Origin of the sequence: Idiomarina loihiensis (assembly GCF_024584785.1) — a bacterium.
GTDB lineage: Bacteria > Pseudomonadota > Gammaproteobacteria > Enterobacterales > Alteromonadaceae > Pseudidiomarina > Pseudidiomarina fusca.
Window position 1 is genome coordinate 1,207,728 of the sequence record NZ_CP074112.1, and the last position, 922,746, is coordinate 2,130,473.

Consider the following 922,746-nt stretch of genomic DNA (forward strand, 5'->3'; position numbering starts at 1 on the left):
GGCCAGGGCAAGGTAGGCGACTGCGATCCATTTGTGGGTTTTGACGAACCAGTGGTAGGGGAAGCGCTTGACCAAAGCCAGAACGATCAGCACGACGGCGGCGTAGAACGCCCATTCGCCGACGGATTCGGCAAACCCCCGCTGGCTGCGCAGCCAGCCTTCGATGTTGCCGAGGGTTTCTCCGGCCACCGGTTTGCGCGCGGGCTTTTCCAGCCAGCCCCAACCCACCATCCATTTGGTGCCTTTTCCCCACCACCAGTGAACGATGGCGACCACCAAGGCGGCGATGCCCAACCACTTGTGCAGGCGATACATCTTGTCCAGCCCGTCCAGATGCGGCTCCAGCCATTTCGGGCGCAGCGCCAGCAGCATGGCCACGCTCATCAAGCCGATGCCGATCACCCCGCTGTACTGCATGAACACGGTGCGAAACGAGAAGTACGTGAACGGCTCGGGCAACAGCGTATCGGCGGCGAGCCATAGCGCAGTCAGCAGTAGCAGGACAACCAGAAGTGAAACCTTAATGCGCTTCATGGATCATCTCCGATGCAATTTCGTATGTAGCCCAACGCCCGCAGCACAGGCCGAAACTCGCGCAGCGGTTGAGGTCCAGGCCACGCAGTGGCCGATTGTGACTGCGTTTGTTATGCATTTTTATGCTCGCTGAGCTTTTTGTCGGAAAACGCAAACAGCAGTATTGGAAACCATACTAGTACTGCAATTATCAACGCTCGAATACTAAAAACGGCTGAAATTGGTGCATATAGTAACCACAACGGCCAATTCAGCCATGCTGCAACAACATTGCTGCCCAGAAAACCTTGGCATTCGAACCCAATTAGCATTGCGTCATACGCGTAGCATCCGACAAAGTTAGAACCTTTACTGCCATATTCCACAGTTAGAAATATCAAAATGTCTGCTACTACTGCCAGAGCTAAAGCGGCTATAAGAACCAATGATATTTTTTTACACAGTTGCCAGTTCATAGTGATGCATAACGCTCTGTTAAGGGGTGAGCAACGCAATACCGAAGTCGCCGTAAACCACCTTAATCACTAAATTTAACGCATAGCAAAAATGCCACGCGTTGCGAATCCCTCTTAAACAGCTTGTTATGTTCGAAGCTTCACTGCTGTACCAAACACTAGTATTTCTGACGCACCATCAGTAACAGAGCTAGTTGTAAAACGTATGCCCACTATCGCATCTGCATTTAACTTTTCAGCATCTTCTATTAGTCGTTGTACCGCTATATTTCTAGCTTCCATCAACATCTCGGTATATCCTTTGAGCTCTCCTCCGACAATACCTTTCAATCCCGCCATGATGTCTCGGCCAACATGTTTAGATTGCACCACATTTCCATTCACAATGCCCAACACAGCTTCGATTTCCTTGCCAGGAACCGTTTCAGTCGTCGTATAAATCATAATTTACTCCTAGAACATAACGCCCCAATATGCCGACGAAACGAGCGCAGCGAGTTGAGGTCGGAATAATTGGCTTGTTAGCTTTCACTTCTACCAACTTGTTTTGCTATTTGCCCACTCAAAGAAAAATGAACCTCGATGTCTGTTGGGTTAATATTGCTAATTTTATATTCACCACCTAACAACCAAGGTTGTATTAAACTATATATTTGGCCGTTAGATAATACTTTGCCAGATTGAATTAAATCACCGACCATTTGTATAGCAAAACATTCAACAACAAATTCTTTGTCTGATAGAAGTTCGTTAAACTGTTCAGGTGACTCAGCTACCTTAGAAAATTCTGCTCCGCCAGTATCTAACCACCAAACTTCTCTATTTTCGACATGCTGTACAAATGCGTCACCAGACGCTGACATCAGAATTGGTAAGAATTTACCCTCTAAAAGCCACTCCCAATCACTGAGTAAAGAGTCTCGATTTAGATGAGAAAAATTTACGGTTAAATCATTCAGAGTCATCGACACTTCCTGTGAAAGCTAACGCCTTGCTAATTGGCTGCCGCAGCGCAGCGTAGGCAGTCCAGTGGAGGCCACGCTTTTTGTGGCCGGAACGAAATTAAGCAACTTGTTAAGTGGCTTTGATTTTAGCTTTAATATCATCATAGCTCTGTGCGCGTACATTGATTTTACTGCCAGTATGGATCAAAACTTCCCTTGCTCCCATACCACTTGCAAGTTCACGTAAGACTCGCTCCTCTATATCGCTTAGCCCACCATCAGTTTTTTCTAGTTGATGCATGATTACTCTCGGCGCGGCTCTTAACTTTGAGCTATTCAAAGTAAAAATACCATGCTGCAATATCTTTTCAGCCAGCGTGAAATTTCCGATAAAACTTCTAGTGTGTGAAAAAGGGTTCGTTGTCTGAATAGTTGGCCCCGATAACGATTTAGCTTCTCGACCAATAGCCTTAATCTTTTCTTTTCCCTTCCCGCCTTCTAGCGATATCCAAGGTTCAATTTCAATAAATTGCCCGGTTGAAAATTTTTGCATTGTGATTTTATTTTCACTCAACTCAACCAGCAGGTCGAAGGAAAACAGGCTTCTAATGAATTCGAATATCAAATGCGGCCTCCAAGCCACTTAACGCCCGAGCACAGCGGCACGAACAACGTGAGTGTCCAGCACCGCAGGTGCGTGCTGATGCGTCTTGTTATGCAGCTGTAAGCTCAACCTTCTGCACTTTATCTAAACTCAAATTTTTGCCAGCATGCCATAAATCGTAAGCATCCTGCATTGCCAACCAACTCTCAGGGCTTCTGCCTAACGCTTTCGATAAACGAAGTGCCATTTCGGGGCTGATGCCACTTTGACATTTCAAAACTCTGTTCAAAGTAGACGGCGAAACGTCTAGTTTTGCCGCCAGATAACGGCAACTCAAGCCGAAAGGCTCCATATAAGTTGCTGTTATAAATTCGCCCGGATGGGCTGGGTTAAACATTACAGACATCAGTGATAATCCTCATAATCAAGCAAATACACATGCCCATCACGAAACTCAAAGGTCAAACGCCAGTTGCCACTGACCGTGATCGACCAAATGCCTTTTCGGTCACCTTTTAACGGATGGAGTTTGTATCCTGGAATGTCGAGATCTGAAACTTCCATCGCAGTATTCAGCGCCGTTAATTGCAAACGCAATCTGCTAGCATGTTTCACCTGAATACCGCGGGTACTTCCTGTTTCGAAGTAAAGCCTCAGTCCTTTGTGCTTGAAAGTTCTAATCATGGATTATAGTGTAGCGCGTTGCGCAATAGTGTCAAGCTGCATAACGCCGCCAGCACGCGCGGCCTTGTAGTGAAGGCGCAGCCGCAACGAAAAAGACGTCGCCGTGCCTGGCCTTGTTAAGCAAAGCATTTCGGAACCCGAATCTTCTGGTAATCAATGGTAAGCGGCTCTATAACCCATGCAAGTTTCTCAAGTGCATGCATCTTTTCAATTACCGATGAAACCACCAAGTGATGCCGGAGTGAATCATTAACTTTCTCTCGAATGCTTGCAAGACTCTGAATTACAGCTTTATCTCGAACATGAAAAACATCAGCGTTAAAAGTCAAGTCAATTAACTCTTCAGTAGAAACATCGCTATATTTAGTTGATTTGTCTGAGCGTTGCCAATGCTTCTTAATGGACTCCAAACAGTTTACAGCTGGCGATTCATGAGCGTATGACTGCACAAGATTTCGAACTTTATAGAAACAAACTAAGTCCTTTTCTAGAATAAAATGACGAAAGTCTACATAGAGGCCTTTCAGCCTATGAATATCGACGCCTAGGCCTGTACTCGACTTTTTCCCCTCTTGGTCGAGCCCCACCCATCCAGAGAGATTAGCTCCGCTCATTTCAAGGGATAGCCAATTTTCCCTAAGCTGGCCATATTTACTCTTGAATAGATCTAATTGATCAATCTGTTCTTCTCCAATTGGACGGCTTAATTCAACCTCAAGAGTATCCATCTATTCTCCTACTTAACGCCCACATTAACAGGCAAAAAATAGTTGGGTAAAATTGGCGACGCAGGAGCAAAACCAACTGTTTTTTGTCCTGTTGAATTGTTTGTTATATGTACTTTTTACCATTGTCTTTTCTGAATTTTAAGTAACACGCTAAAAATAAAAAAGGGAAGCCTACCCACGGGTAAAACAACATCTTGAGCATTGGTATTAATTCACCTTTTTCTGCAGCATATACCCAAAAAGATGAAGATAAGGAAACCTGAAAATAGATTTCAGCCCATAACGCGCATATTGATGAAATAACAAAGAACCCAATAAGGTTTAACTTTAGAGATTTTAGTAATTCCATTTAATTTAAAACACCATACTCTAGGTACATATAACATTTGTATATTGTGCGTGCGCGTTTAGCAACTCGTCCAATTCATGGTTTTCAGCTCTTAACTTACTGAGCAAGCAGGCATTCCTAACTTGAAAGAATCCGAGTTAGCAAAGGCAATTTGAGCATGCTCAGTTACGCTCTACCGAGCGCACAATATCCAACCTTTATTTTTGTTATGTCATTGACAGTAAACGACTTAAACACACAACACAATAACAAAACACGCAATATCGCCGAAGTGAATGTGCCGTACATCGCTGGCGACACCATCACTTACTAATAACGTGACGGCTAGTCACTAGTTGCAGTAACCTGAAAGTCCAATGTCCGCAATTCGCTCAAACCAGACATTACCGCCTTACTTGCTGCGACTCGATTTCCACAACTTTATTGCCGGAAAATAGTACCGTTAAGTAGTATTCACCTCCGATATCACCTTTCACAACATAAGACCATGCTTCGGCTGATCTGCCACCGCGACCAAATCCAGTGTTGACGCCGATAGTCTGGCGATCGCGCATATCGGGATTGCCTATTTTGTTCATCACTTCGATTTTGGTCATGCCGCAGCGGATAAGTTCTCCACCGCTAATCCGAAACGAACAGGCTTTTGCTGTTGGTGAGTATGAAATCACCATGCTGGCAAAGATCATTAACAGCCACTTCATAACAGAAGCTCCTGTGAGACATGAAACTTTAACTTAACTTCTTAGTAACGTGAGCGCAATTACACAAAAGCTATAATAAAGTCGCCATGCATGAATTTCGCCCTTGATTGCCTGATTGCCCCATACACATGCAACCAAATCAAAATAGTTGTTGTAGAAAATAGACGAGCCTATTCAAACTCTCGCAATAGTATTGGCAGGATATGCTTTCTGCTTAATTGATGGTGGGTAGCATTTCGGTATTTATTATTGTGGGCGTTAAGTAGCAAAATAATCATGAGGTCATGATGAGGGACAAACTGAATTAATGCGGTATAGCCATAATCGGTACTCCCTCCCATTTGAATTACCGTATTACCGTCTATTTCTGTCCGCGCGAGGCTACCCAGTAACCAGCGATCGTTCGCTTTCGTGAACGCATCATTCAGCGAATTTTCAGGTAAAAAGCGTCCACTCCTTAGTGCTGAGAACCAAGTTGCTAAATCATCTATTGAAGTGACCATGCCACCGGCACCCATTAATGCCCACGTTAATTCTTTTTCAAACGTCGTTTGGCCGGGATCATCACCACCGTATCCTCGAGCAATCTTGCTATCAATCAAGCGGCCATCTTGATAAAACCCAGTTTTATACAGATGCAACGGAGAAAGGATTTGAGTTTGAATGTATTCCTGAAATGGTTGATGGCTCACCTTTTCTACGATGGCTGCCAATAATGTATAAGCCGCATTCGAATAAGCCGTTTTATCACCTGGTTTGGCAATCAATGGCATGGATAAAATTCGCCGTTCAGCCTCTGCTTTATCCATGAATTCAAAATCGGAATCATTATGAAAGTTATCCAATCCACTGGTATGGCCCAATAGCTGAGTGATTGTTATCAGCTTTAATTCATCGGGTGCATTTGGATAAAATTCGACGAGGGTTTGAGTCAGTTCTATTTTATTATTGGCTGCTAATTGAAGCACCGCAGCCGCGGTAAAGGTTTTTGCAATAGAGCCCATATCATATACAACGTCAGCATCGTTTTTACGCATTTGCTGTCTATCAGCGAGACCAAATGCCGCTTCGAGTAGTGTTTCACGTTCATGAACTACTAACACCATGCCATCGAACGTACCGGCGATATGCTCACGCTCAAGCTCGTGCATTAAATCAGTAACAACTATTGAATTACTCTGAGTTATTACCGTAACACTGCTAACATTCGGCGAGCTGCTACAACCAATGAATACGAACGTTATTAGAATAAGCCCTATTTGGCGCATCATGCCCTCACCTGCCTCACCATTGCTATTGAACTTTTGCCATGATGTACTGTTTTTTTGTTTTTCGCCAAATATAGATACCTCCGAGCAGAAACAAAGCAACGATAATTGGCATGAGCTTATTGTCGGATCGCCAAGCTTTTTCTGATTCTGCATAGGAACGAACTAACAAACCATCCACCGATAACTGAAAGAAATCATGATAGACCTTTGAGGAATAGATAGGTGAATGAGTGTCTGTAGCGTCGTACAGAATCGTCACAATCTTACCTTCTGAATTCATCAGTGAATCTTTAACAACGTCTTGCCCATCAGCCTTTGATGGATAATTAAAATTCATTGACTCATTAACGAAACCAAAACGTATTCCGTATTTGTGTTTCTGGACCCAACTGACTAGCCCACTTTTTTCTCGTAGTTCTTCTTTGAAAGGAAAGCCGCTATTAACCTGAGTTAACTGGAAGAATCCAATGCAAAGTCCTAGCACCATCGATACTGCTGCTAGCAACAAATTCCGATAGTAGGTGATTTTTGACATACCGGCTCTCTATTTAAAACTTCTAAAGTTAGTGTTGATTAAACAGCAATACCAGTGGCAGCCAAGTGAATAATTCCGGATGCACTGTTCGGAATCTCCGAAATACACAGCCACTTTTTCGCTGAAATCTGGATGTAACTCAGGAGGTCACGAACTGCTCTCGAAGCCGTTTCGATTCAAAATACTCCTCAGCCGCAATTGTTGTTCTGAAATCTACATCCACACCACCAATTTGGTGCACAGCATGACGAATTCTAGCCAACTCAACATTGAAGAATTCTTTACGTAAATTGACGGCATTAACTCGATGCTGGCTAAATTCGCGATGTAAAGCGGTTTCTAATGCTGGGGCATCATCGGCGAATATAATCGCATGCACATCAAAGGAAAACGGAACACTCGCATCGCCAAGCTCTCGAACCCTATCCATTGGATCTAAGCGTCTGGTCATTCCGATTTTATAAACATTCTCCCCAAATGAGCCAACATTACTGATCACGTAAACGTGTCCACGACGGGTTTGCTCTGCGAGGCTTTTTACACGTTGCTCCTTGGCCTCTGCTTCGGCTAATTGTTGTTCCAAGGCTGCAATTTTTGCTTCCGCAAGTGCCCGCTCTTCTTGTGACAATCCGGTCAATTCCTGTCGAGCCTTTTCAAGCAACTCACGATACAGTTTTTCTTCCCTTTCTGCGGCAGCCAAAGCTTCACGATACTCTCGTTCTGCCTTTGCTTCTTCACGCATTTGCTCGCGGATTAGACGCTGTTCTTCGAGTTCATCTTTCTTCTTAAGCGAATATTCGTATTGAATACGGCATTCCTGAAACTTTAATTCAACATAATCGTTATTAAAGCCACATCGTTTAGATGCTACTGATTTTTCAAGGTCATTGGCGAGTTTCTCTATTTGTGACAGGGTTCGCTCGAAGGTAGCAGGGCTTACTTTACCTATCAACATATCGCATTCTGTATTGAACGCTTTCAGTAATAACTTTATTTGACCATCAATGATGCTCTTATCAATCGACACTACGCCAGAGTCTGTCAATTTCCCTTCGATTCTGATGGCTTGTTTATCCTTAATCAATTGCTTCTGTTGCTCGCGCACTAGTTTAATCTCAGCGGCATAACGTTCACCAGTCTGAAAAAGGTACTCAGGCATCTCAAAGTGTCCAAAGTCAACAAACTCCTCAATCCGACTGTAGAGATCAACCTTAGACATTACCTCGTGCAACTCTGACTCTTTCTCTAGTCGTTTCTCTTGCAGGCTTGTTATTTCGGTTTTTATATTTGTTTGATCGAGGATAAGCTTTTCGATAGCTTGTTCTAAGTCTTGTTCGCGATGTCTAAGCTCTTGGAGCGCTTTGGTCTCACGATCAACTGCTGTAAGTTCATATTGTGCGTTGCTTAATTTATCTTTTACTACGTTGACTTCACTCAGCAACTTGTCGAGCTCAAGTTCCTTTTGCCGGATACTTGTAGTGTGCTCTTTTAATACCTCTTCGAGCCGTTGTCTACGTTCTTCATATTCAGCGACTGCGTTTTTCAGGTTGCCAAATGATTCAATCTTGTTATCTACGCGACGAGAGAGCGATCGATAGATAAAGATTACCGCTATCGCATTAAGCAAAATCAACAAAACTTCCATGTCTTACCTCATATAATTTTCAATAAATTTAAGCTTGAGTTTAGAGCGCTCGGCTTGACGCCGCTCCATTAAAATTTTTGCGTTGACCTGTTCCTTTTTAATTTTTTCAATTCTCGCCTTCGCTTTCATCTGCTCCTGCATTTCAGCTCTTTTACTTGCGGCCTCCCGTTGAGCGGCGTGCTCCTTTTGCCGTCTTGCCAATTCAGCTCGAGCCTGTTTTTCGTGTTTTTGCTGCTCTCGCAAATATTGAGCTTGCTGACGTTTTTCTTCACGCTCCCAAGCCTTAATTTGTTGTTGATGCTCGCGATTCGCTTTTTTCGACGCCTTATCGATAGCTTTAATAACTTTTATTACACCACCTAACCCACTGCTTCTTCTGGCCATAACCGTTCCATTTAGCTGAGTATAAAACGTGCCACTTTCTTCAACTTTTGACGCATACAGCAAAGCAGCTTTATGCGTTTTTATAGAGTTTTACAATCGTTTGTCACACTGGCGGGAGATTCAGCTCTCTTAGATATTGGTTATGTTTGTCTGACGCCTCGGCGATGCGCTTTTCTATCTCAGCTAATTGTTTATGTACAGCGGCCAGATCGATCTCCGGCTCCGGCTTGGCGGTGCTGACATAGCGGGAGATATTGAGGTTATATTCATTCTTCTCAATTTCCGCCATGCTCACCCGGCGAGCGTAACGTTCTTCTTCCTTGCGGTATTGATAAGTCTCTACGATCTTGTCGATGTGATCAGGTAAAAGCAGGTTCTGGCGTTTACCTTTCTCGAAGTTGTCTTCTGCGCTTGCGTTTATAAAGAGCACATCATCCGACTTCTTGCACTTTTTTAATACCAGAATACACACCGGGATACCGGTGGAGAAAAACAGATTGGCCGGCAGGCCGATCACGGTGTCAATATGGCCGTCCTTGAGCAACTTGGTACGAATCCGGCTTTCAACACCACCACGGAACAACACGCCGTGGGGCAGAATAATGGCCATAGTGCCCTCATCACCGAGGAAGTGAAAACCGTGCAGCAGGAAGGCAAAATCCGCTGCAGACTTGGGCGCGAGGCCGTAGTTTTTGAAGCGAAAGTCCTCGCCAAGCGCCTCGCTCGGCTGCCAGCGGTAGCTGAATGGAGGGTTGGCTACTATCGCATCACACTGTAACTTTCTGGCCGGATTCATCTCGTTGAGTAAATCCCAGTCATTGGTCAGCGAATCGCCGTGATGGATCTCAAACTCACTGTCCTTAACACCATGCAGCAGCATATTCATCCGCGCTAGGTTATAAGTAGTAATATTATTTTCCTGCCCGTAGATTTTACCAATACCATGCGGGCCCATTTGGTTTCGGACGTTCAGGAGTAATGAACCTGAGCCGCAGGCAAAGTCCAGTACACTGGTGAGCTTTTTCTTTTTCCCTGAGGCGGGATCCTGGCTGTCCAACGTGACGATGCGTGAGAGAATAGTCGAAACGCTTTGTGGGGTGTAGAACTCCCCAGCCTTCTTGCCGGAACCGGCGGCAAACTGACCGATCAGGTATTCATAAGCGTCACCCAGAATGTCGCTATCGGTGGAGAATTGTGCAATGCCCTCGGCGATCTTGGTGATGATGGTGCAAAGCTTATCATTACGTGCCTTGGGAGTTTTACCCAACTTTTCCGAGTTCAGATTGATCTCGGAAAAGAGCCCCTGAAAGGTGCTGGCAAAGGATTCATTCTCAATGTAACTGAAGCCGCTCTCCAGTGTTTGCAACAGCTCTGCGTCTTGGGTGCGGGCTCGTTCGTAGATACTACTCCACAGGTAGTCAGGGTGAACCACATAGTGCACCTTACGGCGCATCTGCTTTTCAAAAGCAGGCACATCTCCAGCATTATCTGTATACCAGATTGCCAGCGGAGCCCGACGGTCGCCCTGAACAAGCTTGGGATAATCCGCCCCCAATTCCTTCGCCGCAGCAGCCTCGTAGTTGTCGGAGAGGTAGCGCAGAAACAGGAACGACAACATATAGTCGCGGAAGTCGTCGGCATTCATCGCACCGCGAAGCTCGTCGGCAATCGCCCAGAGGGTCTTGCCCAGTTGGCCCAGTTGTTCTTTAGTCATGCTCTTTCCTTAAAATTATCTACCGAGGATTCCTCGGCAGTTGATTCATTCTTTTTGTGTTTTTAACAAGGTTTGGCCTTTCTTTGTCAATCGGTATTTCTGAAGACGGCTCCGCGGTTTGTCGGGGATGGTCATTTCTACTAGCCCCTGGCCAATCGCTGTTTGCTGATAATGTTCCCGGAAATGCTTTTCATCTTTCAGACCCAAGGCTTCCATTAGCTCTGCACGTCCCATCTCGCCCTGTAGCACCTCAAGCAGTCGACCAACTTCGGGGGTGACTTCGGGGGTGACTTCGGGGTGACTTCGGGGGACTTCGGGATCATCTTCCTCAAAGAACCCCTCATGCACCAGTAAACGAATCAAAAACGAACTACGCTCTTCGTTCGTTTCAAAACTCGGCAGCGGCGAGCCGTTGGCTTGCATCACCCGCAGAATCTTGGGAATACCGGTGGAACGACCTTCGGTGAGATCCAGCTCTTTCAGAAACTCGCCAATGCGGCGGTTGCGATAGCGACGGCTTACCGCGCGACCTGCCTGAAGGTCTTCCATTTTAATCGAGCGATCCGGGCCGGGGAAGCTTAATACTATCAACTCCTGCGGAGTAATACGCACTTCAATTGGCTCGCGAATCTCGTAAGAGCGATGGTACACCGCATTCACTACTGCTTCTTCTATGGCCGCCAGCGGGTAGTTCCAGAAACGCTCTGCTTGGGGGCGATCCGGGTGCTTGATAACGGTTTCTTTCAGGTAGTTACGGGCAATGTAGTCCACCGCATCGCGGGTAATGCGCCCCAGCGGGCCACGAAACTCTTTTTCCTCGAAGCGGTTACCGCCCGGGCCATCGGGGAAATACACCACGTCAATCTGGGTCGCCGGAAAAAACCGCTCCGGATGCTCGTTGAAGAATAGCAGCCCGACATTCTTGGGAAATGCCATCTCTGCCGGACCCCCCACCACATTCATGCGGCGGCCTAGCGCCTCGACATCCAGATCGGCCGCTTCGCCCGCCAGCTCACTGCCAATTTCCTGCAGAAATTCGCGAATTAGATGGGGCGATAAATCGGTAAGACTGGCGCTCTGCTGATAGCGATCATCGAAGGGCACGGTTGCGGCCAGCGACAACAGCTCGTGCTCATCTGCCCCCTTGGCACGCACCGTGCTGGTGTGCTTACGCAGATAAAACGCCCAATCAGCCTTTTTATCACCCAGACTAGTGCGCGCTTTATATGGCCGTGTCTCTCCTCCAGGTACCCAGAGTACCAGAATCAGCTTACCCTGAACTTCATAGGTCGCGGTAAGCGGGTGGTAAGCTGGTTGAATTGCCGCATTACCAAGATTCAGCAGTTCTTTTTGTATGCGGTCAATCTGCTCTGGTTGCAAACCTGCAGGCGGTAAGACTGGTTGCCCATTTTGTTCTGCGACACCCACCACCACATAGCCTCCACCCAGATTGTGAAAATCATTAGCAAAAGCGCAGATGCTATGCAGCACCGCCTCTGGGTTCCAGCCCGCCTTATATTCCACCCGCTCGCTTTCGATGGTTCGCTGGTGAAGCAGGGAATCGATGTTGATGGGAAGTTTCGGCGTCACGACTGCATCTCCTCCATGACAGGAAACAGTTCTGGGTTAAAACGGTAGTTATTCATAAAGTCACGCAGGATCTTGCGAAAATATTCCTTGTTCTCCGGCAGCATTTCCCGTGGCTCATATAAAGAATAGTTGCCATGGCTGAGCACATTGACCAAGCGGGCGTGCAGAATGCCTTCAGGGTCGTCACTATCTTGCTTGATGCAGGCGGAGAAATTGCGAAAACCATGGAAGCTAGCCGTTTTTTCCAGAATGTTGCGCAGAATATTGAAATGGTAAGTATAAATCTCGCCTGACTCGGCCACCTGATGCAGCTGTTTCAGCAGGGCGACATGGTGGTACCGCGGTGTCTCACCGGTATCCGCCAGTCGTAAGTGGTCGGCCTCTTTGCTCAGGAAAGCTTTGACTGCATTGCCCAGTTCATTACACATCACGTTGAAGAATAGATGGTGGTGTGTGGAGATCACGGTTTTAATTTGCCCGTTAGCATTCTTCAGCAGTTGCGCCAAGTGGCTGGCCACAGCGATGGCGTTATTGTCGTCCAGCGATGAGATCGGGTCATCGATATACAGGTACTTCACCCAGGCATAGGGTGAACCCTCCTCCTGATCCACCGCCAACTGGGCTACGGCGAGAAAAAAGCACCAGACGAAGATATTTTCCTCGCCGCGTGAGACCTTGATGGGGATGGGTGCCCCCTCGTCGTCTTGTTGCCGGAAAAAGGTGATTTCCCAGGTCTCGTAGTCGATTAGGAAGTCAAAGTCCGCATAACGGGCCAGCAGCGGGCCGATGCGGTTTTCCATCTCCAGCTCTTGCAAGCCGTCGAAGAAGTGGGAATCACGGTTCAGGCGCAGCACCCGCTTGGCATCATGCTCCAGGTCGTTATCCCAGTAGAACAGGTCTTCGGTGAAGGCATTGAAGTAGAGAGTGTCGCGTGTTTCTTCCTCACCCTCGCTTTGCTTGCCCAGTTCTTTGAAAGCCATGGACAAGCGAGTCTTTCCTGTGCCGTTGAAGGCGAATAGAAGGACATATTTCTTCGTATCCAACCGTTCGCGCAGGTGCATCGCAAGCTCGGGGAGATTCCCGAATGTACGGTTGGGGGTCATTCCTCCACCCCATCCATGATTTGCCACGCCTTGCGATAGACGCTCCCATCAGGACCGAGCGCATTAGACCAGTCTTGTTGTGATAATGCCGCGAGTCTCTGCCGTATCTTTGGTAAGGACTCTCCACCTTCAAGCTCCAAAGCTCGCGCTAGCGGCGTTGCCGCTCGACGGGGCACACCAAGCAAGCGTAAGGTAATAGCCTCGTCAGTGGAAACGCCATAGAAAACCTGCGAAGGCAAGTTGGCCAACCGATTGCGTTCTTCCTCCGGCAGGTCGGAAGCTGTGATCGCCATCAAGGCATTCAACCCCCAAGAAGAGGTTTGTGCGAGCTTACCAAAAAGGTTCTGCCCGCACTTGGTCAAGGCAGTAACCTCATCTTCTCCGTCTTTACGGAAATGGCGGTCAGCGATGGTGGTGATCTCTTCGCCATTCACCCAGTCTTTCAGGATAAGTGCGAGTTTGTTGCCGTCAGACACTTTTCCTCCGAGAACAGTCTCCAGATTGCCTCGCAACTCAGGAACGCGCAGAAGCACGCCCATCATGTCTTGAAGTGTTCTGTCGCCTTGACTGAATAGACGCTCACGATCCCAGGAGCTCGGCCCAATATCGCCGCGATGGGTCATCACTGTGCGGATGCTTTGCAGCGAAAACCCTGTGCTATCGACCAGCTTTAGTGGCTGCCCCGGGCCGGCAATATAAGAGACATAATTCCGAATACCTCCCAGCAACTGACTGGCAATTCGACTGTTCGATGTTCGGAGCTTTTCAAAGCCCAGCGTTCCTCGCAAGACTTGTTCAATCTGGTCGGCAAAGTTTGCTGGCGCGCCCAACTGTCGATAGGTGTGCACGAGGTATTGAAGAAAACTTGACCACTCTGGGTGACGATAAACGATCATACCTAGGTCGGAAAGCTCATCAGCAGCTGCTTGTGCAAGCTTTATCAACGCAGAGTTCAAATCTCCGGTGACGCGACCAATAAACTCTCGACGTTGCGCAACTTCAACTTCGCTTTTTGCTACTAGTGCCACTACACCTAGCTGCCCTTGCGAGACTCGGCCCGCCCGACCCGCTATATTCCAGAAATCCTCGGGCGGCATTGGGACTGAGCTGCGTCCCTGAGGGTAGTGAGTCGATGCCATTACCACACCACTAACAGGAAAGTTAACGCCCTGAGCAATGGTTGTCGTCGCCGCGAGGACATCAAGCCGTCCTTTCTCAAACAGCCATTCCATCAGCATGCGTATTTCTTCAGGCAACCCGCCGTGATGTACTCCCACACCATAGGAAAGCAGGTCCACCAAAGGAAACTGTGCACCTAGTTCAGCAGCAACATACTTCTGAACAAACCGAACATCCTCAGACAGGTTAGGTAGCCGATCTGATTTGATCTTCTCGGCTAGTGACCACACAAAGTCTGGTCGGCTGTGCATGGCAATTACGGGACCACGCACCTGAAGTTTGCGTGCCGTGATCGCAGCCAAGGTGCCGACCTCTCGCGACTTCGAGAGCGTCGCAGCAAGCGCATCCTCTTTACCGAGCGAGAAGGTATCATCCAAGTCGATGGTATTACGAGAGGTATGGACTATCTGGAAGTCCAGTCGATAGTTGCGACTACGGCCATTAAGGGCACCATCATCCACCGGACTAACGACACCAATGGCCCGATCATTGGGCTGCCAGTCTACCCCGAGGCTGATATCTTCCGCATTCTGCCCACCCAGCCAGCGGGCAACCTCTCGGGCATTCTGGATGAAGGGCGTTAATAGCAGGAACTGCGCCTCTCGGCATTCACGGTTGATTGTTGCCAATAGCAGTTCCAGCCGCAGGCCCCGTTCACCCTCCTGAATAGTGTGTGCTTCATCGACCACCACCAGCGACAAGGGGCGGCCAATTCTCTCTTCCCAACCCTGGCGTAGCATCAGATCAAATTTCTCTGGGGTGGCCACCAGAATGCGGAACTGTGTCTCGTCGTGGGGCTCCTTCAGCATGTCTGCTTCAACGCCGTCGATTTCCATGGCCGGGCTGACTCGTTCAATCTGTAGCCCCAAAGGCTCGAAATCTCGGCGCAACTGTCGCGTCACCTGATTGACCAAGGCGCGAGTAGGTGCCAGATAAACCACCCAGCCTTTACGGTCCTCGAATTGGTTAAGTGCCTGCAACATACGGAACTGGGCTATCAATGTCTTGCCGCTGGAAGTGGGTAAGCTGACCACCACCGCCCTGCGGCTGGACCCCAAAAGGCCCTGCTCGGCGAGAGTCCGGCGCTGCGGTGGCAGCACATCGAACAAAGCGCGATCCCCCCGACCACGATTGACTAATTCGCGCACGAACTCGGTAACACGGGAATTTACCGCGCGCGTGACCGTCCACAGGGCATTGTCCGCCATTTGCTGAGCGGCGCGCGCCAGCAGCCGCGTCAGAGGCCCCAATTCGATCAATTGCGCGGTATCGCAGGCTTCGATAGCTCGGTCGAAATGAGAATCAAGCACTGGCTGGATCTGGTGGCTGCCGTCCACCACGCCATCGGTGATGTAATGGGCCAAGACATCCGCCGCTTTTGCCAGATGGTAAATTGCGATCAGTTCCAGTGCTGATCGTTTTGCGTGCAAAGGCTCAATAGCGTGGAGATATTCCCGTTCAAAGGTTTGTTGGGCGCTGCGCAGTGAGGCAACGCGCTCCAGAACGGCATCGCGGTCAGACCAGCCCCTTTTGCGTATCAGCCGCAGCCAGACATCCGTAAGGGTGGCCCGACAGCGCTCTCCCCAATCGGCGGCATCCAGCGGCAAATCGGGCCAATGTTGCGACTCATCCAAACTGCGTAACCATCTTGCGGCATCCGCACCGCGATCACCCAGAACCGCCAGTACCGAGGCCCGCAACAAACTAGTGCCCGCATCCATGGGATTGGTGGGCAGAGGCAGCATCCGCAGGAGTCGGAAGGCATCTTCGGCAGACTGACGCAAAAGTGTGCGTTGCTCTGGGTCGTCGGCGAGCCGATCCACCTCCAAGTCCAGCACGGCAATTTCAAGAGCGGCAGCCACTTCGCGCAAGGCCTCCTCATCGACATCTGTCACCTCCCGCCCCATCTCGCGGTAGAACTGCAAGCGGTCGGCTTCTCGCAACGCCAAGCGCCGTTTATCTGCCATCGTATCCAGCAACCAATGACTCATGCTGCGCCTCCTTGGCCGATGGCTTGTGGAAGTTGGGCAATAGGCCAGGGCAGATATAGTGCAATAAGACAGCAACGGGTTGGAGCAGTCAGGCTGCTCGCCAACTTACCACCACGCACCTTCAAGTCGGCTTCACGAGGTTCTTGGTCGCGAACCAGAATGCCGAACAGCGCTAGGTCGCGTCGCCCGGAATTGAGGTAGCGGGTGCATGCTGCTCTAAAGGATGATTCAAATTCGGTGCCCTGGACCCGAGGCAGCAGCCACCTGAGTAACTGATGGATCGTTCCGAGATTAGTCGCCAAATTGTCGATCTGATGGCCCAAGCCGCCACTTCGACCGCTCATCACTTGCGGTGGCCACTTGGCTTCCGACGAACATTTAACTTCACCGAGAGCCAGACGATGGGAGCCTCCATCGCGCTGAAAGCCGACGATATCCGCGCCCGGCAAAGAGGCAAAGGGGTTGCGCTTGTCGCGCTCATTGTTCCACGGAAGTTCCACATCGTGATGCACCTCCAGAACCGCTTCGGCCAGTGCCTCGCCCACTGCCCAGTCACGAGTTTCCGGAACTTCGGCGGCAAGCACCTCTTCCAGTGTATCCTGCCCCATGCCGGTGAGGCTAAGCCCTCGGAGGTGCTCATGCAGCGCTTCACCGCCCTCTGTATCATGCAGACGAGCGGCCACCGGACCCTGCATAAACGCCGTCAGCTCGGCGCCATCATTGGCGCATTCGCCCTGCCAAACCACGCAACCCTGGGTTGAGTTGTAGGCGGTTTTAGACGGAAATGACAAGGGCGTCTCTTGGCTCATACGCCAACCGCCTCCCGGCTGGGGAAAAGCTTTTGCATCAAGCCTTTCTTGTGGGTCTTGAGGGCGTCGAGTTTCTCCGTGTGCGTGGCGATCAGTGCGCCGAGGGACGAGAGGCAGTCAGCGATTTTTTGTTGTTCTTCCTTCTTTGCGGGCAACAGGATTGGCAGCTTCTTTAGGTCATCCAAACCAATTCGCTTTCTTGTTGATCCGGTAGCAGCTTTCTCAACTTTCGAACGAAAGTTAGGCGAATTAATCACCAGATAAACGAAGTACTTATGATTTGAATTCTCATCAACAACCAAGCGAATTCCATCAGAGCACATGACATATCGGTCATGAATATCTGGAATTAGACAAGCGCGGCCTACAGGATCGCCCATCTTAGACAAGATAATTTCACCGGAATATATATTGTTGCTTAGCAGCTCATCAGCCTTTTCTTTCGACGTGAATATCTTGTAGTCGTTAAAAAACTCACCATCTCCAATATTCTGGAGCTGAATTACTCGAATACCTTCTGGAACAAAATCTGAGGATTTGAGATTAGACCCAAATGGTCCGCCAATAAAACTCCACTTGATTTTCTTATCAGTGGTATCAATTAGCTGCTTCTTCTCCCACTCCCCCGCATCACGAAATTCGGGGAAGCGCAGGCGGGGGACGGTTTCGCCTTCGCGGGGGAAGAGTTGCTGCATCAGCCCTTTTTTATGGTCCTTGAGAGCGTCGATCTTGTCCGCCTGGGCGGCGATAAGTGCATCGAGGGACGAGAGGCAGTCGGCGATTTTTTGTTGCTCTGTCTGTGCGGGAAACGCGATTGGGAGGCTTTTAATAATTTCAGCATTGAGATTCAGGACCCCGCTACCAGCAGCGTTATCCAAAAAGTATGATTGGCTAGCTGGGGAAAAAATGAGGTAATAGAGATACTCTCTTTCTACTGACTCTTCAATTTCGGTTATCGCAATCCATCCATCATGAATACATGATTTTATCTTCATCAAATAGGGACGACCAAAACTCATGGAGTTAGATAAGATAAGATCGTCTGGGTGAACCTCCCTTGTTTTACTGAGCGCCTCTACTCTAACCTTTTCCTGGGTTTTAGTTACGTACTTATCGTCTTTGTTTACGTCACCAATTTTTAGCCAATTTAGGCCACTATTATCTTTTGTTATAAATCCATCAATGGGACGAGGCGAACCACCACGCACAACTGTAGAGATGTCGCCTAGATTACAATTATCCCACCCCCCTGTATCCCGAAACTCAGGAAACCGCAACCGGGGCACCAATGCTTGTTTCTCATCCATCACTCTTCCAGCCCATCAGGATTTTTAAGTGCTTTTTTTTCATCTGACGCCAGGCGTCGTTCAACCTTTTTCACATCTTCCGCGGGTGGCAGGCTTTCCGGACGAATGCCCTGGCTTAGCAAAGTCTGGTGCACTGCTTCGTTATTAGTAACATGCTCCTGCGAGATTTGATGCTCTTGGCTCATGGCCTGCTCACGGGCATTGTAGATGGTGATTTCGGTGGCAAAGTCTTTGGCCTTCACTAAAACACGAGCCAGATCATTTTTCATTGCTCACTTCTCCTTGTGTTATTCATACGCTGCCAACCCCGATATCTCACGCCCGCTGGCATGTTTTTTCAAAAACGGCACCAGCTCTTCCATCAGCGCCAACTCCGCTTGGCTACGCGTCTTCCAGCCCAGATTCAACGGTTCGAATAGGTCACTTAATTGCTCGCCGTCGAAGATCATGCGGTCCAGAATGCCTTCCACGAAGCCTTGCAGGGCATCGCGGTCCAGCCCGTGGCGTTTGGCCAGAGCGGTGATTTCGCTGTGGGCTTTCTGTGCCTTGAATGCCTGGTAGCCGCGTTTGATGTCCTGCTCTTTCAGCCCTTCGCCCGCTTGAAGGGTGTTGATGTAGTCAATGATATCCTCACGCTCTTCCATCAGGTTGCTGCTGGCGCTGAGCATATTCACCAACTGTTCGCGGCTTACAGTTTGTTTGCCGGGCTTTTCCTGACTGAAGCGGGCGGCTAGGCCCATGATGTAGTCATAATCGATCAGTGCCGAGGAGAAGAGCACAAATTCAAAATCCAGTTGTTCTATGGCTTCCTGATCTGGTGAAGCTTGCTCGCCAGTTTTGCCCTGCTGTTCCTTGAGGCGCTGTGCGGTCTCCAGATAGGCGCCGCGCAGGGAGCGCAGATCGTCTTCGGGCAGTACGCTGTTGATGCGTGCTTTTTGCTCTTCGTCCAGGTCGGTGTACTGATCGAGCTGGGTCTTGAGGCGCTGGACTTCCTTGAAGCGGTTGACGAACTCGATGCGAGCAGTATCGCCCTTGAGGTTGTAAACGCCCTTGGGTTCGGCCACCACATCTTTTTCGGTAAGAAAGTGTTCGATAGCGGCCACGGCCTGCTCGTATTTTTCGATGACCGTAGGGGCCGGGTCCACCAGCCAGATTTCGCGGGAGCGGTTAATGTCCTCGCCAGAGAAGAGCGCGATGGCGTCGTCCACCGCCTGCTCTTGATCGCGAAAGTCAAGGATGTTGCCGTAGGGCTTAGTGTCATTAAGCACGCGGTTGGTACGAGAGAAGGCCTGAATCAGACCGTGGTGCTTGAGGTTCTTGTCCACGTAGAGGGTGTTGAGGTACTTGGCGTCGAAGCCAGTGAGCAGCATATCTACCACGATGGTGATGTCGATCTTGTTTTTGTGCGGCAGGTCGCTGTTAGGGTATTGCTGATCCTTGATGCGCTGCTGAACATCTTGGTAGTAGCGGTCGAACTCGCTCACCGTATGACTGGTGCCGTACTGCGTGTTGTAGTCGGCAATGATTTCTTGCAGCGCGGCTTTCTTCTGCTCCGGCTCCTGCTGGTTGTCGGCCATTTCCTGCGGCAGGTCTTCCTGCAGCTGTCTCACATCCTTGTCGCCATTGGCTGGTGGTGAAAAGACACAGGCAAGGTTGAGCGGCACGAAGTCCGGATCTTGCGCTTGCATTTCAGACTGGATCTCTTTGAACAGCCGGTAATAGGCAATCGCATCATTGATGGAAGCAGTGGCCAGCAGGGCGTTGAAACGGCGCTGGTTAGTGGCGGCTTCATGCTTGCTGAGAATGGCATCCACCACTGCGCGCTGAGCCAGAGCCTGATCAGGTCTGGCTTTTGCATGCGTTGTCTCGGGCTTGTAATAGTCGATATGAAAGCGCAGCACATTGCGATCATCAATGGCGTGGGTGATGGTGTAGGCGTGCAGCTGCTTCTCAAAAATATCCCGGGTGGTGCGGTAGCTGCCCACAGTGCCATCGATCTGCTTGTAGCTGGCGTTGTCATCAAAAATGGGCGTGCCGGTAAAACCGAACAATTGCGCTTTTGGGAAAAAGCCCTTGATGGCCTGGTGGTTGTCGCCAAACTGAGAGCGGTGGCATTCATCAAAGATGATAGCGATGCGCTTGTCGCGCAGCGGAGCTAGGCGTTCCTTATAGGTCTGCCTACCCTTGTCTTTGTGCCGTTGGGCTTTTTTGCTTGTTTCATCCAGCGCCAGACCCAGCTTTTGAATGGTAGTGACAATCACCTTGTCGGCATAGTCCTCGGAGAGCAGGCGGCGCACCAGGGTTTCGGTGTTGGTATTTTCCTCCACGCAGCCTTCCTGGAAGCGGTTGAATTCCTCGCGGGTCTGGCGGTCGAGGTCCTTGCGGTCTACCACAAACAGGCATTTTTCAATATCCGGGTTATCCTTGAGCAGGGTGGAGGCCTTGAATGAGGTGAGTGTTTTGCCACTACCGGTCGTGTGCCAGATGTAGCCGTTACCTCGATTCTGGTGGATACAATCAACAATCGCCTTGACCGCATAGATTTGGTACGGGCGCATGATCATCAGCTTCTGCTCACTGGCCACCAGCACCATGTAGCGGCTGATCATCCGGCCCAGGGTACATTTGGCCAGGAAGGCGTCGGCGAAGTCATCCAGGTGGGTTATCTTGCGGTTGTCTTCATCGGCCCACTGGTAAATGGGCAAAAAACGCTCGTCGGCGTTGAAGGCGAAGTGCTGGCTCTGGTTGTTAGCGAAGTACCAGGTGTGGTCACGGTTGCTGACGATAAACAGCTGCATGAAGCACAGCAGCGTGTTGGCGTAGCCGTTACCGGGCTCGTTGCGGTACTCGACGATTTGTTCCATCGCCCGGCGCGGGTTGATGCCCAGCGTCTTCAGCTCGATTTGCACCATCGGCAAGCCGTTGATGAGCAGAATCACATCGTACCGGTGGTGGCTATTGTCGGTGTTGATACGCAGCTGGCTGATGACTTCGAAGTCGTTTTTGCACCAGTCCTTGAGGTTGACCAGCATGTAGTGAAGCGGGGTGCCGTCCTCCCGCTGGAAATAACCGTATTCGCGCAGGGTCTTGGCGGCCTGGAAGGCATCGGCGTTGATAATCTCGTCGCGCAGGCGGGCAAATTCGGCATCGGTCAGGCGGACGCGGTTCAGTGTCTCGAATTTGTCGCGGAAGTTACGCTCCAGTGTGACCTTGTCGCGAATATCTGAGCGGTAGGTGTATTTGAGCTCTTCGAGTTTATTGATCAGCTTTTGCTCGATCTGACTTTCTTTCAAGGACATCCCGTGTTCTCTTTTTTTATTTTATGACACCGTGCGTTAATACCCTGTTCAACACTGCAATGTACCATACCGACCAATCAGCCTCCAACTTTTAAGCGACACTTCGCTCAAAAACGACCAAGGCTGTAAATCTTGTCTTTCTAGCCCGTATAGGTGCGTGAAAAGCTTTAAGTTAGAGTTTTTCTGATAGTTGCTCAGTGCCGCCAAAAGTGAGCACTCTGTTGTACGCCACCAACAGCCAACTATAATCGGTCAAGTAGCCCTACTGGTTCAAAGTAGTTGATATTTTCGGCTCGCACAGCAGCGAATAAAAAATTATTGCCTTAGGACGCAACAAAAGCTCATAGGTGTTAGCCTTGCAGTGCGTCATATAAATCTAATGCCCATGATCTAAATTTAATTGCCATGAAGGCTCCAAACCCAAGAATACCGAGTAGAAATAACAAGTTAACCTCAATGAATTGACTCAGATATTCTAAAGATGGTAATTCACTATCAACCTCGAACATTGTTTTCACGACACCTGCAACTGGTAGTGCAACGAACGAAACATAAATTGCCGCCCAAATCTTGTTGGATAAGTCCATAAACGAATCGGCAGTTTTTTCAATACTCTTATTCGATCTATTTCTTAAAAAAGGAAACTTCTTCATCAATTTGTCTCGAACCATGACGACTCCTCAGTGAATGCTAACGCTGCTGTAACCGGACCGAATTACGGAGCGGTTGTTTGTGCGACAGTGAGCAAAGCGGATGCACAAACTGCCGCGTAGTAATTTGGGTCCGGTTTACAGCCTTGTTATAAGCTGACATTTTTACGCACATAGTTCCATGCAGTAACGGCACACGCTGCACCGAATAGACCATAAAGACCCAGAAAAGTGGCTGATTGAAAACTGAACTCGGTGCCAGCCACGCCAAACATTAAAACCGGTGTGAGCGCACCAAATATAAAACCAACCGCTAAGTAAATTACAAAATACGCATATTCCGGAAGTTGATATTTCTGACGAATCTTAATCAATGGGTACGCCAACACAATGCACCAGAACACCGCTATAGGAAATGCAATAAAGCCAAATATTGTTGCTGCACCGCCATACGCAGGCAGGCTAACCAATACAAGTAGAACAGCCCCCACAAAGGCGGCTTGAATACTTGATGTTATTACATGCTTCCACATTGCATTGCCTTATAACGCTTAGCTAATTGGCTGCCGCAGCATAGCGTAGGCAGTCCAGTGGAGGCCACGCTGTTTGTGGCCGGAACGAAATTAAGCAACTTGTTATATGCCAAACACACCCCGCCTAGTAGTACCAAACAAAAAAAGCAGCGCATAAAAACATGATTATGTATGGTGCAAGACAAATACACTTCAACGACTTCTTTATTGCTGGTTTAGGCCACAAATAGTAGTAAATAAATACCGGGAGAAAAAGGCTGCTGGCATAGGTCGAAATTGCAATGATATAGCCACCCTCGTATGCAAAGTAACCACCAAAGTAAAGCCAATAAATACCAAATAGGGACACCGCACTCAACACGGCTAATAGCGTAGAATACCCAATTAAAACCCAGCTTTTTGGTGCTAGCGCGTCCATTCTATGTTTTAACCTCTGTCCTTTCTGAGCATATAACATTTGTATATTGTGCGTGCGCGTTTAACAACTCGTCCAATTGATGGTTTTCAGCTCTTAACTTACTGAGCAAGTAGGCATTCCTAACTTGAAAGAATCCGAGTTAGCAAAGGCAATTTGAGCATGCTCAGTTACGCTCTACCGAGCGCACAATATCCAACTTTTATTTTTGTTATATCATTGACAGTAAACGACTTAAACACACAACACAATAACAAAACACGCAATATCGCCGAAGTGAATGTGCCGTACATTGCTGGCGACACCATCACTTACTAATAACGCGACGGCTAGTCAATAGTTGCAGTAACCTGAAAGTCAAAAGGTCCGGTGTTCGCTCAAAGCGGACGTTACATTCCCAACAACCTAAAGCAAAAGCACGCATCCATAAAAATCCCATGCCCCATCTCAAATAATAACTTTTGAATGAATTATGACCTAAATTTGCAATCATGACAAAAAACAATTAACTTTGAATATACAATACTAGCACGGAGTTAACAAAATGGAATTACAGAATATTTTGGCGGCGCTCGACCAAAACAAAGCTGCCGAAAATGCAAATGTGGCCCGCCTAATCCCGCACGTTAATCTCAAACAAAATGAAGAACGTTTAACGTCCATAGTATTAGCATCTGTTAAAATCGTCCCTGAATTCGCGGACGTGCTACTCGCGTCGCTCGGTCAGCGTATTGGAACACGTTCAAAAATTGATTGCTTTGTTGAATTGCAGTTAGAACGTAATGCTAAGACGAATAAAGCATCGGAGCGACCTGATGGCCTGATAGTTCATCGGACTGGACGCAGTCAATGGATTTGTTTGATTGAAGCTAAATCAGGAAATGATAAGTTAGATCTTGCTCAAGTTGAAAAATATATAAAGCTCGCAGAACGGCATAACGGTCAGCACTCTACCCAAAAGAATCCAGTCCCCAATATTGATGCCTTTCTAACTATCACTAATGATTTTGTTGCCGTTCCCGAGCATCATCCACTGGCAAAAGAACTTCCTAAGAAACTAAAAGCAAGTCCTGACGTTTACCACTGGTCTTGGACATACATTTTAACTCAAGCAGAGCTACTTCTTTCACAGGATGATTTCACCGACTTAACGAAACGAGCCGTTATCAAAGAACTCGTTGAATACATGGAGTCTGCAAACTCTGGTGTACAACAATTTACACAAATGAATGACGGATGGAGGCAATTCATTCAGCTTAGCCAAAAGAGAGAAATTACTAATAAGACAAAGGATGGTCAGGAATTACTAGAAAATTGTGTTTCTGCCTGGCATCAGGAATGCCGCGATATTGTTCTTTTACTATCGCGTGAAGTTCGCGCCCCGGTTGCGTTAAAGCTCTCGAGAGCGCATACCAAGGATGCACGCAAACGATTAGACGACGATATTAAGAAGGTACTTAACGAGTTCGTATTAGAATGTGAAATAGAAGTTCCTAAAGCGGCTTCGTTGATATCGATTAAAGCGGATACTTACGGTCGACGTTTAGCACTCAGTATTACGTTAGATTGCAATGGGGTGAGAAAATCGCCAGAAGCCACATTAAATTGGTTTTTGAAGCAACTCGATATTAAATCTGAATGGCCATTATCGCTGATTTGTATTGGTCCTCGAAATAAACGATATCCAACTAGTTTCAAATGCTCAGAAATACTCAAGGATTACAGTCACGTTGTTGGTGATAAATTGGATTTCACACCTGAACGTTTAGAATTTACGTGGGAAGTGAACATGTCGTCTGATATGGATAAAAGTCGTAAATTTATTGAACGTCTTGAAGATAGCGTTCGTGATTTTTATCGGAATGTTGTGCAAAACATGAAGTCAGCCCCTCCCATCCCACCCAAGATGCAAGAGACTGAATGATTGAGGGCCTTTCCTTTCACTGTAATCACTGGCGAAATACCGATATACGATAGTTAATCATTGATTAAGAGTAGCCCTCCAGCGCCCCGCTGCATACTCCCCTATCCCACAGCCGGGTTCATCCGCCATCAGTTTGAGCAGGCCCTCATACATGAGCTTAGCTAAATCTTCTCGACCGAGTAGCTTTAAACTCGTTAGCACGCGCGTAATGCGTGCATTGTTGTGCGAGTCAAAGGTAAACCAATCCGTTTTGCGCTCTGCAAAATTATCGCCTATGGCTAATTGCGGGCCCTGCTCGGTGTTGATCACCTTAAGGCCTAACAGCGCACAAAAACGGACAAAGCTGCGTACGAGATTGTCTTGGGCACGGGCGTTGTTGCGCAAAAAATTGATGGTCGGTTCATCTAGAACCGGCGCGTACATATTGCCTGCGCTGGCGGTGGTTAACGGAAACATCCATTGAATAAACATATGGCTGCGCTCCAGCCAGCTGTCGGGCTTACTCCATAAATCGAACAGCGTATAACCACGATCATTCGCTGCGCCTGCAGTATAAAAGGCCTTCAACTGTTCGAGGCGTTGCTGGTTGGTGCTAGCTGTATCAGGCATGTGTATCTCCGGCTAGTTCAACCGCAGCCACCGGCATGCCAACCAATAAGGCGATGACGTTTTCGATGTGTTCGCCACGCACCATGTCTTCGTCAAAACTGCTGCTCAATGCCTGATAGAGCGCGGCCTCCATGGCAAAGCCTTGCTGCGCAAGTTTGAACGCATGTGCGGCAATGAGCATGTACTCATCCTTGCAGTCGTTCTCAACGCAGCAGGTATGCATGGGGTCGGTGTTGAACAACGCCAGGTTGATATCCTCCACCCGTAAGCGTTTTAGTTGTCGGCTTGGCCTTGGGCCGCTGTAACCACGCCGATCCAGCTCGGCATGCAATTCATCAAACTGTTTTTGCCGACCCCACATCGACATCCAGTTGATGTAGGGCGTACTCTGTATGCGTGTTAACAAGTGCACCAGTTGGCACGTCGATAAGCATGTTGTCATCTGTCATCCCCTGTTACTTATTCTAAGTAATATCCACTAATCTTTTCTCCACGAATGCCATTGTGAAGCTTAGGGATGACGGTTTGTGTCGCACTTGCATGATTATTATTTCATCAGCGCTACTTCTCCCCAAGGCATGCGCTTACGGCCCTGCGGAGCAATCACCCAAAGTACCGGTTGTGATGGCGGCTGTGGTGGTAAATCCACGTGGCCGTCGGTAAAGAATACGAGGGCTTGGGTTGGATTGCTGCGAACATAGTCAAACACTTCATGAAAAGCCGTGCCGCCGAAACCCCTCACCTGATAATCACTGATGGTTAGTGGCCGATCGGGGCTTACTTGGCGAATATCCTGAATTTTGCTGTCACATTGCAATATAGTCACTTGATATGAGGCGAAACTCCCTAGCAAGTGCCGCAATTGCTCCAAGAATTGGCCAAGATAAGGAATGCAGCTACCCGATGTGTCCAACGCTAAGGTCAGATCAATGTGTTCGCTGCGCTGCCGTGGTAAATACAGCCCGCGGTGAATGTGCCGGCGTGAAGGCGGAAACCATTGCCGTTCGCCGCGTAATTGACGCTGAATATAACGCCGCAACAGCTGTTGCCAGGGCATGGGTGGTGTGACAATACCTTTGATGCGCTGGGTTAAATGCCCGGGTAAATTGCCAATGCCCCTGCCACTGGCCATTAGCTGCTGGCCCGACTGTTAGCCTGATAAATGATCACCAGACTTCGCTCGCACAACTGTTGCAGTTGTGCGGCGACGTTGGGGTTATCTAACACCGTAAACGGCACTACCAACAGCTGCTTATAATCAGTTTTTAGGCTTCGTTGATGCAAATAGTCCCCGCCCTGCCAGCTTAAGTCAACGTGGTTTATTGGCCCTTCGATATGGATGCTAGCAGCGGCTGTTTGTTTTTTTGCATGGAGATCAAGGTGCAGCACCAGTGGCACCTGCGCAGGGTTAGTAATACGCTGTAACAACGGCATATCACGCAGGCTAATATGATGCTTCTGTGACGCAGACTGACGTAAATTAATGGTGTGCGTTTGTTCGCATTTAATCAAATCAGTCCACACCGCTTGCGGGTCTGTTAAATCAATAACGGGCGTGACTTGCTGATGAAGAAAATTTCCAGAGGTACGATCTTGCATACAGGGCTCCTTAGCTTGAGCTCAAGTATGCCTGCCGCGGGTGACAACTTGTGTCGCCTGCTTTAATGTGGGTTATTTCGTATTTTTCACACGCGCTGCAAAGCATCGATTATAGTTAAATCATGAGTAAAACAAGGTCTTTAAATCTTTTGCATTGCGGATATCCCTTCATAATTTTGCAATTATTTTTTAATTGCAAAAATTATTAAATTGACTAGAATCAAGGACGATTTCATGACCAAGGCAGAGAAATTACGCGCACGCATACTTGAATACCCAACGCGCAGTGACATTCGCCATGACGAGTTAAGGCAATTTTTACTGAATCTTGGCTTGATCGAAATGCTTTACGCGACGTCATTGCCAAAATTAAAAAACTAGGGCTATTAAAGTGAGTTTCGAGACCATGCAAAAATTACTTAAACACAAAGGTTACCAAGGCACTGTTGAGGTCGACTTTGACAAAGGTGTGCTCTACGGCAAAGTTCTGTTTATCAATAGCTTGATTACGTATGCCGGCGCTACGCCCGCTGAGCTACAGCTTAGTTTTGCTCAAGAAGTCGACGACTACATTAGTGACTGCGCAGAACTTGGTGTTGAACCAGAAAAACCGTTTAGCGGCACCTTCCAAATACGTTGCTCGCCTTCATTGCATAAAGAGCTGACCGCTCAGGCGCTTAGCGCCGGTATTTCGTTTAACAAGTACGTGGTTTCGGTGCTTGCGGGTGAACACTCTTAACTAAAACGTTCGCTCTTGCGGTAATTCCACGTGCTCGGCGGTGTCGTGCTGCAGGGCACGCGCCACTTCTTTGTAGAATTTCTGCCGAAAATCAGCCGGTGCCTTTACTTTTAAGTAGGGCGCGCGGGCCAGTAGCCACTGAATCAGGTTCAGTGTGTATGGCACGGTAACCGTCATGTTGAACACCGTGTTGTAGCCTTTTATTGGTGTGATTTTCTGGTTGTCGCCCAAATGCGAATCTTCTACTTCGCGGCGCACTGAATTAAAGATCTCCAGGTGCAGCTCAAACGGCTCGCCGTAACGAAAGGCCAACTCACCATTCTTTTCATATTCGGCCAGATTGAAGTTTTGCACGCGAGGTTCATCAAACAGTGTTTGTTTTACCGCACTGATGCGTGAAAAAGGAAGCTGGCGAATTTTATCTTGGTGTGCTGGGTCGCTGCTGTGCATGCGGCAAATGAGGTATGGCACGCTGCCGCGATAGAAAATACTCAAGGCGGTGACGGTTAATTGCTTGGCGGCGTCACCTTGATGGCTGTGATAATCCACTTTGAGCACTTCTTGGCTGAGAGCTGCGTTAATCAGCCGCTGGTAAATGGTCTTGTTGATTTTAGGCGGCTTTAGGTGGTGTGACGCTGGTGCCACACGCACCCGCTTGCTCCAGTTCGCCGCGGCGGTGTCGCTGTTATTGAGTTTGGCTTGGGCGCGTTTAAACAAGCCGTTAAGTGGCTCTAGGATATGGCTGGGGGTGATATGTGCCAGTTGCTTTTCAGCCACCAGTAGCGCCAGTGCCACCGAGTCTTCAATATCAAACAGTTTGTCGAAGTCGCTACGGTCGATGTGCCACACGTTGTCGTCGTCGCGATACACCCCGAAGTAGCCTTCTAGCGCTGCCATATCGCGCTGCACGCTGCGGCGCACCTTGCTGCTTACGGCGCCTTGACCGTCGAGGGATTCCATCAGTTGGCTGATGGTTTTGGGCCCTTGATACAATGCCTGCAAATGCAGTAGCAGCCGGATGGCGCCTTCTTTGCTTGAACCCTTTTGATTATTAGTTGGCATGCCTTCGCCCCATTCCTTGTTGTTTCTGCTACAAGATAATGCGACGATCGCTTACGCTTTGCAAGCTTGGAAAGCGGTGCGGCCCCACCTACGGAGCTAAGGCCGGAGCCGGGTCCGGAGGTGGGTCTGCAAGTCCTTCAGCGCAGTACGAGCGTGGGGGTGCGGCTTTCTTTTAGCATCGCCATGGTGGTGCTACCCACCAGAAATTGGCGAATGCGCGAGTGGCCGAAAGCGCCCATCACCATCAAGTCGATGTTGTGTTCGGTTTGATACTGGTGCAAGGTGGCTTCCACGTCGCCGGCGCGCAGTGCCACTATCACTTCATGGCCAGCGGCCTGCAGAGCTTGTTCAGCCCACTTAAGTTTATCCCAGTTGTTGGCGGTATCGGCATCCACCATCACCACGTGAATCGGCATGCCTTTAAACAACGGGCTTTGCGCCAACATCTCGACGCCCTTTTGCGTGGTTTTGCTGCCATCAAAAGCCAGCATCGCTGAACCTGGCTCGCTGTAGGTATCGGGGGTTAGCAATAGCGGTCGGTGCACCGTGCGAATCACGGTTTCTAGCTGGCTGCCAACTTGTTGCAAGGTATTCGCTGAGGCCTCGCCGTGCAAACCTAACACGGCTAATCTTACGTCACCTTCAAGTGCTCGTAGGTTCTCGGCTAACTCGCCATGGCGCTGACGTTGCACCACCTCGGTTACCCCCAGTTTGTGCAGCTTGTCTTCTGCCAGTTGCAACATTACATGACCGTGCTCAAGTGCTACTTTTGCGCGCTGGGCATCTAGGTCTGCTAGTTGTTCGAGCAAATGCTCGCGCGTGCCTAGGCCAATGTTGCCCGATAATTCCGTTGTAGCTTGCGATTTCAGCTCATCTAGCACATGCAACAACATCACCGGAGCCGCTAATTGTTTGGCGGCCCAAGCCGAATAGTCACTTACCGCGGTGTTGCGCGAGGCACCATCAATACAGCTAATCACGTATGACATCAGTTTTCCCTTATTATTGTTTTAATGGCCGCCCATAATGCTATCAGCGGCGTCGGGTTTATCGTGCACGCCAAAGCGGTCGACGATGGTGGCGCTGGCTTCGCTTAGACCTCGTACTTCAACTTCGGCGCCTTCGCGACGGAATTTAATCACCACTTTGTCGAGCGCACCTACGGCAGTGATGTCCCAAAAATGAGCTTTGGTGAGATCAATCACAACCTTATCAATGGCTTCTTTAAAATCAAACGAGTCTATGAACTTGTCGGCCGAGGAGAAAAATACTTGACCCACCACGGTATAAATACGCTCGGTGCCCGCTGCATCTATGCTCGAAGATACATTCATAAAGTGACCGATCTTATTGGCAAAGAACATGGCGGCTAGTAACACACCAACGCCCACACCAATAGCAAGGTTATGAGTCGCCACCACCACGATCACCGTGGTGACCATCACAATGTTGGTAGATAACGGGTGTTTTTTGAGGTTGCGAATAGAATCCCAACTGAAAGTACCAATAGATACCATGATCATCACTGCAACTAGGGCCGCCATGGGGATTTGCGTGAGCCACTCGTCCAGCACCAAGATCAGTACCATTAAGAACACCCCTGCGGTGAGGGTAGATAAGCGCGTCCGCCCACCTGATTTAACGTTTATCACCGACTGCCCAATCATCGCACAACCAGCCATACCGCCCATCAAGCCAGCCCCGATGTTGGCAATGCCTTGGCCTTTGCATTCACGGTTTTTGTCGCTGGGAGTATCGGTTAGGTCATCAACGATAGTCGCTGTCATTAAAGATTCTAATAAACCTACCACGGCTAATCCGGCTGAATAAGGGAAGATAATCGCCAGCGTTTCTAGGTTAAGAGGTACATCCGGCCACAAGAAAATAGGTAAGGTATCGGGTAAGTCGCCCATATCGCCTACGGTGCGAATATCGATGTTCCAGAAAATGGCGACCAGCGTTAACGAGATGATACAAACCAGCGGCGATGGCAGCATTTTGCCGATCACAGGTACGTACGGGAATAGATAAATGATACCTAAGCCTGCCGCGGTCATGGCGTACACATGCCAAGTTACGTTGGTTAACTCCGGTAGTTGCGCCATAAAAATCAAAATTGCTAGCGCGTTAACAAAGCCGGTTACCACCGAACGCGACACAAACCGCATCAACGAACCGAGTTTTAAGTAGCCTGCCCCAATCTGCAACACCCCGGTTAATAAGGTTGCGGCTAATAAATATTCCAGTCCGTGGTCGCGTACTAGGGTCACCATCAATAACGCCATCGCGCCCGTTGCGGCTGAGATCATGCCTGGACGCCCTCCCGTAAAGGCGATGATTACCGCGATACAAAACGAGGCATAAAGACCAATTTTAGGGTCCACACCGGCGATGATAGAAAAGGCAATAGCCTCGGGAATAAGAGCTAGGGCAACCACAATACCCGCTAACAAATCGCCACGGATATTTGAAAACCACTGGTTCTGAATGGTTTTGAGCATAAATAAGGTTTCGCTTTTCAGTTAATTTGCTTATTAATTAAAAAATCAAGGCTAGTTCAAGCGTACAGAAATGAGCTGCATTTAAGTTTAAATGCAACCTAGGATACTTGCGATTGGTTGGGTGCTATGGCGGCGTAAGGTTAGACAAACCCTTGAGTCTCCGTAAGTCGTTATTGGTTGTGTGCTTGGGCGCGGATTATAACCCTATCAACTTATGAACGCAAAACCGCGAGGTCAGGCGAGACATTCAGGCTTGCCCAGAAAATAACCTTTGACTTATGTGAGAATAAGCGTAGAGTAAGCGGCGTTGGTTAAGAAACAGCAAGTTAAATCTCCTCTACGTAGCATTATTAGCAGTAAATCTTCGTCCTGTAGTTTTAAATTTCCATTTTTTACCCGCATTACTCTGTTCATAGCAGCTTGCTATGGCAGCAAACTTTTTAAATTTCAGGATTAATATTATGTCTAATACAGTAACTGGTACCGTAAAGTGGTTTAACGAAGCAAAAGGTTTTGGTTTTATTGAGCAACAAGGTGGCGCAGACGTATTTGCTCACTTTAGCGCCATTGCTAGCACCGGTTTCAAAACTTTAGCCGAAGGCCAACGTGTATCGTTCACGATCACTCAAGGTCCTAAAGGCCCACAAGCTGAAAACATCGTTGCCGTATAATTATACGTTAGCGTTGGTTTAAATGAAAAAGAGCGACTTAGTCGCTCTTTTTTTATGCCTGTCGCTCACCTCTAAGCTTTTTCAACAAGCAACTTGATTTATCCACTCCTTCACTCCATATTGTTTATCATGTTACTTTAGTAAATTCTAAATAATAAGGAGGTGTGACCTATGAGCACCATCATTGCTGCCTGCCCTAGTTGCCATAAAAAGAATCGCGTCGCTAACGATAAGCCGCGAGCCGAGGCGAAATGCGGCGCCTGTAAAGCCCCCCTGTTTAACGGCGAGGCCTTTGCCGTAAACGCCGATCAGTTTCGGGCCCACCGCGACAGTGACTTACCCTTGGTGGTGGATTTTTGGGCCAGTTGGTGCGGCCCCTGCCAGCAATTTGCGCCGGTATTTGCGCAAGTAGCTAAGCAATATGCCAATCAAGCCAGGTTTGTGAAAATCAGTACCGAAACCGAGCCTCATCTAGCTCAGCATTTTATGATTCGTAGTATTCCTACCTTGATGTTGATTAAGAATGGGCAAGAAGTTGCACGCCAAGCAGGTGCCATGGGGCCAGCCCAATTAACTCAATGGTTAAATCAGCATCTTTAAAAGCCAGCGACAGCGAATAAGACACTGCCCCATACTACGGCCATCAGTACTAACGCAAAAAACACAGCAGCCGAGGCGATATCTTTCGCACGGCCGCTGAGTTCATGAAACTCCGCCCCCACTCTGTCAACGACGGCTTCTACCGCTGAATTTAAGAGCTCAGTAATCAGTAAAATAAAGACCGTGAGAATCAGCAATAAGCGTTCGCTCAAGGTTATTTCTAAGCTAACTGCAATGACCACTAATACCGTAGCTAATAGCAAGTCTTGCCGAAACGCAGCTTCATAGCGCCACGCCATTTTAATGCCACGAAGTGAATTAAAAGTGGCGTGAATAATTCTTGCGATGCCTGTTTTATTTGATTTCATAAGCCACGGGTACCCGCACGTGAATGAATGGTTGCTCAATTGTGTAAGCAAGCTTATCTGGTTTTTCTTAAGCTTGCCTTAAGCCAACAAAAATAATCTAGAAAGCATGTTTTTAGCTAGATAGTAAGGCTTACCATGCAGACGTTAAAACACCCCCACGCATTGATGGTGTTGCGTCCACTCGCCTATTTTTATGGGATAAATTTAGTTTTACTGGGTGCTTTTAGACTGGCGTACTGGTATCTGTATCACGAGCGGGCATCGGCAGCTACCCAACTGAGTCATTATTTACTGAGTGGCGTACGTGCTGATTTCATTATGCTTGGCTATGGCGCTTTACTGGTGCTGTTGGTGTTACCTATCTTCCTACTAGCCCATGCACAGCAAGCGTGGCAGCGCTTTAGTGTATGGCTGCTCACGCTTTTTAGCTTTTTTATGCTGTTTATGGAACTAGCAACACCTGCCTTCATCGCCCAATACGATACCCGCCCTAACCGCCTTTTCTTTGAATATTTGGCTTATCCAGCAGAAGTATTTGCTACCCTTTGGCATGGGTTTCGGGGCTGGTTAATCCTCTCCATCGTGGCATCAATGGCCTTAGGCTGGGGTTTATTTCGTGTCAGCCAATATCAACTACGTCAACCCAGTCATACGGTATCCCGTTGGCAAATCGCTCTGATACTTCCGTTAGCACTCGCAGTGGCGCTGATAGGAGTGCGCTCCACTTGGTCTCATCGTCCCGCTAATCCGGCTTTTTTCGCCACCACGGCAGATCCGCTTATCAATAGCTTACATTTAAGTTCAGGCTATACGTTACTGTATGCTCTCTATAATTTGAAACATGAGAGCCAAGCGAACCGAGGTTATAGTCAACTTTCAGATGCAGATATTTTTGCAGTAATAAAAACCGAACCCTATCTTAAAAATTATCAGTTTAGCCATCCTGAATTACCCACCTTACATTATCAGCCTGCTAGCATTCAGCGTGATAAACCTCTGAATATAGTCATTATTTTAGAAGAAAGCTTAGGAGCCACTTTTGTCCCGTCACTCGGCGGTAAAACCGTGAACGGCCAGTCTTTAACGCCAAATCTTGAACAATTGAAGCAACATGGATGGTGGTTTGAGCAACTTTATGCGACTGGTATTCGTTCGGTTCGTGGTATTGAAGCTGTTGTTGCTGGCTTCTTACCTACCCGTGCTCGCTCGACGGTAAAATTAACTCACTCACAACGAGATTTTTTCACCTTAGCCAGTTTGTTGCGGCAGCAGCACTATCACACGGAGTTCTTGTATGGCGGTGAAGCTCACTTCGACAACATGGCTAGCTTTTTTAGTGGTAATGGCTTCGCTTCTATTGTCGACAAACGAGCTTTTACTGAGCCTAAATTTGAAGGGAGCTGGGGGGTATCTGACGAAGACTTATTGGATCGTTTACACCAACAACTCATGCAGCGTGATGATACTAAGCAGCCCTATTTTGTGCTGGCCTTTAGTAGTTCTAATCACGAGCCATTTGAGTATCCCGCTGATGCTATTACTCCCGTAGAGCAACCTGTTCATAGCCTCAATAATGCTGTTCGTTACGCTGATCACGCCTTAGGTAAATTTTTTGCACAAGCTATGGCCAGCGATTATTGGCACAATACACTGTTCTTAGTGGTGGCAGATCACGATACCCGAGTCTACGGAGATGACCTTATTCCTGTGAGTAAATTTCATATTCCTGGGCTCATTCTTGGAGCTGATTTAAGCCCCAAGACTATCCCTCATGTCGCTAGCCAAATCGATCTTTTACCGACCCTGATTTCGCTTGCTGGTTTGTCGGGATTTATCCCTGCGGTTGGCCAAGATTTAAGTGCGGCACAACCTCCAGCAAATCGGGCGATGATGCAGTTTGGTGATTATTTCGGTTGGCTAGAGCACCAACAGTTGACCGTTTTGGGAGCGGATCAACAGGAGTTTAGATATCAGTACGACCCAATTAGCAAGCAGCTTACACCACTTGCAATGCCACTTATTGAAACGCAAGAGCAGCGTATTAGGGCTTTCGCTGCCTTACCTTCGGTGCTTTATCAGCAACGATTATACCGGCTGCCAGAGCCTAACATCAGCCAGGAACTAACCCACTAACGCAGGTAGAGCTGCACGCAAAAGCGTTGATCGTGGTAGCTAAATTCGGGATCTACCTGCAACTGCGTGGCTAAATGAGCCACGATACTTAAGCCTAAGCCGGCCCCTTGTACATGCAGTTGTTTGCCACGATAAAAACGTTCGGTTAATCGCGTTATATCAAGCTGGTGCTGGCTATCTACTGGGTTACAAAGAAGCATCTGGTGCTGCTCTAGGGTTAACTGGATGCTACTTTGGGCAGGTGCATACTTGATCGCGTTATCTAGCAGGTTGTTGCACAACAGGTACCAATAACTTGCCGCTCCGGCGCGCTTGCAAGATGCCTCTAAATGGATCTCCGTGTGCAGCTGTTTTGCCTCAATACGGGCATAATTATCAGCCAAGACTTGGCGCCAAACTTTGGCAAGATCACAGGTGTCGGTGAGCTCCAACTGCCCTTCAACTTTGGCTAAGGTCAGCAAGCTTTCTACTAAATTAATGATGCGATTGGTGCTTTCTAACAGCTCGGTGATCTCTTGCTGGAGATCGCCTGAAGGGCTTTCCTGTAAGCGTTGTAGGCGTACTTTGAGGGCCGCTAACGGGGTTCTTAGTTCATGGGCTGCATCAGCAGAAAACCGCTTTTCGCGAGCAAAGCTTTGCTCAATGCGCGCTAAGTAATGGTTTAAAGAGCGCTTGACCAAATCCACTTCTTCGCCTTCATTGGCTAACGGAAATGGCGCATAATTATTATTGCTACGAAGCCTGAGTTGCTGCGCTAAGCGGGCAAAGCTTTTAAAGCCCCGATGAATAGCAAGCCAACCCAGCCACAGCATGAGTGGTAACAGCAACAGCACCGGGAAAATCGTGTCGATGGCTAAATCACTGCGTAATTCGGCTCTGAACTCATCTTCTTGCAGCAGCAGAATTCGACTTTGCCCATCCGCAGTTAGCATCCCAAACACGTGCCACAACTGCTCGCCTTGATAGGTGGTAAAGCCGGTCTGAAATGGCACTGCGGCAGCATCGGGTACTCCTTCGGTTAGCACTTGCCAACTGCCATCAAGCGCCTCAATACGATAAGCGATTCGGTCTTCATAACTGTGCTGCTGTAACGAAGGAACTACCAGGCTCTGCGCTTTGCTCGTGGTTAGTTGCAAGCGGGCTGGTTCAGCCACAATCACCGCAAGGGTTTTAGCTTGTTGAATCATTTCGGCGTCAAACAATTCGTCTACTTCGTGCCGTACTTCAAGATAAATCCAGCTGACGGTGATGCCCGAGCAGAGCAAGTATACGGCGGATACGGCAATGAGGATACGCCGCCGAATGGAAGTTGATTTACCTAACAGGCTGGTCAAAGCATCGGTAAATGAACGCATTTATTGAGCCCCCTGGCCCGGCTGTTTTAGCCGGTATCCAATGCCGCGAATTGTCTCTATCCACTCTTTATTACCGAGCTTTTTGCGTAGATTTGACACATGAACCTCAAGCGCATTACTTTCGATGTCTGTGTCTTGATCAAACACCGAGGCTTCTAGTTGGTCACGGCTGTGAACCCGACCGGGCTGTAAGATCAGCGCTTTTAACAGCTCAAACTCGCGCCGCGATAAACTAATCGGTTGTTGCTGTAGCTGCACCACTCGGGTTTCGGTGTTGAGTTGCAACTCGCCTAGGCTGAGTGTGGCCGACGTATGCCCTTGTTGGCGTCGGATCAAAGCACGTAAACGCGCTCCTAATTCGTTGAGATCAAAGGGCTTGGTGAGATAATCATCAGCGCCGTTGTCCAGTTGCTGGACAATTTCATGACTGTTATCGCGTGCGGTTAAGATCAGAATCGGTAACCGTAGTCCACGTTTGCGACAATTGATCAGCACGCGCGAGCCTTCCAGATCAGGTAAACCTAAATCGAGAATCATCGCCTGATAGGCATGGTGTTGTAGCGCACTAATGGCGGCTGCTCCCGTTTGCACCCAAGCCACATTAAAGCCACGATCGTTAAGGCCAAGCGCTACCGCTTGGCCTAACATCGCATCATCTTCTACCAGTAGAATGTGCATCTTATCTCACTTTTTCTTGAATCCGCTGGCGTAATGCCTGCACCTCTTTACGGCGTTCGGCATCGGCTAAAGGACGTTCTGGGCGCGGTGCTGCCGCTAAAGCCAGCTCGGTGTACCTAAGCGCCTGTTGATAGTCCCCTTGGTCAAATAAATAATCAGCGTAAAAATAGTTAGGGTCAATCCCATCTGGGTTTAATTCTAACGCTTTTTCAAGTAATTGCTTGGCCTTATCGTCATCGCCAAAGCCTAGTGGCCAGCCCGGTACTTTAAAGTAGAGCGTGCCTAAACTAGCATAAGCCGAACCTTGCAGGGCATCGGGTTGTAGCGCTAACGCTTGCTCTAGGCTGTTGCGAGCGGCTTTGGCCAGGCTCAGAGCACCTAACCCACCTTTGGCTCCAGCATAAGTGCTTTGCACAATACCTTGCCAAATATGGGCTTCAGCGCTTTGTGGCTGAGCCGCTACCCAAGCTTGTACATCGGCTAGCAGTTGTTCAAAGCCCTGCTGCTGGGCTTCGTCTGTAAGGCGGTAATTAACTTCGGCCCAGCGTTGTTGAATGTCACTTAAACGACTTTGCTGACCAGGCGCCACCATGGTCGACGCCGGTGTCTCCGTATTCGTGGCGATGGCTGCTGCTGGTAGTGCTAACAGGGTCAGGGCAACAACTGAGTAAGTAGATAGTTTCATTTCGATAACTCCTTCGTTAACCGATAAAGATGTTGTCTTGGTGAGCGCATGGAGTTCGCCACCAAACTTGGGATAAAGCCATTAAGCCAGGCAAAAAATCGCTCGGGCCAGCCCAGCACCTGCTTCGATTTACCGCGGGCAATTTGTTGCAGGACTTTGCGAGCCACCCATTCCGGCGCATCCGCGGTGCTACCGCAGGCTTGGTTCATCGCCACCGTAAGCGGGCTGTTGAAGTTGGTATCGATAGCCCGCGGAGCGCAGTACATCACCGTTATTTGCTGCGCGGGTAGTTCCCGTTGCAGTGCTTCGGTAAAGCCACGCAAGCCATACTTGCTCGCACAATAGAGGGTTTGCCCAGGAAAGCCGATGCTGCCAAACACCGAACCTAGGTTCATTAACCAGCCCCGCTGATGGGGCAGATACGGCAATATCAGCGCACTTAATTGCATGGGTGCCAGTAGGTTGGTTTGTATCACCTCAGCGATAGCCGTTGTCGATTGCTGGCTAAACAAGCCCGCATGATTGATCCCGGCATTGTTGATCAGGCCAGTAACAGGCGTCTGCGTGGTGCGCCAATGCAACACGTAATCAAGTAATGCTTGTTGTCCTGCCGTGGTGGTGATGTCGGCTTGCAAATAAGATTGCTGTAGCTGCTGCGCCAAGGCTTCGAGGCTGCTGCTATTGCGCCCCACCAACAACACCTTGGCTCCGGCCGCGCTTAGTTGTTGCGCGATACAACGCCCTAACCCACCGGCGGCACCAGTCAACAGCACATGCTGGTTAGTCCACGAGAACGTCGCCATCTAAACACTCCTCTGCGCCAGCTCAGGCAGAGCACGGAACATATCGCCGTACAATCGATACACTTGCTTGGCGGTGGTGATAATGGCCGCTTGCGCCACTGGATCAGTCACTTTATCCATCAATTGGGCAAAGAACTGCACATGTTCGAGATCTAACGAACCATGTGAATTTAAGTAACTAAAAGCACGGTCAGGTAAGGCCAATTGCTGTTGAATGGTACCTGCTGCTTGGCTAGCTAATTTTACACTGGTGCCTTCAAGCACATGGGCCATGCCGAAAAAGGCAGTCGGATGGAGCAAATCAATATTGCCATGCACCACCGCCACCATAGCCGCAGTACTGGCATGAGGTTGGCTGTTCTGCACCGACTCTGGGTCGATACCGGTCGCTGCTAAGTCGTTGAGGATCCATTGCTCGTGACCGTACTCTTCGTTGATGTAGTCGATCAGCGCTTGTCGCAGCCATTCTTGTTGATGGCTGATAGCGCTCCCCGCCCGCATCAGCAACGGCGTGGTGTATTTCACGTGATGGTAGGCTTGCTGCAAAAAGGCTTGATACAGCGGTAAGCTGATCTCACCCTGCAGTGCTTGTGTGATCACCGGGGCGCTGAGTAAGTAGCTTTGCTCGTCTGCTGTAGCCGTTACTAAGGTATTGAAAAAACTCATACAAATAACCTCTCTGAGGACAAATAGTGGGCGTAGACCTTGGCAATTTCAGCCCGGCGTAGACGTCCGGTACCGGTTAACTGCGCGTTGTTGATTGAAAATACTGAGTCTGCTCGGTGCCATGCATGCAGCCGAGCATAGTCAGGTAAACTTTGATTCACTTTGGCGATGGCGGCATTGATGGCGCTATCACTGACCTCGGCTGCCGCCACGATAATGCCGGTTAAGGGTAAGGTTTCACTGCCAAACACGGCGGCCTGATAAATTTCCGGCTGCTCGGTTAGCTCTGCTTCTACCCATTCGGGGTCGAGATTTCGACCAAATTCGGTGACGATGATGTGCTTTTTGCGACCTTTTATCAGCAGTCGGCCGTGCTCATCAAACTCGCCCCAATCGCCGGTACGAATACAGGTTGGATACCAACTACTGGGATCATGAAGATACCCCAGCATGGCGTTGCCAGAAACCACCACTTCGCCTTGCTCTAACCAGACTTTGGCATGATCTAAGGGCTTGCCCACGGTGCCGACTTGGTCCGTAGCCGTGCTTGTTGTGGGTTGGTTAAAACACACCACCGAACCAAATTCTGATAGCCCATAGCCTTGCAGCAAGGGGATTTTCAGAGCTAACGCTTGCCGTTCTAACTCGGGTAGCAAGCGCGCTCCGCCCACCGCAACCAGTTGCAAGTCAGGCAATTTGAGGTACTGCTGCTGCACCCCATAAACCAGCGCTTTGACTAACCCCGGGGTGACTATCAGGCTATGGGGCTGTAACTGATTCAACGCTTGAAAGAATGAGCTAAGCTGAAGTTCGTGCGCACCATGCATACCAAGCTTTGCGCCGGGTTGTAACTGCACCTGATAGCCGCGCCATAAACTTAGATACACACCCGCAAGGTTTTCCAGCAGCACCGCCAGTGGCATTAAGCTCAGATGCTTACGCACGGCTAGCTCTCCTAAGCGCTGATCTAACGCCACCAACGTGGTCTGAATATTTTGGGCGCTCAAACAGACCCCTTTGGGGGTGCCTGTGCTACCTGAGGTATAGGTGATTTTAACCGTGCCTAGCGGTAACGGCGGTGCGGGCTGCGCTACCAGTAACGGCTGCATACCAGCAGCATCAATCAACAGATTAGCGCCACTATCAAGCAAAACTTGTTGCTGCTGTTGGGCGCTGAAAAAGCTTGGGATGGGAATAGCCACGGTCGGCTGCACCGCATTGGCGGCCAAGATGGCCAGATCCGTCACCACCCATTGCACCGAGTTATCAAGCTGTATAGCAATTCGCGGTGATGTCATTTGACAGAATTGCAGACTAAGCTGGCTTACCTCATGATACAACTCAGCGTAGGTAAGACTGCGCTGGTGGTCTTGCAGGGCAAGCTGATGTGGCTGTTGTTGCGCATGCTGTTGCAAGCGTGCCATCAAAGGTATCAGGTTCAGCAATTGCGGTTGCATTAGCATGATAATGCCTCGCTACTGTGCGGCGCGGTGGCCGGCACTTGAGTTGTTAACGGCCAGCCTTGGTTTACAGCCACCAAAATCACCTGCGGTTGCTGTTGGTAATAGTTACCCCAGAGGCCCTGTAATGTGCTCGGCAGTTGCTGCTCATGAGCTAAACCTAACGGCTGGGTTTGGATACCCAAGCGCTGTAACTTAAGCTGCAAAAACCGCGTTACGGTAAACAATAGGTAGTTCTTATTAAGCGCTGTAGCTGCTTGATAAACCGCAGAAAAAAGTGGCGTCAGATAACGGCCATCAGCCACTGCTAATGAGCCTATCTCTGCGAGTTGTTGCCGCGAGACTGTGGCTGCAACCCTTGTTGCTATGCAATTTTGTGCGACTGTTGGTAAATAATATTCAGAAAACATCGGGCCCTGTTCTGCTAACTGAATAGCACAGGCCGCAACCACCTCTTCGTCTTCAAACAAAGCTAGCAACAGGGGTGGTAGCCGTTCTAAACAGGCCTGAAAATGAAGCCAATAGCGGTCGCAAATAAACCGCTCTACCTGGTTGCGTTTAGGGTGATTAGGTAAAATAAATTGAGACAACATCATCGAGCTCCATTGCTTGTAGCAGCTGATGGCTAGATTAGTTGGTGAAGCTTAAGAAAGGCTTAAGATGCTCAGCGGCAATGTGTCATAAAGGTGCGCAATAAAGTTCAGTGCAGGGCCCCAAAAAACGATCTTTTAACGCTTGTTTACGTAACTTATGTAACTTATGTAACTTATGTAAGCTACGTAACCTATAGCGCAATGATAAAGCGGAGTAGTCAGTATGGCTTTGATCTTATTTTATGATGGCGGTTGCCCACTGTGTGTGAACGAAATGCGCCACCTTAAACGCAAAGACAAACAACAACGATTGCAGTTTGAAAATATTTGGGCCACAGATTTCGCCGAGCGCTTTCCTCATATCGACGTAGCTGAAGCTAACCGCATTTTGCACGGTCAGCAATCTGATGGCACCATGCTGTACGGCCTCGATGTGACTCATGCCGCGTGGTCGGCGGTGGGTCGTGGTTGGCTGACAGCCGCATTACGCTGGCCGTTGATCCGCTGGCTGGCAGATCGTGGCTACTTATTTTTTGCTCGTAATCGCAATGGTATTTCGCGTTTAATTACGGGACGTGAGCGCTGCTTGCAATGTTCTTTAGATGAATAAACCAAGAGCTGCTAGTTAACCCACTCTTTTTAGCTCATTCATGAGGCTTTCTGTCAGCCGCTAGTAACCCATCGTTGTTATCTTGTAGTGATACACCTGTCACTAAAATCACTACAAGGACCTCTTATGTTGCCATCTCAATTTCTGTTGTCGCGTGTGGCTTGGGCTAGCGGCTTAGTGCTTGCTGGGAGTGCGCTACTTGGCTGCAGTGCTGGGCCTACTTCGGTTGCTGCCGAAGCATCGCCAGCGCAAGCAGTGACTGCAGCGAACACGCTGGTGTTAAGCGACGAGCCGCGTTACCAAGTGAGCCCTTATCCTGAGCGTATTACCTTATTGCCGGGCGCTGCTGCTAGCAGTTCAGCTCAAGTAACTTGGCGTACCAACAGTTCAGTTACCGAATCTTTGTTGCAACTCGCTGTGGCAACGCCGTCACCAGGATTGCATACGCAGGCCAAGCAACTGATAGGCCGCTCAATAAAGCTCAATAGCCCCAATGGCGAGGCCCATCATCATCGTGTGCAACTCAGCCAGTTGCAGCCTGATACCCTCTATGCCTATCGGGTTAAGGGACTGAACACTTGGAGTAGCTGGCATCAATTTAAAACCCCAGCGGCAGACTTTAAGCCTTATACCGCACTCTATTTTGGTGATGCTCAAAATGCGGTACTGTCGCATTACGCAAGAACCGTACGCGAAGCACTGTTAACCGCACCACGGGCTAAAGTGATGTTGTACGCAGGTGACTTGGTCAATTCGCGCGATGGGGTTCATGATGACGAATGGGCCGAGTGGTTTGCTGCCACCAGTTGGATGGCGGGTTCAATTTATCAATTACCAGCGGCCGGTAATCATGAGTTCAGTAGTGACGATGATCAACCTATCCGTTATTTGCTGCCGCATTGGGTGGCGCATTATGAGGTTGCCGGAAATGGTCCAGAAGCTTTGTCCGACACCGTTTACTACAGTGATGTGCAGGGCGTTCGCTATATCGCGCTAGACTCTACCGAGGCGTTGCAATCAGAGCAATTGGCACAAGTGCAAGCACAATGGCTAGAGCAGGTGTTAGCCAATAACCCAAACCGCTGGACGGTGGTTTTTCATCATCATCCGATGCATTCAGTCTCGATGGGCCGTGACAATCCCCCCCTGCGTAAGTATTGGCAGCCTCTTTATGATAAATACCAAGTTGATCTGGTCTTGCAAGGCCATGATCATACCTACGGCCGTGACCATCAAGCTGCCTCAGCCACCGCTACGGATAACCAAGGGCCGGTTTATGCTGTGTCTGTAGCTGGGCCGAAAATGTATTTGGTGAGTGAGCAGGCGCAGGCCACAATGGACCGTCTAGGCGAAGATACCCAGCTATTTCAAACCTTAGAATTTCATCAAGACCGGGTAAAATATCAAGCCTTTACTGCTACTGGTGAGCTCTATGATGCGTTTGTCTTACATAAAACCGCCGCGGGTAAACAGGTTGAAGACCTTCAGCCTACCACGGCTGAGCGTCGTTGTAGCAACCCAAACAAACCTAAACCTCATCGCTGTTGGAATGGCACAGATTTAATTCATGCCCCAGCGGCAGCTCAGTAACGGTAAAATAAAAACCCCCAGCCCTGCATGAAGCGCAGAGCTGGGGGTTTCGACAATGGTAAATTAAGGATGGTTAATCAAGGACAGCAACTTAAGGTTGCGTCACTAATTGCAGGATCTCTTGAAGCGGCACTAATTTGAGGTTTTGTCCCGCTTCTGGCTGCCAATTACGCCCGTCTTGAACTAAAAAGGCGCCCTCTGCAAAGCCCTCGCCAAGGGATAACGAGGTCACTTCAATACCATCCGTTTCAGAGGCACCATCGATACCAAGTTCTACGTTGGCGCGGATCCGAAATTGGCTTAACATGCGCCATGGAGCCTGCCCTTCAAACACCAGATAGCTATCATTGCCTTGGCTAGACACAAACAACAGGGGCAGCCCATCATGATAGGTGAAGGCGAGGCCCTCAATATCATCAACCAGCTCGGGATGCTGATCTACTTGGATAATCCTTTGCCCCGTTGTGCCTGCTGTTGCAGCAGCGTCAAACAGCCATACGGCGTGGTCTTCTTCGCCGACAAAAAGACGCTGGGTTTGGTCATCCACCACACAGCCTTCGGGTTGGGTAGGCACCTGCATGGTTCGCACCAAGCTGGCACGCCAACCTTGCTGATGTGGCTGCACTTGGTAGTGCTGAATACGGCCAGACTTGCTATTAACGTACACCGAAGTAGTGTTATCAGCCGAGTTATAGCCCATGCATAAACCATAAATCTCATTCAGATCGGTGGCGATGTTAGCTGCGACACTAAACTCACCGTCATCTGAGATATCAAACAGTTGAATGCTGTTGTCGTTGCGTAACGAGGCGGCCGCGAGCTGCCCACGAAGGTCGACATTGTTCAAACGCCCCACCAGTAACTCTTGCACCAGTTGCCCCTGCATATCGTACACCATCAAGCCGATCCGCTTATCTGTGGCCACAATTCGACTCAGTTGTGGCTGCTGCGGATGCACCCACACGGCTGGGTCATCAATTGCATCACCGCGACGACTCGCTGGTGTGGTTTGTAACCCTGCCGCGACCTGGGCAGTCTGCGCTTTAGTTGCTCGCGGTGGTTGCACTTGGGCAGGTTTGGTCAAGCTCAGTTGGGTACTAGCACCGGTGTCTTCATTGCTTACCAACAGTTTACCGTTAGCTAGAACCCGAATATCCTGTAACTCCTCAAACTTATCTATGGGATAAGTTTGCGTGAGCTGATACCCGGTTTCTGTAACCCGGTATTCAAGCAATCGCGGCGGAGCTTCTTCTAGCGCCAGCAAGCGACCGTCGGCCAGTACTTCGAGGGCTTTTAGCTCTCCCTTAATAGCGCCAAAGGGATGTTTGACGGCCATTAAATCGCGGCCTTGATCCGCCTCTGGCTCTGCATGATAGGCCCAGATAGCTTGATCGCCTTCTGCTATTAAGAGCTGATTCTCATGCAAAGCGCACGCAGTGGCATCATAGGGCACACTAAATTCACGCAGCACCATGGGCGTTGATAACCACTGTTGATCTTGCCGCAACAGCCATTGTTCAGCGCCACCACGACCCCCTATCAAGAAAACTGACAGTTGCCCATTTTGTTCGCTTTGATAGAAGCAGATATCTTCAACCACACGGGTGGTCACCTCGCCTTGCCACACCAGTTGCGCGTCTGCTGGTGAGCGTGCCGCTGGGGTTTGTCGCCACAAGTGCAATTGTTGGGTATCGCCATCCATGGCGCCCCACAACTGTTGCTCCGGGCCAAGTGCATGGCTACGTTTTAAGGGTAATTGTGACACCTGCTCTGGCAAGGCTTGTGCCTGTAGTCCGCTGCTACCGGCCAGCCATAGGGTCAAAGCTAAGGTTAATTTGTTCATCGCATAAGACATCGTTATCACCAGTTTGTAATCTGCAGACCAAGGGTAAAGCTACGTCCGTAGGTTTCGTATTGGGCGTTGTAACGGCGTTGCCCGGTGTACACGTAATAGCTTTCGTTGGTGATATTATTTGCTGCGAACGACAAACTCACATGCTCATTAACGAGATACTTAGCGGAGAAGTCGACGGTAACGTTGTCGTCTTCATAAATATCGTAGCGGCTGTCTTCGATGTCACCTAGCTCTAATAAGTACTTAGATTTGTAGTTGGCTGCTAAGCGTAAACTGAGATCCATGGTTTCATAACCCAGCGCAATGTTGGCGGTGGTATCCGATTGGCTAGGTAGCGGGATATCGCGCGTCATCAAGCTACCATCGTCTAACCAATCGACGGTTGCTTCTGAGTCGGTGAAGGTTAAGTTGGTATTGATTAAAAAGTTATCGAGCCAGTTTTGATAGCCCGAGAACTGATGCACTAAGTTGAGTTCCAACCCGTAAACCCAGGCGTCATCACCATTGATGTAAGTAATCGCTTCGTCAAAGCTTTCGTATCCTGGGCGCCCCGCAACATCAGCCTCGTAGACGAAGTTTTTGATATCTTTGTAGAACAAGATGGCTGACATCACACCGAGATTTTCATCGTAATGCTCAATGCCTAGATCAAGGTTAGCCGAGGTTAAAGGCTCTAGATCTGGGTTACCAAATTCAGCTTTTAAGTCGCCGTCATCATTTTCTAGGTAGTAGCTTGGGCGTATTTGCTCAAAGCTTGGGCGCACCATACCACTGCTGTAGGCAAACCGAGCAACGGTGGCATCACTTAGATCATAGCGAGTGACTAAGCTAGGTAGCCAGCGGGCATTGCTGTAGCTTGCGGTTAAAGCGTTAAATTCACCTGACTCATCGTTGTAACTGTTGCCGCGAGCAACCCGTTCATCGTATTCATAGCGCGAACCGACAATCACTTGCCATGCATCGCCCTGAATATCTGCCATCAGGTAGCCGGCGGAAATATCTTCATCAATGGCGTAGCTAGAAATCGCAGATTCTACGTCATCTCTAAAATCTTGCATGGCGAGTGGCTCTAGCATCTGCCACAGTGCAGCTGCGCTAATGCCTGGGCCAAAGCTATCCAGCCCGTAATCAACGTCAGCACCAGCATAGTCAGCTAGGCTTAGGCCGCTTACCCCTAAATCAGCAAAGTCTTCAAAGATAAAAATATCTTCACGCGCAGTTTTTTCGCGCTGACTCAGCTTAACCCCGCCCTTGAAGGTCACTTGATAGCTGGGTTGCAACCAGTTGTAAGCCACATCAAGTTTGACATTGTTTTCGGTTTCTTCGGTGTCGGCATCGCTTACTTCAACTTCATCTAATTCATAGCCGGCCGTTGCATTAATAGCTGCCGGGCCTTGCAGAGCAAGCCGTTCAGTGCCTTGGTAGCTGAGGCCATCGGCAAATTCCTGCGTGAACTTAGCGCCACCGATGGCAAATGGCTGTACTTCGCTGGCTTTGCTGGTGCCGCCTTCAAGTTGCAGGGTCCAATCGCCAAAACGTTGTTCCGTACCCACCACCACAGCAGTGATCTCTTGGGTTTCTTTACGATCTTTCAGCTCTCGTGCTATTTCACCTGCGCCAGCAACACCCGCTTGCATCGGGTCTGCAAATTCAACGATACGTCCTTGACGAATCTCGGTGTCGGCAAACTCGCTGTATAAACTGCGCAAGTAATAGTCACCATCTGCTGTAGGCCGAAAATCTAAATTCAACGCTAAGCCGGTGCGCTCTCTATTGACCGCATAGGCACGTTGCTCAAACTCTTCTAAACCAGCTTCATCGAGGTCCCAGTTTCCGCCGGTTTCAACGTTATCGGTGGTAAATGAACGGTCATGGTAACTGGCCGCTAACGCAACCCCAAACACCTTGTCTTGCTGGCCTAAACCAAAGGTATTACTCCAAACACCGGAAACCTTCGGATTAGTCTCACTGGCTTGCTGGTTGTAGCCAAGATCTGTGGTGACAGAGTAGAAAGCACCGTCACGATCAAAAGCTGTCATGCTTTTTAGCTCGATGTTACCGCCCAAACTGCCAGCAGCCATGTCGGGGGTGAGGGTTTTATTCACCTCAATCGATTCTAATAAATCACTCGGAATAACATCGAGGGCAACAGCACGACGTCCTGCTTCAGGCGCTGCTAGCTGGGTGCCGTTGTAAGAAACTGAGTTTAAATCTGGAGCTAAACCACGGATCCGAATAAAACGTCCCTCACCTTGGTCGCGCTCTACCGACAAACCAGGAATACGTTGCAAGGCATCACTAACGCTATCATCTTGCAGCTTACCCATATCGTCTTTTTTCACGACGTTGATGATACCGCCTGCATCGCGCTGCTGCTGTACAGCTTTTTGCAACGCCTCGCGACTACCTATCGTTAACACCTCTTCGATGTCGTCGGTAGCTTCAGATGCGGTTTGTTCGGTGCTGGTGGTCGTGACCGGAGTTTGCTGTGCCAACACAGGTGCTGCGACTGGGAGACCGCAGGCTGCAGCGATCAGCCAAGCTAGATAAGATGGTTTCATAGCAGTAACTTTCCTTATGGTTAATTCCTAGGGTGAGTGACTGGTGAACAGTCGTAACTGCCGGTTACTATAAGGGACTGCTATGACAAACTGATGCGCTCAGCAAGGGTGGCATGAGCTGTTTGGATGGGGTCTTTTTGGGTCAGTAGCCGCAGCGCTTGTCACATCTATGTAAACAAGGCTGGTTAAGCTTGGCCACATTAGCTCACCGGCAAGCGAACCTTTAGGTTATCAACCATGCTGCAATTTATGTCGCAATCCTTGGCACCAACATCCATTCAATCCGGCCTACAACGCTATCGACTGTTTGCTTGGTTAACCCTGACCAATCTCCTCTGTTTGTTGTTGGCGAGCTCTTTAGGTGACTTGAAAGGGCTCGCTAAAGTAGACCTGATTGATTTACTCGGTGAGGGCTCAAGCCTGCTGATTATCCTGATGGTGCTTACCTTAGTGCTTAGCGCACGACCGTCCGGGCGAGTAACTCAGTTGATTTTCATCGGCGGGTTATTACTCACGGCTTCCATGAGTTTAGATGTGCTAGACGAGTTCTTTGCTTATCCCGAAGAGCTACGATTAATGAGCTGGCTCGAGTCTTTACCCATGCCGCTCGGCTTTGTAGTGATTGGCCTAGCCGCTATTAATTGGTTTCGCGAAAGCCAGATCATCCAACGCCAACTGCAATTGCGTGAACATCATTTACGCGAACATAACTGGCTCGACCCGCTCACCCTGCTCTATACCCGGCCTTATTTTCAGGTAGCTTTACAGCGTGAACTGGCATTAGCTGAGCTACAGCGCCATCCTTTGTGTTTAGTTGAGTTAAATATTGTCGGATTTGCGCGCTTAAATCACCAATACGGAGCGGCACGCGGCGATCTCATTTTACGTGAGCTTGCTGACCTCTTATTATTGTTTAGTCGTCCGCAAGACACCGTGTGCCGGGACAATAATGACAGGTTTATGTTGATCTTACCTCACTTCAACACAACTGCGGCACAACGTTGGTTGGACACCACCCTGCCCCATTTACACCGTGAATTAAACAAAAGCCTGCCCCTACTTAAAGTACAGTTAGCGGCCAAAGTTATACCGCAAGCCGCAGCCGCCAAGCTGAGCGTCACCAACGAGTATTGTCATGGTATGGCACGCAGTTAATCAACCTAGATTATTAGTTAATCCGCTGCTGCACAGCTTGCTGCCATTAGCGCAACGACGTGGCGTTTTACCACCCCAGTTGGTACGCAAAACGTCGCTCGCTAAACAAACCTTGCCCGCTAGTAATTTACGCGTAAGCCCTCAGGATTGGTGGCAATTGTTACAGAACGCCCAACAGGCACTCCCTAATTCAGAACTATGGCAGTTGTTAAGCGAAGATCTCATTCAACAAAGTTATAGTCCGCTGTTAACAGCGGTGACCAGTGCTCCTACATGGGGACAGGCGTTACACTGGCTAAAACGTTATCAGAGTTTGCTGCTACCGCTTGAGTTTGCCTTAACCGAGCGTCATGGCGACTTCCTCAAGCTAACACTGTTGCCGCGACTAGGAGAGCGACTAGGAGCGCTGGCGGCGCCGCAACTATTAGCTGTTGGGGTGTTGATTAATTTGGCTAGGGCCCATCAAGTTGCGGTGTCCGAATGGCATTTGAGTTGGCCCTTGGCAGCCGAGGTGGCACTCCCCAGCGCTTGGCATAAATGGTTGGGATCGATTCATACTGGGCCGCTGCTAACCCTGCACCTCCCCTGGCAGCAGCTATCCCAAGCTAAGCCCGGTGGTGCTGATGAGCAACCTGCGTTAGCGCAAGCACTGTCGTTCTGCCAACTGCAACATCAGCACGCTCGTTACCAGTCGCTGTTAGAACAGGTGCTGCGCTGGCTCTTAGTTCGGATTAGCCAGCAACAGACGGTTTCTATTGAGCTGTTAGCGCAGCACTGCAATCTCAGTGTATCCTCGTTAAAACGAGCTTTAGCGCACCATGGTAGTCATTACCAAAGCTGTGTTGATAGCGTTCGCCAATTACGCTTGTTGCAGTTGCTGCAGCAATACCCCTATAACAATACCGAGCTAGCCCAGTTGCTTGGCTACGCTAACCCAAATAATTTTAGGCGTGCTTGCAAGCGCTGGCTGGGCGTCTGTCCCGATCATATCCGGGCCAATTTACAGCCGCTTTTTAGCTGACGACTAAGGCACCATCATCCAGCGCAGCATGTTAGCGCTTTGGTCGCTTGGTAACCGGGTTAAGATCGATTCGTATAATTGGATGGTGGCGTAACAGTGATTGGCATAACCATTTCTATCACTTCCTAAGTTTTGTAGGTACGGCAGCCAGTCGTCTAAGCCTTCGAGCACTACCGGCAAATCGTTTTCGGCACCATCGTGGTTGATGGCCACGGGCTCTTGGTTTAAGCCGTGGCTAAGCAATGAGCTGACGGCTTGATATTGATTATTCAGAAATTGCTGATCAAAATGATTGGTAAAGACGATGCTGCCAAAGCTATCGGGATAAAGCACCCTCATACACAAAATCGGCTCTTGCTCAACCAAGGCGCGGTAAATATCCAATTCGGCTTGCATATATTCAATCACTACCTTATCAGGGACCGCCAGCAGAGCATTAAACTTCAGTTCATTCACGTAGTTGGCAACCTGCAGCTGAATCTCAGAAAAATCCGCGCCAACTTGGTACAAGCTCACAAACTCGTTTAAGATCTCTTGATACACCTCAGGAGCTTGCTCGGCGATGGTGATAAAGGGCGGCAATTGACTAAAAGCTTCATCGGCGAGCTGGTAGGCATCCTCGACTTTACCGCCGTGTTGGTTGCTAAGTTCTAGCACCAGTTGGCGCAGTGGCGCGACCGCGGTGACGACGCCATGCTCAATCAGTTCATCGATGGTGGGGTACCAAAGATCGTCAGCAGCTACCAGAAACATCGACTGGACAAAGTTTTCACTGGCGCCGGCTAGCCGAAATAACTGCATGTCATCGTATTGTTGGAGCTTTAAATCAGCTTCTTGCGCCGCCGTAGAGTTTTCCATCGAGTATTGATGGAAAGCTAAGTTAGCGCCGGGGGCAAGGTACCGAGTGTAGCCGCCAATAAAAGCCAAGGTACAAGCCGAAGCACAATGCTCGCTAACATAGGTATTTAGGCCGTAATTGCTGATAACTTCGCCTAACTTGCGCCCTTCTGCAACTAAACCACCCTCGCTATTTAAGGCTACCACTTGCACTAACGGAGCTTGTGCTAATTGCTGATCCACGTAGTTGGCAAGCCCGCGGTCCAAATATCCGTTAACAAAGAGCACATGCCCAGCGTCATCTAAACGTACTTGTTCAGTATCAAACGACTCAAACCAATCGCCGTCTTCGGCCGTAAACGCCATCAGCACCGCGAGCAATACAAACAACAGCGAACACCAACCCAGAAAAACTAAAATTTTGGTGACTATGGCCCAGCCATAACGACCCGTTTGTTGGATATGCCGGCGAGCTGAGCGCCAAGTACCCACAAGTTGCCACACGCTAAGTAGTATGTAGGCCAGCATCAACACCAACATCCCAACCATGATGGCGCTATCGCTTGGGGTATAACCCGCAACTTCTGCCAGTGCAACCAGCACCACCAAGCCCACCGAGGACAGAATATTCAGCACAATATTAACCACCACCAGGTTAATCCAGAACGCGACTGCCAAGGATAATTCACCGCGCCAATGCTTTGCTATGTAGGTCATCAAGCTGCTCCGTGAGCCGTTATTAGAGGGTCGAATGCACCGATATTCTGTTAGCAGTTTGCAAACTATGCAATCTTTTTTAAACAAAAGTGTTAAAAAACTTGGGCTTGCGATTGTGTTTTTGAGCCTATAAAAAATCCCCATCGATTATTTGTAAATGATAATAATTCGCATCAAGATCCAGCCAGTCTAATAATCACGTAACTCGAGCGTTCATCGCGAACCCTCACCGGCCGCGCCTTTTGGTTTGGAGTAGACTATGCCTGGCACTAATTATCAATCTGAGCTAAAACAGCCGCCTCAACCGACCGCTCGGTTAGCCCTGTGGAGTCTTGTTTTATTACTCTGTTTACCTATTCTGATGCCGCTGCTACTGGCACTAGTGAGTGTCCTCATGAGTTTGGTATGGAGCACCGATGCGTACCATGCTGTAAGCCATGCTCTAAGCCATGCGCTAAGCCATGCGCTAAGCTAAAAACCCGCTAAGCTGAAATAGCACTTGCGATATTTCAGCTTCTGCTCAATGATTAAGCATATCAATTGATATGTAACTCCATGGAGCAGTTATCGTGAGCATCTCTTCAACTTCATCTTCCCATACTTGGCGCTTTTTTCGTTCCGGCGGATTTGATCAAGTAGTGATTAGCCGTGGCGCTGATTTAGAACACCTCAGCGAGTTAGACCAAAAATTATGGACAGTGTTGAACTGTCCTACCTTAGGTTTAGAATTTGATGCTGCCACAACTTCGTTATTAGATACCGATAACGATGGTCAGATTCGGGTACCTGAGTTAATTGCGGCGGTACGCTGGTGCTGTGCTCGGCTGGTGGATAGCAACTTGATGTTTGCTGAACCAGGTGTGCCGTTAACTGCATTAAAGACCGACGATGCCGAGGGTGCTGCCTTGTACGCGGCAGCTCAGCGCGTGCTGACCTACTTAGATAAACCCAACGATGCTGCTCTGACGGTGCAAGATTTTCTTGATACCACCAAACTTTATGCTGCCGACCATTTTAATGGTGATGGTGTGGTGGCGCCTCAATTGGCGCAAGATCCGCAACTACAGCAATTGATCCAAGACATCATCGATTGTTTAGGTGGCGTTGCCGATCGCAGTGGCAGCCAGGGCGTGAACCAAAGTTTGCTCGAGCAGTTTTTTCAGCAAGCAGCAGCTATTGTGGATTGGCAACGAGCAGGTGACGCCGATGATTCGCAACTATGGCCGTTAGGAGCTGAAACCCCAGCGGCGGTAGCAGCACTGGAACGGGTGCAAGCCAAAGTGGATGACTATTTTGTGCGCTGTCAGTTGGCCGCTTTTGATCAGCGCGCTGCTGCTTCGTTAAATCCTGATACCGGCGTGTACGGTAGTTTAAGTAACCGCGCTATTGCTACTTTAGATACAGAATTGGCGGCCCTGCCCTTGGCCACCATTGATGCTGCCGCAGCATTGCCATTGCAAACAGGAGTAAACCCAGCTTGGGCTGATGCCATGCAACAACTACTGACCCAAGTGGTCGAGCCGCTATTAGGTACCGAGCCCACTCGCACCCATCTTAGCCGGGCTGACTGGACTGCAGTGCAAGGTTTATTGGCACCATGGCAGGCGTGGCAAGCACAGCGCCCAGCAAGTGCGTTACATCAACTGCCCGCTGAACGCCTGGCTGAGCTGGCTCAAGGTCATGGCCAAGCCGACTTAGCAGCTCTTATTGCTGAAGATGCAGCCATTACCAGTTTTGCTGAAAACGTGCAGGCACTCGAAAAATTATGCCGTTATCAGCGCGATTTGGTACAACTCCTGCGTAACTTTGTTAGTTTAAGCGACTTTTATCAGCGCCGCCAAAAAGCTATCTTTCAGGCCGGTACCTTGTTTATTGATCAGCGCAGCTGCGAACTTGTATTGCGAGTAGCCGATGCAGCTAAACATGCCTGCATGGCCTCGTTCAGTGGTTGCTATCTGCTTTACTGCACCTGCACCCGTAAAGACCAAGCCCCGCTGCAGATCGTTGCCGCACTCACCGCAGGAGATGTCGATTATTCGATGGCCGCCGGCCGCAATGGGGTCTTTTATGATCGCCAAGGGCGCGATTGGAAAGCAACGGTTACTAAAGTGGTGTCACAACCAATCAGCGTGCGCCAGGCGTTCTGGTCACCCTACAAACGATTAGCTGCTTTTATTGAAACACAAATCAATAAATTTGCGGCTGCGCGCGATAAAGACATTGATAGCAAAACCAGCGCCGGCATCACTCAAGCGAGTGCTCAGGCAAGTACTCAAGCTACTGCCAAAGCCCCAGCGCCAGCTGCTAAAAGCAGTTTTGATATTGCCAAGTTTGCCGGTATTTTTGCCGCCATTGGTTTGGCGTTAGGTGCCATTGGTACCGCTTTAGCCGCCCTCGCTGCTGGCTTTTTGGCGCTGCCGGCATGGCAAATGCCACTGGTATTGCTAGGGGTGATGTTATTGATCTCCGGCCCATCGATGTTGATGGCTGCCATGACCTTGCGCCGCCGTAATTTGGGCCCGCTGTTGGATGCTAATGGTTGGGCAGTGAATACTCGCGCTATCATTAATATCCCGTTCGGGGCGGCACTCACCGGGGTAGCTAAGTTACCAGAGCACTCTGAGCGGGCGTTAGCCGACCCCTACGCGCAACCACGCACGCGTTGGGGTTTTTGGCTATTACTGGTAGTGACTATCGTTTTTTGCGCCTACGTGTGGCACTTTGGTTGGCCGCTAGGATTGCTGTAATGCTTGTTGGGCTTGCTGGTCTAGTTCGGCCTGTAAGCCCGGCTCTAACCGTAACTGGCGCGCTAGTTCTTGTAAGTAGCTACGCTCCATAAAGTTTTGGGTATCTACCGCAAACACGCTAGCTAAATACATTTCTGCCGCAATTTCTGGTGAACTCGCTTGCCTCGCAACATCGCTAGGATCAAGCGGCTTAGCCAGTTCAGCCTGCAACCATTGTTGGGTATCAGCATCGGTTTGTAATTGGCCTATTTCTTGGTCAATCAGCTGCCGTTCGCGCTCGTCAATATGGCCATCGGCTTTAGCGGCACCAATAATCGCAGTTAAAATTGCCACACTGTGAGTTTCTACTTGTGCCGCTGGCACACGATCGATGGTCTGTGCAGAGAAACCTTGCGGGTTGCTGCTGGTATTACTGTTGGTATTGCTCTGTTTTTGCTGGTAATTGTTATAAGCTTTGTAGGCAAACACCCCAAGCGCCGCGAGGCCACCATAAGTGAGCACTTTACCGCCAAGTTTACGGCCTTTTTTGCTACCTAAGAGTAAACCCAGTGCTCCGCCAGTAACGGCACCGCCACCAAAACTATCAAAAAAGCCACGGCCCTGACCTTTAGTGGCCGAGTTATTCGAACTACCAGACCCTAATAACTGCTCGAGCAAACCTTTTGTATTCATACGCTATCTCCTGATGATCTATACCTTTCGACCTTAGTTAGTCGACCTTAGTTAGCGTAAAAAATTCAGCCGGCTAGGATCAAACCCAAACAAACTTGTCGTTACTTAATTGCTGCTCGCCGTCAAAGCGATAAGCCGCTAATACCCCGTCACCACTAGGATCGGCAACGGACCAATCCACGCAGGCAATCTGTGGAGATTGTAATTGTGGCCGACCACGCATCCAATAATGCCCAATAAATAGTGGTTTGTGCTGGTCATAACCGGGTAACTTACCCGCTTCTATGGGGCCATCGGGCAAAGTATCGAGTGGTTCAACCCCAAGTGCTAAATCACGGTAATGCTGAGTGTCCGTCCGCCACCATTGAGTACGAATAGCAAAACGCCGATGATCACCTTTATCAACAAACGAATAGCCGGGTGGTAAGCTTACTTCCCAGCCTTTGTTCATCACTTCGATGGCATCATACAAGGCGTGTCCCTTGCTGTTAGCTGCAATCCAAGCCGCTTCCGTCAATACCGCTTGGGCATCGCTATGGGCATCAATGATAGCTTTCGATGGCGCATGCCAACAGGCATGCACCACTCTTAATGCCGGTAGGTCGAGGTAAACAGGTAGGCTTCTAAACCAAGCTAAGGTACTGGCATACCAAGCTTTATCTTGCTCTGCTTCAGCTAAAAAAGCCGCATGTTGGCGGGTATGATTAGCATTGTGCGCACGTAAAAAGCCGCCGTTGCCGTCACTGAGAGTCCAGGCTACTGCATTTAATTCATGGTTGCCTAAAATCACCTGCGCCTGCCCAGCATCTTGCATGGCACGAATAATATCAACGGTTTTGCGCTGTTGTGGGCCACGATCAATCAGATCACCAACCGAGATCAGGGTTCGCTCGGGATGCCGCCAGGCACCCTGACGCAGCTGGTAGCCTAACTTTTTTAGCAAGGCTTCAAGCCGGTCACCATGACCATGAATGTCACCGATAACATCAAACATCAATACTATATCCCTAGGTTTATTAGGTTAAGCGAGCCAATGAATTATCTTCTAGCACGCTGCTTAAACTGCCGCCAGCCCCAAAAATAGATACCAGTTAGCGGTAAAAGTACTAACGCTAAGCCGCCCATGAGCACGACTATAAACCAGCCTAAGCCACCCACTGCGGCAATATGCACAGGAAAGATCATCTGGCTTACCTGATAGCCTCGGCTATCATAGCGCAGATCGTAAACACTCGTCACTGCCCCTGTCTTCGCATCAAATTGCACGTGACTACGGCCGTTTGGATGCCATTCACCAGGAAATGTAAGCCTCATACTAAGATTCGATAAAGACACCAATTGCGGTTGATGCTCTGGCAGTAATTGTTGTGCACGCTCAAAGCGCTGTTGCCAGCTGTGCGCAGCTGCAACTGTGCGCCATTGGTCTGCTGTTATCGGTTGTTGCTGCTGGTTAGGCCACAAGGCTGTTAAACCAGAACTGACGGCAGCAGCATACATGATGGCCGTACCGGTCAGTATGCCTACCAACAAAGGCAAAAAAAGTAGGCTACCAACCACCTTATGAAGCTGAAACAAGGTTGCGGCAAAGCCTCGTTGCCACGGCCATACCCAGCGCACACTTAATAATCGTCGGGACCAATGACGTGGCCACCAACGAATAAGTCCGGTTATGAGTAATATGAGCCCTGCTATTCCCAGGTAGCCGAGCAAATCTTTGCCCAGATCATGCAAGAGCAAATGGTGATGGAACTCTACCATCACGCTAATCCAATCACCTAAATAGGGGCGTGCTAAGATGTGCTCACCTTGGTCATTGTAATAATGCCGAACCCCGTTTGGCATGACAATTTCAAGCCACGGATTGGCATCACGCGGCAGGTAAGCATACCCCTCTTGATAACGATCAAAGACCTCGGCTGCAGTCGCTTGTGTTGGTATTTGCTGTAGCTTGAGTTGTGGGTAAGTCCACTGCAGCAGCTCTACTTTGTACAACAGTAAGGTACCCGTCAGCGCGACGAGTACCAACCATAAACCAAAGAATAACCCAAGCCAGCGATGCAGCTTAATTAGAATTGATAGAACCAATTGACACTCACTGTACGGCCACGACCAGCAAAGTTGGTTGCATCTGCACCTGCTGTTTGTGCGTAATAAGTTAGATAGAATTCATCCAGTAAATTCTCAATACCCAACGTAAAGAGGCCATATTCTGGAGTATCATAATTCATTTGTAGATCAATCGTTTGGTAGCCATCAAAGTTATTGATTGCCTGAGCTCCTGAATAAATATCACGATCAAACAACGTATTTAACTGCAAACGGGTATTGATTAGATCGCTCCACTGGTGCTTCCAGCTTAGATTTAAACGCCGAGGTGCGATATTACGTCCGCCTAACTTGGTATCAACGACATTGTCTGCATCACTGTCGTATTTGCCATCGGTATCAGCGTAGTTCAAATCAAAGCTAGCGGCGTTTGATAAGGCATAGCTTGCTGAGAACTCGATACCATCAATTTCAGTACGCTCGCGGGCCACAGAAAAAATACCATCCGCATTCGGTTGCAAACGTGCTCCTAAATCTGACTCAGAGGTAAAATAACTCAAACTTGCACGAAGATCTTGACCGCGAAACTCAATCCCTACTTCACGGTTATCTGCAATAACCGGCTGCAAATCCAAAAAGCTATCAACACTTAAGTTGGGCGTATCAATACCGCGCAACACGCGACCCACGTCTGGCATGCTAAAGCCTTCAGAATAGCTCGCAAACACTCGTAGAGAGTCATTGAACTCATACACCACACCGAGGTTAGGAAGTAACTCGTTAAAAGATGGCTGCCCCCCTTTAACAAAACTGCTGTTGTAGGCATATAAGGTGGTGAAATCATCTACTTTTAGCTTGCCATACTCGTATCTCAAGCCACCACTTATCGTTAGCCCGTTTTGTTGATAGCGCAGCTGTGCAAAAGGTGCCCAGTTCACAAATGCAGTTTCTGGTACCCATTTACGCCCCGTCTGCGCGAGTTCCTGAAAGGTTTTATCGTTTAAATAATCAAGACCTGCACTTACATCTATGGGTACAATGGCACCGGCACTCCAGTTCATAGTTAAACGTGAACCAAACTTATTCGAATCATTACGTGACTGATCGAAAATATCATCACCATAGGCAGGATCTTGAAAGGTACCGTAGCGACCACCACCGTATAACGCAGAGAAGTCTTGTAGGAATACTTGCCAGTTTAAATCGGCACCTAACACAGATTTATTTTTGTAGGTTAACGTGGCTGTAGTGACCTTGTTCTCAGCTGGATCACCTTCACTTGGTTGCTTCACTGAGACAGCAGCTAGCCCTTCGGTACGATCACCGTTCACCGGCGAAAAGTCACCATTGCCTTGTAAATTAAAATGATTAACCATCAATTCTAAATGCTGCTGGTCATCGATGCGGTAACCTACTTTAGTGAACACATCAAAGCTTTCTGAGTCTTGCGTATCGCCTTGGGTTACATCAGTACCAATGAATTGTCCATTGCCGTCCACGTACATGCCGGTGCTACGCAGCTGTACGCCAGCAACCACCTGCCAATCATCTGCGACATGGCGGGTTAGGTACCCGGCGCGATAACTTAGACCATCGCTAAATTCGTCGGGTGATGTGGTTAAACCAGCAACAAACTCTTGCTCCGAACCCTCTGTTGCTGATTTAGTCACAATATTGATGATACCACCGCTAGCCCCCATCCCTTGGATAGCACTAGCACCGTGGATAATCTCAACCCGTTCAATCATCAGCGGATCGATGGTGTAGCTTGCTCTTGAGCCATTTCGCAATGGATTTGATTGCGGCACACCGTCAATGAGGTAGAGTGGCTCACGCCCACGCAGTGTTTCTCCAGCACTTGTTAACTTTTGCCGTGATGGCGAAAAAGCTGGAACTAAGTTACCTAGCACATCAGATAATGAATCAGCAACTGCTAGTTGCTCGCGAATATCCTCGCCATCAATCACAGTAACCGTTGCAGCAATACTGCTGGCGGGTTGTGCGGTACGAGTTGCAGAAACCTGTATCACTTCTTGAGCTGCAAGATCTTGTGCTTGTGTGGACGTGGTTGTCCCAGCTAAAACAGATGTGATTGCTAGAGTTACAAGTGCTAGTCGCATGAATTATCCTACCTCAAGTAAAAAACCTGAGGTAATGATAATGATTCGCATTTAAAACGTCAATTAGGATATTTGACTAACTTTCTTTGCCGGCCAGCGGTTCAACGTAATGTAAATGCATATCCCAAGGAAAATGAATCCAGGTTTCTTGTTCAAGTTTTGCCACAAAGTCATCGACTAAATCCATACCCGCTGGTTTGGCATAAACGGTGATAAATTTCGCTTTGGGAAAGCGCGTTCGTAAGAACTTCAAGGTATTGCCGGTATCCACTAAGTCATCAATGACAAGAAAACCCTCGCCATCCGTGGTGGCGTTCACATCTTTGAGCAAACTAATGTCGCTGCGTTGACTGGTATGATCGTACGAGCTGACACAAACTGAATCTACCACACGGATATTCAGCTCGCGCGCCAGAATAGCTGCCGGCACTAAGCCGCCTCTAGATACTGCAATGATGCCTTGCCACTGCTCTGCCGGCAATTGGCGTCTGGCTAGTTCTTTGGTGGCGCGGTGGAGTTCTTCCCACGATACAAAAAATTCTCTATTGGTGTGGCCGACCATCGTTTTCATCCCTTTATTTGCAAATAATAACGCCCATTTTAGCGGATTTCTGTCCGCAAGCTACCTAAAACTATGGTAACCTTGCGCTCATTAGCAGCTAATTTTTAAGTTTATGGAGTCACTTGTTTTATGCCTCGTGTTATTTTTATTGATGCACAAGAGAACCAATTTGATGCCGATATTGCGGTGGGCGAAAACCTCATGCAAGGTGCTGTGGATAATATGATTGATGGAATTCTTGGTGAGTGTGGCGGCGTGATGAGCTGCGCAACTTGCCATTGTTACATAGATCCACAGTGGCAAGCACTTATTCCACCGCCATCAGAGCGAGAAGAAGATATGCTAGATATGGCCATCGAGCCTAACGAACATAGCCGCTTAAGCTGTCAAATTAAAATCACCGAAGAACTCGATGGCTTGGTTGTAAGATTACCTAAATCTCAGTATTAATTGCGATTAAACTCCGGCGATACGCACCAATACTTGGTCATGATAGCCGCAGGTGACGGTTTGCAAACCGGTCAACTCTTGATCTAACTCCGGGTCGCCCGTATCTACTAACAGCGGGCGGCCGTTTAGTTGCTGTAGTTTGCGCTTAGTTGCCACCACAATCATATTTTCAACCCCCACGTGACGAATCACAGCTGGGCTAAGTTGTTGATTACCGCGACCAAAAATATGCCCCTGCCCACCAATCACGGTAATGACTAGCTTCACGGGGCCAGCATGCTCGGAAACTAAAGCTTCTAGCTGTTTGGCGGTCACATCTTGTGCTAACAATTGACCAGCAGCAATCACATCCACGCCGAGCAAGGTATTTGCTAATCCTAATTCTTCCATCACTGCGGCTACAGTGGAGCCTGAGCCCATAATGTAGAGGGTGTCATCTTCCATGCTCTCAATGACATCAGCAGCAATATCAGCAAGAACCAATTCGTCGCTTTCTTTACCGCCCATTTTTACCGCTTGGATGTATTGTAACTCAGCTGGCACCATCATTTCGCCGTAACGCTTGGCTCGCACCGTACCAGCGCGAAAGGCTTCTTCATCAATATCCATGACATCGGCGCGGGTTACCGACGTTAACTCACCACTCACCAGTTTCTGTAGAACTTTACCTGCGGCAGCTGGGCTAATAGCATACACACCGGAGTGAATTTTTACTCCTGCAGGAATTCCTAACACCGGGCGATCATCTGGATACACTGCACAAATATCGCGAGCCGTGCCATCGCCTCCGGCAAACAACAACAAATCTACCGGCTGTTCAGTCGCAAACATACGTGCCATGGCTTGCGTATCAGCGGCAGTAGAAGGCTGCGTACTCGGGTGGTAAACCACTTGATGAGGCAAGCCCAGTTGCTGCAAAACCTGTTCGCCGAGTTCGTCACTACCACAATAGAATTGCACTTGCTCAGACCAAGATCCTAATTGCTTCAATGCCTGCATGGTACGGTGCTGGGCTTGTGGCTGAGCCCCTAAGGCCAATGCTTGCGCGGCGGTTGCAGCACCATCACTGCCTTTGAGGGCGACACTGCCGCCTAAACCTGCCAGTGGATTGATAATCAAGCCAATACGAATCAGATTACTTGAGGTCATGAGTTACAACAGGTCTCCTTAGTTATGCTTAGCAACCACTGCAGGCTGAGCTTGAACCGGCCAAGGTTGGCCATAATGGTTAGCAAGCGCGGCCGCAAACTGTGCAGCTCGCTGCGGCCAGCCGTTTGCCACGTAGGAATTAAACTGAGCCCGAACGTTGTCGGTAAAAGCATTTCTATCTATCTCGGCGCCGCTTTCGAGTGCGTTTAAATTATCCACACTCACCTGAAATTTACGCCCCGAGCAGACACAGAACAGCCATTCAATGGCTTGCGGTTTTACTTCGACTTGCTCAAACAAGCGCTGCTGCTCTGGGGTGCGACCATCGGGTTCGTACCAATAGCCGTAATCAAATTGCTGGCGACGGGCCTTACCGGCAATACACCAATGCGCTATCTCGTGCAGTGCAGAACTAAAAAAGCCATGAGCGAACACGATTTGATGCGGCTCACCGTCCGCGCCTGGCTGATAATATGGTTCGTCGGTACCTGCTACCAAGCGGGTTCGATAGCTGTCAAAAAAACACGCTTCAAAGACGTCAATAAGTGCCAGATAATCGGGCTCGTTGGCCCTTTGTGCTCGTGTCATCATCTACCACTCATGCTCAACCGATCGTTGGTAAACTGTGTTTTACATCAGCATTTTGAGCACGATGGCGTAACCAATGGTCCATGATCACCAAGGCGGCCATTGCTTCAACCACTGGCACCCCGCGAATACCAACGCAAGGGTCGTGGCGACCACGAGTGACTATCTCACAAGCGTTGCCGTTTTTATCTATGGTGCTACCCGGTTGGGTAATACTCGAGGTTGGCTTAAAAGCTACGTCGGCAATCAAGGGTTGACCGGTTGCAATGCCACCTAGCACACCGCCCGCATGATTGCTGCTAAAGCTCGCGGGGGTTAACGCATCGCGGTGTTCGCTACCGCGTTGTGCTGCCACAGCAAAGCCATCACCAATACTGACCGCTTTTACAGCATTAATACTCATCAATGCCTTGGCTAAATCAGCATCTAAGCGATCAAACACGGGCTCACCTAAGCCTACCGGAACGCCTAGTACTTCTAATCTAACCCGCGCTCCAACCGAATCGCCCTCTTTCAGTAATTGTTTGAGGTACTCAGCGGCGGCGGCTTCACAATCGCTATCACCACAGAACAAGGGGCTGTTGGGCACCCGCTGCCAATCGAAACTGGCCGCCGTTGGGTCGGCATGGTGAGGGCCTATTTGGGTTATCGCTGCTCGGAAAGTGATCCCTAACCGCTGGGCCAAATAAAGTTGTGCCACGGCGCCAGCAGCAACGCGCATGGCCGTTTCACGCGCGGACGAACGACCGCCACCGCGATAATCACGCTCACCGTATTTGTGCGCATAGGTATAATCTGCGTGGCCGGGGCGAAATTGGTCTTTGATAGAGCCATAATCTTGACTGCGCTGATCGGTATTATGAATCAGTAGTCCGATGGGCGTGCCTGTGGTTCGTCCCTCAAACACCCCTGATAAAATCTGCACCTGATCAGCTTCTCGACGCGCGGTGGTATAACGACTTTGGCCAGGCCGGCGTTTATCCAAAAAAGGCTGGATATCGGCTTCGCTAAGGGCTAATCCTGGCGGACAGCCATCAATGATCGCACCAATTGCGGGCCCATGGCTTTCACCAAAGGTGGTGACTCGAAATAATTCGCCCCAAGTATTAGCAGCCATAAATCCTCTATTACCGAATGCTTCTGTTATTTTTGCTAGGTAGTACTAAAAAAGGTCGCGACAAGCCACTAAATCAGCGTAGCGCAGCATAAAGACCCCATCGCCACCACGTTCAAATTCAATCCACTCAAATGGCACTTGTGGAAATTCATGGGCCAATGCCACCCATGAATTGCCAACCTCACATATCAACACGCCCTGCTCAGTAAGATGATCTGGCGCTTCACGTAAAATCGTGCGAACTAAATCGAGGCCATCTTCACCTGCCGCTAAACCAAGCTCTGGCTCATGATGAAACTCCTCGGGGAGATCATCCATATCGTCCGCATCCACATAAGGCGGATTGGTCACGATAAGATCATAGCGCTGCTTAGGAATGGCGTCATACAAGTTTGATTGGATCGGAAACACCCGTTGCTCTAGCTCATGCATGGCAATATTTTCTTCCGCTACCGCCAATGCCTCTAATGAAATATCTAACGCGTCTACTTCAGCGTCTGCAAAGGCATAGGCACAAGCGATGGCAATACAGCCACTGCCGGTACACAAATCTAAAATACGTTGAGGTGGTTGCGTCAACCAAGTTGCAAATTGCTGTTCAATCAGCTCAGCAATAGGTGAACGTGGCACCAGCACCCGCTCGTCAACTACGAAGGGAAGCCCGGCAAACCATGCCTGCCCTACCAAGTAGGCCGCTGGCTTACGGGTGCTGATTCGCTCGTTGACCAGGTCACTGAACTGCTGCCATTCTGCAGCTGTTAGATGAGCTGATAAGTAGTCATTGAGCTGTTGAAATTGTAAATGCGTGACATGAGCCAACATGAGTTGAGCTTCACTGTGGGCGTTATCGGTGCCATGACCAAAATAAACATCGGCCTGCTGCATCGCAGACACAGCCCAACGCAAAGCGTCTAACAAGCTCGTTGTGGTAAAAGCGCTCAATCCATTCTCCAGATAATTGTTGGTTGTTCCCCAATAGGCTATAAGATACCCTAAACTGGCCCATTTCGCACTAACCTATGCGGAACCTATGACCGAACCTATGCCAAACAGAAGCCGAACATAAGCTGAACCTAAACCGCATGACTAAAGACCCAAACAAGCCAGCACCTGACCTTGCCGAGACTTCATCTTTTGCTGATTTAGTGAAGGTGGATAAACGTATTGTGGATGATTCGCATCAGCCTGCTAGCGCTACGCCTAAACGGTTACGTAGGCGGCGCCCAGAACTTTCTGCGGCACAACAAATGAAGCAACAACAGGCGGAATTCTTTTTCTCTGATACCTATCGCGCGCACTTTGCTGAAGGAGCCATACGCTATCTGGCACCGGGCACAGCTAGCCATGTGTTAAAGCAATTACGGCGGGGAGATTTTGCGCCGGAACTGTTTCTTGATTTGCATGGCTTAACCCAAGCTGTAGCCAAACAGGAAATTGCTGCCTTGTTGTACGCATGCCAAAAACAGCAGGTTGACTGCTGTGCCATTATGAGTGGCCATGGCCAAGGTATTTTAAAAGAAAATCTGCCCCATTGGTTGGTTCAGCACCCTGCCGTCAAGGCCTTTCACCAAGCACCAAAGCAATGGGGTGGCGATGCTGCACTGCTTATTCTGCTGGAGTTGCCGCAATCATCCGCACAAAGCTGATCTTGCGTTTGGCGATATCCACTTGCAGCTCTGCTATGCCAGCAGTTGGGAAAATAAGTGGCGGTGTGGCTTGATCTAAGGCCGCCACCAAATAACTGATAAAGGGCATGTGAGACACCACCATCACCTGAGCCGAAGTGCTTGCCATGGCCGCTAACTTAACCCACAGCCACTCCGTGAACATATCGGCATCACCAGCTGGAGTAATGTCATGACTGATGTCACGTACTTTGGCGGTGGTTGTCTGCGCTACTATGGTGGCGGTTTGTTGGGCCCGAATATAAGGACTCACCAGCAGCCAATCTAGGCCTGACTGGCCTTGTTCAGCAAGGTACTGCTGCAGCCAAGTAGCTGCCGCTAGCACTTCTTCTTCGCCCAACGGGCTGAGCGGACGAATGGCATCCGCTTGCAAGGCTTGAGCTGGTACCGCATCACCATGACGCATCAAATATAAGGTTATTGTCACGCTTTATTCGCTCTCAGTTGCCGCACGTTCGCGCTTACGCCCGCCAGTAACAGGATCGGCACGCCCTTCATCTTTGGCTTGATCAGCGCGGCGACGGCGCACGGCTTTAGGATCTGCGATGAGGGGTCGATAAATTTCGATGCGGTCGCCATCGCGCACCTGGTGGTCTAATTTAACCGCCTTACTCCAAATACCCACTTTTTGCTGACTAAGATCTATCTCAGGAAAGTATTGCAGGATGCCCGACTGTTCAATGGCTTGCTGAACTGGGGTTTCCGCCGCCACTCTGAGCTTGATAATTTGTTGCTGAGCTGGCGTCGCGTAAGCCACTTCTATTTGTATAAGTTCGGGCTGCACAGGTTCAGCCGCTGCTGCTGCCGATTGCATTGCTTCAGCCACGATTCACTCCATACACTTGTTGCGCACGCTGTACAAAGGCGTCCACCATGCGGCTTTGTAGCTCATTGAAAATTTTGCCAAAGGCCATACCTAACAAGCGATTAGCAAATTCAAATTCTAACCGTAATACTATTTTACAGGCGTGTTCATCTAACCGATGAAAGCTCCAACCACCGCGCAAATACTCAAACGGACCATCAACCAGTTCCATCCCGATTTGGCTAAACGGATGCAGGCTGTTGCGCGTGGTAAAAGACTTACTGATACCCGCTTTGCTGATTTCTAAGCGCGCCACTTTCATCTCGGCAGATTGCTCTAAAATAGCCGCAGCTCGACAACCCGGCACAAATTGCGGATAACTATCAATATCGTCGACTAACGCATACATTTGTTCGTCACTGTACGGTACTAATGCGCTGCGTTCGATTGTTGGCATAGGTTTTCTTATCCTCTGATTTACGCCTAAGCGTTACAGCTGTAAAATGCTGCGCATGATAGCGCAATTTAAGCCATGAATCATCTCCCCAATGACAATTGTTGATTCCTTCGACAAGACAATAAAAACGTATGATTTTACCAAGGCATGGGTATAATAACTGACATGAGCAAAGCTAAAAAACAAGTCAATTCAGGCACTATAGCCCTGAACAAAAAGGCCCGTCACGAATACTTCCTCGAAGATAAGTTTGAGGCAGGTATCGCCTTACAAGGCTGGGAAATCAAAAGCATCCGCGAAGGTAAGGTGAACATTGCCGATACTTACGTGATCATCAAAAATGGTGAGGCCTATTTATTAGGCGCCCAGATCCAACCGCTGATTTCAGCTTCAACCCACGTGGTATGCGACCCAGAGCGCACCCGCAAACTGCTGTTGAAAAAACGTGAGTTGGATAAATTGATTGGCGCTAGCGAGCGTGATGGCTACTCCATTGTGGCAACCGCCATGTATTGGAAGCGGCATCTCGTGAAGTTAGAAATTTACCTAGCTAAGGGTAAAAAGTCACACGACAAACGTGACACCATTAAAGAACGTGATTGGCAGCGCCAAAAAGCACGTATTATGAAACATAATGTGCGTTGACATGTGATCTAAATCAGGGTAAGTTCCTGTATACAAAAGTTCCTGTATACAAAAGTTCCTGTATACAAAAGTTCCTGTATACAAGTTAACACTGTCAAATAGTTACACAATAAAAAAAAAGCGTAAGGCAAACACATGACAAACCCAATCGCAGTTCAAGCATTCAACTGGTGGTGGCATCTCCCGATATAGCGGGTGGTGTGTCTGTGCGTGTCTCTCACGTAGTTAGATTCAAAAAACCCGCTCCTGGAGCGGGTTTTTTTGTGGCTGAAAATCAAACTAAAAACCATACAAAAAGTTATACAACTTAGCTAACAAGTAGGTCTTTGTGAACATTATCGAATCTTTTGGAACCCTCAGTAGTTTGCGCATCAAGCTACCCTATCAAGCGGATACGCTTGCTGTGTATCAGCGCGTGTGCGCCGATCAGCCGCATTCGTTGTTGCTTGATTCTGCTGAAATTCAATCGCGCCAGCACCTCAAAAGTTTGCTGATGGTAAGCGCTTCGGTGCAATTTACCTGCGCTGGCAATCAAGTCACCATCACCGCACTCACGGCTAACGGCGAGTCGCTCTTACCTTGGTTAGAAGAACAACTGACACCTTTGTGCAGCTTAACCGCCGAGCGCAATGCGCAAGGCCAACTCACCCAGTTGGTATGCTTATTCGCTGAGCTGGATAGCACCAGCGATGAAGACTCGCGCTTACGTGCTGTTTCCAATATTGAACCACTGCGAATCGTCCAGCAACAATTGCAGCAAGCCGGTGATGCCCATCCACTCGCCATTTTCATCGGTGGCGTGTTTGGTTACGACTACGTGGCGAGTTTTGAGCAATTACCCGAGGTGCCGATGGCGGCCAACAGCTGCCCGGACTACCAGTTCTATCTCGCAGAAACCCTGTTGGTGATTGATCATCAGAGTCAAACCACGGAACTCATTGCAGGTTTGCTAAGCGGCCCGAACAGTGCTGAATATTATCAGCAGTTGGCTCATCAAGCCGGTCGGGTAGCGGCCCTGTGTCAGCTTCCTAGCCCAGTCAAACCAACCGCCCCAGCCCCTGCTGCCAGCACTGCTGAGGTGCAAGCAGAGCCTAGCCGTGACGTTTTTATGCAGATAGTGCAACAGATGCAAGAACGGATCTTAGCGGGGGATATTTTTCAGGTGGTGCCTTCAAGACAGTTTCGCATTGAGTGTCGCGATAGTTTAGCTGCCTATCAGCAGCTAAAAGCGGCTAACCCCTCGCCTTACATGTTCTTTTTACGCACCCCAGAATTTGAATTATTCGGCGCTTCGCCAGAATCAGCACTTAAATATACCGCAGCTACCAATCAAGTTGAGCTGTATCCAATCGCTGGTACCCGCCCCCGTGGCAAGCATGCTGATGGCAGCATCGCGGCAGATTTAGATAGTCGCCTCGAGCTAGAGTTGCGGCTGGATCAAAAAGAACTCGCCGAGCACATGATGCTGGTTGATTTAGCCCGCAACGACTTAGCTCGTATTGCTAAGCCTGGCACCCGTTACGTGGCTAACCTATTGCAGGTGGATCGTTATTCCCACGTGATGCACTTGGTCTCACGGGTGGTGGCGCAGTTGGCTGATGATCTTGATGCGCTGCATGCCTACCGTGCCTGTATGAATATGGGAACCTTAGTGGGTGCGCCAAAAATCAATGCCGCCACCATTATCCGCCAAGTAGAACAACAGCGCCGCGGCAGCTATGGCGGTGCCGTGGGCTACCTATCCGGCAATGGCGACATGGATACTTGTATTGTTATTCGCTCTGCCTTTGTTAGCCAGGGTTATGCCGTGGTACAAGCTGGGGCCGGTGTGGTTCATGATTCACAGCCCCTCGCCGAAGTGAATGAAACCGAAGGTAAAGCCCGAGCTGTGTTAGAAGCGATTCAACAGGCCAACCAACAAGGTTTTGGCAGCGGAGGTTCTTTATGAGTGTGAACATGAGTGCGAACATGAACATCAACACTGATGCCGCTAACTCGGCCCCAGATAGAATCGTGTTATTAGATAACTTTGATTCTTTTACCTACAACTTGGTGGATGAACTGCGGCAATTAGGTTATCCCCTGATGATTTATCGTAATAATGTGCCCCTAGAGCAATTCATTGCAGCCCTAGCTGATTACCCCGGGCGACAATTGCTGTGTTTGTCGCCGGGCCCGGGCCATCCAGCCCAAGCAGGCCATCTGCTAGAGGTGATTGAAGCCTGTCGTGGGCAGTATCCGATGCTGGGTATTTGCCTTGGCTTTCAAGCCCTAATTCACGCAGCTGGTGGTGAGATTGACCGCTGCGGTGAAACGGTGCATGGCAAAAAGGCACTGATTGATTGCCAATCCCATCCTATTTTTGATGGCTTAGAAAGTCCTTTAGGAGTGGCTAGATATCACTCCTTGTGTGGCTTTAAGTTACCGCAAAGCATTGCGGTGCTTGCCACCACAGGTGCTATTCCGATGGCAGCCTACTTTAAGGATTACTATGCCTTGGGTTTTCAATTTCATCCAGAATCTATTTTAACTAGTCACGGAACTCGTTTACTGGCGCAGAGTGTGGCGTATTTATTTGCTCAATACGGGAGTCTACCATGCAAGCAATAACCGATTTAATGGCCGGTAAAGCCTTATCCGTTGATGCTGCCGAGCGGCTGTTCGACCACTTAGTGAAAGGTGAGCTGAACGATATTCAAATCACCGCAGCCTTAGTGGCGATGAAAATGCGCGGTGAGCAACCCAGCGAAATGGCAGGTGCCGCACAAGCGCTGCGGCGTGCTGCCAAACCTTTTCAACGCCCCCAGCGAGTGGTAATAGATAGCTGTGGTACCGGCGGCGACGGTAGTAACACCATGAACATTTCTACCACTGCCGCACTGGTAGCCGCAAGCATGGGCCTGACCGTAGCCAAACATGGAAACCGCAGCGTGTCGTCACGCTCTGGTTCTGCTGATGTGCTAGAAAGTTTAGGCTTATCCGTTACCCAAGACCCTGAAGTGGCAGCGGCGCAGCTGGATCGCTTTAATTTTTGCTTCTTGTTTGCGCCCCACTATCATCCTGGTATTCGCTACGCCATGCCGAGTCGACAAACTTTAAAAACTCGTACCTTGTTTAACCTTCTTGGGCCGCTGGTGAATCCAGCCCAACCCGATGCCCAGTTGCTCGGCGTTTATGATCCTAGTTGGTGTAAACCGATGGCAGAAACCTTGCGTATGTTAGGCTGTAAACGAGCTATGGTGGTGCATGGTTCAGGCTTAGATGAGATAGCAATCCATGCCAACACCCATGTGGTGGAGTTACGTGATGGCGAACTCACTGAGTATCAACTTACCCCCCAACAATTAGGCGTACAAACGGCACCAATCAGTGCCTTACGCGGTGGCGATGCCGACTTCAACGCCCAATTGTTGCAACGTGTGTTGCAAGGCCAAGCTAGCCAAGCTCAGCTTGACGCAGTGGCCGTAGCCGTAGCCGGGATGCTGTACCTCAGCGGCGTAACTGACACCATCGCCGCCGGCTGTACCGCGGCACTCGAGCATTTAGCTAGCGGCAAAGCCCTTGCCCATTTACACAAGCTACAGGAGTTTAATCGTGAGTATTCCTAGTGTGCTGCAAGAAATCGTGGCTAGCCGCCGAGCTGAACTCGAGCAATTAAGCCAGCACTATCAAGCCGAGCAACTGCAAGCGCAATTGCAGACCAGTAGCCGCAGTTTGGCTGCCGCTTTAGCGCAACCGCGAGCCAGTTTTATTTTAGAATGTAAGCGCGCATCGCCCAGCAAGGGGTTGATTCGACCTGATTTTAATCCGGTCAGCTTGGCCCAAACTTACGCTCGTTATGCGGACGCTATTTCGGTGTTAACTGAGCCGAACTATTTTCAAGGTAGCTATGCCTATTTGGCCGCGGTCAGCCAAGCTGTTGATAAACCCGTCCTATGCAAAGATTTCATTATTGAGCCCTTGCAAGTGTTGCTAGCCCGATATTTTGGTGCTGATGCGATTTTGTTGATGCTGTCGATTTTAGACGATCAGCAGTACCAAGCTTTGGCTGAGCTGGCCGCCAAATATCAGCTGGATGTGCTGACCGAGGTAGCTAACGAAGCAGAATTAACGCGGGCAATTAACTTAAAAGCGAAGATTGTTGGGATCAATAACCGTGATTTGCACACCTTAAATATTGATACTGATACCAGTTTAAAACTGAGCCAGCAGATTCCTCCAGGCGTATTGGTGGTCGCCGAGTCTGGTTATCATACGAATCAACAAGTGCGAGCAGCAGCTGGTGTGGTGGATGGCTTCTTAGTGGGCAGTGCATTGGCGGCACAAGCGAATGTCGACCAAGCCTGCCGTGAATTAGTCTATGGCGAACATAAAATATGTGGTTTGCAGCGCCCCGAAGATAGCCTTTGTGTCCATGCCGCAGGAGCCGCATTTGGTGGCTTGATCTTTGTGAAACATTCGCCGCGTTGTGTTGATTTAGCTCAAGCACAAGCCGTGATTGCAGCAGCTCCATTGCTTGCCTACGTGGGCGTATTTGCCGACCAACCGCTGCACGAGGTGGCTGAGCTTACCCAGCAGCTGAACTTGCATGCAGTTCAGCTGCATGGCCAAGAAGACTTTGATTACATTAGCCAATTACGCAAGGCGATTCCGCGCAACGTGCAGATCTGGAAGGCGGTTGCGGTAGACGAACCCTTGTTACTGCCTGATTTAGAAGTAGATACGTTTTTACTGGATAACAGATACGGTGGTAGCGGCGAACCTTTTGACTGGTCGTTATTAGCTCACTTAACACCGGCTCAGCGCCAGCAGTGCATGATAGCTGGGGGGCTGAACGCAAGCAATGTAAGCGCTGCCTTAGCCACTGGGCTAGCGCGCTGTGATATTAACTCTGGGGTTGAACTCTATAAAGCACACAAAGACCCTGCCCTTATTAATCAAGTCATGACCCAATTACGGGGTTATGGTCGTATTCAGCAAGGAGTCACTCATGACTAGTCGTACCTCAGCGGAAACTTTGTCGCCTTATTTTGGTGATTTTGGGGGGCAATTTGTCCCCGAGATTTTATTGCCGGCGTTAGAACAGCTAGAGCAAGCCTTTTTAGAAGCACAACAAGATCCGGCTTTTCAAGCGGAATTTAGTGACCTCCTCAAGAACTACTTGGGTCGTCCTACGCCTTTATCTTTGTGCCGCAATCTGCCGCTAACATCGCCTAATGGCTGCAAAATCTATTTAAAACGAGAAGACCTATTGCATGGCGGCGCCCATAAAACCAACCAAGTACTTGGCCAGGCTCTGCTCGCCAAGCGCATGGGCAAAACTCGTATTATTGCCGAAACCGGCGCCGGCCAACATGGTACCGCCACCGCCCTCGCCTGCGCTCTGTTAGGGCTAGAATGTATTATTTACATGGGTGCTAAAGACGTAGCTCGGCAGCAGCCTAATGTGTTCAGAATGGAACTGATGGGCGCCAAAGTAGTGGCTGTAGATAGCGGTAGTGGCACCCTCAAAGACGCCGTAAACGAAGCTATGCGCGACTGGACGGCCAGTTACCAAACTACCCACTACCTTTTAGGCACCGCCGCTGGCCCACACCCGTTCCCAACCATTGTGCGTGAATTTCATCGCATGATTGGCGCCGAAGCCAAGGCACAAATGATTGCCCAAGCCGGTCGCCTACCTGATGAAGTCATTGCCTGTGTGGGCGGTGGCTCTAACGCTATCGGTATGTTCGCTGAGTTTATTGATGAACCGGGCGTGGCCCTAGTGGGAGTCGAACCAGCCGGCAAAGGAATTGATACTCATCATCATGGTGCCACTTTAGCTGCCGGAGCGCCCGGCATCTTACACGGTTGTCGCAGCTTTATTATGCAAACCGACGAAGGCCAAATCGAAGAAAGTTATTCGGTCTCGGCTGGGCTTGATTATCCTGGCGTAGGCCCACAACATGCTTACCTGAAAAGTATTGGCCGGGCGCGTTATGAGTCTGTAACCGACGATGAAGCGCTGGAAGCCTTTAAGTTGTTGGCAGAAAAAGAAGGAATTATTCCTGCACTAGAGTCAGCCCATGCGCTCGCCTATGCATTGAAACGTGCAGCTGAGCCCGATGCTCCAGAACTATTACTGATTAACCTTTCAGGCCGCGGTGATAAAGACATCGATCACGTTCGTCGCATTTTTGCAGCTACCGCTCAAGGAGAATAATCATGAGTCGCTATCAAGCCATGTTTGCTGATTTAGCTGAGCGCCAGCAAGGTGCTTTTGTGCCCTTTGTGACCCTCGGCGATCCTAACCTTGAGCAATCTTTTGCGCTGATCCAGGCCCTCGTAGAAGGGGGTGCCGATGCCCTTGAATTAGGGCTCCCTTTCTCCGACCCAGTCGCTGATGGCCCCACTATTCAGCGTGCTAATATCCGCGCCCTGCAAAGCAACGTTAGCGTGCAACAGTGTTTTGCGCTATTGGCAAAAATACGGGCGCTGTACCCTAACTTACCAATAGGCTTGTTGGTGTACGCCAACCTCGTAGAAAGCAACGGTGCTGCCAGCTTTTATCAGCGCTGTGCTGACGCCGGCGTAGATTCGGTACTGATTGCTGATGTGCCAAGCCGTGAAGGCGAGCGGTTTGCTGCGGTAGCTAAACACTATGGCATCGCGCCTATTTTTATTGCTCCGCCAGATGGCACCGCCGCCCAACTACAACGCATTGCTGCGCTAAGCGAAGGCTACGTGTATTTACTCAGCAGAGCCGGCGTCACTGGGGCTGAAACCTCCATGCAAACCCCTACCACGGCAGTCATCGAGGCCCTGCAGCAAGCCCACAGTGCACCACCGTTACTGGGCTTTGGGATTGCTAAACCCGAGCATGTGCAAGCGGCGTTAGCTGCAGGTGCTGCCGGTGCCATTAGCGGCTCCGCCGTGGTGCAAATCATCGAACAAAACCTGGCCGAGCCTGAGCTGATGCTCACCCAGTTACGCGACTTTAGTCGTCAGATGAAGGCGGCAACAAACAAGCCTTAAGGGCTGGCTCGACCGTCGTATACCGAAACTGATAACCGGCCTGTTGCAGGCGCTCAGGCAGCACGAACTGGCCGGTTAATAACATCTCCGACAGCTCACCTAAGGCGAGTTTCAGTACCCAGCCCGGCACCCGCATAAAATGTGATTTACGCAAGGTTTTGGCTATCGCAGCACTAAACTCTTGTTGGCTTACTGGAGTTGGCGCAGTGGCGTTATAGATGCCACGACACTCGGCAGTTTCCAGTAGATGTAAGATAATGCCCACCATGTCATCGAGATGAATCCAAGAAAAGCCTTGTTGGCCGTGGCCAAGAGGACCGCCCAAGCCTAACAAATAAGGCGGCAACATTTTCCGTAAGGCACCACCGGCGGGGGCCAGCACGACGCCCGTACGCAGCACACAGACGCGCGTTTTATCTGAGTCCGCCGCTAACGCCAGTTGCTCCCACTCGGCACATAGATGATGAGCAAAATCATCTGCTTGCACCTTAGTTGCTTCGGTGACGGGGGTACGCCCCTGCGCACCATAATAGCCAATGGCCGAGCCGCTGATAAATACTTGCGGCGGATTAGCTGCGGCTAACATCCGCTCCGATAATTGCCGCGTAACGGCCCAACGGCTTTGCTCTAGGCGTAGTTTCTGTTTGGCGGTCCAACGCTTATCGGCAATGCCTTCGCCTTGTAAGTTAATGACTGCATAGAAATCGCTGATGTCGCTCACTTCAGCCAAGCTTTTTAAGGCCTGTACTTGCTTACCAAACCGCTCGATGGCACGCTGCGGCTGCCGCGTTAACAGGGTGACATGATACTTTTCCGTAAGCTGCGGAATCAGCGCAGAGCCAATCAAACCGGTACCGCCAGTGATTAGTATTTTCATCATTGTGTTACTCACCCTAGGTTATCTTACTGTTATTGCTCTGGTATCCCAGCGCGTAACCAAACTGCAACTGGTCTCAAGTGTAGCGACAGAATCTGGTGCTTGCCAAACTTTTCTGGCACACTTCAGCTAATTGTCTCGTTGGAAATCAACCATGTTGTTAGTACTTGAATACTTGCCTATTGTTATCTTTTTCATCGCTTACTTGTTGGGCGACATTTTTCTTGCAACTGCCGCGCTCATGGTAGCCACCCTACTCCAAGTGGTGATCATGAAATTGCTACGCGAACCAGTAACCACCCGTCACTGGATTGTGATGTGGGCGGTGTTATTGTTTGGTGGTGTTACTTTATTCTTAAACGATGACTGGTTTGTAAAGATCAAAGTCACCGTGATTTATATTGCTATTGCCCTGTTTTTACTGATTGGTACTTGGTGGAACAAACGCAGTCCGTTACAGGCCATGCTCGGTAGCGAAATTCAATTGCCGCATTTTGCTTGGATACGATTAACCTATGCTTGGGTTGTCTTTAGTTTAAGCTTAGCTGTGATTAATCTTTATATTATTGAAACCATGAGCTTAGACGCATGGGTTAACTTTAAAGTATTTGGCATTTTGGGCGCTACCCTGGTGTTTAGTATTGGCTCTGGCGCTTATATGTTTAAACATCATACCGACCGAGAAAAAGACACTAAGGAAATTGACTAATGTGGTTTGTTATTTGGGCTGAAGATAAGCCAAACTCGCTGGCAGCGCGCAAAGCCACACGCCCAGCGCATTTAGAACGGTTGCATCAATTACAACAAGAGGGCCGTCTGTTAGTGGCTGGGCCCTGCCCTGCGATTGCTAGTGCTGACCCAGGTGAGGCTGGTTTTACCGGCTCTATGGTGGTCGCTGAATTTGATGATTTAGCTGCTGCCGAAGCTTGGGCGCAGGCTGATCCTTATCTTGCCGCCGGCGTGTACCAGCAGGTAACCGTCAAACCTTATCTGAAAGTACTGCCCTAATGGCAACCATAACTGCGCAGCCGCTGCAACTGCAAGCTGCGCCCAATCGCTTTATTCAAGCGCACTGGTATCCAAGTAGCACGGCGGCACAGGCGGTTATTGTGATGGCCCCGGCGATGGCGGTACCACAAAGGTTCTACCAGCCGTTTTGTACTTGGTTAGCTGCGCAAGGCTACCATGTGCTGAGTTTTGATTACTTCGGCATTGGTGCTTCTACCCCGCAGCCACTGCAGCAGTTGCACAGTAGCATTTCAGAATGGGCGGAACTTGATGCCGCGGCCGTAGTGCGCTATCTCGACAGTGAATTCTCGACTTACCCTAAGCTTTGGTTGGGGCATAGCATCAGTGGCCAGTTATTTGGCATGATCCCTAACCATCAAGTGATTCATCATATGATCAGCGTCAATACCGGTAGCGGCTACTGGCGCGCCATGAGCGGCAGTTTTAAATGGAAATCCATGCTGCTGTGGGGCCTAGTGACGCCACTAGCAGTGCCACTGGTGGGGTATTTCCCGGGCCGAAAATTAGGCATCATTGGTGATGTTCCAGCCGCTGCTATGCAGCAATGGCGGCGCTGGTGTTTGCATCCTGATTACTTGGTGGGGGCTGAAGATCTGTATCAGAGTTACGCTAACGTCAGCACTCCTATCACATCGCTGGCCGTTAGCGATGATGAAATGATCGCCCCCAGCCGAGTGAACCATTTGCACGATTTTTATCGGCAAGCACCGCAACAACGCATTCTCTACCACCCTCACCAATTTGAGGTGGAGCGCTTGGGCCACTTCGCTATTTTTCAGCAGCCACAACAAGCGTTGTGGCCACGTCTATTTGGCGAGCCCATCCAAGCTGCGTTAACCGCTCATAGCTTAGGCTAAGCGGCGGATTAACTGGGCCGTATTGCGTTTAATCAGCCGGCCACAGGCTAAACGCCCCATTAATCCAACGACCACGGCACCGGCAACTGGACCAATCAACCAGAAGCGCCAATGAATACTGGCTTGCATATCGAATACCTGCGTTTGCAGTATCCACAGTGCGAGCTCCATCGCCAGCGTAGCTATTAACCCACTAATCGCCCCAAGGATAACAAACTCGTAGGTGACGCTTTGCCGCAATAACTTCGCAGACGCCCCCAAGGTGCGTAGAATCACCAGCTCTTTCTCGCGCTCTTCTAAGCTTGCCTGTACCTGCGCTAACAGCACTAAAATCCCAGCGATAATCACCACCACTAAGACAAAGGCGATAGCTAGGCTGACTTGGTCAATCACTTCGCGCAATTGGCCAATGATGGCATCTAGGTCAATGAGTGAGACTTGCGGGAAAGGTCTGAACAACTCATACAATTCTGACTTACGCTCAGGCTCCAGATAAAAACTAGAGATAAAGGTTGCAGGAAAGTCCGTTAACGTAGCGGTGTTAAAGATCATAAAGAAATTGGGTTGCAAGCTGCCCCAGTTAACCTCACGAATGCTGGTGACCGGCACGGTAAAGACGCTACCGCCAATGTTAAATTCCAGCTCATCGCCAACTTGCAAGTTCATTCTATCGGCGACGCCTGTTTCGATCGAAACCTGCGGCTGCGCATCGTCACCCCACCATTGCCCCGCTACCAAGGTATTATTAGGTGGCAGCGTGTCACGCCATGTGAGCTGTAACTCGCGGCCAAAGCCCTCGCGTTGTTCTGCGTTATTGGTCGCAGTATCAGCCGCATCGCCATCTTCTTCTTTGGTAACTTCATCGCGTACCGGTACCCCATTTACTGCCGTCATCCGGCCCGGCACAATCGGATACATGTCGTTGGCAACGATCTCTCGTTCAGCAAATCGCTGTTGCAGCTTTTGCACGTCGTCTCGGGCCACGTTGATCACAAAGTAATTAGGTGCATCGTCTGGCAGCTGCGCTTGCCAATCGGCTAGCAGCTCGTTTCGCAAGGCTAACACCAATAACAACAACATGATGGCGGTCGAAAAACTCAGCATTTGTACGCTGTTTGCTTGTGCACGCCGCTGTAACCCTGCCATTGCTAGGCGCCAAGAACTACCCGCTTGCATCCCCGCTTGCCGGCTTACCCGAATAAACAAGCGGCTTACTGTGAGTAGAATGATCGCGGCTACGGCACCACCAACAAAGAGCGCACTCGAGAGCAGCCATTGTTGGCTGTAAATCAACAAGAGCACATAAATGGTGCCCCCTGAAGCTAACCAATGCAGCCAGCGCCCGGCATTGTTGCCAGTAAGGTCACGATTTAGCACTCGTAACGGCGGGATGCTAATCAAGCGCAATAGCGGATACAGGGTAAACATCACGGCACTAACGAGGCCGGTGGCCGCAGCTAGGGCAAACGGCTGCCAACCCGATTGCGGTAATGCTGTGCCCAGTTGCTGACTCACCCAATAAATCACTTGGCTTTGGATCAGCCAGCCTAACAACAAGCCAAGGGTGATACTGATGAAGGTAAGCAGCAGCAAGTGCAGCACAAAAATACGCTGAATGATGCGCTTATTCGCCCCTAGGGTTTTAAAGATAGCCACCACGTCGTAGTTACGTTGACAATAACGCTGTGCAGCAACGGCAACCGCTGTTGCTGCTAAGACCACGCCCAGCAAACTAGCCAGCAGCATAAACCGCTCGGCCCGCTGCAGACTGCGCGCCAAAGGCGAATCACCATCTTCAATGCTACGCCAGTTATGGGTGTCTTCGTTCAGCTGTGGGGTTAGCCAAGCTTCGTATTGCTCTAGCTGCTCTAAGGTACCAGCAAACAGCTGGTTGTAGCGCACCCGTGAGCCCGGTTGAATGAGTTCAGTTGCGGCCAGATCTTGATAACGAATTAGCACATTGGGGCTATCGGTAAACACCGAAAAACCGACATCTGGCTCGTAGGTTAATACTTTGCTCACTACAAACTGGCTGCGGCCCACCTCGATGGTATCGCCAATCGCCAGCTCAAGTTCTTGAAACAGCGCTGCGGCTACCCAAGCTTCGCCACTCTGTGGCAACCCTTGAGCCACTTGTTCTGCACCGTACGGTTGCTCAGCAACGCGCAATTCGCCCCGCAAGGGATAGCCATCACCAACCGCTTTGATATCCACCAAGGCCAGTTGCTCACCGGCAAAAGCCATCGAGTTAAAGACCACTCGTTCAGCGGTCTGTAAGCCCTCTTGCTCGGCTTTGGTGATCCATTCTTGTGGGATATCGCGGCGTGAGCTTAACACCCGATCGGCCGCTAAAAACTCTGCGCTACGGGCCATTAATCCGGCTTGCAAGCGCTCAGTAAACACCGACAGTGCCAGTACCGCCGTCACCGAAAGCACAATCGCAGCTGCCATGATGGTCAGCTCACCGCGCTTAAGCTCTTGCTTTAACAGTCGCCAGCTGATTTTATGCCACATCAGTCGCACCCTCTTGCTGCGTTGCTGCTGGTTTGGTTTGCACTAGGCTACCGGCGGTCATGGTCAACACTCGCTGGCAGCGTTGGGCCAAGTCATTATCATGAGTGACCATCACCAACGTGGTGCCTGATTCTTGATTCATTTCAAACAACAGATCTTCTACTTTTTGCCCAGTCACACTATCTAGGTTACCCGTCGGCTCGTCGGCAAAAAGTATTTTCGGTGTTCCCACAAACGCGCGCGCAATGGCGACCCGTTGCTGTTCACCACCAGATAATTGGTTAGGATAATGATTGAGGCGATCGGCTAAGCCTACTTTACGTAGCAGCTCTTGCGCTTGCTGCTGGGCATTCTTAGCTCCTGCTAGTTCTGCTGGTAACATCACGTTTTCCAAGGCAGTTAAGCTTGGAATCAATAGAAACGATTGAAAGATAAAGCCAACCTTGTCGGCCCGCAGTTTTGCCCGCTGCTCTTCATCCAAATCGCTCAATTTTACGTTATCTATAAGAACATCGCCCTTACTTGCGAGGTCTAAACCCGCGAGCAAAGATAGCAAGGTAGATTTACCGGAGCCGGACGCCCCCACAATAGCAACGGTCTCACCTGCGGCAATTTCTAAGTTAATTGGCTGCAAAATGTGTAAAATACCGTCACTGGTGGTGACTTCTTTTTCTAATTGAGTGGTTTGAATAAGCATCTATGAAAAACTTCCTTATAAAATTTGTACTAATACTCGCATTATTTATTGTTATACGTCCAGTTTCGGCAAATGTCTCACTTGTGGTTTTAGGGGACAGTTTAAGTGCCGGCTATGGGATGGCGCAAAGTGAATCTTGGGTGGGCATTTTACAGCAGCGCTGGCAGCAATCGCAGCCTCAAATCACCCTAGTCAACGCCAGTATTAGCGGGGATACCACCCAAGGTGCGCTGAATCGTTTAGATGGCGTTATTGAGCGGCATCAGCCTACGGTGGTGTTTGTTGAATTAGGCGGTAACGATGGCTTACGTGGCTTTACCCCAAACACAATTAGTGACAATTTAACCCAGATTATTGAACGCCTGCAGCAGCAGGGTATCGTGGTGGCCTTAAGCCAAGTGCGGATACCACCTAATTATGGCCCGCGTTACAGCGAGATGTTTGCTGAGGTTTTTCCACAGCTAGCCGAGCAGCACCAAATAACCTTAGTGCCGTTTTTTATGGAGCAAATTATTGGTGACGATAGTCTGATGCAAGGCGATGGCATTCACCCTAATCGTGCGGCACAGCCGATGATTGCAGATATTATGGAACCGCATTTGCTAGCTTTATTAGAGCAAGTGACGATAGCTAAGATTGAGGGTAAGGAATAAAACATTAGGAAAGGTAAAACAAATGGCGTCCCCTAGGGGATTCGAACCCCTGTTACCGCCGTGAAAGGGCGGTGTCCTAGGCCTCTAGACGAAGGGGACCCCGGACTTGCTTGCTACGTTAGAATTGGCGTCCCCTAGGGGATTCGAACCCCTGTTACCGCCGTGAAAGGGCGGTGTCCTAGGCCTCTAGACGAAGGGGACGCTGTTCTAATGCAGCTGATTTATTCTGTTATTGGCGTCCCCTAGGGGATTCGAACCCCTGTTACCGCCGTGAAAGGGCGGTGTCCTAGGCCTCTAGACGAAGGGGACGCACCAGAACAAATCTCTATCAGGTTTTCACTTGTACTAAGCTTAACACAAAAGTTGGTGGAGCTAAGCGGGATCGAACCGCTGACCTCTTGCATGCCATGCAAGCGCTCTCCCAGCTGAGCTATAGCCCCACATTTTGTGGCTTGCTGTAGTACCCTGACAGCGGGGCGAATTCTAGGGTAATTTGCGCACCAGCGTCAACCTTTTTTTTAGAAAAGCGAATTGTTTGCTGAAAAATAAGCCAGTTCGCGCAATTCACCAGCAATATTAACTAAAACACACCTGATCACGCCCTGCTCGCTTGGCTGCGTACAAACGTTTATCTGCGGTATCTAAAGCCGCACTCAGTTGCATGTTGGTGGTCGGCGCTAACCATACCCCACCGCTACTGATGGTCACCTTAATCAGTTGCTCATCAGCGTGGATATCGAGCGCAGCTACCTGGCTACGAATGCGCTCGGCAATGTGCTGGGCTTGCGCCTCGGTAATATCCGTAAGCACAGCAACAAACTCTTCGCCGCCATAACGGCCGATACGATCGTTAGGACGAATACATTGGGCAATGGTGTTAGCCACGGTACGCAGCACTAAGTCACCCGCTAAATGGCCGTAGGTATCATTAACTTTCTTAAAGAAATCGATATCCAGCATCAAAATAGCCAACGAGCCTCGCGAACTTTGGCCAAGTTGTTGCTGCATGAATTCCATGATGGCACCACGATTATAGATTCCGGTTAAGGCATCTCGTGCGGACTTATCTTGTAACTGCTGATTAGCAGCCACTAGGCGTTTATTAAGATCCATGATTTGCTGGTACAAGCGACTTTTTTCTATTAAATGCGCCACTTGGTTAGCTAAGTACAAGAAAACATCTTGATGCAAACCATCGTAGGTGTAGGCTTCGGTGCTCGAGAAAAACAGGAAACCCACCGGCCGGCCATCTGCGATGAGCGGACAAGTTAAACTGGAGCGAATGCCCTCGGCGACGATTTTGCGGGTAGATTCTGATTCTGGGTGCTCGGCCAAGTACGCTTCTAAGTCATTGATAATACGTGGCTTGCCCGTATCGATAATGGTTTGCAAACTAGAACCAGCTAAAGGTGCCGAATAGCCTGGGGTAATCTGCGGCGTATTATCGTAGGTGAATTTAGCCCAATAGGCCGTAACGTGCTCACCATCATCCTCAATCAGCGCACAACCAATGCGATCGTAGGGAATAACATCTTTGAAAAAGGTATAAATACGCGCCAAAATATCTTCAAGTATCAGTGCTTTATTTAATTCAGCAGAGATCTCAAGCAAACGCACCAGCTCAGTAAAACGCGTTGTCAGCCAATACCCTAGCTGTTCAAGTTCATCACCTAACTGCTGCATGACGGGTTCTTGCTCTGCGGTGCTTGGCGAGGTTGCCGTTAACTTGGCGAGATCCTGTTGCTTCGCGGCTTGCACGGCTTGCAAATGACGACGCAGCTCTTCGGCAAAGCTATGCCCTCTGTTTATTGCTGCTGATGCTGCTAGTACTGCTTTAGACTCAGCCATACACAACTCCCTGAACTTCTAGGTTCTTCGTTAATAGTTACTCATTAAAATGATAAATACGCTCTAACGATGCTCGGTCGCGGACCGTAACTTCCATATCTCGCACTAAACCATCTTCAATACTATACACCCAGCCATGAATAGCTAGCTCTTGGCCTCTATCCCAAGCTTGTTGAATGATGGTGGTTTTAGCAAGATTGCGAACCTGCTCGATCACGTTCAGCTCACATAGACGGTCTAACCGCGCCCGGCTATCACCGATGGCTTCAAGCTCCTGATGATATTCGCGGTAAATATCCTTGATACCAAACAACCAATGGTCAACCAAACCATGGCTACAACTTTCGGTGGCAGCTTTAACCCCGCCACAGCCGTAGTGACCCACCACTAAGATATGCTTTACTTGTAAGGTTTCAACGGCATATTGCACCACCGACAAGCAGTTAAAATCCGTTTGAATCACCTGATTAGCCACGTTGCGGTGCACAAATAATTCACCCGGCGCCATCCCTACCACCTGATTAGCCGGCACTCGGCTGTCCGAACAGCCTATCCACAGGTATTCTGGCGATTGCTGGGCCACGAGTTGGTTAAAAAAGTCCGGGTTAGCTTTTAACATGCGTTCAGCCCAAGCGGCATTGTTAGCCAGCAGCTGACGAATCTTAAGCATAAAAGTATCCTTATATTTGGTGAAAAAAAGGCGCCGCCTGGCGCCCTTTCTTCTTTATTGCGCTTGTTCGCGCTCCATAATATACGAAATTGCTCGAGCGATACGTCCTACCACTTGGGTTTGGCTTAACATGGCCAGAGTCACATCCAGCGACGGCGAGTTACCTGAGCCAGTCACGGCCACCCGCAGTGGCATGCCTACTTTACCCATACCAACTTGCAAATCATCGGCGGTTTGTTGAATCGCTTGCTGAATGCTTGCTGGGTTCCACTCAGTTAAACTTGCTAGTCTATCTTGCACCGCTTCTAGTGCTTCACGTGCCACCGGGCGTAAATGTTTTTTCGCTGCAGCCTCATCAAAAGCCTCGTACTCTTCATAGAAATACCGGCTTTGGGCCGCGAGCTCTTTCAAGGTTTTAACTCGGTCCGCCATAACTGGCAACAACTGCTCTAAGGCTGGGCCTTTGCTCACATCAATGGCTTGATCAGTAAAGTGCCATTGCAAATAGGGAACAACTCGCTCTTCCGGCAGCGATTTCATGTAGTGCTGATTTAACCAGTTTAGTTTTTCAGTATTGAAAGCTGAGGCGGCCTTGTTCACGTCATCTAAACGAAATAGTTCGGTCATCTCCGCCACGCTGAAGATTTCTTGATCGCCGTGCGACCAGCCCAGACGAACCAAGTAATTCAACACAGCTTCAGGTAAATAACCGTCATCGCGATATTGCATGACGCTTACGGCACCGTGACGCTTAGACAGCTTTTTACCATCATCACCTAAAATCATGGATACATGGGCATACTCAGGAATCGGCGCCCCGAGTGCTTGCAGGATATTAATTTGGCGTGGGGTGTTGTTGATATGGTCTTCACCACGTACTACGTGCGTAATTTGCATTTCCCAGTCATCAATCACCACACAGAAGTTGTAGGTGGGGGTACCGTCACTGCGCGCAATGATTAAATCATCAAGTTCACTGTTGGCAAACTCAATCGGACCGCGAATGTGATCATGAAACTTAACGCTACCCGTTTGCGGGTTGCGGAAGCGGATCACGTAAGAATCACCACCAGCGGCTGGGTTATCGCGACAATGGCCATCGTAGCGCGGCTTTTCGCCGTTCGCCATTTGCTCTTCACGCATCTGCTCTAAACGTTCAGTTGAGCAATAGCACTTATAAGCTTTATCTTCTGCTAATAACTGCGCAATGTAATGCTCATAACGATCAAACCGCTTGGTTTGATAGTAAGGACCTTCATCCCAAGTTAAGCCAAGCCACTCCATCCCCTCTAAAATGGCATCAATCGCAGGTTGGGTAGAACGTTCGCGATCCGTATCTTCAATACGCAGCACAAACTTACCGCCAGCAGCTTTAGCTACGAGCCATGAATACAGTGCGGTACGGGCACCACCTACGTGTAAGAATCCAGTTGGGCTGGGGGCAAATCGAGTGACAACTGTCATAAGCAATTAAATCTCCGCTAACTATGGCGTTTTGAACGAGCAATAAGGGCTGTAGTTTAGCAAGAACAACCTAGCTACGCACCATACACAAGCTGATTCGCTGTAAACTTGTGCAAACTGACGAAAAAGCCAGCAGTCGAACAAAACATTTAATATTTCTTGTTGACAGTATCGCACAGCCCCCTATAATACGCCCCGCAACGCAGAGAAAAGGATGGTTAGCTCAGCTGGGAGAGCACCGCCCTTACAAGGCGGGGGTCACTGGTTCGAACCCAGTACCATCCACCACTTCTTCATTTTCTCTGTCTCCCTGTGGATGGTTAGCTCAGCTGGGAGAGCACCGCCCTTACAAGGCGGGGGTCACTGGTTCGAACCCAGTACCATCCACCATTTTTTTGCAGCTCTGCAAAACTCTAATCTAGAATACTTCAATCATTAGTAATAAATTAGCACCTAAATAAGCATGTTAGCCACCTGTACTGATGGGCTCATTGATTTTAGGCGCCGTGATTATTCTTCTTGCGCCGTGCGTACCAACTGGAAATAACGCTTCAAGTGCCGCGAAAATAGCAGCAGCCAACAGCCCATCAGCCAGCCAAACAATAGCATAGCCTTCACCCAAGAAAACGCCGGCCAGCGCGCCCCAATTAAACTCAGTAATAAGATGCCATCCAGTACCCAGCTCAGCCAGAGTAACAGCGGCGCCCAGCGAAAGGCTTTACTGACCCAAGCTGCTATCTCGGTTTTAACTTGAGTGGTTAACACAAAGAGCACCAACGCAGGCAGCCCTACCGCTAGAGCCAACGCAAACTGGTGGGTGTTGGTGTAGAAAAACTGCAGAATGAGCGAGCGGTCTTCAAAAAAAGAAAGGGATAAAATCCAAGCCACGTAACCACGCAAAAAAAACAGCAACAACACCGTTAAACTTAACGGTGTCTTCAGCTGTCCGTCTGCCGTAATGTAGCGCTCATCACCCAGTTGCAGTTGCACCTACTTGCCGCCTTGACCAAAATTTTTCATGAAAATAATAAGCAATGGTGTTCACTAAAGGTTCGATCATTGCCACTGCCCCACCCAACATCACATCGCCGGTCATGAGCCATACCAGCGTAAAGGCCACACTTACGTGCATTACGCCAAAGGATACTGTTTTTGCCATGCCTATCTCCTCATCTGTTTGAGCGCTTAGGTTAGCGCTTGATGAATAGATAATAGCAATCAGGTTGGTATTATCTAATTAATAATACCGATTAAAGATATCGACCGTCTCATTACAGGCGTTTGAGCTGTTCACGTAATTGAGTTAATTCATCCCTAATGCTTGCCGCTCGTTCAAATTCAAGATCTTTAGCCGCTTGATACATGGCTTTTTCTGCCGCTTCAATTTTCTGTACCAACAGTTTCGGATCGAACAAGCTCGCATCATAACTAGCTTGTGGCTCAGCTGCAGCCCGCTGTTGTTCTTTACGCGGCGCCCGAATACCCGTACCACCGAGGTCCATCACATCGGTGATGCGTTTGTTTAAGCCCTTTGGCGTGATGCCATGTTCTTCGTTATAGGCTTGCTGTTTTTGCCGGCGTCGATCGGTTTCGTCAATCGCCCGCTGCATCGAACCTGTGATTCTGTCCGCATACAAGATAGCGCGGCCATTGAGGTTTCGTGCGGCTCGGCCGATGGTCTGAATTAATGACCGGTCACTGCGCAAAAAGCCTTCTTTATCCGCATCGAGAATCGCCACTAAACTTACTTCAGGCATATCTAAGCCTTCACGTAACAAGTTGATTCCCACCAGCACATCAAATTCACCTAAGCGTAGGTCGCGAATAATCTCCATACGCTCCACCGTATCAATATCTGAATGCAGATAGCGAACACGAATACCATGTTCATCTAGGTAATCCGATAAGTCTTCTGCCATCTTCTTGGTTAAGGTGGTGGCTAGCACGCGCTCATTGCGTTCCACGCGGATTCTAACTTCTGACATCAAATCATCCACTTGAGTCGCAACTGGGCGAATCTCTATGAGCGGATCCACGAGGCCCGTTGGACGTACCACCTGCTCTACCACTTCACCGGCTGATTTTTCTAGTTCATATTTACCTGGCGTGGCCGAGACATAAATAAGTTGTGGCGCAATGGCCTCAAACTCATCGAACTTTAACGGCCGGTTATCCAGTGCCGATGGCAATCTAAACCCATAATTCACGAGGTTTTCTTTGCGCGAACGGTCGCCTTTGTACATGGCACCGATTTGCGACACAGTCACGTGTGATTCATCAATAATCATCAGTGCATCATCAGGCAAATAATCCAGCAAGGTTGGTGGCGGCTCGCCGGGCGCACGCCCAGATAGATAGCGCGAGTAGTTTTCGATACCAGAGCAATAACCCAGCTCTAGCATCATTTCTATGTCGTATTGAGTACGTTGACTCAGCCGCTGTTCTTCGACCAATTTATTGGCATCTAACAGTTGCTGTTTGCGCTCTTTTAATTCTTCTTTGATGCGTTCCACCGCCGCTAAAATGGTTTCGCGCGGGGTAACATAGTGGGTCTTCGGATACACGGTAGCTCGCGCCACGTCGGCTTCCGTTACTTGCCCCGTTAAGGGTTCAAAAAAGCTAATGCGGTCGATCTCATCATCGAATAGCTCCACCCGAATGGCCAACTGTTCAGATTCAGCCGGAAAAATATCTATCACTTCGCCGCGCACCCGATAAGTGCCACGCTCAAACGCCGCATCATTGCGTTTGTATTGCAGTTGCGCCAAGCGCCGCAAAATATCACGCTGATCGATCATATCGCCACGGCGTAAGTGCAGCATCATTTTCATGTAGGATTCAGGATCGCCCAAACCATAAATACAGGATACCGAAGCCACTAGCACCACGTCGCGGCGCTCCATCAGGGCTTTGGTGGCAGACAGCCGCATTTGTTCGATATGCTCGTTTATCGAGGCATCTTTCTCAATAAAAGTATCCGTGGTCGGCACATAAGCTTCGGGCTGATAGTAATCGTAATAAGACACGAAATACTCAACGGCATTGTTAGGAAAGAACTCTTTCATCTCGCCATACAATTGCGCCGCCAAAGTTTTGTTATGGGCCAAAATCAACGTTGGTCGCTGCACCTTGGCGATAACGTTAGCCATGGTAAAGGTTTTACCTGAACCAGTAACCCCAAGTAACGTTTGATGAGCCAGGCCAGCTTCCAGATTATCCACCAGAGCTTCGATAGCTTTGGGTTGGTCACCTGCGGGTTGATAGTCTGAGGTTAATTCGAAACGTTTCACCATGTTTTATCCTGTTACCGCGTGCTGCTGTTTGTCGCGTTCTTGTGCTAAGGCCCGTTGAAACCAAAACCAAGCCATGAAGCCAGTGACGATATTAGCAATAACGCCACCTACAAATAAGCCGGGTAGGTCGTACCAGAGTCCGCCCAGCCAGCTCAGGGGTACAAACATCACGAACAAACGGATCACACTTAAGCTCAACGCTGACATTGGCAAATGCAGAGCATTTAAACTTGAGTTGGTTAAAATAATCACCCCTTGCGCACCGTAGCCAAGCGGCATCACGTAGATGAATAAACGAATCAGTTCAGCCACTTCAGGGTCATTGGTAAAGACCGCTGCAATCATAGGAGCTAGGGCAATCAACAAGCCGTACATCAACAATTGAATGATCAATACGGCTCGCACTGCCACTTTGTAAGCGGCACCGACCCGATCAAAAGCATGAGCGCCAAAGTTTTGGCTAATGAGCGGTGGTAACGACATGGATAGTGCCAGAATGACCACACTGGCTAAGGATTCTAGCCGCGAGCCAACCCCAAACGCTGCGACCGCTTCAGCACCATAAACGGCCACCAAGGCAGTGAGTACCGCCATAGCCAGAGGGGTGAGCATGTTCGCACCCGCTGCGGGTAAGCCAATGCTCAAAATTTGGCGGGCTGAATGCAGCCAAGTGGCGCCACTAGGTGCGCGCAAACTCAACAGTTGCTTGTAGCGCAAATACCAGAGTACCAGCACACTACCAATAACCCAGGACAGCACACTCGCAAGCGCCGCACCTTGCACTCCTAGTGCCGGCACCGGGCCCCAACCGAAAATCAGAATAGGATCAAACACGGCGTTCAGTAAACCGCCTGAAGCCATGATCAAACTGGGCGTACGAGTATCGCCAGCCGCGCGTAACACCGCATTACCCACCATCGGGATAACTAACCAGACGGCGCCTATAAACCACTGTGTCATGTAGGCATAAATATCGGGTAACAAGCGTTCTTGGGCACCAAGCAGGGCAAAAATGGCTGGCATCAACAACCAGCCGATCAGAGCTAAGACAGCGACCAATAAAGCAGCGACGGTCAGTGCCGTAGTGCCATCAAAACGCGCATGCTCCTCGCGCCCCGAACCACGTTTACGAGCAATCACCGCCGAGGTACCAATGCCTAAGCCAATACTCAAGCTCACCACGGTAAAAGTTACCGGAAAGGTGAAACTAACCGCAGCGAGCGGATCCGTGCCTAGCATACCGACAAAAAAAGTATCAACCACGTTAAAGCTAATCAGCGTTAGTACGCCAATAATAACGGGCCAAGTCATCTGCCATAGGGTGCTAGGAATAGGCCGATGAAGCAACGATTTTGCCGACACTGCTGGGCTCATGAAGATACTCTTAGTTGTTACTGCTAGTTATTACTGCGGGACTGTAGTTTTGGACCTGTCGCTACGACTGCGACTTAGCCATTGCTTGGGTATCGTAAAGGCTCCTAGTGTACCCAAATTTGCTGGTTACTACCATCCTCAATCTACCCCGACCAGAGCTTGCTTGCGTGGACAAAAATAGCCAATATCTATATAGTAAAGCATCTTTTTTCCCCTCAATATTTTATTAACGGCTCTGAAGCAAGGGATACCAGCGTGAAATATCAACTTTCTGATCGTGTAAATGCTATTCAACCTTCTCCTACCCTAGCAGTTTCGCAAAAAGCCGCTGAGCTTAAAGCTGCTGGCCATGATGTGATTGGCTTAGGCGTTGGTGAGCCTGATTTTGATACGCCCCAATTCGTGAAGGATGCTGCCAAGGCCGCGATTGATGCTGGCCATACCAAATACACAGCCGTCGACGGTATTCCGCAACTGAAACAAGCGGTCATTAACAAATTTCAGCGCGACAATGGACTCAGCTACGAACCTGCAGAGATTTTGATTTCGGCGGGCGGTAAACACAGTATTTTTAATCTACTTAGTGCTTGGCTTAACCCAGGTGACGAAGTGCTGATCCCGGCACCTTACTGGGTGTCCTATCCTGATATGAGCTTATTGGTGGGTGCGGTACCACGCTTTATTGAAGCTGGTATTGAGCAACGCTATAAAATCACTGCGGCACAATTAGCGGCGGCCATTACCCCAGCCACTCGGTTACTGTTCTTAAATAGTCCTTCTAACCCAACTGGTACCGCCTATAGCAAAGCTGAATTGACAGCCCTAGCTGAGGTGTTGCGCCAGCATCCGCAAGTTCTTATTGCTACGGATGATATGTACGAACATATCTTGTGGACAGAAGAGGCTTTTCACAATATCGCCATGGTGGCGCCAGACTTACGTGACCGTATTGTGATTCTTTCTGGGGTGTCTAAAGCTTATGCCATGACCGGCTGGCGGATTGGTTACGCCGCGGGCCCTAAACCTTTGATTGCGGCAATGAAAAAGATTCAGTCACAGAGCACATCTAATCCAGCCAGCATTAGCCAATATGCGGCACTTGCAGCGTTAGAAGGTGACCAAACGTGCATTACCACCATGGTCACTGAATTTAAGAAACGCCATGATTATTTAGTTGCAGCACTCAATACGATTCCTGGTATGCAATGCATTGCTGGTGACGGCACTTTCTATACCTTTGCCAATATCACTGAACTCATGGCACAAAAAGGGGTGAGTACGGATATTGAATTATGCGAACAACTCTTGAATCAAGCTAAAGTGGCGCTGGTACCTGGTTCAGCCTTTGGTGCACCTGGCCATTGTCGCTTCTCTTTCGCCACCAGTATGGCAACTTTAGAAGAAGCGGTGCGACGTATTGATGCCTACGCTCGCGGTTAAACTGCTGACAAGTTCAAGGTTCTTTAAAATCCCGGCCCCGAGCCGGGATTTTTTATGAATCTTTGGTGACAACGACAATCAAACAGCTGTTTAAATTTTAACCACGGCAAGCTTTCTTGAAAACTCAAGCGATTAAAGCAAAAAGTCAAGCTATGATTGGCGATATTTGAAGCAAAGCTGACAAGAAATACACAGTGGCAGATCAAGAAAGAAGCGCTTCTTCAAGTTTTTCTTAAAGCCTGTAAAGTAACTCTGGGTATATATGTAAGCATTTGTTTTTATTGCGAAAATACAAATAGAGTCAATTTTTAAGCAATCTCTAAATCGGCCTGTATAGCGCACCATTCATGACTACTCACAGATTTTCCCACAAGGTTATCCACAGATTTAGTGGATAAGATCCGCTAGCCTTTTGAAATCAAGAGCTGCGCCGATCTGTGGATAACATAGGACGGATCACAACTATATCTTTTGATATAAACGCTGCCCTTGTTCACTCTTGACAAGGACTATTTTATCAAGTTTGCGCACAAAACGTGCAAACGAACTTTTTTAGTATTGACAGGCGCTGCAAGCCCCTTTAACATTCGCATCCGTTGCTTGAGGTGTTCCCCAGTAGCTCAGTTGGTTAGAGCGGTGGACTGTTAATCCATGTGTCGTTGGTTCGAATCCAACCTGGGGAGCCAACACCACCTTCCTTGCAACCTATTTGTAATTCCCCAGTAGCTCAGTTGGTTAGAGCGGTGGACTGTTAATCCATGTGTCGTTGGTTCGAATCCAACCTGGGGAGCCACAAATAACCTAGCCCCCACGCAACTCCCGCTTACTCCAGTTAACTCAATAGCGCTTTACCAATTGAAAATAATCATGCAATTCGCTTTGTTGCCACAGTCTTTTGCTCAGTTTAGCCACTGGTTCTTGAGCGCCTGCAGCTAACCAAGCAACCACCGCTTCTGCCACATTCGGCCATTTACAATAAACCGCACTGTCTTGCTCAATAAAGCGTTGTACTTGCTCTGTACTCAGTTCTTCCATCACCTGTGCAAGACCAGCAATGTCTAGACAACGCGCATTTGCTACTTGTTCAAACTGCCCTTGGAGCGGTCGTACTAACAATTTCTTGCCCATCGCTAAGGCTTCGCAGCTGGTTTCAAAGCCGGCGTTACTGATCACCCCTGCCACACTCGCAAAGCAATCCGCAAACCCCTGCCGGGATGGCGGGAAGTAATGCACATGCCCCACTTGCTGATGTTCTGCTTGGGGATGAAAAACACTGAACCGGTAATCGCTGAGGGGCGCCAGCAACTGATGGATTGCAGCGAGGTTCTCAAACGGTAGATAGACTAAATAATGTCGTTGCTGCAGATTCGTCACTTGCGCGCGTTGGTGAATAATAGGTGGCATCGTGTGCTGTCCATCCTCAAACCAATGCATGCCCAGCGCCTCACTTACCGGTGCAAACCAACGCAGCAACTGCCGTTGAGCGACATGAATAGGGAGTGTTTGCGTGGCTTTATAAAAGGCAAACTGGCGGCCAATACCAATCACTCGGCGCTGTTGTTTACGACCAGCCCAGGCGGTAATGGGTTCGTAGTCGCTAACGATGAGATCGTAAGGAGCTAGATCCAACTGCTGTACATCCTGCCAGAACTTACCCCAGTTATTGCGCCGCATGGTTTCTCGTAGCGATACTCGACCTTGCTGCACGGCAAAGGTGAGGCCTTCGCACCATTGCCAATCACCAAACGCTTCCATATCGAACAAAGCCGCTTGCGGCCGTCCTGATACTAAAAAATCAAGCTCGATATCGCTGCGTTGACTAGCAGCCTCAGCTAATGCCGCGCACCGGCTTAAATGACCGTTACCGGTGCCCTGTACTCCTACTAAGATACGCATGCTATCACTCCTATAGCGATCATACTTCCTAGCCCTATCCCAGCCAAAATGTCGCCCGGATAATGCACTCCTAATAACACCCGCGACGATCCCACCGCCACGGCCCAGGCATAAAACAACCACGACCAACTTGGCCAGGTCCAAGTTAACAGCGCTGCCATTAAAAATGCTGCGGTGGTATGCCCGGATGGAAAACTAAAAGGATCGTGCGCAATAATCACCGCTTTTAACGCTTGTTTGGCTTGATATGGACGGGGTCTCTTGTAGTAACGCTTGAGCAGGCAAAATAATGGTACTTCTAGCGCAAATCCCAACCATAATGCGTATTGCAACTGAGATTTGGTTTGTAATAATGCTAGCAGCAGGGCTAATCCAGCGTACAAATAGCCATCACCTGAATGCGATATCCAGCGCACCAACTTGCGTTGAGCTAAGGCGCGGTAACGATGATTACACCAACTAAAACTGCGCTGATCGTAGTCGTTTAGCTGCTTAATCCACCCCGTCATATGCTCTTCCTCTGCAGGTTAACTGGCGCAAATTTAACCAGTAGCCATGGCAGCTCTGTGACAACTCGATGAACAATCGATGACAAATGCTAATAACACTACATTTGATCGGTTGTTTATAGCGGCTAAAAATTCGATAATATGCAGTATCGATAAAGAGCGAACAGGTATCTTCATGAGTGACTACTTGCTGCTGTTGGTTGCAACAGTACTAGTCAACAATTTCGTGTTGGTTAAATTTCTTGGATTATGTCCCTTTATGGGCGTGTCTAATAAGCTAGAAACAGCCATTGGTATGTCGGCTGCGACCACCTTTGTGCTGACGTTAGCCTCGGTATGTAGCTACCTTGTTAACCAATACATCTTGGCACCGCTAGACTTAATGGCGCTGCAAACATTGAGTTTCATTTTAGTGATTGCCGTAGTGGTACAATTCACTGAAATGGTCGTACATAAAACTAGCCCCACGTTATACCGTTTACTGGGCATCTTTTTACCGTTAATTACTACCAACTGTGCGGTGCTTGGTGTGGCTTTGTTAAATATCAATGAACAACATAATTTTGTCGAGTCGATCATCTATGGCTTGGGTGCAGCGCTCGGCTTCTCGCTGGTCCTTATTTTGTTTTCAGCGTTGCGCGAACGCCTAGCTGCGGCCGATGTGCCGTTGCCGTTTAAAGGTGCGGCGGTGGCGATGATTACAGCCGGTCTGATGTCATTAGCCTTTATGGGATTTAGCGGCTTGGTGACCAACGCATGAGTATGTTGACTGCCATCATTGTGTTAGGTGTACTGGCGCTGGTGTTTGGGCTTATTCTTGGCTTCGCGGCGGTACGCTTTAAAGTGGAAAGCGATCCTATTGTGGATCAAATTGATGCTATTTTGCCGCAAACCCAATGTGGTCAGTGCGGCTATCCCGGCTGTCGCCCCTATGCCGAAGCCATTGCCAACGGCGATGCCATCAATAAATGCCCTCCGGGCGGCGAAGCAACCATTAAGCAACTAGCTGAGTTGATGGGCGTGGAACCACAACCTCTTGATGCCGCTCATGGTACCGAGGATGTTAAAAAGGTTGCGGTGATCCGTGAAGATGAATGTATCGGCTGTACCAAGTGTATTCAGGCTTGTCCGGTAGATGCCATTTTAGGTGCCGCCAAGCAAATGCATACGGTTATAGCCCATGAATGTACGGGCTGTGATCTTTGCGTGGAGCCCTGTCCAGTGGATTGTATTGATATGGTGCCGGTACCCGTGCGCCCAGAAAATTGGCAATGGAACCTAGAACAGATTCCAGTGACTGTTGTGGAGTCAGCTAAATAATGTCCGCGATCAACATCAGTGCTATTGAGGCAGGTCAGTTGTGGAGCTTTCACGGCGGCATTCATCCGCCCGAGCGCAAACAGCTATCGAACCAAACGCCCATCCAAACCTTGCCGTTAAGCAAGACGTTTGTGGTGCCGGTAAAGCAACACAGTGGTAACAGTGGTGAAATACTGGTCGCTGTCGGCGACGACGTCCGTGCTGGCCAACCACTCACCCAACCGGGCTTACAACGTGGCTTACCCGTGCACGCTCCTACCTCGGGTACAGTGCTGGCGATCGACGAACAGCCGATCGCTCATCCGTCGGGCCTAACTGACCTCACCATTACCCTTGCTGCCGATGGCCAAGATGCATGGTATCCAACCACTCCCTGCCCTGATTATCAGCAATTAAGTCGGGCTGAGCTGTTAGAGCGTATTCAAGCAGCCGGGATTGCAGGTTTAGGCGGTGCGGGCTTTCCTAGTGCACAAAAATTAGCGTTACAACGTCCGCTTGAGTATCTCATTATCAATGGCGTGGAATGCGAACCCTATATTACTGCTGATGATCGCTTAATGCGTGAACATGCCGCCGAAATCATCAGTGGCACCGAGATCTTAATGCAGGTTAGCGGTTGCAACAAAGCCTTGATTGCAATTGAAGAGAACAAGCCTGAGGCGATTGCGATATTTACCCAGTTACTCAGTGAACGCGCTGCAACAGCAAGCAGGATTGCGTTACGCCAAGTGCCGGTAAAATACCCCTCGGGCGGCGAGAAGCAACTGATTGAAATTTTAACCGGACGGCAAGTTCCCAGTCGCGGCCTGCCGATTGATGTCGGCTTATTGATGCACAACGTAGGAACTGCGTTTGCCATTCATCAAGCTATCGTACTGGGCATACCGTTAATACAACGGGTGGTTACCGTCACCGGTGAACAAGTGGATAAACCGGGTAACTATTGGGTTCGTCTCGGTACCCCTGTCGCTGATCTGCTAGCTTATGCGGGCTTTCATGAAACTACCGGTAAGGCTGCACAACGGGTGATCATGGGCGGGCCAATGATGGGCTTTGCCTTGGCAAATTTACAAGTGCCGGTGGTGAAAATCACCAACTGCTTATTATTGCCCTCCACTACCGAGTTAGCCCCAGCCCAACAAGAAATGAATTGCATTCGGTGTGGCGCCTGTGCTGACGTGTGCCCGGCGCAACTGTTGCCGCAGCAACTGCAATGGCTGGCCAAAGCCAAAGATTATGATGGCCTCGAGCAACAGAACCTGTTTGACTGTATTGAATGTGGAGCCTGCGCTTACGTCTGCCCAAGTGAAATTCCGTTGGTGCATTACTATCGTAAAGCCAAAGCTGAGATCCGCAATATTGCGCGCGAAAAAGCCAAGGCAGAAATTGCACGTGAACGCTTTGAAGCGCGCCAAGAGCGCCTTGAACGCGAAAAACAAGAACGATTAGAACGTCATCGGCAAGCTGCTGAAGCACGTAAAGCGGCCCAAGCTGAAGCGGTCGCCGCTGGCGCTGATAACCCGCAAGATGCGGTCCAAGCAGCTATTGCTCGGGCCAAAGCTCGCAAAGCCGCACAAGCTGCTGCTGCCGCCAAGGCCAACGACTCTGCCGAAGGTGAATCATCATGACATTTAAAATAGCCGCATCGCCCCACGCTCACCAACGGCGTACCACCACGCAAGTGATGCGTTGGGTTTACCTAGCGGTAATTCCTGGCATCTTGGTACACAGCTACTTTTTTGGCTTAGGGATTTTCTTACAACTGCTGTTAGCATTACTCACAGCATGGATTTGTGAAGCCGCCGTGATGCGTGTTCGTGGACGCTCCGTAGCGAGTGCCTGGCAGGATCATACCGCCATAGTGACTGCGGTGTTGTTAGCCATTAGCATACCCAGCTTGGCACCTTGGTGGATCATTGTGATTGGCACCGCCTTTGCCATCTTGGTGGTGAAGCATGTCTATGGTGGCGTTGGCCAAAATCTATTTAATCCTGCCATGGCTGGCTACGTGCTGTTACTGGTGTCCTTTCCGGTACAGATGACCAGTTGGCCGATCCCACAACAACTGGCACAGTTACAGTTATCGCTAGCCGATACGTGGCAGTTAATCAGCAGTGGTTATAGCCAAGCAGGCTATAGTTTAGAGCAATTGCGTAGTGGCATTGATGGGGTCACAATGGCGACTCCCCTAGATAGCTTACGCACCGATCTTAGTCATCAACTCACCACCGCAGAAGCGCTGCAAAAGCCTATTTTCGGAAGTTTTGCTGGGGTTGGCTGGGGCTACCTCAATCTGGCCTTTTTGCTTGGCGGCTTGGTGCTTATTTATCAACGTATTATCAGTTGGCATATCCCGGCCGGGGTGCTGCTAGGCTTAACGGTGCCTGCCACTTTGTTGTGGTTGTTCAATCCGGATCAAAGCATCTCTCCTTGGCTACATCTGATGAGTGGTGCAACCATGTTGGGGGCCTTTTTTATTGCCACCGATCCGGTAACAGCGGCAACGTCTAACAAAGGCCGCTTCATTTTCGGCCTCATCATTGGCGCTTTAGTGATGGTGATTCGCACTTGGGGGGGCTACCCTGATGCTGTTGCCTTTGCGGTGTTGCTAGCTAATATGGCCGTTCCCGTGATTGATAAGTACAGCCAACCGCTAGCCTATGGCCATGGAGGTAGAACATGATCGGCAAAAGTATGCGCCATAATGGTATGGTTCTAGCCTTGTTCGCTATTGTTGCAACCCTGCTCATTGTGGCCACAGCTCAGTTTACCGAGGAGCCCATTAAGCGCCAACAAGAGCAAGAATTGTTGCAAGTGCTGAACCAATTAATTCCACCTGAGCTGCATGATAACGACTTGTACCAGAGCTGTAGTTTAGTTGACCATGCTGAACTAGGGCCTGGCTCTCATCGCATTTATCGGGCTAGCCTGAACCAGCAAGCCACCGCCTTAGCGGTAGAAGTGACCGCACCGAATGGTTACAGTGGTGCGATTGAACTACTAGTAGCCTTCACCGTCGCCGGTGAGGTTAGTGGCGTGCGTACCCTACGCCATCAAGAAACCCCGGGCTTGGGTGATAAAATTGAGATCCGCAAAGATGATTGGATCACCAGTTTCAACGGTTTAACCGTGCAAGGAGCTGATGACAACCGCTGGGCCGTGACTCGCGATGGCGGTATGTTTGATCAATTTACTGGCGCTACTATCACCCCAAGAGCCGTAGTGCAGGCAGTAAAACGTGCCAACCTGTTATTTCAGCAGCAACAGCAACAGTGGTTCGCGGCCCCTAACAACTGTGCCGGAGTAAGCTCATGAACGCCTACAAAGAGTTAACCCTACAGGGCTTGTGGACCAACAACCCTGCCTTAGTGCAACTGCTAGGCCTGTGCCCTCTGCTCGCAGTTACCTCAACGGTAACCAATGCGTTGGGGCTTGGTTTGGCAACCTTACTGGTGTTGGTGGGTTCTAACGTCACCGTATCACTAGTGCGCGACTGGGTTCCTAAAGAAATTCGTATTCCGGTGTTTGTGATGGTGATTGCAACCTTTGTTACCGTCATGCAATTATTGATGAACGCTTATGTGTATGGCTTGTATCAATCGCTGGGTATTTTCATTCCGCTGATCGTCACCAATTGTGCCATCATTGGTCGTGCCGAAGCTTATGCCTCCAAGAACCCCTGGCAAAAATCGGCGTTTGATGGCCTGATGATGGGCTTAGGCTTCACCTTAGTACTGGTGTTGTTAGGCGCCATTCGTGAGATTATCGGTAACGGCACCCTGTTTGATGGTGCCGATTTACTGCTAGGAGCATGGGCCAGTGAGCTACGTATCGAACTGGTTCAATTTGACTACCCGCTGCTGTTGGCGATTTTGCCGCCGGGGGCCTTTATTGTGATGGGCTTTATCATTGCGGGTAAAAACTGGTTCGATCAGCGCCAAGCCGAGCGCGCCAAAACACCAGAAAAACAAGTAACGCGGGCTCGGGTTACGGCCCAATAACTATCATGAATAAAGACAAACGTATTGCCATTTTAACGCGCTTGCGCGAGCACAATCCGCACCCTACTACGGAACTTGAGTACAACTCGAGTTTTGAGTTACTGATTGCTGTGTTGTTATCGGCCCAAGCCACCGATGTTGGGGTAAATAAAGCGACTCGTAAACTCTTTGCCGCAGCCAATACTCCGGCAGCCATGTTAGCCTTGGGCGTGGACGGCGTTAAAGAGTACATTAAAACCATCGGCCTCTTTAATGCCAAGGCTGAGAACATCATCAAAACTTGTACTATCTTGGTGAATCAACATCAAGGCGCTGTGCCAGAAGACCGCGAGGCTCTAGAAGCCTTGCCAGGGGTTGGACGCAAAACCGCTAACGTGGTGCTCAATACAGCGTTTGGCTGGCCCACTATTGCCGTCGATACCCATATTTTTCGGGTTGCGAATCGGACTAAATTTGCGCCAGGCAAAACCGTCCGAGCGGTAGAAGATAGACTAGAAAAAGTGATTCCGGCCGAATTTAAAGTAGATGCTCATCACTGGTTTATTTTACACGGGCGATACACCTGTATTGCGCGTAAACCAAGATGTGGCAGTTGCTTAATCGAAGATTTGTGCGAATTTAAACAGAAGACATCAGACGAGGTTTAACATGAGACTACTGCACACCATGCTACGTGTTGGCGACCTGCAAGGCTCCATTCAATTTTACACCGAACTATTGGGCATGAAGCTATTACGTACCGCTGATAACGAAGAATACAAGTATTCTCTGGCGTTTGTTGGTTACGGCGATGAAGCTGACCATAGCGTGCTTGAGTTAACTTACAATTGGGGTGTTACTGAATACGAACACGGCGGTGCCTTTGGCCATATTGCTATTGGTGTTAGCGATATTTATCAAGTTTGTGAGCAATTAGAGCAAGCTGGTGCTGATGTTTATCGTAAGCCGGGGCCGGTTAAAGGTGGTAAAACCATCATTGCTTTTGTGCGTGATCCGGACGGTTATGCCATTGAGTTAATTGAGCGTAGCGCAGCCAATCCTGGAGATTTATGAGCCAGACGCCAACGCCAGCCAGCACTGCACCCGCTGCTGCGGTGACTATGCAAGAGCGCTTTCGCGGCTACATGCCGGTCGTTATTGACGTTGAAACCGCAGGTTTTAATGCCAAAACTGATGCCTTACTTGAAGTCGCCGCGGTTATTCTGGAATTCAATCAGGCCGGACAACTGCAACCGGCCAAATCTTTGCACTATCATGTTGAGCCTTTCGAAGGTGCTAACATTGAGCAAGCAGCCATCGATTTTAATGGCATTGATCCGCACTCGCCCCTACGCGGCGCAGTAGCAGAGAGCGAAGCTCTCAAAGACATGTTCAAGCCGATTCGTAAAGCGCAAAAAGACGCGGGTTGCCAACGTTGTATTTTAGTCGGCCACAATGCGACCTTTGATCATAGCTTTGTTATGGCAGCAGCAGAGCGAGCACAACTCAAACGTAATCCGTTCCATCCGTTTGTTACTTTTGACACGGCCGCTTTAGCTGCGGTGTTTTTAGGTCAAACCGTGCTGATCAAAGCATGCCAAGCAGCTGGTATTGCCTTTGATAGTAAACAAGCGCATTCTGCCCTGTATGATACTGAACGTACAGCTGAGCTGTTTTGCTATATGGTTAATCGCTATCAAGATCTCGGTGGCTGGCCCTTGCAACCAGCAAGCAACAGCTAAGCCTCGCTGGCACTTAACTGGCGCATAACACAAACAATAACAAGGAAACGCATATGCCCACCCATCACCGTGTTCCATTATTCTTAGCCAGCCTGTTTGTGGTGGTCGTCTGCTGGTCAGCCATAGCGCCTGCTGATAATCGGGTTTGGTGGGCTGAAATGGTACCTATTTTTGCGATCTTTATCGGCTTGGCCGTCACCTACAAGCACTTTCAGTTTAGCAATACCAGCTACCTTTTGATGAGCGTGCTACTCATCATGCACACCATAGGTGCGCATTACACCTTTGCCAAAGTGCCATTTGATTGGGTCACCGAAACCTTTGCCTTTGAGCGTAATCATTACGACCGGGTGGCTCATTTTAGTGTGGGCTTTTATGCCTATGCAGCGGCTGAGTTATTGCTGCGTAAGCAATGGGCTCGCCCCGTGACGGCGATGTTATTCGGGCTGTTTTTAATCATGGCCGTAGCCGCCGCCTACGAGATCATTGAATGGCAATTCGCGGTGATTGAAGGCGGCAATGCCGGCATCGAATTTCTGGGCTCACAAGGTGACCCCTGGGATGCGCAAAAAGACATGCTGGCTGATACCCTAGGAGCTATTGCCGCGCTAGTCTTGTTCTATTTCTCGCATTGGGTTAAGCCTGCTAAAGACTAAACCCCAATGTCTTCATGCCATAACTGCGGATGCTGCTGAATAAAGTTTTGCATTAATTCGATACAGCTAGCATCCTGCCTTACCTCCACCTCAATTCCGGCCTCAAGCAAGCGCTGTTCAGCACCCATAAAGGTCTGATTTTCACCAATAACTACCTTCTTGATGCCATAGAGCTCAATTGCTCCTGCGCACATGCAACAAGGGGATAAGGTGGTGTAAATGGTGCATTCCCGATAAACTTTCGCCGGTTGCCTCCCGGCATTTTCAAGGGCATCCATTTCGCCATGCAAAATAGGGCTGCCACTTTGAACCCTTCGATTATGGCCACGACCGATGATCTTGCCTTGGTGCACCAGTACCGAACCTATGGGCACCCCGCCCTCAGCTAAGCCTTGTTTTGCTTCAGCGATAGCCGCTTGCATAAATTCATCCATTGTTTGCGCTCCTGATGTTTTGCAGATTCACCATAAATACTTTCTCTGATATCCAGCATAGCCCAAATTCTGCTATTATGAACCGTCTATTCATCACGTATAAGTTAGCACATCTATCATGAGCACTGTCGCAATGCCAACCACCCAACCTCCTCTCAGCCAGTTCAGTCAGCTTCCGTTAGCAGCCAATTTGTTGCAACGCGTGGCCGAGCTTGGCTACAGCACCATGACCCCCGTTCAAGCAGGCAGTTTGCCGGTGATTTTGGCGGGCCAAGATGTGGTGGTACAGGCCCCAACCGGCTCCGGAAAAACCGCAGCCTTTGCGCTAGGCTTGTTAACCAAGCTGGTGCCCGCTCAGCAAGCACCTCAAGCACTGGTAATGTGTCCAACACGTGAGCTGGCCGAACAAGTAGCCGAAGTCATTCGTAGTCTTGCCAAAGCCATCGGCGATGTGAAAGTACTGACACTTTGTGGTGGGGTGCCAGCGCGAGGCCAGCGTGAGTCATTGCAGCACGGTGCAAACATTCTGGTGGGTACGCCAGGGCGTATTCTAGATTTGCTGCAGCAGCAAGCTTTCAGCACAGCAGCCATCCACACGTTGGTCTTGGATGAAGCGGATCGCATGCTAGAAATGGGCTTTATCGATGATCTTAAGGCTATTGTGAAGACGCTACCGGGCCAGCGCCAAACGTTATTGTTTAGTGCCACCTACCCAACCACTATCGCCCAACTAGCGCAACAGGTAAGCCAGCAGGCAAAGCATATTCAAGCGGAAGATGCTGCAGTACCAGCGGCTATTACCCAACGTTTTTATGAGTTAACCGACACTGCCGCGAACGCAGTGGCAAATCTTCTGCTCCAATTACAGCCACCCAGCTGTATGGTGTTCTGTAATACCAAAGCTGAGACGCAAAACATTGTGACCCACTTGCTCGGCCAAGGCATTAGCGCCACCGCCTTAAATGGTGATCTTGACCAAAAACAGCGCGATCAAGCAATGATTCAATTTCTCCATGGTAGTGTCCGCGTGTTAGTTGCAACGGATGTCGCCGCGCGGGGCGTGGATGTGGATCAATTACCCTTGGTGATTAACGTGCATATGGCCCATGACCTTGATACCCACACCCATCGCATTGGCCGTACTGGGCGGGCTGGCAGTGCTGGCCTAGCTATTACGCTACTAGGGGCACAGGATAACTATCAAAGGCATCTGCTAGAAGACCAACTCGATAAACCTATTCAGCTGTTAGCACTACCAGCACCGGCTGCGGCTGCGGCTAATCTTAGCTTGCCCGCACTGTGGAGTACGCTGCAAATCACTGGGGGCAAGAAAGATAAACTGCGCCCAGGTGACATTGTTGGCGCCCTCACCAAAGATAATCAACTGAAAGTAGACGCGATAGGTAAAATCAAAGTACTTAGCCAGTGGTCTTTTGTGACGGTCCGCAAAGCTCAGGTGAAAGCCGCACTGGCCATTCTCAATAACGACAAAATCAAAGGTAAGCGCTTTCGCGCACGAGCGCTCTAACGGGCAGCCAATCTCTTGTCGCCATGCCGTAAAAGGCCACAAAAAAAGCCCCAGCACTGAAACCAGTAGCTGGGGCTTATTCTTTGAATTAGTCTAAAAGTTTAGGCTATTACAGTTTGCCAGCGTTTTTCGACAAGTAGTCTGCTACCCCTTTAGGGTCTGCTTTCATGCCTTCGTCGCCTTCTTTCCAACCAGCTGGGCACACGTCACCGTGTTTCTGGTGGAAGTTTAACGCGTCAACCAAACGAATCATTTCGTCGATGTTGCGGCCTAATGGCAAGTCGTTCACGATTTGATGACGTACCACGCCTTCTTCATCGATCAAGAATGACGCACGGAAAGCCACGCCGTCAGTTGGATGCTCAACATCGTAAGCACGGCAAATTGAATGCTTAACGTCGGCTACTAATGGATATTTAACCGCACCAATGCCGCCGTCTGCTTCAGCGGTGTTACGCCATGCGTTGTGCGTGAATTGTGAATCGATAGACACACCGATAACTTCTACACCACGTTTTTTGAATTCTTCTAAACGGTGGTCAAATGCGATCAACTCAGAAGGACATACGAAGGTGAAATCTAATGGGTAAAAGAAAACAACCGCTTTCTTACCTTTAATTTGCTCGTATAAGTTAAAGCTATCAACAATTTCACCGTTTCCTAATACCGCTGCAGCAGTGAAGTTAGGAGCCTTACGACCTACTAATACACCCATGTTATATCTCCGTTTTCTAGGTTTACTTATTCTGCTGGGGCCGGATGGCGCTCAGCAACTTCTGCAATTAAAGCCTGCAATTCACCTTTTTGGAACATTTCCAAAATGATGTCACAACCACCCACTAATTCGCCTTCAATCCACAATTGTGGAAAGGTAGGCCAATCAGCGTAAGCGGGTAATTCTGCACGAATATCTGGGTTTTGCAAAATATCAACATAAGCAAATGGCTGACCACAGCTCATTAGTGCTTGCGATGCTTGCGCAGAAAATCCACAGCTTGGTAATTTAGGTGACCCTTTCATGTATAACAGAATAGGGTTTTCAGCAATTTGCTGTTTGATCTTTTCAACAGTTTCCATGCATACCTCAGATGTAGAGCGTTTTAAAATGGCCATTAGTTTAGCATATCGAGCCTGCCTTATCAGCACTCCCAAAGTAAGTAGTTAGGTTAAATAAACCCAGCCAGCCCCCTTGAAATAAACTTTTATGCCACAATCTAACTATATAGTGACTGCAGGATCTTATTTCAATGCTAGAATGCATTGGCATGAGAAACTAGAATGTTTCAAAATCCATACGCAAATAATAACGGAGAGTCGACATGGCATTTGAATTACCAGCATTGCCTTATGCAAAAGATGCACTAGAGCCACACATTTCAGCTGAAACCATTGAATACCACTACGGTAAGCACCATCAGACTTATGTTACCAAATTAAATGATGCGGTAGCTGGTACTGACTTAGAAAGCCAATCGCTAGAAGACATCATCAAGTCTAGCAAAGGTGGCGTGTTCAATAACGCAGCACAAGTGTGGAACCACACTTTCTACTGGCACTGCTTAAGCCCAAATGGCGGCGGCGAGCCAACTGGTGCGGTAGCGGACGCAATTAATGCGGCGTTTGGTTCATTCGCTAAGTTCAAAGAAGAATTTAGTGCCCAAGCAGCTGGCAACTTCGGTTCTGGTTGGACTTGGCTAGTTAAAAAGGCGGATGGTTCGGTTGCTATCGTAAACACCAGCAACGCTGAAACCCCGTTAACTGATGCTTCAGTAACCCCTATTTTAACTGTTGATGTGTGGGAACACGCCTACTACATCGATTACCGTAATGCCCGTCCAAACTACTTAAATGCATTTTGGAACTTAGTGAACTGGGATTTCGTAGCGAAAAACTTCGCTTAATCCGTTTCGCTCATGGCCCGAGTGCATGCACTCGGTGCCCATAAAAAAAACTCCAGTACTGTGCTTACAGTAACTGGAGTTTTTTTATATCCAACCCGTACTTACTTAACCAGTGCTTACTCAACCAGTACTTACTCAACCAATACTTACTCAACCAATACTTACTCAACCAATACTTACTCAACCAATACTTACTCAACTAAGTTATCAGGGATCTCACTGCGCATGCTATGCCAGATACGGCCCGATTGATAACCGTATTCGCGTACTAATAATACCGCATCGTCACGGCGCGAATCTGCCGCCATGGTTTTTAAATCCGCGTAGTATTTGCGAGCTAATTGCCGAGCTTGTGGATTTGAGAAGTAAAAATTACCAATCCGTGAATACAAGCCTTTAAAGCCGTTCAGTACCAACACATAAATAGGATTGCCAGAGGCCATGGCTAAGTCATGATTCAATTGATAATCATATTGACTGAAGGCTTCGGCACTATCTTCTAAGGTAGCCGCAGCGGTGAGTAATTCGGCTACTCGTTCTGGTGCATTTCGAACCGCTTGGCGAATGTAAATGGCACTGATATTAGTACGTGCCGACAACAATTGATCCACCAATTCAGGCATACCATCTTCATCTAACCTAGCTAAGGTTTCGAGAATGTTAAGGCCTGAAGTTTCCCAGAAGTTATTCACCCGTGTAGGCTTACCATGTTGAATGGTTAACCAACCGTCACGGGCCAGCCGCTGCAAAACTTCACGTAAGGTGGTGCGGGTTACCCCAATCAACTCGGACAGCTCTCGTTCTGCGGGAAGAATGGTACCTGGCGCAAAATGCCCGTTCCATATAGATTTTACGATATATTCCTCGGCAAAACCTGCTGGACTCTTTGCTTTGATGATCATGAAATGCCCTGTAGTTTGAATAACGGGTGCCTGCTTACTGCTGATATTTGTCATAGTGAGGGCTGATTCTACCAGCCTTTTCAATGGTCGGACAAGTTTTGCGAAAATATTTACCGAGATCTTGATTGAGCCCGTCAGCGCATCATTATTATCGACAATTTTAAGCTGCTAAGGTAAGGTGCCGGCAGTACATCATTGTGAAGAGACTCAGTATGTTAAAACATCTAGCCAAGCTACCAACGCAACGTTTGCCCTGGTTGTTGTTATTGTTGAGCGTTTTAGCTTTACTTAGCTTTGCGCTTTATGTCCAACATGGTTTGGGCATTGAACCTTGCGTTAAATGTATTTACCAACGAACCGCCATCATCGCCATTGGCTTGGCTGCCTTTGTTGGCCTCCTAAGACCACAACAGCTGCTGTTGCGCAGTTTAGCTTGGTTGGCTTGGCTGGTGGCAGCAGTTTGGGGCTATGTTATCGCGGCCGAACACGTGCAGCTACAGCAAGCAGAAAACTCCTTTTTTATTGTCTGCGAGGCCTTTCCTAACTTTCCTAGCTGGTTACCCTTGCACGAGTTGCTGCCTAATCTCTTTGGTGCACCCGGCCTATGTGGCGATATTGACTGGCAATTTGCCGGCTTAAGTATGCCGATGTGGATGCAAATCATTTTTGCTAGTTATGCCATCGTAGCCGTGGCGGTCATGCTGATTCGTTTACTAGTGCAGCGTGCTCTTTAAAAGGGGTAAGGGTTAAAAAGCTATCAAGGGGTATCTTGCAGCGGCCAAGTCACGATGCGGTCTTCTAATTCGGCCGCAAAGTCGCGTTCATTGATAACTCGGCCCACCACGCTCATCCCCGCTGCCACCATGGCATCTTTACTACCTTGGTGACGTAACGGATGCCAACTTGGCAACGAACGCCCTTCAGCAAGACGACGGTAAGCACAGCTGTTAGGTAAATAATACAACTGCTGCAAGTTGTCTTGGCTTATCACTACACAATCAGGAACGATGTCGAAGCGCGTCGCATACTGCTTGCAGCTGCCGCTCTCAGCGCAAAGTAGTTGGCAACTGACATCGGTAAAATAGAGCTCATCGGTGTCATCATCCACCAGCTTATGTAAGCAGCACTTGCCACAACCATCACAGAGTGACTCCCACTGCTCGGTCGTCATCTCAGCTAATGGCGTAGTTTGCCAAAATGGTTTAGCCACGTCCGGCCTCCACCTGGCCCTGCCATTGCCAGGCGCTAGAGCCACTATCAGCCGGCTGCAACCACAGCTTTAACTCATCACCAACCGCTAACCCGGCCACACCGGCAGGAGTTCCGGTTAACACCACATCGCCAGGGACTAAGCTAAAAGACTGACTCACTTCAGCTAAGAGTTCTGCAATCGGAAAGATCATCAGCCGCGAATCCCCCTGTTGCCGCGGTTGGCCATTTACCTCTAGGCCAAACTGCAAGGGTTGATCCAGCGCCAGTTCTGCGCTTGTGAGCCAACTAGATAGCACACAGGCGCCATCGAAGGCTTTGGCACGCTCCCATGGCTGCCCTTGCGCTTTGAGCTGGCATTGCACCTCACGCAGGGTTAAATCTAACGCCACCCCTACGGCAGCAATGGCCGTTTGTGCGCTGGCAGGGGTCGCTGCGGTCAAGGGCTGCCCAATCAGCACCGCGAGTTCAACTTCATGTTGGCATTCACCTTGCTGGGTTGGAATCGTCACCTTGGGTAAATAGGTGATGCTCGAGGGGGGCTTCATAAACAGTAACGGTGCCGCCGGCACCTCATTACCTAACTCAGCTGCATGGGCCGCATAATTGCGGCCCACACACACAATTTTCGACGGTTGCGGTAAAGCAAGCTGGTCCGCTTGATACATACCAATTACCGCGGAAACCGAATACGATCCGACAAATAACCCACCGCTGCCACAAAGTAGTGCGAACGGTTCCAGCGCATCAGGGCATCGTAATTGGTATAAGCGAGATAGACGCGGCCCTGCTGGTCATCAGGAATCACCACAGAGGCTTCAATATCGTCCCGTTGCGGTAAATCACTCCCGTCCATTCGACGCACGCCCAATTGTTGCCATTCAGCTAGAGTTTTCTTGGTTTTCAACGAAGCTAAACTGGCATCAAAAGAGTCTGGTAGTTGCACTTGGCGACCCCAAGTAACATCATCCCGCCAGCCCACAGATTTAAGGTAGTTGGCCGCCGAGGCAAAGACATCGCCCATCGAGCCCCAGATATCTTTACGACCATCGCCATCATAGTCCACTGCGTACTGCATGAATGAACTTGGCATAAACTGGGTTTGTCCCATAGCACCGGCCCACGAGCCGCGCATTTGTTCAATCGGAATATGCTGTTCTTCTACGATGGTGAGTGCGTGCCATAATTCTTTCTTAAAAAAGGCCTCACGACGCCCTTCGTAAGCCATGGTGGTGAGCGCTGAAATCACGTCTTGGCCGCCAGTAAAGCTACCAAAATTGGTTTCAATGCCCCACAGCGCCACGATAAACCGCGGTTGTACGCCATATTCAGCGCCAATTTGCTCTAATAAATCGCGGTGCTCTTGGTATTTCTCTACTGCCTTTTTGGCTTTCCACTCAGGGACAGCACGCGGTAAGTAAGTATCCAGCGTGAGTTTGAATTCCGGTTGATTACGATCGGCTTTAACCGATCGTTGGTACAGTTTCACCTCAGCAAAAGCTGTGTCTAAGGTACTTTGGGCGTAACCATCGGCCAAGGCTTCTTGTTTAAGTTTGGCCACATAAGCAGCGAAACCATCAGCACTAATTTCGTTCTCATTGGCCTGAGCCACAGTAGCGCTTAGCCCCATTAACAGTGCTACGGCAACCGAACAACATGCTTTAATCATTGAAAGACTCCTTTGGTTTCAATGTTTTTAATAGGTTTTCCTGTGGCTCGGGTAGTTGTAAATAGAACCCAGGCTCAGTTAAGTGTTGCTTTAACTCTGCCACACTCAACCGCGCTAACGAGCGCGATTCAGTTAAGGCGAGCGTCATCACATGAATAGGTTGACCGAAACTTTGCTGCAAAGGTTCAGGAAGTTTTGTAAAGTCGGCAGGATGCGGCATATATAAATAGGTATCCGCGCGGCGCGGACTGCGATAAATCGCACACAACATAGTCAGGCGCTCTCTTTCATTTATGAGTGATGCTGAGATAATAACTTTTCAGCGAATGCTTTCAGCTTAGCCCCGCGCCAACCCGTTAACAAGTCTGGCGTCATTAATTCTGCTTGAGCAGCGGCTGGCACTTGCCAAAACCAATGAATCACATCGTTGATTTGACGCCGTGAGGCGACCAAACTGGGCTGTAACTGCAGTTCAGCAGCAACCTCGTTAACGCGCTTCTTCAACTCATTGAACACCACTTTATAGCCGCGCATATCCGTTAAGCGTTCTAAACTCGCTGGTTGCTCACTGGCATGAGCCCCTTTGCTGATGGCTTGCAGCAGGGCTTCACCAGCGTAGCGTACTGTCACCGGAGATAAGTCGGTCACCCCACGTAGATGATGAATACTGCTTGGCATGCGTCGTGCCAGCTCAAGTAAGGTATGATCTTTAGCGACAAAGCTCAGTGGAATATCAGATTTCTGTGCCCGCGCTAAACGCCATTGCAATAACTCACGCAATACCGCCAGTTGTTGGCGATTGCACTGCCAAGCATTACCAAAACTCAAATAAAGCCAATGTGGTGGGTCTTGATGGGCACGCTTTTGTACTTGCAGCGCCGTTTCTTCTAACACAATCGCTAGCTGCTCAGGGCTTAACTCTGCCAACAGCTGCGGGTAAATTTGATGCAAATAAAACACATCAGCCGCGGCATAATCAAGCTGCTCAGTTGCCAAAGGCCGTTGCAGCCAATCGGTTCTTGATTGGGATTTGTCCAGCTCTACTTGGTTATAATGAGCCACTAGGGCAGCGTAGCCTAACGCATCGCCATGGCCAGCTACCGCTGCCGCAATTTGGGTATCAAACACGCCAGTCACCACCTGCCCCATGTGCTGGGACAAGATCTCATAGTCTTCGCCACCGGCATGAATCACGAGGGGTTGTTGTTGATTGGCGAACAACTGCCACAGTGGCGTTAAATCCGTCACTGCAAGTGGGTCAATCAACACCAGCAAGTCATCGGCGCGAACCTGGATTAAACCTAATTTGGCATAATAGGTGCGGGTACGGACAAATTCCGTGTCTACCGCTAAAAAACTTGCAGAATCAGCTTGTTGGCAAAACCCAGCAAGCTGCTCTGCAGTGGTGATCAGATTAAAAGGAAGCATTAATTATTTCGCTTTGGCCTCTTCTTCGTCACGTAACTCACGCCGTAAAATTTTCCCGACATTAGTTTTTGGTAGCTCCTCACGGAACTCCACTAATTTTGGCACTTTATAACCGGTCATATTTTCACGTGAATACGCAATCAATTCTTTTTCAGTGAGCGACTTATCCTTGCGTACCACAAAGATTTTGACTTGCTCACCCGAACTTTCGTGAGGTACCCCTACTGCGGCAACTTCAAGAACTTTCGGATGTTCAGCAATCACGTCTTCTATTTCGTTAGGATACACATTAAAGCCTGACACTAAGATCATGTCTTTTTTGCGGTCCACAATTTTGAAGAAGCCTTGCTCATCCATCAAACCGATATCACCTGTGGCAAACCAGCCATCAATCATCACTTTGGCGGTTTCATCAGGACGGTTCAGATAACCTACCATCACTTGCGGGCCGCGCACTTGTAATTCGCCGGCTTCGCCTTGTGGTAACACCTCGCCAGTATCGACATCAACGATACGCACTTCAGTAGATGGTAATGGCAACCCTATGGTACCGTTGTAATGCTCTATATCCGTAGGATTAACGGTCACTATCGGTGAACATTCAGTTAAGCCGTAGCCTTCTAGTAAGCGCGATTTAGTCACTCGCTCCCAGTGCTCGGCAACGGCGCGTTGCACTGCCATACCGCCACCTAAAGCGATCTTAAGATGGGAAAAATCTAAATCTTTAAAGCCATCGGCATGTAATAACCCATTAAACAAGGTGTTCACACCAGAAATGATAGAGAACGGGTATTTGCTTAATTCTTTTACGAAGCCTGGCATATCGCGCGGATTGGTAATCAGAATATTGCGTCCACCGTGCTTCATAAAGGTCAAGCAGTTGGCCGTAAGCGCAAAGATATGGTACAGCGGCAACGCCGTGATCACGGTTTCTTCGCCATCCACCACCAAAGGTGCGACCAACGCCGATACCATTTCTAGGTTCGCGACCATATTGCGATGCGACAACATGGCGCCTTTAGCTAACCCAGTAGTACCGCCGGTATATTGCAAGAAAGCCAGATCATCACCACTTATTTGCGGTCGTTGATACTTAGCTTTGGCGCCTTGCGCTAGTACCTGTTTGAACTGCGTCGTATGCTGCAACGAATAGGCTGGCACCATCTTTTTCACGTATTTAACTACGAAGTTAACAATCCAACGCTTCGGTGCTGGTAACATGTCACCAATACTGGTCAGGAGCACTTTCTTGACCGGTACCTCAGTAATCACTTTCGCTAGGGTGTGCGCAAAGTTATCCAAAATAACAATGGCCTGCGCATTGGCATCACTTAACTGATGCTTTAATTCGCGGGCAGTGTATAGCGGGTTCACGTTAACCACGGTCATCCCAGCTCGCAATACACCAAACAACGCAATGGGATATTGCAGTAAGTTTGGCATCATCAAAGCGACGGCATCGCCCTTTTGCAAACCTTGCTGTTGCAGGTAAGCGGCAAAATCTTTACTGAGCGTATCTAACTCATTAAACGTCAGCTCAGTGTCCATGTTTACAAACGCAACTTTATCGCCGTACGTTTTTACACTTTGCTCAAAAATATCAATTAACGAGTTAAAGTGATCCGGGTCAATGGTCTCCGGAACCCCTGCTGGATAGCGTTTTAGCCAAATTTTATCCACGCGCTTCATGCTCCTGAATACTTTTAATTAAAATTTACTAACACGCAATCATCGCATATCCGACCAGTGTTGCCTAGCCGTTATGATGCCGAATTATCTGTGATAAATAACCAATAATCGCATCTGGGCGCTCCATATGAACATGATGACCGCCTTCAACTTCGTGTACTCGTAGGTGCGGAACTTGCTCACGCCAGTCTTGTAAGGCCGTTTTTAGACGCTGATGTCCGTGGCTACCCAACAGCACGGTAAAAGGACATTCAATGTGGGCTAGCACATCACCAATCTGAGCCGCAGTTAAGCGCACCGCAGAACTTACCCGCAGTTGCCCATCAGCACGAAACTGATAATGTTCGGGGCCGAATTGCTCAATGCCGCGTTCAACTAAAAGCGCCGCTAATTCTCGACTAAAATCACCAGCTTGAGCGCGGGCGCTGATGGCTAAATCAAGATTGGGATAGCGTGGCGGTTGTTTTTGCTGTTGCTGCCAACGACTACGAAAGCCTTGGCGGAGCTCGGCTGTGGTTTTATCCGCAGCGGTGGCAATCAAACCGAAGGCCTCTATTGCCAACAATTCGCTCACTAACTCTGGCGCAATGCCTGCCAACATATTGGCCGCATAGGCACCCATGGAATGGGCCACAATAGCCACCTGAGGCCATTGCTGTTGCTGGCACAAGCTCCAGATATCGTAGACATAATCGATAAAGGGATAATAATTGCCCGCCGGTCGATGGTCAGAATGCCCATGCCCAGCCCAATCCAGTGCTATCAAACGATAGTCACCGGCTAGATCCGACTGCAAAAATTCTTCGGCAAGAGGCAAAAAGCTGTGACAATTATCCAGCCAGCCATGCAGAGCCAAGAGTGGGTAACCATCTGTAGGCCCCCATTGCAAACCACGCATGGTGCCCCAGGGTAAATCAAAAGAAACAGGCTCAGCATGATGCCGAGCCTGTTGATAACGCAGTTGCGTAGACGGTGCTATTGCCGTTGTCGTCACAATCAATTATTTCCTTTATCTGACTGGCCCGAACCGCCCTCGCTAGCACCCTGGGTATTGCGAATAATCACCGGGCCAGGGTAGTGCGGACGGCTGAAGTAGTAGTGACGATACCATAACGAACTATAATCTACTTCAACTTGAGTTTTTTCTTTTTGAATCGGCCACAAATATTTGCCACTGGCATTCAGTACCGGGAACAAATAGTTGTATTCGTCAATCATTCCTGTTTCAGCTGCGGCTATGGTCCCGGTAAAGGTAATATAGCGCCCTTCTTTGTAAACCATGGGGTCAACAAAGCCGGCTACTTTGGCACGAAACCGCCCATCGCTTTGATCGCTTGGAACGGGACGCCCCCAACCTTGCAGTTCTAAGTGAACCACTTCGATTTCGGTACCCGCATCAGTGTTACGCACCGCTGCAATCATACCGCCCCAACGCGCTGGCTGGCCGATATATTGCTCCGGCTGCTCGAGCGCATTCTTATAACTCACCAAACTTGCTTCATCGACTACTTCGAGTTCATCAGGAACGGACGAACATGCGCCTAGAAAAAGTGCCGCAAGACCTATCAACCATAACTGTTTCATTTGTCTACTCCTCTGCGTGCATGCATCTGTATAGCATAGTTTAGAAAAGCCTTGTTACCAGTTAGTTCCCGCAAATATCTTGTAAAATTATGTATCAAGCAGGCTTTTTAACGGCCGGCGTTATGCACGTCCCGGTAGCTTTTTCCAAGTCACTTCATTACGCACATAAAGCGGTTCAAGATCGGCCGCATCAACTGCAGGTAAACCGGCATCAGCAAGGCGAATCATATCTTCTGCCAGCGGCAAGGTGACATCATCCAGAATCTGTACGCTAGCGCCCGCCGCTAAGACCTCGCCATAAGCCTGCCAACCCGTGCCCACTGCCGTAACTGGCCCTGCTGGCCACCAAGGTTGTTGCGCTAAGGCCGTTAGACTGGCCATTTGTGGCGCGAGGGTCGGCTTCGCCAACCCGGCTTGATTGTGATAAACCGCAACGTAAACTTCATTCATTCGGGCATCAATGGCGCTCACTATAGTCTTCGCATCATGTAAGCGTATGGCTTGCTGTGCCAAGGCGGCCAAGGTACTCACGGCCACTACCGGTAGGTTCTGACTGAAGGCCAACCCTTGCGCCACTGAAACGCCAATGCGCACCCCAGTAAAACTACCCGGCCCGTGGCCTACCACCAGCTGTTCCACGTCTGCTAGACCAAGCTCAAACTCAGCTAGTACCTCATCAATTAAGGTTAGAATTTTCTGTGAATGTTCACGCGGCGCCAACATGCTGCGCTGGGCCCATTGGTTGCCCACACGCAAAGCTACCGAGCACATCTCGGTAGAAGTATCTAAGGCTAAAACAGTGTGCTTCACTAACTGGTCTCCAAAGCTTTTAAAAATTCTAAGGCATCATTTAATTCGCGCGTTCTGCGCATGGCTGGCAAGCTTTTCAAAAACAAGCCACCGTAAGGTTTAGTCACCAACCGTTGATCGCAGACAATCAACACACCTTGGTCATGGGCATCACGAATGAGTCGCCCCGCACCCTGCTTGAGTGCGATAATCGCAGGTGGCAATTGTACTCGCATAAAGGGCTCAACTCCACGTAAACGACAATCCTCGACTCGCGCTTGCAGCAAGGGGTCGTCGGGCGATGCAAAGGGTAACTTATCGATGATTACGCAGCGTAACGCATCGCCGCGCACATCCACACCTTCCCAAAACGAGGCTGTGCCTAGCAACACCGCCCGCCCGTTGGCGATAAATTGCTCCAACAACTCCCGTTTACTGGTGCTACCTTGCACCAGTAATTCACGGTCAGTTAATGGGGCCAATAAAGTCGCCACCCGTTGCAACATGCGATGACTGGTAAACAGCACAAACGTACCGCCGCTGGTATTGACTTCAAGCACCTGCAGGACTATCTCAACCAGCTTGTCCGCCATGCTAAACTCATGGGGTTGCGGCAAGTATCGAGGCATACACAAGACCGCCTGCTCAGCAAAATTAAAAGGGCTTGGTAAGCATAAGGTTGCCGCTTTGTATAAACCCAACTGGTGGGTAAAGTGGGTAAAATCTTCGCCCACGGCTAGGGTTGCTGAGGTAAAAATCCACGCCATGTCGGAGCGGTTTAAATAGCCCCCAAACTTATCAGCGACACTTAAGGGAGTCTGATGCAAGGTCACTTGCCGCACGGTGGTTTCATACCAAAAACTGTAGCCAGTACGTTGGGTATCCATCAACAACTGCCATTTCGCCAAGCCATCGATACAGCGGTCGTAGGCATTATCTAAATCTTTGCTGCGCCCCAACGCTTGCTTTATTACCTGCACTAAAAACGTCAGGCTATCTTCTACCGCTTGCGCCGCTTGTTGTACTTCTGCTTGCGCCGCATGCTGTCGCCAGTTGCCGCGTTGTGGCTCGGTCGGAAACACCAAGCGCCAATCGCGTAAGCTTAACAAGAGTTTATCAGCGGCTTTTTCTAACTGGCGCAAATCTTTAAGCTCGGTTAAGTACAGTACCTTAATTTCGTGGGCCAATTCTTGCAGCTGACGACTAGACACAGCTTCGCCAAAATACTGACTAGCAATATCTGGCAACTGATGCGCCTCATCAAAAATCACGGCATCAGCAGCTGGTACCAATTCACCAAAACCAACATCCTTCAGTGCCATATCAGCAAAGAATAAGTGATGATTTACCACCACTAAATCAGCATCTAAGGCCTTTTTGCGGGCCAGCACCAGGTGACAATCATCGTACAGAGGGCAATCACGGCCCAAGCAATTGTCCACCGTACTTGTTACCACCGGCAAAATCTCAGCATCTTCTGGGAGTCCGCTGATCGCGCCAACATCGCCATCGCGGGTACGCTGCGCCCAAATCTGCACCTCACGTAACTGCTGTTGCTGTACTTTAGTGAGTTCACTGGCATGAGCTTGGGCTGCTTGCAACCTATGTATGCACAAGTAATTAGCGCGTCCTTTGAGGAGCGCCACCACTTTGCTCGGCGCCAACAGTTTACGCAAGGTGGGAAGATCGCGGTGAAACAACTGCTCTTGCAAGGCTTTAGTACCCGTAGAAATAATGGCCTTACCATCACTTAACAGCGCCGGTACCAGATAAGCATAAGTCTTACCGGTGCCGGTTTCAGCCTCGACCACTAATTGCTGCCGCTTTTTTAAGGTGCTGGCAACAGCGGTGGCCATGGTGGTTTGCGCGGCGCGCGGTGCAAATCCCGGCAGCGCTTGTGCCAGCACACTGTCGGCTTCAAAATAGGAACTGATCTTGGCCATAAAGTCTTTCGTATCGGAGAAAACTAAAGCCTATCATAAACTCGGCTGATGGTTGGCAAAAAGTCACTTGGGTAATAACACCATGATGCCTTTATCGGGGCGTCTGCCAAGCTGAATCATTTAGATTGGCGGTGGTGCCCAACAAGCCTATTTATAGTAACAAGACCGGCTCATTTAACCGCCACGCCAAAGTTATACAACTTGCAGACAGGAAATTTAATCATCCAATAAATCTAGGCTTGATGGCGTCACATTTTTCTATACAATAAAGCCACAAATTGATGAGAAAGACGGTTTCATAGTAGGACGATAACATGCCTGCTTTTTAATCTTCAAACCTCTTTCATCAGCATCATTGAGCACACACTGGTAATTTAATGGAGTACATTATGACCAAGCAAAACTGGCACCACCATCATCATAGATATCGTTAGCCCAGTTTTGTGTGCTGAAGGCTAACTCATTTCATTTGGGATTGCCTTCTCCGAACTAGAACCCCGCAAGGCAATCCTTCGCGGGGTTTTTATTTGGAGAATATTATGGTTGTAGATAAAAGTTCACAGCGATTAACCATCGCCATTCAAAAATCAGGTCGTTTAAGCACGGAATCCATTGCCCTACTGCAAGCCTGTGGCTTTCGCTTCAGTCTGCACGAGGCCCGTTTACTTGCGCACAGCAGTAACCAACCGGTTGATTTGTTACGAGTTCGTGACGACGATATCCCAGGCTTGGTGATGGATGGGGTGGTTGATCTTGGCTTGGTTGGCGAAAACGTACTGGAAGAAGTGCGTTTAGAACGTAAAGCTACCAATATCAGTTATGACTTTACTCGTCTGCGGGCGCTAGAGTTTGGCCAATGTCGATTATCTATTGCGGTTCCCAAAGAAGACAATTATCAAGGGTTAGCGGATTTACAGGGCAAACGCATTGCCACCACCTACCCCTATCTGTTGCAAAATTACTTACAGCAACAAGGTATCAGCGCCAGCAACGCTATTCTTACCGGGAGTGTTGAGGTCGCTCCACGTGCCGGATTAGCCGATGCAATTTGTGATTTAGTCTCTACCGGCGCCACCTTAGAAGCCAACGGCTTGATCGAAAAAGAAGTCATCTTCCGCTCGCAAGCACAGTTAATTCAACGCCCTGGTAGCCTGCCTGCGGCCAAGCAAGCTATCGTTGATCAATTGCTACCGCGCATCGATGGCGTGCAAATGGCGAAAGAAAGCAAGTACATCATGCTGCACGCTCCGGTTGCGCAACTCGAGCAAGTTGTTCAGTTACTGCCTGGTGCTGAGCGCCCTACCGTACTGCCGTTAAGCCACACCGAAGAACTCGTGGCAGTGCACGTGGTGAGCACCGAAACCTTATTCTGGGAAACCATGGAACAACTTAAAGCCATCGGCTGTAGTTCCATTTTAGTCTTACCAATTGAAAAAATGATGGGTTAAGTTATGGCACAACTTCAACAAGTTATTTGGCAACAGCTCACGGCCGACCAGCAACGTCAGTTGCTGGCGCGTCCTGCTCAAGCACAATCAGCCGAGCTACTTAGCCAGGTGCAAGCGATCATTGATGCGGTTGCCAATGACGGCGATGCGGCGGTGCTCAAGTACACCCAACAATTTGATTGCCCGAGCTTAACTGAGCTGCGTTACGACGAGGCGGCAATTGCTGCCCAAGCCGCCTTAGTAGAGCCACAAGTTAAAGCAGCCATTGATACGGCCTATCAGACCATTTATGCGTTTCACCAAGCGCAACAGCCGCAGGCGGTTACCGTAACAACTGCCCCGGGGGTGAGCTGCACCCAACAATATCACGCGTTAGAAGCAGTTGGCCTTTATATTCCTGGTGGCACGGCTGTACTGCCATCTACCGCATTAATGTTAGGCGTACCGGCGCAACTTGCAAATAATCCACGCCGGGTATTAGTCAGCCCACCGGATCGCAACGGTCAGCTGTCTCCAGCTCTGATGTACGTGGCGCAAAAATGTGGTATCACCGAGGTGTATCGCTGTGGCGGAGCACAAGCTATCGCAGCGCTAGCGCTGGGTACCGAAAGCATGGCGCCGGTGGCGAAAATTTTTGGCCCGGGCAACAGCTATGTTACCGCTGCCAAACAATTAGTTGCCCAGATTCCGGGGGGCCCAGCAATTGATATGCCAGCAGGGCCTTCTGAGCTGTTGGTGATTGCCGATGACAGCGCTAATCCGGCCTTTGTGGCGGCTGATTTATTATCTCAAGCCGAGCACGGTGCTGATTCGCAGGTGATTTTGCTAACTCCATCGGCACAGTTATTGGAGCAAGTCACGCTGGCTTTATCCGAACAATTAGAGCAGTTACCGCGCTCGGACATTGCCCGTCGAGCTCTTGCTGGTAGCGCCCTCATTCAAGTCAGCGACCTTGCCGAAGCCATCGCCATTAGCCAGCAATATGCCCCTGAGCACTTATCAGTGCAGTTAGATAGTGCTGAAGATTATTTAGCGCAGTTAACCCATGCCGGTTCGATTTTTGTCGGCCATTACACGCCAGAGTCTGGCGGCGATTATGCCACCGGTACTAATCACGTGTTACCTACTTACGGCTTTGCGCGCAATTACAGTAGCCTTGGTTTGTTAGATTTTTATCGGCGCTACACCTTACAACGGGTTAGCCAAGCCGGCTTAGCTGGTCTTGCTAACGCTATTATCGATCTTGCTGAAACCGAAGGGTTATCAGCCCATGCCCGTGCGGTTAGTATTCGGTTGGAGCAATCAGTATGAGTTTGGCCAGCAAATTACAGCGAGCTCACCTCGCCCAGTTAACGCCTTATGCCTCGGCACGCCGCAGCATGAGTGGTGGCAATGTGTGGCTGAATGCTAACGAAGCTCCCAGCACCCCATTAGCCGCCGTAGCTGATAACGCCATGAGCGGTAGCGATCTCAATCGTTACCCGTCGTTTCAAAGCGCAGCTCTCAATCAGGCCTACGCCAGTTACGCTGGGGTTAGCGCCGAGCAAGTACTCAGTTGTCGTGGCAGCGATGAAGCCATTGAATTGCTGATTCGTACCTTTTGCGAACCTGGTCGCAATAGCATCGTCATTTGCCCCCCCACCTACGGTATGTATGCCATCAGTGCGCAAACGCACGGTGCTGGGGTAATTAGCGTGCCGCTGCAACAACAACAATTGGATGTTCCGGCCATCCTTGAGCAAATACAAACGGCAGCGCAAACCGTCAAACTTATTTTTGTCTGCAATCCCTCTAACCCGCTCGGCAATAACTTAACCCTAGACTCGTTGCAGCAGTTGCTACAGCAAGTAGGCGAACGTGCTATTGTAGTGGTTGACGAAGCCTACATTGAGTTTGCCGCAGCAAGCTCTGTACAGGCTCTAAATGAAGTAAGCTCATGGTTGCAGCAGTACCCGCAATTGGTGGTGCTGCGAACGCTATCAAAAGCCTTTGGTTTAGCCGGTATTCGCTGCGGTTTTGCCTTAGCGCCAGCCGATATCATTGAAGCGATACGCAAGGTGATTGCTCCTTATCCGTTGCCACAAACGACGGTAACTATCGCCACGCAAGCATTATCTGATGCTGCCATCAACGCCATGCAGCAACAGGTAGCAGCAACCAACACCCAGCGCGAGCGATTGCTAGCAGCGCTAGCAGATGCCAGCTGGGTGATTAAGATTTGGCCCAGCTGTACCAATTTTGTGTTGCTCACAGTAACAGATGCGGCGGCGATCGTAGCGCACTTTGCCGCTGCGGGTATTTTAATTCGTAATCAGTCGCAGCAATTAGGACTAGCCAACAGCGTGCGCATCAGTATTGGCAGCGCCGCCGAAATGGACCAATTATTGAAGGTATTTCCATGAGTTCAGCAGCCCAGAAAATTTTATTTATCGACCGCGATGGCACTTTAGTAGAAGAGCCGCCGATTGATAAACAACTTGATAGTTTAGCCAAGCTTAAATTTGAACCTGGCGTGATCCCGGCCTTACTGCAATTACAGCAAGCTGGCTATCGTTTGGTGATGGTGTCTAATCAGGATGGCTTAGGCACCGACAGCTTTCCACAAGCGGATTTTGATGCGCCCCACAACTTAATGATGGACGTGTTAAGCTCACAAGGCATACGTTTTGACGACGTCTTGATTTGTCCACACTTTGCGGAGCAGGCCTGTAGTTGTCGTAAGCCGGCCTTGGGCTTGGTCAAAAACTATTTGCAACAAGGCCGTGTCGATTTTACTCAGTCATATGTTATTGGGGACCGTGATACCGACTTGCAATTGGCTGAAAATATGGGGATTCAAGGCATCAAATATGACCCAGCCACAACTTCATGGGCGACCATCGCCCACCAGTTATTGGCCAAGCCACGCCAAGCCAAGGTACAACGCACCACCCGCGAAACGGATATTTTAGTTGAGCTCGATTTAGATGCCAGCCAGCCTATTAGCATCAGCACTGGGATTGGCTTTTTTGACCACATGTTGGAGCAAATAGCCACCCACGCTGGTTTTGCCCTCAACCTGCAGGTACAGGGTGATTTGCACATTGATGAGCACCACACTGTGGAAGATACGGCTCTGGCTTTCGGCCAGGCGTTACGCCAAGCTCTAGGCGACAAGCGTGGTATCGGCCGATTTGGTTTTGCCTTGCCGATGGATGAGTGTCGCGCAGAATGTTTGATCGATCTTTCTGGTCGTCCTTACCTGCAATTTGAGGCCGATTTTAGCCGTGACAAAGTGGGTGAATTATCGACCGAAATGGTCGGTCACTTCTTCCGCTCATTAAGCGATGCCATGGCGATATCACTGCACTTAAGCACCACCGAGGGTAACAGCCATCACCAAGTTGAAAGTCTATTCAAAGTGTTTGGCCGGGCACTAAGAGCTGCTATCGCACGCACGGGCGAACAAAGCCTACCTTCGAGTAAGGGGATGCTGGCATGAGTAAGCCAAGCCTAGTCATCGTAGATACCGCCTGTGCTAACATCAGCTCAGTGCGCTTTGCATTTGAACGCCTAGGCGTAAGCCCGCTGGTAACCGCCGATGCGGCTCAGATTAATAGTGCTGACCGGGTGATTTTACCCGGGGTCGGCACCGCCGCCGCCGCCATGCGCAACTTACAACGACTGGAACTCGTTGATACCCTGCGGCAGTTACAACAGCCGGTGTTGGGTATCTGCTTGGGGATGCAGCTGTTAACCACGGCATCAGCCGAAGGTGATGTTGATTGCCTCGGTATTATTCCGACTCGAACCGAGCGCTTACAAGCAGCAGATTTGCCGTTACCGCACATGGGTTGGAACACCGTGGATGGCCGTGCCGACAACCCGCTCTTAGCTGGTTTGCCTGATGCCAGTTATTTTTATTTTGTGCACAGTTTTGCGGTGGCCGTGAGTGCACACACCATCGCAAGTTGTCACTACGGCCAAACCTTTGCTGCCATGGTCAGAAGCGGTAACTTTTTTGGTGCTCAATTTCACCCGGAACGATCGGGAGCTGCGGGCGCCACCATCCTTAAGAACTTTTTGGAGCTAACTGATGCTGATACCCGCACTTGATTTAATTAACGGCGAGGTCGTGCGTTTACAACAAGGTGATTTTGCTCGACAAACAACCTTTGCTAGTGATCCCCTACCGATCGTAGCTGATTACCAAGCAGCCGGTGCTCAATGGTTGCATTTAGTCGATTTAGATGGTGCTCGTGATCCAGCCCAACGGCAGTTGCAACTGCTGCAAAATATCACCGCTGCAACCAGCATGTCGGTGCAAGTAGGTGGGGGTATTCGTACCCAAGCCGACCTTGAACAACTGTTTGCTTGTGGTGTGCAGCGAGTGGTGTTAGGTTCGGTGGCGGTGAAACAACCTGCCTTGGTACAACACTGGTTCAGCCACTATGGCAGTGATGCCATTGTGCTGGCATTGGATGTGAACATTGACGCTGACGGCCAAGCTTGGGTCGCTACCCACGGTTGGCAGCAATCATCCGAGCTAACCTTGGAGCAAATGATTGAGCAGTATTTACCGGTAGGGTTGCGTCATGTGTTGTGCACCGACATCAGCCGTGATGGCATGTTAACGGGCACCAATGTCGAGCTGTATCAGCGGCTCAAACAAGCCTACCCTAGCCTAGTGATTCAAGCCTCAGGTGGGATTGCTGATTTAACCGATTTAGAGCAGTTGCAAGCCAACCAATGCGATGCCGCGATTCTTGGTAAAGCGCTGCTCACCGGACGATTTACGTTGAAGGAGGCGCTCGCATGCTGGCCAAACGCATCATCCCCTGTTTAGACGTGCGCAATGGCGAAGTCGTCAAAGGCGTGCAATTTCGTAATCACGAAATTATTGGCGCTATCGAACCACTTGCCGAGCGCTATGCTGCGGCCGGAGCTGACGAGTTAGTCTTTTACGATATCACCGCGTCGGCCGATGCCCGCGTGATTGATAAATCCTGGGTAGAACGGGTGGCGCGTCTGATCGATATCCCCTTTACCGTAGCCGGTGGCATTAGCTCGATTGAGCAAGCGCAACAGCTGTTAGCTATGGGCGCTGATAAACTATCGATTAACTCGCCAGCACTGCAAAATCCCGACTTAATCAATCAACTGGTCGATGAGTTTGGACAACAATGTATTGTGATTGGCATTGATAGTTTTTTTGACAGCGAAAGCCAAACCTATCAGGTTTATCAGTTTACTGGTGACGAGCAACGTACTCAGAAGACCCGTTGGCAAACGGCTGATTGGTTGGCGGAAGTGGTCGCACGAGGCGCTGGCGAAGTGGTGCTAAACTGCATGAACCAAGATGGCGTGCGCAAAGGTTACGATATTGCCCAGTTGCAAACGCTACGCCGTAGTTGCCCTATTCCACTGATTGCATCGGGTGGCGCGGGTGCCAAAGAACACTTTGCTGAGGTGTTTCAGCAAGCTGCTGTCGATGGCGCTTTGGCGGCCTCGGTCTTTCACAAGAACATTATTGAAATTAGCGAGTTAAAAGATTATTTAGCTACGCAAGAGATTGTGGTACGACGCTAACGCAAGCGCCGCTTGTACCCATGCACAAGGATACTGAGTTATGCTTATTACTCCAGCCAATCAAGCTGTCGTAAATTTTAGTAAAGCTGCGGATGGGTTGTTACCAGCTCTGGTACAACATCCCCTAAGTGGCGAAGTGTTAATGCAAGGCTACATGAACAGTGAGGCTTTAGCGCACACGCTAAGCCACCAGCGAGTGACTTTTTTTAGCCGCAGCAAACAGCGGCTATGGACCAAAGGCGAAAGCTCTGAACACTTTTTGCAAGTCGTTAGTGTGCATACCGATTGTGATCAGGATAGTTTGCTTATTCGGGCGCTACCGCTCGGCCCTACCTGTCATCTAGGTAGCCGCAGCTGTTTTAGCGATGAGCAGTCAACGCCGATGTTGCAAACCCTGATGGATACCATCAATTCGCGCCGCAATGCAGATCCGAGCAGCAGTTATACTGCCAGCTTGTTTGCCGCTGGCATCAAACGCGCGGCACAGAAAGTAGGAGAAGAAGGGGTTGAAGTAGCACTTGCTGCCACGGCCGGTGACAATCACGAATTGCTCAATGAAAGTGCCGATCTGCTCTATCACCTGCTGGTGGTATTAGCCGCCCGCGATCTAAGCTTGAATGATGTGTTAGCGGTGTTGCAACAACGGCATCAGCCGGCTTCTACCTCATCATAGCGACTGGCACTAGCAGCGCAGGCTGATACTAACCTTGCGCTGCTATGCCGATACTGAATTAAGCGTGCGGATGCTGAGTTAAAATCAGCCCGTGCTGCTCATTGTAGCGGCGGCTCACAACCCGCAAGCGCCAAGTTAGCAGCACCGCTGCCACCGATAAGCCCACAATAAAGCCAACCCACATACCAGCAGCACCAATCGAAGGCACTATGGTATCCGTTAATGACAATAAGATACCCACGGTTAAGCCTAGTGGCCAGTACGACACAAAGGTAATAAACATCACCACTTTGGTATCTTTGTAGCCACGCAAGGTGCCTATTGCAATCGCTTGAAAGGTGTCCGACAGGGTAAAAATAGCAGCCAGCCCCATCAAGGTTGCAGCCAACTGGATCACCGCTTGATCATCGGTGTAGAGCCCAGCTAACCAAGCCCCGGTAATGTACATAATCAAGCCATTGACGGCGGCAAAGGTCATCCCATACAAGGTGGCTAACTTATGGCTGAGCATCGCGTTTGCTGGATTACCAGCGCCCAACGCAAAGCCTACCCGCAAGGTAACAGCCATGGATAAACTCAGCGGCACCATATACACCAACGAGGATATATTTAATGCTATCTGATGACTGGCCACCACGGTTGCACCTAAGGGTGCTATCACTAAGGCTGCGGCGGCAAACAGACTCACCTCAAAAAACATCGAGGTCGCAATCGGAAAGCCAATACGCACTATGTACCAAACATCATCCCAGTTTGGCGCATGCCAGCGCTTAAACACCCCGATTTTTTTGAAGCGCTTAGCTAAGCTTACATACAGCACCATGCTTAGCGCCATCACCCAAATCACAATACTGGTAGCGACGCCACAACCGGCACCGCCAAGCTCAGGAAAACCGCCTACACCGTAAATAAAGACGTAGTTAACTGGAATATTCACGATTAAACCAATAATCCCCACCACTAAGCTGGGCATGGTATGCGACAAGCCTTCACAGAAATTTCGCAACACCATGTAGATCACCAAGGCAGGTATCGCTGTGGCTACATACATCAGATAATCTAAGGTGATATCGCGGAAATTATCTTCAACACTCATCGCATTGAGGATCAAAGGTGCACACATGATCACGACAAAGCACAAAGCGCCACCCAACATGGCAGCGTAAATACCCTGCTGCACCATATTGGCAACTTTACGCTGCTTACCACCACCATCTAAATGCGAAATGATAGGGGCTAGCGCCAACGCCATGCCCATAATAATGAGGGTAGAAGGAACCCAAATGCTACCACCAACCGATACCGCGGCTAAATCGGTAGCACTCACCCGCCCCGCCATCAAGGTATCCACCACACTCATTAACATCTGTGTTAATTGAGCGATCAGGATGGGGCCCGTTAACCGGGCTAATTTTTTCGATTCTGTCCACCAGTGTGACGCAACCGGGCTGGCTTGCTGGTTCAAGGTACTACTCTCCTAACAAAGAAAAAGGCAAAACATGCAGGCACTGGCAGGTTCGTCAGCGGCGGCTTAGTCGGTAAATAATTGCCAACCAGCATCGAGTGCCGCTACTAACCGCTCAATTTGCGCGGGCGTATTGTACGCTGCTAAAGACACCCTGACTACCGCTGGTAACTGCCAATCTTGCAATAAGATTTGCGCGCAATGGTGCCCTGCACGTACCGCAATCTGGTGCTGATCTAACCAAGTGGCGATGTCGTGGGCCTGAAACTCATCGCTGTAAAAAGCAATCACTGGGGTATGCTGCTTACCCGCGGGTAATAAGGTTAACCAAGCACGCTGCTGCAACTGTTGCCATAACTGCTGCCGTAGCGCTTGTAAATAATCATGCAAGCCCAATTGCTGCTGTTGCTGTAGCCAAGCTAACCCGCTAGCAGCAGCAACCGCTGCGCCCACGTTAGGGGTGCCAGCTTCAAATTTATGAATACCTGTGACCAAATTGGCTTGGCTTTTAGTTACGCCAGTGACAATACCGCCACCCACCGTAAAAGGTTCACTGGCAGCAAGTAAAGCTTGGCTTAACCACAACACCGCACAGCCGGCTACGCCGTAGGCCTTATGCGCACTGAACACCACCGCATCGGCGCCCAACTGCGTTACCGCAAGCTGCTCATGAGCAACGGCTTGGGCCGCATCCACAATGGTCCAAGCCCCTTGCTGCTGGGCTGCCGCCAAAATCGGCTCAAGCGCAAATCGAGTTCCGGTAATATTGCTAGCTAAGGTAAGACTGACCACCTTGGTGCGCGGCCCCAATAAGTGTTGCCATTCACCCAACTCACCACTTGCTCTATCAAGGCTAATAAATCGCAGTCGTAAATCATGTTGAGCAGCCAAACGCTGCCACGGCAGGATGTTGGCATGATGCTCAGCACTACTTAGCAAAATTTCATCCCCCGCCTGCCAAGCTACCGGTAGCTGCTGCGCCAAACCGTTCAAGGCACTGGTGGTGGAGGCCTGGAAGCTCACCTGCGCAGCAGTTGCCCCAATCGCTTGGGCGCAATCTCGTCGCGCTTGCTCATAGCACTGGGTAGCAGCCCGCCCGCGTGCATAACTAGCACGATGCACATTAGCATGCTGGTGTTGATAATAATCCAGTAGCTTGGTTAATACCGATTGCGGTACTTGGCAACTGGCAGCACTATCAAAATAGGCCAGCTCTGGTTGTTGCTGACAGAACTCAAATTGCTCTAAGGGCGGTTGATAGCTCACCTGACTCTAACTCGTCTGTTGTAAAAACTCGATGATTTGCTGGTTCACTAATGCAGCATGGGTTAGTGGCCCCATATGCCCGCAGGGTAAAGTAACCGTAGTGGCATGGGGTAACACATGCAACAGTTGCTGCGCCACTTGCTTCGCACTAGCTTGAGTACTTGCACCTTGCAACAGGAGTAACGGCTGCTGCACGTGGCGGTAATCTTGTAATTTATGGGGCTCGCCCATCAACGCTGAAAAGTCCATGGCGACTTTACTTGCTTGAGCAATCATTAGGCGCTTAATTTTATCAGGTAACGCGTCAAAGTAGCCTGGTTCATTCCAATAATCGACAAAATTACGGGTAGCTGCCTGCGCATCATACTGGTCCATTTGTGCAGCAATGGCATCAATTTCAGCTCGCGCTGGGTCTTGATGGTCTAAGACATGAAATGCCACCGGCTCAAACAGCACCACACGGTCAACAACAAAGGGTTGTTCTAACGCTAACTTTAACGCCAAAGCACCCCCATAAGAGTGACCAATTAAGGTTACCGGTTGGGTTATCTGATAGTGCTGTAAGGCTTCTATCACTCGCGGCATTTCGTCGCTAAAGCGAAAGGCTTCAGGCTCTACCCCCGTTGCAACCGCAGGCGCTTGCCCATAACCCAGCAAGTCGATGGCGATGATATCGTACTCTGCTTGTAATTGGGTTTGTAACGCCCGCCATTGGCCACTGTTGCTCTGTGAACTATGCAGTAGCACCAATACTGGCTGGCCCGCGGTACCACTACGATAAACTCCAGCTAACTCGCTCATAGCACCTGCCCAACAAAATAACCAATCATGTAGCCGGCTTGCAGCATTAAGGTAATAAAGGTACCAAGCACACCCACAGTGCGCGCCCACGAGGTTCCAATACTCAATTTAAGCCCTAAGGCATGGCCAATTCGCGCCACGAATAACAAGGCTCCAAGCCCGTGTAATAAGCTCGCAGACGCACCGGTTAAGTCCATCAGTACTAACAACAGCAAGCTCAGTGGTACGTACTCAGAAAAATTACCATGAATACGCACCGCAACTTCTAAATCTTGTGCATTGCCGGTACCAATACCCACCCGATGACGCCAACGCAGGCGAATAATGTCGATGGCTAGCACAATATAAAGCAAGGTTAGTAAACCCGCATAAAGCAGACTTACAGATAAGTTCATGTCCATGGTGGCTCCTGATTTTTATTATAAAAAAAGCCCACACAAGGCGGGCTTTTTGATTATTATTGACCGGTTAAAGCTAACTTAACAGCTCACCTAACTCGGCACTGATAACCTCAACATCACGGGTTCCATCAATTTTGTGGAAGGCCGTTTTACCTTGTTCGGCTAGTTTACGATAATATGCTACCAAAGGCTCGGTTTGTTCATGATAAATTGCTAGGCGTTTGCGTACCGTTGCTTCTTTATCATCATCACGAATCACCAGATCTTCACCGGTTTCGTCATCTTTTCCGGCTACTTGCGGTGGATTGTACTGCACATGATAGACCCGACCAGAACCTGGATGCACTCGACGGCCGCCCATGCGTTCCACAATTACCTCATCTGGGACTGCAAACTCAAGTACCACATCCACATCAATACCAGCAGCATGCATGCCATCAGCTTGCGGGATGGTGCGCGGAAAACCGTCGAGTAAGAAGCCGTTGGCGCAATCAGCTTGGGCAACTCGCTCTTTCACTAAGCCAATCATAATATCATCAGATACCAGCTTGCCAGCATCCATAATAGCCTTGGCTTGTTGACCTAGTGGGGTACCTTCTTTAATTGCAGCTCGCAACATGTCTCCGGTTGAGATCTGTGGAATCCCAAACGTTTTCATCAGAAACTGCGCTTGAGTACCTTTCCCTGCGCCTGGAGCGCCCAACAAGATAATGCGCATGAACAACCTCTTTTAACTTGTGTGTGTTTTGCCAACGAATAAATGCGAACTTTACCTGCTGGCTCGCACCTTTACAAGTCCGAGCATTGCCGACTTTGGTCGGACAATGCTCGGTTGCACAGCTATTATTCAGTTAGTTCTAACATCAACCGATTTAAGCGGGTCACAAACTGCGCAGGATCTTTCAGGCTGCCACGCTCAGCTAGCGTTGCTTGATCAAGCAATAAATGAGCCCATTCAGCGAAGCGTTGCTCATCGGTGAGCGCAGTGATCCTTTGTACCAACGTATGTTCTGGATTGATTTCGAAAATATACTTGGTTTCTGGTACTGGTTGCCCTGCGGCTTCCATCAGCTTCGCCATTTGCGTACTCATGTCGTTGTCATCAGTGACAATACAGGCCGGTGACTGGGTTAACCTGTGGGTCACCCGAACGGTTTTAATCTGTTCGCCAAGCGCCTTTTCAAAACGCTCTAATTGCGGTTTGAACGACTTTTCTGCAGCTTCATGTTTTTGCTTGGTCTCGGCGTCATCTAACTCACCTAAGTCTAAGTCACCGCGCGTTACTGATTGGAACGGTTTTTCTTTGTACTCGCTCATGTGGCTCATTAACCACTCATCAATACGCTCTGATAACAACAACACCTCAATCCCTTTTTGACGGAAAATCTCAAGGGCTGGGTTATCTCGCGCAGCTTCGTAGCTATCGGCCACAATGTAGTAAATCTTGTCTTGCTTCTCTGGCATACGCTCAAGATAGGCATCTAAGCTAACCCGAGCCTCGCGCTGATCTTCATGGGTCGAGGCAAAGCGTAGTAAACTTGCGATTTTTTCTTGGTTCGCGCTGTCTTCTGCCGGGCCTTCTTTGAGCACAGTACCAAAGGTATTCCAGAACTCTTGATAAGTGTCTGGCTCGTCTTTAGCTAACTTGCTCAGCATGCTCAAGATTTTCTTGGTGCTACCGTTACGCATTGAGCGTGTAATCTTATTGTCTTGTAAGATTTCACGCGACACGTTGAGAGGCAAATCAGCTGAATCCATCAAACCACGCACAAACCGCAAGTAAGTTGGCATCAACTGCTTGGCGTCGTCCATGATGAACACCCGCTTCACATACAGCTTAATACCATGTTGCTGATCGCGGTTCCATAAATCCCATGGCGCACGCTTAGGAATATAAAGTAAGCTGGTGTACTCGCTGGTACCCTCAACTTTGTTATGACTCCAGAGTAACGGCTCATCAAAGTCGTGGGCTACGGTTTTATAAAACTCTTTGTATTCGTCGTCAGTGATCTCACTTTTATCGCGAGTCCATAAGGCTTGGCCCGAGTTGACGCTATCCCAACCCGTGTGCTTATCGTCATCATCGCGCTTCGGCATTTGCACCGGAATACTCAAGTGATCTGAGTATTTAGTGATGATACTCTTTAACCGCCATTCGTCTAAGAACTCGTTAGCATCTTCGCGTACATGCAAAATGATATCGGTGCCGCGTTTCGCTTTCTGGATAACCGCAATATCAAACTCGCCTTCACCGCGCGAGGTCCATTCCACCCCTTCATCGGCGCTGGTGCCTGCTGCTCGAGTACGTACTGTCACGCTATCAGCAACAATAAAAGCAGAGTAGAAACCTACCCCAAACTGCCCAATCAAGCGGCTATCTTTGGCCTGATCGCCAGATAATTGGCTGAAGAAGTCTGCAGTACCAGATTTCGCAATGGTACCCAGATTGGTCATCACTTCTTCACGAGTCATGCCAATGCCGTTATCGCTGATGGTAATAGTTCCTGCGTCTTTATCGGCACTTACGCGCACCCATAACTCACCGTCATCGGCCAGTAGACTGCCATCGCTAAGCGCCTTAAAGCGCAACTTATCCGCAGCATCCGATGCATTGGAAACGAGTTCCCGCAGAAAAATTTCTTTGTTGGAATATAATGAATGAATCATTAAGTGGAGCAACTGCTTCACTTCGGTTTGAAAACCGTGGGTTTCTGCTTGACGGGTCTCCGCCATAGTGGTCTCTCCTGCACTATTTAGTTAAACACTACAGCAGAGATGGGGATGGTGCTTGAGATTTCAAGCACCTTTAGCTAGTTTGCTTCGATAATTTTTCGCCCAGAAAAGGCATGACCTAAGGTAGCTTGGTCAACATACTCAAGTTCACCACCCACCGGCACCCCATGAGCAATGCGCGACGTCTTAATGTGGGCTTGCCGCGCCAATTCAGCAATGTAGTGCGCTGTAGCTTCACCTTCGACGGTCGGATTTGTCGCCAGAATGATTTCCTGGATGGCTTCGCTACTTAGCCGTTGTGCCAACACATCCAAACCTATATCTTCCGGACCAATCCCATCGAGTGGCGACAAGTGCCCCATCAATACAAAATAGCGTCCTTGATACTGCCCCGTTTGCTCAATCGCCAGCACATCGGCAGGGGTTTCAACAATGCATAACATGCCACTTTGTTGCCGTGCAGGATGGGCGCAAATCACGCACTGCGGCGACTCTGTTAACGTCCGACAATCATTACAATGACCTACTTTTTCGACTGCCTGCGTTAGTGCTTGCGCCAACCGCTGGGCACCCTCGCGTTGACGTTCCAACAGCTGAAACGCCATCCGCTGGGCACTTTTCGGACCGACCCCAGGGAGCACCTTTAAGGCTTGAATGAGCTCTTGTATTGCCGGACTTAATTGCATCTGAATACCTGTGTCTTAAAACGGCATCTTAAAGCCAGGTGGCAAGTTCATACCGCCAGCTACTTCAGCCATCTTTTCTTTACTGGTTTGCTCTACCCGACGCACCGCGTCGTTTACTGCCGCAGCAATCAGATCTTCCAACATTTCTTGGTCGTCATCGCTCATCAAACTAGGATCGATGGCAACGCGGCGCACGTTATGATTGCCCAGCATGGTTACTTTAACCAGACCAGCGCCCGCTTCACCTACTACTTCCATACTCGCGATTTCAGCTTGCACTTGTTGCATGCGCTCTTGCATTTTCTGCGCCTGCTTCATCATGTTTCCTAAACCACCACCTTTAAACATAACTACCTCTTCGTTTGGTTATTCGGGTTGCACCGAGTCTTCTTGTAACTCTGCGCCAAAGACTTGCGCTAATTGTTGAGCTACAGGATCTTGCTGCAAGGTTTGTTTTGCACGCGCTAATCGCTGCGCATCTATGTACTGTTGAATTTCTGCTGGCGTAGCCTGCTGGGTATCGCCAATCACCACATCTAACAATTGAATATCAAATTGCGCCAACATCCCCTGTTTAATGGTATCGATGGCTGCGTCATTCAAGAGATAGGCCCAGTTTTTCTGGCAAACTAACACGTGCCCTTGGGCGGTCTTTTGTAGATTACCATTACGAGCCAACTGCCTGGTCAAGCCATGTAATTCTAAATGATCTATCATCGCCGCCCAACCATCAATTTCAGCTGCCAAGCGTACCTGTGGCGCCAATTCCAGCTGATCTAATTGCAAGGTACTCACAGCCGGCGTCGCTAAACCAGCGTTCGCTGGTTGTGCTGGTGCCGCTGGTTGAGCTGGTGCCGCTGGTGTAGCTGGTTCGGTTGTCGCCGCTGGTTCTGGTGCTGGTGCCGCTGGTGTAGCTGGTTCGGTTGTCGCCGCTGGTTCTGATTCTGGTGCTGGTGCTCCTGCTGCTGAACTAGTTGATTCGGTTGTCACCGCTGGTTCTGGCGCTGTTGCACTGGCTGACGCTGGTTGTTTAGAACTTTGCTGCTTTTCAACCAGCGCCGCTCGAGTGGCCATCAACGCTGCTAAATCAGGTTTGCTGCTTGCCGCCGGCGTCGTTGCCGCTGGGCCCGCAGCTGGCTGCGCTGTAGCGGCGTCAGCTGCTACTGACGGCGCTGCTACCGGGGCTGTGCTTGTAGCACTGCTTGCAGCTGTGTTTGCAGCATGATTTACAGCTGTGCTCGCAGCATGAGTTGCAGCTGGCGTTACCGCAAAATCAGCAAAACGGTCGTCGTCATCATCGTCATCGTCCCCTAAATAAGCTGGGATCTCGTCATCGTCAGCCGCTTGAACTGATGTGACCGGCGCCGCGTGAGTTTGCTCAGACTGGTGCGCTGCTGCGGCTGGTTTGCTATTTGGCGACGCGGCGCTTTCAGTTACTTGATGCTCAGTATCGGTGACACCATGAGGCGTTTGCTGATACACCGCATCAGCCTGCACTGACTCAGTTGCGCTGGCCGCTTGGGGCTTTTTTACAGTCGCGCTAGCCCCCGTCACAGCTGGGGTTTCATTCACTTCTAACGATTGCGGCCGAAAAGCTAGCAGCCGCAATAGGGTCATTTCAACACCACTGCGCACATCGGCAGCGAGTGCTAAATCGCGGCGCCCTTGTACGAGGATGTCATAAAAAACTTGCAGCAGTTCAGCTGCTAGCTGCCCAGCAAGTTGCTGGGCTTGGTCATCAAGTTGAGTAACCCAAGCACTGTTTGGAACCACTTGGAACAGGGCCATTTGCTGCACGGTTTGCTGTAATTCGGGCAGTAAACCGGCTAAGTCTGGAACTTGGCTGGCCACATTATCTAGCGTTTGCATCATCCCAGCAGCATCGCCCGCCACTATCTGTTGCAACAGCTGTGCCACCTCATAGCCAGGCACACTGCCCAGCATTTGTTGTACCCCAGCCACAGTAACAGCTTGTTCACCCTGGGCTATAGCTTGGTCAGTTAAACTAAGAGCATCACGCAAACTACCTTGAGCAGCCCGCGCTAATGCTTGAATGGCGTCGGCATCAAACGGGATCTGTTCGGCGCTAAGCACCTGCTGTAGATGGTTGGCAATCTCATCGCGGCTCAAAGCCTTCAAGTTAAACTGCAGGCAACGTGACAGTACCGTAATGGGGAGTTTTTGCGGATCTGTGGTAGCAAGCAGAAACTTCACGTGCTCAGGCGGTTCTTCTAAGGTTTTAAGCAAGGCATTAAAGCTATGCCGAGAGAGCATGTGCACTTCATCTATCAGGTACACTTTAAAGCGCCCTTGAGTAGGCGCATATTGCACGTTATCGAGTAGTTCGCGGGTATCTTCAACTTTGGTACGTGAGGCCGCGTCTATCTCTAGAAGATCGACAAAACGCCCTTGTTCTATCGCCACACAAGCACTACAAGTGCCGCAGGGTTCAGCGGTAATACCTTGCTCGCAGTTAAGACTCTTGGCAAGAATACGAGCTATGGTTGTTTTACCTACCCCACGGGTACCGGTTAACAACCAAGCATGGTGCAACCGCCCTGTTTTAAGGGCGTTAAACAAGGGTTTGAGTACATGCTGCTGCCCTACTACCTGAGCAAAATTACGCGGTCGCCATTTCCGTGCTAAAACCTGATAACTCATGTCTATTCGCTTGTCCGCTGGTTAAAAGAAGCCGATAACTAAAGCCCCTAAGTTACCCTAAAACTCGCACAGGGTATAGTATGGAATCTGCGCTTGGTTTAGCCGTTCAGCACCGGGTAAATCGTGCAGGGTGATCACGAAACTACATTCCACAATTTCGGCTCCCAAGGCCTGCACTAAGGCTACCGCGGCTAACACGGTACCACCCGTGGCGAGCAAATCATCAATGATCAGCACCTTGTCGGTAGCGGTAATGTCATCAGCGTGCAGTTGCAGCTCATCTTCACCGTATTCGAGTGCATAACGCTGACTCACTACTTGGCGTGGTAATTTGCCCGGCTTACGCAGCGGCACAAAGCCAACACCCAGCGCATAGGCAAGCGCTGTTGCAAAAATAAAGCCGCGGGCCTCAATCCCAACAATCTTAGTGATACCTTGGTCGCGATAACGTGCTACCAAAGTATCTACGGTATGCTTGAATGCAGCCCCATCGGCCAATAACGGCGTGATGTCACGAAACACAATACCCGGCTTAGGGTAATCAGGGATGGCGCGAATGTGATCGGTTAATTGCATGGTGAATTACCCTCAATGCGCCTGCCCTCAGCTGATGCTGCCTTAGCAGGCGATAATTTATACGGTAAGCTGCTTCGGGTTGTGAATGGTACTAGCTAAATCTTGCAGCAACCCCAATAAACGGTCGGCTGCAATCGGTTTAGCCAAGCACAAATTAGCCCCAGCTTTTTCAGCTAACCCGGCTACCTGATTCACATCTTGCGTGGTCATCAAGATTACCGGGGTTTGCTTATAGGCAGGAAGTTGACGAATATTTTTAATCAACGCCATGCCATCCATGAGGGGCATTTTATGGTCAACTAAAATCACGTCAAAGTGCTTATTCTTTACTCGGTTAAGCCCATCAAGGCCATCATTGGCGCAACTCACCGAGAATTGGCTCTGTACAAGAATCTGTAGCAACTGAGCCTGGGTTGCTGGTTTATCCTCAACCAACAAAAGTTTAAGAGACATAACGTGCCTTTCAATCGTCACAGCTTATGCTGCAAAAAATTTATACCACGCCAATACCGCAGGTAAAGCCGGTACGGCAACAAACGTAATTACCGCAAGCCAGCCCATTTTTACGCCCGATTCGTCTCGGAAATCTTCATTATGTGCCATAAAATACATCCTCACTGACTAAAATTTTGCGGGGCGGATCATACTTCATTCGGGCGCGAGGAACAACACACAACGCTGCATTAACCCCTCAACCACTGTCACTAAGGCTTGCGCTAGTTGCTCTGGTTGATAGCCGACGGCGTAGGGCTGGAGGCTAGCCAAAGCAGCACGCAAAGTGCTGCCGTTAGCCTGCTGGAGAGTCTCCAACAACACCATTGTAAGCGGCGTTAGTTGCATAAATTTGACAGCTTCGTGTTGCTGCCAATGAGGCTGCGAGGTCAACTCACGATAAACCACCAAGCACACAGGTTCAGCTGCGGCAGGCGGTTGTGGATTAGCCGCACTCACTTGCTGCACAGGGTACTGGAACACGCCCAATTGGACACTTGGATTCACCCGGAATTGCACTCTATCGAGTAACTCATTTGCGCTCGGTGCAGGTTCGGCCGCGGCGTTAGTAGCGTGCAGCAACTGATAATCCACCTCGGCATACAAAGCGTCAACTTCCATCCGCTCGTATTGCGCCAACTGAGCCCACACCGCGGGTAACGTTTGCTGCGCAAACGCCACAAACTCACGTCCGATATCGGCAAACAGCGGCGACTGCGCGGCGTGTTGCTGCATAAACTGATAGATCAGCTGTTGCCATTGCTGCTCATTGTGCAACTGTCGCAATACCGGGAAGCCACGGCTGATAAAGCTATCTATGTTATTAAAAACCAAGCGCTGATACACAGCTAAACGCCGAGGTTCAACGCCTGGAAGGCTACCTTGGTTAGGAGCACGAATAGCGGCCGCCCACTGTTGCTGCAGCTCACGCCAATCAGGACTCGGTTTGTTAGTTGCCATGCAGCGCCTCACCGAGGGGTTGCAGCTGTTGATCAAGCTCATACAGCTCGTTAAGAAGCTCTCCCAAGGGAGGAATATTGAAATCTCGTTCGAGTACCACCGCAAACGGCCCATGAACCTGCTGAGCTAACTGCAATAACTCCACCACTGCTGGTTTTACCCCAGCACCGTGGGTATCTATGAGTAAATCGGGAGCTTCTTCATGATGCCCGGCAATATGGCCATAGGTAAGGCGCGAACTTGGTAGTTCGCAAATAAACTGATGCGGATCGTAGCCCTGATTGATGCTATTAACGTAAACGTTATTCACATCAAGCAATAGCTCACAATCTGCGCCTTGCAAAATGCGCTTAATAAAACTCAATTCATCCAGTTCTGTAGCAGCACTCGCGTAATACGAAATATTCTCGAGTACCAACGGTCGCTCAATAATTTCCTGTACCCTTCGCACCCGCGCAATCACGTGTTCGGCAGCGGCTTCGGTAAAGGGGATCGGCAACAGATCATACAAATGGCCACCGACCGAGCAGTAACTCAGGTGTTCACTGTACCGGTTGATACTAAACCTATCTAAGAACGCCTTGAGGCGCAGCAAAAAAGCCTCATCTAGAGGATCTTGGCTGCCAATGGATAGCGATAACCCATGGCTGCTGATGGGATAATGGTCGCGCAGATAATCTAACTGGTATTCAGCCAAATTACCGCGCCCCATCCAGTTCTCTGGTGCAATTTCCCACTGAGCGACGGCGGGTAGCTCCGTCAAAACCTGGTCTAAAAATTCCCGCCGTAAGCCTAATCCTAAGGAGGGTATGGGGTTAGGCGTTAGCGCTGCTCGCCGCATTTACCTTCGCCGCACTTGCCTTCACCGCATTTCATTTCTTGCTCAGCTTTGCCTTTCTTTTTGGCATCCATTTTTTCGCGCATTTTTTCGCGCATTTTTTCACTCATTTTTTCACTCATGGCTTCGCCACATTTGCCCTCACCACATTTACCTTCAGCTTGATGTTTAGCACGCTTTTCTTGATCGGCTTCACCACATTTACCTTCGCCGCATTTCATTTCTTTGTCGGCTTTTTTATTAGCCTTGTCTTTACCACCGCCACGCATTTCTTGCTGTTGCTGAGCTGCTTGCTGGTAGCCACTAGGCAATTCACTAAAACCAAACGGATTAGCTTGCGCCGCGGGTGCAGCAGCACTTGCTAACAAGGCTCCTACAGCTAAAGTAACTGACGTTTGTAGTGCTTTCATAAGGATAACTCCAAGTGATTAATGACGATTGAAAAAAAAATCTTGTTACTGAGTATAGACTAGCATAGCGAGTTAAAGTTCGAAATAGATTGCCATAGCAAAAAAAACCCCGCACCAGGCGGGGTTTTCATTATCTAACGAACCTGAAAGCTTAAGCCTTACAGCTTAACGCCACGGTTACTGGCTTTAGAACGAATGTATTGTTCCCAGCTACGTGCTGAGCGACGTTCGTTTTCAAACTTCTGTGCTTCTTTAACTGATGCCAAAGCTTGGCTGAACTTATTCTGATAGAAGTAAGCTTCAGTTAATGACATATACACAGCACCGCGTTCTTCAATGCCTAAGTCTAATGCTTTACTGTAAGCAGCAGCTGCCTGAGTGTACATTTCTGCACGCAAATACGATGTACCTTGGCGACGATATTGGGTTGCTTTGTCAGCGTTAGTTTCTTCTAACTCTGCCGCTTTACCGTATAGCGCCGCAGCACGCTTATATTCACGCGCTTGGTCATAGTTTTGCGCAGCATTTTGCCACAAACGTGCAGTCTGCTCGAGATCACCATTGTTTAGGTGTTTTTCCATTAAGCTTGCTGCTTTATATGGAATCTCGTTGTTACCGTACAGTTGAATCAAGGCTTTGTACTGGCTTTCTTTGTCGAAATAACCGGCTAAGTATGCAACCTCAAGAGTTTGCAGAGCTTTGTCGATTTTCTCTTCCAGCAAGTACATCATACCTAACTGATTCCACCAGTTTTTCTCGTCAGGAATAACTTTCAAACCGGCTTCTAGTACTTTAACTGCATCGCTGTACATTTTGCGTTCGTAATAAGAAGCTACTTTAAGAACATAAGGGTTCTTATTAGGCTCTTCGTAGTTACGAATAGCTAAATCAGCTGGTTGAACGATTTTGTCGAATTGCTTCATCTCGTAGTAAGCGTTAGCAATACGTAAAAATACATCCGGGTCTGCTTCGCCAGAGAATTGCAACCATTTGCCATAATACTGAATAGCTTGGTTGTATTGCTCTAATTGCAGGCTCAAATCAGCTGTTAGCTTTAATGCAGTGGCTTGGTCGTTCCAGCCTAAGATATCAGCATCGGCCGCGGCTTTCACCAAAGGCAGAGCTTCGTCTAACTGGTCGTTACCCGCATACAAGCTACCTAACAAGCGATTTACAAAGGCTTGATCAAGGTCAGAACGAATCGATAAATCTTTAAGTTCTGTAATCGCACCATTGGCATCGCCTGCTTCGTACAACTCAACCGCCGCCATAACGCGACGACCGATACGCTCTGAAATCGCTTCATTTCGACGCGAGTCTTTGCGTTTCTGAATTTCTTCAGCGGTAGGCAAGTTGTAGTTAACGTCTTGCGCTGAAGCAGTAACTGGGGTTACCGCTAAAGCCGCAAACAATACACCAGCGCTAGCTAAGGCTACGAGCTTCTTGTGCATCATCGTTATCCCTCCTCACCCATATTGAAGTCTAGTTGTACAGTTTGGCCAGGCTGACGCACAGCTTTACCATCAACTACCTTCGGCTTGTACTTCCAGCGTAATAGTGCTCGGCGAGCTTCTTGGTCAAATACCCGACGTGGGTTCGAATCAATAATCTCGACATCAGTTACACCACCGGTTTCATCGATAGTGAATCTAAGCACTACGTAACCTTCAATGCCATCACGTTGCGCCGCTGGCGGATAACGTGGGTTGATTCGCACAATCGGCGTTGCTTCACCATCGCGAATCATCGCACCACTGGCATCAAAACCTGAATCCGTACCACCAACATCAACATCAAAACCTAAGTCTAAATTTAAGCCGTCTGAATCTGAAGTATCAGGTTCGTTAGGCGGCGTCTCAGGCGGCTGTTGTGGCGGCGGAGGCGGTGGTGGAGGCGTACGACGACGCTGATCCACATCCGAATCCGGTGGATTCGTCACAATTTCAATCGGTGCAGTCGGTGGTGGACCTTCGTTACGTCCCTCACCGCCGCTAATCAAAAAAGCCATGAAAGCGAACAGAAGGAACGTAGCTGCAGCACCTAATAGTATTGATACTATGAAGCGCACCATAATTAATCGTCCTCTGCGGCTATGGATATCTTGTCAATACCCGCTTCCTTGATTTGATCCATGACCTTAACGACAACGCCATGTTTGGCTTCTTTGTCCGCCTGAATCACTACGATATCAGTTGGCTGTTCGGCCAAAAGACGCTCGATGTTTGCGCCTACACGCTCAACATCAACCATACGCTTGTCCATCCATACTTCGCCGTTCGCACGAATAGCGATAAAGATGTTAGCAGAAGGTTTTTTCTCTGCTTGACTTGCTTCTGGCTTGTTCACGTCAATACCAGCTTCTTTAACGAAAGAGGTGGTTACGATGAAGAAGATCAACATGATGAATACGATGTCTAGCATCGGCGTCATATCGATCGCTGCATCTTCCTCTTCACGAAAACGTTTACGTGCCATAATTCTTCTCTCTTAATGATGTGGCAAACTGTCGATTAGCTTGTCTTTGGCCCGACGTACCCGCGCTTCTAAGCGTGATGCGAAGAACATACCAGACAATGCAGCAACCATTCCCGCCATAGTTGGGATGGTAGCCATCGAAATACCCGACGCCATCAGACGTGGGTTACCAGTACCTTGTACCGCCATGATTTCAAATACTGCAATCATCCCGGTTACGGTGCCTAGTAGTCCGATCAACGGACAAATCGCTACGCAGGTTTTAATCAACAAAATGCGCGCGTTTAGCTTTTCGTCGGCTTCAGAAATCCATGCTTCACGGATTTTATGAGCGTACCACGAGGTGGTATCTTCACGGGCGTTCCATTTATCAACAATTTCTTGTTTGATTTTAGGAAACGAGCCGGTCAGGAACCAGTAGCGCTCTATCATGAGTACCCACATGAGAAAGAGCGCTCCCATGACGACGTACAAGACGTCGCCACCGGTACCCAGAAAATCCCTGATAGATTCCCAGAGTTCCATCAGGTATACCATAGGATTACTCCTTCTTCTCCGCGTGAGCGGCGACGATACCTGCAGCTTGCTCGTCTAATACGTGAACAATAGACTTAGCACGCGCTGCCACAATGGCATGTACAAGAATCAGTGGCAATGCTGCAATCAGACCCAATGCGGTGGTCACCAACGCCATTGAGATGTCACCAGCCATGATTTTCGGATCACCGGTACCAAACAAGGTGATTGATTGGAACGTACCGATCATACCTACAACTGTACCTAATAGACCTAGCAATGGTGCAATCGCAGCCAGAATCTTGATGATGTTAACGCCGCTCTCAATGCTTGGAGTCTCGCGCAGAATAGCTTCATCAAGTTTCAATTCTAGGTTTTCGGTGTCAGCGTGTTTGTTCTCTTGATAAACCTTCAAGATACGGCCCAAGGCGTTTTTGCTTGATGGATTCTCAGTGTTTTTCAACTGTGAACGCATCTTCGCGCTTTCTAAGCCTAAGGTTACAAACTTATAGATAGCAATCAAGAAGCCCACGATTAACGCTACAGTAATAACGTAACCTACGGTGCCACCTTGGTGATAACGCTCTTCAAGAGTTGCTTTCTGAGTAGCTAGGTTCAAGATTTGACCACGAGCTGGGTCAATGTATAAACCTTCGTAGCCAGTAGTTGCACTTTCAAATGCGCTAACAGCAGATAACACGAAGCCTTCAGGCTGACGACCTAGGGGTTGAATTTCTTCAGCTGAGTCGTTGTAGTTGAAGTATTCACCGTTAGAGATCAGGTTGAATACACCAATCCGAGTAACGTCACGGTTTTCTGAAGAACCATCAAGCAAAGTAACGTCTGCGTTGAAGGTCACTACTTGACCTGACTGTTGCATCTCGGTTAACCATGCCAACCAAAGCTCTTCTAATTCAGCAATGGTAGGTACTTCTTTCGCTTCAGCTACAGACTCTAGGACGTCTTCACGACCAGGATACTGTGCACTTACGATTGAAGTGGCGATACGACCGATAGTTTCACTCGCTGCACCACGGGCAACACCCACGATTTCACCCAAAGTACCAAGGGCGTTTTGTAGCTCTTGCTCTTTGTTAGCTAATGAAATTTCGTTTTCAGCAAATTGTGTTTGTAAACTTTCGCCACGAGCTTTCTCGTCAGCTAATTGTTTCTTCGCACGGTTTAATAAAGCTTGCTTATCAGCACGAGCGTCAGTGAATTCAGCTTCACGCTCTTTATTGATCTGCTGTGAAGCAGCTCGGTTTTGTTTTACCAGCTCAAGCAACTGCTCAAGAGATTGTGCTTGCTCTTGCGCATAAGCAGAAGTTGCGCCAGCCGTTAATGAGAATGCTGCTGCGACCAGCAAAGATTTCACTAGTTTGTTCATTCTGCACGCTCCGCTGCATAAATTGGCAGTTTGATCAGATCTGGGGCGGTTTGCTTACGCGCCATACGAATAGCTTTGGTTAATGAGCTTAAGTAAGCATCATCAAGCTTTTCCCATGCGCCAGATTCGACGTTATAAATCCAACCGTTTTTCAAATCTAACGATTGTGCCATTAATGCTGCACGGCCTAAGTGGAAGAAGTCTACAGAGATTTCTTCACCTTCGAACTGCAACTTGCCTTCGTATGCAATCAGACCTGAACCGTAGTCCATTTCTGCTTGATAGGCTTCAGTGATTTGACGGAATTGCTCAGAGGTAGCAACGTTAGATGCACCCATGATTTCACGTAAACGTTCAACTCGAGCCAAACGGCGCTCTTTGTGAATTGGAATGTCCAGCTCCACAAACTGCTCCAAAGCGTCGATCATTTTGTACATCAAAGGAACAACGCCTTGCTTCGTTGCTTCGATGCCATCGATCTGGCGCTGTAGAGAAGCCAGTGATGCGTTTTGGTCATCAACCAAACGTTGCACGTGGTCGTTGTAGACTTTTAAGTTTTCATATTCGTCTACAATTCCGCGATATTCGTACAGCATATCTTGGCTTTGCTCAAACAAAGAATTGATCTTTTGCTGAGAGCGTTGATCTGCGGCGTGGATTTTAGCTTCTTCGTTTTGCAACGTAGAAACGTCTTGGGCAGCTACTGTCGCGCTACCTGCAATTGCAAACATGCCGATAACGGCAGCAGCAACTTTGCTTTTATTGATTACTTTGGTCATAGTTCCCAACCAATTTGACTTAACTTTAAGCGTAACAGCCTTATGCTGTTAGCCTCCCAGTTATTTGAGTGACGAAAAGAGTTTAATCAACACTTGCAGCTATTACCATTAGGAGTACTAAGGTAATAATGACTCAATACTCCCACGATACAAGTAATCCTGTCAACTACCGATATCAGTTATAGCTTACAGCAAAACCTTATATAATGACGTTTACAGCATCTTAACAGATGCCTATGAAGCACTTTAGTAAATGCCTTCCACTGGCTCGCCAAACTACCCTATTTTAGAGTTTGGTTTGGCTTGCAGATGGAGTACAGTACCTAAATCTAGGTAGTAACCACCAGCGCAAGGAATGAGCATGGCCTCATCAGCATCCTCAGTACATACACTAAAGCATCAGTTAGCTCATTTGCAATCCCAAGTAGAGCAACAATTAGCAGCTTTAGCATTACGCATTGATCGTTTGCAGATTGATGAAGAACAATTCGTCGATTGGTTTGACGCCCAGCTGTTTCGGGCTGATGCCACCTGCCCCGCCGACTACTTGGCAGAAGTACGGCTGCATTTGCATGCCTTAGTGCAGCAGCGCCAACCACAGCGCACCGAGTGGCTCAGTGCGCGCATAGCCGACCAACTGCAAGCGTTGCATCAAGCGGTTGCATGGTTTGAGCGGAAGTAAAAGCCAAGCGCTTGTTGTACGTGCGTTGGCAACTCTGGCAAGGCGGCTTTAGGAAGTAAATAAGTCGCCATCGCAAAGAAATCTTTGAACACCCGATTTTGTTCCGTGGTGCGGCGCAGATAATCATGCCCAGAAGAACCACCAGTACCAATTTTAGTCCCCAACATACGCTGCACCATCATCGCGTGCTTATAGCGCCAAATCGTCAGCTTCTCGTCCATTTCTGCTAATCCGGTAATCACCTGATGTGCTAAGTGAAAAGCTGGCTCTTCGCGGTACTGAGTAATAAACAAAGCACTTAACATGGCCTGCTGCGATAGACGTACCTGGCCATTTTTTTGCAACTCAATATAACGATTGTTATCAAAAAGAGCGGCAAAATTATCCCGATTTGACTGTAATGACGCCAGTTCCGTCGCCAACTGCTCGGGTGTCGCCGCGGTTTCACGAATAATTTTTTCATCATGATCTAATGCGGCCGTTACAGCTTGTTGGTAAGTTTGCCAAAAACTAAAGTCGTTAAACTCTAAAAAAGGCATACGTGCCAACCAAGCATCCACTCGGTCAAATAAACTAGGTTGCTGTTCTAACGCTTCTAAATAAGCACGGTCAGTGTCATTCAGGCGGTTATAAAAGGATTGCTGATCAAAAGCGATACGATGGCCACGCGTTAACCCGAGCAGAATTTCCAGTTCTTTGAACTGAATACTTTGGAACCCAGAAGCTGGCACCAAGTAATCCCGAAACGCCAAAAACTCTTGCGGGGTCATGGTCTCGATAATCCCGACCTGGTCATTCATTAAATCTTGAATGGCCAGCACACGACGCAGTCGGTGGGCTAACGTATAGAGCGTGCGGTCATCTAATTGGTCGGCTTGCAAAGCTTGATGAATAGAGCGCAACTCGTGCAGAACTTGTTTAAACCAAAGCTCATAAACTTGGTGCACAATAATAAAGAGGGTTTCGTCGTGCGCTTCTGCACCGTATTTGCGGCTATGCGGAGCTTGCGCATCTAGGAGTTTATCGAGCTGTAAATACTCGCCGTAATAAACCGGTTCGATATTTTTAGGCATGGTCATCTCAATTCATTAACTGTAAGTGAATTAAGATAGTGAATTCTTCGTGCGGGAAACTCAAGTAGGATTTTGTTGTTATTGGGTGGCGGCCTCACCAGCCAGCACCCCGGCACACACATCCCTAACTACGGCTGCTCCCTTCCGGGCCTGACCGGGTTCGCCAGTTCGTGTTGCGGGGGGACCAATGAGGCCACCATAACGTCGCGCATTATTACGCAAAGGCAGTTGAGTAGCAAGGCTTGCCGTCTCAACTGCCTATTATTGCAGCAATCTTACTATTTTTTGCGCTGCAAGCGCTCAGCAATGGCTTTACGAGCGGTTTCAGAACTCAGTGCTTTGATAAAGATATGGGCTTCGCGCTCAATTCTATCAGCTACCGGTTCATCCTGCTCTTTGATCAATCGTTTTGCAGCGCGTAAGCCAGCCCGAGGCTTACTTGCCAAGGCTGCAGCTACTTGCTCCAGTTCGACCGCTAGTTGCTCTGGCGCTACGACTTTATTGACCAGCCCATAAGCTAGTGCCGCACTAGCATCAAAGCTATCGCCTAATAACAGTAATTCAGACGCACGCAAGTGCCCAACTAACTTAGGCAGTAACAAACTCGATGCGGCCTCTGGTACCAAGCCCAAATTAATAAAAGGTAGGGCAAAGGTAGCGCTAGAGCTGGCATACACCAAATCACAATGCAGCAAAATGGTGGTTCCGATACCAATGGATAAACCATTGACGCCGGCTACCAAAGGCACGCTAAGCCGACTCAAGGTGTATAAAAACTCAAACGGTGGTGCGCTATCATCCAAATCTTCAATCGCCAAGAAGTCATGCAAGTCGTTGCCGGCAGTAAAACTGTCGCCCGAACCGGTTAAGATCACAGCTGAAATGCTGCTATCACGATCAGCATCTTGTAACGCTTTGCTGAGTTCAAGATACATGGTTTGCGTTAACGCATTCTTCTTATCTGTTCGGGTTAGTGTTAACCACAACACCCCTTGCTTTACTTCTTGTTTGACAAACCCTGAGCTGTGTTTACTCATGTTCACGTTTTTCCCATGCTTTACGCGTGCCTTCGTACACTGGCAAAATTAAATCTAAAGCGGTTTGCCCATTACTTGGTAGCGTTTCGTTATTGTCGCGAATTGGGGTGACTCGTTGGCCCCATTTAATGATGCCGGCGCCACAGGTTAGGCCACCACCGAAAACTGCTGACACTATAGTATCACCCGGTTTAACGATACCCTGTTCAACCGCTTCACAAAAAGCAATAGGTAAGGTGGCAGAAGAGGTATTGCCGTATTTTTGAATATTAATCACGGTTTTCTCTTCCGGCACATTACACATCTTGGCCAAGTAATCGATCAGGCGCTTATTCGCTTGATGCGGTATGAGTGAATCTATGTCATCGGTCGTCAAACCGGTTTCTGCAAACACCTTTTCGACGGCCATGTTCATGCCTTTCACTGCCCGCTTGAAAATCTCTTGGCCAACAAAATTAAACGGCATGATGCCGTCAAAGCCAAAGCGGTCAAAACTCATGCCAAACTCTAACGCCAGAACATCGCGGGCATCAGCATCGCAAGTGACGTGAGAGGCTAATAAGCCACATTCTTCGGTAGTTGCTTCCAGCACCATAGCGCCAGCGCCGTCACCAAAGAGCACTGCGCTTTCACGCTTGGTCCAATCCAAAATGCGGGTTAAGCGCTCAGCTCCAATAATCAGTACTTTTTTATGGGCGCCGGTGCGAATCGCTTGCGTTGCATAATGCATCCCATATAAAAAACTGCTGCAGGCAGCATTAAGATCAAATGCCGCAGCATATTTGGCACCCAAATCACGCTGCACAGCTGAGGCCACATTGGGGATAATTTCGTCTGGGGTACAGGTACCAACAATGATTAAATCAAGGTCATTGGCATCAAGGCCAGCTGCGGCCAAGGCATTGCGCGCCGCTACTGTGGCTAATTTGGAGGTGCCGACGTAGCTTACCCGACGTTCTTCAATACCAGTACGGGTGCGAATCCACTCATCCGAGGTATCTAAAAAAGTAGCTAAATCGTCGTTGGTCATAATAGCTGGCGGCAAGCATTTGCCCCAGCCGGTAATTTCTGCGTATATTTTCACGTTATATAAACCTATAGTCACCTGTCGTTTTTCGCTATCATAGCACGATTGTTAACAAGAGAAATGTCCGACCATTTAATCAGCTTATGAACTCACGTCAATCAATACGTACGGGCACGCCTAGCGCTGCTACCACTTTCACTACCGAACTTGGTAGTTGGCACCTACAACGCTTTCCGGCGCGCAAGCAAGATCCTTTGCAGGCTTGGGATGCGGCTGATGAACTTATACATAGTTGGCTAGCGACGCAGCGTCCGCAATGGCAGGCACCGCTATTAATTAATGATAGTTTTGGTGCACTGCTGATGGCTTGCCACTCTGAGCTACTCACTCCGCCACCGGTCGTTCATAGCTTAACCGACTCTTACGTGAGCCAGCGTGGCTTTCAACACAATAGCAAACTAAATCAGCTGAACCTGCAACTACCGGCTTTAAACCTCTTACAACCGCTGCAAAACTTGCCACCTAATATTGATGCTGTGCTTTTGAAAATACCGAAAAGTATCAGCTTATTAGAGTTTCAATTAGCAACGCTAGCTACCACACTGAAACCAGGCACCCCCATAGTGGCAGCGGCGAAAAGTAAGTTATTTACTCCTAGCGTGCGGCAACTGTTTGAACGTTACTGCGATAATGTCTCGGTATCCCTTGCCAGTAAAAAGTCTCGCACCTTAGAGGCGCAGCTGAAAGCGGTTGCAGACGCTGAACCTGCCGACTTTATTGATGCATGGCAACTGCCTGAATACGGCCTAGAAATGCGCCATCATGCAGGGGTGTTTGCCCGTAATGCACTTGATATTGGCGCTCGGTTTATGCTGCAACACATGCCCGCTGCGGGCGCCAATCGGGTTATCGATTTAGGTTGCGGTAATGGCATCCTGGGGATTGTTTATGCACAGCAATCGCCTCACAGCCAAGTGACTTGGGTCGATGAATCTTATTTGGCTATGGCCTCTTGCCGCACTAATATCGACTTGAATTTGCCTCACTCTGAAGCTTATCAAACTCGGGTGGACGATTGTTTGAGTCAACAACCAAGTGCGAGTGCTGATTTGATTCTATGTAATCCTCCGTTTCATCAAGAACATGCGGTTACCGAACATATCGCGCGGCAGATGTTCCGTGATGCTAAGCGCGTGCTGCAACCAAACGGTGAATTATGGCTGGTCGCCAATCGTCACTTACCTTATTATGCTAGCCTTAAGCGTTTGTTTAAACAGGTAGATCAACACGCACAAAATGCCAAATTTGTGATTTGGAGAGCTCGAGGTTAACCATGCTGAAACAGCTTTATTCTCATTTTATTTTAGGTACGTTCCTGCTGACCGCCTTGCTAGCGCCCGCAGCTGCAGAAATTCAACCAAACAACCAGTTTCCGCGAGTGAAGATGGTCACCAGTGCCGGTGATATCGTGGTTGAATTAAACCGTGCTAAAGCCCCACTCACCGTCAAAAACTTTCTTGAGTACGTTGAAATTGGGAGTTACAACAACACAATTTTTCACCGCATTGTGCCCGGTTTTGTGGTGCAAGGTGGTGGCTACGATGCTGACTTTAAAGCCAAAGTAGAGCGCCCTGCTATTGTCAATGAATCTGGTAATGGGCTGAGCAACAGTTATGGCACCATCGCCATGGCCCGAGTGAGCGATCCGCACTCAGCAACCCGCCAGTTTTATTTTAACGTCGCCGACAATACCAAACTAGACCCGAGCAGTAGCCGTTGGGGCTACGCTGTGTTTGGCTGGGTTGTTGAGGGTGAAGACGTGCTAGAGCAGCTCGCGGCAACTGAAACCCATGTGTTTCATGAGCCTACCGGTTGGGGTGATGTGCCGCTTGAGCCGCCCATGCTGATTCGTGTTGATGTGCTGCCGGCGCTCTAATGTCAGCTACCCCTTGGTATAAAGATTTCGCTGTTTACCGAGAGCCAAGGATCTGGGTGATTTTTGGTTTTGGCATGATCAGTGGGTTTCCGTGGGTGCTGATCGGCTCCATGCTCTCCGCTTGGCTGCAAGAAGCCGGAGTAAATCGAGCCAATATCGGTTTATTTGGTATTGTTTTTATTGCTTATTCCATCAATGCACTTTGGTCACCTGTCATTGATCGGGTGCGCCTACCCTGGCTCGCTCGCCACTTGGGACAACGCCGCAGTTGGCTACTGGTCTGTTTACTCGGTATTTTGGCGGCGACCGCCGGTTTGGGCTGGCTGGATGTTACTGCGCAAACCTGGTGGATTGCACTGTTAGCTGTGGTTATCGCGTTTTTATCAGCAACCCAAGATATCGCTATTGATGCCTACCGCATTGAAAGCTTCGGTGCCCACGAAGCGCGCCTACAATCCGCTGGCGCCGCCATGGCAACAGCAGGCTGGTGGACTGGTTACAGCGGCCTTGGCGCCATTCCGTTTTTTCTGGTGGATGGCACCCATTGGAACTGGCAACAAGCCTACAGCCTGCTCACCCTCGTGATGGTGGCGCAAATCTTTTGGGTTATTCTGGCGCCAAACTCCACTCGCTACTCAGCGGTCACCACCCAATTAAAGGCTGGCCAAAGTTGGTTTCACCATACTCTGGTTGCACCCATAGCAGAATTTTTTAAACGCAGCGGCTGGCGATTAGCCCTGAGCATGTTGGCTTTTATCTTTTTGTTTAAGATTGGCGAGGCCTTTTTAGGCCGAATGTCGATTGTGTTCTATAAAGAAATCGGTTTCACCAACGATGACATTGCCATTTACTCAAAATTAGTCACTTGGTGGGTCACCATCGTTTTCGCAATTTTGGGGAGCTTAGTTAATTTACGCCTTGGCATAGTGCGCGGCCTCCTTATTGGTGGTTTAGCCATGGCCGCTTCTAATCTGCTCTTTGCTTGGATAGCCGGGGTGGGGCCTAATACCAACCTACTGTTGGCTGCGGTGATTATCGATGGCTTTACCGGTGCTTGGTCTACGGTCGCCTTTGTTGCCTTTATTAGCTTGTTGTGTAACCGCGCCTTCACCGCTACCCAATACGCCCTGCTTGCCTCGCTGGGTAACCTTGGCCGTACCTTACTCTCATCTTACAGTGGCTTCGTGGTAAATGCTCTTGACGGAGATTGGCAGCTATTTTTTGTGCTCACCGCCTTGATGGTGGTCCCTAGCCTATTGATTCTATTAGCACTCCGTAAGCCATTACTGCGTTTAGAAGCAGCTTACCAGCAGGATTCCAATTAACATGCGTTGGGCCGTCGTTGGTAACGGAGCCCTGGGTAGTTTGGTGGCCATCAAACTCCAGCAACAAGGGCTACAAGTGAGCCTGTGCCCACGCCAGCAACCCGCCGTTGGGCATCTGCAACTGAGTTTTTCAAACCAGCACTATCAGTTAATGACCACTTCATTCGAGCAACTTGAGCCTGGAACCTGCATTTTTGCAGCAGTAAAAGCCTATCAAGTGCAGCCTCTACTCGTACAGTTAGCCCAAGCGCAATTGCTAGAGCGCTGCCCGTTGATTTTAAGTTATAACGGTATGCTCACTCATGAACAGCAGTTGTTACCGGCGCATACTCTCTTTTGGAGCACCACTCACGGCGCCTATCGGCAAGGGCCATTATTAGTTCACGCTGGTGTGGGGCAAAGCTGGCTGGGCTACAGCGTTCCGCAGGCGGCTACGGCTAATAATCCCCCCAGCCCTTGGCTAGTGCCGCAAATACAACAACAATTAGCGGCTGCTTTGCCGCCATTAGCCTGGAGTGACGAGATTAAATTAGTGCGTTGGCACAAGCTCGCCACCAACTGTTTAATTAATGCGTTGACAGTGATTTACGACTGTCCGAACGGCGATCTTTTACAGCTACCCGTACAGCAATTGCAAATGCAACTGGCGACTGAGATCGTTGCCTTAGCTAAGCATGAACAAGTGTCTCTCGATGCTCCGCAACTACTCGCACAGGCGCGCCAAGTGATGCAAAAAACAGCGGCAAATCGCTCGTCGATGCTCAGTGATGTGCGCCAACAGCGACCAACTGAAATTGATTATTTGAATGGATTTGTAGCTCAGCAAAGTGCTCAGTTAGGTCTTGCTGCCCCAGCCAATACCCAGCTGTGGCAGCAACTTACAGAGATTACGCAGGGTTATTTGGGTCTTCAATAAAATCAACCACTTCTAGGCCAAACCCTGACAGCGCTGAATAACGCTTGGGAGAGCTCATCAACCGCATTTGATGGACGCCTAAATCAGCCAAGATTTGTGATCCGATACCGACGTTACGAGAGGCATTAGAGGCGGCCGCCGTTGGCTTTCTTTCGCCACGATCTTCTGCCGCAAAATGAGCAATTTGCTCAAGCATGCCGGCACTATCTTGATGCCGCCCAATAACCACTAGAACACCGCTGTTGGCACCAATAAATTCCATCGCATGAGCGAGCGGCCAGCTGCGCTTAGCAGCGCGCTCAGTGGCAAAGAGGTCATTAAAAGTATCTTGCAAATGAACTCGTACATTCACCGGCTCAGAGCTATTAATGTCACCCTTAACTAAGGCATAGTGGGCTTGTTTATCAATGGTGTCTTGATACGCAATTAACTCAAATTCACCGTACGCGGTGGGCAGTTTACAGTGCGCTTGGCGCTGCACAGTTTTCTCGGTTAACGAGCGGTACTCAATGAGATCAGCAATAGTACCGATCTTGATATCATGCTCAGCGGCAAATTTTTCTAAGTCTGCCCGCCGCGCCATGCTGCCATCTTCATTTAAGATTTCCACAATCACTGCCGCTGGTTCAAACCCAGCCAATCTCGCTAAGTCACAGCCGGCTTCGGTATGGCCAGCCCGATTCAGCACCCCACCTGGCTTGGCTTTCAACGGGAAAATATGGCCTGGCATCACCAAATCGCTTGGCTTAGCATCGGCTGCTACCGCCGCTTGCACCGTACGAGCTCGGTCTGCCGCTGAAATCCCGGTGGTAACCCCTTCTGCGGCTTCAATAGAGACCGTAAAATTAGTGGCGTAAGGGGCGTTGTTTTGATTCACCATGAGCGGCAAACGCAATTGCTCGCAGCGTTCTTCGGTCAGCGTTAAGCAGATCAGTCCCCTGCCGTAACGTGCCATGAAATTGATTGCCGCTGGCGTAACACACTCTGCCGCCAGAATTAAATCCCCTTCGTTTTCACGGTCTTCATCATCCATGAGAATAACCATCTTACCCTGCTTAATATCAGCAATAATATCGGCAGCACTATGTAACGAGCTAGTTGTTGATGGCAAACTGGTCACGATGAAAGGTCTCCTTGGTTCGCGTTGATGGTGGCGGTAATACGAAGATCGGCCCCCACCTGGCGAACATCTCGATAGGTTAAGGTGGGCGCTTGCGCGAGCTGCTGCCATACCGGCAAAGCAAATAAACCTTGCGCACTTGCACCTAATAATTTCGGGGCTAAATATAAAATAAGTTCATCAACCCAACCGGCTGCAATCAATGCGCCGGCCAAGTTCGCCCCACATTCGGTCCAAACCGAATTAATCTGATACGTTTGGGCTAGCTGGTGTAACAGCTCAGCTAAATCTATCTGGCCACTGCTAGTTACTGGCAACTGCAAAATTGTTACCTGCTCCGGCCAAGTTCTGGTCGTCGTCAGTTCGGCACTATGCACCAATAAAATAGGCGCAGCGGTTGCTGTGCTTTCGGTAAAGAGCGGCTCATCACCCTTTAATTTTCCCTGACTATCGATGATCACGCGCAGTGGCTGTTGTTGTACCCATTCGCCGCGCGCCGTCAATCGGGCTTGGTCAGCTAGCACCGTGGTCGCAGTACTCAAAATGGCACTACTTTGGGCGCGAAAACGATGCACATCGGCTCTTGCTGCGCTGCTGGTGAGCCATTGGCTGGCGCCATTTGCTAAGGCTGTTTGGCCATCTAATGATGCTGCCATTTTCAGTCTGAGCCAGGGCCGTTGCCGTTGCATCCGAGCGATAAAACCGCAGTTTAAGGCACGCGCTTGGGTTTCTAACACGCCAACCAGCACCTCAATACCCGCTGCTCGTAAACGTGCGATACCTTGCCCACTCACCAGCGGATTCGGATCTTGCATCGCCACCACAACTTGCGCCACTTGGGCTTTGATGAGTGCATCTGCGCATGGAGGAGTACGACCGAAATGGCTACATGGTTCAAGCGTCACATAGGCAGTGCCATGCTTGGCTGATGCGCCGGCGGCAGCTAAGGCATGTACTTCAGCATGAGGCTCACCGGCTCGTTGATGCCAGCCTTCGCCAACGATCTGGCCGTGCTGCACAATCACACATCCCACCATAGGATTTGGCGCAGCGCTAAACCGCCCTTGCGCAGCTAAATCAAGGGCACGTTGCATATAGAATTGGTGGCACCTAACTGGGGTATTAGTCATTGAGACGAGCTATTTCTTCACCAAATTCACGAATATCATCAAAGGCGCGATACACCGAGGCAAACCGGATGTATGCGACTTTATCCAAGGCTTTGAGGTTTTCCATCACTAAGCCACCAATCATTTTGCTGGTGACTTCACGTTCGCCCGTTGCCCTTAATGACGATTTGACATTCTGCATGGCTTGCTCAATGGCTTCGAGACTAACCGGACGTTTTTCTAAAGCGCGTAATAAGCCACTACGCAATTTATCTTCGTTAAAAGGTTCGCGAGTGCCATCGGACTTTATAACTCGAGGCATGATCAACTCTGCCGTCTCAAACGTCGTAAAGCGCTCTTTACACTCGGTGCATTCGCGCCGACGCCGCACTGAGGCGCCATCGGCAACTAACCGAGAATCGATGACTTTGGTATCTTGCGTGCCACAAAAAGGACAATGCATAATAACTTTCCTTGCCTAACCTAATGAACTCATCGCCCTAATTCTCGACCAAAGAGCTGCTTATCCGTAGACCGGGAAGCGCTTACAAAGGGCTTTTACTTGGTCACGCACGGCACTGATGGCTGCTTCGTCGTTAATATTATCTAACACGTCACAAATCCAGTGTGCCACTTGCTCAGCTTCTGCTTGCTTAAAGCCACGACGCGTAATAGCTGGGGTACCTAGCCGTAATCCTGACGTCACAAAAGGTGAACGCGGGTCGTTGGGTACGGAGTTTTTGTTCACCGTAATGTAGGCCCGACCTAAAGCTGCATCAGCATCTTTACCCGTGATATCTTTATCAATTAAATCAACTAAGAACAAATGGTTTTGGGTGCCACCAGAGACAATCTTGTAACCGCGTTCTTGCATCACTTTCACCATTGCATTGGCGTTGGTTAACACCTGCTGCTGGTACGCTTTAAACTCTGGCTCCATCGCCTCTTTGAACGCTACTGCCTTAGCAGCAATCACATGCATTAGAGGGCCACCTTGGCTACCTGGGAACACACCACCGTTAAGTTTTTTGTGCAATTCAGGGTCATCTTTACCTGATAAAATCAAACCACTACGCGGGCCAGCTAAGGTTTTGTGGGTGGTGGTGGTGACTACATCAGCAAAAGGTACCGGGTTCGGATAGAGACCTGCTGCCACTAACCCAGCCACATGCGCCATATCCACTAGCAAATAAGCGCCTACTTCGTCCGCAATTTCGCGGAACTTAGCCCAATCGACAATACCTGAATAAGCAGAAAAACCAGCCACGATCATTTTAGGCTGGTGCTGCAAGGCTAGCTCACGCACTTCGGCATAGTTAATTTCGCCAGTACTTTCATCTAAACCATACTGCACCGCATGGTAGAGTTTGCCAGAGAAGTTCACATGGGAACCATGGGTTAGGTGGCCGCCATGGGCCAAGCTCATACCCAATACCGTATCACCAGCGTTTAAGAGCGCTAAAAACACTGCTGAGTTAGCCTGTGAACCAGCATGCGGTTGCACGTTCGCATAGCAAGCGCCAAACAACTGCTTGGCTCGCTCAATGGCTAAATCTTCAACCACATCAACAAATTCACAACCACCGTAGTAACGTTTGTGCGGATAGCCTTCTGCGTACTTATTGGTTAACTGCGAACCTTGCGCTTGTAACACGCGTGGGCTGGTGTAATTTTCTGACGCAATAAGTTCGATATGCTCTTCTTGACGTTGTACTTCATCGGTCATCGCTTGCCACAACTCAGCATCATAGCTAGCAATGTTCATCTCATGTTTTAACATCAGGGCTCCTAACTGCAGCAGCTGCCGGAGTGACAGCGGGTTATTGGAAATATCTGTGCGCTAGTTTACCAATATACTTGGGTTAGCGCCAACTTAAGGGTTAAAATAGTCCATTAAGATTTCACCCTCACAAGGAACATGGGCAGTTATGGCACAATATATCTATTCGATGTCGCGGGTCAGTAAAGTCGTCCCGCCGAAAAAGACGATTTTAAAAGACATTTCGTTATCTTTCTTTCCTGGCGCAAAGATTGGGGTATTAGGTTTAAACGGCGCTGGTAAATCCACCCTGTTACGCATCATGGCAGGTATCGATAAAGAAATTGAAGGCGAAGCCCGACCGCTCGCTGGTATTGAAATTGGCTATTTGCCACAAGAACCACAATTAGACGAAGACAAAACTGTCCGTGAAACCGTAGAAGAAGCCGTGGCTGACGTGAAAAATGCGCTAGCTGAGCTCGATCAGGTTTATGCAGCCTACGCGGAAGAAGATGCTGACTTTGATGCTTTAGCGAAAAAACAAGGCCAGCTAGAGGCTATCCTGCAAGCTAAAGACGGTCACAACTTAGACAATATGCTAGAGCGTGCAGCTGACTCGCTTCGCTTACCGCCGTGGGATACCAAAATCAAAGTATTATCGGGTGGTGAACGTCGCCGCGTAGCCATTTGCCGTTTGCTACTGAGCAAACCTGATATGTTGCTATTAGATGAGCCAACTAACCACTTGGATGCTGAATCGGTCGCTTGGTTAGAACGTTTCTTACACGACTACGAAGGTACCGTGGTTGCCATTACCCACGACCGTTATTTCTTAGATAACGTGGCGGGCTGGATTTTAGAGCTTGACCGTGGCTATGGCATCCCTTGGGAAGGCAACTACTCGTCTTGGCTAGAACAAAAAGAACAACGTCTTGAGCAAGAAGAGAAACAAGAAAAAGCTCGGCAACGCAGTATTAAACAAGAACTTGAGTGGGTGCGGCAAAACCCTAAAGGGCGTCAAGCAAAAAGCAAGGCGCGGATGGCTCGGTTTGAAGAACTGCAAAGCGGTGATTACCAAAAACGCAACGAAACCAACGAGCTATTTATTCCACCAGGCCCACGCTTGGGCGATAAGGTACTTGAAGTTCAGCACTTGCATAAGGCCTACGATGGTCGGGTACTGATCAATGACTTAAGCTTTAGCGTTCCTAAAGGGGCTATTGTTGGCATCATAGGTCCGAACGGTGCTGGTAAATCAACGCTATTCCGCATGATCACCGGTAAAGAGCAACCCGATTCTGGTACCCTTGAATTAGGTGACACCGTGCAGTTGGCCAGTGTCGATCAGTTCCGTGATGACATGAATGACAAAAATACCGTGTGGAAAGAAATCTCCGATGGCCAAGATATTCTCCGCATCGGTAATTTTGAAATTAATAGCCGCGCCTATGTGGGTCGCTTTAACTTCCGTGGTAACGACCAACAAAAACACATTGGTGAGTTATCAGGGGGTGAACGTAATCGGGTGCATTTAGCCAAGCTATTAAAAGCTGGTGGTAACCTGTTACTCTTGGACGAACCGACCAATGACCTTGATGTTGAAACCCTACGTGCGCTAGAAGAAGCCTTATTAGAGTTTCCTGGCTCAGCTATGGTGATCTCGCACGACCGTTGGTTCTTAGACCGGGTAGCTACCCACATTCTTGATTATCGTGATGAGGGCGTGGTGAACTTCTACGAAGGGAACTATTCTGATTACGAAGAGTATATGAAAAAGACCCATGGTGAGCATGCTATGGAGCCGCATCGTACTCGTTATAAGCCGATTGGGGTGTAAGTTATATCAGGTTAGCTTCAACCAACACAACGCCTGCCAGAATGACACTGGCGGGCGTTTTTTTCAGAAGCTTCTAGCCATCACTAAAACGGGTAAGCGGATTATCTGGTTGATGCTTCACCTACTACTGGTGCATGTTTCCTTCGCTAATTCCAGCAAGAACCCCACACGCCTCAACTTCCCGGTCATCGTTGCAACTCGCTCTCAGTGAAACGAGTTGTTTCTCAAGCGCTTGCAGAGCGGTTATCTGCGACCGCACATGAGAGATGTGATCATCGAGCAAGGCGTTGACGGCGGTACAAGGCTGATGAGGGTCGTCCTGATAGCTCTGTAGTTCGTGAATCTCAGCCAGTGACAGGCCCAGGATTCTGCAGCGACGGATGAAGGCCAGCCCCTCACCATGCTTCTCGGTATAGACACGGTAACCGTTGTCCTGCCGATCAGGCGGCGGCAACAAGCCCTGCTGTTCATAGAAGCGGATCGTCTGTGTTTCGACCCCTACCAACTGCGCCAACTGACCAATGCGCATCAGCCTCCTCCCCAACGGATTCTTTACTCTATTGACCTTATAGTAGCTTTATAGTTTAAAATGGTACCACAACATTGTTCAAGTGGAGTCGTATCATGAGCAAATCCTGTGGTGGCGCCTGTGGCGGTGATGCAACGTCCGCAGCGGATACCGATATACAGGCCTCCTCCGAGGCGCCAGGGAGATGGGTCAGTGTTTATGCCGTGCCGAAGATGGACTGTCCATCAGAAGAACGAATGATTCGCCTAGCCCTGAACGGCTTTGAGGAGATTCGGGCGCTGTCCTTCGACTTGTCGAACCGCCGGCTGAAGGTCGTGCATGACGGCGAGGTCGAGCCCGTCACCTCGAAACTGAAGACCTTGGGGCTAGGCGCCTCGCTTCAGGAAACCGTCGCTGCAAATCCGGAGACCATCAAGGCCGCCGAGTTTTCGGCAGCTTCTGCTAAGCAAGAATCCGGGACCCTGCGCTGGTTGCTCGGCATCAATGCACTTCTGTTCGTGGTGGAAATGACTGCCGGTCTGATCGCCCGGTCCACCGGCCTGATTGGAGAATCCCTGGACAATTTTGCCGATGCGGCGGTGTACGGGCTTGCCCTTTATGCGGTTGGACATAGCGTGAAAATGCAGGTACGTGCCGCGCATCTTGCTGGTGTACTGCAACTGATCTTGGCTGTGGGCGTGCTCGTAGAGGTGGTGAGACGCTTTGTATTCGGTAGTGAGCCTGAATCGCTGGTGATGATGGCTATCGCATTCGTCGCATTGATTGCCAATACCAGTTGTCTGCTGCTCATATCCAAACATCGGGAAGGCGGGGCGCACATGAAGGCAAGCTGGATATTCTCGGCCAACGACGTGGTGATCAACCTGGGGGTCATCACCGCCGGCGCCCTGGTCGCGTGGACCGGTTCCAATTATCCGGATCTGATTATCGGCACCATCGCGGGGGGCATTGTACTTAACGGTGCCAGACGCATTTTGGCGTTGAAGGGTTAAATAATGCTCATTATTGGCAAAAAGCTCTCGCCGTATGCCCTATTGTCCATATCGGGCCTGCTGGCAGCGTCTGATCAGGCTGTAAAGTGGCTGGTGCAGCAATCAATGGCCTATGGCGAGTATGTTTCGGTGACCCCGTTCTTTAACTGGGTGCACCTATGGAACACCGGTGCCGCATTCAGTCTTTTTGCGAATGGTGGAGGCTGGCAGCGCTACTTTTTTATCGGAATCGCGGTAGTGGTCTCGATTTTTCTGATCAAGCTGATCCTTGAAAATCGTCATAAAGGAGAAGCCATCGCTTACAGTCTTATCCTCGGTGGCGCCATGGGCAACCTGATTGACCGGGTCTTTCGCGGCTATGTTGTGGATTCCTTTGATTTCTATTGGCGAGACTGGCATTGGCCGGCCTTCAACCTGGCTGATATTGCAATTGTCCTCGGTGCCTTACTTTTCGTTTCCAGCAGCTTGTTGGGTAAAAAAGCAAACACCAATGCCGAGTCGGATGGATCTGACTGACACTGCGGCTGCATGAGTACGTGGAGAAGGAATCCTTCAACCACCCCTACACCTTTGTGGCGGCACAGACCGGCCTGGACGAGAAGACGGTGCGCGACATCTTCAACGCCCGCGCCGAGTTCCTGGGGCGCTGGCACCGCTTCGAGACGCCCCGCATCCTGGGCATTGACGAGCTATACCTGAACAAGCGCTACCGCTGCATTCTGACCAACATTGAGGAGCGAACCCTGCTCGACCTGCTGGCCACCCGCCGCCAGGACGTGGTGACCAACTACCTGATGAAGCTGAAAGACCGGCAGAAGGTCGAGATCGTCAGCATGGACATGTGGAACCCCTACCGGGCAGCGGTCAAGGCTGTGCTGCCCCAGGCCCGTATCGTGGTCGATAAGTTCCATGTGGTGCGCCACCACACGGCTCCAGGCAGAAGCCGCCCTGGACGAGTGGATAGCCACCATCCCGAAGGGCCAAGGACAAGAACCGTGAAGGGCGCGGTTACTCCTTCGAGGTGATGCGGGCACGAATGCTCTACACCACGAAGCACAAGAAGAAGGCACCGACTGCGAAGGTCTCTCCTTTCTACAAGAAAACCATCGGTTACGGACTGCCGGACTTCGCAGAGGAACTCAACTACGGAGTCGATCTATCAACCATCTGAGGGTGGTATCAGATTGATGGGGTGAAGGTGCCCCATCAACCATTAAATCCGTATACCCACTAAAACAAAGCTACCTCGGCAGCAGTTAGGTGCCGATACTCACCCGGGCCTAAATCACCCAGTTTAAGCTCACCTATTTGTTCACGATGCAGGCCTTCTACTTTGTTACCAATAGCAGCAAACATCCGTCGCACCTGATGATAGCGTCCTTCTGATACGGTCACTAACGCTTGCTGCGGATGAATAATATCGAGTTGTGCCGGTTCGGTTAACTTTTTCTCACCATGCAATTGCAGCCCTTGTTTGAATAGCTCTACATGGTGCGGCTCAAGCGGCTCGGCCAGCTCTGCTCGATACACTTTCGGACAGCTACGCTTAGGCGAGATAATCCGATGGGTCCATTGTCCATCATTAGTGATCAGCAAGAGTCCAGAGGTATCTATATCCAGTCGTCCTACCGTGTGAAATTTTTCCGGGTTAGGTAAATCTAAGTAAGCAAATACCGTCATATGACGGGGATCGTCATTGGCACAAACGCAATCTAACGGCTTATGCAACATGATATAAGTTGGGCCCAACAGCTTAAGCGTCACCCCATTAAAAATCACTTCCGCAGTCGCTGGCACCTGCATCGCGCCTTTCTTAGCGACCACACCATCAACACTGACCGCCCCGGCATGCAAAGTTCGCATCGCTTCTTTGCGGCTCATTCCGGTGGTTTCGGCTAAAAATTTATCTAATCGCATCTGCATCACCTACGTTTGCCATGGTTGCTCACCAACACCATGGGCTCGTTACCCAAAAAATAACCTCGCCTAAGCGAGGTTATTGTGCCCCAGAATCTGGGGCTATTATAGCTAGTATCACAGCGGCTTAATAAAAGTTTTTATCCTCAATCACGCCTGCTGCGAATTGGTCGACACCAATGGCATACAGACGGAGTCGCTCAGTACGGCTTAAAGCGCTGGCCTCTTCAGCGCTAATCACTTCGGCTGCCCGCGCTTGCTCTACCAAGGCATCACCGTTGAGATTACCATCAATATCGCCACGTTTAACCGCCTTACGAATACGTTTGTAGACATCTGAATGCTCGCGCATCGCTAAGAATGCCAGTTCCATATGACCGGTCGGATCTTTTTCATCATCCTTCCAATAGGTTAAGAAGGTATGGCGATCACGAGTAACACCCGGCTGCATCATGCTGGTAGAAATTCCCTGCAAAATACTATCGTCCGGCTGATGATAATGGTTGCCTAATGGGAAGATTGCTAAGCGCAAGGTCCACGCAATAAATCGGTTCGGGAAGTTTGCGAAGAATCCTTTAAAGGCTTCACCAATAGCGTACAAATGATGCTGCAGCGCATAATCAACAAACACCAAATCACCACTTTGACGACCATCATCTTCATAACGCTTCAGCACTGCTGAGGCCATGTACAAATGACTCAACACATCGCCTAACCGCGCTGATAACATTTCTTTGCGTTTTAAATCGCCGCCCATCACCAGCATCGCCATATCCGCTGTCATAGCCAGCGCTCTGCTCATACGGGTTAATTGCTGATAATAACGTGCGGTTGGACCACTCACTGGGCTCTTATTAAAACGTGCTCCAGATAACCCCATCCACAAACTACCGAAGAAGTTACTCGCGGCAAACCCAATATGTTTGAGTAACAGCTCATCAAAATCATGTAAGCCTTGCTCTTCATCTGGGTTGCTCGCTGCTTCCATTTCTTTCAGTACGTAAGGGTGACAGCGGGTTGCACCTTGTCCAAAGATCATCAAGTTACGGGTAAGAATATTCGCGCCTTCTACGGTAATAGACACAGGTGTGGCCATATAGCCATGGCCCAAATAGTTTCGACTACCTAATTGAATGCCTTTACCCGCATGAATATCCATCGCCGCATCCATCACCTCGCGGCCCATTTCTGTCATGTGATACTTAGTCATGGCCGTGATAACCGACGGACTCTTACCTTCACACAAGGCGGTCACCGTTAACCGACGCATGGATTCGAGGATGTAGTTGGTGCCACCAATTTTACCCATGGCAGCTTGCACCCCTTCGAACATCCCAATGGGCATGCCAAACTGTTGCCGTACGTAAGCATAGGCACCGGTCATGCGCTGCGTAAGGTGGCCCGTTGCTGCCGCCAATGCTGGGAGTGAAATACCACGGCCAGCTGATAAGCATTCCATCAGCATACGCCACCCTTTACCAGCAAACTCTTGCCCACCGATAATCCAATCTAGTGGGATAAAGACATCTTTGCCGTAGGTGGTACCATTCATGAAGACTTGATTGAGTGGCAAATGACGCTCACCCGTCTCAACACCTTTGTGACTGGTTGGAATTAACGCACAGGTAATGCCGATATCTTCTTGCTCACCCAATAATTTTTCAGGATCGTAAAGCTTAAAGGCTAAACCTAAAACTGTCGCGACCGGAGCCAAGGTAATGTAACGTTTGCTCCAATTTAAGCGAATGCCTAAAACTTCTTTGCCTTCAAACTCGCCCTTGCACACGATGCCCGTATCTGGAATGGCACCAGCGTCAGAACCTGCTTCAGGGCCAGTTAAGGCGAAACATGGAATATCGGTGCCGTCAGCCAAGCGCGGCAGCCAATAATTCTTTTGTTCATCGGTACCATAGTGAGTAAGTAACTCACCCGGGCCTAATGAGTTAGGTACCATCACCGTAACGGCGGCACTGATTGAGCGGGTCGCAATGCGCGATACAATGTATGAGTTTGCTGCTGGCGAGAATTCTAAACCACCAAACTCCTTACCAATAATCATGGCAAAGAATTTTTCTTTGCGAATGTAATCCCAAACATCTTTAGGTAAATCGCGATCTTGTTGCATGATTTTAAAATCATCCAACATCGCCAATAGCGTCTCTAACTGGTTGTCGATAAAGGCTTGTTCAGCATCAGTAAAGGTCGGCGCCTGAGTCTGGTGAAATTTTTCCCAATCCGGGCGTCCACTAAACAAGTCAGCATCCCACCAGGTATCGCCAGCTTGCATGGCCTCGCGCTCGGTTGGCGAAAGCGGCGGCAACACCCGTTTAAAAAAACCAAACGCTGGTCTGCTAATCAGGCTACGGCGAATGTCTTTAATGGCGAATAACAACACCACGGCGACAATCAGGATAATTAAAATTTCCATGCTACTACACCTTATTAAAAGAATGATTCAACTAGCTATAAGCATAGCTGATTATGCTGCCGAGGCGTCAACACCACCGGCAAGAAATGGAATAAGACGATCAATCATCTGGTCTGCTGCAATCGTTTCACCAAAATCCGCTGCGGCAATCTCTCGAAGTGCCGGTCCAGATACCTGTGCAAATACCGTTGCTCCAAGCACAAAGTGTAACCGCCAAAACATATCTACGGGGCTCAATTGCGGGTTAGCTTGATGCAACGCAGCTAATAGATGCTCGATAACATGGCCAAAATGGTCCATGGTATACCGCCGTAGATGCCCTTGAATCTCTGCATAAGCAAATCCTAATAGGCTTAAAAACAACGTGGGACCATGCTTTCTAACCTCACGCAACTGGGCCAATGGCTTACGAAAACAGTCGAATACATCGCGAGTTGATATCTTATTTCGTGCTTGCAGCGCCACCAGTTCTTGCTCTAAGGCGGGCATTAACACTTCTAAATAACGTGCCATAACCGCTTGAATGAGCGCCTTTTTTGAACCAAAATGATAATTCACTGAAGCAAGGTTCACGTCAGCATCGGCGGTAATCTGCCGCAAGGACGTCTGCTCAAAGCCATGTTCCGCAAATAATGCTTCCGCTGCATTGAGTATTTTTTCTTTGGTTGTAACTCGTTTTGCCATCGTTAACTGGCCTCACCTCTATGCTGTTCTTTTGTAAGCGTTTAGAACAGCCATTTTAAACATGCGTTTCAATTTAATCGAAATAGCATGAATGCGCAAGCGTCAGCCACTTTCCTATCCCTTGATCTGCCTGTTGCTAGCTGATAGTTTATCAATCATGTAAATATATCAACAATCTAATAACAGAGCAGCTTAGACAATGCATAAACTTACTCATGTCATTTATTTAGCTATTATTGGGGCACTGGTTATTGCGCTAGTTGTCGGTCGATCTGCACCTATGCCCCCTGTTGCCAGCATCGATACAGACATGAATACTGCAGCTGAGAACACGTCTGCCGCAGCTTCTGTACCTAGCACGTCCTTAACTGTTGGGAATGATGCTGTAAGAAATACGGATAGCGCAGCTGCTTTTGCCAGTGATAGCAGCACTCAACCCCAAGTCGCTGCTTCTACCCAAGAGCAACAAGACGTAGCTCAAGAATTAGACCTTAGTGATGCGCAGCTGGCCCGATTGGCCGAGTTATTAAAGACCCGTAACCAACAAGAAATAGAGATGTTGCTAGATGTGCAATCAGAAATACTTAATTCTGAGAACATTAGTGAACGTCTTCATACAGAAGCTATTGACCAAGACTGGGCTTATGTCATGACTAGTGAAATAGAAAACCTGTACGCTCAACAGGAAGATTTACAGGGCGCAGAAATTAGCGACATTCAATGTCGCACAACCGTGTGTGAAGTGAGTATTAGTGGTTCAAACTTGCCGTTTGACTACATGATGAAATTTCATAAAGCGCTGGTGCAGTCACCGCAATTAGGCCCAGACTATAAGACCATGATGATCTCTAATTCCTTAGAGGGCTCCCATAAAATTCAAATCATCAGACCTCAGCCTTAACCATAACGACTGCGGTAACTGCTAACAGTTACCGCAGTTTGCTGGTTAAACGGTGCTGGTATCAAGTGGAGCAAAACTCTTAACCAACTGATCCACCGCTTGCATTTGCTGTAAATAAGCCTCGAGCTTATTCAATGGCAAAGCACAAGGACCATCACATTTGGCTTGATCAGGATCTGGATGGGCTTCAATAAACAAGCCCGCTAAACCAAGAGCCATCCCCGACCGAGCTAACACAGCAGCTTGTGCACGACGTCCGTCAGCAGAATCTGAACGACCACCAGGGCGCTGTAATGCATGAGTGGCGTCAAACATCACTGGGGCTAGTTGTTTCATTTCGTCCATGCCGAGCATGTCTACCACCAGATTATTATAGCCAAAGCAACTACCGCGTTCGCACAAAATCACTTGATGATTACCAGCTTCACCAAATTTTTTCAAAATATGACGCATTTCGTGGGGAGCTAAAAATTGTGGCTTTTTGACATTGATCACAGCACCCGTTGCTGCCATCGCCACCACGAGATCCGTTTGCCGTGCTAAAAATGCTGGAAGCTGAATAATATCAGCAACCTCTGCTACCGGCTGGGCTTGGTGAGGTTCATGCACGTCGGTGATAATAGGAACGTTAAAAGTCGCTTTTATCTCAGCAAAAATATCTAATCCTTTGTCTAACCCAGGCCCACGATATGAGTGAATCGACGACCTATTAGCCTTATCAAAGCTTGCTTTAAAAACAAAAGGAATGCCCAATTTGCTGGTCACTTCAGCGTAGTGTTCAGCAATGCGCATGGCTAAATCACGCGATTCAAGCACATTCATGCCACCAAACAGCACAAAAGGTAAGTGATTACCTACTTGTACCTGCCCTACTTTTATTACTTGAGTATTAATCACATTCGATCCTTACTGGGTCCATGATGAGTTAGTTTAAGCAGCTAACTAACCCTAACCAGCACTAATAACACGAAGAATTTGGCCACATATGTACGCCATATAAGTACCTAGCGCATAACCAAACACGGCTAGCAATACCCCCACCGGAGCCAACGATGGGTGAAAGGCTGAAGCCACCACGGGCGCCGAAGCCGCACCACCTACGTTCGCTTGACTACCTACGGCCATGTAAAATACCGGCGCTTTCAGAAGCCGTGCAGTCACTAACATCAGGCTAGCATGAATGACCATCCAGATAGCACCTATTAAGAAATACTTAGGTGAGTCTAGGATAGCAGTAACATCCATGTGTAGGCCGATAGTCGCGACCAAGATATAGACAAACAAAGAACCAAATTTGGATGCTCCTACCCCTTCTAATTTCCGTGCCGGAGTAAAAGAGAGGATAACCCCAATCGTGGTTGCGATGACGATTAACCAGAAGAACTTTTTATCTAAACTAAAATCTTTGAGGAGCGGTAGATGTTCGCCGATAAAAGGTGCCAGCACATCAGCGCCCCAGTGAGCAACACCTGTTACCCCAAATGCAACAGCAAGAATAAACATTAAATCAGGTAGTTTAGCCTCACGGTTATGTTGTGCTTGATAATGTTCCATACGCTCTTTAATGGTTTCAATGGCACTGGTGTCGGCGCCAATCCGCGCATCTATGGCTTTGCTATTAGCAGCCATATACAACAACACTGCCATCCATAAATTGGCGACAATGATATCCACGGTAACCATGGCTGAAAAAATCTCGCCGCCAACTTCGTAAACTTCTTTCATGGCCGCCTGATTAGCACCGCCGCCAATCCAGCTGCCGGCAATGGTGGTCATACCGCGCCACACCGCATCCGGTCCTGCACCATTCAGCAATTCAGGAAAAACCAGACTTACCAGTAACAGTGCAATAGGCCCACCAATCACAATACCCAAAGTGCCTACCAAAAATAAAATCACTAACTTAGGCCCCAACCGCACAATGGCTTTTAAATCGAGACTTAAGGTAAGCAGTACCAAACAGGCTGGCAGTAAATAATCCATCACCAACGGATACACGCCAGTACTAGCGCCATCGACAATCCCAAAGGTGTTCAGCAAAGACGGAATAAAGTAACAGAGTAAAAGCGCTGGTACCCATTTATAGAACTTTTGGAAAAATGGATGTGAGCTGGATTGGGTGTAAAAAATCGCACCCAAAATAACGGCCAGCAAGCCAAAAATAATACCATCGTTAGTTATGAGAGCGGTTGTTTCCACGTGGGCTCCTTAGTTGTTCTTATTTTATTATTGGCATCCATGGCGCTACTCTCACTTGCCTTAATGCAAGATATGCTGCGGTGCCGCCCAAGTTTCTAATTGCAGACGCAATAATTGCGCACTTGGGTCATCAGGACATTGTTCGACAAAATACAAATAATCGTCAACCGCGGCTTGCTGACAATCTAGCTCTTCTAACACATAGCCACGATCTCGAATTTCGTAGGGGTCATCGGGATGGATGGTTAATAACATATGCACGGTTGTTAGCGCATTCGCAAAAGCCCGATCATGAATAAACGCATGTTTTAATTCAGTCAAATAACGGACTAAAACGGTTTTTTGATCGGCTGCTTCAAACATATCCCAACCAAAATCAACGACATTTTCAGTGAGATCTTCAAAGCGCTCTTGCACCTGATAACCCTCTAACAAATCACCGTTGATGGGATCCACAAAATAACTTTGTTGTTGGTAATCAAATCGCAATAACGGGTAGCCAGGAAAATCCACCAGTTCTAATTGCAAGCCCGCATAAGCAGCGGCCTCTTGCAGCAACAAAGCTAAACTCATGGGTAACCCAGTGCGATAGCTAATCACTCGATCCAGTAAAATCCTTTGGCTACCAACGATAGGTTCAGGCGCATCACTAAAACTTAGGTTAAAGAAGAATTGCTCAGTTAATCCTTGTAATTTTTCAACACCTTCAAGCTCATCAAGGTCTTCCGCCAAGTGCCGAATGCTTTGATAATAATCAGCGACGTACTGATCACTATCCGAATGAAAGGCACGACTTACTTCCCAAATGATCTCTATGGTAGGAAGAATTTCTTGAGCAATATGTTCTAAGTATGAAAAACGCATAAACTATTCTATTACTTTCCTTAGCCAATCAATGCTTGTTTGCTAATAGCCACATGCAGTAAAAAGGCGATCCAGCCTAGCGCCACCGCAAAACCAAGCGTACGCACCAAGGTGGTGGTTGCTTTCATGGCGACTAAACCAGCTAAAATATAACCCACTAAGCCAATCAGCTTATTGGTCGCAAAAGCATCCCACGGGCGGTATATCATCAAGCCAACGATACTGAGTAACAACAAGGTATCGATAACATGCGGAACAATCTTCACCCACTTCTGCTGAGCCACCTTCGCATCGATGCTGACCCAGAAAAAACGTAACACGAATAATAACACACTCAAGGCTACAAAAGTGACGTGCATGTGTTTTAGCGCCATATAAGACATCTTAAATCTCCCGCTTTATATTTTAAAAGTTATTATTAATCAGCTAGTTGCCTATATGCCGTAGCTATCTTTACCGCTGTTTCTGGTTGATGCTCGGCTAACCAGTTACGATAAAACTCAAGTTCAAATTGCAGTTGCTGCTGTTTCGCCACCACCTGCATGATGTCACGATAAGAACGCAGCGAGGACATCACACAGGTAAAGAGTTTTTGTGCGGTAAGTTCTGTTTTAGCTTTGTAATCATTAATATCGTAGTTCATCACCACCGCGCGCTCAGGTGCTTGACCTGGTTGGCCGGTGCGTAAAATAATTCGTGATGACTGGTTTTTGGCTTGCTCACGAATGAACCGCGCCACCATCAAACCCGCATCATCAGTATCCATCACCACATCTAACAAGACAATGGCAAGGTCAGGATGCTGCAGCACTAACTGCTCAGCTTCATGACGCGAATAGGCACTTAAAAATTGCAGCCCACGCCCTTCAAATTGCAGGTCCATCAAAGCGAGCCGTGTTACTGCATGGACTTCTCGTTCATCATCAACGATTAAGATTTTCCATGGCTCTTGATTCGCTTGGTTATGGTGTTCGTTATTATCAGGTTCGTTGGCAAAGATAAATTCGCTACTCATTACTAGCCTCTTCGGTTGTCTGCCCCACACATTGACCATAAGTATAGCGTTCGTTACCGCCATAATCACAACCACTGGCCACTGCTGTAAACCCTTGTTGTACCATCAGTTGTCGTACCGCTGCAGCTTGTTGCCAGCCATGCTCTACCACCAACCAGCCCTGTGGCTTTAGGTAACTCGGTGCTTGCGCCACGATGGCGGCTAAATCAGCCAAGCCCGCGTCTGTGGCAACCAAGGCTGACCGCGGCTCAAATCGCACATCACCTTGCTGCAAATGAACATCACTAGCATCAATATAAGGTGGGTTACTGACAATCAGATCAAAACCTTGGTTTGTGATGGCACTGAACCAATCACTACAACTAAAGCTCACCGGTAGCTGCAGCCGTGCCGCATTGGCAGAGGCAAGCGCTATGGCTGCCGCCTCTTTATCGATCCCTTGTATGTGCCAGTGCTCACGTTCACTTGCTAGGGCCAGCGCAATAGCCCCGGTCCCTGTACCTAAATCGAGCACGTGCGCGGTAGCCGGCAAGGTTAAGCTAAGCGCAAACTCAACTAAACATTCGGTATCAGCCCGAGGGATTAAAGTACTAGGGTTGGTCGCTAAGGGTAATGACCAAAACTCGCGCTCGCCCAGTAGATAGGCCATGGGCTGCCCGGCTTGGCGTTGCATGACCCACGCGCTGAACTGCTGTTGCTGCGCCGCCGTTAACTCAGCTTCAGGCCAAGTAAACAAGTAACTACGCTGTTTAGCTAATACCTTAGCCAACAACACCTCAGCGTCCAGCTTCGGGCTGGAGGATTCACTCAACTGCGTTACGGCCCACTGCAATGCCTGTGCGACCGTGCCTACTGCGCTGTGTTGCTTATCCGCCATGAGGTGCCTTCATTGCCGCAGCCACCTTAATGTTGTTCTGACAAAGCCGCAAGTTGGTCTGCTTGATGCTCTTGCACAATGGCATCCAAGAGCAAATCCAACGCACCTTCAAGCACTTCATCTAAACGGTACAAGGTTAAATTGATGCGGTGATCACTCACTCGTCCTTGTGGATAATTGTAGGTACGAATACGCTCTGAACGGTCACCACTTCCAACCAAGCTACGCCGCGTTGATTGTTCTTCGCGTTGGCGCTTTTCGTCTTCTGCTGCTTGTAGTCTCGACTGCAACACCGACATGGCTTTCGCGCGGTTCTTATGCTGCGAGCGCTCATCCTGACACTCCACCACAAATCCCGTCGGGATGTGGGTGATCCGAATGGCTGAATCGGTACGGTTGACGTGCTGTCCACCAGCACCGGAGGCACGAAAGGTATCCACACGTAAATCCGCTGGGTTGATCTCAACCGCTTCGGCTTCTGGAATTTCTGGTAACACTGCCACCGTACAAGCAGAGGTATGCACCCGACCTTGCGATTCAGTATCTGGCACCCGTTGCACGCGATGGCCGCCGGACTCAAACTTCATCCGCCCGTAGGCACCATCACCTGATACGTGCGCAATCACTTCTTTAAAACCGCCATGTTCGCCTTCGTTACAACTCACCATGCTAACCCGCCAGCCATGATTCTCAGCATAGCGGCTGTACATTCTAAATAAGTCGCCGGCAAAGATAGCGGCTTCATCGCCACCGGCACCGGCACGAATCTCTAAGTAGCAAGGACGGTCGTCGTTAGGGTCTTTAGGCAGCAACAAGATTTGTAGTTGTTGCTCTAACTGCTCTTGTTGCTGTTGCGCAGCTTCTAATTCGAGCTTGGCCATCTCGCGCATTTCTGCGTCATCTTCTTGCATCATCTCGCGCGCCCCCTGTTCATCCGATTGGGCGCGTTGATAGGCGGTAAAGCACTGAACCAGCTCTTCTAACTGAGAATATTCTCGTGATAGGGCTCTAAATTTGTCTTGATCCGAAATAATTTGCGGATCACTTAATAAATGCTGTACTTCTTCATAGCGCTCTAACAGCGCTTCTAGCTTTCGAATAATCGAAGGATTCATCATCGGGCGAAGACCTTACTCGTCATCTGCAATTAATTGTTGGAATAGTGCCAACGTGTGTTGATCACCCGTGGCTCCAGCGGCTCGCATTAACCGCGTGGGTTGGTGTAAAAACTGCCGGGTTAAGCGTTGACTAAACTCACTCAACACGGCATCCGCATCTTTACCTGCGGCCAGCTGTTTTTGTGCTCGTTGTAATTGTTCAGCGGCCATGGCTTCGATGCGTTGGCGATAATCACGAATCACATCAACATGGCTTAATTGACGCAACCAAGCTAAAAAAGCATCACAGTGCTCTTGAATAATGCCCTGTGCCTCTGCGGCGGCTTCTTCACGGTTACGTAAATTCTCGGTGATGATACCTTGCAGATCATCAACCGTGTATAAATAAGCGTCAGCAAGCTCATTCACTTGCGCTTCAATATCTCGCGGTACCGCTAAATCGATCAGCAACATAGGTTGGCGACGCCGCTGTTTTAAGGCATGTTCAATCAAGCCTTTGCCAATAATCGGCAACGGACTTGCGGTAGAACTGATGACAATATCGGCCTTAGGCAATAAATCTTGCAGCTCACCTAAGGTATGCGCATGACCGCCAAACTGCTCAGCTACGGTCGCTGCTCGAGTTAGCGTCCGGTTAGCTACCATCAAATGCTTCACGCCGTGCTCTGTTAAGTGTTGGGCAACCAGCTCGGCAGTATCACCAGCACCCACCAGCAAGACATTAGACTCTGGTAACTCGGCGAAGATTTGGCGCGCCAAATTGACCGCAGCAAAAGCCACTGACACAGCGTTCTCGCCCACTTTAGTTTCCGTACGAACGGTTTTAGCAACGCGGAACGTTTGCTGAAATAAACGCTCTAACACGCTACCAACGCTGGTTTGATTGCGAGCAAATTGATAGGCTTGCTTTACTTGGCCTAAAATCTGCGGTTCGCCCAGCACCAGCGAATCTAACCCACTGGCTACGGCCATTAAATGAGCGATGGCGGCACCATCTTGATAGCCATAGCTATGTTCTCTGAGCTGTTGCAAGGGGATGCCGTGATAACCGGCCAGCCAACCTGTGAGCAAATCTAACGAGGCTTCGCCATGACAGTACAATTCAGTTCTATTGCAAGTAGAGACAATCACCGCTTCTTGCACGCCGGTTTGCTCACGCAAAGCCGGCAGCGCGCTATGCAGCTGCTCAGGCGAGAAAGCAACCCGCTCTCGTAATTCTACCGAAGCGGTTTTATGGTTAACACCCAGTGCGAAAATGGTCATAATAAGAAAAAATTGCAAGCCTCTGGCTACTGCGAAACGCTGGCAATTGTACGTGAAACCCCTCATTATTAAAAGCATGCGAACAGGGATAAACCTGCACATGAAACGTCTTCTATTAGTAGTACTCCTAAGTGGGTGGTTAAGCGCCTGCTCTACGGTACCAACCAGCACCACGACCACCCTGGTGTCGGCCGGTGCCATTGCGGCCCAACAACAGCAGTTAGCTGAGCTAACCCAATGGCGTTTGCGCGGCCAAATGGCGATTTTTGACTTACGCGAAAATGACCGCCACGGCATTTACGTGGATTGGAACCAATCCCCCAATCTCGTCAGTATGCGTTTTTCACATCCACTCAAAGGTACTCTTGCCACACTCGAACAAACCTCTAACGGTGCTCTGTTAATTGATAATGACGGCAACGAATATCGTGACAACAGCGCCAGCGCGCTGCTTGAGCGCTATTTTGCGGTGCAATTGCCGTTCGATGTATTGCAACAGCTGGTGCTGGGTGTGCAACCTGAGCAAATGTTTGAAGCGCACTACCAATTGCTTGATGATGACCCACAACAACGCGCGTTACTGGCTGATTATCAATTGTTGGCGGCCCGCCAAATGTGGACCGCGGAGCTGCGCCAATACCAGCCGGTAGCCACTTACTTATTACCTCACAGCATTGATTTAACCTCAGCGCACTGGCGCCTCAAACTGAAGGTATCGCAATGGCTACTCTGAGCCTTTCGGCTGTTGCCAAACTGAATTTATTCTTGCATATCACCGGCCAACGTCATGATGGCTATCATTTGCTAGAAACGCTATTTCAATTTATCGATTACGGTGATCGCTTAGATTTTACCCTTACCGATACCGACACGCTTGATTTTAGCTGTTCGGTAGCTGAACTCGCGGGCCCTGATAATTTAGTGCTTAGGGCAGTTCAACTGCTGCAACAGGAATTTCCAAAACATGCCCGTGGTGTGCGTATTCACCTCCATAAAGTACTGCCCTGCGGCGGAGGCCTTGGCGGTGGTTCGTCGGATGCAGCCACCACCTTACTCGCCTTACGCCAGTTATGGCAGTTACCACTCAGCACCGCTGAGTTAGCCCAGCTAGGCTTGCAACTAGGAGCCGACGTGCCGATTTTTGTTAGCGGCCATGCAGCTTTTGCCCAAGGCATCGGCGAGCAATTAACACCGATGACGCCGGCTTGCCCTTGGTATTTAGTGGTGCACCCCGGTGTCCATGTCAGCACCCCAACTATTTTTCAGCATCCGCAACTGCCGCGCCAACATGCACACATGGATCCGCAGCAGTGGAACTGGCACAACACCCAAAACGATTGCCAACAACTGGTCTGCCAACTCTATCCAGAAGTTGCCAAGGCCCTCGCCTGGTTGGTAGAATACGCGCCGTCTCGGCTGACCGGCACCGGTGCCTGTATTTTTGCCCGGTTCGACCAGCAGCAACAGGCTCTTGCTGCGCTGCAACAGCTACCTGCGGCTTGGACAGGGTTTGTCGCCCGTGGCATCAACGAATCCCCGGTCTGCCAGCAATTGCGGCAGGCTTCAACTGTAACCTAACCATTGAAAACAGAGGTTTAGTGTGCCTGACATGAAGCTCTTCGCTGGCAATGCAACGCCAGAACTCGCCAAGAAAATTGCCGACCGTTTGTATATCAAATTAGGCGATGCTGAAGTGGGCCGTTTTAGTGACGGTGAAATCAGTATTCGTATCAACGAGAATGTGCGCGGTTCTGACGTTTTTATTATTCAATCAACCTGTGCCCCTACCAACGATAACCTGATGGAATTAATCGTGATGGTAGATGCTTTGCGCCGCGCTTCAGCCGGCCGCATTACCGCAGTTATTCCGTATTTTGGCTATGCACGTCAGGATCGTCGCGTACGCTCGGCACGGGTTCCTATCACCTCCAAAGTAGTGGCTGACTTCCTCTCCAGTGTTGGGGTGGATCGGGTGCTGACCGTTGATTTGCACGCAGAGCAAATTCAAGGCTTCTTTGATGTGCCGGTAGACAACGTGTTTGGTACCCCGGTTCTGCTTGAGCACCTGCGCCAACAAGCTTTCCATAATCCAGTGGTGGTCTCTCCCGATATCGGTGGTGTGGTTCGCGCACGGGCGCTAGCCAAATTACTAAACGATATTGACTTGGCCATCATTGATAAGCGTCGTCCACGTGCCAACGAATCACAAGTGATGCACATCATTGGTGATATTCAAGACCGTGACTGCATTATCGTTGATGACATGATTGATACTGGTGGTACGCTTTGTAAGGCCGCTGAAGCACTCAAGAAAAACGGTGCCAAACGAGTGTTTGCATACGCCACTCACCCGGTCTTCTCAGGCAATGCGGTGAGCAACATCCGCGATTCTCATATTGACCAAGTAGTAGTAACCGATAGCATCCCTTTGAGTGCTGAAATGAAAGCCTTAGATAAAGTGCATCAGCTGACTCTGAGCGGTATGCTCAGTGAAGCGCTACGCCGCGTGAGCAACGAAGAATCAATCTCAGCAATGTTTGAGTATTGATTGAGTTTTAAGGGCGCCAGTGGTAATATTTCGCGCCTTTAAAATTGGCGAGCCATTTTTAAGGAACTTGTCGGGTATTTGGTCGCGAATATCCGACGTCATTTTATTTAACGGAGACACTCCATATGTCAACTATCGATTTTACTATTCAAGCAGAACTGCGTACTGATACAGGGAAAGGTGCGAGCCGCCGCCTGCGTCGTGCGGAAAAAGTACCTGCTATTTTGTACGGTGCAGATAAAGAAGCCATCTCAATCACTCTAGATCACAACAAAGTGAACAACATGGCTGATCATGAGGCTTTCTATTCGCACATTTTGACGTTAGTGATTGACGGCAAGAAGCACGAAGCTATCTTGAAAGACGTTCAACGTCACCCGTTCAAGCCTAAATTGACTCACTTGGATTTCCAACGTGTTGTTAAAGGTCAGAAGTTACACACTCACGTTCCTGTACACTTCATCAACGAAGCTACTGCAGTTGGCGTGAAGCAAGAAGGTGGCGTTGTTGTTCACCATGTTGCAGATTTAGAAATCACTTGTTTGCCAAAAGATCTTCCAGAATTTGTTGAAGTTGACATCGCCAACTTGAAACTGGGTGAAACCTTGCACTTGAGCGACCTTAACCTACCTAACGGTGTGGAATTGGTTGAGCTTGCTAAAGGTGAAGATCATGACCAAGCGGTAGTATCTATCACTGCACCGCGAGTTGAGAAAGAAGCAGATGCTGAAGAAGTTTCTGCAGAAGTTCCAACTGCAAAAGAAGCAAAAGCAGATAAAGACGCTGAATAAGCTCTGATGTCTCGCATTCGCTTACTCGTGGGCCTGGGTAATCCAGGCCCCGAATACTCTCAAACACGTCACAATGCAGGCTTTTGGTTAGTAGAGCAATTTGCTCGCAGCCATGGCCAACAACTGCAGCCCGATTCCAAGTTTTTTGGTAACACCACCCGCATTCAACAAGGTGCTCTCGATTTACGAGTGCTACAACCGATGCAATTTATGAATCGCAGTGGTAACGCCGTCGCCCTACTAGCTCATTTCTACAAAATTTTACCTGAAGAAATCTTAGTGGCTTACGATGAATTGGATCTTCCAGCTGGAGTCGCCAAGTTCAAAACCGGGGGTGGTACCGGTGGCCATAACGGCATTAAAGACATAGTGGCACGGTTGGGCAGTCAGAACTTTCATCGCTTACGTATTGGTATCGGTCATCCTGGTGATAAAAGCAAAGTAACCGGCTGGGTACTTGGCAAAGCACCGGCTCATGAGCAACAATTGATGGACGATACCATTACGGAAGCTTGCCGCAGCATTGATCTGTTATTACAGCAAGATATGCGCGCAGCACAACAGCACTTACACAGTTTCAAAGCACAGAGAGAGAAATAAGCATGGGATTCAAATGCGGTATCGTCGGTTTACCTAACGTGGGCAAATCAACCCTATTTAATGCCCTTACCAAAGCTGGCATTGAAGCGGCTAATTTTCCTTTTTGTACGATTGAACCAAACACAGGTGTGGTAGCGGTACCAGATCCACGCTTAGACCAGCTCAGTGAGATTGTGAATCCACAACGAGTGGTTCCCACTACCATGGAGTTTGTGGATATCGCCGGTTTAGTTAAAGGCGCATCTAAAGGCGAAGGTCTCGGCAACCAGTTTTTAGCGAACATCCGTGAAACAGATGCGATTGGCCATGTTGTACGCTGTTTTGAAAACGACAACATTGTGCATGTTGCCGGTAAAGTAGACCCTGCCGAAGACATCGAAGTGATTAACACTGAACTTGCTCTGGCTGATTTGGATAGCGTCGAAAAAGCTATCTTGCGTCAGGGTAAAAAAGCTAAAGGCGGTGATAAACAAGCGGCTGCTGAAATCCAAGTTTTGCAAAAGCTACTACCAGCTTTAGAAAATGGCGATATGGCCCGTTCTGTTGCTTTGAGTGATGATGAGAAAGCCACCATTCGCAGCTATAACCTGTTAACCATGAAGCCTACCATGTACATTGCCAACGTGAATGACGATGGTTTTGAGAATAACCCTTACCTAGATAAAGTTCGCGAAATCGCTAGCAAAGAAAATGCCATTGTAGTGCCAGTTTGTGCTGAAATTGAGTCAGAAATCGCTGAACTAGACGATGCCGAGAAAGCTGAGTTTATGGCTGACTTAGGCCTCACCGAGCCAGGTCTTAACCGGGTGATTCGTGGGGGTTACCAATTACTAAACCTACAAACGTACTTTACCGCAGGGGTTAAAGAAGTTCGCGCTTGGACCATTCCAGTCGGTGCAACGGCCCCGCAAGCGGCTGGTAAAATCCATACCGACTTTGAAAAAGGCTTTATCCGCGCTGTTGTTGTTGGTTTTGATGACTACATTCAATATCGTGGCGAGCAAGGCGCAAAAGAAGCAGGTAAACGCCGCGAAGAAGGCAAAGAATACATAGTGAAAGATGGCGACGTTATTTTATTCCGCTTTAACGTCTAACCTCGCCTACAGCTGGTTTGAAACCAAAAAACACGCCTGCCGGCGTGTTTTTTTATAGCGATTTTTATTCTGAGCTAGGAAGCTGGCTCCACTCCGCCCAAGAACCATCATACAATTGTAGCGAACGATTTAATCCTGCCTGAGCTGAATACTGCCAGGCGGCCAACAACAAAATACACGCCGTTATACCCGAACCACAAGTAAACATCAGATGTTTATCTGCAAACTCACCAAAATACTCATCCAGCTGTGCCACCGTTTTATAGTGATAGCCGTTCAATAAGCTGGCAAAAGGTAAGTTTATCGCGCCAGGGATATGGCCCCCATGGCTGCCGGCGCGTGGCTCTGCTGCCGTACCGGCAAATCGTGCCGCTGACCGAGCATCTAACAACACCCATTCCGCCGAACCTTGCCGTTGTTTGATTTGGTCAGCTGTCACCAGCCATTCGGGTTGCAGTTGCGCCATCACCTTACCCCGCCGCTTCGGCAGGGGGGCATAGCCCGTTAAGTATTGATAACCAGCGGCCAACCACTGAGGCAAACCGCCATTGAGAATAGCTACTCTATGCATCCCCATCGCTTTGAGAATAAACCAAGCGCGGGGCGACGAATAAACACCTTGGTTATCATAAAGAATAATGGTGTCGCCGGCCTCGATACCCAAAGCTTGCAAACGCGCAGACACTTGCTCTGGCGTTGGCATCGCATTGGGTAAGGCACTCACGGTATCGGTCAGTTCAGTTTCTAACGCAAGATCACGGGCGCCAGGAATCACTTGCAACTGTGGGTAGACAATGGGTTCTTTTCCCACGACCTTGGTCATACTTGCATCTAACACATGCAATTGCGGATCACCTAAGCGACCTGCCAACCAATCACAATCAACCCAAGCGGTGGTGCTTGCAATCATCGTTTTACTAACTCCTACATTTCACTCAAGAGCTGCTCGTTCTTGGTAACCAGTGATTGGTAACCAATGATTGATAACCAATTATTGATAACCAATGCTAACGGCCACTAACATAGCTACTGCGCAAGCTAAAATAAGCTTAATCATCAAGGGTGCAATAAATTTGAACCAGCGCTCGTAAGGAACACCAGCTAATCCAAGAATGCCCATAAGTACCGGATTCGTCGGTACTATCATATTCATTAAGCCATCGCCCATCTGAAACGCCAACACCGCAATTTGACGGCTGATACCGGCGGTATCCGCAATGGGCACCATGATCGGCATGGTCACAAACGCCTGACCACTGCCAGAGGGAATGAATAAGTTAAGCATACTCTGAATAAATAACATACTCACGGCCCCAAAATGGGCACCAAAGGCTTCTACCGGCATGGCTAAATAATAGATCACAGTATCGAGCACTTGGCCTTGTTCCATAATCATGGCGATTGAGCGCGCAAAACCAATCAACAAGGCGGTCGCTGTTAACTCTGCCGCCCCTTCAATGAATTGATTAGCAGCTTGATTTGCGCCCATCTTAGCGACGATAACCGCAAATAAGCCAAAACCTAAAAACAGCGCACTCAGTTCAACCAAGTACCATCCGTGAACTTTGATGCCCCAAATCAGTAGGCCTAAAACCGCCACAAATCCTAACAAAATGATTTTATGGCGCCCCGTTAAGCGCGGATACTCGGTGGTTGCGTTACCTTGTTCCGGGGTCAGATCAGCGAGTAACGATTGGCTGGGATCAGCAGCAACCCGTTTGGCATATTTGTAAACATGGTGAAAACCAATCCCAAATAGTACCGGCCACAATACTAAGCGATACCACAATCCCGATGCCGGAGGAACCTCGGCCACCGCCTGCGCGATGAGCAGCGTAAAGGGGTTAAATAGCGATAAACCGTAGCCGATACCGTAACCGACAATCAAAATCCCCATGGCGGTAATACCATCGAGTTTTAGCGCACGACATAAAGCAACCAACATGGCCACAAAAATCAAATACTCTTCGGCGACGCCAATCAAGGCTGAAAAGATCCCAAAGGTCAGCATACCGCCCAGAATTAACCAACCGGTTTTGTTGGCGAATTTAGCTAACAACAAGCCAATTAATGCATCCAGCATGCCAGTGGCACGCAAGATCCCCATCACCCCACCAATCAACAGCACAAAGAAAATGACGCCTTGGGCATCGGCGAGCGCTTGCGGAATCACGGTGAATAGGGTTAACGGTGACAGCCAAGGCTGTTCCGCCAGCGTGCTGTAAGTGCCTGGTTGCACCACCGTTTGACCGATATCATTAACGCTACGCTGAAATTCACCAGCAGGGATCAGCCAAGTTAAAACTAACGCGGCTAGCATCATGTACATCATCAGCACCAGCGTGTGCGGGATTTTTATTTTAATCATGAAAGGAATAACCTATTTTTGTTCTTGTGGGTAGACAATCTCGTGTTGCATGGCGGCGAGTATAGCAAGTAAACGGTTTTGAGTGCTAACCGAAAGCTGTTGTTGCTGCATGGCGGTGATCAGATTCTCAACGACGGCATTAAATTCAGCACTACTAATACGCATGCCCCGATGCACCTCAACCATATCGGCTCCTGTGTATTCACAGGGTCCCCCCGTTAACTCACAGAGGTGCAACGTTAACATCTGATGAAAACGTTCAATATCAACTCGTTCAAAATGATGGATAACCCGCTCATCAACCGCAATTGCAAGTACAAAAGCTTCCATCAATTGACTCAGCCCTTGATACTCACCAAGCGCTAGATACAACGAATTATCGCGCTGCTGCAACTCAGTTGGCGCTATCGTGGCGCTCAAAGGAGCGGCACTGTGTGCTACTGCGCCACTATGAATACTGCCAGCTAGCACCGCAGCTAGTACCCACAACGGGCGCTTCGCAATGTTGTAACTCCGCATGCCTGCCCCCTTAAAAACTAATCTGTAACGAGCCATACACGCCCGTTTGGCCGGCCGCCCCGGCAATGGCATCTAAATCAGTGTAAGCAAGAGCCACAGCAACGCGCTTACTCGGAAACCAGCCCACAAAAACATCGTACCAATCTTGTTCTTTGGCGAAACTCAAATTATCTGGTTTTTGCCGATACTCCATGCCCACTACCCAATGACGGTTAACAAACATCGCCACTGACGCTTCTGCTACCCATTGGTAGTTGTTCTGCAAGTCGCCACCAAAGCCAAGCAACCCTAGCTCGTTCGCACGAGTGCCGCGTACGGTTAAGTTAGCCAGCCAAGTACGATGCCAAGGGCCATCTAACCAAGCCTTGGTCGCACTCACGTAAAGATCGGTGCCATTGGCGGACGCTGCACCTAGTGCTTGCGGTAAGCTAAAATCACCCGAGCGTTTGTGCTGCAGGCCAATACTCACTTGTGGCATAGCGCCATAAATAACATCACCCGCAAGGCGATATTTAAGCCCATAAATCGATTGCTTCAGTTCGCCACCTAATTGCTTCAACTCAAAGTTCTGCCGCGCATAACTGAACTCCCAACGATTATCATAGGTGACAGTCGCGGCACCCACCTGCAACTGATAGTCATCAACGTCAGCTACATTGAAGGCTAGGGTTGCGCCCCATTGCTGTTGATCGGCGTAACTTGCTAAGGTTGCCCAAGGGACAATTCCCCCTCCCCCAGCACCTTCAATATTGGTCAAGCCTCCGGTTGCTAATAAGCGACCAAACTCGGCTTGGGCAGGGGCGCTCAGCAGACCTAGGGCCGCCGCCACTAACCAACCTAACTTAGCAGATCTTGCTGTGTTCATGCTTACTCTGCTCATGCTTGTTGTCCTTGTTGATGTTGTTTGAGCCATAGCTCAAGCTCCGCCGCAGCTAACGGCCGACTGAAGTAAAATCCTTGCACTGTGGTACAGCCTAAACGCTGCAAGACCTGCCAAGTAGCTTGATCTTCAACCCCCTCAGCAACAGTCTGCAACTGCAATTGATGCGCCAGCGCTAAGGTGGATTGCACAATAGTTTGGTCGACCTCACTGTGCGCCAGTTCTTGGATAAAAGAGCGGTCTAACTTCAATTCATCTGCAGGGAGTTGCTTCAGTTGGGCCAAGGACGCATAACCGGTGCCGTAATCATCGATCGCTATTTTAAAGCCGAGCTCGCGTAAGGCTTGGAGTTTAGCTTTGGCACTGGTGGGGTCTTCCATCACTGCACTTTCAGTCACCTCAAGGGTGATCCAAGCCGGCGCTATGCCCTGTTGTTTTGCCTGTTGCTGTAATTCAGTCACTAAGCTCGGTGAGGATAGATCTAAAGCCGACAAATTCATCGCTAAACTTAGCTTATGCCCTTGCTCATGCCATAACGCCAGTTGGGCTAAGCCGGCACTAATCACCCATTGGGTGAGCCGATAAATTTCTCCAGTTTGCTCCGCCAGCGGAATAAATTCATCGGGCCGCACCACGCCAAGGTGTTCGTCGCGCCAGCGCAATAAAGCTTCAACCCCAACCACAGTGCCCGTAGCGGTCGCAAGCTTAGGTTGATAGTGCAACTGCAAGCGTTGTTCGCGCACCGCTTTGGGCAGCGCTTGCACTATCTGCAAGCGCCGTAAATACTGCTCGTCCATGCCAGCTTGATAAGCCACCGCAAAACGGTTCTGTAGTCGAGCTTGGCGGGCGCACAATTGAGCCTTACGCAGCAAATCATCGACGGCATCCGCGCCGCCAGTAAAAGCTAAGTAGCCACTATGAAAATGCAATAAATAGCTACTATCAGCTAACCACCAAGGTTGTTCTAGCTGCAGTTTTAATTGCTCTAGCAACCGCTCAACTTGCGGCAAGGTTTGTCCAACCCCAACCAACACAAATTCATCACCAGCTAACCGTGCTAGCCACCAAGGTTTGCTGAGTAAGGCGCTAAGCCGTTGTGCTATGGCCTGCAACAGACGGTCCGCCACTTGCTGGCCAAACTTGTCATTGACCTCGCCAAACCTAGCCACATTGAGCAAAATAATGTAGCCCTGCTGATGGCTTTCGATAGCTTCACGCAGATAACTTTGCAAACTCACCCGATTGGGCAGTTCGGTCAGTAAATCATGCTCCAACTGAAAGACAATTTGCTGCTCACGCATGGCAATATCATGGCGCATGGCCTCAAACGCCGTCCCTAACTTGCCAAATTCATCACCCCGATTGATGCCAATAGGTTTAGCATAGTCGCCTTGCCCAAGGCGTTGCGTGGCCTGGGTTAATTGCGCCAGTGGTTCGGTAATTTTGCGTGCTGTTAAGATCGCCAACAAGCTGGCTAAAATAAGTAGCAGCAAGGCCATCGCCGCATATTGTTGTTGCAGGGTGACGAATTCTTGTTGCGCCTGCTGCCGTTGGCTAGAAAAAATCACCTGTAACCCCTGCGGGCCGGCTAATTGCGCCGTTTGACTCAGGTTATTGATATGGGCGGCTAAGTCCAGCTGCTGTAACCGCTGGTCTAAGGGCTGTTGATTATTACCCAAAATAGTGCGCTCAGCTGCACTCAAACTTGAGGCATAAATTTGCTCGGTGCCAACCTCCATGAAGCTAATATCAGCCAGAGTTAACTGTTGCAATAACTTGGCTAGCTCATCATCAACGCGAAAGCCAAGGGTTGCCCAGGCGATAAGATCCGGCGCCTGTACTGGCACAGTGACTATTTGAAAAATCTCATCTTGCACCAAAATCAAAGGTGCAGCCGCAACTGCAGTACGTGCCGCAATACTCGGTAAGGCACTAACCGCATGGGTTGCTGCAACCTCATCCCCGGCCGCATTTTGTAACACCATCAAGTTAGTGCCAATGCGCTCACCATGGTTAACCAGCGCCGAAATGATGGTTTCTTGGTCTTGGCTAGCTATCGCCTCCCGAAAACCAAAATCTGCCGTGAGTACCGCCGCTGCTTGTTGTAATTGCTCCGTTCGCACTTGCATTAATTCTGAAAAAACGCGCTCGCTCACCAGCAACTCGCGCTCTAGACTCCGTTCAGACTGAAGTGCCACCACCCAACGTAAAGTCACCAACGAGGTTGCCAAAATGCCTGCGGTAAGCAGCAAAAACAGCAGTAATAATCGAGTTCTGAAGCTGTTGATGCGCATTTAATGCTGCTCACTCATAAGGGTTTGTTGTTTACGCTGATTAAATTTTTGCTGTAACGGCGATAGTGGGGGTGGTTGCTGCTGTTGTTTGCTCACTGGCAGTTGCACCACCAGTTCCGTTTGCCCGCTGCGCACAGTCACCAGAGTGTCGGTAACAGTATTTTCCTGGCCCGGATACCAGACCGCTAACTGGGTGCTCCCAGCCGGCACTGTCACTTGGCCTTGCGCATCCGTTTGGGCGCTGTACTGATGCGGGCTGATATAGATGTAGGCTTTCATATGGTCGTGGATATTGCAGCCCAGCACCACCACCCCAGCTTGCTCAAAGCGCACCAGCGGCTGCTCACGATTGCTGTAAAGAGGTAACTCGAAAGGCTTGGCGGGCGAGAACGAAAAGACTTGATGGCGAATGTTATCCCGATTGGGGAACACCACTTGGCTGCCCTTGGCGACTACTAAGATGAAGGGAACAAATAATTTATCCACCTGATCCATCACGTAGGTTTCTGCCGTTAACAAATTATCTGCGCTGTTCGTTGTCGTTGGAAGGTCTACTCCTGCCGGAATACTAATCACCGCCCCAGCTAAGGGTTGTTGCTGTGCGTCTAACACTTTAACTTGCAGGTTAGTTGCGGTTGCTGCGGCCGAGAAGATTAACGCAAGTACTGCTATGCTGCTTACAGCACCGAGTAAGAAAACCGTAAAAACGGTTTGAAATAACCGCATAGTAACCTCATGTATTCACTAGTAACATGGTTTCAGATGAGTGACTATAAAAGGTAACCCTTACCTTTTGCACGACTTTTTTCAAATAAGGAGCAAAACATGGCAACCCGCACCGAAACCGATAGCATGGGCTCCGTCGAGGTACCAGTTGATGCCCTTTGGCGCGCCCAAACTGAGCGTGCGCGACAGAATTTTCAACTCAGCTCGTTGCGCTTTCCAGCCCGTTTTATTCATGCCTTGGCGCAGGTTAAAGCCGCTGCTGCGCAAGCTAATGCCAAAGCCGGCGTGCTAACCCAGCCCCAAGCGCAAGCCATTATCGCTGCGGCTGATACCATTTTAGCGCAAGCTGAACCAGATAGTTTTCCGCTAGATATTTTTCAAACCGGCTCGGGCACCAGCACCAATATGAACATGAACGAGGTGCTCAGCAGCCTAGTCAAACAACAAAGCGGGCTCGAGCTGCATCCTAACGACCACATTAATGCCAGCCAAAGCAGTAACGATGTGATTCCTACCACGATTCTGGTGAGCTCAACCTTGGCTATCAGTCAACAGCTGCTGCCGGCCTTGCAACATTTACAGCAAGTGATCAAACAAAAAGCGACCAGCTTAAAAGATGTGGTTAAAACCGGCCGTACCCACCTGATGGATGCCATGCCGCTTACCTTCGCCCAAGAACTATCGGCCTGGGCAGCCCAAGTTAACCATACCCAGGTTACTTTAGAACAACATTTGCAATTACTACAACAATTGCCTCAAGGTGGTACCGCCATCGGCTCAGGCGTTAATGCTCCGGATGGGTTTGCGGCAGACTTTTGCCAAGCGTTGAATGAGCGCAGCGCCGCTCAGTTTTGCCCGGCTGCAAATCTGTTTGCTGGTATTGCTGGGCAAGAAATCAACGCCATGGTGAGCGGCACCCTGAATGCGATCGGCACGGTACTGCTCAAAATCAGCAACGATTTACGTTGGATGAACAGCGGTCCACTGGCTGGCCTAGGTGAAATCAGCCTGACCGCGTTACAGCCGGGCAGCAGCATCATGCCAGGTAAAGTGAATCCAGTAATTCCTGAAGCTGTAGCTATGGTTGCGGTGCAGGTGGCGGGTAACTACCACACGGTCAGTGCTGCAGCGCAGCAAGGCAATTTCCAATTAAATGTGATGTTGCCGGTAATTGCCTACAATCAACTGCAAAGTATTGAACTGCTCAGCCACGCGGCCCGTGCCCTAGCTGACCAAGCGATTGCTGATTTCAGCGTCAATCACCAACGCATCAACGCCGTGCTAGCTCGTAATCCGATTCTAGTAACCGCCTTAAATCGCGAGATTGGCTACAACCAAGCCGCCGCCATTGCCAAACAGGCCTATCAGCAACAGCGCGATATTCTTGACGTTGCTGCTGAGCAAACGGATTTAGATCGCGACACCTTAGCGCGCTTACTGGATCCCAAACGACTTACCGAATAAATCGCAACTCAACACAGGAGTGATCATGTCAAAACATGTTGTTATTACCGGTGCCAACCGTGGTATTGGCCTAGCTTTAACTGCGCAGTATTTGGCCCAAGGCGACACAGTGACCGCTGTTTGTCGTAGCAGTAGCGAAGCCTTAGAACAGTTGCAGCCAAGCCGAATCATTACCGGCATCGATGTGACTGATGCCAATGCCGTACGCGAGTTAGCCCAACAGCTTGCCGATCAAACCATCGATATTTTGATCAATAACGCCGGCTTGTTAGAACGCGATAGCTTAGGTGCTATCCATGCCGACAGTTTACTGCGGCAATTTCAGGTTAACGCAATGGGGCCATTGATCCTCACCGATGCGCTGCGCTCTCGCCTACATAACGGCAGTAAAGTAGTGCTTATCACCAGCCGCATGGGCTCCATGACAGATAACGGCTCGGGTGGCTATTATGGCTACCGCATGAGTAAGGCCGCCTTGAATGCCGCGGGGGTTTCCTTAGCACGGGATCTCGAAGCCGCTGGGGTCGCGGTAGCCTTGCTGCATCCAGGCTTTGTACAGACCGAGATGGTGAATAACGCCGGCGATATCAGTGCTGATCAAGCTGCAACTCGACTTATCGCTCGCATTAATGAACTAACCTTAAGTTCCAGTGGTCAATTTATCCATAGCAACGGCGAGTCACTCCCGTGGTAGCGACTCATTCTCCTCATAAGGATAAATCATGATTTCCAACAATAGTTTACGCCCGTTAACCGCGGGCATTTTAGCCGCTGGGTTGGTGCTTGCGGCGGGGGTGTTAAGCTATGCCCTGACTGCTAGCGTGCAAGAGTTTCGTAGTTTTGAACGGGTGGTCGAGGTCAAAGGCCTAGCCGAACGCGAAGTTGCCGCTGATACGGCGATTTGGCCACTTAAAGTGGTTCGAGCTGGCAACAGTCAACAGACCATTTACGAAGAGCTTGATGCTGATATCAAGGCCATCCAAACCTTTTTGCTGAATAATGGCTTTCGTCAGGATGATATTTCTATCGCCGCACCAAATGTCCTCGATAAACTAGCTGAACGTTGGGCCACAGAAGACGTTGGCTTGCGCTATACCGGTGAACAAACCCTAACGGTTTACACCAACCAGGTCGACAATGTTCGAGCCCTACGGCAACGCTTATCTGAATTAGGCAAACAAGGCGTGAGCTTGAGTGGAAATGCCTACGAAACCCAAGTTGAATATCATTTTAATGGCTTAAATGCGATTAAACCTAGTATGATTGAGGAGTCGGCGCGCAACGCCCGTGAAGTCGCTTTACGTTTTGCCGAGCATTCTAATAGTGAATTAGGTAAAATTCGTAGTGCTAATCAAGGGCAGTTCAGTATTTACGATAGGGACTCCAATACCCCTCATTTGAAAATTGTGCGGGTGGTGTCGACGGTTGAATACCAACTTGTTGATTAACGACCACGGATTCGTTGATTAATTAAACAAACTATCGCTTTTTTAAGCAATCGCGCAGAAATACGCGTTTTTTTGAGAAAAAGTGGTTGACGGTATCGTCCCTGATTTGCATAATACGCGCCGCACTCACCGAGCGCAGTTTGATAAAAAATTTGGTATGGCTACGTAGCTCAGCTGGTTAGAGCACAGCACTCATAATGCTGGGGTCGCAAGTTCGAATCTCGCCGTAGCCACCATCCAAATAGCCTTTTTGGGCGGACGTGGTGGAATTGGTAGACACGCTGGATTTAGGTTCCAGTGCCTCACGGCGTGAGAGTTCGAGTCTCTCCGTCCGCACCAACTCAAACTGTGAGGCGATAATAGCTGTTGGGGTATAGCCAAGCGGTAAGGCAGCGGGTTTTGATCCCGCCATTCCCAGGTTCAAATCCTGGTACCCCAGCCAATCGTCTTTTATCTCTTTGATGCACCCTGTGTTGGGGTATAGCCAAGCGGTAAGGCAGCGGGTTTTGATCCCGCCATTCCCAGGTTCAAATCCTGGTACCCCAGCCATTTTTTTGATGCCCCTGATTATTGCGGGGGTGGCGGAATTGGTAGACGCGCTAGCTTCAGGTGCTAGTGAGCTAACGCTCGTGGGGGTTCAAGTCCCCCCCTCCGCACCATCGTTATGGTGAAACCGCAATAAGCAGTTTAAATAAGCATTAAATAACAAAACGCTCGTGGATATTTGCTGAAGTTTAGCTAACATCCACGAGCGTTTTTTGTTGTCTCTCTCACCAGCTTCAAAAACCGATGGCCCGACGTACCAAGGCTCGTTTCAAAGATTGTACTTGCGCTACCGCGAACAAGCCGGCAGCTACTAGTCCCTGCGGTGCCCAATGCGGCGAACTAAAACCAACATGGATGGCATCCATAGCACGCATCATCAGCTGGTTTTCACGCATTCTAATACGTTCATACGCGGCCAAGGCCGGGGCTAAAGGTTGACTGGCTAATTGCGCTACTAGGGTTTGCACGTCAGCAAAGCCTAAATTAACCCCCTGCCCGGCTAACGGATGAATGCTGTGCGCGGCATCACCGATAAGCACCACCGATTGCTTCACTTGATAGCGCAACGCGCGCTGACGACGCAGCGGAAAACTGGCAAAGTTGAGCAATTGATAAGCGCCAAGGTGCGGCGCAAAGGTTTGTTCAAGCTGTTGCGCTACTGCTTCAGGTTGTTGACTAAAATGCTGCCATTGTTGTTCGCTACGATAATCAATTAAACAGGCCTGGCGTTCACCAAGAGGTAACAGCGCATAAGGCCCTTCCGAACGAAACACTTCCCATGTTGCCGGCGCAATAGGTTCGGCTAGTTCTGCTAGCGCCAGCATACAGCGCATGTCATAATCCCAGCCGCGCTGGCCAATCTGAGCCGCTTTGGCGACCTGCGATTGGGCCCCGTCAGCGCCAATCAATAAATCGTAACTTAACAGCTCACCGCTACTTAACTGCACTTGTTGCTTGGTTAAATCAAACGCTTGTACTTGAGTTTGAGCTCTTGCGTTGATTGGCAACTCGGCAAACTGCTGCCAGAGCGCTTGCTGCAATGCGTGATTCTCAACCATCGCCCCTAGCATCTCGGTGTCGCTATCGTGCTGGTTAAATTCCAGCCGCTGCCCGTGCTGTGTTTGTACTGCAAGCTGGGTGTAGGGAAATTGCCGCTCGGGTCTAATTAGCGCCCAGGTTTGTAACTGTTGTAGCCATTGCACATTACGCAGATGAATCGATGAGATCCGTAAATCCCACGGGCCGCTGCTAACCACTACCGGGCCCGCTTCAATCAGCTCTATCTGATGACCTTGCTGCGCCAGGGCAACTGCCGCTGCTGCGCCCACCATACCGCCACCCACAATAACTATCTGCATGATTTATCTCTTTACCCGGTAAACTTACTACGCATGATAAAAAATACTGCGCCAAGAATACATAAGCCAGCCCATAAATAATCCCAAGTTAGCTTTTCTTTCATGTAAAACAATGCAAAAGGCACAAATACTGACAGGGTAATCACCTCTTGCAAGATTTTCAGCTGCCCCAAGTTCATGACCTCATAACCGATACGGTTGGCGGGTACTTGTAACAGATATTCCAGCAAGGCAATGCCCCAACTGGCAAAAGCCGCCACCAGCCATGGTTTTTCAGCGAGGTTTTTCAAATGGGCATACCAAGCAAAGGTCATAAAAACATTACTCAGCGTTAATAAAGTGATCGTGATAATATAGCGATTCATACAGGTCTCGTTGACTAGGCGGCTGGCGCCGCACAAGGACATTATGGACACGCCGCAGCGCACCGTGGTTATAGCTTCTCTATTGATTATTACGGCCGAGCTATGCTTTGCCGGGGTAAGTGCCTTAGTTAAATATTTGAGCACCTATTTACCCTCAGAACAATTGGTGTTTTTCAGAAATTTAATGGCTTTTTTAGTGTTGCTGCCGTGGCTGTGGCGCAAAGGCCCCAGCGCCTTTAAAACTAAAGCTTGGAAGTTTCACCTGAGCCGCGGCTTGGCAGGCTTGGCGGCGATGTATTTGTTCTTTTATGCGATCGCACATTTGCCCTTAGCGCAAGCCACCCTAGTGCTGTTGTTATCGCCTTTTATTATTCCCATCATTGGGCGGCTTTGGTTACACGAAAAAGTGCTCCCCCAAACCTGGTTGGCGATTGGGATTGGCTTTATCGGCGTCTTTATTTTTCTTAATCCCACCACAGCGACCTTGTCGCCGGTGGTCGCAGTAGCTTTCATTGCTGCTTGCTTAGCAGCTTTTACTAAAACTTTGATCCGGCAGATGTCAGCTACTGAATCATCCAGTAAAATAGTGTTCTATTTTGCCAGCCTAGCGACGCTGTTATCGGCGCTGCCCCTAGTATGGATGGGTCAAGCTGTTGCCCCTGAACATTGGTTGGCTATTGTCGTCATGGGTGCCCTAGCAGTGGCCGGGCAATTAACCATGACCAAAGCCTTTGCCATGGCACCAGCCGCTAGAGTCGGTGTTTTTACTTACAGTTCGGTTATTTTTGCCGCTCTTATGGGCTACTGGTTTTGGCAAGAGCCCATCACTTTAAGTATGTTGATAGGAGCCGGCGTTATTATGGTGGCCGGTTATTTAGCGATTCGCACCCGACGCCAAGCTTAAGCAGGCGGTAAATCCGCCTGAAAGTTGGCAGTTGGGTGCAGAACAAGCTAAAATAGCCGCCCATTTAGTCTATTGATAGCTTGGTTAAGACCAGTGTCACTGCTGCAGCTTAGCCAACCAACGCGATACAGCAAGCGAGCCAGAGATTTATGAGTAAGAAGTTATATATTAAAACTTGGGGTTGTCAGATGAACGAGTACGACTCAGCGAAAATGGCTGATCTACTTAAGGCAACTCATGGCTACGAGGTGGCAGGCGAGCCTGAAGAAGCAGATTTGATTTTGCTGAACACCTGCTCTATTCGCGAAAAGGCCCAAGAAAAAGTCTTTCATCAGTTAGGCCGTTGGAAAACCCTAAAAGATAAAAACCCAGATTTAGTGATCGGGGTTGGCGGCTGTGTGGCCTCGCAAGAAGGCGATCATATTCGTGAACGTGCTCCGTACGTAGATATCGTGTTTGGCCCACAAACCTTGCATCGGTTGCCAGAGATGGTGAAGCAAGTACAAACCCATCACACGCCGATGGTCGATATCTCGTTTCCTGAAATCGAGAAATTCGACCGTCTACCAGAACCCAAAGCAGACGGCCCTAGCGCATTCGTTTCTATTATGGAAGGTTGCAGCAAGTACTGTACGTTCTGTGTGGTGCCGTACACCCGCGGTGAAGAAGTCAGTCGTCCCGTCGACGACGTGTTATTCGAGATTGCCCAGCTCGCTGAGCAAGGCGTGCGCGAAGTAAATTTACTGGGCCAGAACGTGAATGCCTATCGGGGCGAACATCATACCGGTGAGGTGTGTCGATTTGCCGAGTTATTGCACTTAGTTGCTGCTATTGATGGTATCGATCGCATCCGTTACACCACCTCGCATCCGGTGGAGTTTACTGACGATATCATTGAAGCTTACGCCACCATTCCAGAATTAGTGAGTCATTTACACCTGCCGGTGCAAAGTGGTTCAGACCGTATTCTGACGTTAATGAAACGTGGACACACGGCATTAGAATATAAGTCACAGATCCGTAAGCTTAAAAAAGTACGCCCAGATATCGCCATGAGCTCAGATTTTATTATTGGCTTCCCAGGTGAGACTGATGCCGACTTTGAAGCCACCATGGATTTGATTCAAGCCATTGATTACGATATGAGCTTTAGCTTCATCTACAGTGCGCGTCCTGGTACACCAGCCGCTGATTTACCTGATGATGTTACTGAAGCCACCAAGAAACAACGCCTGCAGCTGTTACAGCAACGCATTAATCAGCAAGCCCATGCGCATGCTCGGCGGATGTTAGGCACTGAGCAACGTATCTTGGTTATTGGCCCATCGAAGAAAGATCCGATGGAGCTTAGTGGGCGTACCGAGAACAACCGCGTGGTTAACTTTATCGGCGAGCCGTCCATGATAGGTAAATTTGTTGATGTCAAAATCACCGATGTGTTTGTTAACTCATTACGCGGCGACGTGTTACGGGTAGAATCAGACATGGGCTTGCGGGTTGATACCGCACCACAAACGATCTTGGCACGACAGGCAAAACACCAACCTAACGAGCTTGGCGTGGCCACTTTCGTTCCTCCAGCAGCCTCTTAACCGGCTGCTGGATTTTATCTTCGCAACACCGAGGTTAGCTTGACTCAAACTGTAAGTACGTTAGACATAACTCTAGAGCCCGCAGATAACAACCGTATTGCCGATTTATGCGGGCCCGTTGACGACAACTTAAAACACATTGAGCGCCGCTTAGGCATAGAAATCAGTCATCGTCACAATGGATTTCGCCTGCTCGGCCCAGCTCATACAGTGCAGGCTGGTGCCAAAATCCTGCGCGATTTATACCTAGAAACCGCCACCATCAAAGGTGATGCCGGTAGTGTCACCCCACAAATGGTGCACCTAGCGGTGCAGCAAGCGCAAGTGCTTGAACAGCAACACCATGACGATGACCCCGCGTTTGCGAAAATGACTCACATTAAAACCAAACGTGGGCTGATCAAACCCCGTAACCCGAATCAAGCCGAATACGTTCGCGCCATCTTAACTCACGATGTTAACTTTGGCGTAGGTCCTGCCGGTACCGGTAAAACCTACCTGGCCGTGGCCTGTGCCGTAGATGCACTCGAGCGCCAAGAGATTCGTCGCATTCTATTAACTCGCCCAGCAGTTGAAGCTGGCGAGAAACTAGGCTTTTTACCCGGTGATTTAGCGCAGAAAGTCGATCCTTATTTACGCCCGCTCTACGATGCCCTGTTTGAAATGCTCGGGTTTGAAAAAGTAGAAAAGCTCATTGAGCGCAATGTGATTGAGGTAGCCCCGCTTGCCTACATGCGCGGCCGTACCCTCAACGATGCTTTTATTATTTTGGATGAAAGCCAAAATACCACCTGCGAACAAATGAAAATGTTCCTGACTCGGATTGGCTTTAATTCTCGTGCTGTTATCACCGGAGATATTACTCAGGTTGACTTACCGCGCGGCCAAAAATCTGGGCTACGTCATGTCATTGAAGTACTCAAAGACATTGATGACATCAGTTTTACCTTCTTTCAGGCTTCTGATGTGGTCCGCCATCCCGTGGTGCAACGTATTGTGCAAGCTTACGAAAGCTTTGAACAAGCTCCTTCGAGTAACTCATGACCGCTACTTTAGATATCCAAATTGCCAGTACTGCCAGCGACATTCCCAGCCACCAGCAATTTAGCCAATGGGTGACCAGCGTGCTCCAGCACCTAGCCCAACCTGACAGCGAAATGACCATCAGGGTGGTTGACAGCGACGAAGGTTTGCAGCTTAATCACGATTATCGCGGTAAAGACTACGCCACTAATGTGCTGTCGTTTCCGTTTGAATCGCCGGTGCCTTTGCCTTTGCAACTGCTCGGTGATCTGGTCATTTGTGCACCTGTGGTTAGCCGCGAAGCAACTGAGCAAAACAAACCCTTGGTAGCTCATTGGGCTCATTTAGTGGTGCATGGTACCTTGCATTTGCTGGGGTATGACCATATAGAAGACCAACAAGCTGAGCAGATGGAACAACTTGAAAGAGACATCCTAGCCGGCTTGGGCTATGCTGATCCCTATGCGGAAGCGGATGCTATTACCTAGACATATCTCTAGGAAAACAGCATAGATACAACTGACTTTTTTCGATAACCAACGCTGCTTAGCAGCGATATTTTGAAGCACACATGGAGCACAACCGACATCATGAGCGATGATAATCCCCACTCTACGAGCGGTTCTGCGCGTAAAACTTGGGCTAGCAAATTGCTGCAACTGTTTACCGGAGAACCGAATAGTCGAGAAGAGTTAGTCGACCTCATCCAGGACGCCGAAGAACGAGACTTGATTGACAATGACACCAAAGAAATGATCGAAGGGGTGTTAGATGTCGCCGAGCTTAAAGTGCGCGATATTATGGTGCCACGTTCGCAAATGGTCACCATTGATATTCATCAAAGCGTCGAGTCGTTTCTACCTATCGTGATTGATTCGCAGCACAGCCGCTATCCGGTAGTGAGCGAAAACAAAGACCACATCGAAGGCATTCTGCTTGCCAAAGATTTACTCGCCTATGGTTTTGGCATGACCGACGAAGAATTTTCGTTGGCTAAAGTGATTCGCCCAGCGGTGATTGTGCCCGAAAGCAAACGCGTTGATGTGTTACTGAAAGAGTTTCGCGAGCAGCGCTATCATATGGCTATCGTCGTCGATGAATACGGCGGCGTATCAGGGTTGGTAACCATCGAAGACATTCTTGAAGAAATTGTTGGTGAAATTGAAGATGAAACCGACTTCAATGAAGATAGCAAAGCTGATATTCGGCGCATCAACAAGTCGCGTTATTCAGTAAAAGCTCTCACCACCATTGAAGACTTTAACGAGTATTTTAATCTCGAGTTAGACGATGAAGAATACGACACCATTGGTGGTATGGTAGCTCATGGTTTTGGCCACTTACCGCAAGTTGGTGAAGAAGTGACCTTGCATGGCATGATCTTCAAAGTGACTGGTGCCGATAAACGTCGGATTCAGCAGTTACAAGTGACCCTAGCTGAAGCACCTCGTGTAACAGATGCAGACTAAATGAATAAAACCAAACTGATGGCATTGCTGCTAGGTGGCAGTTTAGTCTTTAGCTACTCTCCTTTTGAACAGGCTTGGTTGCCCCTTGCAGTGCTGACGCTACTGTTGCTGCTATTACGCAACAGTAGCCCCAAGCAAGCTTTTGCGCATGGGTTTTGGTTTGGGCTGGGTTGGTTTGGTGCCGGCTTAAGCTGGATCTACGTCAGTATCGATCAGTTTGGTGGGCTGCATCCGCTCGCCTCCATGGCCATCTTACTGGTGCTCTATGCCTACTTGAGTTTGTTTCCCGCAGTGGCTTTGTGGCTGTGGAAATGGAGCGAACACAAATTTGGCCCGAGCGCCATCTGGTTACTGCCAGGCATTTGGTTACTCACTGAAAGCTTGCGCGGTTGGCTGTTAACCGGATTCCCTTGGTTAGAGTTAGGTTATAGCCAGACCGATGCCAGCCTTGGACAATACGCTGCTTGGGTGGGTGTGAGTGGCGTCAGTGTGATTGTCTGGTTGATTGCGATTAGTCTTTATCGTGGCTGGCAGCAGCGGTGTTTGTTGCCTACTGCGGTGGCCACAGCACTGCTACTAGTTAGCTTTGCTTTGCCACAATGGAGTCAATTAGAACGCACTGGCGAAACCAAACGAGTGCTGTTAGTGCAAGGCAATATTTCTCAATCGATTAAGTGGAATCCGGATCAACATTGGCGCTCGCTTACAACCTATTTAGAACTCAGTAAGCCTTTCTATAGCAGTCATGACATCATTGTTTGGCCCGAATCTGCGGTGACTATGCCAGAGCCCTATACCGATGATATTTTGGCGAACATCCATCAGGATTTAGTGGCTGCTGATACTAGTTTAATCACCGGCATTATTGATTACAGCAATCGCGAATATTTTAATAGTTTGATTACCCTCGGTATGGATGCGCCCTATCAACCGATGGAGGCCTATTATCATGGCCATAGTAACCGCTATGCGAAGCATCAATTATTGCCCATTGGTGAGTTTGTTCCCTTTGAAAATTTACTGCGCCCGCTAGCCCCTTTGTTTGATCTACCTATGAGCTCATTTAGCCGGGGGGATTACGTACAGCCCGACCTACGCGCCAAAGGACAGCACTTAACTGCAGCGATTTGTTATGAAATCGCGTTTCCTAATCAAGTACGCGCCAATCTTAAGCCTCACTCAGATTTTTTAATCACGGTCAGCAATGATACTTGGTTTGGTGCCTCCCATGGCCCAGCTCAACACATGCAAATCGCTCGCATGCGCTCGATAGAACTTGGCCGTCCGTTATTGCGAGCTACCAACAATGGCATCACCGCAGTAGTTAACGAATACGGCCAAGAACTCGCGCGTGCGCCGCAGTTTGTTGCCGCCACACTCAGTGCCCAAGTCCCGCTAGTTCAAGGCACCACCCCGTTTTATCGTAATGGCCTACTAAATGCATGGATAATTGCACTGATGATTGCGATATGTGGTATTTTCGGCATGGTCAAGCGCCGCCAAAATCAGTAATATAAGCGCAAGTTTAACTAACCTTCGGGTTATTCGTCTTTTACCCTACTTTTGAGAAGCGAGTTAATCATGGAAAACATCGTAGCGGCAATTATCTTTGCTATTCTTGTTGGCGCAGGCACCTTAGGTGTTACTAGCTTGGGTTTCTTTGCCTTTCATCGCAACCCAGAAAGCGTTGATGCACAACAGCGCGAGCGGCTTGAGTATGCCTTCTTTGGCCTATTCGGCATCGTTATCATGCTGATGATGTGGTACGCGCTATAAGCGTGTTCCTGCCTTTCTAGGCAGCCTCAGCTATTACTTTTAATTGCCACCAGTTAATCAATAAACGGAAGTCCAGATGTTAAAGCAGATGCCGGAGCAGTACGATCCAGCCCTTGTTGAACCCCAGGTACAACAGCGTTGGGAACGCGATAACGTGTTTCAAGTTAGCGAAGACCCTAGCAAAGAAAAATTCTATTGCTTGTCGATGTTTCCTTACCCAAGTGGCAAGCTCCATATGGGGCACGTACGTAACTACACGCTCGGTGATGTGGTCGCTCGGTTTCAGCGGATGCAAGGCAAAAACGTCCTGCAACCTATGGGTTGGGATGCTTTTGGCTTGCCGGCCGAAAACGCCGCTATTCAGAACCAAACGGCACCAGCTAAATGGACCTACCAAAACATTGATTACATGCGTAACCAGCTCAAGTCTTTAGGCTTTGGTTACGATTGGTCGCGTGAATTAGCCACCTGTCAGCCGGACTATTATCGGTGGGAGCAATGGTTCTTCACCAAGCTTTATGAAAAGGGCTTAGTGTACAAAAAGAATGCCACGGTAAACTGGGATCCGGTCGACCAAACCGTACTTGCTAACGAGCAAGTTATCGACGGTCGTGGCTGGCGTTCCGGCGCGAAAGTTGAGCAAAAAGAAATTCCGCAGTGGTTTATAAAAATCACCGATTACGCCCAAGAACTGCTCGACGATTTAGACCAACTCGAAGATTGGCCAGAGCAAGTAAAAACCATGCAGCGCAACTGGATTGGTCGCTCTGAAGGGGTGGAAATTGATTTTGCCATTGCTGACAGTGACGCGCATTTAACCGTTTACACCACTCGCCCAGATACCCTGTACGGGGTGACTTATATGGCAGTGGCGGCACAACACCCGTTGGCGCAACAAGCAGCTGAACAGAATCCAGAGCTAGCGGCCTTTATCGAAACCATTAAAAACGTCAAAATGGCTGAAGCTGATTTGGCTACCATTGACAAAAAAGGTATGGATACGGGTTTCCGTGGCGTTCATCCGCTAACGGGCGAGCTTATTCCAATCTGGGTCGCTAACTTTGTGTTGATGGATTACGGCTCAGGTGCAGTGATGGCCGTTCCGGCCCACGACCAACGTGACTGGGAATTCGCCACCACTTATCAATTGCCTATCACTGTGGTGATCGATCCGGCCAGCGGTGAGGCCGATATTAGCCAAGCTGCTATTACTGAAAAAGGCACCACCCTTGCCTCTGGTCCCTACACAGGTTTAAGCAGTGATGAAGCGTTCCAAGCCATTGCTGATACCCTCGAGCAACGTGGCATTGGCCGCCGTCAGGTGAACTTCCGCCTGCGTGATTGGGGCGTATCGCGGCAACGCTACTGGGGCGCTCCTATTCCTATGCTGAACTTAGCGAATGGTGAATCGGTGCCGGTACCGGCAGATCAACTGCCAGTAAAACTCCCTGAAGATGTGGTGATGTCAGGTAACTCATCCCCTATCAAAGAAGATCCACAATGGCGCCAAACCACTTACCAAGGGCAGCCAGCGGAACACGAAACCGATACTTTTGATACCTTTATGGAATCATCTTGGTATTACGCGCGCTATTGTAGCGCCAACTACCAAGACGGTATGCTGAACCCTGAGCAGGCTAACTATTGGTTGCCCGTAGACCAATACATCGGCGGTATTGAACACGCTATCCTGCATTTGCTCTATGCGCGTTTCTTCCACAAATTGTTACGCGACACTGGGTTAGTGGAATCTGATGAGCCATTTAAGCGCCTGTTAACCCAAGGTATGGTGCTTGCGGATAGTTATTTCCGTGAGGATGCCTCAGGTAAAATCACCTGGTATTCGCCCCTAGAGGTGGATATTCGTCGTGATGACAAAGGCCGCATCATTGAAGCCATCTTGCGCAGTGATGGTCAGCCGGTAACTCATGGCGGCATGACCAAAATGTCGAAATCCAAAAATAACGGCATCGATCCGCAGGTCATGATTGATAAATACGGTGCCGATACCGTGCGCCTGTTTATGATGTTTGCCGCACCGCCAGAAGCCACGCTCGAGTGGTCTGACTCTGGTGTCGATGGCGCGCAACGTTTCTTACGTCGAGTCTGGCGCCTGGCCGCGGACTTTACCGCGGTAGCAGACCAGCCGCGTAGCCAAGATTGGCAGCAACTGTCTGAGTCACAACAGCAATTACGCCGTGAGTTGCATCGTGCTATTCAAAAAGTTACCGATGACATGGGCCGTCGCCAGAACTTCAATACAGCCATTGCGGCCATCATGGAATTATTGAACCGGCTGCAAAAAGCTCCTCTAGATACAGCTCTTGATCGTGGCTTAATGGCCGAAGCCTTGGATGCCGTAGTGCTGATGTTAGCGCCGGTAACCCCGCATTTAGCAGAAGCCCTGTGGCAGGCCTTAGGCCATAGCAGTGATATCAACTTTGCCGCTTGGCCAAGCTTTGATGAGGCAGCTTTAGTCGAAACCTCGGTGCTGATTGTGGTGCAAGTTAACGGTAAGGTACGGAGTAAATTGACTGTAGCCGCCGATGCCGATGAAGCAACCGTCACTGCCCTAGCGATGGCAGACGACAATGTGGCGCGCTTTGTGGATGGAAAAACCATTCGGAAGCAGATTTATGTGCCCGGTAAGTTATTCAATATAGTGGCTAACTAATCATGCGCAACGGCTTGCTCCAATGGATAACCGTGCTGTTAGCCACAACCCTAATCATGGGTTGTGGCTTTCAGTTACGTGATCAGTATCAATTGCCGCCGAGTTTGCAACAAGTGTACTTACAAGCACCTAAGTTCAGTGAATTTGCTAATGTGTTTGAACAGCGCTTAAACTTAGCCGGGGTTGAACTCGTAGATGCCGATCCTGGCTTGGTGATTGCCATCAACCGCGATGAATTAAGTCGCCGTACCCTATCCCTATCGGGCTCTGGCCAAGTAGCGGAATACGAGTTGATCTATAGCGTGGACTACAGCATCAACGAAGCCAATAAAGATCCGGTCGACCTACGAATTGAGGTCTATCGTGATTATCAAGACGACCCTAACTTTGCACTAGCCAAGACCCGTGAACGCGAACTGCTGGTGGCAGAAATGCGTGAAGAAGCAGCCCGCCGCATGCTCCGGCAGATTCTTGCCCAGTTAGCGGAGTAATCATGCAGCTTTATAGCAGCCAACTCACCCAGCATTTACAACAACATGGGCTAGCGCCTATCGTTTGTGTGTTTGGTGATGCGCCGCTATTAGTGGATGAAAGCGTCCAGCAATTACGCCGTTTTGCGCGCCAGCAAGGCATTGATGAGCGCCAACGGTTGCTCCAAGATGCTCAGCTTGATTGGAGCATCTTGCATACCGCCAGTGCTAATTTAAGCCTGTTTTCGAGTCAGCGTTTACTTGAACTAGAATTACCCGAGGGTAAACCAGGGCGCGAGGGTGGCGAAGCCTTGCGCAGCTATGCCGAGCAGCCCAGCCAAGACCAAATTTTGGTCATTATTGGCCCTAAACTCAAACAAGAACAACAAAAAGCCAAGTGGTTTCAGCAACTCAGCAAAGTCGCCACTATGGTCAGCGCTAACAATCCTGAGCGCCAGCAGCTGCCACGCTTTATTCAGCAACGGGCGCAACGCTATCAGTTACAACTAGACCCCTCGGCCGTGCAATTACTGGCAGATTGGTACGAAGGTAACCTGTTAGCACTGGATCAAGAATTACAAAAACTAGCCTTAAGCGAGTTACCTCCCCCAGTAACCGCAGCCCTGATTACCTCGCATAGTGAAGATCAAAGCCGTTTCAATGTGTTTGCGTTACAAGAAGCTATTTTGGCGGCGGATCTCGACCAAGCGTTGCACAAGTTGCAACGCCTGTTTGAAGGGGATGTTGAGCCGGCTATTTTAAATTGGGCCCTGCAACGCGAATGGACCCTAGTATTCAGTCTGCAGCAGGCTCTGGCAGCGGGACAAAGTTTTAGTGCGGCGGCCAAGCAACAACGTCTGTGGCGCTCACAAGAACCAGCTTATCGCCAGTTTGTGCAGCGTATGGATGCCTCCGCCATGCAAGTCGCGGGACAATTGTTAAGCCGCTTAGAATACGCTTTTAAAGGTGATTCAGGTGACCACTATCCCACCTTGGTCACGCAGCTGGTAGCCCTGTATTGTCGCCCGCAACAGTTGCAGCAGCTCCCGTTATGATTCGTGCTATTCTTGGCGGTACTTTTGACCCTATTCATTGGGGCCACTTGCGGCCGGCGCAACAAGTGCAACAGCTACTGCAGGCGCAACTGCATTTAATGCCCAGTGCGCAACCACCCCATCGCGATTATCCCGGCGCTACCGCCACCCAGCGCTTAACCATGGCGCAACTCGCAGCCACGGCCCTAGACCATTGCGTTGCCGAAGACTGGGAGCTCAACCAAGCTCGGCCAAGTTATACCGCGCAAACTCTTGCCGAACTGAAGCAACGCTGGCCACAGGACGCGTTGGTGTTCTTATGCGGCGCTGATGCCTTTGCATCACTGCATCGTTGGCATCAATGGCAGCATCTCTTTGATCATGCAAATTGGGTCGTCATGCAACGCCCCCATAGCCAGGTCACGTTCAACGCCACCGTTACCAAGGTGCTCGCTGAACGCCAAATCACTCAGCTGGACCAGTTCATACAACAACCCCAGGGGGCGATTTATCTGGCCCCAACCACGGCTGTTGATATCTCTGCAACCGCCATTCGAACAGCTATCCAGCAACAACAAGCATGGCAACATTGGGTGCCGGCAAGTGTTGCTCACTACATCGAACAACAGCAGCTTTATCGTTAGCTGCTTTTTTGTGTTGCTTCATGCTAAACTAGCGCATCTTTTTTTGACATGTTAAACCTTGGCCGCCGTCATTCTTGAACGCGCCAAAAACTGGAGTAAGACCCTTTTGCAAGCTGAACAATTACGCGACTTTGTCGTAGCTAAAATTGATGATATGAAAGGCCGCGACGTTAAAGTATTAGACGTACACGAGCAAACCGATGTTGCTGAATATATGGTGATATGTTCAGGTAGCTCAAAAACCCACGTGCGCAGTATTGCGAACTATGTGGCCGCCGAAGCGAAACACCACGGCGTGGCGCCGTTAGGCGTTGAGGGTCATGAGCATTCTGAATGGGTGCTAGTAGACCTAGGTGACGTAGTCGTACACGTGATGCAAGAAGCCATCCGTGATTTCTACGAACTTGAAAAACTTTGGAGCCGCAAGTAATGCGGATTCAGCTGATAGCTGTTGGGCAAAAAATGCCTGATTGGATCAGCACTGGCTATCACACCTATGCCAAACGTTTTCCAGCCGACTGCCAATTACAATTGGTTGAGATTGCGGCTGGTAAACGTGGTAAGAATGCCGATATTGCCCGTATTCTTAAGCAAGAAGGCGAAGCTATGCTGGCGGCCGTTGGTAAAGGTGATCGGATTGTTACCTTAGAGGTGACCGGTAAACCTTGGACAACCCCCCAGTTAGCTGGACGCTTAGAGCACTGGCTGATGGACGGGCGTGACATTAGCTTACTCGTGGGCGGCCCCGAAGGGTTAGCCCCTGAGTGTGTTGCCGCAGCCGATGAACGCTGGTCGTTATCGGCCCTCACCTTACCGCATCCACTGGTACGGGTGATTGTCGCCGAAGCCTTGTATCGCGCTTGGAGTGTCACCAACAACCACCCCTACCACCGTGAGTAAGCATGAAGCACAAACGCATTACCATCCGAGACAATTACGCTGAAGCTGCGCTATTTGCCCGGCGCGTTTTTGTTAGTTTGCTGGTGGTCGTGGTCACCTTTGGGGTGCTATTGCTCAACATGTATCATTTACAAGTGGTTGAGCATCAACAGTTTCAAACCCGCTCAAACGATAACCGCATTAAAGTAGTCCCACTAGCCCCTAATCGTGGCATTATTTACGACCGTGATGGCCGCATACTAGCCGAAAACCGCCCGGTTCTGAGTCTAGAAATCACTCCTGAACAAGTCGAAGACTTGGATGCAACCCTAGCCAGATTACAACAGTTGCTTGAGTTTGATGCTAGCGTGATTGAGGATTTTCATGAGACCAGGCGGCGCGAACGACGTTTTAATCAGGTGATTTTATTAGACCGTTTAACCGAGCAACAAGCAGCTCGAGTAGCGGTACGTCAACATGACTTCCCGGGGGTAAGTATTGAGGCACGATTAGTGCGGCATTATCCCTACGGCGAGGCCATCACCCATGCACTGGGCTATGTCGCTAAAATTAACCGTACGGATCTTAATAAACTGACCGAACAAGGTTTAGCTGCCAATTATGCAGCCACTCGAGTGATTGGCAAACTCGGTGTTGAACGTTTTTATGAAGAGCAACTGCATGGCAGTATTGGCTATCAACAAGTTGAAGTTGACATTCGTGGACGTAACATTCGCACGCTATCCGTTCAACCGCCGGTACCGGGCCAAGATTTACACTTAGAACTGGATGCTGAACTGCAACAATTTGCCTACGATCTTCTCGGCCAAGATCGTGGCTCTATCATTCTCATGGACCCGCGCGATGGGGCCATATTAGCTATGGTGAGTAAGCCGAGCTATGATCCCAACTGGTTTGCTCAGGGCATCAGCTACGCTCAATATCAAAGCTTACTTAACTCGACCCACTCGCCGCTCCTTAATCGTAGTACCCAAGGTGGCTATCCGCCAGCATCCACCATTAAAGCACATTTAGCCATCACCGCGTTAGAGCAGGATATCATCACGCCAAACAGCCGTATTTGGGACCCAGGTTGGTTCATGATTGAGGGGGTTGATCACCGCTATCGAGATTGGCTAGCGTGGGGACATGGCTGGGTTAACGTCACCGATGCCATAGTCGAAAGTTGTGATACCTTTTATTACGACATTGCCTTGAAAATGGGCATCAATGTCATTCATGATGATATGGTTCGCTATGGTTTTGGCGAGCGTACTGGCATCGATATCGCCGAAGAATCAGCCGCTGTAATGCCGTCGCCAGGCTGGAAACGCGCGCGTTTTAACCAGCCTTGGTATGCTGGCGAAACGGTATCGATTGGCATCGGTCAAAGTTTCTGGACCACCACCCCGATGCAACTCGCCGTAGCCACATCAGTGCTGGCGAACCGCGGGGAGCGCCCGGTCCCACGTCTTTTAGAAAGTATCGCTGAAGGCCCGGTGCGGATTCCCGCAGTGGTGGAACAACGTGAGCCGGTGGTATTGAAACATGCCAACAACTGGGAAGTCGCCCACCAAGCGCTCACCAAAGTGATCACCTCGCCCAAAGGTACCGCACGGCGGGCGTTTCAAGGGGCCAGTTACACCTCAGCCGGTAAAACCGGAACCGCGCAAGTACGCAGTATCGGCCAAGACGAAGAATATAACGCTGAAGAAATTGCTGAAAAATACCGTGATAATGCGATGTACGTGGGTTACGCACCCGCTGAAAACCCGGAAGTTGTGGTGGTTATTGCCGTCGAAAACGCCGGCGGCGGTAGTAGTATTGCGGCGCCCATGGCGCGCCAATTACTCGATGCCTACTTTGCTGATCCGGCCCCGACGGGTGGCTTAGAGTCTGTGTTAGCGATTTTAGAGGAGCCAGCCGATGCAAACTAGCCAAGAACGCCAACGTCATAAATGGCTCAGTAGATTTCATATTGATGGCCCGCTCTTTTTAGCGCTGCTGGTACTAGCCCTGCTTAGTCTCGTCACGGTTTATTCAGCCAGTGGCCAAGACCTCGCCATGACCGAACGCCAAGTGGTGCGTATTGGCTTGGCCTTTGTGGCCATGTTGGTGGTAGCACAAGTTCCCTTAAGTCTAGTTGAGCGCTGGTCACTTCCGATATTTGCCGTCGGCATCGTGTTGCTGTTAGGGGTGTTGCTCTTTGGTGAATCCAGTAAAGGGGCGCAACGTTGGCTAAATCTTGGTGCGGCAACTATTCAGCCGTCGGAGATCATGAAATTAGCGGTGCCGATGGCCGTGGCTTGGTTCATAGCGCAACAAGGCCTACCGCCCACCAAAACGCGATTAGCCGGGGCCTTTTTGCTGTTGCTCATCCCTACTCTGATGATTGCCAAACAGCCTGATTTAGGTACCTCATTACTGATTGCTAGCGCCGGCATCTTTGTGCTGTTTTTAGCCGGTATGAGTTGGCGTCTCATTACCCTCTTTGGAGTTGCCATAGGCGCTTTTATCCCGGTGCTTTGGTTCTTTCTGATGCACGGCTATCAGCGGCAGCGCGTGTTAACCTTCCTTGACCCTGAGCGCGACCCCTTAGGATCAGGTTATCAAATCATTCAATCGAAAATCGCGATCGGTTCTGGCGGTATTGAAGGCAAAGGCTGGTTACAGGGCACCCAGTCGCAGCTGGAGTTTCTCCCTGAGCGCCACACGGATTTCATCTTCTCGGTATTTAGCGAAGAGTTTGGCTTAATTGGCGTGATTGGCTTATTTTTGCTTTATGGTTTCATTATTTTTCGTGGCATGATTCTGGCCATGCGGGCGCAAAAGGTGTATCACAAATTGTTAGCTGGCAGCTTAACTCTTACCTTTTTTGTTTATGTTTTGGTAAATATTGGCATGGTCTCAGGACTCTTACCCGTGGTTGGTGTACCCTTGCCGCTGGTAAGTTATGGTGGCACATCTATGGTGACATTAATGACAGGATTTGGTTTACTGATGGCTATCGCTACGCATAAACGTTTGGTTATGCACGATTAGCGCCATCAGCACAATAATAACAAGCGGTAAGGAATAACCATGCGCAACTACGTTCGTCTGCTCAACCAGCTTAGTACCAAGCTCCTAATCACCGCGAGCTTAGCTATGGTCCTCAGCCAGCCTGCTAGTGCCAAAGTCGAGCCAGCAGATGCTGCTACCGTAGCGCAATTGCAGCAAGAATTTATTGAAACCATGGTCAACGAGCATGGTTTTAGTACCAGCCAAGTGCAACAACTGTTGCAGCAAGCCAGTTTCAATCAAGACGTATTTGACGCCATTCAGCGCCCGTGGGAAGCCAAGCCTTGGCATCAATACTATCCCATTTTTTTGACCGAAAGACGCCTGCAAGCCGGCCTTAAGTTTTGGCAAACTCATCAACAAACGCTCGCCAAAGCCGAACAAGAGTATGGCGTACCGGCTGAAATTATTGTCGCAATCATTGGCGTAGAAACCTTTTACGGCGAATACCTAGGTAACTATTCGGTATTAGATTCACTCTTTACCTTAGGCTTTCACTATCCGCCTCGAGCTAAATTCTTCCGCTCTGAGCTCGCCCAATTTATGCTGTTGGCCAACGAAGAAGGTTTACCTGCTACTGAGCTGAAGGGCTCCTACGCCGGAGCCATGGGCTATAGCCAATTCATCTCCTCTTCTTATCGCCATTACGCCGTAGATTTCGATGCCGATGGCGTACGTGACTTACTAGGTAATCCGGTCGATGCAATTGGCAGTGTCGCTCATTATTTTGCCCGCCACGGTTGGCAGGCCGATGCTCCCGTTGCGCAGCTGCTAGCGCCGAGCGATTCCGTAGCTAACCTCGTAGAAAAAGGCTTGAAGCCAAGTGCAACGGTGGCCGAACTCACTGAACGAGGCCTTAGCCTTACCAGCACCGTCAACGCTGATCAGAAAGCCAAAGTGTTTGCGTTTGAGTTAGCTGAGGGCCATGAGTATTGGCTAGGGTTCAATAACTTTTATGTGATTACCCGCTACAATCACAGCCCGCTGTACGCCATGGCTGTGTATCAATTTAGCCAACAGTTGCGGCAAGCGAGGTAGCACCATGCTAAGGCCACTGAATCTAGGCTGCTTAGCCCTACTCAGTTTACTGCTAGCAGCATGCTCTAGTGCGCCCGAAGCTCCCTCTCGCTATAGCCAAAAGCATGACTCTATCCCCGCACGACTACCTAGTGCCGATGAACTGATAGAGCCCGAGCCCTCATTTGAGCCTTACAGCCGGCAAGGCAATCGAACTTATCAACTGTTCGGGCGTACTTGGCATATTTTAGATAATGTCGAGGGTTACACCCAAGAAGGAACCGCCTCGTGGTATGGCGAGAAATTTCATGGTCATTTAACCTCAAATGGCGAAACCTACGACATGTATGCCATGAGTGCCGCCCACAAAACCCTGCCATTACCCTCCTATGTGAAAGTAACTAATTTAAATAATCAGCAATCGGTGGTGGTGCGAGTTAACGACCGAGGGCCTTTTCACGGCAATAGAATCATCGATTTATCCTACGTTGCCGCCTATAAAATAGGTATGCTTAAAACCGGAACGGCGCCGGTTCGGATTGAAGTACTGCAACCGCCGGAGCCGAATACGGCAATCGCTGTGACCACCCCCATCGCACCTACCTCAGTGCCACAGTTTTATATTCAAGTGCATGCTGGGGCAGATCCTCAGCGGTTAGCCCTTGAAGCTGAAAGACTTCAACAAATCTACGCTGTCCCTGCAACTACTCAACCGAATAATGGTCTATACAAAGTCATGTTAGGTCCGTTTGCCGAACCACAGACCAATGAATTGTTAGAACAACTTCGGCAAGCTGGTTATCCCGACGCGTTTCGGGTAGCCGTGCCCTAAAGCCTGCGTTTTCTGGTAGAACGTGGTACTATTCGAACCCTTTTTAGAACTAGTAACATAGAGAATCATCCTTATGCCCAATGTGTTTCGTCACTTTGTTCGCAGCTTAACCATTGTTGCTGCCGCCTCCGTAACCATAGCTCATGCTGCTATCGTTCCGCCAGCGCCCTCCATTAATGCCAAAGGGTACATTTTGATGGATTACACCACGGGCCATGTCATTGTCGGTGGTAATGAAGATGAGCAATTAGCGCCGGCTAGTTTAACCAAAATGATGACCAGCTATATTATTGGCCGTGAACTGCAAGCCGGCCGCATCAATAATGACGACATGGTCACCATCAGTGAGAACGCTTGGGCCAAGAACTTTCCTGAATCATCCAAGATGTTCATTGAAGTCGGTAAACAAGTATCGGTTGCTGAACTCAACAAAGGCATCGTGATTTCTTCAGGTAATGATGCTTGTGTCGCTATGGCTGAGCACATTGCCGGCAGTGAAGACGCCTTTGCTGATCTGATGAATACCTATGCCGCAGAGCTGCAATTAAGTAACTCTAACTTCGCCAACAGCCACGGTTTACCAGACCCAGACCAATACACCTCGCCGCGTGACATGGCTGTTTTAGGCCGTGCATTAATTCGCGATGTGCCGGAAGAATATTCGTTGTATGCCGAAAAATCTTTTACCTACAACAACATCAAACAGTACAACCGTAACTCGCTGTTGTGGGATCGCAGCATGAATGTCGATGGGATTAAAACCGGCCACACCGAAGAAGCCGGTTATAGCCTAGTCTCGTCAGCCACCGAAGGTGACACCCGCCTCATTGCTGTGGTGATGGGTACGGACAGCGAGCAAGCACGTAAAGTAGAAAGTAAAAAATTATTGAACTACGGCTTTCGTTATTACGAAACCGTCACTGCCTACAGCGCTGGCGAGAGCTTTGTCGATCACCGTATTTGGGGTGGTGAACAAGATACCGTGCAGCTTGGAGTCACTGAAGATGTGGTGATTACTTTACCTAAGGGCCAACGCGGCAACCTGAAAGCAAACTTTGAGTTAACGCAAAACTTGCAAGCGCCTATCGCTAAGGGCACTCAAGTAGGCACTGTGTATTTGCAACTGGACGGCGAAGATATTGCCAGCTACCCACTTGTTACCCTTCATAGTGTTGAACAAGGCGGTTGGTTTAAACGTTTAAGTGACTGGGCTAAGCAATCTTTTAGCGAAGAATAACCCAGCCTTGATGTTAGTTCCAGCAAGGCCGTTGAGTCAGCGGCCTTGCTCTCTCCCCCACAACCACAACCACAACCACGATCACAACCTCTGCCTAGTGCAAACGCGCAAAGCACATTCAAATTCCAACCTTGCCCTAAAATAATGATATAATCGGCCGCAACAGTTACGACACCTTGTTATCGTTATTTTTGCCCTCATCATGCAGTGGTATAAAGCAATGGTGTTAGTTAAGCCATTCATTTGGGAGTAAAGCATGCAAAAAACACGCTTTGATGAGTTGGTTGAGTTTCCTTGTCACTTCACCTTTAAAGTGATGGGCTTGGCGGTTCCACAGTTAGCAGATTTAGTTGTCGCCGTTGCTCAGCAACATGCGCCGGGCGATTATAACCCGACCCTAAAGCCTAGCAGTAAAGGAACCTACCACTCAGTATCTATTCAAATTAAAGTAGAAAGCCAACAACACATAGAAACCCTCTATCGTGAGCTGGCGGCAATCGAAGAAGTGAAATATGTGCTCTAAGTTGGCCACTAAAGAGATCACTCAACAACTGCTGATTAGACAGCTTGGCAGGCAGCCCTACCAGCCGGTATGGCAGGCCATGCAAGACTTTACCGATAAGCGCGATGAGCAAACCCGTGACGAACTTTGGGTACTTGAACATGAGCCGGTGTTCACCCAAGGCCAAGCCGGTAAAGCAGAACATATTTTGGCTCCGGGCGATATTCCAGTGGTCCAAGTAGACCGCGGTGGTCAAGTCACCTACCATGGTCCCGGTCAACTGGTGGTGTATTTTTTACTGGATATTAGGCGCCGCAAAGTAGGCGTGCGCCAACTAGTCAATACCATTGAAGACACCATAGTGGCGCTGATGGCCAATTATGGCGTGGTTGCTGCCGCCAAAGCCGATGCCCCTGGCGTTTATGTGCAAGGCGATAAACTTTGCTCGCTAGGGTTGCGTATTAGAAAAGGCTGTTCGTTTCATGGTCTGGCACTGAACGTGGATATGGATTTAAGCCCGTTCGCAAGAATCAATCCTTGCGGGTATGCCGGCATGCAAATGGTACAAACAAAATCACTGAATGGGCCGCAGGATGTCACTGATGCGGCCACGCAGGTAACCCAAATCTTCGCTGAATTGATGGGTTATCAAGAAATCACCGAAACAACAGGATTCGCATAGGCTATGTCAAAACCGGTAAGAATTGAACCTGGCGTGAAACTTCGTGATGCCGATAAAATGGCATTGATCCCCGTTAAAATCATGCCTACTGAGCGTGAGCAGATGCTGCGCAAGCCCGCGTGGCTAAAAGTGAAGCTACCTAGCTCTACTCAGCGTATTGACGAAATTAAGCAAGCCATGCGTAAGCATGGGCTGCACTCTGTCTGTGAAGAAGCCTCCTGCCCTAACTTGGCAGAATGCTTCAACCACGGTACCGCAACCTTCATGATTCTGGGTGCCATTTGTACCCGCCGTTGTCCGTTTTGTGACGTTGCGCACGGTCGTCCGCTGCCCGTTGACCCTGAAGAAGCCGTCAAATTAGGTGCTACTATTCGTGACATGAAAGTTAAGTATGTGGTGGTTACTTCCGTTGACCGCGATGATTTACGTGACGGTGGTGCACAACATTTTGCGGACTGTATTCGTGAAATCCGAGCGCAAAGCCCCGGCATTCAGGTAGAAGTGTTAGTGCCTGATTTTCGTGGGCGGATGCAAGTCGCGTTAGATATCCTAACCGATGAGGCTCCGGATGTGTTCAACCACAATCTTGAAACCGTGCCACGCATGTACAAAGCCGCGCGGCCTGGAGCGAATTACCAGTGGTCGTTAGACCTGCTCAAAAATTACAAAGTAGCTCGACCTGATGTCCGTACTAAGTCTGGTCTTATGGTTGGCTTAGGCGAAACCAATGAAGAGATTCTAGAGGTGATGCGTGATTTGCGTGCGCACGATGTTGATATGCTCACCATTGGTCAATATCTACAGCCGAGTCGTCATCATTTGCCCGTCACTCGTTATGTGACGCCAGATGAGTTTGATATGTTCCGCGCTGAGGGCGAGAAGATGGGCTTTACCCATATAGCCTCGGGCCCCTTAGTTCGCTCGTCGTATCATGCCGATATGCAAGCTGCCGGTAAGGAAGTGAAATGAGTATTCTGATCTGGTGTTTATTGATTGCTGGGTTGCTACCGATTGCGGCCAAAGCACCTGTGGTGTATTTCCAGAATCGCGATGCTGGTTACGATAACCGTCATCCGCGAGCTCAGCAACAACGCTTAACAGGTGCTGGTGCTCGTGCTGTGGCGGGTCATTACAATGCGTACGAGGCGTTTCCACTGTATGCCACCGCTATCCTTGCCGTATTAGCCACCAATAGCGTTTCTGATACCAACATTACGTTAGCAGTAAGTTATCTTGGTTTACGCATTGCGTATCATGTTTTGTATTTAGCTAATTACGACAAACTACGCAGCTTGGTCTGGTTTTTCGCAATCGCCTGCCCAGTGATTATGCTGGCACAAACGGCGTTGGCAGTGGCTGCCGCTTAGCACTGTAAGGCTATCATTGGGAGGAGTTTACCTAATCGTGACTCCTCTTAATGAGCATACTGTTGCTGAATAAGTTCTAGATACAGCGATGGCCAACGCGCACTATCGAAATATTGCATCGCCGTGATCTCAGCTAGTGGTCGCCAAGCAAAATAGTCGCTGTTTTGACACGTATCTACCGCATGTAAACCAATCTGCTCGGGCGCACTCCCTAATTCCCACAACGGCTCTCCTTGGCTATTGGTTAGTGAGGTAGGCTGCGCTAGCAAGCGCCAATCCTCTACCGCAGTTCGCCATGGCAAGGTTTGCCACAGCTGTTGCAGTTGCTCAGCACTGAGTTGGCGACTGTCAGTCACCACAATATTTAAACTAGGATGCTGGTAATCACCGCGACAAAAAGCAGCAGCTAAAGGCGCGCTCATCGCGTATTCATCAGCTAGCCCCAACCAATGCCCAAGTTCGTGAGCTAAGAGCTCCACCGGCGCAGCTAAACTAAGTACCATGCTAAAATCTTGTCGCTGCTGCGATGCCGAAGCTATGCCAAACTGCTCTACCAGTAACACTCGATACCGCGCCTGAGTAGGATCAGCGTGGTGGTTGCCGCCACCTAACGGACCTTGGAGATGACATTGTAGGCGACCGCGCGCAGTTACCTGCTGGCATTCGTTGACAGCTTTCGGATAAGGTTGCAACTGCCAACAAAAGCCTAATTGGCGCATCGGCTCCGCCAGTGGCTGTTGCTGCCACTGATGTAATAACTGGTACGCTTTGAGTTCACCACTGCCCTCAGGCACTTGCAACTGAATGGGATAACGGCAAGCAGTAGCCGATGGTGACTGCATGACATGCATGGGTGATTGAGGAGAAAATTCAACACGTGTAGGTCGTACAGGGACGGCTATTAGCCACCCATTAGGCGGCATGGCTAATAGATCAAGCAAGGTCGCTAACTGCGCGGTACTCACTGCCTTCGGATACTTGCCCTCGCTGCCCTCGCTGCGATGGGAGAGCGGATTGGCGAGTACTTGCTGACAACTCACCAGCGCTATCAACAGGATCCCTAACTGCACCATCCGTTGCAAGCGATTGCTCCAGTATGGCGGTTTGCGCGGTCGATCACTCTTGCGCATCAAGCTTAGTTGAATCCGCTTGCTGCTCCAGTGCTTGCTGACTGCGTTGCAGCTCAATCCCAGCATAACGGTGTTCTAAAAAACGGTACACATTGGTTGTGAGCGCTAGTCGAAAATACACCGCTGCAGCTTGGTTGTTGCCTTCCAATTGCTTCAGCTTACCCAAATAAAAGTAACTCTCACACATGCGCTCTGCTAGGGTTTCATCTTCGCCTAAGTGTTTAGGAGCATAGTCATTTAAAAAGCTTTGCTCATCCACCACACCCAACAACAGATCATTCAGCACCCAGCCCCAAGCGCCATTGGCGTACTTGATTCGGCGTTCGGCTAGATTGCGACGGGCCGCCTCGGCATCTGTTTCTACTTCAGCTAAATACAGCCACAGCACCCGATACGGGTCGTCGGGTTGGCTTTCAAAATAGCGTTGATAATCTTTGCTGGCGAGGTCAATCCGGCCATCATAATAGGCTGTCATACCGCGATTAAGCAAGGCATAGGGGTGCTCAGGCTCAAGCTCTAAGGCCGAGTCGAACATCTCATAAGCATAATTGTACTGTTCAATTTCAGTGTACTGGATACCCAGAAAATTATAGGCATCGGCTAAACGTGGATCGCGCTCTAAAGCACGATTTAAATCAATACGAGCTAACCCACTCAAACCGAGCGCATCATAGAGACTGCCGCGTCGATACAGCAATTGCGCCATACTGGCATCATCCAATTGATTCTGGTGATTAGCGAGGTCTGTGAGTTTGGCGATTTCAATTTGATAACGCATGTCTGGCGCTTGCGGCGTTACTACAAATAAATTCATGACGGCCGATTCAGAGGGATCGGGCAATTGGGCACAAGCACCCAGCAACAGCACCGAAGCCAGCACCGCGATACGACTTTTCATAAAGGACAACCTTTCGTTATGTTTCAACTCATCATACCTTAGTTGCAACAAAAATAAAGTTCTGAACAGGTGCTTGAGCAAGCTGATGAGGATTAACAAGGTAACACGGGGGGAGCTGAAAACAGCTGATGAATTCACACCAAGGCTTTGGGTTTAACCAAAACCTTGGCATGAATGCTTTGCTCACCGCAGGTCAGATAACCAACCGGGTTTGCGGGTAGGACTTATTTTTGCTTATTCGCTATCGCTGCTGTCAGTGCTAGCTGGAGCTGCTGCTTCAGCTTTATCAGCGGCGTCTTTCATGCTCAAACGAACACGACCTTGACGGTCAATTTCAAGCACTTTAACTGGCACTAGATCACCAACTTTCAGGTATTCGTTTACATCGTTCACACGCTCTTCAGCGATTTGTGAGATGTGCACTAAACCATCTTTACCTGGCAAAATAGTAACGAATGCACCGAAGTCTACAATACGCGCCACTTTACCTTGGTAAATGCGACCAACTTCTACTTCTGCAGTTAGCTCTTCAATGCGAGCGATAGCTGCATCGGCTGATTCTTGGTCAGTTGCAGCGATACGCACAGTACCATCATCATTGATTTCGATATTGGTGTTGGTGCTTTCAGTTAACTCACGAATAACTGCGCCACCTTTACCAATCACATCACGGATCTTATCAGGATTGATCTTGATGGTGGTGTAACGCGGAGCGTAGTTTGATAACTCAGTACGAGCACCGGCTAACGCCTGATCCATCACTTGCAAGATGTGCAAACGAGCTGCTTTAGCTTGAGCTAAGGCAATTTCCATGATTTCACGGGTGATACCGTCAATCTTGATGTCCATTTGTAAGGCGGTTACGCCGTCAACGCTACCGGCAACTTTAAAGTCCATGTCGCCCAAGTGGTCTTCATCACCTAAGATATCAGACAAGACCACAAATTTGTCACCTTCTTTCACCAAGCCCATGGCGATACCAGCGACTGATGACTTGATTGGTACGCCTGCATCCATCAATGCTAATGATGCACCACATACTGATGCCATTGAGCTTGAACCGTTTGATTCAGTGATCTCAGATACCACGCGGATGGTGTACGGGAATTCGTCTTGTGACGGCATCACCGCTTGTACACCGCGCTTAGCTAAACGGCCGTGGCCGATTTCGCGACGCTTAGGTGAACCTACCATGCCGGTCTCACCCACACAGTATGGAGGGAAGTTATAATGCAACATAAAGCGATTGTCGCTGCGACCAGTAAGGTCGTCGATCATTTGTGCATCGCGCTCTGTACCTAAGGTTGCAGTAACCAAGGCTTGCGTTTCACCACGGGTGAATACCGCTGAACCGTGCGTGCGTGGTAACACGCCAGTAGCCATATGCAGGGCGCGCACCATATCTGGTTCACGACCATCAATACGCTTCTCGCCGGCAATAATACGGCTACGTACCACGTCACTTTCTAGTGAATGGAACAAATCGCCGATTTCTTTGGCATCTAAAGTTTCATCTTCTGCCAGTAACTGCTCAGTAACTTGGGCTTTCAATGCCGCTACTTGCTCATAACGTGCCGCTTTTTCAGTGATACGGTACGCATCGCCAATACCTTGCTCTGCTAATGCTTTGATTTTGTTCAGTAACTCAACATTTTTCGCAGGAGCTTGCCAATCCCAAGCTTCTTTACCTGCTTCAGCAGCAAATTCATTGATGGCGTTAATGACAGTTTGCATCTGCTCATGGCCATAGACCACCGCGCCTAACATGGCATCTTCTGACAATAGTTGCGCTTCTGACTCAACCATCAATACCGCACCAGCAGTACCAGCAACCACTAAATCTAGCTTAGAAGTTGTCAACTCTTCCATGGTTGGGTTTAACACGTACTCATCATTGATAACGCCCACACGTGCTGCACCAATTGGGCCAGCAAAAGGCACGCCAGAAATAGCTAAAGCCGCTGAAGTACCGATCAAAGCAACGATATCTGGAGAAATTTGTGGGTTAACTGATACCACAGTCGCGATCACTTGCACTTCGTTATTAAACCCTTCAGGGAATAATGGACGAATCGGACGGTCGATTAAGCGCGAGGTTAAGGTTTCGTTTTCTGATGGACGCCCTTCACGTTTGAAGAAACCACCAGGGATTTTACCGGCAGCGTAAGTACGTTCTTGATAATTTACAGTTAATGGAAAGAAATCTTGGCCTTCTTTGGCATCTTTCTTAGCCACCACGGTCACCAACACGGTGGTGTCATCCATGCTTGCCAATACGGCTGCAGTTGCTTGGCGCGCCATTGCACCAGTTTCTAATGTGACAGTATGCTGACCATACTGGAATTTCTTAGTAATAGGATTCACGTTATTTTTCCTTTGTCTTTCTCTTTTAAATTCTTAAGCGCTATTAGTTACTAGATATTAGACACTAACTCAACCCAGTGTTCTTGCTCTAATGAATATCTAATATCTAATATCCAATAACGCCTTTGTCCTTCGATAAATAAAAAAGGGGCCACAACAGGGCCCCTTCCAATGAACAATGCTTAGCGACGTAAACCTAAGCGCTCAATCAGGGTTGCATAACGCTGATTGTCTTTACGCTTTAAGTAGTCCAACAATTTACGACGTTGGCTAACCATCCGTAATAGACCACGACGTGAGTGGTGATCTTTTGCGTGTTCTTTGAAGTGGCTTTGCAGTTCGTTAATGTTTGCAGTCAATAGTGCTACTTGAACTTCGGTAGAACCGGTGTCATTTTCGCCTTGACCATATTCTTTAACGATTTCAGCTTTTTGTGCCGCAGTTAGTGACATATATTACTCCTGATAAGTGAAAAATGTCAGTGCCGATCACTAATTCAGCACCAACGAAATCGCTGCAAATTATACGCACTTTATGCTTGCAGCGCAATCAATCTCGCAAATTCAATACCCGCTTGGGTTTCACCCAAAGGCCAGCTTCCGCTGGCCCAGTTGCAAGCGCCGGTGCTTGCAGTAAACCCATCCCAATAAACACCCCATCAGAGCTACGCAGTACTCGATAATGATCTGCGACAACTTCAGGTGGCTGCGTTAACTGAGCTGGATTGCCCAATAAAAACTTGGCGGCCTCAGCGGCCTCAACCGTTACCGTAGGCACTTGCTGGATAACCGTATCGTTAGCTAGCAATAAGGCGTCAATCGCAGCGTAATCCCCTTGTTCTGGATCCGTCTGTTCGGCGACGGCTGCCAACTCTTCGGCAGTATAAACGGGGCCGACCACACCTTCTATCCAGCTGCGGTGCAACTCAGCAACATGAGCTCCGCATCCTAAAGCCGCGCCCATGTCGTCGATAAGCGTACGAATGTAAGTGCCTTTTGAACAGGTCACGTCTAACACCAAGCGCGCTCCGTGCCACTCCACTAAGTTAATCTCGCGAATGGTAATAGCACGTGTTTTGCGCGGCACTTCTATGCCTAAACGGGCATAGTAATACAACGGCCTACCTTCGTGTTTTAACGCCGAATACATCGATGGGGATTGCTGTTGCGGGCCCGTGAATTGCTTAATAACTCGATCGATATCCGCTTGGGTTAAACGCTCAAGCAAAGCAGCATCGGCCTGCGCTACTATCTCACCTTCGCTGTCACTGGTGGTGGTGCGAATCCCTAAACAAGCTTCTACCCGATAGGCTTTATCCGCTTCTAAGGAGTAATGAGATACTTTCGTGGCTTCGCCAAAACACAACGGCAGTAGCCCGGTTGCAGCCGGGTCTAAAGCGCCAGTATGGCCTGCTTTGTTGGCATTTAAAAAACGCCGCACTTGTTGGAGTGCGGCGTTTGAACTGATATCACGGGGCTTATCAAGCAAAATCACGCCGCTGACATCGCGACCTGACTTTCTTCGTCCCATTAATCGTCTCCGTGGTCGTCTGTGGCTGCGGTATCGGCCGGCTTTGCAGTGGGGGCAGCATTGCCGCGACTTTCGTCACGTTTAATGGCCTCATCAACTAAGCGCGACATCCGAATACCTTCGTTCAAGGACGGGTCATGTACAAATCGTAGTTCGGGAATAATACGCGCCCGAATACGCTTGCCAAGTAATGAACGAATAAAGCCTGCGGCATCATTCAGTACTTTCAGCGCGGTTTTGATTTGCTCTGGCTCATCGTTGAAGAAAGTCACAAATACTTTGGTGTAAGCCAAATCCCGTGACACTTCTACTTCAGATACCGTCACCATACTCACCCGCGGATCTTTTATTTCGCGCTGCAGTATCATCGCTATCTCACGCTGATACTGCTGCCCTACTCTGTCGGTCCGACTATAATCTTTCGCCATAGGCGCTTATAAGCTCCGTTCTACTTGAACTGTTTCAAAGACTTCAATTTGGTCACCAACACGAACGTCGTTGTAGTTCTTCACGCCGATACCACATTCCATACCGTTGCGAACTTCTTGTACGTCGTCTTTAAAGCGGCGTAATGACTCTAACTCGCCTTCGTAGATAACTACGTTATCACGTAGTACCCGAATTGGAGCTGAACGTTTCACCACACCTTCGGTAACCATACAACCTGCAATAGCGCCAATCTTCGGTGATTTAAATACATCACGAACTTCAGCCAAGCCAATGATCTGCTGCTTGAACTCAGGCGCTAACATACCGCCCATAGCTGCTTTAACTTCGTCAATCAAATCATAGATAACACTGTAATAGCGTAAATCTACCGCGTCTTGCTCAATCAAACGCTTGGCTGAAGCATCAGCACGCACGTTAAAACCAATCACAATCGCGTTTGATGCACTGGCCAAAGATGCGTCGGTTTCAGTAATACCGCCTACACCGCTACCAATGATGTTCACTTTCACTTCGTTTGTAGAAAGCTTCTGCAATGAATCAGAAATAGCTTCTAGTGAACCCTGTACATCCGATTTAAGCACGATGTTCAGTTCTTGCACTTCGCCTTCTTGCATGTTCGCGAACATGTTTTCTAGCTTAGCTTTCTGCTGCTTAGCTAATTTAACTTCACGGTATTTGCCTTGACGATAGTTAGCTACTTCACGGGCCTTACGCTCGTCTTTAACTACGGTAGCTTCATCACCAGACTGTGGCACACCTGACAAGCCAAGAATCTCGACCGGAATTGATGGACCAGCTTCTTTCACTTCTTTACCTGTTTCATCGCGCATCGCACGAACTCGGCCATATTCTAGGCCACAAAGTACGATATCACCTTGGCGTAAGGTACCTTCTTGAACCAACACCGAGGCTACCGGACCGCGTCCTTTATCCAACCGTGATTCAATAACTATGCCTTTGGCCATGCCGGTCGCAACAGCTTTCAGGTCCAGCACTTCAGCTTGTAACAAGACCGACTCTAGCAACTGTTCAATACCGTCACCGGTATGCGCCGATACTGGTACAAACATCACATCGCCACCCCAATCTTCAGGGATAACATCGCGTTGGGCTAGTTCGTTCTTAACTCGATCTGGGTCCGCCGTTGGTTTATCCATCTTGTTGATGGCAACCACGATTGGTACTTGGGCGGCGCGAGCATGCTGAATCGCTTCAAGCGTTTGTGGCATCACACCATCATCAGCAGCTACCACCAAGATGACGATATCAGTCGCACTTGCACCACGCGCACGCATCGACGTAAACGCAGCGTGGCCTGGGGTATCGAGGAAAGTGATCATGCCATGATCCGTTTCTACGTGATACGCACCAATATGCTGGGTAATACCGCCAGCTTCACCTTTCGCCACTTTCGCTTTACGAATGTAGTCAAGTAACGAGGTTTTACCATGGTCAACGTGCCCCATTACAGTCACTACCGGAGCACGTGTAGTGGCATCATCGGCTGTATCTGCACCACGATCCGCCAACACTTCTTGCTCTAGTGCGTTTTCACTAACCAACACCACTTTATGACCCATTTCTTCAACGACCAACGAGGCCGTTTCTTGGTCTAGTACTTGGTTAATGGTCACCATTTCGCCCATTTTCATCATGGTCTTGATAACTTCGCTAGCTTTGACCGCCATCCGGTTAGCTAACTCACCAACAGTAATGGTTTCGCCTAGCTTAACGTCACGCTCTACCGGCGCGGCAGGTTTATTAAAACCATGCTGCAAGGTTGAACGCTTAGCACCTTTACGGCGTTTTTCACGACGCGGGCTATCATCACGTTCGTCATCTTTATGACGGCGTTGCTTACTTACTTTACGACGGCTGCGACGCTCTTCATCCACGTCTTGCTCGTCTTCAGCAGCTTGCGCTGTAGATGAGGTGGTAAAGTGAACATCTTCTTGTTCAGCTTTTTTACGCTTGGCTTCTTCTTCTTGCCAACGAGCTTCATTTTCTTCAGCTAAACGACGCGCTTCTTCAGCTTGACGCGCAGCTTCTGCTTCGGCCTTTTTACGGGCTTCTTCTTCTTGCGCCTTACGTAACCGCTCTGCTTCCGCTTTCGCTTCGTCAGCTTTCTGACGTTCTTCTGGCGTCATTGCTGCGCGCTTATCAGCTTCTGCTTTCGCTTTCGCTTTTTCTTTCTCTTTGCGAGCTGCTTCTTGCTTAGCTTTTTCTTCAGCTGCTTTTGCTTCCGCTTGAGCTTTGGCTGCGGCCGCTGCTTGCGCTTCTTCTTCTAAACGCTTCGCTTCAGCTGCTGCACGTTCTTGTTCAAGGCGCTCTTGCTCAGCTTTTTGCTGATCTTCTAAGGCCGAACGCTTCACGTACGTACGTTTCTTCCGCACTTCAACTTGCACCGACTTACTACGACCTGGGCCGCCGCCGATACTTAAGGTGCTTTTTTCTTTCCGCTTCAACGTCATTTTAGCCGGCTCAGTAGGGCCGTTGCCGCCATGGGCCTTGTTCAAATGCGTTAGTAATGCTTGTTTCTCGTCTTCGGTAACAGCGTCGCCAGGCTGTTTTTTCATACCAGCCTCGGCAAACTGTTGCACCAAACGATCAACTGTCGTACCGACATCTTTGGCTAGCTTATCCAGCGTTACTTCTTCCATAGTCAGTTGTACCCCCGTTGATCTTATTCTTCGTCACCGAACCAGCAGATATTACGCGCTTGCATAATCAATTCTCCGGCTCGTTGTTCGCTTAACTCTTCAATTCCAGCCAAATCATCAATGCCCTGCTCGGCTAATAGCTCGAGACTAGTCACACCTTTGCTTGCTAACACAAAGGCTAAATGACGATCTAAGCCCTCTAAGTTAAGCAATGATTCATCTGGCTCTGCACTCTCTAACGACTCTTCTGTGGCTAATGCACGAGTTGTTAGTACCGCTTTCGCGCGGCTGCGTAGCTCTTCAACAATATCTTCGTCCATCCCCTCAATTTCCAGTAATTCATCTACTGGAACATAAGCGATTTCTTCTAACGAGGAGAAGCCTTCGTCAACTAATACGCTGGCAAAATCTTCGTCAATGCCAAGGTTCTTAGTGAACAAATCAAGTACTTTCTGTGCTTCAGCTTCGTTCTTCTCAGTAAAGTCAGCAACGGACATCACGTTCAACTGCCAACCCGTTAGCTGACTGGCTAAACGCACGTTTTGCCCAGCTTTACCAATGGCTTGGGCAAGATTGCCTTCTTCTACCGCGATATCCATGGTGTGTGCTTCTTCGTCAACCACAATCGCTGCGACTTCGGCCGGTGCCATTGCGTTAATAACGAATTGGGCTGGATTATCATCCCACAACACGATATCAACGCGTTCGCCACCTAACTCACCGGAAACTGCTTGAACCCGCGCGCCACGCATACCAACACAAGCGCCAACAGGGTCAATCCGACGGTCATTGCTCTTCACGGCGATTTTCGCGCGTGAACCAGGGTCACGAGCGGCACCACGAATCTCAATCATTTCTTCGCCAATTTCTGGCACTTCAATGCGGAAAAGTTCGATTAAGAAGTCCGGATGGGTACGGCTAACAAATAATTGCGCACCGCGTGCTTCAGGACGCACGTCAAACAGCACGCCACGAACTCGGTCGCCGGCGCGAACTGATTCGCGTGGCAACATGTCTTCACGATAAATAATCGCTTCAGCGTTGTTACCAAGATCCAAAATCACATGCTCACGATTGGCGCGTTTGACCGTACCTGTCACCAGCTCACCCACTTGATCTTGATATTCTTCAACTACTTTAGCGCGCTCAGCTTCGCGTACTTTCTGTACGATCACCTGCTTGGCGGTTTGAGTGGTAATGCGATCAAACTCAATCGAGTCGATTTGCTCTTCAACATAATCGCCGGCTTGTACTGAGTCGTCCTCGTACTGGGCCGCAGCTAAGCTGATTTCGCGATAAGGGTGCTCTAGCGGTTGTTCGCTATCATCCACCACTAACCAGCGGCGAAACGTATCAAATTCGCCAGTTTGGCGATTAATGCTGACGCGTACTTCGATATCGCCTTCGTATTTTTTCTTTGTTGCGTGCGCAAGTGCTGATTCTAATGCTTCGAAAATCTTTTCTTTCGATACATCTTTTTCGTTAGAAACTGCTTCTGCAACCAATAAAATTTCTTTTGCCATTGTTCTGCCTCGCCTACGCAATCCTTAGTTAAACTGAGGAACTAAATGAGCTTTCTTAATGGATGACTGCGCTACTTTCAGGGCTTCACCATCAACGTTAAATTCTACGTAATCGCCATCAACAGCAGCAATTACACCTTTAAATTTGCGTTTACCTTGCTGTGCTACAGTTAATTCTACCGCAGCGGTCTCGCCAAGGTAGTCTGCATACTGACTCGCGTTGAAAAACGGACGTTCCATACCTGGCGAGGATACTTCTAAAAAGTATTCCGTGCTGATAGGGTCTTCTACGTCTAAAATTGCGCTTACCTGATGGCTTACCGCCGCACAGTTATCAACGCTCACGCCATCGGCATGATCAATATAAACACGTAAGGTTGAATGTTTACCTGCCCGCACAAATTCCACGCCCCAAAGGGTGAAATCTAAAGCAGCTACTGCAGGTTCTAACATCTCAAATAAACGATCTTCAACTCGAGCCAAGTTTGCCAACTCCTAAAAACAAAAAAAGGGCGTCATCGCCCAGTGTTATTGACTGCCAATTCATTGTATTAAGGGCGTTTATACCAACGTCTTACGCTTAACACAGATGCTGCAGCAGAGGTCACATAGTAAAAAGCCCCGAACTGCTGCGGGGCTTTTAGAACACTGGACCCTTTGTAATTGGTTGCGGGGGCAGGATTTGAACCTACGACCTTCGGGTTATGAGCCCGACGAGCTACCAGACTGCTCCACCCCGCGTCCGAAAACGAATCCATATTATAAAGATTTTGGCTACAAACGCAACCGTAGCCGTTGTAAATTTGGTGCGGATGGCGGGACTTGAACCCGCACGCCCTAAAGCACTACCCCCTCAAGATAGCGTGTCTACCAATTCCACCACATCCGCAAATCTGTTACTAACTCAGCACCACTAACGAACCCTACTCAGAGGTCTTAGTTTGACCCTGGCACGTCGCTATCGTTGCTTGGTACTGTCGGCACTTCTTCTTGCATCATGTCTAAGTCATCAAACTGGCTGCCTGCATCGCCATTACCGGCGGCTAGGTTACCAAGAACCAGACTCAACACAAAAAAGATAACCGCTAAAATAGCTGTGGTACGAGTTAAAAAGTTACCCGAACCGCTTGAGCCAAACACAGTATTTGATGCGCCTGCACCAAAAGAAGCGCCCATATCGGCACCTTTACCATGTTGAATCATCACAAAGCCGATCAACATCAAGGCTACGATGAGATAAACGATTAGAAAAATCTCGTACATAATTTAATTACTCCGGGCCTGAGCTGCAGTACAAATCGCCACGAATTGTTCGGGCTGTAAACTTGCACCGCCAATCAAACCACCATCAATATCAGCTTCAGCAAACAGTTCTGAAGCATTATCAGCCTTCACGCTGCCACCGTACAAAACCTGTACTGCGGCGCCTGCCGACCCAAATTTTTCTTGCAGCCAGTGCCGTATAAAACCATGCACTTCTTGCGCTTGCGCTGGCGACGCTGTTAATCCCGTGCCAATCGCCCAAACTGGCTCATAAGCCACCACGAGGCGTTCGCATGCAGACACTTGCGCTAAGGCTTCACTAAGCTGCGCCTCGACCACGGCAAAGGTTGCCCCTTGTTCACGTTGTTCGGCACTTTCACCCACACACAGCACAGCGGTAAAACGTGAATCAGCTAGCACTTGACCTAGTTTCTGAGCGATCCGAGCTTCCGAATCACCGTAACACTGGCGGCGTTCAGAATGACCAATCAGTACCCATTGCGCGCCAGCTTCATGCACTAGCGCTAAACTATGCTCACCAGTGTGCGCACCATCAGCATGTTCATTCACATCCTGCGCACCTAACGCAACCACACCCGGTTGCGCTTGCCACACCGGCAATAATACTGCAGGTGGACAGACGACCACAGTCACGTCCGCGTAGTGCGCCTGCTGTTGTTGCAGGGCCTCACTTAATTCAGCAACTAATGCGCGGTTGCCGTTCATTTTCCAGTTAGCTATCACTAACGGTTGGCGTTGCATCGGAACCTCTGACTTCATTGAGAGCGGCGAGATATTACATAACCTCGCCGAAACTTACAAGCGGTGAATGACGATTTGTTAACGAACTGATTAATTACTAGCCGCTTCTACTTCGCTAGCAATTTCTTCAGCATACGCGCGCACTTTATTGCCATCCTGACCTTCGACCATGACTCGAATGAGCGGCTCGGTACCAGACTTACGCAATAACACCCGGCCGTTATTACCCAGCGCTTGCTCTACTTCACTTACTACCGCTTGCACATTAGCCGCAGCTAACGGATCGGTACCGGCGGTAAAGCGTACGTTGATCAAGGCTTGCGGCGCTTTTACCAAGGGTGCCAGCAACTCGTCCAAGCTGCGTTGCTCACGCTGCATCGCCGTCAAGACCTGCAATCCAGCAATAATACCATCACCGGTACTATGAAATTGGCGATTAATAATATGGCCAGAATTTTCACCGCCAATGCGCCAATCACGTTTGACCAACTCTTCCATCACGTAGCGGTCGCCTACTTTGGCACGCACAAACGGAATCCGACGGTCAGTAAAGAATTTTTCTAGGGCGAAATTACTCATCAAGGTTCCGACAATACCGCCTTGCAACAAACCATCTTGCTGCGCCGCTCGGGCCAGAATAAATAACACATCATCGCCGTCAACAATGCGCCCAGTAGCCGTCACCATCATGATCCGATCGCCGTCGCCATCAAGCGCAAAGCCCAAGTCAGCTTTACGCGCTAACACTTCGTCGCGTAGTGCATCTAAATGAGTGGCGCCACATTTTTCATTAATATTGATGCCGTTCGGTTCAGTGCCAATTTCCCAAATATCTGCACCTAGCTCACGCAACACATCGGGCGCTATGTGGTAGGTTGCGCCATGGGCACAGTCCACCACAATCCGCATCCCTTTGAGCGATAAATCAGAAGGAAACACGCTCTTGCAAAACTCAATATAACGCCCAGGCGCATCATCAATGCGGCTAGCTCGTCCCATGTGCTCAGACGGCACACAAACAAGCGGCTCATCTAACAGACGCTCAATTTCTGCTTCGACATGGTCTGGCAGTTTACTACCTGAGTCGGAGAAAAATTTAATCCCGTTATCGTAATAAGGATTATGTGAGGCACTGATAACAATGCCCGCAGCAGCACGGAAATTACGCGTGAGATAGGCTACCGCTGGCGTTGGCATCGGTCCCAAAAATTCAACACTGACGCCGGCTGATAACAACCCCGCCTCGAGGGCAGATTCCAACATATACCCAGATAAACGGGTATCTTTACCTACCAATACACGCTGATTGCCACTGGCCGACAGCACGGTACCAGCTGCCCAACCCAGTTTCACCGCGAAATCCGGAGTGATAGGGAAATCACCTACTCGACCACGCACCCCGTCGGTGCCAAAATATTTACGCTGACTCAACAGTTTTCTCCTGCCAAGGTTGCTGCAACCACCTGCATTGCATCAACCGTTTCCTTGACATCATGAACACGGATAATCCGTGCGCCCTTCATTGCCGCTATCGTTGCCCCAGCAATACTGGCTGCTAGGCGCTCTGCTACCGCTCGTCCGGTCACCTGACCTAACATGGATTTACGCGATAGACCGATTAGTAATGGCAATTGCAATTTATGCAGCGCTTCAAGTCGCTGCAACAGTTGGTAATTATGCCCTAGGCTCTTGCCAAAACCAAAGCCTGGATCCAAATAAATGTTTTGTTTTTGTATTCCAGCTTGTGTGCAAAGGTTAACACGCTGCTGTAAAAACTCACTCACCTCAGCTACCACGTCATCGTATTGGGGTTGCTGCTGCATCGTTCGCGGCTGGCCTTGCATGTGCATCAAGCAGACTAATACCGCGGGATGTTGTGCTAACAGCTCCACTGCACCCTCTTCGCGCAAGGCATTGACGTCGTTGACCATGGTCACGCCAGCCGCGATGGCTTCGCGCATCACCGCCGGTTTAGTAGTGTCTACGGATAACTTCACGTCAAACCGTTGGCGCAGCGCTGTCACTACCGGAGTGACTCGTTCCAGTTCGGCCTCTACCGCCACCGCAGCGCTGCCAGGACGGGTAGATTCGCCGCCAATATCTAACCAACTGGCACCAGCCGCAAGCATCTGCTCAGCCTGGCGTAAAGCCGCATCTAAATTGTTAAAACGACCACCATCAGAAAACGAGTCAGGCGTGACATTTAAAATGCCCATCACCTCGATTGGCGCACTCATCAATTGGGTTCCTTATCGCTATTCATTCAGATCAAACTGGGTAAAAAAAAGCCCCGACTTGCGGGGCTTTATCTGCTTAGCTCGCCGATGAATTATCTGCTGGTTCTGCACCAGGCGAAACATCATCTGCTTTGGCTGAACTGTCACCATCTTTGTTGCTGTTAGAGCGTTGCTGCCAATCACGTGGCTCACGCACATCACGGCGATTCATCAAATCATCGATTTGATCCGCATCAATGGTTTCATATTTCATTAATGCGTCTTTCATGGTGTGTAGAATATCTACGTTTTCTTCCAAAATACGTTTAGCTCGATCGTAGTTACGATCAATAAGCAGCTTCACTTCTTGGTCGATGGCACGTGCGGTATCGTCAGACATATGTTTGTGCTGAGTGACCGAGCGGCCCAAAAAGACTTCGTTTTCATCATCAGCATAGAGCAACGGCCCCATTTTTTCTGACAAGCCCCATTGCGTCACCATCTTACGTGCAATTTGTGTAGCCCGCTCAATGTCGTTCGAAGCACCGGTCGTGACTTTCTCAAATCCATAGATGATTTCTTCTGCCAAGCGGCCCCCAAACAAACTAGAAATCATACTTTCTAGGTACTGCTTAGAGTGACTTACGCGATCTTGTTCCGGCAGGTACATGGTCACCCCAAGCGCTCGTCCACGCGGGATAATCGACACCTTATAAACAGGATCATGCTCTGGCACCAAACGTCCGACAATCGCGTGACCCGCTTCATGATAGGCCGTCATAGCCTTCTCATCTTCGGTCATCACCATCGAGCGGCGCTCTGCCCCCATCATGATCTTGTCTTTAGCCTTTTCAAACTCTTCCATAGCAACAACTTTCTTGTTGGTACGGGCAGCAAATAACGCTGCTTCGTTCACTAAGTTAGCTAAATCTGCACCAGAAAATCCTGGCGTACCGCGCGCAATTAACGAGGCATCGACATCTTTGCCCAGTGGTACTTTACGCATGTGTACTTTCAATATCTGCTCGCGTCCGCGCACATCCGGTAAACCAACCACTACTTGGCGGTCGAACCGACCTGGACGTAACAGCGCCGGGTCCAAGACATCAGGGCGGTTGGTTGCGGCAATCACGATAATACCTTCGTTGCCTTCAAAACCGTCCATCTCTACCAGCATTTGGTTAAGAGTCTGTTCACGCTCGTCATGACCACCACCTAAGCCGGCGCCACGCTGGCGACCTACCGCATCAATCTCATCGATAAAGATGATGCAAGGTGCTGACTTCTTCGCTTGTTCGAACATGTCACGTACCCGCGAGGCACCCACACCAACGAACATTTCTACGAAATCAGAACCTGAGATAGAGAAGAAAGGCACCCGTGCTTCACCGGCAATAGCTTTGGCTAGCAAGGTTTTACCTGTACCTGGTGGCCCCACCATCAACACGCCTTTAGGAATTTTGCCACCTAGGTGTTGGAACCGAGTCGGATCTTTCAAATAATCCACCAGCTCGCTGACTTCTTCTTTGGCTTCGTCACAGCCGGCCACGTCTGCAAAGGTCGTTTTAATCTGGTCTTCACTCATCAAGCGAGCTTTGCTTTTGCCAAACGACATAGCGCCCTTACCACCGCCACCTTGCATTTGTCGCATGAAGAAAATCCACACGCCAATCAGCAATAACATCGGGAACCATGAAATGAAGATCGAAGCCAAAATGCTTGGCTCTTCAGGTAGCTTGCCGTTAACTTCTACGTTGTTATCCAACAAGTCATTCAATAAGTCAGGATCCGATGCGGTTGGGATGACCGTGGTAAAATTTTCACCCGTACGCGACTGCGCTTTGATAACGCGGCCGTCGATGTCAACTTTGCGCACCCCACCGTTATGCACTTGCGTGATAAATTGGCTGTAAGCAACATTCGAGTTACTTGCGCCACCGGGACTAAAACTGTTAAATACCGTCATAAGTACGACGGCGATTACCAGCCATAAAATCAGATTTTTTGCCATATCGCTCAAAGCCGACTACCTCTTGTTTGCATTTGTAGCACGCCCTACAGGGTACTACAGTTTATAACCTGTCGCTACCAGATACACTTCTCTAGAACGTGCCCGAGAAGAATCTGGTTTACGCGTGCGCACAACTTTAAATGCTGCTCTAACTGCCTTTAGATATTCTTCAAAGCCTTGCCCATGAAAAACTTTGACCACAAAGCTACCATTTGGTTTGAGTACTTGATGGCACATTTCTAAGGCCAACTCTACCAAATAGATGGCGCGCGGCTGGTCCACGTTGTCGTTGCCGCTCATGTTAGGCGCCATATCCGACAATACTACATCTACGTTCTTACCGCCGATTCGGTCCAATAACGCATTTAAAACTGCTTCTTCACGAAAGTCACCCTCTAAAAAGTCGACTCCGGCGATTGCGTCCATCGGTAGAATATCACAAGCAATAACTTGACAGTTACCCTGCAGGGTATCCACGACATATTGTGACCAGCCCCCAGGGGCCGCTCCTAAGTCTACTACCGTCATACCTTGGCGCAATAAGTTATCGCGCTTTTGTATTTCGTCTATTTTAAACACAGCACGCGAGCGCAAACCCTGCTTTTGCGCTTTTTGTACATAATGATCACTAAAGTGCTCTTGCAGCCAACGCGTACTGCTGGCCGAACGTTTTTTACCCATTTCTTTTCCACCAAACTGGCTTATTCTACCCAGATGGCGGTAGAATAGCGTAAATTCAAGTCATACGTAGGATATATATTACATGGCAACGGCTTTAACCTTAAGCAATAAGCAAAAACAACACCTGAAAAGTTTAGCTCATTCACTCAAACCTGTCGTTTTATTAGGTGGTAATGGCCTTACCGAAGGCGTGATGGCAGAGATCGAACTGGCCCTTGAACACCACGAGTTGATTAAAATTAAAGTGCCAGAAGAAGAACGCGAAGTACGTGAACAAATTTATACCACCATCGTTGCTCACACCCAGGCTTATCGGGTGCAGGTGGTTGGTAAAATCTTAACCCTGTACAAACCAAGCCAAGCCAAAAAGATCAGCTTACCTAAAGCTTAATCCGCTTGACTTGCCTCGTTCGGCTGCGCCGTTGCCAGTGCTTTCGCTACCTGGTTCAGTGCAGCCGACAAAATTAATGCCTCGCCTCGCTTCTTAAAATAAGTTTCTGACATCAATTGCCGATTGGTTTCGGTCTTAGGTAAATTGTAGCGCTCAAGCACCGGGTCAATTCGATTAATAGCTTCTATCGCTAAATTCATGGCCTGATTCTGTTGATACAGCGGGGTTGACTCATTCAGTTCCCCCAACTGTCCCACGGTTGGGTAAAATAAATCTTCATAAGGCGCGAATAACCAATCTAGCGACACCCTGTGTCGTAACAAACCTGCAATGATAGGATCGAAGTTAACCGACCCGCGCCGCTTCCAGTTAGCTATGGAGCTTGGCTTAATCCCCAGCCAGCGCATGATACCACTTGCTGAACGCTCACCAGAGATCAGCGCCAGACGCTCCATTACGGTATCCACATCAGGTATTTCCAAGTTGCTTTTAATAGGGTTCTGTGGTCTATTTTCGTTTAAGTCATTTGGCATTTAATTGCTTTTATCTATGTCATTTGACACAGAAAGACCTTCTTATGAATTATTTTTGAACTCGCGGCGCACGCCAAGTGCACCGCCCAGGAAAAGACTCAATATACTGATGGATAGCGCAAAAATCAAAAAGGAATTAAGACGTCGCGGCTTCGATTATTCGATGCTGGCCGAAGCTCTTAATAAAAGTCCTTCTCTTATTTCAAAAGTGGTTGCCCGCAAGGCCAAGTCACAGCCTGTGGCACTGGCCATCGCCAAAGCGTTAGAACTTGAGATTGAGGAAGTATTTCCCGATGTTGAGGCTTATCACCATAAGCCACTAACGCCCGCTGAGCGCGAACAGAAACAACAAGAATTAAAAGCCTTGCTAAATAAATAGTCAGGCAGAGAGACTGCAAACCTTTGCCCAAACAAAAAAACCTAGCTCGCGCTAGGTTTTTTTGTAAATTTTACTCAGCTATTAAAGGTATTTCACATCAACAACTTCGTATTCAACATCACCACTTGGCGTAGTGACCATCACGGCATCATCAACTTGCTTGCCAATCAAGGCGCGAGCAATCGGTGAGTTCACTGAAATCAAATTTTGCTTAATGTCAGCTTCATCATCACCAACGATGCGATAGGTCACTTCTTTATCGGTGCTGGTGTTATAGATGGTCACAGTAGCCCCGAAAATCACCTTACCTTGGTTAGGAACCTTGGTTACATCAATCACTTGAGCATTGGAAAGTTTTGCTTCAATTTCTTGAATGCGTCCCTCACAGAAGCCCTGCTGCTCTCGCGCCGCGTGATATTCAGCGTTTTCTTTCAAATCACCGTGTTCACGAGCATCGGCAATCGCCTGAATGATCCGTGGCCGGTCTTCTGATTTTAAACGCTGTAGTTCCTCCCGCAGCATCTCTGCGCCGCGGGTGGTCATTGGTATTTGACTCATTGTGCTAAAACCCTTTTGTGCAATGCTTGTAACGAATTAACGCGGGCGCGGTCGTCCGCGGTATTAGCCTTAACTGTGGCAAACGCTGCATTTAATGTGGTGGTATAAATAACTTTATTCAAGAGGGCTTCGCGACGAATATAAACCGAATCTTGAATCGCTTGGCGACCTTCGACGGTATTAATAATGTAGCTGTATTCACCGTTCTTGATAGCATCGACAATATTCGGCCGGCCCTCTTGTAGCTTGTTCACAACGGAGCAAGCTAAGCCCTCGTCGTTGAGTAGTTTGGCGGTGCCGCGGGTGGCTTCTAGAGAAAACCCAAGCCCAATAAGGCCGCGCGCCAACTCGAACAAACGACTTTTATCACTATCTCGCACTGAAAGTAAAGCTTTACCCGCTTTAGCTAAGGCTTCGCCAGCACCTAAGTTAGCTTTGGCATAGGCTTCTTCAAAGCTTTCGCCAACCCCCATAACCTCGCCGGTAGAGCGCATTTCTGGCCCACGAATGGGGTCTACCCCTTGGAACTTAGCAAAAGGTATCACCACTTCTTTAACCGAGTAGTAGGGTGGAATCACTTCTTTGGTAAAACCTTGGCTAGCCAGAGATTGTCCAACCATCACCCGCGCTGCGATTTTTGCTAACTGCAAGCCAGTCGCTTTAGATACAAACGGTACCGTGCGGGCTGCTCGCGGGTTAACTTCAATCAAATAAACTTCGTCGTCTTTAATCGCAAACTGGGCATTCATAAGGCCATTTACGCCTAATTCAAACGCCAACTTGCGCATTTGCTCACGCAGCTCGTCTTGAATCTTGTCACTTAACGAATAAGGCGGTAACGAACAGGCTGAGTCACCCGAGTGAACACCCGCTTGTTCGATGTGCTGCATGATGCCGCCGATTAACACATCTTGACCGTCACAAATGGCATCAACATCTACTTCAATGGCATTATCAAGGAAGCGATCCAGCAGCACCGGCGCAGAGTTAGAGACTTTCACCGCGTCAGTTAAATAGCGCAGTAAATCAGTTTCATCATAAACGATTTCCATCGCTCGTCCGCCTAACACATAAGACGGCCGCACTACCAACGGATAACCAATCCGATCGGCTTCGCGAAGGGCTTCGTCTACCTTGGTGACGGTTGAGTTTTCTGGCTGCTGCAGACCTAATCGACGCACCGCGTTTTGGAACCGTTCCCGGTCTTCTGCACGGTCAATGGCATCTGGCGATGTACCAATAATAGGCACGCCGTTAGCCTCAAGCTCACGCGCTAATTTTAACGGAGTTTGACCGCCATACTGCACAATCACGCCTTCTGGTTGTTCTACCCGAACAATCTCAAGGACGTCTTCTAGGGTGATAGATTCAAAATACAAGCGATCTGAGGTGTCATAGTCCGTGGATACGGTTTCTGGATTACAGTTGACCATAATGGTTTCGTAACCATCTTCACGCATGGCTAGCGCTGCGTGCACACAACAGTAATCAAACTCGATGCCTTGGCCGATACGGTTAGGGCCGCCACCAATCACCATGATTTTCTTGTTATTGGTAGGCGCTGCCTCGCATTCCTCGTCGTAGCTAGAATACATGTAGGCAGTATCAGACTTAAACTCCGCCGCACAAGTATCCACCCGCTTATACACCGGATGCACTGCTAAATCCCAACGTCGGCGACGGATTTCAGCTTCAGCAACATCCAATAAATCTGCAATACGCTTATCGGCAAAGCCTTTGCGCTTAAGCAAACGTAACGTGCGTTCATCTAAGCCAGCCATACCTAGCGTTTGAATCTCAGCTTCCAGCAGCACTAACTCTTCAATCTGAATCAGATACCATTCGTCAATGCGGGTCAGCTCAAACACTTCGCGCACTGTCATACCTAAACGGAACGCATCGGCAATATAGAAAATCCGCTCGGCGCCTGGCTCTTTAAGTTCACGAATCACTTTACCGCGGGCCGCAGGGTCGTTGACATCCACCATAGGATCAAAGCCAGACACACCAATTTCGAGTCCGCGCAACGCCTTCTGTAGAGATTCTTGCTGGTTACGACCAATCGCCATCACTTCGCCCACCGATTTCATCTGGGTGGTGAGACGGTCGTTACAACCGGCAAATTTCTCAAAGTTAAAGCGTGGGATCTTAGTCACGACGTAATCCAACGCTGGCTCAAACGAGGCTGGCGTTACGCCGCCGGTGATTTCATTTTCTAATTCATCCAGGGTATAACCTACCGCCAATTTAGCGGCTACTTTAGCAATCGGGAACCCTGTTGCTTTCGAGGCTAATGCAGATGAGCGCGATACCCGTGGGTTCATTTCGATAATAACCATACGTCCGGTATCTGGATCGATCCCAAACTGCACGTTTGAGCCCCCGGTTTCCACGCCAATTTCACGCAATACCGCCATCGCCGCATCACGCATCAGCTGATATTCTTTGTCGGTCAGGGTTTGCGCTGGGGCAACGGTAATAGAGTCACCAGTGTGGATGCCCATCGGGTCGAAGTTTTCGATGGCGCAGACAATAATGCAATTGTCTTTTTTGTCGCGCACCACTTCCATTTCATATTCTTTCCAACCAATCAATGACTCATCAATGAGCAATTCTTTAGTCGGTGATAAATCTAAGCCGCGCCGACAAATTTCTTCAAACTCATCGCGGTTATAAGCGATACCACCACCGCTGCCGCCCATGGTAAAGCTTGGGCGAATAATCACCGGAAAACCTAACCGTTCTTGAATTTCAAAGGCTTCTTGGAGGTTATGCGCAATTTCAGCATTTGGCGTTGCTAGGCCGATTTTTTTCATCGCTTTATCAAAACGATCACGGTCTTCCGCTTTGTCGATGGCATCTGCGTTAGCGCCAATCATTTCTACGTTATAACGCTCTAACACGCCGTGCTTGTCTAAATCTAGCGCACAATTGAGCGCAGTTTGTCCGCCCATGGTTGGCAAGATGGCATCTGGCCGTTCTACTTCGATGATTTTGGCAACCACTTCCCAATGAATCGGCTCGATGTAAGTGACATCAGCCATTTCTGGATCGGTCATGATAGTCGCTGGATTAGAGTTGACCAGGATAACTCGGTAACCCTCTTCACGCAGCGCCTTACAGGCTTGCGCGCCAGAATAATCAAACTCGCAGGCCTGGCCAATAACAATCGGCCCAGCGCCTAAAATCAGAATACTTTTGAGGTCGGTACGTTTTGGCATAATTATTGGCTCATCAATTCGATAAAGTGATCAAACAAGGGTGCGGCGTCATTCGGGCCCGGACTTGCCTCGGGATGCCCCTGAAAACTGAAGGCTTTCACATCGGTGCGCGCAATACCTTGTAAGGTGCCATCAAACAACGATTTGTGAGTCGCTTTAAGATGCGCAGGCAAGGTTGCCTCATCTACCGCAAACCCATGGTTCTGGCTGGTTATCATCACTCGACCAGTCGCTAAATCTTGTACGGGATGATTGGCACCATGATGGCCTAACTTCATTTTAATGGTGGTAGCACCACTGGCTAACGCCAACAATTGATGGCCCAAACAGATACCAAAAATCGGCACTTGTGCCGCAATAATTTCCTGAATAGCCTTGATGGCGTAATCGCACGGCTCAGGGTCGCCGGGGCCATTTGATAAAAATACTCCGTCCGGTTGCAGCGCTAACACGTCTGCCGCCGGAGTTTGCGCAGGTACCAAAGTCACTTTACAGCCACGATCCACTAACAAGCGCAAAATATTGCGTTTGCAGCCATAGTCGTAGGCGACCACATGAAACCGTTGCTCAGTTAATTCTTTAAAACCTTCACCTAAGCGCCAGCTGCCGCTGGTCCACTCCACTGGCGTACGAATGGTCACTTCTTTGGCTAAATCTAAGCCTTTTAATCCAGCAAAACCTTGTGCTAGTTCTAACGCCTTGGCTACGTTGATATCGCCGGCCATGATGCAGCCGTTTTGCGCACCTTTCTCACGGAGGATACGAGTTAGTTTGCGCGTATCGATATCAGCAATACCCACCACATTGCGTTGCCGTAGATAATCAGCTAACGATTGCTCGCGACGGAAATTACTGGCTTTAAGCGATAAATCTCGGATAACTAGGCCTTTAGCCCAAACTCGATTGGATTCTTCGTCTTCGTGATTAGTGCCGTAATTGCCGATGTGGGGATAAGTGAGGGTAACAATTTGTTCAGAATAAGAGGGGTCAGTAAGGATTTCTTGATAACCGGTCATGGCGGTATTAAAAACAACTTCACCAACCGCGGTTCCGCCGGCTCCTATTGCCGTGCCGTGAAAAACAGTTCCATCGGCAAGTACCAAAATGGCTTTACTTGCTGAGTGGCTCGCTAGAATACTCAAGGTTAACCTCCGTACATAAAAAAACGGGTGAATCAATAATTTGACTTCCCCGTTGATTACCTTGCACCAGCGTCTGGTATTTGGATTTTTAACCAGCCAAACACCTCTGGAGTGCGCGTTTCAGCTTGCCCGAAAACTTACTGGCAAATTGGCGGTATTCTACAGAAATATTAGCTTAACGTAAACCAGAAATTACTCTTTCAGTAAGCTTACAGAAGGTCTTGTAATAAGGCTTTTAATTGCAACATATCCGCCATGCTATAACGGCCGGCCGACTGCTGCTGCAGCCACTGTGCTGCTTGCACTGCACCTTGGGCAAAAATATGCCGGTCGCCAACCCGGTGAGTTAGCTCTAAGCGCTCGCCCGGCTGCGCAAATAAGACCGTGTGCTCACCAATAATATCGGCCGCTCGTACCACCGCAAAACCAATCGACCCAGGTTGACGTAAGCCATCACCACGTACACCAGCACTAACATCAGTTAGCTCCACCCCGCGCCCTGCAGCTGCACTAGCACCTAAGGCCAGTGCGGTACCCGACGGACCATCGCGCTTGGCACTATGATGCGCTTCAATGATTTCAATATCCGTGTGCGGCAGAGCTGCCGCAGCGAGCTGCACCAGCTGTCGCAGTAACGTGATACCAACACTGGTGTTAGCTGCATACAATACCGGAATCTTTGTCGCTGCTTGATCGAGCGCCTGCTGATGGGATTCGCCCAAACCCGTCGTACACACCACAATGGGAACTTGTAATCGCTGCGCTAACGCTAAATTAGCCGACAGCGCTTGCGGTAAAGAGAAGTCAATAAGCACCTCAACTTGGCCGGCTTGCAGTTCATCGGCGTGCTGAAAGCAGACACCGCCATCAGCATCATTAGCGCGAATAGGTTGTCCATAACGGGACGACTGCTGACTTACCACAGCGGCGGTTACGGCGACCTCGAGACGTTTTGCCGCCACGATCACCGCCTGCCCCATGCGCCCACTGGCACCTAAAATACCTACTTTCAAACCCATCCGATAATCCTTCATGCGCTGTCGCCACAGCCTTAACTTGCTGAGCTTAACTTGCTGAGCTTAACTTGCCGAGCTTAGACTAAATGCCATCAATACTAGCCTAGTTGGGCCTTAGCGTCATCATCTGCGCTCTGTTGCTTGCGCCCCAACACCACTGCCACCGCCATATCACCGGTCACATTGGTTGCGGTACGCGCCATATCTATAATTCTGTCGATGGCCGCGATAAATGCAATACCCTCTAACGGCAACCCAATCGCATTGAGAGTGACGGTTAACATCACCATCGCCGTACCTGGTACACCAGCCGTTCCTACCGACGCAAGCGTGGCAGTTAAGGTGATCAGCATATAGTCTGCCCAATCCAACGGAATGCCATAAATCTGTGCGATAAAGACCGCAGCAATGGCCGGATAAATCCCGCCACAACCGTCCATGTTAATGGTGGCACCAAGAGGTAACACAAAACTTGCATACTCTTTTTGGACACCTAGTTTTTCAGTGATAGCTTGGTGTGCGGCCGGAATCGTGCCAAAACTACTACAGGTTGTGAAGGCCACCAATTGCGCTGAAAACACCGACTTAAAAAAGAACCAAGGCGACATCCCAGCTAACCGTACCATGGTGCCGTACACCAACAGAATATGCAGTAAACAGGCGAGATAAATGGCTCCAATAAAAGCGGCCAAAGGGGTTAAGCTGGCTAATCCGTAGTGGCCCACCACCCACGCCATTAACCCTAAGACCCCAAACGGGGTCAGTTCTAACACCATTTTGGTGATCCGATACATCACCTGTGCACCGGCGCTCATCACCGCGGCTACCGGCTTAGCGACCTCACCCAACTGATTGATGGCTACCCCCACCAACGCGGCAAACACCACGATTTGAATCACGTTACCCTCAGCCAAAGCAGCAAACGGATTGGTCGGAATAAAACTCAACAGTACCTCAATGGGCCCAGGCACTACTTTCGGTTCATAGTTACTATCGGCGACTAAATCAGGTGACGGAGTAATATCCAATAACTGTGCTACCGATAGCCCAATGACACTGGCAATAACGGCTGTAAGTAAGAACAAACCTATGGTTTGCATCCCAATTTTACCAGCCTTTTCGCCGCTACCTAACTGTAAAATAGCACTCACAATGGCAAAGAAAATCAGTGGCGCTACCAACATCTTTAACGCATTGATAAAGAGCGTTCCCAGCGGCCGTAACGCTTGCGCAATGTCAGGGTGAATCACACCAATCAGCACGCCCAGTGCAAAAGCACCCAGCACGCGTTGCCAGAAGGGAATTGCAAACCAAGCCTTAATCATAACACCTCATTAGTTCATCGCAGCTACCAGCAACCAGCCAGCCGCCGCCAATAAGTACTTTACATGCTGATATTCTACTAACGCTGTGAGCAAAGCTTTAGTTCAATCTCGACTTACATATAACCGAAATGAGATGTACCGAGATAAAGTTCAGAGAATGCCGTTAGACGATGAGCCTTCCGTGGCTACTAGAATTAGAGTTTACAGTTGGCTTTAGGGGCACTTTGATAGACGCCCATCACCTCAGGAGCATAGGCTTCAATGGCATCAATACGAGATTGGGGTGAAGGGTGTGTCGATAAAAATTCAGGCCCGCCGGCGCCGCTTACACGCGCCATGTTTCGCCAGAGATCCGCCGCCGCTGCGGGATTGTAGCCAGCTGCAGCCATGTAATCCAGGCCCAACTGGTCGGCTTCGCTTTCATGTACCCGTGAGTAAGGCAACAGCACCCCTAGCTGGGTGCCAATACCTAAGGCCGCCATCACTAAGGCAGCATCTTTGTCTTCTAGCTTAGTTGACGCTACCACGGCACCTATTTGCAAGCCTAGCCCCACGGCAAACTGATTCGACATGCGCTCGTTACCATGGTCAGCGATCACGTGCGCAATTTCGTGCCCGATCACCGCCGCCAATTGATCTGGAGTTTCGGCAACTTTCAGTAAGCCCGTGTACACGCCAATGTTTTCGCCCGGTAGGGCAAACGCATTCACATCATCACTGGCAAATAGGTTCACTTCCCAGGTTTTACTGCGCCAAGGTTCAGGTAGCACGGCCAACAAGTCATTAGCCACACAGCGTACGTAATTAACCTCACGGGTGTTCGTGCTAAGTGGCTGCTGTTGTTTCAGCTCGGCATAACTTTGGTCGCCTAACGAGGCAATTTCGCCGCTCGAGAACATAATCAATTGCTTACGTCCGGTCGGCGATTGCGTGCAGGCAACCAACAAACCAATCACTACGGTTAAGCTTAGTGCTATTTTCATCCAGCGCATAAGAGGTGCTCCCTGACTATTCTGAATGGCTCAGAAATCTGCTGCTAGCATCAGCTTAACCGCAGTTGTACTAGCCGCGCAAGTCATCAAAGAATTTACGCACGCCGTCAAAAAAGCCTTTTTCTTTGGGACGATACTTAGCAGCTTCGTCGCCACTGCCCATCGACTCTTCTAACTCGGCTAGTAACTCACGTTGACGCTCTGACAAATTCACTGGGGTTTCGATAACCACCTTACAAATCAAATCGCCAACAGCACCGGTGCGCACGGATTTAACGCCCTTACCACGCAGGCGTAATAACTTACCTGTTTGGGTTTCGGCCGGTACTTTCAGTTTTACTTTACCTTCTAGCGTCGGCACCTCGATGTCGCCACCTAAGGCAGCTCGAGTAAAGCTAATCGGCACTTCGCAGTACAGATTATTGCCGTCACGCGCAAAAATCTTGTGTTCACGCACATGCACTTGCACGTACAAATCACCCGCCGGAGCGCCCATTTCGCCGGCTTCACCCTCACCACTTAAGCGGATCCGGTCACCGGTATCAACGCCAGCTGGAATTTTCACCGACAAGGTCTTGGTGCGTTCCACTCGGCCTTCACCATGACAGGTGCGGCATGGATCTTTAATCACCTTACCGCGGCCACGACAATGGGGACAAGGTTGTTGCACAGCAAAAAAGCCTTGGCGCATTTGAATATGGCCACTGCCATGACAATGACCACAGGTTTCAGCGCTAGAGCCAGCTCGGGCGCCGCTACCATGACAGTCGTCACAGGTGCTTAATTTAGGAATTTTTAGCTCTACTTCTTTACCGCGTACCGCCTCTTCTAAGCTCAGCTCTAGGTTGTAGCGTAAGTCGGCTCCCCGTTGCGATTGCGCATGGCCACGTCGACTACCACCGCCAAAAATGTCACCGAACACATCACCAAAAATATCCCCAAAATCAGCACCGCCACCGCCGCCGCCAAAGCCACCTTGACCTTGTTCAAAAGCTGCATGACCATACTGATCGTAAGCCGCGCGCTTTTGCGGGTCACTGAGAATTTCGTAGGCCGCTTTAACTTCTTTAAACTTGGTTTCGAGGTCTTTATCACCTTTGGTACGATCCGGGTGATACTTCATCGCTAACCGCTTATAGGCCTTTTTGATGTCGCGTTCGCTGGCATCTTTACTTACTTCCAGCACTTCATATAAATCTATTTTCGACATAATGGTGTGATTTCCACGTTCCTTTTATATCCTGCCTGATACAAGTACACGGAGGCCACCTAGCGGCAACCCCCGTGTGCTTTCTATCACCAACACCCGGTGGGCGGGTTATTATTTCTTGTCGTCTTTCACTTCTTCAAATTCAGCGTCGACAACATCATCAGCATCTTTCTGGCTGTTACCAGCGTCGGCATCGCCACCTTGCTGCTGAGCTTTCGCTTGTGCTGCTTCCATCAACTTACCAGAAGCTTCAATCAAAGCTTGCTGCTTGGCTTCAATCTCAGCTTTGTCGGTACCTTTGATGGCTGTTTCCAGCTCGCTCAAGGCAGTTTCAACCGCTTCTTTATCCGCCGCAGCCAACTCCGCACCAACTTCTTCTAACTGCTTGCGGGTAGCATGTACCAGCGCGTCAGCTTGGTTACGAACCTGCACCATTTCTTCAAATTTACGATCTTCTTCAGCGTTAGCTTCAGCGTCACGTACCATTTTTTCTACTTCTTCATCGCTTAAGCCAGAAGAAGCTTTGATGGTGATTTTCTGCTCTTTACCTGTGTCTTTATCTTTCGCTGACACATGCAGGATACCGTCCGCATCAATATCAAAGGTGACTTCAATCTGTGGCTGGCCGCGCATCGCTGCACGAATACCTTCCAGATTAAATTGCCCTAACGATTTGTTGTCAGCCGAACGCTTACGCTCACCCTGCAACACATGAATCGTTACTGCCTGCTGATTATCTTCAGCCGTTGAGAAGGTCTGTGATTGCTTGGTCGGAATCGTGGTGTTCTTCTCAATCAGCTTAGTCATCACACCACCCATGGTTTCAATACCCAGTGATAATGGCGTTACGTCTAACAACAACACATCTTTCACATCGCCTTGCAATACGCCCGCTTGTACCGCAGCACCTACGGCTACCGCTTCGTCAGGGTTCACATCACGACGCGGCTCTTTACCAAAGAAGTCGGTCACTGCTTGCTGTACTTTTGGCATCCGGGTTTGACCGCCCACCAAAATAATGTCGTTGATGTCGCTTACTGACAAATCAGCATCTTTTAGCGCTTGTTTCACTGGCTCTAGCGACTTGGCAATCATGTCTTCAACCAAAGATTCCAATTTAGCGCGAGTTACTTTAATGGCTAAGTGCTTAGGCCCAGTGGCATCAGCAGTAATGTACGGCAAGTTAACTTCCGTTTGCTGTGCTGATGACAACTCAATTTTAGCTTTTTCAGCAGCTTCTTTAAGACGCTGCATCGCCAGCGGATCTTTACGTAAATCAATGCCTTGATCTTTGTTGAACTGCTCAACCAAGTAGTTGATCAAACGGTTATCAAAGTCTTCACCACCAAGGTGGGTATCACCATTGGTCGCTAATACTTCAAAGGTCATTTCGCCTTCTACTTGGTCAATCTCAATGATTGAGATATCGAAAGTACCGCCGCCTAAGTCGTACACTGCGATAACGTTATCGCCTTGCTTCTTGTCCATACCGTAGGCTAATGCTGCTGCGGTTGGCTCGTTGATAATACGCTTCACTTCTAAGCCCGCGATACGACCAGCATCTTTGGTTGCTTGACGCTGTGCATCGTTAAAGTAAGCCGGCACGGTAATAACTGCTTCGGTTACTTTCTCACCCAAGAAATCTTCGGCAGTTTTCTTCATCTTCTTCAGAATTTCTGCTGAGATTTGTGGTGGCGCTTTTTTGTCGTCGTTAATTTGTACCCACGCATCGCCGTTTTCTGCTTCAACGATTTTGAATGGCATGATGCCGATATCACGTTGTACTTCTTCGTCTTTAAAACGACGACCAATCAGGCGCTTAATTGCGAATAAGGTTTTGTTCGCGTTAGTGACCGCTTGGCGTTTTGCCGGCGCACCTACTAACACTTCACCATCATCAGTAAAAGCTACTACCGATGGCGTGGTACGATCGCCTTCCGCGTTTTCAATTACGCGTGCTTTGTCACCATCAAGTACTGCAACACAAGAGTTGGTAGTACCTAAATCGATGCCGATAATTTTACCCATAATTTTCTTCTCCAACTAAATCTTAAAAAACAGGTTTGATAACTTTAATATGGGGCGGCTTTAAGCCTTTTCAATACCCCTAAAAAGCTTATTGTTAATTTTTTACCACCATCACCATGGCTGGACGCAGTAAGCGGCCACTTAGGGTGTAGCCTTTTTGCATCACCGCCAAAATGGTGTTGTTGTCTTGGTCTGCCGATGGCTGCATCGCCATGGCCTGGTGCAGTTCAGGGTTAAAAGCTTCGCCAATCACCCCCACCGCTTCTACCCCAAATTTATTTAAGGTATTGAGTAGCCCCTTGTGGGTTAACTCAATCCCTTCTAAAAAGTTTTGATTAATGCTGTCGGCCTGGGCCGCAATCTCGAGGGCCCGCTCTAAGTTGTCTACCGTGGTAATGATTTCGTTGGCAAACTTTTCCAGAGCAAACTTATGCGCCTTCTCAACATCTTGGGCTGCCCGGCGCCGAATATTCTCCATCTCAGCTACCGCACGCACGGCACGATCATTGGCATCAGTCACGCGTTGCTCAGCTTGGCTCAAGGCCAGCTCCAACTCACCGAGCCGATCGCTAGCGTTGCTCTTGGCATCTGCGGCTTGCTCTTGCTCTTGCTCCACGTCCTGCTCCTGTTCAGCCGCTTGCTCTAGCTCTTGCTCTTGCTCTAGCTCTGGCTGCTGTGGGTTCTGTGCTGCATCATTTTTAGTCATGTTTGGCTACTCTCACTGTCATGGCACTTGCGTGACACTTACGTGGCACTATCATCAATTCACAACCAAAATGTTAGTTGGTGTGATATAACTTAACTTGCAGCTGTTAATGGGGGCATCTAACCTCGATTCAAGAGTTGCGCTACAAAAAACCGCAGAATTACAGGGAAATTTATGTCGCAGCGTGACCATCAACCGTTTCAAACCATCGCCTTGCTGGGCAAAGTTAATCACGAAGCTACTCGTACCACCTTATTCACTCTAGAACAAAGCCTACTCAAGCTGGGTTATCAAGTGATTATTGAGAGTCGCACTGCCGAGCAGCTAAGTGGTACTCAAGCGCGCGTGATGTCGCTGTTAGAGCTGGGCCAACACGCTGATCTAGCAATTGTTGTGGGTGGTGATGGCAACATGCTTGGTGCGGCACGAATTCTTTGTGATTTCGATATCGGGGTGATTGGCGTGAATCGCGGCAACTTAGGTTTTCTAACGGACCTTGACCCTGACCATGTGCTTGAGCAACTCAAAGCAGTATTAGCCGGCGACTACCAAACTGAACAGCGCTTTTTGCTACAAACCGAAGTCATCCACCATGGCCAAACTAAGGCCGTAGGACGCGCTATTAACGAAGTAGTACTGCACTCAGACAAAGTGGCTCACATGATCGAATTTGAAGTGTACGTGGATAATCAGTTTGTCTATTCACAACGCTCGGATGGACTGATTATTAGCACTCCTACCGGCTCCACTGCCTACTCTTTGTCTGGCGGCGGTCCCATTGTCGTTCCTAACTTGCATGCCATTAGTTTAGTGCCAATGTTTCCGCACACCTTAAGCAGTCGCCCGATTGTGGTCGATGCTACCAGTACCATCAAGCTGCGGGCAGCGACAGATAATGATGATCTACAATTATCCTGCGATGGCCATGTGCGCATGAAAGTTGCTGCCGGCGACGAAGTCATTATTCAGCAGCACCCCCATAAATTATGCTTAGTGCACCCGCACGACCACAGTTATTTTAGAGTGTTGCGCAACAAGCTAGGCTGGGGTAGCCGACTGTTCTAGTGGCTTGGCTTAGGCGCTGCTGCAGAATTTTTAGGCAGCACTTGCATTACTGTATAAATACTGTATAACTACTGTATATTATCACAGTATCTGAGGTGACCTATGTTGCTCCATTTGCATATTCGTAATTTAGCTGTTGTACGTCATTTAGACATAGACTTTGCTGCTGGCATGTCTGCCATTACTGGCGAAACTGGCGCCGGAAAATCCATTGCCCTCGATGCCTTAGGTTTATGTTTGGGCGACCGTGCTGACGTTGAACTCATTCGCACAAGCGCTGATAAAGCTGAAGTAAGTGCAAGCTTTCAACTCGGTGCCAGCGCTAGCCCTGCCATCCAGTGGCTAGCAGAACAAGAGCTAAACGAAGAAGCTGATGCCGATGCCAGCCACATAAGTTGTGTCATTCGCCGCGTGATTACCCGCGAGGGCCGCTCCAAAGCTTGGATCAACGGCCGCCCTGCTACCGTGGGCCAACTCAAGCAACTGGCGCCACTGTTAGTCAACATTCATGGTCAGCACGAACACCAATTATTGACCCGACCGGAGCATCAGTTGCAATTGCTTGATGCTTACGCCCGTCACCAACAACATCTAGATGCGGTGCAGCAGGCCTATCAGCAGTGGTACCAACTGCGCAAACAACAAAAGCAGCTACAACAGCAGCAACAAGATATTGCCGCACGCAGTCAGCTGTTGCGCTACCAAGTCAGTGAGCTGAACGAGTTTGCTCTAGGCGAAGACGAATACGCAGAACTAGAGGCGCAACATAAGCGTTTGGCCAATAGTGCCAGCCTCATTGAAGATTCTGGCTTCGCCCTCAATGCCATCTTTGATGGTGAACATAATAACGCCTACAGTTTGTTGCAAAACGCCCTAACCCGGTTAGAGCAACAACTAGAGACCGATGCTAATTTGCAACAAGCGGTACGTTTGCTCCGCGATGCCAGTGTGCAAGTGGAAGAAGCAGCACGTGAACTGCGTGATTATCAAGACCACATTGAACTTGACGATGAGCAATTAGCTAACGCTGAACAACGGGTTACCCAAACGCTACAGTTGGCTCGCAAGCATCAGCTCGACCCAACTCAACTTTATCAGCACCATCAACAATTAGCGCAAGAGTTAGCAGATCTCGAGTCCATGCAGAGCGCATCTGAACACATCGATGAGCAAGTGGAGCAAGCAGCTAAAAGCTACCGACAAGCGGCTGCCACTTTGTCGGCAAGCCGTGAGCAAGCCGCCACTGAACTTAGTCAGCGTATCGCCACCAGCATGCAGCAACTTAATATGCCCCATGGTCGATTCGTCATTCAAGTGACTCATCAGGCGCAAGCGCCAGCAACAAAACTAGGTACCGATGAGGTTTGCTTTATGGTGACCACGAACCCAGGCCAACCGTTACAAGCCCTAGCAAAAATTGCTTCAGGCGGTGAATTATCGCGAATTAGCTTAGCTATTCAGGTAATTACTGCCAGCCAACTAACCACCCCGACCTTGATGTTCGACGAAGTGGATGTAGGTGTTAGCGGCGCTACCGCAGCCACGGTAGGTAAATTATTACGCCAGTTAGGGGAATCAAATCAGGTTATCTGTGTCACACATTTACCTCAGGTGGCCGCAAAAGCTCACCAACAATTACGGGTAGATAAGGTAACAGATGGTGCCAGTACCGAGACACACATGGTACGATTAGACTCTGAAGCGCGTGTCATTGAACTAGCACGCTTACTTGGTGGTGATGAAATAACCGCAGCAACGAAAGCTAATGCAGCTGAATTACTTGCGGTTGGCAGCTAGCTTTGTTTATTATCGCCCTAGACTAAAATTTTAATAGCAGGTGTTATGAAAGCATTAATTATTGCAGGGACTATAATCTTTTTAAGTGGCTGTTCAGTATTAGATAAATTGGTTTATCGAATTGACATTCCACAGGGTAATTACTTAGAACAACGAGACATTGACCAGCTTCGCGTGGGGATGTCGAAAGAACAAGTGGTTTACGTGGTTGGCAAACCAGTAGCAGATAACCCCTACAATAACGATGTGTGGTTTTACGTTTTTGACATGAATGCAGGTAACGGAACCAGTTATCAACAAAAAATGATTTTACGCTTCGAAGATAACCTGTTGGTATCTTATGAAGGCGATTATGACCGCCCGAAAGACTTCGATACGCCGCTGGAACAATAGACCCTCTGTGGGCCCAGGGTTATCAAGCAACACTGGGCCGACAATTTAAGGTGAGGGATGACAACACCATTGCAGCCTACAACCACTGAGACACGCCTTATTTTAGATGATAGTGCTATCATCAAAAGTCCGGCAGATACTCGTAGCTATCAGATCATTGAACTACCCAACCAATTACGTTGTGTGTTGGTGCACGATCAGACAGCCAACCAAAGCAGTGCGGCACTAGCCGTAGGGGTAGGTCATTTTCACGATCCTCAGGCCACGCAAGGCCTAGCCCACTTACTTGAGCACATGTTATTTTTAGGGACTGAGGGCTATCCTGATGCCCAAGGTTTTCAGTCCTATATCAGCGCTCACGGCGGTAGCCATAATGCTTGGACTGGCACCGAATACAGCAATTATTACTTCAGCATCAATCAGCAGTATTTTGCCCCCGCGTTAGATCGTTTCATCCGCTTTTTCTATGAACCCTTGTTACAGCAAGATTGGGTCGAAAAAGAACTGCAATCGATTGAAGCTGAATTTCACCTAAAACGAAACGATGAATTGCGCCGTTTGTATCAAGTGCACAAAGCCACGGCCAACCCTAAGCATCCTTTTACCAAATTTTCAGTAGGCAACCTAAGTACCCTTACCAACACCAAAGAGCGGCCGCTCAGCGCTGCTTTGCAGCAATTTTTTAAACGCTGGTATTGTGCCAAACGTATGACCCTAGTGCTGTGTGGGCCACAATCCTTAGCTGAATTACAACAGCTTGCTGAGCTTCACGGTAGCCGCATTCCAAGTGGGTGCGCCGATGCCTTATTACTAGACGAGCCGCTCTATGAAGCAGAACAGCTGGGGCTGATGGTTCAAGTGAAACCACTTAAAGAAGCCCAACGGCTGATTTTAACCTTTGCCCTGCCGGGTATCGATGACGATTATGCTAATAAAACCACCAGCTTTTTGGCTCATCTACTGGGCTATGAAGGGCAACAAAGTCTGCTGAGTTATTTGCGCGAACACAATTGGGTGAACTCGTTAGCCGCCGGCGGTGGGATTAGTGGCGGTAATTTCAAAGATTTTAATATCAACATGCAGCTAACCAACCAAGGGTTAACCCACATTGATGATATTATTGCAGCTGTGTTCAGTTATCTGCAGCTCATTGCCAACGAAGGGTTACAAGCTTGGCGCTACAACGAACGCCGAGTGAGCGTCATGAACGCCTTCAATTACCAAGAGCCAGCGAAATTAAGCGATATTGCACCTCAGCTAGCCATTAATCTACATCACTACTGCGCTGAAGATATTATTTTTGGTGACTACCGCATGGATGGTTTGTTTTTACCGAAAATCCGCAACTTTCTGGCCTTGATGAACTCCCACAACATGCGGGTAACCTTGATTCATCAGCAGCTTGAGACCGATCAGGTTGAACCTATTTACGGAACTCATTACCGCGTCTCTGCGTTGACACCTGCACAACATCAACGCTTCGCTCAGCCGGCGCCGATAGCAGCGCAATTACCGCAAGCGAATCCCTATTTGAGCACGCCTTGGCAGTTACAACATCCTCCAACTGAGACCGACTCTAAGCGGCCGCTGCAGCCTGATTGTATGCAAGTTACGTCGGCATTGCAGCATTGGCATTTAACCGATACCAGTTTTAAGCAACCCAAAGCTCATGTTTATTGTGGCTTTTATCTGCCCCAAGTGATCCAGTCTGCGCAGCATTTTGCGAACGCCCGCTTATGGTGTGAGCTGATGCTCGATGTGCTCAATGAAGAATGCTACGATGCGGAAATTGCTGGGCTTAATTTTAATTTATACCCGCAACAGCAAGGGTTAACCTTGCATGTATCTGGGCCCGCACAATACGTGCCGCAATTACTGCAGGATATTCTGGGTTATTTGCTCCAAGCAACGAGCGGCTCGAATGCACAATTACTCGTGTCGCAACGCTGGGCTAATTTGCGCCAACGCCTGATCACCAACTGGCGCCAAGCCTTGCTGCATAAGCCACTGAATTTACTCTTCACGCATCTGAACGTGCAGTTACAGCCCCATACTTTTTCGGTGCAAGATCTAGCCAAACAATTAGAAGCTAGCGATTTTGCGACCTTCATCGATGCCGGCCAGCAAATGTTTAGCCAAGCCAGCGTCGAACTCTTTAGTCATGGAGATCTGCGTCCTGACCAATTGCAAGCGGTGCTGCAACAATTGCAACAGCTCCCCCTAGCGGCACAGATGCAGCGCGCAAATTTAACGCCCTACCGGTTTGCCCAGCTAGACCCCGCGCCAGCGCTAGTCACTCAGCATCAAGACCATGCGCTGCTGGCGGTGCTGCAAAGTAGCTCAAACACCACTCAAGCTCAAGCCAGCTTTATGCTGTTGCAGTATTTTCTGAACCCGCGCTTGTTTAGTGCCTTGCGTACCGAGCAACAGCTAGGTTATCTGGTGGGCAGCAGTTACATGCCGCTGCAACAGGTACCGCATTTGATGCTCTACGTACAATCCACCAAGTATCCGCATCAGCACTTACAACAAGCCATGAATGATTACTTAAAGGTGTTTGCTGAGCAATTAGCACACATTGATAGCACTGAATTCAGCAAGGCGCAGCGGGCTATAACCCAACAACTTACTGAGAATGACGCATCTCTGCGTGCGCGGAGTCAAAGGTTGTGGAGCTCTATTACTCAACAAGATGAAAATTTCTCGAGATTACAAGTCATAGCAACGAGTTTAGCAAACTTGACCTTGAATGACATCCAAGCGGAATACCAACAGTTAATCAACAATCCAACACAACAGATGTTTCTAGTTAGCCATCCACAGAGCTTTGACAGCTCGGCATAAATTGTTTAATTTGTTTATCTCTTAAGAACAAGAAGAGCTGCTTTATAAGACAGCCAACCCATTGGGGAATAACGTGCATTTTCGGGGTCAAGGTGGTGCTACTGGTGGCAATGCTCTGTTAGCGTTTGTTATAACGTTAACCTGTACGGCTGCGCTGCTGATGCTACCGTCATTATTTGCCAAAACTCATGCAGCAACTTATATAGCAACTTATGCAGCCCAGTCACCGACCAGCAGTGATTGGCAAGTTGAGCTCATCAGCCTGCGCATTGCCAATCAACCCATTCAAGCTGAACAATTAGATAGTCGTAACCGCGCTCAACTTTACAATACCCAAACGCTATTCCTACCTGTGCTCGAGAGCCCCATCAGCATTGAGTTTGGGGCGCCCTATGCACCTAATGCTCGGCAATTGTATTACCGCTATAAAATGCAAGGAGCCGATCTTGACTGGATTTACACCGACCATCAATATCGTCGTGCCACCTACACCAATCTAGCCTTTGGTCATTATCTGTTTATGATTGAGGCCTCCTACGATGGCAGCACCTGGCTGGGGCAGCGCCAGTTAGCGGTTGAAGTTGCCGCCCCGGCTTGGCTTTCACCCTGGGCGCTAAGCATGTATGCGCTGTTAGGTGGTGCCGGTATTATCACCCTATTCTTCATCGTGCGGGCGCGCCATCGTGCTATGCGCCAACTGCAACAAAGTGAAGAACGGCTGAAGTTAAGTTTGTGGGGTAGCGGTGATCAATTATGGGACTGGGATATTGCAGCTGGAGTGATTCATCGACATAACACCTGGCGCCAAGTCAGTGCGTTCCCGATTGATTATATTCGTACCGGTGAACCGGGCAGCCCCAGCAATATTCATCCACAAGACCTCGCAAATTTACAGCAGGCGTTGAATCAGCACTTAGATGGACACACCCAATTTTTTGAAGTCACTTACCGAGTTCAGGCTGAAGATGGCTGGGTGTCCGTACTAGATCGAGGTAAAGTGGTGGAACGCGATGAGCAGCAGCAGGCTCTGCGGATGACCGGTACCATGAAAGATATCACCCCGTTAGTACTAGCTGAAGAACGCTTAAAAATGCTAGCCACCTCCATCACCAATATTTCCGATGGCGTGTGTATTTATGATCATACCTTTGCCGTCGTTGAGGCCAACCAATCGGTGACCAAGATCACCGGCTTTAGTCGCCAACAAATGCTCGGCCGACCACTACAACTGCAGCTCTATAGCGACGATTACGTCAACCAAATAAAACGCACCTTGCAACAGTATGGTAGTTGGCACGGTGAAGTTGAAGATCTGCGCAGTGACGGCAGTTTGTATCAGATTGAATTAACCATTGATGCCATCTACGACGATAGCAGTCAGATTTCCCATTACGTGGCGACCTTTGCAGACATCAGCGAACGTAAACAAACCGAGCGCGAGTTGCGCCGGCTGTCTAACACCGATACCCTCACCGGGCTGCCTAATCGCTCCTATTTTCAAGTCAGCCATGCCAATTTAGTGCGTAAACGTATTGGTCACGCTTTAGTGCTTTTCGATCTCGATGATTTTAAGAAGATTAACGATTCGCTAGGTCACGATCTAGGTGACGAACTGCTACTACAGGTAGCTGAGCGCATAGCGCAAGTGGGACGCCCGCAAGATACTTTCTATCGCCTCGGTGGTGACGAATTTGTGCTATTGCTAGAAGACACCTGGAACATGAGCACCACCACCGATATCGCCAATCAGATCCTACATGCCATGAGCCAGCCCTTTCATATTCAACAGCAAGATATCGTGGTGGGCACGTCCATTGGTATTGTGGTTTATCCAAGCGATGGTAACTCCTCGCAAGAGTTACTACAGAATGCCGATACCGCCATGTACCATGCCAAGAGTCGCGGCGGCCATAACTATCAGTTCTTTAACGAATCCATGAACAAAACTGCGGTTCGGCGTCTGCAAGTAGAAAACCAACTGCGGTTTGCGCTGCGCCATAAGCATTTGCAAGTGCTGTATCAGCCTAAAGTGTCGTTAGTGGATTATCAATTTGTAGGATTAGAAGCCTTAGTCCGCATGAACATCCCTGGCCATGGTCCCCTTAGCCCTAGCGAGTTCATTCCGTTAGCCGAAGAAACCGGCCTTATCATTGAGATGGGTGAGCAAGTGCTGCGACAAACCTGTCGTGATATGCGACTGTGGGTAGAGCAAGGCTTGGTGCAAGGCCGAGTAGCGGTGAATTTATCTGCCAAGCAATTTGTGCAACCTAATCTTACCGAGACCATCATGACCATTCTCAAAGAAGAAGGTTTAGCACCACAGCATCTGGAGTTAGAAATTACCGAAGGGGTGGTGATGGAGGATCCAGAGCGCGCTATTGCCATCATGACCGAGTTACATCAACAGGGGATTCACCTCGCCCTCGATGATTTTGGTACCGGCTATTCGTCGTTGGCCTATTTGAAGCGTTTCCCGATTCAAACATTAAAGATTGATAAAGCCTTTGTGGATGACATCAATGGTGCCGAGCGCGATCGCAATATGGTCGCCTCCATTGTCGCCATGGCTCACAACTTAGGTTTAGATGTGGTTGCCGAAGGCGTTGTAGACGCAGCTCAAGCAGCCACGTTAAGCCACTTAAACTGCGAATATGCACAGGGGTTTTTATTTGCCGAGCCGCTTAGCCGTGATGCCTTTGCCGCCCATATCAGCGTACCTGCATCAATACATTAGCATCGCCACGTGCTTGGCGCAGACGCAGCCGCTTGTGAGTGATAAACATTGGCACTATCAAGGGCCCGAACAGCAACCCTAGCAGGCCCCAACGTTTCGCTCCCATCGCGTGCGTTAATGCTTGCACATACAAAGTTAACGCCGACCCTAAACAACACAGCGCCACTAACATAACAACCCCCTACTACAGACTACGAGCGCTTAATAAAAGCGCTCGTTATTTGTTGCCATTTTAACCAATAATGGCGCTGGTTGATAGCGTTCACCATGCTGCTGTTGGTAAGCTTGCAAACGACTCACCACCTCAGCAATGCCTAGCGCGTCCATATAACGGAACGGTCCGCCACGGAAAGGCGGGAAACCGATACCAAAAATGGCACCAATATCACCATCACGAGCACAGCTTATGATGCCTTCGTCTAAACAGTACGCGGCCTCATTGAGCATCAGCAACACGGTGCGCTGGGCAATCTCGTCAGCACTCAGTTGGCTTGCTGCGGTCACGCCTAACAAGCTATACACCGAGCTATCCACCTGTTTGCCCGCTTGCTTACCTTGGTAGTCGTAAAAGCCCTTTTTGTTTTTCTTACCCTTGCGTTCATCGTCCAGCAATTTGCTAAAAGCCTCTGGCGCTTGGAATCGATCGCCAAGCTCATTTGCCAAAATAGGTGCGACTTTGGCAGCCACATCAATCCCTACTTCGTCCATCAGTTTCATCGGCCCGACCGGGAAGCCAAACTTAACCAGCGCTTTATCTACCACGTCGATCGGCTCACCCGCTAACACTAGGCGCGCAGCTTCGTTCATGTACGGGGCTAAAATACGATTGACGTAAAAACCAGCACCGTCTTTGACCACAATCGGGGTTTTTCCTTGCTTTTTAGCCAAGGCCACGGTGGTCGCAATGGTTTCTGCTGAGGTACGCTCATGGGTAATAATTTCTGCCAACGGCATCTTATCTACCGGCGAGAAATAATGCAGACCAATCACATTTTCTGGGCGCTCTGCTTTGGCAGCGATTTGCGTAATAGGTAAGCTTGACGTATTGGTTGCAAAAATAGTGTGCGGATTGCCTGCTGCTTCTACATCGGCCACCATCTGTTGCTTTAAGCCAAGATCTTCAAAGACCGCCTCAATCACCACATCAACCTTGTCAAAGCCGCTGTAATCAAGGGTACCGCTCAGGCTCAGCATGGTCGCTTCTAATTCTGTCCGGGTCATGTGCTTGCGCTTTACTTTACTATTAAGCAGGTCGTAGCTGTACTTCAACGCATGCACAATGCCTTGTTCGTTGATGTCTTTAATGCGTGCCGGTAGTTTCGCTTTAGCAGCCGTGACATAAGCAATACCGCCGCCCATCAACCCACCGCCAAGCACGCCAACACGCTGAATAGCGCGCGGCTTGGTATCGCCCGCACCGGTTTCTTTCTTCATCGCCGTGGTGGCGAAAAAAATCTGCCGTAGCTCTTTGGATTCCGGCGTCATTGCCAGTTCACCAAATTGCTTGGCCTCATAGGCTAAGCCTGCTTGAAAGCCCTTGCTGGCACCACAGGCTAAGGTATCAATGATTTTATCGAGCGCCGGGTAGTTACCTTTTGCTTTTGCTTGAGCTTGTTCGCGCGCCTTTTTAAACATAAAGTTACGTCCAAACGAGGTGCCTTCCAGCACTTTGCTGACACCTTTTAGCTTAACTTTGCGCACTTTAGCCTTGCTCGCCAGTGCCTTCTCGACCGCTGCATCCAATAAGATACTCGCAGGCACGACATCATCAACAATCCCGAGTTTACGGGCTTGTTTGGCACGTAATTGCTTGCCAGCCAAAATTAATGGTAGGGCTTTTTGAATCCCAATCAGACGTGGTAACCGTTGGGTCCCACCTGAGCCTGGCAACAGCCCTAACTGCACTTCAGGTAAGCCAATCACAGTGCGGTTATTGTCCGTCGCAATCCGATAATGACAGGCTAACGCAAGTTCTAACCCACCACCTAAACAAGCACCATCAATGGCTGCCACCACCGGCACCGCTAACTGCTCAATTCGGTCAAACATAGCCTGCCCTTGGCGCGCTAGACTTTCCGCATCGGCAGCATTAGTACAGGCATCAATCATGCTTATATCAGCACCGGCCACAAAGGAGCCAGGCTTATCACTGATCAGCACCACCCCACGTAAATCTTGGTGCTGCTCCAACTGATTCAGTACATGAGCTACCTCATCAGCAAAAGAAGCTTTTAAGGTGTTCATCGATTCGCCAGGAACATCGATATGGATAACCGCCACATGGTCGTCGCGTAGCTCTAAAGTAAAAGCTCGGTTGTTATCTGTTGTCATTATTCGGTCTCCACAATCATCGCAGCACCTAAGCCACCAGCAGCACATGCGGTGGTTAAACCAACCCCGCCACCACGACGTTTTAATTCATTTAAAGTTTGCGTAATCAAGCGCGTGCCCGTTGCCGCAAACGGATGGCCATAAGCCAGGGAGCCACCCAACACATTAAACTTGTCCATATCAATCTCGCCGATAGCTTCACTGCGGCCCAGCTTTTCTTGGGCAAACTTGGTGCTGGCAAACATCTTCATGTTTGCTAACGTCTGCGCCGCAAAAGCTTCATGCATTTCAATCAGGGTCAGATCCGATAACTTCATGCCAGCTCTATCAAGGGCGATAGGAGTAGCGTAAGACGGCCCCATCAGCATGTCTTGCCAAACATCTATGGCGCTGAAGGCATAACTACGAATGTAACCAAGGATGTCATAGCCTAACGCCTTGGCTTTGCTTTCTGTCATCATCAAAATAGCGCTAGCACCATCGGTTAAAGCGGTACTGTTGGCCGCTGTGACTGACCCGTGCTTTTTATCAAACACCGGCCGAAGTTTGGCATAGCCTTCTAGTTTAGAGTCTGAGCGAATGGTGTTATCGCGCTTTAAGAAGTCTTTGTATGGCTCAGCATAAGCGGTCATCACTTCGTTATCTAACACACCTGACTGCCACGCTTGATGCGCCAAAGTATGCGAACGATGAGCTAACGCATCTTGATCGGCACGGCTGATGCCATGGGTCTTAGCCATCTGCTCGGCCGTCTCACCCATGCTTAGGTTAGTGCTGTACTCAGCAATCGCAGGTGGTACTGGGAGTAAATCCTTCAATCGTAGCTTGCGCAAAATAGCAAGGCGCTGACCAAGGCTGCGCGCTTTGTTTAAATCAACCAGCGCATGGGCTAACGCCCGTGAGGCGCCAATCGGCAGTACGGATGACGAATCCGCGCCGCCGGCGATCCCCACGGTGGTATTGCCGGCCATCATACTTTCTAAAACATTAACGGTGGTTTGGAAACTGGTCGCACAAGCCCGTGACACGCTGTAAGCATCGGTGGTTACCGGCAAACTGGTGCCTAACACTATTTCTCGCGCGATGTTCGGCGCCTTAGGCATTTGCACCACTTGGCCGTACACTAAAAGTTCAACTTCACGCGGATCTAAGCTGTATTTATTGAGTAATTCTTGCACCACCATTTTGCCCATATCCAGCGCCGGAACGCCATGGAAATAGGTGGCTTGCTTAGCAAATGGCGTCCGTAGACCTGCTACGATAGCAATCCGTTCGCCCTGTGCCGTGGTCAGATTCTGACGTGCGACCATGTGTTATTCCTCTGTTGCTGTATCATGGTCATAACCCAAGCTGGTCTGACCTCATAGATGGTTACAAATTTTAGCGGGTCTTGCTCGAGATTTAAACCGTTGTTTTAGGTAAAGTCTCAACTTACACTAGTAACTGATAGTATCATGCACAGTAGCTATCAATCGTCACCGCGGTATCACAGCGACCATACAGCCCAGTTCTTGCTACAACAGCTCGAGTAACAGAAGAGGATCAGAATGGCAGCCGAACAGTTCCAAGCCTTGCACGCCTATCTTAATAGTCAAGTTATCGGCCAGCCCGAATTTACTGAGGGCCTACTCATTGCCATTTTAGCCGATGGCCACCTATTGGTTGAAGGCCCACCTGGGCTGGCCAAGACCCGTGCGGTTAATGCCTTAGCCACAGGGATTGAAGGCAGCTTTCACCGGGTGCAGTTCACGCCTGATTTGTTGCCTGCGGATTTAACTGGAACCGACATCTATCGCGCCGAAACCGGTAGCTTTGAGTTTCAGCAGGGGCCGCTGTTTCATAACATCATTCTAGCAGATGAAATTAACCGCGCCCCAGCGAAAGTACAATCAGCTTTATTAGAGGCTATGGCCGAGCGGCAAATCACCGTGGGTCAAACCACCTACAAGCTGCCGCCGTTGTTTATGGTGCTGGCTACCCAGAACCCGCTTGAACAAGAAGGCACTTACCCGCTGCCAGAGGCGCAGTTGGATCGCTTTTTGATGCAACTCAACTTGGATTATCCCAATGCTGCAGTCGAGCGTGATATTTTGCGCCTGACGCGCGGCGAAGAACTCGAGGGGCAAGCAAGCATGCCAAGCCCCGTCACGCAAGCGGATATTTTTGCGGCCCGTCGTGAAGTCCTAGAAATTTATATGGACGACAGCGTTGAAGAATATTTAGTACAACTGATTATTGCCACCCGCACCCCAGATTTTTATTCAGCGGATTTAGCCCGCTGGTTGAGTTACGGCGCTAGTCCGCGGGCCACCATTGCCCTCGACCGCTGTGCAAGAGCTAGAGCTTGGTTAAACCAACGTGACTTTGTGACCCCTGATGATATTCATTATGTGTTTGCTCACGTGTTAAGGCACCGCATCATTTTGAGTTATCAAGCGGAAGCTGATGGTATCGATGCTGATACTGTATTGAGCAAAATTATTGAGCTAGTCCCAGCACCTTAATGGCTAATAGCATGCATGAAACGGCCGCTACTTGGTTAGCACAATGGCACAGCGACGGGGTTAAGGTAGCAGCCCACGAGCTGATGTACTACCGCAGTAAAGCTGCAGCCCTAGCGCGCTTGCGGCCACGCCTGAAGCCAGGTCGTAGTGGCGCCTTACTGAGCAAAGTCAAAGGGCGCGGGATGGAGTTTGACGAGTTTCGTCATTACCAAGCTGGCGATGATATTCGAGCGATTGATTGGCGCGTCACCGCTCGCACTGGTACGCCACACACCAAGTTGTTTCGTGAGGAACGAGAACGCCCGGTGTTGCTGGTGGTCGATTTTAGTGACAGCATGCAATTTGGCTCGCAACTGTTACTCAAATCGGTACAAGCTTGCCATCTAGCCAGTGCCTTAGCATGGCTAGCCGTTGCCCGTGGCGATCGCGTCGGCGCCCTATTGGCAAGCACTCCGTCGGCACAGAGCCAACCCCAGCATATTGAATTGCGACCGCAAGCTCGCGAGCACGCAGTGACCCGCATCATCCAGCAGCTCGTAACCGCACAAAATCAGGCGCTACAGAACTGGCAGCAACCCCATCAAGAGCGCGCCAGTGTATTACCCTATTTGCTGCAACGTACCCTGCAGGTCGCCAAACCCGGCACCTTGGTGTATGTGATCAGCGACTGGCGAGGCTTACTAACGAATAGTCAGCAGCCGGCAGATACTGCGGCTGTGCAAGCTTTGTTGGCACTGCAACGCCACTGTCAGTTAGTTCCGATGCAGTTAGTCGACCCCCTTGAGCTTAGTCTAGAAGCCGTGGCACAAGCGCAAATTTCCGAACAGCTAGCGCTCACTGATGGTCAGGTGGAATGGCAGTTTGACCCACACCAAGCCCATCAGCAGCAACAGTACGCTACCGCGGCCGCTGCATGGCAGCAACAGTTGGTCCAACAGTTTCAACAACAAGCGCTAGAGCTGTGGCAGTTTTCTGCCGCCACACCGCTGGAGTCACAATGGCCAGGAGTACGCCTATGACCTGGCTTGATAATGGCAACCCACTAGAAACCATGCACGACATCGTGGTCGCACCTGCTGCGCACTGGTGGCCCTTAGCTCCGGGTTGGTGGGTACTAACTTTATTGGTCTTAGTTGTGCTGATTAGCGTGAGCTGGCTGAGCTGGCGAGCGTGGCAGCGCCGCCGGCCGCAACGAGCCGCTTTAAAACAAATAAAACAATCCCCAGCAGACAGTTTAGGGCAACTTAATTTGCAGCTAAAACAAGCCGCCTTGGGTTATTTCCCGCGCTCACAAATAAGTGCTCTACAGGGCCCTTTGTGGTGGCAATTTCTAGCCCAGCAATTACCGCCACGGCACCAGCAACAACTGGCTGAGTTGCTGCAACAGGGGCCGCTGTTAAGCTACCAAAAAGCCCCGTTAACGCCTCAGCAATTGGCTGACTATCAGCGTTTTGCCCTGCTCTGGGTGCAGCATGCCCTGCCACCGAAGCCGAAGCGCTCAGCGGCACCAGTGCAAGGAGGCCAGCATGATTGAGTTTGCTTGGTGGTGGGCTGCACTACTGTGGCCGCTGCCGTGGTTGGTGTGGCGGTTGCTACCAGCTGCCCATCCACCGTTGGTGGCATTGCGGCTGCCGGTGCTACCCGTTACAGCAACCACAAGGATTGAACGCCACTCGCAGCTGGGCTGGCGTAAATGGTTGGCCGGGTTAATTTGGACCCTGCTGGTACTGGCGTTAATGCAACCCCAGTGGTTAGGTGAACCGGTGAGCGCGCGCAACGAAGGGCGAGAAATGATTTTGGCTATCGACTTATCCGGCAGTATGGAAATTGCCGACATGGAAATAGCGGGTGAACAAGTCGACCGACTGACCATGGTTAAGCATGTGATGGGGGATTTTATTGCCCGCCGCGTGGGCGACCGTCTCGGCTTGATCCTATTTGCTGATACTGCTTACGTGCAAGCTCCCATGAGCTACGATAGAGACAGCATCAAACAGCTGTTAGATGAAGCCGAACTTCGCCTAATTGGTGAACGTACCGCCATTGGTGATGCTATTGCGCTGAGCGTGAAACGCTTTATTGCCCGCGAGCAGTCGAACAAAATCATCATTTTGCTCACCGACGGCCAAAATACCGCGGGTAATGTCTCACCAGAGCAAGCGCTACAACTGGCGCAGTATCATGGGGTGAAAATTTATGCCATTGGGGTGGGTGCTGAAGAAGTGATTGTGGAGGGTTATTTTGGTCAACGCCGCGTGAATCCTAGCCGCGACCTAGATGAAGATATGTTACGCAACTTAGCTAATAGCACCGGTGGGGAATATTTCCGCGCCCGCTCTACCAGCGAGCTGGAGCAAATCTACCAACGCTTAGATGAGTTCGAGCCCATTCAAGCAGAGAGTCAGCAACGGCGCCCACAGACAGCACTTTTCTTTTGGCCGCTAGGGCTTGCCTGGGCAATGATGCTGCTCGCTGGCCTACTCCCTTGGCTGCTACGCCGTTTCAGACCAGCAGCAGGAGGTCGCTCATGAGTGAATTTCAGCTTCTGCGCCCTTGGTGGTTACTAGGACTGCTTCCGCTGGCACTACTGGCTTGGACTTGGCTGCGCCAGCGTAGCGCGAGTGGTGGCTGGCACCAGTTACTGCCAGCACATTTACAACCGGTCCTGTTACCCAAAGCTGCTGCACAGCGCCAGGTGTGGCCGCTGTATTGCGCGTTACTCGCCCTCCTCTGCATCAACTTGGCACTCGCTGGCCCTACCTGGCAACGGCTGCCACAACCGGTTTACCAGTTGAATGCTGGCAGTGTGGTGGTGGTAGATATGTCGCTATCTATGTACAGCACGGATTTGCCGCCCAATCGGCTCACTCAGTTGCGCTTTAAAGTCACTGATTTAGTGCGCGAACGGCTGGATGGCGAAGTGGGTTTAGTGGCGTATGCTGGTGACGCCTTTACGATTAGTCCGTTAACCAATGACGGCGCTAACCTAGTGAACTTAATTCGCGCCTTAAGCCCAGATATCATGCCAGAACTTGGCAGTAATCCGCTGGCCGGCTTGCGTCAAGCCGATGAGTTGTTGCGTGCAGCGGGCTACCCGCAAGGTGACATTTATTGGGTCACCGACGGTATTCAAACGGCCGACCAACAGGATATCTATAACTTCATCAGTAGCAGTGGCCATCGCGTAAGCATTCTAGCGGTTGCCACCGCAACCGGCGCCCCTATTCAATTACCTTCCGGCCAGCTTTACCGCGATAGTAGCGGCTCGGTGGTTGTGCCCACGGTGCAATTCAGCCGTTTGGAGAGTCTGGCCAAACGTGCAGGGGGACGCTTCAGTATCATCCGCAGTGACCAACAGGATCTTGATTACCTAGGTAGTCAGCCGCCCTTGAGCCGTGACGGTGAGCTCACCGAAGGTCAAGCCGGCGACCAGTGGCAAGAAGCCGGCCCCTGGCTCTTAGTTGTGGCAGCGTTGCTGCTACTGCCGCTCGCACGAGCTGGAGCTTTAACTCAGGTTCTACAAGCCTTACCTGGCAAAAATTTATCCAGCAGCTGGTTAGCGTTAGTGAGCCAAACACTGATGCTAGCTGGCAGTCTGGTGCTGCTCAGCGGCTTAACCAGTAGCCCAGCGCTGGCCCAAACCCCGTCAGGCCAGAACTCGTCAAACCAAAGTTCATCGAACCAGAGCTCGTCCAACCAAAACTCGGCTACGCCAGCAGCTTCGACACAGCAATGGCTGCAACAGTGGCAACAGCTGTGGCAAACGCCCTATCAACAGGCGGACCAAGCCCTACAACAACAAGATTATGAACAAGCGGCAGCGACTGCGACCGACCCTTGGCAACGGGGTACAGCTAATTACCGCGCCGGCAATTATGACCAAGCCTTGGTTGATTTCTCCCAAGTTGATAGCGCTGACGGCTTTTACAATCAAGGCAACAGTCTGATGCAGTTAGGCCGCTATCAAGAAGCAGCCAACAGCTATGCTGCGGCTTTGACACGCCGCCCAGACTGGCCAGAGGCACAGGAAAATCAAGCGCTAGCCGAGGCCCTGCAGCAGCAACAAGAACAACAGCAAGACAACCAGTCCAGCGATAATAACACCGGCCAGCAACAGCAAAAGGATGGTGAGGGCAGCAGCAGCGATACTGATGCTGAGGGTCAACAAGCTGAGCAAAATGATAGCACGGACGCTGAGGACCAAGCTCCAGCCGACGCCGACGAGCAAGCCCAAGAAGAAGACGCGGCGACGCCCGAACAGACCGAACCGCAGGCTGAGCAACAAGGCGAGGAGCAATCCCAAGCCTTATCTGCAGCGGAACAACAGCAAAACGTCAGCGACGAACAGCGGCAGCAAATGGAGCAATGGCTGAATCGCATTGAGGATGATCCAGCCGTGCTACTGCGCAATAAAATGCTACGCGAAGCGCAACAGCGCCGCGGCAATAGAAAACCCAAAGGAGTACAGCAAGAGTGGTAACATCTCGTCAACTTTTAATGCTAGCTAGCATCTTGGTCGTAGGCTTACTGAGCTTACCCCAGGCCCTTGCCGAACCTACTGAGGTGATTGCCAGTGTGGATAGAAATCCGGTGCTGGCGGGCCAGCTATTTAACTTAACAGTTACGGTAAATGATGATATCGACCAAGATGAAATAAATGCCGAGCAGCAGTTAAATCAGTTTCGGATTGTTAATTCGCGTTCCTCTCGCAGTACCCGAGTGATTAATGGTGACATGAGTCGCACTACTACCTTCGTGTTTAGTTTACAGGCACCACAACAGGTCGGCACCGTGACTATTCCAGCCCTAAGTGTTGGCGATGTTAGCAGCCAACCCATAGAACTGACGCTATTAGCTAGTGATCAAGCGGATGCTCTAAGCGAATCCCAGCCAGCCTTTATTCGCACCAGCGTTGAATCCACTCAGGTTTATGTGCAGCAACAATTTAAACTGATATCGCGACTCTACTTAGCGGCTAATTTGCATAGCGGCAATCTCATCGCCCCCGAGCTGGCCGATGCTGAGATCACTCAATTTGGGCAAGACCAAGAAAACTATGAAATTATTGATGGCAAACGCTATCAGGTGTACCAGCGAACCTATTTGATCACGCCACAGCGCTCCGGCCAATTTACCCTTAATGGGCCGATGTTTGAGGGTTTGATCAGCAAGGATAGTGGTCGTTCTATTTTTTCTTCTATGAGCACCACCGAGCCGGTAACTGCCAGTGCGGAACCGATTGAACTACTGGTACAGCCGATCCCGAGTAGTTGGCAAGGCGACTGGCTACCGGCTGATTTGGTCACCTTAACCCTAGAAACAGATATAGACCCAGCACAGCAGTTACAGCAAGGCCAGCCGCTTACCTTAACGCTACGTACTACAGCGATGGGAGTAAGCCCCGACCAATTGCCGGCGTTGCAGTTACCAGACATCGCTGGGGTGAGCATCTATCCAGAGACGCCCCAACTCAACCAAGCGGTGCGTAACGGCAATCTAATCGCTCAGCGTAGCCAAACCATTGCCATTATTCCTCGCCAAGGCGGTACCCTAGAGCTCCCCTCTTTTAGGCTGCCTTGGTTTAACACGCGCACTCAGCAACAGCAGGTCGCTAGTACCGACCAACTCACTTTTAGCGTGGCCATGAATGGCTCAGCCACAGCAAATGAGTATCCAAGCAATCCTACTGATGTCAGTTCGGCCCCCAGCCAAGCCCCAAGCGCTCCCGAGATGAATCAGCAAGGGCCAGCAGCGTCTGCCCAGAGTAGTTCGCCAAACAACCGCCTGTGGTATTGGTTAGCAGCTTTATTTGCCGCTCTTTGGGTGATAACCCTTAGCCTTTTTGCTAGCTATTGGCGACGCCAGCAACGTCAATCACGCCAGCCGCAAACTAACGCCACCAGCACTGCCAGCGATTCTGATCGCCACGCTCTAAGTGGTGCCTTATGGCACCAACTGCAGCAAGCCTGCCAAGCAAATCAAGCCGCGGCGACCAACCAAGCTCTGCGTGCATGGGCAAACTCGATACTAGGCCAGCCTATCCATGATTTGACCGAGCTTAGCCGGCATTTTGCTCACCCGCCGCTAACCAGCCAAATTAACCACTTATTAAGCTGTCGATTTGGCCACCACAGCGTCGCCTCGGCTCCTGACCAACCATCCTGGCAAGAAGGCAAGGCCCTGTTGAGAAGTTTACAAGCGGCTTATAAAAACTACGTGAAATCCAGCAAAACCAAGCAACAGCAGAACGTCTTACCAGCGCTTTATCCGCAGTAAGCACTAACCTTAGTAATGCTATAATTCCCTCATAAAAAAAGCCTTGAAGTGATCAACTTCAAGGCTTTTTATTGGCGCATGGACCGCTTAGTTGTTGCTACTACTAGTTAAGGTAATTTCGACATCACCTTGGTCGCGTAACGCACTTAAGAAAGCCTCATAACTTTGCTGCGCAAAGCTATTTTCCAGCTGTTCTTGCATCTGTTGCTGAGTCGCCTCATCTACATCGCCAGCACTTACACTGGTCAACTGAACTAGAGCTAAACCACCGTTATTCATTTCTACCACGTCAGCTTGCACAGCACCTGCTGCTGGAGCAGCCTGCTCGAATAAGCTCTGCACAACAGCACGTGGCAAATCTGCATTGCGACGATCGATAGCAGCTAGCTCAGTAAGATCGCTAACGGTTTCACCAGCACGGAGGGCGGCAATCACAGCTTCAGCATCGGCGCGCGCCAGTTGCTGAGCTTTCTCTTGCTGCAAGTTACTCACCACTTGCTCACGAACCTCATCAAGACTCTTAATTGAAGCAGCACGGTAATCAGTTACGCGAACCACTACCGATTGCGTATCATTCACTTCAATCAAGTCGCTGTTCAGGCGCTCTTGCAACAAAGTATCACCAAACACTTGCTGTAATACCGCCGGATGGTTCAAGGCTGATGGCGCCGTTTGGCGGTTAAACCAATCGCTGTTACGTACCTGCAAACCCACTTCATCAGCTACGGGCTGCAACGTATCAGGCATTTCAAAGGCCAGCTCTGCTACTTTTTGCTGCTGCTCATAATAAGCTTGTTTGACTCGCTCATCTTGCATGTCAGCGATGATCTCGTCGCGTACTTCAGCAAATGGCGTGACGCTACCTTCTTGCTTGTCGGTTAACTTGATCACATGGAAACCAAAACTGGTTTCGACCACGCCACTCACGTCACCCACTTCAGCAAGAGCAAATGCTGCTTCTTCAAAGTCAGGATCCATAGTACCAGGCTGGATGAAATCTAAATCACCGCCGTTTTCAGCCGAGAAAGTGTCATCCGAATACTCGCCTGCGAGTGCGGCAAAATCGGCACCCTCAGACAGCTTATCGACCACTTCTTGTGCTTTATTGCGCGCCGCGGCATCATCACCTTCAATCAGAATGTGCGAGAAGCGATACTGAGCCGCTGACTCGTAAGCACTGCGATTGCCTTCATACCATTCACGCACCATCTGCTCATCGATAGTGACAGATTCGGCAATGGCGCCGGCATCTAACGCAACAAATTCAACTTGCACGCTTTCTGGCACCGCAAATAAATTAGAGTTATTGTCATACCACTGCTGAATTTCATCGTCTGAAACATCAACTTGAGCTAAATAGCTATCAAGAGCAAAGGTACGATAAGCACCACTACGCTGCTGATTCACTAACTTTTGAATCGCCACAGCTTCTGCTGCTAGTGCAAATTCGGTATTCACAACCGCCTCTAGCACTTGCGAGCGTGCTAAATCTTTACGTAACGCTTCGGCAAAGCCTTCTGGCGTATAACCTAAGCTGTTCAGGGTGATTCGATAAGTGTCGTTATCAAACTGACCGGCGACGTTAAACGCAGGAATAGCACGAATAGCTTCACGCACCTGCTCGTCTGACGCCCGTAACCCATTGTCTCGCGCATATTGCTCAACCAGTTTTTGATTGACCAAATCGTTGACCACTTGGTTACGTAAGCGCTGAGTAAAGCTCGGATCAGTGGCTAACGTATCGTAGAAATCGCCCAACTGTTGCTGTTGGCGCGCACGTTCATTTTCTAAAGCACGGTCAAACTCAACCCGAGTAATATCCTCACCATTAACCGTCGCTACGCTTGGCTCTGGCGCATTACTGATATAACCGCCAATACCTGCAAGTGCAAACGTTAAGGCTATCAGCACTAAGACGGCTTTCACTACAAAACTTTGCGAGCCTTCTCTAATCCTATCCAACATAATCCACTTAACCTCAAATTTTCCCAGTGTCTAGGCGGGTATTATATCTGCTCTTGCACAAAAAAAATAACCCGAAGACAGGCTTCGGGTTACTTTCAGCTAAAGCTGGCGGAGCGGACGGGACTCGAACCCGCGACCCCCGGCGTGACAGGCCGGTATTCTAACCAGCTGAACTACCGCTCCACTTTCATTAGTTTACTGAATCTTTCAGTGCTTTACCGGCTTTGAAAGAAGGTACTTTAGCAGCAGCGATCTGAATGGTGTCGCCAGTTTGTGGGTTACGACCAGTGCGAGCTGAACGCTCACGAACACTGAAAGTACCAAAACCAACTAGAGCTACTTGCTCGCCACCTTTCAAAGCTTCAGTAACTGCTTCGATGAAAGAATCGAGAGCACGTCCAGCTGCCGCTTTTGAAATATCTGCTCCGTCTGCAATTTTATCAACTAACTGAGACTTGTTCACAGTATCATCCCCTTAGATTGTTATTATCAAATTTGTTAGCGTCCCATGCGTTGTATGTGCATTTTTGTTGGGGGCTACACAAGGTTATAACAAGCTAGAACAAAATGTTCAAGCTATTGCGATAGGTTAGCAGACTGCTTCCATATTAACCCATCGCCAAGTGGCATGTCAGAGTCTATGGTTGTGAGCGTCTGACCAATCACTTTGACTCTAGGCTACCACAAGATTTTAGATTGAGAACCCTTTTTCACGTTTTTTTTAACGAAAGAATGCGGGCTGCTGGCATATTTTCTGCGTCTAGCCCGCATCTTTACGTAAATTGGCTATAAATTAGTCAATTATGACGATTGTGGTACTCGCTCCAAAGCTACTGACAAGACTTCATCAATCCACTGTACCGGTTGAATCAACAAGTCGCCTTTCACCGCATCGCTAATTTCTTTTAAATCACGCTCATTGTCTTTAGGAATTAGCACATGCTTGATACCACCACGGTGTGCAGCCAACAGCTTCTCTTTTAAGCCGCCAATAGCTAACACTTCACCGCGCAACGTGATTTCACCCGTCATGGCCACATCAGCACGTACCGGAATCTCAGTTAACGAGCTCACCAACGCGGTTACCATGGCGATACCAGCACTGGGGCCGTCCTTCGGCGTAGCGCCTTCAGGAACGTGCACGTGGATGTCCCGTTTCTCATGAAAATCTTCCGGAATCCCTAATTTGTTAGCACGGCTACGCACCACAGTTAAAGCGGTCTGGATAGATTCTTGCATCACATCACCCAAAGAGCCGGTTGAGGTAATTTTGCCTTTACCTGCAACATTGGTAGCTTCAATGGTCAATAGGTCTCCACCTACTTCGGTCCAAGCCAAACCAGTCACCTGCCCCACTTGGTTGTTCTCTTCGGCGCGACCAAAGTCAAAGCGCTGTACGCCCAAGTAATCAGCAAGATTATCACCGGTTATCGCCACATGTTTAATGCTGCTATCTAGCACCAGTTGCTTCACTGCTTTGCGACACAACCGCGAAATTTCACGCTCTAAGTTACGAACCCCAGCTTCACGGGTGTAGTACCGAATAATGCCGGTAATAGCAGCATCGGTGATCTCAATTTCTTTAGCTTTTAGGCCCGCCCGTTCAATTTGCTTGGGCAACAAATGCCGTTTAGCAATGTTGAGCTTTTCATCTTCGGTATAACCCGACAGGCGAATCACTTCCATCCGGTCTAACAGCGGGCCGGGGATATTCATGCTATTTGAGGTAGCCACGAACATCACATCCGATAGATCATAATCCACTTCTAAATAGTGGTCGTTAAAATTAACGTTTTGCTCAGGGTCTAACACTTCGAGCAATGCAGATGCTGGATCACCGCGCATATCCGAGGCCATCTTGTCGATTTCATCCAACAAGAACAGCGGGTTACGCACACCTACTTTCGCCATTTTCTGAATCAGCTTACCTGGCATAGAGCCAATATAAGTGCGGCGATGGCCACGAATCTCAGCCTCATCACGCACGCCACCTAAGGCCATCCGAATGTATTTACGCCCGGTTGCTTTGGCGATGGACTGCCCTAACGAGGTTTTACCCACACCTGGCGGCCCTACTAAGCATAAAATCGCGCCGCGAACCTTGTTGGTACGCTGTTGCACCGCGAGGTATTCAAGAATGCGTTCTTTCACCTTTTCTAGGCCGTAATGGTCGGCATCTAGGATCTTCTCTGCATTAGCGAGATCTTTTTTGATCCGCGAACGTTTTTTCCATGGCACCGATACCATCCAGTCAATATAGCCGCGCACCACGGTGGCTTCGGCAGACATGGGTGACATCATTTTTAATTTTTGCAGTTCAGCGCGAGTTTTCTTCTCGGCTTCTTCTGGCATTTGCGCCTCTTCAATTTTGCGCTGCAAGGCTTCAAATTCATCAGGGCCATCTTCCATTTCGCCCAATTCTTTTTGAATGGCTTTCATTTGCTCATTCAAATAATACTCGCGTTGGCTCTTCTCCATTTGTTTTTTCACCCGCGTACGGATGCGTTTTTCAACTTGGAGTAAATCAATCTCGCCTTCCATCAACGCCATCAGAAATTCCAGGCGTTCGCGCACATCGGTAATCTCGAGTACTTTTTGTTTGTCGTTGAGCTTCAACGGCATATGCGCGGCCATGGTATCGGCTAGCCGGTCGGCTTCTTCAATACCAGACAACGAGGTCAATACTTCCGGTGGGATCTTCTTGTTGAGCTTAACGTAGCCCTCAAACTGATTCACCGCCGAGCGGATCATCACTTCTTCTTCTTTGTCATCCATCGCCTCAGAGTCAAGGTAATGAACCTGCGCACGGAAGAAGTCCTGCTCGCCCTCAAAATTCTCAATCTCTGCCCGCTGGCTACCTTCAACCAACACTTTAACGGTACCATCAGGCAGCTTTAACAACTGCAAAATAGTCGCTACCGTACCAATGCGGTGGATATCGCCTTGCTCTGGCTCATCTACTGCTGCATCTTTTTGGGCCGCAAGAAAGATCTGCTTGTTTTGCTCCATGGCCGCTTCTAAACAACGAATTGATTTTTCGCGCCCCACGAACAAAGGAATCACCATGTGCGGATACACGACCACATCGCGCAGCGGCAGCACAGGAATACTTAAACGTTCCACCCGTTCTTCACTCATAAACTTCTCCAGGTAACCGGTTCGTGATAGTTCACTCTATCTTACCCCTTTATATGTGGTGCTCCAGCGAAAGTTCAATGGTTTGCAGAAAAAAAGGGCCTAAATGGCCCTTTTTGCATATTTTTCAGACTAAATGTTAACTTTATTCACCAGCAGCCTGTTTTTCATCGGCTTTGTTCGCATAGATAAAAATAGGATCGGACTCGCCTTTAATCACCGACTCATCAATCACTACTTTTTCGACGTTATCTACTGATGGTAGATCGTACATAGTATCTAACAGCACCGCCTCGACGATCGAGCGCAAACCACGTGCACCGGTTTTTCGCTGCATGGCTTTACGTGCAATGGAGCGTAACGCATCTTCACGAAACTCTAGGTCAACGCCTTCCATATTGAATAACGCTGAATATTGCTTGGTTAGCGCATTCTTCGGCTCGCTCAGAATTTTCACCAAGGCGTCTTCATCCAGTTCAGTCAGCGTTGCTAGTACCGGTAAGCGGCCAATAAATTCAGGGATCAAACCAAATTTCACCAAATCTTCTGGTTCAACTTTAGCCATCACCGCGCCTTCCGCTTTGGGCTTCTTACTTTTTACTTCCGCCCCAAAACCAATCCCAGAATGCTCGTTAATACGCTGTTCAATCACTTTATCTAAGCCAGCAAAAGCACCACCACAGATAAACAGAATCTTCGACGTATCAACCTGCACAAACTCTTGCTGCGGATGCTTACGCCCACCTTGTGGCGGCACCGCTGCAACCGTGCCTTCAATCAGTTTCAGTAACGCCTGCTGAACCCCTTCACCGGACACGTCACGGGTAATTGACGGGTTATCTGACTTACGCGAAATCTTATCGATTTCATCTATGTAGACGATGCCACGTTGAGCCTTTTCGACATCGTAATCACACTTCTGCAGTAATTTTTGGATGATGTTTTCAACATCTTCACCAACATAGCCAGCTTCGGTAAGAGTGGTTGCATCAGCCATCGTAAAGGGCACATCTAAAAACCGCGCCAAGGTTTCAGCTAAATAGGTTTTGCCTGAGCCCGTTGGGCCAATCAGCAAAATATTACTTTTACCTAGCTCAACCGCATCCTTGTCTTTACCCACAACAGCACTTTGTAAGCGCTTGTAGTGGTTGTAAACAGCTACTGCTAAGACCTTTTTCGCTAATTCTTGGCCAATCACATATTCATCTAAGTGGGCGCGAATTTCATGGGGCTTAGGCAACTGCTTAGGTGCATCCTTAGGCGCAATGTTCTGAATTTCTTCATCCAGAATATCGTTACACAGCTCCACACACTCATCACAGATGAATACCGATGGTCCCGCAATAAGCTTACGAACTTCGTGCTGACTTTTACCGCAGAAGGTACAAAACAAAGGCTTTTCGCCTTTACCTTCAGTTTTATCCGTCATCTTATTCTCCGCCTCGTTGGGTCAGTACTTTATCAACTAAGCCGTAGTTAACAGCTTCTTCAGCCGACATAAAGTAGTCACGGTCGGTATCTTTAGCGACCTGCTCTAAGTCTTTGCCAGTGTTTTCTGCCAACATCCGGTTCAGCTTATCTTTGATATCCAAGATTTGCCGCGCGTGAATTTCAAAATCCGACGCCTGCCCTTGGAACCCACCTAACGGCTGGTGAATCATCACCCGTGAATTAGGCAAGCAGAACCGTTTACCTTTGGCACCACCAGCAAGTAGGAATGCGCCCATGCTGGCCGCTTGGCCCATACATACAGTACTTACATCTGGCTTAATAAAGCGCATGGTGTCATAGATCGCCATACCTGCGGTAACCGCACCACCGGGTGAGTTGATGTACAGATAAATATCTTTGTCTGGGTTATCTGACTCCAAGAACAGCAACTGAGCCACAATTAAGTTGGCCATATGGTCTTCAACTTGACCGCAGCAAAAAATCACGCGCTCTTTAAGTAAGCGCGAATAGATATCGTACGAGCGCTCTCCCTTTGCTGTTTGTTCTACTACCATGGGCACCAATTGGGCCATTGGATCTAGCGCCATATCCGACATAATTTTACGACTCCTGAAATAAAAATGGCTCGTATAAGCATATACGAGCCATTAAACCAAGTTGTTAGGGATGCCGTCAATGATGTTCTAACGGTATTCCTATCACTTACTTATTTTTTTGGGTTCATCAACTCGTCAAAGCTGGCCTTTTTCGCCGTTACTTTAGCTTGACCAAGGATGAACTCAATTGCTTGCTCTTCAAGGGCAACATTGCGCACTTGTTGCATCAATTCTTCGTTACCTTTGTAGTAAGCTACAACTTCAGTTGGATCTTCGTAGGCTGAGGCATTGTTGTCGATGATTTCTTCAACTTTTTGCTCGTCAACTTTCAATTCGTTGCCACGAATAACTTCACCCAACAACAAACCTACTTTCACCCGCTCTTTTGCTTGTTCTTCAAACAATTCTGCTGGCAATTGTGGTAATTGAGCTTGGTTACCACCAAAGCGCTGCATGGCCTGACGACGTAATACGTCAACTTCTTGGCTCAACATAGCTTTTGGAACGTCCACTTCGTTGCTTTCAACTAAGCCTTTCAATACCTGTTCTTTCACTTTCGCTTGAACGGTATTTTTCAGTTCACGCTGCATGTTTTTACGCACTTCAGCTTTCAATGCGTCAACACCACCTTCTTTGACACCGAACAGAGCCACGAACTCGTCGTTTAGCTCAGGCAGTTCACGCGTCTCAACTTTCTTGGCAACGATCACAAAAGATGCTTTTTTGCCTTTCAAGTTTTCTGCGTGATAATCCTCAGGGAAAGTCACTTCGATGGTTTTTTCTTCACCGGCTTTCATGCCAATGATGTCATCTTCAAACCCAGGAATCATTCGGCCTTGGCCTAATTCCAAAGCAAAATCAGATGCTTTGCCACCTTCAAACTCTTCACCGTCAATCGAGCCAGTGAAATCGATGGTGATTTGATCATCTTTCTTCGATTTACGCTTCACTTCTTTCCAAGTAGCGTGCTGCTTACGCAACGTTTCCATCATGGTGTCAACGTCAGCGTCAGTCACTTCTACTTCTGGTTTTTCGATGGCTAATTTATCTAAATCAGCAACCTTAACTTCTGGATACACTTCAAACGTAGCCACGAATTCGAAGTCTTTACCTTCTTCGTTAACTTTTGGCTCGATTGCAGGCGCACCCACTGGGTTTAATTTTTCTTGCCTCATTGCTTCGAAGTATTTGCTTTGCATCAAGTTGGATGCAGCACGTGCACGGGCTTCTTTGCCGAACAGTTTTTGCAATACATTCGGTGGTACCTTCCCTTTACGGAAACCGTTGATACGGCGGTTACGGTACTCGTCTTTAAGCAGACGCTTTACTTCTTTATCGATGGTTTCAGCCGGCACGGTGATAGTGGCACGGCGTTCTAATCCTTGGGTTGTCTCTACAGAAACCTGCATTGCTTTTTTACCTCGGCTTCACTATTGGCCTGAGCCCACTACGATTCGGGACCCTTCAAAATGACGCCGCATTATAGCGAAGCGATCTACTCAAGTCGAGAATAAATGGTTACTAATTGGCAACAAACACCACTTGGTTACGCCCTGTTAGCTTCGCTTGATACACTGCGGCATCTACTTCTTGTAATAAATTATCAGCTCCCACAGGTGCTTGCGGAATACATTGATAGACCCCAATGCTCACGGTTATTTGCGCCCCTTCGGGGTAGCTTAAGGCGCGTACACGATACAGCACCGCAGCGGCGAGGGTCTGGGCAGTGGCGGCGTCGACTAACGGACTAATGACAACAAATTCATCGCCACCGAAACGGGCTACGAGCTCGCCACTACGCCTAAACTGGGTCGCTAAAATCTCTGCCACATCAGCCAGCACAGAATCGCCTAAACGATGCCCATAGGTATCATTAAGCTGCTTAAAATGATCAATATCAACCATAAATAAAGTGAGTTCACGGCCCATGCGGCTGGCACGTTGTAGCTCGTCTTTCAGGCTTTTATCTAAAGCGCGCCGGTTAGCAACTTGGGTTAGACTATCTTGATGCGCTAACGCTAATAATTGCTCATTAGCCAGTCGCAGCTCGGCTTCAACTTGCCGTAACCTCGTCTCAGTGCGATGCCGCGCGATGGTGTTACTGATCATGTCTGCCACCAACTGCATCTGCTGGATATCTTCCGCGCTCCAGTGATGCTGACGCTGCACTAAGTCACAGCCGACAAAGCCCATCAGCCGATGCTCTAAATACATGCCTACGGCCATCATCGCTTGAATTCCCTCACGAGTGAGTTCTTGCTGAAAGCCGATAGCCGCAGGCGGTAGTTGCTTGACATCATCGACCACCACTTGACCCTGGTTGCGCATCTGCTCAAAAAACCACGGCATGGCGGCAATATCAATATTTTGGAGCTCAGCTTTAAAAGACGTGATACCTGGAGCAGTCCACTCATGGGTGTTGCTCATGGTGGTGAGCTGTTCATCAAACAAAAACACATAACAGCGATCTTTACGGCCGCCACTAGCAAGTGCAGCCAAAGCTTGTTCTATGTGTTGCTGGGTTTCTGCTGAGGTACTATTGATCAGTTGCGTACTGATTTGCGAGATCAGCAAACCGAACTGCTGTTGCGCAATATCACTCGTTGCTTGACTGAGATTTTGTGTCGCTATTCCTGAAGCTGCCATGCGCCTTCCTGTGCATCAACCCGTTGTTAGCATTAACTTGATGCTAAACGCGAACGGTTAAGTCAACTCAATGTAAGAGTATTAGCAGAATTCAGCGAAGAAGTATAGACATAGTAGAATGGTCGGCGAGACTGGATTCGAACCAGCGACCCCTTGTACCCAAAACAAGTGCGCTACCAAGCTGCGCTACTCGCCGACACCAAACAGGGAATATATTACTGAGGGAGAGATGGGGTGGCTGATGGGACTTGAACCCACGACAACCGGAATCACAATCCGGGGCTCTACCGACTGAGCTACAGCCACCATTTCTCAAAACTGTTGATGCCAGGGCAGTATTGGCGCACCCGGCAGGATTCGAACCTGCGACCGACGGCTTAGAAGGCCGTTGCTCTATCCAGCTGAGCTACGGGCGCATTTCTATCCTGACAAAGAATGGTCGGCGAGACTGGATTCGAACCAGCGACCCCTTGTACCCAAAACAAGTGCGCTACCAAGCTGCGCTACTCGCCGACATCTTTGAAAAACCCGTGCAGGACGCGGCCTGACAACGGGGGCGAATATTACCTGTTGCTCTTAGAGTCGTCAAACATTTTTTTGCGTTCTGCATTCAACTGCCGAAAATACCGACAATCTGTATTCAAAAGCAGCAATTCTGTTTGTTTCGGCCAGCTTAGCTACTGTTTCAAGTACTAACCGCTGGCTTCAGTAACTTAAGCACATAAACTGCCCACATAAGTTACTACAACCTAACGTCAAAACGTGCGAAAATATCCGCCCAACACGATGACCAAAACATCTTACCATTCCACGCTTGAATAAAGAAGGGTTTGCAGCAGCTATGACAGCGCAAAATATTGACGGTAAAAAAGTTGCCCAACAGGTTCGTGACCAAGTAAAAGCTGGCGTGCAAGCACGTCTAGCCGCTGGCTATCGAGCTCCGGGGCTGGCGGTAGTGTTGGTAGGTAACGACCCAGCATCTGAAGTTTATGTGGGCAGCAAACGCCGCGCCTGTGAAGAAGTAGGCATCATTTCTAAAGCCTATGACCTACCAGCTAGCGCCACTCAAGCCGAGTTAGAAGCTCTCATCGATCAACTTAATGAAGATGCTTCGGTGGATGGCATTTTGGTACAGCTGCCGTTACCGGAAGGATTAGACGCACAAGCTTTGTTAGAGCGCATTAATCCGTTTAAAGATGTCGATGGTTTTCACCCCTTCAACATGGGACGCTTGGCGCAACGAAACCCGGCCTTACGCCCCTGCACCCCGCGCGGCGTGATAACACTGCTCGAATCCATCCAACTGGATACCTATGGTAAGAATGCGGTTGTGGTTGGTGCGTCAAACATTGTCGGACGACCGATGAGCCTAGAACTGCTCTTAGCCGGCTCCACCACCACTGTCTGTCACAGATTCACCACTGATTTGCAAAGCCATGTTGAACGCGCTGATATTCTCGTGGTTGCTGTGGGCCGTCCTAACTTTATTCCGGGTGCTTGGATCAAACCAGGGGCGGTGGTCATTGATGTCGGCATTAACCGGCTACCTTCCGGTCAATTAGTGGGCGATGTGGAGTTTGCTGCGGCCGCGGCTCGCGCTGCTTACATTACCCCAGTACCAGGTGGCGTGGGCCCAATGACAGTCGCAACCTTGATGCAAAATACCCTGCAAGCTTGTGACACTTGGCATGCGCCGGTAACCACCTCAGCATAACAGTCTAAAGCCCGCTGTTAGCGGCGGGTCTATCAGCTTTGCTAACGGGTGCGAAAACCCGTTAGCATAGGCCCTTCTGCCATCACCTTTAACGCCCACATCGGCTTATCAAGGGCCATTCCCCGTAAGCGACAGAAGGCTTGGCTGTCACTACGAAACCACTGGGCCGTCGCCGCAATCATGCTACCGACTATGGGAACTTCCAGCGGCATGCACCACCAAATTTCTATCTGTAACTGCCGCGCCGCCAGCCACGCTTCGGCATCGCGCGCTTCCGCCAGCCGCACTTGCGGATGATCAATAGCTATCTCTTGCACCCAGCGCGAGTTGCGCGTGTCCCAACGGCGTTCACTCAATTGCCGTTGCATCGCCGCAGTAGGATTATGAATTTGAATGCGCGCCGCCAACTCCAGGTAGCCACGCATTTTTAGGGTTTCGGTAAGGGTTGCGTAACGTAAGTCATTGTCGTCAAATTCAGGCGCTGCACCCTCGCTATCGCTAGCCGGCGCGTCAAAATACTGCATTTGAGTGGTCGCCATCACCGTCGCTAGGGTATCCTTCATCTTATCCAGGCTGCCATGTTGCAAGACTCCGCTACGCAACACGTAATGAGAGCCGGTTTGCAGTGTGTGCATGGTCCAGAATACCCAAATCAGTTGTACTAGCCCCAGTAACACCACGAGAATAATCGGCAATGCCAACAGCGCCTCCAGCATGGCTTGCCCCGTTTGCTTGGTTCGCATTGTTACCTCCTTGCTGGTTGGTTACGGCGCTGGCTAACCCTGACAGCCACCGCGGGCCACACACAACTCCCATAGTTGCTGATACTCAGTAATGCGTTGCCAGACCTGCTCCATACTAATCCCACCAATCACCGCTTGCGCTGCTGTCACCATGGTGAAATGGCCATGCTCACTTTGCACTTGCACCAGTTGTGCCTCTGGTGCGCTTAGGCTTTGCCCATACCAAGCGCTGGCGCGCAGTTGATCAATCCCCTGCAGGTTATGCTGGCGAAGATCGAGATCCGTATGCATTTGGTTCAGTTGCGGAGCATCAGCAATCGCCACTCGATAAAGGTAAGGACTATCCGGATGGTAGCTCTGCGCTGGCTGCCACACAGTTACCAGCACCTGCTCGGCATTGGCGCTGGCACCCACGATTTGGCCAGCTAACCAGCTCGCGGCGGCCGCACTAGGTGCGGTTAAGCGTAATTGCACATAACGTTGCTGCGGCTGTAGCAACCAAGGCTGCTGCCACGGCGTGGTTAGCTGCTGCAAGTGCCCATGCTGTTGTAACTGCGCAAAGGATGGCGGCGGTTGCCCCGTATCACTCCAGTAACTGCGTACCGCTTGCTGTAAGCGTTCAGTATCAGCTAACCATTGATGGCGCTGCTGTTGCTGTTGTTGCACCTGCTGCCACTGAGCAAACACCAGCAAACTAGCTGCCAGCAACACGGTCGCAATGATCACCTCTAACAGCACAAAGCCAAGGCTAGAACTGCCCCGCAGCGGTAGCCTTACTATTACCTCAGCGCCGCCGAGGATTGGCGCTGCTAAGGGGCCGCTGTTCAAGTTCGTTGATTTCATTCGTGGCACTCCTTGGGGATTAGGTTGGATCAACCAACGCCGCCCGCACCAGTAGAAACTGGCGATGGGCGCGCAACTGTTGCTGTAACTGCAACAGCTGCGCATCCGACCACGGCGGGTCTTGCTTAAACGCTGCTTGACGCCAGTGCTGCAGCCCCAGCACTGCCGCACTAGCAAGCACCGCCAGCAAGGCTAGCGCCAGCACCAATTCAATCATGCTAAAACCATGGCTGCGCAGGTGACTGGTTAGCATGGGGTTAGCCTTGGAATGTTAAAAACAATGTACCCGCAGAATATGTAGATACCAAAGCGTACTCATTAAAGTCATAAGCCAACCGCGCCCCCTCAGCATCGGCATCAATTCCTGTCAGGGTCACTACATAACGCGAGGTATCAGTACCATCCACCGAGACCTGAACATCGCCACCCCAAGGATTAATCGCAGTACCACTGCCCCACTGCTGCGGCACCGCTGCAATACCGGACATGGCGGCCAAACTAATGCCGGTTAAATCGCCGCTACGAGGTCGCCACAGCTGGGCACCTGCCTGAATGGTTATAATCTGAGTCTTAGCCTCACTAATGCGTGAGTTCCCCACCGCCCAATCTCGCAAGGCGAGCGTGCCCACCGTAGCTAACGCAATAATGGATAAAACGGTTAACACTTCAATAAAAGTAAATCCTTGTTGTTGCTTACGCATCACTTGCTCCTTGTTTTTCAACGAAACCGCAAAGGTCCTTAAGGACGTTCTTGGCGCTTATCTGATAGTTTCATGGTTGTTGCTATCCGTTCCTGTTGCTTGTCCTCCTCACGCTGTAACCCTGCTTGATGAACTTAGATATGCTGCTGGGATACTGTCATCAGCATGGCTCCCATACCGCCTAGTACCACCACCAACACCATAAAAATCATGCCGTAGCAAAATCCTAGTAGCAGTACTCGTAACCGCCCCAACGCCCGCACCGCATCTTGGGTGGCATACTCAGCCACCCGCAGCAACGTGCCTTGTTCGCTGGCCTGGCGACTGCCATTACTTAGCCGAAACAACATGCGCGCCGACAACAGTCCGGTATCAAACAGCACTGCTAACTGTCGCTCACCTTGGGCTAAGCGCTGCCGAATCACGCCTAAATGCCAATCCATTGAGCTATTGCTATAGGCTTGCATCGCCAAGATAGCGCGATCCAGATTCATCCCTGCTTTCAACAGCACAGTGACGGTTTGCAACAGCAATACCGCATCAAAATAGCGGCGAATAACAAAACAGCCTCTCTGCGCCAACGCCCGCCAATACCATCGGCTTAAATCAATCAGCAGCGCTGGGCCCCAACAGGCCAATAACACCAACAGCACCGCTAGCAGGAGTAACGGCACCGCCGGACCATGACTAAGTTGCAACAGCAATCCACTCAGTTGCGGCCACTGCTCAGGGGGTAACGCGGCGGCTAGTTTCGGCATCACTTGCTGCCCAATAAAAACACAAGCCAGTAGCGCTAAGGCCAACATTGCTAGTGGATAAAGGAGCGGCTTCCAGAACGCTTGTAGGGCAGCATAACGTTGTTGTTCAAACTGCTGTTGCCGTTGCAGTAACTGATCTAACACGCCGCTATGTTCGCCGACGGCCATCAGCATCACCAGATCTTGGGCAAAGCTACCCTGCAACGCTGGCCCTAGTGGCTGACCGGCATTCAGTTGCGCGATGATTTGCTGTACCAGTTGGTATTCCGCCCGTAGGCCTTGCTGCTTAGCGTTTTCCGCTAATCCAATACAGGTTTGCAATGGGCTTAAACCATCGGCTAGCCCTAACGCAAAATCTTCGAGAAAAGCCAGCTGTCGCGGTCTGCTTAAGCGTTGCATAACGGCTCCTCTAGGGTCTCGCCCAGCTGTTGTTCTAAACTCAACCAGCCTAGCTGCAGCAAGTGTTTGCGACACTGTTCCAATTCACCTTGACGCAGCGCCAACCGTACCTTTTCGTCAATCACCAAAAACTCGGTTAACAGCTGCCGACCACTCACCCTAGCACCATGACACACTGCACAGGGTGCTTGCGGATGCGCAACGCATGCCTGACACACGGTACTTTGTAAGCGCTGCGCCAGAATCCCACGCAATACCCCTACTTGCGCCAGCGATTCAGCACTTAGGCCCAAATCCAGTAACCGTTGCAACACTCCAAAGGTATCGTGGGCGTGCACCGTTGCCGTGACTAAATGCCCCGTCAGCGCTGCGGTATAAGCCGCTTTAGCGGTTGCTGCATCGCGAATTTCACTAATCGATATCACGTCTGGATCTTCCCGCAAGGCCACCTTCACCATATTGGCAAAGTTAAGTTCGGCGTGGTCAGCGATAACCGGCTTTTGCTCAATGTGAGGCTGAATGATCTCAATTGGATCTTCGAGGGAGATCACCTTAGCCGTGCGCGGGATCACCCAATTGATAGCGGCCAAGGTGGTGGTTTTACCCTGCCCCGTAGGCCCCGCAATCAGAATCATGCCAGCCGGTTGCAACAATAACTCCAGCAGTTGTCGATGCACTTTGGCGGTAAGCCCCAACTGCCCAAGCTCGACTACCCGTTGCTGTTCGTTCTGCAAACGCATGGTCACGGCAAACCCATCACGGGTGGGCGACTTTTGTACCCGCAACCGGATCCGTTGGGGCTGATTTTGATGCGCGACTGTAATAGAAATACTTGCTGCCGATAGGCGTTGCTCATCAAACAGTTCGCGAAAATCGTCAGAGCGAGTGTTTAACGATGCAGCAATAGCAGCCGCCATAGTCTCTCTGTTGCGTTCGGCCTGGCCAATCAAGCGCCCATGCACGCGAAATGCCAGCAAGGCTTGGCGCGGGGTAAATACCAGATGAATATCAGATGCCGAAATCACCAACGCCTGTTGCACTAAATCTTCGAGGGCCTGCTGCGCCCGCGTTTGATCCAAGGGCTGGTTCGCATGTGCACTGGTTTGCTGGGTTTGCGCCAAGGCATCATGCAAAGCCGCCCGAATGGCTCGCGCCGGTGCTAACATCCGCAGCCTTACTTGCAAGCCTTGATGATAGGTAAATTGGAGTAAGTTAATGATCTCCAACGCCGATTCTTGCCAAGCCACGAGACTGCATAGCAATAGCCCTTCGTTGGTAACTAACACCGCGTTATCCGGTTGCTGCGGACGCTCACTGATGCGCAGGCACTCGGTTAAGCTGGGCAAGAAAATCTGACATTGCAGCACTTGATCTTCCGGTAGCATTAACATGGCTCACCACCCCTGCGGTAGTGGGATATCACGATAGTGGCCGTAACGTTTTAAGCGCACCTGCTGCTCATGCACCTCAACTTGTAGATCATGGGCACCTCGCTCACCTGGGGTTAACAGCAACCACTGACCACGCTCTTGCAATACCACCTTGACGCCATCCACAGCTTCGATAAAGCCCACCAAAATGATGCTACTCAGTTGTTCAGTAACCCGATTACCCGGGTTAGCTGCGGGCTTTTGTAAGGCGGCAATGGCGTGTTTGGCTTTTTCGATTTGCAACTGGGTTTGCAATCGTTTGGCTTCGGTTTCAGCTACCCGTTGCTCTAACTCGCTGTAACGCAACTGTTCAATCAGGCCTGGAGCCGGATCAAAGGCTTCAGTGGGTTCAGCGGGTTCAACGACGTGAACGGCATCAACGGAGCTGGTGGCCGCTGTCGATGATGGTGCTGTTAGCAATTGTTGCGCCAGCAATAAACTAATCGTAATCCCTACCATGTGCTTGCCCTCCATGAGCGTATGCGCGCAACTCCAATTGCAGTTGCCATAATAATCCGTCGGCCTTGGCCGAGGCTGCTACCAACCTCAGCTCACTGGGCAGTTGCCGCCACGCCTTAGCACCGGCACTGCTCCACAATAAGGGGTCAAACCCTAACACTTGCACCTGTACCTGCTGCCACTGATACCAGCCATCGGTTTGTACCGCTGCCACTTTAAATTGCGCCTGCGGAAACCATTGCTGTAGTTCACTTAAACTGCTTTCCAGATAAGCCAACGATGGCGCCAACTTGGCCAAGCTTGGCTCTTGCTGCCAGGCACTGGGGACGTTGGCGGTCAGTAACAGCCCCGGTTGGGCACTGCCAGCAACAGCACCTAATTGATAAAACCAAATCGGCTGTAACTGTTGTCGCAAGTCTGCCATCGAGGCATACCCCTGCTGTACATGCAGTTGCTGCTGTTGCTCGCTAAACTGCCACTGCTGTACTTTCCAGCCAGCCACATAACTCCAACGCAATAATTGCTGGGGCAAGGCTGCCATACTAGCCAGTTGCACCCCCGCCATCGGCGGCCGCTGTTGCGCTTGCGGATGGCTATCCAAGCCATCTTCGGACGGCGTTGTCGGCCATAACAGCCAACCCAACAACAGCGCTAAGCACAAGCTTATGGTGGCGCTAAGCACCACCACTTTGCGCCGTAGCCAAGGTGGCGGTTTGCGGATATTTAACAGCTGCTGGCCTTTACTTGGCGCTTGATTAAACAGCTCATCGCACACCTGCGGGCTTACCGGCCAGGGTGCTGTTAACCAGCGTTGTTGCGCCATCTCACCGGCTAACATCAATTGACACTGCATGCCATCAGTAGCTAACCAGGTAGCGGTAAGTTCAAACAGAAAGCTATTCGGGTTGGCTTCTAAATCAATTGCCAAAGCGCACAGTAAGGTTTGTTCGCGCCAAGCTATCACCCAAACCTGCTCACCCACCACCTGCAGCACCACCCAACTGGGGTCTTGCGTGCTAGTTAACTGCTGATGCACATGAGCTACGGCATCGCCTACGTTGGCCTCGCCGGTACAACTTAACCAATAGCACTGCCCCACTTGATACAACCCATAATGACTAAAGCCCTGCTGTCTGGCCTCACCCAGCCATTGTAAAATGCGCGCTTGCTCAGTTGATTGTCGACGCCATAGCTCAAGCCGCCAGCCACTCACCAACATTAGTAACCTCGCTGCACAATATTCGGTGTTAACAGCACAATGGTTTCGCTACGGCGATGCTGGCTACTATTGGCGCCACCTAACATTAGGCTCAACCAACTCTGTTGCTGCTGAATGCTATTACGCTCATTTCGTAAACCACTCATCAACAGGGTTTTGCCATCTTCAATCATGGCTTTCATAAAGAACTTTTTGCGATTGGTATGAGGTGTTTGGATAATTTGCTCGCCCGAGCGAACTTCATCAATCCGTTCTAAATCTGATAATTCGGTAGACAGCTGCAATATCACCTCGCCGGCACGAATGCTGGGCAACACGTATAACTCAAAGCCAGTAGTCACTAAACCTGGCTGCAACACTTGTGAGCTTCCAACGTTCGGTGTGCTGGTACTCCCAGACGCGGCCAAGTAACTGGCGTTATCTTCCAGCACAATTTTGGCGATTTGATTATTTAAGCTGATCAAGCGCGGATGATTACTGATGCGCACCACGCCCTGCTGCTCTAATGCTTCGATAAGTACCGACGACCCTGCCGCTTTGCCCTGTTGCTGCTGCCACATTAATTGAGTTCCGTTGCCACCGCCAAAGCTAGCGCTAGAAAGCCCTAAAATACCCTCGCCACCAGCGGTCTGAACCAAAGCTTGCCAATCTACAGAAAACTGCTCGGTATCATTAAAAGTCACTTCCAGAATTTGCACATCAATCGATACTTGCCGGGTTAGCCGCTCATTTTGCTGTGCCAAGTAGTGCCGCACTTGCGCAACATGATGAGGATAATCTCGCACCAACACCGAACTTGAACTTTGATTGATGGATAAGCTGCCCTGTTCAGAGAGCAATAAGCTAAGTGCTTGCTCGAGATCGTTCCAAACGGATAATTGGCGGCTGCTAAAGTTCAAGTATTGCTGACTACCGCCACTGGCATTAAAGGCATTGTTGCTGTTGGTTCCAGCGGTTTGGTTACTGGTGCCGGTTTGCTCAGCATCTTTGTTACCAAGAAAGTAATTGGTATCGCCCGCCAAAAAGGCAACATCAAACTCTTCAACTTGAAACTCACTCCATAAAATTTGCCGTGGTTGCTGCTGTAAATGCCAGCCCGTATGCGCTGCCATCTGCTCCAGTAAGCCACCTAACGTGCCCTGATAATTAAGCTTGACCACCTGCTGACCTAGCTCCGGCCCCAAAAAGTGTGCACTAATCTGATGGGGAGCTAACACCTGCTGCATCACTGCTGCGGCAGTTAAGCCATTGGATCGCAAGGTGACGGGGGCACTATGCCACGCCGGTACCAGCTGTTGTGGCGCACCTATTAAAGAGCCAGCCGAGGACGCGGCATAAGGCCCGGCATAGGGTCCAGCATAAGGCCCAGCAAGTCCGGGCGGTGGCTGAGGCGGTTGATTGCCAGCCGGCATCGGATAGCCATTGCCCGGATAAGCCACAGGTCCTTGCTGGTAAGGTGTTGGCAACTCACGAATCGGGTAGTAGGGATTACCGTATTGAACTGCGGTGCGCCCACCGTACTGCTGTCCATCCATTGCCGCCAAAGCTTGCAACGCCTGCTGCTTATGCTGTTGGTAGTTATCTTCTGGTAGTTGACACCCACTTAGTAGCACTGCGGTTAAACCTAACATCAGCCATTTCATCGTAGCACTCCTGTGCGGCCATAATATTGACGGGGTTGTGGTGCTGCCGGTTGCGGCCAGCGCGGGGGCGCTGCATTAGCGGCAGCAGCCGGCGTTTGATAGCTGACCAAGGCTCCTTGATTGGCAAAAATGGTAACCGCCAGTGCTGCTGAGCTCAGCAGTTGTTCAAGCAGTTGCGGATGATCAGGAGCATGAAGTTGAAAAGGGGCCGCCCAGCGATAATCGGCGGCAATTTGCCAGTCAATCCAGCGCACCGCAAAGTAATCCATCAAGTATTGCTCGAGTTGCGGCCGTACTAGGCCCGCGGCAAACACCATGGATACCCCAGTAGGAGCTGGATAATAGGGATGATTAACTGCATTGGGTGGTGCCACCGTAAACGCGTAGCTAGGGCAGCTACTGGCGTTTACTGACGCCGGCCACAAACAGCTCAGAATGATGCTGAATGCAGCGGCGACCAGTTGGACTTTCGCCCGATATGGTACATAGACCATGGAACCTCCTTGTCGGCAACGTATCACCTCCGTTTGTGATACCCCCTCAATGTAGCTGAGGGGCTTGCTGCCAACAAGTGGTAAATATATGATTTACCTAGGGTTTATTTCTTACGCTTTTTCGCTTCTTGTACGCTCCACGTGCCGTCACGATAAAAGGCTTGCCAGCCAGTCGGCTTGCCATCCGCTTCGGTAATCACATACTGCTCTTTGTTCTTACGGCTGTAGCGGACAATCGCCTCGTTACCCTCATCGTCTTTTGCTGGGGCTTCGGTAAGATAATGAAACTTACTCGGAATACGATCTTTAAAACGTTGTAATTCCGCTACTTTCACCGCCCGCGTCTCACGTGAACGAGGGAAGGTATTGGCCGACAGAAATACCCCAGAAGCACCGTCACGCAACACATAGTAAGCGCTTGAGTCTTCACATGGCAACTCAGGGAATGGCACCGGATCTTCTTTCGGCGGCGCTGGTTGACCATTTTTCAGTAATTTACGAGTATTTTTACACTCACTGTTAGTACAATCAAAATACTTGCCAAACCGGCCGGTTTTGAGCTGCATTTCACTGCCACAGCGGTCGCACTCTAACACCGGACCATCGTAGCCTTTGATTTTAAATTCACCCTGCTCAACTACCACCCCATCACAGGCTGGGTTGTTACCGCATACGTGCAGCTTGCGTGATTTATCAATCAAGTAGCTATCCATGGCAGTACCACACTTAGGACAACGCTTTTTCGCTCGTAAGGCGAGCGATTCGGCTTCGTCATCGTCGCCTTTGACACTGACGGCTTCTTCACCTGGTAACAAGTTTAAGGTTTGCGTACAGCGTTCCGCTGGAGGTAAGTCATAACCTGAGCAGCCCAGGAACACTCCGGTACTCGCCGTACGAATACCCATCTTGCGGCCACAGCTTGGACAGTCGATATCCGTTAGCACCATCTGATTGGTGCGCATGCCGCCCTCGTCTGGATCTAATTCGGCTTGCTCTAACTTGGCTTTAAATTCTTTGTAGAAATTATCGAGTGTCTCGGTCCAATTGCGCTTGCCTTCAGCGATATCATCTAACGCCTGTTCCATTTCAGCGGTGAAATTGTAGTTGAGTAGCCGCGAGAAGTTTTCCACCAACCGGTCATTCACGATTTCGCCCATTTTCTCAGCGTAAAACCGTCGGTTCTCAACCCGTACGTAGCCGCGATCTTGAATGGTCGAAATAATTGAAGCGTAGGTCGAAGGACGACCTATACCGCGTTTTTCTAGTTCTTTCACCAAGGATGCTTCGCTGAAACGCGCCGGTGGTTTGGTAAAATGTTGTTGTGGATCTAGCTGTTGCAATGCTAACACTTCGCCCTTTTTAACATCAGGTAACGACGCATCATCATTCGCTTTACTCGCTGCCGGTGGCTGCACTTTGGTCCAGCCCGCAAATCTCATCACGCGGCCTCGAGCTTTCAATTCATAATCACCAGCGGCCACCGTAATGGTAGTCGCATCGTATTGTGCCGGAGTCATTTGACAGGCAACAAATTGCCGCCAAATAAGTTCATACAAGCGCTGAGCGTCGCGCTCCATATCACGTAACTGCTCTGATTTAACCGTGACGCTTGATGGACGAATAGCTTCATGCGCCTCTTGCGCATTCTGTTTGGAGCCGTACATATTAGGTTTGGCTGGTAAGTAGTCGCCACCAAACTGTTTCTCGATATAGCTACGACAGCTCGCTACCGCTTCACTACTTAGATTGGTTGAGTCGGTACGCATGTAGGTGATGTGACCGGCTTCATACAAGCGTTGCGCCAACATCATGGTTTTCTTCACGCCAAAGCCCAACCGAGTACTGGCTGCTTGCTGCAGCGTAGAGGTGATAAAAGGTGCCGATGGACGACTGCTGGTCGGCTTATCTTCACGCTCCACCACTTTATATTGCGCACCTTGCAGCGCATCAACTGCCGCCATGGCTGCGGCTTTATCACCGACTTTAAAGGCCTTGCCTAGGTGTTTCTGCACCTGCATCCGCAGCTCAGCTTGTGCAGCTGTGTTTAAATCAGCGTAAATATCCCAATACTCTTCAGGAATAAAAGCTTTGATTTCGCGCTCACGTTCCACAACCAAGCGCACTGCTACCGATTGCACCCGTCCGGCCGATAAGCCGCGGGCAATCTTTTTCCACAGTAAGGGTGACACCATAAAACCTACTACGCGGTCTAAAAAGCGACGGGTTTGTTGGGCGTGCACGCGATCTTCGTTGACCTCGGCGGGCTTCGAAAACGCTTCTTGAATGGCTTTTTTGGTGATTTCGTTAAACACCACCCGCTGAAACCGCTGTTTATCGCCACCGATTAACTCACGTAGGTGCCAAGCAATGGCTTCTCCCTCGCGGTCCAAATCCGTTGCGAGATAGATTGCATCGGCTTTGCTGGCAAGCTTCTGTAACTCAGCAACTACTTTTTCTTTGCCGGGTAAGATTTCATAGTGTGCTTGCCAGCCGTGTTCAGGGTCAATACCCATACGCGCCACCAACTTGGCGAACTCACGCTGCTGGCGATAAGCTTCTTTTGCTTCGGGCGACATTTTGCGAACTTCTGCAGCCGGCTTAGTTTTAACCGTGGCTACCGAGCGAGTGGGCAAGTCACGCACGTGGCCCACACTCGATTTCACAATGAAATCATTCCCTAAATATTTATTAATTGTCTTGGCCTTCGCGGGGGACTCGACAATAACTAGCGCTTTTGCCATGCGACTCTCTATGTATTGGTGATTTACCGGGTTCTTTTTTTAGATATATCCGTTTCGCATTCACTTCACAACCACCGAATGCAAATTAAATAAACAATCATTTTTTAAGTATAAACATGCAAACAGCCCGAAACGCCAGATAATTCAAGGGCTACAGCACTTACACCTAAGCTATTTAGTGGGTATAATACTCCGCAAATGAACACTTGCAACCGCAATGGAGGTTTCGTTAAGCATGAAACACGTTGAAGTAAACTTCGATGGCCTCGTCGGCCCCACTCATAATTACGCTGGGTTATCTTTTGGTAACGTGGCGTCGTTGAGCAATGCTAAAGCAACCTCTAGCCCCAAATCAGCGGCTAAACAAGGCTTAGCCAAAATGAAAGCGCTGCACGATATGGGTATGGTGCAAGGTGTCCTGGCGCCACAAGAACGCCCTGATATTGCTACCTTACGACGTTTAGGCTTTAGTGGTTCAGATGGCGAGGTGTTAATCCGTGCCGCCAGCCAAGCCCCGCAGATTTTCCAAGCGGTGTGCTCGGCTTCAAGCATGTGGACCGCCAACGCCGCTACCGTGTCGCCGGGTGCTGATACGGCCGATGGCAAGGTACACTTTACGCCGGCTAATTTAACCAATAAATTTCACCGTAGCTTAGAGCCTCAAACCAGCGGTCGTATTTTACAGGCGATGTTTAACAATGGTCGCTACTTTGAGCACCACACTCACTTGCCTGATAACGAGCATTTTGGAGACGAAGGCGCCGCTAACCACACGCGTTTGTGCAGTAACTACGGTCATGCTGGAGTGGAGATCTTCACCTTTGGTCGGTACGCCTTTGATAGCAGCAAGCCCGCGCCACAAAATTATCCGGCGCGGCAAACCTTTGAGGCTTCGCAGGCCATCGCACGCTTGCATGGATTAAGCGACGAGAATACGGTCTTTATTCAGCAAAACCCAGCCGTTATCGATCAAGGCGTGTTCCATAATGACGTGATTGCAGTGGGTAACCAAAACGTGCTCTTTTATCACCAGCAAGCGTTTTTGGATACAGAGCAGAAGTTCGCCGAAATTCAGCGCAAATTTGGCGACGAACCTGTCCATTTCATTGAAGTTAGCACCAATGAAGTATCCGTTGAAGATGCCGTACAAACCTATTTATTCAACACCCAGCTGTTAACCATGCAAGACGGTCATATGGCTATTATTGCTCCAACTGAGTGTCAAGAGAACCCGCGGGTTGCTGCTTATTTGGCAGAATTAGTCACCCGCAATACCCCGATTCGCCAAGTGCATTATTTTGATGTAAAACAAAGCATGCGCAACGGCGGTGGCCCTGCTTGTCTGCGTTTACGAGTTGCTTTGAATGATACTGAACTAGCGGCGGTAAACCCAGCGGTACTGATGAACGATGAGCTATTTGCCCGTCTGAACCAATGGGTCGATAAACATTATCGCGATGAGCTGAGTGTGGCTGATTTAAGTGATCCACAGTTACTCACCGAGTCTCGGACAGCGTTAGATGAGCTCACCCAAATCTTAAAACTTGGCTCGGTGTATCCGTTCCAGTTGTAAGGGCTATCTGGTTAAGTAGCACCTGTTTAAACCCAAGCTGTTTAAGCAGCAGCCATAAAAAAAGCCATGATGAAACATCATGGCTTTTTTCTCGAACTTGTTATCAGCACTTACTCGTCATCAAGCTCATTATGTAGCTCTAAATTAGCATCTTCAGCACTATTATCGCCACCACGAGCAATATCGTTACGGGCTGCATCAAGACGATCTAAGTAACTTTGGTTGATATCGCCAGTGATATACTTGCCGTTAAAGACCGAGGTCTCAAATTGCTCAATGGCAGGGTTCTCTTCTTGAACTGCCGCAATTAAATCGTCCAGTTCTTGATAGATCAAACCATCGGCTTTGATTAAATCGTTGATCTCCGCGGCTTCACGACCATGGCCAATCAATTCATTGGCGCTTGGCATATCAATCCCATACACGTTCGGGAAGCGGATCTCTGGGGCGGCCGAGGCAAAATAAACTTTCTTCGCGCCAGCTTCACGGGCCATCTCAATGATCTGCTCAGATGTGGTACCACGGACAATTGAATCATCTACCAACAGCACGTTTTTCCCACGAAATTCAGCGCTAATCGCATTCAACTTGCGGCGCACTGATTTACGTCGTTGGGTTTGCCCTGGCATGATAAAAGTACGGCCAATGTAGCGGTTTTTAACAAAGCCTTGGCGATACGGCAGGTCCAAAATATTAGCCATCTCAAGCGCAATATCACAACTGGTTTCAGGGATCGGGATCACCACATCGATGTCTAAGTGAGCATAGTCTCGTTTCACTTTTTCACCTAGCTTGCGACCCATGTTAACGCGTGAGGCATACACCGACACTTTATCAATAAAAGAATCAGGACGCGCAAAGTACACGTATTCAAAGATACAAGGGCAATGCTGTGGGTTATCCGCACATTGGCGCGAGGTCAACTGGCCATCTTCGCTGATATAAACAGCTTCACCCGGCTCGATATCACGCACATAAGTAAAGCCAGTGCCGTCTACGGCAACACTCTCAGAAGCAACGATATATTCAGGGCCCTTAGCGGTATCACGCTTACCTAATACCAGCGGTCGAATGCCCCATGGGTCACGAAACGCGACCATGCCGTGGCCAATAATCATGGCTACCACAGCATAAGCGCCACGAATCTGTCGATGCACTCGGCTTACCGCGGCAAACACATCTTCTGCGGTCAGTTGTAGGCTTTCTTGTTGGTACAGTTCGTGGGCAAAAATATTGAGAAGAATTTCAGAATCAGAGGTGGTGTTAATATGGCGGCGAGCTTTCTCAAACAACTGCTGTTGTAATTCTTGCGCGTTGGTGAGGTTGCCATTATGCGCCATGGCAATACCAAACGGCGAGTTCACATAAAAAGGTTGAGCCTCGGCCGAGCTGGAGCTACCTGCGGTTGGATAACGCACATGACCAATCCCGATCCGCCCCGTTAACCGGTGCATATGGCGTGTGTGAAACACATCTCGCACTAAACCATTCGCCTTGCGCAAGCGCAAGGTGTTGTTGTCTACCGTCATGATGCCGGCGGCATCTTGACCGCGATGCTGTAGCATCGTTAAACCATCGTACAAGGCCTGATTAACTGGGTCTTTACCAACAATACCAACTATGCCACACATGCTATAACAACCTCATTGATTGCGCCTATTTACTGCGCTCATTTATTGAGTTAGGGGAGAAAACTTGAAGTTTTCTCTAGGTATTCAAAAAACCATTCAATCACAATGCCAAAGTGAGGAATCAACGAAGACTCAACCCACCATTGGGCTTGGGCGAAACCAGTAAAGGAATCTAAAAAGAACAATAACGCCGCTACCACTAACACCCCACGCAGCGCCCCAAAAACGGCGCCGAGCAAACGGTCAGTGCCACTTAAACCTGTGCCTACTACTAAGCGCCCCAGCAGATTGTTTAGAATCGCTCCAACAATCAGCGTAGCCACAAATAAAGCAGCCACAGCGGCACCATTGCGCAGCATCTCATCTTCAATACCAGAGAAATAAACTGCTAAATCTAAATAGAAAAATTTGGCGATGAAAAATGCGGCAATCCAGATTGCCAACGACATCGCTTCTTTAATAAAACCACGACTAAGACTAATTAGCGTAGACAGCCCAATGATGGCTAAAATGGTGATATCAAACCAATTCATAACTGCATTCCTTAGCTATTTTTGGCGCGCGAATTATACCAGATTTGATTCGGTTTTGCGCCATTATTGTTGTTATTAAACGGTAGCCTTAGGGTTGGTAACGCACGACTTTACCGTTGAGTGAGGTGATTTGTTTGAGTTTTGGTAGATCTTGTTCGAGTTCACTTTTCACTAATTTAGGGCCTACCATAAGCTTATGTAGAGGCCCTTGGCTGCCGGCCACTTGCTCGCGATAAGCAGCGTAACCAGCGGCTTGCAGTTCAGCCACCAATTGGTCAACGGACTGCTGATTGCGAAACGCTCCTAGTTGAATAACCCAACCGGACTCTTTTAATGCGGCGGCACTGGGTGGTTGGGCCGCTGCTGGAGTGCTGCTCGCCGGTGCTGATTGGTTGAGCGTCGGTGCCGTGTCGGCGGTTAACTCAACGGTCGCTACATCATCCAACGAGGGTGGTAATTGCTCCGTTGGGATCTCCGCTACCGGGGTACTGGTGACTGCTACTTCGGGTTGCAACGGAATCGTCTCAAATTGCTCTTGTTGCTGCGGTGGCTTGCCATCCAGCAATTCAGGTAAAATAATTACCGCAAGCGCAATCAGAATAACGCTCCCCACTAACCGGTTTTGCAATTGCGACGCCATCAGTTACTCCGTATCTGCTATTTTGCCCACAGTGTAAAACGACCCGCAAACCAATACCAGCGGTTGTTGTTGGTTACTCCCCTCGGGCGCGGGTGCAGCGGCAGCTAGAGCGGCGGCATAGGCACTTGCCACATCGGCAAAACAGCCAGCCACGTTAGCTGTGCTCGGCAGCTGTTGTTGCAGTTGCTCAGCTCGCGCACCACGTGGTTCGCTCAAATCGGCAAAGAACCACTGGGCAACCAGCGGCTGTAAGGTCGCTAGGGTGCCGGCAATATCTTTGTCTTGCAGCATCCCAACCACGGCTAACACGGGGCGCTCAGAATAACGCTGCCGCAGCACTTCCACTAAATAGGCCGCCGCATGAGGATTATGAGCCACATCGAGTAAGGTATCCGCAGGACGCTGTGCCGTGGCTGCTAAAAACTGTAACCGACCCGGCTCACGCGCCTGCTCCAAGCCTTGCTTAATGGCGGTTAAAGTAACGGGTAGCGGCAACGCTGCTAAAGCAGCTACTGCCGTGGCTGCATTTGGTAAAGGCAATTGTGGTAACGGCAAATCAAGCAGTTGTATTTCACTGTTGCGGAACTGCCAGTGCTGCGCATCTTGTGGTTTGTAGAAGAACTCATAACCGACTCGCTGCAGTTGTACTTGCTGAGCTTGAGCCTGTTCTACTACGGCCGCTGGCAAATCAGGTTCACCGCAAATAGCCGGACGATGGGGTCTAAAAATACCCGCTTTTTCTCGTGCGATACCAGTCCGGTCGGCCCCCAAAAAGCCAACGTGATCGATCCCCACACTGGTCAGCAAAGCAACATCCGCGTCGATAATATTCACCGCATCTAAGCGGCCTCCTAAGCCTATTTCTAACACCCAAACATCGAGGTTACGTTGCAGCATTAGCCACAATGCCGCTAAGGTGCCAAATTCAAAATAGGTTAACGAAATATCTCCCCGAGCAGCTTCTACTGCCGCAAAAGCCGCCACATGCTCAGCATCGCTGAGTTGTTCGCCATTAATACGCACGCGCTCGTTATAGCGATGCAAATGCGGAGAAATATAGACGCCAGTTTGATAGCCATCCGCGCGTAAGATAGTTTCGAGGTAACGCACCGTCGAACCTTTACCGTTAGTACCAGCAACGGTCATCACTTTGGCGCTTGGCTGCAATAAATTGAGTTGCTCAGCAACCTGCTTCACTCGGTCTAAGCCCATGTCGATGGCTTGATGATGCAAGTGCTCTAAATAAGTCAGCCAGGCATGAAGCCCGGCTGATGTGGATGGAACAGAAAGCTGTGTCATAGGATTAATATTCGTCGGCTACAGCCGGTAAGTTTTGGAACTTGGCCAACAAGGACGCAATGGTATTTCGCATTTGGCGCCGATCAACAATCATATCAACAGCCCCATGGTCGAGTAAGAACTCAGCGCGTTGGAAGCCTTCTGGCAGCGTTTCGCGTACCGTCTGCTCAATCACTCGTGGCCCAGCAAAACCAATCAGAGCCTTGGGCTCTGCAATGTTCACATCACCCAACATGGCCAAACTAGCTGATACGCCACCCATGGTTGGATCTGTCAGTACCGAAATGTAAGGCAAACCAGCTTCGCTCATGCGCGCTAACGCCGCTGATGTTTTTGCCATCTGCATCAAACTCAGTAAGGCTTCTTGCATACGGGCGCCACCTGATGCTGAAAAACACACCAATGGAATCCGTTCTTGCAAACACACCTTGGCTGCTTCAGCAAAACGCGCACCAACCACGGATGCCATAGAACCACCCATGAATTCAAATTCAAACGCGACAGCCACCACCGGCATACCTTTTAAGGTACCTTTTTGCGCAACTAAGGCATCTTTCTCACCCGTAGCTTTTTGCGCAGCGGCAATACGATCTTTGTATTTTTTTGAGTCTCGAAACTTCAACACATCTTTCGGTTCAAGCTCAGCACCAATCTCGGTAACTTTACCTTCATCCAAAAAGTGCTTAAGCCGCATCCGCGCCGATACCCGCATGTGGTGATCACACTTAGGGCAGACATTCAGGCTACGCTCTAAATCAGCGCTGTACAAAATGGCATCACAACTGCTGCATTTGGCCCAAACTCCCTCGGGAATTTCACGCTTTTTGCTGCTCTTTGGTTTTGCAAGAATTCGCTCAATCCAGCTCATAGTAATTCGCTTGTCTCAATAATTTAATGGCGCTATTAAAGCACATTCGTGCTTACTAGTTTAGCAAAAAGTGGTCTTAACTGTTAGCCCCATACCACCGCACTGGGTAACCATAAGGGCCCAGGCTCTACCTGCGGTAAGTTAAAGTGGGCGGGGTAATCTACCTGCACCAAATACAATCCTTCGGCCTTCGCTGTAGCCGCAGCTTGGGTTCTATCTTTTCGCGCTAACACCTGGGCTGGCCACCCGACCGCTTGGCTACCTTTGCCTACTTCCAGCAAAGTGCCAACGATGTTACGTACCATATGATGCAAGAACGCATTGGCGGCAATATCGACCACGACAAAGTCGCCTAAGCGTTGCACTTGAATGTGGGTCACACACCGATTCGGTGAATGAGATTGGCATTGCGCGGCACGAAACGAACTAAAATCATGCTCGCCTAGCAGCCCTTGCGCGGCGTCATGCATACGAGCTACATCTAACGGCTGGTGATAATGACTTAAGCCCTGGCCTAAGATACCCGGCCGATAACGGCCATTGGCAATAATATAGCGGTAACGCCGTCCGGTCGCACTGAAGCGTGCGTTAAAATCATCCGCAACCGGTTGCGCCCAACGCACGGCCACGGTCGCTGGTAGATTGCTATTCACGCCCATGGTCCAGGCCGGCATAGCGCGCTCGAACTGGCAATCAAAGTGCACCACTTGTCCGGTCGCATGCACCCCTGCATCGGTACGTCCGGCACAGGTGACTTCAACCGGATGATTAGCCACTTTGCTTAACGCTTGTTCAAGTACTTGCTGTACTGAGATAACTTCGCGTTGTCGTTGCCAGCCATAAAAAGCGCTGCCATCGTATTCAATCCCTAAGGCTATGCGGGTGGTTCCGCTACTACTACCTTGCTCGGTCATGCACCGTCCTGTTCATCTATCTGTTGCTGCAGCATAGCGATTTCACGCTGCAAATCTTCATCGTTACTGGCATCAATAGCTAATAACTCAGCCCGCGCAGCAGCAAAATCACCCATGTCTAAATAGGTTTGGGCTAAATCCAGGTGATTTAGTGCGGTGTCTTCACCGGTGGGCAAACTGCCGGCTTCGCTCTCATAGAGGGTGTGTGAAAAATCATTGGCACCCTCGGCTTCCGCTTCTTCCAAGAGCTGCTCGATCGCTAAGTAGTCATCGTCTGAATCTTGTTGCGATAAATCGTATTCAGTTTGGCCTGCTGGCTCATCTTGCCAACTAGCTTCGCTGCTATCCTCGGCTTGTTCCAGCAAGGCAGCAAGATCCTCATCATCGCTTTCAACGAGCGAGGCCGGTTGGTATTCTTGTTGATACTGGTTTTCGTTATAGGCTTCATCGCCATAAGCTTTTCCGGCATAGGCGCTATCACCAAATTCTTGATCCACGTAGCTACCGTCATCGGGCTCCTGCTCCGCAGCATTCGCTGCCGACAGATCTGAATCCTCCAACTCAAATTCAATCAGGTTTTCCGCAGCAGATTCAGCAGTATCGGTTGGCTCAGCGTCACCACGAGTCTCTGCCGCAGCCGTAAACACCGCATCTTGCTCAGCAAACAAAGCCTCTAGCTCCGCATCCAAATCGTCAGGCTCGGCATCAAGTTCGGTGTCTAGCTCGGCATCGAGTTCGGTTTCTGGCTCGGCATCGAGCTCGGTTTCCAGCTCGGCATCGAGTTCGGTTTCCAACTCGGCATCGAGCTCGGTTTCCAACTCGGCATCGAGCTCGGTTTCCAACTCGGCATCAGGCTCGGCAGCTGTTGATGAATCTTGCGCTGCGGTTGCTTGGGGAGTGAATTCTAGTTCCGCATCCAAGTCTTGTAATGACTGTTCTAAGCTAGTTTCTGCGGCGTCAGTTTCGACCTGCTCTTTGGCCAGCTCGGCCGCATCATCAGCCGCACTCTCAGCTTCACTCTCGGCCGCCGGCTCGGCCGCACTCTCGGCTGCATCATCAGCTTGAGCTGCATCTGCTGCTAAGGCGGTGACTCCGGCTGCTAACGCTGCTTGCTCGGCTTCTTCAAAGGCGCTGGGGACAGTTTCCAAGGTTGGCGCCACTTGCGAACTTGCGGCATCTGCAACAGTGCCCCCCGCCACAGCACTGGCCGCAGCAGCACTGTCGGCGGCCACTGCCGATTGCTGCTCTCTGGCAGCAGCATCTAATGCACCTTTATACTGACTCGATTGCTGTTGTTGACGTTGTCGATAAAAACGATAGCCAAATAGCAACACCAACAGTAATGGTACCCCTACCACCAGTAACAGATGCAGTGGCTGCATTAACCAAGCCAATAAACTTGGTTTAGCTGGGGCTGGTGGCTGTTGTCGGATAGACGCAGCTTGGTTGGCCTGTTCTGACTGCTCAGCAGCTACTGATGCCGCCGCTTGCAACGCTGCTGCAGTAGCATCCGCAGGAGTTTCAGTGGTAACACTTTCTTGTCGTTGAGCCGTCACTTCCGCACTGATTTGCTGTTGTAACTCAGCTTCTGCTTGTTGCTCTGCATTAACTTTTAAGCGCAGCTCACCGAGCTCTTCAGTGACCGCTAACAACCGCTCATGCAACTCAAGATTTTGTCGCTGCAGTTGTTCAATTAACTCTATCGACTGGGCCAGCTGATTGCGTAATCCAGCCAGTTCACTAGGGGCTAAACCACCTGCAGCAGCGGCTTGGCTGGTTTGGCTTGCTGCCGGCTGAGCTGAGTTATCCCCCGCAGTCGGCTTTGGCTTAGCGACTGTAACCTCGGTCGTGGCAACCATGCCATCCGTGGGAATGGTTAGATAAAACCCATCCAACATATGGTCAGCAAGACCATTCGGGAACACCCGCGGGTTAGCTTCAATGATGAGGTCCATCATCTCGTACACATTGAGATCGCGCTTGTCGCTGTAATACATAGCTATGGTCCACAGCGTATCACTCGATACAATAGGGCCAAAGCGCTCAGCTTGCCAACGAGAGGCGGTCTGCGCCTGTCCAGCAAGCGCAATAGAGCTTGGCACAATGCTCGCCTGCGCCGCGACGCCAGCGATTGACAACGCTGCTACTACACTACTCAACAAGCTACGCTTGATGTTCCGTTTCATTGACTAGATCCCTCATTTACTCTTGTTATTATTATCGATAGCCATGCTACGAGGTTTGACTACAAATAATCGCGAATCAAATGTTCCGCAATTTGAATACTGTTGGTCGCCGCACCTTTACGTACGTTATCAGCTACTACCCACAAATTCAGCCCTTGCGGATGGGTAATATCATTACGCACGCGGCCGACAAAGACGCTGTCATGACCTGCCGCATCACCTACTTGGGTTGGGAAATCTTCATTATTTTCCAATAAGATAACCCCGGGCGCAGCGCGCAACAACTGTTTTGCTTGCTCAGCATCTATCGGCTGCATGGTTTCTATATGTACAGCCTCGGCATGGCCAAAGAAAACGGGTACCCGCACTGCCGTGGCATTCACGCGCACGCTTTCATCACCAAAAATCTTTTGCGTCTCCCACACCATTTTCATTTCTTCTTTGGTGTAGTCGTTGTCTAAAAATACATCGATTTGTGGAATGCAGTTAAAAGCAATTTGGCGACTAAAGGTTTCAACTTCTACCGGCCGTCCGTTTAGTAAGGCAGCCGTTTGCTGGGCTAACTCGTCCATAGCCTCTTTACCAGCACCGGATACCGACTGATAGGTCGCCACGTTGATACGCTCAATGCCTACCGCATCGTAAATAGGTTTCAAGGCCACTAACATCTGAATGGTTGAGCAATTGGGGTTCGCAATAATATTGCGATTACGAAAATCGGCCAACGCATGAGCATTTACTTCTGGCACCACCAGCGGAATATCTGCTTCGTAGCGAAATTCAGAGGTGTTATCAATCACCACGCAGCCAGCATCCGCAGCGCGTGGTGCGTACATGCGAGAAATCGCTCCACCGGCAGAGAAGAAGCCAATGTCAACTTGGCTCCAATCAAAGGTGTCGGCATCTTGCACGGTAATCTCTTCGCCACGAAACTGCACCTGGGTACCTGCCGAACGGCTACTGGCTAATGGAAACAGTTCAGCCACAGGAAAGCCACGTGCTTCTAGAATTTCAATCATCTGTTGGCCAACCAGTCCGGTTGCTCCTAATACCGCAACATTAAATGCACGTGACATAACCACTCCTAGCTTTGGTGGGCCGCCTTAGCAGCCTTATTTGAATTGAAAAGTTAATTGTTTTAGGCGCTTACGCCATTCTTCTGTGGCCAGCCAAGAACCACCTTGCACCTGTCCAACACTTAATTCAGGACGATGCGCATAACCACGCCGCAGTTGGTCAAAAGCGGCCGGTGTAGCAGGCTGTTGTCGTAACGCTAAATCATCTTGGCGTATATCATAAATCGCCAAGACCCAGGATGCTAGTGTTCGCCAATCAGGGGCCTCATTTGCCTGCCATAGCTGCGGCTGTACACTTGTCGGCCAAGCTTGCAATAAATCAATTAAGTCTGGCAATTCATGTACGGGCATGGCGGTGCCACTGGCTTGGGCTAACTCGGAACTTGGCAACCAAGACAGCAGTTGCTGCAGTAATTGCAAGGTGCCGGCCACTTTGCCAGCCATGCTATGCCCAGCAATATGCATGGTAGCTAAGCTCAGCCAGGGCAATAAATCCGTAGCTATCTGTGGCTCATGCTCCCACACATCGAGTACCACTCGCAATGGTTGTTGTCGGTTAGCTGCGGCGCGCAAAGCGGACTCTGCAACTACTGGCCCGCGACTTGCGTTAATCAGCACACAATTTGCAGGTAACTGAGCGATACTGGCGTCATCCAGCAAATGGTAGGTAGCGAAAGGTCCGCTGCGCGTGAGTGGCACATGGCAGCTGATCGCTGCACTGGCTAACACCTGCTGCCAGTTGGCGTGAATCGGCATGCCATCTCGTTGGCTTATCCCCTGTGCCACTAAAGGCGGATCATAACAATGCACCTGATAGCCCAAACCTTGCAGTCGCGCCCCAGCAGCTTGGCCCGTATGCCCACCACCAATGATCGCCACTGGCCCGGTTAAGGCTGCATCCTGCGCCAAGGTTAACGCGGCTACGGCACTGGCAACGTAGTCACCCACCGCTTGTGCGTTCACACCGGGGGTACTGACAAACTTAATCCCCCGCGCCTGGCAAGCTGACGCATCAACATGCTCAGTACCTATGGTTGCGGTGCCGATCCAACACACATGCGGAGCTTGATCTAACAGTTCCTTGGTAACTTGGGTAATCGAGCGGATCAGTAGTACTTGGGCTCGCGCTAGTTGGAAAGCGTCGGGCTGGCGTCCACTAAAAGTTTCTAGCTGCAACGCCATACCAGCTTGCTGACAGGCGCGTACTAGTTGGGCCAGGGCCGGCATACTGGCATCGGCGAGAAGATTGATCATAGATGGGCCACTTATAGCTCACTAAAACAGACGAGCTAGCTTACAACAAAAAGGTGCGCCTTGGCGCACCTTTTTTGTAAACCATCAGCTACCGTTAAGATAGCTGCTTGCAGCAAGCTAGGTTACTGATACTTACGCAAAACCAGTGTGGCATTGGTGCCACCAAAACCAAAGCTATTCGACATCGCCGTCGTAATGTTAGCTGGGGTTGGGCTGGTGACAATATTCATCCCAGCAGCACCTGGGTCTAAGTTTTCCACGTTGATGGATGGCGCCACAAAACCATGTTGCATCATCAGTAACGAGTAAATAGCTTCGTGGACACCTGCCGCACCTAGGGCATGGCCAGTCATCGCTTTAGTGGCACTGATCATTGGCGTGGCGTCACCAAACACTTCACGAATAGCTTCCAGCTCTTTAGTGTCGCCAACCGGGGTTGAGGTACCGTGTGTGTTCAGGTAATCAATCGGCGTATCAACAGTCTCTAAGGCCATTTGCATACAACGCACGGCACCCTCGCCTGATGGCGCAACCATGTCGTAGCCGTCCGAAGTGGCACCATAGCCAACAATTTCAGCATAAATATGAGCACCACGTGCCAACGCTGTTTCTAGTTCTTCAATCACCAGAATACCGCCGCCACCGGCCGGCACAAAGCCATCACGATCCACATCATAAGTACGCGAGGCTTTGGTAGGCTGGTCATTGTACTTGGTGCTAAGTGCACCCATGGCATCAAATTCCATGCCTAAGGTCCAGTGCAATTCTTCACCACCACCAGCAAACACACGGTCTTGCTTACCAAATTGAATCAGTTCTAAGGCATGACCAATACAGTGCGCCGAAGTAGCACAGGCTGAACTGATGGAGTAGTTCACCCCTTTGATCTGAAATGGCGTTGCTAAACATGCCGACGTGGTAGAAGCCATGCAACGAGGCACCATGTAAGGCCCCACTCGCTTCACGCCTTTTTCACGCATGATATCAGCAGCGGCAACCTGGTGCTCGCCAGAAGCGCCACCGGAGCCAACCACCAGACCTGTGCGTGGGTTTGACACTTGTTCGTCGGTTAAGCCGGCATCGGCTATCGCTTGCGCCATGGCCATGTAGGCATAGGCGGCAGAATCTCCCATAAAGCGTAATGCTTTGCGGTCAATATGATCAGCTGGGTTAGCCCGTACTGGCCCCCAAACCTGACAACGTAACCCCATATCGGCAAATTCTTGAGAAAATTCAATGCCCGAGCGTCCTTGTTGTAACGACTCCAACACTTCTTGTTTGTTCACGCCGATACTCGACACAATGCCAAGTCCGGTAATCACTGCTCTTCTCATTCTCATGTCCTGTCTTGCTGAGCGCTGCTGTATGGTAGCCCACTTCTGAAAAAAAGTGGTCTGCTTTCCGTATTTTTACCTAAAAATTGTTACACTAATGCGCTAGATTAGCCACCTGATTGGATGACTTTTTTGTGAGTAAACTTCCCCCTCAGCCGGTGCAGCCTGCGCAAATCAGCTACAACGACCATGGTTTACCGGTCGCTACCGCTTTTGATGATATTTATTTTACCAACAGCGATGGTCTGGCCGAAAGTCGTTACGTATTCTTGCAGCATAACGATCTACCCCAACGCTGGCAAACTCATCCGCATCCGCTGTTTGTAGTAGCCGAGTCTGGTTTTGGTACCGGCTTGAATTTTCTTGCCTGCTGGCATGCTTTTATGCAACAGGCGCCTAGCTCGCTGCGACTGCATTTTGTCTCATTTGAAAAGTACCCCTTAGCCCGCGCTGATTTGCAGCGGGCGCTAGCCCACTTTCCAGAGCTCGCAGAGTTAGCAGCGCAACTGCAGGCGCATTACCCTGCGGCCGAGGCTGGGTGTCATCGACTGCAATTTGCCCAAGGCCGGGTCACCTTAGATCTGTGGTTTGGTGACATTCTCGACCTGCTGCCGGCGTGGCCTTCGCAACAAAGCGTGGATGCTTGGTTTTTGGATGGCTTTGCCCCGGATAAGAACCCAGCCATGTGGCAACCTGAATTATTTAACGCCATGGTCAGTCATGCTCGTGCTGGCTGTACTTTTGCTACCTTTACCGCTGCCGGTGCCGTTCGCCGTGGTTTACAAGCAGCTGGCTTTAGTGTGCTCAAGGTTAAAGGCTTTGGCCATAAACGCGAGATGCTACGCGGCGTTCTTTGCGAGAAAACAGGTTCTGAACCCACACAGTCCGAGCAAAATGGCGCTGCGAGAGCGACTGCTGAGGCGCCTCAGTTAGCCATTATTGGCGGAGGTATCGCGGCAGCTTGCTTGGCTTGGTCACTGACCCGCCGCGGTCACGCGGTGACCTTGTATACCACAGGTATCGCTAGTGGCGCCTCAGGCAACGCGCAAGGAGCAGTGTACCCTCTGTTACATGCGCAATTCAGTCCGCTCGCACAGTTTTTTGTCGGTGCCTTTCATCAGGCTCGCCAGTTCTATGCACAGTATGCACCCGCCTGTTGGCATCCAAGCGGAGTCTTGCAGCTCGGCTTTAATCAGGAGCGCCAGCAACGCCAACACAAACTTTTAGCCGCCCAACTGTACCATGCAGAAACCGTGCATGGCTTGAGCGCTGCTACCACTCAACAACATTGGGCGGAATTACCAGCGCAGCCAAGCTTATTTTATCCGCGCGCCGGGTGGGTCAGTCCGGCCAAACTTGTGGCTGATTTATTGCAGCAATGCGGTGAGTTATTAACCATCATTGAACTAGGAAAAGAACTGGGTAAAGAGCCAGGGAAAGAGCACCAAGAAATTACCGCCATCAAGCCACATGCTTCTGGTTGGCACCTCTATAGTGGGGCTAGCTTAGTTGGTAGCGCTGATTTGCTGTGGGTCGCCGCCGGCGCTGCCATGCAGCAGCTGCTCGCGCCGTGGCAGTTGCAGTTTAGTAATGTGCGTGGCCAAGTCACTCAGGTGGCAGCAACAGCAACCAGCAGTAGCTGCCCAACGGTGGTCTGCTACAAGGGCTATTTTACGCCTGCCGAAGACGGTCGTCATTGTGTTGGCGCCACCTACGCGCGCAACTACCCAGCCAGCTTAGCGCAGCAACCACAAACGGCCGATCAGCAGGAAAATTTAGCCACCTTGATTGATAATCTGGGGCCGACTGCCAGTGCTTGGGCCGAGCAGTTAGAAGCTGTCGCTGACCGTGCCGCCGAGCGCAACACCACCCGCGATCATTTGCCCGCCTGCGGTTGGCTCACACCCACCTTGGCGGTCTTGGGTGGGCTTGGCTCACGCGGGTTTACCAGTGCGCCCTTGGCCGCAGAAATATTAGTCAGCCAATGGCTGCAAGAACCCCTGCCCTTGGCTACTGAGCTGCTGCAGCGGTTGGCTCCGCAACGGCTTCAAGCTGCGCCAGCATAGCCTGTATATGAACCATGTCGGCGGGCGCTAATTCGTGCTTGGCGTGCTCTACTGAAGCACGCACCGCCGGCAAAATGGCTGTGGTTTGGGCCAGTTCTTGCAATTCCAATTGCGCCACCACCAAATCAAAATGGCCGCGCAAGTAGCCGCTGGCAAACAGTTCGTCGTCTGTACCTGTCACCACCGCACGCTCAAAAACTTCTTCTAATTGTTCCACGTATTGCTGAAACTCTGCTGATGCCATTACCTACTTTCCTTCACCCAAACGTTACTTAAGCCACCTGTTGGCGTGGCTGTTGCAGTGCGCAAGAATACCATAAGCCAAGGCATTTCTGATACACTAGTGCCACCTTGATTGAGATAACGCAATGCTGTGAGGAAGAATGACCACACCGATAGGATTATTCTACGGATCCACCACCTGTTTTACCGAAATTGCAGCGGAAAAAATTCAAGCTCAGTTTGCCCCGGGCGAAGTCGAGCTGTTTAATATCAAAGATGTATCTCTGGCTCATGCAGAGCAGTTCGAGGTGCTTATTTTTGGCCTATCAACTTGGGATTTTGGTGAAATTCAAGAAGATTGGGAAAGCCATTGGCAAGATATCGGCCAGTTGCAGCTCACTGATAAAAAAGTGGCGCTGTTTGGTATGGGTGACCAAGTGGGTTACACCGATTGGTTTCAAGATGCACTAGGCATGCTGCACGATGAGCTCGCCAGCCACGCCAATACCCGTGGCTGTATTCGATTAGGTTTCTGGCCGAACCAAGGCTATGACTTTGCCGCTTCTAAGGCCCTCATCAACAACGACGAATTTTTTGTCGGCTTAGCGCTAGATGAAGACAGCCAATACCAGTATAGCGATGAGCGTATTGCGCAGTGGTGTGCGCAACTTAAAGAAGAGCTTGCCAGCGTGTAAGCTCTTGTTGCTGCTGGGCTGCGGCAAATCGTAACGCGGCTGAGTGGCCCCATACTGGCCCTGGCCACGCAGGATCATTGGGCTGACGCAGCAGCACATGAATATGCAACTGGCTCACCACATTACCTAGCGCGCCGACATTGAGCTTAACCTTTTGCTGGCGTTGCCGCGCATCCTGTAACAGCATCTCACTTGCTTGTTTGATCTCACGCGCCAACTGCACTTGGTCGGCCTCGCTCAAGTCAACAAACTCGGTCATATCAGCCCGCCGCGGCACCAACATCAGCCACGCGTAGCGTTGATCGTCAAACCGTCGCAGCTCACACAACGGCCAGCTTGCTAACCAAAAGCTATCGGCCGCTAAACGTTCATCAAGCTTGAAATTGGCATCATCTTTTGGCCCGTTAGTCGTGCTTGGGTTAGTTTCTGCTGGCGCTTTGGTATACCCTGTGTCTGACATTTTGTATTCCGTTTTTCAGTGGATGATTATCATGCAATGTATAACTTTATCTCGGCGTTCAATAGGCGTACTTAGCTTAGCTGGCTTTATTGCTGTGAGCTTAATCAGCAGTACTGCCATCGCAACTCCCGCTCAGCCCTCGGCTCCTTCTGCGGCAACAGCTCCGTCAGCTACCAATGAGCAAAGCTCGGCTATTGCTACTTTTACGGCAAAGATGCAGCAGCACCAAGGCTTTTTTAGCTTTTATCACGATCAGCACCAAGGCAATATCTACCTCAAGGTGCCACGTGCGCAAACCCAATTTATTTTTCAAACCAGTTTGCCGTGGGGCTTAGGCTCTAACGACATAGGTTTAGACCGCGGTCAATTAGGAGCTACTCGGCTAGCAAGTTTTTTAATTGAAGGCGATAAAGTGTTGTTGCAACAACATAATACCAAGTTTCGCGCTAATAGCGACAATGCGGCTGAGCGCGCCAGTATCGAGCAAGCCTTTGCTAGTTCAGTTATTGCGGGTTTTAAAGTAGTCGCTGCCGATGCCGATGCAGTGCTGATTGATTATACGCCGTTTTTACTCAGCGATACCCATGGTGTGGTGCAACGCTTGGCTCAGAGCAAACAGGGCAACTATAAGGTCAATAGCGCTCAATCAGTGATTTATCCTGCGCGCAGTAAAGCTTTTGCCGACAATACCGAGCTCGAAGCTAAACTCACCTTTAGTGGCCAAGCCAGTGGCAGTTACGTCAACCAAGTGGCCGCCGATGCCAATCAGCTGACTCTGCATTTACATCACTCTTTTATTCGATTACCTGATGCCAATTACCAACCGCGGCAATTTCATCCGCAAAGTGGGTTTTGGAGCGAGGCTCACCAAGATTATGCCGCCCCATTAGGACAACCACTTACGGTGCAATACATTCCACGCCATCGGTTAAGCGCGACCAACCCGATCATCTATTACCTAGACCCCGGCGTACCCGAACCGGTGCGTACGGCGCTACTTGACGGAGCAAAATGGTGGGCGGAAGCTTTTGCCGAAATTGGCTACCCTGACGGCTTTCAAGTACGCGAGTTGCCAGCCGATGCCGATCCGATGGATGTGCGCTACAACGTCATTCAATGGGTGCATCGAGCCACTCGCGGCTGGTCTTACGGCGCGTCAATTATCGACCCCCGCACCGGCGAAATCATCAAAGGTCATGTCACGCTCGGCTCGCTCCGCGTCCGTCAAGATATGCTGATTGCCCAAGGCTTACTGGCACCTTATCAAGACCACACCGAGACGGCCACACAGCAGCAATTACTTGCTGATATCGAGGCCATGGCGCTGGCACGGATTCGTCAGCTATCAGCCCACGAAATCGGTCATACATTGGGGATTGCCCATAACTTTGCCGCCAGCAGCCATGACCGTGCTTCGGTGATGGATTACCCCCATCCTTTAGTAAGTTTAAGTACCAATGAGCAAGGTTTAAGCTTGGCCGGAGCCTACACCGAAGGCCTAGGTATTTGGGATAAGCAAGTGGTGGCTTACGGCTATGGTGACGGCGATTTAGCCAAGGTGCTCGAGCAGAATCGTCGGTTGGGCTTAAGCTTTATCTCAGACCGTGATGCGCGTGCTCCTGGTGGCGCTCATCCTGATGCCCATTTATGGGATAACGGCAGTGATGCGGTCACCGAACTAGAGCGTATTCTCGCCGTACGCGCCACCGCTTTGCAGCAATTTGGCCTGGCCAACTTAGCCGCGGGCCAACCCTTAAGCCAGTTGCAAAATGTGTTAGTCCCGGTGTATTTACTGCATCGCTATCAAGTAGAAGCCGCCGTAAAAATGCTTGCTGGAGTGCATTACGATTACAGCGTGAAAGGTGAACCCTTCCGACCCGTGCGGGCGGTCAATGCTAGCCAACAACAGCGCGCACTGCAGGTGTTAATGAAGACGCTACAAGCCGATACCTTGCGTTTACCCACCGCAATACAGGAACTACTCACTGCACCGGCCTACGGCGAGGGCTACGACCGTGAGCGCTTTACTGGGCTTACTGGATTATTGCCAGATACCGATAGCATGGCGGCCAGCAGTGCCCGTTTTACCCTTGATTTGCTGTTACAGCCACAACGCCTAGAGCGCCTCGCACAACAGCACAGTAAAGCGCCAAGTATCCCTAGCATTAGCACTCTATTAGCGACCCTGGCAGATACCACCCTAACCCCGGCACAAGCTGCCTCGGCGGATACCCTGACGCAACGGTTAGCCTTTGAAACACTGACTGCGGTGGCTCAGGTCTATCAGCAACAACAGCTCAGTGCGGTCGTCAAAGCTCCGCTGTGGCAGTTTTTACAACAGCAGCAACAGCAATGGCAACAGGCGCCCGCCTCAGCCCATCAAGCCTATGTGGTGTATGCACTCGAGCAGTTGTTAGAGCATCAACGTTGGCCGGTGCCGGCTGCTGCAGCCCTACCACCGGGTTCGCCAATCTAAAGAATCTCACCTACCCAGCAGGCATAAAAAAGAGGCCAAGTCGTTATCCGACTTGGCCTCTTTTACAAGTGCTTATAACAAGCTCAATGCCATTAGAACGAGTAGTTCAAGTTGATGAACACTTGACGACCGAACTGATCGTACTGTGAGTACATCATCGCATTACCGGTAGTGTATGAGTAAGCTGGGCTACCTAATGGTGGCTTCTTATCAAACACGTTAGTAATACCTACAGTTAAATCAATATCGTTTTCAAATTGCTTAGATACTGACGCAGTATGGTAGAAAGTCGTTGGAGCTTCAGCATTAAAGTACACTGGAGTACCACGATAGGTAGTTTTTGAACCATTGATGTATTCACCATAGTCGTTCACTTTACCAGCATAACGCGTGGCCCAAGTATAGGTCCAAGTATCACGCTCTAATGACGCTGTGATAGTACCTGAATGACGTGGGTTACCCAACAAGCCTACGTACTGCTCTGGTTGGCTATCAGCAAACTGCTGGTAAGTACGCTCGATTTGGATAGTGTGGTCTAAACGCAGACGTAAATAACCCATCGGGGTATCGTCTTGATAGCTTAACACGGTATCCACACCACGTACGTACTGGCTAGCAACGTTTACGTAACCACCGTAAACCTCGTCGATTCCCCAGTTACCAGTTTCGGTACCATCGTTACGAGTAAAGCGATCACAGAACGGCTCGTTTTCGAAGTCATCTGAGCGATAGCATAAGTTAAGAATGCTTACACCGGTAATATCGTCAACTTGGTTGTCGATACGTACTTGGTAATAATCTACTGACGCTGCCACAGTACCTTCTGGGCTGCTCCAGACAATACCAACCCCTTCAGAGACTGAGGTTTCAGCTTTCAGAGTACCAGCGCCACCACCGGTGTAGGCAGTACCAGAACCGAAGTCTTGTGCGTAATCGCCAGGGATACCGTCAGCTTGACAGTTGGCTAGCACACGCTCATTGATAGTACCAGCATCTTCACGAGCTGCCCAATCCCAGCATGGGTCGCTACGCTGATCAAAGAACGCTGATTGGTCGCCTAAGTACAATTCAAACAACGCCGGTGAACGGAACGAAGTACCACGTGATGCACGTACGCGCAAATCTTCAGTAATAGCCCAGTTTGCACTGATCTTGAAGGTGGTGTCGCTACCGTAAGTGTTAACATCAGTCCAACGGGCAGAACCGGTTAAATCTAACGAGTGAACACCTGGTAAATCACGTAGTACTGGAACCTGAATCTCACCATAGGCAGCTACGGTGGTTTGACGACCGGCAGTGATGCCAGCGCTACTCATACCCCATGAGTTACCTTGTAAGGTTTGCTCTCCGGGAGTGTCCACAATCGAGTCAGTTTGATAAGCCACACCAACTGCAGTTGCTACGGTACCCGCTGGTAAATCAAATAAGTCACCGGTGATGTAAGCATCAACAGTATCTTGTTTGTAGATGGTTTTACCATGGTCCATACCGAATAAGAAATCACGGGTACCTTGGTCAAAGTTACCGCGAACGTATTCTGGATCAAAGAAATCAATCGCATAACAAGCGCGTTGTGAAATAGGTGATACTTCACCTTCACATGGGTCACCCCAGATCGCATTAGCGGCCATTTCTAGCGCATCTTGCATGATAATCTTGGTGTCATAGGTACCGCTGCTTAAGCTGCGCTGCCAAGAAATATCCCAGTTCCAGAAGCCTAGCGAACCTTCCAAACCTACCACACCACGGGTGTAGTCGATGGTGGTAACGCTACCAGAGTGATCTGTTACAGCCGTTGGATCTAACGCTACATCACCTTCCCAGCCAGGTACCAAACCTTCCCATGCAGGGATGAAGGGTTCCCAGAATTGGCGGTAGCTGTTGATCTTAGTTTCACGCACACTGTGCAAGATTTCTGAATAGAAACGCACGTTGTCAGACAAATCATAATCGGCCTGCGCATACAATGACCATGCTTCAGTACGTGGTACCATGGTTTGCAAGTCTTGGAACGGGTGATCGGCATCTAACCAACCATCAGTAAGCTTGTCGTAACCCACTGGGTACCAACCTTCTGGTACGCCAATGTCACCTGGGTTGACCGGGTTGTAAGTTGGCAAACCAGCTGCTGTTTTAGAACCATCGTAATCGTAGTTCTGAATGGTTGATAGGTAGTTACCTGCGCCGTAGTCCCATAACCACATGCCGTAAGGTAAGTCGTTACAGTGATAGTTACCGGTACGTGGATCGATCGGATCAGCACGCTCGCCAGTGGCTTGGTCGATCAAATAACGCTGTTCACAAGCAAAGTGGTCTCGATCTCCGCGGGCCAATTCTTGTTGTAAACGGTAATCAGCAACCACACGGAATGAACCTTTATCAAAGGCTTGACCGTAAGTACCATTCAAACGGTAGTTTTCACCACCTGATTCAGTTGGCTGATTAGCACTGAAGTTAATCGCTGATTCATCACCTTTTTTAGTGATAATGTTGATAACACCAGCTACCGCGTCAGAACCGTATAAAGACGACGCACCGTCTTTTAAGATTTCAACTCGTTCAACTGCAGATACAGGAATCGAGTTCATATCAAACGCAGCTACTTGACCACGAGTACCGGCAGGCCCTGCACGGCGACCGTTCAACAATACGAGGGTACGGTTCGCACCTAAACCACGCATTGAGATAGACTCGTTACCAGCACCACCTTCGGTTACGCTACCTACCGACATAGCTGCAGTTAACTGGTTTGAACCAGAAGCCACAGTAGAGGTACGTAGCAATTCACCCAAGGTATTTAAACCTTGTTCAACGGCTAGTTCGGTGGAAATAACTTCAAGCGGGGTAGGATTATCCATACCGTCGGTACGAATACGCGAACCTACAACGGTAATACGTTCCGCTTTTTCTTCCGCATCGGCGTTCTCATCTTGATCAGTGACATCTTGTGCATATGCACCAGCTGATAACAGCGTAGAGGCTGCACCAAAGGCTAAAGCAAGACGTACTGATTTGGCGATGTGACTATTTTTCATCATCTCTCCAGATCATTTTTTATTTTTGTAATCAACAAAAAGTCAGGAAACTATTTGCCAGAAGCACTGTCGCAAAACAATGACTGACCTTCAATGTATCCAATTTCTTTATAAAATTACAAGTAAATAACGGAATATTCTTGCTATAGAGCGGGAAAATAGCGACTAACGACAGCCTTAGTTTTCAGTTCTCACCACCGCCAGCTCGAATATCAAACAATTTGTACAAAAAAAAGCGCAGGCTTGATAACCCGCGCTTTTTAAGCTAGTTAAACTTAAATCATCAATCGAGCTTGGCAAAAAATGACTCAGGCAACCAACGCGGACGCTGCTGCTGATTAGCAATTTCTTCGCCAATGGCATAGTTGATGTTGGTAAAGACCACGCCGGCATCGTAATTAATGGGTAAGTCGGTCGAGTCGCTAGGGCGATGATAGTGCTCAGCAAAGAACTTACCCCACACTTCACCACCGTTTTCATCTTCATTTTTAGCGGTAAAGCCGGTCATTAAAAATACCGCTGGTACGCCTTTCTTCACGAATGGGTAGTGATCTGAGCGAGTAAAAATCGCCTGTTCTGGCATCGGATCTTCGCTCAGCTCGATACCATACTTGCCGGCTGCGCTGGCCACTGTCTCACCCAAGGTTGAATGGGTTGAGCCAAATGCAATCACGTCAGCAAAGTCATACAACAACACCGGCATATCAAGGTTCACGTTAGCTACGATATTTGCCAAAGGCACTGTCGGTTGATGCGCAAAATAGTCCGCACCTAACAGACCACGCTCTTCGGCTGTCACCGATAAAAACAACACCGAACGCTTCGGAGTAACGCCTGATTCCACAAACATTCGTGCCGTCTCTAACATCACAGCTACGCCTGAGGCGTTATCCATGGCACCATTGTTAATATGGTCGTCTTGGCTTAGATCTTTGGTGATACCAATATGATCTGAATGTGCGGTGTAGAGCACGTACTCATGTTTTAACTGTGGATCGCTACCCGGTAATACCGCCGCAACATTCGGGCTGCTAATTTCTTCGTGGCGAGAAGCGCGTGTAAGCTGTGCTTCAAAACCTAATTCAAAACTAGGCACCGGCTCGCCTGCTTCAGCTGCCGCAAAAATATCCGTTAAGCTCTGCGGCGCCTTGGCAAATAATGGCGCTGCTGCTTCGTGATGCAAATAGGCACCCGCAGCAATATTTTTGTAGGCCACATTGGGTTCACCATTTGGCTGCAACCAGCGCACTGTAGGCGCCCGTTGATACATAGCCCCTACTTCAAAAGGCCTTACTTTTTCGCGCTCTGGGCTATGCAGCGTGATAATGCCTACCGCTCCGCGCTCAGCTGCAAATTTTGTTTTGCTGCTATTCAGGTGGGCACCTTCTTCGCTTGGTAAATCGGCCGGGCGACCGGTGAGCATCACCACAATTTTGCCGTTAACATCCACCCCAGCATAATCGTTTAAACCAAACGCTTCGGATACCAAACCATAACCAACAAACACCAGCGGCGCAGTCACATCGTCCTGCTCGGTGTAGGCACTAGGCCCGGTAATAAACTGCTTAGGATAATCAAACTCAATTTCGGTATCGCCGTTGCGCACGGTGAAAGTGGCTGAGTTTTCTTCTAAGTAGCTCCGTCTGAATTTAATGCGCTGAAAATAAGTGCCATCATCACCAGCCGGCTCTAGGCCCAACTGCTTAAACTCGGTGGCAATGTATTTAGCTGCAATTTCATGCCCCTGACTGCCGGTGTCACGGCCCTCAAGTTCATCACTAGCTAGAAATTCTAAGTGGGCTTGCAAGGTACTGGCATTGGCAGTCACTGCGGCAACAGTGCTGTTATTGCTAGCCTCGGTGTCGGTCACATCATTGCAACCGACCAAGCTTGCCGCGATCAGCGTCAAGCCAAACATCGAAATTAAGCGCATAAAGGGTTCCATTCATGGTGTATTTGTTATTTTTCGCTTCACAGTTTAGCGATAAAGACTACTGGCAACAATAGCCTAAGCAACCACACTGGGTAGGAATGACCCTATTGCCTGGTGCAAAAACCCGTGTTATTGTTACATTATAACATTACACAACCCTGCTTATTTTGACGGTGGAGAAAGTATCAATGCCTGTTGTTCAAGCGACCCTTGCTAGGTCACAGAAACCTATCAAAACATCCATAAAACCACTCAACTTGATGGTATCAAGCTTGCTTGCAGGCGTTGTGGTTACTGGCTTTAGTAGCAACGCTCTGGCCCAAGACCAAGGCGCAACCACAGCCACCGAAAGCACCACAGAAGCAGCTCAGCATCAGCACCAAGACACCGAAGTGATCGTTATCACCAGTAGTCCGTTAGCTCGTACTGTCTTAGAATCGGCGCAACCCATCAGCGTTATGGCTGGCGATGAACTGCGTGAAAATCAAGCTCACACGCTGGGCGACACCCTCATGCATGAGCCTGGCATCAACGCCACTCATTTTGCTGGAGTTGCCAGTAGCCCGATCATTCGTGGCCTTGATGGTCCGCGGGTTAAAATCGCCCAAAACGGCTTAGATAGTGCCGATGTCTCACGCGGCTCACCGGACCATGCGGTCACCACTGAAACCTCGGTGGCTGAGCAAGTCGAAATTTTTCGTGGCCCTGCCACCTTGTTGTACGGCAGTGGTGCCATCGGAGGCGTGGTTAACGTTGTTGACCAGCGCATTGCGCAAGATTTTGTCGGGGGCAGTCGCGGCTTTTATGGTGTGAACCTCAATACCGCCAGCAATTTGCGCGATGCTACCGTCGGTTTTAATGCCGATCATAAAAATACCGTCTGGCATGCTGATGCCTTTATTCGTCGTAGCGATGACTACGATGTTCCAAGCTTTACTAATGACGAGGGTGAAAACCTCACTCGAATTAACAACAGCTTTGTGGATGCTGAAGGGGTAAACCTTGGCGTCAGTTATCTGTTTGACCAAGGCTACTTTGGCGTTTCTTACGGACGTTTAGAGCAGCAATATGGTATTCCTGGGCATGACCATGCCCACGAAGATGACCATGCTGATGAGCACGCCGATGAGCATGAACACGAGCACGAGGCTGAGGTGCATGCCGAGGTCGGCCCCTTCGCTGATCTTTGGCAGAACCGTATCCAAGTACACGGTGGCTGGCTCACGCCTAGCTTACAAGGCATTGAAAAAGTAGAACTTCGCTACGGCTTTACTGATTATCAACATCAAGAAATTGAAGATCAACTGCCCTCAACCACCTTTACTAACGAACAGCATGAGCTGCGTTTAACCGCAAATCATGAGCCGCTGGCAGGCTGGCAAGGTGCCTTTGGCTATCATTATTTTGACCAGCAACAAAGCGCTTTTGGTGCCGAAGCCTATACTCCAGCTTCAACCACCGAGCGACATGGCTTGTTTTGGTTGCTTGAGCGCGAAATCGACCAGATCACCTGGCAAACTGGGGTGCGTTACGAGGATGTGAGTGTCAATGAGTACTCATTCCAACCGGTATCCGCATCATTAGGCTTAACTTACCAGCTCCAGCCAGGAGTTCAGCTCTCAGCAAACCTCAGTCATGCCCAGCGGGCTCCGTCTGCCAACGAGCTGTTTGCCAATGGTCAGCACTTGGCGACCCGTACCTACGAGCTTGGCTTAACCTATCAACTCGATGCGCTAAGCGAGCACCATCTGCATATTGAACCTGCAGCAACGGCACCGCGCAAAGAACAATCCAATAACATCGATCTTGGCTTGCACCTAAACTTAGCCAGTTTCCATTTAGACTGGACCATGTTCTATAACCGCATTGATGATTATGTATTTAATGCCTACAGCGGCTTTGTTAGCAGCGACATTGCTCACCACCATGAACACGACGAACATGCCGAACAACCAGGCGAAGCTCATGACCATGATCATGGCGGTGCTTTGCCCATCGTCGCCTATCAGCAACGCGATGTTGAACTTTACGGCTACGAATTAAGTAGCCGCTGGGAAGTGACCGAACAGGTTGAGTTCACTGCGTTTAGCGATTACATTCGTGGCCGTGCCCGCGATGGCGGCGACAACCTGCCGCGCATTCCCGCCCAACGCTTAGGTGCTGAGGGTCGTTATCAAGCCGACCAATGGGAAGCCAAGCTAGGCTACACCTGGTACAACAGCCAAACCCGAATCACTGCGTACGAAACCACCACGCCTAGCTATGGCTTACTCAATGCCCAGCTTAATTTATTTCCGGTGGCGTTACAGCAGCATGGCATCACCCTATACCTAAAAGCTGAGAACCTAACCGACGAACTCGGTTTTGTGCATAGCTCGTACCTCAAAGATGACGCTCCCGTCCGTGGACGTAATTTTAGTATTGGTATACGTGGTGAATTCTAGCGCACACAAGGCGCACTTTACCGCACCTTAACTCAGTTGGCGGCCTGCTTTGATACACTGCTTAAATGTTACTTAATGCTACAAGTAAAATTTAACACAGGAACCTAGCAGGCATGCCCACTGCGATTAGCATTGCGATTTTAACGTTAAGCCTCTTCTTCACCGCTTTAGCGCCGGCTGCGGCTCGGGCGGACACTGCTGATTTTGATATCGAGCGCATTTTTTCTGCCCCTAGCCTAACCACCACAGCCCCACAGCGTATTCAAATCTCTCCCTCTGGTGAGTGGGTCAGTTATTTGGCCGGCTCTGCTGATGCTCCGAACGTTTACGATTTGTGGCTGTACCAAGTACGCGAAAATAAGCATCAACGCCTAGTTCAAGCGGCTGATCTCACTGCCAGTGATATTGCCCTCTCTGCTGAAGAGCAGGCGCGCCGTGAACGCTTGCGCATCAGCGCCAGCGGTATTGTTGATTATCAATGGTCGCCAGATAGCCAGTCACTGCTCTTTCCTTTGCAGGGACAGTTGTATTTATACGACATCGCCAGCGCTAACACCCAGCAGCTCACCAATGCGGATTACTTCGCCACAGATGTGCGCTTTTCTCCGCTCGGCAATTACATCAGCTTCGTTCATGATTACAACCTTTGGTTAATTGATCTCGCCCAACAACGCACGCTACAGTTAACTGAACGCAGCAGCGCCACCGAGCAATTTGCAACGGCTGAGTTTGTTGCCCAAGAAGAAATGAAACGCATGACGGGCTATTGGTGGAGCCCCGATGAGCGCCATATTGCCTTAACTCGGGTCGATTTGAGCCAAGTGCCGATTCAAACTCGAGTGGATATTCATGCCAACCAAAGCACCTTGGTACAACAACCCTACCCTGCCGCCGGACAAACCAATGCGCTGGTTGATTTAGGGGTATTGAGCTTACCGGCCGAGCTGGTGCCAGAGTCTGCCGAGCAACTCTCGCAGAAACTCTCGCAGCAACTCAAACCACAATGGTTTGACTTGCCTAAACGCCATGGCAGCGGCTACTTAGCCCGAGTTAACTGGGTGCCCGACAGCAAACGGCTGAGCTATCAGTGGCAGAACCGCCTGCAGCAACAACTGAATCTTTATGTGCAGGACATTAACACAACAGGTGCGCCCCAACTGGTGCTGCAAGAAACCAGCGCACAATGGGTGAATCTGCATGATGATTTGCACTTTATGGAAGATGCTCGCCATTTGGTCTGGGCCTCTGAGCGCAGTGGCTTCAAGCATCTTTACTTGTACCGTTTGGATGGCAGTTTGATTCGCCAACTCACCAGTGGCGATTGGAATGTCGATGAATTAAGTCATGTGGATGAAATCACTGGGGTGGTTTATTTTACTGGGCGCAAACAAACCCCTCTAGAACGTCATCTCTACCGCGCCAGCTTGAATACCAATAATCCTGGCCAACCGAGTCAACTCAGTCAGCGCCGCGGCATGCATCAAGTGGTGTTTGCCGGCAACGGACGCAGCTATATCAGCTATTTTTCCAGTGCCAAGCAACCACCGCAAGTAAGTTTACATGGCCCCACGGGTGAGCGCATCGTCTGGCTGCACGAAAATAACATCAATGCCGAACATCCCTTGGCACCCTATATCGAGCAATGGAGCTACCCAGAATTTGGCGAACTCACTGCCGCCGATGGCCAGACCCTCTATTACCGCGTACACAAACCACCCATGATGGCTGATAACCGTCGTTATCCGGCCGTCGTTATGGTTTACGGTGGCCCGCGTGCTCAGCGGGTAACCAACAGCTGGGGTGACTATTTTACCCAATACTTAGCGCGCCAAGGCTTTGTGGTCTTTGCCTTAGACAATCGCGGTAGTGGCAACCGTGGCCGCCAGTTCGAAACCGGTATTTATCGACAGTTAGCACAACTTGAAGTTGCCGATCAACAGTTGGGAGCGCAATGGCTTGCACAACAAAGCTATGTGGACGGTGAGCGCATTGGCGTATTTGGCCACAGTTACGGTGGCTATATGGCGTTGCACCTTATTTTACGGGCCCAGCAACAATTTGCGGCCGCTGTAGCCGGTGCTCCGGTCACCGACTGGGCGCTTTATGACACTCATTATACCGAGCGCTACATGGGCACCCCGCAAGATAATCCAGATGGTTACCGGGCGGCAAATGTGATGACCTATGCGAAGCAGTTACAACGCCCCCTGCTGATTTATCACGGCATGGCGGACGACAACGTACTGTACAGCCACACTGCATTGCTCACCTGGCAGTTACAACAACAGATGCTGCCCTTTGAGATGATGGCATACCCCGGTAAGGCACACGGTTTAAGCGGCCGCGAGACTAGTATTCATCGCTACCAAATGATCGCAGACTTTTTTGCCAGACACTTACAATAAGTTATACTAAGTAACCGTACAGGTTGTACTCTAAGTATCACTGACAGTTCCACAAAGGAGTGGGTGTTCATGCGTTTTTTATCTCGTCGTTTGGTTATGCCTAATGATTTGAATTTTGCCGGCTCGTTATTCGGTGGTCGTATTCTCGAATGGATTGACGAAGAAGCTTATATCTATGCGGCCTGCCAGCTAGATGCCAAAAGCTTAGTAACGAAACACATTGGCGCCATCAGCTTTGAAACCTCTGCGTATCAGGGCGATGTGGTTGAATTTGGGTTAGGTGTCAAAAAGGTGGGTAAAACCTCTGTAACCGTCACCTGTGTGGTGCGGAATAAGCAAACCAAACAGAATATTTGCGTGGCCGATGACATTGTATTTGTTCACATCGACCCAACCAGCCGCATGCCACAGCCCCACGGCAAAACAAAAGCACAGTTGGATGCGATCGAGATCGAAACTCCAATCATGTAAGGTTGGCGCTTCCATTCACTAACGCCATAACTGACAAAAAAGCCGCTGACAGTACCACTGTAGCGGCTTTTTATTGTTGTAGCGCAATCCAAACTTATTGATATAGGGTACGAATCCAGCGCTCTTCGTTAATAAAGCTCCATGACCAAGCCTGCCATTGCTCGCTTAGGCCATGCTCGATCACTTGCTCAACACTCATGCCTTGCTGCTTCAACGTAAGTACTTCTTCGCGCGTCGCCTCAATCATGTGCACTAGGCGTAACCAATCTGCTCGATTAGATAAAGGCCCATGGCCCGGGATGATCTGAGTTTGTGTATCTAGCTCGGCAATCACCGCCCGCACATTATCAATAAAGCCTTGCACGTTGCCGCCCGCGTTTAAATCGATAAACGGAAAGCGATCAACAAAGAACAAATCACCGGCGTGAATGACATTTGCTTGCGGAAACCATACCACCACATCGCCATCAGTATGACCGTTTGGATAATGCTGCAGCCGCACGCTCTGGCTACCAGCCTTCACTTCTAAGCCATCGCTAAAAGTCACTTTAGGCAGGCCATCACGGTCAAATTTATCGTTTGCCGCTAATCGTGTTTTGACATTCTCATGAGCCACAACCATCACCCCGTTGCGAGCGAACGGAGCATTACCACCAGTATGGTCACCATGAAAATGGGTATTTACTAGAGTTTTAATCGGTTGCTCGGTCACGGCCGCAATCGCCGCAGTGATCTTGTCTGCCAACCCTTGGTACTGGGCATCGATCATGACCACGCCATCATCACCCACATAAACGCCGATGTTGCCGCCCATACCCGTGAGCATATATACATTGCCTGCAACTTGCGTGGCTTTAACCTCAACCTCAGCAAGGTTAGCCTGTGCCCACGCTGGTGCTGCAACAAGCAAGACCAATGCGGCCCACGCCGTCTGTTTTAACTGAACCAGTTTAAATCCACGCATGTTACTGTTCTCAAAGTTAGCTATTAACGGTGCAAGTAACAACCAGCAAAGCTAGCCACTGGCGTCGCCGTAGGCTTACCATGTTGCCAATCGCCGCCTTCTACCCCACTCCCAGCAATATCGACATGCACATAAGGGAGCGGTTTGTTGCTGTCACTACCGTGTTTATCTAAACCCGCGGCAATGGTTAAAAATGCCATCGGGAATTGGTGCCCACGTGCGGTGGTTGCTGACGGGCCATTGTTACTTGATAAAATGTCATCGGCCTTAGTCCGCGGTGCGACAAATTTAAAATCTTCGCGCCGAGACCAAGAAATTTCACTCGGGTCACCGTATACTTCGCCGGCTTCCCATAAATTATCCGTGATAGCATCTACGCGCGCTGGACCATTCGGGATCAATGCCGTGTAAGGCCCCTTCGCTAAGGCTGCATGACCAGTTAAGGTCGCCACACTAAAGAGTTGTGGATTGGTGTATTGATGCGCTTCACTGCGCAGATGAGACAACAAATCAGCGAGTAACAAGCGGCCCTCAGCATCAGTATTACCAATGCGCACTCGTACGCCACTGTGACCGGTGATGATTTCATCAGCAACAAAAGCTTCCGCGCCAATGCTGTTGCGCACCACACCTAACTCAGCTACCACACTCACGGTGTCTGGACGCATCAAGGCGACGGTTTTCATAAACCCAGCCACACCTGCAGCGCCACCTTTATCACGGCTCATGCCCGCCATATGACCACCGGTTTTGACATCAGCACCACCGGTGTCATAAACGATACCCTTACCAGCCATCAGCAAGGTTTGCTCTGGTTGTGGTGCTTTGTATTCAAGCCGAACCACGCACGGCAAATGGCGCTCCACCCCAAGTGAAGCTCGGGCTACGGCCATTAACAATGGGTATTCATGTTGCAATTGTTGCACGTCATCAATCACAGTTACCCGCACCGGACTGTGGGCAAAAGCCTGCTGACAGTACTCGGCAAACTTCGGCGGTGCCATCCGCTCAGGCTCGGTTCCACACAGGTCACGGGCAACTCGCTTGCCCGCCTCTACGGCTTCTAACCAACTGGCATCTAGAGCACCGACAATACCAATGCTGCTGACCGTTTCTAACTCAGCCTCACCGAGTGCTTCACGCGCCTCTAACGGCTCATACAAAGCCTGGCAAGCGCCCCAGTAAGCTACCGCTTCAGCTTGCCCATAACGCGCTTGCTGAGGCACCCCAAACACCACTAATAAAGGTTTGCTGCTACCCGCTTGCTGGGCAATACGCGCCCCAGTACCTGCAGCTTCGGCAATCACGCGTACGTCATCGTAATCCCGCTCCAACGACCCGGTCGGTGCCAAAATTAAGCGTCCACCCGGCACCTCAGCAGCGACTAACAAGGCTTGCTTGCCAACCCGTTTGTCCAATTGCGCCGCTTGTTCAATAAAGTCGGCAAAGTCTTCTGGTAAGTCTTGCGCAAAATCGCCCACCACAATCACTGCGTCAAAATCGCCGGTCATCGCCGCATGATAATTATCTAACACTTGCGCTGTAGGAAATCCCATAAGGTACCTCGTTGTCTGTGAGTGAGTTAACCGCGACGCCAGCGGGTGCCGGTGGCGGTATCTTCTAATTCAATCTGCATGGCTGCCAACTTGTCGCGGGCGGCATCGGCTCTGGCCCAATCTTTAGCCGCCCGGGCCGCGTTACGCTCGGCAATCAAAGCTTCAATTTCCGCCACGTCGGCATCAGCACCTTGCAAAAAGGCAGCTGGGGTTTGTGTCAATAAGCCCAACAACTGGCCCAGTTGTCGTAGTTGTGCGGCATAGGCTCCAGCCGCTGCGCTGTCGCCAGCAGTGAGCGCACGGTTTACTTCGCGCGCTAATTCAAATAATACGGCTAAGGCTTCTGGGGCATTAAAGTCATCGTCCATCGCTGCATAAAAGCGATCATGCAAGTCTGCCGCAGCAGGCTCTGAAGCAGCTACTTCTGGCGCATCACGTAAAGCTGTATACAGACGTTCTAAACTGGCCCGCGCCTGCTCCAAGTTGTCTTTAGAATAGTTCAATTGCGAGCGATAATGGCTCGATAACAAGAAATATCGTACCGTCTCGGCGTCAAACTGCGCCAACACATCGCGAATGGTAAAAAAGTTACCCAACGATTTCGACATTTTCACTTCATCTACTTGCACCATACCACTATGCATCCAGTAATTCACATAAGGGCTATGATTGGCACAGCAGCTTTGCGCTACTTCGTTTTCATGATGTGGGAAAATCAAATCAGAACCGCCGCCATGAATATCAAAGTGCTCGCCTAAATGGCGTTTATTCATCGCTGAACATTCAATATGCCAGCCCGGACGCCCAGCCCCCCAAGGCGACTGCCAGCTTGGCTCATTCGCTTTCGCTTGTTTCCACAACACAAAATCTAAAGGATCTTGTTTATTATCGGCGACATCTACCCGCGCGCCAGCTTGCAGCTGTTCTAAGTTTTGCCGACTCAGTTGGCCGTATTCTTTGAAGGTACTGACATCAAACAGCACATCACCATCGTTAGCTACGTAGGCATGACCGTCAGCGATTAAACGCTCAATCATCACAATGATATCTTGCATGTGGCCGGTCACCGTCGGCTCAATATCTGGGCGCAACAAGTTCAGTGCATCAAAGTCATCATGCATGGCTTGCGTGTAACGCTCGGTAACATCCGCAATTGCTTCGCTATTTTCTTGCGCGCGGCGGATGATTTTATCATCCACATCGGTGATATTGCGCACGTAGGTCACCTCAAAGCCGCGGGCTCGTAGGTATCTGACAATCACATCAAAGGCAACATAGGTGCGCGCATGGCCAATGTGACAGTAGTCATAAATAGTTACACCGCACACGTACAGCTTTACCTTACCTGGAGTAATGGGCTTAAACTCCTCTTTTTGGCGGGTTAAGGTATTAAAAACTTTCAACATGTACGGCTGCTCCTGTATAAGGCCAATTAAATTTAAAAATGCTAGCTTGATATCATAACGCAAGGTGCAGCCTTGCCACAAACAATGCTAAACTGCGCGGGTTAATTTTTCCGAAAAGCAGCGACTATTTTTGCTGTTTCGTTTATTTATTTAGTTTGGAGTAGCTCATGTCTGCCAATCCTCAGGTAACCCTGCACACCAACCACGGTGATATCACCCTCACCTTGTTTGCTGATAAAGCCCCTAAAACCGTTGCAAACTTCCTCACTTACGTGCGCGAAGACTTCTACAACAACACCTTGTTTCATCGTGTTATCAAAGGTTTTATGATTCAAGGCGGTGGTTTTAACCTAGAAATGGTGCAAAAGCCTACCCATGACGCCGTTGCCAACGAAGCTAACAATGGCGTTAAAAATAACAAAGGCACCGTCGCCATGGCGCGTACTCAAGATCCACATTCAGCCACCGCTCAGTTTTTTATAAACGTTGCTGATAATGACTTCTTGAACTTCCGCAACGAAAGCATGGGTGGTTGGGGTTACTGTGTGTTCGGTGAAGTTGTCGCCGGCATGGATGTGGTTCACGCGATTGAACAAGTACGTACCTCGCACGCTGGTTTTCACCAAGATGTGCCGGTTGACGACGTGGTCATTCAAAGCGTGTCTATCGCTGAGTAAGTTCGATTACTGATGGCAGCCACCACCTGGTTTATTGCTGATCTTCATTTGAGTCCAGCGCGGCCCGATATCACCGCGCTGTTTCTGCAGTTCTTGCGCCAGCAAGCACCCAACGCAGATGCCCTCTATATTTTGGGTGACTTATTTGATGCTTGGATAGGCGATGACGATAACAGTGATTTCGCTCAGAGCATTCAAGCGGCATTGGCTGAACTAACCCAGCAGGGGGTTGCCGTTTATTTTATTGCCGGCAATCGAGATTTTCTCATCGGCCCAAGCTTTGCCAAGCGCACTGGCGTTACTTTGTTGCCAGAGGCAAGCGTGATTGATTTGTATGGCTGTCGAACCTTAATCATGCATGGCGATAGCCTCTGTACCGACGATGTTAGCTATCAACGGTTCCGGCGGATCATTCGTCACCCTTGGCTCACCAAGCTGTTACTGCGATTGCCGTTGGCTTGGCGCATGCGGATTGCCAACAAATTGCGCGCTAATAGCGCCACCCAAAAACCTCTCACCGATGCCCAACTTAAGATCATGGACGTCAACCAGCACGCCGTGGTCGAGGCGATGCAGCAGCACCAAGTGCAATGGTTGATTCATGGGCATACCCATCGCCCCAATATCCATCAGGTGGCACTAGCCAACCAAGCCCTCGCACAACGCATTGTGCTTGGTGATTGGTATCAACAAGGCAGCTGGTTAGCAGTGACCGCACAAGGGTTGCAATTGCACACTGCACCTCTGCGCTAACTGGCGGCCGGTACCCCGCTATGAAATTTAAAATCTTCGTCGGCGGTTAAAATCAATTCAGCCTCGCGTTCGCCAAAGAATTGCACCCGTGCACTGATGTCTTGCCCAGCAATGGCAGCAGCCAAGCTCAGATAATCTTGATAATGCCGAGCTTCTGAACGCAATAGCGAGATATAGAAATCACCAATATCAGCTGGCAAATAGGGCGCTATGCAAGCAAAGCGTTCACACGAGCGCGCCTCGATGTAAGCCCCACAAATCAGCTTGTCTATTAACGCCTCTGGCTCGTAAGTACGCACATGCCGTAGCAGCCCGCGAGCATAACGGCTCGAGCCAATGGTATCGTAGGCTACCTGATGCCGCTCCATCACTTCTAACACTTGATAAAAATGATGCAGTTCTTCTTTAATCAGCAACACCATCTTATCAATCAATTCTTGTCCATAAGCTGAGCGGGCCGCCGGTATCATCGATTTTTTCAAGGGCCGATTAGCTAAACTGCGCCAATCGCCTTGCTTACGATAAGTAAAATCCTCATAGGGCTTCAACCATTGCAGCAACGCCTCACCGCTGGCTTCATCAACGGCATAACGGCGAATTAAAAACATCGCTGATTGCGCTGCCTTCAGCTCACACACCAGATGGTCGAGCAACAACACCGGCAACTGCTCAGGGCGCTTGGCCTGAGCTAACCAAGCAGCCGGCGTGGCACAGTGTAAAAAACCGCGAATGGGTTGCAATAATTCGTCCAAACAAAGACCTCGTTTAATTTCACTACTTTTTTTAGGGTTAAATCATGCAATTTCCTTGACTATGCCGAAAAACCGACCAATATTTAAGTCAAGGCGCATAAAAAAGCGTCAAGGGCAATTATAAAACCACAGAATAACAACAGAAGTTGAGGTATATCATGATTTTAAATCATATTTGGGGACTATACGCACATCCGGTTGATGAATGGAAAACCATCGACCAACGGCATGAAAGCATCACTTTTTCACTCACGCACATTCTTTTAATTGCACTTATCCCTTGTGCCGCTGCCTATTATGCATCTGCGCATCTGGGCTGGAGCATCGGCGCCCGAGAGCTGACCTATCTCACCCAAAGTAGCGCTGTCACCATGGCCGTAGCCATGTATGCAGGCATTATTGCTGCGGTGTTTGCGTTAGCTTATTTGGTGCACTGGATGGCAAAAACCTTTGGTGCTGAGCCCACCTTCACGCAATCTCTTGAGCTTGCTGCCTACACGGCAACTCCGGCTATTATGTCTGGGGTGGCTGCATTGTATCCAGAATTGTGGTTCGTCACCATGGCCTTTTTAGCGGGTATCGCCTATTCAGTGTATCTGCTGTATTCAGGGGTACCTATTTTAATGCACATCCCTGAAGAGCGTGGCTTTATCTATGCCAGCTCAGTAGTCACTGCCGGATTGATTCTCTTGGTTATTTTGATGGTAACTTCGGCCATCGTATGGACCAATGGTTTTGGCCCGCAGTACATGTAATCCCCTGTAGTAAATGTTGAAAGTAAGCTTGATATTGAAGTAACTGGCGCGGATTTATTTACTGGTTATTGACTAGAACCAGATAAGTACCGCGCCTTTTTTCCCGGTTTTAATCGCGTAATATCCACCCACACCAAGCCATCCACAGCATCCGCAAAGTCAGCATCCACATTAAATCCAATAAACCTTACCCCACCCGGTTCGCAAAGGTCCGCATATTGTTTGTACAAGGTTGGGATAGCGACGCCCTGGTGCGCCAAATGATGCTTTAAATGGGTGAAATCTTGCAAATAATCCCCGCTGGGCGGCGGCAGCGGACGTTCAAGGGCTTGATAAGGAGTGCGCGGCACCGCTAAGCCATCAGGGTCCGGAAATTGTTCGGTAAAAAACTGCACCATGGCATCTTGGGCTAGCTTGGGCAAACTGGCGCTCATGGTCACTGGCCCAAACAAATAGCGATATTCAGGATGACGTCGCAACAAAGCGCCAATCCCTTGCCATAAATAATCCAAACTACGTTTGCCCCAATAACGCGGCTGTACGAAGCTACGGCCTAGCTCTAAGCCTTGCTCCAACAACGGCAATAATTGCGGCTGATACTCAAATAAGGTCTGGCTATAGAGCCCTGCCACCCCATACTGAGCAAGAATCGCCTTGGTATCACCTAACCGATAAGCTCCTGCAATTTCAAGATCCTGTGGGTCCCATAGAATCAAATGCAAATACCAAGTATCAAAATTATCCAAATCACGACGCTTACCTGTGCCCTCATCTACCGCTCTAAAGGCGACCTCGCGCAGGCGTCCTAGCTCGCGCATGATCGGCGAGTTGCCCTGATAGCGATACAAGTAAATGGATTTACCATCGGCAGTTTCACCAAGGCATTCGCAATCTTGTAGGGCTTGTTGTAAGCGTTCGCGCGCTTCGCTACGAGCGATCGGACGCTGACTTTTCAGCAAGCCGGGACGGTCTTGACCCAATCGATACACATGCTTTCGAAACAGCTTTGCCCGCATGGGTAAACTAAGTTGATCCCCAGCAAAGGAGCTTAACGGGATCAACTCACCGATACGAAAATTAATATGACCAGAGCGCTGCCGTACCATCTCTTGCACCAGTAACAAGGTAGCAAGTGGCTTATACAACATGGAGGCGCCATAAAACCAAGGCGAATTATGCGCACCAATAAAAACCGGCAGTACTGGTGCCTGACAGCGCAGCGCTAGTTTCAAAAAGCCAGTTTGCCAATGGCCGTCACGCACTCCTTGCGGGCGTAAACGCGACACTTCACCGGCCGGAAATACAATCAAAGCACCTTCATCTTGTAGGTGCTGATAGACTTTTTTTAGCCGCTCACGCTCGCCAGCGCTGCCATTGCTGCCTGACCTAAACACCCGCACCGGAAACATCAGCTCTTGCAGTGGTCCGATCGCCCCGAGCATATCGTTGGCCAGAATTTTCACATCGCCACGCTGGGCGCTCACTAACTTTAATAACGCCAAACCATCCAGCGAGCCAATCGGATGATTAGCAACAATAACGACCCGGCCATCGCTAGGAATATGATCGAGCTCGTTATCTCTAGCGGTATAAGTAAAGTTAAAAAAATCTAGTACCTGCTCAACAAATTCAAGCCCCTGTACCGCCGGATAGCGGCGCTCAAACTCTTGTATGTGTTGTTCGCAGAGTAATCCGCGTAAGCACCAAAGCAGCGGTCGTTGCAGCAACTGGTGCTGATACACCGCGGGCAATGTCGTTGCAGCTACTTGTTCTACCTGAATCATAAGCGTCTCACTTTTGGCAGGGCCGAAACCTAGGTGATAGGTGCAGCTTTAGAGGCTTAAGGTAGCTGGTTAACGTGACGGTACTATGTCAGCAACATGTCAGCAACATGTCAGCGACATGGCAAACACATGTCAGCCTCATGACAACAATATGTCACCAACATGTCCTTACCAGCTCAGCAGCAACAAGGTTAGCGGGGCCATTTGCACCAAAACGGTACAGCTGTGCGATAAATTCTGCTAGGCTAACGGCACTTAATTGCGCACAATAGCGCAACTTTTATCTCGATTGACATGCAGGATTCCTCCTATGAGTGAGAACAACAAGAAGCTGAGTCTTACCAGCCGCATCGTGATTGGCATGTTTGCCGGTATTATTGTCGGCATTTTGCTAAAGGCACTGTTCCCAGACAGCACCCTGGTCGAAGGTTATTTATCAAAAGGATTGTTCTTTGTGGTGGGGCAAATCTTTATCAGCTCGCTACAGATGCTGGTCGTGCCTTTGGTGTTTGTCTCGTTAGTGGTAGGCACTTGCTCACTCAGTGATCCTAGCAAATTGGGACGTTTAGGCGGCAAAGCTGTCGGTCTTTATTTAATCACCACCGCCATAGCCATCACCTTAGCCATTTCGTTGGCTGTGTTAGTGCAGCCGGGCACCGGCATTGAGCTAGACACCAATGCGACCTACGAGCCGAAAGCGGCTCCGTCGCTGGCTCAAGTGATTATTGATCTCTTCCCAACCAACCCCTTTAATGCGTTCGCTAACGGCAACATGTTGCAAATCATTGTCTTTGCCCTGCTGTTTGGTATTGCCATGGCGTTGGTAGGCAAGCCGGGTGAACGAGTTAAAACCTTATTCGAAGACTTTAACGAAATCATCATGAAGTTGGTCATTATTCTGATGAACATAGCTCCGTACGGGGTGTTTGCGCTGATGGCCAAACTGTTCGCAGAAACCTCGTTTGAGACCATCTTCAGCTTAGCTAAATATTTCTTATTGGTGCTAGCAGTACTCTTTATCCACATGCTGATCACCTATCCGATTATTCTGAAAGGATTAGCTGGCATGAGCCCGCTAACTTTCTTGAAGAAAATGCGTGAGGTGCAGATTTTTGGCTTCAGTACCGCCAGCTCTAACGCGACCATGCCAGTAACCCTTGAAACTGTCACCAAACGCCTGGGCGTACACAACAGTGTCGGCTCGTTCACGGTACCTCTTGGTGCGACCATTAACATGGATGGCACCGCCATCATGCAAGGGGTAGCCACTGTCTTTATTGCGCAGGTTTATTTAGTTGACCTAAGCATGGCTGATTACCTGATGGTAGTACTCACCGCAACCTTAGCCTCGGTCGGAACCGCTGGCGTGCCGGGCGTAGGGATGATCATGCTGGCCATGGTGTTGGGCCAAGTAGGCTTACCGGTAGAAGGAATTGGCTTGATTATTGGTGTCGACCGGCTCCTCGATATGACTCGTACCGCGGTCAACGTCACTGGTGATGCCATGGTATCGGTGATAGTGGCCAAAAGCGAAGGAGCCTTGGATGAAGATGTGTTTAACGATGCCAAGGCCGACATCGACGAGCGTAATCTGTCCTGATAGCAAACGCCGGTTGCAGCTGAGCTGGTTCAGCTGCATCACTCAAACTTGCCAGCGCACAAGCTGCTAGTCAGACGTGCTGCGCTGGTTCTTTAAACCGCTGCGTTCATCTAATTTCACGCCAAATAAAACCCGTCAGTTTAGCGACATCAACCACTGCATCAGATTCACCACGTAAACTCTGCTCCATCACCTGTTCCACAATCGGCCATAGTAATTTTGCGATGTAAGTATCCGCGGTATCATCGGCACTTAGCTCAGGCAAACGCAAACTTGCAATCCGCACGCTTAATAGGGGCTGCCCTTGATCAAATAGGTTCACCACCACATTTTCAAGCTGGGCCTGCTGCACGCTCCATACCAGCGCCGTTGATGCTCTTTGTAAGCGCTGTTGCTGCTTGGCGGCGGTCAAGAGCGCATGCAGATTAGACTGGCCTTTACCATAATAAGCGATGGTTAGCTGGGCATCAGCAACAATCACTTCGTCTACCTGTAGATGGTTGCGTTGTTGCGTCAGCCAATCGCCACGGACCAACAAACGACCGGCACGCAGAACTTGGTTAAGACCCGCATCCAACTCGTTAACACGGCTGGATAAACTAATCTCCCGAGCGCTGATTTCACCCAACAGAGTGTTGAGATCTAACTCGGCATAGCTAAAATCTGCATCAAAGTGAGTATCAGCGCGCTGTTGTAGCTCTTGCGCCAAGCGTTCTGACCAAGTTTGCTCAGCCGCTAAGGCGCCGCCACCAGTTAGCCCAACACCTAATCCAGTACTTACTAGCGCCACTGTAAGCCAGCGCGCCATTGTTGCTCGTACTATTGTTACTCCTACCATTCCCTACTCCTTTTGCATCTTAGCGCCCTAGTGAGCTTATAAGACGCCCTAATGCACGCTTGTGCGGCACGTTAGTGGCTCTTTTGCAGCACTTCTGCAGCACTTCTGAGACACTAGCGGCGCTGATGTCGCTCTCGGTTAAGTTGCTTTTGCTCAGCATTCTTGCGCAGCATAATATAAACAGCGCCGGTACCGCCATGATGACGTTGCGCACTATGAAACGCTATCACTGGCTCAAGTTCACGTAGCCATTTATTCACATAGCTTTTGATTAATGCCGGATGCGGCTTACTGTGCTTGCCTTGTCCATGAATAATCAGCCCAGAGCGCACGCCACTGCGATGACAGTCTTGCACAAACTCGAACAATGCTTGGCGCGCCTGCTTTAGAGTATGCTCGTGTAAATTTAAACTCGCCTCAATCGGGTACTGCCCTAAGCGCAATCTTTTATACACGCCGTGCTGCACACCGTTGCGCTGAAAGCTAATGAGATCAAGGGGCTCCACCAGCTCAACATATTCCGTTGAGAGAAAATTAATATCCTCTTCCAACTGCGCTTCGGCTGCTTTACGCCGCTCTAATTGCGCCAACGTAGGCGTAAACGCAGTTTTCACGTCCGCTACATCAGCACCCGCTAACGGGGTGACACCTGTCATTTCACGGCGAAACAGCTCAAATTCATCGCGGTCTTTCATGGTCACCTCTTTTGCTTTTAACTTACCTTTATTACTTAACCTTTGTTACTTAACCTTTTGACTTAACCTTGCCGCCCCACCAAGTTTTTAAGTTGCAACAACAAGGCACTGACGTTGCGCCCCATGCGCTCGCCTAGGTTTTTCTTAGTAACATAGCGCACCAAGAACATATCGTGACTATCACGATGCGCTAGCAACCAACCATCGCTAGTAGTTAACTCGTCAACTAAGCCATAATTTATAGCTTCTTGGGCAGTCCAATACTCGCCGGTAGCTACTTTTTCAATATCAATTTGCGGCCGATACTGACTAATATGGGCTTTGAATTGACGATGAATATTTTCTAATTCATCTTTAAATTTGTCGCGCCCAGCATCGGTATTCTCACCAAAAATAGTCAGGGTACGTTTGTATTCGCCAGCAGTGACTTGTTCAAAATCCACGTCATGCTTTTTTAGCCAACGATGAAAGTTCGGCATTTGCGCCAACACCCCAATCGAGCCAATGATAGCAAAGGGGGCTGCTTGAATCTTATGCGCAACGGCCGCCATCATATAACCACCGCTGGCCGCTACTTTGTCGACACTTACAATCACTTCAAGTTCCGCCTCACGCAGGCGCTGTAACTGGGCTGCGCCTAACCCGTAACCGTGCACCACTCCACCGCCACTTTCTAGGCGAACCAATACTTGTTCGCCCGGTTGCGCAACCGACACGATAGCGTTCACTTCACGCTTTAAAGAATCTACTTCTCGCGCATCCATAGAGCCATTAAAGTCAATCACAAATAAGCGCTTACGCGGCTCGCCGGCCTGCTGCTTGTGCTGCTTCTTTAAATCTTTCTTAACCTTTTTACGTTGCTTCTTATCTAACAGATCTAACTGCAATTGCTGCACGCCATCGCGTAAATCCTCCGACAACTTATCCACCAACAGTTGCCCTTTACGTGGCTTTTGCTTTTGTACGGCTTGGGCAATGGCGCCAATGATCAGCAATGCGACAAAGGCAATCACCGCCGCTTTGGCGACAAAACTAGCCACATCTAGTAAAAAATCCCACATGATTGTCATACTCCTTCAGATAACAAAAAGGCCGCTGAGTTGCAGCGGCCTTCGGCATAAACAGATGACGCTTATTGCTTAATCACAGACGGGTCTGTAATTGGCAATACGCTAGTACCGTTAGCAAACCAGAAAGCTGCTTGGGTTTGCATCTCTAAGGTTGCCTCAGCCGAAGCTGCTGGGCTAACGATAGAGCCGTGGTCACCGGCGGTAAAGCGCACCGCACCAGATACTGATGAACCATCGGCACCTACCGTGGTTTCAGTAATGGTAGCTAACTGGAGCGCACTGATCAGTGCTTCAGTACCAGCTAATGGCTTACCAGCAACTGTGTTAGGCACAACTTGGTCTGGTAATACATCACTACCGTTACCTACCACTTCAATCAAGTGAATTGGGCTTTCAGTAGCACGTACTGCCGCTGCGTAGTTAATTGGGTCGGCTGAATCAACCACTGTTTGTGCGGCAAAGGCAAACTGCTCAAACACACCGTTAATTTCAGCTTGCTCAGCTGCACTCAACTGTCCCCAGAAACCGTTATACACTTGAATTAACAAGCCTTGGAACTGTGGATCTGTTGGCGCAATACCAGCACCTTCTGCCGCTGCATTCACTGCCGCCGCAAAATCAGGACTTTGTGAATACAATAACTGGCTCTTAATCACTGGGCCAAAGCTCGGTGAACCTAACAAGAAGTTCGCGATACTCGCACCCGGTGCCATCAAGCTGCTGCCTTGTACTTCAAACCATGAAGAATAAGGGGCAAGGTCGCCGCTTAGCGGTGAATTAGCTAATGCCGTAAATGGTGTCCCAGTGATAGCACCTAGCGAGTGGCCAACAAAGTAAGCGTTTGTACCATCAATGCCTAGGTTGTTAGCATTTAAGCTTAAGCGTAAACCTAACATATCAGAGATCGATTGACGTAAGTTATCACGCGTAGTTAGCAAGCTACCCAAGTTCATGTACGCAGTTGCTGGGCCTTTGCCGCTGGTTGCGTTGATCGGACCGAAGCCACGATCACCATGCAGCGGATGGTCGATAGCTACGGTAGCAAAACCTGCTACGGCTAAGGTACCAGCAATCCCTAAAGCACTGCCTTTATCTGCGGTAATACCGTGTTGGAAAATCACTACTGGCCAACCGCCTTCTGGCATGGTCAACTCACCTAAACCTAAGGCTGCACGAACTGGAGCCGCCGCCGCTGGGTTAGGTACAGTCACTATCGCACCAATAGTTTGATTGCCTTGCACCGCAGGTACTGGGTTGTATTTGGTGACATGGCGCTCAGTATCTACGCCAGGGAAGTCCATGCTGGCAATGACTGCTGGGTCTGTTGCCAACAAACACTGTTGTACCCAAGCTGGGATGAAGGTACTAGCACCACCAGCTAACCATGCTGGATTGATACTAGGGGTGTTCATTGGGTCGATTGCACCGGCTTGAATAGCGCCTAAGACAGAAACACCGCTATCACATTTTGCCTGCCAGCGACCTTGCAGTGGCGCTTGTGGATTTTCAGCCGTGGGTAACGGTGAAAAATAAGGCAAGCTCACTTGCGCTTGATACATGTTAGCAGCAGTTGCGGCTAAGTAAGCTAGGCTCGTTGGATCAGGCTCCAACATACCATTGCTAACGAGGAAATCGGCAACGCTCACACCCAAAGGTGCGCCTAAAATGTTCGGGCTCGGCAAGCCTACTTGGGCAGACTGTGCAAACTGTGCCGCCATCATGGTTTTCACCATATGGAAGGCATCATCAGTAGACTGGGTGGTAAAACTTGACGCATAAATGATGCTGTCTTTATCCACACCAGCGGCCGCCAATGCGTTTTCATGGCTGTTAATCAAACCTTGCAAGCTCAGCGCAGAAGCATCCCCTGAGACAGGATCGGTTTCAACGTTGCGTTTCATCAAACCGTAAGTTTGTGACGGCTTCACTGAGCGGCCCAAGGAGTCGGTGATGTTATCGGTTAAAATAGCTAAATAACCGGTTTTTGGTTTCCATGGTTTTAGTGGAATCACGGCAACACCAGCCGGGCCGGTGGCACGTACGATATAATCCACGCCATAGGTTAATTCAGCAGCAACGGCACAGGTAGCAGCAGGGTTAGCAGCAGCACAGGTTTCGTTCACCGCAGTCCCGCCCATCACGGCTTCAAACATCCGCACCGCACCTGGCGCTTCTAGTGAGCTGCTATCCACGGTCACGTCATTGCCATTGGCATCTTTCGGTAACGAGAAGCTAAAGGTTAACGTGGAGTGAGTCCCCCAACCGTCCAAACCGTTGATAGCTACTTGCGGGTTACCACCATCGGTAGGATCTGCGACTGGGATATTTAACGTACCATCAACAGTACCACTTAATAAAATATTCGACGGCACCGGTACCTGCCCATTAGATGGGTCAAATACAGCGCGTGTTGCTGCTACTTGGTATTCTGTAACGACCGACTCTGGTGCGTCATCGCCACCACCGCAGCCAACTAAGCTGAGTGCGCTACCGATCGCTGTTACAAGCAAGAGTTTTTTCATGAGGCTTCCCCAATCCTTGTTCGTGTTGTTATGTATTGAGCACCTGCAGATGCTTTTTATTGGTCTTGCCTATCATCGCCTTTTTAAACTGGTACGACAAGACATATCAATTAACAAAATTTTATACACTGCTACGGCCAAACTTAAAAGTATTTTTAATATTATTCTATCCAGCTGCTGAGAATCATAGCAAAAAACAGTACACTTGCAGCTTTCTACATCAACATAAGTGTAAGCATAAAATGACTGCAATGCATAATTACTCGTTCAACAAAGATACTTTAGCAGGTAAAACCATTCTTGTGACCGGGGCTGGCGACGGCATTGGCCGTACTGCGGCAAAAACCTTTGCAAGCTGTGGTGCTACCGTTATTTTATTGGGCCGCACGGTCAAAAAACTTGAAGCTGTGTATGATGAGATTGTTGCCGCGGGTGGTCCAGAGCCCGCCATTGTGCCGTTGGATTTAAAAGGCGCCACAAAAACTCACTATCAGGGCTTAAATGCTACTATCGTTGAGCAATTTGGCAAATTAGATGGTTTGCTCCACAACGCTGGCGTCTTGGGTGTATTGTCGCCGTTTGAGCACATCGATCATGATTCTTGGAACGAGATCATGCAAATCAATGTCACCGCCCAATTCATGCTTACTCAAGCCTTGATGCCAGCGTTAAAACGCGCTGCACAGCCGAGCATTGTCTTTACTTCGTCGGGTGTTGGTCGCCAAGGCCGCGCGTTTTGGGGCCCTTATGCAGTGAGCAAATTTGCTACCGAAGGTTTAGCCCAAGTAATGGCCGATGAGTATGAAGGCACCCACGTTCGCGTTAATGTGATTAATCCGGGCGCAACGCGCACCACCATGCGCTCAAAAGCCTATCCGGCTGAAGATGCCAGCAAACTCAAAACTGCTGAGCAGTTAATGCCAACTTATGTTTACTTCATGGCCGACGATAGTATAGGTATCACCAACCAGTCGGTGAATGCTCAGTAACAACAGCACTAGCATGAGATAACTTTAAGCAATTTGCAGGAGATTCCTATGGCAACCCAGACCTTCCAGTTACAACTAAGTGGTATGAGTTGCGCCGGCTGCGCTCGTAGTATCGAACGTGCACTACAAGAGGTACCTGGGGTTACCTCGGTGAATGTTAACTTTGCTAATGAAGTAGCCGCAGTTACTAGCACCAACAACAACGCAGACGGGCTAGTAGCTGCGGTACAGCAAGCTGGGTATGATGCAGCCCTGATTGACCACCAAAGCGCAACTCCCGCAGCCGACCCACGACAGCGAGCACAGCGTCAGCAATGGTACAAGTTTGTTGCTGCCGCTCTGTTATCGGCGCCGCTGCTGTACACCATGGTGGGCCACTTTAGTTTTACTGCCGGCATCTATGTGCCGGCTTGGTTGATGAACCCGTGGGTACAGATGGCGCTGGCTACGCCCGTGCAGTTTATTATTGGCTGGCAGTTTTACAAGGGGAGTTACACCGCCCTGCGCGCCGGTGCTGCTAATATGGATGTGTTGGTCGCACTAGGTACCTCAGCTGCCTATTTTTACAGCGTCTACTTAGCGCTCACCGAAGGCGCTATGGCAGCTCATCAAGGGCTCTATTTTGAAACCAGTGCGGTACTTATCACGCTTATTTTACTCGGTAAATGGTTTGAAGCCCGTGCCAAAGGCCAATCTTCGGCAGCCATTAAGCAGTTGCTGCAACTACAACCTAAGCATGCCCTACGCCAGCAAGCCGATGGTTCAGCCAAGCTGACGCCCATTGCCGAACTGGTGGTCGGGGATATTATTCACATTAAACCCGGCCAACAGATTCCGGCTGACAGCGAAGTGATTGAAGGCACCACCAGCGTTGACGAAGCCATGCTTACCGGTGAAAGTGTGCCCGCCGACAAGCAACCCGGCGATACCTTGGTGGCCGGCTCTATTAACAAACAAGGCTTTGTTAAAGCTAAAGTCAGCAAGTTAGGAAAAGACTCGGCGCTGGCGCAAATCATCGCTATTGTCGAGCAAGCACAAAACTCCAAAGCGCCCATTCAACGGCTTGCCGATAAAGTGTCGGCCATCTTTGTACCTGTGGTCTTAGTTATTGCTTTAATGACGTTCTTGGTCTGGCTGTTATGGCTGGCACCGGGCGACTATCGCAGTGCCTTAGAGGCGACTGTCGCCGTGTTAGTGATTGCTTGCCCGTGCGCTCTGGGTTTGGCCACGCCAACATCGATTATGGCTGGCTCTGGCCGCGCCGCGCAAATGGGCATCTTGTTCAAGCAAAGTGATGTGTTAGAAATCACCCATAGTGTTACCACTGTGGTGCTGGACAAAACGGGCACTATCACCGCTGGCACCCCCACTCTTACGGATTTAGAAATCGATCTCAAAGGCATCCAAGAACTCACGCCAGAGCAGTTACGCGCCGCAGTGCAAGCGCTTGAAGTACAATCTGAGCACCCACTAGCGCAAGCGATTGCGACTGGTATTGAGGTTGATTCTAGCACCGCCAAGATGGTGCAATTAACAGATTTTACCGCCCATACCGGGCGCGGTGTATCAGCGCAAGTGCAACTTGTGCACACTGATACTGACGCTGAGCAACCATCAACCAGCCATCACTTACAGATTGGTAACTTGCGTTTAATGCGCGAGCACAATATTGAAAGTGACGCTTGGAGTGCGCGCCAACAAGAATTAGAAGAGCAAGGCAAAACTGCCATGTTAATTAGCTGGGATAAACAGCTGGTAGGTATTGTCGCCGTAGCAGATACCGTGCGCGAGCATGCAGCCGAGGCTATTGCAGCACTACAACAGCGCGGCTTAAAAGTGGTGATGTTAACCGGTGACAACCAACGCACCGCCGCTGCGATTGCGGCCCAAGTAGGAATCACCGAGGTCCGCGCTAATGTCTTACCTGAACACAAAGCTGCTGCCGTCGCTGAGTTGCAGCAACAGGGCGACATCGTGGCCATGGTGGGTGATGGTATTAATGATGCGCCGGCTTTGGCGACTGCTAACGTTGGCATTGCCATGGGCACAGGTACCGACGTTGCTCTAGAAACCGCGGATATTGCCCTGATGCGGGCCGATTTACGCTCGTTGCTACACGCCTTAGAGATTAGCGAAAAAACCGTGGGTAACATCCGACAAAACTTATTCTGGGCCTTTGCGTATAACACGTTAGGAATACCGATTGCGGCCTCTGGCCTACTCGCACCTTGGTTAGCAGGTGGCGCTATGGCGTTAAGTTCAGTCTCTGTCGTATTAAATGCGTTAAGGTTGCAAAAGTTACGATTGAACTCCTAACCCAGTTCCGTGCTATGGTAACCACTAACGTCTGATACCCGAGCACGAGTTGCTGCTAAGGTCAGCGACAATTGATGCTACAGAACAATAGGTTAAGTTATTCATGATGTTAAGCGCACTTACTTTGGCAGCAAGCCTGACCCTGATTCCCACGAAAGCTGACGTGAATTGGATTGGTGTTAGTGTTCCTAACCCTGATGTGATTTGGCTAAGCGGTTCGAACTCGCATATTGCTCGCAGTAGTGATGCTGGCGAGACCTGGGAGTATTTTCAGCCGGCCACCCAGAATCTCCAATTTCGTGATATTGAGGCCCTCGATGCCAACCATGCGTATGCGTTAAGCATTGGCAATAATGGCGATTCGCGTATCTATTACACCAGCAACGGTGGCCGTAATTGGCAATTGCGCTATCGCGCGGGCGGTAATCAATTTCTCAATTGTATGGCGCTATCCGCCACCAACGAAGCTTGGGTTTATGGTGACACGGTAGAAAACCGTTGGAACATGGTGCGCAGTGTAGACGGTCGCAACTGGCTTACCGCCAGCAACATGGTTGATACCCAACCGCTTTCCGATGAAGGTGGCCTAGCTGCAAGTGGTGGCTGTTTACGTCACAACAATGGCATTTGGGCGATTGGTACTGCCAACGGCAACACTGCCCGCTTGCTGGTTAAACGTAATTTTGGCATTCGCTTTAAAGCTATCGATACGCCGTTACCGGCAGGCCCTAGTGCTGGCATTGCCAGTGTTTGGCCGTTTAGCGAAAAGCATATCCTGTTGGCTGGCGGCAGCTTGAACCATGCCGATGCGAAACCACGCTTGGTAGAGTATAAAGACGACCAGTTTACCACCCTAATCGAGCCACCATTGAGCGGCGCCTTGTATAGCCTAACGGTGCGCAATGATGGCAGCATCCTGGTCACCAACCCCACCGGTGCGGCGTTACTCAATAGCAGCAGAGATGCTTGGCAGACCCTCGCCGAAGCCAATATTTGGAATAGCGCCTGCAGCACTAACAGCTGTTATCTGGTAGGAAAAGACGGCTACCTCGCAAAAGTTACTTTTGGCCAATAGCTTTTATCAAATAACTTTCACGCCAAAATTTTCACCCCAAAATGCCGGCTTTAGCACCGGCCAACTTAACTTTAGCTGGCCAGTAACAAGGCGGTGCCGCCATTTAGATGGCTGACTTGGCTAAACCCAAGCCGAGCCAGCACCCGAGCTGCCACAGCACTGCGATGCCCAGAGCGACAGACACAGACAATCGGCCGCTGCTGATAGCTTTCACGGTGCTCATAAATGAACTGCGCCAAACGCGTTAACGGCACGTTGATTACCTCGGCCGCTAAACCCAAGTCACTCACTGCAAATTCTTGCTGCTCACGTACATCAATCACCAAGGTATCGGGCTTGCTGAGCCACTCTTGCTGAGCTTCTAGATCAACATCCACTAACTCACAGTTAACGCAATGACCAGCTAATTCGCACCAGCGCTGAGTGATACGAAAATCATCATCGGCCCGGCTTAACAACAAGGTGTTGTCATGTACCATCGAGCGAATCAGTTCTGGCTGCTGAATGTCACCGATAAAGGCAAAGTCTACTTCTGCAGGAGCGTCCGTAGTAAGCGGCGAGCTTAACAAATACACCGGTTGGCGCGTGCCCACGCGAAACAGGCGGCGCTGTCCTACAGCTAAGCAGCCCTCTACCGTGGCGGCGCAGCCCAATGGCACATCACAGCCACCGTTGTATGCCTGCGGCCAACCCACGGCATCAAGGTCCGCTTGCGCTACCTCACAACTCAGTAATTGGGCTAACATCGCCGCGGGGCTATTAGCCGGCTGTGGCTCAGTGGTGAGCACCGCCTTCACACAATAATGCTGGCAAGCCACCAACCGTTCGATCCGCTCGGCTAATTCAGGCAAGGGGTCGATAACCACCATTTCTTTGGCGGCTTTATCAATCAATAAATAGCAGCACTGATTGCCAAACCTTAGTTGCACCACACCATCCAGATTAGAATCAATATCTTCACTGGTATCTGCAATCAATAAGCATGACTGGCGTAAGGCATGAGCCGCCGTTTGAATCCGCTCACACGCGGCCTTGATGGTGGCAGCTTCGGTGGCTGGCCCAAAGGATAATCGAATCGCTGAACATGAGCGCCAATCTTCAAGCCCCATGGCATCTAACACAAAGCTACGAGTGACACCTGAGCTGCAGGCCGAACCTGAACTGACTCGAATGTTAGCCGCATCAAATACATCCATGATGTCGCGTGATGCCATGCCACGTACCGAAAAATTAAGCGTGGTAGGCAGGCTCAAATCAAAATCGTGATTCAGCTCTAGGGTAGGAAAGGCCTGCTTTAACGCAGCTAATAATTGGTCCCGATACTCACAAAGGGTTGCGGTCGATTTAAAAACTTGCTGTTGATCGTTAAGCAATAACTCAAACAGCGCATGTAAAGCGGCAATGCCCGGTAGGTTCTCCGTTCCAGACCGCTGTCCTTGCTCTTGTCCACCACCAATAATCAGGGGCGTAAATGGCGCTGCTTGGCGCACGTATAAAAAGCCGATGCCTTTGGGGCCGTACAACTTGTGGCCACTAAAAGGAGCATAATCGATGCTGGTTTGTGCTAATTCTAGCTTTAACTTACCCAAGGCCTGCACGCAATCCACCATCCAAGGAATGGTTGGGTTATTGCTACGGATCACTTGTTCTAACTGGGCTAAATCTTGTTGTACACCAGTTTCGTTGTTGGCAGCCATGGTACAAATCATGTGGGCTGCGCCTACATGCTCGGCAATAAAGTCTAGATCTAACAGACCTTGACGGTTAACCGGAATAGCTTTGAGCTCGGCATTCAAACGTAAAATATTGTTCCAGTGCTCGAGCGCTTGCGGCACCGCTTTGTGCTCAGTAGCTCCGTACAAAAGCCAACAACGCTGACCATGATCGGTATTTCTAGCATGCGTAAGGGCCGATAACACCGCTGTTTGAATGCCTTCGGTAGCACCGCTGGTGAAAATAAAACGGCCAAGCCCTGCGCCAACTAGCTGGCGTCCTAGCCGGCGGGTACTATCGAGAATATAACGTGCTTGCAGCCCAGTGATATGACTACTGCTGGGGTTTCCAAAGACATGCTCCATCACGTGCCGAACGGCCTGAGCAATTTGCGGTAACACCGGCGTCGTTGCGTTGCAATCGAGGTAAATTTCTGCCGTTTTCGGCTTAATCTGAACCGGTGTTACCATGGTACTACTCCCTTAATTAGATTTTAAAACTTGCACCTTTACGAATCTATACGGTTATCTTGCCAAAGTTTTTCTTTGGCTGCACGTTTTGCGGCGGCCTTTTCTTCAGCAGCTATCTTGGCCTTGCGCTCGTCACAAGGGTCTTTGCAGTCACAAGCTTTATCCATACCTAAGGCAGAAATGCCACCACAACTTCCCGAAATGGTTTTACGCTGGGCAATAAACCCAACCGACATGGCTAACACCACTACTAGCATGATGCCGAATACTGCTAAAAACACTCCCATACTACCCCCTTCGGTTACTGCTGATACTGCTTAAATGCAGTACTGCTTTCTTCTTTAAAGCCTTCGGCCTCGCGGCTAATTAGTAACACCGCCAAGCCCTTTTGCTCGGCAAAGGCTAACGCTCGTTCTGGCCCCATCACCGTCAATGCAGTCGCATAGGCGTCGGCATCCATACTGGTGGGCGCTACCACGGTAACCGACACCAAATTATGTTGAATAGGATAGCCGGTACGCGGATCGATAATATGCGAATAACGCACACCATCTTCTTCGTAGTAATTACGATAATCACCAGAAGTTGCGATACCTGCATCGCCCGGCTCAATCACCCGTTGCACGCTGCGCTCAGAAGTGACCGGCTTTTCTATTGCAATGCGCCAAGGTTGATTACCTGGCTTAGTGCCACGCGTGCGCATCTCACCACCAATCTCAACGAGATAATTGGTGATTTCCATCTGCTCCAACAATACTGCGACGCGATCCACGCCATAGCCCTTGGCAATGGTCGATAAATCAATATAAATCTCGGGCTTAGCTTTACGTAACTGGTGGTTTTCAACATGAACATGCTGATACCCCACCTCCTCTAACATCGCTTGCAGCTCGGCCTCTGTGGGCTTACGCTCTGGCTTAGCCAGTGGCCCAAAGCCCCATAGATTAACTAATGGCCCGACCGTAACATCAAGTACGCCATCGGTTTCATTGGCAATTTCTAGCGCGCGTCGAATCACAGTTTCTAACGACCGCGAAATAACCACCGGCTCTGTCGTTTGACGGCTATTAAACAACGATAGTTCCGATTGCGGGTCGTAAGTCGACATCTGGCTGTTTACTTGCTCCAGCACCGCATCCACTCGTTGCTTCACTTGTTCAGGGCTATGCTGCGGATTCGCCGTAACATAAGAGATGTGATAGGTCGTCCCCATCGTCTTACCAGACACCGCCAATTGTTGCGGCGCATGGGTACAAGAAACGAAAAAGGCTAGCCCCACTAGGGCTAGCCAAACTCGTAGCATTGATGAACGGGTTGTTTTCATCAGGCTCTTTTCCACCTTTAAATCAGGCTATTAAAGGGGCTAAGCCAAGCTTAGCCACCAAAGTCATCCAATAGGATGTTTTCATCTTCTACGCCCAAATCTTTGAGCATTTTAATAACTGCTGCGTTCATCATCGGTGGTCCACACATGTAGAACTCACAATCTTCAGGCGCATCATGATCCTTCAGATAGTTTTCGTACAACACGTTATGGATAAAGCCGGTGTAACCTTCCCAGTTATCTTCTGGTTGTGGGTCAGACAAGGCCACATGCCATTCAAAGTTGTCGTTTTCACGCGCCAACATGTCGAAATCTTCCACGTAGAACATTTCTTTCTTAGAACGTGCACCGTACCAGAAAGTCATCTTACGGTCGGTTTTCAGACGACGTAATTGGTCAAAGATGTGTGAACGCATCGGCGCCATACCAGCACCACCACCAACAAACACCATTTCTGCTTTGGTGTCCTTAGCAAAGAATTCACCAAATGGACCAGAAATCGTTACTTTGTCGCCAGCTTTCAAGCTGAAAATGTACGATGACATTTTGCCTGGCGGTAAGCTCATATCACGTGGCGGAGGCGTAGCGATACGCACGTTCAACATGATAATGCCTTTCTCATCTGGGTAGTTCGCCATCGAGTAAGCACGAATGGTCTCTTCGTCAACTTTAGATTCTAAGTTAAAGAAGCCAAAGTGTTCCCAGTCACCACGGAATTTATCTTCAATCTCGAAGTCTTTAAATTTCACGTGATGCGGTGGACATTCGATCTGAATATAACCACCGGCGCGGAAAGGTACTTCTTCGCCTTCTGGCAACTGCACCACAAACTCTTTGATGAAGGTGGCTACGTTGTTGTTAGACTTAACCGTACAATCCCACTTGCGAATACCAAACACTTCTTCTGGAAGCTCGATTTTCATATCTTGCTTCACGTTTACCTGACACGATAAACGGCAGCCTTCACGAGCTTCTTTGCGGTTAATGTGATCACGTTCGGTAGGCAGAATATCACCGCCACCCTCTTTGATAATCACGCGGCATTGGCCACATGAACCACCACCACCACAAGCTGACGATACGAAGATACCAGCATTAGCTAAGGCGCCTAATAATTTAGTACCTGGCTGCGTGGTAATCTTCTTGTCTTCGTCATCATTAATTAAAATCTCGACATCACCCTGAGGCACTAATTTTGATTTGGCGACCATGATCACCGCCACTAAAATTAATACAATCAAGGTAAACATGCCTACGCCGAGCGCTATAAGTGTTAAATCTTGCCCTTGCATCGACTCGTACCTCTTGTTAATCCGTTGTTATCGTTACCGGTGCTTGTTACAGGGATACGCCAGAGAATGACATAAAGCCCAATCCAATCAGACCAACTGAAATAAAGGTAATACCTAAACCGCGTAAACCATCTGGTACATCGGCGTATTTCAGTTTCTCACGCACTGCTGCCAAGGCAACAATGGCAAGGGCCCAGCCGATACCGCTACCGATACCGTAAACCACACTTTCAGTGAAGTTATAATCACGCTCAACCATGAAGGACACACCACCAAAGATAGCGCAGTTCACGGTAATCAAAGGTAAGAAGATACCTAACGCGTTGTACAAAGCTGGTACGTATTTGTCTAATGCCATTTCCAAAATCTGTACCAACGCTGCAATAACGCCGATAAAGGTTAAGAAACGCAAGAAACTCAAGTCTGCATCAGGGAAACCAGCCCAATCTAACGCACCCGGCGCCAAAATGTTGTGGTAAACCAAGTTATTCACCGGTACTGAAATGCCCAGTACAACGATTACTGCAACGCCCAAACCAAAAGCTGTGGTTACTTTCTTTGATACTGCCAAGAAAGTACACATACCTAGGAAGAACGATAACGCTAAGTTTTCAACGAAAATCGATTTAATAAATAAACTGATATAAGCTTCCATGGTCTGCTCCTTATTCCTTCGGCTCTACTTGTTCGGTACGGAAGGTACGCAGTACCCAAATAAAACCACCGATAATAAAGAACGCACTTGGTGGCAATACCAACAAACCGATCGGCTGATACCAGCCGCCTTCAGAAGCTAGCTGCATGATCTGATAACCGAACAGGCTACCTGATCCGAACAGCTCACGAATAAAGCCCACGGTTAACAACACCACCGAGTAACCTAAGCCGTTACCAATACCGTCCAAGAACGATAAGCCTGGAGTACTCTTCATCGCATAGGCTTCAGCACGGCCCATAACGATACAGTTGGTAATAATCAAACCAACGAATACCGACAGTTCTTTGGCGATGCTGTAGGCGTAAGCACGCAGGATTTGGTCAACCACGATAACCAAGCTGGCAATGATCGTCATTTGCACAATAATCCGTACACTCGAAGGAATGTGGTTACGGATAATTGAGATAAACAAGTTAGAAAATGCCGTTACTAAGGTTAGTGCAATACACATAACCAAAGTATTTTCCATTTTTGACGTTACTGCCAACGCCGAGCAAATACCTAAGATTTGTAAGGCAATTGGGTTATTGGCAAAAATCGGTCCAAACAGAACCTCTTTGACTTCTTTTGCACTCGCCATTAGTTCAGCTCCCCTTTGCGAATTTTGTCAAATAGCGGGCCGTAAGCCTTGTCGCTAAACCAGAACTGCATGGTGTTTTCAACACCGTTGCTGGTTAAGGTTGCACCAGACAGTGCATCTACGTCATGAGCTTGGTCAGTCACGTTTTTCGTCACGTTAAGAGCAACCTCGCCGTCGGCGTAGATTTCTTTACCCTGCCAGCTGGCAGCCCAGTTTGGATTCTGGATTTCGCCACCTAACCCTGGAGTTTCAGTGTGCTCGTAGTAGTTGATACCTTTGATGGTGTTCATGTCAGGTGCCACTGCCATGAAGCCGTACATGGTACCCCACAAGCCGTAGCCGCGAACAAACACAACGACTGTCTCTAACTCGCCTTGGGCATCATTGATAAAATAGACTTTAGCTACATCTTCACGAGAACCGATACCAGCTTCGTCATCAGCTTTATCTAATTTAGTGCCCAAACCTGCTTTTTTAGCAGACGCGATAGGATCGTAGTCCGTGGCATTTTTGCCGTCTACAGATTCAACTTCTTCGAGCGTATTAAGGTTGAATAAACGCGTCTCTACGCGCTGCTCAAACAGCTCGATAACGTTAGTTTCTGGGGTTAATAAACCTGCAGCATCTAACACGTTACGTTGCATGTCTAGCGCAGCGTTCTTCTGTTGTAAAGGCTTCAAGCCAACCGCAGAACCTGCCACGATTATCGCGCACACTAAACAGAGGGCGATAACCACAAACAGCGTTTTGCCTAGTGATTCATTTTTATTAGCCATTGCGTGCCAGTCTCCGTTTAATGTTTGATTGAACAACAAAGTGGTCAAACAGCGGGGCAAATACGTTAGAGAATAAAATCGCTAACATAATACCTTCTGGATACGCAGGGTTTACCACTCGGATAAGTACCGTCATGGCACCAATTAAGAAGCCATAATAAAACTTACCTTTGTTGGTGAATGAGGCTGACACTGGGTCCGTTGCCATAAACATCATACCGAAGGCAAAACCACCTACCACCAGGTGCCAGTACCAAGGCATAGCAAACATCGGGTTGCTGTCACTGCCAATCACGTTGAACAATAATGACAACGCGACCATACCTACAAACACACCTGATACGATGCGCCATGAGGCAATACGGAAGTAAATCAGTGCTAAACCGCCAATCAGAATCATCAGGGTAGATACTTCGCCCATTGAACCTTGGATATTACCTAAGAAGGCATCCATCCATAAATCCATATTAGCAATGTAATCAGTGCCCTGAGTTGCTTGGCTTAGCAAAGTAGCGCCAGAGTAGCCGTCAACTGCAGTCCATACTTGCTCACCAGAGATAGACGCTGGGAAGGCAAAGTACAAGAATGCACGACCGGTTAAGGCTGGGTTCAAGAAGTTACGGCCAGTACCGCCAAACACTTCTTTACCAATCACCACACCAAAGGTAATACCTAAGGCTACTTGCCATAACGGCATGGTTGCGGGCAAGGTTAAGGCAAACAGAACTGACGTGACGAAGAAGCCTTCGTTGATTTCGTGCTTACGTACAGAAGCAAATAAAACTTCCCAGAAACCACCCACAATAAAGGTTGTCGCGTACACAGGTACAAAGAAGCAGGCGCCATAGAACAGTTTACCGGCCCAGCCAGCGGTAGCTAGATCACCACCTAAGGCAGTAAAAATACCTACTTGCCAGATATCAGCTAACTGATAACCGTCAGTTAAGGCTAATGCCGCTTGGTTACCGATGTTGTACATACCCCAGAACATCGCTGGGAAAGTCATCATCCACACCAAAATCATGATGCGTTTTAGGTCAACGCTATCTTTAACGTGGGTAATGCCTTTGGTCACTTTACCTGGCGTATAGAAAATAGTTGCCGCTGCTTCGTATAAGGCATAGAACTTCTCGTACTTGCCGCCTTTCTCGAAGTTTGGCTCAATTTTCTCAAGAAAATGTTTCAAGCCCATGATTAGCCCTCTTTCTCAATTTCGGTCAACATGTTACGTAACACCGGACCGTACTCATATTTGCCTGGGCAAACATAAGAACAGAGCGCTAAATCCTCTTCGTCGAGTTCTAAACAGCCTAACTTTTGCGCCTGTTCAGTATCGCCAGAGAGCAAGTCACGTAGCAAAATCGTTGGTAAAATATCAAGCGGCATCACGCGCTCATAGTTGCCGATTGGCACCATTGAACGATCTGAACCGTTGGTGGTAGTCGTCATCGCAAACAACTTTTTAGGTGACAAATGACCCAAGTATGCACGCGTAACTGAGTGTTGGTTTGAACCAGGCTTGATCCAACCAAAGAATTCTTTCTGATCACCCTCAGGCAACACACTCACTTGGGTATGGAAACGACCTAACCACTGATGAGCATCGTCAACTTTGTGACCGTTTAGTACTGAGCCAGAAATAATCCGGTTTTTACCCTGCGCCAACTCACCTTTGGTTAGTTCACGCAAGTTTGCGCCCATCCGAGTACGCAATAACCGAGGTTTTTTCGTACCAGGGCCGGCTAAAGCAACCACACGGTCGGTGTAAACCTGGCCGGTGGTGAATAATTTACCGTAGGCAATCACGTCTTGATAACCGATGTGCCAAACCTGCTTGGCCATAGATACCGGCTGTAAGAAATGAATATGAGTACCTACCAGACCAGCAGGATGCGGACCAGCAAAGGTCTCTAATTGAACCTTAGCATGACCCACATCAACTTTTGCATCAGCAGCTTTCGCCACAAACACCTTACCTTTGGTTAACGTGGTTAACAGGTTCAGACCGTCGATAAAGGCTTGTTGCTCTTGGCTGATGATTACAGCTGGGTCGGCCGCTAACGGATTGGTGTCCATCGCATTCACGAAGATCGCAGTAGGCTCTGCGTCTAGCTTCGGCGAACGACTAAAAGGTCGCGTACGTAAGGCTACCCATTGACCCGCATTGTTCAATTGCTCAACCACTTGGTCGCGCGGCAAACTAGCTAAGTCTTTACTGTCGTAGCTGGCAAACGTTTCTTGCTCATCACCGTCAATTTCAATAATAACGGCTTGTAACACACGTTTGGCGCCACGCATCACGTCTTTTACAACGCCAGCAGCTGGTGCAGTGAATTTAATTCCTGGGTTTTTCTTATCTTCGAAAAGTACCTGGCCTTTTTTGACGCGGTCCTCAACCTTAACCTGCATGGTTGGGCGCATCCCCACATACTCTTCACCCAGTACGGCAACGGTGGTGATGGCTTGACCATCATCAATAGCTTGTTGGGGCATTCCCGAGATTGGGATATTTAGCCCTTTTTTGATCGTAATCATACGCGTTTGCACTACTCGTTAGGGAAGATTAATCTCATTCCAGCCACGCCGTACGCATTTCTCCGCACGCCGCGACTGACCAAATTCTGTCCATTTTCACCTAGGGCCGGCATTTTAGCACTTTTGGATTACAAAACAAATGTAAAAACCAATCGATAGTCGTTATTCGTTAGTCGTATTTCGGTCACCGAAAAAGCCAACCAATAGCTCCTCTCTAAAAGCTAACCGAGCTTTGCTGTTGCCCTTCAATCAAACCCAACCATAGGATCGACATCCGCATCATAATCAACGCCATCAATCCCAAAACCAAACAACTTCAAGAAATCACTGTGATAACCTGCGTAGTCAGCCAATTGATGGAAATTTTCTTGATTCACTTGATGCCAAAGAGCTTCAACCTTAGCTTGCGTTGCATCATTGGTTTCCCAGCCATTCATAAATAAGCGGCCAGCTTCATCCAATAACCGGTCGTCGCTGTAAAGGGCTTCGTTGAACAATCGATATATTTGTTCAATACATCCCTCGTGGGTACCCTCTTGCTTCATCACCCCATAAATCAACGAGATATATAGCGGCATGACAGGAATTGCTGAGCTAGCTTGAGTCACTAGGGCCTTTAATGAAGATACGTAGGCTTCTAGATTAAGATCGGTATAGCGCGTACGCATCGCAGCTGCCGCACGGTCTAAGTCCTCTTTAGCTTTACCAATGGTGGCTTGACCGTAAATTGGCCAGGTCAGCTTTTTACCAATATAGGTGTAGGCCGTGGTTTTTGCATTAGGTGCTAATACGCCAGCATCATGCAGGGCTGCCAACCAAAGTTCCCAATCTTCGCCACCCATCACTTTGATGGTTTGCGCAATTTCGTCATCAGTAGCAGGCTCTAAAGTGATTTCAGTCACTTGGTCTTTGTCGGTGTGGTAGGTTTTGGTGGTATAGCTGTCACCAATAGGCTTCAACGTTGAGCTATAAACTTCACCTGTAACCGGATCTTTACGCTTCGGCGAAGCCAAGCTGTAGATCACCAAATCAACCTGACCGAAGTCTTGCTTAATTTGTTCAATAACTTGTGCTTTGATTTCATTCGAGAAAGCATCACCGTTGATGGTATGGGCATAAAGACCATCAGCCTTAGCTGCTTGATGAAATGCTGCCGTGTTATACCAACCTGCAGTCGCGGTGCGTTTTTCGCTCGGCTCTTTTTCAAAACACACGCCTAAGGTTTTGGCGCCAGCACCGTAGGCAGCAGCAATACGCGAGGCCAAACCATAACCGGTAGAACAGCCGATCACTAACACCCGCTGTGGCACTTGCGCTAATTTAGGTTGTTGTTTTATAAAATCAATTTGTTGTTGTACATGAGCTGCACAGCCGACTGGATGGGCGTTAGTACAAATAAAACCACGAATTTTAGGTTGAATAATCATTGCTACTATCCTTTAAGCTAGGGTCTAGGCTTGAGTTAGCCATAATCAACAAGCTGGTGCTTTGATCCGGGTAGTTTAACCGAGCTGCACCCATCAAGTGATCTGATTAGTTGTCGAGCTTACTACCGCCGCGACAGGCTGGTGAATCTGGAACCTGCTGCAGCGGCCATTCGTCTGGGCTGTATAGATGTAGAGCTAACGCGTGAATTGCCCCAGCAAGTTCTTCTTGCAGCAGTTTGTTGACCGCCCGATGGCGTTGTAACAGACGTTGGCCCGCGAAGCTAGCGCTCACCAGCACCAACTTATAATGCGAATCATCACTAGCTGTGCCGTGCTGATCGCTTTCATTCAGCAATTGCAGGTAAATAGGGGCAAAGGCGGCTTCGAGTTTGGCTTGTAAATGTTGATGAAGAGCGGTCATAAGGCGTTACTACTCACTTTGGCTGGCGTCTAACGAGCTGAAACAAATTTTTTCATCGCGGCCTAAGCTGGCTAGCGCATTAAACACATTAGGTTCGCTGTATCGGCTAGGATAAACAATGCGATAGAGCTGTGAACTTACCGTCCCCCACTGCTGCCATAACAGCACGCCATGGTCATGGTAGAGCTCTGCTAACTGCTCCAACCCTTCTTGACGTTGGCGCGGAAACGCTGAGCGCTCACCCACCAGGCGCCAGCGGTTTAGCTCTTCACCTTCGGCCAGTAAGGCATCGTTGACTCGATTGCGACAAAAACTAAGCTGAATGACCGCACTCGACAGCGCCCAATCTTGGTTAGGTAGCTGCTGTTGGTCGATGGTCTGTACTAAGGCTAGCTCTTGGTTGGTTAAACGTTCGGCATCGCCAGCTGGCTGACAACCGCTGAGCAACAGCCAACTCGCAGCCACAACTAGGCTACCAAGATGCGTCAATGTGGAAGATTTGTTCAACTGCATCATATTCATCTCATGACAGTACGGCAGCGGCCGCAGCTTGGGCTGGTAAGGTTCACTTACAGGTAATTTAAGTACAAGAGTATAAAGGGAATGGCACTGAATAAAAAGAAAGGAAGAACATCCTTGTTCGAACAGGGTCACGTCAATCCGTGAAGTAACCCCGCAATCCATGAGTCAGACTATAACTAACTTTATTTTCCAAATCAATTACAATTTCGCAACAAAATGGTAAGTTTCTGTTTTCTTGGTTATTTTAGTGTTAAGCGGAAGCTTGATCTGGCTTCTTTTCTTGCTCTGGACTTATCAACGCGACAATCTGCCAACCGGCTGCCGGCGTAAAGGTTTGGTCCGCACTAAACAAATGGCATACCCCACGTTCGTCTAAGGCAAATAACGGCAAAGCTCGGTTACCATAGCGCTCTTGATAGTCATCGTAATGAAACGATTCGGTCAGTGCAGTGGTTTTCACCTGCGCCCCCTGAAACGACAAGCTTGATAACTTAGAAAAGCTTACCCCTTTGCCGAACAATTTTAAGCGCTTACGAAACACTTCCGGTAATTGGTTACGAGCCGGCGCATCATGCTCGGAGTTTTGCAGAGCAAAGATCTTGTCTTCGTCAAACCAATCCATAAAGTGCATCGCGACAACCGGGTTTAACTGCCGATATGGCGACAGAATCAACACCTGGCCAATGCCATTCAGATCCATATTATTTTCAGCATGCTCTGAAGTAGGGTTACCAAAGTACACCGGCAAGTTTTCCATGCGTGCTAACTTCACGTGTTCCCAGTTAGTGTCGGCTAATAACACCGGAAAATTATGTTCCTTCAGGGCTTTGGCAATTTGCCGCGCCGGCGGATTGGCGCCAAATATGAGAAAGCCCCGTGGTGGCGGTTCCCGCAGCGTTAGAAAGTGCGCCAACGGCTTGGCGGTTAAGCTTTGCAACACCACAGTGCTTAAAATCACCAAGAACACCAAGGGAACTAACACGTCCGCTTGCTCCCAGCCAGCCTCTTGCATTTTTAAGGCAAACAACGCTGATACCGCCGCTGCAACAATCCCGCGTGGCGCAATCCAACTGAGCAAGATCTTTTCTTTAAAGGTGGTTTGGGTACCGATGGAAGACACCCACACACTCACTGGGCGTACCACAAATATGATAATCACCAACAGTAACACCGCCGGCATGCCTAGGCTGCTAAAGGCATCCGCATTTAAGCGCGCCGCTAACAGAATAAACAACCCAGATATAAGCAGCACACTTAAGGTTTCTTTGAACTCAAGGATGTCATCTAAATCTAGCCCGCGCATATTCGCCATCACCATCCCCATGACGGTGACGGTCAGCAGTCCAGACTCGTGTTGCAAGGCATTGGATAAGGCGAACACCCCTAACACCACAGCTACCGTAGCGACGTTTTTCAAATAATGCGGAAAGATACTAAATTTAAGCGCTTGTCCGAGTAATTTGCCGCTGGCAAAACCCAGCGCGAAGCCTACCCCTAACGTAGTGGCAAAGGCCTGCATGGCGTGGCTGATACCGGCGCCTTGATTGGCAATAATAAACTCATACACCAACACCGCTAACAAGGCACCGATCGGGTCGATGATGATCCCTTCCCAACGTAAAATGTTGCCCAGCCGAGCTAACGGCCGTACCGATCGTAACATCGGCATGATCACTGTCGGGCCAGTCACCACCACCAACGCCCCAAACAGCGCCGCCATCTCCCAGCCAAAGCCAATCAGATAATAAGCCGCCGCCGCAATCATCAGCCAAGTAATGACCATGCCGATACTAACCAAGTTAGTTACCATGCGGCCGTGCCCACGGATTTCATCAAAACGCAGCGTTAATGCGCCTTCAAATAAAATAATAGCAACCGAAAGTGACACAATGGGGAATAATAAATCACCGAATACCGCATCAGGATCTAACCAGCCCAAACCTGGGCCAATCGCTAATCCCACTAACAACAGAGGTAAAATCGCTGGTATTTTTAACCGCCATGCACCCCATTGGCACAAGATAGATAACACCCCAATGAGCGCTAGTGCTGACATATTTGACATAGGCTGAAGGTCTCTTTCCTAGATTTTACAAATTATTTGTTGATAATGATTCGCATTTGCACGAGAATAACTCTTAAGGGTTACTTAATGCGAATCAATATCGTTCCTTTTATTTTTTCTATATAATCCACGTAACATTACGAGGTAAATCACCATGAGTTCAATCATGTTCCGCAAATTACTTACCATGACTGCAATTGCAGCAAGCTTAACCGCAACAGTAGCACAAGCTACCACGGTTAACGTATATTCTGCGCGTAAAGAAGCGCTAATTAAACCTGCACTAGAGCAATTTACTGCCAAAACTGGCATTGAAGTACGCTTATTAACCGGTGGCGGCGATGCCCTCCTGGCCCGGTTACAGAACGAAGGCGAAAATACTCCGGCCGATTTATTCCTCACCGTTGATGCTGGTAACTTGCACCGTGCTGCGCAAGCAGGCGTGTTTCAGCCGCTGACCGACCCAGCTGTGTTAGCTGCAGTGCCTGAGCATTTGCATGGTAGCGATGATTTATGGGTAGGCTTAAGCTTACGGGCGCGCCCTATTTTCTATGTTGAAGGTAAAGTTGACCCGAGCCAATTAACCGGGTACGAAGACTTAGCTAAACCAGAATGGCGTAAGAAAGTCTGTATCCGTTCTTCAGACAACATTTACAATCAATCGTTAACTGCAGCGCTAATCGAACACTGGGGCCCAGAGGCCACCGAGCAATGGGCTGAAGGCCTCGTTGCTAACCTAGCAAAACCTCCGGTGGGCGGTGACCGTGACCAATTAAAAGCAGCCGCTGCAGGCATGTGTGACCTAGCCGTTGCCAATACTTACTACTTTGGCCTGATGCAGACCGGTGATGACGCCGAGCAGCGCGAAGCCGCGAGTAAGCTGAAAATCTTTTGGCCCAATCAAGATAGCTTTGGTACCCACGTTAACGTCAGTGGCATTGGCATCACCAAACATGCGAAAAATAAAGCCGCTGCAGAACAACTCATTGCATTCTTGCTATCGCCAGAGTCGCAAGCTTGGTACGCCGCCACCAATAATGAATACCCTGCGGTAACTGGGGTAGAGTGGAGCGAAACTTTACAAGCATGGGGCGAGTTTAAAGCGGACGACCTGTCCATGCGTTTCTTAGGTGAAAACAACGCCGATGCGGTTAAATTAATGAACCGTGCAGGCTGGCGGTAAGCGTGTTCACGGCGTGGCGTAAATTATCGCTGATTGCAACGGCAGCTCTGTTAGGGCTGCCGTTGTTAGTGATTTTATGGGTTGGCGTAGAACTGCTCATCGGCGGTGATTACGCTACCCTTAGCCACCTGTGGCAAACGGTGGTGCCCGAGTACATCCGGCATTCTTTATGGTTACTGCTTGGGGTTGCCGTTGGCGTTATCACGCTCGGCGTAAGCACCGCCTGGCTAACTACAGCCTGTCGATTCCCTGGCCAACGCCTACTCACATGGGCCTTGCTACTACCACTCGCCATGCCGGCCTACATCACCGCCTACACCTATACCGGCATGCTCGATTTTGCCGGCCCGGTGCAAACCATGCTGCGCGACACCTTTGGGTGGGGCTACGGCGATTACTGGTTTCCCCAAATTCGGAGCTTAGGCGGCGCTATCCTCGTCTTGAGTTTAGTACTGTTTCCGTACGTTTATCTGATTTCCCGAGCCACTTTTATTCAGCAATCCGCCACCACGCTAGAAGCAGGACGTAGTCTTGGCCTAAACCCATGGCAGTGTTTTGTTCGCTTGGCGTTGCCTCTGGCTCGCCCAGCTATAGTGACCGGCACCACCCTAGCGCTAATGGAAACCCTCGCCGATTACGGTACCGTCGCCTATTTTGGCGTCACCACCTTCACTACCGGTATCTTCCGTACTTGGTACGGTTTAGGTGATTTAAACGGTGCTCTGCAGTTGGCTGGGATGCTGCTGATCGCAGTGATTGCCTTGATGTTTTTAGAACGTTGGTCGCGCCGCCAAGCACGTTACGATCAACGCTCTAGCCGCCCCGCCCAACCCTTTCAATTGCACGGCGCCAAAGCCTGGCTGGCCAGCTTGGTGTGTTGGTTACCGCTCGTGTTTGGCTTTATTTTACCAGCACTACAATTGGCCAGTTGGTCATTAGAGCGCTGGCAAGTGTGGGTCGACCCTGACTTTTGGCAGCTCACCTTTAACAGCTTTATGCTAGCTCTTATCGCCGCGGTGATTGTGGTGACCATGGCTCTTTGGCTTGGTTACGGCCGCCGCCAGTTACCTACGCCAGCGGTGCGCGTGAGTGTGACCTTTGCCGGTTTAGGCTATGCCATTCCTGGGTTGGTGATTGCCGTTGGCCTGTTGTTGGTGTTGAGCAAACTAGACCACGCTATCATTGCACTGAGCAAAAGCTGGTTTGACTACAATCCGGGCTTATTACTCTCGGGCACCTTGTTTGCCTTGCTGTTTGCCTATGTGGTGCGTTTCTTAAGTGTCTCGCTACAAACCATCAATGCCGGCTTGGCCGAGATCCGTCCGAGCATGGACGAAGCTGCCCGCATTCAGGGCTACCGCCCGCTGCAGGTGTTGCGTAAAATACATTTACCCTTACTGCGCCCCAGTGTGCTTACCGCACTGATTTTAGTCGGTGTCGATGTACTAAAAGAATTGCCAGCCACGCTGGTACTGCGGCCGTTTGATTTTAATACCTTAGCCGTGCGCGCCTACGAAATGGCAGGCGATGAACGCCTTGCCGATGCTGGCCCGCCGGCCCTGATGATGGTACTGGTAGGTTTAATTCCGGTGATTTTGTTATCGCGAGCTATGCTAAAAAGTCGCCATTCGCAGCTAACAACGCCCACCAACACGACCAAGGAGTCTGATTTTGCCCCTGTTACAGCTTGATAAGATCCACATCAGCTTTGGCACCCAGCACATTGTCCGCGGTGTCAGTTTACAGCTTGAAGCAGGCGAAATCGGCTGCTTACTGGGGCCCAGCGGGTGCGGTAAAACTACCTTGTTGCGTGCTATCGCAGGTTTTCAAGGGTTACAGTTAGGCACCATTACCATGGCCAACGAATGTGTTTCTTCGGCCAACCAGCTGACCCCACCAGAGCAGCGTGGCATTGGCATGGTGTTTCAAGACTTTGCCCTGTTTCCGCATTTAACCGTGGCCGAGAATATTAGTTTTGGCATGCGCAAAGCCAGTGCCGCCGAGCGCCGCGCTCGCGTGGATGAATTACTGACGCGGATTGGCTTACCCGGCTATCAAAAACGTTATCCTCATGAGCTTTCCGGTGGCCAGCAACAACGTATTGCATTGGCTCGGGCGCTCGCACCAAAACCACGTTTGCTGCTGCTTGATGAGCCTTTTTCGAGTCTTGATGCAGAATTACGAGAGCGCTTAGCCGTTGAAGTTCGTGAGCTGCTCAAGCAAGAACAGATCACCGCTTTGCTCGTCACCCACGATCAGCAAGAAGCCTTTGCCATGGCTGATAAAGCTGGGGTGATGTATCAGGGCGAACTCTTGCAATGGGAAACCCCGTATCAACTGTATCACCAGCCACGCCATCAGCTGGTGGCTGACTTTATCGGCCATGGCGTGCTGCTGCAAGGTACCGTCAATGCCTCGGGCTCGTTAGCCTCACCGCTAGGCATGCTAGAGCATCCGAGCTTATTGACCGTACCTGATGGCACCCCAGTGAGTTTTTTAGTGCGCCCGGACGATATCGTTCCTGATGCTAATTCGCGTCTGCGCGGGCGCATTAAAGCGCGCGGTTTTCGCGGTGCTCACAACCTTTACAGCGTGCAGCTTAACAGCGGCATCGAAGTACTCACCTTAAGCCCGTCCCACGAACAAATGAACGTGGGCGATGAGGTAGGTTTACGGCCAGAATTTGACCACTTAGTGGTGTTTGCCGCAGATCATTGTGAATTGCCGGGCTTTCATGATCAAGCGCCACTGGTACGCCCGTTTACGCCACCAGTATCTACTGCACCACCAGCCCAGCCGTTACCCACCTCACCAAAAGCGAAGTCGGCGTAATAGCAAAAACTCAATCACGGCGATAATCAGTAACGCCCCACTGAATATCCAAAAAGCAGCGGCATCGTCAACTCCAGGCATGCCGCCAATGTTAATACCAAACAGTCCGGTCAAGAAACTGATCGGTAAGAACACCCCCGCAACCATCGAAAGCCAATAGGTATTGCGGTTCATTTTTTCTGCCACTTCTTGCTGCAAATGCTCTCGCAACATCCACACCTGCTCTAGCAGCATGTCCATATTCTCAAGTTCGCGTTGGGTATTGTCGCGCTCATTCAGCAACCATTGCACCCACTCAGCCTCAAATAACTTAGGCCCATCCACCGCTAACTTATCTAACGCGGCAATCTGTGGGCGCACAAAGCGAGTTAATCGCAATAAGCGTCGATGCAACACCGTAAGTTGCCGTTGCCGTTGCGCCGTGGTGCCTTTGCTATCATCTTCCAGCTCTTCCATCTCTAACTCGATGGTATCTAGCAATTGCTCCAATTGATTATTGGCTTCATCCACTAAATGCACCAAAAAATCAGCAATAGATTCAGGGCCCTGGCCCAACTCGAGCTTTTTCTGCAGCGCTCGCACCGCATTCACGGGGCGTTTTCTGAAGCTATACAAGTTGCCGTTGTAAAATAGAATTCGCAAGCTCACCATATCTTCAGGTTGCTCACCCAACCCCAAATTCACCCCACGCAAAATCAATAAGAAACCGGCGCTAACCCGTTCAAACCTAGGCCGAGTATCTTCCTCTAACACCGCATCAATCAGCGGTTCCGGAATACCCGCCGCCAACAACCAGTCACTTAAGCCGGGCAAGTCACGCTGAAAATGAAACCAGCTCTGCTGCCGCTGATGATAGTTCTGATGCACCGGCTGCGCCGGTACCACCGAAAAATCCCAACTATCGATGATAAAATCCGGCCGCTGAGTCGGTATCTGTGAGTGAGTATCTGCCATATTGTTATCCTTTCATGTTTTATTCAGTCTAGACCGACCACAAGCACATTCACAAGCCTTATCATTTCACGTTAAACTATGACAACTTATCGTTCACTTGTTTAGGAAACCTATGTTACTTGCCATTGCTGCTGTAATTATTGGACTTGCGCTCTTGGTATGGAGTGCCGATCGCTTTGTCGATGGTGCTGCCGCCACCGCCAACCATTTAGGCATGCCCCCTCTGCTCATCGGTATGGTGATTGTCGGTTTTGGTACCTCAGCACCAGAGATGGTGGTATCAGCCATCGCCTCACTGCAAGGTAATCCGGCCCTGGCTCTGGGTAACGCCTTTGGTTCTAACATCACCAATATTGCATTAATTCTTGGTTTAACAGCCGTGTTAGCCCCAATTGCAGTAGCTAGCCAAGTACTCAAACGTGAAGCGCCCATTCTTATCGCCATTACCTTTCTAGTTGCGTGGCCTTTAGTCGATGGTGTGATTACTCAGCTTGAAGCTTGGGTCCTGCTGGCGGTATTTGCACTTTACATGGGCTGGAGCATCTATCAAGGCATGCGCGGTGGCGATGATGCCATGGCAGGTGAATTTGAAGCGGAAGTGAAGGCTCATGCCATGCCGTTGGGCAAAGCTATCACCTGGCTCGTGATTGGCTTGATCTTACTTATCATCAGCTCACGTATCTTAGTCTGGGGTGCCGTTGATATCGCTACCGCTTTTGGCGTGAGTGATTTAGTCATCGGCCTAACCGTAGTCGCAATTGGCACCTCATTGCCAGAGCTAGCTTCGTCTATTGCTGCGGTGCGTAAGAACGAACATGACTTAGCCCTGGGCAACGTGATTGGCTCAAACATGTTCAATACGCTGGCAGTGGTTGGTATCGCCGGTGCTATTCATCCGATCGACCTAGACCCCCTAGTGCTTAGTCGCGATTGGCTGGTTATGGCCGTATTAACCGTGTTGTTGTTAGTTTTCGCGTTCCGTCCGAATGCACGCCAAAACCGCATCAATCGAGTGCATGGTGTGATTTTCTTGAGCGGTTACGTGGCTTACACCATTTATTTACTTAAAACAGGCTTATAAAGCATGCAGCTAACCACTCAGTACACTGCTCAACGATTAGGCTTTGCCGGGCTTATTCCCTTTATTGGGCTAACCTTGCTGGCCCTGCTGGATATCTATGGCGCCCAAGCAATACAACTTTTTATTATCTACAGCGCCATTATTTTCAGCTTCTTGGGTGGTGTACACTGGGGGCTTAGCCTGCAACAGCCACAGCAAGACCAATCACGCAACCTGCAATGGAGTATGTTTCCGTCAGTCACCGGTTTTTTACTGTTAGTGTGGCAAGCCTTGCCTTGGTGCAGCGATACTCAGCTAGCTAGTCTAGCTATTTTAGCCCTGCTGCACCTATTTTGGCTGAATTACGAGCGACGCAAACTCAGCGAGCATGGCTGGTATCTTGAGCTTCGTAGTAGGCTCACCTTTACTGTAGTCGCGTTACATGTCATTTTATTGATCATTAGCATATAGCGCTATTGCAAATCATTCTCATTAAGTTTATCATCTCTCTAGTTGTTGCTAGGAGATGATTATGTACGTGTGTTTATGCAAAGGGGTCAGTGATAAAACCATCCGTCGCGCGGTGGACGATGGCCTTTCTAGCATGCGCGAATTACGCCAGCAGTATGGTGTAGGCAGCCAGTGTGGCTGCTGTACTCAGTGCGCAAAAACGGTGTTAAAAGAAGCCGTTGCCGAACGCAAACAACAAAAACAATTCGAAACTTTATTGCCAATTCAGGTGTGCTACGCTTAAGCTGTTACCCAAAGGAAACAGTTAGGAGTATCACCATGCATGGCAAACCACAGGTTTTATCTGAACTAAACCGCATACTTACGCGTAAACTTACCGCGATTAATCAATACTTTTTGCATGCCCGCATGTATCGCAACTGGGGCTTCGAAGCTCTCAACCAAGCCGCCTATAAAGCCTCTATTCATGAAATGAAACACGCCGATAAAATCATCGAGCGTATTTTGTTTTTAGATGGCCTACCTAACCTGCAAGACCTAGGCAAATTATACATAGGTGAAGATCCTGAAGAGTCCTTGCAGCTTGATCAGCAAGTGCAAGCCGCCGATGTGACTGAGCTACGCAGCGCTATTAAACACTGTGAACAAGCCCAAGACTACGTTAGCCGAGATCTGCTCACCGAGATATTAGAACAACAAGAAGATTATCTAGATTGGTTAGATACCCAACTCGATCTGCTAGGCAAACTTGGCGTGCCTATGTATCTGCAAACCAAACTATCAGATTAACAGAACCTAGGAGTAGTGATCATGAGCTTTGATGCAAGCGCTGTAGCCGCGCAGTTAAATCGTCTGTTGGCCTTTGAGTTAACCTCCATTGACCAATACACAGCCCATTCACGCATTTACGAAGATATGGGCTTGAATGCATTGTATGAAAGAATTAACCATGAAGTGGATGATGAGCGTGGTCATGCAGACCTGCTGATTCGCCGAATTTTATTTTTGGGTGAACAACCTAACTTAGAGCAACGCGAACCACACACCATCGCCACCGACGTACCCACCATGCTGGCTAACGATTTAGAACTGGAGCACAACAACGCCAAAACGCTGCGTGAGGTCATTCAATTTTGTGAGCAACAGGGTGACTTTGTAAGTCGTGACATGCTGGTCGGCATTCTCAAAGATACCGAAGAAGACCATGCCTATTGGTTACGACAACAACTACGTCTGATTGAGCGATTAGGTTTAGCGCTATTTTTGCAAGCCCGCATGAGTTAAGCCTATGGAGCAACTACTAAACCAAATAAGTAGTTTTTTTCATTGGTTTGAGCACGAAATCTTTACCGTAGGTGAAACCGCTATCACCTACGGTTCTGTAGCTCGACTGCTATTCATTTTAATCATCACCTACGTGGTGTCGCGAGTACTCCAAAATGCCTTGCGGCGCTTTGCTAGCTATCGTAAATCGATGGCGCAGTCGTCCGTATACGCCCTCACCCGCATTACGCACTATGTGGTAATGCTGGTTGGTTTTTTAGTGGCCATATCTTCCGTCGGGATCGATCTCACTAAGTTTGCCATTTTTGCCAGTGCACTGGGTATTGGTGTCGGTTTTGGTTTACAGAACCTGATCAGCAACTTTACCGCCGGTATCATGTTGCTGTTCGAAAAAACGCTAAAGGTTGGCGACTTTGTTGAACTCGAATCTGGCGTGACCGGTGAAGTGAAAGAAATCAATATTCGCAGTACCATCATCACCACCAACGACAACATTGATATTATCGTGCCAAACTCTGAGTTTGTCAGTGGCCGCGTGACCAATTGGACCATGCGCGACACATATCGGCGTATTCATGTGCCCTTTGGCGTCGCCTATGGAACCGATAAAGAACTGGTACGAAAGGCTGTCTTAGAAGCCGCAGAACGAGTGCCTCATACCCTACAGGATGGCACCCATAAACCACCCCAAGTGTGGTTCGTAGAGTTTGGTGATAGTTCACTTAATTTTGAGTTGGTGGCCTGGCTGAAACCCGAAGCCGTTAATCGCCCTGGCGCCGTTAAAGCCGCCTTCTTGTGGGAAATCCATACGTCACTTGAAGAGTACAAGATTGAAGTGCCTTTCCCGCAACGGGATCTGCATATTCGTAGTTGGTCTGAACATGCGGTGATGCCACACAGCCGCGCCAGCACCAGCGGCTTACAGAAACAGCAAGAATTAGAGCAGCAACAAGAAGCTGGTGCCACCGCTGAGCCCAGTGCCGACCCCGAGCAGCGTCCAGAAAATGACGCTGCTAAGGATCTTTAATAAATAATCCCGCAGAACAGCTAGCCCGCTAGCTGTTCGCGTAATTCATCAATACAACTAGGATCATCTATCGTTGATGGCACTTGTACCGGCTCGCCATCGGCTAATTGGCGCAATACCCGGCGTAAAATTTTGCCAGAACGAGTTTTCGGTAACCGCGGCACCACTAAAATCCGCTTCAGACAAGCTACCGCACCAATCTCATCCCGCACCAGCTGCACTAACCGAGCCGTGAGTTCTTCAGCACTCATCTGTACCCCATCTTTAGTGATGACCAGCCCCACCGGCACTTGTCCTTTCAGTTCATCATGCACACCAATCACAGCGCACTCAGCCACGGCATTGTCCTGCGCCAGAATCTCTTCCATCTCACCGGTAGACAAACGATGCCCGGCAACGTTTATCACATCATCGGTACGCCCCATGATAAACACATAGCCATCATCGTCTTTATAGCCACCGTCACCGGTACTGTAGTAGCCCTCAAATTCACTCAGATAACCACTGACAAAACGCTCTTCGTTATTCCAAATAGTGGTTAAGCACCCTGGCGGCAACGGCAATTTAATCGCTACCGCACCTTGCTCGTTAGGCCCTACCGGTTGCCCTTTATAATCCAATATTTGCACATCATAACCAGGTAGTGGCAAGGTGGCTGAACCAGGTTTAATCGGATGCTCAGCCGCGCCCACCGGGTTAGCACAAATTGGCCAGCCTGATTCCGTTTGCCACCAATGGTCGTACACCGGCTTACCGGTAATGGCTGTGGTCCATTCATAGGTAGCCGGATCTAACCGCTCACCCGCCATGTAAATACGTTGCAACTTAGATAAATCGTAGCCTGCTAACAACAGTCCTTCTGGGTCTTCTTTTTTCACCGCCCGAAACGCTGTAGGAGCAGAGAACAAGACATTGACACCATACTCTGCACACACCCGCCAAAACGCGCCAGCGTCCGGCGTACGCACGGGTTTACCCTCGTACAGCACCGTCGTTACACCAGCCAGCAGGGGCCCATAGACAATATAAGAATGCCCCACAACCCAACCCACATCCGAGGCCGTAAACATCACCTGCCCGGGCTTTAAGCCGTACACTAAATTCATCGAATAATGCAACGCCACCGCGTAGCCACCCGTGTCTCGCACCACCCCCTTCGGCTTACCCGTAGTGCCCGAGGTGTACAACACGTACAACGGATCTGTCGCGGCAACCACCGTACATTCGGCCGGCGACACCCCTTGCAGCCCTTGCTGCCAATCAATATCACGCTCTGGCAATAACTCAGCCTGACACTCCGGGCGCTGCCACACAATCACTTGCGCCGGCTTGTGGTTCGCTTCCTCAATGGCTTTATCTACCATCGGCTTATAAGGAATCACTCGATTCACCTCAATGCCGCACGACGCCGTCACTATCACTTTGGGTGTCGCATCATCAATCCGCACCGCCAATTCATGCGGTGCAAATCCACCGAACACTACCGAATGCACTGCTCCAAGCCGCGCACAGGCCAACATCGCAATCGCCGCCTGCGGAATCATCGGCATATAAATCACCACCCGGTCGCCTTTCTTCACATGCTGCTTTTTCAACAAACCAGCAAACAGCGCCACCTGATCACGCAACTCACGAAAGGTGTAGCTTGCTTTAGCACCACTCACCGGTGAATCATAAATCAACGCCAGTTGATCACCACGACCATTATCCACGTGATAATCCAGCGCCATGAAAGACACATTTAGCTCACCATCAGCAAACCAATCCGCACAGCCATTAGGTTTGAGCGATACAGCTTGCTGCGGCTCTTTAAACCAATGCAGCTTCTTCGCTTGCTGTAACCAAAAAGCGTCGCGGCGTTGCAACGATGACTCATATTCTCGGGGGTAACTCATGGTAGGCCTCTCAAAGTTTGTACTGCAATGCCCCTAGAGTAGCCCAGCCAGTAAATATTCCCATTCGACTTAGGTATGAAAAAGTGCAAAGACTGAGTTAATCGCTCCGGATCACCACAAGTCTGTTGATTTACCCCCAGCTTTTCCCTATCATACCGCCACTTCTGGAGAGGTGTCCGAGTGGCTGAAGGAGCACGCCTGGAAAGTGTGTATACGCTAACCGCGTATCGAGGGTTCGAATCCCTCTCTCTCCGCCAGATACAAAACAACCGCCCTTGTGGCGGTTTTTTTGTATGTGAAGGTGTAACGAGTCACTGGTTTGAGACAACGCTCCATCAAGAATGAAACAGGGAATAAGTGGGATTTTACGGAATTGAGCGGGACGAAACCCGCTTATTCTTTAGGGTTGGCCGATTTAGGGGTCTGGTCATATCGGCGCGCGGTGGACTTAATGAAATCGCTAGTAAAGTCCACTTAATTTATGGCCTTAAATAATCGTTAAAGTGGGCTTAAAGCTTTATTTGTAAGGCTTTAAATAATATTTCACTATTTAGATTGCCTGGAGAGTAAAAGACAATTGCCTCCTCCTTTTGTTACGGTGGACTTTTCTCTGGAAGCCTAGTGCAACCTAAATTATTCACCCAGAAAATGACTATCATTAAGTCCATAAATAAATTTTATTTAGCGATAGGACTCAATTCGAATAACCTTGCCTATTTTCTTTATCTTTTTAGCTTCCTCGTCGCTTAAGAGCTCATTCGGGTACTGCTCGTTGTCTGTCGATATTGAGACCCCGCTGACGCCAAAATCTAATCGTCTAACAATAACCCGGCCGCGCGATTCAATTGCAAAAAGACCTGTTAGGTCGTTGACTCCACGTTCGTCAATAATCAACACATCACCTTGAACCAGTGTTGGCCTCATTGAGTCGTCACTGGGGAAAATAGCCTTAAGTTTTTCCGGATTAAGGTTGTTATTTTTTACCCAGCTTCTCCTAAGTGGGTGGTACCTATAGAGGTTAGAGTCCGAGATTTGAAATAGCGATTCATCCTGTGGATTCAGCACCTGAATTAAGACGAAGGATTCGAGCGGATCGCTAATCTCTGATATGAACTCGAAAAATGCCTTGGTGTTTTGAACGCCTATAGTGTCGTACAAGTCGTGAATTCGATCGATCTTGGCCTCGGGAAGCCCAGGCACTAAAAGTCTATCGAAAATAAGACTAAAAGACTTAACTACATTAGCGGTACTTTCTTCAGTTAGCTCAGAGTTTTTGTATATCTCCTTGGACTTCCTGTCTAGTTCCATTTTACCGGAGCCATTCAGAAGCCATAAAGGACTTACACCAAGATCTGAAAATTTGCGTAAAACAGCTATGGAGGGATTACTTATATCTCTCTCATTAGCTTGATAGCCCCGCATTGACAAATCAACCATTTGCGCGAGTTCAGTTTGGCTAAAACCAAGCTTCGTACGAGCGTATTTCAATCGTTTACCTATAGTATCAAGCTCATTATCCATATTTCCGCCTATTATTTACGCTTAAATATCAGCAACTTAAAGTATTGAACAATATTATTAGACATTGCAGCATTGACATGAACATTATGATTGTTCATTATCGTGTCTATGATGAACAACAAAAGCTGCAAAAAAGCCAGGGTAGCACCTGGCCCCGCTTCTGACATGCACCCTGCTGATGTAAAGTGCGCGTTAGAAAAGGCGGGCTGGTCTCTTCGCCAGTTATCAAAAAAACACAACCTCTCTCCGTCGGCATTCGCAAAAGCTCTTGTCACGCGAGTTCCGCGACTTCAAAAAATAATTGCCGATGAACTAGGCATTAACCCATGGGATATATGGCCGTCGCGTTATGACGCCCAAAACAACCCAATAAAATTTAAGCGTGGGAGGAAGCCTAAAAATTATAGTACAGAATCGCGGCATCAGGGACAAGGAGCGGCGTCATGAGCCAAGCCCTGCCTAAAGCCGTTTCAATCAAAGAGCTAACTGAGATAACAGGCATCTCGAAAACTTCAGTTCTTCGCAGAAAGTCTGAGGGGAAGTGGGTTGAAGCAGGACAGATAAAGAATCACTCAAAACCATGCCGCCCGGCGACCAAGTATTTAGTTAAGTCGCTACCAGGCGATATTCAGCAGCTGGTGGAAGCTCACTACAAAAAGCAACGCATCGCTGAAGAGTGGGATAAAAAGCCAGCTCGCCGCGATCTCACCAACAAAGACCGCCTGCGTGGTCAGGCGCGCCATGAAATTCTCGTTGCGGCCGCCAGTTATCAAGAAGAGCACGGCAGCGGGCGTAAGACGTTAGAGGCCTTTTGTAACCTCTACAACAATGACCAGGTGAAACTATCAACCAAGGCTGTTCAGGCAGCGGTGAAAAAGGTTTCCATTAACCGAATTTACCGTTGGCGCAACACCCTCGAAACGAAGGGGCCGGAAGCGCTGTGCGGAGCCTACTATAAAGCGACTTACGAAAACATCATTGACCGTCAGCAATCAATGGCTGATTGGCTTGGATCATACGTTTATCGTTGGCCGCATATAGCCACACAGTATAAAGCCAGGGCTATTCTTGATGATTTAAAAACCGAGAATGCATCAGGCAAGCACGGCTGGCAGTTGCCATCGGCAACCACCTTGCGCCGCTGGCTGCGTAACTACATTGCTGAGCAGGAAATGAAGCTGTTGTATTCAACGGACATCGACCGTTACAACAGTGCAGAGCGCCCTAATTTCGCAACGCATTGGCCGGGCAACCAGCCGAATGACGTCTGGGAGCTGGATGGAACGCCAGCGGACATCATGTGTACCGATGGCCGTTTCAAGATCACCGCTGGCATTGATGTGTACACTCGCCGTGCACGCTGCTTGTTGGTGCCGCGCCAAACCTCACACGAGAACCTTGTGTTGGTTCGCAAGATGATCACTGATTTTGGCATGCCAAATGAGCGCTCGGTTATCAAAACTGATAACGGTAGCGATTACGTGTCCATTCGTATCACCACGACTTTCCACCGGTTAGGCTTGTTGCAGGTTCGTTCAGCCCCGTACTCGGGTTGGGAGAAGCCCTATATTGAACGGTTCTTCAAAACTATGTCGCGCGACTTATTTGAGCGGATGCCTGGCTATATCGGCCACAACGTTGCCGACCGCAAGAAAATTGAAAATCAAGTTGCCTTTGATAAGCGCTTGGCCGCCAAAAACAATGAAGATTTAGAGCATCAGATTTTTCGCGTGAAACTGACACGCGAGGAAGCTCAGGCACACATTGATGCATGGTTAGCCAATGTATATGAACACACCGCCCACGATGGTCTTAACGGCAAAACGCCTGCCCAAGCTTATGCTGAGTCGCGTTATCAACCGAGTAAGCCAAACGCGTTAGCGCTTGCGCTTCTCATGAATGATACCGGCATGGCGGTGGTGAAAGCAGGTCGAGTGCGTCGCAATAACATCATTTATACCGCGCCAGAGTTCATGCAAATGCGCGGTGCCAACGTTGAGTTGTTTATTGACCCTGAAAACCCAAACCACGCTTACGCGATAGATACGCGATATGGCTACGAAAATGCCGAGGTTATTCGCATCACTAATATTGAGGAAGTGCATCGCGAGGGCTTAGTTCCTGCGCTATCTCGGGCGCGAAAAGAGCTGCATAAACAGCTACGTGAGAACGACCGCAAAATGAAACAGAAAGCAAAAGAGTTCGGTTTCGATACGCTGTATCAGCGCCGCATTGAAGTAGCAGCGGCTATGCGCGAAGGCGTTGTGGAGTTTGAGCGTAAGGCCGTGAAACACGAAAACGATTTGTTCAACGCCGCCGAAAAAGCGTTGCAGTTTGGTTCGTCAAATGCCATTGCACCAACCCCGCAGGCGCGCGACATGCGTGATGTGATTGACGAATTGGACCGCGAAAAAGCCGCAATTGAAGCTGCTGAAAAACCAATTAAAGAAGCTCGCCGCCGCATCATTCGTAGCGAGCAGGACATTATTCAGGCGTTAGTTGCGAAAGAGCTAGATGAGCAACTGACTGATGAAGAAAAGCGCCGTATTGCGAAGTACGAACTCGATGACTGGGGGCGTTTGCAAGTGAAGGTATGGCGTGAAGAAGCAATCTACGAGCGTACTAAGCGAGCGAAGAACGACTAGTACGCCCGTAAATCACCACCCTCTTAAGGAGAGTAAATTATGAAACACAAAGTAGTTCAAGTCAAAAATGTAACGCGCTCATTGAGCTTGTTACGCAATTTAAACAGCCGCAGCGAGATCATTCCAGGGCTAGGCCTCATTCATGGCCCTAGCGGTTTCGGCAAAACCACAACCGTTGTTTGGATGTTTAACCAAGCGCGCAGCGTGTACGTACGTTGCTACGCAACCGACACTCCCAGCTCATTTTTAGGTCGTGTCTTAGAGGAAATGGGTGAGGTACCACGTCCACCGCTTTCAAATATGGTGCGCCAGGTGATTGACCGCATGGTGATTGACCACTGCTCGCTGTTCATTGATGAAGCAGACCATATTGTGATGAACACCCGCATTATGGAGACCATCCGCGATATCTATGACAGCGCCGAACAGCCGATTGTGTTGATTGGCATGGAGCAGATTGCCCGCCGTATTAGCCACCGTAAACAGATGTTTAACCGCATTTCAGAATGGGTTGAATTTGAGCCGTGCGACTTAGATGACATGCAAAAGTTGGTGGCCGAGTTATTTGAAGAGCGGGTCACAGTAGAAGAAGACTTATTAAGTTATATCCGCAAGGAATCGGGCGGCGAAATGCGCCAGATTTTGGTTGCGCTGGAGAAGATTGAGCGTATGGCGCTTGCCAGTCAACTTGATTCAGTTTCACGCGCTGATTGGGGTCGAGAGCCGCTGTTCTTATTGCAGCGACGTTAATACCGACCTGTGCGCTAAAACTATAAGGATAAATCCATGAACCAGAACAAACTTTCAATTAAAACCGAAGCCCAGCTCGTCACGATGCGCAAGCTGGGGCGGTTCACGCGTGAAGATGTGATGCGTAAATTGGACGTTACTCTACAACACGCCCAAACCATGGTGAATCGCTTGCGTCGCCGTGGCCTTGTCACCGAAGTGGGAACCACGCTTACACGTAAAAAGAACGCCTGCAAGGTGTTCATGGTTTGCGATAAGCCATACCTGGTTAAGCTGCCATCTCGCCAAAAGATTTGGAACACCATGCGCATTACCCGTTCATTCAGTAAGCCCGAGGTTTGTGCGGCCGCTGAGGTGTCAATGGGTGTTGCCAGCCGCTATATCAACGAGCTCATTCGTTGGGGTTATGTGCGCAAAGTGAGTCATGGCCGCCCTGGTGAAGTTGGCGGCTATGCACGCTACCGCCTGATCCGCGACACGGGCCCCGAATACCCCCGCTGTTCACCCATGTCGTGCTCTGACCCCAACAACAACGACGTTCGCCGCATTAAGGAGGACGAGTTATGCCGTGGATAGAAGCTTTAAAACGCGAAGTTGAGCGGCACGGTCTAGGGCCTGTCGCCGATGTCATGGGCGTATCGCGTGGCGCTGTCAGCCAGCTGGTTAACAATAAGTACCCAGGCAATTTGGACAGCATGAAAAAGCGCGTTGAAGGGGCGTTTTTCAACCGCACTGTGCTTTGCCCCGTTGCTGGGGAAATACCGGCGCAGCAATGCTTTACCAATCAGCGCAAGAAACCCGGCTCCAACCCAATGAATCTGCGTTTTTTTAAAGCCTGCCGCAGTGGGTGTGAGCACTCTCAGCAAAAGCCACAGTTTAGTGGTGAGTTGATTGAATCACAGTACCTGGAGGAGCCTCGCGCGACTCAAATAAAGCGTGAAGATATTGGCCGCGCATTAGAGCTTTTACGCCGTGAGGCGGAGCTAAAGGCCGGTAACGACACTGAACAGCAGCAGCTTGCATACATTGATTTGTTAGAGAAGAAGGTGCGCGAGCTTTCCGACAAACTTAACCACTACCAGGGTAACTAACATGAACTTACAACAGAAAAAATGGCAAGCCGCTTGCACTGCTGTTGAGCAGCTTCAAGCATTAGATATCACCGTGTGCAATGTGTATATGGCAACCAAGTCGCCTGTTATCACCATTGAGCCACATCCCAACTTGCCGCTAACCGCTCCGTTTACTGAAATTGCTGTTCGCCAAGCCGCCGGCGATTTGGTGCGCATTCGCACTGGCATGTTTGCTGGTTGCACTGTGCGCTGGATAACTGGCAAACACATTCACGACACCCCAAAAACCCACTAAAGGTACCGCTATGAATACAAAAGAGAACTACATGGAAGATGCAAAGGGTCGGCTTATCCCTGTCGAAAGCATCTCTCAGATTGACATGATGAAGCATGAGTTTGTCATTGAAATGGTCAAGCGCGCCGCAGAAAAAAGCGAAGAGTTGAAGACCTTTAAAATGGCCTTGTTCGGCGATTTTAGTAGCTTCATCGAATTGATTTACGAGCGCTACGGGCAAACCCTTGGCGGCAAAAAAGGCAATGTCACCGTGTACAGCTTCGACGGTGCTTACAAGCTGTCGGTTGCAGTACAAGACCGCATTACCCTTGGGCCCGAATTGCAGGTGGCTGAGAAGCTCATCAAAGAGTGCGTGCGTGACTGGTCGCAAGGTGCGCGCTCAGAGTTAAAGACGTTGGTTGAGCGGGTATTTGAAACCGACAAAGAGGGCAACATCAACATTCGTGAGGTGCTGTCGTTGCGCCGTTACGAAATTGATGATCCACGTTGGCAAGAGGCTATGCAGGCAATTAGCGATGCCATCAATGTGGTTGGTAGCCGCGCCTACATGCGTTTCCACCGTCGCACGGAACGTGGTGGCTACGAACCTATCTCGTTAGATTTCACCAAGGTATAAAGCGAAACGCCCAACTGGGCGTCTGCTTGGCGTGGCGGCCTTGCACTGATGAGCAGCCGATTTTACTAGGGAGAAACCAATGGATTATTCAGCAGAAATTTACAAAGCAGTGCTCAAGGCCGTGCATGAGTTGGGGCCTTGCAGTTATAAGGCGATTCGCGAAACGCTCGACTTGGAAAAAGACGAATGCCGCGACGTGACTGACTATCTTATTGAGCACGATTACCTTATTAAGTTGGGTAACTTGCAAATCAAAGTTGCGGCACGCGGTGAATCCACCTTGGAGCGTATGAGTCAGGGATTGGATGTTTTTGTTAGCGAAGATGAGCCTGAGTTTCACCAGGACGAAAAAGACGACAAGCATATCGACGAGCCTACGGCCGACACCGAAAAGCAAGAGGTCAAACCCCAAAAGCCGGTACTCGGTACCGAATCATTTCTGGTGATGGGAAGCCCTTCTCGTAGTTGGGCTGAACATGAGTTAGCCCGCGCCCGCTCGGTAGTTGCTGGCGAAGATGATTCATCTAGCGGTACCAACCCAGCAGGCTTGAGCGAATCAGCCGCAGCCAAAATGAAGAGCCATTCTGGGCATGTTTATGTCGGCTTGCACACCTGCTCACGGAAGCACCTGGAATCACTAGATACCGATGAGCTTCTGTGGCGAATCGGCGCATTTAACGCACATTTAAAAGACATTAAAGATGTCGTGAACAGCCGTGTAAACCGTGCGTTTTTCCCATTGGCCAACTGAGGAGTTCAAGATGGAAAAGTTTACAGAAAGCCATTTAAACAGAAGTGAAGAAGCGACATCTGCGGAACTTAATGCTGACGAAGCTAGCAAGGACATGCAAGAGCTTGAGCCGTTCCTTGCTGTTTTAGACGCTATGAGCACTCGGCACCAACGCTTGGTTGCCGTAGTTGAGCGCCACGAGAAAAATATGATTTACCTTAACCACCGGGTTTTGAGCCTTGAGCTGGCCCACGAACTCAGAAAGCCGTGGCACCAGAAGCTTTGGCGGTGGCTGGCGAAACCCGCCCCTAAGTTGTAAGCGAAACGCCCGTTTGGGCGTCTGCCTAGCGTGGTTGTTAGGCACTGATGAGCAGCCAAGAGGTGCACAATGAACAATAAAGCCAAGCTGATTCAGCTTATCCATGTGGCGAAACGCGACATGGGCTTGGACGATGACACGTATCGCGCAACGCTGAAAGGCGTTAGCGGCAAAGTGTCGTGCAAAGATATGAGTTTAAGCGAGCTTCATCAAGTGCTGGAGAACTTCAAAAAAACAGGCTTCAAAGTACGTACAAAGAAAGCTAAAAAGCGCATGTCACCACCCTCAAGCACGCGTGTTCGAGTTGGTGAAATTAAGGTGATTCGCGCTGTATGGATTGATGCTGCCAAGGCTGGGTTGATAGCGGACAACTCGGAAGAAGCTTTGGATAAATGGGTTTACCGGATGAGCAAGGTTCGCCACGTCGGTTGGCTAGATGGCGATCAGGCTTATCGCGTCTTAGAGGCGCTGAAGAAATGGATTGTCCGCCTAATGGCTAAATGGCTTGATGAGCATTTAGGCACAAAATACGAAGAGAATTTGAAGCAAGTTGCTGTATCTTATGACCTTATGACGGAGCGCTTTGTGTTTGGGCGCGAAGTATACAGGGAGCGTCAAAATGCAAAATGAGTTATTTGAAGAAGATAAAAACCTTGATGAATTATTAAGCAAGGCCGAAGATATAGAGCTTGGTACCACTGCATGGCCACAGACGCTGGCTGAGCTTGTGAGTATTTTTAAAGATGAAATGATGTCGGGTGCTGTTGCTCTTGATGAGGATAAAGCACTGAGTTTGGCCAAGCGCCTTGTTGCGCGCCAAGCGCACCATATGGGCGGACGCCAGTTTTATTTGCCACGGGATGAGCGGTTACGCAAAGCAATACGCGATGTTGAGATTTGGCAGCGCTATAACGGCCGAAATGTCGCTGAGCTGCAACGAGAGTTCGATTTGACCGCGCAGCAAGTTTACGCCATTCTGCGCGAGCAACGTCAACTTGAGCGTGACCGCCGCCAAGCTAAATTGTTTGGATAAGGAGAAAAGGAATGTCTTTAACGCGTAAGGAGTCAAACTGGGCTGTTATTGAATACCAGTTAGCAGCATTGCTGGCGATCATAATCATCCCATTAGTTATGTTTGTAAATACGATGTCGGAAACCAAGGAAGAAAGGCTGCTGGAGTCGTTTTACAATGCCGAGAAAAATGAATGCACCGACCTAATCAATAAGAGCGAAGTGAAAGCTGACTTTGATAACTTAGGATTTCGAGAGAGAACGTTAGAGGTTAGGGAGATACAGCCAAATCGATTCGCAATTGGCGGTGAATTTTTGCTTAGAAAATGGCACGAAGACAAGACGAGAAGCTGGTTTTTTATCTGTGATATTAAATTTGATGAAGACGTTACGCGCGACCATATCGGCGAGTGGTCGTTAGTTTATGGCGCAATCTACGGACCTCGGAGAATAAACCCTGTCAGCGAATACGCTCGTAGCCCGTATTCAATAAAGTAGCAAAACTCTTTAATCCCCTCCTTTAAAGCATAGCCGCCAACATGGCGGCTATGAACATTTTAAACTCCATCAATTATCCACAGCGCACAAACCCGCCTCGCTTGTTAGCCAGGCAGGCGGGCTTTTTTTGCATGGGGGCGTTATGAGCAATTTCCGCCTCAGCAAAACCAGTTTGTTGCGTCTTAAACAATGCCACCCACAGCTTTGTATTGTGGTTACACGCGCTATTCAGATATGCGGCATTGATTTTATGGTTGGCTGCGGTATACGCACCATTGAAGAGCAGCGCGCCAATGTTGAGAAAGGCGTCAGTAAAACCCTTGCGAGCAAACATTTACCCCAAGCCGACGGTATGAGCCATGCGGTGGATTTGTGGCCGTGGGTAAATGGGCGCATACCGTGGGAGGACTGGCCGGCCTTTGAAGAAATTGCTAAGGCCATGCTCACTGCCGCTGACGAGCTAGGTGTCAACCTGCGCTGGGGTGGCGACTGGAATCGAAACGGGCGAAGTGACGACGAGCGCTTTCTGGATGGTCCTCACTTTGAGTTGGTGGGTGCGCTATGAGTTTAGATGCAATCAAACTACTACCACCAAATGTACCATCGCGCGGCTTTCACGGCTCGCGCAAGCGCTTCACAACCGGTTGGAACGACCGGCTTGCTGCTGAGTTTAACCGTCATTTAAAAGGCGCTCCCGTCGTTTTTAACAATCCGTATGGCCCTGTTCATTTGGCAAATAGCTATCGCGCCGGGTGGAGTGCTGTAACCGATATGGACATTCGCCGCCTGATTTTATTGAACACCGCAGACGCAAGCGAGCCACTGACTGGCAAGCGCCTGTTTGATGAAACCCGCCAACGCTTGTTTGGCAATGCTCGTGAGGCCCGTCATGTGGGATAAAGTAAAAGACTTCATTGGGGGTAACGCCCCGGTTATTGGTTCGCTCTTGGGTGGTCCAGCAGGTGGTGCAGCAGGTGCACTTGTTGCTAGCTGGCTAGGGGTGGAGAACGACCCCAACAAAATCTTGGAGAAGCTTCAAACTGACCCGAACGCCATGGTTGCGATTAAGCAAATGGAAAGCGATGAGCGCAAGCAATTGCGCGAGCTTCAGTTTCAAGCCGAAATGGCGAAGCTGAAAGATCAGCAGCATCAACATGAGCAGCAGCAAGAAACCATTCGCACCGGTGATACGGCTGAGGATGAATACGTGCGCCGCACTCGCCCTAAGATTGCGCGCCGTTCGTTTTATTTTGGTGCGCTCTATATCGGTGTCATGGAAGTCTTAAATGCCTTTGATGTAGGCACTGGCGCAAGCTGGGAAATGGCAGGCATTATCCTGTCACCGGTTTGGGCTTACATGGGATTTCGCACTATTGATGGCTTTGGCAACAAGTTCAAGTTTTTAGGCAAGAAGTAATGGATGAATTTGACCGCGCACAAGAATTAGAACAGCGGCAACGTGATCAGGCAATCAGCCGGGCGCGCCATCGGAAACGCGAAGCACCTCGCATGCACGATGGCGTGCGCGTGTGCATTGATTGCGATGAGCCGGTGGAGCCTGCGCGTATTGCGTTACTCCCCGACGCGGCACGCTGTATTAGTTGCCAGACAGACCACGAACGGAGGCGTTAATGGATTGGGTAAAGGATTATGCGCCGTACATCATTGTCATCATGCAAGGCGTGATGCTGTTGGTGTCGCTGTGGCTGTCAAAGAACTTTGCTTCACGCCAGCGCGTGGAGAGTAACGAAGATAATACGAGCAACCAATTTGCATCGATGAATTTACGACTGCAACGCGTTGAGGATGCGGTGGCCAATCAACCCACACATCACGATGTGAGGCAGTTAGAGCGCAAACTGAGCGATGTTAGCTCAGATATAAAGCGCGTTGAACCTTGGATTAAACAGCTAAGCAATCACGTTGATATGCTGATTGAGAAGGAGCTAAGAAACAAATGAGTTTACGTGAAATTCGCGCTGAAAGCTTTCGCTTATCCATCTTGATAGCGCTACTCAACGAGCCTAGCTACCGGATGAATGACAGCGAAATTCGTACTGTGTGCGCCCACTTTGGCAACACCATGAGTGCCGACGAGTGTCGCAGCCAACTGGCGTGGCTTGAGCGTCAAGGCTTAGTCACAACAGAGAGTCACACTGGCTACACCATAGCCAAATTAACCAGCAGTGGCCAAGACGTTGCCGAAGGCATTATTACATGGCCTGGCGTAAAGCGTCGGAGAGCATAACGTGACCAAAAAAACACGCGGGAAGCCTTCAAAAGTTGACTTGCTGCCGGGTCAGATTAAAAGCCGCCTGGATAAACTCCTGCGCGACAAGAAGTTCACGCAAGCCGACATTCTTGGGCAGGTGAATCAAGCGATTGATGCATCTGGTCTTTCTGATGATTTGAAGCTGTCACGCTCGGGGCTTAATCGTTACGCAACCTCAATGGAAACGGTTGGCCAGCGCATTCGTGAGGCGCGTGCCATATCTGACCAATGGATATCAAAGCTAGGCACGGAGCCCACTGGCGAAGTTTCACAGCTACTGATTGAGATGGTGCGCACCTTGGCATTTGACCAGGTGTTAAAAATGAGCGATAGCGGCGAGACCGTTGAGCCCAAAATGCTCAAGGACTTATCACACGCTATTGAACGCCTAGAGAAGGCAGCGGTTGAATCAACTAAGCGCGAGATTGAAATTCGCAAACGCATTGCCGAAGAGGTTGAAACCGACTTGCGCGGTGCTGATGGCATGTCTGAAGACTTAGAGAACCGCATCCGAGGCATCTTGCTCGGCAAGGAGTAACCCGTGGAGTATGGCGATGGCTGACTTAAGAGTTATATCGGCACCACGCAAAATTAACCTGCGTGAAGCGTGCCAAGATGCCGGCGTTGAACTTCCGGATACCGCTCAGAGTTTATCACCGGCCAAACAGCCGGTGTTGCTTCCTTATCAGGCGCGCTGGGTGATGGATGACGCGCAGATTAAGATTTGTGAGAAATCGCGCCGTACCGGTATCACTTGGGCAGAGGCCAGCGACAACGTCATGACGGCGGCCAAGCCGAAACGCCGCCAAGGCGCGAACGTGTTTTATGTTGGCTCCAAAAAGGAAATGGCGCTGGAGTACATTGCGGCCTGTTCCTTATTTGCCAAAGCTTACAATCAGCTGGCTGAAGCCGACGTTTACGAACAGACGTTCTGGGATGAAGGCAAGAAAGAAGAAATACTCAGCTACATGATCCGCTTTCCCAATAGCGGCTTTAAAATTCAAGCACTCAGCTCTCGCCCATCGAACTTGCGGGGTTTGCAAGGTGATGTGGTAATTGATGAGGCTGCGTTTCATGAGGCGTTAAACGAGCTTTTAAAGGCAGCGATGGCGCTCACCATGTGGGGCAACCGCGTACGTGTTATTTCAACGCACAACGGCATTGATAACCTTTTCAATCAATACATTGAAGACGCCCGTGCTGGCCGCAAAGATTACTCCGTACACACTATCACGCTTGATGATGCCATTGCTGAGGGCTTATACAAGCGCATTTGTTACGTTAACGGCAAGGAATGGTCGCTGGAGGCGCAGCAGGAGTGGCGCGATAAGCTCTATAAGAACGCACCGGATGAAGCGTCAGCAGATGAGGAATACGGTTGTATTCCGAAGCAAAGCGGCGGCCACTATATTAAGCGTGTACTCATTGAGCAAGCCATGGTGGCCGACCGCTCAATTCCGATTATTCAACTGCAAGCGCCAAAGGATTTTGAATTGCGCAGCGAGCAGGCACGCGATGACTTTATCGAAATGTGGTGTGAAGTGAATTTACTGCCACTACTCGAAAAACTCAACCCACTGCACCAGCATGTATTTGGTGAGGACTTTGCCCGTCGCGGCGATATGACCGTGTTTTTGCCGCTTGAAATAAAACCCGACCTAATGAAACGCACCCCGTTTATGGTTGAACTATCCAAGCTTACTTATGACGCCCAGCGCCAAGTTATGTTTTACGTGCTAGAGCGATTACCGCGCCTGCGCGCAATGGCATTTGATGCCACGGGTAACGGCGGGTATTTAGCTGAAGCGGCCGCACTCAAGTACGGCGTAGAAATGGTAGACCAGGTCATGCTTAACGATACCTGGTACCGCGAATGGATGCCGAAAATGAAAGCCGCGTTTGAGGATGGAACCTATGAGCTGCCGCGCCACCAGAATGTACTTGATGACTTTGCTAAGGTTCAGGTGAAAAACGGGATACCGAAAATTGATAAGGGTAGCGACAGGCAGAGCGACGGCACCAAGCGTCACGGCGATTTTGCTGTAGCTTTGGCTATGGCCGAGCGGGCGTCGTGGATGGATGGCGCACCAATAGAGTTCGAGGCGCTACCAAGCAAGCGTCGCGAGCAGGATATAGATGACGACGAGCCATGGCACACTGCTAGTGGCGGCTGGTAGGAGAGATTCATGAAGCCAAGAATAAAAGTATACAACGGCGAGCGGGTCGATTTGGCCGCACTGCAAGAGGCACAAACGCAGCGCTCCGAAGTTTCGCACTTGCTTCAGCATTTTAGTAACCACCCCAGTCGCGGGTTAACCCCAACGCGGCTGGCTGCTATTTTGTCCGATGCAGAGACGGGTAATCTGGTTACACAGTGCGAGCTTGCCGAAGACATGGAAGAAAAAGATGCTCATATCTTCTCAGAGCTGCAAAAGCGCAAGCGCGCAATGCTGAGCGTTGATTGGGTGATTGAGCCGCCCAAGGATGCCAGTAGAGAAGAGATTCGCGATGCTGAAATGATCACTGAGTGGCTCGAAGATAGCGACTTTCTCGATGATTTGATTTTGGATATGGGTGACGCCATAACCAAAGGTTTTAGCGCAACAGAAATGACGTGGAACTACACAGATAAGTTGTGGTTGCCTGATTTTGAGTGGCGCGACCCGGCGTGGTTTAAAACCCACAGCTTGTACCGCAACGAAATTCGTTTGCGCGACAACACACCAGAAGGTCAAGTGTTAAATCCGCTGAATTGGGTGGTGCATCGTCATCAGGCCAAGTCTGGTTATCTCGCGCGCACTGGGTTGGTGCGGGTTTTGGCGTGGCCATATTTATTTAAGAACTACTCAGTTCGTGACTTAGCTGAGTTTCTTGAGATTTACGGGTTGCCGCTGCGCCTGGGTAAATATCCAACTGGTGCGACTCGCGACGAAAAGAGCACACTATTAAAAGCCGTGATGTCAATTGGCCACAATGCCGGCGGGATCATTCCAAAAGGTATGGACATTGAATTTAAAGATGCGGCCAAAGGAACCTCAGACCCATACAAAACCATGATCACCTGGGCTGAACAATCACAGTCAAAAGCGATTTTGGGCGGCACCTTAACCAGCCAGGCAGATGGCGCAACATCAACCAATGCGCTAGGTAATGTGCATAATGAAGTGCGCCAAGAGCTGCGCGATTCCGATGTGAAGCAAATTGGCCGCACGTTAACCGAGCAGCTTATTATGCCGTTTTATATGCTAAACGGTAAAAGCTTCACCAGTGCGCAACGCCGCATGCGCTTTAGTTTTGACACCAAAGATGCAGAAGACCTTGAAAGCTTCAGCACGTCACTCAACAGCTTGGTTGGCGCAGGCATGCGCATATCGCGCAAATGGGCGCATGAGAAAGCCAACATCCCAGAGGCGGTGGACGACAAAGATTTACTAACGCTCAACAGCGGTTTTCCGCCGCAGCCAACTGCCGCCACTAAGCGGGCTATTGCGACACTGCGCCGGGAGCCTGGTGTTGATGATGATGCAACGCAGGCCATGACCGAACAGTTAGGCACACGTATGCAGCCGTTACTTAACGATATGACCGATGAAGTCAAAGCGCTAGTCGAGAACGCAACGTCATTAGAAGAGCTGCAAGACGCACTTGCCGAGCTGGATATTTCAAGCGATGAAGTAACTCGCTTATTTGCACAAATGATATTGGCATCAGAGCTGGCCGGCCGTTCCGATGTTGAGGACGGCGTTTAATGTCGAGCGCTAAGTATGGCTCGCTGCCATTTGAAGAGGCCATAGCGTACTTTCGGCAAAAGCTGAACGTGCCAACTGAGCGCTGGGCGGATATTTGGGCGGCAGCTCACGACAAGGCGTTTATGGTGGCCGGTGCCATGAAAAACGATTTGCTTAATGACTTTCGGTCAGCCGTTGACGAAGCCATTGCCAATGGTCGCTCTATAGGTTGGTTTAAACGTGAGTTTAATAACATCGTTGCTCGCCACGGATGGGAGCACACCGGCACCCCTGGTTGGCGCGCATCAACTATTTATTCCACCAACGTGCGCCAGAGCTACAACGCCGGGCGGTACGAGCAATTGCAGCGCTTTCCATACTGGGAGTATCGCCACGGCGATTCACGCGTGCCTCGCGTGTTGCATTTATCATGGGATGGATTAGTGCTGCCTAAAGATGATCCGTGGTGGCAAACGCATTTCCCTGCTAGTGGTTATGGCTGCTCATGCAAGGTTTTCGGGCGCAGCGAAAACGAAATGCGTCGCCGTGGACTAACACCAGGGCAAGCACCAAATGACGGCACCTATGACTGGACCGACAAAGTTACCGGCGAGGTGTTCACGTTACCACGCGGCGTTGATCCGGGGTTTGAGTACGCACCTGGCTCAAGCCTTGAGCGTAGGGCCATACAAAAGATGGCTGCTCGGAAAGCGCAGGATTTTGCGCCCCCACCCCGCGTGGTGCCTGATTTATTCTCAACGGTATCTGGGGTTAACAACAACGCCATCAATTCCGTTTGGGCAAACGCACCGCAGGCGCTGGGCACTTCAGTTGAACAACTTGCTTCATTTATGGCCGTGCATCCAACCAAGACGCTGTTTATTAAGCAGGCAGAAATTGGCACGCGCAATCGGGCCTCTTACGCAATACAGGACGATGTGGCAGCGTACTTAGGGTTAAATTCACGCGACCGTCAGTGGACCTATGGGCGTGCAACCCGCGCTGCTGGCTATACCGCATTACCGTGGGATTTTACTGTGGTTAAAGTTAAATCCACGACGCGGTTATCCAATGTTGATTTGAACCGTATTCGCGATGAGGTAAAAAACCTGATCACCGAGCGTACCATCGGCACCACCGAGTGGTCAGTTTCACGCCGCCTGCGACAAAAGGGCTATAATGATGATGGCATCTTGATAACGTGGCTGCACGAGCTTGGCCACCAAGTACACTTTTGGGGCGGCCAATCATCATGGCCACAGTCATTAAGTGCGGCCTCAGTCACGCGTTACGGTGCGACGAATGCCGAAGAGTTCTTTGCTGAGCACTTTGTATTGTGGTTCTTTGCCCGCGACGAATTGATGATTTACAACCCTCAAATAGCGCGTTGGATTGATGAGCAAATGACATCAGCCTTAAGTTCAACTGAAAAAGGAAAATGGAAACCATGAGTCAAGAACCCGATGTAATATCCGCAGCCATGCGCATTGCGGCCAGTGACCCAACGCTAGCAAATGCCAAAGAGCTAAATCGTTTAATGCGAAGCGCTAAAGGCGACGACAAAGACGCTATTGCCGACTTAATCGAAACCTTTCTTATGAGCGTACAAGACCCGCAATTACGCATGCAACTTATGGATGAGCTTCACTGATGGCTGGTGCACGAATTGAAATTGATGCGACCACACAGGTCATTGCGGCGGCCATTGCGTCACTGCGTAGCCAAGCACAAGACCTTGCTGAACCGTTTGCGGAGATTGGCGAATACCTGATTGAGTCGCATCAAGACCGATTCAAGGCCGGCGAGTCGCCCGATGGTCAGGCCTGGGCACCGCTGAGCGAGGCTTACAAAAAACGCGCCAAGCGCCCCAGCGAAATACTGATTGAAGATGGCTTTCTTATGGGTACGCTAAATTACAACCCCAGCGGCAGCGAGCTGCTATTCGGCACGCCAATGGAATATGGTGCGGCGCATCATTTTGGTTACGAAGAAAATAACTTGCCCGCTCGACCTTGGCTTGGTTTGTCGCCATCGGACAGTGATGTGGTGGTGCAGATTTTCCGCGCGCATCTCTCAGAAGCGATTTAAGCAGCATAAATTAACGTTTGGCTACATACACCAGTATTCGTTGAGATAATGCCGCCACGGAAAATTTAAACGGGTTTTAAACACTATCCCACATGAAAGATAAAACCCCATTGTCCGCTGCCGGGCAAAATGATTATTTTCTGGTTGAAAATCGCCCGACCATTATTCATAGTGGCGGCACTAAGAACCACCCCCAAACCCCAAGAAAGTAGCAAAACTCTTTAATCCCAAGCTCACCGACGCCCCCGCCATGATGGGGGCATGAAAACGAAACACACCCAAACCCCAATTGCCGCTTTGACGGCCAGCCGTACCGAGCCAAACCGCTCGGCTCTTGCTGCTTTGAGCACCGTAATGACGCAGGCGGACGTTGGCAAGAAGCGCGTTCAACTGCTGCCAGACGGTGTTTTCCGTGCCGCAAAAGATGGTCGTCCGCACGATGCCCCTTATTGGAAGCTTGATAAAGATATCGCTGAGCGATTGATTCAGCGAGTGTCGGCGCGCGCCAATGACTTGCACTTCGATTACGAACATCAAACGCTGCATGCCGAAGAGAATGGTCGTGAAGCTCCAGCAGCCGGATGGTTCCGCGAGCTGGAATACATCCCAGGCGAAGGCCTGTTTGCCATTGAGCCGCGCTGGACAGCTAAAGCTAAAGCCTATATTGAAAATGAAGAGTATCGCTACGTGTCAGCGGTGTTCGCCTATGACCGCGAGACCGGTGAAGTAACCGACCTTTACCACGCTGCACTGACTAACGACCCCGGCTTAGACGGCATGAAGTCTATCGCCGCTATGAAGCATTTCAGCTCCAGTTCCCAACCGCCCGAAGATTCGGGCATCACTCCAACACAGGAAGATAGTCCGATGAACGAAGCAATGAAACTGTTGCTCGCGACGCTCGGTATCGAATTTGAGGAAAAAGCCCTCGAAGACGCTGCCGCGTGCAAGGCTCTTGCTGATAAGGCAAACACAGCTATTGCTGCTTTGAAAGCAACGGCCGCCAAATCAGACGAGCTGACTACGCAAGTCGCAGCACTGAAGAGCAAGCAGGCTGATCCAGCCAAATTCGTCCCAATTGAAGTGGCCAATGAATTGCGCGAGCAAATCGCAGCCCTCAAGAGTGGCGATGAGGAAACGCAAATTACCGCGTTAATCGAAACTGCGCGCCAACAAGGTCGCTTAATTCCAGCCGAAGAAGACTGGGCGAAAAACTTGGCCGCAACTCACGGTGTCGAGGCGTTGAAGTCAAACTTGGCAACGCGCCCTGCTATTGCAGCGCTCGTGCGCAAAGGTGACGACAGTGCCACCGGCAAAGGTGGTGATAAAACCACCACGGTGCCAGATAACGACGTCGAACTCACAGCGGATGAACTCGCAATTTGCAAAAACTGCGGCATCGACCCTGCTGAGTATCGCAAAACGAAGGGAGCCAAGTAATGCAACTCACTGAAGACCGCAATACGGCACGCTCGGAGTTAACCGTGGTTCAAGACCCGGTTGCCGCAGCGGTGCGCATTTTCGCTGGCGGTATCACCATGCTCAATGCGGCTGGTGACGCTGTCCCTGGTTCAACCGCAACCGGCTTAACTCCACGCGGCATTGCTCAAGAGCATGTTGATAACCGCGCTGGTGCAGCGGGTGTGGCCACTGTGCTTTCGCGCCGGGGCTGCCACAAGGTTGCTAACGACGGCACGATTACTCGCGCCGATATTGGTGGGCTGGCATATGTCGTTGATGACCAAACTGTTGCAAACAGTGACGGTGCTGCGACACGTTCAGCTCTTGGCAAAATCATTGACGTAAACGCCGATGGCGTTTGGGTCGATATCGCTTAAGGGGCGTTTTCATGATTATCAACAAAGCGAACTTAAGCATCATTTATACCGCTGTTAAAACTGCTTTTAACAAGGGCTTAAAGGATGCCACTGAGTATCAAAGTCGCATTGCGACGGTGGTGCCATCGAGTACCAAAGAAGAAAACTATAAGTGGCTAGGCCAGTTCCCACGATTACAGAAGTGGATTGGCGACCGCACCGTGAAGAACTTAAAGGCGCATAGCTACTCCATCACCAACGAAAAATTCGAGTCAACCATTGCTATTCCGCGTGATGACATCGAAGACGATACGTATGGCGTGTTTACCCCTCTATTTGAGGAGATGGGTCATGCTGCTAAGACACACCCGGACGAATTGGTGTTTGGCTTATTGGCGCAGGGTTTTGACCAGCTGTGCTATGACGGCCAAAACTTCTTCGACACCGACCACAAGGTTGGCGATGAGTCAGTGAGTAACATGCAGGCCGGTGCCGGCGTGCCATGGTACTTACTTGACACCAACCGCCCATTAAAACCAATCATCTTCCAAAAGCGCCGCGATTACGACTTGAAGTCTCGTCAGGACGAAACCGCTGAGAGCACCTGGTTGCGTGATGAATACGAGTACGGTGTTGACGCTCGTGTGAATGCTGGTTTTGGTTTGTGGCAGTTGGCGTTTGGCTCAAAGGCCGACCTGACTGAGGCTAACTTTGATGCAGCGCTTGAAGCCATGATGGCGCTCAAATCAGACGAAGGTCGCCCATTAGGTGTCCGCCCGAACCTTTTAGTGGTGGGTCCGAAGAACCGCGCCAAAGCCAACAACGTCATTGAAGTGATGAACAAAGAAGGCGGCGCGAGCAACCCGAACTACAAGGCTGTTGAAGTTCTGGTTGTACCTTGGCTTGAGTAACGTTAACGCATTGCGTTAGCACACCTCCCTGGTGCCGCCTGTGCAGTTTGGCGGGCGGCATTTTTTAACGAAGGAAAAGATCATGACTAAGCAGACTTTAATTGCGGTGATTGCAGCTGTTTCTGCCGCTGACGGTTATCGCCGAGCGGGCATTGACTTGCTAGCAGGCAAGAACGAACTGGAGTTGACCGAGGCGCAATTGGCGCAGTTTGAGGCAGACCCGCGCATTGTGGTGACGCGCAAACCCGCGACCGATGAAGGCGTTATGGGTAACGCAAAAAAAACCACAACCGATGACACCGGAGCTAACAGTAAGAAAGCTGAGAAAGTGACATTTGATGTGGCAGCTCCGGACGAAATCGACTTGTCCAAATTTGAACCAGAAGGCTTAGCGCATTATGCCGCTGCGCTTCACCAACTACATAAATCAGGTGCCCTTGAGCTTAACGCCCAGGGCAAACCGAATGTTGATGACTTGGCGGTTGAAGTGGACGGCAAAACTGTTAAGCCAAGCGCCTCAGACCGCGATGCGGTGTGGGATGGTTACAAACAACTGATTGGTGCGTAAACGATGCCGTACTGCCTAGTGACTGACCTTGTGGCGCGTTACAGCGAAGCTGAACTGATTGCGCTAACCGACCGCGCTGGAAGCGGCGCGGTTGACCAGAGCGTTGCACAGCACGCCATTGATGACGCTTCGGCGTTGATTGATGGTTATCTGCTTGGCCGTTATGAATTGCCGCTTCAGCCGGTGCCGAGCGTATTGACGCCAATTTGCGCAGATATCGCCCGCTATCAACTGTACGACAATGAAGCGCCCACGGTCGTCACTAAGCGGTACGAAACCGCCATTGCATTTCTTAAATCTGTTGGCAAAGGCGAAGTCACGTTGGGCATTCACACCGACGGCGGCTCACCAGGCTCGACAGACTTACCCGAAATTCAGTCGGGCGGCAACGTGTTCAACCGCAATAAATCAAAAGGCTTTATCTGATGTTGCGCGAGCAGGTCGAGGCGCGGCTACGTGCACTGGCTATTGATGGCCAGCCCGTATTCAAGACCATTGAATCGGCCACCAACCTCGATTCGGTAATTAAGGGCAACCGCATTGCAGCGGATACGGCCTTTATTGTGCCGATGGCTGATCGAGGTGCGCCGCAAGAGTTAACCACGATGCGCTTTCAACAGCATATACAAGCCACCGTGGGTGTTGTCATTGCGTGTCGCAATATCAACGACACTTTTGGCAAAGATGCGATAGAGCGTTTGGAGTATTTAAAGCAGCTCGTACGCAAACACTTACTAGGGTGGGAGCCAGATGGCATGGAAACCCTCCTATTTGACCAGGGCCGCATTGTGTCATTTAGCGCATCGGCCGCTTTTTGGCTAGAGCAATACCGTTGCCGATACACATTTAGAGGATAAGACCATGTCTCGCAAGACGAAAAAACGCTTATTACTCGCCGCGCTCGCTGGTGCAGCCGGCGTCTACGGCGAAGACCATATTATCGATAACGCAATCACCCCAGTGGCGATTCAAACCATGGGTTTGGAAATCACGCCGATTGAAGCCACTGAAGTGGACCGTGAGTTTGATAACGGCCGCCCTGGTAACAACAAGTTCTTGGTGGTTGGCCAGCACTGCAAACTGACATTCTCAGTCGAGCTCACAGGCGGCGGTGATGCTGTCACGCCGGCTAACTACGCCATGCTACTGCAAGCCTGTGGCTTCTCTGAAACCGTTGATTTAGCGGATGTGAGCTATGCCCGCATTGTTGATGACACGGTGAAAGATATTACTTTGCACGCTTACATTGACGGCGTTAACCATAAAGTGGTTGGTGCTCGCGGCACTTATAAGTACCTCGGCAAAGTGGGCGAAGTGGCAAAAATTGAATTTGAATTCACCGGCCTCTTTGGTGGTCTTGCGGGTGCAGCAATGCCAGCGGCGGACTTTTCTGGCTGGCAGCAACCGGCGGTCTTCGGTTCAAAGCACACAACATTCACGCTAGATGGTAGTGAACTGGAGCTATTCGACTTCGAGCTTGATGGTAAGAATGAGGTGATTTACACCGAAGGCACCCGGTCAGAAAAAGTACACATTACCGACTGGAAGCCAGACGGCAAAATCGTCTTTGAAGCACCCGCCCACGGCGATTTAGACCCCACATCGATATACATTGCGGGCGCAACCATGCCGATGTCATTGGTGCACGGCACTGCTGCCGGCAACATTGTGACCATCGCCACCACAGCGATTCAGCTCGGCAAGCCTACCTACGCCGACAAAGATGGCGTTTTAACGTTCGATTGCCCATTCCGGGTGATCGCTGATGAAACCATGGCGACGTCGTAAGTCGCCTTTACCAGGGAGTAAGAACATGGGTTTTGAAATTAAGGTCGTGGACGAAGTGAACTGGCCGGTAACGGCTGATATTCCTCAAGACGGCGGCAAGGTGGAAAAGCATAAGTTCTATGCGCGATTCCGCTTTATTGATCGTGATGAGTTCAACCGACTGTCTGCACTGGGAGAGGAAGCATTACTCCGTCATACGCTACTGGGCTGCGGCAACACCGCCAAAACAATAGAGATAGACGAAGCCAAGGTACGGAAGGTTTGCAACATTCCGTATTACGCCACAGCTATCTACCAAGCTTATTTGCGATTCTTGGTGGGCTCTGAGTCAAAAAACTAGAAACCGCCGCCCGTCAGCTCGCCAAGGGCTCTTCAAATTCTGATGAAGATGAAGAGCTCATCGAGCAGATGATTGCGGCGGGAGCGCCGAGCGACGTTGTTGAACTTCAGCGCCAGAAGCATCAATCCAGCACAACGATTGAGGTTCTTAAAAGCAACTATGCGGCGCTGATGTGGTTCTTTCAGGTGTACGACCTGTTGCGCTGGAACCAACATTACTGTCTCGGTTTGGACGTGGTAGCGGTAGAAGCAGACGCAAGGATGCGCGGCGTTGAAGTGAATAAAAACGATTATCAGCGCCTGCGCACGCTGGTTGATTATTACAGCCAAGCCATTAACGAGGACAAAGAGTGAGCAACGATTTAACGTTAATGATACGCCTCAAAGGTGAATCATCAGAGCTGGTTAACGCACTAAGCAAAGCAAGCGCGCAACAACGTGTGCTGAACGGCGAGATGCGTTCAACCGGCTCTAGCTCACAAGTTGCCACTCGGGGCCTTGACCAAGTCACCCAGCAAAGCGGTATGCTCGACCGCGCCGTTCGCAATGCCGGTTTATCACTGGCCACTTACTTCGGTGCCGCACAATTAAAAGGTTTAGCAGTTAACCTCACCTCTGCGGCCGGGCAGATGCAGGATGCTGATGTTCGCTTGCGAAACCTTACTGGCTCAGCAGAGGAGTTTGCCGAAGCACAGGCATTTGTAAGCGAAACAGCCGAGCGTCAAAGCCAAGACTTACTGGTACTAACAAAGTCGTACAGCCGACTACTTGCACTTCAGCGCGGCGGCATTTTAACCGGTCGTGAAACGCAGCAAATCATGGTTGGAATGAACGATGCTGCTGCAAACTTTGGGGCCACCACTGCTCAGCTCGATCAAGTAATGTACGGGTTATCTCAGGCCTTATCATCCCCTATTGTGCGCGCTGAAGAACTAAACCAGGTCGTTGAGGCGCTCCCCGGTATTCTCGCGGACTTAGATCGCGTGTCTGGGCTCAATAAGGGTGGCTTCCGCCTAGCCATCACCGAAGGCTTGATTACTTCGGATATGTTCAAAACCACTCTTATTGAGGCGCTTCGCCAGTATGAAGGGGTGGCTGAGTCAACTCACGATAACATCAATGCGAAACTGCGCCGCAACCGAAATGAGTACCTAAAGACCGCGCAATCAATGACGCAGCCAATTGATGATATTTTAACGCCGCTGCTCAACCTACAATCTGGTGCTATGGAGATGCTGGCCGATAACGCCAGTGAGTTAGCGGTCGCCCTTCAAGTCGGCATGGTTGCCGCCACCGGCGCTGCGACATCGGCTATTGGCCGTTATGTGCTGGCCAAGAACGCCAAGATACGCGCGGAGCAATTCGACTTAGCGGCCACAGCTACTGCTACCAAGGCTGACTTGGATTCGGCTCGTGCTGTCCATGCTCAAGCCCAAGCCGAGCATGCAGCTGCGCAAGCGTTTGCGCGAAGCACTGCGGCAACCCACATGCACACCCAAGCAACCAACCGTTTAACGGCCAGTAAAGCTGCGTTAAATGCCGCTAATACGCGTCTGGTAGCGACAGAGGCGGCGCATACAGCGGCTATGACCGCTGGAGCCGCCCGTGGCGGCATGTTGGCTACCGCTGGACGTGGCCTATTTGCGGCCTTTGGCGGCGTACCGGGCGTGCTTATTTCGGTGGGTATTGCCGTTGCCATGTGGGCTGCATCGAGTGAAAAAGCGAAAACTAAAACCGATGAGCTGGTTGATTCGATTCGCTCTGTAGGCGAAGCCAAGGCTATGACGCTGGCTGAATTGCAAGCGGACTTATCCAAAACCAATACGGCTCGTACTCAGTTGGCCGTAGACCTATACAACATGAAGCGTGAGCGCGCCGAAATTGAAAAGCAGGCTGCTGCGGCCGCTGGACAGCCTGGGCAAGATTTTGCGTTTAACAACTTGATGCGTCAGCTCGATGAGCTGAACGCGCGTATCGACGATACGCAGGCTAAAAAAGAAAAACTGGATCAGAACGCCACGGAAAAAGGTGCGGTACTTAACGATAAAACTGAAGAAAAGAAAAAGGCCACGATTGATACCGAGAAGATGCGCCTGCAAAACCTTAATAAAGAGGCACTGAAGCGCCTTGAAGGTTACAAGGCTGAGTTGGCGTTACTGGGCGATACGAGCGAAGCCTCAAAAATTCGTTGGGAGATTGAGAACGGCGCGCTCAAGGAAGCAGAGGATGGCACCAAGCGGCTATTGCTGGAAAAAGCTAAAGAGCTTGATAACCAAAAACAAATTCAACAGGTTCAAAGCACCGCCGAGAACTACCTTGAGAATTTGCGCGAACAAGCCAACGTACACGACATCACCACCGAGCTTGCGCGCGTTCGCTATGAAATTGAGCATGGCGAACTGCGTGGCATTAACGAGGAGATGGAGCGCCGCCTGTTAAATGAGGCGCGCTTAGCCGATGCTGCCGCTAAAAAAGAAGAAAAGAAAAAAGAAGATAAGCAGGTTGAGACGCAGTTCACCTCAATGATGACATCGGTCGAAAACGACCTGATGAGCCCTGAGCAACGCATTGCCAGTGAATACGAAAAGCGGCTCATGCTCATTGACCAATATGGTCAGTTAGAGATCGCGAAAACCGAAGAGATTGAACGCGCCAAACTAGCCGCAAAACAGCTGTTTGACAAGCAAACCGAAGAGCTTCAGCGAAAGCAACTTCAAACCCAGCTTTATGCCGGCCAACAGATTTTTGATGGTCTGGCCGGTTTAGCTAAAGCGGCAGGCGGTGAACAGTCATCGGCTTATAAGGCCATGTTCGCCGTCAGTAAAGGATTCGCGATTGCACAAGGCGTACTCAACCTGTCAACTGCAATTTCAAACGCCTTCGCCTTACCTTTCCCGAGCAATATCCCTGCTATGGGGATTGCTGCCACCGAGGGCGCTCGCTTATTAACCACCATTAAGGGCACCTCTTACCAAGGGCAAGCGCACGACGGTATTGGTCGTGTGCCGGCAGCAAATGAAGGCACATGGATGTTGCGCCGCGATGAGATGGTGTTAAACCCCCGCCAGCGCGACAACTTTGAGCGCCTAGTCAATCGTGTAGACAACATGAGTAACGGACGTGGTAATGGAGCCGCGACCATTGAATTTAAACCGCAGATTGTCATCGATGCGCGTGGTGCTTCAGATGGAGTCGAAGGTCGCTTGGAGGGGGTTGCTCAAGAAATGATGCAGCAAATGAAGCAAGAGCTGTATGACGACTTTGCTAACAATGGACCACTCTCGCAGCGCCTAAGAGGTAATGCCGCATGAACCTATTCCCCGACTTGGAGCCAAGCCGCAGCGGCTTCACATTGATACCGGCGACCAAGGTAATTGAATCACCTTACAATCTCGTTGAAGAGATTTGGGAAGAGCCCGGTGACAAGTGGCACATTACACTTAACTTTGCCTTTCTGACCAAAGCTGAAGGCCGGTTGTTGCGCTCACATTTAATAGCGCTGCGGGGCCAAAGCGGCATGACGTTTATTGAGGATGCAGCACACGAAAACGCCGGCAGTTGGAGCGGTGTGCCGGTTGTCGATGGTAATGGCCAGTACGGCATCAGTTTAAATGTACGCGGATTTGCGGCCAGTCAGCTCGTGGCTAAAGCCGGCGACCGTTTCCAGTTAGGTAATCGGTTGCACGAGCTGACGGAAGACGTCAACTCGAACGGCTCTGGTATGGCCACGCTGTATTTTCAGCCAGAAATTATTACACCCACATCGGACGCCGCACCGCTTGTGCATAACCGGCCCCGAGTGCGCGCGATGCTTAAGGATGCAAAAAGCATCCCGTCATTTTCGGCAACGAAGAGCGGTTTTAGAAACGTGCAACTGCAATTTGTGGAGGCGCTACGCTGATGCGATTTGATGATCCAACCATTGAGAGCCTTTTACTGAGCACTGACCCTAAGCGCCTTGTGGTGTTTGCCGAGCTTGAATTTCCGGGCGGCTGGGTGCGTGCGCATACCGGTGTCGGCGAGCGAACCTATCAAGGGCAAGTATATCTGGGTGTCGGTGAGCTCGCTCAAATCGGCGCGTTCAAAGAGTCCGCTGGCAACTCACCAAACGGCTTTGAGGTATCGATGGTGTTCGATGATATGACGCTGTTTGCGGACATCGTCAATGAAGACCCAACCGGACTTGTTGCACGTCTGCATTTGGTCGCACTTGATGAGAACCGTCGTGTTAAAGGTGGCGCGCTGTTGTTTGATGGGTACAACGGCGGCTTGTCGGTTAAAAAAGGTAAGCCGTTTACTGCATCACTGCGCTTGACGGACTGGTACGAGCGCTGGAGTCAACCTGTGCAAAATGCTCGCATTAGCGACGAGGCGCAGCAGCACATTCATCCCGGCGACCGCATCTATAACCAGATCGAGAAGCTTGCTAAGGGCATTGAAAGCGATGCCCCCGGAAGCTATGTCGGCGGTGGCGGTGCTGGTAGTGGTGGTGGTCGCCAAAATAGACGGAGGCAACAACATCTATGACGCGCAAAAACGACTGGCCAGCATTACTGGCCAACTACTTATTAAATACCCGTAAAAAGCCCTTTCAATGGGGTGAAAACGACTGCTGCTTGTTCGCGGCCAACGCCATTATCGCGATGGGTGGCGATGACGTCGCCAGTGACGTTCGTGGACGTTATAAAACAGCCACCGGTGCAGCCCGAGTACTCAAGCGTTTGGGTGTACGCGATATGGTTGAGTTACTGAGCCAGCGCCTCGGTGAGCCAGATGGCAAAATTTGTCGTGGCGCGATTGTCGTAGTCGATTGCAATGGCGACCAAGTTGTCGGGATTTATTACGACAAACCCTGGGCGCTTACGGAAACCGGACTGACCGCCCTGCCCACCAGCTCAATCATTCAATCATGGAGTCTTAACTAATGCCCCCAGCTATAGCAGCAGTCGCTGCCGGTATTGCAGCTGGTGTTGCTGCCAGCTCGGTTGTTGTCGGTATTGCCGTCGCTATCGGCACCGTTGCATTACAGAATTCACTTAAGCCTGAAATGCCTGGCGTTGAAGAGGCGGTTGGTGATGCGCAATCGCTAACTACACAGCCGCGCCAACCGCACCGAGGTGTTTACGGTGAATGCGTGGTGTCGGGTTCTATTATTGGTTACGGCAAGCGCCGCTGGAATGACGGCGAAGCGCACGTTGTCGCTGTGAGCGTAGCCGGCCACAAGATGACCGAAATCAAACTTTATGAAGTCAATGGAAAGCCCGCCCCAAACGGCACTCAAATTGAAGTGCATTTAGGCGACCAGACTACCGCGAGCCCAACCGCGCTACAGCACTGCGACGGCTGGAGCCAAAACCATATAGGCTTTGGCCGTGCCTATGCTGTTGTCACTATCCCGATAGACGCCGAAGAAATGCCGTCGGGCTTACAAAACATCACGTTTAAAGTGAAAGGTAAGCCCGTTTATGATCCGCGAAAAGACACAACGGTTGGCGGCGATGGACCACATCGGGCGAATGATGATGCAACGTGGGAATGGTCAGATAACAGCATCTTGTGTGCACTTGATTACAATCGCTTCCATGGCTACCGCCAACTGAGCTTAAATAAGTTTGATATTGGCCACTTGATGGACCAGGCCAATATCTGCGATGAGATGGTTGATTTTAATGCCAGCGATGACCTTATCAAGCAAGAAAAGCGCTATACGTGCAATGGCTCCTGGACTTTTGACCAAGCGCCCCCGCGTGTATTGGAGCGGCTGCTGAGCTCTTGTGGTGGCCGCGCCTATCGTCGAGGTGGACGTATTTATTTGCACACAGCCAGCTATCACGGTATGGCCGAAGTCACACTCTCCGATAGCGATGCTGCTGGCGAAATCATCATCACACCGCACCGCGAACTAAAAGAACGCACCAACCTTGTTCGTGCGGCGCTACAAGACCCACAAAAAGGTTATCAGCCAACCGATGCCCCTGTCGTCACCAACGCGCTCTATGTTGAACGTGACGGCATGGTGCTTGAGGATGAATTGCAGCTAAGCTTCACCAATTCTCGAACGATGGCGCAGCGCCTTATGAAGTACCATCTTGAGCGCAATCGCGCTGGCATGCGCATTCAGTTTCCATGCAAATCAAAAGGCTTGCTAGCTCTGGCTGGCAAGACGGTGCGCGTTGAATTACCCAATGAGGGTATTGATAAAGAGTTCATTGTCACCAACTGGAGCTTTGACCTTAAATCGAAAAAAGTGAACCTGGTGCTTGAAGAGGAGTCGCCGGCGTTATACTCAGATAGCCTGGTACCGTCAGAGGGCGACGTCACGCCCAACACGAACTTACCCGACTTGACACAGCCAGCGCCACCCGAGAGCGTTCAGTTCACACTTGATCCAATCGCCACGCATCGCATGGGATTTGTTACTTGGTCGCACCCAACCCCCCGCGCTGTGACCGAATACAAAGTGGTCGTCGTCAAAGATGGCGTGCGCGTGGTTGAGTATCCGGTGATTGCAAGCTCAGGTGTTCAGCTCAAGCAGGATATTAGCGGCTTGGATGCAGGACAATACAGCATTGAAATATATGCACGAAACCGCTACGACCGCACGTCAGCCCCAGCTAGCGTTTCATTGACATTAACTGTGCCTGCCCCGCCAACATCGCTAGGCATAACACCAGGAAACTGGGAGGCAACCGCTGTTCCTCAGTTGGCTGGCGTGGGGCTCGGCACCGTGTTTGAATTCGCCTTTGGTGAAGTGACTAACATTATTGGGCGCGGCGCGAGTATCAGCCAACCAGGACTCGTACCAAACACGAATTATCGCTTTTGGGGGCGCACTGTAAATACCATCGGCAAATCTGACTGGGTTTACGAAGACTTTACTACTACGGCAGAACCCGAGCAAATCGACCCGCTACTACCTGAGTCGCAAATCATTCAGGGCATCAATGACACAATCACCGGCATTGGCCAGCGCATTGATGAAGAAGCGGGTCGTATCAATGACACCGAAGAAAGCATTGAAGAGCTGGTGGCGTCAACGCGCAACATCAGTTACATGCTCGATACTGAGGGCGTGGACCGTGCCGCAAGCGATATGCAAGCCATGTTGGCCATTGCCAACCAGTCAGCCGCGCGCCTTGAAATGGAGCGCCGGCAGCGCAGTGGCGAACGCCTGATTGGCGCTGTGGTTGAGGTTGACTCAGAGACGGGCGAAATCACTAATCTCGCGTACAGCTACACCGATAGCGCGTTCACTCAAGCGGCATTGCGAATGGACGGCATTGACGGTTCAATCAATGCGGCCGTTGAGCGCATCTCATTGAATGAGGGCGCTGTTGAGAACTTATCGAGCGAACTGACGTTATTACCTGGTCTGATTGAAGCGCGTGCGACAGCTATTGTCGCAAGTTCAATCAGTGCACTACAGCCTGCGCATGCGTTTAACTTCTTCGACTCAACACAGCACTGGGAAGCAGTCACCGGCACCGTTGCGCCAGTGAATAACGCCATTGAACTAACTCACGGTGACATTGAGAATACGCGCCTTTTCTATGATGCCACCGAGAACCCAGTACTGCGCATTGAGGTTGAGCGTTTAGCGGGTACTGGCTGGAGCGGTACCGTCATTGTTTATTTCGATGGGGGCGGCTCGCAGTCTTACCCTGGCATCATTGATGCGGTCGAAGCCGGCGAGTTAGTTGTGCGCAACGTGGACTTCCGAGGTCTTGAAACCTATGCCGGCATGATTAACGGCATGCGCATCGAACTTGGCGCTTCGGCAGCGGATGAGTTCCGCGTGAAGTCGCTGACTATCGGCAAGCCTGATGCGGCTATGCAGCAGCTTGAACAGGTGGAGTACCGCGTCAATGATGCATTTATTGCCATTGATGGCCTCCAAGGACAAATCAACCTGCGCGTAACCTCAGAGCACTATAACAACAACACCGTAACCTTTGGTAACGTTGAGCAGACCCTTGATGCTATTGAGTCATACGCGCAAATCAAGGCGACTTACACGACACTCATGGAAGATGGCACCATTGCCAAAGCAAATGCGGCCGCTATCTTCATTGACGGCCAAACGGGCACCATCACGCAAATCGTGCAGACCATCAACAACCGTGTTGATGATGTTGAAGGGCAAGCGCAAGCGGCATCACAAACCGCAAATCAAGCAATGAGTGAAGTGGATGCCGCCAATGGCCGCATTCGTAATCAAGTTATTTCGACCACACAAAACGCTATCGCTGATGCAGAAAACGCCGTTGCAGCAGTGCTTGAGGCTTATCAGGGCTTCTTACAAGGTCGAGAGCTCGCCAACACTCGCATTAGCCTGGCATCCGCTCGTCGCGACCTGCAAGCGCAAAGTACTGAGCTATCAGCCTTTGCCAATGAAACCCTTGAATTGCTAGCAGTCACTGCGCAGGAAGCTGAAGCGTTAGAGGCGCGCGTAGACCAAGCGTTTAGCGCTATCAGTAATGCTGAAGCTGCGCTCACACAGGCGCGCATATCACTGCAATCGCAAATCTTAGGCGCTGGTACCGACGCCACACGTAAAGCAACAGCCAATGCGCTTGACCTGCTCAACGCCCGGATTGGCTATTGCGAATTAAACGGCTCACCAACTGGCCATGAAACCCGTGAAGCATGTGAAGATGCCGGCGGCACATGGATATCAGCACCACTGGCTGAAGCGTTACGCAACGTGCAGGTACAAACTGAAGACGGTAGCTATGCGCGCGTTTCACAGCTTGCCCAGGCGTTTGTGGATGATGATGGCCAACTCACGGCTATCGGCTCAATGCTGACCGACAACGCAGGTCGCATTAGCGGCATGCTCAACCGCAACACAGGCCTTGAAAGCTCACTCGACTTCATAGCCGGACAAACTCGTATTGGTGATGTGGACGGAGAGGGGAATTTCATCCCGTTATTTTGGCTCGATGCTGCCGCCGGCGTTCTGGCAATCAAAGCACGACTGATTCTCGGTGATGGACACCAGGTGAATACGCTTGATGACATTCGCGGGCAGGATGGCGAGCAAGGCCCTCAAGGGCCAGAAGGTCCGCAAGGCCCAGTTGGCCCTCAAGGTGTGCCAGGTGAGCCCGGTGCGGACGGTGAGGTCTACTATACGTGGATTCGCTATGCCGATGACGCAAGCGGTACCGGCATCAGCAACGACCCCACAGGCAAAACATACATGGGCTTGGCGCACAATAAAACGAGCGCAACAGAATCTAACGACCCAGCTGATTACACTTGGTCGCGATTCCGTGGCGAAGATGGCACCGATGGTGTTCAGGGTCCGCCTGGTGCTGACGGACAAACGACTTATACGTGGATTGCCTACTCAGACAACGCAAATGGCGACCCCATGTATCAGACACCGAATAGCAACACGAAGTATATCGGTATCGCTACAAACAAAACCACCGCAAGCGAGTCAAATGACCCAGCTGATTACACTTGGTCGCGATTCCGTGGCGAAGATGGTGAGCAAGGTCCAGCTGGTGCAGCAGGCTCAGATGGAGCCAACGGCGCAGGCTTCTACGGTGGTACGTGGCCAGATATTAACTGGTCACTTGGCTGGAATCGCTTCGTTGAAGTCGCTGGCCGTAACCCAATTGCCGGCGATATTCTCGTGCAGACTCGTTCGGATGGTACCGGTTCAAGCGCCCAAAAACGCAATACCGCAAACAACGGGTGGGAGCCAGTTGCACTGCAAATAAACGGCTCTATGGTTGCCACCGGAACCATTGCTGGCGATAAATTCATTGCCGGCACATCACTCAACGCTCCGGTCATCATGTCTGGCCAAATCCAAATGGTGGGTTCAACCCACATGAAAATTACGACGGCCACGCCATTTGGGCCGAATGACCTGATTGAGTGGTACGGACCTAAGAACACCTACACCTACAACAGCAGCACTGGCACGGTAAAATTTGACGGGCTCACCAAGGCCAACGCCATCACTTACCTAAGTTCAACCGGTCAAGCCTATTTCGGCGGCTCAATCACTGCCGGCACACTCAAGAACGCGGTGCAATCATCACAGCTCGGCAACACCGACGTTACTGTTGGTCCGTTTGGCTCTAACGGCGGCATCATTGAAATCAAATGCTCAGTGAGTGCGTCACGCTCTACCGGGTTGGTCTCTGGCTCGTGCCCAAGCCCAGCGCCACCAAACCCATCGGCAACGCTGAAGCTGTATCGCGTCACATCAGGCGGTGAAACCCTTGTAGCCACGCAGTCGGTGTCTGGCTTATACACTTGCATGCAAGAAGGGCCGGAGCATATCGAAAGCTGGAACTTGAGCGGCAGCTTTACGTACACCGACAACTTACAAACAACAAGTTCACGCACCTACCGTCTCGAGGTATCGGCAAATACCACGCCATTACTACCGAACGGCAATCAGCGCTTATCACTTATAACCGAAGAGGCATAAACCATGTACTGGACTGCAACATCCATTAACGTCACAGCCAACAATGCATTTGTTGACGTCACCACCGGCGATGACCTGTCGCTAATTCGCCCGCTTAGCCTGCTGTTCGTAGCCGGCTATTCACCCGTAGTGGTCAAACGCGCCACCGCCACGCAAATCGAGCTGATGGAGCCATGGCCAAACGTCACGGACAATGGCCGCCGCGCTATCATCGCTAAGACCACTGCTGAGTTTGATGCTGCCGTGGATGCACTCAATGCCGCCACAGACGTAACTAGTGCAGCCGGTGAGAGCATCGAAACGTTCTTGCAGGGCGTGAGCCAGTTCTCAAGCGAAGCCTTGGGCAGCGCTGACGCGGACGCATGGCGCACTAAACTAGGTCTTGGTAGCGCAGCCACCAAAACCGTCGGTGAAGCTGACGCGAACGTGGTTGATAACGCCCGCTTAAAAGCTGTTTTAGGCACTGATTCAACACTGATTAAAAAGGTAGCCAGTCTCAACGCGCTAAACTTCATCCCAGACACCCTGCGTAAGCAGGTCGAGCTTTCAACCCAAGGCAAGAATACGGTGCTTTACAACGCTAATGGCGACCCAAGCATCATGTTTCCGGTGTATAAGTTTCGCTACGAAGACCTCGGCTTTGCCGGCAATCCATTTGGCACCGGTGTAGCGACCGCGTTCTTGAAAGGCGGTGTTGAGAAATCGGAAATCTTCATTGGCTGCTTCCAAGGGCGCGTGCACAACGGCCAAGTCGTGTCATTACCAGGGCTCGACCCAACCACCAGTATTAACTTTGATAACTCAAAGTCGAACTGCCAAGCCAACGGTGCCGGCTGGCACTTAATGACGGAGCACGAGTGGGCAGCAATCACCCTTTGGTGCATGGCGAACGGGTACCAACCGCGCGGCAACACCAACTATGGACGTGCACACGATGCGACACATGAAGTCGGACGCCGCCAAGACGGTGGTATTGCAGGCGATACCTCTGGCACTGCCCGTATTTTAAACGGCTCTGGCCCCGACGCATGGCGACATGACGGTTCACCATTTGGTATTGCTGATTTGGTCGGCAACATCTTTGAATGGACTGACTTGCTCAAAACTGTGCGGGGCCAAGTCATTTGTGCACCTGACAATGACTTCGATCTCGGCGAAGCTAATTGGGTCGCCCAGCAGGCGTTTTTCGACTCACCAAGCACTGGCACAAGCGGCAATTTAGGCTCGCCAACACTGGCTGACGCGGTCACTAATTACGCAGATGCAGACCCAGATAGCGGCGCAGGGAACGCGTACAACCTAATCAACCCATGGTCAAGCATGGCGACCTCTGGCGCTTACGTAAGCAATGAGCTGATGAAGCGCCTTATGATTGAGCCAGCCGGAATCAATCCGCAAGGCTACATCTACGTGCGCAACTATGGCGAGCGTTTCCCGTATCGTGGCGGCTATTGGAACAATGGCAGCAATGCTGGCCTCGCCGCGCGCAGTCTGTACTACGTGCGCTCGAACACGCGCAGCTACGTCGGGTTTCGCCCCGCTTTTGTCGCTTGATGTCTTGGTCTTGAATCCTGTGGGCTGCGCGAGAGCGCAGCTTAACGAACAATGAGGTACAACGTGCAGCAACAACCCATATCGCAACAGCAAGTGGATAAGAACCATAGCGATTTAGTCATCATTCAGAAGGTCGAAGACATGATCGCCTATGGTTACCAGGCACTGTCGCATTTCCCGAAAGCGGAGCGTCACGTCACCAGCGCAGAGATGCGCCAATCCATGTGGCGACTATTGCGTTTAATGGTCATTGTAGCGAAGCGGTACCACAAGAAAACGACATTGCAGGACGTGGATGCAGAGGTTGAGCTGTTGCGCAGGCAAATACGCTTGGCGCATCAGCTTGGCTTCTTGCCACCGAAAAAGTACGAGGTGTGGAGCAGACACCTAAATGAGATTGGTCGCTTCGTTGGAAGCTGGCTGAAGAAAGTAAACGGGTTTAATAAGGGCTAAGTGCTACCTATAGCGTTTCCCGTATCGTGGCGGCAATTGGAACAATGGCAGCAATGCTGGCCTCGCCGCGCGCAATCTGAACAACGTGCGCTCGAACACGAACAGCAACATCGGGTTTCGCCCCGCTCTTGAGGAAAGTCAGAAGCGGTATGGTCAAGGCTATATCGACAGTACACCTTCAAAAGGGCGCTTGGTCCTCACCGATAAGGTGAAATATAAACAGTTGCCGGTAGGCTAGTAGGCGGGCTCTGACCGCTTTCCGGTAGCGAACTTAACAACAGGAATCGAAGTGAAGACGTACAAAAACTTATACCAAGAAATCTATCAGTTCGACCGACTCCATCAGGCCTACTTACGTGCGCGCATCGGCAAGCGTCAGCGCCGCGAAGTGCTGCGTTTTGAGCGTGACCTAGAGGGCAACCTGATACAACTACAGAACGAGCTCATGTGGGACATGTACCAAACTGGCCCTTACCGCATCTTCCATGTGCACGAGCCCAAAAAGCGCATGGTTGCCGCACTACCATTCCGTGACCGCGTACTGCAACACTCGCTTGTTAGCGTCATTGAGCCTATCTTTGAAAAGCGCTTCATTCACCACAGCTACGCATGCAGGCCCGGGCGCGGCATGCACATGGGTGCTGACCAAGCACAGCAGTGGTTACGTGAAGTAAAGCGTGAGCATGGCAAGGTCTACTGCCTAAAAGCTGATGTGGCCAAATACTTCGCAAGCATTGACCAGGGCATACTGGTCACATTGCTCGAAAAGAAAATCAAATGCCGGCGCACCATGAGCCTGTGCAAAGAAATCATGAGCACCTGGCACGAGGGTTTGCCCATCGGCAACTTAACCAGTCAGCTTTGGGCGAACGTCTATCTGCATGAACTCGATGTATTCGTTAAAGAGACGCTGCAAGTGCGCCGCTATATCCGCTATATGGACGACTTCGTTATCGTGCACCACGACAAGAAGTTCCTGCAAGGCCTGCGTGTTGTCATCGAGAGCTTCTTAGCGCAAAAGCTCAAGCTACGGCTGAACAACAAAACGCAGATATTCCCCGTGGGCACCAAGAACGGGCGCGCACTGGACTTCCTCGGCTACCGCATGTGGACCACACACCGACGCCTACGCCGTGAGTCAGTGAAGCGCATGGCCAAGCGCATGGAGCAGATGCGCAAGCAGTACGCACGCGGGGAAATCAACCACCCCGACATTCAGCGCCGCATTGCCAGTTGGCTAGGTCACGCGCAGCACGCTGAGTCATACACCATTCGCAGGCTTGTATTAGGCAAGGCCGTATTCAAGCGCGAACACTCTGAATTAACACCGTGAGGACATAACCATGTTTACCTACATCTACCAAGGCAACACCTACACCAACACAGATATCGCCTATATGCGCTACTTAGGCATGGACGACGATGCTATTGAGGCCGTTCATAACCAGAAGCAATATGAATTGGAGCGAGCAAAGACAGGCGTGCGCGCTGAGTGCGAGAAACGCATCACCAAGCACTGGAGCGCCATTGGCCAAATCAATGCCGCACTGGGTATTTATAGCACCGCAGAAGCCCAGGAGTGCATTGATTGCATCAATGCACACCGAAGCGCCTGCAACTCACTTCTTGAGCGCAGCGACCTGTTGGATGTGAATTATACGGATGATGCGCATTGGCCTAATTAAAGGCCATTTAAAGAGCGTTCAAAGACTGGAAAAAAGCGCTAAGAAAATACATAATTCGCGGCGCTTTGTTTCATTTTTTTTGGTTCGTTGTCGCAAATTCGCGACGCGCTACAGAAGGAGAGAGCGGTTTTGATGAGAAGCCTAAGGGTTCGACCAAACGGCAGGATAGCCGTTTGGCACAGCGCGCCAGCGCTGCCCGGAGGGCGAGGGCCATGGATGGCCCGAGTGTATCCCTCGATCGAAGCCAGATACAAAACAACCGCCCTTGTGGCGGTTTTTTTGTATGTGAAGGAGAGAGCGGCTTTGATGAGAAGCCTACGGGTTCGACCAAACGGCAGGATAGCCGTTTGGCACAGCGCGCCAGCGCTGCCCGCAGGGCGAGGGCCATGGATGGCCCGAGTGTATCCCTCGATCGAAGCCAGATACAAAACAACCGCCCTTGTGGCGGTTTTTTTGTATGTGAAGGAGAGAGCGGCTTTGATGAGAAGCCTACGGGTTCGACCAAACGGCAGGATAGCCGTTTGGCACAGCGCGCCAGCGCTGCCCGCAGGGCGAGGGCCATGGATGGCCCGAGTGTATCCCTCGATCGAAGCCAGATACAAAACAACCGCCCTTGTGGCGGTTTTTTGTCTACTAGCGCAACCCCGCAGATGGCGTATACTAGTCAATAAGTTATCGCATCGTAGGAGTCAGCGAGCCGATGGAATTGATTTGGATGGCCTTAGTAGCCAGTACCCTAACTGGCGGCCTTACGGCGATCGGGGCACTGCCCATTCTGATTGGTAAACAACCCTCCGCAGCCTTTAATGACACCTTGCTTGGCTTTGCCGCCGGGGTCATGTTAGCCGCTTCTTTTTTCTCTTTGATAATACCCTCCATTGATATATCCACCGAGATTTATGGTCCAGGCCCTTGGCCCGCTGCCATTGCTGTGGTTGGTATTTTAATGGGAGCACTAGCGATTGCTCTGCTTGACCGACTGTTACCCCATGAACACTTTGTAAGTGGCCCCGAAGGCCGTGATAGCGACAAAGTAGCAGGTATCTGGCTATTCGTTTTTGCCATTGCTATTCACAATTTCCCCGAAGGCCTCGCCGTTGGCGTAGGCTACGGTAGTGGAGACCAAGAGCGCGCCTTTTCGCTCGCATTAGGGATTGGCCTGCAAAACCTACCCGAAGGCTTAGCGGTTGCAGTTGGCCTATTGGCGGTGGGCTACAGCCGCCTCAAAGCCTTCGTAGTAGCCTCTTTAACCGGCCTTATTGAGCCTCTCGGCGGCCTGGTTGGCGGCATCTTTGTAAACTTGTCACAGCTATTACTCCCTTGGGGCTTAGTCTTTGCCGCCGGGGCCATGTTGTTTGTAATCAGTCACGAAATCATCCCAGAAACACACCGCCATGGCCATCATCAGCGCGCCACCAGTGGCTTAATGATAGGCTTGGTACTGATGCTATTTTTAGACGTTTGGTTAGGAGCCGTATAGTGAAGCCGAGATTACTTTGGATAGGTTATGGCGATATCGCCCAACGCACCGCACCTTTATTAGTTAAGCAAGGTTGGCAGGTCGTTGGCGTCTGCCGGCAACCCGAACGCAAAACCGCGGCGGCGGGGGTAGAATTAGTAGCAGCCAGTGCCAACAACGAAACTGAACTTAAAGCCTTGTTTGATGAACCGGTGGCAGCCGTAGTGATCACCCTAACACCAAGTGATTACTCGCGTGATGGCTACCATCAAGCCTACGTGGTGCCATGTCGGCATTTACAGCAGGTGTTCAATCAACTAGCTGCGCCGCCTCGTGTCTTGTATGTGTCTAGCACCGGCGTTTATGGCCAAACCCATGGCGAGTGGGTCGATGAAGAAAGCGCTACCGAGCCAACCAGCGATAGCGGCGAGATGCTGCTGCAAGCCGAGCGAGTGATTCAAGGCAGCGCCGCTACGGTAAGTGTGTTGCGCTGTTCGGGCATTTACGGCCCCGGCCGGGAGCGCCTGCGCCAGCAAATTCAAGCGGGTACAGCGGTTATTTCTCCTACCTGGACCAACCGCATTCACAGTGACGACGTGGCTGGTTTTATTGGCCACTTATTGGCTCATCCTGAACATTGCGAAGACGTCTACTTGGTCACCGATAGCCAACCGCTGTTACAGCAAGATGCCTATGCTCGCATCGCCGCACAACTCGGGGTTGCTATTACCGAGCTGCCACGTAGCGATAAAGTCGGCGCCCGCGGCAGCAAGCGCTTAAGCAATCAACGGCTATTGGCAACCGGCTATCAGCTGTTACACCCTGAATTAGCTAGCACATCCGAGTGCTAATCGGCCCGTTGTAGCCAATCACAAATGCCCAAAGCAGCCTTGCGCCCTTGGGCTATTGCGGTCACCACCAAATCGGCCCCCAGCACCATGTCACCGCCAGCGAAAATCTGCGGATGACTGGTCTGCAAGGCGTAGGTTTGCTGTTCTTGAGTTGCAACCGTGCCCCAATCCGTCAATTCTACGCCTTGCTCGGTAAGCCAACTAGGCGGATTAGGCTGATAGCCAAACGCAATCACCACGGCATCTGCTGCCAAGACAAATTCTGAGTCTGCCACCACTTCGGGGCGACGTCGGCCTTGCGCATCAGGCGCACCGAGCTGCGTGCGCACCATCCGCACCCCGCACACCTTGCCATTCGCATCGGTTTCAATCGCTAACGGTTGCAAGTTAAACTCAAACACCACCCCTTCTTCTCGAGCATTTTGCACCTCGCGCCGCGAACCTGGCATATTTTGCTCGTCGCGCCGATAGGCGCAGGTCACGCTAGCCGCCTGTTGGCGCACAGCAGTCCGCACACAATCCATCGCCGTATCACCGCCGCCTAACACCACCACCCGCTGGCCCTGCAAATTTAACCAAGGATAGGCCGGCATCGGGGCGTGCTCCAACAACCGTTGCGTATTCCCTATCAAGTACGGCAAGGCATGATGCACACCTTCTGCATCCAATCCTGAGAGCTTACCGTCGAGGGCTTGATAGGTGCCAAGCGCCACAAATACCGCATCAAATTGTTGTAACAGCTCACTGAACTGCACATCGCTACCAATATCGGTATTTAAGCGAAACTCAATGCCCATCTCGGTAAAAATTTCGCGCCGTAACTGCATCACCGATTTTTCTAACTTAAAAGGTGGGATCCCATACGTGAGTAAGCCACCAATCTCAGGATAGCGGTCAAACACAACCGGACTGACGCCGTTGCGCACCAACACATCCGCACAAGCTAACCCAGCCGGTCCGGCCCCAATCACTGCCACCCGCTTATCAAGCTTCTGTACCTGCGATAGGTCTGGGCGCCAGCCTTGTGCAAAGGCGGTATCGGTGATGTACTTTTCAATGCTACCTATGGTCACCGCACCAAACTCATCATTCAGCGTGCAAGCGCCTTCACAGAGCCGATCTTGTGGACACACACGCCCACAAACTTCCGGTAAACTATTGGTTTGATGACATAACTCAGCAGCTTCAAAGATACGCCCCTGCTGTGCTAGCTCTAACCATTGCGGAATATAATTATGCACCGGGCACTGCCATTCACAGTAAGGATTACCACAATCTAAACAACGATCGGCTTGACCACTCACCTGATGCTCAGCCATAGGTTCATAGATTTCCACGAACTCAATTTGCCGTTCGCGGACAGATTTTTTCGGCGGATCGATGCGCTGAACATCCAAAAACTGATAAATATTCTTGTTCATTACATCACCTCCACGCGCAATTCAGCGGTCGATCGGGCTCGATGCCCGACCAAATCAGCTAAGTCTGCGGCTTTCGGCTTCACCATCACAAACTCACTAAAATGCTGCTCTAAGCGCCGCAGTAACTGGTGTGCGTGTTCGCTGCCGGTGCGTTCATAGTGTTCATGAATGAGCCCTCGCAGATGCTCCTGCAACATCGGCGAATCTACTGCGCAAGGCTCTACTAATTCACGATTAAGCCGCGCTTTAAACTGGCCATCTTGGTCCCACACATAAGCAAAGCCGCCGGTCATCCCAGCACCAAAGTTAATGCCAGTGCGGCCTAACACCACCACAATACCGCCAGTCATGTATTCGCAGCCATGGTCACCGATGCCTTCTACCACGGCCGTTGCGCCTGAGTTACGCACCGCAAAGCGCTCACCGGCACAGCCGGCGGCAAACAACTTGCCGCCAGTAGCCCCATACAAGCAGGTGTTCCCCATGATAATGGCCTGATTACTTGCGTATGTTGCCACTCGTGGCGGTTTTATCACCAACCGCCCTCCAGCCATGCCTTTGCCGACATAGTCGTTGGCATCACCGGTAAGTTCAAGCCGCAAGCCGCCAGCATTAAAGGCGCCAAAACTCTGCCCGACCGAACCCTCAAGAGTAATGGTGATAGGCGCACCAGCCATCCCTTGATTGCCGTATTTGCGCGCGATTTGCCCTGCTACGGCAGCCCCTACGGCACGATCGTAGTTACGTACCGGCAGGTGCCAATGGCCGCCACTACCGGCGGCGATAGCAGATTTGGTTAAGCTCAACAACTGCTGATTAAGCTGGCCTTGGTCAGCGGCCGGGTTGCGCTCGGTACAATGACGAGGCAGTCCATTATCTGTACCTGCTGCGGCTAATAGCCCCGACACATCTAACCGTTGCTGCATGGCAGTGGTTCCAGTCACGCGTTCCAATAAATCCACCCGGCCAATAAGATCCGTTAACTGCGCTACGCCTAATTGGGCTAACCAATAACGTACTTCTTCAGCCACAAAGGTAAAGTACTGCGCCACCCGCTCCGGTAGGCCACTAAAATGCTCGCGACGCAAGGTTTCGTCTTGGGTTGCCACCCCAGTCGCACAGTTGTTCAAATGGCAGATACGCAGATACTTACAGCCTAACGCCACCATAGGCGCGGTGCCAAAGCCAAAACTTTCGGCACCTAAAATCGCCGCTTTGATGACGTCTAAACCTGTCTTTAAGCCGCCATCTACTTGTACTCGTACTTTGTGGCGTAAGTTATTACTTACTAGGGCTTGCTGCACTTCAGCTAAGCCTAACTCCCACGGCGAACCGGCGTGCTTCACTGAGGTTAAAGGGCTTGCGCCGGTGCCGCCATCGTAACCAGATACGGTGATCAAATCGGCGTAGGCTTTCGCCACCCCAGTAGCTATGGTGCCAATGCCCGGCGACGATACTAATTTCACACTAATTAAAGCCTGAGGATTCACCTGCTTTAAATCAAAAATCAGCTGGGCCAAATCTTCAATCGAATAAATATCATGATGCGGTGGCGGTGAGATCAGCGTCGTGCCCGGCACTGCGTATCTAAGCCGTGCGATCTCCGCAGATACCTTTTCACCGGGCAGTTGTCCGCCCTCACCAGGTTTTGCTCCTTGCGCAATTTTGATTTGCAGCACATCAGCATTCACCAAGTAATGCGGCGTCACCCCAAATCTGCCTGAAGCAATTTGCTTAATCCGTGAGTTTTTAGGGGTACCAAAGCGGCGCGGATCTTCCCCGCCTTCACCTGAATTTGAATGTCCACCGATGCTATTCATCCCCTCAGCCAAAGCCTCGTGGGCTTCGGGGCTAAGCGCGCCAATCGACATGGCGGCGCTATCAAAGCGATGAAACAAAGCAGTTGCTGGTTCTACTTCGGCTAAAGGTAATGGTTTGGCAACCGGCTGGGGTTGCAATAAATCACGAATAAAGGCAATCGGACGCTGGTTAACATGATCTGCAAAGCGCTGATAGGCTGCACTATCACCCGTCTTTACCGCCTGTTGCAAGCTGGTCACCACATCCGGGTTATAGGCATGGTATTCACCCCCATGCACGTACTTTAACAGGCCTCCTGCGGGTAACGGTTGATGCGCTAACCAGGCTCGCTGGCGAACCTGTTCAAGCTGCAGCTGCAAATCACTAAACTCAGCACCACCAATGCGGGCAGGCGCATGAGCAAAGCAACGTTGGCGCACCCCATCGGCTAATCCCACCACCTCAAACAAACAAGCACCGCGGTAACTGGCAACGGTGGCAATGCCCATTTTCGACATGATCTTGAGCAAGCCCTTGTTGATGCCCTCGCGATAATTCGTCAGGGCGGTACGCACCTCTTCCTTAACCACCCCTTGTTCTACTAATTGTTCAATACTTTCATAGGCTAAGAACGGATACACCGCAGTCGCACCCAACCCAATCAACACCGCCATGTGATGAGCATCGCGCACCGATGCGGTTTCCACCAAAATATTTGAATCACAGCGTAGGTTTTCGCGCACTAGCGCTTGCTGCACGGCACCCACGGCCAATGCCGCGGGGATGGTTAATAGGTTGCGGTCGATATCACGGTCGCTTAGCAGCAACAGTACCACCTGCTCCTCTCGTACCAGACGTACGGCTTCTTGACACAAACGCGTCAGTGCTTGCTCTAAATTGTCCTGCTGTGCAGAAAACTGTAAACTTAGCTTGGCTAACTTGTAGCCTTCTGCAGGTAACTGGCGTAATTGCTTCACATCCGTATACATCAACACCGGTGACTCAATCACCACACGCTCGGCATAACCTGACGTCTCACTAAAGACATTTTGCTCACGCCCTAAACAGGTAGCCAAACTCATCACATGACGTTCGCGAATAGGGTCGATAGGTGGGTTGGTGACCTGCGCAAACTGCTGCCGAAAATAATCGTACAATGAACGCTGATGGGCTGAAAGTACCGCAATTGGAGTGTCGTCCCCCATCGAACCCGTAGCCTCATGGCCATCACTGGCTAACACTGCCAACACTTGCTGCAGTTCCTCACGGTTGTACAAAAACAGCTTGTGATACACCAACATCTGCGCATCATCAAATAAACGCTGCCCTAATAACTCAGCCGCGCACTCACGAAACGGTTGCAAGATTCGCACATGGCTGGTTAACCAATCTCGATAGGGGTGGCGTCGCTGTAGATCCTGATCAATTTCAGCGCTACGCCAAATTCGACCATTGTAAGTATCCACCGCCAACATTTGGCCCGGACCTAAGCGCCCCTTTTCAATCACGGTAGCTTCATCGTAGTCCCAGATCCCTACTTCAGAAGCGATGGTAAGCACGCCGGTATCGGTTAAAATAAAACGGGCCGGACGTAGCCCATTCCGATCTAAACTACAAGCCACATGCCGCCCGTTGCTTATGACAATTCCAGCCGGCCCATCCCACGGCTCCATGTGCATGGAGTTAAATTCGTAAAACGCTCGTAAGGCGTCATCCATGGTCGGATCGCCCTGCCAAGCGGGCGGAATCAATAAACGCAGCGCCCGAAACAAATCCATGCCCCCGGCCAATAACAACTCCAGCATGTTATCCAGCGCTGACGAGTCAGAACCCTCGCTATTCACAAACGGCGCCGCCTGCTGCAAATCAGGTAACAGTGGCGAGTGAAACTTGTACTGGCGTGCTGCCGCCCACTGGCGATTGCCACGAATAGCATTAATCTCGCCATTATGTGCTAAAAATCTGAAAGGTTGCGCCAACCGCCATTGTGGCTGCGTATTGGTAGAAAAACGTTGGTGAAAAACACAGTTCGACGTGGTTAACGCCGGATTCGCTAAATCCTGATAAAAATGGGCAAGGTCTTTAGCTAGCATCAAGCCTTTGTAAACAATCACTAGACACGACAACGAACACACATAAAAATCGCTATTGCCAGCTAATCGATTCTCAGCCCGCCGCCGGGCCATAAACAACCGCCGCTCTAAATCCTTTTTACGCCAACCCGGTGGCGCACTGACAATAACTTGGGCAATCTGTGGTCGCGTTTGTTGCGCTAACTCGCCTAAAATATCAGCATCAACAGGCACTTCGCGCCAACCTTCAACGGTGAGTGTTTCTTGTGCCAACTCTCGTTCTAGCACACTTTTTTGTGTTGCTGCCTGCTGCTCATCAACACTTAGAAATACCATACCCACCGCAAACTTTTTGCTCAGGTGCCAGCCTTGCTGCGCTGCATAGTCCCGAAAAAATTGCTCCGGCAATTGCAGCAACAAACCACATCCATCGCCCGTTTTACCGTCGGCGTTAATTCCACCGCGGTGCTGCATATTGGCCAACCCGGTAATCGCCCGAGTGACTAAGTCGTGGCTAGGTTTACCATCAATTTGTGCAATCAACCCAAAACCACAGTTATCACGAACATCGTCATGAGAATAAAAAGCCATACTACCTGCCTCATTGTGATAGCTAACAATTCAACATAGGCAGCTATTGGCTTGATGGCAAATATATCCGTTATATTGATGGATGAATATTGGGGGGAGAGCAAGAGTGATGTTAGCTATTAGATATTAGATATTAGTGGGGGAGCAAGAGCGCTGTTAGCTATTGGATATTAGATATTAGTGGGGCGTGTTCGTTACTCGGCCGTAATGGTACGAGTAACGAACAACGAATCATGATTAGCCTTTGAACTGGAGCATGCGGTTGAGGGGGCGAAGTGCGCGTTCCGCGAGTGCCGCATCCACGTGAATCTCATGGGCAGCACCGCCCTTTTCAAGGGCTTCCGTGATAGCTACCAAGCCATTCATTGCCATCCATGGACAATGCGCACAGCTCCGGCAGGTAGCACCATTGCCAGCCGTAGGAGCTTCAATAAAGTGCTTGTGTGGCGACAACTGCTGCATTTTATAGAAAATACCGCGATCGGTGGCGACGATGAAGGTCTCGTTCGGCAGTTCTTGACTCGCTTTAATCAACTGTGAGGTTGAGCCTACAGCATCCGCTAGATCAACGATGGCCGCGGGTGATTCTGGATGCACCAAAATGGCAGCCTCTGGATACACCCGTTTGAGATCTTCCAAGCTCTTCGTCTTAAATTCATCATGGACAATACAAGCGCCCTGCCACATCAGCATGTCAGCACCCGTTTGCTTCTGAATGTAAGCACCTAAGTGTTTATCAGGGCCCCACAGAATTTTTTCACCGTTAGCATCTAAGTGGTCCACAACTTCTAGTGCAATACTTGAGGTAACAACCCAGTCAGCGCGCGCTTTAACTGCCGCCGAGGTGTTGGCATAGACTACCACGGTACGGTCCGGATGCTCATCACAGAACTTTGAAAACTCATCGATGGGACAGCCGAGGTCTAACGAACAGGTGGCCTCTAAGGTAGGCATCAACACACGTTTGTTAGGCGTCAGGATCTTCGCGGTTTCGCCCATAAACTTTACTCCAGCCACAATCAGCGTATCGGCCTCATGTTGCGCACCAAATCGCGCCATTTCTAGCGAGTCAGCCACACAGCCGCCGGTTGCTTCGGCTAAAGCTTGGATTTCTGGGTCGGTGTAATAGTGTGCTACCAACACCGCATTCTGCTCACGTAATAATTCTTTAATACGGGCAGTGTACGCTGCTTTTTCAGCATCGTTTAACGGCTTCGGTTTAGCAGGAAACGGATAATCCAACTGATCAATGACACGTGCTTGAATTTCTGCAGTTATGCTCATGGTACCACTTCAATACATGAATAAAAGTTGCGGTAGTATAGACTAAATAAGACTGGGGGAAAATAGTGGTGGGTTGTGCAGGATTCGAACCTGCGACCAATTGATTAAAAGTCAACTGCTCTACCAACTGAGCTAACAACCCACTCTAAAACTTTGAAAGGGTGACGGTGATTGGTGGGTTGTGCAGGATTCGAACCTGCGACCAATTGATTAAAAGTCAACTGCTCTACCAACTGAGCTAACAACCCATCACTGTCGTGCTGCACACTTATCAGTGGCAACGGCGGCATAGTTTACTGAAAAAGCCGCTCGTTGCAACTGTAAATTGCATCAATCGGGTCTGTTTGCTCAAATTGCGAACGTTTTCCCGAATTTTCTACAGAATACTTACAAATTATCGAGGCGTTTCTTGGCCAAACCAGCTTCGGTGCTACTTGGATACTCTTGCATGACTTGGTTGTAATACTGGCGAGCAGCAGCTGTATCATCTTGCTGTTGCGCAATAATACCCAATTTCAAAATACAATCGCCGCGCTTGTTACTATCTTTGAAGTCATTCATGACGGTCGCAAAATGCACTTTAGCTTGGTCATAATTGCTTTCAGCAAAGAGTAACTGCCCTAACCAATAATGCGCGTTGGGGACATAGCTTGATTGCGGAAAATTCTCGATAAAAGCATTGAACGCTGGCACCGCAGCATCGTAGCGCTTATCTCGCAACACCAACTGAATGGCTTGCTCATAGGCTTCGTTTTCGCTGAGGTTGCTTGAATAGCTTGCAGACGCCCCAGAATTTGCGGTGGCATTCGTATCACTAGCAACCGGAACTGGCTGTGGATTGGTCGCTAAACGACGATCAATTTCTTGATAGATTTCACGTTGACGCTGCAAAATCTGCTCAATTTGGTAGGCATGCTCTTCAGTGGTACCGCGAAGATTTGCGACCTCGTCTTGCAACTGCCCCATCTGGTCCAGCAACGCCATTTGCGCCGCATTACGAGCATCCATCACTCGTTCAAGCTGCGCCAAACGCTCTTCTACTGAACCGCTGCCTAACTTAGATACCGGCGCCTGCGCATGCAGAACGCCGGGAATCAGTAAGGCCAATACCAGTAATGTTTTTTGCATTGGCTTAACCGTTGGTTAAAGTAACTAACTTAGTAAACTAATACGCCACGACGGTTTTTAGCATAAGCATCGTCGTTAGACGCTTTGATCAGAGGCTTTTCTTCACCGTAAGACACAGTGTTGATTTGGCTTGAGCTTACGCCTAAGTTTTGCAGATACTGAGCAACCGCTTTGGCACGACGCTCACCTAGAGCAATGTTGTACTCTGGAGTGCCACGCTCGTCACAGTGACCTTCTACAGTAACAGAGACCGCTGGGTTCTGAACCAAGAAGTCCGCATGAGCTGCTAACACTTGGGCGTACTCAGAGCTGATGCGTGAATCATCAAACGCAAAGAATACAGTGTTTGCTTGACGTAATTCAGCTACTTTTTCAGCACGAATCTCTTCAGGCGTTTTCGGGCGCTCAATGCCACCAACATCAACGCCAGAACCAGAGCCTTGACCCTGTTGCTGTTGATTGGTTTGTTGATCTACTGCTTCTTCAGCAGCTTGGTTAGAGCTACAAGCAGCCAATGCCAACATAGGTACTGCAATGAACAAACTCTTCAGGGCTTTATTTGCGTTCATATCCGCGTTCCTTTCGATCAAATGAAATCTGTCTGTGTATGTGTGTGTAAAACTATCTTAAAAAGGGTGACCATGAGGGCGATTTAACTTCACCTTCACGAGCCGGTAACCGTGCCTTAAAGCGCCCATCCAACGATACCAACGCTAGTACTTGCTGGTTATTATGGGTGGTGCTGTAAATCACCATACTTCCATTCGGTGCCAAGCTCGGCGATTCATCCAAGGCTGTCTGCGTTAACACTTGCATATTGCCATTGGGATAATCCTGCCGCGCAATATGATAATTCCCCTGCGTGCGGTTTACCATAATCACTTGCGTTCCATCTGGCGTATAGGTTCCACCTAAATTTTGCTCACCTTCAAAAGTTAAGCGACGAACCTGTCCTGAACTTAAATTTACGCTATAAAGCTGCGGTCTTCCACCCCTTTCTGAGGTAAAAATCAGCGAGTTACCATCCGGCGACCAATTTGGCTCCGTATCGATGGCATGATGATTCGTAACTCGCTTCAATTTCTTCGTTGCCAGCTCCATGGTATACAATTCCGGATTGCCATCTTTCGACAACACCATCGCCAACTGTTTACCATCGGGCGAGAATACTGGCCGACTGTTAATGCCTCTATAATCAGTAATTTGTTCACGACTACGGGTATAGATATCCTGAATAAAAATCTGTGGCTTTTTATTCTCAAAACTCACATAAGCTAATTTATTACCATCAGGAGACCAAGACGGCGACATCAAGGGTTCAGGGCTACGTAGCAGCACCTTTTCATTGAAACCATCGTAGTCTGCTACCACTAACTCGTAAGGCTTATCCAGCTTATAGTTCACCGTAACATAAGCAATACGAGTCATAAATGCACCCTTTTGCCCCGTTAAAGTCTCGTAAAACACATCAGAGATGCGGTGCGAGTACTGCCGAAACTGATTGCGGTCAATCACACTGCTACGTGCATCGAGAATATGATCTTGCGAGTTAACCAACTGGCCATTACGCAGCACTTGCGTGCCACTAGTAATTTGTCCGCGCAACACATCGACGATTTCAAACGAAACCGTGTAACGGTCTACGGCATAAGGCTCAATCGTCCCCACCAACACGGCTTCGACACCCAGCGCAGCCCACGCGGCATAATCAATCTCAGCCGACGAACTAGGTCGTTGTGGCATCGCCGCTACTGGAATCGGATTAAACTTGCCGCTGCGCATTAAATCGGCAGCCACCACCTCGGTTAATCCTTCTGGCTTCGGACCATCGCCCTTCCAGGCAAACGGCACCACCGCAATCGGCCGGGCACTATCAATACCTTCAGTAATCACGATTTCGAGCGCCGCTCGGGCCGAATTCGTCAATACCATCAGGCTTAACGCCGCTGTCAAAACACAGGCAAACAGTTTTTTCATCATAAGCTCTTCAACTACACGTTAGTGTTACAAATTAGGTCTAACCGTCAATTTAATGGTTTCCATCTGCTTATACACTTCAGGATCTTTCGATACCGGCAGTGTACCAGCTTTTAGCACCGCAGTCCGAGCTGATTGACACACCCGCTCATCGCCAACGCCTTGGTCCACCGATTTCACAAAGCCACTCGGCGCCAAGCTAATGGTCAGCTGGCATTCTTTACCACGCATCGAATCGTCCACGATCCAGTTGCGCTGAATAGCCCCTGTTATCAACGCCGTAAAGCGCTGAATCTCGCTTTGCATCTGCGCTTGGCGTGCCTTAGCACGTTCGGCTGCCTCAGCCGCTAACCGTTCTTGCAACTGCCGTTCGCGTTCAGCACGCTCTTTTGCTTCGCGCTCACGCTCTAGCCGTTCCTGCTCTAATCGCTTCGCTTCAGCTTCTCGTTCTTTACGCTCTTGCTCAGCCTTTGCCGCTGCCGCTTCTTCGCGTTTACGACGGGCTTCTGCGTCTGCTGCCGCTTTCTCGGCCGCTGCCTTTTCTTGTTGTGCTTTGGTTCGCTCTTCAGCTAACTTACGTCGCTCCGCTTCTTGCTTGGCTTCTAATTCACGCAACTCACGTAGCTCACGTTCGCGCGCCTTTCTTGCAGCTTCCGCTCGGCGTTCTAATTCTGCTTGGCGCTGCTGCTCCGCCGCCGCTTGCGCTTGCTTACGCTCATTAATCGCCTGCACTTGCCGTTCTACCGCGGCTTGATCTACCGCTACGGCCTGTACCGCCTCAAAATCATCCGGCGCCGGTATTTCTTCATCTGGGCTCAGATTAGGATCCGACAATTGCACCTGCATGGGCGTGTTTGGCAGCTGGGGTTGAAACACCATCCCCGCTGCTAACACACCTACAACGCCCACATGCACTAACACCGACCACAGCAAAGGCTTACCTAGCTCGCTGCCTTTTGCTGGCAGCCGTGCTCCTGCTTGCGTAGCCGTGGCTTTAGCAGCTGACGTTGACTTAGCTGAAGTACCTTTGGCTCCATCTTGCGATGGCTTGATGTCACTCATGCTATCGCCCTGCCCCCGCCGTTTCAGCCAACGAACTATCGGTCATCAAACCAACCTGACTCACACCAGCTTTCTGCAACAATACCATCAACTGAATCACCTGATTATAGCTGACAGCGCCATCTCCTTTAACCACCACCGGACGTTCCGGGCTGATGCGCAACTCGGCTGCAACCATCACCGCTAAATCCACCACCTCGAGCGGTGTATTCGGCTCCGGATGGGTACTCAGAAAATAACGCCCCTGCTGATCCACTGATGCCACAATCGGTGGCTCACTCTCAGGATCAAGCGGCTCCGCTGAGGCCTTGGGCAAATCGACTTTCACCCCTTGACTGATCAACGGTGCCGTAACCATAAAAATAATCAACAGCACCAACATCACATCGATGTAGGGCACCACGTTGATCTCGGCCACCGGCTTACGCCGCTTACGCACCACGCTCATCATGCCGGCGCACCTGCTTTAGCTGCAGATTGAGCCGTTTGCCGTTGTAAAATAGCCAACAATTCATCCATAAAATTCAAATACTGGTTATCAATCTTTTCCACTTGATAAGTATAACGGTTGTACGCAATCACCGCCGGAATCGCCGCAAACAAACCCATCGCTGTCGCAATCAAAGCTTCCGCGATACCTGGCGCAACCATCGCCAAGGTCGCCTGCTGCACCGCACCCAGGCCGATAAATGCGTTCATGATCCCCCATACGGTACCAAACAAGCCCACATAAGGGCTGATCGAACCTATGGTCGCCAACCAACTCAAATTCTGCTCCATGTTATCCACTTCACGCGAGTGCACCACCCGCATGGCGCGATACGAAGCCTCCAGCATTTGCTGCTGCCCTACCGCCGGATTATTACGTAACCGAGCAAATTCCTTAAAACCCGCATGAAATAATTTTTCCATGCCACCGGCATTTTGTGCTTTCGCTGTCACTTCTTGGAATAACCGCGCTAAATCAACGCCAGACCAAAACCTGTCTTCAAACGCCAAAGCTTCGGCGCTAGCGGCTTTCAGTACATTGCGGCGCTGAAAAATCATCATCCAGCCAACCACCGAAAATGCCAGCAGTAAGAGCATAACCAACTGCACCACAACACTGGCTTCTAAAATTAATGCGGTGATAGACAATTCAGCTTGCACGTTTTAATACCTCAATTATTTCAGCAGGCATAGGCACCGCACGAACGTCAGTGCCAGCCTCACCCAAATGAACACAGGCTGCTTTAATCACAGCCTCACATAATACCGTACCATCTTGCAGCTTAACTTGCTGGTGACACACAATCGATGCCCGACCTAGCCGTTCGACCTTAACCGTCACTATCAGTTCATCATTAAATTTAGCCGGCCGCAACAAATCCATCTGCACCTGCCGCACCACAAAGCCAACCCGATGAGCCAACCAAGTGTCCTGCTCAATTCCTAGCGAGCGTAACCATTCTGTACGGGCCCGCTCAAGAAATTTGAGATAATTCGCATAATAAACGATACCGCCAGCATCTGTGTCTTCATAATAAACACGAATGGGCCATTGAAATGTTGATTTGCTCAATTTTACACCAAAAATTTTTTTATCATTAGAATATGACCAAAAATCACTAAGATACTATTTATAAACGATATTTTTGGTCTTACCAATTTTACCAAGCCTAATTTTTAAGCATCATTAAATATTTGATATTAGTAAAAGTAATGCGAAGCACAATTTTTCTCGTTTGAAAACTGGTCCAGCCTCTTTATAATGCGCAGCATATACCAGATACGAAGAGACCGGTTGTCACTTCTTCCTGTTATTGTTCCCTGGATTTAACTTCCTTGTTGTTCTGTATTTTGCCCGCTCCCTGAGCGGGCTTTTTTTTGGTAACAACAAATACGCTATTAGCTAACCGCGCTCTTGTCCTTCTTTATCCAGTCCGAAATGGCGATAGGCATTTAAAGTAGCTACCCGTCCACGCGGCGTGCGCTGCAAATACCCCTGCTGAATCAAATAGGGCTCCAGCACATCTTCAATCGTGTCTTTCTCTTCACCAATAGCTGCGGCTAAATTCTCGAGCCCCACCGGGCCACCCATGAACTTCTCAATAATCGCCAGCAGTAATTTCTTGTCCATGTAGTCAAAACCGGCTTCGTCCACATCAACCATAGCTAAGGCAGCAGCAGCCGTGGCTTGATCAATATGGCCGTTATTTTTAACCTCAGCGAAATCGCGTACTCGCCGTAACAAGCGATTAGCTATCCGTGGCGTACCGCGCGAACGACGTGCAATTTCTAACGCGCCAAGCGGCTCTAACTGTAAATTCAGGTAACTCGCTGAGCGCTTAATAATACTAGTAAGCTCTTCAACGTTGTAAAACTCCAAGCGCTGCACAATCCCAAACCGATCACGCAAGGGTGAGGTTAAAGCGCCAGCTCGCGTTGTGGCACCAATCAGGGTAAAGGGCGGCAAATCTAACTTGATAGACCGTGCAGCAGGCCCTTCGCCAATCATGATGTCCAACTGATAATCTTCCATCGCCGGATACAAAATCTCTTCAACCACCGGGCTCAAGCGATGAATTTCATCAATAAACAACACATCGTGTTCTTCTAGATTGGTTAACAATGCCGCAAGATCACCGGCCTTTTCTAGTACCGGACCGGAAGTTTGCCGGATATTTACGTTTAATTCGTTCGCTACAATATTCGCAAGGGTTGTTTTCCCTAAACCTGGCGGGCCAAAAATAAGCACATGATCAAGGGCTTCAGAGCGTTGCTTGGCCGCCTGAATAAAAATCTCCATTTGCTCAACAACATGCTTTTGCCCGGTGTAATCAGCTAACTGCTTAGGCCGTATCGCACGATCCACAACCTCGTCTTCGGCAATAGCATGGGGCTGGTTTATCCGGTCTGGCTCAATCATCCTACTCACTCATCCTCGTTGATCGCGGCTCTTGCTCTTGCTCTCACCCAATATCCAATATCCAACAGCTAATATCTAATATCTAACAGCTAATATCGCTCTTGCCCTTCCCTACATATTCTTCAACGCAAACCGAATCAGCTGCTCGCTCGACGCTTGGGGTTCCGCTTTCAGTGCCGCGGCTACCGCTTTCTCCGCTTGCGCAAGCTTGTACCCCAGCGCCAGCAAGGCGTTCAGGGCATCATCGCGCGGTGAATCCGCACTGATGGTTGGGGTCAAGTCACCAAAATCAATGGGCGCTGCATCCGTAGCCGGAGTGGTTGAACCCCAGTTTTTCAACCGGTCGCGCATTTCTACTACCAAGCGCTCCGCCGTTTTACGGCCCACCCCTGGTAGCTTCACTAAGCTGGTAACGTCGTCGTGGGTTACGGCATGCACAAACTGATGCGCAGTCATGCCCGACATAATAGTTAGGGCCAGCTTCGGGCCTACGCCTTGAGCTTTAATCAGCTGACGAAATAACATGCGCTCGGCAAAAGTATTAAAACCATACAATAACTGGGCATCTTCACGCACCACAAAATGCGTGATCAAGGTTACTCGTTCGCCCAGTTCTGGCAGTTCGTAAAAGCAGGTCATCGGCAGTTGTACTTCATAGCCAACGCCGTTCACGTCTAACAAAATTTCCGGTGGGTGCTTAGCTATTAAGGTACCCGTTAATTGTCCAATCACGCACGTCCCCTTGCGGTTAAGATGAGTTGGGTGCGGGTGTGAGCATGGCATAAGGCCACGGCTAGAGCATCCGCAGCATCGGCTTGCGGCTTATGGGTTAGCTTCAGCATGGCCATCACCATATGCTGTACTTGCACTTTATCAGCAGCGCCAGTACCCACTACCGCCTGCTTGACTAAACGCGCAGCATATTCAGCTACCGGTAAGCCGGCACAGGCGGCCGCAACAATTGCAGCGCCACGGGCTTGGCCAAGTTTTAAGGCTGAATCAGGGTTGCGTGCCATAAACACTTGTTCAATGGCGAACTCGGTCGGCTGAAACTGAGTAATCAGCTCACAAACGCCATCATGAATCACCTTTAATTTATCCGCCAAACAAGGTTCGCTGTTACTTTTGAGACTGCGCATCACATTAATGCAGCCGCTACCTAAATAGCTTACCCGTTGCCCAGATTGGCGAATCAGGCCATATCCCGTTAACCGAGACCCCGGGTCAATGCCCAGAATAATCGCCATGATTCGCTCCTGTGACTTGTCTGACGTTAACTTAACTAACGTTAACTTAGCTGTCCTTTACCGTAACAGCAACATGTAACTCTGCCAAGGCTTCAGGGTTTGCCACACCTGGGGCATCGGTGAGCACACAAGCTGCGGTGGTAGTTTTCGGGAAGGCAATCACTTCACGAATAGAGCTTGCACCTACCATCAACATCACCAAGCGGTCCAAACCAAAGGCTAAGCCCGCATGGGGTGGCGTACCGTACTTAAGTGCCTCGAGTAAAAAGCCAAATTTTTCTTGTGCTTCAGCTTTACCAATGCCTAAGATTTCGAACGCCGCTTGCTGCATATCATTGTTATGAATACGCACCGAGCCACCACCTACTTCAACGCCATTCAAGACCATATCGTAGGCATTTGACAGCGCCGCTTCTGGGTTGGCTTTGAGTTCTTCTGCGGTGACATTCACTGGCGCAGTAAAAGGATGGTGAATCGCGTAAAGGCGTCCATCGGCTTCTTCAAACATGGGGAAGTCAACCACCCACAACGGGCGCCACTCATCACTGACCAGATCAAAATCTTGGCCTACTTTTAAGCGCAGTGCGCCCATGGCTTCAGCTACTACGTTCGCTTTGTCCGCACCAAAGAAAATAATATCGCCATTGGCTGCTGCGGTACGCTCCAAAATGGCTGTTAAAGCTGCATCAGGAATAAACTTCAATACCGGTGACTGCACGCCTTCACGGCCTGCCGCTAGGTCGTTAATCTTCATCCAAGCTAAGCCTTTAGCTCCATAAATACCCACGAAGTTGGTGTATTCATCAATGGCTTTACGTGAGATAGCATCTGCTTTACCTGGCACTTTTAAAGCTGCTACGCGCCCTTTAGGATCATTAGCTGGGCCAGAGAAAACTTTAAATTCAACTTCTTGCAGCACATCAGCAACATCAACCAACTCCAGCGGGTTACGCAGATCAGGCTTGTCGCTACCAAAGCGACGCATCGCTTCATGCCAGGTCATCCGTGGAAACTCGCCTAAATCCACAGCTAACATTTGTTGGAATAAGCCGCGTACCATCTGCTCGGTAACCGCCATCACTTGGTCGGCACTCATGAACGAAGTTTCAATATCAATTTGGGTAAATTCAGGTTGACGGTCGGCACGCAAATCTTCATCGCGGAAACATTTCACGATTTGATAGTAGCGGTCAAAACCCGACATCATCAGCAGTTGCTTAAACAGCTGCGGGGATTGTGGCAGCGCAAAGAATTTACCTTTGTGAGTACGGCTCGGCACCAAATAATCGCGCGCGCCCTCAGGCGTGGCACGAGTTAACATAGGTGTTTCTATGTCCAAAAAGCCGTTGTCGTCTAAAAAGCGGCGCACAGCACTGGTCACTTTAGCCCGAAATTGTAAGTTGTGGCTCATGTTCGGACGGCGTAAGTCGAGATAACGATAGCGTAAGCGCTGCTCTTCGCTTACCTGCTGGTTAAAATCAATCGGCAGTGGCTCTGCTCGGCTGATGATTTCCAGTTCAGTAGCCATCACTTCTACCGCACCCGTGGCCATCGATTTATTGATTTGGCTGTCAGGACGCGCCCGCACCGTGCCGGTTAAACGAATACAAAACTCTTGCCGAAGTTTATTCGCAGTTTCAAACAGCGCTTGTTGATCCGGGTCAAACACCACTTGCACTAAGCCCGTGCGGTCACGCATATCGATAAAAATCAAACCGCCTAAATCACGGCGTTTATTGACCCATCCACAAAGGGTTACAGGTTGGTCTACTAAGCTTGTTTCTAGCTGTCCACAATAATGGCTACGCATGGGTTTGTCCCTACCACAAATTAAGAAATTACAAAGCTGCACATTATAACGGACTGGCGCTGATTGTCAGCAACTAGCCCGCTTTTGAGAAAAAATTTAGTTTAGCACCTGCATGCGCTAAAATAGCGGCCATGTTAAACGCCAGCCCGAGTTATCAGCATGAGCAAAAAAGACGCCATCTTTGCCGAACCTTTACCGCAAGTCAGTGATTTTGTCTTCGACCAAAACGTGGTTGAAGTGTTTCCAGACATGATTAACCGTTCGGTACCTGGCTATCAAAGTATTCTGCAAGGTATTGGCCAGTTAACCAAACGTTTCGCCCAAAGCCATAGTAACCTTTACGATTTGGGCTGTTCGTTAGGTGCGGCAACCTTAGCCATGCGCCAGCACGTAAGCCACTTAGAGCAAGTGCAGATTATTGGTATTGATAACTCCAGTGCTATGGTTGAGCGCTGCCAGTTGCATTTACAAGGCTATCGTAGCACGGTTCCGGTCAGTATTCGCTGCGAAGATATTCTGCATAGTGAATTGTCCGAGGCCTCGGTCGTCACCATGAACTTTACCCTACAGTTTGTGCCACCAGAGCAGCGCCAGCCTTTGTTACAGCGCATCTATGACAGCCTGAAACCGGGCGGAGCGCTGTTACTCAGTGAAAAATTTCGCAGCAATAGCCCCAGCATGAACGAGCTGTTGGTAGATATTCACCATGAATTTAAACGCGCCAACGGCTACAGTGAACTCGAAATAGCACAAAAACGTGCGGCCATCGAAAATGTGATGCGCATCGACACCTTAGAAACTCACCATCAGCGATTACAGCAGGTTGGCTTTAGCCAATCGCAAGTGTGGTTTCAGTGTTACAATTTTGCCGCACTGATTGCTGTTAAATAGTCGCCGCCGCTTAACCTACGCTCAAGGGATATCATGACTTTATTTACCAAGGATTTAATCGCTGTCGCCCAATCGCCGTTGGCACATTGGTTAACGAGCCTCCCCGCGCAACTTCAACAGTGGCAGCAACAGCAACAACATGGCGAGTTACCCAAATGGTTACGCTGTGTCGCACAATTGCCACAGCTTGAACCTACAGCGGTAGCTTTGGGCGCCACTGTGAGCGTCCTGAATGACAGCATCAGCGACGGCCAACAGCAACGCATCAAAGGGCTACTGATGCAACTCACCCCGTGGCGCAAGGGCCCGTTCAATTTACATGGGGTGCAGATAGATACCGAATGGCGCTCGGATTTTAAATGGCAACGAGTGGCACCCCATATCGGTGATTTAAGCGGGCAACAGGTGCTTGATGTGGGTTGTGGCAGTGGTTATCACCTCTGGCGCATGCTTGAAAGCGGCGCCGAGCAAGTCTGGGGCATCGACCCCGGCCAGCTATTTATGGCGCAGTTTATGGCGGTGCGCAGCTTTATGCCGACTGACCTACAAGCACGCGCACACTGGTTCCCGTTGGGCATAGAAGATATGCCCGAACTAAAAGCCTTTGACACCGTCTTTAGCATGGGCGTGCTTTACCATCGGCGCTCGCCCATTGATTTTCTCACCCAACTTAAAGCCCTGCTCAAGCCAGGTGGCCAGTTGGTATTAGAAACACTGGTAGTGACAGGTGATGAGCAGACCGTTTTAGTACCGGGTGAAACCTATGCCAAGATGCGCAACGTCTGGTTTATTCCTAGCACCAAAGCCTTGTTACATTGGCTTGAACGTTGTGGCTTTAAGAACGCCCGCGTGGTGGATGAAAACGTCACCAGTTTAGCTGAGCAACGCGCCACCGAATGGATGCCTGGTCAGTCGTTAGTGGATTTTTTAGATCCGCACGATACCAGCAAAACCATCGAGGGCTATCCAGCCCCCCTGCGAGCCGTTATTATTGCTAACACCTAGCCGAATCATCCCGTTGGAGATTGCATGAGTACGCCCTACCGCCCCAAAACCACACTTGAACAATGGCGTATTTTACAGGCCGTAGTGGACCATGGCGGCTACGCTCATGCCGCGCAAGTCTTGAATAAAAGCCAAAGCTCGCTCAATCATGCGGTGGCTAAATTGCAAGATACGCTCGAAGTTGAACTGCTCGAAGTGGTGGGCCGTAAGGCTCAGCTCACGCCCATCGGCGAAACCATGGTGCGCCGCTCACGCCAGCTCACCAGTTTAGTAACTGAACTTGAGCAGTTAGCGGTAAACCTTAAGCAGGGCTGGGAAACTAAAATCACTTTGGCCGTAGAAATGGTCTTTGACCGCCAGCTACTGGTGCCTGTGCTGCATGAGTTTCAACAACTCAGTCGGGGCACTCGCTTAGTCATTGAAGACACGGTATTAACCGGCTCCATTGAACATATTTTAGACCAAAGCGCAGATATCGTAATCACCCACCAACTCCCCAAAGGTCATGTGGGTGAGCCCATCAGCGGCTATCGGCTAGATTTGGTGGTGAGCAAAGAGCATCCGCTGGCCCAACAGCCAGGCCCCATTAGTGCCGATGAGCTGAGTCAATATTTACAAATCGTGATTCGTGATACGGCCAAAAAGCCGATAGAAGTAGAGGGCTGGCTTAAGTCTGAACAACGCTGGACGGTGAATCACTTTAACGAATCACTACAGCTGGTGCAAAATGGCTTAGGTTTTAGTTGGTTGCCACCTCACGTTACCCGCCATGCTGACAACCTGTGCTTCTTAACCCTAGCTGGTAGCAGCAAGCGCAGCGGCTCGATGTACCTCACCTTACCCAAAGGCGATACCACCGGCCCTTGTGCCCGCATGCTTTATCAATTGCTGATAAAAGAATTGATTTAGCGCAAATTATCGCAAACTTGGCATAATTCCCACACAAAGCTTAAGCTTTCTTAAGACTTCCTTAAGCAAGCCCTCATAGAGTGTTACTGCTAGTTGCAGTAATAAGGAGCTTTATCGTGTGGATCGACAACTTTGTTCAACAACATCTCAATTTACCTGCATGGGGTAAGCGCGATTTAGCCATAAGTCTATTGCTGCTAAACCTGCTTTTGCTCAGCCCAACAGCACATGCTCAAACACCCGCTAACACTAGCTTAAGTAGCTTAACCGACGCCGCTGAAGCCAGGCTGCAAACGGATCTAGTGCAACGTCCCGAAACCTGGGTATCTAGTTGGCTGGCAGCGGCACCTACGGTAAGTATAGCGGCCCTGCAAAGCCAAGCCGACCAAGGAACCGATGAACTTGAACTGGCTCTGTCATTGCCTCTTACAAGTCCGAGTGGCCACCAACTGAACCAGCAATGGCAGTCGATAGCACAGCACTATCAGCAGCAGCTGCTAAAACTACGCCGCTGGTACGCCAGTGGCCAAGTACGCAACTTAGTTTGGACCATTGCTCAGCATCAACAACAGCAGCAGCTGTTACAACAACAACTACAAACCTATCAGGGCTTAATGGCACCATTGCAACAGCAAGCTGAAACCACCGAGGCTGATACCTATTTTCGCTACGGATTGCAGCAGGCACAAACTCAATTAGCTATGTTGCAGTTAGAGCACCAACAACATCAGCAAGCCGCTGAGCAACAGCTTATGGAACTCACTGGCACCCGCCAAATTCCAACTAACTTAGCAGATGCCAACCCCACTAGACTCGACGCTGCAGCATGGCAACAGCATCCGCAGTTGGCGTTACTACAATTGCACGAGCAACAACTCTACTTACAGCAGCAACAAAATCTCAGCGGTAATACCCCATGGCAGGTCACCACCCGCTTCAAACGGATAGATACTGCCGGCATCTCAGAAAATCAAATTGGCTTACAGCTCGATATTCCGCTGTCGTTGGGGGCGCAACTGAGCCAAACCGAACAAAGCAATTATCAGATAAGTCAGCAACAATGGCTACAAGACTATCAACAAAGTCGTCAGCAGATCATCCAGCAGTATCAGCAAGCACAAGCCCAGCTAAGCCTGTTAGAGGCGCAATATCAATTGCTCCAACCACATCAACAGTTGCGCCAGCAGGCCCAATCTGCGCTGCTTCTGTTGTTGCAGCGGCAAGAGATCAATCCAGATATCGCACAACAAAGGTTGCAACAGTTATTTGCCGAGCAACGCCAAGTGCAGTTACTCAAACAACAAATCCAACAAGCCTATGCCCAACTTCAACAAGCAGCAGGAGTACCCTTATGAGCCTTATCAATCGATTCAATAATCAGGGTTATCAACACCAGCAAGCTGCTTGCCTAAAGCTGTGCCGCGTTGCCGTGCTGCTTCTGGCTGTCACCACCACAACTCAGGTAGCGGCAGACCAAGTTGAGCTTAGCGAACTCGGACAGCTCTCTTTAAGTTATCACCAGGTGACGCCCCAATCTCACTATACCGGCGCCGCGCTTACCGCACGAGTTACTAACTTTGTGCAAAGTGGTTATCCCGTTGCCAATATGCTCGAAGTATCACAACAGCAATGGCTAGTGCAGCAAGGGCAACAGGTAACCCATAAACAACCGGTAGTGCAATTAAGTGGCGATGCCGTCGAACATTTTCTTACTGAATACAATGCACAACAACAGCAGCTAGAGGTGGTAGCGCAGCGCTATCAGAGCAATCAACAGCTGTTTCAAAAGCAAGCCATCAGTGCCGCCCAGTGGCAGGAAATCAGCGCGGCTTACCACAGCACGCTGTTAGCATTTGAGCATCTCGACCATTTTTACCAGCATATTGTTCAAATCAATAAGGCAAACAACAGCATCACCTTAGCGGCTCCGCAAGCGGGACACATAGACATTGTCGCCAACCAAACGATACTATTTAGTGTCAGTGCTGCGGCAACATCAAGATTACGCGGACAACTGGCCACCTTTAGTAAGCAACCAACCAGTGTCAGCTGGCAGCAATGCGAACTAGCGATCGATTATGTCGAGCAAACCAGTCAGGGGTTTACCCAAACCTGGTGGAGCATTCCGCTCACCGATTTACCCGCTCACTGTCAAGCGCCGCTAGGCAGCCAGCTAAGCGTTACGCCGCATTATCAACAGACGGTGTTTAACGTACCCGCCAGTAGTATCATCCGGCATCAACAGCAAACCTATGTGTGGCAATTAGTGCAGCAAGCATTGGTGCTAGTACCGGTCGACATTATTGGTAAGCAAGCGATGAACACGGCCAACGGTGCAGCTTACTTACAGATCACCAGTACCCAACTAGCACCTAACAGCCAAGTGTTACAGCAATCCGTAGGCGCTGTTTACGGTCACTTTATTGGGCTAGGGGGAGAGTAATAGATGGCAGCCATTCTGCGTTTTGTGCTCACTCAAAGGGTGTTTATCTTAGCTCTTACCGCCCTTGTCTTGGCGCTAGCGGTGCAGGCTTGGCAGCGCCTGCCGATTGACGCCTTCCCAGATATTTCTCCAACCCAAGCCAAGCTCATTATTCGTGCGCCGGGCATGACCGCCGCAGAAATCGAAGCGCAAATCACGCAACCTATCGAAACCGAACTGCTAGGTATTCCTAATCAGGCGATTTTGCGCTCCACCACCAAGTATGGCATCACTTCTATCACCATTGATTTCGCAGAAGGTGTGGATATCTACTGGGCTCGGCAACAAGTAAGCGAGCGCCTCAGCGGCGTCTGGGGTAGCTTACCCGAAGGCATTGATGGTGGCTTAGCCCCAATGAGCACCCCACTTAGTGAAATCTTTATGCTGAGTTACAGCAATCCCAATTTAACCTTAGCCGAACGTCGGCACCTGCTAGATTGGCAAGTACGGCCGTTGTTGCGTACCGTGCCTGGGGTAGCCGAGGTCACCACTATGGGCGGCTTTGTTACAACGCTGCAATTCACCCCTGATCTAGGTCGTCTCCAGCAAGCCGGAATATCCCTAGCGCAACTGGTTGAGTGGCTGCAACAAAATCATCTAAATGGTAGCGTGGGACGCATCGATAACGGCTCCACCAGTCTCATCCTGCGTACCGAAGGCAAACTCGCTGACCAATATGACCTGGCGCAACTGAAACTCCCCACGGCAACGGGCGAAACTATCACCTTGGCGCAATTAGGCGAGATCAGCAACGGTTACCTGCCGCGCTTTGGTGGCGTAACCCATAACGGTGAAGAAACGGCGCAAGCCATGATCATTGCCTTAAAAGATACTAATACGAACGAGGTAGTTGCTGCTGTTAAAGCCCAACTGGCTCAACTTGAGCCAACCCTGCCGGCCGGTAGCGAACTTAATGTCTTCTACGACCGTGCGGATCTTATTAGTACTGCCGTGAGCACCATCATCGAAGCACTACTTGCTGCAGTGCTACTTGTTATTTTAATTCTCTTCATCTTTTTAGCCGATGTTCGCGCCGCTTTAGTGGTCGCCTTATCCATTCCACTGGCCGTAGCCATCACCTTTTTAGCTATGGACCAAGTAGGTCTTACGGCTAACCTCATGAGTCTTGGTGGCATTGTTATTGCCATCGGTATGCTGGTAGATGCTGCTGTGGTCGTTGTTGAAAACATCGTCACACAAAGTCAGAAACAGGCCTATTTACCGCGCGCTCATCGAATCTATCGGGCCACTCTGGCCGTGGCGCAGCCGGTGATTTCAGGTACCGCTATAGTGATTATCGTGTTCGCACCACTTTTGTTTCTGAGTGGTCTAGAGGGCAAGCTGTTTTCCCCCGTCGCGCAAACTATTGTCTTTGCGATGCTAGCCTCCATGCTAGTGGCATTAACAGTTATTCCAGTGTTGGCGGTTACCTTAATCAGCGCTAAGCCTAAACCTACCCCACACCTAATCCAATGGCTTATAGCGCATTATCAACGCCTACTTGCACGAGTTATCCAACGGCCTGCTGCATGGCTTATCAGCGCCGTAGGACTACTGGCAGTGGCAGCAGTAGCTATCAGTTTTACGGGTAAAACCTTTATGCCTGTGATGGATGAAGGCGATCTCATTGTGCAGCTAGAAAAGCATCCCAGCATTAACTTAACTGAATCTTTGGCCTTAGATGCACAATTAGAACAAAGACTACTCGCTGACATCCCAGAAATTAAGCAAATCGTTGCTCGCATTGGTTCAGATGAATTAGGTATGGATGCGATGGGACTCAACGAAACCGATATGTTTATTCAGTTACAGCCGCGTGACACCTGGCAAGTGAGTGACAAAGCTGCATTGATTGATGCCATTCGGAAGGTACTCCTAGACTACCCAGGAATAAACTTTAATTTCACTCAACCCATTCAAATGCGGGTCGCTGAAATGCTTACCGGTAGCTCTGGCGATGTAGCTATCAAGGTGTTTGGTGACGACATTAGCACTCTTAGTAGCACGGCCCAGAAGATCGCTGAGATAACTACTGGCGTGGCCGGGAGCGTCGATGTACAAACAACCTTGATTGACGGGGGCGAATACATCAACATTCGATTACGCCCTGATGTTGCGGCGCGCTACCATCTCACTACGGCAGAACTGTCACGTCTTATTCGATTGTTTGTTGATGGTCTGCACGTGGGTGACGTTATTCATGGCCGCATTAAAACACCGTTAGTCTTTGCCGCTAGTAACAACAGCAAGCTGAGTTACTTACAGCAATTAAAAGACTTGCCTGTCAGCTTACCTGACGGCAACTGGGCGCCGTTAAGTGCCCTCGCAACCATAAGTAGTGACGAAGGCCCGAGCCTCATTGAGCGAGAAAACAGCAGTCGCTTTGCGGTCGTCACCACGAATGTGAGCGACCGTGACGTGGTTAGTTTTGTTGAAGAGCTACAGCAACAACTCGCGCGTGAGTTACAGTTACCTAGTGGGTATTATCTTAACTTTGGCGGTGAGTTTGAAAATCAAGCGAGAGCTACCAATAACCTACTGACGATTGTCCCTGTCGTTCTTTTGGTTATCGGGCTCATTCTATTCGCCACCTTCCGATCTTTGGCGGTAGCGGGCCTGGTCTTCGCCAATATTCCCTTCGCCCTGATGGGCGGTGTGCTGGCATTATTTATCACCGGCGAATATTTGTCGGTGCCAGCTTCGGTGGGCTTTATTGCCTTGTTAGGGGTAGCGGTACTCAACGGTGTAGTCATGCTGACTCACTTTCAAGCGATAGAACATCAACATGAACAGTTAGAACAACTGGTGATTGTTGGCGCCAGTGATCGTTTACGCGCCATCCTGATGACTGCGACCACAGCGATGCTGGGTCTCTTCCCATTAGCTTTGGCCACTGGCCCTGGCGCCGAAATTCAACGCCCCCTAGCGATTGTCGTAATTGGTGGCTTGGTTACTGCGACTTTCACCACCTTATTTATTCTTCCTTTAATGTACAAGCTCTTGCGAGGTCGCCATGTCCGAGTATGAACTACTGCACGTGATTTTTCCGGCTAAACTGCGCGCCCATGTAGTCGATGTATTGCTAGCTGATGAGCAACTCAGTGGCTTTTCACTCGCAGAAATTGATGGCCATAGCCGCCAGAATAGTCAACTAGATAGGTTAGAACAGGTGGTTGGATATCGCCGTATGTTACGACTAGAAGTGATGGTAACTGAGCCAGAAAAACAGCGCGTGCTAACCCTGCTCAAACAATTAAAGCCGGCTAGCGCTGAATCTTTGGGGGTACGCTTTTATACGCTACCAATTAGCAGCAGCGGTCATTTATAAGAAACAGCCACAGTAATCCTCGTTACTGTGGCTGCACCATTTACACGATAGTTTTCAGCCAAGCACGCATGTCGTCGCCTAACGCCGGATGACGCAAAGCATGCTCTACAAAGGCCTGGGCGTAACCTAGCTTGTTACCACAATCATGGCTGCGGCCTTTCATATAGTATGCATTTACCGGTTGTTGCTCGAGCAACATGGCCATGGCATCGGTTAACTGAATTTCATTGCCAGCGCCCACTGGAGTTTTCTCTAACAGACTCCAAAGTGCCGCTGGGAACACGTAACGACCCACCACGGCTAAATCAGACGGTGCTTCATCTACCGGCGGCTTTTCTACCAATTGCTTAATCGCAACCTGCTCACCGGGCGCTAATTCTGCACCGTTTAAATCAGCAATACCGTATTGATTGGTGAGCTCGTGCGGTACTTTTTCTACCATCACTTGGGCTGCACCCGTGGCGTTAAAGTTACGCACCATCTCGGCTAAGTTATCGCGTTTTAAATCACAGCTTTGGGCATCCACCAAAACATCCGGTAGCACCACCGCAAACGGCTGGTCATCAATTAACGGACGCGCACATAACACCGCATGGCCAAGACCTTTGGCAACGCCTTGGCGGACATGCATGATGGTGACTCCTGGCGGACATATAGCTTGTACCTCCGCCAGCAGCTGTCGTTTAACCCGTTGCTCAAGCGTTGCTTCAAGTTCAAAGCTGGTATCAAAGTGGTTCTCAATCGAATTTTTGCTCGAATGGGTCACCAAGATGATATCCGTTAAGCCTGCCGCAGCACACTCCTCTACAATAAACTGAATCAACGGTCGATCTACCAAGGGCAACATTTCTTTCGGAATGGCCTTGGTAGCTGGCAGCATGCGTGTTCCTAGCCCTGCTACCGGGATAACGACTTTTTTCACCATGGTATTGCGTCCTTATTTTTTAGATTGTTCGCCTAAACCTTCATGTTCGGCAACTGCTTGTAACTCTTGTTCAACGCCTTCGGCTAAATCAGCCGGCGCGGCTTGAGCTTTTTCGGCACCATGCATCCAGTTCACTAGCATGCCAGAAATAGCCCATAAAATAACTGCGAACACCAACAAGCCTACGGCAACCCCACCAAACACCACCAACAGACCAGAATATTGAGCTTCTAGGCCAATCGATTGCGCTAGGTTGATCGAGAAATCGTACTTATCGGCGTTTTCACTGAAGGCACCCACCATACCCGCTAAATAATTAGCAATAGCCGGCATCAAGAACCACACCCCCATCACCAAGCTAGCTAAGCGCAGTGGGGCTAGTTTAGTCATTAACGACAAGCCTACCGGTGAAATACATAACTCACCCAAGGTATGGAATAAGTAGGCCAGTACCAACCACATCATGTTGGCTTGACCGGTGACTTGAATTTCAAATAAGCCAAGGATCAAGAAAATAAAGCCAATCGAGGTTAGCACCAAACCTGCAAAGATTTTAATCGGTGCATCTGGGCTCTTATCTTTTTTATGCAACCATACCCACAACACCGAGAAGATAGGCGCAAAGATCAAAATAAATAACGGGTTAAGTGATTGGAAGTAACCCGCCGGAATAATGCTGTCACCAAAGCTACGGTCGGTGTAGCGATCGGCATAGATGTTCATTAAACCGCCGGCTTGTTCAAACGCTAACCAGAACACGGTCACAAAGACAAACAGGAATAAAATCACGCGCAAACGGTCGTGCTCTACTTTGCTCAGTGGCTTTTTCACACCGCCCGAAGCTTCGCGGTCACGTTTAGCGCCAGGGACTTTACCGACGTCGCCCAAGTAACGTTGAAAGAAGAGGCCTTGGGTAACGACCGCTAAGGTCATCCCTACGCCAGCGGCAAAGTAACCCCAACGCCAGCCGTAGTCTGGGCTTTCACCCAAAGTAGAGGTCACTAATGGCGCTAAGAAAGCACCTAAGTTAATCCCCATGTAGAAAATTGAGAAAGCACTATCTCGACGCGCATCACCTTGGCTGTACAAATCGCCAACGATGGTAGAAATATTCGGCTTAAACAGACCGTTACCGGCAATCAAGATACCCAAACCTATATAAAACAAGTCGAGGCTGTGCGGTGTGGCGGCAAACAGCGTAAATTGCGCTGCGGCCATTAAAATACCACCAAGTAAAATCGAGTTGCGTTGGCCTAAGTAGTTATCGGCCAACCAACCACCAATCAAGGGGGTGAAATAAACCAGCGCCGTATAGGTACCGTACAAAGATAAAGCTTCAGCATCGGTCATGCCAAAACCTGGGTTTGCGGCTTCAGTAGCTGCTACGAGAGTTAACACTAAAAGGGCACGCATGCCGTAGTAGGAAAAACGTTCCCACATTTCGGCAGTAAAAAGCACGTACAGTCCTTTGGGGTGACCCCAAAGTTCTGACTTTGAAGGCGCCTGGCTCATACAAATTCCTCGGTTAAATATAGTTATAGTTATACAGAACGTAACTGTGACGGGCTTTTATAACGCAGAAGCCTTGCATGTTGCAAGGCTTCTGGGCTGAATGGTTGCTTAAAACTGGTCGTAAAAGTCGTCGTCCAGCTCATCCGCTTCGGTTTGCGGTGGGTTTCCATCATAAACCTTATGCTGCCAATTTTGAAAATACGCCTCTTTTACAAACCCGTAAGGGTCTAACGAGTTCTCCATCAGCGCTTGTTGTTCTTGCAGGCGTAACCGCGTATCTAGTGCCTTCACCAGTAATCGCGCGATGCTGGTAGGGCCATTTAAGTTATCAATCGGAAAGTACATGCCATCCACCACGTCACCGCCGCGATCGATAGGCACGGTCGGACCTAAACCTGGCAACATCACATAAGGGCCTTCCGTAACACCCCAGCTCGCTAGCGTCTCGCCAAAGCTTTCTTCTTTTGCCTCAATCCCGAGTGGCGTGGCAACATCAAAAATACCTAACACACCCACAGTACTGTTAATCGAGAAGCGCCAAAAAGTACTGCCGGCATCCATCACTTTACCTTGCAGCAGATTATTCACAAACCACGAAACTTCACCAAGGTTATCGGCAACGTTGCGTAAGCCGGTTCGTACCGGCTGCGGAATTTCACCATAAGCTTTAGCGGCTGGCCACAGAATAGCTTCATCTAGCTGCTCGTTAAAATCCCACATGTCGCGGTTAAAATCTTCAAAGGGATCGCGTGGGTCGGCCCACTCATCTTCGGGCGTGCTAGCACAGCCTGCTAAGGTTAATCCCGCCAATACAATCAGTAAGTACTTCTTCACCATAACCTCAATGTTCTTGGTTTTAACGAGTTAGTCGTTCACTATCTTGCTAATTTCTAGCTGCACTGACGTAGCAGAACCAGCTTCTAATACCAGCGGCTCGGCATCCAGATCACCAGGCGCAGCTTCAATCTGCTCATCGCTTGATATACGTGCCATCACCTGCCAACGGTTCAATCCGCTCATCACAAATTCCGGCAACATGGCATTGGCATCCGATAGCTCAATCGTTATCGGAAAGTTCGCCACTGGCTGACGTACTGCAGCCGCCGGCATTCTACTACCATCAGGATCGGTAATGTAGACGAACAAGGTGCCACCCGCTGGCACTTGATCTTGTAACTCCGGAGCCAAGCTTACCGTGACAGTCAAACTCGCATCAGCGGCCACTAAACGTTGCTCGACATCATCTAGTGCTTGTTGAATGGCTGCATAGCGCTCATCCGCCGGAGCAATTTGGTCTTGTAACAATTGCCACGCCGTTTGTGCCTGCTGCCAATCACCGCGTTGATAAGCGATCAGGCCTAATAATGACAAAGCCTCTTGCTGCGTGGGGTCCTGTTGCAGCACTTGCACCAACAATTGTGCTGCTTGAGCCAAATATTGCTCTTCACCAAAGTTCACTAATAACTGAGCGTAACCTAACTGCGCCTGCTGATTGCTCGGGTTAATCGCGAGTGCTTTTTCAAAGGCATCCACCGCTTGCTCAGCCTGCCCTAACTGAGTCATCACCCGCGCATAAATTTGCCAAACCATACCATTATCATCGGGCGTTTGGGCGAGCCGCTGACGTAAACCTAATGCAAAGGTTTCAAGTTCTTCACGGGTAGTTTGCGCCGACTGATCCGACATCACTTTACGACCTAAGTCAGGCAACGCTGCTAAAGCGTCATCCGCTTGGCGCTGCAACTGCCAGCTACCAAAGGTAAAATAAAGGATCACCGCAGCCACCATCACCACCACCGCCGGTACCCATACGGCGTTGCCCATCTGGCGGTCGGCCACTTGTTCTAACTCGCTGTTTTCGGTAACAAAGCGCTTGTCTAACTCATCATTGGCACGCGCAAACGCCTCCATCGTGAGTAAGCCGTCATCGCGCTCTGCCACCAATTCTAATTTACGCTGTTGATATAGTTCGCGGTTGACATCTAAACGGGTGCGCTGCTGCTCGCGCTGGCGCCGCCCGGTTACCATTAAAAATAAACCGCCCGCCGTCACCACGGCCAAGATCATCGCTATATGAGCAATCATTCTGATTTATCCTGCTTCTCGGTTTGCAGACGCGCCAACTGGGCTAATTCTGCTTCACTTAATTGGGCTTCTTCAGAGCCTGAACGCACTCGCCACAAGACCACAGCTGCGCCTATTAGCACCACTGCCAACGGCCCTAACCAAAGCACCAAGGTACTGGTGCGCACCGGCGGCCGATAGTAAGCAAAATCACCGTATCGTGCCACCATGTAATCTACCACCTGCTGCTTGGTGGCACCGTCTTTCACCATCAAATAAGTGCGGTCACGCAAATCTTTGGCCAGCGGAGCATCTGAGTCAGCAATGGTTTGGTTCTGACATTTAGGGCAGCGCAGCTCGTTAATTAGTTCTCTAAACAAACTTTCTTGCGCCGGGTCGTCAAATTTATATTGCTCTAAACTCACCTGCGCCTGAGCTTGACTACTAAGAGCTAACACGAGCACCAAGCTGAAGCTTACGAACAGGCTACTGAACAGCTGCCGCCAAGTGCTGTGCGGCTGACTGGTTAATGCGCTTGTGGTCATGATTGCTCACCTCCTCGTTCGCCCGCTGCAGCTTTGGCCTGTTGCTGTAACTGCTGGAACATCGGTGCCAACAACTGACTCCAATTGCGAGCATTAACATCGCCAACGTGGCGATACACCACCTCGCCTTCATGATTAATCAAAAAGGTTTCTGGCGCGCCATACACGCCAAAATCAATGGCGACCATGCCCCGCTCATCAAACAGGTTAACCACATAAGGGTCGCCTAAGGTATTAAGCCAATTCACTGCTTTAGCACGCGAATCGTCTTTGTAGTTTAACCCCACAATAGGAATACCCTGCGCTGCTAGCTCATTCAAAAAGGCATGTTCAGCTCTACAGGTTGGACACCAAGTAGCCCACACGTTTAATAACAAGGGCTCGCCAGTTTTCAGAACTGCCTCGGTATGCTCCGTTGAGGTATCGTATATATCCGGCAAGCTAAAGGCCGGCACAGGTTTGCCCACCAAAGCCGAACTCAACTCGGTGGGGTCTGAAAACAAGCCCCTTAACAAAAACACGGTCAGGGCTAAAAACGCTACCAGCGGTAACGCTAACACCAACCAGCGTAGCGACGACTTAGATGTTTGAGCTTCAGCCATGAGCAACTCCTTGAGCCGGCTGTTTGCGGCTGGCCCGATAACGTTTATCACTCATCGCTAAAGCACCGCCTAAGGCCATTAAAATGGCCCCTAGCCAGATCCAACGCACCATAGGTTTCACATAAATCCGTACTGCCCAAGCATCGGGGCTGGCCTCATCACCTAATGGCTCACCTAATGCTACATACAAGTCACGCAAGAAACCCGCATCTAGGCCAACTTCGGTCATACTCATTTGTTGTACTGTGTAAAAACGTTTTTCAGTCACCAGCTCACTCACCAGCTTGCCATCACGCAAAATACTAAACTCAGCATGGTCGGTGGTGTAATTCGGGCCCTGCTGTTCGCTTAACAAATCAAAGCGGAAGGTGTATCCAGCCACCTCAACCTGATCACCTGGTGCCAACCTTACATCGCGCTCAATCTCGTATTGGCTCACCGCAGCAATCCCCACAATAGTAATGGCAAAGCCTAAGTGGCCAAGCACCATGCCCCAGTGACTACGACCTAACTTGGTAAGACTCGCTAAGCCTTGGCCACGTTGCTGCACCCGCTGACGTAATTCGGCCACCAAGGTCAACACAATCCATAAGCTTAATACTAACCCTAGTACCGTCATGGCCATCACTTGATCAGTCACCACCCACGGAATCACATAGCCCAACGCTAATGCCAATACTAAGGCCAAGCCCAAACTACCTAACAAGGGTTGCAGCTCTTGGCGGCGCCAGCGCATCAATGGCCCTAAGCCCATAAACACCACAAAAGGCACTATCAAATAAGTGAACATCTGATTAAAGAAGGGTTCACCGATTGAAATCGAGCCTAAACCGAGCTCTTTGTGCACCAGTGGCAGTAAGGTCCCGATTAGCACCACAGCGGTAGCTGCTACTAACAAGATGTTGTTGCCTAGCAGCATCACTTCACGCGAGTTAACGTCGTATTTGGTGGTGCTATTTACAGCCCCAGCACGTAAGGCAAACAGCAGCAGCGAGCCGCCAATCACAATCGCCAACAAGCCGAGAATAAAGAGACCACGAGCTGGGTCGGTGGCAAAAGCATGCACCGATACGATCACCCCAGAGCGCACCAAGAAGGTGCCGAGCAAGCTTAAACTAAAGGCGGAAATAGCGAGTAACACGGTCCAAGACTTAAAGGCACCGCGCTTTTCTGTCACTGCCAAACTATGAATCAAGGCAGTGCCGACCAACCACGGCATAAAACTGGCATTCTCGACCGGATCCCAGAACCACCAGCCGCCCCAGCCAAGCTCGTAATAAGCCCACCAGCTGCCGATAGCAATACCCAAGGTTAAGAAACACCAAGCTGCGGTAGCCCAAGGTCGCGACCAACGCGCCCATGAGGCATCTAATTTACCGCTGATGAGTGCCGCAATGGCAAAGGCAAAAGCCACCGAGAAACCAACGTAACCCATGTACAGCAACGGTGGATGAATAATCATCCCAGGATCTTGCAGCAGCGGATTTAAATCGCGACCATCCACTGGGATTAAAGGAAGCGCGCGATCGAACGGATTCGACACGCTCATCATGAACAGGTAAAAGCCAATGCTTATCAGACCCAGAATGGCCAACACGCGCGCCATCATGGTTAACGGCATGCGCCGCGAGAACATCGCCACCGCAGCTATCCAGCCCGCTTGCATCAGCATCCACAGTAAGAATGAGCCTTCGTGCGAGCCCCACACCGCGGTAATACGATACATCAGGGGCAGCGCAGTATTGGAGTTATGCGCCACATAAGCGATAGTAAAATCGTTAACCACAAAACCCCAAGTTAACGCTGCATAGGCTACCGCAGTAAACAAAAACTGCCCGTAAGCTAGGGGTCGCGCCAACAACATAGCGCCGCTATGACCTTTCCACGCGCCCCACAGCGGGTAACCCGCCAACAGCACCGAAAATGCCAAAGCTAACGCTAATGCAACTTGACCTAATTCAGCAATCATTGTTAGTAACCCTCTGGCTCTTTAGATTCGGGCTTGTCACCGGTGTAGTCAGGTGCATTCGGGTTGACATGTTTAATGCCTTTCATAGCTTCAGCCAATTCTGGCGGCATGTATTCTTCGTCGTGCTTGGCCAGCACTTCCGTTGCTTTGAGCACGCTAGGTTCAACCAAGGTGCCCTGCGCCACAATGCCCTGCCCCTCGCGGAACAGATCAGGCAAAATACCTTGGTACAACACGGTCATTTCAGGCCCAGTATCGGTGACTCGGAAGCTCACTTCTAGGGTTTTAGGATCTCGACTAACCGAACCCTCAACCACCATACCGCCTACCCGAATCCGTTGTCCTACGCTAGGCTTGGTAAGGTCTTTGCCTTTGCCTTCTAGCACTTCTGTTGGGGTATAAAACAAATCAATATTTTTTGATAGCGCAAACAAAATCAAGCTCAGCGCCGCTGCCACCCCTATGATTAAAGCCAATACCCAGGCTAAGCGTTTCTTACGTCGTGGAATCATGCGGTACCTCGTTCTTGCTGTTTACGTCGGGCTAAGCGCTGCTGCCGTTGCTGTTGCTGCACCGCTTGTTGTTGCAATTGTTTACGGGTGCGTAAGCCATGCATCACTAAGATCGTGAGCGCTAATAAGGTCACCCCATAGGCCAGCCATACATAAAACCCATAGCCACCCATATCAATAAAGTCATACCAACTGTCAAATGCCATCTTACCGCTCCTGCTCAGCCACGCCTAGTTGGGCGTGAACCCAAGGCCGATGTATTTCTTGCTTCAAAATTTCGTTGCGTAACCGCTGACAGACTAACGCCCCGGTTAAGAGCGCAAAGCCCAAAATGCTAATCAGCAATGGGATCAGCATCTCGGGGGCCATCGACGGCTTTTCAAATTTAGTGATGGTGGCCCCTTGGTGCAGGCTGTTCCACCAGTACACCGAAAAATGGATGATCGGCACGTTCACCACCCCGACTAACGCCAGCACACTTGCCGCTTTAGCCCCAGTACGCGCATCGGTAAAGGCATAGTACAGTGCCAACACCCCGATGTACAAAAACAGTAGAATCAGTTGTGAGGTTAACCGCGCATCCCATTCCCACCAAGTTCCCCACATGGGCTTACCCCAGACGGCACCGGTAAAGAGCGCAATAAAAGTCAGCACGGCACCGACCGGAGCTATGGCCGCAATGGCCCATTCCGCGGTGCGAATTTGCCACACCAAAGCAATCAAAGCGGTAATCGCCATCGCCGTGTAAGCGCCCATCGAGAACATCGCTGATGGCACATGAATAAAGATGATGCGATAGCTATCGCCCTGCTGGTAATCGCTAGGTGCGAACAGCATTCCCCACACCAAGCCAACCGTTAAGGTCACCAAGGCACTGCCAGCCAACCAAGGTAACCAAGCGCCTAGCAACCGGTAGGTTGCCTCACCTTTTGCATACGGGTGTAACCATTTCCACATTGTTAGTTCACACTCACTCGGATTGCTGCTGCCACCGCAAGCGGTGCCAAAGTCAGCGTTAAAACCATAAGCCCCGCCAAGAGTAACACTTGGCCAAGCGCGGACGTACCTACTAGAGTACTTTCAACGGCGGCCGCTGCAAATATCAACAAAGGGATAAACAACGGCAGCAGTAATAAGCTCAATAATGCCCCACCGCGGCCTAAACTAACCGTCAGCGCAGCTCCTATCGCAGTCATGGCACTCAACATAGGAGTACCTAATAAGAGGGTGAGCATCAGCACGCCCCACGCCTCAAACGGTAACTTTAATAATAACGCACACAGCGGCGCTAAGATCACCAGTGGCAAGCCACTTAACAACCAATGCACCAGAATTTTGCCCAATGCCAGCACCGCCAACGGCACCGGCAGCAACGTCATTTGTTCTAACGAGCCATCTAAATAATCATCGCGAAATAAGCGCTCAGAGCCGAGTAAAGCCGACAACAAAGCAGCGACCCAAATCACCCCGGTGGCGATACGCGCTAAAATATCCGGCCCAGGCCCTACCGCCAATGGAAACAGCGTCACCACGATCACCACAAACAGCAATGGGTTAATCACATCGCTACGGCGGCGCAAGGTCACCGCTAAATCACGGCGCATGATCACGCGCAATAACGCAAAGGTTGATGCTTGATTACTACAACGCGAGTTGGTCTCAACTAAGCTCATCGACAAACTCCTCGTCTTGGGGCTCAATCCGTAATTTTTGCAAGCGCTCGCCCGACCAAGTTAACGGCTGATGCGAGGTTAGCAATAACGCGCCACCACGCTCTAAGTGTTCAGCAAAACGCTGATGGAGCATATCAATGCCGCGAGTATCTAGGGCGGTGAAGGGTTCGTCAAGGATCCATAAAGTCGCAGGGCTATACCATAGCCGCGCTAACGCAATTCGGCGTTGCTGCCCAGCCGATAGCTGTTGCGCAGGAATATCTTCTAAGCCAAGCAAACCAACGGTTTCTAATAGCTGCCAAGGGTCTATAGCGCCAGCGCCATCTAATTGCGCTTGAAAATGCAAGTTCTCCAGCGCTGTCAGCTCAGCTTTTACCGCAGGTTTATGGCCAATAAAAAGGGTTTGTCGTTGCCATAACTCGGGATCATCACGCTGCGGTTGGCCAAACAGTCGCACTTGGCCCTCTTGCGGACGTAATAACCCAGCAATGATTCTTAATAAGGTTGATTTGCCGGCCCCATTAGGGCCTTCAATATGCAGAATATGGCCTGCATTCAATTGCAGCGAAAGCTGCGCAAACAACGTGCGCCCGGCACGCACAGAAGTCAGCTGATCAGCTTGAATCACAACAGACATGTCGGCTAGTGGCCTATCTCGTCAATTAAAATTGGCTCGATAGTACCACAGGTTAGCCGTGGATTGGATCAGTTGTTGATACGAATATCTATATCTTGCTCTGGGTCATTAGCCTGAATATTCGATACCGAAATTACCGAAGGAGTAAACACCATGCCCGGATTTGACGAGCCAAACTGAATGCTTAATGAACTGCCCTGCTGAATCCCATTACAGGAATAAATCGGGGTGGCTGATTTGCCCACAAAACTAAAAGAACAGGTCACATTTAAATCAGACGCGCTAATAGTTAAGCCGTTATAATCGTTTTTCTTACAGTCTTGCCAGCTGGCCGAATTACCAGTTACTTTGTTAAATAGACAATGGAACTCACCCGAGACAGCAAAATAAGTAGTCTCGCCGCTACGCTCTTCTACGGTAATGTTCATGGCACTGCTGATATCACGGCCAATATCTCGCACATGAATCGGTGGTCGCCCGATAATTCCGGTATTACCGCCTTGGCTCAGCATTGTAACCTGGGTGGTGCCACCAGCCACTGTGGTTAAGCGCCCACGACTGTAGTTTCCGTAATAATTACGATCAGGATCGACGATAGTTTCTATTTCATCATTGGTGACTGTGGCCACGCCAGTATTAGACGAATCCCAATCACCTAACAGCGTGTTGTTAACCTCATAAAAGGGCACTTTAGTGAGCCAATCATCTTCATCGTTCTGAATCGCACTAATGACCGCCTGCAGATGGCTATCACTCATTTTATCTAGATAAATAGCGCGCCCAATCAGCTGATAAGAACCATTCATCAGCGTCGCATCACGATCATTAGGAGCCGCCGGTAGCGCCTCGCCTAACACCAAGGCACGGATCACCGCGCGCACATAATTGGCATAGGTCTGGTTACTGGCTTCATCCACTAAGTACTCAGAGGTGGAGACAGTAACAGCTTGCATCTCCCAATCGGGATACACTTCATACCAACCGTCAATACGCCGCATCCGGCATACTTCCAGATAGTTTTCATTGAGGCTGGCTTGGGCTAATCCGGTGCCCAAAATAAAACTCGATGCTCTAAAATGTCGATGGTCACCACTCGGCAACCGCGCCGCTGCGCTTTCTTCCCGATAGACGTTCCCACTGGCTACCATTTCTTCGTTGTCATGATGGTCGCGACAGCATTCAACACACAGCTCAGGTTGATTGGTATCCGCTGGAGCCCCCACCATTTTACGTACCAACTTGCCGCCATCGGGGTCTAGCGTTAATTGGTCATCTTTTAAGATCAACCGTTGGGGAGTACGCCCCACATTATCCTGTATCCCCACAAATTTGCACAAACACTCCACCGTGGCAAAGTCTTCGACGCGTTGGGTTTGCGTGGCTTGGTCATAGGTCACCGTATCAAAGGTCACCATACGTCGCCCATCTTTGGTCAGCACCGAAGGCGTCGGCCGGGTCGTTTCTTTCACTTGAAACAAGGTCGCATTGCTATCGTCGGTTAATTTGATGGCAATAACCTCAGGCGCTGCGCCCGGGTTATAAGTCACCTTGGGTTCGCTGCGGGGCGGTGGATTGGTTATCACCAAGCCGCCATCACGCATATTAAATTTACTTAACCAGCCTTCGACACTAGCAGCATCGGCTTCACCGCCACGACTGGTCCAACTCACCTGTACCAAAGCCGCCTTGGCATCGGGTTCACTGGGTAAGGGGTTGGGTAAGCCTACATCGCCACTGGTTTTCCAGCCATTGTGGTAATATTGCGGGCTTACCGTCCACACCACTTGATAATCTTTGCCATCGCGAGCCACAGTCGCACTGCCAGAAACAATATCGGCGTATTCGTTAAAGCGAAGCAACTCTAATCGATGCTGGGCGATTTCTAAGGCGGCACTGCGCTCAGCAGCACGCACCGAACCTTGGGTAAAGGTACGTTGCAAACTCACTAAACCGGTAACGCCTACGGCAATAATCACCAGCGCCACCAGCACCTCAACAAAGGTAAAGCCGCGTTGTTGTCTAGAAATCACGCCAACTTCCTCCTATGCGAAATAACCGTCGAAACTTATCGTTGGTGACAATATTGGTCAGTACTTCTTGGCTGTATCGTACTTCCAAACTCCCGTTAGAGAGCTTAGGGTCACGATTCGCCATCACCGCCCCTTCAATCCGTGCACCACCATTGAGTTTTAAGTCGTACGTATTTAAGTCATCCGGTCGCGTAAACGCAAACAACAAGCCATGAATGACCACATTGCCGTTAATCTGCACATTGGCACTTTCAACCACTATTGCTACCGGGTTCTCCGGGCTGCCGATAGAGCCTCCAGGGGCACAAGAGCCTGTTACCCAAATAAACCCAGTGCTGGCTGCATTTAAACTGCTGCAATTAGGCACAATCTGGCTGGCTGATGCTTTAAGTGATTGCCACTGTGACGAGGGCACGCCAAACAAATACTCCAGCAAGTCATCAGGAAAATTCGGGTCGTTATCTAAAATATCGACACCGTGGTCACCCCGCTCACTAAAGGGGTTAGAATCACAGCGTCCTTCCTCGAACTCTTGTTGGCCACAGGTGCTGCCACTACCGTTGATATCCACATCACCTGAAGTCCAAATAGATAATGGCACCCCATCACCACCGCCATTCGGGTTCGCCGCCACTTTAAAGTTACCAGAGACGTTCATCGAGCCACGAACTGCCACTGGCGTATCAGGTGCGGAACGAATGATCGGCAATACAGCTAGTTGTTGGCGCACCGTACGCTGCCCCCGCCCATCAGCCGAACGTGCGGAAATCACCACATCAACGATATCCACCACCCCACGTAGGGTATCGTCAAAACGTTGGCTGCTTATGGTCGCGGTATAACTGGCGCCACCTAGCGTGCCACTCAGCGTTCGATCCAAGTTAGTCTTGTCATCATCTAGCTCACTGATAACTCGCTCTAACGCTGCATCGGCCACCATAGTGGCCTCTTGCGCGGCTAAATGATTACGCATAATACGCTGCTCTTGTACCTTAAAACGAGCCGTGTACAAGGTCACCAAAATCAAAATCGCCAACAGCATCACCGAGATCGTCAAGGTGGCATAGCCAGCTTGGTAGCCATATCGTAACTGCTGTGGTGGCAACACTGGCTTAGAACGCATTACGTAGCACCACCTCGGTCATAAACTCGCGATCCAGCGCGGCATCACTAGGCACACTCAACCGCGCTTCAATAAACACGACCTGTTCGGTAACTTCATCCAACATGCGCTCCGTCAGCACAAACTGCAGTTGTTCAACTCGCACCAAATCAGGACTGGTTAAACCTTCCCATCCGTTTTCATCACAACCGGCACCGCCTTGACGGCGCTGAATTTGATCGTTTCGTAACCGATAGCCGAATCGCTCCACGTTACCATCATGCACACCATCGGCATCCGCATCGTAGTCAAACAACAAGCAGGATGCTGCTGCTTCATCAGGGTGAGCGCTCACTAGCACGGATTCATTAAAAGCCGTAATAGCATTTTCGGCATCTGTCACTAACAGGTGTGCATCGCTTCGATACCCAGCGCGACGCACATCACCTACCAACAAATCCATCACCGCGGTGGTTTCTTCATGCAACTGACTTAAGCGCAAACTGTTTGAGTTAGTACCAAGCGTGGCTGAGAACACACTCGCCAAGCCAGCCATCAACACCAGCCCCAGACTAATAGTAATCATCAGTTCGATCAGCGACAGGCCGCGTTGCTTTAACATGCCGGATAACTCCCCACATCGCCCACCTGACAATAGCGAATGCGCCCCAACGAGCTCACCACCAATTGCACTTGTTTTTCCATCGCCCCGGTACTGTCGCTCAACTGATAAATGACCGTGCCCGCATTGCCTTCAGCCAAGCCGCGCATGCCATCAAAGGCGGTAAATTCGCCAGCCGCAAAGGTACTACTGAGCAGTTCTACTTGATGATAGTCAGCACTGGAGATTTGCCGTAGTACGCCATCAATCGCGCAATCTTCTTCCAGACAATCACAGTCCGCCGTGTCGGCTACCGCCGCACACCAGGCGCCGTCTTCATCGTCCCACACCACAAAACGCTGCTGCCCAGTCGCCAACGCATCCGATCGCGCGTACTGCAGCAAGGCATAGGTATCCTGTGCCGCCCCCTGCAATCGTAGCGACCGAGCTAAATCGAGCGTAGCCGGAACCCCCATTCCCAGCACTATGCTGAGAATGGCCACAGTCACCAACAGCTCTAATAAAGTAAAACCACGCTGCATTGCGTTTCGCCTAAAAGTGTAATACTAATGATGTATCTTACCTAGCATAGTATGGACGGTTGTAATAAATGCAAGTTAAAAAAACGTTGGCAGGCATCACCCTCATCGAGCTTATGATCGTCGTTGCTATTCTCGGCATCCTCGGCAGCATCGCCTACCCCAACTACGTCGACTATGTTAGAGCAAGTCGCCGCGCCGACGCCATCACTGAACTGCTGAAATTACAGCTCGCGCAAGAAGAATATCGCTTAAGAAATAGTAGCTACGCCAGCATAGCGGATCTCGGCACCAACCCCAGCAGCGAGTTCTATAGCTTTAGTGCCAGCAACATCGGCGCCGAAACTTACACGCTTACGGCCACAGCCACAGGTGCCCAGGCGTTGGACACCGATTGTGCTGCTATGAGTATTGATCAGAATGATGCGAAAACGCCAGCCGCTTGCTGGCGCTAGCGACGCAACAATAATTAAAGTATTGATTGAAGCTCATGCAAAGCATGGCGACAAAGCCGCCGGCTCAAGTAGATGTATGCTGAGTTGAGTCTTAAGTCACAGATGCAAGAAGACATCATAAAAAAGCTTTAGCTGCTGTGGCAGAACCGAAAATCTGGGCACGCAAGTTACCGATCCACTCAATGACATGACACCTTGTGAGTAACGAAAACCCGCATAAATATGCTACGAAGTAATGAGCGAGTATTTAAAGATCGACTTCGAGGTTGATAACATTCTGAATCTGCCAGATGAACTTGATGAACCGGGTAATTTGGTCTGCTTTGTGCCAATTGCGGACGCTAGCACCTCATGAGATTAATTGTTAGAGGCACCAACAGTAAAATACGATCACTTCCCAAGGTTTCACTTAGGTAACTCTATGTGCACTTCAAGCCCCGTGGGATATGAGTTGTTGAATGAAATTTTTCCATGGTGCAGTTGCACTATCTTTTGTGTAATCGACAGGCCTAAACCAGCGCCTGATACAGCACTATGTTCTTGAAGTCGATAGAAGCGCTCCCCCAACCGCTCAAGTGTTTCTTTAGGGACACCCTTGCCTTCATCAGCAACCTTGATAATGACTCTGTTAGCAGTCTCGAGCGCGACTACCTGTATTTTCGAACCTTTCGGCGAAAATTTCATTGCATTGGACAACAGGTTGGTTAAAACACTAACGATAAGAGTTTCGTCACAAATTATTCGAATAGAGGAAACATCAATGTGCCATTGGTGATTTTCCACTTTATTGATTGGTAAGTGATTTAGCGCCAAAGAGACCAACTTACTGATTTCAACTTCCTCAAACTTTTCAGTAAAGTTTAGGCTATCAAGCCGGTTCAACAACAACAGTTGATTAACAAGGCGTGACATTCGCTCCACGGAGTTAAAAATGGACCTGCCAGAGTGCTTGGCATCGTCAAGTGAATCAGCTGAAATGACATTTTCGGCGTGTACTTGGATTGCGCTTAACGGTGTGCGCAGTTCGTGAGAAGCATCAGCGACAAACCGCTTTTCGCGTTCCGAGAACATTTTAATTTGATGCAACAACCGATTGAGTGCTTGCCGGATCGGAACCAACTCATTAGGCAGTTCGGACTCAACTGGCGACAAATTATTTAACTCCCTAGCTCTTAGGTCTGCAGCAAAACGGTTTACGGGTTTTAGGACAATATAAACGATGAGGAGTATTATTAGGCTAATTGGAACCCACATTAATAATAGTGGATAGAGTTGCTCTGAGGCCAAGTAGCCACTCAGCTCACCTCGAACATCCTGACGCTGAAAAGTATGAACCCATATGCCTTTGGATTCCTCGAAGTAGCTAAAGATAAACCACGTGTTTTTGTCACTCTTTAATGTATGGTAACCCGCTTCTAAGCCCTTAAGGTTCAATGATTGAGCCTGGTTTGTTGAAGCCAGCAAATTACCGTCGACATTGTAAATTTGATAGCCAATCTTAGACTCGTATTTATGGCCGCTGGGACCTTTTTCTTCAGCGTAGCTATCCTCTCCGGTATCATCATATTGCGATATCGGAATTATTTGAGTGACAGACAGTTTATTTTTAGCGGGCGCATAAAACGTTGCGAGCGACTTTGCGGTCTGAGCAAGTTGCGCATCAAAAACCTCATCCAGCTCATGCAGAATATCTCTGTAACTCGCCCAAGCCGTGACGGCAAGTACAGTCACCACGGCTAAGTTGATGCCAACAACCAATGAGCGACGAAGTGACCACAGGCTCATGATGACTCATCTTGTAAGCGATAACCTAGGCCTCTTATCGTTGAGATAAGATTACCATCGATTTTCTTGCGTAAATGGTGAATGTGTACTTCTAGCGAATTACTCTCATGTTCGCCTCCCCAGCCATAGCACGCACTCGCTAATTGCTCTTTACTCACTATTTTTCCTTTATGCAGCGCTAACTGTTTCAGCAACAGCCACTCAAGCCGAGTCAAATTAATTGTTTTGTCACGAAAACGGCATTCCTGCGATGATAGGTCAATATTCAGTTGCCCACAGGTTATAATATCGTTTAAGTGTTGGTTTGCTTTGCGAACCTGCACTCGAATACGCGCTTCTAATTCGCGTAATTCAAAAGGCTTAACCACATAGTCGTTGGCGCCTTCGTTTAATGCCAGTACTTTAGTATCAATATCATCCCACGCTGTAAGTACGAGAATCGGGATTTCTTGGCCTGCTTTCCTTAACTTTTTAATCAGTGGTACGGCATTTCCATCGGGCAGTCCGAGATCAAATATTGCAAGGTCAAATTGATCTGTCCTAAGGGCGGTCTCAGCTTGAGACAAGTTTGCCGCTAGCTCAACCAGGTATCCCATTCGGCCTAGCCCCTTGATTATTCCTTCAGCCAAATATTTATCATCTTCTAGGAGTAGCAAACGCATGTGCTTACCGTCCATCAGGTTTAGTTAAGTCAAGGTGTTCGTTGTAAACAGAGGCTTCAACATTAAAGTAGCCCAGGATCGTATGCGAAAAATTATCATGACTGATAGTAGCGCCCGTTTCGTGTTTACTTACATTAAATGTGTCGGATGGCCATACTATCCAGGGTATGTGACGTTGTTCTTCTGGAGCTATCCAGTTAGGCAAGCCATGCAGATAGATACCGTTATTCCCTAGTGATTCACCATGGTCAGATACATACATCATACTGCTGTCCAGTTCAGTATGGCTTTTCAATAACTTTATGACCTGACTTACAAGTTGGTCGGTGACGAGCAAACTGTTGTCATAAGCATTAGTAATTTCATCCACAGAACAATTCGACAGCTCTTGACTTTTGCATTCGGGTAAAAACCGTTTCATTTCGTTAGGCGACCGTTCGTAATAGGCAGGCCCATGACTTCCCATTTGATGAAGCACAATAATTGAGTCCTGATGCAAATTGCTTAACCAAGATTTGAGTTGTTCGAGCATATCTACATCATAGCATTCCAACTCCCCACATCGGGACTCACTCATTTTGACGGTTTTAATTCGATTACAGACATCTTTGCAGCCAGAGTTATTTTCTATCCATGTTGCATTAATACCGGCAGTTTCTAAAACATCTAATACATTACTCGAGTTTCTAGCAACATCCGAGTAATTATCAGCTGTTAAAAAACTGAACATGCACGGCACTGAAATAGCAGTTGCCGTTCCACACGATGTAGCGCTTTTATAGCTGAATATTGGCTCTGATGTCATGAGCGCATTCAGTGAAGGCGTTGTCAGCCGAGCATAGTTATTGATTGAAAAATGGTCCGCTCGCGCTGTCTCACCCAAAACGATTACCATGACTCTCGGTTTTTCAGACGTACTTACCTGAAAGGCATCTTGCCCTAATCTTATAAATTGAGTTGGGGTCTCTAATTTTCGTTTCAAAGCCGAGACGGTTGCTGATATGACGTTGAAAGGAGCGACTCTGTACTTCACATCTCGATGGTTGCGAAATAAAGAAGCGAAGTCGTCATAACTGGTGTAAGCGATACCGACCGCTAATACTGAAAAGCAAGTCGCCGCTGCAATGCCTTGTTTTATTTTTGTTGCCGTACTGGAAGGGGGGAGTTTTATATACGCCAGCAATAACGAAGGGATAACACCAAGTGTTATGAAGGTTTCAAAAAAACTCCCAGAGAGTTGGTCGCGAGCCTCAGCCGTATCGGTCTCAATTGCATTAATTATCATATCTGCATCAATGATAATGCCATATTCCGACATGTAAAAAAGTGCAGGAGCAGCAAGAACAAACAACAATATTGCGAATGGCTTGAAAGCATTAACGCATCGGCTGATGGCGAGCGCAACAGTATAGAAAAAAGCAATGAACACCACCAGTTTGACTTGCGTGAACCCATGAACCCCGTATTCACTCAACGCACTCATAAGAGGACCCGAGTATGCAAGAGCAAGCCAAGCCGCAACGAGTATTAATAGAGCTGGAAAATTAAGCGTCAGTCGCTGCATATTGCTCACCTATATGAAAGATAAATAAAGAAACGCTCCAACAGATGAATGCTGTTGTTATGTCATCAATAAAGAAGTGTGCGCCCCGGAGCTGTTGAACACCTCCAAGTACAAAGCCGGAAGAAAGTGACAGAGTCAGCGAAGCTCTCGCAAGAAAAGGTCTGCTTTTACGCCAGAAAAAGTACAGAGCAATCCAGGCAAAGCCAATACTTGAATGTCCCGAAGGGAAGCACCGACCCGACCCAAAATGAGTGTCGTTGAACGACCATAAGCTGATATATGGTTTGGCTCCTCCGTATAATTGCAAATCCCAAGGACAGTCCATACCAAGCATAGCCTTAAGGTAATTCACTAAACCAAAAGACAACAAAACCGATAAGAGTAACAATACATACCGGCGCCGCTTGCTGTCCCTTTTGGTTGGTAAGAACTGAGCCACGGTTAGGAATAGGACAAACACTACAAATGCGAGATTAAGCTTCCGTATACCGTCATGAAGAATCGTTTCAGTGATAAAATGGTGCCGTAAAGACCACTGTCCCCCTTCGAGCTGGTATAAAGTATTGGCGACCCAAAACTTAAGCTCTAAAAATTCTACGACCAGTAATAAAGCCACAAAAACCACCAAAACACGTGTCCAACGCCTCCAAACCGTCATGGACTCTAAAGCGGCCATAACACAGCTACCCAAACGACGATGAACTGACTGATAGCAATGAATACTGCAGCGGAGGCGATGTCTTTTGCTCGACCGCTGAGCTCGTGAAAGTCGGGGCCAATGCGGTCGACAACCGCTTCAATGGCGGAGTTCAGTAGCTCTGTAATAAGTAAACCAAGCAATGACATAAGCAGTAGCAACCGCTCTGAAAGCTCAAGCTCTGCTATCACTAAAACTGGCAGCAACACCAACAATAAAAGTACCTCTTGTCGAAAGGCCGCTTCAAAACGCCACGCCGCTCTAAGCCCTTTCATGGAATACTGCGTTGCGTCGATTATTCGGGCTACGCCAGTTTTCCCCGGTTTCATAGTCACCTCATTAGGAATGAAAAATTGCATAGTAAGCAGTCAATATTAAGTTCAGCTTAAGGTTTGTTTTTTAGTATTGCGTTCATTATCAGAACTGAGTTGGGCTACTAATGAGCAATACACCTTTACTAAGAGAACTGAAGCCGTCGCTATTCCAATACCGGACGCTTATAGCGGGCTTTTCGCTGGGCTTAATTATACTAAGTATTAGTCGCTTACTATTATTTATATGGCAGTTTGATCGCGTAACTGAGGCAGGAAACCTCAGTTACCTGATGTTGATGGGCCTCAGAGCAGACATCGTTCAAATGGGTTATCTAACATTACCTCTATTGCTATTCGCGCCATTATTTTTAAATCGTTGGGGTGCAAGAGCTTGGCAAAAAGTTCAAAGCATTTGGTTGATTATTGCTATCACCTATATCACGTTTATGGAGATCTCAACGCCTGCTTTTGTTATGCAATACGATTTACGGCCTAACCGTCTGTTTATTGAGTATTTAGAGTACCCCAAGGAAGTGCTAAGTACCCTTTGGGGAGGATTTAAAATCTGGTTACTTTTGACCGTGGGAGTGTTAAGTATTTGCCTGTACGGACTAATTAAGCTTGCTAAGCGACTAAACCAGGCAACTTATGGTCATAATCAATACACTGGCAGGGCGCTTATTGCTTGGCCGCTTTTGATGGTGCTTGCTTTTGCCGGCGTGCGTTCAACCTTAGCACATCGTCCTGCGAACCCCGCATTTTTTGCCGTTACATCGGATGCTTTGGTGAATAGTTTAGTTATCAGTTCGGCCTATTCGCTAGAGTACGCAATTTACAGTATGCGGCACGAGGAAAATGCCTCACGAATCTATGGAGATGCCAGCTTAGAGGAAATTCTTAACACAGTTCGAGCCCAGCCACACCTGGCAGACAAGGCATTTCCATCTGAGGAATACCCCACAGTGCACTTTAATAAAGCCTCCCGGAGCTTCGACAAACCCAAAAATATCGTCGTTATTTTGGAGGAAAGCTTAGGCGCGACTTTTGTTGAAGATCTCGGTGGTATCAATGTCACGCCAAACCTACAGCAACTTAGGAAGGAAGGGTGGTGGTTTCAGCAGCTTTACGCAACAGGCACTCGGTCAGTTCGTGGTATTGAGGCGGTTATTTCCAGCTTCTTACCCACTCCGGGAAGGAGTACAGTGAAACTATCATTGTCTCAGCAAGATTTTTATACCGCTGCTGATCTGTTGTCGCGGGAGGGATATTTCACTGAATTTCTTTATGGTGGTGAAACCCACTTTGATAACATGGGGAGCTTTTTCGCAAGTAACGGTTTCCAGTCTATTCTTGGACAGAGTGACATTGATAACCCCAAGTTTGTCGGTAGCTGGGGAGCGAGCGATGAGGACCTGTTTGACACCGCTGATAAAAGGTTTGAGAAACTAGCTAAAAAGAATACGCCCTTTTTTAGCTTGGTATTTACTTCGTCAAACCACGAACCCTTCGAGTTTCCGGACGATGAAGTCGAGCTCTATTCTACGCCCAAAAACACGGTAGAAAACGCTGTCAAATACGCTGACTTTGCGCTGGGTAAGTTTATCGACAAAGCAAAGACGAGTAATTACTGGGAAGATACGATTTTTTTGATTGTTGCTGATCACGATACGCGCGTCTATGGAAACGAATTAGTTCCCATCCAAAAGTTCCGCATCCCAGGACTCATTCTGGGAGGCTCTATTCAACCCAAAGAGATTAATGAAATTACCAGTCAGATCGACTTAATGCCCACGGTTATATCGCTTGCAGGTATATCTGCCTGGACGCCTGCGATAGGTCAGGATATTTCTAATGACACCGTGCCACCAGCTAATCGTGCGATGATGCAATTTGGTAATAACTACGCATGGATGACACCTCAAGGGGTGGCGATTTTAACTCCTGGAGAGGATAGAACCGGTCGCTATAACTTTGATGAGCGCAAATTTGTGACTGACCAAAATATCAATCAGAGGTTGCGTACTGAGGCACTAGCGCATGCATTATTGCCTTCTTGGCTATATCAACACCGAGCATATTTTGTCCCAGAGCGTTTAACTGAGCCTTCAAACGAATAGACCTTAGTTAGAAGTTAGATTAAAGGCTTTAAATTGAGCAATTGTGGGGCTGCTACTTGGGCTTTAGTTGGTCCGCTTATCGCTCAAACCAGCCCTAAACCGCTCAAAATTTAAACTACAATGAATATTCCAATTCTGCAAACCAAAAAGAGGAAACGATGATGGCTGTTAAACATTCACCTCCAAGCGGCAACCCCATTCTTCATCAATAGCAAAAAGGCGGAAAACGGGTTGCGGCATAGATACGAAGGTAAACCCTTCGCATTGGTCGAATACGCACGACAAGATCACCGGCGATAAAAACGGCTGTAAAAACTAGCGTTACTTGAAAAAATGGTGGTCCGCGCATGCGACTACCGCATACCCTCTCTCTACTCAAATACCCCATTCAAAGCTCCCAAATCGCCATCACCTTGTGATATTCTTTTGAGCACACAACAGCAAACATTCCAAGCCAACCAAGCGACAAAAATTGACGCTTATTTAATGGACTAAAACAGGGAAAGAATGATGACAAGTACCCAACAGCGCGCCCTACTCCAACGCCAAATTTGGCAGATTGCCAACGACGTTCGTGGCTCAGTAGACGGCTGGGATTTTAAGCAGTATGTACTCGGTACCTTGTTCTATCGCTTTATCAGCGAAAACTTCGCTAGCTACATTGAAGCCGGTGACGAAAGCATTAACTATGCATCGCTTGATGATTCGGTGATTACTGACGACATCAAAGACGATGCCATTAAAACCAAAGGCTATTTCATTTACCCAAGCCAGTTATTCGTTAACATCGCCAAAACCGCGAACAACAACGAGAGCCTGAACACCGACCTTGCCCGCATCTTTGGTGAAATTGAAAATTCAGCCAACGGCTATGCATCGGAAGATGACATTAAAGGCTTGTTCGCAGATTTCGACACCACCAGCAACCGTTTGGGTAATACCGTCAAAGACAAAAACCTACGTTTAGCGGCGGTATTAAAGGGTGTAGCCGGGTTAGACTTCGGCAACTTCGAAGACAACCAAATCGACCTTTTCGGCGACGCTTACGAGTTTCTTATTTCAAACTATGCAGCGAATGCCGGGAAATCAGGTGGCGAGTTCTTCACCCCGCAACATGTATCGAAGCTCATTGCGTTGCTGGCTATACATGGGCAAACCAGCATCAATAAAATTTATGACCCGGCAGCAGGTTCGGGTTCTCTGCTAATGCAAGCAAGAAAGCATATCGACGTTCATCGTATTGAAGACGGTTACTTCGGGCAGGAAATTAACCACACTACTTACAACCTTGCGCGTATGAATATGTTCCTGCACAACATCAACTACGACAAGTTCAATATCCAGTTAGGGAATACGCTTACGAATCCACATTTTTTGGATGACAAGCCGTTTGATGCCATTGTTTCTAACCCGCCGTACTCGGTGAAATGGATAGGCAGCGATGACCCCACCTTGATTAACGACGAGCGTTTTGCCCCAGCGGGTGTACTAGCCCCCAAGTCAAAAGCTGACTTTGCCTTTGTGTTGCACGCACTCAGTTACCTTTCAAGCAAAGGCCGTGCAGCCATTGTTTGTTTCCCTGGTATTTTCTATCGCGGCGGTGCTGAGCAGAAAATCCGTAAGTACCTCGTGGATAACAACTACGTTGAAACCGTGATTTCGTTAGCGCCAAACTTGTTCTTCGGTACTACCATTGCCGTGAATATTTTGGTGCTCTCCAAGCATAAGCAAGATACTTCCGTGCAATTCATCGATGCCAGTGGTTTATTCAAGAAAGAAACTAACAATAACACCCTTACGGATAACGACGACCCAAATGATCCGGGGCACATTCAACAGATAATGGCAGCATTCTCTAGCAAAGAGGAAATTCCGCACTTTTCTCGCTCTGTTCCATACGAAGAAGTTGCTAAAGACTACAATCTCTCCGTCAGTAGTTATGTTGAAGCCAAAGACAACCGCGAAGTTGTCGACATTACCGAACTCAACGCAGAGCTGAAAACCACCGTTGCCAAGGTTGACAAATTGCGTGCGGATATCGATGCGATTGTGGCGGAGATTGAGGGTGGAGAAGCAGAAGCATGAAGGGCTTAAGTTTTATAGATAAATTCTTCAATGAAACTCGTGTAGAGTGGAGAACCATCGAGCAAATAGCAATCAAAGTGTCATCTGGAGGAACTCCGAAAACGGGCGTTGCTGAATATTATGGTGGCGACATTCCGTGGTTAAGAACACAGGAAGTAAATTTTGGTGAGATTTGGGACACAGGAGTAAAAATTACTGAATTAGGATTGAAAGCATCAAGTGCAAAATGGATTCCCGCAAACTGCGTGATTGTTGCAATGTATGGTGCAACTGTAGGCCGTGTTGGAATCAATAAAGTCCCAATGGCTACAAATCAAGCATGTGCAAATATTCAACTAGATGAGAGCATAGCTAACTTTCGTTACGTTTTTCATTTTTTGGCTAGCCAATACGAATTTATAAAAGCACTCGGTGCGGGATCTCAAACCAATATAAACGCCGCGATTGTAAAAAAGTTAAGGATCCCAATCCCATGCCCTGAAAACCCAGAAAAGTCGCTGCAAATCCAAGCGGAAATCGTCCGAATTTTGGACGCATTTACCTCCCTTACCGCCGAGCTTACCGCCGAGCTTACCGCACGCAAAAAACAATACAACTACTACCGCGATAAATTGCTCAGCTTTGAAGGCGGCGAGGTGGAGTGGAAGCCTTTGGCGGATCTGGGTACATTCACATATGGGTATGCGGCAAAAGCCCAAGACGCTGGAGATGCGCGGTTTGTTCGGATTACAGACATAAACACAGATGGTAAGTTGATTCCGAGCGATGTGAAGTATGTTGATATTTCGGTTGAAAATGAAAAGTACCTTCTCAAAAAGAACGATTTATTGATGGCCCGTACAGGAGCTACTTACGGTAAAACAATGATTTACTCGGAAGGTTACCCAGCAATATATGCAGGCTTCTTAATAAAATTGAATCTCAGTGAGGCTATTCATCCCAAGTACTACTGGCATTTCGCACAAAGCAGTTTTTTTTGGGAGCAAGCAAATAAATTAGTTTCTGGTGGAGGGCAACCTCAGTTTAACGCTAATGCGTTGAAACAAGTTAAAGTACCTATTCCATACCATGGTGATACAACTAAATCGCTAGATGCGCAATCAAGAGTTGTCGACCTACTGGATAAATTTGACTCGATTACTAGCTCCTTAACCGAAGGTCTCCCACGTGAAATCGAGCTGCGGCAAAAGCAGTACGAGTATTACCGTGATTTACTGCTAAGCTTTCCAAAGCCAGGTGAGCAGGAGGCTTGATATGTGTATGTCACAACGTAAAGTAACCCGATTACACGTTGTTTACCGAGCGACTGAGACACCTCGGCTCAAAGAAATCCAGTTGCCAACCACAACTTATATGAATTTCTTAGGAGCTCAAATCGTTAATCGATTGATTCATATTCAGCGAAGTATCTCAGACAACTACCGAGGATTCCTAGGTAGTTCAAAGTTTAACCCAAAAAGGAAAAGGAATTTCCGATGACCAATAAACTAAGTGTCAAAGACCAAACCTCTGAATTTCTGCTATACACCGCACCCGATGGCGACATTAAAGTTGAAGTGTTACTGAGCGATGAAACCATTTGGCTTACGCAAAAGCGCATGGCTGAGTTGTTTGGTGTCGGGGTTCCTGCAATATCGAAGCACCTTGAAAACATTTATGAATCAGGTGAGCTGCAGCGTGAGGCAACTATTTCCATTTTGGAAACAGTTCAACAAGAGGGAAGTCGAGAGGTTAAGCGCAAGCTTGAATACTACAACCTCGACGCCGTGATATCGGTCGGTTACCGCGTTAACTCAACACAAGCCACGCAGTTTCGTATTTGGGCCACTCAACTGATCAAAGAATACATCATCAAGGGCTTTGCCATGGATGATGAGCGCCTGAAAAATGGTCAGTATTTTGGTAAAGATTACTTCAAAGAACTCCTCGAGCGCGTTCGTTCCATTCGCGCCAGTGAACGGCGCATTTATCAGCAAATAACCGACATTTTTGCTGAGTGCAGTATCGACTACGACCCAAAATCAGAAACCACGCGCCAGTTCTACGCCCACGTGCAAGATAAATTCCACTATGCCATTACCGGGCATACGTCGGCAGAAATTATTAGCCTGAAAGCGGATGCAACTAAACCACTGATGGGCATGACAACCTACAAGAACGCCCCTAAAGGCCGCGTGCTTAAATCAGATACGATTATCGCCAAAAACTACTTATCAGAAACCGAAATTAAACAACTAGAACGCACGGTGTCGTCGTTTTTTGATTACATTGAGGGCATTATTGAACGACGCAATACCTTTACCATGGAAGCCTTTGCCGCCAGTGTGGATAAGTTCTTAGCCTTTAACGAATACCAGATACTGGAAGGTTATGGCAGCGTGTCGCGCGCAATTGCTAAGCAGAAGGCCTACCAAGAATACGAACAGTTTAATAAGCAGCAGAAAATTGAGTCAGATTTTGACCGCGAAGTGAAAAAGCTGTTGCAGAAAAAGGAAACAAAGGAATGACCACCTATAAACCCATAGCCGAGTCAAAACACTTTATCGTTTTAGATAAGTACACCAAGCAATATGAAGTTGCTGAAAGCTATCAAAGCGAGAGTGATTTAGAGCGTGAGCTGATTCAAGATTTAGTGAATCAGGGCTATGAGTATGTTCCCGGGCTGAATAACCCAATGGCGATGCTTGCGAACGTGCGCGTGCAGTTACAAACCTTAAATAACGTTGAATTCTCGGACGGCGAGTGGGCGCGCTTTGTTGAAACCTACCTTGATAGGCCCAGCGACAGCATCACCGACAAAACGCGCAAAATTCACGACGATTACATTGAAGATTTCGTTTTTGATGATGGCCGTATTCAAAACATTTACTTGGTCGATAAAAAGAACATAGCGCGCAACAAAGTGCAGGTGATCAAGCAGTTTGAACAAACGGGTTCGCATGCGAATCGTTACGACGTCACCATTTTGGTGAACGGTCTGCCACTGGTTCAAATTGAACTAAAAAAACGCGGTGTGGCCATTCGTGAAGCCTTTAACCAAGTGCATCGCTATAGCAAAGAAAGCTTTAATGCAGAAAGCTCGCTGTTTAAATATTTGCAGCTGTTTGTTATTTCAAACGGGACCGACACGCGCTACTTTGCCAACACCGTCAAGCGTAACAAGAACACCTTTGATTTCACCATGAACTGGGCGAAATCTGACAACGGCTTGATTAAAGATCTCAAAGACTTTACTGCGACCTTCTTTCAAAAAGAGACCTTGCTCAAGGTGTTGCTGCACTTCTCGGTGTTTGATGTGAGCGACACCTTGCTGGTGATGCGGCCTTATCAAATCGCCGCCACAGAGCGCATTTTATGGAAAATCAAGAGCGCGTTTCAGGCCAAGCAATGGAGTTCAACCGATGCTGGCGGCTATATTTGGCACACCACAGGCTCGGGGAAAACATTAACCAGCTTTAAAGCAGCACGCTTAACGACCGAACTCGATTTTATCGACAAAGTATTCTTCGTGGTGGACCGTAAAGATCTCGATTACCAGACCATGAAGGAATATCAGCGCTTCTCGCCGGATAGCGTGAATGGCTCGGATAGCACCGCAGGCCTTAAGCGTAATTTGAGCTTGGACGACAACAAAATCATTGTGACCACCATTCAAAAGCTGAATAACCTGATGAAAACCGAGCGTGACTTACCGGTTTATCGTCAGCAGGTGGTGTTTATTTTTGACGAATGCCACCGCAGCCAGTTTGGTGAAGCGCAGAAGAACTTACAGAAGAAATTTAAGCGCTATTATCAGTTTGGTTTTACCGGAACACCGATATTTCCACAGAATGCACTAGGCGCTGAGACGACCGCTAGCGTGTTCGGCCGGGAGCTGCATTCGTATGTGATCACTGATGCCATTCGCGACGAAAAAGTGCTTAAGTTCAAAGTGGACTACAACGACGTACGCCCGCAGTTCCATCAAATTGAGACCGAACAGGACGAGAAAAAACTTAGCGCAGCGGAAAATAAACAGGCATTACTACACCCGGAACGTATTCGGGAAATCACCCACTACATACTGACCCACTTTCGCCAAAAAACGCACCGCATGAAGGCGGGCGGGCGAGGTTTTAATGCCATGTTCGCGGTCAGCAGCGTTGATGCCGCAAAAGCCTACTACGAGGCGTTTAAACAACTGCAGCAAGACGCTGAGCGACCTCTGCGTGTCGCGACCATTTTCTCGTTCGCCGCGAATGAGGAGCAAGATTCCATCGGTGAGATACCGGATGAAAGCTTTGAAGTGTCTGCTATGAATAGCAGCGGTAAGGAGTTTCTAAGCGCAGCGATTGCTGATTACAACGCCATGTTTCAATCCAACTATGGTGTGGACAGCAACGGCTTTCAAAATTATTACCGCGATCTCGCCAAGCGCGTGAAAAACCAAGAAATTGATTTGCTGATTGTGGTCGGTATGTTCCTCACCGGTTTTGATGCACCGACACTGAATACCTTGTTTGTGGATAAGAACCTGCGTTACCACGGACTTATTCAAGCCTATTCGCGCACCAATCGTATTTACGATGCTACGAAGACTTTCGGCAATATCGTGACCTTCCGTGATTTGGAGAAAGCGACGATTGATGCCATCACTTTATTTGGTGATAAGAATACCAAGAACGTGGTGCTCGAAAAGAGCTACACAGAGTACATGGAGGGCTTCACGGACCTCGTGACAGGGCAAGCGCGACGTGGTTTTATGGAGGTGGTTTCCGAGCTTGAACAGCGTTTTCCGAACCCCGATGAAATTGAGCTCGAGAAAGACAAGAAAGACTTCGCCAAGTTATTTGGTGAGTATTTGCGTGTTGAAAATATCCTGCAAAACTACGATGAATTTGCCAGCTTAAAAGCGTTGCAGACCATTGATACGAGCGATGCAGAAGCTGTTGAAGCGTTCAAGATTGAGCATCACTTAAGCGACGACGATATTGCGACGTTACAAACGATTCGCATACCGCCTGAACGCAAGGTGCAGGATTATCGCTCGACCTATAACGATATTCGCGACTGGATACGCCGCGAGAAATCAGCCGAGAACCAAGCACAGTCAACGATTGACTGGGACGATATCGAGTTTGAAATCGACTTGCTAAAATCGCAGGAAATTAACCTCGACTACATTCTTGAACTGATATTCGAGCAGAACAAGAAAAACAAAAGCAAAGGTGACTTGATTGAAGAAGTTCGCCGTTTGATTCGAGCTAGCCTTGGCAACCGCGCCAAAGAAAGCTTGGTGGTTAAGTTTATTAACCAAACTGAATTAGATGCGATACCAGACAAGTCGGAAATCATTGATGATTTCTATAGGTTCGCGCAAGCGGAACGTGATCGCGAAGCCGAAGAACTTATTCGTTCAGAGAACCTTAACGAAGACGCCGCCAAGCGCTACATAGCAGCGTCATTACGCCGCGAATACGCCAGCGAGAACGGCACCGAGCTGAATTCAACACTTCCGAAACTAAGCCCGCTGAACCCGGAATACCGTACCAAGAAGCAAACAGTATTCCAGAAGATTTCGGCGTTTGTTGATAAATTTAAGGGCGTTGGTGGGAAGCTTTAGGTTGGTTGCAATGGTCTTCTTTAAAGCCCGATCCCATCTTTGCCACCTCCTTCCAAGGAGTTTGGGCCGCTAGCACAAGGCTAGCGGCAAAGCTGTTAGTTTACTTCAACCACACGTAATTCAGGAGGGATAGAAAAAGTAATGTTCTCTTCGCGGCCACTGCGTTCTTCAACCTGATTGCCGCCCCAAGCTTGTAGCTGTTTGATCACGTCACGCACCAACACCTCGGGGGCCGAAGCGCCAGCAGTCACGCCAACCGCCTGCACGCCATCCAACCAGCTCTTATCGATACAGCTGGCATCGTCAATCAAATGCGATACTGTGCCCATTTTCTCTGCTAGTTCGCGCAGGCGATTTGAGTTGGAGCTATTACGCGCGCCCACCACCAATAACAAATCAACTTCGGCAGCCAACTCACGCACTGCATCTTGCCGGTTCTGCGTGGCATAGCAAATATCATCTTTACGCGGCCCCTGAATATCCGGAAACTTGGCCCGTAACGCATCAATCACATCAGCGGTATCGTCTACCGATAAGGTGGTTTGACTCATGTAATGGAGTTGCTGCGGATTTTTCACCTCAAGGGTTGCTACATCAGCAACAGACTCAACCAAATAAATACCGCCTTTGGCGTTATTGTATTGGCCCATGGTGCCTTCTACTTCTGGGTGCCCAGCATGACCTATCAACACACACTCATGGCCTTTACGGCTCGCCCGCGTTACTTCCATATGCACTTTGGTGACCAAAGGACAAGTGGCATCAAACACCTGCAAACCACGGTCTTTGGCTTCTTGGCGTACCGCCTGCGAGACCCCATGCGCAGAGAAAATCACAATGCTGTTGTCTGGCACTTCATGTAATTCATCCACAAACACTGCGCCACTAGCCCGCAACGAGTCCACCACGTATTTGTTGTGCACCACTTCGTGACGCACATAAATCGGCGGCTCAAAAATTTCCAACGCGCGCTCTACAATAGTAATGGCTCGATCTACCCCAGCACAAAACCCACGCGGATTCGCCAGCACAATATTCATTTTAAAACTCCAAGTGCGTTGTTCGTTATTCGTCCGCTTCGCTATTCGTCCGTTCGCTACGCTCGCTGTTCGTTATTATACTTCGAACAGCGCAGCGCACGAACAGCGCGAAGCGCGCACGATTAACGATGAACGGTTCTTAAGGATTCACTTCAATAATCTCAACCGCAAAACGTACCTGCTGGCCCGCCAACGGATGATTAAAATCAATGGTCACAAACTGGTCATTGATACTACGCACAATACCAGGCAACTCTGTGCCGTCGGGTTGCGGGAACGTAAAAATCATTCCTACTTCGGGTCGCTCAGCGCCAAACTTAGTGGTATCCACTTGATAATAGTTGTCGCGATTAGGTTCGCCAAAGGCATCTTTGGCCTCGAGCGTAAACTCACGCTCATCGCCTGCTTTGAGCCCAACCAAACAGGCTTCAAAATTTTCGGTTAACGAACCATCGCCCATCCGAAACTTAGCCGGTTTACCGGTCATCTTGGTGCTATCGGCAACTGAGTTATCACTCAACTTAATGGTAAAGTGCATAATCACTTCACGACCGTGTTCGATCGGGAGACGACTGATCATTATTTTGACTCCTGCCCCGCGGGCTCTTGACGCTGTTCAAAAAACGCTTCTAGCAACATCAATACAGCCCCAATAGTAATGGCCATGTCGGCAATGTTAAATGCTGGCCAATGCCACTCATTCACATAAACATCGATAAAATCGATAACATAGCCATAAATGATGCGATCAATCACATTGCCAATAGCGCCCGCTAAAATCAGCGTAAAGGCGAGGTTCTGCCGCCATAACCCGACCGGATTACGGCGCAACCACACCAATAACACCAAGCTCACGGCAATAGCCAAGCCGGTGAATAACCAGCGCTGCCAACCACCTTGATCACTCAAAAAACTAAAAGCTGCACCCATGTTGCGCACGTAGGTGAAATTTAAGTACGGCATTATCTCTATGCTTTCGTACAAATCAAACACCCGGATCACCCACTGCTTAGTAAATTGATCCAGCACAATAAGTAGCAAGGTTAACCACAAAAAGCGTAAGCCACTGGCCCGCTTTTGCAAATCTATCGGCTTACTAGGCAAAATGACGCTCCTCACCTGCACCTTCAACGTTAGTTACGCAGCGCGAACAAAGGGTTGGATGCGCCGCAATGGTGCCCACTTCAGGGCGGTGGTGCCAACAACGGTCACACTTCTGTGCTGCTGCTTTCGCTACTTGCACCCACACCCCGGCCAAATCAGTAGCCGCTGCACCTGCTGGGGCAGAGGTCACGGTTTCGACAGTCACCGCAGAGGTAATAAAGGCAAATCGCAACTCATCACCTAAACTTGCTAACTGGCTGGCAATATCCGCTACCGCATAAACCGTTACTTCAGCTTGCAACGAACCACCAATCACCTCGTCACGACGCGCTTGCTCAAGGGTACGGTTCACTTCATCACGAACCGCCAACACGGTCTGCCACAATTCGTTATCTGCCGCAGTCACTGTGATAGATTCAGCAGCCCGATACCAACTCTCGGTAAAGACATAGTGCTGACGAGCTTGGCCATCAGCTAATTGACGCGGCAAGGCATCCCAAATTTCTTGGGCAGTAAAGCTACAAATCGGTGCTAACCAGCGTACCAGCATTTCGGCAATATGATACAAGGCCGTCTGACATGAACGACGCGCTACACTGTCGCGCTTCGCTGTATACTGGCGATCTTTAATCACATCTAAGTAGAAACTACCAAGTTCAATCGAGCAGAAGTGCATCAGCTTTTGCACCACCACATGAAATTGATAATCGTCTAACGCAGCCAACAACTCGTTTTGCAAACTTACTGCGCGCGCCACAATCCACTTATCAATAGCAACCATCTCAGCAGCTGCGACCGCGTGTTGGCTTGGCTCAAACTCATTGATGTTCGCCAACAAGAAACGCGCCGTATTACGAATGCGTCGATAACTATCGGCTGCACGCTTCAAGATTTCATCAGATACCGTCATTTCACCGGAATAATCCGTTGCCGCTACCCACAAGCGCAGAATGTCACCACCTAGCTTATTCATGACCTCTTGCGGCGCCACCACGTTACCGATCGACTTGGACATTTTCCGACCTTGTCCATCTACGGTAAAACCATGGGTCAGCACTTGCTTATAAGGGGCTTGTTGATACATAGCCACGCCCGTTAACAACGACGACTGGAACCAACCACGATGCTGATCCGAACCCTCCAGATACAAATCAGCTGGCCACTGTAAGCCTGGTGTCTTATTCAAGACGGCTTCGTGCGTTACGCCCGAGTCAAACCATACATCCAAGGTATCTGTTACTTTGCGATAATCCGCTGCCTCGTCACCGAGTAGCTCTGCTGCATCTAAATCAAACCAAGCCTGGATACCAGCTTGTTCTACTCGCTTAGCGACTTCTTCAATCAGTTCCAGTGTACGCGGGTGCAACTCATCGTTGTCACGCCGCACAAACACTGCAATCGGGTTACCCCAGGTGCGTTGGCGCGAGATACACCAGTCCGGACGACCTTCCACCATACTTTCAATACGGCTTTGGCCCCACTCTGGCACCCAACGTACTTGTTTAATTTGCTCTAACGCAGTGCTGCGCAGCCCTTGCTTATCCATGCTAATAAACCACTGTGGCGTAGCACGGAAAATGATCGGGGTTTTGTGCCGCCAGCAATGCGGATACGAGTGCTGATAGGCCTCATGGTGAACTAACTTGCCGGCTTCTTTTAACGCCTCAACGATGTTGTCGTTAGCTTTCATCACGTGCTGACCAGCAAACATCGGTGTGTCATCTTTATAGACGCCGTTGTCACCCACTGGGTTATACACCTCAATGCCGTAGCGCTGACCAACAATAAAGTCATCCACACCATGGCCTGGTGCCGTGTGTACACAACCCGTACCCGATTCAGTGGTGACATGCTCACCCAAAATCAAAGGCACCTGCACGTCCGCAAATAACGGATGTTGCACCAACATATTTTCTAGCGCCTGGCCCTTGGCAAAGCCAAGTTTGTGGTAATGCTCAATACCCCAACGCGCCATCGCACTGGTCACCAAATCATCAGCCAACACCAAGCGCAGCGCCGGCCGCTCTGCCGTAGCCTCAACCTGCACCAAGCTATAATCCAAACTTGGATGCAACGAAATGGCTCGGTTGGCCGGAATAGTCCAAGGTGTGGTCGTCCAAATCACCACCTGCACTTCGCCTTCACCGGCGTGGTCTTGCGGATGATCAAAAGCCGCTACTAACTGGGCTTGGTCAACCGCTGCAAAGCTTACATCGATAGCTGGTGAACGCTTATCTTGATACTCTACTTCGGCCTCCGCCAAGGCTGAACCACAGTCCGTACACCAATGCACTGGCTTAAAGCCCTGCTGTAAATGACCATTAGCAATGATCTTGCCCAACGCCCGAATGCTATCCGCTTCTTGTTGCGGGTTCATAGTTAGATAAGGATTATCCCAATCACCAAACACACCCAAACGTTTAAAATCTTCACGCTGACCATCTACTTGCGTTAACGCATAGTCGCGACAATGCTGCCGAAACTCAGCAACGGTCAATTTTTTACCCGGCTTGCCATACTTTTTCTCTACTTGCAGCTCAATCGGCAAGCCATGACAATCCCAGCCAGGAACATAAGGCGCGTCAAAATCGCTAAGGGTTTTCGCCTTCACGATCATATCTTTCAAAATTTTATTAACCGCATGACCAATGTGAATGCTGCCGTTCGCATACGGAGGGCCATCGTGCAAAATAAACACCGGCTTACCCGCTTTAGCGGCACGAATCTTGCCGTACAAGTCGTCGGCATACCACTGCTCTAGCATCTGCGGCTCGCGCTGCGCCAAATTCCCGCGCATCGGAAACTCAGTTTCCGGCAGATTCAGCGTGTGTTTATAGTCGGTCATTATTTCTGTTCCTTTTTTCGGGGTGTTTTGTGCCCCATGACTTATTTCAAGTTTTGAATTATAAATGCGTTGTTCGTGCGTTCACTTCGTTCACTGTTCGTTGTTCGTTATTCGTCCGTGCTTCGCACTGTTCGAACAGCGAAGCGGACGAAGCACGAACAGCAACGCGGACGAATCACCGCCGAATCACGGCCGAAGCTCTCGCGCAGCGCGAGCATCACGCTCTATTTGTTGCTGCAACGCAGCAAAGTCAGCGAACTTTTGTTCAGCACGGATAAAATGCCGCGGCACCACCTGCAACTGTTGCCCGTACAAGTCGCCGGTAAAATCAAACAAGTGCACCTCAAGCTGTACCCGCTCGCCATTAAGTGTCGGTCTACGCCCAATATTAGCAACGCCAGCATGCATTTTGCCATCATTGGTTTGCACCTGCACGGCAAAAACACCTCGTAACGGAGAGTGTAAACGCTTCAGTTGTAGATTAGCAGTAGGAAAGCCTATCGTCCGGCCTTTTTTTTCACCATGCACCACCCGCCCAGCAAAAGCAAAGGGGCGACCTAACATGGCCTCGGCCGCTGCAAAATCACCTACAGTGAGAGCTTGACGAATGGCGGTGCTGCTCACTCGCTGTTGCTGCTGCCGATAACTTTGCGTATCGACCACTGCAAATCCAAATTCGGCGCCAGCCCGCTGTAACATCGCAAAATCACCTGTGCGCCCGTGGCCAAAGCGAAAATCATCACCCACCACTAAAAATTTCACACCGAGTTTTGCCACCAACACCTGCTCAATAAAATCAGCCGCCGGCATATTGGCAAACTTACGATTAAACTCAATTACAATATGGCGATCAATCCCTTGGGCGCGCAACGCTTGATGTTTTTCGCGCAGATTGGTCAAGCGCGCTGGTGCTTTATCCGGCTGAAACAATTCTTGCGGCTGTGGCTCAAAGGTCATCACAGTGGCTGCGACACCGCGCTCTTGCGCCTGTTGTTTAACTTGCGCCAGCACCGCTTGATGACCTAAGTGCACCCCATCAAAATTACCAATAGTGAGCACACACCCACGGTGGATAGAGCGAATATTATGTATTCCGCGAATTAACTGCATGAGAACGTAGTGAGCCTATCGTTACTTGTGATTCGGTAAATGATTAACGTAAATGATTAACAAAGCGGCGATTATAACAGGCTCACCAAAGGCTAACCAGACACTAAAGACTCATTAATACCAGCTCGAGTAGCTGATCGCTCAAGCACCTCATCAAGATGTTGCGGTGTAGTTAATGCTCATCGCCGTCGGCGTTGAGCAACTTAGTTAGGGCTTTTTCGACAACCTGTGGGTGCTGTAGTGGCACCAGATGGTCACTATCAGACAACGGAATATACTGCCCGCCAGAAATCTTGGCCTGCTCAGCACTCCAAGCACTGCCTTCGCGCTGCCACTGTTGCAGGGCTGCCACCAGCTCGGTGTCATCCGCTGCAGCTGCAATCTCCTGCTGCTCGAAATCACTGTCGATAACACTCACAGGTATCTTAGTAATCATGGCTAACGAGGCATAACTTTCTAAGTCCGCACGGTAGGCCGCTATCTCACGCGCCCGCGTCTGTTGCTGCGGTACCAGCAAGCGCAACTGCATGATCTGTTCAAAGTAGCTCCAATCCATCATACTCGAATCTTGCGCTACGAGCTCGCGCACGTGTTGATGCTCAGCCTCAAGTTTTTCCTGTGTTCTCGCGATCCAATTGCCTGCCGCCAAATGCGGTAGTAACTTATCCAGATTCGCCTGATACCAGTCAGCCGGATAGCCCTGATACAAACTCAACGAATGGGGTAACGGAATGTCAGGATCGATGTACAGCATGGCTTGAATAGCAAACTGCTGCTGATAGGACTGATAAAACCAACGCGCACTGATACTGGCACTGGCAAACGCCACCACGGCCAACTCGGTTTCACCTAATTGCTGCAGCACCAAGGCCAAATCATCGGCAAAGCGGCGATAGGACACTTCCTCGCTATAGCTACTCAAGGCATTACCCAGCCGATCAACGCTATACACTCGATACTGCTGCGCCAACAACGGCTGCAAGGCTGCGAACCACGCACTATCACTGTGATAGTTATGATTAGGCCCCGCTAACAAAACCACCGCTGGGCCACTGTTCTCCAGCCCCATCGCCCGTACATGAAACTGCCCTGCAGTAGTGCTGACTAGCCGCGAATGCTCCGGCAACTGCGGCTGATCTGCGCTCGCCACAGCATCGTCAGCAGCGCTAGCAGATGGGCTAACCGCCATACCAAACAGTAGGGGGACCAACATAAGAAGAGAATACATTTTCATGAAAACATCCTGTTACAGCAGCAAGGGTTAAACCAAACCAGCTAAACCACTTAGCGCCGGCTCCAATTATCCTTTATTAATGATGCTACCGGCCCTTCGCTAACAGCTTATGCCCTTTAGCCACGCCTAACAGCAACAACATCAATGCATAAGTGCCTGCACCAGCGCCAATTAATACCGCCAACTGCCACACCCTATCCATAAATTCTACCGTCAACCACCAATCCCGCTGCGGCGCCAAGTACAACACCACCGCCACCATCGCCGCCACGGCCAGCGCCACTTTAACGAAATACGTCAAGGTACCGGGATAACGCTTCAGCACCCCATCGCGCCATAGATTATAGCCCAACAAACCCGCATTCACTGCCGCCGACAACGAAGTGGCAATGGCCAAACCCACATAACCAAACGGAATCGCAAATACCAAATTAAACACCATGTTAGTCACCATAGCGATGATCCCGTACTTAACCGGACGCTTGGTATCCTGGCGCGAATAAAATCCCGTCGCCAACACCTTCACCAACATAAAACTCAACAAACCAGAACCGTAGGCAAACAAACTGTACGACGCCAACCGCGCATCCTCAGGCGTAAACTCACCGCGCATAAACAGCACCATCAGCATCGGCTCGGCCAACACGATCAGCCCCGCCATTGCCGGCAAACCCAGCAACACCACCGTCCGAATACCCCAATCCAAGGTGCGACTAAACTCCGCCGCCGATTTATCCACATGCCGCGAACTCAACGCCGGCAAAATCACGGTCGCAATCGCAATCCCAAACAACCCCAGCGGAAACTCCAACAAACGGTCCGAGTAATACAGCCAGCTAATCGACCCACTCATCAAAAACGAAGCAATGAAAGTATCCAACAGCAAATTAATCTGGCTCACCGACACCCCAAACAACGCCGGTATCATCAAGGTCCGAATTTTGGTCACCCCAGGATCACGCCAGCCCCAGCGCGGCCGCACCAACAATCCCGCACGGCGCAAAAACGGCAGCTGAAACAAAAACTGCACCGCCCCGCCAACAAACACACCCCACGCCAGCGCATATTCGGGCTGCTCTAACTGCGGCCCCAACCAGATCGCGAATACAATAATCGCAATATTCAAAAACACCGGCGTAAACGCTGCCACCGCAAACTTGCCAATGGTATTTAAAATAGCCCCAGCCAACGCCGTAAAGGTAATAAACCACAAATACGGAAAGGTAATCCGCAACAAATCCGCAGCCAACACAAACTTATGCCCCTGCGGCCCATCGTAATACCAATCAATAAACCAACCCGTACCAAACAACGCAGCCACCACCGGCGACAGCACCACCCCCACCAAAGTAACGACTGTCACCAAGGTACCCAGCGTGCCCGCCACCCGCGCAATCAACAACCGCTGCTCATCCAGCGTCTTGCCCTGCTTATATTCTGTTAACACCGGCACAAACGCCTGCGCAAACGCCCCCTCCGCAAACAATCGCCGCAAAAAGTTAGGAATCTTGTTGGCAAAAAAGAACACATCCGCCGCCGCACCCGCGCCCATCAAGTTCGCAATCACCACATCACGCGCCAGCCCCAGCACCCGCGAAATAAGGGTCATGAAGCTAACGATCAAACCAGATTTAGCAAGGGATTTAGACAATGTAACCTCGTTATTCGTTATTCGTTATTCGTGCGCTGCGCTGTTCGTGCGCTTCACTGTTCGTGCGCTTCGTTATTCGCGCGCTGCGCTGTTCGTGCGCTTCGCTGTTCGTACGCTCCGCTATTCGAAGCTTCAACGTGTTAATTAACGCATTTAATAATTGGTATGTACGTGATAATAATTCATTTTCGTCTGATCTAATATAACCAAGTCGCACAGCAATTCTTAACTGCGTCTTAAGTTCAGCAAGTGAACCTCTAGCAATAAACAGAAAACGTAAGAAGTCTTTGCTACTTCCTCTGTGCGCTCCTTCCTCTATATTACTTGGAATGCTCACCGCACATCTTTGCATCTGGCTTTTTAAGCCATACTTTTCGCCCTCTGGAAAACATCTCGTTATATCGTAAATCTCACAACACAGCTCTATCGCAACCTTTGTAACAATCAATTCCCTAGCCACAATTAACCCTCCTTGTTTTATGTTTTCACGAACAGTGTAACGGACCAACAGCGAAGCGGACGAACAACGAATAACGAATTCCGCACTTGACTTTAGGTCTAAAAACAGGCATATTCCCCGCCCTATTACACCAATGCATTTTGATAACGAATTTTAGGAGTTCACCTTGGCTAACATTAAGTCTGCTAAAAAGCGTGCGGTTCAAGCAGAAAAAAACCGTCGCCACAACGCGAGCCGTCGCTCTATGATGCGTACCCAATTGAAAAAAGTAATTGCTGCTATTGAAGCGGGCGACAAAGCGGCTGCTCAGCAGGCATTTACTGGCCTTCAACCGGTATTGGATCGTTATGCGACCAAAGGTTTGATCGGTAAGAACAAAGCTGCTCGTCATAAGAGCCGTTTAAGCGCGAAAATCAACGCACTGTAAGCATCTGCTTGCATGGTGTGTGATTAACTTCGTGTTACGAAAAAACCGGCTCTTGCCGGTTTTTTTGTGGCTGCGTTCCCGTAGCTCAGCTGGATAGAGCAGCCCCCTCCTAAGGGGCAGGTCGCAGGTTCGACTCCTGCCGGGAACGCCAATTTTCGTATTACTTGGGTACCTAGAGCGCCATTTACGCCACCGCTTTAACGGCACGGTTAAATTCTCCTAGCTTAACCATCACGTCTGTAAGTGCAGCGCGCTCAACCTCAGTCAGGTACGGGTTCCAGATATCTGCCAGCAACACAATTCGAGTGCGGTCGCTGCGATTCCATGCTTCATGCAAATAGGTATCATCAAACGCAAAGGCTTTGCCTTCGTCCCAATGTATCTCGGTGATATCAGGTAGATGCAACGCGCAGTCCGTGGGAATATCTAAGCCCAAATGCAATACCGAGCGCAGGTTGGTGACGCCACGGTGGGGTAAAATATGAGCTCCGGGGCGTAGAATAGAAAAACAGACTTCGGGCGAGTGCTGGGGGATGCGACACAAGGGTAAGCTATCTAGCACAGCGGCCGTGGTTGGGCATTGGGCTAAGTTTTCAGTAAAGGCTTTACCATGTCGATAAAAGAAGAACGCATCCCAGCTACCGCCTTCGGTTAACTGCTCTTCGCCACCTTGATACTGAAAACGCGGGAACTCAGCTTGGGTCTCTAATACCCGATGCAGATCAGCCTGAATGCCGGCAGCGGCAGCTTCGTACTCATCAATAAAAGGCATCGCCTCGCGCGGAAATTGCGGTGCTACGGGTAAATCCGGCACGTAAAAATAGCTGGGTAACTGGCGCTTGTCATGATGTTCAACTGCGATTTCACCCGTATGCATGCGCACGGCTTTAATCACTCGCGCCAGATCTTGCTGCTCGTAGTCTCGTTGTAGCTCTCTAATCCATTGCTGGCCTTGGGCGATTCGTTGCTGCGCACTTACTTTCAACGCATGCTGCACAAAGGGCCGACACCAAGGCGCAGTAGATGCATCATTGAGCCAAAAGCCAAGACTCTGCGCCGTATTAATGGCTTGGCTGTAATGCAAAAATGCAGCTTCAGGCTGTCCTAGCATTTCAGCAAAGCGCGCCACTAACAAGCGCGTAGTAAAAGCATAAGGCTGTTGTTCTACTAAGCCCGTTAGTTGCTGCTGCTTGGCTTCGCTATCACAATACTGGCGAAGTGCTTGCCCCAGTTGTTCATGATAACCAACTTGCTTCGGCTCCGCTTGGATCAGTCGCTCTAGCAAGCCAATCGCTTGCAGTAAATCGCCTTGTTCGCTAGCTGTTACTAGTTGTTGTTGGAGTTCTGCTGTGGTTACTGCATCTGTCATGAGGGTACCTAATTCTTAAAGTTATTTCTGCCGGCGTGCGTAAGGTTTATCCCAGGCCTCAGAATGAATCCATTTAGCGCCCATGCCAAAACTAGGTTGGGTCGCAGCTAAACTGGTAAAATTAAAATCACGATGAAGGAACACAGACGTGGTCGAGCTGTGGCATTCGCCTGGCTTAAAGCCCGTAAAATCCACTTCGATTAAGCCTTGTTCGCGTAAAAACTTGGCCGTATTAGGGTGCCAATCAGCATTATCCAAAATGATCATGCCACCTTGGTTCAGCTTACCTATGGCGGCACTAGCACAGTCATAACGGTAACCAGCGCTGTCCACAATAATCACATCAAAGCCATGCTGGTACTGCTCAATGGTCCACGGAAAATCATCCCCATCAACATGCAGCAAGGTCACATTAGCAGCGAGTTCAGGCTTTAATTTTTGCACCCACTGGGCATTATTCTCGACGCTCATCACCTGCTGCGCCCGCTGCATCCAAAACTTAGTAGAGCCGCCGGCGCCAAACTCAAACACTCGCTTCTGACGATAATCAAACTGTTGCAAGTATTCAATAGCAGGGTAAGTAAACAAAGGTAACGGCTGCCCCTTGGCATCCTGTGCTGTACCTTCGTCTACTGCTTTCACAAAGCCGTATTCGGCCCGCACTATCTGTGTGATGGCCGCTAAAAACATCTCGCCTTTGGGCATTTCAACGGCTTGCGGATGGCGTTTTAATCTGCCGCCCTGCTCCTGTTCTTTACTAAAAGCACCCCAATACATGTTTATCGTTACTCCTCTGGCACCAAATCAAAAGCCACAGTCACGCGGTATTCATCGTCAGCAAAAGGCACGGTTCCATGCCACATCATCGACGGAAACAAGACCACTACGCCAGCTTGTGGTTTAACAATATAGTCAGGTTCATCCATGTAGGTCGGATCCAACTGCGCTTGGCCAAACTTGATCCAGCCATGGCCGTCATGGTTTACCGCCTTGGGAATCGACACATAGAAGCAGCCACTGATCCAGCCTTCGCTATGATAATGATTACGATGAAAGCCTGAACAATTCAGCCGCACACTCCAGGCGCCAGTGTACTTAAAGCGGCCACTTTTGCGCTTTAGAAACGGATGCTCTGGGTCATCGGGTAGCTCGGCAATATACTGTGTTACCGCGGCTGAAATCTGTTGCTTCAGCGCTTGAATATCTTCATCTTGATTAAGAAATAACTGGCCGTCGGTTTGAGTACCACTGCGTAGCGACTGCTGCAACGGATGTTGTTTTTGCGTATGCAGGCGCTCCAGTTTAGCCAGCAAGCCTTGATTAAAATCAGACAACCCGCCGTCTGCGGCGGTAGTTAACGCAAACGGGCGCACGAAACGTCCGAAATCGTACAAACGCTGATAGCCCTGCCAATCGCCACTAGCTTTCAACGCCGTAGCACGCATCGCCCACCAGCCCTGATGCCCAGGTGCTAACGTCACCAACTTTTGCGACAGCTGCAAGCACTCTACATAGTTTTGCTGCCCGAGTTGAGTCACAAACATCTCGTACAGTGCTTCTTGCTGCTCCGGTTGCAAGCTTAAGGCTCGCTGCAGATAATCTTCTGCACGGGCCAGTTGCCCTTGCATACGTTTTAAATGCCCTTGCAATAACCATACCGACGCTGGCACCGAGTCTAATTGCAACAAGGGCTGTAAGGTCTGCTCCGCCAGCTCAAATTGCTCAGCTTTGATTAACCGATGAGTTAACCCAAGACGTAGATCATGCCAGTCGTTATGAGCAGCTAATTGCTCGTAATAGCTACCCAGCCAATCGCTATCTTGCTGCAACCAGCGCATGTCTGAAAAAGTTTCGTGCAGCGCCAACTGACGTGGTTGCAAAGCAAGTGCAGCCCGCATATCGGCATAGGCTAAGTCGACTTCATCTAAGGCAAAAAACGCAAGCGCGCGTTGGCGTAAAAATGCCACCGATTGAGCATGGAAGCTCTGTTGCAAGAGCTCCAGCGCTTGCTGCGCCCGCCCTTGTAAGCGGTAAGCTTCCGCTGCAGCTAAGCGCGCTTGCGTATGCTGCGGTTGCTGTTTAAGCACTGTCAAAAAGGCAGCCAAGGCATCATCTAACTGCTGCTGTGCCAAAGCGGTTAAACCAAGGTTATAGCGCGCCTCAAAAAAGTTGGGCTGAGCTTGTAAAGCCAACCTAAATTGCTGCTGAGCTTGCTCATATCGTTGCTGTTGACGTAATAAATTACCGTAGTTATTCAGAATTTCGTGATGCTTAGGAGCTATCTTTAAAGCCTGCGTAAAACTTTGTGCGGCAGCGGTTAACTGTCCTAACTTACGCAGAGTTAAGGCCTGCACGTGCCATACCAACGCCTGCTCAGGCAGCTGTTGACTAAGCTGCTGCAACAAAGGTAGCGCCGCTTGATACTGCTGCTGTTGATACAGTGTCAGTGCTTGTTGCAGCACTGCTTGCGGTTGCTGGGAACGCTTCACCTGCTCTCCTTAGGCTCTCGAAAAAAAGCCACCAATAAAAAAGCCAGCAAATTCATGCTGGCTTTTTTCATCGGAACTGTCAACGCTTAGAACTTCATACCTAAACGAACGTACCAGTAAGCACCTGCCAAGTCATAAGAAGAAGCAATGGTGTTCATGTCTTGGTTGTTCGTGGTGTATGGAGGCTGACGGTCGAACATGTTACGAATACCGCCACTGATGGTGGTGGTTTCGTTCATCACGTAGCTCGCCTGCAAGTCGTGGTAAACCGCACTACCTGCATAAGTACTGGTGTAAGTAGGCTCGCCACTTAAGTCATCGGTACCTTGCATGTAACGTGCTGCCCAAGATACTGACACATTGTCCATATCGTAAGTAGCAGTGAAGTTTGCACGAACTTTAGAGAATGCAGCGATGCTGTCTTCCCACTGGTCTGCCGCATAGTAGCCAGCATACTGAGTAGGCTCAGCACCAGGTGAAGAAACAAAGCTATAGTCTTTCAAGTAAGTACCGTCTAAACGTAACTTCAACAAACCTGAAGCAAGATCGGTTGACCAGTTTGCGTCAAAGTCGTAACCAGAAGTTTCGAAAGTAGACAAGTTCGCTAAGCTAGCCACGATACCAGAAACGGCACCTAAGATATCACGATTTGGAGCGTTTGAGCTGTAAGCTGGACGACCCATCTCTGCGGCACCCAAGATCAAGTCACACAATGGGCTGCTGAAATCAACACTGGTATAACAGCCATTCACGATGGTGTTGGTGTCGATTTTACCTACGCCGTTATCAATTTTGATATCGAAGTAGTCAACGGCCAAGCTGAAGTTCTCAATGAACTCAGGCGTGTAAACAAAACCTACGGTTAAGCTTTCTGATTCTTCTGGCTCAAGATCTGGGTTACCACCAACCAATGATGCAGACTGGTTAGATGCTAATTCAAAGTCTTGTGGTAAGCCTTCAGCGGCACAGTTATCACGTAACGCTTGGTTGGTTTTAGTACCCCAATCATTACATGGCTCGTTGTACGCTAAGTTAGATTCTTGCTGTGGTGAGAATAACTCGCTAATACTTGGCGCACGGAAACCATCAGCACGAGTCGCACGAACCAACAAACCTTCAAACGGCTTGTACTCTAAACCAAATTTGGTGTTCGTGGTTGAATCCAAGAAGCTGTAGTTTGAGCTACGTACTGCTGCAGACAAGCTCAAATCTTCAACCCCTGGCAGATCTGCCAATAGTGGTACGTCAAGCTCAAGGTAAGCTTCAGTTACATCGTACTGACCTTCAGTTTTCTCACCAGCTACTGAGAAGATTTCACCAATCAGTGCAGCACCATCTGGTTGATACAAATAGTCTTCCCAACGTTTCTCAACACCGGCTGCCCAAGCGATATCGCCTGCTGGCAAACCAATACCCATCAAGTCACCAGAGATGTTAGCCAAGAACTGTTTGGTTTGGCCACGTACTACCGGAGAGTTAGGTAAGAACGCGTAATCCATCATCGCCTGGGTCAAGGTACCTGGTGCAAATGGGTTCCACACACCAGGGCAAGCTGCATCATCAGCACACAAGTCTGGGTCAGTTAAGTTCAAGAAGCGATTTGCGTTGGCACGACCGTAGTCAACACGGGTATCAACAAAGCGGGTGTAGTTATAAGACACATCCCACGTCCAACCATTGTCTAGGTAACCTTCAAAACCAGCAACCATACGATAATCGTTCATGTCTTGCGTGAACGCTCGGCCACCAGACTCTTCTAAACGACGGTTGATATAAAGGTCTTCACCTACTGGGTTGTACGGGTTAGTTGCTGGAACGAATTGGCCCCAGAAAGTACCCTCAGCACCCATCAACTGGTCTGATTGACGGTTAGTGAAACCACCTTCGATAAACGCAGTCGTGCTTGGTGTTAATTCATAAGTGGCAGCACCGTTGATGCTGAATACTTCCATTGGCGTAACCATGTAGCTTACTGCAGCGTAGTTAAAGCCATCGGTAGCATTGTTAAATGGACGCAGTGCACCTGTGGTTGGGTCAACTACGTAACCTTTGTAAGAATTAGATACGGTTGTCCAAGTACCCATCGCAGTAGTACCAGAACCACCACAGTAAACACCACCTTTGCCGTCATCGAACAATGGGCATTCAGAGAAATCACGATCGCCCTGCCAGATTTCGTTACGGTTGGTGTACTCTAGTGATAATACTACGTTACCACGGTCGCTAGAGGTACCTACGGTAGCTGCTAAACGCGTGGTCTCACCGTCGCCTTCGCCAGTTAGGTCATATTGAGCAACAAACTCAGCACCTTCAAAGTCACGCTTGGTGATAAAGTTGATAACCCCGGCAATTGCATCAGAACCGTATGCGGTAGATGCGCCGTCACGTAGCACTTCAACGCGCTCAACGTACGCCATTGGGATAGAGTTCATGTCGCTGAATGCAGTACGACGACCGTTCACCAACAACAAGGTACGGCCAGAACCTAAACCACGCAAAGATACCGTGGCGCTACCGTTACTACCGTTGTTTACGTTCGAACCTTGCGCAGCACCGTTCACTGATGGCAACGAGTGTACGAATTTTTCTAGCGTAGCGTAACCTGAGGCTTCAAGGTCGGCAGCAGTAAATACTGAGATAGGGCTTGCGGTTTCAAGGTCGGTACGCTTGATGCGTGAACCTGTTACAGAAATGCGTTCTTGGGCTTCAGCACCGGCTTCGTCTTCAGACGTGTCTTGTGCTGCAGCTGTGCCTGATAATGCTAATGAAGCACCACCAAACATCAGAGCTAAGCGGATAGACTTAGCAACTTTGCTATTGGTATACATAATTATTCTCCCTGGACCACTTTTAAGTGATTTTTTTGCTATAGCTCAACACGCATAGCAGCGTGCGAACCAAGTCTGACCCAGATCAGAAAAAACCCCGTGAAATCGTTGTTTTTTTGATTAGGGTCAACCTGATACTAATGAAAATAATCGATGTGAGCAAGCGTTCTATCGCAAATAACTATAACAAAAGTGATCTTATTTTCACCGCACTGTGTCTAATCACCGATATAAACATGCAGTTTATCGTCATATTCGTGTTATTTCGGCTCTCACTTAACTAATTTTGCATTCATTTAAGATGGTTAAGGCCTTGCTTTTAAGCCTAAAAAAAGCCCCTCTGCAAAACAGTGGGGCTTTTTCTCTATCGCGAACGTTTAATTAGTCGCCAATGTGCTCTTCGAAGAAGGCAAGCATCTTCTGCCAGCGCTCAACGTTATTTTCTGGTTTGTAGAATCCGTGGCCTTCACCTTTCTTATACAACCACTCGTACGGATGCTCACGCTCTTTCAAGGCATCACGCAAGCGGAAGGCATGCTCTTCTGGCACCCGGATGTCGGCACCACCTTGAATAATGAACACCGGCGCTTTGAGCTTATCCACGTTATCAATCGGTGATTGCTCAGTACGGCCTTCGCTATCACTAGGTAGTACTTGATCTAAATAGTTACGGCCCGCTTGAGCTTCAGAAATATCGCCCTGTTCGTACATCAGGTTTAAGTCATACACCCCAACAAAGCCCACAATACACTTATACAGGTCTGGCTCACGAATACCACTTTGTACCGCAGCATAACCACCATAAGAGGCGCCATACACGCAGACACGGTCTGGGTCGGCTATTTTCTCTTTCACTAAGTGCATCACCCCATCGGTCATGTCGTTAATCATGGTGGTGCCCCAGTTCTTATAACCAAGCTCCATAAATTTCCGACCGAACCCACCTGAGCCACGGAAGTTAGGCTGCAATACCGCATAGCCATGTTCTGCTAACACTTTGGCATCAGAGTCCATACCGCCCATGCTGTCGCGAATACCATGCGGGCCGCCATGTGGTAATAAGATCAACGGTAAATCTTTGGCTTCTTTACCGTTAGGCAAGGTTAGCAGGGCATGAATATCTAATCCGTCACGGCTTTTATAGACAATAGTTTGCGTCGTTGGAATCGTATGCCCATCCAACCAAGGTTTAGCCGCAGCAATCGGCGTCAGCGCACGCTTATCGCGGTCGAACAAATAAAATTTTGCAGGAGCATTCACTGACTCTACCCGCACAATCAATTTACGATTATCACGGGTTGACGAATTAATGCCCACCGACTGACCTGGAAAGGTAGCAATCAAGCTTTGCACCAAGCGGGCGTAATCCTTATCTTCAACATCATCAAAAAAGAAAGTATCAATACCATTGTATTCAAAGGCAGCACCAATCACTTCGTTGGCTCGACCATTCTTCACACTCATGATCGGCATCAAATCGGTATTTGGATGCTCAGCCATCACGGTTTCTTGTTTCGTGCTTAAATCCAACACACTCAACGAGCGAGTATCCGATTGGCTATCACTCAGACCTAACACTTGGTCGGTACCTGGCAACATCAATAAAGGCACAAAACCGCCATCGGTTTCGTAATAACTATCAACTTCGTACCAGTCTTTGTTGGCCCCATCACGACCTAAGATCACCGTCTTGTTTTTCTCGTTCGGGTCGATCCCTAACACCATCCGCGACACCCCATCGCTATCTAGTACTACCTGCACGTTAGTGCTCGCATAGGCACGCAGCGGGATGCGCCCTTCTGAACGCTTACGCCCAGAAGTGACCTTCATGGTATACAGATCTAAATAGGGTTCTTTGGAGAAAAACGAGCGGGTGTAGATCATGATGGCTTCAGGATCTTCTGGCAAATAATCTACCACTTGTGCAAACTCGTAGTTGCCATCGCTTGAACGTGGGCCAGTTAGAATCACTTGGTTCGAGCCATCAGCATTCATGGCAAAGATTTCACCCGTAGGTACCGGTGCATCCAAAGAGCCAATCTCGCGCGCCATGGTCATGATTAGACGCTCGTTATTCGCCCACTGAAACGACGATACTGATTCACGCCCATTGCCTTGGGTGATAGATAGAATCTTGCTCTCGTTAATATCTAAGACAGTTAGTAATACCGAGCCTTCTTCATTGCGCGATGTTGCTGCTAAATAGTCACCGCGGGGGGAGATTTTTACATCCAAGTATTGCGAATGTTTCGCATAGCTTTCTAGCAGCTCGGTTTTCACCTCAGCGCCATTCGTTAACATGGGTACAGCTAATGCTGCTAAACCCATCACCAATGAAGAATACTTCATATTTGCCTCGTGTTCTGTAGAGAGTGTCTGTCTTTATAATTGTTAATAATACTATCGTTAATTGTAAAACAAAGTAAATAAAAAAGCCCCACCTAAGTGGGGCTTTTATCATTCATCTTGCTTGTTCGTTTCAACGAACCTACCAATTAGAACTGGTAAGAGATGTTGAAGAACGCGCGACGACCTAAGTAGTCCATTTGCGATGCGAACAATGGAGTGTTACCTACCACTGCAGCTGCTGCTGGGCTCACTGAAGGCGGTTGCTTGTCGAACAAGTTACCGATACCGAAAGTTACGTCAATGTTGTCATTGAACGTAGTGTTCGCAGAGATTGAGTGCAACACATAAGTTGGGATGTGTGCTACGAAGCGAACGTCTTCACCACGAAGAGTGGTAGAGTCGGTGCCGTAGTATGAATAGTCTTCAGTACGGTCATAGTAAGCCATGTTCCAGTTGAAGCTCCACTCATCACGAGTCAAGGTAGTGTTTAACGTACCGATAGACTTCGGATTACCGATCCAACCTAGTGAATCTTCTGGAGTATCAGTTACGAACTGCTGGAATGAACGCTCAACTTGGTGCGTATGGTCTAACTTCACGCGTAAGTCACCAAAATCAAATGAATCTTGATAAGTTACTACGAAGTCAAAACCACGAACAGTTTGTTGAGCAGTGTTCAAGTAACCACCACGAACTTCTTGAATTGACCAATCGCCATCAGCAGTACCGTCTTTACGGTCGATCTGATTACAGAATGGCTCGTTTGCGAAGTCAGTAGAGGTATAACACTGGTTCAATACAGCTGCACCAGAAACGCTTGAGATCTGGTTGCTGATTACTACGTCGTAGTAGTCAACAGACGCTGCGAAAGTACCTTCAGCGCTTTCGTAAACTAAACCAATACCTTCAGAAACTGAAGTTTCAGCTTGGAGTACGCCTGCACCACCACCGGTGATGGTAGTAAATGACGAGCTACCAGTACCTACGGTATCAGTATAAGTTTCTGGAATACCAGCGGCCGCACAGTTCTCACGAACTAGTGGGTTGGTTGCGTTTACGTAGTCCAAACATGGATCGTTGGTTTGACCCAAGAAACCAGTTTGACCTTCTAGGTACAATTCAAACAATGCTGGTGCACGGAATGAAGTACCACGTGAAGCACGCACTCGGAAGCCTTCACCGATAGACCAGTTAGCGCTTAGTTTATAAGTAGTATCATCACCGTACGCATCAACGTCAGTCCAACGACCAGAAGCCGTTAAATCTAAGCTCTCAACGAATGGTAAGTCACGTAATACTGGTACTTGGAACTCAGCATAAACAGCTTTGGTAGTTGCTTTACCAGCAGTGATACCAGCGCTTGATAAGCCCCATGAGTTACCGTTACGAGTGTTCTCACCAGGTACGTCGTTGATTTCGTCACGCTGCCAGTAGATACCCGCTGCAGTTGACAAAGCACCTGCTGGTAAATCGAACAAGTCACCAGTAATGTATGCATCAAAAGTGTCTTGCTTGTAGGTAGTTTTACCTTTGTCGTAACCGAATAAGAAGTCACGAGCTTCTTGGCTTGGGTTACCGTACAAGTTTTGTGGATCGAACCAGTCGTAGTCGTAACAAGCTTTACCAGAAATTGGCGTTACTTCACCGTTACAAGTTGCACCGGTGGCCAACAATCCTTGTGCCATCAACATAGAGTCACGCAAGATGATATCTTGTGCGTAAGTACCGCTGTTGTGTGAACGCTGATAAGAAACATCCCAGTTCCAGAAGCCGATAGAGCCTTCTAAACCTACTACTGCACGTGAGTAGTCGATGGTTGTTTTGTTACCGTAGTGATTAGTGTAATGCACTGGCATCACGTAACCATCACCGTCAAAGCCGTCAATAGAATTGATTGAGACGTAACCGACGTCTGCAGTCCAGAACTGACGAGCACTTTCAGACTCGGTGGTACGACGGCTGTGCAATAACTCACCGTAAGCTGAGATAGTATCAGTTAGGTCGTAGTCACCTTGTAAGAATACTGAAGAAACGGTAGTTTCAGGAACCATAGTTTGTTGTAAACGGAACGGGTGACCGCCACCGTCCAACAAGCCGTCAGATTCAGCATTGTAACCAGCCCAGTACCAACCGTCTGGCGCAGCGCGCAAGAACGGGTTAACGCCTTCAACACCGATGCTACGTGGATCAGCAGGGTTGTAGTATGGGTTAATAGTAGTTGGGTCAGCTACATCGTAGCCACCGTAGTTGAACTGGAAGCGACCAGCACTAGTATTTGCTGGCAAGCCAACACCTGCATAGGCATGCCATAAACCAAAGCCTGATTCGTTACAGTGGTATTCACCAGTACGTGGATCGATTGGGTCAGCACGCTCACCAGTTACGATGTTCGAGAACAAGTAACGAGTTGAACAGTCAAAATAATCACGATCGGCACGAATCAAACCAGTGTTCACGTTGTGGTCAGCAACCACACGCCATGAACCACGGTCAAAAGAGTCACCGTAAGTAGCGTTTAAACGATAAGTTTCGCCGCCACCTTCAAAAGGAGCTAAGCCAGAGAAGTTAACTTCGCCGCCTTCACCTTTTTTGGTGATGATGTTGATTACACCAGCAACCGCGTCAGAACCGTACAAAGATGATGCGCCATCTTTCAAGATTTCAACACGCTCGATGATGCTGATTGGTAATGCGTTCATATCAAACGCAGATACGGTACCACGAGTACCCGCAGGTCCTGCACGGCGACCGTTCAGTAGTACCAAGGTACGGCTAGCACCTAAACCACGCATTGAGATTGACTCAGCACCTGAACCACCGTTGGTTACATAACCAACAGAGTATGCAGAGATCAACTGGTCAGAACCAGAGGCAACTGTTGACGTACGCAACAATTCACCGAGGGTGTTCAAACCTTGATCGGTAGCAATTTCAGTAGTGATAATCTCAACCGGAGTTGGGCTATCCAAACCGTCGGTACGAATACGAGAACCGGTTACTTGAATTTTTTCGGCAGCTTTCGCTTTTTCGCCGTCTTCGCTTTCATTGCTTTGATCTTGCGCCATTGCTGGTGCGCCAGCTAATAGTGCAGAACCAAACCCTGCCATCATGATGGCGCGGATAGAACTTGACAAAAATGACTGCTTAGCCATGTAAGTCTCCCTGATTTTTTTATTGTTGATTTGGCTGATACGGAACTTTTGTAAAAGTTATTAGTCGTAAGCCTTAATAGTGGCTTCCAGTAAGAGATGCATCTACGCATGTCTTCTGAGTTCCGTTGCTAATACAACCACAGTTAAAAGCTTTTTACAATAGTTTTGCAACAAGGTTTTTACCTGTTTTTTTGCACAGACTTGTAAACTTTTCGATAATTTGTTTTTAAGATAAATCCGAAATTTACAGCAGCGCTCGTTGCTCGGTTACTCTGAAGAGCGTCCAAAGGCCTACAAAATTAACTGCGCGGTAACCTAACTACTTGAGCGCCCGCGTATTTATACAGTTGGGCCAACATCAATTCACCACAAGCAATGGCATCGCTGAGCGCATGATGGGCATCATATTGGGGTAGGCCATAACGGCTGCGACAAGCACTTAAGGTTAAGCTACCTCGCTGAATATGATGTTGAGAATTCTTTAATCTTTGGCCCTCAAAGGTCAAGGTATCAAATCGTAGCAATGGCTTGAACCGCACTTGATGCGCTTTACCCGCTTGTTTTAAAAAAGCCCAATCCAGTTGCACATGATGACAGACCAAAACCGCACCATCGAGCACCTGCTCTAGCTCCTTGAGCACCTCAGCCAAAGGCGTCACTTGTTGTAAGTCGCGGCTCACTAAACCATGTACCACCGGCGACTGATTCAGCTCAGTTTGTGCCGTTGCCACGGTGTAATAACGGGCACTTTGGTAATCTAGCAAAGGTGGCGTGAGCTCCACCCAGGCCACCGCAATAATGCTATCGTGGCGCGCATCTAAACCACTGGTTTCGAGATCTAGCGCCACATAGCGCTGCGCTGTCCACGGCTGAGCTAAAGCCTGCCGCCGCTGCCACCAAGCCGCGATACGGTTACGCCAACCTGAAGAATGAGCCGCCATCAACCAATCCGTCCAAACTTCAAGCCGACCCCTTGTTGGCATTCTTTAATAATTCGAAAGGCGGTTTTTAATTGGCGTCGCGTTAAGGTACTGAGCTCATCGGGGTCTAGCGCGTTCTTAGGCTGGTCACTGCCCCACGTCTGCAATTGGTGCTGTAGCCGTAGCTCAGTTAAAAATTGCCAAGCTTCTGCCAACGACTGGTTATCTTTATTATTGAGTAACTTACTGCCTCTCAATGCCTCTAAGCGAGCCAAGGTTTGCGGCACCATAATTCCTGCTTGCAAGGAATAAATGCGCACAATATCGTTAATCAAAGCAATGCCGTAACGCTTAATATTGATCAGATCCGAGTCTTTACCACTCTCGGTACCACGAAACCTATTAAACAAGCCTAACGGCACCTGCACACTCACCTGTAAACGTGCCAAATTACCTAAGAAAAAGTCCTTTTGGGCCAGCCGTGCAACTTGCTCACGATAGCGTTGATATAGCCGTTTATTGCCGTAAACTAGCCGCGAATCGAAGAAGATTTGGCAATACATCAACGCCTTCGGCGTCGGGCTTTCCGTCCAGCTTTTAAAACGCTCCAGCCAGCCATCCAAGGTGCGTCGACAATCCACATTCGAGGCCATAATATCGCCCGGACACAGCGGAATACCGCATTCATGCAAACCGCCACTCACGTATTCGCCCAACCCTTTAAACCAATCCAACTGATTGTCGTTAAGCCCGTTACCCAGCAATAAACCATTATCTTGATCGGAACTCAGCACCTGGTCTTCACGCCCTTGCGAGCCAAACGCTATCCAGCAATAGGGCCCCGGCGCAACCCCATGTTCTTGTTCATACAAACTGATTAATTTACGCGTCATACTATCGGTTAACGACGCCAGCAGCCGTCCCACCATGGTGGTGTCATGCACACGCGCAGCAAACGTCTGCATGTAGGCCGGAATATGCGCCGCCTCCGCCACTAGCTGCGCTTTACTCGCCGCTTTGTTCAGCGCACTGATCAGCATGATAGGTTCACTGCGCTGCTGCCGCATCAAATCGGTATTGGTGATCATCCCAATCGGCTGGTCAGCGTCATTAAGTACCGGCAAATGGTGGATATTTTCTTGCGTCATAATCGCCAACGCATCCATCAGGGTCTGGCGCCCATACACAGTCGCTGGGGCTTGGGTCATTACCGCATTCACCTGTAAATCGTAGGCCAATCCTTGCGCTACCACCCGATTGCGCAAATCACGGTCGGTCAAAATTCCGCACAACTTCACCGCCGCTGCTTCGCTATCTGCAGGGCTATTCGCCGCAGTCTCGTTTACCGCAGTGTCGTTTACCACAGTCCCCTTTACCACAGCCCCCTCTGCCGCCGCATTTTCTGCCACAGGTCCTTCTACTACCAATACCGAGGAGACTTTTTCGTCGCGCATGCGCTCGGCCGCTTCTTTGATGGTGGCATGAATAGACAACATCACCGGCGCTCGCACTATCACTTCGGCCACTGGCAATTGCAACGCATCATAACTGGCCACCGGCTCCTGCTTGGGCCCACTTGCAGACAGCCCCAGCGAACCCAGCTCAGTCGCACCAGCCGCGCCAGTATCCACCGCGCTCCCTTGACGGGTACCGCTACTATTAGCAGTACCCGCCAAACTGCCACGGCGCGTGACATCGCCTTCACGCCGCGCCGTTTCTGAGAGCAAGCGCTGCTCATGTGCCCGGATAAAATATTGCTCGAACGCCCGCACATGCTGGCGTAGCTGGTCAAACACTGCGGCGGTAATAATGTAAATAATGCCGTCTTCAATCACCTGCAGCTTGTTCACCACCGCCCGCCCACTTAGCAAGCTCGGAAAACCAAACAAATCATGGGACTCAAGTCGCTCAATCAAATGCCCATCTGGCGCCAGCAAATCAAAACCGCCTGAACGCACAATATAAAGCGCTGGGCTATGTTGTTTAAACAGCCCATCCACATTGTGTTCGTTCACATAAGCAGCTTTAATTTGCCCCGCCACCCATTGCCGCTGCTCCCCATTGAGTTCATCAAAGGGCGGACAATCCAGTAAAAATCGTTGTACTTCTAACAGTTCCGGTTGCATAAGAACCTCGCTTTCCAATCAGAAAAAAGCCCGGCAGTGCCGGGCTTTGCAGTAGCTCATCATTAATGACTAGAGGCAGCGCCCGAGCCTTTCGGATACCGAATCGACTCAACCAAGTCTTGGGTATCCTGCGGCGCATCACCGGTCAGCTTGTGTACCACGTACGACACAATAAAGTTCAGTATCATACCGATAGTACCAATGCCTTCTGGCGAAATGCCGAACAACCAGTTGTCCGCAGTATTGGCAGCCGGGTTTACAAACTTGAAGTAAATAATATACGCCAAGGTAAAGACCACACCCACTAACATACCAGCAATAGCACCTGTGCTGTTCATGCGCTTATAGAAAATACCTAATATAATGGCCGGGAAGAAACTCGCTGCGGCCAAGCCGAACGCGAAGGCGACCACCTGCGCCACAAAGCCGGGCGGATTAATCCCGAACCAAGTAGACAGAGCAATAGCTACAGCGGCAGCGACCCGCGCCCACAGCAACTCTTGCTTATCGGTAATATTCGGCGTTAGCGTACGTTTCAACAAATCGTGCGACACCGACGTAGAGATAACCAACAACAAACCGGCTGAGGTTGATAACGCCGCGGCAACACCACCGGCTGCAACCAACGCCACTACCCAAGCTGGTAAATTAGCAATCTCAGGGTTTGCCAATACCATGATATCGCGGTCAACGGTCATTTCGTTGCGCTCATCACCAGCATAGAACATTTTGCCGTCGTTGTTTTTATCTTCCCACTTAATCAAACCGGTTTGTTCCCAGTTTTTCACCCAATCTGGAGCCGCATCATATTCCACGCCAGCCATATCCGGACCGTTAACGGTGTTGATCAAGTTCACTTTGGCAAAACCAGCAATCGATGGTGCAGTTAAATAAACAACTGAGATAAAGACCAATGCCCAACCCGCTGAACGACGCGCATCACGTACTTTTGGCACGGTGAAGAAACGCACAATGACGTGTGGCAAGCCAGCAGTACCTACCATCAAGGCACAGGTAATAGCAAACACGTCGATCTTAGACTTCAAGCCAGAGGTGTAAGCCGCTAAACCCAGCTCTTCTGACAAACCATCCAAGCGCGCTAACAAGTATTGCCCCTCACCTGATACACCATCAGCAATAGTCGCACCAAAACCGGTTTGCGGCAAAATGTGCCCCGTCATTTGGAACGAGATAAAGATAGCTGGCACCAAGTATGCAAAGGCTAATACGCAGTATTGCGCTACCTGAGTATAGGTAATACCTTTCATGCCACCTAACACGGTGTAGAAGAATACAATCACTGCGCCGATGTAAACACCGGTAGCAATTTCAACCTCTAAGAAGCGCGAGAACACCACGCCTACACCACGCATTTGTCCGGCAATGTATGTAAAGCTGATTAAGATTGCACAAATAACCGCAATAGTACGCGCTGTTTGCGAGTAATAACGGTCACCAATGAAATCTGGCACAGTAAACTTACCAAACTTACGCAGATAAGGTGCCAAACACAGTGCTAATAACACATAGCCACCGGTCCAACCCATCAAGTACACACTGCCATCATAACCAGCAAACGCGATAATACCTGCCATTGAAATAAACGACGCCGCCGACATCCAATCCGCAGCAGTTGCCATACCATTCATCACTGGATGGACGCCACCGCTCGCAACATAGAAATCAGAGGTAGAACCGGCACGAGACCAAATCGCAATCGCGATATATAAAGCAAAGGTCGCACCAACGATAATAAACGTGAGAGTTTGAATATCCATGGATGGGCCCCTTAGTCTTCGTGAACTTCGTATTTGTTATCAAGGGCCGCCATTCGTTTAACATAAATAAAAATCAGAATGACGAAAGAAATAATCGACCCCTGCTGAGCAAACCAAAAGCCCAGTTTAAAGCCGAAAAAGGTAAATTGATTAAGCCAATCCACCAGGATAATGCCAAAGCCATAGGAAACGATAAACCAGACCGCCAGTAGCTTAAGCACCAGACTGATATTATCGCGCCAGTAGGCTTTTGCGAGTTCTTCGCTTTTGAAAGCCATACGTCCTCCAGGTTGTTCTAGTTGTGTTTGTTATTGTGATTTGTTCACTATGCAATCTAGACGCCTAATGGCAATGTAGGAAATACGACATTGGTCGTAAGGTTGATATTTCACCTGCCAAGTGGCTATCAATTATTAAGCATTGACTCAATCAGGTAAGATTTACTCTTGTCGCAGCCCCAAAAATCAATTAGCTTCGATCCGCAAATATTTTAGAACAAACGTGGTTCGGGAGAACAAACGTGGTTCGGGAGAACAAACGTGGTTCGGGAGAACAAACGTGGTTCGGGAGAACAAACGTGGTTCGTAATTCGTACGCTGCGCTGTTGGTCCGCGCTTCGCGCTGTTCGTAACAGTCAACCACGAACCCCGAACAGCGAACCCCGAACAGCGCAGCGGACGAATAGCGCAGCGCACGAATAGCGCGAAGCGCGCACGAACAACGAACTAGGTATCCAACATGACCCTACTGCTGATACTTGCCTCACTAGCTTATATTGCCTTACTTTTTGCGGTGGCCCATTGGGGCGACAAATCTAACTCGTTGGCCAACCGCATCAGTTATAAGCCCATCATTTACAGTATGAGCTTGGCCATCTATTGCACCAGCTGGACCTATTACGGCGCGGTGGGTAACGCCGCGACAGGCGGGTGGGCCTATATTCCGATTTTGCTGGGGCCGTTTTTACTCTTTATTTTTGCCTTGCCACTACTGCAAAAGCTGGTCAGTGTTTCCAAACAACAGAACATCACCTCGATTGCTGACTTTATTGCGAGCCGCTACGGCAAACGGCAACGATTGGCGCTGTTCGTGACACTTATCGCCGCGTTAGCAACCATTCCATACATTGCCTTGCAGCTCAAAGCGGTCGGCTTAACCTTTGTGGTGCTTACCGAAAACACCTCTGCTTTTACTGAATTTTCCATCAATGAGTTGATTGCGGCAGCGATTATGGCGGTGTTTGCCATGCTGTTTGGTACCCGTCACATTGAAGTCACTGAATATCGCAACGGCATGATTTTGGCCATTGCCTTTGAGTCTGCGGTAAAACTAGTAGCGTTGCTAGCGGCGGCCGTCTTTGCCTACATATTGTTTAACGACGCCTCGCCCGTTAGCATGTGGCAACAGCTGGCCAATCCCAGTAGCAAAGCCTGGAGTTGGGAAGCCCTAACAGAATTCGACTTTATCGTGCAGACTTTTATGGCGGCAGGGGTCATTCTCTGTTTGCCGCGCCAGTTTCATGTGGCGGTGGTTGATAACGTGGATGTAAACCATCTAAAAACCGCGCGCTGGGGTTTTCCGTTGTACTTGGTGCTGATTGCGCTTGCCATTGTGCCCATTGCCCTTGCCGGCCAATTATTCTTCGGTACCGGCGTGGACGGTGATACCTACGCCTTACGCTTACCGCTCCTACATGATCAAACCTGGCTCGCCGTATTTATCTTTATCGGTGGCTTTTCAGCCGCTACAGCGATGGTGATTATTGCCTCTGTAACCCTCAGCACCATGGTCACCAACGATGTTATCATGCCGATTATTCTGCAGCGCCAACAGCGCTTCCCTACCGGCTTTCAAAATCGCCTACTGTTTATTCGTCGCGTTGCTATCGCCATTATCCTGTTACTCAGCTACCTCTGCTATGCCTTCTGGGCCGCCAACACCGGCTTAGTGAGTATCGGCTTGCTGGCTTTCTCGGTAGTCTTACAGTTATTGCCAGCGGTGCTTGGTGGCCTCTACTGGCGTCGTGGTCACGCCCGCGGTGTGTATGTTGGCTTAGGCGCCGGCTTGCTAGCTTGGCTATTTGCCGTGGCGCTGCCCATGTACCTGCCTCACAACGGCAGCGATACCAGCATCATCACTCACGGCACCGTGATCAGTATGGCCATCAATACCCTTTGCTACGTGGTGTTCTCGATGCTGGCTCGGGCGCGCTTAGTCGATCGTATTCAAGCGACCGCCTTTGTGAAGCCGCGTAGTCATTTACAAGAACACACCATAGGTCGTCATCACCAAGCTACTAACGCCGATATGGTGTTATTGCTGACCACCTTTGTGGGCGAAGATCGCTGTCATCAATTGCTGACGTTCTTTGCTGAAAGCAAAGGCGGCGTTACCATGACTGCGGCCAACCGCGATGATGTGGCCTCGCGTGAGCTAATTGATTACGTTGAGCGGGCGCTAACTGGGGTACTCGGTGCCGCAACTGCGCGTTCACTGGTAGAAGCGGCCCTGCGCGACCGTCGCTTGCACTTAGAAGAGGTGGTGCACTTTTTTGACGACACCACCCAAGCCCTTCAAACCCAACAGTCTATTCTCTTCAGTAGCTTAGAGAATTTAGCTCAAGGCATTTCGGTAGTCGATGCCGAGCTGCGTTTAGTGGCTTGGAACAAGCGTTACCTTGATTTGTTTGAATACCCCGAAGGCATGGTCAAGCCCGGCCAGCCGATCGCCACGCTGATTCGTTACAACGCCGAGCGCGGCGAATGTGGCCCGGGTGAAATTGACGAGCTGGTCACCAAACGCCTGAACTACATGCAAATGGGCTCGCCGCATCGATTTATTCGACGCCGCGGTGATGGCCGAGTGATTGAGATGGTTGGCAACCCGCTACCTACCGGTGGCTTTGTAACTTCGTTTACCGACATCACTGAACACGTCGAAACAGCTCAAGCACTCGAAGAAGCCAATATCGATTTAGAGCAGCGCATTAACGTGCGCCAGCGTAAAATTCGGGAAATTAACAACGAACTCACCGAAGAAATCGAACGCCGCCGCAAAGTTGAAGTCGAGCTAAAACAGGCTAAACAGGACGCCGAAGAAGCTAACGCCTCAAAGACTCGCTTTTTGGCGCTCGCCAGCCATGATATTTTGCAGCCGCTAAACGCCGCACGCTTATATCTAAGTGCCATGGATGAGCACAGTATGACGACCAATAATCGGCAGCTAGCAGGTAAGCTAGATACGGCGCTTGCCTCTACGGAGCACTTGCTCAGTACCTTATTACAAATAGCTAAAATGGACCAAGGCGCGTTGCAACCGCAGTTCAGACATTGCGCCCTGCAAGATATTTTGGCGCCGCTGCTTAACGAGTATGCGGTATTAGCCGAACAACGCGGCATTAAATTACGCAGCCGCCTACAAGATGCGGTGGTTTACACAGACCCCACTTACTTGCGTCGCATCGTCCAAAACTTTTTATCCAACGCGGTTAAATACAACCGCGATAACGGCCGCGTGCTGTTAGGCGTGCGTAAGCGCGGTGAGCACCTAGTTATTGCCGTATGGGATACCGGGCTGGGCATCACCGCACAGCAGCGCCATCGCATCTTTGATGCGTTTTATCGTGGCTCCAACACCCGCGTTGAAGGCGTAGGTTTGGGCTTAAGTGTTGCCAAGCGCATGAGTGAGCAATTACGCTGCGAACTCACCTTGGTCACTCACGAAGGCAAAGGCAGTTGTTTTTCGGTAACCGTACCTATGGGCAGTGCTGCCCAAGTGTACGAACGCCCTATGGTCGCCAGCGCCGATACGCCCAACTCCAACTTGCTACTGATATGCGTAGACGACGACCAAGAAAACCTCTCGGCCATGCGTGCGCTGCTAGAAAAATGGGGGTGTACCGTAGAAACCTTTAATAGTAGCGCCACAGTACTTGAGTATGCGGCCACTCATCCACGCCCTGATGGCTTGTTACTGGACTATCAGCTGGGAGACGATGACTATGATGGCTTACGTTTGGCGAAGGCCTTACGGCAGCACTGGGGCGACAATGTAGCCGCAGCATTAGTCACAGCCATGGGGGATGACAGCGTGCGCAAACAAGCCCGTGAGAGTGGCTTGCATTTCTTAGCGAAGCCCGTTAAACCTGCGGCACTGAAAGCTCTGCTCAAACACATCGAACGCCATCGCTAACAACATAAGGGCGGCCCAGGCCGCCCTTAGCTGTTTAGCGGTCTACCGATTGAACCACTTTACAAATACCACCCTCAAGCATCACGCCTGGCTTAGGCAGCATCTCACAAGTACTCATCTCGCCCGTTTGCGCTATCTGTTGTACCCGTAACTCCGTGTACTCATTGGCGAGTGCTTGCAGCTTAGCAGCATCAGAACTCACCGTTGAATACACCATATAAAACTCTGGGCCACCGCAGGCTCGCTTGCCCACCGCCAATAACTGGCACTGATCAAAACTATCGGCGCGCGCTATCCCAACTTCTTCACGAATGGCTCTATCTAGCGTGGTTAAACGCTCACTCAAGCTCTGCTCTTGCACACTAGCTGGCTCACCAGCCGCATCCGGCATCGCACTATCCAGTTGCACCGTGTCATCGGCACAACCCACCAGCGTCAGGCTAGCAGCTACTAGCATTGCAATTACACTTAAACGTGACATTCCCATGATGTTATTCTCCTGAGTATAAGCAACATTAGCTTAACCTCTACTCTAAAAAAAACGGCGATAGAAAGCTATCGCCGTTTCAATCTTTACACTCGAGTCACTTAGCTAGTGCGACGACGAGCCCATACCAAAGGTAATGCTAACAGGGTTAGCCACCAGCCAAAGGCACTGCTGCTCTTCGGTGGTACAATTTTAACCGAGGTAGGACGTACTACCGAGCCGGCACCATCACTCACAGTTACTTGCAATTGCAAGGTTTGCTCAGTTTCTACGTACGGCGCAGTAAAGGTGACTGAACTACCGGTTGCGCTACCTAAGGTTACCGCAGGGCCGTTAATCACTTCCCATTGATAAGTCAGGCTATCGCCATCCGCATCAGATGCAGAGACCGACAAGGTAACCTCATCACCTTCCGCTTTCGGTTCAGTTACCCCAGTCACAGTAGCTGTTGGGTTGGTGTTAGTCACCGCAACGGTTACAGTTCCTGCATCAGATACCGCACCAGACTCGTCCACTGCACGATAAGTAAAGCTATCGTCGCCAACAAAGCCTGCCGCTGGGGTGTAGGTTGCGGTCATGCCGTCTAGCTCAACCGTACCATTAGCTGGCTGGTCAACAATTTCAACTGTTAACGCGCCATCTGGGCTGATAGTGACTGGAACCATGTCTGTTACTTCGCCTTCGTCGGTGCTCGCAGCAAGCATAGCTACGACGTCACGGCTTGGCGTACCTACCGCTTCGGTTAAGTCAACAGTAATCGCACGGCTGTGCAGACCACTGGCTTCGCCAGCGCCAACCGCACCAAAGTTAGACACACTGAAGTCAAAGCTTGCGCTTACTTCTGCGGCTTCACCCGGTATTAGATTAGATTGTACTAACCAACCGTCTTGCGGCATGCTGCCAGCTAAATCACCGCCAAATGCCGTACCACCAAGATAGATAAAGCCACCACCGGTGCCGTCCATGGTTTCAACACCACCAGCTAATGCAAATGCTGGAGCCTGACCATTCACGTCGACATAGTTAAACAAGACCTCGCCTGAATCGTCTAACGCTACCCATGCACTGAAGGTATACGAAGAACCAACTTCGTCATATTCAGACACGTTCACCCATTCCATCACTAAATAAGGTGCGCCGGCATTAACCACAGCGATACGCAATTCACCGCCTACGTTAACATTGTTATTAATCACCATATCAGCCCAGAATGGCGCTAAGACGCCGTTAGGTTCGGCTGGATCAGGAATAAATGACAGCTGATAAGTACTATCAACGCGCGACTCACCAATTTCAATGATACCGTTCGACCACATCACGATGTTGTTGTACTCAACGCCATCGAATACGTAGCTAAGGTCACCTAATGGAATATTGACGCGTGATTCATCACAGCCAGGTGCTTCATTACAGAAGGTTTGATAGTTGGTTACACCTAATTGATCCAGCGTCGCGCCAGCGATACCGCCACCTAACAAGGCCAGATCTAACTCAGCAGGAGCATTGGTTTGTACCCCAGTCCAGGTATAGGTATTGGTTTCAGTGTTTAAGCCTTTCTCGCTAGCTACTGAACCCACTTCCGTTTCTACCAAAGTAGCTTCATCAATGGTCACGCCTTCTACTGGCAACTGTGCCGACAAGGTCACATTTGCCCCTTCAAAGGTACCTAAACGACCAGTCATACTGAAGTTCAGTGGCGTATTAGTGGTTCCGGTATCGGCGTCACCGATAGCGCCACCGATTGAACCTACCGGCGCCATTCCTTCAGCAAACACCGCGATTGGCACGTTTACTGGAGCATAGTCACCGGCATTGTGCGTTAACGTTAAAGTACCGAACTGCCAGCCACCAGCACTTGCTGAAATATCGATTTCTACGCCTAATTCAGCAGCACCGCCACCAGCAATGGTCACAGTTTCAGGGAAAGTTGCAGTTACTGCGCTGTCGTTGAAGCTAGCGCTTACATTCCATACAGTTTCTTCGCCCACCAAACTGGTGATTTGGCGAGAGAACGAACACACATCTTCACAGAAATTATTGGCGATACTGGCTGTATCTAGCGCTACTGCTACACGAGTGGCATTCAACACATCAATACGACCACCACCAATATCAAACGGATCCGCTGCAGTTTGCGTGTCTTCTTTGGTCACCGCACGAACACCTGACGTCATCAGTACCGATTTTACCTGGGCCGGCGTTAGCTCTGGATTATTAGCTAACAACAAGGCCGCAGCACCAGCCACATGTGGGCTCGCCATTGAGGTACCGCTCAACAGGTTAAACTCGCCGCCTGGCAATGATGATAGGATGCTTGAACCTGGCGCCGCCAAATCTGGCTTCAACACATTCGAGTCACCGTTCGGGCCTCGGCTACTAAAGCCTGATACCGCATCTACGTTAGCACCTACCACCCAAGCTTGGAACGGATTTAATCTTACCGTTAAGCCCGGCTCGTAGAGGCCTTCTAACTGCTCACCAATAGTTTGTGGGATAGATACTGCCGGTAAGGTAGCATCAGCCATGTTCATTGAAATGGTGCCGGCAGCATTGTTATATACAATCATACCTACCGCACCAGCGGCTTGTACGCTTGCCGCTTTTTCTGAAAAGCTACACTCGCCGCGCGGCACCATGGCAATCGCACCTTCAAGCGAACCTGCTTCATAGGGGGCACAAGCCAATAAGTTAGTTTCGCTGATTTGCGACACCGGCAGCCATTCACCACTTACAGCTTCATCTAAGGTGTAACCATTATCGTAGCTACCTGGTAACGCAGTAATCGGGAAAAAGCCATCCAATTCAATATTGTTACCAAACTGGCGACCATGCTGAGTGCTAGCTACGCTGATGGTATCTTCAACACAACCTGGGCAACCAATAGTGTTCGGGCCAGGGCCATCGTTACCAGCAGCAGTAACAGTCACTACGCCCATTTCTTGCAGGCTAGTCATGATAGTGCGATACGAACTGTTGGCAGGGTTACCACCAGCACCACCGCCCCACGAGTTATTGATAACGTCAGCACCATCAGCTGCGGCATCTTCAAGAGCCGCGGCAAGGCTTAATGACGAACCAGAACCCACACCATCTAACGTGGTAAACAGGGCTTTATAAGCCATGATGTTAGCGCCCGGCGCCATACCTGTTACGTTTACCGCTAAGCCATTAAGGTTAATACTTAACGGGTTACCAGCAGCAGTACCAGCAACGTGGCTACCGTGGCCATCGGTATCTTGCGGTGAATCTAAGATTTCATCTTCGCTGATATCTTCTGGGTCAAATGGGTCATAGACCCGCGCCAACACAACTTTGTCGTTACAGAAAGTAGGATCCGTCACCGCACAATAATCGTCAGTAGGTAGACCTTCCGGACGGCTATGGCCGTTATCAGCAAAAATTGGGTGTGAACTATCAATACCGCTATCAATAATGGCAATATTAATACCTTCACCAGCGCGATCTTGTCCACCTAACATGCCCCACACATCATCAGCGTTAATCAACGCTGGTGATACGTCCGTTTTTAGACGCATTTCAGTGTCACGATGCACGGCTTTAACGCCAGGCATACCGCGCAACTGGGCAGCTAAATCACCACCAGCATAGTCGACGATCATGCCGTTCAAAGTTACGGTTAAATTTTTCTTCGCTTTCAGCCCTGGCGCGCGAGCACTCATTTGGCTTAGCATTTGGTTTTGACGCTGCACCAAATAGCTTTGGTAATCTTGTACTGGCTTTGCTTTTAGGCTGAGTGTGTCAGCGCCGGTTGCCGCTGCTGAAGTTGCTGCAAAGCCAGCAACGCCGCCTTTATAGGTCGCTACTGGAGCATCTTCAAACTCAATCAAATAACGCGTGCTAGCACGTTTGTTCTGGCTGGAAATAATGCTTGTTTGGCGTGCACGTTTTTCAACTTTCAGCGCTTCTTCGTGCGGCTGAAGGTCGACTGCTAACGATTGCACGTCCTGTGCGGTCGCCACGCCCAAGCCCGTTGCTGTTGCTACTGCTAATGCAATTGCAGACCAGCGGGTATGGAGAGTTCTGCTCATGTTATCTACCTTGTTTTTGTAATAAGAAAGCGGACTTTATTGAAAAAGTCACAAGGTAGAAATTAACACAATTAATTCACAATTGAACAAATATAAATTTGTAATTGTAAGTATTTGTAACCGTACTGACACATGTCATAGCCACACTCTTGTACGAGCTGCTGCTAACTTATTCAGTTTGCATAAAAAAACGGCACCCGCTAAGGAGTGCCGCTTACACAACAAACAAAGTTTACATGTTACTTACGGCGACGTAACCATACCAATGGCAACGCCAGTAAGCTTAACCACCAAGCAAACGAGCTGCTTGATTTAGGTTCGGCTTTCAGTTCCATAGTTACGGTTTCTTCGCTGCTGGCCATGCCATCAGATACAGTGACTGTGAAGCTCACGTTAGTATCTTCTTCAAGGCCCGGCACCACAAAGCTAGCAATCGCTTGGCTGGCGTTAGTTAAGCTAACACTTGGGCCACTGGTCTGGCTCCAGCTGTAGCTTAAAGTATCGCCATCGGCATCCGATGAGCCTGAAGCATCCAACTGTACTGTCGCTTCAAATTCAGCTGTCGCAGGTGCAGTGGCTGCCGCTACTGGGGCTGTATTCGTTAAAGTAACAGTCACAGTATTGCTCGCCGACGTTGCTCCTGCTTCGTCTTCCATATGGAAGCTAAAGCTATCAGCACCTACAAAGCCACCTTCTGGCGTGTAGGTTGCCACCATGCCATCGAAGCTAACGCTACCATGCTCAGCGGCTACCGTAACTACTGGCGTTAAGGTACCGGTAGGCTTGATGTTGATAGGCAACACAGCCTCAGCGCTGCGATCACCACTAGTGACGCTGAGCAAGGTTACAAAATCGCGCTCCATCTCACCTAAGGCTTCGCTTAGATCAACCGTAACAGCAGTGTTATGACCAGTTTCTGTAGCCATTGCCACTACGTCACCAAAGTCACTTACACTCACCTCAACATCTACTTGTAACTGCGCTGGAGTACCCGCTAACAAGCTCATTTCAAGAGCAGAACCGTTAGCTGGCAAATCTGCGGTAGCGATGTGGTTGGAACCACCAGCGGTACCGTCGATATTTTCCAGACCAATCACCGCCCCACCATCTGGCGCTTCGCCTTGGTTCACATCAATAAAGTTTACGTACACTTTATCGGTGTTCAATTCAAACCAAGCGTTAAAGGTATAAGATGGGCCAGTTGAATCGTTCCAGTTACGCACGTTGTACCACTCTAAAATCAAGTAGCGGGTACCATCGGTGGTGTTAATTAAGCTATAACGTAACTCACCGTCCTCAGCAAACACCTCGTAGTCAGCCCAGAATGGCGCAACGATACCGTTCGGTGAACTTGGATTCGGCAGATCTTGATTCATGAAAGTGTATATCGCGCGGTTTTCACCCATTTCCACGACACCGTTTTCCCACATCACCATGCCTGAGTAGTTCACCCCATCTAAGGTCCAATAGGTTTCGTCTTCAAGCACACTGAGGTCAAATTCGATCATCGCCTCATCACAACCTTCAACGCAGAGCTTCTCGTGGCCAATGTCGGCAGCTTGTAAGTCATCTAAGCTCAGACCAGCAAATGGGAAGCTTTCTCCTGCTGCTGCAATGGTGGTAACAGCTGGATCATCGGTTTGGTCGCCAGTCCAGGTAAAGGTACGAGTTTCTGTATTGAAATCCCATTCACTCGCCGTGGTACCTACTTCAGTTACCGCCAAAGTTTCAGCATCAATCACAAAGCTTTCATCTTGCGGGAACTGCGCCACCATGGTGACTGGTTCAGCACTATCACCCATGCGTGCTAGCATGGTTGCTGTCATCGCCTCGCCTGCAGCAATTTCACCTGCAGTAATACCAGAGGTTAATACGCTCGAATCCGTAGATAACTCAGTATAAACCGCTACCGGTAAGCGCGCATCAGCAAAGGTGCCACTCGCGTCGGTTAAGGTGATGGTGCCAAACTGCCAACCTGGCTCAGCCAAGCTGCCATTAAAGGTCACATCAAAGTCGAGGGTTTCGCCGGCAGCCAACGTTACTGTTGCTGGTAGCTCAACACTCATGCCTGCGTCAGCAAATTCCGCGCTAACGTTCCACACGGTTTCAGCATCAGCTAAGCTGGTGATAGTGCGGTCAAACTGACACTCATTCACACACATAGGATGCGCAAAACTAGCCACATCAAAGGTCACGCCAGTTTCCATCGCGGTTGCTAAATCTAACCGACCAGCACCCACATCAAACGGGTCTGCCAGCGTCACTGTGTCTTCTTTGCGCACGCCAGCGGCACTTGAAGTCATCAGAATCGATTTAACTTGTTGCGGTGCTAACTCAGGGTAGTTAGCCATTACTAGCGCCGCAGCACCTGCTACATGAGGACCAGCCATTGAGGTACCGCTCATCATGGCAAAGCCTTGACCCGGTGCCGCAGATAAAATATCAGAACCTGGTGCAGCAATTTCTGGTTTCAGCATGGTTGGGTCGCCATTCGGACCGCGCGAACTGAAGTCAGACAAAGCATCCACATTGGCATCAATCACTTGCACTGTATTTGGATTGATGGTGGCTTCCATACCCACGTCATAGGCCGCTAAAATCGCTTGCCCCGCAGCTTGGGTAATAGAAATACTAGGCAAGGTTGACGCGCCCATGCCCATTAAAATGGTACCTTCGGCGTTGTTATAAACAATCATACCTACTGCACCAGCAGCCTGAACCGTATTGGCTTTTTGCTCAAACGAACAAGTACCGCGGCTCACCATCGCAATCTTGCCGGCAAAAGCACCTTCTGCAAAAGGTTCACAAGCTTCAAGGGCTGCTTCGTCTACTTCAATTGCAGGTAACAGCTCAGCCGTAATCGGCTCAACTACACTAAACGCACCGTTACCTAATTGCGCTGAAATAGGGTCAAAGCCAGTCACGTTCACTTGGTTAGCAAAAATCCGCCCCGTTTGGGTACTAGCTACCGTGATGGTCTCTTCAATACAACCCGGACAACCGACAGTAGTTGGGCCAGGGCCCGAGTTACCAGCAGAAGTTACGGTCACCACGCCCATTTCATCGAGCGACTGCATGATCGGGGTGTAATAACTGCTCGCAGGATGTCCGCCAGCGCCACCGCCCCATGAGTTGTTGATAACATCAGCACCATCAGCTGCAGCGGCTTCTAGCGCTTCGGCCAAACTGATGGTCAAACCGGAACCACGACCATCCGAGGTATTCCAAAGGGCTTTATAAACCAACAAGTTTGCGCCCGGAGCCACACCAGAAAAGTTTAAACCCACGCCATCGATAGTGGCGCTTACTGGGTTACCTGCCGCAGTACCAGCAACGTGTGAACCGTGGCCGTTCATATCCTGCGGCGAATCCATAAATTCTTCAGGGTGAACACTGCTTGGTGCACCAAAGAAGCGCGCTACGGCAATCTTGTCATTACAGATCTCAACGTTGGTGGCACAGTAGTCATCACCTGGGCTAACCGCGATCGGATCATGACCATTATCAGCAAACATCGGATGCGCAAAATCAATCCCGGTATCGATAATAGCAACGTTCACGCCTTTACCTGCGGCCTCTTGACCACCCAATAAGGCCCAAGCACTCTCGCTGTTGATTAATGAATTAGAAGAGTCCATATGCACTTCTACTTCATAATCTTTATGCACTGCTTTCACGCCAGGAATGTCACGCAACTGCCGGCTTAAATCGCCCGCACCTTGGTGCTCCACCACAATCCCGTTAAAAGTTAGCGTTAACTGCGATTGCGCTTGTAAGCCTGGCACTCGCTGCATGGCTGCAGACAACACCTGTTGCTGCTGCGTACGCAAGTAATTTGCATAAGCACGTGCAGCACCGCTGTTAGCGTTCAATTGCTCGGCACCTGTCACTTTCGCTGAAGTAGCAGCATAACCTGCGATACCACCTTTGTAGGTCGCAACAGGGGCTTGCTCTAATTCAATCAGGTACCGGCTAGATTGTTTGGCGGCCTGTTTAGCCGCGGCTTTTTTCAGTAACGCTTTGTTAGCAATCGGCTTGGCACTTTGCTCGGTTACTTTAGGTTGGCTTGGTGAAGAATAGAGGTCTTGTGCAGCAAGCGTTGATACTCCCGTAGCGGCAGCAACAGCCAGTGCAATACTCGACCAGCGAATACGTCTTGTCGTTGTCATGTAACTTCCCATTTATTGTTGTTAGAGAAGTATCAAACTGTAACAGCTTATTGATTATTTTATAACACAGACATTTGTTATATGAGCAGAGTATAATTCGCTATCGTTCAAAATAAATAATCAGACAAATCATAGAGGTATGACCACCTCTGCATTTACTACAAATAAAGGAAGCTTACATTTTTAGCAGTATCTGAGCAGAAAACAGCCAGCCTGAATGCACCAACAAGGTGCATTTTATTGAAAATCGAGGTTTAAAAAATGTTATTGAACGCGTCAATGCCATCGTGACATAATGTCGCAGGCTAGCTTACAACGAGCAGCAACAAGGAAGTCATCAGCCGAGCAGCCCGTGAATACTTAATGATTAGGTTCTAACTGCAACCGCTCTGCTAGCAACACCGCTTGCGTACGGCTATACACACCTAGCTTACGAAAAATGGCGGTAATATGCGCTTTCACAGTCGCTTCGGTAATATTCAGCTGATACGCAATTTGCTTGTTGAGTAAGCCTTCGTGTAGCAAAAACAGCACGCGATATTGCTGGGGAGTTAAGTCAGCCACTTTCTTAGCTAACTCTTGATCTTCATCGGTAATAGAATCAAGACGACCGCGCACCTCGTTCGGCACCCAAGTATCGCCTTGTAAAATAGCATCAATGGCTTCCGCAATCTGCGCCGAGGGTAACGATTTAGGAATAAATCCAAGCGCCCCAAAACCAATGCATTTGGCAATCACCGCAGCGTCTTCAGAGCCTGAAATAATCGCCACCGGTAACAACGGAAAGTCTTCTCGAATACGAATCAATCCATACAAGTCTCCGCTACCTGGCATGTGTAAATCCAGTAACAGCAGATCTAAGTCATCATCTTGTTGCAGCGCCGCTAAGGTCGCGTCTAAATCGCCAGCCTCACGCAACTTTAACTCTGGATAATGATTGGCTAATGCCCCTTGTAATGCCTCCCGAAACAACGGGTGATCGTCCGCAATCAAAAATTTGGCCATACTAGCTTCCCGCGGCAATGCTAAGCCACCTAGCTACGGGAGCTAGGTGGCACATTGCATCGTTATTCGTTCATCCGGTACCGCTATAATTATTATTTATTCAAGCGGTTTTGAATTAACGAATCTACCACGCTCGGGTCAGCAAGGGTAGAGGTATCCCCCAAGTTTTCAAACTCATTGGCGGCAATCTTACGCAAAATACGCCGCATGATCTTACCTGAACGGGTCTTAGGTAAATCTGCTGTCCAATGAATAAAGTCTGGCGTTGCAATTGGGCTCAGTTCTTTACGTACCCAATCGCGTACCTCTTTGGTCAGCTCATCCGTTACCTCAGTACCAGCCATGGCCGACACATACACATAGATGCCCTGGCCTTTCACGTCGTGCGGATAACCCACCACAGCCGCTTCAGAAATCTTCGGATGCTCAACCAACACCGACTCAATTTCCGCGGTACCTAAACGGTGTCCGGAAACGTTCAAGACGTCATCAACCCGACCGGTGATCCAGAAGTAACCGTCTTCGTCACGACGCGCGCCGTCACCGGTAAAATACATGTTTTTATAAGCTGAGAAATAAGTCTGCTCAAAACGCTCATGGTCACCCCACAAGGTACGGGCTTGGCCCGGCCATGAATCAAGAATAACCAAGTTGCCATCAACAGCGCCCTCTAGCACCTTACCATCGGCATCCACCAGGGATGGCTTCACGCCAAAGAACGGCCGTGTTGCTGAACCTGGCTTCAAATCAGTCGCACCCGGTAATGGCGTGATCATGATGCCGCCCGTTTCAGTCTGCCACCAAGTATCAACAATCGGGCAACGGCTATCGCCAATCACTTTGTAATACCATTCCCAGGCTTCTGGGTTAATGGGCTCACCCACTGAGCCCATGGTGCGCAACGATTTACGGGTTGAGGTTTCAGCCGCAGCAGTGCCCTTCGCCATCAACGCACGGATCGCAGTAGGCGCGGTATATAAGATAGTCACACTATGTTTATCAATCACTTCGCCAATACGACCCACGCCTGGGTAAGTTGGCAATCCTTCAAAGATCAAGGTGGTAGCACCGTTGGCTAACGGCCCATAAACAATGTAGCTATGGCCCGTGATCCAGCCCACATCGGCGGCACACCAGTAGACATCATCTTCATGATAGTCAAACACATACTGATGTGTCATCGACGCATATACCATGTAGCCACCGGTGGTGTGCAACACCCCTTTGGGCTTACCCGTTGAGCCTGAGGTATACAGAATAAACAGCGGGTCTTCAGCATTCATCACTTCTGGCTGGCACTCAGCCGGCACATCTTTCACCAGTTGGTCCCACGCCACATCGCGGTCATCGTGCCAGTCCACCTCACCATGGGTGACCTTAGCCACGACCACATGCTCTACCGTCGGGCATTTGCCGTTACGCAACGCCTCATCAACGTTGGCTTTTAGTGGTGTCGCTTTGCCACCACGACGACCTTCGTCAGCAGTAACAATCACTTTCACGCCACAGTCGTTCACGCGGTCCGCAATCGCATTTGGCGAGAAGCCACCAAAAATAACCGTATGCACTGCACCAATACGGGCACAGGCCAACATCGCATAGGCTGCTTCAGGCACCATCGGCATATAGATAGCTACCCGATCGCCTTTCGCCACACCTAATTTTTTCAAGCCATTGGCAAACCGCGATACTTCCGCGTGTAACTGCTTGTAGCTGATTTCATTACTAACGGACGGGTCATCGCCTTCCCAAATAATCGCGGTTTTGTCACCGCGCTCAGCTAAGTGGCGGTCGACACAGTTGTAACAGGCGTTCAAAGTACCATCTTCAAACCACTTTATGCTCACGTTGCCCGGTGCAAAACTGGTGTTTTTAACTTTGCTGTAAGGGCTAAACCAACTGATCCGTTGCCCCTGCTCACGCCAAAAAACCTCTGCATCATCAACACTTTGCTGATACATGGCGAGGTATTGGTCGTTATCAATCAGCGCCCGCGCTTTGGCATCCGCCGGCACTTTATATAAGTCATGTTGCATAAAACCTCCTTTCAACTGCGAAATCGTCACTGGCTATTGAACTGCGACATCGTCATTAGCTATTGGCTATTTGATATTGGTCCGCGATGGGCGTTCTCTAATAGCTAATATCTAATAGCTAATAGCTAATAGCGCTCTTGTTATTATGTTTTTCAATGCCCCTACCTTCATTTATTCGGGGCTGCGAAGCCATTAGACCATAGTCTAGATTGATAAATCACCCATCCTGCTATTGACTATAACTTAAGAGTGCCAGCGTCAAAGATTGCTGATATTAGCTTGATGTAACACAACAAATTAAAAGTGTAGCTGATATCTAATAGCCGACATCTCAATACGAACTTTATTTTAAGAACAACAAGGAGCACAGCAATGCTGCATAAAACTCTAACCAAATCGCTGATTGCCGGTGCAGTACTCAGCGGATTGGCATTCAATGCCCAAGCCGCAGAGGGCCCCGAATGGTCATTCGGTGGCTACGTAAAACTTGATGCCATGATATCTGATTATTCGGATGGTTCAGCCGGCTCTGGTAGCGACAAAAACATCGGTCGCCAGTTCTATATTCCTAGCCTAACCCCAGTAGGTGGTCGAGGTGACGATGCTGTCACCGACTTTCATGCGCGCCAATCACGCTTTTGGTTTGATGTGAAACAGGGCTTAGAAAACGGCGAAACCATCACCGGTCGTATTGAAATCGATTTTTTGACGGTGCCTAGTGGTGACGAGCGTATTTCTAACTCGTACGCGCCGCGTTTACGTCACGCTTTCTTGAAGTACAAGAACTGGACCATTGGCCACACCTGGTCCAACTTCCTAGATCTGAGCGTTTTTCCTGAATCCGTTGACTTTATCGGTGCTACCGACGGCATAGTGTTTATGCGCCAGCCACAAGTACGCTACACCCAAGGTAACCTGAGCTTCTCCCTAGAAAACCCAGAAACCACAGTTAGCCTTGTTTCTGGCACCGGGGCAGTATCACGCTTGGCCACCTCTGAAGGCATCATGCCAGACCTGACCATGAAGTACACCGGTAAAAGCGATAACTTCAGCTACAGCGTTGCTGGTTTAGTGCGTCAATTAGCACATGACATTGACGGTGACGGCGATGATGAAACCGTAGCTGGTTACGGTGTCACTTTTGGTGCTAAATACAGCCTCGGCAATGGTAACGACATTCGTGCCTCCTTTACTGCCGGCTCTGGCGTTGGTCGTTACATGGGTCTAAACACCTTCAACGGTGCTTACATTGCCAGCGATGGCAGCCTAGAAGCACTGGATGTAATGGGCGTAACCTTGGCCTATCGCCACAACTGGAACGAGAAAACCCGCTCTAACTTCGTCTTCAGCCGCGGCTGGGCCGATAATACCGATAATCTCGAAACCTCAAGTGCCACCGATTACACCCAACGTTTTGGCGTCAACGTCATGCACTCTGTTGACAAAAAACTCACCTTTGGTGCCGAAATCTCACGCGCCACTCGTGAAACAGCCAACAACCTTGATGGTGACCTAACCCGTCTCCAATTCATGGCCATGTATTCGTTCTAACAGCCCTTTAGAACTTCAAATCAAAAAAGGCAACGCATTATCGCGTTGCCTTTTTCTATTTCGTCACTTGACAACTCCAATGTTGATATATAGGCTAAAACCTATAAAACAAGGATGTTAATCATGTGGACAATACGAACTACGGATAGGTTTGATGCTTGGTTTGATGCATTAGATGATACAGACAAAGAAAACGTTATCGCTTCGTTGCTTCTATTGCAAAGTGAAGGACCTTTTCTGTCGAGACCTTATGCAGATACTTTATATGGTTCTGTTCACAGCAATCTTAAAGAATTACGAATTCAATCAAAAGGTAAGCCCATCAGGGTCTGTTTTGCATTTGATCTAAGCCGAACGGCGATTATCTTGTGTGCAGCGCATAAAAACCGCAACACTCGGCTTTTTTATCAAACGATGATCGCGACAGCAGACCAAGAGTTTACTCGACATTTAATCGCTATGGGGCAGAAAGACAATGGCTAGAACACTCGAGCAATTAATAGCCAACGAAAAACCAGAGCTCATTGCAAGAGCCAGCAAGAAGGCTGATGCTATGCTGCTAACTATTCGGCTAAGTGAGATCAGGAAGCTGGTTAATAAAACCCAAGTTGATCTAGCAAACTCTATGGGAATTAAACAACCCACGGTAGCAGGTATGGAAAAAACTGGAGCCGATATTAAGTTATCTAGCTTAAAAAAATATATCGAAGCTTGTGGTGCTCATTTAAAAGTGGATATTGAACTTCCTGACGGGAGCCATCACCAATTTAGCTTGTAAGCGATAAACTTCAAATCAAAAAAGGCAACGCCATTATCGCGTTGCCTTTTTATTTGTATCAACAAATAGGTGAATTACTTCAGCATCTCTTCTAATTCAGCTTTGGTTTTCTCAATCATAAATTGTTCAAACAAAGCCTGCTCAGAGGTGGGGTCTAATTGCATGCCACTCATGCCCACCATCTGGTTAAAGACTTCTTCTGGCTGTTCTAACGCAACCAATGCACACAGCTGTTTTTGGCCATCGATTTGCGCCAACGTCACTTCTTTCGGAATCGCACCCTCAAGTACTTCTGAGCTTAATTGGGTGCTAGCTTGCGCAAAACTGCTGCTCACCATGGCGCTTACGCCTTCAATGGTTTTAGCGCTGACAGACTTATCTAACACCGCCGCGCGAGTGCGAATTTGTTGCGCCAAATCAGCACGTGCGGCCGCGATCACTTGGGCCCGGTCCACTTGCATCTGGCCACTCCACTGCACGCACTGAGAGCTCGCAAGAGCTCCTTCTACTTCCGGCAAAAACACCCAGCTAGGCGCATTATCCGTTTCGTTTTTAGTTACCTCGCGCATGGTTTGCGCGCCATCATTAGAACTACAAGCCGCTAAGGTGGCAGCTACAGCACCGGCTAACGCCAATTGTAAAACTTTAGAGTGTTTGTTCATGATTGTAATTCCTCTTTATAAAACTGCTGTCGCTGCACAACTTTGCGCAGATAATTCTTGGTTTCAGTAGCCGGCAAATGTTGCATCAAATGCTCATACACAGCTGCTGCGCTCATGCCATTAGCTCGCTGCGCCGCATCGCTCAGCGATTTCGTTTGGGCCATCGCCAAACTCACGTTACCTGGCCCCGTATTGTAGGCCGCAATCGCCAAATACATCCGGCTCACGGGATCTTCCACCTGCTTAAAGTACCTGTTACCAAGCAAATGTAAATACACGGTACCAGCCTGCACATTTTGCTCAGGGTCATACAAGTATTCCGCTGATAACACCCGCTGCTGGCCGGTTAAGAACTCAGTCACATCCCGGCCCGCCGAGGTAGGCACAATTTGCATCAATCCAAAAGCAGGAATCGGCGACCGCGCTAACGGATTAAAACTCGACTCAGTGTGCATAATCGCCATCACCAATTCAACCGGCAAACCCCGTTGCATGGCATATTTTTCAGCAATCGGAAACATACGTTGCGCCCGTTCACTGCTCACTTTCGTGGGCAATTGAATGGTCACTGAGGTGGTCTTGCCTTGGCGCTTTACTTGCGCTGGTTGCTGCGTCACCTCAGCCGCCGACACCCCGCCTAACAACGAACTTTGCTGCATCTGCTGGGAATTTTTAAGTTGAGCTAAATTCACCCCAGCATTCACATGAATAGGATCTTGGGCCACAGCTTCTGCTAACGAGGTTCCGGTCGCTTTGGCTAACACTTGTTCAGCCTCAGCCCGCACCGCCGCCTCAGATTTACCGGCCGTCTCAGAGGCTAAAAACTCCACCGTCACCGTGTCATTTTCATAATCGATGATGGTACGCTGGCTTTGGTCATCGGAGTAGCTCACCCACTTGGTTTTACCCGACACCATGCCATCGTTCCAGCGCTCTTTAAGCTGCTCTACGTAGTTCTTTTCGGCATCTTGCCAGCGTTTCACAAAAGCTCGAAATTCAGCTTCGCGCTGCTCCGAAAACTTCTCAAACTGGGCCTTATTTTGCTGCTTAAAACGTTCAAAATCCGCTTGCTGGGCATGACCGTGCAACACCGCACCCGGCATCGCCACGGCCAACAACAAGGCCACCGCACTCATGCGTAAAGCACCAGCTTGCTTCATACTAGTTGCCAAAGTAGCTGTTGAGGTCCATCGCTTGTTTCGCTTCATACGCGCGTAACTCCTGTTTGATTTGCGGCAGCAATTTTCTGCAGGCCACGCTACCACAGCTGTTAGCCAGCATCATGGCCGTTGCGATCTCGCCGCCTTGTAACATCAATTCGGCCACCGCTAAGCGCGCATCATCCAATTGCAGCGCCGCTATATCTACGTTGGCTTTGGCATACGCCAACCCCTGTTGCGCAGGCGCCAATTTAGCAATCAGCGCAGCTCCATCAGCAGCAGTCGCACCATGGCTTAAGGCAATCTGTAACAACTGTTTTAACTGCTCTGGGGTTAACTCAGGGTATTGCGCCCAAGCGGCACGTACCGCCGTAGCGGCAACGCTCAGCGGCATATCGGTAATACTCACCATGCCCGTACAAACATGCGCATCGGCGTTGCTACTCAGCTTAAAATTAGTCACCTCAGCTTCAACGTAACCCACCTGCTCGTCTATCGCAAAACCGACCTGCTCGGCTAAGCGCGCCCGTACCTGCGCCATATCTTCAGCTTGCATGGCGGTGGTACAAGCATTGCGCAGCATGCCATCGGGCATATTTTTACTTTTTAGGATCTCACCTTGGCGTTGCTGCGCCGGCTCGTTGATACCAGCCGCCATCGCCGTAAAGCTAGCTAGGCTAAGCCCAGCTAGCAGCGCTAACACACCAACTTTATGAGCTGCGGCTAGCATTACAAGTTATCTTCATCGCTAACTTTGCCAGACGCGCCTTGCGAGTTCTTGGCACGCTCGTTCAATCCGCCACGGGCATTAGACTTGCCTTGCCCTGGCGCATCAGTGGCGTTCTGCCGCGCCGTAGCTTCTAATGAGGGTGCATACACAGCCACCGTGTACTGCCAAAAGCCATCTTCAGAGACAAACGAACGCAAACCTACTCCCGGCGGCAACTGGCCTTTGGTCAAAGTACCGTAGTCATCGCTTTGCTGCATTTGGTTTAAGAAAGTCACTTTATCTTGCTCTAAGCGGGTAACATTCTCAGGATCAGCCAAAGCTGGATCATCGTAGGTAAACTGCTCTGTGCTCTCTACTTGGCTTTCATCAAAGCTACCACGCCAGTAAACTTCTTCGCCTTGCATGGTACTTAACAAGGCAGCGCGCGCCCGCGTTTGCGACTGACGCAAGGCCGCATCGGCTAAACGCGAAGCCAGCCGTGGGTTGCTATTCTGGCGAATAATTGACGAACCAAAGCCCATCACAATCACTTCGCCGGTATTGGCATGAGTTAACACCTTCGCACCCATCGGGGGCATCACCCCATCTTGAATGTCGCTTACCACTTGCTTGAACACTTCGTTCGGGTCGGTCACTACATTCAACGCACCCACGTTGTCACGAATAATCGAACGGGTTTTTGGAGTTGAAATCACACTCACCCGTACCCGCTTGGTGTCCACATCATCAAACACATCATAAGTAACGTAACCTGCCACCGAGCCGTTCACCGACTCGCTACAAGCTTCTTCTGAACTCACAGATTCGTTACCCATACCATCGGTACCGCTGTCAATAAAGTCCATGCTCATGCTCACGAGGTTACTACAAACCACGTTCACACCTTTCTGGTGCTCTACTAAGCCTTTTTTAGCCACCAAAAACGCTTGGTTGTAGGCGGCACGCTTGCTCAATAGGCTCGCATTTGGGTTATCAAACAACTGATAACTAGCTGAACCTGTCGACAATACCCCAATCCCGCTTCCTACCGCGATGGTCATCACCCCATCTTGGGTGTTTTCCATCAGGTTTTGGTGCGCCACGGTCACGGCTGTGGCTTCATCATCGGCCACCACCACATTATCTTTGACTTCATAGTCACCGCTGGTTGGCGCCGCTTGGCCTGGCCGTGCTGGCATCATGTCGGTTAAATCAAAATCTTGCGCCATGGTAGCTGCTGAACTCAAACCCATCACACTACTGAGAACCACCGCAATCAACGAATGTTTCATAATTTGTCCTTAACTTACGTAAACTTATAGAAATTTAATTTTATAGGCGTTATCAATTCGCGCCTGCGGTAACGGTGCTGCTAATAACGGCGGCAGTACTTGGCTCAATACCGAGGCCAACTCCGCTGCGCTACCGTTATAGCGCAACTGCGCCGTAACTAACTGCTCATTGCCACCTACCTGCACATCGCGCACACCGCCGATGGTCTGCAACACGCCAGGTAACTCTGCGGTACTACTCAAATAGCGCCGAGCAATGGCGATTTCATGAATCAGTCCGCCCTGCGCTACCATCTGGGTAAAAGCCTCATGCAACGCGTTGGCTAAAGCCGCGCGCTGTTGCTCATGGCTTAAATGAACATCCAATAAATCGCGATGAATACCGGTTTTGTTAGGCAGCGCCAATAAGGCCGGGTTATTGTTCCACTGGCCATAAAGATTGCCGGCGGCATCTTCTACCTGCACACCTAAATGCAGCCGCGCACTATTGCCACTGACACGCACATCGGCATTGGCATTCACCAATAAACTGGCATTCTCACTCACTTCAATACCTTGCTGATTCAGCCACAAGCGCAAATGATCAGCCAGCGGTTGCGGTGCCATCACCCGTACCCGCGGCGAACCAATCGCGGTCAGAATATCTTGCGCCGCTTGCGCTAGTTCTTGCTTTTCAACCACAGCTTCTAGGGTTAACTTGACGCCACCATCACTCAGCATCTGGGTATCCAATAACTGCCAGCGTTTTACCAAGCCATTGCTGCGAGTGTGCAACTGCTGCGCCACCACATCCTTGAGGCTTTCGTTCACTTCGTCATTGGTTTGTTCAATCGACGAGTTAGAGTACTGGCTGTAGTTTTGCTGCAACCACACCCCAACCACTTGCGATACCGCCCGACGCAAGCCATCAACTTCCGCCACTTGTTGCGCGCTTAAGCCCTTGGCTTTATTCGGCCAACCTTCGCCGTTCACCACCACCGCAACTTCACGGCTGGCATCATCCCATACGATATCGCCATCCAAGGCATCAGCGCCACCGACATCAGTACCTCGCACCAGCGTCATGCTGACGCAAGTATCTGAACCTTGCAGCCAGGGTTGGCCACTTTGCACAAATAAATTAGCAACCGTGATGCCACTTTGGCTGGCCTCTTGCAAACTCTGTACCCACTGCGTCGCTTCAGCGGCACTGGTGGTAGTTAGCGAGTCAGCTACCTCATTTAATTGCAGCAGTGCAGGCCCTTTCACAAAGGCCGCTAATTCTGCCGCCGCCTGCGCTTCAGCTTGAGCAATGGCTGCTGCACCGCGTCCATAGGCACAAGCCTGCACGGTAATATCGGCATTACTATTAAAACTAATCGAGCTGGCGTGTGCTGCCGGGGCCGCCCCAAACGCAAGCGCTACCAGCCCCGAAAGCATCGCCACTGCTGGTAATTTAGCAGTATAGTTGCGTGCTTTTATCATGTTCTATTCTCCAAGAACCCCGCTGGAGTTCCGACACTGATGGCGAAAATCTTAACGCCATTGCTTGGACGATAAATACCATTGCTGGCTGAACGTTCAATCTGATTGGCCAAGCGCGAATTTTTCCAACGCACGATCGTACCGTTGGCGCTATTAATCGACGGCTGCACCCGAGCAACCCCAATCGGCTCCACAAACCCTGCTTCGTATTGAAACACAATCATGGTTTCGTTAGGTAACACCCCAGCATTCTGGCCACGATCTAAGCTAATTTGGTCGCCTTTAATCCCTAACACCTGCGCCGATGCAGGAATTTCTGACAGCATCCGCGTCAGCAAAATATCAATACCGCGAGACGCCATATCATTGATCACTGCATTTACATGAGCGCTGTCGTTATAGCGGAAGCCCGAAACGTAACGGTTATTGGCCATGATAAACTTCAGCTCGCTACGGTCGCGCACTTCTTCTGATTTCACCCGCACTTTACCCAGGTTAGGATACGACATGATTTCACGGGTACGCGGATTGATGGTGGCCGCAGTAAGTTCCAAGGTGTAATCCATCCAGCCGGTAATCGAACCTTCGTTCTTAACCGTGCGTAAAGTATCAATTTTCACCACGTAATCAGGCAGTAACGGGCCTGAACCACTAAAGTATTCCGCCGCTTTTGCTGCGCCCTGCTGCTCTAACACTGTGGCGCTTTCAGCATCAATCACCGCATCATCACGGGTTACAATCCGGTAACGGTTAATGCCACTGAATTGGTTTTCTAGCATAAACAGCAACTGGGTATCGTCGTAGGCCCGCAGAGCATCAACGCCTTGGCCTTCGCCACCCACGTCAGTGCCAGAAAAGTACATGCGTACAATCGGCTTTTTCAAAGGACACGCAGGATGTTCGTTATCCACATCAAAGGTACAGTTCTCTAGCCCTTGTGTGTTAAAAAATGCCGGTACCGAAATATCGCTATCATTGAATTGTTCAGGTGCCTTGGCAACACTCACTCCAGATGAGCGATTCGACACCTTAGTGCTCTGCGTTTGGCTAGGTGCGGTAGATTGACACGCCACCAACACACTCAAAGCGATAGCTGATACGGCTAATTTGGCAAACTTCATATTTGTTGTCCTTTACTATAAAAATAACCATGCCCGCAGGGGCTGTTCTAATTGTTGTTGCATGCTGCGCAGCGCAGCTTGCTCAGCGGCACTGGCGCTAGCTCCTTCACCGACACTACGCAGCTGTTGTTGCTGATACACGGTAAAAGGCGCGGTAGGGCTGGTTAACTGCACCTGCACCACGCGCTGTTCTAAAAACTTGCCTTGTTTTTGGCCGCGCTTACGCTGTTCCGTTAACCGTAACCAGAGTACGCTGTCGGTAGCTGCTGGCAATTGCGTCGATAAGGCGCCTACCAATGGCTGCAATTCATAATTAGCAACCACCCGTACGCCCATATTCTGCCACACTTGCTGCACCTCGCGCTGCAATTGTTCTAAATGCATCCGCGCCATCGGTTGGCCACCGTCTAATGCTGCCATGGCGCGCTCTAAGCGCAAGCCATCGTCGATGCTCTGCCGATACTGTAAACTCCACAATAACTGTTGTGCTCGCCCTTGCTCGCTGGCCTCATCCATAAATGGAAAATTCAACGCCTCTAAGGGCCGCAAACGGTCATGCAAACCCGCAACAATCGCGGCCTTAGGCACCGCCAACAACACCGCAACCTGACTACCATCAGCATTTTCTAACAGGGCACTCTGCTGTTCTTCTACTTGCTCTAATTGCAAACCCAGCGCCTCTAACAGCGTCACTTGGCTAAAATCATCCTGAATTTCAGTAGCACCTGCGCTACGTTTACGCGCCAACACACTGCGCTGTAAGGTATTCACATCAGCCGATACTTGCAGGCTAATTTCAGCCAGCGCATGCTGCCGTGCCGTCGCCTTAGAAACGCCAAAACCCACTGCATACAAGTGGGTTGTGGGATAATCCGAGACCGGTGCAAACACCCAATCCGGCCAGTCGGCCTCGGTTGGAGTAGCCGGCTGCAGCGTTGCCGATTGCGTTGCCGATGCCGCTGCCGACTGTTGCGCCGCCGCGCTGGGCAGCGCTAGTAGCAGCCCCAACAGCATCGCCATCTTACCTGTGTGCATCCAAAATGTGTGCATCAATTCAGTTCCGTTCCTAAATGATAAAACTCGTTATTTTTACTCATTCCATCGTGCAGGTTGTTCTCAACTTGCTGCAGCTCAACCATAGAATCTTTGCCACTCGCTATCAGCCGTTCTGCGCGCTGCTGCGGTGTCGGAGATAACGTACAACCTGCCAGGGCTACAGCCACAACAATGAGCAGGATTGATCTTGATTTTTTTAGCATGAATGCCATAAAGGTCTCAACTGCAACAGTAGGCACTGGCCTTATCAGCCAGTGCCTTACTTAATAGCTTATTTAGCTTCTAATTCAGCTTGCAAAGCATCAATCGCCAACATGGTATCTTGGTCAATCGAAATAAGGTCGCTTGCTTGAGTCGCCAAATCGATTTGATCCATAGCCCGAGTCATGGCCAGGCCAATGTTATTATTCACTGTTTGCTCTTCACCGCTGCCAAATATCACATATGCTTGAGCAATTGCGATAGCTTTGGCAATTTCAGTACCGTATTGACTCATTAGGTAAGTACCTTGAGCACCTTGAATCAAAATCTCTTCAAATAATTCTTGGTTAGCTGCAGAAACTTCTGCGATCGCGCCACGATAAGCATCGATCTTCGGACCAATTTTTTCTGCTTCAGTGGTTGCGCCTAAATCAAATTCCATAATAGCTGCTTTCAACTGCTCTGGCGTTGCTTCACGCTGCGCATACAAGAACGCCTGCACATCAGCATGGTTTTCTGCTTGGGTGCGATATAAGCCCATCACTTTCTTCTGACGCTCAGTGATATCTACTACGATATTTAAGAAGTCTTGAATACCAGGGAATGCGGTGATGCGTTCGTAGCCCAGCTCATCCATTTGTTCAGTTAATTCGGCAATCGCAAGATTACGATCTAACTTGGCTGCATCGCTGGTAGTAGCGCCACAACCGGCAAGCGTTAACATTGAAGCCAACAAAGCAGGAATGATTAATTTTTTCATAATAAGAGTCTCTCCGTAAGCTCCAACGAGCTTTCCATACGTTCCCCCAACCTAGCCTGTATACCAATAACTAACTAAGCTGAGAGAGGTCCAAGGCAAATTGTTATATAATTGTATACTTTGCCACTAGCGTTAAGGTAAATAATTTGTAAACGCATTGCAACAAAAAAATCTGAAATAGCTAAAAAAGTATTTAGCTGCTATTGAATGGTGCTTCTATTACAGGCATAGTAGCCCATAGCTACGCAATCTTTACGAAAGATTAACAGAGTAATAGCCGTTTTACAGGACGAAACTGCTGATGAAATATGTCAAAAAGCTAACAAAAATCGCACTTGGTAGCCTAACCTTAAGCGCAGTGGGCCTCTGCTCTAGCGTGAGTTTAGCTACCCCTGTTCAAGAATTACGACTGGCACAAGAAGCCTTCACTGAGTCGTACGCCTCCAACGTACCAGTAAGTGGGCGTATCTTAGTTGGGGTGGTGTATGCTTCTCCCAACCTTAGTGGAAACCTTGCCGTACGAGTGCCACAAGTTGATTTAGATCAACCTATTTGTTTGAAAGTGCATTCGCGCGATGGTAGCTACAGCTCAGAAAATGAATACCGCATGGCCGCCGCCGCAGAGGCTGAGTTATATTCAGTAGAATATCCTAGTAAGCATACAGATGTGTTAGATAAGCTCTCAGCTGACGAGATGGCTATGGTCGCCGTACCCGGCTCTTGTGAGCAGAGTAACAGCATTCAACAAGTGTATTTAAGCTATCGCGGCGAAGAGCCAGGCGGCAAAGTATACGTATTCGCTAACTCAGGGCGTAGCGATGTGTTCATGCAACTGCAGCTCGACTCTGGCAACCAAAATCACCGCTGCCAAGCTATCAAGCAAGGCGTCCGCACCGGCTACGATACCCTGTGTGAAATCGACCCAGCATTACTGCGCGATGGCAGCAACGCCATCACCCTCGTCCGCCGCCAAGCCGGCCGCATGCTGCCACCCGTTAAATTTGAGTTGGTGTATTGATATCGGCAAAGGCGCGGTTAGCTATTAGATATTAGATATTCGAGCCGATACTCCGCAATCAACTAATATTTAATATCTAATAGCTAATAACGTCTTCGCATTTAATAAGAAGAGATACTTATGTCCGTATTGAAAAATAGCGCGATGCGCATGTTTATGGTAACGCGGGTGAAGAACCTGCGCGGTCGCGGCTGGACTCGTAAAAGCGTGATTTTTTTGATTTTGTCGGGGATGGTAGCAGCGCTTGCGTACGTGCTTTTTGCCGATCGGGTCAACATCTACACGGTAAGCGCGAGAACGGACGTGATGAGCATTGTGACCGCCGACAGCACCATCAATCAGTGGCGTATCCCAAATGATGCGACTGTACTTAGCGGTATCACCGGCGAGGCACTGATGGACCCCGAGCAAAATCCAGCAGAACAAATGGAGCTGGTTGACTACAAAACTGGCGAGAATTTTATCATTGTTAATCCAGGTATTCAGGTTACCTTTTTTGTTAATCATGCTAATAGCGAGTTTGTCATTACCCTCGAACATCCAGACTTTGCTAACGGTTCAGTCGGCTACTTAGAACGTGACCTTGGCCGCCAAGAATTGGGCTCGTACGTGGATGTGATCATGGATCAATCACGCCAACTGCTCTTCCCTTTTATGGGAGAAGTGGTGATAGGTGACGACGTGAGTACTTCGGTAGCAGCAACGTTACTCAGTGGCAATATTCGTATCATCGAGCAGGAACTATTTGGCGACGTGCGTTACGTATCGGGTGAGTTTGAGTTAGACCAAGGCGACCGCGTAACGCTACATAACGATATTGAGCGCAACACCAACGCCGTGCTGCGTGGTTTTGTGCGCTATGAACCCGACGACAGCATGTATATCACCACCCATGGTGAGACCACGGTCGCACGGGTAGAGCGCCTTGGCAGCGCCGGTTACGATGCTAAAACCTCGCTCTGGAAGCGCTTCGGTAACGATCCTGTGGTGATGGCGCTCACCAGTTTGTACGCGATTATCTTCCTCATGCTTGAGTTTACTGTGATGCTACGAAGCTTATTTGCTCCGAAAAAAGAACAAATCAAAGCAGAAGAAGTGGTGGTTGAGCGCTAACAGCTGCACGCATAAAAATAATAGGTGATATCCGAATCATGGCTAAGTTACGACCTACAGCGGCAATCAAGCCGCTGCTAGCCGCCTCGGTGGGGCTAAGCATCGCCACCGCAGCTATTGCCCAACCAGCAGGGGCACAAAACACGCCCATTACTCCGGTATTTGTTGAGGCCGGCGAGATCGGCCAAGGCTTTTTGCTCAAACGCCTAGACAGCTGTTACCTGATCACCCCCGAGCACGTCGTCAAAGACAACTTTTTTGCCAACCTCACCGCCGCCAATGCGGCACGCAGCAAAGGTGAAGCCGTTGCCATTCAAAACTTCGGTTACGACCTATCGATTATGGGCGTGAGTGGCCCTGCTGCTGATGACTGTGGCGCGAGTTTTAACGAGCTCACCAGTACCAGTGCTGATGTCCTCAAACAATTGCAAAGTGCTAGCCAACTCAGTGTTAGCACAGTTAGCGCCGATGGCGCTCGCACCTTAACCCCAGTAAGCATCAGCAGCGTTGATTTGTTGCGTCTTTACGTACAACCCATCGATGCTATCAACACGCCTTTGTATCAAGGCATGAGCGGCAGTACCGTTTATGTCGGCCAAACGCCTGTGGGGATGTTGCAATCAGTGGATGCAGATAGCGGCCAAGGCTTGGTGTTGCGCATCGACCGTTTACTAGAAACCATCGGCCCTTTTTTCAATGATGGCTTGGTCGCAGATCTGGCCAATAATACCGGCCTGAATGCTCTACAACAAAGCGTGACGCTAAGTGCTTGGAGCCATGCGCCCAGCGCCGGTAGCAATAGTAATCTGCTCACCGATGGTGATACCGCCACCCATTGGAGCTATCAGCCGCAACAAGGGCCGAACTATAACAAGCTCGGCAACTATCAAGCACACAATCCTGTGCGGCTCACGTTTAGCCTAGGTGATAACTTACAACAGCTTAATAGCATTACCTTGGCTAACCATAGCAAGCAGCGTAGCAGCTTTATCCGTGATTTTGAGATCCTTGCCAATCGTTCCGAGCGCAGCGCGCAAGGCTGGGTGCCTGTGTATAGCGGAACTTGGATGCTCGGCCAAGAGCAAAAGGAGATCGATCTAAGCAAGGCCAACGTCGCAGCTCGCCAATTTATGCTGGTGGTGCATTCTCATTGGCAAGCTGACGCGGAACAGATCGTGATTTCAGAGGTTAAAACAAGTCAATCGTTGCTGGCAGAGTAACTCCTGCACAAGTCACACTGCCACTTAACTCACTCACGTCGTTAAGCTCAAATTTAGCGCTGCAGGCGTTTTGCGATAGGCTAACCTGCAGCCCAGCTACTTCGCCATAACCATTGTGGCTACCGCCGAAGTTACGCACCTCAAAGCGGCCATTCACCTCGTTATAACTGCGCACGGTTACATTCATCACGCCACCTAAACTGCGCCGCAATTGCTCGGCTTTACCGCCATCACCTTCGTTTAAGGTGATCTGCAACGTCTGTACTTCGTTAAATCTATGGCTCAAAGTAATAGCGCGCGCCACATCGTCGGCACTACCAAAGCCGACCGCATAGGCCATTTCACGTAGCGCCGTATTCTCCGATTGCAACAACTTATTCAGTGCACTACTACGTACGTTGGCATCGGCATGACTCAATAGCTGCCGCGCCTGCGCTAACTGATTGGCATCAGCCTGAATTTGCTGCACGTTAAGCTGGTTAGCCGCCACGGGTGCCGCGCTGGCAGCGGTCGTTCCTGCCACCAACAAGAGCATAGCAGTAGCCATGTGGGTGATACCGCGCGCCGACCCAATAACCAACCTTTTATCATCCTGTAACATGCTTACGTCCTTCATTTCTACAACCTTTAACTTTCAAACAAATCATCTAGGGGCACTGGCCGGCCAAAATAAAAGCCCTGCATATAATCACAACCTAGCTCAGTAACAAACTCGGCTTGTTGCGGGGTTTCTACCCCTTCTGCCACCACTTTAAAATTCAAACTTTGCGCAATTTTAATCACCGAGCCAATCAACACTCGGTCACTGCGATGGGTTTTGATCCCAGCCACAAAACTCCGATCAATTTTTACTTTATCCACCGGCAAACGGCGCAAATAGCTCAAGCTGGAGAAGCCGGTACCAAAATCATCTAACGAGATGCTGATTTGCTTATCACGCAAGCTTTGCAAGATATCCACCGCATAGTCGGTGTTTTCCATCAAGATGCTTTCGGTGAGTTCTAACTCTAACCACTGCGGCTGACACCCGGTTTCTTCTAACGTACGCTCTAAAAAGCCTTTAAATTCGCTGCGGTTAAAGTGCAAGGTACTTAAGTTAACCGCTACCTTACATGGCCCATATTGCTGCAATTGCACCGCCGCCTCACAGGCCCGTCTAAACACCCACTCACTTAACGGAATGATCTGGCCGGTCATTTCGGCCAAAGGAATAAACTCCGACGGCGGAATAAAACGCCCAGGCTCACGCTCCCAGCGCAACAAGGCTTCGTAGCCCACCGTCGCGGTATCGCTACAGCGCACAATCGGCTGATAATGCAAGGTTAACTGATTGCGTTCAATCGCCTCCTGCAAGCTCGAGCGCATCGCCGCCGATGATTTAAACTGCAAGCTCATACTTTCTTGGTACACTTGCACGTGATTATGGCCTTGGCGTTTGGCTTGATGCATGGCCATATCGGCCCGCTGTACCAACTCCAATGGCGCATATTGGTCGTCCGTTTGATGCGCCACGCCAATGCTGGCAGTTAAGTATATTTTATGGTGCATGATCCGATACGGCTGTGCGACGGCCGCTAATAACTTATCCGTCAGCTCTTTGACCGCCCGTTCATTGTCATGCACTTTGTCGGTAATGATTAAAAACTCATCACCACCAAACCGGCCTAAGATAGCCTGCTTACCAACCACAGCTTCTAACCGCTGCGCCAGCACTTGGAGTAAGCGGTCACCCACTTGCAAGCCCAAGCTATCGTTGATGTAAGTAAAGCCATCCAAGTCGATAAACAACACCGTTTGCTGCTTGTTTTTATGGAACCTATCCGCTAGCACCTGCTCACTGGTGGTGCGGTTAAACAGCCCGGTCAGGGCATCATGCTCGGCCTGAAACTTCAGTTGCCGGCCCTGCAACACCAACTCCCGGTTACGCTCCACCGTCAGCGCCATCATCAGCACCAGCAAAATCCCCGCAAACACCACCAACACCTCAAGATTAGCCCGCTCTTGTAAACTGCTGAGATCTACCAAGTAGGTTTGAATCGGGTTACCTGAGGTGTTGTAGTCTGTTACTAACGCACTGTCATACAAAAACAATGCCTTACTGGCGAGGTAGGCTTTTTGCTCATCGCTGATCCAATACCCCGCATAGTCAATCAACACGCCTCGGCCAAGCATGGTGTACGCGGTAATAGGCGATTCCATAATGCGAGTTTGCGGGGCTAGCATCAGCGGCACGTCAAACACCGCCAATAACGAAAAGTGTCGCTCCGGCTGTTCTTGGTGCGGAGGATGCGATTCAGTAAATTCCAACGGCAAACGCACAAACATCAAGGTTCCATCAGGCGAGTTCTCGCGAGAGGCTATCAACATTTCAATCCGGGTTAAACTCGCAGCTGCACTCACGCGCAAATAGGGGTCGATGTTCCACAGATGGGTGTAATGGCTGTCGCCGTTTTTATTCTGCTCCCAAACCACATCTGTCCCTTCAAGCAGCATCATACTTTCAAGGAAATCAATATCTTCCAAGTAGGCTTTAACATCTGCGTCCATCAATTGATCATGATGGCTGGCTGGATAGTCACCCCAGCGCTCGGCCACCCGCTCGAACGTCCGCAAATGCTGCGAACCTAGTGAACGCCTACTCTCGTTTAAATTCTGGGCAACCTCACGACCTTGCTCACGCAAGTTATTCATCTGGTTATGAAAGGTGAGTAAACCAAAGCTGGTTGCGGCGGCTAAACCTAACAAGACCATCCCGGTAGTCAAAGTACTGACAGGAGGCAGGTACTCATGCCCAGCACGGCTGGCATTCCACACCGCCAATGCCGCCAGCAACACCAGCGTACAACTAATCAAACTGCCAATCGGATGCCGCGCCATCAACGGCTGCTGATAATAAAAATGCAGCACTATCATGGTTAACATGCCCAGCGCAATCGGGGCCGCCAGCAACGCTTGCACGCGCATCGCCACCCGCCCACGTAACCGCAGCGCTAACCACAGCGACAATATCCCCATCAAGCCGTGCGTAATCGGATGCACCTGCGAATCGTAAGGATCAATCACGGAGCCAAACAAGCCGTTGGCAGCTACCACCACCCCAATAACGGCAAACGCCCGCGACAACCAAGGCTGCCACGAGCGTTTTGAATGCAAATCAAAGGTAAGGAGACTCAAGCCATTAAACACCGCACCTAATAGCAACGATGAGCTCATGGAGTGGTACAGCGGCAACTGGGTCGGTTCCCAGTAGCGATAGCCCAGGATTAAAATCCCAGCTAATAGCAGTGAAAGCGACAACACCAAATGGGTCACTGCGCGTGCTTGTTGGTCTACCTGAATTATACGCATTCGGTAATCCTGCTAGTCTAATTATTCTTATTATTATGGGTAGCGCCGTCAGCTCATCACATCAGCATTTACGACATAAGCTTATATAACCATAAGAAGATAACCATGACTAGTCGGATTAGCGAGTTTGCCAACAAAAACCAAAAAAATCCTGATGAAGATAGAGATAACTAGTTTAAAAGTGATAGAGCGAATTTTAGATGTGTAACTACCGTGGGCATACCTTGCGGATTGCCTCATGAAGTCGCCTTAATGCAATAACTAACGCGACAACTAGCTTTAATGCGCTAGAATACTGATATGGAGCCGCTTAAAAATCGAAGCTGAGCGTGGTAACACCCAAAGCTTACCATTGCGATCCCGAAACACCGCGTGGGTCAGAATCGGTGACCGTTCCATTTCTATCATGGCCCGGCGCAAGGCTTGACCATTCGACTCACTGCTTGGCACCCCGATATCAGATAACTTTTCGTCACCGTTATATAACGATATCTTGCGATGCCTCTTATAATGACTACTCTGACCAGCTGTCACTGCTTGTTCCCCCATGTCCGTACAGAAAATAGTGCTTATAATTGTAGTTAGTATGTAAAGATTACGCTATAAATCATTTTCGATATAGTAGGCGCAAAATCGTAACGATTTGTTGCGTCTTGGTTAACTTTTAAAGAATAAGGCACGAAAGGGGTAAAAAACAATCGGGTTTTATACGAAATCGTTGTCAGATTGGGGATGATTTGAGCGTCCGTTATTTTAACAGTGTAAAGGTTTTGGTGAGGGCTTGTTTGTTTGGAACTTAGCGGGGGCTTAATCAGAGCTTAATCGGAGCTTGCGCTAGCGCATGAGGAGAATTAGAAGAGGCAGCAGTGCGACCAAAGTATGGATTACGGAGTTCGAACAAGGTGCTGCCTCTCCTAATACAAATAGGCTACCTGAGAGATCGGCTATTGTCAGTAATTTTTTTCTGGTCTAGGCTGATTTTTCGCTTATAACTCAAGGAGAAATGTAAATGGATATTACACATCATGGTGCTCATGAAGGGGTCACCGGTTCTTGCCATCAACTTCACCTCGATATCAAAGGTAGCTCCAGTCCATGTTCCGTGTTGATCGACTGCGGTATGTTTCAAGGGATGGATGCCAAACGCCATCAGCTTAATCAACAAATGCTAGCGGTCGCCGAGCAAGAGGGCGCGCTGGGTTACAGCGGAGATAGCAGCGGGCTTGGCTTTAGCATCGACGACATTGAAGCTTTGGTGCTCACTCATTGCCACATCGACCACGTTGGGCGCGTGCCACAGCTGATCACCGCCGGCTTCAGCGGCCCCATTTACTGCACACCCGCCACCGCCAGTTTGCTGCCGATCGTCTTAAGCGATGCACTAAAATTACAGCTCGGCCATAGCAACCAGCAAGACGACATGATTGACCACCTGGTGCGCCGCATCCAGCGCCAAGTCATGCCTATCGCTTACGATCAATGGTTTACCCTACCCTTTAGCCGCGACCAAATCCGCTTACGGCTACGCAACGCCGGCCACATCTTAGGCTCTGCCTACGCCGAGTTTGAGCGCATCGAAGACGGCTTTCGAGTGGTCTTTTCAGGCGACCTCGGCTGCAAAAATACGCCCTTGCTACCGGATCCGACCCCACTCGAATACGCCGATATCTTAGTGCTAGAAAGCACCTACGGCGACCGCCTGCACGAACCGCGCGAGCACCGCCAAGCACAGCTCAAACAAGTCATCGAACGAGCCTTTGAAGATAAAGGAACGGTACTTATTCCGGCGTTTAGTATCGGCCGCACCCAAGAGCTGCTGTACGAACTTGAAGATCTCATCCACAGCCACGCCGATTGGGCCAAGATGACAGTGATTTTAGATTCGCCGCTGGCATCGCAATACACCGCCATGTATCGACGCCTGCGCCAGCAATGGGATGACGAAGCCAAGCAACGCCTGGCTGACGACCGCCATCCGCTTAATTTTGAACGGCTGCACATCGTTGAAAGCCACGAACAGCACGAACAACTGGTGGAACTCTTGCGTGATAGCGGCACCCCAGCGATTGTCATAGCCGCCAGCGGCATGTGCAGCGGCGGCCGCATCGTCAACTACCTGAAAGAGCTGCTGCCCGATGCCCGCACCGATCTGATTTTTGTCGGCTACCAAGCCGAAGGCACCCCCGGCCGCGACATCCAACGCTACGCCGAACACGGCCTCGGCTCCGGCAGTTCCGGCTACGTGGTACTCGACCACCAACGCATCGCCATCAACGCCCGTATCCACACCCTTGGCGGCTACTCAGCCCACGCCGATCAGCGCGAACTGGTCGAATTCGTACAAAGCGCCCAACGCCCTATCCCCGACATCCGCCTCGTACACGGCGAACCCGCCGCCAAACGCGCCCTGCGCGCCGTCCTAGATAGCTTCGATTGAGCCGAAGAAGGACCTGCGGCCCCAGCTACGTAGCTGGGGCCGCAAGTTCCTCCAAACAATCTAAAACTTTACCAAAGTACGACCAATGTCGTACAATAGAGGCCTGCCATGGGATTTAACAACATTAAAAAGAGAGTCATCAAATGCTTGGATGAGGCAAACAGTGTATTTATCAGCATTCATATGTAAGAGGCTAAAATGAAAATATTCAAGGTTGGTGACTCACACAAAGCAGCCTGTACAACATGCCAATCATTTGGAGACACAACATTCCAGTTACGTGATGTCCCCTTCAGCGATGGCAGCGGTATCGTTAAAAATGTTCTGGTTGGCGTTTGCGACAAATGTGACAGCGTCGTTCTCCTTCCACACCAATCAACTCCCGCGGTTAAGCGCCAGTATGAAACCAAGCGCAAACCGGTCGAGGGACGCTTACCTGCACACCTGATCGATATCCTAAACCTAGCAACAATAGAAATTGGGGCTTCCATCGATTTCGTCCCCAATTTAATGAAATACTATATTCACGCATTGTCTGAGAATGAGATGGCAGCGAAATCTATCACACAGTATTTGAATAGCGAATTAGCAAAAGGTCGAGCAGATAAACGGCTATCCCTAAAAGGGCGGCTACTAGCTAGTGAAATTGAGCGTCTTAAAGTGATAACGGATATAGCAAACACAACTGATTTACTAAAAAGCATTGTTCTTAAGATTAACGAAGACCTTTTACTTAAACGAAAAGCAGCACCAATTAAAGAATTGAGAAATATATCAGCAGCATTGGCGTAGAGACTTAAATACCGGAGCCACCTGCGGCCCCAGCTAAGTAGCTGGGGCCGCAAGTCCCTCCAAGTCCCTGCAGACAGAAAAGAGCAACAAGCCTACTTAATCACAATCGGGTTAATCGGCGAGCCTGAGCCGCGTTCCATTTTCAGCGGCGCCGCGGTGAACATAAAGGTATACTGACCATCTTTGGCGCTATCCGCGGCCAAATCGTCCAGCCAATACAACTCGCTCAGCACCACACCTAAATCACGAATCAGCGCGCCATGTAAAGGAATCACGTAGTCGTCACCCTCAATCTTTTGTGGTACCAATTCAACCGCTAAGTTATCCGCCGCAATCACCGGAATTTCCATCTGATCAATCCAGCGTACCAACTCTTTGCTGTAGCACAAACCTGGCTCGGTGGTAGCGCTCCATGGCGCATCTGGCGCATCGCTATAAAAACGGCCAACGGAGCCCGTACGAATCAGCAAAATATCACGCTTCTGAAGCGTTACACCTTGGGCCTTTGCTGTCTCTTTCAGATCTTGCAAAGTCACGCAACTGCTAGGTGGCAAACGCCCGGCATCGCCGCCTTTACGTAAACCAACATCCAGCAACACCCCGCGTCCCACAATACCGTGACTCGCCAAGCTACCAATATCCACATGGTCATGCCCATGCACCGTACTATCAGCGCTCACCCCACCGTAAACTTGGTCACCGTACCAAGCGTGGCCTAACGCATCCATGTGCGTGGTTCCTTGCAGGTACATAAATACCGCATCATCAGAATACTTCACGCCACCCGCCAGTTTTTCCAGCTTACCGGTGTCGTACATGCTCTCATCTTGAGTCATATAGTGCATGGCCGGCACTCGACCAGGAAAGACCGGTCCCACGCCATGAATCATCGGCAACTGTAAAGTAAATGTCTTACCCTGCTTCACAGCTTTTACCCCACGCATCGCCTGCGCGTCATCGAGGTAATTCAGCGCACCAATTTGGTCGTCATCTCCCCATTTGCCCCAGTTCTTGGGCATATCGGCCTGTAATTTCTCAATCGGTGTTTGTTGTGCCAGAGCTGCTGTTGATAAACCCATCAGCATGGCTGCAATCGCTACTGGTAGTACTTTCTTTGTTGTTTTCATAATGTAAGTCCTTATTGTTATTGGAATAAAACTTAGTTACTCAATTTAATGTATTTGGTTTCGAGATATTCCTCGATCCCTTGACGGCCGCCTTCACGACCCATACCCGACGCTTTGACTCCGCCAAATGGCACCGCAGCATCTGAGATAAGGCCCGTGTTTACACCCACCATGCCTACCTCAAGCTCTCGTGCAAAGCGTTGAATACGTTTTAAATCTTGGCTGTAGACATAGGCAGCCAAGCCTGCCTCTTGCTGGCGTAACTGTTGAATTAATTGGGCCTCGTCAGTAAAGCGCACCAAAGGTGCTACCGGCCCAAAAATCTCCTCTTGCACGCACTCCATAGCAAAACTGGCGTCAGCCAATACCGTGGGTAAAAACCAATTGGCATCGCTCTGCCAACGTTTACCACCGCATAACAGCTTGGCCCCTTTGGTGAGCGCATCTAACAACAGCTTTTCTACTTTATGCAGGGCCGCCCGGTTGATCAGCGGCCCAATCGTGACATCAGCCTGATCGCCAGAGCCCAAGCGCAACTGCTGCACCTTCTCAACTAAGCGTTCAGCAAATGGCTGATACACTTCATCGGCAACAAACAGGGCATTGGCGCACACGCAGGTTTGCCCAGCATTACGAAACTTAGCCGCAATAGCTCCATCCACCGCAGCCTCAATATCCGCATCGGCGCAAACAATAAAAGGAGCATTACCACCCAGTTCTAACGACAGTCGCTTCAAGGTTGGAGCACATTGAGCCATCAACAAACGCCCCACCGCAGTCGAGCCAGTAAAACTCAACTTCCGAACCTGCTTGGAAGCCGTTAATTGGGCTCCTACCTGCTGTGCATCGCCGGTGATCACATTCAGCACCCCAGCTGGTAGCCCCGCGCGTTGTGCGAGTTCAGCCAAAGCCAATGCTGTAAAAGGTGTATCCGGCGCTGGTTTAACAATCATGGTGCAGCCCGCAGCTAAGGCCGGCGCTACCTTCCGAGTGATCATCGCCGCCGGAAAATTCCATGGGGTAATGGCCGCACACACCCCTACCGGCTCTTTAACGACCAACATCGATAATGGGGTTTCGCCGTAGGGCAAGGTCGCCCCACCATCAAGCAGGCTCGGCTGCGCAAACCATTGAATGTAGCTCGCAGCATAAGTTATCTCACCGAGCGCTTCAGCCAACGGCTTACCCTGCTCCAGCGTCAAAATCCGCGCCAAGCGCTCGCGCTCAGCCATAATCAACTCATACCAAGCCTGCAACAGCGCACAACGCTCACGAACCGGTACCTCCCGCCACAGGTAATAGGCTTGTTCGGCAGCAGCAATACAGGCCTCAACTTGCGCGCCACTGAGTTGTGGCACCTTGCCTAAGCACTCTCCTGTTGCTGGGTTGACGACCTCCTCTACCGCATCGGCATCAAGCCACTGGCCATTCACTAATGCCTGCTGGCGTAACTCAATCACGTCGTTCTTAAACATCTTTAAACTCCACTGTATTGCGGTTTTCCACAGCTTGCTGGGCCCGCCAGCGTTGTTGCTTTTTCACCAAAGTAGACTGATCAATGCCCAGCGCTGCCGCCGCTTGGCGGGTAGTGCCGTACATGGCCAGGGCCTGCTCAATCAGCTCGCGCTCTAAACCTTCTACTTGTTCTTTTAAACTCATACCAAGGGCCGTAAAACCTGTATCTACTCGCATTTCGCGTGGCAGTTGCGCTGTGGTAATCAGAGATTGCTCTGCAGTCACCACCAATCGCTCGGTCAGGTTGATCAACTCGCGAATGTTGCCCGGCCAGTGATAGCGTTGTAACCGAGCAATCACATCGCTGTGCCAACGACAGTCAAACTCGTACTTAGCATTAAAATGGCTTAGATAATGCTGCAGCAAGGCTTCAACTTCTTCAGCCCGCTCGCGCAGCGGCGGCAATTCCAGTGGCACCACACTCAAGCGATACAACAAATCTTCACGAAATTGGCGCTGTGCCACCAATTCATGCAAGTTATGGTGGGTTGCAGAAATCAACCTGAAATTGGTATTTTTGAATTGAATGCCACCAACCGGAATAAACCGGTTTTCAGCAATCACTTTGAGCAGTTTGGCTTGCAAGCTCAGCGGTAAATCGCCAATCTCATCAAGAAATAAAGTGCCGTTATTAGCGGCCTCAAGCAGCCCCGTTTTGCCTTTCTGAGCAGCCCCAGTAAAGGCCCCCGGCACATAGCCGAACAATTCTGCTTCTAACAGACTCTCTGGCATGGCAGCACAATTCAACTCAATAAAGGGCCCTTGCGCCACGGCGCTGTAATCATGAATGGTGCGCGCCAGTAACGTCTTACCAGTGCCGGTTTCACCCTGAATCAGAACCTTGGCGGCGGTGGGCGCAACTCGTTTAGCGAGATCGTAGCAACGCTGGGTTGCCCGACTGATAATCACCGCATCGTTGACCTCGTGCGCACCATAATGATCACGCACATGTAAGATCTGCTCCAACTGTTCTTCGGCGCGTTTGGCCTGCAGCAACTCGGTAACGTCACGCACGGTCGTAACTATGTATTCAATTCGCCCTTGCGGGTCGAACATGGGCGTACCCGAGACTAAAATCTTATGATCATCGCCAATGGTCTGAGTGAGCGTGACCGGACCTTGCTCTTTCAACACCTCCAACGACACCGAGCGCGAGATGTAGCCTCGCTGTACCACTTCAGACATGTGTAAGCCCACAAGCGCACTACGTGGGATGCCAGTAATACGCTCGTACGCCTTATTCACAGTGACCGTCACGCCATGGCCGTCGGTGATATAAACCCCATCACTTAACGCATCAATCACTCGCTGTAAATTATCGCCGGACATCATGCGCGTTGCTCCCTTAGGCGCCAGCCGTACACTAAAAAGCACAGCAACAGCCCAGCTGCAAAGGCCCAAGTAGCACCTTTCACCACCAAAATGGCAGCAATCACCCCAGCAATCCCTAAATCACGCTCGGAGCGTGCCTCTTGAATGCCAATACGCACGCTCACATAGCCTTGAATAAGCAGAGTGAGCGCTAAAGCTATCCCCAAAATCGGCTGCACCAAACTCACCACCGGCAACAACAACAAGCCGGTATTGGTGCCCCAACGAAACGAGCCGGCGCCACCAAAAATCGAGTCCATCGCTTGCCGCCCTTTTTTGAAGCGCTCCACAATCACCACATGCATGGCCGCCCACAAGGGTCCGCACATAGTCACATCGGGCCCGATCACGCTCATGCCGAGGTTGCGCGCACCAAAGATCAAATGCGCACGATTAGGGTCGTAATCAATTTTCTCATCTTGGCGTACCTCGTCTGCTTCATCCAAGATAGCCTTGCTTTGCAATACATCACCAAACAACACAATGTAAGCCGCAAGCACCGTCGGAATCGCACTCAAGTACATACTCCAAGGCGGAAAACCCACTCCGAATAAGGTGTACTGACTAAACATGGTGGCAAAATCAGGCGAGGTAAAACCCCACTCCAACTGCGGCCAAGGCGCTTCTGAAAACAGCGGGGCCAGTACAATCGCCAAGGCAATAATCGGGAAAATACCTAGCTTACCTAACGCCGCAAACACCCAATGACGATCTTGCAAGGCTGCAAAATGCTTAGAAAAGATCAGATAAAAGGCAATACCCACCGCAATAGAAATGGTAAATGGATAACTTTCAAAGCGCCCACCATCGTCAAACACCACAGCAACCGCTGCTAGCCCAGCCCCCATAATAATGCCGGCTTTGATGGCACTGGGTATCAACTGCACTACCCGCTTCGCAGCGCCCGAGGCGCCCAGCAAAATAGCAAACAACCCCAGCAACATCTGAAACGCAATCAATGCATGCACCCGCGCCTCACCTTCCGGGAACATCGACACATACATCATCAGTAACGGAATTGCTGGGGTTATCCACCCAGGGACCACAGGATCACCAAGCATATGGTGCAGTAAATAGAACAAACCATTGAGCACCACAATCGCTAACGCCGCCTCGAACGGCATGCCCAGCAGTTCGGTCATTAACGAGATGGCGGCAAGATCAACCGCACACATCAACAGCCCTTGAAAATAGTCCGGCCATTCAAAACGATAATGCACAAACGGCAACCGCACTTTAAACGGACCAAGGGCAAAAAACGGTGCTTCAGCGCCGCTAACGCGTTGTTTCCATAACGACATCAGAGGCTCCTTAGTAGGCTTCGCGATAAATGGCTTCGATATCTTGCACCGAGAGCTCGCGTGGATTATTGCGCAATAGCCGAGTGACCCCACTTGCGGCTTCCGCAAGCTCAGGTAAGGCCGACTCAGGGATGTCAAACTCGCGCAGTTGCGCCGGAATATTGACCGCCGCACACAACGCCTGCATTTGCTGTAAGACATAATTCCCAGCCGCTTCTACGCTGATACTATCCGCCGCACCAAAAGCTTTGGCTAATTCGACAAAGCGCTCAGGACAAGCCGCTTGGTTCCAACGCATCACTGGCACCAACATCACCGCATTGCTCATACCGTGTGACAAATGATAACGACCTCCTAGCGGGTACGCCAAAGCATGAACAGCACCCACCCCAGCATTACCAAAAGCCAGCCCAGCCATCAAACTGGCGGTGGCCATTTCTTCGCGGGCGACCATGTTGTCAGGCTCTTGATAAGCCTGCACCAAACTGGCTTTGATTTTACGGATAGCCGCCAACGAATAGGGCTCGGTTAACGCCGTCGCAAATCTTGAAAGGTAACTTTCTACGGCATGCACCAACGCATCAATACCGCTGGCCGCAGTAACACCTGGCGGACAGCTCAAGGTGAGCTCTGGCGCCACAATGGCCACATCAGGCAACAGCTCATTACTCACAATGCCCTTTTTTAACTGGGCTTGGGTGTCAGCCAAAATAGAAATGTTGGTGACTTCTGAGCCGGTACCTGCGGTAGTAGGTAAACAAATCAGCGGGTATTGCCGAGGTTTCACTTGGTCTTCACCGAACAGCTCCGCTAACGGGCGCGTATCACCAGCGTAAACCGCCACGGCCTTGGCCGTATCCATGGCACTACCGCCACCAATCGCCACAATGCCATCGCAACCTTCTGCCATAAACAGCTCGCGACAGGCTTCAACCACCGCCATCTCAGGTTCAGCTGAAATCGCATCAAAGACAGTCACTTGATGCACACCAGCTTGGTTTAACTGGGCGGTAACCGTAGCGATAATGCCCGCCTCACTCACCCCGCGATCACTCACCAATAACGGGCGCTGCATAGCAAGCAGTTGCATCTCGTGCGCCAACTGATGACTAGCATGGGCGCCAGTTAGCAACCGTCGAGCGGTTTTAAAGGTTTGAACCGTTGAAGTACTCATGATCTTCCTCTCGTTGTTCTTGTTCTTGTTATTGGCGTTCGATAGTCGGTACCTTGGATGACAAACATAGATGCAAACGACGTACCAACTTTTACAATATTTATAACACCATGTTTTTAAATGTTTTTTTGTTTCAAGCCTAAGAGTCTCGCCCATCTTGTTGATGACAATTATCATCAAACTACACCCAATGATGATAATTGTCATCAAGATTGTTTGTATCTCAAAAAATAAATGGCTTTAAAAACATATAGTTATAAATAGCTACCGACTTGGCACAGCCATTGCACCTATCACCCACATCAGCATCATCTCATTCTGAGAGCTGTCACCAACGATAATAACAACAAGAGGCAATGGTTATGACTGACAAAACAACACGGCTTTATCTTCCAGCAGTAATGAGCGCTCTGTTACTGGGCACCGCTCCAGCCTATGCCAACAGCAGCAGCGAGCCCGTTTGGGATTTTGGCTTTCACGGTTATGTGAACGCCCATGCAGTATTCGCCGATTGCGATGACTCCGGGGCCGTCGTTGCAGGCAATGCCCTGCTCTGTACCGGCGAAGATGCTACCTCGGTATCCAACGGCTACAGCCCCGCTAGTTTCCAATTCTCCGCCAGCACCCAACGCGAAGGCTTTGATATCAAAGCAGTGATCGCCATCGAGCCCGGCACCACCGATAACAGCGCTTTTAACGGCAACGGCGACAACCGTGCTTATCGCGCCTTCTTTACGGTAGGCAACGCAGAACTAGGAACCATCAAAGTGGGTCGTGATTACGGCGTATTCGGTATCGATGTAGTACTAGAAGATATGGCATTAGGCGGGGTTGGCGCACCAGCGTCCATTCGTAGTCCTCTGAACACCACTCTAGGTGCGGCTGGCTACGGCTACGTATTTGCAGATAGGCTGTCACAAATCACATACAGCCGTCAGTTTGGCGAGCAATGGCAGGCCGATATCGGTATTTTTCAGCCGTTAGATCCAGTCAGTTTCGGCGGTAACGGCTATGTCGGCGACTCAGGCTCTGAACGGCCAGGTATTCATGGTCGATTGCGCTACAACTACGAGCAAGGGTTTGTCTCTAGCACCTTCTACAACCAAGATGTTAGCACCCCAAGCGGCAGCTACAGTGCCCGTGGCATCGATATCACTGCGGCGCTGCAGTTGGGCGATACCCGCTTCATGGCATCAGCGTTCGACGGTCAAGGTTTTGGCTATTACGGACTTTTGATTGATGCAGCCGATAGCAATGGCGCTCCACGCGATAGCTCGGGCTGGTTAGCCCAAGCCACCCACACCATAGGAGCCACCAAATTTGGCATCAACTACGGCGTCTCACAAGTCGACCTCGCTGGCGTTGATACCTTGGCGCAAGTAGAACAACAAAGCAAAGCCAGCATCGGCGTCTGGCACACCCTCTGGAGCATGTTCACCATCTCTGGTGAAGTCTCTCGCATGGATGCCGAAAGCCACGCCGGCGACAGCATCGAAAACACCGCCATCAGCGTCGGCCTCGCCCTCAGCTTTTGAGGAACTTGCAGACCCACCTCCGGACCCCGCTCCGGAGCCACCTGCGGCCCCAGCTACGGAGCTGGGGCCGCAAGTCCCTCCAAGTCTCTCCACGTGCTCGCAAACTTCTGCTATCCTACCCACCACCACCCCGCAGCGAGCACTATCCATGGCCAAATACATCACACTGAACATTCATCTTGAAGACGCCCCTTACCAAGTGTCGCGCCAGCTGTTGGTGCCAGCTAAAATCGATTTATACCGGCTGCATTACTACATTCAGCTAGCGATGGGGTGGACCAATTCCCATCTGCATATGTTCAAAACTGCAGCAGGCTTCTTCTCGAACAACGATGACCCTTTTGATGATCCTTTTGATAACGAGCAACCTGAAATAGGTGCCAAGCTAGTCGCCCAGCTGCCACGCAAAGGCGATAGCCTGCTTTACGTTTATGATTTTGGCGATGACTGGCGTCATACGGTAACTCATGGGGGCAGCAGCATTCAGCCTCGGCACAGCTCGGTTAAAATCATCGAAGCGGTGGGTGCTTGCCCAACTGAAGATAGCGGCGGCGTTGCACATATGCCCGAGCGCTCCAGCAACAAGCCTAACCTAGCGCAGATCCAACAGCGCCTCGATCAGTTTATCGAACTAACAGAACAACAAGCCCACGACCACGACCGTGCTTTTGCATTTGTAATGGGTGACCAGGAAGCACTAGATGAGACTGACGGCGAGGATTTTCTTGACGAAGAGGCGTTAGCGGCCCAAATACTGTTACAACAAATCATCGCGAACATGGATGCGCAGCAGCGTTATCAGCATGTGAACGAGTTTATCAACAAGCCATTTACGCACCCGCCGATGCACCTTGCCCCACCACCCAACGAGCTGGTCGCTGAGGCGCCGATTATGAAAGCTCTGCTGCCGCTACTGCAAACCATGTGCGACAAGCCCATTAAGCTCACGGCTGCAGGCTATCTGCCGGTAGCTTGGGTCAAACATATGTGGACTGAGCTCAATAGCCCCGACACTCCGTGCATTGGCAAACAGCAATACGAAGTACCTAACTCAGAATCGAAAGTCACCATGGTTGCTGCTGCTCGACACATTATGGCGCAGAGCAGCTTGGTTAAAGCCAACAAAACCAGTTTAACCATCACCGCGAAAGGTAAAAAACTAGTAGCTAGCCAAGCGCTGGGCGAGATTTATCACGAACTATTAAAAGCCTGCTTAACCACGTTTCATTGGGGTTTTGTGTTCGGCGACCAGGTGTGTCCACTGCAACGTGCCGTAGCTCCTTCGGTGCTTGCCATCAGCCACTATCTGCCGCAGCACGAGTTTCCAGTTAACATGCTGTACGACATGACCAGCACCTTAATACCCGCGCTTAACGAAGAGCCGATCCCGGCTAGTGCGTGGCGAGATGATAGCGATCATAGCGAACGACAATTCTACTTCGCCTATCGCTACCTCACGTTGTTTGGCATCTTCGGCATCTGGCAACACCAAGCCACCAACGACTACCGTCGCTTCGACACCCAAGCCTACCAAGTCACAGTCACCGACCTTGGCCGCAGCCTGCTGGCGCCATGATGTGAGGTATCTAAAGTGGCATCGGTTTAAATACTAATCAGCGGGTTGAGTTTGACGTTTTTAATTCCAACTTCATCTTTAAATAAAGCTAGCTGCTGTTGTTTAATAACATGCGTGCATGGCTTCAAAGAGTTACTCAACTGTGCGATGATTTTTTTCCTGTCGACTTGTCCATTTTGAGACTCAATGAAAAGATAAATTGTCGCGCGAAGCTGCTTAAAGCCTTTTGACATCCAGCTACCCTTTTTTCGAGCTTTAAGCTCAACAAAATGATAGATGTCGCGATAATGCAAAATACCATCACACCGGGTCACCTGATTGCCTTGTTCGTCTGAGCAATCAACACAATTATCGATAGCCCAAAATGCGATATTTAAGCATTGAGGATTAGTTACCGTTGCAATCCACTTTACTTTGTCGGTTGAATCGGTATTCAAATATGCAGGATTGTTATCATCATCGTCACATATTCCAAATAACAAGTCTGTGAGACTACTTTTACACTCATCCTTGAGTAAATTCATCGGATCACTCCATCCACAATAGTTCAGAAAAAAGCTGATTCGTTTCTTCCAGCTCATTATTAAGTTGGTTATCGTCGGCAACCAACCCATTGTACCTTTCGACTACTTCAATACTGCCATTCTCACAAAACGCATAAACATTAGTTGTGCTCGGATCAATACTTGATGCTTCCGGACAAATGTCTCGTATCGCATCAATATTCTTCAATTGTTTGTTATTGAATCTTTCATATACATCAAAGGCTTGTATTGCAATATTTAAATAACTGATGATAAACGGGCTATGTGTAGTGATGACAAGTCTGTTGCCCGCCTTATCTTTTACCGCTCGCAATACCTCAAAAAGTGCTTGTTTCTGCGATGTTGGAAACAGATTCTGCTCTGGTTCTTCGACAATATTGACAAAAGAGTTATAGGTGTAACGACGAACAAGTGCATCAAAAGCGCTATGGATACTTCCTAATTCCTCACCTTTTTCAATGGTCGCTTCGAACAACTTAATAAGCTCTTTGTTTAAGCGTTTCTCCAAAGCCACACTGAGATCTCTCTGTTTGGCCTTATCGGATTTGAGCACAAATTGTGATAAATATTTAGTCACTATCACTAATGGCACATAACTTTGATATCCGCTTGAAGCATGCAATAAATTAACTCGGAAGCTTGCCCCAGTGATAAAAGACTGCTTACTCTTACTCTCATAAGCAAACACTGCATTCCCTAGCGATAGCGGTAGCGCTTCATTAGCATAATGCTCTTTGGCTTCAACATACTCTGATAAAAAGGCCTTTAGCGCTTTAGGTAGCTTAGAAATCAATTCCGGCCTATCAATTGCAGCAAGAAAATTCCGCTCAGCTGGAACGTACATTATTTTCGGTGAATCATAAGGGGCATCAGTTAGACGTTCTGAAGTAAAAGTTTTATTCAATAAAAGAAAGCGAAAGGCCTGCCCTTCGTACTCCACATAAGACTGTTCACTGAAATAACTCTGTAAACCATGAAATGAGACAACTTCATTCATGAAATACTCGTAATCAAGAGTTTCATGAATTTCTAGATCACCCCGTTGTAAAGATTTCTCGAGCCATGCAAGCGACGAATAAAGCTTTGCAACTGTACTTTTCCCAGATCCTTGGGTGCCCGTAAATAAAGTAACGCCGTCAAACTTGATTGCGGCACCATTTTCTACTCCAGCTTTTATTGGTCCGACATTTCTAATCCGTAAGCTCGTCATTTTTACATTCGCTTTATTTCAGAGGTAAGGTTTGATTATTTGAAATCGAAGCATTTAAGCTCTGACACTATCAGATGAAGTTCATTATGGGCATATTTGAGATGATTATAAAGAGGAGAAGGCGCTAATTCGTGTCAGCATATTCGTCTTACATACCATCAATGGTTGTTAGGCTGTCTTTCGCAAGATAAAATACTCTTTCTTCAAAGGAGGACGACCTCCCCCGCCTTGGGAATAAATGACTAGGACGACCTAGCACCTTTATATTTCGGAGGGGTCAATGCCTTGGATCTATCTTCTCATTGCCGGTGTACTTGAGATTGTGTGGGCTTACACAATGAAGCAGTCTCATGGCTTTAGTAGGCTCATGCCATCAGTCATTACGATTGTTGCAATGGTGGCCAGCTTCGGACTACTAGCCGTTGCCATGCGAACCATTCCACTTGGAACGGCCTACACGATATGGACAGGGATAGGGGCTGTAGGAGCTTTTCTTGTCGGTATTGCCTTTTTGGGCGAACCCGTCAACGCAGCGAGAATCATTGCGGCAATCCTCATTGTTTCAGGTCTGATATTAATGAAGCTATCTAGCACCTGAGAATTAACAGCAGGAAATGGCGGCGTTAAGGGAATGGAACAGGCCACTCCTCCTGCGCCTTTGATGACCGGCGATGAAGGCAAATAGCCTAAGGACTTCTCACGCTGCGATGATTCATCAATGAGATTCAGCAATTTGCTATAACCCAAATGACTGTGTAAAATTTCATCGATATTCTAACAGGACGTTAGATACAAATCGGAGCATTGATGATGTTAACCAAAGAACATAAGGAAGTGTGTAAACTGGCAACCTGTAAAGATGTAACCAAAGCAGCAGCTTCAGGTAACGCCCAGTTTCAGTACTTTCTCAAACATGGCAAACTGCCAACCAATAAGGCGAGTATTAAGAAAGCGCTACGTTAATCGTGCGTTTTTTCACAAGTCCTTATTTTAGGCAACTCGACTCTTGGGTCGCGTTGTTTAACACATCCATCTCGCACAAGACGCTGATACTCGGAAACGCTGGTCAAAAATTACTGAAGTTCATTACAGAACCAACTCAATACATGAAGAACACAACGATTACTGGCTACTTTATGCATATGACAATGTCGAGGAAAGCTATTTGCTGCTAACCGTAGTTGGCCCAGAAGCTCATAGCCACAAAAAGTGGCGGTCGTACCTAAACCACATCCACATCAACATCGTTGAACCATGGATAAACGGCAAACTAGATGGGGTTAAATGACGAGGACCACGTTCTCAGCGTTCTGAATGCTCATATGCAGCTCAATTGAATGACTGATAACCTTCTTGGGCAAGCAAGTCGTCATAGGCCCCCTGCAATATCCCCTTGAGTGCTAACGCTCGAGCACAGCGGCAACAGGAAGGCTGTTGTCCGGCGCCGCAGGCGCGCGCTGATGCGTCTTGTTATGTGCGTGGTAGATTCTGCCACCGTTCCGGCGCTTGTCTAGGATGAAATACTGCCAGTATGAGAATGAAGTCGTCTTCATTACGATAGAGCACTCCATGAGGAAATGTATCAAGAGGCCAGCGTCGTATTTCATTTTCGAGAATTTGCATCGCCAACGGTTGCATAGCGACCGCGTTAACCGCGTTTTCTAAGGCATTCTGAAACTGTATCGCTAAATCAGGGCTGATTTTGCGGTAATAGCTTTTTTCCCGCCGAACATCCTCTCGCGCAGATTGAAGAAAACGTACAGGTTTCAACGATCATCAGCCCGAAGTTCCGCAAATACGTCTTCAGATGAGATCGTATGCTCGCCACCATCAAGATAACTTTGATACCTACGATTTGATTCGTTTAGCCAAGCTTGCTCTACTCCTCGGGGATCAGAGTTGGCCCGCTCATCGATACTCTCTAGCAGGTGAACGATTAACCGAGTCCGGTCCTCTTTTGGAAGAGAAAGCGCCTCAGACTCGATGATTTCTGCTGATATGGTCATAAGCCACCTCGTTCAATATTTAACCATTAACACTCTACTACACGAGAATGCTGAAATGAAGCTGTACGCCTGTATTAAGCACATAACGCCCCGCGCATGCGCGCGAACTTGTGAGCGTCGCAGGGGTCGAAGACCCCGAATGACGCGGATTGTTAGCTGTTTCCAAGCATGAACGCACGAAGTTGCCGCTCCTCTCGCATGACATAGAGGACGAGAACCCGCTGCTCATCCTCACGATAAAAAATGCGACACGGTGGAACCACTACCTCCCTGTATACCGAATCCGGGAGCTCTGGAGGAATCCGCCCCGATTTGGGGAAATTTTCCAAACGCTCTGTCTTACCGAAAACTTCCTTAACGAGATCGCTTGCGGCAGCAGGATTGTCCAAAGCAATATACTCAGCAATAGCATCAAGTTCTTGGAGGGCTGGCTCTGTCCAGATTACTTCAGCCATTTACTCATTTTCTCTCTGGCCTCACTTTGGCTATACGTTCTTCCCTCAAGTACAGCACGCTCTCCCCGAGAGAGCCCCTCAAGCAGCTCAAGCCGACGCTGCATGAATTCATAATCTTGCACATCAACAAGGTATGCAGATGGCTGGCCATGCTCCGTAATCAATACGGGCTCTTTCGACAAGTGCAGATCTGCCAGAATCTTTGTAGCTTGGCGCTTGAGGTTCGTAACTAGCTCAACTTTCATGGGTTCACCCTGTTCTAAATTTCAAGTGACACTATAGTATCACTTTACGGGTAAGGCAATCCCAGCTAACGCTTTGCTACTGTGCGCCGCTTGCGGTGTCACTTTTGAGCGGCTTGTTAGCAGCTTCAGCTCGCAAACGCTCCACCAGCCAAACTTTAATGATTGATTGTCGAGTAACACCAATTCGAGCAGCTTCGCGATCAAGTGACTCAACTACCCAAGCCGGAAAGTCTACGTTAATACGTTTCGCTTCCTGGTTTACCCGCCGTGCGCTCTTAACATCCAGATCATCAATGATGTCATCTGCACCTTCATCAAACTTCGTGTCAAAATCTTTAGCTTTCATACAACTCTACCTCTCTCTTACGCGAGCGTCGTACCGAAATAAGACGAATCTTCTCACCTCGATAAGTGATAACAGCAGACCAATGCTTCATCCCTATAAGACCAATAACCAAGTAACGAGGTTCATCGGATGATTTCGCCCGAACTTCCAATAGGTCTTGGTCTTCCCATAAAGCTTGGGCGTCATGGAAGTCGATTCCATGCTTATGGCGATTCGCCTGACTTTTCGCGTCATCAAACTCGAAAATACCCATGAGTATAAATTATTCCTTTTTTACTCATTTGGCAAGGTAGGTGGAGGGAATTGCTAACGCCCACCACACACGCGAGCAACTTGTTGAGAGTCGAGCGCCGAAGGCGCGTTGTTCTGGCGATTGCTATGCCTAGACCGGACCATGTTTAAGACCAGCTTTATTAATGATTAAAGGGATTTGTGATGCAAACCAGTCTTTCTCTCTGGCTCCAAATGTCAATTTCCGTCCGTTTAACCGATAGTCATAAACAACGGTCTCTTGGTGATTTAGTACCGAGAGCTGATGCTTTTCGAGGCTATCTGAAACAACGAACTCGAGCTGAGCACCTTTTGGCATAAATAACAGTTCTGTTTTTTCTGCGTTAAAACGAATTTCGTTTTTTATAGCAAGAGATGGAGCTGTGATATTTAAACAGAAATTTTCTTCATCTATTGTCTGGCGATGTCCGGGCAAAGTAACACATGCCGAAAGAGCAAGGCTTAGGCAAGCTAAAATAACTAGTCTAACTTTAAGAAATACTGACATTTGCTTTCCCTGTTTCACTGTTGTTGCTCCTGAGAGTACCTCAAACCTTTCAGCCGGCATAACGCCTCAATCAGACGCCGCGTCAGCGGTCGGCTGCATTGAATTGATACTCATTGAGCCTTCTCCCCAGTTTGGCAGTGGATAACCACCACACTAAGAGAGCCTCAATAGGTGTTTGCTGTAAGCCACCAACAGCCAACGATGACACACGAAGCAGGCTCACTGGCTCAGAGATTTGGTATTGGCCGCTTACGCGGCGGCCAATAAAAAACTAATGCCTATTGACAGGACGAAGACTCATAGGTGTTAGTTGCACATGCCGCTTTAGTGTTAATGGCCAACTAAACTGACCCACTTTCGGCCATTAATTTTGATCCACTTTTCGTGGCTTCGGCCACATTTTTCTGTACCGTTTCCCGTTCAACTAATAAAGCGGGGGCGGCACATTGAAGGAGTGGACAGTGATACACAAAATAAAATCGATGTACGACAACGGACAAGGACTCTCGATCCGTGCCATTAGCCGAGAGTTGAACATCTCGCGCAACACAGTGAAAAAATACTTAGCAATGGACGCGCAAGGTATCTGCGTGATGATGGAAGATACCTCGCGTGAAAAGTGGCTTGATGGCTATCGCGATTATCTGATCAACCAGCTTAAAGACTACCCCAAGTTGTCCGCAGTGAAGCTCATGCGCCGATTATGTCGCAAGGTGGGCAAGCTGCCCATATCCGAACGCAGCATGCGCCGTTACGTGCAAAACTTAAAAGCCGAGGTCGCTGTCGGCCAGTATCGTTATTATGAACCTATCATCGAAACTGTTCCCGGTGTGCAGTGTCAAGTTGACCCTGGTGAGCTTCGTGGTGTGCTCATCAATGGTAAGCCACACACCGTTTACTTTGTTGCGTTTGTGCTCTCATATAGCCGCCTCATGTACGTAGGCCTTTCGCTGCAACCGTTGAATACGCAGCGCTTTATTGAGATGCACGACGAAGCGTTTCGCTACTTCGGAGGCGTGACCGAAGAATGTGTTTATGACCAAACCAAGTTGGTCGTACTAAGCGAAGAATATCGCGAGCTCAAACTCAATCAACGCTTTGCGCAGTACGCCACGGCGGCATCATTCCATATTCATGCTTGCGAGGGTTTTGATCCGGAGAGCAAAGGCAAGGTTGAAGCAGCAGTTAAGTACGTCAAACAAGACTGTCTGTATGGTGAGTCGTTTCGCAGTGAAACAGAGCTTCGCGCTTACACGCTTGATTGGCTAAATGAAGTAGCCAACATTCGAGTACACGGCACCACCAAAGAGCAGCCGCAGCGCCATTATGACCGCTCAGAGCGGTCACACATGAACCACTATCATGTAGCTATGGCCAGCTTAGACAACACGCCCATGCAAACGCGCAAGGTTGATAAAACGGGGCTGATCTCTTGGGCCTCGAACAAGTACTCGGTGCCTATGGAATGGCAACAAAGCCGAGTTGGTGTCAGTGAAGCCAATGGTCAATTACTCTTACTCGACCCTGCCACCGGTGAGCTTATTGGCCAACATACGGTCAGTCTTGATAAAGGCCTTATTATCAAAAACCGCGACCATTACCGCGACAAAACGCAGGCGGTAGAAGCGCTTGAAGCGTACCTCAACGAGCGTCTAGGTATCGATGTTGGTCGCGCTATTGCGGCACAGCTCAAAGCAACCATGCCTCGGTTCTATAAAGACCAACTGCGCGGTGCTCTGGATGTATTAAAGCACTACGGTGAGTTACCCACGGCACTTACAGCCCACTTGCTTGAGCGAGAAGAGTTAACGGCGAGCAAGATGCGTGAATATATCGATGCATGGTTCAGTGCCGAGCAGCGCGGACGCATGGCCGATGACGAGGAGGATAGCCCCGTGACTATCGATTTAAGCATGTACCGCCGTATTAGCCACGTTAACGCGCAACGGAGCCTATCATGAACCAGTTAGACAACATCGCTAAGCAGCTTCGTAGCTTACGGTTAGGTGCAGCAGCGAGCCAGTTGGCCACTCTGGTGGCCACGGCTGAAGCCAATGAAGAATCCTACTTAAGCTTCGCTGAATCGTTAGTGTCACATGAAATCACCCAACGCAACGTGAACCGAATAAAACGCCACTACAAACAGGCACAGTTCCCAAATGAAAAACGTCTCGACTTGTTCGACTACCGTCACCAAACCACGGTAACCAAGCGCCAAATCAATGGGTTACTCGACTTTAGCTTTATTGATGAGCGCCAAAATGTGATCTTTATTGGCCCGCCGGGCGTGGGCAAGACCCACTTGGCCATTGGGATCGGTCATGAAGCAATCCAAGCTGGATATAAAGTTTTGTTCAGAAACGCATTGACGCTGGTAGAGGAACTTGAGCTTGCCGAAATGAAGGGAGAGCTCAAAAAGCGGCTCACACAGCTAAGTAAATACGATCTCATCATCATTGATGAGTTGGGTTACTTACCCATGTCGCGTCAGTCGCGTTACAACTTATTCCAGCTAATCAATAGCTTGTACGAATATCGGTCTATCATCTTAACAACGAACAAAGATTTTACCAGTTGGGGTGAGTTCTTCCATGATGACAATGTTGCGGTACCGATCATCGACCGCATCATCCATCACTCACACATATTTATGCTCGGAGGAGAAAGCTATCGACTGAAGGAGAAAGTTAGCAAAACCTGATCGCAGGTGGGTCAATTTTATTGGCCAAAAGTGGATCAATTTTAATGGCCATTGACATTTAGCCACCATATGACTCAATTCGAATAACCTTGTTACACTTTACAGAAGTGAATTCTATGACATGGCAAAATCGTTGTGGGCTTTTCCCTTGCTTGGTCTCTCCGTTGACGGCGCCGAGCTTTCCGTGAGACATGACACGATCAATCGTCAGACTGGTTGGTATATTTAGAGCGCCAATGTGATCAAGGATATTTTCTACGGTTGCCACAGAGTCGCCCACTTAGTTCAGTGAGGTGTTGCGGGAAAGTAGAATCTAGAATCGGTACTGCAGCCCGGCGACAAAAAGATTGTAGTTGAGCTTTCCCATTCGAACATCCCAATCATCGGTGGGCGGGTGTTCTTCTGGGTATACCGTTGGTCCGAAGGTGTAGCGGGTGGAGTCTATGCTCAGGTATCGGTATTCGGTAAATAGGATTAAATTTCTACTCAGTTTGCTTTTTATGCCTAGCTTGAATTGCAAGGCAGAGGCTGTATCCGAGGCGTTTGGGTCCGAGTTGAAATGATTGATACCCGGTTCAGACGGATTGGCCGAGTCTGCATTTGACAGGGAAACCCGAGCCATGCCGGTGCTGGCTGCGGCATAGGGGAGGAATCGCTGTGACCAGGGTGTCGTTACTGTCAGCATGGCAGTGGCTAGCAGGGCATACCCTTGGGTGTCGAAACTGAGGTATTGAGTACCGAGATATTGGGGCTCTATGGGCATTACGCCTTCCGGGGAGTGTTTTCCTAGGTAAAGTCCCTCAAACTCGAAAGCCAGCTTCAGTCCCCACCCGGACTCGGCGGAATGCCAGTCCGACCACTCGTAACCAATCTGCAATCCGCATTGACCACCGTCTTTCAGAACGGGCTCGAAATAATACACCACACCTGCCTCAAAGTTTTCCGTAAACTCTTGCTGCCCTCTTATATTCATTCCACGCCACGTAATGAAGCAACCCCTGACGTCAGCCCGGTTAACAATGCAATGTGGTTGGACGTCTCCGATACCCGTGCCGATTTATAGCCGAGGAGCGGCGGAAAAGCGGCCACTGTGCAGCCATTGGTTATGCCCTGTGTCAGACCTCTGATTCAGCACTCCACGGACGAATATTCTTCAACTGATCCTCAAGGGTCTCTTTCGCAACCTCAGTGTCATAGGCAGCCTGAGCTCGTAACCAATAGCCATTGGATAAACCAAAGAAGCGGCAAAGTCGCAGGTCCGTGTCTGCGGTTATCGAACGCTTCCCAGCAATAATCTGACCGATCCTCTGAGCAGGCACCCCGATATCTTTAGCCAAACGGTATTGAGAAATATCCATCGGCTCAAGAAACTCTTCCCTCAGCAACTCTCCTGGCGTTACAGCTTCAATATTACGCATCAGTTACCTCCTAATGGTAATCAACAATTTCAACGTCCTCCGCACCAGCCTTGGTCCAGCGGAAGCAAACCCGGAATTGCCGAATTTTCCTCAAGGCAATTCGCTCAAAATTGACGAAGCGTCTGACGCGTCGTCCGCTTGCCAGCTTCTCGGTATCCTTACCCTTGAACGATATGATCATGGGCCAATAAGCGTTAACCCCAAGAAGGGCATCTAACGCTCGCCTAAGCGGCGAGCAACTTGTTGCGAGTCCAGCGGCTGAAAGCCGCGATGCTTTAGGCGTTTGTTAGGCTTCGACACGGGTTAAGATTCCTTCAAACTCCCGACGCTCTTCAGTGCTGAAAACTCGATATGGGACGGGCATCGCGCCACCAGAACGCAGATGAATGAGATAGGTACCTGAGAGGCTGTTTACAGCTGATACTTCATCCCACCCACAGGACTTGACACCTACTTTAGATTCGCGAGTAAGCCCGTCTTCGCTAAAGGTGAACTTGCAGGTGCCTACCTTTGCAACTTTTATCTTGAACATTATGGGAATGAAAACTGCTGAGAAAGCCCTCTCAATAATAGGCCAGTTCCACGGAAAGTATCAATTCGGAGGCTTCTGCATAGCAGCCAAATGTAAAGGAATAAAATCACACACCATACGTTTGTACTCAGCTAGTTGGTACTCTACAGTAACGCTAATCATGTCGCCGGAATGTTTCATAGTGAGCCTAACATTTGATTAGCCGGCATTTGATAATTCCTTCTGCAACGCTTCTTGAGCTAGCTTATTAACACTTTTACCCTTTACTTGCGCAGTAATAGCAAGTTGCTCATGCAGTTCAGGGGAAATTCTTAGATTAAACTTGCCCGAGTAGCGACGCCGAGGTTCAATGCTTTTTTCCTCACAAACTTCCAAAAACACACGCAAAGACTTCTTGAACTCGGCACGAAGTTCTTTAGGGTTGCGACCGTAAAAGTCCGCTCCACCATTTAAACCCAGAATTTCACCTCTGAATGCATCCAACTCAGAATCATACTCAATTTTGGCGTGATAGCCGTCATATGTCATTGTGTTCATGGCGTTATCCTATGCTGCTTTAACCACTTACGAATACTAGCTACGGCACCTTTGTCAGTGCTCGGACTTGGATGAGGACGATGAAATACTCGAACCTCACCGAAAAGCACCACAGCAACCCGGCTACCTTCACGTTCACTAACCTCCGCACCAATCTCGACGAACAATGCCTCAATGTCTCGCCATTGAACATTTCCACTCACAGGGCGGGCAAAAATAGCCTCTAAGGTTTTCTGATGCTTTCGCTTCATATATAAATAGTACCACTTATTAGTACCAAATCAAGAAAGATTAACATTCCGCATTGACACGGTACTTGAGGGATGACGGCTAACGACCGCCATAAGCGGCCGAGTGAAACGAGGTCCGGCGCACGAAGTGTGTGAACTTAATGGCTTGGTTATACATGTCAGAGATCTCCTGCTTGATGAATTACTTCAGACCAAGATTTACCTGAGTGCCAGTCTCTGTATTTTGCCATCATGGGTAGGTAATGCTCAGGAATATCTGATTCCGGCGCGCCACTGTACACATACGCCATGCCTTCTCTAAACCAGTTCGGTTTCATCATGGTCGAAACTGCCCCAATTTCGGAAAACTGAAACCAATGAATCAATTCATGCTGAGTGATGTAACTTTGCCAAGACTCGGGAGCTATTACCGTACCAAGAAAAGGATATGAAATGGCCCGCTCACTGCCTCCTCCGAATGACTCATAGCACTCTGCAGTAGAGCAGTAAATGAAGTTGGGGCTCGCGCTGAGAGAAATGCGTACAGCAGCTAGATTTGCTACGGCGGACTCATACAGGTCAGCTGCTTTATCTATTTTCTTGGGGTCCTCGACGCAAATTGCGCCGTTACATTGCATCCCATTTAAATTGGGTAAAAGCAACCTAATCGGCTTTGCATACGACCAAGCCAGTGCAGGTATTAGAACAACGACAAAAATCAAAACTACCTTCTTAACCACATCGAGTCCTTTTTGCATAACGCCGCGCTCTGCGGCAAATTTGGAGCGCAGCGGAAAATTTGTCCGACAGCAGCGCATTGTTATGCATTTCCACTCCTACGCGGTTGCCTTCGCGGTCTTTCTCCGATTCTGAATGGCTTCAATAATGGCTTTCAAAGCAACGATGTCATTGCCAAAATCAGCCGCCGAGGGAACTGCAGCAGCCTTTGCCGACGATGGGTCGTGGGCCGTTACAACGTCACAACTTCGCTTATGCAGTTTTTCAATAGCTTCGTATTCGGGACGGCTAAAGCCTACAACCTCTTCAAGTGAGTCCACGCGAACCCAGTCGCGATATCGCTTCACGACGCCATTAAAAACAACGTCTTGAATTACTCTTTCGAGCGTTGCCCTTAATCGGTCATACTGGTGTCGCATATCTCCAATCTCTTTTTCATTAGGATATGCCGGCCACGTCTTCGCAAGCTTGCTCTGCGCCTGCTCAAGAGCGTTGATTCTCGCTTTATAGCCTTGATGATCCCACGGGAGGCCATCATTAACACAGCCTGGGGCGCCACCTCGCCACTCCAAAAAGAATGTTGAGTTAGGAATACGTGCTGTCTCGATCTCATCGGATAATTGGCCAAGAAATGAAGTATCGTGAGTAAACACTACTACTTGCCGATTCTTAGCCTCCTCAACCAATCTCCGGGCAACATTTTGTCGCCGCCAATGATCCAACGACGAAACCGGATCATCAAGGATAATTCCACACGAATGATTGGCGAGCGCCAATTCAGCAAAGAATGAACCCAGCGCGATTGCACGTTGCTCACCCTCGCTAAGAATCTCATCAATTTTGTTCGTAACTGGAAGATCTAGTAGAAGTTGATGGTACATCTTCCCACGGGAACTACGCTCCTTTAGCTTTGTTTTGATGTGCCCAATGCCAAGCGCTTCAAACTCTTTGTCAAGAGCCTTCCTTAACTCATCCGTTACCGCCACAGTAGCAAATTCCTTTGACTTATCAGAAATCGAACGTGTTTTTAAGGCGGGGCGACATTTCTCAAGCGAATACTTCTTTTTCATCCGATCCAACAACTCGACTACAGCACTCAAACTCTTGGCCAGGCTTTGTCTTGCAGTAAGTTCACTCAGCTCTCTTTCAAGCTTAATTCGCTTCGTTTCATCCGCCGCTCTTGTAAGCGTTCGGAAAATCCTTAATTGCTGAGCTGCAAGCTGGCGAATTCGCGTCCTTGGCGAGATATTCAAGGCAGGAACCTCTGTCCATTTTGATGTTTCGAGACACTGGAGCATAAATTCTCTACGCGCATCAATCGAAGCTTGAAAATCTGAAATTACTTGATGGATTGAGCCGTCTAAGACCTTTAGTTCTTCACTAAGGGCATCATCGGCGGCAATCATAAGATCGGCCGCCTTGATCTTAGCCTTGGCTATTTCGACCTTATTACGGGCTGCTTCGGCGGTCTTTGCGACGTCATTATGGATGTACTCATCAAATCGTTTAAGACGGTCAACCCCTGATTCGGGTAAATTTTCCTGGCACAACGGGCACACTTTACCCTCAGTAGATTGAGGAAACTCCTCTCTCGGATAAGCTGCTTCAGTGGAGTAGCGCCGTGCGGCGTCAAAAAGAAGCTTCCATACTTGCTCTCCAGTCCCTGGAAGTAGTTCTTCACCGGCGCACAATGCATCGGCAGCTTTCTTCTCAGCGTCCTCCGCTGAGATCTTTTCATCATTTATTTTCTGAAGTTTTTCAAGAGCGTCTGAACTAACCCATTCCAAAGGTTTGGCTAGCTTGTCAGCGAAAGCTTTCAGTCGCATCATAGAACGCTTCGACTCTTCCGCTTTAGCCAGAGGATTACCCTCCTTGAGAGCATTCTCAAGCTGGGCAATTCGCTTAACATCGCCTTCAGTGATGGTTCCAAGCGAAGTAATAGTTTCTGTGTTTGACTTGATCGAAAGGTTTGCAATGATTCTCCCAACCTCGGTATCGCCAAGAAGGTGGTCGAACGGCAATCTACTTACATCAATCCCATTAATCTCTGATTCGAGCATCTCTGAGAGTTTTGGGAGAACTTGGTTGGCTAGACTTTCAATAATGTCAAGGCCGTATGGTAAGTAAGCAACATCTTGCTCCGCCGTGATATAGGAGCGTGCACACTTGGAATCAAAGACTGAGATTGAGGAGAGCTGGTCCGGTGAGGTTGTGTCGCGCGTCCAATAAACTTCATGTGACACACCCATTACCTTTACATCGAATTTTGCGGTGGGCACCCTCTTAGAGGCCATCGGATCATTTGCATCGGGGTGAACAGGCTCAGATTGATCTCTAGCCCGACAAGCTCTTTTCATAACACGAGCATAGCCCGACTTGCCCGAACCATTTCCTCCATAAATTACAGTAATGCCAGCTTCGGAGAAGGTTAGAATACGATCACTCGGAATCTGATTGACGTTTTGTAAGTCTCTCAAAGCGACTAGAGTAACTTGCTCCCCTGGGGCAAGTTCAACAGGAAGGTGTTCTTTAGCCAGTGGTATCGGAAACAGTTCATCATCACTCTCTATACCGCAATTTTTCTTAAGAAGTGCGTATAGCTCGGACAGGTCAGTGTCGGTCAGTGCTGATTCCTGCTGGAAGAGGCGACGGCATGCATCTCGTTGCCATGACTGAAGAGATTCAGTCCACTTTAATATTTGATTAAGCAGGGTCATCCATTTCCTCTCTTGATTTCGTTGTTGGGGAGCCAAATCTGTTTCTCTTGCATAATCGCAATAAACAGCACGAGCGTCCGGCGACCGAAGGGAGCGAATTTGATGGCTTTATAATGCATTGACTTCAACTGTCAAGCCTAGCGACAACGTATCAACCACATCTTGTTGGGCCTGTGAATCCACAAACTCCGTGTTACATGGGTTATTTATTCGCGTTACTTTTCCGTTCGATTTTTCGATATATTTTTTTGAAAATTCGATGATTGCCTTGAATGCAGCCTGAGGATCAGTGTGCTGCCCCATCGTATGATAAGCACTATAAAGAGCATTAAAGGTCGGGTCGTATATCACCGCCTCAGCACCAGAAATCGCATTCTGCGGATTGGGCACAACCACATGAGCGGAGATTTTTATTCCGTTGTCCGAATAAATGTCTACTTCTTGTATTGGAATCATATCCTCTCCTGATTTATGCATAACGCTCGCATTTGCGGCTGGGTTGTAGCGCAGCGGAAAACCAGTCCGCCAACATGCGCTTGTTAAATCAACTCTCTGCTGAGCCCACATTATTTCGGCTTGGGCTTTGTGGTGCATACTGACAGTGATGCTCCAAAAATTTTGTTATTTTATCTATTTTTAGCCCGTATTTTTTTACATCCTTTGGATGAACTACAATTCTAATGCCTTCACAAAACGAACTATCAGTAATCGCAACAAGAAAAGATAGAACAATTTCTTGGATAATCTCTTCCCTTGGCTCAGAAATTCTTGAAAATCCTGACCCAAGAACAGGGACATTCAAAATACATTTTTCAGCGTTTAACGACAAATATACCCAGAGTCCGCCTAGAGAAGCTCGTAAGTTTTCCATGTTACTTCTCGCCACCCCAGCCTCATTCATTTCCGCGATAGCACAGAAATATGCAATTCTGTTATTACCACGAACCGTAACGGTCGTACCAAAATCAACTGGGCGATTGGGCTGCTGAGAATTAACCTGATCATTAATGGACCGAATATCACTGAAATACTTTGACGAGAACAAACCTTGAACGCTTGTTTTGGATATTAACGTTTGGCTTGTTTCAAACGTGGTGTTTGAGCCCACTATTATCGGACCGTCTTGTTTGAAGATGTCACCGATGACTAACTCAACTGAAATATCGCGACCATCAACAAGATATGAGAACCTTTTTTTGGGCCGAAGTCTTACAACGCATATTATTATAGCCGCCAGTAAGAACACCCACCAAAACGATCGCATTTTTTCCGCGTTTTCTTCACCTCCGAAATAATCAATTATCTCGACTATCAACCACAGAGCACCAAAGACGCTGAGTATAGTGGATACTATTGCTTTAAATTTATCCATGCTCACAGCCCTAACTGCTGGTACACATTGCCTTTATAGTAATAAGGGCCGGTGTGCTGTTGTCCGCGATGTTTCTTGTGGCTATCTGGCCAATTATCTAGCGCATATCGAATAATTGATTGATTAAAAGAAACATGCATTGCTAAAGCGGTTTTCGCGGTTGGTGGACACCTGCTCTCATCCATAGACCTCTTTCCATTCAGGTTTACCACTATTATTGGCAAATCCAATCTTATAGCCTGCTCAACCTCCCATTTGACAAACTTAGTTAAATAGCGAGTGCTTTCTCCAACAAGGAGAATAAACGCTTTAGAGTTCGCAAAGCGTTGTCTTAAATTTGCCTTTATCGATTGTTCCTGACTCGTATCACGAGACGTATTCAAATCGTGAGCGTCATGAAAATTAAAGCTATCGTTATCTCTATCTCTCCACGCTTTCATTAGATAGTAGTAGCGAATGTCCTTATCACCATCAAAGGCTACATAGGTTTTGTTTCTGTAGGCCACTATTCCCCCTTAGATTTAACGCCGCGCTCACCGGTAAATTAGTAGCGCAGCGAGTGATTTATCTGCGTGCAGCGCCTTGTTCAGCGTCTACTGCGTTTTGTGTTATTTTTCCATATCGCCTTTTCATTCGATCACATGTATCTCTCACCTTCCGTCTAATTACGTGTTCAGGCTGACCTTCATTTTTTTCCCGAACTCTATTAGCTATTTCTATCAATTCTCTCGGCATATACTCTGATGCATCAGCCTCAAAAAACAGAGGGAGCAACTGCTCTCGATCTCTACTAAAGTTCGATCTTGAAGGGCCAAATGACAAAGTGTTAGCTAAAAAATCCAATGACATTAATGGGGATGAAGGTGGCCTCTCAAACTCTTCTTTGAGTTTATTCCTAATCTTCCAAGCTAAGCTATCTATCGTCAGCCACCAGTGCTTATACCCCAACTCGGAAGATTGTTCGTTTTTGCGCATCCCTATTACACCTACGTAACTTTCAACATCATGCTTTATTAAGGCTTCGGTTACTGTTTCGTCGAAATTGCCATTGCCATTGCCATTTTCGTTTCTTCTTCCCCGATGAGCCTCAGACCACAGCGCTTCTATACGAAATCTTGTCTCCTCATCGACCAATTTAAGGGCGTCAACCAAAGGTTCAACCGAAATTTTAAAATGATGTTTGAGGTAGTCTTGAATATCATCTTCAGGCCTATATTGGCCATGAAAAACCTCGGTAGAAGATGCAAATTTGCTAGGTTCGTAACCCTGCTCAACAAAATGGTAGTATAAAAAAGGAACTCTTCCGTTCCATTGTTTTATATTCCTTCTTGAGCAAGTAATCGATATGTTGATGTGTTGCAATACCTCTCTGATCACACCATTAGTGACGCATAACTCAACACCACTTTCTATTAAAGAAGAAGCTATATTAGTATATTTTTTATCTTGTTCTTCTCGATAGAAGGTTTCTACCAACAAAGGCAATACAATTGTCGTATCAAGCCAAATTTTTCCATGACCAAATATTTTCTTTGTAACCTTTTGTACGTCTGGGGTTTGTCGCAAAAATGAGTAAAGCGTATAAGTATCAGAGATCTTCTTAAGATGGGTTTTTACTGCCAACAAATCAGAACTTAATATTCTTGCTACTACATTCAAGGCAATATCAGGGAAGTGGGCTAAATATTGGGCATTTGAAGGATATTTAGATAAATCTTCAAATATACAGTTTTTGAGCGTATTGTGGTCATTTAAACTTATGTTGCCACTCACTACAGAGGAAGCAAATGATTCGCCAGATTTAATAAGATAGCTATCAATTATTCTCAGTATTCTATTTGACATTTCCTCAATATTTTCGTCATTTATGTGATCATTTTCTTCCCTCTCATTCTCTACTAGCCTTTCGATTTCATTAAAGAACTCAACTTCATCGCATTCAGTTTCAGCAATGCGTACCTGTATTCGACATGCCTCCTCGTGAGTTAGGCAGAACTCATCTTCTTTGGTCCAATGCCGAATTACCCTTTTATTTAGCCTGTCGAGGGCACTATCAACATACTTCTTAATCTCATCTGTTTCACTAGAGGGTATGAAAGTGACAACTTTTTCTAGAACAGTGCTACGAGCCATTCTATTTTCTGAATTGGTATTTCTTAGTGCAGCTCTAACAAGTGACTCAAACGCAATTTTAGTCAGCCCTTTGTCCGTGCTCTCATCTTCCCACTGCATTCCTAAATATGTTAGAGCTGCTTTTGACTCTATTGAGGTTAAAGCTGGCCTAGATTTTTCAATAATTGCTTCAGACTCTAAAAGCGGTCTTGCAATAACATCAACCAATCGAGAGGCACAACTATATTTATTGTCATCCAGTTCATACCTTTCCAAAAACCAACTTTTATCTCGAATATCTAACGAAACACCTTTGTTCAAACACTTTTGTTTTAATGCGTCGCCTTTAGCTCCGATTTGTTGGTTGGTACAATAGATTAAAACTCTTATGTTATCGAAATTTTCTTCAAGGCGATTTATCGTCTTCATTACTTTAGCGTCAAAGTCTTTGGTAACTGAATATTGAACCGCTACATATGTATGTCCGTCCGAAGAGAATAGCTCAGAGTCACGCCCACCATCACCACTTGGAGATGCCATTGTCCGAAGAGACGTAAGCTCTGATGCCAAAAAACCAGAACTAAGCTCTTCGAAATATTCCCAATCTGATGGCCTTGTTTTATCTAATGCCAACTCAAATAGCTTTCTATTCATACTAATCCTTGATTTATGACTTTGATGCTAACTAGACGCTGAACGCCGCCATAAACGGCGCGAGTTTACGAGCGTCCGGCGACCGAAGAGAGCGAATTTAATGGCCTTGTTATGCATTACCGCTCCACGACCCACTGCACAATCCTATCTTTATAGGATGATATGTATTGCAAATTCGGACATGGATCACCGTTAAATAAAGATAGCGTATATGATATTGCAATATCACCATACGCAATATCCATCACTAGCTCTGACACTTGCCTGATAAAATCTAATTCGTCAATTTTCGTATCTAAGCACCCCTCAAGGCCTTTAGACAAATCATGTGCAACTGTATTTCTCGCCTTTCTTGCATCGTGGAGAACTACTGATATGTCATCCGGCAACCCTATAGATTTAATGTTCCCGTTTAAGGTGCGATATTCTGAGCTTAGCTTTTGCAGATAGTCGTTGTATTGTGGCTCCGTCATGCGTGACGTTGAGAGAGCATCTTTTTTGAGCTCTAGCCCGATTGCCGCTGCTTCGCACATTGAATCGAATCGCGTAGCGATGATTAGAGCTCTTCCCAATATCGCATGCAGCTCATCAGTATTGTCTGTTCTTTCGAAATCTGTAATGAAGATATCAGGATTCATAGTTCACCGAGATGCATAACGCCCAAATTTAGCGCGGAAAGCCGCGCAGCGGGTTGACGTCGCAGCCAGCGATTTTTGCTGGCAATAATATTTGTTTGTTATACACGCTTTTCTACTTTCCATGGCGGATTTAAACGATTCTCGCCAGCCCAATAAAGTTTAATTTTATTACCCGACGGGTCGTGAAGAATAGCCTCTTTCCACAAGTACCTTTGTTCTGTTGGTGGTTGCTCAAAGCTAATGCCTTTATCAATGAGAGTTTGACAAAGTTCATCAAGATTTTCATGCTCAAAGTAAATTACAGAATGGTTTTCGAAATTGTCGCTTTCTAAAGACAAAGAAAACGTCGAATCACCATCTGGACATGAAAACCGCGCATAATGTGGCGTGTCTACTATTTGAGTAAAGCCAAGATTGAGATAAAACTGAACAGCTTTATCCATATCTTTTACCGGCAAAGTAACCTGATTAAGTTCCATCTAACCCCCGAGTGTATAACATTTGTGTAGTGTGCTGGCACATGTCGTAATCGTTCGTTTAAATTGGTAACTCACCAAAAACAATACAAAAACCATCTAAAAAGTCGCCTTTTACTGTCAGCAAAGTAAGCACGCACACTTTGCTGTTCGACTACGCCTGGTAACACTATTTTTGTTTAAATTATGTAATTGAAAATAGGGCATATTTATCCTACATGCAAGCTTTAAGTGTGCGACTTTGAGCCGTGAAGCGTGCCGATTGATCGATTATGCTTAACTCACGATTATCAAAAATCATGGATGTTAATGATGGCGAGCCCTTTTATTGAAAAACTTCGCGCTGATATGCGATTACGTGGCTATAGCTTAAAAACTGAGAAATCTTATTTAGGTTGGATACGGCAGTTTATCTATTTTCATAAAAAACGACATCCTATTGATATGGGAGCGGAAGAGGTGAAGGCCTTTTTAAGTTGGTTGGCGAATGAGCGCCATGTTGCTGTTAATACGCAAAAAGTTGCTCTAAATGCTTTGGTGTATCTTTATCACAAAGCGCTGAATCAAGAACTAGGTGATCTTAATTTTAGCCTTGCTACTAAACAGCGTCAGTTGCCTGTAGTGCTCACACCTGAGGAAGTTCAGCGCATTTTAAACCAGCTTAGTGGTCGAAATAAGCTGATTATTGAACTCCTATACGGTAGTTGTTTAAGAGTAAGTGAGGCGCTTCGTTTGCGGGTTCAAGATATCAATTTTAGTCATTCTGCACTTACGATTCGTGACGGTAAAGGCAAGAAAGATCGGCAACTTCATCGATAGATTTAGCTGACGCGCGTTCAATAATGATGCGCCGGTATACTGCTGTAAGGTGATGGCTTGGGTCAAAACTCAGCTCCAGAAACGACAAAAGCGGTATCCGATTAAGATACCGCTTTTGCTGATGAAGCGCTAGCGCTTGAGGAACTTGCAGACCCACCTCCGGACCCTGCTACGTAGCTGGGGCCGCAAGTCTCTCTTTCAAAAACCGGGCAATCCTGCTGATTGCTTCATGTAGGTCATCAATTTTAGGTAAGAATACCATGCGGAAGTATTGGTTGCTGGCAAGGTTAAAGCCGCTACCTGGCACTACCAAGACTTTTTCTTGTTGCAGTAATTGCATGGCAAAGTCTTGATCGTTTTCTATGGGATAAAGTTCAGGATCTAAATGTACGAATAAGTACATGGCTCCTTGAGGGCTATTTACCGAGACTCCAGGAATCGCATTAAGATGCTCGACCGCAAAATTGCGTTGTTCATATAATCGCCCTTCTGGCGCACATAAAGCCTCTATCGACTGGCTACCACCCAAAGCTGTTTGAACGGCAAGCTGCGCTGGAACATTGGCACACAGCCGCATACTTGAAAGTGTCTCTAGCGCATTAAAAATGTCACCGGCTTGATCTATCGCACCACTGATGATTAACCATCCAGACCGAAACCCGGCTGCTCGATAAGCTTTTGATAAGCCATTAAAGGTAAAACAAAGCACTCGCGGGTTAAGTGCCGCTATCGAAACGTGCTCAGTTTCGTCAAATAATACTTTATCGTAAATCTCATCAGAGAACAGAAGTAACTGATGAGTTTCAGCAATGTCTGCGATGGCTGTTAGTAGAGCTTTACTGTAAACAGCACCCGTTGGGTTATTCGGGTTAATCACCAAAATAGCACGTGTCTTTGCCGTAACCTTGCTAGCAATGTCTTTAACGTTTGGGGCCCATTGATTTGCAGGGTCGCATTGATAGTAGACCGGCTTGCCACCAGCTAAGGTTACTGCCGCAGACCAGAGCGGATAGTCTGGCGATGGAATGAGCACTTCATCATCTGGATTCACGATAGCTTGAGTCACCAAACTGATGAGTTCAGAAACGCCATTCCCCATAAAGATATGCTCATGGGTCACCCCTTCAATGCCCTTACGTTGGGCCTCTTGCATGACCGCTTTACGTGCCTGAAATAAGCCTTTGGAATGGCTGTATCCCTGTGCATGAAATAGATTTTCTGCAATGTCGCTAACAATTTCTTGGGGGGCGTATAGCTCGTATGGCGCCAGATTACCAATGTTGAGACGAATAATCGGATGTCCTGCTTTTTCCAAACGTTCAGCTTCTTGCTGCACAGCTCCTCGAATATCGTAACGAATATTCTGCATTCTCGTTGCTGGAGTAACCATGTATCTATCCTTGTTCAGAGTAAAGTGAGGAACTTGCAGACCCACCTCCGGACCCTGCTACGTAGCTGGGGCCGCAAGTCTTTCAACTAAGTTTTTCAACTCAAACTAACGATGCAGCCACAACAAATCATTCACCTCACTTTCAGTAGGTGCGTACCCGCAAGGGGCGCTGAGTAGCAGCGCGCGCAGTTCATCAATTTTGAAGTTTTGGCAGGCGTCGTCCAGCGCGTCCAGCAACGCAGACATTTCATCCCAGGGTAAATAAGCTTCTTGGGCTTGGCAGATGCGTGGGTGGGCGCAGTCGATGACATTGTCGCCGATCAGCAGTTCTTCGTAGAGTTTCTCGCCAGGGCGCAGGCCACTAAAGGCTATCTCGATATCGCCATGGGGGTTACTCGAATCACGCACTTCAAGGCCGGATAAATGAATCATTTTACGAGCTAAATCGACTATTTTCACGGGATCGCCCATATCCAACACAAACACCGAACCGGACGTTCCCATGGTACCAGCTTGGATCACTAGCTGAGCGGCTTCAGGGATGGTCATAAAGTAACGAGTGATCTCTGGATGGGTGACGGTAACAGGGCCACCCTCGGCTATTTGCCGTTTAAATAGAGGTACTACGGAGCCAGAAGAACCTAACACGTTACCAAAGCGTACCATGCAGAAGCGAGTCGCTACGTCAGAGCGTGACGCGAGCCCCTGCAAGACTAACTCTGACAAGCGTTTGGTGGTGCCCATCACATTGGTGGGGCGCACCGCTTTATCTGTAGAAATCAGCACAAACTGTTCAACGCCTGAGGCAATCGCTGCTTCCGCAGTATGCCAGGTGCCGAACACGTTATTACGCACGCCTTCTACCATGTTAAATTCAACCAGCGGTACATGTTTATAGGCCGCAGCATGGTAAACCGTTTGCACTTTAAAAGCGCGCATCACGGCTTCAACCCGGTTGCGGCGCTGCACCGTGCCTATCATCGGATAAATCGGTACTGATAAGCCCAAACGCGCGGACATCGCACGGAGTTCGTTATCGATGCTGTAAAGGCCGTACTCGCTAAGTTCGTAGAGTACTAACGCGGCTGGCTTTTGTTGCAAGATTTGACGACACAGCTCAGAACCAATCGAACCGCCGGCCCCCGTAACTAAAACCACTTTGCCACGAATGTGTTGCTGCATCAGCGCTGGCTCTGGGTCTACCGGGTCGCGGCCCAATAAATCTTCGATGTGAACATCTTGCAAGGCATCGATGGCTAAATCGCCATTCACCATATCGGCCATACCGGGTACCGTTTGTACCAGTACGTTAAGCGATTCTAATGATTCTAAAATTTGTTTACGCACCGAACGTGGTGCAGACGGCAGCGCCAGTAGAATGCGTTGTATGTGTGAGCAGCGCACTGCTTCAGAAACTTGAGAGGGATCGATAACAGGGATACCCAGAATCGTAGAGCGCTGCAGAGTTTTGTCATCGTCGACAAAAACTACCGGATGAAACTGCTCGCCATTGATTAGCGCTTGTGCCAACTGGCGTCCGGCCGAGCCAGCACCGTAAATCATCACGCGTGTTTTACGACGGCTTACCATGCGATGATACATTTCGCGCATGGCCAACCGGCTACCACCTATCAGCAGTAAACTCACCAAGCCAAAATTAACGATGGCATCGAACGGTAAACTGACACCCAACAGCTGCACCAAGGCATACAACCAGATGGTTGCTACCAGCACCCCGGCAAAAACCAAACCCAGAGCTCGGATACTGACATACCGCACCACCGCACGATACAACCCTAACTTAGTAAATACCGCCAACGAGCCAACCGCTAAGCCTACGTATACCCCTGCCCACTGCCATAAATGGCCCGGCATATTCAGGTTAAACGACAAACAGTAAGCAATCACTAACGCCAGCAGTAGCGCCGCAGAATCAGCAACTAAGCTAATCACTCGTTTCACAGAGCGTGGAAGTTGCAAAAGTTGACTAAGCAGGTTCACGTGCAATACATCCTAATTGTGCAGAAAGGTAGCTCCAACACCATAGGCAATCCGCTGCCTTGGTAGGTAAAACATTGGCGCAAGTATAGCTTTGTTAACGGGGTGTTACAAGGATTTGCAAAGTAAGAAAGGAGTTTGGGGCCAGTTGGGAAACCAAGACAAAATACCGCCCATTACTTGATAGCGTGAGACAGAACGACACTAGTGACACCAATCTTGGTCAATACGTGATTCCAAAAACTCTCATCCATATATCACAAATTGACCTAATGGTGACACATTCGGTTAGTTTTGCATTAGCAATTATAGATAAGCATCCCCAGTCTATTAATTAACTCTCGTATATTTAATATGATGTTTTAGGTTCAGATATAGTCCTGCATTCAAAATTTAAAGATTCGTGAGCTCTGTTTGTGTCAATCACTATTCTTCTCTTGTTTTCAGCCTCTTTAAAATCTCGATACTTTGAGGGACGAAACGTTGCTATCGACACAATATCATTGAATTTAATGGATATACGATAACGATTTAATACTGAGCGATCTGATTCATAGTTAGTAGACATCAAAGGGGCATTAGATTCTTGATTCTGGAATATTCGAAGCACTTCTTGATAACTAGTGGTTCGCTCAAAACATAAATCATCCTTATCACGATACCCTGAATAAATTGGGACAATTGATATTTCCGAGTGATCGTGCGAGGCTATGGGTGGATTTAAATAAAGCGGTATACATACATAACATCTACGACTCGTTAACGTAACCAGAAAAACCGAGTGTTCGTGTCGTCTCGGGTCAAAGAAATGTGAAATCAACTCACTATCTGTACTTTCTACATAAAGCTTTAATTTCAGGTCGTTTTTTAGCTGCAAAGTATCTAATCCAAACTTATTAGCAACATGATTAAGTAACCGGTTGAAACTCAGCAAGTTTATTATAAATACAATGAACTGAAACGACCATGAACTAATTAACTCAAGGGCATTTAAGTCGATAACTTTAAAACTTCCCAAATACAATTTCGTCACCTGAGTTTGACTTAGATACTTCTCTATTATTCTTTCTGTTAGACATTTCTGTAAGCAATATGCGTTAAACACCGCCGCTATCACAAAAGCTGAAAGTGTTGACATTGCCGCAATGACTACAAAATTGAAAACACTTTGGGACATCGACGGATAAACTAACTCTGTTGCGTCATACAGCAGGCTAGATTTCGACGTTATGCTCCAAAATAAAATGAACAATGAAGCTGACAGAATATGTATCCAAGTACCATGCAAAACCGCTTTATAGACTAAATGATGGCCCTGATGCCTAGATACTTGGTATTTTGTACCAAGATAGTTGGAAAGAAAAATATACCCCGAAATTGTCAGGCTAAGAATAACAACTAGCGTTCCGTGCACAACAAACCTCCTACCAACTCACATTTTAAGCGAACCGTATAACTTTTCGCGGCTATTTGTCCGCTGCAATTTCATCCATCAAGGTCCGACTGCTCTTCAATGAGTCGACATTAAGTTCAATTCGATTACTTTTGTTGATAAAATACATACTGTTATTCTCATCTGAGCGCCTAGAGTCCTTGGGCAATTCAACTTTAACGAGCCCCCAAAGAAAACTAACTGATGATGCATGATCAGAACCTTTCATAGAACTCTCCCTTGAAATAATCCACCTTTGACGAACAGATTAGACAAGTATAGTTGACAATGCAATATGCCTTTTTGTAACAAACCAATGTGACTGTAGGCTGTTGCTAAAAACGAGTAGGTCCAACTCACTTTCGTTCTTTTACGTTTATTTGATTATCAATACCACCTACGTGCCACAAGTAACTTTTCTTCACAATGTGTAGCCAAATTGCCAAAGTGTTGTATACACGAAAAACTTCGTTAGCAAACTTATATTCGTTAGACTCTCTCTTAATTATAGACTCACCGAGGAGCGCAGTACATTCGTCGATATCGATTACAAACCCATGATCTTTGTAATGACTAACAAAATGGTTCGCCAATGATTGAGCATTTTGATCTTTGGGTAAGGACTTTCCTGCAAGTAACCGTTCGGCGTACTGAGCTGCAGATTCCGATACACGCTCAAAATACCCTACATCTTTTAAATTCAGCGTTTTAGCTAAATATGACGCAAACATTTCCGAGCTTTCCGGATAGTCTCGTGAAATTTCAGCAAACTTTAGTAAAGCGTTTGAAAGACCTAAAGCTGGGTATCCATTTATCTGAGGGTCAATAGGCCCTAGTTCGCTCATCAATCCCATATGGATTTCATCTGCTCCTAGCGAAACTAGAGTAGCTGCTGACTTTGCTTTTCGTGGCACTGCTACAACGAAATTATCATGACTTAAGCTTTTACAAGTCTTGCTGATCAAATATGCTGGCTCTATCTTCCCTCCACTCGAATGAACAATTAGCAAAATATCTTTTTCCTCACCGGCCTGACGAGCAACTTCATAAAGTTTGTTAGCATGAAAGCTGTCAATTGGATCATACTCGTCAAACAAAAATAAAATCACGTATTTTTCTAGTTTATATTCTGTTACTAAGGATTCTAAATGCTCTTTAATTAACTGAGTTACCTGCTCAAGGCCACATGCTTCTAACGCCTTAAAAATATCGTCATTATTATTGAAGTTAAAATTCTCCTGGGATTTATTTTGTTGTTCTTCGGATACTCTCGATACATCAGATACAGCTTTTGTTTTCTTGGCCACGTATAGTCTCCTTATATTGTATGCTGTTGATGAGTACGATAACAATCTTATCCAAACGCAACATTGCGCCTTGAACGATTTATTTCTTAAACAATCGAGTTGGTCATCATAAAACTATCAGTGGCCATGCTGACGTCGTAAAAATCGAGCTGTCTATGTTCGTTTGTGTTTGAACGCTATGAACAACTGTAACCTATCGGCAAAAATACACAGGTTACGAGCCATAAGTCACCTAGCTAGTTAAGACTAAAACATATTGATAAACTTGAATGTCTGCAAGAAGAGGCCTATGTATGGTTGCTACTATTATGCCGTCCCCCCTTATAGTTCCTATTAAACACATTAATAAATTGTAATGCGATGGTAAGCGCAACTAACAACGGCATAATCGACAATAAAAGGACCTCATATGGTTTGAGATTCTTGTCTGCTTTTAAATTCAAGGCAACGAAAACGAGCCGATTGTGGAGAGCTATATCGTTAGTAACACGGTTTTGGTGGCTTTGTAACTCAAGTAGGTATAGATTATCCATATCAATTCCATCTAGTTTTATGTAACCGAGATTATTAACAAAGCTCGCAATTATAATTTTCTTAGCTGCGTTAACCCAACTACAAGCGACTTTATACTGTTGTTCTACTTCATCAAAATTGAGAGGGACAAGGTCACTTTTTACAGCGCTACGACAAGATTTTATTTCCATCCCCTTTAAGCTTCGCATGACGTTATCTCGTTGAAATAAAATCTCTAATGTTTGGTTGTTAAAGTTTTGCTCAGAGCGAAATTGCCGAACCTCAGTTGCGACTAATATTATACTCAGCGATGCCAATCCAAGAACCATGTAGTCAAACATGGCCACTGTTGAATCTTGTAACTTACGGTTACGACGAGTTATTACAAAACAAACTGATACGGTGATGGAAAAGGCTAATATCAACGATAATAGTAAAATATTTTGACTCACCCCATACAACAACAATTCCACTTTTTAAAAGTCCTTTATTAGCATTACAGCTCGCAACAACTCTGACTACAACCTAACGGAAAAAGAATCAAAGAACAGGCACTGAAGCACTTAAGCTTCAGTGCCTGCCCCCAAAGCCTATTTTTTCAAGCAGAGAAAGCCGCCGCCTTCAATTGTAGTACCGTTGAAATCTTTTGCGCGTGGGTGATAGCCGGCTGCATAGTAACCTGCACCTAAGGTGCTGCAAACTTCCTGACCCTGAGTTTCTAAATTCGCTGGAACCGGCCCAAAGGCTGATAGATCATCCCAAACTCGAGCGCTAGGATTTTCAGCATCAGCAACAATCTGGGGCGGTGTAGCACCCGGCGCTTTACCAATGTTCGGACCTGTTGTCATACATCCACTGACAAACAGAGAAACCACTGCGAAAACAACAGCTTTTTTTACATTTAATAATGACATATTCAGGTTCTCCTTAACTGACCTCATCTGATAATAGCGCAGATTTCGACATTTTCTAGTAGCTTGCGATGTTTTTTCTGCGCCAAGAATAAAACGCCAAAAATCTATGGAGCAGCAACAGATCATGTTGATTATCCAAGGCAGCGTTCCAATTAATAAGAGCATCCTTCTGTTGCAATGGCAACAAAAAAAGAACACTATTTATCCACAATCATTTAATATGCAAAAGGTAGTCCGTTGTCACAATTTATTGTTGTTCTCGCGTACCCTCGAACGGGGTCGTCTTTGTGTATGCAAACATTGAAGCTGTTAGGTGCTCATGTGGCTGGTGAAGCAAAACGACCCGACCTAGATATTGACGGAAATCCCAAAGGTTACTACGAAGATATGCGGGTACTTGGCAAAGGCTTGAACGCCCAAATTATAAATGAATATCAAGCTATTAAAGCCCATAATATCGCTTTTAAATTATCATACGCCCCCCTTCACCCGAACCACAAACGAACGACTCCTGAACAACAAGTTGCATTTTTAAAGCAACTCAGCCCGAGATTTATCTTAACCGTTCGAGAACCCTTAGAATCAATCATGTCAGTTCAACGATGGTCCGATTCTACTTGTCCTAAAGAACAATTTATTCGTATTACCCAAAAATTAAAGAAATACAAAGAAAATATAGAGACCATATTAAAGGTTCTTCACGACAATCACTGGCTGAATCCAAACAACTGTCTAGTCCAGAATTATCATGATGCGATTCAGAATCCGACAGCTTATGTTGAACGCTTGGCTGATTTTGCTGGCCTAGCACCAAGTCATGAGCAAATAGCATCAGCGAGGGCGAATATTGACCCAGCCCTTTTTCGCTATAAAGCCAAAACATTACCCGCAAATGTTGTGGATTGGGACAGTAAAATTGGCGCTAGTGCAACCTATGAACGCTTGATACAGCCTTTACTCATTAGATAACAACACCGAATCGCGTTATGTGTTTTGCGGTTTTCTCATTTTTGCTCTATACAAATGTACGTGCATTAAATATGAACAAAAAATGAGGACGAAAAACCAATGGATTATTTTTTAGGTGAAATACGACTGTTCGCTTCCAAACGTATACCGAGGGGATGGTTAGAGTGTAAGGGACAAGCTTTACCAATCTCCAGAAATCAGGCTTTATATGCTCTCATTGGAAAAAAGTTTGGTGGGGATATGAATAATTTCAATCTTCCCAATCTGCAATATCGTGCTATTCGAAGTACAACAAATCCGTCAAGTCAGATAGGTAACCAAGGTGGCAGTAGTGCGGTTGCACTCACCTCTAACCAAATACCTTCCCACACTCATGAATTGGGCGCAAGTCACCAAATCGCAGATACACCTGTACCACAAGAACAGTCTTTACCTGCCAACACGATAGATGAATTTATACCCTTTTATGGCACCAAACTGCCCAATACGACGGGCTCATCTCGAAATTTCACCTCAGCCGGTGCGAGTGCACCACATAACAACATGCAACCTTCACTCGCCATGGTGTACTGCATTTCAACCGATGGCATGTGGCCACCCCGTCGATAAACAAGGAAAATTATTATGGCTGATTGTTATATAGGAGAAGTTCGTATTTTTGTGGGTATGCGCCCTCCCAGAAATTGGTTGTTCTGTGAAGGCCAATTATTACCTATAGCTGGCAATGAATCGCTCTACAGCTTACTTGGCACAACCTACGGCGGCGATGGGATCACTCGCTTTGCGATACCAGACCTTCGCGGTTGTGTTCCTATTGGGCAAGGACAAGATCCGAGTAGCTCCAATAACATTCATTGCGGTACCCGCATAGGCACCGAAACAGTAACTCTTTCGTCTAGTCAATTGGCAGAACATTCACACTCACTTAATACCAACACGCAATTTGACGGAACCACGGTCGCGCCAGATCGAATGTACATCAATAGTCTAAATATTGAGGCGTTCAGCAATACCACCGACCCCAATCGCCTAATTAACTTTAATCAAAATGCTGTGAGCACGGTGGGCGGCGGACAACCTCACGAAAACAGAATGCCATATATGGCACTTCACTACATGATTGCTACTCAGGGTGAATACCCCATGCCAACAGAATAGGAGCAGAAAATAATGGATGCATTTATAGGTGAAATACGAGCTTTTCCTTATGGCTTCGCTCCTGATGGTTGGCTCGCGTGCAATGGGCAAGTGGTTCCGATACAGCAATACCAGGCGTTATTCAGTATCGTTAGCTATCAATTCGGTCCCCGTAGCAGCGTGTCGTTCTACTTACCCAACCTGAATGAAAAAATTGTCATAGGCGCTGGACGCTTGGCTGAGACCGGCTCGTTATACCAGTTTGGACAAACAGGCGGACAAGATGAGGTAACCCTAACTGAGGCACAGATCCCAGCACATTCTCACCGTTGGGTTGGAGCGCGCCGCCCGGGCGAATCTAATAGCCCAACCACTGGTGTACTCGGCAATATACTTGGTTTAGTAGAATACAAGGAATTTCCACAGCCGACCATACCCACAGCTACGTTTGGTCCACAATCTATGGGAGTGACTGGCGCAAACGAGGCTCACGAAAACCGACAACCATTTTTGCAAATGGCGTATTACATCAATTATGACGGCGTCTATCCCATTCCAAGCGATTAAAATAGTCACAACATTAACGACTCGTTTTTTGCCTTAAATTTCAATTATTCTCATATATTCGCTAGCAATTTCAAAAGAGAAGTCTAATATAGTTCAAAGAGTAGACAATTGGCGCCCCTACCCTAGGGGCATAATGTAAGAGCAAAAAAGACAAGGTTAACCCATGCACCAAAACAACAATAAATTAGACTGTGAAGGTAAGCTTAACGACATAGCTAATAACGATAGCAAAGCTTCTTGGCAAGCACCTAAAGTAGGCCTTGTTGAACAAATAGCGGAACTTTCTCAGTTAGCGTTGATCAGATCGCCAAACCACGCTGATACTAGACACCGCAATGAGCAAAGCAAAATACCGAGTTAAAAACTGGTCTGAATACAACAAAGCCCTTAAACAACGAGGCTCAGTGACGTTCTGGCTGGACGAGAAAGCTATCGCTCAGTGGTGGCATGATACACCAAACGGCAAACGTGGCAGAGACCTGACATACAGCGACCAAGCTATCGTCACGTTCATGATGCTTCAGGCTGTGTATAAACTCAGCTTGCGCAGTACCGAAGGTTTCTTAAACTCCTTGTTTAATTTGATGAATGTGCCGCTAAAAAGCCCTGATTACAGCAGTGTCAGCAAGCGGGCTCGGACGGTGAAGGTGAAAATACCACGCCCGTCAGGTCCTGTAGCACACGTGGTGTTTGATGCGACCGGACTAAAAGTATTCGGTGAAGGCGAATGGAAAGTGCGCAAGCATGGCCAAGAAAAGCGTCGTACTTGGCGTAAACTCCACCTAGGCGTAGACGTCGAAAGCCAACAAGTCGTGTGTGAAGAAGTCTCTCTGGTTAATGTCGGAGACAACGAAGTTCTCCCGAAGATGCTAAAGAAAATGCGTCGTCGAAAAGTAGGCAAGGTAACCGGCGACGGAGCCTACGACACCAAAGAATGTTACCGGGAAATAGCCCGTAAAAACGCAATACCATGTATACCGCCGCGCAGCAACGCTAGATACTGGCGTGGAGACCACCCGCGAAACGACGCAGTTAAAGCCTTGAAGCAAGGCCAGTTAGCGCAATGGAAGCATGATACCGGTTACCACCAGCGTTCATTAGCGGAAACCGCGATGTGGCGGTTCAAAAGCCTGACCGGCGAGCGGTTGCGTTACCATAGTTACAACGCGCAGGTCGGAGAGGGTTATGTACGGGTCGCCGTACTTAATAAATTAACCCGCCTTGGCATGCCCGTGAGCGAAATGGTGCGTTAACCCTAGGTGGGAAAGGGGCAATTTTACCCTCGGTACGGATTTGATCAACAAGGCCCCTAAAGTAACTCAAATCACGGCTCGAAACACCGAAGGTAAAAATTGGACTGCGGGAGGCGAAGCCTCAGAATGGCAAGGTCCTAGCTAACCCCACAAGCGATTACTGCTCAACGTGGCAACCTGTGAACAACGGGTGATACATGACACATGAAGGCGGGGCTAAACGCTTGGGCTATGTTGGGGTAGCCCCGCGCAACTCACCATATCCAAGTAGTCACCGTCAACTAGACCACCGCGGCCTTGGGTTTGTAGAACGCTCGTCCCCCAATTTAAATTACCCTCAATTAATATCGGGCCCTCATCAGTCAAAGCAACATCCCAACCAACTGACTTTAAATCAGCAACTTCAGCATGAGCCCGAATCGCTAAAACAACAAGATCAGCCCAACAGGGTAACGTAAAGTTGTCTAACTCACCAACACGACCATCAGTAACGTCAATTGCGTAAGGCTTTACAAATACTTGATTCAGAACCGGAAGTTCAAGGTTAGCTCGCCACGCCCTAAAACCTTTGGCGGTTCGCAACGTAACAATGCGAATCACCACTAAGTCATGATTGTCGTAGAATGGCGTTAAATCTGGGTGACTCACGAGTTTCGGTTGCTTTAAATAAGAGGTCGAACACAAAGCCTCATTCAAATAGCTCCGTATTGCCGTTAAGCCCTTGCGTTGAGTTTTACCATCTTTACTTCGCAAATGCGCTTCGCCACATTCTGTCCACTCGATTATAAGACAGCCTTTTGCTTGTGATGATATTTCCGGCTTAAAGAACAGCGCTGGTCCCGCTGCCAACTCCACAACAGTATCAGACGTCACTTTTTCAGTCGGTATCACGGCAAGACCGGCCTGCGCCATTGCCTGCGCAAACTCCAGCTTACTTGATATAATTGCCGACGAACGCTTGCTATACCCCTCCTGCAATACCATATGCCAATGCGGTAGCACTTGGTTTGGTACATATGCCCACCAATCATTACGCGCTAGCTCTGCAAAATTTAACGAAGAAAACGAAACCGGAGCCAAGCCGCGCAAATAGGCAAAGAATGATTGCTTCATATAATGAAGAAATGTTAAGCCTGTTGAAGGCTGGTCGACTGATTTTGAACATCGCCTTTTAATCAAATGCCGAGTGTAAAACCATGGCCCCCAAATGAAATACCAAACCAACAAACTATAAATAACACCAAATACATATAACGATCGGGGAATTTGCGGCCACGCTTGAAGAAAAACTTTTTTGTGCAATTTATAAGCACTCATGTTTAAATCAGCCCAACCCATTGGAACGAAAAAGCGCCAGCTTACTAATGTATGCGGTATTGTTCTTTTTATAATTCGTTGGTAAAAGAAATTTAGAAATTTACTCAAGGCAGTCAATCCACTTAAAATGGGTTAAATACAATAAAAATCGCTAAAGGCACTCCAACTTGGTCAATTTTGTATCACAACTATCTCACCGCTTAACACACTCAGGATCTCATGAAGCAGCCGATCCGATAGATCCTGACTTTATTACTGCGTTAAAATACCACCAGCTAGTGTCGGCGGTACAAGAAGTATTACCGCTTCCACAGCTCAAAGAATGGCAATTTCACAACCTTAAGCGCACCAAAATACAACTATTAGCCAAGCAATACCTGAGTGATTTTTTTAACCAAAACGCCGTTAAATTTAAATGGTTAAAGGGCCAGGGTTTAGCCCAGAAGTTATACCCAACGCAGGCATCTCGCTACGCAAGCGATTTAGATGTGCTCATCCAAAGCAGAGACGCGGTTCTTACCTGTGCCGTAAAACTTATTGCTGAGGGCTGGACGTATTCCAATAACGCCAATAAAAACACTCCCAACCACCTTCAGCAACATCTTAAACTACACAAGGACATTCCATTATCGCACCCTGACTTTGGTACACTTGAGCTACACTATCGCGTTACAGCAGTTCCTACACCGCTTGGAACTGCCTACGAAACATGGCTCTGGCAAAATAATCATCAGAACTTAAGTGCCGAAGAATTCTTGTATTTATGCTATCACGGTACAGCAACTGCGTATCATCGGTTAAAGTGGCTCTACGATATTCATCTTTACATTACTGCATGGTCAAACGAAATCGATATCAATGATCTGTTAGCTAAAGCACATAACTTAGACTGCGAGCGCCCCTTATTACTTAGTTGGTATTTGGCCCACCAAATATTTAAAACCCCGTTACCTGAAACTGTCCAAATTAGAGTTCAACAATCGCCGTTAATTCGCTTCGCTGCAAAACGCATTATTAATCATGCGAATCAATGCCGCGGACGAAATCCACATACTGCATATCGGCTCGAGCGCCGATTGTTCTGGTATTTCGCTCATAAGACGCGTAAACATCGCTACCAAATAGGCCGTCATTTGACTATTTTGGCATGGCAGCGATTCAAATAATCGGAGACCTATATAGGCTTAAGCTATAAATGCAAGAAAGTTGAAACAATCGTAAAAGAACGGTGTCCTTCTCTGCCAGAAAAAACTAACTTTCCGGTACAAAGCCACGCATGCGCTTTCATACCCTCTGCCTCGTCTTTTCGAACACCTAAATGTACCACATACGGAATACCATATAATCGACACCAGCAAGCTCCAACTAAAGCTTGCACCAAACACTTGGATTCCCATGGCGTAAACCGAGCAGCAAGTTCAACCGCTCTGCCAATTTGCCAAGCACGCTGCAACTGCCGGTCACTAGTCAAAACACACAACTCCGTATTCCCCCAATGCTGCCCAAGCACACCACGATACCAACGAAACGGCAGTACCACCACCGCCAGCCGAAATAGTCCAGTCATTGGCCACATCAAGATAAACCACAGCTTTTTGCGCAGCGACATCTTAATGAAGAAAGTTTGAAGCTTGTTCAACACCGCCATGAATGATCTCTTTTCATTGTTTAACCTAAATGAATTTGGTTATCGGCAAGCTCATTAATCGATGCTTGATGTGATATAACAATTACCGTTAATTTGCCACGCAAACTTTGAATCGTCTCTTTTACCAAAGCTTCATTAGCCTGATCTAAAGCATTCGTCGCCTCGTCCAAAATAAGCAATTGGGGGTTACGCAAAAGTGCTCTTGCTATGGCTAATCGCTGGCGTTGACCACCACTTAACTGCCGCCCATGATCGCCCACCCGAGTATGCAAGCCTTTAGGTAGACTTTGTACAAAATCCCAAGCCGCCGCATCCCGCAACGCTCGCTCTATGTCAATGTCCGAGATATCATCGCGAACCCAAATTAAATTGTTGTAAATTGTGTCGTCAAATAGTAATGGCTCTTGCACCACATAGGCGACGGAATGACGCCAAGCTAACGTTTGCATCGCATTTAATACAATATTGTCCACCACGAGTTCACCGGCGGTAGCTTGCTGCAGACCCGCAATTAGATCAGCAACCGTGCTCTTGCCTGAACCCGATGGTCCTGTTAATGCCGTTATTTTATTAGCTGGAATGACACACGAAAACTGTTGTAAAACCGGTTCATTAGCACCATTGTACTGGAACGTGACATGACGTAACTCACATTGCTGAGTGATTTGCACAACATATTTAGTGGCATCAACCGCTGCTAGTTCCGGCTCCTGCGCTTGCTGCAATTGTTTTACTACAGCGCGGCCATTAGCACTTGCCGGAATAGCATGCAACGCTTGCTGCACCGTTTTTTGCACACTCGATAACAGCGGTAGCATACGCGCAAGAATAACCACCAACACGATTAACTCAGCGATTTCACTACCGACAACCGTTAATGAAATATAGAAAAACGCGGCCACTAATAGCGCTGCGATAATCGTTAACAGCCACGTGGTCACGGCATTAATAAGGGTCAATCGAATCTGCTGCTGTTCCAGACGTTCACTGGTATGAGACAGGGCCTGCGCAAAGCGATCTTCAGCGCCAAATAGCTTAATCATTCGTAAACTATGTAAGTGCTCACTTACCGCCTTAAATAAGCGTTGATTCTCGCGCAACTGCGTACGACCGCTTCCCAGTGTTCGTTTGTATAAGGGTAACAACAATACCGATGACAACACCGCAAACAACAGCGCCATGAAGCTCATTTGCCACGACACCACTAGCGCCACTACAAAAAAGCCAATCGTAAGCAAAAACTGAGACAAAAACTGAAAAGTAAGTTGGCTTAAACGCCCTATTTGGCTCACTTGTCCATTTAAAAGGTAACCCAAGTCAGCCAGAGAATAACGGTTCAAAACGCTCCATTGAGTACGCATAACCAAACGATACATCGTTTGTCGTAACACATGCGTGTAGCGTTGCTGTACTGATGCACTTAACGTCATATTATACGCACGAAGCGTTGCCACTAAGGTAATCAGAGCGACATAAACCGCGAGCATCGACACTAAATTTAAAGGGATATGTAACGTCTCAAAAATCGCTGCAACAACTTGGGTGATTTCATGATTTGAAGCGGTCTCACCAGCAAAACCGAGCACGCTTAATAACGGCAAAATAAAAAGAACGTGTTAATGGCCAACTAAACTGACCCACTTTCGGCCATTAATTTTGATCCACTTTTCGTGGCTTCGGCCACATTTTTCTGTACCGTTTCCCGTTCAACTAATAAAGCGGGGGCGGCACATTGAAGGAGTGGACAGTGATACACAAAATAAAATCGATGTACGACAACGGACAAGGACTCTCGATCCGTGCCATTAGCCGAGAGTTGAACATCTCGCGCAACACAGTGAAAAAATACTTAGCAATGGACGCGCAAGGTATCTGCGTGATGATGGAAGATACCTCGCGTGAAAAGTGGCTTGATGGCTATCGCGATTATCTGATCAACCAGCTTAAAGACTACCCCAAGTTGTCCGCAGTGAAGCTCATGCGCCGATTATGTCGCAAGGTGGGCAAGCTGCCCATATCCGAACGCAGCATGCGCCGTTACGTGCAAAACTTAAAAGCCGAGGTCGCTGTCGGCCAGTATCGTTATTATGAACCTATCATCGAAACTGTTCCCGGTGTGCAGTGTCAAGTTGACCCTGGTGAGCTTCGTGGTGTGCTCATCAATGGTAAGCCACACACCGTTTACTTTGTTGCGTTTGTGCTCTCATATAGCCGCCTCATGTACGTAGGCCTTTCGCTGCAACCGTTGAATACGCAGCGCTTTATTGAGATGCACGACGAAGCGTTTCGCTACTTCGGAGGCGTGACCGAAGAATGTGTTTATGACCAAACCAAGTTGGTCGTACTAAGCGAAGAATATCGCGAGCTCAAACTCAATCAACGCTTTGCGCAGTACGCCACGGCGGCATCATTCCATATTCATGCTTGCGAGGGTTTTGATCCGGAGAGCAAAGGCAAGGTTGAAGCAGCAGTTAAGTACGTCAAACAAGACTGTCTGTATGGTGAGTCGTTTCGCAGTGAAACAGAGCTTCGCGCTTACACGCTTGATTGGCTAAATGAAGTAGCCAACATTCGAGTACACGGCACCACCAAAGAGCAGCCGCAGCGCCATTATGACCGCTCAGAGCGGTCACACATGAACCACTATCATGTAGCTATGGCCAGCTTAGACAACACGCCCATGCAAACGCGCAAGGTTGATAAAACGGGGCTGATCTCTTGGGCCTCAGAACAAGTTACTCGGTGCCTATGGAATGGCAACAAAGCCGAGTTGGTGTCAGTGAAGCCAATGGTCAATTACTCTTACTCGACCCTGCCACCGGTGAGCTTATTGGCCAACATACGGTCAGTCTTGATAAAGGCCTTATTATCAAAAACCGCGACCATTACCGCGACAAAACGCAGGCGGTAGAAGCGCTTGAAGCGTACCTCAACGAGCGTCTAGGTATCGATGTTGGTCGCGCTATTGCGGCACAGCTCAAAGCAACCATGCCTCGGTTCTATAAAGACCAACTGCGCGGTGCTCTGGATGTATTAAAGCACTACGGTGAGTTACCCACGGCACTTACAGCCCACTTGCTTGAGCGAGAAGAGTTAACGGCGAGCAAGATGCGTGAATATATCGATGCATGGTTCAGTGCCGAGCAGCGCGGACGCATGGCCGATGACGAGGAGGATAGCCCCGTGACTATCGATTTAAGCATGTACCGCCGTATTAGCCACGTTAACGCGCAACGGAGCCTATCATGAACCAGTTAGACAACATCGCTAAGCAGCTTCGTAGCTTACGGTTAGGTGCAGCAGCGAGCCAGTTGGCCACTCTGGTGGCCACGGCTGAAGCCAATGAAGAATCCTACTTAAGCTTCGCTGAATCGTTAGTGTCACATGAAATCACCCAACGCAACGTGAACCGAATAAAACGCCACTACAAACAGGCACAGTTCCCAAATGAAAAACGTCTCGACTTGTTCGACTACCGTCACCAAACCACGGTAACCAAGCGCCAAATCAATGGGTTACTCGACTTTAGCTTTATTGATGAGCGCCAAAATGTGATCTTTATTGGCCCGCCGGGCGTGGGCAAGACCCACTTGGCCATTGGGATCGGTCATGAAGCAATCCAAGCTGGATATAAAGTTTTGTTCAGAAACGCATTGACGCTGGTAGAGGAACTTGAGCTTGCCGAAATGAAGGGAGAGCTCAAAAAGCGGCTCACACAGCTAAGTAAATACGATCTCATCATCATTGATGAGTTGGGTTACTTACCCATGTCGCGTCAGTCGCGTTACAACTTATTCCAGCTAATCAATAGCTTGTACGAATATCGGTCTATCATCTTAACAACGAACAAAGATTTTACCAGTTGGGGTGAGTTCTTCCATGATGACAATGTTGCGGTACCGATCATCGACCGCATCATCCATCACTCACACATATTTATGCTCGGAGGAGAAAGCTATCGACTGAAGGAGAAAGTTAGCAAAACCTGATCGCAGGTGGGTCAATTTTATTGGCCAAAAGTGGATCAATTTTAATGGCCATTGACAGAACGCCTACGCCAGCAGAAAGCGTTTGTGCCACCATGAGTAGGACAATTAACGAAATACGCTTTGGAAATGCACGAAAGAAGTCTAGAAAATAGTTTTTCGCTTCGGTAACCGTTTGTCGTGCCGATAGTACTGGTACTTGATGATATCCTGACATGCCTTGTCTTTATTTTTTTTAATAAACATAGATTCCACTATACGACACCTTAGGTTTACACTCCATCTACAATCATGTCTTTTATGTACCACCACAAGGCACTTATGTATAATTAGGTACACAAGTTATGACTCAAGAAAGGAACGACGTGTTTTCTTCACAGGTATACGGACAATATATTGAAAGCGATTTCATACTACCTGGGCTGGCTCCTGCATATAGTCAGAACAACACGACGTTAAAACGGCAAGTAATAAGGTTAGCCCACACCACTTTTCAACAGCCGGCGCAGAATAAACGAATTTACGTCAGGCTTAATCATGGTATTTATCGTTCACCTGAGTATCCAAATCACTTATTCGGTACAGTAGACCAACTAGGTAGCTTTAGACTCACGCCGTCCAGCGTAACACTTGCGCCTATCGATAGCCTTCCGCACCAACATCTTATATCGTTCGCACTGGGTAGTGGGCTAGGGGTGCAGCTTTACTTACGGCAAATTATTCCAATGCACGGTATGGCATTTTTAAATTCTGATAACACCGCAAGTTTAGTTTTTGGTATGAGTGGCGCAGGAAAGAGTACCTTAACGGCGGCCTGCATAAGCGCAGGGATTCCTGTTTTTAGTGATGATATTTTACCTATCGAGCGAAGAGACCATGAGTTATTTATTCATCCGGCGCATCGTCGATTAAAGCTTTCACAACAATTAGTCTCTGAGCTGATGGTATCAAATTCAAACATTCAATCACCCGATCATACGGCGGAGTCCGCTTATCCAGGCACCGATAAAATTGGCTGGGTGGCACCACAACAGAGCTTTGCGCATGAACCGGCACGCGTATCACGCCTGTATTTACTACGTAAAGTCCGTCATCAAGAAGCTGGCTCAGTAAGCTCTCCAATGAGCTCTTTTCAAACAATCAACCTGTTACGACGCTTCGTATATCGGCCGAGGCTCCTTCCATTTCTGGGTTTAAACAAACTCTTTTTTGAACAGGCTTCTCTACTTAGTCAAACGACTCAGTTACGCGAAATACACCTACCAGACATCACACACTTTTCATCTTTTAACAACTATGCTTGCAAAATCAAAGAGTTGCTTCAAGTTTAACGCTATCTCTGTAGCAACGTAACCGCAGAGCTATTCATCTAATTTGCAGCCTGTATTATCTAGATAGCTTTTTAGCCGATTTGTAAAAACGCCAGCGCCATCGTCATTGAGATGAAGTAAATCGGCAAACCAGTCTTCTTGCATGCCATCGGTGTTATGCTGCCATAGCTCGCCCGGGAGGATAATGCAGTGATTTGTTTTAGCTAACTCACGCATTACATTTTCTTGTAAATGAAATGGGTTTGGTATTTCTTTTTTTGTATTATCTTTCGAAGTAATCCAGTTAATAAATCTGTCGTAATACCTAATTAAAATAGGTGGTTCCTCGATTATTGCCCTTCTATTTCGCATTATCGCTCTTTGCGATGAGTGAGCCTCAGCCGTCATGAGACCTTCTAGCATTCCAGTAACGTACCATTGCGACAAAGGTGATTCTAGCAGGACAAAGTGAGAACCATGTTGTGAAGCCAATTGCTGAATTATCCGAAGTTCATTCAATGACTCTTCAATAATAGTACTATTACTTTTCAACGCAGGGGTAACTGAGGATAATAATATCGGAAAGCGGTAATAGGGATGAAACTCTGTATTAATAGGTTCCGCTTCTTGTATAAATGTAAACTTAGGATCGGTACATCTGTCGGTTGGCTTTACAGCGCACTTTAAATAAGCAAGCATGGAATACCCTTGCCGACCTTCTACTCGAAGCGGTATGAGATTGGAGCGAAGAAAACCAATAAAATCACTTCTTATAATTGTCAATGCGGAAATTTCTCTCAAAATAAGATACGCATTTTCACGACCTCTATTGGCAAGTAATTGACTATTTGAAAAATTTATCGAATGCCCGTTATCTTGAAGTAAAATAAAAGGGTTCAGTGTTAAAAAAATCCACTTGGGCTTTGCGCCGCTTTCATAAACAGCCTCTAAAATGACCCTTGTTTCGAAAAGATCTCCACCGGGAATCCATAGTGGAACATGCTCTAAGCCGAGTTCGTCAAAGTCAATGGCCACAGAATGTGAATTACCAATAGATATCGCATCCGCTTTGTGTAATCCGCCATCTCTGATATCACTGATTCGCTCAGAGATTATAAATATTTGATTTACCCAAATATGACTAATCAACCATAACGAAACAAAGAGCAAAGCACAAAAACAAAACGCTCTTGCTGCAGAAAACTTGTTACTATCTTTAAAATTGGAAATAAATAAACGCATTTTGATCCGGAGCTGAAAAGTTAGCTATAAAGATAATTATTATTAAATAGCAAGCCCATCTGAAAATAGGATTACGAAAAGGCCAATTCTCTTTTTCTTTCTGAAAATCGACAAGCTTTCGACTAAAAAACCAACTAGCTGATGCTATACCCGCAATTAATAAAGGAAAAACCATAGCGTAATTACTGATAGATATATCCATTTGAAAAGAAACAATCTTTAAGAATACTGTACCAGCATGCTCAACACTAGGTGATAGAAAAATAACTGCTCCCAAATTTACTAAACAAAAAGTCCTTAATTTCCGAAGGTTATCCCACAACCTATTCTTCGGCAAAATTAAATTCTGTTTATAAAATAATTTTTCTACTACAATAAAAACCCCATTAACAAAGCCCCACAAAATGAAGTTGAAAGCAGCTCCATGCCACAAACCTACAATCGTGAATGTAATGATAGTTAGATAAAAACGCCAGTAACTATTTTCAGATAGGGATGCTAAAGGTTGATGAAGATAATCGAAAATCCATCTTGTTAAACTAATATGCCAGCGCTGCCAAAAATCTCGGACACTTAGAGCACTGAAGGGTCTATTAAAGTTTTCAGTGAGATTTACACCATATATCCGCGCCGACCCTCTCGCAATATCAGTGTAAGACGAGAAATCCATATAGACATAGAACATAGATAGTCCTGCAGTTGCAGTAGCTTCAAGCCATGTGTATTGATCACCGTTACCATAGACAGTATCCATCAAAGGCGACAAATTACCTACAATAACGAGCTTTTTAAAAAGTCCAACCAGTATTAATATAAGCCCAGAACGAATACGCTCCCAGTCAAAGTTATAATACCGTTTTAACTGAGGTAATAGCTTATTTGCACGTTCTATTGGACCAGCTATTAGCTGTGGGAAATAAGCTACGTAAAGAGCAAAGTAGCCCAGATGCCTTTCCGCAGCCTTCTTTCCACGATATACGTCAATGGTATATCCCATAGACTGCAACGTGAAAAAAGAAATACCAATAGGCAGGATAAAATTTGCTGCTGGACCTGATAGAAAAGAGGATGTTTCGAGAAGATAGCCAAGTGTTTCATCGATTAGCAGTCGATATTTAAAATAAGCTAAAATAGATAAATTTGTTATTATACTTACTATCAAAAACAACCTGCGTTGTCTTTTATTTTTAGTTTTGCTTATACTCAATCCACAGCTATAATCAATAAAAGTTGAAACAAGTAATAGCCAGATAAAATCTAATTGAGAATACCCATAAAAAAAGTAGCTTACAATAAGAAGTAAAAGCCACCTTAAACGAAATGGCGTTATAAAATAAATAGAAGCACTAAAAATGAGTAATAAAAAATATTCTACGTTATGAAAGCTCATGGAGTCTCTCTGTCATTTAACTGGGAAAACTAAGACTCAAAATAGCACTCAGGGTAAGTAACCTAAATTAGACATTACTTCTGAATGGTCTTTCACAATGGTATCGACTTGCTGGGTGCTTAGCGTGTTTTTCCAATCACCAACAATACCTTTTCGAAAAAAACTTTGAACACCTACGGGCTTTTCACGAAAGCCAAACTCCCTTTCCTTCTTTTGCAGTCGCTCAAAACGTGTGAGCTCTAACGACTTCTCGATCAGCTCCTTATCATTGGGTAATTCCAGGAAAGTTGCTATTTCGAAAAAGGTTTCAAAAGGTTTAGACTTCATATCTTCATAACGTACGATCTTAACGGGTAAATCAGCATTTTGCCATGAACGCACATGCCCACTCCACGACCGCAACCGTTGCCGAACCTGATTTGCTTGACCTATCTCGGTTTTACAAAGTGCACAATTCGAATTGTTCATTTTCGCTATTGACTCGTCAATGGAACACTTTGAGTGATTCGCAAATGAAATACATACGTCAAGAGGGTTACGAACTATATATAACGCACCTCGTGTGACATCTCTTGGAAACATTGGCTGCCGAGCCGCACCTTCCCCCACAAAACTATAGGCATCATGTGCTTTATGATATCCCCAATTTTTTGTCACACTATTTATGTACCGATATGCAGAAGGGCGTAGGGTATCTATTTCATTCGGTGTTAAACTGTCTAGTGAAAATCCGAGTGCATTTTGAATCCACTCTCGCCCACTCGCTATTACGCCAGTTCTTAAGTCATTTAAATCAATATCAAAGCTTTCTTCGAAAGTATTTTCATGAATAAATTCCTCGTTCATACTCCGCAACGCTGCTATGAAGCTACGTGTCCAGGTGTTACCAGACTTCGGGTATGATGCTAGCCAAAATAACCGTGCTTCATGATTTATCACGGGTGGCTCCAAGAAGTTCATTTGTTAAATAAGTAAATAATGCTTTGCCCATTTTCTCGAAATTTTCTAATATCTTAGAGCTGCGCGGACGCCCTAGTTTTATAACCGGTGTATGCCCAAAGCTCTTTCCAATCAAAATAAAGTGAATTTTTTCTAGCCCTGCAGTCTTCGCAAACTCCTTTCTAAATATCTGGTTCTGTAACGGCGATAACTTCTTTATTCCTTGAATTTCTTCAATCTCAACAGTGTTTTCATTGTCACCAGTAAGCAACACTACAAGGTCAACAGAGGCTTGTTCAGAGATAAAGCGCTCACCAATATGCCAGTCAAACTTATTAACACTAGGGCGTACTGGCGTTAACTCGGCTTCATCTAGTTGCAAAGCTTGCGACACATCTTGCCAAATTTTTAACCGCGGAGAACCACTACAAACAACCCCTTGACTATTAAAAACAGCCAAATCGTCAGCGACTAAACGCGCATTACACTGGTTAATGAGGTACGCTGAAAAAGACGATTTCCCTACCGCAGAGTGTCCACATAATAGCAACCGATGAATCTGACCATGTATTTCAAGGTGAACGACATTACCGTGCATCACTAGATACTTACGCATATTCATTAATGGGCCTAAAACAGCCCCTAATAGGTACAACTCTACAGAGTCCATATCCGCCATAGGGTAAGGCTGCACATTGATAGTATCTAGATCAGCAACAAAGAAACGAGCAATATTTGGAACATCAAGCCAAAACTGGGTATTACTTATACTTGCGAAAGCTGATACAGACTCCAAATGGCTCGGCGGCGCCGACTCAACATTAGCAAGTTTGATATGAATATCAGGGCTCTTATCCGTCACTAACGGCGCCTTTAATTCGAACTCACTGGCAAGTACTACGCCATAAATCTCATAATTATGAGCCATCCAATATCCTTAAGCTTCGTCGGGATGAATTTGAATCAACTTCTTTTGTTGCATGTCATTCAAAAAAAATAATAAATCTTGCTCACATTGCTCTTTGCTCACCTCAAACTCTTGCTGTAATTTGGTACACAGAACATTCACCACATGAGGCTCTTCCAACATTGTCCAAATTTTGCTCGCCACTCCATTTAAACCAAGGTAGTTATCTTGGTCCTCGCTCATCATTACAACTTCTTCGCCCATCAGGGCAAATACTAAATCAGGATGACGTTGCACTTTACTTTCCAAATCAATTACCATTTTTTATCCTAACTGTCTAATAGAAAAGCTAATAACTCGCTGTAACTACCTGAACATTCGCTATTTACTTCCACGAGTAACTTTACCACTCGTAGTTCGAGCTAAACTACCACGCTTAAGCAAGGTAACTTTCAAATTACCCACACCAAGCTCCTTCAGTAAGCACTCATTTATCTTCTGTACTAGAAGCTGGTTGGCATCTAACGTTTTATCAGTTCGTTCAAGAACTAACTCAGCATTCTCAAAACCTTTTGGCTCTTGACTCCGACCCACAACACTGTTGCTAAGCAGTCCTATATTTGTATTCACCGGAATGTTTAGTTCAGAAATAAGAGCAAGTATATCGGCTAAATAGATATTTCTTCCGGCAAGTGAGACTCGATCATTATTGCGCCCCAGAACCACAAGACAGTCGTCCTTTATATAACCTAAATCCCCGGTATTAAACCAACCTTCAACTTCTTCCCCGTTTAAATAGTTCGAAAATAAACTGGGTAAACGAACCTCTATCTCGCCAACATTTAATTCTGAGGACTCGCCAAACTCACTTGAACAATAAACATCATTCTCTGACTTGATACGAATAAAATTCGCGGACTCCGCAGACAATATACAAGGTAAAATACGAGTGTCCAGATGTTGTGCTTTATCGAATTCATAACAGCTCATCGCTGGGCGACCGCAAACATACAATACCGCTTCGGCTAATCCATAGGTTGAAAAAAAAGCGTCTCTGGGTATGGAGCAATATTCACTCAATTTCCTAAAAGTTTCTGTTAAAGCGCTTGGTACGATGTCTGCTCCCACAAATATCCGCCGCAAATTTTGCAAGTTTAACTGCCGGAGTTGTTCACTCGAAGTAGATTTCAACAACAAATCGAAGGCAAAAGGAGGCCCACCTGTTACTGTAACTGAGTATTTTTCCATCATAGTAAGCCATCGTATCGGCTTTTTTAAGAAGTCAGTCGGCGACATAAGCACAGTTTGCCTTCCGCAAACTAAACTAAAAACATAGATCCCAAATAATCCCATGTCGTGGTGTAGCGGTAGCCAACTCCCCATCACATCTGCCTTATCAAACTCCCAATCTTGATTGTTATACTTTGTATTGCTTAAAATTTGTGCATCTGTTAAACAGACGCCTTTTGGCTTAGAAGTAGAGCCTGATGTAAACTGAACAATGCGATTCTTTGGAACCTGAGAGCAAACAAAACTTTCACAGCGGTATTCGCTACTATCTAACAAATACTGGCCAAGTAGAACATGGTCCATTAATAAAGCATCAACAAACAATGAACGAATAAAATCTGATCGCCCCTCTTCCTTTTCTCGAGTTGGCTGCGGAATTGGAATAATTGTATATCCGGCATAGATAAGTGCTAACAAACCGACATATATTGATCTATGGTGACTTACATAAACAATAACGTTTTTAGCCTCACCAAATTTTAATTTTAAGAAGCCAGCTAGTTGTTGCGCTTCTCTACTCAGCTCTCCAGCTGTTATGTCATCAGAACCTTTTTCTCCACCCCGCTGCAAAATACGAAGGAGAGTTTTCTCTTTAATCTCAGACAGCGACTTATAAATTGCGAAGGCCAAATTATCCGCGTGGTTCATCATTATCTCTCTTGGTCGGCTTTTCGTTTAATTGATATGTTTCAATAATTTGCTTGCCATAGTCGACGGAAAAATGAATAGGATCCCGCCAAATAGACTGTATTTCGTCTTGTACAGCTGGAACCTTTACAAATATATTCCGCCCGCGGCACAATGCAGCAATATCATTTGTATGGTCAAAAATAGACTTTACCTTTCCACTCCAACGAGCACGTTCAGCACGGGAAGGCAGCAAATAGTCATTCATATCAAATACGAGGAAGTTTACCGTTAGTTGAGGATATCGAACGCATAACCTCTGGTAGAAACCTAGTGCATCAGAAAAACTTGCGGGAAATTTGTTCTCGATTTGGCTTGCATAAACCTCACGCAACCGGATCGCTTTCGCATATAGGTTTTCGGAAGTAGGTGCCGGAGATTCAAAGTCATCAAAGGTTACACGATAGGACTCTGCCGGTAAAAAGAGCGCCTTTAAACTATTAAAACTTAGCAGTACTGTCTTCCATACATCTAACGTTGTCTGTCGATTGGTTCTATCATTAGTCATCGGCGCAAATACTTCTACATTCAAAATCGTATTTTCAGAGCTTAATGTAGTTTCAGACAAACCATCTACAATCACTGACGTTTCAAAAAAATTCATGCCAGCTAACCCAAGCACGGCTAACGAAGGAGTATCAACAAAACCATCTCTTACTATGGATGAGCCGACCAAATAAGAACGTTTCGTTTGGTCACCTGCAAACCTTCTAAGCATAAGAAGTTCAACAATACGGTTACTGTGCCGCCCTTTCAAAACTTCTAAATTATTGCTATCCGGCAATGGGCTGTTTTTAGTGAAAAGCCCAAATGGATTAATGAAAGAATAGGCGACTACATACGCCGTTAAGCTTATTACAAAAACTGCAGCTAGTGTAAGTACGAACTTGTGTTCCTTTAGTTGGTTAGAACTGCTCATAAAAAAACTTACCGTAATGCTGTGAATAGAAAATCACCCACAAAAAAACAAACGCAACTGCGGCAGCGCGCTGCCGGTTCATTTTCATTATCTTTAATTTCCGAGGTTCTAGCTCACTATACCCAGTAATCTCCATTGAGTTCGGCATAAACAGGGAGATTAAAGACGCAACCCCAAGCAACAACATAGCAGCGAAAGGCGTCATGCCGGTATCTATCATAAATGTTCGCAGCGATATACTTGAAAAAATCAGCGGCTGAGACAATGCAAACAAATCAAAAAAGCTCTGAAAATTAACAAGCCCAGTTAAAAAATGGGTCCCGATTCCTATACTACCCGCTTTAAAGTAAGCAGCAATTAGAGAAGCAGTAGCTAATAGAGTTATTTGCCCAATAGCTCCTCTCCGCATTCCTAGTGCTTGGCCAGGCTTTTTACCTGATACAAATTGCATTCCCATAATAAATAATGCCACGGCAATCGCGGAATAAATAAAAGTTATATTAGGAGCGTGCCACAATCCTGCTAACAAGAAGACCGCAAAGACAGAAATTGCATAGATTAAACTTGCTCGTTGCCTACCTTCTATACGACGAGGAAGCCTTTGGCTAAGCCATTTAGCTGTAGTTGAGAACACATAAACTTTTAAAATATTAAGCAAACTAATGTGCCATCTATTAATATAATCGGAAACATTCTTTGCTTTAAATGGAGAGTTAAAGTTCATAGGTAACGTTATGCCAAAGCACAACGCTATGCCTATGGCAATATCGGAGTAGCCTGAAAAATCAAAGTACAATTGTACTAAAACACCCCAACTTAGAAATATCGACTCCGAAAAGCTCGCTTGATCTAACCCTGCAGCTACAGCTGCATACAGTGTGTCATTGATTGCTCCCAAAGGTGCTGCTATCGCGAGAACTTTTAACAAACCCAAGGCTAAAAGTGTTAGACCTTGCGCAATATAATACCAACTTTGATTGGGTAAGCTTTTAAATTTAAGCACAGCACCTTTATAACTTAAGATCGGCCCCGCGATAAAATTCGGGAAGAAAGTAGTCGCAAGTAAATGACGAAGCAAAGACAAAGGCCTCGACCGATTTTTGTACGATTCAAATAAGCCTGTAGCGAGATGAATACTATAAAATGCTAAGCCCGTAGGAATACCAATAGTAAGCAAAAACCCCTGCTCGCTGTCACTTACGAGTAAGTATTTATAAATAATTAGGGGGCTAAGTGTTATAGCTAAAAAGAACAAAAAAAACTTATCACAGCGTCCTGTACTCAATCCATACATCATGCCCCAGGAGACTGTCGAAATAGATATAACAAGTACTAACGCCTGTAAGCTGACGTACCCAATAAATACTAGGCTAAATACTAATAAGAAAACGACAGCAACATTCTCTGACCGGCGCTGGATAAATGCATACAGCGCCGCCAAAAATGGGAGTACGAATATAATGAGGAAGGGGTAGGCTAACATTTTTTTGTCAAAATGAGATTCTCTAAAACAACAGCATCAAGCTCCGTTGTCATTAAGGTCGCAACTGCATCTTCAATTGAGTGTATAATAGGCTTGCCCATAATATTAAAGCTTGTATTTAATAAAATAGGAACGCCAGAGGCTAGCTCAAACTCATTTAATAATTTATGTAACCAAGGCTGATATAGCTTATTTATAGTTTGAACTCTTCCTGTACCATTAGCATGAGTTACTGCAGGAATTCGATCTCGCTTTTCTTCATGTATTGAAATTGCAGCGCTCATATAAGGACTTAGAGCATCGGCTATGAACCAATCGGCGACCTTCTCCTCGGGAATCATGGGAGCAAAAGGGCGATATGCCTCACGCCCCTTCACCTTACGATTAATTGCATCCTTCATTTCGCTAGAAATCGGTGATGCTATAATTGACCGATTCCCCAACGCACGAGGACCGAACTCAGCACGACCTCTCGCAATTCCTATAATTGAGTTCTTCAATAATAAAGCTACAAGTTCATTAATAAGCTCAGAGTCGTCATCAATAATGTTCACATTAACTAAGCCTAAGGTTTCAGGAAGCTTAACTAACGTTTTTTTATTCAGTTGACTACCCAAATACGGCAGATAATTATTATGTGGAAAAACATCGTGTTGAGTTATCTTTGCCCGAAGTAGCAAAGCTGCACCAATTGCATTTCCATCGTCTCCTGGAGCAGGCGGAACATGCACATTCAAGGTCGAGCGCCGCGTTATCAGCTCACCATTAAAGGCAGAATTAAGCGCACACCCACCTGTCAAAATTATATTGTTTGTGGCTGGAGAAAATCGTTCTAAGTTTGAGTCGATCAACTCATTCAGAACTTCAGTGAACACATATTGTGCGCTCGATGCAAGTTCAGCAGAGCTCATATAGTCCGGAGCAATGCTCGGGTCTCTAGCGTAAACCTGAAACTCCTGCTTTATTTCATCAAGCCCTGTGATATCTGCAAAATACAGGCGCCCAGATTCAACACGAAATAAGGAACGGAGCCTCGCTACAAGGGCTTCGTTTGGATCAGAGAACGCTGCTAGACCCATTACTTTCCATTCTTCACCGGCAATACTCGAAAACCCACAAAGTTCTGTTATCCATGCATAAAAAGCACCAAGGCTGGCGGGGCCCCAGTTCCTTAATTTACGAACCACACGCCCTTCATGCCATTCAAAGACACTTATTGCACCGATTTCACCCTCTCCATCTACGACCAAACAGAGAGCATCAGGATGCGGGGAAAAATAGTAAGCACTTACAGCATGGCATAAATGATGATCGAAGCCTTGAATTTCATTTAACGCCAAGCGGTCACCCAAAATAAAGCGCAGCGCCGCACCTGTCGACATCTGCGTTGCTTTATGTACATGAGAAATCCGGTCTACACTACGCTGGCTAAGCAATACTTCTCTGTACTCTTTGGCAGGTTTGCTCTCCTCGGTCTTCAACCAAGTTTGAGCAAGAAAGAACTGAGCATTCGGGTCGTTTAAACATATCGTATGCAATATGGGAGCAATGTGCTGCTCGATATCAGCCGGAGAGCCAATTGCTCTCTTTGACTGCAAATATCGCTCCGTCGCCTCAGCAAAAATACATTCTCCAGCGTCGTTCACTATTGCTATCGCAGGGTCATGCCCCGTGGTAGATAACCCAATATAATAGCTACTCATATCTATTTTTGACGTTTAATTACTTCGAGGACTTCTTCCGAAACTTCAGCGATAGTTCTACATTCGAACATAAGCAATGGCTCTACCTCAATTTCGTATTCATCTTCAATCATTCCGCACAGCAATACAGCATAGAATGACGTCATCCCTATATCTACTAGAGGCGTCGTCGGAGTTACATCTTCACGAGAAACCTCTAAAACCCCTACTGCGCTATTTGTCAAAAAGGCTTGTATGTCTTGCACTGTTGTCATTTTCTATGTTGTCCTAATAACCAATCGCGATATTTCGTAGGCAATTTTATTATTCTCGTTGTGCTTAATATCTAAAATTTTTGCCGTCGGAAATTTTGTGAAAAATTGCTGTACCATGTACTTCAAAATAAATCTGGAAAGCCCAAAACCAACGCAAAAGTGTCTTCCGTGACCGAATGGGAATGCAGGACACCCGCCCCGCTCTATCGCTTGGATATCAAACAAGTAGGTTCCGTTGTAGGCGCTATCCTTAGCGCTATCCTTGCAAACTCTATGTAAGTATGATTGTGCCGCACCCTTCGCTATTTCCTCGTCTGAAAGAGCAACCGTGCGATCACGAGACTCTTGCAGCCGCTTGGCAACAATATTAGTAAAGGTTTGGGCTAATGGAGCCGTAGCCGCGTAAAGAATAATAACTATTGATATCTTATCAACTTGACGCTCTGGCCACGCACGGTTTCTTAATAAATGCCCCAAAGCCGTGCGTTCTCTGACTATACCCGCAGCCACTGTGTCCTCGACCGCTTCAATGGCGCGCTTAATTTTCTGGTTGATGGCCTTTAATTCGCGGAGTGAACGATAGGGCTGCACAAGTTCTTGTAAACGAATTGTATCTGCATTAAACGAAGCCGAATCTGCGGGCATTAGACCCAGCGTCGGTTTCAAGAGGCTATCAAATACTTTTAAAGAAAGCTCTTCTACTAAGTCGAACTCTGCACATTCATCTAAATTATCAACAAGCTTTTCAATTGTATCTTTAATATATTCCGACCAATCGTTTAGGATTACGTCCAGCAGATCTTTATAAACATCTCGAAGCTGCCGCAACTGCTCTCCTTCTTGAAAAAACGGCGCAAGACGGGTAAACCGAACTAACTCATCCAAACCAGACACATTATGGCGCTGTAGTTGTTCTAGATAAGCTAAAAGACCCGGAACCTGCATGCCATCACGCCTGAGTAATGCATTTGCCTCCTCAAAATCAACAACACGCTTGAACATTGTCTGTTCTGCTAGTTTGTTCAAACTCTATGCGCCTCAAGTCGGATTAGATAGCTCAAGCTATAACCATAATGAATCTGATAATCAATTTCATAGTTATCAAGTAGAAGAAGTAATTTTAAAGTCCGCTGCCAAAACCAAGGTATGAGTTGAAGTGCAAGCCATTGGCCTGGGCAAGCATGCGAACCTGCACCAAAATTTAAGTTGGGGGTGGAAGACAGTAACTCACTTACATCAAACTCTTTAAGCGATTCTTCCCGCCGATTAATTTGATGTATATCTACCGCTTGGTAACACTGGTCGATTTTACTGTATCTAACAAGACGTTGAGTATTTCCAAAAACCCGAATGATATTTTGTACTACTCTATTGTCTACCTCTAAACTGATGAAAGCTTGGAGCTCGTCAGTTTTAAAATTACTCATCAATATAGCAATGAAACGACCCACAAGTTCGGCTGGTGTGGTGGAGCCTAATGCAAGCAAAAAGATACTTGCCTGTAATTCATCAAAACTTTTACCATCTTGCTCGGCTAAACGTTTGAATTTGTCAATTAGGGGCGCATTAGCACTGTTAAATCGAAGCGAATCACTAATAATATCAAGCAATTTACCCGCACTTGCATCTGCCTGCTTAAGCTTTCGGATGGGAGCTAAGTGCTCAATCATTTGTTCAGTACAATGAATTTCACTTAAGAAGTCGTATTCATCGCGCTCAGGCAAGTGCAACCCTAAAATGTCAGAGCCAATTAACTGCGCTAGCGGCGCAACAAGACTGTCAAGAAAATCGACTGAATCACCTTGAACTAACTGGGCTTCTACGCCAGCGAACATAGCCTCCGCCTTCTCAATGAATTGCGGCAGTAAAGACTTAATAAAAGAGCCAGCTAAGCCCGGTCTCAAAAACCTACAAAATGACTGCTCCGATTCAGAAAAACCTAAACCACGTGCAACCGTGTGCACATGCTTTAGGTTTGGAAACGAAATAGAACCATGAGTGCCCTCCTCAAGGAGGGTAATAAAATGCAAAAAATCAGGAGGTATGGAGTTCCTGCACCTAAGTACAGCTCGCCCCTCGGCTTCGCTGCAGATATTACGATGGCTAGTCTCTTTTAAGGCATCCATTTAGATAGGAATGTTAATGCGTTATCGATCGTTTACTTAAGACGTTCCATAATTATAGTTAATTTCTACGGTGTCTGGCGATGGTTTCGATGATTTGGTTATATCTATCGCGAAATCAATCACTACTGGCGTTTCCCATGTTTTTTTGTCAGTAACTTCAACAATAACTTTATTACTCGACTTGTTACTTAGATTTTTCATTTTAGTTCCCTCTTTTTTAGATAAAAAAATGTTAACCGAAATCGCTAAACATGTATAGATGTGCCCGAATAAAAAAATGCCACTCTTAACTACTTGCGTTGCCTCTATGAACTTTGATGTTAAAATATTTCCTACATTTCGCTTTAAGTCAAGAACTATTTCGAGAGGGTGCCTGCTTTACTACACGAAACTCGTGGTGGCCTCTAACTATAAGCCATCAGTAATCCTTGGTTTTAAGAACTAAGCACTTGGATGAGATTTCGTTGCTGCATTTCATTTAAGAATAGCAATACATCTTGCTCGCATTGCTCTTTACTCACTTCAAACTCTTGCTGTAGTTTTGTACAAACAACGTCTACCGCTAAAGGTTGCTCTAACATCTCCCAAATTCTGCTGGCGACCCCGTTCAATCCAAGATAATCACTCTGGTCTTCACTCATCATAACAACTTCATTGCCCATGTGAGCGAAGACTAATTCTGTATGCCTTTGTACTTTATCTTCCAATGCTATGGTCATATTAACTCTTCCTATCATTAACTTATCGAACGAAAACAGAAGCGCCCAAAACGCTTATACTAACTAAAAGTTACCGCTTTTTGTTAGGACTACTCTCAGTTAATTTACTACAAAAATCCAGCCGTCCCTCTTGCTGTGCTTTAGCGAGACTATTTAAAGTATCCAGGGCTTTAATATTTGCGACAAAGGGTAATTGCAAGAGATGATCAAGTCGCTCAAATCGCAGATAATGCTGCAACACAGGCAATTTAGCATTATCTTTGACCTCAGCTATAAGCTTTTTCAATCTCATTTTCACATCAAGACGCTGATGTTTTGGTAGCACCACATCATGTTTCATTCGCATTCGAATGCGTTCGGTCACTAAGTCTTTAATAATTTCTCGAAACATCCATCGCTCAATACCAAATTTACATTTCATATGGGTGGGTACTGAATAAGCGAACTCAATCAGCTCTTTATCAAACATGGGGTAGCGATATTCAAAATTAAAAGCCCTTGCATGGATTTCCGACCCCGATACTCGGCTCTCTATCCCCACATGAAATAGCTCTCGGTAATCTCTTTCACGAACGCCAGAAGATGTATAGTTATCAACAAAGTCAACAGCCTCTTTTAGTCTTTGCCTTGTAACAAGTTCAGGATTCAAAGGGGATTCGGTAGCGGAAAAGTGCAATAACTGGACCATAGGATTACGCCGGCGCTCAATTGTTCTGAACAGCGGTGGGTAACCATATTTCACACCAAGCTTTAGAAAGTTAAACAAGGGCTTCACTCTACGCCCTCTTTTTTTTGTGTATTGAAACTGTTGATAAAGTGATAACCAACGACCTTTACGGAATAATTCATCCTCATAAAAAGCCCCATAAGAAGTGACGCAGTGATCACCGCCCCAGCCACTAAGTAAGGTACGCACACCTCGGTCTTTCACTAAATAGTACCGAGTACATTTTTGCCCCGGATGAGGGGCTACAACACCATAATATTGTTCTATTAAATCATTATAGTTTTCAGGTTGTTGTTGTGTTGTCCACTCAGCGGATAAGTTTGGATAAAGAGCCAAAAATTCAAATATATCCTTATAGGTATCTTGGTAAATATGTCTATTATCATCAGTAAGTTGCTGCGAATCATACGAATAGGTATAAATAGTTTGATGCGGCAACATTCGAGCTGTTAAGCCAGTTATAGCGGTTGAATCAAGACCTTCACTAAGCTCACAACCGATTGGGTACGCTGAAAGCAGGCGACGCTTCACCGCCTTCTCAAACCGCACCCTCAATTCTCGTAGATAATCCTCATCTGAATTTAGACTAGGGTACTGTTTAACTTGCAACTGCCAGTAGCACTCACTGCGCACACTGTGCGGAGTAATAACTACATAATGTGCAGGAGGAACTCTCTGTATTGCCTTAACTGGGGAGTAATAACCTGAATTTGATTTTGGTAAAAACAGATCAAGCACAAAGTCGTCATTAAGCTCTCTAGACACTAGCCCACTTTCAAGCAGCGCATTATGTTCATTACTAACCAATACAGCGTCGTCAGTAACACTATAGAAGGCCGTTTTAATTCCCAGATGATCACGAGCTATATAAATTGAATCTTTATTTTTATCCCAAACCGCAAAGACAAAATCCCCTAGCAATTTTGCTGCACAGTCTTCACCCCATTTTTGATAGGCAGCTAAAATAATTGCACCATCAGGATAATCTGATGCAAGAAACATACCGCGTTTATCTCCGATATCGAGTCGCAATTCGTCAAGCAATTCATGTCGGTTATCAATTCGAGCATTAGCTACGCACAGAAAATGGCCACATTGAGACACATGCACAGATTCATTATGAGATTGTGGTGTATTAGAAAACCGAAGATGACTCACTGAAAGAGCGCCACCGTTAGGTTCTATGCTCAGCTCATATTGATCTACACTTTCTGGCTGCCAATAATCACTGGCAGCCAACATCTTTTGCATGATAGCTGCGGTATCAAATGTTTTAAACGCCCATAAAAGATTAAAAACACTCATAAACTATCTCTACCAGGGTTCAACCCTTCAATCATTTGAAGGTACATGGCATCAACTAAACCGCCTCGTTTTTCACTCTGCATTAAGTTTGTTCCCCAATTTATGTTTCCTTCAAGCAGCAGAGGTCCCTTATCCGTTAAAGCCACATCCCAGCCTACAGCATTTAAATCAATTACCTGTTGATGCGCGTAGGTAACCAACACTTTAATCGCTTGCCATTCCTGCAGAACTTTACCGTCTAGTTGTGGGATGGCTCCAGAATCTACATTAATAGCATAAGGCCGAATAAAAACTTTTCTTGAAATAGGTAGCTCTACATTGGCACGCCAGACCATAAATCTTCCAGCCACTTTTAACGTCACTATTCTAACAACTACCACCTCATCATTATCACAAATATCTGCAAATTCAGGAGGCATGACCAGTCTCGGCTGTTGCAAATAGTTCAAGTTCTTCGACAACCCCAGAAGGAAATCAATCACAGCCTGTTTACCATCAACACGAACAACACCATCTTTACTTGTTGAGTGAAACAAGCCTTCTTTAGTGGTCGTTAAAATAAAACATCCTTTGGCTTGAGATGATACGTCTGGCTTAAAGAAATAATCATTGCCCGGTACCAGATTAGCTAAGCTATCCACAGTCATCAATTGTGTAGGTACTGATGGCACATCTATAGAACTTGCAAAGAATAACTTACTACTCATTATCTTAGCTGTTCTATTACTATAGGCTGCTTGAAAGGTCTGATGCCAGTGTGGCAATACTTGGTTAGGAACATAGTACCACCAATAACATAGCGGGACGTTATATAGCGCCAGTGAATGGAAGCTCTGGGGAGTTATTCCTCTCGAGTATGCTCTTATAGCTTTCCATAAATAGCGAGGTGATATGGGAACGATCGTTTCTGTTTGCTTACTGCCGTGTTTAGTCTTTCTGTAAAGATGCCGAACATACAACCAAGGGCCGAAAATGATATACCAAGAGATGATGCTGTAGACCACGGCCAAACCATACAACCAGCGTGGAATAGGTTGCCAAGCGTTGAAAAAAACTTTTTTATGGAGCTGATATCCCTGACACTTCTTATCAGCGAGGCCAAGAGGCACAATGAATCGCCAACTAATAAGAGTATGGGGCGACTTTCTCAATAATATCCGTTTATAAAAGTACTTTAAGAGTTTACCCAATGTACTAGATCCACATAGAATGGTAGTCAAAGCCCACTAATTGATGGTCACTTTATAATTATAGGCAGCTTCGATAAAGTCTACACCAACAAGCTCCTTGAACTTCCCGAGTATACATCGTGAAGTAGCAAACCATCCAATTATTGTGTCGCTTTGTTTAGTTACGACAAGAAAAATACTGCACCACGTCAGTATAGGATGACGGTTTGGCAAAAAAATAGCCCTGAATACGATCACATCCCAATGCCTTCAATTCATGCAGCGTTGCCTCATCCTCAACGCCTTCTGCTGTAACTTGCATGCCCAGATTGTGGGCTAATTCTATGGTTGAACTAATAATAATTCGGCTGCGCTCATCAGTGGTTAAAGCTCCTACAAACAGTCGATCTAATTTAACCTCAGCTATCGGAAACAAACTCAAATAACTCAAGGATGAATAACCTGTTCCGAAATCATCCACACTGCAGCAAATGCCTCTTTTAGCCAAGGTTTGCAAAACATCTTGCGCAACCCCAGAATCAGTAATCAAACCCGTCTCAGTGATTTCAAAGCACAACCGAACATTTTTTAAACCAACCACAGTGGCCAGAACAAAATCTACAAAGCCTGGTTCCATTAAATCATCGGCGGTAACATTCACACTAATACGACTAATCTCATAATCTTCAGCAAGCCTCTTTGCATATTCGCAAGCCTTCGAAATTACCCAACGAGTTACTTCGGGCATCATCCCTGCTTGCTCAATTAGTGGAATAAAGGTAGCTGGTAATAACATACCACGGGTAGGATGATGCCATCGCAATAATGCTTCAGCGCTATTAATCTTATCCTCTAAAACGCTATATTGAGGTTGTAGTAATAATTCAAAATCCTGCATCCGAGCCGTTGTAAAGTCTTTGAGCAGCATTAAATCAACAGGATCAGGCTCAAAACTTTCGTGGTACTTAAGCCACTGCATATGATGACTCTGAACATAAGACAAAGCAGTTAGTGCACGGCGCAAAAGCTCCTCTGTGGGGTTATCTAACCGTTCGTTTAAATCAATCTCAACCACACCCATAGCAATTACTGGGTCAATATCAATATTAGACATTTCAAGGGGCGTGGAAATAAACTCGTAGATTTGTTCGGCAGTTAAGTCTGATTGACACGTAAAAGCGAATAAACCAGCACCCAAATGAGCCTTATAGCGAAAAGACGGGCTATCTATGCGACGGGCAAACTGTTGTACTAATTCTATTGATGTTTGATGGGAAAACGCTGTGGTCACCGCCTCTAGATTAACAATGCGAGCTACCACAAACCAACGTAGCTCCTGGGGCTCAGGACTACTTCTAACGTATTGGTTTAAACAGCTAACAAAGGCATCCCTATTTAATAGCTGAGTCACTGAATCATGGGTAGCGGTATATTCAAGCTGAGCAGCAAAGCGAACTGATTTTACGCGAAATAACACCAGCGAAATGATGATACCTAATAACAGAGTGATAAAAACCAATAACAAGCCAGTGTAATGCTGTAACTGTTCATACCAGGATAAACTTTTCCACTCCAAGTACGGCAACCAGCGATTATAAACTTGCTGGTAGCCGCCACTGACAATAATACTTGAAAGTGCATCATTAAGTTGAGCCAGTGTTTTAGTATCACCCTTACGAACACCAAACGCATAAGGCACGGCCCAGAATGGCGGACTCGTCTGAACTAAATCAAGGTTATACTGCTGAATTAAATGACGAGACGATTGAATCACTTCAATACAGAGCTCCGCTTGCCCTTGCGCCACCAACACTAAACAATCGAGTTCATCTGTTGCCCAGACGATTTGGTTACGTAATATAAGCGGTAACTCCAGCTCTGCAAAAGCCCCCTCAACCACAGCTATTCTTTCGGTCTTAATTGCTGCTAAGGCACGCACTGAAGCATCACCTTCACGCATAAAAATTGCATGCGCGACATGATAAAAAGGAATCGAGAAATCAAAAAGTTGAGAGCGCTTGTCGGTGGCAATTAAGGCGACAGCATCGGCTTCACCAGCCTGAACTTTGCGCAAGGCCTCCGACCAAACATGTAAGTTTTGCTCTATTTTAAAGTGACCGTCCAGCGCAAACTGACGTTCAAGATCAACCAAAAAGCCATGTGATCCATCAGTATCTAACCACTGAAACGGCGGATAAAAAGCTGAACCTGTAAAGCGGACCTTGGCTGACGAATCAGAATCTTCTGGTAGTGTTTGAGCCGGCCTCGCCACACCGAAAACCATGGCAATTACTAACAGGAAGATAACAGTAACAACCAGTAATTTTGTTAATGTTTTCGTGGTTGTTACCATTCAAGTTCTCACACAGCATCAAAGTAAATCGCTAATTAACTACCAACACTAGTATAGGTATCCGACTCAAATGGGTTGTTATCTTTGATAGCACTCTCGGTGGTGGCAGAAGATAGAATACTCAACGTCGGCTGTTGCCAAGCCTTACGCAACTCTTGCTTACTACCCTGCTCACTAACCACTACTTCAGTTTGTTTATTGGCCATGATATGTCTCCATCAAATTAAATTAAAAATCAATCAAGTAAATACGAGTACATGATTGTCTGATTACGGCCGTATCGGATACTCGCCGCCATCAACACAAATATAAAACCCCATTGCCAATACCGGCTGTCTGTTCTCATGCGCTTGCCCAGCACCGGTAATACCGATGGTCGCGGGATGCAGCGGAACAAGATTAGTGCCAGCGGCGGTAAAGGTTTTAAACTCTATAGTATCTTGAATGTTCGCTAAATAGCCAGATGTCGGAATAGCCGAATCTGCAGCTTTGCGAACAGCCCGCCATTCATGAGTATGTGGTGGAAGTTGTGGTGGCAGTAGGTTAACGGAGTTAGCTCCCAAAGACTGACCAAAAGAATAACCAGATAACCCTGCCCCCTGTCCCCACTGAGCTATCACTTTATGGCGGAGGTCAGGGAGATTATAAGTGGTAGAGCTTCCACCGAATTTAGTACCAATAATAGAATAAAGTGCCGGATATTGCGACACTTGTAAAGTTTGTCCCATGCATTCCAACCAATACCTTGGTGCAAAGTTATATGGAAAGGCTCTAATTTCTCCAAGATAAGCATCCATAATAGTTGCTCCTAGTATTGCGATGGATAAATGCCGGTGTGGGCAATAATGTAATTTAACGCCATCATGGGCATTCTATTTTCATGTGCCATTGCATGGCCCTCAGGCTTAATACATTCAGCATTCAACACATTAATATCCGCCGGATTAGTTGATGTACTGTAACTTTTATTATCGCCTAAATTGAGCGCATTATTGGCCGGAATATTGGTATCACCGGTTGCGATACTAACCATAACACTATGTTGGTGTGAGGGCATTTCTGCAGCGGTTAAGGTCTCCGTCTCTGTGCCTAACGTTTGGCCTCGAGTCACATTACTACCGGTTGCAGGATTAGTACCAATTCCAATAGGAATTCTGCTACGCATATCAGGCAACTTAAAATGAGTTTGGCCATCACCGCCATAGGTTGTTCCCAGTAATGAGAATAGCGCTTCGTTTTCTACAATTTGAAGCGACTGCCCAGCACAGATATACCAGCCTTGCGGAGCGTAATCTCCCGCAAAAATTCTAATTTCACCAAGATAGAAATCACTCATATCAATGTCCTCTATGGTCTTCTACGGCCGGCTAGGAAAGATGCCAGTTGTCGCAATACAATAGACCAAGCCAATACTGGGCTGCATGTTGTTATGGGCTTGGCTCCCACCGACGCTACTCAAGCTATTACTGGTAAGCATTTGATCAGGGACCACTGAACCATAAATATCAGCTGCATCGCCAGATACTTCTCCCAACATGGTATTAGGTCTTGGTTGAGGAACGTCGGCAGCAAGGCTTGTTGCCATTACTTGGTGACGATGCGCAGGCATTGCTTCAACAGTTAAGGCGACTCGCTCACTCCCTACTTTAGTCCCCACAGTCAGCCCAATGTTGTAATCTTGCCCCACCACAGCCCGGTATCGCAAATCAGGAAGCTGAAACGTAGTTCCCGCATTACCTCCGAATCTGTTAGCAAGTAATGCATACAATGCTTGATATTGATTTATCGGTAGCGTTTGTCCGTCGCAAATCATCCAACCATTAGGGATAAATCCATAAGTAAATAATCTTATTTCACCAAGAAAATTATCCATGGCGAACTCCTCTTGCGTTTCTTGTTCATTCGATTGGAATTGGTTAAGAATTTAACATCTAGAACATTGATGTAGAACAAACTTTGAACAAACGCAAGTGTTTACAACAACTTTTTCAAATACCAATGCAGATCGGTTTCGCCGCAAATACAAAAACCTAAGCGCTGGTAAAGTCGTAATGCAGGATTATCTTTTTGCACGTGAAGGTCAGCATCTAAAGATTTAGCCCTCGCAAGATCAATGAAGTGTTCAAGCACTTGAGTACCAACACCTCGGCATCGATAGCGTTGATCGATAATGATATCAACTAATCTTAAACATCCAGTAATCTGAGCTTGCCCAATACGAAGTATTCCAATCGGTTGACTATCCAAGGTGGCGGTGAGCTTTTGATAATCATGGTAAGAAACAGAGTAAGACTGCTCACGAATATCATATTGTGAACGTAGTAATTGCTCTAAAATGGCGGGAGGTGAAAGTAAGCGTGAAAACTCCTGCTGTTTTTGGTCAGCAAAGAGTGTGTAGGCCAAGTCACCATCTCGGGCATCTGAAAACGGTTCTAACCTGGTTGTTATCACACACTCTCCTCAGGGCTAACTATAGGCTAAAGTTACTGCATTAATAAACAAATCTAATTGCTCCATCGGCAACGCGTTCACACCAGCAGCTCCAGCTCGACCTCCGCCGGTAGCGAAGCCTGAACAAATATCGCCCGCACCTTGCAAATTCGATTTAGGCGCCCGCAAACTGATAGTTAATGTGCAGCCATCGGCATTAGGAGTAGCAATTACAATCGCTTTATCAGGATTTGCATGAGCTAAATCATTACCTAACGTACCACTAATTCGACGCGCCCAAGCCGCATCATCAAGTAACAAGGCTTTCACTGATCTATTCTCAGCCACAACAACAGCATTACGAGCTTTCTGCATATCTTCGGCATAACCGTCACGAAGCGCTGCAAACGGAGAGGTGCTATCAGCAACAATATCAAATGGAGAATCATAGGCTGATAATGCTTGGTACAAGCCTTGGGGCTCAAAGTGTAAGTCAGTCAAATCAGCACCGTAACCGTTGTAATTAACCAACACGCCCAACTCGCGCAGCTGTTCTGCTCGCTTGCCAGAGAAACTTAGTTTGCTACATTCTGCATAAGCGACACTATTTAAACTATCGCCAAACGCTGCCGCAATCGCCCAAGCATGATGCTGCTGGTTTAAGTAGTCACTAACTAACAACCCCGTACAAACTGCCGGAGAGAAATCAATAACTGTGGTCAGTCGCGGATGCTCAAACAAGGTTTTGGCTTGATGATGATCGCAATAAAACACCGATTCCACACTTGGTAGGATACTACGAAGCGCCTCCGTATTTTTATCAAAAGAAAGATCTAAAGCCGTTACTATAGCTCCAGCCGCTTGCTCTAGATTAATGTGCTGAATCAGCGCGTTATCCCGTTTTACTCCGCTAATTATTTGGCTCTCAACGACAGGAAAGGCTTTACGCCATTGAATTAGCGAAAAAATACCATCTGCGTCGCCGTTAAAAACATCAATATACTTCACGAGATAATTTCCTTTTCAACGAGCGCTTGAATCACTTGTTCTGCTGCTTCTTCCACGCTAAGTGATGCAGTGCGTAGATGCACTTCTGGCGCTAATGGCGGCTCATATGGTGAGCTGATACCGGTAAAATGCGGAATATCACCTGCTCGGGCTTTTTTATACAAGCCTTTAGGATCTCGTTGTTCGCACACAGCCAAGGGAGTATCTACATACACCTCGATAAAACGACTAGCAGCAAGTTTGCGGGCTTGCTCACGATCGGCCAGAAACGGCGATATAAAAGCAGTGCCGACAATTAACCCGGCATCGGTCATCAAATTCGCGACTTCGGTAATGCGACGGATATTTTCCACTCGCGAAACATCGTCGAAACCTAAATCTTTGTTCAAGCCGTGGCGCACATTATCGCCGTCCAGCACGTAGCTGTGACAACCACGCTCATATAGTTTTCTATCTACTGCGTTGGCAATCGTGCTTTTACCTGAACCAGATAAGCCGGTATACCAAAGTACACAAGATGCGTGACCTTTTTGCGCCTTCCTTTCAGCAGTCGAGACTGAAGCTTGGTGCCAGACAATATTTGTACTCATTCAATAATCCCTATCAATAAACCTTCGCGCAGTGTAGCCATCAAACAAAAGCCAGTAAAGAGAGCTTTATAGTGAAGCCACCTTCATGTTGCCCTTTATCTCACTTCCACCATTCCTAAAACTAAGCTATAATGCAACAACTTTTCAACGCCAAGTTGAACCTCAGATCTTTTTAAACAGATTAGCAGTCAAGGACGTCCCAAACCATGGCCTCAAAGCTTACTCATTTAAAGCAATTAGAAGCGGAATCAATTCATATATTTCGTGAAGTAGCTGCTGAATTTCAAAATCCTGTGATGCTTTACTCAGTAGGTAAAGATAGCTCAGTTCTTTTGCATTTAGCTCGTAAGGCTTTTGCCCCCGGCAAAATACCTTTTCCACTGATGCATGTAGATACGACTTGGAAATTCAAAGAAATGATTGAGTTTCGAGACCGGATGGCGAAACAACATGGTTTTGAATTAATAACTCACAGCAATCCCGAAGGCCTTGCCCAAGGTATTGGACCATTTAGCCACGGCAGTGCCGTTCATACAGACGTGATGAAAACTCAAGCCTTGAAGCAAGCTCTCGATAAGTATCAATTTGATGCAGCTTTTGGTGGTGCGCGCCGTGATGAAGAAAAATCTCGCGCCAAAGAACGCGTCTATAGCTTCCGCGACAAGAAGCATCGCTGGGACCCCAAAAATCAGCGCCCAGAACTCTGGAATATCTACAACGGTAAAGTACACAAAGGTGAAAGTATCCGAGTATTTCCACTGAGTAACTGGACCGAGCTTGATATTTGGCAATATATATATCTTGAAGGCATCGAGATTCCTGAGCTTTACTTCGCTAAAGAACGCCCAGTAGTAGAACGCGATGGCACACTCATTATGGTTGATGATGACCGTATGCCACTAGAAGAAAACGAAACTCCAGAAATGCGCATGGTACGTTTCCGTACTCTCGGCTGCTACCCGCTTACTGGCGCCGTTGAATCAAGCGCAGCAACACTGCCAGAGATCATTCAAGAAATGTTGCTGACCACTACATCGGAACGCCAAGGCCGCGTGATTGATCACGACAGTGCAGGATCTATGGAAAAGAAAAAGATGGAAGGGTATTTCTAATGAGTCACGCATCGCCATTAATTGAACAAAACATTTTAAAGTATCTGGAACAGCACGAAAATAAAGAACTGCTCAGATTTATCACCTGCGGCAGCGTTGATGACGGTAAGAGCACTTTGATTGGTCGCCTTTTGCACGACAGCAAGATGATTTTTGAAGATCAACTTGCTGCCATTACCAAAGATTCAAAGACGGTGGGTACAACAGGTGACCGAATTGACCTAGCGCTACTTGTAGACGGATTACAATCTGAACGTGAGCAAGGTATTACCATTGACGTTGCTTATCGGTACTTCAGTACCGACAAACGTAAGTTCATTATTGCAGATACCCCAGGACATGAGCAATACACGCGTAACATGGCTACAGGTGCTAGCACTAGTGATTTAGCCATTATTCTGATCGATGCTCGCCACGGTGTGCAGACCCAAACGCGTCGCCACAGTTTTATTGTCAGCTTGCTTGGCATTAAGCACGTGATTGTTGCTGTAAATAAAATGGATTTAGTTGATTACAACCAAGATCGTTACAAAGAAATTCAAGACGAATACTTAAAGTTGGCAGGACAACTAGATATTCCTGATATTCACTTTGTTCCGATTTCGGCGCTTGAAGGTGACAACGTCGTTAACCGCAGCGAGCATACGCCTTGGTTCCGCGGTCGGACCTTGATGGAGTATCTTGAGACACTAGAAATCAGTCGTGCTAGCGACCACACGGATTTCCGTTTTCCGGTGCAATATGTTAACCGCCCTAACCTGGATTTCCGCGGTTTCGCCGGTACCATTGCCTCTGGAACGGTTAAAGTTGGTGATACTATTCGTGCCCTACCTTCCGGTAAAGTATCAACCGTAAAAGGCATTCATACTTTTGACGGTGATTTAGACGAAGCTACAGCACCGCTAGCGGTTACGCTTACATTAAACGATGAGATCGACATTAGCCGCGGTGACATGATTGTCGAAAAAGATGCACTCCCTCATACCTCTAACCGCTTACGCGCAAAAGTTGTTTGGATGCATGAAGACGCCCTAGTGCCGCACCGTGACTATTACATTAAATTTGGTACGAAATTCACCAGCGGCAGTGCTGAGAAAATTCATCACCGTATTGATGTGAACAGCTTCGAAGAGAAAGATGCAGAAACCTTGGCGTTAAATGAAATTGGTCTGCTAGATTTCAGCCTGCAAGAACCGGTAGTGTTTGATAAATACCGCATTAATAAGAAAACCGGCGCGTTTATTATTATTGACCGAATATCTAACGTTACCGTCGGTGCTGGTATGGTTGAGCAACCATTAGCAGAAAAAGAAGACAACCAAGCCGAAGCAAGCGAGTTTGAAAAAGATTTAAACGCGTTTGTGCGTAAGCACTTCCCACATTGGGGAGCTAAAGAAATAGTATGATGCAGGCCTATGTAGGTCTTGTTATTGTCTTATTGTTTGCGGGGCTCATTTCTAATAGAGTGCGTCCCGCAACTCTGTTTGTTATAGCGGCCCTTGCACTTTATTTCCCCGGGCTACTTTCCGCTCAAGATCTACTAAACCACTATGTTAATCAGAGCTTAGTAACACTCATGCTGCTACTAATTGGCTCAATGGCATTAGAGCGCACTCGTGCTCTACAGTGGGTAAGTCGAAATCTATTCCACAAAAGCCAATTAGTAACCTTACTAAGAATGATGGGCTTAGTTAGTTTCACTTCGGCGTTTCTTAACAATACTGCAGTTGTGGCCGCACTCATGTCTACGGTGCGTAAAAACCGTGACCATCCCGCCCAACGTCTTCTAATACCCCTGAGCTATTTTGCAATACTAGGCGGTGTATTAACTCTCATTGGTACATCCACTAACTTGGTTGTAAACAGCTTTTTAGTAGAAACTGGACACCCTGGGTTTCATTTCTTTGACTTCTTACCCATAGGGTTAGGAGTTTTAGCTATTGCAGGCTTAACTACTTGCCTTGCTGCCTACTTGCTACCAAGCCAACAAGTAGCCAGTGATATTAGCCAAGATTACTTTCTTGATGCAAAAGTAGCTGATAATTCACCTCTTATTGGCAAAACGGTGCAGCAAGCAGGGTTACGTGCCCTAGATGGATTATTTCTAGCTGAAATAATTAGAGCGGGTAACCTCATTAGTCCAGTGAAGCCAGAAACTACTCTACAAGCCAAAGATCGTCTCGTCTTCTGTGGTGATGTTAAAGCCGCACAACAGGTATCGAATTTACCTGGGGTCAACATGTTTGCTCATGAAGCATTTTCCGAAACTAATGGGTTATTAAAGGATAACTTAACTGAAGTAATCGTTAGCCCAACCTCTACCCTAGTTGGAAGAACATTAAAAGAAGCAAACTTCCGAGCACTTTTTGATGCTGCGGTGGTGGCGATTGGCCGCGGTGGTCAACGAATTTCTGGAAAGTTAGGATTAGTAGAAATAAAGGCGGGGGACAGATTGGTATTAGCCGCTAGCGAAGATTTTTATCGGCATCGTAACCTGGAACGTAACTTTTTTGTATTGGAAGGAAAGCGTTTAAGCCCCACCCTAACTGGTAAACAAGAAATTATTACGATGCTTGGCTTTATCGCTATCGTGATTGGCGCAGCAACTCAAACCATCAGCTTATTTAATGGGCTATTAGGCTATCTCGGAATAATACTTGCAACCCAAGTGATATCGGCAGCAGATATTAGGCGGAGATTGCCATTAGATATCTGGTTAGTGATTGGTTCAGCCTTGTGCATTGCCGACGTGTTTATCAGTTCAGGCTTAGCAAGGAGTGTGTCACAGACATTATTTAGCTTTTTAGGTGACGGCCAGAACAGCGTTTGGTTGGCATTTATTGCGGTGTATACCCTAACTTGGATCATCACTGAAATAGTCACCAACAACGCAGCTGCAGCTATCGTATTCCCTATAGCTGTAGGCATTGCAGCGAGCCTAAATGTGGATATCATGCCATTTGTGATGGCTGTGGCATTTGGTGCTTCAGCCAGTTTTATCAGCCCATTTGGCTATCAAACGAACCTTATGGTTATGAACGCAGGAAACTATAAGTTCGGGGATTTTACTAAAATAGGGATATTGGTGTGGATGGCGTACAGTGCTTCTGCACTGTACTTAATTCCGAAGGTGTTTGGTTGGTTGGAGCCACTCTAACAACGACTATTTATTTTAATTACAGTTACTGATAATTACCAGTACGTGATTATTTCACTCGATCACCTGCACCTTTACCGGCAAGAGTCTGCAGAATAAATCGAAAATAAGTTCTAATCGACATATCAGTAATCATCTTAGCATCAGTCTCCGCCAATAACTTGGGCGTAGACATATCTATCTCATTCACCTGTGCTAATCCAGTAATACCGGGCCGAACCGAATACACATGCCGCGCATCACGCTCGGCAATTAGTTCAACCTGGTTGAACAAATTTGGGCGTGGGCCAACTAAACTCATTTCACCTGTCAAAACATTCCACAACTGTGGTAGCTCATCTAGCTTACTTTTTCGCAAAAAACCGCCGATCCGGGTAATAGACGCTGTAGATGCTAAGTGACTTGCTACAGAGGAAGTATCGACCTTCATTGTACGAAACTTCACCAAAGTAAAAGGCTTTTTATTCCGTCCTACTCGCTCCTGCCAAAAAAGCGGCGATCCCGTATCAAAAAATCCGAGTACATAAACGATCAATAGTACTGGGAAACCAAAAACTAACCCCAACAGGGCAAAGGTAAAATCAAAAATACGCAACACGTTATTTATTCCTAAACATAAAATCAGCCACTGTCATTTTTATACCTTGTTTAACTGTAAACGGCGGTACCCATTCCAACAAAGTACGTGCCTTCGTTGAATTAACCTGTAAATCCCCCACCAATCGGTCTACCATCGCTGTCTTACCTGTTAGCCGACCCGCTAACTTTAACAACCAAATCGGTACCGGCAGCAAACGTGGCGAGTAGCCAAGAGATGAACGAATATAAGTAATCAGATTACGTAGTGAACAATCTTCTCCGTCAGACACGAGAAAGGTCTGATTTGCCGCCTCTGGATGCTGGATACAGCAAACAATAAAACTCGCCAAGTTACCCACATACAACATGCTGCGCTTGTTATTCACAGAACCGAACGGCAAAGGTACAGGCTTGCTTGCAAGGTTAATCAAATTTCGGAAATTACCGGGTGCAGCACCACCATAGACAAGTGGCGGGCGAATAATAACGATTTCCATCCCTGTTTCGTTGGATAACTTCCGTAACCCTTGTTCAGCCTCGTACTTAGAAACTGCATAAGCATCATGCGGTGCTTCGGTATCCGTCTCTTTGAATGGTCGTAACGAATTAAGCCCATGCACACCAATACTGCTAATAAAAATAAAACGCTTAACACCCGCCACAACAGCCTGCTTAGCAAGATTTAGCGTACCTTCTACATTAACCTTACGGTATTCCGCAAGCGGGTCATCTTCTTTATCGTGTAGAATATGCGCTCGAGCAGCTGCATGAATTACAACATCAACGCCTTTAAGAGCGAGAGAATAATCCGTCGAACCACTAATGTTTCCAACGACCACAATATCATCGGACGCAGAATAAACAGCAGAGCGAACAGCAGAGATCACTCTGCAGCCTACCATCTTCTGAATCTCAGAAAGTAAATGAGAGCCTACAAAACCAGTCGAACCGGTCAGCATTATAGTAGTAGTCATCGATAGACTCCTGTTCCTAACTTGACAAACTTCCGCCTAATTCCGGTAAGTGACAAACATACTCTCCAAGCCGTTCTGTCTTGTAGTGTAAATATCGGGTTGCCGTTTTAAAATTTCAGTAATTGTTGCACTGCCCGTTTTAGGAAATCCCGCATATACAAAATTTGGAAGCTTTCTATTTAAATCGTCCATTCTACTCTTCTTCACATTTTTGTAGGGAAAGAATGTTAGTCAACATTATTTGATTTATTTTCATAACATCATATTTTTCAACTGCAATGGTCCGAGAGCGCCTTCCCATCACTTCTATAAGTTCGGGATCTTCTATAAATTTTTGCATCGCGAGCGCTAAAGGCTCAACAGCCTTCACTAGAACACGATAGCCATTATCACCGTCAATCACGGTTTCTCTACAGCCAGGCGCGTCGGTGGTAATAATTGCACGGCCCATCGACATTGCCTCTAACACGGAGCGGGGGGTTCCCTCTCTGTAGCTCGGCAATACAAATACATGACAGGATTGAATAAACGGCCGAACATCTGCTTGATGCCCATGCCATTTAATCAGTCCCTCATGACACCATGCTTCAATTTCGTGCTGCTTGAGAGAATCTGGATTACTATCTAGTCCCCCTACCAGATGAAATTTAACGTGCGGATACTTCTTTTTTACAATCCTCGCGGCATCCACAAATTCACGTATTCCTTTGTCGCCCAGCATTCTTGCAATCAGCAGAAATGAAACCGGCTGCGGAGGTAACGGTGTATCCGGAAATTTATCAACATCGACCCCACTGCCATTTACAATATGTACCGGAACGTCTTTCGGTAACAATTTCAAGCGATTGAAGTCATTTTTATCGTCGTTATTCTGAAAGAAAATAATATTTGAGCGCTTCAATGCCGTTGCATAAAGTTTGCGAGCAATAAACTGGATAATACGGCGTTTACCGGAAGGTGTCCCCGTAAATGCGTACCCTAATCCAGTAATCAGGGACACTCGCATTTCTACCTGTGCCGCAGCAGCCGCCAGCGTTCCCCAAATTACTGGCTTAATAGTATAAGCGAGAAAGAGCTGCGGCTTCACCTTACAAAATAGTTCTTTAAGCTGAAAAAACGCGCGTATGTCATGGAATGGATTAAGACCAGCCCGGTTGTAAGGAGCATTGTGGCAAATAATTCCATTCGACACCAACCAATCGAGTGCAGCCTTATCCCGTAATAATTCGGGAGCACAGGCATGCACCTCATACCCTCGATGAGCAAGGTCTAAAAGAAGCTGCCCTCTGAAATTGACTAAAGAACTCGAGGAAGAACCAAGGATTAAAAAGACCATTGGTCCGCTTTTTTGTCGGAAACAAGAAGATGTGGCCACGTCAAGCATATTCCTCTTCTCTACCAGTAAACCATTTCAGGATATATCTCCAGCATTTTTTGCCTATCAGTTTCATAGTATTGTCTTAGCAGCTGTATACTCCGATCATTCAAAACGTCTTTCGGATTTAGTGGACTATTGAATAAGGGTAGACTGCCGATGCGAGTCACTGCCGACCCAACAAGCCACAACAGCCTATTGCCGCGGTATTCCTTTCGAGTTCTTCCAGAATTAAACTTATACCGAATTCGATTTCCAGCATTTAAAAAAATTGCCTTTCGATAGTCATAACTTCCACGATTCTTAACTCTTTCGCTCTTACTAAATGATTCATAAGTAATACCCAGAAAATCACTCACTCTTTTCAATTCCGCGACCGTATTACTTCTGATTCTATTCTGATTTGTTAAAAATAAAGAGTTAGGTTGAGCCAATGATTCAGCGAAAAAAAGCGAGTCGAAATACAGGCCGTAGTGTAACAGCGAGATACCTGCAGGATGTTTATCTAAATAGTTTCCATAAAATATTTCCTCAACAGCCGTGTTTATGTTTTTTACAGGCAGCTTGCCGCTATTAACCACATGAAAGTATGCAGAAACGAATCTATCAACAGGATCTCTTAGTACTACTATAACCTTGCAATTTGGTGAGTGTTGGAATAGTCGAGAAATAGCTCTTAAATCACCCAGAATGTTGGGGCGTTTTAAACCAACAAGTTTCTCATTGTGAACAAAGCGATCATCTAGTTCTCTGTCAACTCGACCTTGTTCAAAATCAGGTGATTCAAATATCGCAAACTCGCCTAGTGGAAGTACAACCTTCGAGTGCGAGTTTAGGTAATGTTGAATTGTGGTAGAGGCCGCTTTTTGCGCGCCTATAATTGCGAAGTCTAATTCAATCATGAAATACTATTGTTCCTTATCAAATAGGGCTTCCAAAGAGGTTATTTTATGCTCATCCTCTAAGATTGACGTCGGGTATCCGCTTTCTGCTAGTCTCGTTCTTAGCTCTGAATCGCTAATTAACTCAGCAAGCCCTTCAACAATTGCGCTTACCTCTTGGTCTACGATAAGACCGGTTTGCCTATCTATCAGTTGCTCATACACACCAGAAACTTTAGTAGCGACTACTGCCTTTTTCATCACCTTTGCTTCGTTGATAACTCCACAAAGACCCTCATGATAAGAGAGCATTGCAACAACGTCTGCCATCCTATAGTAAGGGAAAGGGTTCTCCTTTAAGCCGAGTAGTATCATACAGTCTTCCAAGTGCGATTTATGAATCAAGACCTCTAGCGCTTTTCGATCAGGCCCGTCACCAATTACATACCACTTAAATTCGAACCCTCGATCTCTTAAAATACTACAGACTTCTACCATACGAAAAATTGCTTTTGCAGAATCTTTTAATCGACATACCGAAAGCAAATTTATTGTCTCACTCGAGAAGCTTATACTAGCCTTCTTTAGCGATTTTTCACGCATTTCCCCTGCATTTAGGATGTTGTAAACAACATGAGTTTTAAACTCTACTTGAGGACAAAGATCGATTAGACTTCTTTCAGCCGTTTTCGATACACAAATATATTTATCAATATAACACCACCAAGTATTCACTGAGTTCTGAATCTTCATGGCGTTTGGAGTTTGCTTTAAGTCATTTCTAATCCAATGAAATTTCTTAATGGCTTTAACATATTTGCAGACAAAAAGCGGCTTTGTACCCATTAATAAAATACAGGCCGCGTCATATTCTCTTCTCGAAAATTCTCTTTTTTTTAAATAAGAGAAAATTGAATCATAAAGATAAAAAACAACTTGAGGAAATAAAAAAATCTTCCGAAAAAAATTCTTCTCAGCTTTAAACTCTACCCCTCTAAGTTTCTTCCTAATAGCTACTAATTCTACCTCAGGAGCTAAACCAGACTCTAAACTGCCACCGCCTACCTCAACAACAACTGTAACTTTCCAATTTCTTTGTATCAGACTATTAATCATTCTGACAGATGAACGCTCAGCACCACCAACATTTAGCTGGGAGATATGGAATAATACGCTACGTTGTCTCACTACTGCCTCTACTAAAATCGAAAAAAATCTCTATACCAAGCCACAAATTTATTAATCCCCTCTTGTACAGATGTGCTTGGTTTATAGCCCAAGTCGTCTACAAGGTCGGTTACATCGGCGAACGTAGCCGGCACATCACCCGCTTGCAACGGCATTAAATTCTTCGGTATTTCTTTACCCACGGCATTCTCAATAGCGTTAATAAAGTCCATCAATTTAACGGGGTTATTATTGCCGATATTGTAAACTTTATAGGGGGCTGAAGAACGACTGGCATCCGCACCTTCTTCTATCCAATTCGCTGCGGCTTGCGCTGGGTTATCAATTACACGGGCAACCCCTTCAACAATATCGTCTACATAGGTGAAGTCACGAAGCATATTACCATTGTTAAATACATCAATAGTACGTCCTTCTAGCGCAGCTTTGGTGAAAAGAAACAAAGCCATATCGGGGCGGCCCCACGGACCGTAAACCGTAAAGAATCGTAATCCCGTAGTGTGAATTCCAAATAGGTGCGAATACGTATGAGCCATCAATTCGTTCGACTTCTTACTCGCAGCATAAAGACTTATAGGGTGGTCCACATTATGCGAGGTTGAGAATGGTAAAGTTTCATTCAACCCATAAACAGAAGAACTCGATGCATAGCTTAAATTCTTCACACCGTAATGACGGCAGGCTTCCAATATATTCAGGAATCCAACAATATTGGCGTCAATATAGGCTTGCGGATGCTCCAATGAGTAACGCACGCCTGCTTGTGCCGCTAAGTTACATACCGCATCAAACTTCTCTGTCTCAAATAGTGCGTCAAGAGCACTTTTGTCCTCCAGTTTCATTTGCAGAAAGCGGTAATTCTCATACTTTGTAGACTGAACTAGGTTACCGTACTGAATTTCTTCTTTGGCAATGCCGGTTTCAGCTAAGCGTCCATATTTCACGCGAATATCGTAGTAGTCGTTAATGCTGTCAAGCCCTACAACTTCGTCACCTCGCGCTAAAAGCTTTTGCGCCAAGTGAAAGCCAATAAAACCTGCAGTTCCTGTAATTAAAATCTTCATCACTCATAATTCCTGAATAAAGCTTGCAATCAAATCTTGTCGTGTAGCTCTAGGCTTCTATTTACGTTTGTAACTAATTCTCTACTCTGGAATATACCTTTCATATCCAGCCAGAATCAGTTTTTCACGCACCTCATTCCAGTTCGAAATTAAATCTCCTACAGGTTCTGGATTCTGCCGCTTTAAATTCGTTACTGGCGTCGACTCGGGCAAGCCCAAAAACTCTAGCACGCGCTGGAACGTATGGTTCAAGTCGCTTGTTAATTCTTCATAAGAGATATTCAAAAGTTGATGCTTGGAAAAAAAATCATCCCCCCAACGTTCCCAGTGTAGTGTCTTCTCAATCCACTCAATCAACTCATTGGGGTCTACGCTGACACGTTTCTTGTCCGCACTAATGAGCGCACGGTTGGAGTTTGCGACATAAGTGTCATTTTTTCGGGCTATCATCCACGACAAAACACTTCTTAATGTATCTTCTCGTTTTAAATGAATAACTCGTAAATTTCGATTGTTCTGCAATAAAGAAAATAATTCCGTCGAATCGCCATGGTGTGGATGATAATAAAACACCTTACAACCCGCAGCCTTTATGTACCGTGGCTGCTTGCCAAACACATCACCATAACGCTTTTCGATAGAATCTCCATCCAAATGACCAAAATGTTCGCCTTTGACCCGAACATTTGGGTGACTAAGTAGACTAGAATTCAAAAAATTAGAGCCCGTTCGTGAGCGTGAGAGCACTATGAAAGGAACATAGTCTTTATATCCGAAAGGTTTTAGTAAGTAATACTTTGTTAGTCTGATTAAATCTTTTACTTCCATACTGCTCGCTCCCTATAACGCACATTCATTGCTCATATTTCAAAATCGTACGATCCCAATTGTATTTTCTGCCTAAATACCTAGAACCCAAAATTGTAAAGTGGCCATTGTCCCTATACAAAATGATGTCGTCTTCAAATGCCAAGCAGTAACCACTATTCGAACACACAGTTTCTGTTAAATCGACAAAGCTGACAGTAGACGAAACAGAAGCTTCCTGATTTTGCTTTAAGGCTATCTCACTTAAAAGAGTGGAAAGCTCCCGATACTCGCTTGGTAAATCGAACGCGCATTCACTAAACTCTATTTTGAAACGACCAGCCTTTTCAAGGCAGCGGCCGACATTAAATTCTGAGCGAGGAGGAGGTGCTACAAGAGTTACCGAAATATTAAGTGCCGAAAGCCTTGATAACGTTTCTAATATTCCTTGCTCCATGGCAGCCCAAGAACCTTGTTGATCAACACCGTGTAGCTGAACCACGAAGTCTGGATTTGCTAAATAGAGAAACGGGCTAGCTAATATAACATTTCTAATTCGTTCTTTGTTGCTCTCTATGTAACCTAAAACACTTTCATTATGGTCTAAGCAAGATTGGAAATCATTGGAACGCTCTGTGTTTCTGACGTTTGCCAATCCGATAGTTGGAGCACAGCTACTTTTAGTCATTTGCAACAACTGTATATTTGGACTGTTAGCTAGAAGACCGTCAACCAAGTGCATGGCATAACTATCGCCCCAAACAATGTTTACATCTTCTTTTACATCGCCATAAACGCAGTCGGAGCTCCAGTTATCAGGCATATCACACTTGGCTGATAGCCCTTTATTAGGAGCAAGGATTTCATTTTTCACAGTGTCTGTGGCGTAGATATAAGCTATCGACCCTGTCGACAACAAGGCAGCCCAAACAAAAAGCGCCAAGAACAAACGTCTCGAATGCTTGCTGTTAGAAAAGCCGAAACGCAGAGGCCTTTCAAAAAAGCGATAAGATATATATGCTAGGGCAAAGCTTACAAGGAGCCCTATAAGCAGCATTAATGCCGTGGGCTCTTTAAGGCTTTGTGCTCTGATAAAGGCTAGTACCGGTTGATGCCAAAGATATAAGCTGTAACTCAGTATTCCAATGAAAACCATTGGCTTTACACTAAGTATACGATACACGAGAGATCCTTTTCTAGTGTAAAGCAATATAAGAATAACACCGATACATGGCAGCAACGTATAAACAGATGGCCATGGGGTAGCCGGCGATATGAGCCAAAAACTAAATACAAGTAAAAGCAATCCAAAGAGAGAGAATACGTCTGAGTTTGGCTTTCCAAACTTATTGACAACTACTGCGGCTAAAGCTCCTACTAAGATTTCCCATACTCTGAATGGGGTTAAATAAAATGCAGCATCTTGGCTTATTCCCAAAGCCCAAAGAGACAGAAAGAAGCTGCTCACAATACCAATAATTGGCCTTGTTGATCAAATCCGTACCGAGGGTAAAATTGCCCCTTTCCCACCTAGGGTTAACGCACCATTTCGCTCACGGGCATGCCAAGGCGGGTTAATTTATTAAGTACGGCGACCCGTACATAACCCTCTCCGACCTGCGCGTTGTAACTATGGTAACGCAACCGCTCGCCGGTCAGGCTTTTGAACCGCCACATCGCGGTTTCCGCTAATGAACGCTGGTGGTAACCGGTATCATGCTTCCATTGCGCTAACTGGCCTTGCTTCAAGGCTTTAACTGCGTCGTTTCGCGGGTGGTCTCCACGCCAGTATCTAGCGTTGCTGCGCGGCGGTATACATGGTATTGCGTTTTTACGGGCTATTTCCCGGTAACATTCTTTGGTGTCGTAGGCTCCGTCGCCGGTTACCTTGCCTACTTTTCGACGACGCATTTTCTTTAGCATCTTCGGGAGAACTTCGTTGTCTCCGACATTAACCAGAGAGACTTCTTCACACACGACTTGTTGGCTTTCGACGTCTACGCCTAGGTGGAGTTTACGCCAAGTACGACGCTTTTCTTGGCCATGCTTGCGCACTTTCCATTCGCCTTCACCGAATACTTTTAGTCCGGTCGCATCAAACACCACGTGTGCTACAGGACCTGACGGGCGTGGTATTTTCACCTTCACCGTCCGAGCCCGCTTGCTGACACTGCTGTAATCAGGGCTTTTTAGCGGCACATTCATCAAATTAAACAAGGAGTTTAAGAAACCTTCGGTACTGCGCAAGCTGAGTTTATACACAGCCTGAAGCATCATGAACGTGACGATAGCTTGGTCGCTGTATGTCAGGTCTCTGCCACGTTTGCCGTTTGGTGTATCATGCCACCACTGAGCGATAGCTTTCTCGTCCAGCCAGAACGTCACTGAGCCTCGTTGTTTAAGGGCTTTGTTGTATTCAGACCAGTTTTTAACTCGGTATTTTGCTTTGCTCATTGCGGTGTCTAGTATCAGCGTGGTTTGGCGATCTGATCAACGCTAACTGAGAAAGTTCCGCTATTTGTTCAACAAGGCCCCAATAATTACCAATGAAACAGCGAGCCATTTTGTCCTTTCCCGCCAAAGAAGTAACATCAGTAATGGAAAAACCAAATAGTATTGCTCTTCAACTCCGAGGCTCCATGTGTGTAAAAGAGGCTTTTCGTCTGCTCCGCTGTCAAAGTAACCACTATCACGCCAAAATTTAAAATTTGATACAAAGAATATTGAAGCAATGATGCTCACCAAATATTTTTCGAAATCACCGGGCGATAGGAAATAGAAACTAAAAGGAATTGTGACTGTGATCACGAGAAGTAAGGCAGGAATAATACGGCGAACTCGACGCTGATAAAAGTCAGCGAGAGAGAATCGACCCGAATCTATTTGAGCGAGAATTATAGACGCAATTAAAAATCCAGATATAACAAAAAAAATATCAACGCCAATATACCCCCCATTAAACCAGCTAACACCAGCATGAAATAGAAGCACAGGGATAACGGCAATTGTTCGTAGCCCATCTATATCAGGACGATAACTTAAAGATGACATATAACCTTACTCCGAAAGATTCTTACCAGTCATACCGGCTAAACGAATCCATATTCTTCCAATGCGGAGTAAGCTTGGCGGTTCCCGTTATTAACCGAACCACACGCTCCGAGGTATTGCGAATTTTATATTCTTCAGGAATTTCGCGTTCAGTGCCGGAAAATACCTCTCGGCTCGCTGTCGCAATTCGTACGCCTTCTACCAATGTGTCTTTATCTAGCCCCGTGAGCGCTATTGCGCCCGTGTCGAGGGCTTCTGGTCGTTCTATTGAGCGCCGCAAGGTTACTGCGGGGAAATTGAGTACCGACGATTCTTCACTAATGGTCCCACTGTCTGAAATAGCACAGAAGGCTTCCATTTGGAGTTTGTTGTAATCGAAAAAACCAAACGGTTTCAAGAATCGAATATCACCGGTTACTTTGTCTAACCCCAACTTTTCAAGGCGATTTCTAGTTCGCGGGTGAGTAGACACGACAATAGGGTAGCCATAAACTTCGTAAAGCGCATTCAGCGCCTCCACTACTTTTGCAAGGTTTTCTTTGCTGTCTACGTTCTCTTCTCGGTGAACACTTACAATAAAGAACTTGCCCGACTCTAGCTCGAGTTGAGAGAGCACCTCTGAGTTATTAATCGAGTCAATGGAATGCTCAAGCACTTCCCGCATGGGCGATCCGGTTAAATAGATAAACCGATGCGACAGCCCTTCACTAATTAAATGGCGGCGGGCATGTTCGGTATACACCAAATTAAAGTCGGCTAAATGGTCTACCAGTTTACGGTTAATTTCTTCAGGCACGTTCGCATCAAAGCTACGGTTGCCGGCTTCCATGTGGTACGTGGGTACCTTCATACGCTTTGCCATAATGGTGGCTGTTGCGCTATTCGTGTCGCCGAGCACCAACACCGCGTCGGGCTTTTCTTCTAGAATTACTTGCTCTGTTTTAATCAGAATTTCACCCAAGCTGCGACCCAAGCTAGAGGTATCAACATTCAAAAAATGGTCGGGTTGGCGAACACCTAGTTCTTCAAAAAAAACGTCGTTAAGTTCGTAGTCATAGTTTTGACCGGTATGTACAATTTTGTGGTCTACAACTTGATCAAGCGCTGCCATAACCCGCGACAATCGAATAATTTCGGGCCGAGTACCTAAAATTGTCATTACTTTTAATTTTTTCATTACAAAGTTCTACTTTTAATTGAAATTCGAGAATTTGAGTTCGAGGTAAGGTTTGAGTACTAAGGCTTCAGTAGTAAGGCTTAAATACCCGCGCAACTAAACAGGCTTTACCACAGGGCAGGCATAAGTGTCGGGTTTTTCGCGATCAAATATTTCGTTGGCCCATAACATAACCACCATTTCTTCGTTACCAATATTCGTAATGTCGTGGCTCCAACCAGGCACCGTTTCCACAATTTCAGGGCGTTCACCATCGGTGAAAAGCTCATAAAACTCGCCAGTAACCATGTGGCGAAACTTGAAGCTTGCTTTTCCCTTAATCACTAAGAACTTTTCTGTTTTTGTATGGTGGTAATGGCCACCCCTAGTAATACCAGGGTGCGCAGTAAAATAGGAGAACTGGCCAGCGTCTGGCGTTTTCAACATTTCAACGAACACACCGCGCTCATCACCGTATTTAGGCACGGTATAGGTGAATGTTTCCGTTGGGAAATAACTCACATAAGTTGAGTAGAGCTTACGCACAAACCCTGTACCTACCCGCTCGGAGACGAGCGTTGAGCGGCTCTCCTTAAAGGCATAGAGTTGCTTTGCGATATTTCCAACCGTTTGCTCATACACAGGTTCAATGTTCAAAAAGCCTGATGCCATGGGCTTAGCCTGCGCTTTAACAGCAGCAATCGCGTTCACCAAGCAGGTATACATTTGCTCGACCACATCGTCGACATACACTAATTTAACTTGCGCGGTGTCGTCGTGAATCTCTATGGGTATATCGCGCACAATACGGTGACAAAAGGTTGCCACCATAGAGTTATAGTCAGGTTTACACCACTTACCAAACACATTCGCAAGCCGATAAATATAAACACTATTGCCGGTATCTTCATGCAGCGCTAACAGCTGTTGCTCTGCTGCTTTTTTACTTTGCCCGTAAGCATTGTCGCGTTCTGCTTGAATAGATGAGCTATAAACCAGCGGTATATTGCGTTTATCCTGCTTTGCAACCTCGGCAACGGCACTTGCAAGCGCTTCGGTTAAGTCTGCATTACCGACTTTAAATTCGCTTTCATGTTCTGGGCGGTTAACGCCCGCTAAATGAATAATGCCGTCTACGGCGCGAACCAAACTAGGCAGCTCGCTTAGTTCGTTGTCTCGCGTAAAAGAAACAACTTCTATTTCAGGTTTTTCACTCAAGTAAACACTCAAGTTCTTGCCAACAAAACCGTTCGCACCTGTAATTAATATTTTCATAGTAGCTTCTCTTACTCTTAGCTAATTTTCTGGGCTAGTTTTTTGTATTAGTTCCCTGTATTAGCTCTCTGGATTAATGTATTTACCGGCCGCAAAAGCACGCATAAAATCAAGTTTAAGCAATAATTGCTTCATTCCAGCTACATCCAAACGCTCTGTGTTATGCGAGTTATAGTCTTCAAACTCTGCTATTTTGCTGTCGCCTTCTTCAACAAACTTGGCATAGTTTAAATCACGCAAGTCTGGCGGCACTCGGTAATAGTCGCCCATGTCTTCTGCACACACCATTTCTTCACGTGACAATAAAGCTTCGTATAGCTTTTCACCGTGGCGCGTACCCATAATTTGAATGGGATAATCGGGCTTATCAATCAACTCCAAAATAGCTTTCGCGAGCACTTCAATAGTTGCGGCGGGCGCCTTCTGCACAAAAATGTCACCATTCTGGCCATGTTCAAATGCATAAAGAACCAGGTCTACAGCATCATCTAGCGTCATCATGAAACGCGTCATACTTGGGTCTGTAATGGTAATGGGTTTATCAGCTCGAATTTGGTCAACAAAAAGTGGAATAACAGACCCGCGCGATGCCATAACATTACCGTACCGCGTACCGCAAATAACGGTTTTGCTGTCGTCTACATTTCTCGACTTAGCCACCATTACCTTTTCCATCATGGCCTTAGAAATACCCATGGCATTTATTGGGTAAACCGCCTTGTCGGTACTTAAACAAACAACCCGCTTCACCGCGTTTTGTATTGCGGCTTCCAGAACATTTTCGGTTCCAATAACATTGGTTTTCACCGCTTGCATAGGATGAAACTCGCAAGACGGAACTTGCTTTAACGCCGCAGCATGGTATATAAAGTCAACGCCTCGACTGGCATTCAACACACTTTGGTAGTCGCGCACATCGCCAATGTAAAACTTAAGTTTCGGATGATTGTATGCTTTACGCATATCGTCTTGCTTCTTTTCGTCACGACTGAAAATACGAATTTCCGCAATATCCGTGTCGAGGAAGCGACGTAATACCGCGTTACCGAATGAGCCGGTACCACCGGTAATAAGTAGAGTTTTTTCCGCAAAAACAGACGCCATTTTCCTATCCTTTCGAATTTTCAAAATCTTTTTGAGCCCACGCAACATATTCGGGTAATCCGGTATCTATGCGTTTCACAGGATTAAAACCAAACGATGCCTGAGCCGCTTGAACATTTGCCAAACTGTGCAATACATCACCCATTCGGGTTGGTCCAAATTCAATGGCAACCGGTTCAGGTAAACACTGATTGATACGTTTAGCTAAATCTAAAATTTCAATTTGAGTGCCGCTTGCAATATTAAACGCGCCCGACACACCTCTATTTTTTGCAGCTGCAATATTTGCTTGAACTACGTCGGCTACGTGAACAAAGTCTCGCGTTTGTTTACCATCGCCAAAAATTATAATAGGTAACTGCTGAAGGGCACGAAAAACAAAAATTGGAATTACATTACCATAAGCGTCGAAACGCTGGTTAGGGCCATAAACGTTGAAGTAGCGTAAACAAATAGCTTCGAAACCATAGGTGTGAGCAAACGCTAGTGTTTGCTTTTCTGTGTATAATTTCGACACGCCATAAGGTGTTAGTGGCTCAATAGGGTGACTTTCGTCAATAGGAATGGTTTTCAATTCGCCATATATGCCCGCTGAAGAGGACGACACCACTTTTTCAACACCCAAGTCTCGGGCTGCCTCAAGTACCCGAAGCGTTCCACTTACGTTAATGTCGCTATCTATTTCCGGATGATCAATTGAGCGTTTATTACCCACCGACGCAGCAAGATGAAAAACCGTGTCGGCACCTTGCATTGCATCGCGGACCGCTGAAGCGTCACGCACGTCACCCTGAACGAAACGAACATGCTTTGCTGTAATTAGATCCGAAATATTTTTCTTGTGCCCTGAACTAAGGTCATCTAACACCGTTACTTCAGCGCCCTGCTCAAGCAAAGATTCAACAATATTTGAGCCGATAAAGCCGGCACCGCCTGTAACTAACGCTTTCACTTTGTAATCCTTTTATTCGAATTCACTGACAGACTAACTCGTGAGCTGCTTTCGGTTCAATAATCTGCCGATCAGCGCTCTTTCATCTCTATTGAGTAACAGTATGTAGGTTACCGCTACATACATTACTGAATACAAAACAACCGCTCCAGCAAAGGTTAACCAAGTAAACGTAATACCATGAGTCAACCACAGGGCCATACACACCATCACCGCATTAACCGGCAAGGTTTTTCCATAAACCCCTTTAATATATTTTAAGAAGCTAACTTCTGCTTTCGCTTGCAAAACACCGCCTAAAATAACATATCCTATTAACAACGCTGCCCCGGTTCCAACCGCGGCGCCAATAACCCCGAAACGCGGTAATAGAAGCAAGGTCAATATAATGTTAATTATTGCCATAATTACCATTGTAAGCGACCGATACCAATACGCTTCTTTTACTTGCAATACAATATTTCGCGAATTCCCTATAATCTCTAAAGAAAAAGGCAACAAAACAAATAGCAGCACATAGTACGAAAGCGCAAAGTCTTCGTTGAGCCATAAAACGAGAAATTGCTGGCCAAACACGACCACGCCGCCTAGTACCAAATAGATAAAAAGTGCTTGGATACGAGAAATTCGCACCAGAAGCGAAAGAATCTCGGCACTTGAAATACCACTGTCAATTTTTCGAATAATATCTGGCGTGAATACACGGGTAATAACGATAGTGAGCGACATTACGTATTTATTAAACATCACACCAATAGCGTAAATAGACACCGCTGCAGCGCCAACCATCGAGCCAATTAAGATGTGATCTATTTTATGAAATAAAGGCCCCATCATCGCCGCAGCGAAAATAGGAGCCCCATAGAGCAAAATTTTTCTCAACTCAGGCCACTGTGGCAAGGCTAATCTAATTCGAAATTTGAGCGCGTTAGAAACATAAATAAAGCGACAAAGCCCGGTAAAAACCTTAAACGCACACATACTCCACGCAATCTCGATCAATCCGTAGTCATTTATGAGTAATAGATATATAACGACTATAGATAAAACCGATGTAAATATTTCTAAACTTCGGAGAAAAACAAAGCGCTCTTCGGCATAAATAAGGGATGAGAGCGGGTTGCTGGCAATCATAATTGCCGCCCCGACACCGACTATCTTGAACATCTCTTCAAGAACTAATATTTTGTCTAAGGTTAAGCCTTTCGCAAATATGCTTACGAAGGATTCGGCTAACAACCATACGACACTAATAATAAAGAAACCAACGAGGACGTACGTAAATAGCATTCTCCCTAAAAACTTTTCCTTTTCTTCAGTACTCCCTCTATGTTTTACAAAAAAACGCAGTAAACTGTCGTTCATACCGAGATCAAGAATGCTAATATAAGCGACAAAAGCCATTGCAAGGTTCAAAATCCCATAGTTATCAGTGCCAAGCTCAGCAACTAAAACGGGAGTGAAAATTAATGCAGAAACTATACCCACAACAATAGCGACGTAACCGAGTAATGCACCTTTAGCTTTTTGCGACATATATTTAATAACTACCGTCTAAATTGAAAATAAAAAACTAATATTGTGCTTCAATAAATTGCTTTAGCTCATTTGCGTAAATCGTTATGTCAAAATTGTTGACAGCTACTTGCCAAGCATGGGTTTGCATTTCTCCATAGCTAGATTCCGTTAGGCTCGCCACAGCAAAAATACACCGCTGAATCTCTTCTAAGTCCGTATTTTCAACTACAACACCAGTCTCAACACTATGATAAAGACCCAAATCAGACGTAAGGTTAGTAATTACAGGGCAGCCTAATGACATGCTTTCAACGTACTTGGTTGGAAAGCCAAACTCGCTCACTCTATTTCGCTCGCGAACAAAAATAGTAAAGTGCGCTTGCTTTAAGAGCTCCGAAACTTCCGCATGGGTAATCCGGCCGTGGCAGATTATCTTTGCTGTTGCCCCCCCCACTGCGTACCATTTTTGCGACTCTGGTGACTGTTCCATGTAGGCGTTGAACTCTAGTTGGTTCAAGCCAATAATATGAAGCTCAATTTCTCGCTGTGGTACGGTTAGGTTTTCAAGGTCTTCTTGCTTGCCTCGCAGTTTGTTTACTTGGGCAACCGCTATAGCAATTTTATCGAGCCGGTCTTTTTTGCCAGGGGAACCTGCATAAAATAGCTTAATTGGCCCACTACCGAGCTTTGGCCGGTTTAATTGGTCCAAAGTACTTGTTGGTTCATAGAGTGTCAGCGTTGGGGGAATTCTCACTGTAGGCCGCTTTTTTGCTTGGTAGTAATGTTGCAATGCACTACTAATACAAATAACGCCGTCTGCTTTCGGAACCAAATATCGCATAGCGAATTCAGTATTAATTAAATATGGCGACATCCAAAAGCCTAGCCGTGATTCTGCGGCATACCACTCAACAGCATCGAAAATCATCTTAATGCCGCGTTTCTTCGCCCAGCCAGTAAAACTAAGCAAATAAGGGCTATAACCACTATAAATAATTATAGCTTTCGGCCAGCAGTCTTGTCGCTCAAGCCAGTCGCGCGACCGACGCCCCATGGTGAAATACTTAATAAACTTGAGCAGCTTGGGTAAATGCTCTGCTGAACGCTCATTTATTTGCACCGACTCAATTCCAGGCTGAATAGCTGTTGCTTCACCCTCGACTGCTCGTGCAGATAAATAGCCCGACACCACAGTTACTTTATAGCCAGCAAGCACCAAGCTTTGCGACACTCCTAATACGCGCCGCGCGGCGGCACCGCCTTCAGGAAAATCGATCGGCCCAACGTAGGCGACCCAGTTTGCGTCGACTCCTTTCAATGAGGAATTCACTTTTTAAACCTTAGAAGTAGGAAATATCTTAAATTCTTAAAAATTCGGTTTTAATATAGCGGGCAATTCGCTTCGGCAACGAGCCTGAATATTTGTTTGCGAAAGTTCGAACAATGGCGTGACAATAAGTAGGTACGCTGAGCGTAAATGTGCTGTCTTCAAATACAACTTCTGCATTGATCATGTCTGAAGCTTTTGTATGCACCCCAGAGCCGTCCATACCGATATTCTGCACTCGGTTATATCGCGGATAAATTGTATTTTTTTGCTGCAAAATCTGCCAACAACCAAACCGAATAGACCATGAGTCTATTTTGCCTTCAAGCTGGCGTTTCACACGTGCTACTCTGTCTCCACCGCCTTGGCGAAGTTTTGCTCTTAGTGCACGGCTCTGCCAAACTTGCCCTAGCCGTTCATTGCTCCAGTCTATTGTGTCCCAGCGGTCGCGCCATGTGGCCCAACCGTGGCTGCAGTTTCTTGGTGCAATATATACGTCGTGAGCATAATTACTTGGCAGTTTTTGCAATGGAGAAAAGCCAGATATTGAGCCAACATTCGCAATGGGTGCATAAAATTCAAGACAAGCGTTCATATAAGTAAGGAAGTCGGGAGCTACCAGTAAGTCGTCTTCAACTACAATGGCTTTGCCATGCTTCTTCATAACGTCGGAAACACCACCAATAATTGAATTGGCAAGCCCTTTATTGCGCTCAGACTGAATAACATTCACTACTGCGAAGTGTTTGGTTACTGCTACGCTCTGCGCTAGTGCGCGAACCTGTTCTATTTTTTCTAACTGTTCACCGCTGGCTTGCGGTTTCGGCCCGTCACAAAAAATATAAATACAGCTACTGGCGGCCTCTTTACACTGCGCTAATCGCTCAATGGTTTGCTGCAAATGATCAGGCCGGTTATACGCAAATAAAGCAACGGGTGCGAGTTCCACGTGGTTACATTTCCTGTTGGTCTGCGGTTGTTGTTTGCTCTGCAAATCCTGTAATCAACAAGTAAGTGTCTACTAACGCCTTTACATTCCGCTCCGGATTGTGCGTGTGCATGGCTTTCTTTCTTGCATGTTGTGAAAGCCGGCAGGCTAATTCGTCAGACTCAAAAATACGCTTCAACTTCAACGCTAACATTGCAGGGTCGTCGGCTCTATAAAACAAAGCTTCTTGCTCGTCGGTAGCCATAGTTGGTGTACCGCCAGCAAATGCAGTAACGCAAGGAACCCCCATAATCATAGCTTCACCTAATGTATTAGGGCTATTTTCAATAATAGAGCTCATTACATAAACATGGGAGCTTGCTAATTGCTTGGCCATATCTTGCTCTTGTAATACGCCCAAAAACTCTACGTTTTCATCTAACTTAAGCGTATGAATTAAATGGTTTATATAGCTACCATAGCCGATCATGCGCTTAACCGCACTAGCCTTTGTATGAGGGTTCTCTCCGGCTATACGAACACGAATTGCAGGAAAGTGCTGCTTTAATTGAGCTACTGCTTGGAGTAAAACATGTACGCCTTTTCGGGGTGAACCTGCATTGCCAACAAATAGCGTAAAACGTTTCGCCTGTTCAAGTTGCCATTGAGTTTGGTAAAAGGTGTCTCTAAGTATTCGGCTGCAACTGTGGTAACTCGCTGCGGGATTAATAGCAAAAGCCTGCGCTTGGTCCCACTCAGTACGCCCCATTAAATGGGTAGCGCACTGCATGGCTGCCCGCTCGTGGTTTAAACGGCTATTAAAGCGCCACAGCTTATTTACAATAAGAGCGACCGCCGTGAGCGCGACTTTAGGATGAAATGGGTTGAGCATATCCAACAGAGGTAGCCGCCCTAACTCGTATTGGGTGTAACCGTTTATTACACCCTGCATAGACAGTAAGCGTTCGCCTTGCCATGTTTCTAGGAAGCGACGCGTGTAACGCATTTCTGCACCTTCACAGTGCAAAATATCGGGCTTAAAGTGGTTGAGCACACGGTCGCATACACTTTGCTCCACGTCGTACTGATCTGCCCTTAGTTGCGGCATGGCATAGTAGGTAATGTTATCTTTTTCAATAACTTGAAAGTCTGAAATTGGGCAGCGCATCGCGATCGCAATTTTAAAGCGTTGGTCTTTTGCAAGCCCGCGTGTCATTAGCGTTAACCAGCCGCCAAACGGGCTTGCCGGCAACCCGAGTTGCTCTGCCACTGCAGGCAGAGGAATGTTGGCTGTCCATAGAATTTTTTTCACAGAGGTCATTTACGAACCACTAATTGGTTAAAGAAGGATTCAGCTTGTGATAGCCAGTGCTGGTAATTGAACGGCTGTAGCTTTCGACAACGCAAGTGCATAAGCTTACGTTCTTCAGCGCTGAGGGATACTGCTTGGGTGAGTGCTTGCTCTATCGCAGTATTTGAAAACTCCCGCGCTAAAAAACCGTTTTTACCGGGCTTAAGGTAAGCAGCTAAATCGCTGGTTTCATTACTAATCACCGGAATACCCAAAGTTGCAGCCTCCACATATTTTGTAGAAAAGCCCACATTTGCTACTCGGTTCGGCTTGCGAAAAAACACAGAAAAGTCGCTGCTTTTAAGCAAGCTAATAGACTCACTATGTGCTACTCGGCCAAAAAATTGAATACTGTCACCGAGCCTCTCAATAGTATTTCTGTGTTCAGGCATTACAGCTAAGTACTGCTGTTCTGTAAGCCCAACTATATTTACTTTAAACACATGGGCTTGCTGCTTCAGTTTGGCAAAAGCGCTGACCATTATGGGTAGTCGGTCTTTATGCATGCCCGGCCCAGGGCTACCCGAATAGGTAAATACGGGCTGTTCGTTTTCTGGTAACGGCCCCTGTTGCCAACGAGTTTCGTTAGGGTCGACTACAAAAGGTAACTTTAATAAATGCTGTTTTGGTAAAAATCGTTCTAAAAAATAAGAGGCAACTATTACATTGCCCGCTTGCTTGGTTAGGTAGCGCATTTTAATGTGCACCCCAAACAGCCGGGTTATATTACGAATTATGTTGCGGCCTTCCCACCCATACCACTCGGTACAGTCGAGAATAGATGCAATACCATGCTGTCGACAGAATTGGTTTACTTTATTTGTGCCACGAGCCGAGTAATTATAAGTTAATATAGCGCGTACCGACCCGGCTCCAAGTTTTGCTACGAAAGCTTCAATGGGGTCTGCCGACACCACATAAGAGCGCCCCGAAAAGTCGCTTGTAGGCTTATTAATGCTAATGCATTCAATATCAGGTAAGCCATTTGCCTGCCAGAGCATACGATTAATGTCACGAGAGGTATCACTAGTCGGCAACTTGCCGAGCACGTACACCTTGTAGCCTAAGGTTTGTAAAAGCCTAGCGGTTCCCAATGCTCGTATTGCGGATGCGTTGCGGTCAGGCAGTTGGTAACCCCCGCATAATAAAATGGTGTCGCGCGCATCTTGTAAGCATGTGCTCTTACTCATGTCCGATTGTTCATCTCCGTTGCGTTATTATGCCGCGACTTCGTCGTCTCTGCTCACACGACTCGCGACCATAGTTGCAGCAAGCGGAAAAAGCAAAAACAGAATCAAACCTTGAGTGGCTACGAAGCTATTCATAAAGGTAATCGCTAACATACACACCACGATCGACAATGCCGCACCGTCTAACTTTGGGTGCTTGCCCATGTATCGAATAGGCAGATAGAAAATTAAATAAATAAAAAGGAAACCAAAGAAAACGCCTAATTTTGCAAAATTATCGAGAATCTCAGAGTGCTTACCAATATCGCGATTACTCCAAACGCCTAGTAAAGGGTTTTCAATAAACAATTTAGCACTACGTCGCCAGCGCTCTACCCTCTCACTCGCGGTTCCTTGTGCCTCGCCTTGCTCAAGAGTTTCTAAAACATCGCGAATTTTAATAAAGTAATTAGTGCCTTGGGTAAAAGGCTGTATTGCAGTTAGGCTAGTGGACAAGACTGGCTTAAAACCAACCGACAGTATTGCAGCCAAAAACAGCGCAAACAATACCCGTGTAGTAGTAATATTGGCAAGAATAATAAGTGAGCCTAGAGTGGCGAACATAGTAATAACCGCAATACTAAACCCGGAACTCAGCACTAGGGTAATAGCTAACACAAGATTGCCAAATACCAGGAAGTTTTGCCAAGGTTTAAAGCCCAATTCCTTTCTGCTTCTGAATAACATATATATAATTGGCACCATAATTACGGTGCTGTAAGCTAAACCGAAGCCTCCGACACCACTATTTGCTAGCTCTAACGCTGCGTCACTAGAACGAACCACCGTGCGCATTGCGTGTCCATTCACAAACCACAAGGTATAGATAGTTTTTACATAGGTAATAGGTAGGGTAAGCAGTATCCACCATAGAATGGGTAAAAATGACTCTACACTATGACGGCGACTTTCAATTACGTATAGAAAGAACAAGGCAATAAAAAGCTGGAAGTTCTGAATCAGGCCACCAAGCCCCAGTTGAAGGTAATCAAGAACGCCAATGTAAATAATAAATACCGTTGCGAGAATAGTAGGAATAGAAGGGCGCAGGAACAAATTTGTAGGCTTTAATAATTCAAGGAATAGCCAACCGGCAACGGCTAAAACCGCCAGCACCCGTGCAATTGTGCTATAACCGAGTGCTGGTGATGTAACCCACAGGGCTACATAGGCTATTGCTATATTCTGTAGCGAATTAATAGATATACGCATAACAACGAGTTACAAACCACCCGTTGCTGTACCAGCAGGTAAAATATTCTTAAGGTCGTATACTACATAGCTGTTAGCTGCATTACTGAAACGGGTGTCGTTCTCGTTGCTTGTCGAGTTAGAGTTAGCGCTAGCGCTAGAATTATCGAGCAAGTGCTCGAATCCTTTCTCGGCAAGTTGCACAAACTCTTGATGGGCTACAGCTAGCACAACTGAGTGGTAGTCGGCCTGCTCGGGTAGCTTACTTAAGAGCGAAACACCCAGTTCATGAGTAGCTTCTTCAGCGTCTGCCCAAGGGTCGTAGATGTCAACACTAGCGCCGAACGATTCCAGTTCGTGCACTAAGTCTATAACCTTGGTGTTACGAATGTCTGGGCAATTTTCCTTAAAGGTAACACCCAACATTAATACACTGCTGGTTCGAACTGGTTTTCCAGCCAATAGCATTTGTTTTACAATGTCGGCCGCAACATATTTGCTCATGTTGTCGTTAATTCTACGGCCAGCCAAAATCATTTCCGGGTGAAAACCAATAGACTGCGCTTTGTGCGTTAAATAATAGGGGTCAACGCCAATACAATGCCCGCCCACTAGGCCTGGCTTGAAGGGTAGAAAGTTCCACTTAGTTGCTGCCGCAGCTAATACCTCATGCGTGTTTATACCCATTTGGTTGAACAGCATCGCCAGTTCGTTAATTAAGGCTATATTTACGTCGCGCTGAGTATTCTCGATAACTTTTGCAGCTTCAGCAACCCGAATTGAGCTAGCCTTGTGAGTACCCGCCGTAATAATAGACGCGTAAAGGCTGTTCACAAAGTCTGCAACTTCCGGGGTTGAACCGGCTGTTACTTTTAAAATATTAGTAACGCGGTGCTCTTTGTCTCCGGGATTAATGCGCTCTGGGCTATAACCCGCGTAAAAGTCCTTGTTAAATGTTAAGCCAGACACTCGCTCTAATACCGGTACGCAGTCTTCTTCCGTTGCGCCTGGGTATACCGTCGACTCGTATATAACGATATCGCCCCTCTTAAGGAACTTACCAATGGTTTCGCTGGCTTTATACAGTGGGGTTAAATCGGGCTGTTTATGCTTATTAATGGGAGTAGGCACGGTTACTATAAAAACATTGGCGTGCGCTAAGTCGTCAGTATTTGCACTAAACTTAATATGGGTAGCCTGCGCAAGTTCTACCGCGTCAACTTCTTGGGTACGGTCGTACCCTTGTTGCAACTCAGCAACTCGCGATGTGTTAATGTCGAAGCCAAGAGTTGGGTATTTTTTTGCAAACTCCACCGCCAAAGGTAGCCCAACGTAACCAAGCCCGATCACCGCTAACTTAACTTTCTGCAACTGCATTTACGCCTTCTCCGACTTGTAGCTATAGCCATATTGGTAGCCGTAACTATATCCGTAACCGTAATAGGCACTTGCTTTTCGTTCAACGCTATTCAAGATAATACCTTTTACATCAACACCATTTTGCTCTAAGCGCTGAACTGTTGTTGTTACTTCCTTCACGGGTGTTTCACCAAATCTAGCGACTAATAATGTAGTGCCCACATATCGTCCTACAATAGCGGCATCTGTTACTGCTAGTACTGGAGGCGTATCAACGATCACATAATCAAATTCATGCTCACACAGTTCAAGCAGCTCTTTCATGCGATCATGCATTAATAGTTCAGATGGGTTAGGAGCAGCCTCTCCTCGTGGTAAAAAGAACAAATTCTCTACGTATAGCTGTTTAATAACGCTATTAAATTCGCCTATCTGCTTGTCTTTGTCGGCTAAGAAGTCTGACAAGCCATAATCGTTACTAACATTAAAAATACTATGCATGTAACCGCGGCGAATATCAGCATCTATAACCAATACTTTTTTACCGCTTTGCGCCAAGACTGCAGCAAGGTTAGCTGTGACGAAGGTTTTACCTACCGCCGGGCTTGGCCCCGTGATCATCAAGATATTATTCTTTGCCTCTAACATCGCAAAATGCAGACTGGTTCGTAGACCTCGTAACGCTTCAATAGCCAAGTCGGTAGGGTCTTCCTTGGCCAGCAAAGGCATATGTAGTGCTTGCCGTTCTTTACTGCGAGCGAAACGTTCAAGCTTTAAGTTAAAACTCTTTTGAGCATCAGATAGAGGTACTGATGCGTAAACATTTAGGCCTTCTTCTTCGAGTTGCTCAGGGCGTTCGATTCCCTTGTTGAGCATCGCTCGTACTAGTACCCAAGTAATACTAAAAAAAGTACCTAATAAGAAAGAAATAGCAACAATGACCGATTTTTGCGGTGCTACTGGACCAAAGGTTGCTTGTGCTGCATCGAGTATACGTACATTTCCAACAGTACTAGCTTTGGCGATATTAAGTTCCTGCATGCGATTAAGCAGTTGTAAATAGATTTGCTGAGATACTTCTACATCTCGCATCAGCCGTAAAATCTTCTGCTGTGTTTCTGGCAGACCTTGCACGCGCTCAGATAAGCTTTCTCGTTCTTCTAAGACACGATTTTTCTGTTCAAGTAAGGCTTGGTAACTAGGATGTTCTTTAGTGAATAACCGCGAAATTTCACTCTCCTGAGCCTCTAGATCATTTACTACTTTATCTAGTTCGACGATGCGCTCGAGCAAACTTTGCGTTTCTGTTTGAAGATCTATTGATTCAGCACTGATGCGGTAACTATTTAGAGCCGCTTCGGCTGTATCTAAAGTCGCTTTAACTTCTGGCATTTGCTCTTGCAAAAATTTCAAGCTGTTTTGTGCTTCGGCTGCGCTTCGACGAATATTCTGTAATTGATACTCTTCTATCACTGCGTTCAACGTACGTTCCGCGCTCTGTCGATCTGGATTCTGTAGTGACACTTCAAGAATGCCTGTCCGAGTACCCATTTCAGTGACTCGTAAACTATTTGCTAGGCGATTAATCGCAGCAGCTGCTCGCGTTTTCACTACTTTAAATTCTTCGGTATTATTGGCTTCTAAGCTAGTGACATACACTTTGAAGCCATTTTGTTCGAGCAATTGGTTTGTTTTACCAGACACTAATAACTCATCAAATTGATAAATCTCAAAGCTATTCGCGCCGGTCACGACTAAATCGTAGGTTCCTGGTGATGGCGGATTAAACGTTTCAAACACGATGCTATCTGGTTTACCACTGCGACGCGCTAGCCATTCACCAATAAAAGGCATGTATTGAGGTTGAACGTTAATATTCAAACCTAATCTTTCAACTACTGGGCCTGCAACCATTCTCGATCTTAAAATAAAAGCTTCCGCCTCGGTTTCATTGGTTCCCCGAAACATCGCAGCCATATCTAAGCCAGGGATAGATGATTGCTTTTTCTCAATCTGAATTAATGCATCGGCACGATAAATTGGAGTAGATAAAGTCGCAACCAAATAACCAACGAGTGTGGAAATAACAATAGCAGCAATTAGTAGCTTCTTATTATCAATGATGATCCCAATAAAACGCCCAATATCAATGGCGTCATCTGTTACTTTGTTGATCGGTTGCGAGCTGGTTTTCGTCGTTGTCATTATTTGCCCTAGAACATCTTATTAATTAAGTTTATTTACCCAACTATCTACAGCTGCTTCCAGTAACTCGTAGACAAATATAAAGGCCTCATCGCTTTTACGGTAAGGATCGGGAATGTCTTTTGCTTCATGTTTGGCACCCAGCCAGTTACCTAGCAGTAGAGTTTTACCTCGTGCTTCTGGATACATGCGCGCTAGCTGCTCTCTGTGCCCTTGTTCCATGACTAACACTAAGTCTGCCCATTTAACCAAATCATTTGAAATCTGTGTTGCCACATGGTCTTCAATCATCAGGCCGTGCTGGGCAGCTATTGATTTAGCTTGCGCATCTATTCCGTTGCCAGCTAAGCCACTTTTTTCAGTAGCTAAGCCAGCTGAACGAACGTGTTTGTGTGGTAACCTAGCTCGTAACATATGCTCTGCAGTGGGGCTACGGCAAATATTTCCTACACATACGACTAGAATTTTATCAAACATTTACCTTACCTATTAGCGAGTTAACTCACTATTAGCTCGACCAACCGAGTACAAGCCACTAACTGTAGGTAACAGTTGACTCAACACACGGTTCCACCGTGCGACAGGAGCCGCTGTGACATAGACAATATCACGTTCTTGGAGTGTAAACTGTTCTGCCATGATTAAAGCAACTGCGTTTTTTGCGTTAAGTTGGTACACATCGGCAATCAAACCGCTATCGGCATCTGCTTGTCGGAGTACAAAGATACCTGAAGCATTAGCGCTTTGTTCATCAAAACCACCTGCTTCAGTGAGAGCTTCAGCGAGTGTCATGCCACGACGCCCCATCACAAAGCTTTGTGGGCGAACCACTTCACCAAGAACAAAGACTTTACTGTTTTCATTCCGCTCAACGTGCAACACATCATCCGTACGCAGTACTAGATTCTGAGAGGTATCGCCATAGCGATAGAGATCACGCAAGCTGAACACCATATCTCGACCATCTCGAGTTACGGTTACCCCTGCCCAATCAGCGCTGGCACTTAAGCCACCAACTCTGTTAATAGCCTCAAGCAGGGTTAAAGGTACATTGGTGATGGGCAGAGTTCCAGGATTACTCACTTCACCGGTGACATAAACTCGTTGCGAACGAAACGCAGCAATAGTGACATCTACTTGAGGATTTTCAATATATTTTGCTAATCGAGCCGAGATAATCTTTCGAATTTCTGGAATAGTCTTGCCGGCTACTTCAACACGACCAATGTAAGGGTAAAAAATAGTTCCATCATTATGAACCCAGTTTCCGGCTTCTTCTGCACTTCGGTTTGAGCCAGCTGGAATAGTAAGTTCTGGATGATTCCAAACAGTTATACTAAGTACATCACCCTTTCCGATCCTGTAGTCATAATTTTCTAGTTCAGCAGTCAATGAAGTATTAACTTCCACTGCTGGTTTCGTGGCATTCATCTCAGCTATTAACATTGGGGTGATAGCATACCGCCGAACAAGTTTATCTAAATCAGCTTCCTCAAAGGCCTCACTCACATACTCAGTGTTCGCATTTTCATAAAGTCCGTTAGGCACATCCGTTGGAATATGAGAACCAGGTACCATGGTACAGCCTGTAAGGGCAAGAGCTAAACCTGCCGTAAGCGTAAGAGTTGATTTGTTTATTATCATTGTGTACCCACCATGAGTTTTTAGTTCTAAATACTAGTACGTGTGCTTTGATGCACGAAAGCCTGTGTTCCAATGCAGTCACTAACTCCGGCTAGGACGCTAAGGACAACCATTTATCTTACTCTCACTACCTGTATAAATGGGGGCGACGTAACATTTGGCCGCCGTCGCGTAGTATCGGCATCCAGCCTAGGCTACCGCGCGCTTTGGTGTTACGCACAAAGAATAAATCGAAGGGGATACTTAAGTAAAACCCTTTGGTAAAACTGCCTTCGCCATACTCTTCGTCACTAACGTTCGTAAACGCGGCAAAGGCACCGGCTATTACGCCGCTATCAAATTCGTGTTGTAGCTCTAAGTGCACGCCTTCGTCTTTGGCTAAGAAGCGTCCGGCCCTGGCAATCAAAGTGGTATTAGGTATATAAGGCGTATCCCAATACACCGAGGCATGGCCGGTGAGTACGTCGTAATCATCAAAGCCAAGATCTTTATATGGGTCGCGCTGCTTCACGTAGTTAACGTCAAAGCCAAAGGCCCAGTTGCTATTCGGTGCTTGCTTTAATACTTCAGCCCCTACCCCACCAAACATCCGCTCTAGGTAGCCGCCGTAGACTTGTCCATAGAGGTTACGGCCTAACTGCTCGGTGTAGCGGGCGCTTAAATGTTCTAGCCACACTTCTTGGTTAATGGCGTATTCCCGGATACGAGTACGTACGCGCGGTAAAGTCGCGCCTTGGCTATCAAGTAAGTAATTAAACTTGTCGTAGCTATTGGCTAAGTTAATGCCCATTTTGCCACTAAGCTGCAGGGCATCGTTAAACTGATAGTTAGCACTGGCTTTTAAGCTAAGCTGATACAGGTAAAAAGATTCAGCGCCGCCAAAACTTTGGTCTAGGTCTGGCTCTATCGACCAACTGAATTTATCTTGCTTAAAGCTCACTTGCTGCTGCGATGGCGTGGCGCTGGTGGTTCTGATGGCATTATCTGTATCAGCTAACATGCGCTCGCCACGATAAGCAGCTTTGTAGGCCTCAGCATTAACTACATGCGTGGCCTTGCCAAGGTTGCCATCGTATTCGGTGATGCGATACTCAGTCAGGCTCTCGGGCATGCTATCGGCTAGGATACGTGCGGCACGGTCGACGGCTTCATCGGTATCACGAAAACGTGTTTGCGTGGCGATGAGTTCGATGCTGTTGGTTTTGTTTGTGGCGTTTGCGTTGGTGCTTTCGTTAACGTGAGCACCTGTGCCTTCAGCTAGTTTCCAGCCTGACTCGGTAAGTAGATCGTTGGCAAGCTTCTGATAATCCACCTCATTGATACTCGCAGGAGTGGTGTTATCGCTCTTTGCGATGCGCTTGGCTGGCTCTACTTTATGCTGATAAGCTTTGTTAAAGTTGTAGTTAAAGGTCACGCCAAAGGTGACTGTATTGCCGCGCTCGTACCCTAGCTTAAAGCTGACAGTGTCGTTGTAAGCATAATGGGCGCCAAGGTTCCAAGGGGAATCAACGTCAATATCACGCCCAGCGTTATCCAGTTGATAGTCGTTTGGATCGTACTCCGCCATCAGGCTTAGGCCATCGATAGGCGTGTAGTACTGCACACCACCAAAAAGTGCAGCAGGGCCTCGGAACCATTTATCGACTTCAAATTTACCGCCAGAACCGCTCGTTCCTCTGGGGCGCTCACACATGCGGTCAGCTATCTCACAAAACGGGTTACTGATATTATCGCGCCGACCTAAATAGCCCCAACCCATGCCTAGGCTAACATCAAAGCTGCCAAGCTCACTGGTACTAAAGCGCTTGTTGGCAACTAGGTATTCACCAGCGAAGATCCCAGTACCGCCCACGTCTTGCAAGCCTAGCGCTAGTTGCGGCAGGTACTTGCCTTCTTGCGATAGCAAGACTTTGGCGTCAAAGCCTTTGTCTTTGAGGGTTTGGTCGCCACTAAAATTGGAATCGCCGCTGTACAGTTGATATCTGATATCAGTGTAACGAGCGGTCGCAGTTAGCCAAGGGAACAGCTGCAAGCTGACGGCGGTACGGCGATATTCATCGGCATCGCTGTAGTTAATGCTTAGCTCACCATACGGGTTCATCCGCGCGGTTGGCGTTTGTAGTAAGCCTACGCCACCAAAGTCACTTTGCGCTAACGGGCCGTCGATGATATCTGCTTGTGCTTGGCTAGCAGTAACTAACGAGGCTAACGCCAAAGTGATGGCAAGTGCGAGCTTGGCTGGCTTAGCGGGCTTAGTGCTTGGCATGAGCTAATTCTGTTGTGTCAGGCTGCGTGGTGGTTTTGGTGCTAGCTGTAGCACTGGCGGCCGCCCAATCCCAATGTTGTAAGAACATGGCCAGTTGATAATTCACGTCTCTGAAGCCTTTCGGTAAATCTTTATCGGCGATACTACGTAACACCAATGCGCCTGGCTGGTGGGCCAATGCCCGTTGCTCCGCTGTGCTGTTGTAGCTTTGTAGCGGCACCAAACTGATTTGGCCATGAGCATCGGTCACATACACCTGTTCATGATCGCTTAACTGGGTGGCCAAACCAACCTGCAGGCTGCTAGTTTGCGGCGCTGGGTTCAAGCTTAGCTCGTAACTTGGGATCACACTGTTACTGTCAGCGGCATCGGCTAAATTCAGTGCTTTGTTTGTTGCTTGGTTAATACGAGCATCACCTAAAGACCAGCCGTGAATATAGGTAGCACGCAGCGGCCAGCTCTGAAATGCTTGAGTAAGCTCAGCGGCTTGGGCAGCAAGTTGCGTTTCGCCATCGGCTTTGTAGGTTTGTTCTAACATGCGTAAGCGCACTAACATACCGGCTTTACGCCCCGCAAACCATTGGTCTAGCTTGGGGCTGTGCAAACGCGTTAAAGGTGCATAAGGTACCTGCTCTAACCCCAACCGGTGAAACTCGGTCATGATATCGTTAAGGCGCAGGCTACGGGTGGCTTGCTGGCTAGGGTTTGAGTTCGATTGCTGGCCTGCTGGAAGAGCAGGCACGGTTGCGAAAAATAGCCCGCTGAAGAGCTGCGTTTGTTGTTGGGCTGCTTGTTTCGTTAAGGGCTGCGTTAGCTTGACCCGCAGTTGGCGATACTGGGTTGGGTCGCTGCCGTCTTGGGTTTTCAAATCTTGAAACCCGGGCTGCGCTGGTAAAGCGCTATAGCCCCAATTTTGGGTTGGTCCACCGACACCGTTAAAGGGCTGCACTTCGGTCATTTCAAAATAACCTAGCTCAGCGCCTAACCACTGCTTGCTCTTCACCACACGGCCGCTAGCTAGATCACGATAGAATTCGTTGGTGGCGATGGGCTGCTCGTTTTCGTACTGGCTGTTGTTTTGGCTGTTGTTTTTGTTTGGCAGCGGATACAGCCGTTCTTCGGTAACGAGCACATGTAAGGTGGTGCCGTTGGGCATGGCAAGGCTCTGCTCACGCTGGCTTTTAACCACCCGATAGCTCTGGCGTACGGTCACAAAATGAGGCTTGTGCTCGGTATGAAACGCCGAGGTTTGTCGTACGTCGTAGCTAAGTTCGGTGCTGGCTTGGGCCAGCCACACTGCTTTAACTGTAGAATACTTTAAATTCTGTAGGCTTTGTACCCGGCCTTGCACGGTTTCAACGATTTCGTTGCTATTGGTGAACCACTGCAGACGCTGCGCATAGATCGCATCAGGGTTTTGCCCCTGCACTAAATTATCGGCTTCGCCTAACACTACCAAGGAACGTGGCGAATCACCTAACCTGATATAACTAGCTGCATACGGCAGAGCCTGAGCTTGCTCGGGCGTGAGCTCGATATCTTCTTTTGCACCGAAGGCTAAATCAATACTCTCACTTACGTTTTTACCCAACAACCTATCTAATAGCGACTCTGTTTGGGTTGCTGTTGTTTGCGTGGCTTGGTCTACTTGAGCTGCTTCGGCTGCATTGAACAAGCCTGCACTTTGTATAGATACGAGTGCAGCGCAAGCAATAAAAAAGCCACTTAACCTAAAAGGCTTTAGCGGCTTTTTGTTTTGCTTATTGTTTTGCTTAGCTTTCAATAACATGCGCTGTGGCAATGTAATTAGGTTCTTAAGCGTTTAATAAATCAGCTAGGTTCTACTTCAAACAACAACTTAGTTGGTTGCAGTAGTAGTAGTGATTGGAGCTGGGGTCTCTTCGTCGTCTTCAGTTGCAACACTGATCAAAACAGAAGCGCCTATTGCAGCACCTGCGATTACTGGAATAGAAAAGGCACCAAAAGCGAAGCCGCCCGCTGCACCAGCGCCTGCTGCGCCTGCGCCAGGAATTGCTGGTGCTGGTAGTGGAGCTGGTAGTGGAGCTGGTGCTGGTAGTGGAGGTGGAGGTGGTTGAGCGAACGCAGCTGAAGACATTGCTAAGATTGCAGCAGCGGTTAAAGCTGTAAATGTTTTCATAATAACTCCTTGGAAATATCCGATATCGTATTTCGATTTAAAAATACTTATCAAAAGCATAGCAATCCCTGATTAATTTGCAACCAGTTTTACATGCCCTTGCCGTTAAACTTTACTTACAGACACGCTACCGCCCTTAGGTTGCGGCTCCTAAATACCGATAACGAGATTTTGACTGGTATCGTTTTTTAAATATTTAACAATTAAGGAAAGTCAGACCATTCGCATGAAGGATGTTGATGGGTACTTTCCGTATACCAGTTCTTATTATTTATTATTAAGTTAGCTTTACGTTTTGCTACAAGTGTGAATTTGTACGCTAAACTTTTTCGCTAACGAGGCTGATCGATTAAATGTTAAACAAAATCGAAAAACCCCACAGACCGCACTATTAAAGCACATTAGCAGATCTCCTACAACGTGCATTTAACAATTTTTACACTCGATGAATGTTATATTACAGCAGGCTTGTGAAGCTTTTATGATCGCCGAATTTGGCTAAATTCAAACTGCGTTTCAACTTCTTGTTGTAACCAATTGAGCAGCACAATACAGCGGCTTTCACCATCTAACCCTATGATTTGCGCCATGAATCCTTTAAACGGGCCTTCGGTGATTTCTACCTGTTCACCAATTTGTGGCATGGCTGCAGCTGTAGCTTTTTGAATGGTGCTAGACTGCGCATTAAGTTGCGCCATCTCGGCAATCAGAGCGTCGGGCACTGTCGCAGGGCGCTCGCCAAAGGTTAATAACTTGGTGACCCCAAAGGTGCTGCGAACCTTGTGAAACTTCCCGGCATAATCATCCAGTTGCGCAAACACATAGCCCGGAAACAAAGGCTCGGTAACGGGAGTACGCTTGCCACGGCGAATTTTCTGCAGCGTGATTTGCGGAAAAAAGGTCTCAATCTCTTGGTTCTCAAGATTCAGTTTGGCCCGGCTTTCTTGGCGTGGCTTGGTGCGTACTACGTACCAGGTCATGGTAGCTCCTGCTGGTTGATGTTCCTGGAGGAACTGTCGGCCCCAGCTACGGACCTGGGTCCGTAGCTGGGGCCGCAAGTCCCTCACATGCGGCGGATGATGCTGTCGGTGCTGGCGTCGAAGGTGGTGTCGGTTTGGCCGTCAATCACCTTCAGGATATCGGTGGCGCAGGTTTTGCCTTTTTCGACGCCGGGCTGATCGAAACTGTTGAGGCCCCAAATCACGCCTTGAGTAAACACCTTATGCTCGTATGCGGCAATGATAGCACCAAAGCTATGAGGGGTTAACTCATCCACGTACAACAAATTGGTCGGATGATTGCCGATATAGGTGTGGCGGGCGTCGTCGCTATTATGCCCTTCCCACATAAGTTTGCGGTGGGCTAAGCAGTTACTTACGGCCAGACGTTGCTGTTCGCGTAATGACTCTTGTACGGCGGTCGTAAAGCCCGGCGCGTGGCGATGCAGCACTGCAATAAAATCAGCGGTGAAGGTATCCCAACCTTGGTGCAGATGCTGGAAGAATGCGTGCTGCCCGTTCGGACCGTAACCGCCCCAGATGATAGGACCGGTCGGGGTAGTTAGCGGCTGGTTGTCATGGGTGGCTTGCTTGCCGTTACTTTCCATATCCAGCTGCTGCATGTAGCTGGGCAGGTAACGCAGGCGACCGTCGTAAGGCAAAATGGCGACGTTGTTGATGTTGCGCTGCTCGCGGTTGTATACGCCAAGTAGCGCCAGCAACACCGGAATGTTCTGGATTGGGTCGTCCACTTCAGCGAAGTGCTCGTCCATGGCTTTGGCGCCGTCCAGCATTTTGCTGAATTGGTTGGTGCCGATGGTCAGCGCAATCGGCAGGCCAATCGCCGACCACATGCTGAAGCGTCCACCTACCGAATCAGCAAAGCTCAGTTGTTGGCTGGGCGGGATGCCGAAATCTGTCATGGCTTGGTTGTTGGCGCTAACGCCAATCACGTGCCGACTCAGCCATTGCTCTTCGGTTAGGTGCGGCTGCAGCCACTGTTTTACGGTGTTGACGTTTGCCAAGGTGTCGATGGTACCGAAGCTTTTGCTCGCGATAATAAACAATGTGGTTTCAGGGTCGATGATGGGCAGCACCGCGTACAGCTGCCCGCCATCCATCGAGCTCACAAAATGGGTGTGCAGCGTGTGCAGGCTATTGTCGTCGGCGAATTCTTTGAGCGCAAACGAGCCCATCATGGGGCCTAAGTCGGAGCCACCTACGCCGATATTGACCACGTCCGTAATAGGTTTACCGGTAGCACCCAGCCACTGGCCGCTGCGCAGGCTACGAACGATTTCAGTGAAGCGATTCTTACCATTACCGGCTTTCACCACATTGTGAATGCTGCGGTTGAGCACGTGGCTGACGTTACGGTTCTCGGTTTTGTTCTGGAATTGGCCTTTCATCAGCTGCTGTTTCAGCTTGGTGAAATTGGCCGGCAGCTTGGTTTGGGCGTATTCGGTGATCTGCTCAGGGGTAAGTCCCTGATAGCTGTAATCGAGGTTCAGAAATTCCGTTTCGACGGTGTAGGTCGTGGTAGTCGGGGTGTTGTTGACCATGGGTGCTCCTTTGTTGAGGAACTTGCGGCCCCACCTCTGGACCCGGCTCCGGAGCCGGGTCCAGAGGTGGGGCCGCAAGTCTCTCTTTTCTCTTATCTAGCTTGGGTTAGTCTGAGCCGAATAGATCACGGGTATAGACGCGATCAGCGACGTCTTGTAGATCGTCGGTGAGTCGGTTCGACACAATCAAGCAGCATGAGTTCTTAAACTCGTTCAAATCATTGATAACTTTTGAATTGTAGAAAGTCGGCTCTTGTAGCACTGGCTCGTACACGATTACTTCAACGCCTTTGGCTTTGAGGCGTTTCATGATGCCCTGCACGGCTGAGGCACGGAAATTATCGGAGCCGGCCTTCATCACTAGGCGGTAGATGCCGACGCATTTAGGTTGGCGCTTGAGAATGCTCTCTGCGACAAAGTCTTTACGGGTGCGGTTGGCATCCACAATGGCTTGAATTAAGGTTTGCGGCACGTCTTCGTAGTTGGCCAACAATTGCTTGGTGTCTTTGGGTAGGCAGTAGCCACCGTAACCGAAGCTTGGGTTGTTGTAGTGGCCGCCAATGCGCGGGTCAAGGCATACCCCATCGATGATCTGCTTGGCATTTAGGCCATGCGTTTCGGCGTACGAATCGAGTTCATTAAAGTAGGCTACACGCATCGCCAAAAAGGTGTTGGCGAATAGTTTGATGGCCTCAGCTTCAGTGGAGTCGGTAAACAGCACCTCGACGTCTTGCTTGATGGCGCCTTGCTTTAATAACGCGGCGAACTGGTTGGCCGCAGCGGTTTGTGCGCCAACGATGATGCGGCTCGGGTGCAAGTTATCGTAAAGCGCACGGCCTTCACGCAGAAACTCTGGCGAGAAGATAATGTTGCTGTCGTTACGCTGCTGCTGTAGCTGCTTGGTGTAACCCACCGGCACAGTCGATTTGATGACGATGGTGCAGTTTGGATTCACTTGGCGCACGGCATCGATGGCTTTCTCAACTGTGCTGGTGTTGAAATAGTTGGTTTTAGGATCGTAGTCCGTAGGCGTTGCGACAATCACAAAATCGGCATCTTGGTACGCCTGCACGGTATCTGTGGTGGCGCTCAGCTGCAATGGCTTGGTGGCCAGATACTCTTCGATTTCTTTATCGACAATCGGCGATTGTTTGTTATTAATCAGCGCTACTTTGCTTTCAATGATATCAACGGCAACTACCTGGTTATGTTGCGCCAACAACACGGCGTTCGACAAACCGACATAGCCCGTTCCCGCTACTGCAATTTTCATTGTAACCTCGTCCTTGTTGCGCTGCTTCGACGTTGAGGGGGTGTCGGCCCCAGCTAGGGAGCTGGGGCCGATAGTTCGTCTATCCCTCTCGTTCGTTCAGCGAGCAAATAGTAAACTTTGTAAATTTGTTAACACATGGTGGCTATTGTATGGCGCAGGCGCAGCTAGCGCAAGAGGCTTGTGTGGGAGTTTGACGGACCCGTGAGGGACTTGCGGCCCCAGCTACGGACCCAACTCCGCAGCTGGGGCCGCAAGTTCCTCCGCTCCGCAACATTGCTATGGTGGTAAACTAGCTGCTTAAGCGGGATGGAGTTGGTTGGTGGGTTTAGCTGGGAGTTGAGCTGGGGTCAGCCCCACCTACGTAGCAGGCTCCAGAGGTGGGTCTGCAAGTCCCTCAAGTTTTTCAGGGAATTTACACAAGGATGGTGATTTATGTCGCGTAGAAATCGGTATCGAGGCGCTGGAATTACTCAGCATATTTATGATCGTGGTAATAACAAACAGATTATTTTTGTCGACGACATTGACCGAGCTGCTTTTATGTCGAGTCTGTTTACCCGCGCGGCTGATTATGAAATTGCCTTACACGCGTGGGTGCTGATGTCGAATCATTTTCATATTCTGGCCACGCCTAAACATCCGGGTGCCATCAGCAAGTTTATGCAAGCGGTGAAAAGTAGCTACACCCAGTATTTTAATTCGCGGCATTCACGCACCGGCACCTTGTGGGAAGCGCGATTCAAACAAGCGCTGTCACAAGACGACAACCACATTCTGATTCTCTATCGATATATCGAGCTTAATCCTGTTCGCGCCGGCATGGTTAGAGGGCCCCGGCAATATCATTGGAGTAGCTACCATACCAACGCGCGGTTAGTGCCGAGCGAAAACATCACACCGCATCCATATTATCTGCTGCTAGGCATTGATGAGTTTACCCGCGCTCAGGCTTATCGGAATTACGTGGCAGGAAGTTTTGATAAAGATAAATCGCAGTATGAAGCGGAAGTTGCGGTGCTAAAAACGACAGCCGCGAACTTAGCAGTATTTGGCAGTGAAGAGTTCTACAAGAAGCTTTCGGCGGAGATTGACTACCCAATCACCCATTTTCAGCGGCTCACTATCCTCGCAGAGCGCTATGCCGCCGAAGAAGACGAGCTTTGAGGGACTTGCGGACCCAGCTCCGTAGCTGGGGCCGCAAGTTCCTCAACACCTAATCACTCGGGCTTGTGAAAATGCACATCCATTTGTGGGTATGGAATGCCGATGCCGTTGTTGTCTAGGGCGATCTTGATTTCGCGCATCAGATCCCAGTACACGCCCCAGTAGTCGGTGCTGTTCACCCATGGGCGTACGATAAAGTCTACAGATGAGCTGTTTAGCGCATGTACTTGGATGTTCCAAGCTGGCTCTTTCAGCAAGCGACTTTCCGCTGCCAGTACGCTTTCTAGCACTTCTTTGGTTTTGTGCAAGTCAGCGTCGTAGCTCACGCCAATCAGCAAGTCTACGCGGCGCGTATCTTCGCGGCTGTAGTTGGTGATGGGCTGGCTGGTGATTTGTGCGTTTGGCACAAACACCACTTTATTGTCTGGCGTTTTTAGCACGGTGTTGAAGATGTTTACTTCGTCTACGGTGCCTGATACGCCGCCAGCGTCTACGTATTCACCGGCGCGGAACGGACGGAATAGAATAATCAACACGCCCGAGGCCATGTTCGACAGCGAGCCTTGCAGCGATAAGCCGATGGCTAAACCGGCAGCACCCAAGATGGCGATAAACGAGGTGGTTTCGACGCCTACTTGCGACAATGCCATTAAAATCGCGGCAATAAAAATCACCGATTTGACGATGGCGCTTAAGAAGCTGATCACGGCTTTGTCGGTGCCGCGCTTCTCCATGCCTTTGCCCATCATTTTTGCGACTGAGTTGGCAATCATTTTACCGACAATCAAAATGATGATGGCGACGATAAATTTCACGGTGTAGCTTAAAATCAGCTCTTGATTCTCGCTAATCCAAGTGACCACTTGATCCATGTATTACTCCTTGTTGCTGTTGTAAGGGCTGTTGTTGCTGGCTGGGGTACGGTTTACGGCGTACGGCTTACCAGTTAAACGGGATACGCCCTTGACTATCAGGTTGTCCGATAAAACTAACCATTTCTGCCACCGGCTGTGGCGCTTGTGTGGTGGGCTTGATGCTGCCTGCCACGGATAACTGGGGACGCCCCATCGAGCCCTGCACTTTGGCCTCGACGATAAGTCCTAACCAATTGTTATCCTTGATTGTAGCAGATATTGACTGGTTAGCGGTACAGCCCAAGTGTAAGCGATAGTCTCCAAGAGCGTGCCAAGCTTGATTCAGCCGAATTTCGCTGGAGGTCCAATCTAACCTGCCTTGCATGCTATCGCAGAAACGACCGCTCGCCGTGTTGCGATTACTGTACTCATCCAGCTGCAACTGCCACTCGCCCGCCACCGTCAATGGCACCGGCAAGCGCAACTGATTCACCGACGCCTGCACATTGCCCGCCAGCTCACCACTGAGTTGAAGGACTTGCAGACCCACCTCCGGACCCTGCTCCGTAGCTGGGGCTGCAAGTTCCTCATCGGCGCTAGCAGCGACCAGCTGCACTTGGCCTTCGAATACGTTGCCGGCGGGGATGCTGAGTTGTAGGTCGAGTTTGCCCAGCAGCAGCGCCAGTGGGCTGAGCTGCCATTCTACTTGCTCGAGGTTGAGGCTGGCACCGGTGGGCAGTTGCGCCTGTAGGTTCATGGTGCCGCGCCACAAGGTACCTTGCAGTGGCGTGATGTGGGTGCCGGCTGGCAGGGCATCATTAGCAAGGCTGAGCCAACGCGCTGGGGCAGTGGCGAGTAAAATAATCAGATACAGCGGCAGTAACCACCACCATAATTTAAATAACTTCATCTTGGGCTTAAGCTCCACTTACTTGTAAACGCCGCACTCGCACCACACCTGGCTCGTTCGCCGCCACCGCATCTACTTGCTCAACGGTTAGGCCGGCTTGGCTTTGCAATTGCTCTATCAGGCGCAGCAGGGTGTTAAATTCGATGCTATCAATCACCACAATCAGGCTGTTGGATTGCGGCTGCATGCGGGTGATTTCGATTTGGTTGCGACTGGCCAGTTGCGTGACTCGCTCGCTTAAACCGCCGCGGATGCTAGCGTTAGGTGCGGTGCTAGCTGTAGCGCTTGCCCCTTGGCCTTTAGCGGCCAGATAGCGACCGGTGTTTTCACGTACCCATTGCAGCAGCTCTTGTTGCGCTTGAATCTGCAATTGACGGTCGCGCTTGCCATCGGCAATCGGTTTATAGGCTAGAAAATACAGCAGGGTGATGAGGAATAACGAACCGCACACCACCACCAGCAGCCGCTCGCGCGAGTTCAGCTGGTGATAACGTTCTTGCCATGGCGCTAATGTCTTGTTGATAAAATCCATAGATGTTCCTGTGTTGCTCTTAGCCTGCACGTTTGATGGTGAGGTTGCCGTTAATCGCGCCATCTTGGTTACTGGTTGGCCCCTGCTCTACGCTTACCTGGCCGCCTTGGTTGGCTACTTTTCTAAAGTTTTCGAGGCTGGCAAAGCTTTCGGCACGTACTTGCAAGCGTAAGGTGTTGGCGTCGTAGCGCACCAACTCTAGTTTAATGTCTTGCTGTGCGTTAAAGGCGGGCTCGAGTGCTTGCAGCAAAGTAAGTGGTGACTCACTTGCGCCCTGACCTCCGATACCACTGAGGTGTTGATTCAGCTGGCTGCGTACATTAACGATACGGGTTTCGTTCGGGAACACGCCTTTATAAGTGTCTTCAATGGCTTGTTGCAAGGCGGTGGATTGCTGCCCTAATTGCACGTATTCAATCACTTGGCTGGCATAACCTAGCACCACCAAAATGCCGGCGGCGATGGCGGCTGATTTGTATTTAAAACTGCCGCCGCTGCTCTTTTTGCGTACCGGCTTGTAGCTGTGTTGACGGAGGTTTATCGGAGCGATTTGGCGCTGATAACGTACGTTGGCTTTCTTTTCATCAGCACTGGTATCAGTGTCGGCATCAGTGCTGGCATCAGTATCGTTCAGTTGGTTATTGTAGGTCAGCGCCATCAACGAAAGCGGGTGCTCAAGGTTGGCTGTTGGATCAATCAACGTGGCTTGTTGCTCGCCTACTAGCTGCTCAAGCAACATCTGCGCGATGGCAGGCTCGGCACTAAAACCGCTGTATGCCCCGGTGCGCACCAGCTGCTCTTTGCCGAGTGGCCCTTCGATAATACAGGTGGTGATGATGGCTTCGGGCGTTGCTGCCACCGGCAGCATAAAGCTGTCGGCGTACATGGCATCAACGCTTAAACCCTGTGCTTCAAACGCCGCCAACCATTGCTCCATTTTGTCGTGGGCAACCACGTTTACCGGTATCGGCCCTTGGTGCTTGCGCGCCAGGTTTGGCCAGCAAAAATGTAAGTCAGCGATATCCTGCGCTAGTTCGTCTTCTAAGGTGTTGGGGATAACTTGCGCTAGCATGCGCATGGCCGAAGCCGGCAGCTCTACTTGCGTTTGCAGCACTTCGGTGCTGGGCACATAGGCAATCAGGCGCCGCGTGCGCGCTTGCTCAGTTAATTGCGCCAATTGTTGCGGCTGACTTATTTCGCCGCTGGCAATCACCTCGCGCTGGCCAACATTCCAGCACAGCCACTGCGCTCCAAGCAAGGGCTCGGCACTGGGGGCGTTAGCACTAAGGCGAATAAATAGCTGTTCCATTACGGCTCTCCTAACCCGCGATACAGTACTTGGGTCTGCTCGTTGGTAATTAATAACTGGCTATGCGCATCGATTTCAAGGTCGCCGACCGTAATGCGGCTATGGACCTCAAAATATTTGCTTTTTACATCAAAATCTTCCAGCGCCCCACCAAGAACCTCATTGGTGACGCTAGGATCTCGCGGGCCACCGCCTAAATTTGGCCGAATTTGCCCTTGGGCGGCGTTATTCAGTACGCCATTGCCCTTAGCGTCTTCCACTGATTCATAGCCGGCTTGCGGACGATTATTAATAAAGCTTTTCGCATCTTCAAGGCTGAGCGCGCCTAAGCTCACGGCATGCAGCAAGTTCGCTTGCTCTGACGATACCGTATTAAGATTAATCTTCAAGCTGTTATCCCGTGGGATAACGCATACGTACGGCTTGATTTTGTGGTACAGCGGTGCGGTTACCCCGCGCACTAATCTAAATTCACTGATATGGTTCAGCCATGTATTACCGGCATTGTGCGGAAACTGCTGACTCTGATAGTCACTGGTTTCGGCGCCATAGGTACCGCTACCACCGGTACCTATGTCATCATCAGGATCTAACCAATCGGCCAGTGAATCCACTATCACATCCACTGCGTAGGCTTCCATGCTGTCGTCGATTGCCATCAGCAACATGCGCAGTTGCGCTTTACGCCGTACTAAGCGCATTTTGGTGGCTTCATCTAGCGCGCTGCCGTCTATGCCGCCGGGGTTGTTATTATCATTACTAGTAACCATGCGTAAAGAATTCAGGTTAAAGCAGCTGTGTAAATCTTTAATGCGCCCGGCAATGCTGCCTCCCACCACGGGAAAGGCCACGCCGTTTTGGCTTTGCTGATACCACACTTGGTCTTGGCTGGCGATGCCTTCGCTATCGGCTAATTCGCGTTGTAATAATTCTCGTACCACTTCTTCGGCGCTTAAGCTGTACCAATAAGCTTGCTCTGCTTGTTGTAAATTGCCGGTGCGTAGAACGCTAGTTTGTAAGCGCCCACTTAAGCTAATAGCCAGCACGCTCACTAAGGCGACTACTAATAGCACCATTAACAGCGCTACTCCGCGCTGGCGTGAAGGAAGCTGCGCCCTAACTGCCCTAACCATTACCGTCACCTGGTTGTTGCTGCTGCTCGGCTTCGCGGCGCTGAGTTTCTTCTACTTCGCTCATTGGCGTCAGTAACAACACCCGTTCAATCACGCCCCAGCTGTTGGTGTGCACGCGCAGCAGCAGTGCTGGCGGTAATTCGCCGGTGGCTCGTTGGCTTTGAATATTGCGGCTACTACCAAACTCGTTGGCCTGGTCATTGAGTTCTTTGCTGTAGCCTAAGAACTCGACTTCTAGCGCGGTGACGCCTTCTAACATCGGCCGTTTGGTAAAGGAGTCTTCGCCATCGGCTACATCCACAAAGATCGCTGATTGCCGCCACAAGGTGTCCTCTTCAATGCTGTAGACAACCGGCTGCAATTCGCTGCGCGGAAAGATGCCAGCGGGGTTAAACCAACCGCTGCGGACAAAAGCTAACAGGTTTTCTTCGGCTAAGAGATAGAAATCGGTGCTGGTTTGGCGCGGTACTATGTGGCGGATATCTTGCTCAATCAGCAGCATGGTGTATTGCAGTTGTTCTAATTGGGCAATGGCTTGTTCGCTTTGCTCGCTGGTGCGCATCATGGCGTTCACCACGGCAGCGCTGGCTAGCCCGATTACCGCCATAATGGCAACCGTAACCAGCACTTCAACTAAGGTAAAACCAGCGCGGCGCATCAGTCGTCCCACTCGTTATTATTCACCGAGCGTTGATCGGTGGCAGATTGGGGGCCTAAAAAGCGTGCTAACTGATGCAACTCGCGGGCATCTGCAGACGGGCCACTAATCACAGAGCTTTCTTGGCGCGGCTCGTACACACTCACCACTACTTGATAGACGCCAGCAGTGGCTGTTTTGCTGACACTGGCGCGCCACGGCCAATACTGGTCAGCGATCAGCTCACTGCCGCTGTCACCATTCTCCGGTGGATAAGCTAGGGTCATGCGCGCTAACGCATTAGACGCGGCTAAGCGCGCCATAGTTTTTTCTTGCATGTAACTGAGGTTGCTCAGATGCTGACTAGAGGCCATCACCGCTGCCGTTGCTGCGAGCGCAAAGATGCTCAAGGCAATCATTACCTCCACCAAGGTGAAGCCGCGTGCTAACCTAGTCATCACGTACTCGCTCGAGGCTTAGCGCTAGGCCATCGCTGCTGTGAATGCGCCATGCGGTACCGGCGCGCAGCGCAAAATCATCCTGCAGCACCAGCTCAAAGGGCTGCATCTCGCCACTGCCAAAAATCATCAGTTGCGGCATTGGCTCGCTTTTGCGGCTTGCTCGCGCGCCTCGGCCCGCTTCATCGTCACCCGACTGTAATACATTGCCCCGAGCACTGCCATTGCTGGAATTACGATCCCCACTAGCAGTACTAGTAGATGAACTGGCGAAAGCGTCATCTTCAACTCCAAAAATATCCACTAAATCTATGTCTTCTTGCTCAAGTAGGGCAAGCTCGGTACTACTAATTTGCATCGAAAGCTGTTGATCTAACTGATGCGGACGTAACCCTCGTTCGTTGATGTTCTGCCAAATGCCATCGCGGTACTGCACAAAGCGATAGCTGATGCCGTCATCAATACGTAGGCCTAAAATGGCATGACGCACCAGCGCATAGTCGCGGGCGTAGTTTAACCTTTGATACAGCATCCGCGCTTGGTCTTCGACACTGGTATCACGCCGATCGGGCACCACAAAGCTGACGGTAAGGGCCAACATGGCAATAACCGCCAAAGTGACCATCACTTCAATTAAGGTAAAACCGCGGCGGCGCTGCATTCCCATCAGTTACTGGTATCCGCTACTGATCAAGGTTCCAGTTGCCGATATCGTCATCGGTACCAGGTTGACGATCTTCGCCGGCTGAAAAAATATCGATATCGCCATTCTCGCCCGGGCTAAGTAAGAGATAATCGCTCCCGTACGGGTCTTTCGGTAGGCGTTTAATGTAGCCACCACGGCGATAGTTACGCGGCGCTGGCTCGCTGGTTGGCTCGTTCACTAAAGCCTCTAAGCCTTGCTCAGTAGTAGGAAACAAACCGTTATCTAGGCGATACTGCGCTAAGGCATTCTCGAGCGAGATAATATCGGTTTTGGCTTTTTGGCGGTTGGCCTGTTCACCGGCACCTAACACGTTGGGCAAAATCAACGAGGCTAAAAGACCCAAGATGGCGATAACTACCATCACTTCGATAAGACTAAAACCTGTTTGTTTTTTCATCGGATTCACCTCTAATAACAAGAATAATTACAAGCCGACGCTTTGATTAAGCGCCAAAATCGGCTGAATAATAGCTAGTACAATTAATAAGACCACGCCGGCCATGCCAACGATCAGTGCTGGCTCAAATATTTTTAGCGCAACGTTCATGGTGGTCTCAAAATCACGGTCTTGGTTATCCGCAGCCCGCCCGAGCAATTGCTCGAGTTCACCGGATTTTTCACCGGCCGCAATCATGTGCAGCATCATCGGCGGAAACAGTTTGCTCTGCGCCAAGGCGGCGCGCAAGCTACTGCCCTCGCGTACGCGGTCGCAGGCTTCGTCGATGGCGATTTGCATAGCGCGGTTGGTCATCACCTTGCCAGTAATTTTCAGCGCATCTAACAAAGGCACCGCCGACGCCGCTAAGATACTAAGGGTGCGAGCAAAACGTGCGGTATTCACGGCCTTGATCACCCGCCCCACTAACGGCACTTTCAATACAAACGCATCAAATTTATCGCGCCGTTCAGGTTTGCGCAGCAATTGTCCGCCCACTGCTAACCCGAGCAAGATCATAATCAAGGCGATCAGCCCATAGGCTTGTAAGAATTCGCTGGCCGCCAGCAAGAACCGGGTGGTAGCTGGCAAGGCTTGGTCTAGGTCGCTGAATTGTTCCACGATTTGTGGCACCACGCTCACCAATAAGAAGATAACCACGCCTATCGCCACTAAGGTCATGATGGCGGGATAAACCAGCGCTTGCACCAACTGCCCTTTGAGGCGGTTGCGTTGCTCGGTGTAATCAGCCAAGCGGTTCAGCACCTCGCCAAGATGGCCCGAGCGTTCGCCAGCGGCCACCATTGAGGTGAATAACTTATCAAACACATGGGGGTATTCGGCCATGGCTTCGGCCAACGAATAGCCTTCCACAACCTTGGAACGCACCGCCATCAGCAGCTTCTGCAAGCGCACCTTATCGGTTTGTTCGGATACCGCAAACAACGCCTGCTCCAGTGGTAACGCTGCACTTACTAAGGTGGCCAACTGGCGCGTGATCAGCGCCAAATCGCCGGCACTTACCCCACGCGTCTGCAACCTGGTTAATAGCGAGGGACTTGCGGACCCAGCTCCGGACCCGGCTGCGGAGCGAGCTCCAGAGCTGGGGCTGACAGTTTCTCCACGGGCGCGGCTGCGTCCTTGCTCGGCGAGCTCGACGCTGACCGGGATCAGCCCTTGCTCGCGCAGTTGCGAGCGCACTTGGCGCTCGGTATCGGCTTCAATCACGCCTTTGGTTTTACGGCCACTGGCATTCAGTGCCTGAAATGCATATGCTGCCACGCCCTACTCCTCGCGCGTTACCCGCAACACTTCTTCTAAAGTGGTGCGGCCTTGCAGCACCTTAGCTAAGCCGTCGTCACGGATGCTGGGAGCGTGTTTGCGGGCATATTTTTCGATAGCTTGTTCACCATGTCCGCTGTGGATAAGTTCACGGACTTTCTCGTCCACCACCAACAGCTCATGGATACCGGTACGGCCGCGATAGCCGGTGTGATTACATTTGTCGCAGCCCACCGCACGGTACAAGGTTGCGCCTTTTTTCTTTTTAATCTCAAAGGCATCAGCCACGTAGGCCAGTTCGTCTGCGGTGGCTTCGTAGGCTTCTTTGCAGTCGTCGCACAGAGTACGTACTAAGCGCTGCGCCAGTACCGCCAGTAACGACGACGACAGCAAGAAGGGCTCCACGCCCATGTCTTCTAGCCGCGAAATGGCGCCGGCGGCGGTGTTGGTGTGCAACGTAGAGAGTACCAAGTGCCCGGTTAACGAGGCCTGTACGCCAATTTGTGCGGTTTCTACGTCGCGGATCTCACCCACCATCACCACGTCTGGGTCTTGCCGCAAGATAGCGCGCAAGCCACGGGCAAAGGTCATATCAACTTTGGCGTTTACCTGCATTTGGCCGATGCCTTCGATGGAATATTCAATCGGGTCTTCAACGGTCAAAATATTTCGGTCGCGCGAATTAATTTCCATCAAGCCGGCGTATAAGGTGGTGGATTTACCCGAGCCGGTGGGCCCGGTCACCAAAATGATGCCGTGTGGCTTGTTAATCAACTGCGAAAAGACCTTGCGGTTGGCTTCGGTCATACCCAGTTGTTCGAGGTTCAAACGCGCATTATTTTTGTCGAGCAAGCGTAGTACCACCCGCTCGCCATGGTTGGATGGCATGGTTGATACCCGCACATCTACGGCACGGCCGGCAATCAGCAAGCTAATACGGCCATCTTGTGGCACCCGCTTTTCTGCGATATCCAGCTGCGCCATGACCTTAATGCGTGACACCAACAGCGAGCTTAACTTGCGATTGGGGCGAATGATTTCGCGCAGTACGCCGTCTATCCGAAAGCGCACCAACAGTTCTTTTTCAAAGGTTTCGATATGGATATCTGAGGCGCCTTCTTTGATCGCCTCAGACAACATGGCGTTGATAAGCTTGATGATGGGCGCATCGTCTTCGCTTTCTAATAAATCTTCGGTTTGCGGTAGCTCATCGGCTAACGAGAATAGGTTGCTTTCGTTACCTATGTCTTCCATCAGCTGTTTCGCTTCAGACGAATCGCGCTGATAGGCTTGGGTGAGGATGGCCTCAAACTCGTCGTTAGGGTGATACTCAATGGCAAAGCTACGCCCGAGCACCCGCCGTACTTCAAGCAAGGTGTGGGGGCTAACGCCCTGGCGCGCATGCACCACCGGCTTACTCGTGACCTCGGTGGATTCGTCGGCGGCTACATCAGTATTGTCAGGCGCGGACGCCGGCATGGCCACTATCACTCCGTGACGCTTCGCAAACGCAAAAGGCAACCGCTTCGGTGCCACTTGCGCGGCAACATCAGCGATATCAGTCATTGTTGTTACCTTCTGTGGAGGAACTTGCAGACCCAGCTCCGGACCTGGCTCCAGAGGTGGGGCTGACCCCCTCCTCCAACCCCTGCTCCCAGTTCGGTGGCAAGATCAGCTCATCATTGTATGCTGGCAGGCGCGGCTGTGAGGTGAGTGGCATCAAGGCGATGCCCTCTTCGTCGCGCTGCAATTGCTGGGCCCGAATAAAGTTGTATTTACGGCTAGAGATCTGGCTTGCTACGCCACTATCGCGCACAATGCGGGGCCGTAAAAATACCATCAGGTTACGTTTTTGACGGGTGGTTGAGGTGCTCTTAAAGAGGTTGCCCAACCAAGGAATATCACCGAGCAATGGCACTTTGGAGACGGACTCTTGCACGTCTTCGTCAATCAGGCCGCCCAGCACGATGGTTTCGCCGTCTTCAGCCATCACCACGGTGCTCAGCTCACGTTTGTTGACAATGATATCGACGCTGGTAGCCCCACTGATGCTGGACACTTCCTGCTCAATCACCAATTGTACGGCGTTACCTTCGTTGATTTGTGGGGTGACTTTAAGCTTAATACCTACGTCTTCACGCTCTACTGTCTGAAACGGATTGTCGTTACTAGAGCCGGTGGTTGAGCCGGTAATAGTAGGTACCGATTGGCCCACCAAAAACGAGGCTTCTTCGTTATCCAAGGTCATGATGCTGGGCGTGGCCAAGATGTTCGAGTTGGTGTTGCTGCTCACCGCTTGAATGATGGCGCCCCAATCGTTACGCAATACGCCTACCATCATGCCGTTCACGTTACCTAACACCTGCGCTAACAACGAGGCATCGCCGGGAGTATCCGGCTGACTGGTGGTTAACGGGTTGCCGGCATTGTCTATCTGGGTGGTGGTGGTTCCTTCACGCTCGCGCGCCATGTAAGCCCCCAAAGCGAGCTGACCGATAGGCGCTTGCCGACCGTTGTTGTATTGCACCATACCACCGTCTTCGCTAATCCATTGCAGGCCTAAATCGATGCCATCGCCTTCCATGATTTCTACGATAATGGCTTCTACATGCACTTGGGCGCGGCGAATATCCAACTGCCGAATCACGCTTTCTAGGCTAGTCAGCAAATCAGGCGCAGCGGTAATAACCAACGAGTTGCTGGCTTCGTGGGCGCTGATGCTGATTTCGGCGCTGCTGCCACCGGTGCGGCGCGCGGCTGCGGCTGGCACTGTGCCACCACCCGAGGCGGCTTTTTCTGCTTGTAAGCTTTGGCTCACGCCTTGCAATACGTCCACTAAATCTGGCGCCTTAGCATATTTCAGGTAATAGACGCGGGTGTTACCTTCGGTTTTCAAATCTTGATCGAGCTGGTTGATGAGTTTGACCACTCGCTCGCGGGCGCGCGGCTCACCACTAACCACCACGCTGTTGGTACGTTCGTCGGCAACGATTTTAGGAATCAACAACGCAGGCGAGCCATCGTTGGCTTTTTCAAATAAAGCCGAGGCAATCCGCACCACCTCTGAGGCCGACGCGTACTCGAGTTTAATCACTTCAACGTCTTGGTTTCCGGCACGGTCGACGCGCTCAACAATCTCCACAATACGCTGCACAGTCTCGCTGCGGCCAGTAATGATCAGCACGTTCGACGAATCGTAGTTGACCACGTTGCCGCCGCCGGCTTGGTCGTTCAGCAACCGCAATAATGGCGCTAGCTCACGTACGGCCACGTTTTGCACCGGCACCACGCGGGTGATCAAGGTATCGCCACCTAACGAGTTATCGTCAACTACCGGAATGGCACCGTTGCGTGCGTCTTTGTCGCGCATCACTTTAATCACCCCAGACTCCATGGTGACCGTTGCAAAGCCGTGCACTTCTAAGATATTCAAAAAGAACTGCCAGTATTGCGATTCAGTCATCACATCGTAGCTACGCACATCAATGCGGCCGCGCACGTCAGGATCGATGATGATGGTTTTGCCGAGGTTACGGCCCACCACCTGAATAAACTCAGTGATTTCGGTGTTTTTAAAGCTGGCCGTATATTCCACCGGTTTATCTTGAGCCTGCCGTGCAGCTTGCGCGAAGGCTTGCTCAGGAGCGGTGTAGGCAGCGCCGAGCGCGAGGCCCAAGGCGATAGCGACCGAAAGTGAGGTTTTACGCATACGGGTTCCTTTCATTACTCTTCACCTTGCGGTAAATCATTGATATCTAATCGCAAGTCGATGTATTCAGTGCCGCGCACCACGGTGACAGTGGCAGCGGTCATGGTCGCCAACTCATTAGTTAGTTTGATGGCGGTGGCGATGTTGGTTAAATCTTGGCCATTGATAGCCACGGCTAAATCGCCGCTTTTAAACCCGGCTTGGTTAAACAGCGCGGGGTTGGCTCCGGGCGAGAGGCGATAGCCTTTTAAGCCGCTACCTTCGCGCACCGGCGCTATCCGAATAAAAGTAAGCAAGGCTTGCGCTTTGGCTTGGGCAGCGCCTTCAAGCTGTGGGCCAGGGTCAGTGGCGGGCACGCCGCGGTCGGTTGCCGTAGGCGGTAAGCCACCGGCGACGGGCCCGGCTGCAACGTTGGCGCCGGCTTGATTGTTGTTACGCTGCATGTTCGCCATGGTCAGCGATAAGCCTTCGCTTAACTCACCTATGCCTTCTAGCTCTAAGGTTTCTAAGCGACCGTTGTTATCTAAGATCACGCGGTCGGCGTAAATTTCGTGAATACCCACCTGCGTGCCCGATAGTTTTTCGCCCACCACATAGACTTCTTGTTTACCGGTACGTTCAATGATGGCGGCCGAACGGGCTGGGTTGGAAGATGCCGACACCCCCAGCAAGCGTACATTCAAGGTGGTTTTGGGAGCGTTCTGAGCGGCTACTTGTTGCTGTTGTTTGACCTCGGCGCTGCCAAATAATTGCAGCCGCACGAGGCCACTGATGCTTGGCGCAACGTTGCTATTGGCACTGGCTGGCTGGCGAATCGGGCCGGTTGGCACCTCCGCGCGAGGTGTGATCAGCTGCCAGGTGAGCTGGGCGGCAAACCACACGGCAACGACGGCACATACGGCGGTAATAAGGCTGTTGCCGTAACGCTGCAACAGGGCAACGGCTTGATTATTCTGTATCTGCATGGATGATTAATGCGCTTTCGTTATAATTTTGTGACATCTGCATGGTTAGGTCATTCTAGCTTGCTCTGCGCCAAGTGAACAGATCAAAATTGCGGAATCTGGTATAATGCCTACAACTTCTTACATTAATATTACTGTTGTGGATGAACCTATGAATTACCCAACCGATCAGCTGTTACGCTACACCTTTATTGACCAAGATGTGCGCGGCGAATTAGTGCAGCTTACCAGTAGCTACCAGCGGATGCTACAAGGACATGATTATGCGGCGCCAGTACAACGCCTGTTAGGCGAATTGATGGCGGCCACCTCGCTGTTAACGGCGACCTTGAAGTTTGAAGGCCATATTGCGTTGCAGCTGCAAGGCGATGGCCCGATTAACTTTTTGGCGGTGAATGGTTCGCATCATCAGCAACTACGCGGTATCGCCCGCGTGCGTGAAGCCATCAGCGATGAGCAGACCGGGCTGCGTGAGTTGTTGGGCAAAGCGGTGATGGTGATTACCCTAACCCCACTTGAGGGCGAGCGCTATCAAGGGGTGGTGAGCGGTGATGGCGATAGCATTGCGGAAATTATTGAAAACTATTTTATGCAATCCGAGCAGTTAAACACGCGCTTGTGGTTGCACGCCGATGGCGAACATGCAGCGGGGATGCTATTGCAGGTGATGCCGGCGGCTGGCAAAGATTTGACTGGGTTTGAGCACTTGCAACATCTTACTGCCACCATGACCGCTGCCGAACTCTACAGTTTGCCTGGCACTGAAGTGCTGCACCGCTTGTATCATGAAGAACAAGTAGAAGTGTATCCGCCAATGCCGGTTAGTTTTGAGTGTGGTTGTTCGCGTGAGCGTACGCTAGAGGCGTTAGCCACGGTAGAGCCAAGCGAGCTGCATGAGATTTTAACGCAAGATGGCGAAATCGTGATGACCTGCGAATATTGCAACGCACAATATGTGTTTAGTGAAGCCGATTTAGTGGGTTAAGTGCCGCCGAACATAACAACGCCGCTGTTATTGCTGTTTGAACTTCAGCAATTGGCGGCGTTCTTTTTTGTCGGGTTTGTGGTCGGGGTGCGGATTATAAAGCGCATTCATTTTGCGCAGCTCGGCTTCTTTTTCGCGCCGCTCGATGCTGGCTGGGGTTTCTCGGTAAAGCTCTTGGGCCAGCGGAGCGCTGAGGCGGTTTTCGCTCAGACCTAACACTTCAACTTCAAACAAATCATGGCCGCGCGGGGCTTTGATCAGCTGCCCCACGTTGACCATTTTGGCTGGCTTACACTTCTGGCCATCTACCGATACTTTACCGGATTGCACCATTTGGCGTGCTAGCGAGCGGGTTTTGTAAAACCGCGCTGCCCATAACCATTTGTCGATGCGCACCATAGGCTACACCTACTTTCTCTTTTTAATAAACTTCATCAAGCGCTTACGTTTGCGCATTTGAGTCATGGTGAGTTTATTTTTGCGGCCAGCAAACGGGTTAACCGACTCTTTAAACTCCACCTTGATGGGGGTACCCATCACCGCTAAGCTCTTGCGGAAGTAGTTCATCAGATAACGCTTGTACGAGTTAGGCAGGTGATCCACTTGGTTGCCGTGTACGATAATACGCGGTGGGTTGTAGCCACCGGCGTGGGCGTACTTGAGTTTCACCCGACGTCCGCTCACCAACGGCGGCTGATGGTCATCGACAGCGGCTTCTAAAATACGGGTAAGTTTTGCTGTACCTACGCGCGCTGACGCCGAGGCGTAAGCTTCTAGTACCGACTCAAACAAGTTGCCAACGCCGCTGCCATGCAGTGCTGAGATAAAATGCACTCGCGCAAAATCAACAAAGCCTAAGCGACGGTCTAGCTCGCGTTTGATTTCTTCGCGCTGATCGTTCGAGAGGCCATCCCATTTGTTCACCGCAATCACGATCGAACGACCGGCATTTAAGGCAAAGCCAATCAGGTTCAGGTCTTGATCTGAAACGGTTTCGCGCGCATCCATCACCGCAATCACCACGTTGGCGTCTTCGATGGCTTGCAGGGTTTTGATGACCGAGAATTTTTCTACGGTTTCATCAATGCGGCCACGGCGACGTACACCGGCGGTATCAATCAAAATGTATTGGCGACCATCGCGCTCCATCGGAATATACACCGAATCGCGTGTGGTGCCTGGCATGTCATACACCACCACCCGTTCTTCGCCAAGAATACGGTTGGTTAGGGTCGATTTACCGACGTTAGGCCGACCGACAATGGCGAGTTTCAGCGGTAGCGCATCGTAATCAATTTCGTCGTGATCACGAGTACCCAGCTGGCCGATGATGTTGCCTTCATGGTCAATAATATGGCCGTCGGCATCCACAATGTTGCCTTCCGGGTCATAAATATTGCCATCTTCGTCGGGCTCAACCACGGCGCCTTCGGCATCAATCAGATTACCTTCAGCGTCGATATCGACCGCTTCGCCACTGGCAGCAACCGGAATTTTCACCTCGGGGTAAGCTTCTAATAACGGGTCAAAGCAGCCTTGTAGCAAGGCCTCTACGCCGCGGCCATGAGCCGCAGCAATGCCGTGCACTTCGCCTAGGCCTAGCTCGTAGAAATCCGCCCGCGCCGCGTTAGCGTCGATACCATCGATTTTATTAGCAACCACGTAGGCCTGTTTGCCAATGCGACGCAAGTGTGCGGCAATGCCCATATCGGCGGCTGTGATACCATCGCGAGCATCCACCATAAATAGCACCACGTCGGCTTCGTCGATGGCCCGCAAGGATTGCGCCGCCATCTCCGCATCGATGCCTTCTTCGTCGCCGTGCACACCCGCGGTGTCCACCACAATAAATTGGTACCCGTCGTAGTTCGCCTGGCCGTATTTGCGATCACGCGTTAGCCCAGGAAAGTCCGCCACTAGCGCATCGCGCGTGCGGGTTAAACGATTAAACAGGGTTGATTTGCCCACATTGGGGCGCCCGACCAGGGCCACTACGGGTAACATATAGGTTTAAATCCTTACCGCGAGTAACGTGCCGTCGCGTAATTGTAAATACAAGGTATCGCCATCGGCTACCGGCGCCACATAAACGCCTTCGCCTACTTCTAAGCGGCCCACGGTGTCACCGCTTAAGATATCTAAAAAGTGCAGGTAACCTAAGCTGTCACCCACCACAATGTAATTGCCAAAGCGCACCGGTGCGGTTAAGCCACGGCCGGTATAATCGGTGTTCGACCAGATCTCTACGCCGCCATCAGTGTTCACCGAGCTGACGGTGTCTTCATGGTCGGTTAAGAATAACCGGCCACCCGCCATGATCAGGTTTTGAAACGACGAGTACTCGCGCGTCCACACGGTACGGCCGCTGCGCAATTCGATGGCTGCTAATTGGCCGTTATAGGCTACGTTATACGCTAAGCCACCCGATACCACTGCGGCCGAGTCTAAATCCACCATGCGCTGTAATTCGGTATTGCCTTTAGGTACCGCTAAGCGCGCCTCCCAGGCTGGTTGGCCGTTTTCAGCGATAATCACCATCAACTTACCGGTTGCGGTGCCAACAAACACCCCGCCTGCGGTCATAACTGGTGCGGCCGTGCCACGAAGACTTAAGGCTGGCGATTCAGTGACCATGTCCCACACTTGCTCGCCAGTTTCCGCATCAAGCGCAATCACTTCACCGGTAGCGCCTTTGACAACCACCAAACCGTCGCCCACGGCTGGATCGGCTAAGATTTCGCTTTGTACTTGGGCATGCCAAATCAGCTCGCCGTTGTCGGCATTAAGCACTACCACATCGCCATTTTCGCTGGCTAGGTACAAGCGCCCTTCAGCTAAGGTCAAGCCGCCGCTGATTCGAACTGGTTCGCCGCTGCTCCAAAAACCACCGCTTTCTAAACCTAACATATCCAGCAGGTTTACTTGCCAAATGGCTTGGCCGTTAGCTTTGTTTAATGCGGCTACGACGCCTTCGCGGTCGGCTGCAAAAATACGTTCAGCATCGGTCACTGGGTTTAGGTGCGAGAAGTATTCGCCCACGCCACTACCTACCGACTCGTCCCACACTACCCGTGGCTGCACTTGCTGATCAAACGGCTGCAAGAACTTATAGGTAGGTTCTTCGTCGTCAAATATCGAGCACCCTGCTAGCACTAAACCAGCCAAGGCTACTGCGGTGAGTTTTGCTGTTACTGCTAATTTCATGATGCCGCCGGAATGCTTTTAAGTTTTAAATCAGCCAAGCTGTTCGGATTTGCCGCTACTGCTGCTTGATAGGCTGCACGCGCGCCGGCTAAATCGCCTTTGGCTTGCAACACATCCCCTTTAATTTCAGCTGCGATGGCCTGAAAACCTTCCATAGTTTCTGCTGCTTGCACGGCTGCTAAAGCTGCGTCATATTGCTCTTGGGCGAACAATAAGCGCGCCTGACGGATATCAGCAACCGCCTTCAAGGCACCTTTGGCTTGGTCGCGCACGCTTTGCAACGCGCTTACTGCGGTAGCTAAATCGCCTTGTTTAGCTGCGGCACCAGCTAGCTCTAACGCCGCCAAATGGGCGTAGGTGCTGCCGCTGTTGGCGCTCATAAATTCTTGTGCCGCTACCGAGGCTTGCTCATCTTCGGCGGTAAGCTTAGCAACGATTTGAGCATAGTCGCTCGATTGCTGCTCTTGCTTGGCGATGGTTTGCGCATCGTAATAGCGCCATCCGTAAAACAGTGCAAAACCAATCACTAAGCCAGCAACGATGCCTTTACCGTGATCTTTCCAAAACTGTTTGATTTGTTCGACTTGTTGTTCTTCAGTTTCCATGTTTAACCTCGTTGGTAGGTTGTAAAAACCTAGCTGTTAGCTGTTAGCTATTGGATATTACAAAACCCGTTGCCGCAGCTGCTCGTGCCTAATGTCTAATAGCTAATGTCTAATAGCGCTCTTGCATTTCACCCAATAACTCCGGGATGGCGGCGGCGGTGACCGGCTCGGCATCACGGTTACGCAAATGCTTTAATTCATAATCGTTATCGCGTACTACTAGCGCAAAGGTTGCTCCAGATTTGTCCGCTTTGGCTAACTTCTTCTTCATGTTCTGCGCGCCGCTGTGCAGTTGTACCATCAGTTGCGGCTGCAGGTTACGAATGGTTTCGGCAACGGCTGGGGCGTTAAGTTCCCCAGTTTCGGTGGCGCCCATCACGTACACATCAATGCTGGCAGCTGGTGGGATCTTACCTTGTGATTCCAGTAATAACACCAGGCGCTCCATGCCCATCGCAAAGCCGACGGCTGGGGTGGCTTTACCACCAAGCTGTTCAACTAAGCCATCGTAGCGACCGCCGGCACACACGGTGCCTTGCGCGCCTAGTTCGGTGGTGACCCACTCAAACACGGTGCGGTTGTAGTAATCCAGCCCGCGTACTAGGCGCTCGTTCAAGCTGTAGTTAATGCCGGCAGCATCTAAGCGCTGGCATAAACCGTCAAAGTGCGCGCGTGATTCGTCATCCCAGTACTCGGATAAGCTTGGCGCGTTGGCCAAAATCGCTTGAGTTTCTGGTGATTTAGAATCCAGTACCCGCAACACGTTGGTGTCCAAGCGACGCTTAGAATCTTCGTCGAGGTGCTCTTCGTGAGCGCGCAAAAACTCGCGTAAGGCGTCGCGATAACGGGCACGTGCTTCGTTTGAGGCTAATGAATTAAGTTGCAGCTCTACCTGGTCAGCAATGCCAAACAGTTGCCACAGACGCGCCGATAGCAAAATGATTTCAGCATCAATGTCAGGGCCTTCCATGCCAAACGCTTCAATACCAAACTGGTGAAACTGGCGATAACGGCCTTTTTGCGGACGCTCATGTCGGAACATCGGGCCTAAATACCACAGCCGCTGAGTTTGGTTGTAGAGCAAACCATGCTCGTTACCCGCGCGGACACAGCTGGCCGTGCCTTCTGGCCGTAACGTCAGGCTATCGCCGTTGCGGTCATCGAAGGTGTACATTTCTTTTTCTACGATGTCGGTAACTTCGCCAATTGAGCGCTTAAATAGGTCGGTACTTTCGAGTACCGGCATACGAATCTCTTGATACGAATACTGCGCCGCCACTTGTCGCAATACGCCTTCTACGTACTGCCAAGCAGGCGATTGGCTGGGCAAAATGTCGTTCATGCCCCGAATTGCTTGTATGTTTTTAGCCACGGTTATTCTTTCGCTTTCGTCGTAAACAGATAAAAAATGGCGCCTAGTATACCCTAGCTTTAGCCTTGCTTCACGGGAATCTGTTCGGCCGCCGCTCGTTTTTGCTGGCGTTCCACTTCAGACCGAATATGCTGCTCTAATCTGTCTACTAAGTTATTGTTATCTAAACGTTCTTTTTGGCGCTCGCCATTGAGATAAAAACCACTCTTGTTCTTGGCGCCGGCCAAGCCCACGTGCGAGATCAGCGCTTCGCCCGGCCCATTCACCACGCAGCCAATGATAGACACGTCCATCGGCGTGGTAATGTCTTCTAGCCGTTGCTCAAGGGCATTCACCGTTGCTATCACGTCAAATTCCTGCCGCGAGCAGCTCGGGCATGCAATAAAATTAATGCCACGGCTACGAATTCGCAGCGACTTCAAAATATCAAAGCCCACTTTCACTTCTTCTACGGGGTCTGCTGCTAAGCTGATCCGTAAGGTATCGCCGATACCCTCGGCGAGCAGCATGCCCAAGCCAATAGATGACTTTACCGAACCACTACGCAAGCCGCCCGCCTCGGTGATACCCAGGTGTAATGGCTGCTCGATTTGCTTGGCCAATAAGCGATAACTTTCTACCGCTAGGAACACGTCTGACGCTTTCACACTTACTTTAAAGTCTTGAAAATTCAGCCGATCTAAAATGTCCACGTGACGCATGGCTGATTCAACCAAAGCCGCCGGAGTGGGTTCACCGTACTTTTCTTGAATTTCTTTTTCCAGCGAGCCGCCATTCACCCCAATGCGAATAGGAATGCCGCGGTCGCGCGCTGCATCAACCACCGCTCGAATACGCTCTTCGTTACCAATGTTGCCTGGGTTAATGCGCAAACAATCGACACCGTACTCCGCTACTTTGAGCGCAATGCGGTAATCAAAATGGATATCTGCCACTACCGGAATGGGGCTTTGTTGCTTGATTAACTTAAAGGCTTCAGCAGCATCCATGGTGGGCACACTAACCCGCACCAAATCAGCACCGGCATTGGCGATGGCCTGAATTTGCTTCACCGTTGCTGCCACATCGGTGGTCTCGGTGTTGGTCATGCTCTGAACTGCAATCGGGGCGCCGTCACCAATAGGCACGTTGCCAACGTAGATACGGCGTGATGGTCGACGTTTTATTGGATTGTGATGCATGGGTTACCTATTTGAGTTCAAATTCGATAGTTAAATACAAGAGCGATGTTAGCTATTAGATATTGGATATTAAAATACCAGAGCGCTGTTAGCTATTGGATATTAGGGCTGCCGGTTCCTAGCTGATCGCTGTTGGTGGTTATTCGATGGTCATGGTAACGCTGCGATTGCGGCGGTAGTTGCTTAAGTCTACGGGCGCATCGTTATAGGTTATGGTGACCGCTTCGGGTTTACACAAAATCAAGTCAAACGGCGCATTGCCGGTAAGTGGCATGCGATAGCCGGGTTCTTTGACGCCGATGGCGATGTCGTTGCCGCCGGCTTCGGTTACTTTCACCCAACAGCGCTGGCTGAATTCTAAGACTAGGGAGTCTTGGCCGGCGGTGTTGCTACCGGTGTTGGCGGAGCTGCCTGTGCTGCTACCTGTGGTGCCTGTGCTGCTACTTGTGGTGCCGCTGGTGCTGTCGCTGGTGTTGTCGCTGGTGTTGTCGCTGTTGGTACCATCGGTGTTGGTTCCGCCGGTGCTATCGCTGGTATTTCCACCGCTGTTGTCGCTGGTAGTATCGCTGGTGCTTCCGCCAGAGGTGCCGCTATTACTGCCACCGGTATTTCCGCCGGTGCTGCTAGCTGCACTTCCGCCGGTACTGCTAGCTGTGTTACCGCTAGTGCTTTCACCGTTGTTGCCGCTAGTAGTATCGCTGGTATTTCTGCCGTTGCTGTCGCTGTTACTACCGCTAGTATTTCCACCGCTGCTGCCGCTAGTAGTATCGCTGGCGTTTCCGCTGGTGCTTCCAGCAGTCGTGCCGCCGGTGCTGCTGCCTGCGTTGCCGCTAGTTTCGGTGTTTCCACCGCTGCTGTTGCTGCCATCGGTGTTGTTGCCAGTGGTGGTGCCGTTGGCGGTGCTACCTGTGTCCAGCGGGACTGTGGTGGCACGGCGGGCGTTGCCTTCGGGGCTGTTGGTTTCGGTGACTTCGCTGCGAGGCTCAACTTGCGCATCGCTGTCGTTGTTTTGGGAATCTTGCCACCACCATGCTACGGCCATAGCAATCACAAGTGCGATGATGATGTAGCTGATCAGCATCAGACGGCTGTCATTGCGCTCGCGGACTTTGCGGCGCGAGAAACTTTGCATTTTCAGCTCAGCCGCGGGTGCTTCGCCAAAGCCTTGGGCTTGGTAGGCGGCAAAGACTTTGGCGGAGTCGACGTCGAGGGCTTTGCTGATGGAGCGTAAATAGCCGCGTACGTAGGTGGCGGTGCCGAGTTTTTCAAAATCATCGGCTTCGATGGTTTTGACGACAATTAGGCGCAAGCGTAGGCTGTCGGCGACTTGTTGTTCGCTAAGGCCTTTGGCTTCGCGGGCGGCACGCAAAATTTGTCCGGCGGTTTCACCGCTGTAGGCTGCTTCGCTGTCGCTTTGAGACTCGGTTTCTTGGCCGGCTTGTTGGCTGTGCTCTTGGCCGGCTTGTTGGCTGTGCTCTTGGCCGGTTTCTTGCCCGGTTTCTTGGCCGCGTTCTTGAGCTGCTTTTTGGCCAGCGTCGGCGTTAGCATCCTTGTGCTCGTCGGCAAAGATGTCGTCGGTTTGTGGCTTGGAGTTATTTGATTTCGATTGCTTATTTGTCATGCGGTGCCACTACTTATTAAGTTGTTGATAATTGTGCGCTTGGTCCGATTGCGGAAAACGCGACAACAAGAGCGCGCCAAACTCATCGCGTTTGTTATGGTTTCTTTGAGCGTGAGCTAATTGCACTTCTAGCCATAAATAACTTGCTGAAAGCTGAGGGAAATCAGCGCGTTGCGCGATAACCTCGGCAGCTTTGGGGTAATTGCCCTGAGCTAATAAAAAGGTCGCATAGCTTTCTAACATGGCGACGCTGCCGCCACTATGATTCAGCGCTAATTGATAATATTGGTCGGCTAATTGCCACTGCCCAGCTAGATTAGCACAGCGCGCTAAGTTCTCATATGTTCCTGCAACTTTAACGTAGCCAGGCTGGTCGATAGCCCGCTGAAATTGCTGTTCAGCTTCGGCAAAGCGCCCTTGGTTACAGAGTAACACGCCTAGGTTATTGTAATTATTACCATCGGTAGGTTGCAGTTTGAGTGCTTGGCGGTAATAGGATTCGGCTTGCTGGGGGTCTCGCACCTGCTGATAGTAGAACGCAAGACCCGTATAAACACCAGGATTATCAGGGGTATAGCTAAGGGCGCGCTCTAAATTGGCTTTGGCTTGCTCAAAGTTGCCGCTGCGCAAATACTGCAGGCCAAGAGCTAAGCGTGTTTGCGCCGCTTCTTGCGCGTCAAATTGTTGAGCTGGCTGCGATTTGCCATCTAGGGTACGCTGACTTACGCAACCATTGGCTAAGACCAGGCTGACGATCGCGATAAGCAGTGTGTACAGCTGTGTGCGCATGTAAATTCCCCCGTAAAGACAGCTATCTTAACCCGATTACCTTTCAGGTCAAGCGACAGCGCACGGTCGCGGGCTTATTTACAGCGCCTTGACATCGATGCCATCGCCACCGCGTTGGGCTTGCTGCTTTTTCAGAATCCGTTTGGTGCGGTCAATCACATCGCCGACTAACTGGCCGCATGCGGCATCAATATCATCGCCACGAGTACGACGGACGACGACGATGTAGCCTTTTTCCATCAGCACTTTGGCAAAACGGTCAATGCGTGAGTTGCTGGAGCGCCCGTAATCAGAGCCCGGGAATGGGTTAAATGGGATCAGGTTGATCTTGCTCGGGGTATCTTTCAATAACTCGGCAAGTTCCGCGGCCTGTTCCATCGAATCGTTGATATGATCCAGCATTACGTATTCGATGGTGATGTTTTTATTGGCTTTAGAGCCTTCGATGTAATCGCGGCTAGCTTTTAAAAACTCTTGAATATTGTACTTTTTATTGATGGGTACGATTTCGTTACGTAGCTCATCGTTGGGCGCATGCAAAGAGATCGCAAGAGCCACGTCGATTTGTTCTTTGAGCTTATATAAAGCCGGCACCACGCCAGAGGTGCTTAGAGTGACGCGACGTTTGGACAAACCAAAAGCGTTGTCGTCGAGCATCAGATCCATGGCTGGCACCACATTGGTCAGGTTGAGCAAGGGCTCGCCCATGCCCATCATCACTACGTTCGTCACGGCTTTCACGCCGGTATCGCCAAAGGCACCTAGCAGTTTGTTCACCCGCCACACCTGGCCAATGATTTCGGCCACGCGCAAGTTCCGGTTGAACCCTTGCTGCGCCGTTGAGCAGAAAGTGCATTCTAGTGCACAACCTACCTGCGAACTCACGCACAAAGTGGCGCGGTCACGATCTGGGATCCAAACCGTCTCCACGTCTTGGCCATCAAACAAGGTCATCGCGAACTTGATGGTGCCATCGGCAGACTGCTGCTGCAGCCGCACTTCCGGGGCACGCACCTCGGCAACTTGCTTAAGCTTTTCGCGCAACGCCTTGTTAAGGTTGGTCATTCGGTCAAAATCATCAATGCAGAAATGATACAACCACTTCATCACCTGATCAGCGCGAAATGGTTTTTCGCCCAATTCTTGAAAGAACTCACGCATTGCGGCGCGGTTCAAATCGAGCAAATTCACTTTTTTATCAACTGCATTCATTTAATTAAAACCTTAGTGCGATATTGGGTATTCGTAATTCGTGGTTCGTACGTTCACTTCGTTCACTGTTCGTCCGCTACGCTATTCGCGAACAGCGCAAAGCGCGGACGAACAGCGAAGCGTACGAATAACGATTAACGCTCTTACTATTAACGAGTACGAGCGCAGATTTCTTCGTCGCTGAAGAAGTACGCGATTTCACGTGCTGCTGATTCTACTGCGTCAGAACCGTGTACTGCGTTCTCATCGATAGATACAGCATAGTCTGCGCGCAAGGTACCTGCCAGTGCGTCAGCTGGGTTGGTAGCACCCATGATATCGCGGTGACGTTTAACCGCGTTGTCGCCTTCAAGTACTTGCACCATGATTGGGCCAGAGGTCATGAAATCTACCAACGCGCGGAAGAAAGGACGCTCTTTGTGTTCAGCGTAGAAGCCTTCTGCTTGCTCAGTGCTCAGGTGCATCATTTTAGCTGCAACGATACGGAAACCAGCAGTTTCGAAACGGTTGTAGATAGCGCCGATGACGTTTTTGCCAACAGCGTCTGGCTTGATAATTGATAAAGTGCGCTCTAAAGCCATGATTTTCTCCAATCAAGTTTAAAAGTTAAAGGGTCAAAATCTTAGTCGCGCGGATTATACATGAACGCCGCTGGCGCGGCTAGTGCGGGAGGAACTTGCGGACCCAGCTCCGGAGCTGGGTCCGCAAGTCTTTCAAGAGGAGGTGGTAAAATAGCTCATCGGTAATTCACGGCTGAGTGCAAAAGGCACGGCAGTGGCGGGATGCGGTTGCTGATAGAAATTGTTTGATGGTGGGTGAAGCTGAGTGATTGGCTGCTTGTTGCGGCTGAATTTACGGTACTGAGGCGCTTACGGTTGTAGGTGGTTTGCGCCAATTACCGGCGCAGTTTGGCGGACATTAGGGCTAGTTAGTCACTTACACCTGCACTTTTTATCATTAGAATAAGGATGTTATCTATGCATGGTTTAGGACGAGTTTTGGTGGTTGGGACGCTGGCTTTGGCGCTGCAAGGGTTGGCCAGCGGCACTGCGCAAGCGCGTAGTTACGGTTATCGACCGGCGCCGCCACCGGCTCCCTCGTTTGATTTTTTGAATGCCGGTTTTGCTAGTGGTAAATGGGGCGATGACTGGGCCAACGGCGCTATTGTGGGCGCATCTTTTATGTTGACCGATGCTTGGTTTGGCTACCTGAATGCGGACCGCGAGAGTCTGGATGACGCCTCGATGACGACCCTTAATGCGGGCTTGGGATACGCCCACAGTTACCGTCAGAACACGGTGATTTATGGCGGCTTTGGCTTTATTCAGGGGCGGATTGATTGGGGTGACCAAGCTGATGCTATCGGGGCAGTGACCGAGTCTGGCTACGAACTCAATGTTGGCGTGCGCCATCGGGTGAATCAGCAGTTAGAGCTTGATGCGCGCTTTGGCCATGTGGATCTCGGCGCCGGAGACCAAAATTTGCGTTTGCTTGGGCGCTACTATGTGAATCAACGCTGGGCGGTGGAGCTCGGCTACACCTTTGTTAATTCCGACAGTGCTTTGGCGCAAGTCGGTTTCAGCTATCATTTTTAATTGGGTTTGATGTTTTCTGCCGGTTGCGGTCGTCAGCACGACGGCCGCAGTTTTAAGTTTAAGCTCAGTTATAAGTTGAAACGCAACTGTACTTGTAAGCCACCGAGGTGGCTAGGTCCCAACTGCATCTCCACGCCATACAAATGCGCCAGCTCGGCCGCAACCGTTAAGCCAATTCCACTACCCTGCACCGACATGTCATGACGTTTGCCTCTTGCTAAAGCTTGCTGGCACTGCTCGTCGGTCATACCTGGGCCATCATCATCGATTTGTAGCAACAGCGTTGGTGGTGCTGCCGTGGCATCAGCCACGCCTTTAACGTTGCCAGTAACTTTGCCAGTGACGTTGCCAGAGACTGTGGCAGCGGTGGTGGTAGAGATAGTGGCGCTGAAACTCAGTTGCTGATGGGAATATTTCAAGGCATTTTCTAACAGGTTGCCGACAATTTCTTGTAAATCCGGTGCTGCTACGGGTACGGCGATGGCGGCTAGCTGCGGCTGGTCAAGCTGGCTGTAACTGAACTTGCGTTGGCGCTGCTTGGCCATGCTGGCGATGGCTGCGAGGATCGGCTGTAGCGCTGCTTGCAGATTCGCATGAGCCGCGAGCTGGTGAGTACCTACTGCGGCTGCGCGCGCTAAATGGTGCTGTACCACTTGGTCCATACGATGGATTTCTCGAGTGAATTCAGCAGCAAGCTGCGGCGGTAGTTCGGCTAGTTGGCTTTGCATCACCGCCAACGGCGTTTTGAGGCTATGGGCCAAATTCGCAGCGGCGGCACGGCTGTGTTCAAGCAGCTTTTCATCGCGCTCAAGCACGTCGTTAAGTGCCTCAGCTAACGGTTTGAGCTCACTGCTTAGAGCGGCGCTATCGAGCCGCGATGAGGGACTTGCGGACCCAGCTCCGGAGCTGGGTCCGCAAGTTCCTCCATGGCGGAGACGCTGTAGTTGGTGGCTAAGGCTGGCGAGGGGGGCGAGTACCCAGCGCAGTTGGACAGCGAGAAACAGCAGTAAGACGGCGGCTAGGCCGGCTAGCGCGAGCCACAACACTTGGTTAAAGGCGGCAACTTCGCGGTCTATTTCGGCCACGGGGCCGCCCACCATCACATGAATCGGCTGTTCTAGCTGGGCGAGCAAATAATCTCGTTCGGAGACGCGTAAGGCTTGCTGCTGGGGGCCAATGCCGGGGCGCAAGATCAAGTTATTCACAACGCCATCAACGCTCGGTTGCAAGCGTTGGTCCCACAGCGATCGCGACAGCGCGAGGGTTTGTTCGGCACTGCTGATCTGCCAATACCACCCCGAGTAAATCTCATGAAAGCGATGGTCACCTAACTTATCTTGAACTTCTAATTCGCCCATGGCGTTCACTTCTAAGGCAGCCACCAGCACGTTCTGCCAAGCCGTGAGGCGAGCATCGAACGACGCGGTAACGGAGCGTTCGAAGGCATGACTGAGGGCCCATCCTGCGCTAGGCAGAGCTACCAACAGCAACACCAGGCCAGCGATTATCGTGCGCTGACGTATGCTGATGGGTGGTACCGTGCGAGTCGCTTTTGGCATGTTAATCAACCGCTGGGGCTTGCACGCGATAGCCTTGGCCACGAATGGTTTCGATAAAATCACGGCCGAGTTTTTTGCGCAGTCGGGCAACTTGAACATCGATAACATTGGAGTCCGGCTCTTCGTCGCGGTCGTACACGTGGTCGTGTAACTCACTACGACTTACGATACGGCCACTAGCATGCATTAAGTAGCCGATTAACTTGGTTTCTTGTGCGGTAAGCTTAACCGGCATGCCCTGTTTGCTGAGCTGATTGGTGAGGGTGTCGAAGACCACCTCGCCAACGGTTAAATGCGGGTGGGCTTGGCCGTAACTGCGGCGGATCAGCGCCTTAACGCGCATTAATAATTCCGCCACCGCAAAAGGTTTCACCAGGTAGTCATCAGCGCCAGCATTAAAGCCGCTAGCTTTATCGGCCCACGTGCCGCGCGCGGTTAAAATGAGCGTGACGATACCAATGCCAGCTTGACGCCAGCGCTGCAACCAATCGCTGCCTTGGCCGTCGGGGAGGCCCAAATCTAAGATCAGCAAATCAAACACTTCGGTGCTTAACAAATAGTCAGCCGCGGCGCCGGTACCGGCGTGGTCGACGTTATAGCCGGCCTCGGTCAGCACCTTGGTGAGGTTTTGCGCCAATTTGATATCGTCTTCAACAATCAAAATTTTCATGCAAGTTACTCATAACCGATGGTTCCTAGCTGATGATTTATAGCTGATGGTTCATAACCGATGGTTCCGAGCCCATCATTCATGGCCCATCATTCATGGCCGATAACTCATGGCTGTTTGCTCATGGCTTTTAACTGACGCCCTTCTACGCTCATAAGCTCGCCGGTACGGGCGGCAAATTCAAACTCGGCCCGTTGCCCTTGGGGGCCGATCATCTCTATCTCGTAGACGAGCATACCATCATCGTCTTCTAATTCTATCTCCACGATTTCGCCGTAATAGCGCTCGCGTAAATACGCCAAGATCACTTCTAACGACACCACCTCGCCCGCTTGCACTTGTTGGTACAAACGTTGCTGTTGCTTGTTGTCGGGCCAGGCACCCGCGGGCGCAGCCAGAGCCGCTTGCAGGCCCCAACTAAGACTGGTGACAAAGATGAGATAAGATAACTTGTTCATGGCGCTAAGCTTACCCGAAAAAGGGTTCACGAACATGAACCAAACATGAACGAGTGGTTCATACTAGGCTCATTGATAGGCTGATAGGATAGCTGCAACATCAACAAAGGAGTACCGACTATGACAAACAAAAGCTTGGTAGTAAGTTTAGCAGCCGTATTACTAATGGGCACAACTGCCGTAGTTGCAGCTAACTCAGCGGTTACCGCCAACAGCCAAATGGAGCAGTTGCAAGCGCTTAAGAATTACGGCTATACCCATGTTAATGAGCTGGAGTGGGATGATCATCGCCCGCAACTGGAAGTAGAAGGTTGGCTAGCCGATAACTGGTTTGCCGAAGTGACGTTTCAGGGTGCCGGAGCCGCAGCTGAAGTAAAGCGCGAGCGCAAGGAAAGTAAAATCGTACAGCCGTGGGGATTGACCTTGGCGCAAGTTGAACAAGTGATGCAACAGGCGAATAGTCAAGGCATGGCGGTGTTTGAAGAGATCTCAATTGATGATAGCGGTCGTATTGAGCTTGAAGGTGACAACGCCAACGGTCGTGAACTAGAGCTGCGTTTTCATATCCGCGAGCTGTAACTAACGCCCCCTCTCAGTAACGATAACAGCAACGATAACAAACGGGTGGCCACGTGCGCGTGGTCGCTCGTTTTTGTTGCTGTGGCTTGATCAGAGGCTTTACAAACTATGGCTGCAGGCGTAAAGTAACACCATCTAGTACAGGCATCTAGACGTCTATTCGCGGGATGTCTTTTCGTTCTTTTGCGACGGAGTTTACAAGTTATGACGCAACAAATTACTTTAGGCGGCGGTTGTTTTTGGTGCCTTGAAGGCGCCTTCAAGCAAGTGCGTGGGGTATTAAAGGTGCAGTCCGGTTATGCCGGCGGCCATAAAGCCGAACCTACCTACGAAGATGTCTGCAAGGGCGATACCGGCCACGCTGAGGTGGTACAAATCACTTTTGAGCCGACCTCGCTGAGCCTGCGCGAGATTTATGAGATCTTTTTTGCACTGCATGATCCCACTCAGATCAACCGTCAAGGTAACGATATTGGCAGCCAATATCGCACCTCGATTTTCTATCAGACCGATGAGCAGCAGCGTTTGGCGCAAGAAATCATTACGGAAATGGAGCGCGAGCAAACCTGGGATGCGCCTATTGTGACCACCGTTGAGCCGCTGGAAAAATTCTGGCCGGCCGAGGAATATCACGACAACTACGTGGAACGTAATCCTGAAAATGCCTACTGCCAAGCAGTGGTACATCCTAAGTTGGCGAAGTTTAAGAGGACTTTTGCTGAGAAACTTGACGGCTAATGTTTGCGGTTAATATTTGCAGTTAATAAAAAAGGGCTTACCCGATGGGTAAGCCCTTTTTGCTTTCCAACCTATCTTCCTAGTTGTTTTCCAAGCCTTTATTTCTCAGTTACTTCAGCAAACGGCTTGGTTACGCGCAACGGGTCTGGCGTCCAGCTTGAGCTGCGCTGATAGGCTGCGGTTGGCACATCAATCAAGCTAGCTGCATCAACCGGTACCGGTTCTTCACCGGTTTCGCTGGCTTTATAATAAGTCATTACACCTGCCATAAAGTACATTTTGCCTGGCTCAACGTAAATATTGTAAGGACCAGTACCGTACGGGAACTTACTACTCGTTAGCAGCGCCATCACACCATTATCGTAGCTCGCCACAAATCGACGGAAGCTACCACCACATTGGTCTTGATAGCAGCTTTTATTAACCAAAATGCTATTGCCATCAAAATCTTCCCAGTTCCCAGATGGTAAGCTACGTGGCTCGATGCTAGCCGAGAGGCAGTCGTCCCACATATCACCACCCGGTGCGACTTCATCACACTCAATATCGACGATATAATAGTTACCATCGCTGCTGTATCGATAGCCACCACCACCAATGCGAGCGGTTAATGGCGTTAACTTACCCTCGCCATTAACGCCATCCCAGATGGTCTTATCGGCAATCATGTTGGCGGTATCCAGGCTGTGATCGATGCTAGGCATATTGTTTGTATTCCAATTCTCACCGCCGTTTTTAAGATGACGCTTGGTAAGCACAATTTGCGCATGCTCTTGGTCGTCTAACAGATACAAATCTTCAGCGTAGTAATTCATGTTCGGATCGTTATAGGTGAGCGTTAACTTCGTTTTGTCTGGGCTTAACTCGTAGCTACCACCTTCCAACACGTCGCGATCAAAAGTACCGCTAAATTCAGACGTGGGGTAAAAACTATAAGCCATGCGGCTAAAGTAATACACATCGTCGGGCAAACCATCAAACGTCAAGTTATTGTAAGCGTAAAACTCACCGTAGTAGGCATATTCCGTTGGCGCTGATAGGTCAAACGTGAGATCTTTAATCAAACTTTCAGCTCGCGTGTAGGTGTTGGTCCATGCACTCGACTCGGGTGAAACCGCAGGTAGTTCTAATGGCTCACCTTCGTATTCAAACGGAATAGGTGCCAACTCGTATTCATACGACTCATAGATAGTCAGACTCGCACCCATCACACTTAACGGCATCGCTTCTAGATAACTACTCACAGTTAATGGCACACTGCCAGCGGTGGTTGAGCCTTCTTGGCTGGCTACAAATTTTGCCAGTAAATCAGCATCATAAAGATGGCCATAATTATTCACAAAGGAGTTTAATGGGATGAATCGGGCTGTTGTTTGCAACGGACCAAGCCACTTACCATCAACAAAAGGCACATGCTCTGATTCACCATCATAAATGCCCTGTCTAAAGAGCGCGCCGTCTTCATCGATAGAGTAGCTGACATAGTTTTGGTGAGCATTGTAACGGTGGTAATCATAGAACAGCATGTAAGCACCAGCGAGCTCGGTTGGATCAATGGCAGGTACTAATTCACTATCGGCTGCGGTGGCAGCAATCATGGCTTGTAAATCACCAGCGGCATCGGCCTGTGCCAACAACGTATTGTAGGCATCGGCATCGTTTAAAAAGTCAGCGATGCTCGTGAAACCTTCCGGCAAACTGTAATTTTCGTCATCGACTAACAGCTTAATCAGTGCTGCCATCTCCATGGTTAAGTAACCATCAAGTTGCATCAGCAACTCATTGAAATTAGCCGCTGTGATCGGAGCATCCTGCGCCAATACTTCTAATTGCTGGTTGATGGCAGTGGTGACGTGGGTGATCACCACGTTGCTTGATTCTTCCGCCGACAACACGCGGTCATCTCCTGCGAGCGCCAGGAGTTCGGCCACTGTGGTTAACCGCGAGTTCAAAGTGACGTACTCTTGCTCACCGGCGCCAGTGGCAGTGATTTTGAGGACGGCATCGCTGCTTAAATCCAATAGTTCTAAATCTAAGCTGAAATAACCATCGGCATCGGCGGTGGTGGTGAACGTTTGCTCACCCACGGTTAAGGTGATGGTGGCATTGGCAATCGGCGAGTCAATAGCGCGACCTGCAATGGCAACCGTTTGCGCAACAGTCACAGTAACGCTGCCGGTGCCTTCGGCCTCACCGTCGGTACCTGTGTAGGTGAAGGTATCGGTGCCAGCAAAACCTGCATCTGGGGTATAGACGATTTTGTTGTCGACAATTTCAGCGGTGCCATGCTCAGGCTCGGTCACGCTGGTGATTGCTAACGCCACGTCCAGTTCGCTGCTATCGTTTGCTAACACATCAATGGTAACAGCCGTACCGTTACTGGTGCTGGCACTATCATCGGCCGGGGTGTACAGCTCAAGATCTCGGCAATCGATGGTTAAGTCATCGATATCAGCGTTGGCGAAAGTAAAGCTGCTAGCTGAGGTAATGCTGCACGATTGCAAGGTAGGAATGGCGCTTAGCTCGACCGCTACTGTGTCACCACTATCGAATTCGTTGGTGAATTCGAAGCTTCCGTCGGCGCTTATGGTCAGGGTCTCATCAGCGGCAGTAACGCCTAGTTCGCCGTTAAGTCCACTCACGCTGCCGGCCAGAGTAAAGGGGCCTTGCTCTTCAAGAATGGGTGGATCGACATCATCGCTACTACTGCCGCCACAGGCGGTAAGCAGTGAGATACAGATAAGCGATAGTGCGAATTGATTGGTTTTTTTCATTTTGCATTCCTATTGCTGGATTAATAACTGTTGTTCGTTGCTTACTATGTAGCCATGTTAACAAACTGTCAACTAATTAATTACAAATAATTATATACCGCGTAGTAAATCCAGTTTTGCTGCTAGTTATAGCGACATTTGCCATCTTCACTAAGTGATTGATTTTATCGAAGCTGATTAAAAAACAAGCAAACCTGTCGGTTTTCTCGAACTCTTCAATCGATCTTTTCATGAGCTTGAACACTTACATACATACACGAATGTATGTAAAATAGAGGCATTCTTAGTCCTTGCTGTCATTGTCTGTTATGAAGAATTTAACCTCATGAATAAAACAAGAAAAATTCTATATAGTCTACTTTTGTTGGCGGTCTTTGCCAGTACTATGATCCTTCCCAAAAGTTATGCCGATGAGCTACATGCGGCAGTCAGTTATTCAGCCAGCGATATTGATGGCTTACGTCTCGGTTACCGCTGGACTGATGCTTGGCAGCCGTTGCCAGCCAGCTGGTTAGCTGCGATAGGGTCGCCTCGGGTTCACTATGAGGCAGCCATCAACAGTTGGAAAAACACGCAAGAATCAAGCGAGCGCATCAATGCCCTCACCTTCAGCCCGGTATTGCAATGGCGATTAACCGATTGGAAACAGCCACTGTATCTAGAAGCTGGCATTGGCGTGTCGCTATTTGATGAGCAGCAGTTGGCGGGCCGTGAGCTTTCAATTTCATTCCAATTTGAAGATCGGATTGGTTTAAGTTGGGAATACAACCAAGAATCTAAAGCCCGGGTAAGTTTGGGCTACTCTCATTATTCGCAAGCGGATTTGGCGAAACCCAATGATGGCTTAGACTTATGGGTGTTCAGCTGGCACGTGCCGTTTTAGCTTGCTGGTGCTTGCAGCCCTACAAAGATAACGCCGCCCATGGTATCGAACCTATTCAAGCATACTATGAGCGGCGCTAGTGCCGTTACAGCCCATACTCCGCTGGGTCGACATACTTAAACAAGTGCAAACCAAAGGAATCATTCACCCGGGTGCCGAACGGCCGCACCGCAGGGCCATACTCCTCGGTACCAGCTGGGCTTTCGTCATGAAGATAGACCGCCACCAATTGTCGTTCGGGACTTACTCCGACTACTTGCCACAACTCACCACCGCAGCGGCCGTTAACACAATCGCCATTAAATAGCACCCGTGGCTGCAGTTCGGGTAACTCAGGATCTTGATAACTCTGCCAGGTATCGCCCATGTCACTTGTAACTAGCTCGGCTTTAGTACAGGTAAGATCGTCTGTTGCTTCGGCGCACATCACACTAATAGATGGCGCATGATTATCTGCTCCCAATAAATAGACCTCAAGAAAACTGGCTTGCTGCTCTAGAGGGGCTATATTTCCATCCTCATCTGTAACTAAAAAAGTATGTTTAAAGAGTAACTTGCCTTGCAGGGCTGCCACGCTATCAAGATTTTGCACCGCAGGCCAATAAACATCTACCGTAGGTTGCCAGATGGTGCCATCAGCCAGTTGCTGGGTTTCAGTAATAAAAACTTTCGGTAAGCTTGGGTCATCACTGATATACCTTAATTGGTAGCTCACCGCAGACACGCTTGGGTCATCAAATTGTAGCGAGAGGATGGTTTTATCGGCATTCAGTTGATAGGTCCCCGAGTCTAAATGGCGACGGGTAAAGCTACCTGCGAACTCTGTTTGTGGATGGAAGGTTGCCAATAATGGGGAATACAGCAGCTCGCCAGCATCTGCAAGGGGGTCTTCGTTATTGTTGTACTCCCAAAACACACCTGGTATGACAAACTGACTCCCCTCGCTGATGTCGAAGGTTCGCGCTGATGCAAACATCGCCGTTGCTACGCCGTGCTCGATATAGGTGGTAGGGGGATTTACGGTTAATCGTGGTAGTTCGTAAGACACCCCCTGATAAGTGAACGGAATAGGTTTGAATTCACTCAGTACCTCAAACACCGCATAGATATGCCCGTTCTGGTATGACACAGGGCGGATTTCAACTCGGTCATCATCGATATCCTCAAGTGGTGTTTGCGGATCTAAGCTTGCTACGCTCTGCACAAACAAGTCGAACAAGGCCGGATCGTACTGATGAGCATGGTCGCTGATAAAGTTGGCAATGGTTCGGCTTACGTCAAAGCCAGCATACCTGAGCGTCCAGCCATTGCTCGTCCAATCAGCAAACCAGCCATCTGTGGGGAAATAGGTAAGGCGCTGGTGCTCATCGATGAAATAATAGAAGCCATTAAAATCAAAACCTTCATCTTGGCTACTTGCCATACGTACGTAGGTATCAGCCAAGTGGTTGATCTTATCCATCGGGATGGTGGGTGCACTCATTAAAGATGCAGTGAGGGCAGGACCAAAATCATTGTGTTGTTTCGCCTGGGTCAATACTTCCGTTAACGCCTCATAATCCGTGAAATACATGTACCAGGATGAATATTCGGGTGGCAGCGGGTAGTCTGGATGGGTACATAATAAATAAATTAACCCTGCTAGCTCGCTTAGTTGAGTGATATCAGAGTTATTCAGGGCGGTAGTGAGTTGCTGCAACGTATAGCTACTAGAGAAATCACTGGCCTGATAATACTGCTTAACCTGCATGCTTAGTGCGGTGCTCAACGGCGTGATAGCGAGCCCCGGCAATAGCTCTTGGTTCAAGGTCGCGCCGGTAATGCTAGCGGCAGAATCGGCAAGCGTAACCTTGCCGGTGACGGCTTGTTGAAAGAGTTCGCTGATGGGAGCCAGCCCGGAAGCTAACTGTAAAGTCTGTCCCGCTTGCTGGTCTGTGGCGAAGCTGGCTACCACTTCGACCATTTGTGTGGCCGCCAACTCGGGCGGCATGCCGCCGTCATTGGCATCTGCCGTGCTTGGCAGGTAACCAATCGATAACTGATAATTACCCTGGGCATCGGCATAGCTACTAAAGCGACGACCATCGATTATGCTGCTGACTTCAACCGGTGCAGACCCAGCCGTAGCCAAATTAGCTGGGCTAACAGTACCGCTCAATTGCAGGCTATCGAGCAAGGTTAAGGTGACTTTGGCGCTTACTTGTTCAGTGCCATCGCTCACTTGGTACCAGATTTCTTCAACGCCAACAAAGTCGGCAGCTGGCGTGTAGTGTAACTGGCCATCGATAATCGCCACGGCACCCTGCAGCTGTTGCTCTGGTGCTGGGCCCGCTGCGACAAGGGTTAACTCGGCATCGCGTTTACTGCTGTCGTTAGCAAGCACATCTAACGATAACGGCTGTTGAAATAAAATGTCAGCGCTATCGCTGCTGGCATGGATAAGTTCACCACTGCCATCGCCGCTGTTACCGCTGCTGGTTTCATCTTCTGCACTACTGCAACCTGTCAAAATACCGACCCCGATTAAAATCGCCAGCAAGAATGTTGCTTTATTCATTCGCCACTCCGTTTGTTTTAGTCTCTACTAGCTGAGCTAACTGCCGCTCCAACGGCGTTTGCGCTAAGCCAGGCAAGCCCAAGGTTATGCTTAACTGAGATGGCAAGGTGCCAGCATCCTTGCTAGCTAGTGATTCTCGTCCTTGCTCTGCAGTTACCGCAACAGAAGCTGTACTTTTACTAACTTTGCTAAGGGGGTCAAAAGGATGTAAGCCATGCTGCGGCGCCCCCATGAGTGCAGCGACAAGTACTGAAGTGGGGTTGAATAAGCGCATGGCAGCTGCCCATTAATAGCAGGCAGAGCTAGGCTTAGCTGAGGTTTGGCTACTGCGAATGCAGCTTACTGACACTGGTGAACGGACAAACGACGGGGACAAAAAAAGCGCCATAACCAGCCGATAACGACCACCTATGTGCGCTTTTTCAGCAACTGCTATCAGCCGCGAGCTTTCTGCAGCCAGCTTTCTGCCGCCAGTTAATGATTTTCTTTGGCGTGGTTGATGCTGTATTTGGGGATTTCGACCACTAAGTCTTCGCCGTGCACTCGTGCTTGGCAGCTTAACCGCGACTCTGGCTCTAGGCCCCAGGCTTTGTCGAGCATATCATCTTCGTTTTCTTCGATATCATCTAACGAGTCGTAGCCTTCGCGCACGTACACGTGGCAGGTGGTGCAAGCACAAACTTTTTCGCAGGCATGTTCTATGCCGATACCATTGCGCAGCGCTACGTCTAACACGCTTTCGCCTTCGCTAGCTTCAACTGCAGCGCCTTCTGGACACAGCTCGTGGTGCGGTAAAAAAATAATTTTCGGCATACTGGTTAAACCTCAAGTTCGTTATTAACTACTAGCTATTAGATATTAGCTATTAGAGACTCACAGCTCGGTGGCCTTTTTGCCCGAGAGCGCTTTGCGAATACTAGCATCCATACGACGGGCAGCAAATTCATCACTGGCTTTGTCGACCGCAGCAATGGCTTGTTCAATGGCTGCAGTGTCGGTGCCGTGGCGGGCTTCACGTAAGACGGCCATGGCGCTATCCAAGGTGGCCCGTTCGCTAGCTTCGAGCAACTCAGCATCGGCGGCCAGCGCACTGCTAAGTGCTTCTAACACGCGGTCTGCTTCTACTTGTTGCTCGCGCAACATGCGCGCGGCCATGTCTTCTTTGGCGTTGCTCATCGAGGCCTGAATCATCTTGGTGATGTCGTCATCGCCTAAACCGTAAGAAGGTTTCACCTGAATCGATGCGCTGACGCCCGTCGATTTTTCCATTGCGGTGACGTTCAACAAACCATCGGCGTCCACTTGAAAGGTCACGCGTATATGTGCGGCGCCGGCGGCCATCGGTGGGATGTCGGTGAGCACAAAGCGGGCCAGGCTGCGACAATCATCAACCAGTTCGCGTTCGCCTTGCACCACATGAATCATCATCGCGGTTTGGCCGTCTTTAAAGGTGGTAAATTCTTGTGCTTTAGCGACCGGGATGGTGGTATTACGGCTGATGACCTTCTCGACTAAACCACCCATGGTTTCTAGGCCAAGGGATAACGGAATCACATCCAACAGCAACATATCAGAATCGGGCTTATTGCCAGCAAGAATATCCGCTTGAATAGCCGCACCGATAGCCACCACTTGGTCAGGATCGATGGAGGTGAGCGGCTCGCGGGCAAAATACTCACCTACGGCTGTGCGTATTCGTGGTACGCGGGTTGAACCACCTACCATCACCACTTCTTGGATCTCATCGGCACTCACGCCAGCGTCTTTCAGAGCGCGGCGACAGGTGGTCAAAGTACGCCGCACCAGCGGCTCAATCAGCTCGTTAAACTGGTCACGGGTTAGCGTCAGCTGTTGGCTCGCAGCGGTGCTGCCGGTGTCAGTTTCAGCTTGTACCTGCACGGTACCGGCGGCTGGCGAATCGGCTTCGGCCTGCCACGTGAGCGTCACTTGTTGGTGCTCGGTAAGCTGTTCTTTGGCGGCTTTGGCGGCATTGATCAGCTCGCGCTCCGTGCGCGCATCTACCGCACTCGGCAATTGCCATTGCTGTTTTAACCACTGCACTAGCAACTGATCAAAATCATCGCCGCCTAAGGCGCTGTCACCATGGGTGGCCAACACTTCAAAGACGCCGCCTTGCAGACGTAAAATCGATAAATCGAAGGTACCACCGCCTAAATCGTACACGGCGATCAGGCCTTCGCGACCGGTATCTAAGCCATAAGCGACTGCGGCCGCGGTGGGCTCATTAAGCAAACGTAACACGTTTAAGCCCGCGAGTTGCGCAGCATCTTTGGTGCTCTGGCGCTGAGCATCATCAAAGTAGGCAGGCACGGTGATAACGACGCCCGTTAACTCGCCGCCAAGAGAGGCTTCAGCGCGCGCAGCTAAGGTGCGTAAGATATCAGCTGATACCTCTACGGCGTTTTTCTCACCGGCAGCGGTGTGGAAAACCGGGACACCGTTGTCCGTTTCGCTCATGCGATAAGGTAAGTTACTGAAATTTTTCTGAACATCGGCGATGGTACGCCCAATAAAGCGCTTCACCGAGACGATGGTGTTTTCAGTAGCGATGGCCTTGTCTTGGTGCTTGGCTATAGCGTCATAACCGGTAGCAATGGTGTCGGCACCGTAATACACCACCGATGGTAAAATCGCACGCCCGTGCTCGTCGACTAATACTTTAGCAGTGCCACTACGGACACTAGCCACCAATGAATTGGTGGTACCTAAATCGATACCAGCGGCGAGCCGATGCTGATGCGGTGCCGTGCTTTGGCCGGGTTCCGCAATTTGTAATAATGCCATGGGGCAACCTCAAATTCGTTTATCGTTATTCGCTTTTTTCTTCTAGCTCGTGTTCTAATTTTAACATGAACTTAAGCTTGCGAATGCTGTTGGCAGCGGCCTCATTCTGTTCGGCGTTAATCTGCTGCTCTAGCTCGGATTGTAAATCTCGACTTTCTACTGCTAAGTCGCGCAGGGCCGCGTCAATTTCTTCCCAATCGTTAAGCTCAGCGATACGCTCGCGCCATTCCATTTGCGCCATTAAAAACTCAGGATCTTGTAGGGTCGTTTGCTCGTGCGCTAGATCTAGCCCGCGCAGTTGCAGGATATACTCGGCCCGTAGCAGCGGGTTACGCAGGGTTTGATAGGCATCATTTAATTGTGCCGTGCGCTGCACCGCTAGCAATTTGTCACGTTGACTACCATTGGCAAAGCGATCTGGATGCAGGGTTTGTTGCAACTTACGATAGCGCTGTTGCAAATCCGCCGCATCAAGATTGAATGCGGCGGGTAAATCAAATAGCTCAAAATGGTTCATGGTTACGCTTAACCTTTTACCGAACATGGGGGCAGCCGCTAGTGGCTACCCGGCACTAAGGTGGGTTAGACGTTGAAGCTTTCGCCGCAACCACACTCACCTTTAGCATTGGGATTACGGAACTCGAAGCCTTCGTTGAGGCCTTCTTTAACGAAGTCGATTTCAGTGCCATCTAAGTACACTAAACTCTTGCCGTCAATAATGATATTCACGCCTTTATCTTCGATAACTGTGTCGCTGTCTTCTATCGAGTCAACGAATTCCATCACGTACGCGAGGCCCGAGCAGCCGGTGGTTTTAACGCCTAACCGGATGCCTACGCCTTTACCACGTTGTTCCAGAAACGTACGGGCGCGTTGCGCCGCCGCTTCGCTCATGCTAATTGCCATGCTTGAACCTACTTATTAGTTTGCGTGTTTCTTTTTGTAATCTTCGATTGCCGCTTTAATGGCGTCTTCAGCCAAAATAGAACAATGAATTTTTACCGGTGGTAACGCTAACTCTTCAGCAATTTGGGTGTTCTTTAACTGGGCTGCTTCTTCAATTGATTTGCCTTTCACCCACTCAGTGACGAGCGAGCTAGAGGCAATGGCTGAGCCACAACCGTAGGTTTTGAACTTAGCGTCTTCAATGATGCCGTTATCGTTAATTTTTAACTGTAACTTCATCACGTCACCACACGCCGGAGCGCCGACCATGCCGGTCGCAATAGAGGGATCGTTTTTGTCAAACGCACCTACGTTGCGCGGATTTTCATAATGGTCGATTACTTTTTCACTGTATGCCATAACTTGTTACCTCTGTTAGTGTGCCGCCCATTCAACCGAGTTCAAATCAACTCCGTCTTTAAACATTTCCCAAAGGGGCGACATGTCGCGCAAGCGACCAATTGATTTACTAATTTGCTCAATGGCGTGGTCAACTTCTTCTTCGGTGGTAAAACGACCGAAGCTGAAACGAATTGAGCTGTGCGCTAATTCATCGTTACGCCCTAGCGCACGTAATACATACGACGGCTCTAAGCTGGCTGAGGTACAAGCTGAACCTGATGATACCGCCAGATCTTTGAGCGCCATGATTAAGCTTTCGCCTTCAACAAAGTTAAAGCTGATGTTGAAGATGTGTGGCACGCCCTGTTCTTGGCTACCGTTGATGTACACTTCTTCGATATCTTTCACGCCGTTCCATAACCGCTCGTGCAGTTGTTGGAAACGCTTATACTCAGCTGCCATTTCTTCTTTCGCAATGCGAGCTGCTTCACCAAAACCTACGATTTGGTGCGTTGGCAAGGTGCCTGAACGCATGCCGCGCTCGTGGCCGCCACCATGCATTTGTGCATTTAAGCGAACCCGTGGCTTACGGCGCACATACAAGGCACCGATGCCTTTCGGACCGTACATTTTGTGGGCCGAGAAGCTCATTAAATCGACCGGCAGACGCTCTAAATCGATATCGATTTTGCCAGCACTTTGGGCAGCATCGACATGGAAAATAGTTTTGTTCGCGCGGCACAAGTTACCGATGGTTTCGATGTCTTGAATCACGCCGGTTTCGTTGTTCACGTGCATCACGCTGACCAACACTGTGTCTTCGCGTAAGGCTGCTTTGAACACATCAAGGTCTAACAAACCGTCTTCTTTAACGTCTAGATAAGTAACTTCAAAGCCTTCGCGTTCCATTTGACGCGCAGTGTCTAGCACAGCTTTATGTTCGGTTTTCACGGTGATGATGTGCTTACCTTTTTTGCTGTAGAACTCAGCAGCACCTTTAATGGCCAGGTTATCTGATTCAGTTGCACCTGAGGTGAACACGATCTCGCGTGGATCTGCGTTGACTAATTCAGCAATCTGATTACGCGCAATATCTACCGCTTCTTCGGCTTGCCAGCCGAACCGATGCGAACGTGATGCAGGGTTACCAAACTGCCCGTCTGGCGTTAAAAACTGCATCATTTTCTCGGCTACCCGAGGGTCGACCGGGGTGGTTGCTGCGTAATCAAAATAAATCGGTAATCTCATCAGTGCTACTCCTTGGTTGCCATACAGCAAGCCGTTAAGGCTTATTGGCTTTGCAATGCAATGTTGTATTCGCGCTTTTTCTGCTCGCTCACCATCGCTGTTTGACGCTGAGCAACGCGGTTAATATCTTCTTGGGTGACCAGCTCGGCTAAGGTGATGTTGGTTAGAAAGTCTTCTATCCGTTCACTTAAGCCTGTCCAGAGCGAGTGGGTTAAGCAACGACTCCCACTTTGGCAGCCCCCTTTCCCCTGACAGCGCGTGGCATCGATGCTTTCATCAACGGCTTGAATCACCGCACTGATAGAAATATCGCACGGCTCTTGGCCCAATCGATAGCCACCACCAGGCCCACGCACACTGCTAACTAAGCCTTGTTTACGCAAGCGCGAGAATAATTGTTCAAGATAGCTCAGAGAAATGCCTTGGCGCTCAGAAATATCCGCCAAAGACACAGGTCCGTGAGCTGTATGCAAAGCTACGTCGAGCATTGCGGTGACCGCGTAGCGGCCTTTTGAGGTTAAGCGCATAGCCTTTCTGCCTCCTGTTAATTCTGGAAGCAATTTTGTCATACCCGAGTATTTTAGTCAAGTATTCAACAGGCCATTATCGGCACCGCCAGCAGGGCCCCAATAACAGCCGTGACGTTACTTCATCTTCTTGTCTACTGAGGTTAAAATGCCGCGCAAAATGTTTAGTTCGGCCGCCTCAGGACGAGCACGGGTAAACAGCCGCCGCAACTTCGCCATCACTTGGCCAGGATGCTGCTTAATAATAAAGCCGGTAGCCGAAAGGGTCTGTTCTAGGTGCGTGTAAAAGCGCTCTAAATCCTCAGCTAGCGGATATTCTTCAGCTTCTGCGGCAGGGTCCGTTGCTGCTTGCTGGCCTTCTAAAAACTGCATGCGAATTTCGTAGGCTAGGGTTTGCACGGCCATGGCCAAATTCAGTGAGCTGTAATCTGGATTAGAAGGAATATGCACATGGTGAGTACACTGCTGCAGCTCTTCGTTAGTTAAACCGCTGCTCTCGCGCCCAAACACCAGCGCAACAGGGTAGTTAGGCGCTTCTTGCAGCACTTGCGTGGCGGTTTCGCGCGGGCCTAACAACGGCCAGTCGAGCGTACGGTTACGTGCGCTGGTACCTACCACTAGCCCACAATCGCTAATGCCTTCAGCTAAGCTGCCAACAATCTTGGCGTTAAACAGCACATCGGTAGCACCAGCGGCTAGCGCCGATGCTTGGCTATCAGGCGCTTGCACTGGGTCGACTAAGGTAAGCTGCGTGAGCCCCATAGTCTTCATGGCACGAGCAACCGAGCCGATGTTACCGGTGTGGCTGGTGTTGACTAACACAATCCGAATGTTATTTAGCATGGTTTTAAACCCCAACTTCGATATTAGCTATTAGCTGTTAGCTATTGGATATTAGGTAGCGCCGGAGCGGCGCTAATGTCTAATGTCTAATATCGTGTTTGCTTGCCTATCGAAGTGACTCAGGTAAATGCGGACGCGCTTTGGTCAGGAGGTGCTGCACCACTTTCGGGTTACCTGCAACGGTATGACCGCTGGTCATAAAGCTATGGCCACCAGCAAAGTCGGCTACGAGACCACCCGCTTCACGCACAATCAGTTGTCCGGCAGCGATGTCCCATGGCTTTAAGCTGAATTCCCAGAAGCCATCGATGCGGCCTGCGGCAACATAAGCTAAATCAAGCGCTGCGGCACCATTGCGACGCATATCACCCACGTGCTCAAACAAGGCTGCGAATACCGCTAAGTATTCTTTGGTCATGTCTTTGCGTTTGAATGGGAAGCCGGTAGCTAACAACGCACCGTTAAGGTCGCGCTGAGCTTTAACGCGTAACCGTTTGCCGTTTAGCTGTGCACCCGCACCTTTGGTGGCGGTAAAGAGTTCTTCGCGCAGCGGATCGTAAACCACGGCAACTTGTACCTGGCCTTTGTAGCTGTATGCGATAGAGATAGCGAAGTGAGGGATACCGCGCAAGTAATTGGTGGTGCCATCTAATGGATCAATAATCCATTGATGATCAGCATCTTTACCCATTAATTCTCCGCTTTCTTCAGCTAAGAATGAGTGATCTGGGTAGGCCTTTTGAATGGTGCGAATGATGGCACTTTCAGCGGCTTTGTCTAACTCAGTTACAAAGTCGTTCTGACTTTTAACTTCTACGTTGAGGTCAACTTCTACGCCGAAGTTTTTAACTAAGATTTTGCCGGCGGCACGCGCTGCGCGCACACCGATGTTTAACATGGGATGCATACCAAATTACCTGTGCTGTAAAAGAACGATTTGTGACCGCGGATTATACGTGGATTTGGGGTTTAAGACAAGAGCGCTATTGGCTATTGGCTATTGGCTATTAGCTATTAGCTATTAGTAAAGGCGAGTGCGTGGACGCCACCAATATCTAATATCTAACAGCTAACGGCGTCTTTGCTTCTACCTGTTCACATTTTCAGCAAGCCGTGTTATAAAAATGCTGCGCTACAAGTACAAGAGTACGATTCTTGTGCGAACTATTAGCAATTTCGCCGTAAACCCTCGCCCAATCGGGCGGGGATATAAGGCGATTGAGGCGAAGCCTCAACTTCTTCCTTGACAAGCAAAGTCATATCAGGAGAATACTGGTTATTTATACAGTGGTATAATTTAAATGTTAAGGGCGACAAAAGTACGCATTTACCCAACTCAAGACCAGGCTGAGTTTTTAATAGCTCAGTTTGGCGCTGTGCGTTTCGCGTACAACAAGGCTCTGCATTTAAAGTCTCATATGTATCGCAATCACAGGGTTACGCTGAACCCCAAAAAAGACATAAAACCGCTGCTTGCAGTTGCTAAGAAATCACGAAAATACCACTGGTTGAAACAATATGATTCAATCGCCTTACAGCAGGCGGTTATCAATCTGCATCAAGCCTTTGACAACTTCTTCAACCCGAAGTTAAAAGCCAAATTTCCGCAATTTAAACGCAAGCACGGCAAACAGTCGAGCTATCACTGTGTGGGTGTAAAAGTGCTGGATGGGGCTGTTAAGTTGCCCAAGATGCAGCCTGTAAAGGCAAATATCCATCGTGAAATTTCGGGAGCAGTTAAAAGCATTACAGTGAGCCTGAGTAAAACTGGCAAATTCTACGCCTCTATCCTTGTGGATGATGGAGTTAAAGCGCCTGCATTACTTCACACTATAAGCAAGGTTACAGGTGTTGATTTGGGGCTGTCTCACTTCACCATCGAATCAAACGGCAGAAAGACTGCCAACCCTCGATTTGTAAAACGCGCTGAGAAAAATCTCAGACGTAAGCAGCGTCAGTTGTCTCGTAAGGCTAAAGGGAGCGCCAACCGAGCAAAGGCTCGTTTGTTGGTTGCTAAATGCCACGAAAAAGCAGCAAACGCTCGTGCCGACTTTCAACACAAACTCTCTCGAACTCTCGTTGACGAAAACCAAGCGGTGATAGTTGAGACATTGAAATCGGCCAATATGATGAAAAACCGTAAACTGGCAAAACACATAGCCGATGCCTCATGGTATAGCTTTGTCAACAAACTGGAGTACAAACTGAAAGAGCAAGGCAAATACCTAGTCAAGCTCGACCAGTGGTACGCCAGCTCTAAGACTTGCCATTGTTGCGGTCATAAAATGGAAGTAATGCCCTTATCGGTTCGCTCATGGGATTGTCCCTCATGCGGAACGATGGGTATAGATCGCGACTTAAATGCCGCCTTCAATATCCGTGATAAAGGCATTCTGGAATTAAAGGCGGCTGGACGGTCGTCTCTGCTTATGGAAGCTGCGTAAGCCTCGATACTATCGAGCAACGGCTAATGAAGTAAGAAGCATCGCCCGATAGGGCGGTGAGAAGTCACAACAACAACCAACAGAAAAGCCGGAGTGTCCCATGGATCATTCACAAGAGCTACAGCAAGTTGAATGTAAGTCTAGTAAACGCAGTGCCCCTCGCAAATGGCGAGAAATTGAAATGTTGAAGGAGAAGTATCGGTTACGCGATGAGCTTCGTGACATTGATTTCGATTTCGACGCCGATCTCGATGAATTGTAAGTAAAAGCAAAGGCGCTATTGGTCATTAGTCACTGGATATTGGTGCCGCCCGTGCACCAGCCTTTGCTTTTGCCAATAGCTAATGTCTAACAGCTAATAGCGCTCTTGCCTTTGCTTTTACCAATAGCTAATGTCTAACAGCTAACAGCGCTCTTGCCTTTGCTTTTACCAATAGCTAATGTCTAACAGCTAACAGCGCTCTTGCTCTTACTCAAGCAAATAACTCGGCCCCGGAGCGGTTGAGGAGTTTTGCTGTGGTGGCAAAATGCCCTGCTGTGAAAAAACCTCGATGCGCTGATAACGGCGACGGATGAACGGTTTGCAGAATGGTGTGGCGCGAGTCATCTATGAGCGCAGCCTTCTTCTGTGCGTGGGCGCCCCACAACATGAATACTACTCCTTCGCGTTGCGCTGATACGGCCTGAATAGCAGCGTCGGTGAAGTTTTCCCAGCCCCACTTGGCATGGGAGTGTGCTTTGCCATGCTCGACGGTGAGTACGGTATTTAGCAATAAGATTCCACGTTTGGCCCAGCCTTCTAAGTTGCCGCTAGAGGGTATTTGATAGTCGGCAAAATCATGTTTGATAGCTTTATAAATGTTACGTAGCGACGGTGGTATGGCGACGCCGTCGGCCACAGAAAAGGCTAAACCATGGGCTTGGCCAGGTCCGTGATACGGGTCTTGTCCGATAATGACCACTTGTACTTGGCTCAATGGCGTGAGCTCAAAAGCGCGCAACACTTGCGCTGCGGGCGGATAAACGAGGCTCTGTTGACGCGCTGCCTGTACCCGTTGTTGCAACGGAGGCCAATAGGCTTGCTGTTGTTGTTGCGCTAACCAAGGTTGCCAATCGTTGTCTAACGTAAGCTGCATAAGCCTTCCCTTTACTCTTTATTAGTAGTTATCGCACGTCATTATACGTAATCTAACTTGCAATTAACTGACTATTTTTACTGTCTAACTGGCTATAATAAGGACCACAGCAAGCCGAAGACTTATCGAATCACGACAACTAATGAGGACGCTATGACAGCTTCTGCACAACAGCAACCCAACTACCCGCCCTTAAGTGTCTTTGTAATCACCTTGAATGAGGGTGAACACTTAGACGAGGTTCTTAGCAGTGTGGCTGGGGCCGATGAGATTGTAGTGGTGGATTCCGGCTCGACCGATGCGACCTTAGACATTGCCAAGCGTCACGGGGCGCGTATTGTCCACAATGATTGGCCTGGCTACTCCAAGCAAAAGGCTTTTGCTATTACCCAATGCAGCCACAACTGGATTCTGAATTTAGATGGCGATGAGGTGATGCCAGAGGGTGGCTTGCAGATGATTCGCGAACGGATTGCGCAGGGCGATATCAATGGCATTTGGATTCATCATGATGACATTTTTATGGGGCACAGTCTGAAAAAGGCGCGCCATCATAAGTATCGGCGGGTGTATCGTCGTGATAAGAGCAAGATGGATACTAGTGTCATTGTGCATGAGCACATTGAGGTAGAAGAGCCGACTGCCTATTTGCCGATTTATTTGAAACATTACGGTTACGATACCGCGCACGGCTATATGGACAAGCTGAATAAATACTCGTTGCTAAAAGCCAAGCAACGGCTGGAGCAAGGCCGGCCCTGTAGTTTGCCGCGTTTGCTGCTGATTTTTCCGTTGATGTTTTTGAAGTTTTATCTAGGTCGACAAATGATTTGGTCGGGTTGGCGTGGCTTTATCAAAGCCAATATCGATGCCTTTCATTTTTTCTTAACCGAGGCCAAGCTCTACGAGATGGCGTACCGCGCGAAGCGTGAACAAGACCCAAAAAGTAGCAAACCGTTAGAGAAATAACCCTATGCAGCAGTCGTTATCCGCACAGATTTTAGTGATTAATCTTAAGCATTCTACCGATAGATGGTTGAACGTAAGTAAGCAACTTGACCAATTAGGCATGCCCTATACCCGCATCGATGCGGTATGGGGCAAAGAGCTTACTCAGGAGCAACTATCGGCCGTAGTCGATACCTCACGTAGTCAGCGCGAGTTTCATTATCAGTTAACGGCTGGTGAAATTGCCTGTTATTTATCGCACCTCAAGGCTTGGCAATACATTGTTGACCATCAACTTGATTATGCCGTGGTGCTAGAAGACGATGTTTGTTTTAGTTCGGACTTTAAAGACATCCATGAGGCTATTGCAGCAGTGTCTGAGCCGTGGCATGTGTTAAAACTTGCCGCTCCGTTTAAGCAACAGCCCGCTATTACAACCCGTGCTATCAAGCAGTTTGATTTGGTGCGCTATCGTAAGCCACCGATTGGTGCTTGTGCACAAGTCATCAGCTTGGCCGGAGCCAAACGGCTATTGGCCCAACGCCCACCTTTATTTCGCCCAATTGATGTAGATATGCAGTGGCAGCATGAACTGGGGTTACAGGTTTATGGATTATTACCGTACACGGTAGACAATACTCACACCCATGGCAGCGATATTAAGTCTGTAGCCGATCGGCGTCAGGTGAAACGTCACCCATGGCGACGATTAAAACATCAGCTGCTGCTTTACTTAGATGGTCGTAAAGCAACAGCCGAGTTTGAGCACACTAATTAGCGCTTGGCTGGTGTTGCTCGAACCAATGCAGGATGTACGCTACTTTGGCCATTAGATTCGAGGGTCTGGCGTAGATGCCGTGAGGAGCATCTGGCACCCGCACCATGGCAGTTTCGACACCGGCTAATTTCAGCGCTTGGTAATATTGCTCAGATTCTGAAATCGGCGTGCGATGGTCGGCTTCACCGGTTAGCAACATGGTAGGCGTGGTCACGTTACCGACATAGCTGATAGGTGAATACTTCATGTAGTGCTCTTGGTGCTCCCAGGGCTTACCAGGGAACCAATACTTGCTGAAATAGTTATACATATCAGCAGTTAACACAAAGCTGTACCAGTTGATAACAGGTTTAGCTACTACTGCCGCAGCAAAGCGATCCGTATGCCCGACAATCCATGCGGTGAGCACTCCGCCACCGCTACCACCGGTAACGTATAAACGTTGCTCGTCGATAAAGCCTTTGCTGATCACTGCATCCACACCATCCATGAGGTCGTTATAATCATGGCTTGGGTAATTGTGGTGAATTTCTTGGGCAAACTTTTCGCCATAGCTGGTGCTACCGCGAGGGTTGGTATAAAGCACCACGTAACCTTGCGCCGCCATTAACTGAATTTCTGCGGCAAAAGACCCTGCATAAGCTGTATGTGGGCCGCCATGAATTTCCAGAATCAGCGGGTATTTCTTGGTTGGGTCAAAGTTTGGCGGATAGGCAATCCAACCTTGAATTTTATGGTCATCGACGCTACTGTCGTACCAAATTTCTTCGATACGCGCCAAGGTTTTATGATTCAACAAGTCATCGTTAAGCGCCGTAAGCTTACGAGTGATTTTGCTGGTTTGTAGCACTAAATCGGCAGGACGATTGGCGCTCGCTAGGGTATAGACTAAATCACCGTTGCTGCTGACATCGAATTGACCGCCGCTATAGGGCCGAGAATAGCTTAAGCCTCCCATGCTATCCGTTAGCACGCGGCGCTTCCCATTGAGATTCTGATAGGCTATGTGGCCCTTACCTTCGCGATCGTAGGCAAAATACAAGCCACGGCTGTCATCAGCCCACTTCACCTGCCCTACGCTGTAATCAAAATCTTGAGTTAACAGCTTAGGTGACTGGCCAGAGAGATCCATCACGTACAAATGGGTGAGCTGATAACTCTTGTACGTATCATCATAGCCTAGCCAAGCTAACTTTTTGCCATCGGGGCTTATCACTGGTGAATGATCGGGGCCTTCACGATCGGTAAGCTGCTCTATAGCACCGCTCGCTAGGTTAAGCTGATAGAGCTCAGAGTTATTCGGCTGTTCAAATGCATCAGCATGGGCATTAGCGGAAAAGATCAACTGCTTGGCATCGGCGCTCCACGCCAACGCGCCACCATGGTTGTAATCGCCAAAGGTTAACTGCCGAGGTGAACCTCCGGTAGTAGGTACCACATAAATTTGGCTGTAACCATCTGGAGTGTAGCCAGCTCCGTCGGCGCGATAATTATCTTTATCGATGTAACGCGGTGGCTCAGCCCAATTAGCGCCTTGCGGCTTGCCCGGTAGGCTTACCGGCGCAGCTTTGTGCTGCGGCGTGAACATAGTAAAGGCCAACCATTTACCATCCGGTGACCAAGATAGGTTACTAGGGCTGCTGGTTAGGCGGGTAATAGGTGCATGCTCGCGAGTATCGGTCCAGTACAAGTGAATTTGATTGCTGCCTGAGCGATTTGACACAAACGCTAATTGCTTGCCATCGGGAGACCAAGTGGGCGAATGGTCTTGCGCATCACCACCCGTTAGTGGTCGTAATTCGCCTTTGTTGTTCACCCTCCATAGGTTTCCTTGTTTACGATCTGCCATGATATTCATGAAGTTACGCACAAAGACTGTGTAGTCGCCCGACGGATGAATAGCTGGATTGCTGGCGTATTCTAATTGAAAGACATCTTCAAGTTGGAGCAACTGCTGTTTACTCTGCGCCTCACTATTGGCGGCTTGCGCTGGTGCGTAAACCAGAGCGCTGGCAACCAGGGCAAGGGCTGTTGTCATTATCGTTTTCATTGTTCATCGACCCTAACTGTTGGACTTTTATTGAGCTAAAGACTACTTAGAAAAAAACCCGCCAAGGCGGGTTTTTGATTCATGTTGCTGTAACCCGCTTGCTTAGAAGCTGTAGCTGAAGCTAATGGCTGCGAAATCACGGTCAGAAGCTGGCTCGTAATCACCGCCGGTATTGATGTTGTAACCAATACCAATTTTGTATGCGCTTAAGTAGCTGAAATCAACACTCAAACCGATGGTTTTACGACCTTCGATAAAGTTTGAGTTAGCTGAATAGCCTTTCACGTCGTGGCCTAGCGCCAACGTTGGTTGCATGTTCCAACCCGCAAACACGTTGTTGTAGTCACCGACGATACGAGCGCGATAGCCCCACGAGGTGCTGGTGACAAAGCCTTCACAGTTGATATCGCCCGCTGGAGCCGGGTTACCCAACTGCATTTGGTCAGCTACGCTCAAGCATTTGCCGTACACTGGGTTACGGCCGTAACGCTGTTCATCTAAGCCGGCTAAACCGTGCACCTTACTGATCGCAACTTCACCGATGAAGGTCACGCGGCTGGCACCTAACACGTTGTCTAGGAAGCGAATACCTGACATCTGCCACTGCGAGACATCGTATTCATCGTAACCGTGTTGCAGTTCGCCTAGGTTAGTAATCAGACCGTTTTCATCGCGTTGAATACGGTTGCTGAAAGTACTAGGAACATCTGCACGTAAACCGGTCGACAAAATCTCAGTGGTGTTGATTTGCACTGGCATATCGATGCGATAGCTCATTTCACCACCAACAGACCAGTCGCCTACGGTAGTTGCTACGCTGGCACCGAAGATTTTGGTGTCTTCAGGGAACTCAAGCACGTAATCAGGACCAGCAATTGGAATACCATCTGGGTGACTTAGCGCCGGAGTTGGCTGCTTGGTCCAGTTGTATGCTGAGATGATTGGCGTTTGTGTATGAATGTTCATGAAGTACAAGCCAAACTCAACGTCAATGTCGGTAGCATAGTGACGCATCGCGAAACCGTACTGGCCGCCATCGTCTGGCTCGATATCTGGCGCCCGCTCTAAGTAGGTACCGTACTGTACTGACTCAAGATCGCTTAGGTTAGAGTCTGGGTCACCAGGCACTAATTGCGGGTTCAGGGTCACTTTGTTACAGCCTGGGCCACCTAAAATATCAATGGTAGAGAAGAAAGTACCACAACCATCTAGTTTGTAGTCATCCCACTCATACTGATAAAACATATCTAAGCTGGTTTCGTCAGTTAAACCTATGTTTAGGTTCACCATGCCTACTGGCAACAAGGCTTCTTTAATTTCCACTCCTGGTCGACGAATTGCGTTCACGTCCACCGGGTTAATAGCGTTCACACCATTGAAGATAAAGGTACTTTCACCCCAGCTCAATACCTGACGACCAACCCGTAAGTTAGCGGGCATATCACCGATATCAAAATAGGCGTAAGCGAACGCATCTAACAACTCAAAACCAGAACCGGTTGAGTAATCATCTAATGCATCGTTGTTCAGAGTAACATCTGGGAAATAGTTGGTACCCGTATGACCATGAGCTACGTTATTGTTCTTGATAACATCGTCATACCAGTATTTGAAACGGAAGAAAGCGCCGTAATCGCCGCCATCAATACTTAAATCGTGAACGCCCTTGAATACTGACGACACCATGTCGCCTTTGTCGTAGTTCAAGTTACCGTCGTCGGCGACGCCAGACTGGCCTAAACCACCGGCCATATTACCTGGGTGGATAACGCGCATATCGCGCTCTTCCATACGCCAAGCGGCGCCGTAAGAAATGATTGAATCGAATTTGACTTTAACGTCACCAACATCGAATTCTGCTGCTTGTACGCCTGCTGTTCCTGCTAGTGCGAGCGTAATTGCGGTCGCGAGAGGTAGTTTTTTTAGCATAGTTGTTCTTCTTTTCATGTTAGCCACCTAATCCTATTAGGATGTTATGCAGTCAATCATGTCCGATGAGTTAGAAATATGCAAGTGCTTCGTTAAAAAAGTAGCTGGATAAGAGCAAGAGCGCTGTTAGACATTAGCTATTGGATATTGGAGCGAGGCGCTGTTGGGTGGTGGTTATGTTTTGCAAAAAAAAACCTCCGGATGGTCGCCCACCCGAAGGCCCTCTCTTATTCGTCTTTCGTCTTTCTTCTTTCACGAAGCACGAAGCACGAACCACGAACCACGAAGCACGAACCACGTCTCTTCTACAACGCTTGTTCTAACTGCGGCAATACATCAAACAAATCAGCGACCAAGCCGTAATCGGCTACTTGGAAGATCGGTGCTTCTTCGTCTTTGTTGATGGCGACGATGACTTTTGAGTCTTTCATGCCTGCTAAGTGCTGGATAGCACCGCTGATACCAACAGCGATATACAGGTCTGGGGCAACGATTTTACCGGTTTGACCCACTTGCATATCGTTTGGTACGAAGCCGGCATCTACGGCTGCACGAGATGCGCCCACTGCTGCACCTAGTTTGTCTGCTACTTTTTCGAGTAACTGGAAGTTTTCGCCGTTTTGCATGCCGCGGCCACCTGAAATAACCACGCTGGCGGCAGTTAGTTCTGGGCGCTCAGATTGAGCTAGTTCTTCGCCAACAAACTCAGCTTTATCTGAGTTAAAGACGGCGTCGATGGCTTCTACGCTGGCACTGCCGCCTTCGGCTGCAACCGCATCAAAGGCGGTACCGCGCACGGTGATGACTTTGATGGCATCAGTAGCCTGTACGGTGGCGATGGCGTTACCTGCGTAGATCGGACGCTTGAAGGTATCGGCGCTTTCTACGCTAATGATGTCTGATACTTGAGCAACATCTAGCAGAGCGGCAACGCGCGGCATGAAGTTTTTGCCGGTGGTGGTTGCAGCAGCCAGAATATGGCTGTAGTTCTTACCTAAATCAGCTACTAAATCGCCTAAGTTTTCAGCTAAGAAATGACCATAAGCGGCATTATCTGCGAGCAATACTTTGCTCACGCCAGCAGCTTGTGCGGCTTGTTCTGCGACCGCTTGGCAGCCTGCGCCAGCAACTAGCACGTGAATGTCGCCACCGATTTGTTGGGCTGCGGCTAGGGTTTTTAGCGTAGCTGCGTTTAAGCTAGCGTTATCGTGTTCGGCAATGAGAAGAATGCTCATATCACTTTTGCCTCATTTTTTAATTTTTCAACTAACTCAGCAACGTCGGCCACTTTGATACCGGCACTACGTTCTGCTGGGGCTTCAACTTTTAATAAGTTTACGGTACGGGCTACGTTGACGCCTAAATCGGCGGCGCTCATCACATCTAGCGGCTTCTTCTTCGCTTTCATGATGTTTGGCAAAGATGCGTAGCGCGGCTCATTTAAACGTAGGTCGGTGGTGACGATAGCTGGCAGTTGCAGCTTCACCGTTTGTAAGCCACCGTCGATTTCACGAGTGACCTGCACGCTACCTTCAGCAACGTTCACTTTTGAGGCAAAGGTACCTTGTGGCATACCGGTTAAGGCGCCAAGCATTTGCCCGGTTTGGTTGTTGTCTGAATCGATAGCTTGTTTGCCCAGAATCACCAGCTGTGGTTCTTCTTTGGCAACCACGGCTTGCAATAACTTAGCTACCGCAAGTGAGTCTGGTAGTTCATCAGTTTCAACTTGAATAGCACGGTCGGCGCCTAGCGCTAAGGCGGTACGCAGTTGCTCTTGTACTGCTTTAGGACCAATACTGACCACCACAACTTCGGTGGCATGGCCTTGTTCTTTAAGACGAACAGCTTCTTCTACCGCGATTTCACAGAACGGGTTAAGAGCCATTTTGACATTGGCTAGATCAACGTCTGATTGGTCCGCTTTGACGCGAACTTTAACGTTGTAATCAATGACGCGTTTCACCGCCACTAATACTTTCATGGTGTCGTTCCTGTTGTGTTATTTTCAGTTCAAAAATGGATTTAGACTCTGCAAGATTAACATTTTTCGCAGCAAAAATGGTACTCTTACCGCCATATTTCTTAGCAAGGTTTGTTTCATATCATGTACGGCATCCTCTCTGAATCCGATCTCAAGCAACTGGCGACGAGTTTTGTGAAGCCCGATCAGCGGCTGCGCGAATTGGTGCTGTTAGCTAAGCAGACGCCCCTTACATCAGCCTTGCAGCAGCCGCAGTTTGAGGTGTTTGGCTGCGAAGCTAAGGTGTGGTTGCAATGCCAATGGCTGGCGAGCACCAGCGGCCCCGCCACTCCAACCGCTGCACCGCAGACTGCGTCCTTACAGCTTGAGCTTGGTAGTGAATCGCGCACCATTCATGGTCTGTTACAGCTGATCAAGCAAGCGTTGCAAGGCGCCAGCCCTGCGCAACTCGCGGTCTTTGATTTGGCGGCCTATCTGCAGGCGTTACACTTAGATGACTACATCAGTGAGTCGCGACGCGATGGTTTGCAGGCTGTGGTGGCTGCAATCAAGGGTAAAGCTTAGGTAAAGTCATCATCTGTTGGTTGTATTAAAGCGTAGATCAGTTCGTAATGATTGCATTGTAAAGACCCTAGTAACTAGCTGGTTTGCTTGAAGAAGCAATTTTTTAAGAAGCAGCTAGACTGAGTTGAACAAGTATTCTGACTCGATAACCTGATGGAGCTGATATGACCGATCAGATGTTCCAATACATTCCTACTATGCTGCTGCTGATGTTAGGGCTATGGCTGACCTTGGTGGTGCTGCTCGCCTTTGAAGCACTCAGCCACCGGTGGACGCTACGTTCTATTCCCATCCGCATTCATGTGAATGGCACTCGTGGCAAAACTTCTGTCACTCGTTTGATTGCCGCCGGTTTGCGTGGTGGTGGTATTCGTACCTGTGCCAAAACCACAGGTTCAGCCGCAGCGATGACCGACCCTGATGGCCGTGAGTTTCCGATTTATCGGATTGCTGGTGCCAATATTCTAGAGCAGATGCGCTTATTAAAGCGGATGGCGGCACTCAAGCCCCAAGCCGTGGTCATTGAGTGCATGGCCCTGCAGCCTCATTATCAATCGCTAACCGAGCTGAAAATGGTGCGCTCTAATATAGGCGTGATCACCAATGCGCGGCCGGACCATTTGGACGTGATGGGCCCGAACGAAACGGATGTTGCTTTGGCGTTAGCCGGCAGTACCAGTGTGCGCGGCGATATGTTTACTGCCGAACGCGATTTGCTCGCTATTCTTAGCGATGCCGCGGCGGATAGACGCAGCACCATGCACGCGGTGAGCTTAGCTGAGGTAGAGGCGATTGATGCTGACACCATGAGCCAATTTAAGTATCGCGAACATGCCGAAAACGTCGCCTTGGCACTGAAGATTTGTGAGTTTGTTGGGGTCGACCGGCAACAAGCCTTGCTGGGTATGCTGGCCCTTGAGCCCGAAGCCGGTGCCATGCAAATCTTAAAAATTAGCTACTTTAATCGTCACTTGATGTTCGTTAATGCTTTTGCTGCTAACGATCCTGAATCTACCGGTTCGATTTGGGAGAATATCCTGAAGCACCATGCGCCAGCACAAACAGAAGATGGCGAACCGCGCAAACGTATCGCACTGATTAACTGTCGGGCCGATCGCCCCCATCGTAGTCAGCAAATGGCCGAAGCTGCAGCCGAATGGACCCCAGCCGATAAATACTTACTGATTGGTAGCGGTACTTTGTTGTTTGTGCGGACGGCGCTGAAGCACGGGATCCCGCCGGAGCGGTTATTGGTGTTAGAAAACGCACCTGTGACCGAAGTTATTGAACATATTTTAGAGCAATCTGGGCAGCATGCGGTGATTGTAGGCATGTGTAATATTCACGGTGGCGGCGAACAAATCGCGCGCTTTTTCCATAACCGTGCAGTTGAAGAGGTTCACGTATGATAGCACTCAACATTTTGGCCGTTGCCATTGGTATCGGTTTATTCTTTGCGTTGTTTTTAAGCCAAATGCTGGGGTTAGCAGCAGGTGGCTTGGTGGTACCGGGCTATATGGCGCTGCAACTCACCAATCCGATGAGCATAGCGTTAACCTTATTTGCCGCCCTACTCACCTATTTGATTGTGCGCACCGTGGCTAGTTTTGCGGTGATTTATGGGCGTCGGCAAACCATCATCATGATTTTAACCGGTTACTTAATTGCCGGCCTGTTTGATGTGTTTTTAGCTAATTTGGTCACTTGGGTTGATCTCGACATGGTGGGCAGCTCCTCAGGCGAAGGCGAAGCGCAAGTCGCGATGCTGGAATCAAATCTACTGATGTCGGTGATGGAGACTAATTTGATTGGTTACATCATTCCGGGCTTGATTGCCATTTGGTTTGACCGCCAAGGCGTACTGCAAACCCTCTGCGGTCTTGCAGTGACCGCAGTGCTGGTACGTTTAAGTTTGATTATTTTAATGCCCGATCAACTGGCCGCTTATGAAGCCAGCCAAGCCTTTCAGATGCCAGGTTGGTAAGGAGTAACAGATGGCGAACTATACGAAAATTTATTGGCGCTCGAGTGGTGTACCTACCTGGGGTTTAGTGTTTCTGACGATTGCCGCTTTGTCTGCCTTTTTGCTGGCAGAAAAGCTACAACAGCGCGACCCCGTGGTAGAAGAAAACTACACCACCATGGTTACTGCAGCTCGCATCATGCGTGATGCCATGGATACCTTGCAACCGATTCGGGCCCAGCGTGAACCGATTAATCCGGAATTTGATCCGCAGCGTTCTGGCTTGATTGGGGTATCGACCAGCCCGGTAACCACTACTCGTGGTGGCCGTGAAAGCAAACAAACCACCATTAACCCGAACTGGGCGGCAGTGGCGGTGAAGTTGATGAAGCAAGCCGGCGTTGAACAAGGCGACAAGGTGGCGGTGACCGTATCTGGCTCGTTTCCGGCCATGAACCTTGCGGTGTATTCAGCTATCGAAGCGATTGGTGCCGAGCCGGTCATCATTGCTTCGGCTTCGTCTTCACAATGGGGCGCGAACGTGCCGGGCTTGCTCTGGATTGATATGGAACGCGAGCTACGCCAACGCGGCAAGCTCTCGTTAAAACCTATTGCAGTATCTATCGGTGGCGTAGAGGACCGTGGTGTGGATCTGTCGGCAGAGGGGATTGCGCTGATCAAACAAAGTATCGATCGCGCTGATATTCCGTTATTAGAACCACAAGATTACCAAGAAGCCGTTGCTGAACGCGTTGCCCTGTTTCGTGAATACGCTGAAGGTGAGAAGTACAAAGCCTTTATTAACGTTGGTGGTGGTGCCACCATTGTGGGCCCGCCAGGGATTGATGATCAGTTTAAATCAGGGCTGATTTACGATGCTCCAGCGCGCGCTTTTGCGGTAGAAACCGTGATGGGACACTTTATTCGCGAAGGCACGCCGGGTATCCATATGATTGGTATCAAAGGCTTAGCCGAACGCTATAACTTACCGTTGGCGCCACTCGAGCCCGTCGCTGTGGGTAATGGCGGGGTCTATAATGCCACCACTTATCGGCGTTGGTTGGCGGCTGTGTTAGGCCTTGGTTTGTTTGGCTTAACTTGGCTGATTGTCCGTAGTGCACGAATCAACAGCGTGTTCCAGCGTACCGGTGAAGATGGTAAGAGTGTGCGTCCTATGGTGTAAACTGAATGGTGTAAGCCGTTAGTTCGTGTTCAGGAAGTTTGGTTAGCCGCCTTAAGCATTCGCTTTGGCGGCTAATTTATTGAGCAGTAAAGCGACTGCATGCATCGCAAAGGTGCAGGTCACTGGCATGGCTGCGCCAAAGCCGGTACTGCAATCCATGCGCATACTGCCAGCGCCAGGTTTAGCATGCGACCATTCTTGGCTGCCATCCGCAAGGATGGTGGGATAGCGTAGCTGCTCGGTGGAATAGACCGCAGTCACACCAAAACTGCGTTTAGGATTCTTCGAGAAGTTGTAATTACGGCGCAACATGGAGCGCACCTTGGCGAGCAAGGGATCTTGCGTGGCTTTCGCCACATCAGCGGACGTTACTTGGCTCGGATCCACTTGGCCTCCGGCGCCACCGCAAGTCACCAGAGGCAATTTGCGCCGTTTACACCAAGCAATCATGGCCGCCTTGACGGTCACACTATCGATGGCATCCAGCACGCCGGTCACGCTACCACCCAAGCAAGCTTCAAGATTGTCAGCAGTTAAAAAATCATCGATGATATGCACTTGGCAGTTAGGATTAATCTCCCGTACCCGGGCTGCTAACACCTCCGTTTTGAGCTGCCCGACGGTACTGGTAAGCGCCGGCAATTGGCGATTGATGTTGGTGATACAAACATCGTCCAAATCAATCAGGGTTAACTGCCCTACGCCACTGCGAGCTAAGGCTTCAACCGCCCACGAGCCGACTCCACCCAGCCCAACCACAGCGATATGCTGCTCACTGAAGTGGTTAGCAGCCTGCTGGCCATACACCCGCTGAATTCCTGAAAATCGTTGCTTACTCAATGCTGATCTCCTGTGACAAGCAAATGGCGTGTTAGCTATTAGCTATTAGCTATTAGCCAAGACCGACGTTGCCGGCCTTAGACGCTGAATGGATACTGGATGGGGGGATGACATTGATAGCCTTCGACGGCGAAATCATCCAGGGTGACCCAGGTTTCGAGATCTTCAAGGCTTTTGATGTCTGGGTTAATGCGCAGTTGCGGCGAGGCAAAAGGTTCGCGCTTGAGCTGCACATCGCGCATCAGTTGCAACTGGTCTTCGTAAATGTGTGCGTTCACAATTTTATGGTAAGCAATGCCCGGTTTATGGCCGGTAATTTGCGCCATAAGTGCCAGCAACGTAAACACCTGCACTTGGTTAAAGTTTAGCCCCAGTGGCACATCGCACGAGCGCTGATAGCTGGTGAGATACAGGGTGTCGCCTAACAGCGAAAAGTTGTGGGTGTGCATACACGGGCGCAGGCAACCGTAGTCAAATTCACCGGGGTTATAAAAACTGATAATTTCGCCGCGATCATCTAAGCCCTTGCTGAGGTTATCCACCACTTTACGCAGTTGGTCCACCGTGCCCCCATCGGGCTTCGTCCACGCTCGGCCTTGTACCCCATACACTCGCCCCATGTCATCAATACCACGACGATGAGGGTTGTTGAGCCAGGCTTGGTTTTCATTCGCGTTGGCATCCCAAGTTGGTGCACCTAAGGCGCGAAAGTCAGCGGCACTGGAATACCCGCGCAGATAGCCTAGTAGCTCCGCAATCGCCGCTTTCCAATAGCTTTTGCGGGTGGTAATTAAGGGTAACTGATTCAGATCAACGCGATAGTTTAAATCCGCATTGATGACCGTGAGGCAGCGTTTGCCGGTCCGCTCGTTGGTGACCCAAACGCCCTCATCGACAATACGTTGGCACAAATCGAGGTACTGTCTCATCGGTTTGCTCCTTTGCTCTTGCTAGCGCTGGTACCTGCACCCGCACGATAGGCATAGATCATTAAGCCGACGCCGGCCAGCACCATAGGCGCGCTTAGCCATTGTCCCATCGACCAACCAAAGGCGAGGTAGCCAAGATGCTCATCGGGTTGGCGGGCATATTCCACCACGAAGCGGGCTAACCCGTATCCCACCAAAAAGAGGCCACCAATGGCACCGGTAGGGCGTGGTTTGCGGCTGAACAGCGCCAGCACCACAAACAGCAACAGGCCTTCGAGAGCGGCTTGATACAGCTGCGACGGATGCCGTGGTAAGTCACCGGCACCGCGAAACACCATGGCCCAAGGCACATCACTGACGCGCCCCCAGAGCTCGCCATTAATAAAGTTACCGATGCGTCCTGCCCCCAACCCAACGGGCACCAGCGGCGCAGCAAAGTCACCAATAGCCAACAGGCTCTGCTTACTGCGTTTGGCGAAAATCCACAAGACCGTAATCACCCCCAGCAAGCCGCCATGGAAAGACATTCCACCACTGGTAATATCGAATAAATACAGGGGGTTATCAACAAAGTAGGCCCACTGATAGAAAATCACATAGCCCACTCTGCCACCGATAATCACGCCCATGAAGGCCCAAAACAGTAAATCACTGAAGCGCTGTTCGGTCCAACCTTGGGCGGCATAATGAGACATTCTGCATTGGCGATTGCCCCACCACCAAGCAAACAAAAAGCCCACTAAGTACATCAGCCCGTACCAACGCAAATCTAAAGGCCCAACACTAACAATGATGGGGTCGATGTAAGGGTGGTGCAAAACTTCGGATGACATGAATTATCCTATGACTAATTTTAACGAAATAATGACTAAGAAAATGGCGAACCCGCGCTGCAGGTGTTTGACCGGCAGCTTTTGGGTTAGATGCGCGCCCAGCGGAGCGCACAGCATCGAGGTTATCGATATTGCCAGCCACGCCTGCACATGCACATAACCTAACAAGCCATGGGCATTGGCTAACTGTTGCCCCAAAATAATAAACGCCAGTACGGCACTCACGCCGATGCTTAAACTACCCACCGATGACACTGCGATGGCTTGTCGAATAGGCACTCGTAGCCGTTGTAGCAGCGGCACAGTAAGCGAGCCACCGCCGATACCAACCAGCGCCGATAAGGTGCCCATGGCAGCGGCAATCACTGCCATCAAGCGCTTAGACACGTCGGTAAGAGGCTCACCGCCGCGCTGTGGGATCAGCATGCGGATGGAGAGCAACATCAGCACCACCGCAAATATACGTTGCAGCCATTCGGGTTTCAGTAAGGTGGCTAGCCAAGCGCCGATCACCGCCCCTACCATCAGCCCCGGAATTAAGCGCCGTACCCAAAACCAGCTAACTTGGCCATGTTTGAGATGCGAGCGGGCTGAACTTGAGGTGGTCATAACGATGGTGGCGAGCGAGGTTGCCACCGCCATTTGCACCACTAAATCAGGGGCTACACCGAGTATCGGCAGCAAATAAATCAGTAAAGGAACTATCACCAGGCCGCCGCCAATACCCAGCATGCCGGCTAATAAGCCTGCCACCATGCCTCCGGCTAAACACCATAACCAGCCTGTTAGTAACACTCGTGCTCCTTAGTTTTTAACTTGAACTTGAACTTGCGCGTTACGCACCAGCGCGAACAAAGCCGCCTAAGCCAGCATTTTCTAGGGCTAAGATAACCCGTTGCCGCACCTGTTGGGGGCTGCGAGCGGCCAGCACTTGGTGCAACAACTCGGGCAAATCGGCCGCAGCTATGTGCCTTATTATCCAGCGAATGCGATCAATGTTGTAGCTATTCATGCTTAAATTGCGATAGCCCATGGCTAATAGCAAGATGGCGCCACCTGGCTCGCCAGCAAATTCACCACACACAGATAGCGGTTTATTCAGCTCTTGGCAGCGTAGAGCAATTTGCTGCAGCGCATGCAGTACCGCCGGATGATAGGTATCGTATAAATCTGCTACCCGCGAATTATTGCGATCCACCGCCAGCATGTACTGCGTTAAATCATTGGTGCCGACCGAGAAAAAGTCCACTTTGTCAGCCACTAAATGCAACTGATAAATCATCGCTGGCACTTCTATCATCACCCCAATTTGCGGCTGATAGAGTTGTTCGTCCACACTGCATTCTAGCTCTTCTGCCACTTCGTGGTAAGCCTGATGAATCATTCGCACGGCTTCATCGACTTCGTCGGCGCTGGTGATCATCGGCAATAAAATACGTAAGTTGTTGCGCCCTACGGAGGCTCTCAGCATGGCCCTGATCTGCACCAAGAAAATATCAGGGTGGTCTAAGGTCATACGAATGCCGCGCCAGCCCAAGAACGGGTTCTCTTCGCTCATAGGCAAATACGGCAGCGGTTTGTCGCCGCCCACATCAAGGGTGCGCATCACTACCGGGGCACCACGAAATTGTTCGAGTACCTGTCCGTACAAAGCCACTTGTTCATGTTCTGTGGGCAGACGCTCTTGCATCATAAAAGGAATTTCAGTGCGGTACAGGCCCACCCCTTGCACGTTTAACTCACTGAGCCAATCCCGCTCGGTGTTCAGGCCGACATTCAGTTGCAATTGTACCCGTACGCCATCGGTGGTTTCAGCCGGCAAATGGCGGCCTTGCATCACTTTTTGCCGCAACGCCAGCTCTTCGTCGGCCAGCAATTGATATTCCTGCTCCACCTGCAAAGGTGGATTAACAAATACATCGCCGTTGTAGCCATCTACGATCAGGGTTTGTCCGCCTAGCTCACTGATGTCTAAATCGGCTAAGCCTAAGACTGCCGGGATGCCCATGCTACGCGCCATGATGGCGGCATGGGAGTTGCCTGAACCGCGTACCCCAACCATGGCAATAATGTCGCTATGAGGAAGTTCGGCCAGCATAGTGGCGGTAACATCATCGGCCACCAAGATGCATTTGGCTGGGGTTTCAAGATGGCGGCGACTGCGATCTTGCAGGTGCGACAAAATACGCTGACCCAGATCACGAACATCGCTGGCTCGTTCACGAATGTAGTCGTCATCGAGGTTTTCAAACTGTTCTACGAGCTGCTCAACGACTTTTTTTAGCGCCGTTTGCGCACGCCAACCTTCGTTGATGGTTTGCTCAACTTCTTGTCCCAGCGAGGCCGAATCGAGCATGGCGTGATAGACCTCAAAAATCGCCAAAGATTCTTCGGCGACTTGATGCTTCATGCGTTCGCTGAGTTCGTTGAGCTCTTGCCGGGTACGGGCTACGGCCGAGCGAAAGCGCCGTACTTCGTGCTCCGGCATATCGGTACGCTTGGGCGTGACTTCACTTAAGCGAGCCAGCGGCGTCACCACATAGGCTTCACCCATGGCTACCCCGGGCGCGGCCGGATGGCCTTTAAAGGTTTCTAGCCAGGGCGATTGTTTAAACTGATGCAACAAACCTTTGGCTTCAGCATGGGCAATAACCGCCGCTAGCTGGGCCGCCAAGGTCACCACAAAGGCTTCTTCATCGCTGGTAAAGGCGCGCGCTTGATGTTGTTGCACCACCACCACACCTAGCACCCGACGCCGATGAATCACAGGCGCAGCCAACATGGCTTTGTATTGGGATTCAATCACTTCGGGGATGTGAATAAAAGCTGGATGGCTGCTCGCATCGGCAAAGTTGAGCGGCTCTTCGCGCCGGGCCGCCAAGCTGATCACACCTTCGCCAAAGGCAATTTTAATGGGGGTTTCGGAGCGGATTTCGAGCCCATCCGTGGCCGCCATCACAAACATTTGTTGGTCGTGATCAGCCACATAGACGGTGCAAGAATCCGTATCCAGCGCCGCTTTGATTTGGCGCACCATGGTACGTAGCGCCAGCTCAAAGTCTGGCGCTTGATTCACAGCTTCAACAATACGTTGTAAATCACGCAACATGGTTGGCATAAGCGGCCTTCATACTTGTTTCGGAGCAGCCGACGCCTACCGACGGCGGCGCGCTGGCCGAGGTTTCTTGGCTGACGGAGCCAAGGCAAATGGGGCAAACTCTTTCATCACGCGGCGGTAAACATCGCGCTTAAAAGACACCACTTGTCGCACTGGGTACCAATAACTCACCCACCGCCAACCATCAAATTCTGGATGCGACGATTGCATCACATCAACATCTTTATCCTGACATTTTAACCGCAGTAAAAACCATTTCTGCTTTTGCCCAATACAGGTTGGCCGCTGCTCTTTACGAACCAATCGTTTAGGTAAACGATAACGGAACCAATGGCGACTGGTGTAGACAATCTCTACTTGTTCGGGTTTTAATCCGACTTCTTCCCAGAGTTCACGGTACATAGCTTGTTCAGCATTTTCGCCGTCATCTATTCCACCTTGCGGAAACTGCCAACTATGCTGGCCCAACCGCCGTGCCCAAAACACCTGACCGTGCTCATTACAGATGATGATTCCCACGTTGGCGCGAAATCCTTCAGCGTCTATCACGCGAGCGCCCTCATAAATTCGACTTATGGAATAGATTTTTCCATAATCAAGCTAATATTAAAAGAAATAAGGTACCGCATACGCGCCATGGCAACAACAATGGATTTAAAACAACTCTTCGAAAAGGCCAGTGCTTTGGCCGGATATAGCTTTGCCGAAGTGGCTGCAGCGCATGGTTTGACTGTGCCGGCCGACTTACGCCGTAACAAGGGTTGGGTCGGACAATTATTAGAGGCGGCCTTAGGTGCAAGCGCCGGTTCACAGGCGTTACAAGACTTTCCGGAGCTAGGCGTGGAGCTTAAAACCATCCCGCTTAATGCTGCTGGCAAGCCACTCGAGACCACCTTTGTGTGCACCACACCGCTAACTCAGGTGACAGGATTAACTTGGGCCGACAGTAATGTGCGCAATAAATTACAATGCGTGCTGTGGATTCCGATTGATGGCCGACGCGAGATCCCGCTAGCGCAACGCTGCATTGGTACAGCTTTTTTGTGGCAGCCTACTGCTGCAGAAGAACACTTGTTGCAACAAGATTGGCAGGAACACATGGACCGCATTGCCCTAGGCCAAGTGGAAACCATTACTGCTCACCAAGGGCAAGTGCTGCAGTTACGACCGAAAGCCGCTAATAGCCGGGTGTTAACGGATGCGATTGGTCCTGGAGGCGAGCTCATTCAGACGTTACCGAGGGGCTTTTATTTAAAAACCCAATTTACTGAGCAGATCATTCAACGCACTTTTGCACTTTAATTCTATGCGTTAATTAGCAAACAATTTAGCAAACAATGATAAACTGCTGAGTATATGCAGCAGCAGAGAAGGAAATTTTCATGGATACACTCGGTTGGCGAGAGTGGGGAGCACTGCCGGAGCTGGGCATTGGTGCCATAAAAATGAAAGTAGACACAGGCGCACGGACGTCTTGTTTGCATGCGTTTAAGTTAGAGCCTTTCAGCAATCAAGGCGAAGAGTGGCTGCGAATTTGGTTGCACCCCGAGCAGCACAGCGACCGTGAATTGGTTTGTGAAGCCAAAATTCATGACCAACGCGAAGTCACAGATTCTGGTGGTCATACCGAGATGCGCTATGTTATTTTAACGCGCCTGCACGTGGGCAACTTCGATGCCCCGGTAGAATTAACCCTAACCAATCGCGACACCATGAAGTTTAGAATGCTATTAGGCCGCCAAGCCATGCGCGGCCATTTTGTTGTCGACCCTGATAAATCTTATTTACTTGGCCAGCCTGGAGCCACCGCATGAGAATTGCCATACTATCGCGTAACGCCAAATTATATTCAACGCGCCGCCTCATTGAAGCCGCCGAACTGCGCGGCCACACTGTGGATGTGCTCGACCCCTTGCGCTGTTATATGAACATCAACGCACGCGAGTCGTCAATTCACATGAAGGGTAAAGATTTACCGACCTACGATGCGGTGATTCCGCGCATCGGGGCCTCGATTACTTTCTTTGGTACTGCGGTACTGCGTCAGTTTGAAATGATTGGCACTTACCCGCTCAACGAAAGCGTGGCGATTTCTCGTAGCCGCGACAAGCTGCGCTCATTACAGCTGTTAAGCCGCAAAGGGATTGGCTTGCCAACCACCGGCTTTGCCAGTCAGCCGCAGGATATTCCTGATTTGATTGACATGGTGGGTGGCGCCCCGCTGGTGATTAAATTACTGGAAGGCACCCAAGGTATTGGCGTGGTATTAGCTGAAACCCGGCAAGCGGCTGAGAGCGTGATTGAAGCCTTTATGGGCTTGGAATCGCACATTATGGTGCAAGAGTACATTAAAGAAGCAGGTGGTGCGGATATTCGCTGCTTTGTGATTGGCGATAAAGTAATTGCCGCCATGAAGCGCCAAGCCAAAGCCGGTGAGTTTCGTTCTAACTTACACCGAGGTGGTACCGCCAGCTTAGTTAAATTAACTCCTGCTGAACGTGCTACTGCGGTTAAAGCAGCGAAAACCATGGGCTTAAATGTCGCGGGTGTGGATATTTTACGCTCTAACCATGGTCCGTTGGTGATGGAAGTGAACTCGTCGCCTGGGCTAGAAGGGATTGAAACGGCCACTGGCAAAGATGTTGCTGACCAGATTATTTCGTTTATTGAAAAAAACGCAGCAGTCAATAAAACTCGTACCAAGGGGCGCGGCTAAGTCCGCTCCCGCCTTTTGACTTAGGGTTTCTGCATGAAACAACGCTCGTTTGAATTAGCTGGCAAAAAAATAGCTCCAGGCTCGCGCCATAGCGTCAAAATCCCAGCCGCTCGGCTCTACAACGATACCCCGATGGATTTGCATGCTGAGGTGTTTCATGGCGTTAAGCCGGGCCCTTGTTTGTTGGTCTGTGCCGCCATTCATGGCGATGAGCTGAATGGCATTGAAGTATGCCGACGCTTGATGGGCATTTTAGATGCTAAAGAATTAGCCGGCACCGTGATTATTGTGCCGGTGGTGAATGTATTTGGTTTTATTCAGCAGTCACGTTACCTGCCTGATAGACGCGACTTGAATCGCTGTTTTCCAGGCTCTGAGCGGGGGGCTTTAGGTAGTCGGCTAGCCTTCTTGTTTAACGAAATGCTGGTACAAAACGCCACCCATATTATTGATTTGCATACCGGCGCCATTCACCGTAGCAACTTGCCACAAATTCGCGTCGATACCGATAACGCTGAAGCGCTAGATATGGCTGAGGCCTTTGGTACGCCGGTGATCTTGCACTCAAAAGAACGCGATGGTTCGTTGCGCTCTCTGGCCACAGAACTTGGTATTCCGCTGATTTTATACGAAGCCGGTGAGGCTCTGCGGTTTGACTATGCAGCCATAAAAGCCGGGGTAACCGGCGTGCAGAACGTGATGAAGTCGTTAAAGATGCTAAAAGGTCGGCGCAGTCGTAAAAAAGTGCGGCCGGTGGTGGCCCATCGCAGTGGCTGGGTGCGCAACGAATACGATGGCTTGGTGATCCCCAAAATTGAATTGGGCCAAACCATTACCAAGGGCCAAGTGATTGCGCAAACTGTAAACCCCCACGGCGAAGAGCTGCATGCGATTAAAAGCCCCTACCATGGCATCGTGATTGGTATTAGTAACATCCCGGTGGCGAATGAAGGCGAGGCGCTGTTTAATGTGGCGCAATTTGATAGTGAAGTGATTGAGCATGCCAGCGAAAACGTCGATGTTTTTGCTGAAGCCTATGCGCAGAAGCCCATTTAACCGCGAGTAAGAAACCTATGCAGGCATTGCAGCCACCCTCACAACTTGTTCTGCGCCAACAGCAGCAGTTTGGCCAGCAGCCGTTGTTACTTGTTAATGCGCCCGATGCCGGTGTGGTGAGCGAACTTAGCGTAGCGGGAGTATGGCATTTACATGCTGGTTATGCAGCGCAGTGGCAGGCCCAGCAACCGCACGTGGCTCAGCATTTTGGCGCGCAACCACCGTCGTTGACGGACGTGCCAGCTGCCGCAGCTGCGTTGGTTTGGTTACCTAAAGAGAAGGCCCTGACGCTGTTTCTGCTCGATGCGCTGCGAGCTTTGTTGCCAGTCGGCACTGATATTTGGTTGGTTGGTGAAAATCGTGGTGGTATCAAGAGTATTCATAAGAATTTACCCTCCTCGGTTACAGCAGCGCATAAAGTTGCTATTGGTAACCACTCGCTGTTGCTACATTGTCAAATCAGCGAGCCTTTAGCCCAGTTTGACCTAGCTGATTATCTTGTTTACACGACTTATCAGGGCGCGGCTGAGCAAGCGCCATTAACTTTAGCTAGTTTACCTGGGGTGTTTGCGTTTCCGAGCATTGATGAAGGTAGCGCCATGCTGCTGCAGCATTTGCCCCGCATCAGTCACGGCCGGGTGCTTGACTTTGCCTGTGGTCATGGCGTGTTAGGAGCTGTGCTGCAACAAGCACAACCGCAGTTAGAGGTGAGCTATTTGGATGTCAGTGCAATGGCCTTGGCCGCCTGTGCTGAAACCCTGCGTAGCAACCAGCTGAAGGGCCATTTGATTGCCGCTGATAGCTTAATGGCAGCGAGCAAAGAGCCCAGTTTTAAGCATGGCTTTAACTACGTGGTAAGCCATCCGCCTTTTCACACGGGCACAGCCACGGATTACAGCATTGGCCAACAGTTTTTACAGCAGGTGAATCAGCATTTGTGTCAAGGCGGTGAGTTGTGGGTGGTGGCGAACCGCTTCTTACCTTGGCCGGAGCTGATAGAGCAAGCTTTTGGCCATTGCGAACGGGTTGCCCAAGATAATAAATTTGCCGTCTACAAGGCGATTAAATCGGTGCGCCGCGCCAGTCCCAGCAAGCCCAAATCAGCGCCAGCAGCTAGCCGTCAGCGCAAGCCACGCCAGCGGCAGTGGCAATAGCGGTTAGTTTATTATGGTCAATTATCAGATCGGCTCCATCAAACGCAGCGTCACGCAACTGGTGATTCTCATCACCACCTTGTTGGTGGCGGTTGCTAGTGTAACCCTTAGTTTGATGTATGTTCGTGATATTGACCAAAACCTTCGCCAAGACACGCGTAATTTGGTGGCTTATGTGGAGCGTAATGTTACCCCGGCGCTGGTTTTTGCGCAGGCGGAACAAGCCGATACTTGGCTAACCAGCCTCACCTATCTGCCTTTGGTGCAGCATGTACATGTCTATAAATTTGAGCCTATCAGCGAAAGTTTGACGTTTTTTGCGAGCTTTTACGCCGAGCAAAGCAGTCCGATCCCGGTGCGTTATGACCGCGCCCAAGAGCTGTCACAGCCGGTACGAAGCGAGCGTTATTATGAATTTGCTAAGCCCATCATGCTGGATGGCAAGTTACTCGGTTACGTTTATTTACGCAGTTCGCGCAGTGAGCTAGATCATGCCATAGCACTGAGCACCGGGCTCACTCTAGCGGCTATCTCAGCGGGCTTTGCCCTGAGCTGGACCTTAAGCCTGTGGTTGCGCCGCCGTATTACCCAGCCCTTGGATAGCATGGTAGCTGATATCAACGCCATTGCCCGTAATCGCGACTACAGCTCTAAGTTAGCCGAAGTGCAGTTGGCGGAATTAGACCAAGTGAGCCACGCTTTTAACTCGCTGTTAGAGCGCATTCAGCAGCATATCGAAAAACAAGATATTGCCGAGCAGCGCGCTAGCGAACTCAATAAAGAGCTTGAACGCCAGGTTGAGGTACGCACGCAACAGCTGCGCGCGGCCAACCAAGATCTAACCGATGTGGTAGATGAGCTGCATCAGTATCAGCATGAGATTGTTGAGGCACGCAAAATGCAATCGCTTGGTCGCCTGATTTCAGGGATCTCCCACGAGATGAACACACCGGTGGGTTTGGCGGTGACGTCTAGTTCTATTTTGCAAGACAAGCTGGAGGCCCTTGCAACTAAGTTCAACGAGAAAAAGCTGACGAGCGACGACATGCAGCACTTTTTAACCTCGTTTACGGAAAACTTAGAATTGGTAACTCGCAACCTCGGTCGTACCGCTGATATTGTGAATGCCTTCCAGCAGTTAGGGCTAGAGCAGTACAGTGATTCAGAGCGGGCGATTACCCTAGGTAGCTTCAGCCAAGACATTTTGCAGCAGTTGCATAGCCGCTATCCAGAATTAGACCGGGTGCACATTGTGATTGACGTGTCAGCGCAACTTACCGTGCGTTGTTTAGCCGGCCCGCTGGCCTCGGTGATTTCGCAGCTGTTTCAAAACTCTGCACAGCATGCTTTTCATACAGTTGAAAATCCACACATTCATCTCCATTTCAGTTTTGTATCGGATAACAGCAGCAGCAACCATAGTGGCCGGTTACTGATCCACTATCGTGATAATGGCGAGGGAATTCCTGAGTCTATTAGTGGTCATATCTTTGAGCCGTTTGTAACCAGTAAACGTGGCCAAGGTGCGACCGGCTTAGGCATGCATTTGGTGTATAATCTGGTGCATCAGGTTTTAAAAGGGACCATAGAAATCGACCCGATTGCCAATCACGGTGCGGCTTTTAGAATTTCCATACCGGTTGAGCTAGTGGCTAATTAAACACTTTTGGCTAGCGCCGACTAGGCCCGATAAAAATTTCGATTGGCATTATCGAACAGCTGTACGAAAAAAATTGGGCGATATGTTAATTTACATGCTACACTATTTTCCTATTACCAAATTTCAACACATGTTAACAGAATTCCTGGACCGACATTATGAGCGCAAGACTACTGATTGTTGAAGACGAAGTTGTCACCCGAAACACTCTTACCCGCTTGTTCCAACAAGAGGGCTACGATGTATTTGATGCTGCCGATGGCATGCAAATGCAGCGTATTATGGCGCGTCAGGCAATCGATTTGGTGATCATGGACGTGAACCTACCAGGCAAGAGCGGTATCGAGCTTGCTGAAAAGTTACGTGAAAACGATAACATCGGGTTAGTGTTCTTAACTGGCCGTGATGCTGAAGAAGATCGCCTGCTGGCGTTAGAGCTAGGTGCTGATGACTACCTCATCAAGCCATACAACCCCAAAGAATTGATTATTCGCGTACGCAACTTGTACCGTCGTATTGAAGCCTTGAAAAGCCAACAGAAAGCTGTTGGTCACGACAGTATTGTGTACGACTTTAATGGCTGGCGCCTTGAAAGCGATAGCCGCTGCTTGTTCTCACCGGATGGTAAAATGTTCCGGTTACCGAAGAGCGAGTACCGCGCGATGGAATTATTCCTGACCAACCCAGGTAAAATTTTAGACCGCGAAACCTTAGTTAAGAAGATGCTTGATCGTGAATTACGTCCGAATGACCGCACCGTTGATGTTGCCATTCGTCGTATTCGTCGTCACTTTGAAAGTGATACGACCTCGCCAAACTTAATCACCACCATTCATGGTGAGGGTTACCGTTTTGTCGGCGACGTCAATATCAAACATTTAGAACAACCGTCACTCAATTCCCCGAGCCTTTAACCAGTGACGTAGTTGATGTTGGTGCAGTGGTAATTCTAAAACCCACTGTGCCAACATGTCATCCACTTGATCCCAGTGCCACTCTTCGCGTTCCAGCCATTCCATGTGTGCCGCCAATTGGCGTAAACCAAGCGTACGACACGCGCCTTTAACTTTGTGCGCCTGCGAGCGGGTTTGCTCTTCATCACGGGCTTTGATCAGCCGGGTGAGGTAATCGACATAACCGCCAATATTGCTGGCAAAGGATTCGTACATTTCTTGCACGCCTTCGTTGCCAAGTAGTTCGTGATACTGCGTGAGTAATTTTTCGTCTAACATCTTGTCCGCTTCCTTGTGCTATGGGATGGGATTTTCGATATCCCCAATCGATAAAGTTTAACCTAAAAAATGAACCAAGTATGGCAAACTACCGTAATCAGCTTGAATCTAGTATAATACCGACCCTTTTTGGGTACATCAGCTAATTTGTAACGTTTGGAGCCGTACAGCATGCCAACAGCAACCCCTACTATGATGCCAGATATCGCCAATCAAACCCGCGCGCAAACCGAGGGTAAGCTTGATTGGGTTGGCATGAGCAACATCGAGATGCCGCTGGTAGTCGGTGCCGCCAACGAGCCAGAGCGCCCCGTCAGCGCTCGCGTTGATGCCTTTGTGAATCTGACCGATCCGAAAGCGAAAGGCATTCACATGTCTCGTTTATACCTGTTACTGGAAGATTTATCCAATAACGATGTGTTAAGCCATCAATCGTTGCGCACATTATTGCACGATTTTATTGATAGTCACGAAGGTTTGGCCGATCAAGCCTATGTAAAATTTAGTTTTGACTATCATTTACGCCGCAAGTCGTTGATCAGCAAAAAGCAAGGTTGGAAAGCCTATCCTGTGACTGTAGTTGGTCGCTACGATAATGGCAACCTGCAGCTTGAGCTTAGCGTTGAAGTGCCCTACTCGTCTACCTGCCCATGTTCGGCAGCGTTGGCGCGGCAATTAATTCAAGAAGCTTTTGCCGAGCAGTTTGGCACCGAGCAAGAGGTTGATGCCGAGTTAGTACATCGCTGGTTAGGCACCACCCAAGGTATCGTGGCAACCCCACATAGCCAGCGCTCAATCGCCCAAGTGAAAGTAGCTTTAGCGGAGCAAGCCAACGAGTTGCCGATTATCATGTTGATTGATGCCATTGAAGATGCCTTGAAAACTCCGGTTCAAGCAGCGGTTAAACGCGAAGATGAGCAAGAGTTTGCCCGCCTCAATGGCCAAAACCTGATGTTCTGTGAAGATGCCGCACGGCGCTTACAACATGAATTGCATCAGCACGCTGGGTTTGCCGACTTCTGGATTCGGGTAAACCACTACGAATCATTGCATGCGCATGATGCGGTAAGTATTACCACCAAAGGTATCCCAGGCGGCTTTAAAGCTTAAGCCAAAATATCGACCTACCAATCCGGCTGCGGTATACTGTGCGGCCGGATTTTTTTGTTTTAGAACCTTACATGACTGCCCGATTGAGGACAAGATGGAACCTATTGATATCGTTGGTATCGGCAACGCGCTCGTCGATCAAGAATTTGAAGTAACCGATGAGTTTTTGCAGCAGCATCAGATCGAAAAAGGCATGATGACGCTGATTGAAGACGCCGACCAAGAACGTTTAATCGCTGAACTAGCTAACCGCGGCGAATTAAAGAAACAATCGGGTGGTGGCTCTGCTGCTAACTCTTTAGTGGGCTTTACCCAATTTGGTGGCAAAGCTTTTTATTGCTGTAAAGTAGCTGACGACGAAGCCGGTAAGTTCTATTGCGAAGACCTAGAAGCCGTAGGCATCACCACTAACACCGGCAGCCAGAAGCACGAAGGCAAAACCGGTCGGTGTTTAGTGATGGTCACGCCTGATGCCGAGCGCACCATGCGTACCTATCTAGGTATCACTGCCGACCTATCCGTAGCTGAATTAGACGAAGTGGCCATTGCCCGTGCCGAGTACCTTTATATTGAAGGTTATTTGGTGACGTCGCCGATTGCTCTAGAAGCCATTGCCCGGGCGAAAGAAATCGCGCGCGCTAACGGTACCAAGATTGCCATGACCTGCTCCGATCCTGCCATGGTGAAATACTTTGGTGACGGCATCGAAGCCATTCTTGATGGTGGCGTAGACGTGATGTTCTGCAATCAAGAAGAAGCACGGATCCTAACTGGTACTGATGACGTACAAGAAGCCATGCAGCTATTGCAGCAGCGCGCTCATTTAGTGGCTATTACCTTAGGTAAAGACGGTGCGCTACTCGGCGACGGTAGCCGCCAAGTAGCGGTGCCTGGCGTGAAGGTTAAAGCAGTCGACACCAACGGTGCTGGCGATATGTTTGCCGGCGCTATGATGTACGGCATCACCCGCGGCTATAGCCTAGCCGCTTGCGGACTATTGGCAAGCCATGCCGCAGCTGAGGTCGTTTCTAATTTTGGCCCACGCCTGAGCCCCGATCGCCAGCAACAGCTGCTGATCCGATTACAGCATCAACCAGAATTCGCTGGGTAAAGGCAACAACGCCGTGAGCTTTGGGCTTGCGGTTTTAACGAGGTTTTACATGCAAGATTACAAAGTAGCAGATATTAATTTGGCCGCTTGGGGCCGCAAAGAAATTGCCATTGCTGAGACAGAGATGCCAGCTTTGATGACCATTCGTCGCAAATACGCGGATAGCAAGCCACTGGCTGGTGCGCGTATTATTGGTTGTATCCATATGACCATTCAAACAGCTGTGTTAATTGAGACCCTGATTGAATTAGGCGCACAAGTGCGCTGGTCGTCGTGCAATATCTTTTCTACCCAAGACCACGCTGCGGCAGCTATGGCAGCAGCTGGGGTGCCAGTATTTGCATGGAAAGGCGAAACCGAAGAAGAATACGAGTGGTGTTTAGAGCAAACTTGCCATGAGAACGGCGAATTGTGGGATGCCAACATGATCCTTGATGACGGCGGCGATTTAACCTTGCTGATCCATCAAAAATACCCACAAATGCTAGACAAGATTCATGGTATTACCGAAGAAACCACTACCGGTGTGCATCGCTTGTTAGAAATGTTGAAGCATGGTGAGCTGAAAGTACCTGCGATTAACGTCAACGACTCTGTCACTAAGTCTAAAAACGATAACAAATACGGCTGCCGTCATTCTTTAAATGATGCCATTAAGCGCGCTACTGATCACTTGTTGGCCGGTAAAAAAGCGTTAGTTATTGGCTACGGAGATGTGGGTAAAGGTTCTGCCGCGAGCCTCCGTCAAGAAGGCATGATTGTTAAAGTGACTGAAGTAGACCCGATTTGTGCGATGCAAGCCTGTATGGATGGCTACGAAGTAGTATCACCTTACCTGAACGGTGTTAACACTGGCAGCGCTGATGGCATCAATCGCGATTTGTTACAAAACACCGATTTGCTAGTCACCACCACGGGTAACGTGAATGTGTGCGACAAGCACATGTTAGCGGCGCTTAAATCAACTGCTGTGGTCTGTAACATTGGTCACTTTGATAATGAAATTGATACCAAGTTTATGCGTGACAACTGGCGCTGGGATGAAGTGAAGCCACAGGTTCACAAAATCTATCGTAGCGATGATGCTAGTGACCACTTACTCTTGTTGTCTGAAGGACGTTTGGTGAATTTAGGTAATGCCACAGGTCACCCAAGCCGAATCATGGATGGCAGCTTTGCTAACCAAGTATTGGCGCAAATGCATTTGTTCAGCGAGAAATTTGCTGACTTGCCAGCTGCCGATAAAGCGGCTCAATTGCGGGTAGAAGTGTTGCCTAAACAGTTAGATGAAGAAGTAGCGCGTTACATGGTGCAGGGTTTTGGTGGGGTTATGACCAAACTTACCCAGCAGCAAGCAGACTACATTCATGTCACGGTTGAAGGGCCATTCAAATCTGACGATTACCGTTACTAAGCAAGTTAAAGCTTATTTGTTGCAGGCTGCCGTTCAGGTTCTGGACGGCAGCCTTTTTTTATCGAGCGATTGGGCGTAGGTAAAAAAACAATGATAAACTAGCGCGCTAAACTGCAGTTTACATTTACTTGCTTAGCAAGGTAGCTATTTATGGTTTCATATAAACAACTTACCGCGGCTGATTTCGACGCCGTGATAGAACTTGGCAACAAGGTTCATGGTGATAATTATCTTACCGATGAATCATTGGCCGATTATGCCGAGCGTGGCATCAAAGATGGGATTAACCTCAATTGGTTGGCGTTTGTGGATGGCCAATTAGCGGGCATCCGATTGACCTTTGCGCCGGGTAACTGGGAGTTAGATGACCACTGTACACCGGCAGAGTGGCCGGTGGCCCCTGAGCAGATGTGCTACTTTAAATGCGTGGCGGTGGATCCTGATATTCGCGGCGCTGGGATTGGTCGCGGCATGCTAGAGCGCAGCATTAACGAAGCGAAGAAGCTTGGCTGTCGTGCCGGCTTGGCGCACATTTGGATGCAAAGCCCAGATAACGCTGCCTTTGAATACTTTACTCGTTGCGGCGGTGAGCTTATCGAAGAGCATGGTAAGCGTTGGTACGATTTATCCGTCAACGATGGTTATCACTGCCCGGTGTGTGACGGTATTTGTTACTGTAGCGCCGGCGAGATGATCTTGAGATTTAAATAATGATGTACGACCCGCTTCATGATTCGTGTCCGGGTCCGCAGCAACCCCCTGCGCCAAGCTATTGGCAAGATCACAGTCACACCAGCTGGCCCGCAACCGCGGGTCCGTTACCTAACTACGCCGATGTGGTGATTATCGGTGGCGGTTACACCGGGCTCAATGCCGCGCTAGAATTAGCTGAGCGCTATCAGCAGCAGGTGGTGGTGTTAGAAGCCAACCAACTGGGCTGGGGCTGCTCTAGCCGTAATGCCGGCTTTGCCATGCCGGGTACCGGCCGCTTAGGTTATGCGACGTGGGCAAAACGCTTTGGCGAAACCACCGCGCGTGGCATTCAAGCTGAATATCAGCAGGCCTTTGCCCGGCTCGCTCGGCATCAGGCAGCCTGCCCCGAGCAGTTACAGACGCAACACGGCGGCTATCTGAAGATTGCGCATACGGCCAAGGCTGTAGCTGAGCTGCAACAGCAATATCAACAGCTGCAACGGTTTGAACCCGCCACGCGCTGGCTCAACCAGACACAGTTGCAAGATGAAATAAACAGCCCCCATGCTCATGCTGCTATCCATTTTCCGCAAAGTTTTGGCTTAAACCCGCTATTACTCGCCGCTAGCGTTGCCCGTCAGGCCGACCAGGCCGGCGCCCAACTATGCAGCCATACTCCGGTGCAACACTGGCATACCGATCCGCAGCAACAGCATCATCTCACCACGCCAGCGGGTACCATTCGCTGCGCCAAAGTGATTATTGCTAGCAATGGCTACAGCGCCCAGAACTTACATCCAAGTGTTCAGGGGCGCACCCTGCCGGTGTTATCGAGTGTGGTGGTGACGCGGCCGCTAACCCCAACTGAGCTAGCCACCATCAAACTGACGAGTCAACGCTTGGTAATGGATACCCGAGCGCTGAAATATTATTTTAGATTGCTGCCAGATCAGCGTCTCTTGTTTGGCGGACGTGGTGCCATTACCGGCAAAGATGCGGATAAACCGCGCTATCGTGAGCACTTACTAGCCGCCTTGGCCGATACCTTCAGTTGTTTGCGTGGTATTCAAGCCGAGTACTTTTGGAGTGGTTGGGTGAGTGTCGCCTTGGATGACTACCCGCGGATTTATTCACCAAGCCCGGGGGTTTTTACCAGCATGGGTTACTGTGGGGCGGGCGTGACTTTTACTCAGTTGGCGGGGCAGCGGGTAGCTCAGCTGGCCATGGGCGCTGAGCTACCGGCACTGCCGTTTTATCAGTCGGCGTTACCGCGCTTTCCATTCGCGCGGTTTCGCCGACTGGGCCAACGGTTTTATTACTATGTTCATCGTTAATTATTAATTGTTAATTATTAAAGCCCGAACACCACTTTCTCGCTGGCAAGCATTTTGCCAATCAAGCGCATCAATATCCAAGATACCACCAGTGTCGCTAAGGCACTTAAACCCAATGGCAGCCACTGTAATGACTCACCTTTGATTAAATCTAACAGGGCTTGATGCTGTCCGGTAACGGGTAGGTAATAAAGTGCTGGGCTTTTTAAGCGCGCAAACTCTACCCCAAACACTGCAATCATCGGCACCATCAATAGTAGCGAGATGTAGGTTTGGGCTTCTTTGAAGCTCTTGGCGCGGAAACTCACAAACAATTGCAGTGCCGTAGCCAGTAATGCTAAGGGGGCTAACAGGGCAATGATGAGCAGTAGATCAGCGGCCGACAAGGACACGCTCATGCCGATTTCGTGGAGCGGCAAAAATTGAAACACTAAAGGCGTTAACAACACGCATAACACGCCCCCGAACATCGCAAAGCAACTAGCTGCCAGCGCTTTACCGTACACCAATTGGTGACTACTTAACGGCTGCGCTAGCAGTAGTTCCAGGGAATTGCGCTCGCGTTCGCCAGCACTAATATCTATCGCTACGTTCATGCCGGAGAAAAACACTGACATCAAGAAGAAAATCAGCACACTCCCCATCAATAATGCTGCACGCGAGCCTTGAGTAGCAGTGTCATGCTTTATTAAAGTAATCGGATTAGCGACATTTGGATCAATTCCGCGCATTTGTAATCGCATAAAAGCAATTTGGTTGCCGTAAGCCGAGATGGCTTTTTCCAGACGACGCAAGTCTGTGGTCTGTTTCTGCGCACTGAAATCCGCGGTAATGATCACTTCAACGGGGATACCTTTGCCGATTTGCTCGCCCCAGTTGGCGGGAATCTCCAGCTCAATAGGAGTAGTACCGGCAGGCCAAGGTTTGTCGCGTTGGACGATACCCTGTTGATTCAGGTGTTCGACCAGCGCCGGTGCGTGATCCGTGCCACTGATATCAATTTCGACATCACTGGGGTCGGTTAATTGGCTGATAAGAAAATAAAAGGCCACGGCCATGAACAGCGGACCAAAAAAGGCATAAGACATCGCCGCCATTACCGAGCGTTTATCACGCAGGGCATCTTTCAGTTCTTTACGCCATACAGTTGCAATGGGGTTGCTCATGCCGCAATGCCCTCGTCAGTTCCGATAATTTTAACAAAGGCTTCTTCTAAAGCCGTTTCACCCGTGAGTTCGCATAATTGCTCGGTGGTGCCTTGCGCTGCTACTTTACCGGCAGCTATCACCACCACTTGGTCGCACAGTGCGGCGACTTCTTGCATCACATGGCTAGAGAACAGGATACTGGTGCCCTGGGCTCTTAAGTCACGCAGCAGATCACGCAAAATACGTGTGCTCATCACATCTAAGCCGCGGCTTGGTTCGTCTAAAATCAGGTGTTTGGGCTGATGCACAATAGCCTGTGCCAGCGCGACTTTCATTCGCTGACCCTGCGAAAAGCCTTGGGCTTTACGGTCGGCAATGGCGCTCATATCTAAGCGGTCAATCGCGGTTTGGGTTGCTTGTTCAAGCTGGCCACCACTAAACCCGTGCAAGGCTGCGAAATAAGCGATTTGCTCGCGCGCGGTGAGCCGCTCATAGAGCCCGAATTTATCCGGGAAGATGCCAATATTGCGACGCGCTTCAAGGGGTTGCTTACTGGTATCTATGCCATCAATAAGGGCATGTCCGCTATCGGCCTTAAGCAAGCCGTAAATGGTACGCAGACAGGTGGTCTTGCCGGCACCATTAGGGCCAAGCAAGCCGGTGATTTGCCCCTCCGGGGCCACAAAACTTAAGCCATTGAGGGCATTTACTTTGCCGAAGCTTTTCCGTAGTTCAGATACTTCAATCATGCTAGCCCCCTATAAGCCTTTGCCGTTGCTGTTTAAAATAAAAGGCACGGCCTTTTTCGTTTCAATACAGCTGGTGTCTAACCCGGCTGGGTCAGCAGTTTCCAAGAACTTGGCTACTAATTGGTTAGCACAGGTGTGGCTAACAATAGTGTGTGAACCATGTTCAGCAATCACGTGACGGCTGTTGGTTAAGGTCTGCGCCGCTAAGGCACCCCAGGTAGGTGGCGTGACCGGATCTAAGCGGCCAGACAAGAGTAACGTTGGAATATCGCTTGCAACTGGGACGAACCATTCGCTCGGCCGCTCGGCCTGTGGCCAAACGGAACACATTTGTACAAAAGCATCACCGGTGCGACTGCCGATAAAATCATTATCGCCGTCGGCAGCAAGCAGCTCTGGGGTTGCGCGGGCTAGATCTTCGCTACAAAGCACGGACAGCATCAGGCCCATGTAAATTTCTGCCTGGGCAGTAGTGGTGCCTAACAAGCCCACTAACGGGGTGTAATTAGCTTTGGCGGTTTGATCAATCACGTACGGCAACATTTGGCGGGTGGTGGGATGATACAAACCCACCCGCATGACGCTACTAAAACGCCCGGCGGTGACCATGATCTCTAACGGCTCATTAGTGAGCGGGTCTTTAATGCTAATCAGTTGCGGCTGTTGCTCTAACTGCTTTAACACCTGCACGTAAGTGTCGCCCAAGTTAGGGAAGGTATCCGCACAGGCACTACTCGCACTGCATTGCTCTAGTAATTTATTGAAGGCGTCAGCACCATGACGACCGAACGGCCCGACAATCACCTCAGGTGGTGCCACGGCATCGAGTACAGCAGTACGCACAGATTGCGGAAATTCACGCAGGTAGATTAAGCCGGCGCGGCTACCGTAAGAGCCGCCATAGAGGTTAACTTGTTGATAACCCAAATGTTGGCGTACTTGCTCAAAATCTTTAATCGCATGCAAGCTATGGAACTGGGTGAGATCGTATTGTTCAAACTGCGCCAAACACTCACGCGCCATCTCATCTAGTTTTACATCATCATCGGTTTTTACCAATTCTTGCTCGTGACTCAGGCTACAGCTCACTGGCTCGGATTGACCGGTACCGCGCTGGTCGATAAGCAAAATATCGCGACGTTTGCGCACGTCAGCGAAGATGCGATTAATCATGGGCGCCAACTCAACCGCTGCTTGGCCGGGGCCACCAGCTAAAATCAATAAGGGGTCGGGACGTTTACTTTCGCTGACGGCTGGTAACACTGCGTAGTTAATGGTCAGTTGTTTAGCGTCTGGCGCCGCATAATCTTGCGGTACCGATAAACTTCCGCATTGTACCTGCTCGCTGATCCCTTTGAGGTAGCAGCCGGTTAATTTGCTGGTGGGGGTGCTGCTAGTAGCAGCTGTGCTGTCAACTTCAGGTGCGGTTTGCGCAACGGCGGGCAACAGCAAACTCATCAATAAGCTAGACGCCACTGCTAGTTTGGTCAGCAGCATGGTGGACATTCCGTTCGTTCTCATAGGTTGTTATCCGATTGTAACAAGTTGCCTAAGTGTAACGAGAAGCACAGAGCCTGGGAAGCGTTAAACTGTAAATGATTATTTAAGCTGGATGGTTATTCTTGGGAATAGTCAGCGATGCGCTGCCGTAACAGTTCAATGACATTACCGTTAGCCAAACTGCTGGTAGGTTTTTCTACGCTGCTGCTATGTTGACGCACCCAATCGACATCGCCATTGGCGGCTAAATCTCGTGGGCTAAGGCTTAACACCAAAAGGCGGCCGATGTCATCGGCACGATGTTCGATTGCGAATTGGATCATGGTGTTATGGTTACAACGCACGTCACTATAGATATCGCGGATACGGAGACGGTAGTCTCGCAGCTTGTCGCGAAAACCTATGCTATCGTTGGCGCGCACATAACTGCATAGGCTAAGAACGAGGTTTTCGTCGTAAGGTTGCAACAGCGGTTTGGCCTGCACCGGGCGCGCAGCCACAAGTGTCGCTAGCACCACGGCTAACATGACTGTCACTTGAACTGCATAATAACTAGAACGCTGCACCGCAACCCTACCCTTCACATCTTCAGTAAAACTTTTAGCTGATCTTAGCTATCAACTGTTTCAATCATATTACTGAGCGTGGCCAGGGCTTGCAACGGAATAAAATGTTAACTAATGCGGAGCTCTTTACAGAATGATTACACTTTAAAAGCGCTGCGTTCCGATCTCGCCGTTAACTCTTGCGTAGGTAAACTTCTGTTACAAATGCGTGCGGGTTACTGGCATCGGCGGGGTGTTCAACGGCTTCGATGAGGTCCCAATCTGCCACAGCTTGGTAATCAGGGAAATAGGTATCGCCAGCGGTGTCTAAATCGATTTTGGTAAGGTAGAGTTTGTCGGCGCGAGGTAAAAACTCAGCATACACATGGCCGCCGCCGATAACCATCAGTTCATCGGCATGGCCGGCAGCTTGCACCGCATAATGCGGGCTATTCACCCAAATCACGCCTAGTTCATCGGTATAAGGCTGCTGATGTTTACGGCTTAAAACAATGTTGGTGCGCCCTGGTAATGGGCGCCCAATAGATTCATAGGTGGTACGGCCCATCACCACAGGCTTGCCCAAGGTTACTTGCTTAAAGTGTTTCAGCTCAGCTGGCAAATGCCATGGCATATCGCCATCTTTACCGATCACACGATTGGCTGCCATCGCAGCAACAAGAGCAATTAACATGGGCTTTCCATCCTATTTTTGGTAAACGACCTCGACATCATAATCATCGTCGTCAAAATCGTCATCATCGTCTTCGTCTTCGTAGTCATCTTCATAAGCTTCTAATTGCTGCTTATGATAGTCATCCCACTTAAACTCAACGTTAGCTTTAGCCTCGGCTTCCATTTCTTCTGGAGTTGGCTTGGGCAGTGCTTCTAAGTAATTCACGATCTCTTTACACAGAGCGTCCGTGTTCACATGAGCTAAGCCGGAAATCTGATAAACTGGGCCGTCCCATTGCAAAGCTTCTTTCACTCGAGCAATGCCTTCAGCTATTTCTTCTTCAGACAGCAAGTCTACTTTGTTCACCACCAACCAACGCGGTTTAGCAGCCAACTCAGGGCTGTATTTCTCTAACTCTTGCACGATCGTTACTGCTTGCTCAGCTGGATCTGTCTCATCATAGGGAGCCAAATCAACAAGATGCAATAACAAACGGCAGCGCTCAAGATGCTTTAAGAAACGAATACCTAAGCCAGCGCCTTCAGCAGCACCTTCAATCAAGCCTGGAATGTCTGCGATCACAAAGCTCGCATGTGGCACCGGACGTACCACGCCTAAGTTAGGCACCAAGGTGGTAAACGGATAATCCGCTACTTTAGGTTTTGCCGCCGATACCGAACGAATAAAAGTAGATTTACCAGCATTTGGCATGCCCAGCAAACCGACGTCAGCCAACAGCATTAATTCTAACTTCAGGTTACGAATTTCGCCCGGAGTACCCATGGTTTTTTGCCGAGGGGCGCGGTTGGTTGAGCTCTTAAAACGAGCGTTACCAAGGCCGTGAAAGCCGCCCTTAGCGACCATTCTACGTAACCCATGGCGAGTTAAATCGCCCAGTACTTCGCCAGTCTCGATATCGGTGGCGCGGGTACCTACAGGCACCTTCAGCACCAAATCTTCGCCACGCTTACCAGTACAGTTTTTGCCTGAACCGTTTTCACCGCGCTGAGCCCGATGAAAGCGCTCAAACTGATAATCAATTAAGGTATTGATATTTTCATCAGCTTCTAGATAAACGTCACCGCCATCGCCGCCATCACCCCCATCAGGTCCCCCTTTTGGGATGTATTTTTCACGGCGAAAGCCTACCACGCCGTTACCGCCGTCGCCTGCTTCTACGCGAATTTGAACTTCATCTACAAACTTCATGATTACCTACCTGCTTACATGAAAAAACCCCGCCACATCGGACGGGGTTTCTTATTTCTTTCGTGAGCTCGTTTAAACTGAAATTATTCAGTAACGATGCTTACGTATTTGCGGTTTTTAGGACCTTTTTCCGCAAAAGAAACTTTGCCGTCCGCTAACGCGAACAAAGTATGGTCACGACCGATACCTACGTTGTCACCAGCGTGGAACTTAGTACCACGTTGACGAACGATGATGCTGCCAGCTAATACTGATTCACCACCAAAGCGTTTCACACCCAGACGTTTACTTTCTGAGTCACGACCGTTACGAGTTGAGCCTGCGGCTTTCTTGTGTGCCATTTGTCGTTACTCCTTAATTAACCGTTAATACCAGTGATTTTCACTTCGGTGAACCACTGACGATGACCTTGGCGTTTCATGTGGTGCTTACGACGACGGAACTTGATAATGTTCACTTTGTCTGCACGACCATGATTGATAACTTCCGCCTTGATAGATCCACCAGAAACAAAAGGTGCGCCGATTTTAACGTCGTCACCGTTCGATAGCATTAATACTTGATCGAACTCAACCACATCACCGGTGGCTGCTTCCAGCTTTTCCAGGCGGACGATTTGGCCTTCAGTTACACGGTGTTGCTTACCGCCACTTTGGAATACTGCGTACATAGATTTTCTCCGATTGATCCTCACCGAGGTGGTGAGGGTTTCTTTATTTAAATCTGGGCGCGAATTGTACATAAACTCGCGAGGCGAGTAAAGTGCGTTTTTCGGTATTCGTCCGCTGCGCTGTTCGAGCGCTTTGCTGTTCGTGCGCTACGCGATCCGGTCCACGGCGATGGCGGCGAGAGCGTGCAGTGCGTCGCGATAAGGCGATGGCGGTAGCTGTTGTAATTGTTGTTGGGCTAATTCGGCTTCGGCCAAGGCGCGGTTACGGGTGTATTCTAGTGCGCCGGTGCGCTGCATGGCAGTTAGTACTGCGGCTAAATGCTGGCGGCCATTGCCCTGCTCGATGGCTTGTCTAATCAGGTTAGCTTCGCTATCGTTGCCGTGCCACATGGCGTACAACAGCGGCAGTGTTGGCTTACCTTCGGCAAGGTCATCACCGGCTTGTTTACCCATAGTGTCGCTATCGGCGGTGTAATCTAACAAGTCATCGACCAGTTGGAAGGCGGTGCCAAGGTGGCGGCCGTAGGCTGCTAACGCAGCTTCGACGGGCTCCGGCTGAGCCGCCAGTACTGCGCCTAACTGGGTGGCCGCTTCAAACAGCTTGCCGGTTTTGCCGTAAATCACCTCAAAGTAGCTGGTTTCTGTAGTGTCCGGGTCGTTACAGTTCATCAACTGCAGCACTTCGCCTTCAGAAATAATATTGGTGGCGTCAGCTAGGATTTTCATCACCTTCATGGAGTTTAAGGTGACCATTAATTGAAAGGCGCGCGTGTATAAAAAGTCGCCGACGAGTACGCTGGCTTCGTTGCCAAATACGGCGTTGGCGGTTTTTTCGCCGCGGCGTAATTCAGAAGCATCAACCACATCGTCATGTAACAAGGTAGCCGTGTGGATAAACTCGACGATGGTGGCTAACGTGAGATGGCCATGGCCTTGGTAACCCACGGCACGTGCGGCAGTTACTGCTAACAGTGGGCGCAAGCGTTTGCCGCCACTATTCACAATGTATAAGCCGAGTTGGTTAATCAGTGCTACATCTGACTGTAATTCGCTGCCAATTAATTGGTTGACGCCGGCCATGTCTTCGGCCATTAACGCATTGATCTGTTTTAGGTTCATTGCTTAGTGCTGCTTAGCTGCCATAAGTAAAATCATGGCGCAGATTGTACACTATTTTTTGCTTGGGAGCAGCGAAAAACCACCAGCGCTAGCACAAATCCACTGACGATACCGCCACTATGGGCGTACAGAGCTATGCCTTCAACCAAGCTAGGAAAGCTAAAATCAAGCAGGCTTTTGATCAGGATACCTAGCACGATAGCTGCGCCGATCCATTGTTTAGCCAACGCATCTTGCAACGCGGCGTAGGCGAATAAGCCATACAAGGCGCCAGAAAAGCCGGCATAGATTTCGTGGCCTGGGGCAAACCAGAGTTGGCTCAGGCTACTTACAATGGCTACTGGGAGCAGGATCCACCAATCTTGATTTCGTTGCAATTGGGCCGGAAATAACAGCCAAGCAATCCAAATGCCAGCGACATTAAACCACAAATGGGCTTGGTCATGATGCATCAGGTTGGCGGTGAGGGGTTGCCACCAAGCGCCTGCGTAAACTTGCGCGGTGACCATAAACCAGGCGGAATGCCAAGGTGTTAGCAAGTAATAACAGACAACAAGCAGAGCGCTAAGTGCACTAGGTACCCATAGGCTCTGCTTGAACGTCTTCAATGGGTTAGCTTACTTAACGAAGTCTAAACCAATTTGGATGTCGTTTTTCAAACCGTCTAACATGTCGGCTTTGGCTTTTTCTTCGTAAGCGCTTAATTCGCCGTAAGACAGGATTTCTTCAACACCGTTAGCGCCAAGGCGAACTGGGTGAGCGAAGAACAAGGCATCGTTACCGTCGGTTTCAACGTAAGTGCACTCTACGACGCTGTTGTCGCCTTGCAGTGCCTTCACCAGTGACAAGCAGAAGCGCGCTGCTGCTTGGCCCATAGATAAGGTAGCAGAGCCGCCGCCAGCTTTAGCTTCAACCACTTCAGTACCCGCATTTTGAATACGCTTAGTTAGCGCTTCAATTTGCTCGTCGGTAAAGCTTAGGCCTGTTTGTGACAACAATGGCAGGATGGTGGTGCCGCTGTGGCCACCAATCACAGGAACTGTGACTTCAGCTGGGTTTTTACCGTGAATTTCAGCCACAAACGTTTCTGCACGAATCACGTCTAAGGTAGTCACACCAAACAATTTGTTTTTGTTGTAAACGCCTTTTTTCTCTAACACTTTCTTAGCGATAGCAACAGTAGTATTCACTGGGTTGGTGATGATGCCGATGCAAGCCGTTGGGCAATTGTCCGCAATAGCTTCGATCAGGTTAGCAACGATACCAGCGTTGATGTTGAACAGGTCAGAACGGTCCATACCTGGCTTACGTGGTACACCAGCTGGGATTAATACGATGTCGCTGCCCACTAACGCAGAAGCCAGGTCGTCTTTGCCGTAACCTTTTACGCTAACCGCAGTTGGGATGTGGCTGAGATCGACAGCAACACCAGGAACAACTGGCGCTACATCGTATAAAGCCAACTCTGTACCAACTGGTAATTGGGTTTTCAAAAGTAATGATAGTGCTTGACCGATACCACCGGCTGCACCTAAAACTGCAACTTTCATCTCAGACTCCATCCATTTATGTGGGGAAATTTAGGCCAAAAACTCTACTCTCTTTTAGCGAAAAATACAACGGGCGACCGCCTGACTAGGCGCTTATCTTGTATTGCTGTACACTCAGCAGCTACTCTGTAAATCCATAATAATAACTAGCAACCAGAAAATCATAGAGAGATATACGCATGGCCGACCCTAAAGCTGCTGATTTAATTGAAGCCTTCAAAGCGCTACTCAAAGAGGAGTGTTATGGCTCGCAGGGAGAGATTGTTGAACAGCTAAAAGAGCTTGGTTTTACTAACATTAGCCAGTCTAAAGTGTCGCGTATGTTGAGCAAATACGGCGCTGTGCGCACCCGCAATGCGCGCCAAGAAATGGTCTATTGTTTACCCGCAGAATTAGGCATCCCGAGCACCCATGCGCCATTAACGCAGCTTGTTTTAGATATTCAACACAATGATGTGATGGTGATCATTCGAACCACCCCTGGCGCCGCCCAGTTGATTGCGCGGTTGTTAGATTCGGTGGGCAAGCAAGAAGGCGTACTCGGCACCATTGCCGGCGACGATACTATTTTTATTGCCCCGGTGAAGGTTGCGCAGATTGAAGAAACCATGCGCAACGTGCAACAGTTGTTCGATAGCGTCAGTTAGAGCTGTCCTTGCTGCTGTAAGAAATCAACGGACGGGGCAAAGTAAGCACTATTGCTGATGGCCTCGATGTAATCTAGCAGCGGATCGTAATCGCCTTGGCTATCGGCCAGATAACGTTGTTTGAGCCAGGTATGCAGATGGCTGGGTTGGCCGGTGCAATACAAGCCTAACAAGCCCTGCTCGCGCAAATTTCCCCATGGCATGTTTTGCCGCAGCAGCTCTAACGGTTGCTCGTTGGCATCCAGTAACCGCGCGGCACGGCTGTGGCTGACTTGGCTTAGCAAGGCTTCACTGATGCGCTCGCCGGTGACTTTTTTGCGCCCCATCACATGCTCTTGCATATCGGTACTGAGCTGTTCCCAGCGCCGTAAATCGTGCCGAAACTTCTGCAAGTAAATGTAGCTACCGGCGGCAAACACAGCATCATCCTGCACCAGGGCCACTTGCCGACGACGCAGCCCCCGTGGGTTATCAGGCGCTTCAATAAAGCCTAATAAATCACGGCCATCCATAAATCTGAAGGTGGTGATCTGCTCAACGAGCTCGACGTCATGACCGAGCCATTCAAGTAAGGTGCGAGCTGCTTGAAAGTTAACATCGAACCGATCTGAACGAATGTTGAGTAATAAATCAAAAGACTCCCGCGGCGCTTGTCGGTCGCCATCGCTCACCTCAGGAAAGCCGGTTAATTGTAACGGCCGCACATGACTGTAAAGAATATCCCAATAATCACTACCGATGGCCACCATGCCATTGAGCATGGCTTCAGAGAAACGTGCATCTAGGCCTTCGAGCAACATGGGAATCCGCGCCAGCTTACGCCGCACGGTATCCACCTCATCAGTCATCACGTTCAACAGTAACGTGATGCCGTGCAAATTAGGTTCTGCGTATACGCCTGATTGTGCTTGTGCCGTCATGGTCGCTTACCTACCTGGTAAATTCCTCGAAAAAAAACGCGTATCGGTCGATTAATGTTTGCAATTATCCGTTGGCCCCGCACAATGTTATGTTTGGTTAGTCTATTCTGCCAAGCTTTGTAGCAAAAAAGTAGTGTAGCAAAATAAATGTCTTTTTGGAGAACCTATGCGTATCCCATCGTCTTTCTTATCAACGGCTTTAGTTGCCGCCTTAGCGGTAGCCCTCTCAGGCTGTGCTAGTAATGGTGCTAGTAGCGCTGATGCGCCAGCCGCCACTGCGGTTACCCGCGCGGCCAGTGCTGATCAAGCTTTTAGCGAGCTCGCTGATAGCATTTATCAGGCTTATTTGAACCAAGGCCGCGGAGTAGAATTAACGGATATGAGCCCAGTGGCGGTAACCGCACGCGCCGAGCAACAACGGCAATGGCTACAACAGTTGCAGCAAGTACCGGTAGCTGAACTATCGCGCCAGCAGCAAATTAACCACCGAATGCTGGTTTATCGGCTCCAAAATGCCGTTGATAGCTACGATTACAACGACCATTACCAACCGCTCAATGCCGAGGGTGGCTTTCATAGCAATCTTAGTTTTATGGTCAGTAATACCGCCTTTCGCAGCGCCCAAGACTATCAAGATTACTTAACTCGGCTGCAATCTATTCCGCGTTATTTAGAGCAGCAAACTGCATGGTTACAACGCGGGCTGGCGGCGGGCTACAGTCAACCACAGGCGGCTATGAAGGGCTTTGAAGAAAGTATCAGCGCCTACATTGTGCAAGACCCAAGTGAGAGCGTGTTCTTTGCCCCCTTCACCGAAGCCAAACCAACGTTTGTTAGCGACCAGCAGTGGCAACAATTTGGCGCTCGCGCGCAGGACATCATTGACGACGAAGTGGTGCCCGCCTATCAGCAATTGTTTAATTACATGGTGATGGATTATTTACCCAATAGTCGCACTAGCATTGGTGCGAGTGAGTTGCCAAACGGCGCTGACTATTACCAAAATCGCATCAAGCATTACACCACCTTAGATTTGACTCCTGCTGAGATCCATCAAATGGGCCTAGCTGAAGTCAAACGGATCCGTAACGAGATGGCGTTAGTGATTGAAAAAACTGGCTTTGAAGGCAGTTTTGCAGAATTCACTGATTATTTACGCAGCGACCCGAAGTTTTATCCGCAAAGTGCCGAGGAGCTGCTGCAATACGCGTCCTATATTGCTAAGAAAATGGATGGTGAGCTTCCTAAATTCTTTAAGTTGCTGCCGCGCCAGCCCTATGGCATAGCCCCGGTGCCGGCCGAGATTGCGCCTAAGTACACCACCGGCCGCTATGCCGGTACCGGCCGTGATGACCGTGCCAGCTTTTATTGGGTCAATACCTATGCGCTAGATCGCCGCCCGCTGTATCAGATGGAGGCGTTAACCTTGCACGAGGCGGTGCCTGGGCATCACTTGCAGGGAGCGCTAGCGCGTGAAATGGAAGACTTACCGGCTTACCGTCGCCACACGTACATTTCTGCTTTTGGCGAAGGTTGGGGCTTGTATGCCGAGTGGCTAGGTAAAGAAGCTGGATTTTATCAAGACCCTTACAGTGACTTTGGCCGGCTCAGCTACGAAATGTGGCGTGCCGCTCGATTGGTGGTAGATACAGGCATGCACGCCATGGGCTGGAGCCGTGACCAAGCGATGGAGTTTATGGCTTCGAATACGGCACTAAGTATGCATAACGTGCAAACAGAAATTGATCGATACATTACCTGGCCAGGGCAAGCTTTGTCGTACAAACTAGGTGAGATGCTGATCCGTAAGCTACGCATTGAAGCCGAAGATGCCCTTGGTGCTCATTTTGATATTCGCGAGTTTCACCATCAGGTGCTGAAAAACGGCAGTGTGCCGCTCGATGTCTTGGAACAAGAAGTGCGGGCCTGGATTGATGCTAGCGTGCAAGCACAAGCTAACAGCTAACGCACTGGAAACACCCAAGTCGCCGGCAATTCCTGATCGGGAACTAAGCCGGCGCCTTCGGGTAACGCCTGACCATGACCGTCAAGCAGGGTGGCTGGGGCGTACATAGAGACCCCGATGATCCAACCATTGGGTAAGCTTTTCACAATGGTTGGCGAGAAGGCCCCGCGAGTGGTTTGGCCATGCAAGCTAAAGCCGCGTAAACGCAGCGCTTGGGCTAGGTGTTCAGCGGCACTGGCGGTTATTTCACTCACTAACACCCGCCCCCCTTGATACAGACGACTCAAATCGGGACGCCGTTGCTCGGTTAGCTGATGCTGATTGATACTCGCAAAAGGTAAGGGTTGCGCTTGCAAACTCAAGGCTAGTTGGCTGGCCAGTAGCAGGCTGCCGCCTTCGTTGAAACGCAAATCTATGAGTAAGCTGGGGGGCTTGCCAAGGCTCTGACTGGCTTTTTTGAGATCGCTGGCGAGCTTATCTAACGCGCGTTGTAAGCAGCGCTGACCAGCCTCGCTATAACTCACTTCAACCTGCTGCAGGCCTTGTTGCACGCTGGTAAAACCATGCAGGCGTAACACGCCCAGATAATATTCGCCAGAGCTCAGCAATCCCCACCACAAGGCTTGTTCGCAACCGTTATAGAGCGCACTTTGTTGCAACTCCTGCAGCCATTGCTGGCGGGATAATTCGCGTTGCGCCTCGCCTACGCTAAATGGGTTAACGCGATAATAAGCTCCAAGCTCGCGCGCCAGCACAAAGGCGTGGCGATCATCGCTATCTACCAAGACTTCGCGCACCAGTTGATACAAAGCGACGGACTTATCCGTATCGGTAAGGTTATGTTGAGCATCCAGCCGTTGCGCCTGATAGCGCCAGCGCAATAATTCCGTTTGGCTGAGGCCATGCTGAAACTGCGTAAGTACCTCGGCTAAGGTATCGATGACGGCGCTGGCGGAGGCCTCGGGTGGTTGCCGACAAGGAGCGGGTAACAAGGGTTCACGGGTAAAAAATACCGGTATGCCATCAGATAAACGGCGTAACACCAAAGTGTTGCGGCCCGCCCCCACCCACTCGTGCTGGCCCGGGTTGTAAGCACTAGAAAACACCCGTGGCAGTAAGCCGGCATCGGCTCTCCAGCATTGGCTGGGCGTATATTGATAACGTGTTAACAGGCCGTCTTTGGCTTCAAGGTAGCTGTGGTATTGGGCTGACCAATACACCCCATCGGCAATCTCTAACTGTTGTGGGGCTAAACTCGCAGTGCACCCACTGAGCGCCAGCAACAGCCCGCCCAACGCTAGTCTGCAGCGTTTAGAGATACCTGTCATACAATAACTGCAACGTTGCCTCTGCTGCTCGTTCACCTTGTTCTGCCCAAATTTCTAGCGGTTGCTCGATAACTTGATAACCGCCACGGCTTGCACTCACACCTGCCACTTGACGCTCTCGCTCTAAATTGTAGCCACCGGCTCGGCCTCGATAGGACTGCGCTGCCTGTGGAATTTTAATGCGCTCGTCTGCCAGCAAGGTGGCATCTGTCATGGAGGTCATGCTGATATGGTAACCAATCGGCTCGTAGTTCAACGTTTGCTCGCGGTAGGGCAAGACTTCTATCAACAGCTTAGTATGTTTACGCAGCATGTCCATTTCTAGGCGCTGCTGATCATCCTGCGGATTACGCTCGGTACTAGAGCGGATTTCGGCGTCTAGTAGCCGCATGGCCACCGCCCGATTTACCAAACGCACCCCGTATTTAAGCAAGGTGCCTTGATAGCCGCGTTGATACTCTTGCCATTGTGCCGACGTGAGCATAGGGTCGCGATAATCACCTTGGCCACGTCGCTGCTCTACCCCAATCTGGATATCTTGCGAGCTGGGTGTAAAGGTGCCTTCGGTACCTGTAGCTTGGCTATTGATACTTACCCGCCGTTGCATCTGCCAATCCGACACCATGGCACTGAAGGGCTCTCCCACTAACATGATCAGTTGCGGGCGTCCGGCTGCTTCATAGGCCGTGCGAAAGGTCGCCTCATCTACCCTGATTAAGGGCTTAGGAGCTGCTCGTTCGGCGCGAGCCCGGTCAAAATAAGGCTCTTTAAGCATAGGTTGGGCGGGGGCATCTTGTTGCTTTAGTGGAGTACTGGCTACGGGCCAGGTCGCCAGGCCTAGCCCCAAGGCCGCCAACAGCAACTTGGTGGGCCCTAAAAACTTACCAGTAACACTCGAACGATCAGCATACCTGTTCATGTTAGCGTCCTTCGCGTAGCTCAACTAGAAAGTAGGCGGCACGGTCGTTCAGTGAGGTTTCTTTATAGATAGCCGTGCCATTGGCTGGTACATACACCCGCCGCCACATGGTTTCATCCATCAAAGGCGCTTGGTTGGCATCAAAAAACAACGCCTTGCCTTCAATTTGTAAGTCGTAGTCGGTACGGTTACGAATCATGGTCCAGACTTCTAATTGCCCAGTTGCGCTGTTACTGATGCCACTGCGATCAAGAGTTACTTTTACCGTATCTTGTACCCGCTCACCGAAGATGGTTTTAGTGATATCCGTGCGGTTAAGCTGGTGATCAATAAACACGATGGTGTTCAATTCATTGGTGGTGGTGCGCTGCACTGGGTGCGCGCCTTGGTAGCCGTTTTGGGTGTTACTGCCGCAGCCTGCTGCCAGCAAGGTGACCGCTGCAATAGCTACTAACTTGGTGCCTAAATGACTGTTCATTGTTGTTATCCTTTTGCTGCCGATGCCATCATCTTATTTAGAATGCTGACTCAGCGCGCGCGTGAGCTATGCCAAATCAGATGATTGCCACGCTGATCTTGATAATGCCGAAACACCCCGGACGGGAGTGAAACCGGCTGTCCGTCTAAATCTGCATAAGTTGCCTGCCAATCACTAATATCAGTGGGCGAGCCGGAAAAGGTGCTGACATGAATGGCATCCGGCAAACTAGCCCAGTAACGCGTGTCTGCGCGCGGTTTAACATTGGTCGATAACGCCATGCTAGCCACCCCAATCAAGGCCAAAGTATTACCCACCTGCCCGCTACTACCGCCAACTGCCGGTGACCAGACTCGTGCTGCTACCCCTAACTTAGCTAAATCCGCACCAATATCCGCGGTGGTATTGGCAAAACTAGCTTTGCCTTCAATAATCGCATCTACTGGCCTACCGCCACGTGAGGTGGCTTGCCAATACACACTCTCAATAGGAGCTAACTGTTGCGTTTGCCCCGCCATGGTTAGGGTGACTTGTTTCTCGGTGAAATTTTTACCCGGGCGAAACACCAGCTCGTAATGGCCCATGCCGTCGGCTAACTTACGTGGCGCAAAGCCCGTTTCTGCTAGCACGAGTACATTGTCGTTGGCATCCGGAATGGCGATATCTGGCCGCAATTGCTGTAACTCAGCGTACGCCTCGGCGGCTAAGCCGGAGCTACCCATTTTTTGCGCCGACCAGCCGGCCAGCAACAGTAGCACCGCAAAATCTGCACGATTCTGTTCTTCTTCGGCAAAGGCATCTTGCAACAGCCCGCTGATAAAACTGGCGCGAGCATTGTCGTACTCACCGTCAGCTAGGTAAATCAGGCCGCGATAGTAGTAGGCCATAGCACGTTCGTAGGGCTCACCTTTGAAGTCTTTGCGGCCTTCTTCGTGCCACAGGCTGCGCGCTTGAAGTGCGGCTTGGTTATCTGCATACACAGTTTCAATCACCGCTAACGCAGCATCAAAGTTCTCGCGGGCAAGATCGAGATCGCCCCGATAAAAAGCAGCGGTACCTATCTCCATGCGGTTGAGCACTTCGTTACGCTTACCCTCGGCAAATAACTTTTGATATTGTGCTTGGGCATAGCTGGGTTGCTCTGCCACCCTGCTTTGCTCTTGCTGATTAAGCTGCAAGGGTTGGTAAGTAGCTGGCCCCGTGGCTCCACAGGCGGCTACCGCTAAACTGACAACGGCCAGCCCCGCCAGCCGCACCGTCTGCTTTGCCGTATTAGCGGTAGATGATGTCATCTTGCGCGGTTTTCTGGAATTCATACATGCCGCTCCACACATAAGTGCCAAGTTCTAGGTCGATTAACTCAAAGGTAATTTGATGGTAACGCGAGCGCTCTTGGCTGCGGGTATCCATCGCATCAAGGGACATGATTCGTCCCACTAAGCGAAAATCTGCGCCAGCAGTAGCTTGGGTGCTACGAATGGTACCGCCATCCACCACGCCCATCCGCTTCAGTTCACGCTCTTTCTCAACCATATCGGCGAATTCCCGGCCGACGAAGGTGAGTCGACCATTGGCGGCACGATTCAGGTTGATGCGTAAGCGGTCGGTGAGCATGTTTTTGTTGATGCGCGACGAGCTCTCGTTGGTAAAATATTCGCTGTCGATAATGATGCGGGGGGCGATCTCGCGATTCACCAATTGCGGGTTGCTGAGCATATCGCGCATCATTTGGTCGGTGACCGCCATGATGTCTTGGGACTCAACACCTACCCCTTGGATTTTGCCCGGTGACCGCGCATCTTCATAGACGGTGGCGCGGCCGGCGCTGTTATCAATCTTGGTAGCACCGCAACCGGTGAGCAAGAGCCCACCGATAAGCGTGATGCCGGTTAATACGAACTGTCTCATGGTAACGTCCTCATTGCAGCTTGTTTGTTAGGGTGATGGGCAGGATTAAGTTAGTAACCGACACCCGCCCCAGCTGAGGCGTTATATAGGTACTGCATGTAGCTGGTTTTCATTTCTGGATAAATCGACATCACTGAATTAAGAGCGTCTTGATAGTGCGGATGAGAGGAGTGATTCACATACATCCAAACCGCTAAATCTTGCAGCGAGTTAAACGAGATATCTGAGCTACCACGAATCACTTCTTCGCCACCGGCCATCTCTAGCGCCACTTCGCGGCCGATACTTTCACCTACAGCCTGACCCAGCATGCCACCAAAGAAAGGAATATTTTCAGCTAGCTTTTGGCCTGCATAGGCGCCAGCCATACCACCGATAGAACTACCCATTTCGGCATTTCGGGCGTTATTAACCCACTCGGCTAGCACCCCGTCTGAGGTGTAGGGGCTCATGTAACTACCACTGTTATCTTGAATTGGGGTTGGCGATCTTAGTTGATTAGGTTGGGCCAATTGCGGCCCCATAGCACAGGCGGTCAGTAACAAGGATAGGCATAGGGCAAATAGTAATTTAATGTTGTTCATAACAGCTCTCCCTTGAGCTCAAAGTTTTGTCTAATCGTTATGATTTAATAGGAGATTTAATTAAAACAGCCGTAAAACCTAGGATTAATCATAACTTTTGTTATTGGTGCTGCTTGATTTGCAGGCAACAAAGTAAAGGTTATGCAAAGATCCTATTTTATCAAGGCGATACCCATCACAAATGTTTAACCGCTTGTTTTGATATCAATTTTAATTATCAGTTATGCCTTACTTGTTGAGTATTCATCATGTTTATCGCAAAAATATGCGGGAAAACACTTATGTCAATTCAAATATGTAACAAAAGCCCGTATAATTCGTGGCACTTTATTAACCGCAACAGCAAAAGGGGTACCCAGTGCTGCAAGAATATCGTAAGCATGTCGAAGAGCGGGCCGCAGAAGGCATTCCGCCAAAGCCACTGACAGCAGAGCAAGTTGCTGATTTAGTAGAATTATTAAAAAACCCACCAGCGGGCGAAGAAGACTTCCTAGTCGAGCTAGTGTCTGAGCGTGTACCGCCAGGCGTAGACGAAGCTGCTTATGTTAAAGCCGGCTTTTTATCAGCCATCGTTAAAGGCGAAACCAGTAGCCCGATTGTTAGCAAAGAAGCCGCTGTTGCTTTGTTAGGTAACATGCACGGTGGTTATAACATCGTGACCCTAGTTGAGCTGCTAGACGACGCTGAATTAGGCGAGTTAGCCGCAGAAGAATTGAAGCATACCCTACTGATGTTCGATGCCTTCCACGATGTGGAAGAGAAAATGAAAAAGGGTAACCAGCTAGCCAAGCAAGTGATTGAGTCATGGGCTGACGCTGAATGGTTTACCAGCCGTGATGAATTGCCTGAAGCGATCAAAACTACCGTCTTTAAAGTCACTGGCGAAACCAACACCGACGACTTGTCACCAGCGCCAGACGCTTGGTCTCGTCCAGATATCCCATTGCATGCCAAAGCCATGTACAAAATGCCACGCGAAGGTATTACTGACGCGGCTAAGCAAATTGAAGAGCTGAAGCAAAAAGGCCACCCAGTCGCTTTTGTAGGTGACGTGGTTGGTACAGGTTCATCACGTAAATCAGCCACCAACTCAGTGTTGTGGTTTATTGGTGAAGACATGCCTGGTACGCCCAACAAGCGTGCTGGTGGTATCTGTATTGGTAGCAAAGTAGCGCCAATCTTCTTCAACACCATGAAAGACGCCGGTGCGTTAGTGTTTGAAGCAGACGTCGAAAAAATGAACATGGGTGATGTGATTACCATCTACCCTTATGCTGGCAAAATTGAAAACGAAGCTGGCGAAGTGATTGCTGAGTACGACTATGCCTCGCGCGTGATTTTAGACGAAGTACGTGCTGGCGGTCGGATCAACCTGATCATCGGTCGTGGTTTAACTGAAAAAGCTCGTGAAGCTCTAGGTTTAGGTCCGTCTGAGCTCTTCTTGAAGCCAGAACAGCCAGCAGATACAGGTAAAGGCTACACCTTAGCGCAGAAAATGGTCGGTAAAGCTTGTGGTATGACTGGCGTCCGTCCAGGTACTTATTGCGAGCCGAAAATGACCACCGTGGGTTCACAAGACACTACCGGCCCAATGACACGTGACGAGCTGAAAGACTTAGCTTGTTTAGGCTTTACTGCTGATTTGACCATGCAGTCATTCTGCCATACCGCGGCTTATCCAAAACCTGTTGATATTGAAACCCAGCATACTCTGCCTGATTTCATCATGAACCGTGGCGGCGTAAGCTTGCGTCCAGGTGACGGTATCATCCACAGCTGGTTAAACCGCATGTTGTTACCTGATACCGTAGGTACTGGTGGCGACTCACACACCCGTTTTCCGCTAGGTATTTCATTCCCAGCAGGTTCAGGCTTGGTTGCTTTCGCAGCTGCTACCGGCGTCATGCCACTAGATATGCCTGAATCAGTATTGGTGCGCTTTAAAGGCGAGATGCAGCCTGGTATCACCTTACGTGATTTGGTTCATGCTATTCCTGCCTTTGCTATCAAAGAAGGTTTGTTGACCGTAGAAAAACGCGGCAAGAAAAACATCTTCTCTGGCCGCATCTTAGAAATCGAAGGCCTTGATCACTTAACCGTTGAGCAAGCCTTTGAATTATCTGATGCGTCAGCTGAGCGTTCAGCTGCGGGTTGTACCATCAACTTGTCAGAAGAGTCGGTCGCTGAGTACTTGCGTTCTAACATCACCATGTTGCGTTGGATGATCAACGAAGGCTACGGCGATGCCCGTACCCTTGAGCGTCGTGCACGTAAGATGGAAGAGTGGATTGCTAATCCACAGCTGATGCGTGCTGATGCTGACGCTGAATACACCGCAGTTATCGAGATCGATTTAGCTGACATTAAAGAGCCGATTGTTTGTTGTCCAAACGACCCAGACGACGCTAAGTTCTTAAGCGAAGTTGCTGGCGATAAAGTAGACGAAGTGTTTATTGGTTCTTGTATGACCAACATTGGTCACTTCCGTGCAGCTGGTAAGTTGTTAGAGAAAAACACCGAAGAGCTCAACACGCGTCTGTGGATTGCGCCGCCAACCAAAATGGACGAAGCGCAACTACGTGAAGAAGGTTACTACAACATCTACGCAAACAATGGCGTGCGCACTGAAATGCCAGGCTGTTCATTGTGTATGGGTAACCAAGCACGAGTGGAGCCAGGTGCAACGGTATTATCTACCTCTACACGTAACTTCCCGAACCGTTTAGGCGACGGCGCTAACGTGTACTTAACTTCAGCTGAATTAGCTGCCGTGGGTGCGATTTTAGGTAAATTACCAACGCCTGCAGAGTACATGGAGTACGCTAAAGATATTAACTCAATGGCTGGCGAAGTTTATAAGTACTTAAACTTTGATCAAATGGATGCCTTCCGTGCGGCTGAAGCTGCGGCGAAAGCAAACATCATTCCGACCATTAACCTAGGTTAATGTAAGTAAAAAAAAGAGCTGGCCCCAGGTCAGCTCTTTTTTATTGCGCGATCTGTAAATCATTTGCCTTCGCTATTCTTGTTTGTTATTTTTTAAAAAAATATAACAATAACGACAAGGAATTCTCATGCATCTCATGGTTCGCAATTTGCTATTAAGCGCAGGGTTACTTGGTGCTCCACTCATGGCCCCGCAAGCGCTAGCTGAGACTGCAGCCGAGACAGCCGAGACCAGCGCAGCAAATGCCTTCAAACAGGCCTATGCTGCCTTACAGCAAGCCCACCAGCAACAACTCCCGAGCCACGAGCTAAGAAGCTATGCGCAAACCGCCTACCAAGCGGCCAGCGCTTATTTTGGTGACGAGCACATCAATACTGCGAAAATGAAGCTGTCCTTCCTGAATGTGTTAACTCCTAGCCAGCACAGCAGCGGTGATTTTGCTGACCTTGCTACCAGCGTGCTCGATACCTACGAAAGCGAATACGGCGCCGACGCCGATGAACTGATCCCGGCGCTGATGATGGTGTTACGAACGCAACCCGTGCGCGCTCATTTACGCAAAAATCGTGCCCTATTTGAACGCTTAATCGAAGCGGCAGAACGCTCTCCTAATCTTAGCATTGAACAACAACTACGACTCAAAATTGACGCCGCCACCTTGTTGTTGGCACAAGGCAACCCAGCTAGTCGAGCCCTGCTTGATTTTCCTGAACAAGCTCAGCAACAGCTTGGCGCAAGCCATGACTTAACTTTGTTGGCAGAGTTCTCAGCGGCTCGTTATTTAGAAGTGAACCAACAAACCCGAAGCGCAACTGACTACTTTGAGAAAATCAGCCAACACCCATTTACTGAGCAAGCCTCAGAGACCCAACTGAGTATCAAGTACATGAGCCATGCGCGTTTGGTTGCTACGTATGAAGGCATTGGTGAAAGCGATAAAGCCACCAAGCATTGTTTAGCCATTGCCGCTATGGGCCGCGGTATTGGTGACGAAGAAGAACCCACCCCAATTTATCGAGTGAACCCGGAGTTTCCGCCGAGTATGGCGCGTGACGGCCATAGTGGTTCAACGGTCTTGATGTTTGATATTAATAAGCTAGGCATGGTGGAAAATATTCGAGTCGAAGAAGCCAGCCATAAAGCTTGGGCTCGGGCCGCCACCAAAGCCTTGCAGCAGTGGCGCTATGCACCACGGTATGTGAATGGGGCCAGTGTCGATACCGCCAATCGCAAAGTTGTCTTTGACTTTAATATTCGCCGCTAGTATCACTACTAGTATCACCACGAGCACCAGCAAAATACTGCCAAATCAGCCGTTCAGCTGGGCCTGCTAAGCGCTCCGCTGAACGAACCAGGTGCACCTCTAGGTTCACCTGATTAATAAAACCCGGAATATCAATCGGCCGCAACATCTGTTGTGCGATGGCATCACCGACTAGATCGCCGGGGATGATCCCCCACCCCATCCCAGCTAGCAATAGCTCGCGCTGGGTGATGGAGTCATTCACTCTAATCCGTTGCTGACCGGGCATCCGTAAAATAATATCAAGATCAATACCAACATCTTGATTTTGCGGGATCAACATGGGCAAATCCAGCAAGTCTTGGCGTGATACTTTTATCGCATTTTTTTTTGCTGCAGGATGGGTTGCCGCCGAGTCAACTAAACCGGCTTGCTGCAACAGCGCCGGCGCTACCACAATCAATAATTCAAACGGTCGCACCCTTACCGTCTCAAAATCGCCGTACTGACGAAACACAGGTAGCCAAGGGCACAGCGCCAATTCAGCTTCGCCATCACGAATTTTCCGTAACGAGCGCAACTGGGAATCACCACTTAACAATAACTCCGTTGCCGGAAAGGTCTGCTGTAATTGCTGCAGCGCAGGAAACAACACCGCCGGTGCACAGGTGTAGTCATAAGAAATCCGCAGCTGCGGTTCAGCCCCGGTGCGTAATTGCTGGGTGAGTGATTGCAGTCTTTGATTTTGCCGAATCACCTCACTGGCCTGGCGCAGAAACTGTTGGCCACGCTGTGTCAGCGCTAAGCGATAACCACTACGGTCAAATAATTTAAAACCAGCTTCCTGCTCAAGGTTTTTTAGTGCCATACTGACCGCAGCTTGGGTGCGATGCATGCGTTCAGCAACGGCTTGCACCGAACCGACTTCAGCCAAATGAATGAGCATTTCTAGTTGGTTCAGCTTCATCGTTAACCCTATAAGTTTTTCTTAAGATGTTTTTAATTTTTATTCAGTATTACTTTAGCTTTGCTTTGGCTAAAATAACAGCCTAAGTTTTCTTAATCGCTTGGTGAACGCCACGCAGAGGTTGCCCCATGAATTACCCAGCTCGTCTAGTTACTTGCTCTTTATTAGCGGTTGCTGTTCTCAGCACCAGCGCATGTTCTCCAGCTCCAGAAGCAGCTGCGCCAACGGCTGTCGCCCAACCGGTTAAGTTAATGACGGTAAGCTACGGCCATGGAGAACGGATTCGCCGCTTCCCAGCTGTGGTTGAAGCTGCGCAAGTGGCGCAACTGGCATTTCGAGTTGCGGGTGAAATTACCGAGTTCCCGGTCAAAGCTGGTCATGATGTGAGTCAGGGGCAGTTAATTGCCAAGCTAGACCCAACTGACTACCAATTGGTGCTCGACCAAGCACAAGCAAGGTTTGAGTTAGCTCAAGCACAATTTACTCGTACTGAGAATTTGGTGGCGCAAGGGGTGATTTCGCCACAGCAGTTTGATGAGGTTAAATCGAACCTCGAGGTGGCCCGCGCTAATCTAGAAACGGCTAAGGCAAATGTGCGTTACACCGAATTACGCGCCCCTTTTGCCGGTACCGTGGCCCATGTTTTTGTTGAGCGTTACGAAACCGTGCAACCCCAGCAAGCTATTGCCACCATTCAGCTCAGTAATGCCGTAGACGTGAGTATTCGGGTGCCTGAGAGTTTATTTGCACGTGTGCAACGACAGGCGGATTATCAACCGGATGTGATCTTTGCAGCAGCCCCAGAGCGTCGCTTTAAAGCCACCTTAAAAGAATGGGACGCCACTGCAGACCCGGCTACCAACACCTATAAAGTGGTGTTCACCTTACCGGTACCGACCGACTTAAACGTACTTCCGGGCATGTCTGCCGCCCTTGAAGTAGACGCGAGCGCCATTGCTCAACAAGCGGCAGCGGCCATTATTGTGCCTAGTTCAGCGGTGTTTTCACCGGCCACCCAGGCTGCCAGCAGCGGTCATGCCGTATGGGTCTATCAGCCCGAGGCCGGCGTGGTGGAGCTGCGTTCGATTACCATAGGTGCGGTAACCAATCACGGCGTTGAGGTGACCGCAGGCCTAGTCGATGGTGAGCATATTGTCGTTGCTGGAGTGCATGCATTAACAGACCAGCAGCAGGTACGGCCATGGACTAAAGAGCGAGGTCTGTAATGAATATCGCTCGTTACAGTATGAAGCGCACCACCACCAGTTGGATGGTGCTGTTCATTCTCTTACTTGGCGGGATTATTGCGCTGCTTAATATTGGCCGCTTAGAAGATCCTGAGTTTACGCTGAAGCAAGCCATGGTCATTACCCAATACCCTGGCGCAACGGCGCAACAAGTTGAAGAAGAAGTCACCTACAAGCTGGAAAATGCCATCCAGCAACTGGCCAATATTGACCACGTTACCTCGGTCTCTAAACCTGGGCTTAGCCAAATCACCGTAGAAATGCAAAGTACCTTGCGCAAACATCAGATGCCGCAGGTGTGGGATGAGTTACGACGCAAGATTAACGATGCCCAGCCTCAACTTCCGCCCGGCAGTGGGGTGCCCATGGTGAAAGATGACTTTGCGGATGTGTACGGCATGACATTTGCGATTTCCGGCCCCGGCTACAGCTATCAAGACATTGCTGATTACACCGATTTTTTACGCCGCGAACTGGTGCTAGTGAAAGGCATAGGTAAGGTGATGGTAGCCGGCAAACAGAACGAGCAAGTGATTGTCGAAGTGTCGCGCGAAAAGCTTGCTAACTTTGGTATTGCTCCACAGCAGTTGGTGAATCTACTGCAAACGCAAAATGCAGTTAGCGATGCCGGCCGCGTGCAAATTGGTGAGGAGCGCATTCGTTTGCAAACCAGTGGCGAATTTCAAGATGTTGCCGCACTGGCCGATTTGATGATCAGCAACCCGGGCGCAGAAGAGCGGATTTTATTACGCGATGTGGCCACTGTAACTCGCGAATACCAAGAAATCCCAACCCATATGGTGCGTTACAACGGGCAAGAATCTTTGTGGCTAGCACTGTCTTTTGCTCCTGGCGTGAACGTGGTGGAAGTAGGTGAACGCGTTACTGCTAAATTGGCTGAGTTAGAATACGCCCAACCGGTCGGCATGCAGATCAGCAACATCTACGATCAACCCAGTGAAGTGGATAAATCCGTCACCAACTTTCTTATCAACCTAGCCGAAGCCGTGGTGATTGTGGTGGTAGCCTTGTTGGTGACCATGGGGCTGAGATCTGGCGTGTTGATTGGTAGTGTGCTGCTAGTGACCGTGCTCGGTAGTTTTATCTTCATGTATTTAATGGATATTCAGCTGCAACGGGTCTCTCTTGGCGCCTTGATTATTGCCTTAGGCATGTTAGTTGATAACGCCATAGTCGTGGCCGAAGGTATGCTGGTTGGGGTGCGACGTGGTTTGTCGCGGATTCAAGCCGCCAGCGACGTGGTGCAACAAAATTTATGGCCACTGCTGGGGGCGACAGCGATTGCCATCATTGCCTTTGCGCCGATTGGGCTATCTAAAGATGCCAGCGGTGAATACGCCAACTCGTTGTTCTGGGTGCTGTTTATATCGCTGCTATTGAGTTGGTTTACTGCCATCACTCTCACACCGTTCTTGGGTAATATTCTGTTTCGCAAAGATGCTCGCGCGCGAAGTGCCATCGAGCAGCCCGAGGATGATGACCATGTTTATCAACACTGGGTATTTCTAGGCTACCGCAAGCTTTTGCTGGGCTTTTTAAGTTGGCGAAAAACCACGGTAGCCGTGATGTTGGCGCTGTTGGTGCTGGCTGGCTATGGTTTTACTAGCGTAAAACAGTCTTTCTTTCCGCCCAGTACCACGCCGATGGCCTTTATTGATTTATGGTACCCGCAAGGAACCGATATTCGCTCGACCTCCCAGCAGGTGAAACAGCTTGAACATTACTTGCAACAAAAGTACTTGCAACAAACAGAAGCAGGCCAAGAGGCTGCTGGCTTAGATTTTGTTGCCACCACCATAGGCCAAGGCGCTCCTAGGTTTACCCTCACCTATATGGTCGAAAAATCCTACGAAAGCTATGCCCAGTTGATTCTGCGTGGTACCGATACTCAGCATTTGCAACGGGTACTCGAGCAATTTGAAGGCTACCTGCAACAGCAGCAGCCCGATGTTGAGTTTAAGATCAAGCCCATTGAAATGGGCCCCTCCCAAACAGCGAAGCTCGAAGCGCGCTTCAGCGGCCCTGACCCGTTGGTGCTGCGTCAACTTGCAGACCAGGCTCGGCAGATTATGGCAGCCGATGCCGGAGTCCATAATCTGCGCGATAACTGGCGCCAACGCACCAAAGTGCTCGAAGTAGACTTTAATGAAGCCGCAGCGCGGCGGTTAGGCATTACCAAACAAGACGTTGATGATGTGCTTAAACGTAATTTCACCGGGCAAACGGTGGGAGTCTATCGCGATGGTACCGAGTTACTGCCGATTTTGGTTCGAGCGCCAGCACCGGAACGTAGCGATCTAGACAACTGGTATGAGTTGCAAGTTTATAGCTCGGCGTTGCAACAGCATATTCCGCTGGGTCAGGTGGTGCATGGCATTCAGCTTGCCGCCGAAGATTACCTGATTGTGCGACGCGACCGGAAAAGAACCATCACAGTGATGGCTGATCATGATATTTTCTCTGACGAAACGCCCGCAATGGTGTTAGCCCGAGTGCGCCCAGATATTGAAGCCATTCCCTTGCCGCTCGGCTATGAGTTAAGCTGGGGTGGTGAGTTTGAGGCATCACAAAAAGCCACTGGCGCAGTGTTTCAAGCCTTGCCATTGGCGTTTCTGGTGATGTTCATTATTACTGTGTTGCTGTTTAGCTCTATCCGTCAAGCTGGGGTATTGTGGACCACAGTCCCCTTGAGCCTGATTGGGGTTACTCTGGGGCTATGGCTCACTGATCAGCCCTTTGGTTTTATGGCGTTATTAGGCTTTTTGAGTTTATCAGGCATGTTAGTTAAAAATGGCGTGGTCTTATTGGAACAAGTGCGCGTAGAATTAAGTGCTGGTAAAGCAGCCATAACAGCACTGGTGGACGCCTCCGTGAGTAGGGTGCGCCCCGTCTCTATGACAGCCGCCACCACGATTGTGGGGATGATTCCGCTGCTGTTTGATGACTTCTTTGTGAGCATGGCGGTGGTGATCATGTTTGGCTTGGGCTTTGCAACCTTACTTACCTTGGTTGTGGTGCCGGTGATGTATGCGTTGGTGATGCGAGTAAAATGAATATAGCAGTGTTAGGAGCAAGTGGTGGCCTCGGTGGCATGACCGGTAGTACCTGTGTGCAAGTTTCAGAACGTATTCTGATTGATGTAGGTACTGGTGTCAGCCAATTGTTGTTAAAGCAGATGCAGCAAGTGCGGCATATTTTTCTAACTCACAGCCACAGCGATCATATCGCTTGTTTACCTATGCTGTTAGGTAACTTATTTAATGTTCCTGATGCTGGTGAACCTGTCACTGTCTATGGCTCGGCCGATACTATCGCGGCTATCCAAGCGCATGTGTTTAATTGGGTCATCTGGCCCGATATGCAAGAACTACCCAGCAAAGCAGCACCGCTGTTGCGCTTACAAACCATCACTGCAGGCCAATCCATTGCTATTGATGGTATTAGCCTCACCCCTTTTGCCACCTATCATACGGTGCCAACCTTCGGTTATTCTATTTGCAAAGAGCAGCAGCATACGGTGTATGTGGCCGATACTGGCTATGCCAGCAGTCTGGTTGAGCAGATTAATCAGCTGGGCGTGATTGACGATATTATTTTGGAGTGTAGCTTTCCTAATGAATTGGCAGCAGTGGCCAAGCAAAGCTGTCATTTGACCCCACAGCTATGTTTGCAACTCTTAGCTGAGTTGACGCAGCCGCCAAAACGGGTGTGGATCAATCATTTAAAACCAGATGTGGCGGATGAAGTACATAAACAATTGCGGCAGCAGCACCCACCACAGGGCTGGCAGGTGCTGCTATAACTTACCGCTCAACAATGCGTGTTCAAGCTAGGTTAGTAGGTGCTTACTTTAACGTTTGAATCACCCACACCTAGGTTGATAGAGACTACCGCGGTACCCGCACCACGACCTTTGCTGCTGGCGGTCATCAAGAAGCGGTTGTTCTCGACTTCCGCTACGCCCTTTACCTGGCTGTCGCCGATGCCAATATCGCTGGTGATGGTGGCTAGGTCGCCGCGTAACTCAAGGTCCACTTCGCCTACGCCCACATCCAGATTGATATCGGTCGTCCACATCTCACCACCGACGGTGCCTACCCCCAAATCTGCATCTACGGACGCAATCTTGGGCAGCTGAATCACCCAATCAAGCTTAACGTTATCTTGCTCTGGTACGCTTAGCACCAAACGGTCACCGTCTTGTTTTGCAGTTAATTGAACCGCCTCAAGGTCACCGTCGTTCCACATTTTGTCGCTATCGGCTTTGGCTGTTAGGGTAACTGACAGGGTGTCGCCAGTGGTCGCAACAAATTTAATTTCTCCAACACCAGAATCCAAGCTGAGCTTAGTGCTGCTGGTGACTTGATATTCGGCACTCATGGTTTTTTGCTGTGCAGTAGTAGCAGCTGCTTGAAAGGGCATGCTGGCTAGCGTTACCAAGGCGATTAATCCAGTCGCAAAGTTCCATACAACCTGTTGCTTTTTCATTGTTTTATTCCTTTTATCCATGTTGGTTATGAGACCGGTTGCAGCGGCTAAATTATGCTGCAACCTTTGGTCTGATTTTTTAATCACTTGCCAAGTCTTAAGCAAATGCTGTGCCAACTTTGATAAATTCCTATAAAACAACAAGTTAAGTCGCAACCCTTCGAGATAAGGAATGGTTACTTAAGCTATTTCACTAGTTTTTAGTAAAATTTATACTAACGAAGCGGCGATTTTCACCACCGCTTTAAGTACAGCCAATACACTGCTGGTATCACCAACAAACTCAGCAATGGCGCTACAATCATGCCTCCTATCATAGGCGCAGCGATACGCTGCATCACTTCGCTACCGGTACCTTCACTCAGCATAATCGGCAACAGCCCAGCGATAATAGTGAGCACCGTCATGGCTTTGGGCCGCACCCGCTGTACGGCGCCCTGCATAATCGCCTGCTGCAGCTCAGCCAAGCTGGGCTTGCTGTTAGCACGGCGAGCTTCAGCTAGGGCCTGATTTAAATACAGCATCATCACTACTCCAAACTCTGCTGCCACCCCCGCCAAAGCAATCATACCCACTCCTACCGCGGTGGATAAATTAAAGCCTAGCGCCCAGACCAACCAAAGACTACCACTGAGTGCTAGAGGCAGAGTGACCATGATTAGCAAAGCTTGTTTGAACGACTTAAAAGTGACGTACAGCAGCATAAAAATAATCACCAAGGTGATTGGCACCACCGTCTTCAGCTTATCTTGTACCCGTTGCATGGATTCATACTGACCCGACCAACTGACACTGTAGCGTGGCGGCAACTGATAACTAGCCACCAAAGGTTGGGCGGCCGCTAACACATCACTGACGGCGGTATTAGCATCCACATCAATAAAAACCCAGCCGGTTGGGCGGGCATTCTCACTACGGATCATCGCCGGCCCACTGGTTACTCTTATGTCGGCCACCTGTTCTAGCGTTAACCAAGTGCTGCTGTCGCTATTAGTTATACTGACAATAGGGAGTTGCTGAAGCCGTACCAGATGATCGCGATACACCCGTGGGTAGCGCAGCGTAATCGGATAGCGTTCAGTGCCCTCAATGCTTTCAGTTACCGTAGCGCCGCCGATGGCATACCGAATGATCCGCTGCAAATCCGCTTGGCTTAACCCGTAACTGGCAGCCTTGGCTAGATCTGGACGAATTTCAATATAGCGACCGCTGGCAGGACGTTCAGCAAAGACTGAACTCACCCCGGGTACATCTTGCAACAACTGTTCTAGTTCAGCCCCGATTTGCTGAATCTGGTGTAAATCGGGCCCTGCAATTTTTAGTCCTAGCGGGGTTTTCAGCCCTGTTGACAGCATATCAATACGGGTTTTTATGGGTTGAACCCAGGCATTCGTGATCCCCGGTAATTGCACGCGTTGATCGAGTTCGGCAATAATGTCCTTGAGCTCTAGGCCAGGGCGCCACTGCTCCTGCGGCCGCAGTTGAATGGTGGTTTCAAGCATGGTTAACGGGGCGGGGTCGGTGGCCGAGTCCGCACGCCCTACCTTACCAAACACAGATTTTACTTCTGGCACTTGTTTAATCAGACGATCGCTTTGCTGTAGTAGCCGCCCAGCCGCTTCTGGACTGATACCCGGTAAGGTGGTGGGCATGTACAGCAAATCCCCTTCGTGCATTGCCGGCATAAATTCATAGCCCAGCTTTTGCCAGGGATAATAAGCGCTGAGTGCTATCAGACACGCCACCGCCAGTGTCGTTTTGGGCCACCGCAATACCCATGTTAACAACGGCTGATACACGGCAATCAGCCCACGGGTGAGCGGGTTGGCTTGTTCGCTACGAATGCGCCCACGCAATAAATATCCCATTAAAACCGGTACCAAGGTAATAGCAAGTAATGCTGCCGCTGCCATGGCGAAGGTTTTAGTGTACGCCAGCGGCGCGAACATGCGGCCTTCTTGTTGTTCTAAGGCAAATACAGGTAAGAAGCTTAAGGTAATAATAAGCAACGAGAAAAATAACGCTGGCCCCACCTCTGCGGCAGCGGTACCTATCACTTGCCAATGCTGCCGACCTTGAGCTGGTTGGCCATGTTGCTGCTGATACCGCAACAAATGTTTATGGCCATTCTCAACCATCACAATCGCGGCATCGACTAAAGCCCCAATGGCAATGGCGATACCCCCTAGGCTCATGATGTTGGCATTAATATTGAGCGCTCGCATAGCAATAAAGCTAATCAGAACTGCTAAGGGTAAGGTAATAACAGCCACGAATGCAGAGCGCACATGCAGTAAAAAGAGGCCGCTAATCAGCACCACAAAAATCATTTCTTCAATCAGCTTGTAGCTTAGGTTATTAACAGCTCGTTCTATCAGCTGCGAGCGGTCATACACCGTCTCTATTGCCACCCCATCGGGGAGCCCTTGGCGAATACTATCTAGCTTAGCTTTCACACGGGCAATGGTTGCTTGCGCATTTTCGCCTTGGCGCATCACCACAATGCCACCCACTACTTCGCCGTCACCATTCAGCTCAGCGATACCGCGACGGCTTTGGGGGCCACGTCTAATGGTGGCAACGTCTGCCAGGGTTACGCTCACATTGTTGGCACTGCGAACGGGCAGCGGCAACTGCTTTAAATCTTCAATGCTTTGTATGTAACCGGTGCCACGAACCATGTATTCAGCTTCAGCCATAGCAACAATACCACCGCCAACTTCATGATTGGCTTGGGCAATGCTCTGTTCAATCACAGCTAAGGATAACCCGTAAGTTTGTAGCCGTTGTGGCTCGACCACCACTTGGTAAGCCGGCACCATACCGCCTACAGTAGCGATTTCTGCAACGCCGGAAACGCTTTGTAGCTCTGGTTTGATAAACCAGTTTTGTAAACTGGTGAGCTGGCCCAAATCGTGCTGCCCGGTGGGGTCAACCAAAGCATATTGGTAAACCCAACCAACGCCGCTGGCATCCGGCCCTAACTGGGGTGTAACACCGTTTGGCAGACGTTGCTGCGCCTGATTTAAATACTCCAACACCCGGCTTCGTGCCCAATAGGGGTCGGTACCATCAGCAAATAAAATGTACAAATAAGAGTCACCAAAAAACGAATAACCACGGACATCGGTAGCACCTGGCACAGCTAACATGATATTGGCTAAGGGCCAGGTCACTTGTTCTTCGACCAACTGCGGCGATTGTCCAGGATAAGAGGTTTTCACAATCACCTGCACGTCTGATAAATCCGGAATGGCATCTAACGGCGTTTGCAGCATGGCCCGCCAACCTAGCCAGCCCAACAAGCAAGCCAGCAAGATCACCATCAGGCGCTGGCGTAGCGCCAGCTTAATGATGTTGGTGAGCATCGGCGGCCTCCTGCTTGTTAACGTTGTTGTGCATGCCCTGCAAAGTTGCTTCTGAATCCAGCAAGAACTGGCCCGACACCACCACCCGTTCGCCCGCGGCTAGGCCGGCTATGATTTCGGCTTGGTCACCAACGATTAAACCTACCTCAACGGGCCGTTGTACAAAGGTATTATCATCGGTTTGCACCAGCACTCGGTTGCTACCGCTGCCGTGACTGTCACCGGTAACGATCAGACTTGCGAGAGGAACAGCCAAAACCTCCCGTTTGGGGCCTCCGAAGAGTTCCACCTTGGCTTGCATGCCCACCAACAGGCCCGGCTTAGCAGGCAGTTCTATTCTTAAGCGCTGACTGCGACTGCGCACATCCAACTCGGGGTAGACATAACTGACGCTGGTCTCGTAATCCGTAAGGCCTAGTTGGGCGATGGTAATATCGGCTGGCGTGCCTTGGCTAAACCAGTGGCTGTATTGCTCGGGCACATCAGCTTCCAGCCAGAGTTGATCAGTACCTGTGATGGTCATGATCTCGAGGCCCGGCTCAACATACATCCCTTGCGCACTATTGAGTTGCGTTACCACTCCAGCTTTCGGCGCAAAGACCGGTACGCGATACAAGATTTCTTGGCGCTGCTCCAGTTGCTCGATGAGGTGCGGGGCAAAGCCCAGTAACTCCAATCGTAACCGACTATCATTGAGCAACCGCTGGGCTGACTGTGGTGATGACTGCTGCGATACCTGCTGCGATGACTGCTGCATAAGTAGACTGGACGCCTGCAGATAATCTTGCTGAGCAACCACCAATTCGCGACTATAGATTTCATACAGCAGCTGCCCTTGGCTCACCGTTTGCCCCTCACTGCGCACGTGCAGACGCTCAATCCAGCCGCTGGCACGCGCATGCACATGATGACGAGCATTATCATTCCATTGCACCTGTCCCTGGGTGACCAAATAGCGCCACAAGGTGGTGTGAGAGGCGACCGCAGTACGCACTCCCATGCTTTGTTGCATCGCCGACGATACCTGTGCCTGTGGCTGCTGATGGCTCTGCGGCCGCTGGGGCACTAAATCCATGCCACAAATCGGACAAGTACCCGGCTCTTCACTGGTGATATGACTGTGCATAGGGCAGATGTATTGTATTGGCTCGGCTTCGTTCAAGCTGAACGAAGCCGCTACGGTACTTTGCGAGTGCTGGTGCGTTTGCGCCGGAACCAAGGCAGAAGCCACAGGAGCAAGCAACCAGCCAACCATCAGCAAAATGGCTAACCATGCCCGGCCTAAAGCCACAACAGCAGCAGGCCCAGAAGGACCAAAAAGGTAACAAAACATGAGCGAATCCTAATCTAAATCAGTTGGTTATAGAAACATTCAACGACGTAAGATTAGAACCCCATAGGTGGGCGTATCAATGGGCTTATTAAAGCTTTTATTAGACTACTGCTGCTGCGCCAAGCTGGCTGCTGCAGTAATGGTAGAGAAGTGATGACTTGACTGGCCATGGCGCTATTAGCGTGACTACAGCCATGCTGGCAATCACCGCACTGGCCGCCACAATCGGTGTCGAGCTGGTTGCTCGGCTCACCATCACAGCAGGCATGACTAGCATCCACCTGCTGGCTGCTATCCATGTGCATGCTGCTATGACTCGCTGCGCCATCCATGTGCATGCTACCTTGCTGTTGGAACTGAGCAAAGTTGTCATAGCTGCCCGCTGCCGAGGCCGTGAATGGCATCAACATAAGGCTGAGCATAGTAAGCATGACGATTAATTTCTGCATGCTCATAATATAGCGCTATTTTTGCGGTGAAGCCAGCCTTAGGTAAGAGCTAGATTCAACGATTGCAGCAGGTCAGTCATGCTATTTCACCTTGACACCCCCCCCCTCTGCTGCTTAAATTAAACTTCAACTTAACATTTTTTAACCAGTTGTACTTTTGACGCCCATTATTTCATCGATACAAAGGATGACTCATCATGACATTGCCCGTTAAATCATTAGTGCTCATGGCTATGCTGTCGTTACTAGGCGCTAGTTCTGTGAATGCCAAATCTGTCGGTAATAAAGAACAGCCCAGACCCGATCCAGGAGCAGAAGTCATCTATCTTGTCGCATCTACCATAGGGCTCTCATTAGATGAACTGAACCGTTCTTTTAATGTGATCGTAGGTTTTCAATCCGGTAAATTTACCCTGCCAGAACTAGATTCACTTGCTGATGATGAGCTGCTGCTCATGATTGATAGGTCTGCAGAACCCTTCGCCAGTCTCGACAACCAACAACTCATGCTGGTGGCGCAACGCTACCTGATTGAAACCGAGCTGTTGGCTGCTCGCGCTGATGTTGACGTTGACAAGTTTCGTCAGTTCTATCGTACCTTTGATAGAACCATTACGCTGGCGCTGCGCGTCAATAAGTATGTTTCAGTAAAGCAGCGTAGCAGTCTCTCCCCTGATGCGTCACTCACTTATATGGATGTGGATACCTTTGATGGCCCTATCATAGATTGCGATCGCTCTTGCCGAGCGGTGCAAGAGCAAGTTTGGGAAAACATGTCTGGGCAACTTAATATCATGGGCGATGTGCAGAGCTGGGAGAAGCAGCATGGCTCACAGCCATTAGGAACTGTTGCCCGTATTGTTGATCATGAATCAGGCAAGTTTATTGAAGTAAGAAATCAGTCTAGTTCGCTGGCGTGGGTATCGATCATTGGTGGCAGTGACTGCGGCGCTGCTGCTTGTATTTAATGCATTGATAAAAAAAGCTGAAACAGCGGTAAGACTGTTTCAGCTTGGGTTAAACCATTTGAGACTAAGGCTTACCAGATTTTTACGCGTTGCTCTGGTGGCAAGTACAGGTCATCACCTGGTTGCACATCAAAGGCTTCATAAAAGGCTGGCACGTTTACCACAGTACCATTCACACGGTAATCAGCGGTCGAGTGTGGGCCACGTACTACTTGGTTACGCACAAACTCATCACGCATTTTAGTTTTCCATACTTGCGCCCAGCCTAAGAACACGCGCTGCTCACCGGTGTAGCCATCCATGACTGGAGCTTCTTCACCAGCTAAGGCATTTTTATAAGCACGGTAAGCAATGGTTAAACCGGCTAAGTCACCGATGTTTTCACCTAAGGTGAGTTTACCTTGCAAGAAGGCACCCGGAATAACTTCGTATTGGTCTGTTTGTGCCGCTAACATGTTGGCACGTTCTTCAAACGCAGCGCGGTCTGCTTCAGTCCACCAGCTGCTTAAGTTACCATCGCCATCGTATTTAGAGCCTTGGTCGTCAAAACCATGACCTAGTTCGTGACCAATAACAGCACCAATACCACCGTAGTTCACTGCATCTTCAGCATTCATATCAAAGAATGGCGGTTGCAAGATACCAGCTGGGAACACGATTTCGTTACGCACTGGGCTGTAGTATGCATTGACGGTTTGTGGCGTCATGCCCCACTCTTCTTCTTTAACCGGCGCGCCGATTTTAGCTAACTCTTCATTGAACTCAAACAACGCTGAACGCTTGTAGTTACCTACCAAGTCATTGTCTGCAATGGTTAATTCAGAATAGTCACGCCACTCGCTTGGATAGCCGATGTAAGGCGTAAACTTGCTCAGTTTTTCCAATGCTTTAGTTTTAGTGTCGGCACTCATCCATTCAAGATCTTGAATAGATTCACCGTAGGCCGTAATCAAGTTAGCTACCAGTTCTTCCATGCGCGCCTTGGCTGCCGGTGGGAAGTATTCAGCAACATATAATTGACCCAAGACTTCACCTAACACGCCATTGGTAGCGTTAACGCCGCGTTTCCAGCGTGGTTCTTGCGCTGGAGTACCATTAAGTACGGTACCGTAAAAGGCAAAACGACGGTCGTTAATTTCTTCAGTTAAGGCACCAGCATAACGCTCAACGGTTTTGATGGTTAAATAATGCTGCCAAGTTGTCACATCAACATCGGCGAACATGTCACCAAAAGCTTCAAAATAGCTAGGTTGACGGACAATCACATCAGCCGCTTTTGCGACGCCGGTGGCAGCAGCGTAAGCATCAAAATCAAAGCTACCTAGGGCCTCAGCTAATTCTGCTTTGGTCATTTTGTTGTAGGTTTTATCCGCGTTACGGCTTTCAATACGAGTCCACTGGGCTTCTGCTAGTTTGGTTTCTAACGCCAAAATAGCTTCAGCGGCGGCACTGGCTTCAGCATAATCGACTAACCCTAAGATATCAGCGAGGTAAGTTTGATACTGCTGACGGATCTCAACGTACTTCTCGTCATCGCTCAAGTAATACTCACGATCGGGTAAACCTAAACCTGATTGTGACATGTAAATAGCGTTAACTTCAGGGTCTTTCGCATCTGGATAGACATAAAAACCAAACGGTGAGCTCACCCCATATTTAGCTAGCTCGGCCATCCGTGCGACCACATCCGCATGAGTTTTAACCTCGGCATTGGCTTGTAAATCTGCGGCAATCGGGTTGTAACCAAGGCTGTTTAGAGTTTCAACATCCATAAAGCTATTGAAGAAATCACCAATTTTTTGCGCATTAGTGCCAGCTTCCGCACTACTAGCGGCGGCTTCTTCAATAATGCCACGCAGACGTTCTTGGTTTTGTTCTGCTAAATCTAAGAAGCTACCGATGCGTGATTTATCTTCTGGCATGTCGGTGTTTTTATGCCAAGTACCGTTCACAAACATGAATAAATCATCTTGTGGACGAACACTGGTATCAAAGTTTTCTAACACTAAGCCAGAGGTCAGTTGCTGTTGTGGCTGTTGCTGTTCTTGTTGTTGTTCTTGCTGTTGCGGTTGCTGGGGCGAACACGCTGCCACCCCTAGGGCTAAGGCTACGCTTAGCGCTAACGTGCTTACTTTATTCATAAAATCCTCGTTGCTGGATATTGTTGCTAAGTTATCCTTTCTACCTTAAGCCAAGGTGCGGCGTGGTACAACAAAAATCCCGACAATTACCCGCATACATCGGCTTATTTGTCGCAAAAACCGGTCGTACAAAAGGCAAAAAAAATCCGCAGCTGCTGAGCAACTGCGGATTCTTGGCTGCGGCATAAAGCCTACAGCTTATTTTTTCTTGGCTTTTTTGTTTGGCAGGTCAGTAATAGAGCCTTCAAACACTTCAGCTGCTAAGCCCACAGACTCATACAAGGTTGGGTGCGCATGAATAGTTAGCGCGATGTCTTCTGCATCACAGCCCATCTCGATGGCTAAACAGATTTCGCCTAATAACTCACCGGCATTAGAACCAACGATAGCACCACCGATAATACGGTTGTTTTTATCAAACAACAGCTTGGTGAAACCGTCTGTAGCACCTTGTGCGATAGCACGACCTGAAGCGGCCCACGGGAATACTGCTGCTTCGTATTCGATGCCTTGCTCTTTCGCTTCTTTTTCAGTTAAGCCAGCCCATGCAACTTCAGGATCCGTATAAGCAATAGAAGGAATCACTTTCGGATCAAAGTAATGTTTCTTGCCGGCAATCACTTCTGCTGCAACATGACCTTCGTACACAGCTTTGTGCGCTAACATGGGCTGACCAACGATATCGCCGATAGCAAAAATATTACTTACGTTAGTACGTAACTGCTTATCTACTTCAATAAAGCCACGGTCAGTTACCTGCACGCCAGCATGTTCTGCGCCAACTTTCTTACCGTTAGGAGCACGGCCTACAGCGACTAACACAGCATCATATTTCACTGGTTTTTCAGGGGCTTTGTCGCCTTCGAACGTTACGTGAATACCATCTTTCTTGGCTTCAACTTTCGCTGCTTTGGTGTTCAACATGATGTTATCGAACTTCTTCGCAATCGATTTAGTGAAGGCTTTAATGATGTCTTTGTCCGCTGGCGGAATTAACTGCTCAGTCATTTCCACAACGTCAACTTTGGCACCTAAGGCACTGTATACACAGCCCATTTCTAAACCGATAATACCGCCACCTAACACCAACATACGCTCTGGTACAAAACGTAATTCTAAGGCTGCAGTTGAGTCCCAAATGCGCTCATCTTCGTGTGGCACAAACGGTAACTTGATCGACTGTGAACCAGCAGCAATGATTGCATGCTCAAAGTTAATGGTGGTTTCTTTGCCATCAGCATCTTTTACTTTCAGTTGCTTATCGCTCGCGAACTCACCGACACCGTTGACCACGGTAACTTTACGCATTTTGGACATTTGTCCAAGGCCACCGGTTAATTGACCGATAACTTTTTCATTTTTGTGCGCACGAATTTTGTCTAAATCAATTTTCGGAGCACCAAACTCAACGCCTGCGGCTCCCATGTGCTTGGCATCTTCAATGTGCTTAGCAATGTGTAATAAGGCTTTAGAAGGAATACAGCCCACGTTCAAACATACCCCACCTAAGGTGTTGTAACGTTCAACAATCACTGTGTCTAAACCTAAATCGGCAGCTCGGAATGCTGCTGAATAACCACCTGGGCCGCCACCTAGAACGACGACTTGGGTCTTCACTTCTTTGCTCATAAGAACCTCTTTGAATTCGGCTGTGTTCGGTCTGTGGGGCTTATTATAACATCCCCACCACAAATTGTTTAATTTATAAGACTAATTTACGAATATCCGACAAGACATTGCTCAGGTACACACTAAAGCGTGCGGCCACGGCGCCGTCAATCACGCGATGGTCGTAGCTTAAGCTTAATGGCAACATTAATCGTGGCTCGAACTCTTTGCCGTTCCACTTAGGTTTCATGTCGCTCTTAGATACCCCTAAGATAGCGACATCAGGCGCATTCACAATCGGCGTGAAGGCGGTTCCACCAATGCCACCTAGGCTAGAAATTGAGAAACATCCGCCTTGCATGTCTTGGGCCTTAAGCTTGCCATCTCGTGCTTTCGCACTGATTTCTAACAGCTCATCCGAAAGCTCGTAAATGCCTTTTTTGTCGACATCACGAATCACAGGAACCACCAAGCCGTTCGGGGTATCGACGGCAATACCAATGTGCACGTATTTTTTCATGATCAAGTGTTCGCCATCGTCTGCTAACGATGAGTTGAACACTGGGTATTCGCGCAGAGCTTTCGCAACTGCCTTCATGATAAACACCAGCGGGGTAATTTTTACGCCGTCTTTCTTCTTCGCCTGCAGTTCATTTTCTTGCTTACGGAAAGCCTCTAACTCAGTAATGTCAGCTTCGTCAAACTGGGTTACATGTGGAATCGTTACCCAATTACGGTGCAGGTTTGGCCCAGAGATTTTCTGGATGCGGGTGAGTGGCACCTGCTCTACTTCGCCAAACTTACTGAAGTCTACTTTAGGTGGTGCAATTACTTGCAACCCACCGGCACCTTGGGCTACGCCGCTAGAAGCGGTAGCCTTAGGCCGTGACAACTCGTATTTCACATACTCTTGCACGTCTTCTTTTAGAATACGGCTCTTACGCCCAGAACCTTTCACTTGAGTCAGGTTCACCCCGAACTCATGCGCTAAGCGACGCACCGCTGGTGACGCATAGGCTAGGCCTTCGGCTTTACCTTTTTTGTCTAACGGATGGTCAGGCACCGGTGGTTTACGTTCGCTAGTGCTGCTATCTGCTGCGGTTGCGGCGTCGTCTTCTGCGGCATCTGAACTCGCTACCGACGGTGCTGGCTCCGCTTGGCTAGCAGCTGGTGCCGCTGAGCTTGCGCTTGCTTCGCGTATTTGCAAACGCACCACCAACGAGCCTTCTTTTACCTTGTCGCCGACTTTCACTTCCACAGATTCAACCACGCCAGCTTGTGGGCTAGGAACATCCATGGTGGCTTTGTCGGTTTCTAGGGTGATCAGACCGTCTTCTGCGGCAATTTGATCGCCAGCGCTTACCAGCACTTCAATCACGTCCACTTCGCCAGATTCGCCAATATCAGGCACCATCACGTCGATGGTTTTGGTGGCACCGCTGCCTGCCTGCTGCTCTTCTGAACTGGCTTCTGAGCTGTCGTCAGAGCTTTTGTCAGTACTGTCTTTAGCGCTTGCTGCCTCTTGCTCTTCACCTTTGGCGGCGGGCTGTTCTGCATCAGCGCCAGCATCTTTGTCAGCATCAGCATCAGCATCAGCGCCAGCTTCCGCTGCTGCTTCAAACATTGCCAACAAATCGCCTTCTTTGATTTTGTCGCCAACCTTCACTTTTAGTTCAGCCACAACCCCAGCAAATGGCGCTGGAATATCCATCGACGCTTTATCGCTTTCAACTGTAATCAACGAGTCTTCAACTTCTACCTGGTCGCCTTTAGCCACCAGGATCTCGATAACTTCAACTTCATCACCGCCCACGTCTGGGGCTTTTACTTCTTTCAAGTCTGCCATAATAGCCTCCGCTCCCGTTGCTTACGCGTACAGTGGATTGATTTTGTTGGTATCGATGTTGAAGTCCTTGATGGCTTGCTCCACCACTTTCACCTCAATATCACCCGCTTTGGCTAACTCGGTTAATGCTGCCACCACAATGTACTGTGCGTTCACTTCAAAGTGACGACGCAGATTTTCACGGCTGTCTGAGCGGCCGAAACCGTCTGTGCCTAACACGCGATAAGCAGTAGGAACCCACGCACGGATCTGATCAGCATATTGCTTCATGTAATCAGTTGCGGCGATGGTCGGGCCTTTAGCATCCGCTAACACCTGAGTCACGTAGGCTTGTTTGGCCTTGCCGCCCAAGTTCAGCATATTGTAACGCTCGACATCGTAACCGTTGCGCGCCAGCTCGTTGAACGAGGTTGCGCTGTAGACCTTGGCATTCACCCCAAAATCAGCGGCTAAGATACGGCCAGCCTCACGTACTTGCTGCAAAATAGTACCAGAGCCCAACAATTGCACTTCGGCTTTGGCGCCTTTGGCTTGATGACTCTCTAACTCGTACATCCCTTTGATAATGCCTTCTTCAACACCTTCTGGCATTTCTGGCTGCACGTAGTTTTCGTTCATCACGGTGAGGTAATAGAACACGTTTTCTTGCTCACCGTACATCCGCCGCAAGCCGTCTTGAACAATCACTGCCACTTCGTAACCGAAGGTAGGATCATAAGTGACACAGTTAGGTACGGTGTTAAACAAGATATGGCTGCTGCCGTCTTGGTGTTGTAGACCTTCGCCGTTGAGGGTGGTTCGACCGGCGGTACCGCCGACTAGGAAGCCACGCGCTTGGCTGTCACCAGCGGCCCAGACCAAATCACCCACCCGTTGGAAACCAAACATCGAGTAATAGATGTAGAACGGAATCATCGGCTCGTTATTGGTTGAGTAGCTGGTTGCTGCTGCTACCCACGACGCCATCGCACCAAGCTCGTTGATGCCTTCTTGTAATACTTGGCCTTGTTTATCTTCACGATAATAAGCTACTTGGTCAGCATCTTGCGGCTCGTATTTCTGCCCTTGGCTGGAATAAATACCCACCTGACGGAACAAGCCTTCCATACCAAAAGTACGGGCTTCGTCTGGAATAATAGGTACGATCCGTTTACCAATTTTCTTGTCTTTGAGTAACGCCGTGAGAACCCGCACAAACGCCATGGTGCTTGAAATTTCACGCTCACCAGAACCTTTAGTGACCGCCTCAAAGGCCTTCAACGATGGAATTTCTAACTCAACATCGGTGTTTGGACGGCGCACTGGCATAAAGCCACCCAGTGATTCGCGACGCTCGCGCATGTACTTCATTTCTGCGCTGTCTTCTGGGAACTTGTAGAATGGAATATCTTCAAGCTCGCTATCTTTGATTGGAATGTTGAAACGATCACGGAAGTGCTTGATCGCTTCCATGTCCATTTTCTTCACCTGGTGGGCAATGTTTTTACCTTCACCAGCAGCACCCATACCATAGCCCTTCACGGTTTTGGCTAAGATCACCTGTGGCCGACCTTTGGTGTTTACGGCCTTATGATAGGCTGCGTAAACTTTCATCGGGTCGTGACCACCCCGGTTTAAGCGCCAGATATCTTCATCTGTTAGGTTAGCGACCATGGCTTTGGTTTCTTCGGTTTTGCCAAAGAAGTGTTCACGCGTGTATGCGCCGCCTTTAGCTTTGTAATTCTGGTACTCGCCATCCACGCTATCTTGCATGATTTGCGCTAATTTACCTTCGGTATCGCGATACAGCAGCGGATCCCAGTAACGACCCCAAATCACTTTAATCACTTCCCAGCCGGCGCCGCGGAAAGTACCCTCGAGTTCTTGGATGATCTTGCCGTTACCACGTACCGGACCATCTAAGCGCTGCAAGTTACAGTTCACAATAAAGGTGAGGTTGTCTAAGCCTTCACGAGTAGCTAGACCAATGGCACCCAAGCTTTCTGGCTCATCCACCTCGCCATCACCTAAGAAGCAGTACACGCGCTGGTTTGAGCAGTCTTTAATGCCACGATCCGTGAGGTATTTTAGGTAACGTGCTTGGTAAATCGCCTGCATCGGGCCTAAGCCCATGGACACGGTAGGGAACTGCCAAAAATCAGGCATTAAGTTCGGGTGTGGGTAAGACGGAATCCCCTTGCCGTCTACTTCTTGACGGAAGTTATTCAGTTGCTCTTCGCTGATGCGGCCTTCTAAAAAGGCACGGGCATAAATCCCTGGCGAGGCGTGACCTTGAATATACAAATAGTCGCCACCGTCTTGATCCGTCGGTGCTTTGAAGAAGTGGTTAAAGCCCACATCGTACAACATGGCTGATGAGGCGAAACTTGAAATGTGACCACCTAGTTCCAGCTCTTTTTTCGAGCCACGCAGAACCATAGCTAAGGCGTTCCAACGAATCGCCGCACGAATTCGATGCTCAATGGTGCGGTCGCCAGGCATGGTCGGCTCTTGGCTAGCCGGAATCGTATTCAAGTATGCAGTGGTGGCATTGAATGGCAAATAGGCACCGCTGCGACGTGCCTTTTCAATCAATGACTCCAATAAAAAGTGACCGCGCTCAGCGCCGTCTTGCTCTAACACGACCTCAAGAGCGTCTAGCCACTCTCTGGTTTCTTGCGGGTCGATGTCATCTTTCAAATGGTCAGTCATACTTTATCCTTACCCTTGCTGAGTTCGGCGTAGCGACCGTTGAATGCGTGATTGTTCACGATTCGAGGTAAGCAACGCATGTTCAATATAGGCCAACAACTGATGGCAATGTTCACGTGCCTGTTCTGGTTCGCCAGCTACAATAGCAGCAACAATGTGCTGCCGATGTTCATGTAATTGCTGAACCACACCCGGTTTGTGGGCGAGATCTTGCAAGTTTTGTAAAATATTTCGCTGCAACAATGGCTGCATACTGCGTACTAGGTGCAATAAGATCACATTGTGCGATGCTTCAGCGATTCTGAAGTTAAATTCACCTAGTGCTTGCGCCTGAGTTGCCAACTGCATGCCTGGCTCGCGCTGCAAATTCGCAAACGCCACCTGGATAGCTTCTAAATCCGCAGGGGTACCGCGCATAGCTGCATAGTACGAGCAAATTCCTTCAAGCGCATGACGGAACTCAAGTAAATCAAATTGTGATTCTGGATGCTTGGTGAGTAGATCAAGTAAGGGTTCGGCCACGCGTTGTTGCATGTTATCGCACACATAGGTGCCACCGCCTTGACGGCGCTCAATTAAGCCGCGCGCCTCTAGCTTTTGGATGGCCTCGCGAAGACTTGGCCGCGATACCGAAAACTTGGCCGCCAAATCACGTTCCGATGGCAGCCGCGCACCAGCTTCTAGCGTGCCATCGACGATCATGGCTTCAATTCTTTCCATGATCACATCTGACAGTTTGGTTTGTTGTATGCGCTGAAACGCCATAATTCATTCCCGCAATATTGCCAGTGGTATTACCAATAGACCAATATTGTAAGCCTTCGGCTGACAAAAGCCAAATAGAAAAAGCTTACAGCCAGCCGGCAATCGTCAATAGTGCTATCAATACTATGTACAACAAGAAGTTACGCTTAACTAGCGCGACAGTGGTCTGAGCAGTTAACTGCTCTGCTGCTTCTGCTATTTTGGTTAAGGCTATGAAGTTATTCTGCGGCTTATTGCCGATGGCGCTTAACCAAACCGCCGCGGCTTGGCGGAAATTACCCACCAGCAGCATGCCTAACCCCATCGCTCGCGTTGGCAACCAGTCCATAATTTGCTGCAACGTCTGCCAACCCTCGCTGCGCTCATGCCGCATGTCGCGCAAGGTCGCGTAGAGCAAGGCTCCCATCACCCCAAACAGGACAAAATACAGCATCACCGCAAAATAATGGCGAAGATGAATCCACAATAGTAAATGCTCAACGGGCGCGGCTTGTTGACGTCCACTGGCCTGGCGTAAACGCCGCAACTGGTAAGCCTGCTCGGCTGCATCCTCTTCCTCTTGGGCGATAACATAAGCTTTATAGGCGGATCGCGCTTGTGGCGCTTGAATCGCCACTAATAGGCCTAAGCTGCTGATTAAAAAGCTAAGCAAAAGGCTATTAAAAATGGCCAGCAAAAATCCCACCAACAGCGCTGGAATTAACGCCCAGAACACCTGCCCTAAATTATTTTGGCGCCATTGCTGCAACTGGGTATTGTTGAATTGCGCATGTTGCCAGCGCAGCACCAACCGCCGCCAATGTAGATTGCGGGTCACCTCAAGGGTGCGTTCTAAACTATAGGCTAACAAAATGGCCAGTAACGACATGGGGTTCCTTTTAACCTCTTACGTATTTGTTGCGGTTAACTGTTGCAATGAACTGTTGCAGTTAACTGTAACAGTGAAGCATACCTGTTAGCGCACTAAGTGCTGGTCTAACAACTGCCGAAAATAAGCCCAATCAAACGCCGCACCCGGATCGGTTTTGCGCACCGGCGCAATATGCTGATGCCCAACAATGCGTTGTGCCGTTAACGCTGGGTAATACTGCACTAATTGCGCGGCAACCTCGGCCAACACGTGATATTGTTGTTCAGTGTAGGGGGTGTGGTCGGTTCCCTCAAGTTCAATGCCAATACTAAAATCATTGCAGCGCTTACGCCCACAGTAATGCGAACGCCCAGCATGCCATGCACGGCGGTGAAAAGGAACGTATTGGAGTAACTCGCCATCGCGCCGAATCAAGCAATGAGCCGATACTCTTAACCCTGCCAATGGGGCAAAGTCGGCATGTGCCTGGGGATTAAGCTTACCCATGAATAGGTCATCAATGAACGGACCACCAAATTGCCCAGCCGGTAAACTGATACCATGCACCACCAACAAGCTGATATCCGTGGCATCCGGGCGTTCATCAGCATGCGGCGAGTGGCGCTGCTTGCTGTGCGCCAGCCAACCCTCTGTCATCATCAACAAAATTCCTGCGTTCGCTAATTAGGTTGCTCAAAGTATAATAGCCGCATTAATTAAGCAAAAGCTTCTAGCTAATCCGATATGTGCCTTGTTAGAACCAGGCCGCAGTCCTACAATAGGCGCACTTGATTGATCAACCTATATCGCCACACGGAACAGAGAGATACCCAATGGATACACGAGTTGACCCGCAGTTACTGGCTAACGACCGTGCCGACATGGTGCAACGCGCCTTACATGAAGATTTAAACGGCCTTGATGCCAGTTTAGACATCACCGCCCAACTTATTCCAGCTAGCGAAAGTGCGCGCGCTACCCTGATCACTCGCGAGCCAGCGGTGATTTGTGGCGTGGCTTGGGTTAACGAGGTGTTTGCTCAGTTAGGCGGACAAGTGACTATCCAATGGCACGTGCGCGATGGTGACCAGGTTGCCGCTGATACCCTGCTGTGCGAATTAACGGGCCCAGCCCAAGTGATCCTCACCGGCGAACGTACCGCACTGAATTTCTTGCAAACCCTCTCGGGCGTTGCCACCACCACCGCTGCTTACGTGCGTTATTTAGCTGGCAGTAACACCAAATTATTGGATACTCGGAAAACCATTCCGGGCCTCAGAACAGCGCTAAAATATGCCGTGGTTTGTGGCGGCGGTCATAATCACCGAGTGGGGCTATACGATGCCTACTTGATTAAAGAAAACCACATCATGGCCTGCGGCGGCATCGAACAAGCCATCACCACAGCACGCCAGCTCAACCCGGGTAAACCTGTGGAGGTGGAAGTTGAAAACCTTGAGGAGTACCAAGCAGCGCTCCACGCCGGTGCCGATATCATCATGTTAGATAACTTTTCAATACAAGATATCAACACTGCAGTCAGTCAACGATCAGGGGCAACGCAACTTGAAGTATCGGGCAATATTACCGCCGAACGCCTTACCGAACTGGCAAGTACCGGAGTTGATTTCATTTCTTCTGGCGCTTTAACAAAACATATACAAGCCATCGATCTTTCGATGAGATTTCAACGCTTTTAGCTATTGACGAAATTCATTGATCTGCTATGTTTGAAAAGCAATGCGCAATCATGAAGTGGTCTAGTGCCACTTTATGAGAGCCAGGCAAGCTTTAAAAGGCAAAACCATTGCAAGGTGGTGACGCAAAACCTCCGGTCCTTTTTAAACTATACTCGTGGGTAGCAAACCACTAGATAGTAGGGATAGCGGGGCTGCAAGCTAGGGTCTGGTGGATAAAGTGGCAGTTCGATGCACTCAAGCCGATGCCAGTTAACCACGGTCTTTCGGCTAATGCAGATAGCTTTGTTGTGGTCCGCAAGGATCACTTGATGTGCTACTGTGCTATCGAGTGCCACCTGACTACAACAATAATTACATTCTAATAAGTACGGAAAACTTTCGGGAGATTTTCATGAAAGCGCAATTACAACGTGGTTTTACATTAATCGAATTGATGATCGTAGTAGCGATTATCGGTATTTTGGCTGCCGTTGCTATTCCTATGTATAGCGACTACACGCAGCGGGCTAAGGCAGGTACTGGTATGGCTGCACTAGCATCCTACAAAACAGCCATCGCAATGTGTTATCAAAAGTCTGGTGTTTTCAATGAAGATAATTGCAGCACTGCGGGTGAAGACGGAATTCCTGCAGCAATCGGTGCAGATCAAGTGACCGGTATACGCGGCGCAACTGTAGCTTCTGTGGATGTTACCGGACCCGATGGCTCTGGTGGTACAACTACCACCACAGTAACAGGTATCATTGCTGAGTTGGATGCAACTGATATTGATGGTGACTACATTGTGGTCAATTTAACGCCAACACCAACCGGCGGTAATATGTCATGGGAAGTTACATGCAGCGACTATGATGAAGCGGGGAATTCTCGTGTTGACGGTTGTTCAGACCTAGCAGAGGTAACTGCATTACCAGCTGGCTAAAACCTAGCTAAAAAGTTGTGACAGCCTGCGGTGTATGTGCCGCAGGCTGATTCTTGAAGTTCCATTTCCGCTCCGTTAGGAAGACTCATGCTGCACCACTCCTTAGCGGCTCTGTTGCTGCGTGACAAGCTGATACCAGAAGATAAGCTAACGCGTTGCAGTGAGTATGCGTGGGAGAACAAGCTGTCGTTTACGGCGTGCTTGATGGAGCAGAAACTCCTGTCTGCAAGTGCACTGGCCAATTTTTGCTATCTAGAAAGCAATGCTCCGTGGCTAGACCTTGATGCCTTTGATCCTGACTTTATTCCCCAGAAATTTATCAATGAACGTTTGATTCGCAAAAACCATGCGGTGCCTTTGTATCAGCGTGGCAATGTGCTCTATATTGCCGTGTCGGACCCTACTCGAATTGAGACGTTAGATGAGTTTCAGTTTCGTACGCGGTTGCAAACTGAGGCGGTGTTGGTTGAGGAGAACAAGCTCCAGCGTTTAATTGATAAGTTGCTTGAGAACGAGCATTCGGCCTTAGGCGTCACCGAGCAAGATGAGCAAGAGCTGCGCGACATTGATGCCGCTGATGAGCGCCAAGATGATTCGGGTGCTGTCTCTGCTGATGTCAAAAACGATGCTCCTATTGTCATCTACATCAATAAGATGTTGCTGGATGCGATTAAGCGTGGAGCCTCGGATTTGCACTTTGAGCCTTATGAAACCGAGTATCGGGTGCGCTTTCGAATCGATGGCGTGCTGCATGAAATTGCGCGGCCCCCAGTGGCTTTAGCAGGCCGTATTGCGGCACGCTTAAAAGTCATGGCCCAGCTGAATATCGCTGAGCGGCGCTTGCCCCAAGACGGTCGGATTAAGCTGCGCTTATCCAAACATAAGTCCATTGATTTTCGGGTAAGTAGCTTGCCGACCCTGTATGGCGAAAAAATTGTACTGCGGATACTTGATGCCGCCGCCGCCATGATTGGGATTGAATCGCTGGGCTACGAACCAGACCAAAAAGCTTTGTACGAAGAAGCACTCAGTAAGCCACAAGGGATGATTTTGGTAACCGGCCCCACCGGCTCAGGTAAAACCGTAAGTTTGTACACCGGCTTAAATATTCTCAATACGCCCGAACGCAATATTTCTACCGCCGAAGACCCCGTCGAAATCAACTTAAACGGTATTAATCAGGTTCATATTAACGCCAAAGCGGGCTTAAACTTTGCCGATGCGTTGCGATCCTTCTTACGCCAAGACCCAGACGTGGTGATGGTGGGTGAGATCCGTGACTTAGAAACCGCGGAAATAGCGATTAAAGCAGCACAAACTGGGCACTTAGTTTTGTCCACGTTACATACCAACTCAGCGGCAGAAACCCTGACCCGTTTGATGAACATGGGCGTGCCCTCTTACAACATTGCCGGCTCGGTCACCCTGATTATTGCGCAGCGGCTAGCACGACGCCTGTGTAACTCCTGCAAAGCGGAAGAGCACTTACCCCAAGATGAATTATTACGACAGGGTTTTAAAGCCGAGCAGTTAGCTGATTTGACCATCTATAAAGCCGTGGGCTGCGAGCATTGCACCGGCGGTTACAAAGGTCGGACCGGGGTGTATGAAGTGATGCCCATTACTCCAGCTATTCAAGATTTGATCATGGAAGGCGGTTCGTCCTTAGATATCGCGAAAGCCGCTCGTGATGATGGCATTCATTCGCTGCGTGAGTCGGGTTTACTTAAAGTAGCCAAAGGCATTATTAGTTTAGCCGAGGCAAATCGCGTCACTAACTTCTAGGCGCTGGCGTCGGCAGCACCATACTAACGTTAACAGCAAAAGGTACGGGGATGGCAAGCACAACAAAGGCCATGAAAGATATCACCGAGTTTGAATGGACCGGGATTAACCGTCGCGGCAAGCGCATTAAAGGCGTGATGCGTGCTGATAATGACCGTATGGTGCGGGCCAACTTGCGTAGCCAAGGGGTCACCCCCAGAACCATCAAGAAAAAGCGTAAGCCGCTATTTGGCGGTAAAAACATTACCGGCGCCGACGTGGCGATTTTTACTCGACAAATCGCAACCATGTTAGGTGCGCAAGTTCCCCTATTGCAATCCTTAGAGATGGTGGCAAAAGGCTCCGAGAACCCCAAAATTCGTGAGTTGATGCAAGACCTCGCCAACCAAACCGCGGCAGGGGCACCTTTTGCGAGTTCGCTGCGCCAGCATCCACGGGTGTTTGATGATCTTTATTGTGATCTAGTTGAATCAGGCGAACAGTCAGGTAACCTCGAGAATATTTTTGACCGCATCGCAACTTACCGCGAAAAATCCGAGGCCCTCAAGGCTAAAATCAAGAAAGCCTTGGTGTATCCGGCCTCGGTGATTGTAGTGGCCTTGGTGGTTACCGTGATCTTGCTGGTCTATGTAGTGCCACAATTTGAAGCCGTATTTAAAGACTTTGGGGCAGAGCTGCCCGCCATGACCCAGTTTGTGGTCACTTTAAGCGAAATTGTACAAGCCTATTTTTTATATGTTGCAGCCGCGATTTTTGTCGGTGCTTGGCTGTTTAAGCGTGCCTACAATAAGAGTTTGGCGCTACGCGACCGAGTGGATTTGCTGTCACTCAAAATCCCCGTCATCAAAGACATTCTAAATAAAGCTGCGGTGGCTCGATTTGCTCAAACTCTGTCGACCACCTTTGCCGCTGGGGTGCCTTTGATTAGCGCTCTAGAGTCCGCTGCAGGGGCATCGGGTAACGCGCTCTACCGCGATGCTATTTTGCGGATCCGCGATGAGGTGACCTCTGGCATGCAGATGAACACGGCCATGCAAGCTCAAGATGTGTTCCCTACGTTAGCGGTACAAATGGTGTTTATCGGCGAAGAAGCCGGTAAGTTAGACGATATGTTAAGCAAAGTTGCCTCAATTTATGAGCGCGAAGTCGACGACCTGGTAGATAATCTTACGGCCTTATTAGAGCCGATGATCATGGTGGTTATTGGTGGTTTGGTGGGTGGCTTGATTGTGGCCATGTATCTGCCGATCTTTAGTTTAGGTAAGGTGGTTGGATAAATGGCGGAGTTTCCTGCAGAGTCAGTCTGGTTAACCCTCACAGCACTGGTGTTTGGTTTAGTGATTGGTAGTTTTTTGAATGTGGTGATTGGCCGCTTTCCACTGATGCTGCAGCGCCAATGGCGACAAGAATGCGCAGCCTTGCAGGCTAGCTCAGCGGAGGCTGCTGCCACGCCAACCAAAGCCGAGCCTTTCAACCTCGCCTACCCGCCTTCACGCTGCCCTAAATGCAATCACAAGATAGCTTGGTATGACAATATCCCGGTGGTCAGTTGGTTGTTGCTGAAAGCCAAGTGCCGCAATTGCCGTACCGGCATTTCTGCTCGCTACCCGCTAATCGAATTACTAACCGGCGTGGTGTTTGCTCTGTTGGCTTGGTACGGCGGTATCACAATTCCTAGCTTGGTCTACATGGGGTTAGCCTGTTTGCTGATTTGCATGTTCTTTATTGATGCGGACGAAATGATTCTACCCGATCAAATGACCTACCTGATGCTGTGGAGCGGCCTCTTGTTCACTTTGTACCATGGCCATATTCCGCTAGCAGATGCCGTGATAGGTGCTGCCGCGGGTTATTTAAGCCTGTGGAGTGTGTATTGGGCGTTTAAGTTGCTAACCGGTAAGGAAGGTATGGGTTATGGTGATTTCAAGCTCCTGGCGGCGTTTGGCGCCTGGGCTGGCTATCAAATGTTGCCGGTGATTGTTATCGCCGCTGCTGCCAGCGGTGCCGTGCTTGGCATCATCTATCAGCAAATCAATAAGCAGCGCCAAGGCCAACCGATTCCGTTCGGGCCCTTTCTCATTTGTGGTGGCGTGATTGCGATGCTTTGGGGTGAACAAATCCTGCATGGCTATTGGCAATGGTTAATGGGCGGGAGTTATTAGATGTTAGTGGTAGGAGTAACCGGCGGTATTGGCAGCGGTAAAACCACGGTGACCGATCTGTTTGCCGCACAGGGTATTGAGATTGTGGATGCTGATGTGATTGCCCGTAGTATCTTTGATTCAACCTCAGCAACGGGGCAACAGGCGCTCGCCGCAGTTGCCGCAAAGTTTGGCCCGCAAGCGCTATTGGCTGACGGTGAACTAGACCGAGCCTGGTTGCGGCAGCACATTTTTACCCACCCAGAGGCCAAGCAGTGGCTGAATGAACTGACCCATCCACTGATTCGGCAACAGATCCTTGAGCAATTAACACAGGCCACGTCACCCTACGTGATGCTGTCAGCACCCCTGTTGGTCGAAAATCGCTTAACCCAATTATGTGATCGGGTGCTGGTTGTGGATGTTGATGAGCATCATCAGCGCCAACGCACCTTAACTCGCGACCAAGTAGATGCTAGCCAAGTGGACGCCATCATGGCCGCGCAGGCCAGCCGTACGGAACGACTCGCAGCCGCCGATAACGTAATTGATAACAATGGTGAACCGGCCGCTTTAACCAAACAAGTAGAGCGCTTACATGAGCTTTACCTGCGCTTAGCACTTGCTGAGGCAGACAACAATTGAAACTTACTCATAAGCCGCTATGATAGAAGCCATGCATAATAACGATAACCAGCCCATGATCGCTTATGAATACCCGTTACTAGAGCGGGTGAGAACTTATTTGCGCCTTGAACATATCTTGGCCGCATTACAACCACACACACCAGTAACGCAACAGAACTACACCCGTTACTTCAGTGCGCTGTTCGCTATTTTGGATATTTGCGAGCGCAGCGATGTGCGCACTGATGTGCAAAAGGATTTAGATAAACGCCGCGCCCAATTACAGGTCTGGTCGCAGCATCCCGAAGTGAATCATGACCAATTGCAGCAAACCATGCAGCGCGTGCATGGTGCTTTAAGTGCGATTCAGCCACTCAACCGGGTCGGCAGTGCGCTTAAACAAGACCGCTTGTTAAGTGTTATCCGCCAGCGCTTTGCGATGCCGGGTGGCACCTGTAACTTTGATGTGCCACAACTGCACTACTGGCTGCATTTACCCCAAGCCACCCGCGATCAAGATACTGCTGCGTGGTGGGCTGAGTTAGAAGTGTTAATGCGCGGTTTGGCGCTAGAGCTAGAACTGTTGCGCGGGCAAGCGCGGTTTAATACGGTGGTGGCCAGTAATGGGCTCCTGCAAGAGAGCACCGAACCCTTGAGCTTACTACGCATCAAAGTTGCCCCTGAGGTAGCCGCCTATCCGGTCATTTCTGGCCATAAACAGCGGTTTAGTATCAGATTTATGCGCTATGAGCCGGTTAATGGCAGAGCCTCGGTCGACCATGATGTGGCGTTTGATTTGGCCTTGTGCCCTTAAGTTCTCGCTTAAGTGCCTGCATGAAAGCCGGCCGTACTGTTCGGCGAGCTTAGCGCCGTTGTAAGATCTCAATAATCGGCTGATTAGCCGGCGGAAACGGATAAGCATCCAATTCGTAGACCGGCACCCAGCGCCATTGCTGCCCTTCTTGCTGGCTTACCGAACCACTAAATGCAGTCACCATCCACACATCCAGTAGTACTTGCTTGTCACTGTAATCGTGGGTGATCACCGTTAGTGGACAGGCTTGCTGCACAGTTAGATTACACTCTTCTTGCAACTCACGACAAAGCGCCTCATAGACGCTCTCGTTTGCCTCTACCTTGCCTCCAGGAAACTCCCATTTACCGCCTTGATGTAAATGTGGGTGGCGACAACTGATAAAGATATGGCCGTTGTCATCTTCAATAACGCCAACGGCCACATGTACGCGATTAGAGCTTGCCATGGCACTGTTTAAATTTCTTACCAGAGCCACATGGGCATGGATCGTTACGACCTACCGGAGCTGGGCCGGCTGGTGCGCTAGGCTGGTCGGCGCCACTGGTACTGGCACTTTCGTGTTGATACTCTTGGCGCTGAGCGGCGGCTGCGGCAGCACGTTTCGCCTCTACCGCCTCGACGTCTTCTTCGGCTCGTACCCGTACTTTGCTCAAAATGGTAATGACTTCAAGCTTTAACGATTCCAGCATGTCTGAGAACAACTCAAAAGCTTCGCGTTTGTATTCTTGCTTCGGATTCTTCTGCGCATAACTGCGCAAATGAATGCCTTGGCGCAAATGGTCCATCGAGGCCAAGTGTTCTTTCCAATGGGTATCTAGGCTCTGCAGCATGATGGTTTTTTCAAACTGGCGCAGTACTTCAGGGCCAACCATCTGCTCTTTTTGCTCATACGCTTGCTCGAGTTCCGTTAGGATGCGCTCGCGCAGCTTCTCTTCGTGTAAACGCTCATCTTCGTCTAACCACTGCTGAATTGGCAACGGTAGGGCGAAATCTGCACGTAAACGTTCTTCTAAACCGGCAATATCCCACATTTCATGCAGTGACTGCGGTGCAATATATTCACTGATAACGCTGTCCATCACATCGGCACGAATCACTTTTATGGTGTCAGAAATATCACCTTCATCAAGTAGTTCGTTGCGCTGCTCGTACACCACTTTACGTTGGTCGTTAGCTACGTCATCGTACTCTAATAGCTGTTTACGCATATCAAAGTTACGGCCTTCAACTTTACGTTGTGCGTTTTCAATGGCTCGGCTAACCCACGGATGCTCTATGGCTTCTCCGCGTTTCATGCCCAAACGCTTCATCATGCCAGCCATACGGTCTGAGGCAAAAATCCGCATCAAGCTATCTTCTAGCGACAAATAGAAGCGCGATGAACCGGCATCACCTTGACGCCCAGCACGACCACGCAGCTGATTATCGATACGACGTGATTCATGACGCTCGGTACCAATAATATGCAAACCACCGGCAGCTAACACGGCATCGTGGCGTTGCTGCCAAGCCGCTTTCACTTGTTCGATCTGCTCTGGGGTTGGCTCTTTCAAGGCTTCAATTTCAGCTTGTAAATTACCACCTAAGACGATGTCGGTACCACGCCCAGCCATGTTGGTAGCTATGGTGACTGCACCTGGTAAACCGGCTTGGGCTACGATATCAGCCTCACGTTCGTGGAATTTGGCGTTCAGCACGTTGTGTGGGATTTTCTTTTTCTTCAATAGCCGTGATAGTAGCTCGGAAGTTTCAATCGAAATAGTACCCACCAGCACAGGACGCTGGGCTTTGCGGCACTCTTCAATGTCGTTCACAATAGCTTCGTATTTTTCTTCAGCGGTAATAAAAATCAAGTCTGGACGATCGTCACGAACCATCGGCCGGTTGGTTGGGATCACTACAGTTTCTAGGCCATAGATACTTTGAAACTCAAAGGCTTCGGTATCGGCGGTACCTGTCATACCCGCTAACTTGTTGTAGAGACGGAAGTAGTTCTGGAAGGTGATCGAGGCCAAGGTTTGGTTCTCGTTCTGAATACGCACCCCTTCTTTCGCTTCAATTGCTTGGTGTAAGCCTTCAGACCAACGGCGGCCTTCCATCGTACGCCCGGTATGCTCATCAACAATCACGATTTGGTCGTCTTTGACGATGTAATCAACATCTTTTTGGAACAGGTGATTGGCGCGCAAAGCGGCGTTTACGTGATGGAGCAAGGTAATATTGGCAGCGTTGTAAAGCGAGTCGTCCTCGGCCAGCATGCCGCGTTCTTTCAAGATCTGCTCAACGTGTTCTTGGCCATGTTCAGTTAAGTGCAACTGCTTAGATTTTTCATCGATGGTGAAATCGCCTTCACCACGCTCTTCTTCGGTATCTTCTTTCTCTTGACGTACCAACATAGGTACCAGCTCGTTCATGCGCGTGTACATGTCTGAACTGTCTTCAGCGGCACCCGAGATGATCAATGGGGTACGGGCTTCATCGATCAAAATCGAGTCAACTTCGTCGACGATGGCGTAGTTGAGCTCGCGTTGTACGCGGTCTTCTGGACGAAACGCCATGTTGTCACGCAGGTAATCAAAGCCAAACTCGTTGTTGGTACCGTAGGTGATGTCAGCGGCGTAAGCGAGGCGCTTGTCGTGCTGCTGCATACCGGGGATGTTAAAGGCTACCGTCATGCCCAAAAATTCAAACAGCGGGCGGTTGGTTTCCGCATCACGACGAGCCAAGTAATCGTTGACCGTAACTATGTGAACACCTTTACCTGCCAAGGCATTCAAGTAAGCGGATAAAGTCGCCGTTAAGGTTTTACCTTCACCGGTACGCATTTCTGCAATACGGTTGTTGTTTAAGATCATGCCGCCTATTAGCTGCACATCAAAGTGGCGCATCTTAAACACTCGCTTGGATGCTTCGCGGACGGTAGCAAAAGCTTCCACGAGCAAATTATCCAGCGTTTCGCCAGCAGCAATGCGTTGTTTGAATTCAGCCGTTTTTTGTTTGAGTTCTTCATCGCTGAGGGCTTCGAATTCTGGCTCTATGGCGTTAATTTTTTGAACGTTCTTTTGTAAACCTTTCAGAATACGATCGTTGCGGCTACCAAAAACCTTACGGAATAAACTACCTAACATGAGAATGCGTGTTCCTGTGGTGAAAACCGCTGGGCCTATTCGGCCGAGCGGTATACGTATTTATAGGGGTCGATTTGCTTATTATTGCGCAGCACTTCGTAATGAACATGGGGCCCCGTAGAGCGCCCGGTGCTGCCAATTAAGGCTATGCGCTGGCCGCGGGTGACCACGTCACCTTCTTTAACCAGCAATTCTTTACTGTGGCCGTAACGCGTTTTGAGGCCACCCCCATGATCAATTTCAATTAACTTACCATAGCCAGAGCGGTCCCCGGCCCAGGTTACTACCCCGGCACCGGTGGCAAAAACGCCTGCGCCTTCTTCTAAACTGGCGAAGTCGAGGCCTTTATGCATGGCTGGATTACCGTTAAAAGGATCTTTACGAACCCCGTACTGCGACGACAGCCAACCTTTCTCGATAGGGCGCCCAGCAATGTAGCTCTCTGCTGAGATATGGTGACTCATCATCACAGACTCAAGTAGCGCCAATTGTTTTTGTTTGTTGGAAAGCTCACCCATCATGGCTTCGATGCGTTCAATCACATCGCGCGCGTCTACGGCTGGTGCTTCGGTAATAGCTACTTCAGGGCCACCCATAATCAACTGGGGCGGCTCATTAAAGTCAAATTCGCCATTATCCAATTCAGCAACCGATGCTAACCGCTGGCCTAAAGCGTCAAGCCGACGCAGCTGCGATTGCATCTCACCCAAATAGATGGTCATGGCTGTTAATTTTTTCTCGGTATCAGCTTTTAGCGCTTGCACAGCTTGCTCTTGCGCAGCTAAAGCCAATTGCTCTTTGCTGATATTCTGCCGTGCTTGATCGAGATCGAGACTTCCTGCTTGCCACGGCTTAGTTACCGCCAGCACGCCTAATGCGGCCAACCCAGCTAACGACAGCATGCGCCGCCGACTAAGTTTGATACCGAATTTAACTTTGGAGCCTCGATAGAAGACTGTTAAACTCATGCAATCTCTCGTTGCTAATGAATGATTTTATGGCCCGTACCCGCCCACGCAATTTACAACAGCTCATAGATGGTAAGCAGCTACGGCGTTTTACTGACTTTACCGAGCAATACCAACTCTGGCAACAGCTTTTAAACGATTGTTTGATATCGTTACAGCTGGCGCCTCTTAGTGCTTATTGTAAGGTGCTATCAGTGCGAGCCAACACCTTGGTTATTGAAGCTGCCTCAGGCACTATTGCCAGCCGGCTAAAACTTCAACAAGGGCGCATTATAACGCATTTTGCCGCTAATTCTACGACTGCAGTCAACCAGCTAGAAGTGCAGGTGCGTCCCGTGAGCCAAACGCCGGCGATGAGACAGGCTGATAACCACAACCCAACGCCTGCAGCGCCAGTGCCACCGCAACCGACCACAGCACCCGCTGGCAGCGGCTCTGCGCCCAGCAAAAGCTCCGCAGCCAGCCAATTACGCCAACAAGCACAGCTTTGTCCAGAGCCCCTGCGTTCGCAGTTATTGGCCTTAGCGGATAAGTACGAGGCTGACGCGGCCAACGAGAGTTAGCTGGCCTGAATTGGCTCATCTGAGTTACCCAACAAAAAAGGCTCTGCAGTGATACTGTCAGAGCCTTTCGTTATTTATTGCGCTTACTGCTCGTGCTGATTGCCTACTTAGGCCAAGATCGGATTGGCAAACGCAATAGGTGCTTCAGCAACGTCATCATCGAAGGTGACAAATTCCCACGCTTCTTGATTTTGTAGCACCGCCCGTAACAGCTGATTATTGAGCGCATGGCCCGATTTGAACGCACGCAAGTTGCCCAAAATAGCATACCCGCCCATGTATAAATCGCCCACGGCATCAAGCACCTTGTGCTTCACGAACTCGTCGTCGTAACGCAAGCCATCGCTGTTTAAAATACGGAACTCATCTAACACCACGGCGTTATCAAAACTGCCGCCGAGAGCTAGGTTATTAGCACGCAAAAACTCAATATCTTTCATAAAGCCGAAGGTGCGAGCTCGGCTAATTTCTTTAATGAAATTGTTGCTATTGAAGTCAATGCTCACCATTTGCTTGGTGTCAGCAATAGCCGGATGGTCAAAGTCGATGGCAAAATCAATGCGGAAGCCATCATGGGGTAGTAGTTCCGCCCACTTGTCATCTTCTTCAACCCGAACTGGCTGCTTGATCTTGATAAACTTTTTGGCTGCGCCCTGCTCTTCAATTCCTGCGCTCTGTAGCAGGTAAATAAATGGGTGTGAGCTACCATCCATGATCGGAATTTCATGGCTATCAACTTCGATGATCAAGTTATCGATGCCCATCGCAGCGATCGCAGCGAGCAAATGCTCAACCGTTGATACACGCACGTTGTCATCATTAATTAAACAGGTACACATACGCGTATCCCGCACTAACTCAGCGTTAGCAGGAATATCAACAGCTGGGTTCAAATCTACCCGCCGAAACACCAAGCCAGTATTAACTGGCGCTGGACGCAGCGATAAATGAACCTTGTTACCCTTATGCAAACCCACACCTGTGGTTGCAATAGGTTGCTTTATGGTACGTTGTCTAATCATCTATTCTCTCTTCTCATCTAGTCATTGGACCAGCAAAAGGCGCAATAGTTTATCAAAACACCGCTAACATCACAATATTGTGTGATTATTAGTCGACCTGACGACGTAAAAACGCTGGAATATCTAAATAATCCATATCGTTACGTTGCGAGCCTTGTGGCTTAGCTGCAGGCTTAGTTGCTTGCGGCTCTACCAGCTCTTGCTCTTCTTCGTCGAGTTCTTGGTCAAACTTAGGTGCTGTCGCACCGCCATAACCCGCAGTGCGGTTAGGCGTGGTTCGAGAACCGTAAGTAGGACGCTCTTCGGTTTTCGGCTTAGTTACAATCGAGATATCTGGCTTACGCTCACCGCCAATCCCCGTTGCAACTACAGTCACCCGCAATTCATCAGACATATCCATGTCGATTACAGTTCCGACAATCACTGTGGCGTTTTCAGAGACAAAGCCCTTGACGATGTTGCCCACAGTTTCAAACTCTTCCATGCTCAGATCCATGCCGGCGGTGATGTTCAACAACACGCCACGTGCACCTGACAGGTCGATGTCTTCCAATAACGGACTGTTAATGGCCATTTCTGCGGCTTCAGACGCACGGTCTTCACCACTTGCGATACCGGTACCCATCATAGCGGTACCCATTTCGCGCATTACTGTACGTACGTCAGCAAAGTCCACATTGATCAAACCGTCGCGGGTAATCAAATCAGAGATGCCTTGTACTGCACCTAACAAGACGTTATTGGCTTCTGCAAAAGCGGCCAGCAACGACGTTGATTTACCTAATACTTTCAACAGCTTTTCGTTAGGAATGGTGATTAGCGAGTCAACATGACGGGCTAATTGTGCAATCCCTTCGTTCGCTGCAGCCATCCGTCGATTACCCTCAAACGGAAACGGCTTAGTCACCACGGCAACGGTCAAAATGCCCAGCTCTTTCGCAACTTCTGCGACTACTGGCGCTGCACCCGTACCGGTACCACCGCCCATACCTGCGGCAATAAATACCATGTCGGCGCCTTCAAGCTTAGCGCGAATTTCTTCACGCGCTTCTTCGGCTGCCTGACGGCCAATTTCTGGGTTGGCCCCGGCACCTAGACCTTTGGTAATTTCAGCACCTAACTGAATGGTACCGTAGGTATTATTATTGCGTAATGCTTGCGCATCTGTATTGGCAATTAAAAATTCAACACCCTCAATCGAGTTTTGAATCATGTGTTTAACGGCGTTACCACCGCCACCACCAACGCCAATGACTTTAATCACTGCGTCAGTATCAAAGTTGTCGACTACTTCGAATACATCTGACATGTTTGTTCTCCTGTTACCTGCTTATTGTACTACCCCATAAACTTCATTGAAAACATTGTTTTGATTAAAACTCGCCTTTTAACCAACTTACTAGGCGCTTACCAATACCAATGACATTGGTGCTACTCTTTTCTTGTTGTTGACGCTGCATATCGGCAGCCCCATAGCGCAATAATCCTACCGCTGTTGCATAGGTAGGATCTTGCACGTAATCACTTAATCCTTGCATCCCTAACGGCTCGCCTAAGCGTACCGGCATTTGGAAGATTTCTTCGGCAAATTCGATGGCGCCTTCCATGCGGCCGCAGCCTCCAGTTAAGACAATGCCAGCGGCAATCTGTTCATCTAGGCCGCTTTTGGTGATTTCGTCACGAATCAACTCAAACAGTTCTTGATAGCGTGGCTCCACCACCTCGGCCAAGATATGCCGCTCCATGCTACGCGCTGGACGCCCACCCACTGACGGTACTTCAATGTGCTCGTCTTTGTTCACCATCTGGCGCAGCGCACACGCGTATTTGGTTTTGATTTCTTCGGCGTGATTCAGCGGGGTGCGGAAGATCTTGGCAATATCGCTGGTCACTTGATTACCCGCCGCAGGGATAACCGCCGTGTGACGCAAGACGCCACCGGTATAGATACAGATATCTATGGTGCCCGCGCCCATATCTACCAACGCTACACCCAAATCCTTTTCGTCTTCAGTAAGCACCGAAGTACTTGATGCCAACGCTGAAAACACCAAGCAATCGACGCTTAAACTGCAGCGCTCAACCGCCTTCACGATGTTCTTGGCCATGTCGTTGGCACAGGTAATGATATGCACCCGTGCTTCCATACGTACCCCTGACATGCCAATAGGGCTTTTGATGCTCTCTTGTGAATCGATGATAAATTCTTGCGGTAACACGTGAAGAATGCGGCGCTCTTGCGCTATAGGCACAGATTTAGCCGCATGAATCACCGCATCGACGTCGTCTTGGGTTACTTCGGCTTCGTTAATCGGCACCATGCCCGATTCATTCTGACAGGCGATATGGCGCCCCGAAATATTCAGATATACCGAGGCCACGCGACAGTCCGCCATCAACTCAGCTTCTTCGATGGCTCGCTGCACCGACTGCACCACCAGATTAAGGTCGTTCACGCCCCCTTTATCCATGCCTCGGGCAGCGGCTGCACCAACGCCAATCACACTGATTTCGCCGTCTGGCATCACTTCGCCAATCAGCGTCACCACTTTGCTGGTGCCGATATCTAACCCTACAACCATGTTCCGCTCTGCTGCTTTCGACATGTTATGTCACTCTCTTTCTTGTTTCTCTGTTGGTTGTTTCCAGCCTACGGCCACACCTGTGTCGTAGCGCAAATCTACATATGCTATTGGGGTTGCCCGTTGGCGCACAATCTGCGGAAATAAATCAATAAACCGCTGCACTCGTTCAACGATGGCTTCACGCCCCAGCCGGAGGGTAATACCCGCCAGCAAATCTACTTCTACCGAAAACCTTTCACTGAGCCGTAAGGCTGTTACTTGGTGACCATTAATCTTCAATAATTCATGCACTTGCTGATAATATTCAAGAGTCTCTAAAACAGCGTTCTCGGGCCCCTCAAAGTAAGGCAACAGCACTTCAATGCGGCTTACATCAGCCTCAAATACCCTGCCTTTGGTACTCACTAAGGCATTCGGGCGCTGCTTTGCATTCCAATACCCCAAGGGTTGCCGCTCGACAATAAACACTTGCAACACATCCGGCCATTCTTTGCGCACCGACGCCTGTTCTACCCACGGCATCTGCTCTAAGCGCTGCCGAATCTCGTTCACATCGGCGGAGAAAAAACTCCCCAGCGGTTCGCCCGTTAATAGGGCGCGCACATCGCTACGCTCCAAATACACCAACTCACCCTGCACCACCAGCTTGTTAATAGGTACTTGGTTGGCATCCATGGCCAGATAGTACAACCAAATAGCGCCAGCTAGGGTGGCCATGACTACGCTGGTAAAAAAGCTCAAGCCTAGCCAAAACTGCCAGCGGATTGCCGCCACCTTACACCTCGCTGTGTTGCAAAATGCTCAGCACCAGTTGCTCAAAACTCAGGCCCGTTGCTTTCGCTGCCATCGGCACCAAACTCTTGGTGGTCATGCCGGGCACCATGTTGGCCTCAAGTAGCTTGTAGTGACCTTGTGCGTCGCACATCACATCAATACGGCCCCAACCGCGCCCGCCAACGGCCTGAAACGCACTGTAAGCCAATTGGCCGAGAGCACGCTCTTCTAATTCGCATAACCCTGCGGGACAATGGTACTGGGTATCCGTAGCTTGGTACTTAGCCGCATAATCATAAAATTCGTGGGTGGTCTGGAGCCGAATCGCCGGCAACGCCGTATCACCCAAAATAGCTACGGTGTACTCTGGCCCAGCCAACCAAGCTTCTACCAAGGCTTCATCATCGTACTGATGAGCTTGGGCTAAGGCGTTCGTGAGTTCTGCCACTGAACTAGCAGAACCCATGCCAATGCTTGACCCTTCTTGGGCTGGTTTCACCATCACTTTGCCGCCCAACTCTTCCAATAACCCGGCGACGTCGACAGCCTGCTCACGACGTACCACGGCGCTTGCTGCTACTGGTAGTCCCGCACCTTGCCAGACGCGCTTGGTGCGTACTTTATCCATGGCTAGGGCGCAACCCAACACCCCGCTGCCAGTGTAGGGGATATTTAGATACTGCAGTGCACCTTGCACCGCACCATCTTCACCGCCACGCCCATGCAGCGCGATAAAAGCGCGCTGAAAGCCTTGGCTGACCAGTTCGGTGAGCGGCTGCTCAGCCGGATCGAAACCGTGCGCATCCACTCCTTGACTCTGCAACGCGGCTAACACGGCGGCTCCAGAACGCAACGACACCTCGCGCTCGGCTGAATGCCCACCCATCAATACCGCAACTTTACCAAACTGTTTCACCGTTTTAGGCTCCTTTATCCTGTGACTGCTGCTGTTCAGTAGCGGCTAGCTGGCGTAATGCGGCCGGCTGTAGTTGCGTCGCGGCCAAATCACGAGCAATGGCGCCGATATTACCGGCACCTTGAGCTAGCATTAAATCGCCCGGCTGCAAAATATCGGCCAACACTTGGTAGAGTTGAGTTCGATCGCCAACATAAATAGGTTCCATCTGCCCACGCGTCCGTAAGGCTCGTGCTAAGGCTTTGCTATCGGCGCCGTTGATGGTAGCCTCGCCAGCGCTATAAACGTCCAGTAATAGCAACACATCCACTTTCCCTAACACCTGCACAAAATCATCAAACAAATCCCGAGTACGAGAATAGCGATGGGGCTGAAACGCCATCACAATGCGCCGCTCAGGCCAACCGGCGCGGGCCGCTGCAATGGTGACCGCAACTTCAGATGGGTGGTGGCCGTAGTCATCTACCAGCAACACATCGCCTGCGCTTTCTGCCACCTCGAACTGGCCCAAATGCTGGAAGCGGCGGCCAATGCCGCCAAACTTGTTTAACGCGCTCACAATCGCACTGTCGGCAACCCCTTCATCGGTGGCCACGGCAATGGCTGCCAACGCATTCAAGGCGTTGTGCTGGCCTGGTAGATTCAGCCGAATCTGCAACGGCTGACGGCCGGCACGATGTACAGTAAATTCGGTTTGCCCGCCCTGCTGGCGATAATCGCTACCGCGCACATCAGCATCCTGGCTAAAGCCATAGGTAATCATATGGCGGCCTATTCTTGGCAGTAACTCACGTACCACAGGGTCGTCCACGCACATCACCGCGAGACCATAGAACGGCAGGTTGTGCAAAAATTCTACATAGGTATCCAACAGCTTATTAAAATCACCGCCATAGGTATCCATGTGGTCGGCTTCGATGTTGGTTACGACCGAGACCATCGGCTGCAAATGCAAGAACGAGGCATCAGATTCGTCGGCTTCAGCAATTAAGTATTTACTGGTGCCCAGTCGGGCATTGGTGCCAGCGCTGTTAAGCAAACCGCCAATAACAAAGGTTGGATCTAGCTCGGCCTCGGCAAAAATACTGGCAATTAAGCTGGTTGTGGTGGTTTTACCGTGGGTGCCAGCAATCGCGACGCCATGGCGAAACCGCATCAGCTCGGCGAGCATCTCGGCCCGTCGCACCTGTGGAATAAACTGCTGTTGCGCTGCCACTAACTCGGGGTTGCTCGCTGCTATAGCAGATGACACCACAATCACATCAGCGCCTTGCACATGCTCGGCGGCATGCCCCAGAAATACTTGCGCACCAAAGTGACGCAAGCGCTGGGTTACCGCATTTTCTGCTAAATCTGAGCCGGTGATTTGATAACCTTGGTGTAATAACACTTCGGCAATACCGCCCATACCCGCGCCACCGATACCAACAAAGTGGATGCGTTTGACCCGCCGCATGGCCGGCACCTTCACCTGTGCGGACGGGATGCTGTTAGCAGTTACTTGCTCTGTCATAACCTATTGCCTGCTGTTAATTGTTCTGGATTGGCCCAGCGTTCACACTGATTCACAACCGCTTCGGTTGCATCTACGCGGGCTAAGCTAGCTGCCTGTTGGCGCATCTGCTGACGCACCTCCGGTTGGCTAAGCAACTCTTCTAACAGAGCCACTAGCGGACTAACTTGCTGTAATTGGGGTTGCGGTAGCAACCTTGCTGCGCCTATGCTCACCAACTCATTGGCGTTCGCCGTTTGATGATCATCAACGGCATGGGGCAAGGGCACAAAAATCGCGGGTGTTGCTAGTACCGCAAGTTCAGCCACGGTCAAAGCGCCAGCACGACAAATCACCACCGCCGCCTGCTGGTAGGCGCTGTGCATATCTTCAATGAATTCTTGTACTTGCACCTCGGCTAGCGGCAACGCCTGATAGGCCTGCTGCACCGCCGCCGTTTGCTGCGCGCCGCACTGATGCTGTACCTGCAGTTGCTGCAATAGCGCTACTGGTAACTGCGCTAGCGCTGCCGGCACACTTTGGTTCAGCGCTTGAGCGCCCAGACTGCCGCCCACGATCAGTAATCGCAACGGTTGTTCGGTTGGGTTGGCACTTGCGTGGGGCTGCGCCCACTGGGCCCGCAATGGGTTGCCAGTAACCTCGGCCCCCGGAAGTTGCTGTTTCGCAGCAGCAAAGCCCACCATCACATGTTGTGCCATCCGCGCCAGTAATTTGTTGGTGAGTCCGGCCACGGCATTCTGTTCATGCACCAGTAAAGGAATACCCAAACTGCGTGCAGCCACACCGGCTGGCCCACACACGTACCCACCAAAGGTAAGTAACAACTGGCTTTGATGCTTGCGCAACAGTTTGCGACTTTGCCGTACCGCTTTAAACAAGCGCCATGGCGTCATCAGTTTGCGTAGCAAGCCATGCCCGCGCATGCCTTGCATATCAATTTGCTCTAGGGTGAACCCAGCCGCAGGAACAACTTTGGCCTCAAGCCGCTGTTCTGTGGTGCCCAACCACACCACTTGCCAGCCGTAACTACGCAGCTTTTCTGCAACAGCGAGGGCCGGAAACACGTGACCACCGGTACCGGCAGCAGCAATCATCACTTTGTTCATGCTTGGCCTCCTAGTTTAGTGTTAACTCGCCGTGGTGCCACTTTGATTTGGCTGACCCGATATTCGTAATCAATTCGCATCAACAAGCCCAGCGCTACGCAGCTGATCAATAGACTGGTACCACCGTAACTGACCAAAGGTAAGGTTAAGCCCTTGGTGGGCAACAGACCGGCCGCCGCACCAATGTTAACCATCGCCTGAAAGGCAAACCAGATACCGATGCCGTAAGCGACAAAACCGCCAAACTGCTGATTCACTTGTAATGCGGCGCGACCTAGCTGCAACGCACGTAACACCAGCGCAAAGGCCAACACCAAAATCACCAGAATACCGATAAAGCCAAGCTCTTCGCCGACCACGGCCATAATAAAATCGGTATGGGCCTCGGGCAGATATTGTAACTTTTGAATGCTATTGCCCAAGCCTTGGCCAAACCAGTCACCACGACCAAAGGCCATCAAAGATTGAGTTAACTGATAGCCGCTACCAAAGGGGTCCTGCCACGGATCTAAAAAGCTCACGATGCGCCGCATTCGATACGGCGTTTGAATGATCAGCAAGGTGATCACCACGGCAAAGGTGATCAAGATGGCGAAGAACTGCCACAACCTGGCGCCAGCTAAAAATAGCATGCCCACCACAATCGCAGTCATCACTACCAAGGAACCAAAGTCTGGCTGCATCAGCAACAAACCTGCAAACAACGCCAGCACGATCAATGGCTTAATAAAACCACGTAAGTTTTCTTGCACCTGATCCACACGTCGGGTCAGGTAACTTGCGATATAGAGCACAAAAAATAGCTTGGCGATTTCGGCTACCTGCAAGGTTAGCGGGCCGATTTTAATCCAGCGTTTGGCGCCATTTACTTCGTGCCCAATTACGCTAACTAACACCAGCAGGGCCATGGCTAACAACAACAGTAAACCACTGCCGTTATACCACCAGCGCACCGGCACTTGCACACAGACCACCAATAAGGCCAAGCCTAACAGCACGTAAATGGCGTGGCGCGTTACAAAATGAAACGGATTACCAGTAAGCCGTTCGCCAACCGGAAACGACGCTGAGCTCACCATCACTAAGCCGATGGCGATGAGGCAGAACGCCAGCCATAACAGCACTCGGTCGTACAATACCGTCGGCTGTGGCAACCACCATTGCCAGGCTCGTTGCGCCCATTGCCGCCATACCGCTTCAGCGCGGTCGGGCATGGGTAGCTCGAGTTGTTGTTCAGTGCGTGCTGGAGTGTCAGCCATAATAGGCCTCCACGGCGGCACGGAACATATCACCGCGTTGCTGATAATTGTTGAACATATCTAAACTGGCACATGCAGGCGATAACAGCACCATGCTGCCAGGCGTTGCCAAGGAGGCAGCCACGGCCACCGCTTGGGTTAAATCTTTGACCCGCTCAGCATGGTCTACTTGTTGCGCGATGCGCTCGGCATCTTTGCCTAGCACGATTAGGTGATCTACTTGCGCTAAAGCAGGTTTGAAGGCACTAAAATCGGCGCCTTTGCCATCCCCGCCGGCGATCAAAATCAGCTTACCACTGACACTGGCGCGCAGGCCCTGAATAGCCGCCTCGGCAGCCCCAATGTTAGTGGCTTTTGAGTCATTCACCCAGCGCACACCCTGCTGTTCAGCTACCAGTTCACAGCGATGGGCGAGGCCACGGAACTGCTTCACCGTCGCTAACGCTGCCGTTGGTTTTACCCCAACCAGCTCGGCCAAGGCCAAAGCCGCTTGCACATTCAGCAAATTATGAATGCCGCTTAAGGCCAATTCATGGGCTGCCACTAACGGTTTGCCTTGATACGCCAGCCACAAGCCATCCGCTTGGCGCAGCAAACCAAACTGCGCATGGGTTAGATCGCCAATGCCATCGGCTAAGCCCGTGTCGGCCCCAAAAGTACGTTGACGACTAGGCGGGATATACACGGGCGCCGTGAGTTCTTGCTCACGATTCCATACCGCGACGTCTGCATTTAAGTAGATGCGTTGTTTAGCATGGGAATAGTCGTGTAGGTTGTGGTACCTATCCATATGGTCGTCGCTGACATTGAGGATGGTAGCGCCGCGTAACGGCAACTGTTGCATCAACTCTAACTGAAAGCTGGACAGCTCTAGCACATAAATGTTGGCTGGTTGTGCCAGCAAATCCAATACCGGAATACCAATATTACCGCCCATGGCGACGGCCATGCCTTGCTCCGCCAAAATATCATGCAGCAACTGGGTAACGGTCGATTTTCCATTAGAGCCAGTAATGCCTAACATTACCGGGGCAGCGTCTGGTGCGGCAGCCCAATGCAGCGCCAACAAATCCATGTCACCGATGATTGGAATGGCTGCATCTGCGGCTAATTGCAGTACCGGCGTACGCAAATCAATACCGGGGCTGACAATCAGTAAATCCATGCCCAAGATATGTTCCACCTGCAGCGGCCCAGTATGTAATTCTAAAGGAGCTGGCGTGGGTGGTAACTGGGCCACGCCGGGTGGTTGTTCACGAGTATCGAACAGCACCGGTTGAACGCCCTGACTTAGCAAGTAACGCACCACCGACAGCCCGGTTTGGCCGAGGCCAACCACTGCGATGTTTTGATACTTATCTAAACTTGCTAAGTGCATGAATATTTCCTAAGTTGTGCGTAATAACTGCTGCTGGCTAGTGGCTCTAAGCCCCCTAAGCCCCATTAACGGAGCTTTAAGGTCGCCAAGCCAATCAACACAAAAACCAACGATAAAATCCAAAAACGAACAATCACCCGCGGCTCTGGCCAACCTTTGAGCTCATAGTGATGATGAATAGGTGCCATCCGGAATACCCGCTTACCACGCAGCTTGTAGCTACCTACCTGCAACATCACAGAGACGGTTTCCATCACAAACACCCCACCCATGATAAGCAGCACCAACTCTTGGCGTACTAACACGGCAATGACGCCCAAGGCAGCACCTAACGCCAGCGAGCCCACGTCACCCATAAACACCATGGCGGGATAAGTGTTAAACCATAAGAAGCCAAGCCCGGCACCAAAAATGGCGGTACAAACAATCAGTAACTCGCCCGACAGTGGTAAGAAAGGAATATTCAAATAAGCTGCAAAGTTGGCGTTACCTGAGGCGTAAGCGAAAATCCCCAGTGCCCCAGCCACCATGATGGTAGGCACAATAGCAAGACCATCAAGACCATCGGTAAGGTTAACCGCATTGCTCGTACCGACTATCACAAAGTACGCCAACAACACGTACAGCAACCCTAATTGCGGCATGACATCTTTAAAGAAAGGCACCAACAGTTGGGTTTCAGCACCCAATGTAGCATGGGCATAAAGCACCACAGCCGCGACTGTAGCGATGAGCGATTGCCAAAAATACTTCCATTTAGCCGGCAGCCCACGTGAGTTTTTCTGCACCACTTTGCGGTAGTCATCAACAAAGCCAACCAAGCCAAAGCCTAGCACCACGCCCAACACCACTTGCACGTAGCGATTACTGAGGTCTGCCCACAATAACGTTGAAACCACAATAGAGGCGATAATCAGCACCCCGCCCATGGTTGGGGTACCGGTTTTACTCAAATGTGATTGCGGACCATCATCACGTACCGCTTGCCCTACTTGCAGCCGCTGCAACGCGCGAATCAGCGCCGGCCCCATCCACAACGAGATCAGTAACGCGGTAAGCACGCTCAAAATGGCGCGCATGGTTAAATACGAGAACACGTTAAAGAAGGTCGCGTATTGGGTTAGGTATTCAGCAAGCCACACTAGCATGCAGATGATTCCTCTTGATTATCGCTTGAGCTCGGCGCCAGCTGAGTTTGTAGCGCTTGGATAACTTTCTCCATGCGCGCACTGCGCGAGCCTTTAACTAAAATGGTTAGGGGCTGAGTCTGCTCTGCCGCAATCACCTCAAGTAAGGCGTTAATAACCTCGTTATGAGTGGAAAAATGACGACCACCACGGCCATTGAACAGGCTACTGGCACTTTGACTAAGCACGCCCACAGTGAACAATTTGTCGATTCCTGCCGTAATTGCGTAGGCCCCAATTTCTTCATGGTACTGGCGTGCTTGTTGACCAAGCTCACCCATATCGCCTAACACCATCACCCGTTGGCCCGGGTACACGGCGAGCATATCTAACGCAGCTTTGACTGAGCCCACATTGGCGTTGTAACTGTCATCAATCAGTTGCAACTGTGGGTTCACCGGGATGACTTGCAGGCGCCCGGCAACCGCTTGCTGTTGCCCTAAGGCGGCTTGCACATCAGCCAGCGCACAACCTACCTCAAGCGCGGCCCGGATGGCTACCAGTGCATTGTCAACGTTATGTAAACCTGGCAAGTTCAGCTGAATACGAGCACTCGCTTGGCCTAACTGGCGACAAGTCAGGGTAAAAGCAGCACAACCACGGCTATCTAACTCGATGTCCGTAGCTACCACATCGGGGCCCTGTTGGGCAGTGGCGTGCTCCGCACGGCCAAAGGTTTCGTGCCGACGGTCGGCCAATTGTTGCGCCCAGCCCTCGGCAAATTCAGAATGATACGGCGTAAGCGCTAAGCCATCTGCAGCTAAACCGCGAAAGATCTCAGATTTAGCCACGTAGACACCATGAATACCGCCAAAACCTTCCACATGGGCCGGTGCTACGTTATTGATGATGGCTACATCAGGTTGGGTTAAGCCAACGGTGTAGGCAATTTCGCCCTGATGATTCGCACCTAGTTCGATCACCGCAAATTGGTGCTCTGGTTCTAATCGCAACAGCGTTAGTGGCGCCCCGATGTCGTTGTTGAAGTTGCCCGCGGTAGCTAGCACTTTGCCACGTTGTGCCAAGATCGCTGCTAGCATCTCTTTGACGGTGGTTTTGCCACTGCTGCCGGTAATAGCGATGGTTTTGGGTGCGACTGCGGCTTTGACCGCGGCCCCCAATTGGCCGAGCGCATAGCGTGTATCGCTGACGACAATTTGCGGCACCGGCAAGGGTTGGCCATCAGAGCTTTGCAACGGATGGTCTACCAGCACGGCTACTGCGCCAGCGGCGATGGCTTGCTCCACCAGCTGGTGGGCATCAAAATTGGGGCCCTTCAAGGCAATAAATAAGCTCCCCGGCGCTAAGGTACGGGTGTCTGTACTTACTTGATCTAGTTCTAAGTGGCCGTTGCTGGTATCACCTACCAGCTCGCCCGCTACCGCAGCCTTGAGCCAAGCTAGATTCACTCGAATCATGCCAACACCTCCGCCACCCAAGCGCGTTCGTTGTATGGCAAATATTCACGGCCAATGATTTGATAATCCTCATGACCTTTACCAGCCACCAGAATCACGTCATCGGCACCGGCTTGGGCAATGGTTGTTGCCACCGCTTCAGCTCGGCCCATCAATACCTGCACCCGCTGTTGGCGCGGCATGCCAGCTAAAATATCTTGTACAATTTGGGCGGGGTCTTCGGTGCGTGGATTATCATCGGTCACCACCACGCGGTCGGCAAATTCAGCAGCAACGGCACCCATTTGTGGGCGCTTACCGCGGTCGCGATCACCACCACAGCCAAACACACACCACAGCTGTCCCCGACAGTGACGGCGCAAGGCTGTCAGCACTTGCTGTAACGCATCTGGTGTATGAGCGTAATCGACAATCACCAAGGGTTTACCTTGGCTACCACCAAAGACTTCCATCCGGCCCGGCACCGCGTGTAAGCCAGCACATGCCTTAGCGATGGCGCTGAGGTCATGGCCGAGGCTAGCCACCGCGGCCATGGCTGCTAGTAGGTTGTAAACATTAAAATGTCCTAGTAACGGGGATTGCACCGGTAGACTGACGACCTCGGTCGTGCCAGGTAACCGTGCTTGTACAGTAAAATCGGTGCCAGCCTGAGCATAACCAATCTGGGTTGCCCATAGACTGCGTTCAGCGCTTTGAGGATTTAAACTGAAGCGCCAGCTATCTTGGCGATCAGGCAACCATGCCGCCACCGCGGCATCATCAGCATTTAATACCGCATGGCGGGTATCTAGTTCGGTAAATAAGCGCCGCTTAGCTCCAGCGTAATTGCTCATGGTGCCATGATAATCAAGATGATCGCGACTGATATTGGTGGCTACGCCTACCGCAAACTGAATCGCCTCAACGCGACATTGCACCAAAGCATGAGAGGATACTTCCATCGCCACCGCTTGCGCACCTTCAGCTTGCAACACCCGCAACCGTTGCTGTACCGCAATCGCATCGGGGGTGGTGTGCGTTTCTGGCAACAGTTTGCCACTAAAGCCACTGCCGGTGGTACCAATCACCCCACAGCGTACACCCAGCGCATCTAGCAGCTGCGCCACTAAGTAGGTGACCGAGGTTTTACCATTGGTTCCGGTCACCCCGACCACTTGCAGGTGCTGAGCAGGCTCGCCAAAAAAGCGCGCCGCAATAAAAGAGAGCTGATTCTTTAGACCAGGCACTTCGATCACCCAGGCGCGCCCACGCGGTTGCATCCCTACCGACTCAGACTCGGTGAGCACGACCACGGCGCCCGCCTCAATAGCAGCATCGATATAATCACGCCCATCAACTTGATAACCCGGCACCGCAACAAAGGCATCGCCACTGGCTACTTGTCGCGAGTCTAGCTTTAACCCGCCAATCTGCAAGGCTGGCAAGGGCAATGGATAATTTGGCAATAAGCTGACTAACTCAATCATTAGTTACTCCTTGCTCGCAAGAATTCAGGCACGTCCACCCACCCAGCGGCCTTCAATTGGGTATCTTGTAAATGATCCGGAGTGATGTTCAGCATCCGTAACGCATCGCCGACAATCTCCGCAAACACCGGGGCAGATACTTGGCTACCGTAATACTCATCGCCACTAGGTTCGTTAATAGTCACGACGACGGCTAAGCGTGGATTGCTGACCGGCGCGACCCCAGCAAACAGCGTCACGTATTCATCGCCATAACCGCCCGCCACGGCTTTCCGAGTAGTCCCGGTTTTACCGGCCACGCGATAGCCTCTCACCCGAGCACGTTCACCAGAACCGTTGGCTACCACACTTTCAAGCATGGCTAACACCGTATCAGCGGTTTCTTTACTGATCACTTGTTCGCCTACGGGCGTACCTTCGCGTCGCTGAATGGTGAGCGGATAGCGCACGCCGCCATTACCGATAATGGCGTACATTTGTGCCAGCTGTAGGGTGGTCACGGTCAAGCCATAGCCGTAGGACAAGGTTGCCACTTCAAAATCCGACCAACGCTGGCGGCCTTGCAATACCCCAAAGCTCTCACCCAACATGGCGACCCCAGTATCGTTACCAAACCCAACCGCGGCATAAGTATCAAGCATGTTGTCGATACCTGTTTGCAGAGCAATTTTGGCGGTACCTACGTTGCTTGAGGTTTCTAAAATTTCAGTAATGGTTAACGGCCCACGATTTTTCGGGTCGCTTACACGGCGGCCACCAATGCGCAACCAGCCGGGGCTGGTGTCAATCACTTGATTAGGTTTAATCACCCCATGTTCGAGTGCCGCAATCACTGCTAAGGGCTTCACCGTTGAGCCTGGTTCGTAGGCATCGGTGATAGCACGGTTACGCAACCTATGTGGTTGCGCATCGGCACGGTTATTCGGGTTGTAGGACGGGCTGTTGACCATAGCGAGAACTTCGCCGGTTGTTATATCCAGAATCACCGCAGATCCCGAAGTGGCTTGGTGATAGCGCACGGCCTTTTTAACTTCGGCGTAAGCCAATGCTTGTAAGCGTTGGTCAATACTTAGGGTGAGTTGCTGGGGTTGTTGCGCAGCGGTAACGCTAATTTCTTCAACAACCCGTCCTGCTGCATCCTTGCGATACAAACGTTCACCAGGCACGCCGGTAAGCACCTGATTGTAAATAGCCTCTAAACCTTCAATGCCCAGCCCATCGATGTCCGTAAAGCCAACCACATGGGCGGCAATTTCGCCAGCGGGATAAAAGCGCCGTGATTCAGTTTTAAGATAAACTCCGGGGATGCCTAACTGTCTGACAAACTCAGCTACGCCGGGCGTAACTTTGCGCTCTAAGTAGACAAAACGGCGGTTCGGATCAGCGACCTTAGCCATCAAACTATCAGCATCGGTACGAAAAACTTCGGCTAACGCTAACCAACGCTCGCGGTTATCTAGGCCATGCCCCTCGTGCACGCGTTGGGGGTCTGCCCACACGGTTTGCACCGGCACGCTCACGGCTAGTTCGCGGCCATTGCGATCCATGATTGAACCCCGTTGCACCGTGGTGGTATCAGCCCGCAATGAGCGCCGATCGCCTTCAAAAATTAACCGTTCAGGTTCTACCACCTGAATGTAAGCGGCGCGCGCCACCAAACTGCCAAACACCAGTACCACAACCAATAAGGCAAAGTAAAAGCGCCCCGTACTTAAATGGGGTTGCGCTTTTTTCAGCACACGCCGATTGCCTTTCGAGGTTAATGCCATGGTACTAGCACCTCCTCATCTGCTTGTGGACGCACCATTTCTAGCTGTTGCACGGCAATTCGCTCCACCCGACTGTGCTCAGTTAGGGTGTTTTGTTCAATCTGTAAATGGCGCCATTCAATATCTATTTGATCACGCTCAGAGAGCAGTTGGTCGCGCTCGGTAACCAGTAAACGATGGCCGTGGGCGACATAAATTACTGCTAATGCGCTAGCTACAAGCGCTAAAAACAGCAACACCAGCAACAAGTGCTGGCGCAAATCATCCACAATAACCATCGATAAAGCTGGTACCCGGCTAGCTTTCATAATCTAACCTCGCGGCAATACGAAGCACTGAACTCCGTGCTCTGGGGTTGGCTTTGATTTCTGCGGCCGAAGGCTTGATGGCTTTACCTACCAAGCGTAAGGTTTGGCCGCGATCAAAATCGGCATCCCGAATAGGTAGGTTGGCAGGAATCGCTTTGCCTTGAGCTTGGGCCCGCATAAACCGCTTCACCAACCGGTCTTCTAAACTATGAAAACTGATCACAGCCAAGCGACCATCAACTTTTAAGCCACCTACAGCCGCAGTAAGCGCTTGCTCAATTTCGTCGAGTTCGCCGTTAATATGAATTCGTATGCCCTGGAAACTGCGTGTTGCCGGGTGCTTATGTTTGTCTTTAAAAGGAACCGCGGCGGCGATCAGTTCTGCTAGTTCGCGCGTGGTGGTTAAGGGCTGCTGCTCGCGTTGTTTCACGATCGCTTGGGCAATGCGCCAGGCAAATCGTTCTTCGCCATATTCGCGCAGCACAAAAGCGATCTCATCGGCACTAGCCGCTGCCAAAAATTCAGCTGCGGTGGTGCCTTGGGTGGTATCCATGCGCATATCTAATGGCCCTTCGCGCATAAAGCTAAAGCCACGTTCAGCGTCATCTAATTGTGGGGAAGACACGCCTAAATCGAATAAAATACCGTCGAGCTGCCCACGCAATTGCTGCGCATCTAGCACCTCGCTAAGCTGTGAGAATGGGGTGTGGATAATGGTAAAGCGCGGATCTTGTTGTAACGCAGCCGCAGCGGCAATCGCAGTGGGGTCGCGGTCGAGGGCGAAGAGCCGGCCGTTACTGTTTAATTGAGCCAGAATTGCACGCGAATGCCCGCCTCGCCCGAAGGTGGCATCTAAATAGGTTCCGTCTGGTTTGATGGCAAGAGCATCGAGAGACTCTTGTAACAACACCGAGACGTGTTGTGCAGCTTCTGTTGTCATTATAATGAGAAGTCTTGTAGTCGATCGTTCAGAATGATGTCGTCTTGTTGCTCGGCTTGCATATCTGCCGCTATTTGCTCTTGCCACGCAGCCTCAGACCAAAGTTCAAACTTATTGAGCTGACCAATAATCATGATCTTTTTACTCAGATCCGCATGTTGACGCAGGGTTGGTGCAATCAAAATACGGCCGTTTTTATCCATTTGGCAATCTTCGGCATGGCCCAGCAATAGCCGCTGGAGACGACGCTCGGCGGGGTTCATGTTAGATAGAGTCGTAAGCTTCTGTTCAATCAACTGCCACTGTGGCAACGGATACAACAACAAACAGGGTTGCTTAATATCGATGGTGCAAACCATTTGCCCGTCGCAATCCAACAGCAGGCTCTTGCGATACTTTGCTGGTATCGCCAGTCGGCCTTTGTCATCTAGACTGAGTGCTGCTGCGCCACGAAACATGATAAATGATCCACTTTTTCCCACAAATCCCCACAATGTGACAGTCTAGGTGCCGATCTTTCTACCTGTCAAGGGAAATTACAGAGTTTTAACCCCTGCGCCAGGGGTTGACGCTTGGCAGTTTGCATAGCATCATGCAAAAATCCTATATAGTTCAGCGCATAACAATTAGAATATGCTGGCTTAAATCCTTATGAAGCAGATAGACCTTGTGAATTACCCAGATCGGCTCAGTGTGCAGTCTGAGCGTTGGCGATTATTGCGGTATTTGGTAGTGGTGCTCTTTATTGCATCCGCTCTGCTTTATGCTGTCTATTTGGTGGTTGATAGCGAGCGCCAGCAACAACTTGAAGTAGAAAAGCGCCGCGCCGCTGAACATTTAAGTAGTATGCGCGGGCAAATCGAACAACGCCTACAAGCCAATATCCTCGCACTACGCGCCTTACGCCCCGAAATCCTCTGGCAAGACACGCCAGACCGGGTGCGAGTACAGCGCATCATGGATGAGTTTTTAGGATCCGACCTAGATATCATGCATCTCGCCTTGGCGCCGGACTTAACCGTACGCTTTATTTATCCCGTTGAAGGTAACCAAAGTCTGCTTGGTTTTAATTATCGCCTCGCCACCGAGCAATACAGCGGTATTTTGCGCGCTATCGCAGCTAAAGATATGGTGGTATCAGGGCCGTTACAGCTGGTGCAAGGACAATCGGCGCTGCTGGCACGTATGCCTATTTTTCATGACGACCGCCGCTTATGGGGCGTTGCTACGTTAGCTATTGATCACAATCACCTGCTTGAACAAGTAGAGTTCTATCGGCATCCTAACTACGAATTTGCCCTGCGCCATCTCAATCTGGCTAGCTTAGACCAAGATGTCGCGCAAGAACCGGCGTTTGCCGGCAATAACGATGTCTTTACCAACGATCCTATTCTTACTGAAGTACAGTTTCCGCGTGGGCGCTGGCAGTTAGCGGCGTTTCCACGAGATGGCAGTTGGGTTGCTACCAATGTCGATTTTTGGCTGCACTGGGCGATTGGGATTGGCTTAACCGCAGTGATTTTGATGGCCTTTTTAATGTTGGTGTTCACCCAGCATCGATTACGCGGCGCCATTACTACCATTGCCTATCAAGCCAGGTACGATGGCTTAACCGATTTACCAAATCGTAATTTCTTTCAAGAACAGCTAGGCGCAGCAGTTCGCTCAGCACTGCGCCATGAACAGAAATTTGCGCTATTGGTGCTAGATTTAGACCATCTGCGTGAAATCAATGACGTGCTCGGGCATGACGTAGGTAACGCCCTACTACAACGAGTGGCAGAGCGGATTCGTACCAGTATTCGTGAAGACGATTTATTGGCGCGTATTGGTGGCGATGAATTTGCGATTGTACTGCGAGACTTAAACGACCCCAGCGAAGCTGAAATTCGTGCCACCGCCATCATGAATGATTTGCTGCACACCTTGGATATTGAGCACAATCACATCAACATGACCACCAGCACCGGTATCGCCATGTTCCCGCACGATGGCCAAGAAGTGCAGCAGCTGATTAAACATGCTGAACTCGCCATGTATGCGGCCAAGCAAGCGGGCGCCATGAGTGTGCACTTTTTTGATGAACAACTACGGCAAAGTACCGAACGCGATATTAATCTGCATCACCAAATCATCAAAGGCATCGAAGCGGAACAGTTTGAGGTGCATTATCAGCCCGTGATTGAAACCGAAACCGGCTTGTTGACCCGCTGTGAAGCTTTGATTCGTTGGACCCATCCGGAACGCGGCGCCATATCACCGGCTGAGTTTATTCCAATTGCCGAAAAGACCGGTGCCATCATTGGTCTTGGTGCGTTTGTGCTGAGCCAAGTACTCCGCGACTGGAAGAAAATGCATGCCGCCGGTTTAGATTTGTCTATTGCACTGAACCGCTCGCCGCGTGAATTTAACGACCGCCAAGCGGCTAGCCATTGGCTCAACATGATTGCCGCAGCGGATGTGCCTACCAACCGGCTGATGTTTGAGATCACTGAATCTATGTTGATGCGCAACAAAGAGCGACAGTTTGCCAACTTGCGGAAGTTACGTGATGCCGGCGTAAGCTTGGCCATCGACGACTTCGGCACCGGTTATTCCAGCTTAAACTATTTGCGTTCGTACCCAATTGATGTGATTAAAATCGACCGTAGTTTCTTGCATAGCGTGCCCGAACAAAGCCAACAGACGGCCTTAGTAGAGGTGTTGATAAGAATTGCGCACACCTTGAATATGAAGGTGGTTGCTGAAGGGGTTGAAACGGCTGAGCAAGTGGGCTTTTTACAACGCCAGCGCTGCCATTTACAGCAAGGCTTTTTCTATGGTCGCGCGATGCCGCTCAACCAGTTCATTACCTTTACCCAGAATTTTAACCGCGACGTGCTTAACCGCAATGCTGAAACCAGCGCGGAGAATGAGGTGGGAGCCAGCCGATAAGCCGGGTTCTGTCGAGGACAATCATTCGTCTAGCCACTGAGTCACCTCAGCGTTCAAGCAGTCTACCCGGGTTCAACGCGGGCCGCGCCAATGAACCCCTATTTGACCTTGCTCCGGGTGGAGTTTACCGTGCCACGAACTGTTACCAGCCGCGCGGTGCGCTCTTACCGCACCCTTTCACCCTTACCTGATCCTGCCTTAGCAGGCCATCGGCGGTTTGCTCTCTGTTGCACTAGTCGTCGGCTTGCGCCGCCCAGGCGTTACCTGGCACCCTGCCCTATGGAGCCCGGACTTTCCTCCCCCTGTATGTAAACACACAGGCAGCGATTGTCTGGCTGACTCCCGGCGGGCATTCTACTGGTTATCTTGCTCGAGCGCCAGCTGATACAAATTGTTTTTGCGCGCGCCATGAATTTCTGCTGCTAAGGCGGCGGCTTTCTTCAGCGGTAGGTGCTCTCGCAACAGGGTTAACGTACGCAGCGCCTGCGGCGTAACATCCTCCTCGGCTACGGCGGCTGCACCAGCCAAGACCAACACCATCTCACCGCGCTGTTGGTTACTATCAGCCAGTACTTGCGCCTGCACCTCTGCAATACTGCCGTGCAAGTAGGTCTCGAAGGTTTTGGTGAGCTCGCGGCCCAATACCAACTGCCGATCAGCGCCAAATTCACTGACAAAATCAGCCAAACAATCGACAATTCGGTGCGGTGACTCGTAGAACACCAAGGTGCGAGTGTCGCTTAGGAGCCCTTGCAAACGCTTTCGGCGTTGCTGTGGCTTGGCTGGTAAAAAACCTTCAAACGCAAATCGATCTGTGGGCAGTCCCGCCGCTGACAGGGCAGTCACAAAAGCACAGGCACCGGGTAGCGCCACTACCTTGATACCGGCAGCGCGACATTGTTGCACTAGGACATAGCCAGGATCACTAATTAACGGGGTTCCGGCATCGCTGATCAAGGCAATCGACTGGCCTTGTAATAGCCGTTCTACCACCTGTTCCGCTCGTTGGCGTTCGTTATGCTCATGCAAGGCAAACAACTCATTGCGAATCCCTAAGTGCTGCAGTAATTGCCCACTATGACGGGTATCTTCGGCGGCAATGGCGTCTACTGCACGCAAGGTTTGCACACTGCGCTCAGTGATATCGGCTAAATTACCAATAGGTGTTGGTACTATGTATAAACAGCCGTTACTGTCACTCATGTAAACCCCTTGTAAATTACTCTTAGCGTAGGCGAAGGATGGATGTTGTAAGTTGTACCAGCAAGCCCCTCGGTTTATAGTAGAGGCCATTTAAGATATCAGCTAAAGGACGCTATTGTGCCAAAGAAGTTACTCCTGTGCATGGTTATTATTGGCTTAACTGCCTGTGCCAGTGGTCCATCACCTAGCACCAGCGATAGCACTGTGCCTATATCATCGACTCCAGTGCTGCAGGATATTCCGTCGGCAGCCAATCGCAGTGCGGCAGAATGGTTAGAACGCGCTGCTGCCAGTAGCGGTAGCGAGCGCTCCGATGCCCTGTTACAGGCGGCGTTGCAATTGCAAAAAGACGATGCTTGGCAAGCTAGTGCCGCAGTTATTGCTCAGCTGCAACGGTATCAGTCAGAGTTATCCCTTAGCGCGCCACAACAACGCTTCCTAACCTTGTTAGAAGCTCGTTTTGCTGCCCATCAACAACGCTGGCCTTACGTTGATGCCTTGCTGAAGCCCCTATTACAGCCACGGCAAACAACCGACTATAGGATGCAAACCTTAGAGCTGGCATTAACGAGCGCCATTGCCCAGCGCCGCTGGGTGATTGCCGCCGAGTTACAATTACAATTATTAGAGCAGCCGCAATACCAAGCCAGTGCCGGACAGATCTGGGCAGTGCTGCAACATTTACCTGAACCCGCCGCGATTCAGCCACCAGCTAGTGGTTTTCGTAATAAAGTCACGGCCGGTTGGTTACGCTTAGTGCAGCATATTCACGCCAGTGCCATCGATGTCAATGACACTAGTGATGAGACCGGTAGCCAAGTCTCTTTGTTGACCCATTTACAGCAATGGCAAACAGAGTTTGCTGATCACCCAGCTACGGCGGTTGCGAACGAATTAATGAGCGATTATCAGGCGGGTCTGCAACGGGCGAACTTGGGCCAGCAACAAGCTATAGTGCTGTTGCCGTTAAGCGGACAATATCGTAGCCAAGGGCAAGCGGTACGCGATGGGATCGTGAAAGCCTTAGCCGCGCAGCCGCAGCTGTCGGCGCGCTTTATTGACAGCAATGGTTTTGATTTTGCGACTTTACCGGGGCTGTTAGAAACCAGCCAAACCGACCTCATTATTGGGCCCCTGTTAAAAGACAAAGTGGCGGAAATGAGTAAGCTAGAGCTGCCTAAACAGCTACGCTGGCTTACCCTGAACGAACTTGAACAAGGCCTGGATAACCGTTTGCCAGGACAAAGCTTTTTTGCCTTAGATACAGAAACAGAAGTGCGCCAAGCAGCCGCACATATTGCCGCCCAAGGCTTTAAGCAGCCGTTGGTGTTGGCGCCGGCCACAAATCGCGGCGAGCAACTGGCGAATGAATTCGCTCAAGCTTGGCTGGAGGCTCAGCCTGACCAAGTAGAGGCCGGCCAAGGTCGCTACACCAACACGGAAGAAATGAAAACAGCGGTACAAGACCAATTAGGCGTCACCACCAGTGAAGCGCGCATTTGGCAAGTGAAAATTGCCGCAGGTAAAATCATCGTCGATAGCCAATACCGCAGCCGCGCCGATATTGATGCCATCTACTTGGTGGGTGGGATTGAACAAACGCGCTTGTTAAAGCCCTTTATTGATGTGAATATTTCGCCCTTTATGCAGGCGATTCCTGTGTATGCTAACTCTTCTAGCCACACCTTAAATAACGATTTGAGTGAAAACGACCTCAACGGCGTGCATTTTACCGACGCAGAATGGTTGATTCCTGGGCATGCCCAGCAACAACAGCTACAGCAGCTGCTCAGCCAACGTTCTGATTGGGGCTATAGTCACGCTCGTCTTGCGGCGTTTGGCCACGATGCGGTGCTATTGGCGCAGCAATTAAGCCTATTACAACGAGTACCTGGACTATCTCTTACTGGTTTAACCGGACGCTTGCATATCGACCAAGGTCGCGTACAACGCGATTTGGCTTGGGCCAGCTACCAAGGCCATGAGGTGATTGCCGATAACGACTAACAGCGCTGTGGCGCTAAGGACAAGGAATGTCAAAACAACAAGATGGCGGTTTAGGGGAGGCTCTGGCGCTTGAATATTTGGAGGGTCAAGGCTTACACTTGGTCACCAAGAATTTTCGTTGTGAGATGGGCGAAATTGACCTCATTTTAAAAGAGGGCAAGACTTTTGTGTTCGTAGAAGTTAAAGTTCGCGCAGACGAAACTTTTGCTTCTGTATTGGAACAAATAAAGCCCCAGCAATGTCAACGAATACGACGCTGCGCGCAGTTTTTTTTAATCACCGAAGGGTTAAACGAACATTATACGTCGATGCGTTTTGATGTGGTTGCACTAGTAAGCGATTACAACTCAATGCAATGGCTACCCGATGCTTTTTAAGAGGCTTACATGGATCCCATGCAAGAGCAGATAAAGACCTTATTTACCGAAGGTATTCAGACCCAAATAGCGGCCGCAGATCAGTTGCAAGAGCCGTTGCAGCGCGCTGCTGAATTGCTGGTGGCCACCTTGCTTAGCGGCCAGAAAATCTATTGCTGCGGTGAGGGTATGGCCCATGCCACCTCACGGCATTTTGCCCACATTATGCTCACCGGCTTGAGTTTTGAGCGGCCGCCGTTTCCTGTTACCAGCCTGCATGCAGATTTTGGTGCGAATGATCATCAAGCGGTATTTGCGCAGCAATTACAGGCAGTTGGCCAAGCCAATGATGTGGTGCTGGTGCTTAGTGCTGGCGCTCGCGCACCGCGTACCGCTCGTGCGCTAGAAGCAGCCCTCGGACGTAACATGCTGATTGTAGCTATTACGCAAGAGGGCGATCATGACATTGCTGGGTTATTAGGCCCCGACGACGTGGAAATCAGAATACCCACGACGAATATCGCTCGGGCGAGTGAACACTTATTACAAACCGTAAATATGCTTTGCAGTTTAGTTGAACATCAAATTTTTCCACAGGAGATGGATGAATGAAGCGCTATCAAGCACTCTTAGCAGCTGCCACCTGCAGCATCATGTTGAGCGGTTGTGCCGCAGCCTTAGTTGGCGCCACCGCGGTAGGTATTTCAGCCGCTACGGATAGTCGTAGCTTAGGTACGCAGTTGGACGATCAAACCATCGAACTGCGAGTGATTCGTAAGCTCAAAGGTGATAGCCGTTTGGATGACACGCGCATTCAGGTAGTGGCGTTTAATCGTTCGGTGCTGTTGTTAGGCCAAGTCAGCGATAGCTCTTTGTATGATTTAGTCAATCATTTAGTGCGCAACACCGAGGGTGTTAGCAAGGTCCATAATGAATTACGTATTGCGCCTGTTATCGATGTGGCACAAATCAGTAAAGACACTTGGATCACCAGTAAAATTAAGGCACAGTTAGTTGCTGATGAGAACGTGAAAGCAGTGCACATTAAAGTAATCACAGAGAACAATGAAGTGGCGTTGATGGGTTTAGTTAGCCCAGAACAAGCTCGCCAAGCCATTGATATTGCCCGCAACGTTAGCGGAGTGACGCAGGTCATTGACGCTTTTCAATAAGCGGTTAACGGCGTTATGGCGTTCGGAAAAAGAAAAAGGCGACACCAAGGTCGCCTTTTTTGTCTTTGTCTGATGGGCTAGTTAACGCCGCTTACTTGCCGCTTATTTAATTACGCGAAGATGAGAACGTTTGGCCGCCTTATTTTTCGCGTTAGCATCGGCGTTAGAGTCAGCCTTACCACTACTAGCAGAATCTTCACTAGAAGCTAGGCTAATGGCGTCACCCTCAACATCATCATCCCCAGCTTGCTCTTCTGCTGCGAGTTCTGCAGCAATCCAAGCCTCGTAGGCAGGCTCTGCTTCAAACATGGTACCGGCACCATTCTCGCGGGCGTATAAGGCCACTACGGCGGCCATGGGCACCACTACATGATGAGGTTTACCAGAGAAGCGCGCATGAAAGCTAATTTGCTCATTCGAGATAGCAAACTGGCCAACAGCAGTAGGCGTGATGTTCAGAATGATCTGGCCATCTTCAACAAACTCCCACGGTAATTGGCAATGGGGCACAGTTGCCGCGACCACCAAGTGAGGCGTGAGCTGATTATCCAGTAGCCAATCGTAAATCGCCCGTACTAGGTACGGGCGACGAGGGGTCATAACCGGCTCACTCACCGGCCTAACTCACGTTCACTGTCAGTCAGTGATTCTTGGAAAGAGTCGCGCTCAAAAACCCGTACCATATAGGCTTTTACCGCTTTCGCACCGGTACCTTCAAGTTCGATGCCATAGCTAGGCAAACGCCATAACAGCGGAGCTAGGTAGCAATCAACTAAGCTGAACTCTTCGCTCATAAAGAACGGCGTATCAGCAAAGATAGGGGCTAACGCTAAAATACCTTCACGCAATTCTTGGCGCGCCGCGTCCGCATTCTTGCCACCAGCAAGAATGGTATCAGCGAGCGCATACCAATCACGATCAATACGGTACATCATCAAGCGGCTGGTACCACGGGCTACCGGGTACACTGGCATCAATGGCGGATGCGGAAAACGCTCATCTAGATACTCCATGATGATGTGGGCGTTATACAACACCAACTCACGGTCTAGTAAAGTCGGTAACGCATCAGCGTATGGGTTTAGCTGAATTAAGTCTTCCGGACGATTGTCTGGATCGACATAAATTATCTCTACGCCCACTCCTTTTTCCGCTAATACGATTCGGGCTTGATGACTACGTAAGTCATTTTGGCCCGAGAATAAGGTCATTACCGACCGTTTGTTTGCCGCAACCGACATATTACTCTCCATCAAACTTACTTCACGTCTCTGAAGAATTCGCGCTTAAGTAGCACTGCGAATACTAAGAAGACCAATAAGAAACCGAAGACATACCAACCGATTTTGCGTTGTTGCAACATCATCGGCTCGCCGGTGTAGACCAAGAAATTAGTCAGGTCTAGCATGGCTTGGTCGTACTCAGCTTCTGTTAGCATGCCGCTGCCATCAGTTTTGATGCCAACGTACACATCTTTCATTTCACCGTCGATAAGCTTAGCTTCGGTAGTTTTGCGTGGCACACCTTGCAACTCTTGCAACACGTGCGGCATACCTACGTTAGGGAAGACGGTATTGTTAACGCCAAACGGACGGGTCTCATCTACGTAGAACGAACGTAGATAGGTATAAATCCAGTCAGCGCCACGTACCCGTGCAACCAAAGTTAAATCAGGTGCTGCAGTACCAAACCAGTTACCAGCATCTTCAGTGGCCATCGCGTTGGTGATTAAATCACCTACTTTCTCGCCAGTGAATTGCAAGTTCTCAATACCCAAGTCTTCAGGGATCTCAAGATCTTTGAAGGTGCGGTTATAACGCTGGTATTGCATTGAGTGACAACCCAAGCAGTAGTTCATGAACAATTGTGCGCCGCGTTGCATGGACGCTTTGTCATGCATGTCTACTTCTGCTTTATCGAGGGGTACTGTCGGGCCAGCCGCTAAAGTTGCGACCGACCACAGTGATGCTGCTACCAGCAGAGTATTTTTAAGAAGCTGTTTCATCACTTAGTAATCCTCTCTGGAACTGGTTTTGTGTTTTCGTTTTTGCTGTAGAAGAACAGCAGTACGAAGAACGCAAAATACAAGAAAGTGAACACTCGAGCAAAGAAGGTATAAACCTCAGTTGCCGGCTTCAAGCCTAAGTAACCCAGTGCAATAAAGCTGATTGCAAATACCGTTAGGTTAAATTTGTGGAAGCCACTACGGTAGCGCACTGAACGCACTTTACCGCGGTCTAACCATGGCAATACAAACAAGGCTACGATTGCACCAAACATTAAGATAACACCTAATAACTTATCTGGTACCGCACGCAAAATCGCATAGAACGGCGTGAAATACCAAACGGGTGCAATGTGCGCTGGTGTTTTCAGTGGGTTCGCAGCTTCAAAGTTCGGTGGCTCTAGGAATAGGCCGCCCATGGCTGGAGCAAAGAAAATCACGTAGCAGAAGAAGAACAAGAAGATAGCTACACCCACCAAATCTTTCACGATGTAATACGGGAAGAATGGGAAAGCATCAACAATGTCGTACTTCTTGGTGAAGCGCTCATGGAACTGGAACTTCGGCTTCTCAGACTCAGGTACAGAACCTTTTGGCTTCTTAATCGAAATACCTTCTGGGTTGTTCGATCCAACTTCGTGTAAGGCGATAATGTGTAAGAACACCAAAATCACTAACACTAATGGCAACGCGATCACGTGTAAGGCAAAGAAGCGGTTTAGAGTGGCACCGGAGATAACATAGTCACCCCGAATCCATAGGGTTAAATCATCGCCAACAAACGGAATAGCACCGAACAGCGAGATGATAACCTGAGCACCCCAGTAAGACATTTGACCCCATGGTAACAGGTAGCCCATAAAGGCTTCGGCCATTAACACCAAGAAGATCAGCATACCGAACACCCATAGTAATTCACGAGGTTTCTGGTAAGAGCCGTACATCATGCCGCGGAACATATGCAAATACACCACCACGAAGAAGGCGGAAGCACCCGTTGAGTGCATGTAACGTAGCAACCAACCGTATTCAATGTCACGCATGATAAATTCAACAGAAGCAAACGCGCCTTCTGCAGAAGGAACATAATTCATGGTTAACCATACCCCGGTAAGGATTTGGTTAACTAACACCAACGTTGCTAGCACCCCAAAGATGTACCAGAAGTTGAAGTTTTTCGGAGCTGGATATTGCGCTAAGTGGATATTCCACGTTTTGGTCATCGGAATGCGTTCGTCAAACCAGGCTATGAGTTTGTTCATTAGGCTTGCTCCCCGTCTTCACCCACCAAGATGGTTGTGTCATTGATGTAGTAATGAGGTGGAACCACTAGGTTGTATGGTGCCGGAACCCCTTGGAATACACGGCCAGCAATATCAAAGATCGAACCGTGACATGGACAGAAGAAACCCGATTTAGCATCGTCAACATAGTCACTAAAGCCAACATCTAAGAATTGCGGTGAGCAACCTAAGTGGGTACAAATACCAACGGCCACAAAGAATTCTTCTTTGCGTGAGCGATGCAAGTTCTTGGCATACTCTGGCTGTTGTGGTTCATCAGAATTTGGGTCACGTAAACGGTCGTTAACCGCTTCTAACGATGCCAACATTTCAGGGGTCCGACGTACCACCCAAACTGGCTGGCCTCGCCATTCAACACGAATCAATTGACCCGGCTCGGCTTTTCCAATGTTCACTTCCACTGGGGCACCCGCGTTTTTGGCTTTCTCACTTGGGTTCCATGATGCAATGAAAGGAACGGCAACGCCAACCGCACCAGCAGCCCCGACAACAGATGTCGCGACAGTTAGGAAACGACGGCGGCCTTTATCTACAGGCGCATTGCTCATCCACTTACTCTCCGTTTGGACGCTTCACGAAACTTAGCCGTGAAGTCAGTAATTAGCTACTGCTTAGGTTCCCATTAAGACGAATGATGCTCGTTTTAAGGGAATCGGCAAAAAATGCCTTCAGATGATAAAGAAATACCCTGATTTTTACAAGGACAAAGACAAAAAACCCGGCACAAAGGCCGGGTTTTTGACGTACTCGAGATTTCGAATTAACGCTTCGAGAACTGAGGACGTTTACGTGCTTTGTGCAAGCCGACTTTCTTACGTTCAACTTGACGTGCGTCACGAGTAACGTAACCTGCACGACGTAAGTCACCACGTAGGGTTTCGTCGTATTGCATAAGTGCGCGAGTGATACCGTGACGCACTGCGCCAGCTTGACCACTTGAACCACCACCTTTAACAGTGATGTATAAGTCGAATTTTTCAACCATGTCTACTAACTCAAGCGGTTGACGAACAACCATACGAGCAGTTTCACGACCAAAGTATTCTTCTAAAGTGCGGTTGTTGATGCTGATGTTGCCGCTGCCTGGACGCAAGAAAACACGTGCAGTAGAGCTTTTGCGACGACCAGTACCGTAGTATTGATTCTGTGCCATGTTGTTAATGCTCCGTCTTAAATTTCAAGTTGTTTAGGCTGCTGAGCAATATGGTTATGCTCTGCACCTGCGTATACTTTCAGTTTACGGAACATGGCACGACCCAATGGACCACGAGGTAACATACCTTTCACCGCTTTCTGAATTACCATTTCTGGCTTCTTAGCAATCAACTTCTCGAAGTTGATTTCTTTGATACCACCTGGGTAACCCGTGTGTGAATAATACATTTTGTTCTGTGCCTTACGGCCAGTAACAGCCACTTTCTCAGCGTTTACGATGATGATGTAATCACCAGTGTCTACGTGAGGAGTGTATTCAGGCTTGTGCTTACCACGTAAGCGACGAGCTACTTCAGTAGCCAAACGACCTAAGGTTTTACCTTCGGCGTCAATAACATACCAGTCACGTTGTACAGTTTCTGGTTTTGCAACAAATGTACTCATTGGAAACTTACTCTTTTTTTAAGGTTCACGACAGTAGTTCCGGGCTTCCCCGCGAACCACAACAACCGTTGTGGTTAATTGCCACATAGCGGTTAGTTGTACCTGTAACGTGGGCTGCGCGGATTATAGGGAAAAGGGGTTAAAAGATCAACAACCCCGTGCAGATGTTTTTTACCTTGCCTAGCTCGGGTCAACTTAGGCTAACTGCCCACCTGCAACGCCTTTACTAATTCAGCACTACGCTCCCATTTGCTCGCCAACTGCACCAACTGGGCGCCGCGCGTGGGTGCTAATTGATCCACAGCAATTTGCTGTAACCACTGCTGGCGTTGCTGTTGCCGACTCTGTTGGATCTGTTGCACACCTTGTTGCCATTCAGCTTCACTGCGAGTGGCCATATCGGCACCATTCAAAAAGGCCAATAGCTGTGCTCGCCACTGGTGGTTCAAGCTGGCATCTAAAAGATCCGATGGTGCTGCCTTAAACGCTTCAACTAGCTGCCGTAAATCGACCAAACGCCCGTGATTACTGTGCAACTGGGCTAACGCCAAGGCTTCTGCTCCAGTAAGTTTTTGTTCACCTAGTTTACTGATGTAGCGGTAAATGTACTCCAGTAACTCCCCGGTCGCTATATCTTCGGCATGACTGACATCGTCTTCGCTATCGCGTAAAAACGTGCGCAGACGCATGATGTATTGGCGCAACACCCGCTGCTGCTCTTGTTGCGCGGCAGCAATCCCCATAGCCGGAACCTGTAGCACCGTTTTATCCAAAAAGCGCGGCTGACCCGAACGTATCGGTGGTAATTTGTACCAGCTCTCTACCCGGCTAAACAGACGATTATCGATTAACCGCATCAAGCCTAAGCCAAGCAGGTTAAATAAAGTATGAAAAACGGCTAGGCCCGCACTGATGTTGGCGACGTCGTTGCCGCCAGATAGCCAAGCTGACACCCACCACAGTGGTACTAGCAGCAACAATGCCACAGCACCAGTGAGGGCATTCATCACCACGTGCACAGCCGCTAAACGTTTGGCGTGGGCCGTAGCGCCAATAGCCGCCAACAGCGCTGTTACCGTGGTGCCAATATTCGCCCCAATCACCACTGCGGCACCAGCTAACGGACTGAAAACACCGGTAGCAGAGGCGGTAAGTACGATGGCTAAAGCCGCTGACGAGGATTGCACTAAAGCGGTCAAAATAACCCCTGCAAGCACGGCTAATAGCACGCCACCGACACCGCTAACCTCAAGTTGCGCAACGGGCAACAAAGGTACTAATTGGGTGAAAGCTTCGCGTAAGGTATCGAGGCCCACAAACAATACCCCAAACCCTGCTACCGCTGTCCCTATGTGGGCGGCAATGGAGTTTTGTTTGACTAAGCGGGTTAACATCCCTAAGCCGATCAAAGGCCAAGCAATCACTGCAATATTCAGCTTCAAGCCAATCAAGGCCACAATCCATGCGGTCATGGTGGTGCCGACGTTACTACCAAACACCACCCAAGCAGCCTGCCGTAATTTCAACATGCCCGCGTTAGTAAAACCTAACAACGCCACCACTACCGCACTGGACGACTGCACAATAGCGGTCACGGTGAAGCCAGAAATAGCTGCCCGTAAGCGGGTTTGGGTGGTGCGCTCTAAAAAGCTCTGGAGGTGGCTACCAGCGGCGGCTCGCAAGCCGTCGGTCAGCATTTGCATGCCCAATAGCAAGAGCCCTAAGCCACCCAAGGCAATGGCGAGGTCAGCAAAACTCATGGCTTGTGCGCCATTGCTAAATATTCATGGCTTTGCATTTCTTGTAAACGGCTAACACAGCGGCGGTACTCAAACGTTAATTTGCCTTCGCTATAGAGTTGCTCCAACGGCACGGCCGCCGAGATGATAAGCTTGACGCGGCGTTCGTAAAATTCATCGACCAAAGCCAAGAAGCGGCGGGCGGCATCATCGTTATGGCCTCCTAGTTGGGGCACATCACTGATCAGCACCGCATGATAGAGCTGAGCAATTTCAATGTAATCATTTTGCGAACGCGGGCCGCCACAAATGGCATTAAAATCAAACAGCACCACATCGTCACATTCCATCCGTACCACGATGTCGCGTTGATTAATGGCAATCGCATGCAAATTTTGTTCGGCCCGGTTACAGTGGTCAGGCGCTAGTTCAGTAAAATATTGCTGAAGTTTTGCATCAGCGCTGGAGTCTGCTGGGGTTAAGTAAATTTCCGCGCGAGTTAAAGTACGCAAGCGGTAGTCGATACCGCTATCCACATTGATGACCTCGCAGTGCTCTTTGATTAAGGCTATTGCGGGTAGAAAACGCTGTCGCTGTAAACCATTACGATAAAGTTCATCGGGCACTATGTTGGACGTTGCCACCAGCACCACGTCGCGCTTGAAGAGCTCTTGCATGAGTGTCCCCAAAATCATGGCATCGGTGATGTCTTGCACAAAAAACTCATCAAAACACAGCACTCGGGCCTCGGCGGCCAGCTTGTCAGCAATAATCGGCAGCGGATCGCTACGGCCTTTGAGTTGCTTTAACTCGTCATGCACGCGATGCATAAAACGATGAAAATGCACCCGCATTTTTTGCTCAAATGGCAAGGTATCAAAGAAGGTATCCACCAAGTAGGTTTTACCACGACCCACGCCGCCCCAGAAATAGATGCCTTGCGGGGCCGCTTGAGTGCCACCAAGCAGGCCTTTAAGGCGCCCAAGTATACCCTTGGATTGCTGCTGTTGATGAACTACGACCAGTTGTTCATACAACCGCTGCAATGCTTCTACAGCCTTGCGCTGCGCCGCATCTGGGGTGAAATTACCGGAAGCCAAATCAGCCTCATATTTACTCATTGGGGTGATGTTTTGCGTTGTCACTACCACTTTGACCCTGATCTAGATTATGCTATGGGTTATCAGTTTATCACGTGATACGTGTTTTATAAGGAGTTTTTATGAGCTGGATTATTGGCATTTTGTTAGTCGCAGTAGGTGCCATCATTGGCTTTTTTGTGGCGCGTTATTGGCTGAGCAATCATTCTGACGAGGCCGAACTCACTGAGCAAGTGACCCAGACTAAACAGCAACTAGCTGATTATCGTCAAGAAGTTGCCGATCATCTTGCCACTGCTCAAGCCTTGGTGGGGCAACTAGAAGAGACTCAAGCCAAACTCAAAAGCTACTTGCATCACAGTGCTGACTTGCTTCAGCGCGAACAATTGCAGCCCAGCTTGCCATTTTTTTCAGAAGATACCGTGCGTCAGTTACGCATGGCCAACCAGAGTAAGCAGGAAAAGCGCCGCAGTGATGACCGACCAGCGGCAGACATGCCGCGTGATTACAGCGATTCTCATTCAGGTTTATTTTCTGGTAAAGCTGCTACGAGCAAGTCTACGGCCAAAGAGAGCACCGACTAATTCTAGGTACCGTCATTCCTCTCCCAAAGTAGCCGGCAAATTTGTTGCCGGTTACATCTTGAAACACCTGCCAGCTGAACTTATTTCTGTTTAGCGAGTCATTATCTTCGTTATCAGTAGCTATTTTGCTACAACTTTACCATTTGTTGTTATGTGGAAATCACAACCGGCACAACGTAATCGCTGACGCGCTCGCTCTAGGTTAGTCATTATGTTTGGGTCAACATAGGAGTACAGTGAATGAAGACAAAATTTTTGGCGGTAGTGGCGTCCGTAGCGCTAGCAAGCTCAGTTGCTATAGCTCCAGCTACAGCTAGCATCCCATTTTTTGGGAAAAGTGATGAAACCCCTACCCTAGCGCCGATGCTGGAAGAAGTCACCCCAGCGGTGGTGAATATCTCAGTAAAAGGTAAACGTGAAGTGCGGCAACGGGTGCCTGACATGTTTCGGTTCTTCTTTGGCCCCAATGGCCCACGTGAACAAGTTCAAGAACGGCCATTTCAAGGCTTAGGTTCGGGCGTGATTATTGATGCCGAAGCCGGTTACGTCGTCACCAATAATCACGTGATTGACGGTGCCAGCGAAATTTTAGTCACCCTTAAAGACGGGCGGCAATTTGATGCAAAAGTGATTGGCACTGATGATCGTTCAGACATTGCCCTGCTAAAAATTGAAGATGGCGAAGACCTGACGGATATAGAAATTGGTACCTCATCTGATTTGCGTGTAGGTGACTTTGTAGTGGCTATCGGTAACCCCTTCGGGCTTGGCCAAACGGTAACCTCTGGCATTGTTAGTGCGTTAGACCGTAGCGGCTTAGGCATTGAAGAAGTAGAAAACTTTATTCAAACCGATGCAGCTATTAACAGCGGTAACTCAGGTGGTGCCTTAGTAACCCTAAAAGGCGAGCTGATTGGCATCAACACTGCAATTCTAGGCCCTAACGGCGGCAATATCGGCATAGGTTTTGCGATTCCGTCAGATATGATGAAGAACTTAGTGGCACAGTTGATTGAATTTGGTGAGGTGCGCCGTGGTGTGCTGGGTGTGCGTGGCAACGACTTAACTCATGACATCGCCAAAGCATTGAAATTAGATGCCAACCAAGGTGCCTTTATTGGTGAAGTCATTGCCGACAGCGCTGCGGCCAAAGCTGGCTTAAAATCTGGTGACGTGATTATCGCCGTGAATGGCGATACCATTCGCACCTTTGCTGATTTAATTGCTCGCGTGGGTACCATCGGTGCTGGCAAGGAAATGAAGATTACGGTATTGCGCGATGGCAAAAAACGTGACTTTAAAGTGACCTTAGTGGCTGATGATACTGCGGTCGTCGCAGCCACCTTGCACCCGGCCCTGGCTGGTGTCGAGCTGGCAGCAAACGATAATGGTGGGGTGGTAATCACCAGCATTGAGGAAGGTTCTGTGGCGGCTCGCTATGGCTTGCGCAAAGATGACGTGATCATGGCCGTCAACCGCACCCCAGTAAGCTCAATCAGTGAGTTACGCCAGGCCTTTAATGACGCTGGGCCAGTGGTTGCCTTGAACTTACGACGCGGTAATACCGAGCTCTATTTGGTGTTGCGTGGCGGCTAAGTCGGATCATTAACTGCACCAAGCAAGTGCAAAAGAAGGCAGCCAGTGCTGCCTTCTTTGCTAATAGGTGTTATTCTTTTAGCTCACTTAACAATAATAACTAGACTCATAGAAAGGCAAACTTCAATCATGACGCTTCGTACAGGGCTCTTCTTTATTGCTCGTTCGGTTATTCTCGGACTTATTGTCGCTGCCCTAGTGATTGTAGCGCTGCCACTACTGCAAAATCGTTCCACCACGCCTTTACAATTGGATAATTCACCGGCTAGCTATGCGACAGCCGTGCGCCGAGCGGCACCTGCGGTGGTGAATATTTACAGCGTGGGTGAAGTGCAGGGCTCGTTTTATTCACGCCGGCCGAGCACGGTCTTTCGATTAGGATCTGGCGTAATTATGGATGACCAAGGTCACATTCTTACTGCCGCTCACGTGGTGGCTAATGTCAGTGAAATTGATGTCGCCCTGCAGGATGGTCGCCAATACAGTGGCCAGGTGATTGGCTTGGATAAAATCAGCGATTTGGCGGTGATTCAGATCCAAGCCGATAACTTACCTGTGATTCCGCAAAATAATCAGTTGCGCACGCAAGTGGGCGATGTGGTGTTGGCTATCGGTAACCCTCTTAATCTCGGGCAGACCATCACGCAGGGGATTGTCAGTGCGAGTGGCGGTCGAATGGGAGTGATTCATAGCCATGCGGATCTCATTCAAATGGATGCAGTGATCAACGAAGGTGCTTCTGGGGGCGCTTTGGTGAATAGCCAAGGCTACTTAGTGGGCATCAATAATGCGCGTTTTCGTGATGCTCGCGGCCAAGGCATTGATGGTATTTATTTTGCTATCCCCTACCCACTTGCCAAAGACATCATGGATACCTTGATTCTTGAAGGTGAAGTGGTACGCGGTTATTTCGGCGTGCAGGTGGGCGGTAACGCCCATTCAGATCCATACAAACAATCGGGTATTTATGTCACCGGGGTGGACCCTAACAGTCCTGCGGATCAAGCCGGTTTGCAAGCTGACGATTTTATTATTGAGATTGATGGTAACCCCATGTCATCGGCTGCAGAAGGCTTAGCATTAGTTGCCAAGACCCGCCCAGGTACTGTGGTTGAGGTTCGCTATTTACGAGCCAATCAAGAATTTACCACACAGGTGACTATCACCCGCTTAGCAGATTAAGCCGTATAAAAAAGCCACAGCTGTTGCTGTGGCTTCTTCGTTGCAGTCATGGATTCTAGTGTCTTGCCTTTGGTGTCTTGACTCTAGTATTAAGCAATCCGCTGAATATTAGCGCCTAACCCCTGCAATTTCTTTTCAATGGCTTCATAACCGCGATCAATGTGATAAATACGCTCCACCACCGTCTCACCTTTGGCTACTAAACCCGCAATCACCAACGAGGCTGAGGCGCGTAAATCCGTACACATCACCTGCGCACCAGTCAGCTCTGCAACCCCTTTAGAAATCGCAGTGTTACCTTCCAGCTCAATATTGGCGCCCATGCGACGTAGTTCGGGCACGTGCATAAAGCGGTTTTCAAAAATAGTCTCGCGCACCCAACCGGTGCCATCCGCGATGGCATTCAAGGCACAAAACTGCGCCTGCATGTCCGTTGGGAAAGCTGGATGTGGTGCCGTTACAATAGTCACTGGCTGCGGCCGCGTTGGCGCTTGCAAACGAATCCAATCAGCGCCTTTGGTAATGGTTGCGCCCGCTTCGGTTAGCTTTTTCAACACCGCATCCAGCATGGTTGGGTCGGTGTTCCGGCAGGTAACATCGCCACCCGTGGCTAATGCAGCCACCAAGAAGGTGCCAGTTTCAATCCGGTCTGGCTGAATGCTATAGCTGCCACCATGTAACCGCTCTACCCCATGTATGGTGATGGTATCGGTACCAGCGCCACGAATATCAGCGCCCATAGCATTTAAAAAGCGGGCGAGATCTACCACTTCAGGCTCACGCGCTGCATTTTCAATCACAGTCACGCCGTCAGCTAAGGTCGCCGCTGCCATCAAGTTTTCAGTACCAGTCACACTCACCATATCCATCAATAAGGTCGCACCGCGTAACCGACCATCGACCTTGGCATGGATGTAACCGTTTTCCACGGTAATGGTGGCGCCCATCTGGCGTAGCCCTTCAATGTGCAAGTTAACCGGGCGAGCACCTATCGCACAGCCTCCTGGCAACGACACTTGGGCTTCGCCAAACTTACTGAGCAGCGGCCCCAAAACCAAAATAGAAGCACGCATGGTTTTCACCAAGTCGTAACTAGCTACATGATGATGCAGACCTTGTGGCTGAATTTCGTAGCTGTTAGGCCCCAATGCAGTGTTGGTAACGCCCAGTTCAGCTAATAATTTCAAGCTCGTGCGGACATCCTGTAAGGCTGGCACATTAGTTAAGGTAACGGGCTCTGACGGTAAGATAGCCGCCATTAAGATGGGGAGCGCCGCATTTTTGGCGCCCGAGATGACCACCTCACCCTGCAGCGAGGTGCCGCCTTGAATCACTAGTTTTTGCATTGCTGAGTCCTATTAGCTCAGCATCGCGAGTTTCTTCTCACGCTGCCATTCAGTTGGGGTATAAGTTTTGATAGAGACCGCGTGTAACTCACCGCTAGCGATAATCGCTTTTAATGGCGCATAAACCACTTGCTGTTTTTTCACCCGTGATAGCTCAGCAAATAGCTCACCAACCACGGTAATGTTGGCATGGCCGCCGTCTAATTTAACCAACACTTCGTCTACAGATAGGGCATCGGTGATCAAGGTTTGAATCGATTCAGTTGTAATCATAGTCTCAACGTTTTTTGGCAATAGATGAATGGCTTACTTTCACTTTGGTTGGGGTTGCCGTTGGCCCGGCAAAGGGCACATCTAGCACTTCAGCAACACCACTAACACTAATAATAGCGCGTAGCTGGGGGCTGGCTCCAACAATACTGAGCTCGCGCTGTTGTAAGCCAACCTGCTTTTTGGCATTCACCAGCATCGCAACCCCAGCGGTATCTACCTTAGTTACCTCGGTTACATTCAACACCACATGGTCACGCGCATTCAGCCATTGTTGGCGTTCTTGCCACACCGGCGGTACCGTGTCGCGGGTTAACTCGCCGCTAAATTGCACTGCGTTGTGTGCATCAATGGTCCACTGACAGTTACTCATGAGGGTGCTCCTTCGGTACTTACTCGCGGCCTTGGCCATGCCTACTGGTTATTCGGCATTCTCTTGGTCGTTAGCGGTAATCGGCTGCTGCGCTTTGTCGCGCAATAAACTAATGGTTCCGTCAATGCCGCGGCTACGAATCACACCACCAATTTCAGTTTGCTTACTATTTAACAAGCTCACGCCTTCTACTACGAGGTCAAAGGCTTGCCAGATATCTTGGTTGTTATCAAAGCGCATTTTAAAATCCATGCGCACTGGTGGACGGCCTTGCTCAATCAAGCGAGTATTCACCACAACCATGCGGCTACCCGCATCAAAGCGACCCGCATCACCAAACTGAATGGTATGTTTGGTTTCGTCATATTGAGTAAAGGCACGCGCATAAGTGGCAATCAAATACTCACGAAACACGCTATAAAACTCTCGCCGTTGCTCTTCAGTGGTTTCGGTTAGGTTACGGCCTAGCACCCGCTTCGCAGCATAAACATAATCTACGTACGGCATCATTTCTTCACGGATAACCACGCGAACATAGTCAATATCTGCATCAATTTTGCTGCGATCTTGCTCAATACGCTCGAGCGTTTTGTTGGCTACTTTCTCTAATAACACGTAAGGGTTATCTTCGCGAATCAGCTCATCGGCTGCCGCCGGAGCGATAGCAACAGCTGCCATCAAAGAAAACCAAATACTTGCGATTAATTGCTTCATGCTTTACTCCTTAATCATTACCCTGACTAAACAGGAACTGCCCGATCAAGTCTTCCAATACCAAGGCCGACTTAGTGTCGTAAATGCGATCACCGTCTTCTAACATTTGTACGGTGTCATCGATAAAGCCTGGATTAAGACCAATATACTGCTCGCCTAATAATCCAGAAGTTAAGATTGAGACCGATGTGGTGTCAGAAAATTCATTGTATTGTTTGCTAATCACCATTTCGACCAGAGGCTCGTAGTAATCACCATCAAGGGTGATCTTGCTCACTCGGCCTACAACCACACCACCTACTTTAACTGGCGAGCGCTCTTTTAAACCGCCGATATTATCAAACTTGGCATACAAGCGATAAGTTTCACCCGCAGTGGCAACATTGGTATTAGCTGCCTGTAAGCCTAGAAACAACAACGCCAACACACCGATAATGACAAACAAACCAACTGCTAACTGAGTATTTCTCGATTCCATAGTGATCATCCAAACATCAAAGCGGTTAAAACAAAATCTAGCCCAAGTACGGCTAACGAGGCAGTGACCACAGTCGAAGTGGTGGCCTTACTAATACCTACCGAGGTGGGCGTGCAGTTAAAGCCTTTGTGCAGCGCTATCCAAGTAACTACAAAAGCAAACACCACGCTTTTGATGATGCCATTCATAATATCATGGCCCCATTCAACGTTAGCTTGCATCACCGACCAAAAAGCGCCGTCGTCGACGCCTAACCAGCGCACGCCAACCAAGTAGCCGCCATAAATACCCACGGCAGAAAACACCGCAGCTAGAATTGGCATACTGTATAAGCCGGCCCAAAAACGTGGGGCAATCACGCGGCGCAGCGGATCTACGGCCATCATTTCTAAACTGGATAATTGCTCAGTGGCTTTCATTAAGCCAATTTCTGCGGTTAGTGCCGAGCCAGCCCGCCCTGCAAACAGCAAAGCAGTGACTACCGGCCCTAATTCACGCAACAAGGATAGCGCTACCATGGGCCCCAACGACTGTTCGGCGCCAAAATCCACCAAAATGGTATAGCCTTGCAAGCCCAGCACCATGCCGATAAAGAGTCCGCTGACCACAATAATAATCAGCGACATCACTCCAACCGAGTACATTTGCTGCATCAGCAACGGCCAAGATTTGCGTAACTGCGGTTTGCCAACCAAGGCTCGGGTGAGCATGATTAACGCCGCCCCTGCGCCAGCAATACTATTGAGGGTAGCTTGGCCGAGGGCAGCAACTTTATTTAGCATCGCCAGCTCCTAATAATTCGTCGGCCAAGGTTGGTGCACGGTAATGGAAAGGCACCGGACCATCAGCTTCGCCGTGTAAAAATTGATGCACCAAGGCATTATCTGAATTTAATAATTGTTCTGGCGTACCGTGCCCAACCACTTGTTTGTCGGCAATGATGTACACGTAATCGGCAATCGTAAGAACTTCTTCAACATCGTGGGTGACGATGATGCTCGTCAACCCGAGCGACTCGTTCAACTCTTTGATCAGCTTGATTATCACGCCCATCGAAATAGGATCTTGGCCGGCAAAGGGCTCATCATACATGATCAGCTCTGGGTCTAACGCTATTGAACGCGCCAAGGCAGCCCGCCGCGACATACCGCCAGACAACTCCGCTGGCATCAAATGCCGAGCGCCACGCAAACCTACCGCCTCTAATTTTAGCAGCACAATGGTTTCAATCAGTTCTTCTGACAGCCGGCTATGTTCACGTAGCGGAAAGGCAATGTTGTCGTACACTGTCATGTCGCTGAACAAGGCACCGCTTTGAAACAACATGCTCATGCGTTTGCGTAATTGATACAATTCGCTGCGCTTGAGGCTAGGAATGTTTTGCCCAGCAAAACGAATCTGCCCCTGTTGCGGGCGTAGTTGGCCACCGATCAGCCGTAGCAAGGTCGTTTTACCAATCCCGCTAGGACCCATCACCGCAGTAATCTTACCGCGTGGGATGGCCATCGACAGGCCTTCGTATAAATTGTGAGTACTGTGATTGTAGTGAAAATAGATGTCATCTATCTCAACCAAGTGCTCGGGATTACCCTCGAGAGTAGTGGTTAGCATGCGAAGATAGTCTCCTTTACGTGACCGCCTAGTTTACCCGATTTCGTCAAGAAGCCCCACCTAAAAACCGTAAAATTTGTGACAAATCGTTATCAGTGGTCACATTACGTCTGCAAAGAAGAAAACGATCGGGTATTATTGCGTTATTACATTGTCATCATTAACTTGTCATCTACTTTGGCTGCACTAGCATATGAGGCCCAACATGACCGAACACAACCCGACCACGACCAGCAAACAGACGTTTGCCGCGCTTGGCCAACGAGTCATCGATATCGAAACCGACGCGGTGCGTGGATTAAGCCGTTTTCTTGATGAAAACTTTGCTACTGCGTGCGAGTTACTGTTGGCATGCCAAGGCCGGGCGATTGTGATTGGTATGGGTAAATCGGGCCACATTGGCGGTAAAATTGCCGCAACCTTAGCCTCCACCGGTACTCCCGCCTTTTTTGTGCACCCTGGCGAAGCTAGCCACGGTGACCTCGGCATGATTACCGAGCAGGATGTGGTGATCGCCATTTCTAACTCCGGTGAAACAGCTGAAGTGCTTAGCATTGCGCCATTAATTAAACGGCGCGGCGTCAAGCTCATTTCCATGACGGGTAATCCACGCTCAACCCTAGCCGAGCTCTCTGACGTGCATGTGTGCATCGCAGTTGAACAAGAGGCCTGCCCGTTAGGTTTGGCGCCAACCTCCTCCACTACTGCCACCTTAGTGATGGGCGATGCGTTGGCGGTAGCGCTGCTGCATGCGCGCGGCTTTACTGCCGATGATTTTGCCATGTCGCATCCTGGTGGCAGCTTGGGCCGACGGTTGTTACTGCACATCCATGATGTGATGCACGCGGGTGAGCGCACCCCGCTGGTCAATCAGCATGTAACTATCAGCGCCGCCTTGTTAGAAATGTCACGCAAAGGTCTGGGCATGACAGGTATCACTGACGACCAAGGCCGCTTAGTGGGTATTTTTACCGATGGTGATTTGCGCCGTATTTTAGATCAGCGGATTGATTTGCATACCACCGCGATTGCCCAAGTGATGACGCCAAACCCCATTACCATAAAGCCCGATGTGCTTGCTGCACAGGGATTAAAATTAATGGAAGACCGAAAAATCAACGGGCTGTTTGTGGTGGATGAGCAGGGCTTTGCCCAAGGCGCCTTGAACATGCACGATCTGTTAAAAGCAGGAGTCCTCTAATGAGTTTTGGTCACGCAACCCCAGCCATGATTAGTACTTGGTACGGTGATATCGAAAGCCTGCTGATGGATAAATTCGCCCAAATCAAACTGGTCATTTTTGATGTGGATGGCGTGTTTTCAGACGGCCGTATCTATTTAGGCAACCAAGGTGAAGAGCTTAAAGCTTTTCATACCCGCGATGGGTTTGGGGTGAAAGCACTTCTTAACGCCGGCATCAAGTTGGCGGTTATCACCGGACGCCGTTCAGCTCTGGTGGAAAACCGCATGCGCGCGCTAGGCGTCAGCGATATTTATCAGGGCCAAGAAGATAAGCTCAGCGCCTACCAGCAACTGGCGGAAAAATATCAGTTAACGGATCAGGCCATCGCCTGCATGGGTGATGACATGCCTGACCTCGCGATGCTGCAGCAGTGTGCAGTGGCCGTAGCGCCTCACGATGCCCATCCCTTTGTGCAGCAACACGCGGTTTATGTGACCTCGCAGCGCGGCGGCTTTGGTGCCGTACGTGAGCTGAGTGATCTGATTTTACTCAGCCAAGGACAATTGCAACTGCACGGTGGAGTCAGTTTATGACCCGTAATCTTGTGGTGATTATCGCCATTATCTTTGCCACCCTAGCGCTGTTGGTGTGGCGTCCTTTTGGAGATCAAGACCTCACCGATGAACCTGCTGGCTATCGCGAGATCAAGCCAGATTTTACCGCCCAGGGCCTGATTGTGCGGGTTTATAGTGAAGATGGTACCTTAGCGCATCGGATTGCTGCAGAAAAAATGACCCATTACAGCCCGATCGGCTTGACCGAGTTAGATCAGCCGACCTACATTGTGCACACTCGTGATGGTGGTCCGGTGTGGCAGGTGGCAGCTGAGGCGGGCTCTTTCTATGGCGACAAAAGCTTGGTGCTAGAACGTAATATTTTAATGCGTAGCTTAACCGCCGAAGATTTTTTAGAACGGGTTGAAACCAGCTACCTAACCATTGATACTTTGGCCGAAACCATGACGACTGAGCAAGCGGTGGTGATGTACGGTCGTGATTTTACTATTCGAGGCGAAGGCATGCATGCTAACTTACGCGCTCAAACTCTGGAACTAACGAAACATGTTGAAACCATTTATACCGGCCGCCACACTAATTCTCAGTAGTCTTGTGCTAACTGCTGCATTATTCTCTAACGCAGCACTTAGCCAAGGCAAAGATGACTTTAATCAGCCCATTCGCATCAATGCTGAGCGCGATTGGGTTGATATTGCTAATAAAATTGTGGTGTTTGAACGTAGCGTCATCATCGAGCAAGGTAGTTTAAAAATCACCGCTGACAAGTTATCAGTAGAGCGTGAAGGTGAGGCCGAAGATGCTGTGTTTATCGCTGAAGGGGCGCCGGCGGTTTATACCCAACAATTAGAAGACGGTAGTGTTATCACCGCCAAGGCCAACCAAATCATTTATGACCAAGCGCAACAGTTACTGACGTTGCGGGGGAATGTTGAAGTTGCGCAAGGAAACAGCGTCAGTCGTGGTGGAGAGATGGTTTATAACTTTGCGACACAGCAAATGACCACGCGTGGTGACAAAGATACCGACCGCGTAACCACCATCTACATGCCGAAACAACAAGATGATAAGAACAACGAGCAACCATGAGCCGATTAGTAGCTGAACATTTAGCCAAATCTTATAAAAAACGCCAAGTTGTTAAAGACGTTAGTTTAACTGTTGAAGCAGGCCAAGTGATTGGCTTGCTGGGCCCTAATGGCGCCGGTAAAACCACGACTTTCTATATGATTGTTGGCTTAGTGAATAACGACAAAGGCCTGATTAAATTAGACGACCGTGATATCTCGTTATTACCTATGCATGAACGCGCTCGCCTTGGGATTGGCTATTTACCCCAAGAATCCTCCATCTTTCGTAAGCTGACGGTGCGCGATAATATTTTGGCGATACTCGAAACCCGCAAAGAACTATCTGCGGCCCAGCGTGAAGATAAACTTGATAGCTTGCTGGAAGAGTTTCACATCAGCCATATCGCCAACAGCTTAGGCATGAGTCTGTCTGGGGGCGAACGACGCCGGGTTGAAATTGCACGGGCGCTGGCGGCTGAGCCAAAGTTTATCTTGTTGGATGAGCCCTTTGCTGGGGTTGACCCGATTTCCGTGCTGGACATCAAGAAGATTATCGAACACCTACGCAAGCGTGGCATCGGGGTACTCATTACCGACCACAACGTGCGCGAAACCCTAAGCGTCTGTGAACATGCTTATATTGTTAGCCATGGCGAGCTTATCGCGCAAGGCGATGCCCAAACCATTCTTAATAATCAGCATGTGAAAGACGTGTATTTGGGCGACCAGTTCACGCTGTAGCTATCATGATAAAACAAGGCCTGCAGTTCAAATTTAGTCAACAGCTGAGCATGACCCCACAGCTGCAACAGGCCATCAAACTGTTGCAACTTTCTAGCTTAGAATTGCAGCAAGAAGTACAACAAGCTCTGGATGAGAACCCCTTGCTTGAGGTGGCCGACCAAAGCGCTGAAGGCGAAACCGATGTCGCTGCTGCCGAGGAGAGCTGGGAACCAAGCTACTCAGCTTCTTTAGGCAGTTCTGGCACAGCTTACGATGGCGAAGACACCCTCTATCAGGGCAGCACCAGTGAGAGTTTGCAAGAGCACTTGTTATGGCAAATGCGACTATCACATTTTTCTCCCCTTGATGAAGCTATTGCCATGCTGTTGATTGATAGCATTGATGAGCGCGGCTACTTAACGGCTGAATTAGAAGAACTGTTGCCAGCGATTCGACAGCAACACCCCGAGCTCATCCAAGTGGACTTAGCCGAAGTCGCCGTGGTGCTCAAACGAATTCAACATTTTGATCCGATTGGCGTTGGCGCTCGCAATGTCCGCGAATGTTTATTAATTCAGCTACGGCATCTTCCTAACGATATTCCCTACCTGAACTTAGCTCTGCAAGCCGTTGACAAGCATTTGCAGTTGCTCGCCCAGCGCGATTATCGCAATCTGGCGCGGCGGTTACGTATTCAAGAAGCCGATTTATGCCAAGTACTAGCGCTGATTCAACAGCTACAACCGCACCCAGGGGACGGTTTTGGCGCAGGTGATGACGACTATGTGATTCCTGATGTGCTGGTGCGCAAAAAAAATGATCGCTGGACCGTTGAGCTAAATTCGCAAAGTTTGCCTAAACTAAAGGTGAACGAAGATTATGCGGCGCTGCTGCAAAGTGGTTCGCAATCTGAAGAACAACAGTATATTCGGCAGCATACGCAAGCTGCGAAGTGGTTTATTAAAAGCATTGAAAGCCGTAACGATACCTTACTGAAAGTAGCTGCAACCATAGTGCAACGTCAGCAAGGTTTCTTTGAATATGGCCCTGAGGCGATGAAACCTATGGTTCTTGCTGACGTTGCTAACGCAGTAGAGATGCATGAATCAACTATTTCAAGAATAACCACACAAAAGTATATGCATACACCTAAAGGTGTGTTTGAATTGAAGTACTTCTTCTCTAGCCAATTGGCAACGGATAATGGAGAAGATGCTTCTTCTACCGCGATTAGAGCGGTATTGAAAAAGCTAGTTGCTGCGGAGAACCCCAAGAAGCCTCTCAGTGATAGTAAATTAACTGAACTCATGGCCGAACAGGGTATCCAAGTAGCTAGACGGACAATTGCGAAGTATCGTGAGGCCATGAATATTCCGCCCTCGAGCCAACGCAAACGTCTTATCTGAATCTTGGACAAACAGAAGGAAGATGTTATGCAAATTAATCTGACCGGTCATCATATCGAAATTACTGACGCTCTGCGTGACTATGTCGATACCAAGTTTTCTAAGCTGGAACGTCATTTTGACCACATAAATAACGTCCATGTCATTTTAAATGTTGAAAAGTTAACGCAAAAAGCGGAAGCTACGCTGCATTTGAATGGCGGCGAAATTTTCGCTGATTCAGAGCACACCGATATGTATGCGGCTATTGACGGGCTGATTGATAAACTCGATCGGCAGGTTATTAAACATAAAGAAAAGATGAAACGCCACTAAATCATGGATTTATCCACTCTGTTAAGCCCCGACTGCGCTCGCTGCGCAGTCGCGGGAACAAGCAAAAAGAAAGTGCTTGAAATCATCGGCCAACTGGCCGCTTCGCGTCTCTCGGGTACCACCGGTTTTGACGTCTTCGAAAGTCTTCTCAATCGCGAACGATTAGGTAGTACCGGCATCGGGCTGGGGGTTGCTATTCCCCATGGTCGCTTGGCCTCGGCAACTAAGCCGGTGGCTATTTTGCTGACCCTAGAAGAGCCCATCGATTTTGATGCGATTGATAACCAGCCGGTGGATATTGTATTCGCGTTACTGGTGCCAGAATACTCGCATGAACAGCATTTACAAACCTTAGCAGCCGTGGCCCAGCGTCTGAACGACAAAACCTGCACCCGCGCTTTACGCGATGCCAGCTCAGACCAAGAACTTTATGAACTGTTTGTAAAATGACCGATAGCAGCCTTAATCCCGCAGATAAAATGCAATTGATCATAGTTACCGGCCGCTCCGGCTCCGGTAAAACGATTGCGCTGCGCGTGTTAGAAGATCTTGGTTACTATTGTGTCGACAACCTCCCGATCACCTTGCTTCCTACGTTAGTGCATGCGGTTATTGAGCAGTACAATAAGGTGGCGGTGAGTGTTGATGTACGTAATATGCCGATTGAAGCCAGTGAGTTAACCGACTCATTGGAGTTTCTGCCTGACCAAATTAAACCTGAAATTCTCTACATTGATTCATCTGAGGCCGTGTTGCTGCGCCGCTTTGCGGAAACCCGCCGCTTACATCCCCTGTCTAAGAATGAGCTGCCTCTAAGTGATGCTCTCCAAGCTGAATTAGCTTTGCTTGAGCCGTTGGCGGAACGAGCAACTTGGCGCATTGATAGTAGCGATTTAAGCGTGCACCAGCTGAGCGAACAAGTGGCCGAGCGCGCCCTGGGTAAGTCAGCGTCACGATTGATTGTGGTTTTCCAATCTTTTGGTTACAAGTATGGTTTACCTAGTGATCTGGACTACGCATTTGATGCCCGAATCCTGCCTAATCCGCATTGGGAGCCCTCGTTAAAGGCCTTGCTCGGTACAGATCCAGCCGTCCAACACTTTTTTCAGCAACAGCCGTTAATGACCAAGTTTATTCATCAGGTAGAAAACTTCTTAGCCACTTGGTTACCCTACTTTCAACGCAGCAACCGTAGCTATCTCACCATTGGCATCGGTTGTACCGGTGGCCAACATCGCTCGGTCTACATTGCCGAGCAGCTAGCTGAACGCTTTCAGGGCCAACCTTTCAAGGTGCAAGTGAAACACCGCGAGGCCCCTCGTCACCGTCCTATCAGCCCGCTTTAGCTTTTAATAGCTAGGAGTTACCCTTTATGCCGACTTGTGTGCGCAAATCAGTCACTATCCGTAACAAACTCGGCTTACACGCACGCGCCGCCACCAAGCTAGCTAAACTCACGCAACAATTTGCCGCCAAGGTGTACATTGTGCAAGAGCAGCAGCAAGTAGATGCCTCCAGTGTGATGTGTTTATTGTTGTTAGCCAGTGGGCAAGGACGGCAAATTGATATCTTAGCTGAAGGTGATGATGCCGAGGCCGCTGTCGCTGCCGTTGCCGAGTTAATCGAATCGCGCTTTGATGAAGAGCAATGATGCGGTAAACTTCTGACATTCACAGGAGTTTTGCAGCATGCTAGTAGAAATCGCCGATAAAGAATTTGCCGAACAGCGCTTACAAGAGGTCACTGAATCTCTTACGCGTGGCATGTACGTGCAAGCTCGGCGCCAGTTGCACAACCTGCCTGCTTGGGATGTTGCCCTTTTACTTGAATCCTCCCCACCTAAAGCACGGGCCATCATTTGGCAATTGGTTGACGCCGACGAGCACGGCGACATCCTTGAAGAATTATCTGAAGAAGTGCAAAAATCCATCATTCGGCAGATGGCGCCAGAGAAATTGGCCGCCGCCACCGAAGGTATGGATACCGATGACCTCGCCTACGTATTACGTGGCCTACCCGAACAGGTCTATCAAGAAGTATTAAAATCGATGGACGAGCAAGATCGCCATCGTGCCGAGCAAGCTCTGTCATACGCCGAAGAAACCGCCGGTAGTATGATGAATACGGATACCATCACCTTACGCCCAGACGTTACCATTGATGTGGTATTACGTTATTTGCGGTTGAAAGGCGAGCTACCTGAGGCTACCGATAAACTGTACGTGGTAAGCCGCGAAGACAAATTTATCGGTGAAATCGGCATTACCCGCTTACTTACCGTTGATCCTAGCCGTTTAGTGAGCGATGTCATGGACCAAGAGGTACAAGGCATTCCGGCAGATATGGACGAAACTGAAGTAGCCAAACTGTTTGAGCGGCAAGATTGGATCTCGGCCCCGGTCATTGACGAAGACAATCGCTTACTTGGTCGTATTACCATCGATGACGTGGTCGACATCATCCGTGAAGATGCCCAGCACTCGATGTTGAGCATGGCTGGTTTAGATGATGACGAGGATACCTTTGCTCCGGTTTGGACCAGTGCTAAGCGCCGCTCGGTATGGTTAGGTGTCAACCTGATCACAGCGCTGCTGGCGGCCATGGTCAGTTCCTTGTTTGAAGATATTTTAGCGCAAATGGCCATCCTCGCTATCCTTAACACCATTGTGCCAAGTATGGGCGGGATTGCCGGTTCACAAACCCTGACCTTGGTCATTCGAGGGATGGCACTGGGTCATATAGGTGCCAGTAACCAACGTTGGTTGATTGGTAAGGAACTTGCGATTGGCGCTCTTAACGGGGTGATTTGGGCGTTACTGATTGCGGCCGTGGTGGCGATCTGGAAGCAAGACTTACTGATTGGTGCCATCATCGCCTTTGCGATGATGGCTAACTTACTCGCGGCTGGCTTGGCCGGGGTGACTGTGCCCTTGATCTTGAAGAAGTTTGATATCGACCCTGCACTAGCCGGCGGGGTGATTCTTACCACCGTCACCGACGTGGTCGGTATTTTCGCTTTCTTAGGCACAGCTACGCTACTACTGAGCTAACGCCGGCTACATGCCGGCGATGCGCATCTGTTCTAGCAACACAGAACCGGTACGAACACCATGGCGAAGGTCAATATCATTGCCGATAGCCACAATGTTAGCCAACATGTCTTTTAGGTTGCCGGCAATGGTAATTTCTTCTACGGGGTACTGAATTTCGCCATGTTCGACCCAGAACCCTGCCGCACCGCGAGAATAGTCACCATTGACAATATTGACCCCTTGGCCCATTAACTCGGTAACCAACAGCCCAGTGCCCATCTGCTTACATAAAGCTGCTAAATCTTGCTCACCATGCTGCACTTGCCAGGTGTGGATACCACCGGCGTGTCCGGTAGGCTGCATGCCTAATTTGCGCGCTGAATAGCTAGTCAGTAAGTAAGTTTCCAAGACGCCGTTGGCAACAATATCGCGCTCCACCGTTGCTAACCCTTCATGGTCAAACGGGCTACTAGCTAACGCGCCGCGTAAATGCGGTTGTTCGGTTATGGTTAACCAGTTAGGCAATACTTGTTTACCTAAATGGTCGGCTAAGAAGCTCGATTTGCGATACAAGCTACCGCCACTAATAGCTGCAACGAAGTGGCCAAACAACGAGTTCGCAACATCAGCTCGGAAGATGACTGGCACCTTCGCGGTTGCTATTTTGCGACCGTCTAAGCGCGCGATAGTAGCGTTCACCGCATCTTCTGCCACTTGTTCTGGAGTCCACAAGCCGTCACGATGGCGTGCCACACTGTAGGCGTAATCGCGCTGCATCTGCTCGCCGCTTTGGGCAATTAAACTGCAGCTTAAGCTATGCCGTGATTGTAGGTAACCGGCTAAAAAGCCGTGGCTATTGCCATAAACACGATAGCCGACGTGGCTGCTGTAACCTGCACCGTCAGAGTTAACAATCCGTTTATCCAGTTGTAAGGCATGCTGCTCGCAGCGTAATGCCTGCTCTAAGGCAAATTCAGCACTTTGGTCGGCGGGGTGGCACAAGTCTAAATCAGGGATAGCGGTTGCCATCAGTTCAGCTGGAGCTAAGCCCGCGTAGGGGTCGGGCGAGGTAAACTGGGCGATGCTATTGGCTTTTTCTACCGCCGCACGAATCGCTGCGGCAGTTAAATCGGTAGTAGATGCTGAACCCTTTTGCTGGCCCCGAAACAAGGTAATACCTAGGGCGCCGTCTTGGTTAAATTCTACCGTCTCAACTTCGCCAAGGCGGGTGCCGACATTAATTCCGCGGCTACGGCTTAACGCGCATTCAACCGCACTGGCACCAAGCTCTTTGGCATAAGCCAGTGCCTGCGCTACCGACTGCTCAACTTCTTGCATCTCACTACTTAATTGTTTTACATCTGGGATCAAACTAACTCTCCTCTTGCCCTTCGGCGAATCGCTGCGCAGCGGTTTAGCATGCGGGCGCTTAATTTTCTGGTACACTATCGGTTATTCACTTGAACATAAACACCTACGGTCATGCACAAGGACCCTTTCATGAATCATGATGGTAATTCAAACCACGCTGATGACGATTTTTTAATTAGTAAATCGCAGCTCAAGCGTGATGCCGAAGCTCAACAAGAGCTCGGCTTAAAACTGGTTAATTTGTCTGACGGTAAACTTGCCAAGATCCCTCTTGATGAGGATCTTTTTGATGCCATAAAATTAGCCCAACGCATTCGTAATACACGCGAAGGTTACCGCCGCCAGCTACAACTGATTGGCAAAATGATGCGCAATCGTGATACGGCTGCGATTGAACGCGGCCTGGCTGAACTCGAGCAATCACACGACGAACAAAACGCGTTATTTCATCAGTTAGAAAAATACCGCGACCACATTTTAGCTGACGGCGATGCCGCTATTCAGCAGTTTTTAGCCGCTTATCCACACGCTGATCGGCAGAAATTACGGCAATTTTATCGCCAAGCTAGCAAACAGCAGCAACAAGGCAAAGCCCCAGCTGCCGCGCGCGAGTTGTTCAAATATTTACGTGAGGTGGCCACCGTTTAATCGGTGCCACCCACAGTTAACGCATCCAGTTTCAAGGTAGGCTGACCTACTCCAACGGGCACGCTTTGTCCGTCTTTGCCACACACCCCTACGCCATTATCTAAGGCTAGGTCGTTACCTACCATAGACACCATGCGCATGGCCTCTGGGCCATTACCGATAAGGGTTGCGCCCTTGATAGGTGCGGTAATTTTGCCATCCTCAATCAAATAGGCTTCTGACGCTGAGAACACAAATTTACCTGAGGTGATATCTACTTGGCCGCCAGCAAACTGCGGCGCATAAATCCCTTTTTTGACACTGGCAATGATATCAGCCGGGTCGCTTTCACCACCGAGCATGTAGGTATTGGTCATGCGCGGCATAGGTAAATGAGCATAGCTTTCACGGCGTCCGTTACCGGTTGGCGCAACACCCATCAAGCGGGCGTTCATTTTGTCTTGCATATACCCCTGCAAGCGGCCTTTTTCAATCAACACATTGTAGCCTGCTGGCGTACCTTCATCATCGATAGCTAACGAGCCACGGCGGTGATCTATGGTACCGTCATCGACAATAGTGCACAGCTCAGAGGCGACTAATTCGCCCATCTTGCCGGCGTAAGCCGAGGCGCCTTTACGATTAAAGTCACCTTCGAGGCCATGGCCGACCGCTTCGTGCAGCAACACGCCTGGCCAGCCGGCGCCTAAAACCACCGGGAAGGTTCCTGCCGGCGCAGGACGCGCTTCTAGATTCACCAGTGCTTGGCGCACCGCCTCGTCGGCAAAGGTCTGCCAGCGCGGCTTAGCGCCCGCCAGCGTCTCACTAAAATAGTCATAACCAACCCGCGCTCCACCGCCCGCACTGCCGCGTTCACGGCGGCCATCATGTTCCACCAGCACGGTACAGTTAACCCGACAAAGCGGCCGAATATCCGCTGCGAATGTGCCATCGGTGGCGGCAATCAAGACTTCATCGTAACTCCCGCTGATGCTGGCAATCACTTCTACGACGCGGCTATCTAGGCTACGCGCATAAACATCCAGCTCACGTAACAGCTCAATTTTCGCAGTTTCGTTTAGGGTTTCCAGCGGGTTTAATGGTGCGTAGCGTTGCACATAAGGGCTGGCAGTTAGCACTTTTAGTTGCCCTTGTTCGCCCGCGGCGCTAATACCACGAGCGGCACTGCTAGCTTGCTGTAAGGCCAGTGGCGAAATATCATCGGCGTAGGCAAATCCGGTTTTGTCACCCTGCACGGCCCGCACACCAAGACCTGTTTCAATATGAAAACTGCCTTCTTTGACAATGCCATCTTCAAGCACCCAAGATTCGTTCACACTGCTTTGCAGGTAAATATCGGCAAAATCAATGGTGCCGGTATACAAGCGTTGCAGGGCTTGCTGCAACTGTTCGCTATCCAGCTGATGCTGAGTTAATAAATTATCGTAAACCCGTGAAAATTCAGGTTGGTTAGGTAACTGCATGAAGACCCTTCTTGGTTTCAGAAAAATGCGTCGCAACCGGAATGTCGCGCCGAATTTTAGTAAGTTCATTAATATCCACCAGCGCGCTGGCATAGCTTACGCTAGTGGCGTCAGATTCTGCTAAGATGCGGCCCCAGCCATCACAAACCAAGGCATGACCGAATGTTTCACGGCCATTAGCGTGTACCCCAGCTTGGGCTGCCGCAACTAAAAAGCATTGTTGCTCAATCGCGCGGGCCCGCGTTAGCACGTGCCAATGGGCTGCACCTGTCACTTGAGTGAAAGCCGATGGCAGCAACAAGATGTCGGCACCTTGCTCTCGTAGCGCCCGAAAGAGTTCAGGAAAGCGCACATCGTAACACACCGCCAAGCCTAATACGCCAAACTCGGTGGCCACTGTTACCACCTCGCTGCCCGCCTGAGTCCATGCGGATTCGCGGTAGCTGCGGGTGTTATCGGCGACATCGACATCAAACAAATGCATTTTGTTGTAGCGAGCCACACACTCCCCTTGGGGATTAAAGACTAAGCTAGCGGCGCTAAATTTAGCAGCCTTGGCATCATCTACAATAGGTACGGTACCGGCCACTAACCAGATCTGATGTTGGCGTGCCAAATCAGCTAATTGCTGCTGCAACGGTGCTTGGTCAGTTGCAGGCTTGGCAGCTTGATTATCAGAGAGCAGCGGTAGCTCGGCTAACTCGCGCTGGGCTTTGTCGCCGGCGCCGAAACATAAGCAGGCCTCAGGCAGCACCACCAGTTGCGGCCGATGGCTGGGCAGTTGAGCTAGTAGCTGCTGAATTTGTTGCAGGTTTTGTTGTGGCTGTGGCTGACTGTTCAGTTGCAGCGCCGTCAGTTGTACCCGTCGCGGCGCTGGGCTGGCTTGGTTGTTCGCCTGATTGTTCATTAAGCACCTCCTGCGGAATTGGGGCATCGCGGCTGCTCCGCGCAACCTCAGTGATCTCAGGTTGATCGATGGTACCGCTGATTTTATATTCTAAGCGACTAATCACCTTAGCATCGTGCAGCATACGGTCAATCACCAAGGCGGCTAAACCCGAGGGTGGGTTAATCATCCATGCCAAAATCACCGGCAAACTTGAGGTTACTTTAGGCACAAACTGCAGATTATAGTCGAGTTGGCTGTTCACCAAGTTACTGCTACCGCGCACTTCCATATCACCGGCGGCGCCTTCTAGGCGGGTATTATCCGTATTGACCACACCTTGATTAATGCTAAAGTCGCCGGCAAAGCTGGTGTAAAACAGGCCGTTGGCAAACACATCGCGAAAATCAAAACGCAGCTTACGCAAAATACTGTCTAAACTAAGTAACGAGAAGAGCCGCGCGCCGCGATCACTCACTTCGTTAAGATAGCCTTGACTTAATTGCCAGTTCACTTCGCCATTAAGGGTATCGCTGTTGTATTGATAGGGAGCACCTTGCCAGCCTAAGTCAAAAATAAAAGTAGCTCCGCTATCTTTGACCATGCTAGTAATTTCGTATTCCTGTAAAAACCGACCAAAATCATCAGAATCGAGGCGCCCGGTAAAACGGGTTTCAGCTGGTTTATCAGCTGCTGCCAAGCGCCAAAAGCCACTCACCGCGAGCGTATGGTTATTTTGGTCAGAGCGAAACTCCTGTACCGTTAGCTGTTCTGGTTGGGCATCAATCGCAATCGCTACTCGACCTAAATCATAAGGCCCATAACGACAGCGCTCACAGCTGAACTTAATATTGGGAACACTGTTAAAGTTCGCAGGTGCTGATAATTGAGCTAGGCGCTGATCTAAGTCTGCAGCGACTGCGTTAGCGACCACCTCGTCGCTATCAGTATCACTCTCTGTTTTAGCGGCTGGTGCGAGGGCTGCAGGCAAAGCGAGTTCCAAGTAATCGGCATCAATCTGTAACAAGGATTGCGGGCCGCTTTGGACAAGACCAAGATCAGCCGAAGTTTGATCAGCGGTCAGCCGGCCGCGCCATTCGCCATTTTCCGGCCAAGCGACAAAAGCAACCTCGGTAAACTGATGTTCCAACAAGGTTAAATCAGGCGTTACCAACTGAATTAAATCAGGTTTAAGCACACTCACTAGCTCACTGTCACCGGTGCCCGCAGGGAGCTTCTCAGCTAACGCTGTCCAAGCTGCTAACCAACTATCCACCTTAATCGCAGGGGCATTAACATCAATAGTGAAGGTTGGATTAACGCGCACCACGTTAGGGTTAGGGGCCTGACTAAAGTCTTTCCCGAGGCGCATGTAACCGTTGCGCAACTCTGAGCCATCGCCATTCAGCTGTACTTCAGCTAACCAACTGTCATCCAACTCGGCATTAATCAATAGACTTTCGCTACTGCCGGATACCTGCAACTGTAAATCGCTGGCCTGTCCGCTAGGCTTCTTAAGCGGTGCAGGTAAATCAAGTTGTACTTGGCTTAAGTCTGCGCTTTGATTCCAACTGAATGAATAACCGCCGTCTTTAGGTAAACTCAAGTTAAAATCAGCCTGCCAAGCACTGGTACCCATGGCCAGTGGCGCGAACTTATCTAAAGCCCAGTCTCCTTGCGCCTTAACCTGGACAAAATAATCGTCGCTGCGAGACTGACCGCGTAAATCAATTTGATTTGGAAAGCCCTGCCAGGTCAAGCTTAGATCCTCAGCACTGATCTCGTCATTACGATAAGACACGGTGCCATTCACCTGTTCAAACTGTTGCTGCAGGCTAGCTACATACAATTGATTATCGGTTAGAGTGGCAGCCCCCTCGGCAATCACCTGCTGGCCTTCACCAAAAGGAATGGTGAGCTGTAGCGTGCCCTGCATGGCTCCCGTTAGTTGCAACTGGGTAAAGGTAGCCCCTAGAGAATCTGCCAGTGGGCTATCTTCAAACACCGGCTGTAAGTGCTTACTATCGCCTTGAATGCTAGCACTTATATCGAGCTGTAAAGGCTTGCCAATAATGTTGGCTATCACCGTATCTACTCGTGGTAACTGAATATCGCCTAGCAAACCTTGTTCAGCGACTATGTGCATGCGCTCATTATGGAATTCCACCACCGCTTCAGCATCATAGACCGGACGCCAATCAGGCTGAAATTGATAGATTAAATCACTCACTCTGGCGCGAGCCTGAAACACGCCACGTTGATTGATGTAGGGGAAGTCCGCAATAGTGCCACGCCACACCATCGCCAAATCTTGCGCTTGAGCGGCTTGAATGGCGACACTTAAGTAGTCGTGTAGATCATCCCCCATCACCAGCGGCAAATGATTCCGCAGGGTTTCCGCGCTAATGGGGGTGGTATCCAAACTTTCGGCATGGGCATTCACCATCACCGAGTCGGCGGTAGGATGAATCAGTGCCGCCACCGCCAACTGCATGCCTGGCAAGCCCAAATAGCTGTTGGGATAGACCTCAACTTGCCAGTCTGCTTGGCCCCAATCAACGCGGCCATGCATATCGAGAGCGGTTATCGGCCAGGGCCGGTCTGGATGCAAAGCAGCACTTTGAATGACCATGTCTTGCCCGTGTAAATGCCAACTTACTTGTTGGCCGGTGCCATGTAATTCCAATTCAGCATTCTGTAGGCCAGGAATACCTGCAGCTTCTTGCCATGCCAACTGTTGGCCGCGTACATACCAACGCGCCGCTTGGTTAATGTCATGGTCGAAAACGATATCAAGTTCACCGCCAACCTCACGACGACTCATCTCATCGCTCAGTTCAACGCCGCGCGACCCTAACAGGTTGGCCAATTGCAGGAGCGGCGCAAGGGGGATCTTATTAGCGCTTAAACGAGTTCGCGCTGGGGTCTGTTGCCAACTGAAGGTAGGGAGGAGCCACTGCTGTTGATTGTGGGTAATAGTCATGGGGCTACTATTCACTAGCCAGCCATCGCCTTCCGGTTGCAGTTGCAACTGTCCGCTTGGAATCCGCAAATGATGTTGCTGTTCGCCTACCCGCCACGCCAATTGGTGTTCGCCTAATTCTAATAGACCTTGGGTAAAGCTATTCTGGGCGAAGTTAAGCCACATGGTGAAATTAAACTCAGCTTGCTGAATTTGGGTATCGACAATCTGTTGTTGTAACCAAGGGGTAATATCTACCTGATTCGCCGCCACGTAAAACTGCCCGGATAACGCCTGCGGATCATTGCCATGTACGTCAATGATCAAATCTAAACTCTGCTCGGATACTCCAGTAAAACTAAGTTCGCCCACCCCTTGGTGGCGCGCGCCGCGGTTCATCCAGCTTAACCGCTGTACTTGAATCGAGCGCTTCACCCCAATCAAGTTAACCAATTCAATCACGCTATCAGATACTTCGACATGATCAAGCTGGGTCAGAAGAAAACGCAGCAAGGTATCTGGTAATTCTAAACTACCGGCGTTATCTTGTTGGGTATCACGCAGGTCATATTGCAACCGCAGGCCGCTAAAGTTCACCTGCTCAAATTGCAGCGACGCCGAGGTAACACTTTGCCAAAAATTAAATTGCACGCGAGCTTCGTCAACACTCACTTGTGAGTTGAGGTTGGTGGCGGTTTGTAGGCGCACATCATGCAACACCAACTCAGGCCCTGCGCTACTCCAATCGGCACTTAAAGTGCCCACATCTGCTTGCACTTGATACTGGGCAGCTAAGAGTTGCTCAACTTGTTTGGTCACGTCAGGAATTTGCGGTAACAGATAGCGCAAGCCAGTTAGCAGCATCGCAAAAAGCACCAGCGCCGAAGCTAGTGAATAAAGCAGGGTCCGAAATAACCAGCGTGCGGTAAATCTCAACATGGGGCTACATCATCACCACGTCAAACTGCTCTTGGTTGTACATAGGCTCGGTTAAAACCTTAACCTGTTTGCCAATAAACACCTCAAGTTCAGCCAAAGCATGGCTCTCTTCGTTCAGCAGCATGTCGGACACTGCTGCCGAGGCATACACCACGAAATGATCGGCCGCATACGCACGGTTCACCCGCACAATTTCTCGCATCACTTCATAACAGACGGTTTCAACCGTCTTCATTGAGCCACGTCCACTACACACTGGGCATTCGGTGCAGAGCACGTGCTCCAAGCTTTCGCGGGTGCGCTTGCGTGTCATCTCCACCAAGCCTAAGGTGGTGAAGCCGTTAATCGAAGTTTTGGCGCGATCTTTAGCAAGAGCTTGCTCAAGGCTGTGCAATACCCGTCGTTTATGATCTGCGTTTTGCATATCGATAAAATCAATAATGATGATACCGCCTAAGTTACGCAGCCGCAGTTGCCGAGCGATTGCCTGAGTCGCCTCGATGTTGGTATTAAAAATGGTTTCTTCGAGATTGCGATGCCCAACAAAACCACCGGTATTGATATCTATGGTGGTCATAGCTTCCGTTTGGTCAATAATGATAGAGCCACCGCTCTTCAGCTCAACTTTACGCTCGAGTGCGCGTTGCACTTCATTTTCAACATCAAACAAGTCAAAAATAGGACGCTCGCCGCTGTAGTACTCAAGGGCATTGCTGAGCTCAGGAATAAACTCTTGGACAAACTCGCGCAGTACATCGTAAGTAATGCGTGAATCAACCCGAATACGTTCAATTTCATCGCCAACAAAATCACGTAAAATACGGCAAGATAAATTCAAATCTTCGTACACTATACCAATTTTCCGCATGCCTTTGCGGCGCTTTTGAATGGTGTCCCAGAGCCGCCGCAAAAATTTCGCGTCGCGCTGTAAATCGTCATCGGCTGCGCCCTCGGCGGCGGTACGTACAATAAAGCCACCGTCTTCATCGCAATAAGGCTGGGCGGCGGCTTTTAAACGGTTCCGTTCGGCTTCGTCTTCAATCCGCTGTGAAATACCAACATGCGGCGATTGTGGCATCAACACCATGTAGCGTGAAGGAATAGTGATGTCGGTGGTTAAGCGCGCGCCTTTCGTACCAAGTGGGTCTTTGACCACTTGCACCAGAATTTGCTGCCCTGGGCGCACTAATTGAGCGATATCTGCGGTGGTGACATTGTTCCGCGATAGCTCTTCTTGATCAATGTGGGTCACGATATCGGACGCATGCAAGAACGCCGCTTTATCTAAGCCAATATCAATGAAAGCGGCCTGCATCCCAGGCAGCACTCGCGATACTTTACCCACATAAATATTACCCACTAAGCCACGCTTGGCTTGGCGCTCAATGTGGATTTCTTGCAATATACCGTTTTCGATCAGCGCCACGCGAGTTTCGGTGGGCGTGACGTTCATTAAAATTTCTGCACTCATGCGTGTTACTCCTACTGCTGACCGCCTGCTTGCTGCGTCTCAACACGCGTTAATAATTCTGCTGTTTCATATAACGGCAGCCCCACCACGGCAAAATAGCTGCCTTGCAAGTGGGTGACGAAGCGTCCCGCTAAGCCTTGAATACCATAACCACCAGCTTTGTCTTGCGGTTCACCGCTGGCCCAATAAGCTGCAATCTCACCCTCACTTAAGGCTTTAAAACTCACCTCGGTGGCGACCATAGTTGCCATAGTCACGTCCGTTGTCGGCTCTAGTGGTGCACTCTGAGTCACCGCTACGGCAGTTAAAACCGTATGAGTGGTGTCACTTAGCAACTGCATCATGCGTTGAAAATCGGCAAAATCACGCGGCTTTTCTAACACCTGTTCGTGCGCTTGTGCATAACCAACTACAACCACAGTATCAGAACCTAGCACCAAGCTGTTGGTCGTGGTGTTCGCCGTTGCCTTGGTGCGCCACAAGGTTGCACCGGCTTCGGCTTTACTGATGGCGAGACGCTGTACATAGGCCGCTGCAGATTCACTTGGCGTGCGCTGTTCGGGAACCTGTGGTAACACCACCTGAAACGGCCTCCCCAACAGCTGCAATAGCTCAGCCCGCCGCGGCGACCCCGACGCCAACACCAACGGCCACGCTGCGGGCTTATTGGATACCAGGTTATTGGATACCAAGTTACTGAATACCACGTTATTGGATACCATAGTGCCGCCGATATTTGCGTAGAATCAGGTACACCCAGGGCCAAGCTATGGCCGACGAAATCACCGGATATAAATAGGACACATGAAACACCGCATCGTTCAGCCAATGCTCTAACTGATACACCAACACCCGCTTGATAAAAATAAGCACCGCAACCACCAAGGCCTGTTGCGTTAGCGAGTAATTTCGAAAGCGCTGAAAATGACGAATCGGCGCATAGGCCATCACCAATAAGGCACTGGCGTAAATTCCAAAAACCGAGCCCATTAGAATATCCGTCATCAGCCCTAGAATCAGAACGGTTCCCATTCCTACGCGGTGGGGCAGCGCCATCAACCAATAAATGATCACCAAACTTAACCAATCCGGGCGCCAAGCCTCTAAAAACAGCGGCATCGGCATCACCATCAGTACTAGCCCGATAATATAAGTAATAAACAGCGGTAATAATCCGGCTTTAATCCACATGATCGTTTCCTGCCGTCTCTTCTTCGGTATCGTAAACCGGTTGCTCGGTAGCATCCGCTGGCCATAACAAGAGCAAGGTGCGCACCCTATCAAGTTGCGCATAAGGACGCGCTAACACACGGGCGTATTGCAAGCGCTCGTTGCGGTCGATGGAGATGATCTCAGCCACCGGATAGCCTTCTGGATAAATACCACCCAACCCCGATGACACCAATTTATCGCCTACCTCTAAATCCGTGCTGTGGGGGATAAACTGCAATTCTAACTGCTGCAAATCACCCGTGCCTTTAGCTAAGACGCGGATATCATTACGCTCGGCCCGTAACGAAATAGCTTGGCTTTGGTCGGCGATCAGTAACACCCGCGCCGTACCGCGGCCAACGCTCATCACTTGCCCCACCACGCCGCGATTATCCAATACCGGCTGGCCTTCGTAGACGCCATTGGCAAGGCCTTTATTGATCACCAACTGATGCGAAAATGGGTCCGTTGCTACTGCAACCACTTCAGCAGCCATACGACGACTAGCTTCACGTACATCCGAACCTAGCAATTGGCGTAACCGATCGTTCTCGTTTTCTAGAAAGTTCAGTCGCTGCACTGCCATCTGCAGTTCTTCCAGCTCTTGCTTTAACAGTTTATTTTCATTGCGTAGCATGGTGCGTGTGGTGGCGAGATAGACAATTCTGTCCATCACCTGCTCAGGCAGTACGGCGAGGTATTGAACCGGGGCAATCAGGGTGCTCATAAACGAACGCACCGGCTGCATCGTATTGAGCCGGTGGTCTAAGAACATCAAAGTGAGAGCGCAGCTGAGTGCAAGCACCAGCCGCGTGAGTAGTGTTGGGCCTCGTTCAAATAGCGACTTCATGCGGCCGCTTACTCATAACTGAACAAGTCACCGCCGTGCATATCGATCATCTCTAACGCTTTACCACCACCGCGCGCCACACAAGTTAATGGATCGTCCGCGACAATCACCGGAATCCCGGTTTCTTCCATTAACAGACGGTCAAGATCACGCAGTAATGCGCCACCGCCGGTAAGCACCATGCCACGCTCAGAAATATCTGACGCTAGCTCTGGTGGCGATTGCTCTAACGCAACCATCACGGCACTAACAATACCCATCAAAGGCTCTTGTAAGGCTTCAAGAATTTCGTTGCTATTCAGCGTAAATGAGCGAGGTACACCTTCCGCTAGATTACGGCCACGAACTTCGATTTCACGCACTTCGTCACCAGGAAATGCCGAACCAATTTCGTGTTTGATCCGCTCCGCCGTAGCTTCGCCAATCAAAGAGCCGAAGTTACGGCGAATATAATTAACAATGGCTTCGTCAAATTTGTCACCGCCAATACGTACCGATGACGAATACACCACACCATTTAAAGAGATAATAGCGACTTCAGTGGTACCGCCACCAATATCAACCACCATCGAACCAGTTGGCTCCGAGACCGGTAAGCCAGCGCCAATCGCCGCCGCCATAGGTTCATCAATTAAATGCACTTCACGGGCGCCAGCACCTAACGCTGATTCACGAATCGCTCGGCGCTCTACTTGAGTAGAGCCACAAGGCACACACACCAACACCCGCGGGCTAGGACGGAAATAATGGCTGTCGTGCACTTTTTTAATGAAGTGCTGCAGCATCTTTTCAGTAACAAAAAAGTCAGCGATAACACCGTCTTTCATTGGCCGAATGGCTTTAATGTTGCCAGGGGTACGGCCCAACATTTGTTTTGCTGCAGTACCTACTGCCGCCACACTCTTGGGTCCACCCGAGCGCTCTTGGCGAATCGCTACAACCGAAGGCTCATTCAGTACGATGCCTTCGTCTTTAACGTAAATTAATGTGTTTGCTGTTCCCAAATCGATCGACAGATCGTTTGAGAAAATTCCGCGTAACTTCTTAAACATGAGGGGATGTTCCCTTACTCGTAAATGGGGTGGACTGTAAACTGTGTAACTTTACCAAGCTGCCATGCTGCGGGCAAGCGCCATTGCATGGCTTTTAACCTAGCTTTACTTGCGCTATCAGCCCTTAATTAAGTCGTACATTGCCCTTGGCGAATATAGCCTTGACTCTGAATACAAATATAACGGGGGTTAACCCCTTGAATCTCTAACTCTATTGGTGCATTGCCACACCATTCCGGGGTGCTGGCATGCGCTGTCGATACCGGACAGCCCAAACTGTTGAAGCGAATTCCATTGCTCGCATTAGGCACACTTGATACCACGGCTACTGAAAGCGCGCTAGGAATCGCCAAAATGCGCTCCGGTGCCACCAAGGAGCCGCAATCAACTGGGTTTACTGTTGTTGCAGAAAAGTTAACACCATAGCAATCTTGGATGGTATCCTGCATGGCTCGCTGCTGTTGCAAGCGCAACAGACTCATCAGTTGCCCTTGAAGGGTCACTTCTTCCACCCCGGCTTTACCAAAAATGCGCGGCCCTGCGGTAGCGGCTAAAATCCCTACCAACACGATAACAATAATTAACTCAACCAGCGTCAAACCCTTTTGCCGCATAGGTCTTAAGCTTGTCATAGATGGTTCACCTTAGTGCTGCTCGTAGCTGACAAATAACGCGCCACGTATTTAACCTAATCTCTAGTATGTAGTGTAAACTAAAAAACCACAGTATGAAGAACAATATATAAACATCGGTATAAAAAACAGGTAATCTAGACCAATCGATACCAACGGGGACCTGCATGCGCACTTTTGGCGTTACTCCACGCACCAATAGAGGTTTTACATTAGTCGAGCTCATTATTGGGATCGTCGTGCTCAGCTTATCTGTGGTGATGCTTGCGGTGCTGATTTTCCCGCAGGCGCAACGTAGCGCCGAACCCCTATTGCAAACCCGTGCGGCGGGGCTTGGCCAAGCACTGTTGAACGAGATCATGAGCAAAAGCTTTGATGAAAACAGCGACCGCAGCAGTGGTATCGAACGCTGTAGCGTTGAAGCCGCTGCCCCTCCTTGTACGCTACCGGCTAATCTCGGCGACGATGGTGAGGTACGAAGCGATTTCAACGATGTCGACGACTACCACGGTTTAACATCATCAAGCACCAATTTAACCGACGTCTTCGGAGCGGATATCGCTGCTCGCTACAACGGCTTTGATTACGCAATTCAGGTGTCCTATTACGACCCAAACTCGGGTGCCGAGCAGGCCAGTATCACCCGCTATAAACTGATAGCCATAACCATCACCACCAGTTTGGGGCAAAACTTTGAATTCAGCGCCGTGCGGGGAAATTTTTGATGAATAACTTGCGGCACATGTTAAGCCCACTACCCCGCGCTAACCTACAGCGTGGCTTTACCCTGATCGAACTGATCGTGGTTATCGTTATTTTAGGTATTCTTGGCGGTTACGTGTTCTCGTACGTTGGTTTTGGGGCGCAAATCTATGTCGATACTACCGCTCGTGAGCAGTTGATGTCGCAATCAAGATTTGCTGTAGAACGCCTCACCCGAGAAATTCGCAATGCCGTGCCACGCAGTGTCCGTGTAGCCGCTGATAACAGCTGTATCGAATTTATGCCGATTCTTGCTAGCAGCCAGTATCTGCAAGTACCCCGGCAAGGACCTAGCGCCAGCGACCCGCTGTTAGTGATAGAGCCGCGAGCGGATCAAGGCGTCAATTTGATCGGCCAATACCTGCTGATTTATGCATCGACACCCAATTTTATCTACAACCCGACGCAAACCGAGCGACGCAAGATTATTGACGCCATCGTCAGCACCGGCGATGATCATGTGGTTGAAATAGCTTACACCGATAGCATCAGTTACTTTACCGGTAATAGCCCTGCACAGCGTTATTTTATTGCCGGCCAGCCCATCAGCTGGTGCTATCAACAAGCTACTGGCCAGCTCTGGCGCTATACCGGTTATGGACTCAATGCCAATGCGGCAACCCTAGCCCAACTACAACTTGCGCTTACTACCAGTGCCGAAGTGATGGCTGAGAATCTCACCAACGATTTAACCTTAACCACGCCCGAGCGGCCTTTTGTAGTGGACGATGCCACCTTGGTTCGAAATAGTTTAGTGCATCTAGATTTACGTTTTGCCCGCGCAGCTGACACCGAGCGCCTACAACTCTTGCAGGAGGTTCATGTTCCTAATGTGCCATAAGCCCCTCCAGTACCACCGTAGTCGTGGCGCCGCCCTGCCGGTGGCGATTTTTATCATCGTGGTGATGGCCTTGCTCGGAGCGGCCATGGTGAGAGTTATTGGCGATGCGACCCAAGGCGTCGTTAGCGATGTGATTGGCGCTCGCGCCAACAACGCAGCTCGCTCCGGCGCTGAGATGTTCTTAGTGGCCCTGTTTGAGAACGAGGGCGTAGTAACCACCGGGCTCTGCGCTAACCGCAGCACCACCAGCACGTTCGACCCTAGCGATAACGATAGCAGCCCTAACACTTACAACTTTGCTGAAGCGGGCTTACAAAGCTGTACTGCGACTGTCTATTGCGATGTCGCTGAAATCACCAGCCCCGTTGTCGTCAACCATTATCGAATCGTCGCTCAAGGCAGTTGTGATGCCGGCGACATGATTTATTCACGCGAAATCATGCTGGAGGCAAGCAATGCGTCACTTTAATAGCCTTGCCCTACTGCTCATCGCGCTCGCCTCGGGGCTAGCGAGTGTGAGTGCTGCGGCAGCAACTTACAACTTGAAGCAAAGTGTGCCGCCAGGCTGCACTCAGCAAGGGAATAACCCGGTATTTTGTAGCAATGGTTTGAATTTGAACTGGAACGATATTATCGATGCGAGTCAGGTGTTGGTGATTAATGTTACGGGCGATGTGAATTTGCAAAATGCCCAAATCAATATGGGTAGCAATGCCGGGGTCACTATCAATGCCACGGGCAATATTACTACTGGCTCAGATTTTGCCATGCAAGGCTCGCTCAATGCCGATGGCAATGTCAGTTTTAATAGTGCTAACCAACTAATAGGTAATGTCTCAGCCAGCCAAATTACGACTAATAGCGGCACCTTTGATGGCTCCATGGAGGCCAACCAAATAACGCTTGGTTACAATACAACAGTTACCGGGAACCTTATTGGCGGCACTGTTTCTACCAATGATCTTGTCACTATCGGGGGCTCAGTCTCCGGCACTCAATTAGCTATCGGTGGTGTCAACGTCATTAATGGTAACGTCATGGGCACCACCATTACCACCGCCCAAAATGTCACCATCGGGGGTTCGGTCTCCGGAACCGCGGTCACTCTCGGTTCACAGAACTCAGTCACGGGCCCTGTTACTGGCAGTTTATCCGTGTCATTACGGCCATCAGGGAGCCAATACGGTAACAATATCATCTCTAACGGTCCGGTTTTTATTGGTAGCGGGAACCAAGTTAATGGCAACATCAGCGGTACTGACATCACAACTGATAGCCCCGTTAATTTGACCGGGAATATCACCGCCACGGGTATTTTTGATCTAGCCAGCGGCAGCCAAGTTACGGGTAATGTTAACGCGGGTAGCGTTCGCATTCGTGCATCGAACTCAGATGTCACAGGTGATGTTACTTCTGCCGGCAATATTCTCATCGACAGCGGCTCAGGGATCACCGGCAGTGCAGTGAGTGGCGACACCATCGAGTTAACTGACTCTGATGCATACATTACTGAAAATGCGACTGCTACCAATGAAATCATCATTGGTTGGGCTGGAAGTATCGGTGGCGATGCGACAGCTCCCACTATCCAAAACAACAGTGGTAATCCAGACTCCGTTGGTGGTGATGAGTTTTGCGACGACTCTTCGAGTAGTCACGATGCTAACCATGCTTTTGCTTGTACCGCTGCTCCACCCGATCCGGGTCCCGGCCCAGGCCCTAGCCCAGGTGACCAATGCGAATTATTTAATGACCTTGCCGATTACGGTATTGTTGGCTCCAATGGGTTTGAGGCGGGCAACAATTCTGAAATTAACAATAATAATATCGTAGGTGAAGGTAATACGCCGACGCCTGTTGGCCAAGTTGATACGATAGATTTAGATTTTCCGCCATTAAACCCAGCAGTGTTTCCGACCTTTAGCAGCCCCGGCACCTTTCTAGAAAACGAAACTAACACGCCGCCGGGTACGTATGGCACCATCTTCACTGATAAAAATAACGGTCTTTCATCAACCTCCGGCGGTGGTACCTATTACATAGACACGATCAGTTTTTCAACGAACAATAATACGCTAGAACTTGGCCCTGGTGATTATTTCGTCAAAAACATGATCTTAGGAAACAACTCCAGCATCAATATTTCACCCGCTGGCTTGGTTCGCATCTATGTTTTGAACGGCATTACAGGCGGTAATGATATCTCCTTTAATACCAATGGCTCGGTTGGTAATTTAGTGGTCTATTTGTATGAAGGTGCTGACTTCACCGTAGGTAACTATTGTAACGGGGGCAATAACTGCCCAGAGTTTACCTTTAACGGCCTGATTTACAGCCCTTATGCCACCACCGATATCACCTTTGGTAACAATACCAACTTTCAAGGCGGTGCGTTAACGCCCGGTAAAGTCGAATTTGGTAACAATACCGTGATTACTTACACCCCTGAGGTACAAGCAGCGGTGGTTGATGCGGCGGGTTGTGCACCAGTTGATGCTGAGGTTCATCATTATCGGCTGCTGCATACCACTGAAACCGTTGCTTGCTATGCGGCTGCGGTGCAAGTTCAAGCTTGTGCTGATGCAACCTGTAGCGCAACCTTTGATGATCCGGTGGGCATCACGGTAACGGCTGCGCTAGCCAATAGCAGTTGGCAAGGCGGTGATATCAGTAGCAGCAGCGGCACCAGCGCTAATCTTAATTTTAGCAACGGTAGCGGCCTTGCTGGGTTACGAAACAGCAGCGGGGGTACGGCAGCTTTAACCCTCAGCAATGCGACGCCGACAGCGGTCGAAGCGACCGAATGTTATGACCTATCAGGCACCACAGCCACCTCTTGTGAAGTGACCTTCAATTTGGCAGGGTTAGTTATCGTAGGAGCGACCCCTGATGTGCCCTTGGCTACACAGATTGCCGGGGACGATTTCAATAGCGTCTTGCGTGCGGTGCGCACCAATACCACGACCGGTGCCTGTGAAGCCCGGTTAGAAGGGGCGCAAACCGTGAATTTAGGCATGGAATGCTTAAATCCGGGGGCATGCCAAGCTGGCCAATCCTACACCATCAATGGCACGGCGATTGGTCTCAATAACGCCGGCAACGTGACTAACTATGCACCTCTTAATGTCACTTTTGACGCCAACGGTAATGCTCCCTTGGTGGCTAATAATTATTCCGATGTGGGCTTGCTTAGGTTACACGCTGAACTCACCTTACCGGAAGCGCCAAGCCCAACGGAGCCGGGTCTAAATGACCCTACTACCACTTTAACCGGGATTAGTATTAACGATTTTGTAGTGAAGCCACATACCTTAGTGGCGGCGGCTCTTACCGATACAGGTACGCTGTTAAACGCCTCCGGTGCCGCTCCTCAGCCTTTGTTCAAACGCGCGGGCGAGCCTTTCAATATGGTAGTACAAGCGCAGAACAGTAACGGTGCGGTGACGCCCAACTTTGGTTTAGAGTCTCCTCAAACCACGGTGGCAGCTGGCTTTGCCTCGATGGTGTTCCCCAACCCAGCCGCACCAGGTAGCGCTGCCAGTAAATTAATTAGCGGTACGTTTACCCTTGATACCAGTAATGACGGTACTTTTATTAGCAGCAATAGCCGCTGGTTAGAAGCAGGTACCTTTAATGCCCAAGCCGCCGCCATCAACTACCTTGGCACCGGTGATGCCTTAGTGCGCCCAGAGGTTGCGGTAGGACGATTCGCCCCCGCCGAATACCTGATTGATGCCAGCGTATCGATGGCCGATAACGCTTGCTTGGCGGGTGGTTTCACCTACATGAGTGAACCTAGCATAAACGTGACTTACCGCGTGCAGGCACTTAATACCCTAGGTAGCGTGACGGCTAACTACGATACTGCGCTATATCAACAGGCTAGTGCGGCCACCGCCGAGCTCAGCGTGCAAAGTGCTAATACGAGCCCTGCCGATAGCGCCAGCGACGCCTTTGAGCAACGTCTTAATATCACCACCAACAACACTTGGAACAACGGCGTGTTAGAAGTTAATGACAGCGCTGTTGCTTTTTTACGGCATCCCACCGTTGGTTTAATCGATGGGCCCTTTGCTAGCTTGCGCTTAGGCTTACAGGTGGCAAACGAAGGCCTAGATGTCACACCGTGGGCCAGTAGCCAACCGCTCATAACAACTCAAGTGGGCGATGCGGCGGCTATTCCGGGCGTGTTAAACCTGCGCTACGGCCGTACTGTGTTGGATGATATTTTTGGCCCAGAAGGCGATAATTTAGATATAGTACTGCAAAATCAATATTTTAATGGTAGCCAGTTTGTCCTTAACAGCGACGATAGTTGCTTTGTCTATGACGCCGCCAACCTCACCATTGTTGCCGACCCAGCCAATCTCAACGCAAGCCCCGGTGGCGCCAGTGCTGGCACGCTGATTAACGGTGAGGTACCACCAGGAACTTGGTGGTGGCAAGACCCAGGTGCCGTGGGTGAGTTTATCTTTGAGTACGACACCCAGCCGTGGCTAGAATTTGATTGGAATAATGATGCTAGCCTCCCACTAGACGACCCAACCGCAACGGCGGGCTTTGGTCAGTATCGGGGTAATGACAGGATCATCTTTTGGCTAGAACGCCGTAACTAAGCTGCTTAAACAAAAGGCGCCATCGAGGCGCCTTTTTAAGTGCTTTATCCGCATAACTAAGGAGCTTCAATAATCACCGTAATGGTACGCTCTTCGGTGCTGCTACCTAGCTGCATATTGTTAGCTTTGGTAACAACCAAGGTAAATTGGCGGTCATCAGCATAATTAGAACCCACTAAGGTAAAATCAACGACTATCTCATCATCATGCTTAGCAAAGCTGTATTCCGGGAGAATACCGGTAAAGTCTCGATTCTCAATCGCACTGCCTTGGTTTACCGCAAGCTCAATCGACCCCGCTAAAATTGCCGCGCGATCAAAAGGTAACACCAGCTGTACGTCAAATGATGTGCCATCGTCGGGGCGTTGGAAGGTGATTGTTGCTGGTGTTTCTAGCACCGGCAACGCCAGACCACTCGCCCGAATTGAAATACTCATGGAGCGACTCTCGGGAAGTTGAATGCCCTCTGCATCATAGAATTCTAAGGTAAATTCCTTACCTTCGGCACCTAAGCTATCAAACAAAATCTCAATATCGAGGTACAGGTTTTCGTCGCCCTCGGCAAAGGTCACAGCTTGGTCGCTAATCGCAGTATAGTTACGGCCAGCTAAGGCAGTATCATCCACACTACGTACCCGTACGCTACCAGCAGTGGGCGCAGGCATCGACAGCGGTAGCATTAAGCTATAGGTGACCGGACTGGCATCGCTAAAGGGCTCTGGCACTTCTACCATGGGCTGTAGCTGCAATTCTGCGGTGGCCGGGGTTGACACCGACACCGGCAAAATCGTTAATTCCAGATCACGGGTATTAGGTAGGGTCACGTTTGTTGCTGAGCTAATCTGCAGATAGAACGACAAGGGTTCCGTCATGCCCAAGGGCGTCCGCATCACAGTGACAGGCACCAACACTTCGGTATCGCCGGCGACAAAGTCAATCTGTTCAGAGAACGCTTGAAAATGCTCACCCGCTAACGCTGTGGCTGATTGCGTGGCTAATCGGAACGAACCTGCTTGGCTTGCAGGCGCAGAAAACGGCAAGAGTAAGTTGAACGTTGCGCTGCCACTGGTGGGTTCATAGAGGTCGGTGACGCTCGGCCATAAAATGCTCGGCACCCCTCCCGCTGTTTCATCGTTTACATTAATAACAGTAACTGGCACTGTACGCGTGGTTGGCAGCTGTACATTGGTTGCCGTTTCTGCAAGTAACGAAAACTCGAGATCTTCAGCTTGGTTGGCATCGGCCATTAATGTTATCGAGAACACTACTTCGCGCGCTCCCGCAGCCACCGGCAAGATGTGATCGAAAGCCTCGAAGTTGACGCCTGCTTCAGCGCTACCCTCGACGGTTCTGAGTTTAATCTCACCAGCCACCGGCGACGGCTCGCTTAAGGTGAATACGATCGGATATTCAATGCTGCCACGACCGACTCGCGGTGCCCGTAAACTCAGGTTCTGCGGTAAGCTCAGACTGGCTTGATTCACCGGATCCACTACCTCAGTGGTGGAATAGATGGTGACAGTTTGCGTGGTGCTGCTGCCTAATAGCGCATTAACTGCACCCGTAAGCTGGATCTGAAAGCTGACATCTTCGGTATCACCGTTACCATCGAGAATATCGACGCTGAATTGAGCTGAACTAGCCCCCTCGGCAAAGGTGACAGCATCATTGAAGGTACTGTAATGAGTGCCCGCACGGGCCGTATCGCTGGTGGTTGCGACACTGATACTACCGGCTGCCGGTGCCGGATTAGAAAACTGAATACGCACCTGTAACGCCGTGGTTTGCCCGGCTGCGGGTTGACTCACCTCACTGCTAGCCAGCAAAGACAGGGTCGGGTAAGGATTGGCGCTCCCACCAGGCTGTTGGTCGGGATGCTCACTACCACAGCCACTCACCAAAGCCAGCATCGCTAGAACCGCGAAGAGCGGCTTCAAGAAGGCACTACCACTGAATTGTTTCGTCCACTGCATACTCATGATCCTTTTGCCATCATCTAAATAACAACTTTTTGACTATACATGAATTGCTTACAGCTGGGTACAACAAAAGCCTAGCTAATAGGGTTAAGCTTGCCATTATACATTGTGGTCAACTGCCCACTCGCTGTACGCCAGCCAATAAAAAAGCCAACAAGCAACGCTTGTTGGCTTTTCGCTAGCTTATTAGTGATTAACAGCCAGTGGTTACTAAAGCAATTGTCGGCTCAGCGTTTGCCACTGCAGAATCCGTATAGCTCAAATAACATGCTGCCGCTTCCACACCTGCTGCATCGCTGGTAGCAAGCGTAATGTCGCTAGAAATAACGTAGTAAACACCGGGGGTGGTAGGCGTACCAGCAGTACCTGAGTCGGCGTAATCGCCAGCCGTTTTTTCAATAAAAGTAAAGTCTGCGGCATCCAAAATGCTTTCTAAGTCCGCCGCCTGTACATAACCGTTATAAGTATTGACGGTCGAAGTTCCACGCACGATAACGTTTGAAGCTCCTAAGGTTGCGCCTTTGATTGATGCACGGCCGTAAACCATTTGGTTTGCACCTTTAATGCTACCCTGAATACCTTCTAGGGTTGCAACACGAGCATCTTTTGCAAAATTAAAAAACTGTGGTGCTGCTGTTACTGCCAAAATACCTAATACCACGATTACGATGATCAGTTCGATCAAGGTAAAACCTTTTTGTTGTGTTTTCATAAATCACTTCCTTTTTAAAAAAGCGGGACTATCCCCAAAAGTTAAACGTAAATGTAAAATTAGTTGTTACTAAAGATACTCACCCCACCCGTGCGAGGGTTGTATACAAACGCATTACCGACGCTTAGGTAATCAGTTCCGGTGGGAGCTGACGCTAAGTTCTTAATGGTATTTGCTAAATAATACACGCAAATATCATTTACTCCGTTACTTTCTCGTACTACATAGTAACGGTTTTCACCCAACAGGGTAAAACTGGTGGTGGCAGTAGGCGCACCTTGTAAGATTGCTTGCATGATGGTGCGGCAATCTTCGCTTGTTATGTTCAGGTCATGGGCGTCTAAATTGTTGTCGCCACTTACTGGATAACCGGTACTTCCGTCCACGTTTACGGTAATGCCATCCATAATGATTTCTACGCCAGCCCCATCAATATTACCTTTGGGGCGGCCGCGTAGTTCCCACTCCGCACGTACTAGGCCCACAGCGCTGGCAAAGCCACCGGCAACACCTTCAACTGCGGCGTCTTCGGCATCTGCGGTCACGCTGGTGAAGCGTGGTAAGGCAGAGGCGGCTAGTAACCCTAAAATGACGACCACGATAATCAATTCAATCAAGGTAAAGCCATTTTGTTTCAGCGCTAATGCTGGTTTGTTAGCCATCTTCTTATCCTTATAGTCCCTATGCTTACTATTATCAATTGTGCGAGAAATAATCGCAAATATTATAAGTTAAAGTCTTTTGTTTTAAATTTGTTAAATCATTGCCCTAGCGGTTTTTATAGGCGTTCATCATGTCCCACATCGGGGTAAAAATACCTAGCGCCATAACAGAAATCATCACAGCCACCACAATCAGCATAATAGGCTCGATTTTGGCGGTTAAGCTTTTTAAATCATAATCTACTTCGCGCTCGTAGTAGTCGGCTACTTCGTGCAGCATCTCATCAACGCGACCGGTTTCTTCACCTACTTGAATCATCTGCAATACCAGTGGGGTGAACAGCTCACTGCTACGAGAGACCCGCGAGAGACTTTCACCACGCTCAATATTACGGCGCATGTCATTGATTTTCTTGCCCATCCAGCGGTTATCCACGGCATCGGCGACTAAGCTTAAGCCCTGAGTGAGAGGGACGCCGGCCTTGAGCATCACCGCGAAACTTCGCGAAAAGCGCGACAACAAGGAGCGGAAGATAATGTCACCCACTAAGGGGATCTTCACTTTAAAATAATCCCACTTCATCTCACCTGACGGGGTTTTCACGTACCGGGTTGCCGCAATCGTAGTTACCGCTATGCCTAACAGCAAGGCTGGCCACCAATTCACAAAAAAGTTGGAGGTGCCGATGAGGATGCGCGTCGACAAGGGTAACTCCACATCAAAACGTGAAAACATATTCGCAAAAGTCGGAATGACGAATATGTTCAAAACAAACATTGCGATCACCAAGGTGATAATAATAAAAGTTGGATAACGCAAAGCGGTTTTAACTTGCTTACGGGTTTCTTGTTCCTTTTGCAGGTACTCAGAGAGCTGCATAAAGGCTTCTTCAAGTTGCCCGGTATTTTCACCCACGTGCACGATGGCAACCAATAAGCGAGGAAACACCTTGGGGTGCGCTGCCATAGCCGAGCTCAGCTGGCGACCGCGCTCTAACTGATCCACCACTTCGTGTAAGACGGTACCGAGGCGCCGATTACTGGTATTCTCGGCGAGCCCTTGAATGGCTCGCAGTAAAGGAATACCGGCCTTGGTTAAAGCGTACATCTGGCGGGTAAAAACAATCAGATCGTCGGTACTAATCTTACGTTGAAACAATGAATTAGAAGATTTTTTGTCGGCTTTGTCGGCGTTCGCTGCAGCCCCTATTTTGAGCTGAATCGGCGTAATACCTCGGCGCAGCAAAGCCTCGGCCGCAGTGTTCTCTGAGCTAGCCTCAAGCACGCCCTGTACCAGTTGACCTTGGCCATCACGGCCACGATAACTATAGCTCGCCATGGTCTGAGCCTACCTCGGGTTCAACTTGGTCGCTGACAGCTGCGGTACTAACCCGTAGTTCTTTTTCTTCTACAGTTTCGGCTAAGAAAAGTACTTCGTCGATGCTGGTAATGCCTTGCATGGCGTAATCTAACGCGACGTTGGCCAGGGGTTTGAAGCCGGGTGATGCTTTCGCGGCATGGGCAAATTCACGCATGTCACCGTCACGCAGTGCGTCAATCATAGCTTCGTCAATTTCTAATAATTCAAAGACACCGATTCGGCCTTTGTAGCCAGTATGGTTACAGTTACGACAGCCTTTGCCTTTCACAAAACCACTGCCATCAGCAGCAATATCTGGATTCATGATGCGTAAAATAGCAAGCTGGTGCGGCTCTACCGTAGCAGTGGTTTTGCAGCTTTCGCATACGCGTCGGATCAAGCGCTGCGCCAGCACTCCGCGCAAGGCGGCGCCAACTAAGTAAGGCTTAGCACCCATATCAATCAAGCGTAACGCACTGGTAATAGAGTCGTTGGTGTGCAAGGTGGTAAGTACCAAGTGACCGGTGATGGCGCCACGTAAACCAATTTCCACGGTTTCGTGGTCCCGCATCTCACCCACCATGATGATGTCAGGGTCTTGCCGTAAGGTGGTTCGCAGCACGTTCGAAAAGCTTAAGCCAATCTTGGCGTTTACTTGCACTTGTGAAATTCGCGGCAGGCGATATTCCACCGGGTCTTCTACGGTGATGATTTTTTTCTCGGCTTGGTTCAGTTCGCTTAAGGCACCGTACAAGGTGGTGGTTTTACCAGAACCGGTCGGCCCGGTCACCACAAACATCCCATACGGCCGATGCACTAGGCGGCGTACGCGCGCCAAAATATCTTCGGGCATCCCAGTTTGCTCTAGATTCAACAATCCGGCTGACTGGTCGAGCAAACGCATGACGCAAGATTCGCCATACTGCACAGGCATGGTCGAGACCCGCACATCGATGCTATGGTCGCGTACTTTGATGTTAAACCGGCCATCTTGCGGCAAGCGTTTCTCTGAGATATCTAAGCCCGACATCAGCTTCAGTCGCAATAGCAAGGCATTGGCGATATTGGTTTCGGTCAAAACGTTCTCTTGCAGCGCACCATCCACCCGCATCCGAATCCGCAAGGCTCGGTCGTCTGGTTCGATGTGAATATCCGACGCTCGAACTTGCACCGCATCAGCAAAAATCGATTGCAGTAACTTTGCAACGGTGGCGTCGTCGTCATCGGCATCGAGCGACAAAGCACCTAAATCGAACTCGCCGCCGTCTTGAGTTTCGGTCTGCAATTCTTTAGCGAATTGAGCGATATCCTTAGTACGTCGATACAGGTTGTCGAAGGCGCCCAATAACTCGCTATCTGGTACTACCGCTAAGCGCATTTCACGCGGCTGCAAGAACTGAGAGATAGCATCCACTGCGGCGAGGTCAGCGGGGTCACTCATGGCGACCAAGGCCGAGCTTTCGTCGGCTTCAACCACCAAGGCGCGATGACGTCTGGCCTGCACTTCAGGCACCAAGTTCACCACGTTCTCGGGAATTCTCTTATCGCTTAAATCAAGCAAGGGGATATTCAGCTGACGCGCCAAAAACTCCAGCAAATCGTGCTCAGAGATAAAGCCCAAATCAATCAGGGTAACCCCTAACTTACGCCCATTTTGCTTTTGATCGGCCAGCGCCTGCTGCAATTGGCTTTCAGTTATAATGCCATCTTGGACGAGTAAGTCGCCAAGCCGCATTTTTAAACGAGGGCGCATGCTAATTGGTCTCCGGCTCGATGGGGGTTAACGCGTACAAACGATCATTGATATATTGCCGCGCTTCGCTGCTTAAATCACGATACTGCAGGGCCTGTTGATAGGCTCGCACTGCGGCGGCTGGATTATCTGAATCTTCATGGGCCACGGCTGCGGCTAACCACCAACGGCTTTGCAAAAAACGCCCTGCTAGTACCGTGTAATCAGCTGCGGCCTCGGCATAATAGCCCAATTGATTGGCGGCGGCGGCACGTAATTCGAGCAGCTCTAGGGCTTCGTCGGTGTCCTCATTAATGTTAATCAAGGCGCTGTACGCTTGGTCTACGCGCCCCATGCGATCCAAAATACGGGCGTACAACAACTGCCACTCGCTTTGTTGCGGCTGTCTATCTAGGCCCTGCTGCAAAATGGTCAGAGCGCGCGTCGCAAATCCGCGACCGTACCAATAAGCGGCCAATTCGCTGCGTACTTCAACATGCATGGGTTGCACTATCAGCGCCTTTTCCAGCAGCTCTTGAGCCAGATCGCGGTCACCTTTGGCCATGGCCTCACGGGCTCGGCGTAAGTTAGTCTCGGCCAGTTGCGCAGGGGTGAGCTCAACTCGCTCTACTTTCATCGACGAGGTTGAGGCTGGGGTCGGCCCCACCTTCGGAGCTGGCTCCGGAGCCGGGTCCGGAACGGGGTCCGGAGCTGGGTCTGCAAGTTCCTCTTGCGGTTCAGCTTGGCTTGCGGCTGCGATGCTTGTAGCAGATTCGGGCTGCGCTGGTTCGGGCTGCGCTGCTGCAGGCTGTTGCAGCTCGGCCACATTCACCACCAATTGATTACGACCCTCGGTAGCATCGTCGCTGGTTTCGCTGACCGCGTTAACTGCTTCCTGCCGCGCTTCAGGCGCCGATGAGGGTTCAGGTTGTGCGGGTTCAGCTTGCAAAGCTTGCATCACATAGCTACCGGGATCAGTGTTGGGGCTTTCAGCTTGCTGCGCAGCTGGGTCCGCAGCGGGGTCCAGAGCTGGGTCTGCAAGTCCTTCATGCCACCATTGCCAGACCAACACGGCTAGGACCAAGATGGCGCCGATGCTGGCGATGAGGGCCACGCGGCGCTTGCTGCCATGGCTAGGTGCTACGGCTGCTGGTATGTAAGCTTGGTTGTTTTGCTGTTGCTCGCGTTTATCAAGATCGCGCAGCATGCGGTTTATCACGCTCATGCTAAATACTCCGCTAACCAGCCTTGGTAATAACCCAAAGCTAGAATTGCCGCTACTACGGCAGATAAGCCCAACAACCACCAACCCCAGTTGGCGTTGGGTAAATAGGCATCCTCGGTGTCATCTACTGCCATCCGCACATGCTTGGGAGTAATGCTATACACTCCTTCGCCGTAGCTGAGCAGCAACACCTTATGACATAACACGTTGGCTAAGCGAGGTATGCCGCGACTGGCTTGGTGCAACATGCCAACCACTTTGGCGCTCATCATCGGCGGCCCTTTGTAGCCACCAATATGCAAGCGGTGCGAAATATAACGCGCCAACTCTTGCACACTCATCGCCTGCAAATGATAGCTAAAAGAGATGCGCTGGCGTAACTGTCGATGTTCGCGTGCAGCTAAGCGCTCATCCAATTCGGGCTGACCGAATAGGACGATATGCAGCAACTTGCGCGACTCGGTTTCTAGGTTTGAAATTAGCCGCAAGGCTTCTAAACTGTCGCTCGGTAGGGCTTGCGCTTCATCCAGCACGATCACCACAGTTTTGCCCTGCTGGTTGATGTCTAACAGCCGCTGCTGAATGGCTTGGGTAACTCGTTGCTGACTGTGCTCGCCATGCAGGTCTATTTGTAGCTCTTGGGCAATTTGGGCACGCAGCTCTTCCGGGCTTAAATAAGGGTTAGGAATGTACGCGGTGACATAATTTTCAGGTAGCTCATTAAGTAGCTTGCGACACAGCAAGGTTTTACCCGTGCCGACTTCGCCCACGACTTTGATAAAACCTTCACCGGTTTGCAGTGCCGTCAATAACACCTCCAGCGCTGACCGATGACCCTCAAGATCACAGTAAAAGCTGGTGTTCGGTGTTAATGTAAAAGGCAGTTCACGCAAGCCGTAGTGGTTTTGGTACATTAGCTCTTCCCGTTGCTGATGTTACTCATTGCCATACCATTTTTTCAGAATGTCGCTAGAGCGTTGCAGCTCTTCTTGCCAGCTCTCGGCACCAATAACCGTGGGGCGAATTAAAATCACCAGCTCTTTCTTCTGCTCCACGCGGCGGGTATTTTTAAACAAATTACCCAACACTGGAATGTCTCCCAAGAAAGGTGCTTTCGATTCTGAATCTGTGTACGAGGTTTGCATCAAACCGCCTAACACCACGATCTCACCATTACGGGCTTTGACAATGGTATCGCTTTCACGAATGTTGCTTTGTGCTAGCGGTAGAACAAAGGTGTCGTCGTTCAGCTTCACGACTTTCTCTTGTTCTTGGGTTTGCACCACACTCGGATGCACATGCAGGATCACTTCGCCGTTCTCACTAATCTGCGGAGTAATATCCAGCGAAATACCTGAGAAAAACGGTGTTAGCTCAATATTTGGCGTAGAGGTGGTAGCAGTACCTGTTATCGTGGTGGTGGAGACATCTGTGACAAAGTACTCGTCTTCACCAATCTTAATCACGGCTTTTTGGTTATTAGCAGCACTGACTCGAGGGTTCGAGAGCACCTGCACGTTTCCTTGGCTTTGCAACAAATTAAGTGCGCCAGAAAAGTCGCCGATGTTCAGGGTCATACCAAACACACCGCCGAGGCCACTAGCGGTTACATCACCGCCACTTAGACTCACCGACCCGGTGACTTGGTCAACGCCAAAGAAGTCACTGACGCCGCTGCCCGCTTCAAATAAATCATTCCAGTTGATGCCTTGTTGATAGTCATCATTTAAGGCCACTTCAACAATCCGGGCTTCAAGTATCACTTGGCGTTGTAAACGGCTTTGGGCGCGTTCCAAGAACTCGCGGGCGGCGCGTAATTCACCTGGTAAGGCAGTGATCGTCACTAACCCAGCTTGCGGCGCGACGACGACCCGACGACCATCACCGGTACCAACGATGCCTTCAATAATAGCTTTTAAGTCTTTCCACCAATCGGTTTCCGAAGAGCTACTAATCGACGAGCCATTGGTTTGCATGCCACCTAAGTTTGAGCCGGCTTGGTTCGAAGTTCCACCCTGATTACCCAGCAAGTTATTGTTGATATTACCGCCATAACTGTTACTCCCAGAGCCGCCACTGGTGTTACGGTCGCTGTCTTTAACCCCGCCCGAGCTGACGCTGGTTTGCGATACCCCCATACGGCGCAAGGCTAAGTAGTCTAACGAAATGGTTTCGCTGCGTAAGCCCGCTGGAAACACCTGAATCATGCGGTTGTTACGACGCACATCGTAGCCATAAATATCCCCAACCACGTCGAGCGCTTCAGTGAGGGTAACATCCTTTAAATTAATCGTAATCATACCGTCTACATCTGGATGCACGGCAAAGTTATAAGGAGAATCCACCGCTAAACCGGCAAAAAATTCAGCCGCAGGCATGTCGTTGGCGGCAATAGAAAAACGCGGTTCAGCTAACAATTGAGCGCTAGCAGCTCGCAACTGGTCTTGCTGACCACGCAGGCTAGCCCGCACGGACTCGGGTAACGGCGGGCGTTCGCTGGCCTTGCCTCTGGCGTTAGGGTCTAACGCTTGTTGGAATTCTTCCGGTGGCTGTTCTGGTTGATGCGCACAAGCAGCCAATAATGCACTTAGCGCCGCAACCAATAAAACTCGCTTCATGGTTGACTCTCCGAGTTAGCCGCTTGTTCTTGCCCAGATTGCAATTTTACGTTGCTAAACAAGGCTAACTGTACGGTTTTGTTGGTTTTAGAATCCATTAAGGTCACTTGATTCATATCAATGGCCCGAACAATGTATTGATTTATCGTATCGCCAACAGAAACACGCTGCCCGCCAATTAGTGCGGTGCGCCGTGTACCTCTCCATTGAATCGCTTGTAATTTAAGTTCTGCCGCTAACGCTGGCCCCTCAGTAATGGTGCTACTACGCACCACCGGTGGCGCCGTTGGGTCGCTCAGCTCTTGTGCAGAAACGGGTGCTGCTAGCAGCACTGCAACTATCAAAAACCTACTAGCTGGCCACATAGTCACGCTCCAGACTCAAGGTATAAATTTCTATGGTCACTTCTGCTTGCGGCGCTTGCTTCACTCGGTAATCGAGTTTTTGCCAATAAAAGTTCCAATCCAACTGCTCAAGCCGGTTGAGGTAGTTCCGCACAGCAAAAAAATCACCCGTAACAGAGAGCTGCAAGCGGTGCTTGTAGATCGCTGTCGTGTCATCTTGCGCATCTTGATACACCCGTTCTGGCGGCAAGGCTTGGGCTGACTGTACTTTGATGCCACTGGCTGAATCTAACAGGGCGCGCAACAGTGCTTTGTTGTCGGAGGCACTGATGTAGTTGGCCTCGGCATTCAACTGGGCTTCTAAGCGATCTAAACGCTCTTGCAGTTGTCCGCGACGACTTTTTAATTCTGCTTTCGGGTCACCAGCTAAGCGTGCTTTTACCGCTGCGAGTTCTTGCTCAAAGATACTAATTTGCTGCTGTTGTTGGCGCTGAGTTTGGCGTTCGGTAGCTAATTGCTCTTGAGTGGGCAACAACACCAGCCACACCCCAAGGTAAACCACCACCGCCACGGCCAGCGCAAACCAAAACTTACGGCGCCCTTGCGGGAGCAATAAAAACTGCTGCTGCCATTGTTGCCACTGTTGCGTTAGTTGTTGCATCATGGGCGAGCCCCGCTGCCGTTATTAGTGGCGCCAGAGCTGTTAGCGCTAGTGCCTAGCTGACTAGGCTGCAACAGCAAACTACCGTGACTGTCACTGCCCACAGTAAACTGTAACGCGCCATTTTGTTCATCGCGCAACTCAAACACCCCAAAATTACGGTTCTTCAGGGTCGGATAATTAGAAAAGCTGGCTAACCAACGCGGTAAGGCACTGGCCGCAGTGGTATGGCCTTGCAAGGTCATATCCTGATAGGCCAACACAATTCGTTGCAACCAGATGTTGTCGTTGTCTACGCGAGCTAAATCTGTCATCACATTAGCGAAGCTAGGCTGGCCGGTTTGGGTTACTGAACGCATGTGCTGTAACAAGCGCTGCCGTTGCGCCAGGCGTAACTCAAGCTGGTCAATTTCGGCCAGTAGCTGTTTATCGTTGAGGGCCTGCTTGAGCAGCTCTTGTTGCTGGTTAACTTGCTGCTGTACGGCGGTGTTTTGTGCGCTCAGCTTAGCTGTCGTTGCTTGCTGATTGGCCAGATACCACTTGCTCAGCCCTGCGCCAATCATCACTACAACCAATAAGGTACCCACCACTAAGCTAACAAGCTTTAAAGTAAGCGGATCACGGTTAGGTTGTAGCTCAGCTACATACAAGTTAGCTATGCGTTTCATGCTGCTTGCTCCTTGGCTGGATACAGCAACTCACGCGCCAGCATAACCCCACCTAACACTGGGAAATCAGCAAAATCGGCGGTAGCCAGTTCTTGCGCCCACAACGGATACTCGGCCCACTGCACCTCAAACCCTAAATCGTCAGCTACTTGTTGTTGCAGTGCGGCGCGATGCTTTGAGCCCACAGCTAACACCACTTGCTTGATCGGGCGCTGGCGTAGTTGCCGTTCAAAGTAATCAGCTGAGCGCTGTACCTCAATACTTAGCGGTGAACCACCACCTAAGCTGATCTCATCAGCGCTGAGTGCACTGATTTGCTCCAGCGCTCGCACTAAACGGTTTACCTGCAACTCGCCTTGTTGGTATACCTGCAATAAGGCGGGCTCGATATCATGCTGATAGACCACCACGCTGGGCTCTTGCAATTGGGTAAACAAGCGCGACACGGCCTGCTCTTCAGCCACAATACCGCAGATATTTTCGCTCAGCTCTTGGGCTGCTTTAAGCACGCCTTGCAGCATCGTTTTATCCGCTACAATTGCGTTGATTTTATCTTGTCCGGAGAGCTGTACTGGGCTGTCGTAATAATCGGCAATGATGTCGGCGGGTGCGAGCGATACCAGATCGCGCAAACTGTACTTCAACGCTTGGCTGATTTCAGCGGCCGGTAACTTGGGTCTATCGAGCTGCACACTTTGATACAGCGATGGGCCCAACACCACCAACAAGGCTGGATTACCTTTGATGTACTTAGGATATTTGTGTGCCAGTTCTTGCATGGCATGGCCCCATTGCCCGTCCGCAACCTCTTGATGATCGGACACGATCAAGGCTGGTGTAGACTCATTAATTTCTGCAATAGCTAACGACACGCCTCCTTTGGCCAACGCAAAGGTTAGCACCAGGTCGTTCCTAGACTTAGCTGGCCACAAATTAAGCAATGCGAATATCCCTTACAAATTATGTATTTTATTATAGGTATATTATGACTTTATAACGGATATAAAACCATGACTTGGCGACAATTTCTACAATGTTAAATTGTTCATTGAAATGTTGCTTTATTGTTTAATCCGCCACTGCAGTGGCTCTCCCGCCCAATAAGGCACCATGGGCCCAACTGCAGTAGCTACTGTCGCTGGTACCATCCACTGGTCTTTTTCTAAGGTAACGGAGCTGGTAGCACGAGGCAACCCGTAAAAATCAGCACCAAACCCACTGGCAAAATCAGCTAACTTGTCGAGCGCATTCATTTGCTCAAAGAACTCAGCATACAACGGCAAAGCCGCCGGTGCTGAATAACAACCGGCACAGCCACAGGCAGTTTCTTTGCGCGATTGTGCATGAGGTGCCGAGTCTGTTCCTAAAAAGAAGCGCGGATGCCCCGATGCAGCAATACGCCGCAGTTCTAATTGATGGTCGCGACGCTTTAAGATAGGTAAACAATAGTTATGCGGACGCACCCCACCTACCAACAAATCATTGCGGTTCATCAACAGATGTTGCGGAGTTATGGTTGCCGCTACGTTTGCACCAGCCTTTTCCACGAATTCTACGGCATCAGCGGTGGTGATATGTTCTAGCACTAACTTTAACTGCGGATGCCGAGCCAATAAAGGCCGTAAGTAACGGTCAATAAACACCTTTTCACGATCAAAGATATCAATCTCAGCACTAGTCACTTCGCCATGCACCAACAAGGGCACACCATGACTCGCCATGGCGGCAAACACCTCGTCGAGGGCCTCAATGTCAGTTACCCCGGCCGCGGAGTTAGTGGTGGCCCCTGACGGGTAGAGCTTGAAGCCAATAATCGCCGGCTCGGCAGCCGCTGCAACTATGGTTTCAACACTGGTGGCTTGGGTTAAATACAGGGTCATTAGGGGTTCAAAACTGCTGCCGGCTGGTACCTGCGCTAAAATGCGATTGCGATATTCCAAAGCTTGAGCAACTGTCGTCACCGGCGGCACCAAATTAGGCATCACCACAGCTCGGCCAAACACAGCGGCGGTGGCAGGGACTGTGGTCGCGAGTAAATCACCATCGCGTAAGTGCAGGTGCCAATCGTCTGGTGTTGGAATTGTTAGGTGGTTCGCCACCGCTGCAGAACTCATATCAACCTCGCTTGTTACAACTATCAAGAAGCAGCAATAGCACGATTTCGACCTTGCTCCTTCGCTAAATAAAGTGCTTCGTCAGCACGGGCTACCCATTTGTCGACATCAGGATCAACGCTTACGAGTTGCGCGACACCGGCGCTAATGGTTACCGGAATGCGCTTATCATCCCAATTAAAATGGTGCTCGGCAATAGCTTTACGGACTCTTTCAATGCCTTGCATGGCTTGCGCCAGTTCTGCATGGGCAAATAAAATGCCAAATTCTTCTCCGCCTAACCTAGCTAGCAAATCTGTATCTCTTAATTGCTGTTTGGCTAGACGACAAAACTCTCGTAAGACCTCATCGCCGGCGGCATGGCCAAAGCTATCGTTGACCTTTTTGAAAAAGTCCAAATCGATAATGGCGACACTCATGGGTAAATCGTAGCGTTCACTCTCGTCTTTGCGCTGCTGGGCCGCTTCTAAGAACACTCGCCGGTTAGCCACGCCAGTCAGCTCATCGCGGGTCGCCATGCGGCGCAGTTCTTCTACCACAAAACGGCGTTCTTGATCGATACGCCGAATATGCATTAGCGTACCAAGCGTATCTAGCATAGGTTGTAACCACGCCAGATCTTCGAGAAAGTAGCCGCGAGCTGAATGCGCCAAAATAAGTAAGCCCACCACTTCGCGCTTAAAATAAAGCGGTAACATGATGGCGTTATCTAATTGGGGCAACTCTATGGGAGTAAACTTTAGTTCATCTTGTGCGACAGGATTTGGACAAAGCTCGGGATCCCCACGCAATAACACCTGACTGACCACGCTCCCTGACACTACGACTTCTAGCCCTTGTCGGATCAGCGCTTGGGTGGCTTGCTGGGAGCCATTTAGCCGATTCACATAGCCATGCACCCGAAGCATATTGCGGTGCCGACTTTGCTCCGGCAACTCACCAATAAACCCCAGTTTGCTTTGGCTTAAGCTCATCAGTTCTGGCAGCGCAATATCGCAAACCTCACTGAAATGTTCGACAAATAGAAACTCATGCTGAACTTGGCTAACTAAACTGAGGATGGCTTCTTGCTGATGCTGTTTGAGCTCATTTTCAACTTGTTCGGTCACATCGTGATGAATCCCTACCATGCGCGTCACCCGTCCATTGGCATTGCGCTCTACCGCCTTACCCACAGTGTGCAACCAAATGTAGTGACCATCGGCATGCTGTAATCTTATCCGTGCTTCAAAACGTTCGCTATGGCCTTGCAGGTGCTCAATGAGTTGGCTTTTTGCCGTTGCGACATCGGCAGGATGAATCAGCTCGGCCCAGCCGTTGTCTTGCGCAAAAGAGCTATCACGATTGAGAATTTTATCCCACGTATGATTGACACTCACCGTACCTTCGGTCAAGTTCCAATCCCAGGTGGATAAATCGCCTGCAGCTAAAGCCAATTCAAAGCTCTGGTTAGCGTACAGCAAATCCAATTCTAGCTGTTTACGATCCGTATTCTCGTAGATATAACCTCGCACCCGCATCACTTTGCCATGGCGATCTAAATCGGCTCGGGCAAAGTGTTTTACCCAGCGCGTGTGCTGCGATGGTGACACCACGCGGTATTCGATTTCTAAGCTAGGCTGGATACCGTCAAGCACCAATTGCATTTGGTCGAGCAGTTGCTGCTGGTCTTCGGGGTGCACAATAGATTCATAATTAATCTCAAGGTCTAACAAATAATCAGCGCTGTAGCCTAAAATCCGCTCGACGTTTTCGGCGGCGTAAACCAAATGCACATCGGGCTCGAGCTGCCAGACCACGGCTGCAACCGGGCCTTGGGCTAGCACTTCACGTTCGGCGGCAAAGTTTTCTAGTTCATAATGCTGCACAATATCGTGCACCACCCATGCCGCCAAACCTTCTAACCATTGCTGCTGTTGCGGCGACAACTGGCGCGGCCGCGAATCGATCAGGCACAGGGTGCCGATATTGAGATCGTCATTCAGGGTTAACGGTACCCCGGCATAGAACCTGATACCATCGTTGGCAGCAACTAAGGGATTATCGTGAAAACGCTCATCTTGGCTCGCATCTTCAACAATCATGGTGGTCTGCTGGGTAATGGCGTGAGCACAAAAGGAGATATCTCTGGGAGTTTCTAGTAAATCAAACCCTTGCACAGATTTAAACCACTGGCGATGTTCATCCACTAAGGTAATGATGGCTGCATCAACGCCAAATAATTGCTGCGCAAAGGCGGTAATACTGTCGTATAGAGGGTCTGCCTCGCTATCGAGCAAGTTAAGTTCGTACAAAAGCTGTAAGCGGGCCTCTTCATTAGCCGGCAGTGGTGGTTTGATCATTCAAGCTCCTAGGCTATCGAATCAGAATAGAACAGCTTTAATCCTAATTAGGTGTCATATTAGCAGATATCTGAGATTTAAAACGTAACAACAGGCTAGTTTTACAACGTAATTCTTATTTTCCGCTTACTTGTTTAGCTTTTCTTTCCAATGTTTACGACAACAAGAGATATAACGATCGTTTCCACCAATAGCAATTTGATCGCCTTTGGTCACCGCATTGCCATGCTCATCAATACGCAAGTTCATGGTTGCCTTGCGCCCACAAAAACAAATGGTCTTCATTTCTGCCAATTTATCGGCAACCGCCAATAGCACGGCGCTGCCAGGAAACGCCTGGCCAAACGCATCGCTGCGAATGCCGTAGCACATCACTGGAATATCCACGCGGTCAACGACATCAGTTAATTGCCACACTTGCGTCTCGGTTAAAAATTGCGCTTCGTCTATCAACACACAATCGATGGCTTGCTTTGCATGGCGAGCCTCAATCAAGGCGGCTAAATCAGTGCTGTTAGAAAAGCCCAAGGCACTGCGCTCTATGCCTAAGCGCGAGGCAATGGTGCCAGCGCCAGCTCGATCATCAATAGACGGCGTAAGCAAGAGCACGCGTTGATCGCGTTCTTCGTAATTGTAAGCCACCTGCAATAACGAGGTACTTTTACCTGCGTTCATGGCCGAGTACGTAAAATATAGTGATGCCATTGGTTTTTAAACGAAAGTTTTGAATGAAAAAGATTCTGGCAATAGTAGAGTGGAACCGCGGGGGGCTCAAGTAAAAATTCGTAGCAGAGGGCGGACGAGCTTAGCGGTAGTTGCTATAATCCGCCCAACTAACAGGAGAATAATCATGAGCAGCGCCTATACCCCCGAGTTTTTAAAAGCCATGCCAAAAGCCGATCTTCACCTTCACCTTGATGGCAGCCTCCGCCCACAAGGCTTGATTGAGATGGCCCAGCGTAGCGGAATTGAGCTACCTTCTTATACGGTAGCAGGGCTTTATGACTTGGTTTTTAAAGAGTCTTATCAGAATCTTGGCGAATACCTCAATGGGTTTCAGTATACCTGTGCGGTGCTGCGCGATATGGAAAACCTAGAGCAAGCTGCCTACGAATTAGCGCAAGATAATATTGCCGAAGGTGTGGTTTATATTGAAGTACGCTTTGCCCCGCAACTCATGATGGACCCAGCTCGGGGGATTGATTTTGACCGAGTGATGCACACCACCAATGCCGGCTTAAAACGCGCCAAAGACGAATACAACGCACAACCTGAAGTGGTGAGTGGTGCTAAGCCCCCGTTTGATTACGGTATTATTAACTGCGCCATGCGGATGTTTGGCAAGAAAGGGTTTTCGCCTTATTACACCCAATTGTTCGCCATGTTGCGTGACCATGAACCCAAGCAAGTGATTAAGACCGCAGCCATGGAAATGATCCGTGCCAGCGTGCGGCTGCGTGACGAAGAAGGTTTACCGATTGTTGGCTTAGATATCGCTGGGCAAGAAATGGGCTATCCTGCGCACGATTTTAAAGAGGTGTACGAGTATGCTCATCAAAACTTCCTCTTAAAAACCGTGCATGCGGGCGAAGCTTACGGTGCGGAAAGTATTTTTGAAGCCATTACCCAGTGCTATGCGGACCGTCTTGGCCATGGCTATTCGCTGTTCTCACCAGAAATGATTCAAGATGCTGCGATTACTGATAAAGAAGACTATGCCAAGCGGCTAGCTTCATACATTGCGGATCGTCGCATTGCCATCGAGGTCTGTATTACCAGTAACTTGCAAACCAACCCAGATATTGCTGATGTGCATAACCACAATTTTATCCACATGTTCAACAATCGCTTAGCTACGGTGATTTGTACCGATAACCGTCTGGTGTCGCGTACCACAGTTACCCGCGAGTATGAGTTGGCCCTGAGCGCCGTAGATGTTCCCCTCAAGCGACTTAAAGATATGGTGGCTTATGGGTTTAAAAAGAACTTTTTTGCCGGTGACTATGTGTCGAAACGTGCCTACGCGAAGCAAGTACTTGAATACTTTGACAAGGTAGCGGCTCAACACGGCTACAAATAGGGTTGATTAGCAGCGCAAGCCACCTTAACCATGATTGGGTAAGGTGGCTTTTGCAATTATCGGCTAACGCCCCTACTGCTGACTCTGGTTAGCTAAATATTCTGAAGCCGGAATAGGTTTCGCAAAATAATACCCTTGGCACACCACCTGAGCCGAACAGGCACTCAAAAACTCTACCTGTTGCTTGGTTTCTACCCCTTCGGCAACCACCCGTAAATTCAAGTTGTTGCCCATTGCAATCACGGTTTCTACCAGTTGTTCTTTTTCTTCGGTGCCTATGCCTTGCACAAAGCTTTGGTCTATTTTGAGCTCATGCAAAGGTAGCTGGCTTAAATAAGATAGCGAGGAGTAGCCGGTACCAAAGTCATCAATAGAAAACTGCACACCAGATTTCTGCAGTGCCTTCATTTTAGCTACAACATCGTCAACGTCATCCACTAATAAATTTTCGGTCACTTCAAGAATTAAACGCGAGGCATCCACGCCGGACTTCACCACTTCACGCTCAATCTGATACACAAAATCATACTTACGGAACTGGCGTGGACTGATATTGATAGCTAGGGTTTGTTGACCGGGTAAGTGCTTTAACACTTGCAGCGCCGCACGTAAAATCCAGCGTCCTAGATCAACAATCAAATCGCTCATTTCAGCAATTGGAATAAACACTCCTGGCGATACGATACCTTTGGTAGGGTGATTCCAGCGCACCAACACTTCTACGCCGACCACCTCGCCATTGGACAATTGCTGACTTTGCAAGTACAGCTCTAATTGGTTATTGGCAATAGCTTCTCGCAGTTCACGTTCCACCTCAAAGCGCCGCTCTAGGGCATAACTGTAGGCGGGGTTATACACAGCAATCTGATTACCACCGGCGTCTTTAGCATTGTGTACCGCCGTTTCGGCATGACGCAAAATAGCTTCGGGATTATCGCCGTATTCGGGATACACCACGATACCGGCGCTCGCGGTAATGGAAATACGTTCGCCTTCAATTAACATCGGCTCAGCTAATTCAGCCAGCAAATCTTTCACCATGAATTCAACTCGATTAACCGTTGCCTCTCGATCTGCGCTACGAGTTGGGAATAATACCGCAAATAAATCACCACCCAAGCAACCAACTCGCGCCTCAGGCTCGGCTTTCATAACATGGCCTATGCGCTCGGCTACCGCCAACAAAATCGAATCACCGAACTCAAAGCCGCGAACATCGTTAATACGTTGCAAGCCATCAAGTTCAAACAAAGCTACAGCACCGCGAGTAGAGTAATCACGTTCATCTAAAAACTGCTGCAAAATTTCTTGGCATTGGGTGCGATTAGGTAAACCTGTCAGCACATCGTAATAAGCTAGGTACTGAACTTGAGCCTCGGCCGCACGACGTTCGGTAATATTTTGCTTGGTGGCAATGTAATGGGTGATGTCACCACAGGGGCTACGCAAAGGCGCAATAGTTGCCCACTCACGGTACGGCTCACCGTTTTTCTTGAGGTTATAGAGTTCACCCTGCCAGCTGCGCCCGGCAACTAATGCGGTCCACATAGCATCGTAGCTCGAGCGTGGCGTCTCGCCCGAAGCTAACATTTTCGGATTACGCCCTTGCACATCCGCTAGGCTGTAATCGGTGATATCCGTGAACGCCTTGTTAACGTATTCAATTTCACCGGCAAGATTAGTAATCATAATACTGTCATGACTTTGCTCTACCGCAGAGCTAAAGCGCAACAGTTGTTTTTCGTGCTGCTCGCGTTGCAAGGCCGCATCGCGCAGACTGTCACTCAAGAGACCAAGTTCATTATCACTGTGAATATCAAAGTTCTGCAATGACTCGCGCCGCGCAAGCTTGTCTACCCCCACCATTAAACGCCTTACGGGACGAACAATTTTACGTTGTAAGATCACCCATAAACTTATTCCCACGGCAGCCAGCAAGGTTAAGAACAGCACCAGCTCATTGAAAATAACGTTAGTAAAAGTGTACCAATTACGGGCGTGCTCATATTCAACGACGAACACATTATGCAATTGCTGATTGCCCACAACCTTGCCACTCACCACCGGCACCATGGCGATAAAGTGATTGTGTTCCGGATGATACTGCATGATGGTGACGCCAGACCTTGCGACCTCTGCTATTTGCTGACGATCTAAATGTTGCACGAAGGTTTTCAGATGAGGACTGATGGCGTTGGCGGAGTAATAGCTTGCAAGCTCGCCCGTTGGGCTAAGAATAGCTGTATTAGTAACTCGTGGATGCACCTGAAACTCGCTCAATACCTCGCCTACGGCATCGTATCTACCAACGCCAAAGATCCGATTAAGCGAGCCTTGCGCTACCACGAGCATACTTCTTAGCTCTAACTGCGCATTGTACAGAGCAATCTGGTTTTGCCCCCGCACCACAAAATAGCCCAGCAAGCCCACAATCAAAAAGGCGATGACGGTAATAGGCAGGGTCACTTGGATATTCAAGCGCCGATGAAAAGGCAGCAAACTCATAGCACGCCCTCACAGATCGGTAGCGGTGTGATCACCTGATGAATCCCTGAAGCCACTAATTGTTCACTGACTTGTTGCTGCACTCGGGCGTAGTCCTGTTGTAAGAAGGTTCTACTGGCGGCGCTGTTGTACAAACTTAAACTAGCTAAGCTTTGCCGTAGTTCTTCGGCATTAATCCCCGATAACGTCTGCAAAGCTTGATAATACGGATGCTGTGGATCCAATGCTGCCGTTAAAGCCTTATCCCAAACCGGACCGGTTAAGCGCTTAAGAGCAGCTTGATGCTGTTGCCAGCTCTCTTGTTTGACGACCAAGGTATCGATAATTTCACCAGGTATCTCGCGGCTACTAAAAATCTGCTCAGCACCCATCGAAGCTAGTTTTTGGCTAAAAGGAGCATAGGTAACAAAGATATCCGTTGCTCCTGCGGCATAAGCAATAGCGTGTTGATTGGGTAAAATGATTTCACGTCTTACTTGGCGCTCAGGAATATCATGCAGGCGCATCCAGCGTGCTAATAGATAGCGTGCCAGCGCACTATCTTCCATCCCCACCACCCAGGGTTGTTGACGATCATTGATATCAAACCCAGGTGGCGCATAAATAGCATCGGCCCCATGGGAGCTGTTAATCACCTGTGCGATACAAAGTTTAAGGTCGGTGCGTGTCTGTAGGCTTAAGGCATTATCTAGGCTTAAAAGAGCTGCTTGTGCGGCGCCGTTAGCAACCATGCGTACCACGCTAACGTCCGACGTAAGCATAGTGATATGAATATTAGCGGGAATAGCTTCTGGATGAAGGACCTGTTCAGCATAATAAGGTTGATAGCCTAGCCAGGTGTTCCCTACCACAGACAAAGTCTGTGGTGGCGGCGTGCAGCCCACCAACACCATCATTACCCCAATTAAGCATACGAGCTTCTTCAACGCCTTACCTCAAGCCTGAATATGATCATTGTCATAGCCGGAATTTTACGTACATTTTTGATTCTTGGCTATAGGTTACACCTCTAAGATGAAATAAAACCTTAATTAGAGCAAGGTTTTACTTCATCGCCTGCGGCAATCTGTCGCAATTGAGTCTCATTGGTTATAAAAGATACGAAAAAGGAGGCTGATTAGCCTCCTCTTGAACAGAATAGTTTAAGACTGTGGATGATCAGAACGGAATATCGTCATCGTAATCACCGCCATTGAAAGGTTCTGGGCTTGGTGATTGTTGTCCTGACGATGGGTTTGATTGCTGGAAGCTCTGGTTCTGATTATTCGCCGGAGCATTAAAGTTTTGACCTTGGCCACCTTGGTTCTGCGGCTGGTTTTGATTCTGGTTGCTCGGACGGTTATTGCTGTAGCCGCCTTGATCGCCACCACGACTATCGAGCATCTGTAAATCGTTAATAACGATCTCGGTGGTGTAGCGCTCTACTCCATCTTGGCCTTGCCATTTACGGGTTTGTAAACGCCCTTCAACATAGACTTTCGAGCCTTTCTTCAGATACTCACCAGCAATTTCTGCTAGACGCCGATAAGCGACGCAGCGATGCCATTCGGTTTGCTCGCGTGGCTCGCCTGTTTGCTTGTCTTTCCAGGTTTCGCTGGTGGCAATACTGATGTTGGCAATCGCCGTGTTGGTTTGGGTATAGCGCACTTCTGGGTCTTGCCCTAAGTTGCCAATTAAAATCACTTTATTGATGCCGCGACTGGCCATGCCTTGTGCTCCTTGATTTGCTAATTTTGGTAGGGCGTCAGTAGCGCCGCTAATTCTGCTTCATTGTAATGGGTTTTATGAACTTTTAAATACACCGTTTGCTCAGCACTAACAATACGTACTTCTTCAACCCCGGTGGCATGCGCTAACTGCTCGGCTAATTGCTGTGCTTGCGCTGCGTTCAGCTGACGAATAGGTAAGCTGACGTTCTGCTGTTGCGGAGGGGGCTGCATCCCGAAGCTACTGGCGAACCAGAATACTAACAGCACTGCGGTAAAAATCCCAATCCCGAACAGGCCCCATTGTTGATAAACATAACCGCCGGCAGCACCGCCAATAAAGGCTCCTAAAAACTGCGCAGTAGAGTAGATACCACTGGCGCTGCCCTTGCTACCCGCGGGGGCAAAACGGGTTAGCGAAGAAGGCAATGATGCTTCTAAAAAGTTAAAGCCGGTAAAAAATAGCACAACGGCTACAACTAAATACGTCCAATGCGGTGGTACCCAGACGATAACAGCTACAGCTAACAGCAGCAGCACAATCGCGACTCTGAAATAAACGGGTTGTTTACGTTTGCGCTCAGCGATGATCAGCATTGGAATCATCAAGGCAAACGAGGCCAATAAGGTGGGCAAATACAGCCACGCGTGTTGCTCGGTAGCCAAACCACCAGCCACGAACTGTAGCGGAACCACCACAAAAAACGCGGTTAACACACAATGTAAAACAAACACGCCAAAGTTTAACCGAGCCAGTTGCGGATGCTTGAACAGGCTTCCTAACTCGCTGCCAACCGGAATAAGATCACCTTTTGCGGTTTTCTGGGTCACTGACGGCACAGCTATTAATAGCACCACAATTCCAAACAGCGCAGATACGGCGGTGAACACGAACAACCCTTGTAAGCCGATATATTCGCCAAGTAAGGGGCCGAGCACCAGCGCCAGGGCAAAGGACAAACCAATAAACATGCCGATAGTGGCCATTACTTTCGGGCGCTGTGAGTCGCGGGTAATATCAGCTGCTAATGCTAAAATGGCTGCAGCAATAGCTCCGGTGCCCTGCAACGCACGGCCTATCACCACACCAGTCAGGGTATCGGCCATCGCCGCCACCACACTACCTAGCGCAAACAACAGCAAACCACCAACAATCACTGGGCGGCGACCGATACGATCGGACAACATCCCCATCGGAATTTGTAACAAAGCCTGAGTAAGGCCATAGGCGCCTATCGCTAAACCTATCAGCAAGGGCGTATAGTCGGGATACTGCTGACCATAAATAGCGATCACCGGCATGATCAAAAACAGCCCTAACATCCGTAATCCAAAGACGGTAGCTAAAGCCCCAGAGGCGCGGCGTTCGGTGGGGGTCAATCGATTGTCATTGTGCTGATGTGCCATGCTTATCTCATTGCTGCAGGAAAAAATCGCTCGCCATTGTACCAGAAGGTGGTGCATGTGCGATAATGCTCGTTTCATTTATAACCGCTACGGAGTGGTAGATTCACCATGGATAAAATTGAGATCCGCGGAGCCCGCACCCACAACTTAAAAAACATCAACGTTACCATACCTCGCGACAAGCTGGTGGTAATCACCGGGTTGTCTGGGTCGGGTAAGTCTTCGTTAGCATTCGATACCCTCTATGCCGAGGGCCAGCGGCGCTATGTCGAGTCGTTGTCGGCTTACGCTAGACAGTTTTTGTCGCTGATGGAAAAGCCCGATGTGGATAGCATCGAAGGCCTTAGCCCTGCTATTTCGATTGAGCAGAAATCGACTTCGCACAACCCACGCTCAACTGTGGGCACTATCACCGAAATTTACGACTACCTGCGACTGATGTACGCACGGGTTGGCGAGCCGCGCTGTCCGACTCATGATGTACCGCTAGCTGCACAAACTATCTCGCAAATGGTGGACCAAGTATTGGCGCTACCTGAAGGCGAGAAGCTGATGATTTTGGCGCCTATTATTCAAGATCGTAAAGGTGAGCACACCAAGGTGTTGGATAATCTAGCGGCGCAAGGCTTTATTCGCGCACGTATTGATGGCGAGTTATGTGATTTGAGCGACCCGCCGAAATTAGAGCTGCAAAAAAAGCACACCATTGAAGTGGTTGTCGATCGTATTAAAGTACGCGAAGGCTTAGAGCTGCGTTTAGCTGAGTCGTTTGAGACGGCACTTGAACTCAGTGGCGGTACCGCCATTGTGGCACCGATGGACGCTGACTCTAAGCTAGACAGCATGATTTTTTCAGCTAACTTTGCCTGCCCACATTGTGGCTATAGCATGCAGGAACTCGAGCCGCGGCTATTCTCGTTTAATAACCCGGCCGGCGCTTGTGGCGTTTGCGATGGCTTAGGCATTGAACAGTTTTTCGACCCCAAAAAAGTGGTTGGCAACCCGGAATTAAGCCTCAGTGGCGGTGCCATTCGCGGCTGGGACAAGCGCAACTTCTATTACTATCAGATGCTCCAGTCGTTGGCTCGACACTATAAGTTCGATTTGAACAAGCCGTTCAATAGCCTCAGCGAAGCGCATCAGCAAGCGGTATTGTTTGGTAGCGGTAAAACCGAGATTGAATTTACTTACATGAATGACCGCGGCGACCGAGTTGCTCGCACTCACCCGTTTGAGGGCATCATTCCCAACATGCAGCGCCGCTATCGCGAAACGGATTCGACGGCGGTGCGCGAAGATTTATCTAAGTACCTGGCCTCACAGCCATGTAAAAGCTGTCACGGCACCCGGCTGCGCCTAGAAGCTCGGCATGTGTATGTGAATAACACCACGCTACCTGAAGTGGTTGAACGCTCAATTGGCGGCGCTCTCGAATTTTTCGAGGGGTTACAATTAGAGGGGCAGAAGGCCCAAATCGCAGAAAAAATTCTTAAGGAAATTAACGACCGCTTAGGCTTTTTGGTGAACGTGGGGCTTAATTACTTGAGCCTATCGCGCAGTGCTGAAACTCTATCTGGCGGCGAAGCCCAGCGCATTCGCCTTGCCTCACAAATTGGTGCCGGCTTGGTTGGGGTGATGTATGTCCTCGATGAGCCATCGATTGGTCTCCACCAACGTGACAACGAGCGGCTACTGCGTACCCTGACCCACTTACGTGATTTGGGTAATACGGTCATTGTGGTTGAGCACGACGAAGACGCCATTCGTGCTGCAGATCACGTGATTGATATCGGCCCTGGTGCTGGCGTGCATGGGGGCCAAGTGATTGCTCAGGGGCATTACGAAGAGATTGTCGCCAACGAGAATTCATTAACTGGCGACTACCTGTCTGGGCGTAAAGCGATTGAAGTACCAGCACAACGGCATCAGCCCGGTGAACTTTGGTTAGAGCTCAAAGGTGCCACCGGTAACAACTTGAAAAACGTTGACGTGCAACTGCCCCTAGGTCTGATGACTTGCGTTACTGGAGTTTCTGGCTCAGGTAAATCAACGCTAATCAATGACACCTTGTTTAGAATTGCTCACCGCGACTTGAATAAGGCCACAGCAAATGAACCTGCGCCTTATGCCAGCATTGATGGGATGCAGTATTTAGATAAAGTGGTGGATATTGATCAAAGTCCGATTGGCCGTACACCACGTTCTAATCCAGCAACCTACACCGGTATTTTTACACCCATTCGGGAATTGTTTGCCGGTGTTGAAGAGTCACGTTCGCGCGGCTATAAAGTGGGTCGCTTTAGTTTTAACGTGCGTGGCGGCCGCTGCGAAGCTTGCCAAGGCGACGGCGTGATTAAGGTAGAAATGCATTTCTTACCTGATGTTTATGTACCGTGCGATATCTGCAAAGGCAAACGCTACAATCGCGAAACGCTTGAGATTAAGTACAAAGGTAAGAGTATTCACGAAGTTCTCGACATGACCGTAGAAGATGCGCGTGACTTCTTTGCTCCGATCCCGGCCATAGCCCGCAAGCTTCAAACTTTAGTTGATGTAGGCTTGTCATACATTCGCTTGGGGCAATCAGCAACCACGCTCTCGGGTGGTGAAGCGCAACGGGTAAAATTAGCCCGGGAATTATCCAAACGCGATACCGGCAAAACCTTGTATATTTTGGATGAGCCAACCACCGGCTTGCACTTCCACGATATTCAGCAACTGTTGACAGTACTGCACCGCTTGCGAGATCATGGCAATACCATTGTTATTATTGAGCATAACCTGGACGTGATTAAAACAGCCGACTGGATTATCGACTTAGGGCCCGAGGGTGGCTCAGGCGGCGGTGAGATATTAACCGCCGGTAGCCCCGAGGAGATTGTTAAATGTGAGCGCTCACATACTGCGCGCTTCTTAAAACCACTGATATCGAGCAATGCCAATAAGGCTTAATAGGAATCATTAGTTCAACCCATGACACACGATGTAATCAGTGGCGGGCAACCAATACATGCCCCTGACAACCTCAAACCACTGCTAGAGGATATTCTGCAGCAGGCCATGTCTGTGAATGACGGTAAAGTCGCCGATTACATTCCTGCCTTGGCAGAGGTTAAAGCTGATTACTGCGCGCTGACGGTTGCCACGCTTGATGGCAACGTCACCTCGGTCGGCGATACCAATAAACCGTTTTCCATTCAGTCTATTTCTAAAATTTATGGGCTGATGTTGGCGATGGAACGTCTTGGCGACCCATTATGGGAACGCGTGCAGATGGAGCCCTCAGGTCAGCCTTTTAATTCAATTGTTCAGCTTGAATGGGAAAAAGGCATTCCGCGCAACCCCATGATCAACGCGGGCGCGATTTTAGTCAGCGATGTGTTAGTTAGCCATTACTCAGCCAGTAAATCGGCATTACTGAGCATGGTTCGGGGTTTGTGCGGCAGTGAAGCGGTGTGCGTCGATTCTCGCGTTCATGAGTCCGAACGTGAACATGGCGCTCGCAACGCTGCACTTGCATACTTGATGAAGAGTTTTAGCAATATCGAGTCAGACGTTGAAGAAGTACTCGACCATTACTTCTGGCAATGCGCACTCACTATGAATACCGAACAACTCGCCAGCAGCTTGGCGTTCTTAGCCAACCGCGGTCAATGCCCACGCAGCGGCAAGCAAATCACCTCACATCGTGATGCGCAGCGTATTAATGCACTAATGAGTACCAGTGGCATGTATGATCAGTCGGGGCAATTTGCCTTTACTGTGGGCTTGCCGGCAAAAAGTGGCGTGGGTGGCGGAATTATCGCCATTGTTCCAGACTACGGTGTCATTAGTGCTTGGAGCCCACCGCTAAACAGCTTCGGAAACTCTGCGCGCGGCATGTTTATGGTTCGCGAATTGGCAAACCGCCTTGGTCTTAGCGTTTACTAAAGCCGATGCTTGGACAATATTTGCTGTAAGTGCTGGGTGTTCTCGGTGGTGAAATACGGTGGGTATTCGTAAGCGGCTATGCGGACTTCTTTCGGTGCGCTATTAGCGCTAGCAATGGCGATATTAGCTATTGGATATTAGAAAGGCGTAGCGTACGAATAACGAACAACGCTTTTAAATGAAAAAAGGGAGCCGAAGCTTAATGCCAGTCAGTTAAGAGCTGACTGGCATTTTTTTCTCGCATATTTCTGAGGTTTTGAACGAACTTCTCGTGGGTAAACCCGCTCGGTTCGCCTTATTGGCAAAACGTAATGCTCTGCAATTTCTTGAAGATGTTCGAGAGTTTTCGGGATATTCCCCGCTGAATTAAGTGAAGCCGTGTATAGCCAGTTAATAATAGCTGTAGCACACGAGGTAAAACTCAGTTGATTTGGATATATCCCTTTAATTTTGCTCGCCATTTTCACCATCTGATAGCGAATAATATTGTACGCTAAGAGTATTCCCCATAGCTCTTGACGTATCATTTCTGGTCGCTTGCTCCGTAGCGTGTAGTGATTTTGAAGTAAAACTTGTTTCATTTCTCGATAGCCGAGTTCGATTTCCCAACGTTGCTCATAAAGCTCAACAATATCTTCGCTTGGATAACGCAATGGATCGACCATCGACGTTAATATGGTGCGCTCTTTACCATCAATAGTCCGTGTTAACATTCGAGCTTGCATGGTCTCAGGTAAATTCGGATATTTTTTGCGTGATTGTGGCGTGGTTGTCAGCTCAATGAGCTTTTGGTGACGGCCTATTTTCCTGAGCACTTTATATTGAGTTCCTTTTCTCATTGGAATAAGCCAGTGACGTTCAACACCGGTATTTTGCCACTTGTGAAGGAGTCCTAACGAGTAAAAACCTCGGTCGAATAGGGTCAATGAATGGTTAGCTGTCGATTCGATAAGTCCTTCTGCAAGCACCATCTCATTTGTTGAAGCACAATCAAATTGGCTTCCCGTTAGAAGATGGCTCGTTAATTCCATTTGGCAGACCATGCGCACTTGAGGATATTGCTCACCAAATTGATTTGAACTCTTTTTGAACGCTTGCTGATTCTCATTGGAGTCAGGGGTTCGCCAAACAACACCATCGACGCCAAGCAATCGTAAGCCATGCCATGTTGGATGCTCGGCTTGTTCATTCCAAATCGCTTGCGTATGTTCAAATACCGATTGTACGGCATGTTCACCAAGGCGTTGTCGTGCTTGAGGAATAGCGCTTGGAGCTACAAGTGCCCGTCGACCAGGCAGCATAATATTCATTTGTCCAACGATGTCCCACACGCTGGTGTTGCGATATAAGGCCATGCCTATAATACTCCACAACACCATATCCAAGGGTAAACGTCTTTTCCTGACCGTGCCGACACCGGCCTTATCAAACGCCTCATCAATTAAATCAGGATCAAGAATGTCGGATAATTTACCCAGTTCTTCAGAGTTTGGAGCATATCCATTGGCTATTGCGAGTGCTGTGGTGAGTTGCATAAAAAAATCCGTAGCTAGAATTAACTAACTACGGATTCTGATCCATTGGGAGGATCGGTCAACCGATCGCTAAAATATTTCTTAACTGATCGGCATTAAGCCGAAGCTCCCTTTTTCTTTAACCGCTGCAATTAAGCTACGATTTTAGATACTACGCCTGCACCTACAGTTCGGCCACCTTCACGGATTGCGAAGCGTAAACCTTCGTCCATCGCGATTGGGTGAATCAACTCTACTACGAACTTCAAGTTGTCGCCTGGCATAACCATCTCTACGCCTTCTGGTAACTGTACTGAACCAGTTACGTCAGTTGTACGGAAGTAGAACTGTGGACGATAGCCTTTGAAGAATGGAGTGTGACGTCCGCCTTCTTCTTTGGTCAATACGTATACTTCTGCTTCGAACTGAGTGTGTGGCTTGATTGAACCTGGCTTCGCTAATACTTGACCACGTTGAATCTCATCACGCTTAGTTCCACGCAACAACGCACCAATGTTCTCACCTGCACGACCTTCGTCTAGCAACTTACGGAACATCTCTACACCAGTTACGATAGTCTTCGTAGTATCTTTGATACCTACGATTTCTACTTCGTCACCAGTACGCACGATTCCACGCTCTACACGACCAGTTACTACAGTACCACGGCCTGAGATTGAGAATACGTCTTCGATTGGCATGATGAACGGCTTATCGATATCACGCTCTGGCTCTGGGATGTATGAATCCAAAGCTTCTGCCAATTCGATGATTTTCGCTTCCCACTTCTCTTCGCCTTCCAACGCTTTCAACGCTGAACCTTGAATTACTGGCAAGTCGTCACCTGGGAAATCGTACTCAGATAGAAGTTCACGTACTTCCATCTCTACCAATTCCAACAACTCTTCGTCATCTACCATGTCACATTTGTTCATGAATACGATGATGAATGGTACGCCTACCTGACGTGACAACAAGATGTGCTCACGAGTCTGTGGCATCGGGCCGTCAGTCGCTGCTACTACCAAGATTGCGCCGTCCATCTGCGCAGCACCAGTGATCATGTTTTTAACATAGTCAGCGTGTCCTGGGCAGTCTACGTGGGCGTAGTGACGTGATGGAGTGTCATACTCTACGTGTGAAGTTGCGATGGTGATACCACGCGCTTTTTCTTCCGGTGCGTTATCGATTTGATCGAATGCACGTGCTGAACCACCGTAAGTTTTTGCCAATACTGTGGTAATTGCAGCAGTCAGAGTAGTTTTACCGTGGTCAACGTGGCCGATTGTACCTACGTTAACGTGCGGTTTGGAACGTTCAAATTTTTCTTTTGCCATGACTTTTCCTTAACTTAAGTTAAAAGCCCGGTCCTTGGTAGAGAACCGGACCAGACTCTACTTAATCTTTAGTTTGACGAGCAGCAATAACCTGCTCAGCAATGTTGTTTGGTGCTTCAGCGTACTTCAAGAATTCCATTGCATAAGATGCACGGCCCTGAGTCTGCGAGCGCAGGTCAGTAGCGTAACCGAACATTTCTGATAATGGAACTTGTGCACGAACTTCTTTCAAACCACCAGCGCCATCTTCCATACCTTCGATGATGCCGCGACGACGGTTCAAGTCACCTACTACGTCACCCATGAAGTCTTCAGGGGTAACAACTTCAACTTTCATCATTGGCTCTAACAGAGCTGGACGCGCTTGTAATGCACCTTTTTTGAAGGCCATGCTACCAGCAATTTTAAATGCCATTTCTGATGAGTCAACGTCGTGGTATGAACCATCATACAGAGTTGCTTTAACGCCTAGAACTGGGTAGCCAGCAAGTACACCATTTTGCATCTGCTCTTGGATACCTTTATCTACCGCAGGGATGTATTCCTTAGGAACCACACCACCAACAACTTCGTTCACGAACTGATAGTTCGGAGCTTCATCATCGTTTGCGTCAAACTCCATTGGCTCGATACGTAACCAAACGTGACCGAACTGACCGCGACCACCTGATTGACGTACGAACTTACCTTCAACTTCCACTTTCTGACGGATAGTTTCACGGTAAGCAACCTGAGGTTTACCTACGTTACATTCAACTTTGAACTCACGCTTCATACGGTCAACGATGATGTCTAGGTGAAGCTCACCCATACCAGAGATGATGGTTTGACCCGTCTCTTCATCAGTTTTAACGCGGAACGATGGATCTTCAGCAGCCAATTTACCTAAAGCGATACCCATTTTTTCTTGGTCAGCTTTGGTTTTTGGCTCTACTGCAACAGAGATTACTGGCTCTGGGAATTCCATACGCTCAAGCGTAATGATGTGGTTAGGATCACACAAGGTGTCACCAGTAGTCACATCTTTCAAACCGATAGCTGCAGCAATGTCGCCCGCCAAGATCTCTTTGATCTCTTTACGGTCGTTTGCGTGCATCTGTACCATACGGCCGATACGCTCACGCTTGCTCTTCACAGGGTTGTACACGGTATCGCCCTGAGCTAGAACACCCGAGTAAACGCGCAAGAAGGTCAAAGTACCCACGAATGGGTCAGTCGCGATTTTAAACGCCAATGCTGAGAACGGCTCGTCGTCAGATGACTTACGCACGCCTTCAGATTCGTCGTCTAAGATACCGCGAATTGCTTTAACTTCAGTTGGTGAAGGTAAGTATTCAATAACAGCGTCAAGCATCGCTTGAACACCTTTGTTTTTGAACGCAGAACCACACAAGCAAAGAATAATTTCGTTGTTCAGGGTACGTTGACGTAAACCAGCTTTGATTTCAGCTTCAGTCAACTCACCGCCTTCAAGATACTTATTCATCAACTCTTCGTTGGCTTCAGCAGCAGCTTCAATCAACTCGTTGTGCATTTCTTCAGCTTGCTCAAGCAATTCAGCTGGAATCTCTTCATAAGTGAAGGTCATGCCTTGGTCGGCTTCATTCCAGTTGATAGCTTTCATTTTCACTAAGTCAACAACACCTTTGAAGTTTTCTTCAGTGCCGATGTTTAAGTGAATTGGCACCGGAGTAGCTGCCAAGCGAGTTTTGATTTGACCAACAACACGCAAGAAATCTGCACCAGTACGGTCCATCTTGTTCACGAACACCATACGAGGTACTTCGTATTTGTTCGCTTGACGCCATACTGTTTCAGTTTGCGGCTGTACGCCTGATGATCCACACAAAACAACCACAGCACCGTCAAGTACACGCAGTGAACGTTCTACTTCGATAGTGAAGTCTACGTGTCCTGGAGTATCGATAACGTTGATACGGTGTTCAGGGAACTGCTGGTCCATACCTTTCCAGAATGCAGTAACAGCAGCTGAGGTGATAGTAATACCACGCTCTTGCTCTTGCTCCATCCAGTCGGTAGTCGCGGCACCGTCATGAACCTCACCTAATTTGTGAGACAGACCAGTGTAGAACAACACCCGCTCAGTGGTGGTTGTTTTACCAGCGTCTACGTGAGCACAGATACCGATGTTACGGTACCGCTCAATCGATGTTTGTCGAGCCATAAATTCCTCTTTGGGTTGCTTGTGTTATTACCAGCGGTAATGAGCAAACGCTTTGTTCGCTTCGGCCATGCGGTGAACGTCTTCACGTTTCTTCACTGCAGAGCCTTTGTTTTCTGATGCATCTAACATTTCACCTGCTAGACGCTGAGCCATGGATTTTTCACCCCGAGTACGCGCAGCATCAACTAACCAACGCATAGCCAGTGCATTGCGGCGAACAGGACGTACTTCGATTGGTACCTGATAGGTAGAACCACCTACACGGCGAGATTTAACCTCTACCGTAGGACGTACGTTGTCCAGCGCAGTTTCAAAAATTTCTAAGTGGTCTTTACCTGACTTAGTAGCCAGGATGTCTAACGCACCGTAAATAATCTTTTCAGCGACAGATTTTTTGCCGTCAACCATGACGACATTGATAAATTTAGCCAACAACTCTGATCCGAACTTAGGGTCCGGAAGGATTTTACGTTGACCAATGACGCGTCTTCTTGGCATCTCAATATTCTCCGATTAATTCAGGGTTTAACCCAAAACTTTAATGAACAGTTTGGCCTTACTAACGGAGAACCGTTAAGACTTAGGCCGTTTCGCGCCGTACTTAGAACGAGCTTGGCGACGATCATTTACGCCAGCGCAGTCTAATGCACCACGAACTGTGTGATAACGAACACCTGGCAAGTCTTTTACACGACCGCCGCGGATAAGTACGACTGAGTGTTCTTGCAGGTTGTGACCTTCACCACCAATGTACGAAGATACTTCGTAGCCGTTGGTCAAACGCACACGGCATACTTTACGCAGTGCTGAGTTTGGCTTTTTAGGGGTAGTAGTGTAAACACGGGTACATACGCCGCGTTTTTGTGGGCAAGCCTCAAGTGCCGGAACGTTGCTTTTAACAACCGGCTTTTGACGACCTTTGCGCACCAGCTGGTTAACTGTTGCCATTCATAACTCCTGATTGTGTTGATGTCGCTCAACAGAATGAAAAATCCAAAATTCCCCCGATTAGCTTGCTTAGTTTAGATCGTAAAAACCGATCCACGGGCTAAGCGCCCTAATATGGGGAGGCCGAATTTTAATGGTCAATAATTGGACTGTCAAGGAAAAGCGTAAGATCAATGACCTTTCGACGCCTCATGGTAGCTAGGTTTTGCGTCAATTAAATGACACAAGGCTAGGCTTTTGGTTGGCTATTCACCAAGTTAGAGCAGCCCTGAAGAGTTTTAGCAGAACTCTTACATGGCCTATCGCTCTTGTCGTTGCCTTTAATAAAAAGGCCAGTCACTGAGACTGGCCTTTTTGGGTGCTGAGGCTACTGACTAACAGTAACCCAACCGTACTAACACTTATTCAGCTGCATCATCACTATCGATGCTGGCATTCAAGGCGTCAGCTAATTGCTGCTCGGCTTCTTCCGCTGTTACTTTTGGAGCTTCGAATGCAACCGCTGCTTCTGCACGTTTACGTGCACGCTCACGGTGGTATGCGAAACCAGTACCAGCTGGAATTAAGCGACCCACAATAACGTTCTCTTTCAAGCCACGTAATGGATCTTGCTTACCTTGTACCGCTGCTTCGGTTAATACGCGCGTAGTTTCTTGGAACGACGCTGCCGAAATAAACGATTCAGTCGACAATGATGCTTTGGTAATACCTAACAGCTGACGCTCGTAGGTTGCTGGCATCTTACCTTCAGCTTCTGCTTTCGCATTGGCCGCAAGTACTTCAGACAGCTCCATCATTTCGCCTTCAAGCAACTCGGTCTCACCTGGGCTTAGGATAATTGCTTTACGCAACATCTGCCGCACGATGGTTTCGATGTGCTTATCGTTAATCTTAACACCTTGTAAACGGTAAACTTCTTGAACCTCGTTCACAATATAGTTCGCTAACGCGCTAACGCCACGTAAACGTAAGATATCGTGTGGAGCTTCTGCACCGTCGGCAATAACTTCACCTTTAGTTACCTGTTCACCCTCAAAGATATTGAGCTGACGGTACTTAGGAATCATCTCTTCGTACTGATCACCACCTTCCATTGGGGTAATAATCAAACGACGCTTGCCTTTGGTTTCTTTACCGAAACTAACGGTACCTGAAATTTCTGCCAAGATTGCAGGCTCTTTCGGACGACGTGCTTCGAACAAGTCAGCAACGCGCGGTAGACCACCGGTAATATCGCGTGTTTTTGAGCCTTCTTGTGGAATACGTGCAACCGTGTCACCCACTTTCACTTCGGCATTGTCTTCAAGGTTGATAATCGCATTACCTGGCAAGAAGTACTGGGCCGGCATGTCGGTACCAACGATATTCACGTCGTTACCTTTCGCATCCACCAACTTCACCATCGGCCGCATGTCTTTACCAGAGCTGGTACGCTGACCGGCTTCTAGGACAACAATGCTCGACAAACCGGTAAGATCATCGGTTTGACGGGTCATGGTAACGCCATCAATCAAGTCAACAAACTTCAGACGACCTGCTACCTCAGTGATGATTGGGTGCGTATGCGGATCCCAATTCGCCACGATTTCGCCGGCTTCAACCGTTTCACCTTCGTTCTTCTTCAATACCGCGCCGTATGGCAGTTTATAGCGCTCGCGCTCACGGCCAAACTCATCAATTAAGGTCAGTTCAGTTGAACGTGAGGTGATAACAATGTGGCTGTCTGAGTTTTCAACGTATTTCGCGTTGTGTAACTTCAGCACACCTTTGTTCTTCACTTGCACGTTGTTCGCTGCAGAGTCTCGTGATGCCGCACCACCGATGTGGAACGTACGCATGGTTAACTGAGTACCTGGCTCACCGATTGACTGAGCAGCGATAACACCTACTGCTTCACCTTGGTTCACCAAGTGACCACGCGCTAGGTCGCGACCATAACAGTTAGCACACACACCAAAGTCAGTGTCACAGGTAATAACTGAGCGTACTTTTACTTGGTCGACAGAGTTTTGCTCTAACACGTCACACATCTTCTCATCGAGCAGCGTGTTACGCGGAATCAATACATCGTCGGTACCAGGCATTAGCACGTCGTCACACACAACACGACCTAATACGCGCTCACGCAATGGCTCTACAACATCACCACCTTCAATCAACGGCTTGATGTAGAGGCCTTCTTCGGTACCACAATCGTCTTCAACGATAACAACGTCTTGTGCTACGTCAACCAAACGACGAGTTAGGTAACCCGAGTTAGCTGTTTTCAGTGCGGTATCCGCCAAACCTTTACGAGCACCGTGAGTTGAGATGAAGTACTGAAGTACGTTCAAACCTTCACGGAAGTTAGCAGTGATTGGGGTTTCGATGATTGAGCCATCTGGCTTCGCCATCAAACCACGCATACCAGCTAACTGACGAATCTGTGCCGAGCTACCCCGAGCACCAGAGTCAGCCATCATATAAACCGAGTTAAATGACGCTTGCTGCTCTTCTTCGCCTTGAGCGTTGATCACGGTTTCTTTCGATAAGTTGTCCATCATTGCTTTAGACACTTTCTCGTTGGCCGTAGACCAGATATCGATAACCTTGTTGTATTTCTCACCAGCGGTTACCAAACCTTGCTCAAACTGCTCTTGAATTTCTGCTACTTCTTCTTCTGCTGCATCGATAATGTCTTTCTTAGCAGCAGGAATAACCATGTCATCAATACCAACTGACGCACCAGCAATCATTGCATAGTGGAAACCGGTATACATGATTTGGTCAGCAAAGATAACCGTTGGCTTCAAACCTAGGTCACGGTAAGAACGGTTCAATAAACGACCGATTTGTTTCTTACCCATAGCCTGGTTGATCATCTCAAACGGCATACCTTCTGGCAAAATCAGTGACAAGATGGCACGACCAACGGTGGTGTCATAGATGGTAGAGGTATGTGTACGCTCACCTTCTTCACTGATATGTACTTCGGCCAGACGCACTTTTACGCGAGCGTGAAGTGCTGCTGCACCGGCACGATAAGCTTTCTCGGCTTCTTTGGCATTTTTAAAGATCATGCCTTCGCCAGGAGCGTTAATTTTATCGCGCGTCATGTAGTAAAGACCCAAAACAACGTCCTGTGAAGGAACGATGATAGGATCACCACTAGCTGGTGACAAAATGTTGTTGGTTGACATCATCAACGCGCGCGCTTCAAGTTGCGCTTCTAACGTTAATGGTAAGTGAACCGCCATTTGGTCACCGTCAAAGTCCGCGTTATAAGCCGCACACACCAATGGGTGCAACTGAATCGCTTTACCTTCAATCAGGACCGGCTCGAACGCCTGGATACCCAAACGGTGCAAGGTTGGTGCACGGTTTAGCATCACTGGGTGTTCTTTGATCACTTCGTCTAGCACGTCCCAAACTTCTGGGATTTCGCGCTCAACCATTTTCTTCGCTGCTTTGATGGTAGTAGCTAAGCCACGACCTTCTAACTTGCCATAGATAAACGGCTTGAATAGCTCAAGGGCCATTTTCTTCGGTAAGCCACACTGATGCAGACGTAACTTAGGACCTACAGTAATTACTGAACGGCCTGAGTAATCTACGCGCTTACCAAGCAAGTTTTGACGGAAACGACCTTGCTTACCTTTGATCATGTCAGCCAAAGATTTCAATGGACGCTTGTTGGTGCCAGTAATAGCACGGCCACGACGACCGTTATCCAACAAGGCATCAACCGCTTCTTGCAGCATACGCTTTTCGTTGCGAACAATAATGTCCGGCGCAGCTAGGTCTAACAAACGCTTCAAACGGTTGTTACGGTTGATTACACGACGATATAAATCGTTCAAATCAGAGGTCGCAAAACGACCACCGTCAAGTGGTACCAACGGACGTAAATCTGGTGGCAACACAGGCAATACTTTTAAGATCATCCACTCTGGCTTATTGCCTGAGTAATGGAATGATTCTAATAGCTTAAGGCGTTTGCTGATTTTCTTACGCTTGGTTTCAGAATTGGTTTCTGGCAACTCTTCACGCAATTGCTTGATATCGCCTTCAATGTCGATGTGTTGTAACAACGATAGTACCGCTTCGGCACCCATCTTAGCTTCAAACTCGTCGCCGTGCTCTTCAAGCGCATCTAAGTAGTCTTCTTCAGACAGGATTTGACCACGCTCTAACGAGGTCATGCCTGCTTCAGTAACCACATAAGATTCAAAATACAGCACGCGCTCAATATCACGCAGAGTCATATCAAGCATCAAACCAATGCGGCTTGGCAGTGATTTCAAGAACCAGATATGCGCAACTGGGCTAGCAAGCTCAATGTGACCCATACGCTCACGACGTACTTTAGTGAGGGTAACTTCAACGCCACACTTCTCACAGATCACACCGCGGTGCTTCAAGCGCTTGTACTTTCCACACAAGCACTCATAGTCCTTCACCGGGCCGAAAATGCGCGCACAGAACAAACCATCACGCTCAGGCTTGAACGTACGATAGTTGATCGTTTCTGGCTTTTTCACTTCACCGAAAGACCAGCTGCGGATCATGTCCGGAGAAGCAAGTCCGATGCGAATCGCATCGAACTCTTCAGTCTGGTTTAACGGCTTTAAAAACTTTAATAAGTCTTTCACGATTTATCTCCTGGCAATTAGCGTCCGGTGGTGTCTCAGTCTTGGTCCAACTCAATGTTGATACCAAGTGAGCGGATTTCCTTCAGCAATACATTGAAGGATTCCGGCATACCTGCTTCCATCCGCAGATCGTTGTCGACAATGTTTTTGTACATCTTGGTACGACCGTTTACGTCGTCCGACTTCACTGTCAACATCTCTTGCAGAGTATAAGCAGCACCGTATGCTTCCAGTGCCCACACTTCCATCTCACCAAAACGCTGACCACCGAATTGCGCTTTACCACCCAACGGCTGCTGAGTAACCAAGCTGTACGAACCGGTAGAACGGGCGTGCATCTTGTCATCAACCAAGTGGTTCAATTTCAGCATGTACATGTAACCTACGGTTACGTCACGCTCAAAACGCTCACCAGTACGGCCGTCATACAAAGTAATCTGACCTGATTCTGGTAAATCAGCTAGCTTCAACAAGTCTTTAATTTCGCGCTCTACAGCACCATCGAATACTGGTGTTGCAGTAGGTAAGCCCTTCTTCAGGTTACTAGCCAAGCGCATTACTTCGTCATCGCTGAAGTCATCGATATCAACTTCTTGACGAGTTTCGCCCAACTCATAAACCTTCTTCAAGAACTCACGCATTTCGGCTACTTTAGCGTGCTGTTTCAGCATGTTCTCAATTTTGGTACCGATGCCGCGTGCGGCCATACCCAAGTGAGTTTCAAGGATCTGACCAATGTTCATCCGCGATGGTACGCCCAACGGGTTCAACACGATATCAACCGGAACGCCGTGCTCATCGTGTGGCATATCTTCAACTGGCTGAATAGTTGAGATAACACCTTTGTTACCGTGACGACCAGCTAACTTATCACCAGGCTGAATACGACGGCGTACAGCTAGGTAAACTTTAACGATCTTCAACACGCCCGGTGCCAAGTCATCGCCTTGCTCGATCTTACGACGCTTGTTCTCAAACTTAGCGTCAAAATCATTACGAATTTCTTCGTATTGCTGAGCAATTTGTTCTAGCTGCTGCTGAGCGTCTTCGCTCTTCAGGTTCTGCGTTAACCATTTACTTTGCTCAAGGCTAGCTAGCTTCGATTCATCGAAACCGTTCGCTAACAACAAGCTACGTGCACGCTCAAAAATACCTTTCTCAAGGATCTTGAACTCATCGGTTAAGTCTTTCTTAACTTGCTTCAGTTGCATCTCTTCGATGTCTTTAGCACGCTTGTCTTTCTCTACCCCATCACGGGTAAATACTTGAACGTCGATAACAGTACCGGTAACGCCATTTGGCACACGCAGTGAGCTATCTTTAACGTCTGAAGCTTTTTCACCAAAAATAGCTCGCAACAACTTCTCTTCTGGAGTCAGCTGGGTTTCGCCTTTTGGTGTTACTTTACCTACTAGAATGTCACCGCCTGATACTTCAGCACCAACGAATACAACACCTGAGTTATCAAGTTTGTTCAGCGCTGATTCACCTACGTTCGGGATATCGGCAGTAATTTCTTCAGCACCTAACTTAGTATCACGCGCCACACAGTTCAGTTCTTGAATGTGAATGGTGGTTAAACGGTCTTCTTGTACCACTCGTTCTGAAATCAAAATCGAGTCTTCGAAGTTGTAACCGTTCCATGGCATGAAGGCCACGCGCAAGTTTTGTCCAAGTGCTAATTCACCCATGTCGGTTGACGGGCCATCAGCTAGCACGTCGCCGCGCATTACTGGCTCGCCTACGTTAACCGTAGGGGTTTGGTTAATACAGGTGTTCTGGTTAGAACGCGTGTATTTAACCAAGTTGTAGATATCGATACCGGCTTCGCCTGGTACCATCTCTTCTTCATTAACTTTTACAACAATACGGCTGGCGTCGACTTTATCAACCACACCACCACGTTTTGCTACAACCGTCACGCCTGAGTCTACTGCTACGGTACGTTCAATACCGGTACCTACTAACGGCTTATCGGCACGTAATGTTGGTACTGCTTGACGTTGCATGTTCGCGCCCATCAAGGCACGGTTAGCATCGTCATGCTCAAGGAATGGAATTAAGCTTGCCGCAATCGATACGATCTGCTGTGGCGCTACGTCCATATATTGAACTTGCTCTTTTGACATCAGAGTAAATTCGTTCTTATGACGACAAGGCACTAGGTCATCAACTAACTCACCTTTATCATTCAGGGTAACGTTAGCCTGAGCGATAACAAAGTTACCTTCTTCAATCGCTGACAAATAGTCTACTTCGTCAGTGACCGCACCATTCTCAATCCGACGGTACGGAGTTTCTAAGAAACCGTACTCGTTGGTACGAGCAAAGGTAGATAGCGAGTTAATCAAACCGATGTTTGGACCTTCCGGAGTTTCGATTGGACAAACCCGACCGTAATGGGTTGGGTGTACGTCTCGAACCTCAAAGCCGGCGCGCTCACGAGTAAGACCGCCTGGACCTAAAGCAGAAATACGACGCTTGTGCGTGACTTCTGACAATGGGTTGTTTTGGTCCATAAACTGTGACAACTGGCTTGAACCGAAGAACTCTTTAACGGCCGCGCTAATTGGCTTGGCGTTGATCAGATCTTGCGGCATGGTGGCATCTAAATCACCAAGGCTTAGGCGTTCTTTAACTGCACGCTCTACCCGTACCAAGCCCACGCGGAATTGGTTTTCGGCCATTTCGCCAACCGAACGAATACGACGGTTACCTAAGTGATCGATATCATCGACGATATCTAAGCCATTACGGATGTCGATAAGCTTTCTCATCACATCAATAATGTCTTCTTTAGTAAGCACACCTGCACCGGTTAAGTCTTCACGACCTAAACGACGGTTGAACTTCATCCGACCGACTGACGATAAATCGTAACGGTCTTCGCTGAAGAACAAGTTTTCAAACAAGGTTTCTGCTGCATCTTTAGTGGGCGGCTCGCCCGGACGCATCATGCGGTAGATTTCTACTAACGCCTCTAAACGAGTATTAGTAGAGTCAATGCGCAAGGTCTCGCTCATGTATGGACCATGATCAAGATCGTTAACAAACAAGGTTTCAAATTTCTTGAACCCTGCTTCACGCAGTTTGGCCAACAATTCAAGGGTTAACTCAGTGTTTGCCGGCGCAATAACCGTGTCAGTGCCTTTTTCTTTGTAATCTTTAGCAAGAACTTTACCGACCAGATATTCTAATGGAACTTCCATTTCTGGGGTGTTCAGGTTAGCGATTTGGTTGATATGGCGCGCAGTAATACGACGACCTTTCTCAACAATCACATCACCGTCATCGTTCTTGATATCAAATTTGGCAGTTTCTCCACGCAGGCGCTCAGGCACCAATTGCATGAATACTTTTTTGTTGCGGAATTGGAAATAAGTAGTCTCGAAGAACATCTCTAAGATTTCTTCGGTATTGTAATCCAAGGCACGCAAAATGATCGATGCCGGTAATTTACGACGGCGATCGATACGAACGAATACGTTGTCTTTCGGGTCAAATTCAAAATCTAACCAAGAGCCACGATACGGAATCACACGAGCGTTATACAACACCTTACCCGATGAATGGGTTTTCCCTTTGTCGTGATCATAGAACACGCCAGGAGAGCGGTGTAGCTGAGAAACGATAACACGTTCAGTACCATTGATAACAAAGGTACCGTTGTCGGTCATCAATGGGATTTCGCCCATATAAACTTCTTGCTCTTTCATGTGCTTAACGGTGCCAGCCGCAGCTTCTTTATCATAGATAACTAAGCGCAGTTTCACCCGCAATGGAGCAGAGTATGTGATGCCACGAATTTGACATTCTTGTACGTCAAAGGTCGGCTCACCTAAGTGATAGCTCACGTACTGCAATTCCGAATTACCTGAATAGGCGGTAATTGGAAATACTGAGCGAAATGCCGCTTCCAGACCGTTATTGCCTTCTGGATCCGGCTCGATGAATTTTTTAAATGAATCTAATTGGATTGACAGCAGGTATGGCACTTCAAGTACATGAGGCCGTTTACCAAAATCCTTACGAATACGTTTTTTCTCAGAGTAGGAGTACGCCATGGGGTTCCTCAGCTAGCTGATTGATGACCCTAACCACCGGAGTAGGAGTCGATGGTTAAAAACAAACTACTTAAAGCTTGTCGTTCCCGTTTTTGTCACCGCGAGCATGCACCCCAATAACGGGCAAAAATGATACATGCTTTACAGCGCAAAAAGGCTGGTAGCAATATTGCCACCAGCCCTAGGCCTAAAAGGCCAAGTTATGTAAGTGGTTAAACTTACTTAACTTCAACTTCCGCACCAGCTTCAGTCAAATCTTTAGCAAGTGCTTCTGCGTCTTCTTTGCTGATGCCTTCTTTAACAGCAACAGGTGCAGACTCAACCATATCTTTAGCTTCTTTCAAGCCAAGACCGGTTGCGCCACGTACTGCTTTGATAGCAGCAACTTTGTTAGCGCCTGCAGCTTTCAAGATTACGTCAAATTCAGTTTTCTCTTCTGCAGCTTCAGCAGCTACAGCTGGGCCAGCAGCTACTGCAACAGCAGCAGATGCGTCAACACCGAATTTTTCTTCAGCTGCTTCAATCAACTCTACCAATTCCATAACTGGCATTTCAGCGATTGCATTCAAAATATCGTCTTTAGTAAGAGCCATAACTCTAAACTCCTGGGTTATAAATTACAAAAAAATGGTTATAAAAACCGCTTCTATTTAGCGTCTTTAATTGCCGACAACACACGCACAAACTTAGTAGGTACTTCGTTAATTGTACGAACGAACTTACTAACAGGCGCTTTGAAGGTTGCAAGCAATTTCGCCAATGCTTCGTCGCGAGTCGGAAGTGAAGCAACTGCTTCAAGCTTATCTGCACCCATCAAACCGTTACCGATTGATAGAGCAGTTACTTTAAGGTGCTTGTTCTGTTTAGCGAAATCTTTGAACAAACGCGCAGCAGAGCCAGGCGCATCCAAAGAGAAGCCGTAGACCAAAGGACCTACAAGTGCCGCATCCATGTCACCAAATTTCGTGTCAGCGAACGCACGCTTAGCTAATGTATTCCGAATAACTTTCAGATACACGCCTTGCTCACGAGCTTGACGACGAAGTTGGGTCATGTCCGCAACTTCCATACCACGATACTCAGCAACAGCGACGGATAGAGCGTTTGAAGCAACGTCGTTAATTTCTTTAACGATTGCCTTTTTTGCTGCTAAACCTAGTGCCACTAGTATCACCTCTTTTTTTGACCCTTTGCGAAAACGCGCCGGGTCATCGTTACACATAGGCAGAAAACCACATTCTGCCACGTTGTCACGGTGAATCTCTTACCCAGAGAGTCTGAGTCGGATATCACCATCTGCGCAGGAAATTAAGTGTCGCTTTAAATCCCGAAGGATGGTCTCGCGATACACCTGCGGTCTTGGATGAGAGCGTTAGCTCCAACCCATAAACCTTTGAAATCTTAGCTTAACGTGCTTTGGTCGATGGCTACGCCAGCGCCCATAGTGGTTGATAAGCTAACTTTCTTAATGTATTGACCTTTAGCTGAAGACGGCTTGGCTTTCTTCAGAGCAGCTAATAGAGACTCTAAGTTCTCTTGCAGCTTGGCGTTATCGAAATCAACTTTACCGATAGTAGCATGGATGATACCAGCTTTATCGTTACGATAACGGATCTGACCAGCTTTAGCGTTTTGTACCGCAGTAGCTACGTCAGGAGTTACGGTGCCAGTTTTAGGGTTTGGCATCAGGCCACGTGGACCTAAGATTTGACCCAGCATACCAACCACACGCATAGCGTCTGGAGAAGCGATAACAACATCAAAGTTCATCTCGCCTTTCTTGATTTGCTCAGCTAAGTCTTCCATACCTACTAAATCAGCACCAGCTGCTTTAGCTTTTTCTACGTTAGCGCCGCTAGTGAATACTGCAACACGAACGTCACGACCAGTACCGTTAGGTAGTACAGTAGCACCACGAACGTTTTGGTCAGATTTACGAGCGTCGATACCTAGATTTACTGATACATCAACGCTTTCTTTGAATTTAGCAGTTGCCAATTCTTTCAACAGGTTGATCGCTTCGTTGATTTCATAATCACGAGCTTCAACTTTCTCACGGATCAGACGAGCGCGTTTAGTTAACTTAGCCATCTTATAGACCCTCCACGTTCAAGCCCATTGCGCGAGCAGAGCCGGCAATAGTACGTACTGCTGCTTCAAGACTAGCCGCTGTTAAGTCAGGCTCTTTGGTCTTAGCAATTTCTTCTAACTGAGCTACAGTTACAGTACCAACTTTATCAGTGTTTGGACGGCCTGAACCACTCTTTATGCCTGCTGCTTTCTTCAACAAGAAGGCTGCTGGAGGAGTTTTAGTGATAAAGGTGAAAGAACGGTCTTCAAAAACGCTGATTTCAACAGGAACCGGAGCGCCTTTTTCAAGTTCGCCAGTTGCTGCGTTAAACGCTTTACAGAATTCCATGATGTTCACACCGTGTTGACCCAATGCTGGACCTACCGGTGGTGATGGGTTAGCTGCACCAGCTGCTACTTGCAACTTGATGATAGCTTTTAACTTCTTAGCCATGTTTTAGCCTCTTGGTTGCGGGTCTAACGCCTCGTAAGTCTAAGAGTTGACTTACTCTAACGGCTCCCCAATATAAAAAGGAGGCGAATTATAGTCTTATTCGCCCCTGATTGCAACTAACGAAGTGCATTTTTCGTACACTTTGTTGTTCGTTGTTCGTACACTTCGTTGTTCGTGGTTCGTACGCTGCGCTGTTCGGGGTTCGTGCGCTTTGCTGTTCGGGGTTCGGGGTTCGAACAGTGCGAAGCACGGACGAACAGTGAACGAAGTGAACGGACGAATCACGAATAACGGCTGTTACGCTTTTTCTACCTGGCCGAACTCAAGCTCAACCGGCGTGGCGCGACCAAAGATAGAGACCGATACTGTTAAGCGGCTCTTGTCGTAGTCTACGCTTTCTACGGTACCATTGAAGTCAGCAAACGGACCGTCATTAACCCGTACCACTTCGCCCGCTTCAAACAAGGTTTTTGGCTTAGGCTTATCAACCGAGTCTTGCAGGCGATTCAGAATAGTGTCAGCTTCTTTTTGCGTGATTGGAATCGGACGCTCTTGCGTTCCGCCAATAAAACCTAGTACGCGTGGGATAGATTTGACCAAGTGCCAAGCAGCTTCATCCATCGCCATTTCGACTAGTACATAGCCTGGGAAGAATTTGCGTTCGCTTTTCGCACGCTTGCCCGCTTTCATTTCCACAACTTCTTCAGTTGGTACTAAGACTTCACCGAATTTGTCTTCCATACCGTGCATTTTGATATGCTCGCGCAGAGACTCAGCAACACGCTTCTCAAAACCAGAGAATGCTTGAACCACGTACCAACGTTTTTTAATTTGCTCTGCCATTGATTAAAACTCCAATCCAGTAAAGAAGCCAACGACACGAACTAAAATCGCATCCATGCCCCATAAGATTAAAGATACAATTGCGGTCGCAACAACAACAATAATAGTAGTTTGAGTAGCTTCTTGACGCGTTGGCCAAACTACGCGACGAACCTCTGTGCGGCTTTCTTTAGCAAAGCCACGGAACCGACGGCCTTTCGAGGTCATGCCCGCAATAACACCTGCGATAACAACCAACAGCACAACAGCAATCGCACGATAAAGTACTGATACTTGTTCTGTGTAGTAATAGTTACCAAGGACTGCGGCAGCAAGTAAAACGATAGCGACTAACCATTTTAAGGCGTCGAACGAGCTGCTTTGCGTTTCGGTGTTTGCACTCATTATTTAATCCTGTAATTGAAAAAACTCGTTATTCGCTATTCGTCCGTTCGGCCTCGCCTCACTTTTCGTCCGCTCACTAAGTTCGCTTTTCTAACCGCGAACAACAAAGTGAACAAACAGCGCAGCGGACGAAACACGAACAACGCTTTGAATTTGTTGGCAGGGGTGGAGGGATTCGAACCCCCAACCGTCGGTTTTGGAGACCGCTGTTCTACCAATTGGAACTACACCCCTGCAGGTTCTGTGTATGTGACAGAAACGGACGCTGTATTATACCGATCAAGTGATGTAAAACAAGGGCGTTATTCGTTGTTCGTTATTCGTCCATTCACTTCGTTCACTGTTCGCACGTTCACTTTTCGAACAGCGTAGCGCACGAACAGCGTAGCGTACGAATAACGAACAACGCTTTTGAATGAAAAAAGGGAGCCGAAGCTCTAATGCCAGTCAGTTAAGAGCTGACTGGCATTTTTTTCGCGCATACTTTTGCGGCTTTGACCGAACTTCTCGTGGATAAATCCGCTCTGTTCGCCTTATAGGTAAGACGTAATGTTCTGCAATCTCCTGAAGATGTTCCAGAGTTTTAGGGATATTTCCAGCAGAATTGAGTGACGCAGTGTATAGCCAATTAATGATTGCGGTTGCACAGGATGTAAAACTAAGTTGGTTCGGGTATATCCCCTTAATTTTGCTGGCCATTTTCACCATCTGATAGCGAATAATATTGTAAGCTAAGAGTATTCCCCATAACTCTTGGCGTATCATTTCTGGTCGTTTACTTCGTAGCGTGTAGTGATTTTGAAGCAAAACTTGTTTCATTTCTCGATAGCCTAGTTCGATTTCCCAACGCTGCTCATAAAGCTCAACAATATCTTCGCTCGGATAGCGTAATGGATCGATCATGGACGTTAATATGGTGCGCTCTTTACCATCAATAGTTCGTGTTAGCATTCGAACTTGCATGGTCTCAGGTAAATTCGGATATTTTTTGCGCGATTGCGGGGTGGTAGTCAGCTCAACTAGCTTTTGCTGGCGACCTATTTTTCGGATGACTTTATACTGGGTTCCCTTTTTCATTGGGATTAGCCAGTGACGTTCAATACCGGTATTTTGCCACTTATGTAGCAGCCCAAGTGAATAAAAACCTCGGTCGAATAGCGTCAATGAATGATCTGCTGTCGATTTGATAAGCTCTTCTGCCAACACCATTTCATTTGTTGAAGCACAACCGAACTGGCTTCCAGTCAAAAGGTGACTGGTTAATTCCATTTGGCAAACCATGCGCACTTGAGGGTACTGCTCTCCAAATTGATTTGAACTCTTTGTGAACGCTTGCTCATTTTCATTGGAATCGGGTGTGCGCCAAACGACGCCATCCACGCCAAGCAGGCGCAAGCCATGCCAGGTCGGATGCTCTGCTTGTTCATTCCAAATCGCTTGCGTATGTTCAAATACGGACTGCACAGCATGCTCACCAAGACGCTGCCTTGCTTGTGGAATGGCGCTTGGGGCTACAAGTGCGCGCCTGCCAGGCAACATAATATTCATTTGCCCAACAATGTCCCACACGCTCGTATTTCGATACAGAGCCATTCCAATAATACTCCACAACACCATATCCAATGGTAAACGTCTTTTCCTGATGGTACCGACACCAGCTCTATCAAAAGCCTCATCAATTAAATCTGGATCAAGAATATCGGACAACTTCCCAATATCTTCGGAGTTCGGAGCATATCCATTGGCGATAGCCAGTGCTGTTGTGAGTTGCATAAAAAAATCCGTAGCTAGAATTAACTAACTACGGATTCTGATCCATTGGGAGGATCGGTCAACCGATCGCTAAAATATTTCTTAACTGATCGGCATTAAGCCGAAGCTCCCTTTTTCTTTAACCGCTGCAATTAAGCTACGATTTTAGATACTACGCCTGCACCTACAGTACGGCCACCTTCACGGATTGCGAAGCGTAAACCTTCGTCCATCGCGATTGGGTGAATCAACTCTACTACGAACTTCAAGTTGTCGCCTGGCATAACCATCTCTACGCCTTCTGGTAACTGTACTGAACCAGTTACGTCAGTTGTACGGAAGTAGAACTGTGGACGATAGCCTTTGAAGAATGGAGTGTGACGTCCGCCTTCTTCTTTGGTCAATACGTATACTTCTGCTTCGAACTGAGTGTGTGGCTTGATTGAACCTGGCTTCGCTAATACTTGACCACGTTGAATCTCATCACGCTTAGTTCCACGCAACAACGCACCAATGTTCTCACCTGCACGACCTTCGTCTAGCAACTTACGGAACATCTCTACACCAGTTACGATTGTCTTCGTAGTATCTTTGATACCTACGATTTCTACTTCGTCACCAGTACGCACGATTCCGCGCTCTACACGACCAGTTACTACAGTACCACGGCCTGAGATTGAGAATACGTCTTCGATTGGCATGATGAACGGCTTATCGATATCACGCTCTGGCTCTGGGATGTATGAATCCAAAGCTTCTGCCAATTCGATGATTTTCGCTTCCCACTTCTCTTCGCCTTCCAACGCTTTCAACGCTGAACCTTGAATTACTGGCAAGTCGTCACCTGGGAAATCGTACTCAGATAGAAGTTCACGTACTTCCATCTCTACCAATTCCAACAACTCTTCGTCATCTACCATGTCACATTTGTTCATGAATACGATGATGAATGGTACGCCTACCTGACGTGACAACAAGATGTGCTCACGAGTCTGTGGCATTGGGCCGTCAGTCGCTGCTACTACCAAGATTGCGCCGTCCATCTGCGCAGCACCAGTGATCATGTTTTTAACATAGTCAGCGTGTCCTGGGCAGTCTACGTGGGCGTAGTGACGTGATGGAGTGTCATACTCTACGTGTGAAGTTGCGATGGTGATACCACGCGCTTTTTCTTCCGGTGCGTTATCGATTTGATCGAATGCACGTGCTGAACCACCGTAAGTTTTTGCCAATACTGTGGTAATTGCAGCAGTCAGAGTAGTTTTACCGTGGTCAACGTGGCCGATTGTACCTACGTTAACGTGCGGTTTGGAACGTTCAAATTTTTCTTTTGCCATGACAGCCTCTTTTGGACAACGTACGGTGGATTAAACACCAACATTTTTGAAATTAAACAAAACCGGGCAGATTATGCCGAATTTGATGAGATAAGGGAAGAGTTTGGCCGGTGAAAATGGTGCTGATAGGCGGATTTGAACCGCCGACCTCACCCTTACCAAGGGTGCGCTCTACCAACTGAGCTATATCAGCACTTTCAGATTATTTGGAGCGGGTAGTGGGAATCGAACCCACATCATCAGCTTGGAAGGCTGAGGTAATAGCCATTATACGATACCCGCATGCCTTGAATCGGGCCACCTCAAACCACTCTGAACTCACCGCATTCAACAACTAATGCAGAAATTGGTGGAGGGGGCAGGATTCGAACCTGCGAAGGCTGAGCCGTCAGATTTACAGTCTGATCCCTTTGACCGCTCGGGAACCCCTCCGAACCTAATTTTGAGTTGGTGCCGGCAGAGAGAGTCGAACTCCCGACCTACTGATTACAAGTCAGTTGCTCTACCAGCTGAGCTATGCCGGCACCCCGGTTAGGTGGAGCGCATTCTATTGTATCGATTTTGATGATGCAATAGAAAATGCTATTTTTTTTCCTTTTCTGCGTTCGTTTGGTTAAATAGCGAACGGATGACGCAAAATAATGGTTTCTGCACGGTCTGGTCCTGTTGAAATAATATCCACTGGAACACCGGTTAAAACCTCGATTCGTTTAATATATGCAAGTGCTGCCGTTGGCAAATCTTTGTGTTCGGTAATGCCAACAGTGCTATCTTGCCAACCTGGCATGGTCTCGTAAATAGGTTCTACGTGATCATAATCTTCAGCGGCCATCGGCGGATACTCAGTGATGTCGCCGTTAGGTAATTTATAACCCACACAGATCTTCAATTCTTCTAGGCCGTCCAAGACATCGAGCTTGGTTAAGCAAAAACCGCTCACTGAGTTGATTTGTACTGCCCGACGTGCGGCTACTGCGTCAAACCAACCGGTACGACGTTTACGCCCCGTGGTAGCACCAAATTCATGGCCTTTAACACCTAAATGTTCACCAACTGCACAATCTAACTCCGTTGGGAAAGGACCACTACCCACTCGGGTGGTGTAGGCTTTAACAATACCCAACACGTAATCAATATAACGCGGACCAAAACCGGCCCCCGTCGAGACACCACCAGCAGTGGTGTTTGATGAGGTTACATAAGGGTAGGTTCCATGGTCAATGTCTAATAAGGTGCCTTGAGCCCCCTCAAACATGATGTGCTGGCCAGCTTTACGGGTTTCGTCTAACAACGATGGAATGTCGGCGATCATGTCTTTTAGTTGCTTGGCAACTTCGTGGCAATAGGCTAATACCTGGTCGGCATCAACCGCATCGACTTTGTAGTAGTTCACTAAGGTAAAGTTATGGAACTCGACCACTTCGCGTAATTTCTCTTCAAACCGCTCTGGGTTAAATAAATCGCCTACGCGCAGGCCTCGACGCGCTACTTTATCTTCGTAGGCTGGGCCAATGCCGCGACCGGTAGTACCGATAGCTTTGTTACCGCGAGCTTTTTCACGAGCTTGGTCTAGGGCAATGTGATACGGCAAAATCAATGGGCAAGCTTCACTGATGAGTAAGCGGTCGCGTACGGGTACGCCACGCTTTTCTAACATCGCAATCTCTTCCATCAAGGCTTCTGGTGAAAGTACGACACCGTTACCGATAATACATTTAACGTTGCTACGCAAAATACCTGATGGGATCAGGTGTAAGACGGTTTTTTCACCATCAATGACCAGGGTGTGACCAGCATTATGACCGCCTTGATAGCGAACCACTAACGATGCTTTATCGGTGAGTAGGTCGACAATCTTACCTTTACCCTCATCACCCCATTGCGTACCAAGAATTACGACGTTTTTACCCATGAGTTAGATACCAGCTGTTACTGTTAGAAAAACAGGTGTTGAAAAAACAGGCGCTGATTTTAACAGGAATTGCCCTTACAAGGTAGCCCGATCAGTGGCTGCTTAACGCCTTTTTTAAGCGTTGATAGTCGGCCACATCATGGTAAAGCGCAAAGCCAAACCTTAGTCGGTTGCCCCGGTAATCGGTTTCGATACCAGCTTTGGCTAGCTTTTCAGCAAGTTGCTGCACTTGGTCTGGATTATCCAAACAAAAGGTAAAGAAATGCCCATGCTGCGCCAACGAGTTAACTAATAAACGTTGGCGGTTAACTAAGGGGTGCCCTGCTTCATCTAGTACGGCCAAAAAACCCTGCTGCAATTGCTGCACATAACCATGCATGTGGTCTACGCTTAACTGTTCTTGCTGCCACCATTGCAGCACACTTTCAAGCCGGTAGAGGGCGCTAAGATCCATCGTGGAGCCGGCGAAACGCAAGCCATCGTCAGCATATTGCACCTCGCCCTGTTGGGGCTTGGCTAAGTTCGCGAAATCAGCGAACCAACCAGTGTACTCTGGGCGTAACTGGCAGCCCTTAGGCACGGCCATAAAACAACAGCCCTCGCCCGCTTGTAGATATTTGTATGCGCCAGCCAAATAAAAAATCCGGTCCGCCACGGCACTTAAGTTGGTTGGTATGGCACCACAACCATGATAGCCATCGACCACGATAGTACTGGCAGGATCAGCTTGAGGCACCCAATGATTTAAGTCTGGGCCTACCACACCTGAGTTATAGAAGACTTGGCTGGTAAAAATAAGCGTATAGGCCTGTGCTGTGACTGCCTCTAACCAGCGTTGTGGGAAGCTAGCAAAAGGTTCTGTGGCAACCACAGTCACAGTTAAGTTACTGCGCTCTTGTAGCCGACGTAATTGGCGAGAAAAACTGTGAAACTCGCTATCTGTGGTCAAAATCGAAACGGGTTGGCTCAGGTCAAAACAACTCATCACTCGGTACAGCAGTTCGTGGGTGTTACTGGCGAACACAAATTGCTCTGGATGAGGATGCTGCAACAGCTCAGCTAGCAAGGTTTGTACGGCGGGTACACGTTCACCAAAAATCTGGTTCCACTTATGGTCGACCCCTTGAGCGGTATCATCCCAATACTGGAGTTGCGCAGCACGCGTCACATCGGGCCAATAGTGATGACTATGGGGCGCGCAGTGTAAGCTATCCGGATGGCGTTGAAAGAAACCTTGGTAATACTGCTTGTAAGACATATCAGAAATTCTCAGCAAAGTAGTCGAGCGATGACCAGCAGCTTACCTACAAAAAACCCGCGGGACAACCGCGGGTTTTGATAGGTTTCAAAAGCTTAGCTAACAGCTATTTTTTACCACCGGTAGCGTCTTTCAAATACTTGAAGAAGTCGCTGTCTGGTTCAAGCACTAACACATCATTGCCACTTTCAAAACTCTTCTGATACGCCTGCAAGCTGCGCAAGAACGAGAAGAACTCTGAGTCTTGAGTATACACTTCAGCATAGATACCCGCGGCTTCAGCATCACCTTGGCCACGCAGTTCACGTGACTCACGCTCAGCATCAGCTAACATTACGGCTACTCGAGCATCTACATCAGCGCGGATGAATTCAGCTTGTTCACGACCTTCAGAGCGGTGTTCCATAGCTACTGCTTGACGCTCTGCACGCATCCGTTGGTAAATCGACTGGCTAACTTCGGTCGGCAAGTTGATTTGCATTACGCGCACGTCAATCACCTCAATACCCAGCTCTTGAGCGCTATCAGCACCACGAATAAGAGCTTCACGCATTAAGTTATCACGTTCACCCGACACGATTTCTTTAATGGTACGGCTACCAAATTCAGCCCGTAAACCGCTGTTCACCCGACGGGTTAACAAGGCTTCGGCTTGAGCTTGGTTACCACCATTGGTCGATAAATAGTAAGTTGCAAAATCAGAGATCCGCCACTTTACATAAGTATCTACAATCAAATCTTTCTTCTCGCTGGTTACAAAGCGATCGGGGTCACCATCAAGAGTTTTAAAACGCGCATCTAAGCGTTTAACCTGCTCAATAAAAGGCAGCTTAAAGTGTAAGCCCGGCTCAAATACGACGGCTTCGCCAGTATTTGCGTCACGCTGCACCTTACCAAATCGCACCACAATGGCGCGTTCGCCTTCTTTCACTACAAAGAGTGAAGAAACCCCAAGGGCTAAGGCGACTATAACTAAAATGGCTACTAAGTTTTTCATCGTTTACCCCCGGCCACTGTTGAAGCGGTCGCTACTACGTGTGGTATTGCTGTTAGTGCTTGCAGGGTTGTTATTCTGCGAACTTGGGTTCGTTGAATTAATCCCTTGCTGTGGCGCACGCTCTTGGCTTTGCGCTTCAGAACGGCTGCGTTGCTGCTGTTCTAAAATTTTATCTAACGGCAAGTACATCATGTTATTGCTACCTTCAACATCCACCATCACTTTGCTGGTGTTGGCATAGATAGCTTCTAACGTTTCTAAGTACAAACGTTCACGTGTAACAACTGGAGCAGCTTTGTATTGTGGCAGCAATTCTTTAAAACGTGCTACCTCACCTTGCGCTTTCAGTACGGTCTGCTCGCGATAAGCTTGCGCTTCTTGCAGCACTCGACGTACTTGACCACGAGCTAACGGCTCAATTTGTCGGGCGTAAGCTTCAGCTTCACGAATAAAGCGCTGTTCGTCTTCTTGTGCCGCAATAGCGTCATCAAAAGCGTCTTTCACAGCTTCTGGCGGACGCGCAGGCAACAAGTTCACATCAACAATTTGAATCCCTAACAGATAAGGTGCAATGATGTTGTCTAACAATTCTAGCGTGTCAGCACGAACACTTTCACGTCCTACTGTTAGTACTTCATCCATGGTGGTGTGACCCACCACGTAACGCAAGGCACTGTCTGTCGCTTGGGCAAGACTGCGGTCGGCGTTCTCTACTGCGTAGAGATAATCGCGCGGATTGATGATGCGATACTGTACGTCTAGCTCAACATGCACCACGTTCTCGTCTTGAGTCAGCATGAAACCTTCTGACTGGAACTGTCGCACATTGCTCACGTCAACGGTTTGTACGCTATCAATGAATACTGGGCGCCAATGCAGACCTGATTCTACTAAATTGTGGTATTGACCGAAGCGCAGTACCACCCCACGTTCGGCTTCTTTGACCGTATAAATCCCCGCCAAAAACCAAACTAATAGGGCGATAATCGCAATCACACCAAAGCCCTTGCCGGATAAACCGCCACCGCTTCGATGTTGATTGTTGCCACCTTTCTTACCACCTAGGCCAAGTTTGCCTAGGAGGTTACGCACTGCTTCGTCTAAATCTGGCGGACCTTGTTCACGGCCGCCTTGTTGTTTCCATGGATCACGGTCATTGTTATTACCGTTTCCCGGTTGATTCCAGGCCATTGATTACTCCAACTCTGGGTTGCTGTTTAATTGTATTCGTTAGTTATTCTACAAAGCCTTGCAGGTTATCGCCATATTCTTCGGCCACCTGCTTACACAATCTACGCCAGTCTACTTGAGACATACGTACCTGCATTGAAAATTGTCCATCGTCCGCGGTCGTTTCTGCGGTGACACTCTTAAGTGCATACAGCTTACCACGTAATTTACCCATCGAGGGTGGAATTCGTAAGGATACGTCAACCATCTGTGGACGCAAGCGTTGCACCAAGGCTTGTTGTAACAAATCTATTCCAGCCCCGGTCTGAGCTGAAAGCCATACGCGGATTGGCATGCCTTGATCATCAGTATCAATGCGCGCCACCCCATCATCAAGCTGGTCGATTTTATTACAAATCAACAACTGCGGAATTTCGTCGGCACCAATTTCGGCCAGTACTTCTTCAACTTGATGGATGTTGTCTTGTTGACGGTCATCGGCCACATCAATCACGTGTAAGAGTAAATCCGCTTCTTGGGTTTCTTGTAGTGTCGCTTTAAAGGCTGCCACGAGCTCATGGGGCAAATGCCTTATAAAACCTACCGTGTCGGCCAAAATAATAGGCCCCACATCGGTGAGTTCAAGCTTGCGCAAGGTTGGGTCGAGGGTGGCAAAGAGCTGGTCGGCCGCATACACCCCGGCTTCAGTAATCTTATTAAAGAGGGTAGATTTACCGGCGTTGGTGTATCCCACTAAAGATACCGTCGGAATCTCAGCGCGTTGGCGTGCGCGACGACCTTGCTCGCGCTGCTTCTGAACTTTGTCTAAGCGCCCCAAAATGTTTTTGATACGGCCACGAATTAAGCGACGGTCCGTTTCTAGCTGGGTTTCACCTGGGCCACGCAGACCAATCCCGCCTTTTTGCCGTTCTAAGTGAGTCCAGCCGCGTACCAATCGTGTTTGGATATGACGCAATTGCGCTAGTTCTACTTGCAGCTTACCTTCGTGAGTGCGGGCGCGCTGGGCAAAGATATCAAGAATCAAGCCGGTGCGGTCGAGCACGCGACATTGACACAACTTTTCTAAGTTGCGTTCTTGGGTAGGTGTAAGGCTGTGGTTAAAAATAACGATGTTAGCATCGAGCAAGCGCACCTGATCGGCAATTTCTTCCGCTTTACCCGAACCAACAAAATACTTAGAACTGGGTGCGCTACGCGAAGCAGTCACCACACCGAGGGTTTCAACCCCGGCGGATGACACTAATAACTTCAGTTCAGAGAGATCTTCACGATCAATTTCTGCAGGAAAATCAACGTGTACCAGGACAGCCTGTTCACCACTTTCAAACCTATCAAACAAGCTATCACTGCTCCCCTAACATCAATTAATCGATCGCTTCTTCAGAGCCTTCTGCCATAGGCAGATAATTCTGTGGAATGCGCGCTGGCACCACTGTTGAAATGGCGTGCTTATATACCATCTGGCTGACTGTGTTTTTCAGCAAAATAACAAATTGATCAAAAGACTCAATTTGTCCTTGTAGTTTAATTCCATTTACTAAGTAAATCGAAACCGGCACACGCTCGCGGCGCAGTGCATTCAAAAAAGGGTCTTGTAGAGTTTGCCCCTTGGCCATAATAGTGCGTCCTTTTTTTTGTTATTGTGAGTGCCTAGCAACATACTACTGCGCTAAAACGTGCCAGCCACTTAAAATATAGACAATTTTTTTAAATAGTGTAACTCAGAACCATTTTATTTCAGTTAATACTGAATATAGGGATTAGTTTAAGCTTTTCAAGGAGCAATTGAACGATAGTTTGTTCGATTGCAGCTATCGCTAAAGCAACTCAGCGAATACTTCGCCTGGCTGATGCTGGCAGTAAGCAATCGCTTGGGCCGCTAAATCATCCGCATCCGTATCTAACCAATGCACCCCGGGCCATTTGCGCAGCCAAGTTAACTGCCGCTTGGCTAATTGCCGAGTGGCGGCGATGCCGCGCTCGACCATCTCGTCATAACTGCACTCGCCAGCTAAATACTGCCAAGCCTGACGATACCCCACACAGCGTAACGCGGGTAAATCCAGATGCAAATCGGACCGCTGTCTTAATTGTTCGACCTCGGCGAGAAAATCTTGTTCCAACATTTGTAAAAATCTTACCTTAATACGCTCGTGCAAGACGCTGCGATCATGGGGCGCCACGGCTAATTGCAGTACCGGATAGGGTAATGCTCCAGTACGCTGGGTGGTAAGTTCAGTAAGTGTTTGACCACTGCTTAAATAGACCTCCAGGGCCCTTACTAAGCGCTGTGGATCATGCGGATGAATCCGTGCCGCACTCACCGGGTCTATCTGTTCTAGGCGCTGATGTAGAGCATGGGTACCTGCGCTAGCAACTTGTTCAAGTAGCTGCTGGCGAATGGCCGGGTCTGCTTCAGGTAAATCGGACATGCCTTCTAGCAAGGCTTTGAAATACAACATGGTACCGCCTACCAGCAATGGAATCCGGCCACGCGCCAAAATGGCTTCTATTTCTTCGCGTGCATCGGCTGCAAATTGTGCCGCTGAATAGCTTTCGCTGGGGTCACAGATGTCAATCAACCGATGCGGTGCTTGTGCTTGTTCGGCAGCACTCGGCTTTGCAGTACCGATATCCATACCGCGATAGATCAGGGCAGAATCCACCGAGATAATATCGCAGGGTAACGCCTGTGTTAGCGCAATAGCTAAGCCCGTTTTGCCGGCTGCCGTGGGCCCGTAAAGGCAAATGACTTTATTGGTAAAAGTGGTCATCAAGTTTCCTTAGCCGTGTCCGTACTGCTGACTTCAGGTGGCAGTGAAAGAGCATACAAATAGTCAGCAATCGGATCTTTTAGCCACTGCTGTAACCAGTGTTCAGCTTGGCTTAAATTGAACTGGGACAACACCTGGAACTGGGCCAGCCAACGGAATAACTGCGGGCTGTCCAACTGCTTAACCAGTTCCGCTAAGGTAACTGCGAGGTTGGTTTGCCGCAGCATGGATGGCACATCTAACAAGGTGACCCGATTGCGGCCAAACTCACAACGGACCCCTAAGCGCGCCAACTGTTCAGCGGGAACAGCTCGTAATGCTGCGATTAAGGGCGCATCCTGTAATTGCAACGGTATCAACAGGGGTTGCCCAGCTAACCCTAATTGCCATTGTTGCTGCAATTGTTTGCTCAGCACATGCTGCTGTACTGCAGCTAAATCTAACAGCGCCAGCAGGTGCTGCTGCGAACCCAATTCAACCTGCTGCAATAAGGCAAAACGTTGCTGGATTACCGATAATAATTTAGGACCGGTGACAGCTGACTCAGGCTGACTGGGAGCAGCCACTTGCTGCAACTGAGCCAAACTTGGGTGGGCTTGAGCGCGCTGCGGAAACAGCTGACTATGGCGTGGTTGTAACTCTTGCACCTGCTGACTGAGCTGACTGCTGGCCGGCTGATAACCATGTTGTGGTGGCGCTGCCGCAACCTTGCTGGCATCCGCTGCGCCGGCACCATGAGACGCTGCCGTAGCATCGCTGCGGGCGGTGCTTGGAGCTTGTTGCAAGGCACTGCGCACAGCTGCTAACACAAAGTCATGAATCTGCCGCGCTTGATGAAAGCGCACTTCATGCTTGGCCGGATGCACATTCACATCCACGTCTTGGGGCGGTAATTCTAGATACAACACAAACGTGGGGACTCGATGTTGCCCCATGCTATCGCTACTGGGGTCCGCTAACCCGCTAGCTTCACCGTAAGCTTGTCGCACCGCATGCGCCAGCAAGCGATCTTTCATCATCCGACCGTTAACATAAAAGTACTGAATATCTGCCTGATGGCGACATTCTTCTGGCGCTGCGACCCAACCCCATAGGCGCACTGGACCACTAGCATGTTCCACCGCTAAGGCTGGATCGGTAAATTGCCGACCACACACTTGGCTGATGCGTTGTAATGCATCTTGTTGCGCCGATACCGCAGGGTAGTTACGCACCGGTTTATCGTTATGGTTCAGGCTAAAACGCACACCAAAACGAGCCAGTGCAATACGCCGTACGACCTCGTCGATATGGGCAAATTCAGTTTTGTCAGTACGCAAAAATTTGCGCCGCGCCGGTGTGTTAAAAAACAAATCTTGCACATCAACGGTAGTCCCATCCGGGTGACTTGCTGGGGCGATTTCAGCCTGCATATCACGCCCTTCTACCCAAGCCTGCCAAGCCTCGGCTTGCTGCGCTGGCTTTGAGGTTAGGGTTAAACGTGATACTGAACTGATACTGGCTAAGGCTTCGCCTCTAAAGCCTAAGCTTTGAATCGCTTCGAGGTCGTTGAGACTGCTGATTTTACTGGTGGCATGTCGACTAAGGGCTAAACCTAATTCAGCTTTGACAATACCAGTACCATCGTCGCGAATACGAATACGCCGTCGACCACCTTGCTCAATATCAATGACAATATGGCTGGCACCTGCATCTAGACAGTTTTCTACCAGCTCTTTCACCACCGACGCGGGACGCTCGATCACCTCGCCGGCGGCAATTTGGTTGGCTAAACTGATCGGCAATAATTGAATCGGCATAACTAGCGTGCTCGTAGCTGATGAGTGCGAAATAAATCAGGGTGTTATGGGATGTCTAGCACTTGCCCAACTTGCAGTACATTACTGGTTAGGTTGTTCCGTGTTTTCAATGCTTTGACGGTTGTATTGTAACGCTGTGCAATTACCGATAACGACTCACCAGATTTTACCACATGTTGCGCCGCACGGCTTGACACAAACGACGAGCCATCGGGCGGACGCCGAGTAAAGTAATCGCGCACCCCTTGATAAATGGCGCGCGCCATCCGTTGTTGATAGGCGTTGCTTAACAGTTGCTGTTCTTCTTGTGGATTTGAGATAAAACCGGTTTCCACCAAAATGGAAGGTTTGCCTGACGTAAGCACGGCAAAACTGGCATGTTGCGGTTTGTCTTTGTGCATAATGGCAATGCCATCCATATGCTTGATGACATCTTCGGCTACTTCAAAACCGGCACTCATGGCATGGCCCATGGTCATATCAATGAGAGCTTTGTTTAAGTAACCGTGGGTATCGTCAGACTCTACCCGCAAATCGATGCCTCCAAGCACATCAGACAGCCGCTCTTTATCCTCTAACATACGACCCATTTCAGTGGTGGCGCGACGTGAGGACAGCACCCACACCGACCCACCACGGGGTTTCGGTGAGGTAAAAGCATCCGCATGAATGGATACCAGCAAATCGGCCTCAATTTCTTGGGCTTTGCGGGCGCGCGCTTTGAGACCCACGTAATAGTCACCACTGCGAATCAAGTAGGCCTGCATAGCTGGATCTTGGTTGATCATATCCGCTAGCGCTTTCGATATTTTCAACACAATATCTTTTTCGTAGGCTCCCGATGGCCCAATCGAACCGGGATCATCGCCACCATGACCCGCATCGATGGCGATGGTCACTTTTCTTTCTTGCAATTCATCGGCACGTAACGGGGTATTTTTACGTTCAATCGATCGCCCTTTTAAATCGATTACTAAGCGCTCGCCATATTGCTCGTTGGCCCGCACCGGAAAAATCTCAAATTCAATCTTGTCGTTGAGCTCAATCACAACACGAGTGGATTGCTTGTTCTTGGGGGTACTGGTACGAATTTTCTTAATCAATAGTGAGTTATTTTCCACTTTGGCTAAGTCAACCTTGAGAGCGGTTTGGTTAAAATCAATCACCAGCCGATAGGGTGTTTGTTGATACAAGGTAAAATAACTAAAATCAGGAGTTGCAGACAGATCAAAAACGACCCGCGTATTATCAGGCGCAGGCCACATTCGTACATTGTTGATGCTGTTAACTTGCACCGAGAAACTGGTGGTACTGAACAGCAGCAAACTGCAACTAATAAAAACGCGTATCCAATAGGGCATTAAAGTGTTTCGAGAACCGCTCGACCTCGTGTTGTTAGCGCATGTATCGTCATAGTTCGACCCGGTTGGGCATAGTCTATGGTTATCGTTATATCAGCTTCGGGTAAGTACCCTGTCCCTCGCTGCGGCCATTCGGCTAAAATAATCTGATGATCTCCAAGGTAATCGCGGATGCCCATGAATTCAAGTTCTTCTGGATCAGCAAGCCGATACAAATCAAAGTGATGAATGGTCCAAGGACTCAACTCATAGGTCTCTACCAAGGTGTAAGTAGGGCTTTTTACCGCACCTTGGTGGCCCAAGGTCTGGATAAAGCCCCGGCTAAAAGTGGTTTTACCTGCACCTAGATCACCGTACAAATAACAAGTAAAGGCAGTTGCAGCAGGCCCCGCCTGTTGTAATAGCTTAGTGGTGTTACGAGCTAATTGTTGCGCTATTTGCAGCAGCTCTGCTTCGGTGGCTGCGCTACGAATAATGGTTGTCATCAAGGGTTCACCAAGGCTCTGAGTTCATTCACAATATCGCTTGCTATAGTACCACGTTCTCCGGCTTGCGCAGCATTTTCGCCAGCTACGGCATGCACCCAAACTGCGGTTGCTACTAGCTCGTGCAAGGCTGCAGCTGAAGGTTGCCGATGCTGCGCTAGCAAGGCCCCTAGAAGGCCACTGAGCACATCGCCCGAGCCGGCTGTCGCTAAGGCCGGGCTACCACGATTACACACTAAGATGCGCTCGATTTGGTGTGCTGGCCCTGCGATTAAAGTTCCTGCTCCTTTGAGTAGCACCTCGGCATTAAAGTTCGAGACTAATTGCGTTAACGCTTCGTATCGATCCGCTTCCACCACGGCCGTCATATTCTCATCCGCAAACCGAGTGCTCATCACAGACCGTAACAAGCGACCCGCCTCTGCGGGATGCGGAGTTAATACCCACTGCCGTAAGTTGGGTGACGGCTCGCCCTGCGGCAACTGTGCTAGTAAATTGAGGGCATCGGCATCGGCAACCACCGGCGGTAGCGGCCCTGTAAGCTTCAAGTGCCAATCTAACAACTGCTGTAGCTGCTGTTGCGCCCAAGCATCGCGGCCTAATCCCGGCCCGATAACAATAGCACCTGCTTGTTCAAGCCAAGGGATAAGGCCCTTTTCATCGGTGCCATGCACCATAAGTTCGGGCTGCGCTTGCGCAATAATAGCTAGTGTGTGCGGATGCGTAACCAGAGTGACCTTACCCGCACCACCGCGTAATGCTGCTCGCCCAGCCAAAATAGCCGCGCCACTCATACCAGGCCCGCCAGCAATCAAAACAAGATGACCATGGTCACCTTTGTGTGAGCTTGGTTTGCGTTTCGCTAACCAGCGCTGCGCTAGCTCTGGTTGCACCAGCTCAGCCATGGCCGGCTGTTGGCTAAAAGCTGCGCCGATGCCCAATTCGGCCAAGCTCAGCTGCCCCACGTAATCTTTGGCCTTACCGGTTACTAGTCCTGCTTTTATCGCTACCATAGTCACGGTGTGTGCTGCGGTTACCGCAATGGGTTGCGGTTGTCCGGTATCACTGTTTAATCCGGTTGGCACGTCCACACTCAACACCCAAGCGGTGTTCGCTGCGGCATTGATAGCCTGCACCGCAGCTAGGTAAAAATCAGCCAGAGGCCGGGTAAGTCCACTGCCAAGCACAGCATCAACAAGGATCTGATAGCCGTGCAAGCTATCGATGCTACTCTGCCAGCGACCACCCTCCGCCTGCCACGCCGCCTGTGCTTGTTGTGCTAGCTTGGTAGTTGGGGGCACCGCATAAACCGTCACCTGATAGCCCGCGGCTTGAGCCAGTCGTGCCAGCACCCAACCATCGCCACCGTTATTGCCGGGGCCACAAACAATAGCCACCCTAGCTGGTGCGGCGTAGTGATCCTGGATGGCCTGCAGACATGCTTGGGCAGCCGCTTGCATCAGTTGCGCCATACTCAAGCCAACCGCTACGGCAGCTGCTTGCTCACCACTACGAACCTGTTCGGTGCGATATATCAAGTGCGATAATTGTGCCACCATGAGTCTCCCTATCGTGCGTTTTTGCCCGGATTTTGCTATGTTAGCCAACATCAACCGCGGGCATACCTACAAGAGTACGACACCATTCATGGATTATCATCAACTAGCTGCAGATATCAAACAATGGGGCCGCGACTTGGGCTTTCAGAAGGTCGGTATTACCGACGTTGACCTGAGTACTGAGCAGCAGCACTTAGAACGTTGGCTGGCAGCGGGTATGCATGGTGATATGGAATGGATGGCGCGACATGCGGAGTTACGCACCCGGCCCGATCAACTGCATCCCGGTGCAGTGCGTGCGATTTCGGTGCGGATGAATTATTTACCGGCTGAAGCTGGCTTTGCTAAAACCCTGAAAAATCCTCGTTTAGGCTACATTAGTCGCTATGCGCTTGGGCGCGACTATCATAAATTAATGCGAAAACGCCTGAAACAACTAGGTGATAAGATACAAGCTGCATGTGCTGAGCTAGATTTTCGCCCCTTTGTGGATTCAGCTCCGATCATGGAGAAGCCACTAGCTATCAAAGCAGGTTTAGGTTGGCGTGGTAAACATACCTTAGTGCTTGATGAAGCCCATGGCTCTTGGTTTTTCTTGGGTGAACTGCTGGTAAATCTACCTCTACCGATGGATTCACCCGTAGCCGAAAAATGTGGTAACTGCAGTGCCTGTATGACCATTTGCCCTACCCAGGCCATCGTCGAACCCTACGTGTTAGATGCGCGCCGCTGTATTTCTTATTTAACCATTGAGCTCAAGCAAAGTATTCCAGAAGAGTTTCGACCGCTGATTGGCAATCGCATCTACGGTTGTGACGACTGCCAATTGATTTGTCCCTGGAATCGCTACGCCCATCTAACCGATGAAGCCGATTTTTCTCCGCGCCAGCACTTGCATGCTCCTGAACTACTGCAATTGTGGGCTTGGGATGAGGACACTTTTTTGCGACAAACTGAAGGTTCGCCGATTCGGCGGATTGGCCATGAATGTTGGCAGCGGAATATTGCGGTGGCCTTAGGCAATGCGCCAGCCGATGCTGCTATTATCGAGGCCTTGCAGCAGCGTCGAGATAGCGCTAGCGTTATGGTTCAAGAGCATATTGATTGGGCCTTAGCGCGGCAACAAGCAGGTTTAGGCAAAGTTGAAAAGCAAGTGCTAAGGCTGGTACGTGCGGTAGAAAAAGGCATGCCGCGAGATGCTTAAGGCCCAGCGCTGGAGCTATTCAACTTCGGTTAGTACCACGTTAACTCGACGGTTTTCGCTGCGTCCAGCTGCGGTAGTATTAGTCTGCAGCGGCGCACTATCTGCATAACCGACAGCTCGCATCCGCTCTGGAGCTATGCCTTGCTCTGCTAAAAAGCGTACCACCACACTAGCCCGCGCGGCAGATAACTCCCAGTTGCTAGGAAACCGCTGATTACTGATCGGGATGTTATCCGTATGCCCTTCAACGCTGATAAATAGCTGATTTTTCTTCAACACCTCAGTTAGGGTTTGCATCACCTGGGCGGCCTGCTGATTAAATTCAGCTTCGCCGCTGTTAAATAAAATCTTGTCTTTAAGCTTAATATTAACTTTACCGGGCGAGGTGCTTACTTCTACTCCATCGGCTAAACCACTACTGGCAAACTGCGCCTGCAATTCGCTTTCAGTTAGTGCTAAGCCTGCTGACTGCCCTGCTGCGGCTTGCAATACTTGCTCAGATGGGCTCGGCGAGCCAGACAAGTCAGCATTGGCAAGCAAAATAACAAACAACACCAGCAGCAGGGTCAACAAATCCATATAGGTGGTTACCCAACTGTCTTCCTCATCAACGGGCTGGTCATGCAGTGCCGCCACTCCATGCCCGAATAAACGTGCTGAAGCACCGCGATGCTCACGATGAGGTTCGCGATGTAAGTTGGCGGCTGCGTCCGAAGCTTTGGCTTGGGGGCCGCCGCTACGTTCCATCAGCTCATGTAAAGTAGGTTCGTTGCTCATAGCCGCTCAGATCTACCCTTGCCTAAACCTTCATGGAGCCCATTTTTCGCGGCAATATCGTTAGCCTCGTTGATATCCAGCTCATCTTCTACATGGGCGAAGAAGGTAGCTAAATATTCGCGAATGTAGGCTGGGCTGCGACCACGAGCAATCAGCAAGATGCCTTCTAAGATCATATTCATGAGCTGCACGCGACTCTCGGTGCGACGCTCAAATTTAATCGCAATCGGCTTGAACAACATGTTCGCCAAAACCACCCCGTACAGCGTCGTTAATAACGCAAAGGCCATGTCTACGCCAATCTCGCTCATGCTGCTCTGGCCCATGCCATGCAACATGTTAACCAAGCCAACCAAGGTACCCAACATACCAAACGCGGGGGCAAAAGTGGCCATAGTGCGATACACCTGAGCTTCGGCGCGTTCTTTTAGTTTGGTCCGCAGAATTCGCCACTCTAATAACTCAGCGATATCCTCGGTCGGCGTGCGATCGATGAGTAACTGTAAACCGGTTTTTAAAAACGGGTTTTGTACCTGGTTTAATTGATCTTCAGCATTGGCAATGCGTCCCTGCACTAACTGTCGTGCCACCTCAACCAATTCGCGCTGGTCATCTTCGGCGTACATTTTTTCGTTACGTAGCACAATCCACAGAATCTTGAACACCCGCACCACATCACGCAATGGGTATGCCAACAAGGTGGCCGCAAAGGTACCGCCTAGTACTATGGCTAAGCCTGGTAGATTGATAAAGGACCAAGCATCGGCTGCGGTTAACATCACCGATAGCACCACGATAGCAATACCCGAAAGCATGCCAATAAGAGTTGATAAATTCATACGGCTCAGTAGTTAGTCACAGATGTTAGGTATTATCGGCAGGAGGCTCGCCAGCTTTAATTTTATGCAGCAAACGCTCAAAAAATGCGGCACCTTTACGCCGCGCGAAAGCGATATTGCGCTCTGGGATCAACTCGGGTTGATCAAAGTTATCCAGTGCCTCGGCCAGCTCGTCTTCACGCAAAATATGAAAGATAGGATAAGGTGCACGGTTGGTGTAATTGGCAGGGTCGTCTTCAGGCTCACCGGCGAAGCAGTAGGCCGGATGAAAGCTAGCCAACTGAAACACCCCTTCGTAGCCTTCTAATCGCAATAACTGATTAGCTAAGTCTAAGGTATCTAGATAATCGCTAAAATCGGCTAAAGCATCGGGCACTATCACCAGCGCTGTGGCCACTTCAGGATGCTCATCTAAAAACTTACACTCAGCCACCACGGTCGCCAAGATATCCTCGACCGCAGTAGCTTTGCACACCTGATAGTTAATGCGTTGAGCTTCAATTTCTTGCCGGGCAAACGGGCAAATGTTGTACTTTACAATCACTTGCCACAACCAGCGTTGGGTAACCTCAACCACCTGCTGCATGTTTCACCCTCTAGGCTTGGTCACGCAAATAGTCCAAGCCACCTACGATCGCAGCCACTTGAGCTAAGATGCATTGCTCAGGGGTGGCATTAGCGCTATCAGGATAAACCTCGGTAGTGGTTACATAAGGTGCATCGGTTAAGCCCATACACAATCCGAGTTCGCGGCCAGCGTAATGAATCACGCCTTCTTGCTGTAATTCAGCCCCAATGATTTTACCTTCGTCGTCCGCTGGGGCGATATGAGTTACTTTGCGCACGGAGTCGATAATGGCACGCTGAAACTCTGGCGTCGGAATTTCTGAGTTACCCACCGTATAAAAACCATCCGGAATGTTCCAGTTGGTATTAACAGTGCCATCAAGAGCGGCTTTCGCCGGACGAAATTCGCTATTGTCGGTATCAGTTGTTTCGTGCAGATCAAAATGAGCTAAAAATTGCCATTGCTGTTGGCCTAGATAATCCATGATGTTGGCACATTCAGCCGCAGGGCTAGGTGCTTTAAAGGACCGGTTAGGGTCTATCGCATGGGGGTTCCAACGATTGATGGTTTCGTAACCCCACGGGCTTAGACAAGGTGCGACGACCAGATTAAACCACTGACTGTAATGCTCAGCATGGGTTTCTAAAAACCGCAAAGCGCCGTGTACACCACTGGTCTCATAGCCATGCACCCCGCCCGTAATTAGTACGGTAGGCTTGTCTGACTGCCAATGGCGGGTCTTTACTACAAACAACGGGTAGTTATTCGCTGGATATTCAAGCAGGCCATATTGCTCTACATCAAAACCTTCATGCAAAGCGTTGATGGCGGGTACCACGTCCTCAAAATAAGAACGCTTGAGCTGCTGGGCTTGTTGCCATTCGAGTTTTTCTGCGGGCCCCCAAGGCTGGCCCGGAGTACCAATTGGATATTGACGTTCAACCATAATTTACCTCGTGTTCGTTAAGCCCCAGCCAAGACCATCGCTGCTTGCACTAACACTGCAATGTTTGCCACCACGCCCAGAATGAAAAAATAACTACGTGGGCTGGGGTTTTTCTCAGTTGCTATCACGTAATACAACACCATGTGAATGATGCGAATAATAGCATAGAGCCACACCCAAGCGACGAACCACTGCGACTGCACTCCACTCAAAATAGCGAGTAACACGGCGGCGGCAAAAAAGGGAACGTTTTCGATGGAGTTCTGAAAGGTGCGATGAGCTCGGAACACAAAGGAGTCATGGCTGAGTTCTGCGCTGATTTTACCTGGTACAGCTCCTGGTGCTGCTGCTTTGAAGCGACTGGCCACAAACCACTGTACCATCACCGTCACTAAAATGACCCACAGGCCCCATAATACCCAATCTACAATCATGCTAATTACTCCCTTGTTGTTGTTATTATCCCCCGCATCTAGCGAGTTCTGAATCTATTCTGGTTTAAAAAACCCGATCACCTGCCCCGCGGGCACTTTTTCGGGTTGTTGCGCTGATGCAGGAGCCGGTGCCGCTGCTTGACGCTCCTCAAATTTATGCCCGCATTGCACACATTGCACCTGTTCTTGCTCATTTACAATAGTCAGCATCAGGGTATCTTGGGCCTGGCATGCTGGGCATTCTGCCCCAGCAATAAAGCGTTTCCTAGTTCGAGTCATATTCACCTCTTATGGTATCGGGTATAATTGTCGCAGAAACCTAGCACAAACACCAAGTTCAGGAACTCGTTATGATACAAATGCGCGCCATGTCATTAATGCGCGGTGGCAAGTTATTGTTAGAAAATGCCGATATTACTGTCTTTCCGGGGCACCATGTGGGCCTGGTTGGGCGCAATGGCACGGGTAAATCATCGCTATTTGCCTTGCTGCGGGGCGAGTTACAAACCGAACAAGGCAGTTGCGAATTGCCACCGGCATGGCGTATTGCTAGCGTGAAACAAGAAACCCCAGCGTTAGATCAAGCCGCCCTTGAGTATGTGCTAGATGGCGATACTGAACTGCGCCACTTGCAACAGCAGCTAGCTGATGCTGAAGCTCGCCAAGACGGTCATGCCATTGGCTCCTTACACGATGCCTTAGCCACCATTGGTGGTTATGATGCCAACGCACGGGCAGCCGCTCTATTAAACGGTTTAGGCTTTCAACCCGATCAGATTTATTTGCCGGTGAAGGCTTTTTCCGGCGGCTGGCGCATGCGCCTTAACTTGGCACAAGCTTTGATCGCGCGCGCAGACTTACTGCTGCTTGATGAACCGACCAACCACCTCGATGTTGACGCCATTTTCTGGCTAGAAGATTGGCTGCAACGGTATCCGGGGACGCTGATGGTGATTTCCCACGACCGCGACTTCTTGGATGCGATTGCCGGACAAATCATTCATATCGAGCACCAGCGCGCTACCAGTTACAGTGGCAATTACAGCAGTTTTGAGCGCCAACAAGCAGAACAGCTAGCGCAACAACAAGCGCAGTTTGAAAAAGAACAAGCTCAGAAAAAGCATCTACAGAGCTACATTGATAGGTTTCGCTACAAAGCCAGCAAAGCCAAGCAAGCCCAGAGCCGAATTAAAGCGTTAGAGCGCTTACAGGCCGGAGCCCCCCTGCGAGCGGCGAGTGGCTTTCAGTTCAGCTTTAAGGAGCCGCCCCAATTACCTAACCCTTTACTAACCATGCAGCAAGTGCAAGCGGGCTATGGAGAAGGTGATGCTGCGGTTACTATTCTTGCCGATATTAGCTTTAATTTGGTGCCTGGCAGCCGCATCGGTCTACTCGGCCGCAACGGGGCGGGTAAATCAACATTAATCAAATTGCTAGCAGGGCAACTCAAACCGCAAGTGGGCGTGGTGCAGTTGAACCCCGGAGTACGACTTGGGTATTTTGCGCAACACCAATTAGAACTGCTTGATTTGCAAGCCAGTGCACTTTTACATCTGCAACGCTTAGATCCAACCGCCAGCGAACAGCAGCTACGCGATTTTATCGGTGGTTTTGGCTTTTCCGGTGATGCCGCAACCGCAGCAGTTGGGCCTATGTCCGGCGGTGAAAAAGCACGCTTGGTGTTGGCTCTGATTGTCTATCAAAAACCGAATATGCTGCTATTGGACGAACCTACCAACCATTTAGATAGCCAGATGCGCGAAGCCTTAGTGTTTGCTTTACAAGACTTTGTTGGCGCTATGGTGATTGTCAGCCACGACCGTCATTTATTGCGTACCACGGTGGATGAGTTTTATCTGGTAGCTCATCAACAGGTGCAGCCTTTTGGGGGGGATTTGGATAACTACCACGAGTGGCTCAAACAGCAAGCCAGTAGCGCCAACGCTGATACCACCGACGGTAGTAGCGGTAAGGCCGACCGTAAAGCTGAAAAACGCCAAGCCGCTGAGCGTCGTCAAGCACTCAAACCGCTGAAGGATAAGGTGACCAAGGCTGAGCAGAAACTCGAACAAGTAAGTGCAGTGTTAGCCGAAATCAATCAGTTGCTTGCTGATAATAGTTTGTATGAGGCCGCCAACAAGGCTCAACTGACTGAGCTTCTACAACGTCAGGCCGCACAACAACAAGCCTTACAAGCGGCCGAAGAAGCCTGGATGGAAGCAGAAGAGGCGCTCCACCAAGCCAGTGAACAAGATAACTAAGGAGATTTCATGCTGATCCCATGGCAACAACTTGATGCCGAAACCTTAACCGCGCTGATTGAGAGTTTTGTGCTGCGCGAAGGCACTGATTATGGCGAGCAAGAAAAATCACTCGCTGCCAAAGTTGAGGATGTACGGCGACAGTTAGAGCACAAACAGGCGGTGCTGGTCTGGTCTGAACTGCACGAAACCGTAAATATTATGGCCGCTGATGAATTTAACCCAGGTGGTGAGTAAACACTTGCTGCCATGGCACCTTGGCATCACCTAACACGATAAAGTTTGGGTTGCCTAAGCTAGTTTCGCGGTTGTAGCTTAAGGGCTGAAAGTATTCATCGACAATACGACCGCCGGCTTCGCCTACAATAACTTCTGCTGCGGCAGTATCCCACTCGCCCGTTGGCCCCACTCGTAAAAAGCAATCGGCACTCCCTTCGGCCACAAGACAGGCTTTTAAAGAGCAACTTCCGGTGGCCACCGTGGTGTAGCTGCGCGCGGAACTCATCCGTTGTAGTACCCGTGCTGGCGGCTGGCGGCGACTCATAGCAATGGTAATGGCTTCTTGCTCCGGTTGGCTGAATTGGCGAACTTGCAGGCGTTCGGTACCCGCCGCCGAGATCTTCACTGCTCCTTGCCCGCGCTGGGCGCAATACAAGGTTGCGGTTGCCGGCCAATAAATCACCCCAAGCACCGGCAGATGCTGCCCCGGTTGTGATTGCTCCACCAGTGCGATAACAATCCCAAAATCGCCGCTACCAGCGATAAATTCTTGCGTGCCATCAATAGGGTCAATTAACCAATAGCGTGACCATTGCTGGCGTTCGTCCAAACTCAGGTGTGAGCCCTCTTCCGATAAAATCGGAATGGTCTTATCTAAGGCTGTTAAGCCATCAATGATCACCTGATTGGCAGCATAATCGGCGCTGGTGACCGGCGATTCATCGTCCTTCGCATAGGTTTCGTAGGCTTGATTCTGATAGATATCCATCACCACGGCACCGGCTTGGCGGGCGACCACACAGGCACCATCAAGCAACTCAGCTAATTCTGCTACATCCGTATCGGCTCGTTTCATGCGTGTCCCTCGCGCAAGGTCATTAATAACGCGGCTATGCTGCGTGCTTCAGTAAAATCAGGCTGGGCCAACAAGGCATCGATGTCATTGGTTGACCAAGGCACCAGTTCTAACGGTTCTGGCTCATCACCTGGCAACTGCTCGGGATAGAGATCTCGCGCCACAAAAATATGCATGGTGGCAGCAAAAAACTGCGGCGCCATAGTCACACTCTTCAGCGGAATCAGCTCTCTTGCGCCATATCCTATCTCTTCTTTAAGCTCGCGATTCGCGGCCTGTTCAGGCGACTCGCCGGGGTCGATTAAACCTTTCGGAAAGCCCAACTGATAATTGTGTAAGCCTGCCGCATACTCGCGCACCAACATCAGGGTATCCGCCTTTAAGAACGGCACTATCATTACGGCGCCGCGACCACTACCCGCCATGCGCTCAAATTGGCGTTCTTCCCCATTACTAAAACGCAAATCGACCGCCTCAATTTTGAGTAACCGACTTTGCGCCACAACTTGACGAGTTAAAATTTCTGGAACTTGTTTGCGCGCCATGATGATTCCATTAACTAGCTTGACACATCGGACGTTATTTTTTCCGCGACAATGGTACTATAACGATAAAGCGCAAATGGGTACAACCCACAAGGAGCATTCATATGGCGACACCCCCTATTCAGTTTGATGCGGTAGTGATTGGTACCGGCCCCGGCGGCGAAGGTGCAGCAATGCAATTAGCTAAACATGGCCGTCGCGTTGCCGTGATTGAAAAATACGATTCGATTGGTGGTGGCTGCACTCACTGGGGCACGATTCCATCAAAAGCACTGCGGCATTCGGTAAGTCGCTTAATTGAATATAACAGCACGCCCTTGTTTGCCGGCGAAAAAGTTCACCGCGGGCTAACCTTCGCCGAAATTTTACGCCATGCACAAGGGGTGATTGGTAAGCAGATTCGTTTACGCAGCGGTTTTTACGAGCGCAATAACGTTACTGTGATGCATGGGGTGGCTAGCTTCGAATCAGCCCACGAGCTGCGCATTACCCAAGCCGATGGTACTTATGAAATCATTGGCTGCAAACAGATTGTAATTGCTACCGGTTCACGCCCTTATCACCCTCAGGATGTCGATTTTAGTCACGAACGCATCTACGACTCAGACACAGTATTGCAACTCAAACATGAACCACGCAGCATCATTATTTATGGTGCTGGGGTGATTGGTTGTGAGTATGCCAGTATCTTTCGGGGGTTAGGCGTTAAAGTAGATTTAATCAATACTCGTGAACGGCTGCTATCGTTTCTTGATGCAGAGATCTCTGATGCCTTAAGCTATCACTTGCGCAACAGTGGCGTAGTGATCCGTCATAACGAAGAATACCAAAGCATCCGCGGCCATGAAGATGGGGTGACTATGTACACCCAGTCTGGTAAACGTATCGATGCCGATTGCCTGCTATTTGCTAACGGCCGCTCTGGTAACTTTGAGCAGTTGCAACTTGATACAGTGGGTTTAACCACCAATCATCGGGGGCAGTTAGAAGTAAATAAGCACTATCAAACTGTCGTCGATAACATCTATGCTGTGGGCGATATTATCGGCTATCCGTCGCTAGCAAGTGCGGCCTATGATCAAGGGCGCATCTGTGCCACCGCCATGCTCTTTGGTGACTGTGATCAGCGCTTGATCAGTGATATTCCTACCGGAATTTACACCATTCCCGAAATCAGCTCGGTGGGCAAAACTGAAGAAGAATTGACTGCGCAAAAAGTACCCTATGAAGTGGGCCGTGCGCAATTTAAGCACCTGGCTCGAGCGCAAATTTCTAATATGTTGGTAGGTAACTTAAAAATTCTGTTCCATCGTGAGACCAAACAAGTGTTAGGGATTCATTGCTTTGGCGAACGCGCGGCTGAGATCATTCACATCGGCCAAGCCATTATGGAGCAAAAAGGTGAAGGCAATACCATCGAGTACTTTGTCAACACGACCTTTAACTACCCGACCATGGCTGAAGCCTATCGCGTGGCAGCACTTAACGGCTTAAACCGAGTAAAAAATTAATCGTTAAGAGCTAGACCACCGCCGGCAATTCAACCCGGATGCATAATCCACCAAGCCGTTGACTGGTGCTAAACACCACGCGGCCTTGGTGGCGTTCGACAATTCGTTTCACAATCGCTAACCCCAACCCAGAACCTTTAGCGGCGCGGGCCGTGTCACCTTGAGTAAAAGGCTGAATCACTTTCGCTACTTGCTTGGCAGGGATACCCGGGCCATTGTCACAAACCTTAAACCACACTCGCTGCCGACTTTGGTCATACCCCGTTTCGATAAGTACTCGTCCGTTACCGTAACGCTCAGCATTCTCGAGTAAATTTTGCAGCACCCGTTTAATGGATATGGCACGCACTGCAACATCGGGTACCTCGGTGTAAATCACCTCGATCTTGCTGTGCCAATTTTCGGGACTATGGCCCACCACTTCTTCAACTAAATAATTCAGATTATTACGCTCGTTATCGGCTACAGTATCAATGCGAACATAATCAATAAATTGATCAATAATGGCGTTCATATCATCAATATCATTAATGATACTTTCAGCTAAATAATCTTCATCTGGTGGCATCATCTCTGTCGCCAAACGAATCCGTGTGAGTGGTGTCCGCAGATCATGAGATACCCCAGCCATCAGTAAGGCGCGGTCTTGCTCAAGTTGGCGTACCCCTTCGGTCATTTGGTTGAAAGCCCGAGTTACTGCCACCACCTCGGTCGAGCCAGCTTCTTTGAGTTGATCCGGGTATTCGCCGCGACCGATACGTTTAGCTGCTGCTTCTAGGGCCTTGAGCGGACGGTTTTGCCACGTTGTAAACAGCATGCCGCCGAATATGCTTAACAAACCAATCAGGCCTAGATAAAAGAGTAACGGTGAAAACCGTGCTTCATCAAACTTATCCAGATCTATCACCAGCCAATAGTCAGGAATCGCAGCCGTTTTTATCCACACTCGATACACGTCGCCCTGTGAAATACGAACTTCGGTATCGGCCTGCAGCAATTCTGACATTTGTGCGGAGAGAAAATTATAACGAGAGGTTTGTTGCAAACCTCGCTTCACCGCTTCTAACTCAGACAGCGGCAACACCCCGGTGGCGGCAGTGTAGTCCTGGACCAACTGTTGGTGCTCAGCACGTGCCCGTTCACTCTGTTGCAGCCAAGTATCTAGCACTAAGATGCCCTGCACTTGGCGCGCCACCACACTACTGATTTGCTGCATACTGGGTTTGACGACATACAAACCAACCATCACATACGATACCAGTTGGTTAATCAGCAGTACCCCCGCAATCAAAGCAACGGTGCGAGCAAAAGCTGAGCGAGGTAGTAGGCGCATCGTGACCTTAATTACTTAGATTTATCAGCTGTCGGTGCTTTACCATCTGGCACAAACACATAACCTAGCCCCCACACAGTCTGGATGTAACGCGGATTAGCAGGGTCTACTTCAAGCATCCGCCGCAACCGTGATACCTGCACATCAATACTGCGCTCTAACGCACTGTAATCTCTGCCTCGGGCCTGATTCATTAGTTTATCCCGTGACATCGGCTGGCGTGGATGAGTCACCAAGGCTTTGAGTACGGCAAACTCGCCACTTGTTAGTGGCATCTGCTCGTCGCCTCGATACATTTCACGGGTACCCAAATTAAGCCGAAACTCACCAAACACGATTTCTTCATCTTGCGCCGCCGGAGCACCGGGGATTTCATTACCACGGCGTCTTAGCACCGCCCGAATACGTGCCAGCAGTTCACGAGGATTAAAAGGTTTCGCCAAGTAGTCATCCGCACCAAGCTCAAGGCCGATGATACGATCCACTTCATCCCCTTTGGCGGTGAGCATCACAATGGGAATATCATTGTTCTGTTGGCGTAAGCGCTTACAAATAGTTAGACCATCTTCACCGGGAAGCATCAAATCTAGCACCATCAGGTGAAAGTTTTCACGCTCTAGCAACCGATTCATTTGCTCGCTCTCGGCCGCACTACGAACATAAAAACCTTGTTCTTGCAGGTAACGCTCTAACAAACTGCGCAACCTTGCATCGTCATCTACAACCAGTATTTTAAAAGTAGTTTGACTCATTATTTAGTGCTCTTATTATGACTTACCTGAACTATAAAAGATGCCTACCATAATTACCAAAATTGGCTTGTAAGCAAACATGTCGAAGCGCAACCCCTGCGGCTATGACTCATACTCAATGGTATGTACTAGCCAGTACTTAGTGCCAGTGGGAGTTGCCACAGTCACCTCATCATCTACTTGTTTTTTCAACAGTGCGCGAGCCATCGGTGAGTCAATCGAGATGTAATCGTTGCGGCCATAGATCTCATCCGGCCCCACGATACGAAACCGGCGCTGTTGCCCACTCTCATCTTCAATCACCACCCAGGCGCCAAAAAAAACTCGGCCTTGTTGTTGTGGCGAGTAATCCACTATACGCACTTCTTCGAGTCGTTTACGTAAAAATCGTACGCGTCGGTCGATTTGCCGCAACAGTCGCTTATTCTCTTTGTAATCAGCATTTTCGCTGCGATCACCAAGGCTTGCCGCCCAGGCTACTTTCTGGGTGATTTCAGGACGGTATTCGCGCCACAAATAATTGAGTTCATCGGTTAATTTAGTGAACCCAGCACGGGTAATCAAATTTGTCTTCAACGCCTAATCCTTGCTTGGCAAACTGCTGATGGCAAGCATCTTAAGAGGTTTAATTTGAGAATGCTAGCACCTCTATAGACTGATATACTTGGCCCCAATTTTTAGCTAACGAGAGAAACCATGAGCTCGATTACCCAGCAAATTGCGACCGAATTAGCGGTAGGCTCGCAGCAGATCCAAGCTGCTATCGCGCTATTAGATGATGGCGCTACCGTCCCTTTTATTGCCCGTTATCGTAAAGAGGCTACCGGTGGCCTAGACGACACTCAGTTACGTAATTTAGCCCAGCGCTTAACTTACTTGCGTGATTTAGAAGACCGGCGCCAAGTTATTTTGGCCAGTATTGCCGAACAGGGTAAGTTAACTCCTGAACTAGCAGCCGCGATTAAGAGCACCCAAGCCAAAACCGAACTAGAAGACTTGTATTTACCCTACAAGCCAAAGCGTCGCACTAAGGGGCAGATCGCGATAGAAGCAGGGCTAGAGCCCTTGGCTGAGACCTTGTTTACACAACCGCAGCAACAGCCAGACTCGTTGGCCGAGCAATACATTAACGCCGAAGCTGGGTTTGCTGATAGCAAAGCCGTTCTTGAAGGTGCGCGTTTTATTCTGATGGAGCGCTTTGCCGAAGATGCGGCCCTATTGAAGAAAGTACGTGAATATTTATGGCAACAAGCGGAAATTGCTAGCACCGTTGCCAGTGGCAAAGAGCAAGAGGGAAGTAAGTATCGCGACTACTTTGCCTTCAGCGAAGCACTTAAGAAAATCCCTTCGCACCGAGCCCTAGCGCTGTTCCGCGGGCGCAATGAAGGGATCTTGCAACTCAAGCTGGTGGCAGATCCACACCAAGAGGATGCTAAAGCCCCCAGTTACTGTGAACACATTATTGCTAGCCATTTGGGCTGGCAGCACCAGCAGCGTGCCGCGGACGCTTGGTTGCAACAAACGATTCAATGGACTTGGCGGATTAAGATCTTGTTGCACATGGAAACCGAACTCTTTGGCGCGATACGCGAACGAGCTGAAACCGATGCCATTCAGATTTTTGCCAACAACCTAAAAGACTTACTGATGGCAGCACCAGCTGGTGCGAAAGTGACCATGGGGCTTGACCCAGGCGTACGTACCGGGGTGAAGGTTGCCGTAGTAGATGCTACCGGCAAAGTCCTTGCCACCAACACCGTGTTTCCTTTTCAGCCGCAAAACCAAGTGGATAAATCGCTTCGGACTTTGGCGACTTTGTGTAAGCAATATAAAGTTGAACTGATTGCTATCGGTAACGGTACTCACTCCCGTGAAACCGATAAATTGGTCGGCGATATGCTTAAAGCACTACCCGAACTCAAGGCGCACAAGGTTATTGTGAACGAGGCGGGTGCCTCGGTGTACTCGGCGTCTGAGCTTGCGGCGCAGGAGTTTCCTGATTTAGACGTATCGCTACGCGGCGCTGTCTCCATTGCCCGACGCCTGCAAGACCCACTGGCAGAGTTGGTGAAAATTGAGCCCAAATCGATTGGCGTGGGCCAATATCAGCATGATGTGAGTCAGGCGCAATTGGCGCAAAGTTTGGATGCTGTGGTAGAAGACTGCGTTAACGCCGTTGGAGTAGATATCAATACGGCCTCGGCGGCGCTATTAGCACGAGTGGCTGGCCTATCGAAATTGGTGGCACAGAATATTATTGCTTACCGCGATACCCACGGTGCGTTCGAGCAGCGCCAACAATTATTGAAAGTGCCGCGCATGGGGCCCAAAGCCTTTGAGCAAGCTGCTGGCTTTCTACGCATCATGGGAGGTACTCAACCTCTGGATGCTTCGGCGGTGCACCCAGAGGCTTATCCGGTAGTCGAGCGCATTGCTCAGAGCAACAACAAGCAAGTTGCTGAACTCATAGGTGACTCTGGGTTCTTAAAGACCTTGAAAGCGGCCGATTATGTCGATGATAAATTTGGTATTCCAACCATCATCGATATTTTGCGTGAGCTGGATAAGCCAGGTCGCGACCCACGCCCTGAGTTTAAAACAGCCAGCTTTAAAGAGGGTGTCGACAGTATTAACGACTTAACTCCAGGCATGACGCTAGAGGGTGTGGTGAGTAACGTTGCTGCCTTTGGTGCCTTCGTCGATATTGGCGTGCATCAAGATGGGTTGGTGCATGTGTCGGCTCTTTCAGACAAGTTTGTAAGCGATCCGCGCGAGGTGGTCAAAGCGGGTGATATCGTGAAAGTCAAAGTACTCGAGGTAGATGTCGCACGTAAACGCATCGGTTTAACCATGCGTTTAACCGATGACCTCCCTGCCCCGGCTCCGGCGGGTAATGCGGGTAGTGCGGGTAATGCGGGTAAGAATGCCGCTAAGACGAACCGCAAAGGTGCGCCAGCTCGCGCATCAACATCACCAAACAAACCGGCCGCTGCAAATTCAGCGATGGGTTCGGCTTTTGCCGATGCCTTTGCCAAAGCTAAAAAGTAATAAAAAAAGCCCTACTCATGCTGAGTAGGGCTTTCTTATCTATTCAGTAACGCTGCTGTTAGCTCGCAGATACCAGCTTCAACTGCTGCTGAAATGCTCGTTTATGCGCCATAAAGGTAGCTCGCAACTCTTCCGCGCGATGCTGTAATTCAGCCATCGTAGGTAGGTGCACACTATCTGCTAAAGCCTTGGCTTTAACGTCGAGCAGTTGCTTACGTACTTGATAGTACTCGCGCAATTTAGCCATCAGCAGGTCATACTCTTCATGCCATCTAGCCAAGGTTGTCTCACAGGACACTTGCGCCTTTTGCTTCGCCTTTTTGAATTGCATTTCTAGTCGGGCTTTTTCAATTTGATAACCGTTGGTGCGCTTAAGATCGCTAGTTAAACCAAGCCACGAACAAGCCCGAATCAACCATTTGGTTGGGTCAAAATGCCACCAACGAATGCCGTTGCGATAATCCGCTGAAAAGATATGGTGGTAGTTATGGTAGCCTTCACCAAAGGTTAATAAAGCCAGTACTCCGTTATCTCGCGCGGTGTTGCGGTCAGTGTAAGTTTGCTTACCCCAGACATGCGCCAGCGAGTTGATAAAGAAAGTGGTGTGATGATTAATCACTAAGCGAGCCACGCCCACTAATAACACTGAACCCCAGATATCACCCACTAACAGGCCAAACAAGATGGGCCAGCCAAAACTGGTTAACAAGGTTAAGGTTAAGTAGTTACGATGCTGCCACATGACCACTTTGTCTTGTTGCAGATCTTTGACGTTATCGTAGTTGGTGTAACGCGACGCTTGATACTCACGCAGCATCCAACCGATATGCGAATACCAGAAGCCGCGTTTGGCTGAGTAGGGATCTTTGTCATTATCATCGACATGCTTGTGATGTTCACGATGATCTGAAGACCAATGTAACGCGCTGTTCTGTACGGCTAATGCGCCACCTAGCGCAAACAGCACGCGTAACGACCAATGTGCGTTGTAGGCACGGTGCGCCCACAAACGATGGTAACCCGCAGTAATTGAAATACCGGCAAAACCAATGGTTGCCAACATTCCCACAATCAATGCGGTAGAGAATCCGTGCGTTATTGCATACCAAGGCACAGCAACAACAGTAATACCAAAGGTAATTGCGAAAACTAACGCATTTAGCCAAATGATAGGGGGTTTTTCAGCGGCTGCTGAATTATTTTGTGCAGACATAACACCAACCAATAAACAAAAAATGAAACACTATGTTCCACTTTAAGTGAACACGTGTACGCTCAATTTACCTAGGTTAGGCGTTTGGTGCAAGCAAAAGTTCCTAAGATACGATGAATTGCGTGAACATGAGTTCACTGACATAATCACCCTTGAGCCACTTCAATAGTTCCATCACCTTCGATAATCAGAGATATCACCATGGCCGGTATTCGTGCTGCACAAAAAGAAAAAACTAGACGCGCGCTCATTCAAGCAGCGATGAATCAATTAAGCGCCGAACATGGCTATGCAAGTTTGAGTTTACGCGAAGTTGCGCGGGAAGCCGGAATTGCCCCTACTTCGTTCTATCGGCACTTTCAAAATATGGAAGAGCTAGGCTTAACGTTAGTTGATGAAGGTGGTTTAACGCTACGGCAATTATTACGCCAGTCACGGCAGCAAATCGCCAAAGGTGGCTCGATTATTCGCGCCTCAGTGACCACCTTTATGGAGTTTGTGAACAACAACACGGCTATTTTTAGGTTGTTATTGCAAGAAAAATCCGGCAACTCACGTGAATTTCGGATGGCGGTAGCGCGCGAAGTTGAGCACTTTACCTCGGAGCTAGAGGATTACTTAGTAGACGAGCAAAAATTTACGCGTGAGCTTGCGGAACTGCAGGCCGATGCGATTGTGCGCATTGTGTTTAGTGTCGGTGCCGATGCGCTCGATGCGGACAACAAAGAGCGCCAGCGGCTTACCGAACAAACCATTCATCAGTTACGCATCATTGCACGTGGCGCCGAAGCTACGCGGACAGCGGCCATACCCACAGAACAAGCGGTACGGCGACAGCAATAATTAACAACGTAAGCGGTAGCCCAAGCTTCCAGTAATCGCCAAAAGCATAACCGCCCGGTCCCATTACAAGGATATTTGATTGATGCCCTATAGGCGTCATAAAAGGGAGTGCTGCGCCTATTGCCACTGCCATTAAAAACGGATCAGCGGAGACCCCTAAAGTGCTAGCCATGCTTAGCCCAATCGGTGCCATCAACACTGCGGCCGCCGCGTTGTTAACAACATTAGAGAGTGCCACTGTCACTATTAAGAGCACCACCATGGCCACCGCAGCGGGGGCACCTGAACTGATATGTAACGCCCAATCGGCCAAGGTGGCCGCAGCACCACTACGCTCCAACGCAGACCCTAGCGGAATAGTAGCGCCCAGCAATACCACGATCGGCCAGTCGATATTTTCATAGAGTTCGCGCAAGGGAATAATATTGGCAAACACCATAGCGCCAGCGGCTGCGGTGAAGGCTACGGGCACACTCAGCCAGCCCAGCGCACTGAAAGTAATAGCTACCGCAAAAATAATCAGGGGGGTAAATAATTTGCGGGTCCCCCCGATGCGCATACTGCGCTGTGCTAAGGGGAAACAACCGAACCGCCGAAACACATCGGCAAGCACTTCGGCATCGCCCTGAAGTAGCAACACATCGCCGGGCTTAAAGCGAATATTTGCTAAGTTAGGTTTTACTGGCTGCCCCTGCCTAGCAACAGCCAAAATATTGACGCCAAAGCGGTGACGAATGCGTAGATCCGCTGCCGAGCGACCAATCAGCCGCGAGTCAGGGCCCACCACGCCTTCTACCACTTGAATATCATCGGACACCAAAAATCGTTGATCTAACTCTTCATCTGCATTGAGTTCAAAACCCGTCGCATCGATAATTTTTTGAAGGGTTTCGGTGTCTGCTTCGATAATTAACACGTCTTCTTGTTTAATGCGGTAATAGCGCGGCGGCGCGGTAATCACCTGTTTGCCCTGCTTCACCGCCACCACCGCAAAGCTATCTTTGATTTTGGTTTCAAACTCATACAGGGTTTCACTAATGAGCGCAGCCCCAGCAGGCACGTAAAGTTCAGTTAAGTACGAGCTCATATCGTAGGGTGAATTAGCCGCATTCCGGCTGCCACTGCTAGGTACCAAAATACGACTGAAGATCCACATAAATACCAGCCCGACCAAGGCTAAGGTGAGGCCAACAGGGGTAAAATCAAAAATCCCAAAGCTAGTGCCCAAGGCTGCTTGCCGAATATCGGCGATGATGATGTTTGGCGGCGTACCTATCATGGTAATAGTACCGCCTAACAGCGAGCCAAACGCCATTGGCATCAGCACTTTTGAAGCATGGCCTAAACCGCTTCGAGATAACTGTAAGGCTACCGGAATCATGATAGCCATGGTGCCGGTATTGCTGATAAAAGCAGAGCATAAGGTGGTTAGCCCCGTTAACGCCACCATTTGTAAAAAGCTGTTATCGCCCACCCGCTTCATCAAAGAAGCCAGGGCATCTACCACCCCTGAGCGCCACATGGCATGACTAATAATAAGTACCGCCGCTACCGTGATCACAGCGGGATTTCCAAACCCAGTAAATACTTCTGCAGCCGGCACTAAGCCAAACACTGCAGCGGCTAACAAAGCCAACATAGCGACCAAGTCGTAACGCCATTTATCCCAAATAAAAAGTGCCAACGCCGCAAGTAAAATCGCACCTATAAGTAGCTGGTCGGTCATATAGAGTCCATTTGTCGCACGATAACCTACAGATTGGCGTGATTTTTTGTGAAGTCAATAAAATTACTGTTAATATGAGGCGAAATTTACAATAACAACCACCAAGGAGTATTCCATGTTGCGACGACTTAGCCTGGTGCTATTAACGGCAACCCTTGCGTTACCAGCCATGGCACGTGATATCTCATTAACTGAAACCATTACGGTACGTTCAGTTAACAGCGCCGTGCTTGCCGCAGATGGCCAACTTGCTGCCTACACGCAAGTCACCCCAAGAACGCCATACAAAGATGATGACGGTGGTTCTTATCAAGCGCTCTACACAGTGCTTGGCGATACTAAGGTGCCTTTTATTACCGGTAAAGAGAGCTTCAGCCAAGTTAGTTTTCATGGTCAAACTCTGTACTTCTTAGCCAAGCGTGGTGATGACAAGCACACTAGTCTGTACCGTATGGCAACCACAGGTGGTGAAGCCCAGAAAGTGGTGAGCCATGTAAACAACATTTACAGCTACAGCATTAGCGCTGATGGCCGTTATGTTGCTTTTAGAGCACAAACCAAAGCTGATGAAAACAAGAGCAAATTAGCTAAGAAAGGCTTTCGCGCAGAAATTTATGAAGAACAACATGTCTTTACTCACGCGTGGTTAGTTGACACTCAAGTAGATACTGTTGAGCCAGTCCAAGTGACGGATAATCAGCAAGTTCTTTCGGTGGCATTCCGTCCTGGCAGTGAGCAGTTGTTGGTACGTACCGCACCTACGGCCTTAGTTGATGATAACTACATGAGTAGTCGGTATCAGTTAATCGATTATGCTGGCAAGCCTGTCTCCACATTTGCGTCAGAAGGAAAACTTGGCAAAGCTGAGTTCTCTCCGGATGGACGTTATTTAGCTGTGATTGCAGCGGCCGACTACAACGACCCAGCAAGTGGCCGCTTGTACGTTTATGACACCAGCAAAAACAACGAACGCAAAGATGTACTGCCTGATTATCAAGGCCACGTGCAAGACATTGCTTGGCGTAAAAATGATGAGTTGATTTGGTTAGGTCATCGCGGCACTCAAAGTGAGGTACAAGCACTTACCATGCAGTGGTTCGAAAGCCGTACCCTACTTGAGCCAGGTAAGCTCATTGCCGTAGATATTGAAGCAGCGCCAGGCCAGAACGATATTCTCGTTCGCGCCCACAGTGCTGAGCATCCAACTGAACTGTTCCGTTTGAGCAACCAACAGCTTCAACGCGTCACCGATTCAAACCCATGGCTAGCTGATATTACCCAGCCACGCCAAGAAACCATCACTTACAAAGCTCGTGATGGTTTAGAGCTTGAAGGCATTGTGGTGTATCCAACTGATTACAACAAAGGCACCAAGTACCCGCTGATTATGGTCGTACACGGCGGTCCTGAGGCCCATTATAGCGATGGTTGGTTGGATCGTTATGGCAGCCCGGTAAAATACGCTGCCCAGCAAGGCTTTGCGTTATTCTTCCCGAACTATCGTGGTAGCACAGGTCGTGGCGTTGAGTTTTCTAAACTTGGCCAGAACGATTATGCCGGTAAGGAATTTGACGATTTAGTTGATGGCAAAAACCATTTGGTTGAGATGGGCTTGGTAGATGGCAAAAAAGTCGGTATCACCGGTGGCTCATACGGCGGCTTTGCCTCTGCGTGGGGTGCCACCGCACAAACTGAACACTTCGCCGCAAGCGTGATGTTTGTAGGTATCAGCGATAACATTTCTAAGTTCGGTACCACCGATATCGCCAAAGAAATGCACGCTGTGCACGCCCGTAGCTACCCATGGGAAAAATGGCAATGGTACCTAGAGCGCAGCCCTATTTACCACGCCGAAAAAGCTCGCACACCGATTTTAATTATGCACGGTAAAGAAGATACGCGAGTTCATCCCAGTCAGTCGATGGAGCTCTACCGTTACCTGAAAACCCATGGCAAAGTTCCTGTGCGGTTAGTGCTGTATCCGGGCGAAGGCCATGGTAACCGTCGCGTTGCAGCGCAGCTAGACTACTCCATGCGTTTGATGCGTTGGATGCAACACTTTTTAGTAGATGGTGGTAAAGAAGCGCCAGCGCATGAATTACCGCACGCTGATAATCTTTAACGGCTAAGACAAGGATCACTCACCATGGATGCAATCAAAAGTTACCTTAGTTGGTGGGTGATTCCGCATCAGTTTGAACCTGAAGATTTACGGTATCGGCAAGTACAGCTATTACAAGCTGTGCTTGCCTTTTTACAGGTTTATTTTGTCTTTTTTGTGCTCCTAAACAGTTTAGTGCTATTGCTGTTCGATATGGCACTGGTGGACTTAGTGGCAGCAGTTTTGGTTACCGCAGTTCAACGCTATACCAAAAGTACGCTTAATATTCGTTTAGCTGGGCAGCTTACGGTAGGTTTGATCATTAGCTTTATGTTGGTCTACTTGCATGTAGCTGAAGGCCGCAACTATTCTTATTACTGGCTGACGATTGTGCCATCGCTGTCTTTCTTTTTGCTTGGTGGGCGCCAGGCTATTTATATCAATCTTTTGTTTTTCAGTTACGTGATAGGCTTTTTACTATGGCGTGCACCTGAATGGTCAGAGTACTCATTTAACTTGGCCAGCCTTTTTAGTATCACTTTAGCGACCACTTTTTTGGTGATGACCATCCGTCATCATGAACGCACCCGGGCGGCGGCCCAAATCATTCTTGAAGATAAAAATAAACAACTCACTTTGTTGGCCACTACCGATAGGCTTACTGAGCTTTATAATCGCTCGCACCTAGATCACATGTTAGGGCACTTAGTATCGCAAGCAAAACGCCAACAGCAACCGCTGGCAGTGATCATGATTGACGCCGATTTGTTTAAATTAATTAATGATGAATTTGGTCATCTGGTGGGTGATCAAGCGTTGATTGAGCTAGCTAAGCTGTTGCGTAATAACGTGCGCGAAGCAGATATTCTGGGGCGTTGGGGCGGTGAAGAATTCTTGATTATCTGTCCCCAAACCAACAGTAAAGAAGTGGCTGAGCTGGCCGAACGCATCCGTGTCAATGTAGGTAATCATAGTTTTACTAACCTACAACTTAATCTAACCTTAAGTCTAGGTACCGCAGTACTTACCCCAGAACTCGCGGCGGCTTCGGGTAAATCAACTTCTGCGCTTGCAGTAGAACTTATTCAGCATGCTGATAATGCCCTTTATAAAGCTAAGCATGGTGGCCGTAATTGCGTGGTAAGTAGTAGTTATTAAGGCTATGAGGTTTAACCAGACAGAGCAAAGGAAGCTGTTTATTTAAAAGCTCAGCTTGTCTCGGTAAGACAGGTCTCATACCAAAGACAAGCTGAGTTGTTTTACGTTTAAGCCAGCTATAGGCACTGGCTTACATGTTATAGCTGCGGGCCAGCAGCAACCAAGGCTTGGCCTTCTGCGTTATCAGTAAACTTCTCAAAGTTCGCGACAAAACGCTGTGCCAAATCTTTCGCTTTTAAATCCCATTCAATCACGTCGCTATAGGTGTGACGCGGATCTAAAATATTGCTGTCTTCAACCCCAGCTAATGCCGTTGGCATGGCTAGGTTAAAGTATGGCAATTGCACAAATTCAGCATCTTCAATGCTGCCATCCAAGATAGCATCAATAATAGCGCGGGTCGCTTTGATAGAAATACGCTTACCAGTGCCATTCCAGCCAGTATTGACTAAGTAGGCTTCTGCGCCGGCAGCTTCCATACGCTTGACCAAAACTTCAGCATATTGAGTTGGGTGCAACGACAAGAAGGCTGCGCCAAAACAACTAGAGAAAGTTGGGGTCGGCTCAGTGATGCCACGCTCAGTTCCCGCTAATTTAGCGGTAAAGCCTGACAAGAAGTAATACTCAGTTTGCTTTTTGCTCAGCTTAGACACTGGCGGTAGTACGCCAAACGCGTCAGCGGTCAAAAAGATAACTTTCTTCGCGTGACCAGCTTTAGACACTGGCTTAACGATGTTATCGATGTGATGAATTGGATAAGAAACCCGAGTATTCTCAGTTTTTGAGCCATCATTAAAGTCAACGGTACCATCCGCTAAAACAGTGACGTTTTCTAACAATGCATCGCGTCGAATAGCACGATAGATATCTGGCTCAGCTTCTTCAGACAGATTGATGGTTTTCGCGTAGCAGCCGCCTTCAAAATTGAACACGCCATCGTCATCCCAGCCATGCTCATCATCACCGATTAACTGACGTTTCGGGTCCGTCGATAAGGTGGTTTTACCGGTACCTGACAAGCCGAAGAAGATCGCCACATCACCGGCTTCACCCACGTTGGCTGAACAGTGCATCGAAGCGATACCTTTTAATGGTAAAAAGTAGTTCATCATCGAGAACATACCTTTCTTCATTTCGCCGCCGTACCAAGTACCACCAATTAACTGAATACGTTCAGTTAAATTGAAAGCCACGAAGTTTTCAGAATTCAAACCGTGCTCTTGCCACTTCGCATTGATACATTTAGCACCGTTCATCACCACAAAATCTGGCTTGAAGCTAGCTAGTTCTTCTGCGCTTGGGCGAATGAACATGTTTTTTACAAAATGGGCTTGCCAAGCAACTTCTGTGATAAAACGCACCGCTAAACGGGTGTCTTCGTTAGCTCCGCAGAAAGTATCTACTACAAACAGACGCTTACCTGATAACTGAGTGGTTACGGTCTGCTTTAAATCGGCCCAGATTTCTGGTGAAATAGCTTTGTTGTCGTTTTTGCCTTGATCAGCCCACCACAACGTATCCTTGGTTGTTTCGTCACGAACGATGTATTTATCTTTCGGCGAGCGACCGGTAAAAATACCAGTATCAACGGCAACTGCGCCTAGTGTAGTGACGGTTCCTTTTTCGTAACCATGAAGGTCATCGCGCGTTTCCTCTTCGAACAAAACATCGTACGAAGGGTTGTGTACGATTTCACTGACGTCTGTGATGCCATATTGGCTTAAATCCAGATCAGTCATGGGCTGAACTCCTGCGGGTTTAGTTTAGCTTAAATTAACGACAATTCGTGGGGCGAGATTTTAACCCGAAATGCTCAAAAATAATAGTCTAACCTATGTCATAGGGGCTAGAATGGCTGAGTTTTTGCTAACTTTTTAATTCCTAAGTGGCGCTAGAGTGCCAACTTGCCAACCTATAGTTGTGATTATGATACGTGATGCTTTTAATACCAGAATAGGCTTTATTCTTGCAGCCGCGGGTTCTGCCGTAGGGCTTGGCAATATTTGGGGCTTTCCAACCCAAGTGGCTAATCATGGCGGCGGCGCGTTCTTGTTGGTCTATTTGTTAGTGGTATTAATTCTCGCTATTCCAGCACTTTATACCGAAATCTCATTGGGCCATGCGGCTCAGGCCAACCCCGTGCAAGCCTTACGCAGCTTGGCACAACGCCCCGCTGGAGTGGGTGCTGCGGCCGGTGCCGGTATGGGCTACCTGAATGTCGGTGGCGCCATCTTGATGCTGAGTTTTTACCATTTAGTCGCCGCTTGGATGTTGGCGCAGGGGTTAGCGTCGCTCGCTCTTGCGCTCAACCTAGACCAACTAAGCCAGTGGCTGCAAACCGGTAGTCATAGTCGCGACTTGGTGCTGATGTTTGCCTTTATTAGTCTTACTTTTGGGATTGTCATTAAGGGCGTGCAACAAGGTATCGAACGCTGGTCACGGCGTTTAATGCCGGTGTTAGTGCTATTACTACTGAGTCTCATTGCCTACATTCTTACGTTGCCGGGTGCTAGCACTGGTTTAGCGGCCTACTTAATTCCTGATTTATCCGCATTACAACAACCGGGGCTGATTGTCGCAGCGATGGGACAAGCGTTTTTCTCGTTGTCGATCGGCTTGGGCGGCATGATGATCTATGGGAGTTACCTGCCTAAAGACACCCGTATCGGCAAGTTAGTCTTTGGGGTGGCGGGGCTGGATACACTGATTGCGTTTCTAGCCGGGTTGCTGATCATTCCTGCGTTATATGTCGCTATGGCACAAGGGCTCAGCGTTGCAGAGGGCGACCAACTGATTGGAGAAGGCCAGTTGATCTTTCAAATCTTGCCGCAATTGTTTGCTCAATTAGGTACGGCCGGAGCTTGGCTAGGCTTTGCCTTTTTTGCGCTACTCAGTATTGCTGCGCTGACCTCAACGATTGCAACTGCGGAAGTGCCCATTGCCTATGCCATCGAGCAACACCAGCTGTCACGACGCCAAGCAGCTTGGATTATTGCTGCGCTGATAGCCGTCATCGGTAGTGCTTTGGTGATTTGGTTTGAACCACTCTTCAACTGGGTGGTGACCTATGTTACTCAGTTCCAATTGCCGCTGTCTGGGCTGTTTTATTTTATTGTGTTGGGTTGGTTATGGCAGCGCAGCAATCGCTTACGTGAACTTGCCCAACAGCAGTTGAAGTATCGTTTGCTGTTCTGGCACTTACGGGTCGTGTGCCCGCTACTATTGCTCTGGGTATTCGTGGATGTTGCGTTTTAAGCTGTTCAGTTGGAGCTTATCGAGCGTTAAGGCTCACTAGAGCCTTAACGATGATTCATCTAGTTAATTCTGATTGGTTGCCTGATCGCGCAGTTTCACTTGCTGTTCTAAAGCGGCTGCGACACGGCTATCAGTAAACTGGCGGACATCGCCATGATGAATAGCGACTTCTTTCACTAACGTTGAAGAGATAAAGGAATTCTCTTCAGCGGGCGTCAAAAAGACACTTTCTAGGCCCGGAAACAGCCGGCGATTCATATTGGCTAACTGAAATTCATACTCAAAATCTGAAACCGCACGTAACCCGCGAATAAGTACAGTGGCGCCCTGCTCTTTAGCAAAATCAACCAACAAACCACTAAAGCCAACAACCGTAACGTTGTTCAAATTCTCTGTGACTTGCTGTACCAGAGCTACTCGTTCTGCTAATGAGAACATCGGCTTTTTGCTAGGACTGTTGGCAACGCCTACAATCACTTCACTGAATAAATTTGCTGCCCGCTCAATCAGATCCGCATGGCCGTTCGTAATAGGATCGAAGGTGCCTGGGTAAATAGCGCGTTTATGCATCAATTATCTCCCGTTGCATAAATGAGGATGCGCAGCCCCCTGTAGATCAGGTAAACTATGCAACATAAATCCATGAATCAGTCCGAACCACGGAGAATTACATGAAGAACGATTTTTATCAACAGCTTGAAGCCCAGCTCGTGGAGCTTGAAAACGAAGGCTTGTACAAAAACGAACGCATCATTTTAGGCGACCAAGACGCTGAAATCGAAGTAGGTAACGGCGAGTCCGTACTTAACTTCTGCGCCAATAACTACCTTGGTTTGGCCAATAATTCTGAACTGATTGCGGCAGCAAAGCAAGGTCTAGATGAACACGGCTTTGGTACCGCATCAGTACGTTTTATCTGTGGTACCCAAAACATTCACAAGCAATTAGAAGCTAAATTGAGTGAGTTCTTAGGTACCGAAGATACCATTCTTTATTCATCATGCTTTGATGCCAATGGCGGCTTATTTGAGACCCTCATGGGCCCCGAAGATGCCATCATCAGTGACGAGCTTAATCATGCCTCGATTATTGATGGAATTAGATTGAGCAAGGCGAAGCGCTATCGTTACAAAAATAACGATATGGCCGACCTTGAAACTCAACTAAAACAAGCAAAAGCCGACGGCGCTCGTAACATTCTGGTAGCCACCGATGGTGTGTTCTCAATGGATGGCGTGATTGCCAACCTTAAGGGCATTTGTGATTTAGCCGATGAATATGGCGCCCTGGTGATGATGGACGACTGTCATGCCACAGGTTTTTTAGGTGCTAACGGTAAAGGTACTCACGAGTACTGCGAGGTCATGGGCCGCGTTGATATTATTA

The 922,746-nt window shown here is 49.2% G+C and carries 844 protein-coding genes, 29 tRNA genes, 4 other RNA genes, 4 pseudogenes, 1 riboswitch and 1 other annotated feature (2 of these 883 running past the window's edge); of the genes and pseudogenes, 304 read left to right on the plus strand and 577 right to left on the minus strand.

The features are described from left to right. From KGF88_RS05755 to KGF88_RS05795, 8 genes are all read right to left on the minus strand, one after another. Positions 1–534, minus strand: the 5' portion of a protein-coding gene (locus KGF88_RS05755; RefSeq protein WP_153827407.1) for a ferredoxin reductase family protein. Its footprint begins 801 nt before the window's first position; 534 of the gene's 1,335 nt are visible here — the first part of the coding sequence; the start codon lies at positions 532–534; its stop codon lies beyond the left edge, outside the window. Between the two features lie 110 nt (positions 535–644). Then, a complete protein-coding gene (locus KGF88_RS05760; RefSeq protein ID WP_153827406.1) occupies positions 645–989 on the minus strand; it encodes a hypothetical protein in 345 nt (114 codons plus the stop codon). A gap of 126 nt (positions 990–1,115) precedes the next feature. Further along, positions 1,116–1,433, minus strand: coding sequence for a heavy metal-binding domain-containing protein (locus tag KGF88_RS05770; protein ID WP_110077055.1), 318 nt, complete (start codon positions 1,431–1,433; stop codon positions 1,116–1,118). A 77-nt stretch (positions 1,434–1,510) separates the two neighbouring features. Then, positions 1,511–1,954, minus strand: a complete 444-nt coding sequence (locus tag KGF88_RS05775; RefSeq protein WP_110077045.1) for a T6SS immunity protein Tdi1 domain-containing protein — start codon at positions 1,952–1,954, stop codon at positions 1,511–1,513. A 109-nt stretch (positions 1,955–2,063) separates the two neighbouring features. Beyond that, a complete protein-coding gene (locus KGF88_RS05780; protein ID WP_228759599.1) occupies positions 2,064–2,558 on the minus strand; it encodes a rod shape-determining protein in 495 nt (164 codons plus the stop codon). 88 nt (positions 2,559–2,646) lie between these two features. After that, positions 2,647–2,943, minus strand: a complete 297-nt coding sequence (locus KGF88_RS05785; protein ID WP_110077044.1) for a HigA family addiction module antitoxin — start codon at positions 2,941–2,943, stop codon at positions 2,647–2,649. Further along, a complete protein-coding gene (locus KGF88_RS05790; RefSeq protein WP_110077043.1) occupies positions 2,943–3,221 on the minus strand; it encodes a type II toxin-antitoxin system RelE/ParE family toxin in 279 nt (92 codons plus the stop codon). Before KGF88_RS05790 ends, KGF88_RS05785 begins: the two co-directional genes overlap by 1 nt. 116 nt (positions 3,222–3,337) lie before the next feature. Further along, positions 3,338–3,949, minus strand: a complete 612-nt coding sequence (locus tag KGF88_RS05795; RefSeq protein ID WP_153827367.1) for a hypothetical protein — start codon at positions 3,947–3,949, stop codon at positions 3,338–3,340. Positions 3,950–4,455: 506 nt separating this feature from the next. Here KGF88_RS05795 and KGF88_RS05800 point away from each other — a divergent pair. Further along, positions 4,456–4,611, plus strand: a complete 156-nt coding sequence (locus KGF88_RS05800; RefSeq protein ID WP_153827366.1) for a hypothetical protein — start codon at positions 4,456–4,458, stop codon at positions 4,609–4,611. 70 nt (positions 4,612–4,681) lie between these two features. Here KGF88_RS05800 and KGF88_RS05805 read toward each other — a convergent pair whose 3' ends face one another. The 15 genes from KGF88_RS05805 to KGF88_RS05875 all read right to left on the minus strand — a co-directional run bounded on the left by KGF88_RS05805 (position 4,682) and on the right by KGF88_RS05875 (position 23,009). After that, complete coding sequence (locus tag KGF88_RS05805; RefSeq protein ID WP_110076353.1) at positions 4,682–4,999, minus strand: DUF2845 domain-containing protein; 318 nt, start codon at positions 4,997–4,999, stop codon at positions 4,682–4,684. A 170-nt stretch (positions 5,000–5,169) separates the two neighbouring features. Then, entirely contained in the window at positions 5,170–6,270 is a 1,101-nt protein-coding gene (locus tag KGF88_RS05810) for a serine hydrolase domain-containing protein (protein ID WP_228759593.1), read from the minus strand. Positions 6,271–6,292: 22 nt separating this feature from the next. Beyond that, a complete protein-coding gene (locus KGF88_RS05815; protein ID WP_110076352.1) occupies positions 6,293–6,805 on the minus strand; it encodes a hypothetical protein in 513 nt (170 codons plus the stop codon). A 139-nt stretch (positions 6,806–6,944) separates the two neighbouring features. After that, entirely contained in the window at positions 6,945–8,450 is a 1,506-nt protein-coding gene (locus KGF88_RS05820; protein WP_153827365.1) for a DUF4041 domain-containing protein, read from the minus strand. A gap of 3 nt (positions 8,451–8,453) precedes the next feature. Next, on the minus strand, positions 8,454–8,834 hold the full coding sequence (locus KGF88_RS05825) for a hypothetical protein (protein WP_153827364.1): 381 nt from the start codon (positions 8,832–8,834) through the stop codon (positions 8,454–8,456). Positions 8,835–8,937: 103 nt separating this feature from the next. After that, positions 8,938–10,548, minus strand: a complete 1,611-nt coding sequence (locus KGF88_RS05830; RefSeq protein WP_153827363.1) for a type I restriction-modification system subunit M — start codon at positions 10,546–10,548, stop codon at positions 8,938–8,940. Positions 10,549–10,593: 45 nt separating this feature from the next. Continuing rightward, the gene (locus tag KGF88_RS05835) at positions 10,594–12,138 is read right to left on the minus strand and encodes a Fic family protein (protein ID WP_257119974.1); all 1,545 of its coding nucleotides are present in this window, start codon (positions 12,136–12,138) and stop codon (positions 10,594–10,596) included. Continuing rightward, positions 12,135–13,241 carry an AAA family ATPase gene (locus tag KGF88_RS05840; RefSeq protein ID WP_153826617.1) on the minus strand — a complete coding sequence of 369 codons (1,107 nt, stop codon included), beginning with the start codon at positions 13,239–13,241 and terminating at the stop codon, positions 12,135–12,137. The genes KGF88_RS05835 and KGF88_RS05840 overlap by 4 nt, the downstream gene beginning before the upstream one ends. Continuing rightward, a complete protein-coding gene (locus KGF88_RS05845; RefSeq protein WP_153826618.1) occupies positions 13,238–16,411 on the minus strand; it encodes a DEAD/DEAH box helicase in 3,174 nt (1,057 codons plus the stop codon). The genes KGF88_RS05840 and KGF88_RS05845 overlap by 4 nt, the downstream gene beginning before the upstream one ends. Further along, on the minus strand, positions 16,408–17,220 hold the full coding sequence (locus KGF88_RS05850) for a hypothetical protein (RefSeq protein WP_153826619.1): 813 nt from the start codon (positions 17,218–17,220) through the stop codon (positions 16,408–16,410). The genes KGF88_RS05845 and KGF88_RS05850 overlap by 4 nt, the downstream gene beginning before the upstream one ends. Then, positions 17,217–18,527 (minus strand): restriction endonuclease subunit S, encoded by a 1,311-nt coding sequence (locus tag KGF88_RS05855; RefSeq protein ID WP_153826620.1) that lies wholly within the window; start codon positions 18,525–18,527, stop codon positions 17,217–17,219. The genes KGF88_RS05850 and KGF88_RS05855 overlap by 4 nt, the downstream gene beginning before the upstream one ends. Then, entirely contained in the window at positions 18,527–18,796 is a 270-nt protein-coding gene (locus KGF88_RS05860) for a hypothetical protein (RefSeq protein ID WP_202912504.1), read from the minus strand. Before KGF88_RS05860 ends, KGF88_RS05855 begins: the two co-directional genes overlap by 1 nt. 18 nt (positions 18,797–18,814) lie before the next feature. Next, complete coding sequence (locus tag KGF88_RS05865; protein ID WP_153826621.1) at positions 18,815–21,826, minus strand: type I restriction endonuclease subunit R; 3,012 nt, start codon at positions 21,824–21,826, stop codon at positions 18,815–18,817. A gap of 350 nt (positions 21,827–22,176) precedes the next feature. After that, entirely contained in the window at positions 22,177–22,497 is a 321-nt protein-coding gene (locus tag KGF88_RS05870) for a hypothetical protein (RefSeq protein WP_153826622.1), read from the minus strand. Positions 22,498–22,625: 128 nt separating this feature from the next. Next, positions 22,626–23,009, minus strand: a complete 384-nt coding sequence (locus KGF88_RS05875; RefSeq protein ID WP_153826623.1) for a hypothetical protein — start codon at positions 23,007–23,009, stop codon at positions 22,626–22,628. 959 nt (positions 23,010–23,968) lie between these two features. Between KGF88_RS05875 and KGF88_RS05880 the strand changes: the two genes are divergently transcribed. After that, on the plus strand, positions 23,969–25,348 hold the full coding sequence (locus tag KGF88_RS05880; protein ID WP_153826624.1) for a hypothetical protein: 1,380 nt from the start codon (positions 23,969–23,971) through the stop codon (positions 25,346–25,348). A 57-nt stretch (positions 25,349–25,405) separates the two neighbouring features. On the opposite strand, the gene KGF88_RS05885 is transcribed toward KGF88_RS05880, so the two are convergent. The 4 genes from KGF88_RS05885 to KGF88_RS05900 form a co-directional block, all read right to left on the minus strand. Beyond that, positions 25,406–25,957 carry an opioid growth factor receptor-related protein gene (locus KGF88_RS05885; protein WP_153826625.1) on the minus strand — a complete coding sequence of 184 codons (552 nt, stop codon included), beginning with the start codon at positions 25,955–25,957 and terminating at the stop codon, positions 25,406–25,408. Then, the gene (locus KGF88_RS05890) at positions 25,950–26,399 is read right to left on the minus strand and encodes a hypothetical protein (RefSeq protein WP_153826626.1); all 450 of its coding nucleotides are present in this window, start codon (positions 26,397–26,399) and stop codon (positions 25,950–25,952) included. Before KGF88_RS05890 ends, KGF88_RS05885 begins: the two co-directional genes overlap by 8 nt. A gap of 105 nt (positions 26,400–26,504) precedes the next feature. Then, positions 26,505–27,089 (minus strand): VWA-like domain-containing protein, encoded by a 585-nt coding sequence (locus KGF88_RS05895; RefSeq protein ID WP_153826627.1) that lies wholly within the window; start codon positions 27,087–27,089, stop codon positions 26,505–26,507. Further along, positions 27,089–27,556, minus strand: coding sequence for a hypothetical protein (locus KGF88_RS05900; RefSeq protein WP_153826628.1), 468 nt, complete (start codon positions 27,554–27,556; stop codon positions 27,089–27,091). Before KGF88_RS05900 ends, KGF88_RS05895 begins: the two co-directional genes overlap by 1 nt. Before the next feature lie 234 nt (positions 27,557–27,790). On the opposite strand from KGF88_RS05900, the gene KGF88_RS05905 reads away from it, so the two are divergent. Both KGF88_RS05905 and KGF88_RS05910 read left to right on the plus strand, forming a co-directional pair. After that, positions 27,791–27,937: a hypothetical protein gene (locus tag KGF88_RS05905; protein WP_153826629.1), complete on the plus strand. Its 147-nt coding sequence runs from the start codon at positions 27,791–27,793 to the stop codon at positions 27,935–27,937. A 25-nt stretch (positions 27,938–27,962) separates the two neighbouring features. Further along, positions 27,963–28,295 (plus strand): type II toxin-antitoxin system HicB family antitoxin, encoded by a 333-nt coding sequence (locus KGF88_RS05910; protein ID WP_153826630.1) that lies wholly within the window; start codon positions 27,963–27,965, stop codon positions 28,293–28,295. Here the strand turns inward: KGF88_RS05910 and KGF88_RS05915 are convergent, their stop codons facing one another. The 3 genes from KGF88_RS05915 to KGF88_RS05925 form a co-directional block, all read right to left on the minus strand. Next, positions 28,296–29,357, minus strand: coding sequence for a helix-turn-helix transcriptional regulator (locus KGF88_RS05915; protein WP_153826631.1), 1,062 nt, complete (start codon positions 29,355–29,357; stop codon positions 28,296–28,298). Positions 29,358–29,494: 137 nt separating this feature from the next. Then, positions 29,495–30,346, minus strand: a complete 852-nt coding sequence (locus KGF88_RS05920; RefSeq protein WP_153826632.1) for a universal stress protein — start codon at positions 30,344–30,346, stop codon at positions 29,495–29,497. 21 nt (positions 30,347–30,367) lie between these two features. Beyond that, complete coding sequence (locus KGF88_RS05925) at positions 30,368–31,858, minus strand: SulP family inorganic anion transporter (protein ID WP_153826633.1); 1,491 nt, start codon at positions 31,856–31,858, stop codon at positions 30,368–30,370. Between the two features lie 461 nt (positions 31,859–32,319). On the opposite strand from KGF88_RS05925, the gene KGF88_RS05930 reads away from it, so the two are divergent. Together KGF88_RS05930 and trxC are read left to right on the plus strand one after the other, a co-directional pair. Further along, a complete protein-coding gene (locus KGF88_RS05930; RefSeq protein WP_110076361.1) occupies positions 32,320–32,529 on the plus strand; it encodes a cold-shock protein in 210 nt (69 codons plus the stop codon). A gap of 171 nt (positions 32,530–32,700) precedes the next feature. Next, positions 32,701–33,129, plus strand: coding sequence for a thioredoxin TrxC (gene trxC, locus KGF88_RS05935; RefSeq protein ID WP_153826634.1), 429 nt, complete (start codon positions 32,701–32,703; stop codon positions 33,127–33,129). On the opposite strand, the gene KGF88_RS05940 is transcribed toward trxC, so the two are convergent. After that, the gene (locus tag KGF88_RS05940; protein ID WP_110076326.1) at positions 33,126–33,497 is read right to left on the minus strand and encodes a diacylglycerol kinase; all 372 of its coding nucleotides are present in this window, start codon (positions 33,495–33,497) and stop codon (positions 33,126–33,128) included. The genes trxC and KGF88_RS05940 overlap by 4 nt on opposite strands. A gap of 135 nt (positions 33,498–33,632) precedes the next feature. Between KGF88_RS05940 and KGF88_RS05945 the strand changes: the two genes are divergently transcribed. After that, on the plus strand, positions 33,633–35,630 hold the full coding sequence (locus KGF88_RS05945; RefSeq protein WP_228759516.1) for an LTA synthase family protein: 1,998 nt from the start codon (positions 33,633–33,635) through the stop codon (positions 35,628–35,630). Here KGF88_RS05945 and KGF88_RS05950 read toward each other — a convergent pair. The 7 genes from KGF88_RS05950 to KGF88_RS05980 are packed head-to-tail and all read right to left on the minus strand — an operon-like array spanning position 35,627 to position 41,873. Continuing rightward, complete coding sequence (locus KGF88_RS05950; protein WP_153826635.1) at positions 35,627–36,985, minus strand: histidine kinase dimerization/phospho-acceptor domain-containing protein; 1,359 nt, start codon at positions 36,983–36,985, stop codon at positions 35,627–35,629. The genes KGF88_RS05945 and KGF88_RS05950 overlap by 4 nt on opposite strands. Beyond that, entirely contained in the window at positions 36,986–37,663 is a 678-nt protein-coding gene (locus tag KGF88_RS05955) for a response regulator (protein WP_153826636.1), read from the minus strand. A 1-nt stretch (position 37,664) separates the two neighbouring features. Beyond that, positions 37,665–38,348: a tetratricopeptide repeat protein gene (locus tag KGF88_RS05960; protein ID WP_110076322.1), complete on the minus strand. Its 684-nt coding sequence runs from the start codon at positions 38,346–38,348 to the stop codon at positions 37,665–37,667. Next, positions 38,345–39,151, minus strand: a complete 807-nt coding sequence (locus KGF88_RS05965; protein WP_110076321.1) for an SDR family oxidoreductase — start codon at positions 39,149–39,151, stop codon at positions 38,345–38,347. Before KGF88_RS05965 ends, KGF88_RS05960 begins: the two co-directional genes overlap by 4 nt. Beyond that, the gene (locus KGF88_RS05970; protein WP_110076320.1) at positions 39,152–39,817 is read right to left on the minus strand and encodes a TenA family transcriptional regulator; all 666 of its coding nucleotides are present in this window, start codon (positions 39,815–39,817) and stop codon (positions 39,152–39,154) included. Continuing rightward, the gene (locus tag KGF88_RS05975; protein WP_228759517.1) at positions 39,814–41,280 is read right to left on the minus strand and encodes an AMP-binding protein; all 1,467 of its coding nucleotides are present in this window, start codon (positions 41,278–41,280) and stop codon (positions 39,814–39,816) included. Before KGF88_RS05975 ends, KGF88_RS05970 begins: the two co-directional genes overlap by 4 nt. Then, complete coding sequence (locus KGF88_RS05980) at positions 41,274–41,873, minus strand: thermostable hemolysin (RefSeq protein ID WP_153826637.1); 600 nt, start codon at positions 41,871–41,873, stop codon at positions 41,274–41,276. Before KGF88_RS05980 ends, KGF88_RS05975 begins: the two co-directional genes overlap by 7 nt. Positions 41,874–42,093: 220 nt before the next feature. Here KGF88_RS05980 and KGF88_RS05985 point away from each other — a divergent pair, with 220 nt between their 5' ends. After that, positions 42,094–42,480 (plus strand): thiol-disulfide oxidoreductase DCC family protein, encoded by a 387-nt coding sequence (locus tag KGF88_RS05985; protein WP_110076318.1) that lies wholly within the window; start codon positions 42,094–42,096, stop codon positions 42,478–42,480. Between the two features lie 126 nt (positions 42,481–42,606). After that, positions 42,607–44,070 carry a purple acid phosphatase family protein gene (locus KGF88_RS05990; RefSeq protein WP_153826638.1) on the plus strand — a complete coding sequence of 488 codons (1,464 nt, stop codon included), beginning with the start codon at positions 42,607–42,609 and terminating at the stop codon, positions 44,068–44,070. 91 nt (positions 44,071–44,161) lie between these two features. On the opposite strand, the gene KGF88_RS05995 is transcribed toward KGF88_RS05990, so the two are convergent. Together KGF88_RS05995 and KGF88_RS06000 are read right to left on the minus strand one after the other, a co-directional pair. Beyond that, positions 44,162–45,913 (minus strand): phytase, encoded by a 1,752-nt coding sequence (locus KGF88_RS05995; RefSeq protein WP_238387075.1) that lies wholly within the window; start codon positions 45,911–45,913, stop codon positions 44,162–44,164. 17 nt (positions 45,914–45,930) lie between these two features. Beyond that, on the minus strand, positions 45,931–48,486 hold the full coding sequence (locus KGF88_RS06000) for a TonB-dependent receptor (RefSeq protein ID WP_153826640.1): 2,556 nt from the start codon (positions 48,484–48,486) through the stop codon (positions 45,931–45,933). 237 nt (positions 48,487–48,723) lie between these two features. Between KGF88_RS06000 and KGF88_RS06005 the strand changes: the two genes are divergently transcribed. Both KGF88_RS06005 and KGF88_RS06010 read left to right on the plus strand, forming a co-directional pair. Continuing rightward, complete coding sequence (locus tag KGF88_RS06005) at positions 48,724–49,641, plus strand: GGDEF domain-containing protein (protein WP_153826641.1); 918 nt, start codon at positions 48,724–48,726, stop codon at positions 49,639–49,641. Continuing rightward, positions 49,622–50,662: an AraC family transcriptional regulator gene (locus KGF88_RS06010; protein ID WP_153826642.1), complete on the plus strand. Its 1,041-nt coding sequence runs from the start codon at positions 49,622–49,624 to the stop codon at positions 50,660–50,662. Before KGF88_RS06005 ends, KGF88_RS06010 begins: the two co-directional genes overlap by 20 nt. A 3-nt stretch (positions 50,663–50,665) precedes the next feature. Here KGF88_RS06010 and KGF88_RS06015 read toward each other — a convergent pair whose 3' ends face one another. Continuing rightward, positions 50,666–52,216 carry a hypothetical protein gene (locus KGF88_RS06015; RefSeq protein WP_153826643.1) on the minus strand — a complete coding sequence of 517 codons (1,551 nt, stop codon included), beginning with the start codon at positions 52,214–52,216 and terminating at the stop codon, positions 50,666–50,668. A gap of 259 nt (positions 52,217–52,475) precedes the next feature. Between KGF88_RS06015 and KGF88_RS06020 the strand changes: the two genes are divergently transcribed. After that, a complete protein-coding gene (locus KGF88_RS06020) occupies positions 52,476–52,691 on the plus strand; it encodes a hypothetical protein (RefSeq protein ID WP_153826644.1) in 216 nt (71 codons plus the stop codon). A gap of 94 nt (positions 52,692–52,785) precedes the next feature. Further along, complete coding sequence (locus KGF88_RS06025; RefSeq protein ID WP_228759518.1) at positions 52,786–54,963, plus strand: hypothetical protein; 2,178 nt, start codon at positions 52,786–52,788, stop codon at positions 54,961–54,963. Here the strand turns inward: KGF88_RS06025 and KGF88_RS06030 are convergent. The 5 genes from KGF88_RS06030 to gpt form a co-directional block, all read right to left on the minus strand. Next, on the minus strand, positions 54,949–55,635 hold the full coding sequence (locus KGF88_RS06030; RefSeq protein ID WP_153826645.1) for a tellurite resistance TerB family protein: 687 nt from the start codon (positions 55,633–55,635) through the stop codon (positions 54,949–54,951). The two genes, KGF88_RS06025 and KGF88_RS06030, sit on opposite strands and share 15 nt — an antisense overlap. Positions 55,636–55,714: 79 nt before the next feature. Next, entirely contained in the window at positions 55,715–56,629 is a 915-nt protein-coding gene (locus KGF88_RS06035; RefSeq protein ID WP_153826646.1) for a metallophosphoesterase, read from the minus strand. Between the two features lie 44 nt (positions 56,630–56,673). Then, positions 56,674–57,720 carry a PepSY-associated TM helix domain-containing protein gene (locus KGF88_RS06040; RefSeq protein ID WP_153826647.1) on the minus strand — a complete coding sequence of 349 codons (1,047 nt, stop codon included), beginning with the start codon at positions 57,718–57,720 and terminating at the stop codon, positions 56,674–56,676. Then, positions 57,702–59,801 (minus strand): TonB-dependent receptor, encoded by a 2,100-nt coding sequence (locus tag KGF88_RS06045; protein WP_153826648.1) that lies wholly within the window; start codon positions 59,799–59,801, stop codon positions 57,702–57,704. The genes KGF88_RS06040 and KGF88_RS06045 overlap by 19 nt, the downstream gene beginning before the upstream one ends. 76 nt (positions 59,802–59,877) lie before the next feature. Then, positions 59,878–60,363 carry a xanthine phosphoribosyltransferase gene (gpt, locus tag KGF88_RS06050; RefSeq protein WP_110076310.1) on the minus strand — a complete coding sequence of 162 codons (486 nt, stop codon included), beginning with the start codon at positions 60,361–60,363 and terminating at the stop codon, positions 59,878–59,880. A 129-nt stretch (positions 60,364–60,492) separates the two neighbouring features. Here gpt and KGF88_RS06055 point away from each other — a divergent pair, with 129 nt between their 5' ends. Next, on the plus strand, positions 60,493–60,813 hold the full coding sequence (locus KGF88_RS06055) for a 2Fe-2S iron-sulfur cluster-binding protein (RefSeq protein ID WP_110076309.1): 321 nt from the start codon (positions 60,493–60,495) through the stop codon (positions 60,811–60,813). A 6-nt stretch (positions 60,814–60,819) separates the two neighbouring features. Here KGF88_RS06055 and KGF88_RS06060 read toward each other — a convergent pair whose 3' ends face one another. From KGF88_RS06060 to prmB, 4 genes are read right to left on the minus strand one after another with little or no spacing between them, the layout of a single operon-like run. Beyond that, positions 60,820–61,962, minus strand: a complete 1,143-nt coding sequence (locus KGF88_RS06060) for an ATP-NAD kinase family protein (RefSeq protein ID WP_153826649.1) — start codon at positions 61,960–61,962, stop codon at positions 60,820–60,822. Between the two features lie 18 nt (positions 61,963–61,980). Beyond that, complete coding sequence (locus KGF88_RS06065) at positions 61,981–62,553, minus strand: elongation factor P hydroxylase (RefSeq protein WP_274380144.1); 573 nt, start codon at positions 62,551–62,553, stop codon at positions 61,981–61,983. A 13-nt stretch (positions 62,554–62,566) separates the two neighbouring features. Next, complete coding sequence (aroC, locus tag KGF88_RS06070) at positions 62,567–63,667, minus strand: chorismate synthase (RefSeq protein WP_153826650.1); 1,101 nt, start codon at positions 63,665–63,667, stop codon at positions 62,567–62,569. A gap of 45 nt (positions 63,668–63,712) precedes the next feature. Beyond that, entirely contained in the window at positions 63,713–64,609 is an 897-nt protein-coding gene (prmB, locus tag KGF88_RS06075) for a 50S ribosomal protein L3 N(5)-glutamine methyltransferase (RefSeq protein WP_228759519.1), read from the minus strand. A 140-nt stretch (positions 64,610–64,749) separates the two neighbouring features. Between prmB and smrB the strand changes: the two genes are divergently transcribed. After that, positions 64,750–65,313 (plus strand): endonuclease SmrB, encoded by a 564-nt coding sequence (gene smrB / locus KGF88_RS06080; protein ID WP_153826651.1) that lies wholly within the window; start codon positions 64,750–64,752, stop codon positions 65,311–65,313. On the opposite strand, the gene sixA is transcribed toward smrB, so the two are convergent. Genes sixA through KGF88_RS06095 form a run of 3 tightly spaced genes read right to left on the minus strand, consistent with a single transcriptional unit; the run spans position 65,273 to position 66,614 of the window. After that, a complete protein-coding gene (gene sixA / locus KGF88_RS06085) occupies positions 65,273–65,779 on the minus strand; it encodes a phosphohistidine phosphatase SixA (protein ID WP_146204094.1) in 507 nt (168 codons plus the stop codon). The two genes, smrB and sixA, sit on opposite strands and share 41 nt — an antisense overlap. A 3-nt stretch (positions 65,780–65,782) precedes the next feature. After that, on the minus strand, positions 65,783–66,166 hold the full coding sequence (locus KGF88_RS06090; RefSeq protein WP_153826715.1) for an RnfH family protein: 384 nt from the start codon (positions 66,164–66,166) through the stop codon (positions 65,783–65,785). Positions 66,167–66,170: 4 nt separating this feature from the next. After that, positions 66,171–66,614: a type II toxin-antitoxin system RatA family toxin gene (locus tag KGF88_RS06095; protein ID WP_110076303.1), complete on the minus strand. Its 444-nt coding sequence runs from the start codon at positions 66,612–66,614 to the stop codon at positions 66,171–66,173. A 165-nt stretch (positions 66,615–66,779) separates the two neighbouring features. On the opposite strand from KGF88_RS06095, the gene smpB reads away from it, so the two are divergent. From smpB to trpA, 7 genes are all read left to right on the plus strand, one after another. Then, entirely contained in the window at positions 66,780–67,259 is a 480-nt protein-coding gene (smpB, locus tag KGF88_RS06100; protein WP_110076302.1) for an SsrA-binding protein SmpB, read from the plus strand. A 162-nt stretch (positions 67,260–67,421) separates the two neighbouring features. Beyond that, positions 67,422–67,524, plus strand: a sequence feature (Trp leader region). A gap of 63 nt (positions 67,525–67,587) precedes the next feature. Further along, positions 67,588–69,207: an anthranilate synthase component 1 gene (locus KGF88_RS06105; protein ID WP_162014537.1), complete on the plus strand. Its 1,620-nt coding sequence runs from the start codon at positions 67,588–67,590 to the stop codon at positions 69,205–69,207. Further along, a complete protein-coding gene (locus KGF88_RS06110; protein ID WP_274380145.1) occupies positions 69,204–69,869 on the plus strand; it encodes an aminodeoxychorismate/anthranilate synthase component II in 666 nt (221 codons plus the stop codon). The genes KGF88_RS06105 and KGF88_RS06110 overlap by 4 nt, the downstream gene beginning before the upstream one ends. Further along, positions 69,857–70,867, plus strand: coding sequence for an anthranilate phosphoribosyltransferase (gene trpD / locus KGF88_RS06115; protein ID WP_153826652.1), 1,011 nt, complete (start codon positions 69,857–69,859; stop codon positions 70,865–70,867). The genes KGF88_RS06110 and trpD overlap by 13 nt, the downstream gene beginning before the upstream one ends. Continuing rightward, the gene (trpCF, locus tag KGF88_RS06120; RefSeq protein ID WP_202912505.1) at positions 70,854–72,257 is read left to right on the plus strand and encodes a bifunctional indole-3-glycerol-phosphate synthase TrpC/phosphoribosylanthranilate isomerase TrpF; all 1,404 of its coding nucleotides are present in this window, start codon (positions 70,854–70,856) and stop codon (positions 72,255–72,257) included. The genes trpD and trpCF overlap by 14 nt, the downstream gene beginning before the upstream one ends. Next, entirely contained in the window at positions 72,250–73,464 is a 1,215-nt protein-coding gene (gene trpB, locus KGF88_RS06125; protein WP_153826654.1) for a tryptophan synthase subunit beta, read from the plus strand. The genes trpCF and trpB overlap by 8 nt, the downstream gene beginning before the upstream one ends. Positions 73,465–73,466: 2 nt before the next feature. Then, positions 73,467–74,276: a tryptophan synthase subunit alpha gene (gene trpA, locus KGF88_RS06130; RefSeq protein WP_153826655.1), complete on the plus strand. Its 810-nt coding sequence runs from the start codon at positions 73,467–73,469 to the stop codon at positions 74,274–74,276. Here trpA and KGF88_RS06135 read toward each other — a convergent pair. Continuing rightward, positions 74,239–75,156, minus strand: coding sequence for a TIGR01777 family oxidoreductase (locus KGF88_RS06135; protein ID WP_309136748.1), 918 nt, complete (start codon positions 75,154–75,156; stop codon positions 74,239–74,241). The genes trpA and KGF88_RS06135 overlap by 38 nt on opposite strands. Positions 75,157–75,307: 151 nt before the next feature. Here KGF88_RS06135 and KGF88_RS06140 point away from each other — a divergent pair, with 151 nt between their 5' ends. From KGF88_RS06140 to KGF88_RS06150, 3 genes are read left to right on the plus strand one after another with little or no spacing between them, the layout of a single operon-like run. Then, positions 75,308–75,862: an inner membrane-spanning protein YciB gene (locus tag KGF88_RS06140; protein WP_153826656.1), complete on the plus strand. Its 555-nt coding sequence runs from the start codon at positions 75,308–75,310 to the stop codon at positions 75,860–75,862. After that, positions 75,862–76,161: a YciI family protein gene (locus tag KGF88_RS06145; RefSeq protein ID WP_153826657.1), complete on the plus strand. Its 300-nt coding sequence runs from the start codon at positions 75,862–75,864 to the stop codon at positions 76,159–76,161. Before KGF88_RS06140 ends, KGF88_RS06145 begins: the two co-directional genes overlap by 1 nt. Further along, positions 76,161–77,039 carry an alpha/beta hydrolase family protein gene (locus KGF88_RS06150; RefSeq protein ID WP_153826658.1) on the plus strand — a complete coding sequence of 293 codons (879 nt, stop codon included), beginning with the start codon at positions 76,161–76,163 and terminating at the stop codon, positions 77,037–77,039. The genes KGF88_RS06145 and KGF88_RS06150 overlap by 1 nt, the downstream gene beginning before the upstream one ends. Here the strand turns inward: KGF88_RS06150 and KGF88_RS06155 are convergent. Further along, the gene (locus tag KGF88_RS06155) at positions 77,031–79,553 is read right to left on the minus strand and encodes an ABC transporter permease (RefSeq protein WP_153826659.1); all 2,523 of its coding nucleotides are present in this window, start codon (positions 79,551–79,553) and stop codon (positions 77,031–77,033) included. The two genes, KGF88_RS06150 and KGF88_RS06155, sit on opposite strands and share 9 nt — an antisense overlap. After that, positions 79,543–80,250 carry an ABC transporter ATP-binding protein gene (locus KGF88_RS06160; protein WP_153826660.1) on the minus strand — a complete coding sequence of 236 codons (708 nt, stop codon included), beginning with the start codon at positions 80,248–80,250 and terminating at the stop codon, positions 79,543–79,545. Before KGF88_RS06160 ends, KGF88_RS06155 begins: the two co-directional genes overlap by 11 nt. 2 nt (positions 80,251–80,252) lie before the next feature. Between KGF88_RS06160 and KGF88_RS06165 the strand changes: the two genes are divergently transcribed. After that, a complete protein-coding gene (locus KGF88_RS06165) occupies positions 80,253–80,903 on the plus strand; it encodes an arylesterase (protein WP_153826661.1) in 651 nt (216 codons plus the stop codon). A gap of 23 nt (positions 80,904–80,926) precedes the next feature. Here KGF88_RS06165 and KGF88_RS06170 read toward each other — a convergent pair. From KGF88_RS06170 to gltX, 7 genes are all read right to left on the minus strand, one after another. Further along, positions 80,927–81,002: transfer RNA gene (locus tag KGF88_RS06170), tRNA-Glu, on the minus strand. 26 nt (positions 81,003–81,028) lie between these two features. After that, positions 81,029–81,104 (minus strand) — tRNA-Glu (locus KGF88_RS06175). 32 nt (positions 81,105–81,136) lie between these two features. Continuing rightward, positions 81,137–81,212, minus strand: a tRNA-Glu gene (locus tag KGF88_RS06180). Between the two features lie 55 nt (positions 81,213–81,267). Then, positions 81,268–81,343, minus strand: a tRNA-Ala gene (locus tag KGF88_RS06185). A gap of 136 nt (positions 81,344–81,479) precedes the next feature. Next, positions 81,480–82,751, minus strand: coding sequence for a sensor domain-containing diguanylate cyclase (locus tag KGF88_RS06190; RefSeq protein ID WP_153826662.1), 1,272 nt, complete (start codon positions 82,749–82,751; stop codon positions 81,480–81,482). Between the two features lie 37 nt (positions 82,752–82,788). After that, the gene (can, locus tag KGF88_RS06195) at positions 82,789–83,421 is read right to left on the minus strand and encodes a carbonate dehydratase (protein ID WP_110077117.1); all 633 of its coding nucleotides are present in this window, start codon (positions 83,419–83,421) and stop codon (positions 82,789–82,791) included. Between the two features lie 54 nt (positions 83,422–83,475). Next, positions 83,476–84,885, minus strand: a complete 1,410-nt coding sequence (gene gltX / locus KGF88_RS06200) for a glutamate--tRNA ligase (protein WP_153826663.1) — start codon at positions 84,883–84,885, stop codon at positions 83,476–83,478. Between the two features lie 212 nt (positions 84,886–85,097). Here gltX and KGF88_RS06205 point away from each other — a divergent pair. Then, positions 85,098–85,173 (plus strand) — tRNA-Val (locus KGF88_RS06205). 26 nt (positions 85,174–85,199) lie between these two features. Next, positions 85,200–85,275: transfer RNA gene (locus tag KGF88_RS06210), tRNA-Val, on the plus strand. A 120-nt stretch (positions 85,276–85,395) separates the two neighbouring features. Here the strand turns inward: KGF88_RS06210 and KGF88_RS06215 are convergent. The 4 genes from KGF88_RS06215 to KGF88_RS06230 form a co-directional block, all read right to left on the minus strand. Then, the gene (locus KGF88_RS06215; protein WP_110074669.1) at positions 85,396–85,875 is read right to left on the minus strand and encodes a DUF2919 family protein; all 480 of its coding nucleotides are present in this window, start codon (positions 85,873–85,875) and stop codon (positions 85,396–85,398) included. After that, on the minus strand, positions 85,856–86,044 hold the full coding sequence (locus KGF88_RS06220) for a DUF2061 domain-containing protein (protein ID WP_110074670.1): 189 nt from the start codon (positions 86,042–86,044) through the stop codon (positions 85,856–85,858). Before KGF88_RS06220 ends, KGF88_RS06215 begins: the two co-directional genes overlap by 20 nt. A gap of 112 nt (positions 86,045–86,156) precedes the next feature. Further along, positions 86,157–88,178 (minus strand): excinuclease ABC subunit UvrB, encoded by a 2,022-nt coding sequence (uvrB, locus tag KGF88_RS06225; RefSeq protein ID WP_153826664.1) that lies wholly within the window; start codon positions 88,176–88,178, stop codon positions 86,157–86,159. A 3-nt stretch (positions 88,179–88,181) separates the two neighbouring features. Next, entirely contained in the window at positions 88,182–89,552 is a 1,371-nt protein-coding gene (locus tag KGF88_RS06230; RefSeq protein ID WP_153826665.1) for an MATE family efflux transporter, read from the minus strand. A gap of 255 nt (positions 89,553–89,807) precedes the next feature. On the opposite strand from KGF88_RS06230, the gene KGF88_RS06235 reads away from it, so the two are divergent. The 3 genes from KGF88_RS06235 (at position 89,808) to KGF88_RS06245 (ending at position 91,785) form a co-directional block, all read left to right on the plus strand. Beyond that, complete coding sequence (locus tag KGF88_RS06235; RefSeq protein ID WP_162014538.1) at positions 89,808–90,992, plus strand: pyridoxal phosphate-dependent aminotransferase; 1,185 nt, start codon at positions 89,808–89,810, stop codon at positions 90,990–90,992. Between the two features lie 609 nt (positions 90,993–91,601). Further along, positions 91,602–91,678: transfer RNA gene (locus tag KGF88_RS06240), tRNA-Asn, on the plus strand. Between the two features lie 30 nt (positions 91,679–91,708). Then, a tRNA-Asn gene (locus KGF88_RS06245) sits at positions 91,709–91,785 on the plus strand. Between the two features lie 44 nt (positions 91,786–91,829). On the opposite strand, the gene KGF88_RS06250 is transcribed toward KGF88_RS06245, so the two are convergent. Then, positions 91,830–92,888 carry a glycosyltransferase family protein gene (locus tag KGF88_RS06250; protein WP_153826667.1) on the minus strand — a complete coding sequence of 353 codons (1,059 nt, stop codon included), beginning with the start codon at positions 92,886–92,888 and terminating at the stop codon, positions 91,830–91,832. Beyond that, the gene (locus tag KGF88_RS06255; protein WP_153826668.1) at positions 92,876–93,397 is read right to left on the minus strand and encodes a phosphatase PAP2 family protein; all 522 of its coding nucleotides are present in this window, start codon (positions 93,395–93,397) and stop codon (positions 92,876–92,878) included. Before KGF88_RS06255 ends, KGF88_RS06250 begins: the two co-directional genes overlap by 13 nt. Before the next feature lie 175 nt (positions 93,398–93,572). Here KGF88_RS06255 and rsxA point away from each other — a divergent pair, with 175 nt between their 5' ends. The 10 genes from rsxA to KGF88_RS06305 are packed head-to-tail and all read left to right on the plus strand — an operon-like array spanning position 93,573 to position 101,095. After that, positions 93,573–94,157 (plus strand): electron transport complex subunit RsxA, encoded by a 585-nt coding sequence (gene rsxA, locus KGF88_RS06260; protein WP_110074676.1) that lies wholly within the window; start codon positions 93,573–93,575, stop codon positions 94,155–94,157. Next, positions 94,154–94,717, plus strand: coding sequence for an electron transport complex subunit RsxB (gene rsxB, locus KGF88_RS06265; RefSeq protein ID WP_110074677.1), 564 nt, complete (start codon positions 94,154–94,156; stop codon positions 94,715–94,717). The genes rsxA and rsxB overlap by 4 nt, the downstream gene beginning before the upstream one ends. After that, on the plus strand, positions 94,717–96,345 hold the full coding sequence (rsxC, locus tag KGF88_RS06270; RefSeq protein WP_153826669.1) for an electron transport complex subunit RsxC: 1,629 nt from the start codon (positions 94,717–94,719) through the stop codon (positions 96,343–96,345). The genes rsxB and rsxC overlap by 1 nt, the downstream gene beginning before the upstream one ends. Next, positions 96,342–97,400 (plus strand): electron transport complex subunit RsxD, encoded by a 1,059-nt coding sequence (rsxD, locus tag KGF88_RS06275; RefSeq protein ID WP_153826670.1) that lies wholly within the window; start codon positions 96,342–96,344, stop codon positions 97,398–97,400. The genes rsxC and rsxD overlap by 4 nt, the downstream gene beginning before the upstream one ends. Beyond that, positions 97,400–98,032 carry an electron transport complex subunit RsxG gene (gene rsxG / locus KGF88_RS06280; protein WP_416380903.1) on the plus strand — a complete coding sequence of 211 codons (633 nt, stop codon included), beginning with the start codon at positions 97,400–97,402 and terminating at the stop codon, positions 98,030–98,032. The genes rsxD and rsxG overlap by 1 nt, the downstream gene beginning before the upstream one ends. Then, positions 98,029–98,718 carry an electron transport complex subunit E gene (locus tag KGF88_RS06285; protein ID WP_110074681.1) on the plus strand — a complete coding sequence of 230 codons (690 nt, stop codon included), beginning with the start codon at positions 98,029–98,031 and terminating at the stop codon, positions 98,716–98,718. The genes rsxG and KGF88_RS06285 overlap by 4 nt, the downstream gene beginning before the upstream one ends. A 5-nt stretch (positions 98,719–98,723) precedes the next feature. Then, positions 98,724–99,365 (plus strand): endonuclease III, encoded by a 642-nt coding sequence (gene nth / locus KGF88_RS06290; protein WP_054202968.1) that lies wholly within the window; start codon positions 98,724–98,726, stop codon positions 99,363–99,365. Position 99,366: 1 nt separating this feature from the next. Then, complete coding sequence (gene gloA, locus KGF88_RS06295; RefSeq protein ID WP_153826672.1) at positions 99,367–99,771, plus strand: lactoylglutathione lyase; 405 nt, start codon at positions 99,367–99,369, stop codon at positions 99,769–99,771. Continuing rightward, positions 99,768–100,439 carry a ribonuclease T gene (rnt, locus tag KGF88_RS06300; protein WP_110074683.1) on the plus strand — a complete coding sequence of 224 codons (672 nt, stop codon included), beginning with the start codon at positions 99,768–99,770 and terminating at the stop codon, positions 100,437–100,439. Before gloA ends, rnt begins: the two co-directional genes overlap by 4 nt. 53 nt (positions 100,440–100,492) lie before the next feature. Beyond that, positions 100,493–101,095 (plus strand): DUF2238 domain-containing protein, encoded by a 603-nt coding sequence (locus KGF88_RS06305; RefSeq protein WP_153826673.1) that lies wholly within the window; start codon positions 100,493–100,495, stop codon positions 101,093–101,095. Here KGF88_RS06305 and KGF88_RS06310 read toward each other — a convergent pair. Continuing rightward, positions 101,092–101,529, minus strand: a complete 438-nt coding sequence (locus KGF88_RS06310) for a nucleoside deaminase (RefSeq protein ID WP_153826674.1) — start codon at positions 101,527–101,529, stop codon at positions 101,092–101,094. The genes KGF88_RS06305 and KGF88_RS06310 overlap by 4 nt on opposite strands. A 118-nt stretch (positions 101,530–101,647) precedes the next feature. On the opposite strand from KGF88_RS06310, the gene dbpA reads away from it, so the two are divergent. Continuing rightward, entirely contained in the window at positions 101,648–103,057 is a 1,410-nt protein-coding gene (gene dbpA, locus KGF88_RS06315) for an ATP-dependent RNA helicase DbpA (RefSeq protein WP_228759520.1), read from the plus strand. Between the two features lie 109 nt (positions 103,058–103,166). On the opposite strand, the gene KGF88_RS06320 is transcribed toward dbpA, so the two are convergent. Beyond that, entirely contained in the window at positions 103,167–103,772 is a 606-nt protein-coding gene (locus tag KGF88_RS06320) for a peroxiredoxin (protein ID WP_110074687.1), read from the minus strand. A 26-nt stretch (positions 103,773–103,798) separates the two neighbouring features. After that, a complete protein-coding gene (locus KGF88_RS06325) occupies positions 103,799–104,134 on the minus strand; it encodes a Grx4 family monothiol glutaredoxin (RefSeq protein WP_153826675.1) in 336 nt (111 codons plus the stop codon). 242 nt (positions 104,135–104,376) lie between these two features. Here KGF88_RS06325 and sodB point away from each other — a divergent pair, with 242 nt between their 5' ends. Beyond that, positions 104,377–104,958: a superoxide dismutase [Fe] gene (sodB, locus tag KGF88_RS06330; protein ID WP_110074689.1), complete on the plus strand. Its 582-nt coding sequence runs from the start codon at positions 104,377–104,379 to the stop codon at positions 104,956–104,958. Between the two features lie 191 nt (positions 104,959–105,149). Here the strand turns inward: sodB and fadR are convergent, their stop codons facing one another. Beyond that, complete coding sequence (gene fadR / locus KGF88_RS06335) at positions 105,150–105,860, minus strand: fatty acid metabolism transcriptional regulator FadR (RefSeq protein ID WP_110074690.1); 711 nt, start codon at positions 105,858–105,860, stop codon at positions 105,150–105,152. Between the two features lie 212 nt (positions 105,861–106,072). On the opposite strand from fadR, the gene dsbB reads away from it, so the two are divergent. After that, positions 106,073–106,594 carry a disulfide bond formation protein DsbB gene (gene dsbB, locus KGF88_RS06340; protein ID WP_153826676.1) on the plus strand — a complete coding sequence of 174 codons (522 nt, stop codon included), beginning with the start codon at positions 106,073–106,075 and terminating at the stop codon, positions 106,592–106,594. Between the two features lie 23 nt (positions 106,595–106,617). Here the strand turns inward: dsbB and KGF88_RS06345 are convergent, their stop codons facing one another. The 10 genes from KGF88_RS06345 to KGF88_RS06390 all read right to left on the minus strand — a co-directional run bounded on the left by KGF88_RS06345 (position 106,618) and on the right by KGF88_RS06390 (position 116,171). After that, positions 106,618–107,070 carry a YcgN family cysteine cluster protein gene (locus tag KGF88_RS06345; RefSeq protein WP_162014539.1) on the minus strand — a complete coding sequence of 151 codons (453 nt, stop codon included), beginning with the start codon at positions 107,068–107,070 and terminating at the stop codon, positions 106,618–106,620. Further along, complete coding sequence (locus tag KGF88_RS06350; RefSeq protein ID WP_153826677.1) at positions 107,063–107,737, minus strand: fumarylacetoacetate hydrolase family protein; 675 nt, start codon at positions 107,735–107,737, stop codon at positions 107,063–107,065. The genes KGF88_RS06345 and KGF88_RS06350 overlap by 8 nt, the downstream gene beginning before the upstream one ends. A 5-nt stretch (positions 107,738–107,742) precedes the next feature. Further along, positions 107,743–108,738, minus strand: coding sequence for a lytic murein transglycosylase (locus KGF88_RS06355; RefSeq protein ID WP_110074694.1), 996 nt, complete (start codon positions 108,736–108,738; stop codon positions 107,743–107,745). After that, a complete protein-coding gene (locus KGF88_RS06360) occupies positions 108,731–109,009 on the minus strand; it encodes a YcgL domain-containing protein (RefSeq protein WP_110074695.1) in 279 nt (92 codons plus the stop codon). Before KGF88_RS06360 ends, KGF88_RS06355 begins: the two co-directional genes overlap by 8 nt. Before the next feature lie 20 nt (positions 109,010–109,029). After that, entirely contained in the window at positions 109,030–110,166 is a 1,137-nt protein-coding gene (gene rnd, locus KGF88_RS06365; RefSeq protein WP_153826678.1) for a ribonuclease D, read from the minus strand. A gap of 3 nt (positions 110,167–110,169) precedes the next feature. Next, the gene (gene fadD / locus KGF88_RS06370) at positions 110,170–111,846 is read right to left on the minus strand and encodes a long-chain-fatty-acid--CoA ligase FadD (RefSeq protein ID WP_162014540.1); all 1,677 of its coding nucleotides are present in this window, start codon (positions 111,844–111,846) and stop codon (positions 110,170–110,172) included. Positions 111,847–111,919: 73 nt separating this feature from the next. After that, positions 111,920–112,849, minus strand: coding sequence for an alpha/beta fold hydrolase (locus KGF88_RS06375; RefSeq protein WP_153826680.1), 930 nt, complete (start codon positions 112,847–112,849; stop codon positions 111,920–111,922). A 2-nt stretch (positions 112,850–112,851) separates the two neighbouring features. Further along, positions 112,852–113,439: a Slp family lipoprotein gene (locus tag KGF88_RS06380; protein WP_153826681.1), complete on the minus strand. Its 588-nt coding sequence runs from the start codon at positions 113,437–113,439 to the stop codon at positions 112,852–112,854. Positions 113,440–113,559: 120 nt separating this feature from the next. After that, positions 113,560–114,249, minus strand: a complete 690-nt coding sequence (gene tsaB, locus KGF88_RS06385) for a tRNA (adenosine(37)-N6)-threonylcarbamoyltransferase complex dimerization subunit type 1 TsaB (protein ID WP_162014541.1) — start codon at positions 114,247–114,249, stop codon at positions 113,560–113,562. Beyond that, complete coding sequence (locus KGF88_RS06390) at positions 114,249–116,171, minus strand: ATP-dependent DNA helicase (protein WP_153826682.1); 1,923 nt, start codon at positions 116,169–116,171, stop codon at positions 114,249–114,251. The genes tsaB and KGF88_RS06390 overlap by 1 nt, the downstream gene beginning before the upstream one ends. Positions 116,172–116,710: 539 nt before the next feature. On the opposite strand from KGF88_RS06390, the gene hisG reads away from it, so the two are divergent. From hisG to hisIE, 8 genes are read left to right on the plus strand one after another with little or no spacing between them, the layout of a single operon-like run. Beyond that, entirely contained in the window at positions 116,711–117,619 is a 909-nt protein-coding gene (gene hisG / locus KGF88_RS06395; RefSeq protein ID WP_153826683.1) for an ATP phosphoribosyltransferase, read from the plus strand. A gap of 3 nt (positions 117,620–117,622) precedes the next feature. Continuing rightward, positions 117,623–118,930, plus strand: a complete 1,308-nt coding sequence (gene hisD, locus KGF88_RS06400; RefSeq protein WP_153826684.1) for a histidinol dehydrogenase — start codon at positions 117,623–117,625, stop codon at positions 118,928–118,930. Further along, complete coding sequence (gene hisC, locus KGF88_RS06405) at positions 118,927–120,021, plus strand: histidinol-phosphate transaminase (protein WP_153826685.1); 1,095 nt, start codon at positions 118,927–118,929, stop codon at positions 120,019–120,021. Before hisD ends, hisC begins: the two co-directional genes overlap by 4 nt. Further along, complete coding sequence (hisB, locus tag KGF88_RS06410) at positions 120,018–121,100, plus strand: bifunctional histidinol-phosphatase/imidazoleglycerol-phosphate dehydratase HisB (protein WP_153826686.1); 1,083 nt, start codon at positions 120,018–120,020, stop codon at positions 121,098–121,100. The genes hisC and hisB overlap by 4 nt, the downstream gene beginning before the upstream one ends. After that, entirely contained in the window at positions 121,097–121,714 is a 618-nt protein-coding gene (gene hisH, locus KGF88_RS06415) for an imidazole glycerol phosphate synthase subunit HisH (protein WP_153826687.1), read from the plus strand. The genes hisB and hisH overlap by 4 nt, the downstream gene beginning before the upstream one ends. After that, complete coding sequence (gene hisA / locus KGF88_RS06420; protein ID WP_153826688.1) at positions 121,695–122,444, plus strand: 1-(5-phosphoribosyl)-5-[(5-phosphoribosylamino)methylideneamino]imidazole-4-carboxamide isomerase; 750 nt, start codon at positions 121,695–121,697, stop codon at positions 122,442–122,444. The genes hisH and hisA overlap by 20 nt, the downstream gene beginning before the upstream one ends. Then, positions 122,414–123,187 (plus strand): imidazole glycerol phosphate synthase subunit HisF, encoded by a 774-nt coding sequence (hisF, locus tag KGF88_RS06425; protein WP_110074707.1) that lies wholly within the window; start codon positions 122,414–122,416, stop codon positions 123,185–123,187. Before hisA ends, hisF begins: the two co-directional genes overlap by 31 nt. A 40-nt stretch (positions 123,188–123,227) precedes the next feature. Beyond that, positions 123,228–123,860 carry a bifunctional phosphoribosyl-AMP cyclohydrolase/phosphoribosyl-ATP diphosphatase HisIE gene (hisIE, locus tag KGF88_RS06430; RefSeq protein ID WP_153826689.1) on the plus strand — a complete coding sequence of 211 codons (633 nt, stop codon included), beginning with the start codon at positions 123,228–123,230 and terminating at the stop codon, positions 123,858–123,860. A 58-nt stretch (positions 123,861–123,918) separates the two neighbouring features. Here hisIE and KGF88_RS06435 read toward each other — a convergent pair whose 3' ends face one another. The 21 genes from KGF88_RS06435 to KGF88_RS06535 form a co-directional block, all read right to left on the minus strand. Beyond that, positions 123,919–125,325, minus strand: coding sequence for an MATE family efflux transporter (locus KGF88_RS06435; protein WP_228759521.1), 1,407 nt, complete (start codon positions 125,323–125,325; stop codon positions 123,919–123,921). 66 nt (positions 125,326–125,391) lie between these two features. Then, positions 125,392–126,591 (minus strand): aminotransferase class V-fold PLP-dependent enzyme, encoded by a 1,200-nt coding sequence (locus KGF88_RS06440; protein ID WP_153826690.1) that lies wholly within the window; start codon positions 126,589–126,591, stop codon positions 125,392–125,394. A gap of 6 nt (positions 126,592–126,597) precedes the next feature. Continuing rightward, positions 126,598–127,392 (minus strand): alpha/beta fold hydrolase, encoded by a 795-nt coding sequence (locus KGF88_RS06445; protein WP_153826691.1) that lies wholly within the window; start codon positions 127,390–127,392, stop codon positions 126,598–126,600. Further along, complete coding sequence (locus KGF88_RS06450; protein WP_228759522.1) at positions 127,389–127,787, minus strand: MAPEG family protein; 399 nt, start codon at positions 127,785–127,787, stop codon at positions 127,389–127,391. The genes KGF88_RS06445 and KGF88_RS06450 overlap by 4 nt, the downstream gene beginning before the upstream one ends. 79 nt (positions 127,788–127,866) lie before the next feature. Continuing rightward, complete coding sequence (gene adk, locus KGF88_RS06455; protein WP_110074712.1) at positions 127,867–128,511, minus strand: adenylate kinase; 645 nt, start codon at positions 128,509–128,511, stop codon at positions 127,867–127,869. 125 nt (positions 128,512–128,636) lie between these two features. Next, positions 128,637–130,526, minus strand: a complete 1,890-nt coding sequence (gene htpG / locus KGF88_RS06460) for a molecular chaperone HtpG (RefSeq protein WP_153826692.1) — start codon at positions 130,524–130,526, stop codon at positions 128,637–128,639. 77 nt (positions 130,527–130,603) lie between these two features. Continuing rightward, positions 130,604–131,212, minus strand: coding sequence for a recombination mediator RecR (gene recR, locus KGF88_RS06465; protein WP_110074714.1), 609 nt, complete (start codon positions 131,210–131,212; stop codon positions 130,604–130,606). 15 nt (positions 131,213–131,227) lie between these two features. Then, complete coding sequence (locus KGF88_RS06470) at positions 131,228–131,560, minus strand: YbaB/EbfC family nucleoid-associated protein (RefSeq protein WP_153826693.1); 333 nt, start codon at positions 131,558–131,560, stop codon at positions 131,228–131,230. 18 nt (positions 131,561–131,578) lie between these two features. Continuing rightward, positions 131,579–133,873 carry a DNA polymerase III subunit gamma/tau gene (dnaX, locus tag KGF88_RS06475; RefSeq protein ID WP_162014542.1) on the minus strand — a complete coding sequence of 765 codons (2,295 nt, stop codon included), beginning with the start codon at positions 133,871–133,873 and terminating at the stop codon, positions 131,579–131,581. Positions 133,874–133,930: 57 nt separating this feature from the next. Continuing rightward, positions 133,931–134,449, minus strand: coding sequence for an adenine phosphoribosyltransferase (gene apt, locus KGF88_RS06480; protein ID WP_110074717.1), 519 nt, complete (start codon positions 134,447–134,449; stop codon positions 133,931–133,933). A 57-nt stretch (positions 134,450–134,506) separates the two neighbouring features. After that, positions 134,507–134,902 carry a response regulator gene (locus tag KGF88_RS06485; protein WP_110074718.1) on the minus strand — a complete coding sequence of 132 codons (396 nt, stop codon included), beginning with the start codon at positions 134,900–134,902 and terminating at the stop codon, positions 134,507–134,509. A 24-nt stretch (positions 134,903–134,926) separates the two neighbouring features. Continuing rightward, positions 134,927–135,052, minus strand: coding sequence for a hypothetical protein (locus KGF88_RS06490; RefSeq protein ID WP_257119975.1), 126 nt, complete (start codon positions 135,050–135,052; stop codon positions 134,927–134,929). Between the two features lie 45 nt (positions 135,053–135,097). Beyond that, positions 135,098–135,901, minus strand: coding sequence for a DNA-binding domain-containing protein (locus tag KGF88_RS06495; RefSeq protein WP_162014543.1), 804 nt, complete (start codon positions 135,899–135,901; stop codon positions 135,098–135,100). Further along, positions 135,891–136,742 (minus strand): DUF692 domain-containing protein, encoded by an 852-nt coding sequence (locus tag KGF88_RS06500; protein WP_153826696.1) that lies wholly within the window; start codon positions 136,740–136,742, stop codon positions 135,891–135,893. The genes KGF88_RS06495 and KGF88_RS06500 overlap by 11 nt, the downstream gene beginning before the upstream one ends. Next, positions 136,724–137,149 (minus strand): hypothetical protein, encoded by a 426-nt coding sequence (locus tag KGF88_RS06505; RefSeq protein WP_153826697.1) that lies wholly within the window; start codon positions 137,147–137,149, stop codon positions 136,724–136,726. The genes KGF88_RS06500 and KGF88_RS06505 overlap by 19 nt, the downstream gene beginning before the upstream one ends. 158 nt (positions 137,150–137,307) lie before the next feature. Then, the gene (locus KGF88_RS06510) at positions 137,308–138,603 is read right to left on the minus strand and encodes a tetratricopeptide repeat protein (RefSeq protein WP_228759523.1); all 1,296 of its coding nucleotides are present in this window, start codon (positions 138,601–138,603) and stop codon (positions 137,308–137,310) included. A 2-nt stretch (positions 138,604–138,605) separates the two neighbouring features. Next, entirely contained in the window at positions 138,606–139,220 is a 615-nt protein-coding gene (locus tag KGF88_RS06515; RefSeq protein WP_153826698.1) for an energy transducer TonB, read from the minus strand. Between the two features lie 2 nt (positions 139,221–139,222). Then, positions 139,223–139,624: an ExbD/TolR family protein gene (locus KGF88_RS06520; protein ID WP_092855554.1), complete on the minus strand. Its 402-nt coding sequence runs from the start codon at positions 139,622–139,624 to the stop codon at positions 139,223–139,225. Between the two features lie 12 nt (positions 139,625–139,636). Continuing rightward, positions 139,637–140,161, minus strand: a complete 525-nt coding sequence (locus KGF88_RS06525) for a MotA/TolQ/ExbB proton channel family protein (RefSeq protein ID WP_153826699.1) — start codon at positions 140,159–140,161, stop codon at positions 139,637–139,639. Positions 140,162–140,165: 4 nt separating this feature from the next. Beyond that, the gene (locus KGF88_RS06530; RefSeq protein ID WP_153826700.1) at positions 140,166–141,527 is read right to left on the minus strand and encodes a MotA/TolQ/ExbB proton channel family protein; all 1,362 of its coding nucleotides are present in this window, start codon (positions 141,525–141,527) and stop codon (positions 140,166–140,168) included. Then, complete coding sequence (locus KGF88_RS06535) at positions 141,524–142,306, minus strand: DUF3450 domain-containing protein (RefSeq protein ID WP_110074726.1); 783 nt, start codon at positions 142,304–142,306, stop codon at positions 141,524–141,526. The genes KGF88_RS06530 and KGF88_RS06535 overlap by 4 nt, the downstream gene beginning before the upstream one ends. Positions 142,307–142,667: 361 nt before the next feature. Here KGF88_RS06535 and priC point away from each other — a divergent pair, with 361 nt between their 5' ends. After that, the gene (priC, locus tag KGF88_RS06540) at positions 142,668–142,988 is read left to right on the plus strand and encodes a primosomal replication protein PriC (protein WP_162014544.1); all 321 of its coding nucleotides are present in this window, start codon (positions 142,668–142,670) and stop codon (positions 142,986–142,988) included. On the opposite strand, the gene KGF88_RS06545 is transcribed toward priC, so the two are convergent. The 4 genes from KGF88_RS06545 to KGF88_RS06560 form a co-directional block, all read right to left on the minus strand. Then, positions 142,958–144,061 (minus strand): tryptophan 2,3-dioxygenase family protein, encoded by a 1,104-nt coding sequence (locus tag KGF88_RS06545; protein WP_153826723.1) that lies wholly within the window; start codon positions 144,059–144,061, stop codon positions 142,958–142,960. The genes priC and KGF88_RS06545 overlap by 31 nt on opposite strands. 92 nt (positions 144,062–144,153) lie before the next feature. Next, positions 144,154–144,251: signal recognition particle sRNA small type (gene ffs, locus KGF88_RS06550), an RNA gene on the minus strand. Between the two features lie 88 nt (positions 144,252–144,339). After that, positions 144,340–145,098, minus strand: a complete 759-nt coding sequence (locus KGF88_RS06555; RefSeq protein WP_153826701.1) for an enoyl-CoA hydratase — start codon at positions 145,096–145,098, stop codon at positions 144,340–144,342. Further along, complete coding sequence (locus tag KGF88_RS06560; protein ID WP_110074729.1) at positions 145,091–146,182, minus strand: ketoacyl-ACP synthase III; 1,092 nt, start codon at positions 146,180–146,182, stop codon at positions 145,091–145,093. Before KGF88_RS06560 ends, KGF88_RS06555 begins: the two co-directional genes overlap by 8 nt. Before the next feature lie 86 nt (positions 146,183–146,268). Between KGF88_RS06560 and KGF88_RS06565 the strand changes: the two genes are divergently transcribed. The 4 genes from KGF88_RS06565 to KGF88_RS06580 are packed head-to-tail and all read left to right on the plus strand — an operon-like array spanning position 146,269 to position 150,302. After that, a complete protein-coding gene (locus tag KGF88_RS06565) occupies positions 146,269–147,456 on the plus strand; it encodes a methyltransferase (RefSeq protein WP_153826702.1) in 1,188 nt (395 codons plus the stop codon). Positions 147,457–147,458: 2 nt separating this feature from the next. Then, complete coding sequence (locus tag KGF88_RS06570) at positions 147,459–148,061, plus strand: peptidylprolyl isomerase (protein ID WP_153826703.1); 603 nt, start codon at positions 147,459–147,461, stop codon at positions 148,059–148,061. After that, on the plus strand, positions 148,061–149,386 hold the full coding sequence (locus KGF88_RS06575; RefSeq protein WP_153826704.1) for an AmpG family muropeptide MFS transporter: 1,326 nt from the start codon (positions 148,061–148,063) through the stop codon (positions 149,384–149,386). The genes KGF88_RS06570 and KGF88_RS06575 overlap by 1 nt, the downstream gene beginning before the upstream one ends. Before the next feature lies 1 nt (position 149,387). Next, positions 149,388–150,302, plus strand: coding sequence for a ketopantoate reductase family protein (locus KGF88_RS06580; protein WP_153826705.1), 915 nt, complete (start codon positions 149,388–149,390; stop codon positions 150,300–150,302). Here the strand turns inward: KGF88_RS06580 and ribBA are convergent. From ribBA to glyA, 4 genes are all read right to left on the minus strand, one after another. Beyond that, on the minus strand, positions 150,274–151,347 hold the full coding sequence (gene ribBA / locus KGF88_RS06585; RefSeq protein WP_238387080.1) for a bifunctional 3,4-dihydroxy-2-butanone-4-phosphate synthase/GTP cyclohydrolase II: 1,074 nt from the start codon (positions 151,345–151,347) through the stop codon (positions 150,274–150,276). The genes KGF88_RS06580 and ribBA overlap by 29 nt on opposite strands. Before the next feature lie 71 nt (positions 151,348–151,418). Further along, the gene (gene ribD / locus KGF88_RS06590) at positions 151,419–152,552 is read right to left on the minus strand and encodes a bifunctional diaminohydroxyphosphoribosylaminopyrimidine deaminase/5-amino-6-(5-phosphoribosylamino)uracil reductase RibD (RefSeq protein WP_153826707.1); all 1,134 of its coding nucleotides are present in this window, start codon (positions 152,550–152,552) and stop codon (positions 151,419–151,421) included. Then, the gene (gene nrdR, locus KGF88_RS06595; RefSeq protein WP_110074736.1) at positions 152,545–152,994 is read right to left on the minus strand and encodes a transcriptional regulator NrdR; all 450 of its coding nucleotides are present in this window, start codon (positions 152,992–152,994) and stop codon (positions 152,545–152,547) included. Before nrdR ends, ribD begins: the two co-directional genes overlap by 8 nt. A 60-nt stretch (positions 152,995–153,054) precedes the next feature. Further along, positions 153,055–154,311: a serine hydroxymethyltransferase gene (gene glyA / locus KGF88_RS06600; protein WP_110074737.1), complete on the minus strand. Its 1,257-nt coding sequence runs from the start codon at positions 154,309–154,311 to the stop codon at positions 153,055–153,057. 148 nt (positions 154,312–154,459) lie between these two features. Here glyA and ettA point away from each other — a divergent pair, with 148 nt between their 5' ends. Further along, positions 154,460–156,127 carry an energy-dependent translational throttle protein EttA gene (gene ettA / locus KGF88_RS06605; RefSeq protein ID WP_153826708.1) on the plus strand — a complete coding sequence of 556 codons (1,668 nt, stop codon included), beginning with the start codon at positions 154,460–154,462 and terminating at the stop codon, positions 156,125–156,127. A gap of 124 nt (positions 156,128–156,251) precedes the next feature. Here ettA and cadR read toward each other — a convergent pair whose 3' ends face one another. Then, on the minus strand, positions 156,252–156,656 hold the full coding sequence (gene cadR, locus KGF88_RS06610; RefSeq protein WP_153827425.1) for a Cd(II)/Pb(II)-responsive transcriptional regulator: 405 nt from the start codon (positions 156,654–156,656) through the stop codon (positions 156,252–156,254). A gap of 95 nt (positions 156,657–156,751) precedes the next feature. On the opposite strand from cadR, the gene KGF88_RS06615 reads away from it, so the two are divergent. The 3 genes and pseudogenes from KGF88_RS06615 to KGF88_RS06625 all read left to right on the plus strand — a co-directional run. After that, positions 156,752–157,648, plus strand: coding sequence for a cation transporter (locus tag KGF88_RS06615; RefSeq protein ID WP_004364974.1), 897 nt, complete (start codon positions 156,752–156,754; stop codon positions 157,646–157,648). A 3-nt stretch (positions 157,649–157,651) separates the two neighbouring features. Then, a complete protein-coding gene (gene lspA, locus KGF88_RS06620; protein WP_003821921.1) occupies positions 157,652–158,164 on the plus strand; it encodes a signal peptidase II in 513 nt (170 codons plus the stop codon). Beyond that, positions 158,161–158,819, plus strand: a pseudogene (locus KGF88_RS06625) (ISL3 family transposase); the annotation flags it as partial. The gene lspA (KGF88_RS06620) and the pseudogene KGF88_RS06625, both read left to right, overlap by 4 nt. Before the next feature lie 59 nt (positions 158,820–158,878). Here the strand turns inward: KGF88_RS06625 and rsuA are convergent. The 3 genes from rsuA to KGF88_RS06640 all read right to left on the minus strand — a co-directional run bounded on the left by rsuA (position 158,879) and on the right by KGF88_RS06640 (position 162,677). Then, positions 158,879–159,565 carry a 16S rRNA pseudouridine(516) synthase RsuA gene (gene rsuA / locus KGF88_RS06630; RefSeq protein ID WP_153825738.1) on the minus strand — a complete coding sequence of 229 codons (687 nt, stop codon included), beginning with the start codon at positions 159,563–159,565 and terminating at the stop codon, positions 158,879–158,881. A 127-nt stretch (positions 159,566–159,692) separates the two neighbouring features. Continuing rightward, positions 159,693–161,993, minus strand: coding sequence for an acyl-CoA dehydrogenase (locus KGF88_RS06635; protein ID WP_153825739.1), 2,301 nt, complete (start codon positions 161,991–161,993; stop codon positions 159,693–159,695). 51 nt (positions 161,994–162,044) lie between these two features. Further along, entirely contained in the window at positions 162,045–162,677 is a 633-nt protein-coding gene (locus KGF88_RS06640; protein WP_153825740.1) for a TetR/AcrR family transcriptional regulator, read from the minus strand. 199 nt (positions 162,678–162,876) lie between these two features. Here KGF88_RS06640 and KGF88_RS06645 point away from each other — a divergent pair, with 199 nt between their 5' ends. Further along, on the plus strand, positions 162,877–163,578 hold the full coding sequence (locus KGF88_RS06645; protein ID WP_153825741.1) for a hypothetical protein: 702 nt from the start codon (positions 162,877–162,879) through the stop codon (positions 163,576–163,578). A gap of 45 nt (positions 163,579–163,623) precedes the next feature. Here the strand turns inward: KGF88_RS06645 and kdsA are convergent, their stop codons facing one another. The 8 genes from kdsA to hemA are packed head-to-tail and all read right to left on the minus strand — an operon-like array spanning position 163,624 to position 170,914. Then, complete coding sequence (kdsA, locus tag KGF88_RS06650) at positions 163,624–164,472, minus strand: 3-deoxy-8-phosphooctulonate synthase (protein WP_162014458.1); 849 nt, start codon at positions 164,470–164,472, stop codon at positions 163,624–163,626. A gap of 54 nt (positions 164,473–164,526) precedes the next feature. After that, entirely contained in the window at positions 164,527–165,777 is a 1,251-nt protein-coding gene (locus KGF88_RS06655; protein ID WP_162014441.1) for a DUF819 domain-containing protein, read from the minus strand. 60 nt (positions 165,778–165,837) lie between these two features. Then, positions 165,838–166,641, minus strand: a complete 804-nt coding sequence (locus tag KGF88_RS06660) for a tetratricopeptide repeat protein (protein WP_153825742.1) — start codon at positions 166,639–166,641, stop codon at positions 165,838–165,840. A 20-nt stretch (positions 166,642–166,661) separates the two neighbouring features. Then, positions 166,662–167,024: a SirB2 family protein gene (locus KGF88_RS06665; protein WP_110074745.1), complete on the minus strand. Its 363-nt coding sequence runs from the start codon at positions 167,022–167,024 to the stop codon at positions 166,662–166,664. Positions 167,025–167,059: 35 nt separating this feature from the next. Then, positions 167,060–167,656 (minus strand): response regulator, encoded by a 597-nt coding sequence (locus tag KGF88_RS06670; RefSeq protein WP_110074746.1) that lies wholly within the window; start codon positions 167,654–167,656, stop codon positions 167,060–167,062. Beyond that, complete coding sequence (gene prmC / locus KGF88_RS06675; protein WP_153825743.1) at positions 167,649–168,533, minus strand: peptide chain release factor N(5)-glutamine methyltransferase; 885 nt, start codon at positions 168,531–168,533, stop codon at positions 167,649–167,651. Before prmC ends, KGF88_RS06670 begins: the two co-directional genes overlap by 8 nt. A 26-nt stretch (positions 168,534–168,559) precedes the next feature. After that, positions 168,560–169,648, minus strand: coding sequence for a peptide chain release factor 1 (prfA, locus tag KGF88_RS06680; RefSeq protein ID WP_153825991.1), 1,089 nt, complete (start codon positions 169,646–169,648; stop codon positions 168,560–168,562). A gap of 15 nt (positions 169,649–169,663) precedes the next feature. Then, entirely contained in the window at positions 169,664–170,914 is a 1,251-nt protein-coding gene (gene hemA / locus KGF88_RS06685; protein ID WP_110074748.1) for a glutamyl-tRNA reductase, read from the minus strand. A gap of 100 nt (positions 170,915–171,014) precedes the next feature. On the opposite strand from hemA, the gene lolB reads away from it, so the two are divergent. From lolB to ychF, 6 genes are all read left to right on the plus strand, one after another. Continuing rightward, positions 171,015–171,647, plus strand: coding sequence for a lipoprotein insertase outer membrane protein LolB (gene lolB / locus KGF88_RS06690; RefSeq protein WP_162014442.1), 633 nt, complete (start codon positions 171,015–171,017; stop codon positions 171,645–171,647). Continuing rightward, on the plus strand, positions 171,635–172,492 hold the full coding sequence (gene ispE, locus KGF88_RS06695; protein ID WP_153825745.1) for a 4-(cytidine 5'-diphospho)-2-C-methyl-D-erythritol kinase: 858 nt from the start codon (positions 171,635–171,637) through the stop codon (positions 172,490–172,492). Before lolB ends, ispE begins: the two co-directional genes overlap by 13 nt. Before the next feature lie 22 nt (positions 172,493–172,514). Continuing rightward, a complete protein-coding gene (locus KGF88_RS06700; RefSeq protein WP_110074751.1) occupies positions 172,515–173,462 on the plus strand; it encodes a ribose-phosphate pyrophosphokinase in 948 nt (315 codons plus the stop codon). A 125-nt stretch (positions 173,463–173,587) separates the two neighbouring features. Further along, positions 173,588–174,253 (plus strand): 50S ribosomal protein L25/general stress protein Ctc, encoded by a 666-nt coding sequence (locus KGF88_RS06705; protein WP_153825746.1) that lies wholly within the window; start codon positions 173,588–173,590, stop codon positions 174,251–174,253. Between the two features lie 6 nt (positions 174,254–174,259). After that, positions 174,260–174,853, plus strand: coding sequence for an aminoacyl-tRNA hydrolase (pth, locus tag KGF88_RS06710; protein WP_153825747.1), 594 nt, complete (start codon positions 174,260–174,262; stop codon positions 174,851–174,853). Positions 174,854–174,855: 2 nt separating this feature from the next. Beyond that, complete coding sequence (gene ychF, locus KGF88_RS06715; protein WP_153825748.1) at positions 174,856–175,947, plus strand: redox-regulated ATPase YchF; 1,092 nt, start codon at positions 174,856–174,858, stop codon at positions 175,945–175,947. 64 nt (positions 175,948–176,011) lie between these two features. Here ychF and KGF88_RS06720 read toward each other — a convergent pair whose 3' ends face one another. From KGF88_RS06720 to KGF88_RS06745, 6 genes are all read right to left on the minus strand, one after another. Beyond that, a complete protein-coding gene (locus KGF88_RS06720; RefSeq protein ID WP_153825749.1) occupies positions 176,012–176,857 on the minus strand; it encodes a sulfurtransferase in 846 nt (281 codons plus the stop codon). A gap of 81 nt (positions 176,858–176,938) precedes the next feature. Next, positions 176,939–178,315: a YfcC family protein gene (locus KGF88_RS06725; protein WP_110074756.1), complete on the minus strand. Its 1,377-nt coding sequence runs from the start codon at positions 178,313–178,315 to the stop codon at positions 176,939–176,941. A gap of 12 nt (positions 178,316–178,327) precedes the next feature. Next, positions 178,328–178,834, minus strand: coding sequence for a group I truncated hemoglobin (locus KGF88_RS06730; protein ID WP_162014443.1), 507 nt, complete (start codon positions 178,832–178,834; stop codon positions 178,328–178,330). A gap of 10 nt (positions 178,835–178,844) precedes the next feature. Continuing rightward, entirely contained in the window at positions 178,845–179,714 is an 870-nt protein-coding gene (locus tag KGF88_RS06735; protein ID WP_228759441.1) for a DUF3034 family protein, read from the minus strand. Next, positions 179,711–182,008 carry a putative bifunctional diguanylate cyclase/phosphodiesterase gene (locus KGF88_RS06740; protein WP_153825751.1) on the minus strand — a complete coding sequence of 766 codons (2,298 nt, stop codon included), beginning with the start codon at positions 182,006–182,008 and terminating at the stop codon, positions 179,711–179,713. The genes KGF88_RS06735 and KGF88_RS06740 overlap by 4 nt, the downstream gene beginning before the upstream one ends. Beyond that, complete coding sequence (locus KGF88_RS06745; RefSeq protein WP_153825752.1) at positions 182,009–182,734, minus strand: hypothetical protein; 726 nt, start codon at positions 182,732–182,734, stop codon at positions 182,009–182,011. Positions 182,735–182,833: 99 nt separating this feature from the next. On the opposite strand from KGF88_RS06745, the gene KGF88_RS06750 reads away from it, so the two are divergent. From KGF88_RS06750 to KGF88_RS06785, 8 genes are all read left to right on the plus strand, one after another. Beyond that, positions 182,834–184,198 (plus strand): class II fumarate hydratase, encoded by a 1,365-nt coding sequence (locus KGF88_RS06750; protein WP_153825753.1) that lies wholly within the window; start codon positions 182,834–182,836, stop codon positions 184,196–184,198. A 25-nt stretch (positions 184,199–184,223) separates the two neighbouring features. Beyond that, positions 184,224–184,892, plus strand: a complete 669-nt coding sequence (locus tag KGF88_RS06755; RefSeq protein ID WP_153825754.1) for an SDR family oxidoreductase — start codon at positions 184,224–184,226, stop codon at positions 184,890–184,892. Positions 184,893–184,920: 28 nt separating this feature from the next. Next, positions 184,921–185,646 carry an SIMPL domain-containing protein gene (locus tag KGF88_RS06760; RefSeq protein WP_153825755.1) on the plus strand — a complete coding sequence of 242 codons (726 nt, stop codon included), beginning with the start codon at positions 184,921–184,923 and terminating at the stop codon, positions 185,644–185,646. A gap of 159 nt (positions 185,647–185,805) precedes the next feature. After that, positions 185,806–185,882 (plus strand) — tRNA-Met (locus KGF88_RS06765). A gap of 18 nt (positions 185,883–185,900) precedes the next feature. After that, positions 185,901–185,985, plus strand: a tRNA-Leu gene (locus KGF88_RS06770). A gap of 28 nt (positions 185,986–186,013) precedes the next feature. Then, positions 186,014–186,088 (plus strand) — tRNA-Gln (locus KGF88_RS06775). Positions 186,089–186,120: 32 nt separating this feature from the next. Further along, positions 186,121–186,195 (plus strand) — tRNA-Gln (locus KGF88_RS06780). 23 nt (positions 186,196–186,218) lie between these two features. After that, positions 186,219–186,305, plus strand: a tRNA-Leu gene (locus KGF88_RS06785). A gap of 120 nt (positions 186,306–186,425) precedes the next feature. Here KGF88_RS06785 and KGF88_RS06790 read toward each other — a convergent pair. Both KGF88_RS06790 and KGF88_RS06795 read right to left on the minus strand, forming a co-directional pair. After that, positions 186,426–187,550 carry an FAD-dependent oxidoreductase gene (locus KGF88_RS06790; protein ID WP_153825756.1) on the minus strand — a complete coding sequence of 375 codons (1,125 nt, stop codon included), beginning with the start codon at positions 187,548–187,550 and terminating at the stop codon, positions 186,426–186,428. 11 nt (positions 187,551–187,561) lie between these two features. After that, a complete protein-coding gene (locus KGF88_RS06795) occupies positions 187,562–187,915 on the minus strand; it encodes a DMT family protein (RefSeq protein ID WP_110074764.1) in 354 nt (117 codons plus the stop codon). Between the two features lie 43 nt (positions 187,916–187,958). On the opposite strand from KGF88_RS06795, the gene KGF88_RS06800 reads away from it, so the two are divergent. From KGF88_RS06800 to KGF88_RS06905, 22 genes are all read left to right on the plus strand, one after another. Next, positions 187,959–188,819 (plus strand): DMT family transporter, encoded by an 861-nt coding sequence (locus KGF88_RS06800; protein ID WP_153825757.1) that lies wholly within the window; start codon positions 187,959–187,961, stop codon positions 188,817–188,819. A 149-nt stretch (positions 188,820–188,968) separates the two neighbouring features. Continuing rightward, positions 188,969–190,411 (plus strand): tRNA (N6-isopentenyl adenosine(37)-C2)-methylthiotransferase MiaB, encoded by a 1,443-nt coding sequence (gene miaB, locus KGF88_RS06805; RefSeq protein ID WP_153825758.1) that lies wholly within the window; start codon positions 188,969–188,971, stop codon positions 190,409–190,411. A 39-nt stretch (positions 190,412–190,450) separates the two neighbouring features. Then, entirely contained in the window at positions 190,451–191,455 is a 1,005-nt protein-coding gene (locus tag KGF88_RS06810; RefSeq protein WP_153825759.1) for a PhoH family protein, read from the plus strand. Beyond that, positions 191,452–191,922 (plus strand): rRNA maturation RNase YbeY, encoded by a 471-nt coding sequence (gene ybeY, locus KGF88_RS06815; RefSeq protein ID WP_153825760.1) that lies wholly within the window; start codon positions 191,452–191,454, stop codon positions 191,920–191,922. Before KGF88_RS06810 ends, ybeY begins: the two co-directional genes overlap by 4 nt. Positions 191,923–192,024: 102 nt before the next feature. Next, the gene (corC, locus tag KGF88_RS06820; RefSeq protein WP_153825761.1) at positions 192,025–192,903 is read left to right on the plus strand and encodes a CNNM family magnesium/cobalt transport protein CorC; all 879 of its coding nucleotides are present in this window, start codon (positions 192,025–192,027) and stop codon (positions 192,901–192,903) included. Next, the gene (gene lnt / locus KGF88_RS06825) at positions 192,904–194,415 is read left to right on the plus strand and encodes an apolipoprotein N-acyltransferase (protein ID WP_153825762.1); all 1,512 of its coding nucleotides are present in this window, start codon (positions 192,904–192,906) and stop codon (positions 194,413–194,415) included. A gap of 69 nt (positions 194,416–194,484) precedes the next feature. Then, complete coding sequence (locus tag KGF88_RS06830) at positions 194,485–194,679, plus strand: hypothetical protein (RefSeq protein WP_153825763.1); 195 nt, start codon at positions 194,485–194,487, stop codon at positions 194,677–194,679. An 88-nt stretch (positions 194,680–194,767) separates the two neighbouring features. Beyond that, positions 194,768–197,353 carry a leucine--tRNA ligase gene (gene leuS / locus KGF88_RS06835; protein WP_153825994.1) on the plus strand — a complete coding sequence of 862 codons (2,586 nt, stop codon included), beginning with the start codon at positions 194,768–194,770 and terminating at the stop codon, positions 197,351–197,353. Positions 197,354–197,355: 2 nt separating this feature from the next. Continuing rightward, complete coding sequence (lptE, locus tag KGF88_RS06840) at positions 197,356–197,844, plus strand: LPS assembly lipoprotein LptE (RefSeq protein WP_153825764.1); 489 nt, start codon at positions 197,356–197,358, stop codon at positions 197,842–197,844. A gap of 2 nt (positions 197,845–197,846) precedes the next feature. After that, entirely contained in the window at positions 197,847–198,878 is a 1,032-nt protein-coding gene (gene holA / locus KGF88_RS06845) for a DNA polymerase III subunit delta (RefSeq protein WP_153825765.1), read from the plus strand. Then, the gene (gene nadD / locus KGF88_RS06850) at positions 198,875–199,501 is read left to right on the plus strand and encodes a nicotinate-nucleotide adenylyltransferase (protein ID WP_153825766.1); all 627 of its coding nucleotides are present in this window, start codon (positions 198,875–198,877) and stop codon (positions 199,499–199,501) included. Before holA ends, nadD begins: the two co-directional genes overlap by 4 nt. 106 nt (positions 199,502–199,607) lie before the next feature. Then, positions 199,608–199,931, plus strand: coding sequence for a ribosome silencing factor (gene rsfS / locus KGF88_RS06855; RefSeq protein ID WP_110074775.1), 324 nt, complete (start codon positions 199,608–199,610; stop codon positions 199,929–199,931). Beyond that, on the plus strand, positions 199,931–200,401 hold the full coding sequence (gene rlmH, locus KGF88_RS06860) for a 23S rRNA (pseudouridine(1915)-N(3))-methyltransferase RlmH (protein WP_153825767.1): 471 nt from the start codon (positions 199,931–199,933) through the stop codon (positions 200,399–200,401). The genes rsfS and rlmH overlap by 1 nt, the downstream gene beginning before the upstream one ends. 2 nt (positions 200,402–200,403) lie before the next feature. Then, positions 200,404–202,317, plus strand: coding sequence for a penicillin-binding protein 2 (mrdA, locus tag KGF88_RS06865; RefSeq protein ID WP_153825768.1), 1,914 nt, complete (start codon positions 200,404–200,406; stop codon positions 202,315–202,317). After that, the gene (rodA, locus tag KGF88_RS06870; protein WP_153825769.1) at positions 202,307–203,422 is read left to right on the plus strand and encodes a rod shape-determining protein RodA; all 1,116 of its coding nucleotides are present in this window, start codon (positions 202,307–202,309) and stop codon (positions 203,420–203,422) included. Before mrdA ends, rodA begins: the two co-directional genes overlap by 11 nt. Before the next feature lie 39 nt (positions 203,423–203,461). Beyond that, positions 203,462–204,478, plus strand: a complete 1,017-nt coding sequence (gene mltB, locus KGF88_RS06875; protein ID WP_153825770.1) for a lytic murein transglycosylase B — start codon at positions 203,462–203,464, stop codon at positions 204,476–204,478. Between the two features lie 4 nt (positions 204,479–204,482). Beyond that, positions 204,483–205,289: a septal ring lytic transglycosylase RlpA family protein gene (locus tag KGF88_RS06880; RefSeq protein ID WP_153825771.1), complete on the plus strand. Its 807-nt coding sequence runs from the start codon at positions 204,483–204,485 to the stop codon at positions 205,287–205,289. 73 nt (positions 205,290–205,362) lie between these two features. Next, on the plus strand, positions 205,363–206,526 hold the full coding sequence (locus KGF88_RS06885) for a D-alanyl-D-alanine carboxypeptidase family protein (RefSeq protein ID WP_110074781.1): 1,164 nt from the start codon (positions 205,363–205,365) through the stop codon (positions 206,524–206,526). 256 nt (positions 206,527–206,782) lie between these two features. Beyond that, positions 206,783–207,049 (plus strand): DUF493 family protein YbeD, encoded by a 267-nt coding sequence (gene ybeD, locus KGF88_RS06890; protein ID WP_153825772.1) that lies wholly within the window; start codon positions 206,783–206,785, stop codon positions 207,047–207,049. After that, positions 207,039–207,710 carry a lipoyl(octanoyl) transferase LipB gene (lipB, locus tag KGF88_RS06895; protein ID WP_153825773.1) on the plus strand — a complete coding sequence of 224 codons (672 nt, stop codon included), beginning with the start codon at positions 207,039–207,041 and terminating at the stop codon, positions 207,708–207,710. Before ybeD ends, lipB begins: the two co-directional genes overlap by 11 nt. A 3-nt stretch (positions 207,711–207,713) precedes the next feature. Then, on the plus strand, positions 207,714–208,679 hold the full coding sequence (lipA, locus tag KGF88_RS06900; protein ID WP_153825774.1) for a lipoyl synthase: 966 nt from the start codon (positions 207,714–207,716) through the stop codon (positions 208,677–208,679). Beyond that, positions 208,676–209,077, plus strand: coding sequence for an MAPEG family protein (locus KGF88_RS06905; protein WP_153825775.1), 402 nt, complete (start codon positions 208,676–208,678; stop codon positions 209,075–209,077). Before lipA ends, KGF88_RS06905 begins: the two co-directional genes overlap by 4 nt. Before the next feature lie 47 nt (positions 209,078–209,124). Here KGF88_RS06905 and KGF88_RS06910 read toward each other — a convergent pair whose 3' ends face one another. The 17 genes from KGF88_RS06910 to rlmE form a co-directional block, all read right to left on the minus strand. After that, positions 209,125–210,207, minus strand: coding sequence for a hypothetical protein (locus KGF88_RS06910; protein ID WP_153825776.1), 1,083 nt, complete (start codon positions 210,205–210,207; stop codon positions 209,125–209,127). Next, positions 210,194–211,105, minus strand: a complete 912-nt coding sequence (gene nlpI / locus KGF88_RS06915; protein ID WP_153825777.1) for a lipoprotein NlpI — start codon at positions 211,103–211,105, stop codon at positions 210,194–210,196. The genes KGF88_RS06910 and nlpI overlap by 14 nt, the downstream gene beginning before the upstream one ends. A gap of 234 nt (positions 211,106–211,339) precedes the next feature. Continuing rightward, positions 211,340–213,469 carry a polyribonucleotide nucleotidyltransferase gene (gene pnp, locus KGF88_RS06920; RefSeq protein ID WP_110074788.1) on the minus strand — a complete coding sequence of 710 codons (2,130 nt, stop codon included), beginning with the start codon at positions 213,467–213,469 and terminating at the stop codon, positions 211,340–211,342. 182 nt (positions 213,470–213,651) lie between these two features. Continuing rightward, positions 213,652–213,921 (minus strand): 30S ribosomal protein S15, encoded by a 270-nt coding sequence (gene rpsO / locus KGF88_RS06925; RefSeq protein ID WP_110074789.1) that lies wholly within the window; start codon positions 213,919–213,921, stop codon positions 213,652–213,654. Between the two features lie 97 nt (positions 213,922–214,018). After that, a complete protein-coding gene (gene truB, locus KGF88_RS06930) occupies positions 214,019–214,999 on the minus strand; it encodes a tRNA pseudouridine(55) synthase TruB (RefSeq protein WP_153825778.1) in 981 nt (326 codons plus the stop codon). Continuing rightward, positions 214,999–215,427, minus strand: a complete 429-nt coding sequence (rbfA, locus tag KGF88_RS06935) for a 30S ribosome-binding factor RbfA (RefSeq protein WP_110074791.1) — start codon at positions 215,425–215,427, stop codon at positions 214,999–215,001. The genes truB and rbfA overlap by 1 nt, the downstream gene beginning before the upstream one ends. Before the next feature lie 6 nt (positions 215,428–215,433). Continuing rightward, the gene (gene infB / locus KGF88_RS06940; RefSeq protein ID WP_153825779.1) at positions 215,434–218,109 is read right to left on the minus strand and encodes a translation initiation factor IF-2; all 2,676 of its coding nucleotides are present in this window, start codon (positions 218,107–218,109) and stop codon (positions 215,434–215,436) included. A 23-nt stretch (positions 218,110–218,132) separates the two neighbouring features. Beyond that, positions 218,133–219,632 carry a transcription termination factor NusA gene (gene nusA / locus KGF88_RS06945; RefSeq protein ID WP_110074793.1) on the minus strand — a complete coding sequence of 500 codons (1,500 nt, stop codon included), beginning with the start codon at positions 219,630–219,632 and terminating at the stop codon, positions 218,133–218,135. A gap of 24 nt (positions 219,633–219,656) precedes the next feature. Next, complete coding sequence (rimP, locus tag KGF88_RS06950) at positions 219,657–220,115, minus strand: ribosome maturation factor RimP (protein ID WP_110074794.1); 459 nt, start codon at positions 220,113–220,115, stop codon at positions 219,657–219,659. 181 nt (positions 220,116–220,296) lie between these two features. Then, positions 220,297–220,373: transfer RNA gene (locus KGF88_RS06955), tRNA-Met, on the minus strand. Between the two features lie 63 nt (positions 220,374–220,436). Continuing rightward, a tRNA-Leu gene (locus KGF88_RS06960) sits at positions 220,437–220,521 on the minus strand. Between the two features lie 47 nt (positions 220,522–220,568). Continuing rightward, on the minus strand, positions 220,569–220,895 hold the full coding sequence (gene secG / locus KGF88_RS06965; RefSeq protein WP_110074795.1) for a preprotein translocase subunit SecG: 327 nt from the start codon (positions 220,893–220,895) through the stop codon (positions 220,569–220,571). Between the two features lie 3 nt (positions 220,896–220,898). Beyond that, positions 220,899–221,657 (minus strand): triose-phosphate isomerase, encoded by a 759-nt coding sequence (tpiA, locus tag KGF88_RS06970; RefSeq protein ID WP_153825780.1) that lies wholly within the window; start codon positions 221,655–221,657, stop codon positions 220,899–220,901. A gap of 90 nt (positions 221,658–221,747) precedes the next feature. Next, positions 221,748–223,088, minus strand: a complete 1,341-nt coding sequence (gene glmM, locus KGF88_RS06975; protein WP_153825781.1) for a phosphoglucosamine mutase — start codon at positions 223,086–223,088, stop codon at positions 221,748–221,750. Further along, the gene (folP, locus tag KGF88_RS06980; protein ID WP_153825782.1) at positions 223,085–223,894 is read right to left on the minus strand and encodes a dihydropteroate synthase; all 810 of its coding nucleotides are present in this window, start codon (positions 223,892–223,894) and stop codon (positions 223,085–223,087) included. The genes glmM and folP overlap by 4 nt, the downstream gene beginning before the upstream one ends. 76 nt (positions 223,895–223,970) lie before the next feature. After that, positions 223,971–225,893 carry an ATP-dependent zinc metalloprotease FtsH gene (ftsH, locus tag KGF88_RS06985; RefSeq protein WP_110074798.1) on the minus strand — a complete coding sequence of 641 codons (1,923 nt, stop codon included), beginning with the start codon at positions 225,891–225,893 and terminating at the stop codon, positions 223,971–223,973. 45 nt (positions 225,894–225,938) lie between these two features. Continuing rightward, complete coding sequence (gene rlmE / locus KGF88_RS06990; RefSeq protein ID WP_153825783.1) at positions 225,939–226,565, minus strand: 23S rRNA (uridine(2552)-2'-O)-methyltransferase RlmE; 627 nt, start codon at positions 226,563–226,565, stop codon at positions 225,939–225,941. Positions 226,566–226,647: 82 nt separating this feature from the next. Between rlmE and yhbY the strand changes: the two genes are divergently transcribed. Next, complete coding sequence (gene yhbY, locus KGF88_RS06995) at positions 226,648–226,956, plus strand: ribosome assembly RNA-binding protein YhbY (RefSeq protein ID WP_153825784.1); 309 nt, start codon at positions 226,648–226,650, stop codon at positions 226,954–226,956. Here the strand turns inward: yhbY and KGF88_RS07000 are convergent. Next, positions 226,953–227,423 carry a hypothetical protein gene (locus tag KGF88_RS07000; RefSeq protein ID WP_153825785.1) on the minus strand — a complete coding sequence of 157 codons (471 nt, stop codon included), beginning with the start codon at positions 227,421–227,423 and terminating at the stop codon, positions 226,953–226,955. The two genes, yhbY and KGF88_RS07000, sit on opposite strands and share 4 nt — an antisense overlap. Before the next feature lie 175 nt (positions 227,424–227,598). On the opposite strand from KGF88_RS07000, the gene KGF88_RS07005 reads away from it, so the two are divergent. Beyond that, positions 227,599–227,868 (plus strand): helix-turn-helix domain-containing protein, encoded by a 270-nt coding sequence (locus KGF88_RS07005; protein ID WP_162014444.1) that lies wholly within the window; start codon positions 227,599–227,601, stop codon positions 227,866–227,868. A gap of 81 nt (positions 227,869–227,949) precedes the next feature. Here the strand turns inward: KGF88_RS07005 and greA are convergent, their stop codons facing one another. From greA to grpE, 9 genes are all read right to left on the minus strand, one after another. Next, positions 227,950–228,426 carry a transcription elongation factor GreA gene (greA, locus tag KGF88_RS07010; RefSeq protein ID WP_110074803.1) on the minus strand — a complete coding sequence of 159 codons (477 nt, stop codon included), beginning with the start codon at positions 228,424–228,426 and terminating at the stop codon, positions 227,950–227,952. Continuing rightward, entirely contained in the window at positions 228,423–231,647 is a 3,225-nt protein-coding gene (gene carB / locus KGF88_RS07015; protein WP_153825787.1) for a carbamoyl-phosphate synthase large subunit, read from the minus strand. The genes greA and carB overlap by 4 nt, the downstream gene beginning before the upstream one ends. Positions 231,648–231,649: 2 nt before the next feature. Then, positions 231,650–232,789, minus strand: a complete 1,140-nt coding sequence (gene carA, locus KGF88_RS07020) for a glutamine-hydrolyzing carbamoyl-phosphate synthase small subunit (RefSeq protein ID WP_110074805.1) — start codon at positions 232,787–232,789, stop codon at positions 231,650–231,652. Between the two features lie 209 nt (positions 232,790–232,998). Continuing rightward, positions 232,999–233,808, minus strand: a complete 810-nt coding sequence (gene dapB / locus KGF88_RS07025; protein ID WP_153825788.1) for a 4-hydroxy-tetrahydrodipicolinate reductase — start codon at positions 233,806–233,808, stop codon at positions 232,999–233,001. Between the two features lie 95 nt (positions 233,809–233,903). After that, positions 233,904–235,130: a dicarboxylate/amino acid:cation symporter gene (locus tag KGF88_RS07030; RefSeq protein ID WP_110074807.1), complete on the minus strand. Its 1,227-nt coding sequence runs from the start codon at positions 235,128–235,130 to the stop codon at positions 233,904–233,906. A 194-nt stretch (positions 235,131–235,324) separates the two neighbouring features. Next, on the minus strand, positions 235,325–236,122 hold the full coding sequence (locus KGF88_RS07035; protein ID WP_153825789.1) for a M48 family metallopeptidase: 798 nt from the start codon (positions 236,120–236,122) through the stop codon (positions 235,325–235,327). A gap of 70 nt (positions 236,123–236,192) precedes the next feature. Then, positions 236,193–237,332 (minus strand): molecular chaperone DnaJ, encoded by a 1,140-nt coding sequence (gene dnaJ / locus KGF88_RS07040; protein ID WP_153825790.1) that lies wholly within the window; start codon positions 237,330–237,332, stop codon positions 236,193–236,195. A 111-nt stretch (positions 237,333–237,443) separates the two neighbouring features. Further along, entirely contained in the window at positions 237,444–239,360 is a 1,917-nt protein-coding gene (gene dnaK, locus KGF88_RS07045) for a molecular chaperone DnaK (RefSeq protein ID WP_153825791.1), read from the minus strand. A gap of 94 nt (positions 239,361–239,454) precedes the next feature. Next, entirely contained in the window at positions 239,455–240,066 is a 612-nt protein-coding gene (grpE, locus tag KGF88_RS07050; protein ID WP_153825792.1) for a nucleotide exchange factor GrpE, read from the minus strand. A 174-nt stretch (positions 240,067–240,240) separates the two neighbouring features. On the opposite strand from grpE, the gene nadK reads away from it, so the two are divergent. The 5 genes from nadK to KGF88_RS07075 all read left to right on the plus strand — a co-directional run bounded on the left by nadK (position 240,241) and on the right by KGF88_RS07075 (position 248,899). Next, a complete protein-coding gene (gene nadK / locus KGF88_RS07055) occupies positions 240,241–241,131 on the plus strand; it encodes an NAD(+) kinase (RefSeq protein ID WP_110074812.1) in 891 nt (296 codons plus the stop codon). A gap of 102 nt (positions 241,132–241,233) precedes the next feature. Further along, complete coding sequence (gene recN, locus KGF88_RS07060) at positions 241,234–242,928, plus strand: DNA repair protein RecN (RefSeq protein WP_153825793.1); 1,695 nt, start codon at positions 241,234–241,236, stop codon at positions 242,926–242,928. 45 nt (positions 242,929–242,973) lie between these two features. After that, the gene (locus KGF88_RS07065) at positions 242,974–243,321 is read left to right on the plus strand and encodes an outer membrane protein assembly factor BamE (protein ID WP_110074814.1); all 348 of its coding nucleotides are present in this window, start codon (positions 242,974–242,976) and stop codon (positions 243,319–243,321) included. 57 nt (positions 243,322–243,378) lie between these two features. Continuing rightward, a complete protein-coding gene (locus KGF88_RS07070; protein ID WP_153825794.1) occupies positions 243,379–246,165 on the plus strand; it encodes an insulinase family protein in 2,787 nt (928 codons plus the stop codon). Between the two features lie 73 nt (positions 246,166–246,238). Further along, positions 246,239–248,899 (plus strand): EAL domain-containing protein, encoded by a 2,661-nt coding sequence (locus tag KGF88_RS07075; protein ID WP_153825795.1) that lies wholly within the window; start codon positions 246,239–246,241, stop codon positions 248,897–248,899. Here the strand turns inward: KGF88_RS07075 and KGF88_RS07080 are convergent. The 3 genes from KGF88_RS07080 to fadI are packed head-to-tail and all read right to left on the minus strand — an operon-like array spanning position 248,874 to position 252,540. Beyond that, complete coding sequence (locus KGF88_RS07080; protein ID WP_110074817.1) at positions 248,874–249,071, minus strand: hypothetical protein; 198 nt, start codon at positions 249,069–249,071, stop codon at positions 248,874–248,876. The genes KGF88_RS07075 and KGF88_RS07080 overlap by 26 nt on opposite strands. Before the next feature lie 29 nt (positions 249,072–249,100). Further along, on the minus strand, positions 249,101–251,230 hold the full coding sequence (fadJ, locus tag KGF88_RS07085; RefSeq protein WP_153825796.1) for a fatty acid oxidation complex subunit alpha FadJ: 2,130 nt from the start codon (positions 251,228–251,230) through the stop codon (positions 249,101–249,103). Further along, the gene (gene fadI, locus KGF88_RS07090) at positions 251,230–252,540 is read right to left on the minus strand and encodes an acetyl-CoA C-acyltransferase FadI (RefSeq protein WP_153825797.1); all 1,311 of its coding nucleotides are present in this window, start codon (positions 252,538–252,540) and stop codon (positions 251,230–251,232) included. Before fadI ends, fadJ begins: the two co-directional genes overlap by 1 nt. A gap of 237 nt (positions 252,541–252,777) precedes the next feature. On the opposite strand from fadI, the gene KGF88_RS07095 reads away from it, so the two are divergent. Genes KGF88_RS07095 through KGF88_RS07120 form a run of 6 tightly spaced genes read left to right on the plus strand, consistent with a single transcriptional unit; the run spans position 252,778 to position 260,010 of the window. Beyond that, positions 252,778–253,734, plus strand: coding sequence for an AAA family ATPase (locus KGF88_RS07095; protein ID WP_110074820.1), 957 nt, complete (start codon positions 252,778–252,780; stop codon positions 253,732–253,734). After that, positions 253,734–254,753 (plus strand): DUF58 domain-containing protein, encoded by a 1,020-nt coding sequence (locus tag KGF88_RS07100; protein WP_153825798.1) that lies wholly within the window; start codon positions 253,734–253,736, stop codon positions 254,751–254,753. The genes KGF88_RS07095 and KGF88_RS07100 overlap by 1 nt, the downstream gene beginning before the upstream one ends. Beyond that, positions 254,750–255,268 carry a DUF4381 domain-containing protein gene (locus KGF88_RS07105; RefSeq protein ID WP_162014445.1) on the plus strand — a complete coding sequence of 173 codons (519 nt, stop codon included), beginning with the start codon at positions 254,750–254,752 and terminating at the stop codon, positions 255,266–255,268. Before KGF88_RS07100 ends, KGF88_RS07105 begins: the two co-directional genes overlap by 4 nt. Beyond that, positions 255,261–256,265: a vWA domain-containing protein gene (locus KGF88_RS07110; protein ID WP_153825800.1), complete on the plus strand. Its 1,005-nt coding sequence runs from the start codon at positions 255,261–255,263 to the stop codon at positions 256,263–256,265. The genes KGF88_RS07105 and KGF88_RS07110 overlap by 8 nt, the downstream gene beginning before the upstream one ends. Then, on the plus strand, positions 256,262–258,214 hold the full coding sequence (locus KGF88_RS07115) for a VWA domain-containing protein (RefSeq protein WP_153825801.1): 1,953 nt from the start codon (positions 256,262–256,264) through the stop codon (positions 258,212–258,214). Before KGF88_RS07110 ends, KGF88_RS07115 begins: the two co-directional genes overlap by 4 nt. Continuing rightward, a complete protein-coding gene (locus tag KGF88_RS07120; protein ID WP_153825802.1) occupies positions 258,208–260,010 on the plus strand; it encodes a BatD family protein in 1,803 nt (600 codons plus the stop codon). Before KGF88_RS07115 ends, KGF88_RS07120 begins: the two co-directional genes overlap by 7 nt. A gap of 87 nt (positions 260,011–260,097) precedes the next feature. On the opposite strand, the gene ppiD is transcribed toward KGF88_RS07120, so the two are convergent. From ppiD to KGF88_RS07180, 12 genes are all read right to left on the minus strand, one after another. Beyond that, entirely contained in the window at positions 260,098–261,975 is a 1,878-nt protein-coding gene (gene ppiD / locus KGF88_RS07125) for a peptidylprolyl isomerase (protein WP_153825803.1), read from the minus strand. A 106-nt stretch (positions 261,976–262,081) separates the two neighbouring features. Next, positions 262,082–262,158, minus strand: a tRNA-Asp gene (locus tag KGF88_RS07130). A 7-nt stretch (positions 262,159–262,165) separates the two neighbouring features. Next, on the minus strand, positions 262,166–262,438 hold the full coding sequence (gene hupB / locus KGF88_RS07135; RefSeq protein WP_110074826.1) for a nucleoid-associated protein HU-beta: 273 nt from the start codon (positions 262,436–262,438) through the stop codon (positions 262,166–262,168). Between the two features lie 338 nt (positions 262,439–262,776). After that, entirely contained in the window at positions 262,777–265,113 is a 2,337-nt protein-coding gene (gene lon / locus KGF88_RS07140; protein WP_110074827.1) for an endopeptidase La, read from the minus strand. 142 nt (positions 265,114–265,255) lie between these two features. Next, positions 265,256–266,539: an ATP-dependent protease ATP-binding subunit ClpX gene (gene clpX, locus KGF88_RS07145; protein ID WP_153825804.1), complete on the minus strand. Its 1,284-nt coding sequence runs from the start codon at positions 266,537–266,539 to the stop codon at positions 265,256–265,258. A gap of 1 nt (position 266,540) precedes the next feature. Next, the gene (gene clpP / locus KGF88_RS07150; RefSeq protein ID WP_092855810.1) at positions 266,541–267,158 is read right to left on the minus strand and encodes an ATP-dependent Clp endopeptidase proteolytic subunit ClpP; all 618 of its coding nucleotides are present in this window, start codon (positions 267,156–267,158) and stop codon (positions 266,541–266,543) included. 110 nt (positions 267,159–267,268) lie between these two features. Then, positions 267,269–268,567, minus strand: coding sequence for a trigger factor (gene tig, locus KGF88_RS07155; protein WP_153825805.1), 1,299 nt, complete (start codon positions 268,565–268,567; stop codon positions 267,269–267,271). Between the two features lie 112 nt (positions 268,568–268,679). Continuing rightward, positions 268,680–269,804, minus strand: a complete 1,125-nt coding sequence (locus tag KGF88_RS07160) for a GGDEF domain-containing protein (protein WP_153825806.1) — start codon at positions 269,802–269,804, stop codon at positions 268,680–268,682. A gap of 119 nt (positions 269,805–269,923) precedes the next feature. Continuing rightward, positions 269,924–270,000 (minus strand) — tRNA-Pro (locus KGF88_RS07165). A gap of 34 nt (positions 270,001–270,034) precedes the next feature. Beyond that, positions 270,035–270,110: transfer RNA gene (locus KGF88_RS07170), tRNA-His, on the minus strand. Positions 270,111–270,143: 33 nt separating this feature from the next. Beyond that, a tRNA-Arg gene (locus tag KGF88_RS07175) sits at positions 270,144–270,220 on the minus strand. A gap of 20 nt (positions 270,221–270,240) precedes the next feature. Beyond that, a tRNA-Pro gene (locus KGF88_RS07180) sits at positions 270,241–270,317 on the minus strand. Positions 270,318–270,645: 328 nt separating this feature from the next. On the opposite strand from KGF88_RS07180, the gene folD reads away from it, so the two are divergent. After that, positions 270,646–271,518 carry a bifunctional methylenetetrahydrofolate dehydrogenase/methenyltetrahydrofolate cyclohydrolase FolD gene (folD, locus tag KGF88_RS07185; RefSeq protein WP_153825807.1) on the plus strand — a complete coding sequence of 291 codons (873 nt, stop codon included), beginning with the start codon at positions 270,646–270,648 and terminating at the stop codon, positions 271,516–271,518. Between the two features lie 41 nt (positions 271,519–271,559). Here folD and KGF88_RS07190 read toward each other — a convergent pair whose 3' ends face one another. The 11 genes from KGF88_RS07190 to topA all read right to left on the minus strand — a co-directional run bounded on the left by KGF88_RS07190 (position 271,560) and on the right by topA (position 282,948). Then, positions 271,560–272,261, minus strand: coding sequence for a TadE/TadG family type IV pilus assembly protein (locus KGF88_RS07190; protein ID WP_110074832.1), 702 nt, complete (start codon positions 272,259–272,261; stop codon positions 271,560–271,562). A 33-nt stretch (positions 272,262–272,294) separates the two neighbouring features. Further along, the gene (locus KGF88_RS07195) at positions 272,295–273,104 is read right to left on the minus strand and encodes a hypothetical protein (protein WP_153825808.1); all 810 of its coding nucleotides are present in this window, start codon (positions 273,102–273,104) and stop codon (positions 272,295–272,297) included. 19 nt (positions 273,105–273,123) lie between these two features. Beyond that, complete coding sequence (locus KGF88_RS07200) at positions 273,124–273,357, minus strand: prepilin-type N-terminal cleavage/methylation domain-containing protein (RefSeq protein WP_110074834.1); 234 nt, start codon at positions 273,355–273,357, stop codon at positions 273,124–273,126. Positions 273,358–273,361: 4 nt separating this feature from the next. Next, the gene (locus KGF88_RS07205) at positions 273,362–273,805 is read right to left on the minus strand and encodes a type II secretion system protein (RefSeq protein ID WP_153825809.1); all 444 of its coding nucleotides are present in this window, start codon (positions 273,803–273,805) and stop codon (positions 273,362–273,364) included. Positions 273,806–273,939: 134 nt separating this feature from the next. Continuing rightward, positions 273,940–274,962: a type II secretion system F family protein gene (locus KGF88_RS07210; RefSeq protein ID WP_153825810.1), complete on the minus strand. Its 1,023-nt coding sequence runs from the start codon at positions 274,960–274,962 to the stop codon at positions 273,940–273,942. Then, a complete protein-coding gene (locus KGF88_RS07215; RefSeq protein ID WP_153825811.1) occupies positions 274,950–276,353 on the minus strand; it encodes a GspE/PulE family protein in 1,404 nt (467 codons plus the stop codon). Before KGF88_RS07215 ends, KGF88_RS07210 begins: the two co-directional genes overlap by 13 nt. A gap of 3 nt (positions 276,354–276,356) precedes the next feature. Further along, positions 276,357–276,851 (minus strand): hypothetical protein, encoded by a 495-nt coding sequence (locus KGF88_RS07220; protein ID WP_153825812.1) that lies wholly within the window; start codon positions 276,849–276,851, stop codon positions 276,357–276,359. After that, positions 276,832–278,070, minus strand: coding sequence for a hypothetical protein (locus KGF88_RS07225; RefSeq protein WP_153825813.1), 1,239 nt, complete (start codon positions 278,068–278,070; stop codon positions 276,832–276,834). Before KGF88_RS07225 ends, KGF88_RS07220 begins: the two co-directional genes overlap by 20 nt. Then, positions 278,070–279,713: a hypothetical protein gene (locus KGF88_RS07230; RefSeq protein WP_110074840.1), complete on the minus strand. Its 1,644-nt coding sequence runs from the start codon at positions 279,711–279,713 to the stop codon at positions 278,070–278,072. Before KGF88_RS07230 ends, KGF88_RS07225 begins: the two co-directional genes overlap by 1 nt. Next, positions 279,710–280,207 (minus strand): hypothetical protein, encoded by a 498-nt coding sequence (locus KGF88_RS07235; RefSeq protein WP_110074841.1) that lies wholly within the window; start codon positions 280,205–280,207, stop codon positions 279,710–279,712. The genes KGF88_RS07230 and KGF88_RS07235 overlap by 4 nt, the downstream gene beginning before the upstream one ends. 104 nt (positions 280,208–280,311) lie before the next feature. Next, a complete protein-coding gene (gene topA, locus KGF88_RS07240) occupies positions 280,312–282,948 on the minus strand; it encodes a type I DNA topoisomerase (RefSeq protein WP_153825814.1) in 2,637 nt (878 codons plus the stop codon). 235 nt (positions 282,949–283,183) lie between these two features. Here topA and astB point away from each other — a divergent pair, with 235 nt between their 5' ends. Continuing rightward, positions 283,184–284,521: an N-succinylarginine dihydrolase gene (astB, locus tag KGF88_RS07245; RefSeq protein ID WP_153825815.1), complete on the plus strand. Its 1,338-nt coding sequence runs from the start codon at positions 283,184–283,186 to the stop codon at positions 284,519–284,521. 110 nt (positions 284,522–284,631) lie between these two features. On the opposite strand, the gene purF is transcribed toward astB, so the two are convergent. The 10 genes from purF to fabB all read right to left on the minus strand — a co-directional run bounded on the left by purF (position 284,632) and on the right by fabB (position 296,256). After that, complete coding sequence (purF, locus tag KGF88_RS07250) at positions 284,632–286,152, minus strand: amidophosphoribosyltransferase (RefSeq protein WP_110074844.1); 1,521 nt, start codon at positions 286,150–286,152, stop codon at positions 284,632–284,634. A gap of 50 nt (positions 286,153–286,202) precedes the next feature. Next, positions 286,203–286,685, minus strand: coding sequence for a CvpA family protein (locus tag KGF88_RS07255; protein ID WP_153825816.1), 483 nt, complete (start codon positions 286,683–286,685; stop codon positions 286,203–286,205). Between the two features lie 88 nt (positions 286,686–286,773). Continuing rightward, positions 286,774–287,325 (minus strand): SPOR domain-containing protein, encoded by a 552-nt coding sequence (locus tag KGF88_RS07260; RefSeq protein ID WP_110074846.1) that lies wholly within the window; start codon positions 287,323–287,325, stop codon positions 286,774–286,776. 3 nt (positions 287,326–287,328) lie between these two features. Further along, positions 287,329–288,624 (minus strand): bifunctional tetrahydrofolate synthase/dihydrofolate synthase, encoded by a 1,296-nt coding sequence (gene folC / locus KGF88_RS07265; protein ID WP_153825817.1) that lies wholly within the window; start codon positions 288,622–288,624, stop codon positions 287,329–287,331. Between the two features lie 4 nt (positions 288,625–288,628). Then, positions 288,629–289,492, minus strand: coding sequence for an acetyl-CoA carboxylase, carboxyltransferase subunit beta (accD, locus tag KGF88_RS07270; RefSeq protein WP_110074848.1), 864 nt, complete (start codon positions 289,490–289,492; stop codon positions 288,629–288,631). An 83-nt stretch (positions 289,493–289,575) separates the two neighbouring features. Continuing rightward, positions 289,576–290,406, minus strand: coding sequence for a tRNA pseudouridine(38-40) synthase TruA (gene truA / locus KGF88_RS07275; protein WP_153825818.1), 831 nt, complete (start codon positions 290,404–290,406; stop codon positions 289,576–289,578). Beyond that, on the minus strand, positions 290,403–292,592 hold the full coding sequence (locus KGF88_RS07280) for a hypothetical protein (protein ID WP_153825819.1): 2,190 nt from the start codon (positions 292,590–292,592) through the stop codon (positions 290,403–290,405). The genes truA and KGF88_RS07280 overlap by 4 nt, the downstream gene beginning before the upstream one ends. Positions 292,593–292,651: 59 nt before the next feature. Further along, positions 292,652–293,668 carry an aspartate-semialdehyde dehydrogenase gene (locus KGF88_RS07285; protein WP_153825820.1) on the minus strand — a complete coding sequence of 339 codons (1,017 nt, stop codon included), beginning with the start codon at positions 293,666–293,668 and terminating at the stop codon, positions 292,652–292,654. 36 nt (positions 293,669–293,704) lie between these two features. After that, positions 293,705–294,922, minus strand: coding sequence for a 4-phosphoerythronate dehydrogenase (locus KGF88_RS07290; protein ID WP_153825821.1), 1,218 nt, complete (start codon positions 294,920–294,922; stop codon positions 293,705–293,707). Positions 294,923–295,044: 122 nt separating this feature from the next. Beyond that, entirely contained in the window at positions 295,045–296,256 is a 1,212-nt protein-coding gene (fabB, locus tag KGF88_RS07295) for a beta-ketoacyl-ACP synthase I (RefSeq protein ID WP_153825822.1), read from the minus strand. 134 nt (positions 296,257–296,390) lie between these two features. Between fabB and mnmC the strand changes: the two genes are divergently transcribed. Then, positions 296,391–298,322, plus strand: coding sequence for a bifunctional tRNA (5-methylaminomethyl-2-thiouridine)(34)-methyltransferase MnmD/FAD-dependent 5-carboxymethylaminomethyl-2-thiouridine(34) oxidoreductase MnmC (mnmC, locus tag KGF88_RS07300; RefSeq protein ID WP_162014446.1), 1,932 nt, complete (start codon positions 296,391–296,393; stop codon positions 298,320–298,322). On the opposite strand, the gene KGF88_RS07305 is transcribed toward mnmC, so the two are convergent. Next, complete coding sequence (locus KGF88_RS07305; RefSeq protein ID WP_110074855.1) at positions 298,267–298,566, minus strand: YfcL family protein; 300 nt, start codon at positions 298,564–298,566, stop codon at positions 298,267–298,269. The genes mnmC and KGF88_RS07305 overlap by 56 nt on opposite strands. Positions 298,567–298,705: 139 nt before the next feature. On the opposite strand from KGF88_RS07305, the gene fldB reads away from it, so the two are divergent. Continuing rightward, positions 298,706–299,239 carry a flavodoxin FldB gene (gene fldB / locus KGF88_RS07310; RefSeq protein WP_153825824.1) on the plus strand — a complete coding sequence of 178 codons (534 nt, stop codon included), beginning with the start codon at positions 298,706–298,708 and terminating at the stop codon, positions 299,237–299,239. Here fldB and KGF88_RS07315 read toward each other — a convergent pair. Then, positions 299,214–299,699 (minus strand): HIT domain-containing protein, encoded by a 486-nt coding sequence (locus tag KGF88_RS07315; protein ID WP_153825825.1) that lies wholly within the window; start codon positions 299,697–299,699, stop codon positions 299,214–299,216. The two genes, fldB and KGF88_RS07315, sit on opposite strands and share 26 nt — an antisense overlap. Before the next feature lie 31 nt (positions 299,700–299,730). On the opposite strand from KGF88_RS07315, the gene KGF88_RS07320 reads away from it, so the two are divergent. Continuing rightward, the gene (locus tag KGF88_RS07320; protein WP_153825826.1) at positions 299,731–302,175 is read left to right on the plus strand and encodes a zinc-dependent metalloprotease; all 2,445 of its coding nucleotides are present in this window, start codon (positions 299,731–299,733) and stop codon (positions 302,173–302,175) included. Between the two features lie 92 nt (positions 302,176–302,267). Here KGF88_RS07320 and KGF88_RS07325 read toward each other — a convergent pair whose 3' ends face one another. Together KGF88_RS07325 and KGF88_RS07330 are read right to left on the minus strand one after the other, a co-directional pair. Further along, entirely contained in the window at positions 302,268–305,213 is a 2,946-nt protein-coding gene (locus KGF88_RS07325; protein WP_153825827.1) for a TonB-dependent receptor plug domain-containing protein, read from the minus strand. 280 nt (positions 305,214–305,493) lie between these two features. After that, on the minus strand, positions 305,494–307,143 hold the full coding sequence (locus tag KGF88_RS07330; RefSeq protein ID WP_153825828.1) for a M28 family metallopeptidase: 1,650 nt from the start codon (positions 307,141–307,143) through the stop codon (positions 305,494–305,496). Positions 307,144–307,331: 188 nt separating this feature from the next. Here KGF88_RS07330 and KGF88_RS07335 point away from each other — a divergent pair, with 188 nt between their 5' ends. The 3 genes from KGF88_RS07335 (at position 307,332) to KGF88_RS07345 (ending at position 312,463) form a co-directional block, all read left to right on the plus strand. Then, the gene (locus KGF88_RS07335) at positions 307,332–309,587 is read left to right on the plus strand and encodes a TonB-dependent receptor (protein ID WP_153825829.1); all 2,256 of its coding nucleotides are present in this window, start codon (positions 307,332–307,334) and stop codon (positions 309,585–309,587) included. A 113-nt stretch (positions 309,588–309,700) separates the two neighbouring features. Continuing rightward, positions 309,701–311,992, plus strand: coding sequence for a S9 family peptidase (locus tag KGF88_RS07340; RefSeq protein WP_153825830.1), 2,292 nt, complete (start codon positions 309,701–309,703; stop codon positions 311,990–311,992). A 69-nt stretch (positions 311,993–312,061) separates the two neighbouring features. After that, positions 312,062–312,463 (plus strand): acyl-CoA thioesterase, encoded by a 402-nt coding sequence (locus KGF88_RS07345; protein WP_153825831.1) that lies wholly within the window; start codon positions 312,062–312,064, stop codon positions 312,461–312,463. 94 nt (positions 312,464–312,557) lie between these two features. Here KGF88_RS07345 and KGF88_RS07350 read toward each other — a convergent pair whose 3' ends face one another. The 3 genes from KGF88_RS07350 to cysS are packed head-to-tail and all read right to left on the minus strand — an operon-like array spanning position 312,558 to position 316,389. Next, entirely contained in the window at positions 312,558–313,427 is an 870-nt protein-coding gene (locus tag KGF88_RS07350; protein ID WP_153825832.1) for an MBL fold metallo-hydrolase, read from the minus strand. Positions 313,428–313,450: 23 nt separating this feature from the next. Next, a complete protein-coding gene (locus KGF88_RS07355) occupies positions 313,451–314,983 on the minus strand; it encodes a leucyl aminopeptidase family protein (RefSeq protein WP_153825833.1) in 1,533 nt (510 codons plus the stop codon). A 26-nt stretch (positions 314,984–315,009) separates the two neighbouring features. Continuing rightward, the gene (gene cysS / locus KGF88_RS07360) at positions 315,010–316,389 is read right to left on the minus strand and encodes a cysteine--tRNA ligase (RefSeq protein ID WP_153825834.1); all 1,380 of its coding nucleotides are present in this window, start codon (positions 316,387–316,389) and stop codon (positions 315,010–315,012) included. Between the two features lie 167 nt (positions 316,390–316,556). Here cysS and KGF88_RS07365 point away from each other — a divergent pair, with 167 nt between their 5' ends. Together KGF88_RS07365 and lpxH are read left to right on the plus strand one after the other, a co-directional pair. Beyond that, the gene (locus KGF88_RS07365; protein ID WP_153825835.1) at positions 316,557–317,066 is read left to right on the plus strand and encodes a peptidylprolyl isomerase; all 510 of its coding nucleotides are present in this window, start codon (positions 316,557–316,559) and stop codon (positions 317,064–317,066) included. A 12-nt stretch (positions 317,067–317,078) separates the two neighbouring features. Further along, positions 317,079–317,819 (plus strand): UDP-2,3-diacylglucosamine diphosphatase, encoded by a 741-nt coding sequence (gene lpxH, locus KGF88_RS07370; RefSeq protein ID WP_153825836.1) that lies wholly within the window; start codon positions 317,079–317,081, stop codon positions 317,817–317,819. On the opposite strand, the gene miaE is transcribed toward lpxH, so the two are convergent. Then, positions 317,816–318,571, minus strand: coding sequence for a tRNA isopentenyl-2-thiomethyl-A-37 hydroxylase MiaE (gene miaE / locus KGF88_RS07375; RefSeq protein WP_153825837.1), 756 nt, complete (start codon positions 318,569–318,571; stop codon positions 317,816–317,818). The two genes, lpxH and miaE, sit on opposite strands and share 4 nt — an antisense overlap. Before the next feature lie 158 nt (positions 318,572–318,729). Here miaE and KGF88_RS07380 point away from each other — a divergent pair, with 158 nt between their 5' ends. Beyond that, on the plus strand, positions 318,730–319,326 hold the full coding sequence (locus KGF88_RS07380) for a Yip1 family protein (protein ID WP_153825838.1): 597 nt from the start codon (positions 318,730–318,732) through the stop codon (positions 319,324–319,326). Between the two features lie 65 nt (positions 319,327–319,391). On the opposite strand, the gene KGF88_RS07385 is transcribed toward KGF88_RS07380, so the two are convergent. Further along, on the minus strand, positions 319,392–321,110 hold the full coding sequence (locus KGF88_RS07385) for a GNAT family N-acyltransferase (RefSeq protein ID WP_153825839.1): 1,719 nt from the start codon (positions 321,108–321,110) through the stop codon (positions 319,392–319,394). A 310-nt stretch (positions 321,111–321,420) separates the two neighbouring features. Here KGF88_RS07385 and KGF88_RS07390 point away from each other — a divergent pair, with 310 nt between their 5' ends. Further along, positions 321,421–322,710: a dicarboxylate/amino acid:cation symporter gene (locus KGF88_RS07390; protein WP_110074872.1), complete on the plus strand. Its 1,290-nt coding sequence runs from the start codon at positions 321,421–321,423 to the stop codon at positions 322,708–322,710. Between the two features lie 106 nt (positions 322,711–322,816). Here KGF88_RS07390 and KGF88_RS07395 read toward each other — a convergent pair whose 3' ends face one another. From KGF88_RS07395 to KGF88_RS07410, 4 genes are all read right to left on the minus strand, one after another. Beyond that, positions 322,817–323,548 (minus strand): hypothetical protein, encoded by a 732-nt coding sequence (locus KGF88_RS07395; RefSeq protein WP_153825840.1) that lies wholly within the window; start codon positions 323,546–323,548, stop codon positions 322,817–322,819. 113 nt (positions 323,549–323,661) lie between these two features. Continuing rightward, positions 323,662–324,243: a DNA endonuclease SmrA gene (gene smrA / locus KGF88_RS07400; RefSeq protein ID WP_153825841.1), complete on the minus strand. Its 582-nt coding sequence runs from the start codon at positions 324,241–324,243 to the stop codon at positions 323,662–323,664. 62 nt (positions 324,244–324,305) lie between these two features. Continuing rightward, the gene (gene sohB / locus KGF88_RS07405; protein WP_153825842.1) at positions 324,306–325,304 is read right to left on the minus strand and encodes a protease SohB; all 999 of its coding nucleotides are present in this window, start codon (positions 325,302–325,304) and stop codon (positions 324,306–324,308) included. A gap of 71 nt (positions 325,305–325,375) precedes the next feature. Then, entirely contained in the window at positions 325,376–327,835 is a 2,460-nt protein-coding gene (locus tag KGF88_RS07410; protein ID WP_153825843.1) for a VolA/Pla-1 family phospholipase, read from the minus strand. Positions 327,836–328,086: 251 nt separating this feature from the next. On the opposite strand from KGF88_RS07410, the gene KGF88_RS07415 reads away from it, so the two are divergent. The 3 genes from KGF88_RS07415 to KGF88_RS07425 all read left to right on the plus strand — a co-directional run bounded on the left by KGF88_RS07415 (position 328,087) and on the right by KGF88_RS07425 (position 332,215). Then, the gene (locus KGF88_RS07415) at positions 328,087–328,824 is read left to right on the plus strand and encodes a YciK family oxidoreductase (RefSeq protein ID WP_153825995.1); all 738 of its coding nucleotides are present in this window, start codon (positions 328,087–328,089) and stop codon (positions 328,822–328,824) included. A gap of 48 nt (positions 328,825–328,872) precedes the next feature. Next, positions 328,873–331,140, plus strand: a complete 2,268-nt coding sequence (locus tag KGF88_RS07420; RefSeq protein ID WP_153825844.1) for a heavy metal translocating P-type ATPase — start codon at positions 328,873–328,875, stop codon at positions 331,138–331,140. A 103-nt stretch (positions 331,141–331,243) separates the two neighbouring features. Then, positions 331,244–332,215: a WD40/YVTN/BNR-like repeat-containing protein gene (locus tag KGF88_RS07425; RefSeq protein WP_153825845.1), complete on the plus strand. Its 972-nt coding sequence runs from the start codon at positions 331,244–331,246 to the stop codon at positions 332,213–332,215. Between the two features lie 71 nt (positions 332,216–332,286). Here the strand turns inward: KGF88_RS07425 and KGF88_RS07430 are convergent, their stop codons facing one another. The 13 genes from KGF88_RS07430 to KGF88_RS07490 all read right to left on the minus strand — a co-directional run bounded on the left by KGF88_RS07430 (position 332,287) and on the right by KGF88_RS07490 (position 346,058). Then, the gene (locus tag KGF88_RS07430) at positions 332,287–334,398 is read right to left on the minus strand and encodes an aminotransferase class V-fold PLP-dependent enzyme (RefSeq protein ID WP_153825846.1); all 2,112 of its coding nucleotides are present in this window, start codon (positions 334,396–334,398) and stop codon (positions 332,287–332,289) included. Positions 334,399–334,436: 38 nt separating this feature from the next. After that, on the minus strand, positions 334,437–334,685 hold the full coding sequence (nqrM, locus tag KGF88_RS07435) for a (Na+)-NQR maturation NqrM (protein ID WP_153825847.1): 249 nt from the start codon (positions 334,683–334,685) through the stop codon (positions 334,437–334,439). A 14-nt stretch (positions 334,686–334,699) separates the two neighbouring features. Continuing rightward, entirely contained in the window at positions 334,700–335,722 is a 1,023-nt protein-coding gene (locus KGF88_RS07440; protein ID WP_153825848.1) for an FAD:protein FMN transferase, read from the minus strand. Positions 335,723–335,772: 50 nt separating this feature from the next. Then, on the minus strand, positions 335,773–337,014 hold the full coding sequence (gene nqrF, locus KGF88_RS07445; protein ID WP_153825849.1) for an NADH:ubiquinone reductase (Na(+)-transporting) subunit F: 1,242 nt from the start codon (positions 337,012–337,014) through the stop codon (positions 335,773–335,775). A gap of 46 nt (positions 337,015–337,060) precedes the next feature. Next, positions 337,061–337,669 carry an NADH:ubiquinone reductase (Na(+)-transporting) subunit E gene (gene nqrE / locus KGF88_RS07450; protein WP_153825850.1) on the minus strand — a complete coding sequence of 203 codons (609 nt, stop codon included), beginning with the start codon at positions 337,667–337,669 and terminating at the stop codon, positions 337,061–337,063. A 10-nt stretch (positions 337,670–337,679) separates the two neighbouring features. After that, positions 337,680–338,312, minus strand: a complete 633-nt coding sequence (locus tag KGF88_RS07455) for an NADH:ubiquinone reductase (Na(+)-transporting) subunit D (RefSeq protein ID WP_153825851.1) — start codon at positions 338,310–338,312, stop codon at positions 337,680–337,682. Next, the gene (locus KGF88_RS07460; protein WP_153825852.1) at positions 338,312–339,088 is read right to left on the minus strand and encodes a Na(+)-translocating NADH-quinone reductase subunit C; all 777 of its coding nucleotides are present in this window, start codon (positions 339,086–339,088) and stop codon (positions 338,312–338,314) included. Before KGF88_RS07460 ends, KGF88_RS07455 begins: the two co-directional genes overlap by 1 nt. Then, a complete protein-coding gene (locus KGF88_RS07465; RefSeq protein WP_153825853.1) occupies positions 339,081–340,280 on the minus strand; it encodes an NADH:ubiquinone reductase (Na(+)-transporting) subunit B in 1,200 nt (399 codons plus the stop codon). Before KGF88_RS07465 ends, KGF88_RS07460 begins: the two co-directional genes overlap by 8 nt. Positions 340,281–340,282: 2 nt before the next feature. Next, entirely contained in the window at positions 340,283–341,623 is a 1,341-nt protein-coding gene (locus KGF88_RS07470) for a Na(+)-translocating NADH-quinone reductase subunit A (protein ID WP_153825854.1), read from the minus strand. Positions 341,624–341,868: 245 nt separating this feature from the next. Continuing rightward, positions 341,869–343,050, minus strand: a complete 1,182-nt coding sequence (gene fabV / locus KGF88_RS07475; RefSeq protein ID WP_153825855.1) for an enoyl-ACP reductase FabV — start codon at positions 343,048–343,050, stop codon at positions 341,869–341,871. A gap of 106 nt (positions 343,051–343,156) precedes the next feature. Next, positions 343,157–343,471: a BolA family protein gene (locus KGF88_RS07480; protein ID WP_110074889.1), complete on the minus strand. Its 315-nt coding sequence runs from the start codon at positions 343,469–343,471 to the stop codon at positions 343,157–343,159. A gap of 9 nt (positions 343,472–343,480) precedes the next feature. After that, entirely contained in the window at positions 343,481–343,987 is a 507-nt protein-coding gene (locus KGF88_RS07485; protein ID WP_153825856.1) for a hypothetical protein, read from the minus strand. A gap of 256 nt (positions 343,988–344,243) precedes the next feature. Next, complete coding sequence (locus tag KGF88_RS07490) at positions 344,244–346,058, minus strand: cation:proton antiporter (protein ID WP_153825857.1); 1,815 nt, start codon at positions 346,056–346,058, stop codon at positions 344,244–344,246. A 154-nt stretch (positions 346,059–346,212) separates the two neighbouring features. Between KGF88_RS07490 and KGF88_RS07495 the strand changes: the two genes are divergently transcribed. Genes KGF88_RS07495 through KGF88_RS07505 form a run of 3 tightly spaced genes read left to right on the plus strand, consistent with a single transcriptional unit; the run spans position 346,213 to position 350,073 of the window. Beyond that, entirely contained in the window at positions 346,213–347,241 is a 1,029-nt protein-coding gene (locus tag KGF88_RS07495) for a Fe(3+) ABC transporter substrate-binding protein (RefSeq protein WP_202912488.1), read from the plus strand. A 2-nt stretch (positions 347,242–347,243) separates the two neighbouring features. Beyond that, complete coding sequence (locus KGF88_RS07500) at positions 347,244–348,932, plus strand: ABC transporter permease (RefSeq protein ID WP_257119917.1); 1,689 nt, start codon at positions 347,244–347,246, stop codon at positions 348,930–348,932. Then, entirely contained in the window at positions 348,919–350,073 is a 1,155-nt protein-coding gene (locus KGF88_RS07505; RefSeq protein ID WP_202912492.1) for an ABC transporter ATP-binding protein, read from the plus strand. The genes KGF88_RS07500 and KGF88_RS07505 overlap by 14 nt, the downstream gene beginning before the upstream one ends. Here the strand turns inward: KGF88_RS07505 and KGF88_RS07510 are convergent. Further along, the gene (locus KGF88_RS07510; RefSeq protein ID WP_153825860.1) at positions 350,050–351,027 is read right to left on the minus strand and encodes a CorA family divalent cation transporter; all 978 of its coding nucleotides are present in this window, start codon (positions 351,025–351,027) and stop codon (positions 350,050–350,052) included. The two genes, KGF88_RS07505 and KGF88_RS07510, sit on opposite strands and share 24 nt — an antisense overlap. Before the next feature lie 112 nt (positions 351,028–351,139). On the opposite strand from KGF88_RS07510, the gene KGF88_RS07515 reads away from it, so the two are divergent. From KGF88_RS07515 to KGF88_RS07540, 6 genes are all read left to right on the plus strand, one after another. Beyond that, positions 351,140–352,108, plus strand: coding sequence for a calcium/sodium antiporter (locus KGF88_RS07515; protein ID WP_153825861.1), 969 nt, complete (start codon positions 351,140–351,142; stop codon positions 352,106–352,108). Between the two features lie 3 nt (positions 352,109–352,111). Further along, entirely contained in the window at positions 352,112–352,558 is a 447-nt protein-coding gene (locus KGF88_RS07520; protein WP_153825862.1) for a DUF3429 domain-containing protein, read from the plus strand. A 61-nt stretch (positions 352,559–352,619) separates the two neighbouring features. Further along, positions 352,620–352,841, plus strand: coding sequence for a bacterioferritin-associated ferredoxin (locus tag KGF88_RS07525; protein ID WP_110074898.1), 222 nt, complete (start codon positions 352,620–352,622; stop codon positions 352,839–352,841). Positions 352,842–352,876: 35 nt separating this feature from the next. Continuing rightward, positions 352,877–353,347 (plus strand): bacterioferritin, encoded by a 471-nt coding sequence (gene bfr, locus KGF88_RS07530; protein ID WP_110074899.1) that lies wholly within the window; start codon positions 352,877–352,879, stop codon positions 353,345–353,347. A 21-nt stretch (positions 353,348–353,368) separates the two neighbouring features. Beyond that, positions 353,369–353,842 (plus strand): bacterioferritin, encoded by a 474-nt coding sequence (bfr, locus tag KGF88_RS07535; protein ID WP_153825863.1) that lies wholly within the window; start codon positions 353,369–353,371, stop codon positions 353,840–353,842. Between the two features lie 4 nt (positions 353,843–353,846). Next, the gene (locus KGF88_RS07540) at positions 353,847–354,869 is read left to right on the plus strand and encodes a mechanosensitive ion channel family protein (RefSeq protein ID WP_153825864.1); all 1,023 of its coding nucleotides are present in this window, start codon (positions 353,847–353,849) and stop codon (positions 354,867–354,869) included. A 20-nt stretch (positions 354,870–354,889) separates the two neighbouring features. Here KGF88_RS07540 and KGF88_RS07545 read toward each other — a convergent pair whose 3' ends face one another. Beyond that, on the minus strand, positions 354,890–356,764 hold the full coding sequence (locus KGF88_RS07545) for a propionyl-CoA synthetase (RefSeq protein ID WP_153825865.1): 1,875 nt from the start codon (positions 356,762–356,764) through the stop codon (positions 354,890–354,892). Between the two features lie 166 nt (positions 356,765–356,930). On the opposite strand from KGF88_RS07545, the gene KGF88_RS07550 reads away from it, so the two are divergent. Continuing rightward, a tRNA-Ser gene (locus KGF88_RS07550) sits at positions 356,931–357,021 on the plus strand. Between the two features lie 424 nt (positions 357,022–357,445). Here KGF88_RS07550 and KGF88_RS07555 read toward each other — a convergent pair. After that, positions 357,446–358,285 (minus strand): XRE family transcriptional regulator, encoded by an 840-nt coding sequence (locus tag KGF88_RS07555; protein WP_153825866.1) that lies wholly within the window; start codon positions 358,283–358,285, stop codon positions 357,446–357,448. Positions 358,286–358,450: 165 nt separating this feature from the next. On the opposite strand from KGF88_RS07555, the gene KGF88_RS13925 reads away from it, so the two are divergent. From KGF88_RS13925 to KGF88_RS07780, 46 genes are all read left to right on the plus strand, one after another. Continuing rightward, a complete protein-coding gene (locus KGF88_RS13925) occupies positions 358,451–358,732 on the plus strand; it encodes a helix-turn-helix domain-containing protein (protein WP_416380897.1) in 282 nt (93 codons plus the stop codon). Continuing rightward, positions 358,729–360,930: a DDE-type integrase/transposase/recombinase gene (locus KGF88_RS07560; RefSeq protein WP_153825867.1), complete on the plus strand. Its 2,202-nt coding sequence runs from the start codon at positions 358,729–358,731 to the stop codon at positions 360,928–360,930. Before KGF88_RS13925 ends, KGF88_RS07560 begins: the two co-directional genes overlap by 4 nt. 39 nt (positions 360,931–360,969) lie before the next feature. Continuing rightward, positions 360,970–361,680, plus strand: coding sequence for an AAA family ATPase (locus KGF88_RS07565; RefSeq protein WP_153825868.1), 711 nt, complete (start codon positions 360,970–360,972; stop codon positions 361,678–361,680). 36 nt (positions 361,681–361,716) lie between these two features. Then, positions 361,717–362,256 (plus strand): hypothetical protein, encoded by a 540-nt coding sequence (locus KGF88_RS07570; RefSeq protein ID WP_153825869.1) that lies wholly within the window; start codon positions 361,717–361,719, stop codon positions 362,254–362,256. Beyond that, positions 362,244–362,771, plus strand: coding sequence for a hypothetical protein (locus KGF88_RS07575; RefSeq protein ID WP_153825870.1), 528 nt, complete (start codon positions 362,244–362,246; stop codon positions 362,769–362,771). Before KGF88_RS07570 ends, KGF88_RS07575 begins: the two co-directional genes overlap by 13 nt. Before the next feature lies 1 nt (position 362,772). Next, positions 362,773–363,048 carry a hypothetical protein gene (locus KGF88_RS07580; protein WP_153825871.1) on the plus strand — a complete coding sequence of 92 codons (276 nt, stop codon included), beginning with the start codon at positions 362,773–362,775 and terminating at the stop codon, positions 363,046–363,048. A gap of 10 nt (positions 363,049–363,058) precedes the next feature. Beyond that, a complete protein-coding gene (locus KGF88_RS07585) occupies positions 363,059–363,664 on the plus strand; it encodes a DUF3164 family protein (protein ID WP_153825872.1) in 606 nt (201 codons plus the stop codon). Then, an RNA gene (locus KGF88_RS07590) (hammerhead ribozyme type II) lies at positions 363,664–363,726 on the plus strand. Before KGF88_RS07585 ends, KGF88_RS07590 begins: the two co-directional genes overlap by 1 nt. A gap of 17 nt (positions 363,727–363,743) precedes the next feature. Then, entirely contained in the window at positions 363,744–364,415 is a 672-nt protein-coding gene (locus KGF88_RS07595) for a hypothetical protein (RefSeq protein ID WP_153825873.1), read from the plus strand. Positions 364,416–364,425: 10 nt separating this feature from the next. Beyond that, positions 364,426–364,713 (plus strand): hypothetical protein, encoded by a 288-nt coding sequence (locus KGF88_RS07600; RefSeq protein WP_153825874.1) that lies wholly within the window; start codon positions 364,426–364,428, stop codon positions 364,711–364,713. Beyond that, positions 364,712–364,774: hammerhead ribozyme type II (locus tag KGF88_RS07605), an RNA gene on the plus strand. The genes KGF88_RS07600 and KGF88_RS07605 overlap by 2 nt, the downstream gene beginning before the upstream one ends. Before the next feature lie 8 nt (positions 364,775–364,782). Next, positions 364,783–365,343, plus strand: a complete 561-nt coding sequence (locus tag KGF88_RS07610) for a gp16 family protein (RefSeq protein ID WP_153825875.1) — start codon at positions 364,783–364,785, stop codon at positions 365,341–365,343. After that, positions 365,333–365,746: a Mor transcription activator family protein gene (locus KGF88_RS07615; RefSeq protein ID WP_153825876.1), complete on the plus strand. Its 414-nt coding sequence runs from the start codon at positions 365,333–365,335 to the stop codon at positions 365,744–365,746. Before KGF88_RS07610 ends, KGF88_RS07615 begins: the two co-directional genes overlap by 11 nt. 11 nt (positions 365,747–365,757) lie before the next feature. Further along, positions 365,758–366,222: a hypothetical protein gene (locus KGF88_RS07620; RefSeq protein WP_153825877.1), complete on the plus strand. Its 465-nt coding sequence runs from the start codon at positions 365,758–365,760 to the stop codon at positions 366,220–366,222. Positions 366,223–366,364: 142 nt separating this feature from the next. Next, positions 366,365–366,787, plus strand: a complete 423-nt coding sequence (locus KGF88_RS07625; RefSeq protein ID WP_153825878.1) for a M15 family metallopeptidase — start codon at positions 366,365–366,367, stop codon at positions 366,785–366,787. Continuing rightward, positions 366,784–367,122 carry a hypothetical protein gene (locus KGF88_RS07630; RefSeq protein WP_153825879.1) on the plus strand — a complete coding sequence of 113 codons (339 nt, stop codon included), beginning with the start codon at positions 366,784–366,786 and terminating at the stop codon, positions 367,120–367,122. The genes KGF88_RS07625 and KGF88_RS07630 overlap by 4 nt, the downstream gene beginning before the upstream one ends. Then, on the plus strand, positions 367,112–367,639 hold the full coding sequence (locus KGF88_RS07635) for a hypothetical protein (protein WP_153825880.1): 528 nt from the start codon (positions 367,112–367,114) through the stop codon (positions 367,637–367,639). The genes KGF88_RS07630 and KGF88_RS07635 overlap by 11 nt, the downstream gene beginning before the upstream one ends. Next, a complete protein-coding gene (locus tag KGF88_RS07640) occupies positions 367,639–367,854 on the plus strand; it encodes a TraR/DksA family transcriptional regulator (RefSeq protein ID WP_153825881.1) in 216 nt (71 codons plus the stop codon). Before KGF88_RS07635 ends, KGF88_RS07640 begins: the two co-directional genes overlap by 1 nt. Further along, the gene (locus KGF88_RS07645; protein ID WP_153825882.1) at positions 367,854–368,183 is read left to right on the plus strand and encodes a DUF2730 family protein; all 330 of its coding nucleotides are present in this window, start codon (positions 367,854–367,856) and stop codon (positions 368,181–368,183) included. The genes KGF88_RS07640 and KGF88_RS07645 overlap by 1 nt, the downstream gene beginning before the upstream one ends. Beyond that, positions 368,180–368,470 (plus strand): ArsR family transcriptional regulator, encoded by a 291-nt coding sequence (locus KGF88_RS07650; RefSeq protein ID WP_153825883.1) that lies wholly within the window; start codon positions 368,180–368,182, stop codon positions 368,468–368,470. Before KGF88_RS07645 ends, KGF88_RS07650 begins: the two co-directional genes overlap by 4 nt. A gap of 1 nt (position 368,471) precedes the next feature. Beyond that, on the plus strand, positions 368,472–369,032 hold the full coding sequence (locus tag KGF88_RS07655; RefSeq protein ID WP_162014449.1) for a DUF3486 family protein: 561 nt from the start codon (positions 368,472–368,474) through the stop codon (positions 369,030–369,032). A gap of 16 nt (positions 369,033–369,048) precedes the next feature. Beyond that, entirely contained in the window at positions 369,049–370,671 is a 1,623-nt protein-coding gene (locus KGF88_RS07660; RefSeq protein WP_202912490.1) for a terminase large subunit domain-containing protein, read from the plus strand. A 9-nt stretch (positions 370,672–370,680) separates the two neighbouring features. Beyond that, positions 370,681–372,243 (plus strand): DUF935 domain-containing protein, encoded by a 1,563-nt coding sequence (locus KGF88_RS07665; protein WP_153825885.1) that lies wholly within the window; start codon positions 370,681–370,683, stop codon positions 372,241–372,243. After that, the gene (locus tag KGF88_RS07670) at positions 372,243–373,673 is read left to right on the plus strand and encodes a phage minor head protein (RefSeq protein WP_153825886.1); all 1,431 of its coding nucleotides are present in this window, start codon (positions 372,243–372,245) and stop codon (positions 373,671–373,673) included. Before KGF88_RS07665 ends, KGF88_RS07670 begins: the two co-directional genes overlap by 1 nt. After that, positions 373,670–373,873, plus strand: coding sequence for a hypothetical protein (locus KGF88_RS07675; RefSeq protein WP_153825887.1), 204 nt, complete (start codon positions 373,670–373,672; stop codon positions 373,871–373,873). Before KGF88_RS07670 ends, KGF88_RS07675 begins: the two co-directional genes overlap by 4 nt. Then, a complete protein-coding gene (locus KGF88_RS07680) occupies positions 373,873–374,310 on the plus strand; it encodes a phage virion morphogenesis protein (protein WP_153825888.1) in 438 nt (145 codons plus the stop codon). The genes KGF88_RS07675 and KGF88_RS07680 overlap by 1 nt, the downstream gene beginning before the upstream one ends. A 261-nt stretch (positions 374,311–374,571) precedes the next feature. After that, complete coding sequence (locus tag KGF88_RS07685) at positions 374,572–375,750, plus strand: phage protease (protein ID WP_153825889.1); 1,179 nt, start codon at positions 374,572–374,574, stop codon at positions 375,748–375,750. Then, positions 375,750–376,148 (plus strand): hypothetical protein, encoded by a 399-nt coding sequence (locus tag KGF88_RS07690; RefSeq protein WP_153825890.1) that lies wholly within the window; start codon positions 375,750–375,752, stop codon positions 376,146–376,148. Before KGF88_RS07685 ends, KGF88_RS07690 begins: the two co-directional genes overlap by 1 nt. An 11-nt stretch (positions 376,149–376,159) precedes the next feature. After that, the gene (locus KGF88_RS07695; protein WP_153825891.1) at positions 376,160–377,038 is read left to right on the plus strand and encodes a Mu-like prophage major head subunit gpT family protein; all 879 of its coding nucleotides are present in this window, start codon (positions 376,160–376,162) and stop codon (positions 377,036–377,038) included. 82 nt (positions 377,039–377,120) lie between these two features. After that, a complete protein-coding gene (locus KGF88_RS07700; RefSeq protein ID WP_153825892.1) occupies positions 377,121–377,606 on the plus strand; it encodes an HI1506-related protein in 486 nt (161 codons plus the stop codon). Positions 377,607–377,609: 3 nt separating this feature from the next. Beyond that, positions 377,610–378,032, plus strand: a complete 423-nt coding sequence (locus KGF88_RS07705) for a gp436 family protein (protein WP_153825893.1) — start codon at positions 377,610–377,612, stop codon at positions 378,030–378,032. Continuing rightward, positions 378,032–378,463 carry a phage tail terminator protein gene (locus KGF88_RS07710; RefSeq protein WP_153825894.1) on the plus strand — a complete coding sequence of 144 codons (432 nt, stop codon included), beginning with the start codon at positions 378,032–378,034 and terminating at the stop codon, positions 378,461–378,463. Before KGF88_RS07705 ends, KGF88_RS07710 begins: the two co-directional genes overlap by 1 nt. 4 nt (positions 378,464–378,467) lie before the next feature. After that, positions 378,468–379,394 (plus strand): hypothetical protein, encoded by a 927-nt coding sequence (locus KGF88_RS07715; protein WP_153825895.1) that lies wholly within the window; start codon positions 378,468–378,470, stop codon positions 379,392–379,394. 25 nt (positions 379,395–379,419) lie between these two features. Further along, positions 379,420–379,734 (plus strand): hypothetical protein, encoded by a 315-nt coding sequence (locus tag KGF88_RS07720; protein WP_153825896.1) that lies wholly within the window; start codon positions 379,420–379,422, stop codon positions 379,732–379,734. 68 nt (positions 379,735–379,802) lie between these two features. Next, the gene (locus KGF88_RS07725; protein WP_153825897.1) at positions 379,803–380,087 is read left to right on the plus strand and encodes a hypothetical protein; all 285 of its coding nucleotides are present in this window, start codon (positions 379,803–379,805) and stop codon (positions 380,085–380,087) included. Beyond that, positions 380,084–383,044 carry a tape measure protein gene (locus tag KGF88_RS07730; protein ID WP_153825898.1) on the plus strand — a complete coding sequence of 987 codons (2,961 nt, stop codon included), beginning with the start codon at positions 380,084–380,086 and terminating at the stop codon, positions 383,042–383,044. Before KGF88_RS07725 ends, KGF88_RS07730 begins: the two co-directional genes overlap by 4 nt. Continuing rightward, complete coding sequence (locus KGF88_RS07735) at positions 383,041–383,634, plus strand: hypothetical protein (protein ID WP_153825899.1); 594 nt, start codon at positions 383,041–383,043, stop codon at positions 383,632–383,634. The genes KGF88_RS07730 and KGF88_RS07735 overlap by 4 nt, the downstream gene beginning before the upstream one ends. Beyond that, entirely contained in the window at positions 383,634–384,260 is a 627-nt protein-coding gene (locus KGF88_RS07740) for a hypothetical protein (protein ID WP_153825900.1), read from the plus strand. The genes KGF88_RS07735 and KGF88_RS07740 overlap by 1 nt, the downstream gene beginning before the upstream one ends. Further along, complete coding sequence (locus tag KGF88_RS07745) at positions 384,257–384,658, plus strand: DUF6950 family protein (RefSeq protein ID WP_153825901.1); 402 nt, start codon at positions 384,257–384,259, stop codon at positions 384,656–384,658. The genes KGF88_RS07740 and KGF88_RS07745 overlap by 4 nt, the downstream gene beginning before the upstream one ends. Next, the gene (locus KGF88_RS07750) at positions 384,658–390,183 is read left to right on the plus strand and encodes a hypothetical protein (protein ID WP_153825902.1); all 5,526 of its coding nucleotides are present in this window, start codon (positions 384,658–384,660) and stop codon (positions 390,181–390,183) included. Before KGF88_RS07745 ends, KGF88_RS07750 begins: the two co-directional genes overlap by 1 nt. A gap of 3 nt (positions 390,184–390,186) precedes the next feature. Continuing rightward, entirely contained in the window at positions 390,187–391,737 is a 1,551-nt protein-coding gene (locus KGF88_RS07755; protein WP_153825903.1) for an SUMF1/EgtB/PvdO family nonheme iron enzyme, read from the plus strand. 63 nt (positions 391,738–391,800) lie between these two features. After that, complete coding sequence (gene avd, locus KGF88_RS07760) at positions 391,801–392,190, plus strand: diversity-generating retroelement protein Avd (protein WP_257119918.1); 390 nt, start codon at positions 391,801–391,803, stop codon at positions 392,188–392,190. Between the two features lie 289 nt (positions 392,191–392,479). Continuing rightward, positions 392,480–393,523, plus strand: coding sequence for a reverse transcriptase/maturase family protein (locus KGF88_RS07765; protein WP_162014450.1), 1,044 nt, complete (start codon positions 392,480–392,482; stop codon positions 393,521–393,523). A gap of 10 nt (positions 393,524–393,533) precedes the next feature. Further along, positions 393,534–393,875 (plus strand): hypothetical protein, encoded by a 342-nt coding sequence (locus tag KGF88_RS07770; protein WP_153825905.1) that lies wholly within the window; start codon positions 393,534–393,536, stop codon positions 393,873–393,875. Positions 393,876–394,575: 700 nt separating this feature from the next. Then, positions 394,576–395,355, plus strand: coding sequence for a ZIP family metal transporter (locus tag KGF88_RS07775; RefSeq protein ID WP_153825906.1), 780 nt, complete (start codon positions 394,576–394,578; stop codon positions 395,353–395,355). After that, a complete protein-coding gene (locus tag KGF88_RS07780; RefSeq protein ID WP_162014451.1) occupies positions 395,355–396,185 on the plus strand; it encodes an SDR family oxidoreductase in 831 nt (276 codons plus the stop codon). Before KGF88_RS07775 ends, KGF88_RS07780 begins: the two co-directional genes overlap by 1 nt. Here the strand turns inward: KGF88_RS07780 and KGF88_RS07785 are convergent. The 16 genes from KGF88_RS07785 to aspS form a co-directional block, all read right to left on the minus strand. Beyond that, positions 396,182–397,606, minus strand: a complete 1,425-nt coding sequence (locus KGF88_RS07785) for an FAD-dependent oxidoreductase (RefSeq protein ID WP_153825908.1) — start codon at positions 397,604–397,606, stop codon at positions 396,182–396,184. The two genes, KGF88_RS07780 and KGF88_RS07785, sit on opposite strands and share 4 nt — an antisense overlap. Continuing rightward, positions 397,606–402,069 carry a glutamate synthase large subunit gene (gltB, locus tag KGF88_RS07790; RefSeq protein WP_153825909.1) on the minus strand — a complete coding sequence of 1,488 codons (4,464 nt, stop codon included), beginning with the start codon at positions 402,067–402,069 and terminating at the stop codon, positions 397,606–397,608. Before gltB ends, KGF88_RS07785 begins: the two co-directional genes overlap by 1 nt. Before the next feature lie 237 nt (positions 402,070–402,306). Then, complete coding sequence (gene nadA / locus KGF88_RS07795; RefSeq protein WP_110074907.1) at positions 402,307–403,353, minus strand: quinolinate synthase NadA; 1,047 nt, start codon at positions 403,351–403,353, stop codon at positions 402,307–402,309. Between the two features lie 66 nt (positions 403,354–403,419). After that, a tRNA-Lys gene (locus KGF88_RS07800) sits at positions 403,420–403,495 on the minus strand. A 30-nt stretch (positions 403,496–403,525) separates the two neighbouring features. Next, positions 403,526–403,601 (minus strand) — tRNA-Lys (locus tag KGF88_RS07805). 139 nt (positions 403,602–403,740) lie between these two features. Beyond that, the gene (gene ybgF, locus KGF88_RS07810; RefSeq protein ID WP_153825910.1) at positions 403,741–404,481 is read right to left on the minus strand and encodes a tol-pal system protein YbgF; all 741 of its coding nucleotides are present in this window, start codon (positions 404,479–404,481) and stop codon (positions 403,741–403,743) included. 29 nt (positions 404,482–404,510) lie between these two features. Continuing rightward, positions 404,511–405,050: a peptidoglycan-associated lipoprotein Pal gene (pal, locus tag KGF88_RS07815; RefSeq protein WP_110074909.1), complete on the minus strand. Its 540-nt coding sequence runs from the start codon at positions 405,048–405,050 to the stop codon at positions 404,511–404,513. Positions 405,051–405,102: 52 nt separating this feature from the next. Further along, a complete protein-coding gene (gene tolB / locus KGF88_RS07820; protein WP_369744178.1) occupies positions 405,103–406,413 on the minus strand; it encodes a Tol-Pal system beta propeller repeat protein TolB in 1,311 nt (436 codons plus the stop codon). A 72-nt stretch (positions 406,414–406,485) separates the two neighbouring features. Further along, positions 406,486–407,520 (minus strand): cell envelope integrity protein TolA, encoded by a 1,035-nt coding sequence (gene tolA, locus KGF88_RS07825; RefSeq protein WP_110074911.1) that lies wholly within the window; start codon positions 407,518–407,520, stop codon positions 406,486–406,488. Position 407,521: 1 nt separating this feature from the next. Continuing rightward, positions 407,522–407,971 (minus strand): protein TolR, encoded by a 450-nt coding sequence (gene tolR / locus KGF88_RS07830; protein WP_110074912.1) that lies wholly within the window; start codon positions 407,969–407,971, stop codon positions 407,522–407,524. Continuing rightward, positions 407,968–408,669 carry a protein TolQ gene (gene tolQ, locus KGF88_RS07835; RefSeq protein WP_110074913.1) on the minus strand — a complete coding sequence of 234 codons (702 nt, stop codon included), beginning with the start codon at positions 408,667–408,669 and terminating at the stop codon, positions 407,968–407,970. Before tolQ ends, tolR begins: the two co-directional genes overlap by 4 nt. Then, complete coding sequence (ybgC, locus tag KGF88_RS07840; RefSeq protein WP_153825911.1) at positions 408,659–409,081, minus strand: tol-pal system-associated acyl-CoA thioesterase; 423 nt, start codon at positions 409,079–409,081, stop codon at positions 408,659–408,661. Before ybgC ends, tolQ begins: the two co-directional genes overlap by 11 nt. A gap of 330 nt (positions 409,082–409,411) precedes the next feature. Then, entirely contained in the window at positions 409,412–410,428 is a 1,017-nt protein-coding gene (ruvB, locus tag KGF88_RS07845; protein WP_153825999.1) for a Holliday junction branch migration DNA helicase RuvB, read from the minus strand. Between the two features lie 111 nt (positions 410,429–410,539). Next, entirely contained in the window at positions 410,540–411,160 is a 621-nt protein-coding gene (gene ruvA, locus KGF88_RS07850) for a Holliday junction branch migration protein RuvA (RefSeq protein WP_110074916.1), read from the minus strand. Next, complete coding sequence (gene ruvC / locus KGF88_RS07855) at positions 411,157–411,675, minus strand: crossover junction endodeoxyribonuclease RuvC (RefSeq protein WP_110074917.1); 519 nt, start codon at positions 411,673–411,675, stop codon at positions 411,157–411,159. The genes ruvA and ruvC overlap by 4 nt, the downstream gene beginning before the upstream one ends. A 46-nt stretch (positions 411,676–411,721) precedes the next feature. Beyond that, positions 411,722–413,485, minus strand: coding sequence for an aspartate--tRNA ligase (gene aspS, locus KGF88_RS07860; RefSeq protein WP_153825913.1), 1,764 nt, complete (start codon positions 413,483–413,485; stop codon positions 411,722–411,724). A 159-nt stretch (positions 413,486–413,644) separates the two neighbouring features. On the opposite strand from aspS, the gene cmoA reads away from it, so the two are divergent. The 7 genes from cmoA to KGF88_RS07895 all read left to right on the plus strand — a co-directional run bounded on the left by cmoA (position 413,645) and on the right by KGF88_RS07895 (position 422,100). Beyond that, positions 413,645–414,376: a carboxy-S-adenosyl-L-methionine synthase CmoA gene (cmoA, locus tag KGF88_RS07865; RefSeq protein ID WP_110074919.1), complete on the plus strand. Its 732-nt coding sequence runs from the start codon at positions 413,645–413,647 to the stop codon at positions 414,374–414,376. 33 nt (positions 414,377–414,409) lie between these two features. Further along, the gene (cmoB, locus tag KGF88_RS07870; RefSeq protein WP_153825914.1) at positions 414,410–415,381 is read left to right on the plus strand and encodes a tRNA 5-methoxyuridine(34)/uridine 5-oxyacetic acid(34) synthase CmoB; all 972 of its coding nucleotides are present in this window, start codon (positions 414,410–414,412) and stop codon (positions 415,379–415,381) included. Between the two features lie 24 nt (positions 415,382–415,405). Then, a complete protein-coding gene (locus KGF88_RS07875) occupies positions 415,406–416,290 on the plus strand; it encodes a LysR family transcriptional regulator (protein ID WP_110074921.1) in 885 nt (294 codons plus the stop codon). Positions 416,291–416,406: 116 nt separating this feature from the next. Continuing rightward, positions 416,407–417,645 (plus strand): hypothetical protein, encoded by a 1,239-nt coding sequence (locus KGF88_RS07880; RefSeq protein WP_153825915.1) that lies wholly within the window; start codon positions 416,407–416,409, stop codon positions 417,643–417,645. Continuing rightward, the gene (locus KGF88_RS07885; protein WP_153825916.1) at positions 417,642–418,733 is read left to right on the plus strand and encodes a hypothetical protein; all 1,092 of its coding nucleotides are present in this window, start codon (positions 417,642–417,644) and stop codon (positions 418,731–418,733) included. The genes KGF88_RS07880 and KGF88_RS07885 overlap by 4 nt, the downstream gene beginning before the upstream one ends. Positions 418,734–418,736: 3 nt before the next feature. Then, a complete protein-coding gene (locus tag KGF88_RS07890; RefSeq protein ID WP_153825917.1) occupies positions 418,737–421,799 on the plus strand; it encodes an efflux RND transporter permease subunit in 3,063 nt (1,020 codons plus the stop codon). Continuing rightward, the gene (locus tag KGF88_RS07895) at positions 421,786–422,100 is read left to right on the plus strand and encodes a DUF3240 family protein (RefSeq protein ID WP_153825918.1); all 315 of its coding nucleotides are present in this window, start codon (positions 421,786–421,788) and stop codon (positions 422,098–422,100) included. Before KGF88_RS07890 ends, KGF88_RS07895 begins: the two co-directional genes overlap by 14 nt. Positions 422,101–422,140: 40 nt before the next feature. Here KGF88_RS07895 and galU read toward each other — a convergent pair whose 3' ends face one another. The 16 genes from galU to KGF88_RS07975 all read right to left on the minus strand — a co-directional run bounded on the left by galU (position 422,141) and on the right by KGF88_RS07975 (position 436,814). After that, complete coding sequence (gene galU / locus KGF88_RS07900; RefSeq protein WP_110074926.1) at positions 422,141–423,025, minus strand: UTP--glucose-1-phosphate uridylyltransferase GalU; 885 nt, start codon at positions 423,023–423,025, stop codon at positions 422,141–422,143. A gap of 12 nt (positions 423,026–423,037) precedes the next feature. Next, a complete protein-coding gene (locus tag KGF88_RS07905; RefSeq protein ID WP_153825919.1) occupies positions 423,038–424,537 on the minus strand; it encodes a peptide MFS transporter in 1,500 nt (499 codons plus the stop codon). A 108-nt stretch (positions 424,538–424,645) separates the two neighbouring features. After that, positions 424,646–425,374, minus strand: a complete 729-nt coding sequence (locus KGF88_RS07910) for an MlaA family lipoprotein (protein ID WP_153825920.1) — start codon at positions 425,372–425,374, stop codon at positions 424,646–424,648. Between the two features lie 27 nt (positions 425,375–425,401). After that, the gene (gene ccmI, locus KGF88_RS07915) at positions 425,402–426,622 is read right to left on the minus strand and encodes a c-type cytochrome biogenesis protein CcmI (protein WP_110074928.1); all 1,221 of its coding nucleotides are present in this window, start codon (positions 426,620–426,622) and stop codon (positions 425,402–425,404) included. Further along, entirely contained in the window at positions 426,619–427,146 is a 528-nt protein-coding gene (locus KGF88_RS07920; RefSeq protein WP_153825921.1) for a cytochrome c-type biogenesis protein, read from the minus strand. The genes ccmI and KGF88_RS07920 overlap by 4 nt, the downstream gene beginning before the upstream one ends. Then, positions 427,143–427,748: a DsbE family thiol:disulfide interchange protein gene (locus KGF88_RS07925; protein WP_153825922.1), complete on the minus strand. Its 606-nt coding sequence runs from the start codon at positions 427,746–427,748 to the stop codon at positions 427,143–427,145. Before KGF88_RS07925 ends, KGF88_RS07920 begins: the two co-directional genes overlap by 4 nt. Then, entirely contained in the window at positions 427,741–429,717 is a 1,977-nt protein-coding gene (locus KGF88_RS07930; protein ID WP_153825923.1) for a heme lyase CcmF/NrfE family subunit, read from the minus strand. Before KGF88_RS07930 ends, KGF88_RS07925 begins: the two co-directional genes overlap by 8 nt. A gap of 2 nt (positions 429,718–429,719) precedes the next feature. Then, complete coding sequence (gene ccmE, locus KGF88_RS07935) at positions 429,720–430,229, minus strand: cytochrome c maturation protein CcmE (RefSeq protein ID WP_153825924.1); 510 nt, start codon at positions 430,227–430,229, stop codon at positions 429,720–429,722. Continuing rightward, positions 430,226–430,435, minus strand: a complete 210-nt coding sequence (ccmD, locus tag KGF88_RS07940; RefSeq protein ID WP_153825925.1) for a heme exporter protein CcmD — start codon at positions 430,433–430,435, stop codon at positions 430,226–430,228. Before ccmD ends, ccmE begins: the two co-directional genes overlap by 4 nt. Before the next feature lies 1 nt (position 430,436). Further along, entirely contained in the window at positions 430,437–431,186 is a 750-nt protein-coding gene (locus KGF88_RS07945) for a heme ABC transporter permease (protein ID WP_110074934.1), read from the minus strand. Positions 431,187–431,188: 2 nt separating this feature from the next. Next, positions 431,189–431,833, minus strand: a complete 645-nt coding sequence (ccmB, locus tag KGF88_RS07950; RefSeq protein ID WP_228759452.1) for a heme exporter protein CcmB — start codon at positions 431,831–431,833, stop codon at positions 431,189–431,191. Between the two features lie 55 nt (positions 431,834–431,888). Further along, a complete protein-coding gene (ccmA, locus tag KGF88_RS07955; protein WP_153825927.1) occupies positions 431,889–432,539 on the minus strand; it encodes a cytochrome c biogenesis heme-transporting ATPase CcmA in 651 nt (216 codons plus the stop codon). Positions 432,540–432,607: 68 nt separating this feature from the next. After that, positions 432,608–434,569: a type IV pilus modification PilV family protein gene (locus tag KGF88_RS07960; protein WP_153825928.1), complete on the minus strand. Its 1,962-nt coding sequence runs from the start codon at positions 434,567–434,569 to the stop codon at positions 432,608–432,610. Then, positions 434,559–435,692 (minus strand): pilus assembly PilX N-terminal domain-containing protein, encoded by a 1,134-nt coding sequence (locus KGF88_RS07965; protein WP_153825929.1) that lies wholly within the window; start codon positions 435,690–435,692, stop codon positions 434,559–434,561. The genes KGF88_RS07960 and KGF88_RS07965 overlap by 11 nt, the downstream gene beginning before the upstream one ends. Then, positions 435,682–436,293 (minus strand): prepilin-type N-terminal cleavage/methylation domain-containing protein, encoded by a 612-nt coding sequence (locus tag KGF88_RS07970; protein ID WP_110074939.1) that lies wholly within the window; start codon positions 436,291–436,293, stop codon positions 435,682–435,684. The genes KGF88_RS07965 and KGF88_RS07970 overlap by 11 nt, the downstream gene beginning before the upstream one ends. Then, complete coding sequence (locus tag KGF88_RS07975) at positions 436,287–436,814, minus strand: GspH/FimT family pseudopilin (protein WP_153825930.1); 528 nt, start codon at positions 436,812–436,814, stop codon at positions 436,287–436,289. The genes KGF88_RS07970 and KGF88_RS07975 overlap by 7 nt, the downstream gene beginning before the upstream one ends. Positions 436,815–436,882: 68 nt before the next feature. Between KGF88_RS07975 and KGF88_RS07985 the strand changes: the two genes are divergently transcribed. Next, positions 436,883–437,266, plus strand: a complete 384-nt coding sequence (locus tag KGF88_RS07985) for a type IV pilin protein (RefSeq protein WP_153825931.1) — start codon at positions 436,883–436,885, stop codon at positions 437,264–437,266. 405 nt (positions 437,267–437,671) lie between these two features. Here KGF88_RS07985 and KGF88_RS07990 read toward each other — a convergent pair whose 3' ends face one another. Genes KGF88_RS07990 through KGF88_RS08010 form a run of 5 tightly spaced genes read right to left on the minus strand, consistent with a single transcriptional unit; the run spans position 437,672 to position 442,303 of the window. Beyond that, on the minus strand, positions 437,672–439,051 hold the full coding sequence (locus KGF88_RS07990; RefSeq protein ID WP_153825932.1) for an ATP-binding protein: 1,380 nt from the start codon (positions 439,049–439,051) through the stop codon (positions 437,672–437,674). Then, positions 439,048–439,713: a response regulator gene (locus KGF88_RS07995; protein ID WP_110076795.1), complete on the minus strand. Its 666-nt coding sequence runs from the start codon at positions 439,711–439,713 to the stop codon at positions 439,048–439,050. The genes KGF88_RS07990 and KGF88_RS07995 overlap by 4 nt, the downstream gene beginning before the upstream one ends. A 4-nt stretch (positions 439,714–439,717) precedes the next feature. Then, the gene (locus KGF88_RS08000) at positions 439,718–441,277 is read right to left on the minus strand and encodes a phosphoethanolamine transferase (protein WP_153825933.1); all 1,560 of its coding nucleotides are present in this window, start codon (positions 441,275–441,277) and stop codon (positions 439,718–439,720) included. Further along, the gene (locus tag KGF88_RS08005; protein WP_153825934.1) at positions 441,258–441,953 is read right to left on the minus strand and encodes a phosphatase PAP2 family protein; all 696 of its coding nucleotides are present in this window, start codon (positions 441,951–441,953) and stop codon (positions 441,258–441,260) included. Before KGF88_RS08005 ends, KGF88_RS08000 begins: the two co-directional genes overlap by 20 nt. Beyond that, positions 441,941–442,303, minus strand: coding sequence for a diacylglycerol kinase (locus KGF88_RS08010; RefSeq protein WP_153825935.1), 363 nt, complete (start codon positions 442,301–442,303; stop codon positions 441,941–441,943). Before KGF88_RS08010 ends, KGF88_RS08005 begins: the two co-directional genes overlap by 13 nt. Positions 442,304–442,413: 110 nt before the next feature. Between KGF88_RS08010 and KGF88_RS08015 the strand changes: the two genes are divergently transcribed. From KGF88_RS08015 to KGF88_RS08035, 5 genes are all read left to right on the plus strand, one after another. Continuing rightward, the gene (locus KGF88_RS08015; RefSeq protein ID WP_153825936.1) at positions 442,414–444,405 is read left to right on the plus strand and encodes an LTA synthase family protein; all 1,992 of its coding nucleotides are present in this window, start codon (positions 442,414–442,416) and stop codon (positions 444,403–444,405) included. Between the two features lie 510 nt (positions 444,406–444,915). Continuing rightward, complete coding sequence (locus tag KGF88_RS08020) at positions 444,916–446,490, plus strand: type I restriction-modification system subunit M (RefSeq protein ID WP_153826000.1); 1,575 nt, start codon at positions 444,916–444,918, stop codon at positions 446,488–446,490. Beyond that, positions 446,487–447,743: a restriction endonuclease subunit S gene (locus KGF88_RS08025; protein ID WP_153825937.1), complete on the plus strand. Its 1,257-nt coding sequence runs from the start codon at positions 446,487–446,489 to the stop codon at positions 447,741–447,743. The genes KGF88_RS08020 and KGF88_RS08025 overlap by 4 nt, the downstream gene beginning before the upstream one ends. Before the next feature lie 222 nt (positions 447,744–447,965). Further along, a complete protein-coding gene (gene rhuM / locus KGF88_RS08030; protein ID WP_153825938.1) occupies positions 447,966–448,997 on the plus strand; it encodes a virulence RhuM family protein in 1,032 nt (343 codons plus the stop codon). After that, positions 448,994–452,092: a type I restriction endonuclease subunit R gene (locus KGF88_RS08035; protein ID WP_153825939.1), complete on the plus strand. Its 3,099-nt coding sequence runs from the start codon at positions 448,994–448,996 to the stop codon at positions 452,090–452,092. The genes rhuM and KGF88_RS08035 overlap by 4 nt, the downstream gene beginning before the upstream one ends. Positions 452,093–452,187: 95 nt before the next feature. Here KGF88_RS08035 and ispH read toward each other — a convergent pair whose 3' ends face one another. From ispH to KGF88_RS08075, 8 genes are all read right to left on the minus strand, one after another. Next, complete coding sequence (gene ispH, locus KGF88_RS08040) at positions 452,188–453,132, minus strand: 4-hydroxy-3-methylbut-2-enyl diphosphate reductase (protein ID WP_110076090.1); 945 nt, start codon at positions 453,130–453,132, stop codon at positions 452,188–452,190. A 139-nt stretch (positions 453,133–453,271) separates the two neighbouring features. Further along, positions 453,272–453,712 carry an FKBP-type peptidyl-prolyl cis-trans isomerase gene (gene fkpB, locus KGF88_RS08045; protein WP_153825940.1) on the minus strand — a complete coding sequence of 147 codons (441 nt, stop codon included), beginning with the start codon at positions 453,710–453,712 and terminating at the stop codon, positions 453,272–453,274. Continuing rightward, positions 453,712–454,221 carry a signal peptidase II gene (gene lspA, locus KGF88_RS08050; protein ID WP_110076100.1) on the minus strand — a complete coding sequence of 170 codons (510 nt, stop codon included), beginning with the start codon at positions 454,219–454,221 and terminating at the stop codon, positions 453,712–453,714. The genes fkpB and lspA (KGF88_RS08050) overlap by 1 nt, the downstream gene beginning before the upstream one ends. Before the next feature lie 7 nt (positions 454,222–454,228). Continuing rightward, positions 454,229–457,081, minus strand: coding sequence for an isoleucine--tRNA ligase (gene ileS, locus KGF88_RS08055; RefSeq protein ID WP_153825942.1), 2,853 nt, complete (start codon positions 457,079–457,081; stop codon positions 454,229–454,231). A 186-nt stretch (positions 457,082–457,267) separates the two neighbouring features. Then, the gene (ribF, locus tag KGF88_RS08060) at positions 457,268–458,191 is read right to left on the minus strand and encodes a bifunctional riboflavin kinase/FAD synthetase (RefSeq protein ID WP_153825943.1); all 924 of its coding nucleotides are present in this window, start codon (positions 458,189–458,191) and stop codon (positions 457,268–457,270) included. Positions 458,192–458,363: 172 nt separating this feature from the next. Next, positions 458,364–459,425 (minus strand): alpha/beta hydrolase, encoded by a 1,062-nt coding sequence (locus KGF88_RS08065; protein WP_153825944.1) that lies wholly within the window; start codon positions 459,423–459,425, stop codon positions 458,364–458,366. Positions 459,426–459,510: 85 nt separating this feature from the next. Beyond that, on the minus strand, positions 459,511–461,076 hold the full coding sequence (gene murJ, locus KGF88_RS08070) for a murein biosynthesis integral membrane protein MurJ (protein WP_153825945.1): 1,566 nt from the start codon (positions 461,074–461,076) through the stop codon (positions 459,511–459,513). A 10-nt stretch (positions 461,077–461,086) separates the two neighbouring features. Further along, positions 461,087–461,536 (minus strand): four helix bundle protein, encoded by a 450-nt coding sequence (locus KGF88_RS08075; protein WP_162014452.1) that lies wholly within the window; start codon positions 461,534–461,536, stop codon positions 461,087–461,089. A gap of 166 nt (positions 461,537–461,702) precedes the next feature. On the opposite strand from KGF88_RS08075, the gene rpsT reads away from it, so the two are divergent. After that, positions 461,703–461,963: a 30S ribosomal protein S20 gene (gene rpsT, locus KGF88_RS08080; protein WP_110076084.1), complete on the plus strand. Its 261-nt coding sequence runs from the start codon at positions 461,703–461,705 to the stop codon at positions 461,961–461,963. Between the two features lie 74 nt (positions 461,964–462,037). Beyond that, positions 462,038–462,114: transfer RNA gene (locus KGF88_RS08085), tRNA-Arg, on the plus strand. 33 nt (positions 462,115–462,147) lie between these two features. On the opposite strand, the gene KGF88_RS08090 is transcribed toward KGF88_RS08085, so the two are convergent. The 10 genes from KGF88_RS08090 to KGF88_RS08135 form a co-directional block, all read right to left on the minus strand. Then, positions 462,148–463,332, minus strand: coding sequence for an aspartyl/asparaginyl beta-hydroxylase domain-containing protein (locus KGF88_RS08090; protein WP_153825947.1), 1,185 nt, complete (start codon positions 463,330–463,332; stop codon positions 462,148–462,150). 21 nt (positions 463,333–463,353) lie between these two features. Next, the gene (locus tag KGF88_RS08095) at positions 463,354–464,109 is read right to left on the minus strand and encodes an SAM-dependent methyltransferase (protein ID WP_153825948.1); all 756 of its coding nucleotides are present in this window, start codon (positions 464,107–464,109) and stop codon (positions 463,354–463,356) included. Between the two features lie 8 nt (positions 464,110–464,117). Then, positions 464,118–465,821 carry a tetratricopeptide repeat protein gene (locus tag KGF88_RS08100; RefSeq protein WP_153825949.1) on the minus strand — a complete coding sequence of 568 codons (1,704 nt, stop codon included), beginning with the start codon at positions 465,819–465,821 and terminating at the stop codon, positions 464,118–464,120. Positions 465,822–465,907: 86 nt separating this feature from the next. Then, complete coding sequence (locus KGF88_RS08105) at positions 465,908–468,649, minus strand: TonB-dependent receptor plug domain-containing protein (protein ID WP_153825950.1); 2,742 nt, start codon at positions 468,647–468,649, stop codon at positions 465,908–465,910. 381 nt (positions 468,650–469,030) lie between these two features. Next, positions 469,031–470,998, minus strand: a complete 1,968-nt coding sequence (locus KGF88_RS08110) for a S9 family peptidase (protein ID WP_153825951.1) — start codon at positions 470,996–470,998, stop codon at positions 469,031–469,033. 146 nt (positions 470,999–471,144) lie between these two features. Next, the gene (locus KGF88_RS08115) at positions 471,145–474,150 is read right to left on the minus strand and encodes a TonB-dependent receptor plug domain-containing protein (protein ID WP_153825952.1); all 3,006 of its coding nucleotides are present in this window, start codon (positions 474,148–474,150) and stop codon (positions 471,145–471,147) included. A 299-nt stretch (positions 474,151–474,449) separates the two neighbouring features. After that, positions 474,450–475,091 (minus strand): 3'-5' exonuclease, encoded by a 642-nt coding sequence (locus KGF88_RS08120; protein WP_153825953.1) that lies wholly within the window; start codon positions 475,089–475,091, stop codon positions 474,450–474,452. After that, complete coding sequence (locus KGF88_RS08125; protein ID WP_228759443.1) at positions 475,091–477,196, minus strand: DUF294 nucleotidyltransferase-like domain-containing protein; 2,106 nt, start codon at positions 477,194–477,196, stop codon at positions 475,091–475,093. Before KGF88_RS08125 ends, KGF88_RS08120 begins: the two co-directional genes overlap by 1 nt. A 62-nt stretch (positions 477,197–477,258) precedes the next feature. Beyond that, positions 477,259–478,974 (minus strand): sodium:solute symporter family protein, encoded by a 1,716-nt coding sequence (locus KGF88_RS08130; protein ID WP_153825954.1) that lies wholly within the window; start codon positions 478,972–478,974, stop codon positions 477,259–477,261. An 11-nt stretch (positions 478,975–478,985) separates the two neighbouring features. Further along, positions 478,986–479,252, minus strand: coding sequence for a DUF4212 domain-containing protein (locus KGF88_RS08135; protein ID WP_110076073.1), 267 nt, complete (start codon positions 479,250–479,252; stop codon positions 478,986–478,988). Positions 479,253–479,712: 460 nt separating this feature from the next. Here KGF88_RS08135 and KGF88_RS08140 point away from each other — a divergent pair, with 460 nt between their 5' ends. Continuing rightward, positions 479,713–483,165, plus strand: a complete 3,453-nt coding sequence (locus KGF88_RS08140; protein WP_153825955.1) for a hybrid sensor histidine kinase/response regulator — start codon at positions 479,713–479,715, stop codon at positions 483,163–483,165. 34 nt (positions 483,166–483,199) lie between these two features. On the opposite strand, the gene KGF88_RS08145 is transcribed toward KGF88_RS08140, so the two are convergent. From KGF88_RS08145 to acs, 5 genes are all read right to left on the minus strand, one after another. Next, complete coding sequence (locus KGF88_RS08145; RefSeq protein ID WP_153825956.1) at positions 483,200–483,652, minus strand: hypothetical protein; 453 nt, start codon at positions 483,650–483,652, stop codon at positions 483,200–483,202. A 101-nt stretch (positions 483,653–483,753) separates the two neighbouring features. Continuing rightward, the gene (locus KGF88_RS08150; protein ID WP_153825957.1) at positions 483,754–487,701 is read right to left on the minus strand and encodes a S8 family serine peptidase; all 3,948 of its coding nucleotides are present in this window, start codon (positions 487,699–487,701) and stop codon (positions 483,754–483,756) included. Positions 487,702–487,940: 239 nt separating this feature from the next. Continuing rightward, positions 487,941–491,870: a S8 family serine peptidase gene (locus KGF88_RS08155; protein WP_162014453.1), complete on the minus strand. Its 3,930-nt coding sequence runs from the start codon at positions 491,868–491,870 to the stop codon at positions 487,941–487,943. Positions 491,871–492,230: 360 nt separating this feature from the next. Continuing rightward, positions 492,231–492,875, minus strand: a complete 645-nt coding sequence (locus tag KGF88_RS08160; RefSeq protein WP_153825959.1) for a response regulator transcription factor — start codon at positions 492,873–492,875, stop codon at positions 492,231–492,233. 92 nt (positions 492,876–492,967) lie between these two features. Continuing rightward, a complete protein-coding gene (gene acs, locus KGF88_RS08165; RefSeq protein WP_153825960.1) occupies positions 492,968–494,911 on the minus strand; it encodes an acetate--CoA ligase in 1,944 nt (647 codons plus the stop codon). Positions 494,912–495,283: 372 nt separating this feature from the next. Between acs and KGF88_RS08170 the strand changes: the two genes are divergently transcribed. The 3 genes from KGF88_RS08170 to KGF88_RS08180 all read left to right on the plus strand — a co-directional run bounded on the left by KGF88_RS08170 (position 495,284) and on the right by KGF88_RS08180 (position 497,240). Then, complete coding sequence (locus KGF88_RS08170) at positions 495,284–496,462, plus strand: DcaP family trimeric outer membrane transporter (RefSeq protein WP_153825961.1); 1,179 nt, start codon at positions 495,284–495,286, stop codon at positions 496,460–496,462. 123 nt (positions 496,463–496,585) lie between these two features. Beyond that, complete coding sequence (locus KGF88_RS08175; RefSeq protein ID WP_110076065.1) at positions 496,586–496,945, plus strand: type II toxin-antitoxin system RelE/ParE family toxin; 360 nt, start codon at positions 496,586–496,588, stop codon at positions 496,943–496,945. Beyond that, positions 496,938–497,240: a helix-turn-helix domain-containing protein gene (locus KGF88_RS08180; RefSeq protein ID WP_110076064.1), complete on the plus strand. Its 303-nt coding sequence runs from the start codon at positions 496,938–496,940 to the stop codon at positions 497,238–497,240. Before KGF88_RS08175 ends, KGF88_RS08180 begins: the two co-directional genes overlap by 8 nt. A gap of 74 nt (positions 497,241–497,314) precedes the next feature. Here the strand turns inward: KGF88_RS08180 and KGF88_RS08185 are convergent, their stop codons facing one another. From KGF88_RS08185 to KGF88_RS08225, 9 genes are read right to left on the minus strand one after another with little or no spacing between them, the layout of a single operon-like run. Continuing rightward, the gene (locus tag KGF88_RS08185) at positions 497,315–497,902 is read right to left on the minus strand and encodes a hypothetical protein (protein ID WP_110076063.1); all 588 of its coding nucleotides are present in this window, start codon (positions 497,900–497,902) and stop codon (positions 497,315–497,317) included. Next, positions 497,899–499,110, minus strand: a complete 1,212-nt coding sequence (locus KGF88_RS08190) for a transglycosylase SLT domain-containing protein (protein ID WP_162014454.1) — start codon at positions 499,108–499,110, stop codon at positions 497,899–497,901. Before KGF88_RS08190 ends, KGF88_RS08185 begins: the two co-directional genes overlap by 4 nt. After that, complete coding sequence (locus KGF88_RS08195; protein ID WP_153825963.1) at positions 499,064–499,792, minus strand: hypothetical protein; 729 nt, start codon at positions 499,790–499,792, stop codon at positions 499,064–499,066. Before KGF88_RS08195 ends, KGF88_RS08190 begins: the two co-directional genes overlap by 47 nt. Beyond that, entirely contained in the window at positions 499,792–501,063 is a 1,272-nt protein-coding gene (locus tag KGF88_RS08200; RefSeq protein ID WP_162014455.1) for a hypothetical protein, read from the minus strand. Before KGF88_RS08200 ends, KGF88_RS08195 begins: the two co-directional genes overlap by 1 nt. A gap of 24 nt (positions 501,064–501,087) precedes the next feature. Further along, complete coding sequence (locus KGF88_RS08205) at positions 501,088–502,527, minus strand: hypothetical protein (protein ID WP_153825965.1); 1,440 nt, start codon at positions 502,525–502,527, stop codon at positions 501,088–501,090. Next, positions 502,524–503,648, minus strand: coding sequence for a hypothetical protein (locus tag KGF88_RS08210; protein WP_153825966.1), 1,125 nt, complete (start codon positions 503,646–503,648; stop codon positions 502,524–502,526). The genes KGF88_RS08205 and KGF88_RS08210 overlap by 4 nt, the downstream gene beginning before the upstream one ends. A 15-nt stretch (positions 503,649–503,663) precedes the next feature. Next, positions 503,664–504,698, minus strand: coding sequence for a hypothetical protein (locus KGF88_RS08215; RefSeq protein ID WP_153825967.1), 1,035 nt, complete (start codon positions 504,696–504,698; stop codon positions 503,664–503,666). Next, entirely contained in the window at positions 504,698–504,916 is a 219-nt protein-coding gene (locus tag KGF88_RS08220) for a hypothetical protein (RefSeq protein WP_153825968.1), read from the minus strand. Before KGF88_RS08220 ends, KGF88_RS08215 begins: the two co-directional genes overlap by 1 nt. Positions 504,917–504,975: 59 nt before the next feature. Next, positions 504,976–505,665 (minus strand): hypothetical protein, encoded by a 690-nt coding sequence (locus tag KGF88_RS08225; protein ID WP_153825969.1) that lies wholly within the window; start codon positions 505,663–505,665, stop codon positions 504,976–504,978. A gap of 301 nt (positions 505,666–505,966) precedes the next feature. Here KGF88_RS08225 and KGF88_RS08230 point away from each other — a divergent pair, with 301 nt between their 5' ends. From KGF88_RS08230 to KGF88_RS08240, 3 genes are all read left to right on the plus strand, one after another. Then, complete coding sequence (locus KGF88_RS08230; RefSeq protein WP_153825970.1) at positions 505,967–506,683, plus strand: hypothetical protein; 717 nt, start codon at positions 505,967–505,969, stop codon at positions 506,681–506,683. Positions 506,684–506,803: 120 nt separating this feature from the next. Beyond that, a complete protein-coding gene (locus tag KGF88_RS08235) occupies positions 506,804–507,796 on the plus strand; it encodes a hypothetical protein (RefSeq protein WP_153825971.1) in 993 nt (330 codons plus the stop codon). A 38-nt stretch (positions 507,797–507,834) separates the two neighbouring features. Beyond that, positions 507,835–509,016, plus strand: a complete 1,182-nt coding sequence (locus tag KGF88_RS08240; protein ID WP_153825972.1) for a hypothetical protein — start codon at positions 507,835–507,837, stop codon at positions 509,014–509,016. Here KGF88_RS08240 and KGF88_RS08245 read toward each other — a convergent pair. From KGF88_RS08245 to KGF88_RS08255, 3 genes are all read right to left on the minus strand, one after another. Then, positions 508,985–509,617 (minus strand): hypothetical protein, encoded by a 633-nt coding sequence (locus tag KGF88_RS08245; protein ID WP_153825973.1) that lies wholly within the window; start codon positions 509,615–509,617, stop codon positions 508,985–508,987. The two genes, KGF88_RS08240 and KGF88_RS08245, sit on opposite strands and share 32 nt — an antisense overlap. Before the next feature lie 26 nt (positions 509,618–509,643). Continuing rightward, positions 509,644–512,364, minus strand: coding sequence for a putative bifunctional diguanylate cyclase/phosphodiesterase (locus KGF88_RS08250; protein WP_153825974.1), 2,721 nt, complete (start codon positions 512,362–512,364; stop codon positions 509,644–509,646). A gap of 279 nt (positions 512,365–512,643) precedes the next feature. Continuing rightward, on the minus strand, positions 512,644–512,898 hold the full coding sequence (locus tag KGF88_RS08255; protein WP_153825975.1) for a hypothetical protein: 255 nt from the start codon (positions 512,896–512,898) through the stop codon (positions 512,644–512,646). Positions 512,899–513,373: 475 nt separating this feature from the next. Between KGF88_RS08255 and KGF88_RS08260 the strand changes: the two genes are divergently transcribed. After that, complete coding sequence (locus tag KGF88_RS08260) at positions 513,374–514,801, plus strand: MBL fold metallo-hydrolase RNA specificity domain-containing protein (RefSeq protein WP_153825976.1); 1,428 nt, start codon at positions 513,374–513,376, stop codon at positions 514,799–514,801. A gap of 198 nt (positions 514,802–514,999) precedes the next feature. Continuing rightward, positions 515,000–515,593, plus strand: coding sequence for a hypothetical protein (locus tag KGF88_RS08265; protein ID WP_153825977.1), 594 nt, complete (start codon positions 515,000–515,002; stop codon positions 515,591–515,593). A gap of 92 nt (positions 515,594–515,685) precedes the next feature. Here KGF88_RS08265 and KGF88_RS08270 read toward each other — a convergent pair whose 3' ends face one another. From KGF88_RS08270 to KGF88_RS08290, 5 genes are read right to left on the minus strand one after another with little or no spacing between them, the layout of a single operon-like run. Then, a complete protein-coding gene (locus tag KGF88_RS08270; protein ID WP_153825978.1) occupies positions 515,686–516,720 on the minus strand; it encodes a cyclase family protein in 1,035 nt (344 codons plus the stop codon). A 32-nt stretch (positions 516,721–516,752) separates the two neighbouring features. Next, positions 516,753–518,195, minus strand: coding sequence for an NAD-dependent succinate-semialdehyde dehydrogenase (locus KGF88_RS08275; RefSeq protein ID WP_153825979.1), 1,443 nt, complete (start codon positions 518,193–518,195; stop codon positions 516,753–516,755). Continuing rightward, positions 518,188–519,567 (minus strand): sigma-54 interaction domain-containing protein, encoded by a 1,380-nt coding sequence (locus KGF88_RS08280; RefSeq protein WP_153825980.1) that lies wholly within the window; start codon positions 519,565–519,567, stop codon positions 518,188–518,190. The genes KGF88_RS08275 and KGF88_RS08280 overlap by 8 nt, the downstream gene beginning before the upstream one ends. Then, positions 519,564–520,907: a hypothetical protein gene (locus KGF88_RS08285; RefSeq protein WP_153825981.1), complete on the minus strand. Its 1,344-nt coding sequence runs from the start codon at positions 520,905–520,907 to the stop codon at positions 519,564–519,566. Before KGF88_RS08285 ends, KGF88_RS08280 begins: the two co-directional genes overlap by 4 nt. Before the next feature lie 10 nt (positions 520,908–520,917). Continuing rightward, positions 520,918–522,081 carry an iron-containing alcohol dehydrogenase gene (locus KGF88_RS08290; protein WP_153825982.1) on the minus strand — a complete coding sequence of 388 codons (1,164 nt, stop codon included), beginning with the start codon at positions 522,079–522,081 and terminating at the stop codon, positions 520,918–520,920. A gap of 362 nt (positions 522,082–522,443) precedes the next feature. On the opposite strand from KGF88_RS08290, the gene KGF88_RS08295 reads away from it, so the two are divergent. Next, the gene (locus KGF88_RS08295; protein ID WP_153825983.1) at positions 522,444–523,616 is read left to right on the plus strand and encodes a porin; all 1,173 of its coding nucleotides are present in this window, start codon (positions 522,444–522,446) and stop codon (positions 523,614–523,616) included. A 148-nt stretch (positions 523,617–523,764) separates the two neighbouring features. Beyond that, positions 523,765–525,192 (plus strand): plasmid pRiA4b ORF-3 family protein, encoded by a 1,428-nt coding sequence (locus KGF88_RS08300; protein ID WP_162014456.1) that lies wholly within the window; start codon positions 523,765–523,767, stop codon positions 525,190–525,192. A gap of 26 nt (positions 525,193–525,218) precedes the next feature. Here KGF88_RS08300 and KGF88_RS08305 read toward each other — a convergent pair whose 3' ends face one another. Both KGF88_RS08305 and KGF88_RS08310 read right to left on the minus strand, forming a co-directional pair. Next, positions 525,219–525,716 carry a hypothetical protein gene (locus KGF88_RS08305; protein ID WP_153825985.1) on the minus strand — a complete coding sequence of 166 codons (498 nt, stop codon included), beginning with the start codon at positions 525,714–525,716 and terminating at the stop codon, positions 525,219–525,221. A 4-nt stretch (positions 525,717–525,720) separates the two neighbouring features. Next, entirely contained in the window at positions 525,721–526,947 is a 1,227-nt protein-coding gene (locus tag KGF88_RS08310; protein WP_153825986.1) for an ATP-binding protein, read from the minus strand. A gap of 280 nt (positions 526,948–527,227) precedes the next feature. On the opposite strand from KGF88_RS08310, the gene sugE reads away from it, so the two are divergent. Next, positions 527,228–527,545, plus strand: a complete 318-nt coding sequence (gene sugE / locus KGF88_RS08315; RefSeq protein ID WP_153825987.1) for a quaternary ammonium compound efflux SMR transporter SugE — start codon at positions 527,228–527,230, stop codon at positions 527,543–527,545. 209 nt (positions 527,546–527,754) lie between these two features. Next, a complete protein-coding gene (locus KGF88_RS08320) occupies positions 527,755–527,910 on the plus strand; it encodes a hypothetical protein (RefSeq protein WP_153825988.1) in 156 nt (51 codons plus the stop codon). 507 nt (positions 527,911–528,417) lie between these two features. Here the strand turns inward: KGF88_RS08320 and KGF88_RS08325 are convergent. The 7 genes from KGF88_RS08325 to KGF88_RS08355 all read right to left on the minus strand — a co-directional run bounded on the left by KGF88_RS08325 (position 528,418) and on the right by KGF88_RS08355 (position 530,777). Beyond that, entirely contained in the window at positions 528,418–528,717 is a 300-nt protein-coding gene (locus KGF88_RS08325; RefSeq protein WP_110076043.1) for a type II toxin-antitoxin system RelE/ParE family toxin, read from the minus strand. Continuing rightward, a complete protein-coding gene (locus tag KGF88_RS08330; protein ID WP_110076042.1) occupies positions 528,714–528,953 on the minus strand; it encodes an addiction module protein in 240 nt (79 codons plus the stop codon). The genes KGF88_RS08325 and KGF88_RS08330 overlap by 4 nt, the downstream gene beginning before the upstream one ends. 152 nt (positions 528,954–529,105) lie before the next feature. Beyond that, positions 529,106–529,408, minus strand: a complete 303-nt coding sequence (locus tag KGF88_RS08335) for a type II toxin-antitoxin system RelE/ParE family toxin (RefSeq protein ID WP_110076041.1) — start codon at positions 529,406–529,408, stop codon at positions 529,106–529,108. Next, a complete protein-coding gene (locus KGF88_RS08340; RefSeq protein ID WP_022990189.1) occupies positions 529,396–529,653 on the minus strand; it encodes a type II toxin-antitoxin system Phd/YefM family antitoxin in 258 nt (85 codons plus the stop codon). Before KGF88_RS08340 ends, KGF88_RS08335 begins: the two co-directional genes overlap by 13 nt. A 76-nt stretch (positions 529,654–529,729) precedes the next feature. After that, on the minus strand, positions 529,730–529,999 hold the full coding sequence (gene brnA / locus KGF88_RS08345; RefSeq protein WP_110076040.1) for a type II toxin-antitoxin system BrnA family antitoxin: 270 nt from the start codon (positions 529,997–529,999) through the stop codon (positions 529,730–529,732). Further along, positions 529,989–530,252: a BrnT family toxin gene (locus KGF88_RS08350; protein WP_110076039.1), complete on the minus strand. Its 264-nt coding sequence runs from the start codon at positions 530,250–530,252 to the stop codon at positions 529,989–529,991. Before KGF88_RS08350 ends, brnA begins: the two co-directional genes overlap by 11 nt. A 129-nt stretch (positions 530,253–530,381) precedes the next feature. Then, on the minus strand, positions 530,382–530,777 hold the full coding sequence (locus KGF88_RS08355; RefSeq protein ID WP_202912491.1) for a hypothetical protein: 396 nt from the start codon (positions 530,775–530,777) through the stop codon (positions 530,382–530,384). Positions 530,778–531,238: 461 nt separating this feature from the next. Between KGF88_RS08355 and istA (KGF88_RS08360) the strand changes: the two genes are divergently transcribed. Further along, positions 531,239–532,738: an IS21 family transposase gene (istA, locus tag KGF88_RS08360; protein ID WP_257119919.1), complete on the plus strand. Its 1,500-nt coding sequence runs from the start codon at positions 531,239–531,241 to the stop codon at positions 532,736–532,738. Beyond that, positions 532,735–533,478 (plus strand): IS21-like element helper ATPase IstB, encoded by a 744-nt coding sequence (gene istB / locus KGF88_RS08365; RefSeq protein ID WP_110077105.1) that lies wholly within the window; start codon positions 532,735–532,737, stop codon positions 533,476–533,478. The genes istA (KGF88_RS08360) and istB (KGF88_RS08365) overlap by 4 nt, the downstream gene beginning before the upstream one ends. A 313-nt stretch (positions 533,479–533,791) precedes the next feature. Here the strand turns inward: istB (KGF88_RS08365) and KGF88_RS08370 are convergent, their stop codons facing one another. The 13 genes from KGF88_RS08370 to KGF88_RS08425 form a co-directional block, all read right to left on the minus strand. Then, complete coding sequence (locus KGF88_RS08370) at positions 533,792–534,451, minus strand: outer membrane protein (protein WP_110076038.1); 660 nt, start codon at positions 534,449–534,451, stop codon at positions 533,792–533,794. 142 nt (positions 534,452–534,593) lie between these two features. Next, positions 534,594–534,896: a HigA family addiction module antitoxin gene (locus KGF88_RS08375; RefSeq protein WP_110076037.1), complete on the minus strand. Its 303-nt coding sequence runs from the start codon at positions 534,894–534,896 to the stop codon at positions 534,594–534,596. 286 nt (positions 534,897–535,182) lie between these two features. Continuing rightward, positions 535,183–535,428, minus strand: coding sequence for a YcxB family protein (locus KGF88_RS13930; RefSeq protein WP_153827411.1), 246 nt, complete (start codon positions 535,426–535,428; stop codon positions 535,183–535,185). A gap of 198 nt (positions 535,429–535,626) precedes the next feature. Continuing rightward, a complete protein-coding gene (locus KGF88_RS08380; RefSeq protein ID WP_110076035.1) occupies positions 535,627–535,965 on the minus strand; it encodes a type II toxin-antitoxin system HicB family antitoxin in 339 nt (112 codons plus the stop codon). Then, entirely contained in the window at positions 535,962–536,216 is a 255-nt protein-coding gene (locus tag KGF88_RS08385; RefSeq protein ID WP_153827410.1) for a type II toxin-antitoxin system HicA family toxin, read from the minus strand. The genes KGF88_RS08380 and KGF88_RS08385 overlap by 4 nt, the downstream gene beginning before the upstream one ends. Before the next feature lie 158 nt (positions 536,217–536,374). Then, the gene (locus KGF88_RS08390; protein WP_034733594.1) at positions 536,375–536,953 is read right to left on the minus strand and encodes a hypothetical protein; all 579 of its coding nucleotides are present in this window, start codon (positions 536,951–536,953) and stop codon (positions 536,375–536,377) included. 78 nt (positions 536,954–537,031) lie between these two features. Beyond that, a complete protein-coding gene (locus KGF88_RS08395) occupies positions 537,032–539,650 on the minus strand; it encodes an AAA family ATPase (protein ID WP_153827357.1) in 2,619 nt (872 codons plus the stop codon). Positions 539,651–539,758: 108 nt separating this feature from the next. Further along, positions 539,759–540,106, minus strand: a complete 348-nt coding sequence (locus tag KGF88_RS08400) for a hypothetical protein (protein ID WP_153827358.1) — start codon at positions 540,104–540,106, stop codon at positions 539,759–539,761. A gap of 88 nt (positions 540,107–540,194) precedes the next feature. Next, positions 540,195–541,022: a macro domain-containing protein gene (locus KGF88_RS08405; protein ID WP_153827359.1), complete on the minus strand. Its 828-nt coding sequence runs from the start codon at positions 541,020–541,022 to the stop codon at positions 540,195–540,197. A gap of 2 nt (positions 541,023–541,024) precedes the next feature. Then, complete coding sequence (locus KGF88_RS08410) at positions 541,025–541,528, minus strand: TIR domain-containing protein (RefSeq protein ID WP_162014648.1); 504 nt, start codon at positions 541,526–541,528, stop codon at positions 541,025–541,027. 58 nt (positions 541,529–541,586) lie between these two features. Next, a complete protein-coding gene (locus tag KGF88_RS08415; RefSeq protein WP_153827360.1) occupies positions 541,587–543,788 on the minus strand; it encodes a hypothetical protein in 2,202 nt (733 codons plus the stop codon). Between the two features lie 116 nt (positions 543,789–543,904). Beyond that, positions 543,905–544,426, minus strand: coding sequence for a hypothetical protein (locus KGF88_RS08420; protein WP_153827361.1), 522 nt, complete (start codon positions 544,424–544,426; stop codon positions 543,905–543,907). Between the two features lie 98 nt (positions 544,427–544,524). Continuing rightward, entirely contained in the window at positions 544,525–544,905 is a 381-nt protein-coding gene (locus tag KGF88_RS08425; protein ID WP_153827362.1) for a VOC family protein, read from the minus strand. A 300-nt stretch (positions 544,906–545,205) separates the two neighbouring features. Here KGF88_RS08425 and KGF88_RS08430 point away from each other — a divergent pair. Next, positions 545,206–545,709: pseudogene (locus tag KGF88_RS08430) on the plus strand (phage integrase N-terminal SAM-like domain-containing protein); the annotation flags it as partial. A 181-nt stretch (positions 545,710–545,890) separates the two neighbouring features. Here KGF88_RS08430 and KGF88_RS08435 read toward each other — a convergent pair. The 6 genes from KGF88_RS08435 to KGF88_RS08460 all read right to left on the minus strand — a co-directional run bounded on the left by KGF88_RS08435 (position 545,891) and on the right by KGF88_RS08460 (position 553,275). Continuing rightward, the gene (locus tag KGF88_RS08435) at positions 545,891–547,111 is read right to left on the minus strand and encodes a pyridoxal phosphate-dependent aminotransferase (RefSeq protein WP_153827335.1); all 1,221 of its coding nucleotides are present in this window, start codon (positions 547,109–547,111) and stop codon (positions 545,891–545,893) included. Positions 547,112–547,216: 105 nt separating this feature from the next. Beyond that, positions 547,217–549,112, minus strand: coding sequence for a nucleoside-diphosphate sugar epimerase/dehydratase (locus KGF88_RS08440; RefSeq protein WP_257119920.1), 1,896 nt, complete (start codon positions 549,110–549,112; stop codon positions 547,217–547,219). 346 nt (positions 549,113–549,458) lie between these two features. Further along, a complete protein-coding gene (locus tag KGF88_RS08445) occupies positions 549,459–550,523 on the minus strand; it encodes a hypothetical protein (protein WP_153827336.1) in 1,065 nt (354 codons plus the stop codon). 374 nt (positions 550,524–550,897) lie between these two features. Next, entirely contained in the window at positions 550,898–551,848 is a 951-nt protein-coding gene (locus tag KGF88_RS08450; RefSeq protein WP_202912531.1) for an SDH family Clp fold serine proteinase, read from the minus strand. A gap of 287 nt (positions 551,849–552,135) precedes the next feature. Further along, entirely contained in the window at positions 552,136–552,834 is a 699-nt protein-coding gene (locus KGF88_RS08455; RefSeq protein WP_153827338.1) for a hypothetical protein, read from the minus strand. A gap of 117 nt (positions 552,835–552,951) precedes the next feature. Beyond that, complete coding sequence (locus KGF88_RS08460; RefSeq protein WP_153827339.1) at positions 552,952–553,275, minus strand: hypothetical protein; 324 nt, start codon at positions 553,273–553,275, stop codon at positions 552,952–552,954. A gap of 237 nt (positions 553,276–553,512) precedes the next feature. Between KGF88_RS08460 and KGF88_RS08465 the strand changes: the two genes are divergently transcribed. The 5 genes from KGF88_RS08465 to KGF88_RS08485 all read left to right on the plus strand — a co-directional run bounded on the left by KGF88_RS08465 (position 553,513) and on the right by KGF88_RS08485 (position 557,201). Next, positions 553,513–554,244 (plus strand): sulfotransferase, encoded by a 732-nt coding sequence (locus KGF88_RS08465; protein ID WP_228759589.1) that lies wholly within the window; start codon positions 553,513–553,515, stop codon positions 554,242–554,244. A 99-nt stretch (positions 554,245–554,343) separates the two neighbouring features. Further along, positions 554,344–554,853, plus strand: a complete 510-nt coding sequence (locus KGF88_RS08470; protein WP_153827341.1) for a phage tail protein — start codon at positions 554,344–554,346, stop codon at positions 554,851–554,853. 15 nt (positions 554,854–554,868) lie between these two features. Continuing rightward, positions 554,869–555,402 (plus strand): phage tail protein, encoded by a 534-nt coding sequence (locus KGF88_RS08475; RefSeq protein ID WP_153827342.1) that lies wholly within the window; start codon positions 554,869–554,871, stop codon positions 555,400–555,402. 12 nt (positions 555,403–555,414) lie between these two features. Then, positions 555,415–555,948 (plus strand): phage tail protein, encoded by a 534-nt coding sequence (locus tag KGF88_RS08480; RefSeq protein ID WP_153827343.1) that lies wholly within the window; start codon positions 555,415–555,417, stop codon positions 555,946–555,948. A gap of 335 nt (positions 555,949–556,283) precedes the next feature. After that, a complete protein-coding gene (locus tag KGF88_RS08485) occupies positions 556,284–557,201 on the plus strand; it encodes an IS5 family transposase (protein ID WP_153827427.1) in 918 nt (305 codons plus the stop codon). 216 nt (positions 557,202–557,417) lie between these two features. On the opposite strand, the gene KGF88_RS08490 is transcribed toward KGF88_RS08485, so the two are convergent. After that, a complete protein-coding gene (locus KGF88_RS08490) occupies positions 557,418–558,635 on the minus strand; it encodes a sugar-transfer associated ATP-grasp domain-containing protein (protein WP_153827402.1) in 1,218 nt (405 codons plus the stop codon). 50 nt (positions 558,636–558,685) lie between these two features. Between KGF88_RS08490 and KGF88_RS08495 the strand changes: the two genes are divergently transcribed. Then, positions 558,686–559,684: a nucleotidyltransferase family protein gene (locus KGF88_RS08495; RefSeq protein ID WP_153827403.1), complete on the plus strand. Its 999-nt coding sequence runs from the start codon at positions 558,686–558,688 to the stop codon at positions 559,682–559,684. Between the two features lie 23 nt (positions 559,685–559,707). Here KGF88_RS08495 and KGF88_RS08500 read toward each other — a convergent pair whose 3' ends face one another. Together KGF88_RS08500 and KGF88_RS08505 are read right to left on the minus strand one after the other, a co-directional pair. Further along, positions 559,708–560,166: a lasso peptide biosynthesis B2 protein gene (locus KGF88_RS08500; RefSeq protein WP_153827404.1), complete on the minus strand. Its 459-nt coding sequence runs from the start codon at positions 560,164–560,166 to the stop codon at positions 559,708–559,710. A 20-nt stretch (positions 560,167–560,186) separates the two neighbouring features. Then, positions 560,187–561,767: an ABC transporter ATP-binding protein gene (locus KGF88_RS08505; RefSeq protein ID WP_153827405.1), complete on the minus strand. Its 1,581-nt coding sequence runs from the start codon at positions 561,765–561,767 to the stop codon at positions 560,187–560,189. A 146-nt stretch (positions 561,768–561,913) separates the two neighbouring features. On the opposite strand from KGF88_RS08505, the pseudogene istA (KGF88_RS08510) reads away from it, so the two are divergent. The 3 genes and pseudogenes from istA (KGF88_RS08510) to KGF88_RS08520 all read left to right on the plus strand — a co-directional run bounded on the left by istA (KGF88_RS08510) (position 561,914) and on the right by KGF88_RS08520 (position 565,483). Then, positions 561,914–563,415: pseudogene (istA, locus tag KGF88_RS08510) on the plus strand (IS21 family transposase). Then, the gene (gene istB / locus KGF88_RS08515) at positions 563,412–564,155 is read left to right on the plus strand and encodes an IS21-like element helper ATPase IstB (RefSeq protein WP_110077105.1); all 744 of its coding nucleotides are present in this window, start codon (positions 563,412–563,414) and stop codon (positions 564,153–564,155) included. The pseudogene istA (KGF88_RS08510) and the gene istB (KGF88_RS08515) overlap by 4 nt, the downstream one beginning before the upstream one ends. Positions 564,156–564,496: 341 nt before the next feature. Beyond that, positions 564,497–565,483 (plus strand): hypothetical protein, encoded by a 987-nt coding sequence (locus KGF88_RS08520; RefSeq protein ID WP_153827130.1) that lies wholly within the window; start codon positions 564,497–564,499, stop codon positions 565,481–565,483. Positions 565,484–565,513: 30 nt separating this feature from the next. Here KGF88_RS08520 and KGF88_RS08525 read toward each other — a convergent pair whose 3' ends face one another. The 23 genes from KGF88_RS08525 to cysC form a co-directional block, all read right to left on the minus strand. Continuing rightward, complete coding sequence (locus tag KGF88_RS08525; protein WP_153827131.1) at positions 565,514–566,704, minus strand: hypothetical protein; 1,191 nt, start codon at positions 566,702–566,704, stop codon at positions 565,514–565,516. Continuing rightward, entirely contained in the window at positions 566,679–568,094 is a 1,416-nt protein-coding gene (locus tag KGF88_RS08530) for an MBOAT family O-acyltransferase (RefSeq protein ID WP_153827132.1), read from the minus strand. Before KGF88_RS08530 ends, KGF88_RS08525 begins: the two co-directional genes overlap by 26 nt. Before the next feature lie 48 nt (positions 568,095–568,142). Continuing rightward, a complete protein-coding gene (locus KGF88_RS08535) occupies positions 568,143–568,940 on the minus strand; it encodes a sulfotransferase domain-containing protein (RefSeq protein WP_162014615.1) in 798 nt (265 codons plus the stop codon). A gap of 79 nt (positions 568,941–569,019) precedes the next feature. Further along, a complete protein-coding gene (locus KGF88_RS08540) occupies positions 569,020–569,961 on the minus strand; it encodes a hypothetical protein (protein WP_153827134.1) in 942 nt (313 codons plus the stop codon). 9 nt (positions 569,962–569,970) lie between these two features. Beyond that, positions 569,971–570,261: a PqqD family protein gene (locus KGF88_RS08545; RefSeq protein ID WP_153827135.1), complete on the minus strand. Its 291-nt coding sequence runs from the start codon at positions 570,259–570,261 to the stop codon at positions 569,971–569,973. A gap of 60 nt (positions 570,262–570,321) precedes the next feature. After that, the gene (locus KGF88_RS08550; protein ID WP_153827136.1) at positions 570,322–571,881 is read right to left on the minus strand and encodes an AMP-binding protein; all 1,560 of its coding nucleotides are present in this window, start codon (positions 571,879–571,881) and stop codon (positions 570,322–570,324) included. Further along, positions 571,862–572,836: a hypothetical protein gene (locus KGF88_RS08555; RefSeq protein ID WP_153827137.1), complete on the minus strand. Its 975-nt coding sequence runs from the start codon at positions 572,834–572,836 to the stop codon at positions 571,862–571,864. The genes KGF88_RS08550 and KGF88_RS08555 overlap by 20 nt, the downstream gene beginning before the upstream one ends. After that, on the minus strand, positions 572,823–574,319 hold the full coding sequence (locus tag KGF88_RS08560) for a hypothetical protein (RefSeq protein WP_153827138.1): 1,497 nt from the start codon (positions 574,317–574,319) through the stop codon (positions 572,823–572,825). The genes KGF88_RS08555 and KGF88_RS08560 overlap by 14 nt, the downstream gene beginning before the upstream one ends. After that, a complete protein-coding gene (locus KGF88_RS08565) occupies positions 574,313–576,022 on the minus strand; it encodes a carbamoyltransferase family protein (protein WP_153827139.1) in 1,710 nt (569 codons plus the stop codon). Before KGF88_RS08565 ends, KGF88_RS08560 begins: the two co-directional genes overlap by 7 nt. A gap of 2 nt (positions 576,023–576,024) precedes the next feature. Beyond that, positions 576,025–576,276, minus strand: a complete 252-nt coding sequence (locus KGF88_RS08570) for an acyl carrier protein (RefSeq protein ID WP_153827140.1) — start codon at positions 576,274–576,276, stop codon at positions 576,025–576,027. 3 nt (positions 576,277–576,279) lie between these two features. Further along, entirely contained in the window at positions 576,280–577,302 is a 1,023-nt protein-coding gene (locus KGF88_RS08575) for a hypothetical protein (RefSeq protein ID WP_153827141.1), read from the minus strand. Next, complete coding sequence (locus KGF88_RS08580) at positions 577,299–578,402, minus strand: hypothetical protein (RefSeq protein WP_153827142.1); 1,104 nt, start codon at positions 578,400–578,402, stop codon at positions 577,299–577,301. The genes KGF88_RS08575 and KGF88_RS08580 overlap by 4 nt, the downstream gene beginning before the upstream one ends. Before the next feature lie 434 nt (positions 578,403–578,836). Next, a complete protein-coding gene (locus tag KGF88_RS08585) occupies positions 578,837–579,121 on the minus strand; it encodes a PqqD family peptide modification chaperone (RefSeq protein ID WP_162014616.1) in 285 nt (94 codons plus the stop codon). Between the two features lie 70 nt (positions 579,122–579,191). Beyond that, the gene (locus KGF88_RS08590) at positions 579,192–581,153 is read right to left on the minus strand and encodes an asparagine synthase-related protein (RefSeq protein ID WP_153827144.1); all 1,962 of its coding nucleotides are present in this window, start codon (positions 581,151–581,153) and stop codon (positions 579,192–579,194) included. Continuing rightward, positions 581,150–581,860 carry a sugar-transfer associated ATP-grasp domain-containing protein gene (locus tag KGF88_RS08595; RefSeq protein ID WP_153827145.1) on the minus strand — a complete coding sequence of 237 codons (711 nt, stop codon included), beginning with the start codon at positions 581,858–581,860 and terminating at the stop codon, positions 581,150–581,152. The genes KGF88_RS08590 and KGF88_RS08595 overlap by 4 nt, the downstream gene beginning before the upstream one ends. 640 nt (positions 581,861–582,500) lie before the next feature. Next, positions 582,501–584,675, minus strand: coding sequence for an EAL domain-containing protein (locus tag KGF88_RS08600; RefSeq protein ID WP_153827146.1), 2,175 nt, complete (start codon positions 584,673–584,675; stop codon positions 582,501–582,503). A 35-nt stretch (positions 584,676–584,710) separates the two neighbouring features. Then, positions 584,711–584,881 (minus strand): hypothetical protein, encoded by a 171-nt coding sequence (locus KGF88_RS08605; protein ID WP_153827147.1) that lies wholly within the window; start codon positions 584,879–584,881, stop codon positions 584,711–584,713. 63 nt (positions 584,882–584,944) lie between these two features. Next, entirely contained in the window at positions 584,945–585,472 is a 528-nt protein-coding gene (locus KGF88_RS08610) for a phage tail protein (RefSeq protein WP_153827148.1), read from the minus strand. Between the two features lie 11 nt (positions 585,473–585,483). After that, on the minus strand, positions 585,484–586,011 hold the full coding sequence (locus KGF88_RS08615; protein ID WP_153827149.1) for a phage tail protein: 528 nt from the start codon (positions 586,009–586,011) through the stop codon (positions 585,484–585,486). A 21-nt stretch (positions 586,012–586,032) separates the two neighbouring features. Then, positions 586,033–586,548: a phage tail protein gene (locus KGF88_RS08620; RefSeq protein ID WP_153827150.1), complete on the minus strand. Its 516-nt coding sequence runs from the start codon at positions 586,546–586,548 to the stop codon at positions 586,033–586,035. A 101-nt stretch (positions 586,549–586,649) separates the two neighbouring features. Next, a complete protein-coding gene (locus tag KGF88_RS08625) occupies positions 586,650–587,126 on the minus strand; it encodes a GNAT family N-acetyltransferase (protein ID WP_153827151.1) in 477 nt (158 codons plus the stop codon). 15 nt (positions 587,127–587,141) lie between these two features. Then, positions 587,142–588,113 (minus strand): DHH family phosphoesterase, encoded by a 972-nt coding sequence (locus KGF88_RS08630; protein ID WP_162014617.1) that lies wholly within the window; start codon positions 588,111–588,113, stop codon positions 587,142–587,144. Continuing rightward, positions 588,110–588,703 carry an adenylyl-sulfate kinase gene (cysC, locus tag KGF88_RS08635; RefSeq protein ID WP_153827152.1) on the minus strand — a complete coding sequence of 198 codons (594 nt, stop codon included), beginning with the start codon at positions 588,701–588,703 and terminating at the stop codon, positions 588,110–588,112. Before cysC ends, KGF88_RS08630 begins: the two co-directional genes overlap by 4 nt. Before the next feature lie 206 nt (positions 588,704–588,909). On the opposite strand from cysC, the gene cysD reads away from it, so the two are divergent. From cysD to KGF88_RS08650, 3 genes are read left to right on the plus strand one after another with little or no spacing between them, the layout of a single operon-like run. Beyond that, the gene (cysD, locus tag KGF88_RS08640; RefSeq protein WP_153827153.1) at positions 588,910–589,815 is read left to right on the plus strand and encodes a sulfate adenylyltransferase subunit CysD; all 906 of its coding nucleotides are present in this window, start codon (positions 588,910–588,912) and stop codon (positions 589,813–589,815) included. Next, positions 589,815–591,221 carry a sulfate adenylyltransferase subunit CysN gene (gene cysN / locus KGF88_RS08645; protein WP_153827154.1) on the plus strand — a complete coding sequence of 469 codons (1,407 nt, stop codon included), beginning with the start codon at positions 589,815–589,817 and terminating at the stop codon, positions 591,219–591,221. The genes cysD and cysN overlap by 1 nt, the downstream gene beginning before the upstream one ends. Then, positions 591,218–592,972, plus strand: coding sequence for an SLC13 family permease (locus KGF88_RS08650; protein WP_153827155.1), 1,755 nt, complete (start codon positions 591,218–591,220; stop codon positions 592,970–592,972). The genes cysN and KGF88_RS08650 overlap by 4 nt, the downstream gene beginning before the upstream one ends. Positions 592,973–593,021: 49 nt before the next feature. Here the strand turns inward: KGF88_RS08650 and KGF88_RS08655 are convergent, their stop codons facing one another. The 30 genes from KGF88_RS08655 to KGF88_RS08800 form a co-directional block, all read right to left on the minus strand. Beyond that, entirely contained in the window at positions 593,022–593,570 is a 549-nt protein-coding gene (locus KGF88_RS08655; protein WP_162014618.1) for a sugar transferase, read from the minus strand. 1 nt (position 593,571) lies between these two features. Continuing rightward, entirely contained in the window at positions 593,572–594,525 is a 954-nt protein-coding gene (locus KGF88_RS08660) for a UDP-glucose 4-epimerase family protein (RefSeq protein WP_153827157.1), read from the minus strand. Positions 594,526–594,718: 193 nt separating this feature from the next. Beyond that, positions 594,719–595,900, minus strand: a complete 1,182-nt coding sequence (locus KGF88_RS08665; protein ID WP_202912522.1) for a glycosyltransferase family 4 protein — start codon at positions 595,898–595,900, stop codon at positions 594,719–594,721. A 20-nt stretch (positions 595,901–595,920) separates the two neighbouring features. Next, positions 595,921–596,802, minus strand: coding sequence for a sulfotransferase domain-containing protein (locus tag KGF88_RS08670; protein ID WP_153827158.1), 882 nt, complete (start codon positions 596,800–596,802; stop codon positions 595,921–595,923). A 6-nt stretch (positions 596,803–596,808) separates the two neighbouring features. Continuing rightward, positions 596,809–597,969 carry a glycosyltransferase gene (locus KGF88_RS08675; RefSeq protein WP_153827159.1) on the minus strand — a complete coding sequence of 387 codons (1,161 nt, stop codon included), beginning with the start codon at positions 597,967–597,969 and terminating at the stop codon, positions 596,809–596,811. Positions 597,970–597,980: 11 nt separating this feature from the next. Continuing rightward, on the minus strand, positions 597,981–599,033 hold the full coding sequence (locus KGF88_RS08680) for an NAD-dependent epimerase (RefSeq protein ID WP_153827160.1): 1,053 nt from the start codon (positions 599,031–599,033) through the stop codon (positions 597,981–597,983). Between the two features lie 81 nt (positions 599,034–599,114). Then, entirely contained in the window at positions 599,115–599,861 is a 747-nt protein-coding gene (locus KGF88_RS08685; protein ID WP_153827161.1) for a sulfotransferase, read from the minus strand. A gap of 25 nt (positions 599,862–599,886) precedes the next feature. Further along, complete coding sequence (locus KGF88_RS08690) at positions 599,887–601,308, minus strand: acyltransferase family protein (RefSeq protein ID WP_153827162.1); 1,422 nt, start codon at positions 601,306–601,308, stop codon at positions 599,887–599,889. 68 nt (positions 601,309–601,376) lie between these two features. Then, entirely contained in the window at positions 601,377–602,294 is a 918-nt protein-coding gene (locus KGF88_RS08695; RefSeq protein ID WP_153827427.1) for an IS5 family transposase, read from the minus strand. Positions 602,295–602,354: 60 nt separating this feature from the next. Beyond that, on the minus strand, positions 602,355–602,891 hold the full coding sequence (locus KGF88_RS08700) for an acyltransferase family protein (protein WP_153826819.1): 537 nt from the start codon (positions 602,889–602,891) through the stop codon (positions 602,355–602,357). A gap of 22 nt (positions 602,892–602,913) precedes the next feature. Then, positions 602,914–604,068, minus strand: coding sequence for a non-hydrolyzing UDP-N-acetylglucosamine 2-epimerase (wecB, locus tag KGF88_RS08705; RefSeq protein ID WP_153826820.1), 1,155 nt, complete (start codon positions 604,066–604,068; stop codon positions 602,914–602,916). Between the two features lie 96 nt (positions 604,069–604,164). Then, on the minus strand, positions 604,165–605,322 hold the full coding sequence (gene wbjC, locus KGF88_RS08710) for a UDP-2-acetamido-2,6-beta-L-arabino-hexul-4-ose reductase (RefSeq protein WP_153826821.1): 1,158 nt from the start codon (positions 605,320–605,322) through the stop codon (positions 604,165–604,167). Positions 605,323–605,382: 60 nt separating this feature from the next. Beyond that, complete coding sequence (locus KGF88_RS08715; protein ID WP_153826822.1) at positions 605,383–606,426, minus strand: polysaccharide biosynthesis protein; 1,044 nt, start codon at positions 606,424–606,426, stop codon at positions 605,383–605,385. A gap of 4 nt (positions 606,427–606,430) precedes the next feature. After that, the gene (locus KGF88_RS08720) at positions 606,431–607,378 is read right to left on the minus strand and encodes an SDR family NAD(P)-dependent oxidoreductase (protein WP_162014585.1); all 948 of its coding nucleotides are present in this window, start codon (positions 607,376–607,378) and stop codon (positions 606,431–606,433) included. 33 nt (positions 607,379–607,411) lie between these two features. After that, entirely contained in the window at positions 607,412–608,914 is a 1,503-nt protein-coding gene (locus KGF88_RS08725; RefSeq protein ID WP_153826823.1) for a lipopolysaccharide biosynthesis protein, read from the minus strand. Positions 608,915–608,951: 37 nt separating this feature from the next. Further along, complete coding sequence (locus tag KGF88_RS08730) at positions 608,952–610,226, minus strand: glycosyltransferase family 4 protein (RefSeq protein ID WP_153826824.1); 1,275 nt, start codon at positions 610,224–610,226, stop codon at positions 608,952–608,954. 28 nt (positions 610,227–610,254) lie between these two features. Further along, the gene (locus KGF88_RS08735) at positions 610,255–611,172 is read right to left on the minus strand and encodes a hypothetical protein (protein WP_228759538.1); all 918 of its coding nucleotides are present in this window, start codon (positions 611,170–611,172) and stop codon (positions 610,255–610,257) included. A gap of 4 nt (positions 611,173–611,176) precedes the next feature. Further along, positions 611,177–612,472: a glycosyltransferase family 4 protein gene (locus KGF88_RS08740; protein WP_153826826.1), complete on the minus strand. Its 1,296-nt coding sequence runs from the start codon at positions 612,470–612,472 to the stop codon at positions 611,177–611,179. Beyond that, the gene (locus KGF88_RS08745; RefSeq protein ID WP_153826827.1) at positions 612,469–613,692 is read right to left on the minus strand and encodes a glycosyltransferase family 4 protein; all 1,224 of its coding nucleotides are present in this window, start codon (positions 613,690–613,692) and stop codon (positions 612,469–612,471) included. The genes KGF88_RS08740 and KGF88_RS08745 overlap by 4 nt, the downstream gene beginning before the upstream one ends. A gap of 27 nt (positions 613,693–613,719) precedes the next feature. Next, positions 613,720–614,943 (minus strand): hypothetical protein, encoded by a 1,224-nt coding sequence (locus tag KGF88_RS08750; protein ID WP_153826828.1) that lies wholly within the window; start codon positions 614,941–614,943, stop codon positions 613,720–613,722. 9 nt (positions 614,944–614,952) lie between these two features. Further along, positions 614,953–616,299, minus strand: a complete 1,347-nt coding sequence (locus KGF88_RS08755) for a nucleotide sugar dehydrogenase (protein ID WP_153826829.1) — start codon at positions 616,297–616,299, stop codon at positions 614,953–614,955. Then, entirely contained in the window at positions 616,300–618,486 is a 2,187-nt protein-coding gene (locus KGF88_RS08760) for a polysaccharide biosynthesis tyrosine autokinase (protein ID WP_153826830.1), read from the minus strand. It abuts the gene before it with no gap. 21 nt (positions 618,487–618,507) lie between these two features. After that, a complete protein-coding gene (locus KGF88_RS08765; RefSeq protein ID WP_153826831.1) occupies positions 618,508–618,963 on the minus strand; it encodes a low molecular weight protein-tyrosine-phosphatase in 456 nt (151 codons plus the stop codon). 12 nt (positions 618,964–618,975) lie between these two features. Then, complete coding sequence (locus tag KGF88_RS08770; RefSeq protein WP_153826832.1) at positions 618,976–620,130, minus strand: polysaccharide export protein; 1,155 nt, start codon at positions 620,128–620,130, stop codon at positions 618,976–618,978. A 127-nt stretch (positions 620,131–620,257) separates the two neighbouring features. Continuing rightward, entirely contained in the window at positions 620,258–622,396 is a 2,139-nt protein-coding gene (locus KGF88_RS08775; RefSeq protein ID WP_153826833.1) for a YjbH domain-containing protein, read from the minus strand. Continuing rightward, complete coding sequence (locus tag KGF88_RS08780) at positions 622,383–624,071, minus strand: YjbF family lipoprotein (RefSeq protein WP_162014586.1); 1,689 nt, start codon at positions 624,069–624,071, stop codon at positions 622,383–622,385. The genes KGF88_RS08775 and KGF88_RS08780 overlap by 14 nt, the downstream gene beginning before the upstream one ends. A 183-nt stretch (positions 624,072–624,254) precedes the next feature. Next, complete coding sequence (locus KGF88_RS08785) at positions 624,255–624,554, minus strand: hypothetical protein (protein WP_153826835.1); 300 nt, start codon at positions 624,552–624,554, stop codon at positions 624,255–624,257. 479 nt (positions 624,555–625,033) lie between these two features. Next, the gene (rfaH, locus tag KGF88_RS08790) at positions 625,034–625,534 is read right to left on the minus strand and encodes a transcription/translation regulatory transformer protein RfaH (protein ID WP_153826836.1); all 501 of its coding nucleotides are present in this window, start codon (positions 625,532–625,534) and stop codon (positions 625,034–625,036) included. 83 nt (positions 625,535–625,617) lie between these two features. Then, the gene (pgi, locus tag KGF88_RS08795) at positions 625,618–627,114 is read right to left on the minus strand and encodes a glucose-6-phosphate isomerase (protein WP_153826837.1); all 1,497 of its coding nucleotides are present in this window, start codon (positions 627,112–627,114) and stop codon (positions 625,618–625,620) included. Between the two features lie 106 nt (positions 627,115–627,220). After that, complete coding sequence (locus KGF88_RS08800) at positions 627,221–628,387, minus strand: nucleotide sugar dehydrogenase (RefSeq protein WP_153826838.1); 1,167 nt, start codon at positions 628,385–628,387, stop codon at positions 627,221–627,223. Positions 628,388–628,819: 432 nt separating this feature from the next. On the opposite strand from KGF88_RS08800, the gene KGF88_RS08805 reads away from it, so the two are divergent. Beyond that, on the plus strand, positions 628,820–629,551 hold the full coding sequence (locus KGF88_RS08805) for a transposase (RefSeq protein WP_110076533.1): 732 nt from the start codon (positions 628,820–628,822) through the stop codon (positions 629,549–629,551). A gap of 53 nt (positions 629,552–629,604) precedes the next feature. Here the strand turns inward: KGF88_RS08805 and KGF88_RS08810 are convergent, their stop codons facing one another. The 13 genes from KGF88_RS08810 to gspC form a co-directional block, all read right to left on the minus strand. After that, entirely contained in the window at positions 629,605–630,423 is an 819-nt protein-coding gene (locus tag KGF88_RS08810) for a mechanosensitive ion channel domain-containing protein (RefSeq protein ID WP_153826839.1), read from the minus strand. Positions 630,424–630,490: 67 nt separating this feature from the next. Next, positions 630,491–631,315, minus strand: coding sequence for a type II secretion system protein N (gene gspN, locus KGF88_RS08815; RefSeq protein WP_153826840.1), 825 nt, complete (start codon positions 631,313–631,315; stop codon positions 630,491–630,493). Positions 631,316–631,322: 7 nt separating this feature from the next. Then, positions 631,323–631,847 (minus strand): type II secretion system protein GspM, encoded by a 525-nt coding sequence (gspM, locus tag KGF88_RS08820; RefSeq protein ID WP_162014587.1) that lies wholly within the window; start codon positions 631,845–631,847, stop codon positions 631,323–631,325. 19 nt (positions 631,848–631,866) lie between these two features. Then, the gene (gene gspL / locus KGF88_RS08825; protein ID WP_153826842.1) at positions 631,867–633,156 is read right to left on the minus strand and encodes a type II secretion system protein GspL; all 1,290 of its coding nucleotides are present in this window, start codon (positions 633,154–633,156) and stop codon (positions 631,867–631,869) included. Further along, positions 633,156–634,289, minus strand: coding sequence for a type II secretion system minor pseudopilin GspK (gspK, locus tag KGF88_RS08830; protein ID WP_153826843.1), 1,134 nt, complete (start codon positions 634,287–634,289; stop codon positions 633,156–633,158). The genes gspL and gspK overlap by 1 nt, the downstream gene beginning before the upstream one ends. Continuing rightward, positions 634,282–634,947, minus strand: coding sequence for a type II secretion system minor pseudopilin GspJ (gene gspJ / locus KGF88_RS08835; RefSeq protein ID WP_238387594.1), 666 nt, complete (start codon positions 634,945–634,947; stop codon positions 634,282–634,284). The genes gspK and gspJ overlap by 8 nt, the downstream gene beginning before the upstream one ends. Beyond that, the gene (gene gspI, locus KGF88_RS08840; protein ID WP_153826845.1) at positions 634,947–635,384 is read right to left on the minus strand and encodes a type II secretion system minor pseudopilin GspI; all 438 of its coding nucleotides are present in this window, start codon (positions 635,382–635,384) and stop codon (positions 634,947–634,949) included. The genes gspJ and gspI overlap by 1 nt, the downstream gene beginning before the upstream one ends. Further along, the gene (locus KGF88_RS08845) at positions 635,377–636,051 is read right to left on the minus strand and encodes a pilus assembly FimT family protein (RefSeq protein ID WP_110076525.1); all 675 of its coding nucleotides are present in this window, start codon (positions 636,049–636,051) and stop codon (positions 635,377–635,379) included. The genes gspI and KGF88_RS08845 overlap by 8 nt, the downstream gene beginning before the upstream one ends. A 16-nt stretch (positions 636,052–636,067) precedes the next feature. After that, the gene (gene gspG, locus KGF88_RS08850) at positions 636,068–636,496 is read right to left on the minus strand and encodes a type II secretion system major pseudopilin GspG (RefSeq protein ID WP_369744175.1); all 429 of its coding nucleotides are present in this window, start codon (positions 636,494–636,496) and stop codon (positions 636,068–636,070) included. A gap of 18 nt (positions 636,497–636,514) precedes the next feature. Further along, complete coding sequence (gene gspF, locus KGF88_RS08855; protein ID WP_162014588.1) at positions 636,515–637,807, minus strand: type II secretion system inner membrane protein GspF; 1,293 nt, start codon at positions 637,805–637,807, stop codon at positions 636,515–636,517. 3 nt (positions 637,808–637,810) lie between these two features. Beyond that, positions 637,811–639,373: a type II secretion system ATPase GspE gene (gene gspE / locus KGF88_RS08860; protein WP_153826846.1), complete on the minus strand. Its 1,563-nt coding sequence runs from the start codon at positions 639,371–639,373 to the stop codon at positions 637,811–637,813. Then, positions 639,366–641,531 carry a type II secretion system secretin GspD gene (gene gspD / locus KGF88_RS08865; protein ID WP_153826847.1) on the minus strand — a complete coding sequence of 722 codons (2,166 nt, stop codon included), beginning with the start codon at positions 641,529–641,531 and terminating at the stop codon, positions 639,366–639,368. The genes gspE and gspD overlap by 8 nt, the downstream gene beginning before the upstream one ends. Then, entirely contained in the window at positions 641,531–642,481 is a 951-nt protein-coding gene (gspC, locus tag KGF88_RS08870; protein WP_153826848.1) for a type II secretion system protein GspC, read from the minus strand. Before gspC ends, gspD begins: the two co-directional genes overlap by 1 nt. A 151-nt stretch (positions 642,482–642,632) precedes the next feature. On the opposite strand from gspC, the gene hslO reads away from it, so the two are divergent. Further along, complete coding sequence (hslO, locus tag KGF88_RS08875; RefSeq protein WP_110076550.1) at positions 642,633–643,466, plus strand: Hsp33 family molecular chaperone HslO; 834 nt, start codon at positions 642,633–642,635, stop codon at positions 643,464–643,466. 27 nt (positions 643,467–643,493) lie between these two features. Here hslO and KGF88_RS08880 read toward each other — a convergent pair whose 3' ends face one another. The 10 genes from KGF88_RS08880 to ndk all read right to left on the minus strand — a co-directional run bounded on the left by KGF88_RS08880 (position 643,494) and on the right by ndk (position 654,031). Beyond that, on the minus strand, positions 643,494–643,865 hold the full coding sequence (locus tag KGF88_RS08880) for an RNA-binding S4 domain-containing protein (RefSeq protein WP_110076519.1): 372 nt from the start codon (positions 643,863–643,865) through the stop codon (positions 643,494–643,496). Positions 643,866–643,874: 9 nt separating this feature from the next. Further along, on the minus strand, positions 643,875–645,470 hold the full coding sequence (gene der / locus KGF88_RS08885; protein WP_153826849.1) for a ribosome biogenesis GTPase Der: 1,596 nt from the start codon (positions 645,468–645,470) through the stop codon (positions 643,875–643,877). Positions 645,471–645,476: 6 nt separating this feature from the next. Continuing rightward, positions 645,477–646,670 (minus strand): outer membrane protein assembly factor BamB, encoded by a 1,194-nt coding sequence (bamB, locus tag KGF88_RS08890; protein WP_153826850.1) that lies wholly within the window; start codon positions 646,668–646,670, stop codon positions 645,477–645,479. After that, positions 646,667–647,275, minus strand: a complete 609-nt coding sequence (locus tag KGF88_RS08895; protein ID WP_153826851.1) for a YfgM family protein — start codon at positions 647,273–647,275, stop codon at positions 646,667–646,669. Before KGF88_RS08895 ends, bamB begins: the two co-directional genes overlap by 4 nt. Positions 647,276–647,384: 109 nt before the next feature. After that, a complete protein-coding gene (hisS, locus tag KGF88_RS08900) occupies positions 647,385–648,647 on the minus strand; it encodes a histidine--tRNA ligase (RefSeq protein ID WP_162014589.1) in 1,263 nt (420 codons plus the stop codon). 59 nt (positions 648,648–648,706) lie between these two features. Then, positions 648,707–649,828 carry a flavodoxin-dependent (E)-4-hydroxy-3-methylbut-2-enyl-diphosphate synthase gene (gene ispG / locus KGF88_RS08905; RefSeq protein ID WP_153826852.1) on the minus strand — a complete coding sequence of 374 codons (1,122 nt, stop codon included), beginning with the start codon at positions 649,826–649,828 and terminating at the stop codon, positions 648,707–648,709. A gap of 139 nt (positions 649,829–649,967) precedes the next feature. Then, on the minus strand, positions 649,968–651,449 hold the full coding sequence (locus KGF88_RS08910) for a RodZ domain-containing protein (protein WP_153826853.1): 1,482 nt from the start codon (positions 651,447–651,449) through the stop codon (positions 649,968–649,970). A 9-nt stretch (positions 651,450–651,458) separates the two neighbouring features. Next, positions 651,459–652,238 carry a type IV pilus biogenesis/stability protein PilW gene (pilW, locus tag KGF88_RS08915; protein WP_153826854.1) on the minus strand — a complete coding sequence of 260 codons (780 nt, stop codon included), beginning with the start codon at positions 652,236–652,238 and terminating at the stop codon, positions 651,459–651,461. Positions 652,239–652,316: 78 nt separating this feature from the next. Continuing rightward, positions 652,317–653,450 carry a bifunctional tRNA (adenosine(37)-C2)-methyltransferase TrmG/ribosomal RNA large subunit methyltransferase RlmN gene (locus KGF88_RS08920; protein WP_153826855.1) on the minus strand — a complete coding sequence of 378 codons (1,134 nt, stop codon included), beginning with the start codon at positions 653,448–653,450 and terminating at the stop codon, positions 652,317–652,319. Positions 653,451–653,599: 149 nt separating this feature from the next. Further along, on the minus strand, positions 653,600–654,031 hold the full coding sequence (ndk, locus tag KGF88_RS08925; protein WP_153826856.1) for a nucleoside-diphosphate kinase: 432 nt from the start codon (positions 654,029–654,031) through the stop codon (positions 653,600–653,602). Between the two features lie 396 nt (positions 654,032–654,427). Here ndk and KGF88_RS08930 point away from each other — a divergent pair, with 396 nt between their 5' ends. Then, a complete protein-coding gene (locus KGF88_RS08930; protein WP_153826857.1) occupies positions 654,428–655,045 on the plus strand; it encodes an outer membrane beta-barrel protein in 618 nt (205 codons plus the stop codon). Positions 655,046–655,113: 68 nt separating this feature from the next. Here the strand turns inward: KGF88_RS08930 and KGF88_RS08935 are convergent, their stop codons facing one another. The 3 genes from KGF88_RS08935 to KGF88_RS08945 form a co-directional block, all read right to left on the minus strand. Further along, a complete protein-coding gene (locus tag KGF88_RS08935; protein WP_162014590.1) occupies positions 655,114–656,604 on the minus strand; it encodes an ATP-binding protein in 1,491 nt (496 codons plus the stop codon). 1 nt (position 656,605) lies between these two features. Next, positions 656,606–657,274 carry a winged helix-turn-helix domain-containing protein gene (locus tag KGF88_RS08940; protein WP_153826859.1) on the minus strand — a complete coding sequence of 223 codons (669 nt, stop codon included), beginning with the start codon at positions 657,272–657,274 and terminating at the stop codon, positions 656,606–656,608. Positions 657,275–657,381: 107 nt separating this feature from the next. Continuing rightward, positions 657,382–657,732: a PepSY domain-containing protein gene (locus KGF88_RS08945; protein ID WP_162014591.1), complete on the minus strand. Its 351-nt coding sequence runs from the start codon at positions 657,730–657,732 to the stop codon at positions 657,382–657,384. 120 nt (positions 657,733–657,852) lie between these two features. Between KGF88_RS08945 and KGF88_RS08950 the strand changes: the two genes are divergently transcribed. Then, positions 657,853–658,311, plus strand: a complete 459-nt coding sequence (locus KGF88_RS08950; protein ID WP_153826861.1) for a PepSY domain-containing protein — start codon at positions 657,853–657,855, stop codon at positions 658,309–658,311. Positions 658,312–658,515: 204 nt separating this feature from the next. Beyond that, entirely contained in the window at positions 658,516–659,049 is a 534-nt protein-coding gene (msrA, locus tag KGF88_RS08955) for a peptide-methionine (S)-S-oxide reductase MsrA (protein WP_153826862.1), read from the plus strand. 98 nt (positions 659,050–659,147) lie between these two features. Here msrA and KGF88_RS08960 read toward each other — a convergent pair whose 3' ends face one another. Next, complete coding sequence (locus KGF88_RS08960) at positions 659,148–661,823, minus strand: Ig-like domain-containing protein (RefSeq protein ID WP_153826863.1); 2,676 nt, start codon at positions 661,821–661,823, stop codon at positions 659,148–659,150. A gap of 325 nt (positions 661,824–662,148) precedes the next feature. Here KGF88_RS08960 and KGF88_RS08965 point away from each other — a divergent pair, with 325 nt between their 5' ends. Then, the gene (locus tag KGF88_RS08965; RefSeq protein ID WP_228759539.1) at positions 662,149–662,706 is read left to right on the plus strand and encodes an acyloxyacyl hydrolase; all 558 of its coding nucleotides are present in this window, start codon (positions 662,149–662,151) and stop codon (positions 662,704–662,706) included. A gap of 85 nt (positions 662,707–662,791) precedes the next feature. On the opposite strand, the gene KGF88_RS08970 is transcribed toward KGF88_RS08965, so the two are convergent. The 11 genes from KGF88_RS08970 to suhB form a co-directional block, all read right to left on the minus strand. Further along, positions 662,792–665,263 (minus strand): Ig-like domain-containing protein, encoded by a 2,472-nt coding sequence (locus tag KGF88_RS08970; protein ID WP_153826864.1) that lies wholly within the window; start codon positions 665,261–665,263, stop codon positions 662,792–662,794. Continuing rightward, positions 665,256–665,537, minus strand: a complete 282-nt coding sequence (locus KGF88_RS08975; protein ID WP_153826865.1) for a hypothetical protein — start codon at positions 665,535–665,537, stop codon at positions 665,256–665,258. Before KGF88_RS08975 ends, KGF88_RS08970 begins: the two co-directional genes overlap by 8 nt. Before the next feature lie 200 nt (positions 665,538–665,737). Continuing rightward, positions 665,738–666,076 (minus strand): ISC system 2Fe-2S type ferredoxin, encoded by a 339-nt coding sequence (gene fdx / locus KGF88_RS08980; protein ID WP_153826866.1) that lies wholly within the window; start codon positions 666,074–666,076, stop codon positions 665,738–665,740. Positions 666,077–666,136: 60 nt separating this feature from the next. Beyond that, complete coding sequence (hscA, locus tag KGF88_RS08985; protein WP_153826867.1) at positions 666,137–668,068, minus strand: Fe-S protein assembly chaperone HscA; 1,932 nt, start codon at positions 668,066–668,068, stop codon at positions 666,137–666,139. Positions 668,069–668,093: 25 nt separating this feature from the next. Continuing rightward, the gene (hscB, locus tag KGF88_RS08990; protein WP_110076498.1) at positions 668,094–668,585 is read right to left on the minus strand and encodes a co-chaperone HscB; all 492 of its coding nucleotides are present in this window, start codon (positions 668,583–668,585) and stop codon (positions 668,094–668,096) included. A gap of 65 nt (positions 668,586–668,650) precedes the next feature. Beyond that, on the minus strand, positions 668,651–668,974 hold the full coding sequence (iscA, locus tag KGF88_RS08995; RefSeq protein ID WP_110076497.1) for an iron-sulfur cluster assembly protein IscA: 324 nt from the start codon (positions 668,972–668,974) through the stop codon (positions 668,651–668,653). Between the two features lie 15 nt (positions 668,975–668,989). Further along, positions 668,990–669,373: a Fe-S cluster assembly scaffold IscU gene (iscU, locus tag KGF88_RS09000; RefSeq protein WP_110076496.1), complete on the minus strand. Its 384-nt coding sequence runs from the start codon at positions 669,371–669,373 to the stop codon at positions 668,990–668,992. 15 nt (positions 669,374–669,388) lie between these two features. Beyond that, entirely contained in the window at positions 669,389–670,603 is a 1,215-nt protein-coding gene (locus tag KGF88_RS09005; RefSeq protein ID WP_153826868.1) for an IscS subfamily cysteine desulfurase, read from the minus strand. 41 nt (positions 670,604–670,644) lie between these two features. Next, the gene (gene iscR / locus KGF88_RS09010) at positions 670,645–671,130 is read right to left on the minus strand and encodes a Fe-S cluster assembly transcriptional regulator IscR (RefSeq protein WP_153826869.1); all 486 of its coding nucleotides are present in this window, start codon (positions 671,128–671,130) and stop codon (positions 670,645–670,647) included. Between the two features lie 117 nt (positions 671,131–671,247). Then, positions 671,248–671,973 (minus strand): tRNA (cytosine(32)/uridine(32)-2'-O)-methyltransferase TrmJ, encoded by a 726-nt coding sequence (gene trmJ, locus KGF88_RS09015; RefSeq protein ID WP_153826870.1) that lies wholly within the window; start codon positions 671,971–671,973, stop codon positions 671,248–671,250. A 106-nt stretch (positions 671,974–672,079) separates the two neighbouring features. Beyond that, a complete protein-coding gene (suhB, locus tag KGF88_RS09020; RefSeq protein ID WP_110076492.1) occupies positions 672,080–672,880 on the minus strand; it encodes an inositol-1-monophosphatase in 801 nt (266 codons plus the stop codon). A 394-nt stretch (positions 672,881–673,274) separates the two neighbouring features. Here suhB and KGF88_RS09025 point away from each other — a divergent pair, with 394 nt between their 5' ends. Next, positions 673,275–674,417: a transposase gene (locus KGF88_RS09025; RefSeq protein WP_257119921.1), complete on the plus strand. Its 1,143-nt coding sequence runs from the start codon at positions 673,275–673,277 to the stop codon at positions 674,415–674,417. A gap of 100 nt (positions 674,418–674,517) precedes the next feature. Then, the gene (locus KGF88_RS09030; RefSeq protein WP_110076667.1) at positions 674,518–674,679 is read left to right on the plus strand and encodes a DUF3545 family protein; all 162 of its coding nucleotides are present in this window, start codon (positions 674,518–674,520) and stop codon (positions 674,677–674,679) included. Positions 674,680–674,890: 211 nt separating this feature from the next. On the opposite strand, the gene ung is transcribed toward KGF88_RS09030, so the two are convergent. Continuing rightward, positions 674,891–675,553, minus strand: a complete 663-nt coding sequence (gene ung, locus KGF88_RS09035; RefSeq protein WP_110076668.1) for a uracil-DNA glycosylase — start codon at positions 675,551–675,553, stop codon at positions 674,891–674,893. Positions 675,554–675,706: 153 nt separating this feature from the next. Here ung and KGF88_RS09040 point away from each other — a divergent pair, with 153 nt between their 5' ends. Both KGF88_RS09040 and KGF88_RS09045 read left to right on the plus strand, forming a co-directional pair. Further along, the gene (locus tag KGF88_RS09040; RefSeq protein WP_153826369.1) at positions 675,707–676,522 is read left to right on the plus strand and encodes a glycosyltransferase family 2 protein; all 816 of its coding nucleotides are present in this window, start codon (positions 675,707–675,709) and stop codon (positions 676,520–676,522) included. Positions 676,523–676,526: 4 nt separating this feature from the next. Further along, a complete protein-coding gene (locus tag KGF88_RS09045; protein ID WP_153826370.1) occupies positions 676,527–677,279 on the plus strand; it encodes a glycosyltransferase family 25 protein in 753 nt (250 codons plus the stop codon). Here the strand turns inward: KGF88_RS09045 and KGF88_RS09050 are convergent. The 4 genes from KGF88_RS09050 to KGF88_RS09065 all read right to left on the minus strand — a co-directional run bounded on the left by KGF88_RS09050 (position 677,272) and on the right by KGF88_RS09065 (position 683,239). Beyond that, on the minus strand, positions 677,272–679,329 hold the full coding sequence (locus KGF88_RS09050; protein WP_153826371.1) for a S9 family peptidase: 2,058 nt from the start codon (positions 679,327–679,329) through the stop codon (positions 677,272–677,274). The two genes, KGF88_RS09045 and KGF88_RS09050, sit on opposite strands and share 8 nt — an antisense overlap. A 102-nt stretch (positions 679,330–679,431) precedes the next feature. Continuing rightward, positions 679,432–681,276 (minus strand): DUF1302 domain-containing protein, encoded by a 1,845-nt coding sequence (locus KGF88_RS09055; protein WP_228759491.1) that lies wholly within the window; start codon positions 681,274–681,276, stop codon positions 679,432–679,434. Between the two features lie 287 nt (positions 681,277–681,563). After that, entirely contained in the window at positions 681,564–682,493 is a 930-nt protein-coding gene (locus KGF88_RS09060; RefSeq protein WP_153826372.1) for an electron transfer flavoprotein subunit alpha/FixB family protein, read from the minus strand. Continuing rightward, the gene (locus KGF88_RS09065; RefSeq protein WP_110076674.1) at positions 682,490–683,239 is read right to left on the minus strand and encodes an electron transfer flavoprotein subunit beta/FixA family protein; all 750 of its coding nucleotides are present in this window, start codon (positions 683,237–683,239) and stop codon (positions 682,490–682,492) included. The genes KGF88_RS09060 and KGF88_RS09065 overlap by 4 nt, the downstream gene beginning before the upstream one ends. 123 nt (positions 683,240–683,362) lie before the next feature. Here KGF88_RS09065 and KGF88_RS09070 point away from each other — a divergent pair, with 123 nt between their 5' ends. The 4 genes from KGF88_RS09070 to pgsW all read left to right on the plus strand — a co-directional run bounded on the left by KGF88_RS09070 (position 683,363) and on the right by pgsW (position 686,949). After that, positions 683,363–683,803: a SufE family protein gene (locus tag KGF88_RS09070; protein WP_153826373.1), complete on the plus strand. Its 441-nt coding sequence runs from the start codon at positions 683,363–683,365 to the stop codon at positions 683,801–683,803. Between the two features lie 164 nt (positions 683,804–683,967). Then, a complete protein-coding gene (gene pgsB, locus KGF88_RS09075) occupies positions 683,968–685,212 on the plus strand; it encodes a poly-gamma-glutamate synthase PgsB (protein WP_228759492.1) in 1,245 nt (414 codons plus the stop codon). Beyond that, positions 685,209–685,787: a poly-gamma-glutamate biosynthesis protein PgsC gene (gene pgsC, locus KGF88_RS09080; RefSeq protein ID WP_153826374.1), complete on the plus strand. Its 579-nt coding sequence runs from the start codon at positions 685,209–685,211 to the stop codon at positions 685,785–685,787. Before pgsB ends, pgsC begins: the two co-directional genes overlap by 4 nt. A 10-nt stretch (positions 685,788–685,797) precedes the next feature. Beyond that, a complete protein-coding gene (gene pgsW, locus KGF88_RS09085) occupies positions 685,798–686,949 on the plus strand; it encodes a poly-gamma-glutamate system protein (RefSeq protein WP_153826375.1) in 1,152 nt (383 codons plus the stop codon). A gap of 51 nt (positions 686,950–687,000) precedes the next feature. On the opposite strand, the gene tcdA is transcribed toward pgsW, so the two are convergent. The 6 genes from tcdA to rppH all read right to left on the minus strand — a co-directional run bounded on the left by tcdA (position 687,001) and on the right by rppH (position 693,218). After that, positions 687,001–687,789 carry a tRNA cyclic N6-threonylcarbamoyladenosine(37) synthase TcdA gene (tcdA, locus tag KGF88_RS09090; RefSeq protein WP_153826376.1) on the minus strand — a complete coding sequence of 263 codons (789 nt, stop codon included), beginning with the start codon at positions 687,787–687,789 and terminating at the stop codon, positions 687,001–687,003. A gap of 77 nt (positions 687,790–687,866) precedes the next feature. Beyond that, entirely contained in the window at positions 687,867–688,718 is an 852-nt protein-coding gene (locus KGF88_RS09095; RefSeq protein ID WP_153826377.1) for a thymidylate synthase, read from the minus strand. Beyond that, on the minus strand, positions 688,715–689,551 hold the full coding sequence (gene lgt, locus KGF88_RS09100; RefSeq protein WP_153826378.1) for a prolipoprotein diacylglyceryl transferase: 837 nt from the start codon (positions 689,549–689,551) through the stop codon (positions 688,715–688,717). Before lgt ends, KGF88_RS09095 begins: the two co-directional genes overlap by 4 nt. Positions 689,552–689,554: 3 nt before the next feature. Then, positions 689,555–690,346, minus strand: a complete 792-nt coding sequence (locus KGF88_RS09105; RefSeq protein WP_162014522.1) for a sulfite exporter TauE/SafE family protein — start codon at positions 690,344–690,346, stop codon at positions 689,555–689,557. Between the two features lie 40 nt (positions 690,347–690,386). Continuing rightward, positions 690,387–692,660 carry a phosphoenolpyruvate--protein phosphotransferase gene (ptsP, locus tag KGF88_RS09110; RefSeq protein WP_153826488.1) on the minus strand — a complete coding sequence of 758 codons (2,274 nt, stop codon included), beginning with the start codon at positions 692,658–692,660 and terminating at the stop codon, positions 690,387–690,389. 45 nt (positions 692,661–692,705) lie between these two features. Then, positions 692,706–693,218, minus strand: coding sequence for an RNA pyrophosphohydrolase (gene rppH, locus KGF88_RS09115; protein ID WP_110076682.1), 513 nt, complete (start codon positions 693,216–693,218; stop codon positions 692,706–692,708). An 87-nt stretch (positions 693,219–693,305) separates the two neighbouring features. Between rppH and mutH the strand changes: the two genes are divergently transcribed. From mutH to arcA, 7 genes are all read left to right on the plus strand, one after another. Further along, positions 693,306–693,971 carry a DNA mismatch repair endonuclease MutH gene (gene mutH / locus KGF88_RS09120; RefSeq protein ID WP_153826379.1) on the plus strand — a complete coding sequence of 222 codons (666 nt, stop codon included), beginning with the start codon at positions 693,306–693,308 and terminating at the stop codon, positions 693,969–693,971. An 80-nt stretch (positions 693,972–694,051) separates the two neighbouring features. Then, positions 694,052–694,483 carry an ATP-dependent zinc protease family protein gene (locus KGF88_RS09125; protein ID WP_153826380.1) on the plus strand — a complete coding sequence of 144 codons (432 nt, stop codon included), beginning with the start codon at positions 694,052–694,054 and terminating at the stop codon, positions 694,481–694,483. Next, positions 694,480–695,385 (plus strand): 30S ribosomal protein S6--L-glutamate ligase, encoded by a 906-nt coding sequence (gene rimK / locus KGF88_RS09130; RefSeq protein ID WP_153826381.1) that lies wholly within the window; start codon positions 694,480–694,482, stop codon positions 695,383–695,385. Before KGF88_RS09125 ends, rimK begins: the two co-directional genes overlap by 4 nt. Before the next feature lie 33 nt (positions 695,386–695,418). Further along, positions 695,419–696,441 carry a succinylglutamate desuccinylase/aspartoacylase family protein gene (locus KGF88_RS09135; protein WP_110076686.1) on the plus strand — a complete coding sequence of 341 codons (1,023 nt, stop codon included), beginning with the start codon at positions 695,419–695,421 and terminating at the stop codon, positions 696,439–696,441. Between the two features lie 17 nt (positions 696,442–696,458). Continuing rightward, a complete protein-coding gene (locus KGF88_RS09140) occupies positions 696,459–697,595 on the plus strand; it encodes a class I SAM-dependent methyltransferase (protein WP_153826382.1) in 1,137 nt (378 codons plus the stop codon). A gap of 13 nt (positions 697,596–697,608) precedes the next feature. Continuing rightward, positions 697,609–699,255 carry an ATP-binding protein gene (locus KGF88_RS09145; protein ID WP_153826383.1) on the plus strand — a complete coding sequence of 549 codons (1,647 nt, stop codon included), beginning with the start codon at positions 697,609–697,611 and terminating at the stop codon, positions 699,253–699,255. Positions 699,256–699,410: 155 nt separating this feature from the next. Next, on the plus strand, positions 699,411–700,169 hold the full coding sequence (gene arcA / locus KGF88_RS09150; protein WP_110076689.1) for a two-component system response regulator ArcA: 759 nt from the start codon (positions 699,411–699,413) through the stop codon (positions 700,167–700,169). Here arcA and KGF88_RS09155 read toward each other — a convergent pair. After that, positions 700,146–700,487 carry an Hpt domain-containing protein gene (locus KGF88_RS09155; RefSeq protein WP_153826385.1) on the minus strand — a complete coding sequence of 114 codons (342 nt, stop codon included), beginning with the start codon at positions 700,485–700,487 and terminating at the stop codon, positions 700,146–700,148. The genes arcA and KGF88_RS09155 overlap by 24 nt on opposite strands. 171 nt (positions 700,488–700,658) lie before the next feature. On the opposite strand from KGF88_RS09155, the gene folE2 reads away from it, so the two are divergent. The 5 genes from folE2 (at position 700,659) to KGF88_RS09180 (ending at position 706,149) form a co-directional block, all read left to right on the plus strand. Then, a complete protein-coding gene (folE2, locus tag KGF88_RS09160) occupies positions 700,659–701,597 on the plus strand; it encodes a GTP cyclohydrolase FolE2 (RefSeq protein WP_228759493.1) in 939 nt (312 codons plus the stop codon). Between the two features lie 94 nt (positions 701,598–701,691). After that, entirely contained in the window at positions 701,692–702,708 is a 1,017-nt protein-coding gene (locus tag KGF88_RS09165; protein ID WP_153826386.1) for an adenosine kinase, read from the plus strand. Between the two features lie 49 nt (positions 702,709–702,757). After that, on the plus strand, positions 702,758–704,122 hold the full coding sequence (gene ahcY / locus KGF88_RS09170) for an adenosylhomocysteinase (RefSeq protein WP_110076692.1): 1,365 nt from the start codon (positions 702,758–702,760) through the stop codon (positions 704,120–704,122). Between the two features lie 150 nt (positions 704,123–704,272). After that, on the plus strand, positions 704,273–704,833 hold the full coding sequence (locus tag KGF88_RS09175; protein WP_153826387.1) for a GNAT family N-acetyltransferase: 561 nt from the start codon (positions 704,273–704,275) through the stop codon (positions 704,831–704,833). Continuing rightward, complete coding sequence (locus KGF88_RS09180; RefSeq protein WP_228759494.1) at positions 704,833–706,149, plus strand: NAD(P)/FAD-dependent oxidoreductase; 1,317 nt, start codon at positions 704,833–704,835, stop codon at positions 706,147–706,149. The genes KGF88_RS09175 and KGF88_RS09180 overlap by 1 nt, the downstream gene beginning before the upstream one ends. 17 nt (positions 706,150–706,166) lie before the next feature. On the opposite strand, the gene KGF88_RS09185 is transcribed toward KGF88_RS09180, so the two are convergent. The 11 genes from KGF88_RS09185 to mdh all read right to left on the minus strand — a co-directional run bounded on the left by KGF88_RS09185 (position 706,167) and on the right by mdh (position 715,315). Next, the gene (locus KGF88_RS09185) at positions 706,167–707,315 is read right to left on the minus strand and encodes an ABC transporter permease (RefSeq protein ID WP_110076695.1); all 1,149 of its coding nucleotides are present in this window, start codon (positions 707,313–707,315) and stop codon (positions 706,167–706,169) included. Continuing rightward, a complete protein-coding gene (locus tag KGF88_RS09190) occupies positions 707,312–708,046 on the minus strand; it encodes an ATP-binding cassette domain-containing protein (RefSeq protein WP_110076696.1) in 735 nt (244 codons plus the stop codon). The genes KGF88_RS09185 and KGF88_RS09190 overlap by 4 nt, the downstream gene beginning before the upstream one ends. Before the next feature lie 9 nt (positions 708,047–708,055). Then, complete coding sequence (locus tag KGF88_RS09195) at positions 708,056–709,543, minus strand: alpha/beta hydrolase (RefSeq protein WP_238387591.1); 1,488 nt, start codon at positions 709,541–709,543, stop codon at positions 708,056–708,058. Between the two features lie 119 nt (positions 709,544–709,662). Then, positions 709,663–710,112, minus strand: a complete 450-nt coding sequence (locus KGF88_RS09200) for a DUF3718 domain-containing protein (protein WP_153826389.1) — start codon at positions 710,110–710,112, stop codon at positions 709,663–709,665. Between the two features lie 172 nt (positions 710,113–710,284). Continuing rightward, a complete protein-coding gene (folA, locus tag KGF88_RS09205; protein WP_110076699.1) occupies positions 710,285–710,785 on the minus strand; it encodes a type 3 dihydrofolate reductase in 501 nt (166 codons plus the stop codon). 12 nt (positions 710,786–710,797) lie between these two features. Further along, entirely contained in the window at positions 710,798–711,976 is a 1,179-nt protein-coding gene (cgtA, locus tag KGF88_RS09210) for an Obg family GTPase CgtA (protein ID WP_110076700.1), read from the minus strand. Positions 711,977–712,059: 83 nt separating this feature from the next. Continuing rightward, positions 712,060–712,317: a 50S ribosomal protein L27 gene (gene rpmA, locus KGF88_RS09215; RefSeq protein WP_055439238.1), complete on the minus strand. Its 258-nt coding sequence runs from the start codon at positions 712,315–712,317 to the stop codon at positions 712,060–712,062. 17 nt (positions 712,318–712,334) lie between these two features. Continuing rightward, entirely contained in the window at positions 712,335–712,646 is a 312-nt protein-coding gene (gene rplU, locus KGF88_RS09220) for a 50S ribosomal protein L21 (protein ID WP_055439239.1), read from the minus strand. Positions 712,647–712,793: 147 nt separating this feature from the next. Then, the gene (ispB, locus tag KGF88_RS09225) at positions 712,794–713,765 is read right to left on the minus strand and encodes an octaprenyl diphosphate synthase (RefSeq protein WP_153826390.1); all 972 of its coding nucleotides are present in this window, start codon (positions 713,763–713,765) and stop codon (positions 712,794–712,796) included. A 32-nt stretch (positions 713,766–713,797) separates the two neighbouring features. Then, on the minus strand, positions 713,798–714,274 hold the full coding sequence (gene rrtA, locus KGF88_RS09230) for a rhombosortase (protein WP_153826391.1): 477 nt from the start codon (positions 714,272–714,274) through the stop codon (positions 713,798–713,800). Between the two features lie 108 nt (positions 714,275–714,382). Beyond that, entirely contained in the window at positions 714,383–715,315 is a 933-nt protein-coding gene (gene mdh, locus KGF88_RS09235) for a malate dehydrogenase (RefSeq protein ID WP_153826392.1), read from the minus strand. 179 nt (positions 715,316–715,494) lie between these two features. Between mdh and argR the strand changes: the two genes are divergently transcribed. After that, positions 715,495–715,962: a transcriptional regulator ArgR gene (gene argR, locus KGF88_RS09240; RefSeq protein WP_110076704.1), complete on the plus strand. Its 468-nt coding sequence runs from the start codon at positions 715,495–715,497 to the stop codon at positions 715,960–715,962. On the opposite strand, the gene KGF88_RS09245 is transcribed toward argR, so the two are convergent. Beyond that, positions 715,959–716,882, minus strand: coding sequence for a Dyp-type peroxidase (locus tag KGF88_RS09245; RefSeq protein WP_153826393.1), 924 nt, complete (start codon positions 716,880–716,882; stop codon positions 715,959–715,961). The two genes, argR and KGF88_RS09245, sit on opposite strands and share 4 nt — an antisense overlap. 166 nt (positions 716,883–717,048) lie before the next feature. On the opposite strand from KGF88_RS09245, the gene KGF88_RS09250 reads away from it, so the two are divergent. Then, positions 717,049–718,848, plus strand: a complete 1,800-nt coding sequence (locus KGF88_RS09250) for a DUF885 domain-containing protein (RefSeq protein WP_153826394.1) — start codon at positions 717,049–717,051, stop codon at positions 718,846–718,848. Here the strand turns inward: KGF88_RS09250 and KGF88_RS09255 are convergent. The 6 genes from KGF88_RS09255 to KGF88_RS09280 are packed head-to-tail and all read right to left on the minus strand — an operon-like array spanning position 718,845 to position 724,065. Beyond that, on the minus strand, positions 718,845–720,176 hold the full coding sequence (locus KGF88_RS09255) for a S41 family peptidase (RefSeq protein WP_153826395.1): 1,332 nt from the start codon (positions 720,174–720,176) through the stop codon (positions 718,845–718,847). The two genes, KGF88_RS09250 and KGF88_RS09255, sit on opposite strands and share 4 nt — an antisense overlap. After that, the gene (locus tag KGF88_RS09260) at positions 720,160–721,095 is read right to left on the minus strand and encodes a hypothetical protein (protein WP_153826396.1); all 936 of its coding nucleotides are present in this window, start codon (positions 721,093–721,095) and stop codon (positions 720,160–720,162) included. Before KGF88_RS09260 ends, KGF88_RS09255 begins: the two co-directional genes overlap by 17 nt. A 1-nt stretch (position 721,096) precedes the next feature. Then, positions 721,097–721,573, minus strand: coding sequence for a hypothetical protein (locus tag KGF88_RS09265; RefSeq protein WP_153826397.1), 477 nt, complete (start codon positions 721,571–721,573; stop codon positions 721,097–721,099). Between the two features lie 50 nt (positions 721,574–721,623). Continuing rightward, on the minus strand, positions 721,624–722,889 hold the full coding sequence (locus tag KGF88_RS09270; RefSeq protein WP_153826398.1) for a hypothetical protein: 1,266 nt from the start codon (positions 722,887–722,889) through the stop codon (positions 721,624–721,626). Next, entirely contained in the window at positions 722,846–723,481 is a 636-nt protein-coding gene (locus KGF88_RS09275) for a penicillin-binding protein activator LpoB (RefSeq protein ID WP_153826399.1), read from the minus strand. The genes KGF88_RS09270 and KGF88_RS09275 overlap by 44 nt, the downstream gene beginning before the upstream one ends. Before the next feature lie 50 nt (positions 723,482–723,531). Continuing rightward, positions 723,532–724,065, minus strand: a complete 534-nt coding sequence (locus KGF88_RS09280; RefSeq protein WP_153826400.1) for a hypothetical protein — start codon at positions 724,063–724,065, stop codon at positions 723,532–723,534. A 358-nt stretch (positions 724,066–724,423) separates the two neighbouring features. Here KGF88_RS09280 and acnB point away from each other — a divergent pair, with 358 nt between their 5' ends. Together acnB and KGF88_RS09290 are read left to right on the plus strand one after the other, a co-directional pair. Then, positions 724,424–727,012 (plus strand): bifunctional aconitate hydratase 2/2-methylisocitrate dehydratase, encoded by a 2,589-nt coding sequence (gene acnB, locus KGF88_RS09285; protein ID WP_162014524.1) that lies wholly within the window; start codon positions 724,424–724,426, stop codon positions 727,010–727,012. 127 nt (positions 727,013–727,139) lie between these two features. Beyond that, a complete protein-coding gene (locus KGF88_RS09290) occupies positions 727,140–728,276 on the plus strand; it encodes an energy transducer TonB (RefSeq protein ID WP_153826401.1) in 1,137 nt (378 codons plus the stop codon). On the opposite strand, the gene KGF88_RS09295 is transcribed toward KGF88_RS09290, so the two are convergent. Beyond that, the gene (locus KGF88_RS09295; protein WP_153826402.1) at positions 728,260–729,222 is read right to left on the minus strand and encodes a LysR family transcriptional regulator; all 963 of its coding nucleotides are present in this window, start codon (positions 729,220–729,222) and stop codon (positions 728,260–728,262) included. The two genes, KGF88_RS09290 and KGF88_RS09295, sit on opposite strands and share 17 nt — an antisense overlap. Before the next feature lie 128 nt (positions 729,223–729,350). Between KGF88_RS09295 and KGF88_RS09300 the strand changes: the two genes are divergently transcribed. Genes KGF88_RS09300 through KGF88_RS09310 form a run of 3 tightly spaced genes read left to right on the plus strand, consistent with a single transcriptional unit; the run spans position 729,351 to position 734,292 of the window. Next, positions 729,351–730,448 carry an efflux RND transporter periplasmic adaptor subunit gene (locus KGF88_RS09300; RefSeq protein ID WP_153826403.1) on the plus strand — a complete coding sequence of 366 codons (1,098 nt, stop codon included), beginning with the start codon at positions 729,351–729,353 and terminating at the stop codon, positions 730,446–730,448. Then, positions 730,448–733,543, plus strand: coding sequence for an efflux RND transporter permease subunit (locus KGF88_RS09305; RefSeq protein ID WP_153826404.1), 3,096 nt, complete (start codon positions 730,448–730,450; stop codon positions 733,541–733,543). The genes KGF88_RS09300 and KGF88_RS09305 overlap by 1 nt, the downstream gene beginning before the upstream one ends. Continuing rightward, a complete protein-coding gene (locus KGF88_RS09310; RefSeq protein ID WP_153826405.1) occupies positions 733,540–734,292 on the plus strand; it encodes a 3',5'-cyclic-nucleotide phosphodiesterase in 753 nt (250 codons plus the stop codon). The genes KGF88_RS09305 and KGF88_RS09310 overlap by 4 nt, the downstream gene beginning before the upstream one ends. Before the next feature lie 32 nt (positions 734,293–734,324). Here KGF88_RS09310 and KGF88_RS09315 read toward each other — a convergent pair whose 3' ends face one another. From KGF88_RS09315 to KGF88_RS09330, 4 genes are all read right to left on the minus strand, one after another. Beyond that, a complete protein-coding gene (locus KGF88_RS09315; protein ID WP_153826406.1) occupies positions 734,325–734,978 on the minus strand; it encodes a hypothetical protein in 654 nt (217 codons plus the stop codon). A 233-nt stretch (positions 734,979–735,211) separates the two neighbouring features. Beyond that, positions 735,212–738,346, minus strand: a complete 3,135-nt coding sequence (locus KGF88_RS09320) for an efflux RND transporter permease subunit (protein WP_153826407.1) — start codon at positions 738,344–738,346, stop codon at positions 735,212–735,214. Next, positions 738,327–739,679: an efflux RND transporter periplasmic adaptor subunit gene (locus KGF88_RS09325; RefSeq protein ID WP_153826408.1), complete on the minus strand. Its 1,353-nt coding sequence runs from the start codon at positions 739,677–739,679 to the stop codon at positions 738,327–738,329. The genes KGF88_RS09320 and KGF88_RS09325 overlap by 20 nt, the downstream gene beginning before the upstream one ends. Before the next feature lie 53 nt (positions 739,680–739,732). Beyond that, complete coding sequence (locus tag KGF88_RS09330) at positions 739,733–740,134, minus strand: hypothetical protein (RefSeq protein WP_153826409.1); 402 nt, start codon at positions 740,132–740,134, stop codon at positions 739,733–739,735. Between the two features lie 191 nt (positions 740,135–740,325). On the opposite strand from KGF88_RS09330, the gene KGF88_RS09335 reads away from it, so the two are divergent. Further along, entirely contained in the window at positions 740,326–741,096 is a 771-nt protein-coding gene (locus KGF88_RS09335) for a hypothetical protein (RefSeq protein ID WP_153826410.1), read from the plus strand. Between the two features lie 71 nt (positions 741,097–741,167). On the opposite strand, the gene KGF88_RS09340 is transcribed toward KGF88_RS09335, so the two are convergent. The 7 genes from KGF88_RS09340 to ampD all read right to left on the minus strand — a co-directional run bounded on the left by KGF88_RS09340 (position 741,168) and on the right by ampD (position 751,654). Beyond that, complete coding sequence (locus tag KGF88_RS09340; protein WP_153826411.1) at positions 741,168–743,237, minus strand: M13 family metallopeptidase; 2,070 nt, start codon at positions 743,235–743,237, stop codon at positions 741,168–741,170. 198 nt (positions 743,238–743,435) lie between these two features. Continuing rightward, positions 743,436–744,866, minus strand: coding sequence for a dihydrolipoyl dehydrogenase (lpdA, locus tag KGF88_RS09345; protein WP_162014525.1), 1,431 nt, complete (start codon positions 744,864–744,866; stop codon positions 743,436–743,438). A gap of 73 nt (positions 744,867–744,939) precedes the next feature. Continuing rightward, complete coding sequence (gene aceF / locus KGF88_RS09350) at positions 744,940–746,691, minus strand: dihydrolipoyllysine-residue acetyltransferase (RefSeq protein WP_153826413.1); 1,752 nt, start codon at positions 746,689–746,691, stop codon at positions 744,940–744,942. A gap of 21 nt (positions 746,692–746,712) precedes the next feature. Next, positions 746,713–749,382, minus strand: a complete 2,670-nt coding sequence (gene aceE, locus KGF88_RS09355; protein ID WP_153826414.1) for a pyruvate dehydrogenase (acetyl-transferring), homodimeric type — start codon at positions 749,380–749,382, stop codon at positions 746,713–746,715. A 9-nt stretch (positions 749,383–749,391) separates the two neighbouring features. Further along, complete coding sequence (pdhR, locus tag KGF88_RS09360; protein ID WP_110075934.1) at positions 749,392–750,147, minus strand: pyruvate dehydrogenase complex transcriptional repressor PdhR; 756 nt, start codon at positions 750,145–750,147, stop codon at positions 749,392–749,394. Positions 750,148–750,232: 85 nt separating this feature from the next. Continuing rightward, the gene (ampE, locus tag KGF88_RS09365; protein ID WP_153826415.1) at positions 750,233–751,015 is read right to left on the minus strand and encodes a regulatory signaling modulator protein AmpE; all 783 of its coding nucleotides are present in this window, start codon (positions 751,013–751,015) and stop codon (positions 750,233–750,235) included. Positions 751,016–751,102: 87 nt separating this feature from the next. Continuing rightward, positions 751,103–751,654, minus strand: a complete 552-nt coding sequence (gene ampD, locus KGF88_RS09370; RefSeq protein WP_202912503.1) for a 1,6-anhydro-N-acetylmuramyl-L-alanine amidase AmpD — start codon at positions 751,652–751,654, stop codon at positions 751,103–751,105. A 176-nt stretch (positions 751,655–751,830) separates the two neighbouring features. Between ampD and nadC the strand changes: the two genes are divergently transcribed. The 7 genes from nadC (at position 751,831) to zapD (ending at position 758,986) form a co-directional block, all read left to right on the plus strand. After that, on the plus strand, positions 751,831–752,697 hold the full coding sequence (gene nadC / locus KGF88_RS09375; protein WP_153826417.1) for a carboxylating nicotinate-nucleotide diphosphorylase: 867 nt from the start codon (positions 751,831–751,833) through the stop codon (positions 752,695–752,697). Positions 752,698–752,784: 87 nt separating this feature from the next. Then, positions 752,785–752,896, plus strand: a riboswitch (cyclic di-GMP riboswitch). 192 nt (positions 752,897–753,088) lie between these two features. Next, the gene (locus KGF88_RS09385; protein ID WP_153826418.1) at positions 753,089–753,619 is read left to right on the plus strand and encodes a pilin; all 531 of its coding nucleotides are present in this window, start codon (positions 753,089–753,091) and stop codon (positions 753,617–753,619) included. An 87-nt stretch (positions 753,620–753,706) separates the two neighbouring features. Continuing rightward, positions 753,707–755,404, plus strand: coding sequence for a type IV-A pilus assembly ATPase PilB (gene pilB / locus KGF88_RS09390; RefSeq protein ID WP_153826419.1), 1,698 nt, complete (start codon positions 753,707–753,709; stop codon positions 755,402–755,404). A gap of 50 nt (positions 755,405–755,454) precedes the next feature. Beyond that, positions 755,455–756,681: a type II secretion system F family protein gene (locus tag KGF88_RS09395; RefSeq protein ID WP_181394916.1), complete on the plus strand. Its 1,227-nt coding sequence runs from the start codon at positions 755,455–755,457 to the stop codon at positions 756,679–756,681. Next, positions 756,682–757,566, plus strand: a complete 885-nt coding sequence (locus KGF88_RS09400; protein WP_110075940.1) for a prepilin peptidase — start codon at positions 756,682–756,684, stop codon at positions 757,564–757,566. Continuing rightward, positions 757,567–758,190, plus strand: a complete 624-nt coding sequence (coaE, locus tag KGF88_RS09405; protein ID WP_153826420.1) for a dephospho-CoA kinase — start codon at positions 757,567–757,569, stop codon at positions 758,188–758,190. Between the two features lie 31 nt (positions 758,191–758,221). Beyond that, the gene (gene zapD / locus KGF88_RS09410) at positions 758,222–758,986 is read left to right on the plus strand and encodes a cell division protein ZapD (RefSeq protein WP_162014526.1); all 765 of its coding nucleotides are present in this window, start codon (positions 758,222–758,224) and stop codon (positions 758,984–758,986) included. Positions 758,987–759,035: 49 nt separating this feature from the next. Here the strand turns inward: zapD and mutT are convergent, their stop codons facing one another. Genes mutT through KGF88_RS09425 form a run of 3 tightly spaced genes read right to left on the minus strand, consistent with a single transcriptional unit; the run spans position 759,036 to position 763,085 of the window. Continuing rightward, complete coding sequence (mutT, locus tag KGF88_RS09415) at positions 759,036–759,434, minus strand: 8-oxo-dGTP diphosphatase MutT (protein ID WP_153826422.1); 399 nt, start codon at positions 759,432–759,434, stop codon at positions 759,036–759,038. Next, the gene (gene secA, locus KGF88_RS09420) at positions 759,421–762,117 is read right to left on the minus strand and encodes a preprotein translocase subunit SecA (RefSeq protein ID WP_153826423.1); all 2,697 of its coding nucleotides are present in this window, start codon (positions 762,115–762,117) and stop codon (positions 759,421–759,423) included. Before secA ends, mutT begins: the two co-directional genes overlap by 14 nt. A 35-nt stretch (positions 762,118–762,152) precedes the next feature. Then, the gene (locus KGF88_RS09425; RefSeq protein WP_153826424.1) at positions 762,153–763,085 is read right to left on the minus strand and encodes a M23 family metallopeptidase; all 933 of its coding nucleotides are present in this window, start codon (positions 763,083–763,085) and stop codon (positions 762,153–762,155) included. A gap of 29 nt (positions 763,086–763,114) precedes the next feature. Here KGF88_RS09425 and KGF88_RS09430 point away from each other — a divergent pair, with 29 nt between their 5' ends. Next, on the plus strand, positions 763,115–763,648 hold the full coding sequence (locus tag KGF88_RS09430) for a DciA family protein (protein WP_162014527.1): 534 nt from the start codon (positions 763,115–763,117) through the stop codon (positions 763,646–763,648). A gap of 107 nt (positions 763,649–763,755) precedes the next feature. On the opposite strand, the gene lpxC is transcribed toward KGF88_RS09430, so the two are convergent. From lpxC to mraZ, 16 genes are all read right to left on the minus strand, one after another. Continuing rightward, positions 763,756–764,670, minus strand: coding sequence for a UDP-3-O-acyl-N-acetylglucosamine deacetylase (lpxC, locus tag KGF88_RS09435; protein WP_110075947.1), 915 nt, complete (start codon positions 764,668–764,670; stop codon positions 763,756–763,758). 88 nt (positions 764,671–764,758) lie between these two features. Further along, positions 764,759–765,979, minus strand: a complete 1,221-nt coding sequence (ftsZ, locus tag KGF88_RS09440; protein WP_110075948.1) for a cell division protein FtsZ — start codon at positions 765,977–765,979, stop codon at positions 764,759–764,761. Between the two features lie 64 nt (positions 765,980–766,043). Next, positions 766,044–767,276 (minus strand): cell division protein FtsA, encoded by a 1,233-nt coding sequence (ftsA, locus tag KGF88_RS09445; protein ID WP_110075949.1) that lies wholly within the window; start codon positions 767,274–767,276, stop codon positions 766,044–766,046. A 6-nt stretch (positions 767,277–767,282) separates the two neighbouring features. Beyond that, positions 767,283–768,029, minus strand: a complete 747-nt coding sequence (locus KGF88_RS09450) for a cell division protein FtsQ/DivIB (protein WP_257119922.1) — start codon at positions 768,027–768,029, stop codon at positions 767,283–767,285. Between the two features lies 1 nt (position 768,030). Then, positions 768,031–768,945, minus strand: a complete 915-nt coding sequence (locus KGF88_RS09455; protein ID WP_162014528.1) for a D-alanine--D-alanine ligase — start codon at positions 768,943–768,945, stop codon at positions 768,031–768,033. 4 nt (positions 768,946–768,949) lie between these two features. Next, positions 768,950–770,458 (minus strand): UDP-N-acetylmuramate--L-alanine ligase, encoded by a 1,509-nt coding sequence (gene murC / locus KGF88_RS09460; RefSeq protein ID WP_153826426.1) that lies wholly within the window; start codon positions 770,456–770,458, stop codon positions 768,950–768,952. After that, the gene (murG, locus tag KGF88_RS09465; RefSeq protein ID WP_153826427.1) at positions 770,455–771,564 is read right to left on the minus strand and encodes an undecaprenyldiphospho-muramoylpentapeptide beta-N-acetylglucosaminyltransferase; all 1,110 of its coding nucleotides are present in this window, start codon (positions 771,562–771,564) and stop codon (positions 770,455–770,457) included. Before murG ends, murC begins: the two co-directional genes overlap by 4 nt. After that, a complete protein-coding gene (gene ftsW / locus KGF88_RS09470) occupies positions 771,561–772,823 on the minus strand; it encodes a cell division protein FtsW (RefSeq protein WP_194928192.1) in 1,263 nt (420 codons plus the stop codon). Before ftsW ends, murG begins: the two co-directional genes overlap by 4 nt. Beyond that, positions 772,816–774,201 carry a UDP-N-acetylmuramoyl-L-alanine--D-glutamate ligase gene (murD, locus tag KGF88_RS09475; protein WP_153826428.1) on the minus strand — a complete coding sequence of 462 codons (1,386 nt, stop codon included), beginning with the start codon at positions 774,199–774,201 and terminating at the stop codon, positions 772,816–772,818. The genes ftsW and murD overlap by 8 nt, the downstream gene beginning before the upstream one ends. 65 nt (positions 774,202–774,266) lie before the next feature. Beyond that, a complete protein-coding gene (mraY, locus tag KGF88_RS09480) occupies positions 774,267–775,349 on the minus strand; it encodes a phospho-N-acetylmuramoyl-pentapeptide-transferase (RefSeq protein WP_110075954.1) in 1,083 nt (360 codons plus the stop codon). After that, positions 775,343–776,806, minus strand: a complete 1,464-nt coding sequence (locus KGF88_RS09485) for a UDP-N-acetylmuramoyl-tripeptide--D-alanyl-D-alanine ligase (RefSeq protein ID WP_153826429.1) — start codon at positions 776,804–776,806, stop codon at positions 775,343–775,345. The genes mraY and KGF88_RS09485 overlap by 7 nt, the downstream gene beginning before the upstream one ends. Beyond that, the gene (murE, locus tag KGF88_RS09490; protein ID WP_153826430.1) at positions 776,803–778,272 is read right to left on the minus strand and encodes a UDP-N-acetylmuramoyl-L-alanyl-D-glutamate--2,6-diaminopimelate ligase; all 1,470 of its coding nucleotides are present in this window, start codon (positions 778,270–778,272) and stop codon (positions 776,803–776,805) included. Before murE ends, KGF88_RS09485 begins: the two co-directional genes overlap by 4 nt. Beyond that, a complete protein-coding gene (locus KGF88_RS09495) occupies positions 778,272–780,041 on the minus strand; it encodes a peptidoglycan D,D-transpeptidase FtsI family protein (protein WP_153826431.1) in 1,770 nt (589 codons plus the stop codon). Before KGF88_RS09495 ends, murE begins: the two co-directional genes overlap by 1 nt. Further along, positions 780,032–780,349, minus strand: a complete 318-nt coding sequence (gene ftsL / locus KGF88_RS09500; protein ID WP_110075958.1) for a cell division protein FtsL — start codon at positions 780,347–780,349, stop codon at positions 780,032–780,034. The genes KGF88_RS09495 and ftsL overlap by 10 nt, the downstream gene beginning before the upstream one ends. Continuing rightward, a complete protein-coding gene (rsmH, locus tag KGF88_RS09505) occupies positions 780,339–781,289 on the minus strand; it encodes a 16S rRNA (cytosine(1402)-N(4))-methyltransferase RsmH (protein WP_110075959.1) in 951 nt (316 codons plus the stop codon). The genes ftsL and rsmH overlap by 11 nt, the downstream gene beginning before the upstream one ends. Next, positions 781,289–781,747 carry a division/cell wall cluster transcriptional repressor MraZ gene (gene mraZ, locus KGF88_RS09510; RefSeq protein WP_110075960.1) on the minus strand — a complete coding sequence of 153 codons (459 nt, stop codon included), beginning with the start codon at positions 781,745–781,747 and terminating at the stop codon, positions 781,289–781,291. The genes rsmH and mraZ overlap by 1 nt, the downstream gene beginning before the upstream one ends. 532 nt (positions 781,748–782,279) lie before the next feature. Here mraZ and KGF88_RS13935 point away from each other — a divergent pair. Further along, positions 782,280–784,103 (plus strand): annotated as a pseudogene (locus tag KGF88_RS13935) (putative bifunctional diguanylate cyclase/phosphodiesterase); the annotation flags it as partial. 101 nt (positions 784,104–784,204) lie between these two features. Here KGF88_RS13935 and rnpB read toward each other — a convergent pair. Further along, an RNA gene (rnpB, locus tag KGF88_RS09520) (RNase P RNA component class A) lies at positions 784,205–784,566 on the minus strand. Between the two features lie 11 nt (positions 784,567–784,577). After that, positions 784,578–785,426, minus strand: a complete 849-nt coding sequence (gene rsmI, locus KGF88_RS09525) for a 16S rRNA (cytidine(1402)-2'-O)-methyltransferase (protein WP_153826433.1) — start codon at positions 785,424–785,426, stop codon at positions 784,578–784,580. 117 nt (positions 785,427–785,543) lie between these two features. On the opposite strand from rsmI, the gene KGF88_RS09530 reads away from it, so the two are divergent. The 4 genes from KGF88_RS09530 to dolP are packed head-to-tail and all read left to right on the plus strand — an operon-like array spanning position 785,544 to position 788,961. Continuing rightward, positions 785,544–787,433, plus strand: a complete 1,890-nt coding sequence (locus KGF88_RS09530; RefSeq protein ID WP_153826434.1) for a penicillin-binding protein activator — start codon at positions 785,544–785,546, stop codon at positions 787,431–787,433. Positions 787,434–787,459: 26 nt separating this feature from the next. Further along, the gene (locus KGF88_RS09535) at positions 787,460–787,810 is read left to right on the plus strand and encodes a YraN family protein (protein WP_153826435.1); all 351 of its coding nucleotides are present in this window, start codon (positions 787,460–787,462) and stop codon (positions 787,808–787,810) included. Positions 787,811–787,819: 9 nt separating this feature from the next. After that, a complete protein-coding gene (locus KGF88_RS09540; protein ID WP_228759495.1) occupies positions 787,820–788,401 on the plus strand; it encodes an SIS domain-containing protein in 582 nt (193 codons plus the stop codon). Further along, complete coding sequence (dolP, locus tag KGF88_RS09545) at positions 788,398–788,961, plus strand: division/outer membrane stress-associated lipid-binding lipoprotein (protein ID WP_110075965.1); 564 nt, start codon at positions 788,398–788,400, stop codon at positions 788,959–788,961. The genes KGF88_RS09540 and dolP overlap by 4 nt, the downstream gene beginning before the upstream one ends. A 102-nt stretch (positions 788,962–789,063) precedes the next feature. On the opposite strand, the gene KGF88_RS09550 is transcribed toward dolP, so the two are convergent. From KGF88_RS09550 to zapE, 9 genes are all read right to left on the minus strand, one after another. Next, the gene (locus KGF88_RS09550) at positions 789,064–789,561 is read right to left on the minus strand and encodes a ClpXP protease specificity-enhancing factor (protein ID WP_153826436.1); all 498 of its coding nucleotides are present in this window, start codon (positions 789,559–789,561) and stop codon (positions 789,064–789,066) included. Positions 789,562–789,572: 11 nt separating this feature from the next. After that, a complete protein-coding gene (sspA, locus tag KGF88_RS09555; RefSeq protein WP_153826437.1) occupies positions 789,573–790,202 on the minus strand; it encodes a stringent starvation protein SspA in 630 nt (209 codons plus the stop codon). Positions 790,203–790,219: 17 nt separating this feature from the next. Beyond that, positions 790,220–790,966, minus strand: coding sequence for a cytochrome c1 (locus KGF88_RS09560; protein WP_153826438.1), 747 nt, complete (start codon positions 790,964–790,966; stop codon positions 790,220–790,222). Continuing rightward, positions 790,966–792,228, minus strand: a complete 1,263-nt coding sequence (locus KGF88_RS09565) for a cytochrome b (RefSeq protein WP_153826439.1) — start codon at positions 792,226–792,228, stop codon at positions 790,966–790,968. The genes KGF88_RS09560 and KGF88_RS09565 overlap by 1 nt, the downstream gene beginning before the upstream one ends. Beyond that, complete coding sequence (petA, locus tag KGF88_RS09570) at positions 792,228–792,818, minus strand: ubiquinol-cytochrome c reductase iron-sulfur subunit (RefSeq protein ID WP_153826440.1); 591 nt, start codon at positions 792,816–792,818, stop codon at positions 792,228–792,230. Before petA ends, KGF88_RS09565 begins: the two co-directional genes overlap by 1 nt. A 212-nt stretch (positions 792,819–793,030) precedes the next feature. Continuing rightward, positions 793,031–793,423, minus strand: coding sequence for a 30S ribosomal protein S9 (gene rpsI, locus KGF88_RS09575; protein ID WP_110075970.1), 393 nt, complete (start codon positions 793,421–793,423; stop codon positions 793,031–793,033). Positions 793,424–793,440: 17 nt separating this feature from the next. Further along, positions 793,441–793,869: a 50S ribosomal protein L13 gene (gene rplM / locus KGF88_RS09580; RefSeq protein WP_110075971.1), complete on the minus strand. Its 429-nt coding sequence runs from the start codon at positions 793,867–793,869 to the stop codon at positions 793,441–793,443. 200 nt (positions 793,870–794,069) lie between these two features. Then, positions 794,070–795,629 (minus strand): Na/Pi cotransporter family protein, encoded by a 1,560-nt coding sequence (locus tag KGF88_RS09585; RefSeq protein WP_153826441.1) that lies wholly within the window; start codon positions 795,627–795,629, stop codon positions 794,070–794,072. Further along, positions 795,626–796,738 (minus strand): cell division protein ZapE, encoded by a 1,113-nt coding sequence (gene zapE, locus KGF88_RS09590; protein WP_162014532.1) that lies wholly within the window; start codon positions 796,736–796,738, stop codon positions 795,626–795,628. The genes KGF88_RS09585 and zapE overlap by 4 nt, the downstream gene beginning before the upstream one ends. 92 nt (positions 796,739–796,830) lie before the next feature. Between zapE and KGF88_RS09595 the strand changes: the two genes are divergently transcribed. The 3 genes from KGF88_RS09595 to KGF88_RS09605 all read left to right on the plus strand — a co-directional run bounded on the left by KGF88_RS09595 (position 796,831) and on the right by KGF88_RS09605 (position 800,070). Beyond that, positions 796,831–797,292, plus strand: coding sequence for a YhcB family protein (locus tag KGF88_RS09595; protein ID WP_153826443.1), 462 nt, complete (start codon positions 796,831–796,833; stop codon positions 797,290–797,292). A 240-nt stretch (positions 797,293–797,532) separates the two neighbouring features. Next, positions 797,533–798,888: a DegQ family serine endoprotease gene (locus tag KGF88_RS09600; protein WP_153826444.1), complete on the plus strand. Its 1,356-nt coding sequence runs from the start codon at positions 797,533–797,535 to the stop codon at positions 798,886–798,888. A gap of 129 nt (positions 798,889–799,017) precedes the next feature. After that, positions 799,018–800,070 carry a trypsin-like peptidase domain-containing protein gene (locus KGF88_RS09605; RefSeq protein WP_153826445.1) on the plus strand — a complete coding sequence of 351 codons (1,053 nt, stop codon included), beginning with the start codon at positions 799,018–799,020 and terminating at the stop codon, positions 800,068–800,070. 89 nt (positions 800,071–800,159) lie between these two features. On the opposite strand, the gene murA is transcribed toward KGF88_RS09605, so the two are convergent. From murA to KGF88_RS09640, 7 genes are read right to left on the minus strand one after another with little or no spacing between them, the layout of a single operon-like run. Further along, positions 800,160–801,416: a UDP-N-acetylglucosamine 1-carboxyvinyltransferase gene (murA, locus tag KGF88_RS09610; RefSeq protein ID WP_110075975.1), complete on the minus strand. Its 1,257-nt coding sequence runs from the start codon at positions 801,414–801,416 to the stop codon at positions 800,160–800,162. 12 nt (positions 801,417–801,428) lie between these two features. Then, positions 801,429–801,686: a BolA family protein gene (locus tag KGF88_RS09615; RefSeq protein WP_416380901.1), complete on the minus strand. Its 258-nt coding sequence runs from the start codon at positions 801,684–801,686 to the stop codon at positions 801,429–801,431. Positions 801,687–801,693: 7 nt separating this feature from the next. Next, positions 801,694–802,059 carry an STAS domain-containing protein gene (locus KGF88_RS09620; RefSeq protein ID WP_162014529.1) on the minus strand — a complete coding sequence of 122 codons (366 nt, stop codon included), beginning with the start codon at positions 802,057–802,059 and terminating at the stop codon, positions 801,694–801,696. A gap of 48 nt (positions 802,060–802,107) precedes the next feature. Continuing rightward, positions 802,108–802,773: an MlaC/ttg2D family ABC transporter substrate-binding protein gene (locus KGF88_RS09625; RefSeq protein WP_153826448.1), complete on the minus strand. Its 666-nt coding sequence runs from the start codon at positions 802,771–802,773 to the stop codon at positions 802,108–802,110. Between the two features lie 10 nt (positions 802,774–802,783). Next, positions 802,784–803,251: an outer membrane lipid asymmetry maintenance protein MlaD gene (gene mlaD, locus KGF88_RS09630; protein WP_110075979.1), complete on the minus strand. Its 468-nt coding sequence runs from the start codon at positions 803,249–803,251 to the stop codon at positions 802,784–802,786. 5 nt (positions 803,252–803,256) lie between these two features. Then, positions 803,257–804,033 carry a lipid asymmetry maintenance ABC transporter permease subunit MlaE gene (gene mlaE, locus KGF88_RS09635; protein WP_110075980.1) on the minus strand — a complete coding sequence of 259 codons (777 nt, stop codon included), beginning with the start codon at positions 804,031–804,033 and terminating at the stop codon, positions 803,257–803,259. Continuing rightward, complete coding sequence (locus KGF88_RS09640) at positions 804,023–804,862, minus strand: ATP-binding cassette domain-containing protein (protein ID WP_153826449.1); 840 nt, start codon at positions 804,860–804,862, stop codon at positions 804,023–804,025. The genes mlaE and KGF88_RS09640 overlap by 11 nt, the downstream gene beginning before the upstream one ends. Before the next feature lie 205 nt (positions 804,863–805,067). Between KGF88_RS09640 and KGF88_RS09645 the strand changes: the two genes are divergently transcribed. From KGF88_RS09645 to mgtE, 11 genes are read left to right on the plus strand one after another with little or no spacing between them, the layout of a single operon-like run. After that, entirely contained in the window at positions 805,068–806,063 is a 996-nt protein-coding gene (locus KGF88_RS09645; RefSeq protein WP_110075982.1) for a KpsF/GutQ family sugar-phosphate isomerase, read from the plus strand. Next, positions 806,063–806,638 carry a 3-deoxy-manno-octulosonate-8-phosphatase KdsC gene (gene kdsC / locus KGF88_RS09650; protein ID WP_416380900.1) on the plus strand — a complete coding sequence of 192 codons (576 nt, stop codon included), beginning with the start codon at positions 806,063–806,065 and terminating at the stop codon, positions 806,636–806,638. The genes KGF88_RS09645 and kdsC overlap by 1 nt, the downstream gene beginning before the upstream one ends. After that, the gene (lptC, locus tag KGF88_RS09655) at positions 806,635–807,210 is read left to right on the plus strand and encodes an LPS export ABC transporter periplasmic protein LptC (RefSeq protein WP_153826450.1); all 576 of its coding nucleotides are present in this window, start codon (positions 806,635–806,637) and stop codon (positions 807,208–807,210) included. Before kdsC ends, lptC begins: the two co-directional genes overlap by 4 nt. Beyond that, positions 807,167–807,709, plus strand: coding sequence for a lipopolysaccharide transport periplasmic protein LptA (gene lptA, locus KGF88_RS09660; RefSeq protein WP_153826451.1), 543 nt, complete (start codon positions 807,167–807,169; stop codon positions 807,707–807,709). Before lptC ends, lptA begins: the two co-directional genes overlap by 44 nt. Then, positions 807,706–808,431 carry an LPS export ABC transporter ATP-binding protein gene (lptB, locus tag KGF88_RS09665; protein ID WP_153826452.1) on the plus strand — a complete coding sequence of 242 codons (726 nt, stop codon included), beginning with the start codon at positions 807,706–807,708 and terminating at the stop codon, positions 808,429–808,431. The genes lptA and lptB overlap by 4 nt, the downstream gene beginning before the upstream one ends. Before the next feature lie 8 nt (positions 808,432–808,439). Then, entirely contained in the window at positions 808,440–809,819 is a 1,380-nt protein-coding gene (locus KGF88_RS09670; RefSeq protein ID WP_162014534.1) for an RNA polymerase factor sigma-54, read from the plus strand. Positions 809,820–809,846: 27 nt separating this feature from the next. Beyond that, complete coding sequence (gene hpf, locus KGF88_RS09675) at positions 809,847–810,134, plus strand: ribosome hibernation promoting factor (RefSeq protein WP_110075986.1); 288 nt, start codon at positions 809,847–809,849, stop codon at positions 810,132–810,134. 3 nt (positions 810,135–810,137) lie between these two features. Further along, complete coding sequence (ptsN, locus tag KGF88_RS09680) at positions 810,138–810,584, plus strand: PTS IIA-like nitrogen regulatory protein PtsN (protein WP_153826454.1); 447 nt, start codon at positions 810,138–810,140, stop codon at positions 810,582–810,584. Between the two features lie 29 nt (positions 810,585–810,613). After that, positions 810,614–811,480 (plus strand): RNase adapter RapZ, encoded by an 867-nt coding sequence (gene rapZ, locus KGF88_RS09685; protein ID WP_110076029.1) that lies wholly within the window; start codon positions 810,614–810,616, stop codon positions 811,478–811,480. 26 nt (positions 811,481–811,506) lie between these two features. Beyond that, the gene (locus KGF88_RS09690; protein WP_153826455.1) at positions 811,507–811,785 is read left to right on the plus strand and encodes an HPr family phosphocarrier protein; all 279 of its coding nucleotides are present in this window, start codon (positions 811,507–811,509) and stop codon (positions 811,783–811,785) included. A gap of 37 nt (positions 811,786–811,822) precedes the next feature. Then, positions 811,823–813,184 (plus strand): magnesium transporter, encoded by a 1,362-nt coding sequence (gene mgtE / locus KGF88_RS09695; RefSeq protein ID WP_110075989.1) that lies wholly within the window; start codon positions 811,823–811,825, stop codon positions 813,182–813,184. A 6-nt stretch (positions 813,185–813,190) separates the two neighbouring features. On the opposite strand, the gene pmbA is transcribed toward mgtE, so the two are convergent. Further along, positions 813,191–814,537, minus strand: a complete 1,347-nt coding sequence (gene pmbA, locus KGF88_RS09700; RefSeq protein WP_153826456.1) for a metalloprotease PmbA — start codon at positions 814,535–814,537, stop codon at positions 813,191–813,193. A gap of 129 nt (positions 814,538–814,666) precedes the next feature. On the opposite strand from pmbA, the gene yjgA reads away from it, so the two are divergent. Next, positions 814,667–815,185 carry a ribosome biogenesis factor YjgA gene (yjgA, locus tag KGF88_RS09705; RefSeq protein ID WP_153826457.1) on the plus strand — a complete coding sequence of 173 codons (519 nt, stop codon included), beginning with the start codon at positions 814,667–814,669 and terminating at the stop codon, positions 815,183–815,185. Here the strand turns inward: yjgA and tldD are convergent. The 9 genes from tldD to KGF88_RS09750 all read right to left on the minus strand — a co-directional run bounded on the left by tldD (position 815,182) and on the right by KGF88_RS09750 (position 826,652). Further along, positions 815,182–816,648, minus strand: a complete 1,467-nt coding sequence (gene tldD / locus KGF88_RS09710) for a metalloprotease TldD (RefSeq protein ID WP_153826458.1) — start codon at positions 816,646–816,648, stop codon at positions 815,182–815,184. The two genes, yjgA and tldD, sit on opposite strands and share 4 nt — an antisense overlap. After that, a complete protein-coding gene (locus tag KGF88_RS09715; RefSeq protein WP_153826494.1) occupies positions 816,635–817,489 on the minus strand; it encodes a carbon-nitrogen hydrolase family protein in 855 nt (284 codons plus the stop codon). The genes tldD and KGF88_RS09715 overlap by 14 nt, the downstream gene beginning before the upstream one ends. Beyond that, positions 817,392–821,435, minus strand: a complete 4,044-nt coding sequence (locus tag KGF88_RS09720; protein ID WP_153826459.1) for a YhdP family protein — start codon at positions 821,433–821,435, stop codon at positions 817,392–817,394. Before KGF88_RS09720 ends, KGF88_RS09715 begins: the two co-directional genes overlap by 98 nt. Before the next feature lie 4 nt (positions 821,436–821,439). Beyond that, positions 821,440–822,906: a ribonuclease G gene (gene rng / locus KGF88_RS09725; protein ID WP_153826460.1), complete on the minus strand. Its 1,467-nt coding sequence runs from the start codon at positions 822,904–822,906 to the stop codon at positions 821,440–821,442. An 11-nt stretch (positions 822,907–822,917) separates the two neighbouring features. Beyond that, a complete protein-coding gene (locus KGF88_RS09730; RefSeq protein WP_153826461.1) occupies positions 822,918–823,628 on the minus strand; it encodes a Maf family protein in 711 nt (236 codons plus the stop codon). Continuing rightward, complete coding sequence (gene mreD / locus KGF88_RS09735; RefSeq protein WP_194928194.1) at positions 823,615–824,097, minus strand: rod shape-determining protein MreD; 483 nt, start codon at positions 824,095–824,097, stop codon at positions 823,615–823,617. The genes KGF88_RS09730 and mreD overlap by 14 nt, the downstream gene beginning before the upstream one ends. Then, entirely contained in the window at positions 824,087–824,968 is an 882-nt protein-coding gene (mreC, locus tag KGF88_RS09740) for a rod shape-determining protein MreC (protein ID WP_153826463.1), read from the minus strand. The genes mreD and mreC overlap by 11 nt, the downstream gene beginning before the upstream one ends. 8 nt (positions 824,969–824,976) lie before the next feature. Further along, on the minus strand, positions 824,977–826,020 hold the full coding sequence (locus KGF88_RS09745; protein WP_110075997.1) for a rod shape-determining protein: 1,044 nt from the start codon (positions 826,018–826,020) through the stop codon (positions 824,977–824,979). A gap of 128 nt (positions 826,021–826,148) precedes the next feature. Continuing rightward, positions 826,149–826,652, minus strand: coding sequence for a type IV pilin protein (locus KGF88_RS09750; protein ID WP_153826464.1), 504 nt, complete (start codon positions 826,650–826,652; stop codon positions 826,149–826,151). 167 nt (positions 826,653–826,819) lie between these two features. Here KGF88_RS09750 and KGF88_RS09755 point away from each other — a divergent pair, with 167 nt between their 5' ends. From KGF88_RS09755 to KGF88_RS09770, 4 genes are read left to right on the plus strand one after another with little or no spacing between them, the layout of a single operon-like run. After that, positions 826,820–827,377, plus strand: a complete 558-nt coding sequence (locus tag KGF88_RS09755) for a type IV pilus modification PilV family protein (protein WP_153826465.1) — start codon at positions 826,820–826,822, stop codon at positions 827,375–827,377. Continuing rightward, a complete protein-coding gene (locus tag KGF88_RS09760; protein WP_153826466.1) occupies positions 827,377–828,255 on the plus strand; it encodes a PilW family protein in 879 nt (292 codons plus the stop codon). The genes KGF88_RS09755 and KGF88_RS09760 overlap by 1 nt, the downstream gene beginning before the upstream one ends. Beyond that, positions 828,245–828,724 (plus strand): hypothetical protein, encoded by a 480-nt coding sequence (locus tag KGF88_RS09765; protein ID WP_110076001.1) that lies wholly within the window; start codon positions 828,245–828,247, stop codon positions 828,722–828,724. Before KGF88_RS09760 ends, KGF88_RS09765 begins: the two co-directional genes overlap by 11 nt. Next, the gene (locus KGF88_RS09770; protein WP_153826467.1) at positions 828,711–832,871 is read left to right on the plus strand and encodes a polymer-forming cytoskeletal protein; all 4,161 of its coding nucleotides are present in this window, start codon (positions 828,711–828,713) and stop codon (positions 832,869–832,871) included. Before KGF88_RS09765 ends, KGF88_RS09770 begins: the two co-directional genes overlap by 14 nt. Before the next feature lie 56 nt (positions 832,872–832,927). On the opposite strand, the gene KGF88_RS09775 is transcribed toward KGF88_RS09770, so the two are convergent. The 15 genes from KGF88_RS09775 to KGF88_RS09845 form a co-directional block, all read right to left on the minus strand. Beyond that, the gene (locus tag KGF88_RS09775; RefSeq protein ID WP_162014530.1) at positions 832,928–834,844 is read right to left on the minus strand and encodes a Calx-beta domain-containing protein; all 1,917 of its coding nucleotides are present in this window, start codon (positions 834,842–834,844) and stop codon (positions 832,928–832,930) included. A 199-nt stretch (positions 834,845–835,043) separates the two neighbouring features. Continuing rightward, positions 835,044–835,562 (minus strand): type II secretion system protein, encoded by a 519-nt coding sequence (locus KGF88_RS13870; protein WP_153826469.1) that lies wholly within the window; start codon positions 835,560–835,562, stop codon positions 835,044–835,046. Positions 835,563–835,621: 59 nt separating this feature from the next. Beyond that, the gene (locus KGF88_RS09785) at positions 835,622–836,224 is read right to left on the minus strand and encodes a type II secretion system protein (RefSeq protein ID WP_110076005.1); all 603 of its coding nucleotides are present in this window, start codon (positions 836,222–836,224) and stop codon (positions 835,622–835,624) included. A gap of 106 nt (positions 836,225–836,330) precedes the next feature. Further along, the gene (locus KGF88_RS09790; RefSeq protein ID WP_153826470.1) at positions 836,331–837,563 is read right to left on the minus strand and encodes a type II secretion system F family protein; all 1,233 of its coding nucleotides are present in this window, start codon (positions 837,561–837,563) and stop codon (positions 836,331–836,333) included. Further along, a complete protein-coding gene (locus KGF88_RS09795; protein WP_153826471.1) occupies positions 837,550–839,337 on the minus strand; it encodes a GspE/PulE family protein in 1,788 nt (595 codons plus the stop codon). Before KGF88_RS09795 ends, KGF88_RS09790 begins: the two co-directional genes overlap by 14 nt. Before the next feature lies 1 nt (position 839,338). Next, the gene (locus tag KGF88_RS09800; RefSeq protein ID WP_153826472.1) at positions 839,339–840,541 is read right to left on the minus strand and encodes a tetratricopeptide repeat protein; all 1,203 of its coding nucleotides are present in this window, start codon (positions 840,539–840,541) and stop codon (positions 839,339–839,341) included. Beyond that, complete coding sequence (locus KGF88_RS09805; RefSeq protein ID WP_153826473.1) at positions 840,538–841,455, minus strand: ExeA family protein; 918 nt, start codon at positions 841,453–841,455, stop codon at positions 840,538–840,540. The genes KGF88_RS09800 and KGF88_RS09805 overlap by 4 nt, the downstream gene beginning before the upstream one ends. A 21-nt stretch (positions 841,456–841,476) precedes the next feature. Next, on the minus strand, positions 841,477–843,159 hold the full coding sequence (gene mshL / locus KGF88_RS09810; protein WP_153826474.1) for a pilus (MSHA type) biogenesis protein MshL: 1,683 nt from the start codon (positions 843,157–843,159) through the stop codon (positions 841,477–841,479). Beyond that, positions 843,156–843,524, minus strand: coding sequence for a hypothetical protein (locus tag KGF88_RS09815; protein ID WP_153826475.1), 369 nt, complete (start codon positions 843,522–843,524; stop codon positions 843,156–843,158). Before KGF88_RS09815 ends, mshL begins: the two co-directional genes overlap by 4 nt. Further along, on the minus strand, positions 843,511–844,167 hold the full coding sequence (locus KGF88_RS09820) for a hypothetical protein (protein WP_153826476.1): 657 nt from the start codon (positions 844,165–844,167) through the stop codon (positions 843,511–843,513). The genes KGF88_RS09815 and KGF88_RS09820 overlap by 14 nt, the downstream gene beginning before the upstream one ends. Further along, positions 844,164–844,832: a hypothetical protein gene (locus KGF88_RS09825; RefSeq protein ID WP_153826477.1), complete on the minus strand. Its 669-nt coding sequence runs from the start codon at positions 844,830–844,832 to the stop codon at positions 844,164–844,166. The genes KGF88_RS09820 and KGF88_RS09825 overlap by 4 nt, the downstream gene beginning before the upstream one ends. After that, positions 844,829–845,734, minus strand: a complete 906-nt coding sequence (locus KGF88_RS09830; protein WP_110076014.1) for a hypothetical protein — start codon at positions 845,732–845,734, stop codon at positions 844,829–844,831. The genes KGF88_RS09825 and KGF88_RS09830 overlap by 4 nt, the downstream gene beginning before the upstream one ends. A 159-nt stretch (positions 845,735–845,893) precedes the next feature. After that, entirely contained in the window at positions 845,894–846,946 is a 1,053-nt protein-coding gene (gene pyrC, locus KGF88_RS09835; protein WP_153826478.1) for a dihydroorotase, read from the minus strand. 23 nt (positions 846,947–846,969) lie between these two features. Continuing rightward, on the minus strand, positions 846,970–849,288 hold the full coding sequence (locus KGF88_RS09840; RefSeq protein WP_153826479.1) for a sensor domain-containing diguanylate cyclase: 2,319 nt from the start codon (positions 849,286–849,288) through the stop codon (positions 846,970–846,972). 126 nt (positions 849,289–849,414) lie between these two features. After that, positions 849,415–849,993 (minus strand): thymidine kinase, encoded by a 579-nt coding sequence (locus KGF88_RS09845; protein WP_153826480.1) that lies wholly within the window; start codon positions 849,991–849,993, stop codon positions 849,415–849,417. 145 nt (positions 849,994–850,138) lie between these two features. Here KGF88_RS09845 and KGF88_RS09850 point away from each other — a divergent pair, with 145 nt between their 5' ends. Beyond that, positions 850,139–851,368, plus strand: coding sequence for an adenosine deaminase family protein (locus KGF88_RS09850; protein ID WP_110076017.1), 1,230 nt, complete (start codon positions 850,139–850,141; stop codon positions 851,366–851,368). Between the two features lie 72 nt (positions 851,369–851,440). On the opposite strand, the gene KGF88_RS09855 is transcribed toward KGF88_RS09850, so the two are convergent. The 4 genes from KGF88_RS09855 to KGF88_RS09870 form a co-directional block, all read right to left on the minus strand. Further along, the gene (locus tag KGF88_RS09855; protein WP_153826481.1) at positions 851,441–853,873 is read right to left on the minus strand and encodes an EAL domain-containing protein; all 2,433 of its coding nucleotides are present in this window, start codon (positions 853,871–853,873) and stop codon (positions 851,441–851,443) included. After that, entirely contained in the window at positions 853,870–854,799 is a 930-nt protein-coding gene (locus KGF88_RS09860; RefSeq protein WP_153826482.1) for an ABC transporter substrate-binding protein, read from the minus strand. The genes KGF88_RS09855 and KGF88_RS09860 overlap by 4 nt, the downstream gene beginning before the upstream one ends. A 232-nt stretch (positions 854,800–855,031) precedes the next feature. After that, positions 855,032–855,580 carry a single-stranded DNA-binding protein gene (ssb, locus tag KGF88_RS09865; protein WP_110077071.1) on the minus strand — a complete coding sequence of 183 codons (549 nt, stop codon included), beginning with the start codon at positions 855,578–855,580 and terminating at the stop codon, positions 855,032–855,034. A 20-nt stretch (positions 855,581–855,600) separates the two neighbouring features. Next, entirely contained in the window at positions 855,601–856,986 is a 1,386-nt protein-coding gene (locus KGF88_RS09870; protein ID WP_153826483.1) for an MFS transporter, read from the minus strand. Positions 856,987–857,094: 108 nt separating this feature from the next. Between KGF88_RS09870 and uvrA the strand changes: the two genes are divergently transcribed. Continuing rightward, positions 857,095–859,938 (plus strand): excinuclease ABC subunit UvrA, encoded by a 2,844-nt coding sequence (gene uvrA / locus KGF88_RS09875; protein WP_162014531.1) that lies wholly within the window; start codon positions 857,095–857,097, stop codon positions 859,936–859,938. 21 nt (positions 859,939–859,959) lie between these two features. Beyond that, positions 859,960–860,916, plus strand: a complete 957-nt coding sequence (gene glsA / locus KGF88_RS09880) for a glutaminase A (protein ID WP_153826484.1) — start codon at positions 859,960–859,962, stop codon at positions 860,914–860,916. 209 nt (positions 860,917–861,125) lie between these two features. On the opposite strand, the gene KGF88_RS09885 is transcribed toward glsA, so the two are convergent. The 31 genes from KGF88_RS09885 to KGF88_RS10035 form a co-directional block, all read right to left on the minus strand. Beyond that, positions 861,126–862,451, minus strand: coding sequence for an IS4 family transposase (locus tag KGF88_RS09885; protein ID WP_110077112.1), 1,326 nt, complete (start codon positions 862,449–862,451; stop codon positions 861,126–861,128). A 131-nt stretch (positions 862,452–862,582) separates the two neighbouring features. Further along, positions 862,583–863,767, minus strand: coding sequence for an elongation factor Tu (tuf, locus tag KGF88_RS09890; protein WP_110077115.1), 1,185 nt, complete (start codon positions 863,765–863,767; stop codon positions 862,583–862,585). Between the two features lie 61 nt (positions 863,768–863,828). Next, positions 863,829–865,952 carry an elongation factor G gene (gene fusA, locus KGF88_RS09895; RefSeq protein WP_153826995.1) on the minus strand — a complete coding sequence of 708 codons (2,124 nt, stop codon included), beginning with the start codon at positions 865,950–865,952 and terminating at the stop codon, positions 863,829–863,831. Positions 865,953–865,979: 27 nt separating this feature from the next. Further along, positions 865,980–866,450 carry a 30S ribosomal protein S7 gene (gene rpsG / locus KGF88_RS09900; protein ID WP_110077031.1) on the minus strand — a complete coding sequence of 157 codons (471 nt, stop codon included), beginning with the start codon at positions 866,448–866,450 and terminating at the stop codon, positions 865,980–865,982. Between the two features lie 75 nt (positions 866,451–866,525). Next, entirely contained in the window at positions 866,526–866,900 is a 375-nt protein-coding gene (gene rpsL / locus KGF88_RS09905; RefSeq protein WP_034777283.1) for a 30S ribosomal protein S12, read from the minus strand. A gap of 401 nt (positions 866,901–867,301) precedes the next feature. Continuing rightward, on the minus strand, positions 867,302–871,531 hold the full coding sequence (rpoC, locus tag KGF88_RS09910; protein ID WP_162014631.1) for a DNA-directed RNA polymerase subunit beta': 4,230 nt from the start codon (positions 871,529–871,531) through the stop codon (positions 867,302–867,304). Between the two features lie 35 nt (positions 871,532–871,566). Next, positions 871,567–875,595, minus strand: a complete 4,029-nt coding sequence (rpoB, locus tag KGF88_RS09915) for a DNA-directed RNA polymerase subunit beta (protein WP_153826996.1) — start codon at positions 875,593–875,595, stop codon at positions 871,567–871,569. A gap of 218 nt (positions 875,596–875,813) precedes the next feature. Beyond that, entirely contained in the window at positions 875,814–876,188 is a 375-nt protein-coding gene (rplL, locus tag KGF88_RS09920; protein WP_153826997.1) for a 50S ribosomal protein L7/L12, read from the minus strand. Positions 876,189–876,241: 53 nt separating this feature from the next. After that, positions 876,242–876,760: a 50S ribosomal protein L10 gene (rplJ, locus tag KGF88_RS09925; RefSeq protein ID WP_162014632.1), complete on the minus strand. Its 519-nt coding sequence runs from the start codon at positions 876,758–876,760 to the stop codon at positions 876,242–876,244. A gap of 236 nt (positions 876,761–876,996) precedes the next feature. Continuing rightward, positions 876,997–877,686 carry a 50S ribosomal protein L1 gene (gene rplA, locus KGF88_RS09930; protein WP_110077035.1) on the minus strand — a complete coding sequence of 230 codons (690 nt, stop codon included), beginning with the start codon at positions 877,684–877,686 and terminating at the stop codon, positions 876,997–876,999. 1 nt (position 877,687) lies between these two features. Further along, positions 877,688–878,119: a 50S ribosomal protein L11 gene (gene rplK, locus KGF88_RS09935; RefSeq protein WP_153826999.1), complete on the minus strand. Its 432-nt coding sequence runs from the start codon at positions 878,117–878,119 to the stop codon at positions 877,688–877,690. Between the two features lie 297 nt (positions 878,120–878,416). Continuing rightward, a complete protein-coding gene (gene nusG, locus KGF88_RS09940) occupies positions 878,417–878,962 on the minus strand; it encodes a transcription termination/antitermination protein NusG (protein ID WP_110077037.1) in 546 nt (181 codons plus the stop codon). Positions 878,963–878,965: 3 nt separating this feature from the next. Then, positions 878,966–879,346, minus strand: a complete 381-nt coding sequence (gene secE, locus KGF88_RS09945; RefSeq protein WP_110077038.1) for a preprotein translocase subunit SecE — start codon at positions 879,344–879,346, stop codon at positions 878,966–878,968. Between the two features lie 157 nt (positions 879,347–879,503). Continuing rightward, positions 879,504–879,580 (minus strand) — tRNA-Trp (locus KGF88_RS09950). A 213-nt stretch (positions 879,581–879,793) separates the two neighbouring features. Next, the gene (locus tag KGF88_RS09955; protein ID WP_153827000.1) at positions 879,794–881,119 is read right to left on the minus strand and encodes an IS4 family transposase; all 1,326 of its coding nucleotides are present in this window, start codon (positions 881,117–881,119) and stop codon (positions 879,794–879,796) included. 131 nt (positions 881,120–881,250) lie between these two features. After that, entirely contained in the window at positions 881,251–882,435 is a 1,185-nt protein-coding gene (gene tuf, locus KGF88_RS09960) for an elongation factor Tu (protein WP_110077115.1), read from the minus strand. A 117-nt stretch (positions 882,436–882,552) separates the two neighbouring features. Then, positions 882,553–882,628 (minus strand) — tRNA-Thr (locus KGF88_RS09965). Between the two features lie 14 nt (positions 882,629–882,642). Then, positions 882,643–882,717: transfer RNA gene (locus KGF88_RS09970), tRNA-Gly, on the minus strand. A 65-nt stretch (positions 882,718–882,782) separates the two neighbouring features. After that, a tRNA-Tyr gene (locus KGF88_RS09975) sits at positions 882,783–882,867 on the minus strand. A gap of 16 nt (positions 882,868–882,883) precedes the next feature. Further along, positions 882,884–882,959, minus strand: a tRNA-Thr gene (locus tag KGF88_RS09980). 89 nt (positions 882,960–883,048) lie between these two features. Continuing rightward, a complete protein-coding gene (locus tag KGF88_RS09985; protein WP_110076611.1) occupies positions 883,049–884,347 on the minus strand; it encodes an adenylosuccinate synthase in 1,299 nt (432 codons plus the stop codon). 91 nt (positions 884,348–884,438) lie between these two features. After that, positions 884,439–885,605 carry an aminotransferase class V-fold PLP-dependent enzyme gene (locus tag KGF88_RS09990; RefSeq protein ID WP_153827001.1) on the minus strand — a complete coding sequence of 389 codons (1,167 nt, stop codon included), beginning with the start codon at positions 885,603–885,605 and terminating at the stop codon, positions 884,439–884,441. Between the two features lie 106 nt (positions 885,606–885,711). After that, complete coding sequence (gene hflC, locus KGF88_RS09995; protein WP_153827002.1) at positions 885,712–886,602, minus strand: protease modulator HflC; 891 nt, start codon at positions 886,600–886,602, stop codon at positions 885,712–885,714. Between the two features lie 3 nt (positions 886,603–886,605). Next, positions 886,606–887,793, minus strand: coding sequence for an FtsH protease activity modulator HflK (hflK, locus tag KGF88_RS10000; protein WP_153827003.1), 1,188 nt, complete (start codon positions 887,791–887,793; stop codon positions 886,606–886,608). A 43-nt stretch (positions 887,794–887,836) separates the two neighbouring features. After that, on the minus strand, positions 887,837–889,132 hold the full coding sequence (hflX, locus tag KGF88_RS10005) for a ribosome rescue GTPase HflX (protein ID WP_153827004.1): 1,296 nt from the start codon (positions 889,130–889,132) through the stop codon (positions 887,837–887,839). A 25-nt stretch (positions 889,133–889,157) separates the two neighbouring features. Continuing rightward, positions 889,158–889,409, minus strand: coding sequence for an RNA chaperone Hfq (hfq, locus tag KGF88_RS10010; RefSeq protein WP_153827005.1), 252 nt, complete (start codon positions 889,407–889,409; stop codon positions 889,158–889,160). Positions 889,410–889,610: 201 nt separating this feature from the next. Beyond that, a complete protein-coding gene (miaA, locus tag KGF88_RS10015) occupies positions 889,611–890,567 on the minus strand; it encodes a tRNA (adenosine(37)-N6)-dimethylallyltransferase MiaA (protein WP_153827006.1) in 957 nt (318 codons plus the stop codon). Continuing rightward, positions 890,567–892,366, minus strand: a complete 1,800-nt coding sequence (mutL, locus tag KGF88_RS10020) for a DNA mismatch repair endonuclease MutL (RefSeq protein ID WP_153827007.1) — start codon at positions 892,364–892,366, stop codon at positions 890,567–890,569. The genes miaA and mutL overlap by 1 nt, the downstream gene beginning before the upstream one ends. Positions 892,367–892,410: 44 nt before the next feature. Further along, complete coding sequence (locus KGF88_RS10025) at positions 892,411–893,727, minus strand: N-acetylmuramoyl-L-alanine amidase (RefSeq protein ID WP_153827008.1); 1,317 nt, start codon at positions 893,725–893,727, stop codon at positions 892,411–892,413. Then, positions 893,727–894,212: a tRNA (adenosine(37)-N6)-threonylcarbamoyltransferase complex ATPase subunit type 1 TsaE gene (gene tsaE / locus KGF88_RS10030; protein WP_153827009.1), complete on the minus strand. Its 486-nt coding sequence runs from the start codon at positions 894,210–894,212 to the stop codon at positions 893,727–893,729. Before tsaE ends, KGF88_RS10025 begins: the two co-directional genes overlap by 1 nt. Then, on the minus strand, positions 894,212–895,771 hold the full coding sequence (locus KGF88_RS10035; RefSeq protein WP_153827010.1) for an NAD(P)H-hydrate dehydratase: 1,560 nt from the start codon (positions 895,769–895,771) through the stop codon (positions 894,212–894,214). Before KGF88_RS10035 ends, tsaE begins: the two co-directional genes overlap by 1 nt. A gap of 37 nt (positions 895,772–895,808) precedes the next feature. Between KGF88_RS10035 and queG the strand changes: the two genes are divergently transcribed. Beyond that, positions 895,809–896,975, plus strand: coding sequence for a tRNA epoxyqueuosine(34) reductase QueG (gene queG, locus KGF88_RS10040; protein ID WP_153827041.1), 1,167 nt, complete (start codon positions 895,809–895,811; stop codon positions 896,973–896,975). A gap of 15 nt (positions 896,976–896,990) precedes the next feature. Here queG and KGF88_RS10045 read toward each other — a convergent pair whose 3' ends face one another. From KGF88_RS10045 to KGF88_RS10070, 6 genes are read right to left on the minus strand one after another with little or no spacing between them, the layout of a single operon-like run. Continuing rightward, on the minus strand, positions 896,991–897,752 hold the full coding sequence (locus KGF88_RS10045; RefSeq protein ID WP_153827011.1) for an OmpA/MotB family protein: 762 nt from the start codon (positions 897,750–897,752) through the stop codon (positions 896,991–896,993). Beyond that, positions 897,749–898,591, minus strand: coding sequence for a motility protein A (locus tag KGF88_RS10050; RefSeq protein WP_153827012.1), 843 nt, complete (start codon positions 898,589–898,591; stop codon positions 897,749–897,751). Before KGF88_RS10050 ends, KGF88_RS10045 begins: the two co-directional genes overlap by 4 nt. A gap of 25 nt (positions 898,592–898,616) precedes the next feature. Beyond that, on the minus strand, positions 898,617–899,177 hold the full coding sequence (locus KGF88_RS10055) for a DUF1415 domain-containing protein (RefSeq protein ID WP_110076624.1): 561 nt from the start codon (positions 899,175–899,177) through the stop codon (positions 898,617–898,619). A gap of 10 nt (positions 899,178–899,187) precedes the next feature. Further along, on the minus strand, positions 899,188–900,105 hold the full coding sequence (locus KGF88_RS10060; protein WP_110076625.1) for a M14 family metallopeptidase: 918 nt from the start codon (positions 900,103–900,105) through the stop codon (positions 899,188–899,190). A 17-nt stretch (positions 900,106–900,122) separates the two neighbouring features. Then, positions 900,123–900,539, minus strand: coding sequence for an MAPEG family protein (locus KGF88_RS10065; protein ID WP_110076626.1), 417 nt, complete (start codon positions 900,537–900,539; stop codon positions 900,123–900,125). A gap of 54 nt (positions 900,540–900,593) precedes the next feature. After that, positions 900,594–900,818, minus strand: coding sequence for a YheV family putative zinc ribbon protein (locus KGF88_RS10070; protein WP_110076627.1), 225 nt, complete (start codon positions 900,816–900,818; stop codon positions 900,594–900,596). A gap of 71 nt (positions 900,819–900,889) precedes the next feature. Between KGF88_RS10070 and KGF88_RS10075 the strand changes: the two genes are divergently transcribed. Together KGF88_RS10075 and KGF88_RS10080 are read left to right on the plus strand one after the other, a co-directional pair. Next, positions 900,890–902,800 (plus strand): ATP-binding cassette domain-containing protein, encoded by a 1,911-nt coding sequence (locus tag KGF88_RS10075; RefSeq protein ID WP_153827013.1) that lies wholly within the window; start codon positions 900,890–900,892, stop codon positions 902,798–902,800. Between the two features lie 9 nt (positions 902,801–902,809). Next, positions 902,810–903,037: a YheU family protein gene (locus tag KGF88_RS10080; protein WP_110076629.1), complete on the plus strand. Its 228-nt coding sequence runs from the start codon at positions 902,810–902,812 to the stop codon at positions 903,035–903,037. Here KGF88_RS10080 and cysQ read toward each other — a convergent pair. Both cysQ and nudE read right to left on the minus strand, forming a co-directional pair. After that, on the minus strand, positions 903,018–903,875 hold the full coding sequence (cysQ, locus tag KGF88_RS10085) for a 3'(2'),5'-bisphosphate nucleotidase CysQ (protein WP_153827014.1): 858 nt from the start codon (positions 903,873–903,875) through the stop codon (positions 903,018–903,020). The genes KGF88_RS10080 and cysQ overlap by 20 nt on opposite strands. After that, a complete protein-coding gene (gene nudE / locus KGF88_RS10090) occupies positions 903,872–904,420 on the minus strand; it encodes an ADP compounds hydrolase NudE (protein ID WP_153827015.1) in 549 nt (182 codons plus the stop codon). The genes cysQ and nudE overlap by 4 nt, the downstream gene beginning before the upstream one ends. 104 nt (positions 904,421–904,524) lie before the next feature. Here nudE and sthA point away from each other — a divergent pair, with 104 nt between their 5' ends. After that, on the plus strand, positions 904,525–905,931 hold the full coding sequence (sthA, locus tag KGF88_RS10095; protein WP_153827016.1) for a Si-specific NAD(P)(+) transhydrogenase: 1,407 nt from the start codon (positions 904,525–904,527) through the stop codon (positions 905,929–905,931). 10 nt (positions 905,932–905,941) lie between these two features. Here the strand turns inward: sthA and envZ are convergent, their stop codons facing one another. From envZ to greB, 3 genes are all read right to left on the minus strand, one after another. Further along, positions 905,942–907,264 carry a two-component system sensor histidine kinase EnvZ gene (gene envZ, locus KGF88_RS10100; RefSeq protein ID WP_153827017.1) on the minus strand — a complete coding sequence of 441 codons (1,323 nt, stop codon included), beginning with the start codon at positions 907,262–907,264 and terminating at the stop codon, positions 905,942–905,944. An 11-nt stretch (positions 907,265–907,275) separates the two neighbouring features. Then, entirely contained in the window at positions 907,276–908,016 is a 741-nt protein-coding gene (gene ompR / locus KGF88_RS10105) for a two-component system response regulator OmpR (protein WP_110076634.1), read from the minus strand. A gap of 102 nt (positions 908,017–908,118) precedes the next feature. Next, positions 908,119–908,592, minus strand: a complete 474-nt coding sequence (greB, locus tag KGF88_RS10110) for a transcription elongation factor GreB (RefSeq protein ID WP_110076635.1) — start codon at positions 908,590–908,592, stop codon at positions 908,119–908,121. Positions 908,593–908,712: 120 nt separating this feature from the next. Here greB and KGF88_RS10115 point away from each other — a divergent pair, with 120 nt between their 5' ends. After that, on the plus strand, positions 908,713–911,064 hold the full coding sequence (locus KGF88_RS10115; protein WP_153827018.1) for a Tex family protein: 2,352 nt from the start codon (positions 908,713–908,715) through the stop codon (positions 911,062–911,064). Between the two features lie 58 nt (positions 911,065–911,122). Here KGF88_RS10115 and KGF88_RS10120 read toward each other — a convergent pair whose 3' ends face one another. Then, on the minus strand, positions 911,123–912,277 hold the full coding sequence (locus KGF88_RS10120; protein WP_153827019.1) for an acyl-CoA desaturase: 1,155 nt from the start codon (positions 912,275–912,277) through the stop codon (positions 911,123–911,125). Between the two features lie 201 nt (positions 912,278–912,478). Between KGF88_RS10120 and fabR the strand changes: the two genes are divergently transcribed. Further along, positions 912,479–913,120, plus strand: a complete 642-nt coding sequence (gene fabR / locus KGF88_RS10125) for an HTH-type transcriptional repressor FabR (protein ID WP_153827020.1) — start codon at positions 912,479–912,481, stop codon at positions 913,118–913,120. Here fabR and KGF88_RS10130 read toward each other — a convergent pair. Further along, positions 913,068–914,846 (minus strand): SLC13 family permease, encoded by a 1,779-nt coding sequence (locus tag KGF88_RS10130; RefSeq protein WP_153827021.1) that lies wholly within the window; start codon positions 914,844–914,846, stop codon positions 913,068–913,070. The genes fabR and KGF88_RS10130 overlap by 53 nt on opposite strands. Before the next feature lie 115 nt (positions 914,847–914,961). Here KGF88_RS10130 and KGF88_RS10135 point away from each other — a divergent pair, with 115 nt between their 5' ends. After that, entirely contained in the window at positions 914,962–916,968 is a 2,007-nt protein-coding gene (locus KGF88_RS10135) for a S9 family peptidase (RefSeq protein WP_153827022.1), read from the plus strand. Between the two features lie 24 nt (positions 916,969–916,992). Beyond that, positions 916,993–918,105 (plus strand): GGDEF domain-containing protein, encoded by a 1,113-nt coding sequence (locus KGF88_RS10140; protein ID WP_153827023.1) that lies wholly within the window; start codon positions 916,993–916,995, stop codon positions 918,103–918,105. Between the two features lie 137 nt (positions 918,106–918,242). Here the strand turns inward: KGF88_RS10140 and pckA are convergent, their stop codons facing one another. Next, the gene (pckA, locus tag KGF88_RS10145; protein ID WP_153827024.1) at positions 918,243–919,844 is read right to left on the minus strand and encodes a phosphoenolpyruvate carboxykinase (ATP); all 1,602 of its coding nucleotides are present in this window, start codon (positions 919,842–919,844) and stop codon (positions 918,243–918,245) included. A 181-nt stretch (positions 919,845–920,025) separates the two neighbouring features. On the opposite strand from pckA, the gene KGF88_RS10150 reads away from it, so the two are divergent. Then, a complete protein-coding gene (locus KGF88_RS10150; protein WP_257119924.1) occupies positions 920,026–921,360 on the plus strand; it encodes a sodium-dependent transporter in 1,335 nt (444 codons plus the stop codon). Positions 921,361–921,423: 63 nt separating this feature from the next. Here KGF88_RS10150 and coaD read toward each other — a convergent pair whose 3' ends face one another. Further along, positions 921,424–921,930: a pantetheine-phosphate adenylyltransferase gene (coaD, locus tag KGF88_RS10155; RefSeq protein ID WP_153827026.1), complete on the minus strand. Its 507-nt coding sequence runs from the start codon at positions 921,928–921,930 to the stop codon at positions 921,424–921,426. Between the two features lie 101 nt (positions 921,931–922,031). Between coaD and KGF88_RS10160 the strand changes: the two genes are divergently transcribed. Then, a protein-coding gene (locus KGF88_RS10160) for a glycine C-acetyltransferase (protein ID WP_110076644.1) crosses the window boundary here: on the plus strand, positions 922,032–922,746 show its 5' portion. It continues 479 nt past the right edge of the window; the window shows 715 of its 1,194 coding nt (coding positions 1–715); its start codon is at positions 922,032–922,034; its stop codon lies off the right edge, out of view.

Coding starts and splice junctions, on each gene's coding strand:
- KGF88_RS05760 (WP_153827406.1), bottom strand. CDS start 989: ATGAACTGGCAACTGTGTAAAAAAATATCATTGGTTCTTATAGCCGCT.
- KGF88_RS05770 (WP_110077055.1), bottom strand. CDS start 1,433: ATGATTTATACGACGACTGAAACGGTTCCTGGCAAGGAAATCGAAGCT.
- KGF88_RS05775 (WP_110077045.1), bottom strand. CDS start 1,954: ATGACTCTGAATGATTTAACCGTAAATTTTTCTCATCTAAATCGAGAC.
- KGF88_RS05785 (WP_110077044.1), bottom strand. CDS start 2,943: ATGTCTGTAATGTTTAACCCAGCCCATCCGGGCGAATTTATAACAGCA.
- KGF88_RS05790 (WP_110077043.1), bottom strand. CDS start 3,221: ATGATTAGAACTTTCAAGCACAAAGGACTGAGGCTTTACTTCGAAACA.
- KGF88_RS05795 (WP_153827367.1), bottom strand. CDS start 3,949: ATGGATACTCTTGAGGTTGAATTAAGCCGTCCAATTGGAGAAGAACAG.
- KGF88_RS05800 (WP_153827366.1), top strand. CDS start 4,456: ATGCTCAGTTACGCTCTACCGAGCGCACAATATCCAACCTTTATTTTT.
- KGF88_RS05805 (WP_110076353.1), bottom strand. CDS start 4,999: ATGAAGTGGCTGTTAATGATCTTTGCCAGCATGGTGATTTCATACTCA.
- KGF88_RS05810 (WP_228759593.1), bottom strand. CDS start 6,270: ATGATGCGCCAAATAGGGCTTATTCTAATAACGTTCGTATTCATTGGT.
- KGF88_RS05815 (WP_110076352.1), bottom strand. CDS start 6,805: ATGTCAAAAATCACCTACTATCGGAATTTGTTGCTAGCAGCAGTATCG.
- KGF88_RS05820 (WP_153827365.1), bottom strand. CDS start 8,450: ATGGAAGTTTTGTTGATTTTGCTTAATGCGATAGCGGTAATCTTTATC.
- KGF88_RS05825 (WP_153827364.1), bottom strand. CDS start 8,834: ATGGCCAGAAGAAGCAGTGGGTTAGGTGGTGTAATAAAAGTTATTAAA.
- KGF88_RS05830 (WP_153827363.1), bottom strand. CDS start 10,548: ATGACTAAAGAACAACTGGGCCAACTGGGCAAGACCCTCTGGGCGATT.
- KGF88_RS05840 (WP_153826617.1), bottom strand. CDS start 13,241: ATGACCCCCAACCGTACATTCGGGAATCTCCCCGAGCTTGCGATGCAC.
- KGF88_RS05845 (WP_153826618.1), bottom strand. CDS start 16,411: ATGAGTCATTGGTTGCTGGATACGATGGCAGATAAACGGCGCTTGGCG.
- KGF88_RS05850 (WP_153826619.1), bottom strand. CDS start 17,220: ATGAGCCAAGAGACGCCCTTGTCATTTCCGTCTAAAACCGCCTACAAC.
- KGF88_RS05855 (WP_153826620.1), bottom strand. CDS start 18,527: ATGGATGAGAAACAAGCATTGGTGCCCCGGTTGCGGTTTCCTGAGTTT.
- KGF88_RS05860 (WP_202912504.1), bottom strand. CDS start 18,796: ATGAAAAATGATCTGGCTCGTGTTTTAGTGAAGGCCAAAGACTTTGCC.
- KGF88_RS05865 (WP_153826621.1), bottom strand. CDS start 21,826: ATGTCCTTGAAAGAAAGTCAGATCGAGCAAAAGCTGATCAATAAACTC.
- KGF88_RS05870 (WP_153826622.1), bottom strand. CDS start 22,497: ATGGTTCGAGACAAATTGATGAAGAAGTTTCCTTTTTTAAGAAATAGA.
- KGF88_RS05875 (WP_153826623.1), bottom strand. CDS start 23,009: ATGTGGAAGCATGTAATAACATCAAGTATTCAAGCCGCCTTTGTGGGG.
- KGF88_RS05880 (WP_153826624.1), top strand. CDS start 23,969: ATGGAATTACAGAATATTTTGGCGGCGCTCGACCAAAACAAAGCTGCC.
- KGF88_RS05885 (WP_153826625.1), bottom strand. CDS start 25,957: ATGCCTGATACAGCTAGCACCAACCAGCAACGCCTCGAACAGTTGAAG.
- KGF88_RS05890 (WP_153826626.1), bottom strand. CDS start 26,399: ATGACAACATGCTTATCGACGTGCCAACTGGTGCACTTGTTAACACGC.
- KGF88_RS05895 (WP_153826627.1), bottom strand. CDS start 27,089: ATGGCCAGTGGCAGGGGCATTGGCAATTTACCCGGGCATTTAACCCAG.
- KGF88_RS05900 (WP_153826628.1), bottom strand. CDS start 27,556: ATGCAAGATCGTACCTCTGGAAATTTTCTTCATCAGCAAGTCACGCCC.
- KGF88_RS05905 (WP_153826629.1), top strand. CDS start 27,791: ATGACCAAGGCAGAGAAATTACGCGCACGCATACTTGAATACCCAACG.
- KGF88_RS05910 (WP_153826630.1), top strand. CDS start 27,963: ATGCAAAAATTACTTAAACACAAAGGTTACCAAGGCACTGTTGAGGTC.
- KGF88_RS05915 (WP_153826631.1), bottom strand. CDS start 29,357: ATGCCAACTAATAATCAAAAGGGTTCAAGCAAAGAAGGCGCCATCCGG.
- KGF88_RS05920 (WP_153826632.1), bottom strand. CDS start 30,346: ATGTCATACGTGATTAGCTGTATTGATGGTGCCTCGCGCAACACCGCG.
- KGF88_RS05925 (WP_153826633.1), bottom strand. CDS start 31,858: ATGCTCAAAACCATTCAGAACCAGTGGTTTTCAAATATCCGTGGCGAT.
- KGF88_RS05930 (WP_110076361.1), top strand. CDS start 32,320: ATGTCTAATACAGTAACTGGTACCGTAAAGTGGTTTAACGAAGCAAAA.
- trxC (WP_153826634.1), top strand. CDS start 32,701: ATGAGCACCATCATTGCTGCCTGCCCTAGTTGCCATAAAAAGAATCGC.
- KGF88_RS05940 (WP_110076326.1), bottom strand. CDS start 33,497: ATGAAATCAAATAAAACAGGCATCGCAAGAATTATTCACGCCACTTTT.
- KGF88_RS05945 (WP_228759516.1), top strand. CDS start 33,633: ATGCAGACGTTAAAACACCCCCACGCATTGATGGTGTTGCGTCCACTC.
- KGF88_RS05950 (WP_153826635.1), bottom strand. CDS start 36,985: ATGCGTTCATTTACCGATGCTTTGACCAGCCTGTTAGGTAAATCAACT.
- KGF88_RS05955 (WP_153826636.1), bottom strand. CDS start 37,663: ATGCACATTCTACTGGTAGAAGATGATGCGATGTTAGGCCAAGCGGTA.
- KGF88_RS05960 (WP_110076322.1), bottom strand. CDS start 38,348: ATGAAACTATCTACTTACTCAGTTGTTGCCCTGACCCTGTTAGCACTA.
- KGF88_RS05965 (WP_110076321.1), bottom strand. CDS start 39,151: ATGGCGACGTTCTCGTGGACTAACCAGCATGTGCTGTTGACTGGTGCC.
- KGF88_RS05970 (WP_110076320.1), bottom strand. CDS start 39,817: ATGAGTTTTTTCAATACCTTAGTAACGGCTACAGCAGACGAGCAAAGC.
- KGF88_RS05975 (WP_228759517.1), bottom strand. CDS start 41,280: ATGCTAATGCAACCGCAATTGCTGAACCTGATACCTTTGATGGCACGC.
- KGF88_RS05980 (WP_153826637.1), bottom strand. CDS start 41,873: ATGATGTTGTCTCAATTTATTTTACCTAATCACCCTAAACGCAACCAG.
- KGF88_RS05985 (WP_110076318.1), top strand. CDS start 42,094: ATGGCTTTGATCTTATTTTATGATGGCGGTTGCCCACTGTGTGTGAAC.
- KGF88_RS05990 (WP_153826638.1), top strand. CDS start 42,607: ATGTTGCCATCTCAATTTCTGTTGTCGCGTGTGGCTTGGGCTAGCGGC.
- KGF88_RS05995 (WP_238387075.1), bottom strand. CDS start 45,913: ATGAACAAATTAACCTTAGCTTTGACCCTATGGCTGGCCGGTAGCAGC.
- KGF88_RS06000 (WP_153826640.1), bottom strand. CDS start 48,486: ATGAAACCATCTTATCTAGCTTGGCTGATCGCTGCAGCCTGCGGTCTC.
- KGF88_RS06005 (WP_153826641.1), top strand. CDS start 48,724: ATGCTGCAATTTATGTCGCAATCCTTGGCACCAACATCCATTCAATCC.
- KGF88_RS06010 (WP_153826642.1), top strand. CDS start 49,622: ATGGTATGGCACGCAGTTAATCAACCTAGATTATTAGTTAATCCGCTG.
- KGF88_RS06015 (WP_153826643.1), bottom strand. CDS start 52,216: ATGACCTACATAGCAAAGCATTGGCGCGGTGAATTATCCTTGGCAGTC.
- KGF88_RS06020 (WP_153826644.1), top strand. CDS start 52,476: ATGCCTGGCACTAATTATCAATCTGAGCTAAAACAGCCGCCTCAACCG.
- KGF88_RS06030 (WP_153826645.1), bottom strand. CDS start 55,635: ATGAATACAAAAGGTTTGCTCGAGCAGTTATTAGGGTCTGGTAGTTCG.
- KGF88_RS06035 (WP_153826646.1), bottom strand. CDS start 56,629: ATGTTTGATGTTATCGGTGACATTCATGGTCATGGTGACCGGCTTGAA.
- KGF88_RS06045 (WP_153826648.1), bottom strand. CDS start 59,801: ATGCGACTAGCACTTGTAACTCTAGCAATCACATCTGTTTTAGCTGGG.
- gpt (WP_110076310.1), bottom strand. CDS start 60,363: ATGGTCGGCCACACCAATAGAGAATTTTTTGTATCGTGGGAAGAACTC.
- KGF88_RS06055 (WP_110076309.1), top strand. CDS start 60,493: ATGCCTCGTGTTATTTTTATTGATGCACAAGAGAACCAATTTGATGCC.
- KGF88_RS06060 (WP_153826649.1), bottom strand. CDS start 61,962: ATGACCTCAAGTAATCTGATTCGTATTGGCTTGATTATCAATCCACTG.
- KGF88_RS06065 (WP_274380144.1), bottom strand. CDS start 62,553: ATGATGACACGAGCACAAAGGGCCAACGAGCCCGATTATCTGGCACTT.
- aroC (WP_153826650.1), bottom strand. CDS start 63,667: ATGGCTGCTAATACTTGGGGCGAATTATTTCGAGTCACCACCTTTGGT.
- smrB (WP_153826651.1), top strand. CDS start 64,750: ATGACTAAAGACCCAAACAAGCCAGCACCTGACCTTGCCGAGACTTCA.
- KGF88_RS06090 (WP_153826715.1), bottom strand. CDS start 66,166: ATGCAATCGGCAGCAGCAGCGGCTGAACCTGTGCAGCCCGAACTTATA.
- KGF88_RS06095 (WP_110076303.1), bottom strand. CDS start 66,614: ATGCCAACAATCGAACGCAGCGCATTAGTACCGTACAGTGACGAACAA.
- smpB (WP_110076302.1), top strand. CDS start 66,780: ATGAGCAAAGCTAAAAAACAAGTCAATTCAGGCACTATAGCCCTGAAC.
- KGF88_RS06110 (WP_274380145.1), top strand. CDS start 69,204: ATGAGTGTGAACATGAGTGCGAACATGAACATCAACACTGATGCCGCT.
- trpD (WP_153826652.1), top strand. CDS start 69,857: ATGCAAGCAATAACCGATTTAATGGCCGGTAAAGCCTTATCCGTTGAT.
- trpB (WP_153826654.1), top strand. CDS start 72,250: ATGACTAGTCGTACCTCAGCGGAAACTTTGTCGCCTTATTTTGGTGAT.
- trpA (WP_153826655.1), top strand. CDS start 73,467: ATGAGTCGCTATCAAGCCATGTTTGCTGATTTAGCTGAGCGCCAGCAA.
- KGF88_RS06135 (WP_309136748.1), bottom strand. CDS start 75,156: ATGATGAAAATACTAATCACTGGCGGTACCGGTTTGATTGGCTCTGCG.
- KGF88_RS06140 (WP_153826656.1), top strand. CDS start 75,308: ATGTTGTTAGTACTTGAATACTTGCCTATTGTTATCTTTTTCATCGCT.
- KGF88_RS06145 (WP_153826657.1), top strand. CDS start 75,862: ATGTGGTTTGTTATTTGGGCTGAAGATAAGCCAAACTCGCTGGCAGCG.
- KGF88_RS06150 (WP_153826658.1), top strand. CDS start 76,161: ATGGCAACCATAACTGCGCAGCCGCTGCAACTGCAAGCTGCGCCCAAT.
- KGF88_RS06155 (WP_153826659.1), bottom strand. CDS start 79,553: ATGTGGCATAAAATCAGCTGGCGACTGTTAAAGCAAGAGCTTAAGCGC.
- KGF88_RS06160 (WP_153826660.1), bottom strand. CDS start 80,250: ATGCTTATTCAAACCACTCAATTAGAAAAAGAAGTCACCACCAGTGAC.
- KGF88_RS06165 (WP_153826661.1), top strand. CDS start 80,253: ATGAAAAACTTCCTTATAAAATTTGTACTAATACTCGCATTATTTATT.
- KGF88_RS06190 (WP_153826662.1), bottom strand. CDS start 82,751: ATGGCTGAGTCTAAAGCAGTACTAGCAGCATCAGCAGCAATAAACAGA.
- can (WP_110077117.1), bottom strand. CDS start 83,421: ATGCTTAAGATTCGTCAGCTGCTGGCTAACAATGCCGCTTGGGCTGAA.
- gltX (WP_153826663.1), bottom strand. CDS start 84,885: ATGACAGTTGTCACTCGATTTGCCCCCAGCCCAACTGGATTCTTACAC.
- KGF88_RS06220 (WP_110074670.1), bottom strand. CDS start 86,044: ATGGCAAAAACAGTATCCTTTGGCGTAATGCACGTAAGTGTGGCCTTT.
- uvrB (WP_153826664.1), bottom strand. CDS start 88,178: ATGGTGAAACGTTTCGAATTAACCTCAGACTATCAACCCGCAGGTGAC.
- KGF88_RS06230 (WP_153826665.1), bottom strand. CDS start 89,552: ATGAGCCCAGCAGTGTCGGCAAAATCGTTGCTTCATCGGCCTATTCCT.
- KGF88_RS06250 (WP_153826667.1), bottom strand. CDS start 92,888: ATGCGTATCTTAGTAGGAGTACAGGGCACCGGTAACGGTCATTTAAGC.
- KGF88_RS06255 (WP_153826668.1), bottom strand. CDS start 93,397: ATGACGGGGTGGATTAAGCAGCTAAACGACTACGATCAGCGCAGTTTT.
- rsxA (WP_110074676.1), top strand. CDS start 93,573: ATGAGTGACTACTTGCTGCTGTTGGTTGCAACAGTACTAGTCAACAAT.
- rsxB (WP_110074677.1), top strand. CDS start 94,154: ATGAGTATGTTGACTGCCATCATTGTGTTAGGTGTACTGGCGCTGGTG.
- rsxC (WP_153826669.1), top strand. CDS start 94,717: ATGTCCGCGATCAACATCAGTGCTATTGAGGCAGGTCAGTTGTGGAGC.
- rsxD (WP_153826670.1), top strand. CDS start 96,342: ATGACATTTAAAATAGCCGCATCGCCCCACGCTCACCAACGGCGTACC.
- KGF88_RS06285 (WP_110074681.1), top strand. CDS start 98,029: ATGAACGCCTACAAAGAGTTAACCCTACAGGGCTTGTGGACCAACAAC.
- nth (WP_054202968.1), top strand. CDS start 98,724: ATGAATAAAGACAAACGTATTGCCATTTTAACGCGCTTGCGCGAGCAC.
- gloA (WP_153826672.1), top strand. CDS start 99,367: ATGAGACTACTGCACACCATGCTACGTGTTGGCGACCTGCAAGGCTCC.
- rnt (WP_110074683.1), top strand. CDS start 99,768: ATGAGCCAGACGCCAACGCCAGCCAGCACTGCACCCGCTGCTGCGGTG.
- KGF88_RS06305 (WP_153826673.1), top strand. CDS start 100,493: ATGCCCACCCATCACCGTGTTCCATTATTCTTAGCCAGCCTGTTTGTG.
- KGF88_RS06310 (WP_153826674.1), bottom strand. CDS start 101,529: ATGGATGAATTTATGCAAGCGGCTATCGCTGAAGCAAAACAAGGCTTA.
- dbpA (WP_228759520.1), top strand. CDS start 101,648: ATGAGCACTGTCGCAATGCCAACCACCCAACCTCCTCTCAGCCAGTTC.
- KGF88_RS06320 (WP_110074687.1), bottom strand. CDS start 103,772: ATGGGTGTATTAGTAGGTCGTAAGGCTCCTAACTTCACTGCTGCAGCG.
- KGF88_RS06325 (WP_153826675.1), bottom strand. CDS start 104,134: ATGGAAACTGTTGAAAAGATCAAACAGCAAATTGCTGAAAACCCTATT.
- sodB (WP_110074689.1), top strand. CDS start 104,377: ATGGCATTTGAATTACCAGCATTGCCTTATGCAAAAGATGCACTAGAG.
- fadR (WP_110074690.1), bottom strand. CDS start 105,860: ATGATCATCAAAGCAAAGAGTCCAGCAGGTTTTGCCGAGGAATATATC.
- dsbB (WP_153826676.1), top strand. CDS start 106,073: ATGTTAAAACATCTAGCCAAGCTACCAACGCAACGTTTGCCCTGGTTG.
- KGF88_RS06350 (WP_153826677.1), bottom strand. CDS start 107,737: ATGTATCAAGCGGACCAGCTTGCTTTACCGCAACCGTCGAAAATTGTG.
- KGF88_RS06355 (WP_110074694.1), bottom strand. CDS start 108,738: ATGATTAAAGCATGTTGTTCGGTTGCCGTAGCACTGTTAATGGGGCTA.
- KGF88_RS06360 (WP_110074695.1), bottom strand. CDS start 109,009: ATGTTGTGTGCGATTTATCGCAGTCCGCGCCGCGCGGATACCTATTTA.
- rnd (WP_153826678.1), bottom strand. CDS start 110,166: ATGCTTCCTTTTAATCTGATCACCACTGCAGAGCAGCTTGCTGGGTTT.
- KGF88_RS06380 (WP_153826681.1), bottom strand. CDS start 113,439: ATGAAACAGTTATGGTTGATAGGTCTTGCGGCACTTTTTCTAGGCGCA.
- KGF88_RS06390 (WP_153826682.1), bottom strand. CDS start 116,171: ATGGCCAAGATCAGTTCCTATTTTGAAGCCGACAGTGTGCTGGCACAA.
- hisG (WP_153826683.1), top strand. CDS start 116,711: ATGGTTGTAGATAAAAGTTCACAGCGATTAACCATCGCCATTCAAAAA.
- hisD (WP_153826684.1), top strand. CDS start 117,623: ATGGCACAACTTCAACAAGTTATTTGGCAACAGCTCACGGCCGACCAG.
- hisC (WP_153826685.1), top strand. CDS start 118,927: ATGAGTTTGGCCAGCAAATTACAGCGAGCTCACCTCGCCCAGTTAACG.
- hisB (WP_153826686.1), top strand. CDS start 120,018: ATGAGTTCAGCAGCCCAGAAAATTTTATTTATCGACCGCGATGGCACT.
- hisH (WP_153826687.1), top strand. CDS start 121,097: ATGAGTAAGCCAAGCCTAGTCATCGTAGATACCGCCTGTGCTAACATC.
- hisA (WP_153826688.1), top strand. CDS start 121,695: ATGCTGATACCCGCACTTGATTTAATTAACGGCGAGGTCGTGCGTTTA.
- hisF (WP_110074707.1), top strand. CDS start 122,414: ATGCTGGCCAAACGCATCATCCCCTGTTTAGACGTGCGCAATGGCGAA.
- hisIE (WP_153826689.1), top strand. CDS start 123,228: ATGCTTATTACTCCAGCCAATCAAGCTGTCGTAAATTTTAGTAAAGCT.
- KGF88_RS06445 (WP_153826691.1), bottom strand. CDS start 127,392: ATGAGCGAGTTAGCTGGAGTTTATCGTAGTGGTACCGCGGGCCAGCCA.
- KGF88_RS06450 (WP_228759522.1), bottom strand. CDS start 127,787: ATGAACTTATCTGTAAGTCTGCTTTATGCGGGTTTACTAACCTTGCTT.
- adk (WP_110074712.1), bottom strand. CDS start 128,511: ATGCGCATTATCTTGTTGGGCGCTCCAGGCGCAGGGAAAGGTACTCAA.
- htpG (WP_153826692.1), bottom strand. CDS start 130,526: ATGGCGGAGACCCGTCAAGCAGAAACCCACGGTTTTCAAACCGAAGTG.
- recR (WP_110074714.1), bottom strand. CDS start 131,212: ATGCAATTAAGTCCGGCAATACAAGAGCTCATTCAAGCCTTAAAGGTG.
- KGF88_RS06470 (WP_153826693.1), bottom strand. CDS start 131,560: ATGTTTAAAGGTGGTGGTTTAGGAAACATGATGAAGCAGGCGCAGAAA.
- dnaX (WP_162014542.1), bottom strand. CDS start 133,873: ATGAGTTATCAGGTTTTAGCACGGAAATGGCGACCGCGTAATTTTGCT.
- apt (WP_110074717.1), bottom strand. CDS start 134,449: ATGCAATTAACCGATCACATTCGCGCCATCCCTGATTACCCTAAGCCG.
- KGF88_RS06485 (WP_110074718.1), bottom strand. CDS start 134,902: ATGTCTCTTAAACTTTTGTTGGTTGAGGATAAACCAGCAACCCAGGCT.
- KGF88_RS06490 (WP_257119975.1), bottom strand. CDS start 135,052: ATGGCACATAATGAAGATTTCCGAGACGAATCGGGCGTAAAAATGGGC.
- KGF88_RS06495 (WP_162014543.1), bottom strand. CDS start 135,901: ATGGCAACTAACAAACCGAGTCCTGATTGGCGTGAGCTGCAGCAACAG.
- KGF88_RS06500 (WP_153826696.1), bottom strand. CDS start 136,742: ATGCGGCGAGCAGCGCTAACGCCTAACCCCATACCCTCCTTAGGATTA.
- KGF88_RS06505 (WP_153826697.1), bottom strand. CDS start 137,149: ATGAAAGCACTACAAACGTCAGTTACTTTAGCTGTAGGAGCCTTGTTA.
- KGF88_RS06510 (WP_228759523.1), bottom strand. CDS start 138,603: ATGATGCACAAGAAGCTCGTAGCCTTAGCTAGCGCTGGTGTATTGTTT.
- KGF88_RS06515 (WP_153826698.1), bottom strand. CDS start 139,220: ATGGTGCGCTTCATAGTATCAATACTATTAGGTGCTGCAGCTACGTTC.
- KGF88_RS06520 (WP_092855554.1), bottom strand. CDS start 139,624: ATGGCACGTAAACGTTTTCGTGAAGAGGAAGATGCAGCGATCGATATG.
- KGF88_RS06525 (WP_153826699.1), bottom strand. CDS start 140,161: ATGGTATACCTGATGGAACTCTGGGAATCTATCAGGGATTTTCTGGGT.
- KGF88_RS06530 (WP_153826700.1), bottom strand. CDS start 141,527: ATGAACAAACTAGTGAAATCTTTGCTGGTCGCAGCAGCATTCTCATTA.
- KGF88_RS06535 (WP_110074726.1), bottom strand. CDS start 142,306: ATGACCAAAGTAATCAATAAAAGCAAAGTTGCTGCTGCCGTTATCGGC.
- priC (WP_162014544.1), top strand. CDS start 142,668: ATGGCCTCATCAGCATCCTCAGTACATACACTAAAGCATCAGTTAGCT.
- KGF88_RS06545 (WP_153826723.1), bottom strand. CDS start 144,061: ATGCCTAAAAATATCGAACCGGTTTATTACGGCGAGTATTTACAGCTC.
- KGF88_RS06555 (WP_153826701.1), bottom strand. CDS start 145,098: ATGAGTAAACACAGCTCAGGGTTTGTCAAACAAGAAGTAAAGCAAGGG.
- KGF88_RS06565 (WP_153826702.1), top strand. CDS start 146,269: ATGAACTCACGTCAATCAATACGTACGGGCACGCCTAGCGCTGCTACC.
- KGF88_RS06570 (WP_153826703.1), top strand. CDS start 147,459: ATGCTGAAACAGCTTTATTCTCATTTTATTTTAGGTACGTTCCTGCTG.
- KGF88_RS06575 (WP_153826704.1), top strand. CDS start 148,061: ATGTCAGCTACCCCTTGGTATAAAGATTTCGCTGTTTACCGAGAGCCA.
- KGF88_RS06580 (WP_153826705.1), top strand. CDS start 149,388: ATGCGTTGGGCCGTCGTTGGTAACGGAGCCCTGGGTAGTTTGGTGGCC.
- ribBA (WP_238387080.1), bottom strand. CDS start 151,347: ATGGTTATTCTCATGGATGATGAAGACCGTGAAAACGAAGGGGATTTA.
- ribD (WP_153826707.1), bottom strand. CDS start 152,552: ATGACTAATACCCCAGTTAGGTGCCACCAATTCTATATGCAACGTGCC.
- nrdR (WP_110074736.1), bottom strand. CDS start 152,994: ATGCATTGTCCTTTTTGTGGCACGCAAGATACCAAAGTCATCGATTCT.
- glyA (WP_110074737.1), bottom strand. CDS start 154,311: ATGTTAAAACATGAGATGAACATTGCTAGCTATGATGCTGAGTTGTGG.
- ettA (WP_153826708.1), top strand. CDS start 154,460: ATGGCACAATATATCTATTCGATGTCGCGGGTCAGTAAAGTCGTCCCG.
- cadR (WP_153827425.1), bottom strand. CDS start 156,656: ATGCGCATTGGTCAGTTGGCGCAGTTGGTAGGGGTCGAAACACAGACG.
- KGF88_RS06615 (WP_004364974.1), top strand. CDS start 156,752: ATGAGCAAATCCTGTGGTGGCGCCTGTGGCGGTGATGCAACGTCCGCA.
- lspA (WP_003821921.1), top strand. CDS start 157,652: ATGCTCATTATTGGCAAAAAGCTCTCGCCGTATGCCCTATTGTCCATA.
- rsuA (WP_153825738.1), bottom strand. CDS start 159,565: ATGCGATTAGATAAATTTTTAGCCGAAACCACCGGAATGAGCCGCAAA.
- KGF88_RS06635 (WP_153825739.1), bottom strand. CDS start 161,993: ATGGAAATTTTAATTATCCTGATTGTCGCCGTGGTGTTGTTATTCGCC.
- KGF88_RS06640 (WP_153825740.1), bottom strand. CDS start 162,677: ATGGCAAAACGAGTTACAACCAAAGAAAAAATACTCAATGCAGCGGAA.
- KGF88_RS06645 (WP_153825741.1), top strand. CDS start 162,877: ATGCATAAACTTACTCATGTCATTTATTTAGCTATTATTGGGGCACTG.
- KGF88_RS06660 (WP_153825742.1), bottom strand. CDS start 166,641: ATGCGTTTTTCATACTTAGAACATATTGCTCAAGAAATTCTTCCTACC.
- KGF88_RS06665 (WP_110074745.1), bottom strand. CDS start 167,024: ATGTCTTATATGGCGCTAAAACACATGCACGTCACTTTTGTAGCCTTG.
- KGF88_RS06670 (WP_110074746.1), bottom strand. CDS start 167,656: ATGAGTAGCGAATTTATCTTTGCCAACGAACCTGATAATAACGAACAC.
- prmC (WP_153825743.1), bottom strand. CDS start 168,533: ATGGCGGATAAGCAACACAGCGCAGTAGGCACGGTCGCACAGGCATTG.
- prfA (WP_153825991.1), bottom strand. CDS start 169,648: ATGAATCCTTCGATTATTCGAAAGCTAGAAGCGCTGTTAGAGCGCTAT.
- hemA (WP_110074748.1), bottom strand. CDS start 170,914: ATGACCATTTTCGCACTGGGTGTTAACCATAAAACCGCTTCGGTAGAA.
- lolB (WP_162014442.1), top strand. CDS start 171,015: ATGAAACGTCTTCTATTAGTAGTACTCCTAAGTGGGTGGTTAAGCGCC.
- ispE (WP_153825745.1), top strand. CDS start 171,635: ATGGCTACTCTGAGCCTTTCGGCTGTTGCCAAACTGAATTTATTCTTG.
- KGF88_RS06705 (WP_153825746.1), top strand. CDS start 173,588: ATGTCAACTATCGATTTTACTATTCAAGCAGAACTGCGTACTGATACA.
- pth (WP_153825747.1), top strand. CDS start 174,260: ATGTCTCGCATTCGCTTACTCGTGGGCCTGGGTAATCCAGGCCCCGAA.
- ychF (WP_153825748.1), top strand. CDS start 174,856: ATGGGATTCAAATGCGGTATCGTCGGTTTACCTAACGTGGGCAAATCA.
- KGF88_RS06720 (WP_153825749.1), bottom strand. CDS start 176,857: ATGATTGCAAGCACCACCGCTTGGGTTGATTGTGATTGGTTGGCAGGT.
- KGF88_RS06725 (WP_110074756.1), bottom strand. CDS start 178,315: ATGATTAAAATAAAAATCCCGCACACGCTGGTGCTGATGATGTACATG.
- KGF88_RS06730 (WP_162014443.1), bottom strand. CDS start 178,834: ATGCGGAGTTACAACATTGCGAAGCGCCCGTTGTGGGTACTAGCTGCG.
- KGF88_RS06735 (WP_228759441.1), bottom strand. CDS start 179,714: ATGAGCAGAGTAAGCATGAACACAGCAAGATCTGCTAAGTTAGGTTGG.
- KGF88_RS06740 (WP_153825751.1), bottom strand. CDS start 182,008: ATGCGCATCAACAGCTTCAGAACTCGATTATTACTGCTGTTTTTGCTG.
- KGF88_RS06745 (WP_153825752.1), bottom strand. CDS start 182,734: ATGCGGTTATTTCAAACCGTTTTTACGGTTTTCTTACTCGGTGCTGTA.
- KGF88_RS06750 (WP_153825753.1), top strand. CDS start 182,834: ATGGCAACCCGCACCGAAACCGATAGCATGGGCTCCGTCGAGGTACCA.
- KGF88_RS06755 (WP_153825754.1), top strand. CDS start 184,224: ATGTCAAAACATGTTGTTATTACCGGTGCCAACCGTGGTATTGGCCTA.
- KGF88_RS06760 (WP_153825755.1), top strand. CDS start 184,921: ATGATTTCCAACAATAGTTTACGCCCGTTAACCGCGGGCATTTTAGCC.
- KGF88_RS06790 (WP_153825756.1), bottom strand. CDS start 187,550: ATGCAGATAGTTATTGTGGGTGGCGGTATGGTGGGCGCAGCAGCGGCA.
- KGF88_RS06795 (WP_110074764.1), bottom strand. CDS start 187,915: ATGAATCGCTATATTATCACGATCACTTTATTAACGCTGAGTAATGTT.
- KGF88_RS06800 (WP_153825757.1), top strand. CDS start 187,959: ATGGACACGCCGCAGCGCACCGTGGTTATAGCTTCTCTATTGATTATT.
- miaB (WP_153825758.1), top strand. CDS start 188,969: ATGAGTAAGAAGTTATATATTAAAACTTGGGGTTGTCAGATGAACGAG.
- ybeY (WP_153825760.1), top strand. CDS start 191,452: ATGACCGCTACTTTAGATATCCAAATTGCCAGTACTGCCAGCGACATT.
- corC (WP_153825761.1), top strand. CDS start 192,025: ATGAGCGATGATAATCCCCACTCTACGAGCGGTTCTGCGCGTAAAACT.
- lnt (WP_153825762.1), top strand. CDS start 192,904: ATGAATAAAACCAAACTGATGGCATTGCTGCTAGGTGGCAGTTTAGTC.
- KGF88_RS06830 (WP_153825763.1), top strand. CDS start 194,485: ATGGAAAACATCGTAGCGGCAATTATCTTTGCTATTCTTGTTGGCGCA.
- leuS (WP_153825994.1), top strand. CDS start 194,768: ATGCCGGAGCAGTACGATCCAGCCCTTGTTGAACCCCAGGTACAACAG.
- lptE (WP_153825764.1), top strand. CDS start 197,356: ATGCGCAACGGCTTGCTCCAATGGATAACCGTGCTGTTAGCCACAACC.
- holA (WP_153825765.1), top strand. CDS start 197,847: ATGCAGCTTTATAGCAGCCAACTCACCCAGCATTTACAACAACATGGG.
- nadD (WP_153825766.1), top strand. CDS start 198,875: ATGATTCGTGCTATTCTTGGCGGTACTTTTGACCCTATTCATTGGGGC.
- rlmH (WP_153825767.1), top strand. CDS start 199,931: ATGCGGATTCAGCTGATAGCTGTTGGGCAAAAAATGCCTGATTGGATC.
- mrdA (WP_153825768.1), top strand. CDS start 200,404: ATGAAGCACAAACGCATTACCATCCGAGACAATTACGCTGAAGCTGCG.
- rodA (WP_153825769.1), top strand. CDS start 202,307: ATGCAAACTAGCCAAGAACGCCAACGTCATAAATGGCTCAGTAGATTT.
- mltB (WP_153825770.1), top strand. CDS start 203,462: ATGCGCAACTACGTTCGTCTGCTCAACCAGCTTAGTACCAAGCTCCTA.
- KGF88_RS06880 (WP_153825771.1), top strand. CDS start 204,483: ATGCTAAGGCCACTGAATCTAGGCTGCTTAGCCCTACTCAGTTTACTG.
- KGF88_RS06885 (WP_110074781.1), top strand. CDS start 205,363: ATGCCCAATGTGTTTCGTCACTTTGTTCGCAGCTTAACCATTGTTGCT.
- ybeD (WP_153825772.1), top strand. CDS start 206,783: ATGCAAAAAACACGCTTTGATGAGTTGGTTGAGTTTCCTTGTCACTTC.
- lipB (WP_153825773.1), top strand. CDS start 207,039: ATGTGCTCTAAGTTGGCCACTAAAGAGATCACTCAACAACTGCTGATT.
- lipA (WP_153825774.1), top strand. CDS start 207,714: ATGTCAAAACCGGTAAGAATTGAACCTGGCGTGAAACTTCGTGATGCC.
- KGF88_RS06905 (WP_153825775.1), top strand. CDS start 208,676: ATGAGTATTCTGATCTGGTGTTTATTGATTGCTGGGTTGCTACCGATT.
- KGF88_RS06910 (WP_153825776.1), bottom strand. CDS start 210,207: ATGCGCAAGAGTGATCGACCGCGCAAACCGCCATACTGGAGCAATCGC.
- nlpI (WP_153825777.1), bottom strand. CDS start 211,105: ATGAAAAGTCGTATCGCGGTGCTGGCTTCGGTGCTGTTGCTGGGTGCT.
- rpsO (WP_110074789.1), bottom strand. CDS start 213,921: ATGTCACTAACTGCGGCACAAAAAGCTGAAATCGTTAAAGAATATGGT.
- truB (WP_153825778.1), bottom strand. CDS start 214,999: ATGGGACGAAGAAAGTCAGGTCGCGATGTCAGCGGCGTGATTTTGCTT.
- rbfA (WP_110074791.1), bottom strand. CDS start 215,427: ATGGCGAAAGATTATAGTCGGACCGACAGAGTAGGGCAGCAGTATCAG.
- infB (WP_153825779.1), bottom strand. CDS start 218,109: ATGGAAGAAGTAACGCTGGATAAGCTAGCCAAAGATGTCGGTACGACA.
- nusA (WP_110074793.1), bottom strand. CDS start 219,632: ATGGCAAAAGAAATTTTATTGGTTGCAGAAGCAGTTTCTAACGAAAAA.
- secG (WP_110074795.1), bottom strand. CDS start 220,895: ATGTACGAGATTTTTCTAATCGTTTATCTCATCGTAGCCTTGATGTTG.
- tpiA (WP_153825780.1), bottom strand. CDS start 221,657: ATGCAACGCCAACCGTTAGTGATAGCTAACTGGAAAATGAACGGCAAC.
- folP (WP_153825782.1), bottom strand. CDS start 223,894: ATGAGTGCGCCAATCGAGGTGATGGGCATTTTAAATGTCACGCCTGAC.
- rlmE (WP_153825783.1), bottom strand. CDS start 226,565: ATGGGTAAAAAACGTTCGGCCAGCAGTACGCGTTGGCTGCAAGAGCAC.
- yhbY (WP_153825784.1), top strand. CDS start 226,648: ATGGCAACGGCTTTAACCTTAAGCAATAAGCAAAAACAACACCTGAAA.
- KGF88_RS07005 (WP_162014444.1), top strand. CDS start 227,599: ATGGATAGCGCAAAAATCAAAAAGGAATTAAGACGTCGCGGCTTCGAT.
- greA (WP_110074803.1), bottom strand. CDS start 228,426: ATGAGTCAAATACCAATGACCACCCGCGGCGCAGAGATGCTGCGGGAG.
- carB (WP_153825787.1), bottom strand. CDS start 231,647: ATGCCAAAACGTACCGACCTCAAAAGTATTCTGATTTTAGGCGCTGGG.
- dapB (WP_153825788.1), bottom strand. CDS start 233,808: ATGGGTTTGAAAGTAGGTATTTTAGGTGCCAGTGGGCGCATGGGGCAG.
- KGF88_RS07030 (WP_110074807.1), bottom strand. CDS start 235,130: ATGATTAAGGCTTGGTTTGCAATTCCCTTCTGGCAACGCGTGCTGGGT.
- KGF88_RS07035 (WP_153825789.1), bottom strand. CDS start 236,122: ATGCGCTGGATGAAAATAGCACTAAGCTTAACCGTAGTGATTGGTTTG.
- dnaJ (WP_153825790.1), bottom strand. CDS start 237,332: ATGTCGAAAATAGATTTATATGAAGTGCTGGAAGTAAGTAAAGATGCC.
- dnaK (WP_153825791.1), bottom strand. CDS start 239,360: ATGGGTAAAATTATCGGCATCGATTTAGGTACTACCAACTCTTGTGTT.
- grpE (WP_153825792.1), bottom strand. CDS start 240,066: ATGACTAAAAATGATGCAGCACAGAACCCACAGCAGCCAGAGCTAGAG.
- nadK (WP_110074812.1), top strand. CDS start 240,241: ATGTCGCAGCGTGACCATCAACCGTTTCAAACCATCGCCTTGCTGGGC.
- recN (WP_153825793.1), top strand. CDS start 241,234: ATGTTGCTCCATTTGCATATTCGTAATTTAGCTGTTGTACGTCATTTA.
- KGF88_RS07065 (WP_110074814.1), top strand. CDS start 242,974: ATGAAAGCATTAATTATTGCAGGGACTATAATCTTTTTAAGTGGCTGT.
- KGF88_RS07070 (WP_153825794.1), top strand. CDS start 243,379: ATGACAACACCATTGCAGCCTACAACCACTGAGACACGCCTTATTTTA.
- KGF88_RS07080 (WP_110074817.1), bottom strand. CDS start 249,071: ATGTTAGTGGCGCTGTGTTGTTTAGGGTCGGCGTTAACTTTGTATGTG.
- fadJ (WP_153825796.1), bottom strand. CDS start 251,230: ATGACAACAGATAACAACCGAGCTTTTACTTTAGAGCTACGCGACGAC.
- fadI (WP_153825797.1), bottom strand. CDS start 252,540: ATGGTCGCACGTCAGAATCTGACCACGGCACAGGGCGAACGGATTGCT.
- KGF88_RS07095 (WP_110074820.1), top strand. CDS start 252,778: ATGGCAGCCGAACAGTTCCAAGCCTTGCACGCCTATCTTAATAGTCAA.
- KGF88_RS07100 (WP_153825798.1), top strand. CDS start 253,734: ATGGCTAATAGCATGCATGAAACGGCCGCTACTTGGTTAGCACAATGG.
- KGF88_RS07105 (WP_162014445.1), top strand. CDS start 254,750: ATGACCTGGCTTGATAATGGCAACCCACTAGAAACCATGCACGACATC.
- KGF88_RS07110 (WP_153825800.1), top strand. CDS start 255,261: ATGATTGAGTTTGCTTGGTGGTGGGCTGCACTACTGTGGCCGCTGCCG.
- KGF88_RS07115 (WP_153825801.1), top strand. CDS start 256,262: ATGAGTGAATTTCAGCTTCTGCGCCCTTGGTGGTTACTAGGACTGCTT.
- ppiD (WP_153825803.1), bottom strand. CDS start 261,975: ATGTTGGATAGGATTAGAGAAGGCTCGCAAAGTTTTGTAGTGAAAGCC.
- lon (WP_110074827.1), bottom strand. CDS start 265,113: ATGAGTGAAGAACGGGTGGAACGTTTAAGTATTCCTGTGCTGCCGCTG.
- clpX (WP_153825804.1), bottom strand. CDS start 266,539: ATGACGGATAAAACTGAAGGTAAAGGCGAAAAGCCTTTGTTTTGTACC.
- clpP (WP_092855810.1), bottom strand. CDS start 267,158: ATGTCGGATATGGCGCTAGATCCAATGGCCCAATTGGTGCCCATGGTA.
- tig (WP_153825805.1), bottom strand. CDS start 268,567: ATGCAGGTTTCTGTAGAGACAACCCAAGGATTAGAACGCCGTGCCACT.
- KGF88_RS07160 (WP_153825806.1), bottom strand. CDS start 269,804: ATGGCAGCTTCAGGAATAGCGACACAAAATCTCAGTCAAGCAACGAGT.
- folD (WP_153825807.1), top strand. CDS start 270,646: ATGACAGCGCAAAATATTGACGGTAAAAAAGTTGCCCAACAGGTTCGT.
- KGF88_RS07190 (WP_110074832.1), bottom strand. CDS start 272,261: ATGCGAACCAAGCAAACGGGGCAAGCCATGCTGGAGGCGCTGTTGGCA.
- KGF88_RS07195 (WP_153825808.1), bottom strand. CDS start 273,104: ATGAAATCAACGAACTTGAACAGCGGCCCCTTAGCAGCGCCAATCCTC.
- KGF88_RS07200 (WP_110074834.1), bottom strand. CDS start 273,357: ATGCTAACCAGTCACCTGCGCAGCCATGGTTTTAGCATGATTGAATTG.
- KGF88_RS07205 (WP_153825809.1), bottom strand. CDS start 273,805: ATGCGTAAGCAACAACAAGGATTTACTTTTATTGAAGTGTTAACCGTT.
- KGF88_RS07210 (WP_153825810.1), bottom strand. CDS start 274,962: ATGCAACGCTTAAGCAGACCGCGACAGCTGGCTTTTCTCGAAGATTTT.
- KGF88_RS07215 (WP_153825811.1), bottom strand. CDS start 276,353: ATGTTAATGCTACCGGAAGATCAAGTGCTGCAATGTCAGATTTTCTTG.
- KGF88_RS07220 (WP_153825812.1), bottom strand. CDS start 276,851: ATGGTAGGGATTACGATTAGTTTATTGCTGGCGCAACAATTGCTAACA.
- KGF88_RS07225 (WP_153825813.1), bottom strand. CDS start 278,070: ATGTTGGTGAGTGGCTGGCGGCTTGAGCTATGGCGTCGACAATCAACT.
- KGF88_RS07230 (WP_110074840.1), bottom strand. CDS start 279,713: ATGAAATGGCTGATGTTAGGTTTAACCGCAGTGCTACTAAGTGGGTGT.
- KGF88_RS07235 (WP_110074841.1), bottom strand. CDS start 280,207: ATGGTCTATGTACCATATCGGGCGAAAGTCCAACTGGTCGCCGCTGCA.
- topA (WP_153825814.1), bottom strand. CDS start 282,948: ATGGCAAAAGCGCTAGTTATTGTCGAGTCCCCCGCGAAGGCCAAGACA.
- astB (WP_153825815.1), top strand. CDS start 283,184: ATGAAACACGTTGAAGTAAACTTCGATGGCCTCGTCGGCCCCACTCAT.
- purF (WP_110074844.1), bottom strand. CDS start 286,152: ATGTGTGGCATAGTTGGTATTGTTGGTAAAGACCCAGTTAATCAGGCC.
- KGF88_RS07255 (WP_153825816.1), bottom strand. CDS start 286,685: ATGAATTGGTTTGATATCACCATTTTAGCCATCATTGGGCTGTCTACG.
- KGF88_RS07260 (WP_110074846.1), bottom strand. CDS start 287,325: ATGGCGTCGCAATTGCAAAACCGGTTAGTGGGGAGCGTTATTCTGATT.
- folC (WP_153825817.1), bottom strand. CDS start 288,624: ATGACACAGCTTTCTGTTCCATCCACATCAGCCGGGCTTCATGCCTGG.
- accD (WP_110074848.1), bottom strand. CDS start 289,492: ATGAGCTGGATTGAGCGAATTCTTGCAAAACCAAAGAGCAGCAAAAAG.
- truA (WP_153825818.1), bottom strand. CDS start 290,406: ATGACCGAGCAAGGTAGTAGTAGCGGAACCACCCGCATAGCCTTAGGG.
- KGF88_RS07280 (WP_153825819.1), bottom strand. CDS start 292,592: ATGAAACGGAACATCAAGCGTAGCTTGTTGAGTAGTGTAGTAGCAGCG.
- KGF88_RS07285 (WP_153825820.1), bottom strand. CDS start 293,668: ATGTCACGTGCATTTAATGTTGCGGTATTAGGAGCAACCGGACTGGTT.
- KGF88_RS07290 (WP_153825821.1), bottom strand. CDS start 294,922: ATGATCAATCTTCTCGCCGATGCCAGTATGCCGGCCCTGGCCCAACTA.
- fabB (WP_153825822.1), bottom strand. CDS start 296,256: ATGAGAAGAGCAGTGATTACCGGACTTGGCATTGTGTCGAGTATCGGC.
- KGF88_RS07305 (WP_110074855.1), bottom strand. CDS start 298,566: ATGGCATCAGCAGAGTTTCAGCAATACGTGGAACAATTAGAAGAAGTT.
- fldB (WP_153825824.1), top strand. CDS start 298,706: ATGACCACACCGATAGGATTATTCTACGGATCCACCACCTGTTTTACC.
- KGF88_RS07315 (WP_153825825.1), bottom strand. CDS start 299,699: ATGTCAGACACAGGGTATACCAAAGCGCCAGCAGAAACTAACCCAAGC.
- KGF88_RS07320 (WP_153825826.1), top strand. CDS start 299,731: ATGCAATGTATAACTTTATCTCGGCGTTCAATAGGCGTACTTAGCTTA.
- KGF88_RS07325 (WP_153825827.1), bottom strand. CDS start 305,213: ATGATGAAAAATAGTCACATCGCCAAATCAGTACGTCTTGCTTTAGCC.
- KGF88_RS07330 (WP_153825828.1), bottom strand. CDS start 307,143: ATGCGCTTAATTTCGATGTTTGGCTTGACGCTGATCGCGGCAAGCTTG.
- KGF88_RS07335 (WP_153825829.1), top strand. CDS start 307,332: ATGCCTGTTGTTCAAGCGACCCTTGCTAGGTCACAGAAACCTATCAAA.
- KGF88_RS07340 (WP_153825830.1), top strand. CDS start 309,701: ATGCCCACTGCGATTAGCATTGCGATTTTAACGTTAAGCCTCTTCTTC.
- KGF88_RS07345 (WP_153825831.1), top strand. CDS start 312,062: ATGCGTTTTTTATCTCGTCGTTTGGTTATGCCTAATGATTTGAATTTT.
- KGF88_RS07350 (WP_153825832.1), bottom strand. CDS start 313,427: ATGCGTGGATTTAAACTGGTTCAGTTAAAACAGACGGCGTGGGCCGCA.
- KGF88_RS07355 (WP_153825833.1), bottom strand. CDS start 314,983: ATGGGATTTCCTACAGCGCAAGTGTTAGATAATTATCATGCGGCGATG.
- cysS (WP_153825834.1), bottom strand. CDS start 316,389: ATGTTGAAAGTTTTTAATACCTTAACCCGCCAAAAAGAGGAGTTTAAG.
- KGF88_RS07365 (WP_153825835.1), top strand. CDS start 316,557: ATGTCTGCCAATCCTCAGGTAACCCTGCACACCAACCACGGTGATATC.
- lpxH (WP_153825836.1), top strand. CDS start 317,079: ATGGCAGCCACCACCTGGTTTATTGCTGATCTTCATTTGAGTCCAGCG.
- KGF88_RS07380 (WP_153825838.1), top strand. CDS start 318,730: ATGATTTTAAATCATATTTGGGGACTATACGCACATCCGGTTGATGAA.
- KGF88_RS07385 (WP_153825839.1), bottom strand. CDS start 321,110: ATGATTCAGGTAGAACAAGTAGCTGCAACGACATTGCCCGCGGTGTAT.
- KGF88_RS07390 (WP_110074872.1), top strand. CDS start 321,421: ATGAGTGAGAACAACAAGAAGCTGAGTCTTACCAGCCGCATCGTGATT.
- KGF88_RS07395 (WP_153825840.1), bottom strand. CDS start 323,548: ATGGTAGGAGTAACAATAGTACGAGCAACAATGGCGCGCTGGCTTACA.
- smrA (WP_153825841.1), bottom strand. CDS start 324,243: ATGAAAGACCGCGATGAATTTGAGCTGTTTCGCCGTGAAATGACAGGT.
- sohB (WP_153825842.1), bottom strand. CDS start 325,304: ATGTGGGATTTTTTACTAGATGTGGCTAGTTTTGTCGCCAAAGCGGCG.
- KGF88_RS07410 (WP_153825843.1), bottom strand. CDS start 327,835: ATGAAAAAACTCTTGCTTGTAACAGCGATCGGTAGCGCACTCAGCTTA.
- KGF88_RS07415 (WP_153825995.1), top strand. CDS start 328,087: ATGCATAATTACTCGTTCAACAAAGATACTTTAGCAGGTAAAACCATT.
- KGF88_RS07420 (WP_153825844.1), top strand. CDS start 328,873: ATGGCAACCCAGACCTTCCAGTTACAACTAAGTGGTATGAGTTGCGCC.
- KGF88_RS07425 (WP_153825845.1), top strand. CDS start 331,244: ATGATGTTAAGCGCACTTACTTTGGCAGCAAGCCTGACCCTGATTCCC.
- KGF88_RS07430 (WP_153825846.1), bottom strand. CDS start 334,398: ATGGTAACACCGGTTCAGATTAAGCCGAAAACGGCAGAAATTTACCTC.
- nqrM (WP_153825847.1), bottom strand. CDS start 334,685: ATGGGAGTGTTTTTAGCAGTATTCGGCATCATGCTAGTAGTGGTGTTA.
- KGF88_RS07440 (WP_153825848.1), bottom strand. CDS start 335,722: ATGAAAACAACCCGTTCATCAATGCTACGAGTTTGGCTAGCCCTAGTG.
- nqrF (WP_153825849.1), bottom strand. CDS start 337,014: ATGCAAGGGCAAGATTTAACACTTATAGCGCTCGGCGTAGGCATGTTT.
- nqrE (WP_153825850.1), bottom strand. CDS start 337,669: ATGGAAGCTTATATCAGTTTATTTATTAAATCGATTTTCGTTGAAAAC.
- KGF88_RS07455 (WP_153825851.1), bottom strand. CDS start 338,312: ATGGCGAGTGCAAAAGAAGTCAAAGAGGTTCTGTTTGGACCGATTTTT.
- KGF88_RS07460 (WP_153825852.1), bottom strand. CDS start 339,088: ATGGCTAATAAAAATGAATCACTAGGCAAAACGCTGTTTGTGGTTATC.
- KGF88_RS07465 (WP_153825853.1), bottom strand. CDS start 340,280: ATGGGCTTGAAACATTTTCTTGAGAAAATTGAGCCAAACTTCGAGAAA.
- KGF88_RS07470 (WP_153825854.1), bottom strand. CDS start 341,623: ATGATTACGATCAAAAAAGGGCTAAATATCCCAATCTCGGGAATGCCC.
- fabV (WP_153825855.1), bottom strand. CDS start 343,050: ATGATTATTCAACCTAAAATTCGTGGTTTTATTTGTACTAACGCCCAT.
- KGF88_RS07480 (WP_110074889.1), bottom strand. CDS start 343,471: ATGACCGCTCTTCATCAACATTTACAAGCCAAACTCGAAGCCGCCTTT.
- KGF88_RS07485 (WP_153825856.1), bottom strand. CDS start 343,987: ATGATGCAGTTGAACAAATCTTCCACATTGACGCATCTTGGTAGCCTA.
- KGF88_RS07490 (WP_153825857.1), bottom strand. CDS start 346,058: ATGTCAAATATGTCAGCACTAGCGCTCATTGGGGTGTTATCTATCTTG.
- KGF88_RS07495 (WP_202912488.1), top strand. CDS start 346,213: ATGAGTTCAATCATGTTCCGCAAATTACTTACCATGACTGCAATTGCA.
- KGF88_RS07510 (WP_153825860.1), bottom strand. CDS start 351,027: ATGGCAGATACTCACTCACAGATACCGACTCAGCGGCCGGATTTTATC.
- KGF88_RS07515 (WP_153825861.1), top strand. CDS start 351,140: ATGTTACTTGCCATTGCTGCTGTAATTATTGGACTTGCGCTCTTGGTA.
- KGF88_RS07520 (WP_153825862.1), top strand. CDS start 352,112: ATGCAGCTAACCACTCAGTACACTGCTCAACGATTAGGCTTTGCCGGG.
- KGF88_RS07525 (WP_110074898.1), top strand. CDS start 352,620: ATGTACGTGTGTTTATGCAAAGGGGTCAGTGATAAAACCATCCGTCGC.
- bfr (WP_110074899.1), top strand. CDS start 352,877: ATGCATGGCAAACCACAGGTTTTATCTGAACTAAACCGCATACTTACG.
- bfr (WP_153825863.1), top strand. CDS start 353,369: ATGAGCTTTGATGCAAGCGCTGTAGCCGCGCAGTTAAATCGTCTGTTG.
- KGF88_RS07540 (WP_153825864.1), top strand. CDS start 353,847: ATGGAGCAACTACTAAACCAAATAAGTAGTTTTTTTCATTGGTTTGAG.
- KGF88_RS07545 (WP_153825865.1), bottom strand. CDS start 356,764: ATGAGTTACCCCCGAGAATATGAGTCATCGTTGCAACGCCGCGACGCT.
- KGF88_RS07555 (WP_153825866.1), bottom strand. CDS start 358,285: ATGGATAATGAGCTTGATACTATAGGTAAACGATTGAAATACGCTCGT.
- KGF88_RS13925 (WP_416380897.1), top strand. CDS start 358,451: ATGCACCCTGCTGATGTAAAGTGCGCGTTAGAAAAGGCGGGCTGGTCT.
- KGF88_RS07560 (WP_153825867.1), top strand. CDS start 358,729: ATGAGCCAAGCCCTGCCTAAAGCCGTTTCAATCAAAGAGCTAACTGAG.
- KGF88_RS07565 (WP_153825868.1), top strand. CDS start 360,970: ATGAAACACAAAGTAGTTCAAGTCAAAAATGTAACGCGCTCATTGAGC.
- KGF88_RS07570 (WP_153825869.1), top strand. CDS start 361,717: ATGAACCAGAACAAACTTTCAATTAAAACCGAAGCCCAGCTCGTCACG.
- KGF88_RS07575 (WP_153825870.1), top strand. CDS start 362,244: ATGCCGTGGATAGAAGCTTTAAAACGCGAAGTTGAGCGGCACGGTCTA.
- KGF88_RS07580 (WP_153825871.1), top strand. CDS start 362,773: ATGAACTTACAACAGAAAAAATGGCAAGCCGCTTGCACTGCTGTTGAG.
- KGF88_RS07585 (WP_153825872.1), top strand. CDS start 363,059: ATGAATACAAAAGAGAACTACATGGAAGATGCAAAGGGTCGGCTTATC.
- KGF88_RS07595 (WP_153825873.1), top strand. CDS start 363,744: ATGGATTATTCAGCAGAAATTTACAAAGCAGTGCTCAAGGCCGTGCAT.
- KGF88_RS07600 (WP_153825874.1), top strand. CDS start 364,426: ATGGAAAAGTTTACAGAAAGCCATTTAAACAGAAGTGAAGAAGCGACA.
- KGF88_RS07610 (WP_153825875.1), top strand. CDS start 364,783: ATGAACAATAAAGCCAAGCTGATTCAGCTTATCCATGTGGCGAAACGC.
- KGF88_RS07615 (WP_153825876.1), top strand. CDS start 365,333: ATGCAAAATGAGTTATTTGAAGAAGATAAAAACCTTGATGAATTATTA.
- KGF88_RS07620 (WP_153825877.1), top strand. CDS start 365,758: ATGTCTTTAACGCGTAAGGAGTCAAACTGGGCTGTTATTGAATACCAG.
- KGF88_RS07625 (WP_153825878.1), top strand. CDS start 366,365: ATGAGCAATTTCCGCCTCAGCAAAACCAGTTTGTTGCGTCTTAAACAA.
- KGF88_RS07630 (WP_153825879.1), top strand. CDS start 366,784: ATGAGTTTAGATGCAATCAAACTACTACCACCAAATGTACCATCGCGC.
- KGF88_RS07635 (WP_153825880.1), top strand. CDS start 367,112: ATGTGGGATAAAGTAAAAGACTTCATTGGGGGTAACGCCCCGGTTATT.
- KGF88_RS07640 (WP_153825881.1), top strand. CDS start 367,639: ATGGATGAATTTGACCGCGCACAAGAATTAGAACAGCGGCAACGTGAT.
- KGF88_RS07645 (WP_153825882.1), top strand. CDS start 367,854: ATGGATTGGGTAAAGGATTATGCGCCGTACATCATTGTCATCATGCAA.
- KGF88_RS07650 (WP_153825883.1), top strand. CDS start 368,180: ATGAGTTTACGTGAAATTCGCGCTGAAAGCTTTCGCTTATCCATCTTG.
- KGF88_RS07660 (WP_202912490.1), top strand. CDS start 369,049: ATGGCTGACTTAAGAGTTATATCGGCACCACGCAAAATTAACCTGCGT.
- KGF88_RS07665 (WP_153825885.1), top strand. CDS start 370,681: ATGAAGCCAAGAATAAAAGTATACAACGGCGAGCGGGTCGATTTGGCC.
- KGF88_RS07670 (WP_153825886.1), top strand. CDS start 372,243: ATGTCGAGCGCTAAGTATGGCTCGCTGCCATTTGAAGAGGCCATAGCG.
- KGF88_RS07675 (WP_153825887.1), top strand. CDS start 373,670: ATGAGTCAAGAACCCGATGTAATATCCGCAGCCATGCGCATTGCGGCC.
- KGF88_RS07680 (WP_153825888.1), top strand. CDS start 373,873: ATGGCTGGTGCACGAATTGAAATTGATGCGACCACACAGGTCATTGCG.
- KGF88_RS07685 (WP_153825889.1), top strand. CDS start 374,572: ATGAAAACGAAACACACCCAAACCCCAATTGCCGCTTTGACGGCCAGC.
- KGF88_RS07690 (WP_153825890.1), top strand. CDS start 375,750: ATGCAACTCACTGAAGACCGCAATACGGCACGCTCGGAGTTAACCGTG.
- KGF88_RS07695 (WP_153825891.1), top strand. CDS start 376,160: ATGATTATCAACAAAGCGAACTTAAGCATCATTTATACCGCTGTTAAA.
- KGF88_RS07700 (WP_153825892.1), top strand. CDS start 377,121: ATGACTAAGCAGACTTTAATTGCGGTGATTGCAGCTGTTTCTGCCGCT.
- KGF88_RS07705 (WP_153825893.1), top strand. CDS start 377,610: ATGCCGTACTGCCTAGTGACTGACCTTGTGGCGCGTTACAGCGAAGCT.
- KGF88_RS07710 (WP_153825894.1), top strand. CDS start 378,032: ATGTTGCGCGAGCAGGTCGAGGCGCGGCTACGTGCACTGGCTATTGAT.
- KGF88_RS07715 (WP_153825895.1), top strand. CDS start 378,468: ATGTCTCGCAAGACGAAAAAACGCTTATTACTCGCCGCGCTCGCTGGT.
- KGF88_RS07720 (WP_153825896.1), top strand. CDS start 379,420: ATGGGTTTTGAAATTAAGGTCGTGGACGAAGTGAACTGGCCGGTAACG.
- KGF88_RS07725 (WP_153825897.1), top strand. CDS start 379,803: ATGATTGCGGCGGGAGCGCCGAGCGACGTTGTTGAACTTCAGCGCCAG.
- KGF88_RS07735 (WP_153825899.1), top strand. CDS start 383,041: ATGAACCTATTCCCCGACTTGGAGCCAAGCCGCAGCGGCTTCACATTG.
- KGF88_RS07740 (WP_153825900.1), top strand. CDS start 383,634: ATGCGATTTGATGATCCAACCATTGAGAGCCTTTTACTGAGCACTGAC.
- KGF88_RS07745 (WP_153825901.1), top strand. CDS start 384,257: ATGACGCGCAAAAACGACTGGCCAGCATTACTGGCCAACTACTTATTA.
- KGF88_RS07750 (WP_153825902.1), top strand. CDS start 384,658: ATGCCCCCAGCTATAGCAGCAGTCGCTGCCGGTATTGCAGCTGGTGTT.
- KGF88_RS07755 (WP_153825903.1), top strand. CDS start 390,187: ATGTACTGGACTGCAACATCCATTAACGTCACAGCCAACAATGCATTT.
- KGF88_RS07770 (WP_153825905.1), top strand. CDS start 393,534: ATGTTTACCTACATCTACCAAGGCAACACCTACACCAACACAGATATC.
- KGF88_RS07775 (WP_153825906.1), top strand. CDS start 394,576: ATGGAATTGATTTGGATGGCCTTAGTAGCCAGTACCCTAACTGGCGGC.
- KGF88_RS07785 (WP_153825908.1), bottom strand. CDS start 397,606: ATGAACAAGAATATTTATCAGTTTTTGGATGTTCAGCGCATCGATCCG.
- gltB (WP_153825909.1), bottom strand. CDS start 402,069: ATGGCTTTTTATTCTCATGACGATGTTCGTGATAACTGTGGTTTTGGG.
- nadA (WP_110074907.1), bottom strand. CDS start 403,353: ATGAGCATAACTGCAGAAATTCAAGCACGTGTCATTGATCAGTTGGAT.
- ybgF (WP_153825910.1), bottom strand. CDS start 404,481: ATGCAAAAAACATTACTGGTATTGGCCTTACTGATTCCCGGCGTTCTG.
- pal (WP_110074909.1), bottom strand. CDS start 405,050: ATGAACGCAAATAAAGCCCTGAAGAGTTTGTTCATTGCAGTACCTATG.
- tolB (WP_369744178.1), bottom strand. CDS start 406,413: ATGGTATTGACGAATTCGGCCCGAGCGGCGCTCGAAATCGTGATTACT.
- tolA (WP_110074911.1), bottom strand. CDS start 407,520: ATGAGTGACATCAAGCCATCGCAAGATGGAGCCAAAGGTACTTCAGCT.
- tolR (WP_110074912.1), bottom strand. CDS start 407,971: ATGATGAGCGTGGTGCGTAAGCGGCGTAAGCCGGTGGCCGAGATCAAC.
- ruvB (WP_153825999.1), bottom strand. CDS start 410,428: ATGATTGAGCCAGACCGGATAAACCAGCCCCATGCTATTGCCGAAGAC.
- ruvC (WP_110074917.1), bottom strand. CDS start 411,675: ATGGCGATTATTCTGGGCATTGACCCGGGGTCTCGGTTAACGGGATAT.
- aspS (WP_153825913.1), bottom strand. CDS start 413,485: ATGCGTAGCCATTATTGTGGACAGCTAGAAACAAGCTTAGTAGACCAA.
- cmoA (WP_110074919.1), top strand. CDS start 413,645: ATGAGCAAAAAAGACGCCATCTTTGCCGAACCTTTACCGCAAGTCAGT.
- cmoB (WP_153825914.1), top strand. CDS start 414,410: ATGACTTTATTTACCAAGGATTTAATCGCTGTCGCCCAATCGCCGTTG.
- KGF88_RS07875 (WP_110074921.1), top strand. CDS start 415,406: ATGAGTACGCCCTACCGCCCCAAAACCACACTTGAACAATGGCGTATT.
- KGF88_RS07885 (WP_153825916.1), top strand. CDS start 417,642: ATGAGCCTTATCAATCGATTCAATAATCAGGGTTATCAACACCAGCAA.
- KGF88_RS07890 (WP_153825917.1), top strand. CDS start 418,737: ATGGCAGCCATTCTGCGTTTTGTGCTCACTCAAAGGGTGTTTATCTTA.
- KGF88_RS07895 (WP_153825918.1), top strand. CDS start 421,786: ATGTCCGAGTATGAACTACTGCACGTGATTTTTCCGGCTAAACTGCGC.
- galU (WP_110074926.1), bottom strand. CDS start 423,025: ATGGTGAAAAAAGTCGTTATCCCGGTAGCAGGGCTAGGAACACGCATG.
- KGF88_RS07905 (WP_153825919.1), bottom strand. CDS start 424,537: ATGAGCCAGGCGCCTTCAAAGTCAGAACTTTGGGGTCACCCCAAAGGA.
- KGF88_RS07910 (WP_153825920.1), bottom strand. CDS start 425,374: ATGGTGAAGAAGTACTTACTGATTGTATTGGCGGGATTAACCTTAGCA.
- ccmI (WP_110074928.1), bottom strand. CDS start 426,622: ATGATTGCTCATATAGCGATGATCTTGGCCGTGGTGACGGCGGGCGGT.
- KGF88_RS07920 (WP_153825921.1), bottom strand. CDS start 427,146: ATGACCACAAGCGCATTAACCAGTCAGCCGCACAGCACTTGGCGGCAG.
- KGF88_RS07925 (WP_153825922.1), bottom strand. CDS start 427,748: ATGGCTGAAGCTCAAACATCTAAGTCGTCGCTACGCTGGTTGGTGTTA.
- KGF88_RS07930 (WP_153825923.1), bottom strand. CDS start 429,717: ATGATTGCTGAATTAGGTCAAGTTGCATTAGCGTTAGCTTTGGCATTT.
- ccmE (WP_153825924.1), bottom strand. CDS start 430,229: ATGATTCCACGACGTAAGAAACGCTTAGCCTGGGTATTGGCTTTAATC.
- ccmD (WP_153825925.1), bottom strand. CDS start 430,435: ATGGCATTTGACAGTTGGTATGACTTTATTGATATGGGTGGCTATGGG.
- KGF88_RS07945 (WP_110074934.1), bottom strand. CDS start 431,186: ATGTGGAAATGGTTACACCCGTATGCAAAAGGTGAGGCAACCTACCGG.
- ccmB (WP_228759452.1), bottom strand. CDS start 431,833: ATGCGCCGTGATTTAGCGGTGACCTTGCGCCGCCGTAGCGATGTGATT.
- ccmA (WP_153825927.1), bottom strand. CDS start 432,539: ATGTCTGTTGTGATTCAAGCTGATCAGCTGACTTCTGTGCGTGCCGGG.
- KGF88_RS07965 (WP_153825929.1), bottom strand. CDS start 435,692: ATGCGTTCTAAGCCAGTGTTGCCACCACAGCAGTTACGATATGGCTAC.
- KGF88_RS07970 (WP_110074939.1), bottom strand. CDS start 436,293: ATGTTAAAGCAACGCGGCCTGTCGCTGATCGAACTGATGATTACTATT.
- KGF88_RS07975 (WP_153825930.1), bottom strand. CDS start 436,814: ATGCAGCGTGGTTTTACTTTATTAGAGCTGTTGGTGACTGTGGCCATT.
- KGF88_RS07985 (WP_153825931.1), top strand. CDS start 436,883: ATGCAAGTTAAAAAAACGTTGGCAGGCATCACCCTCATCGAGCTTATG.
- KGF88_RS07990 (WP_153825932.1), bottom strand. CDS start 439,051: ATGAGCCTGTGGTCACTTCGTCGCTCATTGGTTGTTGGCATCAACTTA.
- KGF88_RS07995 (WP_110076795.1), bottom strand. CDS start 439,713: ATGCGTTTGCTACTCCTAGAAGATGATAAATATTTGGCTGAAGGAATA.
- KGF88_RS08000 (WP_153825933.1), bottom strand. CDS start 441,277: ATGCAGCGACTGACGCTTAATTTTCCAGCTCTATTAATACTCGTTGCG.
- KGF88_RS08005 (WP_153825934.1), bottom strand. CDS start 441,953: ATGGCCGCTTTAGAGTCCATGACGGTTTGGAGGCGTTGGACACGTGTT.
- KGF88_RS08010 (WP_153825935.1), bottom strand. CDS start 442,303: ATGAAACCGGGGAAAACTGGCGTAGCCCGAATAATCGACGCAACGCAG.
- KGF88_RS08015 (WP_153825936.1), top strand. CDS start 442,414: ATGAGCAATACACCTTTACTAAGAGAACTGAAGCCGTCGCTATTCCAA.
- KGF88_RS08020 (WP_153826000.1), top strand. CDS start 444,916: ATGACAAGTACCCAACAGCGCGCCCTACTCCAACGCCAAATTTGGCAG.
- KGF88_RS08025 (WP_153825937.1), top strand. CDS start 446,487: ATGAAGGGCTTAAGTTTTATAGATAAATTCTTCAATGAAACTCGTGTA.
- rhuM (WP_153825938.1), top strand. CDS start 447,966: ATGACCAATAAACTAAGTGTCAAAGACCAAACCTCTGAATTTCTGCTA.
- KGF88_RS08035 (WP_153825939.1), top strand. CDS start 448,994: ATGACCACCTATAAACCCATAGCCGAGTCAAAACACTTTATCGTTTTA.
- ispH (WP_110076090.1), bottom strand. CDS start 453,132: ATGAATATTGTGCTGGCGAATCCGCGTGGGTTTTGTGCTGGGGTAGAT.
- fkpB (WP_153825940.1), bottom strand. CDS start 453,712: ATGATCAGTCGTCTCCCGATCGAACACGGTCGTGAAGTGATTATGCAC.
- ileS (WP_153825942.1), bottom strand. CDS start 457,081: ATGACCGACTATAAACACACGCTGAATCTGCCGGAAACTGAGTTTCCG.
- ribF (WP_153825943.1), bottom strand. CDS start 458,191: ATGCAGTTAATTCGCGGAATACATAATATTCGCTCTATCCACCGTGGG.
- KGF88_RS08065 (WP_153825944.1), bottom strand. CDS start 459,425: ATGAAAATGTATTCTCTTCTTATGTTGGTCCCCCTACTGTTTGGTATG.
- KGF88_RS08090 (WP_153825947.1), bottom strand. CDS start 463,332: ATGACAGATGCAGTAACCACAGCAGAACTCCAACAACAACTAGTAACA.
- KGF88_RS08095 (WP_153825948.1), bottom strand. CDS start 464,109: ATGTATTGGGGTGCTTTTAGTAAAGAACAGGAGCAGGGCGGCAGATTA.
- KGF88_RS08105 (WP_153825950.1), bottom strand. CDS start 468,649: ATGTATACCAATAGCAAAGTTGCTAAGTCTATCCGCTTAGCTCTGATG.
- KGF88_RS08110 (WP_153825951.1), bottom strand. CDS start 470,998: ATGAAGTATTCTTCATTGGTGATGGGTTTAGCAGCATTAGCTGTACCC.
- KGF88_RS08115 (WP_153825952.1), bottom strand. CDS start 474,150: ATGGCTAAGCAGTCATTTTTGTCAAGTTCTATCCGCGCCATCATGATG.
- KGF88_RS08120 (WP_153825953.1), bottom strand. CDS start 475,091: ATGGCGGCTCATTCTTCAGGTTGGCGTAACCGTATCGCGGCTTGGTGG.
- KGF88_RS08125 (WP_228759443.1), bottom strand. CDS start 477,196: ATGCAACCGGAACTGTTAGAAGTACAACGATTTTTACTGGATTGTCCG.
- KGF88_RS08130 (WP_153825954.1), bottom strand. CDS start 478,974: ATGGATATTCAAACTCTCACGTTTATTATCGTTGGTGCGACCTTTGCT.
- KGF88_RS08135 (WP_110076073.1), bottom strand. CDS start 479,252: ATGGCTTTCAAAAGCGAAGAACTCGCAAAAGCCTACTGGCGCGATAAT.
- KGF88_RS08140 (WP_153825955.1), top strand. CDS start 479,713: ATGACCCTACTGCTGATACTTGCCTCACTAGCTTATATTGCCTTACTT.
- KGF88_RS08145 (WP_153825956.1), bottom strand. CDS start 483,652: ATGGGAATGTCACGTTTAAGTGTAATTGCAATGCTAGTAGCTGCTAGC.
- KGF88_RS08150 (WP_153825957.1), bottom strand. CDS start 487,701: ATGAGCAGAACTCTCCATACCCGCTGGTCTGCAATTGCATTAGCAGTA.
- KGF88_RS08155 (WP_162014453.1), bottom strand. CDS start 491,870: ATGACAACGACAAGACGTATTCGCTGGTCGAGTATTGCACTGGCTGTT.
- KGF88_RS08160 (WP_153825959.1), bottom strand. CDS start 492,875: ATGGCCAAATTTTTGATTGCGGACGATCACCCGTTGTTTCGGGAGGCA.
- acs (WP_153825960.1), bottom strand. CDS start 494,911: ATGCAACATGACTTATATAAAGTGCCGGCGGATGCCAAAGCGCGGGCG.
- KGF88_RS08170 (WP_153825961.1), top strand. CDS start 495,284: ATGCTGCATAAAACTCTAACCAAATCGCTGATTGCCGGTGCAGTACTC.
- KGF88_RS08175 (WP_110076065.1), top strand. CDS start 496,586: ATGTGGACAATACGAACTACGGATAGGTTTGATGCTTGGTTTGATGCA.
- KGF88_RS08180 (WP_110076064.1), top strand. CDS start 496,938: ATGGCTAGAACACTCGAGCAATTAATAGCCAACGAAAAACCAGAGCTC.
- KGF88_RS08185 (WP_110076063.1), bottom strand. CDS start 497,902: ATGAACAAACACTCTAAAGTTTTACAATTGGCGTTAGCCGGTGCTGTA.
- KGF88_RS08190 (WP_162014454.1), bottom strand. CDS start 499,110: ATGAAGCGAAACAAGCGATGGACCTCAACAGCTACTTTGGCAACTAGT.
- KGF88_RS08195 (WP_153825963.1), bottom strand. CDS start 499,792: ATGCTAGCCGCAGCTCATAAAGTTGGTGTGTTAGCGCTGCTAGCTGGG.
- KGF88_RS08200 (WP_162014455.1), bottom strand. CDS start 501,063: ATGAAACATTCGTTGATTGCGGTGGTTCTCAGTAGTGTGATGGGTTTG.
- KGF88_RS08205 (WP_153825965.1), bottom strand. CDS start 502,527: ATGATAAAAGCACGCAACTATACTGCTAAATTACCAGCAGTGGCGATG.
- KGF88_RS08210 (WP_153825966.1), bottom strand. CDS start 503,648: ATGAAGTTTGCCAAATTAGCCGTATCAGCTATCGCTTTGAGTGTGTTG.
- KGF88_RS08215 (WP_153825967.1), bottom strand. CDS start 504,698: ATGCACACATTTTGGATGCACACAGGTAAGATGGCGATGCTGTTGGGG.
- KGF88_RS08220 (WP_153825968.1), bottom strand. CDS start 504,916: ATGGCATTCATGCTAAAAAAATCAAGATCAATCCTGCTCATTGTTGTG.
- KGF88_RS08225 (WP_153825969.1), bottom strand. CDS start 505,665: ATGAAAAAATTAATCATTCCTGCTTTGTTGGCTTCAATGTTAACGCTT.
- KGF88_RS08230 (WP_153825970.1), top strand. CDS start 505,967: ATGAAATATGTCAAAAAGCTAACAAAAATCGCACTTGGTAGCCTAACC.
- KGF88_RS08235 (WP_153825971.1), top strand. CDS start 506,804: ATGTCCGTATTGAAAAATAGCGCGATGCGCATGTTTATGGTAACGCGG.
- KGF88_RS08240 (WP_153825972.1), top strand. CDS start 507,835: ATGGCTAAGTTACGACCTACAGCGGCAATCAAGCCGCTGCTAGCCGCC.
- KGF88_RS08245 (WP_153825973.1), bottom strand. CDS start 509,617: ATGTTACAGGATGATAAAAGGTTGGTTATTGGGTCGGCGCGCGGTATC.
- KGF88_RS08250 (WP_153825974.1), bottom strand. CDS start 512,364: ATGCGTATAATTCAGGTAGACCAACAAGCACGCGCAGTGACCCATTTG.
- KGF88_RS08260 (WP_153825976.1), top strand. CDS start 513,374: ATGGATATTACACATCATGGTGCTCATGAAGGGGTCACCGGTTCTTGC.
- KGF88_RS08265 (WP_153825977.1), top strand. CDS start 515,000: ATGAAAATATTCAAGGTTGGTGACTCACACAAAGCAGCCTGTACAACA.
- KGF88_RS08270 (WP_153825978.1), bottom strand. CDS start 516,720: ATGAAAACAACAAAGAAAGTACTACCAGTAGCGATTGCAGCCATGCTG.
- KGF88_RS08275 (WP_153825979.1), bottom strand. CDS start 518,195: ATGTTTAAGAACGACGTGATTGAGTTACGCCAGCAGGCATTAGTGAAT.
- KGF88_RS08280 (WP_153825980.1), bottom strand. CDS start 519,567: ATGATGTCCGGCGATAATTTACAGCGAGTGATTGATGCGTTAAGTGAT.
- KGF88_RS08285 (WP_153825981.1), bottom strand. CDS start 520,907: ATGTCGTTATGGAAACAACGCGTTAGCGGCGCTGAAGCACCGTTTTTT.
- KGF88_RS08290 (WP_153825982.1), bottom strand. CDS start 522,081: ATGAGTACTTCAACGGTTCAAACCTTTAAAACCGCTCGACGGTTGCTA.
- KGF88_RS08295 (WP_153825983.1), top strand. CDS start 522,444: ATGACTGACAAAACAACACGGCTTTATCTTCCAGCAGTAATGAGCGCT.
- KGF88_RS08300 (WP_162014456.1), top strand. CDS start 523,765: ATGGCCAAATACATCACACTGAACATTCATCTTGAAGACGCCCCTTAC.
- KGF88_RS08305 (WP_153825985.1), bottom strand. CDS start 525,716: ATGAATTTACTCAAGGATGAGTGTAAAAGTAGTCTCACAGACTTGTTA.
- KGF88_RS08310 (WP_153825986.1), bottom strand. CDS start 526,947: ATGACGAGCTTACGGATTAGAAATGTCGGACCAATAAAAGCTGGAGTA.
- sugE (WP_153825987.1), top strand. CDS start 527,228: ATGCCTTGGATCTATCTTCTCATTGCCGGTGTACTTGAGATTGTGTGG.
- KGF88_RS08320 (WP_153825988.1), top strand. CDS start 527,755: ATGATGTTAACCAAAGAACATAAGGAAGTGTGTAAACTGGCAACCTGT.
- KGF88_RS08330 (WP_110076042.1), bottom strand. CDS start 528,953: ATGACCATATCAGCAGAAATCATCGAGTCTGAGGCGCTTTCTCTTCCA.
- KGF88_RS08335 (WP_110076041.1), bottom strand. CDS start 529,408: ATGGCTGAAGTAATCTGGACAGAGCCAGCCCTCCAAGAACTTGATGCT.
- KGF88_RS08340 (WP_022990189.1), bottom strand. CDS start 529,653: ATGAAAGTTGAGCTAGTTACGAACCTCAAGCGCCAAGCTACAAAGATT.
- brnA (WP_110076040.1), bottom strand. CDS start 529,999: ATGAAAGCTAAAGATTTTGACACGAAGTTTGATGAAGGTGCAGATGAC.
- KGF88_RS08350 (WP_110076039.1), bottom strand. CDS start 530,252: ATGGGTATTTTCGAGTTTGATGACGCGAAAAGTCAGGCGAATCGCCAT.
- KGF88_RS08355 (WP_202912491.1), bottom strand. CDS start 530,777: ATGTCAGTATTTCTTAAAGTTAGACTAGTTATTTTAGCTTGCCTAAGC.
- istB (WP_110077105.1), top strand. CDS start 532,735: ATGAACCAGTTAGACAACATCGCTAAGCAGCTTCGTAGCTTACGGTTA.
- KGF88_RS08370 (WP_110076038.1), bottom strand. CDS start 534,451: ATGAATATAAGAGGGCAGCAAGAGTTTACGGAAAACTTTGAGGCAGGT.
- KGF88_RS08375 (WP_110076037.1), bottom strand. CDS start 534,896: ATGCGTAATATTGAAGCTGTAACGCCAGGAGAGTTGCTGAGGGAAGAG.
- KGF88_RS13930 (WP_153827411.1), bottom strand. CDS start 535,428: ATGTTCAAGATAAAAGTTGCAAAGGTAGGCACCTGCAAGTTCACCTTT.
- KGF88_RS08380 (WP_110076035.1), bottom strand. CDS start 535,965: ATGAACACAATGACATATGACGGCTATCACGCCAAAATTGAGTATGAT.
- KGF88_RS08385 (WP_153827410.1), bottom strand. CDS start 536,216: ATGAAGCGAAAGCATCAGAAAACCTTAGAGGCTATTTTTGCCCGCCCT.
- KGF88_RS08390 (WP_034733594.1), bottom strand. CDS start 536,953: ATGCAAAAAGGACTCGATGTGGTTAAGAAGGTAGTTTTGATTTTTGTC.
- KGF88_RS08395 (WP_153827357.1), bottom strand. CDS start 539,650: ATGACCCTGCTTAATCAAATATTAAAGTGGACTGAATCTCTTCAGTCA.
- KGF88_RS08400 (WP_153827358.1), bottom strand. CDS start 540,106: ATGATTCCAATACAAGAAGTAGACATTTATTCGGACAACGGAATAAAA.
- KGF88_RS08405 (WP_153827359.1), bottom strand. CDS start 541,022: ATGGATAAATTTAAAGCAATAGTATCCACTATACTCAGCGTCTTTGGT.
- KGF88_RS08415 (WP_153827360.1), bottom strand. CDS start 543,788: ATGAATAGAAAGCTATTTGAGTTGGCATTAGATAAAACAAGGCCATCA.
- KGF88_RS08420 (WP_153827361.1), bottom strand. CDS start 544,426: ATGAATCCTGATATCTTCATTACAGATTTCGAAAGAACAGACAATACT.
- KGF88_RS08425 (WP_153827362.1), bottom strand. CDS start 544,905: ATGGAACTTAATCAGGTTACTTTGCCGGTAAAAGATATGGATAAAGCT.
- KGF88_RS08435 (WP_153827335.1), bottom strand. CDS start 547,111: ATGGTTACTCCAGCAACGAGAATGCAGAATATTCGTTACGATATTCGA.
- KGF88_RS08460 (WP_153827339.1), bottom strand. CDS start 553,275: ATGTCATTATTAAATGTAAAAAAAGCTGTTGTTTTCGCAGTGGTTTCT.
- KGF88_RS08470 (WP_153827341.1), top strand. CDS start 554,344: ATGGATTATTTTTTAGGTGAAATACGACTGTTCGCTTCCAAACGTATA.
- KGF88_RS08475 (WP_153827342.1), top strand. CDS start 554,869: ATGGCTGATTGTTATATAGGAGAAGTTCGTATTTTTGTGGGTATGCGC.
- KGF88_RS08480 (WP_153827343.1), top strand. CDS start 555,415: ATGGATGCATTTATAGGTGAAATACGAGCTTTTCCTTATGGCTTCGCT.
- KGF88_RS08485 (WP_153827427.1), top strand. CDS start 556,284: ATGAGCAAAGCAAAATACCGAGTTAAAAACTGGTCTGAATACAACAAA.
- KGF88_RS08500 (WP_153827404.1), bottom strand. CDS start 560,166: ATGGCGGTGTTGAACAAGCTTCAAACTTTCTTCATTAAGATGTCGCTG.
- istB (WP_110077105.1), top strand. CDS start 563,412: ATGAACCAGTTAGACAACATCGCTAAGCAGCTTCGTAGCTTACGGTTA.
- KGF88_RS08520 (WP_153827130.1), top strand. CDS start 564,497: ATGACTCAAGAAAGGAACGACGTGTTTTCTTCACAGGTATACGGACAA.
- KGF88_RS08525 (WP_153827131.1), bottom strand. CDS start 566,704: ATGCGTTTATTTATTTCCAATTTTAAAGATAGTAACAAGTTTTCTGCA.
- KGF88_RS08530 (WP_153827132.1), bottom strand. CDS start 568,094: ATGAGCTTTCATAACGTAGAATATTTTTTATTACTCATTTTTAGTGCT.
- KGF88_RS08535 (WP_162014615.1), bottom strand. CDS start 568,940: ATGAACGAGGAATTTATTCATGAAAATACTTTCGAAGAAAGCTTTGAT.
- KGF88_RS08540 (WP_153827134.1), bottom strand. CDS start 569,961: ATGGCTCATAATTATGAGATTTATGGCGTAGTACTTGCCAGTGAGTTC.
- KGF88_RS08545 (WP_153827135.1), bottom strand. CDS start 570,261: ATGGTAATTGATTTGGAAAGTAAAGTGCAACGTCATCCTGATTTAGTA.
- KGF88_RS08550 (WP_153827136.1), bottom strand. CDS start 571,881: ATGATGAACCACGCGGATAATTTGGCCTTCGCAATTTATAAGTCGCTG.
- KGF88_RS08555 (WP_153827137.1), bottom strand. CDS start 572,836: ATGAGCAGTTCTAACCAACTAAAGGAACACAAGTTCGTACTTACACTA.
- KGF88_RS08560 (WP_153827138.1), bottom strand. CDS start 574,319: ATGTTAGCCTACCCCTTCCTCATTATATTCGTACTCCCATTTTTGGCG.
- KGF88_RS08565 (WP_153827139.1), bottom strand. CDS start 576,022: ATGAGTAGCTATTATATTGGGTTATCTACCACGGGGCATGACCCTGCG.
- KGF88_RS08570 (WP_153827140.1), bottom strand. CDS start 576,276: ATGACAACAGTGCAAGACATACAAGCCTTTTTGACAAATAGCGCAGTA.
- KGF88_RS08580 (WP_153827142.1), bottom strand. CDS start 578,402: ATGGATGCCTTAAAAGAGACTAGCCATCGTAATATCTGCAGCGAAGCC.
- KGF88_RS08585 (WP_162014616.1), bottom strand. CDS start 579,121: ATGACCATAGCATTGGAAGATAAAGTACAAAGGCATACAGAATTAGTC.
- KGF88_RS08590 (WP_153827144.1), bottom strand. CDS start 581,153: ATGAGTGTTTTTAATCTTTTATGGGCGTTTAAAACATTTGATACCGCA.
- KGF88_RS08595 (WP_153827145.1), bottom strand. CDS start 581,860: ATGAGTAGTAAGTTATTCTTTGCAAGTTCTATAGATGTGCCATCAGTA.
- KGF88_RS08600 (WP_153827146.1), bottom strand. CDS start 584,675: ATGGTAACAACCACGAAAACATTAACAAAATTACTGGTTGTTACTGTT.
- KGF88_RS08605 (WP_153827147.1), bottom strand. CDS start 584,881: ATGGCCAATAAACAAACTGAAGTAGTGGTTAGTGAGCAGGGTAGTAAG.
- KGF88_RS08610 (WP_153827148.1), bottom strand. CDS start 585,472: ATGGATGCTTATCTTGGAGAAATTAGAGCCTTTCCATATAACTTTGCA.
- KGF88_RS08615 (WP_153827149.1), bottom strand. CDS start 586,011: ATGAGTGATTTCTATCTTGGTGAAATTAGAATTTTTGCGGGAGATTAC.
- KGF88_RS08620 (WP_153827150.1), bottom strand. CDS start 586,548: ATGGATAATTTTCTTGGTGAAATAAGATTATTTACTTATGGATTTATC.
- cysC (WP_153827152.1), bottom strand. CDS start 588,703: ATGAGTACAAATATTGTCTGGCACCAAGCTTCAGTCTCGACTGCTGAA.
- cysD (WP_153827153.1), top strand. CDS start 588,910: ATGGCCTCAAAGCTTACTCATTTAAAGCAATTAGAAGCGGAATCAATT.
- cysN (WP_153827154.1), top strand. CDS start 589,815: ATGAGTCACGCATCGCCATTAATTGAACAAAACATTTTAAAGTATCTG.
- KGF88_RS08650 (WP_153827155.1), top strand. CDS start 591,218: ATGATGCAGGCCTATGTAGGTCTTGTTATTGTCTTATTGTTTGCGGGG.
- KGF88_RS08660 (WP_153827157.1), bottom strand. CDS start 594,525: ATGACTACTACTATAATGCTGACCGGTTCGACTGGTTTTGTAGGCTCT.
- KGF88_RS08670 (WP_153827158.1), bottom strand. CDS start 596,802: ATGATTGAATTAGACTTCGCAATTATAGGCGCGCAAAAAGCGGCCTCT.
- KGF88_RS08680 (WP_153827160.1), bottom strand. CDS start 599,033: ATGAAGATTTTAATTACAGGAACTGCAGGTTTTATTGGCTTTCACTTG.
- KGF88_RS08685 (WP_153827161.1), bottom strand. CDS start 599,861: ATGGAAGTAAAAGATTTAATCAGACTAACAAAGTATTACTTACTAAAA.
- KGF88_RS08695 (WP_153827427.1), bottom strand. CDS start 602,294: ATGAGCAAAGCAAAATACCGAGTTAAAAACTGGTCTGAATACAACAAA.
- KGF88_RS08700 (WP_153826819.1), bottom strand. CDS start 602,891: ATGTCATCTTTAAGTTATCGTCCTGATATAGATGGGCTACGAACAATT.
- wecB (WP_153826820.1), bottom strand. CDS start 604,068: ATGAAAAAATTAAAAGTAATGACAATTTTAGGTACTCGGCCCGAAATT.
- wbjC (WP_153826821.1), bottom strand. CDS start 605,322: ATGAAAATATTAATTACAGGTGCGAACGGTTTTGTTGGCAAGAACTTG.
- KGF88_RS08715 (WP_153826822.1), bottom strand. CDS start 606,426: ATGGCGTCTGTTTTTGCGGAAAAAACTCTACTTATTACCGGTGGTACC.
- KGF88_RS08725 (WP_153826823.1), bottom strand. CDS start 608,914: ATGTCGCAAAAAGCTAAAGGTGCATTACTCGGTTACGTCGCTATTGTT.
- KGF88_RS08740 (WP_153826826.1), bottom strand. CDS start 612,472: ATGACCTCTGTGAAAAAAATTCTATGGACAGCCAACATTCCTCTGCCT.
- KGF88_RS08745 (WP_153826827.1), bottom strand. CDS start 613,692: ATGAGTAAGAGCACATGCTTACAAGATGCGCGCGACACCATTTTATTA.
- KGF88_RS08750 (WP_153826828.1), bottom strand. CDS start 614,943: ATGCGTATATCTATTAATTCGCTACAGAATATAGCAATAGCCTATGTA.
- KGF88_RS08755 (WP_153826829.1), bottom strand. CDS start 616,299: ATGCAGTTGCAGAAAGTTAAGTTAGCGGTGATCGGGCTTGGTTACGTT.
- KGF88_RS08760 (WP_153826830.1), bottom strand. CDS start 618,486: ATGACAACGACGAAAACCAGCTCGCAACCGATCAACAAAGTAACAGAT.
- KGF88_RS08765 (WP_153826831.1), bottom strand. CDS start 618,963: ATGTTTGATAAAATTCTAGTCGTATGTGTAGGAAATATTTGCCGTAGC.
- KGF88_RS08770 (WP_153826832.1), bottom strand. CDS start 620,130: ATGATAATAAACAAATCAACTCTTACGCTTACGGCAGGTTTAGCTCTT.
- KGF88_RS08775 (WP_153826833.1), bottom strand. CDS start 622,396: ATGCCAAGCACTAAGCCCGCTAAGCCAGCCAAGCTCGCACTTGCCATC.
- KGF88_RS08785 (WP_153826835.1), bottom strand. CDS start 624,554: ATGAAAACATTTACAGCTTTAACCGCTGCTGCAATCTTAGCAATGTCT.
- rfaH (WP_153826836.1), bottom strand. CDS start 625,534: ATGACCTGGTACGTAGTACGCACCAAGCCACGCCAAGAAAGCCGGGCC.
- pgi (WP_153826837.1), bottom strand. CDS start 627,114: ATGGTCAACAACACCCCGACTACCACGACCTACACCGTCGAAACGGAA.
- KGF88_RS08800 (WP_153826838.1), bottom strand. CDS start 628,387: ATGAAAATTGCAGTAGCGGGAACGGGCTATGTCGGTTTGTCGAACGCC.
- KGF88_RS08805 (WP_110076533.1), top strand. CDS start 628,820: ATGTCGCGTAGAAATCGGTATCGAGGCGCTGGAATTACTCAGCATATT.
- KGF88_RS08810 (WP_153826839.1), bottom strand. CDS start 630,423: ATGGATCAAGTGGTCACTTGGATTAGCGAGAATCAAGAGCTGATTTTA.
- gspN (WP_153826840.1), bottom strand. CDS start 631,315: ATGAAGTTATTTAAATTATGGTGGTGGTTACTGCCGCTGTATCTGATT.
- gspM (WP_162014587.1), bottom strand. CDS start 631,847: ATGGATTTTATCAACAAGACATTAGCGCCATGGCAAGAACGTTATCAC.
- gspL (WP_153826842.1), bottom strand. CDS start 633,156: ATGGAACAGCTATTTATTCGCCTTAGTGCTAACGCCCCCAGTGCCGAG.
- gspK (WP_153826843.1), bottom strand. CDS start 634,289: ATGGTTAGGGCAGTTAGGGCGCAGCTTCCTTCACGCCAGCGCGGAGTA.
- gspJ (WP_238387594.1), bottom strand. CDS start 634,947: ATGCGCCGCGCTGGTTTTACCTTAGTTGAAGTGCTGGTTACGGTTGCC.
- gspI (WP_153826845.1), bottom strand. CDS start 635,384: ATGACTAGGTTAGCACGCGGCTTCACCTTGGTGGAGGTAATGATTGCC.
- KGF88_RS08845 (WP_110076525.1), bottom strand. CDS start 636,051: ATGGGAATGCAGCGCCGCCGCGGTTTTACCTTAATTGAAGTGATGGTC.
- gspE (WP_153826846.1), bottom strand. CDS start 639,373: ATGACTGATATCGCTGATGTTGCCGCGCAAGTGGCACCGAAGCGGTTG.
- gspD (WP_153826847.1), bottom strand. CDS start 641,531: ATGAAAGGAACCCGTATGCGTAAAACCTCACTTTCGGTCGCTATCGCC.
- gspC (WP_153826848.1), bottom strand. CDS start 642,481: ATGCAGATACAGAATAATCAAGCCGTTGCCCTGTTGCAGCGTTACGGC.
- hslO (WP_110076550.1), top strand. CDS start 642,633: ATGAATTACCCAACCGATCAGCTGTTACGCTACACCTTTATTGACCAA.
- KGF88_RS08880 (WP_110076519.1), bottom strand. CDS start 643,865: ATGGTGCGCATCGACAAATGGTTATGGGCAGCGCGGTTTTACAAAACC.
- der (WP_153826849.1), bottom strand. CDS start 645,470: ATGTTACCCGTAGTGGCCCTGGTCGGGCGCCCCAATGTGGGCAAATCA.
- bamB (WP_153826850.1), bottom strand. CDS start 646,670: ATGAAATTAGCAGTAACAGCAAAACTCACCGCAGTAGCCTTGGCTGGT.
- KGF88_RS08895 (WP_153826851.1), bottom strand. CDS start 647,275: ATGGAAACTGAAGAACAACAAGTCGAACAAATCAAACAGTTTTGGAAA.
- ispG (WP_153826852.1), bottom strand. CDS start 649,828: ATGCATCACAATCCAATAAAACGTCGACCATCACGCCGTATCTACGTT.
- KGF88_RS08910 (WP_153826853.1), bottom strand. CDS start 651,449: ATGACAAATAAGCAATCGAAATCAAATAACTCCAAGCCACAAACCGAC.
- pilW (WP_153826854.1), bottom strand. CDS start 652,238: ATGCGCACACAGCTGTACACACTGCTTATCGCGATCGTCAGCCTGGTC.
- KGF88_RS08920 (WP_153826855.1), bottom strand. CDS start 653,450: ATGAATGCAGTTGATAAAAAAGTGAATTTGCTCGATTTGAACCGCGCC.
- ndk (WP_153826856.1), bottom strand. CDS start 654,031: ATGGCTTTAGAGCGCACTTTATCAATTATCAAGCCAGACGCTGTTGGC.
- KGF88_RS08930 (WP_153826857.1), top strand. CDS start 654,428: ATGCATGGTTTAGGACGAGTTTTGGTGGTTGGGACGCTGGCTTTGGCG.
- KGF88_RS08935 (WP_162014590.1), bottom strand. CDS start 656,604: ATGCCAAAAGCGACTCGCACGGTACCACCCATCAGCATACGTCAGCGC.
- KGF88_RS08940 (WP_153826859.1), bottom strand. CDS start 657,274: ATGAAAATTTTGATTGTTGAAGACGATATCAAATTGGCGCAAAACCTC.
- KGF88_RS08945 (WP_162014591.1), bottom strand. CDS start 657,732: ATGAACAAGTTATCTTATCTCATCTTTGTCACCAGTCTTAGTTGGGGC.
- KGF88_RS08950 (WP_153826861.1), top strand. CDS start 657,853: ATGACAAACAAAAGCTTGGTAGTAAGTTTAGCAGCCGTATTACTAATG.
- msrA (WP_153826862.1), top strand. CDS start 658,516: ATGACGCAACAAATTACTTTAGGCGGCGGTTGTTTTTGGTGCCTTGAA.
- KGF88_RS08960 (WP_153826863.1), bottom strand. CDS start 661,823: ATGAAAAAAACCAATCAATTCGCACTATCGCTTATCTGTATCTCACTG.
- KGF88_RS08965 (WP_228759539.1), top strand. CDS start 662,149: ATGAATAAAACAAGAAAAATTCTATATAGTCTACTTTTGTTGGCGGTC.
- KGF88_RS08970 (WP_153826864.1), bottom strand. CDS start 665,263: ATGAATAAAGCAACATTCTTGCTGGCGATTTTAATCGGGGTCGGTATT.
- KGF88_RS08975 (WP_153826865.1), bottom strand. CDS start 665,537: ATGCGCTTATTCAACCCCACTTCAGTACTTGTCGCTGCACTCATGGGG.
- fdx (WP_153826866.1), bottom strand. CDS start 666,076: ATGCCGAAAATTATTTTTTTACCGCACCACGAGCTGTGTCCAGAAGGC.
- hscA (WP_153826867.1), bottom strand. CDS start 668,068: ATGGCATTATTACAAATTGCGGAACCCGGCCAAAGCACGGCACCGCAT.
- hscB (WP_110076498.1), bottom strand. CDS start 668,585: ATGAACCATTTTGAGCTATTTGATTTACCCGCCGCATTCAATCTTGAT.
- iscA (WP_110076497.1), bottom strand. CDS start 668,974: ATGGCAATTAGCATGAGCGAAGCGGCGGCGCAACGCGCCCGTACGTTT.
- iscU (WP_110076496.1), bottom strand. CDS start 669,373: ATGGCATACAGTGAAAAAGTAATCGACCATTATGAAAATCCGCGCAAC.
- KGF88_RS09005 (WP_153826868.1), bottom strand. CDS start 670,603: ATGAGATTACCGATTTATTTTGATTACGCAGCAACCACCCCGGTCGAC.
- iscR (WP_153826869.1), bottom strand. CDS start 671,130: ATGCGCTTAACCTCAAAAGGCCGCTACGCGGTCACCGCAATGCTCGAC.
- trmJ (WP_153826870.1), bottom strand. CDS start 671,973: ATGCTAAATAACATTCGGATTGTGTTAGTCAACACCAGCCACACCGGT.
- suhB (WP_110076492.1), bottom strand. CDS start 672,880: ATGCATCCCATGTTAAACATCGGTGTGCGCGCAGCGCGTGCCGCCGGC.
- KGF88_RS09025 (WP_257119921.1), top strand. CDS start 673,275: ATGTTAAGGGCGACAAAAGTACGCATTTACCCAACTCAAGACCAGGCT.
- KGF88_RS09030 (WP_110076667.1), top strand. CDS start 674,518: ATGGATCATTCACAAGAGCTACAGCAAGTTGAATGTAAGTCTAGTAAA.
- ung (WP_110076668.1), bottom strand. CDS start 675,553: ATGCAGCTTACGTTAGACAACGATTGGCAACCTTGGTTAGCGCAACAA.
- KGF88_RS09040 (WP_153826369.1), top strand. CDS start 675,707: ATGACAGCTTCTGCACAACAGCAACCCAACTACCCGCCCTTAAGTGTC.
- KGF88_RS09045 (WP_153826370.1), top strand. CDS start 676,527: ATGCAGCAGTCGTTATCCGCACAGATTTTAGTGATTAATCTTAAGCAT.
- KGF88_RS09050 (WP_153826371.1), bottom strand. CDS start 679,329: ATGAAAACGATAATGACAACAGCCCTTGCCCTGGTTGCCAGCGCTCTG.
- KGF88_RS09055 (WP_228759491.1), bottom strand. CDS start 681,276: ATGAAAAGAAGAACAACTATGCTAAAAAAACTACCTCTCGCGACCGCA.
- KGF88_RS09060 (WP_153826372.1), bottom strand. CDS start 682,493: ATGAGCATTCTTCTCATTGCCGAACACGATAACGCTAGCTTAAACGCA.
- KGF88_RS09065 (WP_110076674.1), bottom strand. CDS start 683,239: ATGAAAGTATTAGTGGCGGTGAAACGCGTCATTGATTACAACGTTAAA.
- KGF88_RS09070 (WP_153826373.1), top strand. CDS start 683,363: ATGTACGGCATCCTCTCTGAATCCGATCTCAAGCAACTGGCGACGAGT.
- pgsB (WP_228759492.1), top strand. CDS start 683,968: ATGACCGATCAGATGTTCCAATACATTCCTACTATGCTGCTGCTGATG.
- pgsC (WP_153826374.1), top strand. CDS start 685,209: ATGATAGCACTCAACATTTTGGCCGTTGCCATTGGTATCGGTTTATTC.
- pgsW (WP_153826375.1), top strand. CDS start 685,798: ATGGCGAACTATACGAAAATTTATTGGCGCTCGAGTGGTGTACCTACC.
- KGF88_RS09095 (WP_153826377.1), bottom strand. CDS start 688,718: ATGAGACAGTACCTCGATTTGTGCCAACGTATTGTCGATGAGGGCGTT.
- lgt (WP_153826378.1), bottom strand. CDS start 689,551: ATGTCATCCGAAGTTTTGCACCACCCTTACATCGACCCCATCATTGTT.
- ptsP (WP_153826488.1), bottom strand. CDS start 692,660: ATGTTGCGTGATTTACAACGTATTGTTGAAGCTGTGAATCAAGCGCCA.
- mutH (WP_153826379.1), top strand. CDS start 693,306: ATGGCAACAACAATGGATTTAAAACAACTCTTCGAAAAGGCCAGTGCT.
- KGF88_RS09125 (WP_153826380.1), top strand. CDS start 694,052: ATGGATACACTCGGTTGGCGAGAGTGGGGAGCACTGCCGGAGCTGGGC.
- rimK (WP_153826381.1), top strand. CDS start 694,480: ATGAGAATTGCCATACTATCGCGTAACGCCAAATTATATTCAACGCGC.
- KGF88_RS09135 (WP_110076686.1), top strand. CDS start 695,419: ATGAAACAACGCTCGTTTGAATTAGCTGGCAAAAAAATAGCTCCAGGC.
- KGF88_RS09140 (WP_153826382.1), top strand. CDS start 696,459: ATGCAGGCATTGCAGCCACCCTCACAACTTGTTCTGCGCCAACAGCAG.
- KGF88_RS09145 (WP_153826383.1), top strand. CDS start 697,609: ATGGTCAATTATCAGATCGGCTCCATCAAACGCAGCGTCACGCAACTG.
- KGF88_RS09155 (WP_153826385.1), bottom strand. CDS start 700,487: ATGTTAGACGAAAAATTACTCACGCAGTATCACGAACTACTTGGCAAC.
- folE2 (WP_228759493.1), top strand. CDS start 700,659: ATGCCAACAGCAACCCCTACTATGATGCCAGATATCGCCAATCAAACC.
- KGF88_RS09165 (WP_153826386.1), top strand. CDS start 701,692: ATGGAACCTATTGATATCGTTGGTATCGGCAACGCGCTCGTCGATCAA.
- ahcY (WP_110076692.1), top strand. CDS start 702,758: ATGCAAGATTACAAAGTAGCAGATATTAATTTGGCCGCTTGGGGCCGC.
- KGF88_RS09175 (WP_153826387.1), top strand. CDS start 704,273: ATGGTTTCATATAAACAACTTACCGCGGCTGATTTCGACGCCGTGATA.
- KGF88_RS09180 (WP_228759494.1), top strand. CDS start 704,833: ATGATGTACGACCCGCTTCATGATTCGTGTCCGGGTCCGCAGCAACCC.
- KGF88_RS09185 (WP_110076695.1), bottom strand. CDS start 707,315: ATGAGCAACCCCATTGCAACTGTATGGCGTAAAGAACTGAAAGATGCC.
- KGF88_RS09190 (WP_110076696.1), bottom strand. CDS start 708,046: ATGATTGAAGTATCTGAACTACGGAAAAGCTTCGGCAAAGTAAATGCC.
- KGF88_RS09195 (WP_238387591.1), bottom strand. CDS start 709,543: ATGCTGCTGACCAAACTAGCAGTGGCGTCTAGCTTATTGATGAGTTTG.
- folA (WP_110076699.1), bottom strand. CDS start 710,785: ATGTTAATTGCTCTTGTTGCTGCGATGGCAGCCAATCGTGTGATCGGT.
- cgtA (WP_110076700.1), bottom strand. CDS start 711,976: ATGAAGTTTGTAGATGAAGTTCAAATTCGCGTAGAAGCAGGCGACGGC.
- rpmA (WP_055439238.1), bottom strand. CDS start 712,317: ATGGCACACAAGAAAGCCGCAGGCTCAACTCGTAACGGTCGTGACTCA.
- rplU (WP_055439239.1), bottom strand. CDS start 712,646: ATGTACGCAGTATTCCAAAGTGGCGGTAAGCAACACCGTGTAACTGAA.
- ispB (WP_153826390.1), bottom strand. CDS start 713,765: ATGAACCTAAAACAGATCAATGCGTTAATGGCCGAAGACATGGCCGGC.
- rrtA (WP_153826391.1), bottom strand. CDS start 714,274: ATGGTCACCGCGCAAGTTTACGCAGGCGCTTGGTGGCAACCCCTCACC.
- mdh (WP_153826392.1), bottom strand. CDS start 715,315: ATGAAAGTTGCAGTTTTAGGTGCAGCCGGTGGTATCGGTCAAGCACTA.
- argR (WP_110076704.1), top strand. CDS start 715,495: ATGGCCGACCCTAAAGCTGCTGATTTAATTGAAGCCTTCAAAGCGCTA.
- KGF88_RS09245 (WP_153826393.1), bottom strand. CDS start 716,882: ATGACGGCACAAGCACAATCAGGCGTATACGCAGAACCTAATTTGCAC.
- KGF88_RS09250 (WP_153826394.1), top strand. CDS start 717,049: ATGCGTATCCCATCGTCTTTCTTATCAACGGCTTTAGTTGCCGCCTTA.
- KGF88_RS09255 (WP_153826395.1), bottom strand. CDS start 720,176: ATGACAGGTATCTCTAAACGCTGCAGACTAGCGTTGGGCGGGCTGTTG.
- KGF88_RS09260 (WP_153826396.1), bottom strand. CDS start 721,095: ATGAACAGGTATGCTGATCGTTCGAGTGTTACTGGTAAGTTTTTAGGG.
- KGF88_RS09265 (WP_153826397.1), bottom strand. CDS start 721,573: ATGAACAGTCATTTAGGCACCAAGTTAGTAGCTATTGCAGCGGTCACC.
- KGF88_RS09270 (WP_153826398.1), bottom strand. CDS start 722,889: ATGAATTCCAGAAAACCGCGCAAGATGACATCATCTACCGCTAATACG.
- KGF88_RS09275 (WP_153826399.1), bottom strand. CDS start 723,481: ATGAGACAGTTCGTATTAACCGGCATCACGCTTATCGGTGGGCTCTTG.
- KGF88_RS09280 (WP_153826400.1), bottom strand. CDS start 724,065: ATGAACAACATTAAATTACTATTTGCCCTATGCCTATCCTTGTTACTG.
- KGF88_RS09290 (WP_153826401.1), top strand. CDS start 727,140: ATGCATCTCATGGTTCGCAATTTGCTATTAAGCGCAGGGTTACTTGGT.
- KGF88_RS09295 (WP_153826402.1), bottom strand. CDS start 729,222: ATGAAGCTGAACCAACTAGAAATGCTCATTCATTTGGCTGAAGTCGGT.
- KGF88_RS09300 (WP_153826403.1), top strand. CDS start 729,351: ATGAATTACCCAGCTCGTCTAGTTACTTGCTCTTTATTAGCGGTTGCT.
- KGF88_RS09305 (WP_153826404.1), top strand. CDS start 730,448: ATGAATATCGCTCGTTACAGTATGAAGCGCACCACCACCAGTTGGATG.
- KGF88_RS09310 (WP_153826405.1), top strand. CDS start 733,540: ATGAATATAGCAGTGTTAGGAGCAAGTGGTGGCCTCGGTGGCATGACC.
- KGF88_RS09315 (WP_153826406.1), bottom strand. CDS start 734,978: ATGAAAAAGCAACAGGTTGTATGGAACTTTGCGACTGGATTAATCGCC.
- KGF88_RS09320 (WP_153826407.1), bottom strand. CDS start 738,346: ATGCTCACCAACATCATTAAGCTGGCGCTACGCCAGCGCCTGATGGTG.
- KGF88_RS09325 (WP_153826408.1), bottom strand. CDS start 739,679: ATGTTTTGTTACCTTTTTGGTCCTTCTGGGCCTGCTGCTGTTGTGGCT.
- KGF88_RS09330 (WP_153826409.1), bottom strand. CDS start 740,134: ATGAGCATGCAGAAATTAATCGTCATGCTTACTATGCTCAGCCTTATG.
- KGF88_RS09335 (WP_153826410.1), top strand. CDS start 740,326: ATGACATTGCCCGTTAAATCATTAGTGCTCATGGCTATGCTGTCGTTA.
- KGF88_RS09340 (WP_153826411.1), bottom strand. CDS start 743,237: ATGAATAAAGTAAGCACGTTAGCGCTAAGCGTAGCCTTAGCCCTAGGG.
- lpdA (WP_162014525.1), bottom strand. CDS start 744,866: ATGAGCAAAGAAGTGAAGACCCAAGTCGTCGTTCTAGGTGGCGGCCCA.
- aceF (WP_153826413.1), bottom strand. CDS start 746,691: ATGGCAGACTTGAAAGAAGTAAAAGCCCCAGACGTGGGCGGTGATGAA.
- aceE (WP_153826414.1), bottom strand. CDS start 749,382: ATGACTGACCATTTGAAAGATGACATCGACCCGCAAGAAACCAGAGAG.
- pdhR (WP_110075934.1), bottom strand. CDS start 750,147: ATGGCGTTTCAGCGCATACAACAAACCAAACTGTCAGATGTGATCATG.
- ampE (WP_153826415.1), bottom strand. CDS start 751,015: ATGTCGTTACTGGCCATTTTGTTAGCCTATAGTTTAGAACGCACCCTT.
- ampD (WP_202912503.1), bottom strand. CDS start 751,654: ATGACAGAGGGTTGGCTGGCGCACAGCAAGCAGCGCCACTCGCCGCAT.
- nadC (WP_153826417.1), top strand. CDS start 751,831: ATGGATACACGAGTTGACCCGCAGTTACTGGCTAACGACCGTGCCGAC.
- KGF88_RS09385 (WP_153826418.1), top strand. CDS start 753,089: ATGAAAGCGCAATTACAACGTGGTTTTACATTAATCGAATTGATGATC.
- pilB (WP_153826419.1), top strand. CDS start 753,707: ATGCTGCACCACTCCTTAGCGGCTCTGTTGCTGCGTGACAAGCTGATA.
- KGF88_RS09395 (WP_181394916.1), top strand. CDS start 755,455: ATGGCAAGCACAACAAAGGCCATGAAAGATATCACCGAGTTTGAATGG.
- KGF88_RS09400 (WP_110075940.1), top strand. CDS start 756,682: ATGGCGGAGTTTCCTGCAGAGTCAGTCTGGTTAACCCTCACAGCACTG.
- coaE (WP_153826420.1), top strand. CDS start 757,567: ATGTTAGTGGTAGGAGTAACCGGCGGTATTGGCAGCGGTAAAACCACG.
- zapD (WP_162014526.1), top strand. CDS start 758,222: ATGCATAATAACGATAACCAGCCCATGATCGCTTATGAATACCCGTTA.
- mutT (WP_153826422.1), bottom strand. CDS start 759,434: ATGGCAAGCTCTAATCGCGTACATGTGGCCGTTGGCGTTATTGAAGAT.
- secA (WP_153826423.1), bottom strand. CDS start 762,117: ATGTTAGGTAGTTTATTCCGTAAGGTTTTTGGTAGCCGCAACGATCGT.
- KGF88_RS09425 (WP_153826424.1), bottom strand. CDS start 763,085: ATGAGTTTAACAGTCTTCTATCGAGGCTCCAAAGTTAAATTCGGTATC.
- KGF88_RS09430 (WP_162014527.1), top strand. CDS start 763,115: ATGGCCCGTACCCGCCCACGCAATTTACAACAGCTCATAGATGGTAAG.
- lpxC (WP_110075947.1), bottom strand. CDS start 764,670: ATGATTAGACAACGTACCATAAAGCAACCTATTGCAACCACAGGTGTG.
- ftsZ (WP_110075948.1), bottom strand. CDS start 765,979: ATGTCAGATGTATTCGAAGTAGTCGACAACTTTGATACTGACGCAGTG.
- ftsA (WP_110075949.1), bottom strand. CDS start 767,276: ATGTCGAAAGCAGCAGAGCGGAACATGGTTGTAGGGTTAGATATCGGC.
- murC (WP_153826426.1), bottom strand. CDS start 770,458: ATGACAGAGCAAGTAACTGCTAACAGCATCCCGTCCGCACAGGTGAAG.
- murG (WP_153826427.1), bottom strand. CDS start 771,564: ATGAACAAAGTGATGATTGCTGCTGCCGGTACCGGTGGTCACGTGTTT.
- ftsW (WP_194928192.1), bottom strand. CDS start 772,823: ATGGCTGACACTCCAGCACGCACTGAACAACAACTCGAGCTACCCATG.
- murD (WP_153826428.1), bottom strand. CDS start 774,201: ATGCACTTAGCAAGTTTAGATAAGTATCAAAACATCGCAGTGGTTGGC.
- mraY (WP_110075954.1), bottom strand. CDS start 775,349: ATGCTAGTGTGGCTTGCTGAATACCTAACCCAATACGCGACCTTCTTT.
- KGF88_RS09485 (WP_153826429.1), bottom strand. CDS start 776,806: ATGATTCGAGTGAATCTAGCTTGGCTCAAGGCTGCGGTAGCGGGCGAG.
- murE (WP_153826430.1), bottom strand. CDS start 778,272: ATGATTGAGTTAGTCAGCTTATTGCCAAATTATCCATTGCCCTTGCCA.
- KGF88_RS09495 (WP_153826431.1), bottom strand. CDS start 780,041: ATGGCATTAACCTCGAAAGGCAATCGGCGTGTGCTGAAAAAAGCGCAA.
- ftsL (WP_110075958.1), bottom strand. CDS start 780,349: ATGAAAGCTAGCCGGGTACCAGCTTTATCGATGGTTATTGTGGATGAT.
- rsmH (WP_110075959.1), bottom strand. CDS start 781,289: ATGACAACAGAAGCTGCACAACACGTCTCGGTGTTGTTACAAGAGTCT.
- mraZ (WP_110075960.1), bottom strand. CDS start 781,747: ATGTTTCGTGGCGCAGCAGCACTCAGTCTAGATGACAAAGGCCGACTG.
- rsmI (WP_153826433.1), bottom strand. CDS start 785,426: ATGAGTGACAGTAACGGCTGTTTATACATAGTACCAACACCTATTGGT.
- KGF88_RS09535 (WP_153826435.1), top strand. CDS start 787,460: ATGTCAAAACAACAAGATGGCGGTTTAGGGGAGGCTCTGGCGCTTGAA.
- KGF88_RS09540 (WP_228759495.1), top strand. CDS start 787,820: ATGGATCCCATGCAAGAGCAGATAAAGACCTTATTTACCGAAGGTATT.
- dolP (WP_110075965.1), top strand. CDS start 788,398: ATGAAGCGCTATCAAGCACTCTTAGCAGCTGCCACCTGCAGCATCATG.
- KGF88_RS09550 (WP_153826436.1), bottom strand. CDS start 789,561: ATGACCCCTCGTCGCCCGTACCTAGTACGGGCGATTTACGATTGGCTA.
- sspA (WP_153826437.1), bottom strand. CDS start 790,202: ATGTCGGTTGCGGCAAACAAACGGTCGGTAATGACCTTATTCTCGGGC.
- KGF88_RS09560 (WP_153826438.1), bottom strand. CDS start 790,966: ATGAAACAGCTTCTTAAAAATACTCTGCTGGTAGCAGCATCACTGTGG.
- KGF88_RS09565 (WP_153826439.1), bottom strand. CDS start 792,228: ATGAACAAACTCATAGCCTGGTTTGACGAACGCATTCCGATGACCAAA.
- petA (WP_153826440.1), bottom strand. CDS start 792,818: ATGAGCAATGCGCCTGTAGATAAAGGCCGCCGTCGTTTCCTAACTGTC.
- rpsI (WP_110075970.1), bottom strand. CDS start 793,423: ATGGCACAGAATCAATACTACGGTACTGGTCGTCGCAAAAGCTCTACT.
- rplM (WP_110075971.1), bottom strand. CDS start 793,869: ATGAGTACATTTGTTGCAAAACCAGAAACTGTACAACGTGACTGGTAT.
- KGF88_RS09585 (WP_153826441.1), bottom strand. CDS start 795,629: ATGAGTTTTGCTGACCTCGCCATTGCCTTGGGTGGCTTAGGGCTCTTG.
- KGF88_RS09595 (WP_153826443.1), top strand. CDS start 796,831: ATGAGCTGGATTATTGGCATTTTGTTAGTCGCAGTAGGTGCCATCATT.
- KGF88_RS09600 (WP_153826444.1), top strand. CDS start 797,533: ATGAAGACAAAATTTTTGGCGGTAGTGGCGTCCGTAGCGCTAGCAAGC.
- KGF88_RS09605 (WP_153826445.1), top strand. CDS start 799,018: ATGACGCTTCGTACAGGGCTCTTCTTTATTGCTCGTTCGGTTATTCTC.
- murA (WP_110075975.1), bottom strand. CDS start 801,416: ATGCAAAAACTAGTGATTCAAGGCGGCACCTCGCTGCAGGGTGAGGTG.
- KGF88_RS09620 (WP_162014529.1), bottom strand. CDS start 802,059: ATGAGTAACTGTCAGTGGACCATTGATGCACACAACGCAGTGCAATTT.
- KGF88_RS09625 (WP_153826448.1), bottom strand. CDS start 802,773: ATGAAGCAATTAATCGCAAGTATTTGGTTTTCTTTGATGGCAGCTGTT.
- mlaD (WP_110075979.1), bottom strand. CDS start 803,251: ATGGAATCGAGAAATACTCAGTTAGCAGTTGGTTTGTTTGTCATTATC.
- mlaE (WP_110075980.1), bottom strand. CDS start 804,033: ATGCTAAATAAAGTTGCTGCCCTCGGCCAAGCTACCCTCAATAGTATT.
- KGF88_RS09640 (WP_153826449.1), bottom strand. CDS start 804,862: ATGCTAACCACTACTCTCGAGGGTAATCCCGAGCACTTGGTTGAGATA.
- KGF88_RS09645 (WP_110075982.1), top strand. CDS start 805,068: ATGACCGAACACAACCCGACCACGACCAGCAAACAGACGTTTGCCGCG.
- kdsC (WP_416380900.1), top strand. CDS start 806,063: ATGAGTTTTGGTCACGCAACCCCAGCCATGATTAGTACTTGGTACGGT.
- lptC (WP_153826450.1), top strand. CDS start 806,635: ATGACCCGTAATCTTGTGGTGATTATCGCCATTATCTTTGCCACCCTA.
- lptA (WP_153826451.1), top strand. CDS start 807,167: ATGTTGAAACCATTTATACCGGCCGCCACACTAATTCTCAGTAGTCTT.
- lptB (WP_153826452.1), top strand. CDS start 807,706: ATGAGCCGATTAGTAGCTGAACATTTAGCCAAATCTTATAAAAAACGC.
- hpf (WP_110075986.1), top strand. CDS start 809,847: ATGCAAATTAATCTGACCGGTCATCATATCGAAATTACTGACGCTCTG.
- ptsN (WP_153826454.1), top strand. CDS start 810,138: ATGGATTTATCCACTCTGTTAAGCCCCGACTGCGCTCGCTGCGCAGTC.
- rapZ (WP_110076029.1), top strand. CDS start 810,614: ATGCAATTGATCATAGTTACCGGCCGCTCCGGCTCCGGTAAAACGATT.
- KGF88_RS09690 (WP_153826455.1), top strand. CDS start 811,507: ATGCCGACTTGTGTGCGCAAATCAGTCACTATCCGTAACAAACTCGGC.
- mgtE (WP_110075989.1), top strand. CDS start 811,823: ATGCTAGTAGAAATCGCCGATAAAGAATTTGCCGAACAGCGCTTACAA.
- yjgA (WP_153826457.1), top strand. CDS start 814,667: ATGAATCATGATGGTAATTCAAACCACGCTGATGACGATTTTTTAATT.
- tldD (WP_153826458.1), bottom strand. CDS start 816,648: ATGCAGTTACCTAACCAACCTGAATTTTCACGGGTTTACGATAATTTA.
- KGF88_RS09720 (WP_153826459.1), bottom strand. CDS start 821,435: ATGTTGAGATTTACCGCACGCTGGTTATTTCGGACCCTGCTTTATTCA.
- rng (WP_153826460.1), bottom strand. CDS start 822,906: ATGAGTGCAGAAATTTTAATGAACGTCACGCCCACCGAAACTCGCGTG.
- KGF88_RS09730 (WP_153826461.1), bottom strand. CDS start 823,628: ATGGTATCCAATAACGTGGTATTCAGTAACTTGGTATCCAATAACCTG.
- mreD (WP_194928194.1), bottom strand. CDS start 824,097: ATGTGGATTAAAGCCGGATTATTACCGCTGTTTATTACTTATATTATC.
- mreC (WP_153826463.1), bottom strand. CDS start 824,968: ATGAAGTCGCTATTTGAACGAGGCCCAACACTACTCACGCGGCTGGTG.
- KGF88_RS09745 (WP_110075997.1), bottom strand. CDS start 826,020: ATGTTTAAGAAGTTACGCGGAATTTTCTCAAACGATCTGTCGATCGAT.
- KGF88_RS09750 (WP_153826464.1), bottom strand. CDS start 826,652: ATGACAAGCTTAAGACCTATGCGGCAAAAGGGTTTGACGCTGGTTGAG.
- KGF88_RS09755 (WP_153826465.1), top strand. CDS start 826,820: ATGCGCACTTTTGGCGTTACTCCACGCACCAATAGAGGTTTTACATTA.
- KGF88_RS09760 (WP_153826466.1), top strand. CDS start 827,377: ATGAATAACTTGCGGCACATGTTAAGCCCACTACCCCGCGCTAACCTA.
- KGF88_RS09765 (WP_110076001.1), top strand. CDS start 828,245: ATGTGCCATAAGCCCCTCCAGTACCACCGTAGTCGTGGCGCCGCCCTG.
- KGF88_RS09770 (WP_153826467.1), top strand. CDS start 828,711: ATGCGTCACTTTAATAGCCTTGCCCTACTGCTCATCGCGCTCGCCTCG.
- KGF88_RS09775 (WP_162014530.1), bottom strand. CDS start 834,844: ATGCAGTGGACGAAACAATTCAGTGGTAGTGCCTTCTTGAAGCCGCTC.
- KGF88_RS13870 (WP_153826469.1), bottom strand. CDS start 835,562: ATGAAAACACAACAAAAAGGTTTTACCTTGATCGAACTGATCATCGTA.
- KGF88_RS09785 (WP_110076005.1), bottom strand. CDS start 836,224: ATGGCTAACAAACCAGCATTAGCGCTGAAACAAAATGGCTTTACCTTG.
- KGF88_RS09790 (WP_153826470.1), bottom strand. CDS start 837,563: ATGGCGAGCTATAGTTATCGTGGCCGTGATGGCCAAGGTCAACTGGTA.
- KGF88_RS09795 (WP_153826471.1), bottom strand. CDS start 839,337: ATGCGCCCTCGTTTAAAAATGCGGCTTGGCGACTTACTCGTCCAAGAT.
- KGF88_RS09800 (WP_153826472.1), bottom strand. CDS start 840,541: ATGAGCGTGATAAACCGCATGCTGCGCGATCTTGATAAACGCGAGCAA.
- KGF88_RS09805 (WP_153826473.1), bottom strand. CDS start 841,455: ATGTACCAAAACCACTACGGCTTGCGTGAACTGCCTTTTACATTAACA.
- mshL (WP_153826474.1), bottom strand. CDS start 843,159: ATGAAGCGAGTTTTATTGGTTGCGGCGCTAAGTGCATTATTGGCTGCT.
- KGF88_RS09815 (WP_153826475.1), bottom strand. CDS start 843,524: ATGTGGCCAGCTAGTAGGTTTTTGATAGTTGCAGTGCTGCTAGCAGCA.
- KGF88_RS09820 (WP_153826476.1), bottom strand. CDS start 844,167: ATGATGCAACAACTAACGCAACAGTGGCAACAATGGCAGCAGCAGTTT.
- KGF88_RS09825 (WP_153826477.1), bottom strand. CDS start 844,832: ATGAAACGCATAGCTAACTTGTATGTAGCTGAGCTACAACCTAACCGT.
- pyrC (WP_153826478.1), bottom strand. CDS start 846,946: ATGAGTTCTGCAGCGGTGGCGAACCACCTAACAATTCCAACACCAGAC.
- KGF88_RS09840 (WP_153826479.1), bottom strand. CDS start 849,288: ATGATCAAACCACCACTGCCGGCTAATGAAGAGGCCCGCTTACAGCTT.
- KGF88_RS09845 (WP_153826480.1), bottom strand. CDS start 849,993: ATGGCATCACTATATTTTACGTACTCGGCCATGAACGCAGGTAAAAGT.
- KGF88_RS09850 (WP_110076017.1), top strand. CDS start 850,139: ATGAGCAGCGCCTATACCCCCGAGTTTTTAAAAGCCATGCCAAAAGCC.
- KGF88_RS09855 (WP_153826481.1), bottom strand. CDS start 853,873: ATGAGTTTGCTGCCTTTTCATCGGCGCTTGAATATCCAAGTGACCCTG.
- ssb (WP_110077071.1), bottom strand. CDS start 855,580: ATGGCCAGTCGCGGCATCAATAAAGTGATTTTAATTGGCAACTTAGGG.
- KGF88_RS09870 (WP_153826483.1), bottom strand. CDS start 856,986: ATGGCACATCAGCACAATGACAATCGATTGACCCCCACCGAACGCCGC.
- uvrA (WP_162014531.1), top strand. CDS start 857,095: ATGGATAAAATTGAGATCCGCGGAGCCCGCACCCACAACTTAAAAAAC.
- glsA (WP_153826484.1), top strand. CDS start 859,960: ATGACACACGATGTAATCAGTGGCGGGCAACCAATACATGCCCCTGAC.
- KGF88_RS09885 (WP_110077112.1), bottom strand. CDS start 862,451: ATGCAACTCACCACAGCACTCGCAATAGCCAATGGATATGCTCCAAAC.
- tuf (WP_110077115.1), bottom strand. CDS start 863,767: ATGGCAAAAGAAAAATTTGAACGTTCCAAACCGCACGTTAACGTAGGT.
- fusA (WP_153826995.1), bottom strand. CDS start 865,952: ATGGCTCGACAAACATCGATTGAGCGGTACCGTAACATCGGTATCTGT.
- rpsG (WP_110077031.1), bottom strand. CDS start 866,450: ATGCCAAGAAGACGCGTCATTGGTCAACGTAAAATCCTTCCGGACCCT.
- rpsL (WP_034777283.1), bottom strand. CDS start 866,900: ATGGCAACAGTTAACCAGCTGGTGCGCAAAGGTCGTCAAAAGCCGGTT.
- rpoB (WP_153826996.1), bottom strand. CDS start 875,595: ATGGCGTACTCCTACTCTGAGAAAAAACGTATTCGTAAGGATTTTGGT.
- rplL (WP_153826997.1), bottom strand. CDS start 876,188: ATGGCTCTTACTAAAGACGATATTTTGAATGCAATCGCTGAAATGCCA.
- rplA (WP_110077035.1), bottom strand. CDS start 877,686: ATGGCTAAGTTAACTAAACGCGCTCGTCTGATCCGTGAGAAAGTTGAA.
- rplK (WP_153826999.1), bottom strand. CDS start 878,119: ATGGCTAAGAAGTTAAAAGCTATCATCAAGTTGCAAGTAGCAGCTGGT.
- nusG (WP_110077037.1), bottom strand. CDS start 878,962: ATGGCAGAGCAAATTAAAAAACGTTGGTACGTGGTTCAAGCATTCTCT.
- secE (WP_110077038.1), bottom strand. CDS start 879,346: ATGAGTGCAAACACCGAAACGCAAAGCAGCTCGTTCGACGCCTTAAAA.
- KGF88_RS09955 (WP_153827000.1), bottom strand. CDS start 881,119: ATGCAACTCACAACAGCACTGGCTATCGCCAATGGATATGCTCCGAAC.
- tuf (WP_110077115.1), bottom strand. CDS start 882,435: ATGGCAAAAGAAAAATTTGAACGTTCCAAACCGCACGTTAACGTAGGT.
- KGF88_RS09985 (WP_110076611.1), bottom strand. CDS start 884,347: ATGGGTAAAAACGTCGTAATTCTTGGTACGCAATGGGGTGATGAGGGT.
- KGF88_RS09990 (WP_153827001.1), bottom strand. CDS start 885,605: ATGTCTTACAAGCAGTATTACCAAGGTTTCTTTCAACGCCATCCGGAT.
- hflC (WP_153827002.1), bottom strand. CDS start 886,602: ATGAAAAACTTAGTAGCCATTTTAGTTATAGTCGCCTTAGCCCTTGGG.
- hflK (WP_153827003.1), bottom strand. CDS start 887,793: ATGGCCTGGAATCAACCGGGAAACGGTAATAACAATGACCGTGATCCA.
- hfq (WP_153827005.1), bottom strand. CDS start 889,409: ATGGCCAAGGGGCAAACTCTACAAGACCCTTTTTTGAATGCACTGCGC.
- miaA (WP_153827006.1), bottom strand. CDS start 890,567: ATGACCACTTTTACCAATAAAGTCATTTGCCTTTACGGGCCCACGGCA.
- mutL (WP_153827007.1), bottom strand. CDS start 892,366: ATGCCGATTCAATTATTGCCGATCAGTTTAGCCAACCAAATTGCCGCC.
- KGF88_RS10025 (WP_153827008.1), bottom strand. CDS start 893,727: ATGCCCTATTGGATACGCGTTTTTATTAGTTGCAGTTTGCTGCTGTTC.
- tsaE (WP_153827009.1), bottom strand. CDS start 894,212: ATGACAACCATTATTCGTAGCGCAGCCACCGAAGCAGAGCTGCTGCAA.
- KGF88_RS10035 (WP_153827010.1), bottom strand. CDS start 895,771: ATGGTGGCACAATTATCGCACTTGATATATCGCACCGAACAGGTTCGT.
- queG (WP_153827041.1), top strand. CDS start 895,809: ATGTTAGCCAACATCAACCGCGGGCATACCTACAAGAGTACGACACCA.
- KGF88_RS10045 (WP_153827011.1), bottom strand. CDS start 897,752: ATGAGCAACGAACCTACTTTACATGAGCTGATGGAACGTAGCGGCGGC.
- KGF88_RS10050 (WP_153827012.1), bottom strand. CDS start 898,591: ATGAATTTATCAACTCTTATTGGCATGCTTTCGGGTATTGCTATCGTG.
- KGF88_RS10055 (WP_110076624.1), bottom strand. CDS start 899,177: ATGCAGCAGGTGGTTGAGGTTACCCAACGCTGGTTGTGGCAAGTGATT.
- KGF88_RS10060 (WP_110076625.1), bottom strand. CDS start 900,105: ATGGTTGAACGTCAATATCCAATTGGTACTCCGGGCCAGCCTTGGGGG.
- KGF88_RS10065 (WP_110076626.1), bottom strand. CDS start 900,539: ATGATTGTAGATTGGGTATTATGGGGCCTGTGGGTCATTTTAGTGACG.
- KGF88_RS10070 (WP_110076627.1), bottom strand. CDS start 900,818: ATGACTCGAACTAGGAAACGCTTTATTGCTGGGGCAGAATGCCCAGCA.
- KGF88_RS10075 (WP_153827013.1), top strand. CDS start 900,890: ATGATACAAATGCGCGCCATGTCATTAATGCGCGGTGGCAAGTTATTG.
- KGF88_RS10080 (WP_110076629.1), top strand. CDS start 902,810: ATGCTGATCCCATGGCAACAACTTGATGCCGAAACCTTAACCGCGCTG.
- cysQ (WP_153827014.1), bottom strand. CDS start 903,875: ATGAAACGAGCCGATACGGATGTAGCAGAATTAGCTGAGTTGCTTGAT.
- nudE (WP_153827015.1), bottom strand. CDS start 904,420: ATGGCGCGCAAACAAGTTCCAGAAATTTTAACTCGTCAAGTTGTGGCG.
- sthA (WP_153827016.1), top strand. CDS start 904,525: ATGGCGACACCCCCTATTCAGTTTGATGCGGTAGTGATTGGTACCGGC.
- envZ (WP_153827017.1), bottom strand. CDS start 907,264: ATGCGCCTACTACCTCGCTCAGCTTTTGCTCGCACCGTTGCTTTGATT.
- ompR (WP_110076634.1), bottom strand. CDS start 908,016: ATGAGTCAAACTACTTTTAAAATACTGGTTGTAGATGACGATGCAAGG.
- KGF88_RS10115 (WP_153827018.1), top strand. CDS start 908,713: ATGAGCTCGATTACCCAGCAAATTGCGACCGAATTAGCGGTAGGCTCG.
- KGF88_RS10120 (WP_153827019.1), bottom strand. CDS start 912,277: ATGTCTGCACAAAATAATTCAGCAGCCGCTGAAAAACCCCCTATCATT.
- fabR (WP_153827020.1), top strand. CDS start 912,479: ATGGCCGGTATTCGTGCTGCACAAAAAGAAAAAACTAGACGCGCGCTC.
- KGF88_RS10130 (WP_153827021.1), bottom strand. CDS start 914,846: ATGACCGACCAGCTACTTATAGGTGCGATTTTACTTGCGGCGTTGGCA.
- KGF88_RS10135 (WP_153827022.1), top strand. CDS start 914,962: ATGTTGCGACGACTTAGCCTGGTGCTATTAACGGCAACCCTTGCGTTA.
- KGF88_RS10140 (WP_153827023.1), top strand. CDS start 916,993: ATGGATGCAATCAAAAGTTACCTTAGTTGGTGGGTGATTCCGCATCAG.
- pckA (WP_153827024.1), bottom strand. CDS start 919,844: ATGACTGATCTGGATTTAAGCCAATATGGCATCACAGACGTCAGTGAA.
- coaD (WP_153827026.1), bottom strand. CDS start 921,930: ATGCATAAACGCGCTATTTACCCAGGCACCTTCGATCCTATTACGAAC.